Raw genomic sequence first — 898340 nt, 5'->3', positions numbered from 1 at the left:
GAAGGCGGGCTCCAGCCCCCGGGCCTCGGCCACTTCCAGCAGGCTGCCGTCGCCGGGCTTCCAGCGCGCTTCCTTGGCCGAGTCGGCAAAGATGATGCGGACAGGCTGTGTGGCGGGTGCAGGCAGTTCGACGGCGGGGGCTGCACCGGCCATGGATCGCTTCAGGGCCGAGGGACCGAAGGCTTCTGCGTGGATGCGCTCGTCGGGCACATTGCGTTCGCGCAGGCCGTCATAGGTGGCCTGCATGAAGGCGTCCGGGCCGCAGAGGTAGAAGTCGTAATCGTCCCAGGGCAGGGTGGCTTTCAACAGGGCCATGTCGATGTGGCCCTCATGGTCGTAGTCTCGGCCGGCCTTTGCCGTGCCGGGCTGGCTGAGCGTGCGCACCCAGTGCACCTCGGCATTGCCGGCCTTCACCAGTTCGGCAATCTCCGTGTCAAAGGCCCGTTCGCTGCGCGTGCGAGCCGCCTGGAACAGCCAGGTGGGCCGCAGGCTGCGGGTGCGCTGGCCTTCGTGGACGATGTGGCGCAGCATGGCCAGCAAGGGCGTGATGCCTATGCCCGCGGCCAGCAGCACGGCGGGGCGGCGCAGGGCCGCATCGGCGGTGAAGCTGCCAGCGGGCGGGCGGGCCTCGACCAGATCGCCTGGCTTCAGGCCATGCAGATGGCTGGATGCGCGGCCTTGCGTCTTGACGCTGATGCGCAAGCGCCCGTCCGAAGGCGCCAGCGACAGCGTATAGGTGCGCTGCAGGTGGCTGCCGTCCGCCAGCGTGAGGCGCAGCGGCAGGTGCTGGCCGGCCAGGGGGGCCACCGTGGCCATGCCATCGGCCGGCTCCAGGTAGAGCGAGCGGATGGTGGAGCTCTCATCCACGACCTGCGCCACCCGGAACGGCCGCCACTGCCGCCCCAGCCGGGCGGCGGCCAAGCGCTGGCTGACATCGGCCCAGCTTCCAGTCATCTGCAGGTGGGGCGACCAGCCGTCGGCCGCCATGCTCCAGCGCAGCGGCAGGGCGTCGGGCCGGCGCAGGATGCGGCGGGGCTTGAAGGTCCACAGGCGCTCGGCGCCCTCGAAGGCGGCGATTTCCGGGGAGTCGAGGATGACGCTGGCCTCGCCCGTCATCTGCAGCATTTCCCCGGTTTCGGAGTCGATGAACAGCAGGCCCGCCTTGGGATTGACCAGGAAGTTGCCCAGGGTCATGAAGAACAGGTTGCCCGAGAAGTCGGGGATGGTCAGCGTTCCATCGGCGTCGATCCGCACAAAGCCCGGCTTGCCGCCACGGTGGGAGACATCGACCTGGCGCAGGCCATCCTCCCCATCAACGTAGGACGCCACGTAGAACGTATCCGCCTGCGCAATCAGTGCCTGCGCGCGCGGGTCCAGTGATGCCAGTTCGAACGCCGGCAACTGCGTGGGCTCGTCCGCAGGCCGGACGAACCGGACGCTGCGGTTCTGGATATAACGCGGGCAGTTGCCGAAGCTCTGGACCACGCCGATGTCGAAGGCGTCCGCCCCATCAACGCCTGTCTTGCGCCGCACGGTGCCGTTGAGCCGGTTGCGCCGGCGCGTCATGGGGTCCATGCCCAGCAGGCCCACGGCATGGCCATCGGCCAGGCCCGGCTCGGCCGGGTCGGCCGCATCACGGCCCGCCGCCACATGCAGGGTCGATGGATCGGGAGAGTGCAGGAAGCCCGGCTCGCCGGCCCGTACCGTGGCCCAGGCATCGCCTTGCGCATCCACGCTGCCCAGCACCACGAAATGCAGCAGAGGATAGAACTCGCGGTGCTGGTCCAGCAGGAAGGGGCGCAGGAACTTGCGGCCCGGCATGTCCATGCGGCCCAAGACGCCAACGCTTTGCTGGATCGCCAGTTCGCCCGCATGCCAGGGCGAGGCAGGGTTTTGCAGGGGTTGCGGTTGCATGGTGCGCTCCTTTGCCGGGGTTTCAGGGGAGGTGTGGCTCAGGCACTCAGGCCCGCAGGCCGGCCGGTGTCTGGGCGAATGCCACGAAGCCCGGCAGCGCCTCGATGCGGCCCAGCCAGGCGCGCACTTCGCGGTAGGGTTGCAGGTCCACATTGCCCTCGGGCGCGCTGGCGATGTAGCTGTACAGGGCCACGTCGGCAATCGTGGGCGTGCTTCCGGTGAGGAAGGGGCGGGTGGTCAATTGCGCCTCGATCTTGCCGAGGATGGCGTGGGCGCGGGCTATCACTTCCTCGGCCTGGAAGGGGGCCTTGAACACCGTGACCAGCCGGGCCGCCGCCGGGCCGAAGGCAATGGGGCCGGCGGCGATGCTCAGCCATTTCTGGATCTCGGCCTCGGCCTGTGCGCCCAGGGGCATCCAGTCCTGGCGGTCCAGCTTGCGCGCCAGGTAGACCAGGATGGCGTTGGAGTCGGCAATCACCGTGCCGTTGTCGTCCAGCACCGGCACCTGGCCCAGCGGGTTCAGCGCCAGGAATTCGGGCTTCTTCTGCGCGCCGTTGGCCAGGTCCACGTGGACCAGCTCATGCTCCACGCCCAGCAGGCCGAGGAAGAGGCGGGCGCGATGGGCGTGGCCGGACAGGGGAAAGTGGTAGAGCTTCATTGCGGTTCCTTGGGGTTGGTGAAGGCGCCGGTTGTCGGCGCCACGGGACGTATCCTCCTTCTCCGCCCGCATCTTTAGAATCCCTGGCGGCGGCAAGTCACTCTTGCGGGAACGCGAACAAAGCGCCGGCGCAAACCTGGGCAGGCCTGCGCGGGCCGCTCGCAGCCGGGCAGATACACGACACAGACAAGGCAGGCACAGATGGATCGCTTCCAGTCCATGACGGCATTTCTCGCAGTGGTGGACACGGGCGGCTTCGCCTCGGCCGCACGTCGGCTCAAGGTCTCGCCCTCGGTGGTGACGCGGGCCGTCTCCGACCTGGAGGAGCGCCTGGGCGTGCGCCTGCTCACGCGCACCACGCGCTTCGTGCGCGTGACCGAGGCCGGCACGGCCTACGCCGACAGCTGCCGCCGCATCCTGGCCGAGCTGGAAGAGGCCGACGAGCACGCTGCCAGCGCCCATGCCGCACCGCGCGGCCGGCTCACGCTCACGGCGCCGGTCAACTTCGGGCGCATGCACGTGCTGCCCGTGGTGCACGACTACCTGGGCCGGTTTCCCGAGGTGGACGTCAACTGCTGGTTTGTGGACCGCGTGGTCAGCCTGGTGGATGAGGGCGTGGACGTGGCCGTGCGCATCGGCGATCTGCCCGATTCCTCGCTGCAGGCGATCCGCGTGGGCAGCGTGCGGCAGGTGCTGTGTGCCTCGCCCGCATACCTGGCCAGCCACGGCGTGCCCCAGCGGCCCGAGGAGCTAGCGCAGCACACCACCATCACCGCATCCGGCCTCACCTCCACACCCGAATGGCGGTTTCTTGAAGGCGACAAGGCCCTGGCCGTGCGCCTTCAGCCGCGCCTCATGTCCATGACCAACGAGGCTGCGGCAGACTGCGCCCTGGCCGGGCAAGGCATCACGCGCCTGCCGCTCTACCAGATCGCCAAGCCCGTGCAGGACGGCGCACTGCGCCTGGTGCTGGAGCCCTTCGAGCGGCCGCCGCTGCCGATTCATGTGGTGCACAGGGAAGGGCGGCACGCCGCGCATCGCGTGCGGGCGTTCATCGATATGGCGGTGGATGCGCTGCGGGTGGCGGCGTTGAGGTGGTAGCGGCCATTGCCGGGAAGCCATCTTCCGCGCATTGCAAACCATGTGCACCAGCGCCGAATCGCTGGATTGCGGCTTTGTCGATCAGGCCGAGGTCAGGCGCAGGGAGGCTGCGCAGGTGGCTCGGGAAATGACTTTGGGGTTGGGCGCGTAGGCAAGCATGGCGTTTCTATTGGGAGAATCGGGTTGTTTCTCCCTGCAATAGATAGGCAAATGCCATTTCGCCGGACGGCGGATTCTTCAACTTGAAGCGAGTGACATTCAGAACACCGTGCCAGCCCGGTGGATGTGAATAGCCTTCAATCGCCGTCAATTTGAAAGTCTGCCATTTTCCATGGTTGTGAAATTCGCCTTTCCCGTTGCGAACATGCCAATTGACCTCTCGAACGCGCAGGCACTCGGTGCCATTGGCTGTGTTGTCATTGCATTGCACATGTTGCGCTTCGACTTCCAGAAGAATCGGCTGGCCCTCACTTCCGTACTTCGTTTTTGGTGTGGGTTCGCCTTTCAGTCCCCAGCGGCTACCATCGGCAAAGCGTAGTTGCAAATGGGGCGGTGCGTCGGCGATTGCCCTTGTCAATGTGTAGTGAAATTTCCTTGACAGCAAGTCACTTGCCCATTTTTGCAGTTCCATCAATGGCTCGGGACACCCGGCCATCGTGTAGATGCCGGGCTTGATCTGGAGGCTTCCATCGGCATCCATCTCATATTTCCAGTTCATGAAATTGCATATCCGTGTGCCGAAATCTCCATCTTTGGAGAACCAGAGCTTTATTGAGGGGCTGTCTGGTGTTTTCCAATTCTTTTTCTCTTTGCCTACGGCATCGAAAGCCTGCTGCAGGTTCCACTCGTAGGCAGATAAATATTCCGCGTCCTTGTCTTGATGCGGTAGCGCACTTTGGCTGGCAATGTGTTCCATGCCGTGGCTTGCAGTGGACAAAAGTATGGCTGCCAGGAATTGAAGAAAAGCTTTCAATTGAAGCCCTCAAGGTGGTGACCAGAGAACCCGCTATCGCAGGGAAGATGCCTCGACCCAGATCGTATGCCCTGGGTGGTGTTCCTCAATGGTGGACACGGCATCGTCGATCAAAACGCGGTCCTCCAGCGAGTAGGCAAAGCGGCTGAGGTTGGACCATTGTCGGGCGGCGTAGTCGGCTTCGGAAATCGCGTCGCTGCCGCACCAGATGGCGTCGCTTTCGGTGGCGGCGAGAAGTGCCTGTGCCAAGCCGGTAGATGTGATCGCCAGGAAGATCATGGGCATGTGGTCCGGATGTTGATGGGTGGACAGTTTGCCTTCGATGGCCAGTCCGCCGAGCCTGCCTGGATCAAACAAAACTAGAATGATAGTCATTCTCGTTGTCGATTTCTCACATCCCCCCCGGCCATGCCCACCCCTTCCGCCTCCTGGACCGCTGCGCGCTGGCACCAGCTTTTCTGTGCCTGCCAGCAGCAACTGGTGTCCTATCTGGCCGGCAAGACCGGCAGCCGTGACGAGGCGCAGGAACTGGCCCAGGAAACCTGGCTGCGCCTGGCCGATGCGCCGCCGCAGCTGCCCGATGGCAGCTCGCCCACGCTCGAAGCCGCGCGGGCCTACCTGTTTGCAACGGCCAAGCATCTGGCGATAGACAGGCTGCGCCAGCGCGGTGCGCAGCAGCGCTGCATGGACGACTGGGCGCAATTGCAGCCCGAGGCCGAAGGCGATGTGGCCGACCGCGCCATGTACCGGCAGGCACTGGCCGTGGTGGAGCGCACGATTGCAGACCTGCCCGAGCGCATGCAGGCCGCCTTGCTGGCCCACCGCCTGCATGGCGAGCGGCAGGCCGACATCGCCGAGCGTCTGCAGGTCTCCCTGAACACCGTGGAGCGCGACCTGATGCAGGCCGATGCCTGCCTGGAAGCCGCCTTGCTGCGCTGGCGCGGCGGGGTGGAGGCGGGCTTGCAGGCCTCTTCCAGAAAGCGGCGGCGGCGTGCCCTGGGTGCGCTGCTGGGCGTGGCCGGCATGGCCTGCGCGGCCTGGCCCGCCTGGCAGATGTGGAGCCGCCGCGTGCTGTGGCAAGGTGAACTGGCCAGCGCCACGGGCGTGCAGCGCAGCCTGGAGCTGCCCGATGGCAGCGTGCTGCGCGTGGACGCCGCCAGCCGCGTGGCACTGACCTACCGTGCCGACCTGCGACAGGCACAGCTGCTGGAAGGCGCCGCCTTCTTTGCCGTGGCGCGCGATGCGGCACGCCCCTTTGTGGTGGAGGCCGGCCCCCTGCGCGTGACCGTGCTGGGCACGCGCTTTGGTGTGGAACTGGAGCCCGATGCGGTGCGCGTGCAGGTGGAGTCGGGCCAGGTGCGGGTGGAGCATGTGGCCACCGGACGCGGCCAGTTGCTGCAGGACAGCCAGTCGCTGCGCATTCCCCTGGACGGCGGGGCAGGAGATGCCGACGGCGCTGCCTGGCAGCCGCAGCTCCAGCAACGGCCCGCGGCCTGGCGCGAGGGCGAGCTGGTCTTCGAGCAGGAACCGCTGGGCCGCGTCGTGCACCGGCTGGGCCGCTACACGCGGCGCCGCCTGGTGGTGGAGGAGGGCGCGGCGCAACTGGCCATCAGCGGCCATGTGCGCATTGCCCAGGCCGAGCGCTGGTTGCGCGGGCTGCCGCAGTTCGCCCCGGTGCAGGTCAGCGTGCTGGACGACGGCGGCCTGCGGATTGCGCGGCGCGGCGGGCGCGCGGAGCCGTGAAGTTTTTTTCAGGGTTTTTGGGAGTGACTCGTATTTGCATATGAAAGGCCGGGCGCCCTGCCTGTGCCGGCGATTCGCAATGAGCCTGTCCTCCAGAAAGTCCTTATGTCCGCTCCCAAGTCCTCCCGATTCCGATTCCGCCTCCGTCTCCGCCGCACAGCGGTTTTTCATGCATGTGCAGGCCTGGTGCTGGGCCTGCAACTGCAGTTGGCCGCCGCGCAATCGGTGTCCTTCGACGTGCCGGCCCAGCCGCTGGCCCAGGCGCTGAGCCAGTTTGCGCGCCAGGCGGGGCTGCAGCTCACCTACTCCTCCGAACTGGTGCAGGGCCGGCAGGCCCCGGCGCTCAACGGCAGCCACGATGTGCGCCAGGGCCTGGCGGCATTGCTGCAGGGCAGCGGCCTGCAGGGGCGCATCGAGGGCGGTACGCTGACCCTGCTTCCCACTGCCGCCAACGCGCCTGAGAACGCGCACCGCCTGTCCGAGATCACCGTCACGGCCGGCGACCAGTATGTGAGCCTGCTGCCCGCGCCCTACGCTGGCGGGCAGGTGGCCAAGGGCGTGCGCCTGGGCGTGCTGGGCAATACCGGCAACATGCAGGCGCCGTTCAGCACCACCAGCTACACGTCCGAGGCCGTGCGCAACCAGCAGGCCGGCACCATTGCCGAGGCGGTGAACCGCGACCCTTCCGTGCGCTACACCGTGCTGCCGGGCGGCAACGTGGACAACCTCTATATCCGGGGCTTTCCGATCTGGGAGGGCAACTCGGGCGAAATCGCCTTTGACGGCATCTACGGCATTGCTCCCAACTACCGCGTGCGCACCGAGTACGTGGACCGCATCGAGGTGGTCAAGGGGCCGGGCGCGCTGCTGTTCGGCATGTCGCCCAACGGCTCGGTGGGCGGCGTGATCAACATCGCTCCCAAGCGCGCCAATGAAGATGTGGCGCGGCTGACCACGGGCTGGACTTCGGACAGCCTCTGGCGCGCCCACGCCGACGTGGGCCGGCGCTTTGGCGACGAGGCCCAGTACGGCATCCGTGTGAACGCCAGCAAGTACGGCGGCGATACGTCCATGGACCATCAAAGCACCGACGGCCATGTGCTGGCCGTGGCGCTGGACTACGAGGTGGAGCGCTTCCGCGCAACGCTGGACCTGCTCTCGCAGGACGAGCGCATCGACGGCGTGGGCCGGCCCATCATGCCCACGGGGCTCACCTCCATGCCTGCTGCGCCGGATGGCCGGCGCAACGTGACCCAGCCCTGGGAATGGTCCAAGAACCGCGAGCGCGCCGTGCTGCTGCGCACCGAACTGGACCTCACGCAGCAGCTCACGCTGTTCGCCAACATCGGCCAGTCGCGCGCCGATGTGGACCGCATCTACGACTCGGCCCCGCGCCTGACCAGTGCTGCAGGCACCACCAGCATCACGCCCACCTACGCGGTGTTCGACGTGGACCGCAGCACCATCGACGCGGGCCTGCGCTCGCGCTTTGCGCTGGCCGGTGTCAAGCATTCGGTCACGCTGCAGCTGGCCAGCTACCGCGAGGATTTTCACCGCGCGCTGCAGGCGGGCTCCACCGTGGCGTCCAACATCTATGCGCCCATTGCCCACGCGCCGCAGAGCATTGCGCGGCCTTCGGCCATTCCGCGCATTCATGACAACCGCAACACCAGCCTGGCCCTGGTGGACACGCTCTCGCTGCTGCAGGACAGGCTGCAACTGTCGCTGGGCCTGCGCCACCAGGCCATCAAATCCACCAACTACAACGTGCTCACGGGCGGCGCCGCCAATGTCTACGACGAGAGCGTGACCACGCCCGCCGTGGGCGTGGTCTGGCGCCAGGCGCCCAACTGGAGCCTCTACGCCAACTACATCGAAGGCCTGAGCAAGGGCGACATCGCGCCGCCCGCGGCCAGCAACTACGGCGAGGTGCTGCGCCCCTACAAGAGCCGCCAGTACGAAGTGGGCAGCAAGTACGACTTCGGCAGCTTCATGGCCACGGCCGCCCTGTTCAGCATTGAAAAACCCAGCGGCGGCCTGGACCAGGGCGTCTACAAGACCAACGGCGAGCAGCGCAACCTGGGCATGGAGCTGTATGCCTACGGCGAGGCCGCGCGCGGCCTGCGCCTGCTCGGTGGCGTGACCTGGCTCAAGCCCGAGATCACGCGCTCGGCCACGCCTGCGCTGGTGGGCAACCGGCCCATCGGCACCTCGCGCCTGCTGGCCAACCTGGGCGTGGAATGGGATGTGCCCGCCCTTGAGGGCCTGACCCTGGTCGGCGACCTGGCCTACACCGGCGCCCAGTTCGTGGACCAGGCCAACCGCCTGCGCATCCCGGGCTGGACACGCACCGACCTGGGCCTGCGCTACGCCACCCGCATCGCGGGCCGCAAGACCACGCTGCGCGCCACGGTGCAGAACGTGGCCGACCGCAAGGCCTGGGCCGGCGTCACGTCCTGGGGCGCCGTCTCGCCGATGATTCCGCGCACCTTCGTGGTGTCGGCTTCGGTGGATTTCTGAGACACCGGGCGGCCTAGGCGCCTTCCGTAGCCGAACGAATGGCGGCGCTCTGCGCCGCAGGGGCTCCCTGGCCGTCACGCGCTGCGGCTTTGCGCGTCGGCAGCCATCGGCAGGCAGCCAACGCCGCCAGAACCGCCAGCGCCGCGCAGCCGAAGATGGCCTGCAGCCCGTGGCCCAGCGCGGCGGTCACGGCATCGGCGTGTGCTGCCAGGGGGCTGGCCGCAGCCAGCTCCTGTTTCATCAAATGGCTGAGCAGGGCTGCCAGCAAGGCCACGCCGGCGGCGCCGCCCAGGCTGCGCAGCATAACGGGTGCCGCCGTGGCAATGCCCAGGTGCCGGGCCGGCGACACACGCTGCGCCACCACGGTGATGATGGGAAACATCAGCCCCAGTCCCAGGCCCAATGGCAGCAGTCCTGCGGACAGGGCCAGCGGCGCCTGTGGCAGCCAGTGCAAGGCCGCGGTGATCAGCCCGAACGACAGCAGCATCAGCATGCAGGCCACCCGGGCGAGCGACACGGCTGGCGTCTGGGCGCGCAGGCGCCGGCCGCTGCCAATGGCCCCTGCGGTGATGCCGGCCATCAGTGGCGCAAGGTGCCAGGCGGAGCCCGTGGGCGACATGTGCAGGCCAATCTGCAGATACTGCGGAAGGAAGACAACGGTCGCATACAGCGCAACGCCCGTGGAAAGGGCCAGGAAACTGACCGCCGCGTAGGCCGGGTGGGCAAACAGCGACAGCGGCAGCAGCGGATGGGTGGCGCGGCGCTGGCGCACGAAGAATGCCAGGGCGAACTTGGCGCCCAGGGCCAGCAGCACCCACAGCGACAGCTGCTCTGGCAGATTCAGGTGGCTGTGCTGGGTGGCCAGCAGCAGGCTGACCAGGGCTGCGGCCAGCAACACGGCACCCAGCCAGTCAATGCGCTGGCGGGGCAGGGGCTCGGCGGCAGCCTGCGGCGCAGCCGCCCTGGCGGGCAGCGCCCATGCCAGCACTCCCCAGGCCAGCCCTGCGAGCGGCACGTTCAGCCAGAACGCCCAGTGCCAGGACAGATGCTCCACCAGCGCCCCGCCCAGCAGCGGGCCGACCATGGTCGATACGCCATAGGCGGCGCCCAGCAGGCCCTGGTAGCGGGCCCGTTGCTCAGGCGCAAACAGATCGGCAAGGGTCAGCATCGTCAGCGTCATGAGTCCGCCGCCGCCCGCGCCCTGCAGGGCACGCGCCAACACCAGCTGCTGCAAGTCATGGCTTGCGCCACAGGCCAGGGAGCCGGCCAGGAACAGGCCGATGGCCAGTAGCAGCATGGGCTTTCTGCCCAGCACATCGGCCAGCCGCCCGTACAGCGCAATCACCACGGTGGCCGCCAGCAGATAGGCCGAGAACACCCAGGCCAGCGGCCAATGGCCCGGCAGTTCGCGGGCCATCACGGGCAGGGCGGTCGAAAGAATGGTCTGGTCCAGGGCCGCGAGGACGAGCGTCAGCACGAGCATGGCGAAGCAAAGCCGGGGCAGGTTCCGCCGACCGGGCGGGGAAGTCAGCGAGTTTGTGGGCATGGGCGTCATGGGCGTGCAGCGGCGAGGGCTTGGGTTGAGGCAACGGCCGCCAGTGTCGGGAGCGGTGTGGGTTTTGTACAGTGCAATGTATTGAACGTATGATTTCGCATGGCGAACACATACGACCTCAACCTGCTGATTGCACTGGATGCCTTGCTCAGCACCGGCAGCGTGACGCAGGCGGCCGGGCGCATGCACCTGAGCACTCCCGCCATGAGCCATACGCTGGCACGCATCAGGGAGGCGTTTGGCGATCCCATCCTGGTGCGTGCGGGCCGCAGCCTGGTGCCCACGCCGCGCGCCCTGGCCCTGGCGGAGCCGGTGCGCGCGCTGCTGGCCCAGGCGCGGGCGCTGCAGGACCCTGTCGATGCGGAAGGACTGGCGGGCCTGCGCCGCCGCTTCGTGGTGCGGGCGCCCGAAGGCATTGCCGTCGTCTTCGGTGCCAGCCTGTCGCGTGCGCTGGAGGCCGAAATGCCGCTGGCCAGCCTGCAGTTCCTGCCCGAAACCCATGCCGACCCGGGGGCCCTGCGCGAAGGCCGCATCGACCTGGATGTGGGCAGCTTTCGCAGCATGGACCCGGAAACCGAGAGCCTGGTGATATCGGAGCAGACCTTGGTGGGCGTCGTGCGCGCCGGCCATCCCCTGTTGAAGTCCACCAGAAAGTCGCAACGGCCGAGCGCCGCGCAGTTCGCCGCCGCGCGCCACGTCGGCATCACCCAGCGCCCGGGTGAAAGCTCGCCCGTGGACGCTGCCCTGGAGGCGCTGGGCCTGCAGCGGCAGCTGGCGCTGCTGGTGCCCAGTTCGTTCTCGGCCCTGATTGCGGCTTCCCGCACCGACCTGGTGGCCTGCGTGCCGACACGCACGGCGCATGGCATGGCCGCATCGCTGGGGCTGGTGGTGTTTGCCTTGCCCATCGAAGTACAGGTGCAGCCCATGCGCATGGCCTGGCATCCGCGCCATCAGGCGGATCCCGCGCATCAATGGTTGCGCGACTGCATTCAACGGCAGCTCGATGATCCGCAATGGATCAGGCCTTCCGTGGCGTCGCTGACGGATGGGGCCGGCAGGGGGGTTACCTGATCCGCACCGTGGCGGGAGTAGCCCGGTTCTCCCACCATCGGTCTATGCTCGCGGCATGAACGCAAGCAAGACCCTGCTGATCGTCTACCACTCCATGACTGGCGGCACCCGCCAGATGGCCGAGGCCGCGCGCGACGGCGCAGCGGCCGAAGGCCAGGGCGTGCAGGTGCGCCTGCTGCACGCCTCCGAGGCCGGCCCCGACGATGTGCTGTCCGCCGACGGCTACCTCTTCGCCACCCCGGAAAACCTGGCCGCCATCAGCGGGCAGCTCAAGGACTTCTTCGACCGCAGCTACTACGCGGCGCTGGATCACCTCAATGGCCGGCCCTATGCCAGCCTCATCTGCGCGGGCAGCGACGGCCAGAACGCCGCCCGCCAGATCGCCCGCATCGCCACCGGCTGGCGCCTAAAGCCCGTGGCCGAGCCCCTGATCATCTGCACCCACGCCCAGACCACCGAGGCCATCCTGGCACCCAAGCGGATTGCCGCAGCTGAGCTGGAGCAGTGCCGGGCGTTGGGGGAGGCGATGGGGGCCGGGCTGGCGCTGGGGGTCTTTTGAGGGTTGCCAGCATCTTGGGTGCCCTACGTTTCTTGGTGGCCCGGTCGCCCGGTGTGGTTCAGCCGAACAGGCGCGACCAGAATCCGCCTTTTCCACCCACCTGCTGCCGGGCTCCCTGCATGTGGGCGCGTATGCCGAGCAATTGGGCATCGTCCGGATCGTGGCGCAGGGCGATCTCGACCAGTTCAGGCTGAAGGTGCGAGGCCTTGAGCTGGCCCAGGGCCCTGAGGGCGGTGACCTTGTGCGCATGAACGAAGCTCATGCTGCGAACTTCCCATTGCGCTTGCTGTTGCTGCGGCGAAAGCTGCGCATAGCGGCGCTCGGCTTCGGCCACGATGTCGAGGACGTCCTGGTGGTGGCTGGTCTCGTTGAGATAGGCGCATGCGGTCTGCGCGCAGTCCAGATATAGGCCGGTATCAAGCGCGTAGTCCTCCATCAGCAGCAGTGACAGGTCGGTGGCTTGCTTGCGGTTCCCCAGTTGCCGATAGGCATGGCGCAGGTTTTCCAGCAGGGCCTGGAAACAGGTCTGCTGCAGCCCGGCTTCGAGGACGGCGGCCGCCTGCTCGTACTGTTCCTGCGCGTTGTACAGCACGCCCAGGTTGTTGCAGCACATGGCATAGGTGTGGATGTCCTGCGCGGTGGGCGCGGCCTCCTGGCCGTTTGCCGGCGTGCCGGCGCTGGCGAAGCGCTCCAGACAGCGTTCGTAGAGTGTGGTCTGCAGGCGCTCGATTTCCTGCAGGGCCGCTGCATCCGTGTCGGGGCGCTTCCACTTGCCCACGGTCACGCCGGCCGTGTAGTAGTCGGGTGCCGCCGGGCTATCAGCCAACTCGGGATAGGAAAAGATGCTGCGCCAGGGCACGGCATGCTCCATCTCGAAAATGCGGGCTTGCAAGTCCACCTGGGGCTGCAAGGCATGAGACTTGCGGTAGGCGGCCAGCGCGGGCTCGGGTTCGTCCAGCCAATAGTGGGCACTGCCCAAATAGCGGTGTCCATAGGCATTGGCTGGTGACAATGCCAGTGCGCGCTGCGCCCATTCGCCGACTTGGCGCAATGCCGCACTGCGGTCCTCGGTGAATTGGTCACTGGACTCGAGATACACCAGGCACAGCATCAGCCATGACCATTCGCTACCCTGGCCTGATTCGGCAGTGGCCTGAATGCTGGTCAAGAGGCTGGCAATCGCTTCGTTGTCCAGATGGCTGAAAACCATGGTGCCGGACCATAGCGCATGCATGTGCGCGTGGTCGCCCTGGCTGAAGGAATGCATTCCTTGGGAAATCAGTCGGTCCATGGTCTGTTGGGAATATTGTGGGAGGCGCCATCGTATCCGCTGTGTTTGACAGGAGGATGGGGCACCACTCAATCGGAGTGATAAGACGCCTTTGTAGACAATGTCTGAACAACAGGTCAAAGCCCCGTCAACTGCGGCAATGCTTTCTCGCAGGCCTTGCGGCACAGGTAGCGCAGGTCGTGATCGCCATCTTCACTGCGCAGGTAGCCGGCACCGGCGGCGTTGATGTTCCATTCATAGACCTTGCCCGAGCGCAGCAGCCGTCCGCTGAAACTGCAGGGCAGGATGATGGATTCCTCATGGAAGCTGCCAGCCGAGACTTGCTTTGCCGTCGCGAAATAGCGGGCCACGTCGGCGGCGTCCAGGCTGACTTTCTCGCATCCCATGGTCTCGCCCGTGCCTACGGAACGGGTGACCGGGCCGATGACGGAAATGGGTGCCGCCTTGGTCGCGTGTTTGGGCGTGGATGTGGAAGTAGATGAGGCCTGCAGCGGCGCATGCAGGCACAGCATCACGGCAGCCCAGGCCGCAATGCGCAGGCCGCGAGAGGGATTGTTGAAAAGCTGGCTGGATGGCATGGCTCAGGCTCCCGTGAAGATGTAGCGCAGCAATTGGGCGCCTTCGGTCGCCTCCTTGCGGGCAATGGCGCCGTGGGAGTAGACATCGGACAGAAGCTTGAGCTTGTAATGGTCCACCAATTGCTGGGTCAGCCATTTGGTCTGGAACAGCTGCGATTGGGTGGGCGCCTCGTAGTCCTTGGTCGACGGCAGGAAACGGCCCACCACCTCGATGCCCACGGAGTCGCTGTTGGCCGGATAACGCAACGGATAGGCCTTTGTGTTCTCGTGCGATGACACATTCTTGGCCCGCTTGCTGAAGCTCAGGCCCTTTTGGTGCAGCAGGGCATTGATGTTCTTGAGTTCCGTGGGATCGCAGGTGCTCTCGTTGACGCAGCGCGGCTGAAGAATTCCCACATGCCAGCAGATGCGCTCAAGGCTGGCCGTCTGGTAGATCTTCCCGTCCTTCTCGATCAGAAAGTGCGCCCCCGTCTTCTGGCCGCTCTTGTAGGCATTGAGCACGCTGGCGGCCGTGGACGAGTCAGTGCGGTGTAGCACGATGGATGTGACGGACAGCAAGGCGCCGTGCTCTATGGACGGATAGGTCTTGACTTCGACGCTTTTGTCTACCATCAATCCTTTTTCGATAGTGGCCAATTATTTCTCCCTCTGTATTCCGGCTGAATGAATGCGAATGGCGGAAAGCCGGGAGAGCATACGGGCGGAAAGGGGAAAAATAATTCGAAATGTACTGTGCGCCTCTTTATTGGAAATATCTTGAAACAATTGGGCGGAGTTCATGAAGGATGGATGAATTCCGGAAATCCCCGGAATTCACAGGGGCTCAATGGCGGCGCAATGCAATGCCTGTGCGATGGCCCACGACTGCGACGAGGATGCAGCCCATTCCCGCCCACTGCGCCGCCGACGGCACGGCGCCAAACCAGACCAGATCCACCAGCAAGGCCATGGCGGGGTAGACGAAGGACAGTGCCGCAATGGCGGGCGCCGGCAGCCGCTGGAATGCGGCATACATCACCGTGTACATGAAGGCCGTATGGACCAGCCCCAGGGTCAGCACCATGGAGGCGGCCCGCGCTGACAGCAATTGCGGGCTGGCTGCGGCGATATGGGTGAGCAGGGGCAGGGCCCACAGGCTCAGCACCAGTCCGCCCGCCAGCATCTGCAGCATGGCGATCTGGGCCGAGGGCATGTGGCCCAGGCGGCGCGTGGCGACCGTGGTGCCTGCGTAGAGTGCGGCGGCCAGCAGGGCCAGGGCCACGCCTATCCAGGCGCCTGTACCAGCATGCGATGCATCCATGCCGTCCAGCCCGACCAGGCCGCTGCTCAGCGCCACCCCCAGCAGGGCCAGCAGCAGCCAGGGCAGCTTGCGGCGTTCGACGGGCTCGCCCTGCAGCGCCGAAAGAGCCAGCAGCATGAAGGGCTGCACGTGGTAGACCACGGTGGCCACGGCGATGGAGCTGTAGTGGTAGGCGCTGAACAGGGCGACCCAGTTCAACACCAGGGCGATGCCGCCCCCGGCCAGCCACAGCCATTCACGGCCTTGAGGGGCGACCCATTCGCGCCGCCAGGCCAGCCACAGGCCCAGGCCCAGTGCGCCCAGCACGCACCGGGCGAATACGACCAGCAGCGGCGGCAGCGCGCTTTCCACGACGAGCAGGCCGATGGTGCCCGACAGCGCCATGGCCAGCAGCATGCGCCAGGTGCCGCCCTGGCTGGTTCGGGGCCGTGTGGGTGAGTTTGCAGAGGTGAGGCTGGGGCTGTGGGACATGGTGTCGATTCCTGGGCGCGCTTCGGTATGGAGCGCATGGCCGTATCTTGCGGACCCTGCAATCAATCAACAATCCATCAGTCATTCAAATTAATATTGCCTGCCATGCAACAAATACCGGAGTAGTGCCTTGCCCGAACCCGCCATGCCTTTGGATGAAATGCTGGTCTTCGCCCGCGTGGTGGAGCACCAGAGCTTTGCGGGCGCGGCCCGGCAGCTGGGGCTGACGACCTCGGCCGTGAGCCGCAGCGTGGGGCGGCTGGAGGCGCATTTCGGGCTGCGGCTGCTGCAGCGCACCACGCGCTCGCTGTCGCTGACCGAGGCGGGAGCCGAGATCCACCAGGCCTGCCTGCGGCTGGTGGAGGATGCCCAGGCCGTGCAGGCGCTGGCCGGCCAGCTGCGCCAGCAGCCGCGCGGGCTGCTGAAGATCAGCGCGCCGGCCGTGCTGGGCGATCTGTGGCTGTCACCGCTGCTGCCGGGCTTTTGCGCGCGCTGGCCCGAGGTGCAGGTGCAGGTGGACATGACGGACCGCATGGTGGACCTGGTGGCCGAGGGGCTGGACCTGGGCCTGCGCATCAGCGTGCCGGGCCAGATCGCGCCGGGGCTGGTGGCGCGGCCGCTCAAGACCATCCGCTATTTGCTGGTGGCCACGCCCGGCTATCTGGCGCGGCATGCGCAGATCACGGAGCCCGGGCAACTGCTGGCGCATCCCTTCATCAGCCTGGGCTACGGGCAGTTCCAGAACGAGGTGGAATTGCGACCGCTCCACCCTGCGGCCGCGCCCGCCACGCGGCTGCTGGTGAATACGCCCATCACCATTGCCAGCAGCCTGGGCATCATCCACGCGCTGCAGCAGGGGCCGGGCATTGGCGTGGTGGCCGACTTTGCCGCGCAGGCGGCGCTGCAGGCCGGGCAACTGGCACCCGTGCTGCCGGGCTGGGCGCTGTGCGGCAAGTACGCGCCGCGCGTGGTGCATGCGGTCTATGCGCCCACGCGCCATGTGCCGCTGAAGCTGCGGGCGCTGATCGACTACCTGGTCGAGATGGAAGGCGAGGGTGCCTCGGCCTAACCCATGCGCCTGCGCAGCGCCGCGCTGGCCCAGTCCACGGCCACGGACAGCGCCAGCATGGCGATGATGACGGTGCTGGCCTGGGCGTAGTGGAACAGCGACAGTTCGAAGTACAGCAGCTGCCCCAGCCCGCCCGCGCCCACGAAGCCCAAAATGGCGGCCATGCGGATGTTCATCTCCCAGCGGTACAGCGTATAGGCCAGCAACTGCGGCGCGGCGCCGGGCAGGGTGGCGTAGAGGAAGGCCATGGCGCGGCCGCTGCCGGACAGGCGCAGCGCTTGGGTGGGGGCGGCGGGCTGGTTCTGCAGGGCCTCGGCATACAGGCGCCCCAGCACGCCGGCCGTGTGCAGCGCCAGCGCCAGCGCGCCTGCGAACGGGCCCAGGCCTACGGCCAGGGCAGTGATGGTGGCCCAGACCAGCTCGGGCACGGAGCGCAGCACGTTGAGCACCAGGCTCCAGGGAGCGCGCCAGCGCGGCAGTGCCAGCAGCAGGCCCAGCACGGCCGCCAGCAGGGTGCCGACCACGGAGATGGCCAGCGTCTCCCACACGCCCACGGCCACCTTGTGCAGCCATTCGGCGCTGGTGTCGGGCGGGAAGAAGCTGATGACGAATTCCAGCATGGACCGGCCCGCCGCGCCGGTGAACAGCGAGGGCAGGTCCATCTCCAGCATGGCAAAGCTGGCGGCCACGCCCAGCGCCAGGGCGGCGCAGGTGAGGGCGCTGCGCCAGCCCCAGGCGCTGGCACGCGCGGCGGGTGGCGTGTCCAGCGCGCGGCGCAGTCCGCGCGAGAGCAGGTCGGCGCCCCAGACCAGCAGCATGAAGGTCAGCAAGATGGTGGAGGCCTCGCCGCCGTTGAGCATCTTCATGGCCTGGTCCATGAGTTGGCCCAGGCCGCCCGCGCCCACAAAGCCCATGACCACCGAGGCGCGTATGGCGCACTCCCAGCGGTAGACGGTGTACGAGGTCAGTTCGCGCGCGGCCTGGGGCAGCAGGCCATAGAGCATGGCCAGCGGCCGGCGCACGCCGGCCTGCGCCAGGGCGCGTGCGGGTGCGGGGTCGGCCGATTCCAGGATTTCCGCATAGACCTTGGCCAGCATGCCGCCATAGGTCAGTCCCAGGGCCAGCACGCCGGCGGCCGGCCCCAGCCCGAAGACGCGCACGAAGACCAGGGCCCAGACCAGCTCGGGCACGCCGCGCAGGATGGTGAGCAGGCCGCGCGTGACGGGGTTGAGCGCCCGCCGCTCGCGCGCGGCGCCCGTGACCAGGTAGGCCAGCGGCACGGCCAGCACAAAGGCCAGGGCCATGCCGGCCGTGGCAATGGCCAGGGTCTCCAGCGTGGCGCGGCCCAGGTAGCCGAGGAAGTCGCGCCCGGTCTCGGGCGGCAGGAAGGTGGCCAGAAAGCGGCCTATGACCTGCAGGTTGCCGGGATCGAACAGCTCGCCCAGGCTGAAGCCCGCGCCCTGGAACAGCGGCCACAGCACGACGGCGGCCAGCACCAGGGCGCCGAGGCGGCGGGGCGCGGCGGGATCACGCAGCGCGTGCAGATCGGAACTCAACGGCATGCGGATGCGGACAGCGGTGCGGCAAAGGCGGCGGGCGCGGGTGTCCACGCAGGGCGGGAGGGATCATCGCCAGGATGCTCGGACCCATACAGCGCACGCAGGTGTTCCTGCGTGACTTCAGCCGCCGGCAGGTCGAAGGCGATGGCGCCATCGCGGATGCCCACGATGCGCGCAAAGCAGGCCAGCGCCAGGTCCACGGCATGCAGGCTGGCCACCAGGGTGGCGCCGCGCGCGGCCGCTTCGTGCACCAGCAGTTGCACGGTGGACAGGGCCAGGGCCGGGTCCAGCGCGGCCACGGGCTCGTCGGCCAGGATGAGCTCGGCCTGCTGGTAGAGCACGCGGGCAATGCCCACGCGCTGCAGCTGACCGCCAGAGAGCTGGTCGCAGCGCGCGAACAGCTTGTCTGCCAGCTGCACGCGGGCCAGGGCCTCGCGCGCGCCGGCGGTGTCCTGTGGGTACAGCAGCGAGGCCAGCGCCTTCCAGGCCGGCCACCGGCCCAGGCGCCCGGCCAGCACGGCCGTGACCACGCGCTGGCGCGGCGGTATGGGCGGCGCCTGGTGCACCGTGCCGATGCGCGCGCGCAGCAGCCGGGGAGCGCCCGCGCTGGACGCAGGCACCTCGTTGCCCAGCACGCTGCGCCGGCCCTGGCTGGGCGCCAGCGCCGTGCCGATGACGGACAGCAGCGTGGTCTTGCCCGCGCCCGAGGGGCCGATCAGCGCAATGGCCTCGCCCTGGCGTGCGGCCAGCGTCACGCCGCGCAGCGCAATGCCGCCGCCGGCGTGGGTCAGGCCCACGCCTTGCAGTTCAAAGCTCATGGATTGCGCCTGCTGCGGCTTACTTGAGCAGGCCGGCCGACTTGGCGGCAGCCTCGATGCCTTCGTAGTTCGAGGCCTGGGTGGGCACGAAGCGCGCGGCGCGCTGCAGCTCCAGGATGGCCTTGTGCTCGGGCTTGGCCGGGTCCAGCGCCAGGAAGGCGTCGGTCAGCTTCTTGACCAGGGCCGGGTCCAGGTCGCCGCGCACGGTCCAGTTGTAGTCGAAGTAGGGCGGCGTGGTGGCGAACACGCGCACCTTGCTGGTATCGACCTTCTTGCTCTCCACCAGCTTGTCCCAGACCGATGCATTGAGCACGCCGGCCTCGGCCTTGCCTGCGGCCACGAAGGCCACGGTGGCGTCATGCGCGCCGGAGAAGGCCACGGTCTTGAAGTCCTTCTCGGGGTTGATGCCGTCCTGCTGCAGGAAAAAGCGCGGCATCAGGCTGCCCGAGGTGGACGAGGGCGCGCCAAAGGCAAAGCTCTTGCCCTTGAGGTCGGCCAGGGTCTTGATGGCGGGGTTGGCCGTGATGAACTTGGAGGTGAACTTGGCGTCTTCCTCGCGCTGCACGATGGGGATGGCCGTGCCGTTGGTGCGGATCTTGGCCTGCACGAAGGTGAAGCCGCCCAGCCAGGCCAGATCCAGCTTGCGCGTGGCCAGCGACTCGACCACGGCGGCGTAGTCGGTCACGGGCGTGAACACCACCTTCATGCCGGTCTGGGCCGAGAGGTACTTGCCCAGCGGCTCGAACTTGCGCTGCAGCTCGGTGGGAGCTTCATCCGGGATGGCCGAGACGCGCAGCACGGCGGGTTCGGCGGCCAGCGCAGGCAGGCTGGACAAGGTGGAGGCGGCCAGCACGCAGGCAGCCGCCTGGCGCAGCGCCGAGCGGCGCGCAGGAATGTGGTTCATGGATGGGCTCCGTTCAATCAGCCACCGCCGTCCGGATACACGGCGATTTAATGGGCGCCCGGGATGACCGGGCGCCGAAGGTACAAGGGCGGTACACCGACCGCTGAGGCTGCATTGTAGGGAGCGGGCTTTTCCGTTGGGGACGTCAGGCATGAGCGCCGGACCTGCGGGCACAGCGCTGCCGCCGATCTTTTCCCCGCGTGCGCTGCGTTTGTGCACCGCCCGGGGGCCTTGCCTGGCCGGGGACTTGAGCATGCGTTGCACCGAAACATTCATAATTGGTCTGACCAATAAACATCGTGGTGCATTATCTGCACTCTTTTAGGTGTTTACCCTGTTCATCTGCCCACTTGAAAGCTCTGAGAATCGCACCACTTCGCGCAATGGTCTGAATTTTGGTTTAATTGGTTGGACCAATTTGCCAATGGCCCACAAGGTGCCAGCGCGGGGAACACTCCCGGTCACCGTTGCGGCCAGCCAGCAGACATCCTGTGCGGATCGCACCGCATGCCAACGCTGCAACGAGAGGGAGTGGCCGACAAGGGGCGCTTACCGCGCCCTCCCCATCATCTAGAGACACGGTCATGCAAACCATCTGGCAGCAGAACTACGATCCCGCCGGGAACATCTGGATCTCGGCGCTGATCGCGCTGATTCCCATCATCTTTTTCTTCCTGGCGCTGACCAGGTTCCGTCTCAAGGGCTACCAGGCCGGCACCGTCACCGTGGCGCTGGCGCTGGGCGTGGCGCTGCTGTTCTACAAGATGCCCGTGAGCGCGGCGCTGGCCTCGGCCGTGTACGGCTTCTTCTACGGCCTGTGGCCCATTGCCTGGATCATCGTGGCGGCCGTGTTCCTCTACAAGATTTCGGTCAAGACGGGGCAATTCGACGTGATCCGCTCGTCCATCCTGTCGGTCACGCCCGACCAGCGGCTGCAGCTCATCCTGGTGGGCTTTTGCTTCGGCGCCTTCCTGGAAGGTGCTGCCGGCTTCGGCGCGCCCGTGGCCATCACGGCCGCGCTGCTGGTGGGCCTGGGCTTCAAGCCGCTGTACGCGGCCGGGCTGTGCCTGATCGCCAACACGGCGCCCGTGGCCTTTGGCGCCATGGGCATTCCCATCATCGTGGCAGGGCAGGTCTCGGGCGTGGATGCATTCGCCATCGGCCAGATGGCCGGACGCCAACTGCCCTTCATGACGGTGCTGGTGCTGTTCTGGCTGATGGCCATCATGGACGGCTGGCGCGGCGTCAAGGAAACCTGGCCTGCCGTGCTGGTGGGCGGCGGCTCCTTCGCCGTGGTGCAGTTCCTCACGGCCAACTACATCGGCCCGGAGCTGCCGGACATTACCTCGGCCATCGTCTCGCTGGTGGCGCTGACGCTGTTCCTCAAGGTCTGGCAACCCAAGCGCATCTTCCGTTTCGACACGGAAGGCGAGGGCGGCAAGGCTGCGGCAGTTGCAGCACCGGCCATCACCTCCGGTGCGCCGCTGACAGCAGGCGTCGTCATCAAGGCCTGGTCGCCCTTCATCATCCTCACGGCCATGGTGACGATCTGGAGCATCAAGCCCTTCAAGGCGCTGTTCGCCGCAGGCGGCCCGCTGGCCTCCACCGTCATCAACATCCCCGTGCCCTTCCTGCACAACCTGGTGGAGAAGACGCCGCCCGTCGTGGCCGCCGCTGCGCCCTACGGCGCGGTCTACACCTTCAACTGGCTGCTGGCCACCGGCACGGCCATCCTGATCGCGGCGCTGATCACCATCACCTTCACGCGCCTGTCGCCCGCCAAGGCCGTGGCCACGCTGGGCGAGACCTTCAGGGAACTGGCCGTGCCGATCTACTCCATCGGCATGGTGCTGGCCTTCGCCTTCGTGGCCAACTACTCGGGCCTGTCGGCCACGCTGGCCCTGGCGCTGGCGCACACGGGCCAGGCGTTCACGTTCTTCTCGCCCTTCCTGGGCTGGATCGGCGTGTTTCTCACGGGCTCGGACACCTCGGCCAACGCGCTGTTCGCCGCGCTGCAGGCCACCACGGCGCAGCAGCTGGGCCTGCCCCAGGTGCTCACGGTGGCGGCCAACACCACGGGCGGCGTGACGGGCAAGATGATCTCGCCCCAGTCCATCGCCATTGCCTGCGCGGCCGTGGGCCTGGCAGGCCGGGAGTCGGACCTGTTCCGCTTCACGGTCAAGCACAGCCTGATGTTCGCCGTGATCATCGGGGTGATCACCACGCTGCAAGCCTATGTGTTTACGTGGATGATTCCTGGGTATTGACATGAAACACCCCCTGAGTCGCTGCGCGCCTTCCCCCTCTCTACCCGCTTCGCGGGGGAGGGGGACGACACCCTCGCGGCGGGGCGGCCCTTGCTCGGTGTCCCTGGCTTGGGCAGTGCGGGTTTCATGCGATGAGGCTGGCGCATAGCGCCGTGAATCACTGAAAACCAATTCTGAGAATCCCCATGCGCGTTGCCGATCAAGTTGTCGAGAAATTGCTTGCCCTGGTGCAGGCCAGCGGAGTGCAGCCCGGACAGCGGCTGCCCGCGGAACGGCAACTGGCGGCCGAGCTGGGTGTCTCGCGCACCTCGGTGCGCGAGGCCATACAGAAACTCACCAGCCAGGGCGTGCTGGTGGCGCGGCGCGGCGATGGCACCTACCTGCAGGAGCCGGCGCCGGCTGCCGAGCCTGCGGACTGGCTCAAGGACGCCATGCGGCCGCTGGCCGGCCTGATGGAGTCCGACTCCCACTACCGCTATGACGTGCTGGAAACCCGCCATGCGCTGGAGACCAGCACGGCCTGGCTGGCCGCCCAGCGCGCCACGGAGCGCGACAAGGACCATATCCAGCGCTGCTTCGAGGTGATGATCCAGCACCAGCAAAGCGGCCACGCCGAGCTGGCGGCGCGTGCCGATGCGCAGTTCCACCTGGCCATTGCCGAGGCCTCGCACAACCTGGTGCTGGTGCAGGTCATGCACAGTCTGTTCACCGTGGTGCTGTCCACGGTGGAGCGCAACCGCCATGACATGTTCCGCCTGAGCGCGCCCCAGACCCTGCAGGAGCTGACCGTGCAGCACCAGAGCCTGATGCAGGCCATCCTGGACGGCGACCCGCAGCGCGCCCGCGAATGCATCGGCGAGCACCTGGAGCATGTGCGCACCACCATCCAGCGCCTGGACGAGGACCGCGCGCGGCGCGAGCGCTCCATGCGGCTGCCTCTGGACGCCGCGCCCGCGCTGCTGCCCACTTCAGACCTGATACGAAAGACATGAGACACCCATCATGATCATCTCCTCCACCTCCGACTACCGCGCAGCGGCGCAAAAGCGCCTGCCGCCTTTCCTGTTCCACTACATCGACGGCGGCGCCTATGCCGAGCAGACGCTGCGCCGCAATGTGGAAGACCTGGCCGCCGTGGCGCTGCGCCAGCGCGTGCTCAAGGACATGAGCCGGCTGGACACCAGCATCGAGCTGTTCGGCGAGAAGCTGTCCATCCCCGTGGCGCTGTCGCCCGTGGGCCTGACGGGCATGTACCGCCGCCGTGGCGAGGTGCAGGCCGCACGCGCGGCCGACGCCCATGGCATTCCTTTCACCATGTCCACGGTATCGGTCTGCCCCATCGAAGAGGTGGCGCCCAAGATCAAGCGCCCCATGTGGTTCCAGCTCTACGTGCTCAAGGACCGGGGCTTCATGCAGAACGCGCTGGAGCGCGCCCAGGCGGCCGGCTGCTCCACCCTGGTCTTCACCGTGGACATGCCCGTGCCCGGCGCGCGCTACCGCGATGCGCATTCGGGCATGAGCGGCCCGAATGCCGCCATGCGCCGCTACTGGCAGTCGGTCACGCACCCGGCCTGGTCCATGGACGTGGGCCTGCTGGGCCGCCCGCATGACCTGGGCAACATCTCGGCCTACCGGGGCAGCCCCACGGGCCTGGCCGACTACATCGGCTGGCTGGGCGCCAACTTCGATCCCTCCATCTCCTGGAAGGATCTCGAATGGATACGCGCCTTCTGGAAGGGGCCCATGGTCATCAAGGGCATCCTGGACCCTGAGGACGCCAAGGACGCCGTGCGCTTTGGCGCCGACGGCATCATCGTCTCCAACCATGGCGGCCGCCAGCTCGACGGCGTGCTGTCCTCGGCCCGCGCGCTGCCGGCCATTGCCGATGCGGTCAAGGGCCAGATCAAGATCCTGGCCGACTCGGGCATCCGCAACGGCCTGGACGTGGTGCGCGCCATCGCCCTGGGCGCCGACTGCGCCATGATCGGCCGCGCCTTCATCTACGCCCTGGCCACCTCCGGCGAGGCGGGCGTCAAGCACCTGCTGGAACTATTGGAAAAGGAAATGCGCGTGGCCATGACGCTGACCAGCGTGAGCAAGGTATCCGACATCACCGGCGACCTGCTGGTGCGCCAGCCATGAGCGCGCTGCAGACTCCGGTCGTCTCCCGCGAGGCCCTGCTGCTGCAGTTGCGCGAAGCCGTGGGCGCCGCGCATGTGCTCACCGACGACCAGGCCACGCGCCGCTTCCGCAAGGGCCACCGCACGGGCGAGGGCCCGGTGCTGGCCGTGGTGCGGCCCGCGACGCTGCTGGAGCAGTGGAAGGTGGTGCAGGCCGCCGTGGCGGCCGGGCGCATCGTCATCATGCAGGCCGCCAACACGGGCCTGACAGGCGGCTCCACGCCCGACGGCGCGGACTACGACCGCGAGATCGTGCTCATCAACACCTTGCGCATCACCGGCGTGCAGGTCATTGGCGGCGGCGCCCAGGTGGTCTGCCTGCCCGGCGCCACGCTGGACCGGCTTGAGCAGGCGCTGGCGCCGCTGGGGCGCGAGCCGCATTCGGTGATCGGCTCATCGTGCATCGGCGCCTCGGTGCTGGGAGGCATCTGCAACAACTCGGGCGGCGCCCTGGTGCGGCGCGGCCCGGCTTACACCGAGCTGGCGCTGTACGCGCGCGTCTGCGACGACGGCTCGCTGGAACTCGTCAACCACCTGGGCATCGCCCTGGGCCGCACGCCCGAGGAAATCCTCACGCGGCTGCAAAACGGCGACTACACCGAATCCGACATCGCCCACGATGCGCAGCGTGCCGCCTCCGACCCGCGCTATGCCGAGGCCGTGCGCGCCGTGGACGAGGACACGCCCGCGCGCTTCAACGCCGACCCCTCGCGCCTGTTCGAAGCCTCGGGCTCGGCCGGCAAGCTGTGCCTGTTCGCCGTGCGGCTGGACACCTTTCCCAAGGAGCCCAGCACCGTCTTCTATATAGGCAGCAATGCGCCCGACGACCTCACGGCCGTGCGCCGCGAGCTGCTGACCGCGCTGCCGCGCCTGCCGATCGCGGGCGAGTACATCCACCGCACGGCCTACGACATCGGCGAGAAATACGGCAAGGACACCTTCCTGCTGATCGACCGCTTCGGCACGGCCAGGGTGCCGGCCGCCTTCGCCCTCAAGAGCCGCGTGGACGGCTTCTTCGAGCGCTTCGGGCTGCGCGGCGTCACCGACCGCGTGATCCAGGCGCTGACCAACCTGCTGCCCAGCCACCTGCCCGTGCGCATGCGCCAGTGGCGTGACCGCTACGAGCACCATTTGCTGGTGCGCGTGTCCAACGACACGGCCGAGGCCACGCGTGAATTCCTCACGCGGCACTTCAGCGGCAGCACCACGGGCGGCTGGTTCGAGTGCGATGCCGACGAGGGGCGCAAGGCCTTCCTGCACCGCTTCGCCATCGCAGGCGCGGCCATCCGCTACCGCGAGGTGCACCGCGCCCAGGTCGAGGACATCGTCGCCCTCGATGTCGCCCTGCGCCGCAACGACCGCGAATGGGTGGAGCAACTGCCCGCCGAGGTCGAGCGCGAGATGGTCCACAAGCTCTACTACGGCCACTTCTTCTGCCATGTCTTCCACCAGGACTACATCGTCAAGAAGGGCGTGGACCCGCTGGCCATGGAGCACCGCATGTGGGAACTGCTGGACGCGCGCCGCGCCGAGTACCCGGCCGAGCACAACGTGGGCCACCTCTACGTGGCCAAGCCTGCCCTGGCGGGCTTCTACCGTGAACTGGACCCCACCAATACCTTCAACCCCGGCATAGGCCACACCTCGCGCAAGCTGGGTTGGGAGGAATGCTGCGACCGGCCAGGGGGATGGCCCAAGGGGTATTCGGAGTAGGGGGAAGCTGCTTGGGCAGGTACGCCAGGGCCAACTGGCGCAGCACGATCCGCAGCTCTGCCGGGTCGCCATTGGCCAGGATGGCGTTGATGGTCTCGACGGCCATGACCGGATCGCTGCGGTACAGCTCAGCCATGGCGTCGTCATGGGACCTGCTTCGCATCATCCGATCTCCTCAAAGCCTGCCTCTGTTCAATCCAGCTGGATGTTTCCTGCCGTGGGCAGGATGCTGTCCAGCACCCAGGCCTGCACGGCGGCGGTGTCGGCAAGGTCACCGTCGAAGACGAACTGCGGCAGGTAAGGCTTGCCCTCCTTGTCCTGGCGCCCGTGGTTCTTCCAGACCTTGAGGGGGACGCGGAACGTCACTGTGGGCGAAAGTGCCTTGTCGGCCACGTCGGTGTACTGCGTGTCCGTTCCGGTCATGCTGCCCACGTGCACGATGCCCGGAATCTGCAGCGCCGCACTCACGAAATCCAGGCAGGCGCTCTGGCATTGGGCATCCGTGACCAGCACCAGCTTGCCCTTGAAGGGGTTTGCGCGTGCGGCGGCGGTGTCTTGCTGCAACTCCTTGTGCGTTTCATCGACTTGCGGCTGCTCGACAAAATCTTCCCCGCGCGATGCGGCATCGCCCATCAGCGAGGCCATCTGCTGTGTGAACTGGTAGACCAGGCTGCCGGCGCCTTCCGTGCGCAGGAGCTGTGTCCTGCGCTCTTCGAACGCCTCCAGGGCCATGGCGGAGACACGCCAGTAAGCCCTGGCTTGGGAGTGCTGCGTGGCGCCTGCCGTGATGGCATCTGTCAGCAGGGCCATCAGGATGCGGTAGCCGAGCAGGGAGTTGCCCCCGCCATTGCCGCGCACATCGAGCACCACGGCCTGCGCATCTCCTGCCTGCCGGATGCCCTCCAGCATTTTCTCGAAGGCGGCCATGGCCTTCTCGGACGATGGCATGAAGTTGGACGCTTGGACCCACTGCACTCCCGGTCGCACTTCCTTGATCCCCTGGCGCGGTGCCCGGGGCCGCGCCAGGGCACGGGCGTCCTTGTCGTCCAGCGGCCGCCATGCCAGGTTGAAACTCTGGATTTCGCCAGCGGCGGAGCGGGTCGTGCATTGACGCACCCTGAGCGGCTCCCACAGCGGGGCGCTGGGCGATTCGCGGGTCAGGTGCCATGCCAGATCGGACTTCGTTCCCTCCAGGTGCACGAGCCGGTTCACGAAGGGCGCCACTTTGTCAGTGAGCAGATCGTCGATGGGGATGCCGTCGCACGACAGTACCTGCTCCCCCACCTGCGGCGTATCGACCGGCCATTGCGCAGCGCGGCCCGAGACGCGGTAGCGGCCTGCCTGGCGCTGCACGGCCCAGCCCGCCCAGGTCGTGCGCACAGGCATGGCGGCATGGTGGTTGCGCCATATGGCCAGATGGCCGTCCCGGTATCCGGTGGTGTAGAAGCGCAGCGCGGCAAAGGCCTGCTGCTCCGTGGCTGCGCGCCCAGCCAGCGCCATGGCCTGGTCGTATCCCTCGCTGAACCACTGGTGGAAAGCACTTGCGCCAGGGTCGAGGACGGCGGGATGTGCCTCCCGGATCATCTGGTGCACTCGCTGGATGTGGGTCACGGCGGTGTGGCTCCAGCGCGCTGCCTCCTGGCGGGCCTGTTCGGGCGTGGGCCTGTCGGCCTTGCCCCCGTCCTGCGCCTGGCAGGTCCAGGCGATGAAGAGCCATGACAGCCCTGCGATCCATCGACGATCCATGGTCTCCCTCTCTTTCTGTGCCGCACTGCAGGCGGCATGGCGTGGAAAGCGGGGAAGTGTGCAGGGGTGCGCAGTGAAAAGATATCGGAATGATCTGAATCCGTGCTTTCCGACAAGCCCCCGCTGCCGGCCTGCACAAAAGCTGCAGGCCGGCAGCAGCCCTCACAGATTGATGAACACCGACTTGGTCTCCAGATAGGCATCCAGCGCCGTGCGGCCCATGTCGCGGCCCATGCCGGACTGCTTGTAGCCGCCGAAGGGCATGCCCGGGTCCAGGGTGCTGTGGCAGTTGACCCAGACCGTGCCGGACTGGATCTTGGGGATCAGCCGGTGGACCTTGGACAGGTTGTTGGACCAGATGCTGGCGCCCAGGCCGTAGGGCGTGTCGTTGGCCCATGCGGCGACTTCGTCGAGGTCGTCATAGGGCATGGCCACGAGCACGGGGCCGAAGATTTCCTCGCGGGCCACGCGGTGGTCGTGCTGCACGCCGGTCATCACCGTGGGCTGCACGAAGTAGCCGCGCTGGCCTGCGCGGGCGCCGCCCGTCACCACTTCGGCACCCTGGCTGCGGCCTATGTCGATGTAGCTGCAGACGCGCTCCATCTGCTCCTGCGAGACCAGCGGGCCCATCTGCGCGCTGGGGTCCAGGCCATGGCCCAGGGTGAGCTGGGCGGCCTGGTCGGCCACGTCGGCCACCACGCGGTCGAACATGCTCTTGTGCACGTACAGGCGCGAGCCCGCGCAGCAGACCTGGCCATGGTTGAAGAAGATGGCATTGGCCGCACCCGCCGCCGCCGTGGCGGGATCGCAGTCGTCCAGCACGATGACGGGGGACTTGCCGCCCAGCTCCAGCGTGATGCGCGTCATGTTGTCCATGCAGGCATGGCCGATGAGCTTGCCCACCTCGGTCGAGCCCGTGAAGCTGACCTTGTTGACCAGCGGGTGCGAGACCAGGGGCGCACCCGTGCCGGGGCCGTCGCCCGTGACCACGTTGAACACGCCGGGCGGAAAGCCCGCTTCCTGGATCAGCTCGGCCAGCATCAGCGCGGTCAGCGGCGTCTGCTCGGCGGGCTTGAGCACCAGGGTGCAGCCGGCAGCCAGCGCGGGCGCCAGCTTCCAGGTGGCCATGAGCAGGGGGAAGTTCCAGGGCACGACGGCGGCGACCACGCCCACGGGCTCGCGCCGGGTGTAGGTGAACATCTGGGCCTCGGGCGCGAAAGGCACGGAGTGCTCGTGCGTCATGCCTTCGATCTTGGTGGCCCAGCCGGCCATGTAGCGGATGGAGTCGATGGCCATGGCGATGTCCACGGCGCGCGCAATGGCGGCGGACTTGCCGTTGTCCAGCGATTCGACCTCGGCCAGGGCCTGGGCATGGGTCTCCATGAGGTCGGCCAGGCGCAGCATCAGGCGCTCGCGCTCCACGGGGCGCAAGCGGCCCCAGGGGCCCAGGTGCAGCGCGCGGTGCGCGGCGCGCACGGCCAGGTCCACGTCGGCCGGGCCTGCGCTGGCGACTTCGGCGATCACGGCCTCGGTGGCCGGGTTGACGGTGGACAGGCGCTGGCCGGTCTGCGCCGCCACCCATTGGCCGTCGATGAAGAGGTCATGCGTGCCCCGGTTGAGGAAGGCGCTGGCGCGTTCGGTGATCTGGTGCTGGATGTCGCTGAGGTTCATGGTGTGCTCCTTGGTGGTGGACAGGGGACAGGGGGTGTGGATTCAGAAAACCTGCAGCAGGCGCAGGTTGATGCGGGCGTTCTCCTTGAAGCCCTGGCGCACATGCAGATCGCGGCCCACGGTGGCCAGCAACTGCGTCTTGGGCGCGACAAAGACCGCGCCGCCGAATGAGACCTTGGTGGTGGATTGGCGGTCGCCTTGCGACACGCCGTTGACCTGTGTCTCGCCGCCCGTCAGGTGCGACAGGCCCAGGCGCAGGTCCGAGGTGTCCGACAGGTGGTAGCGCAGCAGGCCCTGGAACTGGAACTGCGCCTTTTGCTTGAGCGTGGCGCTGTGGGCGCCGAAGTCGTCGTTCTTGCCGAAGACGGTGACATCGGCCGCCAGGTCCATGGTCACGCTCTTGCCCAGCGGCTTGATCCAGCCGGCCTGCAGGGCGGCCTTCCAGCGGTTCTCGCCCAGGCTCAGCGGGTCGTTGCGGTTGTACTGGCCCGTGGGCAGCCAGACAAAGGGGGTGATGCCGAAGTGCTCCTTGTCGCCGGGCTTCGTCAGCCAAAGGGTGGCGGCCAGCATCAGGTCGCCCACGCCGGTATTGCTGCCCATGGCCGCGATATCGCGCGAGGCCGACAGGCGCCCGAAGGGCAGCAGGAACTGCGGGTCGATCACATAGTCGCCCAGCTTCATGAAGTGCACGCCGCGCGCTATGCCGATGTCCGAGGTCAGCCTCGGCCGTATCGGCGCCTGGTCGCCATTGGCATAGAGGCTGTCGCGCGTGGCGTGCTGGTAATAGACCATGCCCAGCGTGGTGCCGGGCGGCAGGGCGGTGTAGTCGCCTGCATCGATATCGACGGCGTGGGCATTGAAGGTGGCGCATGCGGCCATGGCTGCCAGGGCCAGGGATGCGTGGGTGAGGGGCTTGGATGGCATGGCGAAGAGTCCAGTCCGGTGTTTTCAGGCAAAGCCCTGCCCAGGCCTGCTGCAGGACAGCAGGGCCGGGGAGGGGGATGGGAGGTTGGGGGAGGGGGAGGGGGAGGGGGAGGAGGGCGGCTCGCGCTGGCTACTTGGGCCGCACCGCGTCGGCCGTGCCCTGGATGAAGGCCTTGATCTTTTCCACGTCTTCCATGCTCAGCTTGCCCGTGAAGTCGGGCATGCCGCGCGACATGGCCGGACCCTTGAAGATGAACTTGTCCAGGTGCTCGATATAGGCCGGGTCCAGGTAGCCCAGGTTGGGCAGGTTGCCGCCCCGGTCCACGCCGGGCACGCCGTGGCAGAAGGCGCAGTTGCTGACGTACAGGGCCGTGCCTTCGGCCACCAGGCTCTTGTCGTAGGGCACGCCCTGCAGCAGCTTGCCCTGCTGGTAGGCGACGAAGGCAGGCGCCTCGGCCTTGCCGTCCAGCGCGAAGGTGTAGACCGTGCCCGGGCCCTTGCGCTCGGTGTGGCGCGCGGCCAGGCCGTAGACGCCGCCCCAGCCCACGGCGATGGAGACGTACTGCCGGCCATCGACCTCATAGGTGATGGGTGCGGCCACCACGCCCGTGCCCGTGGGCTTTTCCCAGAGCTTCTTGCCGTTGCGCGCGTCATAGGCCACGAAGCGGCCGTCGGCCGTGCCCTGGAACACCAGGTTGCCTGCCGTGGCCAGCGTGCCGCCGTTCCAGGGCGAGGCATGCTCCACGCGCCAGCGCTCCTTTTGCGCCACCGGGTCCCAGGCGATCAGGCGGCCGAAGGGCGTGCTCTTGGGCGGCTCCATGTTGATCAGCGTGGCCGTGTTCCAGCCGATATTGCTGTGCGGCTCGGGCAGGGAGCCGCCGTTGAACTTCCAGTTCTTGTTGTCCTGCAGGGTCAGCGGCACATGCTGGGCCGGCAGGTAGGCCAGGCCCGTATCGGGGCTGTAGGACATGGAATGCCAGTTGTGCGCGCCGAAGGGGCTGGGGATCACGTCGCGGGCGCGGTCGCCGCTGCGCGCAATCGGCGTCTCGATGGGGCGGCCCTTGGCGTCGTAGCCGCTGGCCCAGTTCACATCGACGAAGTTCTTGGCCGAGATGAACTGGCCGTTGGTGCGGTCGATCACGAAGAAGAAGCCGTTCTTGGGCGCATGCAGGATGACCTTGCGCGGCTTGCCGCCCACCTTGATGTCGGCCAGCACCATGGGCTGGGTGGAGGTGAAGTCCCAGCTGTCGCCCGGCGTTTCCTGGTAATGCCAGACATACTCGCCCGTATCGGGGTTCAGCGCCACGATGCTGGCCAGGTACAGGTTGTCGCCACCGGCCGGGCTGCGCTTGGCTTGCGCCCAGGGCGAGCCGTTGCCCGTGCCGATGTACATGAGGTTGAGCTCGGGGTCATAGGCCATGGTGTCCCAGGCCGTGCCGCCGCCACCGGCCTCCCACCACTTGCCGGCCGGGTCCCAGGTCTTGGCGGCGCGGGCCATGGCCTCGTTCTCGAAGGGCTTGGACGGGTCGCCGGGCACGGTGAACCAGCGCCATTGCTGCGCGCCGGTCTCGGCGTCATAGGCCGTGACATAGCCGCGCACGCCGTACTCGGCGCCGCCGTTGCCGATCAGCACCTTGCCCTTGATGACGCGCGGCGCGCCCGTGATGGTGTACGAGAAGGCGCGGTCGATGATGGTGTCCTGCTCCCAGACCTTCTGGCCCGTGGCCGCGTCCAGCGCCACCAGGCGGCCATCGAAGGCGCCCACATACACCTTGCCCTTGTAGACCGCCACGCCCCGGTTGACCACGTCGCAGCAGCCCTTGAAGCCGTTGGCGCGGTCCACGCCGGGGTCGTAGCTCCACAGGCGCTTGCCGGTGCGCACGTCCACCGCATGCACCACGCTCCAGCTGGCGGTGACGTACATGATTCCATCGACCACCACGGGCGTTGACTCCACGCCGCGCGTGGATTCCAGGTCATACGACCAGACCAGGCCCAGCCGCTTCACATTGGCCGTGTCCAGCTGCTTGAGTTTGGAAAAGCGCGTCTCGCTGTAGTCCATGCCGTAGCTAGGCCAGTCCTTGGAGCTGCGTGCGTTGTCGCGGATGCTCTGCGAGTCGATGCGCGAGGTGACGGCTCGTATGTGCTCGGGCGAGCCTTTGCTTGGCAGGCCTGCCTGCGCCAGCGCGGCGCCCGGCAGGGCCAGCACCACGCCGGCGGCCAGCAGCGTGGAGGAAAGCACGTGGGTCTTCATGTTGTCTCGTCTCCTGTGTGGTTTGTTTTTGCGTGCATGGCGCTGGGGGCAAGGGCACCATGGGGGAGACGATAAAAAAAGCGCCCCGGCGCTACAACATTCGGATTTACCCGGGGGCGGATCTGTACCGCCGTGGAACAGCTCAGAACGACCGGCTGACCGTCACCCCGGCCGACAGCCCGCGTCCCGCACCCGGCTCAAAGAACCGCTGATTGCCCTCGTTGACGATGACCGACCCTGCAAAGCGCCGGTCGAACAGGTTGTCCAGCCGCACAAAGGTCTGGGCGCTCCATTGCTGCCATTGCCGTGACCAGCGCAGGCTGGAGCCCCAGACGGTGTAGCCGGCCGCGCGGTCGGTGTTGCGGTCGTTCACGGCCACGGGGCCGCTGTGCAGCATGTCCACGGTCCAGGTCCATTGCGGCGACAGCTGCCAGGCCAGCTCGCTCCACAGGCGGCGCGGCGCGGTGCCGGCCAGGCGCGCGCCGGCATCCACCGGGGCGGTGGGCGTGGTGCAGGGCGTGGCCTCGCAGGTCAGGAAGCTGTCGCGGTAGCGGGCCTGCAGCAGGGTCAGGGCGGTGCTGGCCGTGAGCGGTCCCCATTGGGCGTTGCCCGAGAATTCCAGCCCCCGGCGCAGCGTGCGGCCTGCGTTCTGGTAGGTTGCGCGCCCGCCCGTGTTGGACAGCACGGTGAGTTCGCGCTGGGTATGGGTCTCGAACAGCGTGAGGTTCCAGCCCGCGTTGCCGTGGCGCCCGCGCAGGCCGACCTCGACGGTGTTGTGGGCGCTGGCGGCCAGGCCGGTGTTCAGGCCGCTGTTCATGCCATTTTGGCCCCCGGGCCGGTAGGCCACTTCGTTGAGCGTGGGTGTTTCCATGCCCCGGCCCACCGATGCGTGCGCCACCAGGTCCGGCAGCAGGTTCACGCGCAGGCCCAGCGAGGGCAGCCAGCCGCGCCAGGCCATGCTGCCGCTGTCGTCGCCATTGCCGGCGACTATGTAGTGGTCCTCGGAGCGGTAGCGCACGCGCGCCTGGCGCAGGCCGGCGCTCAGGCCCAGGCTCTGCGTGCTCCACTCGGCCTGCAGATAGGGGTCGGCGGAGCGCGCCTGGTTGCGTTCGTCGCGGCGCAGCCGGCCCTGCACGCCGAGCTGGCTGCCGATGAAGTTCTCGTAGCCGCGCCGGGTTTCGCCCTGCCAGTCGTAGGCCAGGCCTGCCGACCAGTCCAGCCGGCCGCCGGCCACATCCTCGTGGGTGCTGCGCCAGCGCAGGTTCATGCCTGCGTAGTCGCGGTCCAGGTCGATCACGCCGCCCGAATGCGAGGGCGGTGCCTGCGTGGCCACGGGAATGGACTGGTACTGCAGCACGGAGCGCGTACCCGCATAGGCCATGAGCTCCAGGCGCTGGCCCGCGCCGAACTGGTGCTGCCAGGCGGCGCCCAGCTGGCGCTGGCGCACGCTTTTGCGCGTATTGAAGCGCAGCGCGCTGGCCGTGGTCTGGCCGGGGTCGGCCTCGAACTCGGCGCGTGTCAGGCCCAGCGGGTCCTGGGCGCTGGCGCGCTGCTCCTGGTACTGCAGCAGCCACTGGTCGTCGCCCTGCTTGCGTGACAGCTTCATGTGGGCCGTGCTGCGGTCGGCGGCCGACTGGGGGCGCATGCCGTCGGTGGCGAAGCGCTCGATGTGGATGGCATAGCGCCAGGGGGCGGAGCCGCCATCCGCCTGGTCCGGCTTTCCGCCACCGATCGTGCCGCGCAGCTGGGTGGACAGGCGCCACAGCCCGTCCGGCCCCACGGCCATGCCGCTGCGCCACAGGCCGGGTTCCTCGCCATCTTCGGTGTACAGCAGCAGTGCGCCGCCTGCGCTGTTGCCGTAGAGCACGGCGGCCGGGCCGCGCACCACGTCCAGGCGCGCGGCGTTGCCCAGCGTGAAATTGGCGGCCTGGCCCTGGCCGTCGGGCGCGCCTGCCGGAATGCCGTCCACGTACAGGCGCAGCCCGCGCACGCCAAAGGTGGAGCGCGCACCGAAGCCGCGCACCGAGATCTGCAGGTCCTGTGCGAAGTTCTGGCGGTTCAGCACCACCAGGCCCGGCACGCGCGCCAGGCTCTCGGACAGGTTGATCTGCATCTGCCCGTCTCGCAGCACGGCGCCTTCCACGCTGTCGATGGCGGCCGTGGCACGCCACAGGTCGGGGCCGGCGCCGGGCTGGCTGGCCGTGATGACCACGGGGGCGAGCAGGGCCTCGCTGGAGTCCTGCGCAGCGTCCGCCGCGCGGGCGGGCAGGGCGTGCAGCGTACAGGCCAGTGCGGCGCCCAGGGTGGACAGGGCGGGCCGGGTGTGTCTTGTGCTGTGTGGGAAGCGTGTCATTGCGGGCGGGCCTGTGGCGATGCCCGAGGTTACCGAGCCCGGCAATCCGTTCCAACACGGGTGATTTCCCTAGTGCTGTCCTGTGCCGTGGCGGAACAACAATCGCGGCAGTTTTGATGTCCGTCATGCAACAGCCGCCTCCCGCCCCACTGCCCTCCAACCCCTTCTATGCCACGCGCCAGGACCGGGTGGCGCTGGCGCGCGAGCGCTATTTCGAGCGTGGCGAGCGCCCCTCGGGCCTGGTGTCCGAGCCCGTGCTGCAGTCCTGGACGCGCTGCCTGGGCGCCAGCCGCAGCCCCGACGAGAAGATCAGCTTCGACCCGGTCAGCAAGATCCGCACGGCCACCTTGCTGACCCACAACCGCGCGCTGATCGAGGCGGCGCGCGACCCCATCGCCGAACTCGAGACCGTGATCGCGGGCAGCCAGGCGCGCGCCATGCTCACCTGCAGCGAGGGCGTGGTGCTGATCGCCTCGCGCCCCACGCCGGGCGACGGCCCGCTGCTGCTGACGGCTGCGCGCGTGGGCGTGAACATCGCCGAGGATGCCGTGGGCACGGGCGCACCCGGCGTGGCCGTGCGCACGGGCGAGGTCTGCCATGTGCGTGGCGGCGAGCATTTCTTTCGCTGCCTGGCCTCGCTTCACTGCGCGGCCGCGCCCGTGCGCGACGCCAGCGGGCGCACCGTGGCCATGCTGGACCTGAGCAGCGAGGCCGGGCCGTTTCGCTTCGACGCAGGCGCCATGGCCCACATGTACGCCACCTGCATCGAGAACCGGCTGCTGGTGGGCGCGGCCCGCATGCACCTGCTGCTGCGCTTCCAGTCCAGCCGCAGCATGTTCGGCACGCCGCTGGAAGGGCTGGCTGCCGTGGATGGCGACGGCATGGTGCGCTGGTTCAACGGCGTGGGCGCCCAGTTGTTCGACTGCCCGCGCCGGCCCGCCGAGGGGCTGGCGGCAGAGGAAGTCTTCGGCCTGGGCCTGAATCAGTTGCTGGAGCTGGCCCACCACGGCCAGGCGCGCCCGCAGATGCTGCCTACGGGGCTGACGCTGTGGATGGAGGCGAGGCTGGATGAGGCATCTTCCCAGGTCGAGGAGGTGCTGCCGGCCATCGAGGCCCTGCCACCGCCCGCCGAGGCGCCGTCCGAGGCACCGTCTTCCCTGGGCGAGGCCAGCCGCGAGCTGATCGAGCAGGCCCTGGCCCGCTGCCAGGGCAATATCTCGCAGGCCGCCCGCATGCTGGGCGTCTCGCGCGGGCTGCTGTACCGGCGCCTGCGGGAGTGGGGCAGGGCCTAGGCCGTCTGGCCTAGGCCGGCACGGCGGCCAGCGCGCCGCGCATCCATTCGATGAAGACCCCTGCCTGGGCCGGCAGCGCACGCCCTGCAGCTGGCACGGCGCGCAGGCCGCCCTCGAAGGGCACGAAGCCATGGGGCGCCACCAGCAGCCCCTCCTTGAGCTCGCGTGCGATCAGCCGCTGCTCCACGAGGGCAACGCCCAGGCCCGACAGTGCCGCCTCTATGCACAGGTGGGTGTGCGGGAACGCCAGTGTCTCGCCCAGGGCCACGGGCTGGCCCGTGAGGGCTTCCCACTGGTTCCAGGCGCTGGCCGTGTACTCATGTGCAATGCGCGCGCGATTGGCGGGCCGGCGCCGGGCATAGGCCGGCGTGCAGACGGCGCCGAAGTGCACGGGCGCCAGTTCGATGGCGCGGCGGCGGTCGGCCTCGGCGTAGGTGGACAGGTCCCAGGCAATGATCAGGTCGGCGCCCTCGTGGCGCATCTCGCGCGCCGAGGTCATGGACAGGCGGATGCGGATATGCGGGTGACTGCGGTAGAACACCGCCAGCTGCGGCACCAGCCAGCGCATGGCAAAGGTGGCGCTGCAGGCCACATGCAGCCCCGGTGCTTGGGCGTCGCGCGCCAGCTGGGCATAGGCGGCCTCCAGCTGGTCGAAGGCCGTGCGCACCGAGGCATTAAAGGCGGCGCCGGCCTCGGTCAGGCGCAGGCCCGTGCCTTCTTTCTCGAACAGCGCCGCGCCCGCATGCTCCTGCAGCAGGCGCAGGTGGCGGCTGATGGCGCCGTGGCTGCGGCACAGTTCCTCGGCCGCGCGTGTCACTGAGCCGGTGCGGGCAATGGCCTCGAAGGCGCGCAGGGCGGCCAGCGGTGGCAGTTGTCTCATGGCAATCAATTCGTCAGAAAAGCTGACGCATGGGCAGAAAAACTGCATTGTCCCGCATCGCCGTGATTTCTAGCATGGAGGACTGTTCATTGGAGTTTTGCAGGCTTGCCAGCTCCTTTGCACAGTTCAATTTCTTGACGAAAAGGAGTTTCCATGCAGATCACCGATATCGCGGCCCATGAGGCGCTGGACAGCCGGGGCCACCCCACCGTGGAGGTCGAGGTCGAGCTGGCGGACGGCTCGCGCGGCCTGGCCCTGGTGCCCTCGGGCGCCTCCACGGGGCGGCATGAGGCGCTGGAGCGGCGCGACGGCGATGCCTCGCGCCATCTGGGCAAGGGCGTGCTGGGGGCGGTGCAGGCCGTCAACACCGAGCTGCGCGATCTGCTGCGCGGCATGCGGGCCGACGCCCAGGGCCGCATCGACACGGCCATGATGGCGCTGGACGGCACGCCCGGCAAAAGCCGGCTGGGCGCCAACGCGCTGCTGGGCGTGTCGCTGGCCGTGGCCCGCGCGGCGGCGGCCAGCCAGCGCATGCCGCTGTGGCGGCACATGGGCGGTGCCCAGGCGCGCCTGCTGCCCGTGCCCATGATCAATGTCATCAACGGCGGCGCCCATGCCGACAATCCGCTGGACTTCCAGGAGTTCATGCTGCTGCCGGTGGGGGCGGACAGCTTCAGAGAGGCGCTGCGCATGGGCGCTGAGGTCTTTCACACGCTGCGCCATGCGCTCAAGGCCGCAGGCCACAGCGTCAACGTGGGCGACGAGGGCGGCTTTGCGCCCGCCCTGCGCAGCGCGCCCGAGGCGCTGGACCACCTGATGGCCGCCATCGAGCGCGCTGGCCTGCGCCCCGGCAGGGACATCGCCCTGGCCCTGGACCCTGCGGCCAGCGAATTCCATGGCGAGGACGGCTACCGCTACGCGGGCGAGGGCCTGGTGCGCAGCCGCCAGCAGCAGGTGGACTACCTGGCGCAACTGGTGGAGCACTACCCCATCGTCTCCATCGAGGACGGCATGGCCGAGGACGATATCGAGGGCTGGCAGGCCCTGGGTCGGCGCCTGGGCGGACGCTGCCAGCTGGTGGGCGACGATGTGTTCTGCACGAACCCCGGCCTGTTCGAGGGCGGCATTGCCCGGGGCGTGGGCAACGCCATCCTGGTCAAGATCAACCAGATCGGCACGCTGACCGAAACCTGGGACGTGCTGCGCCTGGCGCATGGCGCCGGCTACGGCGTGGTGATGTCGCACCGCTCGGGCGAGACCGAGGACACCAGCATTGCCGACCTGGCCGTGGCGGCCCAGTGCGCCATGATCAAGACCGGCTCGCTGTCGCGCGCCGACCGCACGGCCAAGTACAACCGGCTGCTGCGCATCGAGCGCGAACTGGGCCCGGCCGCCGTCTATGCGGGGCGCCGTGCGCTCAAGGGCCGGGCGGGTCAGGAAGCCGTGTCGGCCGTGTCTGGTGCCTTGTAAACCAGCACCTTGAGGCTGCGCTCGGCGTCGATGTCGGCGAAGGTGGCCGGGTTGGCCAGGCGCTCGACGAACTCCAGCTCGGGCGCCACTTCCTGCATCTGCGATGTCAGGAACTGCGTACCCATCTCGGGCGCGTTCAGGCACAGCAGCACATGGCCGCCGGGGCGCAGCAGGTCGGGCAGGCGGCGCATCAGGCGGGCATAGTCCTTGGTGGCGACGAAGCTGCCCTTCTGGTAGCTGGGCGGGTCCACCACGATCAGGTGGTAGGGCCCGCCGCGCGTGATCTTGCCCCAGCTGCTGAAGATGTCGTGGGCCAGGAAGCTGGCGCCCGACAGATCGTTGAGCCGGTGGTTCTGCTGGCCCGTGGCCAGCGCGCCCTGGGCCATGTCCATGTTCATCACATGGCGCGCCCCGGCCTGCAGGGCCACCACCGAAAAGGCGCAGGTATAGGCGAACAGGTTGAGCACCTTGATGCCGTGGCGGTGCTCGGGATGGTTGGCGACATGCGCGTGCACCCAGCGCCGGCCTTCGGCCATGTCCAGGAACAGGCCGTGGTTCTGGCCGCGCAGCACCTGCACGCGGTAGCGCGTGCCGGCCTCGGTGACGATGTGGGGGTCAGGCACCTCACCGGCCATGAGCCGCGTTTCGGCGGGCGCGGCGGGCTGGCGCAGCTGGTAGACCCAGTTCAGGGGCTGGTCCGGTGCCAGTTCGCGCCAGCGCAGTGACAGCGCTGTGCCGATGGAGGCCAGGGCGTCATCGTCCAGCGGCTGGAAGCTGGTGAGCACCAGCACGGGCGGGAAGGCGTCGAGCACCAGGTGCTCGCAGCCCGGGTACAGGCCGCCACGGCCGTGGAAGATGCGTTGGGCGTCGGAGGGCAGGGCCATCCGGGCGATGGCGTCGAGCAGGGCTTGCATGGGAGAGGCTGGATCTGGCAGGGGCGCCGGGTGTGCCGGGTGGAACCGTATGGGACCGTATGGTTCCAGGCAGGGGTCGACGAAAAGGTCTGCCAGTGTATGCAGTTTGGGGCCCAGCCCAGGCAAACCCGGGCAAACCTGGTTTCAGGCCCCATTCAGCGGTGCTGTGGGCTGGCTCAATGCCGCCAGCCGCGCCGCACCTCGAAGAAACTGCATTCGCCGTCGCCCAGGCCCTGCATGCCGGCCTCGGTGGCGGCGCGCGCAGCCTTCATCCAGCGGGCGAAGGCGAGCTTGGCGTCGTCGCTGATTTCTTCAGGGGGCGTGTCTTCCAGGCCCTCTACCAGGTACAGGGTTTCACTGACCTGCTCGGCGCTGCCGAGCTGGCGTTCGAGCACGCGGGCATAGCGTGCCTCGGCCTTGTTGCGTTCCTGCTCGGGCAGGTTGGGGTAGTCACACAAGGTGACGGTGAAGGCGGCTTCTTGCATGTCCATGGTTCACGAGATGAGGATGATGACTGGCGAAATATACAGTATTAACTGGCTGCGCATCCAGTATTTTTCCGGTGTTTTTTACAGTGTTATCCCGGTGGGGTCGCTGCCGGGCAGCGGCTGCAGTCATGCGGCCACAATCGCCTGCAAGGAGAAAACCATCGCCATGACGAATGAATCGACCACGGGCAGCCCGGCCTGGGACCCCGAAGCCACGGGCCATGCGCTGTTTGCCACGCGCGTGGGACCCTGCGGCGTGGCCTGGGGCGCCTGCGGCCTGGTGGCCTTTCAGTTGCCCGAGGTGGACGGCCCGGCCGCCACGCGCACGCGCATGCTGCGCGGCGTGCAATTGCGCAGACCGGGCAGCTACGCCGCAGCGGCGCGGGCCGAGGACCTGCCGGCCAGCGTGGCACAGGCCATTGCCGGCGTGCAGGTGCTCATGGCGGGCCATGGCGAATGGACCTTGGAGCCTTCCGCGCCCAGCGCACAGCAGTTGCGTGACGGCCCGGTGCTGCCCGATCTGCGATCACGGCGCATGCTGCCCGCAGGCGAGGCACTGCCGGATCTGGCCGGGCTGGGGCTGGACTGGCACGGCGTGTCGGACTTTCACCGCCGCGTCTATGACCTGACGCGCGCCATTGCGCCCGGCCATACGCGCACCTATGGCGAGATTGCGCGCGAGTTGGGCGAGGTGGGCCTTTCGCGCGCCGTGGGGCAGGCGCTGGGCCTCAACCCTTTTGCGCCCGTGATTCCCTGCCACCGCGTGCTGGCTGCCGGCGCCCAGCCGGGCGGTTTTTCGGGCGGCGGCGGCGCGCTGACCAAGCTGCGCATGCTGGAGATCGAGGGTGCGGCCTGGGGCGGCACGCGCTCGCTGTTCGGGGATTGACGGGCCGGACACGCATGTGACATGCGGCACGGCGGGGCGGCTTGCACAATCGCCGCTGCAGGCTGTTCCGCTTGGGGATGGCCGCCCTCCATTCCAACCATGACCGGAACACAAGACCCGGCGCAGGAGACAGACGAATGACTCGCAATGTGCAGCAACTTTTCGACCTCACCGGCAAGACCGCTCTGGTGACCGGCGGCTCGCGCGGCCTGGGCCTGCAGATGGCCCATGCGCTGGGCGAGGCGGGCGCCAGGATCATGCTGAGTTCGCGCAAGGCCGCCGACCTGGAGGAAGCCGCTGCCGAGCTGCAGGCCGCAGGCATCGACGCCCGCTGGATCGCCGCCGACTGCGCCAACGAGGCCGACATCGAGCGCCTGGCCGCCGAGACCCTGGAGCGCCTGGGCCAGGTGGACATCCTCATCAACAACGCAGGCGCCAGCTGGGGCGCGCCGGCCGAGGAGCACCCGGTGGCTGCCTGGGACAAGGTGATGAATCTCAACGTGCGCGGCTACTTCCTGCTGAGCCAGCAGATCGCGCGGCGCAGCATGATCCCGCGCAAGACCGGGCGCATCATCAACCTGGCCTCCATCGCAGGGCTGGGCGGCAACCCGCTGGGCATGAAGACCATTGCCTACAACACCTCCAAGGGCGCGGTCATCAACTTCACGCGCGCGCTGGCCGGCGAGTGGGGCGTGCACGGCATCAACGTCAACGCCATCTGCCCGGGCTTCTTCAAGACCAAGATGGCCAGCGTGCTGATCGAGACCCTGGGCGAGGATGAAATGAAATCCCACGCCCCGCTGCGCCGCCTGGGCGACGACGAGGACCTCAAGGGCCTGACCCTGCTGTACGCCAGCGACGCGGGCAAGCACATCACGGGCCAGTGGGTGGCCGTGGACGGCGGCGTCAGCGCCCTGGTGGGCGGTTGAGCCGCAGCGGCGCTGCTGCCGAGGTGACAGTTTTTCCCGCAGATCGTGCCGCCGCGCGCCATGGTGCCTTCGGGCGCCCTTATGCTCGCCTGCATTGCGATCTGAACTGGAGAATTTCGTGCTGGATTTTGGCCACCCCATCCCCTTTGTCGACCACCTGGGTTTCACCCTGCACCGCATGGAGGACGGGGAGTCCGAACTGCGCTTCGAGGCGCGTCCCGAGCACCTGAACACCTTTGACGTGACCCACGGCGGCGCCACCATGACCCTGCTGGACGTGACCATGGCCGTTGCCGCGCGCAGCCTGCAGCGCGACATGGGCTGCGTGACCATCGAGATGAAGACCAGCTTCATGCAGCCGGCGCGCGGCCCCCTGGTGGCCAAGGGCGTGGTGCTGCACCGCACGCGTTCCATGGCCTATACCGAGGCGCGCGTGTTCGATGCCTCGGGCCGGCTGTGCAGCCATGCGACCGGAACGTTCAAGTACATGCCGCGCGTGGCCAAGCCGGCCGCCGCCGAGACAACCCTCGCCACGGACTGATCCGCACGGCGAATCTGCCAGATACCCAATGCCACACGCCAGCCCCGGCAGCACCGGGAACTGGTTCCATTGTTTGTGATGCCACCGGAGGTTTTCCCATGCCCGTGAACCAGCAGATCCTGCTCGACAACCGCCCCGAGGGCGAAGCCGTGGAAAGCAATTTCCGCCTTGCCAAGACCGAGACCCCCGCGCTGGCCGAAGGCCAGGTGCTGGTGCGCCACCACTACCTGAGCCTGGACCCCTACATGCGCGGCCGCATGAATGACAGCAAGAGCTACGCCCAGCCGCAGCCGCTGGGCGAGGTGATGATCGGCGGCACCGTGGGCGAGGTGGTGGAAAGCCGCCATCCCAAGTTTGCGGTGGGCGACAAGGTCGTGGGCATGGGCGGCTGGCAGGAGTACAGCGTGGTCGATGGCGATGCGCCCGGCATGCTGCGCAAGGTGGACACCACCCATGTGCCGCTGTCGCACTACCTGGGCGCCGTGGGCATGCCCGGCGTGACGGCCTGGTACGGCCTGGTCAAGATCATCGCCCCCAAGGCCGGCGAGACCGTGGTGGTCAGCGCCGCCACGGGCGCCGTGGGCAGCGCCTTCGCGGCCCTGGCCAAGGCACGCGGCTGCCGCGTGGTGGGCATTGCGGGCGGACCGGAGAAGTGCCGCTACGCCACCGAGGAGCTGGGCTTCGACGCCTGCATCGACTACCGCGAGCACCCCGACACCAAGACCATGGCCAAGGCGCTCAAGGACGCCTGCCCGCAGGGCATCGACGGCTACTTCGAGAACGTGGGCGGCTACATCCTCGACGCCGTGCTGCTGCGCACCAACGCCTTTGCTCGCATCGCGCTGTGCGGAATGATCGCCGGCTACGACGGCACGCCGCTGCCCATGACCAATCCCGCTCTCATCCTGATCAACCGCATCCGCATCGAAGGCTTCATCGTCAGCGAGCACATGGAAGTCTGGCCCGAGGCGCTGCAGGAACTGGGCCGCCTGGTGGGCACCGGCAAGCTGCGCCCGCGCGAGAGCATTGCCGAAGGCATTGCCTCCGCACCTTCCGCTTTCCTGGGTCTGCTCAAGGGCAAGAACTTCGGAAAGCAACTCGTCAAATTGATCTGAACCACCACAAAAACCAGGAGACAAGGGAATGATCAAGAACTTCAAGGGCAAGACGGCGGTGCTGACGGGCGCAGGCTCGGGCTTCGGCCTGGAGTGCGCGCGCATCGGCGCGAAGCTGGGCATGAACCTGGTGCTGGTCGATGTGCAGCAGGAGGCGCTGGACAGGGCCGCCGCCGAGTTCGAAGGGCAGGGCGTGCGCGTGCTGGCGCGCCGCGTGGATGTGTCCGACGCAGCCCAGATGCAGGCCCTGGCCGATGAGGTGCGCCAGCAGTTCGGCGCGCCGCACTTCGTGTTCAACAACGCAGGCGTGGGCGCGGGCGGGCTGGTCTGGGAGAACACGCTGGAAGATTGGCAGTGGGTGCTGGGCGTCAACCTCTGGGGCGTGATCCACGGCGTGCGGCTGTTCACGCCCATGATGCTGGAGGCGGCCAAGGCCGATCCGTCCTTCGAGGGCCACATCGTCAACACGGCCAGCATGGCCGGCCTGCTGGCGCCGCCCAATATGGGCATCTACAACGTCAGCAAGCATGCCGTGGTGAGCCTGACCGAGACGCTCTACCAGGACCTGGCCCTGGTCTCCGACCAGATCAGCGCCAGCGTGCTGTGCCCCTTCTTCGTGCCCACGGGCATCAGCCACAGCGAGCGCAACCGGCCCAGCCATCTGGCCGCCCAGCCGCTGACGGCCAGCCAGAAGATCGGCCAGGCCATGAGCGAGAAGGCCGTGGGCTCGGGCAAGGTCACGGCCCCCGATGTGGCGCAGAAGGTTTTCGACGCCATTGCGGCCAACCAGTTCTACATCTACAGCCATCCGCAGGCGCTGGGCTCGGTCCAGACCCGCATGGAGGATGTGGTGCAAGGGCGCAATCCCACCGATCCGTTCGCGCACAAGCCCGAACTTGGCGCCAGCTTGAAGGCCTCGCTGCGCGCGGCCTGAGCGTCAGTCCTCCTCGTCCGGGTCCGGCCTGTGGGGGGCCGGCCTGGCGGGAGCCTCGGCCTTTTCATCGGGCGGCGCGGAGGGCAGGGGCCGCACCAGCCGCACCATGAGCTGGTTGCCGCGCCCCATGTCGGGCCGCGTCTCCAGGCTGTCGAGGTCAATCGCCCAGGCCTGCTGGGCCGACAGCTGCGTACCGGCGCTGCCCGAGATGTTGCTGTAGTTGTAGGGATTGACGGGCCGCGCGTTCACCGCTGCCGTGCCCGTCCAATGCCAGCCACGCGGTGCGCCCGGGAACAGCTCGGGCGACAGGCCTTGCGGCCGTATATCGCGCGAGATCAGCCGGCGCATCTCGTTGACGCGCGGCAGGCGCCAGCGCACGCCGTCCTGCTTGGCCCGTTCGGCGGCCAGGGCCTGCGCCTGCTTGTGCGTGAACAGCTCAGGCAGGCCCGTGCAGGTCTTGCCATTCCACTGCATGCCTTCCACGCAGCGCGGCCACAGCAGGCGGGCGCGCCGGTCAATCACGTCGCGGCCGTCTTCGGATACTTCCAGCACAGGAGCGGCGCCGGGCCTGGGGCCGCGCTGTGCCTCCTGCTGTGTCTCTCGCTGCGCTGCCTGGGCAGAACCCAGCGTGCAGACACCCAGCAGCAGGGCGGCGAGCAGGGGCCCTGGCAATGCATTCAGGGCCGGTGGAAGGGAAGGCAGGGATGGGCGCATGGTGTGTTGCAGTGGCGATGGCGATGGCGATGGCAGTTGCAGCGATGAAAAGGTGGGTTGGCCTCTTGGGTGGCAATCTCGTTTCAGAGCGTAACAGGATTGCGGGCTTCTGAATTTGTGCCACGGCAAGCCGCCACCGTCAGGTGCGCGGGGCTGCATGCCCAGGAAATGTGAGCAGCCTCCTGCAGCCCCGCGCGCTTGCCGCCACAATGGCGCGTCTATGTCTGCGTCTATGCCTTCCTCTTCTCCCGCTTCCCCTGATTCCCACACACTGCGCCTGGTGCTGATCCTGGGCCTGCTCTCGGCCATCGGCCCGTTTGCCATCGACATGTACCTGCCCGCGCTGCCCCAGATCGGCAGCAGCCTGGGCGCCCAGGTAGGCGCGGTGCAGGCCAGCCTGACGGCCTTCTTCCTCTCGCTGGGCGTGGGCCAGCTGCTGTACGGGCCGGTCTCGGACATGGTGGGGCGCAAGCCGCCGCTGTACTTCGGCCTGACCGTGTTCGCGCTGGCCAGCGTGGGCTGCGCCATGGCCACCAGCATCGAGACGCTGGTGGTGCTGCGCTTCATCCAGGGCCTGGGCGCGGCCGCCGGCATGGCCGTGCCGCGCGCCGTGGTGCGCGACCTGCACACCGGCCACGCGGCGGCCCGCATGATGTCGCTGCTGATGCTGGTGTTCAGCGTCTCTCCCATCCTGGCGCCGCTGGCCGGCAGCGGCGTGATCGCCGTCAGCAGCTGGCGCGGCGTGTTCTGGGCCGTGGCCGTGGCGGCCGTGATCGGCCTGGTGGCCGTGTTCATGGGCCTGAAGGAAACGCGCGGGGCCGCCGCGCGGCTGGACAGCAGCGTGGCCGGCGCACTGCGCGCCTACGGCGTGCTGCTGCGCGACTGGCATTACCTGGGCCTGGTCTTCATCGGCGGCTGCGCCATGGCGGGCTTTTTCGTCTACCTGGCTGGCTCCCCCTTTGTGCTGATCAATTACTACGGACTGAGCTCCACCCAGTACAGCCTGGCCTTCGGGCTGAACGCCATCGCCTTCATCGGCGCGGCGCAGTTCACGGGCTGGCTGGGCCAGCGCTTCGGCCTGGTGCGCGTGGTCAAGGTGGCGGCCACCGGCTCGGGCCTGGTGATGCTGTCGCTGCTGTCGTACTACCTGCTGGGCGGTGAGCGGCTGGCCGTGCTGATCGGCCTGTACTTCGTGGCCAGCGCGCTGATGGGGCTGGTGATTCCGACGACCTCGGTGCTGGCGCTGGAGGAGCACGGCGCCATTGCCGGCACGGCCTCGGCGCTGCTGGGTACGCTGCAGATGCTGTCGGGCGCCGCGGCCATGCAGATCGTGGGCCTGTTCTCCACGGGCAAGCCCCTGCCCATGGTGGTGGGCATGGCCACGGGCGCACTGATCGGTGTGGCCCTGGCCTGGATCACGCTGGGCGGTGCGCGTGCCCATCGCGTGGGCGCAAAGGACCATTCATGAGCCTGGCACCCGCGGCAGAGGCTGCGCCTGTCCACGATGGACTTCCGTCAGGCCCCCGCGGCCAGGCGATGCTGGTCATCATCCTGGGGCTGACGCTGTCGGTGCTGGACAGCACCCTGGTCAATCTGGCACTGCCTGCCATGGCGCGCGAGCTGCAGGCCAGCTCGGCCCATACGCTGTGGGTGGTCAATTCCTACCAGCTTGCCAGCCTGGTGCTGCTGCTGCCGCTGGCGGCCCTGGGCGAACGCCTGGGCTACCGCCGTGTGTACCTGGTGGGCATGCTGGTGTTTTCCGTGGCCTCGCTGGCGGCCATGCTGGCCACGTCGCTGCCCACGCTGGTGGCGGCGCGGGCGCTGCAGGGCCTGGGTGCTGCGGGCGTGATGAGCGTCAACGCCGCCCTGGTGCGGCTGATCTATCCGCGTGCCCTGCTGGGCCGGGGCATGGCCGTGAATTCGCTGGTGGTGGCCACGGCATCCATGGCCGGGCCCTCGGTGGCGGCGGCGATTCTGTCGGTGGCCAGCTGGCCCTGGCTGTTTGCGGCCAATCTGCCGCTGGGCCTGTTCACGCTGTGGCTGGGGCGCCGCGCGCTGCCGGCCAATGCCGTGGCCGGCCATGCAGGGGCGCGGCTGTCGCCGCTGGATGTGCTGCTCAACATCCTCATGTTCAGCCTGATCTTCCTGGGCGGCGAGCAGCTGGGCGTGCGCGCCGGCGGTGCCGATTCTTCCCTGCCTTCGGGCTGGTGGCTGCTGGGCGCGGGCCTGCTGGTGGGCGCCTGGTATGTGCGCCGCCAGTGGCGCCTGCCCGCGCCGCTGCTGCCGGTGGACCTGCTGCGCATTCCGGTGTTTGCGCTGTCCATGTGCGGATCGGTCAGCGCCTTTTGCGCGCAGATGCTGGCCTACCTGGCGCTGCCGTTCCTGCTGCTGGAGTCGCACGGCATGTCGCCCATCGAGGCCGGGCTGCTGATCACGGCCTGGCCGCTGGCCACGGTGCTGACGGCGCCCATCGCGGGCCGGCTCATCGGCCGCTATGCAGACGGGCTGCTGGGCGGCATCGGCATGGCCATGTTCGCCTGCGGGCTGTGGGCGCTGGCGGCCATGCCCGATGCGCCTTCGACCTTGGACATGGTCTGGCGCATGCTGCTGGCGGGCAGCGGCTTTGCGCTGTACCAGTCGCCCAACAACCACACCATCGTGACCACGGCGCCCCTGGCGCGCAGCGGCGCGGCCGGCGGCATGCTGAGTTCGGCGCGGCTCACGGGACAGACCCTGGGCGCCGTGGTGCTGGCCACCATCTTCACCTTCGCGGGCGGGCATGGCGGCCATGCCGAAATCGTGGCCCTGGCCGTGGCGGGCTGCTTTGCGGCCATGGCGGGCGTGTTCAGCCTGCTGCGCGTGCGCACGGCACCCGTGCCTAAGCACTGAACAGGCCCGTAAATGGCATTGAACTTGCATGTGTCGGCGCGCTCCGACACATGCATCATCCTGGATGGACTTGCCAGGAGATTTCGGTGGCATGCCATCCGCTTTACAAACAAGAAATATGGGCACTGCACAATCGTGCGATGCCCCCAACGACTTCGCTGCTCCCATGATTTCTGACGTGCCCTTTTCGCCGAGCCCGCGCCTTGCGGCGCCTTCCGATTCCCAGCCCGGCGCAGGGCACGTACAAGCTTCCGCCTCGCCGGCCGGCGGCCGGCGCATCGGCACCGCCGTGCTGTGCGCACTGGCGCTGGCCGCAAGCCTTGCGGCCTGCTCCAAGAAGGATGCCGCACCTGCCGCCACGGCCAAGGCCGCGACCGAGGTGGGCGTGGTCACGCTGCAAAAGCAGAGCCAGCAGCTGGACGCCACGCTGCCGGGCCGCACGCGCGCCTCGCTGACCGCCGAAGTGCGGCCCCAGGTATCGGGCATCGTGCAAAAGCGTTTGTTCACCGAGGGCGCCCTGGTGCGCCAGGGTCAGCAGCTCTACCAGATCGACGCGGCCTCGCTGCGCGCCACCGAGGCCAGCGCCCAGGCGGCCCTGGCCAAGTCGGAGGCCAGCGCCCGCACGCTGGAGGCCACGGCGCGGCGCAATGCCGAGCTGGTCAAGATCGATGCCATCAGCCAGCAGGCGTTTGAAGAAAGCCAGGCCGCCGCCGCCCAGTCGCGCTCTGACGTGGCCGTGGCCAAGGCCAATCTGGAGACCGCGCGCATCAACCTCAAGTACAGCCGCATCGAGGCGCCCATCAGCGGGCGCATCAGCCTGTCCACCGTGACGCCGGGCGCGCTGGTGACGGCCAATCAGACCGAGGCGCTGACCTCCATCGTGCAGCTGGACCCCATGTATGTGGACTTCACCCAGTCCACCAGCGAGCTGCTACAGCTCAAGCGCGACTGGGATGCCGGGCGCTTCCAGAAGGTGGAGGGCGACAAGGTGGCCGTGCGCATCCGCCTGGACGATGGCACGGACTACAGCCACCAGGGCAAGCTGCAGTTTGCCGGCGTGATCGTCAATGCCACCACGGGCAGCGTGACGCTGCGCGCCGTGGTGCCCAACCCGCAGGGCGTTCTCATGCCGGGCATGTATGTGCAGGCGCTGCTGCCCACGGGCCTGGCGCCCGAGGCGCTGCTGGTGCCCCAGCAGTCGGTGACGCGCGATCTGACCGGCAAGGCCAGCGTGCTGGTGGCCAAGGCTGACGACGTGATCGAGCGCCGGCCCGTGAACATCGACCGTGCCGTGGGCAACATGTGGCTGCTGCAGGACGGCCTGTCGGCCGGCGAACGCGTGGTGGTCGATGGCTTCCAGCGCATCAAGCCCGGCGACAAGGTGCGCGCCGTGGAGGTGGACCTGCGCGCCAAGGCCCAGGCCCGCAAGGGCAAGCCGGCCGACGGGCCGGCAGCACCTGGCGCTGCGGACAAGGCGCCTGCTCCAGCTCCAGCTCCTGCACCGGCAGCGGCAGCGGCTCCTGCTCCGGCCGCCGGCTAAGCCGCAGGAACCCGTCACATGGCTCAGTTCTTCATCAACCGGCCCATCTTCGCGTGGGTCATCGCCATCGTCATCATGCTGGGCGGCGCGCTGTCCATCTTCACGCTGCCGCTGGAGCAATACCCCGACATCGCGCCGCCGCGCGTGACCATCGGCGCGCAGTACACGGGCGCCTCGGCCGAGACGGTCGAGAACTCGGTGACCCAGATCATCGAGCAGCAGCTCAAGGGCATCGACAACATGCTCTACATGAGCTCCACGTCCGACGCCTCGGGCCGCGCGCGCACCACGCTGACCTTTGCGCCGGGCACCAACATCGACGTGGCCCAGGTGCAGGTGCAAAACAAGCTGCAGTCCGCCGTGAACCGCCTGCCTGATGCGGTCAAGAGCCGGGGTGTGTTCGTGAACAAGGGCGGCCAGGACTTCCTGGTCACCTACAGCTTCTTCTCCAAGGACCCGGCCATGACCGCGGTCGATATCGGCGACTATCTGACCAGCAACCTGGTCGATGTGATCGGCCGCCTCGACGGCGTGGGCGATGTCAACGTCTTCGGCACCAACTATGCGATGCGCATCTGGATGGACCCGGCCAAGATGGAGAAGTACGCGCTGATGCCGTCGGACCTGGTCAATGCGCTGAACTCGCAGAACGCCCAGGTCTCGGCCGGCCAGCTGGGCGCGCTGCCCGCCGTCTCCGACCAGCAGCTCAACGCCACCATCACGGCGCGCACCAAGCTCAAGACGGTGGAGCAGTTCGAAGATATCGTGCTCAAGTCCTCGCTGGACGGCTCGGTGGTGCTCATGAAGGACGTGGCCCGCGTGGAGCTGGGCGCCGACAACCTGACCATCAAGGCCAAGCTCAACGGACTGCCCGGCGCCGGCATGGGCATCGTGCTGGCCGATGGCGCCAATGCCATGCAGGTGGCCGACACCATCGCCGCCAAGCTGGCCGAGCTCAAGCCGTTCTTCCCCAACGAGATCGACTACTTCGTCAGCTCGGACTCCACGCCCTTCGTGCGCGCCTCCATCAAGGAAGTGGTCAGCGCGCTGGGCGAGGCCATGATCCTCGTGGTCATCGTGATGTTCATCTTCCTGCAGAACTTCCGCGCCACGATGATCCCCGCCATCGCCGTGCCCGTGGTGCTGCTGGGCACCTTCGGCGTGCTGTCGCTGGCCGGGTACTCGATCAATACGCTGACCATGTTCGCCATGGTGCTGGCCATCGGCCTGCTGGTGGACGATGCCATCGTCGTGGTGGAGAACGTCGAGCGCGTGATGCACGAGACGGGCATGTCGCCCAAGCAGGCCACGCGCCAGTCCATGCGCGAGATCACGCCGGCCCTGGTGGGCATCGGCGTGACGCTGTCGGCCGTGTTCGTGCCCATGGCCTTCTTCGGCGGCTCCACGGGCGTGATCTACCGGCAGTTCTCCATCACCATCGTCGCGGCCATGGCGCTGTCGGTGTTCGTGGCGCTGACGCTGACGCCGGCGCTGTGCGCCACGCTGCTCAAGCCGCCCGCAGGGGGCGGGGCAGGGCATGACCGCCCTATCCGCAGCGGCATCCTGGGGGTGAATGACCGGTTCTTCCGCTGGTTCAACCACCATTTCGACGCCACGGCCGCGCGCTACCAGGGCACGGTGGCCTACTCGCTGCGCCGCGCCAAGCGCATGATGCTGATCTTCCTGGCCGTCTGCGGCGTGGTCTGGCTGCTGATGGCGCGCCTGCCCACTTCCTTCCTGCCGGACGAGGACCAGGGCTTCGTCTTCGTCAACATCAACCTGCCTTCGGGCGCGGCCGATACGCGGCTGCAGGGTGTGCTCGACGAGGTGCGCGACTACTTTGCCAAGCAGCCCGACGTGGTGAGCTTCTACCAGGTCTCGGGCCTGAACGGCGACCAGGCCTCGGCACGCGCCTTCGTGCGGCTGAAGACCTGGGAGGAGCGTCCGCTGCCCGGCCAGTCGGCCTCCGAGATCGCGCACCGCGCGACCAAAGACCTGTCCGCCATCCGCGATGCGCGCGTGCTGGTCGTGCTGCCGCCGGCCGTGCGCGGCCTGGGCTCCAGCTCGGGCTTCAACTTCATGATCAAGGACATGAACGGCCTGGGCCACCAGGCGCTGCTGGAGGCCAAGGAGAAATTCCTGACCGAGGCCCGCAAGCGCCCCGAGCTCACCAATCTGCGCATGACCAACCTGGAAGACGCCAGCGAGCTGCGCCTGGACATCGACGACCGCAAGGCCGCCGCACTGGGCCTGTCGTACACCGACATCAACAGCGTGCTGTCCAGCGCCATGGGCGGCACCTATGTCAACGACTTCCTGAACAACGAGCGCGTCAAGCGCGTCTACATCCAGGGCGATGCGCCGCACCGCATGCTGCCCCAGGACATCGCCAAATGGACGGTGCGCAACGCCAAGGGCGAGATGGTGCCGTTCAGTTCGTTCTCCAGCAGCTACTGGGCCTACGGTTCGCCCCAGCTCATGCGCTACAACGGCAACCCGGCCTATGAAATGGAAGGCCGCGCCGCGCCGGGCGTCAGCTCGGGCACCGCCATGCAGATCGTGGAGGACATCCTGCGCACGCTGCCGGCCGGCATAGGCTACGAGTGGACCGGCGCCTCGCTGCAGGAGCGCCAGTCGGGCGCGCAGGCGCCGCTGCTGTACGCCATCTCCATCCTCTTCGTGTTCCTGTGCCTGGCGGCGCTGTACGAGAGCTGGACCGTGCCGCTGTCGGTGATGCTGGCCGTGCCGCTGGGCGTGGTGGGCGCGCTGGCCGCCACCTACACGCGCGGGCTGACCAACGACGTGTACTTCCAGGTGGGCCTGCTGACCACGGTGGGCCTGGCGTCCAAGAACGCCATCCTGATCGTGGAATTTGCGGTGCAGCTGCAGGAGCAGGGCAAGAGCATCTTCGACGCCGTGGTCTCGGCCGTGCGCCTGCGCCTGCGCCCCATCTTGATGACCTCGCTGGCCTTCGGCTTCGGCGTCATTCCGCTGGCCATCGGCACGGGTGCCGGCGCGGGCGGGCGCAATGCCATCGGCACGGCCGTGCTTGGCGGCATGCTGGCCTCCACGGTGCTGGGCATCTTCCTGGTGCCCGTGTTCTTCCTGCTGATCCGCAGCTGGTTCAAGAGCCATTCGCGCACCGAGGACGACGCGCCTCAGCCGACTGCCGGATCACCTGATTCACCGCATACCGCAAAGGAGAGCGCAGCATGAGGCGCCCAACGAATGTCTCCGCACTGGCCGCAGCGGCGGCGCTGGCGGCGCTGCTGACCGGCTGCAACCTCGCGCCGCAGCACCGCACGCCCGACATGCCCGTGCCCGATACCGTGGGCAGCACGGCCGCAACGCCGGCCCAGGCCGACGAGGCCAGCCTGCAGGCCGCCGCCGCGCTGGGCTGGGTGCAGTCCCAGCAGCTGCGCGAGGTCATTGCGCTGGCCCTGTCCAACAACCGCGACCTGCGCGTGGCCGTGGAAAGCATCGAGCGCGCGCGTGCCCAGTACGGCATCACGCGCGCCGACCTGCTGCCCAGCGTCACCGCCCAGGCCCAGGCCAGCCGTGCGCGCACGGCCGCCGGCATGACCAGCGCCACCCAGGCGGCCTCGGTCAGCACCCAGTACACGGCCCAGCTGGGCTTTGCCAGCTATGAGATCGACCTCTGGGGCCGCGTGCGCAACCTTAGTGAGGCGGCGCTGCAGCAGTTCCTGCAAAGCGAGCAGAACCGGCGCAATGTGCAGATCGGCCTGGTGGCCGATGTGGCCAACGGCTGGCTCACGCTGGCGGCCGACCAGGCCCGCCTGCAGCTGGCGCGCGACACCCTGGCCAGCCGCGAGAAGGCCTATGAGCTGACGCGGCGCATGCACGAGATTGGCTCCACATCGGGCCTGGTGCTGGCACAGAACCAGACCACGGTGGACACGGCGCGCGGCGACGTGGCCAGCTTCACCTCCCAGGTGGAGCGTGACCGCAACGCCCTGCAATTGCTGGTGGGCGGCCCGCTGCCCGAGGCCCTGCTGCCCGGCGCCGCCACGCTGCGCGCCGATGCCCGGCCCGCGGCCGCGCTGCAGCCCGTGCCTGCACCGCTGCCCTCCAGCGTGCTGCTGGTGCGCCCCGACATCCAGGCCGCCGAGAACAACCTGCGCGCCATGGAAGCCAACATCGGCGCCGCACGCGCTGCCATGTTCCCCACCATCAGCCTCACGGCCAGCGTGGGCTCGGGCAGCCGCGAACTCGATGGCCTCTTTGGCGGCAGCAGCAGCACCTGGAGCTTCATCCCCCTGGTGCGCCTGCCCATCTTCGACGGTGGCCGCAACCGTGCGGGCGTGCAGGTGGCCGAGGCCAACCAGCGCATCGCCATCGCCCAGTACGAGAAGGCCGTGCAGACGGCCTTCCGCGAAACCGCCGACGTGCTGGCCGACCGCGCGCAGTGGGACGAGCGCCTGGCCGCCCAGACCAGCATGGTCGCCGCCACGCAAAAGGCCTTCGACCTGTCGGAGGCCCGCTTCAAGGCCGGCGTGGACAACTACCTGACCGTGCTGGATGCGCAGCGCAGCCTCTACACGGCCCAGCAGACCCTGATCGGCTTGCGCCTGTCCGAGCAGCTCAACCGCGTCACGCTGTGGAAGGTGCTGGGCGGCGAGCAGGTGCAGGCGTCGTCCGCCTCGGCACCGGCGAATTCCTGAGCGCGGGCGGTGTATTGCGCGGTCCCGCAGAACATGCCGCCCCGACACGATGAGCCCCTTTGCCAACACCCCCGAGCCGCCTTACTACGCCGTCATCTTCTCGTCGCGCAGGACGCCGGACGACGATGATGGCTACGGCCTCATGGCCCAGCGCATGGTGGACTTGGCCGCGCAGCAGCAAGGCTTCCTGGGCGCGGAAAGCACGCGCGGCGAGGACGGTTTCGGCATCACCGTGTCGTACTGGTCCACGGCCGAATCCATTGCGCGCTGGAAGCAGGATGCCGAGCACCTGGTCGCCCAGCAACTGGGCAAGGACGCCTGGTACGAGCACTATGAGTTGCGCGTGGCCCGCGTGGAGCGCGCCTACGGCAAGCGCTGAATCCGGGCCGCCTCCGCTTGCACCACGGCCTCGGCCAGCAGCGCGATGGAGCGCGGCGCGCAGCCTTCGGCATCGTTGCTCACCGTCACGAAGGCGGGCAGCCCGCGGCTGGTGATGCCATCGATGGTCTTGGCTAGGATGGAGCGCGTGTGCACATCGGGCGTGCGGATCTCGTCGAAGGGATCGTGCTTGGTTTGCGCATCGGGGTAGCCGTAGGCCCCGAACTCGCGGTTCAGGTTCCAGCGGCAGACCAGCGGGCTGGGCCACAGCCGCCGCAGAAAAACCAATTGCTCTTCGATGGGCGGCATCTTGCCGTGCAGCCCCAGGCAGAAGGTGGCGCCCGCAGCGCGCAGCGTGTCCGCCAGCTCGGGCGTCAAAAGCTCCGGGTCGCGCACCTCCACCGCCACGATGATCTGTGCGCCCAGCGGATGGGCGGCCAGCGCCGCTCGCACCGCGTCCAGCATGGCCTGCAGCCGCGCCAGCAGTTCGGTGGGGCGGCTCAGCAGGCCCCAGGTCATCGGGCTGAGCTGGAACACCAGCACGCCGAGCCGCTCGCCAAGCCCTTCGAGCGTGGGCTCGACGAAGCTGGTCACGGCCAGATCGGGTTGAAGGAACACGGGGTTCAGCGACATGCCCTTGCCATCCTCGTCGCGGACCTGCGCATCGGTGACCACCGAAGGGCACTTGACCACGAAGCGGAAATCGGCCGGCACCTGGCCCGCGAAGGCCAGGTACTGGCTGGCCGTCAACGGCCTCCAGAAGCTGCGGTCCACGCAGACCGTTCGCATCAGCGGATGCCGGCCATAGGCCTCCAGTCCCTTCTTGGCGAGCACGCTTTTGTCATAGGCGCCATCCCAGATCAAACCTTCCCAGCCCGGGTAGGACCAGGTGGAGACCCCCATGCGCAAGCCCTGCGGAAGCTGGTCCGCCAGCGCCTGCCATTGCAGGGCCTGGGGCGCCAGCTGCACGGCGCCGACGGCCTTGCGGGATGCCGGCTTGCGGCCGCCAGGCGCCGCGCTGGCGGCAGGCGGGACCGGGGCTGAAGAGGGTGGGGACGGCGGCGGTGAGGGCGGCGCGTCAAACAGATCGTCTTGCATGGGCTGGAGCATGGATTGTCCATGATGCCGCTGCGCCAGCGCAGCCCGCGTAGGCACTCAGGCCACGCAGGCCCCGGGCGGGATCGATTGACGGAGCCTAAGGCGCTCTTGAGGAATCACAGTTTTCAGTGATTGCCACCCACCCGCTTCCTTTGAACAATCCGCACTGACACCTCACGGGCAGCTGTACCGCCGTGTCGGGGTGCCCCAAGACACGCGAAACACGCAAAACACGCAAAGGAGAGGGTGATGCTGACCATAGAAGAGGTAGTGGCGGGCCCGCAGCGGTCCGTGCTCATCACATCGGAGGGCGTATTCGCCTGGGGCAATCTGGAGGTGTTGCGCACCCTGCCCGAAGGCGTGGATGCTGCCGAGGTCTGTGCGCCCGATGCCACGCGTATCGGCCACCGCAGCTTTTCCCAGCCCGTGCCCCAGCGCCTGAGCCCCCGTGGCACGCGTTGGGAGGGGCTGGTGGATGCGGGCCATTCGCTGCTGGCCTGGGCGGATGGCCAGGCCTATGCCGTTGCGCCCCAGGTCCGCGATGCCGCGGGCGCCGTGCCCAGGCCTTTGGCCTTGGGCCGGCAGGATGCCGGGGTGCGGCGCATCTGGGCGGGTGAGCAGCAGGCCTATGTGCAGGACCGCGAAGGCGCACTCTGGGGATGGTCGGACGCCATGCCCGGTGCGCAGCGCGTGCAGGGCCTGCCCTCCGTGCGCAGCGTGTCCGTGGGCATGGGCCATGCGCTGGCGCTGGATGCCAGGGGGCAGGTCTGGTCCTGGGGCGCCAATGCTGCGGGCCAACTGGGGCAGGGCGATCTGGTGCAGCGCAGCCGTGCGCAGCGCGTGGTGCTGCCGCAGGGCGCTGCGGCCGTGGTGGCGGTGGCGGCGGGGGCCACGCACAGCCTGGCGCTGGATGAGAAGGGGCGGCTGTGGGGCTGGGGCTCCAACCACCAGGGCCAGCTGGACCAGGAGCTGCAGGCGGCCTACAGTCCCGGCCCCGTGCGCATTGCCGTGCCTGGGCGCCTCAGCAGTCTGGCGGCGGGCCTGCATTTTTCGGCGGCGACCACGCAGGGCGGGCAGGTGCTGGCCTGGGGCTGGAATGGCCTGGGCCAGCTGGGCCAGGGCGATGCGGCACCCCGCGCGGGCTTTCACGCCGTGCCCGGCCTGGCGGCGGTGCAGCAGATCAGCGTGGGCGGCACGCATGTGCTGGCGCTGGAGCACGGCGGGCGCTGCTGGGCCTGGGGCGACAACCGCCATGGCGCCTGCCAGGGCGAGGACGGGGCACAGGCCCAGTCCCGCCCCCATGCGCTGGCCTTGCACGCCCTCAATGACCTGACCGAAACCTCTACCCGGGCGGGCGCCTGTCCATGGTGGTGCAGGCATCGATGGCGCCGGGCGAGTATTTCCTGCGCGCGGCCGCGTGCCCGTCCTTTCACCGGCCAAGCGGCAACGAGCCCTTCGAGGAGGTGCTGGCCCGGGTGGTGGTCCAGGGCGAGCCCGTGCAGGCCCGCGTGCCCGACCCTGCACTGCTGCGCCGGCCCGGCGACTACACGCCCATCACCGATGCCGAACTGGCCAGCCATGGTGGCGTGCAGCGCGTCCTGCGCCTGGCCGTGCTGGCCGACGACGAGGACAAGGGCGTGCGCGACCCGGCCCTGGCGCCCATGCCGGCCGGCGAGAGCTGGGTGCTGAAGGTGGGCGGCAACCGATCGGTGTTTGCGGTGGGCACCGAGGCCATGCCGCTGGGCATGTCGCCCATCCATTCCAGCCTCACGCCTGTGCAGACCGTGCCCTTCAATGCGGTGGAGGAGTGGACGGTCTACAACTACAACGGCTACCCGCATCCCTTTCACATCCACGTCAACGATTGCTATGTGGTCAGGGTCAACGGCGCGCCGGTGACGCCGTTCTGGGCCGACACCCTGCCCGTGCCACCGGGCACGGGCAGCAGCGGGGCGGCGGGGGTCACCAAGGGCAGCATCACCTTTCGCATGCGGTTCGCGGATTTCCACGGCAAGTTCGTCTGGCATTGCCATGCGCTGGACCATGAGGACCTGGGAATGATGCAGATCGTGGATGTGCGGCCCTGAAAGCCGGGCTTGTCCGATCGGCCATTCCCGCGCCCTTCCGGCTTCATGCTGCAAGCCCTTGAATTCATTGGCCTGCAAGAAATGCTTGCATTTGCGGGCGGGCCGTGAGCGGCCCGGCCCGAATCGCGTGTGGCACACTTGGCCGCTTTCCGGATTCCACGCCACGGGGCGCCTCTCGAATGCAAAAAATCATTGGCCAAATCGCCGCAGAACTGAATGTCAAGCCGCAGCAAGTGGGTGCTGCGGTCGAATTGCTTGATGGCGGAGCCACGGTTCCGTTCGTCGCCCGCTACCGCAAGGAAGTGACCGGCGGCCTGGACGACGCGCAATTGCGCCAGCTCGACGAACGCCTGGGCTATCTGCGCGAGCTGGAAGACCGCCGGGGCACGGTGCTCAAGGCCATCGACGAGCAGGGCAAGCTGACCGATGCGCTGCGCCTGGCCATTGCCAATGCGCCGACCAAGCAGGAGCTGGAGGACATCTACCTGCCCTTCAAGCAAAAGCGCCGCACCAAGGGCCAGATTGCCAAGGAATTCGGCATCGAGCCGCTGGCCGACAAGCTGTTTGCCGACCCCACGCTGGACCCGCACAAGGAGGCCGAGGCCTTCTGCAAGCCCGCCACCACCCTGGACGACGGCAAGCCGGGCCCCGATTTCTCCACCACCTTCGCCGTGCTCGATGGCGTGCGCGACATCCTGTCCGAGCGCTGGGCCGAAGACCCGGCGCTGGTGCAGAAGCTGCGCGAATGGCTGTGGGAAGACGGCCTGCTGCGTTCCAAGAAGATCGAGGCCAAGAACGAGAACGACCCCGAGGTCGCCAAGTTCCGCGACTATTTCGAGTACGACGAACCGATTGGCCGCGTGCCCTCGCACCGCGCCCTGGCCGTGTTCCGCGGCCGCGCGCTGGAGATCCTCGAAGCCAAGCTGGTTCTTCCCGTGGAGCCCGAGCCCGGCCAGCCCAGCCTGGCCGAAGGCAAGATCGCCCTGCACCTGGGCTGGAGCCACGCCAAGCGCGCCAGCGACGACCTGATCCGCAAGTGCGTGGCCTGGACCTGGCGCGTCAAGCTGAGCCTGTCCACCGAGCGCGACCTGTTCTCGCGCCTGCGCGAAGACGCCGAGAAGGTGGCCATCAAGGTCTTTGGCGACAACCTGCGGGACCTGTTGCTGGCCGCGCCTGCGGGCCAGCGCGCCGTCATCGGCCTGGACCCGGGCATCCGCACGGGTGTCAAGGTGGCCGTGGTGGACAGCACGGGCAAGCTGGTGGACACCACCACCATCTACCCGCATGAGCCGCGCCGCGACTGGGACGGCTCCCTGGCCGTGCTGGCCCGCCTGGTCGAAAAGCACCAGATCAACCTGATTGCCATCGGCAACGGCACGGCCAGCCGCGAGACCGACAAGCTGGCGGCCGACCTGATCAAGATCGCCAGCAAGGCCGACCGCCAGATCGAGAAGGTCGTGGTCAGCGAGGCCGGCGCTTCCGTGTATTCCGCCAGCGAGTTCGCCTCGCAGGAAATGCCCGATGTGGACGTGAGCCTGCGCGGCGCCGCCAGCATTGCGCGCCGGCTGCAGGACCCGCTGGCCGAGCTGGTCAAGATCGACCCCAAGAGCATCGGCGTGGGCCAGTACCAGCACGACGTGAACCAAAGCGAGCTGGCGCGCCAGCTCGATGCCGTGGTCGAGGACTGCGTGAACTCCGTGGGCGTGGACCTGAACACGGCCTCGGCGCCGCTGCTGTCGCGCGTCTCGGGCCTGTCGGGCAGCGTGGCCAAGTCGGTGGTGCGCTGGCGCGATGCCAACGGCTCCTTCAAGAGCCGCAAGCAGCTGATGGACGTGGCCGGCCTGGGCGCCAAGACCTTCGAGCAGTCCGCAGGCTTTCTGCGCATCCGCGGCGGCGACAACCCGCTGGACATGACGGGCGTCCACCCGGAAACCTATCCCGTGGTCGAACGCATCATTGCCACCACGGGCAAGAGCGTGGACCAGCTCATGGGCCGCTCCGAGGTGCTCAAGGGCCTGAAGGCCGAGCAGTTCGTGAGCGAGCAGTTCGGTGCCATCACCATCAAGGACATCCTGGGCGAGCTGGAAAAGCCCGGCCGCGATCCGCGCCCGGACTTCGTCGTCGCCCGCTTCAATGACGGCGTGGAAGACATCAAGGACCTCAAGGAAGGCATGACGCTGGAGGGCACGGTCAGCAACGTGGCCCAGTTCGGCGCCTTCGTGGACCTGGGCGTGCACCAGGACGGCCTCGTCCACGTCAGCCAGATGAGCCACAAGTTCATCGAGGACGCGCGCGAGGTCGTCAAGACCGGCCAGATCGTCAAGGTCAAGGTGCTGGAGGTCGATGTGGCGCGCAAGCGCATCAGCCTGACCATGAAGCTGGATGCGGCGCCGGCGCGCCGCGACGGCCCCCGTGACAACCGCTTCGAGAGCGCAGGCCGGGGCAGCCAGGGCCATCAGGGTGGCCAGCGCCGCGCGCCCGAGCCGGCGCAGCAGTCGGCCATGGCCTCGGCCTTCGCCAAGCTGCAGACCCGCAAGTAAGGCCGGGCAGGGCAAGGCAGGAAACGCGATGGCTGCGCACGCACTGGATCTGCAGACGCTGTTGACCCAGACGCTGGCCCTGCCGGCGCAGCCGCGCATTGTGGCCCTGCTGCTGCGCGAGCTGGTGCCCGAGCAGCCCAGCCTGCGCCGGCTGAGCCAGCTGTTCGCGGCCGACCCCGCTCTGGCTGCGGGGCTGCTGGCGCAGGCCAACGGCCCGGTCTTCGGCATGGCGGGCCGTGTCACCGGCATTCCGGAGGCGCTGGCCCTGCTGGCGCCCGCGCAGTTGCGACAGATCGTGCGGGGCATGCCGCTGGGCGTGGGCACGCATGCCGTGCCGGGCGTGGCCATGCCGGCCTTCTGGCGCTACAGCGTGGATGCCGCACGCGTGGCCCGCGCGCTGGCCGGCACGGTGCAGGCCAGCCCCACGGCGGCCTATGCGGCAGGCCTGCTGCACGGGCTGGGCGAGCTGGCCATGCACATGATCGATCCCGGCCGCGCGGCCACCATCTCCGAGCTGGTCGGCCCGCTGGACCCGCGCCGTGCCGAACTGGAGATGCGGCTGTGCGGCTACGCATACAGCCATGTCAGCGCAGGCCTGGCCCGGCGCTGGAATCTTCCGCCGCTGCTGGCCGACGCGCTGCAGCACCTGCACGCGCCGCTGGCCCAGCCCGGCTTCGATCCCCTGGCCTGTGTGCTGCACATCGCCGCCTGGCGCGCCCGATCGCGCGAGGCGCAATGGGGCGAGCGCGCGCTGGCCGTGAGCTTTCCCGGCGAAGTGGGGGTGGCCCTGGGCCTGGACATCGACATGGTGCTGCGCCAGGACCCGGTGGACTGGATGGCCGACACTGGCCTGGATGTGCTGCTTTAGGGCAGGACCCAGGGCCTGCTTCAGTTCCGGTGCCAGGGCGCCGGCACCATGTCGAAAAGCGGCGTGGGGTCGCGCCGGTAGGGCGCGGGGCTGATGGGCGCCATGGGCTGCATGGTCATGGGGTCGATGCGTGCCAGCTGCTGCATCCAGCCAATGTCCACACCGCCGCCCTGTGCGGGGCGCGAATAGATCAACTCCAGCATGCGCCGCGATGCCACATGGCCGTGGGACGCCGCCTGCTGGTACAGGCGCAGGGCCTCGGTGTAGTTGGCCGGCACGCCTTCGCCACGGTGATAGCGCTGGGCCTGCTCCCACTGCTGCTGGGCCGTGACGGGCTGGCGCACCTGGATGTCCTGCTCGCTGGGCGAGCCCCGCAACTCCGGCGTGCGCTGCAGCCGTTGCGGCCCCTGCGCCGCAGGCGGGGCAGACGTGCCCTGGGCCGACACCAGCTGGCCCGCGGGCCGCATGCGGTCGCCCAGCATCTGCGCATTGGTCGCCGCGCTGGATGAGCGTGGCGCCGCCGCACGGAACTGGCGCAGGGCGGCCTCGGGCTCGTCCTGCGCGAGCAGGGCCAGGCCCCATTCGAGCTGGGCGCCGGGGCTGCCCGAACGCGCCGCGCGCTGCAGCAGTTCCTGGTCGGGCGTGCCTGCCACGGTCAAGGCCTCGCCCACGGGCTCGGCCGTGGACAGCGGCGCCAGGCGCCGGGCCAGCAGCCATTCCAGGTATTGCGCACGGGCCGGGTCGGTCTTGGCCAGCTGGGCGATCCAGGGCCTTGCGGCCGGTGGATCGGGGGGCTGGCCGCAGCCGTCCATGGCGCACCAGGCCAGTCCCGCGCTGGCCAGCGGATGGCCGGCGCGCTGGGCACGCTCGAACCAGGTCCTGGCCTGTGGCCCGTCCTGGGCCATGGCAATGCCATGCAGTGCCAGCAGGCCCATGACCCATTGCGCCTCGCGCTGCGTGGCCGGGCTCACGCCCTTGCCTTCGGCGCGGCTGCGCAGTTGGGACAGGGCCCGTTGCTGGGCGGTATCCGAGGTCGAATTGATGTTGCTGGTGCCCGGCTGGGAGCCGTACACGCTGGCCGTCGCCACCCGGATGGGCATGACCGGCGTGAAGCGGGCTGCCGCCTGCACATGCGGCAGCACGGCGGGCGCCAGACCGGGCAGCACCACCAGCAGCCCGGGCAGCACAAGCCTGGCGGTCAGGCGCAGCCCGCGGTGCCGCCGCGGCGAGGTTTCATGAGCGCTGGAGGGCATGGCAGGTGCCTCTGGTTGGCTTGTGTTCCGCACCGTGCATCAGCGCTTGGCCTGGGCCGGCACCACCTGCCAGAAGCGGGCCGAGCCGGTGTACCCGTCTGCGCCCAGCGAGCTGGCCATGTACTGGTTGACATCCTCCAGGGAGCGCATGCCCGGGATGGCGATGAAGGCCTTGCCCTGCAGCAGCGTGGGCAGCTTGTCGGTCATGTTCTGCTCGGTGGCGAAGCAGGCCACGCCTTCCTTGCCGGGAGGGCCGGCGTTGATCACATAGCCGGGGTTGGGGCTCATCCAGTCGGGCAGGCGCACGGACTGGGCGGCGGTGATCCAGCCCGAGCGGTTCACGTCGTTGGGCACCAGCCGGGTGACCTCGCCATCGGCGCCCGCCATGAAGCACGACAGGTAGGAGGCACGCGACACGGTGGTGGACAGGAAGAGCTGCTCACCCGTCTCGAAGGAGGTGCGGGTGGGCGTGATGTTCTCCACCCACAGGTCCAGCTTGCGGTCGGGCGCGGGGGCGCCGTAGCGGTAGTCGCCCGTGCCCACGGCCACGTTCTCGGAGGCGGTGGTGACCGGCGCTGCGCTCTTGGTGTTCCAGCCAATGCGCGTGATGTGCCCATCGGCGCCCACGGCCACGAAGTCGCGCAGTGCGCGCTCGTAGGTGTTGAAGTCCACCACGCCGTTGACCACCATGCCGCTGTCGGCCTGGAAGCGCCCTATGGCCTCGCGCCACTGCGGGTTGCCTGCGGTGAAGGCCGGGGCGTCCGGCGGCAGATAGCCCTTGCTGATCAGCGACTGGCGCACCAGTTCCTGGTGGATGCCGGCTTCGCCTTCCTCGTACCAGTCGCGCAGCTGGCGCTGGAAGTCGGGATGGGTCTGGTCCAGCGTCAGGCACTGCCAGTAGGGCAGGCGCGACCATTTGCCCAGCAGCTCGATCATGCCCAGCTCGACCAAGGTGCGCACGGCCGGGCCCGAGCCCTGGGCGTAGTCGCGGCCCACGCTGAACTGCACGCCGTAGGTGCCGATGCGGCCGGACAGGTCCAGCCCCTGGCTGCCGTTGCCGATGACGACCTCGTTGGCCGAATCCAGGCCCGGGATGATGGTGCGCGTGCGGAAGTCGCCCAGGTGCAGCTCCATGCCCAGCACGGCGCCGCTGCGGTTGGCGCTGTAGCCGGTTTCCAGGCGCGAGGCGCTGGTGCCTATGTCCACGTTGTTGCGCAGCACGTTCTGGTCCATGAAGGACACGGCGCCCGACACATACAGGGCAGGGCGCTGCAGCTGGATCTGGTTGTTGTTGAGCAAGATGGTGGTGAGGTTCTGCACCGTATCCTGGCGGGCGATGTCCACCTCATAGTCCACGTAGCGGAAGGCACTGCTGACGCGCGACATCTGGGACAGGGCGGTGACCACCATCTCCTTGGCGGCCACGGCCACGCGGCCCGAGTAGTCGGGCAGCTGCTTGCTGGTGATCAGCACCGTGGGCATGTGGCTGTTGCGGAACATCCTGTCCATGCACATCAGCGAGTCGGAAAAGCTCGATATCGAGCGCACCGGCCGCACCACGGGGCGGTCGGCCGCATAGACCTTGTCCAGGTACTTGGCGTCCTTGCGCGCATCCAGCGGCGCGCAGCCCGACAGCAGCACGATGGAGGCCGAGACGGCGCAGGCAATGACCCGCATGCAACCCTGTCTGCCGGACCATCGCTGGCGGAAAGTCCCACGGTCGTCCGCATGGCCGCCGAGTGCCGGCTGCAGCGCGGCATCGGGGCGGGGAAGTCCTGGCGATGGAAGGCGGTTGCGCATGATGGACCTCTGCTGGAAAACGGCGAGCCAGGGCACAGGCGCGCACGGGCGTCGGCGCCGGAAATGGGGGGATCGATAAATGGTGGGCGGCCCGAAGGCTGGCCGCCCTGTGTCGCGCTAGCGGCAGACGTTGACCAGGTCGCCCTTGAGGACCACGATCTGGTCCTTGGTCTGGGGCCCATAGCGGTTGAATGCGCTGGCGTTGGTGTTGCTGGCCAGGTCCTGGGTGCAGGTGCGCTGCATGCCCGTGCTGCTCGTCGTGGTCGTGGTCACCACGTTCGCCTCGGTGGAGATACCGGGCGCATTGGTCATGGACATGGCTTCGTAGCGCGCGATCTTGGCCTTGACATTGATGGGGATGTCGGTGACGGTGTCCAGCCCCGACGATGTCGGCTGCTTGGCCGTGGGCAGCCTGAGGTAGTCGACGGGCTTGTTCAGCACCACCGGGTCTTCGCCGGGGGCCGCTGCATGAAGGGGGTTCGCTCCGAGGGCGAGCCAGGCCAATAGGGCAGCCGAACAGAGATGGGCGGCGGTGTGCATGGTGGGCTCTCCTGGTGCGGTGAGCTGGGTCTTCGCCGGGAAGGTGCCGCCGGGTGGCCTGGGGCCGCCCGGCAGTTTCCTTCGTCCGGCAGCCAGGCTCAGTGGTTGTTGTAGCAGGTCACGCAGCCGTTGTTGCTGGAGATGTTCTGCACTGCCATGGAACCGTTGCCGGCGTAGTTGATGATGCCGGAGTTCTTGGCAGCCACCACCTGGATCGAAGTGCTCTTCACGTCCACTTCGCCATAGTTGGAGGCCAGGTTGTTGACGGCCACTGCGCTATAGCCATCGGCCTTGTTCAGGATGCCGCTGCCGGTGGCTGCGACGACTTGCAGCGAGCTGCCACTGCGATCGATGGTCACGTTGCCTGCATTGCTGGCCAGGTTCTGGGAGGCCTTGCCACCACCCGTTGCCACGTTCAGCACGCCGCTCCTGTTCAGCAGGGTGACCTGAACGCTGGGGCCATTGATTTCGATCTGGGAGCTGCTGCTGCCGCCGCCGCCACCGCCGCCACCGCCACCACCCATGGGGCCTGCCATGGCAGCTGTTGCGATCAAGCTCAGGGAAAGAATTGCAAGCGATTTCATGATGGCTCCTTGATGAAGAATCGGACTATCAGGAAGAGGTGTGTAAGCACCCGTTTTGCAGACACTTTGCGGAGGTTTCCGGCTTTGTCTCCCTGGACCCCTGCTCGTTGTCTGGACTCCAATGTGCTCGGGGAGATCCGTCCATTCCATCTCTTGTCCGGGGTAGCCATGAGCGCTGATCCACTTGCCGGGTACTTACCCACCCAAGCCGTTTGCAGGCAGGCTGCATCGCGTTAAAGCGGCAGCCGTGCGCAATGAATGGATCTGGGTAGTTTCAAGGTGTAACGACAGAAAATTTACGGTTGCAGCTTTGCTTGGGGTCGCCGTCTCGGCGGGTGCGGGGGCTTTTGGGCAACCTGGTGTATCGAAGTGCACGCACCAGAGGCCGGCGGCGGCAGCAAAGGCAGGATCGGCCCTTGTCACAGGGCGGGATTGAAGGCGTGGTGCGCGGTGTCTGGATCCGCAAGATCTGCCGGACCGGCGCTCAGGAAACTCCGTAGTCGATTCCTCACACAAAAGTGTTAATTTGTAATCTACGCAATCTTTCACAAACTTCGTCAAAGATTGTGGATATCGGTTGCGATTTCTCTTAATGTGGAAAGGCAAGTCTGTGATCGGTTGCGTCATATACATGGCGTGACATTTGAGGAGAGCAGCATGAATCCATCCGACGTTCCCGCCGATGCCCGTCCCCTGATCGCCGAGTCCCCTCGCGCCCAGGGCATGCTGGGCACAGGTCTGAGCTCTGCCATGTGGCCCGACTACCTGGCGGGCCAGCCCGACAAGCCCGTGCGGGTGCTCCTGGTGGACGACGATGCCCATATCCGCATGGTCATTGCGCAGGAAATCATGAACGACCCGCGCACCCTGGTCGTGGCCCAGGCCGGCAGCGTGCGTGATGGGCGCAAGGCCATCCGCCAGCATGAATTCGACGTGATGCTGGTGGATCTGAACCTGGGTGACGGCGAGGGCTTCGAGCTGCTGGACATGATGAAGACCGTGCGGCCCACGGCCGAGGCCGTCATCATCTCCGTGATGGAAAACGACGAACAGGTGCTGCGCGCCTTCGAGCTGGGCGCCACGGGCTACCTCGTCAAGAACTCCTGGTTCGGCAACTATCCGCAGGCCGTGCTGCAGGTGGCCAATGGCGGCGCATCCGTCACCCCCAGCCTGGCGCGCAGGTTGCTGCAGCGCTTCGACAAGACCCAGGGGGCCGAGCCCAAGCGCCGCACGCCCGACGAGGCAGACCGCCTGTCCACCCGCGAGCGCGAGGTGCTGCGCATGGTGGCCAGCGGCTACACCAGCGCCGAGATCGGCTCGCGCCTGATGATCAGCGCCATGACGGTCAACACGCACATCAAGAACATCTACCGCAAGCTGCAGGTGCGCACACGCGCCCAGGCGGTGCGCTTTGCATCGCTGCGCGGCCTGTTCTGATCCTGGGGCGGCGTCCTGCCCGCAGCGGCCTGCCGCCGCCCGGGCCATGGCGGCCGCGCCTGGCACGGCTTGGCCATGAAAGATCCCCTTCGCACGCTGGCCATCTGCCTGGCCCTGGGCCTGCTGCAGATGCTGGGCCTGTGCGCCTGGCTCTGGCAGGCGGGCGCCCAGGCCCCGCCGTGGCTGAGCCTGGTCAGCCTGGCCCTGCTGGTATCCACGGCGCTGCTGTGCGCCATGGGCACCTGGCGACTGCACAGGCTGCTGCTGTGGCGGCGCCGGCGCAGTCCCCGGCCCTCGCGCGAAGTGCAGGCCGAGCGCCGGCGCATTGCCGCCGACCTGCACGACGGCGTGGGCGGGCTGCTGGTGCATGCCATGGCCTTGCTGGACCCGCGCGAGACCCGCCAGCGCCAGGCGCAGGAACTGCTGGAGCAGGCCTTGCTGGACCTGCGGCTCATGGTGGATGCCATGGACGCCATGGAAGACGCCTTGCCCGTGCGGCTGGCGCGCCTGCGCCACCGGCTGCAGCCCGTGCTGGACCGGCGCGGCATGCGCATCTGCTGGAGCGTGGCCGATCCGCATGCCGCCGCCGGGCTGCGCGGGGTGCCAGACCTGCCCGACCTACCAGACCTGCCAGACTTGCCGCGTGGCCAGCCGTCCCAGCAGTTGCTGGCCATCGCCCAGGAGGCCGTGAGCAATGCGCTGCAGCATGCGCGCGCCACCACGCTGTGGCTGGTGCTGGAGCCGGTGGATCGTGCAGATGCTGCAAGCCCTGGCCGCGATGCCCGGCGTGCATTGCACTGGGAACTGCGCGTGGAAGATGACGGCTGCGGCCTGCCGTCCGACCCTGGCCCTGACCCTGGCCCTGCGCAGGGTGCCACCCCGCCTGGCCTGCAGGGCATGGGCCTGGCAGGCATGCATCGCCGCGCCCATGCCATCGGGGCTGTGCTGGACATCCTGCCGCGGGCCGGTGGGGGGACCGTGGTGCGTGTGCGCTGGTGATCGGGCCGATGCGCCGGCGGCAACGGCGTTCCGGCAATTGCGGTGCCCGCTGACAGGGCAGCCCTGCGGCGCGCTGTGCAATCCCCCGATATGCGGATGTGAGGCAGTATCCATACCTGCATCCAAGCCCTGACATCCCGTTTCCATGAACCCACATTCCGACCCTGCGCCGTCGCCTTCACGGCAGGCCCTTCCTGCAGCCGCCGAAGGCGCCAATGCTGCCAATGCAGCCGCGAATTCCGCCACCCATGCTGATTTCGCGCGCAGCGTGCGTTCGGCCCTGCCGGGCCTGGCACAGCTGGCCGACATGGTGCCTGCGCTGCGCCTGCTCACCGGGCTGCTGGTGGCCAGCATCGTCATCGCCGGCCTGTATTTCGGCCAGGGCCTGCTGATTCCGCTGGCGCTGGCGCTGCTGTTCGGTTTTTTGCTGGATCCGGCCGTTTCCCGGCTCAAGCGCTGGGGCATGCCGCGCATGGCGGCCACGCTGCTGGTGGTGGTCATGGCCCTGGCGACGCTGGCGGGAATGGGTACCTATCTGGGCAGCCAGGTGCAGCAGCTCAGCGCCGATCTGCCCACCTACCAGAACACCATCCGCGACAAGCTGCGCAGCCTGCGCAGGAACGCCAACATGCCCAGCGCCTGGGACGGCGCGCTGCGCACCTATGACACCGTGGAGCGCGAGATATCGCGTGGCGCCACCACGCCCCGCGTGCAGAAGGTGGAGATCCAGTCGCCCGAGCAAAAGCCCACGGCGCGCATGCTGCAGTGGCTGGGCCGCGTGGCCGAGCCCGTGACCATGGCCGGCATCGTGCTGCTGTTCGTGATCCTCATCCTGCTGGACCGCGATGACCTGCGCGACCGGTTGCTGCGCCTGATGGGCGGCAACCTGCACGTGGCCACCGACGCGCTGGACGAGGCCTCGCAGCGCATAGGCAAGTACCTGCGCATGCAGTTCGTCGTCAACATCACCTACGGACTGCCCATGGCGGCGGGGCTGTGGTTCATTGGCGTGCCGGGCGCCATTCTCTGGGGCGTGCTGGCGGCCATCATGCGTTTCGTGCCCTATGTGGGGGCCATGATCTCGGCCGCCTTCCCGCTGGCGCTGGCCTTTGCCGTGGACCCGGGCTGGCAGATGCTGCTGATGACGCTGGGCCTGATCATGGCGCTGGAGCTGATCAGCAACAACCTGATCGAGCCCTGGCTGTATGGCAGCAGCACGGGCCTGTCCACGCTGTCCATCATCGTGTCGGCCACCTTCTGGACGGCGCTGTGGGGGCCGATAGGGCTGATCCTGTCCACCCCGTTGACGGTCTGCCTGCTGGTGCTGGGGCGCTACATCCCGGCGCTGCAATTCATGGAAGTGCTGCTGGGCAGCTCGCCCGTGCTGGGGCCGGCCCAGCGCCTGTACCAGCGCCTGCTGGCCGACGACGTGGAAGACGCGGTGACGCTGGCGCATGAACTGGTGGACGCAAGGCTGCCGGCGCGCGCCTCGGCGGACGAACGCTCGGCAGCGGTGGCCGGTTTCTATGACGAGGTGGCCATCCCCGCACTGCGCCTGGCCACGCAGCAGCACCTGGAATCGGCCACGGCCGAACACCGGCTGCGCCTGTCCAGCGGCATGGATGCCCTGATCGAGGAACTGCGCGAAAGCCATCCGGCGCCCGCCGCGGCCCTGGCCACGCGCGCCCTGCGCATCCATTGCGTGGGCGCGCGCTGGGAGGTCGATGCCCTGGCCGCCGCCATGGTGGCGCACAGCGAGGCGCTGCGCGGCCACGTGGTCAGCTGCTCGGACTGGGCCCTGGCCGCCGACCCGCAATGGCGCCAGCTGGGACCGGGGCAGGGCGGCCTGCCGCAAGGCCACGCAGGAGCGCAGGCCCTGGCCGAGGCGCAATTGCTGGTGCTGTCCGTCTTCAGCACCCAGCCCCAGACCGTGGTGCGCCAACTGATGCGCCGCGTGCGCCGCCATTGGCCGCACCTGCGCGTGGTGCTGGCGCTGTGGAATGCGCCGGCCGTGGTGTCCGACCCCGAGTTCGCGCGCCGCTGCGGCGCCGCCGCCTGCGTGTCCGGCCTGCGCGAGCTGCAGTTGTGGGTGGACGCCTTGCGCCTGCCTGACGCGGCAGGCCAGGGCCTGGCCGCGCCCATTCCCGATGACGATGAGCAGCGCGTGCGCCAGCTGCACGACAGCGGCGTGCTCGGGCCCGGCCTGCCGTCGCTGTACCACGAGGCAGCCCAGCAGGCCGCCAATGCCTTCGATGTGAAATGGGCCCAGGTCTCATGGGTCGATTCCGACCGCGTGCACACGCCCGGCAGCCTGCTGGTGGCGGACCAGGGCGACCCGGCTTCCGCCGGCATGCCGCGTGCGCAGTCCATCTGCTCCTACGTGGTCCATGGCGGTGACGCCCTGGTGGTGCATGACGCCGCGCGCGACCCCCGATTTGCCGGCAACCCCGCGTTGCAGGCGATGCGGCTGCGCTTTTACGCGGGCGTGCCGCTCAAGAACCGCCACGGCACGGTGCTGGGCAGCTTTTGCATCATGGACGACGCGCCGCGCGAGGTCTCGGCGGCCGATCTGGAACTGCTGGGCGTCATGGCCGAGCAGTTGATGCAGAACGTGGAGGTGCGCCGGATGATGGAAGCTGGCGCTGCACCGGCTCCGGTGCAGACTCCTGCACAAACTTCGGCGCAATTGACATCCCAAACGACACCCCAGCCACCATCGTCGTCACCATCGACAACACCCCAACCGAGTGCTGGCGGCTGAGTCCCGCTTACAGCGAGGTGGCCAGCATCTGCTCGTAGTCGTCGGCGCTGGCCAGGCGCGGGTTCGTGCCGTGGCAATGGTCCTTGAGCGCGCCGCCGATCACGGCCGCGAACTGCGCGCGCTCCACACCCATGGCCGCCAGGCCCGTGGGCAGGCCCAGGCGGGCGTTCATGTCGCGTATGGCTTCGGGAATGTCGCTGCCCGAGTCCAGGCCCATGGCGTGGGCCATGCGCTGCAGGCGCTGTTCGGCGCGCACGCTCTCGGCCTCGGCATTGAAGCGCACCACGGCGGGCAGGAACATGGCGTTCAGCGTGCCATGGTGCAGGCGCGGGTTCACGCCTCCCAGGCTGTGGCTGAGGCTGTGCACGCAGCCCAGACCCTTCTGGAAGGCCATGGCGCCCTGCATGCTGGCGCTCATCAGCTGGCGGCGCGCCTCGGCGTCCTGGCCGTTGCGCGTGGCGCGTTCGATGTGGGCCCAGCCGCGCGTGAGGCCATCGAGCGCAATGCCGTCGGCAGGCGGGTTGAAGGCCGCTGCCATGAAGGTCTCCATGCAATGGGCGATGGCGTCCATGCCCGTTGCGGCCGTCAGCATGGCGGGCAGGCCGTAGGTCAGTTCCGGGTCGCAGATGGCGGCACGGGGCACCAGGTGCCAGCTGTGAAAGCCCAGCTTGCGGTGGTCGTCCACGATGATGATGGCGCCGCGAGCCACCTCGCTGCCCGTGCCGCTGGTGGTGGGCACGGCGATCAGCGGGGCCACGCGCTCGCTGATGCGCGGCGAGCCTCCCTCGATGGTGGCGTAGTGCGACAGCGGCCCTTCGTGTGTGGCCGCAATCGCCACGCCCTTGGCGCAGTCGATGGCGCTGCCGCCGCCCACGGCGATCAGGCCGTCGCAGCGCTGCTCCTGGTAGATCGCAGCGGCCGCGCGCACGGCGGCCTCGGTGGGGTTGGAGGGCGTCTGGTCGAACACCGCATGCGGCATGCCGCCCAGCGCATCCAGCGCCTTTTGCAGCACGCCAGCGGCCTTGACGCCCTGGTCGGTGACGATCAGCGGCCGCGTGATGCCCACGCGCTCGCACTCCTGGCGCAACAGGCGCACGGCGCCGAAGTCAAACTGGATCTGGGTGACGTAGTTGATGAAGGCCATGGTCGGTGACTCGTTGCGGGCCGTTGCGGCCCATGGTGGGGATCAGGGGGAGTGCGCCGAATCTAGACCGCGCGTGCTGCACTGCAAACAAAGCAAACCCTGAGAGGGCGCTGCGGCGGTCACGGGGGCGACAGCGCGGGCATGCGCTGCCATCGCATGGCTGCCAGGGCCTTGTGCTCGCGGCACAATGCCTGCTGCGCTGCGCCTGCCGTGCCTGGTCGGCCGCACCTCGCCGGTCGCACCTGGCCGGCCCCACCGAATTGCCTTGCCCGATAGTCGCTACCGAACCTGTCCCTGAACGTGCTCCTGAACGTGCCCCAGACTGAATCCTCCTCCCACGCCACGCCGCTGCCGGCGTCCCTGACCCACCAGATGCGCGATGTGCTGCGCCGCATGGAGCGCGCCGCGCGCACGCCCCTGCACCAGCTGGGCGCCGAGGGCGCACGTGCCGCCTACGAGGCGGGGGCCGGCGTGCTCGAAATTCCCAAGCCGGTTCTGCCGCGTGTGGAGGATCTGCAGATTCCCGCGCGCGATGGCGCCTTGCTGCCCGCTCGGCTCTATGCGCCCGTGGAGCGCAGCCAGGCGCCGGCCACGGGCCTGCCCGTGCTGCTGTACCTGCATGGCGGCGGCTTCACCGTGGGCAGCGTGGCCACGCACGACGTGCTGTGCCGCCAGCTGGCCCATCTGTCGGGCGCCATGGTGGTCTCGCTGGACTATCGGCGCGCGCCAGAGCACAAATTCCCCACGGCCCACAACGACGCCTGGGACGCGCTGCAGTGGCTGGCCGCGCAGGCGGCCTCGCTGGGCGCCGACCCTGCGCGCCTGGCCGTGGGCGGCGACAGCGCGGGCGGCACGCTGGCCGCAGCCTGCGCCATCCATGCGCGCGACACCGGCCTCAAGCTGGCCCTGCAACTGCTGATCTACCCGGGCACGACGGCGAACCAGGACACCGACTCGCACCGCCGCTTCGCGCACGGGCTGGTGATCGACGAGCCGGCCATCACCTGGTTCTTCGCCCAGTACCTCAACAGCCCCGCCGACCGAGAGGACTGGCGCTTTGCCCCGCTGCTGGCCCCCGATGTGGACGGCGTGGCCCCGGCCTGGATAGGCCTGGCCGAATGCGACCCGCTGGTGGATGAGGGCGTGGAATACGCCGACAAGCTGCGCATGTCGGGCGTGCCCGTGGACCTGGAGATCTACCGGGGCGTGACCCATGAATTCGTCAAGATGGGCCGTGCCATTGCCGAAGCGCGCCGTGCACATGCCGACATGGCGCGCGCCTTGAGCGACGCCTTCGCGGCCTGAAGGCCAAGACGCACCAAAAACACACCAAGACACCCCAAGACAACAGGAGAGAAACACCCCCATGCAACGCCAAGATTTCCGCACGCTGCAACGCATCGAAGTGCGCTGGTCCGAAGTGGACGCCCAGAAGATCGTCTTCAACGCCCACTACCTGATGTACGCCGACGTGGCCGTCACCGACTACTGGCGCCAGCTGGGCCTGCCCTATGAATCGTCCTTCGCGGCCCTGGGCGGCGAGCTGTTCGTCAAGAAGGCCACCACCACCTACCACGCATCGGCCACGCTGGGCGACGTGCTGCATGTGGGCATACGTTGTGCCAGGCAGGGCAATACCTCGCTGTTGTTCGAGGCCGGCATCTTCCGGGGCATGGAACTGCTCAATACCGTGGAACTGGTCTATGTGTTCGCCGATGCCACCACGCGCCAGCCGCTGCCCGTGCCGCAGCAGCTGCGCGACGTGCTCACGGCCTATGAGGCCGGCCAGAGCGTGGTGCGCGTGGCATCGGGCAGCTGGAACGACCTGGGCCGCGACGCTGAGCGCCTGCGCCTGGCCGTGTTCGTGCACGAGCAGGGCGTGCCGCGCGAGATCGAGATCGACGAGTTCGACCCCGTGGCCCGCCACGCCGTGGTCTACAACGGCCTGGGCCAGCCGATCGCCACCGGCCGCCTGGTCAGCGACAGCCCCGGCGCGGGCAGGATCGGCCGCATGGCCGTGGACCGCAGCGTGCGCGGCGGCCGCTGGGGCCGCATCGTGCTGGACAGCCTGGTCGAAGCCTCGCGCCAGCGCGGCGACCGCGAAGTCGTGCTGCATGCGCAGCGCCATGCCGAGTCGTTCTACCTGCGCGCGGGCTTCACGCCGGAAGGCGAGCCCTATGAAGAGGCCGGCATCCCCCACATCACCATGAGGAAAGCGCTCACCGCCTGAGCTGCAGGCAGCTCAGGCGGTGCAAGGCTCAAATCTCAAATGTCCTCGCGCAACGCGTAGGGCAGGGGCTTGAGCTGCAGCGCCAAGGCCTGTGCGGCATCGGCGCGCTGGCCTTCGCCCAGTGCGGCGTGGGCCAGCAGGGGCTGGTCGGCCGAGCTGGTCTGCATGGAGACGATGGCGTCCCAGCCGCCGCCGGGCGCTGGGGCGGCCTGGACCACGGTGCCGGTGGCCTGCTCCAGGTCCTCGGGCGTGAAGACCTCCATGCCGGTGGCCAGCGGCTGCTGTGCATGGGCAAGGTAGGCGCGGCGCTTGAGCGTGCCCCGGAACTGGCTGCGGGCCACCACCTCCTGGCCTGGGTAGCAGCCCTTCTTGAAATTCACGCCTTCCACCGATTCGTAGTTGAGCATCTGCGGCACAAAGGCATCCACCACAGGCGCAGACAGCGTGGCAATGCCGCTGGCGACTTCGCTCCAGAGCCAGTCGGCCTCGCTGAGTGCAGGGCCTTCGGGCAGGGGCGCGCCCACGGGCGCCACGCGCAGGGCGCGCGGCTGGCCGGCGGCCGGGTACAAGGCGATCAGGCTGGCGTCGCCGTCATCGGTCTTGGTCCAGGGCACGGCTGCCGGGCCCAGGGCCTGCGCGGCGGCATCGCCAGCCAGCCCGTGCAGCGTGAATTCGGCCGTGGCGTCGCTGAGCTTGCACTTGGCGCGCAGCACGAACATGGACAGGCGCTTGAGCGTGGGCGCCAGCAGGCTGCGGTCGCACAGCAGCAGGATCTCGTCCTTGCTGCGCTTGAAGCCGATGAAGCTGGCCAGCATGCGGCCCTTGGCCGTGCAGAACGCCGAAAGACGCGCATGCTGCAGATCCAGCAGCGCGAAGTCGTTGGTCAGCTGTCCATGCAGGAACTGGGCGGCGTCTTCGCCGAGGGCGCGTATCACGCCGAGATGGGAAACGGAAGCAATGCCGTTCAGTAAAGGCTGGGTCATGGCTGAATTATGATCAGCCGCTCTATTGCTTGCTTGGACCGAGGTTGTGCGCTTTATCTTTCGCGCTTTGATGATGTTGCTGGTGCTGGCCGCCGTGCTGGCCGGTGCCGGCTGGTGGTGGCTGAACCAGCCGCTGCCGCTGGCCCAGCCCACGCTGGAGCTGGAAGTCGAGCCCGGCACCACGCCGCGTGGCGTGGCCCGCGAAGTGGTCAAGGCCGGCGTGCAGACCGATGCGCGGCTGCTGTACGCCTGGTTCCGCGTCTCGGGGCAGGACCGGCAGATCAAGGCCGGCAACTATGAGCTGACCACGGGCCTGACCCCCTATGTGCTGCTGCAAAAACTCGCACGTGGCGAGGAATCGCTCAAGGCGTTGACCCTGGTCGAGGGCTGGAACTGGCGCCAGGTGCGCGCTGCCCTGGCCCGCGAGGAATTCCTGCGCCAGGAAAGCGCAGGCATGGACGACGCTGCCCTCATGCAGGCCCTGGGCCGCGCGGGCGTGGCGCCCGAGGGCCGCTTCTTCCCCGATACCTATACCTATGCCAAGGGCAGCTCCGACCTGGCCGTGCTGCGCCGCGCCCTGCACGCCATGGACCGGCGCCTGGCCGATGTCTGGGCGCTGCGCTCGGCCGACACGCCGCTCAAGACGCCCGACGAAGCGCTGATCCTGGCCAGCATCGTCGAGAAGGAAACCGGCCGCGCGGCCGACCGCGCACAGATTGCCGGTGTCTTCAGCAACCGCCTGCGCATCGGCATGCTGCTGCAGACCGATCCCACCGTGATCTACGGCCTGGGCGAGAAATTCGACGGCAACCTGCGCCGCCGCGACCTGCAGACCGATACTCCCTGGAACACCTACACCCGCGCGGGCCTGCCGCCCACGCCCATCGCCATGCCCGGCAAGGCCGCCCTCATGGCCGCCGTGCAGCCCGGACAGACCAAGGCGCTGTATTTTGTGGCGCGTGGTGACGGCACCAGCCATTTCAGTGCCTCGCTGGACGAGCACAACCGCGCCGTGAACCGCTACCAGCGCGGCCAGCAAAGCCCTGAGCAAAAGCCCTGAGATATTCCCCCAGGGCTGCTGCGCTTTGCGCAGCGCTTGCGTATCCTCTCTTTCCATATGACCACTGCAACTCCCGCCGGCCTGTTCATCAGCTTCGAAGGCATCGATGGCGCCGGCAAGTCCTCGCACATCGCGTCGCTGGCCCAGGCTTTCCGTGACCAGGGCCGCACGGTGACGCTCACCCGCGAGCCCGGCGGCACGCCGCTGGCCGAAAAGCTGCGCGCGCTGATGCTGCACGACGCCATGGACCCGCTGACCGAGGCCCTGATCGCCTTTGCCGCGCGACGCGACCATCTGGTGCAGGTGATCGAGCCCGCGCTGGCACGCGGCGAAGTCGTGCTCTGCGACCGCTTCACCGATGCCACCTTTGCCTACCAGGGCGCGGGCCGGGGCTTCGACCTGCAGCCGCTGGCCACGCTGGAGCGCATGGTGCAGACGGGCACCGCCCCCCAGCCCGATCTGCTGCGCGAGCCCCACCTGACGCTCTGGTTCGACCTGCCCGCCGAGGTGGCCGCCGAGCGCCTTGCCTCGGCCCGTGTCCCGGACCGCTTCGAGTCCGAGCCCGGCAGCTTTTTCGCACGCGTGGCCCAGGGCTATGAGGCGCGCGCTGCCGCCGCGCCCCAGCGCTTTGCGCGCATCGACTCCAACGCCAGCCGGCATGCGGTCTGGCAGCAGATCACCCAGGTCATGGTGCGCCGGGGCTGGCTGGCCATCATGGTCGGTGGACAGGCAGGTGCGGCATGAGCGAGGCCCTGCCACAACCGGCCGAGACCGACACCGCCTGGATCGCCGGGCAACGCACGCGCCTGCTGGCCCAGCGCGGCCACGCCTGGCTGCTGCAGGGGCCTTCCGGCCTGGGCCAGTACGCGCTGTCGCTGTCGCTGGTGCGCGCCTGGCTGTGCGAGTCGCCGTCGCCCCAGGGGGCCTGCGGCCACTGCGGCAGCTGCCACGCCATCGACGTGCGCGCCCATGCCGATCTGTGCGTGCTCATGCCCGAGGTGCAGATGATGGCGCTGGGCTGGCCACTGCCCGAGAAGGCCCAGGCCGATATCGACGACAAGAAACGCAAGCCCAGCAAGGAAATCCGTGTCGAGGCCATGCGTGATGCCGTGGAGTTCTGCCAGCGCACCAGCGCGCGCGGGCGCGGCAAGGCCGTGCTGGTCTATCCGGCCGAGCAGATGAACGCCATCACGGCCAATGCGCTGCTCAAGACGCTGGAGGAGCCGCCGGGCGATGCCCGCTTCGTGCTGGCCAGCGAGGCGGCCCACCAGCTGCTGCCCACCATCCGCAGCCGTTGCCTGACCCACACCATGGCCTGGCCCGATCAGCAAGAGGCCCTGGACTGGCTGCAGGGGCAGGGCGTGGCCCCGGAAGCTGCCGCCGTGGCGCTGCGCGCCGCAGGCGGGCGGCCCGGCGACGCGCTGGCATTGGCGCACAGCGGTGGCGGCAAGGACATGGCCGCATGGTCCCAGTTGCCGCGTGCGCTGGCCAAGGGCGATGTAGCGGCCCTGGCCGCCTATGCTCCGCCCCATGCCGTGGAGGCCTTGCAGAAGATCTGCCACGACCTGATGGCCCTGGCCGCAGGCGCCGCGCCGCGCTACTTCACGCCGGCCGACCTGCCTTCGCGGCCGCTGGACATGGGCCTGCTGGCCGAATGGTCACGCGCCCTGGCCCAGGCTGCGCGCACGGCGGACCACCCCTTCAACGCCGGACTCATGACCGAGGCCCTGGCCGCCGAGGCCCGGCGCGTGCTCATGTCCGGCCAGCCTGCCCGCCAGCGCCGGGGATGAGGCGCGGGGAGGGGGCGTGGCGGCAGTGCAGCAGCGCAGCTGGGTGCTTTTCGCCACATGAAAGCCCGTCCTGTTAACCTACTGCCCTGGGCCCGGTGCCGATCGCGCCGGCCGCTCACCGAACCAATGTCTGCAAACCATCCATGAGCACCGCACCCACCACACCCCGTCCCAGCGTGATGCAACTGGCGATCAAGGAAAAGGCCGCGCTGTACGCCGCCTACATTCCCATGTTCGCCGAAGGGGGCGTTTTCGTGCCCACGCAGCGTGAGTACCGTCTTGGCGATGATGTCTACGTGCTGCTGACCCTGCCCGACGAACCCCAGCGCTACCCCGTGGCCGGCCGCGTGGCGTGGATCACGCCCGCGCGCGCCTCGGGCAACCGCACGCAGGGCATAGGCATACAGTTCCCCAAGGACGAGAAGTCCGCCGAGCTCAAGGCCAAGATCGAGAACATCCTGGGCTCGGCCCTGGCCTCGGACAAGGCCACGCAGACGGTCTGAGTCCTGCGCCTGCCTCTGCCCGCATGCCGACACGGAGGAAATGCTCTCCGGTCGGCATGCCTGTTTCTGAACCACGAGATTCCATGTTTACCGATTCCCACTGCCATCTGAATTTCCCCGAGCTGCAAAGCCGCCTGCCCGAGATCCGCGAGGCCATGGCGGCCGCGCGCGTCACGCGTGCGCTGTGCATCTGCACCACGATGGAGGAATTCGGCGATGTGCACCAGCTGGCACTGGACCACGACAATTTCTGGGCCACGGTGGGCGTGCACCCCGATACGGAACACATGACCGAGCCCAGCGTGGCCGACCTGGTCGAGCGCGCCGCCCTGGCGCGCGTGGTGGCCATCGGCGAAACGGGCCTGGACTACTACGGCATGGAAGACCGCAAGGGCGGGCGCACCATTGCCGACCTGGAATGGCAGCGCGAGCGCTTTCGCGTGCACATCCGCGCGGCACGCCAGACACAAAAGCCCCTGGTCATCCACACGCGCAGCGCCTCTGATGACACGCTGGCCATCCTGCGCGAAGAAGGCGAGGACGGCTCGGCAGGCCAGGCTGGCGGCGTGTTCCACTGCTTCACCGAGACCATGGAGGTCGCGCGTGCGGCGCTGGACCTGGGCTACTACATCTCCATGTCGGGCATCGTTACCTTCAAGAACGCCCAGCACCTGCGCGACGTGGCCGCCTTCGTGCCGGCCGACCGCCTGCTGATCGAGACCGACAGCCCCTACCTGGCGCCCGTTCCCTATCGCGGCAAGACCAATAATCCGTCCTACGTGCCTTACGTGGCACAGCAGATTGCGCAGGTGCGCGGCATGGCCGTGGAGGACGTGGCGGCCCTGACCAGTGCCAACTTCGACCAGCTGTTCAAGGGGGTTGTCGCATGCGACTGAATGCTGCGGCCAGTGGCCGCGTGGGCGTGGACCGGCGCCACTGGCTGGCCCAGGCCGGCCAGGCCGTGGTGGCCCTGGCCGCAGCCAGCGGCGGGCTGGCGCATGCCAGCCAGTACGACGATTACGTGCGCGCCATCATCAGCGACAACGAGCGCGCCATGGTCAACCTGATCTTTCGCGGCTTCGACCCCAACACCCGCGACACGCGTGGCCGCCCGGGCCTGGTGGCCGCCTTGCACCAAGGCTCGCTGGGTGTCTTCGACGTGCTGCTCAAATCCCCGGGCATCAAGGTCAACGAAGCCTCCCAGCAGGGCGAAACGCCGCTGATGATGGCCTGCATCAAGGGCCACCTTGACCTGGCAAAGGAACTCATACGCCGGGGCGCCGATGTCAACCGCCCCGGCTGGACACCGCTGCACTACGCCACCTCGGCCGACCTGCCCAAGACGCTGGACATCGTCAAGCTGCTGCTGGACAACAGCGCCTACATCGACGCCGACTCGCCCAACGGCACCACGCCGCTGATGCTGGCCGCCCAATACAGCAGCGAAGCCGTGGTGGACCTGCTGATCAAGGAGGGCGCCGACGTCATCCTTCGCAACCAGCGCGGCTTCACCGCCGCCGACTTTGCCCGGCAGGTGGACCGCCAGTACATGGTGGACAAGCTCACCAAGGCCATCAAGGCCGAACGCAAGACCCAGCCTTCGCGCGGAAGCTGGTAGCAGCAAGCCAGGCGAGTGGCACTGCCGGTGCCGCCGCTGTCCAGCTCAGGTTGTGTGATTCCTGCTCAATCGGGCGTACAGGCCGTCCCGCGCCAGCAGCTCGGCATGTGTTCCCTGCTCGGCAATGCGGCCGCGCTCCATCACCACCACGCGGTCGGCATGCTCGATGGTCGAGAGCCTGTGTGCGATGACCAGGGTCGTGCGGCCCTGCATCAGCCGCGTCAGCGCCTCCTGCACCAGGCGCTCGGATTCGTTGTCCAGGGCCGAGGTGGCCTCGTCCAGGATCAGGATGGGCGCATCCTTGTACAGCGCCCGTGCAATCGCCAGCCGCTGGCGCTGGCCCCCCGACAGCTGGCTGGCGTTGTGGCCCACCACCGTCTGCAGACCGTTGGACAGGCCGCGCACGTGGGTGCCCAGATTGGCGGCATCCAGCGCGGCCCACAGCTGGGCCTCGTCTCCCACCCCGCCCAGCGCCACGTTGGCGGCAATGGTGTCGTTGAACATCACCACATCCTGGCTGACCATGGCGAACTGCTGGCGCAACGCGGCCAGATCCCATTCGGGCAGGGGCGTGCCGTCCAGCAGCAACTGGCCGCCCGTGGGCTGCAAAAAGCGTGGCAGCAGGTTCACCAGCGTGGTCTTGCCCGCGCCAGAGGGGCCGACCAGGGCCACCACCTCGCCCGGGCGCACGCGCAGGTCCACATGGCTCAGGGCGGGTGCCTTGTCCTCGCCAAACTGCACGGACACGTCGCGCAACTCGATCTCGCCACGCGCCTTGCCGGGCACCTGCGTGCCGCCGGTCTCGTCGCCCGAGCCCTCCAGCAGATGCAGGCCCCGCTCCAGCGCAGCCACGCCACGCGTGATGGGGTTGGCCACATCGGCCAGGCGTCGGATAGGGGCAATCAGCATCAGCATGGCCGTGATGAAGGCCGCAAAGCTGCCCACCGTCACATCCTGCACATTGGCCGCAGCAGCGCCCGTGCCCCGGCTTTGCCACAGCGCAATGCAGATCACGGCCGACAGTGCGGCGGCGGCCAGCAACTGGGTCAGCGGCGTCATGGCCGCCGAGGCGATGGTGGCCTTGATGGCCAGCTTGCGCAGCTGCCCGCTCAGGCCGCCAAAGCGCTTTTGCTGGCCCTGTTGCGCGCCATGCAGGCGCACCATGCGGTGGGCCAGAACGTTCTCTTCCACCACATAGGCCAGGGAATCGGTGGCCTCCTGGCTGATCTTGGTGATGCGGTACAGGCGGCGCGACAGCGTCTTCATGATCCAGGCCACGCCCGGCACCACGGCCGCCACCACCAGCGTCAGCTGCCAGTTCAGATACAGCAGGTAGCCCAGCAACGCCACCAGCGTGAAACCGTCGCGCGAGATGCCCAGCATGGCCTGCACCAGCAGCGTGGAGCCGGTCTGCACCTCATAGACCACGGTATTGGACAGCGATGAGGCCGACTGGCGCGAGAACAGCGCCATATCGGCCGCCAGCAGCCGCTCGAACAGGCGCTTGCGCAGCGCCAGCATGCCCTCGTTGGCAATGCGCGCCAGCGCATACTGGCCCACGAACTGCGACAGGCCCCGCACCAGGAACACGCCGATGATGGCCAGCGGCACCGACCACAGCGGCAGCGTGCCGTCGGTGAAGCCGCTGTCCAGCAGCGGCTGCAGCAGGGCAGGGATCAATGGCTCGGTGACCGCGCCCACCAGCGTGGCAGCCACGGCCAGCGTCCAGGCCAGGCGCTGGCCACCAAAGTAGGGTGACAGGCGCTTGAGGCGCTGCGACAGGGTCAGGGTGCTGGCGAGATCAAGGGCCGCCGGTGCGGCGGACGGCGCAGGGGCCGGCGGCGGTGAGGATGGTGCTTGCATGAAGCGCGGATTTTACGGCGGGCTTGCCTGTGGCTGCCTCATGGGGAACTGATGCGGCTGGCGGGGATCGAGAAAGCCTGGGCCGACAGACCCTACAGTGCACGTTCTTACATCGTGACGCATCCAGTGTGTGTAACATTCGCACCTGTGCAAGTACCGGGGTCTTCCCGTAGATATTGATGAATGCCAATGACTATTGACCGACTCCTTTCTCCCTCCTCCCTGGCGGCCGTGCCGCGCACTTCGCGCCGAACCCTGCTGGCCGCTCTCGCCTCAACCCCCGCAATTCCCGCGCTGGCCCAGTTCCGCGTCGAAGTGACGGGCGTGGGCCTGACCCAGTTGCCCATCGCCATTGCAGCATTCAAGGGAGAAGGGCAGGCGCCCCAGAAGATCTCGGCCATCATCCAGGCTGACCTGGAGCGCAGCGGTCAATTCCGCGCCGTGGACACGGCCGGCGTCCAGCTGGACGAAACCTCGCGCCCCGACGTTGCCATGTGGCGCCAAAAGAGCGCTGACTCGCTGGCCGTGGGCAGCATCACGCGCCTGGCCGATGGCCGCTACGACGTGCGCTTTCGCCTCTGGGACGTGGTCAAGGGCCAGGATCTGGGCGGCCAGGGCTTTGCCGTCACCACCGGCGACCTGCGCCTGGTGGCCCACCGTATCTCCGACTACATCTACGAAAAACTCACGGGCGAGAAGGGCGTGTTCTCCACTCGCATCGCCTACGTGACCAAGGCGGGCAGCAACTACCGCCTGTGGGTGGCCGATGCCGATGGCGAGAACGCCCAGTCGGCCCTGTCCAGCCCGGAGCCCATCATCTCGCCCGCCTGGTCGCCCACCGGCACCCAGCTGGCCTACGTGTCCTTCGAGTCGCGCAAGCCCGTGGTCTATGTACACGATGTGGCCAGTGGCCGCCGCCGCCTGGTTGCCAACTTCCGGGGCTCCAACAGCGCACCGGCCTGGTCGCCTGACGGCAACTCCCTGGCCGTCACGCTCAGCCGCGATGGCGGCTCGCAGCTGTACCTGATCAGCGCCCAGGGCGGCGAGCCGCGCCGACTGATGCAAAGCAGCGGCATCGACACCGAGCCGAACTTCTCCAGCGATGGCCGCTCCATCTACTTCGTCAGCGACCGTGGCGGTGCTCCGCAGATCTACAAGGTGCCGGCCTCCGGCGGCAGTGCGGAACGCGTCACCTTCACCGGCAACTACAACATCTCGCCCAGCGTCAGCCCCGATGGAAAGTGGCTTGCCTACGTCTCGCGCGTGGGCGGCGGCTTCAAGCTCCACGTCATGGACCTGGGCACCGGCACAGTGAATGCCATCACCGACACCACGGCCGACGAAAGCCCCAGCTTCGCCCCGAACAGCCGCCTGATCGTCTACGCCACCCTGCAGCAGGGCCGCGAATCCCTGATGACCACCACGCTCGACGGCAAGATCAAGGCGCGGCTGGCAGGGCAGGGCGGTGACATCCGCGAGCCCGACTGGGGTCCGTTCCAGCGCCAGTGATATCCGGCTTCCTCGATTTCTTTTCAGTCAACCAGTCAACTCAGCACGAAGTCCACCCGGACATACGGAGATTTTTCATGATCACCATCAAACGACTTTCCCTGGCACTTGCAGTCACCGCACTCATGGCAGGTTGCAGCTCGGGCGTCAAGCTTGACGAAACCCCGGTCACCGACGCGGGCGCCACCAGCACGGGCCAGGGCAGCGGTGCCGGCACCGGCAGCACCTCGCAAAGCGGCATCTCGGGCGTGGACCTGACCGGCTCGGCCGCCGACAAGGCAGGTCCCCAGGGCGTCAGCCGCGTCGTCTACTTCGACTTCGACAGCTACGTCGTCAAGGCCGATGCCCAGCCCCAGATCGAAGCCCACGCACGCTTCCTGAAGGCATCTTCCGCTCGCAAGGTCCAGATCGAAGGACACACCGACGAGCGCGGCGGCCGCGAATACAACCTGGCCCTGGGCCAAAAGCGCGCCGAAGCTGTGCGCCGCTCGCTGGGCCTGCTGGGCGTCAGCGACGCGCAAATGGAAGCCGTGAGCTATGGCAAGGAAAAGCCTGCCTCCGAAGGCCATTCCGAAGACGCCTACGCGCAAAACCGCCGCGCTGAACTGTCCTACCGTTGATGAACATGCAGCGCTCCCCGATCCTGCATCGCACCGCGCTGCGCACGCTGCTGGCTGCTGGCCTGATGGCCGGCTACGCCGCCAGCGGCCATGCCGCACTGTTCGGCGATGACGAGGCGCGCCGCGCCATCCTGGAAATGCGCCAGCGCGTCGACAGCATGCAGCAGTCGCAGCAGCGCATGACCGAGGAAAGCTCGCAAACGCGCCGTGGCCTGCTCGAACTGCAGTCGCAGATCGAGCAGCTCAAGTCCGAGCAAGCCAAGCTGCGCGGCCAGAACGAGCAGCTGCTGCGCGATGTGGCCGAGCTGCAGCGCGGCCAGCGCGACATTGCCAAGGGCGTGGACGAGCGCCTGCGCCAGTTCGAGCCCGTCACGGTGACGGTGGACGGCCAGGAATTCGCGGCCGACCCGGCAGAGAAACGCGACTTCGAAGCCGCCCTGGCACAGTTCCGCGCAGGCAGCTTTGCCGAAGCCGGCACGGCGTTCTCGTCCTTCCTGAACCAGTGGCCCAAGAGCGGCTATGTGCCCTCGGCACGCTTTTGGCTGGGCAACGCGCAGTACGCCAATCGCAACTACAAGGACGCGATCACCAACTTCCGCGCGCTGCTGGCAGCAGCCCCCATGCACGGCCGGGCGCCGGAGGCGGCACTGTCCATCGCCAACTGCCAGATCGAGATGAAGGACACCAAGGGCGCGCGCAAGACGCTGGAAGACCTGATCAAGGCCTATCCCAACGCCGAAGCCACGGCTGCGGCCAAGAACCGTCTCGCCAGCCTCAAGTGATGAACGACACGGGCTCTTCATCCCTCCCGGAAGAAGACAAGACAGCGCCTGAAGCAGGCGCTGTTTTTTCTGATGCCGACCTGCAGCGCCGCTTCGGCGGCCTGGAGCGCCTGTATGGCGTGCCGGGCGCCGCTCGCATTCGCGCCGCGCATGTTGTCGTGGTGGGCATCGGCGGCGTGGGCTCCTGGACCGCAGAGGCGCTGGCGCGCAGCGGCGTGGGTGAACTCACCCTGATCGACATGGACCATGTTGCCGAGTCCAACATCAACCGCCAGATCCATGCACTCACCACCACCGTGGGCCAGGCCAAGATCGAAGCCATGCGCGAGCGCATCGCCCAGATCAACCCCGCCTGCCGCGTGCACTGCATCGACGACTTCGTTGATCCGGACAACTGGCTGCGCCTGCTGCCCCCGAGCGCCGACGCCGTCATCGACGCCTGCGACCAGGTCAAGGCAAAGACCGCCATGGCCGCTCATGCGCGCGCCACGCGGCAATGCTTCATCTCGGTGGGTGCAGCGGGCGGCAAGCGCCTGGCTCACAAGGTCGATATCGACGACCTCAGCGCCACCACGCACGACCCGCTGCTGGCACAACTGCGCTACCGCCTGCGCCGCGAGCACGGCGCACCCAAGGAAGGCAAGCGCATCGGCATCGCCTGCGTCTTCAGCCGCGAGGCTGTCGCCCCGCCCGATGCCTCTTGCGCCATCGAAGGCGACGGCACGCTCAACTGCCACGGCTACGGCTCGGTAGTGGCCGTCACCGCCACCTTCGGCCAGTGCGCCGCAGGCTGGGTCATCGATCAACTGAGCCGCATCAAGAATTGAAGCGTAAATTTTGGTGCTAGAATTTATGTCTTCGCTAAGCAGCATCTGATGCATGCAAAGCGTGGTTCGGGTCTTTAGCTCAGTCGGTAGAGCAGCGGACTTTTAATCCGTTGGTCGCGAGTTCGAATCTCGCAGGACCCACCAACAAACACGCGGAAGCCGCGCTATCGTAAAGGTAGCGCGGCTTTTGTTTTATTCCCAATTTGGGAATAGAGGTCAGCCCAGGGACTGCCGTTTCGAGACCTTCGAGCGGTCGTAGACCCGGGCCGTGGTGGCCGAGCTGGCGTGAAGCTCGGGCAGGGCACCATACCGTGCCTTGTGCTGGGTCGTGTAGTACGCCCGCAGGTCGTGGAAGGTGAAGCGCCGGCTGATCACCTTGGTCTCCAGGGCCTCGACCATCGCCCGCTGCCAGCCCGTGGTGAAGCCCGATTCGGTGAGCGGGCTACCGTGCTGGTTGATGAAGACGTGCAGCGATGTCTCAGGGCGCGGCAGCTGCAGTAGCCTCTTGGCCAAGTCCAGCATGGCCGGGCCCATGGCGATGTTCTCCGCCCGCTTGGTGCCGCCGTGCTGCTTGGCGCGCATCAGCCGGATCTCGCCGGCCTGCAGGTCGATCTGCGGCACCTGCAGGGCCAGGAACTCCACGCGGCGTGAGCCAGCCAGGGCGGCAAACTCGGCCATCAGGGCCAGGGTCTTGCGCGCAGGGCTGCCGGCCTCCAGCCAGTCCAGGAAGGCACGCAGCTCGGCCGGCTCCGGCGCCTCTGTTCTGGCCCGCTCGCTGTTCTTCTTGACCTGCTTGCACGGGTTGGCGTCGATCAGCCCGCGCTCGATGGCCACGTTCATCAGGTTGGAGAGCAGGGCGATTTCTCGATTGCCCCGCACGGGTGCGTCTGCACGCTCCACGCGCAGGAACCTGGCGATGTCGGTGGGGCGCACTGCGGCGGCCGGCACCTCGCCCATGACCTCGATGAGCTTCAGACTGTAGGACTCGTAGTCCTTCTTCGTGCGTTCCGCCAGGGCCGTCCAGCGGGCGGTCTTTTGGTACAGGTCCCAGAGCTCGCGGATCGTGCCCTGGGAGTTGGGCGCGTGGTTCATCTCCAGCACGGCCTGCATGGCCGCCGTGCGGTCGGTGCCCAGGTTGATGGGCTTGCCGCCCACCGGGTGATATCGGTAGGTGACAAGCCCGTTCTTGCGCGGCCTGGCTTCCATCCGGGGCAACAGACCGAAGCCTGATGCCCGCTCTCTTCTGCGACCCATCACTTACTCCATTTGAATCCGCGTTCGGACGCGGACGGTTTTTTGTTGTTGAGCTTTTCGTCCACCATGGTGCGGCCCACCAGGGGCAGCCCGTCTGGACGGATGCCGGCCACCGGGAGGCCCAGCACCTGCTCGATGTAGCGGCGCTGGGCGAAGCGCTGTTTCAGGGGTTTGCACAGGCCGTCGATCTCCTCCTCGTTCAGGTAGAGGCTGGTGGTGATGGCTTCTGCTGTCACGGCTTGGGCCCTCCTATCGTGCGCTGGGGGCGTTCGGCCCGGGTGCCTGGGCGCCGGCCCATCTCTTCGCGCAGCTTGTTCGCCTTGCGCAGGGCGCGGCGGGCACGCGCCAGTTGGGCCTCGTCTTCAGCGAGATGCTCGGGGTATACGCCCTCCAGCTTGCGTGTGGCCTCGAGGATGTCCGCCATGGCCTTGACGGCATGCCAGAGCGCTGTGGTGTCCGCCCGCGTGAGGCGGTTTTCTGCTCGGCGGCCGGTCATGGTTGGATCTCCTGGATCTGCTTGCGCGCCACCTTGAGCACGCCGGCCGCCTGGGTGATTTGCACTGCTACCTGGGGGTGGCGTTTGGAGGCGGCATCCATCTCACCCAGCCGGCGGGACAGCAACGACAGGATGTCGGTGTGCATGGCCTGCCTGCCGGCGTTGAACTCATGACTGGCGAGCCCGCGCACCAGGTCCTGAACTGCCTCCTGGCCCTCGCCGGGCTGTGGTTCGGTAGTGCTGGCCGTCTGGCCCACGGCCTGCTGGATTCGGGCCGCCAGCTCCGCCGAAGGCGCCGCGCCCTGAGCCATGCAGGACTGCACCAGTGCCAGCAGATCCCGGGCCTGGGCGCCCGCGATGTGCGCAGCCTGCAGCTCGGCCTGCAGCACTGCCACCTTGGAGCGAGCCTCGGACAGCTTCTCGAACGGGATTTCATGGCGGCCGTCGGCAGCCAGCACCACGGGCACCGCATCGCCCACTACCTGCTTGGCATGCTCGCGCAGAGCGCTGTATGCCTGGGCAATGGGCTGCAGCGCTCCGTCCGTGGCACGGCCGGCCGGCTTGGCCAGGGCACGCGCCATCATGTGCAGCAGGTGGTGCGTCAGCGCTTCGTGTTGCTCCAGCCACGCGGCGCCATTGAGTGCGCGCGGCGCCATGGCCAGGAGGGCCTGGGCGCTGCTCTTGGGTTTGCGTGCTTCAGCCACAGCGCAGCCCTCCCTCGAAAACGCTCTGCAGGTCGCTCAGGGGCGGGGTGCCCACGGTGGCCGGGTCTTCGCCATGGAGCTGGCCTGCGAAGTAGACGAGCCCGGAGAGCTGGGCAATGCGAGCCGCCATTCCATGGAAGACGGGCTGGGCGTCAGATTCCAGCTGGTCAGCCAGCAGGATCAGGGTCTGGGCCAGGCGCTCGATCTGGTAGTTGGCACCGCGTGCGAGCTTGAGTCGTTCTTCCTGGTCCTGCTGCTGAGCGGCTGGTGCTGCTGCGTCCTCCATCAGCTCGGCCACGGGCATGTCCGCGATCCAGGCCAGGTCAGCCATGGCCTGGTCCAGCAGCTTCTTGGCTTCGGCTGGCTCTGCCGGACCAGGTGCCCGGCGCGCGGCCTTGATCAGCGCGGCGATGTCCAGGGCGAAGTCCCCGGCGCGCTCTTCCTCGTTGATGTTGCGCTGTGCATGCTCTTCGATGTCCGCTCGGGCCATCAGCAGCAGGCGAGCCGCGTCGCAGCTGCCGGCCCAGTGTGCCCAGCCGGTGGCCGAGATTTCCAACATGGAGCCCATGCTGATGAAGGCGGCGGCGAAGCTGGCGGGTGTGCGCGCGGGATCGGCCGGCGCGGCTGCTGGGCGGGGTGCAGCAGCTGGCGGCTGCGTGCGGGCCTTGGGCCTTTGGGCGACGGTGCTCATGCTGTATCTCCATCTTCACGGGCGAAGTTAGGGCCGTAGAACCAACGCTCGTGTCCGCCGACAATTTCGCCCCCGGTCGCGTTGTCAGCCATCGCGCCAATCATCACGACGAGGGCTTGGGCTGCGTCAATGACAGCAGGCAGCAGGATTTCCCCGTCGCCTGTTTGGGCAGCCATGAGCAAGTGGTTCAAGGAGGAGCTCGTACTGGCGACCTGCCCAAGAACAATAAGGAGCTGACCTCTGGTCAGTTGCGAGCGCTCGTTCGCTGACGGTTTGACGGTAGGCGCGGACAGATCCAGGATGTCCTCTACTGTGGTGCCTCCGAGGACGGCCAGGACTTCCGCTGCCAGCTTGATGAATTCCGCACGCTTTGGTGACTGGGTGTCTCCTGGCACGCGGCTGGATGCGCTGACGCATGCGGCGATGTCGAAGGCGAGGTCTTCGCAGTCGGGCGTCCCCACGGCAACGGCGGCCCTCTCCGCGAGTTCTCCGCCGATCCGCAGGAGGCGGTCGGAGTCGCCGCTATGGGCGTGGGGTTCATCGGTGCGCGCGGCCTGTTTCAGCAGCGCGGCAAGTTGGCCCAAGGACTCATGGACCTGCGTGCGGGCGTGGGGCGATGGCGCGGCCGACCCTCCCGCACGGCCTTGCACTGCCACCTCCATTGCGCCCTGGTATGTGCCCAGTGCGCGCAGCCGCTGTAGGTCGCCTGCTTGGTAAGCCGTTTCCAGCGCCTTGGTGAGGCTCAGGGCGTTGCTGATGGTCAAGCCAGCAAACACAGCCTCACCGACAGCGGTGCTCAAGCGCTCAGGCGTTTCCGACGCCGCGCCGTCCAGCAGCGTGTATGCCCGCTGCAGCGCATCGACCAGCCCACGGGTTTTTGAGCCGTTGTCGCGAATCTCCATCAGCAGGCAGTCCGCCTCGTCCAGCAATTCCGGTGGGAGAAGTGCCGTGATATTGCTGGTTTCAGCAGCGCGCGCCACAAGCGTAGAGACTACGCCGACGGCTTGGCGGCACAGAGCCTCGGCCTCATTGATGGGCGGCAGGGGCGCGGCATCCGCCGGCTTGGCCTTCTTGCGGGCAGGGCCCGGCCTTGCGCTCGCAGTGGTGCGCGCGATAATCGCGTTCATGATTCAGTCCTAGTAAGGGTTCGGGATCAAGAAGCTCGTGCGGTTGCCGCCGCAGGTGCTTCGCCGAAGGACTGACGGTTGCCGCCGTTCAGTCCTTCACTTTTTTCGACGTGTGCTGCTGTGTTGCGGCTGAGATTTAGGACCGCCGCCGCCATGTCAGCCACAGCCTCCGCCATCAGATGCATGCTGCCCATTGCCTGATGAAGTGCACTTTCGGTAGGCGCCGCGCGAGGTGCATCGATCACGGGGGCGATCTCTGCGACATGCCGCGATGCAATTGCCAGGGCCTCCGTGAACTCGCTTCGCGGGATTTCGCGGTAGGAGACTCGGAAATGGGCCTTGAGCTTGCTCCACCCGCGTAGAAGGAAGGCACCCCGTTGCTTCTCCGGCAGCGATTCAGCACCCTTGGTGAGCAAACCGCGCAGCTCGTCTTGCTCCACCTGTGTCAGCGTGTCGGCTTTACCCATGGAATATGGGATCCGCGCCTTGGCAGGCAGACCCTTGGCGACCCGTTCGCACGCAATGAAGTACTCCCGAACCTCATGGCCACGTTCCGAGCCACTCATCATGGCGATGTGCTTGGCGGCATCGACACTGAAGTGGTAGACCGACTTCCACTTGGTGCCGCTCGCTAGCTGCTCCCCCTCCTGGGTGAGAAGGTAGTCCCGGTTTTCAACCAGGCGTGCACGCTTGATCTGGGCCTTTGCCCAGGTGGTGTAGTCCTTGGCTACCCCGAGCTCCGTATGCAACTGGCGTCCGTCGCACGTTTTGATGAGCTCGCCATCGATTTGGTGCTCATTAATGGGAATGTTCACTGCCATGCTGCAATCTCCTTCACGGTCGTAAAAATCCATAGGCTAAGGGATAAGGCTTTTTAAAATCTGGTCAAAAGCGCTTGAATTAATCGTTGTTCGCAGAAATCCGCGCTGTATGCCTTTGCCGCCAGTGGTAGCGACAGAGGGCTCTTGAACATGTCGTCCATGGCGACGCTTCCCAACGAGTGTTGCTTCGCGTGCTGCTGAAGGCTGTAGAAAACACGAACAGGGCCACAGATTACCGAGCTGACGGCTTTCAATCGAGGGCCTATTGGGAGCCCCGAATTCCGCGCTGTTGCATGCGTGCCGCTGCATAGGACTGTGATCTGAACTCATGGTTTGACAGTACTGTTGACCTGCCTCCATCTGCAATCCGTGGGTTACGGATTGGCTTGGAGACCTGGGCTGTAGGTCTCCAGTATTCATGGGGTTCAACGGACTACCTCCCGATCGAACTGCTCCAAACGCAGCTTGAAAGTCACGGACTGCTCTGTGGCTGCGACCATGTTGAGCCGCAGCCAGGCGCGGACGGCAGCCAGCTCAAGGAGCGAGAGCTGGGCATGGTCGATCCACACGAGCTCGCCGCTGCGGATGACCGGAAAGGTCTGGCCCTCGGCCTCGAAGGCGATGCCGTGGGACGCAAGGTCGCGGACGCGGGGCACCAGCGGCAGGAAGTGCTGGTCCAGCTCGTTCACGGCAAAGCTCAAAGACTCGAGAGAAGACTTGCCGCGCAGGTACTCCGTGCTGATAAAGCAGTCGTCCCACGCGGCAGCAACGCTGAGCGCGCGCGCGGTAATGCGCTCCAATAGCTCGCGCGGCACGGTGGCCAGGTCCAGCGCCATGACGGGGCCGTCGCCGGTAACAGCCGTGATCAGGCCAGGGCTGTCTGGGCAGACGGCCAGTTCGTTCGTGATGGTCGGCATGTTGGCTCCCGCGTTCATTCAGCGTCCGCCTGTTCGAGGCTGCTGCTGTCCAGCGCGGCGCCGAGCGCGGCGGCTTGGGGCGGCAGAGCGGCGGGGGCGTGGGCGGCCTGCAGCACGCCGTTCATGGCGCGGCGGACGCGGGCAGCGTGGTCGCGGCCCAGACCATGCGCCAGAGCCAGCAAGCCGGCTTCCAGGGATTCGAGGGTGGGGGCTCCGGCCGGGCCCGGGCCCAGCAGGTCTGCCGGGGCATGGCATTCCAGCGCTGTGGGTACGGTGGAATGCACGCGGCCGCTTTCACCCTCTGCTTCGCACCAGGTGGCCAGGACGCGGGCTTGATCGGCCCATTCCGAGGCCACCGTTGCCTCAGCCCTGAGCAGGGCGGCTGCGCTGGGCCAGCGGCGGCCTTCAATTGCATCGATCGCCAGTAGGCACTGGCGGCGGTGCGCTTCGGGTGCTGCCCCTAGCAGGGCGGCGCGGTTGGGGTTGCTCATCTTCGCTCCATGCGCCCAAAAAAGAGGCGCTGGAACAAAGTCTAGTGATTCTTAACTTTTTGGTCAAGCATAGCTCAACTAAAAAATCAGTCTTGCTTAACTTTTGGTGGAAGCGGGTTCCATGTTTTGCGCCACTGGCGCCGGGATACGGTAGCGACCACTATGTCTAGTTGGTCGATGTCTTCTTCTCTGATGGTGAGGCGTTCACCGGTCTGAATGACCTCGAAAGCCTTGGACTCGTCCTTGTCGGCCAGGAACTCGACGAACCAGTCGCCACTAGGCGTGCGCAGCAGGCAGTACTCGCTGAACGCTGGATTTGCGTGAGGATCGAGGACCAGTAGGTCGCCATCCTTGAGAGTCGGGCGCAGCTCGTCGCCCTGGACGCGCAAGCAGTAGCCCTCATGCACTCCGGAGCCCAGGACGTAGCCGCCCTCAGAAGGTTCCTCAATGGTGTAGACGCCGTTTACAAACCGGATGTCGCCGGTGACAGGGATGCCGACGATGTTGCCTTCCCCGGACAGCGAGTAGTCCATCTCAAGTGCTCCGGCATCGTCGCCCAGGTTCTCAGGCGTTGGAAATCCGGTGTGCCTCGCAATCTCTACCACCTGGGAGTAGCTCGGCGAGTGTTTGCCGGACTCCCAGAGCGCAACGTTTGCCTTGGACCGGCCGACGGCCTCTCCCAGCTTTTCCTGGGTCCAATTTCTGTGCTTGCGGGCAGCACGCACCCATTCTCTAAGTTCCATGGCGTGATCGTACAGATTTGCTTATCATCTGGGTTTTGAATTGCTTGACTATGAGATTTAGAAAAACTAGACTTTCGGGCAAGCAAACAGGAGTTACCCATGGAACACCCTATCGATCGTGCTGCGCGGATCGTCGGCACGCAGGCGGTTATCGCTAGAGCACTCAACGTAACCAGGGCGGCGGTGAGCCAGTGGAAGGGGCCTGGTGGGCAGATCCCCGCAGAGCACTGCCCCCTCATCGAAGAACTGACGAGAGGCGTGGTGCGCTGCGAGGACATGCGACCAGACATCCGCTGGGATGTTTTGCGCGGCAAGCGCGGCAGGGTCACGCCCAAGCTGGCTAAGCAGCCGATGCACCCATCTGCGGATGTCACCCATGCCTGAGTTCGCGGAAATGAGCATTGCTCAAAACGGCGAGCGCCGGCCGCGCTGCTGCTGGTCTGCGTCCACAACGACCCGACTGCCACGGGCCTTGATCACCAGCTCGCCGGTAGCCCAGGCCAGTTCCAAACGCGAAACGGTCATGACCTGCTCGCGTCGGCCTGTCGCCGGGCTGATGTTCTCGCTGAACGCAGTGTGCGAGGAGCGGTGGAAGGGCGTGACGGCTGCGGATTGGTTGTTCATGTCTGCGATTCAGTTGAGCTGCTTTTCAGCGGTGACCGAATCGTCTTTTTTTTGCCCCAAAAAAGCACCCCTCACGTCCCCTCAGATTTAGGAGGTGCGAGGGGTGAAAAGAAAACTGCAGATAAATCAATAGGTTAACGCCATGAAGTCCATTTATGAAGACGAGTACGACGCACTGGCCCAAATGATCGCCAATAGCGAAAAGTCGGCAAAGGAACTGGCCGTTTATCTGTTCCCGCACATGAAGCTGGAATCCGCCCACGCCCGCCTGCGCGCTTGCTTGAATGCTGAGAAAGACGAGCGCTTGACCTTCGGCCAGATCATTGCAGCCATGCGTTTCTGCGGTCGGTACGACCCGCTTATGTACGCCTGCGACGAGACGCTGCATGCCCGGCCTGACCGCAAGGCGCCCGAGGACCAGGCGGCGCGCATCGCCGAGTCCATCGACAGCGCCACCGCCACGCTGAACCAGGCCCTGAAGGCGCTGGCCGCCCTGCAGGCGCACAGCGGCGGGCAGGGTGTGAGGGCTGCTGGATGACGGATGGCCCAGGAAAAGGGAGCTCGAAAACCATGAGCACAGATCTACCCCCACCCATGACGCCGCCTGACTGCAACCTGCGGGGCTTGCCATGGATGCCCCTGGAGACCGGGCGCCTGCTCGACTCCGACCTGTTTTTGCTGAGCACGGGGGACGAGTTCAAGGCCGCCGTGGCCTTGTGGTGCAAGAGCTGGAACCAGATCCCAGGCGGCAGCTTGCCCAGTGATGAGCGCCTGCTCGAGGCACTGTCCGGATCTCGCAGTTGGAAGAAGGTGCGCGACATGGCCATGCGCGGCTGGGTGAAGTGCTCAGACGGCCGCCTCTATCACCCCGTGATCGCTGATTTGGCGGTCCAGGCCTGGGATGGCCGGCAGGTTCATATGGAAGGCGTGGATGCAAAGAAGTCCCGCCAGCAGCGCTGGCGAGAGCAGCTCAAGGAACTGTCCGCCCGGCTGCGAGACGTTGGCGTGACGCCTCCCGCCAATCCGACAAAGGCGGAACTGGAACATCTCATCGCTCTACATGTAGACGGTCATGTAGACGCTCAACCGTCTACCAAAGCGTCTCGCTCACCGTCTACCAGAGACGCGACTGAGATGGCTAATAAGGGAGAGGGACAGGGAGAGAGACAGGGAGAGTTAATACCTCCCGTACCTGACGGTACGGCCCCTCCACCCGGCGTCTCCAGCCATGGCGCGTCTCCTGGCGGCGGAGCCGGCAAGCGCAGCAGTGCCGAGGCAGCACGGCCCGACGACGTGCCCGAAAAGGTCTGGCAGGACTATCTGGCCTTGCGGAAGAAGCATCGCGCACCCCTGACCGACACCGCCCTGGACGGCATTGCCCGAGAGGCCGCGACGGCCCGCATCACCCTGACCCGGGCGCTCGAGGTCTGCTGTGAAGCGGGATGGCGAGGCTTCAACGCTGGCTGGTACGCCAAGCGAATCGGCGATGACCGTGGGCCGTCTGGTGGCCACGGCCAGCCCCGAAGCAATGCCGGCCGCCACAGCGGCTTCACCCATGAACACAGCGATTACTACGACCAAGGTGTCCCCGATGACGGATCAATTCCAGCATGAGCGCGATGAGCGCATTGCCGCAGCGATGCGTGAGCAAAAAGAGGCAGAGCGAAAGGACCGGCTGAGCAGCCGGATGGCCCGCAGTGGCCTGGTGGGCCGGATGCTGGAGTGCTCGTTTGCCAACTATCGCCCGTTCCATCCCGGCCAGGCTGATGTGCTGGCCGCGTGCCGCAAGTTCGCCGAGGAGAACGACTTCCGCTCAGGTGGTGGCCTGTGGATGATCGGCCCGGTGGGCACGGGCAAGACCCACCTCGGCTGCGCCATGGTGAACCACGTCATCCAAGAGCGCGACCTGGGCGCCCGGATCCTCAGCAGCCGGCAGATCGTGCGCATGCTGCGCGCTACGTGGGGCAGCAGCGGGTTCCAGGCCAGTTCCTGGGACCGGCCGGAGACTGAGAGCGAGCTGATCGCCAGCCTCGGGAGCGATGCTCTGCTGGTCATCGATGAGGTCGGGGCCAGCATGGGCACGGACGCAGAGCGCCTGCAGCTGTTCGAGGTGATCGACAGCCGCTACGCCATGCAGCGGCCCACGGTGCTGCTGTCCAACCTGGCGATCAACGACATCAAGGCCTCGGTCGGCGAGCGCTCATTCGACCGGCTGCGTGAAGGGGCGAAGTCGCTGAAGTGCAACTGGCCCAGCCACCGCGGGGGCGCTGCCGAATGCTGATGGACGAGTTTCCACCCGACGAGCAGGACCGCGCAGAATTGCGCAGTCGTCCCACCGAGCGCCGCATGCCTGCCAGCGTGGCGTCGGAAGCCGCGCTTCTGGGCGGCCTGATGCTGGACCCGGAGGCGTGGGCAGCGCTGCCTGAGCTGGACGCCATGGCGTTCTACGCGCCCATGCACCGCGAGGTGTTCCGTGCCGTCCGGGCCCTGGCCACGGCCGGCGCGCCCACCGACCCGGTGTCGGTCTTCGAGGAGCTGCGGCGCCAGGAGGCCGAGACCACGCTGCCGCAGCTGACCGACCTCGCTCAGTTCCTGCCGGGCCAGGCCAGCATGCGGCGCTATGCCGACGAGATCCTGGACCAGCACCGCCTGCGGCAGCTGATCCAGGCCGGCACGGCCATGGTGGACGCGGCCATGGAGCCCGGCGCCCTGGCTGCGGCCGAGATCGACAAGGCCCAGATGCTGCTGGCCCAGCTGGCCACCAGCCGGGGCCGGCGCGACCCCAGGCGCATCAGCGATTCTGTGACCGAGTACCTGGTGCTGCTGCAGGAGCTGAGCGAAGGGCGCAACCCGGCCATGGCCACGGGCATTCGTGGCCTGGACAAGCTGCTGAACGGCGGCCTGCGCCGGGGCGAGCTCCTGGTGCTGGGCGCCCGGCCCAAGCACGGCAAGACCGCGCTGGCCCTGGCCATCGCCCGCCACCTGGCCCAGCGCCAGAGCGTGCTGTTCCTGAGCCAGGAAATGCCTGTGAACCAGCTGATGCACCGGCACACCGCAGCGGCTGCAGCCTTCGACCTGAGCCGCATCCTGGCCGCCAATCCCGAGGACGCGGACATGTGGCCAGCAGTGACGGCTGCTGCCCACCTGCTGGAGCGGCTGCACCTGCACCACGACGACCAGACCAGCCTCACCCTGGGCGACATCCGGCGCAAGGCCCTCAAGGTCAAGCGCGAGAGCGGCCTGGACGTGATCTTCGTGGACTTCCTGCAGCGCATGGCGGATTCCGGCGAGGACAGCCGCAACCTCCAGCTGGATCGGGACGTGAACGGCATCAAGAACCTGGCCATGGAGCTGGACATGGTGGCAGTGGTCCTGAGCCAGATGAACCGCAAGGCCGACGAGCACTACGGCCGGCCCACGATGAGCCACCTGCGCGAGTCGGGCGCCATCGAGGCCGCCGCTGACCAGATCGCGCTGCTGTTCACGGACTGGGCGCACCCGCAGAGCAAGCGCCTGCCCGAGCTGCAGGGCTACAGCGAGCTGGAGATCGTGGCGCATCGCAACGGCCCCCAGGGCCTGGTGCCGCTGCGCTTCATTGGCCGCCACCAGCACATCACCGATTGGGACGGGCCGCTGCCGCGCCGCATGGCCGCCGGCCCGTCCACCCCTGTTTCCAAGCACTGGCAAGACCGCCAAGAGGAGGCGAATCCATGACCGCCGAAGAGACCAGCACCACGCCCCCCGAGCCCACGCCGGAAGAGACTCGCACGACGCGGCAGATCATCTGCGACACGATTCAGGAACTGGTCCAGCAAAACCAGGTGGTCACCCGAGAAACTCTGATGACGCTGACGGGCAAGGCCTACCACGTCATCGACGACCACGTCAGCCGGATGATCCACGTCGAGGGGACGCTGAGACGAGTACGTGCGGGGGTGTTTGTGCCCCAAGAGCCATTGCCGGAGCCGCGTGCTGTGTCGGTCACAGACCTGCCCGATGGCACCTCCATTATCGAAATTGGTGATCTGGTGGTGCGTCTCTACCCGCGGGAGCGCCGTTCCCTTGCAACTAGGCTGGCGGGCGATGCGATTCAGCTGAGCAATATTCAGGCGGCAGAAAATGACAACATGCTTTTGAATGAAGTCATTCGGGACTTGAAAAAGCTGAAGCGCGATCTTGGAGCGTAATTATGGTGAAAAGAATTGAATGGACTGAGGAAATGATAAAGATTCTCGGCACTGTCACTGACAATAATTTTGCGCAGAGGTTCGGACTGGGAAGACGTACGGTCGCTGCAGAGCGAAAGAAGCGGGGAATAGCATCATTTTGCAAACATAACCGAGTTAAGAATTGGACTCGAGGAACTGTTTGGACCCCTCAGATGCTCGAGAGATTAGGTAAATCATCTGATCGAGAAATAGCTGAAGAATTAGGCCTATCAAATAGGACTGTAGGAAAAAAGCGGCAGGCTTTGGGCATTGCTCCCGCACTTGTCTGGGGCGAAGAGCAGGTTGCATTGCTGGGGGTTTTGCCAGACAAGGCCGTGGCCGAGGTTCTGGGAACAACGATGGGCAGAGCTGCTGCGGCCAGGCGGTACCGGGGGATACGTCCGGCGATGGAGCAGAAAACGCAGAAGGTGCCGAAGGAGGAGGCCAAACAGGTCCGTACAGCAAAGAACGACTTGAACAGCGGACTCCTGGCTCAGCTTGGCCAAGTTGCTGATTCTGTAATTGCAAGGGAGGCTGGAGTACATCTCTCAACAATCGCCAAGCTCAGAAAGAAGTACGGCATCAAGGCAACCAAGCAGCGCAGGCCCTGGCTTCCTGAAGAAGTGGCCTTGCTTGGGAAATTGTCAGATGCGGAAGTGGCACGCAGAACAGGGCGCAACAAAGCCGGGGTGACGCTGGAGCGGACAAACAGGCGGATCCGAGGCATTGATCCCAAGCTGGCGCCTTCGCTGAATCGGCTGGCGAAAGAGGGGAGGATCTGATGTCCCCCGGAAATAGTGTTCTGATGTGTTTTTTTGAAGTATCGTTGCATAGCAGATAGTCAAAGATATGCTTGTATAAAGCCGGATTGACGACTCTAGAAATAGTCCTTTATAAATTGCCACAAGAACGAGCCAAGAGCCACCCACAGCGATGCGCGGGCAATGCTATCTGCCTTTTTGGCCTTCTTGTTGGCGTCTATGGAGGACTGCTTTGCCTCTGCAACTTGTTCTTCTGAGATTTCCACACTGCGACGCAAAAGCGCCAATTGCTCCTGTTCCCGCCGTACTCTTTCGCGTTGGGGCTTGTGGATGGTTTCTTCTACGTATTTGGCGTGATCCATCTGCTGCTGAATGAAATCGGCTTCGCGCTTGACTTGAAATTCTTTTGAATCTAAAGCTGGCGCGTCAGTGATGGACGAAAGCATTTGATCGGCTGCTTTCTGGATCGCCTCTGGGCTGCCTAGATGTTGATCATTGAAGATATCGGCTGCATTTTTGGATAGGGCTGCACTAGTGACTACATCAGCCCACTCGGAGGGCGCGATGCCTGCGCCATGGCCCGCAGCCCAGTTCGAGCTTCGGAGAACTTCATCTGCAGTCAACGCAGCATGGTCCTCTGGGCGAAGACCAAACATGGCCGCAGTATCCTGTGGAGTGGTTCCCGCCGCCACTCTTCCAAGATTTTCTATGCCATGCTGGGCTTCGTATAACGCTGCCGCTTTCTTTTCGAAGGTCTCCGCAGGATCGAACCCAGGCAGCGGAGTTTGGAATGCAGTTGCCGCCGCGCTTTTTAGGTTCAAGGGGTCTGACAGAGATTCAAGAGCCTTACGTCTGCTTTCGTCCACGTCGAATTGCCGGGCAATGAACTCTGAAACTGCCTTTTTCTGGTCGAAAGTGGAAAAAGCACCTTTGAGTGCTTCTTCATAAGCAGTCAGATGGTTTTCGGATGGAAAGGCCGCAGCGAAGAGGTCTGGAAGATGACTGACAGCATCTTCGCGCCGCAAATATGTTGCACCTTCGGACTGATCAGTCGATGGGGGTACGGCACGCTTTGGTAATGCAGCTAGAAGCTGGACCAAGCGTGTTATCGCTTCCGATTTGTTGGGGTCGTGTTGCGGCTTTTCCGAGTCCATCATCCCTACCTCTGTCGGTGACTGTGGTTCTTCATTGTGTCATCCCCCCTCTGGGGTTTCCATTCCGTCGCCACACCAGGAACCATCCTGGCTGTGGAAACCCCAGCTATCCCCCCATCTTCAAGCGCTCCCAATGCGGAGGGCGCGACACCGGCCAGCACCGATTGGACGGAGATCGAGCGCGTCTACCGCACCACGAACCAGTCCCTGCGGGAGATCGCTGAAGCCCACGGGCTGACGCATTCCGCCATTGGGAAGCGTGCCCGGGCCAACGGATGGACCCGGCCTGACAAGCCTGGCGCCACGCCCAAGGAGATCGCCAAGCTGGATCCGCGCCAGCAGCGCTTCGTCCGCGAGTACCTCATTGACCCCAACGGCACGCAGGCGGCCATCCGGGCGGGCTACAGCGCTCACACGGCCACGGTACAGGCCTCGGACCTCCTGAGGAGACCTCACGTCCAGGATGCGATACAGGCAGGCCAGAAGAAGCTGCAGGACAAGCTGGACCTCAAGGCCGAGCATGTGGTGCGTCAGCTGGCCCTGATCGCCACCGCTGACCCCCGGGAACTGATCGAGGTTCGTGTGGGCTGCTGCAGGTGCTGCCATGGCCAGGGCCACAGGTTCCAGCGCACTGAGCTGGAGATGGCCGAGGACCGCAAGCGCTGGGCCGCTGCGGGCAAGCCGGCTGAAGAATTCGACGAACAGGGCGGGGCAGGGTACAGCCCCCACCTGCTGCCCCATCCAGAGTGCCCAGGCTGCGGTGGTTGCGGCGAGCCGCGCACCGTGCTCAAGGACACGCGCCACCTGAGCCAGCGCGCGGCAGCCCTGTATGCCGGCGCCAAGCAGACCAAGTACGGCGTGGAGATCCAGATGCACTCGCAGCTGGAGGCTTGGGAGAAGCTGGCCAAGAACCTGGGCCTGTACGCCCGGGACAACTACCAACGCTCCGATCCGCTCTCGCTGCGCGACATGTCGGATGCAGAGCGCGCGATGCGCATGCAGCGTGTGCTGGCCGCCAATCCCGAGCTGATGTCCACGCTGGGCCTGGTGCTGGGTGGAGGGCTGCCTGAATGACGGCGCCTGCCATCCCCACCTCGGCCGAGATCCTGCGCCGCCTGAAGCTGCTGCCCGAGGCCCAGCGCGCGCAACTGGACGTGTTCCTGCGCGAGGCTGACCCGGGCATCTGGGTGCCCCAGCCAGGCCCGCAGACGATGGCCTACAACTGCCCGGCCGACATCCTGTTCTACGGTGGCGCGGCCGGCGGCGGCAAGACCGAGCTGCTGCTGGGCCTGGCCCTGACCGCGCAGGAGCACGCCATCATCTTCCGGCGCCAGGGTGTGCAGCTCAAGGGCCTGGTGACGCGCATGGCCAAGATCCTGGGCACGCGAGACGGCTACAACAGCCAGGACAAGCTCTGGCGTCTGCCTGGCGACCGCCTGCTCGAGCTGGGCAGCGTGAACGAGCCCGAGGACTGGGAGAAGTACGCCGGCCGGCCGCACGACGCCAAGCTCTACGACGAGATCTGCCACTTCACGGAGACTCAGTTCCGGACGCTCAACGCCTGGATGCGCACGGACAACCCGAAGGTGCGCCAGCGCATCGTCTGCGCCGGCAACCCGCCGACGGGGCCGGAGGGCGAGTGGGTGAAGCGCTTTTGGGCGCCGTGGCTGGATCCTCGCCACCCGAACCCAGCGAAGCCCGGCGAGCTGCGCTGGTACATCTCCAACGAGAAGGGCGAGGACCAGGAGGTGGCCGGCCCTGAGCCCGTGATGGTGTCCGGCGAGCTGATGCAGCCCAAGAGCCGTACCTTCATCCCCTCGCGCGTGGATGACAACCTGTTCCTGATGGCCACCGGCTACAAGGCCCAGCTGCAGGCCTTGCCAGAGCCGCTGCGCTCCCAGATGCTGCGCGGTGACTTCAGCGCGGGCGCGGCCGACCCGGTGTGGCAGCTGATCCCAACGGAGTGGATCAAGGCGGCCATGGCGCGCTGGAAGGAGCCCGAGAAGAAGGGGCCGATGACGGCCATGGGGTTCGACCCGTCACGCGGCGGCCTGGATAAGTCCTCGGCAGCGCGGCGCCACGACCGCTGGTTCGACCGCCTGGTGACAGCGCCGGGCGTGGTGACGCATGACGGGCCCACGGCGGCGGGCTTCGTGACGCCCCTGGTGCGCGACGGCGCGCCCATCGCGGTGGACAGCATCGGCTGCGGTTCCAGCGCCTACGACTTCCTGGTGGGACTGGGACTGCATATCCATCCAGTAGTCGCATCCAACGCCAGCGAGCACATGGACAAGGCCGGCCAGCTGCACTTCCGCAACAAGCGCGCCGAGATGTACTGGCGCCTGCGCGAGGCCCTGGACCCGCACGGGCCGGAGCCCATCGCGTTGCCTCCAGACCCCGAGCTCGAAGGCGACCTGGCCGCACCCCGGTTCAAGGTCGTGACCATGGGCAAGGGCACGGCCATCCAGATCAACAGCAAGGACGAGATCCGCGAGGTGCTGGGTCGCTCCCCCGACAAGGGCGACAGCGTGGCCATGACCTTCGTGGACGACCTGCCGGCGCCCATCCCCCTGATCCCTGGCCATGGCCCGCGCCTGAGCCTGCAAGACCGTGTGCGCGCCATGGCGCGTGGTGGCCGCCGTGGCTGGGACCAATCAGCAGCATGACCATGAACAACACCATCTCCATCACCAGCAGCCTGGACGACGCTGCCCGGGCCAACTGGAACCGCTACCAGTACGGCAAGGACCGCGGGCACCTCGACTACCTGCCGCAGGCCCAGCGCTGCGAGGACATGTATATGGGCCAGGGCAAGCAGTGGACGCCCGGGGCGCGCGCGCAGCTCGAGGAGGAGCGCCGGCCCTGCTACGAGCTCAACGAGATCAAGCCCTCCATCAATGCGGCCATCGGCTACCAGATCCAGAACCGCGTGGACATCGCCTTCAAGCCGCGTGGCGGCGACGCAGACCTGGACCGCGCCACGATCCTGTCGAAGGTCGCCATGCAGGTGGCCGACATGGCGGGCCTGCACTGGCACGAAACCCAGGTCTTCAGCGACGGCGTGATCCAGCAGCGCGGGTACTTCGACCTGCGGATGTGCTTCGACGACAACATCCTGGGCGAGATCGCCCTCAGCACGCTGGATCCCATGGACGTGATCCCGGACCCGGACGCCAAGAGCTACGACCCCGACAAGTGGAGCGACGTCATCATCACGCGCTGGCTCACCCTGGACGAAATCGAGCAGCTGTATGGCAAGCAGGCGCGGAAGAAGGCCGAGGAGAGCCACGACGGGGGCGTGGACTTCGGCGAGCTGGACGACGAGGAGTCGCGCAGCAAGTTCGCCAGCCGCAACCGCCTGGGCGCCTACGACGCTGGCTCGGTGGCTGAGGACGGTCTGGTGCGCTACCGCATCATTGACCGCCAGCGCTGGGTCTTTGAGCAGACGGCCTGCATGGTCTGGCCCAACACAGGGGACGTGCAGATCGAGGAGCACATGGCGCCGGACTCCATCGAGGACGCGCTGGCCCAGGGCGCTGTGCGTGCCAAGCGCATGCGCCGCCGGGTGAAGTGGACCGTCACCACGCTGACCGCGACGCTGCACGACACCTTCAGCCCCTACGAGCATTTCACGGTGGTGCCGTACTTCGCCTATTTCCGGCGCGGCCGTACCGGCGGCATGGTGGATGACGCCATCGGCCCGCAGGAGATCGTCAACAAGGCGATGTCCCAGATCATCCATATCCTGAGCAGCTCGGCCAATGGTGGTTGGATCACGGAGCAGGGCAGCATCACCAACATGAGCCCCAACGAGCTGGAGATGCGCGGCGGCGCCACGGGGCTGCACATCGAGGTGAAGAAGGGAGCCAGGAGGCCCGAGAAGATCCAGCCCAACCAGGTGCCCTCTGGGATGGACCGCATCCTGGACCGGGCCAGTGGCGTGCTCAAGGACGTGACGGTGCCCGAGGCCATGCGCGGCATCGGTGGCGCCAACGAGCCCGGCATCGCCATTCAGTCAAAGCAGTTCGCGGCGCAGCAGCAGCTGGCCGTGCCGCTGGATAACCTGGCCTACACCCGCCACCTGCTGGCCAAGCGAATCCTGAAGCTGATCCAGCGCTACTACGACAGCTACCGGGTGTTCCGTATCACCGAGACCGATCCTCTGACCGGCAAGCCCACGGACCAGACCCTGGAGATCAACCGCTTCGATCCCGGCACGGGCCGCTACTTGAACGACGTGACCATCGGCACCTATGACGTGGTGATCACGGAGCAGCCGGCCCAGGTCACCTTCGAGAACTCGCAGTTCAAACAGGCCCTGGAGATGAAGCAGGCCGGCGTGGCCATCCCGGATCCGACGCTGATCAAGCACTCGAACCTGGCCGACAAGCAGGAGATCCTGGCCAGCATGCAGAGCCAGCCGCCGGTCGATCCGCGCGCGGAGGCCCAAGCCAGGCTGATCGACGCTCAGGCCCGCAAGACCGATGCGCAGGCGGTGGACGTGGCCATCAAGTCTCAGTACAGCGGCACGCAGGCTGCTCTGGAGATTGCGCGCAACCCGGGCGCGGCGCCCATCGCCGACTCCATGCTGCGCTCTGCCGGCTATGTGGACCGCGACGCCGGACCCATCGTGCCGCAGCCCAGCCAGGCGCTGCCGGGCCTGGATGTCCCGCAGCGCAACACCGATCCGCTGACGCCGGCCGGTCCTGCCAGCCCGGCGGCGGGCCAGGAGGGCGGCATCGAGCGGCCCGGCCCCGACCTGGGCTGATACCGCCACGACCTGCCGGCGTGTGGCCGGACGTGAACCACCAAACCACCACTGAAGAGGAAGAACCATGAACCCGCTGCTGAAGAAGATCCTGTTCCGCTACATGGCCCCTGCTGGCGAAGAGGGCACCGATACCACCGGCACCGATACTGCCGTGGCGGATCCCGACGACGACTACCTGGCCCTGCCCGAAGAAGAGCGCCGCAAGCTGCGCGGCGACCTGGACGGCGACGACCTGAGCCAGGAATCCCTGCAGGCTCTGGTGGCCAGCGAAGGCGGAGAGGGGGGTGGCGGTGGCCAGCCGCCCGCCGGTGCTGACGCTGCGCACGGTGCCGAAGACGAGGGCCTTGGCGGGCAGGGAACGCGCGGCGGTGGCATCCCTCGGGCCCGCTTCAACGAGGTGAACGACGAGCGCAAGGCCGCGCTGGAGCGTGCTGCAGCGCTGGAGGCTGAGCTGGCTCAGCTGCGCGGCGGCCAGCCGGTCCAGACGGCGGCTCCTGCCGCTGCACCAGCACCGGCCGCTGAGCGCCGGCAGCTCGATGTCGCTCAGGCCGAGGAGCAGTATGCGCAGCTGATGCTGGACGGCGACACCAAGGAGGCCGCCAAGCTGCGCATGCAGATCAACGCGGCCATCGAGGATGCTGCCTTCGAACGCTACCGCCAAGCCAACGCCGCCAGCGCGGCGCAGGCACGGGCCACCGAGACCGTGGAGAGCCTGATCCAGGCCTATCCGTGGCTCGAGGAGCCCGAGGGCGCGGAGGCCATGGACCTCATCGAGGCCTCCGTGGCGTTCAAGACCAGCCGCGGCATGCCCCTGCACCAGGCCATGACAGAAGCAGTCCAGACCATCGCGCCGCGTTTCGCGCCGGCAGGTCACCCCCCTGGGGGTATCCAGGGGGAGGGTGGTTCTGTTGATATACGCCCTGAGCGAGCCGCACGACGCGGGGCCCAGCACTCGATGCTCCAGCCACCCAGCGTGCAGGCCGGCCTTGGAAACCGCTCCACGGCGGCGGCGATTGATCCCACCAAGATCACCGACGACGAATACATGCAGCTTCCCGAGGCTGAGCGCAAACGCCTTCGCGGCGACTGAGCGCGGCTCAACCAGCCGGCAAGGCCTCACCCACCTTGCCGGCTCAGTCTCAACGGGTTGTCGCCCTGGGCGGGCGTAAAGCTGCCTGGCGCCCTTGGCCCCCCAAAGCCATGTCTCTCGCAACTGGGCGGCGTCATGTCCCGAAAAGTGAACCAACTTCCAGGAGCATGAAATGGAAACCAATTTTGCTGCATTGACCCCGGTCCAGAAGCTGGCCTGGGCCCGTGAGACCTGGGGCGCCGCGCGCGACCTGATGTTTCTCAAGAAGTTCGCGGGCAAGGGCGAGAACAACATCATCCAGGTGGTCAAGGAGCTGACCAAGAACGAGAAGGGCGCCGAGGCCTGCGTGATCCAGCTGGTGGCTGACCTGGTCGGCGACGGCGTTCGCGGCGACAACGAGCGCGAAGGCAACGAAGAATCCATGCAGTCGCACAGCCAGATCATCACGTATGACCTGCTGAGCCATGGCGTGAAGAACACCGGCAAGCTGTCCGACCAGCGCAGCACCATCAACTTCCGCCAGCAGGGCCGCGACAAGCTGTCCTACTGGCTGGCCAACCGCTGCGACCAGCTGGCATTCCTGACCATGTCGGGCATCAGCTACGAGTTCAACAACGACGGCTCCCGGCGCGATGCCGGCTCGGTCTTCCCCAGCCTGGACTTCGCGGCCGACGTGCGCCCGCCCAGCGCCAAGCGCTCGCTGATGTGGGACGGCTCGGGCCTCGATCTGTCGAACACTGGCGCCATTGCATCGTCGTTCGTGCCCAACTACAAGATGATCGTTCAGGCGACCACCTACGCGAAGGAGAACCGCATCAAGCCGCTGATGGCTGGTGGCAAGCCTCACTACGTGGTGTTCGTGCAGCCCGGTACGCTGGGCCTGCTGAAGCAGGATCAGGCCTATCGTGAGGCAGTGACGGCCGTGGCGGCAAAGGATGGCCAGAACTCTCCCTTCTTCACAGGCGCGACCGTCACCCTCGACGGTGCCGTGATCCACGAGTTCAACCTGGTCTACAACACCAAGGGTGCGGCCGCCGGCCAGAAGTGGGGCGCGGGCGGCAACGTCAACGGCACCCGTACGCTGGTCTGCGGTGCCCAGGCCCTGGGCATGGCGGATCTGGGCCCTGGCGACTGGGACGAGAAGACGTTCCAATACAACAGCCAGGTGGGCCTGAACATCGACAAGCTGGTCGGCTTCCTCAAGCCCCAGTTCTACTCGATCTACAACAAGTCGGTCGAGGACTTCGGCCTCTTCACCATCGACCACTACCTGCCGTAAGCAGGCCTCTCGCCGGGGCCTGCCGGTCCCGGTGCTCTCTCCCTTTGCTGTTGAAGGAGCGCACCATGCCCATCAAAAAGAACCCCTCGCGCCAGGAGCTGATCGTCGCCTATCTGGACATCGGCTTTGCTGATCCCGTCGCCTATGGCGCTGCCGAACCGGCATTCGACCTGCCTGGCAACGCCATCCTGGTCGGCGGCGATGTCACCGTGCTGACGGCCTGGAACTCGGCGGCGAGCGCCACGCTGAAGCTGGGCGACACGGCCGACGACGACCGCTACACCGCTGCGCCCATCGACCTGAAGACCGCAGGCCGCACGGCGCTGACCATCACCGGCTTCCGCCATCCCACGGCCCAGAGCCTCAAGGTGCTGCTGGCCCAGGCCGGCGCGGCTGCCATGGCCGGCCAGGCCCGCATCTCCATCCAGTACTACGTGCCGGGCCGCTCGGCCTTCACGCAGGCCTGATTCTTTCTCGGTGGCCAGAGCTTGAAAGGGCCCTTTACCCGGTGGCCACGTGCCGCCGGGCCTTTTCTCCGAAAGGACAAGACCATGAACTCCATGAAATTCCGTGCCCCCGGCACTGATCCTCTCCCCGTCTCGCTGACATCCGGCCACACGATGGTGGTGCCGGCCACGCCCGAGGGCATCGATGTGCCCCAGCGATTCCAGCGTGAAGCCATGGCGCGTGGTGCCGTGCTGGTCGAAGGCGGTACCGCCGAGGTGAAAACCCAGATCCTGGCGCGCCAGTTGGCCATCCGCGAGGCGCTGCAGGTCATGATTGCGGGCGGCAGCAAGGATGACTTCACCGGCGACGGGAAGCCCAACCTCGTGCGCCTGAAGGCCGTTACAGGTTTCCCGGTTTCCCGCGAGGAAGCCGACCAGGTCTTCGCCGAACTCGGCGGCGACGCCCAGGCGTAAGCAGCCATGCGGGTCGAAGACATCATCCGGCGCTTCCGTGAAGCAGTCCGCGACACGGCCGACCCGCCGTTCTGGTCCACGGAAGACATCGTCGAGTACCTGAACGAGGCCGTGCAGGAGGCGTGCGAACGGGCCAAGCTGATCGAGGACCGCGCCACGCCGGCCGTGTGCGCCATTGCCCTGGAGCCCGGCAAATCCTCCTACGACCTGCACCGCAGCGTGCTGCAGGTCAAGCGCCTGGCCTTTCGCGGCCGCGTGCTGGAGGAAACCAGTATCGAGGGGCTGGACTGCACCTATGGCGCCTGGGAGACCCGCTCCGGCATGCCCCGCTACTGGGTCTTCGATGGGGCCAACAGCCGCGGCACGCCACGCATCAGGCTGGTGCCCACGCCTGTTGAGGCTGGAGAAATCGCGCTGACCGTCTACCGTGGCGCGCTCAAGCCCATCGATCCCTGCAACGCCCAGGCCCAGCCCGAGATCCATGAGCGCTTCCACACACGCCTGATGGATTGGGTGCTGCACCGGGCATATCTCAAGCAAGACGCGGACGCCTTCGACCCGGCGAAGGCTGCCACGTCTCTCGCGCTGTTCGAGCAGGCCTTCGGCGAGCGGCCCGATGCGAATGTGCAGCGCAAGCACAGAGACCGCCGGCCGCCATTGGTTCGGAGTAGTTGGTGACCTAACCTTTGGATGCTGACAAGGCAAGCTCTTTGCTCGCCTTCCTTTCCCGGACTCTCGCATTGCCGAGTGAATTCAACAGCCAAAGTCCAATTCCGATGTTGGTGAGGAAAATAAAAAGACCGAGAATTTCATTTCTTGTTGGAATCCCATCGGCTCTCCAGAAGAGATAAATTCCTAGCGATCCATTGAAGAGAGAGATAAGTGAAAAGGCCAATATTACTCCGTCAATCGCTCTTTTTCCCCACCGTCTCAGATTGTTCCAAGCGTCTTCTTTGAATTGCGCCAGCGTAGCGACTAATGAAGCCAAGGCAATGACTGCAGCAATAACAGAAAGAGTTGTGTTCAGGTCCATCTACTATCCTCCTCCCTCAATCGTACCAACCCTCGTGTAGGGTTTGGCGATTGACTCGCTGAAGAAGAGACTGCCTGGAGTAACTCGAAAGGCAATCTCTATGCGCTCCACGCATGCATCTTCGACCCAAGGGCTGCGGGCTCTTGTGGAAAGTCGTCATATGGGCCGCGATGGATATGTGCGCGGCCCGGGATCCTCCACGTCGGACTCGATTCAGGCCCGACTCTCTGACGGCGAGTTCGTACTGCCCGCCGACACGGTGAAGAAGGTGGGCGTGAAAAGCCTGCGCGATCTGGTGGCCAGCACGCACACTCCCACGGGCAAAAGTCAAGCTGACCACTACGCAGACGGCGGATTGGTGGACGATCCCAGCGCTGTGACGCGCGCCGGCAACAGCTACAGCGGCACCGACATTCGCGGAAACATCACCATCAACGGTCGCGCGCCTGGTGGAACCTACAGCGAGAACCCGGGCATGCGGCCTCCGCCGGCCGCCGCTCCTGCTCCTGCGGCGCCGGGTGCTCAGCCAGCAGCATCTACTGGCGCTACACCTGCAGCTCCCGCCGCTGCCACACCAGCACCGGCACCGGCCGCGCCAATGGATTGGGCAGCACGCAACGCGCAGCGCAACCTCGAAGTCACCGCCAGCTCCATCGTTCCGAGCAGAGACCGTGATGCCGCGCAGGCAAGGCTGAATGCGATGAACCAGCCTGCAGCAGTGCCAGCGCCTGGCGCACCGCAGCAGCCCGGCGTGCCGGGCCTACCCCAGTACCAACAGCCCACCGCCACTGGCACACAGCCTCGCCCTCTGTATGGCACGCAGCCGCGATCAGGATTCGCCGACGGCGGTTTGGTCAAGGCCGACGACCAGGGGGGCCGGCTGCGCAGCCTTGCAGAGCGTGTGGCACAAATCCCCACGGATGGGTACCAAGCGGCGCCCGTCGCACGCGGCTCGCAGGACAGCGTCTGGGATTCAGAGTTGGGGCGCAATGTTTTGAATACGGCGAATGCGCTTCCAGCTGCAGGGTCCATGCTTAAGGCAGGGCGCATGGTGGGCGCTGCCGCCCAGTCGTTGAGTGCGGCGCGTGAGGTGGGGGCCGCGAACGCGGCTATCGCCGCCGGTCGGGCGTTCACCGCACCCGCCCTTGGTGCAGCCTCGCTCTCCAGCGCTGGCAGCACAGAGCGGCCTGCTGTGCCCTCGGCAAACGCTGCCCCCGCCGCAACAAACCGTGCGGCTGACCTGGGCCACTACAACGAAGGCGAGCTGATGGGGCCGCCCAGCGAAGCCATGCCCTCGCGGGCTACGGCCGCCGCTCCGACGCCCGCGCCCGCCCAACCGGCCGGCAACGGCGCTGGCAATGAAGCCTACGGTCGGCTTCTGGCCCTGGCCACTGGATCTGCCGCGCCCGCGCCTGGTGTGTCAGTCCCTACGATGCGCCACAGCGGCAACGACTGGCAGGCCCGCAACGACCTGCGCAACGCCTCCGTCTCGGCCAGCTCGATCATGAATACGCGGCGCTGGGGCGGTCGAGGTGCCGAGAACAATCCCGCCATGCAGGAGTACCGGGCCATGCTGGCCACGGACCAAGCGCTGCGCCAGGCAGAGCCAGCACTCCAGATCGCAGGCATGCGCGAGCGCGGGTCGCTGCAGCGCGAGGGCGTTCAGCAGCAGGGGGCCAGCCAGCGTGCAGCCCTCGGCGCATTGGGCGCGGCAGATTCCAATGAGATCGCTCGTGGTCGCTTGAGCCTGGAGCAGATCGCGTCGGGCTACCAGAGCCGTTCTGCTGCCCGCCTCGAGGCGGCTCAGCAGGCAGTGGAAAACGCCCAGACGCCAGCCGAGCAGCGCAGCGCCCGCCAACGCCTGCTGACGATGCTGGGCAAGGACGGCGAGGACCGCTGGAAGTCTGTTGCTCTGCAAGGCGGTACTGACGCTCAGGGCAACAAGACCGAGAGCATTCTGGGCGCGGTCAACGAGCGCACCGGGGAAATGCGGCGCATGCCAACCCAGGCGCAGCCTGCGGCCACGCCGCCCGACGGCAGCATGGTGCGCGGCAAGGATGGCCGGCTCTACGAAGTGAAGAATGGCCAGCCCGTGCTGGTGGGAGGTTGAGCCATGGCGGACGTGAACTGGAACGATTACACGCCCGTGGGCAGTGGCTCTGCATCTGCAGCGGAGCCTGTGGATTGGGCGCAATTCGAAGTGGTCAAGCCGGCCAGCACCGGGCGCAAGTTGGCGGACATCGCCACGGCCTTTGCCGGTGGCGCCGTGGGCGCCACGAAAGCCATCGCTGACGCCGGCGGCGCTGGCAACGCTGTATCCCAGCAGCTGGGCAGCGCGCAGGACACGGTGCAGAGCTGGCTGAGTTCCCAGCGGCAGGCCGAGAAAGCCGCGCGGGCACAGACCATCCGCGAGGCCGAGCAGTCCGGCTCCGTGCTGCGCGAGGTCGGCGCGCAGCTGGGCGGTATCGCTGAGGCACCCGTCAGCACCGTGGCAGAAGCTGCCGGCTCTGTGGTGCCCATCGTGGCATCCATGTTCACGCCCGTGGGCCGCAGCGCGGCAGCCCGCACGGCGCTGGGTGCGGGCTTGGGTGCTGCCCAGGGCGCGGGCTCCGTGAAGGGCAGCATCCACGAAGCCGTGGAGCAGCAGCAGCGCGAGCAGGGCGCCACGCCGGAAGCCGCGCGCCAGGCTGCCGACCGCGCACAGGCCTACACGGGGCCGAATGCGGACAACGTGGCCTTGGGCGCTGGACTGGGCTTGGTGACGGGCACGACCGGCGTGGAGCGGCTGGTGAGCGGTGCGCTGGCCGGCCGGGCTACGAATCAGGCGCTGCTGCGGCGGGCGGCCACGGGTGCCGTGACCGAAGGTCTGCCAGAGGCGGTGCAGGGTGGCCAGGAGCGCTTCGCGTCCAACGTGGCCCAGCAGCGTGAGGGCGGCGAGGTGCCGACTTGGCAGGGTGTGGCTGGTCAGGCGGTGGCCGAAGGTGTGGCCGGAGGTCTTCTGGGTGCCGGTACTGGCGCCGCAGTGCGCGGTGGTCATGGTGTGCCCGGACAGACCCAGGGTGAGCCGGGCCAGCAGCCGATTGCAGAGCCAGCCCCAGACGCCGCGCCGGAGCCGGCGGCAGCACCAGCTATCGACCCCAACGCCGGCCCACTGTCCAAGGCCGCTTTCATGGCCGGCGACCTGGGCCTGGCGCCCACGCCCGTGGCAACAGCACCTGTCAGCGCGCAGCAAACCATGGCCGAAGCCATGCCGCGCATGACCGAGGAGCAGCAGCGGGCCGCCCGTATCGTGGAGGCCGACCTGGGCCGCGACATCCCTGCAGGCGTGCGAGCAGCGCGCGAGGCAGAAGCACGCGACCTGGCCGCCGCCGCGCCGGCCGCAGAGGTGGACCTGGGTCCGACCGACATGGATCAGGGGCGCGTCCTGCGGACATTCGAGCCGCGCGGGCCGTTGCCCGACGTGGCCGAGTACGCGCTGCTGATCGAGCAGGTGATCTCGCCGGAACGGCAGCCGCAGTACCGGCGCCTGCTGGCCGATGCCTTGGACGAGAACCTGGCCCCCGGCGCGCGTGCGGCCGCCGCGCAGGCGCTGCATGCGACGCTCTCTCCAGACGAACTCATGGCGTCGCGCGCTGCCCGGCCGGATGAGCGGCTGACGCTGACCCCAGCCGAGCGCCAGGCTTTCGGCAATGAGATCGACTTCGAGGCGGCAGCTGCACCCGCGATAGCCGATCCGGCGGCCGAGCAGATCAACCAGCTGGCCCTGGCGCAGCAGCTGCAGCCCGGCGCGCCGCTGCGCCTGGACCAGGCCCACGGCCTGCGCCGCCAGGCTGCCGCCGCCGGCATTCCCGTGTCCGTGGTGCCGCACCCCAGCGGCCGGGGCTACGACGTGCAGCCCACGGTGCGCCTGCCCGAGGAACAGCGCGCCGCCGTGCCCCAGACTGGCCCTGCGGTGCTGGGGTTCGAGGCCGGTCCCTCAGGCCGCATGGTGGCCGGCGCCGAGGGCGTGCGCCCCGAGAGCCGGGCCGAGGCCGTCTCGCTGATCAACCAGCAGAGGCAGCAGCGCCAGGAGGTGGAGGCGGAGCGCGCGCGCCGCGCCGACCTGGGCCTGAGCAACCTGACGCGCATCACGCCGCTGGACGAGCAGCAGGATGGGGCAGCGCCTGGCACGCAGCCGGCGCCCACGACTGACCCCGAAGTCATCGATGCGCCCGCGCGCGAGATAGGTGTTGATCCGGCCAGCACCATCACAATGCCCGATGGCCGCCCGTTCGCCACTCGCGAGCAGGCGCAGGCCGAGCTGCAGCGCCAGGGGCTGACCGGCACGCACGAAGCCGCGCCCGCCCAGGGCGACCCGTCCCTGGGGTTCGTGGGCCAGCAGCGTAGTGCCGCCCGGCCAGCGAACTGGCGCACCAACGCCATGCAGGCCGGCCGCGTGGCCCGTGGCCTCGGCCTGGAGCCGCGTGGCAAGCGCCTGGCGCAGATCGTGGCCGACATCGATGCTGCGGACAGCGCGCGAGCTGCGCGGCCTGCAGCAGAAACGGGTGGGCCGGCAGTTTCGACGCAAGCCACTCCGTCTGTGCGCGAGCCCGCGCGCCAGCAGGAAACTGCTGACGTTGGTGCTACTGAAGCAGTAGCGCAGGCCCGTCGCGGTTTAATGCCGGAAAATCCGGCATCAACCAGCATCACCGGGACCGCCCGGACGGCGGTGGCCGCGGGCCAGGGCGCGCCGACTCAAATACGGGAAAATCCCACATTTGCACCAAGCCGGGAAAACCCCAGTTCAACGGCCGCCCGCGCTGCCCAGCAGCAGGGCCGCATCGAGGACTTCGGTGAAACCCTGATCGGCGCGCGCAAGATGCTCTATGCCGAGGCCTACGCCGACGGCATGGCCAAGGCCAAGGCGCTGGACGTGAAGGCGCACCCGCTTTCCAAGACCTGGCCCGAGCCCGACTACCAGAAGCTGCTGGACGGCGGCACCCAGCCCCCGACCGTGGCCCTGGTGCGCGCTATGCGCGATGCCGTGCCCACCAAGCCCCAGTCCTCCTGGAAGCTGCGCGGCTGGTCCGAGCGCGTGGCCACGCTGCGCGATTTCGCCGACGAGCTGCTGGCCGGCCGGCTCGACCCGCAGGCGGTGCGCACGCAGCTGAACAACACAAGCCTGCCCACGGGCATCGCCAACCAGGCGGCGCTGTACGAGGCCCTGGGCCACGAGCGTTCGCTGAAGGGTATCGAGTTGCACGCAGGCAGCTACTCCATGTATGACGGTGTGCGCAACGACCCGCCGCGCAGTATCTGGACGGTCTCGCGCCAGGCCAAGGCCTCGGCCTTCGGGACCTGGCCGCGCGAGCTGGCCAAGGGCGACACGCGCGAAGCGGCCATCGAGGCCTTCAAGCGCCGCGCAGCGCAGTTGGCGGCCGAGCAGGATGCGCCGGCGCGTGGCGCCACGTTCGAGATCTACGCCAAGCGCGCCGGGGGCGCTCGCGCCTTCTTCATCGGCAAGAAGATCGGGCGCAACGTCGCTGAGCTGAAGACGGGCTTCCAGGACATCAAGGCCGCACGTCAGTACCTGGCCGACAACCAGGCCGAGCTGGAGCGCCTGCTGACCGAGTACAAGGCCGTGCCGCCCGTGCGGTCGGCCAGCAATGCGCCACGCATCGGGGAGGACTACCGTAAGGGCGCCGACGTGTCGCCCCAGCAGTTCCAGGATGCCTTCGGCTTCCGTGGCGTGCAGTTCGGCAACTACGTGGAGGGGCCGCGCCGGCAGCAGGACCTGAACCAGGCCTATGACGCGCTGATGGACATGGCCGGCGTGCTGAACCTGCCGCCCCGGGCACTGTCGCTGGGCGGCCGGCTGGGCCTGGCCTTCGGCGCGCGCGGCTCGGGCGGCGTGGACGCTGCAGCAGCGCACTACGAGCCGGGCCAGGTGGTGATCAATCTCACCAAGCGCCAGGCAGCCGGCGCCCTGGGTCACGAATGGTGGCATGCCCTCGACAACTACTTCTCCCGCCAGCGCGGCGACGGTGCCGGCTTCATGACGGAGGGCGAGCGGGGAGGTGATGGTGTGCGCGAGGAGATGCGCGCCGCATTCCGCGACCTGCGCAACACCATCAACGCCACGGGCATGCAGGAGCGCTCGCGCAAGCTGGACGACCGGCGCAGCAAGGACTACTGGACCACCGGCCGCGAGATGTCGGCCCGGGCCTTCGAGAGCTACCTGATCGGCAAACTGCAGGACCAGAGCGCTGGCAATGACTTCCTGGCCAACGTGGTGCCGGCCAGTGCGTTCGCGCTGGAGGGCGCCTATCCCTATCCGACGGCTGGAGAGCTGCCCAAGGTCCGCGAGGCCTTCGACCGCTTCTTCCAGACGGTGGACACGCGCCGCGGCGAGGACGGCTCGGTGATGCTGTTCAGCGCGACCAGCGATGTGCCGCCGGGCTCAGGCCTGACGCTTGAGCAGGCCCAGAAGGCGGTGGACGATGCCCTTTCGGGCCTGCGGACCCCGCCACCAGTTCGTGTCGTGCTTCGGAGCGATGAGCTTGGGGTCGATGCGCCCGACGGTGTAATGGGGGCGGCGATACCCGGGGAGGGCCGCATCGTCATCGTTGCTTCCGCCCACCGCAGTGCTGACGCTGTTGTCGAGACCCTGTTTCATGAGATGTTCCACCTGGGTGTGCGCAATGTCTTGCCAGGCTCCGATTATGTGCAGGCCATGCTGGATCTGGCAAAGCGCGATGCCAGGGTGCGGCAGTATGCCATCGACTGGAAAGAGCAGGCCCCCGACGCGCCGCTGCAGCTGCAGGTGCTGCGCGACATGGGCTTGCATGGCTCCGACCTGACCGCCCGCTACGAGGCCCTGGCCATCGAGGAGGGCCTGGCCGTGGCGGCCCAAGAGCTGCGCGCCCAGCAGCAGGCCGGCACCAGGATGGGCCTGCGCATCCGCGCCCTGGCCAACTGGCTGGCTGGCGTGGCCGAGCGCATGGGCATGCAGCGCCTGGCCGGCCGCATCCGCAACATGACCTACAACGAGGCCGAGCGCTTCGTGCTGCGCGCCATCGACAGCGCGGGCGAGGGCCGCACCTCTGCGCCGGCTGGTGGGCCAGCAGGCCTGGCGCGCTACCGCACCCTGGGCGACAACCCGGCGAGCCAGCGCGTGGGCGCCACGCTGCAGGCCATGACGGCGACCAACGTCAAGAAGCTGGCCGGCCACAAGGCGACGGACCTGCGGCCCCTGGGCCTGGGCTTCCTGGGCCGCCGGCAGCTGGTGGACGTGTACGGCGACATGCTGCCCGAGTTGCGCACGTACAGCGACCTCATGGCCAGGATGGATGCCGACAAGAACGAGGCCGGCGCCGGCGCGGACCAACTGGCCCAGAACTGGGCCAAGCTGTCCGACGAGCGGGCCTTGGCCGAGCTGATGCACGACTCGACCCTGGCGCAGATGGACCCGGCCGCCGACTACGTGGCCGACGACAACCGCGTGCAGTATGGCGCGCTGCGTCGCCGCTTCGAGGCTCTGACGCCCGAGGCGCGCGAGGTCTACACCAAGGCCCGGGACACCTACCGCCAGCACATGCGTGACGTCCGCTCGGCCATCAAGGAGCGCATCGAGCGCGCCGGCATGAGCAGCGACCGCAAGGCCGCCATGCTCAAGCGCATGGACGACGAGTTCTTCGGGCACATCAAGGGCGTGTACTTCCCCCTGGCGCGCTTCGGCCAGTACGTGGTGGTGGTCAAGGACGCCGAGGGCAAGACTGCCAGCGTCAGCCGGGCCGAGACCATGGCCGAGGCGGATGCCATGCGCGGCCAGATGGTCGCAGCCTTCCCCAAGGACAAGGGCTTCAGCGTGGGCAAGGTGCTCAAGGCCAAGGACTTCGTGGCCGAGCGCGACATCGTGGGCCGTGGCTTCATGGAGCAGTTGTATGGCGTGCTGGACAAGCAGGGCATGGACGCCAAGCAGCGCGCCGAACTGGAGGATGCGCTGGGCCAGCTCTACCTGTCCTCGCTGCCGGACCTGTCCTGGGCCAAGCACGGCATCCACCGCAAGGGCACGGCCGGCTTCAGCCAGGACGCGCGCCGCGCGTTCGCCCAGAACGTCTTCCACGGGGCCAGCTACTTGGCCAAGCTCCGGTATGGCGACCAGCTGCAGGACCAGCTCGGCGAGATGCAGCGGCGCGTAGATCAGGGCGCGGGCGATGCCGGCTTCGACTCGGTGAAGGGCCAGCAGGTGGTCGACGAGATGGTCAAGCGTCACGACGCGGCCATGAATCCGAAGACCAATGCGCTGTCCACGGCACTGACCAGCGTGGGCTTCATGTTCCACCTGGGCCTGTCGCCAGCCTCGGCCATGGTCAACCTGACCCAGACCGCCCTGGTGGCCTACCCGGTCATGGGCGCCCGCTGGGGCTTCCGCAAGTCGGGCGCCGCGCTGCTGAAGGCCAGCCAGGAAGCGGTGCGCGGCAAGAACGACATCACCGGATCGCTGAGCCCGGACGAGAAGGCCGCCTTCGACGAGGCCGTGCGCTCGGGCGTCATCGACGTGACCATGGCCCACGACCTGGCCGGCATCGCCCAGGGCGAGGACCGCAACGTGTCTCACAAGCTGCGGCCGGTCATGAACGCGGCCAGCTGGATGTTCCACCACGCCGAGAAGTTCAACCGTCAGGTGACGTTCATGGCTGCGTACCGCCTGGCGCGCGAGACGGGCACCAGCCAGCAGCAGGCCTATCAGGATGCCGTGCAGGCCACATACGACGGCCACTTCGACTACAGCGCGAACAACCGCCCGCGCATCATGCAGGGCAACGTGGCCCGGGTGCTGCTGCTGTTCAAGCAGTACGGCCAGAACATGGTCTACACCCTGGTGCGCAACGCTCAGCAGGCCCTGGCCGCTGCCAAGCCCGAAGACCGCGCCGCCGCGCGCAAGGCACTGGCCGGCCTGCTGACCACGCATGCCATGGCAGCCGGCGTGCTGGGCCTGCCCATGGTGACCACGCTCCTGGCAGCGGCCTCGATGCTGGGTGGCGATGACGATGAGCCCTGGGACGCACAGGTGGCCATGCAGAACATGCTGGCAGACGCCTTCGGGCAGAAGCCGGCGGAGGTGCTCTCCCATGGCCTGTCCCGCCTGACGCCCTGGGACATCTCGGGCCGCGTGGGGCTGGACAGGCTGATCCTGCCGGACGTGCAGGAGGGGCTGGAGGGCCAGCGCCTGGGCGATGCTGCAATGGCCGCAGCTTTGGGCCCGGTCGCCGCCATCGTCACGAATGCGCTCAAGGGCGTGCAGGAGATGAGCGAAGGCCGGTACCAGCGCGGGCTGGAATCTATGGTGCCCAGCGTGCTGCGCGGGCCCCTCAAGGCCTGGCGCTACGAGACCGAGGGCGTCAAGGACAAGACCGGCATCGTGGTCCAGGACGAGGTGGACGCTGCGGCGCTGTGGGGCCAGGCGGCCGGGTTCTCACCGTCCAGCGTGCGCAACGCCTACGAAGGCAAGTCCGCCATCGTGGGCCAGGACCGCGCACTGCAGGCGCGGCGCAGCGCCCTGGTGGAGCAGTTCGCCATGGCGGCCATGGCCAAGGACGAGGAGGGCAAGAGCGAGGCTCGGGAAGCCATCCAGCGCTTCAACGAGAAGAACCCCGGCCGCCGCATCCAGCCAATGCAGCTGGCCCAAAGCGTGCGCATGCGCGAGAAGCGAATCCGGGAGGCCGAGGATGGGGTCTACCTGCCGAAGAAGCGGCGCGATGCCATGGACGCTGGGCGGTTCGCGGAGGATGAGTAAGGACGTAGTGGCGGCACCTCGTTTCCCTCTAACCATTGAGCCAGTTTTCAACGACTGGCCGTCATTAATCGTTCACTTGCGCGCGTCACCACGGATTGGGTATGCCGTGTTGATGCGAAATGTGAGTTGATAAAGCCTTGTCCGTTTCGCCGCAAATCTCAGTGATTAATTTCCTTGTGTTTTTTAGAATGTCGCAGTTTAATGTGGCGTTCCCATTACTATCTGTATTCCATGTGTAACTGGGAATGTTGAAGCCGTGAGCAAAGCTGTGTCGTATTTTTAGTATCTCATCTAACCTTTCTCTGACCAGAAGCGAAGCGGTCAATGTAACGCCGTTGAACTTCATATTTGTCCAATTCGGCCAAGGATCAAAATCCATATATTTCATAAATAAATCACGGCTATTGTTACTGTTGGGTGTGTTGAACTTGTTTAAAGCAATAGTCAGTTGATTTTGTAGAATATTGTGGACTGATGAAAATCTAGGGTCTGTTGGCGATGCGGTCACAGAAAAATATTCCGTGGAAACAGCCTTGATATAAGCATCCCACGCTGCAACTTGATATGCTAGACCCGCATGCAGAATAGTGAGCTTAGTTTGTTGTTCTGTTTTTTTTCTGTGCTTTCCAGCTTGAGTTGTCAGCAAATCGGCGCGTTCGATAATGCTGCCGAACTTGCTATATGCAGAGGATGACATGGGTTTAAAGAAAATTCATTAATGTGGCCAATGCATCTTTGTACGTTTTGAGTGGATCAGGATTTATCTGAATTCTCTCTCCGTTGATTTTCTTTGGCCCAGCTTTCAGTGCGTGTATGGGTGTTCCGGTCAGGGAGGCAACAATAGATACGGCGTGAAAATCGGGGAAGTCCACAAAGCGCTCAGCGACGGGCATCCGTGGATAAGCAAATATAGTTCTGTGTTTTTTGGCGAGCTTTTGAATTGTTTCTACAATTGCCTTATTTGCCGCCTGATGGGCGCGACTCGGCTCGCCATCAAAAAGTGTTACGCGATTTGATATGAAAGTGTGCAGCTTTGGAAGGCTTATTCCTTCTTCTTTCGCGCGCTTGTAGAAGCTGAGTCGAGCAAAACTAGCTATGTAGTCGTCACCTTGACCATATAGAAGCGCTATTATGTTTTCGATGCCGCGTCGAGAGCTCTCGTCGGCTGTGAATGGGATTACTATATTGTCTGCTGCAGCAATGGCGAGTTGCGTGTATATGGCGAAGCTGGGGTTGCAGTCAATGAAAAAAACACACTCTCTTTCTCTTGATTCAATAATCTCATCTTGCAAATCTTTAACCCAAGATGTAACTTTCTTCCAGGAGTCAAGAGGAACGGAAAGTGCAGCTGTTTGCCTGATTGCTTCGCCGAGAACTTCAACGAGATTATCTCCGCAAACTAAATATAGGTTGGGCGAGATTTTTTCGTTGTAGTCTTTTACATTGATGGCATATCTTGCCATATCTGGTGTTTTTGAGAATGGAGAGTTTAGTCTACTCTCCAGATAGCCTCCAATGCTAAGCCTAGTAGAATCCGGCGCAAGAAATGTTCTTAGATTTTTTCCACCTGATAATTGACCGCCCAAAAGAGTCTCAGAAGTGTTAGCTTGTGGGCATAGATCCAGAACGATGACGTCAATTTCTGGATTTAGACGTGCATATTCGCACGCAGCTATAAAGCATAGGAAGCTCTTGCCCACTCCGCCTTTATTATTCCAGAATGCATATGAAGACATTTTTTTCCTTGATAGGGTGTCTTGAACAATTTCAAGACAAAGATGGCATTAGTCAGAAAAGGTAACCCAGTGTAAGCCCGTTCAGTCCTGCTTGATGTCACGATGGCACTTAGATGTACGGTGCGGGGGCTGAACTCTTGAGCATGGAGCAGGAGAAAGCACTATGGGAATCTGCGAGCATGGTAGCGCTCGCATGGCGCCGCGTAGTCTCGTAGCCTCCAGCTAGCGACCCGCTCTCATCGGTACTTGGCCAAGCGCTACGGCATCAACGCCAGGACCGCGGCCTAGTGGCGTGCCCGTGTCTCTGTGCTCGATGATTCCTGGGTTCTCGTGTCAGAGCAGCCAGCATCTCTCTCAAGAACAAGAACACCCAGCTGCTGTGCTGCGGAAGCAAGGGCGTCTGTCGTTGGACGATCTCATCGAGGAGCCTGGAGACGGTACCCAAGCTCAGCCGCGGCGCCTTACATGGATGTCTACAGCGTCATGGGATCCTCCGTCAGCCAATACCTCAGATGCCACGACGGCGCGGAGACCTTGGCAGAGTTGACCCTGCTTTCGAGGAGGGTGATGGCTTGCATGTACGACCTACAGTCCGAGGCTATGAGTCTGGGAATAACCTGTTTGCAGGCGCTTCAATACTTGCCTGTGTTTTCGCGAGTTTTCCCGGAATCCGATGTAACTTATTGATTTATATAGGTTGAGAGTCTGACTTTTAATCCGTTGGTCGCGAGTTCGAATCTCGCAGGACCCACCAAAGAACACAAGGCCCCGTAGCAATACGGGGCCTTTTTTCTTTGCTATCGAAGAAGTAGCAAAACGGAACAGAGATTTGCGGCCCGTGTTCCGCAATTCTGGGCGTGTTCCGCAATTCTGGGCGTGTTCCGCAATTCACCGCACGGGCTTCACCTTCTTGCCCACCTTGTGGCGGATGTACTGCGCTGTCATGCCCTCCGTTGTATGCCCCAGCAGCGCCTGGGCATGGCGTATCCCGCCGTCGTCATCCACAGTGGTGGCGGCCGTGGCGCGCAGGTCCCGAAACTGGAATTGCGCCTTGGGAATGCCGGCGGCATCCCGAGCGGCGTCGAAGCGGTCGCGGGGCATGTTCTTTGTCAGCGGCTGACCCGCCTCGTTCACAAGCAGCTGCGCGGTGTCCGCTTTGACCTGGACTTCGTACGCCTGGATCTCGGCCAGCAGCTCCTGAAGTGCGCCTGTTACCTCGATGCGCAGCTTGGCGGCTGTCTTGCCCTGGCGGACGTGGAGCATGCCGCCGGCAATGTGGTCGGTGCTCATGCGCAGCACGTCAGCCGGGCGCTGGCCAGTGAGGAGCGCCAAGTGGACAGCGAACCGCAGGATACTGCGGCCTTCTCCAGCAGCCGAGCCATCAGGTCGTCGCTGACTACGACATCCCGCCCATCCTCCCGGAAGCCTCGCATGCCTGCGCAGGGGTTGGAGGCCTTCGTGAGGCCCTGTTCCCGAGCAAAGTTTCACATGTGCGAGAACAGGGACTTCTCCCGATTGGCGCGCACCTGGCCGATGGAATCCGGAATCGTCTGAGCCGGTAGTCCAACTTGCCTAAGGGCGCAATGCGGGGGGAGTGACTTGGCTCATGCTGGTCCAGAACACAGAAAGCCAGCTCTGTGGCTGGCTTTTTGAAGAAGGAGAGATCAGGACAGCGCACTTCACGCGCTGTGCTCACGCACGGAAAAAAGCCACTGTTGAGTGGCTTTAATTTGGTTAACGAAGGTTTGCCTAGCTAAGCATCTCGATTTATTTGCTTTTCTTCTTCATAGATCCTTCGTTCCTCTCTGGATAAAGGGTCATTCTTTCTTTTGCTATCAAGTGCTTCTATCTGAACTCCTGGAGAAAAGATACTCTTGACAGAATCCCAAAAGACTTCCCATGGGGTGCGAGGTTGTGAAAGCATATTAAACTCCAATTATCTTCCGTTGAGGTAGGGAGGAGGTGTGTCCCGCAGTTCAGCAGAATCCAAATTTATAGTAAATTCTGTGTCCCAATCGCTGATTTTTTTCTTGCGTGGTGGGTCAGGCGCGCGGAAATAGTCATCGTTAGATACAGCATGACTATCAACATCTGGAAGAGAATATTTATTTGGTCGGCTAAATGAACCTTTTGTGTCTTTGACCTTCATGTGGACCTCCGGTCCTGTGTGTTGACCGAAAATGACCAACTTTTTTCACACTACTCTGATTTCCAGCGGAAAACCGTTTGGGTAACAACAATTACCTATATGTAGAAGCGGATCAGGGCAGCGAAGCCCGTCGCGAGAGGGTGCGTCTCGCGGCCTGCATCCATGCCCTCAGGAAATGTCAGGAACTGCTCGCGGTCTTTGCAAACGATCCATCTCGGGGGCTGTTATGAAGAAAAAAAGACCCCTGGCAGTCTCGCATCCCGGGGCTTGGGGAGCCGCCTAGACTTGGCGCGCACCCCCTTGCGTGGTGTATGGGCCGGTCGTTGCTTAACTGTTGGCCGTTCTTATAAGACGCAGCTTCCGGACCTTGCGGTATCTCCAGGCCGCAGGCAGGCTTGGCTGCGCGAGAAGGTACCAAGACAGCGTGCTGCACGCGCTGCGCTCATGCTTCTCGATATGTGTACGCGGATGTAATACAGCTTCCAAAGGAACAAAGATAGGCGCCCAATGAAACTGCTCATTGGCAATTTCGTTTCCTCCAGAGGCGTTCCTTAATTTGAAATTCGGGAGAAAATGTTATGGATCAAAGAATAAGTGAGCCCGAGCTAGGGGCATTGCACGTTTGGCATGCAAGCATGGTGCTGCTGGCACGCCGTGGCGAGATGCTTGGAATTTCTGTATATGAAGCGCCTGCGATCGCAAGTCTAGCCGCACGCTGTGAGTCCCCATATCACATGCTAGTGATAGAGGTAGACGATCCTTGGGATGTGTCCACCCAAAATCGCATTCGCGCGAGCCTTAGCAGGTTTATGGCATAGGCTCGTCTGCGTTTAAAACACTCAGACTCTCGCCGTTTTGTCGTATAAATGACATGTTGCCAAAAAATTCCCTTTTCTGGTGCATGCAATAACCACAATGCTTGTGATGGATGTGAAATGGCTAATGGGCCTAGATGTTGAATTGCATTTGTCTTACAGCGCTCACCAGTACAGAAGCTCATGCTGTGTTAATGACCACACCTAGTAAAAAATCCCCTGGCCAAGTGCCCACATCCTCTTCTCGTAACAGGTTTTCCACGCGTAGGACACTCTACATCGGCATCGCTGTGGTAGTTGTTGCTCTTCTGGTTACGCTTGTTCCCTGGTAGATGATCACGGCTGCTTCTGCGAGCTGTACGTAACAGCCTTGCGGGGACGTGCGATCCCAAAAAGGCCTCTATGAAGAGGTTTAGGGGAGAGATTATAAAAACAGAGTGGTTCAGATGGATGAAAAAGAGCCCGCATTCAGCGGGCTTTTCTACAATTATCATTATATCGGTCTGTGATATTTATCCTCGCGTCCCTCTATATGTGCATTGTGCCTATTGATGTGTTCATGCTGAGAAGATGCTTGGCTGTACGGCGGGGCGTTGAGATTGTTTTGAAGCTCTTCTTCGTATATTAATATATCTTCTTTAGACAAGGGGTAATCTTGCTCAGTGGTTTCTATGGGATCTAGGTGAGCTTTGGGCGAAAATACGGTTTTTACAGAATCCCAGAATTTTTCAAAAGGGGTACGAGGGAGTAAGAACATATTGGCCTCCAGTGGCAAGCCATTTAGAGCGGGCGGGCATATCTGTCGTTCGCGCAATACGGCAGATTTAAGAGCGACCAGAGATGCTGTATTCCACCAGCTGCGCATTATTTTGTGCGGTAGATCAGGAGTGTGGGAGTAATCATCTCTTGATACGGAATGGCTATCAACATCAGGTAGCGAAAAACTTTCGATATGGATGGTTGAATCAGATTTTTTTCTTAATTTCATGTGAACCTCCGGTTTGGATCGTTGGTCAAAGATGACTGACTTTTCACACTACTCTGATTTGCGCGGTAAAACCGTTTGCGTAACAATAATTACCTATATGTAGTAGCGTTTCATGGCGTCGAAGGACATTAGAAGAGGGCGCAAGGCACTCCCTGTGCTTCTGGCTATCAGGAAATCATCAGGAACCTCTCCCGGTGTTTACCTGTTCGCGTTTGTCTGGGACATCTGCGGTCTGCAGCGTTTGTCGGAACCTTCGAAGGTCCGAGATCTTCTTGTCCAGAGCCTTCGCTGCGCCATGAGCCCTGGCCAGCGGCACATCTGTCAACACTCCATCAGCATCCTCTCCGCGCTGAAACCCGGGCTTTGAACTCGTTCTCGCTGATGTGGATCCGCTTGAGGTTCTCGTGGTAGGCGTTGCTCTGGCCGTTGGCGCCGCGCGTGTTCCCGTAGAGGCGACCTGCCAGAACACGACAACGCTCGCCGTCGAGATGGTTCCGTCGTTGGTGCCCAGCACTGCAGCGCGCAGCCAACCTACGTGAGCGGTTCATGGCGCTCAGGATGCGTTCGATAGTGGAATGACTTCATAGGCATGTTTTCGTCAACGCGAGGAGCGCCAAGCAGTATGCAGCAGCGTGTTGTCGTGCGGGATGTAGTGATTATTTTCATGGCTTCTCTAGTGTGGAATAAATTTCCATTAAGCTTTATCAGCCTTCGGATAATGCCATGGATTTTTTATGCGATCGATCGCCGCAACTACGCCCGCCTCAAACTCTCTCCAGTTTTTTACGCCAGAGTGACGCATTTCATTCATCTTCTCATCTGCGGATTTAATCTCGGTATGCATTCTATTAATGTGCATCTGAATATTTACTTTGGCATCGGAGCTTGCCAAGTCATATTTCTTCTCAAGTTCTGATACCGCTGCCTTCCCTTTGGATATCTCCTTTCCGGCATTTGCTAAGAACTGCTCGCGAACCATTGCCTCGTTGGTATAGGTGAATGCTGGCATGTCCTTTACACTTTGTTTTGTAGCCCCCTTGATAATCAGTTTTCCTGATATTTCATTAATTTCACGGATTGGAATGGCCACATCATGTTGTCCTATTCCGACAAACCCTCCGGCACTCACGATGGCATAAGTCACGTTCTTGTCAGGTGAAATAATAAGATCATCTACTCTGCCAACTTTTCCTCCAGTGTCGTTAAATATAAACTTCCCTATCAATGATTTCTTTGCGCTCCATCCCACGGCGGCGCTGGTGGTTTGGGAGGTCTTAACATCCATTGTGGTAGTTGATCCTGCAATTTGTGCCCTTGCTGTTGCAGCAGAAGCTAGGACAGCGGCTAATGCCAGAACGGCAAGAAAATGGTGTGAATGTTGATTTTTCATGATGAGGTTCTCCAAAACGTACCACATCGGGTGTTGGATGTTTGGTGTACGTTTTATCGCTTTTATACTTATCAAGTAGCTCTGTCTGTACGCGAACGTACAGTGGCTATTTTTTGACCCTGACACCATTGATGCAGAAATTTCTCTGGAAATATTTCAAGTGTGTGCTGGCGCACAGACATGATTTTAGGTTAGACATATTATTCTGATTGTTGAAGCATCTAGGAATTACCATGAAAACTGACACACAATTACAGCAAGATGTAATGGCGGAGTTGAAGTGGGAGCCTTCTGTGCACGCATCCCAGATTGGTGTAGAGGTCAAGGATGGAGTTGTCACTTTGGCTGGAGAGGTCAGTAGCTATTTGGAAAAATGGGGAGATGAAAGGGCCGTGCAACGTGTGGTAGGTGTTAGAGCCTTGGCGATCGACATGACTGTCAAGTTGTCGCAAATGGGAAAGAGGACTGATACCGATATCGCGGCATCCGCGCGAAACGTGCTTAGCTGGACGAATTCGGTTCCTATCGACACCGTTCAGGTCCTTGTAGAAGATGGTTGGATTACCTTGTCTGGGGAAGTGGTTTGGAACTATCAGCGTAGCGATGCTGTCAACAGAGTGCGCCTCTTGCCGGGAGTGCGCGGTGTGAGCAACCAAATTTCCATCAAACCCAGGGCTTCAGCCATCGTCGTAAAGTCAGAAATCGAGGATGCCATCAAGCGTCGTGCGACTTCTGATACGAAAACGATTGTTGTTGATGTCACGGGTGGCGATGTGACGTTAACAGGGACTGTCCGTAGTTGGACGGAGCGTGATCTCGTAGTTCATTCTGCCTGGGGAAGCCCGGGTGTCCGCCAGGTATTTGACAAGATGACCATCATCTGACAATTTTGGCGAAGGCCGGGGTCATGAATCGTGGTCGCCAATTCATAGCCATTGTCGTCGTGCCTACCTGAAGCGGATGTCTGATGAATCAGAAAGGATCTGAGCCATGACCGAAACCTGTCCAAAGTATGCAGAAATAGGGTGAAAGAGGCATGATTTCGAAAACACCAGAAGCGTGGATGATTTAAAATGTGTTTTCTTTTTTGTCTATTTCAGCGGAACGGATTTTTAATCTGTTGGTCGCGAGTTATAATCTCCAAGGACCCAACAACAAAAACGCGGAAGCCGCGCTATCGTAAAATTAGCGCGGCTTTCGTTTCATCCCCAATTGAGGAATAGAGGTCTGGGCTGCTACCGGTTTCATCTTCCACCTTAGCAAGGTGTCATCAAAATCGGCAGTAGCTCACAACGTCAACCACATGCTCAGCACTTTTTTGGAGTAGAAAACTTGAAAAATTCCATCCAAGCTCCCTGTCCTCTGTGCAGCCTGACCAGCACAGCCTACTTGGAAAACTATGCCAAGTGGACGCATTTTGTGTGTCCCTGTTGTCGTGAGTTCAAAGTGAACAAGCTGGTCATTAATATGTTGCGTACTGAATCTATTGATGTTCGTGAGCGGCTGTCACAGGAGGCTCGGGCGTTGACGGGGAGCAACTATCTTCATATCGCTGCAGCTGAGGGCAAGTCATTGCAACCCATGGGGCTGACTCCTTGGCGCGCAGAGGTGCGGCAGCGGCCGGTTTAATGTTCAGCCGTCCGGTCCATGCCCAGGGTTTGCCCAGAGCGCGATACGGGTAAACACTGGAGCCATGCTTCATCTACCCACTTGGCCCTGCAGGTCAGACCTCCTAGAAGATCCTTCACGTCGTTTCTAGCTTTCTCCGCGTATCCTTCGCCGATATAGCCCAGCTTTATTAATGTCTCCAGCATAGATAAGGCCCCTGCATTCCATGCTTCCGAAACGGTTAGGGTTGTGCGTATCTCATCTGGTAGAGCTTTTGCCCAGTCATCGAATTTCATATACGTGCCTTGTCTCCGGTGTTCATGAGGTAACTTTCAATGCGGCTTGCCTGCTCGCTGAAGAAAAAAGGGCCTGTTGGCCCTTTGGATTTTTATCCAGCAGATTTATTGCTGAGCCTGTTCTTGCTCAGACCGCTTTTTTTGCTGCTCGGGCGCGTGCGATCCCTCTTTCAGAGGTCGGCTTTGCTCCTGCTGCGAGGGTTGCGGCTTGTTGCCTTGTTGCTGGTTGTTGCCAGGGGTATTTTGGAAAATGGCCATGAAGAGCTCCTTGGTTATCAAAAGCCAAGATCGGCTCCTGAGGTCTAACGATGCTCCTTTTCCTAATTTTCTGCTGTAGTCAAATAGGCCAATGATTATTTAATGTGTAAGCAGCGTGCCGAAAGGCTTTTATTTTTTAGGGTAAAACTGGACCTGAATAGGTTTCTGGTTTCACATAATATGTAGAAATGACGTTCGATCAGATCGCAATTGCCCTGCTGGGGTCCCTGGCAGCTTGGCTCTCCCAAGCCCGGGGAAAGAGCTGGCGCAAATGGGCGCCGGTTTTCGGAATGCTGGGGCAGCCGTTCTGGTTTTATGCCAGCTGGCAGGCCGAGCAGTGGGGCATCTTCGCCGTGTCGATCATCTATGCTGGCGCGTGGGCCCGGGGGCTGTGGGTCTACTGGATCTCGCCGCGGCGTGAGCATGGCACGGAGCCCATTCAACTGGTCCCCCGCCGCAAGCCATGATCTATGCCCTGCTGGGTTAGACCAAAGTGGAGATTTCTGACACCGGCGATGCGCTGATAGTGGAAGGTTCAGGCAGGCGGTGTGCTATGACCAAAACCTGCCCAAAGTAGGCTGAAATAGGGTGAAAAAGGCATGATTTCGAAAACACCAGATGAGTGGCTATCGTTGCAAGTGATTGATGCGAAAGGTATTTTCTCTTATGCCTATTTCGATAGATTGGACTTTTAATCCGTTGGTCGCGAGTTCGAATCTCTCAGGACCCACCAAAGAACACAAGGCCCCGTACCAATACGGGGCCTTTTTTCTTTGCTATCGAAGAAGTAGCAAGAGTGGCGTTCAGGCCGCTTTTTTCTTGGCCGTTGTGCAGGCTTTTTTTGCCAACCAACGCAACGGCACTTTTCAGCGTCTTCGTCGCCAGATGGCCGTGCCGCTTCGTGCTCACGGCAGACTTGTGCCCCAGTACGCCGCCCATGTTGTACAGATCCACGCCGGCGTTGATCATCTCGCTGGCTGTGCTGTGCCGCAGGTCATGCAGCCGGGCATGGCTGTAGCCGGCCGCTTGCGCGCCAGCCTTGAACGCTTTGCGCGCACGTCCACGCCGCGCTGATGAGCAGCCACAATTGCCTGTGCAATGTCAGGAGCCTGGAAGGCGTAGGCCAGCACCTGAATGCTTGTCTTGGCGCTGGCGATTGTGTCCAGCACCAACTTGTGGGCGGAACCTTCGGGTGAGAAACCTACCTGCACGCTCGACTGGGCAAAGGAGGCAATCGGCAGAGCGAGCAGAGCCGCCAGTGCAATGCGAGGAAGGTTTTTCATACGCAGATAGTGCTGCGCCCGCGCTGTCTGCGGGCGCGGCGCCACTTCAATTCACGACTGAAATTTTGAGCGTGTACGCGGACGACTTGCCCTGCCGGGCGGCCGCACGATTGAGGAAGACTCGCACACGGTAGTCACCGCTGGCGGGCAATACGCCGGTCCACTTGGACCCGTCTGCCATTTCGCCGCGGAACAGCGCTTCATCGCTGCCAGGTGGGAGCACGTTGAAGTAGGTCGAGGTGGATTTTGTCTCCATCTGCACGGTCATCGTCTGCCCGGCGCCCGCGCGGACCACGTAGTCGCGCGTCTCCACCTTGTTGCCTTGGAGCTTGCCCTGGACGGTGGCGCTCGACGTGCCTTTCTTGAAGTTCACCGCAGTAAAGGGAACATCCGCCTGAGCCATCGCTGGCACTTGCACGACCGTGAGGCAGGCGACAAATGCAGCTGTGCAAATTCTGGAAAGCATGCAGGTCCTTTCTAGGAGGCGCATATCGCCCCGTTCACGTACAGGCTACCAGACGATCGGGCGCATTGTGCGACAGCCTCCGACGAGCCGCCTCGCAGAGATGACGGTGCCGCCCCAAGCCTGCCACGTTCGGCAGGATGAGCAAGGAACAGAAGCAGGACCCCCAGTGGGAGCGCATTGAGCTGGACTACAGGGCTGGCCTCCCACAACGCGCCCGTAGGACTCTCGCCACCGGAATCTTGCCCAGGGACCGACAGCCTGCAGCCCGCTGGCGGGGCACCATGCAAGCTCTGAAGAAACAGGAGCAATGAATGGCGATTTCAGAAAAGATCCAGGACCTGCGCAAGTGGGATGACTCTCGCAAGGGATTCACGGGAGAGCACTGGCTGGTGCTCGGGGCTGGCCTATTGGCTCTGCGCCACGCCCGGCGGACGGAAAGTGGCATGGGCCGTGTTGTGAGTGGTGCGCTGGGCACAGCACTGATAGCGCGGGCGGTAACGGGCCGCGATGGCGTGCTGGGAACGGCAGAGCGCTTGGCTGCAAAGCCCACGCTGGCCGAGCGCCTGCAGATCGCCGCGCGCCGCCTGTAGACACGCAGACGAAGAAAAGGCCCGCAGTTGCGGGCCTTGTTTTTTGGGTCAGGGCTGCATCAACGCTGGCGGCGCATGCGGCGCATGCGGCGCAGGCCGAACATCGCCAGCAGGGCAGACATCAGAATGACGCCCCACTCGCTGAGCGTAGGAATGGCTGCGGCGCCGCCGACTGGAGCTGCTGCCAGCACGGGCACGAGTGGGTCTGCGATCACGCCCACGGCAGGGTTGGTATCACCCGGGCCGTTGTCGGTGATGGTGTAGGTCACCGTGGTGCGCGCACCGTTCACGATGACGTTCAGCGCGGTCACAGGGTCGAACCATCCGCCGGCTCCATCGGGCTTGCGGAACTGCACGCCTTCGGGGAGAGCGCTGGGATAGGTGAGGGTCATCGTCACAGATCCGGTGCAGTTTTCGGCGCTGAAAGCGAATTGACCGCTGGGCGCTTGGAGGTTCGGAGGGGTGGAGGTCACAGGTCCGAAGCCGCCGCCAGATTGCAGCGTGCAGGTGGTGCCGCCGCCGGACATCGTGGCAGACGGTATGCCGGTCATGCCAGGCACACTGCCGGGCGCGCTCACCAGTTGCAGCTTGCGCGGCGTGGCTTGTGTGCTTGCAGAGGCTGCACCGGTTGTCCCGTTGGATGCCACGACCGTGAAGTTGTAGGTGAAGCCATTGCTCAGGCCAGCCACGACGATGGGGGATGTCGTTCCCTGCTGAGTGATCACACCAGGCGCACCGGGCACGGCCACGGGGGTCGCGGTCACGGTATAGCCTGTGATGGGGGTGCCGCCGTCAGATGCAGGTGCAGTAAAGGTCACCGTCGCCTGGCCGTCACCTGCAGTGGCGTTGCCGATCGTGGGTGCACCGGGTGCCGCTGCATTCACCATGAAGGTTTGAGACACCTGTGATGCAGGCAGATAGCTTGCGTTACCACTTTGGTTCGCATCGACGGTGCAAGAGCCTGTGTTCACAAAAGTCAGCATGCCGCCCGATGTGACCGTGCACACGGCAGTTGTAGTTGCACTGAAGGCCACGGGCAGGCTGGAACTGGCCGTCGCGGTCAGTGTTGGCGTTGTGCCGAAAGCTTGGTCACCGGGGTTTGTGAACGTGATGTTCTGGGTTTGCTGTCCATTCACCAGTACGCCGGTCGTGGCGGCTACGTTTGCCAAATTCAGTACAACGCTGGCGCCTCCGCTCGTCATCGAGCTCCCATTGAGATTGATGGCGGTTCCTAACGTCACTCCATTTGCATCAAAGTCACCTGGCTGCACGGTATATATGAAGGTCAGGGTGGAGGTGTTGCTGCCGCCGACGAAGTTCGCTTGCCGGGAGGCTGCACCAATCGTCAGGGGGATAGACGGCGGGCCGCCGACGGTGACCGTGACGGGAGCGTTGTAGTTCACGTTGAACTGCAGGTCCTGCCCAGAGGTGTAGGTTCCATCGGGAGGGACGCTGACTGACTGCACCGAGGGGGTGGAAGCTGTAAGCGTGAAGTGCAACGTCGTTTCGCAGGAGTTGGCATCTGTGACTGTCACCCAGTATGGGCCGGGAGAGAGACCGGTAGCTGTAGCCGCTGTGCCTCCAGATGGCGCCCAGGAATACGTGTAGCCAGGGGTGCCTCCGGTGGCCACGACGGTAGCGCTACCGTCATTGCCGCCCTCCACGGGATCAACCTGAGACCTTGTGCCGGAGAGAACCGCTGCAGGTTCTTCCACCGTTGTGGACGCCGTTCCCTGCAGGGTGTTCGAGTCTGTCACTGTGACTGTATATGTGCCAGCCGTCAGCCCTGTTGCGAAGGGCATAGTTCCGCCAGCAGGCGCCCACGAGTAGAAGTAGGGAGGTGTGCCGTTCTGGATGTTGTAAGCGGTAGCGGTGCCGTTGCTTCCCCCATTGCACGAGACATTGGTATGTGACGCAGACACGGTCGGCATCTGAGCACTGGCAGAGCCTGGGTAGACGACAAGTGCAAAGACGCTGCTCAGTGCCAAGCTGCGGAAAATTCCGGAAGACATGTTGATTCCCTTGTTTATAGCAATCGACTCGCTCCCTGTAAGCAGTAGGTGCCGAACGGACGTTTGACTGCCGAGTGCATCGGGAATTGTAGAAATTTGTGTCTTTTGTGTCTATAACCGAAATTTGGTAGTTGCTTGGAGTACGTGGCATGGTCCTGAGGCAGCCGTCCCAAGCCTGCCAGCTTCGGGAGGAGGAGCAAGGAACACAAGCAGGTGTCCCAGTGGGAGCGCATCGAACCGGACTACAGGGCCGGCATCAAGAGCCTGAGGCAGATCGCAGCGGAGCAAGGCATCAGCGAGGGGGGGCGATCCGCAAGCGCGCCAAGCGTGACGACTGGAGCCGTGACCTGCTGGAGCGCATTCAGGACAAGGCAGAGCAGTTGGTACGCAAGGACGCGTACGCAGCGAGGTACGCGCGGAACGCATTGCGTCCAAAACTGAGGTGGTGGACGCGAATGCCCGGATGCGCAGGCTGTGGCCAAGATCGCGCTGGCCCACAGGCGAGATATCCAGCAAGGCGGGCGACCGCAAGCGCGCAGTGCCATCTGCCGGCCAATGACTTTTCCTGACTTTTCATTCCGTGTGTACTCGTTACCATCTGTTCAAAACGGACTGGAGGAAGTTAGTGAGCCAAGCATTACCCAATCAAGCCGAGCGCAGACGGTCCTTGAAGACCATCATGCGCCTGGTGACGTTGGGTATAGCTATGGCTTGGCTGACCTTGGTAGCCTGCTTGGGATGGTGGATATCACAACGGTTCGTAGCGGCTCAGTTGAATAACTTGGCGGCGAGCGCCGAATACGAGGGTAAAACTACTGCCCGGATCATGGATCGTCTGTTCGCCGAAATGGTGAGCGTGGCTAATATGGTGGCACGGCAGGGCTTGGTAATTCAACTGGCCACTCGATATCGTAATGATCCACCAGGATTGGACAATCTCACACGTCAACAGCGTGCTGCACATTTCACACAAGACCCGTTGGTGCGAAAAGTGGGCGATTTCATGAACGAACTGTCCAGCGATCTGCGCTATGCCCGGATTTACATGAACAATATGTCGGACGACACGGTGACGGCAAGTAACTGGGCCGATGACGACAGTATCGTTGGCATGATTTATTCAGGTCGATCGTATCTCATCGATGCATTGCGTGATGGAAATGGACATTCATTCGGTATTGCGCGACTCAACAAGACGCCCTCCTATTTTGTAGCCAGTCGGATTGAGGATGAAAATGAGGTTCCTTTGGGTTCGGTGACAGTGAAGTTTGATGCGCCGGAGATTGCGCTCTACCTTACAGGTATCCATACTGTACTAATTGTGGATCGCCAGGGGAGAGTTACCACAACCTCGGATGCGTCATTCATGCTCCGTAATGCAATAGCGCTTCTACCATCCGGCTCCGTGCTGGGTGCTAACACAACTTCTTCCTCGAACAACGAGGAAGCTCCAGGAATACCTCTGGATGTTCGTCCTGTAGCTGAAACATCGGATCAGTGGATCATTGACGGTAGACCCTACCTTCTGAGGCGTCAGCCATTGGAAAAAACGCAGTACCAGTTGATCACGCTCGCAGGCCTGGATCACCTGCCTGCCATGCACTGGCAACACTATTGGATAGCAGGTCTGGTAGCGGTGATTGGCCTTCTTTTTATCCTTCTTTCCAGCCGCGTAATCGGACTGATGGTGATGCGGCGGTATGACGAATGGTATGCGGCAAACCATGACGCACTGACCAATCTGCCGAATCGACGCTATGTAATGGCGCAACTGGACCGGCTTTACGCTTTGACCAGGCGAACGCAGCAATGGGTTTTGGTGGCATTCATCGATCTGGATGGCTTTAAAAAAATCAACGACAACTATGGGCATGAAGTTGGAGACCAATTTCTGATCGAGGTTGGCCGGAGACTTTCAGTAGGCTTGCGCGATAGCGACGTGCTGGCGAGACTGGGGGGTGACGAATTCCTGGTTGTTGGAGTTGTTGCTCCGCTAAACTCAGGAGAGCAGGAGAAATTAGTTAGTGCCATGCGAGGTCGATTGGCTCCGCTACTGACTGGGGTTTATGAGTTTGAAGAGTGTAGCTTCAAATATCCAGGAGCAAGTTTTGGGATTGTGAGTGTCGATCCATCTGTCAGCTCTCCGCAGACAGTGCTCAAGGAAGCTGACAAGCGTATGTATGCCGATAAACAGGCTCGGCGAGGATCTCGAAAGGAATCGATAAAAATCGATCCGGATATTGAAGCATGCAAATTGGTTGAGAGTTAGTCTGGAATACGGATTTCCCAATTTTACGTAGCAAGTGCCTGAGATTGGCCAGCCATGCCAGAGGATTTACTTCTGACCCCAGGGGCCGGTTTGCTGCAAATTTCCGAATGGAGCCACGGTCCTGTGTCCACCAAATACACATCTGTCCACCGTGAGCAAGCAGCGTTGGACGTCAAGATCGCCAAGTGCCATGGCGCCATGAGGCTCAATGCGATCGATGCAGCTCGGCAACTGGTGAAGCGGCACGATCCCAGGGGATGATCTGTCATTGGTCGCTCGGCTTGCCCACGCTGCAGCAAGGTCAGCACGCCCGGCGCTACGGCCTGCAGATCGAGCGGCTGCGAGGGGCAACATCACCAGCGGGCCGGCCACGGCTGACAGCGCTGTGTGTCTCACATGCCAGCCGTTGGGAAGAATTAACAATCTCTTCGTCGCGCTCCGTTGCCAGTGTTCTTGATGCAAGTCAAAATACTTTGCGTAGGATCTTACAAACAGACAAGGGTGGCACGATGAAGAATGCGATCTTGGGCCTTTCAACCGCGTTCGCCTTGGCGATCCCCAGCTCCTCCATGGCCGCCTTCGTATCGGGCCCGGTCACCTATGCCTTCAGCTCGATCTATTCAGGGACATCACAAGCCCTGACTTACGATGCCGATGGCTCGCCGTACAGCGCTTTGGAAGTGCTGCTGTTTTGCATTGATCACGCGACAAAGCCGCCCTTTGTCAATGCCGCCGACCCCGTGCCTGTCGCTCAATTCGACACGCAAGCTGGCGCCAGCGCCATCAAGGGCGCGTCGGGTGCCGCAGGCGAGGCCGCCATCTACTGGCTGCTCGACCAGTACTACATAAGCCATTACAAGAATGGCACCGTAGAGCAGCGACGCGCCCTGCAATACGCTTTGTGGGAGATTGGTAACGACTACAACGGTACAGCCACCAGCATCGATATAGCACAAGGTGCATCGCGTCCAAGCCTGGAAAACGTCATCGACTACGGAGGCACCGACCAGTCCGCGTTCGTCAACGCCTACACTACCTTGTACGCGGCAATGCGCACCAGCCTGCCCACGCTGCGAAGTACCTATCGATCCAACGTCTACACCATGGATCTGTTCCGTAACCGGGATACAAGATATCAACACATGGCAGCGTTGATAGAACAGGCGCCGCCCAACACGGTGCCGCTTGCTGGACCATCCATCACGGGCACACCCCTGGTCGGGTCTTCCGTGACCGGTAACTACACCTACGCCGACAACAACGCGGACGTTGAAAATCCCGGCGGGACGACCTATCGATTCGTCACCAGCTCCAATCCAAGTATCACCAATTCCGGTCAAGGTACCGTAGTCGCCAGCGGCTCGACAGGCGGCGCTAGTCAGGCAGCCTCCTACACTGTGCAGCCCTCGGATCTGAACCAGTACCTGTTTTTCTGTGTGATACCCGCCGCGCAGACTGGCGCCACACCAGGGCTGGAGGCATGTTCTGTGTCTGCCGGACCCGTTGCCAACGTCTTGTCGACAGCCACGCCTGTCCCTACCTTGGGTCAGGTGGCACTGATGGCGTTGATGTCTATGCTGGGACTGTTTGGCATTAATCACCTCCGCCGACGCGAGAACGGACGCTAAACGCGAATAGAACGAGGGGGGCTGGTGGCGGCTTGGCTCTCCCAAGCCAGGGGAGAGGGCTCCCGCAAGTGGGTTCCTGTGTTTGGCATACAGGTTGCACATCGACAAGTGTGAGCCGGGCTCCTCCACAACCTGAGTTCTTGATGGTCGCGCCAAGGTTCCAGGGACTTGCATATCTCCGTGTGGGCGGCCCTCACGCCTCTTAGGTACAGACCACTACAACCAGATCAGCTGGAGCCTACGGCTGAGGCAGCCTGTGCATACCAACATCGTCTTCTCGACGCGACGTTTCACCCGGAGAAGACATATGACTAAACCACGATACGACGAAGCACAGTTGGGCGACCTGCTGCTGCAAATGATGGAGACAGAGCTGGGAGGTGAGCAGGTGTACAGGACCGCATTGACGTGCGCAGTCAATGAGGAGCTGAAGGAGGAGTGGCAGGGATATCTCGATGAGACTTTGAGCCATCAGAATGTAGTCCGCACCACATGCGAGCTGCTGGGCGTCGACGCTGATGAAGAAGTACCGTCCCGGGCCGTTGTTCGACACATCGGTAACTCCTTGGTGAAGGCCATGGAGCTTGCCCTCAAGGCCGGTAACGCGACCGCAGCGCAGCTGGTGGCGTGCGAGTGCGTGGTCCATGCCGAGACCAAGGACCATGCCAATTGGGAGCTGTTGGGCAAGGTGGCCGAGGTCGCCACTGGAGAAACCCGCAAAGTGCTCAAGGATGCGCATTCTCGTGTGGAGAAGGACGAGGACCATCATCTGTACCACACCAAGGGCTGGTGCCGTGAGCTGTGGATTCAGAGCCTAGGTATGCCTGCTGTCCTGCCTCCCCCGGAAGAGGTCAGGCAGGTTGAGACGGCCATTGGTGCATCGCGCGCTGAGCAACAGCGTAAATCCATGCTCTGATCGTTGCAATGCCGCGTCCCAGATGGTTAAAACCTACTCAGGTGCCCCATAGCGCCGAGGTGCTGCTGCTGGTCGATGTTATCAACCCGCTGCAGTTTCCCAATGCTGCGCCTTTGCTGCAGGAGGCGGGGCTGGCGGCACGGCGCATTGCCAGGCTCAAGGCGAGCATGCGAGATAGGGGAGTTCCTGCGATCTATGCCAATGACAACTACGGGACTTGGCACAGCGAGTTCAGCGACATTCTCGCGGCCTGCCAGGCCCTGCCTGCGCAGCGCGGCGAGATCGCTCGGCTGCTCGCACCGGCCGCTGATGACCTGGTGATTCTCAAGCCCCAGCATTCCGCCTTCCATTCCACGCCGCTGCTGCATTTGCTGGGGCGGATGGAGGCACGCCGGCTGACCATCGTGGGCTTTGCCACTGACATGTGCGTCATGCTGACGGCCACCGATGCGCGCATGTCCGGCTATGAGGTATGGGTGCCCGGCGACTGCACGGCAGCTGAAACGCCAGCTCGCCGCCAGAATTGCCTGCATCAGTTGAGGCAGGCGTTCAAGTGCTCTGTGCGCGCTTCGCAGCGCAGCCCGTGGACACAACAAGACTGAGGGGGCGCTTTCATGTGGAATCTGGATATCCATCCAGTCGAGCTGGCCCTGCGGGCGCTGGCTGTCTATGCCTTGCTGCTGCTGATGATGCGGATGACCGGGCGGCGCACGGTTGGCCAGTTCACCCCATTCGATCTTCTGGTGGTTATGCTGGTGAGCGAGGCCGCCGGCCCCTCAATGACGGGTTCGGATCAGTCCCTGCCCGGAGGCCTGCTGGTGTGCGTTGTCCTCATCGGGTTGAACACGGCGGTGGGGTTTGTCACTGCACGCTGGCGCGGAGCGGAAAAGCTGTTGGAAGGGGAGGCCGTGCTGCTGGGGCGCAATGGGAAGATTTTCGAGGGCGCGCGAACGAAGCACCGTATTTCCCAAAATGATGTCGAAAAAGCCCTGCGCGAAGCTGATTGTGAGATCGAGGAGATGCGGTGCATGTTCCTTGAGGCCGACGGCTCTCTGAGCGTTCAGAAAAAGGCACAGTGAGCTCAACTGTTGATCGTCGGGGCAGTGCTCCAGTTTTTAATTCGTGGGTCGCGAGTTCGAATCTTGCAGCACCCACCAAATGACACAAGGCCCCGTGGCAATACGGGGCGTTTTTTTGCTATCGAAGAAGTAGCAACGGCGGTGCTCAGCCCGACATTTCTCTTGTCGGCTGTGCGGGTTTTTGCCCACCCACGCAACCGCGCCTTTAAGCGTCTTGGCCGCTAGATGGCTGTGCCGCGTTGAGCCTGCTGCGCACGCAGGGCTTCTTCTGCCGTGTCTACGCGCTGAATGCCTTCCAGCAGTACGAAGTAAGCCTCTTCGAAGGTCTTGGCAACGATGCCCCGTGTGAAGTCGCTGTACTCCAACTCGATCTTCGAGAGCATTGCTCCGGCAAGAGTGGCCGTGGGTCCGATCAGTTCCTGTTTCATGTCCGCCCCTCTCGGGAATGGTTGTGTCGGAGCTTCCATTCTGCGCCCGGGGGTGGCCAGCACCCCTTTACAGTGTGTCCTCCAGCAGCAGTTCGGGCATGCGTGACACCCACGAAAAGCTGAGACGAGCCGAAGCGGCTGGCGTGAAGGCGATCCAGGGCCCGGATTTTGGGCAAGCGAGCGTGTGCTGGTGCGCCTCACCACACCCAAGACCGCGTGGACCGCCACCGCCGCCGCCTCAGAGACCCAGAAATTGAAACGGCACCGATTCCTGAAACTGCCGCGTGGCATCGCCCGAGAAGGTGTGGTTCTGGTCTGGACCCAGATCCAGCTTGAGCACCTTGCCGGTTTTCTGACTGAAGTCGAGCGCCTTGAGGTCTATCCAGAAGGTGTTCGGCGTCAAGGCCGACTCGAAGAAATAGAGCTTGCGCTGGTGGTCGAACACGGTCCGCCAGCGGGTGGAGGAGATATTGGGCTCTTCGGGAGTGTTCAGGCCATATGGCACCGAGGCGTTGCGGATCACGCTGAAGACGCTGGCAAGCGCCTTGTTGGGGTCCGGGCTTTTGGGGATGGCGTTGACGTAGAACGATGCGCGGGCAAAGCGGTCGGCGGCCCGGTTGGTGCCGGGCAGCATGGTGGTGCCGCCCACTTGCTTCCAATAGGCGTTCAGGGCCAGTTGCTGATCAAAGGTCGGCGAGTTGGTCATGACCTGGTATTCACGGCCGTGGTGTATCACCTGCCGGCCGTTGATGTATTCGACGATCGCGCTGTCGCCGCTGGCGTCGGACATCGAGAGGTGCAGCGTTGTCAGGCGGTTCTCTCCGGGCACGTTGTCCGAGACGATGGTGAAGGGCTCTTTCTCCAAAGCCGCGACGGCTTCCTTCACGGTGGCGAAGTTGTCCAGCACATACTGCGCCCAAGCCGCAATGGTCAGGCCGGGTTTGCTGCCTGCGCCGAAAGCGGGGTATTGGGATTCCACGAGCCATAGCAGGTTGGCATTCAGGCCGGCCTCATTGACTCCATCGGTGGTGGAAACGTCATAGCCCGAGGTGACAACGCTGCCGTACCTGGAAGTCCAGCGCAGGGAATTGGGGCCGGCCTTGCCGCTGCGCTCCATGCCGCGCGGCAGTACCCAGAGATTGCTGACGATGTCGCTTTTCCAGTCCATGGAGCGTGCCGTCACGACCTGGCCATTCGCACCCAAATAGACAAGGCGAGTACAGGCCCAGGCGCTGGAAAGGGCTGCAAGCCCGGCAAATCCCACCAGCAATGCGCCCACAAAGGGACGAATCTGCAATGTGCTTTTCTTCACGGGCAATTCCTTTGTAAGCAAATGGACTGGCGCAGTGTAGGCGGCAGGCATTTGCATCCAGAGTCGGATAAAGCCGCATTGGAGACGGCCAAGGAGATGGTCGATGGTTTTATGGGCGTGGTGCAGGCAACGGCACGCGCGCTGGCAGCACGGTCAGATGGCGTGGCTGAGCATGGGGCTGGCCAGCATCGCCACGGCAAAGGAAATGGCGCAGATGGCAGACCACAGAAAGACGAGGAAGAGGTGTCGCATCAGAAAGTTCTCGGCAGTTCGGTGGCGAATGCGGCCCGCAAGGCGCGCAAGCCCCGCGCGTACAGGCGCCACAGGGGCGAGCGCGACTCCATGCGCAGCAGCAAAGGCTGGCTGCCGCGAAGGGGAAAGGCTTCCAGCAGGCTGCGGTGGTAGCGGGCATCCGGGTCCGGGTTGAAGCTTTCTGTCGGAACGACTCGACTCATCTTGTATCTCCGTCACATGATTTGGAGAGGTTTCTCGGTACGTGCTCTCCTATGGGCTCTATTTCAATTGGTTGCGCGGTGTTTCTGTGCGGGCCAAGGTTGAGGTCGCATGTAGGCCGCGCCTGTACGCCGTGTATGTGTTTTGCGGACGCGCTGTGCGCTGAGTCCTCAGGCTTTGCGAAGGTGCCGGGACTGGCCTGCAAACCTCTTGGCGGCGGCTTGCCGTGCCTAGAATTCCTGGTCCCCATTTCATTTATTTGCCAGGAGTTCCATGTCGTCCCTTGTTCCTCCGCTCCAGATCCGGCCTGTCACACAGGCGGACCACCACCAATGGCTTCCTCTCTGGCAGGGCTACAACGCGTTCTATGGGCGCGCTGGCGAGACGGCGCTGCCCGAAGGCATCACACAGGCCACCTGGGAGCGCTTCCTCAATCCGCTGGAGCCGGTGTTTGCGCTCGTGGCGGAGAGCGAGGGTGAGCTGGTCGGCCTGGCGCACTACCTGTTTCATCGCAGCACCACGCGGCTGGAGCCGGTGTGCTATCTGCAGGATCTGTTTGCCGATGCGCGGCGGCGCAAGCAGGGCATTGGCAAGTCGCTCATCCGTGCGGTCTATGCGCAGGCTGCGCAGGCGGGAGCGCGCCGCGTGTACTGGCAGACGCAGTCCTCCAACGAGGCGGGCCGCGCGCTGTATGACCAGGTGGCCGAGCACCGGGGCTTCATCGTCTACGGGCACGAAGTGCAGGGCTGAGGCTGACGCTTTGTTGTCGGGTAGGCGGCCTGGATACGAAACCTGTTGAAACAGCGGGCGTGTGCTGCCGCTGCAAGGCCTGCGGGCAGCCCGGCAACCCTAGAATCACGCGTTGTCCTATCGCTGCTAGCGCTGCACCCCATGTCCAATCTCATCGTCCACGGCGGCACGCCTTTGCGCGGCCGCGTCGTTCCCTCCGCCAACAAGAATGCCGTGCTGCCGATTCTGTGCGCCACGCTGCTGACCGATCAGCCGCTGCGGCTGCATGGCGTGCCGGACATCACGGATGTGCGCAAGATCCTCGACATCTTCCGCACGCTGGGCAGCGAGGTGCAGCTGGACGAGGCCACGCGCACGCTGCAGCTGCACCACCGCGACACGCGCTTCGACGCGTCCTCGCACCGCCTGCCCGAGGAAATGCGCTCTTCCATCATGCTAGTGCCGCCGCTGCTGGCGCGCTTTGGCGTGGCGCGGCTGGAGGACAACGTCAAGGGCTGCACGCTGGGTGTGCGCGAGATCGATCCGCACGTGGATATCTTTCGCTCCTTTGGCGGAGAGGTGGAGCGCGCCAGCGGCTCCCTGCTGATCCACAGTGCCGCGCCGCTCAAGGCCGTGCGCCACTGGCTGGACTACGCCTCGGTCACGGCTACGGAGAACTTCGTGCTGTGCGCCGTGGCTGCGCAGGGCGAGTCCATGCTGACCAATGCGGCCTGTGAGCCGCATGTGCAGGAGTTCTGCCGCTTCATGGTGATGATGGGTGCTGATATTGACGGCATTGGCACCTCTCGGTTGACGGTGCGCGGCGGTGCGCCGCTGGGCGGCGGCGATTTCACCTTCGAGGAAGACTTCCACGAGATCACCACCTTTCTCGCGCTGGGTGCGATCACGGGCGGCGATGTGGAGGTGCGCAACAGCACGCCGGACAACTTTCCGCTGATCGACCGCACCTTCGCCAAGTTTGGCGTGCAGGTGGAGCACAAGAACGGCTGGTCGCGCGCGCTGCGCTCGGGGCCGCTGAAGGTGCAGACGCCTTTCACCAGCAATGTGCTTACCAAGGTGGAAGCCGCTCCCTGGCCGTACTTTCCGGTGGATCTGCTGCCCATCTTCATTGCGCTGGGTGTGCATGCGCAGGGCAATGCGCTGTTCTGGAACAAGATCTATGACGGCGCGCTGGGCTGGACGGGCGAGCTGTCCAAGTTCGGTGCCCATGTGTTTTCTTCGGACCCGCACCGCGTGGTCACCTTTGGCGGCAATCCGCTGACGCCGGCCGTGGTGGAGAGCCCCTACATCATCCGCGTGGCGATTGCGCTGTTCATGGTCGCCAGCAGCATCGAGGGTCGATCGGAGATCCGCAACGCCACGCCGATTCGCCGTGCGCATCCGCACTTCGTCGAGAACCTGCGCAGCCTGGGCGCGCGGGTGGAGTGGACCAACGAGGAGTGAGATCAGGCGGCGATGCGCAGGCCGCTATGCCTGCGGCGCCGCATCCGAGAATCTCTTGGCCGCCCTGAGCAGGTAGCTCACGGCATAGAGGATGGGGTCGTCCATCTCGTCGTCGTTCACGCGGTCAATGATTTCCAGCAGGCCTTGAAGGTCGGCCGACATCTGCGGCAGCACGCTGCTGGCCAGCGCCTCGACCGGCTGCTCTGCAGCGGCACGGTCTGCCTTGAGGTGGTAGCTGCGCAGCAGGTCGTGGACACCGACCACCATGGCGCGGTTGGATCTTTCCACATGCATTTCCAGCACGCTCAGCGCCGCGCTGATGTGGCATAGCGCATCGGTCGCCAGGCTCTCCGGATCGGGCGCTCTGGCGAGGGCCTGCGCAAGGCGCGCGCAGGCGTGCATGTCTGTGTCCGGCATGGTTCTGTTCTTGCGCAATAGGTCTGGGGTTCAGTGCTCGTACGCACGAGCATCGGCACGGGCATAGGCATGGGTGCTGGCTTGCCCACGCCTCGGTCGGGCCGATTCAAATGTTATGCCAACTTGGAATCATGTCAACTAGGCATGAATCTGAATTTGCATCTGGCAGGTACCATCGCCCAATGCAACGAAAACCCTTTCCCAGCGAAACCCAGGAGCGCTTCATCGTCCGTTTCCCGGATGGAATGCGCGATCGCATCTCGGAAGTGGCAAAGGCAGGCCACCGTTCCATGAATGCCGAAATCGTTGCCCGCATACGGCGCAGCTTCGAATTGGATGAAGCCGGCGACACGGCCCAGGCTGGCCCGGACCTGGATGTGGCGGAGTTGAAAAAGGAAATCGCGCGCCTGTGCCGCTTGCTGCAAGAACACAAGGACGCCGCTGCAGGCCTGTTCGAGGCGCACAAGGAGGCCGTGGTGACCGAAGCCCTCAAGCGCCTGCGCTCCGAAGCGGGTGAGGCCGCGTCTTTGTCCAAGGCCACGGGGGATGGCATGCAGGCCCGTCGCCCCAGCAAGAAGACCTGAGGCTGTAGGCCTCAGACCACGCGTATCGTTGCAGCGCGCTGTCGCGCGCCCCGGTTTGCCACGCGTATCGTTGCGTTGGGTGTTAAACAACTATCCCTTTTTGAAGGCTCTTGCAGCAAAGGACGCAACTATGAACACGGATCAGATCAAGGGCACGCTCAAGGATGCCGCAGGCAAGGTGCAGCAAAAGGCTGGCGAGTTGATCGACAGCCCCGAGCAACAGGCCAAGGGCATTGCCAAGCAGGTCGAAGGCACGGCCCAGAAGAAGCTGGGTGATGTGAAGGAAGTCTTGAAGGACGCGAAAAAATAAGGCATTCACCCTGCCTTTGCGAACAAGCCCGCCACACCCTGGCGGGCTTTTTCTTTTCCACGGATTTCGATGAATGGGCGTGCGAAGAAGGTGCTGCGCGCTTCCTGTTTCAGACGGCCTGCGGCACCCTGCGGCCAGGGTCCGTGGCCACATGCACGCGGTCGCGGCCCGCCTGCTTGGCGGCATACAGCAGGCCGTCGGCGCGCGTCAGCGCATCGGTCAAGGCGGTGTTGGCGGCCACGGGTGCGATGCCGAAGCTGATGGTCACCCGCTGGCCGGCCGCCAGCACATAGCCGTCCGCGCTGAGCTGGGCGCGTATGCGCTGGGCCACGCGCTCGGCCTCCTGGGGCGTGGTGCGCATCAGCAGCAGCACGAATTCCTCGCCGCCAAAGCGTGACACCAGATCGTCGTTGCGCACGTGTTGCTGCAGGGTCTGGGCCACGGTCTGCAATACACGGTCTCCGCAGTCATGTCCCCAGCTGTCATTGATGCGCTTGAAGTGGTCTATGTCGCCTATCAGCACGGAGATCGGGGCCATGTGCGGATCGGCCAGGCGCAGTTCGGCAGCCTCCTGGAAGGCGCGGCGGTTGAGCAGGTTGGTCAGCGAGTCGTGGTTGCGCTCCTCGCGCAGCGCGGTGAAGACATCGCGCACCGTGCATGCCAGCAGCATGAGGGTGAACAGCAGCGCAAACGACAGCGTGCTGACCAGGGTCACCAGCCAGTAGGTGGAGCGTGCAATCTCATTGAGATCGGTGCTGCCCAGGGCCAGCACCAGTAGCGGCCGTGCAGCGGTATAGCCGGCAAACACGACGTAGGACCAGTAGAGCATTCTCTCCAGCCAGTCCTGCGGCGGCCGGCGCCGCAGCATGGCGGGCGCTGGCAGCATCTGCAGCAGGCCCAGGCCGGTGTTGAGCCAGTGCACGCGCACCCACAGATCGACCTGGACCCGGCTGTAGTAGTACAGCGCGGCCAGGACGACGGCGCCTATGAGCAGCCCCAGCAAGGGATGGGCCGAGACGCCATAGCGCCCCGCCATGCAGCGCGCGAAGCACCAGGTGCCGAACAGATACATGGCGCCCGTGAACACGGCCCAGTGGTGCAGTTCTTCCCGGGGTGCAAGGCTTTGCCAGGCCAGCGCCAGAGAAACCAGGGCGTATCCGCCCGCAATCCACAGCAGGTAGCGCTGGCGCCGCTGCACCAGCCAGCACACGGCCAGCGTGCAACTGAGCAGCAGAATGCTCAGCGGCGCAATCAATACATAGAGGCGATCGGTATCGAGTGACACATCCACAGCGTGTTATGCACTTGCAGGTGCGGGTGGCGACAGCCTCGCGATTGCGGCATTGAATGGTGCTGCATTCCGAAGCGCCGGTCCATTTTGCATCCGTTGCCACGGCGCTTGCGGCCGCATGGGCGCATGTTCCGCGTTGTGCACGGCTGGCGATATCGGGGCTACCCGTGCAGCGGCCTCAAGTCCCGGGCATTTGTGACGAAAAAGCAGGTCATCTTTTCCGGATTGCTGGCCTATGCCGATATGGCAAGGCGTTGCGCCGGAAAACGGTCGCCGCTGATGTGCGCGGCCTGTTGTTTCACCTTTCCTGTATTCGGTTTTTCCGACGAGAGTGCTACGAATGAAATTTGATCAATGGAGCGTGTCCGCCAAGCTTTGGGGCACGCTGGGCGGCTTGCTGGCGATGATGCTTGCGGTATCGCTTTGGGCGCAGTTTGCGGCGGCTCGCGCCATGGACCACGGCATGCAGACGCTGTCCGAGTACGAGAGTCGCATCAGCCTGGCCATTCAATGGAAGGGCGCAACGGAGACCACGGGCGAGCGGGTTCTGGCCAGCAATGCCTCCACCGATGAGGAACTGACCCGCCTGCTCGACGGCCGGGTCAAGGAAGGCTCGGCACTGATCACCAAGCTGCAGGCCGAGATCGTCAAGGGCGCCAGCGATGCCGACAAGGCGGCGCTAGAGCGCATTGCCGCCATCCGCACCGAGGTGCTGGCACTGAACAAGCGGGCGCGCGAGATCAAGTTGACCGGCGATGCAGCGGCATTCCGCGAGTTCGTCCAGCAGCAGTACCTGGGCGCCATTGGCCGCTACGTGGACTCGCTGGAAGTCTTCGTGCAGCTGCAGCGCAGCCAGCGCGATGCAGCCCGCGAGCAGGCCCAGGCCGCCCGGCAGCAGGCCAGCGTGCTGGCCTGGATCGTCCAGGGCGTGGTCCTTCTGGCGGGCCTGGCCCTGGCCTTGGCGCTGACGCGGGCCATCACCCGCCCCCTGGAACGCGCCGTGCAACTGACGGACGCCATCGCCCAGGGCGACCTCACGGTGTCGGCGGATGACAGTCGCAAGGACGAGTTCGGCCACCTGCTGCGCTCGGTCTCGGGCATGGCGGCGCGGCTGCGCGGGCTGGTGACGGAGGTGCGTGACAGCGTGCATTCCATCTCCACCGCATCCACCGAGATTGCCGCGGGCAATCACAACCTGTCTTCGCGCACCGAGCAGACGGCGTCCAATCTGGAGGAAACGGCCGCCAGCATGGAGCAACTGACCGCCACCGTGGGCCAGGCGGCCGACACCGCGCGCCAGGCCAATCATCTGGCTGGCAGCGCCGCCCAGGCCGCCGAGCGCGGCGGCGCCGTGGTGGGCCATGTGGTGGCCAGCATGGATCGCATCGGCGACAGCGCACGCCGCATCTCCGACATCATCGGTGTCATCGACTCCATTGCCTTCCAGACCAACATCCTGGCGCTGAACGCTGCCGTGGAAGCGGCCCGCGCAGGCGAGCAGGGCCGCGGCTTTGCCGTGGTGGCCGGTGAAGTGCGGGCCCTGGCCCATCGCAGCGCCGAGGCCGCCAAGGAGATCAAGGTGCTGATCAGCACCTCGGTCGATGCCGCGCAGGAAGGCTCGGCCCAGGTGGCCCAGGCCGGACAGGTGATGGACGATATCGTGGGCAGCGTGCGCAAGGTCTCGGACATGATCGGCGAGATCACGGCATCTTCCACCGAGCAGCGCGACGGCATTGGCCAGGTCAACCAGGCAGTCAGCCAGCTGGACCAGATGACGCAGCAAAATGCGGCTCTCGTGGAGGAGTCCGCAGCGGCAGCCGCCGCCCTCAGCGACCAGGCGCAGCGCCTGTCGGGCATGGTGGCCGTGTTCAAGGTGGGCCATGCCGTGCCAGCCTTGCGTTGACCAGCACCAAGGTGCAATAACACACGCAGAAAAAAGGACCGCCCGAGGGCGGTCCTTGAAGAGAAAAGCCGGTGCCCTTGCGGGCCTGCCAGGGTAAGTCAGTGAGAGGGGAGGGAGGAGATAGTCTCCCTGGCCCGGCTGGAAAATGGTTTGTGGTGGCTGCGGATCGATCCAGTGGCCGCCTGGACTTCGCCGCTGCGTGGTTGCATCCACATGGCTTGCGCTTGCTGCAAAGGCGTGGCCAACATGATTTTGGAGAGCAGGGCTGTAGGACAGTTCCCTGTGTGATACCTGCTGTTTCCCTTGTTGTGATTGCTTGGGTACCGAAACATGCCGCCACCCATCGGTTCACGCATCTGCACTACATTGAAGAATTTGTAACTTCTGAGCAATAGGGTTAACCCGTTGCTTCTGGCAGCAAAAAGCCCGCACTTGGCGGGCTCTGTCGCAGCTTGGTGGCTGCCAGGGGGCGGGCTGCGCCGGACCTCATATCGCGAAGGGAGTGCGGTCCTTGCCTTCGATCCAGCGGGGCTGCTTGCCACGGCCGGTCCAGGTCGCGCCCGTGGCCGGGTCGCGGTACTTGGGGACGCCGACCACGCGGAAACCGCCACCAGCCTTGGCTTTGGACGAAGGGAAGACGTCGGCCTCGGTCAATCCGTATTGGTCGATGATGGTGCGCACCTGGGCAATGGCTCCGGACTTCTCGGTCTTGAGCACTTCGGCGATCTGGGCTTCGAGATGGGCTTTCTGCTGCAGCAGTGTCTTGTAGTCGGTAGTCATGTATATCAATGAATGTTGATCTGCCAATATAAAGGAATCTTAGGAGACTTTTGGCAAAGTGAGCCTACACTGCCGCGCAACACCCGGACGACGACAGGCGTATTGCCTGGAACCTGTCTGAGAACGGATTCCCATCTTGCCCGAGTCTAGGCGAGTCGGACGCTGATTTTTGTAGCGTATGGAAACCGGGCCATCGCGTCTGCCACAGCGGCGCAGGTGCTGGGGAACAGGGCTGTGTAGCAGGCGCCGGCCACTTTGATGATGCATCGCTTCATGTTTCTCTTCCCTTGAATGACAGATCTGCCTTCTTATCGGCATTTTTGTATCAAGGTGAAACACTTTCTTGCCCGGCTCCCTGCCGGCCCCCGATGGGAAGCCACTCTCGATCAATGGCAGTCCATGCAAGGGAAGAAAAGGCCGCGTGGTGCACCCCAAAAATATGAGGGAGGGAAAAACACAGGGTGCGCGGCGCAAACGGCAGGGTCCTGGAGTCAAGGCGCTGGCGTTTGCGACAGAAAAATCCCGCAGCCAGGGCGGCAAGTGTCTGTGTTACAAATTGACACTATAGCACGCATCCTTCAAGCTTGTGACTGGTTCTTGCAAAAGGCTGACGACTGCGGCTTGGGCGGCGCTGCCAGCAATGCAGTGCCTGCACGAAGGGGCTAGCCAGCGGGCTTCTTCGCACGCAAGAAGCAGGCAATTACAAGGGCAAGTACGCACTCTTCGAGCTCTGGCGGCCGATGCGTCTCGGATAGGCTCGGTGGGCATTCACAGCCCTCGTTTTGCCTTCACTACGCATCATGTTTCAAACACTTCGTGCCCGCCTGATCCTCATCTGCGTAGCAATCACCGTGGCCGCACTGTTCGCGCTGTCCATGGCCACCTTCTGGACGGCGCGCAGCAGCACGCTGTCCGATATCGACGAAAACATCGGCCAGCTCACGCGGGCCCATGCATCCACGCTGACCGACTGGGTTCAGGACAAGCAGCGCATCACCGGCTCATTGAAGAAGGCGGTGGACCAGCCGGACCCCATCCCCTTCCTGCTGGCCGGCCAGCAGGCTGGCGGCTTCGATGACGCCTATTTCGTCCATGCCGACAAGCGCGCCGTGTTCACCCATCCCATGCCGGAGAACTACGACGGCACCCAGCGCGACTGGTTCAAGCAGGCCGTGCGCGAAGGCCGGCCGGGCGTGACGCCGGCCTATGTCGATGCCAGCACCGGCGAGCTGACCATCAGCTTTGTCGATCCGGTCGGCAGCTCGGGCGCCATCACGGCCGTTGTAGGCACTGATGTGCGGTTGGCCGCCATGTCCAGGAAAGTGGCCGCCATCCGTCCCCAGGAAAAAAGCTTTGCCTTTCTGATGGATGGCGAAGGCCGCCTGCTGGCCTACGCCAAGCCCGAGCTGGCGCTCAAGCCCGCTTCCGCGATTGCCCCTGAACTCGATGCCGCGCTGATCAAGCGCCTGGCCGAGCAGGGCGGCCGCGCCGATCTGGTGCTCGATGGCGAGCCGCAGATGCTCTACGCCGCCAAGGTCGAGGGCACGCCCTGGACGCTGGCCGTGGTGATCGACCGCGCACAGGCCACGGATTCGGTGCGGGCGCTGCTGCAGGTGGCCGCCCTCATCACCGTGCTGTCCGTGCTGGGCGCGGCGGTGCTGCTGACCGTGGCGCTGCGCCGCATGCTCAACCGCCTGGCCGTGGCACGCGATGCGCTGCAGGACATCGCCTCGGGCGAAGGCGATCTGACCCGCCGCCTCACCTCTGCCGGCCGCGATGAGCTGGCGCAGATCGGCCAGTCCTTCAACCAGTTCGTGGACAAGATCGCCACGGTGCTGCTGCGCATTCGCGAGTCGTCGGAATCGGTGCGCATGGCGTCGGCAGAGATTGCGGGTGGCAACCAGGACCTGTCGTCACGCACCGAGCAGCAGGCCAGCTCGCTGGAGCAGACGGCAGCCGCCATGGAGCAGATCACGGCAACCGTGCAGCAGAACGCGGCCAATGCGCGCCAGGCCAGCGAGCTGGCCACCAGCGCCTCGCAGATCGCCACCCAGGGCGGAGAGGCCGTCGGCCAGGTGGTGCAGACCATGGGCGGCATCGAGGCCTCCGCACGCAAGATCGAAAGCATCATCGGCGTGATCGACTCCATTGCCTTCCAGACCAACATCCTCGCGCTGAACGCGGCGGTGGAAGCGGCGCGCGCCGGCGAGCAGGGTCGGGGCTTTGCCGTGGTCGCCAGCGAGGTGCGCACGCTGGCGCAACGCAGCGCCACGGCGGCCAGGGAGATCAAGGCGCTGATCGATGATTCCGTGGGCCAGATCGACACGGGCAGCCGCCTGGTGCGCAATGCGGGCACCACCATCGACCAGGCCGTGGACGGCGTGCGCAAGCTCAGCACGCTGGTGGCCGAGATCAGCAACGCCAGCCAGGAGCAAAGCCGTGGCATTGCCGAGGTGGGCAGCGCCATCGGCCAGATGGACCAGGTCACGCAGCAGAACGCTGCCCTGGTGGAAGAGGTCACGGCCGCAGCGCAGTCGCTGCAGCAGCAGGCGGTGCAGCTGGCGCAGGCCGTGGCGGGCTTCAAGCTCGACGAAGGAAACGGCGCCCGCCGCCTGCGCTGAGCGCGGGCAAAACGCCGAGGCGGCGCCTGGTGTCAGGCCGCCTTGGCGCCCCCGGAATGCTCGCAGGCAAAGGCCGGTGTACCGGCCTCGTCCGGCCGCTCGCCGGCCACGAAGTAGCGGTCTCGGCCGCTGGCCTTGGCCTGGTACAGCGCGGTATCGGCCATGCGCAGCAAGGCACTCAAACCCAGCGGTGGGTAGGCCATGTTCGTGCAGCCTATGCCAATGCTCAGCGTGGGGCAGATGGCTGCGCCATCGTTCATGTCGATGCGAATTTCGCGCGTGGCCTCGCACAGCCGCTGGGCCACGGCTCTGGCCGTGACGCAGTCGGCACCGGGCAGCAGCACCGCAAACTCCTCGCCGCCCAGGCGGCCTATGAGTTCATGTGGGCGCAGCGCCTGCGACAGGCGGGCCGAGACTTCCTGCAGCACCCGGTCGCCGGCGGCATGGCCATGGCGGTCGTTGATGTGCTTGAAGTGGTCCAGGTCGAGCATCAGCATGGCGCCTGACTGGCGCTCGCGCTGCAGGCGCTCCAGCGTGCGCTGTGCGCGCTCCAGAAAGCTGGTGCGTGCCAGCAGTCCGGTCAGCGCATCGTGGTTCACTGCATGGCGCAGCTTGCTGAGCATGTCCTTGAAAGCCATGAGCGTGCAGGCTACGGCCAGCGGGCCGATCGACAGCATGGCCAGACCCAGGCGGAAGGAGAACGTCGTCTCCAGCTCGGTGCCGGGCGAGCTGAACAACACATGGGAAAACGTGGCCAGCTTGATGGCGCAGCTGACCAGGTTGAGCAGGGCGACCACGAACAGCCGATAGCGCATGGCGCACAACAGCATGGCCGGCATGGTGAGCGACAGCGCGCCTGGTCCGCCCAGGTAGATGGCAATGGATTCGGAAATCGCCAGGGCAAGCAGCGGCAGCAAGGCCTGCGCCGTTTGCTTGAATGGCTGGCTGCGCCAGGACAGCGGCTCCAGCTTTGCCGGAAGGCTCAGCAGCACAGGCAGCAACAGGGTCATGTGCATCAACTCGCTGCTGAACCACATGGCCATCATGGGCTGCCAGGGCCAATGCATGAGATGGTGCATGCCTGCCGAGCCCAGCACGGCTCCGACCACGCTCACCAGCAGGCTGCACATCACCAGATGCAGCACTGAGGAAGGGGAGCGCATCTGCTGCACCCGCTGCGGCAGGCGCCGCATCATCAACCAGCCGCAGGCCACGGCGGCCAGGTCGGCAAAGGTCAGCCACAGGGTCTGGTCCAGCGGACTGCCGGAAAGCCATTCGGCCAGCGCCATGGCAACGGCGGCAGCCGTCCAGCCGTGTCTATGGCTGTAGGCCGGGCTGCGAAGCATCCAGCCCAGGAGCAGGGCGTTGGACAGCCACAGGGACGACAGATGCTCCGGAGAGCGCAGGCCCAGCGCCACGGCCGAGCACAGGAACAGCACCCCGCCCAGCACAAAGCTGTCCCGCCAGGGCGTTGCAGCTTGTGGAAGGCTCCACGGATCTCCGGATGCGGCGCGATGTGACATATGTCTCCCCTGTGGAGACCGAATGGAGGCACCGGACTCTGCGCGCGTTCGTCGGGCATGGCGGCCATGCCCTTGTCATGGTGGTGAACGAGCGGCCCGGCGGGCAGCGGGAACAGGAAATCCTCCTCGGGGCAGATCAGACAAGAGGTGCGGGGTAACTTGAGTACACAAAATTTACGCCTGCGGGATCAATCTAGCGGAAATGCATGTATTTGCAAGTACTGATCCATCTTGCATACCGCACGTGATGAAAGCGTTTCGCAGGCGCCGGTACGCCCGATCAGCGCTGCCGCAAGTGGCAGCCGTGCGCCTGGAGCAGCTTTTTTGAAGGAAAGATGGGGTGCATGCTAATGATTCATGCGATTCCGTAGTCAGGTCCCTGCGTGGTCCCTGCTTCCTGTTGCACCAACAATTTGTAATTAGTTACTTTTGTTTCTGATGAATATCCCAAGAGCTGGTGGTGCCAGTTGAGGCGGCTGCTGGTCGGCGAGGGTTGGAGAGGCGTTCCAGCCGCCGCGGTACCAGGAAAAGTACGACTCCTGTGGATAGAACGACGATGCGCAACGCATAAAATCGCCGGATTGGGGGAGATCTCTGCCGAAATGTGGAACCACATCCGGGCAGCCTCCATGGGTGCTTGCCGTTGAAATCCAGGGAACCGCATGGAATACCGTCTTGATGAAACCGACCGCCAGCTGCTGCGTCTGCTGCAGACCAATGCACGGGCTTCCACCGCTCATCTGGCTCGGCAGATGAATCTGGCGCGCACCACGGTGGTGGCGCGCATTGCCAGGCTGGAGCAAGAGGGCGTGATCGCCGGCTACGGCGTGCGCCTGGGCGCACGCGTGGAGCAGTCTGCCGTGCGGGCGTATTGCGGCATCCGCGTGCAGCCCAAGACGGCCACGTTGGTCATGCAGGCGCTCAACCGCTTCACCGAGGTCGAGGAGGTCTCTGCCGTCAGCGGCCAGTACGACTACATGGTGTTCGTGCGCTGCGAGAGCAATGAAAAGCTCGATGCGCTGCTGGACCGCATCGGCCTGATCGACGGCATTCAGCAGACCTACACCTCGGTGGTGCTCAGCCGCAAGATCGACCGGCGCACCACGGCGGCCCTGAGCCAGCCGGGCGAATCCGCTGCCTGACGGGCGCGCTGCAGCCCTTGCAACCACTGTCGGGTCTCTGACATCTGCTAGTGAAACTGCCGGGTAGGCAGTCCCTTGCGGCCCTCCTATGCTGTTGTGGGCCCCCGTACAAACAGGGGCCTTTCTTTGTGTACGCATAACACCAGGAGACAAAGCATGTACCCAGCGGTTCGCAGTGGATGGAAGCCCCTGTCATTGATTTGCCTGGCCGCCTTGGCGGCCTGCGGCGGTTCGGGCGACGGCTCCAGCAGCAAGTACAGCGCGGAGATCCGCCGCACGGAAATGGGCATTCCGCACATCAAGGCCAAGGACTGGACGGGCCTGGGCTATGGCGCCGGCTATGCCCAGGCGCAGGACAACCTGTGCACCATGGCCGACTCCTTCCTGACGTACCGTGGGGAGCGCTCGCGCTACCTTGGCGGCGATGCCCAGGCCGTCTACGACAGCACCATCGACCGGCCGCGCAATCTCGACTCGGACTTCTTCTTCCGCCATGTCGTCTCCGATGACGCCGTGGCCGCCATGATCCAGGCCCAGCCGGACAAGCTCAAGCAACTGGTCGATGGCTTCGTGGCCGGCTACAACCGCGTGGTGCGCGAGACCCCGGCCGGGGCCAAGACCAATGCGGCCTGCGCGGGCCAGCCTTGGGTGCAGGCCATCACCGCGCAGGACATCTGGCGGCGCATGTACACGGCCAATCTGGCCGGCGGCTACAGCAACTTCGTGGCCCAGATCGCCAATGCCGTGCCGCCTGCAGCGGCTGCGGCTGCAACGGCCTCGGCCAAGCCGGCGAAGGCCCGGCCGGCCGTGACGCAGCTGGCCGCGCTCAAGCCGGGGCAGGTGGTGGCGCCATCATTGCAGGTGGGCGGCACCACGGGCATCGGCAGCAACATGTACGGCTTTGGCCAGCAGGCCACGGGCGGCGGCAGCAGCGTGCTGTTCGGCAATCCGCACTGGTACTGGAAGGGGCCGGACCGCTTCTATCAATCGCAGCTCACGATTCCGGGCGAGATCGATGTCAGTGGCGCAAGCTTTCTGGGCATCCCGATGGTGCTGATCGGCTTCAACAACGACGTGGCCTGGAGCCACACCGTGTCCACGGCGCGGCGCTTCGGCCTGTTCATGTACCAGTTGGCGCCCAATGACCCGACCCGCTATGTGCGCGACGGCAAGACCGAGGCCATGCAGGCCAGTAAGATCACCGTGAGCGTGCGCAATGCCTCCGGCGGGCAGGACCAGGTCACGCGCACGCTGTACAAGACCGTGCACGGCCCGGTGGTCAACCTGGGCGCCATGGACCCGGCGCTGGGCTGGACCACGCAGAGCGTGTTCGCCATCCGCGACATCAACGCCTACAACTACCGCACCTTCCGCAACTGGCTGCGCTGGAACCAGGCCAAGTCGCTGGACGAGTTCATCCGCATCCAGAAGGAGGAGTCGGCCATTCCCTGGGTCAACACCGTCGCCGCAGGGCGCGGCAACGCCCAGGTCTGGTATGCCGACATAGGCGCCGTGCCCAACGTGCCGCCCGCGCAATTGCAGGCCTGCGCCACGCCCGCCTCGGCCGCCATCAACGCGGCGCTGCCCCAGGTGCCGGTGCTGGCCGGTGGCAGCAGCCAGTGCGACTGGAGTTCGGATGTGGATTCGGTGCAGGCGGGTGCCATCGGCCCCGCGCGTATGCCCAATTTGCTGCGCAGCGACTACGTGGGCAACATGAACGACAGCTACTGGCTGTCCAATGCCTCGGCGCCGCTGACCGGCTATCCGGCCATCTTCGGCTCCACTTCGTCGGCCCAGAGCCTGCGCACGCGCCTGGGCCACACCATGGCGCTGCAGCGGCTGGCGGGCACGGACGGCTACCCGGGCAAGCTTGCCACCAGCGACATCGTGCGCCAGATGGTGCTGGACAGCCGTGTCTACAGCGCGCGCTTCAAGGACGAGGCATTGGCCCAGGTCTGTCCAGGCCCCGTGTCCACGGCTGGTGAAACGGTGGACGTATCGGCTGCCTGCACGGCGCTGCAGGCCTGGGACGGCACGGGCACGGCGGCATCCAGGGGCTCCCATGTCTGGGATGAGTTCTGGAAGCGCGTGGCCAGCCAGATCAAATCGGCCGACCTGTATGCCGTGCCTTTCGATGCGGCCGACCCCGTCAACACGCCGCGTGGCATCAAGCCCACGGCCAAGGCGGCGCTGCAAAAGGCGTTCGCCGAAGCAGTGAAGGCCGTGCAGGGCAGCGGCTTTGCCATGGATGCGGCGCGCGGCACCGTGCTGTTCTCGCAGCGCGGCGGCGAGAAGATCGCGCTGTATGGCGGCTGCGGCGAGGTGGGCTACTTCACCATCACCTGCTCGGAAAACAAGATAGAGCAGGGCGGCTACAGCATGGACGGGCAGCCGCACGGCAACAGCTACATGCAGGTGGTGAGCTTCCCGTCGGCCGGTGTGGAGGCCCATACCTTCCTGACCTTCTCGCTGTCGGACGACCCGGCCTCGGCCCACTACGTGGACTACACCAAGGCCTACGGCGCCCGCCAATGGCTCAAGCTGCCGTTCACCGACAGCGCCATCCAGGCCAGCCCGGCCTACAAGACGCAGACCGTGAGCGAGTGAAGCAACCTGTGACCCTGTGACGGGCCGCCGGTTCGCTGGCGGCTCGCCGGGAGTGCAAAAAGCAACGGGGGCCTCGGCCCCCGTCGCTTTTGGAATGCGCTGGCCGTCAGTCCACGATGACGCGCGGCTCGCCCGCCTCCATGCGGCCGACGATGGCGGCACTGCCAAAGCCCTGCTCGGCAAACAGTGCAAGCACCTGATCGGCAACATCCGGCGTGCAGGACACGAGCAGGCCGCCCGAGGTCTGCGGATCGGTCAGCAGCGCGCGCTGCGCATCGGTGATGCCGGCGCCCAGCGCAACCTGCGCGCCATACGAGGCCCAGTTGCGGCCCGAGGCGCCCGTGATGACGCCCTGCTCGGCAAAGCCCTGCACCGTGGGCAGCACCGGCAGGCTGCGGCTGTCGATGCGTGCCGTCAGGCCCGCGCCGCGTGCCAGCTCCAGGCCATGGCCCAGCAGGCCGAAGCCCGTCACATCGGTCAGCGCGTGCACGCCGTCCATCTTGCCCAGCGCCGTGCCGGGGCGGTTGAGCAGGGTGGTTGCTTCCACCATGGCGCGGTAGCCGGCCTCGTCCAGCAGGTTCTTCTTGAGTGCGGCCGACAGAATGCCCACGCCCAGCGGCTTGCCCAGGATCAGCACGTCGCCGGCCCGGGCGTCGGCATTGCGCTTCATCTGGCGGGGGTTGACGATGCCGATGCCGACCAGGCCGTAGATGGGCTCGACCGAGTCGATGGAGTGGCCCCCGGCCAGCGGAATGCCGGCATCGCGGCAGACCGATTCGCCACCTTCCAGGATCTTGGCAATGGTGTCGTGCGGCAGCACATTGATGGGCATGCCCACGATGGCCAGGGCCATCAGGGGCTGGCCGCCCATGGCGTAGATGTCGGACAGCGCATTCGTCGCGGCGATGCGGCCGAAGTCATACGGGTCGTCCACGATGGGCATGAAGAAGTCCGTGGTCGCCACGATGGCCTGCTCGTCGTTGATGCGGTAGACGGCGGCGTCGTCGGCGGTCTCCGTGCCCACCAGCAGGTCCGGGAAGAACTGCTTGGGCAGCGCGCTCTTGCCGATCAGCTCCGCCAGCAGGCCCGGCGCGATCTTGCAGCCGCAGCCGCCGCCATGGGACAGCGAGGTAAGTCGGGGGGCTTGGGAGGTGTCTGTGGTCATGGAGCAATCCGGCGATCGGCGGCGATCGCAGTAGTGGGAAAGAGTGCCTGCCGCCAGCGCGGCGGCGCGCCATATTATGGGCGGGCACGGCGGGCGGCCATGGTACAAGCGGGCATGTCCAAGTCTTTCACTCATGACCGCGCATCCGTGGAATGCGATCCCGAGACGGTGGTGGGCGTGGAGCAGCGCGGCTTCAACGCCTGGCCAGCCCAGCGCACCGTGCTCTGCGGGGATTGGCTGCTGCGCGCCGCGCAGGGCCATACCAAGCGCGCCAACTCGGCCAATGCCCAGCAGCCCGGCGCCCGCCTTGGCGCCTTGCTGCCGCAGATCGAGGCCTTCTACGAGCGCCAGGGCCTGCCTGCCATCTTTCGCCTCTCGCCCCTGGCAAGTCCCGAGGCGGATGCGCAGCTGGCGCAGGCCGGCTACCTGCTGGCCGACCCTTCCCTGGTGATGCGTGCCGCATTGACGGACATGGCGCCGCCAGCGAACGACCAGGGCTGGACCCTTGCCATTCAAGCCCAGCCTGGCACGGCCTGGCTGCAGGGCTTTGCCGAGGCCGGCGCCGTGCCGGAGCAGCACAGGCAGGCGCACCACCATATGCTGCAGTCCATTGCCTGGCCCGCCGCATTTGCTTCGCTGCAAGTGGGCGGTGGAGCGGGCGGCGAGGTGGTCGGGTTTGGCTTGGCCGTCGTGGAGCGCGGCTGCGTGGGCCTGTACGACATCGTCATCACGCCTGCGCTGCGCGGCCAGGGACTGGGCCGGGCGCTGGTGCATGGCCTGATGCACTGGGGGCAGACACAGGGAGCGCAATGGGCCGAACTGCAGGTGCGTGCGCCCAACATGGTGGCGCGCGGGCTGTATGAAAGCCTGGGCTTTCAGGCACTCTACGGCTATCACTACCGGCTGCCTGCCTCTGCGCTTTGATGTGTTGCCGCATTGGCCCATCACGGGCGCCCCGGCGTGACAGTCCCGGCGGCCCGATGGGGTCGATATGTGAAAAAATGCTTCAGTGCGCCAGCGTGGCGCAATGCATGGATATTCCGTTCAAGGAGCCTTGGTTGGCAGTTCGCACACATCGCATACATCACACACACCGCAGGTGGGGCATGGATTGCAGGATCAAAGGCCTGTCTGCCCGGGCCTGGCTGGTCGTGGGCTTGCTGGCCTTGCAGGCCGGGCTGGTGGGGCAGGCACATGCGGAGCCGGCGGCCGATGAGCATGAGCTGGGGGTGACCCGCACCGTCGTAGGCATCCTGGGCTACACGCGCTGGCCCACGGAAAGCCCCGTGCTGCGGCTGTGCGTGGTGGGCTCCACCGAATATGCCGACGACCTGCTCAATGGCGCCCCGCAGACCGTGGGCAGCCAGCGGCTGGAAGTGCGGCGCGTGGTGCCCGTCGATGCGCGCGCCCTGGTCGAATGCGAGGGCATCTATGCCGGCCAGCTCGATGAGGCGGCCTGGCGCAAGCTCATGGAGCAGCTGGCCGGGCGGCCGCTGCTGACCATCAGCGAGCGGGGCGAGCTGTGCCGCATCGGCGCCATGTTCTGCCTGCGCCGCCGTGGCGAAGGCGCGGGCTTCGAGGTCAGCCTCGACTCCGTGGCCCGCAGCGGCCTGCGTGTCAATCCCAAGGTGCTGCAACTGGCGCGCCACAGGACCTTGCCATGAAGTTGTCCCTGTCCGGCAATGCCTCCCTGCGCAACGTGATCCGCCGCGCGCACCTGCGCATGGCGGCGGTGGCCATCGCGCTGGCAGGGGCGCTGCTGCTCATCGTCGGCGTGGCCACCCTGCGCCTGTACCTGTCCAACAACCTGCATCTGGTGGCCCGTTCGCTGGCCTATACGGTCGAGGCATCGCTGGTCTTCGGTGACCGCGATGAGGCCGCCCGCGTGCTGGACCAGCTGCTGCGCGGAGAAGGCGTGGCCCATGCCGAGGTCTTCGATGCCGAGGGCCGCCCGTTCGTGCGGTGGTCGGGCCATGGTGGCTCGGCGCTGTCCAGCATCGGGGAGCTGCTGGCCGTGGGCATTGGCCTGCCGCGCGCCGAGGCCGATGTGCGCCAGGACGGCAGGCTGGTCGGCAGTGTGCAGCTGGCCAGCGATGGCGTGGGCCTGGTCCGCTTCCTGGGCGCAGGTTTCATCGTGCTGGTGCTGTGCGTGGGTGTCAGCGGCTATGTGGGCCTGCGCCAGTCGCGCCGCATGCTGCGCGACATTGCCGAGCCGCTGCAGCAGCTGGCTCGCGTGGCCCGGGCCGTGCGCCATGACCGATCCATGGACCAGCGCGTGCCGCTGGCGCGCATTGCCGAGCTGCGCGAGTTGGGCGACAACTTCAACGCCCTGCTGGCCGAGCTGCAGACGCGCCATGAGCGGCTGCAGCAGCAAAATTCGGCCCTGGAGCGGCAGGCTTCGCGCGACAGCCTCACGGGGCTGGCCAACCGCCTGCATTTCGAGCAGCGACTGCAGCAGGCGCTGGACAGTGCGGCGGAGAGCGGGCAGAAGCTGGCCGTGCTGTTTCTGGACAACGACCGCTTCAAGCAGGTCAACGACGCCTACGGCCATGCCGTGGGCGATGTGCTGCTCAAGGCGGTGGGTGCCCGGCTGCGCTCGCAGGTGCGCGAGACCGACCTGGTCGCCCGCCTGGGTGGCGACGAATTCGCCATCCTGCTCTATCCCATCGGCGGCGGCGGCGACGCGCAGATGGTGCAGGACAAGATAGAGGCCGCCATGCGCGAGCCCCTGGTCGTTGGCGACGGCGTGGTGCTGCAGCCTTCGGTCAGCGCGGGCGTCGCCCTTTTTCCCAAGCATGGCCAGAGCATGGAGACGCTGATGCGCCATGCAGACCAGGCCATGTACCAGGCCAAGGCCATGCGCCAGGCCGAACGAATCACAGGAGGATGACATGTTGAAACGACGGAGCTGGATCCGGATGTGCGGCGCAGGTGCGGCCGCAGTGCTGGCCCTTGCGCTGGCAGGTTGCCAGACGGTGCCGCAGGCGCCGGCCAAGGCGCCGGGGCTGACCGAAGAACAGCAGCAGTTGCTGCGCAGCCAGGGTTTTGCGCAGGCAGACCAGGGCTGGGAGCTGCAGATGTCGGGCAAGCTGCTGTTCGGCTTTGATTCGGCCGAAGTCGGCGCACAGGCGCGTACCAAGGTGCTGGAGCTGGGCCGTGCCCTCAAGGGCGTGGGCATCGAGCGGCTGCGCGTGGAAGGCCATACGGACGATCGCGGCAGCGATGCCTACAACATGCGCCTGTCGCTGCGCCGCGCAGAGGCCGTGGCCGATGTGCTGGCCGAAGCTGGCCTGGCGCGCCAGGATATCGAGGTCAAGGGCCTGGGCCGCGCCATGCCCGTGGTGCCCAGCGATGCAGCGGAGAACCGCCGCGTGGCCATCGTCGTGCCCTTGCAATAGCCGGAAGCTGGCTGGAATCAGAGTCGGGGGGATTGGCGGAAAGCAGCAGGAGTCGAACCTACCCAGGAGCGGCTGACGCCCCTGACCGGGTTTGAAGCCCGGGCGCACCACCGGGTGCGTATGCTTTCCTTCTGGATTGAAGCTCCCCCTGAGCGGCTTACGCCGCTTCCCCCTCTCTACCCGCTTCGCGGGGGAGGGGGACGACACCCTTGCTGCGGGGCGGCCCTTGCTCGGTGTCTCTCGCCCTGGGCCGCGCCGGTTGCTGGCGCCGTGGCGAAGCAAAGCTGGTCATTGTAGCGGCCCCTTGCCTCAGATTCTTGCTGTGGCGCCAGTGGTCCACTGCACATCGGGGCGCAGCAGGTGGGCGTCGCGCAGGCGGCGGGTGTAGCCGATGCGGTCGAAGAATTCGAGGATCTGGATGGCGCGTTTGCGGCCCAGGCCGGTGGCGTCGCGGAAGGCGTGGGCCTGGATTTCGGCGTTGGGGGTGGAGGAGGCCAGCTCGCGGACCAGGGCCGCGAGTTCGTCCATGCGGGCTGCCGTGTAGAACAGGTCCTTGGTGACTTGGAACAATTGGCCCTGGCGTGCGAGCTTGCGCAGCAGCTGGCGCACGGTTTCCTCGCCGGTGGCGCTGTCGCGGGCCAGGTCGCGCACCCAGGGCGGGTCGTAGCGGCCGGCCTCGATGGCGGGCAGCAGTTTCTGGGCGATCTGCGTTTCACTGTCCGACAGCTGCACGCTGTGGCCGGGCAAGTGCAGCCAGGCGCCGCTGGCGGCCAGGCTGCCGTCCTGCAGCAGGGCTTGCAGCAGGCCCTTCCACAGAGCGTCATGCCCTGCATGCACCAGGCCCGACAGTGCCATGCGGCGCAGGCGTGCGGCGTTCACGCCGGGCTCGTCGGGGCTTTTGTCGTGGAAGTGCGCCATGCTGTCCAGCACCTGGTTGCGCAGCTGCTGCAAGCGTGCCTCGCCCAGCAGCAGCGTATCGCCCTCGGCCAGGGGGAGGCGGTGCAGGCGGGCATCCGTGGCCACCGATGCGCGGCCCGTCAGGCGCATGAGCTGCGAAGTGGCAATGCCGTGCGCCGCGCCTTGCACCAGCGCGCTGGCGTCCCCGGTGGCAATCAGCAATTCCAGCGCCTGCAGATAGGCCGTGCGCTCGGGGCTGCGGCGCTTGCGTGCGGGTGCAAAGGGGTCGATGACGCTGCCGCCGGCAATGGTGCGGCTGGCCTGGGCATTGCGCACGATGAGCCGGTCGCCGGGTTGGGCATGTACGGGCATGTCCAGCACCAGTTGGACGATGGCCTGTTCGCCCGGGCCCAGTGGCTGGTCCTGCAGCAGGGCCACGTGGGCCGTACAGCGCGCCGTACCGATGTGCACATGCACAGGCGTCCATTGGGCCAGTGATGGCGCATCGGCCAGCAGTTGCAGGCGCACGTCGATCCGGTCGCTGGCCTGCAGCAGCCGTGCGTCGGCGATCCAGTCGCCGCGCGTGATGGCTTCCTTGGCAATGCCCGACAGGTTGAGCGCGCAGCGCTGGCCGGCCAGGCCCTGTTCGCTGGCCTGGTTCTGGGCATGCAGGCTGCGCACGCGCACCTCGGTGCCCGAGGCCGAGTGCACCAGCGTGTCGCCCACCTTCACCTGCCCGCCGAACACGGTGCCCGTGACCACGGTGCCCTGGCCCGGCAGCGTGAAGCTGCGGTCCACGGCCAGGCGGAACAGCCCGTCGCTGGCCCGCGCGGGAATGGACTGGGCGCGCGCCATGAGGTGCTCGCGCAACTGCGCCACGCCTGCGTCGTCAGGCAGGGCTGCCGCGGTAGGGAAGACCGGCGCGCCGGCCAGTGGCGTGGGGGCCAGCAGGGCCCCGATCTCGGCCCGCACCTGCTGCAGCCGCTCGGGCGTGGCACGGTCGGCCTTGGTCAGTGCCACGGTGGCCTCGCGCACGCCCAGCAGGCGCAGGATGTCCAGGTGCTCGCGCGTCTGCGGCATGACGCCGTCGTCGGCGGCCACCACCAGCAGGGCGTGGTCTATGCCCACGGCGCCTGCGGCCATGGTGTGCACGAATTTCTCGTGGCCGGGCACGTCGATGATGCCCAGCACCTCGCCATTGGGTAGCGGCGTGTAGGCATAGCCCAGCTCGATGGAGATGCCGCGCGCCTTCTCTTCCTTGAGGCGGTCGGTGTCCACGCCCGTGAGCGCGCGCACCAGGGTGGTCTTGCCGTGGTCGATGTGGCCGGCGGTGCCGATGATCATGCGTTCGTCCTCAGGCGATGTGCAGCAGCGGCAGCTGTTCGGTGAAGGCCGGCTCGTCGGCCGCTTCCAGGCAGCGCAGGTCCAGCCACAGAGCGTCGTCATGCAGCCGGCCGATGACGGGGCGGGGCAGGCTGCGCAGGCCGGCCTCCAGCCGGGTGAGCTGGCGGCCGGCCTGGCGACCGTCGGCCGGATGCAGGCGCAGGCCCCAGCTGGGCAGGTTTTCCACGGGCAGGGCGCCGCTGCCGATCTGGCTGTTCATCTCGGCGGTTTCCACCACATAGCGGCTGCCCAGCGCCTGCTGCACCAGCGGCTGCAGAGCCTGCGCGCGGGCCTGCATGTCGGCCTGGGGGCGCGTGAACAGGCGCAGCGTGGTCAGGCGCTCGGCCAGCTTTTCGGGATGCAGGTACAGGCGCAGCGTGGGCTCCAGCGCGGCCAGGGTGAGCTTGCTCACGCGCAGTGCGCGCTTGAGCGGATGTTTCTTGATGCGGGCGATCAGGTCCTTGCGGCCCACGATCAGGCCGGCCTGCGGGCCGCCCAGCAGCTTGTCGCCGCTGAAGGTGACGATGTCGGCGCCCGACTCGATGGTCTCGCGCACCGTGACCTCGTAGGGCAGGCCCCATTCGCGCAGATCGACCAGGGTGCCGCTGCCCAGGTCCACCACCATCTGCAGGCCGTGCGCATGGGCAATGGATGCCACCTCCGCGTCGCTCACGGCCTTGGTGAAGCCGGTGATGGCGTAGTTGCTGCAATGCACCTTCATGAGAAGGCCGGTGTGTTCGCCGACAGCGCCTTCGTAGTCGCGCGCATGGGTTCGGTTGGTGGTGCCCACCTCGACCAGGGTGGCGCCTGCGCGCGTCATCACGTCGGGAATGCGGAAGGCCCCGCCGATCTCCACCAGCTCGCCGCGCGAGACGATGACTTCGCGCCCGGCCGCCAGCGTGGCCAGGGTCAGCAGCACGGCGGCGGCGTTGTTGTTGACGACGGTGCAGGCCTCGGCGCCCGTGAGTTCGCAGACCAGGGATTCGATCAGGTCGTCGCGGTCGCCACGGCCGCCGTCTTCCAGGTCGTACTCCAGGTTGGCCGGCGCCGTCATGGCGGCCACCACGGCGTCCACCGCCTCCTGCGGCAGCAGGGCGCGGCCCAGGTTGGTGTGCAGCACCGTGCCCGTGAGGTTGAAGACCGTGCGCAGCCGGGGCGCAAAGCGCCTCGCCAGGCGCAGGCCGGCTGCCTGGACCACCTCGGTGATGCCGGGCGCGCCTGCATCGGGCTCGTCGGACCGCAGCCGCTCCTGCGCATCGGCCCGCATCTGCGCCAGGGATTCGCGCACGGCCTGGGTGCAGGCATCGAGGCCGTGGCGCTCGCGCAGCGCGAGCATGTCGGTGCTCAGCAGCACCTTGTCCACGGCAGGCAGGCGCAGCGCGGACGGGGCAGGGGAGGCGGCAGGGGAGGCGGCAGGGGAGGCGGCAGAGGTGGCGGCGGTATCGGTCATGGCGTGCGAAAGGGTCAGGCAGCAGGCGTGGCGGGGTCGATCAGCGCGTCGCCGGCCTCATCCTGTTCCTCGGCAAAGGCCACGTAGAGCAGGGGATTGGCGCTGGCGCGCTGAAAGCGCGTCTCCTCGCCCATCAGCAGGTCCAGCATCAGCGAGGCCAGGTCGTCGGCCAGGGGCTCGGCCATCGGGTCCTTTTCCTGGTTGACCACCTTGCGGTAGCTGCCGCATTCCTCGCAGGTCTCGGCCAGCACGGTATCGCCTGCGCCATCGATGCCCTGGTACTCGACACCCTTGGTCGACTCGCAGTGCGAGCACTTGACGCGCACCATGTGCCACTCCGTGCAGCAGGTGCCGCAGTGCAGGTAGCGGTGGCCCGCCGCCTTGCCGCCGATGCGCAGCACGCTGGCCACGGGCTCGCTGGCGCAGACGGGGCAGATCGAGGCGGGATCGGTATAGGGCACGTCGCGTGCGCTCAGGCCGCTGGCGCGCGTGGCAAACACCACCTGCAGCGCAGCCATCACAAAAGGCGCCATGCCTACGTGGCGGGCCGCCACTTCCTTTTGCAGCAGCCGCTGCGCGATCTCGTCACGCCCGGCCGTGTCCAGCGCGCGCAACTCCTGCAGCAGCGGCTGCAGCGGCGCAGGCAGGCCATCGGCGCCCGACAGGGCATCGAGCATGCGGTCCAGCACGCCGTGCCAGGCGGCATCGATATGGTCGGCGGCAGGCAGCAGCGGCATCGAATGCTCCTGCGCCCGCGCGATCAGCGCCGCATCGGGCTCGGCCAGCGTCAACTGCCCGGCCGCCTTGGCCTGTGCGTCCACGATCTGCGCCACGAACCGCAGGTAATCGGCAATCGGATTGCCCTCGGCCAGCTGCCGCAGCCGCGCCGCCCGCTCGACGAACAGCCCCGGCAACTGCGGCAGCAGCACGCGCGGAAAACTGGTGTGGTCCAGCGACTCGATATCGCCAGGTTGAAGAATGCGTTGCATTGGAATGTTCCAAAAAGACAATCGCCCAGCGTCCAGGGACGCCGGGCGGCTGGTGGCTTCAGGCGAAAGGCTAACACGGGGTTCCGCATTGTCCTTGGCCTATGAAACCGGCGTGCCCCAGATCAGGGGCACCGAGGAAGGGCCGCCCCGCACCGAGGGTGCCGTCCCCCCCGCGAAGCGAGAGGGGGAAGCGGCGCAGCCGCTCAGGGGGCTCAGTCGTTATCCCCGGTCATCTTGCGATACCACCCCCGGTGATGCTGCTTGGCCCAGGCCCGCGTCACCGTGCCGTACAGCATGGCGCGGATGGTGCCCCGGGTCCAGATGGCCGCGTACACGTGCATGATGATCAGGCCGATCATCCACACGCCCGCAATGGCATGCACCACCGAGGCGGCACGCACCACGTTGACGGGCAGCGTCCACCAGGCGCGCCACATGAGCGCGCCGGTCACGGTGATCGCCAGCATTCCGATGACCAGGCCCCAGAACAGCAGCTTCTGGCCGCCGTTGTACTTGCCCTGCTCGGGCATGTCGTGGTCGTCGCCGTCGATCATCTTGTTGACGTTCTTCAGCCACTCGATGTCGCGAGGCTCGACCACGTTCAGGCGCCAGAAGCGCAGCGCCATGATGATGAAGAACAGCGCCATCACCACCCCGATGTAGGGGTGCAGGATGCGCGTCCACGGCCCGCCGCCGAACAGCTGCGTGAGCGGGAAGAAGGCCGGGTGGAAGAATGCCAGGCCCGACAGCGCCAGCAGGATGAAGCAGATGCCGACCACCCAGTGGTTGGCACGCTCCGATGCGTTGTAGCGCACCAGGTCACGTGGATTGCGTTTCATCGGCGGGCCTCCTTTTCAGTGGCTTCCTGGTCCTTGCGGTCCATTTCGTCTTCCAGTTCTTTGGACACGTCGTTCGGGCCCTTGGTGATGTAGTGGAACAGGCTGCCGACGGCAGCTGCGCCCAGCGCGGCCATGGCCAGCGGCTTGGCAACGCCCTTCCACAGGGACACCATGGGGCTGATCTTCGGGTCGTCGGGCAGGCCCTTGTACAGCGAAGGCTTGTCCGCGTGATGCAGCACGTACATCACATGGGTGCCGCCCACGCCTTGCGGGTCATAGAGGCCGGCCTCGGCATAGCCGCGCCGCTTGAGGTCGCCGATGCGGTGCTCGGCCTGGTCCTTCATCGCCTCCTTGGTGCCAAACATGATGGCGCCGGTGGGGCAGGTCTTGACACAGGCAGGCTCGCGGCCAACGGCCACGCGGTCCGAGCACAGCGTGCACTTGTAGGCCTTGTGGTCCTTCTTGGAAATGCGCGGAATGTTGAACGGGCAGCCCGTGACGCAGTAGCCGCAGCCCACGCACTGGTCCTGCTGGAAGTCCACGATGCCGTTGCTGTACTGCACGATGGCGCCCGGCGAGGGGCAGGCCTTCAGGCAGCCCGGGTCCTCGCAGTGCATGCAGCCGTCCTTGCGGATCAGCCACTCCAGGTTGCCGGTCGCTTCGTTCTCGTACTCGGTAAAGCGCATGACGGTCCACGACTGATCGGTCAGATCGGTCGGGTTGTCATAGACGCCGGCCGCGCAGGTTCCGATTTCGTCGCGCAGGTCGTTCCACTCCATGCAGGCGGTCTGGCAGGCCTTGCACCCGATGCACTTGGAGACATCGATGAGCTTGGCCACCTCGCCGCTGTGCGTTTCGCGCGCACTGGGAGCAGGCGTCGTCGTGGCCGAGCGACGCTTGATATCGAGAGACATGGTTGATGACATCAGCTGCTCCTTAAACCTTTTCCACCTTCACGAGGAAGGTCTTGGATTCCGGGGTAAGGCTGTTGCCATCGCCCACCGATGCCGTCAGGTTGTTGGCCATGTAGCCCTTGCGGCCCGTCGACGAGAAGCCCCAGTGAATGGGCACGCCCACGTGGTGGATGGTCTTGCCATCGATCTTCATGGGCTTGATGCGCTTGGTCACCACAGCGGCTGCCTTGACGAAGCCGCGCTTGGAGCTGACCTTCACATGCTGGCCGGTCTCGATGCCCAGTTCCTTGGCCAGCGCCTCGCCGATTTCCACGAACTGCTCGGGCTGAACGATGTTGTTCAGCTGAACATGCTTGGTCCAGTAGTGGAAGTGCTCGGTCAGGCGGTACGTCGTGCCCACGTGCGGGAACTCGCTGGGCGAGCCCGCCGAATCCTTGACGGAGTCGAAGATCCGCGTGGCCGGGTTGATGACCGCCAGCTTGTTGTCGGGATACATGGGGTTGTATCCCAGCGGGTTGTCAAAGGCCTCGTAGTGGGTGGGGAACGGTCCCTCGTTCATGCCCTTGCGGGCGAAGAAACGCGCCACGCCCTCGGGGTTCATGATGAACGGATCGGTGGTCTCCGGCGGCATGGTCGGGCCCATGTCGGGCACGTCGGCACCGCCCCAGGCCTTGCCGTTCCAGCGGATCAGCGTGCGCTTGGGATCGAACGGCTGGCCGTTGCGGTCGCAGGAGGCGCGGTTGTAGAGCACGCGGCGGTTGGCCGGCCAGGCCCAGGCCCAGTTCAGCGTGTTGCCTATGCCCGTGGGGTCGCTGTTGTCGCGCCGGGCCATCTGGTTGCCGGACGAGGTCCAGCAGCCTGCCCAGATCCAGCAGCCGCCCATCGTCGTGCCGTCGTCGCGCATCTCGCCGAAGCCGGCCAGCTGCTCGCCGGCCTTGCGGATGAGCTTGGTCGGGTCCTTGGGGTCGAACAGGTCCACCAGGGCGCGGCCGTTGTACTCCTTGGCGATCTCTTCCGAGGTCGGATGATCGGCATGGGCGTAGGGCCACCACAGCTTGGTGATCGGCTCGGGGAACTTGCCGCCGTCCTTCTCATAGGCCTGCTTCAGGCGCAGGTGCAGGGCCGACATGATGGCAATGTCGGTCTTGGCCTCGCCCGGAGGCTCGGCCGCCTTCCAGTGCCACTGCAGCACGCGCGAGGAGCTGACGACGGCGCCGTCTTCCTCGGCAAAGCAGGTCGTGGGCAGGCGGAACACCTCGGTCTGGATCGATGCCGGATCCACGTCGTTGAACTCGCCGTGGTTCTGCCAGAACTCCGACGTTTCGGTGACCAGCGGGTCCATGATCACCAGGAACTTCAGCTTCTTGAGGCCTTCGCGCACATTGTTGCTGTTTGCAAGGGCCGCCAGCGGGTTGAAGCCCTGGGCGATGTAGCCGTTGATCTTGCCCTGCGCCATCAGGTCGAACACCTGCAGCATGTCGTACTGCCTGTCCAGCTTGGGCAGGTAGTTGAAGGCCCAGTTGTTCTCGGCCGTGGCCGCCGGTCCCCACCAGGCCTTCATCAGGCTCACGTGGAACTTGGGCGTGTTCGACCAGTAGTTCATCTGGCCCGGGCGCATGGCCTTGGGCGTGCGCGCGTCGATGTACTTCTGGTAGTCCTGCTCGCCTTCGTTGGGCAGCGTCAGGTAGCCGGGCAGCGAGGCCGACAGGATGCCCAGGTCCGTCAGGCCCTGGATGTTGGAGTGCCCGCGCAGCGCATTCATGCCGCCGCCGGCCACGCCGATGTTGCCCAGCAGAAGCTGCACCATGGCGCCCGTGCGCAGGATCTGCGCACCCGTGGTGTGCTGTGTCCAGCCCAGTGCGTACAGGATGGTTGCGGCGCGGCCCGGCACTGCCGTCGAGGCCAGCTTCTCGCACACATGCAGGAATTTTTCCTTGGGCGTGCCGCAGGCGCTCTCCACCTTCTCGGGCGTATAGCTGGCGTAGTGGCGCTTGAGCCATTGGTACACGCAGCGCGGATGCTGCAGGCTGGCGTCCACCTTCACGTAGCCGTCGGCGTCGAGCTCATAGTCCCAGCTGGACTTGTCGTACTTGCGGGTCTGCGGGTCGTAGCCCGAGAAGATGCCTTCGTCGAACGCAAACTCCTCCTTCACGATGTACGAGAAGTCGGTGTAGTTCCTCACGTACTCGTGATGGATCTTGTCGTTCGTGAGCAGATAGTTGATCACGCCACCCAGGAACACGATGTCCGAGCCCGACCGGATGGGGGCGTAGAAATCGGCCACGGAGGCGGAGCGGTTGAAGCGCGGATCGACCACCATGAAGTGCGCACCGTTGTGCTCCTTCGCTTCGGTCACCCACTTGAAACCGCAGGGATGTGCTTCAGCGGCATTGCCGCCCATGATCAGGATAACGTCCGCGTTCTTGATGTCGACCCAATGGTTCGTCATCGCTCCACGGCCAAACGTCGGGGCAAGACCTGCCACCGTCGGGCCGTGTCAGACACGTGCTTGGTTATCGAGTGCGAGCAGGCCCCAGGAACGGGCAACCTTGTGTGTGACGTAACCGGCTTCGTTGCTGGAGGCCGAGGCGGCCAGCATGCCGGTGGTCAGCCAGCGGTTCACCGTCTGGCCCTTGTCGTTTTGCTCGACGAAGTTCGCGTCGCGATCGTCCTTGAGCAGCTTGGTGATGCGCGTCAGCGCCTCGTCCCAGGACATGCGCTTCCACTCGTTGGAGCCGGGGGCGCGGTACTCGGGGTACTTCAGGCGGTGCGGGCTGTGGACGAAGTCCAGCAGCGATGCGCCCTTGGGGCACAGCGTTCCGCGATTGACGGGGTGGTCGGGATCTCCCTCGACGTGGATCACCGACAGCTTGGCGTTCTTGACGCCATCGCTCAGCGAATACATCAGGATGCCGCAGCCTACCGAACAGTAGGTGCAGGTCTGGCGGGTGACCGTGGTGGCGGCCAGCTTGAACTGGCGCACTTCAGCCAGGGCGGCCGTGGGCGAGAAGCCCATCAACGCCAGGCTGGATCCGGCCAGAGTCGAACCAGTCACTTTCATGAACTGGCGTCTGGAGAATTGGACCATGTGGGGTACCTTCTAATAGAAATTGACGCTTGTAAGCAAATTCTACGAGTGCACCCCGGAATCAATCCGGGAAATAACCCTTAATCCTGAGTCGCCCTGTGCGGCATTCGCGCGCAAGCTCCACGCCAGGCCTTGCTGCGCGGGGCTTGCCGGGGCGCCGCCCGGCGGGATCATCAGTTGAAATGATTATCTGGATTCAGGGCTTCGGACATTTTGTTTTATATCAATCCGCCATTCATTGAATGGATGAATGAGGACGATGAATCCAGGCTATTGCGCGAATGCGATCCATTTGCACCCATTGAATGCCTGAAAATGGATTTCCGGCCCCGTCCAGAGGGAGGGGCCGGAGCAGGCTCAGCGTGCCGGCGGGCGCGGATCCTGCGGTGCTTGCTTGAGGTCCATATCATCCGATGTCTGATATTCAGCATGCGCCAAACCTGCCTGGGCAAGTTGGCGGCGCTTTTCCTCATCTTGCACTTGCATGCGCGAGAACATGTCCCAGATTGCCATGAACAGGGCCGCGATCACGGGGCCTATCACAAAACCCGTCAGTCCGAAGAGAGCCATGCCGCCCAGCGTCGAGATCAGCACGATGTAGTCGGGCATCTTCGTGTCCTTGCCCACCAGCAAGGGGCGCAGTACGTTGTCCACCAGGCCGATCACCAGCACGCCGTAGGCGATCAGGATCAGGCCCTTGCCCATGGCGCCGGTGGCCAGGAAGTAGATGGCCACAGGGGCCCAGATCAGGCCGGCGCCCACGGCCGGCAGCAGCGACAGGAAGGCCATCACCACGCCCCACAGCACGGGCCCCTGGATGCCCAGGATCCAGAAGATCAGCCCGCCCAGCGCGCCCTGGGCGGCCGCCACGGCCAGGTTCCCCTTGACGGTGGCACGGATCACGGTGGTGAACTTGCTCGACAGCTCGGCCTTGTGGTCGGCCTGCAGCGGAATCGCCATGCGGATGCGCTGGGTCAGGTCACGGCCGTCGCGCAGCAGGAAGAACAGCAGGTACAGCATCACGCAAAAGCCCACCAGGAAGCCGAACGTGTTCTGGCCTATGCCCAGCGCCTTGGTGGCGGCCAGCTTGGATGCCTGCATGGCGATGCTGGACAGCTTGTCCTGCAGCTCGGCCAGCGAGCCCAGGTGCAACCTCTCCAGCCAGGGTGTGACCCAGGAGGGCAGGGCGTCCATGATCTGTTGCAGATAGGTGCCTGCATCCAGGTTGCCGCTGTTGACGCGCTCATAGATCAACGAGGCCTCGCGCACCAGGGAGGCGCCGATCAGCGCCAGCGGCAGGATGGCAACGACCAGGCACAGCAGCAGGGTGGACAGGGCGGCGAGATTGGTGCGCCGGGGCATGCGCGCCAGCAGGCGCCGGTGCAGCGGCGAGAACAGGATGGCCAGGGCGACGCCCCAGAAGATGGCCCCCATGAATTCCCAGAGCACGGCACCGAAGCCTATGGTCGCCGCGATCAGCAGCAGCATGAAAGTGCGTTTGTGTAAGGGCAGCAGGTTCATCTGTCGGTCCGTTCGGAAGATGCGCCAATGTACGCGACTGCGGGAACTCCCGGAGGGTCCAGGTAATCGCTTGGTAACTGCCCTGCTGCGATGTTTGAACGGTGGCACAATGGCGGTCGCAACCAGGCCCTTCCCCAGCCACAGTCGCATCCGCCAATCGGTACAGCCGTGTCGCGGAAGGTTCTACAAACCAGCTAATGCCTCCTTCAGGGAGGCGGAGGTCAGCGCAATATGAGCGATCAGACGTCGGTCTACCAAGCCTATCAAGGCAATACTTACCTCTTCGGCGGCAATGCCCCCTACGTCGAAGAAATGTACGAGAACTACCTGGCCAACCCCGGTAGCGTGCCGGATTCCTGGCGCGAGTACTTTGATGCACTGCAACATGTGCCCGCAGTCGACGGCACGGACTCCAAGGACGTCCCGCACCAGCCCGTCATCAACGCTTTCGCCGAGCGCGCCAAGCAAGGCGGCACCAAGGTGGTCGTGGCCTCCGGCGCCGACTCCGAGCTGGGCCGCAAGCGCACCGCCGTCCAGCAGCTGATCGCCGCCTACCGCAATGTCGGCGCACGCTGGGCCGATCTCGATCCCCTCAAGCGCACCGAGCGCCCCGAAATTCCCGAGCTGGAGCCGTCGTTCTACGGCTTCACCGATGCCGACCAGGAAACGGTGTTCAACACGAGCAACACCTTCTTCGGCAAGGAAAGCATGTCTCTGCGCGAGCTGATGAACGCGCTGCGCGAGACCTACTGCGGCACCCTGGGCACCGAGTACATGTATGCCACCGACCAGACGCAAAAGCGCTGGTGGCAGCAAAAGCTGGAAACCAGCCGTACCAAGCCCAGCTTTGACGCCAACCAGAAAAAGCGCATCCTCGACCGCCTGACGGCTGCCGAAGGCCTGGAACGCTACCTGCACACCAAGTATGTCGGCCAAAAGCGCTTCTCGCTGGAAGGCGGCGAAAGCTTCATCGTCGCCATGGACGAGCTGATCAACGCTGCCGGCCAGAAGGGCGTGCAGGAAGTCGTGATCGGCATGGCCCACCGCGGCCGCCTGAACGTGCTGGTCAACACCCTGGGCAAGATGCCGAAGGACCTGTTCGCCGAGTTCGATCACACCGCTCCCGAAGATCTGCCCTCGGGTGACGTGAAGTACCACCAGGGCTTCAGCTCCGATGTGTCCACCGCTGGCGGCCCTGTCCACCTGTCGCTGGCCTTCAATCCCTCGCACCTGGAAATCGTCAACCCCGTGGTCGAAGGCTCGGTGCGCTCGCGCATGGACCGCCGCGACGACCCGCACGGCAAGCAAGTGCTGCCCGTGCTGGTGCACGGCGATGCCGCCTTTGCCGGCCAGGGCGTGAACCAGGAAACCCTGGCGCTGGCCCAGACCCGTGGCTACACCACGGGCGGTACGGTGCACATCATCATCAACAACCAGATCGGCTTCACCACCTCCGATCCGCGCGACACCCGCTCCACGCTGTACTGCACCGACATCGTCAAGATGATCGAGTCGCCCGTGCTGCACGTGAACGGCGATGATCCGGAAGCCGTGGCACTGGCCGTGCAGCTGGCGCTGGAATTCCGCATGGAATTCTCCAAGGACGTGGTCGTGGACATCGTCTGCTTCCGCAAGCTGGGCCACAACGAGCAGGACACGCCTGCCCTGACCCAGCCGCTGATGTACAAGAAGATCGGCGCCCACCCCGGCACCCGCAAGCTGTACGCCGACAAGCTGGCCACGCAAGGCCTGGGCGAATCGCTGGGCGACGACATGGCCAAGGCCTACCGCGCCGCCATGGACGAAGGCCGCCACACCGTGGATCCGGTGCTGACGAACTTCAAGAGCAAGTACGCCGTGGACTGGAGCCCGTTCCTGGGCAAGACCTGGACCGACGCTGGCGACACCGCCATCCCGCTGACCGAATGGAAGCGCCTGGCCGAACGCATCACCACCATCCCCGAGACCGTGACGCCGCACGCGCTGGTCAAGAAGGTCTATGACGACCGCGCAGCCATGGGCCGCGGCGATGTCAACGTGGACTGGGGCATGGGCGAGCACATGGCCTTCGCATCGCTGGTCGCATCGGGCTACCCCGTGCGCCTGTCGGGCGAGGACTGCGGCCGCGGCACCTTCACCCACCGCCATTCGGTCATCCATGACCAAAAGCGTGAAAAGTGGAGCGAAGGCACCTACATCCCGCTGCAGAACGTTGCCGACAGCCAGGCTCCGTTCACCGTCATCGACTCCATCCTGTCCGAAGAGGCCGTGCTGGGCTTCGAGTACGGCTACGCGTCGAACGACCCCAACACCCTGGTGATCTGGGAAGCCCAGTTCGGCGACTTCGCCAACGGCGCCCAGGTGGTGATCGACCAGTTCATCGCCTCCGGTGAAGTCAAGTGGGGCCGCATCAACGGCCTGACGCTGATGCTGCCGCACGGCTATGAAGGCCAGGGCCCCGAGCACAGCTCGGCACGCCTGGAGCGCTTCATGCAGCTGGCCGCCGACGCCAACATGCAGATCGTGCAGCCCACCACGGCCAGCCAGATCTTCCACGTGCTGCGTCGCCAGATGGTGCGCCCGCTGCGCAAGCCGCTGGTCATCATGACGCCCAAGTCGCTGCTGCGTAACAAGGATGCGACCTCGCCGCTGTCCGAGTTCACCAGCGGTGGTTTCCAGACCGTGATCCCCGAGCAGGACGAAGCCGTCGTGAAGAACGCGGCCAAGGTCAAGCGCGTGATCGCATGCTCGGGCAAGGTCTACTACGACCTGGTCAAGAAGCGCGCCGAGAAGGAAAGCAAGGACGTCGCCATCATCCGCGTCGAACAGCTGTACCCCTTCCCGCACAAGGCCTTCGCCGCTGAACTCAAGAAGTTCGGCAACGCCACCGAGATCGTCTGGTGCCAGGACGAGCCGCAGAACCAGGGCGCCTGGTTCTTCGTGCAGCACTACATCCACGAGAACATGCTCGATGGCCAGAAGCTGGGCTACTCCGGCCGCGCTGCCTCGGCATCGCCCGCCGTGGGTTACGCACACCTGCACCAGGAGCAGCAAAAGGCTCTGGTGGAAGGCGCGTTCTCCAAGCTCAAGGGTTTTGTCCTGAACAAGTAAGGCAGCCCCCACCCGCTACGTATCAGTACAGAACACTTTTGGAAAGAATCACAAATGGCTATCGTTGAAGTCAAAGTTCCCCAGCTGTCCGAGTCCATCGCTGAGGCCACCATGCTGACCTGGAAGAAGAAGGCCGGCGAAGCGGTTGCAATCGATGAGATCCTCATCGAAATCGAAACCGACAAGGTCGTGCTCGAAGTGCCCGCACCCGCCGCTGGCGTGCTGGCCGAGATCGTGCAAGGTGACGGCGCCACCGTGGTGGCCGAGCAGCTGATCGCCAAGATCGACACCGAAGGCGTGGCCGGCGTGGCCGCTGCCGCTCCTGCCGCAGCCGCCGCTCCCGCTGCCGCAGCGCCTGCTGCTGCTCCCGCCGCTGCTGCTGCCACTGGCGGCAGCAAGGGCGATGTCGCCATGCCCGCCGCTGCCAAGCTGCTGGCCGAGAACAACCTGTCGGCCGCCAACGTGGCTGGCTCCGGCAAGGATGGCCGCGTGACCAAGGGCGACGCCCTGGCCGCCGTCAAGGGCGGCGTGCAGTCCACGGCTGCCGTCATCCCCACCGGCGTGCCCACCAAGGCGCTGCCCCAGGTGTCGGCTCCCGCTGCCAAGGAAGACCTCAGCGGCCGTCCCGAGCAGCGCGTGCCCATGAGCCGCCTGCGTGCCCGCGTGGCCGAGCGCCTGCTGCAGTCGCAGTCCACCAACGCCATCCTGACCACGTTCAACGAAGTGAACATGGCCCCGGTGATGGATCTGCGCAAGAAGTTCCAGGACGCCTTCACCAAGGAACACGGCACCAAGCTGGGCTTCATGTCCTTCTTCGTCAAGGCGGCAGTGCACGCCCTGAAGAAGTACCCCGTGCTCAATGCTTCCGTGGACGGCAACGACATCGTCTACCACGGCTACTTCGACATCGGTATCGCCGTGGGTTCGCCCCGTGGCCTGGTGGTGCCCATCCTGCGCAATGCAGACCAGATGAGCTTCGCCGACATCGAAAAGAAGATTGCCGAATTCGGCAAGAAGGCGGCAGACGGCAAGCTGGGCATTGAAGACATGACCGGCGGCACCTTCTCCATCTCCAACGGCGGCACCTTCGGCTCGATGATGTCCACCCCCATCATCAACCCGCCCCAGTCGGCCATCCTGGGCGTGCACGCCACCAAGGACCGCGCCATGGTCGAGAACGGCCAGGTCGTGGTGCGCCCGATGAACTATCTGGCCATGTCCTATGACCACCGCATCATCGACGGCCGCGAAGCCGTGCTGGGCCTGGTGGCCATGAAGGACGCGCTGGAAGATCCTTCGCGCCTGCTGTTCGACCTGTAATTCCACAGGGTTCGACACGACGAAAACCCACCCTTGGCCGCGCGCCCTGCGGTGGGTTTTTTCATGCATCACAGACAAGAGATTCCTGAAATGAGCAAGCAATTCGACGTCATCGTCATCGGCGCGGGCCCTGGTGGCTACATCGCTGCCATCCGTGCCGCACAACTGGGCTTCAACGTGGCCTGTATCGACGAGTGGAAGAACGCCGCTGGCGGCGCCGCTCCGGGCGGCACCTGCACCAACGTGGGCTGCATTCCCTCCAAGGCCCTGCTGCAGTCGTCCGAGCACTTCGAGCACGCCAATCTGCACTTTGCCGACCATGGCATCTCCACCGGCAAGGTCGAGATGGACGTGGCCAAGATGATCGCCCGCAAGGATGCGGTCGTGAAGCAGAACAACGACGGCATCCTGTACCTGTTCAAGAAGAACAAGGTCACCTTCTTCCACGGCCGTGGCTCGTTCGTCAAGGCGGTCGAGGGCGGCTACGAGATCAAGGTTGCCGGCAAGGAAGAGGAAGTGCTGACGGGCAAGCAGATCGTGGTCGCCACGGGCTCCAGCGCCCGCGCGCTGCCCGGCGTGCCCTTCGATGAAGAGAACATCCTGTCCAACGACGGCGCCCTGCGCCTGGGCAAGGCCCCCAAGAAGCTGGCCCTGATCGGCGCTGGCGTGATCGGCCTGGAAATGGGCTCGGTCTGGCGCCGCCTGGGCACGGAAGTGGTCGTGCTCGAAGGCATGGACAAGTTCCTGTCCGCCGTGGACGAGCAGATCGCCAAGGAAGCCAAGAAGGCGTTCGACAAGCAGGGCCTGAAGATCGAGCTGGGCGTGAAGATCGGCGAAATCAAGAGCGGCAAGAAGGGCGTGTCCATCGCCTACACCAACGCCAAGGGTGAAGCCCAGGCGCTGGAGGCCGACAAGCTGATCATCTCCATCGGCCGCACCGCCAACACGGCCGGCCTCAATGCCGAGGCCGTGGGCCTGGCTCTGGACGAGCGCGGCTGCGTCGTGGTCGATGACGACTGCAAGACCAGCCTGCCCGGCGTCTGGGCCGTGGGCGACGTGGTGCGCGGCCCGATGCTGGCGCACAAGGCCGAGGAAGAGGCCGTGGCCGTGGCCGAGCGCATTGCCGGCCAGCATGGCCATGTGAACTTCGGCACCATTCCCTGGGTGATCTACACCAGCCCCGAAATCGCCTGGGTGGGCCGCACCGAGCAGCAACTGAAGGAGCAGGGCGTCAAGTACAAGGCTGGCACCTTCCCCTTCCTGGCCAACGGCCGCGCGCGCGCCCTGGGTGATACCACGGGCATGGTCAAGTTCCTGGCCGATGCCGAGACCGACGAAATCCTGGGCGTGCACATGGTCGGCCCCATGGTCTCGGAGCTGATCTCCGAAGCCGTGGTCGCCATGGAGTTCAAGGCATCGAGCGAAGACATCGCCCGCATCTGCCATGCCCACCCCTCGCTGTCCGAGGCCACCAAGGAAGCGGCACTGGCCGTTGACAAGCGCACTCTGAATTTCTGAGTGCCAGGCTAGCCATCTAGCCCAAGCCAAAGACCTGAAAGCGCTTGCTCTGCAAGCGTTTTCAGCTTCTGAATACATAGCGAATGGTTGATGCTGCATGAGCGTTTCAGTGCGAGAGGCCTACGAGGCCGAACTGGTAGCCAAGGGCTTTCACAGTGATCCTGCGCAGTTGCGCGCCGTCGAGGCGCTGCAGCGCTGTGCCGACGACTGGGCGGTCTACCGCCAGCGCCGCTCCAACGCCTTCAAGAAGCTCATCAACCATCCCGAGATTCCCCGCGGCGTCTACATGTACGGCGGGGTGGGGCGCGGCAAGAGCTTTCTCATGGACTGCTTCTTCAACGCCGTGCCGCTCAGGCGCAAGGTGCGCCTGCATTTCCACGAATTCATGCGCGAGGTCCACCGCGAGCTCGCCGTGCTGCAGGGCACGCAGAACCCGCTGGACGTGCTGGGTGCCCGCATCTCCAAGAAGTACAAGCTGATCTGCTTCGACGAATTCCACGTGGCCGACATCACGGACGCGATGATCCTGCACCGGCTGCTGGTCTCGCTGTTCGCCAACGGCGTGGGCTTTGTCACCACCTCCAACTTCAAGCCCGACGAGCTGTATCCGGGCGGCCTGCACCGCGACCGCATCCTGCCGGCCATCGACCTGCTCAACGAGCGCATGGAAGTCGTCAACGTGGACAACGGCACGGACTACCGCCGCCGCACGCTGGAAAACGCCCGGCTCTATCACACGCCCCTGGGTGCCGAGGCCGATGCGGCCATGACCGAAACCTTCGACAAGCTGGCCGAAGTCAAGGACGAAGACCCCGTGCTGCACATCGAGGCGCGCGAGATCCGTGCGCGCCGCCGCGCCGGTGGCGTGGTCTGGTTCGACTTCCGCGAGCTGTGCGGCGGCCCGCGCTCGCAGAACGACTACCTGGAGATCGCGAGCCAGTTCCACACCGTGCTGCTGTCCGACGTGCCCTATATGCCGGTCAACATGGCATCGCCCGCGCGGCGATTCACCTGGCTGGTGGACGTGCTGTACGACCGCAGGGTCAAGCTGGTCATCTCGGCCGCCGTGCCGCCCGAGCAGCTTTACACTGAGGGCCCGCTGGCCCATGAGTTCCCCCGTACCGTATCGCGCCTGAACGAGATGCAGTCCAAGGAATTCCTGGCGCTGGAGCGCCGTGTGGTGGACACCAGCCTGACCTGAGGCCGGTCCCGGCCGCTGGCGTCGTTTGCCGGACCTGTACATGTTGAAACTGCCTACCTCTGCTTTTGCCCTTGTGAAGAAACTGCCCACTGCCCTGGGCGCTGCGCTGGCCTGCCTTGTGCTGGCCGGCCCGGCCATGGCTGCGGATGCTGGCGCCGATGCCGATGCGCGGCAGGAACGCGCCCAGGCTGCAAAGCAGGTCCAGGCCGAGCGCAAGGCTGCACGCGCTGAGATCGCGGCCCAGCGTGCCGTCATCGACAGGCGGCGCACGGCCCTGGAGTCCGAGTGCTACCAGCGCTTTGCCGTGGAAGACTGCCTCAGGCAGGCGCGCGAGGAGGCCCGCGAGCAGGACAAGCCGCTGCGCGAACGCGAGCTGCAGATCAACGACGAGGAGCGCAAGGAGCGCGCCGCCCAGCGCCTTGAGGATATCGAGGCCAAGAAGGCGCAGAAGGCCGCCTCGTCCATGCAAGCCAAGGAGCGGCCACCGGCCGCCCAGCGCGACACCCAGGCCCTCAGGGCCCAGCGTGCCCAGGACGCACAGCAGCGCGCAGCCCAGCAGGCCAGCCACCAGCGTGATCGCCAGGCGCAGATCGAGCAGCGCCAGTCTGCGCAGGAGCAGGAGCGGCGAACTGCCGCCCGCGCCCAGTTCGAGGCCAAGCAAAAAGAGGCTGCCGAGCGCAAGGCCCGCGCCGCCGATGCCGCCCGTGAACGCGGCCCGCAGGCAGCGCCACTGCCTGCGCCTCCCGCGCCTGCGGCGCCCTGAGTTCGGTGGTCACGCCGTCACCGGCTGCTCCAGTGCCTCGAGCTTGAGCACCACCAGCGACAGGTTGTCACCCCCGCCCTGGGCGCGCACGCGTGCCTTGTCGATCAGGAATTCCGTGGCCTCGCGCGGCGTGAGCGCGTTGAGCACGGTGCCCAGTTCCTCCGCCGTGTAGTAGTGCCAGACGCCGTCGCTGCAGGCCATGAGCGTGGTGCCCGGGTGCACGTGCTCGATCACGTGGTGGCTCATGGGCGGCTCGGCCTCGGTGCCCAGGCAGCCCAGCAGGATGTTGGACTTGGGGTGCACATGGGCCTCGAATTCAGTGAGTTCTCCCCTGTCCACCAGGGACTGGACGTAGGAGTGGTCCTTGGTGCGGTGGACCATGGTCGCGCCCTGGTAGTGGTAGATGCGCGAATCGCCCGAATGCACCCAGTGGCAGCGGCCCTGGGGCAGCAGCACGAAGGCGGCAATGGTGCTGTGCGGCTCCTGCTCGGCCGAGATGGCCGTCAGCCGGATCACCATGTGCGACTCGTGGACGATGCTCTCCAGCAGCGCCGTGCAGTCCTCCTTGCCCGGCTCGAAGCGCTCGAACAGCTGGCGCGCCGTGAGCATGACCTGGTCGGAGGCCTTGCGTCCGCCACTGCGCCCGCCCATGCCGTCGGCCAGCACGCCCAGCAGGCAGCCGTGTACATAGGGGTGGGCCATGAGCATCACCTGGTCTTGCTGGTATTGCCTGTCACCGCGATGGATGCCTGTGGCGGCTTGGAGTCGGTACGCTGGCTGCATGGTCTCTGGTTTGGTGGGCTCTTGGGGCGGTGGATGGGCACACCAATGTCATGGCGCATATTATCGGAGCACCGTCCCCGGCGCTGGCCCGTCGCACCCCGGCGGCGCTCTCTTTTTCAACAAACGGACCCGCCCTTTGCATTCCCTGACCGCCGCCGTGCAGGCGGCCTTCGCCCCGCAAGGCCTGTTGTCGCGCGCCGAGGCGCTGTTCCTGCCGCGTGAGGGGCAGACCCGCATGGCCCTGGCCGTGGCCCAGGCCATCGAGCAGCGCCAGACCCTGGTGGTCGAGGCCGGCACGGGCGTGGGCAAGACCTATGCCTACCTGGTGCCGGCCCTGCTCAGCGGCCAGCGCGTGCTGGTGTCCACGGCCACGCGCGCGCTGCAGGATCAGCTGTATGCCCGCGATCTGCCGCGCCTCGTTGCCGCGTTGGGCATGCCGCTGCGCATGGCGCGCCTCAAGGGCCGCAGCGCCTACCTGTGCATGGAGCGGCTGGAGCGTGTGCGCCAGGGCCGCACGGCGCCGCAGGACCCGCAGGTCCTGCGCAGCGTGGCCCTGGTCGAGCGATGGGCACGCACCACGCGTACGGGCGACCTGGGCGAGTTGCCCGCGCTGGACGAGCGATCGCCCGCGCTGCCCCTGGTCACTTCCACACGCGACAACTGCCTGGGTTCCGACTGCCCGCATTGGCAGGACTGCCATGTCAACGTGGCCCGCCGCGCTGCGCTGGAGGCCGACGTGGTGGTCATCAACCACCACCTGATGTTTGCCGACCTGGATGTGCGCGAGTCGGGCGTGGCCCAGTTGCTGCCCAGCGTGGGCGTGGTCGTGGTGGACGAGGCCCACCAGCTCAACGACACCGGCGTGCAGTTCGCGGGCCAGAGCCTGTCGGGCCAGCAACTGACGGGCTATGCCCGCGATGTGCTGCGCGCCGGCCAGGAACTGGCGCGCGGCATGGCCGACTGGATGCAGCTTTCGGCACGTGTGGAGCAGGCCTTGCGCGAGCTGCGACTGGCGGCAGGCAAGCCCCCGGCGGGCGGGCGCCTGCCCTGGCAGGGCGTGACGCCGCAGGGGTTGGACGCGCAGCGCTGGCGCACCGCCCTGGTCACACTGGGGCGCAGCCTGCGGGCACTGCTGGAACCGCTGGTGCAACTGCAGGTCAGCGACCCCGAACTGCGCAGGCTGTTCGAGCGCGGCAACGAGCTGCTGCGGCGCCTGGCCACCTTTGCCGCAGCCGCCGTGCAGGACACGGTGCGCTGGCTGGAGCTGGGCAGCCAGCAGATGCGCATGCTGGAGTCTCCGCTGACCATTGCGCACATCATGCGCACGCGGCTGCTGGGGTTGACGCAGGGGCAGGAGGGATCGGAGGACCAGGAGCGAGAGGATGCACAGCCCGAGCCCGAGCCACAAGAACAGGAAGAAGGCGCGCCCGCGCCCGTTCACGAAGCTGCAGGCCTGCCTCGGCAGCCATCGGGCACCGCGTGGATCTTCACCTCGGCCACGCTGGGTGACGACGAGCGCCTGAGCTGGTTCACCGAGCCCTGCGGCCTGCGCGAGGCCCAGGTGCTGCGCGTGGACAGTCCCTTTGACTATGCGCGGCAGGCAGCGCTTTACGTGCCCCGGCCCTTTGCCCAGGCCGGCAGTGCCACGCACAGCACCGAGGTGGCGCGCCTGGCGCTGGATGCCGCCCAGCGCCTGGGCGGGCGCACGCTGGTGCTGACGACCACGCTGCGGGCGCTGCACGCCATAGGCGATGCGCTGCAGCAGTCGCTGGGGCTGTTTGGTGAACTCGATGTGTTGGTCCAGGGGCAGGCGCCCAAGCTGGCCTTGATCGAGCGCTTTATCGCGGCCGGAGAAGGCCGGGAAGGCACGGGGGCAAGCCCGGGTCGGGGTTGCATTCTCGTGGCCTCGGCCACTTTCTGGGAGGGGGTGGACCTGCCGGGCGATGCGCTGCAGCTGGTGGTCATCGACAAGCTGCCGTTTCCGCCGCCCGACGATCCGCTGGTCGAGGCGCGTTCGCGCAGTCTGGAGTCCGTGGGGCGTCAGGCCTTTGCCGACTACATGCTGCCCGAGGCCGCCATGGCGCTCAAGCAGGGCGCTGGCCGCCTGATCCGGCGTGAGACGGATCGCGGCGTGCTCGTGGTCTGTGATTCCCGGTTGGCCACCATGGGTTACGGGCGGCGGCTGCGTGCCGCGCTGCCGCCAATGCGGGCCCTGGTGGACGAGGCGGCCTTTGTTCAGGCCCTGCAGGCGCTGGCGCAGCCTGCGCCGCAGATCACCACAGCTTCCACCACGACTTCTGCTTTGCCGTGAGGTCCTGGTCGGACTCCTGGCCGTAGGAGGCGGTCAGCACGCGTTGCGCGTCGTCGCGCAACTGCGTCATGCCCAGGGCGTCGTATGAATTCACCAGGATCTGCATGGCCTCGCGCACGGCGGGCACGCCCTGGTAGTCCTTGACGGCCGTCTGCGCGCGCGCGATGGCGGCCACGTAGGCGCCGCGTCCGTAGTAGTAGCGGGCCACATGCACTTCGTACTGCGCCAGAGAGTTGACGATGTACTGCATGCGCAGCCGCGAATCCTCGGCGTAGCGCGACTCGGGAAAGCGCGTCACCAGCTCGCGGAAGGACTCGAACGAGTCCTTGGCGGCCTTCTGGTCACGCTCGGACAGATCCTGGCGCGACAGCCAGGAGAACATGCCCAGGTTGTCATTGAAGTTGACCAGGCCCTTCAGGTAGAGGGCGTAGTCGGTGGCGGGGCTGGCCGGATGCAGCTTCAGGAAGCGGTCCAGCGTGGCGGTGGCCTGGATCTTGTCGCCGCTCTTGTACTGGGCATAAGCCTTGTCGAGCTGGGCCTGCTGGGCCAGGGGCGTGCCGGCGGCACGGCCTTCGAGCTTCTCGAACAGCGGAACGGCCTTGTCGAACGCGCCGGAGGCGGCTTCGTCGCGGGCCTCGGTATAGATGCGGTCCGGGGTCCACTTGGCAGTAGGGTCTTGCTGCGTACTGGAGCAGGCTGTCAGAACGCCTGCGACCAGCATGGCGGGAACGATGGACAGGGGAATACGCTGCATGGTGGACGTTTCTCGGGCAATCGAAGGGCAGTGAGAGGGTTGGCGGGCAGGGACGCGGGCCGCGCTGAGGGGCCGCACAAAGCCTGATTTTCCCGCAACCGGGCCGAAGCATTGTAACGGCCTGCGATGCCCGCCCCGCAGGCGGGGGCGGCGGCAAAGGCATGGCCGTGAACGGGTCCCGGCCTTGCGGAGCTTTCTACAATGGCGCCCATATGTTTGTCCATTTGCGCCTGCACACCGAATTCTCCGTCGTGGACGGAACCAACCGCATCAATGCCATCGTCAAGGCCGCCGCCGAGGATGGGCAGGTCGCACTGGCCGTCACAGACTTCAACAACCTGTTTGGCGGCGTCAAGTTCTACCGCGAAGGGCGGGCCAAGGGCGTCAAGCCCGTGCTGGGCGCGGAAATCCAGATCGAAGGCGAGAACGGCGCCGCCGTCTCGCGCATCATCGTGCTGGTGCAAAGCCCGCTGGGCTACCACAACCTGTCCGAACTGCTGGCCCGTGGCTGGACCCGCAACGTGGTCAAGGGCCAGGCCGTGCACACCTGGGCCTGGCTGCAGGAGCTGGGCGAGGGGCTGATCGTGCTGGCCGGTGCCCAGGCCGGCCCCGTGGGCCAGGCGCTGATGCGCGGCGACGAGGCCGGCGCAGCCGCCGTGGCCCAGCGCCTGGCAGGCATGTTCCCGCACCGCTTCTTCATCGAACTGCAGCGCGCGGGCCGCCAGGACGATGAGGCGCACGTGCTGGCTGCCGTGCAACTGGCCGAGCGGCTGAACCTGCCCGTGGTGGCCACGCACCCCATCCAGTTCTTCGGCCCCGACGACTACGAGTCCCACGAAGCGCGCGTGTGCATCGCCGAGGGTGAGATCCTGGCCAACCCCAAGCGCGTGCGCCGCTTCACGCGCGACCAGCATTTCAAGACCGCAGCGCAGATGCAGGCGCTGTTCGCCGACATTCCCAGCGCGATTGCCAACACCGTGGAAATCGCGCGCCGCTGCAGCCTGACCCTGGTGCTGGGCAAGCCGCAGCTGCCCAATTTCCCCGTGCCTGACGGCATGACCATGGACGAGTTCTTCCGCAGCGAATCCTTCAACGGCCTGGAAGACCGCCTGACCCATCTGTATCCCGATCCCGCCAAGCGCGAGGCGCAGCGCCCGCGCTACGTGGAACGGCTGGAATTCGAGATCGGCACCATCCTCAAGATGGGCTTTCCGGGCTACTTCCTCATCGTGGGCGACTTCATCAAGTGGGCCAAGCTCAACGGCTGCCCCGTGGGCCCGGGCCGCGGATCGGGAGCGGGCTCGCTGGTGGCCTACGTGCTCAAGATCACGGACCTGGACCCGCTGGAGTACAACCTGCTGTTCGAGCGCTTCCTGAACCCCGAGCGCGTGTCCATGCCCGACTTCGACGTGGACTTCTGCCAGGCCAACCGCGACCGCGTCATCGACTATGTGAAGCAGCTCTACGGCCGCGACGCCGTCAGCCAGATCGCCACCTTCGGCACCATGGCCGCGCGCGCGGCCATCCGCGACGTGGGCCGCGTGCTGGACATGAGCTACACCTTCTGCGACGGCATCTCCAAGCTCATTCCCAACAAGCCGGGCCTGCACGTCACGCTCAAATACCCGCCCAATCCGAAGAAGGAGGGCGACAAGTACACCTACGCCATCGAGGCCGAGCCCATGCTGGCCGAGCGCATCGAAAAAGAAGAAGACGTCAAGACCCTGATCGAAATGGCCCAGAAGCTCGAAGGCATGACTCGCAACATCGGCATGCACGCGGGCGGCGTGGTGATCGCTCCGGGCAAGCTCGCCGACTTCTGCCCGCTGTACCAGCAGCCGGGCAGCGACTCGGCCGTGGCCATGTACGACAAGGACGATGTGGAGGCCGTGGGCCTGGTGAAGTTCGACTTTCTGGGCCTGGCCACGCTGACCATCCTGGAGATCGCGCGCGAGTTCATCATCAAGCGCCACAAGGGCCAGGAGAACTTCGCCTTCGAGAACATCCCGCTGGACGATGCGCGCACCTACCACCTGTTCTCCGAGGGTAAGACCGAAGCCGTGTTCCAGTTTGAATCGCGCGGCATGCAGGGCATGCTGCGCGACGCCAAGCCCAGCCGCCTGGAAGACCTGATCGCACTGAACGCGCTGTACCGTCCGGGCCCCATGGACCTGATCCCCAGCTTCGTCGCGCGCAAGCACGGCAAGGAAGTGGTGGAGTACCCGCACCCGCTGGTCGAGCAGGTGCTGGCCGAGACCTACGGCATCATGGTCTACCAGGAGCAGGTGATGCAGACCGCCCAGGTGCTGGGCGGCTACTCGCTGGGCGGCGCCGACCTCTTGCGCCGGGCCATGGGCAAGAAGAAGGTCGAGGAAATGGTCATGCACCGCGGGATCTTCCGCGAGGGCGCGGCCAAGCAGGGCATCAGCGAGGAAAAGGCCGACGAGGTCTTCGACCTGATGGAGAAGTTCGCGGGGTACGGCTTCAACAAGTCGCACGCCGCCGCCTACTCGCTGCTGGCCTACCACACGGCCTGGCTCAAGGTGCACTACACCGCCGAGTTCTACTGCGGGAACATGACCGTGGAAATGGACAACACCGACAAGCTCAAGGTGTTGTACGAAGACGCGCTCAAGATGGGCATCAGCTTCGAGCCGCCGGATGTCAACCGCGGCATGTACCGTTTCGAGCCCGTCACCGACAAGGTCATCCGCTACGGCCTGGGCGCCATCAAGGGCACGGGCCAGCAGGCGATCGAGGCCATCGTTGCGGCGCGTGAAGGCCGCGGCGTGGGGCCGCGCGGCGCCGACAAGGGACCTTTCAAGAGCCTGGCCGACTTCTGCGTGCGCGTGGACCGCACGCGCCTGAACAAGCGCACGCTGGAAGCCCTGATCAAGGGCGGCGCCTTCGACGCCATCGAGCTCAACCGGGCGTCGCTGGTGGCCTCCATCGACCATGCCTTCGAGTTCGGCAACAAGACGCTGGCCAACGCCAACCAGGGCGGCCTGTTCGACATGATGGGCGATGACGCCGTGGGCTCCAGCACCCAGGAACCGCCGCTGGTCGAGGCACTGCCCTGGGGCGTGAAGGAGCGGCTGACCCAGGAAAAGACGGCGGTGGGCTTCTACCTCTCGGGCCACCTGTTCGACGAGGTCGAGAAAGAGGTGCGCCGCTTCGTGCGCACGCCCCTGGCCGAGCTGCGCGACAGCCGCGAGCCCCAGACGCTGGCCGGCATCATCAGCGACTTCCGCGCCATCAACGGCCAGCGCGGGCGGCTGGGCCTGTTCAAGATCGATGACGGCTCGGGCGTGATCGAGGCCTCGGTGGACGAGAACACGCTCAACACCTACCGCGAACTGCTCAAGGACGATGAATTCGTCGTCATCACCGGGCGCCTGCAGCTGGACCATTTCAGCGGCGGCCTGCGCATGAAGGCCCAGCAGCTGTGGAATCTGGCAGACGCGCGCTGCCGCTTTGCGCGCTACCTGCAGGTCAGCGTGGGCGAGAAGATGCCTGACGTGCTTGGCCTGCTGCGCCAGTTCCCCGCCGTGGTGGAGCAGGGCGAGCACGGCGAGCTGCAGCGCGGCATGAAAGTGCGCCTGGGCCTGGTCTGCGAGGACGAGCGCGGCTCGGCCAGCTGCGAGCTGGCGCTGGGCGATGCCAGCCGCTTCTATCCCAGCGATGCGGCCCTGGCGGCCTGGTACGCCCAGGCCGGCAGTGCCCAGGTCAAGGTGGTCTACGAATAACCCGCAAGGTGGCACAGCGCCCGATGGCGGCGAGCAGGCACTGCTTTGGTGCGTGCTTGCCGGCCCGGGCGGGCGCCGCGCTTGAATTCTTCAGGCATGCCTCGCATATCCCTTCCGGAAAACAGTGGCTCCGATGGCTAGAATGATTTTCATGGCAACCCAACCCCCTTCGATCCCTCCTGCCATCCCTACAGTGCGGCCCGTGTCCGACGATGACGGTGCCGTGGTGCTGGAGCGGCGACGCCAGCGCGTCCAGCCGCCGCAGATGTACCAGGTCGTGATGCTCAACGATGACTTCACGCCCATGGAATTCGTCATCATCGTCCTGCAGGAACTCTTCGGTAAGGACCGCGAAACGGCCACCCAGATCATGCTCAAGATCCATCTGGATGGCCGCGGCGTCTGCGGCGTGTACTCGCGCGACGTGGCGGCCACCAAGGTCGAACAGGTGCTGCAGGCGGCCCAGAAGGCAGGCCATCCGTTGCAGGCGATGTTCGAGCCTGTTGAATAAACCCGGGCCGCCCTGATTTATGGTTGCAGTCAATAATCCCCAGCAAGCGAAAAGGAGTCATCAATGATCGCCCAGGAACTGGAAGTCAGCTTGCACATGGCCTTTGTCGAAGCGCGCCAGCAGCGCCACGAGTTCATCACCGTGGAACACCTGCTGCTGGCCCTGCTGGACAACCCCAGTGCAGCGGAAGTGCTGCGCGCCTGCTCAGCCAACATCGATGACCTGCGCTCGGCCCTGTCCAACTTCATCAAGGACAACACGCCCCAGGTGGCAGGCTCCGATGAGGTGGACACACAGCCCACGCTGGGTTTCCAGCGTGTGATTCAGCGCGCCATCATGCATGTGCAATCCACCGGCAACGGCAAGAAGGAAGTCACGGGCGCCAACGTGCTCGTGGCCATCTTCGGCGAGAAGGATTCGCACGCCGTCTACTACCTGCACCAGCAGGGCGTGACGCGCCTGGACGTGGTCAATTTCATTGCCCACGGCATCAAGAAGGGCGAACCGCCCGAGCCCGCCAAGGCCGAAAACCCTGCCGAGTCCGAAGAGGGCGCGGGTGGCGAGCGCAACGAAAAGGCTTCGCCCCTGGAGCAGTTCACGCTGAACCTCAACCAAGCGGCCAAGGACGGCAAGATCGATCCGCTGATCGGGCGCGACTACGAGGTCGAGCGCACCATCCAGATCCTGTGCCGCCGCCGCAAGAACAACCCGCTGCTGGTCGGCGAGGCCGGCGTGGGCAAGACGGCGATCGCAGAAGGCCTGGCCTGGCGCATCACCGAGGGCAAGGTGCCCGAGGTGCTGACCGAAGCCGTGGTCTATTCGCTGGACATGGGCGCGCTGCTGGCGGGCACCAAGTACCGTGGTGATTTCGAGCAGCGCCTCAAGGGCGTGCTCAAGTCGCTCAAGGACCGGCCCAACGCCATCCTGTTCATCGACGAAATCCACACGCTGATCGGCGCGGGCGCCGCTTCGGGCGGCACGCTGGACGCGTCCAATCTGCTCAAGCCGGCGCTGTCCAGCGGCCAGCTCAAGTGCATCGGCGCGACCACCTTCACCGAGTACCGCGGTATCTTCGAAAAGGATGCGGCGCTGTCGCGGCGTTTCCAGAAGGTCGACGTGGTCGAGCCGACCGTGGCCGAGACCGTGGACATCCTCAAGGGCCTGAAGTCGCGCTTCGAGGAGCACCACAGCGTGCAATACGCCGCTGCCGCCCTGCAGGCTGCGGCCGAGCTGTCGGCCAAGTACATCAATGACCGCCACCTGCCCGACAAGGCCATCGACGTGATCGATGAGGCCGGTGCCGCGCAGCGCATCATCCCGGTGGAGCAGCGCAAGCAGACCATCGACAAGGCCGAGATCGAGGCCATCGTGGCCAAGATCGCGCGCATTCCGCCTGCCAACGTGTCCAACGACGACCGCAGCAAGCTGCAGACGCTGGAGCGCGACCTCAAGAGCGTGGTCTTCGGCCAGGACAAGGCGCTGGAGGCGCTGGCCTCCTCGGTCAAGATGGCGCGCTCGGGCCTGGGCAAGCCGGACAAGCCGATCGGCTCCTTCCTGTTCTCGGGCCCCACGGGCGTGGGCAAGACGGAAGCGGCCAAGCAGCTGGCCTACATCCTGGGCGTGGACCTGATCCGCTTCGACATGTCGGAGTACATGGAGCGCCATGCCGTCAGCCGCCTGATCGGCGCGCCTCCGGGCTATGTGGGCTTTGACCAGGGCGGTCTGCTGACCGAGGCCGTGACCAAGAAGCCGCATTCGGTGCTGCTGCTCGACGAAATCGAGAAGGCGCATCCGGACATCTTCAACGTGCTGCTGCAGGTCATGGACCACGGCACGCTGACGGACAACAACGGGCGCAAGGCCGACTTCCGCAACGTGATCCTCATCATGACCACGAACGCGGGCGCCGAGACCATCAACAAGGCCTCGATCGGCTTCACCAACCCGCGCCAGGCCGGCGACGAAATGGGCGACATCAAGCGCCTGTTCACGCCGGAGTTCCGCAACCGTCTGGACGCCATCGTCAGCTTCAAGCCGCTGGACGAGCAGGTCATCCTGCGCGTGGTCGACAAGTTCCTGCTGCAACTGGAGCAGCAACTGGCCGAAAAGCGCGTGGAGGTCACCTTCACCGATGCGCTGCGCAAGCACCTGGCCAAGAAGGGCTTCGATCCGCTCATGGGCGCCCGCCCCATGCAGCGCCTGATCCAGGACACCATCCGGCGTTCGCTGGCCGACGAGCTGCTGTTCGGGCAACTGGTCGATGGTGGCCGCCTGGAAGTGGACTGGGTGGCCGACGCCGACGATGCCGACAAGGGCGAAGTCAAGCTCGACATCACGCCCCAGCCCAAGCAGGACCCGGCTTCCGAGCCGGCCGAGCCCAAAGAGGCCACTGCCGATTGATGTGCATCTTCTGATGCCCGCCGCACAAGCCGACAGCCCACCGGGCTGCCGGCTTTTTCTTTGATCCGCCCGAAGGAGTCTTTGTGGAGTGGCTTCGTCAGTACCTGACCCATGAGAATGCGCTGCTGCTGCTGTCGGTGACCTGGTCGGTCTATGTGGTGATCGTCGCGGTGTGGATCCTTCTGCAGCGCAGCGCGCCCGTGGCCACGCTGAGCTGGCTTCTGTCCATGGCGGCGATTCCCGTGGGCGGGCTGGCCATTTACTATTTCTTCGGCCCGCAGCGGCTCAAGCGCCAGCGCATCAAGCGGCTGCGTGCGCGAAAGACATCGCGTGTGCGAACAGGCGTGCAGCGCCTGCGCGAGCGCATGCCGGGCAGCTCGGAGCGCCTGCACCAGGTCGCGCGGCTGGTGGCGGCCACCAGCGACTTTCCGGTCAGCACGGCCGCCGACCTGCGGCTGCTGGTGGGCGGCGCTGCCACCTTCGACGCCATCATCGAGGCGGTGAATGCGGCGCGTCATCACATCCACCTGGAGTACTACATCTTCGAGCCCGACCAGACCGGCACGGCCCTGCGCGACCTGCTGATACAGCGGGCCCGCGCAGGCATACAGGTGCGCCTGCTGGTGGATGCCCTGGGTTCCAAGAAGCTGGGACGGCGATTTCTGCAGCCGCTGGAGGATGCGGGCGCCGAGGTCGCGCTGTTCCATGGCACCAAGATCGGCCGGCGGCTGCGTCCGGTCATCAACTTCCGTACCCACCGCAAGATCCTGGTGTGCGACGGCAAGGTGGGCTTCACGGGCGGCGTCAACGTGACCGACGAAGAGAACGCGCGTGTCATGCCCGATGCCTACCACGACGTGCACCTGCGCCTGGAGGGTGCCATCGTCAACTGGCTGCAGACCGTGTTCCTCGAAGACTGGGCCTATGCGCTGGAAAAGGACCCCAAGAACGAGCCCGCCGACATCGACCTGCTGCTGCCGGATGCGCCCGAGGGCCCGCTGCCCGTGCAGATCATCACCTCGGGCCCCGACAACGGCCTGCAGGCCATCTACCGCGCCCATCTGGCGGCCATCAACGCGGCCGAGGAACGTGTCTGGCTGACCACGCCGTATTTCGTGCCCACCGAGGCCGCGCTGGCAGCGCTCACCAATGCCTCGCTGCGCGGTGTCGATGTGCAACTGCTGGTGCCGCGCCGTTCTGACTCGGCCCTGGTCACGGCGGCCGCGCGCTCCTACTACGACGAGCTGATCCGCTGCGGCGTGCGCGTCTACGAGTACAAGGCACGCATGCTGCACTCCAAGACCCTGGTGGTGGACGACAACATCGCCATCATCGGCACGGCCAACTTCGACTACCGCAGCTTCTTCCTGAACTACGAGGTCTGCGCCATCGCCTACGGGCCTGCGCTCAACGGCGATCTGGCCAAGCAGTTCGAGGCCGATCTGGAGCAGGCCCAGCGCGTGCACTTCAAGCGCGACCTGGGCTTTGCGCTGCGCCTGTTCGACTCGGGCGCGCGGCTGTGTTCGCCCCTGTTGTGAGGGCCGGTGGCCCGTTTTTCGCAGGCATACTCGCTCGATGGCCCATACCTTCTTCTGGCACGACTACGAGACCTTCGGCGCCCAGCCGCGCTATGACCGGCCCGCGCAATTCGCGGGCATCCGCACCGATGCGGAACTCAATGAAATCGGCGAGCCCGTCATGTGGTACTGCCAGCCGGCAGGCGACTACCTGCCCGATCCGCAGTCCTGCCTGATCACCGGCATCACCCCCCAGCAATGCCTGGAGCAGGGCATGCCCGAGGCCCAGTTCGCCGCCCGCATCGAGGCAGAACTGGCCCAGGCAGGCACCGTGGGCGTGGGCTACAACACCATCCGTTTTGACGACGAGATCACGCGCTTCATGTTCTGGCGCAACCTCATCGACCCCTATGCGCGCGAATGGCAAAACGGCTGCGGGCGCTGGGACCTGCTCGACGTGGTGCGCATGGTCTATGCGCTGCGCCCCGAAGGCATTGTCTGGCCGAAAAAGGAGGATGGATCTCCAAGCTTCAAGCTCGAGGACCTGGCCCGCGCCAACGGCCTGCTGCACGAGAAGGCGCACGACGCGCTGTCCGACGTGCGCGCCACCATCGGGCTGGCGCGGCTGATCCGCAAGGTCCAGCCCAGATTGTTCGACTTCGCCTTCTCGCTGCACAAGAAGGACCGCGTGCTGCAGGAAATGGGCCTGCCGGCCGAGCCGGCGCATGCCAGGCCCTTCCTGCACGTCAGCGGCATGATCCGGCCCGAGCGCGGCTGCATCGCCGTCATGTGGCCGCTGGCCACGCACCCCACCAACAAGAACGAGATCATCTGCTGGGATCTGGCGCAGGACCCGTCCGAGCTGGCCTCCATCGACGTGGACACGCTGCGCCTGCGCCTGTTCTCGCGCGCGGCCGACCTGCCCGAGGGCGTGCAGCGCCTGCCCATCAAGAGCATCCACGTCAACAAGTCGCCCATGGTGGTCGGCAGCCTCAAGACGCTGAGCCCGGCCATGGCCGCGCAATGGGGCATCGATGTGGAGCAGTGCATGGGCCATGCGGCCATTGCACGTGACCTGCCCGACATGAGCGCGCTGTGGCGTGCCGTTCACCAGCGCCCTGCGCAGGAAGGGCTGGATGCCGACCAGGACCTGTACGGCGGCTTTGTGGGCAATGAAGACCGGCGACGCCTGAACCACCTGCGCAGCCTGTCCGCGCAGGAGCTGGCGCTGGACCGCACGGGCTTCGACGATGCCCGCCTGACCGAACTGCTGTTCCGCTACCGCGCCCGCAACTTCCCCGCCAGCCTGAACCCTGCCGAGCGCCAGCGCTGGCTGCAGCACTGCGCGGCCTGCCTGATCGAAGGCAAGGGCGGCGCACGCACGGCCGAGCAGATGTTTGCCATGGTCGATCAGCTATCGGAAACTGCCGACGAGCGCGGCGAGGAAATCCTGGGGGCGCTGTATGACTATGCGGAAGCCATCATGCCGGAACTTTAGTCCCCTCTGAGCCGCTGCGCGGCTTCTCCCGAGAGGTGCGACACCCTCGCGGCGGGGCGAGGCGGGGCGGGTGACGTAGGCCCTTGCTCGGTGTTCCTCGCCTTTGGCCGCGTCGGCTTCAGGCGCAGCGCCCATTTGTGCCTTCAGCCAAAGAACTTGTAGCAGACCACGATGGCCGCCACCACGCCGGCCAGTTCGGCGATGAGGGCGCAGGGCACGGCGTGGCGGGCGCGCTGTATGCCCACGGCGCCGAAGTAGACGGCCAGGACGTAGAAGGTGGTTTCGGTGCTGCCCTGGATGGTGGCGGCCACCAGGGCGGCGAAGCTGTCCACGCCCTGGGTCTGCATGGTCTCGATCAGCATGGCGCGCGCCGCGCTGCCCGAGAAGGGTTTGACCAGGGCCGTGGGCAGGGCGTCCACGAAGCGGCCGTCCATGCCCAGGGCATCGACCACCCAGCGTATGCCCGACAACGCATACTCCAGCGCGCCCGATGCGCGGAACACGCCCACGGCGCAGAGCATGGCCACCAGGTAGGGCAGCAGGCCCTTGGCCACGTCAAAGCCTTCCTTGGCGCCTTCGATGAAGCTGTCGTAGACCGCGACCTTGCGCCAGGCGCCCAGGGTGACGAACAGCACGATCAGGCCAAACAGCGTCAGGTTGCCCAGCAGCGATGACAGCTGCGCCAGCGCGGCCGCCGACAGCGTGGCCAGAAAGGCCATGAAGCCCGCCAGCGCCAGGCCCAGCGGCAGCAGGTAGCCCAGCACCACGGGGCTCCACAGCGGCAGCCGCTGCACGGCGGCCACGGCCAGCAGGCCGACCAGGGTCGAGGCCGAGGTGGCCAGCAAGATCGGCAGAAAGACCAGGGTGGGATCGGGCGCACCCTGCTGCATGCGGTACATGAAGATGGTCACGGGCAGCAGGGTCAGCGACGACGCATTGAGCACCAGGAACAGGATCTGCGCATTGGTGGCGGTGTCGGGCCGGGGATTGAGCTCCTGCAGCGAGCGCATGGCCTTCAGGCCCATGGGCGTGGCCGCGTTGTCCAGTCCCAGCCCGTTGGCCGCGAAGTTCAGCGTGATCAGGCCCAGGGCCGGATGGCCGCGCGGCACCTCGGGCATGAGCCTGGCGAACAACGGGCCCAGCACGCGCGCCAGCCACTCCACCACGCCGGCCTTCTCTGCGATGCGCAGAAAGCCCAGCCACAGCGTCAGCGTGCCGAACAGCAGCACCATGACCTCGACCGACAGCCTGGCCATGGCAAACAGCGCCTGCACCATGGCCGAGAAAATCCCGGCCTGGCCGCCGACCAGCCATTGCGCCAGCGCAGCCACGGCCGCCACCAGAAAAAAGCCCAGCCACAAGGCATTCAGCATGGATTCCCATCCCTCACGAGGCAATTGCAAGCCGCCATTGTGGGGCCAGCCGCAGGGCTTACGGGCCAGGGCGGCAGGGCATTGACAGGGCTCCGTTATCCTCGCGGCCCCGCGGTCCGAGGACCGCATCATTGCTGCAAAGGATTCCATGCCCCAGGTGATAGGACAGGTGAGCGTCGCCGTGCGCGACTATGACGAGGCGCTGCGCTTTTATGTGGGCGCGCTGGGCTTCGTGCTGATAGAGGACACCGCCCTGTCCGAGGGCAAGCGCTGGGTCACCGTGGCCCCCGGTGGCGGCGGTGTGCGCCTGCTGCTGGCCCGCGCCACGAATGAGGAGCAGGCCGCGCGCGTGGGCAACCAGACGGGCGGGCGCGTGTTCCTGTTCCTGCAGACCGACGACTGCCTGCGCGACTTCGAGGCCTACCGCTCGCGCGGCGTGCGCTTTGTGCAGGACCCCCAGCGCAAGCCCCACGGCACCGTGGCCGTGTTCGAAGACCTCTACGGCAATCTGTGGGATCTCATCGAGCCGCATCCTGCGCGCTGAGGGCCGAAGGCGCACCGCTTCAGCGGCTGGCCACGATGAACAGCCTGGGGAAGGGCAGCAGCACCGTGCCATCGTCCAGCGCGGGGTAGGCCTGGGAGATGGCCTGCAGATACGCTGCGTAGAAGCCGGCCTTTTGCTCCTCGTCCAGCGGCGCGACGAAGGGACGCAGCGCCGAACCCTTGAACCACTCAACCACCGCAGCATGGCCGCCCGCCAGCGGGTGGAAGTAGGTGGTGCGCCAGACATCGACGTTGCTGCAGTGCGGGCGAAGCAGGGCGTAGTAGAAGTCCGCTCTGTGACGTGCGGGGTGGCGCACATCGCCAATCGTGGCAGCCCAGGGGCCGCTGGCGGCCACTTCGCGCGCCAGCCGGTGGGCCGGTTCTTCCAGGTTGTCCGGCGTCTGCACGGCCAGGCTGCCACCGGGTGCCAGGTGGCTGACGAGGCGCGGGTAAAGCTGCTGGTGGTCGGGCAGCCACTGCAGCGAGGCATTGGCCAGGATCACGTCCTGCGGCTGGTCGGGCTGCCAGGTGGCGATGTCGGCCAGTGAGAAGGCCGTGCCCGGCAGCCGCTTGCGTGCGGCATCCAGCATGTCCTCGGAATTGTCCAGTCCCGTCACGGTGGCCCCGGGGAAGCGCTGGGCCAGGACCTCGGTGGAGTTGCCGGGGCCGCAGCCCAGGTCCACGGCCAGCCGCACGGCGTGGTCAGGCAGATCGGGAATGGCGGCCACCAGGTCGCGCACGGGGCGCGTGCGTTCCTGCTCGAACGTTGTGTACTGCTTTGCGGACCAGGTCATCGTGTTGCCTTTCAGGTAGGTGTGTTTGTGGGGCGCGAGCGTAAATCCGTCCATCCATGATTGCAAATGCCACAATTGAAGTCTTCCCATACCTTGAAAGTATTGACGTGCCCGAGCTTCGCCAACTGCGCGCCTTTGTCGCCATCGCCGAGGAAGGCCACATCACCCGCGCGGCCGAGCGCCTGGGCATGCAGCAGCCGCCGCTGACGCGATTGCTGCAGGGCCTGGAGCACGAATTGGGCGTGGAGCTGGTGCAGCGCCTGCCGCGCGGCGTGCGGCCGACGGCGGCGGGGCTGGCGCTGCTGGAAGAGTCCAAGGCGCTGCTGGAGCGCTGTGACGTGCTGGCCGAGGTCGTGCGCCGCGCCGCCCGGGGTGAGACGGGCCGGCTGGCCGTGGGCTTCACCAGTTCGGCCGCGCTGCATCCCTTCGTGCCCGGCGTGCTGCGCATGTTCCGCCAGCAGGTGCCCGGCGTGGCCGTGGCACTGGAGGAGGCGGGCACGGGTGAACTCATGGATGCATTGCTGCACGAGCGGCTGGACGCGGCCTTTGTGCGCTCGCCCCTGCATGGCAGCCAGGGGCTGCAGGCCGTGCCGATTCTGGAGGAGCCCATGCTGCTGGCCCTGCCTGCAGGGCATGCGCTGGCACGCCCATTGCGCCGGCCCGTGCCTTTGCCGCAGCTCGCCTCGGAGGATTTCGTGCTGTACCGGCGCAGGGTAGGGCAGGGCCTGTACGACGCCATTCTCAAGGCCTGCCTGGAGGCGGGCTTCAGCCCGCGCGTGGTGCAGGAGGCGCCGCGCATGACGGCCACGCTGAGCCTGGTCTCGGCAGGGCTGGGGCTGTCCATCGTGCCGGCCTCCATGCAGCGCCTGCGCAGCGACGGCATTGTCTACCGTGCGCTGTCCCAGTGCCCCGGGCTGGCCGCTCCCCTGCATCTGGCCACGCGCGTGGGCGATGCGTCGGCCGTGCTGCGCAGGCTCCAGGACCTGGTTGCCACGGCGGCCGTGGCGGAGTCCTGACGGCGCGGGCTACGGTGTCCTGTTTGCTGCGCGTGCGGCAGCGCGCGGGCCGCCGCGCTGCTTGACCACGGTGCGTGCGCAGTCCACCAGCCTGTGGATCAGCGGCAGCCGTGCCGACGAGCGCAGCCACATCACGCCAAAGCGCCGCGACTGCGATTCCTCGGGCAGGGCCAGGCGCACCACGCCCTGGCCATCGGGCAGGTTCAGGGCCGTGTCGGGCACCAGCGAAACGCCCAGGCCGCGCTCCACCATCATGGCAATGGCCACCAGCGAGCTCAGTTCAAAGCGCTCCTGCGGCGCAATCTGCGCGGCGCGCAGGTAGCGCTCCACCATCTGGCCGCCGCCCAGGCTGCGGTCATAGCGGATCAGCGGCTGGGTGCGCAGCAGGGTGTGCGGGTCCAGGTGCGCCAGCTGGTGCGGCACCAGCAGCACCAGCGGCTCCTCGCGCAGCAGTGTCCAGTCGAAAGTCTTGGCCAGGGCGAAGGAGGGGTGCAGGCAGACGGCGGCATCCAGCTCGCCCTGCTGCACCGCCTGGTACAGCTCGCGCGTGGTGGCCGAGCGCAGGAAGACCTTGGTCTGCGGGCACTTCTTCACAAAGCCCGCCAGGATGTCGGGCAGCAGGCTGTGCAGGGCCGTGTTGATGGTGCCTATCACCAGCTCGCCGTCGGCGCCCTCATGGTTGACATGGGTCTTGGCGTTGGCCAGCTCGCGCAGCAGCAGCGGGGCCGATTGCGACAGCCGGTGGCCGGCTGGGGTGGGCAGCACGGTGCGGCCTGCGCGGGCCAGCAGGGGGGCGTCGAACTCGCGCTCCAGGATGCGGATCTGTTGGGCCACGGCGGCGGCCGTGATGTTCAGGCGCCGCGCGGCCTCGGCCATGGAGCCGGTCTCCACCACGAGCAGGAAGCTGTGCAGGTAGCTGGTTTCCATAAACAAAGAATTTGTGTGGTTTGAACAAATATTACCTGTGTTTCTCTTGGCTTTCTGCCGCCCACAATGCGGTGCATGAGAAGCAAACTGTTTGTTCCCGCATCGCGTCCCGAGCTGTTCGCCAAGGCCCTGGCCGGCGAAGCCGACGCACTGTCCTTCGACCTGGAGGACGCGGTGGCCGAGGCCCGCAAGGACGAGGCGCGCGGCCTGCTGCGCAGCTTCCTGCTAAGCCCTGAAAGCCGGGGCCATGGCAAGACGCTGATCGTGCGCGTCAACGCCATGGATACGCCGCATTTCGGCGCCGACATCGCCGAGATGGTGCGCGACGGCGTGCACCTCATCAACCTGCCCAAGCCCGAGACCGTGCAGCAGGTGCGCGAGGCCGCACAGCGCATTGCCGAGGCGGCAGATGCCAACGGCGTGGCCCAGGCGCCTGGCCTGCTGCTCAACATAGAAACACCCCGCGCCCTGCGCTGCGCTGCTGAATTGGCCAGCGCCCATGCCAGCGTGGCCGGCCTGCAGATGGGGCTGGGCGATCTGTTCGAGCCCTTTGGCGTGAACCGGCGCGAGCCCGCCGCCATTGCCCAGGCGCTGTTTGCCGTGCGCATGGCCGCCGCCGAGGCCGGCGTCTACGCCTACGACGGCGCCTTTGCCGACATCCGCGACAGCGAGGGCTTCAGCGCCGAGGCCCGCCTGTCGCGCGGCCTGGGCTTTCTGGGCAAGACCTGCATACACCCCAGCCAGATCGCCCTGGCCAATGCGGTCTACCAGCCCACCGAGCAGGAGATTTCCCACTCGCTGAAGGTGGTCCAGGCGGCCCGCGAGGCTGACGCCAATGCGCTGGGCGCCTATGTGGTGGACGGAAAGATGGTGGACAAGCCCTTTGTGCTGCGTGCCCAGGCCATCGTGGCTGCGGCGCATGCACAGGGGCTGCTGGCGGCCTGAACGGGCGGCCGGCAATCCGGTGCCCCGGCATCCCGCATGCCGGGCATCCCCATGACAAGAAACAGTACAGGAGACAAAGACATGAGCATTTCCCATTGCCGCGCGCGGCGCAGGCTGGTGGCGCTGGCCGCCGCCACAACGGTGGCCACGCTGGCCGGGCTGGCTTCGCCGGGATTGATGGCGCAGGGCGCCTTCCCGTCCAAGGCCATCACCATGGTGGTTCCCTATCCGCCCGGTGGCTCCAACGACGTGTTCGCACGCCAGGTCGCCAAGGAAATGGGCGATCTGCTCAAGCAGGCCGTGATCGTGGACAACCGGCCCGGCGCCAGCGGCAACACCGGCACGGCCTCGGTAGCCAAGGCGACGGCAGACGGCTACACGCTGGTGGCGGTCTCGTCCAGCATGACCACGAATGCTGCGGTGCAGGCCAAGATGCCCTTCGACCCCGTCAAGGACCTGGCGCCCGTGGCCATGTTTGCCAAGGGCCCGCTGGTGGTGGCCGTGAACAACGAATTCCCCGCCAGGACGCCGCAGGATCTGGTGCGCGCCATCAAGGCCAGCCCGGGCCAGTTCAACTACGCCACCTCGGGCACCGGCAGCATCAACCACTTCGCGACCGAGATGATGCGCTCCATGGTGCCGGGCATGGACATCATGCATGTGCCCTACAAGGGACAGGGTCCGGCCGTGACCGACGTGATCGGCAACCAGGTGCAGATGCTGGTCTCCAGCGGCCCGTCCATCCTGCCCATGGTGCGCAACGGCAAGCTGCGCGCCATCGGCATCACCAGCCTCAAGCCCAGCCCCATTGCGCCGGACCTGACGCCCATGGCAACGGCCATCCCGGGCTACGAGTTCGATCTGTGGTGGGGGCTGCTGGCGCCTGCGGGCACGCCCACCGACATCGTGGACCGCCTCAACCAGGCTGTGAACCAGGTGCTGGCCAAGCCGACCATCCAGGCCAGCTTCCTGCGCGAAGGCGCCATTGCCAACCCCGTGACGCCGCAGCAGTTCGCACAGGTGATCCGCAGCGACGTGGCGCGCTGGAAGCAGCTCGCCAAGGACCGCAATATCCAGGCCGATTGAACGCGGCCACTGGCGGGAGGTGCCCCATGCCTTCCCGCTTCCCTATCAGGAGAAACGAATGAGTTTTGTGCCCGGTGAACGCCAGGGACCGAAAGGCCCGCTCAGCGGTGTGCGCGTGCTGGATCTGAGCGCCTATATCGCGGGGCCGTATGGCTGCTCGCTGCTGGCGGACCAGGGCGCCGAGGTGATCAAGGTCGAGCCGCCCGTGGGCGACAACCTGCGCAAGTACCCCTCCACGCTGGAAGCGGAAAGCCGCGCCTTCCTGGGCGTGAACCGCAGCAAGTGGGGCATGGTGCTGGACCTGAAGGATGAGGCCGACCACGCCGTGCTGCTGCGCCTGGTGCGCGAGGCCGATGTGCTGGTCCACAACTTCCGCCCCGGCGTGCCCGAGCGGCTGGGCATCGGTTTTGCGCAACTGGCCGCCATCAACCCACGCCTCATCTATTGCAGCGTCACCGGCTATGGCAGCCGCGGGCCGCTCAAGGCCAAGGCGGGCTACGACCAGGTGCTGCAGACCATGACCGGCATGTGCGCCATGCAGGGCAAGTCAGGCGGGCCGCCCGAGATTCTCTATGGCTCCGTGGTGGACTACTACGCCTCGGCCCTGGTGGCGGGCGGTGTGTCGTCGGCGCTGTACGAGCGCGAGAAAAGCGGGCTGGGCCAGCATGTGGGCGTGTCCCTGCTGCGCGCGGCGCTGACCATGCAGTCCGCACGCATGGTCTGGGCCGAGGGCGAGCCGCGCGAGGTAGGGCGCGACATGCGCTCCGGCGGCATCACGGGCATCCACCCGACGCGCGAAGGATATCTCTACATTTCGGCCAACACCGCGCATTTCTGGGCGGCGCTGTGCCGCAAGCTGGATCTGCCCGAGGTGGCCAGCGACGAGCGCTACGACTCCGTGCGCAAGCGCGCCCAGCACCGCGACGTGCTGGTGCCCCTGCTGCGCCAGGCGCTGGCGGGGCGCAGCGCACTGGAATGGGAGGCCTTGTTTGGCGAGGAAGTGCCCTGCGCGGCGGCCCGCACGGTGGAAGACATGTTCGACGACCCGCAGGTGCAGGCCGAGGGCATGGTCACCCGCTTCGAGCACCCGACCCTGGGCAGCTACCGGGGCTTTGCCGGCGCCGTCGAATTCGACCGCACGCCCGGCCCGCCGGCCTTTGCTGCGCCCACGCTGGGCCAGCACACCCAGGCCCTAAAGGCCGCCGCACAAGAGGGCTGCTGATGCAGGCACTGCTCGCTGGCGCCTGCGACGCCCATCTGCACGTCTTCGATCCGCGCTTTGGTACGCGTTTTGGGGCCGAGGCGCCGCAGGCCATGCGCGCCCATGCCACGGCTGCCAACTATGCGCAGCTACGCAGCGCCATGGGGCTGGAGCGCGCCGTCATCGTCCAGCCGCGTGCGCATGGTACGGACAACCGGGCCACGCTGCACGCCATCCAGTCGCTGGGCGCAGCAAGCACGCGCGGCATTGCCGTGGTGCACCCCGAGATCACCGACGCACAGTTGCAGGCGCTGCATGACGGCGGCATTCGCGGCATCCGCTTTTCGCTGCACACCGAGCACGATGCAGCCGTGCGGCTGGACATGCTGGAGCCGTTGGCCGAGCGCATAGCCGCGCTGGGCTGGCATGTGCAGCTGCACTGGCTGGCCAGCCAGATCGAGGCCCATGCGGCGCTGCTGCAGCGGCTGCCATGCACCCTGGTGTTCGACCACATGGCCCGGCTCGCTGACAGTGCTGACGGCGCTGGCGTGCACGAGCCCGCCTTCGGCGTGGTCCGTGGGCTGGTGCAGCAGGGCAGGGCCTGGGTCAAGCTCTCGGGCCCGTATCTGAACAGCCGGGCGGGCCTGGCCGCAGGCTATGCCGACTGCGACGCGCTGGCGCAGGCCTGGGTGTCCGAGGCCCCGCAGCGCCTGGTCTGGGGCAGCGACTGGCCCCATGTCACCGAAGTTGCCCATCCGCCGCAGACCCCCATGCTGCTGGCGCTGCTGTCGCGCTGGATTCCCGATGCGGCGCTGCGCGAGCGCGTGCTGGTGGACAACGCCGCCGAGCTGTACGGATTCGATTGAGGGCGCGGGGCACGCAAGCCTCGCAGCCCAGGTTTTCACCATTGAGCAACAGGAGACAGAAACGTGAAGAAGATCAAGACACTGCGGCCCGCCATGACGGTGCTGGCCTTGGGGCTGGGCCTGGGACTGGGACTTTTCCAGGGCACGCTGCATGCGGCCGACTATCCGGCCGCACAGGCCATCACGGTCGTCGTGCCGTTCTCGGCCGGCGGCGGCGCGGACAATGCGGCGCGCATCATCGCCAAGGCGCTGGGCGAGGTCTCGGGCCAGACCGTGGTGGTGGACAACAAGGCCGGCGCCAGCGGCGCCATTGGTGCCGCCCTCGTGGCGCGCGCCAAGGCCGATGGCTATACGGTGCTGTATGACGCATCGTCCTTCGCCATCAACCCCGCATTGCGCAAGCTGCCCTATGACCCGGCCAAGGATTTCATTGCCGTGTCCCAGGCCATCAGCGTGCCCAACATCCTCGTGGCCGCGCCGTCCTCTCCCTACAACAGCCTGGCCGACTTCATGAATGCCGCGCGGCAAAAGCCCGGCAGGCTCACCTATGCCTCCTACGGTCCGGGCAGCCTGGCCCAGATGGCGACGGAACTGCTCAAGGCAGACGCCAAGTTCGATGCCGTCCACGTTCCCTACAAGGGCGGGGCGCCCGCCATCGTCGATGTCATGGGCGGCCAGGTCGATGTGTACTTTGCCAACGCGGCCTCCAGCATCAATTACGTCAAGGGCGGCAAGCTCAAGGCGCTGGCCGTGTCCTCGGCCAAGCGCATGCCGGACCTGCCCGACGTGCCCACGGTGGCGGAAAGCGGCATCAAGGGCTTCGAGGTCACGGAGTGGAACGGCTTCTTCCTGCCTGCGGGCACGGCGCCCGACACCGTGCTGAAGCTGCAGGACCTGGTACAAAAGGCACTGGCCTTGCCGGCGACGCGCGCCAGCCTGGAAAAGCTGGGCCTGACGCCGGTGGGCAGTTCCTCCGCCGCCTTCACGGGCTTCGTGGCGGCCGAGCGCAAGCGCTGGGATGCCGTGGTCAAGGCCAACGGCATCACCGTGCAGTGAGCCGCCGCGCGTGACGGGACTCAGGGCGTGGCGGTGACGCGCAGCAACTGCCCGTCCTGGGCATCCGTCAGCAGGTAAAGCCAGCCGTCCGGTCCCTGGCGGACATCACGCACGCGCTGGCCCAGGCGCGTCAGCACCTGCTCGCTGCCCGTTACCTTGCCGGCCCACAGGGGGCAGGCCAGCCAGTGCCGGCGCGAGGCGCCCGTCACCGTGCACGATGCGCATGCGGCCCGGCCGACTGCGCTGCAGTGCAGTCGGGCGGCTTTGATCTGGCAAACATCATGCACGACGCGGCCAGAGCCAGCGGCGCCCTGTCAACCACTGCGCAAAAAGCCCGCGCAGCCACTTGCGCGGGTGTATAAACAGCGCTCTTTCGGCGCCGGGCCGGGTCCCCGCGTGGGGCGGTCGGCGGCGCCTCCTACCCACCAGAGAATCCGCAAGGGAAAAGCAGCCATGGGCGCGCAATGGAAAGCAAAGGGCAAGGCGCTGGTCGCCGATGCCAAGGGAAAGCTGTTTGGCAAGCTGGCCAAGGAAATCATCGTCGCGGCGCGCGCCGGCGCCGATCCGGCAGGCAACTCGCGCCTGCGCATGGCCGTGGAAGCCGCCCGCAAGGCCTCCATGCCCAAGGACACGCTCGAGCGTGCGATCAAGAAGGGCTCGGGCGTGGGTGCCGATGCCGTCAACTACGAACGCGTGGTCTATGAAGGCTACGGCCCCAACCGCGTGCCCGTGATGATCGAGTGCCTGACCGACAACGTGAACCGCACGGCGCCCAACATGCGCGTGTGCTTCCGCAAGGGCCAGATGACGGCCGTGGCCTGGGACTTCGACCATGTGGGCATGATCGAGGGCGAGCCCGAAGGCGGTGCCGATGCCGAGCTGGCCGCCATCGAGGCCGGCGCACAGGACTTCGAGCCCGGCGAGGAAGAGGGCACAACGCTGTTCATCACCGACCCGATGGACCTGGATACCGTGAGCAAGGCGCTGCCGGCCCAGGGCTTCAAGGTGCTGTCGGCCAAGCTGGGCTACAAGGCCAAGACGCCGGTCAGCATGGCCAGCCTGTCGGCCGAGCAGCAGGAGGAAGTGCAGGACTTCCTGGCCGGCATCGAGAACGATGATGACGTGCAGCACGTCTACGCGGGCCTGGTGGATTGATCCCGCTGCCCCCGTTCCCCAGCAAAAAAGCCGCACGATGTGCGGCTTTTTTGCGGGTGCGTGCACCAGGCCTACTTGGTGCCGAAGATGCGGTCGCCCGCGTCGCCCAGGCCCGGCAGGATGTAGCCGTGGGCGTCCAACTGGCGGTCCACGGCGGCCGTGTAGATGTCCACGTCGGGGTGGGCCTTTTGCATGGTGGCCACGCCTTCGGGCGCGGCCAGCAGGCACATGAACTTGATGGACTTCGGGTTCAGCTGCTTCAGGCGCGCCACGGCGGCGGCTGCCGAGTTGCCCGTGGCCAGCATGGGATCGACGACCAGCACGTCGCGCTCTTCCATCTCGGAAGGCATCTTGAAGTAGTACTCGACGGGCTGCAGCGTCTCGGGGTCGCGGTACAGGCCGATGTGGCCGATGCGCGCACCGGGCACGACGTTGAGCATGCCGTCGAGGAAACCGTTGCCGGCGCGCAGGATGGACACCAGCACCAGCTTCTTGCCGTCGATGACCTTGCCGGTCATGGTCTCCAGCGGGGTCTCGATCTCGATGTCCTGCAGCGGCATGTCGCGCGTGATCTCATAGGCCATCAGCGTGGACAGCTCGCCCAGCATGCGGCGAAAGCTGTTGGTGCTGGCTTCCTTGCGGCGCATCAGCGTGAGCTTGTGTTGGACCAGCGGGTGGTCGATCAGGTGCAGAGTACTCATGGTTTTCTTCTGGAAAAAAGGGGCGCCGGCATTTGCGGCCGGCGCCAGGGGGCGGTTCAGTCGTGCAGAAAGCGTGCGTAGCGCGCCAGGTCCACATTGCCGCCGCTGATCAGAATGCCCACGCGCGCGCCCGACAGCGCAACCCCGCCATGCAGGGCGCCCGCCAGCGAGAGCGCTCCCGTGGGTTCGACCACGATTTTCTTGCGTTCCGCGTAAAAGCGCATGGCCTGCACCAGATGCTCGTCCGCCACGGCCAGGATATCTTCCACGTGCTCGCGGATGATGGCGAATGTGATATCGCCGATGGACTGGGTCTGGGCGCCGTCGGCAATGGTGTGGGGCGTGGGGATCTGCACGATCTGGCCTGCGCGTAGCGACTGGCGGGCATCGTCGCCGGCCTGGGGCTCGACGCCGTAGACCTTGCAGCGCGGGGCGAGCTGTCCGGCTGCCAGCAGGCTGCCGGACAGCAGGCCGCCGCCGCCCAGGCAGACAAAGAGGTAGTCCAGGTCGGGCACCTCTTCGAACAGTTCCTTGGCAGCCGTGCCCTGGCCGGCGATCACGTCGCGGTGGTTGAACGGCGGGATCAGCGTCATGCCGCGCTCGTCGGCCAGGCGGCGGGAGATGGCCTCGCGGTCCTCGGTGAAGCGGTCATAGGTCACCACCTGGGCGCCGTAGGAGCGCGTGGCCGCCATCTTGGAGGCGGGAGCATCCTCGGGCATGACGATGAGCGCGGGCATGTCCAGCATCTGCGCGGCCAGTGCCACGGCCTGGGCATGGTTGCCCGAAGAAAAGGCCAGTGCGCCGCGCTTGCGCTGCTCGGGCGTGAACTGCGACAGCGCGTTGTAGGCGCCGCGTATCTTGAAGGCGCCCGTGCGCTGCAGGTTCTCGCACTTGAAGAACAGCTGGGCGCCCAGCAGCTCGTCGGCGGTGCGGCTGCGCAGTATGGGTGTGCGGTGGGCCACGCCTTCCAGCCGGCGAGCGGCGGCGGCGACATCGTCATAGGTGGGCAGCGAGGGAGGGCTGTTCGTCGTCATGGCGTGCGGTTCCGCAAAGTGGATGGAGGCGCTTTCGATCATAGCCGCATGCGCGGGCTTTCAGAGCCCTGAAATGCGCCAGCCGTTGCATGGCAACGGCTGGGTGCTATGGTGTTTGATGCGGCGCAGGGCCGGTGCGCCAGTGCTTCAGCGCTTCTTGTTGCCCAGGATGCCGCCGAGCACGCCGCGCAGGATCTCCTTGCCCAGCGAATTGCCCATGGTGCGCATGGTGGACTTGGCCATGGTCTGCACCAGGCCGTCGTGCTTGCCGCCGCGTGGGCCGGTGGTGCCGAACAGCAGGTCCTTGAGCCCGTCCATCATGGCGCCACCTTCGCTCGCCGCAGGCGTCGCACCTGCCGGGCCCGTCCCGGCTGGCGCTGCGCCGTCGCCGGTCGCTGCCGTGCGGCCGCGCAGCACCTCGTAGGCCGATTCGCGGTCCACGGCCTTTTCATAGACGCCGGCCACCAGCGACTGTGCCAGCAGGGTCTTGCGCTGCTCCTCGTTGATGGGGCCGATCTGGCTGCCGGGCGGGATCACGTAGGCACGCTCGGTGATGCCGGGGCGGCCCTTGTCGTCGAGGAAGCTCACCAGGGCCTCACCCACGGCCAGTTCGGTGATGGCGGCCTCGATATCCAGGCCGGGCTTGGGCCGCATGGTGGTGGCCGTGGCCTTGACGGCCTTCTGGTCGCGTGGCGTGAAGGCGCGCAGCGCATGCTGCACGCGGTTGCCCAGCTGGGCCAGCACGGTGTCGGGCACGTCCATCGGGTTTTGCGTGACGAAATACACGCCCACGCCCTTGGAGCGCACCAGGCGCACCACCAGCTCGATGCGTTCGAGCAGCACCTTGGGCGCGTCGTTGAACAGCAGGTGGGCTTCGTCGAAGAAGAAGACCAGCTTGGGCTTGTCAGGGTCGCCGATCTCGGGCAGGCGCTCGAACAGCTCGGACAGCATCCACAGCAGGAAGGTGGAGTACAGGCGCGGCGAATTCATCAGCTTCTCGGCGGCCAGGATGTTGACCACGCCCTTGCCGCCGGCATCGGTCTGCATAAGGTCGTTGATGTCGAGCATGGGCTCGCCAAAGAACTTGTCACCGCCCTGCGACTCGATGGCCACCAGCCCGCGCTGTATGGCGCCCACGCTGGCCGCGCTGATGTTGCCGTACTCGGTGGTGAACTGCTTGGCGTTGTCGCCCACATGCTGGAGCATGGCGCGCAGGTCCTTGAGGTCCAGCAGCAGCAGGCCGTTGTCGTCGGCAATCTTGAAGACCAGGTTGAGCACGCCCATCTGCGTGTCGTTCAGGGCCAGCATGCGGCCGATCAGCAGCGGACCCATGTCCGAGACCGTGGCGCGCACCGGGTGGCCCAGCTCGCCGAACACGTCCCACAGCGTGGTGGGGCAGGCCAGGGGCTGGGGAATCTCGATGCCGCGCTCCTGCAGGGAGGCCGCCATCTTGGCGCCCGTGCTGCCAGCCTGGCTGATGCCGGACAGGTCTCCCTTGATGTCGGCCATGAACACCGGCACGCCGATCTCGGAGAATCCCTCGGCCATTTTCTGCAGCGTCACGGTCTTGCCGGTGCCGGTGGCGCCCGTGATCAGGCCATGTCGATTGGCCAGTGCGGGCAGCAGCAGGCATTCTGTGGCAGAGTGGCGGGCGATCAGAAGTGGAGCGGCCATTTCGGGTTTCCTCGGGGGAGCATGCGGTCAAAAGTAAAATCCCAGCCGCAAGGTTAAATCAATATCAAAGGACAGCCTGTGGCAGGACACAGTAAATGGGCCAATATCCAGCACCGCAAAGGCCGCCAGGACGAAAAGCGTGGCAAGGTCTGGACTCGCATCATCCGTGAAATCATGGTGGCGGCACGCACGGGAGGGGGCGATCTCAGCGCCAACCCGCGCCTGCGCCTGGCGGTGGAAAAGGCCAAGGCGGCCAACATGCCGGCCGACAACATCAAGCGCAACATCGACAAGGCCACGGGCAACCTCGAAGGCGTGACCTACGAGGAAATCCGCTACGAAGGCTATGGCATTGGCGGCGCGGCCATCATCGTGGACACCATGACCGACAATCGCGTGCGCACTGTGGCGGATGTGCGTCACGCCTTCAGCAAGTACGGTGGCAACATGGGCACGGAGGGTTCCGTGTCCTTCCAGTTCAAGCATGTCGGACAACTGATCTTCGCTCCCGGAAGCGACGAGGACCAGATCATGGAAGTGGCTCTGGAGGCCGGCGCCGAGGACGTGATCACCGATGACGAGGGAGCCATCGAGGTGCTGACCGCACCCGCAGAGTTCGAAACCGTGCGCGACGCGCTGCAGGCCAAGGGCCTGACGCCGGAGGTGGCTGAAGTCACCATGCGCCCGGAAAACACCATCGCCCTGCAAGGCGATGACGCAGCCCGCATGCAAAAGCTGCTGGACATGATCGAAGACCTGGATGACGTACAGGACGTCTACCACAACGCTGAACTATGAAAATTCTTGTGATTGGTGGCGGAGGCCGCGAGCACGCCCTGGCGTGGAAACTGGCTGAATCGCCGAAATCGACCAAGGTCTATGTGGCCCCCGGCAACGGTGGCACGGGCCTGGCCGGCGGCAAGGTGGAAAACCTCAACATCACCGACCCGCAGGCGCTGCGCGAGTGGGCGCAGGCCGAGAAGGTCGCGCTGACCGTGGTCGGCCCCGAGGCTCCGCTGGCTGCCGGCGTGGTCGATGAGTTCCGCGCCCATGGCCTGCGCATCTTCGGCCCCTCCAAGGCGGCCGCCCAGCTGGAAAGCTCCAAGGCCTTCTCCAAGGACTTCATGGCGCGCCACGGCATCCCCACGGCGCTCTATGAAACCTTCACCGACCCGGTGGCGGCCCATGCCTACGTGGACCGCCTGGGTGCGCCCATCGTGGTCAAGGCCGACGGCCTGGCCGCAGGCAAGGGCGTGGTCGTTGCGACAACGCTGCAGGAAGCCCACGACGCCGTGGACTTCATGCTCGTGGACAACAAGTACGGCGTGGCCCACAACGACGGCGGCGCCCGCGTGGTGATCGAGGAATTCCTCGCCGGCGAGGAAGCCAGCTTCATCGTGCTGTGCGACGGCAAGAACGTCCTGGCCCTGGCAACCAGCCAGGACCACAAGCGCCTGAAGGACGGCGACCAGGGCCCGAACACGGGCGGCATGGGCGCCTACTCGCCCGCGCCCGTGGTCACGGCCGACGTGCATGCCCGCGCCATGCGCGAGATCATCCTGCCGACCATCCGCGGCATGGAAAAGGACGGCATTCCCTACACCGGCTTCCTCTATGCGGGCCTGATGATCGACGCGTCTGGCCATCCCAAGACGCTGGAGTTCAACTGCCGCATGGGCGACCCCGAGACCCAGCCCATCATGATGCGCCTCAAGAGCGATCTGGTGGACGTCATGCTGGCGGCCACCGATGCCAAGCTCGACCAGGTCGAGCTGCAATGGGACCGCCGCACGGCGCTGGGCGTGGTCATGGCTGCGGCCGGCTACCCCGAGGACCCGCGCAAGGGCGATGCCATCAGCGGGCTGCCGCAGGACGCCGCCGATGCCATGGTCTTCCATGCCGGCACCCAGCTCAAGGACGGCGTGCCCGTCACCAGCGGTGGCCGCGTGCTGTGCGTCACCGTGCTGGCCGACAGCGTCAAGCAGGCCCAGCAAAAAGTCTATGACGTGGCGCGCGGCATCCATTTCGATGGTGCCCAGTACCGCCGCGACATCGGCTTCCGTGCTGTGAAGAACTGAGTCCATGGCAGAGCAATCGACCGGGCAGGCGCTGCCCGTGGCGCAGGTGCGCGAGTACCTGACGGGCCTGCAGGCCCGCATCACGCAGGCGCTGGAGCAGGTGGAAGGCGAGGGCGGTGCACGCTTTCTGTCCGACGCCTGGAGCAAGGGCCCCGGCGAGCGCCTGCAGGGCGATGGCATCACCCGCATCATGGAGGGCGGCCGCGTGTTCGAGCGCGCGGGCTGCGGCTTCTCGCATGTGCGCGGGCCGCAGCTGCCGCCCTCGGCCACGCAGCACCGGCCTGAACTGGCGGGTGCGCCGTTCGAGGCCATGGGCGTGTCCCTGGTCTTCCATCCGCGCAATCCTTTTGTGCCTACGGTACACATGAATGTGCGAATGATTGCGGCCGGCTCAGGTGCGGCCGGCTCAGGTGCGGCAGGGCATCCGGGCAACGAGCCCACCTGCTGGTTCGGCGGCGGCATGGACCTGACACCGGTCTACGGCTTCGAGGAAGATGCACGGCACTTTCACCGCGTCTGCCGCGATGCGCTGGCGCCTTTTGGCGACACGCTCTACCCGCGTTTCAAGACCTGGTGCGACGAGTACTTCTGCCTGAAGCACCGCAACGAGCAGCGCGGCGTCGGCGGCATCTTCTTCGACGACTTCTCTGAGCTGGGCCAGGCGCGCAGTTTCGACATGCTGCGTTCGGTGGGAGATTCCTTTCTGGAGTCCTACCTGCCCATCGTCGAGCGCCGCCAGGCCATGGAGTACGGGCAGCAGCAGGTCGATTTCCAGCGCTACCGCCGCGGCCGCTACGTGGAGTTCAACCTGGTCTGGGACCGGGGCACGCACTTCGGCCTGCAGTCCGGCGGGCGCACGGAATCCATCTTGCTGTCCATGCCCCCGCATGCGAGCTGGAGCTACCAGCGCGAGGACGCGCCCGGCACGCCCGAGCGCGCGCTGCTGGAGCAATTCCTGGTGCGCCGCGACTGGCTTTGAGTTCCATTGCCGCCATCTCCGGCCGCGTGGCGAAATCCGCGCGTGCAAGGGAATAGGCGGCAAAACTATAATTTCAATAGCTTGAGGCGCAGCGTTGGCTGCGTTCTCCACTTTCTTCGGCGCGAAATCTTCCGGCGATCTGTGGGCGAACTCCATGCATTTTGGAGCGCCGCTACAGCCAAGCCCTCTACGGGCCGCACGGCGCTCGCGCTATATTGATCCCATTTCTATTCCACTGATCACCGCCTGATGACCACTTCCACCAAATCGGATTCCGCAGCCAAGCGCGACGTGACCAAGCTGCAACGCGCCATTGTTGACGGCCTCGAAAACGTCAAGGCCCAAGACATCCAGGTCTTCAATACCGAAAAGCTCTCGCCGCTGTTCGAGCGCGTGATCGTGGCTGCGGGCACCTCCAACCGCCAGACCAAGGCGCTGGCCTCCAGCGTGCGCGACGCCGTCAAGCAGGCCGGTTTTCCCGTGCCACGCCAGGAAGGCGAAGAAAACGGTGAGTGGATCATCGTGGACTGCGGCCAGGCCGTGGTCCATGTGATGCAGCCAGCCATCCGCCAGTACTACCGCCTGGAAGAGATCTGGGGCGAGACGCCTGTGCGCCTGAAGCTGGGTGCTCCCAAGCCCACGCGCTCGGCCGCCACCGACAAGGCCGAGGAAAAGGCCAAGAAGGCCGCTTCCAAGAAGGCTGCTGCAACGGCCGCCAAGCCTGCTGCCAAGAAGGCCGCTTCTGCCGCCGCACCCGCAGCAGGCAAGAAGCCCGCTGCCAAGAAGGCAGCTCCTGCCAAGGCCGCTGCACCCCGTTCCGCAGCTGCCAAGCCGGCCGCATCCCGTACGGCTGCTGCAAAGTCGGCCGCTCCCAAGTCCGCCGCCGTGAAGTCGGCCGCCGCCAAGACGCCGGCCCGCAAGGCGGCAGCGCCCAAGGCCATCAAGACCGTGGTGGTCAACCGCGCTCCCGCCAAGCCCAAGGCAGGTGCCGCTGCCAAGCCGGCCGCCAAGCGCGCTCCCCGCGCCAAGGCCTGAACGGTTCGGGACTGACGCTGCATGAAGCTGTTGATCGTGGCCGTGGGCCAGCATGTGCCCGACTGGGCGCAGACGGCCTACGACGACTATGCCAAGCGCTTTCCCCCGGAGCTCAAGGTGGAGCTCAAGGCCGTCAAGACCGAGCCGCGCGGCTCCAAGACGGTCGAGACCCTGTACGCGGCCGAGCGCAAGCGCATCGAGGCCGCCATTCCGCGTGGCACGCGCATTGTCGTGCTCGATGAGCGCGGCACCAATCTGACGACCAAGGCCCTGGCCCAGCGCCTGCAGGGCTGGCAGCTGGAGGGCGACGATGTGGCCCTGATCATCGGCGGCCCGGACGGACTGGACCCCGCCTTCAGGCAGGCTGCGCACGAGCGCATCCGCCTGTCGGACCTGACCCTGCCGCATGCCATGGTGCGGGTGCTGCTCATCGAGCAGCTGTACCGTGCCTGGTCGGTCAACGCCGGCCATCCCTATCACCGGGAATAGGGCCTGTCCCGGCTCCCAGCCTCTGCGAGCGGCCCTGTCACGCGGATCCGAGGATCTCGTGATACTATGATTTTGATAGCCTTCAGCGCTTTGCAACAAAGGGCTGAAGGCATTTCTCATTCTTATCATGCCGCCATTCATCTACCTTGCCTCCCAGAGCCCCCGCCGCCGCCAGCTGCTGGAGCAGCTGGGTGTGGCCCATGAGCTTTTGCTGCCCAACGCCGAGGGCGACATTGCCGAAGATGCCGAGGCCATAGAGGCCGAACTGGCCGATGAGGCAGCGCGTGACTATGTGCAGCGCGTCACCGCGCTCAAGCTCGATGCCGCCATGGCCCGCCATGCGCGCCGCGCTCTGGCTGTGGCGCCCGTGCTGTGCTCGGACACCACGGTGGCGCTGGATGGCCGCATTCTTGGCAAGCCTGCCGATGCCGCCGATGCCCGCCGCATGCTGACCGCGCTTGCGGGCCGCGAGCACGAGGTGCTGACCGCCGTCGCCATACAGCACGGCACGCGGCGCCTGGCTGCGCTGTCGGTGTCCCAGGTCTGCTTCTCGGCCATGAGCGCGCAGCAGATCGACGCGTATGTGGCCTCGGGCGAGCCCATGGGCAAGGCCGGCGCCTATGGCATACAAGGCCGCGCGGCGGCCCATGTGCAGTGGCTGCACGGCAGCTACTCGGGCATCATGGGCCTGCCGCTGTTCGAGACGGCGGCGCTGCTGCGCGAGCTGGGCTGGGCACTGTAGGCCGGCTCCCCGACCTGGGCCCGCAGGGGCGTGCAGGCATGCGCAGACCGCCGATGGCAGCGGATGGCGCGGCAAGATAGTGGCAAGCGGCCACCGGCGCAATGATTGCCGGGCCCCCATGGCCGAGAAATACAAACGACAAAGCACACCACAGGCACAGCATGCAGCAAGACATTCTGATCAATTGGTCGCCACAGGAAACGCGCGTGGCCATCATCGAGAACGGCGCCGTCCAGGAGCTGCACATGGAGCGCCCGCTGGAGCGCGGCCTGGTCGGCAACGTCTATCTGGGCAAGGTCTCGCGCGTGCTGCCGGGCATGCAGTCGGCCTTCATCGACATCGGCCTGGAGCGGGCAGCCTTCCTGCACGTGGCCGATGTCTGGCAGCGGCAGGAAGGGGGCGAGGCCCCCATGTTCGCGCGCAAGGACATGCCTGTCGTGCCCATCGAAAAGCAGGTTTTCGAAGGCCAGACCATCATGGTGCAGGTCATCAAGGACCCGATCGGCACCAAGGGTGCGCGCCTGTCCACGCAGATCAGCATCGCGGGGCGATTGCTGGTGCTGCTGCCCCAGGATGACCATATCGGCATCTCGCAGAAAATCCCGCAGGGCGAGCGCGACGCGCTGCGCGCCCGCCTGCAGGGCCTGGTGGGCACCAAGGAAACCGGCGGGGGCGGCGGCTTCATCCTGCGCACCAATGGCGAGGACTCCAGCGACGCCGAGCTGGCCGACGACATCCGCTACCTGCGCAAGACCTGGAGCCGCATCAAGGACGCCTCGGTGCGCCTGCCGCCCATGTCGCTGCTGCACCAGGACCTGAACCTGCTGCAGCGCGTGCTGCGCGATCTGGTGGGCGAGGGCACGCAGAGCATCCGCATCGACTCCAAGGAGCAGTTCGCCCTGCTCATGACCTTCGGGCAGGAATACATGCCGGCGGCCGTGCCCAAGCTGCAGCACTACCGCGGTGAGCGGCCCATCTTCGACCTGTTCGCCATAGACGAGGAAATCGCCCGCGCGCTGGGCCGCCGTGTGGACCTCAAGTCCGGCGGCTACCTGATCGTGGACCAGACCGAGGCGCTGACCACGGTGGACGTCAACACCGGCGGCTACGTGGGGGCGCGCAACTTCGACGACACCATCTTCAAGACCAACCTGGAAGCGGCCCAGCAGATCGCGCGCCAGCTGCGCCTGCGCAACCTGGGCGGCATCATCATCGTGGACTTCATCGACATGGTGCGGGACGACCACCAGGCCGAGGTGCTGTCCGAATTCAAGCGCCAGCTCGGGCGCGACCGCGTCAAGACCATGGCGGGCGGTTTCTCGCAGTTGGGCCTGGTGGAGATGACGCGCAAGCGCACGCGCGAATCGCTGGCCCACATGCTGTGCGAATCCTGCCCGGTCTGCCAGGGCAAGGGCCATGTGAAGACCGTGCGCAGCGTCTGCTACGAGGTGCTGCGCGAAATCCTGCGCGAGGCGCGCCAGTTCAACCCGCGCGAGTTCCGCATCGTGGCCTCGCCCAAGGTGGTGGAGATGTTCCTGGACGAGGAAAGCCAGCACCTGGCAGGCCTGTCCGACTTCATCAAGAAGCCCATCTCGCTGCAGGCCGAGACAGCCATGGCACAGGAGCAATACGACATCGTGCTGCTGTGAATCGATATTTATCCTGCTAATTCATTATCAATAGCAGTCCGTCTATTGGCGAATGAATGGGTTCAATTGAACTCATTCTTGCGTTGCTATGGATTGTTGATTCCCGATAATTAACTTTGTCTCGGCATTTTTGATACTGTTTGTTGCAATCAGTGCCTCAGCAACTGAAAGGGCGACGAATGGGAATCGACTCCACCATTGTGCGTGCAGCCATACACCCGGGAATTGGTGTGGCGCGTATTGGCAATAGTCCGGATGAGTACTATGTCGGCCCCGAGCTGATGCATGTGCCGCCCATGGCGCCGGGCAGCCTGCGTGATGCGCAGGGCGCGCTCAAGCGCCAGGCTGCGCGCTTTCGCATCTACGGCTACAACGCCGCGGGCGAGGTGGTGCGTGAACTCACGTCCGACCAGGACCAGATCGAATGGGAAGTCGAACTGGCCAATACCAAGGCCGCCTGGTATCAATTCCAATTGGCGCTGGACGTGCCTGAAGCCGCAGCAGCCGATCCCACGATTTTGCGCAATGCCACGGTGAAGGACCGGAAAAGCCTGGCCATTCGACCCGGAGCCCGCCGCATTGCCAACGGCTCTGCCCCGGTGGCATTCGACAGCGGCAGTTTCTGCGGCAAGCCGGTTTATCTGGGCGAATTGCGCATTGAAAAGACGGGCCAGCTTCTTGTGCTGGGAGGCCGTGGCGTCTCTGCCTCCGTGGATGGCTCCAAGGCCACCACGTTTGCGAACAACGAGGGCTGGCATGACGATGTGGCCGACGGCCCCGTGCGTGCCAAGGTCGTCGTGGCCGGCGTTTCCGTGCCGGTGGATGCGGCATGGGTCACGGTTGCGCCGCCCAACTACGGCCCGCAGATGAAGTCGGTGCGCACCATGAAGGACCTGATGGAGGATGTGTACATCCACTCGGGCATGGCCGCCTTCCCGCTGCACGTCTCCTTCAGCCGGCACATCCTGCCCATACTCCAGCGCCAGAGCAGCCTGCAGTGGGCGAACAAGGGCTTTGCATCCCAATTCGGCTGGGGCGGGGCGGCCAGTGCAGATGACGAAGCGTGGATCGCCAGGCTCAACAGCCCGGGCACGACCTGGGCCGAGCTGCGCCAGCAGGTTGCGAATGCCTTCCGCCGTTTTGACCGTGATGGCGCATCTCCCCAGCCCTGGCCCTGGCTGTATGGCGACGCCATGGCCGTGCCGCCCGCCGACACACCGCGCCAGCATGCGGCGCTGACGGCCACGCAGCTGAGGATGCTGGACCTGTGGGTCGGTGGCCATTTCCTGTCCGACTGGAAGCCCGGCCAGCAGTACCCTGCCCAGCTCGCCGACGTGCCGCTGCAGGAGCAGCCGGCCATGCTCGACCATGCCGCCATGGACGACTGCCTGGCCGACGCCTTCCATCCGGGCTGCGAGATCACCTGGCCCATGCGGCACGCCAGCATGTACCGGGCGCCGTTCCGCATCCGCGAGGCGGCAGTGAACCCGCCCGAGCTGCAACTCTACGGCTCCCGGCTCACGCCTGCGGTGGCTCTGTCCGAGAGCGGGCCGCTGTATGCGCAGGTGGCCGGCGACCTCACACGCTGGATGGCGGTCCCATGGCAGACCGACACCGCCAGCTGCCGCAGCGGCTATTACGCCGGCTATGGCCCACGCTACGACCCCTACCTGCCCACGTTCTGGCCGGCCCGCGTGCCCAACCAGGTGCTGACGCAGGAGGCCTATGAAAGGGTCATCGACACCGAACTGCCGCGCGAGCAGCGCGTTGCCGCCTTCAACCGCCGCGAGTCGTGGTTCCGCACACTGGGTGAGGAAGGCTATGAGAGCGAGATCAACCGCATGATCAGCCACTTCGGTGACATGGGCGTCATCGAGAGTCGGCCAGGCCTGCGGGGCGACAAGGACTTCCCGCCGGTGATGCAGGTGGAAAACCGCATCGCCCCGGCGCCGTCGCACGTGCTCAAGACTGCGGTGCAACCGGACGGGCAGGAGGCGCCTCCCCGCATCGAGCCCTTCGATGCAGACAACGAGCAGCAGTTGCGCGCCATGACGCAGCGCGGCCCGGTGCTGCCGCGCTGAGTGCCGGCCATGCCGTCGCACGCCATGGCCGCCGCGCCGCTGCCGGATGAACTGGATGTGCTCGTCGTGGGCGCAGGGCCGGCGGGCGCGGCCGTTGCCGCGCAACTGGCAGGGCACTGCCGCGTGGCGCTGGTAGGACGCGCCGTGCTGGCTGGGCGGGCCATTGGCGAAACCCTGCCCGCTGCGGCCCGGGTGATTCTGTCCGACCTGGGCGCGTGGGATGCGTTCGCGGCACAGGGCCACCGTCCTGCCTGGTCGCGGCGGTCATTGTGGGGAAGCTCCGAGGTCATCTTTCAGGACGCGCTGTTCGACCCGCATGGCGCGGGTTGGCACCTGGACCGAAAGCGCTTCGACGCCATGCTGCTGGAGGCTGCGCGCAGCCGTGGCGTGCCCTGCCTGGTGCCCGCCACGCTGCGCAGCATGCAGCGCCAGCCACCGGGCGCACCCATGCGCTGGCGCTGCCTGATCGATAGGGCGCAGGGCGACCCGGCGCACGGCCCGTTGGAGCTGTCCTGCCGCATCGTGGTCGATGCCACGGGCCGCGCGGCCCGCGTGGCCCGGCAGGCGGGCGCCCAGGTCCACCGTGGTGGCCGCCTGGTCTGCTTTCACGCCTGGGTGGAGCCGCCATCGCATGAGCATGCAGGCACCACCATGATCGAGTCGGACGCCGAAGGCTGGTGGTACAGCGCCGACCTGCCCGATGGCAGTTGCGTGATTGCCTGGCAGACCGACATCGATCTGCCTGAAGCCCGGCGCCTGCGCAGCACGGCCGATCTGTTGGAAATGGCGCATCACACGGCCCTGGTGGGCGCGCGCAGCAGGGGCAGCCGGCTGCTGGAGCCGCTGCGCGTGGCCGCCGCCCACGAACAATGGCTTGATGCAGCCAGCGGGCCGGACTGGCTGGCCGTGGGCGATGCAGGCCTGTCCTTCGATCCCCTGGCATCGCAGGGCCTGCTCAACAGCCTGGTCACGGGCAGCGAGGCCGCCCAGGCCGTGCGCCGCAGCCTGGCGGGCGATGCCGATGCGCTGCCGTCCTGGAGTGCGTGGATCGGCACGATACGCGCCGCGTACCGCACCCACCACCAGCACTACTACGCGCTGGAGCAGCGCTGGGCGGCCGAGCCGTTCTGGACCCGCCGCCAGCGGGCGCCGGAGGCGGGGACCGGAGCCGACGTTATTGCCGTTCCAGCTTCGCCGTCTGCACGATCGCATTCCAGCGCTGGTACTCGGCCCGCGTGAATTCGCGGAAGGCCTTGGAGTCCAGCAGGCGCACTTCGCCGCCCAGTGCCGTCACCTTGGACTTGAAGTCGGCATGGCCCGCCACCTTGAGCGTGGCCTCTTCCAGGCGCTTGACGATGGCGGCCGGCGTGCCCTTGGGTGCCAGCACGCCGTTCCAGGTGCCGGTCACGAAGGTGGGGTAGCCGCTTTCCTTCATGGTCGGCACATCGGGCAGGGCGGGCAGGCGCTGCTCGGAGGTCACGGCCAGGGCCTTGAGCTTGCCCGACTGCACGAAGGGCAGGGCGGGCGTCACGTTCTCGAAGATGAAATCGATCTGGCCGCCCAGCAGGTCGGTCAGGGCCGGCGCGCTGCCCTTGTAGGGCACATGCACCATGTCCAGCTGGGTGGCGCTCTTGAACAGCTCGCCCGACAGGTGGACCGTGGAGCCGCTGCCCGGCGAGCCATAGCTCATGCCGGTCTTTTGCGCGGCGGCGCGTGCCACCAGGTCCTTCACCGTCCTGGCGGGCGTGCGCGTCTCGTTGACGACCAGCACATTGGGAATGGTGGTCACCAGGGCCACGTACTCGAAATCGCCCAGGCTCTTCTCGCTCAGGTTCTTGTACAGGCTCTGGTTGATGGCCTGGGTGCCGGCCGTGCCGAACAGCAGCGTGTAGCCATCATTGGCCGCCGAAGCCACGCGGCTGGCACCGATGGAGCCGTTGGCGCCGGAGATGTTTTCCACGATCACGGGCTGGCCCAGCGATTCGGACAGGCCCTGCGCCACCATGCGCGCCAGCACATCGGTATTGCCGCCAGGGGCGAAGGGCACGACCAGCTTGACGGGCCGGGTGGGATAGGCATCCGCCCAGGCCTGGGGCAGGGGCAGCAGCGTGGCGCCGAGCAGCGCGGCAGCGCGCAGGAATTGCTTGCGTGAAAGGGTGCGGGGCATGGGGGATGTCTCCTTGTCGGTGTTTTTGGTGGCGCAGCGGCTGGGGCCGGCGGCGGATTTTTCAGGCGGGCCAATGCTGGGTGGTGGCTGTCTTGACGTCAATCAATGTTTTGGCAGGACGTCATGCGGCGGGCGAATGACCTGTTCGGCCTTGCTATGCAAATGAGAATGGATTGCATTAACATGCGCCCCTCATGATCCCTGCCACCACGGCGCAAGCTGCCCGGACCCGCCCATGAAAAAGGACCGCACCCTTCCTGCTTCTTCCCCCGGCGGCGCCGTTCAAATGCCCACGCCCATGCTCAGCCTGTCGGCAGGCCGGCTGCGCTTTGACCGCACGCAGTGGTTCAGCGAGAGCGAGCAGGCCGGGGTCAAGCTCGTGCTGGTGCTGTCCGGCAGCATCAGCTACCAGCTGGAACGCTCGGCGCCCGTGCGGCTGTGCGGTCCCTCCGTACACCTGCGCCTGCGCGATGCACCCCATGACGTGCTGCATGGGATGGAGCAGGGCTCGGATCTGGAGTACGTGTCGGCCAGCCTGCCCATGTCGGGCCTGGCGTCCAGCCTGGGCCTGACGCCGCAGGGGCTGGCCGATGCGATGGAGGCAGGCGCTCCTGGAGATTCGGGTGCATCCGGCGCCTGCGGCTCGCTCATCCGCGATGCCCAGGCCAGTGCCGCCCAGCGCGCGGTGGCGCAGCAGATCCTGCACTGTCCGCTGCAGGGCGCGGCGCGCCAGCTCTATCTGGCGGGCAAGGGGCTGGAGCTGCTGGCCCTGTGCATGCCCCGGCCCGGGGAAGAAGACCTGTCCGGGCGCGGACGCCAGCAACTGGAGCGTGCGGCGCAGCTGCTGCGCGAGCGCCTGGATGATCCACCGAGCCTGCGCGCTCTGGCGCGTGAGGTGGGGCTTAACGTGAACAAGCTCACCCAGGGCTTTCGCCAGTGCTTTGGCTGCACGGTGGCCGAATGGCTGCTGGCCCAGCGCATGGCGCGCGCCTACGAGCTGCTGGCCTCTGCGCGGATGGATGTGGCCCAGGCGGCCGCGCTCAGCGGCTACAGCCCCTCGCATTTCAGCAAGGTCTTCCAGCGCCACCATGGCGTGCTGCCCAGCGCCTTGCGGCGCGGATAGTCTCCATCCCAGGTCAGGCTCCGCAGCCGCTTTGCAGCGCTGCAGTCGTGCCGTGATTTTGCCGTGATCGTGCCGGGATCGCGGCAGGCCGTGACGCAATCGCGCATGGACGCTGCCCACGTCTTTCAGAATTTGGATGAGATTGGTTCTCATTTGAAATTCGGGAGGAGTGATGGATTCATCGTCAATGAAGGCGGCGCGGCCCCTGGTGTTGCGCCCCTTGCCGCTGGCCCTGTGCCTGGCCTTTGCCACGGGCGGATCGGCCCGGCTGCATGCCGAGACGCAGGCGGTTGATGCAGGCAGCGCGCCTGAAACAGCCGCACTGCCAGGGATCACGGTCCGCGCCAGCGCAGTCACCGGCACGGGCGTGGACAAGCTGGGCCAGAGCCTGCAGGAAATCGCCCAGTCGGTCACGGTGATCGGGCAGGAGCGCATGCGCGAACAAAACCTCTACAGCCTGGACGACGTGATGCAGAACGCCCCCGGTGTCACCGTGCAGCCCTTCCAGCTGCTGACCACGGGCTACTACCAGCGCGGCTTCAAGATCGATTCGTTCCAGCAGGACGGCGTGCCCATTCTCATGGGCAACACGGCCAGCCCGCGCATGGACATGGCCATGTACGAGCGCGTGGAGATCGTGCGCGGCGCCGCAGGCCTGCTGCATGGCACGGGCAACCCTGCCGCCACGGTCAACCTCGTGCCCAAGCGGCCCACGCGGGAGTTTGCCGGCAGCGCGGGGCTGACCCTGGGCAGCTGGGGCCGGCGTCGCGCCGAGGCCGATGTCGGCGGCCCGCTCAATGCCTCGGGCAGCCTGCGTGCCCGCGTGGTGGCCACGCAGGAGGAGCGTGACTTCTTCTACGACGTGGCTGGCGAGCGCACCGGCAATCTCTACGCCATTGCCGAGCTGGACCTGGCGCCCGGCACCACGGTGCACGCCGGGGTGCACCATCAGCGCATACGCTCCACCACCAACATGGCGGGCGTGCCTTTCTATGCAGACGGCCGCGATGTGGGCCTGCCGCGCAGCACCTATCTGGACGCGGCCTGGGACCGCTTCGACTGGAACACCACGCGCAGCTTTGCCGGCGTCGAGCATGTCTGGAGCAACGGGTGGCAGGCCAGGCTCAACCTCAATCACCTCTCCGGCGATTCCGAGCTGCTCTATGCCGGGGCCAACGGCGCTGTCAATCCCGCCACGGGCCTGGGCGGGCGCCTCACGGGTGCGGCCTACCGCTTCGACGACAGCCAGACCAGTGTGGATGCCTTTGCAAGCGGCCCGGTGCAGCTGTGGGGCCGCACGCACGAGCTGCTGGCCGGCTTCAACCACCAGCGCACGCGCAGCACGCAATGGGCCGCCTCCATCCTCAATCTGCCGCAAAGCCCGGTCGATGTCTTGAACTGGAATCCGCACGGCGTGCCGCTGCCCCTGGTCGGCAGCTACGCCACGCGCGGCCCCACCGAGACGCGGCAAAGCGGCCTGTACGGCATGGCGCGGCTGCAGCTGGCCGACCCCTTGAAGCTGGTGCTGGGCGGGCGCTTCACGCGCTGGGAGCAAGAGACGGGCGGCGCAGGCGGAGCCGCCAGCCGCGTGCGCACGCGCATGGGCACGCAGTTCACCCCCTATGCAGGCCTGGTGTACGCGCTCGGCCCACAGTGGAACGCCTATGCCAGCCATGCGCGCATCCTCCAGCCGCAGAGCAGCTACACCTATGCCGGTGAACTGCTGGACCCGGTACAGGGCAACAACCTGGAGGCCGGCATCAAGGGCGCACTGCTGGACGGCCGCCTGAACCTGGGCCTGGCGCTGTTCGAGATCCGGCAGAAGAACCGTGCCCAGGCCGATCCGGCCCATCCCTGCGTGGGCAATGCCTGCTGGTACATCGCCACCGGCGAGGTGCGCAGCCGAGGGCTGGAGGCCGAGATCGAAGGCCAGCCCCACCGCGACTTGCGCCTGAGCGCCTCCTACACCTGGAACCGCACGCAGTACCTGCAGGACGCGCAGAACCAGGGCCTGCCCTTCGCCAGCTTCACGCCGCGCCACATCCTGCGCCTGTGGGCCAGCTACCAGGTGCCGGTGGCAGAGCGCCGCTTCAGCATCGGCCTGGGCCTGCGCGCGCAAAGCGACTTCTACAACCAGGCGCAGGGCGTGACGCTGCGGCAGGGCGGCTACGCGCTGGCCAGCCTGCGCCTGGGCTGGCGCATCAACCGCCAGCTCACGGCGGCCCTGCAGGTGGACAACCTGACGGACCGCCGCTACTACCAGAGCCTGTCCGGCACGGGCTGGAACAACCGCTATGGCGAGCCGCGCAGCGCCACGCTCAGCCTGCGCGCCGAGTTCTGAGAACCCGCTTCACCATCGATGGAACACACCATGGACAAGAACGCCCATTCCCTCATCGCCCGGCCGCTGGCGCAGGCCAGCCACCTCATCGGCCTGTGCGCCCCTTCGCAGGTGCGCGTGCTGGGCCCGCACGAAAAGCTGGACCCGGCCAGCGACTGGATCATTGGCATCAAGCCTTTCAGCGACGGTGCCTCGCTGCATGACGGGCACTGGGAGCGCCATCCCGTCGGCGACGAAGTGCTGTGCCTGCTGGACGGCGAAGTGCGTGTGCTGCTGCGCCCGCAGCGGCGCGGGGAGGAGGCTCCGGTTCTGGAACTCTCGGCAGGCCAGATGCTGGTGGTGCCGCGCGGCTGCTGGCACCGGCTGGAAGCGGTGCAGCCGGGCCGCCTGATGTTCATCACGCCCGCGCGTGGCAGCGAGCACGAGAAGGTACAGCCATGAGCCCGCCCCTGCACGATGCGGACAGCGCCCCTGCGATGTCGCAGCCGGACCTGCACACCTGGCTGATGGTGGCCGGCCTGTACCTGACCCAGGGCATGCCCCTGGGCCTGGCCATGGACGCCGTGCCCACACTGCTGCGCAGCGAGGGCGCCCAGCTCGGGGCGTTGGCCTTCCTGCCCCTGGTGGGCTTGCCCTGGGTGCTGAAATTCCTGTGGGCCACACGCGTGGACAACCGGTGGTCGGCCCGCCTGGGGCGCCGTCGCAGCTGGATCCTGCCCATGCAGGCCCTGGTGCTGTTGTGCCTGGCGGCATCGGCTGCGCTGGGCATCACGCTGCAGACGGCGCCGGCCATCGTGGCGCTGGCGGCCCTGGGTTCCCTGGCCAGTGCCACGCAGGACATTGCCACGGACGGGCTGGTGGCCAAGCATTTCAGGGGCCGTGGTCTGGCTGGCGCCAATGCGCTGCAGGTGGGCGGCACCATGGTGGGCTTCTTTGTGGGCGGGGCCGGCAGCATGGTGCTGGCGGGCTTGCTGGGACAGCGTCTGGCGCTGGCGGCCCTGTGCCTGCCCGTGGCCTTCAGCCTGCTGCTGGTGGCGCTGTGGCGTGAGCCGGCTGCGCTGCAGGGCCTGCGCAGCCGGCCGGGCGTTCGCCGGTCGCCAGCCCGTCTCAAGGCCTTTGTGCAGCGCTCCGGCGCCTGGCCGCTGGTGGCGGCAGCCGTGCTGTCGTCCATCACGGCCGTCAGCGGCTTTGGCCTGGCCAAGCTGTTTCTCGTGGATGCAGGCTGGCCGGTCGAGGCCGTGGGGCGCGTGGGCATGGCGGGCGGTGCGGTGACCGTGCTGCTGGGCTGTGGCGGGGGCGCTTGGCTGGTGGCACGGCTGGGCGCCAGGCCGGCGCTGGCCTGCGGGCTGGCGGCCTGCGCCGCCTCGGCGCTGGGCTGGATGGCCCTGGCCGCAGGTCTGCTGCCGCTGGACATGGGCACTGCCTTTGCGGCCCAGGCGCTGGGGGCGTTTGGAACGGGTGCATCTTCGGTGGCCGTGATGACGCTGGCCATGCGCTTTGCCGGTGCCGGCCCGCAGGCCGGCACCGACATGACAGCCGTGCAAAGCGCCCGCGACACGGGGGAGATTCTGGCCTCCACCCTGGTGACATCGCTGGCGGCGGCCGTGGGCTACGGCGGTGGCTTTGCTGCTGGATTGCTGGCTGCGGCGGTGACGCTGGCCGTCTGCTGGCGCATGCTGGGGCGCCAGGGTGGAGCGCAAAGCATCGTTGCCGATGCCAGCGCCGATCCGGTGGCGAAGTCCTCCTAGAAATCCGCCTTCAGGCTCACCGTCAGATTGCGTGGCTCGCCCCACCAGCCCTGGTTGTAGAAGCCGATCTGGCTGTAATACTGGCGGTCCAGCAGGTTGTTGAGCTGCACGCTGGCCGACCAGGTGGGGTCGATGCGGTAGTGGGCCGAGAGGTTGACCACCAGGTAGCTGCCCTGGCCGACCTGCACGCTCTGGCGCAGCGGGTTGGTCACGTTCTGCCAGATGCGGCTTTGCCAGCGCAGGTTGCCGCCCAGGCTCAGGCCTTGCAGCGCACCCTCGAAGCTGCGCATGGCCGTTAGCTTGACCAGGCTGCGCGGGTGCGTGGTGTTGAACGCGGCGCCGCTGGCGCTGCGTGCCGTGTAGTGCGTGTAGCTGGCGCCCATGCGCCAGCCCCGGGCCGGCTCGCCGCTGAGTTCCAGATCGATGCCGCGCACCTGCGCGCCCTTGACGCCGCGATAGGCCTTCTGGTCCGTGGTGCCGTCGATGAATTCGCCTGTGTCCTGCGCCAGGTTGTCCTGGCGGGTCTGGAACAGCGCGGCGGAACCCTGCAGCCGGTCCTGCAGCCAGGAGCCCTTGAGGCCCAGCTCGAAGGCCTGGCCGGTGACGGGGTCCAGGATGCTGCCTTGCTTGTCGCGGTAGTTCTGGGGCGTGAAGATTTCCGTGTAGCTCAGGTAGGCCGTGTGCCGGGCATCGATGTCCCACAGCAGGCCGGCGTAGGGCGTGATTTCGTTGCTGTAGCGGTAGTCGCGCAGGCTGCCGAAGTAGTTCTGGCGCGTGGACCAGCGGCTCAGGCGGGCGCCGGCCACGGCCGTCCAGCCATCGGCCAGCGAGAAACGCCCCACGGCATAGCCGCCGCTTTGGCGCATGCGGCTGTCGTCGCCGCCGTTGGAGATGTCGGACCAGCCCGGCTCGGCCAGGCTGCCGTTGCGCCAGTCGAGGAAGTTGTCCGTGGCAGGCGGCGTGCCCAGCGGTGCGTAGCGGCGGATGTCGATGTCGTCGCGCACATGGTTCCAGCCCACGGCAATCTCGTGCTGGCGCCCGAACAGCGCGACCGGGCCGCTGGCCGTGAGGTGCAGGCTGTCGCGCGAGCGGTTGCCCCGGTATTTGATGAAGGAGTTGGCCATGCCCAGGCCGGTGCTGGCGTCCGGCGCGCCGCCCCGGTAGACGTAGCGCATGTCGTAGTTGCCTTCGTTGCGGCTGTAGGCGGCGCGCAGCAGCCAGCGGTTGTCCAGGCGGTGCGTCAGGTCCAGCGTGGCCGTGGTGTTCTCCGTGCCGAAATGCGACCAGCGCGTGTTGTTGGATACCGAGCGGTCGAAGTCCGTGCGTCTGCCGTCCGCATAGAACAGCGGAAAGCCTGCGCCCATGCCGGGGCTGGTGTTCTTCTGGTATTCGAGGCTGGTCACGAGCCGCGTGGCGGGCGTCAGGGCCGCGCTGACCACGGCGTACAGACCCTGCCTGCGCTGGCCGAAGTGACTGACGTAGCTGTCGCTGTCCGATTGCACGGCCACGACACGGCCATGCACGCGGCCTTCGCGGTCCAGCGGCAGGGACAGATCGGCCTCGGCGCGGCGAAGGTTCCAGCGGCCCAGCGTCAGCGAGGCATGGCCGCCCGCCGTCTCGCGCGGCTGCTTGCGCACGAAGTTCACCGTGGCCGACGGATCGCCCGAGCCATTGAGCAGGCCCGTGGCGCCGCGCACGATTTCCACGCGGTCGTAGAAGGCGGTGTCCATGTCGGTGGCGCCGAAGTTCCACAGGCTGTTGATGGGCGAGGCCAGCCCGTCGAACTGGAAGTTGCTGATGCCAAAGCCCCGCGAGGAAAACTGGTAGCGGTTGCTGTCGCTGCGGCTCACCGACAGGCCGGGCGCGGAGGCCTCCAGCGTCTGCGAGACCGTGAGCTGGCCTGCATCGTCCATGAGCTGGCGCGTGATCACGCTGACCGACTGCGGTGTCTCGCGCGCCGACAGTTGCAGGCCCGTGGCCGTGCCTGTGGAGCCGCTGGTGTAGCGCGCCGTGCCTTCGGTGGTGCCCGCATCGGCGGCGGCGCGCACGGTGACGGTGCCCAGTTCGGTGTCGCTGTTCCTGGCAGGGGGCTTGTCCTCGTCGGCGGCCCAGACTGCTGGCGCAGGGGCTGCACACAGGGCGCAGATCAGCAGGGACAGCGGGGTCCGCGCGCCTTGGGGGTGTCGCGGGGTGGGGTGTTGAATGCGAATGCTCATCATTTCCATGGTCCTGGGCGTGAGCCCGGATTGTGGGAAATGTGCGCCGCCGCCGCCTGTTCCCGGCGACGCCAGTCCTATGGTTTGCGACGCAGGCTGCCTTGGCTGGGCGCGTGGCCGAAGCGCTGGCGAAAGGCCGTGGCGAAATTGCTGGCGTGCTGAAAGCCCACGCAGTCGGCCGCTTCCTGCACGCTCCAGCCCTGTGCCAGCCGCTCGCGCGCCAATTGCATGCGGCGCTCGCGCAGCCAGCCGAACACGGTCTGGCCGTAGGCGGCCTGGAATTTCTCGCGCAGCGTGGTCGGGCTCATGCAGGCCAGGCGCGCCAGGTCGTCCAGGCTGTGCGCCTGGCCCGGCGCTGCATCCATGCACTCGCGCACGCGCTCCAGGCCGCGCCTGTCCCGGGGATGGATGCGCGGCGAGGGCGCAGGCCGTGGCTGCGCATGTGCCTGCAGCGCGCAGGCCAGCACCTGCAGCGCAATGCCTTCGCGGTGCAGCCGGGCCAGGCTGCCGCTCCAGACACCATCGAGCAGCTGGCGCAGCGACACCGCCAGATGCTCGGGCAGCGACCAGGCATGCAGCGGCGGGCCGGACTGCCGCAGGGCATGGTGCAGCAGCTCAGCCAATTCGGCATCGGCGCAGGCCTCGGGTGCCTCGATGGACAGGTTGAAGCCGCGCACCCTCTGGCCTGCCGCATGGGTGGCCTTGAGCACCTCGGTGTCGCCGCAGGAGAATGCCGCTGCGGCATGGCGCGTCACGCTCAGGGCCTTGCGGGCGCCGGGCAACTGCAGCTCGGCCTGGCCGTCCAGCAGGACCACGGCGGTAAAGCGCCGCGGATGCTCGGACGTGGATTCATAGCCATGGTTGATGCGGATGTCGGAGCTGACCAGCTGCAGGCCCGAAGGCAGTTGGTGCTCCTGCACCTGGCCTTCGAAGATGCAATCGTTTTCGGAGACGGTGGAGAGAAAGCGCACGCTGAAACCGTGGCGCTGGCGCATGGCGTCGAGCTGCGCCGTGGTGTAGCGCTGGGAAGTGGCGGGCATGGGCGGAGGCGGAAAGGCGGTGGCGGGAAGCGCTCGCTGCAGTGAACGCTTCTCATTATCGCTGCAGGCTTGCTCCGGCCCTGCGCCGTCCAGCCCGCAGATGCGCAGGCTCAGGGCAGGGCGCAGACAAAGCTGGCCGCATCCTCCACATTGCCCGTGCCGGCGGCTGCGCCCTCGAACCTGTACCTGGCAATCTTCGGATACGGGCACAGCGGGCGCGTGCGCTGCGGAAAGTCCGCGCTGGACGGCAGGGCCCTGGCGGCGATGGTGTCCGGGGCGATGCCTTTCTCCACCCAGTCGACCATGGCCTGTATGGAGTCGAAGCTGTCCGTGGCCGGGCCGCCCGAGCAATGGTTCATGCCCGGTACGAGGAAGGTGCGCGCAAAGTCTTGCGTGGCCTGCATGCCGCCGTTGTTGGCGGCCAGGCGCTCGTAGTAGTCCAGCGTGTCCAGCGCCGAGAAGATGGGGTCGGACATGCCGTGGATGAAGAGCATCTTGCCGCCGTGCTGCCGGAAGGTCGTGAGCCGGTCGTCCCGGTAGGTGTCATAGATGGCCGAGTAGGCCTGCATGCGCGCCGGGTCGGTGTCGAAGTTGAAGGCCAGCGGGTTGAAGCCCAGGTCTGGCGGGGTGAGGAATTCGTTGACCAGCGCATCCACGATCAGCGTGATGTAGCGCGAATCCGGCGTGGCGGTGGTGGAGCTGCCCAGTGTCCAGGTGCGCCAGCCCGGCGCTGCCAGGCCCGGATCCCACGGCTGGCCCGCATACAGGGCCTGGCCTGCCGAGTTGCGCGGCCCGGCAAACACGTTTCTGAGCGCGTTCACCTGTCCGCTGCTCAGGCAGCTGCCGGTCTTGGCGCCGCCGCACTGCAGCACGCCGGGGTCGAAATGGCAGGCCTTGACGTGGTTCACCATGCCATCGGCCACGCCGTCGGCCGCATCGCAGGAGGCGGTCACGGACTTGGCCACCAGGTTCAGGTCCTCGTTGCTGAAGGCCCGGGAGAGGATGCGCCGGCCGCTGCTGTCGGTCGGCGCGATGGCATCGAACTCGATGGTGTTCCACATCGCGGCCACCGTGGCGCCGCTCGATACCCGCATGGCAGGAGCCCCGGCCGTGATGGCGTCGAAGTAGTCGGGAAAGCGCTGCGAGAACACCATGCCCTGGCGTCCTCCGCCCGAGCAGCCTGAAAAATAGGAGTGCTCAGGCTTGCGCCCGTAGCGCGTGGAGATCAGCGATTTGGCCGCCACGGCGGTTTTGTCGTAGGCGTTGTAGGCGTGGTCCAGCCGGGCCTGAGGGTCGGCACCGAAGCTGGCCGTCGTGCCGGTGTGGCCCGCGTCGGTGGAGACCACCGCAAAGCCCTGGCCCAGCGGCGAAGGCGTTGCGCCAGAGATGCTGGAGCTCAGCGAGGTGTCGCGCAGGATGCCGTCGTTGCCACCGCCGCCGATGAAGAGAAACCGGCCGTTCCATTGGTCCGGCAGGCTGAGCTGGAACCCGATGGCGTAGTTCTTGCCGTCCACGCCCACGCGCGGGTTGATGGCGCCGGTGACTACGCAGTGCCCGGGCAGCAGCGCGCCGGTGCTGGCGCCGCCCGGCCTGCGGGTGTCGGGCGGCACATAGCTGGTGGACAGCCGGGTGGCCGCTAGGCCTGCCCTGTCAGGCAGGTCGGCGCAGGCGGCCGCCGGCGTTGCGGCATCGGCCAAAGTGGGGCTGCTGCCACCGCCGCAGCCCGCCATGAGAAGGGATGCGGCAAAGGCGGCCGTGGATGGAAAAACGCGCCGCAAGGCGCGTGGGGCGTGGTCGATTCGCATGGCTTGTGTCTCCTGTCGCCCGAGCGTAAGACCAGGGACGGAGGGGCCATGTCATCTCAGAGGATGACGGGACAACCCGGCGTGGGCGCTGCCCCGCGCCCGGTTTCAGAGTTTGCGCAGCCGCTCCAACGCCGCGCGCAGCGTGCTGTCTTGCTTGGCAAAGCAAAAGCGCACCACGCGCTGGTCGAAGCCGTCGCCATAGAAGGCTGACAGCGGGATGGCCGCCACGCCATGCTCCCGGACCAGCCACTGGCAGAACGCGGCTTCGTCCAGGTCCGACACGGCCGAGATGTCGGCGCAGACGAAGTAGGTCCCTGCCGTGGGCAGCAGGCGCAGGCGCGAGCCTTCCAGGCCCTGGCAGAACAGGTCGCGCTTGGCCTGGTAGAAGGCGGGCAGCTGCAGGTAGGGCGCAGGGTCGGCCATGTAGCTGGCCAGGCCCGCCTGCATGGGCGTGTTGACGGTGAAGACGTTGAACTGGTGGACCTTGCGGAACTCGGCCGTGAGCGCGGCCGGCGCGGCGACGGTGCCCACCTTCCAGCCCGTGACGTGGTAGGTCTTGCCGAAGCTGGAGACGATGAAGGCGCGCGCCGCCAGGCCGGCAAAGCGCGCAGCGCTCTGGTGCTGGCGGCCGTCGTAGACCATGTGCTCGTAGACCTCGTCGCTGATCAGCAGCACGTCGGTGGGCGCCAGCAGCTCCTGCAACTGCAGCATCTCGGCATCGCTCCAGATGGTGGCGCTGGGGTTGTGCGGGCTGTTGATGATCAAAAGCCGTGTGCGCGGCGTGATGGCGGCGGCAATTTTGGCGAAGTCGGGCTTGAAGCTGCCCGGCGTCAGCGGCACGCGCACGGGCACGCCGCCGGCCAGCTCGATATTGGGCACGTAGCTGTCGTAGCAGGGGTCGAGCACGATGACCTCATCGCCCGCATGCACGGTGGCCAGGATGGCGGTGAGGATGGCCTGCGTGGCGCCGGCCGTGACCGTGATCTCGGTGCCCGCGTCGTAGCGGCGGCCGTACAGCGCCTCTATCTTGTCGGCCATGGCCTGGCGCAGCTGCGGCAGGCCGGGCATGGGCGGGTATTGGTTGTGGCCGGCCTGCATGGCGGCCGTGACGGCATCGACCAGCCTGGGGTCGCAGCCGAAGTCGGGGAAGCCCTGGCCCAGGTTCACCGCCTGGTGCTCGGCGGCCAGCGCCGACATGGTGGTGAAGATGGTCGTGCCCACATGGGGCAGGCGGCTGGGGAAGGCGGGCGTGGCAGAGGTCATGGCGGAGGCAGCGGAAAACGGGAACGGACCCGCGCTGCGGGCCCGGTGGGGCGGAAGATCAGAGTTCGTAGTCGTGCACGTGGCCGCTCATGGCGCGCATGATCAGGTCGCGCGTCAGGCGGTCGCTGAGCAGTTCGGCGAAGCGGTAGACGAAGTTGCGCAAATAGGCGCCACGCTTGATGGCCACGCGCGCCACGCTCTGGCCGAACAGATGGCCCATGGGGCGCACCACGAGGTCGTTGACCGGATCGTCGCGCATGGCCATCTCGGCCACGATGCCGATGCCCAGGCCCAGGCGCACGTAGGTCTTGATCACGTCGGAGTCAATGGCCTCCAGCACGATGCGCGGACGCAGCCGGCGCGTGGCGAAGGCCTGGTCGATCTTGCCGCGCCCGGTGAAAGAGGGGTGGTAGGTGATCAGCGACTCATGGGCGATGTCGTCCAGCGTGATGCGCTCTTTCTGCGCCAGCGGATGGCCCGTGGGCATGACCAGCACGTGCTGCCATTCGTAGCAGGGCAGGGTGACGAGATCGGGGTAGTCGGCCAGGGACTCGGTGGCCATGCCGATGTCGGCGATTTCGTCGATGACCATGCGCGCCACCTCGGCCGGCGTGGCCTGGTGCAGGCTGATGGTGACCTTGGGATACAGGTCGCGCAGCCGTGCCACGGCGGGCGGCAGCACGTAGCGGGCCTGGGTGTGGGTGGTGGCAATCGACAGCGTGCCGCTGTCCTGGGCGCTGTACTGCTCGCCGATGCGCTTGAGGTTGCCGATCTCGCGCATGATGAGTTCAATGCTCTTGAGCACCTCCAGGCCGGGCTCGGTGATGCGCTTGAGGCGCTTGCCGTGGCGCGCGAAGATGTCGATGCCCAGCTCCTCCTCCAGCTCGATGATGGCCTTGGAGACGCCGGGCTGCGAGGTGTGCAGGGCCTTGGCCGCCTCGGTGAGGTTGAGGTTGCGGCGCGCCGCTTCTTGGACGAATCGGAATTGGTGCAGGTTCATGGCGGTGACAGCTGGGTGCAGCGCGCCATTATGCTGCATTTATATAAAGAAGCGATTCGTTATTTCAGCTTCCTGAACTGCCGGAAGGCTCCATGGCCGCCAACGCCAGCTCTGCCAGCAGGGCCGTGACACGTGGATGCTCGCCCACGGCCGGCTCCAGTTCCACGGCCACCTGTGGATGGGTGTCGCGGATCTCCTGCACCAGCTTCGGGATGTCCTCACGCGCATGCTTGCCCGTGCCAAGGAACAGGGGCAGCACGGTGATGCGCGTGGCGCCCGCCTCGACCAGCCCGCGCGCGGCGGTGGGCAGGTCGGGCGCACAGGCTTCCAGGTAGGCGCATGCAGCCAGGCCGTGGGGCCGCGTTTGCCGGACGGCGCCGAGCACGGCCTCGATGGGCTGGCGCCACAGCGCGTCGCGGGAGCCGTGGGCCAGCAGGATCAGGCCGGCAGTGCCGGCCCATGTTGTGTCGTTTTGCATGGCAACGGATCTAGCGGCGCAGCACCAGCCAGGTGAAGGCGGTCAATGAAAGAAGGCTGTAGAGCAGGCCCGGCGCCGCAGCGGTCAGCCAGGGCGACCAGGTCTGCAGCGTGCCGATGTAGCCGAACACGTTGTTCAGCAGGAAGAAGCTGATGCCGGCCATGACGCCACCGAACACATAGGCTGCGATGCCGCCCGAACGGAAGTGCAGATAGGCAAAGGGCAGGGCCAGCACCACCATCACCAGACAGCTCATGGGGTAGAAGACCTTGCGCCAGAACTCGATCTCGTACTTCTGCGCGGCCTGGCCGTTGGCCTCCAGGTGGCGCACGTACTGGAACAGCGAAATGGTGGACATGCGGTCGGGCTTGAGCAGCGCGGCCGAGACCATTTCGGCGCTGATGCCGGTCTTCCAGACCAGGCTGTCCTCCTTCTCGCGCAGCAGCACCATGCCTCCGTCGGCCTTGGCCTTCAGGCGGCTGGCCTCAACGCCCTGGAGCGTCCAGGATTCGCCATCCTCGCTGACCTGCGCCGCCTGCGCATGGATCTGGGCCGAAATGCGGCCCTGGCCGTCAAAGTCGAAGATGCGCACATTGGAGAAATCACCGGGCCCGCGGATGGCGCGCACGTTGATGGCGATGGAGTGATCGCCCTGGCGTTCCTTGAGCCAGGCACCCGTGGCGCCGCGCGACAGCTGGGCCAGGTGGATGGCGCGGATGTTCTGGCCCGCGTTCTCGGCCGCCGGCGCCAGGTAGTCGCCCGTGCCGAAGGTGGCCAGCACAAAACCCAGGCCCAGCACCATCAGCGTGCGCAGCGCCAGCCAGGGGCCCATGCCGCTGGTGCGCATGATGGTGAATTCCGAGCTCTGGGCAAAGCGCGCCATCACGTAGATGGTGCCGATCAGCACGGTGATGGGCATCAGCTCGTACAGGTGGCTGGGGATGCGCAGCACCACGAAGAGCAGGGCGTGCGTGATCTGGTAGCCGTTGTCGCCGCCGCGCCCGACCCAGCGCAGCTCATCAACCAGATCGAAGAAGAAGAACAGCGCCAGGAAGGCCAGCGTCACATAGCTGACGGCCGCGATGATGTCGCGGTACAGCAGGTTTCTCAGAACTCTCATCAGGGCACCGCCTTTGCGTCGTCCAGGGCAGCCGGCTTGCAGGGCCTGCGCCACAGGTCACGCGGCGACCAGCGCTTGTGCCGTACCAGCAGCACCAGCAGTGCCAGCAGCAATGTTCCACCGTGCAGCAGGGCCGTCATGGCGGGCATGCTCAGCTTGCCCGAGGCCACCCAGTTCTCGCCCAGCGTCATCAGGTTGTAGTACACGATGAAGGCGAACAGCGCGAGCATGAGGCTGCCGCTGCCACCAGCGCGCGGGTTCACGCTGGCCACGGCCAGGCCCAGGATCACGAAGTTCAGCGCCGCCAGCGGCAGGCCTATGCGCCAGCCCAGCTCGGCGCGGTAGATGGGTTCGGTGCGCGGCAGCAGCTCATGCGTGTACGTGCTGCGCGCGGCCATTTCCTCGGCGGCGGCCAGATTGTTGCCGCCGCCGAGCTGCGTACCGTATTCCTTGAACTCGCTGATCTTCACCGAGCCGTCGCTGGTCTGCGTTTCCATGCGCTGGCCGTCGGTCAGCACGGCCATGCGCTCGCCCTTGATCACTTCCAGCCGCGCCCCGCGCGCCGAGGTCACGGACTCGCGCCCGCGCTCATTGGCCACGATGAACACATTGTTGGCAGCGGTGGCGCTGGGCACGTCCTTGTCGATGAAGAACACGCGCGAGCCGCCGGCAGACTCCTGGAACTCACCGGGAGCGATGCGGTCGATGTCGCTGCGTTGCTCGAACTGGGTCTTGATCTGCTCGATCTGCTGATTGGCCCAGGGCAGGATGCCCAGGCCCAGCACGGCGATCACGGCCAGCACCGGCCAGGCAAAGCGCAGCAGCGGGCGCAGCAGGCTGGCCAGCCCCTGGCCTGCGGCGAACCAGATCACCATCTCGCTGTCACGGTACATGCGCGACAGCGAGCCGACCACGGCTACGAAAAGCCCCAGGCCCAAAATCGTGGGCAACTGGCCAAGCACCGTATAGCCCATGACCAGCAGAACGTCGGAAGGGCTGACATTGCCCTTGTAAGCCTGGCCCAGCGTGCGGATCAGCATCATGGTCATGACGACAGTGATCAGCACCACGACCGTGGCACCGAAGCTGCGGGCCAGCTCTTTGCGTATGGATGAATCGAATAACATTGGCTGAAAGGAAAACGCCGATTATGAACTTTGAACTGAAGCCGTTGACGACTGCCGCAGCAGTACGTGAAAAGTGTGACCTGTTGTTGGTGCTGGTGACCGAAGCCACGGTCACGGGCAACGACGCGCTGTCCACCCTGGTCGCACACGCGGTCAAGGCCGGAGATTTCGAAACGGCAGCCGGCAAGCAGCTGGCACTGTACGGCCTGCCAGCCGTTGCCGCACGCCGCGTCGTGCTGCTGGGCGCGGGCAACGGCTCGGCACGGGAAGTGCGCCAGGCCGTGGCCGGCGCAGGTGCCGCGCTCAAGGCGACCGGTGTTGGCAAGGCCTTGCTGTGCTTTGGCTTCGATGCGGCAGGTCCTGCCGTTGCTGCCGCCGTTCTGGCGGCGGCCGATGCCTGCTACAGCTATACCCACACCAAGCCGCAGGCCAAGCCCGTGGCGCTCAAGAAGCTGGTGATTGCCGCAGCCGTCAAGGCGGGCGACAAGAATGGCGTTGCCGACGCTTTCAAGACCGCCGTGGCCCAGGCCGAAGGCATGACCCTGGCACGCGAATGGGCCAATCGCCCTGCCAACCACGCCACGCCCACCTTACTGGCTGACGCGGCCCGCGCCCTGGCCAAGCTGCCCGGCATCAGCTGCAAGATCCACGGCCCCGCCGAAGTCGCCAAGCTCGGCATGGGCGCTTTCATGGCCGTGGCCCAGGGATCGGAGCAGCCGCTGCGCTTCATCGAACTGCACTACAACGGCGGCGCCAAGGGCGCCGCGCCCGTGGTGCTGGTCGGCAAGGGCATCACCTTCGACACTGGCGGCATCTCTCTCAAGCCTGCCGCTGAAATGGACGAGATGAAGTTCGACATGGGCGGTGCCGCCAGCGTGCTGGGCGTGTTCCATGCGCTGGCCCGGCTGCAGCCGGCCGTCAATGTCGTCGGCCTCATTCCAGCGTCCGAGAACATGCCTGGCGGCGCTGCCGTCAAGCCGGGCGACGTGGTCACCAGCATGAGCGGCCAAACCATAGAAATCCTCAACACCGATGCCGAAGGCCGTCTCGTGCTCTGCGATGCGCTGACCTACGCCGCCCGCTTCAAGCCCCGCGCCATGGTGGACATTGCCACGCTGACCGGCGCCTGCGTCATCGCCCTGGGCGGGCTGCGCAGCGGCATGTTCTCGCCCAGCGACGAACTGGCCCGCGCGCTGGAGCAGGCCGGCGATGCAGCACTTGACCCCTGCTGGCGCATGCCGCTGGACGAGGAGTACGGCGAAGGCCTCAAGAGCAATTTCGCCGACATGGGCAATGTGGCTGGCCGCGCGGGCGGCGCAGTCACGGCAGCCAAGTTCCTGCAGCGCTTTGTGGGCGACATTCCCTGGGCGCACCTGGACATCGCCGGCACGGCCTGGAAGAGCGGTGCCGCCAAGGGCGGTACAGGCCGCCCCGTGGGCCTGCTGCTGCACTATCTGCTGGCCGGCATCGATGCTGGCAAGGCGCAGGCCAAGGCTGCTGCACCCCATAAAGCTGCTGCACCCAAGAAGCCTGTGCCACCCAAGGCAGGATCTGCCAGCCGCCGCAAGGCTGCAGTTGCAGCTCAGCCGGAGCAGGCATGAGCGCATCGTCCCCGTCAGCCCGGGCCTGTTTGAAGGGAGCATCGCTTGACTGAAGTGGCGTTCCATTTCAACGCACCCGACAAGCTGGCCTATGTCTGCCGTCTGGCGCGCAAGGCGCTCAGGCACCGCACGCAACTGGTGGTGCTGGGGTCGCCGCCGCTGCTCAAGGCCTTGTCGCCCAGGCTGTGGAGTGTCTCGCCCACCGACTTCCTGGCCCATGCGGGCGAAGGCGATGGGGCAGACATCATGGCCTTCTCGCCCATCGTTCTGCTGGAGCGGCTGGACGGCGCGCCGCACCACGACATGCTGGTCAACCTGGGCGGCGAAGTGCCCGAAGGGTTCGAGCGCTTTGCGCGTGTCGTCGAAGTGGTTTCCGCCACCGACGAGGAAGACCGCCACCTGGCCCGGCAGCGCTGGAAGCACTATGCGGCCCAGGGTATTTCCATCAAGCGCCATGACCTGGTCCTCAAGGAGTAAGCCATGAGCGCTCCTCCCTCCAAAACCCCACCGCGCTTTGTTCCCACGCTCACCGATGTCGTTGCGGTGGATGCGGTGCAGGCACCGGTTCAGGTGGTCGAACCCCCGGCACCCCTGGTACACCCCGTGTCCGAACTGCCGCTGACTGACGAAGCGACGCCCTGGGCCAGCGAAGGCATGCTGGCGCCTCGGCGTGGCGTGGTCGCCCTGCCTGCGTCCCTGCCGCCGCTGCCGCAGGACCTGGAACCGCAGCGGCCCATGGTCACCGAGCAGGCTGCACCCGAGGAAATCCAGACACCTGCAATGCAGCCCGTGCTCTCGGACTATCAGCCGCCCAGCGCCCCGTCCGTGGAAATGCAATTGGCCCAGGAAAGCCGTCTAGCCGAAATGGCTGATGTGACTGATGCGGCAGATGTTGCAGGTGCGGCAGATGTGGCTGCAGCGGGCGACGCGGCACCGGCCGGGGAAGTGGTCCCTGCCGACCTGGTGGTCCCGGTGGTGCAGGCTGTCGTGGCAGAGGCGGCTGCCGCGCCGACGCCGGCTTCCCCCGCCATGCCGGCAGCCCCCACCATGGAGTCCATCTGGGATAGTCATGCGCAGCAGGTCACCGAGGAATATCTGGTCCATCGCCTCATGCAGCGTGTGGACCTGGTGCTGGACCAGCGCCTGCGCGACGCCATTGCCACCGTGGTTCAGCAGCAGACTCGGTCCATCGTCGTGCGTCTGCGCGAGGAGGTGGAATCCGTCGTGCGCCAGGCCGTCTATGAGGCGGTGGCCGATGAACTGGCCTTTCGTGCCACGGCCGCACGTGGCGACTCCGGCCAGGGCGGCCGTTGAGTGCTGGGCAAGGGCGGGCGGCGCAAGCCCCCGCCTGATCCGGTCGTCAGCCTGCGCGGGCCGGGCCTGAGAACACCTCGGGATTGAGGATGTTGCTGGGCTGCCCCGCAACGAAGTTCACCACATTGTCGAAGGCAGCGCGAAAGTACAGCTCATAGCTGTCCTGCTCCACGTAGCCGATGTGCGGCGTGCAGATGCAGTTCTCCAGCCGCAGCAGCGCATGGCCCTGGAGGATGGGCTCGCTCTCGAACACGTCCACGGCCGCCAGGCCCGGCCGGCCCCGGTTGAGCGCACCCAGCAGGGCATCGGCCTCCACCAGCTCCGCGCGCGAGGTGTTCACGAACAGGGCGGTCGGCTTCATGCGTGCCAGATCCTGCGCCGTGACGATACCGCGTGTGGCCTCATGCAGGCGCAGATGCATGGACAGCACGTCGGATTCGGTGAAGAAAGCCTCGCGCGAGTCCGCCGCCGCAAAGCCATCGGCCTGCGCCTTCTGGCGCGAGCTTTCGCTGCCCCAGACCAGAACCTGCATGCCGAAGGCATGGCCGTAGTGCGCGACCAGCCGTCCAATGCGGCCGTAGCCCCAGATGCCCAGCGTGCGCCCGTGCAACACGCTGCCTAGTCCGAAATTCGCAGGCATGGACGCAGCCTTGAAGCCCGATTGCTGCCATGCGCCGTGCTTGAGGTTGGCGATGTACTGCGGCAGCCGCCGCGTGGCCGCCATGATCAGCGACCAGGTCAGCTCTGCCGGCGCAATGGGCGAGCCCACGCCCTCGGCAATCGCAACGCCCTGGTCGGTACAGGCCTGCACATCGATATGGGCGCCGGCCTTGCCGGTCTGCGCGATCAGCTTCAGGCGCGGAAGCTTTTCCAGCAGCTGCCGGCTGATCTGCGTGCGCTCGCGGGTCAGCACGATGATGTCCGCATCGCGCAACCGCACCGACAGCTGGCCAACGCCCTTGACGGTATTGGTGAAGACCTTGGCGTTGAAGGGCTCCAGCAGACGAGCACAGTCCAGCTTGCGCACGGCGTCCTGGTAGTCGTCAAGAATGATGATGTTCATTGCCTGTGAATCTGTCATAAGCCTTTGATTTATCTCCGGTTTGCCGCGCAAGATGTTGTCGGCAAACACTTTAATCTGTCGTTGCGCTCTGTCTTCGGCATCGTCGGCACTTGCCTGAGCTGGGCTGCTTGAAGGTTCTATGACGCTCGCGCAGCCAAGGCCCTGAAGCCCGGCGAACACATTGTCGTTCAAGCTTGCGCCTACCTGAGGCTGGAGGCTTCGGTCAGTACCAAATCTTGGACCTGTCGTTACAGAAACCTCGCAGATGCCAAGGCTCAAACCGGCGAAGTGCGGCCGTTGGCCCACCATGCCAGCCGCACAGGCGGCTTCCGAATGGCAAGCTGCATCTTGCTCCGCTCGCCCCGTTGCTTATCCTACGAACGCAGGTAGGCAGGTAGGCAGGCAGGCAGGCAGGCAGGCAGGCCAAGGTCGGCTCCGCGCAACCGTATCAGTGGCTTACACACTGGAACGTCTTGGCGACGACGATGTCGAGAAGGCTTGGTGGATGGCCGCCTGTTGGCGAAGTCGGTGAAGACCGGGTTGGCGGCGGTCTGAAGAGGCTGCGTGGCATTGGGAGAATGCCTGAACATGTTCCCACGCCGGTGAGTGGCGCGAGAGGAGTCATGATTGCGCTCGATATCTGGCAGTTCCGTGCCTAGTTCTCATTGAGAAACTGGTTGCTGAATGGAGTGAGGTACTCGCGGTGTCCCAATCACCTTCGGCGGCTCCTGCATCAGGGGCGTATTTGAGCCGCATGCAGCATTGACACCCGTGATCGCGGCATTGGTCCGCATCCGTTTTTCGTCTTGGGAAATGGTGCGAATGCTGGAGACGAATTCCAGCTCCTTGCGCGCCTGCTTGCACTGAAGGGACGCGCCGAGCTGATCGGGCGCAGGAGCAGTTGTCTGGCGGGCTTGCTGCTCGATGACACGCTGCTGGCTATCGATCTGGCGCTGCTGCATTTCGTTCATCTGGCGCTGATACTTTTGTTCATTCGCCTGTGCTGCATCAGCCCGTTCACGGGAGATCTCATCGTCCGATTTTTTGCGCTGTATCAGGGCGCCAGTGTCAGTGCTGCTGCAAGGACTGTCTGAGAAAGTCGACTTTCCAGAAGCATCCTTGCATTGAAAGACCTGGGCTGCGGCAGGCAATGCGAAAAGTGCTGTAAAGATTGCTGTGGTCAAGAGTCGCATATGCATATCGATGAATTGATGGGCCTGATCGGAATCGAATTACAGACGAAGCATAGTCCTTTGACCCGCATGCCCGGCAACTTTCGTCTTGGTTTGAATGGCCCGCTTCACTCTGCGTCCCGCAGGGCAGCGCGGCGGGCTGCTTCAGCGGTCTCCTGAGCCTCCTTCTCGGCTTGCCTGAAACGTTCTTGTGCTGTGGTCGATGTGCCGTCATGGCCGCCTGCGGCGCGCTCACCGATGTGAATGTTGGAAAGCCTTGCTGTGCCGTACAGCAAGGCTGCTGCAATGATCAGGAGCACGATGAATTTCATTGTTGCATTGTGCCGCTGGTCATTTGTAGGGTACGGCCTGCGTCTGCAGAGCAATCTCACCTCTGCCGCTTGCTAGGTCCAGAGTAAACTCGCCCCGGCAGCCAGCACTCGCTGCACGATGGGAATGGAGCTTCCCGAAACCGCCCTGCGAAGGGCTGATGGCTCCTGCCTTGGTGGGATGGGTCCTGCCGGTGGCGGGGCCATGTCTTGATCCTGCCCGGCACGCCCGTCCCGGTTATTCGATGAAAGGACGGTCATGGGGTTCTACGGTTTCATTCTGGTGTTCGTTGGAGGCGGCCTGGGGTCTGCGCTCCGGCATGGCACGAACTTGCTCGCACTGCGGCTGGTGGGCAGTGCGTATCCCCTGGGTACGTTGGCGATCAATGTGCTGGGTGCCTTCGTGATGGGGGTGGTGGTGGAGTGGTTTGCGCTCAAGACATCGCTGCCGCAGAGTGCGCGGTTGTTCATCACCACGGGCATTCTGGGTGGCTTCACCACGTTTTCGACGTACGCGCTGGAGGTCGGCATGCTGTATGAGCGTGGCGACTGGCTGGCCTCCGTGCTGTATGCGCTGGGCTCGCTGGTGCTGGGCGTGGCCGCGCTGTTTGCGGGGTTGGGGCTGGTGCGCATGGTGGCCCATTGAGACACCGCGATTGCGCTATGCTGTGCGCCATGGCCCGCCTGAACGCAACGCAGATTATTCGCACCATCCATTGGATGGTGGGTTAGCCAGCGGCCTTCAGCGCCATGCAACCCGCCCAGAGGAGGCGGGTTTTTTCATTCCGTCTCCGGGGTTTTCTCAAGCCTTTCAGGAGATGGATATGCAGGTTTCCGAACAGTCCCAGCCCCGTTGCGCAGAATATGCCGATGCCCCTGCCGCCAACGCGCGGCTTGCCACGCTGCACATGGTCTGCGGCAAGATCGGCTCGGGCAAGTCAACGCTGGCGCGGCAATTGGCGGCCGAGCCCGGAACGGTGTTGGTCAGCGAGGATTCCTGGCTGGCCGGCCTGTACCCCGGCGAGATGCAGTCGGTAGCCGATTACGTGCGTTGCAGCACGCGGCTCAAGGGGTTGATGGGGGCGCATGTACAGGCGCTGCTGGACGCCGGCGTGTCGGTGGTGCTGGATTTTCCGGCCAATACCCTGGAGGGGCGGGGCTGGGCGCGCAGCGTGTTCGAGAAAGTGGGCGCCTCGCACCGCCTGCATTTTCTGGATGTGCCTGACGAGGTCTGCAAGCAGCGCTTGCGTGTGCGCAATGCGGCGGGCGAGCATCCGTTTCAGGCCAGCGATGAGCAATTCGACCTGATCACGAGCTACTTTGTCGCGCCCTCCGACGAGGAGGGCTTCGACGTGGTGCATCACCCGTATGCGCCGCTCTGAAGTGCTGGTCTGGACGAGAGACTTCGCCACGGCCTCATCCCATCATCTCAGCTTGATCGTGCTTGCACCTCCACCCAATAGCGGGTGCGGGTGCGCAGTTGCAGAGGAAAGCGGCTGACGAGCGCGGCCAGGGCGCGATCCGTGTCATCCACGGGAAAGGCGCCCGAGACAAGCATCCCGGCGACCTCGGCCGAGCAGCCCAGGTAGCCGGGCCGATAGCGGGCAAGGGCGTCAATCAGCTGACCCAACGGCATGTCCAGCGCGACCAGGCCGCCTTCATGCCAGCTGGCTGCAAAGGGGTCTGCGGACGTCGGCGGCTGGGTGGCGCTGGACGAGAAGGCGGCCTGCTGTCCGGCCTGCAATTGCGCGGAGGGCGCATCGCTGTCCAGAGGCTGCAGGCGCACGGCCTTTTCCTGCACGGTGACATGGCACAGGCCATCGTCCGCAAGATGGACCGTGAAGCGCGTGCCCAGGGCCAGTACGTGGCCTTGCGGGGTCTGCACGCTGAAGGGGCGGCCCAGCGCGTCGGGCTCGGTGGCGATGAGGATGCGGCCACGGTGCAGGCGCAGCAGGCGCTGGCGGTCGTCAAAAACGGTGTCCAAGGCGGTGGCCGTATCCAGGGCCACCAGGGAGCCGTCGGGCAGCGTCAGGTTTCGGCGCTCGCCTGTGGCTGTGCGCTGCCCGGCCTGCCAGCTTTCCAGTGGTGCGCCTTTCCAGGCCATCCAGGCCGTGGCGCCGCTGCCCAGGCCCAGAGCCACGCCGCGCACCACGGAGCGGCGGGTGGGCGAGGCGCGACGGCCCAGCGCCTGGCGCGCCAGGGGTGCGGGCAGATGCGACAGTTGCGCGGTGACGGATTGCACGCGCAGCCAGGCGCGCTGGTGGGCGGGATCGGCCTCATGCCATTTCTGCCAGTCCTGTTGCAGGCCCGCTGTGGCAGAGGCGCCGCGCAGTTTCACGTGCCAGGCGGCGGCCTCATGCAAGGCGCGGCGGTCGTTGCCTTCCAGATGTCTCTCGCCCATGTGGCTATGCCAGGACCAGGCAGCAATGCTCCATCGCCCGGGTCAGGTAGTTGCTGACGGTGCGCAGCGATACACCCAGGCGCTCGGCGATCTCTGGGTAGCTCAGTTCCTCGAACTGGGCCAGCACAAAGGCTTCGCGAACCTTGGGAGGAAGGCCCTGGAGCATGCGGTCCACATCCAGCAGGGTCTGCTGGATGATGGCCTGCTCTTCGGGCGAAGGCGCCAGCGATTGTGGCAACTGGGCCAGATAGTCCAGATAGGACTGCTCCAGCGTGCGGCGGCGAAACAGGTCGGCGACCAGGCCCCGGGCGATGGTGGCCAGGTAGCGCCTGGGTTCGCGGATGTCCTGCTGCGGCAGGGGCGAGCGCAGCAGGCGCACAAAGGTGTCCTGGGCCAGGTCGGCGGCATCGTCACGGTTTCCCAGGCGTTTGCGCAGCAGGCTTTCCAGCCAGGGATGGTGATTCTGGTAGAGGCTGTGCACGGAGAAGGCTGGGGCGGAGGAGGCGGGCGCAGTGGCAATCGCTACTGCAAAAGATAATAAGAATGCTTATCAATTATCTTTCAGGCAGGCGCCCCTTCCGCAAAGAGGGCGTCCACTTGTTGCATGTGCGCTACAGGGCAGTGGTGGGCGCCAGCCTGCACCAGCTTTGCGCAGGTCGATTTCTCGCGCGACGCGCGGTCCGCGCCGCCCAGGTTTGTGTCGTGCAAGGTGTGTCGCACACCTTGCATCGGGCCTCAGTTGGCTGCCGGTCCGCCGTGTGCCTCCATGCGCTCCAGCGCAGCGCAGACATCGGCCATTCGCCCGGAGATGAACAGGCATTCCGGCTGCTCCTGCGGCGACCGCTGGATGATGCGCAGGCCTGAAGGCTGCTCAGGCGCGGATTGCAGGGCGGGCTGCGTCGGCAGCAAGGGCAGGATCAGCTGGGCATCTCCATGGTCTGCAGCGCATGCGGCCTTGCCGCGGCGCTGCTGGCCGCGCCGGCGTGCCTTGCTGAAAGAGATCACGTTGGCGGGCTCGGGTGCTGCGGCAGGTAATGGCTGGCACGCAGGGGCTTGTGCAAGAGGCATGGCCGACTCCATGGCGGTCGCAGTCAGGCGGATGCCATGTGCCAGGCGCAGGAAGGAAAAAGAAGACAGTGTTGGCAGAGCGAATCCCATGTGACGACTCCTGTTGGCGTGTTTCAAAGAGGCATGGACACAGGCAGGATTGCGGTTTGCGGGCAAAGCTCCGCCCAGGGCGAAGCTCCAAGGCTTCGCGCCTACCACCTGGGCGGTGCGTGAAATGGGGTGAGGCGGCCTGAGAAGGGCCGCCAGTCCGGCTTACATGGACATGCTGTTGCGGATCAGCCCCACGGCCAGGCCTTCAATGGCAAAGGCCTCTTCGGGGGCGACGCGAATCACCGGGTAATCGGGGTTTTCCGGCAGAAGTTCCACGCCCTGCGTGGTGCGGCGCAGGCGCTTGACGGTGACTTCATCACCCAGGCGTGCCACGACGATCTGGCCGTTGCGGGCTTCGTGTGCTGACTGCACGGCCAGCAGGTCGCCGTCCATGATGCCCGCGTCGCGCATGGACATGCCGCGCACGCGCAGCAGATAGTCGGGGCGCGTCTGGAACAGGCTGGGCTCGACGGAATAGGTTTGGTCGATGTGTTCCTGCGCGAGAATGGGCGAGCCCGCCGCAACGCGGCCCACCAGGGGCAGCATCAGCGGTGCCAGGGCCGACAGCGGCAGTCCGAAGCTGGTGCCGCGCGCGGCATTGATGTTGCGCACGGTGTCGGTACGCAGGCGAATGCCGCGCGAGGTGCCGCTGACCAGTTCGATCACACCTTTGCGGGCCAGGGCCTGCAGGTGTTCCTCGGCAGCGTTGGCGGACTTGAAGCCCAGCGTGTTGGCGATTTCCGCGCGGGTGGGAGGCGCGCCCGTGCGGGAGATGGCGGCCTGGATCAGGTCCAGGATCTGTTGCTGGCGGGCGGTGAGCTTGGGATGGTCGAGCATGGCGTGCGTCCGGTCCTTGAGGGCAGATGGCAGGCTGGGAGGCCATCTGATGATTTATACAGTATCTGTATTTTTAACCAGTTTTCCAAGAGGTGCAAGTGGGGCAGTCAAAGTTGGTGATTCTGGGCACGGGCGGGACCATCGCCGGCCGGGCGGATTCGCAGTCGCAGGGCGTGGGGTACAAGGCCGGGCAGATCACGGTGCAGTCGCTGCTGGAGGCCGTGCCGGACCTGGAGCAGCAGGCGCTGGGACCCGTGCAGACGCAGCAGATCGCGCAGGTGGACAGCAAGGATATGGACTGGCCCGTGTGGCGCGCGTTGCTGCGCGCCTGCACGCAGGCACTGGAGGATGCGGACACACGCGCCGTGGTGATCACGCATGGAACGGACACGCTGGAAGAGACGGCCTGGCTGCTGAACAGCCTGCTGCCGGCCACCAAACCCATTGTGTTGACCTGCGCCATGCGCCCGGCCACGGCCCTGTTGGCAGACGGACCGCAGAATCTGCGCGATGCCGTGACCGTGGCTGCCAGCGGCGGGCGCAGTGGCGTATGGGTGGTGGCAGGCGGCGAGGTGCATGCGGCAGCCCAGGTGCAGAAGGTCCATCCCTACCGGCTGCAGGCAATGCGCTCCGTGGAAGGCGGGCCGCAGGCGTTGGTGGAGGAAGGGCGTGTGCGCTGGCTGGTGCCCGATGCGCCGTCCTCCCCCGCAGCGCCGTCCGCGCGGGCCATGGTGCCTGCGGCCATGTCATCTGATCTGCTGGCGCTGGATGAGCTGCCCTGGGTCGAGGTGGTGTTCAGCGGCGCCTTGGCGCGTGCCAGCGGCGTGGATGCGCTGGTGGCGGCAGGCGTGCGTGGCATCGTCGTGGCTGGCACGGGCAATGCGACGGTTCACGAAGGCATGGAAGCGGCCTTGCAGCGTGCCCGTGACAAGGGCGTCTGGATCTGGCGGGGCACGCGCTGTGCCGAAGGCCTGCCCGTGGCCTCCGGCCTTGGGACCAACCCGGCAGAGGCCGATCTGGCGCAGCTGCCTGTGGCAAAGGCCCGGATTGCGATGATGCTGGCGCTGGCAGCGCAGCCGCGCGATTGAGCCGGGCGGCGACGCCGGTATTTCTTCGGTTGCCGGCGGTCAACAAAAAAGCACCCGGCGGGTGCTTTTTTCGTTGCGGCACATGGCCTGCATCACTCAGCCAGTGCAGCCAGTGCGCGTTGGGTGATGTCCTCGACCGAGCCCAGGCCGCTGATGGCGCGGTACTTGGGTGCCGCTGCGGCTTCCTTTTCGGCCCATGCGCGGTAGTAGTCCACCAGGGGGCGGGTCTGGCTGCTGTAGACGTCCAGGCGCTTCTTGACGGTTTCTTCCTTGTCGTCTTCGCGCTGCACCAGCGGCTCGCCGGTCACGTCGTCCTGGCCTTCGACCTTGGGCGGATTGAACTTGACGTGGTAGGTGCGGCCCGAGGCGGGGTGGGAACGGCGGCCGCTCATGCGCTCGATGATGGCGTCGAAGGGCACGTCGATCTCCAGCACGTAGTCCAGCTTCACGCCAGCGGCCTTCATGGCGTCTGCCTGGGGAATGGTGCGGGGAAATCCATCAAACAGGAAGCCGTTGGCGCAATCGGCCTGGGCGATGCGTTCCTTGACCAGATTGATGATCAGGTCGTCGCTGACCAGTTGGCCGGCGTCCATCACGGCCTTGGCCTGTTGGCCCAGGGGCGTTCCGGCCTTGACGGCGGCACGCAGCATGTCACCGGTGGAAATCTGGGGGATGCCGTACTTCTGGCAGATGAAAGCGGCTTGCGTGCCTTTGCCGGCGCCGGGTGCGCCCAACAAAATCAGTTTCATGGAAGTCCTTGAGGAGAGTAGAAATTCTTGTCTGCCGGATCGGCCCACCGGGGCGGACAGTCCATGCGTCATATTTTTGTCGCGGGCAAGGATAGCACGCACAGGGCTAACACTGGCTTACACGCAGAGGGCAAAACTGTCGCCTGTGCAATCTCCAAAAACTGCGTTTTGCTGTCCGACAAAACCGCATGTGCAGTTGTGTTGTGAATGGCGATGCCGGGCATCGCCATTGGCGCATCTGTATTGGCGTATGCGGGATCCGATTCAGGCGGACAACCGGGCGCGCACCCGTTCCAGGTCTTCGGGGGTGTCCACGCCAGGGCCTGGTGCATGGGGCGTCAGGTGGACGGCGATGCGGTGGCCGTGCCACAGTGCGCGCAACTGTTCCAGCGCCTCCAGCACCTCGGTGGGGGCGGGAGATAGCTGCGGGAAGCTGCGCAGGAAACCGGCACGGTAGCTGTAGATGCCGATGTGGCGCAGGGGCGCGAAGCCGGGGTGGCCCGGAGCTGCCGATGCAGATGCCGTCTCCCACCATGCCTGGCCTGCATGTTCACGCGCAAAGGGGATGGGGGCGCGGCTGAAATAGTGGGCCATGCCCTGGGCATCGCAGACGACCTTGACCACGTTCGGGTTGGTGAAGTCGGCCAGGCTGTCGATGGCATGTGCCGCCGTGCCCATGCTGGCCGAGGGCTGCTGCGGCAGCAGGGCGGCCACGGCATCGATGAGGTCGGGAGCGATCAACGGTTCGTCGCCCTGGACGTTGACGACGATGTCGTCGCCATCCAGGCCCAGCAGTTCGCAGGCCTCGGCCAGGCGGTCGCTGCCGCTGGCGTGGTCGCTGCGGGTGAGCACGGCTGCAACGCCGTGCGCGGCGCAGGCGGCGACGATGCTTTCGTCATCGGCCGCGACCACGCAGCGCGTGGCGCCGCTGAGGCCGGCGCGCTGTGCCACGCGCACGACCATGGGAAGGCCTGCAATGTCTGCGAGGGGCTTGCCTGGCAGGCGGCTGGAGGCAAGGCGGGCAGGAATCAGAACCGTGAAGGGCGCGGTGGGCATGGTGCGTTGCGGAGAAGGTCGAAAGTGCGGGCGCGGGCGTTGTCGGAAATCGGGCCTTGCGGCGCGATCAGTCCTCGAGCTCGTCGTCGTCCAGCGTGCGGGCTTCGGCCTCCAGCAGCACCGGGATGCCGTCGCGCACGGGGTAGGCCAGGCGCGCGCTGCGCGAGACCAGTTCCTGGTGCTCGCGGTCAAAGCGCAGCGGGCCTTTGGTGACGGGGCAGACCAGCAGTTCGAGAAGTTTGGCGTCCATGGCGGATCCTGTGTTTTGGAGGGGGAGGGCGGGCCGTGGCGGCCAGCCAAGACGGTGATGATAGTCAGGCGCGTGGCCTGCGCAGCGCCTGCAGCCGCTGATCCAGCAGCGCCCAGAAATCTGGCGGCAGCTGCAATTGCAGCGCAATGGACCAGGCCTGGGGATGGGTGCGCCACAGCTTGACGGCATCCTTTTCGGTGCAGACCAGCGGGTCTTCATTGCGTCCCAGGCGCTGGAAGCTCTCAAAATTATAGTGATCCGGCAGCGCCTGGGCGTGCTCCAGCGCCAGGCCCTGTTCAGTGGCCAGCATGGAGAAAAAGGCCTCGGGCCGGGCCACGGCGGCCACGGCCTCCACGGGCCGTCCGCGCAGGGCCGCCAGGGGAATGCGCTCACCGTGCGCATTGACGCCTTCAGCGGCCAGTTGGCGATGCATGGCAAAGGCGGGCGCATCCATTGGCGGGCAGGCGCCCGCGTGCAGCACGGCGGTGACGGGGCGCGGCCAGGGTTCGCGCAGCGGGCCTGCCGGCAGCAGCCAGCCATTGCCGATGCCGTCTTCGTTGAAGACGCACAGCTCAATGTCGCGGGCCAGGGCCAGGTGCTGCAGGCCGTCGTCGCTGATGACCACATCCACCTGGGTATGGCGGGCGCGCAGGGCCTGGACGGCCTCGATGCGCTTGCGGGCCACGAAGACCGGCACGCCGCTGGCGCGAGCCAGCAGCGCGGGCTCGTCGCCCACATCGGCGGGGGCGCTTTCGGGCGTGGCTTCTCGGCAATCATCCGTGCTGCGGCCATAGCCGCGCGAGACGATGCCAGGGCTCCAGCCGCTGTCCCGCAGATGGCGGGCCAGGGCGAGCGTGACGGGGGTCTTGCCGGCGCCGCCCGCAATCACATTGCCGACGACGATGACCGGAATGCCGGCCTGGCCTGCACGCCTGAAACCCAGTGCATAGGGCAGCCGATGCAGGCCCAGCAGGGCACGGTACAGCAGGGACAGGGGGAAGAGGGCGCAGGCCAGCGGGCCACGACGGCGCCAGGCCGCGCGAAGCCCCCGGGCTGCGGGGGCGGGGCCATTCCCGGGCATGGAGGCCTTGCCCTCAGCGCCCGGCGCTGGCCGAGGTCTGCGTGGCAAAGGTGATCTGGGACAGTCCGGCGCGGCGCGAGGCCTCCATCACCGACACCACGGACTGGTGCGGCGCGGTGGCGTCGGCGCTGATGATGACCACGCTGTCCTTGCCGGCAACGGCCGCTGCGGCCAGTGCCTGGGTCAGGCCGGTGACGCTGCGGTCTTCCACGGCGGTCTTGTTGATGGCGTAGCGGCCGTCGGCGGCGATGGCGACGATGATTTCGCGGGGCCGGTCGCGCTGCTGCTCGACATCGGCCACAGGAAGGGTCAGCTGCAGCTCGGTGAACTTGCTGTAGGTGGTGGACAGCATCAGAAAGATCAGCACCACCAGCAGCACATCGATGAACGGGATCAGGTTGATCTCGGGCTCGTCACGGCGGCGGGGACGGAAGTTCATGGCAGGTCTCTCGCGTGCGGGTTCTGCGGGTTCACTTGCCGCCGACGCGCACCAGGTGGCGCACGAACTGCTCGGAGGCCAGCTCCATGCCCAGCAGGTAGCCATCGACGCGGGCGCGGAAGTAGCGCCAGAAGATCAGCGCCGGAATGGCGACGATCAGGCCGAAGGCCGTGTTGTACAGGGCGATGGAGATGCCGGCCGCCAGCTGCGCCGGGTTGCCGCCGCCGGTGGCCGATGCGCCGCCTTGCGAGCCGAAGATCTCGATCATGCCGATCACCGTGCCCAGCAGGCCCAGCAAAGGCGCGGCAGAGGCGATGGTGGCCAGCGCGCTCAGGTGCTTTTCCAGCGTGTGGGCAGCAGCGCGGCCGGCGCCTTCCATGGAGGCGCGAAGCTCTTCTTCGCTGCTGTCCGGATGGGCCTGCAGGGCGCGCAGTCCACTGGCCAGGACTTCGCCCAGCGTGGAGTTCTGGGACAGCTGCTGCACGACTTCCTGGCTGGGCAGGCCGCGCGAGGACACGGAAATCGCCTCGCCCAGCAGGGCGGGCGGCGCCACGCGGGCCGTTTTCAGCGCCACGAAACGTTCAAAGACCAGGGCCAGAGCCAGGATGGAGCAGGCAATCAGTGGCCAGATCGGCCAGCCTGCGGCTTGTATGATCGACAGCAAGTTGTTTTCCCCCCGCGTTTAACTGCAGCCGACGATTATGGCCCAGCCATATGGCCGGTCCAGGCGTCTCGTGTCCGCGATCGCCTGAAAACTGTGACCCGGCGCAGCATCCAGGCAACGGGCGGCTCCCCATATCCGGGATTTTGGATGGTCGCTATAGCACAGATTTCTGTGGATAACTTTGTTATCAAGCGGGTTGCGCAAACGCCGCTGCGGCGGCGAATGGACACTGTGACAAATGTGAATTCTTTGTTGCAGCAAAAAAATCTTTATGAATCAATTGCTTGCGAGGTGTTTTTGAGAGTGCTTCTGCAAATTGCCGCCAAAGTGCCTGCTCGGGCCTGCATCCGCCTGCCTGTGGAGAATGTTGCACTGCATGCAGACCGGGAGGCCGCATGAGTGGTGCATTCGGCGCAATGAACCCAGCAGCGGCGCCGCTGGTCTGGGAAGTCGGCGCGCTGTGCCGCGCCGTGAGCGACGCCTTGCAGGCACGCTTCAATCCGGTGGCGGTGCGCGGCGAGATCAGCGGCTTTTCCCGCGCGGCCAGCGGCCATTGCTACTTCAGCATCAAGGACGCGGGCGGGCAGATCCGCTGCGCCATGTTCCGGCGTGCGGCCCAGCTCATGGATTTTTCGCCGCGCGACGGCGAACTGGTCGAGTTGCGGGGCCGGCTGGGCGTCTACGAGCAGCGTGGCGACCTGCAACTGGTCGTCGAGAGCATGCAGCGCGCGGGCCAGGGCGCCCTGTTCGAGCAGTTCCTGCGGCTGAAGGCGCAGCTGGAGGCCGAAGGCCTTTTCGACGCTGCCCGAAAGCGCAGCCTGCCGCCGCTGCCGCGCGGCATTGGCGTGGTGACTTCGCCGGGGGCTGCCGCGCTGCACGACGTGATCACGGCGCTGCGCCGCCGCGTGCCCCATATCCCCGTGGTGCTGGTGCCTGCCCTGGTGCAGGGCGCGCAGGCGCCGGCCTCCCTGATCGATGCGCTGCAAAGGCTTTATGGCCTGGCGCGGGAAGGCGCGGGCTCGGTTGATGGCTCGGTGGCCGGCGCGCCGCCCATCGACACCATCTTGCTGGTGCGCGGGGGCGGCTCCATTGAAGACCTCTGGGCCTTCAATGACGAGCGCCTGGCCCGCACCATCGTGCAAAGCCCGGTGCCGCTGATCAGCGGCGTGGGGCACGAGACCGATTTCACCATTGCCGACTTCTGCGCCGACCTGCGCGCGCCCACGCCCACGGCAGCGGCCGAACTGGTGAGCCAGCCGCGCGAGGTCTGGATGGGTGCGCTGCAGCTCATGCAGGGCCGCCTGGAGGATTCCGTGCAGCGGCTGCTGGACCGCCAGCAGCAGCGCCTGGACCTGGCAGCGCAGCGCCTGGGCCGGCCCAGCGAGCAACTGGCCCGCAGCCGGCTGCAGCTCAGCCGCCAGGCCCAGCGACTGCGCCATGCCATGCAGTTGCGGTTGCAGCGCATGGACCATGCGGGGCAGGGCCTGCAGGCGCAGTTGCCTGCCGGCATGCGTCGCGGCCTGGACCGGCGCGCGGATCACCTGGCGCGCATGGAGCTTCGCCTGCAACTGCTGGACCCGCGCCTGGTGCTGCAGCGCGGCTATGCCCTGCTGACCGATGCCGAGGGCCATCCCGTGACCGAGGCGCGCAGCGCGCCACCGGGCACGGCCTTGCAGGCACAGCTGGCCGACGGCAGCCTGGACCTGGTGGTGACGCAGCCGCGCCTGCTCTGAACTGCGGCCCGCTGTGTGCAGCGTTCGGCGTGCAGGGAGTGGCGGGCGGCAGGCAGTATCCGTGTAGGCCGATTGGCCGGATCAAGGTCAATTCACATCCACCCCCGCAGCAGCGGGCCAAGATGGGCCATTTGGCGCGCGCTTTCGCCGCAGGGTCACGAAGTTGTTCCTACAATGCCCGTTCGGGTGCGTGAGGGCCAGGGCTCGCAGCAATGCGCGCAGTGCAGGCCCCGCGCGACGGTCACGGCAGGCGCTGCAGGCGCTCTGCGCAACAGGTGCTGGCCCGTCCTAAAAGATTTCAACCACGAAGGAAACACCATGGAACATACCTTGCCCCCTCTGCCCTATGCGATTGACGCGCTGGCACCCCACTACAGCCAGGAAACGCTGGAGTACCACCATGGCAAGCACCACAACGCCTATGTGGTGAACCTGAACAACCTGCAAAAGGGCACCGAATTCGAAAACATGACCCTGGAAGAGATCGTCAAGAAGTCTTCCGGCGGCATCTACAACAACGCAGCCCAGATCTGGAACCACACCTTCTTCTGGAACTGCATGGCCCCCAACGGTGGCGGCGAGCCTACCGGCGCACTGGCTGACGCCATCAACAAGAAGTGGGGCAGCTACGCCGCCTTCAAGGAAGCCTTCGTGAAGTCGGCCGTGGGCAACTTCGGCTCTGGCTGGACCTGGCTGGTCAAGAAGGCCGACGGTTCGGTGGACATCGTCAACACCGGCGCTGCCGGCACGCCCCTGACCACGGAAGACAAGGCCCTGCTGACCGTGGACGTCTGGGAACACGCCTACTACATCGACTATCGCAACCTGCGTCCCAAGTTCGTCGAGACCTTCCTCGGCCAACTGGTGAACTGGAAGTTTGCCGAGCAGAACTTCGCCTGATCGAAGCGCAGGTACGACGTGTGCACGCCATGTGCACACCATGTGCACGCAACGCAAAAAGCCCCGAACGGGGCTTTTTGCTTTTCGAGAGGAAGGCGACGGCTCAGCGGCGCTGAGCGCGCAGCCGCCAGCCCGTCCACAGTGCCGTGCAGACCAGCAGCAGCGTGGCGCTGGCGATCACGGCGCTGAAACCCTGGCCGAAGGCCGTGCGTGCCAGCTCGGTCAACTGGTGCGCGGCCTGGGGCATCAGCTGATCGGCAGCCAGCAGGGCTTCGTCCAGGCTGTCGCGCACGGAATCGGGCAGGGCCAGGCCCTCCGGCAGGCGCAGTGAGCCTGCATAGACGGCCGACAGCAGGCTGCCCATCAGCGTCACGCCCAGTGCGCCACCCAGCTCGTATGACACCTCCTCGACCGAGGCCGCCATGCCGGCACGGTCCGCGGGAGCGCTTTGCATGATGGTGCTCGACGCCGTGGTCATGGCCGCGCCTATGCCCAGGCCCAGCACGGCCAGCGCTGCCGCCTGCGGCCACCAGCCCATGTCGTGGACCAGCAGATAGCCGCCCATGCCCAGGCCCGACAGCAGCAGCGCTGCCGGCAGCATGCGCGCGCCGCCCAGGCGTGGCAGCCAGTGGCCTGCCACGGGGCCGGCCACAAAGGCGGCCAGCGGCAGCGGCAGCACGGCCAGGCCGGCCAGCAGTGGCGACAGTCCCTGCACCAGTTGCAGGCGCTGGCTGAACACGAGTTCCATGCCGATCAGCGCGGCCGCTGCCACCAGGGCCGAGGCCACGGCCGTGGTAAACGCCGGGTTGCGGAACAGCGCAAAGTCCAGCAGCGGGTCGCTGCTGAGGCGCTGGCGCCGCACGAACAGCGCGAGAAAGCCCAGGCCCAGCACCAGGGTCGCGGCGGCCAGGGCCCAGTCGGGCGATTGTTTGCCGGCTTCCTTGATGGCGTAGGTGCTGCCCACCAGGCCTGCCATGACCTGCAATGAGCCGATGAAGTCCCAGGGCCGCTGCGAGGTGGCCGTGCCTGCGGGAATCAGCCAGCCGGCCAGGGGCAGGGCGAGCAGCACGATGGGCACATTGATCAGAAACACCGAGCCCCACCAGAAGTATTCGAGCAGCAGCCCGCCCACCACCGGCCCGAAGGCCGCACCGCCCGAGGCCACCGAGGCCCAGATGCCGATGGCCAGCGCGCGCTCGCGCTCATCGGCAAAGCTCAGGCGGATCAGGGACAGCGTGGCCGGCATCATCATCGCCGCGCCCACTCCCAGCAGCGCACGTGCTGCAATCAGCAAGGCAGGCGAGGGCGCAAAGGCCGCGCACAGCGATGCCACGCCGAACACGCACAGCCCGGCCATGAACAGCCGCTTGTGGCCGAGCCTGTCGCCCAGCGTGCCCATGCCCAGCAGCAGGCCGGAGACCACCAGGGCGTAGATGTTGACGATCCACAGCTTGGCCGAGGCCGTGGCCGCCAGGTCATGTGTCAGGCGCGGAAGCGCCGTGTAGAGCACCGTCATGTCGATGACGATGAGCAGCAGCGCCACCGAGACGATGGCCAGCACCAGCCAGCGGCGCGGATCGGCCGCCTGGGATTTTGGAAGATGCCCCGAAACGGGGTTCTGGGTTTGCGTTGTGAACGCCATAAAGCACCTGTTTGCCCCGGGCCTTGTGGGCCAGGGCTTCCTTCTTGATGAAAACCACAGTTTCCATCAATGAAATGATTCATCAAAGTTTGATTCCATCCATAAAATTGATGGATGGAATGGACACTCGACAGGCTGAAGCATTTTGTGGCGGTGGCCGAAGCCGGCACCATGACCGAGGCCGCCCGTCGCCTGGGGCGTGCGCAGTCGGCCGTGAGCACGGCCATCGGCCTGCTGGAAGCAGACCTGGGGCTGGAGCTCTTCGACCGCGTGGGGCGCCGCGTGCAGTTGACGGCGGCAGGGGAGGTGATGCTGCTGGAGGCCCGGTCCCTGCTGCACCAGGCCCAGGCCATGGACCACCGCGCCCGCGCCCTGGCCACAGGCGGGCAGGCACGCCTGGCCGTTGCGCTGGACGAGGCGCTGCCCTATGTGCCGCTGGCCCAGCTGTTCAAGGAGCTGGCGGCGCGCTTTCCGGCCATGGAGCTGACCGTCCTGAACGGCACGGCCTCCGAAGTGGCCGAGCATGTGGCGGCGCAGCGTGCCCAGATTGCCTTCCAGTTCGACCGAGCGCCTGCGCCGGCCACCTGTGCCCAGCGCCATATCGGCAGCGTGCCGCAGACCATTTGCGTGGCCAAGGGCCATGTGCTCGATGGCACGGCGGCCCTCACGCGCAGGCAGCTGGCCGCGCACCGCCAGCTGCTGATGCACATCGAGGGCGTGGAGGACACCGTGCTCAGTCCCGCCGTCTGGCGCTCCAACAGCTTCTATGTGATTGCCGACATGGTGGCCGACGGCCTGGGCTGGGCCATCCTGCCGGTCAACATTGCCGAGTTCGGCGATCTGCGCCCGCATCTGCGGCAACGCGCCTGCGAGGGGCTTGCGCCGCCGCCGCTGACCGTGCGCATGCTGTGGCTGGAAGGGCTGGCGCCCGGGGCCGAAGCGCTGTGGATGCGCCAGCGCCTGGCCGAGCTGCTGGCCTTGATGGCCACGGCCTGAGCGGTCTGGGCTGGCGCGGGCGTTGCGGCCGTGTTCAGGTGCAGGCGGCGGCTGCGTCTTCGGCAGGCGGGCTCTCTTTCGCTCGTGCCTGGCGTGCGGCCAGCACGCCCAGGGCCCACATGGCGACACCGGCCAGCAGCGCCACCACGAAGGAAATGCGCGCACCCCACAGGTCGGTGGCCCAGCCTGCGGCGGCCGCGCCCAGGGCCACGCCCATGGCAATGCCGGTCAGCAGCCAGGTCATGCCTTCGGTCAGGCGCTGGTGCGGCACCTGCTGCTCCACCAGGCCCATGGCCACGGTGATGGTCGGCCCGAAGGTAATGCCGGCCAGCAACACGGCCAGGGTCAGCGTGAACACATTGGTGGCCAGCAGCAGGGGCACGGCCGTGATGCACACCGAGGCGCCCACCCAGGCAATCTGGCGGTGCAGCGGTGCATTCAGGCGCAGCGTGCCGAACACCAGTCCCATCACGCAGGAGCCCAGCGCATAGAACGAGAGCACGATGCTGGCCGCCGCCGGCTGGCCCTGCTGCGTGGCAAAGGCCACGCTGGCCACGTCGATGGTGCCCACGATGATGCCCTGGGCCAGCATGAACAGCGCCAGCGTGCGCACCACGGGATGGCGGGCCAGCGACTGCTGGCGCGTGCGCTGCTGTGATGTGTCCACGGGTGGCTCTGTGCGGCGCTGGGCCACGAACAGCGCCACGCCCACCAGCAGCAGCAAGGAGGCGGCCAGCGGCCCGGCCTCGGGGAACAGCACCATGCTCAAACCCACCGACAGCGGCGGGCCGACGATGAAGCAGACATCGTCCAGCACGGCCTCCAGCGCATAGGCCGTCTGCAGCTGGGGCGTGCCGCGCAGCAGCACGGTCCAGCGCGCACGCACCATGGCCGGCATGCTGGGCAGGGCACCCACCAGCGCTGCCAGCACCAGCAGCAGCCAATCCGGCCCCTGCCAATGCGCGCAGGCCAGCAGCGCAAACATGGCGGCAGCACTCACGGCCGCTGCCCAGGGCAGGACCTTGCGCTGGCCATGGCGGTCCACCAGGGCCGAGATGCGGGGCGCCAGCACCGCAATGGACAGCGCAAAGCAGGCCGCCACCGCGCCGGCCAGCGTGTAGGCGCCGCGCTGCTGGGACAGCATGGTGATCAGGCCGATACCCGTCATCGACAGGGGCAGGCGGGCCAGGAGACCGGCCAGCACAAAGGCGGCCGTGCCGGGCCGGGTGAACAGCTGGCGGTAGGCGTGGAACATGGAAACCTCGGAAAACGGACAGGCCGCTGCAATCACATACGCGGCGTATGTCAGCGATTCTACGGGTTGCCCGTGACGCGCCGTATCATTGGCATACGTTTTGTATGTGAATGGAGTGCGCCATGCGCAAAAGCCGGGCCAGCATGATCGAGGAGACACGCGCCAAGCTCATCGAGGCTGCGCGCGAGGCCTTTGGCAGCCAGGGCTATTCCCAGGCCTCCATGGACGAATTGACGGCCAAGGCCGGCCTGACGCGCGGCGCGCTGTACCACCATTTCGGTGGCAAGCCGGGCCTGCTGGCCGCCGTGGTGGCGCAGATGGATGCCGAGATGGACGCACGCCTGGAGCAGGTGCTGGCCGACCATGCCGACCCCTGGGAGGGCTTCCTGGCCTACTGCCGCGCCTACCTGGCCATGGCGCAGGAGGGCGAGATACGCCGCATCGTGCTGCAGGATGCGCGCGCCGTGCTCACGGGCACGGACCAGGGCGAGCAGCACCGCGCCTGCATCGCCTTCGTGGCCGGCTATCTGGAGCAGCTCATGGAGCGCGGCGTGATCGTGCGTGCCAATCCTCTGGCCATGTCGCGCCTGCTCAATGGCTGCCTGGTGGAATCCGCGTTCTGGATTGCCGAGGAAGGGGCGCCCCCCGAACGCCTGCAGCAGGCGCTGCAGGCGCTGGAGTTGACGCTCAAGGGGTGGAAGGCGCCTGCGAGCGGCTGAGCGGCGCTGTGCCAGCCCGCCCTCGCTCGAACTTCACTCGTGCTTCACTCGTACTTCTTTTCCAGCGCGTCCCAGAACGGCTTGTTGACCAGGCGCTGGCGCTCGGCAAAGGGGGCGACCACAGCGGGGTTCTCGTCCACCCTGCGCTCGTTGCGCAGCTGGCCCAGCGCCTTTTGCATGCCGGCCACGGCGCCTTGCAGCGCGGCATTGGCATACAGCACCAGGCCATAGCCCAGGTCTGCCAGCTCGCCCGCGTCGGTGATGGGCGTCTTGCCTCCGATCACCATGTTCATCAGCTGCGGCGTGGACAGGCGCTGGGGCAGGGCGCGGATTTCTTCGGCCTGGGTCACGGCTTCCACGAAGAGGATGTCGGCTCCCGCCTCGGCAAAGCGCTGGGCGCGCTCGACGGCGGCCTCGAAGCCTTGGGTGGCGCAGGCATCGGTGCGCGCCATGATCAGCGTGCCCTGGTCGCGGCGCGCGTCCACGGCGGCCTTGATCTTGCCCAGCATCTCGTCGGTGGAAATCACTTCCTTGCCATTGAAATGGCCGCAGCGCTTGGGGCTGATCTGGTCTTCGATCTGGATGCAGTCGGCGCCTGCGCGCTCCAGCGTGCGCACGGCGTGGTAGGTGTTGAGCGCGTTGCCGAAGCCGGTGTCGGCATCGACGATCAGCGGCAGATCCACGGCGTCGCGGATGCGGGCCGTGTGGTCGGCGATGTCGGTCAGGCCCATGAAGGCCTGGTCGGGCAGGCCGAACCACATATTGGTCACGCCGGCTCCGGTCACATAGATGGCCTCGAAGCCGAGATCGGCCACGACGCGCGCGGACAGCGCGTTGAATGCGCCGGGCACGAGCACGCCGCGGCGCGCTTCGGCCAGGGCCTTGAGTTGTTGCTTGGTGTTCATGGATGGTTCTGTCGAATGGGAAAAAGCGATGCGCGGGCTGGTGCTCAGTCCAGCGTGATGTTGGCGTTCTTGATCACCGGGCCCCACTTGGTGCGCTCGGCCTCGATGAACTTGCCGTAGGCCTGGGGCGTGCCGCCCATGACCATGCCGCCCGTGTTCTCGATCATGGCGCGCACCTCGGCGTCCTTGAGTGCCTCGTTCACGGCCTTGTTCAGGCGCTCGATCACGGCCGGCGGCGTGCTGGCCGGCGCGATCATGCCCAGCCAGTTGTACGACTCGAAGCCCTTGATGCCCGCCTCATCCAGCGTGGGCACGCTGGGCAGCACCTTCAGCCGCTGCTTGCTGGACACGGCCAGCGCCTTGACCTTGTCGCCCTGTATGGCGGGCAGGGCCGCATATCCCATCTCGAACATGAAGGCCAGGTGGCCGCCCATCAGGTCGGTGGCTGCCAGCGCGCCGCCCTTGTAGGGCACATGGACCATGTCCGTGCGCGTCTGGAAGGCCAGCAGCTCGCCCGACAGGTGGTGGGCACCGCCCACGCCCGACGATCCATAGGTCAGCGTGCCCGGCTTGGTCTTGGCTGCAGCCACCAGCTCGGCCACGGTCTTGAACGGCTGGTTGGGCGCCGTGGTCAGGATCAGCGGCGCCTCTTCGATCAGGATGATGGGCTGCAGGTCGCGTGCGGCGTTGTAGGGCAGCTTTTTCATCAGCATGGGATTGGTCACCAGCGGACCTGGCGAGCCGAAGCCGAAAGTGTGGCTGTCCGTGGCCTTGGCGATGGCATCCGTGCCCGTCACGCCGCCTGCGCCGCCGCGGTTGTCGATCACGATGGGCTGGCCCAGGCTCTGGCCTATCTTGTCGGCGATCTTGCGGGCCCGCGTATCGGCAAAGCCGCCGGCCGCATAGGGCACGATGAGCTTGATGGGGCGCGAGGGCCAGGCATCTGCGCCCTGGGCCACGGCGGTGGCGGGGGCGGCGAGCAGGGCCGCAGCGGCGGCGGTGGCGCTCAGGGCCAGTCCCAAGCTCAGGCGGAGGGTGTTGCGGCGGGTATTCATGGTGTCTTGTCTCGGTTGGGATCCGTGGTTGTGGCGGGAGCGGCTCACTTTTCCTGCATCTTCGCGGCCTTGACGATATCGCCCAGGCGCTTGCGCTCGGCATCGGTGAATTTCACGAACTCGGCGCGCGTGCCGCCGATGGGCTCGATGCCCAGGCCCTTGAGCTTCTCCACGGTGACCGGCTCCTTCATGGCCTGGTCCACGGCGGCGGCCAGCTTGTCCAGGATGGCGGCCGGCGTTCCCTTGGGCGCATGGATGCCGGCCCAGTGCGCGATCTGCAGCTCGGCAAAGCCCTGCTCCACGGCCGTGGAAAGTTGCGGATAGGCGGAGATGCGCTGCGTCCAGGTGGTGGCCAGGGCCTTGAACTTGCCCTCATTGAGGATGTGGGGCAGGGCGATGATGCTGGCCTCCGACGTGCCCTCCACCTGGCCGCCCAGCACGGCCGTCGTGCTTTCCGATCCGCTCTTGTAGGGCACGGGCTGCAGCTGTGCGCCGTACTTCACGTTCAGCATCTCGGCCACGAAATGCGGCGTGCTGCCCGTGCCGGCCGTGGCGAAATTGAAGCCCTGGCCCTTCTTCGATGCCTCGACGAAATCGCGCAGGTTCTGGTAGGGCGCGTTCTTGGGAACCACGATCACCGAAGGCGCCAGTCCGATCATGGCCACGGGCACCAGCGCATCGTCCTTGAACGGCATGGTCTTCTTGATCATGCTGTTGGAGATCACGCCGGCCGCGCTCACCAGCAGGGTGTAGCCATCTGGCTGGGCCTTGGCCACGATGTCGGCGCCCACGGTGCCGCCTGCGCCTGCGCGGTTGTCGATGACCACGGGCTGGCCCAGGATTTTGGACGCACCTTCGGCGGCCGAGCGGGCCATCAGGTCGTTGGCGCCGCCTGCGGAGAACGGCACCACCAGGCGGATGGGGCGGGTGGGCCAGGCATCGGCGGCAGGCGCGGCAAACGACACGCCGGCCAGCGGCAGCACGGTGGCAAGCAGGGCGGCCAGGGCGGTGCGGCGGGGCAGGCGGGATGGCTGGTGCATGGGGAGTCTCCTGGAAATACTTGAAATGATTGAAACGCCGGCCTTGTTTGCAAGCTGCATGCCATGGCAATAAAGGGTAAACCCTTGTTATTGCAAGCCATTGATCTGAATGAATTTTTCAGTTCGCAAGAGGATGAGGCGGAACCTGCTGCTGGATTCATTCAGCGCGATGTTGCATGAATGAAATAATCGGTTGCATGAATGAATCAGTCGTGCCCCCTGTCCCTGGAACCCCGTCCGGCCCCCGCGCGGCATGGCCCCGTGTCGTCACCATAGGCCGCCATCGCATCGGGCGCGTGCTGGAGCGCATGTCCCTGGCGGTGGGTGACCAGGTGCGTGTGGAGCATGTCAGCGCGGCCTTTGACGACGCCGTGCAGGCCGTGCGCGCGCTGCAGGCGGTCGAGCCCATAGACGCGCTGGTGGCCGCCGGCGCCAGTGGTGCCTGGGTGCGCGAGCATGTCGACATTCCCGTGGTCATGATCGAGGTGCGCGGCTTCGATCTGCTGCAGGCGCTGGCCAGCGCGCGGGAATTGGCGCAGGCGGGCGGCACGCCGCGCATCGGGCTGGTGTCGTTCGACCATCCCTCGCCGCACCTGGCCCAGTTCGACGCGCTGTTCGGCGCCGGCATTGCCCAGTTCAGCTACCACGGGCCCGAGGATGCCCAGGCCTGCGTGCGTGCGCTGCAGGCCGCAGGCGTGGGTGCCGTGGTCGCGCCAGGGCTGGTTGCCGACCTGGCCGAGCAGGCCGGCATTCCCAGCGTGCTGCTGTACTCCGACGGCGCCGTGCTGCAGGCCCTGCGCGACGCGGTGCTGCTGGCCCGCCACCGCCATGCCGAGCGTGCCCGCCACCAGCGGCTGGAAACCGTGCTTGGCCAGTTGCAGGACGGCGTGGTCGCCGTGGATACGCAAGGCTGCATCCAGGCACTGAACCCCACCATGGCGGCCCTGCTGGGCGCGCCCGCCAGGGCGCTGCATGGCCGGCTGCTGGACGAGGTGGCGCCCGCGCTGGCGCTGGCACAGGCGCTGCAGTCGCAGTCCCTGGAGCCCGAAGGCAGTGAAGACGTGGTCCAGCTGGCCATGCGCACCCTGGTGGTACGGCGCGCGCCCATCGTGGAAAACGGCCAGCTCACGGGCGCCTTGCTGGTCTGCCGCGACCCCGCCACCATCCAGCGCGCCGACCGCCACCTGCGCGCCAACCGCAGCCTGCGCGGCGCGGGCGTGCGCTGGCGCATCGAAGACTACGCGGGCGACAGCGAACCCGCCCAGCGCGTGCGCCGCCTGGCGCGCCAGTTCGCTGCCAGCGATGCCACCGTGCTCATCCAGGGCGACAGCGGCACGGGCAAGGAGCTGCTGGCCCAGGGCATGCACCGCGCGAGCCGGCGCGCCGCCCAGCCCTTTCTGGCCGTCAACTGCGCGGCCCTGGGGGAAAGCCTGCTGGAGAGCGAACTCTTCGGCTACGACGAAGGCGCTTTCACCGGCGCGCGGCGCGGCGGCAAGACCGGGCTGATCGAGGCAGCCCATACGGGCACCTTGTTCTTGGACGAGATCGGGGACATGCCGCTGGCCCTGCAGTCCCGCCTGCTGCGCGTGCTGCAGGAGCGCGAAGTGCTGCGCGTGGGCTCCACCACGTCCGTGCCCGTGGACCTGCGCGTCATCGCCGCCACGCATGCCGATCTGGCGACCCTGGTCGAGCGCGGTGAATTCAGGCGCGACCTGTTCTACCGCCTGGCCGTGCTGCGCCTGGCCATGCCCGGACTGCACGAACGCGGACAGGGCGATGTCCAGGCCCTGGCCAGCACCATGCTTGCGCGACGTTTGCGCACGCAGTCGCTGCAGGCCGAGGCCTCTTCACTGGAGCCCTTGCTGGAAGCCCTGCTGGATTTGGCCGCCGCGCACCGCTGGCCCGGCAATGCGCGAGAGCTGGACAACTGGGTGGAGCGCCTGCTGGCCTGCCGCCACGACCTGCGTGACAGCGCGGGCCGCGTGGACACGGGCCGGTTGCGGGAGCTGTTTCCTGAATGCGACGGGGCTGGGCAGGGTACCGTTCAGGCCCTGCCCGCACAGCAGCGGCAACTGCAATTGCGCGAGGCCCGGCGCGATGCCGAGCGCCAGCGCATGCGCGAGGTGCTGGAGCAGGTGCAGGGCGACCAGCGCCGCGCCTGCGAGATCCTGGGCATCAGCCGGGCCACGCTGTGGCGGCGGTTGCGCAGTCAGGGGGGCGGAGAGTGAAGTGCAGGCCCTGAGCCGTTGCATTGCCTGCGTTCGCGCATCGTGCGCACTGTGTGCGGGGCGGTGGGCTTATACCGGTTTGAGCTACGAAAGCGGCGGCGCAACGGATCTGGCCAGCCGCTCGGCCAGGAAATCCATCAGCACGCGCAGCTTGAGCGGCAGGTGGCGCGTGGGCGGGTGAAGAATCCACAGCTGGCCGCTGTAGTTGGGCAGGAAGCTCCAGTCCGGCAGCACCTGCACGATGCGCCCGTCCGCCAGGGCCTCGCGTGCCGTGAAGCGGGGCAGGCTGGCGATGCCGATGTGCTGCAGCACGGCGTCCAGCCGCACACCGGTGTGGTTGGCGGCATAGCGCCCGCGCACGGCCACGGTGACGGTCTTGCCATGGCCGCGCAGCTTCCAGTGCGCGTCGCCGGGCTCCTCCCCCAGGTAGATGCAGCTGTGGGCCTTGAGCTCCAGCGGATGAACGGGCGTGCCGTGCCGGGCCAGGTACTGGGGCGAGGCGCACAGCAGATGGTCGATGTCCATCAGGTGGCGGCCCATGAGGCCCGGCGGCGGGTGGTTGGTGATGCGTATGGCCAGGTCCACCGGGTCGTCGATCAGGTCCATGTAGCGGTCTTCCAGCCGCATCTGCACGTCGACCTCCGGGTACAGGGCCAGGAAGTCGGGCATGTGGGGATGGACCACGGTACGGCCCACGGCCTTGGGCACGCTGATGCGCACCAGGCCGCGCGGCTGCGCGTCCTGCAGCAGGGACGCGGCCATGACGGCCTGGGCGGCGCCCACCATGTCAAGGCAGCGCGCATGCACCTCGCGGCCGGCTTCGCTCAGGCGCAGCTTGCGCGTGGTGCGTTCCAGCAGGCGCAGGCCCAGCGCCCTTTCCAGCCGTGCCACGCCCCGGCTGGTGGCCGATGGCGTGCTGCCCAGCTGACGCGCGGCCTCGGAGAAGCTGCCCGTGTCCACCACCTTGACGAAGATGGCCATTTCTCCGAACAGGGGCAGGGCTTGATTTGTGCTCATGGCGCAAAGAATATTTGAAAAGCGAAGGGATTATCGCGGCTGAACGCCAGTTCTACACTGCCACCCCATGCCTTTGCACACCTTCACTCCCCTTATCCCGTCCCATGCCCTGAGCCATGCCGGTGGTCCTGAAATCTGGCTCAAGCTGGATGCGCTGCAACCCTGCGGATCGTTCAAGCTGCGCGGCATAGGCCATGCCTGCGAGATCCTGGCGCGCCAGGGCAAGAAGCACTTTGTGGCCTCATCGGGCGGCAATGCGGGCATTGCCGTGGCCTATGCCGGGCGGCAGCTGTCCATACCCGTCACCGTGGTCGTACCGCAAACCACGACCGAGCATGCGCGGGCACTGATCCGTGCCCAGGGCGCCGAGCTGATCGTGCATGGCGCCGTCTGGGACGAGGCCAATGCCCTGGCCCAGTCCCTGTTGGGCGCCGAAGATGCCTTTGTCCATCCGTTTGACGACCCGCTGCTGTGGGCGGGGCATTCCACCCTGGTCGATGAGCTGGCTGCTGCCGACTTCAAGCCCGACGCCGTGGTGCTGGCCGTGGGCGGCGGCGGCCTGCTGGCCGGCGTGGTGCAGGGCCTGGAGCGCCACGGCTGGACCGATGTGCCCGTGATTGCCGCGGAGACGGCCGGCGCGGACTCCCTGGCGCAGTCGCTGGCCCAGGGCCGCCGCGTGCTGCTGGACCGCATCACCAGCGTTGCCACCTCGCTGGGCGCGCGCCAGGTCTGCCAGCGGGCCTTCGATCTGGCGCAGGTGCACCCCGTGCGCAGCGCCGTGGTGACGGATGCGCAGGCGCTGGACGCCTGCCTGCGCTTCATTGATGACCATCGCCTGCATGTGGAGCCCGCCTGCGGTGCCGCGTTGGCCCTGGCCTACGCAGGCGCACCTGCGCTGCAGGGCTTCAAGCGCTTGCTGGTGGTGGCCTGCGGCGGCACGACGAACACGCTGGAGCAACTGCAGACGTGGCACGCAGCGGCGCTGAGAGCCCAGGCGTGAGTGCGGCCCAGGCCTGAAGCCGGACCCTGCGCATTCACGCGGCGTTCAACACCTCGCCAGGCACCCTGATCCAGCCTTCCATCAGGATGCGCGCGCTGCGGCTCATCAAGGCCTTGGTCACCTGCCACTGGCCATTCAACAACCGGGCCTCGGCGCCCACGCGCAGCGTGCCGGAGGGATGGCCGAAGCGAACGGCGCCGCGTTCGCCGCCGCCCGCCGCCAGATTCACCAGCGTGCCCGGCACCGCTGCCGCCGTGCCGATGGCCACCGCCGCCGTGCCCATCATGGCGTGGTGCAGCTTGCCCATGGACAGGGCGCGCACCAGCAGGTCCACATCGCCTGCCTCGATGCGTTTGCCGCTGGAGGCCGTGTAGGGCGCTGGCGGTGCCACAAAGGCGATTTTTGGCGTGTGCTGGCGCCTGGCGGCTTCGGACAGTTCCTGGATCAGGCCCATCTGCAGGGCGCCGTGGGCGCGTATGGCCTCGAAGCGCGCCAGAGCCTCGGCATCGCCGTTGATGGCGTCCTGCAGCTCACAGCCCGTGTAGCCCAGGTCCTTTGCGTTCAGGAAGATGGTCGGAATGCCCGCATTGATCAGCGTGGCTGCAAAGCTGCCCACGCCAGGCACATCCAGGCGATCCACGAGGTGGCCCGTGGGGAACATGGCTCCTCCGTCCTCTCCCTCATCGGCAGGGTCCAGGAACTCCAACGCCACCTCGGCCGCAGGAAAGGTCACGCCATCGAGCTCGAAGTCGCCCGTCTCCTGCACCTGGCCGTTCGTGATGGGCACATGGGCCACGATGGTCTTGCCGATATTGGCCTGCCAGATGCGGAGGGTGGCCGTGCCGTTGCGTGGAATGCGCGCAGGGGCTATCAATCCCATGTGGATGGCGCAGGGCCCCACGGCGGCCGAGAGATTGCCGCAGTTGCCGCTCCAGTCCACGAAGGGCCGGTCGATGGAGACCTGGCCGAACAGGTAGTCCACGTCATGGCCTTCGCGCGTGCTGGCCGAGAGGATCACGGCCTTGCTGGTGCTCGACGATGCATTGCCCATGCCGTCGATCTGCTTGCCGTAAGGGTCGGGGCTGCCCAGGGCGCGCAGCAGGATGGCGTCGCGCACGACGCCCGGCTGTTGCGCAGCCTCCGGAAGGTCTTGCAGGCGAAAGAACACGCCCTTGCTGGTGCCGCCGCGCAGGTAGGTGGCGGGAATGCGGATCTGGGGTGTGGTGTTCATCAAGCGTCCTGTGTCTGTGCAAGAAAGTCCTGGGCAAAGCGCTGCAGCACGCCGCCCGCTTCGTAGACCGATACCTCCTCGGCCGTGTCCAGCCGGCAGGTCACCGGCACGCGCAGCGTCTGGCCACTTCTTCGTTCAATCACCAGCGTCAGTTGTGCCTGTGGCGTGCGCTCGCCCTCCACGCCATAGACCTCCGTGCCGTCCAGCGCCAGGGTCTTGCGGTCGGTGCCCGGCACGAACTGCAGCGGCAGCACGCCCATGCCGATGAGGTTGGTGCGGTGGATGCGCTCGAAGCCTTCGGCCACCACCGCCTCCACGCCCGTCAGGCGCACGCCCTTGGCTGCCCAGTCGCGTGAGCTGCCCTGGCCGTAGTCGGCGCCCGCGATGATGATCAGCGGCTGGCGGCGGTTCAGGTAGGTTTCCATGGCCTCCCACATGCGCACCACGCGCCCTTCGGGTTCAATGCGCGCCAGCGATCCCTTGTGCTGCACGCCGTCGATGACGGCCATTTCATTGACCAGCTGCGGGTTGGCGAAGGTGGCCCGCATGGCGGTGAGGTGGTCTCCGCGGTGGGTGGCGTAGGAGTTGAAGTCTTCCTCGGGCAGGCCCATGCGCGCCAGGTATTCGCCCGCGGCGCTGTCGGCCAGGATGGCGTTGGAGGGCGACAGGTGGTCGGTGGTGATGTTGTCGGGCAGCAGGGCCAGCGGCCGCATGCCGGTGAGGGTGCGCGGGAAGGCCGCCAGCGCGCCCACGCCTTCGGTGTCCCAGTACGGCGGGCGGCGGATGTAGGTGGACTGCGCTCGCCAGTCGTACTGGGGCGAGGCCTTGTCTCCGTCGTCCTTGCGGATGGCGAACATGGGTTCGTAGACGGCGCGGAATTGCGCAGGTTTGACCGCTTGGTCAACGATGGCGTCGATCTCCTCGTCGGAGGGCCACAGGTCCTTGAGGCGGATCTCGCGGCCGCCCACCACGCCCAGCACATCCTGCTCGATGTCAAAGCGCACCGTGCCCGCCAGCGCATAGGCCACGACCAGCGGCGGGGAGGCCAGGAAGGCTTGTTTGGCCTGGGGATGGATGCGCCCGTCGAAGTTGCGGTTGCCCGAGAGCACGGCCGTGGCGTAGAGATCGCGCTCGATGATTTCCTGCTGGATCCTGGGGTCCAGCGCGCCGCTCATGCCGTTGCAGGTGGTGCAGGCAAAGGCGACGATGCCAAAGCCCAGCTGCTCCAGCTCGGTGAGCAGCCCGGCCTCCTTCAGATACAGCTCCACGGCCTTGGAGCCCGGCGCCAGCGAGGTCTTGACCCAGGGCTTGCGCACCAATCCAAGATGGTTGGCGTTGCGCGCCAGCAAGGCGGCGGCGATGACGTTGCGCGGGTTGCTGGTGTTGGTGCAGCTGGTGATGGCGGCGATGATGACGGCCCCATCGGGCATCAGGCCTTGCGCCTCCTGGACGCGGGCGGCCTGCAGTTTTGCGGCATCGGCAATGCCGCGCTCGGCCAGGGCAGAGGTGGGCAGGCGCCGGTGCGGATTCGAGGGACCGGCCATGTTGCGCACCACGGTGGACAGGTCGAACTGCAGCACGCGCTCGTACTGGGCGTCGGCCAGGCTGTCGCTCCAGAAACCTGCGGTGCGCGCATAGGCCTCGACCAGGCGCACCTGGGCCTCATCGCGGCCGGTCAGGCGCAGGTAGGCCAGGGTCTGGTCGTCAATGGAGAACATGGCCGCCGTGGCGCCGTATTCAGGGCACATGTTGGAGATGGTGGCACGGTCGCCAATGCTCAGGCTGTCGGCCCCCTCGCCAAAGAATTCCACATAGGCGCCCACCACCTTTTGCTGACGCAGGAATTCGGTCAGGGCCAGCACGATGTCGGTGGCGGTGATGCCGCCCTGGCGCCGGCCCGTGAGGCGCACGCCCACGATCTCGGGCAGGCGCATCCAGCAGGCGCGGCCCAGCATGACGTTCTCGGCCTCCAGCCCGCCCACGCCCACGGCGATCACGCCCAGCGCATCGACATGGGGCGTGTGCGAGTCGGTGCCGACACAGGTGTCCGGGAAGGCCAGGCCACCCTGCACGGTGACCACGGGGGACATCTTCTCCAGATTGATCTGGTGCATGATCCCGTTCCCCGCAGGGATCACATCCACGTTGGCGAAGGCCTTCTTCGTCCACTCGATGAAGTGGAAGCGGTCCTCGTTGCGGCGGTCCTCGATGGCGCGGTTCTTCACGAAGGCATCGGGATCGAAGCCGCCGCACTCCACGGCCAGCGAGTGGTCCACGATGAGCTGCACGGGCACGACGGGGTTGACCTGGGCCGGGTCGCCGCCTTCGGCCGCGATGGCGTCGCGCAGGCCGGCCAGGTCCACCAGGGCCGTCTGGCCCAGGATGTCGTGGCAGACCACGCGCACGGGGTACCAGGGAAAGTCGATGTCGCGCCGGCGTTCGATGAGCTGCAGCAGGTAGCTGCCCAGCTGCGCGGGATCGGCGCGGCGCACGAGGTTCTCGGCGTGGACGCGGGCGGTGTAGGGCAGGCGTGCCCAGGCACCGGGCGAGAGGGCATCGACGGCGGCGCGGGCGTCGATGTAGTGCAGCGTGGTGCCGGGTAGGGGTTTCTTGTAGCGGGACGTCATGGGGGCGAATGGATTCTCGGGCCTGCGTGAGCCGATTGCTGTGCGCCGATTACTGTGCGCGGATTTCGTTGTCTTTCACCACCTTGGCGTAGCGGGGAATCTCGGACTGGATCAGGGCGCCGAACTGGGCCGGTGTGCCGCCTGCCGGGGACACGCCCGTGGGCTCCAGCTGGGCCAGCAGTGCCGGCGCCTTGAGGCCGGTGTCCAACGCCGCATTGATGCGCGACAGCACGGCGGGCGGCAGGCCCTTGGGCGCGAGCAGGCCGTGCCAGGCCACCACGTCATAGTCCGGCAGGCCGCTTTCGGCCACCGACGGAATCTCGGGATAGGCGGGCAGGCGCTGGGCCGTGGTCACGGCCAGGGCGTGCAGCTTGCCGCTCTTGACGTGCTGCATCAGCGCCTCAGTGCCTGCCACCAGCATGTCCACGTTGCCCGAAAGCAGATCGGTCACGGCCGGGCCCGTGCCGCGATAGGGCACATGCGTGGCCTTGACCTTGGCCATGCCGAACAGGTACTCGGTGACGATGTGAAGATGGCTGCCGTTGCCGGCCGAGGCAAAGGTCAGCTTGCCCGGGTTCTCACGCGCATAGGTCAGCAGTTCCTGCAGGTTTCTGGCGGGCACGCGGGGGCTCACGCAGACCACGTAGGCGCCTTTGGACAGCTGGATCACGGGCGTCATGTCGGCCACGGGGTCGAAGCGCAGCTTGTACAGCGAAGGGTTGACCGTATAGCTGCCCGCCACCAGCAGCAGCGTGTAGCCATCGGCCGCCGAGCGCAGCGCGTACTCGGTGCCCAGCGTGCCACCGGCGCCCGGCCGGTTCTCCACCACCACGGGCTGGCCCAGCCTGTCGTTGAGCACGTTGGAGGCCACGCGCGCAATGAAGTCCGAACCGCCGCCGGGCGCGAAGGGGCAGACGATCTTCAGCGACTTGCTGGGAAAGGCCTCCTGGGCCAGGCCCTGGTGCGGCAGCGCAAGGCCGGCCAGCGGGGCGGGCAGGGCGGCGCAAAAGCGGCGGCGGTTGATGCTCATGGGTTGGTGTCTCCTGCAGAGTTATGGTTGGCAGTGCACCAGGCTTGTTGCAAGCGGCATGCCATCCGACTCGAGGGGAAACCCGTGCAAGCCCCGCAGCCTGCTGCCAGAGGCTGAAGGGCTGCAGCGCCACCTGCTGCCGCGCCATCCGTTTCATTGATGTTTCAAAACTGCCGCTTCTGATTTCATGGATGAGGGCTTGTGCAATGCCTCGCCCTCCATCCCTGGTGCCCGGCAAGGCCCGGCAGGCCCGGCAGGCTCGGCACAGGGGGCCGGGTGCAAGCACCTTGCTGCCTGCAGTCTAGGGTTTGCCCGTGGAGGTCTTCAGCAAGAACGCATTCCGACGATAGAGCAAAGGCGTTTGTAGGATTTGTCTTACATATGATTTGCCTGCCGGGTGCCGAAATCCATTTATCCTCGCTCTCTGCTCCACATGGCCTGCCCGGCCTTTTCGGGTGGCTGGCCATGGGGCTGGCAACGAGTGGTTCCGTGCTCCTGGACCGATTCCCCCGTGACTGCCTATTCAGCCTTAGCCGCTCCATGTCAGCTTTTGCCCAGCGCACGCTTGTAGCCATCCGGACCGCCTGGCCAGCCGCCACCGTCATGGCGGTGGGCATGTGCCTGAGCGCCGCGCTCGCCCTGCAGCAGCAGCGGGCGCTGGAGCGCATCGACCTGCAGCGCCATACGCAACAGGCCCAGTCTGCCCGCCAGGCGCTGGAGATGCGCCTGGATGCCTATGCCGTCATGGTCCAGCATGTGGCCAACCAGCTGGCCGCCTCTCCCGAGATGGGGCAGCAGGCCTTCGCGCGCATTGCGCAGGCGCTGCGCATACAGATACAGCCCGGCATGCAGGCGCTGACCTTTACGCGGGCCGCAACGGAGCGCGATCCGGCCAGCCAGGATCCGTCGGCCTCGTTCAGGCCCGATCCCCACTATTTCTTCATCGACTATCTCTGGCCGGTGGAAGGCAATGAATCCATCGCCGGCCTGGACATGCACGACCGCCCCAGTCTCATGGCCAGCATGCTGCGCAGCCGGGACAGCGCGGCCGCCGTGGTCTCGGCGCCGTTTGCCATGAAGCAGCCCGGCGAGCATGCCACCGCCGTGCTGGTGCGCGCGCCCGTCTTTGCGCTGGCGGACCACCAGTCCCCGGATGGCACGGCCGCGCATCCGCTGTTCCTGGGAACGGCCGACGTCAGCATTCGTGTGCACGATCTGGTGCAGGACCTGCATGAGCGCGGCTTCCTGGGCCGGCTTGCGCTGGCCATGCATGACGCAGGCCCGGTCTCGCCCCTGCCGCCGGCCGGCGTATCGCCGCTGCCGCTGTATCTGGGTGCTGCCTGGCCCGAGCGCGGGCAGGAAGCGGTAGGCCTGGGCGACACCGGCCAGGTGGTGCTGGAGCAGACGCTGCAGGCCCAGGACCGGCTGTGGCGGCTGAACTTCATTCCCGTGAGCACGGCCCTGTCCTGGACCGAGCGTGCCCAGCCCCTGGTGCTGTTTGCGCTGGGCATGCTGGTGTCAGTCCTGCTGGCCTCGCTGGCGGCAGCCTGGTGGCGGCGCCATCCGTCCAGCTGGGCGCAGCTGCGTGCCTCTTCCCGCAGCATGCGCGAGAGCGATGCCCGCTTTCAGGCACTGTTCGAGCAGGCCGCCGTGGGCGTGGTGCAGATCGACGCGGCCAACGGCAATGTCCTGCATGTGAACCGCAGGTATTGCGACATCACCGGCCACGAGGCACAGCAGCTGTGCCAGCGCCCCCTGCTGGCCCTGGTGGCCGCCGAAACGGTGGAGGGCGACAGGCTGCTGCTGCAGGAACTGGCTGCGGGCCAGCGCCGTGCCCTGCAGATCGAGCGGCAGCTGCGGCGCAGCGACGGCAGCCTGGTCTGGGTGGAACTGCACATCTCCGCGCTGGGCCACGGCCCATCGTTGCGGCTGATGGCCCTGGTGCAGGACATCAGCGCGCGCCGCCACTTGCAGCAAATGCAGCGCGACGGATCGCGCCACCTGCGCATGGTCATCCAGCGCCTGCCCCTGGGCCTGGCCATGCTGCAGGAGGATGGCCGCTTCGCCTACTGGAACGAGGAATTCATGCGCCTGGCAGGCCATGGCGCCACGGCCGGCATGGATGGCGACGGCTGGTGGCGCAACATGTGCCCGGATGAAGCACGCCGCCAGCGCATGCAGCGCCGCTTCGAAGCCGCGCAGGCGCGGGCGCGCGTTGCCCAAAGCCCCCATGGCAGCGAGTCCGACAGCTGCGGCACCCTCAACTCCGAGGAGTACCAGCTCATAGGCAGCGACGGCTGCGCGCGCTCCGTATCCATCGGCGGCATGCTGCTGGACGAAGGCTGCCTGCTGATCCTGCAGGACCAGAGCCAGCGCAAGACCGCCGAAGAGGAAATTCGCCGCCTGGCCTTCTACGATGCGCTCACCGGCCTGCCCAACCGCCGCCTGCTGGTGGACCGGCTGCAGCAGGCGCTGGCTTCCAGCCGCCGTCGCGGGCGCGGGCGCTGTGGCGCCGTCATGCTGCTGGACGTGGACAACTTCAAGGCCTTCAACGACAGCCTGGGGCTGGAACTGGGCGACGTGCTGCTGCGCATGATTGCCGAGCGACTGGCCCAGTCCCTGGGCCGCGAGGCCACGCTGGCCCGCCACAGCGGCGATGACTTCGTCGTGCTGCTGGAGGACCTGGGCAAGGACTCCATGCACGCCGCCTCCAAGCTCGAAGGCGAGGTCCAGCGCATGCGTTCGCTGCTGCTGCAACCGTTGCAACTGAGTGGCCAGTCCTGCCACATCACGCTGAGCATAGGCGCCAGCCTGTTCGGCGAACAGGAACTCAGTGCCGACGAGGTCCTGCGCCGTGCCGAGATGGCCATGTACCAGGCCAAGGGCATGGGGCGCAACACGCTGCAGTTCTTCGATCCGCAACTGCAGGCCGTGCTCAGATCGCGCACGGCCATGGAGCAGGAAATGCGCGAGGGCCTGGTGCGCTCGCAATTCGTCCTGTACTACCAGCCGCAGGTGGCGAACGGGCGCATCGTCGGCGCCGAGGGCCTGCTGCGCTGGAATCACCCGCGCGAAGGGCTGGTGCCTCCGTCGCTCTTCGTCTCGCTGGCCGAGGAAACGGGCCTGATCCAGCAACTGGGCGAATGGGTGCTGGGCGAGGCCTGCCGGCAACTGGCGCAATGGGCGGCGGAGCCGGACATGGCCTGCCTGATGCTGGCCGTCAACGTCAGCCCGCGCCAGTTCCACCAGGCGCGCTTCGTGGAGCAGGTGCTGCAGGCGCTCAAGGAGCACGGCGCCAATCCGCGCCTGCTCAAGCTGGAGCTGACCGAAAGCCTGCTGCTGGCCGACGTGGACGACACGGCGGCCAAGATGGCCACGCTCAAGGCACACGGCGTGGGATTCTCGCTGGACGACTTCGGCACCGGCTACTCCTCGCTGGCCTATCTCAAGCGCCTGCCGCTGGACCAGCTCAAGATCGACCGCAGCTTCGTGCGCGACGTGCTCAGCGACCCCAACGACGCGGCCATTGCGCGCACCATCGTCGCCCTGGGCACCAGCCTGGGCCTACAGGTCATCGCCGAGGGTGTGGAGACCGAGGCGCAGCGCCAGTTCCTCGAAGACCAGCACTGCCACGCCTGGCAGGGCTACCTGCTCAGCCCGCCCGTGCCCGTGCGCAGCTTCGAGGCACTGGTGCGCCAGGCCATCGTGTCGCGCCCTCCGGCCCTGAGCCCGGCGAACCTGCCGCAGGAGGCGCAGGAGGCGCAGGACCGGCCCCAGGTGGTGGAGTGCACGGATGGCAGCGGGGTGCCGGACGCCCCCTCAAACCATTCTTGACATTCGACACGGCCCCGCGCGGGCCGCTTTCCATTCTTGAGCAGGGGTGGCGCGCGGTATCATTCCGAGCTTCCCTGTTGTTCCCCCACGTCCTCATTCGTCCGTTCGCCGCGGACCGCCATCTGCCTGCATCGTGCGCCTGAATTCCATCAAGCTGTCCGGCTTCAAGTCCTTCGCCGAGCCCACCAACTTCATGCTGCCGGGGCAACTGGTGGGCGTGGTGGGCCCCAACGGCTGCGGCAAGTCCAACATCATGGATGCGGTGCGCTGGGTGCTGGGCGAGAGCAAGGCCAGCGAGCTGCGCGGCGAGTCCATGCAGGACGTGATCTTCAACGGCACCACGCACCGCAAGCCGGCCAGCCGCTCCAGCGTGGAGCTGGTGTTCGACAACAGTGACCACCGCGCGGGCGGCCAGTGGGGCCAGTTCGGCGAGATCGCCGTCAAGCGCGTGCTCACGCGCGAGGGCAACAGCAGCTACTTCATCAACAACCAGGCCGTGCGCCGCCGCGATGTGCAGGACGTGTTCCTGGGCACGGGCCTGGGCCCGCGCGCGTACGCCATCATCGGCCAGGGCACGATCAGCCGCATCATCGAGTCGCGCCCCGAGGAACTGCGCCTGTTCCTCGAAGAGGCCGCAGGCGTGTCCAAGTACAAGGAGCGCCGGCGCGAGACCGAGAACCGGCTCTCGGCCACCACCGAGAACCTCACGCGCGTGGAAGACATCCTGCGCGAGCTCAACAACAACCTCGACCGGCTGGAAAAGCAGGCCGAGGTGGCGGCCCAGTACAACGCGCTGCAGTCCCAGGTCACGCTCAAGCAGCAGCAGCTGTGGTTCCTCAAGCGCGCCGAGGCCGAGGCCGAGCAGGACCGCGTGCGCGTGGAGGGTCTGCAGGCCGTCAACGAGCTCGAAGAGCGCATGGCCGACATCCGCAACAACGAAAGCGGACTCGAAACCCTGCGCCAGGCGCACTACGACGCCAGCGACCAGGTCAACCAGGCCCAGGCCAAGCTCTACGAATCCACTGCCGAAGTCGGCAAGCTGGAGGCCGAGATCCGCTACGTGCTCGAAGGCCGCCAGCGCGTGCAGCAGCGGCTGCAGCAGCTGTCCGAGCAGGTGCTGCTGTGGAACAGCCGCCGCGAGGAAGCCGAAGCCGAGATCGAGAACCTCGAAGGCGCCGGCATGGACGCCGAGGAACAGGCCGAGATGCTGGCCGCCCAGGTCGAGGAGCAAAGCATGCGCCTGCCCGACCTGGAGGACGCCCTGCGCAATGCCCAGAAGGCCGACACCGACCAGCGCGCCAGCGTGGTCCAGGTGCAGCAGCAGATCCAGGTGCTGGCCGCCGAGCAGCGCAGCCTGGACGAGCAGCGCCGCCAGTTCGAGACCCGCTTCGAGCGCCTGCGCGCCGACCGCAACGCGCTGGAGACGCCCGACGAGGCCCGCCTGAACAATCTGCAGTCCCAGCTGGAAGAGGCGCGCGAACTGGCTGAAATGGCCGATGCCGTGCTCAACGAGCTGCAGGACTCCGTGCCCCAGCTCGACGAGGACCGCCGCACGCGCCAGCAGGCCGTCAACGCCGAGGCCGCGCGCCACGCGGACCTGTCGGCGCGGCTGGAAGCGCTCAAGGCCCTGCAGGAAAAGGTCAAGACAGACGGCAAGCTCCAGCCCTGGCTGGCCAAGCACGGCCTGGACGGTATGCAGGGCCTGTGGAGCCGCATTGCCATCGAGCCCGGCTGGGAAAACGCGCTGGAGGCCGCGCTGCGCGAGCGCCTGGGCGCACTCGAAGTGGGCCGGCTCGACATGGTGCGTGGCTTTCTGGGCTCAGGCGGGCACGATGCGCCGCCCGCGCGCCTGGCCTTCTTCAGCCCCCCGCAAGGCGCACCCGCGCCGGCCGCCGGCCGCTGGCAGCACCTGTCGGACCTGCTGCGTGTGAACGATGCCGGCCTGCGTGCCGTGCTCGGCGACTGGCTGCAGGACTGCTACACGGCGCCCACGCTGGAAGAGGCGCTGTCGCGCCGCAGCGAACTGCGGCCCGGTGAAACCGTCTACGTGCCCACGGGCCATGCCGTCAGCAGCCACAGCGTGAGCTTTTATGCGCAGGACTCGGAGCAATCCGGCCTGCTGGCACGCGCCCAAGAAATCGAGCACCTCGAAAAGGAAGTGCGCGCCCAGGCGCTGATCTCCGACGAATCGCGCACGGCCCTGGTGCGTGCCGAAAGCGCCTATGCCGAGGCCTCGCAGCGCCTGGTCAGCGCCCGGCGCGAGGCCAGCGAATCGCAAAGCCGTGCCCACGAGCTGCAGGTCGAAACCCTGCGTCTGTCGCAGCTGGCCGAGCAGGCCCGCGCGCGCAATGCCCAGATCAGCGCCGACCTGGCCGAGGTCGAGGCCCAGCTGTCCGACATCGAGGAGCGCCGCGTGGCGGCCGAGGCCCGCTTCGAGGAACTGGACATGCAACTGGCCGACAGCCAGGAGCGCCATGCCCAGCTCGGCGACAAGGTGCTGGAGTCCGAGCGGCGCCTGAACGAATCGCGCGAGCAACTGCGTACGCTGGAACGCCAGGCCCAGGAGGCCACGTTCTCGCGCCGCAGCCTGGAGGCGCGCCGGGGCGAACTCAGCCGCACCATAGAGACGGCCAGCCAGCAGGCCCGCTCCCTGGCCGACGAGCAGCAGCGCGCGCAGGACGAGCTCACGCGCCTGACCGATGCCGCGGCCCAGGGCGGCCTGCAGGATGCGCTGGATTTGAAGATGCAGCGCGAGCAGGCCGTGGCCGCGCGCCGCAGCGAATATGACGACCTGACCAACAAGCTGCGCGCCAGCGACGAACGCCGCCAGCAACTGGAAAAGGCGCTGGACCCGCTGCGCCAGCGCATCACCGAATTCCAGCTCAAGGAGCAGGCCGCGCGCCTGGGCCTGGAGCAGTACTCCACCTTGCTGGAAGAGGCGGGCGCCGACCTGGCCGCCGTCTCCCAGTCCATTGCCGAGGCCAATGTGCGCATGCACGGCCTGCAGGGCGAGATCGACCGCCTGCACCGCGAGATCGCGGCCCTGGGCGCGGTCAACCTGGCGGCGCTGGACGAGCTGAAGCTGGCGCGCGAGCGCAAGACCTTCCTCGACGCGCAGACCGAGGACCTGACCCAGGCCATGAACACGCTGGAAGATGCCATCCGCAAGATCGACGCCGAGACGCGCGAGCTGCTGTCGGGCACCTTCGAGACCGTGAACGGGCACTTCGGGCGCATGTTCCCCGAGCTGTTCGGCGGCGGGCAGGCCAAGCTGGTCATCACGGGCGATGAAATCCTGGACTCGGGCGTGCAGGTGATCGCGCAGCCGCCCGGCAAGAAGAACCAGACGATTCACCTGCTGTCCGGTGGCGAGAAGGCGCTGACGGCGATTGCCCTGGTCTTCGCCATCTTCCAGCTCAACCCGGCGCCGTTCTGTCTGCTGGACGAGGTGGACGCGCCGCTGGACGATGCCAACACCGAGCGCTATGCCAAGCTGGTGGCCAGCATGAGCAAGAGCACGCAGTTCCTGTTCATCAGTCACAACAAGATCGCCATGGAAATGGCCCAGCAGCTCATCGGCGTGACCATGCAGGAGCAGGGCGTGTCCCGCATCGTGGCCGTGGACATGGAGTCCGCGCTGTCCATGGCTGAGCTATCCTGAGCATGTCCGCAACCTTTCAAACCCCTTTGCTGGAACGACGTTTCATTCCTTCATTCCATGAGTAACCTGCAAATCAGTCTGGCCGTCCTGGGCTTTGTGGTGCTGGCCCTGATCATTGCCTACAACAGCTGGTCCGCGCGCCGCAATGCACCCAAGCGCGCCGACCCCGTCGATGAAGCGCAGCGCGATCCCTCGCGCCATGAGCCCGGCATGGACACCGTGGGCCACGGCCCGGACCTGACGCACAGCCTGCGCGAGCCCGTGCTGGGCGACTTCGGCACCGCCGCGCCGGGCCAGAGCCTGGCCTCTGCGGACCGCTTTGCCGAAACCGACGCCGAGCTGGCCCATCTGGTCCAGCTCGAAGAGCAGCAGCGCCAGGCCGCGGCCCAGGCTGCGCTGGCGGCCAAGGCCGCCCAGGCAGTGCAGTCCGCGCAGGCCGCCCATGTCCTGCAGGCGGGCGAAGACGCCAGCGCTTCGGCACCCGCATCTGAATCTGTGTCCGCGCCTGCGGCGTCCCCATCGGCACCGCAGTCCATCGAGCCTTCCCTCAACGACGCGGCCCTGACCAGCGCGGCCGCCAGCCGCCCGGGCCTGGATGCGCTGATCGACGCCATTGCTCCCGTGCAGGTCGGCCAGGCCGTGCCTGGCGAACTGGCGCTGCAGGCCCAGCCCGCCACGCGGCGCGCGGGCAACAAGCCCTTTGCGATCGAGGGCATGAACCAGTCCACCCACCAGTGGGAGCCGCTGCAGCCCGGCCAGCGCTACCTGGGTTTTCAGGCCGGCGTGCAGCTGGCCAACCGCACGGGTGCGCTCAACGAGATCGAGTTCTCCGAGTTCGTTGCCAAGGTGCAGCGCTTTGCCGACGCGCTGGGCGCCACGCCCGACGTGCCCGACATGCTGCAGGAAGTGGCGCGAGCGCGCGAGCTCGACCAGTTCGCCAGCGAGCACGACGCCCAGCTCACCTTCATGCTGCGCGCACGCCAGGCCTCCTGGAGCGCGGGCTACGTGCAGCAGAACGCATCGCGCCAGGGCTTTCTGCCGGGCTCCATGCCCGGGCGCATGGCCCTGCCTTCGCCCACGCCCGGCATGCCGCCGGTGCTGGTGCTCAACTACGACCCGCAGGCGGCGATGGCCGACGACCTGGACACCTCGGTGGTGCGCGAGTTCCTGCTGAGCCTGGACGTGCCCCAGGTGCCGCGCGGCGAGCAGGCCTTCGTGCAGTTGCGCCAGGTGGCCGAGCGCCTGTGCCAGACCATGGACGGCGTGCTCTGCGACCAGAACGGCTACCTGCTGCCGGCCATGGCGCTGGACCCCATCCAGCACGACCTGGAACATCTCTATGACAAGCTCGACAGCCGCGAGCTGTCGGCGGGCTCCATGCTGGCGCGGCGACTGTTCAGCTGACGCGGCGCGGTGCCCCTGGTGCACAACAGGCTCCTGGCCTCAACCCCATGAATGACAATCTGGATCTTTTCTCCGGCGCAGCCCCTGCGGCGCCGGAGTCCGGGGCCGCCCCCGACAAGGTGCTGGCCAAGGTGCAGGCGCTGCGCGCCCAGCTCAACCAATGGGCGCATGAGTACTACGTGCTGGACACGCCCACCGTGCCCGACGGCGAGTACGACCGCGTCTTCCAGCAACTGCAGGCGCTGGAAGGTGCCTACCCCGAACTGGTCACCCCGGATTCGCCCACGCAGCGCGTGATCGGCGCCGTGCTCGACGGCCTGATGCCCGTGCGCCATGCCGTGCCCATGCTCAGCATCCGCACCGAGACCGACAACGAGGCCACGGGTGCCGAGGCCTTCGACGCACGCATCCGCAAGGAGCTGGAACTGGCCGAAGGCGCGCCGCCCGTGGAGTACGTGGCCGAGCCCAAGTTCGACGGCCTGGCCATGAACCTGCGCTACGAGAACGGCCGCCTGGTGCAGGCCACCACGCGCGGCGACGGCGAGGTGGGCGAGGACGTCACCCACAACATCCGCACCATCCGCAAGATTCCGCTGTCCCTGCCCGAAGGCAAGGGCGTGCCGCCCGTGGTCGAGGTGCGCGGCGAGGTCTACATGGGCCGCGCCGACTTCGTCAAGCTCAACGAGCGCCAGCAGGCCGCCGGCGGCAAGAGCTTTGCCAATCCGCGCAATGCGGCCGCAGGCTCGGTGCGCCAGCTGGACTCGGGCATTGCGGCGCAGCGCCCGCTGTCCTTCTTCGCCTATGGCCTCGGCGAGATCACGCCGGCCGCGCAGGGCGGCCCCGACTTCGTCACCCACTACGCCATGCTGCAGACGCTGCGCAACTGGGGCTTTCCGGTGGCGCCCCAGGTCTGCATCGCCAAGGGCGCGGCCGAGCTGGTGGCCTTCCACCAGCGCATGGGCGCCGAGCGCGCCACGCTGCCCTACGAGATCGACGGCGTGGTCTACAAGGTCAACAGCCTGGCCCAGCAGCGCCAGCTGGGCTTTGTCTCGCGCGAGCCGCGCTGGGCCGTGGCCCACAAGTACCCGGCCGAGGAAATGCCCACGCGCATGGAAGGCATCGACATACAGGTCGGCCGCACGGGCAAGCTCACGCCCGTGGCGCGCCTGGCCCCCGTGGCGGTGGGCGGCGTCATCGTCACCAATGCCACGCTGCACAACCTGTTCGAGATCCGCAAGAAGCGCGTGCGCACGGGCGACACCGTGGTCGTGCGCCGCGCCGGTGACGTGATCCCCGAGGTCGTGGGCCGCGTGCCCGGCGACCGGCCGGCCTATGTGTCCAACTTCCGCATGCCCGCTGCATGCCCCATCTGCGGCAGCGCCGTGGCGCGGCCCAAGGGCGAGGCCAACCACCGCTGCACGGGCGGCCTGTTCTGCCCGGCGCAGCGCAAGGAGGCCATCCTGCACTTTGCCGCGCGGCGCGCCATGGACATCGAGGGCCTGGGCGACAAGCTGGTGGACCAGTTGGTGGACGGTCACGTGGTGCGCACGCTGCCCGACCTCTACCGCCTGGGCCTGGTGGCCCTGGCATCGCTGGACCGCATGGCCGAGAAGTCGGCCCAGAACGTGCTGGACGCGCTGGAAAAATCCAAGAAGACCACGCTGGCGCGGTTCCTCTTCGGCTTGGGCATCCGCCAGGTGGGCGAGTCCACGGCCAAGGACCTGGCCCGCCACTTTGGCCAGCTGGACGCCATCATGGACGCCAGCGTCGAGCAACTGCTGCAGGTGCGCGACGTGGGGCCCATCGTGGCCGAAAGCATCCACACCTTCTTCGCCCAGCCCCACAACCGCGAGGTGGTCGAGCAACTGCGTGCCTGCGGCGTGCACTGGGAAGAGGGCGCGGCGCGCGAGCAGACCGCCCAGCCGCTGGCCGGCATGACCGTGGTGCTCACCGGCACGCTGCCCACGCTGGGCCGCGACCAGGCCAAGGAGATGCTGGAGGCCGCTGGCGCCAAGGTCTCCGGCTCGGTCAGCAAGAAGACCAGCTATGTGGTGGCCGGCGCCGAGGCCGGCAGCAAGCTGGCCAAGGCCGAGGAACTGGGCGTGACCGTGCTGGACGAGGCCGGCATGCTGGCGCTGCTGGCGGGCGGGGACCGCTGATGGCGCTGAGTCCGCGCAAACCCGTGGTCGGCCTGGCGTTGGGCAGCGGGTCGGCGCGTGGCTGGGCGCATTTCGGCGTGCTGCGCGCGCTGGAGGATGCGGGCCTGAGGCCCGACATCATCTGCGGCTCGTCCATCGGCGCCCTGGTCGGTGCCTCCTATGCGGCTGGCGAGATGCAGCGCTTCGAGGAATGGGTGCTGGGACTGGGCATGCGCAAGGTGTTCGGTTTCATGGACTTCAACATCACGGGCGGCATGCTCAAGGGCGAGAAGCTGATCGCGTTCTGGCGCGAGCACTTCGTGGACTCGGCCATCGAGGACCTGAAGATTCCCTTCGGCGCCGTGGCCACCGACCTGCATTCGGGCGCCGAGGTCTGGCTGCGCAAGGGCTCCATCGCCGATGCCGTGCGTGCCTCCATCGCGCTGCCCGGCCTGTTCACGCCCGTGCAGCGCGAGGGGCGGCTGCTGGTCGACGGCGGCATCGTCAACCCCGTGCCCGCCTCGCTGGCGCGCGCCATGGGCGCGGACATCGTGATCGCGGTCGATCTCAATGCCGACATCATGCGGCGCCACATGCGGCCGCTGGTTCCCTCCGCCGCCATGGCTGCCGCGCCGCCACTGGAGGAAGCCCCGCCCGCTGTGGAGCAGGGCGTGGCGCCCGAGGACCTGGCCGGCCAGGCCAGCGCCGTGGCCGGCACGGCCTGGGTGCGCAGGCTGCAGCGCGGCGTGATGGGGTGGATGCCCGGACACCACCGCGACGAGGCAGGCCGCGAGACCGAGCCCCCGCCCCGGCCGCCCTCGCTGCTGGACGTGGTGATGACCAGCGTCAACATCATGCAGATGCGCATCACGCGCAGCCGCATGGCGGGCGACCCGCCCGAGCTGGTGATCGCGCCGCGCCTGTCCCACCTGGGCCTGCTGGACTTCCACCGCGCCCGCGAGGCCATCGACGAAGGCTACGAGGCAGCGCAGGCCGCGTTGCCGGGCCTGCGCCACTGGGGCCTTTGAGGCGTTACAGGCGCGGCACACCCGACAGGCCCGGCGCGCCCGACATGCCCATAGGCCCGACACGCCCGGGCTACGCCGCCTCTCTTTCCACGCTGACCGCATTGCGGTCGGCATTGGCCGCGGCAACGCGCGAAGGCTGCAGCCTTCGCATCAGCGCGGCGGGGTCCAGGCACTGGATCAGCGGCAGGCCCGAATCGGCATGCACCAGCTTGCGCACCAGGGCCGTCGCGGTGTCGGCCGCGTTCAGCATGGGCGAATCCACCAGCGCGCTGGCTGGCAGCCGGTGCACGCCCTGCAGCGCGCTGACCAGCAGGCCCACGCGCAGGCCGCCATGCTGGACCACGATGACCTGTGACTGCTCGGTGACCACGCCGGGCTGGCCCTGCAGCAGCGCGGCCAGGTCGAACACCCAGACATAGCCGCTGACGCTGCCCTGGCTGCGCCGTGCCAGCGCGCCCACGCAAAACGGCAGCCGTCCTGCCGCCACGGGCGAGATGGCGCTGGCGGGCAGGGCCTCGCAGACATCGCCCGCGCGCAGGGCCAGCAGGCTGGCGCCCACGTAGAAGCTGGCCAGTTCCACAGGCGCGTCGCCGCTGCCATGCGCGGCGCGCCCGTGCCCGTGCGTAGCGGGCCGGGCGCCATCCAGGCGGGTGGCCGACGCCAGGCGCAGCGCGCGGTTGCGCGCATCGGCATGCACGGGGCCCAGCCGCTGCAGGCTCAGGCTGACGAGGCCTGCCAGTGTGTCGTCCGTTGCGCTTTCTTTTGCATCGCGTGCCGCGCCCTGGTCCAGCCGGAACTCGCGGTAGCCGCGCCCGGCGGCCATGCCGACGATGCAGTAGTGGCCTTCGATCTCCTCGATGCTGCTGCGCACCTCGCCATCGGCCAGCGATGCCAAGCCGGCCACGCCTGCGATGCAGCTACCCAGCGGGCGCCCTCCATGGCTGGCAGCGACGATGCGCCCGTCACGCGCCACGTAGAACGCTTCCATCGGCAGGCGCGGCAGGCCGCTGTCTTCGGGATCGGAGGCTGCGGCCTGCTCTGCCGTTGCCGCCTGCTCTGGCGCTGCGGCCTGCAGCATGGCCTGCAGCTCCCGCCGCGTGTGGAACAGCAGGGCGATGCCGCCGATGACGGGGCCCTGATCGCCGCCGTGTGCATGTCCGTGCGCCTGTTCACTCCCAGGCGATGGCGCGCGCAGCGCGGCATGGTAGACATGGACGGGCAGGCCTCCATCGTCCATCTCCTGCACGTGGTAGGCCTGGGCATCGCGCAGCAGCACAGTGGCCTGCAGGGCCGATGCCTGCACGCGCGTGCCGGGAGCCAGGGGCAGGCCGGCCTCGTCCTCATGGCTGCAGGCCAGCACCAGGCCCTGGGCGTCGTACAGCGCAATGCGCGCATAGACGGTGTACAGCGCATTGAGCTGCTCCAGCAGCCGCTGCGCGCTGTCGTGGGCCTGTACCGACAGGGCCAGGCAGCCGCTGTTGTCCTCCAGCACCTTTTGCAGGCCGGGCGTCAGGGCCCACCAGCGGCAGTCGTTGGCACGTTCATAGAGATTGCGCTCCAGCAGGTCCATCAGCAGCCGGTTCAGCGTGCTGTGCTCCTGCAGCCGGGTGGACAGCGCGGTCTCGTGCAGGCCGTGAATGGCGCGTGTGAACACGGCATGGGTCAGGTCGCCGGTCTCGCCCATCTGCTCCAGCACGGCCTGCAGCGGGTCCGGGTGGGCCGTGCCCTGCACCGGGGACCCCGGCGCCTGGCTGGCAGCCAGCACTTGGCCATTCCAGACCACGCGGCGTATGTCGTCGGCCGCGCGGGCCATGGCGTGCAGCGGCGGGCAAAAGCCGCGCGCCTGGGCCATCAGCCCCTCGGCAATGGCCGGCTCCAGCGCCTGCAGGACCTGCGGTCTTTGCTGCGTGGCGAAGGCCAGGTCCAGCGGTGCCATCACCTGGGTCTGCCAGCCCTGCGGCCCCGCATAGCCCTGGTAGGGCAGGGCGCGCGCCGTGCGCACCAGGTAGGTGCGGCCTGCATGGATCAGCGGCTGCACGGCATCACCATGGTGCATGGGCACGCGGCTGCCGGGGGCTATCCAGTGGGCATCGCTGCTGGCGATGACCAGTCCGCCGTCGTCCAGCAGCAGCCCCACCTGGGCGCGCGGCCCGCCAGAGGCAAAGATGGCCTGCATCTCGGCGGCGAAGTCGAAGCTCAGGCACAGCACGCCGAGCACCGCCATGGTGCGTGGGTGCAGCAGGCGCTGCGCGTAGATCAGGCGGTCTGCGCCGGGCAGCACGCAACTGGCGCCGAAATGGCTGACATGGCCGGCCTGCTGCAGGGACTGCTGGAACCAGGCCTCGGCACAGGGCGGTGGCGGCTTGCGGCCTGCCTGCGCCTGGGCACGTGCGCAGACCTGGCCCTGCGTGTCCAGCAGCAGGATGTCGTCATACACCGTGTACTTGGCTCGGTAGCTCTGCAGGTGCGCCTGCAAGTGCGCCTGCAGCGGTGCCTGCCATGCGCGCAGACCGCCGGCCGCCATGTCGGGCAGGCCACAGTCATCGCCATCGCCATCGCCATCGTCAAGCCGGGCCATGGCCTCGCACAGCACGGTATCGGCGGCGAGAAAGCCGACATCGGCCGTGCGCTCGTACAGGCTTCGCACCAGCAGATCGATGGCATGGGCGGACTGCATGCCCAACTGGGCCATGGCCTCCTGCGCGGACTGCGCCAGCTGCGACTGCAGCAGGCCTTGCTCCAGCTGCTCCAGTCCCTGGCGCGTGTCGGTGAGCATGGACACCAGGGCCTGCCCCTGCTGCGAGGCCTGCATGCGGGCCGAGGCTTCGATGAGCCGCCACATGAGCCGTATTTCGCGCAGGTCGGCGGCGTTGCGGTTGAGTTCCCGCAGGTGGGGAAGAATCAGGTCGGTTGGCAGGGATGTGGCCATGGAGCGCTCCGCAGTCAGGTTCAGGCTGGGTGAAACCCGCTTTCCCCGATCAGGGAAAAGCCTGATGCAACGAGCAAGAAGGAGGCCAGCTTGTGACTAAATGTGTCTGCAAGGTGACACAAGGATGACAGCCCCCCATCCACAGCCCCATCAGCGCCACGCCGGGGCATGGCCTGGCGTCACCGGCGTGCGTCCGGCACTGCCGTGCAGCGCGGTGGTGCCGGACGGCGGTGCATGTGCCTACAGGCTCAGGTCGATGGAGTGCACGCGGTGCGCGTCAAGCAGGCCCGCCGCACGGTCCTCGAAGTAGCGCTCCAGCGTCACGCGCACGGTGCGAAAGGCCAGTTCCTCCCAGGGAATCTCGGCCTCGGCAAAGAGGCAGGCCTCCATGGTCTCGGGGCCTGGATAGAACTGCTCGCTGCGCAGGCGGGCGCGGTAGAACAGGTGGACCTGGCTGACCTTGGGCACGTCAACGATGGAAAACAGCGGCCCCATCTCGATGTCGGCACCGGCTTCCTCATCGGTCTCGCGCTGGGCGCCGCGCGCCGTGGTCTCGGCCAGTTCCATGAAGCCGGCAGGCAGGGTCCACAGGCCCCGGCGCGGCTCGATGTTGCGCTTGCACAGCAGCACGCGGCCGTCGTCGGTGACGGGGATGGTGCCGACCACGTTCAGTGGATTCTCGTAGTGGATGGTGTGGCAGTGCGGGCACACGGCGCGTTCGCGCGTGTCGCCATCGTCGGGAATGCGGTAGACCACGGCCGTGCCGCAGGCTCGGCAGAACTTGATGGGGCTGCGAAAAATCATGCCGACACCATGGAAGTGAAAGCGCCGCCAGACGGAAGGCGGGAAGGCTTTCCGTGCGGCGGACTGTGGGTTCAGAAAAACGAAGGCCGGCAGGCCGGGGAGCGCGCTCCCCGCTGCCTTGCCGGCCTGTCGCCAGGCAGACGGATCTCAGGCGATCTTGACGCTCAAGGGGCTCAGGCCATCGATGCGGCCTTCCAGCAGGTCACCGCGCACCACGGCGGCCACGCCTTCGGGCGTGCCCGTCATGATCAGGTCGCCGGGCTGCAGTTCCCAGGCGGCCGACAGGTGCTCGATGGTCTCGGCAATGTTCCAGATCAGCTTGCCGATGTCGCTGCGCTGGCGGTCGGCACCATTGACCTGCAGCGAGATCGTGGCCTTGGCGATGTCGCCGGCCTCGGCTGCCGGGGTGATGGGGCCGATGGGCGCGGCATGCTCGAAGGCCTTGCCGATGCACCAGGGGCGGCCCTGCTTCTTCATGTCGTTCTGCAGGTCGCGGCGCGTCATGTCCAGGCCCACGGCGTAGCCCCAGATGTAGTCCAGCGCGTCGGCGGCCAGGATGTTCTTGCCCGCCTTGCCGATGGCCACGACGAGCTCGATCTCGTGGTGCAGGTTGGAGGTCAGCGTGGGGTAGGGCATGGTGCCCGTGGTGCCGGCCTCGACGGGTACGATGGCGTCGGCAGGCTTGAGGAAGAAGAAGGGCGGCTCGCGGCCGGTGAAGCCCATCTCCTTGGCGTGCTCTTCGTAGTTGCGGCCCACGCAGTAGATGCGGTGCACGGGAAAACGCTCGGGGCGGCCCAGGACGGGTACGCTGGCCACGGCGGGCGGGTTGAAAACGTAGCTCATGTCGGTGTTCCTCTGGCGCCTTGTCTCGTGGGCGCCGTCGCAAGTGTGCCATGCCTGTGGCCCCGCAACGGGGCAACGCGATGGCCGGATGAGCCGGAACAGACCCCGGGCCGCACGGTATGCTTTGCGGTCTATGAAGCTCCACACCTACTTCCGCTCGTCGGCCTCCTACCGCGTGCGCATTGCGCTGCAGATCAAGGGCCTGGACTATGAATCCGTACCCGTGCACCTGCTGCGCGGCGACCACAGGGCGCCGGCCTATGCCCAGCATGTCGGCGATGCGCTGGTGCCGGCGCTGGAAACCGAGGACGGCCACTGGCTGACCCAGTCCATGGCCATCATCGAATATCTCGATGAGACCCATGCCGAAATACCGCTGCTGCCGCGCGACGCCCTGGGCCGTGCCCATGTGCGCGCGCTGGCCCAGATGGTGGCCTGCGAGATCCATCCGCTCAACAACCTGCGCGTGCTCAAGTACCTGGTGCGCAACCTGGGTGTCTCCGACGAGGCCAAGAGCGGCTGGTACGTGCATTGGGTGCGCTCCGGCCTGGAAGCCTTCGAACGCCAGCTGGACCTGCTGGCCGCCGAGCGCGAGGCCGCAGGCCTGGCGCCTTCGCTGTTTTGCTGGGGCGACACGCCCACGCTGGCCGACTGCTGCCTGGTGCCGCAGATCTTCAACGGCCGCCGCTTCAACGTGAGCCTGGACGGCCTGCCACGCCTGGCGGCCATCGTCGATCGCTGCGAGGCGCTGCCGGCCTTCCAGAAGGCCCATCCCTCGGCCTGCCCCGACGCGGAATGAGCGCTGCCCCGCCTGACTCCATCCCCGGCAACCTCCCCGGCACCATCCCCGCATCCTGGCTGGTGCCCGAGTGGCCCGCGCCGCCCGGCGTGCACGCGCTGTGCACCTCGCGCGAAGGCGGCGTCAGCACGGCGCCCTGGGGCAGCCTGAACCTGGGCGACCATGTGGGCGATGACCCGCAGGCCGTCCGCACCAACCGCCAGCGGCTGCAGGAGATCGTGCGTGCCCATACGCCTGGCGCCTGCGCGGTGTTCCTGCAGCAGGTGCATGGCGTGGATGTGGTGGCCCTGGATGCAGGCAGCGCGCAGGGCCAGGCCTTCGATGCCTGCGTGACCAGCGCCTCGGGCGTGGTCTGCACCATCATGGTGGCCGACTGCCTGCCCGTGCTGCTGGCCCATCGCAGCGGTGCCGTGGTGGGCGCGGCCCATGCGGGCTGGCGCGGGCTGGCGGGCGGGGTGCTGGAGACGCTGTTCGAGCGCTTTGCAGGCCAGATCCAGGCACCGCCCGGGCAAGCGGCGCAGCAGACCCTGGCCTGGCTCGGACCCTGCATCGGTCCGCGCTCCTTCGAAGTGGGCGCCGAGGTGCGCGCGGCCTTCATCGCGCATGACGCGGCGGCCGGGGCGCATTTCACCGCCGTGCCGCAAGAGGGCGGGGGCGCACCCAAGTACCTGGCCAACCTGGCCGGGCTTGCGCGCCAGCGCCTGGCGGCGCTGGGCATCACCGCCATCTACGGCAATGACGGCGGCGACGCATGGTGCACGGTGCTCAACGGCTCACGGTTCTTTTCGCACCGGCGCGACGCTGCCCGCCTGGGCAGCAGCGGGCGGTTCGCCGCCTGCATCTGGAAGGACTGAGCGCGCCTGCGTGCCGGGGCCGCTCTGCGAGGCCTGCTGCTGCGCCAGCCAGGCCTCGCGCTCGGCCAATTCGCGTGCATGGCGTTTTCGCTTGCGCGCGGGCGTGCCCATGATGTAGATCACGATGGACAGAGGCAGCAGTCCATAGAGTGCGAACGTGATCACGGCGCCGAGTATGCTGCCCGTGGGGCTGGCGGCCTCGGCCACTGCCATCATCAGAGTGACATAGAGCCAGGCGATAACAACGAGATACATGGTCGAACCAAAAAATCGAGCGAGGCACGGGTTTTCGTGGAGGTCTGTGCCGGGCAAGGCGGGGCTCGCCTGGGTCACAATCAAAACGGATGCCCCGCAAGCCCCAGGCTATTGCATGGCATCCACGAACAAGGATGCAGCATGAATTTTGACCCACTCGCTGGCCTGTCAGGCCAATCCGTCCAGCAATTCTGGAACGAGCAATGGAGCCGCACGCTGCAGACACTGCAGCAGCTGGGGCAACCAGGCCTTCCGGGAACCCAAGGCATGCCAGGCATGCCGGACATGGCCCAGGCCTGGAAAGCGGCCGTCCCCGAACCCGGCGCCCTGCCCGAGAACGCGCTGTCGCTGGACCCCGAAAAGCTGCTGGAGCTGCAGCGCCAGTACCTGGATGGTGCCAAGGCCATGGCCGAACAGGGCGGCGCCCAGGCGCTGCTGGCCAAGGACAAGCGCTTCAACACCGAATCGTGGGCCGGCAATCCGCTGACGGCGGCCACGGCTGCGACCTATCTGCTCAACAGCCGCATGCTCATGGGCCTGGCCGATGCCGTGCAGGCAGATGACAAGACGCGCAACCGCGTGCGCTTCGCCATCGAGCAATGGCTGGCGGCCATGGCGCCCAGCAACTTCCTGGCACTCAATGCCGAGGCCCAGAAGAAAGCCATCGAAACCCAGGGCGAGAGCCTGGCCCAGGGCGTGGCCAACCTGCTGGCCGACATGCGCCAGGGCCATGTGTCCATGACCGACGAGAGCCTGTTCACCGTGGGCAAGAACGTCGCCACCACCGAAGGCGCCGTGGTGTTCGAGAACGAGCTGTTCCAGCTCATCGAATACAAGCCGCTGACGGACAAGGTGCACGAGCGGCCCTTCCTCATGGTGCCGCCCTGCATCAACAAGTTCTACATCCTGGACCTGCAGCCCGACAACTCGCTGATCCGCTACGCCGTCAGCCAGGGCCATCGCACCTTCGTGATGAGCTGGCGCAACCCCGACGAAAGCCTGGCGCGCAAGACCTGGGACAACTACATCGAGGACGGCGTGCTCACCGGCATCCGCGTGGCGCGCGAGATCGCGGGAGCCGAGCAGATCAATGTGCTGGGCTTTTGCGTGGGCGGCACCATGCTGTCCACCGCGCTGGCCGTGCTGCAGGCACGCCACGACCGCGAGCATGGCGCAGTTGCCGCTCCGGCGGCCAAGGCGCCTGCGGCCAAGCGCGCGGCTGGCAGCCGCAGCGCGGCCCGCACATCCACAGCCCGCGCCACGGCGCCAGCTGGCGTGCCGTTTCCCGTGGCCAGCGTCACGCTGCTGACCACCTTCATCGACTTCAGCGACACCGGCATCCTTGATGTCTTCATCGACGAATCCGTGGTGCGCTTTCGCGAGATGCAGATGGGCGAGGGCGGTCTCATGAAGGGCCAGGACCTGGCGTCCACCTTCAGCTTTCTGCGGCCCAACGACCTGGTCTGGAACTACGTGGTGGGCAACTACCTCAAGGGCGAGACGCCCCCGCCGTTCGACCTGCTGTACTGGAACAGCGACTCCACCAACCTGCCCGGCCCCTACTACGCCTGGTATCTGCGCAACCTCTACCTGGAAAACAAGCTGGCCCAGCCCGGCGCGCTGACCGTCTGCGGCGAGCGCATCGACATGCACCAGCTGCGCCTGCCGGCCTATATCTACGGCTCGCGCGAGGACCACATCGTGCCCGTGGGCGGCTCCTATGCGTCCACCCAGGTGCTGGGCGGCGACAAGCGTTTTGTGATGGGCGCATCGGGCCACATCGCGGGCGTGATCAATCCGCCGGCCAAGAAAAAGCGCAGCTACTGGCTGCGCGAGGACGGCCAACTGCCGCCCACGCTCAAGGAATGGCAGGCCGGCGCCGACGAGTACCCGGGCAGCTGGTGGGCCGACTGGAGCCCCTGGCTGGCCGAGCACGGCGGCAAGCTGGTCGCAGCGCCAAAGCAGTACGGCAAAGGCAGGGAATACACGGCCATCGAGCCGGCCCCGGGCCGCTACGTACTGGTCAAGGCCTGAGGCACAATCGTTTCGATGCTGCAGTGCAATAACGCTGCGGCTTGAATGCAGGGTGCCGCTGCCGCGACTGCGGCAATGTGCGCCCGGGCATCCCTTCAAGAGTCCAAAGAAAGGTCCGTCATCATGGAAGACATCGTCATCGTTTCCGCTGTCCGTACTGCCGTTGGCAAGTTTGGCGGCACCCTTGCCAAGATCCCCGCCACCGAACTGGGCTCCATCGTGATCCGCGAGGCACTGAACCGCGCCAAGGTCGGCACCGACCAGGTCGGTGAAGTCATCATGGGCCAGGTGCTGGCCGCTGGTGCAGGCCAGAACCCCGCACGCCAGGCCATGATGAAGGCCGGCGTTGCCAAGGAAACCCCGGCCCTCACCATCAACGCCGTCTGCGGCTCGGGCCTGAAGGCCGTGATGCTGGCAGCCCAGGCCGTGGCCACGGGCGACAGCGAGATCGTCGTGGCCGGCGGCCAGGAGAACATGAGCCTGTCGCCCCACGTGCTGCCGGGCTCGCGCGACGGCCAGCGCATGGGTGACTGGAAGATGGCCGACACCATGATCGTGGACGGCCTGTGGGACGTCTACAACCAGTACCACATGGGCATCACGGCCGAGAACGTGGCCAAGGAAAAGAGCGTCAGCCGCGAGCAGCAGGATGCCCTGGCCCTGGCCAGCCAGCAAAAGGCCACGGCCGCACAGGACGCAGGCAAGTTCGTGGACGAAATCGTTCCCGTCAGCATTCCCCAGCGCAAGGGCGATCCGGTGGTGTTCGCGGCCGATGAGTACATCAACCGCAAGACCAATGCCGACGCCCTGGCAGGCCTGCGCCCGGCCTTCGACAAGGCCGGCTCGGTGACGGCCGGCAACGCCTCGGGCCTGAACGATGGCGCGGCCGCCGTGGTGGTGATGAGCGCCTCCAAGGCCAAGGCCCTGGGCCTGAAGCCGCTGGCGCGCATCGTCTCCTACGCCACCAGCGGCCTGGACCCCGCCACCATGGGTCTGGGCCCGGTGTTCGCCTCGCGCAAGGCGCTGGAGCGTGCGGGCTGGACCGCGCAGGACGTGGACCTGTTCGAACTGAACGAAGCCTTCGCGGCCCAGGCCTGTGCGGTGAACCAGGAGCTGGGCATTGACCCCGCCAAGGTCAACGTCAACGGCGGCGCCATTGCCATCGGCCACCCCATCGGCGCATCGGGCGCCCGCATCCTGGTGACCCTGCTGCACGAGATGCAGCGCAGCGGCGCCAAGAAGGGCCTGGCCGGCCTGTGCATCGGCGGCGGCATGGGCGTGGCCATGGCGGTGGAGCGCGTCTGAAGGGCTCCGGGAAAACGTTAGCAAGCTTTCAGGGTAGATCCTAGGCCTGCCTAGGGCCTGCCCGAAGAGAGGCGCAGCGCACGCGCTGCATACTAGCCATACGGGGGTGCCGGACCCAGAGGTTCAGGCACCCTTGGTGATAACCGGAGTCAATGCCCCGGTTGTCGTGGATAGATTGATCTGAAGCAACCATTGATTGACAGGAGAGAAGAATGGCTCAAAAAGTAGCGTATGTCACAGGGGGAATGGGAGGCATCGGAACGGCTATCTGCCAGCGTCTGCACAAGGAAGGCTTCAAGGTCATCGCAGGTTGCGGTCCGTCGCGCGACTTCCAGAAGTGGCTGGACGAGCAAAAGGCGCTGGGATACAACTTCCATGCATCGGTCGGCAATGTGGGCGACTGGGCTTCCACCGTCGAGGCCTTCAGCAAGACCAAGGCCGAGCACGGCAGCATCGATGTGCTGGTCAACAATGCCGGCATCACGCGTGACCGCATGTTCATCAAGATGACGCCGGAAGACTGGCAGGCCGTCATCGAGACCAACCTCAACTCCATGTTCAACGTGACCAAGCAGGTCGTGGGCGACATGGTGGAAAAGGGCTGGGGCCGCATCATCAACATCAGCTCGGTCAATGGCGCCAAGGGCCAGGCCGGGCAGACCAATTACTCGGCCGCCAAGGCGGGCATGCACGGCTTCACCATGGCGCTGGCGCAGGAGATGGCCACCAAGGGCGTGACCGTGAACACCGTGAGCCCCGGCTACATCGGCACCGACATGGTCAAGGCCATCCGTCCCGACGTGCTGGAGAAGATCGTGGGCACCATCCCCGTCAAGCGCCTGGGCGAGCCCAGCGAGATCGCATCGATCATCGCCTGGCTGGCTTCGGAGGAAGGCGGCTATTCCACCGGCGCCGATTTTTCGGTCAACGGTGGCCTGCACATGCATTGAACCTGCAAGGGTTCGCGCTGCAAAGGAGCCTCCGGGCTCCTTTTTTGTTGGGCAGCCCCGCTGCAAATGTCCCAGAAATGACAAAACCCGCTGAAGCGGGTTCTGTGGAAGAGCGGGTCTGCACGGAAGGCCGTCAGACCGGTGGTGTCAGAGACTGGGGCACCGCGTGCGCCAGCCAGCGCCTCAGCGCTTGCGATCGCGTTCGTCTTCGGGCCAGATGGACATGATGGCAGTCGTTTGCATGGAAACTTTCTCCTGTATTGCTCTCTTAACGCGGGCCAGATTCAGCTGGTTGACAGGTTTTTAAAAAATTTTCGAAGGAAGTCGAAACTTTTTTGTGACCCGGTTTTCAGGCGTTGCGGGGGCCGCGCTTGCGGTCACGGTCATCCCATGGCCAGACAGCTTGGGCCAGCGCAGCGGCTGCAAAGCGGGTCTGCAGGGCGGTGTGGGAAAAGATGTCGGTCATGTGCAATCACTCCTTTGTTGCGTGTTCAACGCGGGCAAGTGGCTGCAGGTTGACTCAGGGATTGCCCCAGGACGCAAGCAATTGCAAGCCTGGAGGTGGGGATCTGTCAGTTTGAAGACAGATTTCTGGCGCAATGAGAAAAAATCCGTTTCCTGACAGAGGCTTACTGACGTGGCGGGCCAATGCCGATGCTGTTACGCCTCGTTGCCCGCAATGCGTGGGCACAGGTCAACCAGGGGCGAAAACGTCTATCAGGCAAAAATCAGGGTCACGGCAGGCGCGTCGTCCACGATGTAGCCGCGGTACATGCCGGCGCTGTTGAAGGGGCAGTGCACGCGTCCGTCGCTGTCCACGGCCACCACGCCGCCCTGGCCACCGATGTGTGTCAGCGTGCCCCGCACTGCGGCATCGGCTGCGAGTTCCAGGCTTTGCCCCAGGTAGCGCATGCGCGCATGGATGTCGTGCGCGATGGCTGCGCGCAGGAAATGCTCGCCGGTTCCCGTGGCCGCCACGGCGCAGGTGGTGCTGTCGGCGTAGAAACCTGCGCCCACCACGGGCGTGTCGCCCACGCGCCCGGGGCGCTTGTTGGTCAGCCCGCCGGTGGATGCCGCGGCGGCCAGGTTGCCATGCACATCGCGCGCCACGGCGCCGACCGTGCCCATCTTGCCGTTCTCGTTCAGCGGAGCCGGGTGCGCCGCCAGTCCGCTGGCGTCGTGGTCCAGCAGCGCGGTCTGGCCGGATTGCGCCTGCACCCGGCGCAGCTGTGCCAGGCGCTCGGCAGAGTCGAAGTAGCCGGCATCCATCCGCGCCAGCCCGCGTTCATCGGCAAACCGCTGCGCCCCCTCGCCGACCAGGAGCACGCACTGGCCGTCGTCAAGAACATGCCGTGCCAGCGCAATCGGATTGCGCACCTGGCTGACGGAAGCCACTGCGCCGGCCCGCAGGTTGCTGCCGTCCATCAGGCCGGCGTCCATCTCGTGGCGCGCGTCGCGCGTGTAGACGGAGCCGCGCCCGGCATTGAACAGCGGGCAGTCTTCCAGGGACTGGCACGCGGCCTGAACGGCGTCCAGCGCGCTGGCGCCGCGCCGCAGCAGGGCGGCGCCCGCCTCCAGCGCCTGGGCCAGGGCAGCGTGGTAGGGGGCCTCGTCGGCCTGGCCCTGGATGACGGTGCCTGCGCCGCCGTGCACGGCAATGGAAAATTTTCGGGGGTTCTGGGACATGTTCATTGGAGTGCGTAGCGCGATTCCAGGAAGCGGCCATAGCGGGCGATGCCCAGGCCGATGAGCAGGTAGACGGCGCAGACCACCATGTACATCTCCACGAAGTACGCAATCCAGTGGGGGTCGCTCATGGCCATCTTCAGGGAGCCGGTGATGTCGTAGATATTCACGATCGCCACCAGGGAGGTGTCCTTCACCGCGCCGATGAAGTTGCTCACCGTGGGCGCGATGGTCACGCGCAGTGCCTGCGGCAGGACCACGTGGCGCAGCACCTGCACCCTGGTGAAGCCCATGGCCTGGGCCGCCATGACCTGGCCCTGGGGCACGGCCTGCAGCCCGCCGCGAAACACCTCGGCAAGATAGGCGGCGCTGAAGGCCGCCAGGCAGACGGCGATGCGGACCATGGGGTCCACCCGCCACTGCGCGGGCACCAGCATGGGCAGCACGAAGGCCCCGAAGAACAGCAGCGTGATCAAGGGGACGCCGCGCACGGCCTCGATGAAGCCCGTGCACAGGATGCGGATCAAGGGCAAGCTGGAGCGCCGGCCCAGCGCCAGCAGAATGCCCAGCGGAACGCCGGCCAGGCAGGCGATCACGGCAAGGAACAGGGTCAGCGGCAGGCCGCCCCACAGATCGCTGGGCACGGGTACCAGGCCGGCCACACCGCCCGCCATCAGCACGCCAAAGCCGGTCAACCCGGCCAGCAGCATTGCCATGCCGGCGCGGCCGAAGAAGCGCGGCAGTGCCGCCACCCCCACGCTGCCCAGCAGCAGCAGGCTGGCGGCGACGGGGCGCCACTGTTCGGCCATGGGGTAGCGCCCCAGGAACACCAGACGGTACTTGTCGCGCACCACGCCCCAGCAGGCGCCGGCCGCAGCGCGGCATGTGTCGGGGTTGACTGCGGTTTCGGCGTCGAGCAGGCCCCAGGCCAGCAGCTTCCAGCCCGCCCACAGCGCGGCCAGCAGCAGCGTGGCGGTGATGAGCCCGGAGAGCGCATCCGGAAACAGGCTGGCGCGCAGGCGCTGCGCCAGCGGAACCCGGGGCGGGGCCACCGGCAGGGCCGGTGCGCGGAGTACGGCACTCATGGGCAGGTCTTTCCCGGCTAGCGTGTGATGAAGGCACTGCGCTGGTTGAAGGCATTCAATGCCAGCGAGGTCAGCAGGTTGATGGCCAGGTAGACCACCGCGATGATGGTCACGCACTCGATGGCCTGGCCGGTCTGGCTCATGGCGGTGTTGGCGACCATCACCACGTCGGGGTAGCCGATGGCCACGGCCAGCGAGGAGTTCTTGATGGTGCTGAGCGCCAGGTTGGTATAGGGCGGAATGATCACCCGCAGGGCCTGCGGCAGCACGATTAGGCGCAACTGCTGGCCGCGGCGCATGCCCAGGGCCGAGGCGGCATTCCATTGCCCGCGCGGCACGGCCTGCAGACCGGCGCGCACGATTTCCGCGCAATGGGCGGCGGCATACAGGCCCAGGGCTCCCACCAGGGCCAGGAATTCAGGCGTCAGCGCCAGTCCTCCGTCGATGCCGAACATGCCCGGTTGCGGCGAGCTCCAGTGCCAGCCCGCCGCGCTGTCGTACACCGGGCCGGGCAGGGCCAGCCCCGCCTTGCTCAGAAAGCCCAGGGGGCCGATGGCCAGAGGGTGGTCCACGTCGGGCAGCAGCGAAGTCAGCGCGAAATACCACAGCAGCACCTGCACCAGCAGCGGGATATTTCGCGCCACATCGACATAGAGGCGCACGGCGCCGCGCAGCAGCGGATGCCTTGCCACGGCGGCCACGCCCAGCAGCAGGCCCAGCACGGTGGCCAGCACGAGCGCGGGCACGGCGGCGCGCACCGTGTTGGCCACGCCGGCCGCGACCGCACGCAGGTAGCTGTCGCCGGGCTCGTAGGGCAGAAGCCCTTCGGAGATGGAAAAGCCGGCCGTCTGCTCCAGAAAGCCGAAGCCCCCGGCAATGCCGCGCGCGGCCATGTTGCGGCTGGCGTTGTGCGCCAGCCAGCCCAGCAGCAATATCAGCAACCAGCCGATGGCGAGCTGCAAGGCCAGTCGGCCCCAGCGTGGCCGGGTGGGGGCCGGTGGCTGCCGTGCCCCGGTGTCGATGGCATTCACGGCTTTCGCAGCATCCACAGCGTTCGCGGCGTTCATGGCAGGGTGCCCTCGGCGCGTCAGTTCATCGGCGGCGACATCATCAGGCCGCCCTTGGTGAACAGCGCGTTCTTGCCGCGCGGGACGTTAAGGCCCGACCTGGCGCCCAGGTTGCGCTCATAGCTCTCGCCATAGTTGCCCACGGCCTTGACGATGCGCAGCGCCCATTCCTTGTCCAGCCCCAGCTGCTTGCCCAGGTCGTCGCTCTGGCCCAGGAAACGCTTGACCTGGATGCTGTCGGAGCGTGTCTTGAGCTCGTCGGCATTGGCCTGGGTGATGCCCAGTTCCTCGGCCTCGATCATGGCGTTGAGTGTCCAGCGCACGACGGCGAACCATTCGTCGTCACCGCGGCGCACGGCCGGGCCGGCCGGCTCCTTGGAGATGACTTCGGGCAGGATCACGTAGTCGTCGGGGTTGGCCAGTTCCTTGCCGCGCAGCACGGCCAGGGCGCCGAGGTCGCCTGTATAGGCCTGGCAGCGTCCGCTGCTGAAGGCCTGCAGGGCCGCTTCGGGGTTGTCGAACACCACCGCCTTGTAGTTGAGCTTGTGGGCGCGAAAGTACTCCGACAGGGTCTTTTCCGTGGTGGATCCGCTGATCACGCAGATGGTGGCGCCAGAGAGCTGCTTGACGCTGTTCAGGCCGGGCTTCTTCCTGGCCATGAAGCCCTGGCCGTCGTGGAAATTGATGCCCGCCCACATCAGGCCCAGGCCGTTGTCGCGCGTGAAGGTCCAGGTGGTGTTGCGTGCCAGCAGATCGATCTCGCCGGACTGCAGCGCCGTGATGCGTGTCTGGCCACTGGTGGGAATGAACTTGACCTTGCTGGCGTCACCCAGGGTGGCTGCAGCCACGGCACGGCACAGATCCACGTCCAGCCCGGACCAGTTGCCGCTGCCGTCGGCGAGCGCAAAGCCTGCGCGTCCCGTGTGCACGCCGCAGGCCACGGCGCCGCGCTGCTTGATGCCGTCCAGCGTCTTGCCAGCGTGGGCGGGCGCGGCAGCGAGTGTGAAGAGGGCGGCCATCGATGCAAGCGCAAGGCGCAGACGGGCAGGGGCGTTCATGGTGAATCCTTTCCAGCGGGATGGGGGGCCTGGGGTTGCGGCTTGCTTGCCGCCGGCGAAGCGGTATCGGCGTCCGGAGTCAGGTAGGGAAGCACCGACTCGGACAGTTCGACCAGGCTGCGCACGGCCTGGGGTGTGGCGCGGATGACCTGGGTGGCCAGTGCCTCGACCATGGCCATGGCCGCCATTGGCGATGAAGGCAGCAGGGGATGCGAGGCGGGCGCCAGCAGCGTGTAGTCGGCCTCGCGGGCCAGCGGACTCGTGGACTCGTCGGTGATGGCGATGGTCAGGGCGCCCCGCTGGCGTGCGTGCGCCGTCAGCGCGACGGCTTCGCGCGAGTAGCGCGGCAGGGAAATGGCGATCAGCACGTCCTGCTCCGTCAGCCCTGTCATGCGGCGTACCGCCTGTTCCGATCCGCCTGCGGAGGTCACTTCCACCACCTGCTGCAGATAGGGTTGCAGCACGTCGGCGCCAAAGGCCGCCACATGGTGGGAGCTTCCGAACCCCATGAAGAGCACACGGCGGGCGCGGCAGATGCGCTGGGCCAGTTGGTCGAGCAGTCCGGGGTCGCAGGCCTGCGCAGCCGCCTGCAGGTTGCGCTGCGTGTGCCCGAAAGCCTGCTCGCCCATGGTGCCCACAGCGCCCGCGGTGCCTGCCGTAGCGGCTTCGGGCCCATGCGCCGCGCGCAGCTTGTTCACGGGCTCCAGGGCCTGCTGCAGCTGGCGGCCAAGGTGCAGGCGCAAATCGGCAAAGCCTTCGTAGCCGGCGTGCTTGGCGAAGCGGTTGACGGCAGCCAGGGAGCCACCGCAGGCATTGGCCACTTCCTCGGCGCTCAGCGTGACGGCCAGCACCGGATGCGCGGCCATCCAGCGGCCGACCCGGGCGACGGCGGGCGAGCCATCGACGCTGGCGCGCAGCAGTTCCTGTACGGCGGGATGGGGGTGGAGTTCCATGAATGAATGAAAGTGAATGGTATCTTTCATTCATTATTTTTTAAGAATGAAATCTTTCATTCAGGGGAAACCCTGAACCGAACGATCCATGCGTTCCGCTGGCTGCGGGGAAGTGCGGGGCGTTGGGGGGAGGGCAGGGCCTCAGGGGTGCACTTCGGCGCAGCCGAAGTGGAACGCCGTCTTCAAGCTGGACGACGCTTGTGGCAGGCGGTCATGGGTGCGAGCAAGGGCCTCGCACCCATGGGACCGCCTGATTTCGAGAACGACTGGAATCAGTCGGACATTGCGGCCGACAGCTGCTCGATCTGCTCGCTCAGTTCCAGCCAGCGCTCTTCCAGGCTGTCGATCTCGTCGTTGCAGGCCTTGAGGCTGCGGCCCGTCTCGGCCATGTCGGCGGGCGAGATGGGCTGGCTCAGCAGGCCTTCGAGCCGCGTGCGCTCGGCCTGCAGCTGGGGCAGGCGCTTGTCCAACTGTTCCAGTTCCTTCTTGAACGGCCGGGTCTTCTCGGCCACCTGCTGGCGGGCCAGGGCGGCCAGGCGCCGTTGCTCGCGCTGGTCTCCGGCACTGGCGGCCGGTGGCGTGGACGGGGCAGCGGGGGCCAGCGCAGCAGCCACGGGGGCCTGCACTGCAGGTGCTGCTGCAACTGCTGCGGGCTCCACCTGCGCTGCCGCCTTGCTGGTGGCCGCAGCCGCCTGTTCGGCCTTGCGGGCCTCTTCGCGCAGGCGGCGGGATTCTTCCAGCAGGTAGCGCTGGTAGTCGTCCAGGTCGCCGTCGAAGGGGCCGACCACGCCACGGCCGACCAGCCAGAAGTCCTCGCAGACCGAGCGCAGCAGCGCGCGGTCGTGGCTGACCAGCATGACGGTGCCGTCGAAGTCGTTGATGGCCATGGCCAGGGCCTCGCGCGTGGCCAGGTCCAGGTGGTTGGTGGGCTCGTCCAGCAGCAGCAGGTTGGGGCGCTGCCAGACGATCATGGCCAGCACCAGGCGGGCCTTTTCGCCGCCGCTCATGCTGCCCACGGCCTGCTTGACCATGTCGCCGCTGAAATTGAACGTGCCCAGGTAGCTGCGCAGGTCCTGTTCGCGGGCCTGTGGGCCCGTGGCGCCGGTGTCCCGTGCCAGGCGGATCATGTGCTCCATGGGGTTTTCGCCGGGGCGCAGCACGTCCAGTTCCTGCTGGGCGAAGTAGCCGATGTTCAGGCCCTTGCCTTCGGTCACGGTGCCGGCCAGTGCCTTCATCTCGCGCGCAATGGTCTTCACCAGGGTGGACTTGCCCTGGCCGTTGGCGCCCAGGATGCCGATGCGCTGGCCTGCCAGCACCGAGCGGTTGACGCCGCGCAGGATGGTGGTCGCCTGGCCTTCGTCGTCCAGGTAGCCGAATGCGGCGTCCGTGATCGCCAGCATGGGGTTGGGCAGGTTGGCCGGCGGCTTGAACTCGAAGGTGAAATCGGCGCTGGCCAGCATGGGTGCGACCTTTTCCATGCGCTCGATCTGCTTGACGCGGCTTTGCGCCTGCTTGGCCTTGGAGGCCTTGGCCTTGAAGCGGTCGATGAACTTCTGCAGGTGGGCGATCTTGTCCTGCTGGCGCTCGAACGAGGCCTGCTGCAGCAGGATCTGCTGGGCGCGCAGTTCCTCGAACTTGCTGTAGTTGCCGCCATAGCGCGTGACCTGCGCGTTTTCGATGTGCAGCGTGGTGTTGGTGATGGCGTCCAGGAATTCGCGGTCATGGCTGATCACGACCAGAGTGCCGGGGTAGCGCTTGAGCCAGGCTTCCAGCCAGACCAGGGCGTCCAGGTCCAAGTGGTTGGTGGGTTCGTCCAGCAGCAGCAGGTCGGAGGGGCACATCAGCGCGCGCGCCAGCTGCAGGCGCATGCGCCAGCCGCCGGAGAAGCTGTTGACGGGGTGCTCCAGCTCGGAGACCTTGAAGCCCAGGCCCAGGATCAGGGCCTGGGCGCGCGGCACGGCATCGTGGGCGCCGGCATCGGCCAGGTCCACGTGGGCGTGGGCAATGGCCATGCCGTCCTCGCTGGCCTCGGCGGCCGCGAGCTGGGCGTTGAGCTCGCTCAGGCGGGTGTCGCCGTCCAGCACGAACTGGGTGGCCGTCTCCGAGGTCTCGGGCATGTTCTGCGCGACCTGGCCCAGGCGCCATTGCGAAGGGATGGAGAACTCTCCACCGTCCTCGGCCAGGCTGCCGTTGAGCAGGGCGAACAGGCTGGACTTGCCGGCGCCATTGCGTCCGACAAGGCCGACTTTTTCACCGGGGTTGATGGAGACGGAGGTGCTGTCCAGCAGCACGCGGGTGCCGCGGCGCAGGGTAATGTTGCGAAGGCTGATCATGAATGGGCAGGATTATCCCAGCGATTGCGCCAGGGCAGGATTGCCGCCCGCCATGCCCGTGCCCGGCCACGGTGCAAAGCCCTGGTACCTGGCCCTAGATCGGTTGTATGCCCACGCGCTGCATCATGGACTGGGTGAACTGGATCTCGCGCTCGAAGCCCTTGGCATAGGCGTCGGCGCTTGTGATGGCGACCTTGCCGCCTTCCTGCTCCAGCAAGGCGATGACCCTGGGCTGCCTGAGCACCTCCTCCAGCGCCGTGCGCAGCCGCTGGACGATGGGCTCGGGCGTGGCGGCCGGCACGGACACGCCGCCCCAGGAGGTGAGGTTGACATCGGGCACACCCAGCTCGGCCAGGGTCTGCACCTGGGGCAGCTTGGCGTTGCGCTGCGGCCCGGCAATGGCCAGCGGCACCAGCTTGCCGGCCAGCACCTGGGGATAGGCCACGGAAAACAGCGGGGCGCCGAAGGCCACCTGCTGGCCCAGCACGGCATTGACCAGCTCGGACGCGCCCTTGTAGGGCACATGGTTGACCTGCAGGCCCATGCTGGAGGCCAGCATCTCCACGCCCAGGTGCGACGGCGTGCCCACGCCGCCCGAGGCATAGTCCAGCGCGCCGGGCCTGGCCTTGGCGCGCGCGGCCAGGTCGTCCAGCGTGCGCATGCCCGAGTCGGCATGCACGACGACCAGGATGTCCGAGCGCGACATGCCCAGCACATGGCGGAAGTCCTTGAACACGTCGTAGCCGGGGCTTTTGTACATGCGCATGGCGGCGGCCATGGGCGAGCCCGAATACAGCAGGGTGTAGCCGTCCGCCGGCGCCTTGGCCACCTGGCGTGCGCCGATGTTGCCGCCCGCGCCGGCGCGGTTGTCTATCACCACGGGCTGGCCCAGCTGGGCCGACAGTGCCTCGGCCACGATGCGCGCGGCCGTGTCGGGGCTGGTGCCGGCCAGGTAGGGCACCACCCATTTGATGGGGCGCGTGGGCCAGGCGCTGTCGTGTGTGGTGGCTGTGGCGGCTGTGGTGGCCCAGGGCAGGCCTGCCGCAAGCGATGCGGCGCCCGCAGCGCGCAGGAATCGGCGTCGGTCCGGCCTTTGGGATGGATTGTCTTGCATGGCGTTGTCTCCTTGTCTTTTCGCTTTCATCCCGGCCAGCCTCAGGCGCCGGCCCGCTCCAGCAGTTCCTTGGCGATGGTGTTGCGCTGTATCTCGCTGGTGCCCGTGAGCACGCGGTACATGCGCAGCATGCGGAACAGGAATTCCACGCGCCGGCCCTGGACGATGCCTTCGCCGCCATGGATCTGCACGGCGCGGTCGGCAATGCGGAACGCCGTCTCCGAGCAGAACAGCTTGCTCATCGAGGCCTGGGCGCGCGCATCGATGCCTGCGTCGATGGCGCGGGCCGTCTGCACCATCAGTGCGCGCGCGGCCATCCATTCGGTGGCCATGTCGGCCAGCATGTGCTGTATGGACTGGAACTGGGCAATGCTGCGGCCGAATTGCTGGCGCCCCAGCGCATAGTCGCGCGCATCGCGCAGCGCAACCTGGGCCAGGCCCAGCATGGCCGGGCAGTGCAGCAGGCGGTTGACGGTGATGCGGCCCAGCGCCAGGGCCAGGCCCCGGCCCGGCTCGCCGATCAACTGGGCAGCGGGCACGCGGCAGCCGTCGAGCACGATGTCCCCCGTGCTCGATTGCCCCGCCATGGTCTTGTAGCCGCTGACCACCTGCACGCCCGGGGCATGCAGGTCCACGAAGAAGGCGCTGATCTCGCGCTGCGGGCTGCCCTCGGGCGCGGTCGAGGCCATGAGCACGGCCAAGTCGGCGAACGGCGAGCCCGAGATGAAGCGCTTGCGGCCGTACAGCACGTAGTGGTCGCCCTCCAGCACGGCGCGCGTCTCCAGCGCGCCCGCGTCTGAGCCGGCCGCTGCCTCGGTCAGCGCAAAGCAGATGGATTTCTCGGCGCGCGCCACGGGCAGGATGAACTGCTCCATCTGCAAGGGCGTGGCCTTGCGGATCAGCGCGCCTATGCGCGGCGGGCCGCTGAGTTCGCCCAGCACATGGGGCGCGAAGGGCGAGCCCGTGGCGTAGATGGCCTCCTTGACCAGCACCTGGTCCAGCACGGACAGGCCGGCGCCGCCCATGGCCTCGGGCAGGGTCATGCCGTAGAAGCCGCGCGCATGCGACAGCTTCCAGACTTGGCGCAGCAGCTCGGTGGAGGCGCTGTTTTCATGGTCCACGCCATGCGCGCGGGCGAGGTCGGCCAGTTCGCCGTGGATGAAGGCGTTGAGCGCGTCGATCAGGCCGGCTGCGCGCTCGGAGCCTTCAAACGGCATTTCCAGAAGGGCAGCGTTGGCGGCGGGGAGAGTGTCTTTGGCGTTCATCTCAGTTCACCTTGCGGGCGTGGTTGGCCCAGTAGGGCGCCTGCACGGCGCGGCGCATGACCTTGCCGTTGGGGTTCTTGGGCAGCTGCTGCACGAATTCGATGTGGCGCGGGCGCTTGAAGCCGCCCAGGCGTTCGGCGCAGAAGCGGTCCAGTGCGGCGCTGTCGCCGGCCAGGCCGGGCTTGAGCACGATGTGGGCGGCCACGGCCTCGCCCCATTTGTCGTCGGGGATGGCGAACACGCAGGCATCGGCCACCGAGGCATGTTCGTAGAGCACCGACTCCACCTCGGACGGATAGACGTTGAAGCCGCCGCTGATAACCATGTCTTTCTTGCGGTCCACGATGTAGACAAAGCCCTGCTCGTCCATGCGGGCCAGATCGCCCGTGTGGTAGCGGCCGTTCTTGAGCACCTCGGCTGTCAGCTCGGGCGCGCGCCAATAGCCTGCAAAGACATCGGCGCCGCTGACCACGATCTCGCCGATCTCGCCCTCGGGCACCGGGCGGCCCTCGTCGTCCAGCACCTCGATCAGGGATTCCAGGAAGGGCCGTCCGCAGGAAGCCAGCCGCTCGGGGCGCGATGCGCGCGCCTGCAGGTGGTCCTGCACCGTCAGGCCGCAGACACCGGAGGTGGTCTCGCCCGCGCCGTAGCCCTGGGACAGGATGGGGCCGAACACGTCCATGGCCTGCAGGATGCGCGCGGGCGCCATGGGCGCTGCGCCGTAGCCCAGGCGCAGCAGGTCGGGCAGGGGGCGGTAGCGGCCGCCGATCTCGGCCAGCAGCATGTTGATCATGGTGGGCACCATGAAGGTGTGGGTCACGCGCCGCGCCTGCATCTCGGCCATGAAGGCGCCCGGCTCGAAGCCTGAGAACAGGTGGATGGTGGCGCCCGTGCACAGCGCCGGCACCATCTGCATTCCCGAGGCGTGCGTGACCGGCCCCACCAGGCCCAGCACGTGGCCGGCCTGCATGCCCTCGCCGCGCATCAGGAATTTGCGCAACTGGGCCAGGCGGTTGCCGAAGGTCTGCATGGCGGCCTTGAGCACGCCCGATGAGCCTGAGGTGTAGTGCAGCACGGCCACTTCGTGCTCCTGCACGGCCACGGGCTGGAAGCGGTCGCTGGCGCGGGCGAGCAGGGACTCGTAGCTTTCGCCGGCGGGGCCGTCCAGCAGCAGCAGGCGCACGTCGGCGGACTGCAGGTGCGGCTTGAAGGCCTCGGCGCGCGCTGCGGTGGTCACGATGACGGCGGCATCGCTGTTGGCCGCGATATCGCCCACTTCGCGCGGCGAAAGGCGTGCGTTGAAGGGCGCCTTGATGAGCCCTGCCTTGTAGCAGGCGATCTCGATCTCCACGATTTCCACGCAGTTGGGCAGGTAGATGCCCACGCGGTCGCCACGGGACAGGCCCTGGGCAAGCAGGGCGTTCGCCAGGCGGTTGGAGCGCTGCTCCAGCTCGGCATAGCTGATGCTGCGCGCGGCGCTGGTCACGGCCGGCTGTGCGCCATGGGCCCTGCAACTGCGCGCGACCAGTTCGCCGACATTGGGGATGGGAAGGGAGTGGGAATTGGGGTGGCCTGCGGTGGGCCGGGATGTCTCGTGCATGGCATTCCTTGGCTGAAGCCGCGCGTTTTGCGCGGCGTGCCATGCACTGTTCCAGAAGAGGCCTGGAGCGGGGAAATACCGTTTAGTGATTCAGGCGCATCAGAAAAATTGATGTCCAGATCAACCCTTGCGGTATTTGCTGATGACCCCGTGCCCAGACCCCTGCGGTCATGCCGTCATGCCTGCTGCCAGCGCGCCTGCCAGATGCCCGCCGTGATCAATTGCCGGGCCTGTGCCATCAGCGCCTGCTGAACCACCTGCAGCGCCGGGTCGCTGCTGCGGTTGGCCTGCACGGCCAGGAAGTAGCGGCGCAGCAGTTCGGGCGCCGTGACCTGGGCCACGATCCAGCCGTGCTGGATGGCAGTGGGCGCAGCCTTGGCTTCCTCGCGCAGCCAGGCGGGCGCATCGCTCAGCGAGCAGGCGGGCGTGAAGGTGAAGCCCGCGCCGCAGTGGTAGAGCGAGCGGATGACGCGGGCGGAATCGTGTTCGTGGACGATGTTCAGCCGCAGGTCCCGTGCGTCGGCGGCGGCCTCCACGGTCTGGCGGATGGAAAAGCGCCGCGACTGCAGCACCAGCGGCAGCTGGCAGGCGTGGGCAAAGTCCATGTGGGGCAGGCCGCCGTCCGGCGCGGGGCGCAGCAGCGGGGCCACGCTGCCATCGACATCCTGGCCGCAGATGTAGATGGATTCCTCGGCCATGGGCTGCACCTGCATGTCGTGCAGGCTGGCCGTGTCCACAAGAATGGCCAGGTCTGCGCGCCGGTCCAGCATGGCCTTTTGCACCATGAGGCTGAGGTCGTCGAGCACAAAGATGCGGATGCGCGGGTGGCTGTTGCGCAGGCTGGCGATCACGGGGCCGGCCAGCAGGCTGGTCAGCAAAAAGGGCAGGGCGATGGTGACCGAGCCTTCGGGGCCCTGCGGCAGGCGCTGTATGCGCTCGCGCATGGCATCGGCGTCGGACAGCAGCCGGCGTGCGTCCTCGTACAGCTGGGCGCCGGCCGGCGTGGGAGTCACGCCGGCGTGGCTGCGCTCCAGCAACTGGGCGCCCAACTCGCCTTCCAGCTTCTTGATCTGCGCCGTGAGCGCGGGCTGGGCCACGTACAGCGAGTGTGCGGCGCGCGAGAGGCTGCCCGCCTCCAGCACCGCGATGAAGTAGCGCAGCGCCCGCAGGTCCATCTCAGCCCAGGGGGCGGTAGGTGGGGCGTAGGGCCTCGATGTCGCCTTCGGTCCAGGCGCGCAGTGCCTCCTGGGTGATCAGCAGCACCTGCTCGTCGCCCGAGCTGGTGTCCAGCCAGAACACGGGCAGGTCGGGGAAGGCGGCTTCGAAGAAGTCCTTTTCATTGCCGATTTCCAGCACGACCACGCCTTCCTTGGCCAGACGTGACGGCAGGTCCAGCAGCAGGCGGCGGATGAAGTCCATGCCGTCGGCGCCGCCGGCCAGGGCCAGTTCGGGCTCGGCCTGGTATTCGGCGGGCAGGCGCGACATGCTGTCGGCGTTCACATAGGGCGGGTTGCACAGCACCAGGTCCCAGGGGCCGGGCAGGGCGGCCAGGCCATCGCTTTCCAGCAGCTGCACGCGCTCGGCGAGTTCATGGCGGTCCACGTTGATGCGTGCCACGGCCAGCGCATCGGCCGAGATGTCGGCGCCCGTGACCTCGACCTCGGGCCAGGCCATGGCCGCCAGGCAGGCCAGGCTGCCGTTGCCGGTGCACAGGTCCAGCACGCGGCGCGTGCGGTCGGACAACCAGCCGTCGATGCTGCCGTCGGCCAGCAGCTCGGCAATGAAGCTGCGCGGCACGATGGCGCGCTCGTCCACGTAGAAGGGCACGCCCTGCAGCCAGGCCTCGCGCGTGAGGTAGGCGGCGGGCTTGCGCGTTCGGATGCGCTCGGCGAACAGCGCAGCCACTTCGGCCTGCTGCTCGGCGCTCACCTGCTGGCTGGCCAGGGACTCGGGCGCGCCCGGCGCCAGTTCGCTGTCCAGCGGCAGGCCCAGCTTCCACAGCGTGAGCCAGGCCGATTCGTCTTCGGCCGTGGCCGTGCCGTGGCCAAAGGCCACGCCGGCCGCCGTGAGCGCTGCGGCCCCGGATGCCACGAGGTCGGCGATGGTGCTGCCCGAGATGGCGGGAATATTGGCAGGGGTGGGGGCGGATGTCATCGTCGGCTCCTTGGTCGCGTTCAGACGGCCTGCTGGCGCTGCAGCTCGTGGAGCGTGCGGCGGTAAATGTTCTTGATGGGCTCGATGTCGGCCACCACGATGTGCTCGTCGATCTTGTGGATGCTGGCGTTGGGCGGGCCCACTTCCACGACCTGGCTGCAGATCTGGGCGATGAAGCGGCCGTCGCTGGTGCCGCCCGTGGTGGACAGCTCGGTCTCCAGGCCGGTCTCGGCGCGGATGGCCGCCTGCACGGCGTTCACCAGCGTGCCCGGCGTGGTCAGGAAGGGCTGGCCGCCAATGGTCCAGGCCAGCTCGTACTCCAGCCCGTGGCGGTCCAGCACGGCGTGCACGCGCTGCTGCAGCGATTCGGCCGTGGACTCGGTGCAGAAGCGGAAGTTGAAGTCGATGGTCACATGGCCGGGAATGACGTTGGATGCGCCCGTGCCGCCATGCATGTTGCTGATCTGCCAGCTGGTGGGCGGGAAGAAGGCATTGCCCTCGTCCCAGCGCGTGGCGGCCAGTTCGGCCAGGGCCGGCAGGGCCTGGTGGATGGGGTTGCGCGCCAGCTGCGGGTAGGCGATGTGGCCCTGGATGCCCTTGACCGTGAGGCGACCGCTCATGGTGCCCCGGCGGCCGTTCTTGATCATGTCGCCCGTGCGTTCCACCGAGGTGGGCTCGCCGACGATGCACCAGTCCAGGCGCTCGCCGCGCTCGCGCAGCAGCTCGACCACGACCTTGGTGCCGTCCACCGAAGGGCCTTCCTCGTCGCTGGTCAGCAGCAGGGCAATGTCGAAGGAGGGAGCCGGTGTCTCGGCCAGGAATTCCTCCAGCGCCACGACGAAGGCGGCGATGGAGGTCTTCATGTCGCTGGCGCCGCGGCCGTACAGCTTGCCGTCGCGGTGCGTGGGCACGAAGGGCGGGCTGCTCCACTGCTCCAGCGGGCCGGTGGGCACCACGTCGGTATGACCGGCAAAGACCAGCACGGGCCGGTCGGCGCCTGTCCCGGAGCGCCGGGCCCAGAGGTTGCGCACGCGAAAGCTGTCGGGGCCGCTGTCGATGCGCTCGCAGGCAAAGCCCATGGGCTGCAGGGCATCGGCCAGGAGTTCGAGGCAGCCGGCGTCTTCGGGAGTGACGGAGGGCAGGCTGATCAGCTGCTCGGTCAGTTGCAGGGTGCGGGACATGGTGGGTGGAATCAAAAAACAAAAAAGTCGGAGGGCCGGCTGCCGCCAGCGTGCTCCGACATTGTGAACGCTGCGGGGCCAGCCGATCAGTTCGGCTTGACTTCCAGCATGATTTCCGTGAACGAGGGCATGTCGTCCTCGCCGGGCGTGGCCAGTTCGGCGAACTGGCTGGACTGCGCTGCATGGCTGGCCTTGACCACGTCGTTTTCCAGGCGCCACATCAGGTTGGTGGGCGAATCGGCGAAGGCCAGGGCTTCGGCGCGGTCGATGCGGCCGGAGCGGACCAGCTGCGCCAGCGCCTCTTCAAAGGTCTGCGAGCCTTCGGCCATGGATTTTTCCATGGCCTCCTTGACGCCCGAGAAGTTGCCGCGCTCGATCAGGTCGGCGATCAGCTTGGTGTTGAGCATGACCTCGACGGCCGGCATGCGGCCGCCGTCCACGGTGCGCACCAGGCGCTGGGAGATCACGCCCTTGAGCGCTGCCGACAGCTCGCCCAGCATGGTGGGGCGGATTTCCTCGGGGAAGAAGGACAGGATGCGGTTGAGCGCGTGGTAGCTGTTGTTGGCGTGCAGCGTGGCCAGGCACAGGTGGCCCGACTGCGCAAAGCCCATGGCCGAGGACATGGTCTCGCGGTCGCGGATTTCGCCGATCAGGATCACGTCAGGGGCCTGGCGCAGCGCATTCTTGAGCGCGATCTGCAGCGATGCCGTGTCCGAGCCCACTTCGCGCTGGTTGACGATGGAGCGCTTGTTGCGGAACTGGTATTCGATGGGGTCCTCGATGGTGAGGATGTGGCCCGTGAGCTTTTCGTTGCGCGCATCGATCATCGAGGCCAGCGTCGTGCTCTTGCCCGAGCCCGTGGAGCCCACGACCAGCAGCAGGCCGCGCTTTTGCATGATCAGCTCGCCCAGCACGGGCGGCAGGTTCAGCGTGTCCATGGCCGGAATGTGCTGGGCGATGAAGCGGATCACCACGGCGCAGCTGCCGCGCTGGTGCATGGCGCTGACGCGAAAACGCCCCACGCCGCGCAGCGGCACGCCCATGTTGAGCTCGCCCGTTTCGTCCAGCTCCTGCAGGCGCTCGGCCGGTACGATCTCGGCCAGCAGGCTGCGCGGCGCGTCGGGCGGCAGCAGTTGGTTGTTGATGGGCACGCATTCGCCGTTGATCTTGATCAGCGCCGGCGCGTTGACCGCCAGGTAGACGTCGGACGCCTGCTTCTCGCCCATCAGGCGCAAAATCCTCTCCATCGTGCCCATGTTTTCCCCCAAATTTCGTGTACTGCCGCTGTTCTTGGATCGTCTGCACGCTCTTGTGACGTGAAACGGGCGTCCGCTGCCTGGTGGCCGGGGACGCCCTCGAGAGTATGCCTTGCTCCATCCCCTGAACAGGGGATGTTTTGGCGCCGCAACCACGCCTTTGGCGCGGTGCGGATGCGGATCAATCGCGCAGCAGGTCGTTCAGGCTCGTGGTGGAGCGTGTCTTGGCATCGACCTTCTTGACGATGATGGCGGCGTACATGCTGTAGCGGCCGTTGTCCTTGGGCAGGTTGCCCGACACCACCACCGAGCCGGCAGGCACGCGGCCATAGCTGGTCTCGCCGGTCGCACGGTCATAGATGGGGGTGGACTGGCCGATGTACACACCCATGGAGATCACCGAGTTCTCTTCCACGATCACGCCTTCGACGATTTCGGAACGCGCGCCGATGAAGCAGTTGTCCTCGATGATGGTCGGGTTGGCCTGCAGCGGCTCCAGCACGCCGCCCAGGCCCACGCCGCCGGACAGGTGCACGTTCTTGCCGACCTGGGCGCAGGAGCCCACGGTGGCCCAGGTGTCGACCATGGTGCCTTCGTCCACATAGGCGCCGATGTTCACGTAGGAAGGCATCAGGATCGCGCCCTTGGCAACGAAGCTGCCGCGGCGGGCCACGGCCGGAGGCACCACGCGCACGCCGGTGGCGGCGATCTCGGCCTCGGTCATGCCGGCGAACTTGGTGGGGACCTTGTCGAAGAAGTTCAGGTCGCCGGACTGCATCAGCACGTTGTCCTTGAGGCGGAAGGACAGCAGCACGGCCTTCTTGATCCACTGGTGCACGGTCCACTGGCCCACGCCTTCGCGCGTGGCCACGCGCAGCTGGCCGTTGTTCAGGGCTTCGATCACGTGGTCCACGGCCTCGGTCACTTCCTTGGGGGCGGCAGCGGGGGAGAGGCTGGCACGGTTGTCCCAGGCGGTGTCGATGATGGATTGCAGCTGTTGCGTCATATGGCTTTGGTGATCAAAGGGTTTGTGAGGAAAGGGGAGCGCAGGGCTGTCTCAGCGCTGGCGCGATTCTATGAACTGTGCAATGCGCTGGGCGGCTTCCAGGCATTCTGCGGTCTCGGCCACCAGGGCCATGCGCACGCGCCCGGCGCCGGGGTTGCGGCCATTGGCCTCGCGCGCCAGGTAGCTGCCGGGCAGCACGGTCACGCCGGTGGCGGCATACAGCTCGCGTGCAAAGTCGGCGTCGTCCAGGCCCAGCGATTCGGGAATGCCGGCCCAGAGGTAGAAGCTTGCGTCGGGCAGGCGCACATCCATCACGCGCGCCAGCACGGGCGTGACCTGGTTGAACTTCTCGCGGTACAGGCGGCGGTTTTCCTCGACATGGGCCTCGTCGGCCCAGGCCGCCATGCTGGCCGTCTGCACCACGGGGCTCATGGCACCGCCGTGGTAGGTGCGGTACAGCAAAAAGGCCTTGATCAGGGCCGCATCGCCCGCCACGAAACCGCTGCGCAGGCCGGGCACATTGCTGCGCTTGGACAGGCTGGTGAACATCAGCAGGTTTTTGTAGTCCGTGCGGCCCAGGCGCTGTGCGGCTTCCAGGCCGCCCAGGGGGGCGGTGCCGTCGAAATAGATCTCGCTGTAGCACTCGTCGCTGGCAATCACGAAGCCGTAGCGGTCGGACAGGGCAAACAGCTTTTCCCATTCGGCCAGCGGCATCACCGCGCCCGTGGGGTTGCCGGGCGAGCACACGAAGATCAGCTGGGTCTTTTCCCACACGTCGGCGGGCACGCTGTCCCAGTCCACCGCGAAGTTGCGTGCGGCGTCGCTGGGCGCGTAGTACGGCTGGGCGCCGGCCAGCAGGGTGGCACCTTCGTAGATTTGATAGAACGGGTTGGGGCAGATCACGCGCGCGCCGTCCTGGCTGGCATCCACCACTACCTGGGTGAAGGCAAACAGTGCCTCGCGCGAGCCGTTGACGGGCAGCACCTGGGTGGCGGCGTCCAGGGCAATGCCATAGCGCTGGCGAGCCCATTGGGCGCAGGCCTCGCGCAGCGCGGGCTCGCCGGCTGTGGCCGGGTACTTGGCCAGGCCGCCGAGGTCGGCGCTCAGTGCCTGTTCAATGAACGCTGGCGTGGCATGGCGGGGCTCTCCGATGCCAAGGCTGATGGGGCGCACGCCCGCCGGTGGCTGGACCCCGGCGAACAGTTTGCGAAGACGCTCAAACGGGTAGGGCTGGAGTCGGGAGAGCAGGGGATTCATGGGCTCGCATTATGGATTGATGCGCTTTCGGCATGCCGTTGTCACAGGGGACTGCGGGTCTGCACGCTGGTTTTTTTGCATTCTGTTACCTATTCTGGCATGGTCTCGACTGGGGCCATGCCATCTCGTGTGGCGGGGCCTCGTGAACGGTGAATTCCAGATACCAATGACTAGAGAGGCAATCAGCTATGCAGGCAGGCGCTGGCATGGAAAAAGTGGGAAACAGGCATCGTAAGCATACATCCGGCCCCGGGGCCGGCTTCCTTGTATGCGCCGTGTGGGCATTGGCGGGGCCGCCGCTGGCGCTGGTGGCCGGTTCGGCGGGCTTGGGGCCCTGGGTTTGGGGTGCCTTGCTGCTGTGGGCCGGGCTGCTGCTGGGCGGCATGCACAGGCTTTGGTCGCGGGTGATCGGCGAGCGCGAATTGCTGCAGCAGGCCATGCAGGGCATCGCCCAGGGCGACCTGAGCCAGCGCGTGACCGCGGAGGCGGCAGCCTCGCAGGAGGGCGCCGGTGCTGTCCAGACGCCCAAGGCGCTGCTGGGAGGCATGGTCACCTCGCTGTCGGGCATGGTGGCCGATGTGCGCAGCAACGCGGCCCTGGTGGCGCAGGCAGGGCAGCAATTGGTGAACGAGCACCAGGCGCTGTCCGATCGCACCGAGCTGCAGGCCACCAACCTGGCCCAGACCGTGGTCAGCGTGGAGCAGTTGAGCAGCGCCGTGCAGCACAACGCCGATGTGGTGGGCGTGGTCCACCACCAGGCCAGCGCCGTGCGCGGCGCCGCCGATGAAGGCGTGGTGGCCATGGGCCGCGCCGTGGAGTCGGTGGAGACCATTGAGAACAGCGCCGGGCGCATGCGGGAGATCATCGGCGTGATCGACGGCATTGCTTTCCAGACCAACATCCTCGCGCTCAATGCCGCCGTGGAGGCCGCACGGGCTGGCGAGCAGGGCCGGGGCTTTGCCGTGGTGGCCAGCGAGGTGCGCTCTCTGGCCGGCCGCTCGGCGGAGGCGGCGCGCGAGATTCGCCACCTGATTGGTGATGCCCTGACCCAGGTGGAGCACAGCACCGAGTTGATCCGCACGGCCGGGCGCGGCATGGAGCGCGTGACCGAAGGCATCCGCCAGGTGGCCGAGCACATGGGCGAGCTCTCGCAATCGACCGGCAGCCAGAGCACGGGCCTGGCCGAGATCAGCCGCGCCGTGCACCAGATCGACGAGATCACCCAGCACAACGCGCAGATGGTGGGCCACGCGCTGGACCAGGCACGCGCGCTGCAGCAGCGCGCGCAGATGCTGTCAGGGGCGGTGTCGCGCTTTCGGCTGCAGCAGGGCACGGCGGAGGAAGCCGTGGCCCTGGTCGAGTCGGCCCTGGGCCTGGCGCGGCGCGGCGTGGCCACCGAGGCACTGCTGGCCGCCGTGAACGACCCCGGCCAGCCCTTCCATGACCGCGATATGTACGTGTTCGCCCTGGCCGCCGACGGCAGCTACCGCGCCTTCGGCGGCAACCCTGCGCGTGTGGGCGTGCGCGTGCAGGAGCTGCCAGGCGTGCGGGGTGAGCAGCTGCTGGCCGACATCATTGCCCAGGCCGAGCGCGGCCCAGGCTGGGTGGAGTACGACTTCAGAAACCCTGCCACGCAACAGGTACAGACCAAGATGTCCTTCGTCTGCAAGCATGGCGGGCTGTACTGGGGTTGCGGGGTCTACAAGAGCCTGGCGCTGGCTGCGTAGGCCTGCCACGGCCTGCGTGGGTGCCTATGGCGGTCTATGACCATCTATGGCCATCCATAGGCCTGTACTGGCGGGCGTAGGCGGGTCTCGCTGCCCGCCCGCATTCACTCAATGCCCGTTGGGCGTTGAGGCGCCACCCGCACGCTGGGCGCGTGCGCGGGCCAGGATGGCTGCGATGGTGGCCTGCTTGCTTTCGGTCGCCAGCGGGGGCGCCGGGCAGGGCGTGGAAGGGCTGGCGTCGTCGGCCATTTCCTGCTCCCCCAATGCAAGAGGCATCTGCGCCCGGGCGGCACCCAGGCGTTCGCGCTCCTGTTCACGCTCTCGGCGCAGCACATAGCGCTGTCGCGCATGCTCGGCCTGCTGGGGGCTCCAGGCAGACCAGCCTGTGGCGGGGCCACTGGCATTGTGCAGTTCGATGCAATCGACCGGACACACGGGAATGCACAGTTCGCAGCCCGTGCAGTGGGCTGCGATCACCGTATGCATGAACTTGTTGGCGCCCAGGATGGCATCCGTGGGGCAGGCCTTGATGCACAAGGTGCAACCAATGCACCAGGCCTCGTCGATCACGGCCACGGTGCGCGGGGCTTCCGTGCCGTGCTCGGCGCTCAGTGGGACAGCGGGCCGGCCCGTCAGTGCAGCCAGCCTCTCCACTCCCGCAGCGCCCCCGGGGGGGCACTGGTTGATGCCGGCCTCGCCCGAGGCCACGGCCTGGGCATAGCTGGCGCAGTCGGGGTAGCCGCAACGCGTGCACTGCGTCTGCGGCAGCGCCGCGTCTATGCGTGCTGCCAGATCGTCGCGGGCAAGGATTGCGAAGGCGGACATGGCGTGCCGGGCTTGCTCGGTGCTCAGCCTGCCTGCACCTTGGCACCGCGCTTGCGCGGCTGCTCGGTGGCCGAGGGCGCGTCATCGCTCAGGCTGCTGGTGTGACCTGCCGCGCTGGCGGCCGTGGCGCTTTCGGGCTGGTGGGCACTGATGAACTCGCGCACCTGCGGGTAGACGATCTCTCTCCAGCGCCTGCCGCTGAAAATCCCGTAGTGTCCGGCGCCCGGCACTTCAAGGTGCTTGCGCTGATCGGCCGCGATGCCCGTGCACAGATCGTGCGCTGCGCGCGTCTGGCCCGAGCCGGAGATGTCGTCGAGCTCGCCTTCGACAGTCAGCAGGGCGCTGCCCTTGATGTCCTGCGGGCGCACCAGCTCGGCCTGCCCTTCGGGCGAACGCACTTCCCAGGTGCCATGGACCAGCTTGTAGTCCTGGAACACCGTGGCGATGGTCTCGAGGTAGTAGTCGGCATCCATGTCGAGCACGGCGTTGTACTCGTCATAGAACTTGCGGTGATGCTCGGCGCTGGCGTCGTCACCCTTGATCAGGTCCTTGAAGTAGTCGTAGTGGCTATTGGCGTGGCGGTCCGGATTCATGGCCACGAAGCCCGAGTACTGCAGGAAGCCCGGGTACACGCGGCGGCCTACGCCCGGATAGCCTTCGGGCACGCGGTAGATCACGTTGTTCTCGAACCACTCGAAGCTGCGGTTCTGCGCCAGGTTGTTCACCGAGGTCGGCGAGCGGCGTGCGTCGATGGGGCCGCCCATCATGGTCATGGACAGCGGAGGCGTCTCGCCACGGCTGGCCATCAGCGACACGGCAGCCAGCACCGGCACCGTGGGCTGACAGACGCTGACCACGTGGCACTGGCCGTATTTGCCCTGCAGGTAGCGGATGAACTCCTGCACATAGTTCACGTAGTCGTCGAGGTGGAACTCGCCATCGGCCAGGGGCACCAGGCGGGCGTTCTTCCAGTCGGTGATGTAGACCTTGTGGCCGCCCAGCATGCTTTGCACCGTATCGCGCAACAGCGTGGCGTAGTGGCCCGACAGCGGCGCCACGATCAGCACCACTGGCTGGCTCAGCATGGTCTGCAGCGTATCGGTGTCGTCGGAGAAGCGCTTGAAGCGGCGCAGCTCGCAAAACGGCTTGTCCACTTCGACGCGCTCGCGGATGGTCACGTCAACGCCGCCAACATCCACACTGTGCAGGTTGAATTCGGGCTTCTCGTAATCCTTGCCAAGGCGGTAGAACAGATCGAACCCGGCGGCCATGCGCTGGGACATCGGACCTTGGCTCAGCAACGAGTGGGGGTTGCTGTAGAGCTTGGCTGCAGCTTGCGCGAAATCGGCAAAGGGCTCGACCATGGCGCGCTGGATTTCGTAGAGCTGATAGAGCATGGATACAAGGGGTTGTTTGGATATGTTGCAGTGCAATATATCAGCAGCAAGCTAAGAAAATTGGTAGTAAAACCCCTTTGATGCTGTCGCGTAAGTGATAGTTTTTACCGATAGGCCTGGGCGAGCGGCCGCCTCAGCCCTGGCCATCCTGCAATGCAGTCCCCCGCGCTAGGCGGCAAGCGCCGCCTCGGCCGGTTTGGTGCGCGCAAGCCGCATCACCTCTGAAGGCGGCAATTGCTTGAGCTGGTGATTGCTCCACACCTGGCGCCAGCGGCGCGCCCCCGCCAGCCCGTTGCGCAACCCCAACATATGCCGCGCGATGGAGTACCAGTGCGTGCCATGCGTGCGCGCCTCGCGCTCCATATACGCCACCATCTGCTCCTCGATGGACTCGCGTGTGTGCTCCACGCTCGCATCGCCGTAGTACAGCGCATCCCACGAGGCCAGCCACCAGGGGTTGTGATAGGCCTCGCGGCCCACCATCACGCCATCGACCTGCTGCAGAAGCTCCTGCACCGTGGCATCGGCCTTGATGCCGCCGTTGATGGCAATGGTCAGTTCCGGAAAATCCTGCTTGAGCCGGGCCACGATCTCGTAGCGCAGCGGCGGGATCTCGCGGTTTTCCTTGGGTGACAGGCCCTTGAGCCAGGCATTGCGGGCATGCACGATGAACACGCGGCAGCCCGCATCCGCCACCGTGCCAACGAAATCGCGCACGAACTCGTAGCTCTCATCCTTGTCGATGCCAATGCGGTGCTTCACCGTGACGGGCACATCCACCACGTCCACCATCGCCTTCACGCAATCGGCCACCAACGGCGCCTCGTTCATCAGGCAGGCGCCAAATGCGCCGCGCTGCACGCGCTCGCTGGGGCAGCCGCAATTGAGGTTGATCTCGTCATACCCCCACTGCGCCCCCAGCCGCGCGGCCTGCGCCAGATCGGAAGGCTCGCTGCCACCGAGCTGCAGCGCCACCGGATGCTCCTCGGCCTCGAAACGCAGATGCCGCGGCACATCACCGTGCAGCAGAGCGCCCGTCGTCACCATCTCTGTGTAGAGCAAGGTGTGGCGGCTCAGAAGCCGGTGCAGGTAGCGGCAGTGTTTGTCGGTCCAGTCCATCATGGGTGCAACGGACATGCGCCACATGCTGGCAGATGCTTGATTTTCTACGTTTGTCATTGATCTGATTGGGTTTTTTGCTCTGGCGGCTGCTCTTGGTTTTACGCCGTGGAACCCCGCTTTTCCTATTGTTCCAGCTCTGGGTGCTACAGATTGGGCTTGTGGCATGCAATAGGAGCCATCACTGCACGCAAGTCGAAAGGTTCTGACCAGCGAATGGTTGCACCGGCGGGGGTACGAGCCGCAGCAGGGGCGTGCTTCAGGCCGGGCTCTGCACAAAAAGGTCTCAGTGGGGGAGCTGCCGCGGGATTATGTCAGCGCGGCCGAAAACGTGACTGAGTGGGGTCGTAGCAAAAGGTGGACTTCGCGCCGGCCGGCCTCCGGCCTGGCCCGGCTTCAAGCGGCCAGGCCCATGAGTGGCGCGACGAAGGCCAATGGAAGAGCACCGTGGCGGCTGCTCGGGTAGCCAGCAGGAAGGTGTTGATGCAGACCGGGACTGTCAAGGCGGCCAGCAGTCTGCCTATCCCGGCCACCAAGGCGGGTAGCGAGGCGGCTGCAGGTGCGGATACAGGTGCGGTTGCAGGGCAGCACCTGATCGGCCGCAAGACCGGCGCGGATCTTCGAATACGTGAGCCTGAGTTGCAGGCCTTGCATGCCTGGCACGCAAGCATAGTGGTGCTTGCAAAAGCCGGAAGCATTCCAGCATCAAACTCCAGCATGCACATTACTCACATATCGCGTCCAGCTTGCTTCTGGATAGTTTGAGTTTTGGAAAAAAGAAGTGCGTTAGATAAATTTGATCTTCAGTCATTGCGGATTGTTGAAAAAATTCTATTTTTCCGGATGCATTTTGTGGCAAGTTCTACATGTGCTTTGAGCATTGCATTATGTATTTAACCAGTTGAGGCAAATTGAATGAATGACATGAGGAAACAAGACTCATTCTCGCCCCAATCGCGCTTGCAAGCATTGCTGGCGGACCCTGGGATGGAGGATTTTTCAGGGTTAAGCCTATTGCTTGATCCAGCCGGGTATGAGCTGAGTTGGGTGGCGAGCGAATCTGATGTGCAGAATGTGCTCGAAAGGAGGCGTGTTGATTTGCTTATATGCAACACGCGGCTGCTTGACGTGGACGGCGGAAGGTGATTGGAAGAATTGATTGTCCAATCGTGCAATATTTCCGTGATTATTTTGGATGAAGGCGGGAGAGGGAACGCTGGGGGAGGTATTGGGCGCTTATTGGGATTGTGCCGTCATATTATCAGTCCATGGGATAGCGTCAATTTTTGGCGACTATTGAACAGTTGAATGAGCAAAGGATTTCACGCCAGGAAAATATTCGCCTCGAACAGAGAAATCGGACGCTGGTGAAAGAGTTGAGTGAACTCAGTTCGAAGCTGGAGAATGCTGCGCACGAGCATGACGACGAGCTTCTGGAAGCACATAGAAAGCTCAAGAGGAGTTTCTTGGCGACAATCCGGATGTTCTCGAATCTTCTGGAGTGGCGAGGAGGGGCGCTTGCCGGCCATTCTCGACGCGTGGCCGACCTGACTCGATGAACGGCAAATATCATGCAGCTTGACGAAAGTGAGCAGCAAAATGCCTTTGTCGCTGCGTTGATTCATGATATTGCACACATAACGCTGCCCGACGGGTTGTTGAATAAATCAGTGACCAGCTTAAGCCATGAAGAGCTGGAGAAATATCGAACCCACTCCAGCTTTGGAGAACAACTGCTCCTGTCAATAGATGACGCACATGGGGTTGCCACTTTGGTCAGAGGCCATCATGAGCGTTTCGATGGCGCAGGTTACCCGGATGGGCTGAAAGGGGAAAATATTCCAGTAGGTGCGCGAATAATCGCAGTCGCAGATTGTTATGATGACCTGACAATAGGACATTTGAACGGTAAATCTCTCACTCCGGCAGAGGCAAGAACCATAATATCCCATGGCAGGGGTACGCAATTCGACCCTGAGGTAGTCGATGCATTCTTGCAGATTCTGCTGCAGGCAACGCCCGCTGTTGATCCTGCACCATTTTATATTCGCTGTTCAGATCTCAAGCCTGGAATGGTCTTGGCCCAGGATTTTATGTCTGGAGAGGGTTTGGTTTTACTCACTGCAGGTCGGGTTTTGACTGAGGAGTTGATTCACAGAATACAACTACGTGTTCATCTTGGACGCAAGTTGCCGGTTCGTGCCATGACGGTGGCCGCATGATGCGGGTTTTTCTCATAAAACGTCTTTATTGAATCCTATGAATTCCTGGGCTAAAGGGGAATATTGAAGATTGGTCTGGATGCTCCGATGTGGAAACTGTCCTTGTTACTAAATGTTAACGCAAATAAGTCCATTTATCAGGGTTTCCTTGCCTTGAAGAACTTCAGCAGAATTTCACCATTCAACGTGACTGCTTGATTTTTCAATATATCTGCTATATGTGATGGAGGCGCTTCTGTTGAATAGAGCTTGTTGTCGCTCACTCGATATAAGATCCTGGTGGCGCCCATGATGAATTCGTCTCCTTCGATATGGCCTACATACCTGCCATTTTTTGTGTAGGCTTTCCACCATCCGCCTTCAATCATAATATGTCTCTTTCAGTTGGGGATTTTATCATTGGGGCTCATTGTGTTTTTGAGCGCAACCAGATTCTATGTTGATGATTATTCTTTTGTGCAGGCGAGACAAAAATTGACAGAGTTTGGAAACCATTCATTTATTTGATAATGAGTTTTCAAAATCAGCCCATGGCGTGAGTTGTGGTGCCATCGATATCCAGGAAGAGGGCGACGACGATACGGACACCTCTTGTACCACCAAGGGCAAAGCCGGACACCAGCATGCCTGCCGGGCCCGCGGCCACCGCCGCTGCGACGGTACGCCTCCTGAGCCAAGAAGTGCAAAACGTGTTTGTAAAAACAGAAGTGATAGTTTGCATGCTAAATGCAACCGACTTCTTGATAAGTTTCTTTAATGAAGCGCGTTTTGTTTCAGTTGACAATGTTTGATACTTTTTTGAGTCGGATCCACGTCAGGTGGGTCTCGGCCTTACCGGAGCCTCCCTGATGAATTTTTCAATTTCCCGCTGGCTGAGCGCAGCAGGTGTTGCACTTTTACTGTGCTCCAACGCCGCAGCTCAATGGTCCTACCCTCCCGGTAGTTCCTTGGTCGTTCCCCCTGGCGGTTCTGTTGACCTGTCCTGCTCCTCGTTGGACATGCAAGGGACCCTGGATCTCGGGGGGGCGCTGACTGTGGATTCTTCAGCAACCTTTGGAAGCACGGCAGCCATCACCAGCAGCGGCGGAACGCTGTCCGTGGGCGGTGACCTGCACATCAATGGGTCGCTGAATGCGGGGAACAACACGATAGAGCTGCGCGATGGGTGCGACCCAGGCAACACGAGCCAGCTGAGCGGAACACTCGTGGTGCAGAACCTGACCATCAAGAGCACGAGTGGGCGCACTTTCGTTCTTCCCGTCGGGGCCAACATTACCGTGCTCGGCACTCTGACCATTGAGGGCGTGCCTGGCCAGCCGGTGGTACTGCAGGCGGCCAGCGGCACGGCTGTCATCAACCTTGGCCCTGGAGCGACGGTAGTGCGTGGCAATGCCACTGTGCCAGCGAATGTGCAGATCGGCGCGCCGGTTTCCACAGCCGCCATTCCGACCTTGAGCGAGTACGGGCTGATGATTCTTTCCCTGCTGATGTCCATCGCTGTTTGGGTGCAGCGCAAGCGGTCGTCGGCTCCACGGCGCGATGCACGCGCAATCTGCAAGACATCTTTTTGAACCTTTGCGATTTCCTGAATCATGCGAAAAAAACCAACTGCTGCGTCTCCCTGGCTGATCCTCACTCTCTCCTCCGTTGCAGCGCTGCATGCGGCTGGCGCCTTGGCGGCTGACATCACTCTCACGCCTCCTGCCGGCGGCGGGTTTGTAATCAAGAACCAGGCTGGGCAGGAACGCCTGCGCGTCCAGGACACCGGCCAGGTTCTGATCCCTGCGCTGCCGTCAACATCGGCTTCCGGCACCCATGTGACTTGCCATGACGGCGCTGGGCAGCTCATGCCCTGCGCGGCAGGCGTGGGCGCAGGAGCGACGGGGGCCACTGGTCCTGCGGGAGCTGCAGGAGCTGTCGGTCCTACCGGGCCTACCGGCGCAGGTACGCCTGGAGCGACCGGCGTGGCAGGTCCCATGGGTCCTACGGGGGTTACAGGGGCAGTCGGCCCTGCCGGCCCCACTGGCGCTGGCATACCAGGAGCCACCGGTGCGGCAGGCCCCACAGGTGCGACGGGTGCAACCGGAGCGACCGGCCCCACCGGATCCACCGGGGCGCAGGGCCTTCAAGGAATCCAAGGCGTGCAGGGCGCTCCGGGTTCGACTGGAGGCGTTGGGCCGGTTGGCCCCACGGGGTCCCAAGGGGCACAGGGCGCTCAAGGCAATCAAGGGATTCAGGGAATTCCCGGCCCCACTGGCGCCACCGGCGCGACGGGTCCTGCTGGCAGCGGCGGGGTGCAGTTGGTGGACGGTGCCAACAACGTTCTTGGAAAGGTCTTGAGCGCAACTCGCAGCAGCATCACGATCGTGACCAGTACAGGACATTTGCTTGTGATGTCGTGGGACGGCACAGTCCCCAACGGCCAAATCTACTACCAAGGCAGTGGCGGCAATCTCTGCTCAGGTACAGCCTTCCTCAATTCGGGGAACTCCACACCCGCATCTATCTATGCGAAGACGCTGGTGTGGTCCGGTTCGTTGGCATCGTTCATGGTTCCGGCTTCTGCACCGCAGTCCAATGGAACCGTGCTGTCTGCGGCCATGAGCGGCATCACTGGCATCGACAATCCGGCCTGCGGAACCTCCAGCAGCACCCAGCATGCCTGGCAGTTGCAGACCATCACCCCCGCACTTGTGGGGCTGCCGGCGACGATCACGTCCCCGCTGGTCTTCCAGTAGTACGCAGCTGTATGAGCAGCTTGCTGAAAGCTGCTCGTGGCTCTACTCCCGTCCCGTTGATGGGCTTGAATGAGCCCGCGGTTCTATGTGAAGGATATAGCGGCAAAACCAAGCCGGCGTTGGCCGGCGCTCCGCAACGCCGATTACACAACATTCACGACCATGAAAACCATGAAATTTACGCTGCGCTCTGTTTCCTTCGCCGTATCCATTGTTTTGAGTGGTGCTTCGATGGCGGCTCCTGGCGGCGCCGACATCACCATCACACCGCCGGCCAATGGTGGATTCGTCATCAAGAACAATGCAGGCAATGCAGAGCGGTTCCGGGTAATGGAAACAGGCGATGTATATCTGCCCAACCTGTCCAATACAACGGAGGCTGGCAGCGTGGCTTGCTATGACGACGCGACGGGGCGACTGGGCAAGTGCGCAGCAGGCGCGATTGTGGGGAACCCGGGTCCGACGGGAGCAACCGGAGCGACCGGTGCAACAGGACCGGCAGGCGCGACCGGCGCCACCGGCCAGGCAGGCCCGGCGGGACCCACAGGTCCGACTGGCGTTCAAGGCCCAGCGGGCCAGACAGGCGCTCAAGGCCCCATTGGTGCCACGGGCCTTCAAGGTCCGACGGGGGCGCAGGGTGATATTGGCTTGTCTGGTCCCACAGGCCCCACCGGACCAGCAGGGGCTGGAGGAACTACTGCCACCTCAATGGCTGCTCACAATACAAGCGGTGCCGTAATAGCTGTGGTTCTCGGTGGTACCGATATTCCATTGCCTCAGTCGCAGAATCTCTCTGGATTCATGGTTAATGGTTTAAATACGATGTTTACTGTCCCTTCGAGTGGCAGGTATAGGGTTAAATATTCTATTAAAACTAACGCCAATATGCTTGTTTCAGCAAGGGTTTTGTTGAATGGTACGCCAGTTGCGGCGCTTACAGAGAATACAACGACCAGCGTTTCAAGGTTCGATGGTGAATCAATTTTGGCTTTGGCTGCCGGCGATACACTGAGGGTTCAATTCTTTGATATGCTTGGGGTGGTGACTTTGCAGTCAGGTAGCGGTGCTGCTCTAATCGCGGAAAAATTAAGCGATTAGCATATTTGGATTTTCATAAAGCGAGATGTATATCTCGCTTTATTTTTTGTTGTGTGGATTTGTGGCCTAAGGAATAGTATTTTTGATAAAAAAATGCCAGAGAGAGGAAATGGCCTACGGGTATCTGAGGAAAGATGATGTGGTGAAATAGATGTGTCCCGGGTTCGGGTCCATACATTTCTACCGAGGGCTTGCAGAAGAGCTTTCCAACGCTGAGTGCAAGACTACCAACCAGACCATCCACTTTGACCAAAATCTGTCCAAAGTAGGTAGAAGTCGAGGGCAAATGCATGATTTAGAAAATACTAGAGGCGTGGCTATCGCTGCAGTTTGTTGATTGTAAAATCTTTCTCTCTTATGCATATTTCGGTGGATCGAACTTTTAATTTGTTGGATGCGAACCCATGGGTAGGGGATATTCGAAAGTGATTCGATGTGTCCTTCTGCTCAAAGGCTTCTGAGCTAGGCAGAGGTCTACCCCGATAGGTGAGCACATGAAGACAGCCCGAAGCACAGTTAGGAGCTGTAACTAAGCGATGGGTGCAGCAGCCGTGGCCTGTCCGGGGCTGGCCGGATTGGGTCATGGTGCAAAGCCGCTCAACAGGTGTGCGGCGCGGTTATCAGGTAAGCAAGGATGGCAGCGCACACACAAGCCAAGGCCACCATCAGTCCCAACCACATGCCTTTGCGAGCGAGCATTGCCTCGTCCTTTGCGCGGGCGGCCTCATTACGGTAGAAGGCGGCTTCTTTTTGCGCTTCCAGCGTGCGATTTCTTTCTGCCCGCAACGCTGCTTCCGAGGCTATCGCGCTGCGCCTAGCGTACTCGGTTCTTTTGTCTTCGCGCTCTTCCTGTTCCCTTCGCCGCTCCTCCAGCATGTGGCCGAACGGCGTCGATCCTGTTATTTGTTGACGGGGTTGGGTGTCTCCCCCTCTGGATAGTAATTTGAGCGGTATGGGTTGAATTGGAGTGCTTTTTTTGGCGTGGCTGTCAGGTGTTTTCTGAATTTTTATCTGATGATCTGGTGTATTTTTGGAGATCGGCTTTTCTGCTTTTTTGATATTAATCGCAGGGTTTGATTTGGTCGCGATGGGGCTGCTTATTTTTCCGTTGAACTCGATAAGAGGAATTTCCGGCGAAGCATGAATTTCCCTGTTTTTATTGTTTGTGGAGCTGGCGGGGTTTGAGTTTTTCGATGTGATGCCGGAATGATTAGCTATTTGAGTAGGTGTTTTTCCACCAAGTAGATAAGACTGGTTGAATGAACCATATTTGGAACGGCCTGAAGTCTGTTGTGGAGATATGTTTGCTTCTTTGGGTGGCGATGGCGATGAGTCTTGGGAGCCTGATTTTGTCGATTGGAGTTCAGGTTTCGGAAGGCTCTGTGGCAATTGAGCAGGCTCATCCCTGAGAAGTTCTTCAGGCGACAAGACGGAGATGCTTGCATTCAAGGCCGCTCTCATCCGGTCCAGAGCTTTATAGTCACGTCCTGCGACGGATCCACTCAAGCCTGCGGTGTGTGGCGTGATATCGACAGGAGCTGCAGGGCTCTGCTCAAGATGATTTTCGGGTGCGTTGCTTTCCGATTCTCTGTCTTCTTGCAACTTCTTTAGATCTGTCATTGCTCTCTCACGTTCTGAGATGTGGTCGGGCGATTGTGTCATCCCGCCCGCTTGTACCCATGCTTTTGCCTGGTGATGAAGCACTTGCCGGGCAGATATTCCGCTGCATGAATCTGTCAATCTTGGGGGCATCGAGCCAGTCTGATTGCAGAGCGGTAGAGGCCATCATGGGTTGCTTTCCTCCAGGCTTGAACCGGCTGCGAGACGGATTGGTTGGAATTTCATGTGATTTGAGTGGCTGATAGTTGTTTTGATGTGATACTCATTAATCAATTGTTAATTTTTCTTACGTGAGAATCATTTTCTCACTCATCATCTGCCCGGCTTCGGCAAGCCGAGCTCCTGTGCTCGGTGTGCGTGGAGTCACAAATTGCATCAGGCGTGCAATGCCTGTACTGGTGACATCGCCCGCCAGCATTCCCACGCTCAACACCTGTGGACTGATGCTGATGAGTCTGCTGCTCGGTGGCATGGCCCTGCGTCGCCAGCGCAATTCGCCCCCCGCTCCTGAAAAACCTATGAACCACAATCATCGCCCCGTTCCCGCCCTGCTGCTGGCCCTGCTTTCGTGCGCCGGACTGCATGCGCCTGCCGCCCTCGCGGCCGATGTCTCCATCACGCTGCCTGCCAATGGCGATTTCGTGATCAAGAACTCCGTGGGTGCCGAGCGCCTGAGGGTCCAGCGTACTGGCGAGGTACTGGTGCCAGCCCTGCCCGCCGATACAGCCACAGGCTCTCAGTTGCTGTGTGTTGACGGTGTTACGGGGCAGCTGGTGCACTGTGCGGCGGGTGTGGGCGCTGGAGCTACCGGCGCCACGGGTGCCACCGGGCCCACAGGTGCGACTGGCACCACGGGGGCGACGGGGGCTACCGGTGTGACGGGGACCAATGGCACGGGTGCAACAGGTGCAACGGGTCCTACCGGACCGACGGGCGCAACAGGTGCTACGGGTTTGACAGGGGTTCAAGGCGCAATTGGCGTCCAGGGAGCCACGGGCGTGACAGGGCCCACAGGTGCAACAGGTGCAACAGGTGCTACGGGCACGACCGGGGCCACGGGAGCCACCGGCATTGGCGCGACGGGCTCTACCGGCGCCACCGGGCCGACGGGGGCAACAGGGGCGACGGGAACGGCAGGCACGGCCGGTACGGCGGGCTCCACGGGTTTGCAGGGAGCGCAGGGTCCGACAGGCAACACCGGGCCAACCGGGGCGACGGGACCGACCGGCGCCGATGGACCACAAGGCTTGCAAGGTCCGTCTGGGGCAGGTTCGGTGACCTTGACCAAGGTGATCAACACTGGATCCTGGGCGTTTGCCGACTTCACTGACGCCGCTGTCGAAGTAACTGCCTCCTGTTCGGCCGGTAAGACGGTTGTCAGCGGAGGATGCCGCGTCACGGCGGGACGAGGCGGAAGCTACTTCGAGGGGGGGTATTCGTCTGCTCCGGATAAGTGGACTTGCCAATACACGGTCTATAAGGACTTGGCAGCCGAAGCATCGGCGATGTGCCAATAGCGCCTCATTCGTCACATTGCTCCTGCCCGGCACCCTGGAGGGCATCCGCGAGAGGGGCATCTGCAGGCGTGCGATGCCCCGGCCCCTTCATCCTCCCACGCCCTTGCCCAGCGACAGTATTTCGCTCGCATGGACGATGGCCTGGGCAATCTCCTCCACCGAGCTGCGCCGGCTCATGGCCTGGGCGCGGATCATGTCGTAGGCCTGGTCTTCGTTGATCTGGTGGGTCTGCATGAGGATGGCCTTGGCTTCGGCCACGCGGCGCTGGCCCAGCAGCTTGGCCTGGAGCTTGGCGATGCGCTGCTGCTGCTGGCGTGATTCCTTGTGGTTTCTGCGCGCCAGCACCAATGTGGACAGCAGGCCGAAGGAGCGGATGGGCGAGGGCAGGATGGCTTGCACCTGCAGCTCCAGCACGGCGGAGACGATGGTGGGGTTCTCGTAGTTGACCACGGCGATGGCGGTGGGCGGGCTCTCTCCCTCGCCCTGGGTCCAGGCGTAGTTCAACTGCAGGTGATCGGGGCGTACGGCCAGGAAGACCACGTCCGTGCCCTCGGGCAGGCTGGGCTGGGGCGGCCAGATGGCCTGGACCTGGCAGCCTATGCGCTGCAGCTGCTGGGCCAGTAGGCGGCCGTCCGCGTCGTCGGGGTGGACGACGGCAATGCGCAGCTGGCGCAGTTCCTTCAGTTGGGGCGAGGTGGCACGCAGCAGCGGTTTTCTTTCCAGCAGCGGCCGGCCTGTGGCAGCGCTGCCGGTGTCCTTGTTCGGGGCGGCATCCACGCTCAGTTCTCCAGGGCACCGAGGCTGGCGGTCCAGTCGCCCAGGGAGTGGGTGACCAGGTAGGGGTCGGGCGAGACGGCCCGGGTGGCCTGGCGCACGATGGTGAAGCCGCCCTGTGCATTGGCGCGGCCCACGCGCGGGTGCAGCCAGGTGTGGTGGTTGTCGGGGTCCAGCCGGATGCGGCCCTGGGGCGCGTCGAATTCGCTGCCCAGCAGATGGGGCAGCAGCTCACCTATGCGGTCACTGCCGGCCTGGCGGAAGGCGTTGGCGAACAGGTGCATCTGAAAGTAGGCGGCCTCCCAGCACAGGTTGGGCCGGCAGTCGTCGCCCAGGCGCTGGCGCAGCCGGGCCAGGCAGCGCGCGTTGGCGGGCGAATCGATGGACTGGAAGTAGGGCGCGGCCGTGAAGTGGCCGGCCGCCACATCGGCGCCCATCTGGGCGATCTCGGCCTCGGAGGTGGTGAGGCTGGCAATCGGCATGGTCTGCGGATTGAAGCCTGCATCGGCATAGGCGCGGTAGAGGCTGGCCGTGGAGTCGCCGACCACGGTGGAGAAGATGAAGTCCGGCTGCCTGGCGCGGATGTCCTGCATGATGGCCGCGTAGTCGCGCTCGGTGGCGTCCAGGGGCAGGTAGTGTTCACCGAGCTTGTCGCTGCCCGGGTGCTGCATGACCAGCTCGCCCATGATGCGGTTGGACTCGTAGGGGTAGATGTAGTCCGAGCCGATGAGGTAGACCCGCGCGCCGAAGCTGCTGGTCATGTAGTCGGCCAGTTGCACGCTGTTCTGGTTGGGCGCGGCGCCCGTGTAGATGACATTGCCCGAGAACTCGAAGCCTTCGTAGAGCGTGGGATAGAACAGCAGCTTGTTCCATTTCTCGACGATGGGGATGACGGCCTTGCGGCTGCTTGACATGTAGCAGCCGAAGATGACGTTGATGCCGTCGCGCACGATGAGTTGCTCGGCCAGGGCCGCATAGCGGGCCGGCGTGGAGGCCGGGTCGTAGCGCACTGCCACCAGTTCACGCCCCAGCAGGCCGCCCGCCTCGTTGATTTCGTCGATGGCCAGCTGCGCGCCCTGCAGCTGGGACTGGCCGATGGTCGATGTGGTGCCGGTGGCCGAGTAAAGAATGCCGACTCTGACGGGGTCGTTCATGGGTTCCTTCTGTGCCAGGTGCTGGCGTGCGTTCTTTGCAGGCTTCAGGTTAATCGAGATTTCCGTGGCGCTTGCCGTGGTCAGCGGCCGGCTGCGAGCCTTGCGCCCATCTGGGACAGCCGCCTTGGCAGATGCCGTGCGTCGTCGGCAATGCCGTAGTTGCGCCCGCCAAAGATATGGCGCACATAGCCGTCTGCCTGGCTGTCCACGGCCAGGCAACTGATGCGTATGCCTGCGGCGCGGGCCTGCTGCACGGCGTGGCGCGCGTCTTCGATCAGATAGCGCTCGTCATGCACGTCGATGTCGGCGGGTGCTCCGTCGGTGATCACCAGTAGATGGCGCTGGCCAGCAGGCTCGGCCGCCAGCAGGCTGCTGGCGTGGCGCAGGGCGGCGCCCAGGCGGGTGGAATGGCGGCCCTGCAGTGCCTGCAACCGGGTGACCGCTGCTGCGGCAAAGGGTTGGCCGAAGTCCAGCAGGCGCAGGTAGCGGACTTCGGCGCGCGTGTTGGACGAGAAGGCGTGGATGGCCAGGCGGTCCACGCCGGTCCTGTGGCCTGCGCGCGATTCGGCCAGCATGTGGGCCGCCTGTTTCTCCAGCTCCAGCAGGCTGGCGCCGTGGGGGCCGGGCGTGTTGACCGATTCGGAAGCGTCCATCAGCACCAGCAGGCTGGTGGGGCGCGGGCCTTTGCCGGCCCGCATGAAAAGGCGAGGTTCCGGTCGCAGGTTCAGGCGGCGGTCCACCTGGACCTCGATGGCGGCATTGAAGTCCAGGTCATCGCCTTCCCACTGGCGGCGCAGGCGCTGGCGCCGGTCCATCTGGCGTGCGGGCGGCAGCGGCAGGGGCGGCATTGTCTGTCTGCCGGCGTGGGAGCCTTTGCCGGCCAGAGCCTCGGCCTGCCATGCGGGCAGGGTGTCGATGACGGTGCACCAGTCCGTCTTCAGGCGCTCCGACCTGCGGTCCCATTCGGGATAGCTGTGGCGCGACAGTTCCAGGCCTGGGTCCAGCGACTGGCCTTCCTGTGCATCGGACTGCTGTCCTGCGCCGGCCGATGGAGGAGGGGCCGCGCGCGCAGCGGACTGCTGCAGCGCGAGTGTGTCTTCCTCGCCCTGAGGCGACTCCGGATGCTGCCAGAGATAGCTGTTGTCATCACGGTAGATGCTGGGCACGGCATGGTGCTGGGGGTCCATGCGCACGCGCATCTGGCCCAGGTCGTTGGCCAGGATGGAGGCAATGGCCCGGAATGCGGCGTAGTCCTCCAGCCCATGGCGCGTGGCGGTGTTCTCGAACAGGTCACGGGCCTTGTGGATCCAGTGGTTGCCGTCCATACGGTCTGGCCACAGCAGCATGCGGTCCAGCCGCGCCATGAAGGCGGCAAAGCCCAGGTCGGATGGGTGGGGCTCGGGTGCGATGCAGGCCTCGAACCAGCGGCGCACGCCGGGGTGCTGCAGGCACAGTAGCCGCTCCACGCGCGCATCTTCCAGCGCGCCCACCACGGCCTGGCCCATGGGCTTGAGGGCACGGCTGTCCTGGCGGGCGGGCGAAAAGCGCAGATGGGCTGCGGCATGGGCCATCGTTGCTGCGTACAGGTGTGCCTGCATGGGCAAGTTGGCGGGAATCAGCAGCCGGGCAGGCTGGCTGATCAGCACGGCGCGCGGCGGCAGGGCGTGGGCCTGGCCCGGCGCCGGGGCACTGGCCGGCGTCCTGGCCAGCGCCTGCACGGCGACAGGCCGGCGCGCCAGGCCGCTGGCCAGCAGGCCCAGCGTGTGCAGCAGGCGATACTCTTCGGGCAAGGCAACGGAGACGATGGCCATGGCGCGCGGCCCTCAGGCGCCGAACTCTGCTTCGACCAGCTGGCGCAGCGCGGCGGCGGTGTCGGGGTCGTCGGTCAGGGCGCTGGTGATGGTCATGTCGCAGCTGTCATGCACCGGCATGCCGTCGCGCATCAGCAGGCCCGCGTAGATCAGCATGCGGGTGGAGGCGCCTTCGTCCAGGCCCCGGTGGCGCAGTTCTCGCGTGCTGCGCGCCAGGCTGACCAGGCTGCGAGCGGTGGCCGGGGCAATGCCGGTCTCGTGGGCCACGATGTCCGCCTCGATCTCGGGCGCCGGGTAGTCGAAGTCCAGCGCCGCGAAGCGCTGGCGCGTCGATGGCTTCATGTCCTTGGCGCTGCTCTGGTAGCCGGGGTTGTAGGAAACCACCAGTTGGAAGTCGGGGTGCGCGTGGACCACCTCGCCCTTCTTGTCCAGCGGCAGGGCGCGGCGCGCGTCGGTCAGCGGGTGGATGACGACGGTGGTGTCCTGGCGGGCCTCCACCACTTCGTCCAGGTAGCAGATGCCGCCGTGGCGCACGGCCAGGGTCAGCGGGCCGTCGTGCCAGGCCGTGCCGTCGGCATCCAGCAGGTAGCGGCCCACCAGGTCGGAGGCCGTCATGTCCTCGTTGCAGGCCAGCGTGACCAGGGGGCGCTTGAGCGCCCACGCCATGTACTCCACAAAGCGCGTCTTGCCGCAGCCCGTTGGGCCCTTGAGGATGAGCGGCATGCGGTGCTGGTAGGCCTGGCGGTACAGCTGCACTTCGCGGCCCGAGGGGCGGTAGAAGGGTTCTTCCTCGATGCGGTAGGCCGCCAGCGGGTCGGCGGCCTGGTTGGCAGGAGGGTGCAGCGGGCCTGTGGTTGTTGTCGTGCTCATCTTCACTCTTCACCTTTGCGTGTTCATGGGCGGGCCTGCCCCCAGGCCTGCAGGCTCGGAGGCAGGGCGCTGTCAGCGGTGCTTGGGCGCCTCGTGCGGAATGCCTTCGATGGGGCATTCGGGCGTGCCTACGGTGGTGCGTGTGAAGGACTCCACCATCTCGCGCGTGCCCTCGGGATCGTTGACCCACTGGCTGTAGAAGTTGTAGGGGCAGGCGGCCACGCCCTTGTCCCCGTCGCCCGAGTTGATGGTGCCGGTGTAGCCGCGGTGCACCAGCTTGAACAGATGGTTCTGCGACTGGCCGTTCTTGCGCGCATCGCGGATCAGGTGCTTGGACAGTTCGGCGTACTGGATGCCCATTTCCTCCTCGCCGGTCTCTCCCAGGGTGCGGCCGTCGAAGCCGATGATGGCCGAGTGCCCGAAGTACGAGTACACGCCGTCGAAGCCCGCCGCATTGGCCACGGCCACGTAGCAGTTGTTCATGAAGGCCATGGCCTTGGAGACCATGATCTGCTGCTCCTTGGCCGGGTACATGTAGCCCTGGCAGCGCACGACGAGCTCGGCGCCGCGCATGGCGCAGTCGCGCCAGATCTCGGGGTAGTTGCCGTCGTCGCAGATGATGAGGCTGATCTTCAGGCCCTTGGGGCCTTCGCTCACATAGGTGCAGTCGCCCGGGTACCAGCCCTCGATGGGCACCCAGGGCATGATCTTGCGGTACTTCTGCACGATCTCGCCCTGGTTGTTCATGAGGATCAGGGTGTTGTAGGGCGCCTTGTTGGGGTGCTCCTCATGGCGCTCGCCCGTCAGCGAGAACACGCCCCAGACGTTGGCCCTGCGGCAGGCGTCGGCGAAGATCTCGGTCTCTTCCCCCGGGATGGCGCTGGCCGTGTCGTACATCTCCTTGGCGTCGTACATGATGCCGTGCGTGGAGTACTCGGGGAAGATTACCAGGTCCATGCCCGGCAGGCCGCGCTTCATGCCCACCAGCATGTCGGCGATCTTGCGGCAGTTGTCCAGCACCTCGGCCTTGGTGTGCAGGCGCGGCATCTTGTAGTTGACCACCGCCACGCCGACGCAATCGTTGCTGCTGGAAATATCTCCGTGTCTCATGCTGCTGCTCCTGAAGGGGTTGAGGGGGCGGCTTGCCGCATCGCCCCTTCGATTCCCGGCCAACAAAAAAAGGCCCGAACCGCTCCGGGTCAGGGAGCGGTTCGGGCCTTGTTGCCCGACATCGGCGCTGGCAGCTTTGGCAGCGGATGTCGTCTTGTCGGTGATGCGGGAATGAATCGGGGCGATGCCTTATCGCCGTGCATGCATTGTTGCCATGCACCCGCCCCGCGCATATACGTCATATGCCGGTTGTGGCGGGCGCGATGCCGTGGTATTTTCCGCGCGCGCTCTGCGCCCTGGTCCCTCAGAAGGACCCGAACATGGTGCCGAGCGTGATCACCAGCACCAGGGCCAGCAGTGGCGCGCCAATGGTCATGATGGCGATGTTGCCGTACGACTGGCGGTGCGTGAGGCCGCAGATGGACAGCAGCGTGATGATGGCGCCGCTGTGCGGCAGGGTGTCGAAGCAGCCGGCCGCCATCACGGCCACGCGGTGCAGCAGCTCGGGGCTGATGCCCAGTTGCGCGGCCATGGCCAGGTAGTCCTTGCCCAGCGTGGACAGCGCAATCGACAGGCCACCTGACGACGACCCCGTGATGCCAGCCAGCACGTTCATGGCTACGGCCTCGGAGATCAGCGGGTTGTGAGGTGCGACATTGAGCACGGCCTCGCGGATGATGGCAAAGCCCGCCAGCCCCGCGATGACCGCGCCGTAGCCCACTTCCGAGGCTGTGTTGAAGATGGGCAGCATGGAGCCCAGCACGCCCTTGTTCACCGACTCCTTGAGATTGCGCCAGCGGCCCAGGCCCAGCAACACCAGTGCGGCGCAGGCCACGGCCAGGGCCATGATCAGCGCCCACAGGCCCGTCTGCTTGGCCGGGTCCACGGCAGGAAAGCGCTCCTTCAGAAAGCCGAAATCCATCTGCGGGAACACGCCGTAGGTGAGCAGCGCGTTGACCGCGATCACCAGCACCAGCGGCAGCAGGGCCAGCAGCAGCGGCAGGTCCCGGCGGCTGTGCAGGGCGGGATCGCTTTCTTCATGCAGACCCTGCTCGACGGCATCGTCATGGTCGCCGTAGCCTTCGCCGGCCACGCGGGCCTTTGCCGCGCGCGACTGCAGCCACCACAGGCCCAGGGCCAGCATGGTCATGCCGCCGATGATGCCCAAGCCCGGCGCCGCGAACACATTGGTGCCGTAGTAGGGAATGGGAATGGCGTTCTGGATGGACGGCGTGCCCGGTAGCGCCGTCATGGTGAAGGTGAACGAGCCCAGCGCGATGGTGGGCGGTATCAGCCGCTTGGGCACATGGGCCGCGCGGAACAGCGACTTGGCAATCGGATAGATGGCAAAGGCCACCACGAACAGCGACACGCCGCCATAGGTGAGCACGGCGCAGGCCAGCACCACCGTGAGGATGGCGTGCTTCTCGCCCAGCACGCGCATGATCCAGTGCGATATCGCGGTGGCCGCGCCCGAGTCCGCCATCAACTGGCCGAACAGCGCGCCCAGCAGGAACACGGGGAAGAACTGCAGCATGTAGTTGCCCAGGGCGCCCATGAAGGTGCTGGTGTACAGCGGCAGCATGTGGCCCAGGTCGCCGGACAGCAGCACGGCCACGGCGGCCATCAGGGGGGCCAGCAGCAGCACGGAGATGCCTCGGTAGGCCAGGAACATCAGTCCCGCCAATGAAATCACGATTGCCAGGGTACTCAAATCGTCTCCAGTCCAGTGGTTCTAGTCAAAAAGACAGAATAAATGCGGATGGGTGACAATTTGGCGTAATTGGCGTGCTTTGTAGATGATTTGGCGCAATATATCGCCACGTTTACCCGTGTTCACGGGCATCGCCGCACGGTTGCAGCAGCAGCCGCAGGTGCCCATATGGGCCGTGCAGTGCGCTTGATCAGCGCCAGATCACGGGGTTTCCGCCGGGGGAGTTTGCGCGGCGCTTCGAGCACGATGAATCGTTCTGGATGTATCGGCTCTGGGTTTGACCCGGGGGGTCTGCTCCGCTTGCGTGTCCGTCACGCTACAGCATTTTTTGCATGGTAGAAAACGCGGGGGCTGCAAGCCGTTTCCCTGTGAAAACAGGTCCCGAATGCCGCTGTAAAACCCTAAGTCTTCTACAAGACTTAAAAAATATGGCGGGTTCCGCTTAGAATTTTGTATTGTGGGATCGCATTGCAGAAAACGCCGGGGCAGCATGCTGGCGCGACGGGGCATTGCGTGACGGTCCTACTGCCTCAGGCTGCACCGGCCCCGTTTCCCCTAGCGGATGCCCGGTTCGACGGCCTGCGGCGCGACCCCTACCTTTTCACTACCTGAGACAAGAGATGAGCACGCAGCAACCCACCATCATCTACACCCTGACCGATGAGGCTCCGCGCCTTGCCACCAGTGCCTTCCTGCCTGTGGTGCGCGCCTTTGCCGCACCCGTCGGCGTGAATGTCGAGACCGCCGACATCTCCGTGGCCCACCGCATCCTGGGTGAGTTCTCCGAATTCCTGGCCGAAGACCAGCGCGTGGCCCACACCTTGTCCGAGCTCGGCAAGAAGACGCTGGAGCCCGATGTCAACATCATCAAGCTGCCCAACATCAGCGCCTCCGTGGCCCAGCTGACGGCTGCCATCAAGGAGCTGCAAGGCAAGGGCTACGCACTGCCCGACTATCCCGAGAATCCGACCAACGATCAGGAAAAGGACATCAAGGCACGCTACGGCAAGTGCCTGGGCTCGGCCGTGAACCCCGTGCTGCGCGAGGGCAACTCCGACCGCCGCGCTCCTGCCGCCGTCAAGAACTACGCCAAGAAGCACCCCCACTCCATGGGCGAGTGGAAGCAGTGGTCGCAAACCCATGTCTCGCACATGGAGCACGGCGACTTCTACCACGGCGAAAAGTCGATCACGCTGGACGCTGCACGCGACGTCAAGATGGAGCTGACCACCAAGAGCGGCAAGACGGTGGTGCTCAAGTCCAAGGTGGCACTGAAGGCTGGCGAGATCATCGACTCCATGTTCATGAGCAAGAAGGCGCTGTGCGACTTCTATGAAAAGGAACTGGACGACTGCCGCGACGCCGGCATCCTGTTCTCGCTGCACGTCAAGGCCACGATGATGAAGGTCTCGCACCCCATCGTGTTCGGCCACTGCGTGAGGATCTACTACAAGGAAGCCTTCGAGAAGCACGGCAAGCTGTTCGACGAGCTGGGCGTGAACGTCAACAACGGCATGTCCACGCTGTACGAGAAGATCGAGACGCTGCCCGCCTCGCTGCGCGAAGAGATCATCCGTGACCTGCACGCCTGCCAGGAACACCGTCCCGCGCTGGCCATGGTGGACTCTGCCAAGGGCATCACCAACTTCCACTCGCCCAACGACGTGATCGTTGACGCGTCCATGCCCGCCATGATCCGCCAGGGCGGCAAGATGTGGGGCGCCGACGGCAAGCCCTATGACTGCAAGGCCGTGATGCCTGAGTCCACCTTTGCCCGCATCTACCAGGAGATGATCAACTTCTGCAAGTGGCACGGCAACTTCGACCCCAAGACCATGGGCACCGTGCCCAACGTGGGCCTGATGGCGCAAAAGGCCGAAGAGTACGGCTCGCACGACAAGACCTTCGAGATCGAGGAAGACGGCGTTGCCAACATCGTCGATCTGGCCACCGGCGAAGTGCTGATGAGCCAGAACGTGGAGCAGGGCGACATCTGGCGCATGTGCCAGGTCAAGGACGCTCCCATCCGCGACTGGGTCAAGCTGGCCGTCACGCGTGCCCGCAACTCCGGCATGCCTGCCGTGTTCTGGCTGGACCCCTATCGTCCGCACGAGGCCGAGCTGATCAAGAAGGTCAACACCTACCTGAAGGACTACGACACCACGGGTCTGGAAATCCACATCCTGTCTCAGGTCCGCGCCATGCGCTACACGCTGGAGCGCGTGGCCCGCGGCCTGGACACCATCTCGGTGACCGGCAACATCCTGCGCGACTACCTGACCGACCTGTTCCCCATCATGGAACTGGGCACCTCGGCCAAGATGCTGTCCATCGTGCCCCTGATGGCCGGCGGCGGCATGTACGAAACGGGCGCCGGCGGCTCGGCTCCCAAGCACGTGCAGCAGCTGGTGGAGGAAAACCACCTGCGCTGGGATTCGCTGGGCGAGTTCCTGGCACTGGCCGTGTCGCTGGAAGACCTGGGCATCAAGAACGACAACGCCCGCGCCAAGCTGCTGGCCAAGACGCTGGATGAAGCCACGGGCAAGCTGCTGGACGAAGACAAGTCGCCTTCGCGCCGCACCGGCGAGCTGGACAACCGTGGCAGCCAGTTCTACATCGCCCTGTACTGGGCACAGGCCCTGGCGGCGCAGACGGAAGATGCCGAACTGGCCTCCAAGTTCGCTTCGCTGGCCAAGCAACTGGCCGACAACGAGTCCAAGATCATCGAAGAGCTGCGCGCCGTGCAAGGCAAGGCCGTGGACATCGGTGGCTACTACATGCCCGACGTGGCCAAGATGGATGCCGTGATGCGCCCCAGCGCCACGTTCAACGCAGCCATCGACGCGCTGCTGTAAGCCACTGTGCCGGGGCCTGGCCCCGGCAGGCTTCAGCCATGACCGGCCGACCCGCAAGGGCGGCCGGTTTTTTCATGCCTGCAACGGCAGGAAAGAAAACCGCAGGCGAAAAAAAACCGGCCCAGAGAGCCGGTTTTTGGAAGCTGCGCCGTGATCAGTAGCGACCGCCGCCGTGGCCGCCATTGCCATAGCCGACGTCCGAACGCTTGCCGGCGTAACCCTGCGGGCTGTAGCCACCGGAGCTGCGGCCTTCTTCACGGGGACGGGCCAGGTTCACGACGATCGAGCGTCCGTCCACGGACATGCCGTGCAGGCCGGTGATGGCGGCCTGGGCGACTTCGGCAGAAGCCATTTCCACAAAGCCGAAGCCCTTGGAGCGGCCGGTTTCGCGGTCCATCATGACCTTGGCGGAGGCCACGTTGCCGAACTCGGCAAAGTTGCTTTCCAGGCTGGAGTCGGTCACGGAGTAGGGCAGATTGCCCACGTAGATTTTGGTGGTCATAGGAAAACCTCTTCGATTGGATGTGCGCAAAAGGGCGCACCGTTGGCATGCATGCGGCGGACTGTGCAATCCGCGGCGGTGAATGGGTGGGAGGGCGACAGGCAGCCGGGCAGGCAGGCCGTCAGCACGCAGGCGGGTGCTGCATGCAGGTCTGGAGCCAGCCCTGGGTGACGGCAAACAGCCGTGCTGCTTCGCGGGAGGCGAACGCCTTGTCGAAACGGAATACGCGGCAGTAGCTGCCGTTGCCTTGGGAGCGATGGACCGCGAAGGAGGCGCGGAAGCGGCCGCAGTCGGTCGGGTGTGTCGAGGGCGAGACGACGTACTTGCCCATGGGAATGCCGGTGTTTGAAATGTGGTTCAGTCAGGTTCGCAGCCTTGAACAGGCCTGCGTGAGCATCTGGGAACTCGGTTGGCTGCAGCTCTACAGACCAACTGTGCGACAAAGGTCGCAAGAGACATCCTGCGGGGAGCGGCGGACAGCCGTTGTGCAGGGAAGGAAAGTGGGCGGCTTAAGCGCTTGGCCTCAACAACGGAGCTGACTATAACCTGTTGTGTATTTAAGCGCAACTTAATATTCTTTTTAATTGTAAAAAAGTGCGTGGACGCCGATTTTGTTATGTTATAACGTAACTGTTTTGATGCAGGGCAAGGTCGCTGCCCGCCCTTTTTGACCAGGAAACCACCATGTCCCACTCCCTGACCACCAAGCAACAACGCGTGCTCGACACGCTGCGCCAGGCTGGCGCGCCGCTGACGGCCTACGCGCTGCTCGACCAGTTGCGGGACCACGGTTTGACGGCCCCCACCCAGGTCTACCGCGCGCTGGACAAGCTGGCCGAGCAGGGCGTGGTCCATCGCCTGGAGTCGCTGAATGCCTATGTCTGCTGCTCGCATCCGGACGAGGGCAGCCATGATTTCTCGGCCTTTGCGATCTGCGACAGCTGCGGCCAGGTCGATGAGTTCGTGGACGACGCACTCAACCGCTGCCTGGGCAGCTGGGCGCATGGCCATGCGTTTGCGCTGGCCCATTCAAACATCGAGCTGCATGGCAAGTGCTCCGCCTGCACCGCGCTCCCCGCCTGAGACCCCTTCCTGCGCATGCGGCTGCAGTGCCCGCCGCGTGCTCCCTGTCCCTGTTCGAGAGATTCCATGATGCATACCGTAGCGCCGGTTCAGCCGCCGCATGCCCGATTGCCTGTGACCGTGCTGTCGGGTTTTCTGGGCGCGGGCAAGACCACCTTGCTCAACCACATCCTGCACAACCGCGAAGGGCGGCGCGTGGCCGTCATCGTCAATGACATGTCCGAGGTCAACATCGACGCGGCCCTGGTGCGCGATGGCGGGGCCGACCTGTCGCGTACCGACGAGAAGCTGGTGGAGATGAGCAATGGCTGCATCTGCTGCACGCTGCGCGAGGACCTGCTGCTGGAGGTGGCGCGGCTGGCGGGCGAGGGCCGCTTCGACCAGCTGGTCATCGAGTCCACGGGCATCTCCGAGCCGCTGCCGGTGGCCGAGACCTTCACCTTCGCGGGCGAGGACGGACGCAGCCTGGGCGATGTGGCGCGGCTGGACACCATGGTGACCGTGGTCGATGCCTTCAACTTCCTGCACGACTATGGCTCGCGCGACAGCCTGCGCTCGCGCGGTGAATCGCTGGGCGAGGAGGACCGCCGCACCGTGGTCGATCTGCTGATCGAGCAGGTGGAGTTCTGCGATGTGATCGTGCTCAACAAGATCGACCTGGTCACCGAGGAGGACTGCACGCGGCTGATGGCCATCCTGCGCGGGCTCAACCCGCGTGCCAGGCTGGAGATCGCGTCCTTCGGCCAGCTGCCGCTGGATCGCGTGCTCGATACCGGGCTGTTCGATTTCGAGGAGGCCTCCAGGGCGCCGGGCTGGCTGCAGCAGTTGCGTGGCACGCACCAGCCCGAGACGGAGGCCTATGGCGTTGCCAGCTTTGTCTACCGTGCCCGCCGCCCCTTTCATCCCTGGCGCTTCTTCGGCCTGGTGCAAAGCGAATGGCCGGGAGTGGTGCGCTCCAAGGGATTTTTCTGGCTGGCCAGCCATCCGGCGCTGGCCGGCTCCTGGTCGCAGGCCGGCGCCGTGGCGCGCCATGGCCCGGCCGGCCACTGGTGGGCCGCCGTGGAGGCCGAGCGCTGGCCGCGCGACCCCGAAAGCGTGGAGCGCATCCTGGACAAATGGGTCGATGGCGTGGGCGACGCGCGCCAGGAACTGGTGCTGATCGGCATGGGCATGGGCATGGACGAGGACGCGCTGCGCGCCCGCCTGGACGAGTGCCTGCTGACCGATGCAGAAATGGCCCTGGGCCCGCAGGCCTGGGCGCAATGGGACAACCCGTTTCCCGACTGGAATTGAACGAATACCGCGCCGGCCTGGGTCGGCGCGGCCCTGGAGCCCCGAATGCCTGCACCTCTTCCCGATGTTTCCCTGACCGATCCCGCGCCCAGCCTCAGCCCGCTGCAATGGGTGGGCATGCAGGGCATAGACCTGCCCGTGACCGTGGCCGAGGCCGGCTACTGGCGCGAGCTGCATGCGCGTGCCGATGTGCAGGTCGATCTTCCTGCGGCCCATGTCAAGGGCATACACATGTCCCGGCTGTACCGGCAACTGGACAGCCTGGCCGAGGAATCCGCACTGTCTGCCCTGGCGCTGCGCCATGCACTGCAGGCCATGATCGACAGCCACCTCGACTGCCAAAGCCGCAGCGCCCGGATGCGCCTGTCGCTGGACCTGCTGGCCCAGCGGCCCGCCCTGGTCACCCACGATCTGTCGGGCTGGAAGTCCTATCCCGTGCGCCTGGACGCCACGCTGGCGCAGGGCGTGTTCCAGCTGCGGCTGCAGGTGGGCGTGGGCTATTCCTCGACCTGCCCCTGCTCGGCGGCACTGTCGCGCCAGTTGCTGGAGCAGGGCTTTTTGCAGGCCTTTGCGGGCGAGCCACTGGTGGAGCCGGACCAGGTGGCTTCCTGGCTGCGCCGGCACGGCACGCTGGCCACGGCACACAGCCAGCGCAGCGAGGCCCAGGTCAGCGTGGACCTGGCCTGTGATGCGCCGGACCTGGGCATCCTGCCCCTGATCGCCCGCGTGGAGCAGGCGCTGGGCACGCCCGTGCAGACCGCCGTCAAGCGCGCCGACGAACAGGCCTTTGCCGCGCTCAACGGCCGCAACCTGATGTTTGTCGAGGATGCGGCGCGCCGCATACAGGCCGCGCTGGAAGGCATCTACGCCCGGCCGCGCGTGCATGTGCGCCACATGGAGAGCCTGCATCCGCACGATGCCGTGGCCTGGGCATGACCGGCGAGCCGGCACCCGTTTCTCTACAACCCAAGGAGTTTTCCATGCAAGTTCTCTCGTCCCTCAAGGAAGCCAAGCTGCGCCATCGAGACTGCCAGGTGGTGCGCCGCCGCGGCCGCATCTACGTCATCTGCAAGAGCAACCCGCGCTTCAAGGCCCGCCAGGGCGGCGCAAAGAACAGGCGCAAGGGATGATCCGCAAGAACCCGCGCGGTGACCTGCCGCGCATCCATGCCAGCGCCTTTGTGGACCCCACGGCCATCCTGTGCGGACTGGTGGTCGTGGAAGAGAACGTCTTCATCGGCCCCTATGCGGTGATCCGTGCCGACGAGATGGATGCTGACGGCCACATCGACCCCATCGTGATCGGTGCGCACTCCAACATCCAGGACGGGGTGGTGATCCACTCCAAGTCCGGCGCGCGCGTCAGCGTGGGGCAGCACACCTCGATCGCCCATCGCGCCATCGTCCACGGGCCCTGCACCGTGGGCAATGGCGTGTTCATCGGCTTCAACAGCGTGCTGTTCAACTGCGTGGTCGATGACGGCTGCGTGGTGCGCTACAACGCCGTGGTCGATGGATGCCACCTGCCGCCGGGCTTTTATGTGCCGTCCACTGCGCGCATAGGCCCGGAGACCGACCTGTCCACGCTGGCCCAGGTGCCCGCCGACGCCAGCGATTTCTCCGAGGACGTGGTCCGCACCAACAACGAATTGGTGCGCGGCTACAAGGCCATCCACAATGAGTTCTAGAACAAAGCACCCCCTGAGCGGCTACGCCGCTTCCCCCTCTCTCGCTGCGCGGGAGGGGGACGACACCCTCGGTGCGGGGCGGCCCTTCCTCGGTGTCCCTGAGCTGGGGTGCGCCAGTCTCGTGGACCGTGGACGGTTGGTAGTGCGCAGTGGCGTGAATCACTGAGACAAGAAAGGGCTGCATGTCCGATTCCGCTGACCTCAAGAACCTGGGGCTGAAGGCCACGCTGGCGCGACTGTGGGTACTGGACATCTTTCGCCACGGGGACCAGCGGCATCTGGCGGCGGAGGAGGTTTACCGCCAGCTGCATGACCAGGGCCGGGGCACCAGCCTGGCCACGGTCTACCGCGTGCTGGCGCAGCTGGAGCAGGCCGGCATGCTGCGCCAGCAGCGCTTTGCGGCGGGCAAGGCGGTCTATGAACTCGACGACGGCGAGCACCATGACCACCTGATCTGCACGCGCTGCGGCCTGGTGCAGGAGTTCCACGATGCGGTGATCGAGCAGCGCCAGAAGCTGCTGGCGCGCTCGCATGGCTTTGCCATCGTGGAGCACTCCCACATCCTTTACGGGCGCTGCATCAAGCCCGACTGCGAACGGCTGGCGGGCCGGCAGGAGGCTAGCTCTCCTTGAGGCTGCGCTGCGCACGCTCGCAGATGCGGCGTGTGGCGGGCACGGGCGATTCCTCGAGCCATTGCGCGCACAGGGCGCGCACCCAGTCGGGCCGGCTCTTGGCCGCGTCGTTGAGCCAGTTGGCCACCGAGTCCTGCACATAGGGCGAGGCATCGGCGCGCAGCCGCTGCAAAAGGGGCAGGGCGATCTCCGGCTGCTGCTTGAGCGCCGCGATATGGCTGCACCAGACGCCGCGCGGCCGCAGGGCCTCGCTGGCGAAGCGGCGCAGGCGGTCGGAGGGCCGCCTTGTCCACCGGGACAACTCGGCCACGGCCTGCGGCAGGTCGCTGGCCAGATGCGGGCGCACGCCCATCCACGACCATTCGCGCACGCCGAAATGCGAGTCATCGGCCAGCGGCCGCACCAGCTCCAGGCGTTGGCTCAGGGTCAGGCCCGGCTGCGCACCGGCCATGAAGCAGGCCCAGCCGCGCACCGTGTCAGAGCGGTGCGTGAGGCAGCGCTGCCAGCCGGCCTGGCCCAGCGCCTGCCACAGCAGGCCGCCAATGCACTCCATGCGTTTGAGAATGCCAAGCTGGCCCAGCGCCTGCGCCGTGTCCTCCAGTTGCGGCCACGCGTCGGGAAAGACGGCCTGCAGCAGCCGGGCCTGGTCCACGGCCAGGCTTTCGGTCAGCGTGGCGGTCTCGATCTCGCCCAGGGACAGGGCCTGCAGCAGTTCGGGAGTGATATCGACTGTGCGGTTGGCGCCCTTGCGCCGGGGCGTGGGTGCCGTCATGCGCTGGCCTCCACGCCTGCGGCGGCCTTGGCCAGCAGCTTTCCCAACTGGCCGCGTTCGGCGGGCGACAGGTTGGAAAACAGGCCGGCGATCCATTGGCTGTGCCGGGCAAACAGCTTGCGCGCCAGCTGGCGGCCCTTGGCGGTGAGCTGCACGCGCAGCGCTCGGCGGTCGGCCGGGTCGGGCAGGCGCTCGGCCAGGGCCTCGCGTTCCAGGCCGTCCAGCAGGCCGGTCACGGTGGCGCGGGTGATGCCGGCCTGCTCGGCCAGGTGGTTGGGTGCCAGGCCTTCGCTGGCGGATTCCAGCAGGAACAGCAGCACGAAGCGCCCTTCGGACAGGCCATGGGGCGCCAGCAGCGCGGCGCAGTCACGGTCGATGCGCGCAGCCAGGGACAGGGTCTGGAAGCACAGCCGCATGCTGTCCACGTCGTCCAGCTTGCGGCGCTCGGCCTCGGCCAGCAGGGCCTGGTATTTCTGTTCGAGTTGCATGCGGCAAGCATACAGTATGGTGGCTAACCATGTGGCTGCGCCTCCAGGCAAGCAGTGGCCTGTGCGCGAAGGCTGCGCCTGCGGCGCAGCCTTCGCACGCCTATGAGCACGCCCGTGGCGCTCATCAGCAGGCCGCCCAGGCTGAAGGCCAGCAGCAGCCCATCCCACAGCGGCCGGCGCTGCAGCAGCGGCAGCCAGTCCCAGCTGTGCAGCATGGCGAACAGCCAGCGCTTGAGGCGCTGGGTGCCATCCAGCCGGCCCAGCACCTGGCCCGTGTGCGGGTCGATGTGCACCCAGCTGGCCGCGGCATCGCCAAAGACCACGCGCAGCACGGGCAGGGGCTTGTCATGGCCGCCCATCATGGTGTGCTCGGCGCGCTCGTACCAGTACAGGTCGTGCGCGGTCAGCCATTCGCTGCGCAGCATGGGGGCGTCGATCAGCACGGCCGCGCGGTCCAGCAGGGCCTCGCGCGAATGGGCCACGGGCGCGGCGCTGGCGCTGTCCAGCACCAGGGGCGTACCGGCTGCGGGCTGGGCCAGCACCTCGGTGCGGCCTGCGGTGCGCAGCCAGCGCAGTTCGCGCACGGGGCCGCCCGCTGCGGCGATCAGCGACTGCGGCGTGGCGTCGTCCCCGGTCAGGCGCAGCGGGCCCTGCTGCCACCGGGCCATGTGCAGTGGCGGCGTGCCCGTGTCGAACAGGCGCCAGGGGTTCATGGACATCAGGCCGCTGAAGATCCAGGCCAGCGTGGTCAGCGCAAACAGCAGGCCCGCCACATGGTGCCAGCGCATGGCGCGGCCCGGGTAGGGCGTGCGCCGGCCGCTGCGGTAGGGCTGCCTGAACCGCCAGCGCATCACCCCGACCACGGTGCCGGTGATGGCCACGGCAATGCCGACCAGCGACAGCACGTTGACGATGTCGGCCCAGGCGCCATCAAAGGCATTGCCCCGGAACATGTACAGCCAGTGCAGCCAGGCGCCCAGGTAGTTCCAGCCGCGCTCGGTGCGCGTGGCATCGCGCACCACCTCGGCCGTGCGGCCGGAGATGTAGAGCAGCGTGCCCTGGGCATCGTCCAGTTGCACGCGGTGCAGGGGGCGGTGGATGTCCAGCGCGCGCGAGTGGCTGAAGGCATCCTCATCCACCGTGCCCAGGTAGTGCAGGCCCGTGCCGTCCCCCGCGAAGGCGCGGGCACTGGCCAGGGCCTGCGCCTGACTGGTGGAGGGCAGCACCTGGCCGCTGGCTGCATCAATGGCCACGGGCTGGCGCCGCCCCTCGGGCGTTGCCAGGTAGCTGGCACGGCCGGCGCTGCCGGCATGCAGGCGCAGATCCTTGAGCGGGCCGTCGATGCCGGCCGCATGCAGCGCCTCGGCGGGCGCGAGCAGGGCGGCGTTGCCATCGAGCGGAGGCAGGTGGCGCAGCCGTTCAGCCTCGGTGAGCTTGGGGTAGCCCACGTACATCATCACCATGCCCGAGACAAACCACAGCGCAAAGAACAGGCACAGGGCAATGCCCAGCCAGCGGTGCAGCAGGAACAGCCAGCGTTTGAGGTGAAGGCGCATGGCGCGGCCCTTTCTCAGAACGCCACGCGCAGCGTGATATCGGCCGTGCGCGGCGCCCCCAGGTAGGCCATGGTGCTGGTCAGGCTGGCGGCGTAGACGCGGTCCGTGGCATTGCGCAGCCGTGCAACCACGGTCATGCGCGGGTCGATGCGGTAGCTCAGGCCCAGGTCCAGCAGCGTGTAGGCAGGCCAGGACAGGGTGTTGGCCGCATCGGCATAGATGCCTCCCACGCGGCGCAGCCCGGCGTTGACCTCCAGCGCCGGCGTGATGCGGTAGCTGGTCCAGAGGTTGAGCACGCTGGCGGGCGTATTCGTGGGCCGCTTGCCCGCCAGGGACACGCCGCCTTGCTGGTAGTTGTCATAGCGCGCGTCCACATGGCTCCAGTTGCCCTGGACCGACCAGCGCGGCGTGGGCGCCAGGCCCATGGACAGCTCCACCCCGCGCGAGGACTGCTGGCCCACCAGCACCGTGCGCGTGCTGTCCTGCGGGTCCTGGGTGGAGATGTTGCGGCGCGTGATGTGATAGACCGCCAGCGCCGCCGTTCCCTTGCCCTGCCAGAATGACAGCTTGCTGCCCGCCTCCACCTGGCGGCCCGTGGTCAGCCCGGTGTTGTTGATGGCGTCGGCAAACGAGGCGCCCATCAGCATGCCCGATGGCGGATCGGCCGCCGTGGAGAACTGCGCGTAGAGATTGGCCTCGGGCGTGGCATCCCAGACCAGGCCCACGCGCCCGGTCGTCGGGCTATAGCTGCGGCTGTAGCTGGCGGGCAGCGCGGGCGTTACATCGCGCCGGTTGGTCAGGTCCACATCGATGCGTTCATGGCGCAGGGCGGTCAGCAGCTGCAGGGCCGGGGTGAGGGCCGTGCGGTTTTCCAGGTACAGGGCGGTGGTGGTGACCTTGTTGTCGCGGTCGGGCCTGAAGCCGGGCGCCATGCCGGGAATGTCGTAGAAGTTCTCCGTCGTGAAATCGTAGGGATTGACCGTGCTCACCGTGCCCGACAGGCTGTTCGGAAAGCGTGTCTGCCGGTTCACGCTCACATCCAGCCCAAAGGCCCATTCGCTGCGCCGGCCGGCCAGCTCGCTCAGGTAGCTGCCTTCGATGCGGTCGCCCACCATGCGCTGGTCATGGCGCTGCAGCAGCGCCGCCGAGCGCACCACCGCGCTGTTGTCGGGCGTGAAGCGGTAGGTCTCCACGTTGCGGTAGTCGCGCAGCGCGTCATAGGCGTAGAAGGTGTTGCTCAGCTTGAGCCGGTCGCTGGCCCGCCATTCGGTGATGGAGCGCAGCCACTGCACGCGCTGGGCGTACAGGCCGTCGGCGCTGTTGTAGTTCTTGCCGAGGGTGGCCTCGTCAATGCGCGCCTGGCCGCGCAGCGGGTTGAGCAGCGGCGTGCCCCAGTACGGGCGGTCCACCCGCTCATGCTGGGCTTCGTAGGCCAGGGTGTGCGTCAGGCCGCCACCCAGGTCGGACAGCAGCGAGGCCGCCAGCTGCGTGGAGCGCGATTGCGTGCCGCCCACCCAGCTGTCGGCATCGCGGTGGTTGAGGTCCAGGCGCAGGTAATGGGTCGTGCCCTGGCTGTCGGTGGCATCGCCCAGGCGGCGGTTCAGCCCGACGGAGGCTTCCTTGAGCCCATAGCTGCCCAGGCGCAGCTGGCCTTCGGTGAAGCTGTCGCGCTGGGCCAGCTTGGTGATGTAGTTCAGCGTGCCGCCCACGCCGCCTGCGCCGTAGAGAAAGCCGGAAGCGCCGCCAATGGCCTCCACCCGGTCGTAGATCCAGCTGTCCACGGGCCGGGCCGCAATGGAGTACTGCAGATTGATGCCGTTGAACAGCTGGCTGACCGACCCCGTGCCGAAGCCCCGGTAGCTGATGCCGATGTTGCCGGGCGGGCTGTAGGCCGTGACGCCCGGAATGGAGCGCAGGATCTCCTGCGTGTCCTGGGCGCCGCGCGCCTCGATGGCGGCGCGGTCCACGATGTGCACCGAGGCCGGTGTCTCGCGCGCCGTCAGGCCCAGGCGGCTGGCCGTGCCCACGGTCTTGTTCAGCGGCAGCAGACCGTTGGCGTCGGCCGTGGCCTGGTCAGAGACTTCGACGGCGGGCAGTGCCGCCTCGGCCAGGGCCTGCGCGTGCGCGGCAGGTGCCCATGCGGCGCCCAGCGCGCAGCACAGCGCCGTGGCCAGGGGATGGAGACGAAAGGCGTGCGTGGACGCGCGCACCGGCGCCGCCATCGCGGGGAAAGGGGAAGAATTCACGAACTGACTCCGGGTCTTGCACCGCGCATGCGGCGCAGTCCTGGGCCACAGGCGCGGCACAGGCGGGCCGGGCGCTCATCAGCAGGCCCGGCGGCGATTCAAGAGAACACGGCAGTCAGCGAGGGAGGGCCGCGCGCCGGCAGCGGCGCACGTGTGACGGAGGCAATGTGCGCCGCCACCAGTGGCAGCAGCGCGTGGGCCAGCGGTTGCTGGTGGGGCACGGCCATCTGCGGCAGGGCCGGCGGCGGTGCGCCAGCGGGCAGGCACATGGGGCAGTCAAGCTGGTGGTGGCCCATGCCAGGCGCCGCGCTGTCGCCCAGCGCCACCAGCTTGACGTCGCCGCTGGCCGTGCAGACCAGCTCGAATCCCTGGGGATGGACCAGGGGTGAGGCCACGGCAACGCCCAGCGTCACGGCAAACCAGGCCAATATCAGCCGGGTGAGCCAGAACGAGGAGCGAAGCGCTTGCATGGGCCGTGATTATGGCTTGGGGGCTGGCGTCGGTGTGAACAGACTGCCGCCCAGCTTGACGCCAGCCTTCAGGCCGCGCTTGGCGAACCAGCCCTGGTTCATCTCCAGCACATAGCGCACGGGCTTGGCCGAGCAGTGCGAGTCCTCGGTCATGGGCTTCATGTCGGCCAGGTTCACGATGGTGCCGTCATCGGCCACGAAGGCGGCGGTCAGCGGCAGCAGGGTGTTGCGCATCCAGAAGCACTGCACGGCGGGCACCTCGAAGACGAAGATCATGCCCTCCTGCGCGGGCATGTCCTGGCGGAACATCAGGCCGATGGCGCGCTCGCGGTCCGAGGCGGCCACCTGGGCATCGATGCGGTGGATTCCGGCCGTCAACTCCACGCGGCGCAGATTCATCTGGGGGTTGCCCTGGGGCTGTGCGCCTGCCGATACGGCGGCGCCAGCCAGGCAGGCGGCCATGAGCAACCGCTGCAGCGCGCGGCGGGAAAGGGATGTGTGGAGGGGTGTCGAAGGCTTCGTCATCTTGCACATTCTGTCGCAGGGGGCGCGTGGCCGGACGCAAAAATCGGCCTGGCCGGGCCATCATGGCCGGCCGGGCGGCAAAAAGCCCGCAGTGCATTGCTGACTTGCGGGCTTTTTCGAGGGGATGCCGGCTGGCATCCCGCAGCATGGATCAGGCCACGGCCTTGTGTGCCTTCTTCGTGGAGCGCTTGGCGTGCTTCTTGCCGGAGTGCTTGCCGCTCTTGGCGACCTTGGCCTTCTTGGCTGTGTGAGCGGGAGCAGCTGCGGAAGCGGCCGTGGGAGCCGACATCGGCGCTTCGGGTGCTGCGGCGGCCTGTGCGAAGGCGCCTGCGGCAAACGAACCGGCGATCAGGACAGCGAGGAGTTTTTTCATATATGCCATTTCCTAGAAAAGCGGTAGAAGCCAAGTTGAATCAGACAACGGTGCGAAATTCTTGATGCACCGCACATGCTCAACGCGTTTACTGTATCGCCGTTGACAGGAGGGCGGCCCGATTGTCGTTAGAATTTTCTGCACCAAATTCGTGCCCGATCCGGGCATTCACTCTTGCCTCGTGCACCAGCCAACGGAGACCCGTCCCCATGAACCGCTTCCAGCACATCCAGGTGCCGGCCGAGGGCCAGAAGATCACTGTCAACGCCGACATGTCGTTGAACGTGCCAGACCAGCCCATCATTCCTTTCATTGAAGGCGACGGCACCGGCGTGGACATCACGCCCGTGATGATCAAGGTGGTGGATGCCGCCGTGGCCAGGGCCTATGGCGGCAAGCGCAAGATCCAGTGGATGGAGGTCTTCGCAGGCGAGAAATCCACGCGCATCTACGGCCCCGATGTCTGGCTGCCCGAGGAAACCATGCAGGCCCTGCGCGAGTACGTGGTCTCCATCAAGGGCCCGCTGACCACGCCCGTGGGCGGCGGCATCCGCTCGCTGAACGTGGCGCTGCGCCAGGAGCTGGACCTCTACGTCTGCCTGCGCCCCGTGCAGTACTTCAAGGGCGTGCCTTCGCCGCTGAAGGAGCCGGAGAAGACCAACATGGTCATCTTCCGCGAGAACTCCGAGGACATCTACGCGGGCATCGAGTACGAGGCGCGCAGCGACAACGCCAAGAAGCTCATCGACTTCCTGGTCAAGGAAATGGGCGTCAAGAAGATCCGCTTCCCCGAGACCTCGGGCATCGGCGTCAAGCCCGTGTCCATCGAGGGCACGGAGCGCCTGGTGCGCAAGGCCATCCAGTACGCGATCGACAATGACAAGCCCAGCGTGACCCTGGTCCACAAGGGCAACATCATGAAGTTCACCGAAGGGGGCTTCCGCGACTGGGGCTACGCGCTGGCCGCGCGCGAGTTCGGCGCCCAGCCCATCGACGGCGGACCCTGGCTCAAGTTCAAGAACCCGCGCACGGGCCGCGACATCGTCATCAAGGACTCCATTGCCGACGCCTTCCTGCAGCAGATCCTGCTGCGCCCGGCCGAGTACTCGGTGGTGGCCACGCTCAACCTCAACGGCGACTACATCTCGGACGCGCTGGCCGCCCAGGTCGGCGGCATCGGCATTGCGCCCGGCGCCAACATGTCCGACTCCGTGGCCTGCTTCGAGGCCACGCACGGCACGGCCCCCAAGTACGCGGGCAAGGACTATGTGAACCCGGGCTCCGAAATCCTCTCGGCCGAGATGATGCTGCGCCACATGGGCTGGCGCGAGGCGGCCGACCTGGTCATCAGCGCGCTGGAAAAGGCCATCCAGAGCAAGCAGGTGACCTACGACTTCGCCCGCCTGATGGACGGCGCCACCCAGGTGTCGTGCTCCGGCTTTGGCGAGGTGATGATCTCCAAGATGGATTGACGGGCGCCCGCGCTCCATGAAAAAACCGCGCCAGGCGCGGTTTTTTCTTTGCTGGTCGTTGAGGGATCAGCTCTTGGGCAGCGCACAGCCATCGGGCCCGCAATCCTCGCCTTGGGGCGCCGCGTGTTCGCCGGCGGTGATGGCCGCAACCTGCTGCACCCACTCGCCCAGCTGCGTTGCCCAGCCCTGTGCATCGCCCAGCCAGGGACCGATGTCGATGCGCTGTATGGCGCGCTGGCCCGGCTGCTCTGCCTCGGGGTGGTCGAACTCCAGCGCGAAGGTCGGGAAACCCTGGCCTTGTGCCAGGTCCAGCCATTCGCGCGACTGGGCGATATGGGCCTGGGTTGCGGCGCCCGAAAGGCGCTGGAAGGCGTCGGTGAAGGCCGCCACGTCCAGGCCCAGGTCCCGGGCCAGTTCCAGCAGCACGGCCGGATCGCTGATGCGGCGGCCTTCCACGTAGTGGGCCTGCTGCTGGCGCGCCAGCATGTCCAGGCCCCGGCCCGCCAGTTCCTCGGCGGCCAGCAGGGCCGTGGTGGGCGGCTCGGAGTCCAGCACGGCGCCCAGGTCGTTGAGCAGGCCGTCGAAGTAGGCCGTGCCGAAGGGCTGGCCCGTCATCTCGGCAATGCGCTGGTCGTGCGGCATCACGTGGCCGCGCCAGTCGGCCGTGATGGTGCGGGTGTGGGCGCCGGTGAGCATGCCGCCGCCATGCCATTGAAGCGTGACGCCGGGCACGCTGCGTGCGGCCTTGACCAGAGGCGCGGCGGCATAGCACCAGCCGCACAGCGGGTCGAAGATGTAGTGGAGGACAAAGGGCGGCTGCGCGGTCGTGGTCATGGCAGGAGCGGGCTGTGATGAAGGCGCCCACTGTAGCGGCTATTGGCTTGCCCGTGACGGGGCAGGGCCGCAGGCAGAATGGGCGACTGCCGCCGTGCAGCCACCGTGCTGCCATCGCCGATTCCGTCTGCATTGCCATGCGCCTCAAATCCACGCCGCCTCCGTCCGATCCGTCCGATCCGTCCGCTGCCTCCACCCCGGCCGCCGAGCCCAGCGTCCAGTCCGTCGCCCGGCGCGGCATGCTGGGTTTTCTGCTGTTCTGGCTGCTGGTCATGGGCGTGCTGTACTGGGCCATGCAGATGTACCTGAAGCCGGCCGGCGTCAAGGTCCAGGCCGATGGCACGGTGGCCATTGCGCGTGACCGCGACGGGCATTTCCGCGTGGAAGGGGCCGTCAACGGGCAGCCCGTCATGTTCCTGGTGGACACGGGTGCCAGCATGGTCGGCGTGACCGAGCCGCTGGCCGAGCGCGCAGGCCTGGACGGCGGCGAGCCCGTGCGCTTTCGCACCGCCAATGGCGAGCGCGACGGCCGCATGGTGGTGGCCGAGCAGGTGCGCGTGGCCTCCCTGGTGGTCAGCGGCCTGCGCGTGGGCACGGGCTATACCGGCAGCACGGACAGGGATGCGCTGCTGGGCCAGAACTTCCTGCGCCAGTTCGATGTGGAAATACGCGGCGACCGCATGCTGATCCATCCGCGCGGCAGCGGGTCTTCGCCCAGGCAGTAAGTACGTAAGCAACTAATTAAGTTAAGGGAGAGGGACATGACAAACAACGGCTTTCGCACCGACAGGCGCAGATGGCTGCAGACGGGCGCAGCCCTGGCGGCGCTGGGCTGTACGGCCTGTGCCAGCGTGGGGCAGGGCGGTACCTTTTCCACCGGCACCGGCACCGGCACCGGCCTGGCCGAGGACCTGGGCGAACGCCTGGACCAGGGCGTGCAGAGCGGAGAACTGGCGAACCTGCACGCGGTCGTCGTGATGCGCCACGGCCGGCTGGCGCTGGAGCGCTATTTCGAGGGCGAGGACGAACGCTGGGGCGAGCCGCTGGGCAAGGTGGCCTTCAACGCCGACTCCTTGCACGATGTGCGCTCGGTCAGCAAGAGCATCGTCGGCCTGCTGTACGGCATGGCCCTGGCCGAGGGCAAGGTGCCCGCGCTGGACACGCCCCTGGTCCAGGCCTTTCCCGCCTACGGCGATCTGGCGGCCGATGAGGGCCGGCGCGCCATCCTGGTCTCCCATGCCCTGGGCATGACCATGGGCCTGCAATGGGACGAGGACCTTCCGTATTCCGACCCGCGCAACAGCGAAATCGCCATGGAGCGCAGCAGCGACCGCTACCGCTACGTGCTGGAGCAGCCCATCGTCGCCCCGCCCGGCGAACGCTGGTGCTACAGCGGCGGGGCCACGGCCCTGCTGGGCCATCTGATCGCGCAGGGCAGTGGCATGCCGCTGCTGGACTATGCGCGGCACAAGCTGTTTGCTCCGCTGGGCATCGACAAGGCCGAGTGGACGCCTGGCACCAACGGCGAGGCGGCCGCCGCCTCGGGCCTGCGCCTGCGGGCGCGGGACCTGGCCCGCATTGGTCAGCTGGTGCTGCAGCAGGGCGAATGGCAAGGCCGGGCGCTGGTGCCCCGGCATTGGATTGTGCAATCCATTCAGCCGCGCGTGGACGCCTGGCCCGGCCTGCGCTACGGGCACCACTGGTACGTGGGGCAGACCCGCGCCGGCCTGGCGTACTACATGGCCATCGGCCTGGGCGGCCAGCGGCTGGTGGTGGTGCCCCAGCATTCGCTGGTGTATGCCGTCTTCATGGGCAACTACGACAGCCCCCAGCAGGTGCAGCGCGTGGCCGCCGTGCAGGGTCTGATCGCCGCTGCCTTGCGTTGACTGCCTGGCGTTGACAGCCTTGCCCTGACAGCCGAGCGCGGGCACGTCGGGCGTGCGAGAATCCCCGCTTCCAAGGTCGGCCGCGTGCCCGGCTCGCGCAAGCAGGGCGCGAAGCGGGGCGGGCCGGTGCGTGTCGAGGCTCGATCCACTTTCCTGGTTCCGGTGCCGGCCCATGAGCCCCTGAGGCCATGGCGCCGGTTGTTTCTGCCTCCCGCATGATCGCCAGATCACCGTTTGCCCGTGTCCCACCGCCAGCCCATCCGCATCGCCGACCGCCACCAGTTCGACACCCTGATCGACGCCCGTTCGCCTGCCGAATTCGCGCAGGACCACATTCCCGGCGCCATCAACTGCCCCGTGCTCGACAACGAGGAGCGCGCCCGGATCGGCACCATCTACAAGCAGGTCAGCCCCTTCGAGGCCAAGCGCCTGGGCGCGGCCATGGTCTCGGCCAATCTGGCGCGCCATCTGCAGGAAACCTTCGCCGACAAGCCCGCCAACTGGAAACCGCTGGTCTACTGCTGGCGCGGCGGCCTGCGCAGCGGCTCCATGGTCACCTGGCTGCGCCTGGTCGGCTGGGATGCCCAGCAACTGGCCAACGGCTACAAGTCCTATCGCGGCCATGTGATCGAGCTGATCGACCGCCTGGTGCCCCAGCTGCGCCTGCAGGTGCTGTGCGGCGCCACCGGCAGCGCCAAGACCCGGGTGCTGCATGCCCTGGCCGAGGCCGGCGAGCAGGTGCTGGACCTGGAGGGCTATGCCAGCCACAAGGGCTCCTTGCTGGGCAACCTGCCCGGGGTGGAGCAGCCCAGCCAGAAATACTTCGAGACGCTGCTGGCCCAGCAGCTGGAGAGTTTCGATCCGTCGCGCACCGTGTACGTGGAAGGCGAGAGCGCCAAGATCGGCCGCGTGTCCCTGCCGCTGGTGCTGGTCGAGCACATGCGCCAGTCGCCCGTGATTGCGCTCGATGCCACGCCCGAGGCGCGCCTGGCCTACCTGCTGCGCGACTACGCCTACCTGGGCGACGATCCGCAGACGCTGGCCGACAAGCTGGGCTGGCTCAAGGAGCTGCAGGGCAAGGAGACCATCTCGCGCTGGCAGGCCTGGGCGCATGAGCGCAGCCTCTCGCCGCTTTTCTCCGAGCTCATGGCCCAGCACTACGACCCGCACTACGAGCGCTCGCAGGAGCGGCATTTCACGCAGTGGCGCACGCGCTGCAGAGTGCAGGCCGACGACCTCAGCGAGGCCGGCATCGCCGCGCTGGCGCAGCAGATACTGGCGCTGGATGGGGCATCGGCCGCATGAAGCAGCCGCGTGGATCAGGCGTTTGAATCAGGCGTGTGAATCTGCCAGCACCGGGTACAGCGACAGCAGCAGCAGGGCCGCCATGCCCCAGTTGAAGCGGCGCAGTGCCTGCGGCGAGCGCAGCGCGCGCCCCACGGCGCTGCCGAACAGCGTCCAGACGCTGACGCTGGGATAGTTCACGATGCCCAGCACCAGGGCGGCCAGCACCAGGTTGATGAAGAAATCCTCGCGCGGCGTGTAGGTGGCAATCACGCCGATGGCCATGATCCAGGCCTTGGGATTGACCCACTGGAAGGCCGCCGCCTGCCAGAACCCGAAGGGCCGGGCACCCGCGTTGCCGCCGTCGATGCCGCCGCTGCCCGCGATCTTCCAGGCCAGCCAGACCAGGTAGGCCGCGCCCAGGTACTTGAGCGCGGTGTAGATCACCGGCAGCCGCTCGAACACCGCGCCCAGGCCCGCGCCCACCAGCAGCACCATGACCACCACGCCCAGGGTGATGCCCAGCATATGGGGCACCGTGCGGCGGTAGCCGAAGCTGGCACCCGAGGCCGTCAACATCACATTGTTGGGGCCGGGCGTGACGGAGCTGACGAAGGAGAACATGGCCAGCGGCAGCAGGAACGAGGTGTGAGCGGTATCGAAGGGCATGGTGGCAACAGGCATGACAGGGAATCCGGCGCCCTGCCTGCGCATGCCGCAGGCCGCGGCGCCGTCAGGCCATGCTAATGGCAGCGTTCGGTACAGTAGCAGTACACTTTGCCAGAGCAATTTGCCAACTGGCCTGCCATCATGACCCTGACACTTGATCCGGCCGCCACGCCGAATACACCGCAGGCACCGCGCGCATCCTCAGATACGGCTTTCCAGGCCGCTGCGCCCTGGCGCCCGCTGCGGTCTTCCGACCTCTCGCTGGTGGACCAGCTGGTGGACCACTACGGCGGGCTGATCCGCCACCACGGCCTGCGAGCGGGATCGCGCCTGCCTTCAGTGCGTGCGCTGGCGCAAGAGGCGGCCGTGAGCCGCGACACCGTGGTGCAGGCCTATGACCGGCTGGCCGCCCAGGGCCTGGTGCATTCGCGGCGCGGCTCGGGCGTCTTCGTCAGCGCCCGGCGCGCGGCCCAGGCGGCGCCCCGCGCCAGCGATGCCCTGCCTACGCTGGAGCAGGGCGCGGCCTTCGATACCGCCTTTTTGCTGCGCAGCATGTTCCGCGAGGGCATGGAGCATTCGGGTGGCGCGGGCATGCTGCCGCCGGAATGGCTGGACCAGGAGATGCTGGCTTCGGCCCTGCGCGCCGTGGGCCGCAGCACGGGGCCGAGCCTGCTGACCTACGGCGTGCCCCAGGGCTACCTGCCGCTGCGCCAGCAGATCGCCTCGGTGCTGCAGGCCCAGGACGTGCCCGCCCACCCCGAGGCCCACCTGATGACCGTGGCCGGCGTCACCCAGGGCCTGGACCTGATCGTGCGCAGCCTGGTGCGGCCCGGCGATACGGTGCTGGTGGAAGACCCGGGCTGGTTTCTCATCTTCGGCCGGCTCAACGCCCTGGGCGTGAACGTGGTCGGCGTGCCCCGCCTGCCCGGCGGCCCCGACGTGGAGGCGCTGGAGCGGCTGGCCCGCCAGCACCAGCCCCGGCTTTTCATCCTGAACACGGCCGTGCACAACCCCACGGGCCAGACCCTGTCGGCGGGCGTGGCCCACGAGGTGCTGCGCATTGCCGAGCGCCACGACTTCTACCTGGCCGAGGACGACACCTACTCCGACTTCCTGCCCGGCGTGCCCGTGCGCCTGGCCGCCATGGACCGGCTGCAGCGCGTGCTCCTGGTGGGCGGCTACTCCAAGACCCTGGCCGGCAGCCTGCGCGTGGGCTATGTGGCGGCGCACACCGACCTGATACGGCGGCTGACCGACCTCAAGCTGCTTGGCGGGCTGACCACGGCGCTGCCGGGCGAGCAGGTGGTGCACCGCGTGCTGGCCGATGGCCAGTACCGCAAGCATGTGGACCGCCTGCGCGAGCGCGTGGACCGCGCGCGCAACCGCTGCCTGCGCATGCTCGAGGCCCTGGACTGCCGCGCCCCGCACGAACCGCAGGCCGGCATGTTCGCCTGGGTGGATTGCGGTGTGGACTCGGAGGTGCTGGCCCGCCATGCCGCGCCGCAGGGCCTGCTGCTGGCGCCGGGCCTGCTGTTTTCGCCAAGGCAGGCCGCGGGCAGCATGCTGCGCATTCCTGTGCCCATGGTGGAGCAGCCCCAGACCTGGAAGATCCTTGGCCACCTGCTGGCGCAGCACCGGGGCGGTGGATGACCGGATGGTGCAGCAGCACTGCCTGACGGGAGGTTGACGCTGCCGGCGCCAGGGCATGTAAGACAGGGCATCGGGCCTCGGCGCGCCGGTAGTGCGCTGCTATCGTTCCGGGATGACTATTGAGCTTGTCTTGCCAGGGGAGGCCGGCCGCAGAGCCGGGGTGAATGACAGCCGGCCCCGACCGGGAGGCGGCGCGGCGCGCCGCCTGGCGCCGGTGCTGGCGCTGCTGCTGACAGCGGGCTGTGCCGACACGCCCGCGCCGCGCGGCAAGGTGGAGGGCGCCTCGTTCGAGCCCAGCGAAATCGTGCAGTCCGACAGCAACCGCATGGCCACGCTGGCCATGAAGGAGAACCTGGACAGCCTGATGCGCATCATGGACAAGCTCTACCTGCGCAACCCCTCCGAGTGGAAGAAAACCGCCGAAAGCCGCGAGGCCGCATCCGCCTACGTGCGCATCGCCATCAACGAGCGCCAGCCCTGGGCCGACCTGCACGGTGCCCAGGACGTGGCCGCGCTCTCGATGGCGCTGCAGCCCGACTTCAAGGGCGACCGCGTGGCCGCCTTCGTCCATGCGCTGGCCGACACCATCATCACCGCCCACGGCGGGCGCACCAGCTTCACCCTGGTCCATGGGCTGGACCCGCAGCTGATCTACAACGCCGCACGCAACGTGGAAGTGGCCAACTGGATACTCAACTCACGGCGCAATGCCGCAGGCGGGCCGCTGCTGCTGTCCAACCACCTGGGCGACGACGCGCGCAACCTGAGTTTCGAGCGCGAGATGGGCAAGATCATCGGCCGGCTGGACCTGATCGCCAACTACACCACCGAGCGCTACAGGCGCTCCTTCATCGGCTACGGGCAGGGACTGGTGGCGGGGCCCTTCATGCAGTTCCTGCCCGTGCGTTGAGGCGCGGCCTCAGAGCCTGTAGCTGAGCGTCACGGCCACCGAGCGCGGTGCCCCGTAGCGCGCCAGGCCCCCCGACCATGAATAGCCAAGATCCTGGTAGTAGCGGCGGTCCAGCAGGTTGTCCACGCTCAGCTGCACATGGGCATTGGCATTGACCTGGTAGCCCACGCCCAGGCCCAGCAGGGCGTAGCTGCGCTGCGTGGTCTCGAAGCCGGTTTCGCGGCGGAACATCTTGCTTTGCGCATGCAGTGATCCGTACAGGCTCCAGCGCCCGTACTCGCCGGGCAGGCGATAGCTGGTGTAGAGCTTGAGCAGGTGCTGGGGCTCGTCGGTGCTCACGCGCTGGCCGATGTTGGTGGCAATCCGGTCCTTGGTGTAGCGCGCCCGCACATAGGTGTAGCCGGCCGAAACCTGCCAGCCGGGCTGCAGCAGTCCGGACAGCTGCAACTCCAGGCCATCGCTTTGGATCTCGCCGGCCGCGCGAAAGCAACTGATGGCGCCGCTGGTGGGGCAATTGGCATCGTCACGCACGGCACGGTTGCGCTGCGTGATGCGGAACACCGAGGCGCTGGCATGGAGTCGCCCGTCAAAGTACTCGCCCTTGGCGCCCAGCTCGTAGTTGGTGCCTGTCATCGGGTCCAGGGTGTTGCCCCGCACGTCCATCGAGCTTTGGGGCTGGTAGCTCTGTGTCAGGCTGGCATAGACCGAATGCCTGTCATCCACGTCATAGACCAGGCCCGCATAGGGAACGAACCTGGCGCTCTCGTCCAGGCTGCGCTTCCAGTTGGGCGTGCCGGTGTACCAGCCCGTCGTGTCCTGCTCATACCAGCCCAGACGCCCGCCCAGAATCAGGTGCAGCGGATCGGCCAGGCTGAAGTTGCCGCTGGCGTAGATGGCTTTTTCGCGCGTCTTGCGGCCCCACAGGTCGCCATTGGCAGGCACTGAGCCGGTCCAGGGCGCGGAGTAGGGATTCCAGTTCGCAATGTCGACGATGCGCGAGGCCGACGACCCCCAGGTCTCGGCCGCATGCGAGCTGTCATTGCGGTAGCTGGCACCCACGGCGATCTCGTGCGTGCGCCCGAACCACTGCACTGGGCCCCGGGCGCGCAGGTCGGCCACGGTCTGGCGTGTGCCGTAGCGCCAGCCCGTCTCGGACTGCTCCAGCTGTGTGGTCGATCCCGCGACGCGGCTGTTGGTGGTGTTTCGGATGTCGGAATCGGCCTCGACATGGTTGATGCCCAGCTTGACCGTCCAGCCGTTGCGCAGGCGCTGCTCCAGATCAACGAACACGCCATCGTTGTCGCGGTTCTGGAAAGACTCCGCGTTGTTGAGGAAAGTGGAGCGCGGCAGGTCCATATGGCCGCCATCGGGCAGGGTGGGCAGGCCCGTGAACACGCCCTTGGTGCGCGTGCGCTGGCGGTAGGCGCCCAGGCCCAGCGTGGTGTCGAGCGTGAGGTCCGCTTCCACGATGCCGTACAGGCTGGCATTGCGGGTGTTGGTGACATCGACAAAGCTGTCGCTGTCGCGCCAGCCGCCCACCACGCGAGCGCGCACGCTGCCGCTGGCATTGAGCGCACGGCTTGCGTCCAGCGAGGCCTGGCGGTTGTTCCAGCTGCCCAGGCCCAGCGTGGCATTGAGCAGCGGCTGGGCCGTGGGACGCTTGCGCACCAGGTTGACCGAGCCCGAAGGCGCGCCCACGCCATCCATCAGGCCCGTGGCGCCGCGCACCACCTCCACGCGGTCATACATCAGCAGGTCGGCCGAGACATTGCGCGAATTGAAGCCCGTCACGTCCAGCGGCAGGCCGTCCACATTCACATGCTCCAGCGCAAAGCCGCGCGCGTAGAAGGTGGACTCCGAATCGGTCACGGCCGGGTTCTTGGTGTACAGCCCGGGCGTGACCTTGGCAATGTCCTGCAGGGTGCTCAGGTGGAAGTCATCCATTTGCTGGCGCGTCACCACGCTCACGGACTGCGGCGTCTGGCGCTGCGACAGGTTCAGCCCCGTGGCGCTGGCCATGCTGGGCGTGGTGTATGAGCCCGTACCTTCCGTGGCGCTGCTGCGCTCCGCATCGGCCGTCACATTGACGGTCTGCAGCGTGCTGGCGGAAGACGGTGGGGTGGGGCCTGCCGCAGCAGGCAAGGGCGCGGCAGCCTTCAGTGAAAAGCCTCCGCCAGGCTGCTGCACGGCTGCCACGCCGCTGCCCGCCAGCAGTTGCTGCAACCCGGCCGACACGCGGTGGCTGCCGGTCAGCCCGCCCGTGCGCAGGCCCGCCACCAGTGCCGGGTCATAGGACAGGCTGACGCCCGCTGCGCGCGAGAAGCGATCCAGTGCCGCATCGAGCGGACCTGCTGCAATGCTGAAATCGCGCGTGAGCGCTCCGGCCTGGCCTGTGGCCGTCTGCGCCCATGCTGCGCCTGAAGGCACGAGGGTCGACATCGCCATGCCGATGACGGCGGCTTGCACAAGGGTGACAAGCGGCCGGGGACGCCACTGCGGTTGGCTACCGGGCCTGGACGGGTGATGACGGGACATGCTGGGTTCTCCTGGATGCAATACGGGAAAGGATTGAAGGACTCATTCCCAGGCCGTACGAAAATCCGGATCCCCTCACTTTTTCTGAAAAAAAGTGGAAATCACTGGCCGGATGCCGGCCCCACATGAACCCACCAGCGCGTGCGCCGGCTGATGCTCACGGGCTGCGTCTGCGCGATGAGCTGCAGCACCTGCTCGGTCTGGCGCACATGGAAGGTGCCCGACAGGCGCAGGCCTGCCACGCGCTCGTCGCAACTGATGTGCCCATGGCGGTAGCGCCCCAGTTCCGCCAGAAGGTCACCCAGGCGGATGGCCCGGCCTGCCATCACGCCATCTGCCCAGTCGTCCGCACCAAAGTCCGGGGGAGGTGCCGGGGTACTGGCATCGGCCGACAGCCACCACGGCGAGCCGGGCATCGCGGTTTGCCGTGCGGCGCTGTCTGCGGCCTTTGCAGGCGTCAGCCGTACGGCGCCTTCCTGCACGCTGACAAGGGCCCGATGCTTGTGCAGCCTGACCACAAAGCGCGTGCCCAGCGCCTGCAGATCGCCAAACGGCGTGCGCACCCTGAAGGGCCGGTGGCCGGGTGCAGTCTCGTCGGCGCCCGTGGTCACCAGGATTTCCCCACGGCTGAGCACTACCAGGCGCTGCTGCAGGTCCAGCTCCGTGCGGATGGCCGTGTCCGTGTTGAGCACGATGGTGCTGCCATCGTCCAGCCTGACGGTGCGCTGCTCGCCCACCGAGGTGCTGGCGCTGGCCAGCAGGCGCTGCCAAGGTGTGTGGCTGTAGGCCATCCAGCCCGTTGCCGTGGCGATTCCGGACAAGGACAGCAGCTTGAGGGCGCGGCGGCGCGAGACGCTGCGGGACTGGCGCAGGCGCTGCGCTGCATCCAGCGTGTCCAGTGCCAGGCGTTGCGGCATGCGGCCAAAGTCGGTCCTCAGTGATTGCACCCGATCCCAGGCCAGGGCGTGGGCGGGCTGCGCATGCAGCCATTGCTCGAAGGCCTGCCGTGTGGCGGGGCTGGGCGTGTTGAAGTCCAGCCGTACGGACCACTGGATGGCTTCGTCGATCAGGCCGGGCGAAAGATCGCTGCTCATGCCCCGAAGCGCAGTGCGTAGCAGTGGCGCAGGGCCGTGGCGATGTAGCGCTCGGCCGTGGCCAGGGACACGCCCAGTCGTTCGGCGATCTGCGGGCAGGTGAGTCCTTCCAGCTGCGCCCACAGAAAGGCGCTGCGCACGCGGGGCTTCAAGGCATCCAGCATGCGGTCTATGGCGACCAGGGTTTCCAGGAAGATCAGCCGGCTTTCCGGCGAGGGGGCCTGCGCCTCGGGCATGAGGGCCAGGGTTTCCAGCCAGGCGCGCTCCAGCTCGCGGCGGCGCCAGTGGTCCACCAGCAGGCCATGGGCAATGGTGCTCAGGTAGGCGCGGGGCTGGCGCAGGCCGGTTGCGTCAGGGCCGGGTTGGCGGGTGAGCAGGCGCATGAACACGTCCTGCGCCATGTCGGCCGCGTCGAAGGAGTCGCCCAACCGGCGCCGCAACCAGCCCTGCAGCCAATTTTGGTGGCTGTGGTACAGGCTTTCCACGCTGGTTGCCGCCTTGGCGGACTGGGAAATCTGCGCGTCCATGGAGCGTCCATTCAACGAATGCAATCACGGGGCTCGTCATGCATTGCGAAGGGCCGGCGGCGGCTGCGTCCATGGCGTGAGCTAACGAGAAAGGCGTGATTATAGATTTGGTAATGAGAATGAATCGCAAATGAGGCGCAGGCACAGGCATTCGCACGCGGGCAGGCCGCGCGCGAATGGCTGCATGTTCCGCATCAGCCGTTCAGCTGCACAGAACGATGGTGACCAGAGCGGAGGTGTCTTCGATGGCGCGTACCGCATGCGCCATGTTGGCCGGCAGGTGCATCAGTTGGCCGGCCTGCAGGGACTGGCGGCTTTCGCCGAGCATCACCTCCAGCTCGCCTTCCAGGCAGTGCAGGCTGACGCTGCCCGGCACCTTGTGCGGCGGCAGCGACTGGCTGGCGCGCAGCACCACGCGGATGACCTCCATGTCCTGGGACTTGAACAGGGCGCAGGTCCGGGCGCCCGCCAGCCGCGCACCAAACGGCAGGACATCGATGGCTTGAGCGGTCAGTGCAAAGGGGGTGGCCATGGCGGACCTCCGGGCGTTGGCGGGCAATACTGCCATTGTCCTCCGAAGCACCGCAATCCATCAACCGCAGCTGTGTGACAGCAGGGGCTTGTGCAGGGTCTCAGCCCGGCACGCTGGCCTCCACCAGCAGGGTCAGCAACTGCAGCGACTCCTGCCAGCCCAGGTGACAGGCCTCGGCGGGAATGACGGCGGGCACGCCTTCCTGGGTCACATCCATTTCAGTGCCGCAGAACACCTCGCGCAGCGTGATGGTGGTGATCATCTCGCCGGGCAGCTGCGGGTCGTCGAAGCGGTCGGTATGGCGAACCAGCCGGCCAGGCTCCAGGTCCAGGAACTCCCCGCCGAAGCCGCTGCGCCCGCCCGTGGACAGATTGACGAAGGCCATGCGGTAGCGCCCGCCGACCCGGGCGTCGAACTCGGGCACCTCGCAGATGTAGCCGTGGGGCGGCAGCCATTTGGCCAGGGCAGCGGCCGTGGTGAAGGCCTGGTACACGCGCTGCGGCGGCGCCTTGAGGACGCGGTGCAGCCGGATGGTGTGGACGGTGTGTGACATGCGGAACTCCTTGGCGTGGTGTCGTGCAGGGCTGCCAGCCTCGCACTGATGCGGTCCTTGCGCAAGAGGCGGGACATGGAGCCTGACGCAGGATTCAATGATTCATAAATCGAATCCTTGCTTGGTTTTAAAGAATTGGACTTGAATCATTGACGCCCGCACCATGGCGGCGAGCGCTGGACACACAGCGCCGCCTTCCATAGGAAAACAGGATAGGAAACAGGAGACAAGCAAATGAAGCATTCCCCGTTGCGCAGGGCCCTGGCCCTTGGCGCTATCAGCACCATTGCGGCCGTGGCCGCGCCCTCCGTGTCGGCGCAGGGTGGTTACCCCTCCAATCCCATCACCCTGGTCGTGCCGTTCGCGGCCGGCAGCGGCACGGACGCCGTGGCGCGCCTGGTGGCCACCCGGCTGGGCGAGCGGCTCAAGCAGCCCGTGATCGTGGACAACAAGGCCGGCGCCAATGCCCAGATTGCCGCCAACCATGTGGCCAAGGCCAAGCCGGACGGCTACACGCTGTTCATGACCACCAACACCTCGCACTCGGCCAACCCCTGGCTGGTCAAGGGCCTGAAGTACGACCCCGTCAAGGATTTCACGCCCGTGGCGCGCGTGGGCGAGCTGCCGTTTGCGCTGCTGGTCCACCCCTCCGTTCCGGCCAAGACCGTGCAGGAACTCATCGACTACGCCAAGGCGAATCCCGACCGCCTGTCCTACGGCACGCCCAACAGCACCTCGCTGGTCGCCTCGGAAACCTTCAAGTACGTCACGCACACCCAGATCACCTCGGTGCCGTACAAGTCCAGCCCGCAGGCGCTGACCGACCTCATGGGCAACCAGATCCAGGTCTACGTGGCCGACCTGGGCTCGGCCTGGGGCACGATCAAGATCGACCGCGTGCGCACCCTGGCCGTCACGGCGGCCAAGGGCTCCACCCTGCTGCCCAATGTGCCGGCCATCGGCAAGACGCTGCCGGGCTTCGATATCACCTCCTGGAACGGCATCTTCGGCCCGGCCGGCATGCCGGCCGAGATCACCGAGCGGCTGAACACCGAGCTGCAGGCCATCCTCAAGGACAAGGCCGTGCAGGAGCAGCTGGCCCAGGTCGGCTTCGAGGTCTGGCCCACGGCCACGCCTGCCGAGTTCGCCACCTATGTGAAGGACCAGATGGCCCGCTGGGGGCAACTGGTCAAGCAGGCCGGCATCGAGGCGCAGTGAGGGAGACCGGCATGCAAGAAGCGCAGCAGGGACAGCAGGAGCAGCAGGGACAGCAAGGCCCTCTTGCCGGGGTGAAGGTGCTGGACATGACCTCGGTGGTCATGGGGCCCTTTGCCACCCAGATCCTTGCGGGCCTGGGGGCCGAGGTGATCAAGGTCGAATCGCCCGAGGGCGACAACATGCGCCACGTCGGCCCCATGCGCAACCCCGCCATGGGCCACATCTTCCTGCAGGCCAACCACGGCAAGCGCTCCGTGGTGCTGGACCTCAAGCAGGGCGCCGCGCGCGAGGCCCTGCTGCGCCTGGCCGAAGGCTGCGACGTGCTGGTCAGCAACGTGCGGCCCCAGGCCATGGCGCGCCTGGGCCTGGCCTACGAGGACGTGGCAGCGCGCAACCCGCGCATCATCCACGTGAGCTGCTGCGGCTTCGACCAGCGCGGCCCCTACGCGGCCCGGCCCGCCTATGACGACCTCATCCAGGGCGCCACCGGCGTGCCCTGGCTGGCGCAGCAATACGGCGGCGGCGAGCCGGCCTATGCCCCCATGACCCTGGGCGACCGCGTCACCGGCCTGCACGCGGTCTATGCCGTCACGGCCGCCCTCTATGCGCGCGAGAAGACCGGCAAGGGCCAGGCCGTGGTCGTGCCCATGTTCGAGGCCATGACCCAGTTCATCCTGGGCGACCATATGGCGGGCCTGTCGTTCGAGCCGCAACTGGGCGGCCCCGGCTATGCGCGCCTGCTCACGGCCCACCGCAGGCCCTATCGAACCAGCGACGGCCACCTGTGCGTTCTCATCTACAACGACAAGCACTGGCACAGCTTCTTCAACGCCATAGGCCAGCCCGAGCGCATGGCCGAGCCCATCTTCGCCACCCACAGCCAGCGCGCCCTGCACATCGATGCCGTCTATGCCGAAGTCTCGCGGCTGATGGCCGGGCGCACCACCGCCGAATGGCGCACGCTGCTGGACGCGGCCGATGTGCCCAACATGCCCATGGCTTCGCCCGAGGACCTGATCGCCGACCCCCAGCACCAGGCCACCGGCTTCGTGCACGGGATAGACCACCCCAGCGAGGGCCGGCTGCGCACCACTGCCAGCCCCACGCGCTGGAGCGCCACGCCGCCCGCGGAACGCGCCGCCCCCGCGCCACGCCTGGGCGAACACACCCTGCAGGTGCTGCGCGACGCGGGCCTGACCGAGGCCGAACTGGCCGCCCTGCAGGCCAGCCGCGCCTGCAGCCAGGCTGCCGCGCTGCAAGACGCCCCACCACAAACACAAGCACAAACACAAACAGAAGGAAACCGCCCATGCCCCGCTATCTGATCCGTGAACAGGACGTGCCCGGCTACAGCCCCGCCAACCACCACGGCACCGTCAACCGGCGCCTGGTCAGCGCCGCCAACGTGGGCGCGCGCCACATGGAGCTGGTGCTGGGCACGCTGGAGCAGGGCGGTGGTGCGCTGCCCCATGCCCACCCCGGCATGGAGCAGGCCTGCTACCTGCTGGCCGGCACGGCCGAGGTGGAAATCGACACCCCGGACGGCAAGGAACGCTTTGCCATGCAGCCCGGCGACACCTGCTTCTTCCCCGAGGACTGCATGCACATCTTCCGCGTGACCAGCGCCGAGCCCGTGCGCCTGCTGGTCTTCTACAGCCCGCCCTACGGCGAGAACCCCGAGCGCGTGCGCCGGCCGGCAGCCTGAGCCCCGTCACCCCACAGACACGACAAGCGAACAGCAACAAGCAACGGAGAACACACCATGGACTTTCTGTGGAACGAAGAACAGGAACAGATACGCGACGCCGCCGAGCGCGCCTGCGCCCCCTTTGACGCCGACTACTGGCTGCGCAAGGACCACGAAGGCGGCTTCCCGCACGACTTCCACAAGGCCCTGGCCGACGCGGGCTGGCTGGGCATTGCCATGCCTGAAGAATTCGGCGGCGCGGGCCTGGGCATCAGCGAGGCGGCGCTGATGATGCACACCATCTCGGCCACGGGCGCAGGCCTGTCGGGCGCGTCGGCCGTGCACATGAACATCTTCGGCCTGCACCCGGCCGTGGTCTTCGGCAGTGATGAGCAAAAGCGCCGCTGGCTGCCCCCGCTGATCGCGGGCACGGACAAGGCCTGCTTCGGCGTCACCGAGCCCAATGCGGGCCTCAACACCCTCAAGCTGCAGACACGCGCCGTGCGTGATGGCGACGTCTACGTGGTCCATGGCCAGAAAGTCTTCATCTCCACCGCCCAGGTTGCCAACAAGATCCTGCTGCTGGTGCGCACCAAGCCCGTGGAAGAGTGCAAGGGCACGGAAGGGCTGAGCCTGTTCTACACCGACCTGGACCGCGAACGCATCGAGGTGCGCGAGATCGACAAGCTGGGCCGCAAATGCGTGGACACCAACCAGCTGTTCATCGACGGCCTGCGCATCCCCGCCGAGGACCGCATCGGCGAAGAGGGCAAGGGCTTCTCGTACATCCTGCACGGCCTCAACCCCGAGCGCATCCTCATCGCCGCCGAGGCCGTGGGCCTGGGCCGCGCCGCTCTGGTGCGCGCCACCCAGTACGCCAAGGAGCGCGTGGTCTTCGACCGCCCCATCGGCCAGAACCAGGGCATACAGCACCCGCTGGCCCAGGCCTGGATGGGGCTTGAGGCGGCCCACCTCATGGTGCAAAAGGCCGCCTTCCTCTACGACAGGGGGCTGCCCTGCGGCGCCGAGGCCAACGCCGCCAAGTACCTGGCGGCAGAAGCCTGCGCCAAGGCCTGCGAAACCGCCATCTTCACGCACGGCGGCATGGGCTACGCCAAGGAATACCACGTGGAGCGCTACATGCGCGAATCCTGGATCCCGCGCCTGGCGCCCGTCAGCCCCCAATTGATCATGTGCTTCATCGCCGAAAAGGTATTGGGCTTGCCTAAATCGTATTGACCCCCTGAGTCGCTTCGCGCCTTCCCCCTTCTCGCTGCGCGGAGGGGGACGACACCCTCGGTGCGGGGCGGCCCTTCCTCGGTGTCTCAAAGTTGAGGTGCGCGGGTTTTGTGGCTGCGAACCATCTGAAGTCCCATGATTTATCAATCTGTATTTCAGAGGTAGCCATGGTGCAAGATGCCATCTCGCTTGCTCCCCATCCGCCGCCTCTCATGAAGACCCATCTGCTGCGCTATTTCGTCGCCCTGGCCGAGGAACGTCACTTCGGCCGCGCGGCCCAGCGGCTGTGCATCACCCAGCCGCCGCTGAGCATGGCGCTCAAGACCCTGGAGCAGGACCTGGGCGCCAGCCTCATGGACCGCGACGCCAAGAACGTGCGCCTCACCCCTGCGGGCGAGGCCTTCCTGGTCGAGGCACGCAAGGTGCTCGCCCAGCTGCAGCATGCGGCCGACGTGGTGCGCGGCGTGGCCGAAGGCATGCAGGGCCGGCTGGACGTGGGCATCACCGGCTCCATGGTCTACCGCCAGGTGCCCGACTTCTGCCGCGCCTTCCGCGCAGAACGCCCCCTGGTCGAAGTCTGCCTGCATGAAATGTCCACGCGCGAGCAACTGCAGGCCATTGCCAGCGGCCAGATCGACTGCGGCTTTCTCAACATAGGCACCCCGCCAGACGGCCTGCAGACCCTGTCGATTGGCGAGGAACCCTTTGTCTGCTGCCTGCCCGCCACGCATGCGCTGGCGCAGCAGCCCGCCATCGACCTGCGCGAACTGGCCCGCGACACCTTCGTCATGTTCGCCCGCGAAGTGGCTCCGGCCAACTACGACAACGTCATCGCCTGCCTGCAGCAGGCCGGCATCCACCCCTACACCCGCCACGCCGCGCGCCAGTGGCTCACCGTCATGGCCCTGGTCTCGGCAGAGCAAGGCGTGGCCCTGGTGCCCAGCTGCATGCAGCGCGTGGGCATGAACGGCGTGGTGTTCGTGCCGCTGCGCGGTCCGCAGCAGGCCATGACGCCCGCTGTCATGGCCTGGCGGGCGGACCAGCCTGCGGCGGTGCTGCAGGCTTTCATTGAGAGGGTGAGGGCGATGGCCTCCACCGCCGTCAAGGGTGGTAGGGGTTGAGGGCTGTCACCTCTACAGACCCTTCGCAGTAGTGCATGGCGAAAACCACCAGCTCCTTACCATTCGATTGGTTGATGGCCTCCACGTGCCAAAAAGGCACTTTTTCTCCCGGAGAAAACGTCACCTTGGTGATGTCGAATGCGTACTGAGGAAACTTCTCTTTCAGTTTTTTCAGTACATTCGTCCGAACCAGATTAAGGTCATGGTTTTCGCAAGCGGTTGCGTTTTTTGCGTCCCCGCATGCGGTGATCAGCAAGACTGCGCCAGCCAACAAACTGCGCAAAAAACTATATCTTGACATGGTTTTTTCATATCAGCGGCCTGTGAAGTAATCGGCCAAGGCCGTTGAGAGCCGGATGCTGGCTGGAGTTATGCGCGGATGTGCGGCATTGTGCGGGCACCATCATCAAAGACGGGTTGCCATGGTAATTTCTTCTGTTTTAGGCTGAAGAAGGCACCATGGCTTCCTGGTGTCATACACTTGGTTTATTATTGCTTCAATAGATTTCCATTATCCCATTCTCACTGGCCGAGTATTTGCTTTCCGAAACTGCTCGAGCAGAAACGGCCTTTCCCCCTGTGCCGGCCAAATGGGGGTACATGTAGCACAGAACTGCGACTTGCAAATTTGCTACTGGAATGCTACCAGCCATGGTGAAACCATTATTATAGCAATTTGGAATTCTTCGAACTCCAACGGCGAGTGAAAGATCGCCACCTCTCGCGACAGAAAATTCAACTCCTGCACTTGCAGATACTCTTGTATATGAACCAGCACGTGGGTAAGGGTCGTAGCTTAGAGATAGAACAGGTCTGTAGTCCCATTGGCCACCGGGCATGTAATAGTAGTTGGAATGTTGCTTAAATGACATTTCCTTTTGAGGGGAAGCTGGTTCACAATGAAGGGGTATATTCCTTTCATCGCTACCAATTACCATTTTTCCAGGAGATTCTGGATTTTTGTCTCCGTACATTTCACACAACCTCTTGTTGAATTCAATTGCTTCATCATTTTGATTGGTGGTTTCGTAGAGATACGATCCATTTGATAGCTTGACTAGATTTATGGTCACAGTACCATTCATTCCAGCCATGCTGCCAGAAATACTTCTGGCGACCATTGGCATGCCGTTCTTTTCAATTTCCTCATTCCCTATCAAAAAATCTTGAGCCATTGAAGATATTGAACCGAGAACAAGTATGGATCCGGTGAGAATTTTACTTAGCATAGTTCCCTCTGTGCTGAAATGTTAATAGCCTTTGCTGCTACATGGCAGTGAGTGGCGCTATTAGTCTAAGTTCTTTCGAATTTTCAGATCAAGTGCAGACTGCTGTCGTTTTCTGTTTGTTCTTAAAAATAAGATACTTCCTAGGAATTGACGTGAATTGACGATCAAAGGTCTAAACACACGCATTCGGATGGCCTGATGAGCAAGGCTTGCGCTGATTCGCAAGCTTGATGAATCCGTAAGTTCCTGGTGCCGTGCATCCGAGTGCTCTTGCCGCTTTGGCAGTGCCCCTTTGTCGTCGGCGATCGAGTCTGCCCACATAGCCACTACGAGGGCCGAGGGAGATGCGATATAGCCGGGTTTGAGCTGCGAGACAGGCGCCCGGAATCTGCGGGTCACCACGGCGCCAGCCGCACAACTCAGTCCGACGGCACAGCGTCTGTACTGCCCAGAATCTCCGCCACCTTGAGCGCCAGCGCATCCAATGTGAACGGCTTGGTCAGAAGCTGCGTCCCGGGGTGCAGGTTTTCCTGGCTGAGCGGAGATGCCTCGGTGAACCCGGTGATGAAGAGCACCGGCAGGTCGGAGCGGGCCAGGCGAGCCTCGTCGGCAAGCTGCTTGCCGTTCATTCCGCCGCGAAGCCTCATGTCCGTGATCAGCATGTCCACCCGGGTTCCGGCACGCAGTACCTGCAGCGCGGCGGCGGCATCGGCCACGGCAAGCACCGTGTAGCCCAGGTCGACAAGCGCCTCGTCGATGAGATGGCGGATCGGGGCTTCGTCATCCACGACCAGCAAGGTCCTTTGGGCAGGCACCACCACCTGCCTTGCCGCATCGACCGCGCGTTCTGCAACGGGCGCGGCGTCGCACCTGGGCAGATACAGGCAGACCGTGGTGCCCTGGCCCGGCTGGGAGAAGATCCTGACCGCTCCTCCCGATTGCCGCGCGAAGCCGTAGATCATCGACAGCCCCAACCCTGTTCCATGGCCCACCGGCTTGGTGGTGTAGAACGGCTCGAAGGCGCGCGCAATGGTCTGCTCCGACATTCCTGTACCCGTGTCGGTGACGCACAGCGACACATAGCCGCCCGGCGGAAGATCCCACTCCCGGGCTGCCGCCTCTTCAAGCTCGATATTGGCTGTCCTGATGGTCAGCCGGCCGCCTTCTGGCATGGCATCGCGGGCGTTGATGCACAGGTTCAGGATGGCGTTCTCCAGCTGCGTTCCATCGATTTGCGCATGCCACAGATGGGCTGCCGGCACGATGTCGATGTCCACGCTGGCGCCCACCGTCCTGCGCAGCAGGTCCTCCCAATCGGCCAGGAGCGCGGCCATATCGGTGGGCTTGGAGTCCAGGATCTGCCGGCGGGAGAACGCAAGCAGCCGCTGCGTGAGCGTGGCGGCGCGCCGCACCGCCCCCTGCGCTCCATGGATGAAGCGCGTGAGGTTGTCCACCTGGCCGCGCGCCAGCATCCGCTGCAGCAGCTCCAGATTGCCCATGACGGCCGCCAGAAGGTTGTTGAAGTCGTGCGCAAGGCCGCCCGTCAGCTGGCCCACGGCCTCCATCTTCTGCGACTGGCGCAGTTGCTCCTGCACCTTGGCCAGCGCTTCGGCCTTGGCCATTTCGGAGGTGATGTCGCGGCCCACGGCGTTGATGCGGCCTGCCGCCGAACGCGTGGACCAGGAGATCCAGCGATAGCTCCCGTCCCGATGGCGATACCGGTTGTCAAATCGGGCATGCGCCATGCCTGTGGCCAGCTCCTGCGTGTCCTGGATGGTGCGCGCCAGATCCTCTGGATGGATAAGATGAAAAAGCGTCGTGCCCAGCAGCTCGTCTTCACGCCAGCCCAATACCTCGGTCCAGGCCGGGTTGACCGCAGTGATGATGCCCTCGAACGTGCAGCGCATCATGATGTCGGATGACAGCTGCCACAGCGCGTTGCGGTCGGCCGTGCGCTCTGCCACCTGTTCCTCCAGCGTGGCATTCAAGCGCTCCAGCGCGGCCTGGGCCTGCTTGCGCTCGGTGATGTCGGAGGCCGCTCCCAGCCAGCCGGTGATGGCACCTGCGGCATCGAACAGCGGCACGGCGCGCGAGAACGCCCAGCCCACGCTGCCATCGACCCGGTTCACCCGGTGCTCGATCACATAGTCCGTCTTCGTGCGGATGGCCCGCGCAATCTCCGCGCGCACCAGGTCGCGGTCCTCCGGGGGGATGTAGTCTTCCAGCCAGTTCGTGTTGGACGCTTGCGTGTCGGGGATGAACCCGCCGCCTGCCAGCTGGTGCAGCTCGCTCCAGTCCGCACTGATGGAGTAGCGCACTTCCGACGAGGACCGCACCAGCGCATCCAGCCGTTCCTCGCTCTGGCGCAACAGGTCCAGCGCCCGCCGTTCCGCATCGATGTCCAGAATGGCGATGGCCGTGGCCACGACTTCCTTGTCTGCATTGCGCAGCGGCACCCCGAACACGCGCGTCCATACCTCGAGCCCCTGGGGCGTGTCATAGACACAGTCAACACCCGGCACCACCAGCTCCCCGCGGAACGCGCGGGCGGCCACAAACTGGTCGCGGGGGACGGGCTTGCCATCCTTGTCCCAACTGCGCCAGCGCCCCCGGTCTTCCTCGGCCGACAGCAGCGAAGGGATGGGGGTCTCCGGCAGGAAATGGCGGTAGGCCGGGTTGGACATCAGCACCTTGCCGCCCTTGCTCACCAGGCACAGGCCTATCGGCAGATGCTCGATGAAATCCGAAAACAGCGTCTTCTGGTCCGCCACCTGTGCATCGAACGGGTCCTTATCGCTGGTGCCCGCGCCCTGCACGGCGCTGGCATGGCCCGCCGTTGCAATCGCCAGCTGCGCCCGCAGCCGGGCGTTTTCAGCCCGAAGCAGGGCAATCTCGTCAGACGCTTGGATCATGGGGGGATGGGGCGGGGCGTTGGGTGGAGGAGAGGGGGCAGCTCGCCGCTGGCGGGGACGGCGATGCTGCCTGGGGATCATAGCTGTGACTGCTGGTACGACCGATGTTGAGGCTGCAGTCCTCGGTGCGGCAATTCTTGTGAGCTTTCGGCCTTCCAAGGACTATTGGGTTGAACTGGCCGTGCAATGGGCTGAATTTGGGTCCCCAATGACCGATGAATCGGTCGACGAACGCTCTAAATGTGCCGTTGAAAATATGGAAGTCGAGAACCTTATTGAGAAAATGGCAAAAGGATGCATATTTCCGCCAATTTCTCGAATATGAATCAAACAAATCGGCAATGAATGATCTGCCCCGTCGTGCAGGCCATGGCTGAAGGGGGCGGCGATGGGGCTTCCCTGCAGGAAACGTGCCGCAGGCACCGCCGCCGCTGTGACTTTCATGTCACACAGCACAGCTGTCACGAAGAATACTTATGTGTTGCTTAGAGTTCCCGCAGCGGTGGCAGGAGGCTACCGTCATTCTCATTAATAAGTTCAGTTCGTATCTCGCCAATGAAAAATCAAAAAACGTGCTCGCGCATTCTGGGACTCGCGATGGGCACATTCTTCGCCTCTTCTTCCAGCTTGGCCTTGGCACAATCTTCCGTCACCATTTTTGGTGTGGTGGACGTCGGCGTCACCATTGCCAAGTCCGGCAGCAACAGGCTCAATGCACTGAACTCCAGCCAAGGCAAGACCAGCTTGCTTGGCTTGCGCGGCACGGAGGACCTAGGCGGCGGCAACCGAGCTCAGCTCTGGCTTGAAGGCGGCCTCAACCCCGATGTCGGCACTGGCGGCAGCAGCGGCTCCCTTGGCTTCGAGCGCCGCTCCACGATCGGGCTGAGCAACAATTCCTGGGGTGAAATCCGGCTGGGTCGCGACTACACCCCCAGCTACAACATCTTCACCGCTTTCGCGGGCCCCGACACCACCACCGGTGTGCAGGCCAATCTGTTCCAGACGATCCGCCAGACTGCCTATAACGCCGCCAGCCAAAGCGGCGTGGTCGACCGCACGCGCATCAGCAACGCCGTGGGCTACTTCCTGCCGAGCGACTTGGGCGGTGTCTATGGCCAGTTCTCGGTTTCCTTTGGCGACGAGAACGCCTCCGGCTCTGGCGCAAGCAAGGCCCGCAGGTACATAGGCGGCAACCTGGGCTATCGCTCGGGCCCGCTGAACGTGGGTATCGGCTACGGAAGGATCGACGGCACCGCGGCCGTGGCTTCGCCCAGCGCCATCGCCGCAACCAGCGATCTCGAAGACCTGGTGCTGGGCGCCTCGTACAACTTCGGCAGTTTCCTGCTCAATGGTGGATACAACAGCCTGAAGTGGGAGCCCGTCAACGGCGCAACCTCCGGGAAGGTGGACGGTTTCTACCTGGGCGCAACCATTCCCATGGGGCCAGGCAGCTTGCGCGTCAAGTACGCCAGCGCCAAGTTCAGCGGCAACGCCTCTGCCCTCACGCGCAGCGGCGGCAAGGCCGACAAGTATTCGATCGGATATGTCTACGACTTCTCCAAGCGCACCTCTCTGTACGCAGGGCTGGCGCGTGTCAACAACAAGAACGGCGCCAGCGTCGGCCTGATCGGCGGCCCTGCGGGTGTGGCCAACGCCGGCTCGACCGGTGTGGATCTGGGCATCAGCCACTCGTTCTGAGCGGCACAGCGCCTTTTCCAGAAACGAAGCCTTCAAGCTTGGGCAGGCCCTTGCCACGCAGGGCCTGCCGATCTGCCTATCTGCCTATCAGGCTTGCCTCTTCTTCTCAAGACCTACTCGCCATGCGCCCCCCCACTTCTTCCTCCTGCCTGATGGCAGTGATCTCCGCCGCGGCTGCCTTGCTGAGCGCCTGCGCCGACACCCGCCCGCTCCAGGCCGCCGGCTCCGAGACGGTGACGCAGACCACCGGCGTCGGCAGCATCCGCGCCACCGTCACGCGCCAGGACGTCCAGTTCGACGACAGGTTCTATTTCCCCTACGAAGGCCAACACCCCGCCACCAAGGCCGATTTCCCCAAGGGCTTTCTGCCAGCCTACGGTTCGGGCCTGGCCTTGAAGGGCAGACGTGCCGACGGCACGCTGGAGTTCTACGCCATCACCGATCGCGGCCCGAACGCGACCACCGGCCCGGTCACGCAGATCACCGACGGCTCCAATCCCGCGGGCTTTGCCAGTTCCACGGTGTTTCCCTCGCCCAACTTCACTCCGTCCATCGGCGTGATCGCCCTCGGAAAGGACGGATCCAGGCTCGTCTCCACCCTGCCGCTCAGATTCAGCGCCACACAGAACGCCAACGGCCGCGTGCAGCCACGGGGCATCACAGGCAACACGGGCGAGCAAGTCCTGGACGACTCCTTCACCTATCCCGGCAAGGCCAAGGGCTACAGCGAATTCGGCCTGGACACAGAATCCGTGGTGGTGGATGCCGCACGCAATGTGCTGTGGGTGTCAGACGAATACGGACCCTTCATCGTGAAGATCGACCCGGCGACCGGCATCATCCAGAAGAAATACGGGCCCGGCACTGGCGCGGCCGATCTGCCGGCCATTCTCGCCAAGCGCCGCGCCAACCGTGGCATGGAGGGGCTGAGCATTGATGTGGTCAGCGGCAAGCTGCACGGTTTCCTGCAAAGCCCCCTGGACGACGGCAAGGCCGACTACACCACCGCTGCCGTTGCCGACGCCACAGGCAAGTCGGAGAACGTGCGCGACTACGCTCGCTTTGTGCGCTGGGTGGAGTTTGACCCGACCACCGAGAAAACCCGCCTGTTTGCCTTGCCCGTGGACAGCCGCTGGTACAACCAAGGCAAGACCGGCAATGCCAAGCTGGGTGATGTGGTCTCACTGGGCAAGGGGAAATTCATCGCCATCGAGCAAGGCACGGGCAAGGACAAAAAAGTCTTCAACGACCTGGTTCTGATCGAGTTTCCGGCCAACGCCACCGACATCACCGCGCTGGGCTCCGACCTGGAAAAGAGCAGCCTGACTGGCAAGCCGGTCAATGGCTCAGACTATTCCAAGGTCGTGACGCTCAAGAAGACCCGGCTCTTCAACCTGAACGCCACCGGCTGGGTGGCCGAGAAGGCCGAAGGCCTGGCACTGGTCGATGACTACACGCTGGCGCTGACCAACGACACCGACTTCGGTGTTTCGCTGGCCGTGCTGGACGCCAGCGGCAAGGAAATCGAAGGCTCGGACGTCACCAAATGCATGGTGGACGCCGAAGGCAAGATCGTGCACGACGGTCAATGCGCCAAGGGCGCGGCGAGCCTGCGCTTTACCACCAATGACGTCAACGATCGCACGCAGCGACTGTGGACCTTTGGGTTCAGCAAGAAGCTGAGCGAATACGGCGCTCCCTGAACGACTGCGACTGCATGGCATAGGCAAGACAACGGGGCCACGGCGATCCAGGGCGGTTCGTCCAGCTCGGTAGTCGCCGCGCCGAACCAGCTCGCCACGTGCAGCCCTGGCGCCCACAAACTGGCCCCTGGGGATAGGCTTGCCTTCCTGGTCCCAACTGCGCCAGCACCCCCGGTCTTCCTCGGGCGCCACAAGCGGTGGTGGAAGGCTTTCCGGCAGGAAATGGCGCTAGGCCGGATTGGACATCAGCACCTGCCCACCCCGGCTCACCAGGCACAGACCTATAGGCAGATGCTCGATGAAAACCGAGAACAGCGTCTTCTGGTCTTCCACCTGTGCATCAAACGGGTCCTGATCGCTGGCGCCCGCGCCCTGTACGGCGCTGGCATGGCCCGCCGTGGCAATCGCCAGCTGCGCCCGCAGCCGGGCGTTTTCCTCGCGAAGCAGGGCAATCTCTTCAGACTCCTGGATCATGGGGGGATGGAGCGCGGTTTCGGGTGGGGTAGGGGGTCAGATCGCCGCTGGGTGAGGCGGCGATTTTGCTTTAGGGATCATAGCTGTGAGTGGCTGGCCAGGCCGGCTCGTGCGAGGAGGTTCCAAGAGGTGCTCATTCCGTTTCCTCTGGCCTGTACACGGAGCAACACTGCCAGCGGTATCTGTCACCGGACGATTGCGTGGCGAGGTCTTTGAAGGCTGCACCCAAGCTCTGCCGCACCAGGGATGCCAAGGTCAGGCGATCTTCTTGCTGCAAGTGTGTGTATGGTGAAGTCATTCGTGCAAGTTACCTGAGGTTCAGGTGTTGCACTTCATATTTGACACCACCGTAAATCAACTGTGCAAAGACAATGATGAAAATCTTCTTTATGTTGGTGGGGCTCATGATTTCTGGCATCACGTCTGCTGGTGAGAAGAATTCACCACTAATCCAAGATTTAAAAGAAGTAAAGAGATCTGCAGATGAATTCTTGATAGAGGAAAACAGGCAGAAGAGAACGCAATTCACTGCTGTTCGAATAAATCCAAAAATAATAGTTGAACAGTGCGCTGTTCCACTTGAATCGGACTGGGCATCCTCAGACAGTGAAGTTTTAGGAAAAAGAGTTCAAGTTGTCTGCAAGTCGACATTGCACGACAAAAAAGGTTGGCGTGTTCTAGTGCCAATTTCTGCATTAATAACACTCAATGACTAGAATTCATTTCTATAAATTAAGAATACCGTTTGCAGTCGTATTGGCAGCGGCAGAACTACTCGATTGGATCGTTGATGAGTGAAATCAAAGGCCTATATTGCTCGTTGGCAGCTTTTTCTAGGGAAGCTAGAGTCATTGTTTCGGGGGATCATCACTGGTCGCGGATAGAAAAATATTTAAAGAGGTTCACTCCTAAGTCGAACATTTCCAAGATTATCTCGAAGAAACTGTGGAGAACTACTGCTAGCCCGAAAAACAATGCTTACGTTGTTGAAGATTACCGCAGAGACCGAACGCCAACCGTAAGTCTCAAATAACTCGTTGCTGGGTACGGGTCCATCATCGAAACAGTGATTTATTTTATTTATGTAGAATAATATATCTGTTCTTTCCTTCATGTCTGGTAAATAACGGCTGTTAATAGCATTTAAATGCTTCACGACCTGATCGAGTCAACACCGAATTTGTTAGTATGATTCCTCCCACGGGAGCAGATCATTGGGCAGCCGCCGCCGAGGTGCGCCTGTTCGAACCTGCTAGCGTAGAATATTGAATACTTAGCGCAAATCATGCTCACGCTGTGGGACGTACAAGTCCATCAAGATGAGGCGGGGTGCAGAAAAACTCTATTCTTCATCGCTGACATTGGTTGGGTAAGGCTTACGGGGCATTGCCGCACTCTACTTGGACTACCTATCATAGCGAACAAAGTTGATAACACGCTCTAGAGGTCGGTCGCGAGCTTGCAGAGTAATTTTGGGTGCAATGGCCCGATGAGTCTCAAAAACGTTATTGGACCGTGTTAAGACAGTGGGCTAAGTGAAGAAAAAATTGTTGCGACGCCCGAGGCTAGGATTCACGGTCATGAATCACAAAGCTAAGAAAATCTATAGCTGCTTTTGGAAAAAATTGGGTTTACCGCTCTGCTGAGAACCTTGGTATGCTGCTTATTACGATTGTCAACTGGCAGAGCCTTTATATGATTCGGTTCTATTTTGTTGCGAGATGATTTGCCTCACTTCGCAAGATCTTTTTCGTCTTTGAACGATTCAGGGCCATCTAGGTATGCAGCAATTACATCTCCGTGGCAAGCTTCTGGCTTGCAGTGGCAAGCTAGACGTAAACCCCTTAATCCGAGAATTCCCTTTTTAAAAGCTAAGTCTGTATCCAACTTTTCTTTAAAGTATTTCCTGTATTGTTCAATAACGTCTTCTCTGTCGGGTCCATCCTCTTCTCTGGATATAACAAATGGATTTCCCCACAAAGTGCCACGGCCTATATATATATCATAGTCTTCAGTTGAATTTTTATTTACTATTTTTGTGACTTTGCAGGCAAAGAGCTTTGTTGGAATCTTATTGTATCGCGCCTCAAAAAGCAGGTCTGTAAAATCCTCACCATCCCACATTAGGATAAGATGCGCCGCAGTATTCAGCTTTTGACGCGTATCTAAGCTATCTTTTATCGTAACCTCAGTGGCGTCGGGCCAGCGAGACAGTAACTCTTCACGAAGACTGATGTTTCCACTCAAGAATGAGTATTCGTGCCCAGAAACTCTATTTCCCAAAGAATCTAGGCATTTTGAAATAGCAAAATTTCTAATACTTGGCGAAGCGGCAAATAAAATATTCATAGGCTATAAATGAATAATTTTGTACTCGGCATGACCTTTTTCTGTTAGATATTTTGCCAACAGACTTCTGTGGCAAAAATGCGGCTTTGCTTCACTACATAGCAAGCACCCGTGGTCTCCAAGCAAAGACTTTGATGATAACTCAACTCTTCTTTTTTGTATAGTGGAAAGATACTCATTGGCATAAACTTCCCAAGTTATAGCTTTACTCTTAAAGGCTTTAAGCGAATTTTCTTCGGGGGCTGAATCCTCCCAATGGATATATGAAATATTGGCGATAGCTTTGCAGAAATATCTAAGATCATCTCTCTTGCTGAATCCAGCAAGTTGACCTGTATTATTTAATCTAGTATCTATTAGGCGGTTTACTCCATTTTTTTTCAAAATTGAGAAGAAGTCCTCGGCTGGCTTCTGCGTAAATCCGATGGTAAAGATATTCTTAGACATATGAAGACAGTTCGGGCTTGTACGAAGGAAATGAATAGATGCCATTAATCTGAAGCCAGTGCTTGGGAGTTTCCCCTTGTGGTGCCCACGCTCGACCAATCCCTAAGCGAAGATATACCTGCTGTTGCGCAGCAAAAAAAAGCTTAAGCTTATTTGCGCCATAGTCTCCATTTAATATATCTTTAGTGTGATCTTCTAGGCGCCTATCTTTTATTGGGAGATATTGAAGCTGAATCCCTTCGGCATCTGAAATATGTCCCTTGAGCACTTGCTGCCCATCACGATGGTCAATCGTAAATCGCAACTGTGCATGAACTTGATTCAATTTTAAAGTTGCAATAGAGCATTTTGGTGGACAATCCTCCGGAAACCATTTTTTATTTGTCGCTTGGCCGAATGCGGATTTAATGGTTGATTTGGATGAAGACTCAAGAACATTGAAAAAATCGTTTGCAGATGCCACCCCTACAACGCTAAAATTCGAGAAAAAGAAGTCTTCTATATGTGGAGTATTCGGAGGATTGTTGGTGGGTCGAAAATCACCCCTTACGATTGAGCCGGGCTGCACATTGCTTGCTTTCGCCTCAGTATAGGTTAAGTATCTATTTCCATTCACCATTTTCTGCGGACGCACACATATACCGGTCATTGGATCGATGCCAGCAATGCAAACGTGTCCGCCTTTCATGTTTGTTACGTCAGTTACTATGATGTCCATGCTCTCCTCCTTATGGTATTGCTTTGCGATTGTTAATAACGATTGATTAGTATTGGGTATTTTTTATCTCTGGCTATTGGGGGAATTACTGGGTACTAAGTGCACAGATTCATGTAATGTCTTCTGGGCGTTGATTATTGATAATGGTATTTCATTACCAATTTCTGATTAGGATGTTAGCGAGAGCATTTTAAATGCCTGCTCTTGGATGGCTGACGTCTTGCCGACTTTCGATCCGCACGCAGCAGCGCCTGGGTGCGCCGTCGGAGTCGCTAAGGCCACTTGGATCTACCGCAATGCGTTGAAGGCAATCGGCGATCTCCGCATCAACGGACAAACATTGTTCTAGCCATCCTAAGGCTAGTTAGGGCCAGAATGGTGCGCCCCATTGAGTTTCATGCGTACGACGTGCCGCGCTGAAACATCCTTGGGATCTATATGCGATATGGGGATTTGAGGTGAACGCCGATAGTCTGGCTGTACATGCTCAGAGTCTCAGTTGGGCATATGGTGAGATGGCGCCCGAGGTAGTTGTTTCCTGCAGTAGGCTTCTAGCCGATCGTGTCCGAGCCGTAAAGTTTTGCTCTTGGTCGGCAGAAGTCTCTTGTTGAATTCTGCTGTCGCACCTCAACTCGCTACGCACATCGTTAGACCGATCCCCTGGTGCAATCCCACAACCTTGCAAGTCTTGCAGAAAGACGGCTTGGTAGTGTGTCAGCCTTCTACGAAGGGTCTCTCTTCAGCTTTACAAATTTCCAACTACAGGTGGCAGACAACGGCTTGGCAAAGCTCCAAGCTTTGCTGCCTGGCTCCCCTCCACGTCCTGTGAACCAGGGGGACCTAAACCTGCTCGACAAGATCCCCAATGCCCCAGCCAACCCCCGCCACCACACCCCCACCCAAACTCGAAGACCTCGCCATAGACGCCGTCCTGCACATGGGCGCCGCGCTGGATGTGCTGGACCTGCACGCTCGCCACAAGGTCACGGCCATCAATTGCGTGTGCCGCGATCTGCTGCGCATCTACTACGTGAAGGCCGATCAGGCGCAGTCGCTGGAGCCTGAGGACAAGGAGTTGGTGGGCCTGCTGCACGACACGGCGGTGAACCTGGGCTATGCCATTGAGGTGGTGGAGCATCTCAATGGCGATGAGGCCGACGACCCCATTCTTTATGCCGTGAGCTATCTGCTCAGGGCTGCGAAGCGGTTTGCGGATGAGGGGGTGTCGGTGGCGTTGACCTGAGGAGTGCTGCAGGCGCGGATGGCCTGCGGACATGGCGGGAGCGAGGCAAAAAATGGGCGAAAAAAAGCGCGCCCCATGCTGAAGCGCGCTGTCGGGTTGGGGTCGAGACTCAGTCCTTCTTGGCCCGGATGACTTCGCCGCCCACGGCGTCGATCTTGACTTCCATGAGCGTGCCGTTGGCCTGCAGCACTTCGACCTGGTAGCTGGTCTGGCCCCAGTGGGAGTCCAGTTCCGCGCTGACGGGCGTGCCCGGGGTGTGGCGGGTGGCGGCCTGGATGGCTTGCTCAATGGTGGATTTGGCCTTTTCCAGGCGCTGGCGGTCCTTGCGCTTGGCGGCGCCGTCATTCTTGTGCTGGGCGGCCTGGCCGGTGATGGCGTTGACCCAGACTTCCACGCTGTCGCCGGCCGGGGTGATGACCTCGATTTCGTAGCGCGGGCCCATGCCGTCGCCGTCGTCCAGCTGGGCTTCGATGGCCTTGCCGGGCACGGCCTGGGTGGCGCGGGTGATGGCCTGCTCCAGCGGAATCTTGGCCTGGCTGGTGATGGTCTGCCATTCGGCCACCGATTTGGCTGCGGCGGGCAGGGAGGCGGTGGCGCAGGTCAGGGCCAGGGCGATGGAGAGGGCGGCGGTGCGTGCGAACGGGGCAGGCTTCATGGGTATGGCTCCTTCCGGGAATGGGGTTGGACAAGACAACGGTCGGGGCCATTGTCTCCACCGTCCCGGAGAGCGGTTGTCGGAGAGGGCGCCCTTTGCCCCCTCCGGCGTGCTGCGGTTTGATCCAGCGCAAGCTCTGCGTTCAGAGGCCCAGCACCTTGGCCACGTAGTCGGCGTCCTTGTCGCCCCGGCCCGAGAGGTTGATGAGGATGTGCTGGTCCTTGGGCAGGCCGGGCGCCACGCGCATGGCCCAGGCCACGGCGTGGGCGCTTTCCAGCGCGGGGATGATGCCTTCCACGCGCGACAGCTGCATGAAGGCGTCCAGGCATTCCTTGTCGGTGACGGATTCGTACTGCACGCGGCCCAGGTCCTTGAGGTAGCTGTGCTGCGGGCCCACGCCCGGATAGTCCAGGCCCGAGGCAATGCTGTGCACGGCAGCGGGCGTGCCGTCTGCGTTTTCCAGCACGTAGCACTTCATGCCGTGGATTTCGCCGGGCTTGCCCATGCTGAGGGTGGCTGCGTGGCGGCCGGGCTTGTCCGTGCCTTCGCCCGAGGGCTCCACGCCGACGAGCTTGACCGAGGCATCGCCCAGGAAGGCCGTGAAGATGCCCATGGCGTTGGAGCCGCCGCCCACGCAGGCGGCCACGTGGTCGGGCAGCTTGCCGTGTTTGGCCTGGAATTGCTCGCGCGCCTCGCGGCCGATGATGCTCTGGAAGTCGCGCACCATCATCGGGAACGGGTGGGGGCCGACCACGGAGCCGATGGCGTAGATGTAGTCCGTGGGGTTGGTGAGGTATTCCTCGAAGGCGCTGTCCACGGCCTCCTTGAGGGTGGCCGCGCCGCGCGTGACGGGCACGAGCTTGCAGCCCAGGATGCGCATCTTGGTGACGTTGGGGTGCTCCTTCTCGATGTCCACCTGGCCCATGTGGATCTCGCAGGGAATGCCCACCAGCGCGCAGGCCGTGGCCAGGGCCACGCCGTGCTGGCCGGCGCCGGTTTCTGCGATGACCTTTTTCTTGCCCATGAACTTGGCCAGCAGGGCCTCGCCCAGGCAGTGGTTGATCTTGTGGGCGCCGGTGTGGTTGAGGTCTTCGCGCTTGAGGTGGATCTGTGCGCCGCCGAGCTGCTCCGACAGGCGCCGCGCGTGGAAGATGGGGCTGGGGCGGCCCACGTAGTCGGCGAAGAGTTGGGCCAGTTCCTGCTGGAAGTCTTGGCGTTTGGTGATTTCGGCGTAGGCGGTGTTGATGTCGTCCATGGCCTGCTTGAGGTGGGGTGGGACCAACTGGCCGCCGTAGGGGCCGAAGTAGCCTTCTGCTGTGGGCATGGGGGCGAAGGTGGGGGGTGTTGTGGTCATGGTTGCTGGCGGGTGTTCTGTGGAATGGCGGATGGTGGCGGTGGCAGCTTACGTAGGGCTTCTGTGCCGCTGAAGAGAGAAAACCCCGGTTGGATTGACCGGGGTTTCTTGCTTTTTGACCCTGGCGGGTGGTTGTTTTTCGAGGCCGGGTTTCGGCCCGGCGGCCGACCTCCTTTTCTTTGATTCGTCAAAGAAAAGGAGGCAAAAGAAAGACGACCCGAATGCCCGCGACCCTCCGCTCCGCTGCGGGCGACCTGCGTCGGGCCGCCTGCGGGGTTCGCCGCAGAACTCACTGCGCGCTGCGCGCTCCGTTCAGACAACTGCGGCGAGTCAGTTGACGAGGCAGTCCTGTCCTGCGGCAGGACTGCAACCCCGCAGGCGGCCCGACGCAGGCGCGGGCATACGGGATTGAGGGGTGCGGGTGCAGGGCATTGCCCGCTGGCCTGAGCCTGGCGGTCAGCCGTTCTTTTGCAGGGAGCGGATGACGCTGGAGAAGTCCAGGGCGCCGTTGCCGGCGATGGAGTGCATGGCGTACATGGCGCGGGCCATGCCGCCCAGGGGTGTGGAGGCCTTGACTGCCATGGCGTTTTCCTGGGCCAGGCCCAGGTCCTTGAGCATGAGGTCGGTGCCGAAGCCGCCTGCGTAGTTCTTGGAGGCGGGGGCGTTTTCGTGGACGCAGGGGAAGGGGTTGTATTTTTCCAGGGCCCAGTTGCCGCCCGAGCTGCGTCGCATGATTTCGCTGAGGACCTTGGGGTCCAGGCCGTTGGCCACGCCCAGGGCGATGGCTTCGCTGGTGCCGATCATGAGGATGCCCAGCAGCATGTTGTTGCAGATCTTGGCGGTCTGGCCCGCGCCCACGGCGCCGGCGTGGAAGATGTTGGCGCCCATTTTTTCGAGCAGAGGGCGGGCGTGTTCGAGGTCGGCGTCGCTGCCGCCCACCATGAAGGTGAGGGTGCCAGCAATGGCGCCGCCCGTGCCGCCGGAGACGGGGGCGTCGATGAAGGCGATGCCTGCGGCCTGGGCGGCCTTGGCGACCTTTTGGCTGGTGGCGGCGGCGATGGTGGAGCTGTCGATGATGAGCGCGCCCTTGGCAATGCGCTGCAGCAGGCCGGCTGCGCCGTCACGGCCGAGGAAGAGGCCTTCCACGTGCTGGCTGGCGGGCAGCATGGAGACCACGGCTTCGGCGCCCTGCACGGCGTCCTCGGCGCTGGCGGCAATGCTCACGCCCTCTGCAGCGACCTTGGCGCAGGCGTCTTTGGAGAGGTCGAAGGCCTTGACCGTGTGGCCGGCCTTGTGCAGGTTGATGGCCATGGGGCCGCCCATGTTGCCGAGTCCGATGAATGCGATCTGCATGTGCTTGTCTCCTGTGTTGTGAAGCTTGTGATGTGTCTCAGTGGCCGGTGTCGCTAGTGTCCTTGTCGCCGTTCGCAATGTCGGCGCCGCGTTCCTTGAGCAGTGAGCGCAGGATGCCGCGGTGGCAGCGCGCCTCCTGCTCGCAGTAGCAGCCGATGGCAAAGGCGCTGTGCTGCGAGAGGGCGGCCAGCAGGTCCAGGGTGCGGCTGGCGGCGGGGTCGGCCATTTCCTTGCGGAACTTGCGCACGAACTGCTGCCAGAGCTTGTCGGCCTCGGCCTGGTGGCCGTGGTCCTGCAGGCGGTGCGATTCGAGCGCGGTGTGCATGGTGTCGGGCTGGGGCGAGAGTTCGGGGTACCAGACGTCGTAGTAGTCGCGGCTGGCGAATTCGGCCTTGGGCACGCCGCGCGGCGGGCGGCGCACGGTGCCTATGCGCAGGCCTTCATCGGCGTGGCGGGGGCTGCCTAGCTGGACGATGCGGATGGGCATGGGGCTCTCCTGCAAAGGCGGCTTATTCGTCGCCGAAGATGGGGTGCTTGCGTGTGCGGCGCCCGGCCGGGGCGGGCGGCGCTGGCGGTGTCTTTGCGTCGGCGGGCGCGGGTTCGCTGGCCTGGGCCTTGCGCTTTTTCGGGGGCGTGGCCTTGGCTTGGGGGTTGAAGGCCAGGGCCTGGGCAATCCAGTGCTGCCACTGCTGGCGCGTGGCGTAGGCGGCGGGGCCGATGAAGAAGTAGCCGTCCATCTGGCCCTTGGATGAGAGCGGGCGCAGGCCCGGCGTCTCGGCCACGGCGGCGTGCTGCGAGGGCGGCAGGCGCACCAGCAGTTCGTCGTCTTCCACGCCCAGGCACAGCTTGCCGTTGACCATGAAGACATGGCAGCCGAACATGCGCTTTTCCTGCACGTCGTCGCAGCCGGCCAGGGCTTCGCGCACGGCGTCTATGAGGTGCAGCGTGGTGTCGGAGAGCGGGCGGGCGGGCATGGCGTGGGCTGGATGTGGATGAGTCAGCGGATCATGTCCGGTGCATCGCCTTCCAGCATGCGCCGCGCGATGATGACGCGCATGATTTCGTTCGTGCCTTCGAGGATCTGGTGCACGCGGGCATCGCGCATGAGGCGTTCCAGCGGGTATTCGCGGATGTAGCCGTAGCCGCCGTGCAGTTGCAGGGCTTCGTTGCAGACCATGAAGCCGGCATCGGTGGCAAAGCGCTTGGCCATGGCGCAGTAGGTGGAGGCGTCGCGCGCGCCGGCATCGAGCTTGGAGGCGGCCAGGCGCACCATCTGGCGCGCGGCCACGAGTTCGGTGGCCATGTCGGCCAGCTTGAACTGCAGCGCCTGGAAGCTGGCAATGGGCTTGCCGAACTGCTTGCGCTCGTGCATGTATTGCTGGGCCTGGGTGAGCGCGCCCTGGGCGGCGCCCACGGAGCAGGTGGCGATGTTGATGCGCCCGCCGTCCAGGCCCTTCATGGCGATCTTGAAGCCTTCGCCCTCACGGCCCAGCAGGTTGTGCGCGGGAATGCGCACGTTGTCGAAGCTGATGACGCGCGTGGGCTGGCTGTTCCAGCCCATCTTCTCTTCCTTCTTGCCGTAGCTGATGCCGGGCAGGTCGGCGGGCACGGAAAAGGCGGAGATGCCGCTGGCGCCCGAGCCTGCGTCGCCCGTTCTGGCCATCAGCACCAGCATGTCGGTGCTGCCCGCGCCGCTGATGAAGGCCTTTGCGCCGTTGATGATGTATTCATGCCCCGCCAGTTCGGCCCGGGTCTTGAGCGAGCCGGCGTCCGAGCCTGCGCCGGGCTCGGTCAGGCAGTAGCTGGCCAGCTTGCGGCCGCTGGTCAGGGCCTCGCCCCATTCGGCGCGCACGGCGTCGGTGGCCCAGGTGCCCAGCATCCATGTGGCCATGTTGTGAATGGTGATGAAGGCGGTGGTGGAGGGATCGACGGCGGCCAGTTCCTCGAAGACCATGGTGGCGTCCAGGCGCGGCAGTTGCAGGCCGCCGGCGTTCTCCGGCGCGTACAGGCCGCAGAAACCCAGTTCGCCCGCCTTGGCGATGGCCTCGCGCGGGAAGATGGATTCACGGTCCCAGTGCGCGGCATGGGGCGCGAGTTCGGCCTGGGCAAAGGCGCGGGCCGATTCGGCAAAGGCGCGCTGGTCGTCGTTGAGTTCGAAGTCCATGGCTGGCTTGTCTCCTGCGTTGGGCTCTGGGGCCCTTGTTGTTCTGGGGGTGGCTTTCGGGGCCTGTGGGCGCCTGTCGATGCCTGTCAGTGCTGCAGCCAGCGCTCCAGCGCCTGCATGCGCTCCTGTGTCGCGGCCGTGAGGCAGTCGTGGTACAGGCGCGGGCCTTCGGGCTGGGTTTCGCTGTCGCGCGTGGCGGCCTTGCAGCGTGCCGTGCGGCCCTTGATCCAGCCGTTCTGGTCGTGGCGCAGGCCCGTGCGCTTGCCCTGGGGCAGTTGCTGCATGACGTCCAGGTAGCGGATGTTGAGCGCGGTGTCGGCCTCCTGGAAGGCCTGGACCGCGCAGGCATTGCGGCTGGCGGCGGCGGTGGAGGTCGGGTCGCAGGCTGCACCGGCCTGCGCGTGAAGGGTCAGGGGCAGGGCGGCCAGGGCGGTGAGCAAGGCAGCACCCAGGCTCCGGGAGAGGGAGGCGGTCATTGGAAAACGCATGCCGCCATCATCCCAGAGCCGGGGCCTGCCCCGGATCAATCCAGGCCCGCCCACCCGTGCATCAGCGCAGGCTGATGGTGGTGTTCACGCCCTGGCTGGTGGTGCTGTCGTCGAACCAGCGCGCCGTGACGGTCTTGGTCTGCGTATAGAACAGCACGACCTGCTTGCCGTAGGGGCCCAGGTCGCCCAGCTTGGAGGCGCGGCTGCCCGTGAAGGAGAACAGCGGAAACGGCACGGGAATCGGCACGTTGATGCCGACCTGGCCCACGTCGATGTCTTCCTGGAACTTGCGCGCCGCCGCGCCCGACTGCGTGAAGATGGCCGTGCCGTTGCCGTTGGGGTTGGCGTTGATGAACTCGATGGCCTCGTCCAGGCTGTCGGCAGCCGCCAGGCAGAGCACGGGGCCGAAGATTTCCTGGTCATACACGCTCATGCCCGGCTTGACGCCGCTGAACACGGTGGGGCCGACGAAGTTGCCCTTGTCGTAGCCTGCCACCTGGGGCTTGCGGCCGTCCAGTTCCAGCTTGGCGCCGTCGGCCAGGCCGCGTTCGATCAGGCTTTCCACACGCGACAGCGCCGCGCAGGACACCAGCGGGCCCACGTCGGTGCCGGGCTCGGTGCCGCCGCTGACCTTGAGGGTCTTGGACTTTTCCACCAGCTCGGGAATCCACTTCTGTGCATCGCCCACCAGCACGGCCACCGACAGCGCCATGCAGCGCTGGCCTGCCGCGCCGAAGGCTGCGCCCAGCAGGGAGTTGAGCGTTTGCTCCTTGTTGGCGTCGGGCATGACGATGGCGTGGTTCTTGGCGCCCATCATGCATTGCACGCGCTTGCCGGCCAGGCTGGCGCGGTTGTAGACATGGGTGCCGACCTTGGTGGAACCCACGAAGCTGATGGCCTTGATGTCGGGGTGGTCGCAGATGGCGTTGACCACGTCCTCGCCGCCGTGCACCACGTTCAGCACGCCGGGCGGAATGCCGGCTTCCAGCGCCAGCTCGCACAGGCGCATGGTGACCATGGGGTCCTGCTCGGAGGGCTTGAGCACGAAGGTGTTGCCCGTGGCAATGGCCATGGGGAACATCCACAGCGGAATCATGGCCGGGAAGTTGAAGGGGGTGATGCCCGCGCACACGCCCAGCGGCTGCAGCACGGAATAGGTGTCCACGCCGTTGGCCACGTTGTTGGCCAGCTCGCCCAACTGCAGCGAGCCGATGTTGGCCGCATGCTCCACCACTTCCAGGCCGCGGAAGACGTCGCCTTCCGCGTCAGGCAGGGTCTTGCCCTGTTCGGCGGTCAGCAGGGCGGCCAGCTCCTTCATGTTCTCGCGGATCAGCTGCTGCAGCTTCAGGAAGATGCGGGCGCGCTGGCCAATGGGGGTCTTGCGCCAGGTCTTGAAGGCTTCCTTGGCGTTGGCGACGGCGGCGTTGACCTCGTCGGGCGTGGCAAAGGGCACACGGGCCAGCACTTCCTGCGTGGCCGGGTTGACCACATCGCGCCATTGGGTGCTTTGGGATTCGACCAGCTTGCCGTTGATCAGCAGCTTGACCGTGGGCGCCAAAACCTTGGCGGACGTGGATGCATTCATGGCTTGTCTCCTGTTGCGGTGGTGTCAGCCCGGCATGCGTGCGCCGGGCGTTCATCGCATGGTAGCTGTGCGGTTTTTCGCAAGCAATGGAGATGTGTGCAGTCTTCATGTGCTTTTTTGCACAGGCTGGCGCAAAAAAGAGCATGGCCTGCGGCAGGCGCAGGCCATGCTGGTTCCGGCGGTCAGCGGCTCAGTCCGTGCCGGTGGCCGGCAGGCGGGCGTCGTCGGAAGGAGCGGGGGTCTGAACGGCGCGGGCGCCGGGCTTGCGCAGCGGCTCCAGCTTCACGCGGGCATTGGCGCCCAGGCCGGACTCCAGCTTGGCCAGCAGGCGCAGCAGCTCCTGCAGCTCGCCGTCTTCCAGCGGGGACACCAGGCGGTGGTAGGCCTGGTCCACCAGCGGCACGCTGGCGGCCAGAAGGGCGCGGCCCTTTTCGGTCAGCGTCAGTTCGTGCTGGCGGCGGTCGCGCGTGCTCAGGGCGCGGTGCACGTATTCGCGCTCTTCCAGCCCGCGCACCAGGCGCAGCGTGGTCACCTTGTCAAAGCCCATGGCGCGCGCCAGGGAGCTTTGGTCGGAGCCGGGGGAGGCGTCGATCAGGACCAGGGCGCCGTACTGTGGCGGTGTCAGTCCCAGGGGGCGGCATTGCTCTTCAAAAATGCCGACCGAAATCTGGTGGGCGCGCCGCAGCAAAAAGCCAGGGCGCTGATATAGCGGCAGTGGTGCAGGCGTCATCGTGTCCATATGCGTCTAGTATTCTTGCAGAAGTGTCCAGTATTCATTCGATTTCCACCAATTGTGCCCATTTTGGTGCATGATTACCATGCGTTTGCATGCTAACTACAAAAGAGGTCTACATGCGAAATTTTGTTGGCAGACGGCAATTTTTGAAGACAAGCGGATTGGGAGTATTGGGTTTACCCGTAGCAGGTGCCATCGCCAGTACCGAGAGTGTGCCTCTGAAATTGATTGTGCCTTTCACTCCCGGAACAGGAATCGACACGATAGCGCGAACCATCGGACCTTTGCTGGCCAAGCGCCAGGGCCGGCCCGTGGTGGTGGAGAACAAGCCGGGCGCCTCTGGAAATATCGGCACCGAGGCCGTTGTGCGCTCGCCCGCCAATGGCCAGACGCTTTTGGTGACAGTGAATACCCTGGTGATGAATGCATCGCTGTATCCCAAATTGCCATTCAATCCGCTGACAGACCTCGAACCTGTGACGCTGACCAGTTGGGGGCAGTTGATTTTGGTGACGCCCACGGCCTCCGCCTATCAGACGGCGGCCAATCTGGTGAAGGCGGCCAAGGCCTCGCCGGGCCGTATCAATTACGCATCGCCGGGAGTGGGCACTCCGCACCATATGGCGATGGAGCTTTTCAAGAGCACGGCCGGGGTGTCGATCACGCACATCCCGTATCGCGGAACAGGGCCGGCGCTGACGGACCTGCTGGGCGGCCAGGTGGAGTGCATGTTCCTGCCCATTCATGTGGCATTGACCCATGTGAAGGCCGGCAAGCTGCGCGCGCTGGGCATTGGCAGCCAGCGGCGCCACCCGCTGCTGCCCGATGTGCCCACGCTCAAGGAGGCCAAGGCGGGCGATGTGAACGTGGATATGTGGTACGGCGTGTTTGCGCCGGCCGGCATGCCGGCGGACCAGGTCGATGCCCTCAATCGCGAGATCCGCGCGATTTTGGCGTCGGAGGAAGTCCGGCATGCCTTCGCGCCCCAGGGGATGGATCCGGCCGGCAGCACGCCGGCCGAGTTCAAGGCCCTGGTGCAAAAGGACGCCCGGCGCTGGGCCGATCTGGTCAAGGCGCGGGGGATTACCGCCGAGTAGGCGGGGCGGGCGCCAACAGCGCCCCTGGAGAAAGCATGGAGAGTCAGCGGATGAAAGTAGCGATCGTGGGGGGCGGCATCGGAGGCCTGTGCCTGGCATTGGCCCTGCATCAAAGAGGCATTGCCTGCGAAGTCTTCGAGGCCGTGCCCGAGGTCCGCGAGATCGGCGCGGGCATTACCCTGCTGCCGCATGCCATGCGCGAACTCAGCGACCTGGGCCTGCAGCCGCAGCTGGAGGCCCTGGCGATCGAGAACCTGGAGAGCGTGTTCTTCAACCGCTACGGCCAGTTCGTCTACCGCGAGCCGCGCGGCCGCCATGCCGGCTATGAGCTGCCGGAGCTGGGCATCCACCGTGGCCGCCTGCACCGCGTTCTCTTCGAGGCCGCCGTGCAGCGCCTGGGTCCGGGTGCCGTGCACACGGGCCACCGCTGCGTGCGCGTGGACCAGTCGGCCCATGGCGCCACCGTGCATTTCGCGCCGGATGCCCAGGGCCATGTGCCGCCGTCCGCCACGGCCGACATCGTCGTGGCCTGCGATGGCGTCAACTCCGCCGTGCGGCGCCAGTTCTATCCGCAGGAGGAGCTGGCCTTTGGCGGCATCAACACCTGGCGCGGCGTCTCGCGCTTCAAGCCCATCCTCACGGGCAAGAGCTATTTGCGCATCGGCTCGGTCGATACCGGCAAGATGGTGATCTATCCCATCGAGGACAACGTCGACGGCCAGGGCATGCAGCGCATCAACTGGGTGGCCGAGATCCGCGACCCGCAGATGCGCATGAACGACTGGAATCGCGCAGGCCGCATGGAGGATGTGCTGGAGATTTTTGGCGGCTGGACCTTCGACTGGCTGGATGTGCCGGCCCTGATCCGCTCTGCCGAGACCATCTTCGAGTACCCCATGGTGGACAAGGACCCCGTGGACCAGTGGAGCTTCGGCCGCGTGACCCTGCTGGGCGATGCCGCCCACCCCATGTATCCGCGCGGCTCCAACGGCTCGGCCCAGGCCATGCGCGATGCGCGGGTGCTGGCCGACCTGCTGGCTGCCGACCCGCAGGGCGACCCGCTGGCGCTGCTGGCCGCCTATGAGGCCAGCCGCCTGCCCGCCACCAGCCAGGTGGTGCTGACCAACCGCTCCACGCCGCCCGACTTCATCATCATGAAGGCGGACGAACTCAGTGGCGGCCAGCCCTTCGGCCATATCGACGAGCTGATCAGCCAGGACGAGCTGCGTGCCATTGCCCGCCATTACGAGCAGGTGGCGGGGTTTGCGAATCCGCAGTCGCAGGGGTGAAGTGGTTGGGCAATGAGCTGGCTTGGCAGGTATTCAGTATTGCATCCCGACTCTTTTTGGGTCCCTGCCGGGCGGTTGTTTGTCGAGGCCGGGTTTCGGCCCGGCGGCCGACCTCCTTTCTTGTCGCGCGACAAGAAAGGAGGCAAAGAAACGCGCCCAAATGCCCGCGTCCTCTTCGCTTCGCTACGGGGCAACCTGCGTCGTGGCGGTCGCGGGGTTCGCCGTGAAACTCACTTCGCGCTGCGCGCTACGTTCAGACAATCACGGCGAGTCAGTTGACGAAGCAGTCCTGTCCTTCGGCAGGACTGCAACCCCGCACCCGCCACGACGCAGGCGCGGGCATATGGGGAGGAGGGGCCGGGGTGCGGGGGCGACAGGGCGCTACGCCCCGTTGCTTTGTCTATTCGGTGCTCTCAATCCAGGCTGATGTTCGCCTTCTGGATCAGCAGCTTGTACTGGTCCGCCTTGGTCTTGGCGAATTTCTCCATCTCCGGCACCTCCCAGGTGATGGGCTGGAAGGCGAAGGTGGCGAATTTCTCGCGCACCTGCGGGTCCTGCAGCACGGCGACCACGTCGGCATGGATCCTGTCGCGCAGGGCGGCGTCCACGCCCTTGGGCGCCAGCAGGGAGACGAAGGAGTTCACGATCAGGTCGGCGGGGCCGCCCGATTCGGCCACGGTGGGCACGTCGGGCATCTGGGCGATGCGCTGGGGCGCAGCCACGGCCAGGTAGCGGATCTTGCCGGATTTGTAGATGCCCTGGCTGGAGGGGAGGCTGGCAAAGCTCCAGGCCGGATCGCCATTGGCCACCGAGGTGTAGAGCTGGCTGACCTCGCGGTAGGGCACATGGGTCATCTTGCTGCCGGTCAGGAAGTCCAGCCATTCACCGCCCAGGTGGCCGGGGCTGCCGACGCCCCAGGAGCCGTAGCTGACCTTGCCGGGCTCCGACTTGGCCGCCTTGATCAGGTCGCCCATGCTCTTCCAGTGCGAGTTCGTGGGCACGGCCACGAAGAAGGGAGTGAGGAACAGCGGTGCCACCGGGTCGAAGTGCTGCAGCGGATGGAAGTTGCGCTGCTTGTAGAGGTAGGGCAGGGCGGAGACATGTTCGCTGTCGAGCTGCAGCAGGGTGTAGCCGTCGGGCTTGGCGCGGCGTGCGGCTTCGATGGCGACAAAGCCGCCGCCGCCTGGGCGGTTGTCCACGGTCACGCCCTGCTTCCAGCGGGCGGCAAGCTTTTCGCCCACGATGCGCAGCACGGCGTCAGGGCCGCTGCCCACGGCAAAGGCCGTGATCACGGTGACGGGGCGCGTGGGAAAGCTGGCGGCGCTGCTGGAGCCTGCCTGTGCCCAGGCGCAATGCAGCGGGGCGATGGAGGCCAGCAGCAGGGCGGCGCCTGCAAGGGCCTTGCGGCGGGAGGGGGCGGCGCCGAGGCGGCTGGATGGGGATGCTTTCACAGTCTGTCTCCTGTTGGATCTGCTTTTTTCACTGCTTGCAATGCCCCGGTCCTTCTGGCGAGGACTCGGGGCGGGGTAGGGCTGCCGGCAAAAGGTGCGGCGAGGTTCAGCCGGCGTCAGGCTGGGCCAGGGGCGCAGCCTGTGCAAAGGCGGGCAGGGCCGCGCAGGCCCTGTCCACAGCGCTGATCAGCGGCCAGCGGTCCAGGTCCACGCCAAAGCGGCGTGCGCTTTCGATCTGGGGCACCAGGTAGACATCGGCCAGCGTGGGTGCGTGGCCGAAGCAGAAGTCGCCGCGCTGCGTGTCGCGTGCCAGCAGGGCCTCGATGGCGTCGAAGCCGTCGGCAATCCAGGTGGCGCACCAGGCGTTGATGGCGGCTTCGTCCGCACCGAACTGGCGGCGCAGGGTCTGCAGGATGCGGCGGTTGTTGATGGGATGCACGTCGCAGCCCACGATGGCGGCCAGCGCGCGCACCTGGGCGCGGTCCTCGGGGTCGGCGGGCAACAGCGGCGGCTCGGGGTGGCGCTCCTCCAGCCATTCGATGATGGCCGGCGACTGGATCAGCGTGCGGCCATCGTCCAGCGTCAGCGCCGGCACCAAGCCCTGCGGGTTGACCTGCTTGAACGGCGCCTGGGCCTGTTCGTCCACGCGCAGGTCCACGGGAAAGTAGTCAGGGCGCAGGCCCTTGAGGTTGAGCGCGATGCGCAGGCGGTGCGAGGTGCCGCTGCGGAAAAAGCTGTAGAGCTTCATGGTGGTGGTGTCCCCGGTCTTATTCAGGCTGGCCCACGGTGAGCGCGATCTCGCCCACGCCCTGCACATGGCCGGTGATGCGGTCGCCAGGCAGCACGGCGCCCACGCCTTCGGGCGTGCCCGTGTAGATGAGGTCGCCGGGCTGCAGGTGATAGAACAGCGAGAGGTCGGCAATGATTTCGCGGATGTTCCAGATCAGCTTGTCCACGTCGGACTGCTGCTTTGTCTCGCCATTGACGGCCAGTGCAATGGCGCCGGATTCGATCACCTGGCCCGGCATGGGCACGATCTCGCTGGCCACCGAGGACTGCTCCACGTCCTTGCCCAGGTCCCAGGGCCGGCCCTTGTCGCGCGCCACCAGCTGCAGGTCGCGGCGCGTCATGTCCAGGCCGCAGGCGTAGCCGTAGATGTGTTCATGCGCCTGGTCCGCCGCAATGCGAAAACCCGCCTTGCCGATGGCCACCACCAGTTCCATCTCGAAGTGGTAGTTGTTCGTCTCGGGCGGGTAGGCCACCGTGGCACCCGATTCGGTCAGGGTGGAGGGCGCCTTGGTGAAGTAGAAGGGGCGCTCCACGCTCTTGTCCACCGGGCGGCCCATCTCGACGGCATGGGCGTGGTAGTTGCGGCCCACGAAGAACAGGCGGCTCACGGGCAGGCGCTGCGTGCTGCCGCGCACGGGCAGGGATTGGACGGGGGGCGGGGTCCAGAGGTATTGGGGGGCGGTCATGGTATTGGCGATGGGGGAGTAAAGAGAAATCGGAGGATTCAAGGCCGGACTTCGTAGAGGCCCAGCTTTCGGTGCAAAGGCGCCTCGTCGGCCAGGAAGAGGAAGGCGGGCTCGCTGGCGCTGGCATTGGCCAGCGTGGCGGGCGCCCAGCCGGGCACGCAGCAGGTGTCGGCCGGGGCCAGGTCGAAGTGGCGGTCCACGGCGGCCACGCTGGCGCCGCCCTCGATGACATGAAACACGCAGGCCGGCGAGCGCGCGGGCAGCTGCAGCGTCTGGCCCGGGCGCAGCATCAGCGCGTAGAAGCCCAGGATGTTTTCGCAGTCGGCCCCGGTTTCGGGGTTGGTGTAGGCCAGCTGCACGCAGTCCAGGTCCGGCCGGTCGGCGGCCAGCTCCAGCAGCGCGGCACGCGCATCCTTCCACGGGTAGCGCAGCATGGGGTAGGCCTTGGCGCTGCGTGCGAACACCTGCGTGGGTGCCAGGCCGCCACGCGCATACGCCCGGTCGCCACGGCCGGGCAGGGCGGGCTGGCGCGGGCCGTCCACGTGGTAGGTGACTTCCAGGTAGTAGGCCAGGGGCAGGTCCAGCACATCGAGCCAGACCACGGCCTCGTCGCCGTCGTGGCCATGCTCGTGCCACAGGCCCGTGGGCGTGAGGATGAGGTCGCCGCGCTCCATGGGGCATTTCTCGCCATCGACCAAGCTCCATGCGCCCTGGCCTTCCACCACCATGCGCACGGCATTGGGCGTGTGGCGGTGCGAGGGCGCCCACTCGCCGGGCAGCAGCAGCTGCATGCCCAGGTAGATGGAGGAGCTGGCCTGCATCTTCTCCAGCCCATGGCCGGGGTTGGCCAGCACCAGCACGCGGCGCTCGGCCTTTTCGATGGGCGTCAGCTCGCCGGCCTGCATCAGCAGCGGGCGGATGGCCTGGTAGGGCCAGGCAATGGGCTGGGTGCGCGGGCGCGGCGTGTGCGGCGGCATCACGTTGCGCAGGCTGGGCCACAGCGGCACCAGGTTGTTGCGCGTGAGTTCGTCGCGGTAGTCCTGGGGCAGGTCTTCCAGGCGGCCAAGTTCTTGCATGGCGGTCTCCTTGTGTTCAGTCTTCGGCGAGGCAGGTTTCGGCCTTCCAGCCGTACAGCCATTCCATGGCGTCGTAGAAACGCTGGGGCGTGCGGCCCTTCCAGAGGTCGTTGCGCACCAGGCGCTCCACGCCGCTGGCGTGGAAGATGCGGCCCATCTCGCGCGCGGACAGCACCACGCGCGCCGTGCGGGCGATGCGCGAGCGCTCGTACAGCCGCAGTGCCTGCGGCCAGTCGTTGCCGCAGCGCTTGAGCGCCTGGCCCAGCGTCACCGCGTCTTCCAGCGCCATGCAGGCGCCCTGTGCGATGTACTGCAGGGTAGGGTGGGCCGCATCGCCCAGCAGCGTGGCGCGGCCGAAGCTCCACTGGCCAATGGGCTCGCGGTCGGCCGTGGCCCAGCGCTTCCAGCTTTTGGGCAGGTCTATGAGCTGGCGGGCGCGCGGGCAGCAGTCGCTGTAGTAGCTTTGCACCTCTTCGCGGCTGCCTTCGCGCACGCCCCATTCCTCCTGCTCGCGGCTGTGGAAGGTGACGACCACGTTGTACTGCTCGCCGCCGCGCAGCGGGTAGTGCACCAGGTGGTAGTTGGGGCCGACCCAGATGCTGGCCGCGTTCCAGCGCAGGTCCTCGGGGAAGTCGTTCTTCTCCACCACGGCGCGGTACACCACGTGGCCGGAGACACGCGCCGCATCGCCCACGTACTGCTGGCGCACCACGGACTTCACGCCATCGGCGCCGATCAGCGCCTGGCCCACATGGACCTGGCCGTGCTGGTCGCGCACGGTGACGGTGTCGCCCTCCTGCTGCACGGCTTCGATGCGGGTGCCCGTCAGCGTCTCGATATGGCCGTGGGCGCGTGCGCCTTCAAGCAGCGAGGTGTGGATGTCGGCGCGGTGGATCACCGCATACGGGTTGCCAAAGCGGGCGCGAAACGCCTCGCCCGTGGGAATGCGGCCGACCAGTCGCTCATCGAGCGCGTCGTGCATCACCATCTCGTCGGTATAGACCGCGCGGCCACGGGCCAGCTCGCCAATGCCCAGCGCGTCGAAGGCCGCGAATGCGTTGGGCCCCAGCTGTATGCCGGCGCCGATCTCGCCCAGCTGCGGCGCCTGCTCCAGCACCTTGACGGCGAATCCCTGGCGCGCCAGGGCCAGTGCGGCCGCCACGCCGCCAATGCCGCCGCCTGCCACAAGAACGGGCAGCGCCCGGGAAGAAATGCTGGTGCTCATGGATGTCCTGTGCTTCGTGGTGCGTGTCGCCCGCCTGCGGGGCAGCTGCATCGCGGATAATTAACAGTATGCTGACGATGAGTGTAGTGTTGATTTGCATCAGGCCAGCCTGGGGTTTCCCTGGATGCAGGCAAAACGGAGGTGGACAGCGTGTCCGGGTGAATCACCTGTCCGCCAGCCAACGCCAACGGAGGGCGCGGTTCATGCGAACATCTGCGCTTGCCCGCAGGGACCCGGAAAAGAGCGCAATGGCCATGGACTACCAACCCGCAGAACTAGAAAACTACCCCGGCTACCACATCCGCCGCCTGCAGCAGATCGCGGTAGCCGTCTTCATGGAGGAGACCCAGGAATTCGGCGTGACCCCCGTGCAGTACGCGGCGCTGTCGGCCGTGCTGCGCCAGCCCGGCGTGGACCAGCGCACGCTGGCGCGGATGATCGGCTTCGATACCTCGACCATTGGCAGCGTCATCGACCGGCTGGAGGCGCGCGGCCTCATGGTGCGCAACACCAGCCCAGCCGACCGGCGCGTGCGCCTGCTGTCGGTCACCGCAGAAGGCGCTGCGCTGCTGGCCGCTGCCGAGCCCTCGGTGCTGCGGGCCCAGCAGCGCATGCTGGAGCCGCTGCCGCAGGAGCAGCGGGGCCTGTTCATGGACATGATGGCCGTCCTGGTGCGGCAAAACGACGAGCTGGCGCGTGCGCCCAGCACGCTGGCCGCGCGCCGCGCCGCTGCCGACTGAGGCGGCCTCGACCCATGGACTGGGACCATCTGAGATTCTTTGGCGAGCTGGCGCGCAGCGGCAGCATGGCCGCCGCCGCGCGGCAACTGGGCGTGGAGCACACCACGGTGTCGCGCCGCATCCAGGCCCTGGAAAAACAGCTGGGGGCCGTGCTCTTCGAACGCGAAGCGGGCCAATGGCGGCCCACGGAGGCCGGCCGACAGCTGCTGGGCGTGGCAGACGCCATGCAGCGCGCCGCAGCCGGGCTGGAGCGCATGCCGCTGGCGGCGGAATCCACCAGCCAGGGACCGTCCGGCCTGGTGCGCGTGGGCGCCACCGAGGGCTTCGGCACCCAGCTGCTGGCCCCGCAGCTGGCCGCGCTGACGCAGCGCCATCCGCTGCTGAGCATCGACCTGCTGGCCCTGCCGCGCCTGCTGCACCTGTCGCGGCGCGAGGCTGACATCGTCATCTCGCTGGAGCGCCCCACGCGCGGCTCGGCCGTGGTCACCAAGCTCACCGACTACCGGCTCTTCCTCTACGGCCAGCGCGAATACCTTGCGCGCCGCCCCCTGGTGGCGCGTACCGAGGACCTGCGCCACCACAGCTTCATCCACTATGTGGACGACCTGCTGTTCACGCGCGAGCTGCAGCTGCTGTCCACCCTGTTCCAGCCCGAGCGATTTGCCTTTCGCAGCACCAGCATCACCGCCCAGTACGAGGCCGTGCGCGCCGGCGCCGGCCTGGCCGTGCTGCCCGCCTTCATTGCCGACCGCGACCCCGTGCTCAGCCGCGTGCTGCCCGCCGAGGCCTGCTTCACCCGCACCTTCTGGATGAGCATGCCCTCGGATGCCCGGCAGGTTCAGCGCATCGAGGCGGTCTGGGGGTTTTTGCGGGAGGCTGTGCAGGGGATGCGGGAGTTGCTCAGTCCCCGGAGTTGATGCAAGAGGGCTTAACTGCAGGCGGGGTAAGCATCAGCTAATAACGGGAGTCGTTATTGTTGATCCATGATCCTCGATTTCAGATGTGCAGACACCCAGGCATTGATGCTTGGCAAGCGCGTTGCGCGGTTCGCCAACCTGGAGGCCGCTGCCATGCGCAAGCTGGTGCAGCTGAACGCAGCGACCTCCCTGGAGTTCCTGCGCATTCCGCCAGGCAACAGACTGGAGGCTCTGCAAGGAAGCCGCAGGGGCCAGTACAGCATTCGGATCAATGAGCAATGGCGCCTTTGCTTCGTCTGGGCAGATGGCCATGCCAGCCAGGTCGAGATCGTGGATTACCACTGAAAGGACTACAACATGACCCGCGAAGTCAAATGGCCGCACCCAGGAGAAATCCTGATGCAGGAGTGGCTCGAACCCATGGGCCTGAGCCAGTACGCGTTGGCAAAGGCCATCGATGTGCCGCCCCGGCGCATCAACGAGATCGTGAAGGGCATGCGCGGCATCACGGCGGATACGGCGCTGCGCCTTGCGGTCTTCTTTGGCACGGACGCGCAAAGCTGGCTCAACCTGCAGTCCGACTACGACCTTGCCGAAGCCCGCGATGCCATGGCGGACGTGCTGGCGCGAATCCAGCGGTTTGAGCCCTCGCATCCCTGAGCGACCCCAGGGCGCACTTTGCCGTCCGCAGCATGATGCGTCTCCGGCGGTGGTTTGCCCCTGCCGCTATACTGCCCGCCCCGAATCTCGTCATCCGACAGCAGGATCTTCCGGCATGCGCCTCCAAGCCCTTTTGCGTCCACTGGTGTACCTGAGCCTGGCGGGGCTGGCCGCTTGCGGCAGCAACCCGCCCAGCCCCTCGGCGGCCACGCCCGAGTCCACGCCCACCGCGCCGGGCACACCCGTGGCGCCCATCAGGATCGGTCTGGCCCTGGGCGGCGGGGCCGTGAAGGGCTTTGCCCATATCGGCGTCATCAAGATGCTGGAAGCCAATGGCCTTGCGCCTGCGGTGGTGTCCGGCACCAGCGCGGGCAGCGTGGTGGGGGCGCTGTATGCGAGCGGCATGAACGCCTTCGAGCTGCAGGAAAAGGCCGTGGCGCTGGATGAAACCAAAATCCGCGACCTGCAGCTGTCCTCGGGCGGCCTGCTGGTGGGGCAGAAGCTGGAAGACTATGTGAACGAACAGGTGGGCCGCAAGCCGCTGGAGCAGCTGGCCAAGCCCTTCGTGGCCGTGTCCACGCGGCTGGAAGACGGCGAGCGCACCGTGTTCGCGCGCGGCAATACGGGGCAGGCGGTGCGTGCCTCCAGCAGCATTCCGGGTGTGTTCCAGCCCGTGGCCATCGGCAAGTTCCACTTCGTCGATGGCGGCATCACCAGCCCCGTGCCCGTGGACGCCGCGCGCCAGCTGGGCGCCGACCTGGTGATCGCCGTGGACATCTCCAACAAGGCCCGTGGCAAGGCGCCCGAGAACATGCTGGGCGCACTGGGCCAGTCCATAGCCATCATGGGCCAGAAGCTGGGCCAGGCCGAGCTGGCCCGCGCCGACATCACCATCCGCCCCAAGGTGCTGGACATCGGCCCGGCCGACTTCACCCAGCGCGCCAGCGCCATTCTTGAAGGCGAAAAGGCTGCCGTGGCCGCCATGCCCCAGATCCGCGAGCGCATCGCCCAGCTGCAGGCCGAGCGCGCCAAGGCCGCGAAGCTGGCCCAGCAAAAGGCGGCCGAAGCCCAGCACCAGGCCTGCCTGGAGCAGCGCTCGCGCATGCAGAAGCTGGCGGAGATGGCGGGGATGGACGGCGCCTGCGCCAGTCCTTGACGGGGTTCAAGGCAGTGCGGAGCATGCCGGTGTCATGACGAATGAAAAGAATGGGCTTCGACTGGTGAAGCCATGCAGATCGCGGGCATGTGTAACGACATAATGCAGGCTTCCGTTCCGTGTCCTTTCTTCACTGATACAAGCCGCCGCCATGGAAATAGTGCCGCAAGCGAGCCAGTCAAACAGCGAACCTGATGATCACGACAAGGGTGAAATACCCAATGAGGCGAAATTCTTTCAGAACACCAAACGCACTGAACGCGCCTTGCTTCAAAAAATCGAGGGTTTGAACGTTTCCGCTGATGCGAAGGCCATCCTGGCCAATCTGCTGCGCTTGTCATCGCAGGTCGGACGCCGACTGGTGCGCATCGGGCGGAAGATTCTTGATCTCATCTTTCTTACGTTAGACCAGTTCCCCACCTTGGCATTCGCCACAGCGGTTGCCTTGGTGGTCGGTGCATTGTTGAGCGCAGTACCGCTGATAGGAACATTACTTGGAGCGTTGTTGAGCCCGCTGGCGATTGCATTGGGCATTGCCTACGGAGCCAAGAAAGAGATGGATTCTCCAGATCTGCAAGACAGGATTCGCCTGTTTGTTGCGCAATTCAAAGCGGCGCTGGCATGAAGCAAATCCACGAAATTTCCAGCGAAAATTTCACTCTGGACGGTGTGGAGCAGGTTGTTGCCGAGCCGCTGCGGTTCAAGGCAAAGTTGGCGATTGGAGAGAACGCCTATCGCTCTTTGCGAATGGTCAACCGGGGCCGTGAGCTGTGGGATGTTCTGGGGGCTGCTGGAACTGGCGCGGCAGTCGCCAAGTCGAGTCTGGTGGCTTCAACATTCTTTGCGCCATCTGGGCTATTGGGCGCAATCGGTATTGGAACCGCTGCCACACCGCTTGGGTGGGTCGCTTTTGCTGCATTGGCCTCGGGAGGAGCTTGCTATGGGCTCTATCGCATGTTTGCCAACAGCCGTGGATCTCGGGTCATTGAGATCCCCAAATTCCTGAATACGCCTCTCGATGTGCTTGCCTTGTCATTGTTCGACCTGATTGCACCGCTTGCCCTACGAATTGCTGCTGTAGGCGGAAAAATCGACCAGGAACAGCGCAGCGTGCTGGTGGAGCATTTGGTGGAAGAGTGGGGGTTTGACCCGAATTTCGTCGGTCAGGCCGTCCCGCTGCTGGAAAGCCAACTTGGACAGGGTCAGCCGCAGGACGTTGCCCAAGAGCTTGCCACCTTCCTCCACGCCAACCCGGACTGCAATCATGTGGCGATCGCTGCCGATCTGGGTGACTTTCTAAGGTCTCTGCTGGAGACTGGCAAACCACTTTCAGAGTCTGAACACACGTTGCTGAATGCCTGCATTGCCACGCTTTCGCAAGTTCCGGAGGGGGTGATGTCCAAGGCTTGGACTCAGGCCCGCCTCCGGGCTGCACAAGTTGCCGACGGCGTCGGCGGTACGCTGAGGGAAGCCAGCAAGAATTTGCCCAGCATGGAAGAGTTGCGTGATGCTGCCGACTCGACAGTTAACCAGGTCCGGCAATCTGCCCTGCGAGTGGGTACGTTGGCCAGCCAGGTTTTGCCAGAGCCCGCGCAGTTGAAGGAGGCGGCAAGACGATCACTTGCGCTGGGCAAAGCCGGCGTGGACAGGATCAAAAACCGCCTTTCCCGGTAGTTGCTGTCCTTGCTGCGGTTCTACCTCTTGCCTGGACGTAGCTTGGAGTCCCTGCGCTGTTGTCTGTGCCGAGAGCGATTCATGTCCGTAGTTCATTCATACACCGGATACCGACGGCACAGCTCCGTCACCTGATCGCGCACCTGCGCCGCCACCTTGGCAAAGCGGGCGCCTTCCTGCGCGTCCAGCGCATCGAGCACATCGCACAGCCAGCCGGCCAGCTGTTCGCACTGCGCCTCGCCGAAGCCGCGCGTGGTGACGGCGGGCGTGCCTATGCGCAGGCCCGAGGTCACGAAGGGCGAGCGCGTGTCGTTGGGCACGGTGTTCTTGTTGGTGGTGATGTGCGCTTCGCTGAGCGCGGCGTCGGCATCCTTGCCGGTGTAGCTGCGGTCGGACAGGTCGATCAGCATCAGGTGGTTGTCCGTGCCGCCCGAGACGATGCGGTAGCCGCGCTGCTGGATCACGGCGGCCATGGCGCGGGCGTTGGCCAGCACCTGGCGCTGGTAGGCCTTGAACCCGGGCTGCAGCGCCTCCTTGAAGGCGACGGCCTTGGCGGCGATCACATGCATCAGCGGCCCGCCCTGCACGCCGGGGAACACGGCCGAGCTCAGGCGGCGGTTGAAGGTTTCGTCCTGTCCCTTGGACAGGATCAGGCCGCCGCGCGGGCCGCGCAGCGTCTTGTGCGTGGTGCTGGTGACCACATGCGCGTGGGGCAGGGGGCTGGGGTATTCGCCCGCGGCCACCAGGCCTGCGACATGGGCCATGTCCACCCAGAACACGGCGCCCACCTTGTCGGCAATGGCGCGCATGCGGGCCCAGTCCTTGTGGCGCGAGTAGGCAGAGAAGCCGCCGATGAGCATGCGGGGCCGGTGCTCCAGGGCGATGCGCTCCATCTCGTCGTAGTCGATCAGGCCCGTGGCGGGGTCCAGGCCGTAGGGGACGATGCGGTAGTGGCGGCCCGAGAAGTTGGACGGGTTGCCATGCGTCAGGTGGCCGCCCTGGGCCAGGTTCATGCCCATGACGGTGTCGCCGGGCTGGGCCAGCGCCAGGAACACGGCGGCATTGGCCTGGGCGCCGGCATGGGGCTGCACGTTGGCGTAGTCGCAGTCGAACAGCGCCATGGCGCGTTCCACGGCCAGGCGCTCGGCCACGTCCACGTTCTCGCAGCCGCTGTAGTAGCGCTTGCCGGGGTAGCCTTCGGCGTACTTGTTGGTGAAGACCGAGTTCTGCACCGCCATCACCAGCGGGCTGGCGTAGTTTTCGGAAGCGATGAGTTCCACATGGTCTTCCTGGCGGCGTTTCTCGCTCTGGATGGCCTTGGCCAGCTGCAGGTCGAAGTCGGCCAGGGTCAGGGATGCGTCGTACATGGGTGAATGGTTCCTGTGTCGGGGCAAGGGCTGTAGGGAGCGATGGTCATGCAGCCGCCAGCTGGCCTGCGGCGGGTGCGCCTGCCTGCGCGGCGCTGGCCGACTCCAGCAGGCAGGCCAGGCGGGCGACGATGTCGTCGATCTGGCGCTCGTCGCAGATCAGCGGCGGCAGCAGGCGGATGGTGGATTCGCGCGTCACCGTGATCAGCAGGCGCTGCTGGGCCAGCGCGCGGCCCACCAGGTCCTGGCAGTTGCGGTTCAGCTCGATGCCCACCATCAGGCCCTGGCCGCGCACGGCCAGCACGTCGGGGTGGCCGTGCAGCGCCTGCTGCAGGCCGTTGAGCAGGCGCCGGCCCAGTTGCCTGGCGCGGCCGGGGATGTCCTCGCTCTCCATGATGCCCAGCACCGTGCAGCCCACGCGGCAGGCCAGGGGGTTGCCGCCAAAGGTGGAGCCATGCTGGCCGGGCGAGATCAGGTCGGCCGCAGGCCCGCGCGCCAGGCAGGCGCCGATCGGAATGCCGTTGCCCAGGGCCTTGGCCAGGGTCATCACATCGGGGGCGATGCCCGCGTGCTGGTGGCCGAACCAGGCGCCGGTGCGTCCCAGGCCGGTCTGGATCTCGTCCAGCATCAGCAGCCAGCCGTGCCGGTCGCACAGGCTGCGCAGCTGGCGCAGGTAGTCGGGGCTTGCCAGGCGGATGCCGCCTTCACCCTGCACGGGCTCGATCAGCACGGCCACGATGTCGCCATGCTGGGCGGCGGCGTGGTGCACGGCCGCGATGTCGTCATAGGGCACGCGTACGAAGCCCGGCATCAGCGGCTCGAAGCCGCGCTGCTTGGCCGGGTTGCCGGTTGCCGACAGCGTGGCCAGCGTGCGGCCGTGAAAGCCGTTGTCCATCACCAGGATCTGAGGCCGCGCCACCTGCCTGCGGTGGCCGTGCAGGCGCGCCAGCTTGAGCGCGGCCTCGTTGGCCTCGGCGCCGGAGTTGCAGAAAAAGGCCGTCTCCATGCCGGCCAGGGCGCACAGGCGCTGGCCCAGGCGTTCCTGCCAGTCGATGCGGAACACGTTGGAGGTGTGCAGCAGCAGGCCGGCCTGCTCGGCAATCACGGCGGCGATTTCCGGGTGCGCGTGGCCCAGGGCGGTCACGGCCACGCCGGCAATGGCGTCCAGGTATTCGGTGCCGTGCTCGTCCCACAGCAGGGCTCCACGGCCACGAACGAAGGACACGGGCTGGCGGGCATAGGCCTTCATCAGGCGGGAATCAAGGGGTTGCATGGCTTTTTGCATGTCAAGGTCCTCAAGCGGGGTCAGGGTTGAATCGAAAAGGGTGGCGAGGGGGCGCGCTCAGGGCAGTGCCAGGGCGGCGGGATCAGGGCCGCCTGCGGGCCAGTAGAAGCTGTCCGGCTGGGCGCGGGCGCCGAAGATGGCCTGGCCCACGCGCACCACGGTGGCGCCTTCCTCGATGGCGATCTCGAAGTCGCCGGACATGCCCATGGACAGCTCATCCAGCGAGATGCCCGCCGGCGCGCTCTGGCGCAGCTGGTCGCGCAGGCTGCGCAGCAGCACGAAGCACTGGCGCACGCGCTCGGCCTCGCTGGAGAACAGGGCCAGCGTCATCAGGCCGCGCACGCGCAGCGCACTGAAGGCGGGCAGGGCCTGGACAAATCCCTGCACCTCGTCGGGCGGCAGGCCGTACTTGCTGGTCTCGCCCGAGGTGTTGACCTGCACGAACACATCCAGCGCCCGGCCTTCGGCCTGCAGGCGGCGGTCCAGCGCCTCGGCCACGCGCAGGTTGTCCAGCGCCTGGAACTCGCTGGCAAAGCGCGCCACCAGCCTGGCCTTGTTGGTCTGCAGGTGGCCGATGACGGACCACTGCAGATCGGCCAGGTCCTGCATGGCCTCCCACTTGCCGAAGGCTTCCTGCACCTTGTTCTCGCCCAGCATGCGGCAGCCCGCCGCGTGGGCCAGGCGCAGGCTGGACTCGGGCTTGGTCTTGCTCACGGGCAGCAGGCGCACGCTGGCCGGGTCGCGCCCCGCGCGGCGGCAGGCAGCGGCCATGCGCGCCTGCACGGTGGCCAGGTTGTGCCGGAAATCGTCCACCGTCTCGGCCTGGGGGTAGCGGCCGTGCTGGTCGTGGCGGGTCAGGGTGTCGGCGGCTTGGGCGGTGCCGCCGGTGGTGTCTTGTGTCGCAAGCATGGTTTCAGCTCCTTTTGATGGCGGCATCGGCGGCGGGCACGTTGCCGGTGCCCGCCTCGCTGCGGGCGGCCCGGCGCGGCCACTGGCCGTTGAGCACGGCATGGGCGACCAGGCCGATGACCAGGCCCCAGAAGGCGCCGCCTATGCCCAGCATGGAAATGTTGGCGGCGGCGGCCAGGAAGGTGATCAGCGAGGCCTCGCGGGTTTTGGCATCGGCCAGCGCATTGGCCAGGCTGCCGCCGATGGTGCCCAGCAGCGCCAGACCCGCCAGCGTGGTGATGAAGGTGGCCGGGAACGCCATGAACACGGCCGCCAGCGTGACGCCGAACACGCCCACCAGGATGTAGAACACGCCCGCAGCGATGCCCGCGATCCAGCGCCTGGACGGCTCTTCATGCGCCTCCTTGCCCGTGCAGATGGCGGCCGTGATGGCGGCGATGTTGAAGGCGTGCGAGCCGAACGGCGCCATCAGCAGCGAGCCCAGGCCCGTCAGCGTGACGATGGGGTTGGCGCTGGTCCTGAAGCCGTCGTTGCGCAGCACCAGCATGCCGGGCATGTACTGGCCGGTCAGCGTGATCAGGAACAGCGGCAGGGCCACACTCAGCAGGGCGTTGAACGTGAATTCCGGCCGCGTGAACACGGGCGCGGCAAAGCGCAGCTGCAGCCCGGACAGGTCCACACGGTCCTGCGCCAGCAGGAACGCCAGGCCCAGCGCCAGGATGCCGACCACCGCATAGCGCGCCGTCAGCCGCTTGAGCAGAACGTAGGCCACGATCAGCAGGCCGGCCAGCAACGGGTCCACGCTCATGCCGCCAAAGGCCTTGATGCCGAACTGCAGCAGGATGCCCGCCAGCAGGCCCGAGGCCACGCCGGGCGGAATCAGCCGGATCACGCGCTCGAACCAGCCCGACAGTCCCAGCACCACGAAGGCCGCGGCCGACACCACATAGGCGCCCACGGCCTCGGCATACGGCGTGGTGGCCAAGGCCGTCACCAGGAAGGCGGCGGCTGGCGTGGACCAGGCCGTGATGATGGGCTCGCGCGAGAGCCAGCTCAGCACCAGCCCGGTGACGCCCACGCCAATCGAAATCGACCACACCCACGAAGCCGTGAGCTCCGGGCTCAGGCCGGCCACCTTGGCGGCCTGGAACACCAGGATGAAGGTGCCGCCGTAGTTGACGATGACCGAGATCAGCCCGGCCACAACGGGGTGGATGAGGTCGCTGAAGCGAAGGGGTGAGTGTGTGTCTGATGAAGGCATGGTCTTCTCGTTTTCCTTGGGGGTTGGATTCCTGGCTGTCTGGGGAAATGGGTATTTGAGCGCCGAAGTGGACTGAATGATCCATACACTTCTCTCTCTTGTTTCAGACCACTTTGCATTGGGCGCGCAGCGTTTGCGTCATTACAATGGCCTGCCAAAGAGGTGCAATGAGATGAAAGGCGGCAGACCGCATGAGCAAGACCTTCGAGCTTGAGACCCTGAAGATCCGCATGGGAGATGCCGACCTGCGCCAGCTGGACCTGCACCAGCGGGTGCAGCGCGCCATGCGTGCGCTGATCCTGGATGGGGCGCTGCTGCCGGGCCTGAAGCTGCCGGCCACGCGCTCGCTGGCCGACTCGCTGGGCATTGCCCGCGACACGGTGGAGAACGCCTACACCCAGCTGCACCGCGACGGCTTCATCGTGCGGCGCCAGGGATCGGGCAGCTATGTCTCCGAGACCATCGGTACCGAGCTGCGGGGCCGGGCGGCGCGGCGCGGCCGGTCGTCCGAGCATGAGCGCAGCGCCCAGGTGGCCGCAGCGGGCAGGGCAGGCGCCGGCCTGAGCCGGCGCGGCCAGGCCATTGTTGACGGCGGAGGCATCGCCGACCAGCAGACCATTCGGGCCTTTGCCACCGGCCTGCCCGAGACGCGCACCTTTCCCACCGATGTCTGGGAGCGGCTGCAGCGCCAGGCGCTCAAGGACTACCGTGCCAGCGTCCTGCTGCACGGCGACCCGCAGGGCGCCGAGCCGCTGCGCAAGGCCATTGCCACCTACCTCAACCTGGAGCGCGGCGCCAAGGTGGACGCCGGGCAGATCGTGGTGCTCAGCAGCACGCGGCAGGCGCTGTTCCTGTGCGCGCAGCTGCTGGTGGACGCGGGCCGGCCCATCCTGCTGGAGAACCCGGGCTACTTCGGCGCCCGCAAGGCCTTTGAATCGGCCGAGGCCAAGGTCCTGCCCATCGACGTGGACGCGCAAGGCATACGCACGGACCTGCTGCATGCCGACCGCAGCGGCGCCACCTGCGTCTACGTCACGCCGTCGCACCAGTACCCCACGGGCGTCACCATGCAGCTGGAGCGGCGGCTGGACCTGATCCGCTGGGCGTTCGAGAGCGGGCGCTGGATCATCGAGGACGACTACGACAGCGAATTCCACTACGACGGCATGCCCACCGCCTGCGTGCAAGGCCTGGACAAGCACGCGCGCACCATCTACATCGGCACCTTCGGCAAGACCCTGTACCCGGGCCTGCGCATGGGCTACATGGCCTTGCCGCAGGAGCTGGTGCGCGCCTTTGTCCAGGCGCGCAGCATCATGGACGGGCACACGCCCCAGATCCAGCAGCTGACGCTGGCGCGCTTCATGGAAGACGGCCACTACAACTCCCACGTGCGGGCCATGCGCAAGCTGTACGCGGGGCGGCGCGAGGTCATCCTCGAATCCATAGGCAGGCACCTGGCCGGCATCGTCACCGCGCCACGGCCCCAGGGCGGCATGCAGGTGCCCTGTCTGCTGGAGCCCGGCTGGTCCGAGGAAGACACCATCCGCCGCGCCGCCGCGGCGGGCGTGCTGCTGCAGGGGCTCAGCCGCCTGTACGCGGGCGAGCAGCGGCAGCCGGGCTGGCTGCTGGGCTATGCCTCGCTCACGGCCTACGAGATCGAGGCCGCCGTGCTGCGCCTGGCCAACGCGCTGCGAAAACCCTGACAGGTTGGGAGACGCCGGACGCTGCATGCCTCAGTAGGGCAGGGGAAAGCGCCCGGTCAGGTCGGACACGCCTTCGTGGATGGACTTGAGCGTGCGCGCGTTCATGGTGCCGCTGCGTATGCCGCCCAGCGTGGCAAGAATCATGTCGCCGATCTCGCGGAACTCGTCGGCGCCCATGCCGCGCGTGGTGCAGGCCGCGCTGCCCACGCGGATGCCCGAGGTCACCAGTGGCCGCGCGCCATCGCCGGGCACGGCGTTCTTGTTGACCGTGATGCCGATCTGCTCCAGCGCCGTTTCGGCGGCCTTGCCCGTCAGCTCCCAGGGGCGCAGGTCGATCACGCCCAGATGGCAGTCCGTGCCTGCGGACACCACGGACAGCCCGCCCTGCGACAGCCGGTCGCACAGCACGCGGGCGTTGTCCACCACGGCCCGCGCATAGGTGCGAAAGGCGGGCTTGAGCGCCTCGCCCAGCGCCACCGCCTTGGCCGCCACCACATGCATCAGCGGGCCGGACTGCAGGCCCGGAAACACGGCGGCGTCTATGCGCCTGGCGATCTCGGCGTCGGCCGAGAGGATCATGCCGCCGCGCGGCCCGCGCAGCGTCTTGTGCGTGGTGGTCGTGGTCACATGGGCGTGCTCCACGGGGGAGGGGAACACGCCCGCGGCCACCAGCCCCGCCACGTGCGCGATGTCGGCCATGAAGATGGCGCCCACCCGGTCGGCAATGCGGCGGAACTCGGCCCAGTCCATCTGCCGTGAATAGGCCGAGCCACCGGCAATGATGAGCCTGGGCCGCTCCTTCAGCGCAATGCGCCGCACCTGGTCCATGTCGATGAGTTGGGAGCGGGCGTCCACCTCGTAGCTGATGGACTGGAACCACTTGCCCGACACGCTCACGCTGGAGCCGTGCGTCAGGTGCCCGCCCGAGCGCAGGTCCAGCCCCATGATCTTGTCGCCGGGCTCCAGGAACGCCAGGTACACGCCCTGGTTGGCCTGGCTGCCCGAATGCGGCTGCACGTTGGCGTGCGCGCAGCCGAACAGCGCCTTGGCACGCGCAATGGCCAGGTTCTCGACGGCATCGGCATTGGCGCAGCCGCCGTAGTAGCGCACGCCCGGATAGCCCTCGGCGTATTTGTTGGTCAGCACCGAGCCCTGCGCCTCCATCACCGCGCGGCTCACGAAGTTTTCAGAGGCAATCAATTCAATCGAGCGCGACTGGCGAATCCGCTCGGCCGCGATGGCATCCCAGGCCTCGCTGTCTGCCTGTTGAAGATCCAGTGAATTGATTTTGGGGAGCGATAAATCGTCCATGTCGCATTGGCTGTCTTGGAAGCGCTGAAGCACGGGAATCGGCAGCGCCCGGGTTATGAAAGGATTTTGAAACCAGGACGCATCGGTAATGGGCAGTCTACAAAGTGCAGCTGTCTTGATTCCGACCATGTTTCAGCGGGTGAGCAGACCAATTAAGGTGGCATGCCAATGTAAACCGTTGAAAAAAGCGGTCTGGTTCATTGGCGAAAATAGGTCTGTTTGAATCCACGCTCTCTCCATAGAATTCGCCGCCAGACGTTGAAAGTCATGAGATCCAATACCGCCACGAATCATCCGCAATCTGCAGTTGGGCAGATTGATTCAAGGTGGAATATGACAGAGTGAAGAAATCCATGACAACGTATCTGCCATCTGCAGCGACATTTGAAGCGCCATTGGTGATTGCGGCGGATGGAGAAAGCGGGGGAGGGAATAGGCGATTTGACTCAGATCAATCAAGTTCAATCACACGGAGTTGAAAAATGAATCTCGATATCTCTCGGACAGATGACGCCGTGCGCGATGCGCTCAAAAAGCTGTCCCTGCTCTGGAAGTCAAGAGCGGCCGTGAATCAGGACCTGCCTGATTACTGCGGCTTGGCGTTCGACCCCGCCCGGCAGGACTTCACCGCCTCGCTGCTGCCGTTTCGCGATCACCAGGCATGGGTGGAGGCACCTCAGCACCTGCGCGACCAATGCCTGTCCTACGCCTGGGGCATCTACAACCTCAAGACCATCTACATCGAGTGCAACGTGGTCACGCCGGCCTGCGAGGACATCATCAAGACCCCGCCGCCCAGCGCCAACCGGGCGCTGCTGCAGGACGTCATGTCCCAGGCCCTGCTGGACGAGGCCCTGCACACCCGCATGTCCATCATGGCCTGCAACTACATCTACGAGATGCGCGGCCTGGCGCCGCTGGACTACGCGGACTTCAACCTCGTCGGCTGGCGCAACGGCGTGCTGGCGCAGTGCGGCGCGGAATGGGAGCGCCGCCTGGCCCGCTTCGCCATTGCCTGCGCCAGCGAGACACTGATCACCGACTACCTCAAGACCATGGCCGAGGACCGCAGCATCCAGCCCATCTGCCACGAGGTCACGCGCACCCACGCCGTGGACGAATGGAGCCACTCCAGCGTCTTCAGCTCGGTGGCCACCGACATCGTCCAGGGCCTGAGCAACCGCGAGCGCAGCTACCTGCGCTCCATCATCCTCAAGACCGTGCAGATGTTCGCCAACAACGAGCTGGGCGCCTGGTCCACCGTCTTCACCATGGTCGGCATGCCGCATGCGCGCGACATCCTGCACGACGTGGGCGACAGCAACGAGATCGGCGTCTACACCGACTCGGTGCAAAGCCTGATCGACCGCATCGGCCTGGCCGGCCGCAACCTGGGCGGCAGCGTGGCGCTGGTGTCCTCGGTCCTCGAGGAGATGCAGGCATGAGCGCCGCCCTCCAGGCAGGCAGCACGCTGGCGCGCTGCGCCGCGGCACGGGCAGAGGCGGGCGGCGTCATGGTCTACACCCTGCGCGTGCAGGGCGCCTCGGCGCAGTTCCTCGGCGGCCTGCGGCCCGGCCGGCATGTGGCCGTCGAGCATGCCGACGCCAGTGGCGCCGTGCAGCAGCGGCTGTACTCCATCACCCGCTACGAGCCCTGCAGCGAGCACGACGGCGCCGGCCAGTTCGACATTGCCGTCAAAAGCTCGGGCCGGGGCAGCGTCTCCGACCACATGCATGCGGTGCTGCGCGCAGGCTCCACGCTGCCGCTCGGCCACGTGGCCGGTGACATCACGGCCGACCTGGTGCTGGGCCTGGACTCCCTGGTCATGCTGGCCGGCGGCATCGGCCTGACCCTGCCGCTGGCGCTGCTGCGCGAACTGGACCGGCTGCGGCAGCAGGGCCAGCGCGTGCCGCGCACCACGCTGCTGCTGTGCTTTGCGCGCATGGCCGACATTCCGTTCCTGCAGGAGCTGCAGCAGCTGTGCGAAACGGCCCCCTGGTTCGACCTGCGTATCCACATCACGCGTGAAGACATTGCCGCCCACGGCCCCTTCGTGCCAGGCCGCCCCTCGCAGCAGTCCCTGCTGGCGCTGGGCCAGCCCCAGGCGGTGGTCATCTGCGGCGGCCACGCCTTTGCGCAGACCTTTCGCGAGCATGCGCGGGCCTGCTTTCCCGGTGCCATACAGCACATCGAGGCCTTCACGCCGCCTGCCGCATCCACGGCCCAGCCAGGCGAGACCGCGCAGGCATGCCAGCTGCAGATCGCGCACAGCGGGCAGATTGTCGAAGCCGCGTCCGGCAAAAGCCTGCTCGAAATCCTGGAGGGCGTGGGCATTGCCATCCGCAGCCAGTGCCGGGCCGGCATCTGCGGCAGCTGCCGCATCCGCATCACGGGAGGCAGTTCACGGCTGGAGGCGGACTTTTGCCTCAGCGACAGGGAAAAGGAAGCCGGCTATGCCTTGGCCTGCTGCACCTTCCCCTCGGCAGGCCATATCCACGTCGATCTCAAGCCCGGCGCCTGACGGGCTCCGCACGTTCCAAGCCACCCTCCTGTATCCACCTGAGTTCCTCCCATGAAAAAAGCCATCGCGCTGCGCCACATCCACTTCGAAGACCTGGGTACCCTGCATGCCGAGTTCGCCAGCCGCGGCTACGAAGTGCAGTACGTCGATCCCAGCATCGGCGAGCTTGACACCCTGGACCTGGGCCGTGCCGATCTGCTGGTCGTGCTGGGCGGCCCCATAGGTGCCTATGACGAGGCGCTTTATCCCTTCGTCGCCCAGGAGCTGGCGGCCGTGCGCCGCTGGCTGGACAGCGGCAAGCCGCTGCTGGGCATCTGCCTGGGCGCGCAGCTCATTGCGCGCGCGCTGGGCGCCAGGGTCTACCCGCTGGGCGTCAAGGAAATCGGCTTTTCTCCGCTCACGCTTACCGATGCGGGCCTGGCCTCGCCCCTCGCCAAACTGGACGGCGTGCCCGTGCTCCATTGGCATGGCGACCAGTTCGACATTCCCGAAGGCGCCGTGCACCTGGCCGGCACCGCCATCGGTGCCAACCAGGCCTTCGCCGTGGGCCCGCAGGTGCTGGGCCTGCAATTCCATCTGGAGGCCGATGCGGCCCGGCTGGAGCGCTGGCTGGTCGGCCATGCCTGTGAGCTCGGCATGGCCAAGGTGGACCCGCGCACGCTGCGCGCCGATGCCCAGAAATACGGCGGCCTGCTGACCCTGGCCGCGCGCGATGTGCTGGCCACCTGGCTGGCCAACCTGGAGCGCAGCCGCTGAACCTGCGGCGCCGCCCATTCACCCATTTCCCCCCCACGCCGGAGCCGCGCTGCGCGGCGCCGGAATCTCTGTTCCCGAAAAAAGGAGAGTTGAAGATGGTTGTCGTACTGTTCGAACTGCAGGCCTTGCCCGGCCAGAACCAGACCTATGTGGACCTGGTCAACAAGCTCACCCCCATGCTCAAGCCCATGGAAGGATTCATCTCCGTGGAGTGCTTCCAGAGCACGCTCAACCCCGAGAAAGTCATGTCCGTCACCACCTGGCGCGACGAGGAAGCCGTCGTCCAGTGGCGCAACGTGGAAGCCCACCTCAGCGCCCAGCGCGCCGGCCGCGACAAGATCTTCAAGGACTACCGCGTGCGCGTCACCCAGGTGCTGCGCGACTACGGCCTGAACGACCGCGCGCAGGCGCCTGCGGACAGCATCATGGGCAAGGCAGGCAGCTGCCCGGTCAGCCACGCCTGAGGGCTGGCGGTGCCGCAAACGCCCGGCTGGTCCCCCTGCCGGAGCGCGATGCACGCCCTCGAAGGATGCCGGCAGTGACTACGCTGCCGGCGCCAGGCCGGAAAAAAAGCCCGCTGAATGCTCAGAGGGCTTTTTTTCGGAAGGCACAGATTCCTTCGCATCGGAACTCCACCGCACCGCACGGCATCCTGCGTGCCGCCGTGTGCAGCGCCTTCAGTTGCGAGCTGCCGCTGCCGCCATTTCCGCGAGGAACGGGCCTTGGGCCGCTTCGGGTTTGCTTTCGATGAGGAAGTCGTCGCGATCCTGGTCCTTGATCCAGTTCGGAGGCTTGCCTCGACCTGTCCACGTCGCTCCCGTGGCCGGATCGCGATACTTCGCCGGCGCACTGGTTTTTTCAGGGATGTAGGGGAACACTTGCTGTTGGGTGAACCCGAAATCGGTCACCAGCTTCTGGACCTTGGACAGGGCAGCGTCGGCCGCCGAGGTGCGGGCCTTGGCAATTTCCATGTCCAGCGCGGCCTTGGCCGCAAGGAGTTCTTTGAGGGACTGTGTCATTGGTGTCGTGAAATTTTGAAGCCAGATTATGGGGCTGATCGGGCAGCCGCGTGGTGTCCGGATCATGCAGGCCGATGAAAGGAAGGCCGCCCGCCTGAACCTGCTGCCGAGGCGGGTGACCACAGGCCCGGGCAGGAAAGCCGGTCTTGCCCTCATCTGTGGTCGCGCGTACTACCCCGCACGGCCGCAGCGATCACGCCAGATGGAATATCCCGCGTTACACCGGCCTGGCAAGGCAGCCCTAAGCTTCCAAGCTGCGAACGAATTCGCTCCCCACCTCGACTCCTAGAAGAGAGTCCACGGCCGCCACCCGCTTCAGCGCTTCGTCGGCGCTGAAGCCATTTCCCTCCAGCACGGCCAATGCATCGTTGTGCAGGGCATAGGCCAAGTGCGCTGCGATCCGTACGCTTGGATCTGCGTCCACGTTGCTTCCCAGATATCCGCTCAGGAGAAGACGGATCTCGCACACGGCTTTCGCCAGGATTTTCTCCTCAGTCAGCTGTTTCATCACGCCCCTTTGCCTTATCGCCCCCACAACTGCCTCCATCGCCTCAATCTGCGCATTGATAAAGGCAAGCAGCTCATTGGAATCGACAACCTCCATGGGATTGCTGGGGTAAGCGCCAATCAGCAAGCTTGAGATGAGTCCCCATTGTTCTCGCACGCGGTTCAGTTGGTTGAACTCATCTTCCGACATCTGAAAGTACAACATGGCGACTCCTTAGCGAAATGGCTTGGAGCCGGGCGCGGAGAAAGGGTAAGAAGCGATGTACAGATCAGAGAGCTGTGGCGCAGTGGAAATTGAGATGGGGAAGGGCCTTGAAACGCCCGCAAAGAAAATAGCCATAAGGCCTCCAAGCATTTTTCCAACACTGCTTTCGGGAGCGGCTTACCGGCTAGCAAGAAGTGTGTTCAGCACTTTGCGCGAGATGATACTCCAGGCCTATGGCAGACTGCCCTGGTTCAGTTCTTCCTTGAACCGATCGCCGGCCGGCTTGGCGCTCAAGGCTTATCTCCGTCACTCACCGAGGATTTCTCATGATCATCACCACCACCCCCCAGATCGAAGGCCGCCGCATCACCCGCTACTGCGGCGTGGTCGCGGGCGAGGCGATTTTGGGCGCCAATGTGTTCAAGGACCTGTTCGCCGGGCTGCGCGACATCGTGGGCGGGCGGTCAGCCACCTATGAGCGCGAGCTGCAGCGGGCGCGCGAGATTGCGCTCAAGGAGCTGGAGGAACGCGCCCAGGAACTGGGCGCGAATGCCGTGGTGGGGGTGGACCTGGATTACGAAGTGCTGGGCCAGGGCAATGGCATGTTGATGGTGTCTGCCAGCGGCACGGCCGTGGTGCTGGAGTAGGCAGGGTCATCGGCCAAGCGGGCCAAGCAGGCCAGCGAAGTCAACGAGGCGCCGTGCCCCGCATCTCCAGGCAGCGGGCCAGCGCCCGCGCCGCCTCGCCCAGGCGCGGGCCGGGGCGGGAGACCACGTCTGTCTCGACCAGGTCCAGCGCGCAGATGCGGCCCGAGCGCACGGCGGGCATGTGGCTCCAGCCGGGGCGGGTGGCAAAGCTGGCCGATGGCGTCTGCGGCGTGTGGATGATGAGTTCTGGCTGCTGGCGCAGCACGTATTCGGGCGTGATTCGCGGAAAGGGTCCCAGGTTAGGCGGCAGCACGTTGCGCGCGCCCAGGCGCTGCAGCAGCTGGCCTATGAAGGAGTCCGGCCCCGCCGCATAAGGCGTGGCGTCCACCTCGAAATACACCTTCTGCCCGGCGGGCGCTTGCGCAGCCAGCGCCTTGGCCTGCTGGTCCACCTCGGCCTGCATGCGTGCCAGTAAGGCGTTGGCGCGCTGCACCTGCAGCAGCTGGTCGAGCTTGTGCAGCACCTGCTCCAGCTGCGCCATGTCGTTGGCGTCCAGCGCCAGCACCGGAATGCCGAAGCGCTCCAGCTGCGCGATGACGGGTGCGGAATACGCCATCAGCACCACGTCGGGCCTGAGCCGCACGGTGGCCTCGACCAGCGGGGCAAAAGTGTGGCCCAGCTTGGGCAGGGCGGCCACGCGCGCCGGGTGGTTGGAGAATTCGTCCACGCCCACGATGCGCTCGCAGGCGTCCAGCGCGCACAGCGATTCGGTCAGCGAGGGCAGCAGCGAGACGATGCGCTGCGGCACGCGCTCCAGGCGCACCTGACGGCCGCGCATGTCGGTGACGGTGTAGGCGGTGGTTGCCCCGCCCGTTCCCGCATCCGCCGCCTTTTGCGCAAAGGCGTTGCCCGTGCCGCCTACGCAGGCCAGGGCGGCGGTCAGCAGCAGGATGCGGGGCAGGCGCAGAAGCAGGTGCAGAAGCAGATGCATGGGGTCAGGGCAGAGGTGTCCAGCGCACGCTGACGAACACGGTGCGGCCTGCGTTGGCATAGCCGCGCGTGGGGGCGTAGTCGCGGTCGGCGATGTTGTTGACGCGGGCCAACAGCGTCCATTGCCTGGTCAGCTGGCGCTGGGCGTAGAGGTTGACCACGCCGTATCCACCCAGCTTGAAGGTGTTCGCCTCGTCGGCGTAGCGGCCGCTGTACAGCTGCGCTTCGCCGCCCAGCGTCCAGCCGGCCGCCTGGGTGTCGGCGTTGAGCTTGAGCATGCGCTTGGAGCGGTAGGGCAGCAGCTTGCCGGTCTCCAGGTTCTCGGGGTTCATGAAGTCCAGCGAGGCGCCCAGGTTGGCGCTGCCCAGGCGCGTGCTGCCCGACAGCGTCAGGCCGGTGATCTCCACACTCTGCCAGTTGCGGTAGCAGTTGCAGGGAAGGGCGCTGTTCCAGTCGTAGGTGATGAGGTTCTTGAACTTGTTGCGGTAGACCACGGCCGAGAGGCGGTTGGCACCGGCCGCATAGTGCAGGCCCGTTTCCACGTTGGTGCTGCTTTCGGGCTTGAGGTCGGCCGCCGCCTGGCCCGTGAAGCGTTCGTACAGCGTGGGCGTGCGGAAGGCCGTGCCGGCCGATGCCACCCAGCGCCAGCGCTCGTCGATCTGCAGGCCGTAGCCCAGGCCGCCCGTGGTCTTGTTCTGCTGGTCGCGCACCTGGTCGTGGCGCAGGTTGGCGTCGAACTGGTGGCGGCCCTCGGTCAGGCGCCAGCCGGCCGACAGGGAGTTCTGCACGCGCCGGCTGTCGGTGTTCTGCGTCCAGGCGTATTGGGTGTTCAGCCTGTCCTCGCGGCGCTCCAGGTCGATGTTGAAACGGTGCTGGCCCAGCGTGAACAGGTTCTGCAGCAGGTAGTTGGTGGAGCGGCCCTTGGCGCTTTCGGGCGACTGGGTGTGGCGGTCGCTTTGGCTGTCGGTATGGGAGATCTGGACCACGCTCTTGTACATGGCGTTCCAGCCGGCCTGCCAGCGCAGGCTGCCGGTGGTGTTCTTGACCACGTCGTAGTCGTCGAAAGGCGGCGGGCTCTGGTCGTAGTGGGTGCGCAGGCGGCTGTGCAGCAGGCTGGCATCGATCTGGTGGATGCCCGTTTTGTAGCCCGCGTTCAGGCCCAGCGAGGTGTTGCTGTAGCCATCCTTGTCCGGATTGGGCGAGAAGGTGTTGCCGGGGTAGACGTCGAAGCCGTCACTGCGCTCGTCCGCCAGGTTCAGCCCGTAGGTGAAGCCGTTGGCTCCGCCCTGAAATCCCGTGGCCAGCTTGCTGGTGCCCTGGTTGCCTATGCCGGCCTCGGCATAGGCGCGGGTCTGGCCGTCCGCCCGCTTGGTGAAGATCTGGATCACGCCGCCCATGGCGTCTGAGCCATAGATGGCGGCGGCCGGGCCGCGCAGCACTTCGATGCGCTCGATCTGCGCCAGCGGCAGGGTGGACCAGACCGCTCCGCCCTGCAGCTCCTGCGAGCTGTAGCGCACGCCGTCGATGAACACGGCAGTGTGCTGGTTGCTGGTGCCGCGCAGGTAGACCGAGGTGACCTGGCCCGGCCCGCCATTGCGGTTGATCTGCACGCCCGGCACCTGCACCAGCAGGTCGGCCACGCCCGTGGCGCCGCTGCGGGCAATGGTCTCGGCGTCGATCACGGTCATGTCGGCCGTGACGGTGCGCAGGGGCTGCTCGCTGCGCGAGGCGGTGACGACCACGGTATCGAGCTGGGAGGTCTGTGCGCGCTGCGCCTGTTGTGCCTGTGCTTGGGCCTGGCAGGCCAGCAGCGAGGCCGCAGCCAGGGCGGACAACGTGCGCAGTACGGGGAACGCCGAGGGCGAGCGAAGAGCGGCGCCAGGGGCGCGCGCGAGGGCGAGGGTGTGCATGGATGCGAGCCAGTTGCGCGCCAGCGACCCCGCCGGCACGGAAACCACAAAGACCGGCTGCGCTGCATGCGCGGCCGGCCGCCTGTTGGCCGGTATCCAGACTGGTGACGCACTCGCCAAGGCCTTCCCGGGCTGTACGCCCAGTGGCACGGGTTTGGCGGGGGCCGGTGCCATGCACGCGGCGTTTCACTCACTGTTGCGGGGGCAGTACATGCGGGCGGCTTTATCTGGCCGCCCCATGTTTCCCGTTTAACCGCAGCCCTGCAGGCTGCTGGCACCAACGGCGGCGATTGTACGGCGGGGCGTTCAGTGCCGATGTAAAGCTTGCTTGACATACCCGCGGGTGGCATCGCACAATGTCAAGCATCCTTTACACATTGCGAGAGACTTCCATGAATCAAACAACGGTCACCAACCGCCGCTACCAGAAGGAACTGGGATTTGCGCTGCTGCTCTACATGGCGCTGCTTGTGGGGGCGCTTTTGCTCAGCGCCGACATGCAGGCCGGAGCCCTGCGCACGGCGCTGCTGCTCAGCCCCATGCTGGCGTTTGCGCTGGCCGTGCGGGCCATCGTGCGCCTGGTGCGCGATACCGACGAGTTCCTGCGCAAGTCCATGCTGGAGCAGCTGGCGATTGCGGCGGCGGGCACGGCCGGCATCACCTTCACCTACGGATTCCTGGAAATGGCAGGTTTTCCCAAGCTCAGCATGTTCATGGTGTGGCCCTTGATGGGTGCGCTCTGGGTGGCGGCTTCGGTGGCCCACTGGCTGCGCAGCCGATGAGCTATTCCGCCAAAGTGCCCCTCCCATGAAAAACACCATCCGTGAACTGCGCGCCGAGCGCGGCTGGAGCCAAGCCGCGCTGGCGGACCTGCTGGGCGTGTCGCGCCAGACCGTGAATGCGATCGAGACGGGCCGCTACGACCCCAGCTTGCCGCTGGCATTCGCCATTGCCCGGGTGTTCGAGACCCGGATCGAGACGATCTTCCAGGAGGGTTGAGCGCAGCGCTCAGGCCACGATCATGACCAGCAGCACCAGGCCCAGCAGGGCCAGGTAGGCCTTGGCGTGCAGGGCATCGGGAATGCGGCCGATCAGCGGTGCCGCCAGCCTGATGCCCGTCCACGATCCGGCCGTCAGCAGCGCAAAGGCCTGCAGGTCCACATAGCCCACATGCCAGGGGCCCAGCCCCGCGCCCTGGGATGCCAGCATGTAGGCAGCGGTGCCCGCCACGGCCATGGGCAGGGACAGCGGGCTGGCCATGGCCGCGGCGGCCGCCATGCTGGCGCCGCGTCGGCGCATCAACGGCACGGTCATCACGCTTCCGCCCACGCCCAGGAAGGCCGCGATCGCACCAATGGCCAGGCCCGCCGTGGCCGCCGCCCGCCGGCCCATGGGTTGCATGCCGGCGGCGGTGCCGTGCACGAAGCCCGGGCGCAGCAGCGCGTCGGCGATGGTCAGGGCCAGGTAGGCGATGAAGGCCCAGTGCACCCATTCCCCGCTGATCCAGGTGGCGGCCGCCGCGCCCGCCACGGCACCGGCCGCGATGAAGCCAGCCAGTGGCCGCACCTGATCCCAGGGCAGGGCGCCCGCGCGGTGCTGACGCAGCGTGGCCATGGAGGCGCCAAAAATCATCACGCAGGTGGAGGTGGCTACGGCAATGTGCATGGCAGCCTGGCCAACGGCGGAGTCCGCGCCGTGGATGGAGGTCAGCAGCGCATAAAGCAGCGGAACGGCCACGAAGCCGCCGCCAAAGCCGAAGAGCACGGTGGTCACGCCGGCAAGCACACCGAAAACCAGCAGCAGGAGAGGGAACACAGACAGTCCTTTGGAAAAAACGAGCAAGGACTGAACCTTAGGATGCCGCGGTTTGGCCTGCTTTCGCGGATAGGTCAATAATCCTTGAATTCCTGCCAAAGCCTGTTGGCTGTTTTCCGGACATTCCCATGCTCAACATTCCGCTGCATTCCGTGGATGCCGTGGCGCGCGATGTGCTGGCCATCGGCACCGACTACACGCCTGGCACGCTGCTGCCCACGCACAGCCACCGGCGTGCCCAGTTTCTCTACGGGATGAGCGGGCTGATGGAAGTGGAAACCGACGACGGCGCCTGGACCATCCCGCCCTACAGCGGCGTGTGGATTCCGGCCAGCAAGCCGCACAGCGTGCGCATGCAGGGCGTGAGCACGCGCAGCCTGTACATCGAACCGGCTGCTGCGCCCCGCCCGGGTGTGCACTGCGAGGCTCTGGTCGTTACCCCGCTGCTGCACCAGCTGCTGCTGTCCTGCGCCGACCTGCCGGCGCTGTACGACGAAGCGGGCCGCGACGGCGCCCTGGTCACGCTGGTGCTGCATGAGCTGGCCTCGGCCCGCAGCGTGCCGCTGTTCGCGCCCATTCCCCGCGACGAAAAGCTGGCCGCCCTGTGCAAGCAGTTCCTGGCCCAGCCCAGCATCCGCGCCACGCCGCAGGACTGGGCGCAGGCGCTGAACAAGAGCCTGCGCACCTTCAGCCGGTTTTTCCAGCAGCACACAGGCATGGCCTTTGGCGCCTGGCGCCAGCAGGCCTGCCTGCTGGCGGCGGTGTCGCGGCTGTCTGCGGGCGCATCGGTCACGCAGGTGGCGCTGGACCTGGGCTATGACAGCCCCAGCGCGTTTTCCACCATGTTCCGCAAGGCATTGGGGCGGGTGCCTTCGGAGTTGGGCAGCAAAGGCATGGCATTGCCATAAAAACGCGACGGGGCATTGGGCAGGCGCGGGATTGCCGAGATTTGGCGGCAGAATGCGGGCCTATTTGTCTGACCGCTCCAAATGCTTGAATTTATTCGATCCGTCTTTTCGGGGTTCTCCGGTTCTGCCCGCGATCCGCAGTCTTTTGCTCATCGAGAGCATGCGCCGCCACCAGGAGAAGTCCTCGCGGAAGGGAAGGACGCTTTTGTCTTTTCAGCACATTGGACGATTGAAAACGAATTTCCCATTCTGGATTGGGAGGCTGCCCAGGAATGGCTTGACGCCATTGCCGACGAGACCCAGCGAAGCGCTGCCTGCACCCGGCTGCGCAAAGGCTGGCTGGAGCATATGCGCCAGGCCCTGGGCCCGCACTACGCGCTGCATGAAACCGAGCACGCGATGCTGGTCAGCAGCCAGGAAGACCATGTGGCCAAGGCAACCCTGGGATTTGTGCGCAGAACGCAGCAGCGTATCGAAAGCGTGCTCGACGGGATCGCCCTGTTTCCGCAAGGCTTCAGCGAGGCGCTCATCGTTTTTGATGACAAGCCCGAGTACTACGGCTATCTGTCGCACTGCTACGACGGGGAAGAGATAAGAAATACCGACAGCGTCCTCGTCACGGCAGGCGAAGGTCATCTGGTGATGCTGAAAGCAGACCTGGGTACGTTGGAGCCCTTGATTGCGCGCCATCTCACGCATGCTTGCCTGCTGCGTCTGCCTCTTCCTGTATGGCTCAATGCCGGGATTGCATCCCATATGGAGCAACGCCTCTATGGCCACATGAAATCGCAGACCTCACCCATGCAGATGCATGCGCGGCATCAGGCGTTCTGGGATGCCCAGGAGATACAAGGCTTTTGGAACGCTGCATCCTTCAGTCAGTCCGATAATTCCAATGAGTTGTCTTACGATCTGGCACGCATTCTGGTTTCGCAGATGAGCAGGGATTGGCCGGCATTTCGGGCTTTTGTGCTGGAGGCGGATTGGAATGATGGCGGCGCTGCTGCCGCAATCACCCATTTGCAGCGCAATCTGGGCGAAATCGTGGCCGCCATTCTGGAGCGCACTTCGTCCTGCGGTCTGGAGCCTGATCCGTCGCAGTGGGAGTCCGCGCTGGAGGACGAGGACTCCGTGGCTGCGGTGGCTGCGTCCTGACTCGCTCCATCCATCCGTGAATCAGTGTGTTGCCTGGGCAGGTTTGCACGCAGTCGATGCCGTCTCCCGTGTCATGGCCCAGAACACCAGTGCCGCCAGGCTGAACGCCGCCCCCGCAACGCAGACCCCGTGCCAGCCAAACCGCGCGTAGGCATTGGTGGAAATCAGCGCCCCAAGCCCGCTGCCCACGGCATAGAACAGCATGTACAGGCCCACCAGCCGGCTGTGCGCCTGCGGGTTGCTGCGAAAGATCAGGCTCTGGTTGGTCACATGCAGGGCCTGGCCGCCCAGGTCGAGCAGCACGATGCCGGCAACCAGCGCCCACAGCGACTGCTCCAGCAGCGCAATCGGCACCCAGGCCAGCAGCAGGATCACCAGCGCTCCCAGGCTGGTGCGCTGCGCGAAACCCTGGTCGGCCCAGTGGCCGGCACGGGCTGCTGCCAGTGCGCCCACCACGCCGGCCAGGCCAAAGGCGCCGATGGCCGTGAGCGACAGGCTGTAGGGCGGTGTGCTCAGCGGCAGGACCAGGGCGCTCCAGAAGATGTTGAAGGTGGCAAACATCAGCAGGGCCAGCATGCCGCGTGTGCGCAGCATGCGGTCCTGGCGCAGCAGCTGGAGCATGGAGGCGAGCAGCTGCGTGTAGCTGGGTGCATGCAAGGGCACCGCCAGCCGGGGCAGTTGCCGCCACAGGGGCCAGGCCAGGGCCAGCATCAGCAGGGCCGAGCAGGCATAGACGCCACGCCAGCCAGCCAGGTCACCCACGGCTCCGGCAAACACGCGCGCCAAAAGCAGGCCGATGAAAACCCCGCCCTGGGCCGCGCCCACCACGCGCCCGCGCTCATGCGCCTGGCTGGCGCTGGCCGCATAGGCGATCAGCCCCTGCGTCATGGCCGTGCCCAGCAGGCCCACGGCCAGCATGCCCGCCAGCAGCAGAACGGCCGAACGCGCGGTGCTGACGGCCGCCAGGGCCAGCACCAAGCCCAGCAACTGCAAAAGCATGAGCCGCCGCCGCTCCAGCCGGTCGCCCAGCGGCACCAGCAGCAGCAGTGCCAGCGCGCAACCGGCCTGCGTGGCGGTGACCACGCCGCCCACGGCCGCATGGCTGATGCCGAAGTCGGCCGCCAGCGCCTCCAGCAGCGGCTGGGCGTAGTAGACATTGGCCACGCTCAGGCCGCTGGCAGCGGCGAACAGCAGCACCAGGCTGCGCGGCATGCGGACCGTGTCCGGAGCAGGGAAGGCGTTCATGGGTTGAATCCGGTTGCAAAACAAAACTGGTTGGATGCTAGTTGAACCAGTTTTGAAATGCAACCACAATGACGTCATGAAAGAAGACACCCGTCCTGACACACCGCAGCCCTGTCCGGTGGCCCGCTCCCTGGATGTGATCGGCGACCGCTGGTCGCTGCTCATCGTGCGCGATGCCTTTGACGGCATCAGCCGCTTTGGCGATTTCCAGCGCAGCCTGGGCGCGGCCCGCAATATCCTGGCCGACCGGCTGCGGCGTCTGGTGGAGGCCGGCATCCTCGAAACCCGCCCGGCCGCAGAAGGTTCGGCCTACCAGGAATACGTGCTCACGGCCCAGGGCCTTGAGCTGTTCCCGGTGATCGTGGCGTTGCGGCAGTGGGGCGAAGGCCATCTGTTCGCGCCGGGCGAGGCGCATTCGCTGCTGCTGGATCGCCAGACCGGCCTGCCTGTCGCGCCCATGCTGCCGCGCGGTGGTGATGGCCGGGCCTTGCTCCCGGGCCAGACCGTGGTTCAGAAAATCGATTGATGGATATCCATGCTCTCTGCCTTCATATCACTCATCTACGTACAGATTTCTCCCGAGCGTCTGACGCTGAAGGATCCGAAGACCGGGCAGACCCTGTCGGAGGTTCCCGAGCTGGCCCTGAGTCCGCCGCCCCGGCGCCGGATTCTCGCGGCCGGCCCGCAGGCCAGGCTCGCGGCTGCATCGGAGCCTGCCGAAGTCGTCAATCCCTTCGCCCACCCGCGTTCGCTGATATCGGACTTCATCCTGGCCGAGCAGCTTCTCAAGTACCAGCTCAGGCGCATGCATCGGCGTGCCTGGCTGGCGGCCTCCCCGCACATCGTCATCCATCCGCTGGGCGACCCCGAGGGCGGATTCACCCAGGTGGAACTGAGGGCCTTGCGCGAGCTGGGCAGCGCGGCCGGCGCCTCGAAGGTGAATGTCTGGACAGGCCGGCCCTTGACAGACGAGGAATTGCTGACGCGCAAGCCCCCTGCGCAGGGCGGTGTCTGGGAGTGAGGCTTTGCTCTTCGCCATGAAAAAAGCGCCCGTCACAACGGGCGCTTTGTCTGGGTCAGCGCAAGGGCCGATAACGCGCTATCAGAACCGCGCCATCAGAACCGCGCCGTCATCCCCACGAAGTAGGTACGGCCGCCGTTGTCATAGTTGGCGCCGATGGTGCGGGTTTCCTTGTCGGCCAGGTTGATGATGCCGGCGCGCAGGGTCAGGGTGTCGGTCACGTTGTAGTTCATGGACACGTCAAAGGTCGTATAGGCCTTGGCGAAGGTGGTGGCCGTGCCCGTGGTCACGACTTCCTTGCCCACGTGGCGGGCGCTGAACATGGCGGACCAGCCCTGGCGGATCTGCCACTGCAGCGACGAGTAGATGGACAGCTCGGGCACGGCCAGCAGCGAGGCGCCCGTGCTCAGGTTCTTGGACTCGAACATCTTGGTGATGTTGGTGTTCCAGGTCAGGCCCTTGGCCAGGGGAACGTTCACGAAGCCTTCCAGGCCGCGCGTGCGGGCACGCTGGGCGTTGGCCATGCGGGTCCACCAGAAGCCGTTGTAGAAGCCCAGCGGCTGGTAGTCGATCTTGTTCTTGAAGTTGGTGTGGAAGTACGTGGCGCCCAGGGCCCAGCCATTGCGGTCCCAGCTGGTGCCCAGCTCGAAGTTGGTGCTGGTCTCGGGCTGCAGGTCGGGGTTGCCGGCCATGTAGCAGCCGCGCGTGCCGTCGGCGTTGACGCTGGTGTTGGTCCAGCCCATGCCGGCCAGGCTGCGGCAGCCGTTGCCCCCGGATTGCGTGGCGGCGCTGGCCGAGTTTTCCTTCAGGTTGGGCGCACGGAAGCCGCGCGAGACGCCGCCGCGCACCGTCCACTCCGAGGCCGGGTGGTAGACCAGGTAGGCGCGCGGACTCCCGTTGTTGCCGTATTTCTGGTGGTGGTCCATGCGCAGGCCCAGCGTCAGCGCCAGGTTCTCGCGCAGGAAGATCTGGTCCTCGCCGAACAGCGCCCAGGTGGTGGCACTCAGGCCCGAGCCCGAGACCGGGCGCCCCGCGTAGTCGATGGGAGCCAGGCCGATGGTGTCGCGGTTGTCCAGCGACTCGCGGCGCCACTGCATGCCCAGCGTCATGGCCTGGTCCAGGCCCCACAGCTTCAACGGCTTGTCGATGCGGCCGTCCAGCGTGGTTTCCTTGGAGTTGTTGCCGATGGTGTCGCCCTTGTCCTCGTACTTGTTGTGCACGAGGTTGAGCTTGGAGGTCAGGTCGCCCCAGCGGCCGTCATGGCTGAGGCCGAACTTGGTCTGCTCCAGCTTGCTCAGGCCCCAGGGATAGACCACCTGGTCGCCCGACGCCGTGCGCGCGTCGGAGCCCGTGGCGCGCTGGATGCCTTGCGCGGCCTCGATGCCGATCACCTGGTCGGGCGTGAGCTGCCAGTTGAGCAGGGCGTTGAGGTTTTGCTTGCGCGAGCCGGCCGTCGATTGGTAGGTGCCCGGGAAGCCGCCCGTGCTCTCATCGGCTGCGCGGTCCGTGTAGTTGCCGCCCAGGCGCAGGCCGAACTTGTCGGACAGCGGGCCGCTGAGGTTGAAGCCCAGCTGGCGCGTGTCGCCGCGGTCGCCGTCGGAGGGCTTGCTGTAGTTCAGCGTCGTCGAGCCGCTCCAGCGCTTGCCGATCTTGCGCGTGATGATGTTGATCACGCCGCCCATGGCGTCCGAGCCGTACAGCGAGGACATGGGGCCGCGCACCACCTCGATGCGCTCGATCATCTCGGGCGAGATCCAGTCCAGATCCTGCGAGCCCAGGTCGTCACGGTAGTTGATGCCGGCCGAGTTGCCCTGGCGCTTGCCGTCCACCAGGATCAGCGTGTACTTCTCGGGCAGGCCGCGCAGCTTGATCTTGGACTGGGCGCCCGTGCCGGACAGGCCGCCGGTCACGCCGGGAATGGTGGACAGCAGTTCGCCGATGCTGGTGACGGGCTTGCGCTCGATGTCCTCGCGGGTGATCACGCTGATGCTGGCCGGCGCTTCCTTGATGTCCACGGCCGTGCCCGAGGCGGTCACCACCACCGTGGACAGGGACGTGTCGGCCTTGTTGTCGGCTGACTGGGCATGGGCCATGGCTGTGCATGCCAGGGCGGCGCAAAGAGGAAGCGGGCGGAGCACCGAGATTCTGACCATCTTTGTAAAGTTCCGGTTTGGTTAAAAATCAAGGTGCGAATGATAACGATTTGTATCCACATCTTTTTGTTGGCGTAAAGACAGTTGTTTTTTTGTTCACTCGTTATCTAACTGCTGGACAGGCCAAAGATGCTGTGCACAAGTTTGGTGCGCGGCAAGAGGGGCCGCGGAGGCGCAGAAGGGGAGCGCAGAAGGGGACGAAGAGGGAGCGCGGGCGCCAAAGGCACCCTGCAATGGCCGCCCCCATGCGCAGGGGGGCGGCCGGAAGAGGGTCAGCGCGGTTCGGCTGCCGTGCCTGCAAGGGCGGTGGAGCGCTCCGCCGACTGGCGCGATGCCTGGCGGCGCACGAACTGGTAGGCGATGGCCAGCAGGGCAAACCAGGCCGGCGTCACCACCAGCGCCTGGCGCGTGTCGGCCTGCAGGGTGAGCAGGCCCAGGATGGCGGCAAAGAACACCAGGCAGGCCCAGCACATGGCCACGCCGCCGGGCATCTTGTAGCGCGAAGCCTCATGCAAGGCCGCGCGCTGGCGCCGGTAGGCGATATAGGACAGCAGGATCAGCGACCACACGAACATGAACAGGATGGCCGATACCGTGGTCACCAGCGTGAAGGCTTCCACCAGATCGGGCACCACCCACATCAGAAACGCGCCGGCCAGTAGGCAGGTGCAGGAAAACAGCAGCCCGCGCGAGGGCACGCTGCTGCGCGACAGCCGGTGGAAGGCCCGGGGCGCATCGCCCTTGAGCGCCAGGCCGTAGAGCATGCGGCTGGTGGAGAACACGCCGCTGTTGGCCGACGAGGCGGCCGAGGTGAGCACCACGAAATTGATCACGCCTGCGGCGGCCGGCAGGCCTGCGAGCACGAACAGCTCCACGAAAGGGCTCTTGCCGGGCACCACGTCGCGCCAGGGGGTGACGGCCATGATGGCGATCAGGGCCAGCACGTAGAAAACGATGATGCGCACGGGAATCGAATTGATGGCGCGCGGCAGCGTGCGCTCGGGGTCCTTGGCCTCGGCCGCCGTGGTGCCCACCAGCTCGATGCCCACGAAGGCGAACACCGCGATCTGGAAGCCCGCGAAGAAGCCCATCATCCCGTTGGGGAACATGCCGCCGTCATTCCAGAGGTTGGACAGGCTGGCCGTGCGGCCCGCAGGCGAGACGAAGGCGGCACCCACCATGTACAGCCCCGTGCCCACCAGGGCCACGATGGCCACAATCTTGATCATGGCGAACCAGAACTCGATCTCCCCGAACAGCTTCACCGTCAGCAGGTTCAGGCCCAGCAGCAGGCCCACGCAGGCGATGGCCGGTGCCCACTGCGGCAGGTCCGGGAACCAGAACTGGGAGTAGGCCGATATGGCAATCACATCGGCAATGCCCGTGACGATCCAGCAGAACCAGTACGTCCAGCCCGTGAAGAAGCCGGCCCAGGGGCCGAGCAGGTCGGACGAGAAGTCGATGAAGGAGCGGTACTGCAGGTTGGACAGCAGCAGCTCGCCCATGGCCCGCATCACGAAGAACAGCATCACGCCGATGATGGTGTAGACAAAGATGATGGACGGGCCGGCCAGGCTGATGGTCTTGCCCGAGCCCATGAACAGGCCCGTGCCTATGGCCCCGCCGATGGCGATGAGCTGGATATGGCGGTTGGTGAGATTGCGCTGCAGGTCGTCTTGACCGTGCAGGCCCTGGCCGGTTGGCGGGGCCTTGTGTGTCATCAGAGAACTCCGGGGAAGACTGGCAAAGCGATGGCAGAAAGGGGGAAATCCGCCTGCCGCGGCCGTGTTTTCAGTCTCTGCATGGAGTCCATGCCTGGAAATGCGGCAGCGCAGCAAAACGGAACGAAGGCCGCGAGGATACCCGAACCTCGCCCCCGCATCAGCCCTGCCGCGCCGTGCCGCTCCAGTCAATGAAGCGGGTTTGATATGGGTGGATCAGCCGCGCGCCAGGCGCCGGGCGTTGGCCACTGCAGTGCGGTGCACGGGCGCCATGCCCTTGCCCACCACGCCCCACATGGCGTTGCTCCATTGCGAGGCCTGCGATGCCAGTGCGCCCCCATTCCAGGTGGAGGCGCTCCAGGGCATCCACCACATGCGCATCCAGGCCTGCATCAGGGCCTGGCTGGCAACCATGGACTGCAGGCCCATGGCGGCCCAGGATTGGTGGAAGGCTGTCTGTTTCTCGGACACCATGCGCGTGAATTCGCGCCGGTCCCGTGCGGAGGGATTGGCCCCGGCCAGCGCCATGCGGGTGAGCCTGTGCGCCACCACCTGCGGCGCGGCAATGGCCAGATCGGTGGCCTGACGGGCCACCGAAGCAGCCTTGGAAGATTTGCGGTTTGCCATGTGCGCTCCTGAAGCTCTGGATCCACCTGCCAGATCCACTTGCCGGTTCCACTTTAGCCAGATGCATGCCGGCCCGCGTAGGCCGATGACGCAATGCAGCAAAAACGCGTTTATCGCGGCTGGGGCCGGGGTGCCGGCGCGGCTCCGTCCTGCGTGACCTCAGATACCAGGGCGCGCCACCAGCGCTCGCCTGCATGGGGGGCGGCCAGGTCCACGCGCTCGCCCATCATGGGCGTGGCCACGGCAATGCCGTGCTCGGCGCCCAGGGCCAGCACGCGCTCGAAGGGGTCCCACCAGGCATGCATGGCCAGGCTGAAGGTGCCGTTGTGAATGGGCAGCAGCCAGCGTCCGCCCAGGTCGCGGTGGGCCTGCACGGTCTGGGCCGGGTGCATGTGGACATAGGGCCAGTGCGGGTCGTAGGCGCCGGTCTCCATCAGCGTGAGGTCGAAGGGGCCGAAGCGCCGGCCGATTTCCGCAAAGCCGTCGAAATAGCCGCCGTCGCCGCTGAAGAAGACACGCAGCGTGTCGGCGCTTGCCAGGTCCTCGATGACCCAGGACGCCCACAGCGTGCGGTTGCCGTCGCGCAGGCCCCGGCCCGAGAAATGCTGGGCCGGCGTGGCCGTGAAGCGCAGGCCGTCCACCTGCACGTCCTGCCACCAGTCGAACTGGCGCACCTTCTCGGGGGCCACGCCCCAGGCCATGAGCCGGTCGCCCACGCCCAGCGTGCACAGGAAGAAGTCGACCCGGGGCGCCAGGGCGCGGATGGTGGCACGGTCCAGATGGTCGTAGTGGTCGTGCGAGAGCACCACGCCGCGCAGCGCGGGCAGTTCATGCAGGGCGATGGGCGGCGCATGAAAGCGCTTGGGGCCGATGAAGGAAAAGGGCGAGGCGCGCTCGGCAAACACCGGGTCGGTGATCCACCAGCCGCCGCGCAGTTTCATCAGCAGCGTGGAGTGGCCCAGGCGGTACAGGCTGCGCTCGGGCGCGGCGGCCAGGTCGGCCGGGGTGAGCCGCTGCACGGGCAGGGGCGCGGCAGGCTCGGTGTCCTTGGGCTTGTTGAAGAAGAAGTCCCACATCACCTTGGCGTCGGGCTGGGGCGCGTTGGCGGGGCGGGGATGGACGTTGCGAAAGCGCCCGCCCGCCGACTGGGGTGATTGGGCGTAGTCGGCAATCGGGGCGCGGAAGATGCGGGGTGTTTTCACGGTGCTCCGTCGGTGTTCAGGCCGCCGCCATCATGGAACCGGTGGCGCAGCCCTGTCGAGATGGTGGTCTTGGCGGCCCGATTCAAGGCGCCTTGCGTGTCGTCATGTAAACAAAAAAGGAGCTGCCCCTGCAGGCAGCTCCTTGTCGTGATGGCCGCAAGCTGGGCCTCAATGGGCGCCGGCCGCCTCGGCACCACCGGCATGGCCCGCAGGGCGCCTGGTCATCCAGATCAGCACGATCAGCACCAGGAACAGCACGGACGATGCCAGGAAGATGTCGTCCGCCGCCCGCGTGTAGGCCTGCTGGTCGATGAGCCGGTTGATCTGGGCCAGCGCCTGCGCTTGGCTGAGACCCGCAGCCTGCAGCCCCTGCAGGGTGACGCCGAACACGCCTTGGCCCTGGATCAGCCCTTCGGTCAGATGGGCATGGTGCAGCGCGGCGCGGTTTTCCCACAGCGTGGTGGCGATGGAGGTGCCCATGGCCCCCGCCGTGATGCGCACGAAGTTGCTCAGGCCGGCGGCGGCCGGGATACGGTCCGGCGAGATGCCCGACAGCGTGATCGTCGTCAGCGGGATGAAGAAGAAAGCCATGGCCCCGCCCTGGATCAGCGTGGGCACCAGGATGTGCATGAAGTCCGTCTCCACCGTGAAGCGCGAGCGCATCCACAGCACCAGGGCGAACACGACGAAGGCGCCCGTGGCCATCTTGCGCGGGTCCCACTGCGTGACCTTGCGGCCCACCAGCGGCGTCAGGATGATGGCGAAGATGCCCACCGGCGCCAGCGCCATGCCGGCCGTGGTGGAGGTATAGCCCATCCACTGCTGCAGCCACAGCGGCAGCAGCACCACGTTGCCGAAGAACAGGCCGTAGGCAATCGACAGCGCCACCGAGCCCGCCGCGAAATTGCGGCGCATGAACAGGCGCAGGTCCACCACCGGGTGCGCATCCGTCAGCTCCCAGACCAGGAAGACCACGAAGCTCACGATGGCCAGCACGCACAGCGTGACGATCTCGCCCGAGGCGAACCAGTCCAGCTCCTTGCCCTTGTCCAGCATCAGCTGCAGCGCGCCCACCCACAGCACCAGCAGGGCCAGGCCCACGGAATCGATGGGCAGCTTGCGCGTGGGGGTCTCGCGGCTGCGGTAGATGCTCCAGGTCATCAGGGCCGACAGCAGGCCCACGGGCACGTTGATGTAGAAGATCCAGGGCCAGGAGATGTTGTCCGTGATCCAGCCCCCCAGCAGTGGCCCGACCACGGGCGCCACCAGGGTGGTCATCCCCCACAGCGCCAGCGCCACCCCGGCCTTGGCCGGCGGGTAGCTGGACAGCAGCAGTGTCTGCGACAGCGGGATCATGGGCCCGGCGACCAGGCCCTGGAGCACGCGGAACAGCACCAGCATCTCCAGCGACGAGGCAAAGCCGCACAGCCAGGAGGTCAGCACGAACAGCAGCACGCTCATGCTGAACAGGCGCACGGCGCCGAAGCGCTGCGTGAGCCAGCCCGTGAGCGGCACCGAGATGGCGTTGGCCACGCCAAAGCTGGTGATCACCCAGGTGCCCTGGCTGGGGCTGACGCCCACGTCGCCCGAGATCGCCGGAATGGCGACGTTGGCAATGGACGAGTCCAGCACGTTCATGAAGGTGGCCAGCGACAGGGCCAGCGTGCCCAGGGCCAGCTGGGCGCCCTTGAGCGGTGCGGGCCGTGCGGGCATGGCAGGCGGTGCCGAGGGTGGCGCGGCAGGCGGCACGGTCGGCCCACCCGGCTGCGCCGGCTCCGGCACGGCGGTGGTAGATGAAGTCATAGGCAGTCCGCGTAGGTTCTGGGAAGGCGGGGAAGCGATGCCTGCTTACTTGGACTGCGTGGTCTGCGCGTCAACCGGCGCGGAGGCCACTGCGGCTGGCGCCTTGCCCTGTGCCCTGTCTTGCGCATCGGCCATGGCGACGGGCGGCAGCTCGGGCAATTGCTTGAGCGGTGCCACGTTCTGGCCCGCCACGATGTGGGCGATGCGTTCCTCCGCCTGGGGCAATGCCATGTCGTAGATGGAGGTCTGGGCCACGGGGGCATTGCGCGTGGCGGTTGCCAGCACTTCGCCCTGCTGGTCGCGCACGTCCACCTTGACTTCCATGGACAGGCCCACGCGCAGCGGGTGCTGGGCCAGGTCTTCCGGCGACAGGGCAATGCGCACAGGCACGCGCTGCACCACCTTGATCCAGTTGCCGGTAGCGTTTTGCGCGGGCAGCAGAGAGAAGGCCGCGCCGGTTCCTGCGCCCATGCCCACCACGGTGCCGTGGTAGCTGATCTTGTCGCCGTAGACATCGGCCGTCAGTTCGGTCTTCTGGCCTATGCGCAGCTGGGCCAGCTGGCTTTCCTTGAAGTTGGCATCCACCCAGAGGTTGTGCAGGCCCACCACCGTCATCAGCGGCGCGCCCGAGGCCACGCGCTGGCCCAGTTGCACGCCGCGCTTGGCCACATAGCCTTCCACGGGCGAGACCAGGCGCGTGCGCTGCAGCGCCAGATAGGCCTCGCGCACCTTGGCGGAAGCGGCGATCACGCTGGGGTGCTCTTCGGCGCTGCTGCCCTTGGTCTGGGCTTCGGCAGCGGTCAGCTGTGCCTTGGCGGCGCGCACGGCGGCTTCTGCTGCAGAGGCGGCGTTGCCTGCCGTGCGGGCCAGGGACTGGGCGTGGTCGAACTCTTCCTTGCCCACGGCGCCGGTGGCCAAAAGCGGGCGGCGGCGGTCCACGTCCTCGCGGGCGCGGGCGGCATCGGCCTGCAGCCGGGCCAGGTCTGCCTCGCGCTGGGCCACCTGGGCCACCAGGGGCGCGTTGTTGGCATACAGCGTGCGCACCTGGCGCACGGTCTGGGCCAGTTGCGACTCGGCTTGGGACAGGGCAACCAGGGCATCGGCCGAGTCCAGCTGCACCAGCAGCTGGCCGGGCTTGACGTAGTCGGTGTCGTCGGCGCCGATGCTGATCACCGTGCCGCCGATCTGCGGCGTGATCTGCACCACGTTGCCCGCCACATAGGCGTTGTCCGTGGTCTGGTAGTTGCGGGCCACCATCCAGTGCCAGCCGCCCCAGGCGACGGCGGCCACCGCGACGGCGGCGGCGATGAGGGTCAGGCCCTTGCGGCGGCCCTGCGGATTGGCCACGGGCGAGGCTGCGGCCGGTGCGGCGGCAGGGCTGGGTGCTTGCTTGTTGGTGTCGGTCATGGTGTACGGCGCTTTGTTATCTGTGAATGTGGTTTTGCGGCCGGGGCAGGGAGCTGGCGGTCTGTCACGCTGGCTGGCGGTCTGCCCGGTGGAGGGTCAAGAGTGCGGTGGATTCCTGTGCGGGTTGCTATCTCAGTGCTGGCTGACCTGCACGGCAGCCGTGCCATCGGTCCAGCCGCCGCCCAGCGCCTTCATCAGCGACACGCGCGTGTCCAGCGCGCGGGCGCGCAGGTCCACGTCCAGGCGGCGCTGGGTGATCACCTGGGTTTCGGTGTTCAGCACCGTCACCTGGCTGGCAAGGCCCGCCTTGTAGCGCTGCACGGCAAAGTCGTAGGCGCGTTCGGCCTTCTCCAGCGACTCGGCCTGCAGCTGCTGTTGGCGCGCCAGCGATTGCACGGAAGTGATGGCGTCGCCCGCTTCCTTGACCGCATCGAGCACCACGCCGTTGTACTGGGCAATGGCGGTGTCCAGGTCGGCCTGCGTGCCGCGCAACTGGGCGCGCAGGCGCTTGCCGTCGAACAGGGGCAGGCGCAGCGCGGGCGTGATGCCCATCTGGCGCGAGCTGCCCTTGAACAGGTTGTCCAGGCCGATGGCATTGAGGCCGATGAAGGCCGTGAGATTGATATCGGGATAGAAATCCGCCCGCGCGCTCTCTATGCCCTGCGTTGCGGACTCCACGCGCCAGCGCGCGGCCACCACATCGGGGCGGCGGCCCAGCAGGTCGGCACCCAACTGGCCGGGCATGGCCTGGATCTGCAGCGCGGCCAGACGGGGCGACAGCTGCAGCTGCGCCTCGGGCGCCTGCCCGCAGAGCACGGCGATGGTGCGGCGCGCCAGCGTGATCTGCTCGTCCAGCATTTCGATCTGGGTACCGGCATCGGGCAGGCCGGCCTGGGCCTGGGTCAGCTCCACCTGGCTGTCCAGCCCGGCGCGCGTGCGCTGCTGGCTCAGGTCCAGCAGCGACTGGCGCTGGGTCAGCGTGCGGCCAGCCACATCCTTTTGGGCAATCAGGCGAGCCAGCGCCACATAGCTGCGCGCCACCTGGGCGGCGAGCTGGTTGGCGGCGGCGGCACTGTCGGCCTGGGCGGCACGGGCCTGGCCCAGGGCGGCCTGCAGGTCGGCGGCATGGCGGCCAAAGAAATCCGGTGTCCAGCTCAGGCCGGCCTGCAGGTTGCCGGTGTTGTAGGTATGGCCGGCAATGGGTGCGGGCACCAGGCCGTTGGCGCTGTAGTGCTGGCGCGTGGCGTCGACGCCGAGCGTGCCGCGCACATCGGTGGCCGTGCTGGTGGCCGTGGCCAGGGCGGCAGCCTTGTCGAAGCGGGCGCGGCTCATGGCCAGGCTGGGGCTGCCCTGCAGCGCCTGGGCGATCAGCGCATCCAGCTGGGCATCGCCCAGGGACTTCCACCAATCGGCGGCGGGCAGGCTGGTATTGGCGCCTGTCTCGGACTGGGCCGTCAGACCCAGTTCGGCGGCGCCCAGCCGGGCCAGCGGCTCATGGGCCGGGCCCTGAGAAGCACAACCGGCCAGGGCCAGCGCGGCGCACAGGGTGGCCGCTGCGGCGGCTACGCGGCGGGGCGCAGCGGACACGGAAACAAAGGATTTGGGCATGGTGGTCTGCCTGTTGGGGGTCAAAAATCAGGAAATCGGAAACAGGGGCGGAAAAAGGGGGCTGGCGCTGTCAGTCGACAGGCGTGGCAGGCGCAGGGGCCGGCGGAGCAGCTTCCGGCGCGCGCATCGCATCGCCGTTGGCCAGCAGGCGGCGCAGCATGTCCAGCAGCTGGCGCGACTCGTCATGGCTGAAGCCGGCCATATGGGCATTCATCACGCTGGACAGCACCTGCGGCACCTTGGCCGCCATGGCGCGGCCTTCATCGGTCAGCACCAGCTTGACCACGCGCCGGTCCACCGTGGAGCGCTCGCGCCGCAGCATGCCCTTGGATTCGAGCCGGTCCAGCGCCCGCGTGATGGAGGCCGGATCCAGCCCCAGGTCACGCGCCATGCCGGCATTCGTGGCATCGCTGCACAGCAGCAGCTTGTACAGCGGCAGCCACTGCACATAGGTCAGCTCATGCTCGGCCAACTGCGCATCGGCCTGCTGGAGGATGGAACTGAGCACCTTGCGCATGAGGAACCCCACGCTCTCGAAGGGCGTGTAGCTGCCTGGGCTGTAGAAGTCCGAGGGCTGCAGGCCGTTGGGCAGGGGAGGCTGGGTCATGGTGTCTGCGGGTGAAATAATTGACTGCGCAATGATTGTTGCGGCAATTATTGCAGAAACACCGGTTGACCGTGTGACGCGAGGGTGCCGGGGACGGGATCAGGGTTATCCAGACCCGCCGGTGGCTTTCAGCTCCTCAGATCCGCCACCGGCCGCCTTCAAGCTCACTTGTCCTGGGCCACCGCATGTCCCTTCTCCAGCCTTGCTACCGCCTCCCGGTAGGCGGGGCTGGCGCGCAGCTGCTGGTAGCGCTCCAGGCCGCGCTGGTATTCGGTGGAGCGGACATCGATCTCGCGGTCCGAGAGATAGGTGAGTCCGGCGCGGTGCCACATTTCCAGGTCGGCCAGCACCTGGGCGCGGCTGAGGTCGGTGGGGGCAGCGGTGGAGGAGGGCGCGGCGTCCTGGGCGAGGGCGGTGCCGGCCAGGCCCAGGCTGAGGGCGGCCAGGGCGATGAAGCGGGTGAAGTCGGAAGTGCGCATGGGGAACCTTTCAGGTGAAGCGAAGTGATGAGGGCTTCATGGTCCCGCCGCCGCCCTGGCCGGCACAGCCGTTTGCGACGCACTGCAGCATGGCGGGAGCCAATGGCTGTTGGGTTTCGTGAAATGTCAGGAGGGCAGGCGCGGCCGTCCGAGGAGCGCCGCCAGCCATGGAAATGGGTTGAGCGGCGCTTGTGCGGCACTTGTGCAGCAGATAATTTCAAGTTAATCGAATAAATCGGCATAAACAGCTGTGAAATGGCTGGTGGAAGCATGAATCGGCAGCAAATTCCAGCGGCGCAGGCCGACAATCGCCGCTCTCCATGTCTTCATCCATTCCACTTTCCCCCGCTGCCGTTTCGGCAGATTCCGTCTCCCGCAGTTCCGAGGCCTTTCGCGGCTTCAGGGATGCGATTCCCGTGATGCTGGGCTTCGTGCCCTTTGCCCTGGTGCTGGGCGCCCAGGCCGTGCAAAAGGGGCTGGCACCGCTGGAGGTTCCTCTCATGACCGGGATGAACTTCGGCGGCGGCTCGGAGTTCACGGCCATACGGCTGTGGACTTCGCCGCCGCATGTGCTGCTGATCGTCGCCATGTCCTTCCTGGTCAATTGCCGGCACATCCTTATGGGTGCGGCGCTGGCGCCCTATCTGCGCCATCTGCCCAGGCGCCGTGCGCTGCCGGCCCTGTTCTTCATGTGCGACGAAAGCTGGGCGCTGGCCCTGGCAGACGCGCAGCGCAGTGCCGCCCGGCGCGTGAGCCTGCCTTACTACATGGGCGTGTCGGCAGGCCTGTACATGGCCTGGGTGTCGTGCACGGCGGCCGGTGCCTTTCTGGGGCCGCGCATTGGCGACCTGGAGCAGTACGGCTTCGACATGGCGTTCACCGCCGTGTTTCTGGTGCTGCTGCGCGGCATGTGGAAGGGCGTCAGGCCTTGCCGGCCCTGGCTGGTGAGCCTGCTGACGGCGGCCCTGGTCTACAAGCTGGTGCCTGGCGCCTGGTATGTGGCGGCCGGCGCCGTCTCTGGCCTGGTCTGCGCGGCCTTGCTGGCGCCCAGGAGCTGAGCGATGGAAGCCACAACCTTGCTGACGCTGGTGCTCATGGCGTGCAGCACGTATTTCACGCGGGTGATCGGCTACCTGCTGCTGCGCGGGCGCACGCTGAGCCCGCGCATGCAGTACGTGATGGAAAGCCTGCCGGGCTGCGTGCTGATCTCGGTGATTGCCCCGGCGTTTGTGTCCGAGCGGCCGGCCGATCTGCTGGCCCTGGTGGTGACGATGGTGGCCGCGAGCCGGCTGCCCATTCTGCCGACGGTGCTGATCGGCATTGCATCGGCGGGAGCGCTGCGGCATGTGCTGGGGTGATTGCGGGCGGGGCAGCGGTGTTTTTGGCCTTCAGTTCGTGCGCCGGTGGTCGATGTACGGGGCATGCAAGTCTCATCCTCCACATCGGCTTCCGCCTCGGGAGCCGCTTCATCCTCCGGCGGCAATGACATCGTTGCGTTGCAGCGCAAGCTCAAGGAGCTGCAGCAGGCGCTCAAGGAAGTGTCTTCCGAGAACATCGACGCCAAGGCCAAGCAGACGAAGGCCAAGCTGCTGCAGTCGCAGATCATGATGGTGCAAAGCCAGATCGAGGCGCTCATGCGCGCCAGGCAGCAGGCCCAGATCGACAAGCAGCGCGAGCAGCAGCAGGCGGCCGAAGCCAAGTCGCCGTCCCAGCCGAAGAGCAACAAGGCGCCCGGACTGGGTGGCGTGGTCGACGTCTACGTCTGAATGGAAATGGCTCGTTCTTTCATGGGCCATTTTTTTGATGATCTTGATGTAACTTACATGAATGAATTGGCCGTGCCTTGGATAGGTTGGCCTGGCAACGGGGTTGAGGGCAGGGGCGGGGCATCCGCACTGTGGCGGGTGTCTTTACACATCTCGCGGAACTTATTGAGTTTTGTCTCTCAAGAAATCGGCCACCGCTACCGATAAGGCAACTAATGTGACTGCCTGGATGCGATAGCGATGGCCTATACCGACGGCAGCACTGGGCCAGAGGTTCTGCGATGAAAAAACTCAGCGATGTGCGTATCGGTACCCGGCTTACAGCCGTCTTTCTTGTCCTGCTGGTCTGCCTGATGGCCGTAGGGGGCGTCGGCGCAAGGGCGCTGGGCCATGTGTTTTCGGGCACGGAGACCCTGTACCAGGACCGTGTGGTTCCACTCAAGCAGCTCAAGCAGATTGCGGATGCCTATGCCGTCAACGTCATAGACACGGTCAATAAAGCCAATGCGGGCCTGATCACGGCGCAGGAGGCATCGGCCAGCATCTCGGGCACGCTGCCCGCGATCGAGGCCGCCTGGCGCAGCTACTCGTCCACCCAGCTCACAGCGCAGGAGGCCGTGCTGGCCAAGCAGGCCCAGGCACTTTTCGCGCCGGCCAATCAGAGCATCGACAAACTGCTGCAGCGCCTCAAGCAGCTGGACGGCAAGAAGGCCGGCAGCCTGGATGAGTTCGACGGCGCGCTGTATGCCAGCATCGATCCCATCAGCGCCAAGATCGGCGAGCTGGTCGAGCTGCAGCTCAAGACGTCGGAGGATGTCTATGGGGACTCCAGGGAGGTTTTCGCACGGTCGCAGATGCTGATCTACGGTTTTGTGGCGGCTGCCGTCATCCTGGCCGTGGCCCTGGGCTACATGGTCACGCGCTCCATCACGGTGCCCTTGAAGTCGGCCGTGGAAGTGGCCCGGCACATCGAGCAGGGCGACTTGGCTTCGGAAATCCAGGCCACTGGGCGTGACGAGGTCGGCGACTTGCTGCGCTCCATGAGTGCCATGCGCGAGTCGCTGGCAAACATCGTTGGCGATGTGCGGCGCGGCGTGGAGTCGGTGACCACGGCCTCCAGCCAGATCGCTGCCGGCAACCAGGATTTGAGCAGCCGCACCGAGCACCAGGCCTCCAGCCTGCAGGAAACGGCGGCATCGATGGAGCAACTGGCCGGCAACGTGGGCCAGAGCTCCGAGAACGCGCGGCAGGCCAGCGCCCTGGCCGTGCGTGCCAAGGAGGTGGCCGGCGTGGGCGGCGGCGCGGTCGCCAGGGTCATCGGCACCATGGACGAAATCTCGGCCAGCAGTGGAAAGATTGCCGAGATCACGGGCGTGATCGACTCCATTGCCTTCCAGACCAATATCCTGGCGCTCAATGCAGCGGTGGAGGCCGCGCGGGCAGGCGAGCAGGGCAGGGGCTTTGCCGTGGTGGCCGGGGAAGTGCGCTCCCTGGCCCAGCGCAGCGCCGCAGCGGCGCGGGAGATCAAGGCACTGATCACGGCATCCACCGACAAGGTACGGACAGGCGGCAACCAGGTTCGGGAAGCAGGCAAGGCCATGGATGCCATTGAAGCCCAGGTGAGCGAGGTGGCGTCGCTGATCGAGGCCATCTCTGCCTCCAGCGTGGAGCAAAGCGGTGGCCTTGGGCAGATCACCCAGGCCGTCTCCCAGATGGACCAGGTCACGCAACAGAATGCCGCCTTGGTGGAAGAGTCGGCAGCCGCTGCAGCCAGCCTGGAACGGCAGGCGCGGGTGCTGGCACAGGCGGTGGCCACGTTCCAGATCAGCTCGGCGAAGGAGATCGGCATGGCGAGCCCCAGCCTGACATTGGCAGCTGCTTGATGCAGACCCGGGAAGAGCGTGCGCAGTGCGCTCTTCCTTTCTTTTGATCAATTCAATGTAACTTACATAAATTCAATCGATATCAAAAATAGAAAAAGCCGCAGTTTTGAGCGGCGGCTGCTTGTCAGGAACAGGGGGTCAACCCGCGCTGTTGCGGCCTTGCCAGCGCTCGGCAGGCTTGCTGTACATGGCGGCGATCTGCGACTCGAACCGCGTCATGAGGTTGTTGCGCTTGAGCTTGAGAGTAGGCGTCATCAGCCCGTTTTCTATGGTCCAGGGCTCCAGCTCCAGATGCACGGCGCGTGGCACGGCATAGCGGGCAAAGCTGGCCACCTGCTTTTCGATGCGTGCCAGTGCCTCGCGTTCGGCGGCGGAGTGGTTCAGGCTCTTGGGGTCTTCGGGATCCAGGCCCAGGCGCTGGGCCATGGCCTGCCATTCGCCGCGTTCGATCACGGCCACGGCGGCGATGAAAGGGCGGTCTTCGCCCACGACAAAGACCTGGGTGAAGAACGGGTCGCCGGTAATGGCCAGCTCCAGGTCGGCCGGTGGAATCTTTTCGCCGGTGGAGGTGACGATGATTTCCTTGATGCGTCCCTGTATGCGCACGCGCCCGTCCTCGATCACCGCCTGGTCGCCCGTGCGCAGCCAGCCGTCGTCTGTGAAGGTCTTGGCGGTGTCTTCGGGGCGCTCCCAATAGCCGCGCATCACGCAGGGGCCACGCACCTGCAGCTCCCGGTTCTCGCCAATCCGCACCTCCACGCCGGGCAAGGCGTGGCCCACGGTGGCGGGGTGGTTGTCCTCCAGCGTGTTGGCACAGACCACGGGTGAGGTTTCCGTCATTCCATAGCCCTGGATCAGCGGCAGGCCCAGGCCGAGAAAACAGCGCGCAATCGTCGGTGACAGCGGCGCGCCGCCACTGACGGCCACGCGCACGCGGCCACCGAACTGGGCCAGCAGCGGCTTGGCCACCAGGTGGTTGAGCACCGGCCAGGGCAGCCATTGCATCCAGCCCGGCACGTCGGGCTGGGGCGCTTGCGCATCGGCAATGCCTTGTGTTTCACAAAAGCGCTGCCAGCCCCTGGCCTGGGCCAGCTCGAACAGCTGGGCCTTGAGCGGTGCACGGGCCAGCGTCTCCATGACCTTGGCGTGCACGCGCTCGTAGATGCGCGGCACGGACACCAGCACCGTGGGGCGCTGGGTCTTGAGATCCTCGGCCAGCTGGGCCACAGAACGCGCATAGGCCACGCAGGCGCCCACGGCCAGCGCCAGGTAGTAGCCAGCCGTGCGCTCGAAGGTGTGCGACAGCGGCAGGAAGGAGAGGAAAACATCGTCGCTGCGCGGCTGCAGCCGCTGCATCACCGCCTGCACGTTGGAGACCACGTTGCGGTGCGTGAGCATCACGCCCTTGGGCTTGCCCGTGGTGCCCGAGGTATAGACGACGGCGGCCAGGTCCTCGGCAGAGGGAGGCGGGGGCAGGGGGACTGCGCCGCCTTCAGCGAGCCATTGGGCCAGCGGCTGCACCGGGATCTGGCGCAGGGCCTCCAGGACGGCGGCATCGCCTTCGGCTTCAGGCTCTGCGGCCCGGGAAGCCGGCTTGGCCGACGCCACGACCACCTTGCGCAGCGCAGGCAGGGCCTGGCCCGTGGCGCAGATCTTGTCCCAAGTGGATTGCTGTGCCACGAACAGCATGGACACCTGGGCGTTGGCCAGGATGTAGGCAATGCTGCCCGCGTTGTCTATGGCGTGCAGCGGCACGGGCACATGGCCGCAGCGCAGGCTGGCCAGGTCGATGGACATGGCGTCCAGACCGTTGGGCAGCAGGATGGCGATGCGCGATCCTGCCGGCAGCTCCTGCGCGGCCAGCGCCTGCGCCCAGAGGGCCACGCGCTCGCCGGCCTGTGCCCAGTTCAGCGTCTTCCAGCTGCGCGCATCCTCGTCATAGGCCCGGTAGGCCTCGCCTGCGGGCGTCTGCTGAACGCGCAGGGCCAGCATTTCCACCAGGGTGGAGGCCGTGGCCATGCTGGCATCGGCTGGCAGGCTCATGGCCAGGGAAGGGGCGCGGGCTGGGTCTTGGATGCTCATGCGAGGAGGGTGCAGGCCGAAGTGGATGTAGCCGCCGATGATAGCCGGGGCTTTCCGCAGGCCCTGGCGTCAGCTTCGGACATGAGCGGGTGCGGCGCACGCGTTTATGCTGCACTGCAGCGTTTTCGTGTGTCCACTCTGAAACCAACCAGGAGCCGCATGTCTGCCTACGTCGCCACCGTTGCACACCGGGCCCGATTCCAGACGGGGCGGCCGCCTGCGCGTCATGGCCGCGCCAGATGGTGCCGGCTGCGCAAGAGCGCCGAACGGCAGGCTTCAGGACGCCGCAGCCAGGCCGTTCTGAAAATGCTGACGCATGGCCTGGGCCGCTGCAGCGCCATCGCGGCGCAGCAGGGCCTGCATGACGGTCTCGTGCTCGGCCAGCGAATCCTCGATGCGGCCCTGCTTGAACAGCGACTTGTGGCGGTTGAGCTTCATCACCTTGCGCAGATCGGCCACCAGCTGGTTGCGCCAGCGGTTGTCGGCAATCTGCAGCAGCTGCATGTGAAAGCTTTCGTTGAGTTCGAAGAAGCGGTCTGCATCGCGCGTCTGCGCCTTGAGTTCCTCGTGGGTCTGCTGCAGGGCGGCAAGCTCTTCGTCGCTGCCCGATTCGGCCACCACCTGAACGGCATCGGATTCCAGCAGGCTCAGCAGGTGGTAGACATCGGCAATGTCCTTGGACGACACCTCGGTCACATAGGCGCCACGGCGCACCTTCATGGTGACCAGGCCCTCGGCGGCCAGCACCTTCAGGGCCTCGCGCAGCGGGGTGCGGCTGATGCCGTATTCCTCGGCAATCTTCAGTTCGTCGATCCAGTCACCGGGCGCCAGCTCGTGCTCGAAGATGCGCAGGCGCAGCTTCTCTGCAACCTGTTCGTAGAGAGCGCGGGGAGTGAGGGTGTTTGTCGACATGTGGCCCGGATTGTATCGGCAAAGATATTTTGAATGAATAATTATGAATGATGTAAACTGCGGCAGCTCTGGGGCATGCCCTCAAGGGCACCTGTCATTCACGAGCCTGAGAACATGAGACAAGACCATCCGACAGCGCAGAACGGCCAGGAATTCGCAACTGCCGACCTGCAGAAATGGGCCCAGGCGGCCGCCAAGGCCGCTCCCGGGGGCGACATCCAGGCACTGCACTGGACCACGCCCGACGGCATCGACGTCAAGCCGCTGTACACGGCGGCAGACACGGCCAACCTGCCCCATACGGATAGCCTGCCAGGCTTCGAGCCCTACATCCGCGGTCCGCAGGCCACCATGTACGCGGGCCGGCCCTGGACCATTCGCCAGTACGCCGGCTTTTCCACGGCCGAGGAGTCCAACGCCTTCTACCGCAAGGCGCTGGCCGCCGGCGGGCAGGGCGTGTCGGTGGCCTTCGACCTGGCCACGCACCGGGGCTACGACAGCGACCATCCGCGTGTGACGGGCGACGTGGGCAAGGCCGGCGTGGCCATCGATTCGGTCGAGGACATGAAGGTGCTGTTCGACCAGATCCCGCTGGACAAGATCAGCGTGTCCATGACCATGAACGGCGCGGTGCTGCCCGTGCTGGCCGGCTACGTGGTGGCGGCCGAGGAGCAGGGCGTGGCCCAGGACCAGCTGTCGGGGACCATACAGAACGACATCCTCAAGGAGTTCATGGTCCGCAACACCTATATCTACCCGCCCCAGCCGTCGATGCGCATCATCGGCGACATCATCGAGTACACGAGCAGGAACATGCCCAAGTTCAACTCGATCTCGATCTCGGGCTACCACATGCAGGAGGCGGGCGCCAACCAGGCGCTGGAACTGGCCTTCACGCTGGCCGACGGCAAGGAGTACGTCAAGACCGCCACGGCCAAGGGCATGGATGTGGACGATTTCGCGGGCCGGCTGTCCTTCTTCTGGGCCATCGGCATGAATTTCTACCTGGAGATCGCCAAGATGCGCGCGGCCCGCCTGCTGTGGTGCCGCATCATGAAGGGCTTCGGCGCCAAGAAGGCCAAGAGCCTGATGCTGCGCACGCACTGCCAGACCTCCGGCTGGTCGCTCACCGAGCAGGACCCCTACAACAACGTGGTGCGCACCACCATCGAGGCCATGGCCGCCGTCTTCGGCGGCACGCAGAGCCTGCACACCAACAGCTTTGACGAAGCCATCGCGCTGCCCACCGAGTTCTCGGCCCGCATTGCGCGCAACACGCAGTTGATCATCCAGGAAGAGACCCACATCACCAATGTGATCGATCCCTGGGCCGGCAGCTACATGATGGAGAAGCTGACCCAGGACATGGCCGACGCCGCCTGGAAGATCATCGAGGAGGTCGAGGCCATGGGCGGCATGACGGCCGCCGTGGATTCGGGCTGGGCCAAGCTCAAGATCGAGGCCGCCGCCGCCGAGAAGCAGGCGCGCATCGACTCGGGCAAGGATGTCATCGTTGGCGTCAACAAGTACAAGCTGGCCAAGGAAGATCCCATCGACATCCTCGAGGTGGACAACGTCAAGGTGCGCGACAGCCAGATCGCACGCCTGAACCAGATCAAGGCCAGCCGCGATGCAGCCAAGGTCGAGGCCGCCCTGCAGGCGCTGACCCAGGCCGCCGAAAGCGGCGAGGGCAACCTGCTGGACCTGGCCATCCAGGCCGTGCGCCTGCGTGCCACGGTGGGCGAGGTCTCGGATGCACTGGAGAAGGTTTTCGGGCGCCACCGCGCCGATACGCAGAAGGTGACCGGCGTGTATGCAGCAGCCTACGACTCGGCCGAGGGCTGGGAAAAGCTTAAGGGCGAGATCGACGCATCGTCCGAGCAACTGGGCCGACGCCCGCGTGTGATGATCGCCAAGCTCGGCCAAGACGGCCATGACCGCGGCGCCAAGGTGGTGGCCACGGCCTTTGCCGACCTGGGCTTCGACGTGGACATGGGCCCGCTGTTCCAGACGCCCGAGGAATGCGCGCGCCAGGCCATCGAGAACGACGTGCACGCCGTGGGCGTGTCCACGCTGGCGGCCGGCCACAAGACCCTGGTGCCGGCCATCATCGAGGAGCTGCGCCGCCAGGGCGCGGACGACATCATCGTCTTCGTGGGCGGCGTGATTCCCGCGCAGGACTACGACTTCCTCTACAACGCCGGCGTCAAGGGCGTCTATGGTCCGGGCACACCCATACCGGCCAGCGCCAAGGATGTGCTCGAACAGATCCGCCAGGCCAACAGCCTCTGAGCCCGCCGCAGTGACTCCCGAGCAAATGCAAGACGGCATCCTGAACGGCAACCCCGCCGTTCAGCGCCGGGCCATGGCCAAGGCCATCACCCTGCTGGAATCCACGCGCGCCGACCACCGTGCGGCGGCCGATGTGCTGCTCACGGCCCTGCTGCCGCATACGGGCGGGTCTTTCCGCCTGGGCATCAGCGGCGTGCCGGGCGTGGGCAAGAGCACCTTCATCGAGACGCTGGGCCTGTTCCTGATTGCGCGCGGCCTTCGCGTGGCGGTGCTGGCCATCGACCCATCGTCCACCGTGTCGGGCGGCTCCATCCTCGGCGACAAGACGCGCATGGAGCATCTGTCCGTCAACCTGGATGCCTACATCCGCCCCAGCCCCAGCAGCGGCACCCTGGGCGGCGTGGCCGAGAAAACCCGCGAGGCCATGCTGGTCTGCGAGGCGGCTGGCTACGATGTGGTCATCGTCGAGACCGTGGGCGTGGGCCAGAGCGAGATCGCCGTTCAGGGCATGTGCGACATGTTCTGCCTGCTGCAACTGCCCAATGCGGGCGATGACCTGCAGGCCATCAAGAAGGGCGTGATGGAGCTGGCCGACCTGGTCGTCATCAACAAGGCCGACATCGATCCCCATGCCGCCACGCGCGCCCAGGCCCAGATCACCTCCAGCCTGCGCCTGCTGGGCATGCACGGCAACCCCGAGCACGCCCACCACGACGAGCGGCTGTGGCAGCCCAGAGTCATCACCATCAGCGCGCTCAAGCAAGAGGGCGTTGACGGCTTCTGGAGCGCGGTGGAGGAATTCCGCCGCCTGCAGCAGGCCAACGGCCGCCTGGCGCTGCGCCGCGAACGCCAGGCCCTGTCCTGGATGTGGGAGCGCATCGACTCCGGCCTCAAGCAGGCCTTCCGGCAGCATCCGCAGGTGCGGGCGCTGCTGCCCCAACTGCAGGCCGACGTGGCAGCAGGGCGGATCGCGGCCAGCACCGCCGCTAGAAATCTGCTGCAAGCGCAGGCCGGGCCCGCAATGGCGCCGCCTTCAGCGCCAGCGACGGCACCCGCCGCAGCGCCGCAGTGACCGCAGACAAGACAACACCAGCAACCCGTACCGTTAGACGTTAGAGGAATCGCAGCATGCAAGACATCCTGGATCAACTGGAGACAAAGCGCGAACAGGCCCGCCTGGGTGGCGGCCAAAAGCGCATAGACGCACAGCACAAGAAGGGCAAGCTCACGGCGCGAGAGCGCATCGAGCTGCTGCTGGACGACGGCACCTTCGAGGAATGGGACATGTTCGTCGAGCACCGCTGCACCGACTTCGGCATGGAAAACAGCAAGATCCCCGGCGACGGCGTGGTCACCGGCTACGGCATGATCAACGGCCGCCTGGTCTTCGTCTTCAGCCAGGACTTCACCGTCTTCGGCGGCGCGCTGTCCGAGACCCATGCCGAGAAAATCTGCAAGATCATGGACCAGGCCATGAAGGTCGGCGCCCCCGTGATCGGCCTCAACGACTCGGGCGGCGCCCGCATCCAGGAAGGCGTGGCCTCGCTGGGCGGCTATGCCGACGTGTTCCAGAAGAACGTGCTGGCCAGCGGCGTGGTGCCGCAGATCTCCATGATCATGGGGCCCTGCGCGGGCGGCGCCGTGTATTCGCCGGCCATGACGGACTTCATCTTCATGGTCAAGGACAGCAGCTACATGTTCGTCACCGGCCCCGAAGTCGTGAAGACCGTGACGCACGAGGAGGTCACGGCCGAGGAGCTGGGCGGCGCCATCACCCACACCACGCGCAGCGGCGTGGCCGACATGGCCTTCGACAACGACGTGGAGGCGCTGATGATGCTGCGCCGCCTCTACAACTACCTGCCGCTGAACAACCGCGAGAAGGCGCCCGTGCGCTACACCTCGGACCCCGTGGACCGCGCCGACAAGTCGCTGGACACCCTGGTGCCCGACAACGCAAACAAGCCCTACGACATGAAGGAGCTGATCCTCAAGACCGTGGACGATGGCGACTTCTTCGAGCTGCAGCCCGACTACGCCAGGAACATCATCACCGGCTTTGCGCGCATGGACGGCCAGACCGTGGGCATCGTCGCCAACCAGCCCCTGGTGCTGGCCGGCTGCCTGGACATCAAGAGCTCCATCAAGGCCGCGCGCTTCGTGCGTTTCTGCGATGCCTTCAACATCCCCGTGGTCACCTTCGTGGACGTGCCCGGCTTCATGCCCGGCACCAGCCAGGAGTACGGCGGCATCATCAAGCACGGCGCCAAGCTGCTGTACGCCTATGCCGAGGCCACGGTGCCCAAGATCACCGTCATCACGCGCAAGGCCTACGGCGGCGCCTATGACGTGATGGCCTCCAAGCACCTGCGCGGCGACGTCAACCTGGCCTGGCCCCATGCCGAGATCGCCGTGATGGGCGCCAAGGGCGCCGTGGAGATCATCTTCCGCGAGGACAAGAACGACCCCGCCAAGCTGGCAGCGCGCGAGGCCGAGTACAAGGCCCGTTTCGCCAACCCCTTCGTGGCAGGAGCGCGCGGCTTCATCGACGATGTGATCCAGCCGCATGAGACGCGCAAGCGCATCTGCCGCTCGCTGCAGATGCTCAAGAACAAGCAGTTGGAAAATCCGTGGCGCAAGCATGGAAACATCCCTCTGTGACCAGGCCCTGATATCAAAGATCGAATCCAGAAAAAACAGGCTGCGAAGATGTTCAAGAAGATCCTGATTGCCAACCGCGGCGAGATTGCCTGCCGCGTCATCGCCACCGCCCGCAAGATGGGCATACAGACCGTGGCGGTGTACTCCGATGCGGACCGCGAGGCACGCCACGTCAAGCTGGCCGACGAGGCCGTGCACATCGGCGCCGCGCCCAGCCGCGAGTCCTACCTGCAGGCCGACCGCATCATTGCCGCGTGCAAGCAGACCGGCGCCCAGGCCGTGCACCCGGGCTACGGCTTCCTGTCCGAGAACGAGGCCTTCGCCCGGCGCGTGGAGGAAGAGGGCATCACCTTCATCGGCCCCAAGCACGCGGCCATTGCGGCCATGGGCGACAAGATCGCCTCCAAGAAGCTGGCCGACAAGGCCGGCGTGAGCACCATTCCCGGCTACAACGACCCCATTGCCGGCCCCGAGGCCGCCGTGGAGATCGCCAAGGGCATTGGCTACCCCGTGATGATCAAGGCCAGCGCCGGCGGCGGCGGCAAGGGCCTGCGCGTGGCCTATAACGACAAGGAAGCCTTCGAGGGCTTTGCCAGCTGCCAGAACGAGGCACGCAACAGCTTTGGCGACGACCGCATCTTCATCGAGAAATTCGTGCAGGAGCCGCGCCACATCGAGATCCAGGTGCTGGGCGACGGCCACGGCAACGTGATCTACCTGAACGAGCGCGAATGCTCCATCCAGCGCCGGCACCAGAAGGTGATCGAAGAGGCGCCGTCCCCCTTCATCAGCGACGCCACGCGCCGCGCCATGGGAGAGCAGGCCGTGGCCCTGGCCAAGGCCGTGGGCTACCAGAGCGCGGGCACGGTGGAGTTCGTGGTCGGCAAGGACCAGGATTTCTACTTCCTGGAAATGAACACCCGCCTGCAGGTGGAGCACCCGGTGACCGAGTGCATCACCGGCCTGGACCTGGTCGAGCAGATGATCCGCGTGGCCGCTGGCGAGAAGCTGGCCATCGCGCAGGAAGACGTCAAGCGCAATGGCTGGGCCATCGAGTGCCGCATCAACGCCGAGGACCCGTTCCGCAACTTCCTGCCCTCCACGGGCCGCCTGGTGCGCTTTGCGCCGCCCGAGCAGACCATGTGGCAGGCCGACACCGGCCACCTGCACGGCGTGCGCGTGGATACGGGCGTCTATGAGGGCGGCGAGATCCCCATGTTCTACGACTCGATGATCGCCAAGCTCATCGTGCACGGCAGCGACCGCAACGACGCCATCGCCAAGATGCGCGAGGCGCTCAATGCCTTCGTGATCCGGGGCATCAGCTCCAACATCCCGTTCCAGGCCGCGCTGCTGGCCCATCCCAAGTTCAAGAGCGGCGACTTCAACACCGGCTTCATCGCCGAGCATTACTCCCACGGCTTCCACGCAGAGGACGTGCCCCACGGCGATCCGGACTTCCTGGTCGCCCTGGCCGGCCACATGAACCGCCGCTACCGCGCGCGCGCCGCCACCATCAGCGGCCAGATGCGGGGGCACGAGCTCAAGGTCTCGGCCGACTACTGCGTGGTCGTGCTGGGCGCCGAAGGCCAGCACCAGTACCGCGCCGTGCAGGTCTCGGACTTCGACGCCGAAAGCCGCGCCAGCACCGTCACGGTGGATGGCAAGCCCTATACCTTCCGCAGCGAAACCCCCATGCGTGCCATGTGCGTGCAGGGCAGCTGCAACGGCAAGCCCTTCACGGCCCAGGTCGAGCGCGGCACGGCCCGAAACCCGCTGGCCCTGCGCGTCATCCACAACGGCACGCAGATCGACGCCCTGGTGCTCTCGCCGCGCGGCGGCGAACTGCACCGCCTCATGCCCTACAAGGCGCCGCCGGACCTGTCCAGGTTCCTGCTGTCGCCCATGCCGGGTCTGCTGGTGGACGTGGCCGTGCAGCCGGGCCAGAAGGTGCAGGCCGGTGAGAAGCTGGCGGTGATCGAGGCGATGAAGATGGAGAACATCCTGTTCGCCTCGCAGGACGGCGTGGTCGGCAAGATCAGTGCAGCCAAGGGCGATTCGCTCGCGGTGGACGATGTGATCCTGGAATTCGAGTGATTCCTGCGCCGCGGGGCGGGGCGGTGGCATGCATGAAGCATGTCGCCGGCCGCCCGGCGTTGCTGTTCCGACTCAGGTGCAATAAATTTTTGCTAAATCCGAGGCGCTCGCTTTAGAATTTGTAAAAAGATGTGTCACTCTCCAGGACCGGCATGAACCTCAATTCCAAGGCAGCTCAAAGAGAGATCGACGAGCGCACCAACCTCACCAGCAACAACAAGTTCGAGCTGCTGCTGTTCCGGCTGGGCAGCGACTCCGGCCTGGGCCAGTCCGAGCTGTTCGGGATCAATGTGTTCAAGGTCCGCGAAATCGTGGCCATGCCGCACATCACGCCCATCGCGGGGGGCACGGCCCATTCGCTAGGGGTGGCAAACCTGCGCGGGCAGGTGATCCCGGTGCTGAATCTTCCCGCCATCATGGGCTGCAAGCCCCAGACCGGCCTGAACATCATGCTGGTCACCGAGTATGCGCGCACCACCCAGGCATTCGCGGTGGAGTCCGTCGAGGACATCGTGCGCCTGGACTGGAAGCAGGTGCTGTCGGCCGAGGCCAGCAGCACCGGCGGCAAGCTGGTCACCAGCATCGCCCGCCTGGATGGCGACACCGACAACTCGCGCCTGGCCCAGGTGCTGGATGTGGAGGCCATCCTGCAATTGGTGTCCCCCACCGACGCCCAGGAAATCACGCCGGAAAAAGTGGGCGCCAGGCTCAAGCTCAAGCCCGGCGCCATCGTGCTGGCCGCCGACGATTCCTTCGTGGCGCGCTCGCTGATCGAGAAGGAGCTCAAGGTCCTGCAGGCACCGTATGAAATGCTCAAGTCCGGCAAGGAGGCCTGGGACCGCCTCAACGCCATCGCCGACAGTGCCCACGCAGAGGGCCTGACGGTGGCCGACAAGGTCGCCCTGGTGCTGACCGACCTGGAGATGCCCGAGATGGACGGCTTCACGCTCACCCGCCACATCAAGCAGGACGCGCGCTTCCATTCCATTCCCGTGCTCATCCATTCCTCGCTGTCCGGATCTGCCAACGAAGACCATGTGCGCAGCGTTGGCGCGGACGGCTACGTGGCCAAGTTCGCGGCAGAGGATCTGGCCGAGACCCTGCGCCGCCTGCTGCCGGGCTGATGGCCATGGAGGAGGGCGCACAAAGCCCTCTTCGCTTCAACTGCTCTGCCGCACCACCAGTTCGTAGCCCAGATCCACGCTGGGCGGCTCCACAGCCTCGCCACGCATCAGCTGCAGCAGCATGCGCGCACCTTCGGTGCCGATATGGCCGCGTGGCGTGCGGATGGTGGTCAGCGGCGGCACCATCTGGTCGCTGCCGGGCAAGTCGTTGAAGCCTGCGATGGCGATCTGCTCGGGCACGCGTATCCCCCGGCGCAGAGCCTCCAGCAGCGCACCCTGGGCGATGTCGTCGTTGCAGAAGAACAGGGCATCGACGGCAGGGTCCAGGCGCAGGGCCGCGTCCAGCAGCTCGGCGCCCAGCGCCATCGACGTGGGGCGGGGCCAGAGCAGTTCCAGGGCGGGGTCATGCAGGCCCGCCGCCTGCAGGGCATGGCGGTAGCCCGCAGCGCGCTGCATCACGCGGGCATCGAGCTGGCCTGCGCAAAAGGCAATGCGCCTGTGTCCTCGCTCCATCAAGTGCCGCGTGATGGCGGCCCCGGCCTCGGCCTGCGAAAAGCCCACGCTGGGCGCACCAGGCTCGCCGCCCAGTTCCATCAGGTGCACGCAGGGGACCTTGCTGGCCTGCACCAGTTCACGCGCAGCGGGGCTGCGGTCAAAACCCGTGAGCAGCAGGCCGGCCGGGCGCATGGGCAGGTAGGTGCGCAGCAGCTGTTCTTCTTCGGCCCGGTCGTAGTGGGTCACGCCGATCAGCGCGTGGTAGCCCGCAGAGAACAGCACCTTGTGAACCGCCTCGATCAGGTCCACGAACAAGGTGTTGGACAGCATGGGCACCAGCACCAGCACCTGGGCGCTTTTCTGCGAGGCCAGGGCGCGAGCGGCGGGGTCGGGCACGTAGCCCATCTGCGCGGCGGCCGTGCGGATTTTCTCGACCAGGGCCGGGTCCACGCGGCGCTCGCCGCGCAGGGCGCGCGAGACCGTCATGGGGCTGACGCCAGCGGCCTGTGCCACATCGCTGAGCGTGATGCGCCCGCTGGCCCGCGAGGAGCGGGCGCGGCCCGTGGCGGGCAGGGCCGGGCCGGAAACATCGGCGGAGGGCGATTCTGGGGAGGCAGGCGGAATCTGACGGGCCAAGGGATTGTCCTAGGTCGGGGGCGGGAGGGTTGAAGATTATGATAGCGCTATCCCAATCATTCGACGGCCCTCACTCCTGCGTGTAAACCCGGACGACGGCCTCTGAAGCACACCGAAATCCAAGGCAGACCCTGGTCTGCCAATTTTTGCAAGAACATGGATAGCGCTATCCCAACAACCACCGCGGCCACCCCCGCAGACACCCGCCCACGGGCGCTGGTCGTCATGGGCGTTTCCGGCTGCGGCAAGTCCAGCGTGGGGCAGGCCCTGGCCGATGCCTTGGGCTGGGCCCTGCACGAGGGCGATGCCCACCATGCCGAGGAAAGCATCCGCAAGATGCAGGCCGGCATCCCCCTGACCGACGACGACCGCAGCGGCTGGCTGGACCGGCTGGCCCAGCTGCTGGCCCAGGCCATGCCGGGGCAGGGCGTGGTGCTGACCTGCTCGGCCCTCAAGCGCAAGTACCGCGACCGGCTGCGTGCCGCCGGCCCGGCCGGTGCCGTGGGCTTCGTGTTCCTGGACCTGAACTACGACACGGCGCTGCAGCGCGTGCAGGAGCGCGCCGGCCACTTCTTCTCGCCCGAGCTGGTGGCCAACCAGTTCGCCACGCTGGAACGCCCTGATGGCGAATGCGCCGTGCTGTCCGTGGACGCCACGCTGCCGCTGACCGACATCGTGCACCGCGCCCAAAGCTGGCAGGTGCTGCCCGCGGCGCAGGCCGACACCTTCTCCCAAAACCCATAACGCCAGGAGACAAGCCCCATGCAATCCGATTCCCCCGCAGTCCGGCCCAAGCCGCGCCTGCAGCACTTTGCCGAGGTGCTGATGGTGCTGGCCCTGGCCGGCATGGTCATTGCCGTGTTCGTCAACGTGGTGCTGCGCTATGTGTTCCACACCAGCATCGTTTCCTATGAGGAAATCTCGCGCCTGCTCTTCGTCTGGCTGGTGGCCATTGGCGCCATCGTGGCCGCTTTCGAGGGCAGCCACCTGGGCTTCGACCTTGTGACATCCCGCGTGGGGCCTGGCGTGCGCAAGGCGCTGTTCTGGGTGTCGCAGGCACTGGTCCTGGTCTGCATGGGCCTGCTGCTGTGGGGCTCCTGGGCCCAGGTGGAGGCCGGGCTGAACAGCTACAGCACGGTGCTGGGCTACCCGCTGGCCCTGGGCGCTGCGGCCACCCTGGTGCTGGCCGTGGGCCTGCTGGTGGTGACGCTGCGCGACCTGCGCCGCGGCGCGCCGGCAGAAAACCATGCCGAAACGACGGTCGAGTAAGGAGTACGCACCATGGTTGTGACCCTGATCTTTCTGGCCGTGCTGATTGGCGGCATGGTGATCGGCATGCCCATCGCCCAGGCGCTGGTGTTGACCGGCGTGGCGCTGATGTGGCACCTGGACTTCTTCGACTCGCAGCTGCTTGCGCAGAACCTGCAGGCCGGCTTCGACAACTTCCCGCTGCTGGCCGTGCCCTTCTTCATCCTGGCCGGCGAGCTGATGAATGCAGGCGGCCTGTCGCGCCGCATCATCGACCTGGCACGTGCCTATGTGGGCCATATCCGTGGCGGCCTGGGCTATGTGGCCATTGGCGCGGCGGTGCTGCTGGCGTCCATGAGCGGTTCGGCCATTGCCGATACCGCCGCCCTGGCCACCATCCTGCTGCCCATGATGCGCGACCAGAAGTATCCCGACAGCTACAGCGCGGGCCTGCTCGCCTCGGGTGGCATCATCGCGCCCATCATTCCGCCGTCCATGCCCTTCGTGATCTACGGCGTGACGACCAACACCTCGATCAGCAAGCTGTTCCTGTCGGGCGTGGTGCCGGGCCTGATCATGGGCGTGTTCCTGATCTTTGCCTGGTGGTCCATCGCCCGCAAATACGACCTGTCGCGCGGCGAGCGCATGGCCTGGGGCCCGCGTCTGAAGGCACTGGCCAAGAGCTTCTGGGCCATGATGATGCCGGTCATCATCCTGGGCGGCCTCAAGGGCGGCGTGTTCACGCCCACCGAGGCGGCCGTGGTCGCAGCCGTCTATGCGCTGTTCGTGTCCATGGTGATCTACCGCGAGATGACCTGGACCCGGCTCTACGCCGTGTTCCTGGCCGCCGCCAAGACCACGGCCGTGGTCATGTTCCTGTGCGGCGCCGCCACGGTAACGGCCTACATGATCACCCTGGCCGACCTGCCCAACATGCTGGCTGACAGCTTCTCGGGCCTGCTGGGCAGTCCCGTGCTGTTCATGGCCACGATGATGCTGTTCCTGCTCGTGGTGGGCACGGCCATGGACCTGACGCCGACCATCCTGATCTTCGGCCCCGTGTGCGCGCCGCTGGCCGTCAAGGCCGGCATCGATCCCATCTACTTCGGCTTCATGTTCATCTACGTGGGCTGCATCGGCCTGATCACGCCGCCCGTGGGAACGGTGCAGAACGTGGTGGCCGGCGTGGGCCGGCTGCGCATGGAGACCGTGATCAAGGGCACGAACCCGTTCCTGATGGTCTATGTGCTGCTTGCCGTGCTTTTCGTGATTTTTCCGCAAATCATCCTGGCCCCTCTGCGCTGGATGCATTGATCCCTCACTACAACCCAAGGAGATGAACATGCGTATTCCCTTTGCACTCGCCGGCCTGATGGCCGCCGTCACCACGCTGGCCGCCACGGGCCAGGCCATGGCCCAGGACTTCAAGCCGCGCATCGTGCGCTTCGGCTATGGCCTGGTCGATGAGTCCAACCAGGGCCGCGCGGCGCGCTTCTTTGCCAAGGAGGTCGAGAAGGCCACGGGCGGCAAGATGAAGGTGCGTGCCATCGGCAATGCCTCGCTGGGCTCGGACACCCAGATGCAGCAGGCGCTGATCGGCGGCGCACAGGAAATGATGGTCGGCTCCACCGCCACCCTGGTGGGCCTGTCGCCCGAGATGGCCGTCTGGGACACGCCCTTCCTGTTCAGCAATGTCAAGGAAGCCGACGCCGTGCTGGACGGCCCCGTGGGCGAGAAGGTCAAGGCCACGCTGGAGCCCAAGGGCATGGTGGGCCTGGTCTATTGGGAAAACGGCTTCCGCAACCTCACCAACAACAAGCGCCCCATCGCCAAGATGGAAGACCTGGCCGACGTGAAGCTGCGCGTGATGCAGAACAACGTCTTCCTGGACAGTTTCAAGGCCCTGGGCGCCAATGCCGTGCCGCTGCCGTTCTCCGAGCTGTTCACGGCGCTGGAGACCCGTGCCGTCGATGGCCAGGAAAACCCCTTCAACACCGTGCTGTCCAGCAAGTTCTATGAAGTGCAGAAGTACCTCACGGTGTCCAACCACGTCTACAGCCCCTGGATCGTCACCGTCAGCAAGAAGTGGTGGGACACGCTGAGCCCGGCCGAGAAGAAGGTGCTGCAGGACGCCGCCGTCAAGAGCCGTGAGTTCGAACGCAAGGACACGCGCGAGGAAGCCGCCAAGGCCCTGGCCGACATCAAGGCCAAGGGCATGCAGGTCAACGAGCTGCCCGCCGCAGAAGCTGGCCGCATGCGCGACAAGCTCGCCGCGGTGAATGCCGGCATTGCCAAGACCGTGGGCCAGGGCACATGGGACGAGGTGCAGGCCGCCGTCAAGCAGGCGCGCGCAGTGAAGTAAGCTTCGGAACAGGGCCGGACGCACCTGGGAGGGATGCCCCGGCCGACATTTCCCATAAAGACAACGCGACAGAGAGAAAACGCGCGCCAGCGCATCCGCAGGAACCCCGCATGAGCACCATCCACCCCATCGTCGAGCAGGTCACGCGCCGCATCCGCGAGCGCAGTGCCCAATCACGCGCCGCCTACCTGGAGCAGGTGGACGCCATGGCCGCGCGCCCGCCCGGCGCCCAGTCCATGGGCTGCGCCAATGTGGCCCATGCCTTTGCGGGCATTCCAGGCGGCGACCGCATACGCATCGTGGAAGAGAAGGCGCCCAACGTCGCCATCGTCACCGCATACAACGACGTGCTCTCGGCCCATGCGCCGCTGGCACGCTATCCCGACATCCTCAAGGACGAGGCGCGCAAGCTCGGCGCCACGGCGCAGGTCGCCGGCGGCGTGCCGGCCATGTGCGACGGCGTGACCCAGGGCGCGCCCGGCATGGAACTGAGCCTGTTCAGCCGGGATGCCATTGCCATGGGCACGGCCATCGCGCTGTCGCATGACGTGTTCGACGCCGCGCTGATGCTGGGCATTTGCGACAAGATCGTGCCGGGCCTGCTGATCGGGGCCCTGCATTTCGGCCATCTGCCCACGGTGTTCGTGCCGGCCGGCCCCATGACCTCGGGCCTGTCCAATGGCGAAAAGGCCAAGGTGCGCGAGCAGGCCGCGCAGGGCCTGGTGGGCCGCAAGGAACTGCTGGCTGCCGAAACGGCTGCCTACCACGGCGAAGGTACCTGCACCTTCTACGGCACGGCCAACAGCAACCAGATGCTGCTGGAGGCCATGGGATTGCATGTGCCGGGCACGGCCTTCATCAACCCGGCCGAAGGCGAACGCGAACTGCTCACGCGCGAGGCCATGCGCAGCGTGCTGGCCATCACCAAGAACCGCCGCTTCGCACCCATTGGCCATGTGGTGGACGAGCGCTGCATCGTCAACGCCATGGTCGCCTTGCTGGCCACGGGCGGATCGACCAACCACCTGATCCATTGGGTGGCCGTGGCGCGTGCGGCAGGCATCGTCATCGACTGGAATGATTTTTCGGAACTCTCGGGCGTGGTGCCGCTGCTGGCCCGCGTCTATCCCAACGGCAGCGCCGACGTGAACCAGTTCCAGGCCGCAGGCGGGCCGGGCTACGTGATCGGCCAGCTGCTGAAGGCCGGCCTCATGCATGGCGATGTGCTCACCGTGCGGCCCGAGGGCCTGCAGGAATTTGCGCGCATTCCCGCCGTGGAAGACGGCCATCTCGTCTGGCACGAGGCCGAAGTCTCCGGCGACCTGTCCGTGCTGCGCCCGGCCGATGCGCCTTTCAGCGCCACGGGCGGGCTCAAGCTGCTGTCCGGCAACCTGGGGCGCAGCGTGATCAAGGTCAGCGCCGTGCCCGAGGACCGCCATGTGGTCGAGGCGCCCGCGCGCGTCTTCGACTCGCAGGAAGCGCTGCAGCAGGCCTTCAAGGCCGGCGAGCTGGACCGCGATGTCATCTGCGTGGTGCGCTGGCAGGGTCCGCGCGCCAACGGCATGCCCGAGCTGCACAAGCTCACCCCACCGCTGGCCGTGCTGCAGGGCAAGGGCTACAAGGTGGCCCTGGTCACGGACGGCCGCATGAGCGGTGCCTCGGGCAAGGTGCCCGCCGCCATCCATGTCTCGCCCGAGGCCTGCGTGGGCGGGCCGCTGGCGCGCCTGCAAGACGGCGACCTGGTACGCCTGGACGCCGTGGCCGGCACCCTGGCCGTGCTGGTCGATGACACCGAATGGCAGCAGCGGCCCCTGGCCACCATGCCGCAGACACTGCGCCAGGCCAACGGCCGGGGTTTTGGCCGCGAACTGTTTGCCGGATTCCGGCGCCACGCGCTCAGCGCAGAAGAGGGAGCTTGCACATGGATCAACGACTGACGGCACTGGCCATCATGCAGGACGCGCCGGTCATCCCGGTCATCGTCCTGAACAACGTCGCACATGCCGTGCCCATGGCCCAGGCCCTGGTCGCGGGCGGCATCCGCGTACTGGAAGTCACGCTGCGCACGCCCGAGGGCCTGGCCAGCATCGAAGCCATTGCACGTGCCGTGCCCGAAGCCATCGTGGGCGCCGGCACCGTGCGCAGCGCCGCCGATGCCCGCGCCGCCGCCAGCGCCGGTGCGCGCTTCGCCGTGAGCCCCGGCTACACCAGCGCACTGAGCCAGGCCTGCCAGGCCCTGCAGCTGCCGCTGCTGCCCGGCGTGGCCACCAGCGGCGAAATCATGGCCGCCCAGGATGACGGCTTCAACGAACTCAAGTTCTTCCCCGCCGTGCAGGCGGGCGGCACGGCCATGCTCAAGGCCTGGCAGGGTCCGTTCGGCGATGTGCGCTTCTGCCCCACGGGCGGCGTGTCGCCGGCCAATGCCCATGAGTTCCTGGCCCTGAAGAATGTGGTCTGCGTGGGCGGCTCCTGGCTGGTGCCCACGGATGCGCTGGAGCAGGGCGACTGGAGCCGCATCACGGCGCTGGCCCGCGAGGCCAAGGCTCTGCGTACAGCCTGACGCCAGGGCTGATTGGTCGCAGCGGGGCGCTGCGGCACAATCGTCGCCCTCCAGCCAGACGAGAAGGCCGCCGCCATGATGAAGATCGACTCCACCACCGTGCAGCTTGTGCTTGCGATTGCCGAGGAGGGCAGCATTTCGCGCGCGGCCGACAGGCTGCAACTGGCGGTGGCGGCGGCCTCGCGGCGGCTCAGTGACCTGGAGCAGCAACTGGGCGCCAGGCTGTTCAAGCGGCAGCCCCATGGAGTGCGCGCCACCGAGCCTGGCCTCAAGCTGCTGGCCCATATCCGCCAGATAGGCAACCTGGTGGAGCGGCTGGAGGCCGACGCCCAGGCGCTAGGCCGCGGGCGCGACGGCCGCATCATCATCGGCGCCCCCAAATCCGCCATCCTGCAGTTCCTGGCTGCCGACATCGCCGTCACCCAGCGGCGCTATCCCCACATCACGCTGCAGGTGATGGAGGAGAACAGCCGCATCGTCCAGCAACTGCTGCGCGACAAGGTCATCGACATCGGCATCTTCGAGAAGACCAGCGGCTTCGTGGATCTGCCACGCTCCGACTACCGCAAGGACAGCCTGGTGCTGGTCTACAGCCGCAGGCATTTCAGCTTTGCCGTCGAGCCTGTGATGCTGGACCAGTTGCTGGACTGCCCCATCGTCAGCCTGGGCCGGGGCTCGGCCATTCTGGCCGCTTTGCGACGCGCCCACCGCAGCCGGGGCAGGGTGTTTCGCAACGATTTCGCCGTCAGCGGCTTCGACACCATGCTGGCCCTGGTGCGCGAAGGATTGGGCGTGGGGCTGATGCCACTCGGTGTGCTGCGCAGCTTCCACCCTGAGCCCGACCTGGGTTGGGCCACCCTGGAAGGCGACTGGCACGAGCGCAGCTACGTGCTGTCCTTCATCGAAGGCCAGGCCCAGGAACAGGCGCTGCGCAACGTCGTCGCCGCCCTGCTGCAGGGCGAACGCGCGATCTGACCCTTCTGGTTTCGCAGATTGCGAAACCAGGCATGCGGCACACAGGCTTGCCGCGATATCGGCGCCCGGCGACAGTGACTGCACAACAACGATGTGCAGGAGACAGACATGAAACGCCGCGACTTCATCGCGGCCGGCGCCACCGCGCTGGCCGCACCCTGGGCAGGGGCCGCGCCCCCGGCCTCCGAACTGCCCAAGGGGCCCGTCAAGATCCTGGTGGGCTGGGCACCGGGCGGCGGCACCGACGTGTTCGCGCGCATCGTGGGCCAGAAGCTGTCCGAGATCTGGGGCCGGCCCGTGATCGTGGAGAACAAGCCTGGCGCCACGGGCTCGCTGGCGGCCGAGTACTTTGCCAAGACCCGCTTCACAGAAGGCATCAACCTGCTGATGGCCCATGTAAACACGCACGCCATCTCGCCGCAGATCTTCAGATCCATCACCTATGACCCGCTCAAGGACTACGCGCCCATCGCCCTGATCGGCGCAACGCCCCACATCCTGGTGACCAGCAGCAGGAACGGCCATGCCTCGGTGCAGGAAGTGGTGGAGCTGTGCCGCAAAAGCCCCGGCAAGGTCAGCTTCGGCTCTTCGGGCACAGGTTCGGTGCAGCACCTTGCGGCCGAGATGTTCAACATGGCGGCAGGTGTCAAGAGCATCCACGTTCCCTACAAAGGGTCCGGCCCCATGCAGACCGACCTGATCGGCGGTCAGATCGACTTCAGCTTCGACACCATGACGGCCGCCACTGCCCAGGTCCGCGCAGGAAAAATGCTGGGCATCGCCCAGACCCGCGTGAACCGTGCCAAGGGATTCCCGGCCATGCCCACCATGGACGAGCAGGGCTTCAAGGGCTTTGACGCATCGAGCTGGTACGGCGTCGTCGGCCCGCGCGACATGTCCAGGGAGTTGGCCCAGCGCATCAATGCCGACATCAACCGCGTGCTGGCCATGCCCGACGTGGTCAGCCGCTTCGACGGATACGGCGTGGAGGACGGTGGTGGCTCCGTGGACAAGTTCGCGGCCTTCATGGCTGCCGAATACAGGAAGTGGGGCGACGTCGTTCGCGCCGCAAAAGTGACCGAAGAAAGCTGAGGACCCGGCATGAGCAATCCCCAATCCAACCCGCTGCAACTGCCCCTGCAAGGCATCCGCGTGCTCGACGTCAGCCAGGTCATGGCCGGCCCATTTGCCTGCATGCTGCTGGCCGACCTCGGCGCCGATGTCATCAAGGTCGAGCCTCCGGGCACCGGCGACCAGACGCGCGGCGCCATGGGCTTCAAGATGAAGGGCCCGGACAGCATGGGCTTTCTGAACATGAACCGCAACAAGCGGTCGCTGACGCTGGACCTCAAGAGCGAGGAGGGGCGTGAGGCCTTCTACCAACTGGCCACGACAGCCGATGTCATCGTCGAGAACTACCGGCCCGGCGTGGTCCAGCGCCTGAAGATCGACTATGAAAGCATTCGCCGCATCAATCCGCGCATCGTCTATGTCAGCATCTCGGGCTTCGGCCAGAGCGGCCCCTGGGCCCAGCGGCCGGGGTTCGACCTCATGGCCCAGGCCATGTCGGGCGTGATGAGCGTCACCGGCTACAAGGGAGAGAAACCCGTCAAGGCCGGCGTGCCCGTGGCCGACATCGGTTGCGCACTGTTCGCCACGTACGGACTGCTGGCCGCCTACATCGGCGCACAGAAGACAGGGCAGGGCCAGCACATAGACGCCTCGCTGTTCGACTCGGCCATGGCTTTCTCGATCTGGGACATGTCCGAATACTGGGGCACCGGCGTGCCGCCCGCGCCGCTGGGTACCAGCAACAAGATGAGCGCCCCCTATCAGGCCGTGAAGGCGCGCGATGGCTACTTCGTCATGGGCGCCACCAACCAGAAGCTCTGGGCCAGGCTGTGCGCGCTGATCGAACGCCCGGATCTGCTCGAGCATGCCGACTACGCCACCGTGGCGCTGCGCCTGAAGCACCGCGAGGCGCTGATAGGCGAGCTGGAAGCGGAATTCGCCCACCACGACAGCGCCGACTGGGTGGACCGCATGCTGGAGGCAGGCATTCCCGCAGGCCCGCTGCTCACCTATCCGCAGGCCTTCGAGGGCGAACACGGCCAGCACCGCGGCATGTGCATGGAGATCGACCATCCCATCGAAGGCAAGGTCAAGAACATCGGCTTTCCCGTCAAGATGCTCGGCACGCCCCAGCAGGTGCGCCGCCATCCGCCGCTGCTGGGCGAGCACAACGCAGAAATCATGGCCGAACTCCAGGCACTGAAGGCCGCCGCATGAGCACGGCCCTGCATGAATCCGTGGCACTGACCGTTCACGCCGGGGGCGCGGCCGAGATCCTCATCGACCGCCCCGAACGCCACAACGCCATGAGCATGCCCATGTACGAGGCATTGCTCACGGCCTTGGAGCGCTGCCAGGCCGACCCGGCCATCCGCTGCGTGATGCTGCGCGGCGCGGGCGGCAAATCCTTCATCTCGGGCACGGACATCGCCTACTTCAAGGACTTCAATGACGGCCAGCAAGGCATTGCGTACGAAGCATTCGTGGAGCGCGTGATCGACGCCGTGGAGCGCATCGCCGTGCCCACCATCGCCGTCATCGATGGCTGGGCCGTGGGTGGCGGCCTCGCCCTGGCCACGGCATGCGACTTTCGCATCTGCAGCACGGGCTCGCGCTTCGGTGCGCCGATTGCCAAGACGCTGTCCAACACGCTGTCATCACGCAACATCGCGCGCCTGGTGGCCAGCCTGGGCGTGCCGCGCGTCAAGCGCATGCTGCTGCTGGCCGACTACCTGTCAGCCGGGCAGGCCGAGGCCTGCGGGTTCGTGCATGCGGTGGTGCCGGCAGATCAATTGCAAGCCCAGGCACAGGTGCTGGCCGAGCAGCTCATGGCCTTGTCGGCAACCACCCAGTCAGCGGTCAAGGAAAGCCTGAGGCGCATCGTCGTGGAGCAGCGGCTGGATGATGAGGATCTGGTTTCTGCGGTTTATGGGAGTGGGGAGTTTCGCGCTGGGGTGGCGGGATTCAACAGGCAATGATTTGAGCCAGCCTTGCCAGAATCTGGCGCAATCCTACAAATTGCTTGGCTAAACTCCACAGCCTGGAAAGAGGCGGTGGCTGCATTCTTGGCCTGAAAGAAAAGGCCGGTTGCTGCGCGTAGCCGCCCCTCAGATCAACGCAGCCCGAGAAATCCCATGCAAATCAAGAAATGCATTTCCGTCCTGCTGGCCAGCAGCTTCATCCTGCCGGTTCTGCCTGCGCGTGCAGGCGAAGAGACGGTGCAGCTCATGTCCAATGGCCGCTACCAGACCTACAGCCTGCCCGACGATGCGCAGCAGGTACAACTGGTCGAGACCTTGGCTGGCAACTGCAGCTACAACCAGAACTGGGGCTATGACCTGGGCCGCCGGGAGATGTGGGTCAAGGGCGGCTGCGGTGGGCGTTTCCGCATCCTGACCGGCCTGCCCCAGGGCGCGCAGGGCCAGGAAGGCGGGAGCGACAACACGGGCGCATGGATCGCCGGTGCCGCCGTGGCAGCCATTGCCGGCGCCGCCATTTTGGCGAACAAGCGCGACAAGGACCGCGAACGTGACCGCGACGACCAGTGGAACGATGACCGCTATCCGGGCCAGCAGCCCGGCTATCCCTCGTGGGGCGGACGGGAGGTGCGGGGCCAGAACGGGCTGTGCCTGGATATATCCGGGGGGCTTCGCCCAGGCAATGGGCTCATCGTCTACCACTGCAGCGGCGGTGAGAACCAGCGTTTCACGTTGACGCGTGATGGCGAGATGCGCGTGGGCGACCTGTGCCTGGACGTGGCCGATGGCAACACCCGCAATGGTGCGCGGGTGATTGCCTGGCAATGCCGCAACCAGCCCAACCAGAAATGGGACTGGAGCCGTGGCCAGATCCGCAGCCGCTTTGCCAACAAGTGCCTGGACATCGAAGGCGGCAATGCCCGGCCGGGCCAGCCCGTGATCGTGTGGTCCTGCGCCGGCGGCCCGAACCAGCGCTGGAACTGAGGACGCTTGTTGCGCAAGCTCTCTCCCGCGCCCGGGCCAGTGCCCGGACGCAACGCCGTCTCGGGCTTCCGGCGGCTGGGGCCCTTGCAGTGGCTGGGCCTGATCACTGGTTCCGTGCTGCTGGGCGATGCCGTGGTGCTGATGGCACGCGGCATGTTCAATCTGGGCGTGACGCTGCCAGCGGTGCTGGGCCTGCTGTTCATGGCCTGCAGCTTCTGGCGCTCGGCCATTGCGCGCAGGCTGCGCGCCAGTGCCTGGCTGCGGCGCGCCTGGTGGCTGGGCTGGGCGGCGTTGGCGCTGTGGCTGGTCAGCCTGCTGGTGTTCTGGGCGCACCTGCTGTCCGCCTCGTCCGGGTTGCCACCGGACCAGCCGGTGCAGGCCATCGTGGTGCTGGGCAGTGCCACGCGTGACGGTCAGCCGTCGCTCACGCTGGCCCAGCGGCTGGATCGCGCTGCCGAGCTGGCCGCCCGCCAGCCCAAGGCGCTGGTGCTCACCAGCGGCGGGGTGGACTTTGGGGAAAGCGAGAGCGAAGGCGCCATCATGGCGCGCTATCTGCAGCAGCGCCACGGCCTGCCGCCCGAGCGCCTGCTGATGGAGGAACGCAGCACCAGCACGGCGCTGAACCTGGTCTGGAGCCTGCCCCTGCTGCAGGCGCGCGGGGTGGAGCCGCAGGCGGCAATCGCCATCGTCACCAGCGACTTCCACACCCTGCGCGCCGGCTGGATAGCCGAGCGCAGCGGCTACGGCCAAGCCTTCACCGTGGGTGCGCCCACGCCCGTAACGATCCGCGCCAACGCCTGGCTGCGCGAGTACTTTGCGGTGATCAGCGGCTGGGTGTTGGGGGAGTTCTGAGCCGCCTGTGCGATGGACTGCAGCCTTGCGGATTGGCTCCACAATGTGATTCTTCATAAATCAACAGGAGTGAGACAGTGGCAAGCGAACAGCGTCCTTTCCGGGTTCTGGGCATACAGCAGGTGGCCATCGGCGGCACCGACAAGCAGCGCATGAAGCGCCTGTGGGTGGACATGCTGGGCCTGACCCAGACCGGCACATTCCAGAGCGAGCGCGAGAACGTGGACGAAGACATCCTGGCCATGGGCCAGGGCGCGCACAAGGTCGAGGTGGACATCATGCAGCCGCTGGACATCGACAGGAAGCCCGCCGTCCATACCACGCCGCTGAACCATATCGGCCTGTGGATCGACGACCTGCCGCTGGCCGTGCAGTGGCTGACGGAGCAGGGCGTGCGCTTTGCGCCCGGCGGCATCCGCAAGGGCGCTGCCGGCTACGACATCTGCTTTCTGCACCCCAAGAGCAATGACGAGTTTCCGATCGCTGGCGAGGGCGTGCTGATCGAGCTGGTGCAGGCGCCGGCCGAGGTGATTGCCGCCCTGGGCTGAGACGCCTTCAGGCGAAAGGCTGGACGCGCCGCTCGGCATGCTCCAGCAGCCATAGCCTTTTTCGGGCGCGCGTCATGGCCACGTACAGGCGGTTGCGCTCCAGAAAGGCCAGCGCGTGCGGGGCCGAGGCCGGAAAGCGGCCAGGCTCCATGAAGGGCAGGGCGACATGCTCGTATTCCTTGCCCTTGGCTTCCTCGATGGTGCTCAGATGAAAGTCGAAGCCGCGCTCGGCCCGCACGGTTCGTTCAAAGCGCGTGGCCATGGCGGCCACCTGGGCCAGCATGTCGGGCACGGCCATGCCCGCCACCGAATCCATGAAGGCCTTCACGCGCTGACGCAAGGCCGCCGCCTGGGCCTGCGACAGGGCCACGCCCGCAAAAAGGCCCCAGACATCGGCCTGCTCCAGCAGGCTGCGTGCGTCTGACTGAAGCGCCAGGGGCAGCTGCAAAAAGCTGCCAAAGGCCTGGAAGTTGCGTTGCCCGCCCTGCAGGCTGGACTGGTTTCCCAGGAATCGCCAGATGATCTGCGGGTTGTGCAGCATCTCGCCCGCCATGCGCTGGGCCAGCGTATGGCGGCTTGATGGATCGGCCATGTCGGCACCATCCACGCTGCCCTTGCCGTAGAAAAGCGCGCCTTCCACAAAGGCCGCCAGCGTCTCGCTGCCCAGCACGCTGACCTCGGCCTTCCATGACAGCGCCTGCATGCCATGTGCATAGCAAAGGCCCAGCAGCAGGGCAATCTCGCGCTGCAGGTAAAAGCGCTTGAAGCCGTAGAAGCTGGCGGACTTGCCGGCGCGGTGGATGGCCCATTCCAGCGCGCAGGCATCTTGCTCATGGCGCAGGATCACGGTCAGCGAGGGATTGCGCGCGCCGGGCGACGGAAGCTCACCCGGCGCCGCCGTTGGCGTGCCGCGCGCCAGACCGGCCTGGATCTGCAGCAGCTGGTCAATGCACTGGCTGTCATCGGTGTGCTGCAGTTGCTGCACGGTGCTGAAGCGCGTGGGCGCCGCAGTCAGGCCAACGTTGAACAGCGCATTGACCGCCTTGGCGATCTGCGGGCCAAAGCGCCGCGACTGGGTCAGCGCCAGCGTGGCCGTGGCCTGGGGCAGGAAGTCATCGAGCTGGTGGAGCTTGTCGCGGAACACGGACCAGGCCTGTGCCTCGATGTGCTGGTTGAAGTCGCCTGCACCCAGAAAGGCGCAGCCGCTGGTTCCGACCAGGGCGCGCAGCAGTTGCAGCGAGGCCGGGTCCAGGTCATGCATCTCGTCGAACACCACCAGGTCGTAGCGCGGCAGGTCCAGCGCCTGGCCCTGCAGGGCGTCGCTGGCCAGTGCATGGCTGCAGTCGCCTTCGGCGTAGTACAGCGGGTCGCCGCAGTGGTCGATGCGGCGGCGCTCGTACTCGAAGAACAGGCCGGCCATGCGGTAGTCGAGCAAATACTCCTCGCAGAAACTGGCCAGTCCCATGCCTTCCTCGGCCAGGCGCTGGGGCAGCAACGACTTCTTGGCGCTGAGGTTGAAGTCCCAGAAGGCGTCCAGATCCAGGTCGCCGGGCTGCTCGAACAAAGGGTCGGGCTGCCAGGCCAGCCGCTCGCACAGCGCGGCATGTGCCTCGCGCACGCGGGCCTGCAGTGCCACGCGGTCGGCCAGAAAGCGGGCCGCAGGGTCGCGGCGGCGGATCTGCTGGGCCGCCCAGCGTTCCACCGTGGTGATCTGTACCTGGGGCGGCACTTCGCGCACCAGTTGCTTGAGCCGGTGGTGAAAGGCCGCCACGCCGGAGCGCGAATAGGCCAGCACCAGGATGCGCTGGGCCTGGCCGCTGCGGCAGGCCTGAACCACCTTGCAGGCCAGCGTGGTCGTCTTGCCTACGCCCGCCAGCGCCGCCACGATGGCCGAACGTCCCTCATGCGCCAGGATGGCCTGCTGCTCGCGCGACAGCAGCAGCGGTTGGCCATGATCGGTGGGAAATTCCAGGGAGCGCAGGGACATCGGAGCGAATCGGGGGAAAGTGGTGGAAAGCGGGTGGAAGCACGGGCCGTGGCAATGAAAACCGCCGTGGCGACGACGGCGGGCACCCATTGTGGTCGTTTTGGAGAGGCATCTGGCAGGTATTGGGAATCAAGGCCTGCGCCCGCTTGCACATCTTTTTCGGCCTGCATCGGACAATTGAGCGATGTTGGCCGCCAATGGCTGCGCGCTTGCAGCATGAAGCATGCATGCAGAAAAACTTCTGCCAAAACGCAGCGAACATCGCTCAAAAATAAGCGAAGTTCGCTCTTTTTGCGGGCCATGAAAATGGGGCAACTATTTTTGGCAGGGAGCCGGCTTTTTCATTCCCAAGGCTTTTTTTGCTCATCAGAATGAAAAAAGCAGACCCACAGAGGAGTTTTTGATGACCGCCTGCAGCACCACCCCGACGACTTCCGCCACCTCCGCACAACCTGCGGCCGGCAGCCCATTGCAATGGCATGCACGCCCCTCCAAAAGCGACACGCTGCCGTTTGAAGGCGCCTGGAGCGTGCAGGCCATCCAGGAACTGCTGGACAAGCCCTTCATGGACCTGATGTTCCAGGCCCAGAGCGTGCACCGTGAGCACTGGCCTGCGGGCGACATCGAGCTGGCCACGCTGCTGTCGGTCAAGACGGGCGGATGCCCGGAGAACTGCGGCTACTGCCCGCAGGCTGCAGAGTTCGATACCGGCGTCAAGGCGGAAAAGCTCATGAGCGTGGACGAAGTCACGCGGGCCGCCCAGGCCGCCAAGGACGCGGGCGCCACGCGCTTTTGCATGGGCGCAGCCTGGCGCGCGCCCAAGGACCGCGACATCGAGAAGATGAACGAGCTGATCGGCGCCGTGAAGGGCCTGGGAATGCAAACCTGCGCCACGCTGGGCATGCTCCAGCCGCACCAGGCGCAGTCGCTGCGCGAAGCGGGCCTGGACTACTACAACCACAACCTGGACACCGCGCCCGAGTACTACCAGGACGTGGTCAGCACGCGCCAGTACCAGGATCGCCTGGACACGCTCAAGGCCGTGCGCGGCGCGGGCATCAGCGTGTGCTGCGGCGGCATCATCGGCATGGGCGAGGCGCCTGTGCACCGCGCGGGCCTGATCGCCCAGCTGGCCAATCTCAATCCCCATCCCGAATCCGTGCCCATCAACAGCCTGGTGCGCGTGCCCGGCACGCCGCTGGCGGACAGCGAGCCGGTCGATCCGCTGGACTTCGTGCGCGTGATCGCGGTGGCGCGCATCACCATGCCCACGGCGCGCGTGCGCCTGTCGGCGGGCCGGCAGCAGCTGGGCGACGCCGTGCAGGCCCTGTGCTTCATGGCCGGCGCCAATTCCATCTTCTACGGGGACAAGCTGCTGGTCACCGGCAACCCCGATGTGGAAGCCGACACCACGCTGTTGCGCAAGCTGGGCCTGAGCGGCACGCGGACCTCGGTACAGGAGTGAGCTTTTTGAGCTTTTGAGCTCTCTTGAGCCGGCAGCTCAGGACTGCGGCCGGCCGCTGCCTTGCGCGGCGGCGGCCGCATCGTCGTCGCCGGCATCGAGCAGCCTGGCCGCACGGTTGCTCAACGCGGAATCCGCACGGAAATAGCCCAGCACCGTATTGACGCTGCTGTGCCCCGTCAGCGCCATGGTGTCGGGCAGGGGCACGTTCTGGCGCCCGGCCTCGGTCACAAAGCCCGAGCGCAGGGAATGCGCCGAGAAATCCCCCTCCACGCCCGCCAGCGCGCAGCGCTGCTTCACGATGTCGCGCACGGCCGCTGGCGACAGGGGCTCGCCCACATGGCCGCCCTTGCGGATGCGCCGGAAGATCGGCCCTTCCTGTATGGCGGCGGCACGCAGCCAATCGGCCAGCGCCTGGGCCGCGCGCCCGGTCACGGGCTTGTGGTTCTCGGGCGCATCCCGCCCGGACTGGTTGGTCTTGGAGTGCGCCAGCGTGTAGATGAATTCCTGCGGCCCCACGGCGCGCAGGTGGCGCATGTCGGCCCCGGCCACCTCCGAGCGGCGGCGCCCGCCGCTGGACCATGCGAACAGCAGCAGGGCGCGGTCACGGCGGCCGCGCAGGCTGTCATCGCAGGTCTGCAGCAATTGCTCCAGCAGGTCGCGCGTCAGCGCATCCTTTTTGGCCGGCTGCTCGCCGCGCCGCGCATAGGCCTTGCGCGTGCGCGACATCAGTTCGCGCACCGCGCCGTCCTGGCAGGGGTTGGCCAAACCGTGCACCTGATGGGCCTTGGATAGCACCGCCATGCGGTGCACCAGCGTGTTGTGCGACAGGGGGCCTTCGCGGGCCTTGTATCCGGCCTCGACCAGGGCGCGGTCCATGTGCGCCGGCATTTCACTGGCCAGGCCCGCGCCGGTCTGCCGCTGGGCGTGGTCGATGATGAACTGCAGCACACAGGCCACATCCAGCGGCAGCTGCATCTGCCGCTCAAAGCGCAGCGCATGCCAGGCGGCCCAGTAGCGCATCGCACTCTGGTAGCTGTTTCTGGTGTTGGTGGATTCGCCCTCGCGCAGCAACTCTCGCACGGCCTGCTGGGAGGCAGGCTCCAGCCCCGCAGAGGGCCGGGTGCTGCCTTGCTGTGTGTCTTCCAGAGGCGGGGCTTGGGGAATCAGCGGAAAGGGACCGTTGCGCATCCGTGGATTGTCGCCCGGCGCAGCATGGCCGCCCGCCGCGGAGCCTGCGGCCATGCAAAGTTCAGTTTCCAAGCTTTCCAGAGGCTGCAGCGGCTTTTTGCCTGGGCGAAGCCGTGTAATGTGCATATCCATACTGTATGAAAATTTCACATGTAATATTTAATACATGGCACATATGATGTATTACGTAGTATTAAAATAACTCACGATAACAATCACTTATCGTTGGTAATCTGGAAAATAGTTCACGATATGCAGAAAACATCCACCCGCGGCGTGCAGGAAGCCGATGTCTGGGCCGCGGCAGACGCCTTGATCGCCCAGGGCCTGCGGCCGACCATCGAGCGCGTGCGCCAGCAAATCGGCCGAGGTTCGCCAAATACCGTCAGCCCGATGCTGGAGACCTGGTTTGCCACCCTGGGCCAGCGCCTGGGCGTGGCGGCAGGGCAGGGCGAGCTGCTGCCCTCGTCCGTGCCCGATCCCGTTCAGCGCCTTGCCCAGCAGCTTTGGGACGCTGCCCAGGAAGCCGCCATGGAGGCTGCCCGCGCCGCGCTGCAATCGCGCGAGGAAGCGGCGCAGGCCACGCAGGCCGAGCTGCAGGAGCAGCAAGAGCAAATGGCGCGGCGCGAGGCGTCCATGCAGGCGCAGAAAGAGGCCATGGACCAGGCCCTGCAAGTGGCCCAGGCGCAGTCGCAGGACTTGTCGCGCCGGCTGGACGAAATGCAGCAGCAGCTGCAGGACCGCGACGAGCGTCTGGAGGAAATGCGCGATGCGCTGGCTGAAGCCGCCCGCCAGCGCGAGGCGCTGCAGCAAAAGCATGGCGAGGAAATGCAGTCCGCCGCGCTGGAGCGCCAGCGCATGGCCGAGCAATACGCGGGCAATGAGCGCCACATGCTCAACGAAGTGGACCGCGCACGCCAGGAACTGGCGGCTGCGCGCAAGACAGCCACCGAGCAGGAGCGCAAGGCAGCGACCCGCCTTGCAGAGCTGCAAGGCCGCTATGAAAAGAGTGAGGAGGAACAGCTGAGCCTGCACTCCCAGTTGCAGACTGCCCAGAATGCGGCCGCCCTGGCGCAGGAGCGTGCGGCGGATCTGCGCAGCCTGCTGGAGGCGCAGCAGCGATTGGCCGCTGGCGGTGCCTTGCCGGATGCCGGCGCGGGACTTTCGCTGGGCCGGCGCGGCAGCCTGTCCGCGGCGCGCCGCTCCATGACGCGCCTCAAGGACAGGAGAGGCTAGGGCGTATCGCCCAGGCCAAGGTCAGGCCTTGGCGCGCGATTTGCCTTGGGGCGGCCGATGTCTGCGCATGGCCTGCGTGATGCTGTCTACCGTTCCACGCACATGCGCGCGCACTTCGCGCTCCATGCGATCCGGGTCACCGGCCTGCAGGCTGGCCACCAGTTGCTGGTGGTGCTCCTGCAACTTCGGCGAGGGCTCGTTGTTTTCCAGCCAGATCCGCATCAGCGGCTCGACCACCGAATGCAGGGCCGAGATCTGCTCGCACAGGCGCGGGGCCGCGCTGATGCGGCAAAAGCGCTCGTGAAAGCGCCGGTGCACCGTGATCCATTCCGACTGGTCACTCTCGCAACGCTTCATTTTCGAGAGCAGGTCCTGCAGGTCGTCCACATCCGCCTGGGTGCAGCGCCTGGCGGCCATGGCTGCGGCCAGGCCTTCGAGCACGGCACGCATCTCGAAAACCTCGATGACCTCGCTCTCGGAAAGCTCCCGAACGATCGCGCCCCGGTTCGGCGGCATGACCAACAGGCCTTCCGCAGTCAGCCGGCGCAAGGCCTCGCGGACCGGCATGCGGCTCATGCCGATGGAGTTGGCGATGTCATCGGCCACCAGCCTGTCGCCCGGCTTCAACAGCCCCATGCGGATGCCATGAGAGAGGTGTTGGTAGGCCTCTTCGTGGGCACTGGTCTGTGCCGCATCGGGCGAGGGGGTTGCAAGTGGCGGCATGGTGATGGTTCTGGGATGGGCGGAGCCCGGTCGTCATTCTAGGTTTCGCTGTCAGGGTCCAGGGCGCACCCTGATGGTGCATTGTGTACGGCCAATCCAGGCATGGTGATTGCTTGGGTATCTTTGGAAAAATTGGATACAAAGATATCAGGATACGGTAATCTCGAGGCTGCCATCGCGCCCTGCGTCGATGGCGCGGTCCGCTGCAAGCAGCGTTGGCAGCCTCGGCCCCCATTCATTGCCCGAAATCCAAGTCCCAGCAACACAAGGAAGAAGAACCGTTATGCGTAATTTCCAGAATCCTGGCCGTTCCGTCGTCATGTCCACGCACGGCATGGCGGCAACCTCGCACCCGGCCGCCACCCAGGCCGCTGTTCGCATCCTGGAGGCCGGCGGCACCGCCATGGATGCCGCCGTCGCGGCCTGTGCGGTCCAGTGCGTGGTGGAGCCTGGCTCCACCGGCATTGGCGGAGACTGCTTTGCGCTGTACAGCGAAAAGGGCTCCGACCGGATCACGGCCTACAACGGCGCCGGCTGGGCGCCCCAGGCCACCTCCCTGAAGGACGTTCTTGCCTCGGGCGAGGAAAAGCAATTGCGCCGCCAGTCGCCCTACGTGGTCACGGTGCCTGGCGCCGTGGACGCCTGGGTCGCCTTGACGGAGCGGTTCGGCCGGCTGCCCATGGGCCGCCTTCTGGAAGATGCCATCCGCTTCGCCGAGCAGGGCTATGCCGTGGCGCCGCGCGCCGGCACCGACTGGGCCATGCACACGCAACTGCTGGCCGCCACCACTGCGCGCGACATCATGCTGGTCGATGGTCAGGCCCCGGCCATCGGATCGGTTCACCGCCAGCCGCAGTTGGGCGCTACCTTGCGAAAAATCGCCGAGCAGGGCCGCGCCGGCTTCTACGAGGGGGAGGTCGCGCAGGACATCGTCTCCTATCTGCGCAGCCTCGGTGGCGTGCACACGCTTGAGGACTTCGCCACCTATCGTGGCGAGTTCGTACAGCCGGTCAAGAGCAGGTTCCGAGACCATGTGGTGCACGAGTGCCCCCCTCCGGGCCAAGGCATCATTGCCCTGCTGCTGCTGAACATTCTGCAGGGCCTGGAGCCGGGCACGGACCCGCTCTCGCCCGAGCGGCTGAAGGCCGAGATCGATGCCACGCGCATGGCCTACCGGGTGCGGGATGCGCTGCTGGCCGATCCACGCTTTGCCGATGTGGACATCGACTATCTGCTGTCGCAGGAGCTGGCCGCCCAGCTGCGCAACGGCGAGTTCCCGGAGCATTTCAAGACCCCGGCGACCAATGCGGCAGCGGAGCACAAGGACACGGTCTACATCTCGGTGGTGGACAAGGATCGCAACTGCGCCAGCTTCATCAACTCGATCTTCCACCCCTTCGGCTCCGGCCTGATGGCGCCCAAATCAGGCGTGCTGCTGCACAACCGGGGCCAGAGCTTTGAACTGGCTGAGGGCCACCCCAATTGCATCGGGCCAGGCAAGCGGCCCCTGCACACCATCATCCCCGGCATGACCACGAAGGATGGCCGCGTGGAGCTGGTGTTCGGCGTGATGGGCGGCCACTACCAGGCCATGGGCCATGCGCACTTTCTGTCCAAGGTGATCGACTACGGCTGCGACATCCAGGCCGCCAGCGATCTGCCCCGGCTGTTCCCCATTCCCGGCACCGACAAGGTGGAGGTCGAAAGCACCTTGCCGCAGCATGTCGCGCAGGCGCTGGAGCAGCAGGGCTACCGGTTGGTGGCGCCCGGCTATCCTGCCATCGGCGGCGCCCAGGCCATTCGGGTGGATTGGGACAACGGTGTGCTGCACGGCGCATCCGACCACCGCAAGGACGGCTGCGCCATGGGCGCCAACCGCTCCTGACGGACGGCAGCCTGCGCGCTGGCTCCAGGCTGTCTTGACAGCGAAGGGGCCGGCGCGGCTTTCAGTGCGGATTTCAGTCGGCCTGGTTCGCCTGGAGGATGCCTGGAAGCGTGCGCAGGATGTGGGCGCGCATCAGGGCTTCCACCTTTGCGCCATCCCTGGCCTTCAATGCGCCTATGAGTTCTTCGTGCCTGTCATGCACGTAGTCCGTCGATGGCTTGCCCTCCAGCCACACCCGCATCAGGGGCTCGGAGACCGAGTGCAGGGACGCGATCTGCCGCATCAGCTGGGGAGCGTCTGCAATGGTGCACAGGCGCTCGTGGAACTGGCGATGCGCCGTGATCCATTCCGATGCATTCAGACCGCTGCGGTGCATGCGCTGCAGCAATTGCTCCAGATCGTGGATGTCATTGGTGGTCACGTTCTCGGCCGCCAGGGTGGCCGCCAGGCCCTCCAGCACCGAACGCATGGCGAACACCTCGCGCACCTCTTTTTCGGTCAGCACCCGGACCACCGAGCCACGGTTGGGGCGGTTGACGATCAGCCCCTCCGTGGCAAGGCGGTTCAGCGCCTCGCGCACGGGCATGCGGCTGGTGCCAATTTCGGCCGCGATGTCATCCGGTGCCAGCCGCATGCCCGGGCGCAGTTCGCCCGTGCGTATGCCGCGCTTGATGTGTTGGTAGGCCTCTTCCTGTGCCGTGGCATGGACAGTGTCAAACGAGGCGCGTCGGTCGGTCAGCATGGTTTATCCGGTGTCTTTCGCCCAGGGCAGGGGCCCGCCGATTCTACGGGGACCTGCCTGCGCCTCCCGGGACCCCGTTTGTGCCGGTTTCCACGCAGCCATGCCTGTGCAGATGATGGCAAGAGGCGGTTTTCCCTAGAGCTGGTTCGATTATTGCTTGCTAATCTTCTGCATGATTGGATACAAATATCTAAATATCTATGCATTTTCCCCATGGCAGCCGGAACCTGTTCCTTCGCCATGCCTGCTCTCCAACCTGAAGAAGACCATGCCTCTCCAAACGCTCCGCACTCCCCTGGCCACGGCCATGCTGTCTGCCCTGGCCCTTGTCGCATCCGCTCAAGCCTCTGCCCAGGGGGCCGGCGCCTGGCCCAGCAAGCCCATACGCATCGTCGTCCCCTTTCAGGCCGGGTCCGCCACGGATCTTTTGAGCCGGCAAGTGGGGGCCGGGCTGAGCACTTCGTTGGGCCAGCCCGTGCTGGTGGAAAACAAGCCGGGTGCGGCCGCCATGATCGGCAGCGACACCGCGGCCCGGGCCCCGGGCGACGGCTACACCCTGCTGATGAGCGGGCCGGCCTCCATGGTCACCAACCGTTTTCTGTACAAGAAGCTGAGCTACAACCCGGACGCCTTCGAGAAGGTGGCCATCGTGGCGGTCACGCCCAATGTGCTGCTGGCGAACCCGTCCCTGCCGTTCAGTACGCTGGCTGAGATGGTGGCCTATGCCAAGGCAAACCCCGGCAAGCTGACCTATGCCTCCTTCGGGGCCGGCACGACCTCGCACATGGCTGGCGAGTTCCTGCGCCAGGCCGCCGGCATCGACATAGTGCATGTGCCCTACAAGGGTGCGGCCGAGGCCATTCCGGCCTTGATATCGGGCCAGGTCTCCCTGTACTTCGACACCATCATGACCGCCTTGCCCCAGGTGAAGGCCGGCAAGCTGCGGGCCCTGGGCGTATCGACTGCGAGCCGCGCCGCCATGGCCCCGGACATCCCGACGATTGCCGAACAAGGCTATCCGGGCTTTGACATCGCCCCGTGGTACGGCATCGTGGCCAGCCACGGCACGCCGCCGGCCGTGGTCTCCCGGCTCAACACCGAGATCAACAAGCTGCTGAACACCCCTGAGTTCCGCGAGCGCCTGGTGGCCACCGGCGCCGAAGCCCGTGGCGGCAGCGTTGCCGACTTCGAGGCCTTCGTCAAAACCGAGGTCCCCCGCACGGAGAAGCTGGTACGGCAGGCCGCAATCGCGCTGCAGTAACCGGACCGGCGCCGCCGGGGCAGGGCGGTGGGTTGCCTGCCGTGCGGCGCCGATTTCATCTATGCAGGGCGATGCTCCTGGACCGGGATGATTCGCTGTCCAGCCGAAAGCCTGCCACCACGTCCGCCAGTTGCGCGGCCTGCTGCTGCAGCGACTGCGCCGCGGCCGTGGCCTCTTCGACCAGGGCCGCGTTCTGCTGGGTGGACTGGTCCATCTGGCTGACGGCCGTGCCGATTTCGGCAATGCCCGTGCTCTGTTCCTGGCTGGCATTGCTGATCTCGGTGACGATGGCGGTCACGCGTTGCACGCTTTCCACCACCTTGCCCATGGTGGCGCCTGCGTCCTGCACCAGGCGGCTGCCGGCATCGACCTGGCCCACGGAGTCGTCGATCAGCGCCTTGATTTCCTTGGCGGCCGTGGCGCTGCGCTGGGCCAGCGTGCGCACTTCGGAGGCCACCACGGCAAAGCCGCGGCCCTGTTCGCCGGCGCGGGCCGCTTCCACGGCGGCGTTCAGCGCCAGGATGTTGGTCTGGAAGGCAATGGAGTCGATCACACCAATGATGTCGGCAATGCGGTGCGAGGACTGCTCGATGCCGCCCATGGTGCGCACCACCTGGTCCACCACGGTGCCGCCATGCGTGGCGATGTCCGAGGCGCTGCTGGCCAGTTCGCGCGCCTGGCGCGCATTCTCGGCGTTGTGCTGCACGGTGGCTGTGAGCTGCTCCATGGCGGCAGCCGTTTCCTCCAGCGAGCTGGCCTGCTGCTCGGTGCGCGCCGACAGGTCCTGGTTGCCGCTGGCGATTTCGGTGGAGGCATGGCGAACGGTCTCGGACGATTCCCGGATGCGCACCAGCACCGAGGCGATCTTGTCGGTGAAGTGGTTGAACGCGCGTGCGATCTGCGTCAGTTCGTCATTGCCTTGCACCGACAGGCGGCGCGTGAGATCGCCGTCACCCGAGGCGATGTCTTCCAGCGCATCGCGCACCACGGCCAGCCGGCGCGTGACGCGGGCAATGACGGCGCCCAGCAGCGCAATCGCCAGGATCAACGAAATGGCAACGATGGCGCCCGACACCTTGAGCAGCGAACCCAGCGCGGACAGCGCCTCGTCGCGCTGCACAGCCACCACCAGTTGCCAGTTCGTGCCGGGCACGCCCTGGCCGTAAAGCAGGAAGTCCTTGCCGCCGACGGCCGTGCGCATGCCGGAGTCCGCCTTGGGCAGGGCCTGGATGGCGTCGGCACGCAACTGGGGCGAGAGCGCGGAGACGGGCTTGAGCGTGAGTGCCGGATCGGGATGGGTGACGATGGCGCCTGCCTCATCCACCAAGAAGGCAAAGCTGCCCGGCGTGGGCCGGATGGCGCCCACGGTGCGCACCACCGTGGTCAGCAGCACGTCGGTGCCGACCACGGCGACAGGATTGCCGGCCGGGCCCACGGGCTCGGCAAAGGTCACGCCCACTTCGGGTGGAGAGACAAACAGATAGGGCGCCGTCACGATGGGGCGGCCTTCCTTCAACGCCTGCCTGAACCAGGGGCGGGCCGTCACGTCGTAGTCGGCAGCCATCTCGTTGAGGAAGAACATGCGCTTGTCGGTGTAGCCGAAGTAGGCATCCGAGAAGCCGCCGCCATCGCGCAGCGCCTGGACCACGGCACGCGGGTCCGGCGTATCGACCGCCTGCGCCAGGGTATGGGTCAGCAGGCGCTTGGTCGCCACCCATTCGCCCAGCACCTGGGCCTGGGCGTTCACGAGCTGGCGGCTCTGGTCGTCGAGGGTGGACAGCACATGGCGCTGCACCGTGAGGAAGTTGGCAATGGCCAGGGCCAGCATGGCCACGGTGACGATGGCCACGCTGAGCGCGATGAGTCGCGCACGCAGGGACTGGAACATAGAAGAATTACTTATTGCAAGAAGATGCTATATACGTTAGCAAATTTTCTTGACAATACGCATTCTTGCAGGCGGTGCCCCCTGGCCGCCGAAGCCTATGCGGGAAATTCGCGCCCCTTCAGCGCTTCAGCACTGTCAGCGTTCCCCCGCCAGCAGCCTGCCCAGCGCCTCGTAGGCCGGCAGCGAGGTCGGGTCATTGGCCGCATTGCCAGCCACCGGGTGGGAGGCAAAGCGCGCAATCACCATCTGTGCCTTGGGATCGATGTAGACGGTCTGGCCATGCACGCCGCGCGCCGCGAAGGCTCCATGGGCGTTGTGCGTGACCCACCACATGTTGCGGTAGGTCCAGCCCGGCAGCAGCTTGTAGCCGGCCTTGGCAAAGGCCGCCGCATCGCCGCCCCGGCGGATATCGTCCACGGCAGCTGCGGGAACGATCTGCTGGCCGTTGAACTGGCCCCGGTTGCGCAGCATCTCGCCAAAGCGCGCCAGGTCCCGCAGGCCCAGATTCAGGCCGCCGCCTGCAAAGGGCGTGCCTGTGGAGTCCACCGACATGTAGGCATCCTGCTCGGCGCCCAGGCGGCTCCAGATGCGCTCGGACAGCAGTTCGGCCACCGATTGGCCGCTCACGCGCGCCAGCACCCAGCCCAGCGCATCGGTATTGGCCGTGCGGTAGCCGAAGGCCTTGCCGTGCAAGCCTTCGGGCTTCACGGTCTGCAGGAATTCGTAGTAGCTGCGCGGGCCGGTGTAGTCCTTGGCCTTGGGCAGCGGGTTGCCCGCTGCCGCGTGCGCCCAGACCTCGGCCTGGGGGTCCGCATAGTCTTCGCTGAAGCGAATGCCCGTGGTCATGTCCATGAGTTGGCGCACCGTGGCATTGCCGAAGGCCGAGGCCCCCAGCTCGGGCACGTACTCCGACACGCGGCGCGAGGGGTCGAGCTGCCCCTCGGCAGCCAGCATGGCCGCCAGTGTTCCGACGAAGGACTTGGTCACCGACATGGCGCCGTGCTGGCCTTCGGGTTTGAGCACGCCGAAGTAGCGCTCATAGATCACGCGGCCCTTGTGCAGCACCACAATGCCGTCGGTGTAGTTGGCCTTGAGCGAATCGCGCCAGGTCATGGGCTGGCTGGCACCCAATGGCGTGAAGCGCAACTCGTCAATGTCTTCGCGCAGCGCCTGGGCCAGCGGCGCCGCAGGCGCCAGGCCGCGTGACACATTCACCGTGGGCATGAGCTGGCGAAAGTGCGAGACGCTCCAGCGCATGGCGGGAAACTGGAAATAGGAGCCGTCGTCGAAGCGCAGCATGCGGTCCGGCGGCGGCGGCGAGCCCACCATCCAGCCCAGCTTTGCGGGGTCGCTGGCATCGGCATCGGGATAGGAGGGGGTCTTGGCTGCGGTGACCCCTGCCGTGGCTGTGGCGAACACAAGGCTGCCAGCCAGGGCACCGGCGAAATGTTTGAGCTGCATGGCGGCAACCATACTACGGTTGCCGCGGCGCCAAGATCCGCTGCCAAAGGATGGAAGCCGGCTTCCATCCCAGGCCGTGCGCCCAGTTGGCGCAAGCGCGACAAATGGCCTTCTCGTTGGACTAAGCTTCAAATAGTTTTGAAAATCAAAGCCTGGCGAATGCCCATGAAAAGCCTGCAAGACCTGGATATCTTCGTGCGCACCGCAGACAGCGGCAGCCTTTCGGCCACGGCGCGTGCCCTGGACCTGACCCCGGCTGCCGCCAGCGCAGCGCTCAAGCGGCTGGAGGCAGAGCTGGGCGTGACCCTGTTCGTGCGCTCCACGCGCAGCCTGCGGCTCACGCAGGAGGGCGAGCTGTTTCTGGAGCACTGCCGCCCCGCGCTGGCCGGCCTGCGCCAGGTGCGCGACCAGTTGGCTGGCGGCCAGGCCGCTTTGCGCGGCACGCTGCAACTGGCCGCCCCCTCCGACCTGGGCCGCAACGTGCTCATGCCCTGGCTGGACGAGTTCCAGAGCCAGCATGCAGGCGTGGATCTGCGCCTGCACCTGTCCGACCGCGCTGCCAATGTCTACAGCGAGCCCGTGGACGCGGCTTTTCGCTATGGCAGGCCGCAGGATTCCAGCCTGGTGGCCTTGCCGCTGTCGGACACGCACCGCCGCATGCTCTGCGCCGCGCCTTCGTATCTGCAGGAACGCGGCGCACCCGCCACCCCCCACGACCTGGCCGGCCATGACTGCCTGTGCTTCATGCTGGGCGAGGAAGTGCACGACCGCTGGAGCTTCTGGCCGGCAGGGCAGGGGGCTGCCGTACCTGAGCCCGTCCATGTCCGGGTGCGCGGCCGCAATGTGGCCAATGACGGAGATGCCGTGCGGCGCTGGGCCGTGGCCGGGCGGGGGATTGCCTACAAGTCATATTTCGACGTGGCCGAGGACCTGGCCCGGGGCCGCCTTCTTGCGCTGTGCACCGACTGGACGACCGAGTGCGTGCCCCTGTTCCTGGTCGCCCCCAGCCGCAGGCAGTTCACGCCGCTGGTGCGTGCGTTGCGGGATTTTGTGGCGGTGAGGCTGGCCGAGCTGGAGGCGGCACAGCCCTGAGACATCACGAAGCCCGCGTCCCCAGCTCTACAGGCCCGTGCACATGGTGCTCCGCGCAGACCTGCCGCGAGAGCACATGGGTTTCGATCACTTCGGCGGCATTCTCGGCCGTGAGCCGCCCGTACCAGACGCCGTCCGGATAGACGATGGCCAGCGGGCCATGGTTGCAGGGGTACTGGCAGCTGGTCTGCAGCAGGCGCAGCCTGGCGCGCAGTTCGCTGCTGGCCTGCACGGCCTCGCCCAGGCTTTGCCAGACGGCCACGGCGCCCAGGGCCGTGCAGCGCGGTCCCGTGCAGACCAGGGCGTGGTGCTGGTGGTCCGGCACCTGGGACCAGGCCTGGGGATCGTGCTGCCATTGGTCGCCAGCGGTCTCGGCAATGTCGGGGGCCTGAAGGGCCTGGGCCATCTGAGACAGCAGCAGCGCGGGCATGGCGGGGGCGCCCAGCAGATGGTCGGCAAACCGCACCTGCACGGTCTGGTCCGGCAGTTGCGAGCGCCAGCGCATGGCCAGCTTGTGCAGCCAGCGCAGCAGGGCAGGCTCGTCGGGCGCGAACAGGGGCAGCACGACGATGGAGCGGGCCGGCAGGCATTGCTGCAGCGCCTCGGGCAGCGAGGGTGCGGCCTTGTCCACGAAGGATGTGACGACCTTGCAGGCCGGCTCCAGCGTCTGGCGCAAGGCATCGGCCAGTTCGATGAGGCTTTGGCGCGATGCTGCGCCCGTGCCGCCGCGGCCCAGCACGATCACGGCGTCGGGCCCGGGCGGGATGGATGTTTCAGAGGAGTTCATCGGGAATGAAGCTGATGCGCAGCCGGCCGGTGGCGGCATGGATGTCCACCTCGGCAGCCACGCCGTAGACCTGGCCGATGGTGGCCGGGGTAAGCACCTGGGCCGGTGTGCCATGGGCAACGATGCGGCCTTGTTCCATGAGATAGAGACGGTCGCAGTAGTGGGCGGCGATGTTGAGGTCGTGCAGGGCGACGATGCTGCTGATCTGCAGGCGCTGGACCAGTGACATCAACTCCAGTTGATGGCGTATGTCCAGGTGGTTGGTCGGCTCGTCCAGCAGCATCAGCCGTGGCTGCTGGGCCAGCGCGCGGGCCACGAGCACGCGCTGCTTCTCGCCGCCGGACAGGCTGGAGAAACGCCGCTCCTCCAGCGCCAAGGCATTCACCTGGGCCAGCGCCTGCCGCATGCAGGCGAGGTCCTCGGCGCTGTCGCCTGCCCAGGGGGACTGGTGGGGGATGCGGCCCATCATCACCGCCTCGCGCACGGTGAAGTCAAAGCTCTGCGGCGCCTCCTGCGCCAGGACCGAGACCTGGGCCGCGAACTCGCGCGCCGTCATGTCCCGGATGTCGCGCTGGTCCAGCAGCACGCAGCCCGCGTCGGGGCGCAGCACGCGGTAGAGCATGCGCAGCAGGGTGGATTTGCCGCTGCCGTTGGGGCCGATGAGCCCCACGCATTCGCCGCTGTGCAGGGCGAGGCTGGCCTGGTCCACGATGCGCCGGGCGTCGGCACGCCGGGCATCGGCACTCCAGCACAGGTCCTGGGCTTGCAGCTTCATGGGCCGCGCCCTCCCTGCACCGGCTGGCGCACCAGCATCCAGACGAAGAAGGGTCCGCCGATCAGCGAGGTGATCACGCCCACGGGCAGTTCCATGGGCGCAAAGGCCGTGCGCGCGACAAGATCCACCAGCACCAGCAGCAGGGCGCCGGCCAGGGCGGCCACGGGCAGCACGCGCCGGTGGTCCGTGCCCACCAGCATGCGCGCGGCGTGCGGCACGATCAGCCCCACAAAGCCGATGGCGCCGCTGACCGCCACCATGGTGCCCGTCAGCAGCGACACTGCCAGGAACAGTGCGCGCCGCAGCCGTGCCGTGTCCACGCCCAGCGTGGCGGCGGCCTCGTCACCGGCCAGCAGGGCGTTGAGCGGGCGCGTCTGCAGCCCCAGCCAGAGCATTCCTGCAGCCAGCACGGCGGCGGGAATGCCCAGTTCCTCCCACTGCGTGCCGGCCAGGCTGCCCAGCGTCCAGGTCAGCAGGGCATTGGCCAGGTCGCGCTGGCCCGATGACAGGGTGATCAGGCTGGTCACGCCCGCCAGCACATAGCCGATGGCCACACCACCCAGGATCAGCCGCGTGGCATGAATGCGGCCCTGGGAGCGCGCCAGCAGGTAGACGGCGACGGTGGCCGCCAGCGCCCCCACAAAGGCCCCGGCCGTGAGGGCGTACATGCCGGCCGAGGCCAGCGCACCGAAGGCCAGCACGGCCACGGCGCCCACCGACGCACCCGAGGACACGCCCAGCAGATAGGGATCGGCCAGCGGATTGCGCACCATGGCCTGCATGATGGTGCCCACCACGGCAAGCCCCGCGCCCACCAGGGCCGCCAGCAGCACGCGCGGCATGCGGATCAGCCAGACGATCTGCTGGTGCTGCGGCGTGATGCCCTCCAGCGGCGGCGGCTGCATGCCCAGCACCTGCAGCAGCCGGCTCCAGGCAATGCGCCAGACCGTGCCGGCAGGCATGTCCACTGGTCCCCAGGTGATGGCCAGCGTCATCACCAGCAACAGGGCCGCGAACAGCAGCAGGCACCAGAGGCGGGCGGCGCCCGGGCGCCTGGGCCAGCGGGAGTCAGTTGGCCGCATGGCTGGGCGCCGGCATGCGGTCGGGGTGCAGGGCCTGCGCCAGGGCACGGGTCCGCGCAATATTGCGCGGGCCGGGCGTGGCCTCGGCATAGGTCATGACGAAAAACCGCTTTTCGCGGATGGCATCGACGCCGGCCAGCTCGGGCTTGGCCAGCAGGAAGTCGATCTTGCCCTGCGCATGGGGCTGGCCGTAGTCGATGATGACGATCCACTGCGGGTTGCGCTGCACCACGTCCTCCCAGTTGCCTGCAGGCCAGTTGCTGGGAATGTCGTCGAATATGTTGCGCCCGCCCGCTTCCTCGATCATGGCCTGCGGCATGCCGTAGCGGCCCACGGTCACGGGGATGTCCTGGCCGCTGTCGTAGACGAAGACCGAAGGCCGCTGCCGCACGCCCTGCATGCGCTCGCGCAGGTCCTTCAGGTCGCGCTCCAGCCCCTGCGCCAGTTGCTCGGCATGGGCGTCGATGCGGAAGATGCGGCCCAGGTTGCGCAGGTCGGTCAGGCCGTCTTCCAGCGCCACTTGGCTGCGCGGCCCCACGCGGATGCACGATTCGGACAGCACGTATGAGGCAATGCCGTGGCGCTGCAGCACCTCGGGCGTGACCTGGCCCTGGCGAAAACCGTAGCTCCAGCCTCCGAAGACGAAATCTGCCGAGGCGCCCAGGATGGCCTCCAGGTTCATCTCGCGCTCGGCCAGCCGCGGCACGCGGGCCAGCTGGGCCTGGAAGGCCGGGTCGATCTGCTTGGCCTGCGTGATACCGCTGTAGCCCACCAGCCGATCGCCCAGGCCCAGAAAGAGGAACATCTCGGTGATGTTCACGTCATGGGTCACAGCGCGCAGCGGTGCGCTGGCGTAGGTCACGGGGCTGCCGCAGACATTGACGGTCACGGCCGCCTGCGGTGCGGCAGCCGGTGCCGGTAGTTCACTGGTGGTGCCGGAATCGCTGCGCGAGCAGCCGGCCAGCAGCAGGGTGGCCGCCAGGGCGCCAGCGCACAGGCCGTGGAACCTTTTGGAGCGCGCCATGGCCATCAGAACCGGATATGGGCCGCGATCTCGAAGCGGCGGCCTTGCCCGACCAGGAACTGGCTGCCGTAGCTCGATCCCACATAGACCCTGTCGGCCAGGTTGCGGCCGATCAGGCTCAGGGTGGTGCGCGGGTCCACCTGCCAGCTCAGCGCGGCGTCGGCCACGGTGTAGGCGGGCAGGTTCACGGTATTGGCGTTGTTGCCAAAGCGGTCACCCACGTAGCGCAGGCCCAGCGAGGCTTGCCAGGCGCCCACGCGGTAGTGGCCCCAGAGGTTGGCCGTGGTCTTGGCCACGTTCTGCGGACGGTTGCCTGCGCGGTTGCCGCCAGCCTCGATGAGCTTGTCGAACTGGGCGTCCACATAGGACAGATTGCCCTCCACGCGCAGGGCGGGCGTGGCCTGGAAGGTGGCGGTGACTTCGGCCCCGCGCGAGGACTGGCTGCCGCCCTGGATGGAGATGGCCGGGCGGTCGGGGTCGCGCGTGATGATGTTGTCCTTCTTGATGTCGAACACGGCCAGCGTCCACTCGCCGCGCCCGCCAGCCACCTGCTGCTTGATGCCGATCTCGGCCTGGCGGCCCTTGCTCAGCTTGTAAGCCGTGTTGGCCAGGTTCAGCGACACCAGGCTGTTGACGGGATCGTGTCCCGAGCTGATCTGCCCATAGACATGGGTGTTGCGGGCCAGCTCATAGGTCAGGCCCAGGCGCCAGGAGGTGGCGGCCAGCGTCTTGTTGAAATCCGTGCCGCCCACCAGCGAGTGGCTGGCAAAGTCGTAGACATCGCGGCGCAGGCCGGCCATGGCCAGCCAGCGGTTGCTGATGCGCCAGGCATCTTCCAGGTACAGGGCATGCTGGGTCACGCCGGTTTCTGTCTTGGCTGCCGTGGCATCGGGGCTGGCCCAGCTGCCATGCACGGGGTCCCAGGCCGAGACCGTGGACGAGCCGCCATAGGGCGAGTTGTTGGACAGCCGCAGGTTGATGCGCGCGGCCTCCCAGCCCATGGCGATCTTGTGCGAGCCCCGGTCCACGTTCAGGCCCAGGCGGTTGCCGGTCTGCTCCAGGTCGTGCAGGATTTCCAGGTAGTCGGAGCGGCCCACGGTCCAGGTGGCGGGGTTGAGCGCGTAGGCCTCGATGTTGCGCCAGTGGCGGTCGGACTTCACGTGGTACAGCTCGTTGCGCACCGTCAGCCAGTCATTGGCCTTCCATTGCACCTTGGCGCGCAGGCGCTCGTCGGCATAGCGCAGCACGCTGTCTTCGGCGTTGTAGTTGCGGTCGCGCAGCGACTCCACCACCTTGCCGTCCAGGCCCGGCGTGCCCCAGTAGCGGCTGGGCTTTTGCACGCTGCGGTCGGCAATCAGGTCGATCTGCAGGTCGCTCGTGGGCTCCAAGCGCAGCGTGCTCATGAACTTGCCGTTGCGCGACTGGTCCAGATCGCGCTCGCCCGCGCTGCGCGCGGTGTAGCTGTCGATGCGGTAGCTGGCATAGGCGCCCAGGGCGCCGGTCACGCCCAGGCCCAGGCGCAGCGTGTCGTCCGTGCCCGCACCCACCAGCACCTCGGCCGAGCTGGTGCGGCTGGGCTGCTTGCGGATGGCGTTGACCGTGGCGCCCATGGTGCCGCTGCCATACATCAGCGAGGCCGGTCCACGCAGCACGTCGATGCGCTCGTAGCCCCAGCTGTCACCCGGATAGGCCGTGGTGCCGGCGGCCACGCCCAGCACCATGCCGTCTTCGGCCACGCCCACGGAGTTCACGCCCGCAAAGCCGCGGCTGCTGAAGGACAGGCCGCCATTGCCCGGCGTGCTGCTGGAGGTCAGGCCCACGGTGCGCGTGACGGCGTCCACCAGGGCGTAGTCGCCGCGCTCCTGCATCTGCTCGGCAGAAACACCATCCACGCTGGCCGGCACTTCCTGGTTGGAGACGCCGGTATGGCTGGCAGAGCGCGCAGGCTGGGCCAGTTGCTGGCCGATGCGTTCGGCCTGGCCGGTGACCTGGACCTCGGGCAGGGCGGTTGATGGGGGCGTTGGCGTGGGCGTTTGGGTTTGAGCCTGCGCCGGCAGGCAGATGAAGGCGCAGGCCAGGGCCAGCGGGCTCAGCCGCACGGAAAGGGACTGGGCAGCGCGAGCGCTGGAAACCCTGGAAAAGGAAGAATGCATTTCGAACATCGGTCTTCGACCGTCTGATGCGAAAGCAAGGCACTGCCACCTCTCCAGCCAGTGTGGGAGGAAGGGGCGCAGGACGTTGCCATCCGCACCCCGCAGACAGTCAAGAAAACGCCTGCACAGCAGGCGCGAAACGCAGCAGGCCGGTCTCCGGGCTCACAAGCGGCGCAAGGACATGCCTTGCGCCCAGCGCCCCGTCTTCCCAATCCACCCGCGAAAAGCTGCATGTTGCAGACCACGCCATGAACCAGTGACAGCCTGTCATCGCCCCTCCGCAGGGTTGCGGAGACTGGCGGGACAGGCATGGAGCGCCTTGACTTGTTTACCGTTGCGGGGGCAGCCAAGGCCTGTGCCGGCAGCGCAAAAAGCATTTGCCGGCAGTCACCTTGTTCCCGTTTCATCCCCATGGCTGGCACGTGGACACCTGTTGCACGGATGCCTTTGCAGGCGCGGCATTATAGCCAGCGGTCCGTTTGCAGAGCCTTGGGCGCCTGGGGCACGTCGTGCAAAAGCAGCTCCAGACCCAGCCACTCGCCACGGTGAACGCGGCTGATGGCATGCCGCAGGTGCACACGGTAAAAGCCCGCCGCACCGCACACCGGGCGCGGCCCCGTGGCGATGATGGCCGCATCCCCCAGGCCCAGCGGCAGCACCATGGGGCGCGATTGCATGCGCGGGCGCTGCTCGGTCATCACGAATTCGCCGCCCTCGAAATCCTGGCCCGGCCGGGACAGCAGCAGCACCAGCTGCAGCGGAAACACCGCCGCACCTTCGCTGTATGAACGCAGCGGGGCATGGCCCGCTTGCGGCACGCGCAGCAGATGTGGCTGTGGCTGCGGCTGCGTTTGGCCTGCTTGCCGGCCCTGACGCATGAAATCCTCGAAGCAGCCCGGCAACCCAGGCTGCATGCCCATGTGTTCGCGCCAGCGGTTGGCCAGGGCCAGCAGATGCCCGTACAGCACCGGGCGCCATGCCTGCACGCAGGGCGGCAGGCCAGACGCGGCGGCCGCCTCGCGGGCCAAGGCGCGGCTTTCATCCGCAGTCAGCAGCTGCGGCAGCAGGGCATGGCCTTCGGCATCGAGCTCAGCGGCAATCCGCGCCCAATCCAGGCGGGCGAAGCGATCCTGGCTGTTGAGCCTGTCCATTTCAGACCGTCCAACCATTCAGCCCGCCTTGCGAAAAGTGAGATTGATGCGCCGCCCGCCCAGCAGCGGGTGAGGCTGGTCCTTGAGCGGCAGCACGCCGTGGTGGCGCAGCCGATCCACGCCGCCCCAGACCACCACGTCGCCATGCTGCAGCGGCACCCTGGCCGTGCTGTCAGCGCGCGCCAGTCCTCCAAACAGAAACGTGGCCGGCATGCCCAGGGACACCGAGACAATGGGCGCGCCCAGGTCGCGTTCGTCGCGGTCCTGGTGCAGGGAAAGCCGGGTGCCGGGCAGGTACTGGTTGATGAGGCAGGCATCGGGCACAAAGCCATCGAACCCCGCCGCAGCGGCCGCCTCGCCCGCCAGCCGGACAAACACGGCAGGCATGGCCGGCCAGGGCTGGCCGCTGAGTGGGTCGATGGCGCTGTAGCGGTAGCCGCGCCTGTCGCTGGTCCAGCCCAGCGCGCCGCAGTTGGTCATGGCCACCGACATGGTGAAGCCGCCCGGCGTAACCAGATGGCGCAGCGGCGCCCGCGCCGCAATGCCTTCGACCGCCTCCAGCAACTGCGCGGCATGGGGCAGGGCATGGCCGCGCAGCACCACGGATTGGGGGCCTATGGATTCGGCCCCGGTGGGATGTTCATCGGCGAAAAGATCCAGCGTGCTCATACCGGCCATCCATCAAAGTGCGTCATGAAAGATCAGCCCCACGGTATGGCGATGGCCGCTGTGGATGCGACTGACCCCATGGCGCATGGCCACGCGGCGGTAGCCGGTGCGCCGCCCGGGCACGGGCCGGTGGCGCACGGCCAGGACCAGCGCATCGCCCTGGTCCAGTGCCATCACATCGGCCCGCTGCCGGTCGCCATCGGCCTGGATGATGACGAACTCGCCACCCGTGAAGTCCCGCCCGGGCCGCGACAGCAGCAGCACCACCTGCAGCGGAAACACATGCTCTCCATAGACGTCCTGGTGCAGACAGTTGTAGTCGCCCGCACCGTATTGAAGGATGAGCGGCGTGGGCCGCAACTGGCCCTGCGCGTGGCAGCGCGCCAGGAAGTCCTGCAGCCGGTCCGGATAGCGCACTTCCAGCCCCATGCGCTGGTTCCAGACATTGGCCACCGGCGCCAGGCGCAGATACAGCTGCTCGCGCAGGCGCTGCAGCAGCGGTGGCAAGGGGTAGTCGAAATATTGATACTCGCCGCGCCCGAAACCGTGGCGTGCCATGACGATGCGGGAGCGAAAGCCGTCCCCCCTTGCGTAAAGAGCGGACAGGTCGCGGCACTGCTGCGCATCCAGCAGGCCGGGCAGGCGCGCGCAGCCTTGCTCATCGAGCTGGTGCTCCATCTGCGTCCAGTGGCAGGGCGGGGCGGATTCGCAAGCTTCGTCGTCGAAAAGACCGAGGTTGTGCATGGCGGGCGCGGTTGGCGGTATGGGCGCGGTTGGCAATACGGGCGCTGTGGGCAATTGCCGCAGTCTAGGGCGCCGCCGCAGCGCCTGCATCCCGCTTCTTGCAGTGGACAGAATGTCAACCGGTGGGAGCGCCTGCCAGCCGCGTGCTGGACAGGCCTGGGAGGGCGGGCTGGCGGCTGCAATTGAACAATCGCGGCATTCCTGCAAACGCCTCAGGCCCACCATGTCCAGCAACGTCCATCACCTCTATCTTTTCTTCGATACGCCCCTGCAGCTGCGCCGCGTGCAACTGATCTGCCAGTACCTGGCCCGGCAGTCCTGGGAGCAGGCCGAGCGCTGGATCCATGAGCTGGACCCCGCCCTGGACCGGTCCGCGCTGTGGGATGACGACTGGGCCAATGCCAGCGCCCTGGGCCATCCCCAGCACTTGGAGCTGGGCTTTGACACCCGCACCACAGCCGGCATGCCCTGGCGATTGCTGGAGACGCTGTTCCAGCACGGCCTGCAGGCTGCGGTGCTGCATGTCTTCTACGACCAGGTGGGCGAGAGCGAGCGCTACCACTTCGATGCCGGCCAATGGGTCAGCCACCACGCCTGGCTGTCCCGTTACCCGGAGCGCCAGGTGCTGGTCGATACGGATGGCGAGGTCTATCCGCAGCCCGGCCAGGAAGAGGGCGCCGACGGCACCGCCCTCACCAATCCGGCCCAGCCCATGACCATCACCCGGCTGCGCGAGCGGGACCAGGAGCGTGACCGCCAGGCCCAGGAATCCGTGCAGGCCCTGCTGGACACCATGGCCAGCCTGCGCAAGAGCGGCGTGTCGCCCGTGCAGGGCATCGTGGGGCTGTTCATGCTGCGGGCCGGCTTTCGCGGGCTGTGCGAGGCCGTGGCCTTCACCGTGATTGCGGCCCTGGCCTTCAGAGGCAAGGGACTGTGGCTCTGGTTGGCTTTGGGATTGGTGCTGGCGGTGGTGCTGCCGCTGTACCGCATGGCCGGCGCGCGACGGGAGTTTGCGGGGCAGGGTGGTGGGGATGCCGCATCCTGAGACAATCCGCGCTTGGCAAAATGAAACAAATTGCACAAGACCAGCTGAATCCCAGGAGAGGGTGAACAGGATGAGGATACGGACCATGGCTCCGGCAGGGTGGATCTGCGCCAGCAGGCGCTGTTTTCCTGAGCGGAGCCGTCGCTGATGCAGCCCACCGCCATTGAACAGGGGGCTGCCGTGGCACCAGGCGTTCACGAGGATTTCGGCCATTTGCTGGGCCTGTACATGCGCCGCATCCGCGCCAGCGCCTCGGGCGTGGCCACCGAGATCGGGCTGAGCCGGGAAGCCGTCAACAACTGGAGGAATGGGGTTTCCCTGCCCAATCCGCGCTCGCGCGACCGGCTGGCCGCCTGTGCCCAGTACCTGCGCCTGACGGAGGCGGAGACCAATCGCCTGTTCTCCGCCGCTGGCTTTGCCACGGAGTTTCCGCTGCAGGCCGCCGCCGCTGGCGCCCAGCCTTTTGCAGGCTTCATGGACCGGCTTTTCGCCCAGCTGGCCCAGGCCCGGCCCTATGCCATCACCATGCTGCTGTCGCCCGCGCACTGGGGGCAGCCCCCGTTTCGCCAGGAACTGCTGCTGCGTGCCCGCGCCCAGTATGGCGCCGAGGCGGTGTTGCACATCCAGCCGCCCTACAGCGTGAGCACGGCTGCGGCCGACTACTTTGCGGCCCTGGGCCGGCAATGCGGGCTGGGCGAAGTGGGCTCGGACTACGAATTCGAGGCCCTGCTGGAAAAGCGCCTGCTGGCCGGCGGCCGGCTGTTCTGCCTGGTCAGCCGCTTCGAGCAGGGCACGGCGCAGCTGCGCGAGACACTGGCCGGCATTCTGCGCAGCCTCAGCGAAATGCACAGCGGCCGCCTGCACTTGCTGCTGTGCGGCAGCGAGGCCCTGGCCGACCTCAAGTACCGCAGCGGTGACCTGTCGCTGCTCAACATCGGCCAGGTGGCCCACTGGCCCGATCCCACGCTGGAAGACCTGGCCCTGATGGCGCGCCAGCGCTGGCCCGGCACGGCCTGGCCGGCCGAGGTCATCGAGGCATTGCAGGCGCTGACGGGCGGGCATCCCGCGCTTTTCGAGGAAGCGCTGCAATGGCTGGTGGAGCAGGGCGTGGGCGTCGCTTCCGTGCACTCGCCCCTGCTGCGCGCCCATCTGGTGGCCAGCGCGCGCCTGTGGCAGACCTTGCTGCCCCTGGCGCAGGAACCTGCCACGCGCGAGCAACTGCGCGGGCTGGTGGATGCGGCATCGCTGGGCCGTGCACGCCCCTATCTGCAGGATGCCGTGCTGCGGCGCCTGTTCTGGGGCAATCTGCTGCAGGTGCGCGGAGCAGGCGAGGGCGCCCATCTGCACTGGCGCTGCGACATTGCCCGCGAAGCCGCCGTGGCGGTGCTGCAGGCATGAGCGGCCTGGGCCGGCTTGTGCAACTGCCCAGATCCTGGTGGCGCGCCGCGCTGCTCGCCTTGGTCACGCTGTTCGTCGGCACGGCCATCCTGCTGCCCCGCTACAACCCCGTCACCCGCAGCAGCCTGCAGGGCGCGGAAAGCTCGGGCCGGGTCTGGAACGAAATCATCCTGTGGCGCCTGGCCCTGATGGACTATGTGCGCCAGCATGAAAGCTGGCCGCAGGACCTGGCCAGCGTGGCGCCGGACATTGCCGAACCGCGCGTGCGCATGAGCTCGCCCAGGCCATTCGTGCTGCAGGCGGACGTGGCGCGCGACAGCCAGATGGGCGTGCTCGCCGGAACCCAGGTCCTGCTGCAACTGGACAGGCAACGCTGGGACTGGAGCTGCCAGGGCGGCCTGCCTCCGACTCCGCCGCGCTACCTGCCGCTGAACTGCAGCCCCTCGCCGGGCCAGCCCGAGCATGAGCCCTTTGGATGGCTGCGCAGCGTCATCTGGACCAGCGCACTGGTCTTTGGCTGCCTGGCCCTGCTGTGGCTGGTGCGCCATCCGCTGATAGGCCCGGCACAGCTCAAGCCCGAGCGCCTGCGCCGCAAGCCCTACCAGCATCTGCCCCAGCTGGACCGGCTGCTGCGGCTCACCGGCCGCCGTTCCGCCGTCCTGCGCGCTGCAGGCATACGCCCGCCGGATTGGCAGCGCGCCCTGCGCCTTGCCGGCGCAAGCCCAGGCGCCCGGGTGCGGGCCCTGGCCGAACGCCTGTCCGCCGCCTGCAAACCGGCGCAAGGCGAGTGGCCCGTGCCCGGCGACATGTTCGAGTGGACGCTGCCACCCGAGCTGCCCATCGCCCTGGGTCGCTGCCTGGTCTATGCGCCCCCGGCGGAGCTGGAAGAGGGCGAGCTCGTGCGCCAGCTGCGCCTGCTGCAAACCGGCGGCGATGTGGTGCTCATCGTGAGCCCGCACCATCCACAGTCGCCCATGCCGCTGCTGCAGCGCCATGCCCAGGACCGCGCCAACCTGCACGTGCTGCTGGACAGCCCGGGGCAGACCGAATGGCTGCTGGGCGGCGCTCCAGACCAGGTGCTGCTGCGGCTGCTGGCCACGCAGTTGCAGGTCACGCGCATATCGCCCTACCAGACGCGCGGCGGCGTGACGCGCGAGGACGTTTTCTTTGGCCGCGAGCGCCTGCTGGCCCGCGTGCTCAACCGCGAGCCGGCCAACTACCTGGTCGTGGGAGGACGCCAGCTCGGCAAAAGCAGCCTGCTCAAAGCCGTGCAGCGGCGGCTGCAGGAGCATCCGGCCATCGCCTGCCACTACATCTCGCTGCGTGACCACCGCCTCACGCCGCGCCTGGCCACGCAGTTCGGCCTTCCCGTGGAAACACCGCTGGAGGCGATCATCGAACACCTGCAAAAGCAGTCGCAGGGCAGGCGGCTGTACCTGCTGATCGACGAGGCCGACCTGTTCTTCCGCGACGAAGCCCGCAATGGCTACCCCCAGCTCAGCGCCTTGCGCGCGCTGAGCGAGGAGGGCCGTTGCTGGTTCATGCTGGCGGGATTCTGGGATCTGTACGCGGCAGCGCTGCTCGACTACCAGTCGCCGCTGCGCAACTTCGGCGAAATCCTGGCCATTGGGGGATTGGAGCCAGCGGCATGTCATGCCCTGGCCACCGAGCCGCTGCGCAGGCTGCGCCTGGGCTTTGCCAACGACGCTCTGGCCGAGCGGCTGATAGAGGCCAGCGGCAGGCGCGCCAACCTGGTCGCCATCCTCTGCCAGGAATGCCTGGAAGCCCTGGGACCCGACGAACGCGTCATCGAAGAACGCCACCTGCGCCAGGCCATGGCATCCCAGCCCGTGCAGGACGCGCTGGTGGGATGGGGCCGCTTGAGCACCGACGAACAGGCCTGTCGCCTGGACCGCATCGCCGTCTATCACACGGCCCAGCAAGGACAGACCAGCCTGACCGCACTCGACGCCCTGGTCCCATCCCACGGCGCCACCGGCCAGGCCCAGGCCCTGCGCCGGTCCCTGGCGCGCCTGCAACTGGCCTACGTGCTGCGCCGGGATGAAACGCACGGCGTGCACGATGCAAGCTACGTCTTCACCATCCCGCTGCTGCAGCGCCAGTTCGAGCCACAGGAAACCGCGCTTTTGCTGAAGCAGGAGCTTGAAGGCCTGGAAACCGTCTTGAACAGCTGAAAACGAAGCAGGCAAGGCACTGGAGGAGTGCCTTGCCTTGGTTTTCAGGCCGTCATTTGCGTTTGTGATTTAACATAATATACATCGTATCGAACAAAACAGAGGGCAAGAATTCTTACGCACCGGTGCACTCCAACTGGCCAGCCCGGGGGTTCGGACCTTGCTTGCCAGGGCCGGGACCGGTGGCAGGCAGTCCATACACGGCCTTCACGTCGGCGTTGTCCTGTGACTTGAAGCCGTCCTTGGACAGAGACCATGCATCGAAATAGTTCACGGGGTTGTAGGCAACCGCGTTCGCAGACTTCAGATAGTCCGTCAGACGCGGCACTTCGCTTTCGAGATAGGGAAAATGCAGTCCGTATTCGAGGCTGAAGCCTACGGAATTTCCATCCACCTTCGTTGCCCGGGTTCCGAGATGATGCGGCTGGAAATACTTCACCTTGAAGGCCGGAATGATGACGCGGGCCTGTGCCACGACATTCGACTCGGGGCCGCCTTGCCACAGGTCGATATTGGATATTCCGGCATCTTTCACGGCGGCAGACAGATTGTCGAATGGCGATCCGTAGACCACCTGATTGGGAAGGCCCTTGTTGACGATGCGTGGATAGAACAATTCCTGTCCACCCGCACCGCTGTCCGATGCATAGATGGAAAGAACCTTGTCCGGCGTCTTCGTGGTGATCAGAAATCCAAAAGCTTCCACTCCCGCCGTTCCAGCGCCGACTTCGCCGCAGTCGATGCTGTGCAGCCAGCGCACCACGCGAGCCGTCGTATTTTCGTTGAGCGAAATCACTTCGCCGCCCTTCAATGTCCGTGCACTGTGCCGCCGGATTTCCATAGGCAACGACCTTTTGGCATTCCGTGGGTTGGGATGTGCCCTCCCCTGCGCTTCCGCATGCGGTTACAGCCACAGCCCCGACCCCCTGGTCGGCAGGTCGCAGCAGGAGTACCTGAAGCAGAAAATCCAGAAGTACCGGGAAGATGCCGAAAAAATGGGAGTGAGAATCTGGCGAAACCGTCCGTGATGTTGCTCCTGGAGCCGGTTGGGCCGGCTGCGCAGGTGGGGCCAGATAATGCACCATCCCTGACGTCCATCTCGTCCATTTGCCGGTACTTCCAATGACCACACCCACGATCCCGCGCCAGGCCGAGCCCCAGCAAATTGATGCAGCGCTGTCGATCGCCGCATCCTTCCTGGTCCTTACCGTTGCAAGAGACGCAGCGTCCCTCTCCACCGTGCGATCCGTGCTCGGCGATCTGGACGGCCTGATCAAGAACGTCCTTGTACGGGACGTGACCGGTACCTTTACCTGCAACGTGGGCATCGGTGCCGATGTGTGGGGTCCGCTCGTCGGTACCCCGCTTCCGGCCGAACTCCATCCATTCCGCGAAATCCGGGGCGCCACCCATGTGGCAGTCTCTACTTCGGGGGACCTGCTGTTCCACATCCGCGCCAGGTCCATGGATCTCATCGTGGCGTTCGAGCAGATGCTCCTGGAGGCCCTGGAAGGGACAGTCGCGGCCATGGATGAGGTCGCCGGATTCCGGTACTTCGATGGACGCGACCTGCTGGATTTTGTCGATGGCACCGCGAATCCGGTCGGCCTGGCGCTGCCGGCCTCAACGATAGTGGGCGAGGAAGATCCTGAACATGCGGGCGGAAGCTATGTCGTCGTACAGAAGTACCTCCACGACCTCCCGGCATGGAAAAGCCTGAGCACCGAAGCCCAGGAGCAGATCATTGGACGAAAGAAGTTCACCAACACCGAGCTTCCCGATGCCTCGGAGGCGGAGCAGAAGTCACACAAGACGCTGTGCACCATCACGCAGGACGGCGTCGAACACGACATCCTGCGAGACAACATGGCTTTCGCGAGGCCTGCACTCAAGGAGTACGGAACCTATTTCATCGGTTATTCCAGGCACCTTTGGGTGATCGAGCAGATGCTCGAACGGATGTTCATCGGAAGCCCGCCCCCGCTCCATGACCGCATCCTTGACTTCTCGGCGGCGGTGACAGGCATTGCCTTCTTCGTTCCTTCAAAGGACATGCTCGCCCATCTTTGAGATCGGCTCGGGCATCGACGCCTGCCGCACGCAGGATCGCAACCTCAGGCCCTCCATCAATGATGGTTGGGAAGCAGGCGTCAAGTTCTCTCCCCTGCCCTGGCTCAACGGCCGCGTGGCCTACTGGGAGCCACGCGCCTCGGGAGAGGTGGCCCGGGTGCTGCAGGTCAAAAATGTCACCAACCGCAGTCTGATGGAGTCTGGCGCCGGCATTTCTCGAAAATATTTTTGCATGGGGTGCATCCAAACGATGCGATGGCGGGTAGTACCAGCAGCAGCCCAAAAAAAGGCGCTGCTTCAGTCCCCTTCACAAAACTGTTTGGAGAATTGCAATGTTGACCTCTCGTTCCGCATCCCGCACCGCCGCCGTTTCCTTCGCTGTCGCCACAGCGGCCCTGCTCGCTGCCTGTGGCTCGATGCACAAGCCGGCCAGCACTTTCTCCCAGGCATCGCTGCCCGCCCCCATCCAGGTTCCTGCAGGGAACAAGGTCGCGTGGGAAACCGTAGGCAGCGGTGATATCACCTACGAGTGCCGCGACAAGGCCAACGCGCCTGGCCAGACGGAATGGGTCTTTGTGGGACCCGATGCTGTGCTGAAGGACCGCATGGGCAAACAAGTGGGCCGCTACTACGGACCCCCTGCCACCTGGGAGGCCAACGACGGCTCCAAACTCACCGCCACCCAGCTGGCTGTGGCGCCGTCCGGCGCAGGCAATCTGCCTTACCAGCTGGTGAAGGCAAACCCGGCCATGGGCAGCGGCGCGCTGGAGGGTGTGAGCTACATCCAGCGCGTGGCACTCCAGGGCGGAGTGGCGCCGGCTGACAAGCCCTGCATGGCTGCCAACAAGGGCCAGAAGACCACCGTGAAGTACCAGGCCGACTACATCTTCTGGAAGCCTATGTAAGAGCCGGCAGCGGCGCGGATACACTGGACGAAGGATTTCCTGCAACGCCCCCTTCGCTCCATTTCGTGCCGCCCGCTGTCTCCCAGAACAACGAAGCTTTCGACCATGACGCAGCATTGCATGCATGTGCACGCGGCGAACGCGATGCTTTGCAGCGGATTTATGAGGCCGAGGCGCGCTTTCTCCTCGGCGTGGCACTGCGCATCGTCCGCGAGCGCGCCGCTGCGGAAGACGTGCTGCACGATGCGTTTGTCTCCATCTGGAACCGCTCATCCACCTTCGACGGCAATCGCGGAAGTGGTCGAGGGTGGATCTACAGCGTGGTGCGGCACGCCGCCCTCAACCGTGTACGGGATGGCGCACGCGAAACCGTGCTGGATGAAACTGCCCATGAAGCGCATGACGCCCAGGCCGCACTTTTGGCCTGGAAGGAAGGCGGCAGTGAATGGGAGCGGCAGGCGACGCTGGGTCGTCTTGGCGATTGCCTCGACCGGCTGGACCCCGAGCGCCGCGCCTGCCTGTTGCACGCCTACGTGGACGGCTGCAGCCACAGCGAAATTGCGGCGCGTGTGCAGGCGCCGCTTGGTACGGTCAAGGCCTGGGTTCAACGCGGACTGCGCGCCCTGAGAGAGTGCATGCAATGAGCGGCGACACCCACCCCAATCCCTCAGAGTCGACGGATGACGGCTCCCCGGACGATCTCCAGATGCAGGCCGGCGAGTACGTATTGGGCACCCTCAATGCAGCCCAGCGCCGCTCCATCGAATCCCGTCTGCCCTACGAGCCTGCGTTGCGCACTGCCGTGCAGGCGTGGGAGCAACGGCTCCTGCCGCTGGTTCAGCTGGCTCCCTCCATCGAGCCCTCCGCAACGCTGTGGCAGCGCATTGCGGCCAGCGTCAAGCCGGCCCGGCCAGCGGTCCGCGCACAGCGTGGTGCCTGGTGGCACTGGGATAGCCTCGCCCTTTGGCGCGGCTTGGCGGGTGGCGGCTTTGCAGCTGCAGCACTGCTCGCGGCTGTGCTGGTTGTGCGAGAGGCATCACCGCCGGCTGCCCCGCGCTATTTCGTCGTGCTGGCCGCGCCGCAGAATCAGGCCCCCGGGTGGGTGGTCCAGGCCCAGTCTGAAGGCCGTCTGCGCCTTGTGCCACTGGGCAAGGATGCCATTCCGGCGGAAAAATCCCTGCAGTTCTGGACCAAGGCCGACGGCTGGAAGGCGCCGGTGTCCCTGGGTCTGGTCAAACCGGGCGAAGCCATCGAAGTGCCGGTAGACCAGTTGCCGCCTCTACAGCCGAATCAGCTTTTCGAGCTCACCCTGGAGCCAGAAGGCGGCTCCCCGAGCGGACGCCCGACAGGGCCCATTCAGTTCATCGGCCGCGCTGTACAGATCTAGAGCGTGGTGTGCACTTTCAAGTGCCCGCGTCGGCTCTTCGCGCTGGTGATCACACGCTCCAGGCGTCGCATTGGATGCGGCCGGCCTGGCCTTCGGTTTCAGAACGAGTGGCGCAGGCCCAGCATCAGGCCAGTCTGCGATGCGCCCGCCAGCGGGCTGCCGCCGGCTGCGGCCGAGCTGACCGAGATGGCCAGGCGCTGTCCGTTGTCAATGCGCGCGGCCTGGGCATAGACCGCCGTGCGCTTGGAGAACTTGTAGGTGGCGCGCAGGGCCAGCAGGGTGGAGCGGTCGCCGCCCTGGGCATAGCGCAGTTGCTGCAGCTGGCCATCGACCACGACGGCGGCGCTGGGGGACCAGGACAGGCCGCCCCAGGCCAGGGTGCTGCGCGGCGTGGCGCCGTTGCTGGCCGAGGCCGCCTGGGCCGCGTCGTTGTCACGGCGCATGAGACCGGCGCCCAGCTTGATGGTGGGTGACAGCGCGGCATAGCCGTTGAGCATGATGCGGCGGTCCTTCAGGTCCGAGCGCGTCAGCCCTGCAAATGCGCCGGCGCCGCCGCGCATCTCGTCCACGGCCAGCGCAAAGCCCCAGGGCGCTGTGTCGTACTTCAGCATGGCGGACCACTGGCGGCAGGCCTGCCTGTCCGTGGCCGATTCGCCGGCGCAGTTGGTGCCGGCCGGGCTGGGGCCGGCGTTGACGGCATCGCGTCCCAGGCTGTAGGCCGCACCCAGGCTCCAGGCGCCGAAGCGCCCCCGGTAGGCCAGGGAGTTGTCGGTGCGCGTGTTGGGGATGTAGCTGTCCAGGCTGCTCAGACCGAAGGCGTTGGGACCCAGCAGGTCGGCGTCGAACAGCGCCCAGTACAGCATGGTGTAGTTGCGCCCCAGCGAGACGCTGCCCCAACTGCCGGACAGTCCCACCCAGGCCTGGCGCCCGAAACCCCGCCCGCCCTGGTTGAAGGTGCCGGCATCCGGGCCAAAGCCTGACTCCAGCGCAAAGATGGCGCTCAGGCCGCCGCCCAGATCCTCGCTCCCGCGCAGCCCCCAGCGCGACGGTGCCGTTCCCGTGAGGCCAGGCATGCGCGTCAGCGATCCGCCGCCTTGCACATTCGTCAGGTACTCGATGCCGGTGTCCAGATGGCCGTACAGCGTCACGGATGCGCCGGCCTGGGCCCGGGCGCCGTCGGCAGCCGCCAGCGCCGCGAGCGAAGCCAGACAGGCCAGGCAAGCCCGCAGGGGTCGCCTGGCCTGGGGTGGAGGACTGCTTTTTTGAATGCGCTTCATGGTGATGTCTCCTGTCGTTGTCGTCGTGGAATCGGCACGCCGCAACGCTGCGCCTTGGATAGGGCTGCAGTGGCGGGTGCGGGGAAATGGAACTGGGAAATGGAGCGGGGAAGTGGCTAGGCGCCCTGCGCTTCAGGCGCCCGGGAGGTCCCGGTACATGACGAAGCGCGCCACGCGGCGCGTGATCAGCCAATGGCCTTCAGGACTGCGGCCGAAGGTGTCATCGAACTCGCCAACGAGCTGGCGCGGTTGGGCCGGGCGGCCGTGCGGCGTGATGGCATCGGCCTCGTCGCAGGACCACAGCAGCACCTGGCTGCGCGCGCTTGCGCGGTCCGGGCCTTGCAGTTCCACCAGCGTGTTGGTGACCAGATGCCGGGTCATTCGGCCCGCGGGACGCCGGGAGTACGCGGCGGCGATGGCCGTGCGCCCGCCCAGCACCTCGCCGCCGGGCCGTTGCAGCTGGCCGTCTTCGGCAAACAGCTGCGCCAGGGCCTGGGCATCACCGGCATCCGCAAAGGCAGCAGCGCGCAGCACCAGGTCCAGGCAGGCCTGGCGGGCCAGCAGCCGGTCGATTTCATGGTTCATGTTTCTTGTCTCCCCGGAATTCGCAGCCTGCGATGGGCTGTCTTGATCCAGGCCCCAAGCATTCCACGCTGGCATCGATCCGGCCAATGCCGGAGCCCCGGCCATCAATGCGTTTTTCTTATGGGACAATCAAAACACGGTTTTCCAACGTGCCGTTCAGCGCCTTTCCATGAACCTTTACCTTGCCCCCTGGACCGGCCCGGCCACCAGCAATCCTTCGCGTTTTCCCGATTTGGCAGGCCATTTGCGGGCCATGCGCGCCATGCTGGGCGTGGTGCGCCACGGCAGCACCACGCGGGCCGCCCAGGCTATGCATCTTTCTCAGCCGGCCGTGGCGCGCTCGGTGCTGCAACTGGAAGAGGCCTGTGGCCTGCCGCTGTTCATGCGGGGAGCGCGCGGCATGATGCCGACCCCGCTGGGCAGCCAGCTGGCCGCCCGCATCGAAGCCATGCTCCAGCATCTGGGCAGCGGCGCGGCCGACGCCCTGGCCGCCGCCACGCTGGCGGCCAGGCGCCCTCCCCTGCCCGAGCGTTTTGCCGAGACCGTGCCTGCGGGCCAGCTGCGCGCCCTCATGGCCATTGCCGACTGCGGCAGCGAATCCCTGGCCGCGCAGTGGCTGGGCCTGACGCAGCCCGCCGTGCATGCGGCGCTGCAGGGGCTGGAAGCCAGTCTGGGCATGCAGCTGTTCTACAAGCTGGCCTTCGGCACGCGGCTGACGCCGTCCGGCGAAGCGCTGCTGCGCCGTGTCAAGCTGGCCCTGGCCGAGGTGCGCGGCATGGACAGCGATATTTCCGCCTGGCGCGGCGAGATCCGGGGGCGCGTGGTGGTCGGCGTGCTGCCGCTGTCGGTGGGAATCTTCCTGCCGCGCGCGGTCGACAGCCTGGCCGCCAGCCACCCGGACATCGAGGTCAGCATCGTGGACGGCACCTATGAGAGCCTGGTGCAGCACCTGCTGAGCGCCGACATTGACGCCATCGCTGGCGCCCTGCGCGCCGACATGCCCTCCGATGAGGTACGCCAGCTGCACCTGTTCGACGATGACCTGGTCGTGGTGGCACCGGCCGGCCATGCCTGCCTGGACCGCGGCCAGCTGGTTCTGGAGGACTTGCTGCAATGGCCCTGGGTCTCGCCCCTGCCCGGCACGCCGGCCGACCGCGCCATGGTCCAGCTGTTCCGCAGCCAGGGCCTGGAGCCGCCGCGCGCCAGCCTGCGCGCCAGCAGCCCGACCATGACGCTGGCCTTTGTGCTGCAGACGGGCCGGCTGGCCCTGGCCTCGCGCGGACAGGCCCTGCAGGATGACCACGGCGGGCAGTTGTCCATCGTGCCCGTGGACCTGCCTTCCACACGCAGGCGCATCGGGCTGGCCACGCGTGCGCTGAGCACGGCATCGCAGGACCTGGAGCTGTTCATGCAGGCCTGCCGGCGGGCCGTGGGCGATCCGCCGGCCTAGCCCGAGCGCAGCGCTCGCTCAGCGCCCCATCCAGTCGAGCAGTGCCCACGACACCTGCTGCGGCTGCTCCATGGTGCTCATGTGGCCGCTGTCCTCGATCACCACCAGCTCGGCGCCCGGGCACAGGGCCTGCATGCGCTCATGGCGTGACAGCGGGCTCCAGGCATCCTGGCGACCGCAGGCCAGCAGAGTCGGGCAGCGCAGTTGCCGGAGCACATCGCCCGCATCGGGGCGGTTCAGCAAGGCATTGATCTGCGCAGCAAACACCTCGGGCGTGAAGCGCGCCACCATGTCGAGCACCTCGCCAAACAGTGGCGTATCAAGCTGGTCGGGATGCACCATGCCGCGCGCCCATTGCAGGCCCATCTCGCGCATGCCGCTGTGCCGGGCAATCTGCAAGAGCGCCATGCGCTTGGCGCGTTCGCTCTCGCCGGCCTCGCCCGGGGCGATGGGGTCCATGCCGGTGTCCAGCAAGGCCAGCCGCTCCACACGCTGGGGAGCCATGCCGGCAATGGCCAGGGCCACGCGCCCGCCCATGGAATGGCCCGCCAGCGAAAACCGCTCGGCCGCCACGCAGTCCAGCACAAGGCGCGCCATGTCTTCGATGGTGGCCGCCGTGCCATAGGACGGAACAATGCACTCGGCAACACCGGCAAAGGACAGGGCCGCCTGCTGCTCGTGCCAGACTGTCTCGTCGCACAGCAGGCCCGGCAGAAGTACCACGCAAGGCCGGCTCATGCTGCGTTCTCCAGGATGAGGTGTCCGACAGCGGTGTTCGATGCCGGCACATGGTAGAAGCGGTGGTTGACCTTGGGCAGCGGCGCAGGGCCATCCACATCGGCCATGGCACCGCGCGCGATCAGCCACATCACCAGCTCGATGCCTTCGGAGCCAGCCTCGCGCACGTAGTCGATATGCGGCATCTTGGCCAGGCCGGCAGGGTTCTCGATCAGCAGGTCCAGGAAGCGGTTGTCCCACTCCTTGTTGATCAGGCCCGCACGCGCGCCCTGCAGCTGGTGGCTCATGCCGCCCGTGCCCCAGATCTGCACGTTCAGGTCTTCATCGAAGCTTTCCACGGCGCGGCGGATGGCACGGCCCAGGTTGAAGCAGCGCTGGCCCGACGGCACGGGGTACTGCACCACGTTCACGGCAAACGGAATCACCGGGCAGGGCCAGGCGCCCGTGCGCGCGTCCTGCTGGCCGCACATCAGCGACAGCGGCACGGTCAGGCCGTGGTCCAGGTCCATCTTGTTGACGATGGTCAGGTCGAAGTCCTGCTGTATCACCGACTGCGCGATGTGGCTGGCCAGCTCCGGATGGCCGATGACCTTGGGCACGGGGCGCGGGCCCCAGCCTTCGTCGGCAGGCTGGTATTCAGCGGCCGTGCCGATGGCAAACGTCGGGATGAAGTCCAGGCTGAACGCGGTCGCGTGGTCGTTGTAGACCAGGAAGATCACGTCGGGCCTGTTGTCCTTGAGCCATTGGCGCGAGTGCTCGAAGCCCTTGAACAGCGGCTGCCAATAGGGGTCGCCCGCCTTGCCCAGGTCCATGGCCGCGCCGATGGCGGGCACATGCGAGGTGTAGACGGATGCGGTGATGCGTGCCATCAGATGCCTTTTTCCTGTCGTTCCTGCTCATGCAGGTAGCGGTTTCCTTCGATGCTGCGTCCGCCGCCCAGCATCATCTGGCGGTAGTCCTCCTCGTTCATGCCACTCATGGTCGAGACCATGTTCTGCACGCTGACGCCGTCGGTGGCGCCGATCTTCACGAGGAAGTAGATGTTTCCGCCCAGCGCAATGCAGCGGTTCAGGTCGCGGTCCAGCACGGCCTGTCTTTGCTCGGCCGTCATGGCCCATTCGCCCAGGTAGGCACGCTCGTCGGCCTTGAAGCGCTCGCGGTTCTCGGCCTTCATCAGCGACATGCAGAACTGGTTGAGCCAGTAGCCCTGGCGGGATTGCTCGGCGTCGAAGACCGTGGTTCCCGGTACGTCGAGATAGGGTTTGTCCAATGCCATGGAAGTGTTTCTCCTGCGCTTGAGCGCTTGGGCGCTCGGGCGCGTGCTCACGGATAGGGGTTCAAGGATCAAGCACCAGGCGCTCGCAGCACGCCACCCCCCGGCGCCAGGGTGCGGCCGGCGCCCGTGGCCCACACGGCCAGCGCAGCGGCAATCAGCGGCAAGGCAAAGACGTAGTACAGCGAGGCAGGCTGCCAACCGCCGTCCAGCAGCAGGCCAGCCATGGTGGGCGCCACGATGGCGCCTATGCGCCCAATGCCTATGGCCCAGCCCATGCCGGTGGCGCGCACCTGGGCCGGATAGGTGGCCGGCACCAACCCGTACAGCCCGGCCATGGAGGCGAACAGGAACACGCCCACGCCCACCGCTGCGGCGAACGCCCAACCCAGGCTGGCCGAGGCCAGGCCGAACAGCGCGGTGAACAAGGCATTCAGCAGCAGGCTGCCCATGGCCAGATGCCGCAGCTTGGCCTTCACCGCCAGCAGGCCGAACAGGCTGCCGCCGGCAATGCCGCCCAGGTTGAGCAACACGCCGCCCGTCACGCCCTGCTGTGCCGACAGGCCGGCCTGCACCAGCAGCTTGGGCGTCCAGCTCAGGGAAAAGTAGACGCTGAACATCAGCAGGAAGAAGCCGGCCCAGAGCATGAGCGTGGGGCGCGCCAGGCCGTTCCTGAACAAGGCGGCCACGGTATTGCCCTGCTGGACGTCACCGCCGGCTTGCGCGGGCAACTGCAGCATGGCGGGGTGCCCCATGAGTGCCATCAGGCGGTTGAGCTTTTCCAGCGCACGCGCCGGGCGACGGCCCATCAGGAAATCCACCGACTCCGGCAGGCGCCACAGCACGATGGGCACCATCAGCGCCGTGGCCAGGCCGCCGAACACAAAGACCGAGCGCCAACCATGGTGTGTCAGCAGCCAGGCGGCCATGAGTCCGCCCAGCGTGGCGCCAATCGGATAGCCCGTGGCCTGCAGCGCAATCGCCGTGCTGCGCCATTTGTTCGATGAATACTCAGAGGTGATCACCCCCACGCTGGCCAGCATGCCGCCAATGCCCACGCCCGTCATGGCGCGCAGGGCTGCCAGCTCGACATGGCTGCGCGCTGCCGCAGACAGCAGCATGCCCACGGACACCAGCACCAGGCACAGCACGATGATGGGTTGCCGGCCACGGCGGTCGGCCACGGGCGCCAGGAACAGCGAGCCCAGGGCCATGCCGATCAGACCGGCGCTGAACAGCACGCCCAGCTGCGCCCCGTTGAGCTTCCATTCGGCAGCGACGGCCGAGGCGGTGAAGGCCATCACCAGCACATCGAAGCCGTCCAGCATGATGAGCAGGGTACAGATGGCCACGGCCAGCCACTGGAACGGCGCCATGGCGCCCTCGTCCATCGTCTTGCGGATATCTTTCATACAAGTCCTTGTCGGAGCAGGTTGTCTCTTTGCCCTGGCAGGCGCTTTGCGCCCAGGCCAGGTTCTTTTGTGGGAAAACTGGGGGCGGTCTGCATTCGGAGCGCACAGCGCCGACATTCCCCAGTGCAAAAAGTATCTCCACGCCAGCCTTTCCAGGCCAATGCCGACGGACGCGCAAGCTATGCGTTCTATTGATGGCCACATGCAAAAAGGCCGGCCACCCAGAGGTGACCGGCCTTCGTTCATCAAGAATCCTGGGCCTGAGCGGGCTGCCTCAGGTGCAGTCCCCTCTCATGCCAGCTTCCCCAGTCCTGCCAGCAGCTTGTCCAGCGTGATCGGGTAGTCGCGCACCCGCACGCCGGTGGCGTTGTGGATGGCGTTGGCAATGGCTGCGCTCACGCCGCAGATACCCAGCTCGCCCACACCCTTTGCTTTCATGGGCGAGGCCATGGGATCGACCTCGTCCAGAAAGATCACTTCCTGGTGCGGGATGTCGGCATGCACGGGCACCTCGTAGCCTGCCAGGTCATGGTTGACGAAATAGCCCAGTCGCGTGTCCACGGCCAGCTCTTCCATCAGGGCCGCTCCCACGCCCATGGTCATGGCGCCGATGACCTGGCTGCGGGCCGTCTTGGGATTGAGGATGCGGCCGGCCGCGCAAACGGCCAGCATGCGGCGCACGCGGACCTCGGCGGTGAAGGCGTCCACGGCGACCTCCACGAAGTGCGCGCCAAAGGTGGACTGCTGCATCTTCTTGTCCAGCACGCCGAATTCGATGGCATCCTCGGCCGTCAGGTCGGCGTCGCTGGCAGCGCTGGCCAGGGCCCGGCGCTTGCCGCCCGCCTGCACATGCCCATCCGAGAATTCGGCCGTCGCCGGGTCCATGCCCAGCTTGCGCGCCACGGCCTCGCGCAGCTTCACGCACGCGGCATAGACGCCGGACGTGGCGCTGGCCGCACCCCATTGCCCGCCCGAGCCAGCCGAGACCGGAAAGCTGGAATCGCCCAGCCGCACGCGCACCTGCTGCAGCGGCAGGCCCAGCATCTCGGCCGCCGTCTGGGCAATGATGGTGTAGCTGCCCGTGCCGATGTCGGTCATGTCGGTTTCCACGGTGAGCATTCCCTGCCTGTCCAGGCGCACGCGGGCGGCGGACTTCATGACAGGCGCGCCACGGTAGGCGCCGGCCATGCCCAGGCCGATGAGCCAGCGCCCTTCGCGTCGTTGGGCCGGCTCGGGATTGCGCTGGCTCCATCCGAAGCGCTCGGCGCCCGTGCGCAGGCACTGCACGAATTCACGGCGGGAAAACGGTTTGTGCTCCTGGGCAGGGGTGCCCTCCTTCGCCTTGGGTTGCGGCTTCTTGCCGCTGTCCGGCACCACCTGGGTGTCGTTGCGGATGCGCAGCTCCACGGGATCGATGCCGAGCTTTTCCGCCAGCTCGTCCATGGCAACCTCCAGGGCCATGTGGCCCGTGGCCTCGCCCGGGGCACGCATGGCATTGGCCTCGGGCAGGTCCAGCACGGCCAGGCGCGTGGCGGTCATGCGATGGGTGCCGGCATACATGCGGCGGGTCTGGTCCACGGCACCGTCCGCCGATCCTCCGGACTGGTCGCCCGACCAGCTTTCGTGGCCGATGGCGGTGATTTTTCCGTCCTGCCCTGCCGCGATGCGCACACGCTGGATGGTGGCGGGGCGGTGCGTGGTGTTGTTGGCCATCAGTGGGCGCTGCAGTGCGACCTTGACGGGCCGGCCTGCCGCGCGGGCCCCAAGCGCGGCCAGCAGTGCATCGGCCCGCAGGAACAGCTTGCCGCCAAAACCGCCGCCAATGAATGGCGAGACCAGGCGCACTTTGTCCTTGGGAATGCCCAGCGTCTTTGCCAGCTCGCCCTGACCCCAGGCAATCATCTGGTTCGAGGTCCATACCGTGAGCTGGTCGCCCTTCCATGCGGCCAGCGTGGCATGGGGCTCCATCATGGCGTGCGACTGGTCGGGCGTGGTGTATGTGGCGTCCACCTTCACGGGGGCAGAGGCGAAGGCACCGTCGAAGTCACCAATGGCCGTATCCGGCGCATCGCCATTGATGCTGTCGGGTGGCACGGCGGAGTCCTTGGCCTTGGCCAGGTCATAGGCGCCAGCCACGGGCTCGTAGTCCACACGGACCAGTTGCGCGGCAGCGCGCGCCTGCTCGAAGGTCTCCGCCACCACCAGGGCCACGGCCTGGTGGTAGTGGGCCACCTGGGGGCCTGCCAGCAGCGGCGCGGTATTCATCTTGCCCTGGCCCAGCTTGCCAGCGGTCTGTGCGGTGACGATGGCGAGGACGCCGGGCGCGCGGCTTGCCTGCGCCAGCCCGATGCTGCGGATGCGGCCCTTGGCGATGGCCGAGCCCACCACATAGCCATAGGCCGGGTGCTGGACCACGTCATGCCGTTCATAGGCATACGGCGCCGTGCCGGTGGTCTTGAGCAGGCCGTCGATGCGGTTCATCGGCTGGCCGATAGTCTTGAGCTGGTCAATCGGGTTGAGGGTTGCAGGGGTGTCGAATTTCATGGCGTCAGCTCCTTGCCTGATGCAGCACGGCGGCGAGCGTGCGCTCGGCCAGCGGGAGTTTGAAGGCGTTGTCCTGCGTGGGCCGGGCGCCCGCCAGCAGGCGGTCGGCAACGGCCTTGGCGCCCTGCGGCATCAACGCTTCGGCAGCCTCCAGCCGCCAGGGCTTGTGCGCCACGCCGCCCAGGGCCACGCGCCCGCTGCCGTCGCGCTGCACGATGGCGGCCACCGACACCAGCGCAAACGCATAGGAGGCACGGTCACGCACCTTGTGATAGATGTGCGTGCCGCCCGGCGGGGGCGGCAGGGTGACGGAGGTGATCAGTTCGCCGGCCTGCAAGGCCGTCTCTACATGCGGCGTGCTGCCGGGCAGCCGGTGGAAGTCGGCAATGGGGATGACGCGGGCCTTGCCGTCGGCCTGGATGGTTTCCACCGTGGCGTCCAGCGCGCGCAGCGCCACGGCCATGTCGCTGGGGTGGGTGGCAATGCAGGCCTCGCTGCCGCCGATCACCGCATGCTGGCGGCTCACGCCGGCAATGGCCGAACAGCCGCTGCCCGGCACGCGCTTGTTGCACGGCATATTGGTGTCGTAGAAATACGGGCAGCGGGTGCGCTGCAGCAGATTGCCGCCCGTGGTGGCCATGTTGCGCAACTGGCCCGAGGCGCCGGCCACCAGGGCTCGGGTCAGCACGCCGTAGTCGCGCCGCACGCGCGCATGGGCGGCCAGGTCGCTGTTGCGCACCAGCGCGCCTATGCGCAAGCCGCCCTGCGCGGTGGGCTCCACGGTGTCCATGCCGGTGCCGTTCACATCGACCAGATGCACGGGGGTTTCTATCTGCAGCTTCATCAGGTCCAGCAGATTCGTGCCCCCGGCGATGAAGCGGGCGCCCGGCCGGGCCGCCACGGCGGCGGCAGCCTGCGCGGGGGATTGGGCGCGTTCGTAGGTGAAGGCAATCATGTCCTGCCCTCCCCCGCCACTTCGGTGATGGCATCGACGATGTTGGAATACGCCCCGCAGCGGCACAGATTGCCGCTCATGCGTTCACGCAGTTCATGGGCCGACACCAGGGGCTGGGCCACGATGTCTTCGCTGGCATGGCTGGGCATGCCGCGTTTGATTTCATCGAGCACGCCCACGGCAGAACAGATCTGCCCCGGCGTGCAGTAGCCGCACTGAAAACCGTCGTGCCGCACGAAGGCGGCCTGCATGGCGTGCGGGGATTGCGGCGTGCCCAGGCCTTCGATGGTGGTCACGGCGGCTCCCTGGTTCATCACGGCCAGGCTCAGGCAGGACACCACGCGCCGGCCATTGACCAGCACCGTGCAGGCCCCGCACTGGCCATGGTCGCAGCCTTTCTTGGTGCCGGTCAGGTGCAGATGCTCGCGCAGGGCGTCGAGCAGCGTGGTGCGGGTGTCCAGGTCCAGGCGGTGTTCCTGGCCGTTCACCTGCAGGGTGACGGGCAGTTGGACCCCTTCGGGGATGGAGGGAGGCTGCACTTGCGCGCCGGCCGATCGAGGCACGGCCGTTGCCGCAGCCGTGGAGGCACCTGCAATCAGCAGGTCCCTCCGCGAAACGGAAAGCTGGGTGTTGTGTTCCATGGGGCGTCCATCGTGTTGGCTCTTCGTGGGGCGTGCACACTGCTGCGAACACGCCACTCCAAGCATCGGTTCGGGACGCGCCCCGGGTTGTAGGTGATGGTCCAACATCCGGGACATCGGGTTGTCCGATGACGGATCAGCGCATGCAGACGTGCGAGGGCCCCCGGCCCATGCAAAGGCAGCGCCAGCAAGGCGCCCCAGCCTTTGCCGATGTACCCTGCCCCGGCTTTGCTCCGGCTTTGCTCCGGCTTTGCTCCGGCTTTGCTCCGGCTTTGCCCCGGCGATGGGCCTAGGCCGCAGGCGGCACGTCGCCGCGCTGCATGCGCTCGAAGGCCTTGTCGATTTCCTCGGAGCGTATGGCGCCAGCAGCCGGCGCGGGACGGCCCGCGCGCTGGGCGTCGATCTGCTCCTGCATGCGCGTGGCCACCTGCATCAGCACGCGGTGCAGGCCCAGCTGCTGGCGGCGGGCCTGGTCCAGGTGCGTGACCACGGGCTCCAGGGACTGGGCCAGCGACCGGGTCAGCAGTTGGCCCAGCATGTGGACCAGGGCCTGACGGTCCTGGGCGGCCTGTACCTCCGACGGGGTGCTGGCCTGGGTGCCGACGGGCTCGCTGGCCGCCCTTTGCGCCATCAACTCGCGTATGCCGTGCAGCGAGTCGCCTGCGGCGCTTTGCGTCTGCAGCAACTGGGCCAGCAGTGCCTGCAGCGCTTGCAGGAGCTGGGACTGTTCGGCATCCCGGGTGGCGGCGGCCTGAGCGGCCGCTGCCGATGCGTGGGCCTGGCCGGCGGCGTCTTCCTGCACCGCCTGCTGCCGGGACTGGGCCACCTCACGCGTGGCAGCGACCAGGTCGACCAGTTGCGCCGTCACGCGCGTGGCGGCGTCGGCATTGGCGCCGCCTGCGGCCTGGCGGCGCAGGAACTGCTGGCGTATCTGCTGCCAGCGGGCGCTGTCCTCGTCGCTCATCTGCCCGCGCAGCTCGGCGAGCTTGAGCAGGTTCTCCTCGGCGCCCGTGGTCAGCATCTGCGCTTCGCCCTGGTAGTGGTCGGCCAGCATCTGCTGCATTTCCTGGTCGTTCATCACGGGCGTGATCTTCTCGGCCAGCTTGTTCATGTTGCGGTAGCTGCCCTGCAGCCGGAAGGCCGGCTCGGTGCGGTAGCCGTCGTCCTGCGCGGCGCTCTGGATGTACTGCTGGTTGACCTTGAACACCAGCTCGCGCACCTGCACCATGCGGGCCAGCACGGCCTCGATCTCGCGCAGCTCGGCCGATGAGTAGTCGTGCGACAGCGCATTGCCCGAGACCTCCCGGCCCTGCGCCTTGTCCAGCAGCAGGTACAGGTCCTGCAGGCTGCGCGTGGCCATCGGCGCCAGCACGGCGTTCGAGGTCATGCTGTTTTCGATGTAGCTGAGCTTGAACACCTCCTGCATTCCGCCCAGCACATCGCCCAGGTTGTAGATGTCGGCACGGTTGGCCAGCATGTCGGGAATCTTGAAGACCTCGCCCGACTCGGTGTACGGATTGCCCGACATCACCACGCAAAAGCGCTTGCCGCGCATGTCGTGGGTGCGGGTCTGGCCCTTCCACACGCCCTCGATGCGGCGCGTGCCGTCCGACAGCGAGATGAATTTCTGCAGGAACTCGGGGTGCGTGTGCTGTATGTCGTCGATGTACAGCATCACGTTGTTGGCCATCTCCAGCGCCAGGTTGAGCTTTTCCAGTTCCTTGGCCGCCGTGGCGTCCGGCGCCTGGGCCGGGTCCAGCGAGCGCACGGAGTGGCCCAGCGCCGGGCCGTTGATCTTCATGAAGATCAGGCCCAGCCGGTTGGCCACGTACTCCATCAGCGTGGTCTTGCCGTAGCCGGGCGGCGAGATCATCATCAGCAGGCCCATCTGGTCGGTGCGCTTGTTCTCGCCGGCCACGCCGATCTGCTTGGCCAGGTTGTCGCCGATCACGGGCAGGTAGATCTCGTTGATGAGCCGGTTGCGCACAAAGGACGACAGCGGCCGGGCCTTGAATTCCTCCACCCGCACGCGCGAGCGCCAGTCCTGCAGCAGCTGCTGGCGCAGCGCCTGGTAGCGGCCGAATTCGGGAACAAAGGTTCGGAAATGGCGCGCGGCGCGCTGGCCCAGGTCGTCGATCTGCAGCCACATGCGGCCGTCCGCAATGCGCGGATGCTGGCCCAGCAGGCCCGGCACTTCGTGGCGCAGGTCCACGCTGCTGACCTTGCAGGGCAACTGGCCGGCACAGCACAGCCATGCCGCAGCCTCGCCGCAATAGGCCAGCCAGGCCTGCCCTTGCCCGTCGTCCAGCGTGCGGCAGGCGGTCTGCAGCCAGTGCAGCGCGCTGCGCCAGCGCTGGTCCAGCGGCGCCACGGCCTTGTCGCGCCGGTCCTCGCCCTGCCAGTAGACCTGCATTTCTTCCCAGCGCTGCAGCGGCTGGGCCTGCTGCTGCACGGCGGCCTGCAGCGCGGCAATGGCCGACTGGCTGTAGCTGGAGAAGGAAAAGCGCACGGCCTTTTGCGCCAGCTCGGCCTGCAGGTAGTCGGCGGCGCCGTGGATCAGGCTGTCGATATCGCTGTCTGCGGGCGCCGCCTGTCCTGGCAGCAGGTCGCGCAGCAGGCCCCGCTCTTCGGCATAGGCGCGCAGGCGCTCGGAGATGTCGGTGCGCAGGCTCAGCTGCTCGGCCTCGCTGCCGAACATCTGCTGCATGGCCTGGGCCTGCTGGGCGCGCAGCGGCCACTGCGCCATGGCGGCAGCCAGCTGCGGCTGCTGCACCTGGGCCTGTGCGCTCCAGAACAGCAGGGCCAGCGCACGGGCGTCGGGCGCAAAGCGCAGCACGCCGGCGGCATCGCGCAGGGGCAGCAGCACCTGCAGGATGCGGGCCGCATCATGGTCGTGGATGCCGCGCTCATAGCCTTCGCGGTAGCGCGGCGCGGAGAACTCGCGGATGGCCTGGGTCAGCGCCGCCTCGTCGGGCAGCAACTGGGCCAGCCGGGCCTCGCTCCAGCCGTCACGGCGCTGGCGCGCGGCCAGCACCACTTCCAGCGCCAGGTATTCGCCCCGGTAGAACTGCGGCGATTCGGCCGGCGTGGAAGCATCCCAGTAGGCCTGCAGGGCGGCCAGCTCCGGGTTGTCCATGGGCTCGAAATACTCGGTGCCGACCAGGTGCAGGAACAGTTCGCCGTTGCGCGGCAGCAGGGTCAGGTCCAGCTCCTGGTTGCCCACGCTGAAGCGGTGGCGGCCCAGGCGGATGATGGCGCCGTCGCCTTCGTACAGCTCGGTGCGGTCCTGCAGCGCTCGAAACGCCTGGTCGCGCAGGTTCTTGACGCGGCCGTCGATGTCGTCGGCCTTGACCGGGTCATGCAGTTGCTCGCGCAGGCGCTGGGCCAGCTCCTTGAGCTTGCCGATCAGCGGATCGCCTGCAAAAAAAGCATGCAGCGCGTCGGCGCTGGCGAGCTTTTCGGTGCGCTTGGGCAGGCTTTGCACGATGCGCAGGGCCGCGTCCAGCACGCCTTGCGCCTTGCGCTGGCGCTCGTCCTGCAGCGACTGGCGGCGCGCCTCGAAGCTCTCCAGCACCTCCTCGCGCTTGGCCATGATGTCGCCAAGGAACTGCTCGTGCTCGCCAAAGCGGCTTTCGATTTCCTCCAGCTGCACCAGCAGGCGCGCCAGCTGCTCGTCGCATTTCTCGGGCGTCTGCGCCAGGCCCAGGGCGCTGACGATGCTTTGCGAGAACAGCGCCAGCTGGGCGGCGAACTGGGCCACGTTCTCGGCGCCGCCCAGGCCCGACCTGCGCTGCTCGGCGCGTGCACGCACCTGGTTCAGGCGCGCGTAGACGGCCGAGATGCGATCCACCACCTGGGTGCGCTGCGTGGCGTCGTCGATGGACAGGCTGCCCATGAGCTCGGACAGCATGTCCAGCGCAGCCGCCATGTCGGCCATGCGCGCCAGCGGCTCGTTGATCTGCGCCACCGTGGCTGCCGCCTGCGCGGCCTGGTCCAGTGCCTGCAGCTGGTCGGCATAGGGCTGCATGGCCTCGTCGGTGGCAATGAAGGCGGCCGTGCGCTGGGAGACTTCGGCCTGGGCCTCGTTGACGCCCTGCACCATGGTGTCGATGGCGGCCTGGTCCACATAGCGCAGGTCGCGCGTGGCCATGAGCTGGCCGCGCAACTGGCCCAGCTGGGTGAGCGCGTCCACGTACTCGCCAATGCTTTTCCAGTCGGCCAGCCGCAGTGTTTTGAGCAACTGGCCGTGGCGGCTGGAAACCTCGCCCATGGCCTTGGCCGAGGCGTTGCGGATGCTCTCGACCTTTTCGTACTCGTCGATGACCGCATCACCCGTGGCGACGATGCCCAGCAGGGTCTCGTGCACACCCTTGAGCTGCGGCGCGCCCAGCCAGTGGTAGCGCTCGAACAGGCGGCGCGCGGCGTCGATCAGGCGCTCGTAGCGCGGCAGCGAGACCTCGGTGGCCGCGATTTCCTTGCGCACGCTGTACAGGTCGGAGATGCCGCTGACCAGCTCGGCATTGCCGATGCGGCCCAGGAAGCTGTCGCGCTGCGGCTGGCGTGCCGCATAGTCGTCCGAGGCGAAGGGCGTGCGCCAGACCTGCATGGGGTGCACGCGCGAGGCCTCGTTGCTCTCGGCCGCGAAGATGACGACGCGCCCGTCGTCCATGCGCGCATAGCCGTGGCCGATGATGGGCGGCTGCAGGGCGCGCTCGATCAGGTTGTACTTGAACAGCGCCATGCGCCCGCTCTCGGGCTCGTAGAACACGTAGAGCACATCCTCGCCGTTGGGCGAGCGGATGCTGCGCCGGTAGCGCATGCCCTGCATGTTCTGCTCGAACGAGCGGTTCTCGCCGCTTTGCAGGTAGTAGCCGCCGGGGAAGATGATGCCGTGGTCCTGCGGCAGCTGGATGCAGGCCGCGCCGATGGCGTCCATGCGCAGAACCTGGCGCGACAGGGTGTTGAAGATCAGGTAGCGCCACTGCTCTTCGCGGTAGGGCAGGATCTTCAGCAGGATCAGGCTGCCGACGGCGGCGTACTCGAACACGGCGTCGTCCAGCGACTGGTTCTTCTCCTGCACGGGCTCGCTGTAGATGCCCAGTCCGTCGTTGGTGTTGTTCTCGACCTTGATGGTCAGCGTGCCGCCCAGGGTCTCGACGAAGACCTTGTCCAGCACGTTGATGTGCGGGTGGCGCCCCTGCACCAGTTGCTCGCGCCCGGCGCGCTGCCATTCGAAGTCATGGGGCGCAGGCAGTTCGATGTCGCGCTCGCCGCGGTTGTCTATGTAGCGGATGGGCTGGCCGTCCACGGGCACGGACCAGCGGAACACGCGCACATCGGACAGGCGCTCGCCGATCTGAAAGCTCGCCAGCAGCTTGCCGTCGCGCACGGCCAGCTGCATCAGCCGGGTGTTCTTGTAGTAGGCGTACAGCTCCTGGAAGTCCTGCACGAAGCTCTGTATGCCCAGAAAGCTGTCCTTGAGATCGACCGGCGTGACCTCGTAGCCCTGCTCTCCCTCGTGCAGGCGGTACAGCACGAACACGTCTTCCACGCGCGTGGACTGCTTCAGGCCCATGAAGACGTTGTAGCCAAACAGCAGGTAGCCGCCGACCTGGGCGATGTCGCGGCCCAGGCAGTTGTTTTCGGTGCGCACGCGCATGCGCCCGATGACTTCCATCTGGCTGCGGCCGAATTCCTCCAGCCGCTCCTCGTTGAGCTGGCGTGCCAGCGTCTCCAGCGCCTGCCCCTGGCCGTCAAGGCGCTTGGCCAGCACTTCGTAGGAGCCGCCGCTGGCGACTGCCTGGTCCACGGCAGAGGCCGCGGTGTCGGGGGACAGGGACTGTGAGGACGATGGGGACGGTTGGGACATGGGCGTCACGGGCTTTCGCGTGTCAGGGACCATTCACGCCCTCCCCGGCCAGCTGACTGGCAGGCAGGCGGGCGGAGGAAGGCGGATGCGGGAGGCTGGGCAGCCGGTGGAGGGAGCGGCCGGGCGGCCGCCCCGTTCAGTCGACCCTCTGCGTGGGCGGCAGGCCCTTGCCGTCGCCCAGCGCGTTCAGCAGCGATGCGCCGCCCTTGCCGCTGAGGAACTTGCTGATCAGGTCCTGCACGATGGGGCTCTTGCCCGCCACGCCTTCCACGGCCTTGCCCACGGACAGCGCCTTGGCGAAGTTGTCGAAGAAGGCGCCCTCGCCGCCCACGATGTCGATGTTGGCCTTGCTGAGCGCGGCCGACAGCACCTCGGACTGGTCCTTGGCCACGCTCTTGTTGGCTTCGATGGCGGCCAGCGCCTGCTCGAAGTTCTTCTCCAGCTGCATGCGGAACTCCTCATGCGAGCGCGCCTGGTCGGACAGCGAGGCCAGCGCGGTGAACTTCTCGGTCAGGCCCTTGGCTTCGGCGAAGAGCTTGTCGCGCAGCACATCGGCCTCGGACATGCCCACGTCGCGCGTGACCGTGGCCTTGGTGGCGCCCACCTGGGCTTCGCCGCGCGCCTGGGCCAGCAGGCGTTCTTCCAGCACCTTGGCATCGGCCAGGCCCTGCTTTTCGTTGGCGTCGGCCGTGGCCTCGATGACGCGCGCCTCGGCCAGGCCCTTTTCCTGATGGCCCTTGGCTTCGGCCATCAGCTTCTCGGCAATCACGCGGGCCTGGGCCAGGCCTTCCTTTTCCAGGGCGGCGGCGGTGACTTCGCGCACCTTGGCATCGGCCAGGCCGGGCGCGGCGCGCTCGACCTCGATGGCCTCGGCCAGCTTCTTCTTGGCTTCAGCGGTCTTGCTGGCCGCTTCCAGCTCGGCCTGGGCCATGGTCGTGACTTCCACGGCCTTGTGGCGCGAGGAAGCCTCTTCGGCCTCGGCCTTCTTGACCTGGCGCACCATGTCTTCCTCGGCCTGGGCCTGGGCGGTCAGCACGGTGACCTGCTTCATGCGCTCGGCCTCGGAGACCACGCGCACTTCCTTGATGCGTTCCTCTTCCTGGGCCACGGACTTCTCCACCACCACGCGCTCGCGCACCACGTTGGCGATGTTGGCCTTCTCGACCTCGATGGCCTTTTCCTTCTCGATGCGCTGCAGCTCCACCTCGCGCTGGCGGGCCACGATCTCCAGCTCCTTGGCGCGCGTGACCTTCTCGACCTCGATCACCACGGCACGCTCACGGTTTTGCTGGGCCACGGCCACTTCGCGCTGGCGGTTTTCCTCGCGGATGTCCAGTTGCTCCTGGGTCTGGATGCGCGCCTGCTCGGCCTTCAGGCGCTCTTCTTCCTGCACCTTCTGGGTTTCGGCCTGCTCGCGGGCCTGGATGGTGGCGATCTCGCGCTTTTGGCGCGCCTCGGCATCGGCCTGCTGGCGCTCCAGCGCCAGCATGGCTTCCTTGGTCTCCACGTTCTTCTTGGTGATGGCCAGGTCGGAGTTGCGCTCGAGCTCGTTGGTGACGATGTTCTGGTTGGCCGTCAGCTCGGTAATCTTGCGGATGCCCTCGGCGTCCAGGATGTTGTTGGGGTCCAGCGAGGACTTGGGCGTCTGCTCCAGGTAGTCGATGGCCACGTCTTCCAGCACATAGCCGTTGAGGTCGTTGCCGATGACATGGATGATCTGGTCACGGAAATCCTGGCGGTTCTCGAACAGCTTGACGAACTCGATCTGCTTGCCCACGGTCTTGAGCGCCTCGGAGAACTTGGCGTTGAACAGCTCGTTGACGGCCGTCTTGTCCGAGGCCCGGTCCACGCCGATGGCCTTGGCCACCTTGAGCACGTCTTCCGCCGTTTCATTGACGCGCAGGTAAAAGGCCACGGTGATGTCGGCGCGCATGTTGTCGCGGCAGATCAGGCCTTCCTTGCCGCGCCGGTCGATCTCCAGCGTCAGCAGCGAGATCTGCATGAACTCCTTCTTGTGGATCACCGGCAGCACCAGGCCGCCCGTGAACTTGACCTTGGGCTGCGACGTGGTGTCGTTGATGATCAGCGCCGTGCCCTGCGGAACCTTGATGTAGAAGGCCTTGACCAGGGCGAACAGCCCGAGGATGACGACGAAGACGGAACCGATCACCACCCCGGCGACGATGTACCACTCCATGTTGCTCATGTTCATGCGAATCTCCCCTGTGAATTGCTATCTGTGAAAACGCTGAAAAAACGGAAAGGCCGCGCCCGCCGAACGGACACTCGGGCCTTGTGGGAATCCCGGAACTAGCGCGGCAGCTCGGTGCCGTCGAACTCGGCCTTGCTGACCACGCGCCAGGCGTTGTGCTCGGGCAGGTGCTCGATGAGCACGATCTCGGTGCCCCGGCCCAATGCGCGCTCGGGCGAGCGCATCTGCACGTTCAGGCCCGCGCCGCCGTCCTCGACACTGCCGTAGCCCTGCGTGCCGTCCACCACGGCGCTGCGCACCAGGCCGGTTCGGCCCAGCAGCACCTTGGGCTCCTCTGCTGGCGCCACCTTGTTGACGATGCCCCGCAGCGGGCGCAGCAGCAGCACGGTGGCGGCAAAGCCCAGCACCATGGCTGCCGCAGCCACCAGGGAGCCGGTCAGCAGGTTCACCAGGGTCCAGCCCTGGGGCATGGGCACGAAATGGCACAGCACATACGAGGCCAGCCAGGACATCAGGAAGAGCGCGGTGAGGATGACCGTGAGCGGAATGCCGCCCAGCCCCACCTTGAGCAGCAGCCCGGCCAGCGCGCTGACCGAATGCTCCACGCCGTGCGCATGGTCGCTGCCGTCGAACAGCACCCAGTGGTCCAGCGAGTCCACCTCCAGCAGGCCCAGCATGGCGATCAGCCAGTACAGCAGCATGAACAGCAGCAAGGCGCCAAAGATGAAAGTCGGAAAGCCAAACGCGTATTGCAGGAACGCAGACATGTTTTTCCCCTCCCCTCAAATCCGGCAGCCAAGGCGGCAGGCCTGGCAGTGCCTGCCTGGACAACGGCCGCGCATCAAGCGTTTTTTCCGCCAGTTGCGGCGCGCTGCGCCTTCAGGCGTTCCAGCACCGACTGCGCATTGCCCGCCTGGGGCGTGATGCCGGCAGCGCGCAGCTTGGCATCCAGCGCATCTTCGCTGCTGTCGCGCGCCAGCTCGGCCGCACTTTCCATGCGCGCACCGCGCTCGGCCTGCTTTTGCTTGATGCGCTCCAGAGAATCCAGCGCGCTTTGCACGCGCGTCTGCGAGCCTGCGTAGCGGCCGGCCACCGTGGCCTGGGCGCGCTGCACGCTTTCCGTGGCCTTGACCGTGTCGGCCTGCTGCTTGAGGCGCTTGATATGCGTTTGCGCCGTCTGTATGGCCACGCGCAGCTGCTCCACGCTTTGCGTGTAGGCGTCCAGCTGGGATTGCTCCTCGTCGCGCTGTGTCTCCAGCACGGAGACCTTGCCGGCCACTTCCAGCGCCAGCGCCTCGTCGCTGGTGTCCAGCGCCTTGACGGCATAGCCCTCGTACTCGGCAATGCGTTCCTGGGTCTGCTTGAGCTTGCCGGCCGCCAGCTTTTGCTTGGCCATGATGTCGGCCAGCGCTTCCTTGGACTTGTTCAGGTCGCTGTCGGCATCGCGGATTTCCTGGTCCAGGATGCGCAGGGCCTGGCTGTCGGTCACCGCCTCGCCGGCCTCGTGGGCGGCGCCGCGCAACGCTGTCACCAGCTTGTTCCAGATGGTCATGATGATCTCCTAGGGGCTCAGTGTCTTCAACGGGCGGGGCGTCAGGCCTGCACGGGGGCGGATGCGGATGCGGATGCGGGTGCGGGTACCGGCGTCAGGTAGTGGGCCAGTGCCTCGGTGGCCTGGATGACGCTGTCGGCCAGGGTCAGGATCTCGGCAATGATGTCGCCCTCGCTGCTGCTGGCGTGCAGGGCGGCGAACATCACATAGCCCTCGCCGCCGTGGGCCTGGGGTTCCAGCGCCATCGTGGTGAAGGGAAACAGTTTTTGCAGGCGCAGCATCTGCTCGTTGAGACCGGCGCGGTCGTGCACCTGGTCGGCGGGCCACAGAAAGGCCTCCACCACCAATTGGTCGCCCGAGAGCGCCACATGCACGGGCAGATCGCCGAATTCGGGCAGGCTGACCAGCAAACTTGCGTCTGCGCCTTCCAGCACCTCGATATGGAGCCGGCCGCCCTGCACCAGTGCCGATTGCTGCAGATCGCCCGCCAAGGCGTGAATATCCCGATATGCCTGTCTGCTGTTGTCCATGCCGCCCTCCTGGTGGATGAGAACCATTGATTCCGGTTGCAATCCCGGCACGCGCATTTGCTTTTCCAATTGCTGCAATGCCGCGCCGTACTCTGGAAGAATCCAGACCTCCTTTTTCACCAGCCCCTGTTCGCGCAGCCGTTGCCGGTGCAGGCGCTGGTAATGGGCTGATGTCTTTTGTTCCATGCGGATACCATAGCGGCCATTACATGTGATGTCTACATGTAATGGCGATCAATTTGTAAACGGATATGTAAACCGAGTGGCGCAATGGCCGGCTTTGCGCAGGCCACGGCCCGCCTTTGCGTTCTGGCAAATCGCCATCAAGAATTCATTTTTTCTACCGAAAACCATTTATCAACAATTTTTCCTATCAACCACGGGAGCGCCCAGGCGCGGACTGCGGCGGCGGCGGCGCAGGGCTGCGAAGGCACTGCACAATGGCCGCTGTCGCAGGCAGATCCGGCCCTTGGCTGCCCGGCGCACGCTACGGAAACCTCTGCATGCCCGCCTTCAGGCTCTCACTTCGCACGGCAGTCACAGCCCCCTTCATAGCGGTGTTCGTGGTCACGGCCGGGCTATTGGCGGCATGGCAGCAGCGCCAGGTGGACCAACTCATCAACCGCGAAAGCCTGCGGCTGCTCGACTCCCTGTCCACCACCACGCGCCACCAATTGGCCGATTACCTGGAGACCCCGCTGCGCGTGCAGCAGGCCCTGGCCGAGACCGTGGCCCGGCAGGCGCTCTACACCCCCGGCGACCTGCGTCCCATCTATGGCTATCTGACACGCTCATTCACCGAGCTGTATGCCCAGCACCACCAGATCAGCCTGTTGAGCTTTGGCGGCGCACAAGGTGAATACACGGGGGTGCGGCTGGAGCCTGATGGCCGCTACCGCCTGATTCTTCAGGACCGCAGCACCCAGGGCGCCCTGCAGATCTTCGAGGGGCTGGAGCCCGGCCCACCCATGTCCAGCCTTGCCGGCTACGACCCCCGCGTGCGCCCCTGGTACCAGCCTGCCATCCACAAAGACGGCCCGCACTGGTCGCCCATCTACACGGTGACTGGCGACCGCGGCGATACCACGATTTCCGCATCCACTTCAGTGCGGGTGTCCGGCCAGCTGGCCGGCGTGGTGGCTGCCGATGTGCGGCTGAGCAGCATGAACCGCTTTCTGCGCGACGAGCCCTTGCGTGGCAATGGCCATATCGCCGTGGTCGACGCACAGGGCTACATGGTGGCGCACTCGTCCGAGCTGTCGGTGCTGAAGCGGCGTGAAGGCCCCTATGACCCGCCCGTGCGCCTGCGGCTGTCCGAAAGCCCCGATCTTGCGCTGCGCAGCCTGGCCGCCCTGTTGCCTCCCCATCTGAGCGCGGATTCATCGGCGCCAGCGGGCCCCGAGAACACCATCAACCTGAGCTTCAAGGAGCAGGGGCAGATCTACCACGGCCAGGTCACCGCCTTCCACGATGCACGCGGCATCGACTGGCGGATCCTGGTGCTGCAGCCCGAATCCGATCTGGTCAGCAGCATGCGGGCGGACAGCCGCCATGCGCTGGTCCTCGCTTTCGGCCTGGCCTTGCTGGGACTGGGGCTGGGCGTGTGGTGCCTGCGCCGGGCGCTGCGCCCCCTGGCGGTGACGGCCGATGCGGCCAACCGCCTGGCCAAGGGCGACTGGAGCGCGGTAGGGGCGCTGCCGGATACGTCCCTGGTCGAGACATCGTCCCTGGTTTCGGCCTTCCACAACATGGCGCAGCGGCTGCAGGAATCGTTCGAGCACATGCGCACCCTGCTGCAGTACGACAGCCTGACGCAGCTGCTCACGCGCGCCGGCCTGATCGAGCAGGCCGATGCGGCGGCAGCCGCCAACACGCCCTGCCCTGCAGCGCTGTGCCTGCTGGAGCTGCAGAATTTCCGCAGCGTCCGCGACGATGTGGGCCACGGCACGGGCGAGCAGTTGCTGCGGGCCGTGGCCGAGCGGCTGCGCAACCACCATCTGCAGTTTCCTGCCCTGCTGGCGCGCACGGCCAGCAACGAGTTCGCCATGCTGTGGCTGCATGACTGCACGCCGCAGCAGATGCAGGACAAATGCCGCCATCTGCTGGAAATCTTCGACCAGCCATTTTCCGTGGGCAAGGACGACATCGTGCTGCGCGCCTGCGCGGGCGCCGTCAGCGGCGAGCTGCTGCCGGGCGCGCTGCCCGAGTGGCTGCGCAACGCCAGCATTGCGCTGGGTGAGGCGCAGCGCGGCTCGCACCCCTTCCTGCTGTTCGAGCCCAGCCTGGCGCAGAAAATGCTGGGCCGCACGCAGCTGGCCATGGAGCTGCGCCAGGCGGTGGAGCGCAACGAGCTGCGCGTGTTCTACCAGCCCGTGGTGGACCTGGCCACGGGCAGCATGGTCGGCGCCGAGGCCCTGGTGCGCTGGAACAGCCCGACGCGCGGCATGGTGCCGCCCGGCGTCTTCATTCCGGTGGCCGAGGAGTCGGACCTGATCCTGAGCGTGGGCGAATGGGTGCTGCGCACGGCGGCGCACGACATCGCCTCCCACCTGCCCCGGCTGCCTGCTGACTTCGAGCTGCACGTCAACATGTCGGCACGCGAGCTCATCCAGTCCGACTTCGCCTCCACGCTGGAGCAGGCACTGGCCACCAGCGGCCTGCCCGCCCGGTTGCTGACCCTGGAGCTGACGGAGTCCATGCTGCTGGACGACAGCGACGCCACGCTGCAGCGCATTGCCGCCATCCGCGCGCTGGGCGTGAAGATTGCCATTGACGACTTCGGCACCGGCTACTCCTCCCTGGCCTATCTCAGCCGCCTGCGCTTTGACTGCATCAAGATCGACCAGAGCTTCGTCGGCCAGTTGCCGGAGTCCGAATCCGACAAGTCCATCGTGACCGCCGTGCTGCGCATCGCCCAGGGCTTTGGCGTCAAGGTCGTGGCCGAAGGCGTGGAGGAGCAGGCCCAGGCCAGGCTGCTGCATGCCCTGGGCTGCGAGCATGCACAGGGCTATCTGTTCGAGCGGCCGGTGCCGCTGGCGCAGATGCTGGAGTACCGCTCTCCCTGGCCCGAGTGAGCCACCAGTGGGCCACCAGGGAGTCGCTGGTGAGCCGCTGCTGCCTTGTGGGGCCCTGCCTGTCGGCTTTGGCTGACGTGTGCCGCTTGCATGATCCGGTGCACATGCAGGTGCAATCCACGAAACAATCGGCGCCTGTTCCAGCCTCCCGCCTTCCATGACGCCCACCTATTCCGAGAGCCAGCCGCCCCCGCCCCGTCTGGACCCCGCCGGCCCCATCCACCTGATCGTGCCGCTGCGCCCAGGCGCCGACCTGGAACAGCTGCGCGCCCGCCTCACCAGCGTGCCCGCGCTGCAGCAGCGCAGCGTTCAGTGGCATGTGCCTGGCGCACGCGCCGACATCGTGCACCTGGCCGCCCGCGCCGTGGACAGGGCCAGCCAGGATGGCGGCCTGGTCGTGGCCGCCGGCGGTGACGGCACCATCAATGCGGTGGCCGCCGCAGCCTGGGCGCGGGGCGTGCCCATGGGCGTGGTTCCGCTGGGCACCTTCAACTACTTCGCCCGCGAGCAGGCGCTGTCGCTGGAGCCTGCCCAGGCCGTGCAGGACATTCTTCAGGCATTGCAGGCCGGCCAGATGCGGCCCGTGAACGTGGGCCTGGTCAACGAACGGCTGTTCCTGGTGAACGCCAGCCTGGGCCTGTACCCGCGCCTGCTGGACGAACGCGAACGCGCGTCCACACGTTTTGGCCGCACGCGGCTGGTGGCCATTGCGGCCTCGATCTGGAGCATTCTTCGCGGTGGCAGCGCACGCCGCTGGCGCATCGCCCTGCGCGCCGACCGCCAGGCGCCGCTGCAGCAGCAGGAGCACCTGGCCAGCACACTGTTCGTGGGCAACAACCCGATGCAACTGGAGCGCGTGGGCATTGCCGAAGCCCGCGCCGTGGCCGACGGCCAGCACCTGGCCGCCGTGCTGCTGCTGCCGCAGGCCAGCGAGGCCCCGGCGCGCGTGGTCTGGAATGCCGTCTTGGGAAGGCTGGCGCAGGACGATGCCGTGGCCAGCCTGGCCTGCACCGAGCTGGTGGCAGAGCCCGCAGGCCGGCGCCCGCGGCGCCTGAAGGTGGCCTTTGATGGCGAGCGCGAATGGATGGCGCCGCCCATTCGTTTTCGCCTGGGCGAGAAGCCGCTGTGGCTGGTCGTGCCGGGTGAGGCCGCTCCCTCCTCCTGATCATCAAGGGACAAGGAACGCCCATGGCTTTGCTCATGCATATGTCGGACCTGCATTTCGGCGCCCACGATCCGGCCGTGTGCGCCGCCGCGGCAAGACTGGCCGCACGTCTGCCCGTGGCGCTGCTGGTGGTCTCCGGCGACCTGACCCAGCGTGCCACGGCCGCGCAGTTTGCCCAGGCGCGCGAGTTTCTCGATGCGCTTCCCGTACCGCGCCGCCTGGTTGTGCCGGGCAACCACGATCTGCCGTTGCTTGCCTGGTGGGAGCGGCTGGGCGGCCATGCCCATGATCGCTACGCCCGCTGGATCAGCGACGAACTGCAGCCCTGGTGCGCAGAGCAGGGCTTTTGCGTGATTGGCGTGGACACCACGCGCTGGTGGCGCCACCAGCGCGGCAGCCTGTCGGCCAGCCAGATTCGGCAGGTGGCCCAAAGGCTGGCGCAGGCCAGCCCCGGCGACTGGCGCATTGTGGTCGGCCACCACCCGCTGGCAGCCGCCCATGCGCAGGACCGCAGCCACCGCCCGCACCGCGCAGCGACGGCCCTGGCGGCCTGGCGCGACGCCGGAGCGCAGTTGGTGCTGTCAGGCCATGGACATGACCCCGGCCTGGTCCAGCCGCTGCCGGGGCTGTGGGCGGCGCAGGCGGGCACTGCGGTATCGCTGCGGCTGCGCGCGCATGCGCCCAACAGCCTTTTCACGCTGGAGCAGCAAGAGGACTCGGCTGGACAGGACCTGGCCCGGCGCCGCGAGCTCACGCGCTGGGACTATTCACGGCAGGCGGATGAATTCCTGCCCGTGCAAAAGCATGTTCTGGACCCGCCGCAGGCCTCCACCCGCTGAACGCGCGCAAACCTTGTTCTGGCGTTCTTCGTTGTATTGCACAATCCACAACCTCGGCTCCACGCAGGCGGCGGCAGAAAAGTTTGCATGCTGTCCTACGCGATGGCCGCCCGAGGGTGTGGATGATCAGCCCTCGTCAATGCTGCCTTTTTGATAGCAGCATGATGCACTGCAACAAAGAGATATGCGAATCCTGTACGTTGAAGACAATGCCGACCTGCGCGAAACCATTGGCCTGCTGATGGAGAGCGAATCGCGCTTCGTGACCAGTTGCGCCACCGCCGAGCAGGCCCTGGAACTGGATGCGGCCCAGCCTTTCGACGTGGTGGTTTCCGATGTCAGCCTGCCCGGCCTGTCAGGCACCGACCTGGCGCGGCAGCTGCTGGAGGCCGATGCCCAGCGCTGGATCATCCTGTGCTCCGGCTACGACCTGGGCCCCTACCCCACGGCCTGGGGCCCCCATGTGCGGACCCTGCTCAAGCCCTTCGAGATCGAGGACCTGGAGACGCTGCTGGACTCCATCCAGGAAGCGCTCGGCAACCCCGCCCACTGAAGCGTTCGCGCTTTCGCGCGCCCCGGCGCCCCCCCGGCGCCCCCCGACTCCCGCCGTCACAGCACGGCCTTGGAGCCTCCCACCGCCGCCTCGCGCGGCAATTCCACCCTGAAGCTGGTCACTCCGTCGGCGGAGCGCACATCGATGCGCCCGCCGTGCGAACGCACGATCTGGTGCGCAATGAACAGCCCCAGACCCAGTCCCTGGTGCTGGCCGGGTCGGCGTTCACCACCGCGAAACGGGTTGAACAGCGTGGGCAGCAGTTCCGCGGGAATGGTGCCGCCGTTGCGCACCGTGATGGACACGCGATCGCCCTGGCGGCCATCGGCCGTCACCTGCACCGGCTGCGCGGGATCTCCGTGGTGCATGGCATTGCCCAGCAGGTTGGTCAGCACCTGGCACAGGCGTTCGCCATCCCAGATGCCTTCCAGATTGCCCAGCATCTCGCTTTCCAGGCGCCGTTCCGGGAAGCCCGTCTCCACCTCCTGCAGCGTGCGCTGCAGCAACGTCTGCAGGCTGGCCGGCTGAGGCGACAGCGGCAGGCCTTCTGCCTGGCGGATGCGGGTCACGTCCAGCAGATCCTCGATCATGCGCGACATGCGCTGGCTGCTGCTGAGCATGCGCTCGGCCATGTTGGCCACCTTGCCGGGATCGGGCTGGCGCGTGAGCACAGTGGCCGCCGCCTTGATGGACTGCAGCGGCGTGCGCAGGTCGTGGCTGAGCACGGCCATGAACATCTCGTTGATGCGCAGCGCCTCGGTGCGCTCCTGCAGCTGCTGAGCCAGCGCCTGCTTGCGCTGGTGCAGCTCGAAGAACACGTTGGCCTTGGTGGTCAGCATGTGCGGGTCGATGGGCTTGTACAGAAAGTCCACGGCGCCGCTTTCATAGCCGCGGAATTGCCAGTTGTGCTCGCGCGAGCCGGCCGTCATGAAGATGAGCGGGATGTGGCGCGTGCGCTCGCTGCCGCGTATCAGCTCGGCCAGCTCGAAGCCGTTCATCTCGGGCATCTGCACGTCCAGCAGGGCCAGCGCCACATCGCCATGGTCGAGCAAAAGCTCCAGCGCCTCGGGGCCGGAATGCGCCTTGAGGAACTCGATGCCGTCGCGCTGCAGCAGCGCTTCGATGGCGATCAGATTCTCGGCAATGTCATCGACGATCAGGCATTTGACGCGATCTGTTTGGGACATGGATTCTCTCTCGGTATTTTGTCTGGTGGGAGCGCGCTGAATGGACATTCAAAGCCTCCCCTGGCCGTGCAGCGATGCGATGAGCGCGGCAATGCCCTGCGGCGCCAGCACCTGGGCCTGTGGCACGCGGGCCAGGGCCGCCCGCGGCATGGTCTGCATTGCGGCACTGTCTGGCGACTGCACCACGGCCAGGCCGCCGGCCGCGTGCACGCTGGCCATGCCCTGGGCGCCATCCTCGTTGGCGCCGGACAGCAGCACGGCCAGCAGGCGCTCGCCATAGCAGTCGGCAGCCGACTCGAACAGCACATCGATCGAGGGCCGCGAAAAATGCCAGGGCGCATCCAGCGACAGCGCCAGCCTGGGCCCGCTGTCCACCAGCAGGTGGTAGTCGGCCGGCGCAAAGTACAGGCAGCCCGGCTCCAGCCATTGCTGGTCCTGCACCTCGCGCACCGGCAGGGCGCAGCGCGGCCCAAAAAGCTGGCCCAGCAGGCTGCGCCGGTCGCGCGGCAGGTGCAGTACCACCAGCACCGAAGCGCGCAGGCTGGCGGGCAGCGTGGGCAGCACCACGGACAGCGCATCAAGCGCGCCGGCCGAGCCGCCGATCACGATGGCCTCGTAGGCTGTGGCGGCGTCCGAGGCGGGTGTGTTCGTGGTCGCGGGCATCACAGCCCGGCCCTCTTGCGGTAGATGCGGTCTTCGAGCACGAAGTCCTCGAAGGCCTCCGAATGTCCTGAAAACCGCAGCGACTCCTTGGAGCCCAGGCCCAGGAACCCGCGATGGCACAGCGCATCGCGGAACAGGCCCAGCGCCCGGTCCTGCAGCTCGCGCTCGAAATATATCAGCACGTTACGGCAGGACACCAGATGCATCTCGGCGAACACGCTGTCGGTGGCCAGGCTGTGGTCGGAGAACACCATGTGCTCGCGCAGCCCCTTGTCGAAGACCACACGGCCATAGCGCGCCGTGTAGTAGTGCGACAGCGAGCTGTGCCCGCCCGAGCGCGCATGGTTGTCGGTGAATGCTGCCACGCGCGCCATGTCGAACACGCCCTGCTCTGCCGCCTTCAGCGCATGGGGATTGATGTCGGTGGCGTAGATCAGGGTGCGGTCCAGCAGGCCCTCTTCATGCAGCAGGATGGCCAGCGAATACACCTCTTCGCCCGCGCTGCAGCCGGCCACCCAGACCTTGAGCGAGGGATAGGTGCGCAGCAGCGGCACGACCTCGGTGCGCAGCGAGCGGAAGTAGGTCGGGTCGCGGAACATGTCGCTGACCTGGACCGTGAGGTACTCGAGCAGGGCCGGGAACACGCTTGTATCGTGCAGCACACGGTCCTGCAGCTGCGACAGCGTCTTGCAGTCGAACTGCACCAGGGCCGACTGCAAGCGCCGCTTGAGCGAGGCCTGGGCGTAGCCCCGGAAGTCGTAGTGGTAGCGGTGGTAGATGGCGTCGATCAGCAGGCGCTGCTCGATGTCGGCGGTGCGGGCTTTTTTCAGCTGAGGCATCGCGTCCTCCTATTCAGCTGCGGCATCGCGTCCTCCTTGCTACTTGGGCATCCACACCCGCACCAGCGACAGCAGCTTCTCCACGTCCAGCGGCTTGGCGATGTAGTCGTTGGCACCGGCGGCCAGGCATTTCTCCTGATCGTCCTTCATGGCCTTGGCAGTCAGGGCGATGATGGGCAGGCGGCGCCATTGCGGGCGGTTGCGGATCTCGCGCATGGCGGTGTAGCCGTCCATCTCGGGCATCATGATGTCCATCAGGACCAGGTCGATGCCGGCCTGCGCCGTGCCCCGCGCTTCCAGGGTTTCCAGCGCCTCGCGCCCGTTGCGCGCGATCTCCACGCGGATGCCCGTGGGCTCCAGGATGCTGGACAGCGCGAACACATTGCGCACATCGTCCTCCACCACCAGCACCGTGCGCCCTTCCAGCGCCGACTCGCGGCTGCGCGCCACCTGCAGCATCTGGCGGTGCTCGGCCGACAGCTCGGACTCCACCTGGTGCAGGAACAGCGTGACCTCGTCGAGCAGGCGCTCGGGCGAGCGCGCGTCCTTGATGATGATGGACTTGGAAAAGCGCCGCAGCTGCTGCTCTTCATCGCGCGAGAGCGCGCGGCCCGTGTAGACGATGACAGGCGGGAAGGAAACATCGTCCTGGTCCGTCATGCGCTGCAGCAGCTCGTAGCCGCTGATGTCGGGCAGGTTCAGGTCCATCACCATGCAGTCGAAGGTGGCGCCGCGCAGATGCTCCAGCGCCGCCGCCGCCGTGCCCGCGCAGACGATGTCCACATCGCTGCGGCTGAGCAGGTGGCGCACGCTCTCGCGCTGGCGCTCGTCGTCCTCCACCACCAGCACGCGGCGCAGGTCCTGGGTGAACTTGGCCTCCAGCCGCTTCAGGGCATGGACCAGTTCCTCGCGCTTGACGGGCTTGAGCGCGTAGCCCACGGCGCCGCGTCCCATGGCCTCCTGCGAATAGTCGGCCACCGAGACCACGTGCACGGGAATGTGGCGCGTGACGGGGTTGCGCTTGAGCTGGTCCAGCACGCCCAGGCCCGAGAAATCGGGCAGGTTGATGTCCAGCACGATGGCGTTGGGCTGGTTGCTGGCCGCCATGGCCAGGCCGTCGGACGCGGTGTTGGCCACATCGCATTCGAAATCCATCTCGCGCGCGAGCTCGGAAAGAATGTCGGCAAAGCGCAGATCGTCCTCGATGACGAGGATGCGGCGCCCGCTCTGCCCGCTCTTTCGCAGGGCATTCGCGGCGGACGAAGTAGGCAACATCGGCGCAGACATGGCTGGCGACATGGCCGGCGCGAACGCGGGCGCAGCCGGCGCGACATGGGCCGAGGCGACGGCGGGCACGGACGCGGGCGATGACACCGGCACCTGCGTCTGTGTCTGTGTCTGCGTCTGCGTCTGCGTCTGCGCATTCGCCAGCGATTCCCGCGCCGGGCGGGGCAGCGGCGCGGCAGCCAAGGCCTGGCCAGGCTCCACCAGCTCCAGGATCACAGGCACGGTCAGCGTGAACACGCTGCCCTGCCCCGGCGTGCTGGAGACGGTCAGCGTGCCGCCCAGCAGCCCGGCAAGGTCACGTGAGATCGACAGGCCCAGGCCCGTTCCGCCAAACTTGCGATGCGTGCTGCCGTCCGCCTGGCGGAAGGCATCGAAGATGAATTGCTGCTGCTGCTCGGCAATGCCGATGCCGGTATCGCGCACGGCAAACGCCAGCATGCCCCCGGGCACGCGGGACACCTGCAGGCCGACCGAGCCCTTGGCCGTGAACTTGAGCGCGTTGGACAGCAGGTTCTTGAGCACCTGGGCCAGCCGCATGGGGTCGGTCTGCATGGAGGCCGGCACGCCGGGGTCCACCGTCCATGTCAGCTCCAGGCCTTTTTCGCGGGCGATGGGGCGTAGCGGCTCCATCAGCGCCTGCAAGGCGGTGGCGATGGTCATGGGCTCCACCAGGACGCTGACCTGGCCGGCCTCGATCTTGGACAGGTCCAGGATGTCGTTGATCAGCGCCAGCAGGTCGCTGCCCGCCGCATGAATGGTCTGTGCGTACTTGACCTGATCGGCCTGCAGGTTGCCGGGCTTGTTGTCGGCCAGCAGCTTGGCGAGGATCAGCGTGGAATTCAGCGGCGTGCGCAGCTCGTGGCTCATGTTGGCCAGGAACTCGCTCTTGTACTGGCTGGCCAGTTCCAGTTCGTGCGCCTTGTCGGTCAGCGCACCCTGGGCGCGCAGCAGTTGCTCGCGCTGGTACTCCAGCTGCTGGGTCTGCTCCTCCAGATGGGCATTGGTCTGCTCCAGCTCGCTTTGCTGGTGCTCCATCTGCGTCTGCGACTCCTGCAGGATGCGGCTTTGCTGCTCCAGCTCCTCGTTGCTCACGCGCAGCTCTTCCTGCTGGGCCTGCAGCTCTTCCGACTGGCGGCGCGTTTCTTCCAGCAAGGTCTCAAGGCGCGAACGGTCCAGGCCCGAGCGGATGGCCACGGCCAGCATTTCGGACGCCCGCTCCAGCAGGCTGCGCTCTGCCTCGCTCACCCCGCGCAGAAAGCCCAGTTCGATGACGGCGAACACTTCGCCGTTCTCCATGGCGGGCGCCACCATCAGCTGCAACGGGCTGGACTGGCCGGTGCCCGAGGAAATCGGCAGGTGCTGCGCAGGCACGTCCCTGACATGCAGCAGCTTGCGCGAGGTGACCGCCTGGCCCGCCAGGCCCTCGCCGGGCAGCAGCTTGTGCTGCAGGCGCTCGCGCGGCAAGGCATAGCCGCCGAACAGGCGCAGACCGCCGTCGGCGCAGTCCACCACATAGCCGGCGCCCACCTCGGCGCGCAGGTAGGTGGCCAGGTATTCCAGTGCCTTCTGGCCCAGGTCTTCCAGCCGGCGGTCGCCCTGCAACTGCTGGCCCAGGCCGGACAGACCGGACGTCACCCACGACTGGCGCGCCTTGACGCGGTACTCGCGCACCGTCAGCGCGGCCGATGCCAGGATCAGGCCCAGCAAGATGAGGGAGCCGCCCCAGGAGTAGTACGTCGAGGTGGTGGATGCCTCCACCCACAGCTGGCGGCGCTGCTCCAGCTCACGGGTCTGGCGGGTGTAGAGATCATCGATCAGCTCGCGCAGCCGGTCCATGGCGTTCTTGCCCACGTCCAGGCGCACCAGGGCCATGGCGGCGTCCAGGTCGCCGGCCTTGCGCAAGTCTATGGTTTCCTGCAGCTCGCGCAGCTTCTGGGTCGAGATGTCCTCGATCTGGTCCAGCAGCCGGTGCTGCACGGAGTCGCTGGACGTGCGCGCCTTGAGCGCCTCCAGCTGCTTTTGCAGCACATCGCGCGCCTGCTGGTAGGGCTGCAAATAGGCCTGGTCACCCGTCAGCAGAAAGCCCCGCTGCCCGGTTTCGGCATCCTTGAGCGAGGCATTGAGCTGGCTGAGCTGGCGCATGGCCAGCGTCGTGCGGTCCATGGCATTCACGGCCTGGCCCCGCGCCTCGGACGCCCGGAAATTGACGAAGGCGATGACCAGGGTGGCCAGGGCCGCTGCACCAAAGCCTGCAACAAGCGTCCATGGAATGGCAAAGCGCTGGGTGGTCTGGTGGCTGGAAGATCGTGGCATGCAGTGGAATTTCTGGCGGAAATGGACGAAGGAATCCGCCAGGGACTGTAACGGTTTTGCGCGGCCCTCGGCAGCACTCGACCACACTCGGCCACAGTCCGCGCTGGTTTCAGCGGTGCGCGACGCGCGGCGCCACCACGGCAGCCGTTAACATGGCCCGATACCTTCCTTCCGACATCCCGCTGCGGTCGTCGGCCCACACTCCAGGAACCATTGCATGAAAACCTTTGCCCTCACCGTCGCATCGCTGGCCGCCGCCGCTTCGCTGGTGTCCACCAGCGCCAATGCCGCAGCGTTGATCTTCCTCAACGACACCATCGCCGCACGCATTCCCGCCAGGGACCTGCCCGACGCAAAGGCCACCGTGGCCAAGGTGCTCAACGAGGCCGCCGACGGCTCCGTGACCGAATGGACCAGCCGCCCGAACCGTACCAACCAGCGCGTGACGATGGCCTTGCAGCCGCAGCAGACCGTGCAGACCGGCTCGGCCGGAAGCTGCCGCCTGCTGTCGGCCGACGTGCGCCTGAAAAAGACCTCGGAAAACTGGCGTTTCTGGTTCTGCAAGCAGTCCGATGGATCGTGGAAGGCCAGCGGCAGCCAGCCCTGAGCAAGGATTGCGGTGGCCTGTCACCGGGAATCCGGCATGGACCTACGCCACCAGTCCTGGACACATGGGAGCATGTCGGCCGGAAGATCGACATCGGAGAACAACCATGCCCCATGAATTTGTGCAGGCCACGACACTCGCCAGACGGCTGGCCCTGGGCGTCGCCGCAACCTCTTTGCTGACGCTGGCCGCCTGCTCGGGCGAGACCTCGTCAACGCGCGCGGGATTTCCCATGGCCGAAGTGCCGCGCTTCAACCAGCCCCCGCCGGACAAGCCCCTGCTGGGCCAGCCCGTGATCATGGCCGAGCAGGTCATGCCCCATGCCAAGGGGGATCCGCACGAGCCCTTGCCGCCAGCCGCGCCCCTGCCCGCCAAGGCATCGGAGCCCGCAAGCGGCTCAGGAGCCACGAACAAGGAAGATGCCGGCGGCGTGAACCCTGCCGCCGGCCAGGCCGCCGCCATCACCGATGGCCAGGGCGAGGGCTCCAAGTACCAACTGGGCGCCCCCAAGTAGCTGAACTCGGCCAAACCCGGCAGAACTCAACCGTAGCCGGACGGACTCAGAACGAAGTCCAGTCCCCGTCGTCATTGCCCTTGGCCGCCACGGTCTGCTTGGCGGCAGGCAGCTTTGCGGCGGGCGCTGGGGCGGCAGATGCGCTGCGTGGGGCAGCAGCGGGTGCAGTGCCAGCAGCGGGGGCGGATGCGGCCAGCGGTCGGGCCACAGGGCGCATGGGCGCTGCCGCAGAAGGCGCGCGCGCGGCAGGTACTGAAGACGAAGCTGCTCCCGTCCCTGCACGGGCCGGCGCCACGCCGTCGATACGGAACACACTCACAGCGGCCGCCAGCTGATTCACCTGGGATTTGAGCGAGCCGGTCGCAGCTGCTGCTTCCTCGACCAGCGCGGCATTCTGCTGGGTCACCGTGTCCATTTGCGAAATCGCCTGGTGCACCTGGTTGATGCCGCTGCTTTGCTCCTGGCTGGCGGCCGTGATCTCGGCCACCAGGTCGCTGACCTGCTGCACGCTTTGCACGATGCCGTCCATGGTGCGGCCGGCCTCGGCCACCTGGCGCGTGCCCGCGTCCACCTTGGACACGGAGTCTGCAATCAGGTCCTTGATGTCCTTGGCCGCCGAGGCGCTGCGCTGGGCCAGCGCACGCACCTCGCCCGCCACCACGGCAAAGCCACGGCCCTGCTCACCGGCACGTGCCGCTTCCACGGCAGCGTTCAGCGCAAGAATGTTGGTCTGGAAGGCAATGGAGTCGATGACGCCGATGATGTCGGCGATCTTGCGGCTGGACTCGCTGATGCCGCCCATGGTGTCCACCACGCCCGCCACCACCTTGCCGCCCTGCACCGCAGTCTGCGATGCCGAAGCGGCCAGCTGATTGGCCTGGCGTGCGTTCTCGGCGTTCTGCTTGACCGTGCTGGTCAGCTCCTCCATGGCGGCAGCCGTCTGCTCCAGCGAGCTGGCCTGTTGCTCGGTGCGCGAGGAAAGGTCCTGGTTGCCCGCATCGATCTCGCCCGAAGCCGTGGCGATGCTGTCCGCCCCCGAGCGCACCTGCCCCACGACCTGGGCCAGGTTGTCGTTCATCTGGCGCAGCGCCTGCAGCAACTGGCCGGTTTCGTCGCGCGAATCAACGGTGATGCGGCTGGTCAGGTCGTTGTTGGCCACGGTGCGCGCCACGCGCAGGGCTTCGGCCAGCGGCACGGTGATGCCGCGCGTGATCCACCATGCGGCCAGCGCGCCCAGCACCACCGCCAGGGACACCACGGCGATGATGGTGGCGCGGCTGGCAGAAAAGCGCACCTGCACTTCACCGGCGGAGCTGTCTATGGCGGCGCGCTGCATGTCCAGCAGGCGCTGCACGATCTCTATATAGCGCTGCGTGGCGGGCTGGTACTCCTGGGTGAACAGGCGCTCGGCATCTTCTGCACGGCCTTCGGCCTTGGCCTTGGTCACCACGTCGCGGCCCGCCAGGTAGCCGGCGCGCGCCTTCTTGATCTCGACCCAGATGTCCTTTTCTTCCTGCGTCTGCAGCAGCGGCTCGATGCGGTCCTGCAGCTTGCCCGACTGGCGCGAGGACTCGGCCGCGTCTTCGGCAAAGAAGGTGGCCAGCGAAGGATCGCTGCTCTTGGCAATGGCCGTGGTCCGGCGCGAGCCCGAGTGGATGTTGCGGAACCAGTCGCTGATCATCCGCTCCTTGGCCAGGGCCACCTCGGTGATTTCCGTGGTCGAGCGGGCCATGTGCCCCATGCTGACGATGCTGGTGACACTGATCAACAGCATGATCAGCAAAAGAATGGTGAAGCCGCCTCCGAGACGGAGGCCGATGCGCAGGTTTTTCATGTTTTCCGGGAGCAGGATGCAGGGCGGGGATGCTGCTGAAATCAGTTCTTGAGGTAGGCGTCCAGCACCATGCGGTTCCAGTTGGCCGAACCGACCAGGGAGTCGCCCAGCTTCTCGGCCGTGGCAACCACCGCACTTTGCTGCTGCTGCAGCGTCTTGACCCGGTCACCCAGACTGGCCATGGACGAGCTGAGGCGGCTGCCCGTGGACAGCGCAGAGTTGGCGCTGCTCTCCACCGCCTTGCCAATGCCGGCCAGGGCCGAGGTCACGCCGGCGGCATCGGCGGCCATGGACTTTTCCAGGGCCTTGGCATCCACCGCCAGCGTGCCGTCCTGGCGCTGGACGATGCCGAGCTTGCCCAGGCTGGGCGCAGTCGCGCTGCCCGTGACACTCATGATGGCCGAGCGCAACTCGCGCAGGGCGCGGGTGGCCCCCACATCGGTGGAAGAACCGGCCGCCGCGCTCACGCTGCCCTTGGCAACGCTGGAGTTATAGCGCGCCACCAGCTTTTCCAGCGCGCCTTGCACCGACTGGGTGGTGCTGGTGGCCGAGAGCGCGGCCACATCCTTGCCCGCCGAGGCCAGGTCCACCAGGGATGACTTGAACTGCCCCAACGCCGACAGCGAGGTCGATCCCGCCTGGGCCTGGGCCGCAATACGCTCGTGCGCCTTGGTCAGCGACGGCGCCAGCTTGCGGACCTTCTCCGCTTCGGTGGTCTCCGTCTTGGTGCTGTCCGTCTTGGTGGCGCTGGTCTCCGCAGCGCTCTTCTTGCCGGCCGAATCCGAAGCCGCCTGCGTCGTGCTGTTGAGCTTCGATTGGGCGCGGGCCAGCAGGCTTTGCACATTCAGGTTGTCGGTTCTGATGCTCATGTTCTCTTCCCTGTGAGTTGGCAGATGGCGCGGGCGCGAGGCCCGTCCACGGTTTGGCAGGAAGACTACCGGGACGCCGCCGCAGCGATGCGGGGAAAAGCAGGCCCCTTGCCCACGACTTGCAGGCTTTGCTGCGCCGGAACGGATGTCCGCCGCCTTCCCGCAGCGGCCCGGCCATGAAAAAGGGCCTCCGAAGAGGCCCTCCACCAACACATTGCGGCCCTCAGGCCATCTGCGTCAGGGCGCCATAGCGCTCGCGCGCCGTTTGCAGCATGTAGAACGTGATGCGCTTGACCTCGGCCCGGCTGTCGGCGATGTGCTCCCTCAGGCAGGACTGGGCCCGCGCCGCATCGCCAGCCTCGATGGCCGCGAGGATGGCGGCATGGTCGTCATAGGTTGCCGAGACGCGCGGCAGCTTGATGACATCCAGGCGCCGGATGATGCGGATGCGCTCGGTGATGTCCAGGTGGATGCGCGCCATCTCCTGGTTGCCGGTTGCAGCCACCAGGCCGGTATGGAAGGCCTCGTCCAGCGAGGCCACCACGGCGGGGTCGGTCTCGCGCTGCTCCTCGGGCACGCACCAGACTTCGCGCAACGGCTGCAATGACTTCAGCGATTCGCCCACCAGGCTGGCCACGGCGCTGGTCTCCATCAGGGTTCGCACCTCATAGAGATCCTCGAAGTACTTGAAGTCGAAGGCCTTGATCTGCCACCCGCTCTTGAAATGCACATCGACATAGCCATCGCGCTGCAACCAGAACAGCGCCTGGCGCACAGGCGTGCGGCTGACCTGCATGCGCGTGGCGATTTCGCCCTCGCTGAAGCGGTCGCCGGGCAGCAGGCGGAAGTCGAAGATGTCGTTCTTCAGGCAAGCGTAGATCTGCGCGGCCAGCGAGTGCGCGCTGCTTGCAGGCCCCTGGCGCGTCTCGCACACGGGCGGGGAGGCAACCGCGATGCTCATGCGACTGCCATGCCGGTTGGAGAACACCACCCCTGCCGTTGGCGACAGCAAAGTCCAGCCAGGACCCGGCGCAAGGCGGTGGAAAAGTGCGAAGCCATGCCTTCGGCACCGTGCAGATTTGCAGCCGGTGACAGGGTATACGCCGATTGCTGCTGCAATCTCTCTGACGGATTTGCACGCCGGCAATGGGCAATGGTCCATTCACGCATTTAGTACTCTTTCTTGTACACAAGTTGGCAGTGGAATTTATTAAAGAAACGAATTGCGTTTTAATAATTGGACCGGCAAAAATATTCTCGACAACGTCCGATGTTCGTGTATGCTCCGCCACTCGCCGCAGTACGGGCCAAACGCACCACAACGGTTCGCAGGCCCGGCACCAGGCATTCAATGTGCCTGATCAATAGACACAGGAACCCACGCGCGGTAATCCTGCGCATATCCACGGCAATCCATTTTTATCAGAAATTTTCTGCACATTGATAGTGCAGCGAGCAAGTCGATTCCCCATGCCCGCGGCCATGGGTTTTTGTGTTTGTCAAAGATTGACAAGCCTGACGACATTCAGCTTTTGACAGGAATGGAAAGCTGGCCCACGTCAAAAAAATGACACAAAAACCAGCCAGGCACGCGGTTACCCACGCGGCCTCAAGGCACGTCTCTCCGATATTCCTTCAACAGCCCGATTTCGGCTTTCCATACTGAAAAGCCTCCATCGATAGATGGAGGCCATATTCCCGCACTTCCACGGCAACACCCGCGCCAGACGCGTCCGACGCGGGTTGCCGCAGCAGCACAGCTGCGGGAGGAAGCTCAGGCTTCGCGGTTTTCCTTGATGTTGAAGCCCATCTGGCTCTCGGCGCCCTTGCCGCCCTGGTTGGTCTGTTCCCAGTACTGGGTCTTGACCTTGGCAGCCTGGAACGAGTAGTTCACGGTCACGGTGTCAGAGGAGTTGGCGCCGCTGACGGTCACGTTCGTCACCATGACGTCGGTCAGGGTGATCTTGGTGAACTCGATCTGCGAGCCGCCGGCCTTGCACAGCGAGATGTCGACCTGGCCCAGGTGCTTGCCCGTGGCGCAGTGCTTGAGCACGGCGGGGTAGCACTTGTCCACCTTGGCGATGACGTTCAGGTCATGGAAGCTCACCTTGCCGGCGCCGGCACCGCCCCCGCTGGACATGGTGTTGGGCTGGGTAGCACCCCAGGTGAAGGAGTCGATGTCGGTCCAGCCCTTGTGGTTGGAATCCTGGGACTCGCCACTGGCGCCCTCGACCTTCATGAACATATCAACGGACATTGCACACCTCTCGAACTAATGGATTAAACGTTCGCATGCAACCCAATAGCCTGATTGCATCGGATGGTTCACACGCGAACAAAGGGGAAACCACTCTCGGGTAGAGCGCACGAAACCGATTCACTTAACACGTGATTCAGATCAGTGCGGCGCATACCCTGGATGGTCAAGGAATGTATTGACAATCGCCTGCAATCCTCACTGTCGTGAACCGCCCTCCTTTGTTGGAGCCGCGATGATAGTGGATAAGGCCGGCAAAATACAAACAATTGAGCAGACTGAATTGTTACGGCGGATACATCTGAAAAAAAATGTATCCACCTCATATCCATTCGATTCGTGTCATGGCTTTTTGCGGAACTCAAGCTACACTCACGCCGCATTCGGAGTCCGATTGAAATACGATCTTGTATTCATGACGAATCCATGACGCTCGTCTTTGGCCCCTGGCTTCAGACAATAGGCTGATTGAGGAAAACCAACGGTTTACAGAGACAGATTGCCGGTGTGATGCCGGCTTTCTCCTTGTCCAATGGCCTCGAACAGGTTCGGCACCCTGGCTGCGCGACAGACATCGCCCGCCAGGGTGTGAAACAACATCTTGGGTGGGATTGCATGGATAGCGAAGCAGCATGTTCGACCAACTGCCTTCCGGCAGGTGTCCAGATTGGCGAATACCGCGTGCTCGATGTCATCGGCGAAGGCGGTTTCGGCATCGTCTACAAGGCCCGTGACCTCTCGCTGGACCGCGAGGTCGCGATCAAGGAGTACATGCCTTCGGCCCTGGCCGGGCGGCAAAGCTCCCATCAGGTGCATGTGCGCTCGCAGCACCGTGGCGCGTTCGACGCCGGGCTGCGCAGCTTCATCAACGAGGCCCGCCTGCTGGCGCGCTTCTCGCACCCCACCCTGGTGCATGTCTACCGATTCTTCGAAGCCGGCGGCACGGCCTACATGGTGATGCGCCACTACGAGGGCCAGACGCTGGGCCGCGTGCTGCAGGCATCGTCGGGCCGCATCGACCAGGCCCAGCTCAGCACCCTGCTGGCCCCGCTGCTCGATGTGCTCGAGGTCCTGCATGCACAGGACTGCTTCCACCGCGATATCGCGCCGGACAACATCTTCGTGCAGCGCGATGGCAGCCCCGTGCTGCTGGATTTCGGCGCCGCGCGCCGCATCATCGGTGACATGACCCAGGCGCTGACCATGGTGCTCAAGCCCGGTTTTGCGCCCATCGAGCAGTACGTGGACGATGGCGCCATGCCCCAGGGCGCGTGGACGGACATCTACCAGGTCGGCGCCCTCATTCACCAGGCCGCCACGGGCCGCACTCCTGCCACCTCGGTGGCGCGCATGGTCACGGACCCCATGCAGCCGCTGACTTCCGAGCAGGTTCCCGGCTACTCCGACGCCTTCCTGCAGGGCATGCAAAAAGCCCTGGCCGTGCGCCCGCAGGACCGGCCCCAGTCGATTGCCGAACTGCGCAGCCTGCTGGGCCTGTCTGCCGAAAACCGGGCGGCGCCTGCGCCTGTGGAGCCCAGCCCCAGCCCCAGCCCCAGCCCCATCTACATCCCGATCACGACGCCTGCGGCCGTTCAGGCCGCCATGGCCAGCGAGTCGGCATCGGCGCAGGCACCCCGGTTCCTGCCGATCACGGAAACCTACGTTCCCGCACCCAACCCGCAGGTTGCGCCCGTGGCGGCGGTCATGCCGTTTGCACCTGTGGCACCTGTGGCACCTGTGGCACCTGTGCCGCCCGTGCCGCCTGTTGCAACGATTCCACCCATAGCCCCTGCGTCACCGGCCCCCACGCCTGCTGCCATGGCAACGCCTCAGATGGCTCCCCCATCTGCGCCCCAGGCCTCTGCAGCCGACCCGATGGGCCTGGGCAACGGGCCGTTCATCGACATCGACCAGGCACTGCCGGGCATGCCGGCGCCTCAGGCTACGGGTCAGGCCCCGGTTCCGGCTGCACCACCTGCACCCGTTCCCGAGCAGCCCGCCGCAGCGCCGGCCGTCCAAGGCAAGCCTCCGGCTGCCCGGCCTCCAGCTGCGGGGGCCCAGGCAGCGCCCAAGGCCAGGCGCAGCAGCATGGCCGTACCGTTGGCCATCGGCGCCCTGGTGCTGGCTGCCATCGCGGGCGGCGGCGTGCTGTGGTACGACCATTCCCAGGACCAGGCACGCGCCAAGACCCTGGCAGCACGCGACAGCCTGGCCTGGCAGCAGGCGCAAAGCCAGTCCAGCCTGGCCCGCCTGCAGGACTACCTGGACAGCTTCCCCGAAGGACAGCACCGCACCGAGGCCCAGGCGCTGCTCAAGCAATTGCTCAACGAGGCTTCGCTGGCCTCCACGGAGCAGGTGCAGCCGATGACCTCGCCCGAGCAGCAGGCCGCGTTGCCCGAGATTGCCCCTTCGCAGCCCGAGCAGAGCACGCCCGTCGTCCCCGTCACGGTGGCCACCGGGTCCGAGCCGTTGCCCACCGAGCCGCCCAAGACCGAAGCCCGCCCCGTCAAGCCCGCAGCGGCCACGGGCAAGGTGGTGTTCCGGGTCGTGCCCTGGGGCTATGTCTCCGTGAACCGCGCCCCGGCACGGACCAGCCCGCCGCTGACCCAGATGGAGCTTCCAGAGGGCGAGTACCGCATCGACATCAGCAACCCGGGTGCGGCCTCCACGGTGACCAAGACCATCACGGTCACCAAGGGCGAGTCGGTGACCGTGAACCATCTTTTCGAATGAGCGCGGCCCATGGCTCGACTGATGAACCACCGCTGGCGATGGATGCTGTGCACTGCAGTGCTCGGCCTGCCCTGCCTGGCGCATTCCCAGGCGGCATGCGAAGAGACCGCGCCCGCCCAAACCGGCTCGGCAGGACGCCCGCAGCTGGCGCAGGGCATTGCGCTGTTCGAGGCGCGCGACCTGGCCCAGGCCGAGCGTGCGCTGCAGGCTGCGCTGTTTGGCGGGCTGGCCGATCCCATGGAGCGGGCCTCCGCCCACAAGTACCTGGCCTACACCTATTGCACGCACAAGGAATGGGCGCGCTGCGAGGCGGCCTTCGATTCCGCGTTCTCCGCACACCCGGGCTTTGCACTGCAAGCCTACGAAACCACGGGTACGCCGTGGCGGGACGCCTACAGCCGCGCCCAGGACCGCTGGATCCAGCGCTGCCCTTCCGCGCAGCGGCTGCGCACGGCCCCTGCGGCACCCACGGCCGGTGGCTTTGCACTGAACAGCCGCGTGATCACCTCGATCACCGCCCTGACACCCGGCCTTGCTCCAGCGCGCTCCGCCGCGCTGGCCGCACGGTCTGAGACGCCACGGACAGATCACAACCTGCGCCTGAGGGTCAGCCCCTGGGCGAATGTGCTGATCAACGGCAAGCCGTCCGGCGTCACCCCTCCCGTCGTGCTGCTCAAGCTGGCGCCAGGCTCCCACACGGTGGAGCTGCGCAATCCCGGCTTCGAGAGCTATCGGCAGGTGATTCGCATCACCGACGGCCAGTCGGTGACCCTTTCCCATGACTTTGATGCCCGCTGACCATGTCCATGACCCTGAATATTCCTCACTCCATCCAGCGCCTGACCCTTGCCCTGGCCGTTGCCTTCGGCCTGGCCGCGTGTGAAACCGCGCCCAAGCCCGTGGAGCCCGAGCCGGCCCCGACCGTGGTCCAGCCTCCGGAGCCCGTCAAGCCCGTGGACCCCGTGGTGATCAAGGAGCAGGAGCTGGTCGAAGCCATCCAGCTCTATGTGGACGGCCGCTATGAGGACGCCATCACGGCGCTGACGCCCCTGTCCACCGCGCAGGAACTGCCCATGAGCAGCCAGGTCAAGGCGCTGAAGTACATCGCCTTCAGCCACTGCGTGGAAGGCCGCCGCAAGCCCTGCCGCCAGCACTTCGACATGGCCCTGGCCCTGGACCCCACCTTCCAGCTGACGGAGGCCGAAAAGGGCCACCCCATCTGGGGCCGGGAGTTCAACAACGCCCGTGCCGCGCTGCGCAACAAGCGCCCTGCGCCCGCGCGCAAAGCCTCCTGAGGCATCCCGACGCTTCCTGAAAACTGCCTAGCCTAAGACTCCATGGACAAAATCGAACTCAGGGTCGTGGACCACGATGGCGTTCCGGTCGATCGCCACTGGCATGCCGTATTCGGCATGGCCGGCGGCACGATCGGACGCAGTGGCCAGAACAAGCTCATCATCTCGGACCCGGACGCTTCCGTCGCGCGCGTGCACGCCATGGTCAGGCTGGATTCCGAGGGAGCCTTTGTTGCGAACCTGAGCGAGCGTGATCCCATCTGGGTGGCAGAGCAGCCCGTGCGTTCGGGCCAGGAAGTGGGCCTGCCCCTGGGCGCGCGCATCCGTATCGGCGCCTACACCCTGGCCGCCGTGGCGCCGGGCACACCTTTCGAGGCACCGCCTTCGGCTGCAATGCAAAACGCGCAAGCCACACAAGCCGCGCAAGCAACGCAGGCAGCGGCCCCACCCGCCACAGCCGCCCCGCCTCCCGTCGCCGCCCAGCCCCCGCTGCCGGAAGCAACGCCGCCGGCAGAGGCAGCGCCGCTGGCAGACGTATTGCCTGCCGCCGCCCCCGGCATCGCCGATCCCTGGGAAGGCCTGACGGCACTGAGCCTGGATGCCATCCAGACCCCTGCCGTGCCTTCGATCGAGAGCGCCATCCCGCCCGAGCAGGCTGCACTGGCCATGCCGCAGCCCGCCAAGCCGCAGCATCGCCCCCTGCTGATCCCCAATGATTTCGACCCCTTTGCTCCGCCGCCCCAGCAGGCTCGGCAGCAGGAGGAAGGCTGGGCCGGCCTGCCATCGCAAGGCACGGGCGAGTTGATACAGCAGCGCCATGACGGCATGGTCCACACCCTGCCGCTCAAGGGCCTGAGCACCGAGGCCTTGCATGATGCCTCCCATACCGGCCTGCCTTCGTGCTTCGAGCAATCCCAAAAGCTCGACCCGCTTGCGCTGTTCGACCAGGGCGGCCTGCCCCCCGATGCGCAGCCGCTGCAGCAGGCCTCGGGCCGGGGCTCCGAACTGGGCCAGGCCTTCAATCTGCCGCGCATGCAGTCGCATGCACAGCCCGCAGAGCCGGTGCCACCGCAGGAGGCGGCAGCACCGGCCCAGCACTCACTCCCGCCTGTGATCGATACCGTGATTCCTGCAGTGCAGGAGCAGCTTCCTGTACAGGTAGAGGCACGGGCACAGACGCAGGTACACGCGCAGGTACCGACGCAGGCACAGGACATTCCGGTTGCTGCGCCTGCACCGGCGCCCGTGCCCCAGATCCCCGCCGAGCCGGCCGCGCTGGACGGTCTGCTGCCCACCAATGGACTGGATCTGGACCTCTTCAAGTCCGGTCTTGCCCACGTTGCGCCCGTCGCCAGGGCTGCCGCTGCCTCGGCCCCCCTTGACGCAGGTGTCAACCTCAATATCCCCGCGGCCTCCAGCATCCTCGGCCAGGGCGACGCCGCCATCCCCATCGGCGCCCTGCCCTCCACCGCCGCGCCTGTCGATATTCCCGTGCAGCCCCAGCCGGCCGCCAACGCCGATCTGCAGGCACTGGCCGCCGCCTTCATGGAGGGCGCAGGCCTGAACCCGGCCAAGACCCATTTCGAGGTCACACCGGAATTCATGCGCACTTTCGGCGAAGCCCTGCGCATTGCGGTGCAGGGAACCATCGACCTGCTGGCCGCGCGCTCCGAGATCAAGCGCGAGTTCCGCGCCGGCGTGACCATCATTGCCACGGGGGCCAACAACCCGCTCAAGTTCCTGCCCAATTCCGAGGGCGTGCTCATGCAGATGGTCCACCAGACCTTCCCGGGCTTCATGAAGCCGCTGCCTGCCATGCAGGATGCCTTCCAGGACCTGCATGTGCACCAGCTGGCCCTGATGGCCGGCATCCGCGCCGCCTATGCCGAAGCCCTGACCCGGTTCGATCCGACCGAGCTGGAGCGCCGCACAGAAACCAACCCCGGCCTGCTGGACAAGCTGCTGACCAATGGCCGCAAGGCCGCGCTGTGGGACGACTACAAGCACAACTTCGACGTACTGCGCCGCCATGCCGAGGACGACCTGATGGCCTTCTCGGGCCGCACCTTCGTCGAGGCCTACGAAAACGCCGAGCAGTCCGTGAAAGGCCAGCCGTGATCGCCTACCTCGACGGAGCCGGCCACCGCTACAGCATCCAGGTGGCCAGCGCCTCCCACAGCGGCAGGCGCTCCAGCAACGAAGACGCCATGGGCCTGATGGACCTGGGCGCCGGCGGCCTGTGCTGCACGCTGGCCGATGGCGCTGGCGGACACGGGCACGGCGAGCTCGCCGCCCAGCTCACCGTGCAGGCCGTGCTGGAAGGCTTCCGGGAGAACCCGCTGTTCGCCCCAGCCAGCCTGGCCTCCCTGATTTCCCAGGCGGAGCACCGCGTCAGCGGCCAGCAGTCCACCTCGGTCTCGCGCATGCACATGAGCGCCACCGTGGTGGTGCTGTGCATCGATCCCGAGCAGGGTCGTGCCCTGTGGGCGCACTGGGGCGACTCGCGCCTGTACTGGTTCCGCGCGGGCCGCATGCACCTGCGCACCGAAGACCACAGCCTGGTGCAGCAGCTGCTGCACGCCGGCCTGTACGAGGAGAACGACCCGCGCCGCCTGCCCAACCGCAACGTGCTGGCCGGCGCCATTGGCGCCGAGGGCCAGGTGCCGCCCAGCATCCGCGCCGACGCCGTGGCCCTGGAGCCCGGCGATGTCTTCCTGCTGTGCTCGGACGGCCTGTGGGAAGGCATGCACGAGTCGGAAATGGAGCAGTTGCTGGCCGCCAGCCAACGCCCCGACGAATGGATACAGCGCATGGTCGGCCGCGTCGTATCCAGCGGCAATCCGCACCAGGACAACCTCAGTGCGCTGACGGTGTGGATCTGCCCGCGTGAAACCAATGACTGACATCGAGACAGGAGAAGCCATGTGGAGATCAGAGGAACCGCAGGGATCGCAGGGGCGCCGGCAGGCGCTGCAAACGCTGGGCGCCTTGGGCCTGGGCACGGCCGTGGTGACCGGCCTGGCCGGCTGCGGCTCCCTCAACCCCCTGAGCCGCGCGCCCGAAGTGGCGCCCACAGCCGTGCCCACCGCCATATTCGAAGTGGTGGCGGACATGGACATCAACCCGGACCGTGAAGGCATTCCCAAGCCCGTTCTGCTGCGCATCTACGAGCTGCGCGCCTCCGCCGCCTTCGACCGCGCCGGCTTCTTCGACCTGCAGGACAAGGACGACGGCCAGCTGGGCAGCGACTTCGTGCGGCGCGAGGAATTCCTGGTCGCGCCCGGCCAGCGCCAGGTGATTGAGCGCAAGGGCAACCCCGATGTGCGCGCCTTCGGCCTGTTCGCCGCCTACCGCGATCTGGAGCGCAGCACCTGGCGCGCCTCGGCCGTCGCGCCCAACTCCGTGGAGCTGCGCCGGCGCTGGTGGGGCATGGGCTCCACCGAAAAGCTGCAGCCCGTGCGCTACCAGGTGCACCTGACCCGCGAAGAGGTCACCGTCCGCATTCAACCCGCATCCCAATAAACGCACATCTATCCACCATGGTCTGGCAACGCAAAGTCATCTGGGCCGAGGGCATGTTCCTTCGGCCCCAGCACTTCCAGCAGCAGGAGCGCTTCCTGTTCCGGCAACTGCAGTCACGCAGCCTGCCGGGGCAGCCCTTTTTCTGGGGCTTCTCGGAACTGGAGCTGGACACCGATCTGCTGCGCATGGGCAAGCTGGGAATCCGTTCGGCCCACGGCGTGCTGCCCGACGGCACGCCGTTCCAGCTGCCGGGCGACGACGAGGCGCCCACCCCGCTGGACATCGGCAAGGACTTCAAGGACGTGGTGGTCCACCTGGCGCTGCCGCTGCGCCGCTTCTCGGGCAGCGAAGTGACCTTTGGCGAAGGCTCCCAGAGCCCTGCGCGCTATCTCAGCGACGTGACCGAAGTGGCGGACAGCAACGACGTGGGTGCCCAGCCCGCCGAGGTGCAGCTGGGCCGGCTGCGCCTGAGCCTGCGCCCCGCCCACGAGCTGACCGAAGGCTGGGTCAGCCTGCCCGTGGCCCATGTGGTGGAGCGCCAGGCCAGCGGCGGCGTGCTGCTGGAGCCCGGCTTCATCCCCACCGTGGTCAACAACGGGCCCAGCTCGGTGCTCAACACCTTCTGCAAGGAAATCCACGGCCTGCTGCGCCAGCGCGGCGAAGTGCTGGCCCAGCGCATGATCCAGCCCGAACGCGGCGGCATCGGCGAGGTCGGCGACTTCCTGCTGCTGCAGCTCATCAACCACTGGACGGGCGCGGCCCAGCACTGGGTGCGCACCGCCAGCATCCACCCCGAGCGCCTGTTCGAGGAACTGCTGCGCCTGGCCGCCGAGCTGACCACCTTCGACCACGAGCGCCGCCGCCCCGAGGTGCTGCCCGCCTACGACCATGACGACCTGCGGCGCAGCTTCCCGCCGCTGATGCTGGAGCTGCGGCGCAGCCTGTCCTCGGTGCTGGAGCAAAACGCCATCCAGATCCCGCTGCACGACCGCCAGTACGGCGTGCGCGTGGCGCTGATCCCGTCCACCGAACTGCTCACCACCTGCGACTTCGTGCTGGCCGCCCATGCCCAGACCACGCCGGAATTCCTGCGCACCCACTTCCCCACCCAGACCAAGCTGGGCCCCGTGGAGCGCATACGCGACCTGGTGAACCTGCACCTGCCCGGCGTCACGCTGCGGCCCCTGCCCATTGCCCCGCGCGAGATTCCCTACCACGCGGGCTACAACTATTTCGAGGTGGACACCACGCACGATCTGTGGAACCAGCTGCAAAGCTCCGGCGGCCTTGCCATGCACGTCTCCGGCGAATTCCCCGACCTGCAACTGGAGTTCTGGGCCATCCGCCGCTGACGGCGCGACGCATCTTCCGACATGAACAGTTCCAACATCAGCCACCAAATGCCCTGGGGCGGCGACGCCGACACGGGCCGTGCCGAAGGCGCGGCCAGCGCCGCGCCCGCGCCTGCCGGCCAGGAGCCGCTGCGCTCCAACCTGCCCGACGTGGTCAGCGGCGGCAACCCGCTGGTGGCCGCCGCCAACCGGCTGCTGAACCTCATCCCCCAGATCCGCGCCATGGTCACCAATGAGGACCCGCGCGCGCTGCAACAACTGCTGCTCGAGCACATCCGCGAGTTCGAGCAGCGCGCAGGCGCCAGCGGCGTGCCCATGGAAACCATCATCGGTGCACGCTACTGCATCTGCACAGTGCTGGACGAAACCGCCGCCCAGACGCCCTGGGGCAGTGCCGGCGTCTGGCCCAAGCACAGCCTGCTGGTCGCCCTGCACAACGAAACCTGGGGCGGCGAGAAGTTCTTTCAGCTGCTGGCCCGCCTGGTGCAGACGCCGCACCAGCACATCGACCTGATCGAGCTGCTGTACTACTGCGTGATGCTGGGCTTTGAAGGCCGCTACCGCGTGATCGACAACGGCCGCGCCCAGCTGGAGACGCTGAAGGCGCGCCTGCTGCAGCTCATCGAATCCACGCGCGGCGACCGCAGCAGCCTGCTGTCCGTGCACTGGCGTGGCGTGCAGCGCCTGGCCTCGCCGCCCTGGGCCATGGTGCCGCTGTGGGTGGCGGCTGCCATCACCTTGCTGCTGGCGTTCTTCATCTACCTGTGGTTCAGCTACCGGCTGTCCAACAGTTCGGACGACCTGTTCGCCGCCATCAACGAGATCCGCTTCCCGCGCACCTCGGCGGCCGCCACCGTCGCCACGCTCAAGCCGCGGCTGCGCCAGTTCCTGGAGCCCGAGATCCGCGAAGGCCTGGTCAGCGTGCGCGACGAGGCCGACCGCAGCACCGTCATCCTGCGCGGCGACGGCCTGTTTGACCCGGCCGCCACCGTCGTCAAGCCCCGCTACGTGCAGGTCATCCACCGCGTGGCAGCGGCCCTGGACGAAGTGCCGGGCAAGGTCGTCGTCAATGGCTACACCGACAACCTGCCCATACGCACGGCGCGCTTCCCGTCCAACTGGAACCTGTCGCAGGAACGTGCCCAGGCCGTGTCCCAGATGCTGGGCGGCTCGCTGCGCGACCGCCAGCGCCTGCATGCCGAGGGCCGTGCCGACAGCGACCCCGTCGCCCCCAACAACACGGCAGAAGGCCGGGCGCTGAACCGGCGGGTGGAAATCGTCCTGCTGGTCGCGCCCCAGCAACGTGACCAGCAACTGCAGGCCCTGCCTGCCGCACCCGAGACCAGGAACTGATCCCATGATCCGTCGCATCGCCTCATGGCTGTTCAACCGCTACATGCTGGAGCTTCTGGGCCTGGTGGCCCTGAGCCTGCTCATCTGGTTCGTCGGCCCGCTCGTCTTCATCCAGCCCTACCAGCCGCTGGGCAGCCCCACCGTGCGCTGGTGGATCATCGCCGGCCTGTTCATCCTCTGGTTCCTGCGCCTGCTTCTGCGCTGGTGGCGCGCACAGCGCATGAACGAGCACCTCATGACCGGCCTGGCCCGCCTGACCTCGCCGCGCGAGGCGGACGGCACGCCCGCAGCAGGCTCCGAGGAAGTGGCCGAGCTGGAGTCGCGCTTCAAGGAAGCCCTGGACACGCTGAGCAAGACCCGCTTCGGCCAGACCGAAGGCGGCCTGTTCGGCCGCTGGAACAAGCGCTACATCTACCAGCTGCCCTGGTACCTGATCATCGGCTCGCCGGGCTCGGGCAAGACCACGGCCCTGATCAACTCGGGGCTGGACTTCCCGCTGGCGGCCCAGTTCGGCAAGCGCGCCATCCCCGGCATAGGCGGCACGCGCAACTGCGACTGGTGGTTCACCGACCAGGCCGTGCTGCTGGACACGGCCGGCCGCTACACCACCCAGGAAAGCGATGCGGAGCAGGACAAGGCAGCCTGGAAGGGCTTCATGCAGCTGCTCAAGCGCTTTCGCGGACGCCAGCCGGTCAACGGCGTGATTGTCACGCTCAGCGTGCAGGAACTGCTCAGTGCCAGCGACGCCGAGCGCGCCCAGCTGGCCCAGCTGATCGGCCTGCGCCTGAGCGAGCTGTGCGAGGAGCTGACCATCCGCTTCCCCGTCTACGTGCTGGTCACCAAGAGCGACCTGCTGGCGGGCTTCAACGAGTTCTTCGGGGCCATGAGCCGCGAGGAGCGCGCCCAGGTCTGGGGCTTCACCTATCCCTATGACGAAAAGACCCAGCGCTCGCCCGCCAGCGACCCGCAGGCCGCCAGCGCCCTGTACATGGAGGAGTTCGACGCCCTGGTCGCCCAGATCAACCGCCTGCTGCCACAGCGGCTGATGACCGAGCCCGACCTTGCGCGCCGCAGCCTGCTCTACGCACTGCCCCAGCAGTTTGCCGGCCTCAAGGACGTGGTGCGCGACACGCTGGATGCGGCGTTCTCCGCCTCGCGCTTCAAGGAAAAACCGTTGCTGCGCGGCGTCTACTTCACCAGCGGCACGCAGGAGGGCATGCCCTTCGACCGCGTGATGTCGGCCCTGTCGCGCCGCTTTGCGCTGCGTGGCCGCCTGCCGGCCGATGCCGTGCCGCAGCAGGGCCGCAGCTACTTCCTGGAGTCGCTGTTCAAGGACGTGATGTTCAACGAGTCCGGCCTGACCGGGCGCAACGCCAAGAAAGAGCGCCAGCTGCGCCTGATGCAGGCCGCCGGCCTGTGCGCGCTGCTGCTGGCCCTGGGCGGCGCGGCCCTGGCCTGGACGCTGAGCTACGAGAACAACCAGCGCTACCTGAACGAAGTGGCCGACAACGCCGGCACGCTGCGCCAGGCCGTGGAGGAATCCAAGGCCACCGACCCCGACAACGTGGTCGCCCTGGTGCCCATGCTCAACCACGCAGCGCGCGTGGCGCAGAGCAGCCGCTTCGAGGAATCGGCCCCGCTGGGCTGGCGCTGGGGCCTGCTGCAGGTGCCCAAGGTGCAGACGGCCGCCCACGCCACCTACCTGCGCCTGCTGGAAGACGCCTGGCTGCCGCGCCTGAGCAGCCATGTCGCGCGCTCGCTGCGCCAGGTCAGCACCGGCAGCCCCGAGGCCAGCTACGAAACGCTCAAGGCCTATCTCATGCTCTATGAGCCCGACCACTTCGACGCCACCTTCGTCAAGGCCTGGCTGCGCAGCGATTGGGAAAACACCCTGCCCCAGCATCTGGTGCAGGCCGGCCTGGTGGACCAGCTGTCCGAGCACCTGGACCGCCTCATCGACGGCCGCGTGGTGGTCTCCGCCCAGCCCATCGACGCCAACCTGGTCGCCGAAGTGCGCCAGCGCCTGGCCCAGATGTCGCCCGCCCAGCGCGCCTACAGCCGCCTCAAGCAGCTGCTGAACACCGGCGACAAGCTGCCGCCCGACTTCAGCGTGGTGCGTGCCAGCGGGCCAGAGGCGCCCCAGGTCTTTGCGCGTGCCAGCGGCAAGCCGCTCACCCAGGGCATCAGCGGCCTGTTCACCTATGACGGCTACCACGGCCTCTTCCTGCACGAGCTGCCCAAGGTCACCACCTTGCTGGCCAAGGAGGAAACCTGGGTGCTGGGCCAGGCCGAAGGCCGGCGCAGCGTGGCCCAGGAAGTGCTCACGGGCCAGTTGGCCAACGAGGTCAAGCGCCTGTACCTGATGGAGTACGCGCGCCTGTGGGAAACCTTCCTGGCCGACATCCGCCCCATACGCACGGCCTCGCTGGAGCAGGCCGGCGAGCAGGCCCGCCTGTACTCGTCCGCCAACTCCAGCCTGGAGCAGTTCATCCGCGCCGTGGCCCGCGAGACCACGCTGGCCCGCCGCCCGGACCAGCAGGAAGGCGGCAGCTCGGGCAGCACCAGCAGCTGGCTGGGCGAGAAACTGCAGCGCATCCGCGAGGAACAGCACCAGCTCAGCCGCCTGACCGGCAAGCCGCTGAACGTGGGCGGCATGCTGGCCACCGGCACGCTGGAGGCCGACATCGTGGACTTCCGCTTCCGCGAATACCGGCGCCTTGCCACCAGCAACGGCTCGGGCCCGGCGCCCATCACCGCCAGCCTGCAGGTGCTCAACGAGGCGGCGGCCGTCATCGCCTCGGCGCGCCAGCAGGTGATCCAGGGCGGCGGCGTGCCTCCCTCGCTGAGCGGCACGCTGGAGAAGGTGCGCTCGGAAGCCAAGCGCGTGCCGCCTCCGCTCAACAGCATGTACGAGGCCCTGGCCACGTCCACCTCGTCCTTCGTGGGAAGCAGCGTGCGCAGCACGCTGGGCGGCAACCTCAACGCCACCATCGGCGACTTCTGCCGCCGGGCCATCCTGGGCCGCTACCCCTTCACGCGCAGCGCCACGCGCGACGTGACCACGGACGACTTCGCCCGCCTGTTCGCCACCGGCGGCACCATGGACGAGTTCTTCCGCACCCAGCTGCAGACCATGGTGGACATCTCCACCGTGCCCTGGACCTTCAAGCAAGGTGTGGACGGCACGCCGGTGGGAGGCTCTGCCTCGCTGGCCGCCTTCCAGCGCGCGGCCTCCATCCGCGACGTGTTCTTCCGCGCAGGCGGCAACACGCCCGGCATCCGGCTGGAGATCAAGCCGCTGGACATGGACGCCTCCATCTCCCAGATGGTGCTGGACGTGGACGGCGAAATCGTGCGCTACCAGCACGGCCCGCAAATCCCCAAGGCCGTCTCCTGGCCCGGCACGCGCGGCACCGGCCAGGCCCGGCTGCAGATCACGGCCGCCGGCGCCCAGAACACCGGCATCGTGACCGAAGGCCCCTGGGCGCTGCACCGCCTGTTCGACCGTGCCCAGATCCTGCCGGGCAACTCGCCCGAGCGTTTCACGGCCATCTTCACCATCGACGGACGCAAGCTGCGCATGGAAGTCACCACCAGCAGCGTCCTCAACCCATTCCGGCTCAAGGCCATGGAGGAATTCGAATGTCCGGACCGGCTGTGAACGCCATGACCCTCCAGCGACCCTGCGCCGCCTGGTGGGGCAAGCTGCCAAGCCAGGGCGATTTCGTCGGCCGGCGCATGCCCCACGCACTGACCATGCGCTGGGACGAGTGGCTGCGCAACGGCATGGACCAGCTGCGCAGCGATGCGGCCGACAACTGGTCCACGCGCTTCGTGCACTCGCCGCTGTGGTTCTTCCTGTGCCCCGCCTCCATCCTGGGCCAGCCCATGGTGGGCGTGATCGGGCCCAGCTCCGACCGCATCGGCCGGCTCTTTCCACTGGCCATCATGGCCACGGTGGACGGCAGCTCCGGCATGCCGGCGTCGGACCAGGACATCGAACGCTTTCTGAGCGGCGCACGCGATGCGCTCATCGACGCCCGGCGCCTGCCCCTGTCAGCCCAGCAGCTCGATGAGCGGCTGGCCACCCTGCAATGGCCGTTCCAGCAGGACGGCCGCGCGCCGGACAGCACCTCCATCCACAGCCTGCTGGCGGACCTTGACATGGGCGCCTCGCAAGGCAACGCCGCGCGCCTGCCGCGCATGGACTGGCGCGCCTGCATGCGCCCGGGCTCCACCACCTCCGTCTGGTGGATCTCGGCCACGCCGCGCCACGCCCCTGACGAAGTGGTCCAGCACGAAGTGCTGCACCGCCGCCTGTTCACCCGGCTGTTCAAGGGCGCCTGAGTTCGTCCAGATCGCACCGTCCACTCCACACCATACCCAAGCAACACCGACCCGCCCATGGCCAATATCCAGGACCTGCTGACCGAGACCGCCGCCGAGCCGCCCTGCGGCCCGGACCTTACCTATGACAACGATTTCCAGGCCATGGAAAGCGCTGCGCAGGGCAAGGTAGAACAGCAGTTCGGCGACACCGTCATCCCCGCCGAGCCACCGGACTGGCGCGACGTGGAGCGCCAGGCCTCGGCCCTGATGCAGCGCACCAAGGACCTGCGCGTGGCCGTGCTGCTGTGCCGTGCCTGGACCATCCTGCACGGCCTGCCCGGCACGCTGCAGGGCCTGCAGCTGTGCGGCGCCCTGCTGGAGCGCCACTGGGAGCATGTCCACCCCCTGCCCGAGGATGGCGACGACTACTTCATGCGCATGAATGCCCTGGGCACCCTGTCGGACGTGACAGGCTTTGTGCGTGACCTGCGCAACGCCGACTTCCTGCGCGGCGCACTGGGCCAGATCAGCGTGCGCGACGCCGAACTGATGGCCAAGGGCAACGTGCCCGAGGACCTGCCGCACCTGACCGCCGACGAATTGCGCATGGCCTCGGCCCGCGCGCATGCCGAGGGCCACGAAACCCTGCTGGCCGTCACCCCTGCGCTGCAGGAGCTCGACCAGATCCGCGCCTGCTGCGAACAGCACCTGCCCAGCCACCAGCAGCCCGAGCTCGACGGCCTGCGCCAGCTGCTGCTGGCCCTCAAGCAATGGCAGCCCCAGTCCACAGGCGATGCCGACACGGCCGCCGAAGCCGATCCGGCCGCACAAACCGGTACAGAGGGCGGCACGGTGGCCCACCCCGCGCCAGGCTCGGCACCCGCCCCGGCGCGCAACCGCGAACAGGCGATTGCCCAGTTGCTGGAAATCGCCGCCTTCGTGGAGCGCACCGAGCCCTCCAACCCCGCCCCCCTGCTCATCCGCCGCGCCGCCCGCTTCATGCGCATGGGCTTCATGGACATCCTGCGCGAGCTGTCGCCCGACAGCCTGGCCCAGGTGGAAGTGATCACGGGCGCCCACCTGCAGGAGCAGCAGACATGAAGGCCACACACGGACCTGCTGGACCCGGACTTCGCTTTCAAGGAGCTGGCTGCCCCATGACACCCACCCCGTCCACCTGTTTCCACACGGCCTCTTGCACCCTCAGCCCTTCGGTCCGCCGCAAGGCGGGACTCCAGGCTTTTTACTTCTGCGACCTATTTTTTTCTTGAAAGGAACACCCGCATGTCGCTCACCAAAACCGGCAAGAGTGGTCAGAAATTCATCGCGCGCAACCGTGCGCCGCGCGTGCAGATCGAGTACGACGTCGAGATCTACGGCTCGGAAAAGAAGGTGCAGATCCCCTTCGTGATGGGCGTGCTGGCCGATCTGTCGGGCAAGCCCGTCGATCCGCTGCCCGAAATCGCCGACCGCAAGTTCCTGGAAATCGACATCGACAACTTCGATGCGCGCATGAAGTCCATCAAGCCCCGCGTCGCCTTCCAGGTGGACAACACGCTGACGGGCGAGGGCAAGCTCAACATCGACCTGAGCTTCGAGAGCATGGAGGACTTCTCCCCCGCCGCCATCGCGCGGCGCGTGGGCGCGCTCAACTCGCTGCTGGAGGCCCGCACCCAGCTGCACAACCTGCTGTCCTACATGGACGGCAAGCAGGGCGCCGAAGAGCTGATCGGCAAGGTGCTCAAGGACCCTGCGCTGCTCAAGTCGCTGGCCGCCGCGCCCAACATCACTGCCCCGCAGGCCTCGGGCCCTGCATCCGAGGCTTGAGGCAGCACATCAGGAAGGCAAGCACGTCATGAATACCGCAACCCAACTCGAACAATCGACCCAGGCGCTGGCCGGCAGCGAATTCGGCAGCCTGCTGCAAAAGGAATTCAAGCCCAAGACCGACCAGGCCCGCGAAGCCGTGGAAGCGGCCGTGCAGACGCTGGCCCAGCAGGCCCTGGGCTCGGCGATCACGCTGTCCAACGATGCCTACCAGACGGTGCAGGCCATCATTGCCGAGATCGACCGCAAGCTGTCCGAGCAGATCAACCGCATCATCCACCACGACGACTACCAGAAGCTCGAAGGCGCCTGGCGCGGCCTGCACCACCTGGTGACCAACACCGAGGTGGACGAGATGCTCAAGATCCGCGTCATGAACATCTCCAAGAAGGAGCTGCACCGTAACATGCGCCGCTTCAAGGGCGTGGGCTGGGACCAGAGCCCCGTCTTCAAGAAGGTGTACGAAGAGGAGTACGGCCAGTTCGGCGGCGAGCCCTTCGGCTGCCTGGTGGGCGACTACCACTTCGACCACAGCCCGCCCGACGTGGAGCTGCTCGGTGAAATGGCCAAGGTGGCCGCCGCGGCCCACTGCCCCTTCATCTCGGGCGCGGCGCCCGCCATCATGCAGATGGAATCCTGGCAGGAGCTGGCCAACCCGCGCGACCTGACCAAGATCTTCACCAACACCGAGTACGCCGCCTGGCGCAGCCTGCGCGAGTCCGACGACGCCAAGTACATCGGCCTGGCCATGCCCCGCTTCCTGGCACGCCTGCCCTACGGCGCGCGCACCAACCCGGTCGATGAATTCGACTTCGAGGAAGAAACCGACAGCGGCGACCACGGCAAGTACTGCTGGGCCAACTCGGCCTACGCCATGGCGGTCAACATCAACCGCTCGTTCAAGTACTACGGCTGGTGCACCTCCATCCGCGGCGTGGAATCGGGCGGCGCGGTGGACAACCTGCCGGCCCACACCTTCCCCACCGACGATGGCGGCGTTGACATGAAGTGCCCCACGGAAATCGCCATCAGCGACCGCCGCGAGGCCGAGCTCGCCAAGAACGGCTTCATGCCCCTGGTGCACCGCAAGAACTCGGACGTGGCCGCCTTCATCGGCGCCCAGTCGCTGGCCAAGCCCGCCGAGTACTACGACTCCGACGCCACGGCCAATGCCAACCTGTCGGCGCGCCTGCCCTACATGTTCGCCTGCTGCCGCTTCGCGCACTACCTCAAGTGCATCGTGCGCGACAAGATCGGCTCCTTCCGCGAGCGCACCGACATGGAGCGCTGGCTCAACGACTGGATCATGAACTACGTGGACGGCGACCCGGCCAACTCCTCGCAGGAGACCAAGGCCCGCAAGCCCCTGGCCGCCGCCGAGGTGCAGGTGCAGGAAGTCGAGGGCAACCCCGGCTACTACACCTCCAAGTTCTTCCTGCGCCCCCACTACCAGCTGGAAGGCCTGACCGTGTCGCTGCGCCTGGTGTCCAAGCTGCCTTCCGTGAAGCAGGGCGCGAAGTAAGACTGCCCGCCCACCTGGCTCCTGGTGCCGACACGCTCGCACCAGGGCCAGGCCCCATAACAAGAAACAGGCCTGGAGAAGCTTTCCCCTCCAGGACCCAACTCAGAGAGGCTTTTCATGCCCTGGAATGTAGACAACGCCGTCGCCACCCTGCAGACCAATGCCCGTGCCAGTTCGGCCGGCTACTGCGCGCGCTATGTGCGCGATGCGATCGGCGCTGGCGGCATCGCACTACAGCGCACGCGCGATGCCAAGGACTACGGCACCAGCCTGGTGGCCGCCGGCTTCACACGCTACGACGCCATGCCCGAAGGTGGCTACAAGAAGGGCGATGTGGCCGTGATGCAGGGCTTCACCTCATCGCCCGCCGGCCACATGCAGATGTTCGACGGAAGCGTCTGGATCTCGGACTTCAAGCAGAACGGCTTCTGGGCAGGGCCCGGCTACCGCACCCACAAGCCCGCTTTCAAGATCTACCGCCATCCCTGATGAGCCCATTGAGCCACGCCATGAACGCCTGTTCCAAAGCTTTTTTCACCCTGCTGCTGGCCGGTACGGCCTGCGCCACGGTGCAGGCCGCCCCCGTCACGACAACAGCAACGGCAGCGGACATCACCACCCTGTTCACCGACGCCCTGCATTGCCGCATCGAGTTTCCCGACGGCCGCGACGAAGCGCTGGCCCAGCGCCTGCGCGCCCAGGGCGTGACCGTGGTGGACCGCGCGCCCGGCGAAAGCCTGGACCTGCTTTATCTGTTTGCCACGCCGTTGGAGATCGATGGAACGCAGGTGTCCTCCATCACCGTGCGCGGCGGCAGCGGCAGCATTGTCGCGGCGCGCGCCACGGGCAGCCTGCAGGCGCTGGTCCAGCGCACCAAGGCCCGGCCACAGGCGCGCAGCAGCTGGGATCTTGAAGGCTTTGGCGAGCTGCCCGCCCAGTACACGCGCGCCATGCCGCTCAGAGAGGGCGTGGACGAGACGCCACCGCGCATCGTCATCGGCCATGTGGCCGGCGAGGCGCCCGACGCCGTGCGCTGGGGCTGCCGCTCCTACGACGACTGACCGGGGCGCAGCCGCACCCCGCCCCTCTCTTTTTCCTGCATTTTCACCATGCCCCTGCCCAGCTTCACCTCACAGCTTTCCCTGGACGAGCAACTCAAGGCCCTGAAGGACCAGATCCGCCAGGCACCGGCCTCGGCGCCCCTGCGCGTCTACTACTTCCAGCTGCTGTGCGTGCTGGGCGAATGGCAAAAGGCGCTGGAGCAGCTGCAGCTGTGTGCCCAGCTCGACCCGTCGTGCGAGCCCATGGCGCGCGCCTACCGCGAGGCCATCCGCTGCGAAGTGCTGCGCGCCGAGGTCTTCGCCGGCAAGAAAAAGCCCTTCCTGATGGGCGAGCCCGCGCAATGGCTGGCCTGCCTGATCGACGCCCTGGCCCATGAAGGAGCGGCCGCCCAGGACCTGCGTGCCCGCGCCCTGGACGAGGCGCCCGCCACGGCCGGCCACATGGGCGAGCACCGCTTCGAATGGCTGGCCGACAGCGATACCCGCCTGGGCCCCGTTTGCGAGCTGCTGGCGCACGGCAGCTACTACTGGCTGCCCTTCGACGCCATTGCACAGATCGGCTTCGAGCCCGTGCAGGACCTGCGCGACCTGATCTGGCTGCCCTGCGAGGTCACGCTGCGCGAGGGCGGCGCGCTGCAGGGCTTCATGCCTGCGCGCTATCCGCTGGTGCCCGGCGATGACGATGCCGTCCGCATGTCGCGCCGCACGCAGTGGAGCCCGCTGGACACAGGCTCCTCCGATCCTGACGAATCCTCGGGCCACGTGGCCGGCCATGGCCAGCGCACCTGGGTCACCGACTCCGAGGACTTTCCCATGCTGCAGGTACGCCAGCTCACGCTGAGCACCGCCGGCTGATCCCCCGCCCCTTTTTAACCACTCGCAAGACCAGACACCTGCCCACAATGTCCGCATCGATTGCCTTCACCCTCTTCCAAGTCAACTACGCCAAGTCCATCGCCGATGAGATGGAACGGCGCCAGCTGGATGTCCTGGTGCTCACGCCCCTGGAGTACCTGGGCATCCTCGCGGACAAGGCACGCATCGACCCGCGGCTCGCCTCCCGGCTGCACGCCATCCTGGCGCAGACGCCGCTGGGCGAGTACTGGACCAAGGTGATGAGCCCCAACGTGGGCGAGCCCTGGGTCGCGCCTGCGGCCCTGGGCTCCATGGATGCCTACATGATCGCCAGAACCCTGCAGGCCCTGGGCATGGCCGGCGTGGGCTCCTACGTCAAGACCACGTCCAGCGGCACCTACATCATCATCAGGGGCCATGCGGGCTTGCGCGGCCACCTGCTGCGCGGCACGCGCTACCTGGCCTCCAACCCGCGCATGGTGCAGATGGGCCTGGGCATGCGCGGGCTGCAGAACGTGGCCAGGGGCGGCTTCATCCTGGGCGTGGTGGTCTCCAGCCTCATCGAGTCGCTGGACTTCATGTTCAACGACGAAAAGACCATGCACGACCTGGTCGGCGGCATTGGCGTGGAGGCCGTCAAGGCCGGCCTGGCCACCATGGTGGGCCTTGGCATAGGCGCTGCCGTGGCTGGCGCCACCGCCGTGGCCGTGCTCCCGCTGGCCGCCATGGCCGTGGCCGTGCTGGTCACAGGCATGGCGCTGAATGCAGCCGACCAGAAATGGCAGATCAAGCAAAAGGTGATTTCCGCCCTGAAATCCCTGACCGATGACACGCCCCAGGGCCTGTATCGCGTCAACACCCAGTCGCCCGAATGGAAGAAGCTGAACCAGGACAACGGTCAGCAGCCCGACGGCGACATCGCCTGCGCGCCCGGCCCCGGCAGTACCGGCCTCTTGTGCAGCATCAACCGCCAGAAGTGACAGGGACCGAATACTCCATGCAAGACCGCGTCCGCCAGAACCGCAGGAACGCCATCTGGGCCATCCCCCTTGGCATGGCCCTGCTCGCGGCCAATGCGTACCTGGTGCTGGTGGAGATTGCGCCCGACATCCGGGACCTGCTCGATCGCGCGCCCGCCGTCAGGATCACGCCGCTGTCGCCACTGGCCATCACAGCGCTCGCCTTCCCGCTGGTGATGGTTGCAGCGGTCATCGCCAATGCCATCCCCTGCAGCAAGACCGTGCTCAAGAAGGTGGAGTACGCACTGATGGGCGTCCTCGCCATCAATGTGCTTTCCATTGCCGTGTCCTTTCTGGTGGTTGCGCCACTGCAGCACTACGCCATGCCCCGGATGGGATACGAGCGCTGCAACATCCTTCAAGGCCATCCCAGCATGTACTTCACCGACTGGGTCAGCAACCCCGCATGGTGCGTGCGCGGCAAAAGCCGGGAATGGGTCAATGAGCAGGCGCTGCTGGCCGGCGCGGCAACCGCTTCCGAAGGGGGCCGCGATGCGCATTGAAATGCCGCAGCTCCAGCAGCCAGGCCTGATCGCGGCATTCGTCCTTGCGATGGCATGTCTGAGCCCCTGGGCTGCCGTTGCCGCCACGCCCGGCACCCTGCGCTGCGGCTGGTTCGACAATCCCACGCCCGCCAATGCCTCGCTGACCGATCGCGATACCGACTGGACCGTTGGCGTGCAGGGCGGCCACCAGGCCCAGGGCGACTGGCCCCGCTTTGCAGACCGTGACTGGGTGCGTACCGGCCATGGCAGCCACGGCTATGGCTGCGCCTGCATGAAGGTGTCCACCGATGACAAGGAGCAGATCGTTCAGATCTTCTCTGCCCGTTCGCGCCCTCTTTCCGCCTGCCGCCAAGACCCGGCGTTGAAGGCGAAGGAGCCCGTGAACCCCCTGGCGGCTGCCCGGCCGGCCGGTTCCTGAAGAAACAAGCCATGCGCCCCAGTCCCCTCAACCCCATGCCCACGCTGCGCACGCGCCAGAACCAGGCGACCGCAGCCAAGGACCGGCTGCAGCCCGCCCTGCTGGACCGGCTGACCGACCATGAGCCCCATCTGCGCACCGAGCGGCCCGATGCGGTCTTCGTGAACGAATCCCGCCTGCGCGAGGCCCTGCTGCGCGATCTGGGCTGGCTGCTCAATGCGCGCGATGCCTGGGACCACGTGGAGATGGAGGGGCTGGAGCATGTGCAGCGTTCGGTCATCAACTACGGCATGCCGCCGCTGGCCGGCCAGCTGCTGTCCGAGCTGGACTGGAGCCATGTGGAGCGCAGCATCCGCGAAAGCATCCTGGCCTTCGAGCCGCGCATCCTGCCCAAGACGCTGGCGGTGACGCTGCTGGCCTCCACCGAGCAGCTCAACCACCACAACACGCTGCAGTTCGAGATCCGCTGCCAGTTCTGGTCCATGCCCTATCCGCTGGAGCTGCTGCTCAAGACCAGCCTGGACCTGGAGACCGGCCAGGTCTCGCTGCAAAACCTCAGGGCCTGAGCCCGGACGCCGCCACCCACACCATGAATCCCCGCCTCGTCGAGTACTACAACCGCGAACTGGCCTATCTGCGCGAGCTGGGCGCCGAGTTCGCCGCCGCCTTCCCCAAGGTGGCGGGCCGCCTTTCCCTGCACGACACCGATGTGGCCGACCCCTACGTGGAGCGCCTGCTGGAAGGCTTCAGCTTTCTGAGCGCGCGCATCCAGCTGAAGATGGATGCGGAGTTTCCGCGCCTGTCCCAGCGCATGATGGAGATGGTCTGCCCCCACTACCTGGCGCCCACGCCATCCATGGTGGTGGTCCAGCTCAAGCCCAGCGCCAAGGAAGGCAACCTCGTGGACGGCTTCACCCTGCCCTCTGGCAGCGTGCTGCGCACCCACAAGTCACAGGAAGAGCAGACCATCTGCGAATTCCGCACCGGCGGGCCGCTGACGCTGTGGCCGCTGGAGATACGCCAGGCGCGCCTGGGCGGCCCGGCGCTGGACCTGCCCCATGCCCTGGTGCCCCAGCTGGGCGAGGCCGGCGGCCACCTGCGCCTGCAGCTGGCCACGCTGGACGCCTCGCAGTGCATGCAGCTGGCGATGGACCAGCTGTGGGTCTACATCCATGCGGGCGATGTCGTCGCCTCCCACCTGCAGGAACTCATCCACACGCAGACGCTGGCCATCGTTGTCCACCACCCGCAGGACCCGCGCCAGGTCTGGGACGTGCTGCAGCCCGATGCACTGCGCGCCGAAGGCCATGACAGCGAGCAGGCGCTGATTCCCTATTCGCACCGCGCCTTCCAGGGCCACCGTCTGCTGCACGAGTACTTTGCGTTTCCCGCGCGGCAGCGGTTTTTCTCGATCAACGGCCTGTCGCGCAGCATGCGCCGCATTGCCCATGACGGCGTGGGCATCACCGTGCTGCTGCGCCGCGCCGCGCCCACGCTGGAGCCGCAGATCGACGCGGCCAAGCTGCTGATGCACTGCATTCCGGCCATCAACCTGTTCGAGTACACGGCGGACCGCCTGCATGTGGCCTCCAACGTGCACGAGTACCACGTCATTCCCGACCGCACGCGGCCGCTGGACTTCGAGGTCTACGGCGTGCAGGCCGTCACCGGCCACCACGAAGGCAAGACCCAGGACCGCGAATTCGCGCCGCTGTACGCATCCACGCACGGCCTGCACTCCACCGAGCAGGCCTACTTCACCACGCGGCGCGAGCCCCGGCTGTTTTCCGAGCGCAGCCTGCGCAGCGGCCCGCGCACGCAGTACCTGGGCTCGGAAGTCTTCATCTCCCTGGTGGACCAGCGCGAGGCCCCGTTCTCCGACGACCTCAAGCAGCTGTCCATGCACACCCTGTGCACCAACCGCGACCTGCCACTGCTCATGCGCGTCAACCAGCCGGGCGGCGACTTTGCGCTGCAGGAATCGGCGCCCGTGGAATGGGCCCGCGCCATCGCCGGCCCCAGCGCGCCCATCCCCGCCGTGGCCGACGGAGGCCTGACCTGGCGATTGATCTCCCACCTGAGCCTGAACTACCTGGCCATGACCGATCTGTCCGACGAGGAAGGCGCGGCCACGCTGCAGGAGCTGCTGCGCCTTTACCTGGACCTGGGCAACCACCAGCTGGCCGGGCAGATCGCCGCCATCCAGGGCATGCGCATCGAACCCATCACGCGCCGCCTGCCCCAGCACCGCCAACTGGTCTACGGCCGCGGCGTGGGCGTACACCTGAGCGTGGACGAGCCAGCCATGGCCGGCGTCAGCCCCTGGCCCCTGTCCAATGTGCTGGAGCGATTCTTCGCCCGCCATGTGGGCGTCAACAGCTTCACCGAGCTGCAGTTGCACTCGCGCCAGCGCGGCCCCGTCGCGCGCTGGACTCCGCGCCCCGGACAAAGGCCTGGCATATGAGCAATGCTGCCCACGCCCCCCTGCCCGAACCGGAACACCTCCAGTCTGCGGCTCCGGCTCCAGTACCAGCGCCCGCGCGTGCGCCCGTGCAGGCCACCGGGCCCGAAGACGCCCGGGCGCGCCTGTTTTGGCAGCGCCTGAGCGCCAAGCCCTACCAGTTCGACCTGATGCACAGCCTGCGCTACCTGCAGGCACGCCATCCCGCGCTGCCGCGCCTGGGCCAGGCCACGCGCCCCAAGGACGAGCCGCTGCGCCTGGGCCAGGACCCGTCGCTGGCCTTCGCCCCCGCCACCATTGCCGAAATCCTGCCCTCGCGCGCCGGCGAGCCCGAGCGCATGACGGTCTGGAACTTCGGCCTCTACGGCCCCAACGGCCCGCTGCCCACGCACATTACCGAATACGTGCGCGAGCGCCTGCGCCAGCATGACGACGCCACGCTGGCACGCTTTTCCGACATCTTTCACCACCGCATGCTGCTGCTGCTGTTCCGCGCCTGGTCGGACGCACAGCCCACCGCATCGCTGGACCGCCCGGGCGAAGACCCCTTTGGCCGCTACATAGACAGTTTCATAGGCGCCGGCCTGCCCAGCCAGCGCGCGCGCGACGACGTGCCCGACCACGCCAAGCGCTTCATGGCCGGCCATCTGACCCGCTGGACGCGCAACCCCGAAGGACTGTGCCAGGCCCTGTCGCACTACCTCCAGATTCCCGTGAAGCTGGAAGAAAACTGCCTGCACCACCTGGAGCTGGAGCCCGAGCAGCAGACCCGGCTGCAGGGCCGCCCCTGCAACTCGCGCCTGGGCGTGGACGCCGTCGTGGGCTCGCGCGTGCCCGATGCGCAAAGCAAGTTCCGCCTGGTGCTCGGCCCGCTGGGCCTGGAGCAATACCGGCAGCTGCTGCCCCAGGCCGCACTGTTCCAGACCCTGGTGGACTGGGTGCGCAACTACCTGGGCATCGAATTCGCCTGGGACTACGTGCTGGTGCTGCGCCGCCAGGAAGTGCCTGCCGCCCGGCTGGGCAGCAGCACCCAGCTGGGCTGGACCACCTGGCTCACCCACGCCGAGCCCGCCCAGGACGCGCGCGACTTCCGCCTGGACCCCGAAGCCTGGCTGCGCCAGCGCCGCCAGCCCGTGCGGGGCCGGCGCCCCGGCCCCGGCCCCAGTCCTCGAGCCACTGAATCACCGAACCACTGAATCACCACTTCCCTGCTCGCACACATGCCCACCGTACAGATCAAGTTCCTGCACAACGCACCGGTCCCTTCCACGCTGACGCTGGTCGAAGGCAACCGCCTGCGCGTCAAGATCGAGGCCGTCGCCAAGACCTACAAGCTGGGCGCCAGGATCGATGCGCCCAGCATTCTTGCGGCCCAGCCCCCCGTACACAACGCCCGCGCCGACAGCTGGCAATTCGACTTCGTGGCGCAGCAGCCCGGGCTCACCAAGCTCAGCATCGTGGCGGTGCAGGGAACCGGGCTCAGCGTCATGCCCGCAGCCATCACCGTGCAGGTGGAGAAGAGCATTTCGCTGCCTGCGGAGAAGACGACGGAGGGGATGCTGGTACGCCTGCTGCTGGCCGAGAACTTCTCGCCAGACGGCGCCCCCCGAAACGTCGCATGGAAAGCTTCCGACGTCCTGACGTCCATGCGCTGGATGCGCCGCGTCATCGAGAACCGGCTCAAGAGCGGCAAGCCCGAGGAGTTCATGGCCCGCGGTGCAACCACCATCGCCGACATCATCAAGGCCAACGACCGAGGCATGGTGCAGTTCCATGGCTTTCCGACCTATCCCACGCTGAACCAAAACATGCAGGAAAACCTCACGGACTACCTGCAGATCGCCAACAACGGCCTGCATGGCAAGCGGACGGCGTACCAGCAGTTTGTACAAGCGGCCATCACTGTTGCCTCCGAACCGCTCGCTGCGGATCCCACAAGCACCGGCCTGTATGCCTGGCGATCGGAAGGCAGTGGTTCGCCCGGTCCGGATTTCAAGGTGCACGCCACGCTCATGGGCAACACCTTCTACACGCATGCCCGACTGCGCAAGCAGGACTGAAGACCCTGTCCCACCAACTCCCGACACCATGCCCATGCCACAACCCAAGAGTTCCTGGCTACCCGCCTGCCGCATACGATGGACTGCATGTCTAGTGGCCACGCTGGCTCTGTCTGTCTCCGCGCCTGCCCATACATCTGAAACGGCAGACAACCCCACCGCTACGCCAACACCAGCAGCACCCCGAGATCCCGTTCCCGCCGACTTTTCGCGCCCCAGCAAGGCAAGCATCCCCTCGCCCACCGTGCTGCGCGCCTACCTTCAGCTCAAGGAAAGGCGTGCAGGCACATCCATGGCGGGGAGGCCCCAGCACTTTTGCTTTGTCCAGCAGCGCTCCACGCCACCTGAAGATCCAGGACCCTTCGTCTGGATGATCTGGCAAGACGGCGGCGAGATTCTCAATCTGGGTCGGCTGCCGGCCCAGGTCCACGCGACGGCGCAAGAGGCCGAAGAAGACGGCCAGGGCTTGGCACGAAGCAAGTCCATCCACCTCGCCACAGACGTCCGTGAAACGGCAGAGGAAATCTACGGCAGCAGCTTCCTCGTCGAACGCGCCTGGGTGAACAGACTGCTGGCGCAGTGCAAGGCCAAGGGCCGCACCATCAAAGTGGCTCCTGCCCGATAGCCACATGCCGCATATCGGACGCAACCGCTTTCCCGGGCCATGCCGTGTCAGGCAAGGCCGTCGCCTGCTCGCAAGGTGTCTGCTGGCCACCCTGGCGGGATCGGCCCTGCCTTTGCTGGCAGCGCCTGAAAGCGGGCGGGCCTCCGATTTCTCGCGTCCGGCGCAATCCCTGGTCCCTTCTCCAGCCGCCCTGCGTATCCATTTGAAGAGCCGCCAGGCATCGACTGGCCACGGAAAGCCTGCAGCCCTCCAGCGCTTTTGCTTCGTGCAACAGCACAACCGCAGCGCAGTCCCTGCGCGATCGTCGGTCTGGATGCTCTGGCTCGAAGGTGGCCAGATCGCCAATCTGGGGCAGCGCCGCTTCACCGCCAAACCATCGCCGGATGAAGCGCAATGGGATGGCGATGCCTTGTCTGAAGCCAAGACCATCCACCTCGCCACCGACGTCCGTGAAACGGCGCAGGAAATCACTGGCAGCAGCTTCCTCGTCGAACGCGCCTGGGTGGACCGGCTGCTGGCGCAGTGCCAGGCCAAGGGCCGCAAGGTCGAAGTCCGCCCCCGCCGCTAGCCGGCAATTCCGACCGCCCATTTATCCCTTCTTTTTAAGCACCCAAGACCCATGACAGAAATCAGCCGCCAATCCCTCTTCGGAAAGCTCAACCCGCTGCTGTTCAAGTCGCTGGAAGGCGCCACCGTGTTCTGCAAGCTGCGCGGCAATCCCTATGTGGAGCTGGTGCACTGGCTGCACCAGCTGCTGCAGGAAAACGATTGCGACCTGATCCGCATCCTGCGCCACTTCGACATCGCCTCCGACCGCCTGGCCGCCGATGTGCTGCGCCGCCTGGACCAGCTGCCGCGCGGCGCCACCTCGATCAGCGACTTCTCCGAGCACATAGAGACCGCCATCGAGCGCGGCTGGGTCTATGCCACGCTCATGTTCAACGACAGCCAGATCCGCAGCGCCTATCTGCTGTCGGGCATGGTGCGCACGCGCTCGCTGGCCAATGAGCTGCGCTCCATCTCGCGCGAATTCGACAAGATCTCCGAGCCCGCGCTCAGCGACGCCTTCGCCCGCCTGCTGCCCGACTCGCCCGAGGCACGCATGCGCGCGGCCGATGGCAGCGGGCTGGAAGGCACGCCGGGCGAAGCCAGCCAGGCCACGGGCGCGGCGCCCGGCCAGGGCGGTGCGCTGCAGCAGTACACGGTGGACCTGACCGCCCGCGCCAAGGCGGGCGAACTGGACCCGGTCACGGGCCGCGATGACGAAGTGCGCCAGATGGTGGACATCCTGCTGCGCCGCCGCCAGAACAACCCCATCCTGGTGGGCGAGGCCGGCGTGGGCAAGACCGCCGTGGTCGAAGGCCTGGCCCTGCGCATCGCCCAGGGCGATGTGCCGCCGCCGCTGCAGGGCGTGGAGCTGCGCGTGCTGGACGTGGGCCTGCTGCAGGCCGGCGCCAGCATGAAGGGCGAGTTCGAGAACCGCCTGCGCGGCCTGCTGGACGCCGTGCAGTCCAGCACCACGCCCATCGTGCTCTTCATTGACGAAGTCCACACCCTGGTGGGCGCGGGCGGCCAGGCCGGTACGGGCGATGCCGCCAACCTGCTCAAGCCCGCCCTGGCGCGCGGCACGCTGCGCACCATCGGCGCCACCACCTGGGCCGAGTACAAGAAATACATCGAAAAAGACCCGGCCCTGACACGCCGCTTCCAGCTCGTTCAGGTGCACGAGCCCGACGAGCCCCGCGCCGTGGACATGCTGCGCGGCGTGGCCGCCAAGCTGGAAAACCACCACCAGGTGCGCATTGCGGCCGACGCGGTGGCCGCGGCCGTCAGCCTGTCGCACCGCTACATTCCCTCGCGCCAGCTGCCCGACAAGGCCGTCAGCCTGCTGGACACGGCCTGCTCGCGCGTGGCCATGGCCCTGCATGCCACGCCCGCCCAGCTGGAAGCCGTGCAGCGCCGCATCGAGGCCCTGGGCGTGGAGCAGGAAGTGCTGCTGCGCGAGGCCGCCCTCGGCCTGCCCACGGCCGAGCGCCTGCAGGCGCTGGAAACCGACCTGGCCAGCCTGCGCGACCGCCAGGCCACGCTGGCCGAGCGCTTTGGCCAGGAAAGCGCGCTGGCCCGCCGCATCCTGGAAACCGAGGCCGCCCTCATGGGCCTGAAGCCGCCCGTCTTCTCCACCGGCGCCGCCGCAGACCCGTCCACTGCGGCACCGGAAACGGCCGCCGAAGCCGCCGCAACCGAACCTGCCGAGCCCCCCAGCGTGGCCTCGCTGGAAGCGCTGCGCCGCCAGCTCGCCGAGCTGCAGGGCGATGCCCCGCTGCTGCAGCCCGTGGTCGATGCCGGCGTGGTCGCCGCCGTCGTGGCCGAATGGACCGGCATTCCCGTGGGCCGCATGGTGCGTGACGAGGTGCAGTCCGTGCTCTCGCTGGCAGACACGCTGGAGAAGCGCGTCATCGGCCAGCGCCATGGCCTGGAGGCCATCACGCGCCGCATCCAGACCTCGCGCGCGCGGCTGGACGACCCGGGCAAGCCCATCGGCGTGTTCCTGCTCGCCGGTCCCTCGGGCGTGGGCAAGACCGAGACGGCGCTGTCCCTGGCCGAAGCCCTGTATGGCGGCGAGCAAAACCTCATCACCATCAACATGAGCGAGTTCCAGGAGGCGCACACCGTCTCCACCCTCAAGGGCGCGCCACCGGGCTACGTGGGCTACGGCGAAGGCGGCGTGCTCACCGAGGCCGTGCGCCGCCGCCCCTACAGCGTGGTCCTGCTCGACGAAATCGAAAAGGCCCACTCCGACGTGCATGAAATGTTCTTCCAGGTCTTCGACAAGGGCTGGATGGAGGACGGCGAGGGCCGCTACATCGACTTCAAGAACACCGTCATCATCCTGACCTCCAACGTGGGCTCGGACCTGATTGCCAACATGTGCCGCGACCCGGACCTGGCGCCCACGCCGGAAGGCCTGGCCCAGGCCGTGCGCCAGCCGCTGCTGCAGACCTTCCCGGCCGCGCTGCTGGGCCGCCTGACGGTGGTGCCCTACTACCCCATCTCCGACGCCATGCTGGAGCAGATCATCCGGTTGCAGATGCTGCGCATACAGCGGCGCATCGAGGAACGCCACGGCGCGCAGTTCAGCTTCGACGAAGCCGCCGTGGACCTGGTGCGCCGCCGCTGCAGCGAGGTCGAGTCCGGTGCGCGCATGGTGGATGGCATCCTCACCCAGAACCTGCTGCCGCGCATGGCCACCCACTTCCTGCAGGCCACCGTGGAAGGCCAGGAACTGCAAAGCCTGCACGCCGGCGCCAGCGGCGACGACTTCACGCTGGACGTGCGCACCCGCGCTGCGGAGCCCGCATGAGCGGGCGCCGTCTTCCACGCGCCACCACGGCAGTGATTGCCGCCGCGCTGCTGGCCGCCCCGGCCGCACAGGCGCTGGACCTGGGCGCCATCGGACAGGCTGCCGACACCGTGCAGCGGGCCTCGGGCGCCGCCACGGCCGGCCAGCAGGCGCTGGAGGCCGGCCGCAGCGCAGCCAGCACGGCCACCAACGCGGCCACCGGTGCCGCCAGCGAGGCCCGTGCCTGGTGGGACCGCAACCAAGCCCAGCCCGAGGCGGCACAGTCGCCGCCCTCCGGCGCCGCCCCCGTGCAGGACGACCAGGGCGGCCCACGCCGCGTCATGGCCGTGCTGGGCGACGCCTGGACGGACAGCGCCCGGCGCGGCCAGGCCGTGGTCGCGCTCATGGACCAGGGCCCCTACCTCGTGCAGCGCCAGGCCGCCCATGTGGCGCCGGCCAAGTCGCAATGGCTGGCCCTGCCGCGCGGCGACAGCACCGGCGTGGCCATCGAACTGCCCAGCGACCCCGAAGGCACGACCTATGACCTGTCCACCGGCCGCGCGCGCCCCGGTGGCCGGGGCGTGCGCATCTTCGCCCTGTCCGTCCACGCCGACGTGCCCCAGCGCGCGGGGCGGCGCAGCTTGGACGCCATAGAGCAGCACGCCATGCTGCGCGCCAGCTCGGTGCGCACCGAATGGCCGCGCCAAAGCGGCGACATCCTGGAGCCCACGGGCGGCAAGCTGCTGGTCTGGGCCAGCGATGCCACGCAGCGCTTCCCTTCCGGCTTTGGCGCCGACGGGCGCCTGTTCACCGCCGACGACCCCATGGTCACCCTGCCGCGCGGCTACACCGTGGTCACGCTGGAGCCTCAGGGCCTGCGCTTCGACCGCGCCCGGGAAATCGCCCTGGCCTTCCATGCCGTCCAGCCCGCGCAGGACATCGACCTGTCCCGCCTGGGCGCAGGCGATGCGGCCCAGGCCCTCATCGGCCTCATTGCCGAGCGCCACCCGCTGGCCGCTGCCAGCGGCTTTGATGCCGGCAAGCTGCGTGCCGACTACGGCCAGCGCCTGCAGACCGCCGCCGAGCGCGGCGACAGCGCCGCACAGGCCCAGGCCCTGGCAGAAATGGGCCAGCGCCTGGGCGATGGCCAATACCGCGTTCTGCTGCCCGGCGGGCAGGCCTGGCCTGCCCGCACAGACCGGGGCCTGTCCCCGCAGCTGCTGGCACGCGGCAGCGTCAACCTGCCCATGCCGCGCACCTGGCTGCGCGAGGACGGCCGCATCGCCATCACCAGCGTGGCGCCAGGCTCAGCCGCCGCCAAGGCGGGCCTGCAGCCCGGCAGCGACATCCTCGCCATCGAAGGGGAAAGCCCGGCACGCTACCTGGACCGCATTGCCCCCGCCTCGCTGCGCGCCGGTGCCGACGCCCGCCGCGCCGACCTGCTGGCGCTGGACCTGGGCACGCCCGCCACGCTGAGCCTGCGCACCGCAGCCGGCACACCCAACAGCACATCCAGCAGCGCATCCAGCAACCAGGAACAGACCCTGCGCCTGGACGCCGCCCCCGCCGCCACTACGGCCCTGCCTGCGGCCGAGCCCGCCCTCGCCTCCTTCCTGCTGCGCAGCGCCCAGGGCGGCAACCTGGCCTACATCGCCCTCGACAGCTTTGCCGACGGCGCCACCGGCCAGCTCAACCGCTGGGAGGGCGCCCTGGCCGCAGCCACCCAGGCCAGGGTCACGGGCCTGGTCATCGACCTGCGCGCCAACCGGGGCGACGACGCCTACCAGCTGGTGCCCCACATGCTGGCCTCGCTCTACACGCGCGACAAGCCGCTGCGCATGCAGGACGCCGCCCAGCGCCTGTTCGATCCCGCCGCCCGCGTCTGGCGCAGCCGCGGCGGCCTGGGCCTGCCGGCCCAGCTGCCGCTGGCCGCCTCGGGCACGCCCTTCACGGCCCCCGTCGCCGTGCTCACCAGCCCCGGCTGCGCCGGCCCCTGCGAACTGTTCGCTGCCTGGCTGCAGCACAGCCAGCGTGCCGACATCGTCGCCACCAGCGCCACGGCCGGCGCCACCGGCCCCGCCACGCGCGTGCACCTGCCAGCCGGCTTCATCGTGCAAGTCCCCCTGCTCGCAGAAACCGGCCCCGCTGGCGGCAACAACCCCGCTGCACAGGCCCAAGGCGTGACCCCGCGCCTGCGCGTGCCCGTGGACGCGGCCTTCACCGCCTCCGTCCAGGCCGGTGGCGACCCGCTGCTGGACGCCGCCGTACTCCATCTAGATCGCAGCCGCACCGCGCAGGCATCGCGCTAGACCCACAAGCCCTTGCCGCCATGCCACCGCACCTGAACCCCGCCCGTTTCGTGACTTGTGCAGTCATGGCTGCCAGCGCGCTGGCAGCGGGCTGCTCGTCCAGCACCGACCAGATGCGGGTTGCCCTCGCTACGCCAGTTGCGGCCAAGGCACTCGATCCCGCCGATCCCACCGACCGCAGCCAGTACCGCTATCTGTATGCCGTGTACTGCAATGGCCGGGTGGATCGACTCGATCTGAAGAACCAGGCTAAGACAGGCAGTTTTCAACTGTCAGAACGCAGCGGCAAGCCTGCGGCCATTGCCGCGCTACCACGGCCAGGAGTTCGACCTGGCGGCTGCCTTGCCCGCCCTGTCGTCACGCAGGATGCGCAGGGCAGCAGTGACGGATTGGTGAACATCATTGCCAGCAGCCGGCTGGACCCCGATGCGGACGGCCGCAAGCCCTACCAGCTGCTGACCTTCGCCCTGCCGGGCTGGACGCTGCAGCAAGCGCGCAATCTGGGCAGCTTCGATGCATTGCCCCGCCTGGCCCGCGCCGCTGACGGAACCCTGGCCGTGCTGCCCCAGGACAAGGACACGGCCGCCGCCATGGCCGCGCAGGCCCAGGCCTGGACGGCAGCGGATGCGCTGGCCTGGACCAGCGCCCAGGCATGGTCGGCAGGCAATGTGCTGTTGATCTATGCCTTGCCCGGGCAGCGCGGCATGCCGGGCGGCCTGGCGGCCTGGCGGTTTTCACCGACCGGCGCGGCAACTACCAGTTCATTGCGCTGGGCCAGCCCTTCGACAGCGACCCTGTCATGGATGACGCCCAGGATGACGCCGACGGCGCCCGTCCTGGGCTGGTGTACGCAGCCCGCTAGCAGCAGAGGACCTTCAAGCCACCCCATGCAAGCCCTTCATCGACCGGCGCACGCAGGCCCCGCCATCCAGGCCTGAAGCCCCGACCCCTCTTCCACCCCAAGCACCGCGAGATCCGACACCATGACACGCAGAGTCACCATCAACACCCCCCTGGCAGACCAGCTGCAGCTGCGCCGGCTGCAGGGTCGCGAGGAAATCAGCCATCTGTTCGCCCTGGAGATCGACCTGCTCAGCGAAAGCGACAGCATCGATCCCAAGGCCCTGCTGGGCAAGGGCGCCACCGTGGTGGTGGAGACCCAGGACGGCGGCAAACGCTACATCGATGGCCTGGTCACGGCCTTTGGCATGCGCGGCCAGGACGAGCACCGCAACTTCCTGTACCGCGCGCGCCTGTCGCCCTGGCTGTGGCTGGCCACGCGCCGCAGCGACTTCCGCATCTTCCAGAACAAGACCGTGCCGGACATCATCAACGAAGTCCTGGGCATCTACGGCCACCCCATGCAGCAGCGCCTGACGCGCTCCTACCGCACCTGGGAGTACTGCGTGCAGTACAACGAGACGGACTTCCAGTTCGTCTCGCGCCTCATGGAGCACGAGGGCATCTGCTACTACCACCAGCACAGCGCGGGCCAGCATGTGCTGACATTGGGCGACGACATCGTCGCCTCGCACGACCCGCTGCAGGGCGGCGCCGTCATCCCCTTCCACCCGCCCGGCAAGGCCGCCGTGGCGCGCGAGGAATGCATACACGCCTGGGAGCTGCACCAGCGCGTCAAGCCCGGCCGGCACTACAACGACGACTACGACTTCAAGAAGCCCCGCGCCGAGCTGTCCAACATGCGGCGCAACCCGCCCGGCCATGCGCACGACGCCTACGAGATCTACGAATGGCCGGGCGGCTACACCGAAACCGGCGACGGCGAGGACTACATCCGCGTGCGCCTGCAGCAAAGCCTCACGCGCCAGAGCACGGTGCAGGGCAGCTCCAACCACCGCGCCATGGCGCCGGGCTACACCTTCACGCTGGACAACTACCCGCGCGGCGACCAGAACCAGGCCTACCTGGTCACGGCCGTGAACTACGCCTTCGAAGAAAACCCGCGCGTCAGCGACGGCGGCAGCGGCGAGGGCTCGACACAGAAATTCGTGCTCCAGGCCCAGCCCACCAGCCTGCCCTTCAAGCCCGAACGCATCACCGCCAAACCGCGCACCACGGGCCCGCAGACCGCCGTCGTCGTGGGCCCCGCAGGCGAAGAGATCTGGTGCGACCAGTACGGCCGCGTCAAGGTGCAGTTCCACTGGGACCGCATCGGCGGCATGAACGAGAACTCCAGCTGCTGGATGCGCGTGGCCACCAGCTGGGCCGGGCCGGGCTTTGGCGCGGTGCACATCCCGCGCATCGGCATGGAAGTCATCGTGGACTTCCTCAACGGCGACCCGGACTACCCCATCGTCATGGGCTGCGTCTACAACGCCTCCAACATGCCGCCCTGGGCGCTGCCGGCCAACGCCACGCAATCGGGCATCAAGACCAGATCCAGCAAGGGCGGCGCACCGGGCGCGGGCATGAAGAACGGCCAGGGCGACGCCAACGCCATCCGCTTCGAGGACAAGGCGGGCGCCGAACAGCTGTGGCTGCATGCGCAAAAGGACCAGCTCACCGAGGTCGAGAACGACGAGGACAAATGGGTGGGCAACGACCGGCGCAAGACCGTGGACCGTGACGAGACCAACGTCATCCACCGCGACCGCACCGAGACCGTGGACCGCGACGAGACCATCACCGTGCACAACAACCGCACGGAGCGCGTGGACCACAACGAGAAGATCAGCATCGGCGACAACCGCAACGAAGACGTCGGCATCGACGAGAACATCTCCATCGGCAAGAACCGCAGCAAGACCATAGGCCGCAACGAGAAGGACAAGATCGGCAACAACTGGTCGATCAAGGTGGGCAGCTTCAAGACAGAGACCATCGGACTGGCCTACATGCAGAACGTGGGCCTGGCCAAGATGGTGAACATCGGCGCCGCCTACAACGTCAATGTGGGCGCGGCCATGGTGGTGAATGTGGGGCTGAGCCAGAGCACGACGGTGCTCATGAACCGCAGTGTTTCAGTGGGTCAGAACCAGTCCACCAGCGTGGGCAAGAACCGCACCGACGACACGGCCGACAACCATACGGCGACGGTCGGCAAGAACTCCGCCACCACCGTTGGCGAGGTGCAGACGATCACGGTGGGCAAGGAAATGGCCATCACCGTGGGCGACGCCATCGAGATCAAGTGCGGCAAGGCCGTGTTGCGCATGACCAGCGACGGCACCGTGCAGGTCAACGGACAGACGATCTCCATCAGCGGCAGCTCCAAGGTGACCGTGTCGTCTCCGGACAGCCATATCAACCCCGCTTGAAGGAAATCCCATGGCAATCCCACAAGCACGCATTCCTGTCGAACCGTCCGATGACGGCAGCCTGCAGCACGCCGTGTCGAACGTACAGCTCCTGGCTGGACGAGTCATCGAAGCTCAGGAACAAGACCTGTATCTGGTGGCCCTTGCGCAAGACCCCGTGGTTTCGCTTCAGGCTCCCGCTGGCGTTCTGCTTCCGGAACTGGTTCCCGGAGACGAGGTCCTGCTCGCAGTCCTGCCCACCGGGCAGGCCACCATTACAGCCGTTCTCTCGCCTTCTCCTGCAGCGCCGTGGGGGCAGCGTGCCATCCGCCTGCAGTCGCAGGACTGCATCACGCTCAGTTGCGGGCAAGCCACGCTGAAGCTGACAGCCCAGGGCCTTGTCCGTCTGGTCGCACTGACGATTGAGCAGGACGCGCGGGACCTGCTGGATCTGGATGCGGCCGAAGTCCGCATCAACTGAAGGCTGGATCAGAGATGGACCTGAACGCTTTCCAGACCACGCAGGACATGCCCTGCAAGCGTGTGCCGCCATATGAGCACCAGATGCCCATGCTCGGGTTCAATGATCAGCGTATCGAATTCGGGACTTGCAGCGCCGCGCTCACCACGCATCACCCAACCGAGCTGCGGACGGATAGCAGGAATGATGGTCTCCCCCTCGCCCTCGGCGCTCAGGTGGACCCAGGCAACCCTCGTTCCCGCCCGTACCTGGTCCCGCCTGAATTGCATGCGCGGATGGGCGCAGTTCCATGCAGCCGGATCAAAAGAGGCCGGCATGCGCGAGAGAAGGCCCGGCGACTGTTCAAGCTCCCGAGCCGCATAGCTGCCCCACAAGGCACGACGCGGCAACCAGCTGCGTCCTATGCAGCCAAAGCCGGCTGGCGAAATCCGGTCGGCTGGCGATCGGAGCGGGTCATCGGCCCATTCGAGCTGATGCATCGGCGCTCCGTCCTGGGGAAGGCCTGCACTGAAGCCCGCCCCCACCGGATTGGGGCCGTGAAATATTTCGGGGTTTTCGGCATCCGCACCGCCAAAGGCGAGGTTGTAGGTCAGGGGAACCTTGAGCGCAGGCTCCAGCTCCTGCACCACAGGCACCAGCCCCATCTTGCGGCGCCAAACGCGCTTGCCAAAGACGCGGATGACGCGGTTTTCGCCGCCAATGGCCAGACCCGCGTCGAAACGTGCCACAGCCTTGCCGCCAGGTGCATGGGCATGGCCATTGAACAGAACATCCACGCGGGATTTCAGCGGGGCGATATCGGCCTCGTGGCGCACCACGTGCCCGCTCCCATCAAAGGACTCATCACCGCGAAACACAGGCACCGCCTTGCCCTGTGCCACTGCGCGGCCCGCGAAATCCAGCGTGGCCTTGATCACCACGGTGGAGCACAGGCCGCCGTCGGCGCTGTGTCCCGGCAGTATTTCCGCAGCAAACGGCGTCAGATTGTCCAGCATCGCTTGGGTTCCTCCTGGGCGGCATTGTCCCTGATGCAATGCCGCTGCGACGTAGCGACCAGCCTCTTTTCATCATGACCGTTATTGAACTCCCCATTCCCCGGGCCATCGACATCCCCGTCATGGACGGGCAGGCGCCCCGCTTGGCACGCACGCTGGTAACGCAGTACTGGCGCCGCTCCCAGTTGCTGCAGCGCCCCGCGTCGCGCCCCGACGCATTTGCCGTGTTCGACGACAGCATCGTGCAGGCGCTGAGTGGCCTGAAGCAACACCTGATGCACGCACCCGAGCTGGACCAAGCCTGCCAGCAGGCCATCGAAACAGCTGGCGCTGAAATCCTGGATGAGCCCTCCCGCATCTTCGCGCTGGCCTGCCTGCAAGCCCTGCACCTGCAACGCAAGCACGTCCACGATGGGCTGGAGCGAACGCTGGGAGCCCATCTCCAGGCCCAGCCGAACGCGGTCTTCAACGCCATGCGGTTTTGCTTTGACAACACCGTCGCCGAATACTTCACCTGGCTGCTCTCCCAGGAAAAGCACAGGCAAAGCGCGCCATTGGCACAGTTGCTCCAGCGCCTCGCAATTTCCCGGCCAGCTGTCAGTGACGAATTCGCACAAGCCATCTCTGCATGGACGTCCAGTCTGCCGGGCGGCGTGGCGGCCCTGTGTGATTGGCGATGCACCGGGCGTGGCGATGAAGCCAAGGCCATCGCAGCCACGCAACAAGACAGCGATGCGCAGGCCGCCTTGCTGGCGCTGGCGCTCATGGGCAGCCGGCAGGAAACGCCTGTGGCACGCACTCTTTTGGCCCGGATGCCGCATTCCACCGTGGCCTTGGCCCTGCTGGCCGCCAGGGATGGACATGCGCTGGCAAGCGCCTTGCGGGAAGGCCGGCATCCCCAAATGCCCTGGGGCCTGCAGGTATATGCGGCCTCGCTTGTGGGAGACATTCCTCTGCTTCGCCAGCTTGCTGCCCATACGGCCTGGGAGGATGAAGAGGCCTGCCGCATCTTGGCTGACGCCACGGCCCTGCTTACAGGAGAGCCTGCCGATATCGCCTTCGACATGGGTAATGAGGCATCCGGCCGTGCCGCCTGCGTGGATGCTGCCCTGGCCGCGCTTCCTGTTTCAGGCCCTGCACTGCGTCTGGGCCGCCCTCGCACACAGGTGGTTCTGCAAGAGTCCTCGGCCATGGTGGGAGCGCCCTTGCGACGACTGCTCTATCTGGAACACCTCTCACGCGTGGGCGCAGCGCTGTGGATCGAGGCCGACGATCTGGCCGTCGTTCAGGCCCTGGCCTGCAGCACGGCCTCCGTGATCGAACGTGCGGCATTCAACATCGGCAGGCCACAACCATGAACCCTCTCGTCATCGCGGCCACTGGCGCATGCACCCCCATCGGCACCCGGGCCTGGCAGACCGGCTGCGGCTTCACTGCACGCCAGTCGAGCTTTACCCGGCAGGTCATCACCGGCCAGGCCGAGCACCGTGCCACCGTATCCCGGGTGCAAGCCATTGATGCAGCCTGCAAAGGAACGGAACGCCTGATCCGGCTCGCAGCCCCTGCCCTGCACGAAGCCTTGCGCGGCCAGCCGGCGCCTGCCGCAGGCTGGCCGCTGCAGCGGCCCATCCCCCTCTTCGTGGCACTGCCCGACTCCTTGCCTGAACTGCCGGGCTGGATAGACACCGGCCGATTCGCACTGGAGCTTCCCCGCGCACTGGACCTCGCCGCAGAGTTCCTGCCCATCAAGGTCTACCCGGGCGGCGCAGTGGCAGGCGCCGATGCGCTGTCGCAGGCCTATCGTTTCATGCACGACAACCCCTCGGTGCCCGAAGTGATCATCGGCGGAGTGGACAGCTTCGTGGACACGGAGATCGCGGACGTGCTCTACCAGCGTCGCTGGGCCAAGGTCAACGGCGTCTGCGAAGGCTTCATTGCCTCGGAAGGCGCAGCCTTTGTACGGTTGTCCCGCAAGCCGGCCACTGCAGATTTCGTCACGGTCTATCCACCATTCTTTGCAGACGAGCCACGCTCACGCCTGGACAGCGACACCCTGCCCGATGGCCGCGCACTGATCGAGGCCAGCCACGGTGCGCTGAAGGCAGCGCACATGCCGGTCAACGCCCTGCACTCCTATTGGTCCGACATGGATGGCTCGGCATGGCGGGGCGCAGAGCTGGCCAGCCTCTCCGCGGCGCTGGCGTCACAGGGCGGCCTGCCGCAAGCCCAGGACCCGGCAGCACTGCTTGGTCAAATGGGCGCGGCCTGGGCGCCTCTCATGCTCAGCCTGTTCCATGAGATGCGCCAGTGGCTGACGCACCCCGTCATGCCGTCGCCCCTGGCAGGCCACGCAGGCCTGCTCACGGTCACCGGGCTGAACACCCGCGTGGCCGCCTGGAGCGCCACCTGGAATCGCCATGCCCGCACGGCAGGAAGATCTTCCGCAGCCGGGCGGCGCCAATCCTCCATTTCCCAAGAGTCCTGAGTCCATCCATGGCCACCTACGTCAACGACCGCCGCGCGATCCACGAAGGCCGCAATCCGGCCATGATTCCTGGCCCGATCAACCCCGTCTTTCCCAAGCCCCAGGGACCACCGGTTCCCATCCTCAATATGGCCCATGGCCCAGGCCTGAAAAACGGCACGGCCACGCTCAAGATTGATGGGCACCCCGTGGCCGTGGCCGGCAGCCGCTTCGAGTCCATACCCGCCACGCCCGACAAGCTCGGTGGTATCGCGGGCGTGCGTTCCGGCGTTGTCGGCGGCGCGGCCGAGCCCACCAGCTACAGCAGCGATACCAAGTTCGAGAGCCGGGGCAGCGTGCGGTCCTTCGACACGACCAAAAGCAACGCCATGGTCATCAATCCTGGCTGGGCCATGCGCCTTGCCATGAAGGCGCTGCCCGGTCCCTATGACCAATTGGCGCAGAAGGTGATCGAAAAGCTGCCGGGCGCCTTCTCCAGCCAGCTGTCGGCCCTTGGAGAAAGCCTGACCGATCCCAGCGCGCTGATCGGACCCGCCCTCAAGCTCGTGGGCAAGCTCATTCCCGGCGTCAACCTCGTCGTCGGAGGGGCCGCCATGGCCCAGGCGGCCGAGCAAGTCGCCGAACTCGCCCAGGAAATCCAGGAGCTGCTGACACCGCCTCTGACCGACGAAAAAATCGACCAGGTCGCCGAAGTGATCGCCGATGGCGTGGCCGCCATCACCATTGGCTTTGTCCTGGGCAAGATCGCCCAGCGCGCCAAATCGCGCCGCAACCCCGTGGCACAGCGCACGGACAACAGCGTCAATCCCAACACGCAGGGCAACATCATCGATAACGCCTCCAAGGGAAGCATTGACACGCCACCGACCTGCGAGCTGGGCACATGCCATCCCGTGATCTTTGCAACAGGCACCAAGATCCTGCGCGACACGGATTTCGAATTGCCCGGCCCCATGGCCCTGACCTGGCAGCGGTACTACCGCTCCAGCGACCGCCGTCCTGGCTGGCTTGGATGGGGATGGAGCACGCCCCTGTCCACCGAACTGGTGCTGGTCCACGATGCGGTGCACTACTACGACGCCCGCGGGCGCCGCATACAGCTGCCCGTGATTGCCGCCGGTACCAGCCACTTCGACCCGCGCGAAAAAATCACCGTCACCCACCACCAGCAAGGCGGCTGGAGCGTTGAAAGCGCCGATGGCACCCGGCACCTGTTCGCCCCCCCGGCCACCGGCCAATGGCGTCTGCCACTGGTGCACCTGGTGGACCGCAATGGCAACACCATCAGCCTTCACTACCCGGCCTACACTGCCACAGGCATCGATGGCCGCGCGCCCCGCCCGCTGGGACTGACCGACAGCGCTGGCCGCAAGCTGCGCTTCACCTGGAGTGAAGACCTGAGCCCCTCCGGCCCGCTCCTGCAGGAGATCCACCTGGAATCCCGTGTGATCAACGGTGTGGAACAGGTCGGCGGCCTGCTGGCACGCTATGCCTATGGGACGGATGGCAACGTCCCGGATGACGCCCACGCCAACCTCCAGTCCGCCACGGATGCCATGGGCGGCGTGGCGCACTATCGCTATCGCCAGCACCTGATGGTGGCCTACAGCAGCCGCACCGGTTTCACCTACCACCAGGAATGGAGCCGGCTTGACGCGGGCGGCCGCGTCGTGCGGACCTGGACCGACGAGCCCGCCACGCTGGACACCCGCTTCGACTACGACCTGGGCCGCCGCACCACCCATGTCACCGACGCCCTGGGCAGGCGCAGCAGCTACGAATACAACGCCCGGCATGAGGTCATCGCCATCGTCGAACCCGGGCCGGATGGCCAGCCCGTCCGATCCGAGACGCGCATGGACGCCGCCGGCAACCCGCAACAGGCGCGGGACGCCATGGGCCGCATCACCCGCTGGCAATTCGACGGCCAGGGCAACCTGCTGGCCGTCACGGATGCATCAGGTGCCACCACCCGCCTCAAATACAACCAGCTCAACCTGCCCGAAGAAGTCACCGACGCGCTGGGCCATGTCTGGCGGCAGGCCTACGACGCCCAGGGCAACCTGGTCGAGCGCCTGGACCCGCTCGGCCACGCCACGCGCTGGAAATACGACACGCGCGGCCTGCCCGTCGCCATAGAAGACGCGCTGGGCAAAACCCGCCATCTGCAGTGGGACGAAGCCGGACAGCTCGTGGCCTACACCGACTGCTCGGGCCAGGTCACGCGCTATGCGTGGGACATACTGGGCAACCTCGTGGCCTCCACCGATGCCCTGGGCCAGACCACGCGCTACCTTCACGACGCGCTTGGACGCCTGCGCCGGATGTGGGGCGCTGATGGTTCCGAACATCACTATGCCTACGACCCCCAGAGCAACCTGCTTTCCTACACCGACCCGCAAGGCGCCATCACCCGCTACACCTACAACGGCCTGGACCAGCCCGTGGAGCGCCGCGATGCGCTGGGCGGCACGCTGCGCTACCGCTATGACGCCGTGGGCAGGCTCATCGCCCTGCAGAACGAAAACGGCGCCGTCACCAGCTTCACCTACGACGCCGCAGACAACCTGATCGAGGAAACCGGTTTTGACGGCCGCATACAGCGCTACCGCTACAACGCCGCCAGCGAACTGACCGAACTGCACGAGCGCGATGCCCACCTGCCCCCGGATACGCCCTACGATCCACGGCCCGACGCAGCCCTGCCCAAGCGCACGCTGTTTCGCAGGGATGTGCTGGGCCGCCTTGTCGCCAAGATCCACGTGGGCAGCGACGCGGCAGGTAATGGAGACGGAGGAACCACCACCTATGGCTACGACCTGCTGGGCCGCATGCTGCATGCCAGCAACCCCGATGCACATGTGCGCTTCGCCTACGACGCTCTATCGCGGCTGGTGGAAGAGACCCAGGTACACATGGCGCCCAGTGCAGACGAGCAGGCGCTGGCGACCTACAGCTATCGGCACGCCTACGACGCGCTGAGCAACCGCACGGATTGCTGGCTGCCCGGGGGCCGCCACGTCCAATGGCTCTACTACGGCTCGGGCCACCTGCACCAGATCCTCGCCGACGGCCAGGTGGTCAGCGACATCGAACGCGACGCCCTGCACCAGGAAATCGAACGCACCCAAGGCACGCTGACCAGCCGCTATGGCTGGGACCCCATGGGCCGCCTCACCTCCCACAAGGTCAGCCAGCAAGGAGCACTCCAGGGTCAGCCCGGCAGGCCTTCACCCCAGGCCCTCTGGGACCGGGATACTCCCCTGCCCTCCGGCCAGCGCATCGCCCGCGTGTACCAGTACGACCCCACAGGCAACCTCGTCGCCACGCGCGACGGCCTGCGCGGCGACAGCCAGTACCGTTACGACGCCCTGGGCCGCATCCTTGCCGCCCAGAAAAATGCTGCAGGTGGATTGCCCACCTCGGGCCGGAACCTGGAAACCTTCGCATTCGACCCCGCAGGCAACCTGCTCAACCCCAACCGTGGTGGAGACCTCAGCAGCGGCGGCACCAGCAACGAACGCGAACAGGTGCCCACCAACCGGCTCGCCGTCTACCAGGACCTGCGCTTCCAGTACGACCTGCACGGCAACATCGTGGAGCGCCGCATCGGCTGGCACACCGTACAGCGCTTTCGCTACAGCGCCGAGCACCAGATGCTCGAATCCACGGTCACGCGCTACCACGACAGGCCCGAACCGAAGATCGCCGGATCGAACACGCAGCCAGAGCCTGCCGCCACCGTCCAGACCACGCGTTACCGCTACGACGCGCTGGGCCGGCGCATCGACAAGCACGATGCCTTCGGGCGCACCACCTTCCTCTACGACGGCGACCTGCTCGCCGGAGAAATCCGTGGCTCACGCCTGAGCGAATACCTCTACGAGCCCGACAGCTTCGTGCCCCTGGCCAAGCTGGAATCGGAATGGCGGGGTGAAGAAAACCGCAACGCACAGGCAGAAGCGGACCAAGCCAGCTTCGCCACCTACTACTACCACTGCGACCAGATCGGCGCCCCCCAGGAGCTCACCGACGAAACCGGCCGCATCGTCTGGGCCGCCAGCTACAAGGTCTGGGGCCAGACCCAGCAGTTGCAGTACCTGCGCACCGGCACGGACGATGCGGCGGTGTTCACCCACGACCAGCGCCCGCTGGCCCTGGCCGCCCAGGGTGAGGTACAAAGCCTTGCGCTGGTGGAGCAACCGCTACGGTTCCAGGGACAGTACTTTGACGGCGAGACGGGGCTGCACTACAACCGGTTCAGGTACTACGATCCTGTGGTGGGAAGGTTTGTGCATCAGGATCCGATTGGGTTGGAGGGAGGTGAACTTCTATATTTATATTCTCCCAATCCAATATTCTATTCAGACCCGCTAGGTTTAATACGAGTCACAGGCAAGACCAAAGGCGGGCAGAACAGAGTATCTACCACCTGGAGAAGCACTAACGGACCATCTGTGAATAGAAGGCATCACCTGATACCACAGGAAATGCTAAAAAACAAATGTTTTGTAAACAGGCTAAAAGCCATTGGCGTCAAGAACCCTAAAGATTTTGTAGATCGGCAGATAGCAGATATTACAAATTTACTTCATTTTGATATTCACTCCGGCGGATGGAACAACGACTTCAAATCATGGCTTTGCCAAAATCCTAATTTCTCTCAATCTGATCTTCAGTCGCAGATAAAGAAAATGATGAAAGACTATAAAATACCTAAAGGCAGCAGAAGCTCTGGAGGACGATATGGTGGATAAAAAGCATCTAGACTATTTTAAAGAACTCCTTGAAGGAAGAGCTGACATTTCATTTCAAGGCTACCTTGCTGCCCACGAAGATTCATTGAGAAGCCAGTTCTCAGCAGCTAGGTTTGCTCGAATCAAATTTAAAAATGTTGACGAAATTGAAAAAATTCTCAACGAAGAGAAAATACCATACTCCATAAATAACGAAGCGGTAAAATACGAAAAATACCTCTCAACCTTTCACCCTGATTCTCTAAATGGAAAAGGTAGATTAAAAGAGGGTTTCAAGGAAACTTTGTTTAATGGGTTGTTCACAAAATTCAAGGACTCCGGCAATGCAGCTGCTGCAGATCTATACAAATATATTGGATTCAAAGAAGGCAAGAAATCAAAAATAAGCATAGAAAAAATGGAGGATATTGAGTATTTCGCAGAAATAGAAACAAGATTTGGAAACAAAGATTTTGGTCTATTTATACTAAGAGCACTATCTTCCATAGAAAGGCAATTTTCAGCTGCGGATGACATTGTCCTTAGAGCAAAAGAAGCCGTTAAAAATTTGGACGTGTAAATCAGAGAATGATCATATTAATTCAATAGAATTTAAGGAAATTCTCTAGAGCGTGCTATGCAATTTTGAGCATCCGCGTTGACTTTGTGCGCTGGTGATTGCAAGGCGCAGTTCGCCGCCAAGGCTGAAGCCTTTGCAAGCGCTGCAACACCGCGAGCCCCTCTGCGCAGAGCCAACCCTTCGGGAAAGCCAGGAAAAGGGTTCGCCCGTCGTTGCAGCTCGCTTGCGGTATTGGTGTGCTACGCCTCGTTCCAGGCCCGTTCCCCGGCTTTCGCGGGTACTCAAAAGTGCATAACACGCTCTGAATTGATGGCGAGACGGGGCTGCACTACAACCGGTTCAGGTATTACGATCCTGTGGTGGGAAGGTTCGTGCATCAGGATCCGATTGGGTTGTTTGGTGGTGAAAATTTCTATGCATACGGTGTCAATCCAACTGAGTGGATTGACCCAAATGGTTTAAGCACTCATAGAAATAGAATGAATAAGGCCGCAGGGTTAGCACCCAAACACCAAACTCATCACAAAATTCCACAAGCATTGTTTAAAAAACGCCCCATATTAAAGTGTATAGATCAAGATGCTCTTGAAAATCTTATTAATCTACCTAAATATGCCGGAAAATTTGACGGTAAAAAAGGAAGATATTATGGCAAATCAACTCACAGAGGAAGTCACAACGAATATAGTGATGCGCTGCTAGATGCCATTGATAGAGAAATATCTTCTGCCGACGGCTGTCCAAAGAAACCATCTAAAAGACTTGGTGATATGCAAAAACTTCTGCACAAAGAATTGAAGAATGGCAATCCAATAAGAAAATCTGAAGGATCAAATTTCAAGTTGTGGGATGATCTCTTAAAGAAAGGCGGTTTCTAATGATTTCAGAAAATGATTTTCCCATTAATGTTCAAGAGATTTTTCACCTCATGAAAGATGGGCCACTACTGCAAACAACAGACAGAATTTCAGAAGAGCGAATATTAGATATTCATAAAGCGATGTACATGCAACAAGATGAGGACATAAAAAAACCTTATCGCTTCATCATTGACATTACCGAAGATGCATCCGGAGAAATAGAGTCCCCACCTTTTGATGAGAAAAGAAAAAAATTAACAGAATTAATTGGAAACACCAATTATTTTGAGCATCTCAGGGAATATTTCTCAAAGCATGCCATTAGCAGAATTTTGGATCCCCAAGAAATCACTGACATATCAGAAGCCATTTATGAAGATCTGATATTATGTGCGAAAGCGAGATTGATGATGCCTAGCTCTCATCCATATTTCGAAAAAATGCTAGATGTTTATCTAAGGCAAGGATTCCCGTGCGCATGGATTGGCGGTAAAAATTGGAAGAAGGGAGATTTTGTGGTTTACTCACGATAAATATTAGTGCAATAAAATATATCAAAATGATTCGGCTGATACGCGGGGCTGCTGCCTGATTAAATAAGGCAACGCAGCCTTTCACACGGCTACGACGAACTGAGCAACCGCACGGACTGCTGGCTGCCCGGGGGCCGCCGCGTCCAATGGCTCTACTACGGCTCGGGTCACCTGCACCAGATCCTCCCCGACGGCCAAGTGGCCAGGCGACGCCCTGTCCCAGGAAATCCAACGCACCCAAGGCACGCTGACCAGCCGCTATGGCTGGAACCCAATAGGCAGCCTTACCACCCATAAGGTCAGCCAGCAAGGCGCACTCCAGGGTCAGCCCGGCAGGCCTTCACCCCAGGCCCTCTTGGAGTCGGAATGGCGGAGTGAAGAACACTGTAACGTGCAGGTATAGACGGAAACAGCTCAGGCCAGCTTTGCCACCTACTATTACCAATGCGACCAGATCGGCGCCCCCAGGAGCTCACCGACGAAACCGGCCGCATCGTCTGGGCCGCCAGCTACAAGGTCTGGGGCCAGGCCTATCAGTTGCAGTACCTGCGCATAGGCACTGACGATGCGGCAGTGTCTACTCACGACCAGTGCCTCCTGGCTTTGGTTTATAAGGAACATCATGGAAAACGCGGATTTCATAAAAGTCATCAAAGACGCAGCCTTGAAAGCATTTTCCAATTTAAGAAGTTCTCATCCAGAAGAGGATTTTTGTGCATTTGGCCTATACTCTGACGAAGGCGCTATGACTGTTTGCCCATCAGCAAACACTACCTCGTTCTTAGAGAAGAAAATTAAAGAAGACCCAGAAGACACTCAATATTACAAATGGAGTACAGCCGAATGGAAATACGAATTCTCAGGACACGAATGGTTTACTGATGTTTCTGCCGAAATATCAAAATTTCATAGCACAAAACACAACAATAAAGATTTTATAAAATTTCAGAAAAATCTTTTCGAATCATGTGTAGCTGCACTTGAGCAATTAAAATCCGAAAATTTTTTCGGCAACTGTATATTGGTTTTTTCTGTAACAGACTACACCAATAATAAAAAGGAAATTTCATGGATCTCGCGCCTTAACAGCCCGCAAGAAGCATCTAGTTTCAAAAAATGGATTGATGAGCAAGACGAATAAATAAAATTTCCAACTGATTGATCTCGTAGAATAGATTTCTATAGAGCAAAAGGGCTTGAATATTTAGAGAATTCAGAAAACACTAATGGAGTACATTCCATAAATACTCTATCTATTTTGGATGGGTATGGTGCCAGTCCACACGTTACCTCTACGACGCGCTGGGCCGGCGCATCGACAAGCATGATGCCTTCGGGCGCACCACCTTCCTCTACGGCGACCTGCTGGCCGGAGAGATTTGTGGCTTCCGCCTGATCGAATACCTCTATGAGCCCGACAGCTACGTGCTCCTGGCTAAGAGTAAATCAGAATGGAGGAACGAGGAAAACCAGTTAAAGAAGCCTCAGAAAAATCTCTGCACCGCAGCTAACTCTGCTCTTGATTATTTGATCGACCAGGTTGTAATTTTAGAATACCGGATTTTTTATATTATCAACAAATGTGAAATATCAAAATTCAATATTTTGAATAACTTCAGAAAATAAAAACCTATGACAACCATACCGGATTATCCAGCGGACGTGCAAGAGATTCTCATTTTCATGAGAGATGGAAAATTTCTCGGCGGCATATACAAAAATAATGATAAATATACAGAAATCATCAAAAATATACATAAAGCCCTGGAAATATATGCCGATCAAGATATAAAAATTCCATATTACTTTCTGCCAGATATATTCAATTCCGCTCAGGGCGAAATTAAAATACCCACACCGCCAAACCAGTTAGAAAATTTCGCAATGCATCGTGATTTGGAAAATTATTACGAAAAAATAAAAACAAATAACAAACATCTGATTATTGATTTGAATCTGGATGATGATGAATACGATTTTCTGACAAACATCTTCTACGAAGATCTTGTAGCTTGTGCAAAAGCCAGACTTTTCTCAGAAGAAAAATAAATTTCTTTGAGAAATTATTCAAAATATATGCGTCATCAGGATTTCCCTGTGGTTGGAAAGGAGACAATAATCCGAACAACGGTGATTTTGTAATTTTCTCTAAGACTGATCTCTAGCTATTTGAACAATCAATAAGCATGGCCAGCACGATCGACACCATCATGACCTTGATGTCAGGCAGATATCATCGTGACCCTCCCTTGGAAGCAGAAACAATCACGGACACATCAAGAAGGATGAATCTGCCTGGCGACTACACCCAATGGATGTATTGGTCCAATGGAGGAGAAGGTGATTTCGGTGCTCTATATTTAGTTTTCTGGCCGCTGAACGAAATTGTTCAACTCAACAGAGAATTTTGCATTCAGAAGTATCTTGGCGCCAAGGCTTTGTGCTTTGCCACGGACGGCGGAAGAGTTGGCTATGTTTTCAGATCTCTCCCCAACGACTGTTCTGTTTGGTCCGTTCCCTTAGGAGATCTGGACTGGAACGCGGCAAGGAAATTAGGCGAAAATCTTGGTTCGACGTTGCTTGAATCCCTAAATTCCACATAGTCCGAGATGGACTAAAAAATCAAGCAAGTCAAAGCAATAGATTTCTTCAGTAGCCGTCAATCCGAATCAACGTGACCTAATAATATTCATGTCTCTCAATCTTCAACTTGTTGAGGAAACCATACAATTGCTGGCTGCCGGATTCCTTCATCACGATTGAAAACTCTTGAGACCGCTTCAGCATCAGCCCGTTGCAGATGGATGAGGAGCGTGAAGCATTGAAAAATTATCTCGGAAAAGACGATTTCACTGCCTTATCCTCTCCTCCCACGGGAAGCAAGATCACTCAGGAGAATGATGATATTTATGCCAAAGATGATCGTGTCTCCATCAGGATCTATCCATTGAATTCCGGAGACTGGGGCTATGAGATGGACGTTTACATCAGAGACAAAAAGTCTGATCTGACCATGCGTGGCGAGCTGCCTGAAGATTTCTACAAGAATCCGCACGGCCTCAAATTTCATCTGTTTGAAGTCATGTGATTTTTGCCTCGACCATGCAAACCATTCCCGAACTCGCCAACCCACAGACCTGGCAATCCGCCACGCACGCCCGCCGCGAAGACATCCGTCACGCCATTCTTGAGCGGCTGCCTGGCAACTTCGAGCCCGTCAAGCCCTTCGTTTACGCAGAAACTGCCGAAGGCGTGGCATGGGAAATTCCCTGTTTTCATGACGCGCAGCATGAGACCGCGCTGACCCTGGTCCTGGGCGGCGATTTCACCTACGGGGCAACGGCGCAGCGGATGGATAAGCTGCGCGGTTCGATTCCTGCGGAGGACTGGTCCTTGATTGCGCCGGTGGTCCATGCAGCGCAGGAGGCCGGTCCCGTGCATGTGCCCGCATTTCTGATGGGCCGCTTTCCCACGTTCGAGTGGGTGATTGAAGAGCATGTGGAGTTGTGCGATGGGCTGGAGCGGCCTGATTTCTCCAGCGAGGACGGGCCGTTTCCCGCCTATGTCACGCAAGAGGAAGCGCAGCGCTTTTTGGCCGCCACGGGCTATCGCCTGCCTTGGGACCATGAGTGGGAGTACGTTGCGAAGGCGGGCACGGAGCGGCTGTATGTGTGTGGGGACGCGGTTCCCCAGCGCGATCTGTCCGGTGATGTGTGCCTGACCCAGTTTGGCGATGGGCAGCTCAACCGCGCGGCCTCCAATTCCTGGGGAATGGCGGCGTTGGCGGTGGCCACATTCACCCAGCTGCAGGCCAGTCCGCACGAGTGGCGCATCCGTGGCGGTGCGGCGGCGTTCTATCCGTTTCAGCATCCCATGCAGCAGGCCATGCTGCTGACGGAGCTTCAGCTGCCGCTGGCCAACATGCCCGGGCAGATGGCGGGTCTGCGTCTGTGCCTCGATGTGCCAGCCATATAAGGGCATATAGGGCTATATGAGGTCAATCCGTGCACAGCCGTTGTTGTGGCGCTCCTGGCACAGCAATGTTCTGATGGCGTCATTTTTCGGCTTTAGGATGGCGGGCCATGTGCAATTCCCACCCCCTTTGGACGGCAGCAGCCCTGGGCATGGTAGCGGCCCTAGGTAGCGGCCCGGCTTACGCGGCTCGCCCCATGATCACGGACGATGCCCGCATCGTCGATGCCAAGTCCTGCCAGCTGGAAAGCTGGGTCAAGTCCAAAAAGGACAGCACGGAGTTCTGGGCGCAGCCGGCCTGCAATTTCACGGGCAATCTGGAGCTGACGCTGGGCGCGGCACGCACGCGAGAGGACGGCAGCAGCCGGACCACGGATGTGGTGATCCAGGGCAAGACCCTGTTCAAGGAACTGCAGCCCAATGGCTGGGGCTGGGGCCTGGCCGTGGGCAATGCCCGGCATCCGAATGACGAGGGCCAGGGCCGGGGGGATCTGTACGCCTATGTGCCCGTCACGTTCTCGCTGCGCGATGACCGGCTGTTCTTCCACACCAACGTGGGCTGGCTGCGCACGGCGCAGGCGCATCGCAACCTCATGACCTGGGGCCTGGCCACCGAGGCCCAATTGAGCCAGAGCACCTGGCTGATTGCCGAGACATTCGGCCAAAACCAGGGCAAGCCCTTCTACCAGATGGGCCTGCGCTACTGGCTGGTGCCTGGACATGTGCAGATCGATGCCACCTACGGTAACCGCGCGGGCAGCAGCACGCAGGAACGGTGGTTTTCCATCGGCTTGCGGCTGCTGTCTTCGCCGTTCCTGCCCTGAGTCCTTTCCAGCTTGCGCCCTGCCCGTTGCTCACAGCGCGCCAAACCGCCTGAGCACCATGAAGGCCGCCATGGCCAGCACGCCCAGCATCACAGAGAGCTGATTGGCGCAGGCCAGATTGCCGTCCAGTACGTTGTTGTAGATGGCCAGTGACAGGGTTTCCGTCCTGCCGATGATGTTGCCGCCCAGCATGAGCGACAGTCCGACCTCGCCCAACGCACGGCCCCCCGACAGGATCAGGCCGGCCGCAATGCCGCGCCGGGCCAGCGGCAGCTCGATGCGCCAGAACACCGACCAGGGGCGGTGCCCCAGCATGGCCGCCGCCTCCAGCAGGCGTGGCGAAGTGCCTGCAAAGGCGGCCTGCGTGGGTTTGACCATGAGCGGCAACCCGGCAATGAAGGCCGCAATGACCAGGCCCGTTTGCGAAAACACGATGTCGGGCCGCAGCACGGCCGGCAGCATCTGGGTGACAAGCCCTTGCCGGCCCAGTAGCACCAGCAGGCCATAGCCCAGCACGATGGGCGGAAACACCAGCGGCAGGCTGACCAGTGCATCGACCAGCTGGCGCCCCGCAAACCGGCGCCGCGCCAACAGCCAGCCCAGGCCCGCACCCACCAGCAATTGCAGCATCAGGCTCCAGCCAACGACATGCGCGGTCAGGGCCAGCGGCGCCTGGGCGCAAACGGAGGCGGTCATGGACTGTCAGCTGCCAGCAGGCAACGGGTGGCCCATCAAAGGCCGTGCCGCTCCAGCACCTGGCGGGCCTGCGGCGTGGCGATGAAGTCCAGCAGAGCCTGCAGTTGCGGTGATGAGGCGCGGCCCTTGAGCACGGCCAGGCTCAGTTCGATGGGCGGATGGCAGCTGGCCGCCACCGGCACGCTGGCGCCCACGCGGTCTTTCAGGGCCAGGGCCTCGGTCTTGTTGACAAAGCCTGCGTCCACCTCGCCGGTGGTCACATAGGCGCTGACCTGGGGCACCGTGGCCACTTCGACCAGGCGTTCGCCCAGCGCCTGCGCCAGGCCCAGGCGCTCCAGGCAGATGCGCGCCGCGTTGCCGTACACGGCCTTGCTGCGGTCGGCGACGGCAATGCGCTTGAATTCGGGCCTGGCCAGGTCCTGCACGCTTTCCAGGCGCTGGCCGCGCGCTGCCACCAGCACCAGTTGGCCCTGGCCCAGCGTGATGTAGCGCTCGGCCAGTTGCATGGGCTCGACAAAGGCGCGGTCGCCAATCAGCACGGCAATCTCGGGGTTCTGGCGGGCCTGGGTCTCGATCTGCTTCATGTTGCCAAAGCTGGCCTCGGCGCGAATGCCCGTGGCCTGGCCGAAGGCCTGCAGCAGTTCCAGCACGGGCTTGCGGTAGCCGGCGCCAGCGGCCAGCAGCAGGCCTTCATCGGCATGGGCCAGGCTGGCCGAGCCAGCCAACAACAGCGCCAGGAGCGGCGCCAGGCCGCGGGACAGTATGCGTTTGAACATGGATTTCCTCCTCTAGAACGCGGCGTTGAAGCCCACGCCCCTCTCTTTACGAAATATTCAATCGTATACGACGAATCCCGCACCCACCCATGTGTTCCTACTGCAGCGCCCATAAAAAAGCCTCCATGCATGAGGCATGGAGGCCGGCAGGCAGGCATGGCTGCCTGCGTCTCGGGCCAAGGTGTCTGGCCGCAGCGCTTACTTGTTGGGCTTGGCCGCAGGGCCGGCAGCGATGGGCGCCACGCCTTCGGGCTTGACGTAGGTGACCGAGGTCACATAGTGCACACCGTCGTATTTTTCTGCACCGTTCGGGCCGGTGCGCTCACCGCCGCTGCGCTCGTCGTGCGTGGCTTCGGCCACGTAGGTGCCCTTCCAGGGCATGTCGAACTGCACCAGGCCCTGCTCGTCGGCATGGGCTTCCTTGCTCCAGCCCGATTGCACGGTCAGAACCACCTTGGCCTTGGGCAGGGGCTGGCCCTTGTAGATGACCTTGAACTCGCCGGCCTTGCCCGAGGGCACGACATCCAGCGTCAGGCGCGGGGCCTGGGCGGCAAAGCCGGTGATCAGGCGTGCAGCCGGGTGGTACCAGTTGCGCAGTTCCTGCTCGCCCTTCTTGCTGGTGTACAGCGGATAGCCGGCATCCTCGGCCACGATGCTGTCGCCCTGGCCGGCTTTGAAGGGCAGCGCAAAGCCGGTGCCGGTCTTGCGGCCGTCGGCCGCCTTCTCGCCCTGGGCAGACACCAGGGTGGCCACGGGCTTGCCGAACTTGTCGAGCAGGCCCGGCGATGTCTCGCGCAGGTTGTCGCCAAACTCGCCAAAGCGGATCACGGCGGTTTCGCCGGCCGGTTGCTCCAGCCAGATCTGGTGGGCCTGGCTGGCGCCGCTGGCGGCCAGGAGTGCGGAGACAAGAATCCAGTGTTTCTTCATTGCAGCTTCCTCAAAGGACAAAAAAACAGCCATCGGCGCCACAACGGGCCGACGGCATGAACGTGCTTGGGGAGTGGGGTGCGGCCGGATGTCGCCGCATTGATTATTTAATGCGAATGGTTTGCATTCTATGCGCATTGCAAACCGCTCCGGCGCAGTTCACCAGGTGGCTGCAATGGGGTCCGGCCCAGCGTTCAGGCGGCATCCTCGATGCGCACCGGCTCGCCCGTGAAGGCCAGCGCCTCGGCAGCCTGCTCCCAGGGACGCCTGTCGTGCGCCCTGGCCGGGCGCAGCACAAAGCCCTCGCCTTCCGCGTGCGTGGTGCTGGCCGCGGGCGGCAGCGGCAGGCCCATGCGCTCATGCGCCTGGGCCACGAGGGTGCGGGCGTAGATTTCTGCGGCCATGCTGCGCAGGCGCGGCTTGTAGACCTTGCCCACGTTGGTGGTGGGCAGCGCATCGATGATGCGCACATAGCGCGGGCGCGCGGGCGCTTCGTCCACGCCGGCTGCGGCAAAGGCCAGCAGTTCGGTCTCATCGGCCTGGGCGCCGGGGTGGAGCGCGACAAAGGCCACAGGCACCTCGCCCGCATAGGCATCGGGTGCGCCCACGGCGGCGCAGGCCTTGACGGCGGGATGGCGCTCCAGCGCCTGCTCTATCACCTGCGGATCGATGTTGTGGCCGCTGCGGATGATCACGTCCTTGGAACGCCCGCGCAGCCGCAGCAGGCCATCGGCGCCCACCGAGCCCAGGTCGCCCGTGATCAGCCAGCCGTCATCGGTGAGGTAGCTGGACGGCCCGATGCCGCCCAGGTAGCCGGAAAACAGGTTGGGCGACTGGAACACCACCATGCCGGTTTCGCCGGGCGCCGCTTCCTGGTCCGATGGCCTGCCGTCCGGCCCCATGCGGCGCACGGTCAGGCGCGCAAACGGCAGGCGCAGGCCCACATGGCCCGCCGCCGCGTGCAGGCCGGGCGGCGTGATGGTGGAGATGCCCGTCATCTCGGTCATGCCCAGGCTCTCGTGCACATGGAAACCGCTGTGCGCCTTGAAGCGCGCCGCCACCTCGGGCGACAGCGGCGCGGCGCCCGTGCGGAAGTAGCGGATGGAGGACACATCGGCCCCCTGCAGCGGCACCTCCACCAGCGCGGCCAGCACCGTGGGCACGGCCGACATCAGCGTGGGCTTCCACTGTGCCGCCATCCGCCAGAAGCCGGCAATCACGGCCTTGTTGCGAAACAGCCCCGTGGTCGGAATGATGACGTGGGCCCCGGCCGAGAAGCAGGCCAGCGAGCCCGGCAGCACGCCCGCCACATGGAACAGCGGGTAGCCGTTGATGGTGCGGTCGGCCGTGTTCAGGCCCTGCATCTGCACGCTGGCCCAGGCGGTGTAGACCTGGGCGCCATGCGTCTGCACGGCGATCTTGGGCGCACCCGTGGTGCCCCCGGTATGGAAGTAGGCCGCCACGTCGCCGGCCTGGGGCTGGCGCCCGCTCACCAGCCGGTCGGAGGGCTGGGCGGCCAGGGCGGCATGCAGATCGCTGGCGGGCCAGCGCTGTCCATTCGCCTGGGGAACCCGACCTTCATGCGAGACCCAGAGCACATGCGCCAGGTCCGCATCCAGCGACGCCACCTTGTCCCGGATGCCGGCATCGTCCTCGTCCGCCCAGGCGATCAGAAAGCGCGCGCCCGTGGTCCGCATCAGGGCAGAGATCTTCTCGGCACTCAGCAGCGGATTGATGGGCTGCACGATGCCCGCCGCCTCGCCGCCCCACAGCGCAAAGTGGTACTCCATGCAGCCGGGCAGCAGGATGGCCACCGTGTCGCTGGCGCCCATGCCCAGCGCATGCAGGGCGTTGGCCGTCTGGTGGATCTTGCCCAGCAGTTCGGCATAGCTCAGGTGCCGGGCATCATCCGCGCTGCCGGCCTGGGGCAGAAAGCTCAGTGCCCTGCCCTGGCCGTGCTCACGCGCGGAGTTGCAAAAGAGGTCGTAGACCGTTTGCGCCGTGATCAGCCCGACCATGGGCTGGCTTTCGATGGCCTCCACATCGGCCAGGGAACGCACGGCCCGCAGGGGCCGGAACATGGATTGCACAGGAATAGGACTCATGGCCATGGATTCACTCCGCGCCCAGGCCGTTGGTGCGCACCACCTCGCCCCAGCGTGTGTAGTCGCTGCGGATCAGGCCCTCGGTGTCCTGGGGGTTGAGGTAGGCGGCCGTCACGCCGATCTTCTCGAAGCGGTCGCGCACCTCGTCGGTGGCCAGCAGCTGGCGCGAGGTGGCGCTGAGCTTGTCGATGATGGCGCGCGGCGTGTCCCTGGGTGCCACCAGGCCGCCCCAGGACGATGCCTCATAGCCGCCAAAGCCCTGCTCGGCCATGGTCTGCACGCCGTCCAGCGCCTTCACGCGCTGCGGCGTGCCCACCGCCAGTGCCCTCAGCCGCCCGCTGCGGATATGGGGCAGCGCAGACACCATGTCCGCATAGATCACCGGCACCACGCCGCCCAGCGTGTCGTTCATGGCGGGCGCACTGCCCTTGTAGGCCACGTGCTGCATGGTGTGCAGCTTGGCGGATTTCATCAGTTCCATGCTCAGGTGGCCCGAGCTGCCCGCGCCGGAGCTGGTGTAGTCCAGCGTGGAGGGCTGCGCCTTGGCGTACTGGAACAGCGATTTGAGGTCGGTCACCTTGGGCAGCGACTGCGCATTGACCGCAATCACATTGGGCAGGTCATAGATCTTGGTGACCGGGGCGAAATCCGTGGCCGGGTGGAACTTGACGTTCTTGAAGAAATGCGGCGCCATGATGGTGGGCGTGACCATCATCATCAGCGTATAGCCGTCAGGCGCTGCCGTGCGGAACTGGCCTGCCGCCACCGCGCCCGATGCGCCGGGCTTGTTCTCTATCACCACGGGCTGGCCCAGCTGGCGCGCCAGCGCCTCGGCGTAGACGCGCGCCGCGCCATCGGTGGGCCCACCCGGCGGGAAGGGAACGACCAGGCGAATCGGCCTGTCGGGCCAGGCGCCGGTATCGGTATTGGCCTGCGCCGCGCCGCACAGCGATGCGAACGCAGCCACGCCGATGGCGCCCAGCGCCATGCCCTTGGCCAACGCCTGTCTTTTTGTGATGCCTGCCATCTTGTCTCCTTGAATGTTTATGTGTTCTGGCTGGCCCATTCTGCCCAGCGCACCCTCTTTGACAATGGCGGCGGCGGTTGACATCATGTCAAACAATATTGACACCCCCTTGGACCGCAACGCATGGATCTCCTGGCATTCAACATCCTTGTCCAGATCATCGAACACGGAAACCTGAGCCAGGCGGCAAAGTTCTTGAACATGTCGCGGGCCAACGTGAGCTACCACCTGGCCCGGCTGGAGAAGTCCCTGGGCGCATCGCTGCTGCGCAGAACGCCCCAGGGCGTGGAGGCCACCGAGGTCGGCCAGCGCATCTACCGCCATGCGCGCAACATCCTCAACGAGACCGAGCTGGTGCGCGAACTGGCCCAAAGCAGCACGGACGACATCTCGGGCAAGATCGGGCTGAGCGTGCCCACCGGCTACGGCCACCTGGTCATGGCGCCGTGGCTGATCGAGTTCAAGCGCGCCCATCCGCAGGTGGTGCTGGACATCCGCCTGGAGAACTTCATAGACAACCTGCTCAAGGACAGCGTGGACATCGCGATCCGCGTCATGTCCGACCCGCCACCCATGCTGGTGGCGCGCGACATGGGGCCGGTGCGCTACAGCCTGTGCGCCTCCAGCGACTGGCTGCGCAGCCACCGCCTGCCGGAGACACCATCCGAGCTGTCGCGCACGCCGCTCATCACATCGGGCGGAGAAAGCGGCAAGGTGCGCCTGCAGATTGCGCGGAACGGTCAGCCGCTGGAGGAGCTGGACATCACGCCCACGCTGATGTCGCGCAGCTACCCTTTCCTGTGCGACTGCATCACCTCCGGCCTGGGCGTGGGGCTGGTGCCCGACTACATGGTGCGCCGCCAGGTGGAAGATGGCCGCGTCGTGCTGGCCATGCAGGACTACGAATTCAGCATCAACCAGGGCCGCATGTTCATGCTGTACATGCCCAACCGCTTCCAGTCCGGCGCCGCCCGGGCCTTGATCGACTTTCTGAGCGACAGGATGGGCCTTGCGCGCATCATCCGGCCGGGTGACTTGCCCGACACGGCGCAGACCTTGCGACCGCCGGAATGACGCGGGAACAAAGTTTGTAGACGACTGGTCGGTTTTTGCGTTAGACTTCGATCCCATGAAGAAACCCGCACAGGAAACACGCCAGCACATCCTTGATGTGGCCAAGGCGTTGATGACCCAGAAAGGCTATACGGCCGTCGGCCTGGCCGAGGTCGTCGCGGCTGCGGGCGTGCCCAAGGGCTCCTTCTACTACTACTTCAAGTCCAAGGAAGAGTTCGGCCAGGCCCTGCTGCAGGAGTACTTCGATGAGTACCTGGCCAAGATCGATGCGCTCATGGAGACGCCCGATCCGGCCATCTCCCGGCTGATGACCTACTTCCGCCATTGGACGCAGAACCAGTGCTCGGCCCATGCAGGAGGCCAGTGCCTCGTGGTCAAGCTGGGCCCCGAGGTCTGCGACCTGTCCGACGACATGCGCTCGGTGCTGCGCACCGGCACCGACGCCATCATCACCCGGCTGACCGACTGCGTGCGCGCCGGCCAAGCCGATGGCTCCATCACATCCGACCTGGACGCGCCTGCGCTGGCCGAATCGCTGTACCAGCTGTGGCTGGGCGCCTCCCTGCTGTCCAAGCTGGGCCGGCATGAGGAGCCATTTGCCGCAGCCCTTGTGTCCACGAAGCGGCTGCTGGGCTGAGCAGGCCTGGCCGCTGCTTTTTATTTGCCTTGCTTGTAGACGACTGGTCAACTTCAAACCCTTCACCCTTTACCCATCCCTCTTCCTTTTTGTTCAACCACCACCACTGCACACCATGACCGACCACAGCCTTCACACCGATCTGTTCTCCCCCACCCAACTGGGCGGCCTGTCGCTCGCCAACCGCTTCGTCATGGCCCCGCTGACCCGCAGCCGCGCCGGTGACGACGGCGTGCCCACCGAACTGCACGCCGCCTACTACGCCCAGCGCGCCAGCGCGGGCCTGTTGATCAGCGAAGCCGTCAACATCTCCGCACAGGGCCGGGGCTACAACCTCACGCCCGGCATCTGGACCGAGGAACAGGTCGCCGGCTGGAAGAAGGTCACCGACGCCGTGCACGCGGCCGGCGGCAAGATCGTGGCCCAGCTGTGGCACGTGGGCCGCTACTCGCACGTGGACCTGCAGCCCGGTGGCGTGGCCCCTGTCGCCCCCTCTGCCATCAAGGCCGAAGGCGTCACCTTCACGCCCAACGGCGTGGCCGAGGTATCCATGCCCCGCGCCCTGGAAACCAGCGAAATCCCCGGCATCGTCGAGCAATACCGCCATGCGGCCGAATGCGCCAAGCGTGCAGGTTTTGACGGCGTGGAAGTGCACTCGGCCAACGGCTACCTGCTCGACCAGTTCCTGCGCGACTCCACCAACCACCGCAGCGACGCCTATGGCGGCAGCATCGAAAACCGCGCCCGCCTGACGCTGGAAGTCACCGACACCGTGACCAAGGTCTGGGGCGCCGACCGCGTGGGCATCCGCCTGTCGCCCGTCACTCCCAACGCCGGCAACACGCCGCTGGACAGCGATGTGATGGCCCTCTACGGCTACCTCATCCCCCAGCTCAACCGCTTCGGCCTGGCCTACCTGCACGTCGTGGAAGGCGCCACCGGCGGCTCGCGCGAACTGCCGCCCGGCGTGGACCTGGACGCGCTGCGCAAGCTCTTTGACGGCGCCTACATGGGCAACAACGGCTATGACCTGGAACTGGCCATGGACCGCCGCGCCAAGGGCCTGATCGACACCGTGGCCATCGGCCGCCCCTTCATCGCCAACCCCGACCTGGTGGCCCGCCTGCGCCATGGCAAGGAACTGGCCGTGGCCCCGCACGAGGCCTACTACGGCGGCGGTGCCCAGGGCTACACGGACTGGCCAGTGGCCGCCTGAGCCGGCCATCCGCCCCACGATCTGCGGCACACTGGCTGACCTGCGTCCTCATCGAATGACCAAGCGAAAGACCAAGCCATGCAACTGCTGATCGTGGGCGCCACGGGGCTGGTGGGCAGCCAGGTGCTGCACCAGGCCCTGGCCGACAGCCGCATCACCCGCGTCGTGGCCCCGGTACGCCGGGCGCTGCCGGCGCATCCCAGGCTGCTCGCCCCCATCGTCGATTTCGAGCACCTGCCCGAAGACGCCGACTGGTGGCGGGCCGACGCCCTGGTCTGCACCCTGGGAACCACCATCAAGACAGCCGGCAGCCAGCCGGCGTTTCGGCGTGTGGACCATGACTATCCGCTGCTGGCCGCACAGCTGGCGCGGCGCCATGGCACAGCCACCTATGTGCTGAACTCGGCCATGGGCGCCGACGCCGGCTCGCGCATCTTCTACAACCGCGTCAAGGGTGAGCTCGAGCGTGACCTGCAGGCGCAAGGCTTTGCCTCCCTCACCTTCGTGCGCCCCGGCCTGATCAGCGGCCCGCGCACCGAGCACCGCGCGGGTGAGCGCTTCATGGTCGGCGTTCTTGGCGCCCTGGGCCCGCTGCTGCCCCGGCGCTGGCGGCTCAACCCCGCGCACCGCATTGCCCAGGCCTTGATAGAGGCTGCTGTCAACGCCAGGCCCGGCGTCCATATCGTGGGTTCCGAGGCGCTGGCCGAATGAACCCGGCGCCTGCACGCGCAAAAACAGAACCCTTCAGGAACCCCTGCATGAACCCGCATATCGCCCCGGTCGATCTCGCCAAGTCCTACCGGCTGATCAACCACGGCCCCACCGTCCTGGTCTCTGCCCGCCATGGCGGCGTGGACAACGTCATGGCCGCAGCCTGGTGCTGCGCGCTGGACTTTGCGCCCCCGAAGCTCACCGTGGTGCTGGACAAGGCCACGGCCACGCGCGCCCTGGTCGAGCAAAGCGGCATGTTCGTGATCCAGGTGCCTACGGCCGCCCAGTTGCAGCTCACGCACCAGGTTGGCACGCGCACCCTTTCCACCGATGCCGGCAAGCTCGCCAGCAGCGGCGCGCAGCTGTTCGGCATGGAAGGGTTCGACCTGCCCTTCGTGGACGGCTGCGCCGGCTGGCTGGCCTGCAGGCTGATCCCCGAGCCCCACAACCAGCAGGCCTACGACCTGTTCATCGGCGAGATCGTGGGCGCCTGGTCCGACACCCGCGTGTTCAGCGACGGCCACTGGCACTTCGAGGACGCCGACCCCGCGCTGCGCAGCCTGCACTACGTGGCGGGTGGGCAGTTTTATGCGATTGGGCAGGCGTTGAACGTGCAGGACGGATCGCCCTGAAACTCGCCAATGACGGCATGGCTGTATGCACAATCCAGCCATGCTCTCGGCCACCGCCTCTTCCCTTGCCTCTTCGCGCGCAGTCCCCACGCGCGAAACCTATTCCGAACTGCAGCAGGCCTACGAGCACTTCAACCAGCGCCTGTTCGACGATGCCCTGCCCCACTGCCTGATCACGCTGCAGCGCGAAAAGCGCACCTGCGGTTACTTCTCTGCGGCGCGCTTTGCGTCGCTGGATGGCAGCACCACGGACGAGATTGCGCTCAACCCCGCCTATTTCGCGGCCGTGCCCATCATCGAGACGCTGCAGACCCTGGTGCATGAGATGACGCACCTGTGGCAGCACCACTTCGGCAAGCCGGGCCGCGCGCGGTATCACAACGAGGAATGGGCGGACAAGCTGGAATCGCTGGGCCTCATGCCCTCGTCCACGGGCCGGCCCGGCGGCCGGCGCACGGGCGACATGATGGCCGACTACGCCATTGCGGGCGGCCCCTTCCTCGCGGCCTGCGAGCAGTTGCTGACCACGCGCTTCCAACTGAGCTGGTACGACCGCTTCCCGGCCATCGAGCATGTGGTCACGGGCCAGTGGAGCATGGCCACGCAGATCCAGGGCATGCAGGGCACCCAGCCGCCCATGTCCTCCGTGCCCGCCCTGGCCGAAGCCGTGCGGCCCGTGGGCACCTCGGTGGCGGTGCCGGGCTCCACCACCGGCGAGACCATGGTGCAGCCCGTGAACAAGTCCCTGCGCGTCAAGTACCGCTGCGGCGGCTGCGCCGCGCCCGTCAATGTCTGGGGCAAGCCGGGGCTGAACCTGATCTGCGGCGATTGCGGCAAAGGCTTCACAGCCCAGGATTGATCAGGGGGCAGGAGTCTTGCGCGGCAGCTCCAGCACCGCCTCCAGCCCGCCCCCCTCCCGGTTGCCCAGCACAATGCGCCCGCCATGCGCCTTGGCAACGGCATCGGCAATGGACAGGCCCAGGCCAAACCCGCCAGAGCCCGCGTTGCGCGAGGCCTCCATGCGGTAGAACGGCTCCAGCACCTGGGCCAGTTGCTCCTGGGCAATGCCCGGCCCCCGGTCCAGCACGTCGATGCGCAGCAGATCGTCGCTGTCGCTGATGCGCAGTTCGGCGTCGCGGCCATAGCGCAGCGCGTTCTCCAGCAGGTTCTGCAGGCAGCGGCGCAGGCTGTGGGGATAGCAATCGAGCGGGCGCAGGGCGCGGCCCGTGATGGGAATGTGCACTCCATGCGCCTCGCCCAGATCCTGGGCCACGCCCTGCACCAGGGCGTTGATGTCCAGCGCCTGGCGCTCGCCGCGCGCGTCGGCGCCGGTGAGCATGTCCAGCGTGGCGGTGACCATGGCTTCCATCTCCTGCAGATCGCGGCGGAATTTGTCGCGCAGGGCTTCGGGCTCCAGCATCTCCGAGCGCAGGCGCAGCCGCGTGATGGGCGTGCGCAGGTCGTGCGAGACGGCTGCAAAGAAACGCGTGCGCTCGGCCACGCCATCGGCAATGCGCTGCTGCATGGCATTGAAGGCCTGGGCCGCCTGGCGCACCTCGCGCGGGCCGTCCAGCGGCAGGGGCGGGCTTTTGAGGTCCTTGCCCAGCGCGTCGGCGGCGCTGGCCATGCGGGCCAGCGGGCGCATGGCCAGGCGCACGGCCAGCAGTGCCACCACAACCACCACGATGATGCGCAGCAGATAGATGCGCAGCACGTAGTCGGCCAGCGCCCAGTAGGGCCTGACGGGGTAGCCGGCTTCGCCCTCCACGGCCTGTACCTGCAGCCACTGGCCGTTGCCCAGGCCCAGCAGCATGCGCACATGGGCCTCTGGCTCATGGGCGGTGAGCAGGGTTTCCGCGCCGCCGTGCAGCTCCAGCGCCAGCAGGTGGAACGGCACGGCCGCGCCCACGCGCCGCGCCAGCACATCGGCCAGCAGATCGGCCAGCAGATCGCCGGCCATGGCGTCGGCCGCATCGGCGGGAGCGGACGCCAGGTCCTCCATCAGGCGACGTGCGCGGGCCGCATCGATCAGGGTCAGCTGGTAGCCCTGCGTGCTCAGCGTGCCCACGGCGGCGGCCCGCGCCTCGGGCGGCAGGGAGGACAGCAGCAGCAGCGAATCGGCGGCGCGCGCGCCCAGCAGGCGCAGCGGCACCTCCAGCAGCTGGCTGCGCCGGCTTTCCCACCAGATGGTGCCCGTCAGCGCCTGGGCCGCCAGCATGCCGGCCACCAGGATCAGGGCCACGCGCCCGGACAGCGTCTGCGGCCACAGGCGCCGCAGCAGCGCGCCGGCCTGCACCCAAGCCATCACGATGCCTGCGGCACCACGTCGCAGGTCAGCACGTAGCCGGCGTTGCGCACGGTGCGGATCAGGCTGGCCTGGCGCGCAGGGTCTTCCAGGTGCTGGCGCAGTCGGCTCACGCAGACGTCGATGGCGCGGTCCTGGGCCTGGCGCTCGCGGCCGAACACATGGTCGGCCAGGTAGTCGCGGCTCAGCGTGCGGTGCGGGTTGCTGGCCAGGGCGCAGAGCACGCGGTAGTCGGACTGGGCCAGCGGCACCAGCACGGCCTGGGGCGAGCGCAGCTCGCGCGCGCGCATGTCCAGCGTCCAGCCGGCAAAGCGCAGCACGGGCAGGTGCTCCGGCTCGCTGGCCGGCGCCGGTGCCTGGGCCACGCGGCGCAGCACCACCTTGATGCGCGCCAGCAGCTCGCGCGGATCGAAGGGCTTGGGCAGGTAGTCGTCGGCCCCCATCTCCAGGCCCAGGATGCGGTCCAGCAAGGCGCCGCGCGCCGTGAGCATGACCACGGGGATGTGGGTGCGTTCGCGCAGGCTGCGGCACAGGGCCAGGCCGTCCGTGCCGGGCAGCATCAGGTCCAGCACGATGAGGTCGGCCGCATGCCGGCCCAGCCAGTCCCACATGGCCTGGCCGTCACCCACGGCGGCCGGGCGCATGCCCGAGGCGCGCAGATAGTCGCACAGCAGCTCGCGGATGTCGGGGTCGTCGTCCACCACCAGGATGCGCGGACCCTGGGCGGCCGGGGATGCAGCGGCTGGTGCGCTCATGGATTGCATTGGCGCATGGCGTTTTGTAATGGAATGTTGTGGCGGCGGCCTGTGCAATGGAGCATTGCATTTGCCCGGCGGCCGCTGGCCTGTCTGCGCTGTCGCGTCACTAGAGTCCTGCTCGTCAATAAGAACGATTTTCATTCTAGTGATTCGTCGCCATGTCTTCTCAGCACTCCAGCAGTTTCCCTCCGGCCCTGTCCACCAGCCTTGCGCTGACGCTGGGCGCCTTCTCCACCCTGGCCGTCGCCCAGACTGCGGCCGCTCCGGCATCGCCCCTGGGCACGGTCGAGGTCCGCTCCACGCGTGAGTCGCCGGCCTACCAGCCTGCCGCCGTGCAGTCGCCCAAGCTCACCCAGCCGCTGCGCGACACGCCGCAAAGCATCAGCGTGGTGCCGGCCGAGCTGATCCGCGAGCAAAACGCCCAGAGCCTGCAGGAGGTGCTGCAGAACGTGCCCGGCATCACCTTCACCTCGGGCGAGGGCAATCTGGGCTGGGGTGACTTCTTCACCATCCGCGGCTTCTCGGCCGAGCAGGCCATCACCATCGACGGCGTGCGCGACGGCGGCATGGCCAGCCGCACCGACACCTTCAACCTGGAGCAGGCCGAGGTCTACAAGGGCACAGGCTCGGTGGAGTCGGGCGTGTCCGCCGTGGGCGGCAGCGTCAACCTGGTCAGCAAGGAAGCCAGGCGCGACACGTTCTACAACAGCTCGGTGGGCGTGGGCAGCGATGGCTACCGCCGCGCCACGGCCGACCTGAACCGCAGCGTGGGCGAGACCGGCGCCGTGCGCCTGAACCTCATGAAGCATCAGAACGACGTGGCCGGCCGCAACGGGGTGGACTACGACCGCTACGGCGTGGCAGCCTCGTTCGCCCACGGCCTGGGCACTTCCACGCGCACCGTGGTCAACGTCTTCCACCAGGTGGACGACAACACGCCCGATGGCGGCCTGCCCATTCAGCGCGGCACGGGTGGCCAGGTGATGCCGGGCGTGCCGCGCAATGCCTGGTACGGCGCCTCCAACCTCTACACCCAGCAGTCGCGCACGGATATGGTGACGGCTCGCGTGGAGCATGACCTCTCGCCCACGACCACGGTGCGCAACCAGTTCCGCTACGAGCGCTCGGACAACTGGAGCGTGCTGGCGCCCGCGCGCTTCAACAGCGGCAGCAGCAAGAACTCGCTGGGCTATGTGGGCCTGGGCGGGCTGGTGACGGCGCCGGGCGGCATCCTGTCCTATGGCGACTACGGCCTGGTGGACACGGCGGGCGCCAATGCCTCGCTGCGCCTGGCCTCGGTGCCAGTGTCCAAGCGCTACACCATCGCCAACAACCAGACCGATGTGCGCACCAGTTTCGAGACGGCAGGTTTCAAGCACGACCTCACGGCAGGGCTGGAGCTGTACCGCGAGACCTATGGCGACCGCGAGCGCAGCATGGACCTGCCCACCGGGACGCTGGGCTTCGACATGGCCAACCCGGCCACCATCTTCCCGGGCACGCCCACGGTGGTGGGCGCGGGCAGCGCGCGCGCCACGGTGCAGAACGCGGGCGTGTATGTGAACGACACCATCACCTTCTCGCCGCGCTGGCAGGCCCAGACGGCGCTGCGCTACGACCGCTGGCAGGCGAACAACGGCGGCGCCAGCCGCACGGACGGCGCGCTCAGCGGCCGCCTGGGCCTGGTCTACAAGCCGGCCAGCGAGGGCTCCATCTATGTCTCCTACAGCCGTGCGGCCCAGCCCTCGGCCATGGGCGTGACCACCAACAACGGCGTCTACGGCACGGCCGCGCAGCTGGCCTATGCGCCGTCCCTGTCGCGCACCTGGGAGGCAGGCAGCAAGTGGGACGTGCTGGGCGGGCGCCTGTCGCTGACCGGCGCCGTGTTCCGCACCGAGCTGAGTGAATCGTGGGAGTACAGCCCCGACAGCATCTCGCCCGTGCGCGCCCTGCCCTCCAAGCGGGTGCAGGGTTTCGAGCTGGGCGCCCAGGGCGAGATCACGTCGCGCTGGTCGGTGTACGCCGGCCTGTCCCACTTGAAGAGCCGCCTCACCAAGGGCGCGAACGAAGGTGCCGAGGCCAGGAACGTGCCCGACTGGAGCGGCAGCGTCTGGACCTCCTTCCTGGTCACGCCCGCCGTCACCCTGAGCTGGGGCGCGCAGTACGTGGGCGAGCGCCGCTATACGGACAACGTCATGGTGGGCGGCCAGAACAATACGTCCAGCACGGTCAACGGCCCCAACGGCGTGCACCCCATCTATGTGGCCGACCACGAAAAAGCGCCCAGCTACTTCGTGCAGAACCTGGCGCTGAGCTGGCGCATCAACCGCCAGCTCACGGCCCGCTTCAACATCAACAACCTCACCAACCGCTTCTACTGGAGCCGCATTGGCGCCTCGCTGGACGGCTTCCAGCTGTATGGCGTGCCGGGCGCGGGCCGCACCTACACGGCGGGCCTGGACCTGTCCTTCTGAGCCCGGGCCACACCATGACATCCACCAAACGTCTCCCTACACGCCGCGCCGTGCTGGCCCTGGCCGCAGCCTGCGCCGCCGCCCTGCTGTCCGCCTCCGCGCTTGCGGCCTCGCCTGCCGGCACCGCTGCCAATGCACCGGCCACCACCGTGGTCGACATCGTCGGCCGCACGGTCGAAATTCCCGCCAAGGTGGAGCGCATCCTGCTGGGCGAGGGCCGCTTCCTCTACGCCCTGGCCCTGATCGAGGGTGACCAGCCGCTGGCCCGCATCGCCGGGTGGCAGGGCGAGCTGCCCTTCGCCGACCCCAACGGCTATGCCGACTACCGGCGCCGCTTCCCGGCCATAGACCGCATCCCGGTCATCGGCCGCACCTCGGAAGACAGCGTCAGCGCCGAGCAATCGGTCTCCACCCGGCCCGACATCGCCATCTTCGGCCTGGGCGGACATGGGCCGGGGCGCCAGAGCGGCCTGGTCAACGATCTCAAGAAGGCCGGCGTGCCCGTGGTCTTCATCGACTTTCGCGCCCAGCCCGTGCGCAACACCCTGGCCAGCATGCGCATCCTGGGCAAGGCCGTGCACCGCGAGGAACAGGCCGAGGCCTATGCGCGCTTCTACGAGCAGCACCTGCAGCAGGTGCGCCAGCGCGTGGAGGGCATTCCCAGCAGCCAGCGCCCGCGCGTCTTCGCCGAACTGCTGGCCGGCGTCTGGGACGGCTGCTGCCACACCGTCGGCAAGGGCAACATGGGCGAATTCATCGAGGCGGCCGGCGGCATCAACGTCGCGGCCGGCAAGGTGCCCGGCGCCATAGGCGACATGCACCAGGAAGCCCTGATCGCCGCCGACCCCGAGGTCTACATCGCCACCGGCAGCCGCCCGCAGAGCAACCGCCTCATGCTCAAGGCCGGCAGCGGCGTGGCGCCGGCCGACCTCTCGGCCAGCCTGCAGGCGCTGACCGCGCGCCCCGGTTTCGAGGTGCTGGGCGCCGTTCGCCAGGGCCGCGCCCACGGCCTGTGGCACAACTTCTACGACGCACCCACCAACATCCTGGCCATCGAGGCCATGGCCAAGTGGTTCTACCCAGAGCGCTTTGGCGACATTGATCCCCAGGCCACACTGGACGAGATCAACCGCCACTTCCTGCCCGCCCTGCCCATGCACGGCGCCTTCTGGGGCGATGCACCTGCCAAGGCAGCGGCCTCAGCGGCCAGCGGAGCCGCGCGATGAACATGGCCGCCGACCTGCCCGTGGAGCTCGCCAGCACGGCCGCCAGCGCCACGCCGCTGGCCAGGGGCTACCGGCGCCTGACCGCCCTGCGCGTGCTGGTGCTGGCCCTGCTGGCTGCGGCCATCGTGGGCGCGCTGCTGCTGGACTTCACCACCGGCCCCTCCGGGCTGGCGCTGGACCAGTTGATCGCCACCCTGGGCCATGCCGACCAGGCCCCGCCTGCGCTGCGCGTCATCGTCTGGGACATTCGCCTGCCCTACGCCTTGATGGCCGTGGCCGTGGGCCTGTCCCTGGGCCTGGCCGGCGCCGAGATGCAGACCGTGCTGGCCAACCCGCTGGCCAGCCCGTTCACGCTGGGCCTGTCCTCGGCCGCCGCCTTTGGCGCGGCCCTGGCCATCGTGCTGGACTGGAGCCTGCCCGGCGTGCCCACGGCCTGGGCCGTGCCTGCCAACGCCTTCCTGTTCGCCATGGCCTCGGCCCTGCTGCTGGATCTGGTGGCGCGCTGGGGCGGCATGAGCGCATCGGGCGTGGTGCTGTTCGGCATTGCCCTGGTGTTCAGCTTCAACGCCCTGGTCTCGCTGCTGCAGTTCGTGGCCACGGCCGAGGCACTGCAGGGCCTGGTCTTCTGGACCATGGGAAGCCTCTCGCGCGCCACCTGGCCCAAGGTGGCCGGTCTGGCCGCCGCGCTGGCACTGGTGCTGCCGTTCTCGCTGCTCAACGCCTGGCGCCTCACCGCCTTGCGCCTGGGCGAGGACCGTGCCGCCAGCTTTGGCGTGGACGTGCGCCGCCTGCGCCTGGGCGCCCTGCTGCGCATCAGCCTGCTGGCCGCGCTGTCCGTGGCCTTTGTGGGCAGCATCGGCTTCATCGGCCTGGTGGCACCGCACATCGCGCGCCGCATGGTGGGGGATGACCACCGGCTCTACCTGCCCGCCGCCGCCCTGGTCGGCGCGCTGGTGCTGTCGCTGGCCTCGGTGGCCTCCAAGACGCTGATCCCGGGCGTGATCATCCCGGTGGGCATCGTCACCTCGCTGGTGGGCATTCCCTTCTTCCTGGCCATCGTGCTGCGCACGCGGGGGCGGACATGAGCACCAACCTGAACACCTCCCTGAATACCCCGCACTTCGCACCCACCTATCTGCCACCTCTCACGCAAGATGGTCTGCAGATCGAGGGTCTCAGCGTCGCCTACGGGCGCCGGCGCGTCATCGAATCGCTGGGCATCGCCCCGCTGCGCGCCGGCACGCTCACCGTGGTGCTGGGCCCCAACGGCAGCGGAAAGTCCACCCTGCTGCGTGCCCTGGCCGGCCTGGTGCGCGCCCAGGGCAGCATCACGCTGGAAGGCCAGGAACTGCAGCACGCCAGCCTGGCCGAGCGCGCGCGCCGCATCGTCTACCTGCCCCAGGCCCTTCCGGCCGCCGTGCACCTGCGCGTCATCGAATCACTGCTGGCCGCGCGCAAGGCTTCGCCACACACCACGCGCCCGCTGCAGGCCGGCTCCCCGGATGCGGTCACCCAGGCCGCCGCCCTGCTTGAGCACCTGGGCATCGCCCACCTGGCCATGCGCCACCTGGATGAGCTGTCTGGCGGCCAGTCCCAGCTTGCAGGCCTGGCCCAGGCCCTGATCCGCGAGCCGCGCGTGCTGCTGCTGGACGAACCCCTGTCCGCCCTGGACCTCAACCACCAGTTCCACGTCATGCAGCTGGTGCGCGAGCAAACGCGCCGCCACGGCATGACCACCCTGGTCGTGTTGCACGACCTGGGCGCAGCCCTGCGCCACGCCGACCGCGTCATCGTGCTCAAGCAAGGCCAACTGCTGGCCGACGGCCCGCCCGCCCAGGCCATCACCCCCGCCCTGCTGGCCCACGTCTACGGCGTGCAGGCCCGGGTGGAGCCCTGCTCCCAGGGTCTGCCCCAGGTCATCGTGGACGGGCTGACGCCTGCGGCCTGAGCCCGGTCCCCGATTCCAGATCCATCCGCTTTTTTGGAGATTCCGAATGCATACCCGCATCACCGCCGCCGCTGCCTTGCTGGCCGCCTTCTGCCTGAACGCCCAGGCCCAGCATGCCCACCCCACGCCCGCGTCCAGCGTGGCCCATCCCGCCTGCGAAACCACCATTGAAGGCCAGCCCGGCAAACGCTTCAGCCTGGCGGAAATCCGCGTCAGCGCGCGCTGCGAGAACTTCACTGTCCACCTGGTCCACACCGGCAGGAAGCCCTGGCAGGAAGCCGGCCACAACTGGGTGCTGGCCCGCAGCGCCGACATCGACGCCGTGATCGCCGACGGCCTGCGCGCCGGCCCCGACCGGGCCTGGGTGGACCACGCCGACGCACGCGTCATCGCCGCCACCCAAATGCTGTCGGGCGGCGAGCATGCCTCGGTCACCTTCCCCGTGGCGCGCCTGCAAAAGGGCGAGAGCTATACCTACTTCTGCTCGTATCCCTCGCATGCGCTGCCCATGCGGGGAAGGCTGGTACTGGAGGATTGAGGCAGCGTCACCACGCGGCAAAGGCCCAAAGGGCCTGCGCGTTCAATGCAGCAGCGTGGCCACCAGGGTCACCTCGGGCACGCCTGCCAGCGCCTTGGACAGCGGGCACTGGGACTTGGCCTCCTGGGCGATTTTCTGGAACTGCGCATCGTCGATGCCGGGCACCTTGGCCTGCAGCGTGAGCGCGATGCGGTCGATCTTGAAGCCCTCGCCATCCTTGGCAAGCCGGACCTTGGCCGTGGTGTCCAGCATCTCGGTGGCGATGCCCGCCTTCTCGCAGGCAAAGGCAAAGGCCATCGTGAAACACGCCGCATGCGCGGCGCCCACGATCTCCTCGGGATTCGTTCCCTTGCGGTCATCCCCGAAGCGGCTGCCGAACCCGTAGGGATGGTCCTTGAGCGCGCCGGTCTCCGTGCTGATGCGGCCCTGGCCGGTCTTGCCTGCACCTTCCCAATGGACGGAAGCGGTTTTCTCGGACATGTGTTTCTCCTGTGCGTTGGTTGGACAAGCCGCCATCACAGCACAGGCGCCACGGGGCAAGGCGTGGTCCCGGGGCGCGCCAGCCCCTGCGCACACGTCCTACAGCAAAAAAGACGGATACCGCAGCATTCAGCATATTCCGGCCCACATACCGGGGAGAGCGTGCGAGCCAATGCAACTGCCGCTGCAAAAAATGCCACTTGCCTGCTTCCTTTGCATGTTCAACAATGCAGCCTCAAATTGGGGGCGAGGAACTCAAAGAATGAAATATTCGTATATTGCGATATCTCTGTCTCTGCTTTATATCTATCTATTCAACCGACTGACATCCGTCCTTTCAGAAGAAGAAAAGAAAAAACTCCTGACCCAAGGGGTGAGCAAATACATCTTGATGGCTTGCGCCGCACCCATGTTAGCCATACCGTTTTTCAACGATCAGACTGTCAAATTCGCATTGCTTGCCTTTGTGCTGATCTCTTCAGCATTGCTTGAACCCATCAATCATAGAAAACTGCTGGCATCAGGACTGCCTGCAAGCTTCCTGAGAAAAAAGCGTCTCCTGGGGTTCATCGCCATGCCTGCCACCATCTTCTTTCTGCTGGAATATTGGCCTTGAAGATGCAGCTGCCCGGCAAGCAATCGGCCCCACCTGCCCCTATTGCCGGAACTCGCCCTTGGGCTTGACCATCTGCCGCAGATTCCTCAGTTTTCTGGGCGCACGCTCGGTCCACAGGATCTCCGCGCCGTCCGCCAGCTCCTCGTAGATAGGCAGCACCTCGGTGATGCCCAGCAGCTCCCACTGGACAGGCTCTCCATCCGGCCCACCCTTGTAGGGCACGGCATTCTCCAGGGCAAGCGCCATCCCTTTCTCATAGGCCTCGTCCAAGGTGCCGGCACGGACCAGCACCGTGTTCTCCCAAGACAGGAAGCGGGCCTGTTCGTCGTCCCTCTTCTCATCGTTCAGTTCCACGAAGCGAAGCAGGTAGGAAACCACGTACCAGCCTACCGGGGAAATATTCTTTTCGTGCTTCATGAGACATTTTCCCCATGGCTCGGCATCGGGAGCGCCGGCTCAGCGTCCGGATCTTGCCTGGACGCCGCGGCAGCGCGCAGGCCAATGCAATTGCCGTCCAGATCCTCCAACTCCGCCACAAACCCGAACGCGCCCACCGCCGTTTCCGGATAGCGAACTGCTCCCCCCGCTGCCACGGCCCTTCTCAACGTGTCCTGGATATCGGGCACATCGAAATAGACGCGGGCGCCCGACTTTCCCGGCACATAGCTGTCGCCTTGGGCCAGTGCGCCGCTGGAGCCGGGCGCGCCTTCCGCATACGGGAAAAAGGCCATCTCGTTGCCATCCACGCTGTCACGCTCCAGCGCATGCCCGAAGACGGCGCGGTAGAACGCCATGGCCTTTTCCAGCTCATGGACGGGAATTTCGAAGTAGGAGGAGATATTCATGCCGGCCATCATGCACGCGGCTAGCCGCAGGAAGAACGCCTTGCGGGCAGGCCTACTTCAAGGTCGCCAGTTGGGCGATTCTTTGCATGGCTTTGTGAATCTCGGGCGCGAGGTCCGAGATATCTTCACTGTCTGCACCAAGGACGATGGCGACGCACCCTTTCTCGGCGGACGCCATCCAATGCAGATAGAACAGACTTTCCTTCAGATCGGCAGAGTCCATCACATCAGACATCAACCCCTGGAAATCCAGGATGACCTGCATGCGGTCCTCCCCGTCCTTTGCCAGATTGCAAAGCTGCAGGAACCAGGGAGCCTCACGCAGTTGCTCGAAGAATGCGCGCACTTCCGGTTGGTATGCCCCCTGCTGTCCATTGACCAGAAGTTCTCGCCCTGGCGCAAACGTATCGCGGTAGCCAAGCAGCGTCTGCAGTTCATCGGCACGGATATCGAAATCCAGCGCGGCCAGCTTCTTGCGGGGTCCTTTCAGCCAGCGCAGCTTCGCCTCATGCGCATGGGTCGCAAGAATCTGCGGCAGCTTTGCCACCTCTCGCTCATACATCTGGATATCCTGGACCAGCAGATGGCGCTCACCCAGCATGGCAGTCCGTGCCTCTTCGCATGCCCGGATGATCCAGTAGGCCTGCTCCTTTTCCCTGGCATTGAAGCTCGTGGAACTCCCGGCAATGAACCAGAGCTTCTCCGCCATGCTCCGTGCCACCACGGCCCAATAGCGGTGATCGGTCAGTTTCTGCTGAGAAGGAGACTCGTCATGGATGTACTCATTCCATGGACCACTGGGCACAGCTCCGATGGCGGCGGCGACCGATGATTTTTCCCGGATGCCCAACCACCCGTAGCCGTGGGCCTTGCCGCCCTCGAAAACACAGAGCGCATAGTCCTTGCTGCTTTCTTCAGATTCAAAACGGACAAAGCTCCCATCGCGCACAAAAGGAGCCAGCGCCTCCAACTGTTGAGAGACCCGCTCGGTGATCTTGTCCACATCGATCTCGTCAATCACCAGCAGGGTCTTCTGGCTCTTGCCATACCAGCCGATCGCGGCCAACGCGGCATCCAACGGCATGTCTTCCGTGATCCAGCCTTTTTCCTGCAGAAGCGCGGTGAGTACCTTGCCGTGCTTCTTGGCGATCTTGATGTTGATTTCAGTCTGGCGAAAAGCGATGCCCATTCAACTGTTTCCTCTGGATATTTACGGTGGCCCTTGATACAGCCTCAGGCATGCACGACACGCTTGCCGGCGCATGCATTCAAGACAGGAATGCGGCTTGCCGCGCAGCGAATATAGCCGCCAGCGCTCCCGCGGAACTGGACGCTTTGTCCAGTCACCGATGGGTGGGTGCATCGTCACCTGTCCCGCTTCTACGTCAATCCAGCGATCACTGCCATATCAGTGGGACGTATTCATCACCCCACAAACACCTGCCGCGTATCCGTTCGCCCCACGATCACCGCCGCCAACACCGCCGCCCCGGCCGCAACCCCAAAATTCGCCAGATAGGCCGCCTGGGCCGAAGTCTCCAGCAAGGCCGCGAACAGCGATCCGCCAATGGCCAGGGTGGCCGCCACGGCAATGGCCTCGCACAGCTGCAGGGCCGAGCTGTTGGCGCCCTGCTCGCCAGGCGCGGACATGGATAGCGTGAGCACCGACAGGCTTGCCGAGAGCAGGCCCATGCCCAGCCCCGACACGATCCAGCCCACCACCGCCACCCACACGGGCACGGCCGGCCAGGCCACCGATGCCGTCAGCAGCACGCCCGCCAGCACCGCGCTGGTGCCCACGCGCAGGAAGCGGTGACGGCTCCAGCCGTTGCGGCTGTGTCCCTGGTACCAGGAGGCGGAACACCAACCCAGCGCACCCGCGCTCAGCACCAGCCCCGCCATGGGCGCTGACAGCCCGTGCTCCCGCGCCAGCACCAGCGGCAGAAACGCCTCGGCCCCGAAGAACGCTGCAAACACCAGCCCGCGCAAGGCGATCACGCTGGGCAGCCCGCGCCCGGCGCGCAGCGTGCCGGCCGGCAAGAGCTTCCAGGTGCAGACCAGCGACAAGGCCGCGGCCACCGCCACCGCCCCCAAGGCGGCCGCCGATTGCCTCTGCCCGCCCACATACAGAAGGCAGATGCCCGTGGCCGCGCCCAGGGCCCACAGCCCGCGCCGCACACCGCCCTGCATGCCCTGGCCATGGCCGCCCAGGCCTTGGAGCGCCGGGCGCAGCATCGCCCCGGCCGGCAAGGCCAGCAGGGGCACGCCCAGGAACACCCAGCGCCAGCCCAGGTGCTCCACCACCAGGCCGCTCAACGCCGGCCCCACCAGCGCGGGCACCACCCAGGCCGTGGCAAACGCCGCAAAAATGCGCCGCCGCAGTGCCTCGGGATACCGCCGGCCCACCAGCACGTACAGCGCCACCGACATGCCACCGGCCCCCAGCCCCTGAACCAGCCGCCCCGCCAGAAACACCGGCATGGAAGGCGCAAAGCCCGCCAGCAGCAGCCCCGCCACAAAACACGCCATGCCAGACCACAGCGGCGCCGCCGGCCCGCGCGCGTCGCACCAGCCGCCGGCCACCGTCATGCCCACCACGCTGGTGGCCAGGGTCACGCCAAAGGCAACCGCATACAGCGGCACCCCATCGAGCGCGCGGGCCACCGCTGGCATGGCGGTGGCCACGGCCAGGGCCTCAAAGGCAATCAAGGTCACCAGCGAGACGATGCCGATCGTCGTCAGGCGGTAGGGGGAGGACAGGATGGACCAGCTCTCGGTGGTCGTCGGCCGGACCTGATCGTCCAGCGTGAGGGAATCTTGATGGGGCATGGATGCTTCTTGGTTGCAGGGGTCTGCGCCGGCCATGGCGCAGTGCCATGGCGACGAGAAGCCTGGAGCATGCAACCTCAAGTGCGGTTGAGATCAAGGGGGTCCTGCCCCCAAGTACCTCTTACCGCTCGATCACACGCCAATACTGGCCAGAGGAGCGGCTGGTGGCCGGCAGCATGACGGCAATCCCATTGTCATTGGCCGTGTCCAGCACGACGGCATCCGACAGGAAGCGGTTGTAGAGATGGAACTGGCCCGGCAGGTCACTGGGGGCACAGCGCCATTGCTGGCCGCTGAAGCGTGGGGAGTCTCCCGCTGACGCCGTCATCTTCAGTTCAAGATGCGATTTCCCGGCCACACTGGTGACATCGAGCGCCATGGTGCCCGGTCCGAACGCCGCATTCTGGACAAGCCAGTAGCCCTTGCCGGTGCGCATGAACCTCCATCTGTCGGCGCCCACAATCATGGCCGGGACGGAGATCTGAAATGGCGCGACGTTGAACAGCCCCGGAGGCGACACAAGCCCCGTGCCCTGCAGCAGCGCTACCGCATTGCGCCTTTCGCTCCAATACAGGTTTTGCAGCCCGACCCATTGGCGGTCCTTGAGCATGGGGCATTGGTCGTACAGGTAGTCGCCCGTCTCGTAGCGCCGAAAATCCGCATCGCTGAGCCGCTGGGCCGAGAGTGCATGCGCCTCGGCGGAGATCCGCGCCAGTTCCCGCATGGCGGCCGTCATGGCGATCAAGGGCGCGGATGAACCACGCACCGGCCTCACCGGCAAGATGCGGCGAGCATTTGCAAGGTCGGAGGCCACGGCCCGCCAGCGCAATGCCAGGGTGCTGTATTCCGTTGCCATCGCCTGCGGCGCGGGCCCAAGGCGGACCACCGCGTTTGCCGGTGGCGGCTGCCTGGCATGGTGCGCGGCGGCCACGCGAAGCAGCGAGGCATGACTTTCCAGCTGCGCCACGACGGGTGCAGCCGCCGCAATGGCCGCATCCATCTCCGTCTCGACGGCTGCGACACCCGCATTCCACCGGGCCTCATCCAGCGGCGCGTCGGGGGCCAGCGAAACGGCATCCAGCTGGTCGCACAGCTGCTGCAAACGCCCCACGGCCTGCCCCAGCTTTTGCACCGTGTCGGCCAGCCCGTCGATACGGGCACGCAGCGTGCCCCAAGCGGCCGATGCCGCCTTCAGCGAAGGGAACGACTGCATGTTCTCCAGGCTCCTTACCAGCGTCATGCGGCCGCTGGCATCGTCCAGATCAAGCCCGGTCAGGAACGAGAACTCGGCGATATCGGTCCATACCTGCCTTGCGACTGGCTCACGCGCGGGCTCGGCTTCGACGCGGCAGCTTGATGCCAGGGCGCCACCGCAGCACAGCGCCGTGGCAGCGGCGGGCAGCCACAGAAGCCGGGTCATTTGGCTGCAGTGCCGGCCATCAACAGGCGCAGGGCCCGAGGCGCTGCCGGCATCTGTCGGGGCTCCAGCACTTCGATCAGCCACGTCGTGAACGGCGTCGGGCAGACGTCTCCCAGATGCTGCGAGAACTCGATCTGGTCGCCGGCGTACGTGAAGTTGATCTTCAGGGGCGAGCAGAAAAGCCTCTCGTCCCCGTTGCCCGTGCTGTCGTGAAAGTCGCTGCCGGTCACCATGTCGATATTGATGCGCTGGGCCGAGGCATCGGCAAACTCCAGCCAGGCCTGCACCGACGAAAGGCGGATGCGGCGGTAGCTGGCCAGTGCCGGATGGCTGGTGGCAATGGACAGGCTGATGGGCTGCCCATGCGCCAGCTGCTGCAGCAGCGCGGCGTCACTGACCCGCAATTCCCGCCGCAGATCCCCTTGGGTCCTCGCATTGGCCGCCTGCGCGCTGGCGTGGTCTGCCAGCAGGGTGGCGTGTGCATCTGCCATGGCGGCGGCCGTGCCCGGCATCGACAGACGGTGGCCGGGCTGCTTGCCTGTCTCGTAGGCCTGTGCGGCGCGGACCCCGAAGCAGTCCACGAAGAAGCCGCGGCGCGCACTTTCTGCCCTGAGGGTGATTTCGCCCTGCAACCGCGCGCTGCGCTCCAGCTCTGTCAGCGCCTGCTGCTCCAGCGCCTGCAGGCGCTTGCGCTTGCCGATCACCGCAACGTACTCCAGCTTGAGCGTGGCAAGCTCACGGGCAATGGCATTCTTGGATGCGCTTTGCTCTGCCAGCAGGCGGCCATAGACGGCCACTTTCTGCACCTGTGTCTTGAGGGTGTTGGCGGCGTTGCGCACGGCCGCCTCGGTGCCTTCCGTGGCAAGCACCAGATCCAGCCGGTTGACTGCATCGTTCTCCAGCACCGTCCAGGCGGCCTTGGCTTCATTGGCATCCGGCATGAGCGCAAGTGCACGCATGGTGTCGCCCAGTTCCCGGGAAATCCCCTCGACATCCAGCCCGCCCAGCGGCCCACGGATCACCGGCAGCACCGCATTCAATGCGCCCTTGGCGGGATCCACCAGATTCTTGAGCGTGCTGGAGTTGTGCCTGGCCCATTGCAGCGGAATGGCAAACGACTGGCCCAGGGCCTTCAGCGCCTTGAGCGGGCCGTCTATGCTGCCGCCAAGCGTCTTGGCCTGCCCGTACAAATCCTTCAGGCCGAGCACGCCTTTCTGACCGGTCTCGGTCAACGCCTTCGGGTCGGGCGGCACGCCCACGCACAGGGCGGCCACACTACCCGCGACCGCAATGACGCCAAAGGCGATTTCCAGGCTCATCTTCACGGTGCGCACGATCTGGGCAACGTCGCTCGCCAGCTTCAGCCGCATGGCGGCAAGTTCCGCTTCAAGCTCCTCCTGGCGTACCGTGCGTGCGGCGCGGTCAAGGGCTTCGATCTGCTGAATCAACCGCTGCTCCAGCTCGGTGCAACGTGCCTCCAGCGTCTTGAGGTCCAAGGTATCCCGGTCGGCAAACGCCTGCGCAACGCTGCCCACGGCACCTGCCAGCTCGCCGCTGGCGCGCAGGCTGCGCAGGTGGGCCTCCATGGCCGCCATCACCTCCTGCCGGGCCTTGGCCAGCGACAGGTAGCTGCCGGCGCTCAGATCAGGAATCGGCCTGGCCAGCCCGTCAACGTCCATGACCGGCAGCAGACGCTGCAGCGAACCCGCCGCCTGGATCAACTCGCCAAACCCGGACTCGACCCCTGACCAGCGCGTGATCCAGGCCAGCGCCTCATGGCACAACGCCAGCTCGGCCGCGCTGTGGCCAGGCCTGCCCGCCATGCCGGCGCTCAGGGCAAACAGCGCGGCCAGCACCCTGTGCATCGGCTCGCCATGCTCCAGCAGGCCGGGCGGCACGGGGGTGTGCTTCACCACAGCCCGGTTGTCCTGCCACAGGAAATTGCTGAACCGCGGCCGCGCCACCATGTCCCAGGCCTCCTCCAGCGCATAAGGGGTGTCGCGCGTGGGGCCGCCGTACAGCGTGAACCGACCCTCCACGGCTTCCACGAAAATGCGCACCCTGCTGAGCTCGTTGTCCGCGTCATGCAGCATGCGCAGAACCGTCGTGCCTTCGGAAACAATGCGGCGGGCAACCACCGTCAGCCGCCGCACCGAACCGTCAAGCCGCCTGTCGAACCCCTCGGGCACCACCACGGTATCGGCATGGATGTCCAGCGCCTGCAGGCCAGCCGCGTCGGCCTCGTCCAGCAACACCTTCAGGTCCACCACCAGATCGGCCACGATGCCGAAGGGATTGAAACTGCCGTCCGGCGCCCGGCCACCGCTGCAGACCAGCGGCCCTGGCGGCACCAGGCCCTCGGCTCTGTAGCGATCGATCAGGGTTCGCAATTCAATGGGAGTCATCGCGGCAGTGAGCGCGGGAGTCATTGCTGAAGTCATGGCGGGTGGTTCCAGGTAAGGCACTGCACCTGTGCAGCGATTGGACAAAGGCCGGAGCAGACCGCTCAGGCTGCCTTCTTGCTGGCAAGTTCCACCAGTTGATCCACGCTCTGCGCCTTCTTCGGCGTGCCGCCAAAACGGCGGAAATGGTCTGCCTGTCCGGCGACACGCGCCCAGCCCATCTTGGCCGTGCCCAGCACCACCGTCAGGCTGAACCAGTTTTCCCCTTGCAGGGACTTGCGGCCGGTGGTGCTCAAGACCTTGTGTATGTTGCCCAGATCGGCAGAAATCGCGCGCCATGCCTCGCCCAGCGTCTTGAGCTTGGGACCCAGGTCTTCAATGCTCTTGCTGATGCTGTCAAAGCGATCATTGCTTCGGTTGTAGTAGCCGATGAATCGCTCGTTCGTAGCCATCGTGGCCTGGATGGTTCTCACCTCATCCACCTTCTCGGCAATCTTCCTTCGCGTGACCGCAAGGTCCGCACCCACGCCGATATCCACCCCCGCCAGAATCAGCGGCCCGAAAAGCGGAATCGCCAGATAGGCCGGAGACGTGGACAGCACGATGACTTCATCCTTTTCCTTGCGGCGCAGGGCCTTCAAGTCGTTCTCCAGCTTCTCCACGGCGGCCTTCAGCTTCTGGTTGGCAGCACCCTCGGCGCCCAGAGTGGTCGTGAACTTCTGCTTTTGTCCATTGAATGCGGTCTTGCAGGCATTCAGGCGCATCAGTATTCCGTTGCTGTTGTCAAGAATGGAGTTCTGCAGCGCGAAGGCACGCACCGAACGCGCATTGGCGTCTTCAATCAACTGCTCCAGCGCGCTGCTGAAATTGCGCTTGATCTGCTCCGAACGCCCGCTGGGCGTATCGCTTTCCCAAACCTTGACCAGTGCCTTCCATTTCGCTTCCACCACCGGCTCCGCCGATGGGGTGGGCGCCCCCTCCAGATCGAAACGGTCCACCAGCTCGATCAGCCGTTCATAGGTGGTTGCCGCCACATCGTTGTACTGAACGATATCGTCGGCAAGGGTCAGCATCTTGTCCTGCACATCGGCCTTGAACTTCTGGCCGACACCCTTGAGCGTGACGAACAGCTCCACCGCTTCGGAAAACTCCGGCCTGAAATCATCCTGCTTCTGCATGCCCAGCATGGCGCGCATCAGCTCCGTGGTGGTCGGGTTGTCGGTGACTGCAGACTCAAAGAACGTCGTCAGCCCGATCCAGTCCTCTGAACTGAGAACGGAGATTCCCTTGTAGATATCGGCAGACGGGGTAAAGGCATTCGTTGAATTTGCAGAGTCGGACATGGCGAAGGCTCCTGATGGTGAAAGGCCGGATTCGGCCTCGAATCGGTGTGCAAACAAGCGGCGGCGTTGAAGAAATGACCGCACCGCAGTCGTCGCCCGCCCTCCTTTTGCGCTCCAGTCGACCGGATGCTAGGTAGCCACCATGGCCCTGTATGTCCCCCAAACAAGTGACACAAATTCATACAGCACTGGGAATAAGGACAGCGCCGGATTGCCATCTCACACCCCCGAGGAGCCTGTCCCCTGCGCGACTCACGGCAATGAGCACGGTCACGCCATTGCCTCAAACGGCAAACCTCCGCAATTGCATAGGCCAGGCTTGCATTGCCCGCTACTCAATCAATAGCAAATAGCAAGAATTGACTGACATTTCATAAAAAATCGCCATTGTCAATTTCTATGTATTTCACCGCACCCATTGACTCAGGAATGCATTCAGCCCTCAAATATCGCAAAATGTTTTGCAATTTGAAGCAATGGAGGGGCAGGAGTGGCAAGAAAAAGCAAGTCCAGCACGGCGGAAGACCATGGATCTGATCGCCATGCTCCCCTGGTGGGCCGGCATTGCATTGGCAATTGCCTGCTACATGGTGTTGCACTCCATTGCCATCCGCCCCCTGCCTGCAGCACAAAGCCCGCAGCAAATCGGCCAATTGGCCACCACGACCATATGGCAGGGCCTTGCTACCGGTGGTCAGTACATCCTGCCCATTATCGGCCTGGCAGGCGCGGCCATTTCCGCCGTGCGCAAGCGCCGCCGCAGCCAGTTGTTCGAAACCACTTCGGCCAGCTCCAGCGCGGATGCGCTGCAGAACATGTCATGGCGGGAATTCGAAACACTGATGTGTGAGGGATTTCGGCGGCGCGGCTACAGCGTCAAGGAAACCGGTGGCGGCGGGCCCGATGGTGGCGTGGACCTGGTCCTCTCGAAGGATGGCGAAAAGACACTGGTGCAATGCAAGCAGTGGAAGGCCTTCAAGGTGGGCGTTTCCACAGTGCGCGAGCTTTATGGCGTCATGGCGGCCGATGGTGCCGCTGCGGGCTTTGTGGTGACTTCTGGCCTGGTCACTCAGGAAGCTGTGGCGTTTGCTGCAGGGAGGAATATCCACCTCATGTACGGCGCCGCGCTCATGAAATTGCTCAAGGAGGCAAAGGCCCAGACAGGAGCGGCTTCAACCATCAAGGCCCGGACTTCTGCCCCTTTGGCGAGCTCCGTGCATGTATCCGGGCCCATCAAGACGGAACCCGCTTTTGACACAGTGCGACCGGCCGCTTCCCCAATACCCGGCTGTCCTCAATGCGGGAAAGCAATGGTTCAGCGGGTTGCCAAGCGAGGGCCTGCGGCTGGGAAGGCGTTTTGGGGGTGTTCGGCGTTTGGTGCGGGGTGTCGGGGGACTCGGGAGATGGTTGGGAATGGAGTTTATTTTGGAGATGGCCTGCTTTCGACCCTGAGCTGCCGTCCAGCTAGAAGCTCCAAAGGCGTCATTCAGCCATGATGGCCAGAAAATCTCCAATTTCCATCTGCCCCATGTCGCGTGGATGCCGCAAACCGTGCCATTTCACGAACATGCGCACCCATTGCATATAGGCCTGCTCGGTGAGCAGGCCATACTGTTTGTAACGAATTTGCTCACGGACCTGGTCTCAGCAACCGTGTTGCGCGCAATACAGGAGAGGAGGCTTGTCTCATGGTTGAATTTAGTACTGTGCTTCCATACATAATGTGCACCGTCAAGCTAGGCTATAAGCCCATTCCCGCGTTTTTTCGTGCCAATTTAGACCGCAAACGCCAGAGATGGCCGGCGGCTTGGTGCGGTCTAGATTACGTTAGCGCCTTACCACACAAAGGAGGAACACAATGCGCACACTGACCGGGTTCTTGTTCTTTATCGCGGCAATTTCTATGCAGACAGGTTGTAGTACCTTTACTCCACCTGCCCAGATGGAGCAGATCAAAGAAAATGGTACGTACTGGCTCAATTACAGTTCAGACAGACGAGGAGCCATAGTACGAACAGCGAATGAGGCTACAGATTCTGGCTCAATCAAGGTATGTGCGGAGCCAGCGCCCGATACAAGCAACAACTTTGAGCTTCAGGGTACTTTGAAAAAGGATGCCGTTGGTGAAGCATCAGCACAGGCAGGACAAAGCGTCATTATTCTCCCAGGGCGCAGTTCCAACGTCCTTAGCCTCCGGGAATCTCTCTATCGCTTGTGCGAATTATCCATCAATCGACCTGACATCCCTGCATCAGATTTAATGACCGCTTTCAACAAAGTTATTATTGCAATAACTCAATATGCGGAAGCGGATGCAGCGAAATCAGCCGCAACTACGGAAGCTGTCATCAAGTCAATAACGTCGCATTCTCCCAACAGTAATGCATTTGTGACTGCAAAAGACACAGAGCGTAGTGGATTCGAGAACATCGCAAATGGAAATTTCTCGGCCGCATTGACTGATTTTTCAAACGTAGAAGACCTGTACCCAGGCTACCACAATGCCTTTGAGATTCGAAATGCTCTGAAAGCTGCTCTTGCCGACGGCAAGGTCGATGAGACGGAAAAGCAGGCTCTCTTGCGCAACATTGTTAGCAAGTGGTCTTGGGGAGCTCCAAGCGATTTGCTTATCAAAATCAAGTCGCAGATCAAGTGACCACCGGCTCTAACATGGCGCTCAAGCCGATCATCCTTCGGCGGTCGGCTTAGCTTTTTCGTTAGGCCTAATTACTATGACACTTGAAGAATTTAAAGCCACAAAATGACAGATCCTGCATTCTCTTCGCCGGTTTCAAGCCATTTTTGTTTCTAGCGCTTTACCAGCAAGCACCACCAACTATCGTTGTGGTAGCACTGGTTTGCTTCCGGCCTTCGGGTATAATTCAGCAGTCAAGCGGACTTGCCTAAAGCAAGCCGCTTACTTTGGCCGTTGAACCTCACAGAAGCCGATGGACGCGCTGGTGTCGTTACTAATTCCAGCGGACAGCCTTCGGCTGCCGCTGAATTCAAACGTTGAGCGTCTGTTTTCATCTGGGGCCATTGGCCGCTCCTGGCCGAGAGCAGTCCTCAATAGCCCAGCTCTCCACATGCTCCCAACCCTGCTAGCAACCGCAAAAGCACCCAGAAAGGCCACGCATTACATGCGTGGCCGTCCAGGGCAGCACCCAGTCAATCCAGCACCCGCACCACCCCGCGCTCCCTCACTCCCCCCATCACCCCCTCAAGCGCCTCCTCCTGCGCCTGAATAAACGCAAGCAATTGCCCAGGAGTCACCGGCTCCAAAGCATGCCCCGGATAAGAACCAATAATCAAACTGGAAATCAGCCCCAACTGATCCTGCACGCGCCGCAGGCTGTTGTACTCGGGCTCGGAAAGTTGAAAGTACAGCATGGCAACTCCTCAATGAGCGCACTTGGCAGCTGAAACAAAGGAATGCCCATGCGCTAGAAGCACGGGGCCATGCAAAGGACTGGGAGAGGGTTCGGGCATTGATACGCCCGCAAGGAAAGCAGCCATGAGGCCTCCTGTGAGTACGTCCAACTGCTTTCGGGAGTGTGGCGGGACCGCCTGTGAAGGTGTGTTCAGCACCTGGGCGAGATGATACAGCGCCCTGGCGCAGCGCCCGCATCCTGACTGTTGACCGCCCGCCGCCGCTCAGCCCGGCAAGGCGCCGCGCTCAAAGACCCCAGCGCCCTCGGAACACAAGGAAGGCCCCCGCGCAAACGCATAGCCAGACGCCCACCACCAGGGCGACTCCGGCACGGCTTCAGGGTTTGCGGCCCTGGGCCTGCATCCAGGCCTCGGCCTGCTGGCGGCTGTCGGCCAGCACGGCAGGGGGAAGCAGCCGCACGGTGAGCCAGATCAGCGCGGGCAGCAGCAGCACGTCATCCACATAGCCCAGCACGGGGATGAAGTCGGGGATCAGGTCGATGGGGCTCAGGGCGTAGGCGACCACGAAGGCGCCCAGGGTCTTAGGGCCTGTTCACACTAATCTGGGGATCGCGTTGCCCGGCTGCGGGGTCGTATGCAAGGCGCACGTGCGCAGCAAGGCCCGTGCCTTGCAAGCGCGTGCAACGCCGCAGACGGCCCCGCAGCCGGGCAACCCGAAGGGAAGCTGCCTGCCAGCCCGCCACTCGGCGTTGCGCTCCTTGTGCGTGTGGGCACACGCACGGCGTCGCGCGCCTTGATTGGCGGGCTGGCAGGCAGCTTCGCGACCCCACATTAGTGTGAGCAGGCCCTACCGTACCAGGGCGTCTGGGGGCTCTTGCAGGCAAACCACAGGGTGACGCCATCGCGCTTGATGCGTCGTGCCCAGGCCTTCAATTTTTCACCGGCTGTCATGGATGTACGAGGTTGTGAACGGGCTGGATGATGGCGGCCGGCTGTTGCCCTTGGGGCTGCGCCGCCAGGCCCGCGCAGCACTCGATGATATGAAACGCCAGCCCGCTGCGCGCGGTGTCCTTGTACCGGGTCTTCATGACCGCATCACCACGGTGCCGTGCCTGTGGCCGCAAAGGCCCCCAGCACGGCGGTGTCGGATGGCCTGCGTCCACTGGGGCAAATGGCTGTATTGACTGGCAAAGCCTTGTCACCGCCCTGTTCCTCATTCCAAGTTCATATCGACTGCACTCAAGGCGTGCATCTCATATATGCATCTAGGAATAATCTGAAAATAATCAGCCACAAGCCTTTCTGCTTGACTTCCAGATACCCAAGAAATCAAATAGCCGGACTCCCACAACGGAATTCCCAGGCCATTGATTGACATCGGCCTTGGGAATGATTGCGAACGCGCAATTCCCACTCCCATACCTTGATCGGACCTGATTTCTCACAGGACCGAGGGTAGGCCTGCGTTTGTGATTTTTCTGGCATTTGGCAAACCACCATTTCCTTATTAATTCCATTAACCATTCGCTTGCAGGCCATGGCAACATCCACCGATATCACCCGTCCGTATATCAGCTATGAAAAGGCCTTCAACAGGCAGATCACCCGCGCCATGGACAGCCAGCAGGTGGACGTGGTGGTACTCACGCCGCAAGAGTTCGTAGGCGTCCTGCAAGACAGATCGCGCAATGACCCGCGCCTGGCAGCCAGCCTGCGCGCCATCCTGTCCCAAAGCGCCCTGGGCCGGTATTGGACGCAGACGGCCAGCCCCAATGCCGGCAAACCCTGGACCATCCCCGCCTCCATGTTGGCCAATGACGCGTACCTGTTCACCAGAACGCTGATTGCATTGCGCCTTGCCGGTGCGCGCACCTATGTCAAGGCGACGCCCAAAGGCACCTATATCATCATCACGGGCCGAGCCGGGTTTCGCGGCAATCTGCTGCAGGGCACGCGCTTTCTCACCACCAATCCCCGCATGGTCCAGATGGGTCTGGGCATGCGCGGCCTTCAAGGCGTGGCCAGAGGGGGCTTCATCTTGAGTTTGGTCGTGGGCATCGGCGTGGAGACATTGGACTTCATCTTCAACGACGAGAAGACCATGCATGACCTGGTGGGTGGTATTGGAGTGGAGGCGGTCAAGGCAGGGTTAGCGACGATGGTGGGCCTTGGAGCAGGATTAGTGGTGGGCGTAGGTGCAGCAACTCTTGCCATCTTGCCGTTAGTCACAATGGCTGTCGCAGTGTTCTTGTCTGGGATAGCTTTGAATAAAATTGACGAGATTTGGGATATAAAGAAGAATGTGATTTTCGCATTAAAAATGCAAACAGACAGTACTCCCCATGGAATATATCGCATCAATCCCAATGCTGTGACTGAGAGAAAATTAAATAGTCAAAGTGAAAGAATAAAATACAATTATGCATCATCGGAACCAAATAATATCTTGCTACTTCCTATCAACAGGAAAAATTGACGGATATCAAAATGAAAACAAACAACTTAACCGAGATTAGAAAATCATTAATATATGGAATTCCATCAATTCTATTTGTTTTATTTTTCTCAATTTGGAATACAGAAAATTCATTTCTAAAAACAATCGCCGATCTAAAAAATTCAGCCCCCTCGGTAAGAATCACACCTGGTGATTTGGTCGGGGTATATTTCCCGATAATGGGATTTACGATAATTGTATCAGTGATACAAAAAGCAATACCCTGCAAAGCAAGCACTCAAATAATCTCAGAGCGCATTCTTGCGATCTCTGTAATCACAGGCGGAGGAATTATGCTCTTCTGCCTTCTTGTTGTTACACCTTTTCAGTATTACGCCATGCCAAGATTAGGATATACACGCTGCAATATATTAGAAGGCCATCCAAATATTTATTTTTCAGACTGGGTGAAAAACCCTGACTGGTGCGTACGCGGCAAAAGCAGGGAGTGGGTTAATGAGCAAGCCCGTCTAGGCGGTAGCCCCGAGCTAAATCCATAAAAAAAGTGCAGATCACAAGGCCTACATCTTTCTGACCTATCCGCGTAGTGTGGTTGCATGTGTGTCAGAACAACTCCTCGCTGGCTCCCCAGAAATCACTAGGCTTCCGCGCAAACACTAGGCCCAGTCTTTAGCAGCGGTGGCGGCAGCGAATAACGGTCGCATGAAGCAGGTACTGGACCCGAAACGCCCAGCCATGGCCTTAATGGCACCCTATACCGGGATAGATTTAAATAGAATCGATAAACACCGGAAATAAAAACATTATTTCCTAATAACCGACCATGCCTGATCAGTCGCAAAATTTATGAGTCTTTAAATGGACAAAAGAAATTTAACCGAAATCAGAAAATCACCAATATGGAGTATTCCACTTTTTCTTCTGCTTCTAGCAATGTCAATTTGGAGTATTTTCTATTCTCTATATGAAACCGTAGATGATTTAAATAAACTCGCCCCATCTGTAAGAATCACACCATTTGATCCAATTGCGTTGTGTGTGCCAATAATTTCAATCACAGGAATTATCATTGCAATACAAAAATCAGTCCCCTGTACAGAAGACGCTATAAAAATCCCAACGCGTATTTTTTTATCCGCCATAGCCGTTGGAGTTTTTATTATGTTTTTCTGTATTTTTGCAATTACGCCTTTGCAATACTATGCCATGCCAAAATTAGGCTATACACGCTGCAATATTCTGGAAGACCACCCCACCATTTATTTCACAGACTGGGTAAAGAATCCCGCCTGGTGCGTGCGTGGCAAAAGCCGGGAATGGGTCAAAGAGCAAGCCCATCTTGCCCAATGACCCGATGATTTTTTCCGGGTAGGTAAAGAGGGGGCGAATGGCCTACCGGCCCAGGAACAGGCGGGTGGCGCGCAGGCCCAGGGGCGTCCAGTGCAGGCCCGGTGACATGGCCTGTACCAGCAACTCATGCTGGGCCGCTGGATCTAGCGTGGGGTAGCGCTGCTCGAAGAGCATCAGGTCGGTGTCCAGTTCCTGCGCGCTGCGGCCCGGGTCCGGTCGCGCGCCACGGGATGTGCGCAGGCGCTCGGCCACGCGAAAGCTCATGCGCCGCGCCGGTTTGCCGGGCTCGGCCACGGATTCGAAGGAGGCGCCATCCGCACTGGCCGGCCCACGCAGCCAGTCATGAATGACTTGCAGCTCATAGGGAGAGAAAACACCAAACATCTCTGCCCGCTCGCCCTGCAGCAGCTGCCAGAAGCGGCTTTCCTCCGCAGGCCGGTTGCGTTGTATCCAGCGTGCCTGCTCCAGCGCGGCCAGGAAGGCAGGCATGTCCTGCGGACGGGACAGCCAGTCATTGACGCTGCGGCCGGCCACCTTGCAGAAGTCCGAGTGCGCGCCATGCCCGGAAGGCGATTTGCGCGCCAGGATGCGCACCACCTCAGCTTCGATGTCGAACGACCGGATCACGTCCAGCGTGCTGGTGCCCGTGTCTGCCAGCCGGGCGCCCGCGCGTACGCGGCGCCAGTATTCGCCGCCATCGTCAATGCGCGGCGCGTTCTCCCAGGCGGCAATGCAGGCGCGCCGGGCATGGCCCGTGTCGGCGTTGTCCACGGTGACATGCAGCGTGAAGTAGTAGGGATCTATCCCCAGTTCATTGAGTTCGTAGGCGGTGATGAGCAGGTGCAGCGGCAATTGCTCATAGCCCAGGTTGAATCCCACGATCTCGGGCAGGAACTGCTGCGCATTCCAGCCCAACGCCAGCTGTACCAGTCCCTGCCGGTACAGGTCGTCGGGCAGGTCCTCCACGGGATCAAGGCCATACCTGGCCAGCAGCTCCCGGTAGAGCTTGACGTGGTTCTTGTCGGCCATGCCGTCGCCCAGTTCTTCCACATAGGTGGTGACCAGGTCCGACATGCGTGAGTTGCCCGCGTGCGCGCACAGGCCGTAGAGCCAGGAACCGTCCACCAGCTTGGTAGGGGCCACATTGCGCAGGAAGTACAGGGCATGTGCGCGGTTGCCGAAGTAGCGGCGTGCCGCACCCGCCTTGCGCTCTGCCAAGTAGGCCTGGTACTGGGCGTGCACTTTTTCGACATTGGCACGCATCCAGTCGGTCAGGTGCTCCGGGTTGTCCGGCAGGCCATCGGCATCGGCAGAGGTCTCGGCGATCACGCCGTGCAGGAAGTCCGCAGCAGCCTGGCGCTCCTGTTCGGTGGGCAGATGGTTGGCCAGGCGCTCGTAGAGCGGCACATGCAGGAAAGAAGGCTCAAGCGTGCCTGCGCCAGCGGCCAGTTCGGTACGTGGGGGGTCCAGCAGTTCTGTGTTCATGGTGGGGCTTTGGTCCGTAACGCCTTCAGGATGCGGTGTGGCCCTCGGTACAGCCATCGGGCCAACGCCTTCCTGTGCGTCGTAATACGCCTACCCTTGGCGCAGGCGCCCGGGCCAGCCCGCCGTCGCCCTGGCGCCCGCGCTCATGGCAGGGGAACAGGATCCGGCCCGGCCTTGCCGGCGAGCATTGGCTGGTACTGGGCGCCGGCCTGCTGGCCCTGCTTCGTGCTCTTGGCCAATCCCTCGGATGTCTCCACAAGGTTGCGAAGGTAGGAGCCTGCCTGCTCAACCGACCAGTGCCTGAGCGTGTAGAGCCAGATTTCCTCCAGATCGGCTTCGGCCAGCGGCGACAGTCGGTAGGGCTTATCCATGCTTTGCGTGCATGCGGCTCAAAAACGCTTCGCTGTCAAACGGGCGCGGCTCGCCGGACTGACGGCCAGCGTTCAGAGCCTCTTGCAATGCCTTCACCCTGATTTCGTGCTCTTCCAGCAGCCGCAACCCGGTTCTGACCACATCACTGGCGGAGCCATAGCGCCCGCCTTGGACTTGGGCATCAATGAATTCCGTGAAGTGCGGCCCCAGGGCCACGGATGTGTTTCGGCTCATGGCGTTCTCCAGATGACGTACCGATATATCCAAATATTGGTACATCGTCACTGCAACAGTCGTTCAGCGCGCATCTTGGTGCCCACGTGTACTCCCCCTCCCCACCACCTCAAACCCCATATCCTGCGCTGCCGCCGCCACGCCACCGGCCATGCGCGCAATCAGTGCCTCTGCGCCCAGGCGGCCGATGGCGGCGCCGTCCACGCGCACGGTGGACAGGGCGGGCCAGGCGTCCAGCGCCAGGGCCTGGTCGCCAAAGCCCAGCACGCCGAATTCCTCTGGCATGCGCAGGCCCAGCGCGTGGGCGTGGGAGAGCACGCCTTGCGCCAGCGCATCGGAGCTGCAGAAGACGGCATCGGCCTCCGGTACCTGGGAGCGCAGGGCGTTCAAGGCATCACGGCCACGGCCGGATTGGGGGATGGCTTCCGAGAAGACGATTTGCGCAGGAACCGGGGCACCGGCTTCCGCGGCGGCGCGGGTGAAGCCCAGGGCACGGCGGGCGGCGCGGCTGTCGTCGGCGCGCAGGATGGCCGGGCGCCGGTAGCCGCAGGCGGCGAGGTGACGGAAGGCTGCGCGGCCCGCGTCTTCCTGAGAGAAGCCGACCACCATGTCCAGCGGATGGGGCTGGTAGTCCCAGAGTTCGACCACGGGCACGTCGGCATTGACCAGCAGGCGCCGCGTGCGAGCCGTGTGCTCGGTGCCGGTGAGCACGATGCCGTCCGGGCGGCGGCTGAGCATGGCGGCCAGCCAGGTTTCCTCATGCTCCGGGTCATAGCTGGAGATGCCCAGCGTGGTTTCATAGCGCTGCGCGGCCAGGGTGTGGATGAGCGCATCGAGCATGTCGGAAAACAGCGAGTGCCCCACCGAGGGCACGATGGCCGCCACCAGCCGCGTCTGGCGCGAGGTCAGCCCGCCCGCCAGGGAGTTGGGCACGTAGCCCGATTGCTCCACGGCCTGCGCCACGCGCAGCCGCGTGGCCTCGGCCACCAGTTCAGGCCGGTGCAGCGCGCGCGAGGCGGTGATGGGCGACACGCCGGCAATGCGGGCCAGGTCCTTGAGCGTGGGCGCATTGGCGTTGCGCAGGGTGCGGAGGGTCATGCGAGGCCTTTGCCTGGAATGGCGATGGAGATGCGGCTTGAGGATGATTGCGTGGTCATGTTAACGATGATGTCCATCAGCACGGTCTGATTGTTTCCCCTCGTACGTCCGAATGGAGAGCGCTGCCTTTGCTTGAAATGATTGCGCAATCATTCAAGAGGAGACCACCATGCGCCCTTCGCTCTCCAACCGCCGCAGCGCCATGGCGCGCCTGCTGGCTGCGGCCCTGGCTCCGGCCTCGATGCTGCCCCCGGCACACGCCCAGGCCCAGGCCGCCTGGCCGGTCAGGCCGATCACGCTGGTGATTCCCTTCCCTCCCGGTGGCCAGACCGATGTGGTGGGCCGGCTGGTGGGAGAGCGCCTGTCGCAGCGCCTGGGCCAGCCCGTGGTGGTGGAGAACCGGCCCGGCGTGAATGGCTCGCTGGCCTCCGAGGCCGTAGCGCGGGCGCGGGCCGATGGCTACACGCTGGTGATTGGCGGGCCGGGCACGCATGCCATCAACCAGCTGGTCAATCCCAACGTGAGGTACGACGCGCGGCGGGATTTCACGCACATTGCCATGCTGGGGCGCGTGCCCATGCTGCTGCTGGCCTCGCCCAGGCTGAAGGTCGCTTCGGTGGCCGATGTGGTGGCCCTGGCCCAGGCCAGCCCCGGCACGGTGAATGTGGCGCTGACGGGCATTGGCTCGTCCAGCCATGTGACGACGGAGCTGCTGCGCCAGGCGGCCGGCGTGAGCTTCAACAACGTTCCCTACAAGGGCGATGTGCCCGCCATGACCGATGTGATGGGCGGCCAGGCAGACCTGCTGTTCGTGCCCGCCACCTCGGCCGTGGGCTTTGCGCAGGCGGGCAAGCTGCGTGCGCTGGCCGTGGCAGGCGAGCGGCGCCTGGCGGCCCTGCCCGATGTGCCCACCATGGCCGAGGCCGGCCAGCCGCAGGTCGTCAACTATTCATGGACCAGCCTGGCGGGCCCGCCGGGCATGCCGGCCGATGTGGTGGAGCGGCTCAACCAGGCCTGCCAGTCCCTCCTGGCCGAGCCCGAGGTGGTGGCCCGCCTGACCGCCATGAGCAACGAGCCCACGCCGGGCACGCCCGCCCAGGCCGCCAGCTTCATCGCCGCCGAGGTGGCGCGCTGGAGCGAGGTGGTGCGCAAGGGAAACATCCAGGTCCAATGAACAGCTTCAGGAAAGCCCCCATGAGCATGCTGCCCGCCAATACGTTCAAGCGCGCGCTGCGCGAAGGCCGCCCGCAGATCGGCCTGTGGTCCACCATTCCCTCCCCCTTTGTCTGCGAGATGATCGGCGGCGCGGGCTACGACTGGGTGCTGCTCGATACCGAGCACACGCCCACCGACGTGCCGCTGATGCTGGGCCAGCTGCAGGCCGTGGCCGCCGCCCTGCCCGCACCGGGCGCCCTGCCCGTGCATGCCGTGGTGCGGCCCGCCTGCAACGACGCGGTGCTGATCAAGCGCTACCTGGACCTGGGCGCCCAGTCCCTGCTGCTGCCCTTTGTGCAGAACGCGCAGCAAGCGCGGGATGCCATGCGCTATGCCCCCCAGGGCATGCGCGGCATGGGCGGTTCCACTCGCGCGGCCAACTTCGGGCGCACGGCCGACTATGTGGCACGTGCGGCCGACGAGCTGTGCCTGCTGGTGCAGGTGGAGACGGCCGAGGCGCTGGAGCAGATAGAGGCGATTGCGGCCGTCGATGGCGTGGACGGCATCTTCATCGGCCCCGCCGACCTGTCGGCCAGCCTGGGCTATCCGGGCCAGGCGCGCCACCCTGTGGTGAACCGGGCCATCGACCAGGCCATCGCCCGCATCCGCGCCTGCGGCAAGGCGCCGGGGATCCTGATGGTGGACGAGGCACGGGCGCGCGAATGCCTGGAGCTGGGCGCGCAGTTCGTGGCCGTGGCGCTGGACACGCTCTTGCTGCGCGACGGGCTGGATGCGGCGGCGGCGCGATTCAGAAAAAGGCCGCTGGCCGCGAACCCGCCAGGGCCCGCAACCACTGCCGGCAGCTACTGAGGAGCCCCACAACCATGACACGTTCCCCCGAATCCCTGCGCAGCGCACGCTGGTTTGCTCCCGATGATTTCCGCTCCTTCGGCCACCGCTCGCGCGTGCTGCAGATGGGCTATGGCTACGAGGACTGGATGGGCAAGCCCGTGATCGCCATCGTCAACACCTGGAGCGATGCCAACCAGTGCCATGCCCACTTCAGGCAGCGCGTGAAAGACGTCAAGCGCGGCGTGCTGCAGGCGGGCGGCTTTCCGCTGGAGCTGCCGGCCATCTCGCTGTCGGAAAGCATGGTCAAGCCCACGACCATGGTCTATCGCAACTTCCTGGCCATGGAGACGGAGGAGCTGCTGCGCAGCCACCCGGTGGACGGCGCCGTGCTCATGGGCGGCTGCGACAAGACCACGCCGGGGCTGACCATGGGGGCGATCTCCATGGGCCTTCCCTTCATCTACCTGCCGGCCGGCCCCATGCTGCGCGGCAACTGGAAGGGGCAGGTACTGGGCTCGGGCTCGGACGCCTTCAAGTTCTGGGACGAACGCCGCGCCGGCCGCCTGGATGAGCAGGCCTGGCGCGAGATGGAAGCCGGCATTGCCCGCAGCCACGGCACCTGCATGACCATGGGCACGGCGGCCACCATGATGGGCATTGCCGAGGCCGTGGGCCTGGCGCTGCCGGGCGCTTCGTCCATTCCGGCCGCCGACGCCAACCACATCCGCATGAGCGCCGAGTGCGGCCGCCGCATCGTGCAGATGGTGTGGGAAGACCTCACGCCCGCCCGCATGCTCACGCGTGCGCATTTCGAGAACGGCATTGCCTGCGCCATGGCCATGGGCTGCTCCACCAACGCCATCATTCACCTGATCGGCATGTCGCGGCGCGCGGGCCATCCGGTCAGCCTCGATGACTTCGACGCCTTCAGCCGCCGCGTGCCCGTGATCGCCAACATCCGGCCCAGCGGCGACCGCTATCTGATGGAGGACTTCTTCTATGCAGGCGGCCTGCGCGCCCTGCTGGAACGCATCCGCCCGCATCTGGACACCGGGGCCATGACGGTCAATGGCAAGACCCTGGGCGAGAACATTGCGGGCAGCCAGGTCCACCAGGACGACGTGATCCGCCCCCTGTCCAGCCCCATCTACGCAGAAGGGGCGCTGGCCGTGCTGCGCGGCAACCTGGCGCCGGACGGCGTGGTCATCAAGCCCAGCGCCTGCGCCCCGCACCTGCTGCGCCACACGGGCCGCGCGCTGGTATTCGACGACTACCCCAGCCTCAAGCAGGCCGTGGACGACCCCCATCTCGATGTGAACGGCGAAGACATCCTGGTGCTGCGCAACGCCGGCCCCAAGGGCGCGGGCATGCCCGAATGGGGCATGCTGCCCATTCCCACCAGGCTACTCAAGCAAGGCGTGAAAGACATGCTGCGCCTGTCCGACGCCCGCATGAGCGGCACCAGCTACGGCGGCTGCCTGCTGCACTGCTCGCCCGAATCCGCCGTGGGCGGGCCGCTGGCCCTGGTGCGCACGGGCGACCGCATCACGGTGGACGTGCCCGCCCGCCGCATCCACCTGGAAGTCAGCGACTCAGAACTCGCCACCCGCCGCGCCGCATGGACGCCCCCGCCCGCGCGCTATGAGCGCGGCTACGGCTGGCTGTTCGGCCGCCATATCCTGCAGGCCAATGAGGGATGCGATTTTGATTTTCTGGAGACGGGCTTTGGGAGGGCTGTGCCGGAGCCGGATATTTTTTGAGAGCGTGAATGGCACAGGGTCTTCCCAGGCGCAGGGCGGCCCGTGCAGCCCTGCCTGTCCAGGTTCTACGACATCAGCCGCCTCCAGGCTGACGGCCAAGTCCTACATCGCCACTCCTTTTTGTCATGAATAGTGGCTCTGTTTTCGACAAGATACTGATTCAAGCAAGCCAATGGAAACGCCATATCCAATTGAATATTGATGAATACGAAAACCGCCGCATTCATCAGATATCGATAGGCATTTTCTAATAGCGACACACCGTTTCCCCCAGGTCCACGCGCACGCAAGCCCCCTGCCCTTCGCGGGCAGCCGTTCCCGTTTCCCCGCTGCCTTGCACCGCCGTGGACCTCAACCCAGAAGCAGAGGTGGCTGTGGACTTTCTCAGAAGCATCTTTCATCAGGCTCCGGAAATCGCGCTGTTCGCGGCCTTGGCGCTCGGTTACTGGGTGGGCAAGTTCAGGTTCGGGTCGTTCCAGCTGGGGGGCGTGGCGGGGTCGCTGCTGGCGGCGGTGCTGATCAGCCAGGTGGGGGTGACCATCGATTCGGGCATCAAGGCGGTGCTGTTCGCGCTGTTCATCTATGCCGTGGGTTTCGAGAGCGGGCCGCAGTTTTTCCGCTCGCTGGGGCGGCAGTCGGTCAAGGAGATCCTGATGGCCCTGGTGGTGGCCGTGTCGGGGCTGGTCACGGTGGTGGTGATCGCCCGGGTGTTCCATCTGGACAAGGGGCTGGCGGCGGGGCTGGCAGCGGGCGGGCTGACGCAGTCGGCCATCATCGGCACGGCGGGATCGGCCATTGAAAAGCTGGGCCTGGCGCCCGACGAGGTGCAGCGCATGCAGGCCAATGTGGCCATCGGCTATGCGGTGACCTATATCTTCGGCTCCTTCGGCGCCATCATCATGTGCGTGAACGTGCTGCAGTGGCTGACGGGCCGCAAGATCCGCGAGGACGCGATCCAGGCCGAGCAGGAGCTGCTCAAGGGCGTGCGCGTGTACGGAACCGGCGAGTCACCGGCCGTGCCGGATCTGGTGGGGCGCATTTTCCGCGTGGGCCAGGCGGGCCGCACCGTGGCGGAGCTGGAGGCCAGCGCCACCGCCAACGGCGGCACGGTGACGGTGGAGCGCATACAGCGCAGGAACGCGATGGTGGGCGTGGACGGCAGCTTGGCGCTGGAGGCCGGCGACATCATCTTGCTGGTGGGCCGGCGCGCGGCCGTGGTGGCGCTGGGCGCCTCGGTGGGCGAGGAGCTGCAGGGCGCCGAGGGCATGGACGTGGTGATGGTGCGGCGCGACGTGGCCATCTCCAACAACCAGTACCTGAACCGCAGCGTGAAGGACATCCTGGACAGCCTGTCGCAGGAGTTCAAGCACGGTGTGTACGCAGTGGCGCTGATGCGCGCGGGCACGCCGGTGCCGATTGCGCCGAACACCATGGTCATGCCGGGCGATGTGGTGACGCTGTTCGGCACGCCGCAGGATGTGCAGAAGGCTGCGCAGTCGGTGGGCCCCATCATCGTGCCCAGCGACAAGACGGACTTTGTCTTCCACGGCCTGGGCATCACGGTAGGCCTGCTGATCGGGCTGCTGGTGCTGCGCCTGGGCTCCATTCCCATCACGCTGGGCAGCGGCGGCGGCGCCCTGCTGGCGGGCCTGCTGTTCGGCTGGTGGCGCAGCCGCAAGCACACCTTCGGCAACATGCCCACGGCCGCTTCCACGCTGCTGCGCGACCTGGGCCTGGCCGGCTTCGTGGCCATGGTGGGCCTGCAGTCGGGCCAGCAGGCCGTGACCACGGTGATGCAGCAGGGCCTGACGCTGTTCCTGCTGGGCGTGGTGGTGACCATCGTGCCGCTGCTGATCGCCATGCTGTTCGGCAAGTACGTGCTGCGCTATGACAACGTGGCCGTGTTCGCGGGCTCGCTGTCGGGGGCGCGCAGCGCCAACCCGGCGTTTGGCGAGATTCTGGACAAGGCCGGCAACTCGATTCCCACGGCACCGTTTGCGATCACCTATGCGCTGGCCAATGTGTTCCTCACATTGCTGGGGCCGCTGGTCATCGCCTTTGCCTGAACACCCCTGATCTATTCCCAAGGACCACCAAGGACCATCACAAGGAGCTGCGCAATGAGCAAGGATTATCGGAGTCTGGCGAATTTGAGCCCGTTCGAACTCAAGGACGAACTGATCAAGGTGGCCTCGGGCAAGGCCAACCGCCTCATGCTCAATGCGGGGCGCGGCAATCCCAACTTCCTGGCGACCACGCCGCGCCGGGCGTTCTTCCGGCTGGGGCTGTTCGCGGCGGCGGAGTCGGAGCTGTCGTACTCCTACATGACGGTGGGCGTGGGCGGGCTGGCCAAGCTCGACGGCATCGAGGGGCGCTTCGAGCGCTTCATCGCCGAGCACCGCGACCAGGAGGGCGTGAAGTTCCTGGGCAAGTCGCTGAGCTATGTGCGCGACCAGCTGGGGCTGGACCCCGCCGCCTTCCTGCATGAGATGGTGGACGGCATCCTGGGCTGCAACTACCCCGTGCCGCCGCGCATGCTCACCGTGAGCGAGCAGGTCGTGCGCCAGTACATCGTCCGCGAAATGGCGGGCGGCGCCGTGCCGCCCGAGTCGGTGGACCTGTTCGCGGTCGAGGGCGGCACGGCAGCCATGGCCTATATCTTCGAGAGCCTGCGCATCAGCGGCCTGCTCAAGGCCGGCGACAAGGTGGCCATCGGCATGCCGGTGTTCACGCCGTATATCGAGATTCCCGAACTGGCCCAGTACGACCTCAAGGAAGTGCCCATACACGCGGACCCCGACAACGGCTGGCAGTACTCCGACGCCGAGCTGGACAAGCTCAAGGACCCGGACGTCAAGATCTTCTTCTGCGTGAACCCCAGCAACCCGCCGTCCGTGAAGATGGACCAGCGCAGCCTGGACCGCGTGCGCGCCATCGTGGCCGAGCAGCGGCCCGACCTGCTGATCCTCACCGACGATGTCTACGGCACCTTTGCCGATGAATTCCAGTCCCTTTTCTCGGTCTGCCCCCAGAACACGCTGCTGGTGTATTCGTTCTCCAAGTATTTCGGGGCCACGGGCTGGCGCCTGGGCGTGATCGCGGCGCACAAGGACAACGTGTTCGACCATGCGCTGGCGCAGTTGCCCGAGTCCGCCAAGAAGGCGCTGGACCACCGCTACCGCTCGCTGCTGCCCGATGTGCGCTCGCTCAAGTTCATCGACCGCCTGGTGGCCGACAGCCGCGTGGTGGCGCTGAACCACACGGCCGGCCTGTCCACGCCGCAGCAGGTGCAGATGGTGCTGTTCTCGCTGTTTGCGCTCATGGATGAAGCGGACGCCTACAAGCAGGCGCTCAAGCAGCTGATCCGCCGCCGCGAGGCCACGCTGTACCGCGAGCTGGGCATGCCCCCGCTGGAAAATCCCAACTCGGTCAACTACTACACGCTGATCGACCTGCAGAACGTGACCTGCCGGCTCTATGGCGAGGCCTTCTCGCAATGGGCCGTGCAGCAGTCGTCCACGGGCGACATGCTGTTCCGCGTGGCCGATGAGACCGGCATCGTGCTGCTGCCGGGCCGTGGCTTCGGGTCCGACCGCCCCTCGGGCCGCGCCTCGCTGGCCAACCTCAACGAGTACGAGTACGCAGCCATAGGCCGCGCCCTGCGCCGGCTGGCCGACGAGCTGTACGAGCAGTACAAGGCGCTGGGCAAGGAGTAGGCCCTGCGCCAAGGCCTGCACGGCTCATCGCAGCTGTCGGGCCTTGACCACCAGCAGCGCCCCGGCCATCAGGCCCACACCGGCCAGTTGCACGGCGTCCAGCACACGCCCGTAGACCACCCAGTCCAGCACGATGGCCGTCAACGGATAGACGTACTGCAGCACGGCGATGCGGCCCAGCGTGAGGCGCGCCATGCCCGCAAAAAGAATGGCATAGGCCAAGCCGGTGTGCAGCACGCCCAGCCCTGCCAGCCAGGCCCAGGACGACGGCGCCTGCGGCCAGCCATGAACCAGCGGCACCCACAGCAGCAGCACGGTGCCGACCGCGCATTGCCACCAGGCCAGCGCAAACGGCGTGACCACTTTCTCGGTCTTGGCCAGGATGGTCACGGCCGCATAGCACAGCGAGCCGGCCAGGCACATGAGCAGCCCGGACACATGGTCCGGTCCCCAGGCCGTCGCATCGCCACCCAGCAGCCCCGTGGTCAACACCAGTCCCAGCAACGCCGCCAGCACGGCCGCCACCTGCCGTGGCGCCATGGCCTCGCGCAGCACCAGGGTGCCGAACAGCATGATCCACACCGGCTGGATGTGGAACACGATGGTGGCCACGCCAATGGAGGTCAGCGGTATGGCGGCAAAGAACAGCGCCCAGTTCAGCACCATGAGGACGCCGGTGGCCAACACCACCGGCCAACTCCTGCCGCGCACGCGCAACTCCCGCACGCGGCCCGTGGCCAGGCCCCAGGCCAGCAGCGCCAGCGCGCCGAAGGCGCAGCGAAACAGCACGGTGACCAACGGGTGCTGGCGGGCTTCTTCCACAAATACGCCCACGGTGCCCAGCAGCACGCCGCCCGCGATCATCAGCCACTGGCCGCGTGTCTCCTGCGCTGTGGAAGCGGCTTGTGCGGGCACGGCGGGGGCTACGGATGCGGCCTGTAAGAAATGGGTTCTGTCTTGCATGGCCGCGATCGTCTCGTGGCAGCAAATTCTCGTAAAGCAAATAGTTTGCAGGTTTAGTATTCGATATTCGAATCCATGGAGCGTGCCGTGAACCACCCCGACCTGCAGATCGACTGGCTGCGTGCCCTGGTGGCCGTGGTGGATGCGGGCTCGCTCTCGGCTGCCGCGCCGCTGCTGCACCGATCACAGGCCGCCGTGAGCATGCAGATCAAGAAGCTGGAGACAGCGTTGGGCCAGCCCGTGCTGCTGCGCGGCCCGCGCCATTTGCAGCTCACGCCCGAAGGCGCGGAGCTGCTGGGCTATGCGCGGCGCATGCTGGAGCTGCAAGCCCAGGCGCAGGCGGCCCTGTTCGGCCCCGACCTGTCCGGGCGCGTGCGGCTGGGCGTGCCGGACGACTACGCATCCACCTATCTGACGCCCGTGCTGCGCAGCTTTGCAGGCCGCTACCAGGGCGTGGAGATCGAACTGACCTGCGAGCAGTCCACCGCGCTGATCCCGCAGGTGGTGCGCGGCACGCTGGACCTGGCCCTGGTCTCGCGCGACAGGCCGCAGCGCGGGCGCCTGCTGTTCCACGAGCCTCTGGTCTGGGTGGGCGCGCCGCAGCACGAGGTGTGGAGGAAGAATCCCCTGCCGATTGCCGTCTACGAGGCCGCCAGCCTGGCGCGCACGGCGGCGCTGTCCAGCCTGGCGGCCCAGCGGCGCGCGCACCGCGTGGTCTATCACAGCTCCAGCCTTGCCGGCCAGCTGGCCGCCGTGGAAAGCGGCCTGGCCGTGGCCGTATTCACGCGCTGCAGCGTGCCGCCGCACCTGCAGGTGCTGCAGAACCTGCCGGCCGGCTTCGAGCTGCCGCCGCTGGTGTCCATGGAAGTTTCGGCCCTGCGCAGCAAGGCCTCGCAGGGCTCGGCGGCCGTGGATGCCATGTATGGGCAGTTGATTGCGACGCTGGGCCAGGCACCTCAGGAACTGACCAAGGCCTGACGCCTGGCGAGGTTCGGCAAGCATTCTGCGCACGCATTTCGCTGTATTCTTGAAAACATAATGAAATCATCCACCGGCCATTTACCGCAACCTGATTGGGCGCACCTGCAGGCCCGCGCTGGAGAACCGACTTGACGCAAAAATACATCCCCCATCTGCTGGCCCTGGACCGCGAGCGTGACTGGGCGCGCGCAGCGCAGGCCTGCGGCATCTCCGACAACGCGCTGGCCCAGGCCATACGCTCGGCCGAGGCGGAGTTCGGCCACGCGCTGGTGCGTGCGGGCCGGCCTTTCCAGGGGTTCACGCCGGAGGGCGAACAGGTGCTGGCCTGGGCCCGGCAGTTCGCCCAGGCGGTGAATGCACTCAAGCACTGCTTTGCCGACACGCGCAAGCGGGCGGGCCTGGCGCCCCTGCTGGCGCGGCGCTCCGTCTCGCCCAGGCGGCTGGCCATGCCGGGCCCGGACAGCGGCGACATGGACCTGATGATCGAGGCGGCGCTATGTTCACCAGACCATGGTGCATTGCATCCCTGGCGCATTCTGGAGTTTCCAGTCCATCAACGTGCAGCATTGGCTGCTCTGTTCGAACAGGAAAAACTGCGCCGCGACCCGCTGGCCCCGGCCGATGACATCCGCCGCGCCCGCGAGCACGCCACGCGTGCACCGGCACTGCTGGCCTTCATCATCTCTCCCAAGCTGCGCTCGCGCGTTCCCGTGCGCGAGCAATGGCTGGCCGCAGGGGCTGCGCTGGGCAACTTCCTCAATGCTGCGCACCAGTTGGGCTTTGGCGCCATCATGCTCAGCGGCGAGCGCTGCTTTGATCCAGCCATCCACACCGCACTGGGCCTGGAGGACGGCGAGCACCTGGCCGGCTTCATCAGCCTGGGCACCATCACCAGCCAGCCATCCCCGCGCGCAACGGTGGCGCCCTCTTCCATGCGCACGGCATGGCAGGCGGAGCAGGCAGCAGCGGTCACGGCACAGGCCCTTCTCCAGCCAGACGGCAACCACCACAGCCACGGCAGCGATCTTTGAAGCCGCAGCCAGCGCGTGCAGGGTGGCGCGCAGGTGGCGCACTGACTGCGCGGGGCGGTTAGAGTTGCGGGGCTGCTGCGCCCTCTTGCATCCTCTTGCGCCCTCTTTTCCATCACGGAACAAGCTTTCATGATCATCCGGCCCCGCCCCCACTGGCTGCGCATGCTCTTCGTGCTGCGCGGCTCGGTGCTGCCCGACATCCTGCCCCAGCTGATGGCCGCCACCCTGTTCGCCGTGCTGGTCACGGCCCTGCACGGCCAGCTGTTCGCGTGGAAGGTGCCGCTGAACTTCGTGCCGTTTTCGCTGATCGGGCTGACGCTGGCCATCTTCCTGGGCTTTCGCAACAGCACCAGCTATGCGCGCTATTGGGAGGCGCGCACGCTGTGGGGCACCCTGCTCAACGAGACACGCTCCCTGGTGCGCCAGGCCCGGACCTTGACGGACGCGCCGCAGCACGCCCCGGCCCTGGCCATGGTGCTGGCGGCCTTCGTGCACGCGCTGCGCCACCAGTTGCGCGGCACCGATGCCGCGGCCGACATGCGTCGCCTGCTGCCTGCCGCCGACTGCGAACGCCTGGCCACGGCGCGCTTCAAGCCTGCCGTGCTGCTGCTCATGGCCGGCGAATGGCTGCAGGCGCGCCGCCAAGACGGCAGCCTGCAGCCCGTGCTGGTGCCCGCCATGGAGGCGCCCCTGTGCAAGCTGGGCGAGGCGCTGGGCGGCTGCGAACGCATTGCGGGCACGCCGATTCCCTTCACCTACGCAGTGATCATCCACCGCACCATCTACCTGTACTGCCTGCTGCTGCCCTTCGGCCTGGTGGATTCCATCGGCTTCATGACGCCGGTGATCGTGGCCTTCATCGCCTACACCTTCTTCGCGCTGGAGGCGCTGGGCGCCGAGCTGGAGGAGCCCTTCGGCACGGCGCCCAACGACCTGGCGCTGGACGCCATGTCGCAGATGATCGAGGCCACGCTGCGCGAGCTGACCGGCGAGGTGCTGCCGCCTGCGCCGCAGCACAAGGATGTGCTGTTCCTGACCTGACCCTGCCTGCCGGCCCGGACAGCGCCAGCGGCACAATCTGCCACCCGCATCACAGAAAAAGGACAAGCGCCATGACGGAGACAAGCAAGGTCAAGGGACCGGCCTCGTATTTCCCTTCCATCGAGAAGACCTACGGCCAGCCGATTGCGCACTGGATGGACCTGCTGCAACAGCAGGACACCCGCAAGCACATGGAACTGGTGGGCTGGCTCAAGGCCCAGCACCAGATGGGGCACGGCCATGCGAATGCGCTGGTGGCCGTGTTCCTGGCACAGGCCTGACCTGCAGCCAGCAACCCTCAGCCGATGGCCGTGCCGAAAGCCTGGCGCACGGCGGCACCCGCCTCGTCAAACAGGCGGCGTGATGCCGGCGCCAGCCCCAGCATGTGCATGCAGGCGTGCACCATGCCGGGCAGGCGCACTAACTTCACCGCAACACCTGCCTGGGCCAGCCGCTGCGCATAGGCTTCGGCCTCGTCGCGCAGCGGGTCGTATTCGCAGCTGATCACCGTGGCTTGGGGCAGGCCTGCCAGGTGTTCCGCGCGCAGCGGAGAGACGAGTTCGTGCCGCCCCGGAGCCGCATCGCCCAGATACGCGCCATAGCAGTACTCCATGGCCGCACGCGTGAGGTAGTGGCCCTCGCCGAACTGCTGGAACGACGGCGAGTCCATGGCCGCGTCCAGCGCCGGGTACAGCAGCAGTTGGTGGGCGATGGCCGGTGCGCCCGCCGCTCCCCAGCCTTCTTGCTGCCGTGCCAGCAGGCAGGCGGCGGCCGCGAGGTTGCCGCCCGCGCTGTCTCCGGCCACGCCGATGCGCCTGCGGTCCAAGCCCAGCGCATCGGCCTGTTCAAAGGTCCAGGCAATGGCATCGCAGAAGTCATGCAGCGGCACGGGAAAGCGGTGCTCGGGCGCCAGCCGGTAGTCCACCGAGACCACGACGGCGCCCGTTGCCGCGGCCAATGCGCGGCAGGGGTTGTCGTAGACCTCCAGCGAACCGAGGCACCAGCCGCCGCCGTGGGCGAAGACCAGGGCGGGCTGGGGCGTGGGTGTGTCCGAGGCCAGCGGCCGGTAGATGCGCACGCGCAGCGGCGCACCGTCGCGCGCGGGCAGCGTGAAGTCTTCGGTGCGGGCCACGGCCTCGGCCGGGCCGTGCAGGGCGCGCAGCCCGGCGTCGGTGGCCTCGCGCAGCGCCGCCAGCGTGGGCTGCGTGGGCGGGGCCACGGCCTGGGTTGCCTGCGCCAGCTCGGCGAGATAGCGCGCAATGTCAGCGTCCAGGCCCATGGTCACAGCGTCCTTTGCAGGAAGGGCAGCAGTTCGGCGATGAAGGGCTCGGCAGCCTCCTCCATGATGAAGTGGCCGCAGCCCGGCACGATCACGCCCGACAGGTCATCGGCATGGCCGCGCAGCGTGGCCAGCGGCGCATCGGCCGTGGCGTGCTCGGCGCCAATGGCCAGCACGGGCATGGCCAGCGGGCGCAGCGCACGCTCGCGGTTCTGGCGGATGGTTTCGGGAATGGCGCGGTAGTAGGCAAAGCCGCCGCGCAGGCCACCGGGCGCCGCATAGGCATCGACATAGACGTCGACGGCCACGCGGTCGCGCCGCAGCGACCAGCGGTTGAACATGAATTCCAGGTAGGCACGCTCGCGCCCCGCGATCAGGGTCTCGGGCAGGTCGGCCAGCTGGTTGAACATGAAGTGCCACAGGAAGATGTTCTGTTCTGGCGGCGCAAAGATACTGGGCTCGGGCGCCAGGCCGGGGATCACGGCCTCGGTCAGCGCCAGGGACTGCACGGCCTGCGGCTGGTCGCTGGCCAGTGCATAGGCCACCCACATGCCCACGTCGTGGCCGGCGACCTGGTAACGCTCATGGCCCAGCGCCAGCATGGTGCGGTGCAGGGTCAGCGCAATGGAGCCCGTGTCGTAGCCGGTGTCGGGCCGGTCCGAAAAGCCCGTGCCCGGCGGATCGACGGCAATGGCCTGGAAGCCCTGCGCCGCCAGTGCCTGCATGACGTGGCGCCAGGCATACCAGGTCTGGGGCCAGCCCGGGATCAGCAGCACGGGCGCGCCCTGCCCGGCCGTGATGCAGTGGATGCGGCGGCCGTCGATGCGCACGTAGTCGTGCGAGAACTCGCAGGCTTGGTCTTCCTGCTTGCGCAGGGCGTTCGATGTGAAAGCGTTCATTGTTGGATTCTTTTTGAGGTTCTTTGGCTGCGGGCGAGCTCAGGCGATGCCGAGCATGGCGTTGATCTGGCGCTGGTCCACGGGGGCGCCGGCGAAGTCGTCAAAGATCTTGTCGGTGACGCGGATGATGTGGCGGTTGATGAAGTCCACGCCCTCGCGCGCACCGTCTTCCTGGTCCTTGAGGCAGCACTCCCATTCCAGCGAGGCCCAGCCCTGGTAGTCGTACTGGGCGAACTTGGAGAAGATGGCCTTGAAGTCCACCTGCCCGTCACCCAGCGAACGGAAGCGCCCTGCCCGCTCCAGCCACGAGGAATAGCCGCCGTAGATGCCCTGGCGCCCGCTGGGCAGGAACTCCGCATCCTTCACATGGAACATGCGGATGTGCTCGCGGTAGATGTCGATGTAGTCGAGGTAGTTGAGCTGCTGCAGCACGAAATGGCTGGGATCGAACAGGATCTTGCAGCGCGCGTGCTGGCCCACCAGCTCATGGAAGCGCTCGAAGCTGGTGCCGTCGTGCAGGTCTTCGCTGGGGTGGATTTCGTAGCACAGGTTCACGCCTTGCTCGTCGCACGCGTCGAGGATGGGGCGCCAGCGGCGCGCCAGCTCCTCGAAGGCGGTTTCGATCAGGCCGGCCGGGCGCTGCGGAAACGGGAACAGATAGGGCCAGGCGAACGAGCCCGAGAACGTGCCCATGTCGCTCAGCCCCATGCGGCGCGATGCACTGGCCGACAGCTTGAGCTGCTCCAGCGCCCAGGCCGTGCGTGCGGCCGGATTGCCGCGCAGCGCCTCGGGCGCAAAGCTGTCGCACATGGCGTCGTAGGCCGGGTGCACGGCCACGAGCTGGCCAAAGATGTGCGTGGTCAGCTCGCTGGCCACCAGGCCGTGCGAGGCCAGCATGCCGCTGACATCGTCGCAATAGGTCTGGCTGCTGGCGGCCGTGGCCACGTCGAACAGGCGCTGGTCCCAGGCGGGAATCTGCAGGCCCTTGAAGCCCACGCCGGCTGCCCAGCGTGCGATGTCTTCCAGGGAATTGAACGGTGCCTTGTTGTCGGCGAACTGCGCCAGATGAAGGCTTGGGCCCTTGATGGTCTGCATGTGGTTTCCTTGCGTTGAGCTATTGTTTGTTGATCGACAAATAATAGTATCACGCCAATGCGGCTGCTTTTGCGAAGCCGATGCAAGACAGCATCACGGCGCCGCTAAGATGCCGCCCTGACTGTTGAGAAGGATGAGGAAGATGGCCGGAAGACCCAGGGAATTTGACCGAGACCAGGCGCTGGAGCGCGCCATGCTGGCGTTCTGGCGGCGAGGCTACGAGGGCACGTCCATGGCCGACCTGGTGCAGGCGCTGGGCATTGCGTCAGCGCGCATCTATGCGGCCTTCGGCAGCAAGCAGGACCTGTTCCGCGAGGCCGTGCAGCGCTACGAGGCCGGTGATGGCGGCTTTGCCGACCGCGCCATGGCCCAGGAGCCGCGTGTGCGCGACGCCCTGGCCCGCGTGCTGCGCGATGCCGTGGCCACCTATACGGACGATGCCCATCCGCTGGGCTGCATGGTGGTCACCGCCGCCACCAATTGCGCCGAGGAAAACGAGGCAGTCGCCGCCTGGCTGGCCGAACACCGCCGCCAGCGCACGCAGTCCCTGATCGACCGCCTTCAACGGGCGCTGGATGAAGGCGAGCTGCGCGCAGGCACCGATGTGCAGGCGCTGGGCGATTTCTATGCCACGCAACTGCATGGCATCTCCGTGCAGGCCCGCGATGGCGTGCCGCGCCAGCGGCTGCTGGCTGCAGTGCAAACCGCCTTGCTGCTGCTGGACACGGCGCTGGAGCCGGCGCTGACGCCCGCAGCCAAGGCGGGCTGAGCCGTCAGGCGCCGAGCTTTTGCAGTTTTTGCAGCTCGGCGCGCAACTGGATCACGCTGGGCGTGACGATGGGGATGAAGGCCGACTCACGCCAGCGGCGGGCAAAGCCATCGTCCGCATCCAGGCTGTAGGCGCGGCCGCCGGCCGTCTGCAGCTCCAGCTGCATGGCCTGCTGCACGCAGTCGTGCAGGGCCAGGCGCAGCGCGAAAAGCCGCTCGGGCGCCTCCACGAAATCGCCGGCCTCTACCCCGGCCTTGAGTGCCGCCACCGCCTGCTCCAGATGGCTGCGGGTATCGTCCAGCGGCTGCTGCAGCACATGCCCGCCCTGCCCCATGCGCGAGGCGGCCTGCGCACACGCCGCGCGCGCCAGGCCGATGGACAGGCCGCATTGCATGCCCAGGAAGGCCGGGCGCACACGCGGCAGGAATCCGCCGGCGCGCTCGGCCAGCAGATCGTCTTCGGTGATGGCCACGTCCTTGAGTTGCAAGGCAGCGGTGTTGGTGCCGCGCAGGGCAATCAGCTCCAGATCCGGTGAGCGCTCCAGCCCGGGGCGATCGGACGGCAGGGCCACGATCATGGGCGGCGCGCCGTCGTCACGCGCCACGGCAATGGCGGCCAGAAAGCGCGGCCCGCGCAGGTTGGTGCACCAGGGCACGCTGCCGTTGAGCAGCCAGCCGCCGCCTTCCCGGGCCGTGGCGCGGATGTTGAGTGCCTCCAGCCCGCTGAGGAATTTCATGATGTTGGACAGCCCCGAGGCACCGGCCGCCTCGCCCGCCAGCAGCGCAGGCAGCCAGCGCTCGCACAGGGCTGCATTGCCGGTGTTCGCCAGCATCTCGATCAGCACGCGCTGGCCCCAGAAGGCAAAGGCGGCGGACATGGAGTGCGTGGCCACCTGGGCAATCGCCTCGATGGCATCGCCGGCGCTTCCGCCCTGCCCGCCCAAGGCATCAGCCAAGCCGTGGCCCAGCAGCCCGGCTTCGGCCAGATAGGGCACGACGGCGGCCGTGGCCTCGCCGTTGCCGGCATCCAGCGCCTGGGCACGTGCATCCAGCCATTGGCGGTTGGCGCCGGTCAGCAGGGGGAAATCGGGTATGTGGCTTGTCATCTTGCGGGTCACCATAAAAAAAGGGACCGCTGTGGGCACAGCGGTCCCTTGCCATCCTAGCGCAGCGCACAGGCTGCGCAGATGACGCAGCGCAGGCTCAGTGCGCCGCCACCTTGCCGGGGCGTGTTTCCTCGCGCAGGGCCTTGACCTTGTCGCTCAGGCCGGCCCAGGGCTGCAGGCCGTACTGGCTGCGCATGGTGTTGAGCAGCGTGGCGATCTGATCGTCGCTGAGGTTGTGGCGGAAGGCGGGCATGGTGCCCAGCTGCGGGCGCGCCGGTTGCGTGATGCCGTTGAGCACCACATGGATGGCGTTGGTCGGCGAGTCGCTATACAGATTGGTGTTCAGCGACAGCTGGGGACGCACGCCGAAGCTGCTGCCGGCCAGCACGCCGCTGGGGTCGGCGCGGTGGCAGGCCATGCAGGCGCCCTGGTACAGGCGATAGCCCTGGGCGTCGACCGGCAGCTTGGCAACCTCGGTCTTTTCCTTCACCAGGGCCTGGGCGTCCCCTGCGCCAGCGGCGTCTGCCACGGGCTTGCGGTACGACATCAGGTAGGTGGCCATGGCGTTGATGTCCTCGGCCGACTGGTGGGACAGGCCTTCGATCACGGGCGCCATGGGGCCAGCGGCCACGCCGTGGCGCTCCGAGAAACCGGTCTGCATGTAGCGGACCAGGTCTTCTCGCGTCCAGGGCAGCGGAGCCACGGCCTTGTCGTTGAGCGCGGGCGCATCCCAGCCGTCGATGAAGGCGCCGGCCAGGTGGTCGGCACCCTTTTTCTCGGCGCCGAACTGGTTGCGCGGCGAGTGGCAGGCCGCGCAGTGGCCCAGGCCTTCGACCAGGTAGGCGCCGCGAATCCACTCGCCCGACTGGTTGGCGGGCGCGGGCTGCTCGCCCGGCTCCAGGTACAGCGCATTCCACAGGGCCAGCCCTCGGCGCACGTTGAACGGGAAGTTCAGCGCGGTCTTGGGTGCCTCGTTGGAGACAGCCGGCTCGGTCATCAGGAAGGCGTACAGCGCCTTCATGTCCTCATCGGTCACGCGGGTGAACGCCGTGTACGGGAAGGCGGGGTACAGGTAGTTGCCCTCGCGGTCCACGCCATGGCGCATGGCGCGCTCGAAGGCCTCATACGACCAGCGGCCGATGCCGGTTTCGGCATCGGGCGTGATGTTGGTCGAGTAGATGGTGCCGAAGGGGCTGGGCATGGCCAGGCCGCCTGCGTTGCGCTGGCCGCCCGGGGCCGTGTGGCAGACCGCGCAGTCGCCCATGTGCGCCAGGCGGCGCCCCTGGTCGATCTGCTGCTGGCTGAATTCCTGCACCGGGATCTGCTGCAGGGGCGCGATTTCGCTGCGGCCCGTGGCCAGCCAGAAGGCGGCGCCGGCCACGGCGGCCAGGCCGACCACGCCGAGGGTGATTTTCTTGAGTGTGTGCATGTTCCGGTCCTCCGCTCTCAGTTCTGTGCCTTGTCGGCCGGGGCTGCATCGGCAGCCTGTGCCTTGAGTGCGGCCAGCACGCGTGCCGGGGTGAACGGCACTTCGCGCAGGCGCACGCCGGTGGCGTCGAACACGGCGTTGGAGACAGCGGCGGCGCTGGGCACGGAGGCAGATTCGCCCGCGCCCATGGGGTCTTCGCCAGGGCGCTCGACCAGTTGCACGTCGATCTCGGGCAGCTCGTCAAAGCGCAGGATGGGGTAGCCACCCCAGTCCAGCGAGGTCACGCCCTTGCTGTCGAAGGTCACGTACTCCTTGAGCACGCGGCTGGTGGACTGGATGATGTTGCCGTGCACCTGGTGGCGCACGCCGGCAGGGTTGACCATCTCGCCGCAGTCATGGGCGACAAAGACCTTGTCCACCTTGATCACGCCGGTCTCGCGGTCCACGGTCACGTCGCAGATCCAGGTGGCCCAGGCCGCGCCGTAGCCAGGGAACTTGCTGTGGTAGTAGCGGGCATAGGCAAAGCCGCGGCCCTTGACCAGACGCTGGTCGGCCGGCGCGGGGTTGCGGTGGGCCGGGCCATCCTGCCAGCCGGCCTGCTTGTGCGCAGCGTGCGTCAGCGCCACGGCGCGCGGGTCCTTCAGGTAGCGCAGGCGGTAGGCCAGCGGGTCTTCACCGGCCAGGTAGGCGCATTCGTCGATCCAGCATTCATGGGCAAAGACGTTGGGCAGGGCCGAGACGCCGCGCATCCACGACGCGCGCACGATGGGCGCCGCATCCTGCGAGACCACGCGCATCCTGGGGTACTCGTACTGCGGGATGGCCGTACGGTCGCCCATCTGCAGCACCTTGGGCTTGTTGGGCACCTTGCCCGTCAGGATCAGGGCCAGGGCCGCCGCATCGTTGGACGGGTAGCAGGTCTTGAGCTCGTAGCCCAGCACGGCATGGTTCTCGTCCAGGCCGCCGCGCACGCGGATCAATTGGCCCGTACCCTTGGGCTCCCAGGCGGCTTCCTGCTCGCGCATCAGCTGCACGCGCACCGGGCGGCCCACGGCCTGCGACAGCAGCACGGCGTCGGATGCCACGTCGTCCGCGCAATTGCGGCCATAGCAGCCTGAGGCTTCCAGGCGCGTCACATTGATCTGGTCGGCCGCCATGCCGGTCAGCGTGGCGATGTCCTTGCGCACGTCGTGCGGGTTCTGCGATCCGGTCCAGACCTGGATCTGGCTGGCGGACACCTCGGCCACGGCGCAGGACGGGCCGATGGAGGCATGCAGGTGGTAGGGCCAGACGTAGTCGGCCTCGATCACCTTCTTGGCGCCCGAGAAGGCCTCGTCAATGCCCGCGTCCTCGCGCAGCATGCGGTCGGTCTTCTCGTGCTTGACCAGGGTGTCGTGCATGGCGTTCAGCGACAGGTCGGGCACGCCGGCCCAGTCCTTCCACTTCACCTCCAGCTGGCGCATGGCGGCAATGGCCTGCTCTTCGCGCTCGGCCACGATGCCCACGAAATCGCCCTGCACCACCACCTTGACGATGCCCGGCAGATGAGCGACCGACTGCTCGTTCACAGAGATCAGGCTGCTGCCCAGCGGAGCCGACGCATCGGCACCGCCATAGGGCGGGCGCACCACGCGGCCGTGCAGCATGCCGGGCACGCGCACATCGTGCACATAGGCCAGCGCGCCCAGCACCTTGGCCGGAATGTCCACGCGCTGCACGGACTTGCCGATGTAGTTGAAACCGCCGGTGCGCAGCGGCACTTCCTTGTCCAGCGCAATGTTCAGGTCCTGGCCCTGGGCCAGTTCGCCGTAGCCGATGCGTCGCCCGCCCTTGGCCACCACCGCGCCCTTGGACGTGGTCAGTGCGGACACGGGCTGCTGCAGCTTCTCGGCAGCCAGACCCAGCAGCAGCTGGCGCACCTGCGCGGCGGCCTTGCGCATGGGAATGGCATCCACCTGGATGGTGTTGCTGGCAATGGTCGGGCCCTGGTTGGGCGTGCGGCCCGTGTGGCCCAGCACCATGGTGATGCGTTCGAACTCCACATCGAGTTCGTCGGCCACCAGCTGCGCCAGCGAGGTACGGATGCCCGTGCCCAGGTCCACGTGGCCGTGGTAGGCCGTGACGCTGCCGTCCGCGCCAATGGCGATGAAGCTGCTCACCCGGTCAATGGGGGGAATGGGGAAGGCGCCGGCCACGGCGGGCGCCGTACCCGTGCTTTCAGCCACCAGGCCAGCGGCCGCCACCGAGCTGACCATGACCATGCCGCCCAGCTTGAGCAGGTTGCGGCGCGTCAGTTGAAGGGGGTTGGATGCACTCATGCTGCACCTCCCTGGGCGATCAGCACGCGGGCGCGAGCAGCCGCACGCATGATTTCCACATGCGTGCCGCAGCGGCACAGGTGGCCGGACAGGGCCTGGGTGACTTCCTCGTCGGTGGCCGTGGGCTTGTGGTCGAACAAGGCCACCAGGGCCATGACCATGCCGTTGGTGCAGTAGCCGCACTGGGCGGCCTGCTCGTCAATGAAAGCCTGCTGCACAGGATGCAGTCGGTAGACAGCCTTGCCCTGTGCATCGGCTGCGGGCTTGCCGGCAGGCATGCCCGGCACGGCGGCCGGACGGGCTGCTTCCCAGTCACGCGCCACGCGGGCGTGCTCGGCCTGGGTCGCGTCCTGGGACAGGCCTTCCAGCGTCGTGACCTTCATGCCCTGGACCACGCTCACGGGAACGGAGCAGGAGCGGGCCACCTTGCCGTCGATCAGCACGGCGCATGCGCCGCATTCGCCCAGGCCGCAGCCGAACTTGGGACCGTTGAGCTGCATGTCGTTGCGCAGCACATAAAGCAGCGGCGTCTCAGGGCTCACGCCCTGGATCTCGACCTCTTGTTGGTTGAGAGTGAATTTCATCGTGTGCAAACCTTGTGGTTGACAACAGGTGCAAACCATAGGTGCGCACTGAAAAATCAGGCGACGGGCTCGCCGCGGCCAAGCCCGAAAAAGAAAGCCCACCGCCAACGGGGTGGGCTGTTTTCACGTGGTTTTTAGAGGCAACTCTGATAGATGACTGCCTGTTGTATGCAAACGATTCTATGCCTCGGACTTGCCCATCACTGCCAGCTGGCGTCCATCCAAGGACCTGCACAGACCCGCAAACTCCGTGGCTTTTTGCTCACATAACTCACCATACAGATCGGAAATATCCACAAAAACACAGCGCTACCAGCCGATCCGGAAACCTGCACCAAGCCCCGAAAGATGTGCACCACCACAGTGCACAAAGGGCAGAAATCCTTGCATCACAGCCCCGGGCCAGTCTTGCAGCCATGCACGGCTGGGCATAAAGACAGCAGGCCACCCTGGCAGCCGGCGCATCGGCACGGCCATCACACCAACCAAGCAAAACACTCGGCTTTTATCTGCATCAAATTCCAGTGAGAACGCTTGAAATTCCCAAGCACGCCATGCACAGCACCCGTAAAACACGCGCCCGCCTGCAGCATCGATGAACACAAGGCGCGGACCAGCGGCCCAGCCGTCAACGGGTGCCCGGCGTGATCTGGATGGTGCCCAGGCCCGAGCCCACGGCCTCACGCCGACGAGGTGCCAGCCAGTGCACCCAAAGCCCCTTGAGCCAGCCCAGCGCAAAGGCGCCTGCCAAGGCCAACATGCCCCATTGCCCGGCCAACAGGGCCACATATATCCAGTAAGGCATGCATCCCAGGCCGAGAAGGCAGGCCCACCGCCGCAGGGCAACGGAACGGGACTGCGACAGCCAGACGGCAAGGACTGCGGGGAGTGCGAAGGCGATCTGATCGATGCTCATGGCCGCATCATACTGTATGAATAAACAGTTTTGTAGGCAAGAACGCGTGTCTTTTGCGAAGGATGTCACGGGAACACCAACACCCTCATCTTTCGCTTGCAGTCCGCTCGCCATCCTCCCCCAAACCCCACGCAAAAAGCCGCTGGCAAGCAGCGTACAGACTGGACTTCAAGAATTTCCAATGTGCGGTGCAGTTTGATCACGGCATCGCCTTTCACATCCCCTTCAATAAGCCCAAACTCCTTCGCAGCCGGTCACTCACTCCTGTGAACCACCGCGCTTCAAACCTGAAAGCGAGGGCATACAGGATTTTGAAGGGCTCCGGAACATACAGCGCCCCATAACTGCCAGCTCTTTACATGGCCTTTACCTGGCGTTGACCGGTCATTTTGAACACGGTCAGGACGGCCAATGGCAGTCATAGGAGAAAATGATCGAAAGCATGCAAACTTGTTCTTAAAAAACCGTTAATATTCGCGCTTCAATCCATGAAAGGCAAACTACCGTGAACACCACATACAAAGAACTTCTGGCACAGCGCGAGGCACTCGAGGCCCAGATCCAGACAGCACGCAAGCAAGAAGTCAGTGATGTGATCGCCAAGATTCGCGGTCTGGTTCAGGATTACGGCCTGACTGCCGACGACATCTTCACGGCACGCCGCGCCCCCTCCACCGTGGCCCCCAAGTTCCGCAATCCCGAAACCGGTGACACCTGGACCGGCCGTGGCAAGCCCCCTGCCTGGATCAAGGACAAGGATCGCGCCCAGTTCGCCATCTGAAGCCTGGATAAACGCCTCCATGAAAACAGCCTGCAGTTCTCTGCAGGCTTTTTTCATTCTGGCGGCACTTGCTGCCACACCTGAATTCCCGGGCTTGGGCTTCCAAGGCCAGGTGCCGCGCAGGTGAAACAAGAATGCTCTATGGACATGTCCTTAAACGTGCACCATGGACGGATGCCGTGGTCCAATCTTCCAGCCGGATCTGAAGCCTCCAGCGAGTGACTGGCTGCAGATGCCGGCGCCAGATGCTCGGCCACCCATGAAAAAACAGACATCCACCTTGGACAGTTCACCCACACCATACCGTTCTGAAAAGTTCTCGACTGCCGCCGAATCGATAACCACCACAGAAGAGCCCCCCTCCTCCGCTTTGTCATTTTCAGGCGAGCAGGTTTTGTTCATCTCGTCATCCGATGAACTGCACGCCCATCTGCTCCCGCACCTCAAAAGTTGGGGCCTGGCGACCACCGCCTGCCACCATCCCACGGCCATTCGCCAGGATCGCCTCCAGAAGTTCCAGGTTGTTGTGCTTTGCGGATCGAAAACGTCCTGGAATCCCAAGGATGAAAACCGCCTGGTGGCAGGAGCTGCAAGCATCATCGAATGCGAGGCTGATCACCCCCTGCAACCCAAGGTGATCAACGCCCGCATCATCGAAGTCTCCTGGCGTTCGCTGCAGGGCCTCTTTGATGCACTGCAACTGGCCGTTCAGCCCCGGCCTGCCAACAGCGGCCGCATTTCGTCGACCGATGACGTCGCCCATTTTCAACAGATCCCGGCCCCCATCAGAACGGCCTTTCTGGAGTCTGCACGTTCGTCGCTGGCGATCATCAAATCCAGCAAGAATCGCAAGGATGTGCAAAGAGAGCTGCACAATCTTTCCGGTTCACTGCGATTTTTTGACCTGACTGAGCTGTCAATACACTGCGCCGGCCTGGAAAATGGCATCAACCATGATGGGCTGATGCACCATGCGCATTCGCTGCTGGCGCTGGAACTGCAGCTTGACCAGCTCCTGGAAGAAATACGGACCTTGAACGGCAGATAAAGAACCGGTCATCATTGAGATCTCGATGAGGTCACCCATCCGCACTCAAGGGCATACTTCATCAGATCAATGTCCCGTTCAATTCCAAGCTTGTGCATGGCCTTGACTTTCTGGGTACTGATGGTTTTCTTGCTTCTGTTCAGCTTGGCCGCGATCTCGTCGATACGCAAACCGGCCGCATAAAGCCTTACCACCTCCGATTCCTTGGGACTGAGCACCCCCGGTGATTTTCCTTCGCCTCCCATGACACCCGCATTCATTTTTTCCAGTCGCTCGGAAATGGCCGGAGAGAAGTATGTCCCTCCTGTATAGGCGGCATGAATGGCTGGAACCAGATGCAGCACCGGGTCCGCCTTGCTCACGATGCTGATGTTCGACACCTTGCCCAGCGCCTGGAGAATGGCCGAATTGTCCAGCATGGTCAGAACCACCAAACCCAGGTTAGGAAATCTTCTGGATATATAGCCAAACAGATTCAAGCCATCTCCGTATTGACCCGTGGGCATGGAGTAATCCGACACAAGCACGTCAAAGCCACCCTCATCCAACTTTTTCACCAGATCGGTTGAATTTGAAACACTGGCTTTCAACAGGATTTCCAGCTCGGAAGACAGCTCATGCCGAATGCCTGAGATGATTCCAGGATGATCATCGGCCAGCAGTACGGATATATTCAAATCTTTTCTATGATTCATATTGGAAAACATGATTTGGCGCCATCAACGGAATAAACACAATCGTTCAGTGCAGCATCATTGCACCACGGCTCATCAGATATCTCTCAGGTTCTCCAGCAGGTCAGTCAGGGCATCATCCACTGCACGGAGGCGCCGCATATTGACAAGAGATGATAATCGGTCCATATCTTCCACTCTATCCTTCAGCCCAGCCACCGCAAATGATCCTTTCATGGCATGAATTTCACGATGCACAGCCATCAGATCCCCTTGCAGCAAATGCTTTTTCAACGCAGCCAATGAGCTTTCGGTTGCTGAAATCAATACATCACGATAGGGCAATCTGCTGCCCGGAACTTCCGCAGCTTCAGCGACACCCTTGCCAGACTTTCCTATATTTTTCCCAATGAATTCCTTGAGGTTTTTCAAGGAGGCCGGCTTGACAAGAATATCTGCGATGCCAAATTTTGCACATTTGAATTTTTCCTGCTTGCCTGCATGTGCCGTTATTGCTCCCACAGGAATTCCCGGATAATTCTGCTTGATGCGCTGAGCAAGTACATAACCGCTCATTCCAGGCATTTGCAGGTCCGTAAGGACCAGGTCATAGATATTCTGCGACATCATTCGCAATGCGGATTCCCCGCCTTCTGCAGATTCCGCCTCGAAGCCGAGGATTTTCAGCTGATCCAGAAGCAGCAGCCTATTGACCGGGTGATCATCGACGATGAGAATCCTTGCGCCATAACCTGCGCTTTCATCGTTTGCAAGCATGACATCGCCATGGTCCCAACCCAAGCAAGCAGGAACAGGCTGGGCGTGGCATGCGGGCAAGGTCAATTCGAAAATGCTGCCCTTTCCCGGCACGCTGAAGAACCGGATTTCCCCGCCCATGAGATGTGCCATACGCTGACACAGCGTCAGGCCCAGCCCCGTACCACCAAATTCCGCCGCTATATCCGAGCCTGCCTGCTTGAATGCGTCAAAGATGAAGGGGTGCTGCGAGGGATGAATGCCTATCCCGGTATCTGACACTTTGATCTTGAGCTCACCGGCCCTGTCTGATGCAAATACGTCAATCTTGCCAGCCTTGGTGAATTTCAAGGAGTTGCTGAGAAGATTGTTGAGGATTTGCTTTATTCTCTCGCCATCTACTATATATCCCTCCCTCAGCGAATGGTCAATGATCAAGGAAAATCCTATACCTAATTCCGCAGCCAGCGGTTTGTAAATGGCAGCCACCTGCCGAATCACAGACTTGAGATCAAAGCTGGCAAATTCCACACTCATCTGACCAGACTCGATCTTCGAGAAGTCGAGAACATCATTCAGCAGCGTCAAAAGAGAATGGGATGAAGATGATATGGTGGTGAGCCTGGTTTGCTGCTCTTCTGACATGGAGCTTCTTCCCAGTATTTCCAGATTGCCCAATATTGCATTCAGTGGCGTGCGTATCTCGTGGCTCATGGCAGCAAGAAAAGAAGATTTTTCCTGGTTTGCCTCTTCTGCCGCCTTTTTGGCATCTTCCAGATTTCTTTGCACCTGCTTGTGTGCAGTGATATCGGCAAATCCACACAGCAGAACATGCCTCCCCTGATATTTTGCCTTCACCATGATCACTGAAAGCTCTGCAACTGTTCCGTTGTAAGAGACCACGACTTCGCTGACTACCGGCAAATATTCAGTCTTTTTTCCACTCAGATATTTCTCACCGTAGAATCTGAGAAAATATTCAATCAACCGCTCACCAGCAGACTTATCATCCAACACCATGCTTTCTTTGTACTTGTACATCATGCTGTTTTCCAACAGCATCTTCTTTTCCTTGAAATCAAGAAGACCAAGTCCATAAGGCGCCATGGCAATGATGGTGCGGCTTAGATGTTCCGTGTCAAAAACATTTTTGGCTTTCCCATATATTGGAATAAAAACCCTATCATAAAAATATATCAAAAAACACCAGAAAAAAATGATGAATATCAATGAAAATAGCAAATATACAAGGGACTTCCCATTTAAATACACGGCATCTTTCCAGGAAAAAACCTGGAGAAGTATCATGTTCGTATTTGATATTCTCGAATAGTAATAAAAATATCCATTTTTATAGACGGCACCATACTTGCTCAAAATATATCTACTTATCAGTCCTCCGTGAAATTTCGACGCCTCGATATCAAAAAAATCCCCTATTGCATCGCCGATCCCCTCCCCACCCAACGCAACGTTGCCTTGAGAATCAATAATAAATAAGGAGTTCCTGCCTTCACCTTGCTGCATAAGGCTCTCAATATATTGAGTCGGCATGTCGCTCACCACCGTGAGAAATGGCTTTCCATCTTGGAAAGCCGAGACAACAATCTGAAATGACATCTCTCCAGTCAGAATGCTTTTACTCGGAGGCAGCCATATGGGATGACGCAGCTGGACGGACGGAGTGATGGTGCCGCTATCCTCAGGCAAAGTCGAAATCTGTTCCCTGAGTTTCAAGAGCATGTCTTTTCGCTCATGCTCGTTTGGCACCTGCGGCACAAGGACGCCTATGAACGATCTGTCCGGACTGAAGACATAGGCAGATATTGCTCTTCCATTTTGAAGAAAGCTGGAATTTGCCAAATATGCCAGCTCTCCCAACATATCTCTGTAGTGCTTGTGTACATTCTTGTTGATCTTATTCTCAAGCAATACCACAGGACTCACCCCTGCCATCACAGCATCTGCCCCGGCAAAGACACCGGGATGAGATGTGTGCGTCTGTCCCCAAAGCAACTCTGATGCAATGATTCCTCGCATCATAATGACTTGCTTTGTTTCTATTTCCACCAGAACCCGGGTTCTCTTGCTCTGGAATACGGCTCTTCTTTCCTCCATGAAGTCATTGAGCTCGAACAAAGCCGCAAGCATTGCCAAAACAATGATAAGAAGAGAGAAAACCAGGCCACCGCCAAAAAGCAGTGTCTTGTTGTATTTGGTCAGAAGGTGGAGCTCTTCCTTTTCTCCAGCCTCTTTTTTGTATATTTCCATCTGGGCATCAAGATACAACCATCGATCAGGCTGTGGATCTCCTCATGTAATAAAAGAAATCTCTGCAAGCTGCGGATGGCATGGAGCTTGGTCGGATCGTCTGCGGCAATGACGATGCATTTCTGCATCTATTTTCTTACGTCAATCCAGCCCATCTCAATTCCATAGCGAATGAGATCAATGTCCTTGCGTATACCCAGCTTGTTCATGACAGCCACCTTGTGCGTGCTGACCGTCTTGATACTGCGATAGAGCTTTTTGGCTATCTCGGACACCGTCATGCCAGAGATGAAAAGAAGCAGAACCTCTTCTTCCCGTTTTGAGAGTTCTATCGATGTCCGCACCGCACCCAGCCATTCTCCTCCCAGCAGCTTGCTTGCACTGGGAGATATGAATTGACCATCCGTGTATGCAGCGTAGATGGCGGGCAGCAGACTTCCCAAAGAATCCGTTTTATGGACAATTCTGTAGATTCCTTGGTTGGTAAGAGATTTGATGATTCCAATATTCTCGATCATTGTCAGCATGACGATCTTGACACTTGGAAATCTTTTCCGAATGACATTCAGCATCACCAGACCATCACCGTAGGTTCCACCGGGCATGGAGTAATCAGTTACCAGAACATCACATTCGTTTTTCTTCAGAAAGCTTATGATTTCCGTGGAGTTTTTCGCTCGACCTACAATCTCTATTTCATGCTTATCCTCCAAAACACTTTCTATGCCTGCCAGAACTGCCGGATGGTCATCGGCAATTAATATCCGCAAGACGAAATTTTTCATGACTCAAAAAATTAAAATAATTCGCACGAAGAACATTCCTATTCTAGGCAGCCGGCTACTAGGATTTAATTGGATTTGTCTGATTTTTCAATCCAAAAATCTAAGATTTGTCTGATTTGCAAGATTTATTGCCGAAAAATCGGGTACCAGTCCTAGGGCACACTCCTAGAATTCAACAGACAGTTGAATCAATGGTTGAATGGATTCGGGCCAGATGCCGTCAGGACCTGAAGTGCCCGATCTGCGGGAAGGCGCCAGACTTGTGCGCGATGAGATCACTGCGGCGCTTGGCGGGCGGCTGAAGAGATGGCGGAATCCCGGCACAATCGAGGGATGCGAATCCTCCACACCATGCTGCGCGTTGGCAACTTCCAGCGCTCCATCGATTTCTACACACAGGTTCTTGGCATGCAGCTGCTGCGGACCTCCGAGAACCCGGAGTACAAATACTCCCTGGCCTTCCTGGGCTTCGAGGGCGGCAACCCGGCCCAAGCCGAGATCGAGCTGACCTACAACTGGGGCACCGAGTCCTATGACATGGGCTCCGCCTACGGCCATATCGCCATTGGCGTGCCGGACGCGTATGCCGCCTGCGAGAAGATCAAGGCGTCCGGCGGCAACGTGACGCGCGAGGCAGGCCCCGTCAAGGGCGGCACCACGGTGATTGCCTTTGTGACGGATCCGGACGGCTACAAGATCGAACTCATACAAGAGAATTCGCGAGCCCACGCCGGGACCCAGCCTGACGGTGACGCGAAGTTCGACCCGCTGCGCAATTCCTGATCGACGCAGCCATCAAAAGAAAAGGCCCGGAGCGTCAATCGCTCCGGGCCTTTTCTTTTTGGCCGTTTACAGCGGCAAGGCTGAGGCTCAGTCCACCAGGATCACTTCCACGCGGCGGGCTTCGGCGTTGCTGCCGTCAGCCTGCAGCTGCTCGGGCTTCTTGAGTTCGACCTTTTCCTCAGCCACGCCCAGCGCGGACAGGGCTGCCTGGACTGCCAGGGCGCGCTTCTTGGCCAGTTCGGCGTTGAGTTCGGCGCTGCCCGTGGCGTCGTGGTAGCCCGAGATCACGGCGCGCTTGCCGCCCTTTACACCGGCGACCACGTCGGCCAGCGCTTCATTGGCGCCCGCGGCCAGCTCGGCCTTGGCCGATGCGAAGTAGAACTTGACCACGCCGTTTTCGACAACGACGCGGGCCACATCTTCCTCCAAGACCACGGGCACCATTGCTGCCACAGGGGAAGCGCCGCCTGCCATCTTCGCCGGGCCATGCGCAATGCCGCGCTGGTAGACGACGACGCCAACGACCGTGGAGACGACGAGCGCAATCAGCGCGAACAGGAAACCCAGGGCAAAACGTTGTTGGCTGTCGTCGTCGGAATGACTGAAGGACATGAAGCACTCTCCGTGAATGAGCTGTTGGATGAAAACCAGAAAGACTGCGAAAAACCGGTGGATTGTAGAGGGCCACCGTCGAGGGCCCCGCGCCACGCCCAAACCCCGCACTGACGGCCGGCAAAAACTGTGGTGCGGCGGAGACAGAAGACCAGCCCTGCAAGGGCAAAGCACGCGCTTGTGCACCGTTTGGACGTCCAGGCGTTAAAACGTCATTGTTCTTTCATGCTGCCGCGCCCATGTCCGCCCTGCCAGAATTTTCATTCGCCCGCCGAGAGTCACAGCCCATGCTGGACGAGGCGCTGCACCGATGGGGCGGGAGCGATGACCTCTGGATCTTTGGCTACGGCTCGCTGATCTGGCGGCCGGATTTCGATTTCTGCGAACGCCGCACGGCGCGTGTCTTTGGCTGGCACCGGGCGCTGAAGATGTGGAGCACCATCAACCGCGGCACGCCCCAGAACCCTGGCTTGGTCTTTGGCATGCTGTCCGGTGGCAGCTGCCAGGGCATGGTGTTCCGCATTCCCCGGCACCACGGCCATGACGTCATGAGAAAGCTGTGGCAGCGCGAGATGGCCAATGCCGTCTATGACCCCCGCTGGCTGCCCTGCCGCACCGGCCAGGGCACGGTGCAGGCGCTGGCGTTCACGCTGTCCCGGCAAAGCCCCAATCACACGGGCGAACTGGCGCCCGAGGACTATCGCCGCATTTTCAGCGAGGCCAAGGGCATCTACGGCAGCACGCATGACTATGCGCGCGCAACCTTCGATGAGCTCAAGCGCCTGGGCATCCGTGACCGCGCGCTCCAGCGCCTGCTCAGCTACGCGGGCCAGCCCGACGCAGGCGCGCGGCAAGGCTCCGTTTGACGCCATCGCCGCGCACGGCCACAGAACGCTGTGCTCTCCGACATGGCCGCCGTATCGCACGCTGCATGATGGCGGCTGCGCGCCGTGCGCCCCCGTGACTTTTTCAGTTCCCATTCCAACCAGGAGATTGCCGCCATGCCTTTGAACGCTTCCCAATCCAGCCACGCCGCCACTTCGCAGCCCTCCACCCCGTCCACCGCCGTGAAGCTGTTGATGGCTGCGGGCATGGTGCTGGCCCTGGGCGCCTGTGGCAGCCAGGCCAAGCCTCCTGCCGCAGCCTCCGCATCGACCCCGGCAGCCGTCACGACAGCGCCCGCCTCCCGCAATGTGGCCATGGCCCAGTTGCAGCCCACGCAAGGCAGCAAGGTCAGCGGCAGCCTGCAGTTCACGGCACAGGCCGATGGCAGCGTGCGCGTGCAAGGCTCCGTCCAGGGGTTGGCGCCGAACAGCGAGCACGGCTTTCACGTCCATGAAAAAGGCGATTGCTCCAGCCCTGACGGCCTGAGCGCGGGCGGCCACTTCAACCCGACCGGCCAGGCCCATGGCCGCTTCGATTCTTCGACCCATCACACGGGTGACCTGCCCAGCCTGCGATCCGATGCGCAAGGCATGGCAAGCATCGACTTCGTGTCGCGCGGCCTGGCATTGGACCAGGGCCCCAACAGCGTGGTGGGTCGTGGCCTGATCGTGCACAAGGACCCGGACGACTACACCACGCAACCCACCGGCAACTCGGGCGCGCGCCTGGCCTGTGCGGTGATCACGCGCGGATGATGTGCTCGGCCGGGTCTGCGTTCAGCGCAGGCAGTCGCGCAGCCACGCCGCGCACTGCTCGGCGCGCGCGCCCGGCCATTGGACGCTGACCGTGGTATCGCCACGGCGCAGCTCGACATGAATGGTGTCGGCAGCGCCCGCGCTGCCCTCACCGCTCAAGCTGCCGATTAGCCGCCCCCACCAGCCACGGCCCCGCAGGTCTTGGGCCGTGGAGCAGAGCTCCGAAGCTGGCGCTGGTGCTGGCGAATTCCGGGCTTGCACCACCGTTTCCCTGGCTGGCTCGGAGGCCGGCGCGGGCACGACAGGTGCAGGCGCCTGCATGGTCGCCTCGCCCGCAGCGGGCTCCCCTCCCCCGCCTTCGAGCCGCGCGGCCAGATTGTTACCGAACTCCTCCCATATTCGGTCGGCCTTGGTCTTCATCACGCTCAGGCCGAAGGCGCCCAGACGGCCCAGCAGGTCCACGTCGATCTTGATGCGCAGTTCGGTGCCTCCATCCGGCGTGGCGCTCAGGAAGATTTCACTGCGCTGCTTGAGCGAGCTGGCCACCGAGGTGTCTTCTCCCGTTCCTTCCACGCGCAGATACTCGGGAGCGCGTTGCTCGACGATGCGTGTGCGCAGCTTGAATCTGGCGCTGATGAAGGAGATCTTCTGGTGCATCACCGCCACGTATTCGGTGGGGCTGACCACTTCGATGGACTGCATGCCCGGCACGGCACCTCCCATGACCTGGGGATCGAGCAACAAGGCCCATACCCGCTCTCGCGAGGCCGAAACAGTCAGGGTTTTCTCAATTTCCATGCATTTTCTCCGCGGCCACAAGGACCGATTCCACGATCTGGGTGTAGCCCGTGCAACGGCACAGGTTGCCGTTGAGGCCATGGCGAACTTCGTCCGCGCCGGGAAGGGGGTTACGCCCCAGCAGATCGCAGGCGGCCATGATGAAGCCCGGTGTGCAGTAGCCGCACTGCAGGCCGCCGCATTGCATGAAGCTTTGCTGCAGCGGGTGCAGCCGTTGTGACGGGTCTGCGCCCGCACCCCCAGCAATACGGTCGGCCAGGCCTTCGATGGTGGTGAGCGCGCGGCCCTGGACCTGCACGGCCAGCAGCAGGCAGGACTTCACCACTTCGCCATCCAGCATCACCGAGCAGGCGCCGCACACGCCCGTCTCGCAGCCGCGCTTGGTGCCCGTCAGGTGCAGGTCATCACGCAGAAAATCCGACAGCAGCCGGCGCGCAGGCACGTCCACGCTGCAGGGCTCGCCGTTGACGGTGCATTCGATGCGATGTCGGCTCATGCCAGCTCTCCTTGTTCCAGTGCCAGGTCCAGTCCAAACAGTTCGGCCACGGTGCGCCGCACGTTGACGCGCACCATTTCTCGGCGGAAATCCGCCGAGCCGCGCAGGTCCGAAACCGGTGTGATGTCGGCCGCGACGATGTCACCCGCCTCGGCCGCCAAGGCCCAGGTGAGGGCACGGCCTTCAAGAAAGCCCTCGGCGCGCCGCTGGCGCACGGGTATGGGCGTAGAGGCGCCCACGACGAGACGCGCGTCGCGGCAGATGCCCCCGGCGGTGTGCGCCACCAGGGCCACGCTGGCCAGCGGCCGGTGTTCGGCCGCTGTGCGCAGAAAGCGCGTGTACACACCGCTGCGCCGGTCGTCTCCTTGCCCCATGGGCGGCACGCGGATCTCGCTGACGATCTCGTCGCCTTCCAGCGCCGTGGCGTAGTAGTCGACCAGGAAGTCCTCGATGTCCAACAGGCGCTCGCCTCTTGCGCTGGCCAGCACGATCTGGGCGCCCAATGCCATCAGGCAGCCGGGCGGGTCGGTGGAGGGGTCGGCATAGCAGAGATTGCCGCCCACCGTGCCCTGATTGCGCACCTGCGGGTTGGCCATGCGCTGCGCCATGCCGGCCAGGACAGGATAGTGATGCGACACCAGCGGCGAGGCCGCCAGTTCGGCATGGCGCACCATGGCGCCGATACGCAGGCCACGCACCGGGTCGAAGTCCAGGCCGCGCAACGCATCGATGCCAGCCAGCGAGACCAGGTGCGTGGGCGCGAGCATGCGCTGGCGCATGCCCAGCATCAAGGCCGTGCCGCCGGCGATCACGCGGCAGTCCTCGCCCAGTTCGGCCAGCAACCGGCTGGCCTCCGCCACCGAGGTGGGCTCCAGGAAGTCGAAGTCATGCATGACGGCCCTCCTCGGCGCGTGCGCGCAGCGCCGCCAGGATTTTTTCGGGCGTGATCGGCAGATCGCATATGCGCACGCCGATGGCGTCGTACACGGCGTTGGCGATGGCAGGCGCTCCCGGCAGGATGGCGGCTTCGCTGGCCCCTTTGGCGCCATAGGGGCCGTTGGGGTCGTTGGACTCGACAAAGCCGCCGCGCAGCAAGGGCACGGCGTCGGCCGTTGGCATGGTGTAGTCGGCGAAGTTGCCGTTGGCCAGGCGCCCGCCTTCCAGGTGCAGTTGCTCGTAAAGGGCCCAGCCCATGGCCTGGACGGTGGCCCCGTTGGTCTGCCCATGGATGGCGACGGGGTTCAGCGCCTTGCCGCAGTCGTCGGCCACATAGCTGTCAAGCACCCGGACCTGGCCGGTTTCCGTATCGACCTCGACCTCCACTGCCTGGGCCGCGAAGGAATAGGCCGGCGCGATGTTGCCGTGCAGCTGGGCGTCGTGCATCTGCGTCTGGGCATCCCAGGTGTGGCTGACCTGTATGCCCTCGCCGCCATGGCGCCAGATGTGCTGGCGTGCGAGCTCGGCCATGCCTGCCGCACGGTCGGTGCCGCGCACGCGCACCTGACCATCGGCCAGCTCCAGGTCGTCGACCTGCGCCTCCAGCACGACGGCGGCCAGGGCCAGCAGCTTGCTGCGGGCCGCCTGCGCGGCACCTATGGCGGCATTGCCTGCAGCCATGGTCACGCGCGAGGCCAGCGAGCCTATGGCGAAGGGCGTGCTGTCCGTGTCGGGTGCGGCCACGCGGACCTGCGACAACGGCAGCGTGAGTTCATGGGCGACGATCTGGCTGAGCATGGTGGCCGCGCCCTGGCCCATGTCGCACTCGCCACTGAGCACAAGCACCTGGCCATCCTCATGGATGCGCACCACCACGGTGGAGCCGTCCCAGTTGCCCATGGTGCGGTTGCCGCTGACATGCATGGCCGCGGCCATGCCCACACCCCTGCGGCGGGCGCCAAGGGCCTGGCGGGGGCGGGCGCGCTTGCCGCGCCAGTCGATGGCATCGGTGGCCTGGTCTATGCACTCCTTGAGGCCGGCGCTGCCGATCTTCCAGCCATGCACTGTCACGTCGCCGACTTCCACTGCATTGAGCTTGTGGACTTCGGCCGGATCCAGCCCCAGCTGTTCGGCCATGATGTGGATGTGGCTGTTGAGCGCGAACAGCATCTGCGTACCGCCAAAGCCGCGGAACGCGCCGTGCGGCGGGTTGTTGGTATAGACCAGGGTGGCGTGCGATCGGACGTTGCCCTGCCTGTGCATGTTGTCGCTGCGCATGGCACTGACGTGCATGACCTCGGCCGACAGACCCGCATAGGCACCGCACTCGGCAACGATGTGCACCTGCTTGGCGAGGATGCGGCCATCACGCGCCATGCCCAGCTTGAGCGTGATGCGCTCGGGGACGCTGGAGCAGCAGGCCAGGAAGTCCTCCAGCCGGTTGTTGACCAGGCGCACGGGCCGCCCGGTGCGCAGGGCCAGCAGACCCGCCACGAGCTGGTTGTCGTCCTCGACGATCTTGCCGCCAAAGCCGCCGCCCGTGGTGGCCTGCACCACGCGAATGGCGGACACCGGCAGCTCCAGCGCCGCCGCCAGCCGGGCACGCGCCAGGAAAACCGACTGCGTGGAGGTCTGTACCAACAGGCGGCCATCGGCGTCGATGGAGGCCAGGGTTGCCATGGGTTCCAGGTAGCCCGGGTACTGCGCATGCGTGGTGTACGTGGCTTCGTGAACCAGATCAGCTGCGGCGAATCCGGCATCGGCATCGCCGCGCTCGAAGCGGATCTCGTGGGCGATGTTGCCCCGGCCCGGATGAACGCCGGGCGCTTCTTCATCCAGGGCTTCCTCGGGCGACAGGATGGCGGGCAGTTCTTCGTACTCGACCTCGATCAGGTCCAGCGCATCGCGGGCGATCTCTTCTGTGGCGGCAGCCACGGCTGCCACCTCTTCCCCCGCAAAGCGCACCAGGCCGTCGGCCAGGATGCGCCGCTCCTTGTGGCTCACGCCCCAGGGCGTGCGCGGTGCATCTGCCCCGGTCAGCACGGCTTTCACACCGGGCAGCGCACGCGCTGCAGCAATGTCGATGCGCACGATGCGCGCATGCGGATAGGGGCTGCGCAACAGCTTGGCATGCAGCATGCCCGGCAGCTTGAGGTCGCCCGCGTACTGGGCACGACCTAGTACCTTGGACAGCGCCGTGACCTGCGCCGTCTCGCGGCCCAGCGTGGAATTCGAGGTATTCATGTCATTCAGCGGTGATGCCGAGTTCGCGGATCACCTTGCCCAGGCGCTCGTAGTCGGCAGCGTTGACATCGGCCAGCACCTGCGGCGACCCGCCCACGGGCACGGCACCGAAGGTGGCCATCTTTGCCGCCACCTCCGGCATCCTGAGGATCTCGTTGAGATGGGTGTTCAAGGTCTGCACCACGGCGGCCGGCGTGCCCTTGGGCGCGAAGAAGCCATTCCAGGCACCCGCGGCGATGTCCCTGTAGCCCAGTTCCGCCAGCGAAGACACATCGGGCAGCAGGGGCGAACGCTTCGGGTCGGTCACGGCCAGCGCGCGCAGCTTGCCCGCCTGGATGTACTGGGCCACCGGCCCCAGCGTGACGTAGGCCAGTCCTACATGGCCCGCTGCCACATCGTTGACGGCCGGTGCCACGCCGCGATAGGGCACATGCTGAATGCTCACTCCGGCAGCGCGGTTCAGCCACTCGGCACCTATGTGCATGGGCGAGCCTGCGCCGGGACTGGCGTAGCTGAGCGTCTTGCCGGCCTTGGCCGCAGCCACCATGTCGGCCACGCTTTTGAATCCCGTGGAGGGATGGGCCACGAGCAGCACGGCCTGGCTGGCGGTCTGCACCACGGGGGTGAAACCTTTCAAGGGGTCATAGGTCGCGGCAGGAGGGAGCCTCATCACCATGGGGGCGATGGTGAAGGGGTTGGGCGTGAACAGCAGCGTGTAGCCATCGGGCACGGCCCGCGCAACCAGGTTGTTGCCCACGGTGCCGCCCGCCCCGGGCCGGTTGTCCACCACCACGGGCTGGCGCAGACGCAACGTGAGCTTTTCGGCGAACAGGCGCGCCATGGCGTCCGTGTCACCACCTGCGGGATAGGCGACCACCACGGTGATCGGCCTGGCGGGGTAGTCCTGTGCAAATGCCGGACCACAGACAGCGGTGGCAAAAGCCAATGCTGCAATGGTCAGGCCTTGCCGACGATGGGGTGTCATCACTGGCTCCTTTGAAAGCGCGGACATGCATCGGTCAGATACGGGCATGGCAGCTGGGGCTGGCTATGGGATGAATTTATACGATTCACTTATGAAACATTGATCCTCAAAAGAATCAATGACGATTTTCTCCAGTAAGTTGATGAATCAACTTACCGAAAACACCGATTGACCTCTATTGATTTCTCCAAAGAAATTCCACAAGACAAACGTCAGGCAGCCTGTGAAACAATGGATGGGAACATGTCCATCCCACCTTCTCCTCTCCCTGTGCCCAGCACGCCCGCAGGCAATCCCTGGACCCACCTTGACGAGGCAGGCAGCAGCCTGACCGTCGATGCCTTTCTGACCACGCTGATGAGCCAGGTGGGCAATGCGCTGCGGCGCACCATCACCGTGCCCTATGCCGATACGGCGGGCTTGACGGTTTCGGAGTGGCGGCTGTTGGCCCTTGTCGCGCATGCAGGCGAGTTGCCGTTCAGCGCGCTGGTGGTGCAATCCACTTCGGACAAGGCCCTGGTGAGCCGGGCGCTGCGGCTGCTCGAGGAACGCGGCCTGGTGGCCCTGCTGGCGCAAGGCTCCACTCCACGCAAGAAGATCCTGTGCTCCATCACGCCTGCGGGCCGGCAGTTGCATGACGAGGTGATGCCCGTGGCCCGGCAACACCAGGCCGCTGCTCTGCTGGCGCTGACGCAGGAGGAACGGGAGGTGATGTATCGGGCCTTGCTCAAACTGCGCGGTTATTGCCAAGGCAGCCAAGCCGACCCAGCGACCGAAGGCGGCCCCGCTACGGCAGACGGCGAAGCCTGAATTCAGCCCACTTCAGGCCGGTTCTGCAGCAACACCTCAGCGCGCGCCAGATCGTCCAGCGTATCGATGTCGATGAGCACACCAGCATCGTCCACATCGACCTGAACCACATGTCCGGCTTCGCGCAGCGCCTTCAGCACAGGCGCCCCGCCCTTCTCTCCGCTCAACGCCATGAGCGCCGCGCCGCATGCGGCGCAGAAACCCACGGGATGTCCACGCTCGCCTTGATGGACAGGCTGGGCGGCTCGGGCCCCCGCATGCAATGCATCGGCCACTTTCAGCAAGGTCTGTGGACTCACCAGCGGCAGGTCGGCCGGCAAGACCAGCCAGCCTGGCGCATCGGCTGTGGCACGCACGGCCGCTGACAGCGAATCGCCCATTCCGGGGTGGCCCGCATCTTCCAGATGCCAGGGCAGGCCGCTGGCGCGGACGGCGGCCAGTGTGTGTTCCAGCACGGTGCTGCCGCCCAGCGGCGCGGCGAGCTTGTGCATGGTGCCGCCCGACGCGCGGAAACGCTCGCCACGGCCCGAGGCGAGGATGATCACGCAGGGGCGGCCTTTGAAGTCTCTGAGCATGCGCAACTCTAGCGCAGCAAATGGCAGGTCGGGCGCAGGCACAATGCAGGCCATGAGCAGCATTTCCACCTCGATCGCCGATCTGCGCAAAAGCTACGAGCGCGCGGAACTGAGCGAATCGGCCTCCCTGGCCGATCCGCTGCAGCAGTTTGACCAATGGCTGCAGGAAGCCCTGAGTGCCCAGGTGCCCGAGCCCAATGCCATGACGCTGGCGACCGTGGGCGGCGACCTGCGGCCCAGCACGCGCATCGTGCTCATCAAGGGCTATGACGAGCGCGGCCTGGTCTGGTACACGAACTACGACAGCCGCAAGGGCCAGCAACTGGCGGGCAATCCGTTTGCAGCGCTGCAGTTCCACTGGGTGGAGCTTGAGCGCGTGGTGCGCATCGAGGGCCGCGTGGAAAAGGTCAGCGATGCCGAAAGCGATGCCTACTTCAACAGCCGCCCGCTGGACTCGCGCATCGGTGCCTGGGCCAGTCCGCAAAGCCAGGTCATCAGCGGCCGCAGCGTGCTGGTGGCCAATGCGGCCAAGTACGGCGCGCAATTCCTGCTGAACCCGCCGCGCCCGCCGCACTGGGGCGGATTCAGGCTGGTGCCCGAGCGCTGGGAATTCTGGCAAGGCCGCAAGAGCCGGCTGCACGACCGCCTGTGCTACCAGCTGGAAGCTGGAACCTGGCTGCGCCAGCGCCTGGCGCCCTGATCCCCCGGATTGCCGGCGCTGCTCCTGCTGAAAACCGTCAGCCCAGCAGACGCTGGGCCAGCCACAGCATCAGCGGCACGGTAAGCAAGGCCAGCGCCGTGGACACCGCAATGCTGGCGGATACTTCCTCCTGCATCACGCCATAGCGCTGCGTGAACAGGAACACGTTAGCCCCCACGGGCAGTGCAGCCGCCGTGAACATCACGGCCACCGGCAGGCCGCCCAGACCGAAGGCCCAGGCCAGCGCAAGCAGCAGCAGCGGATGCACCAGGTTCTTGACCAGCGCGATGCCCACGGCCTCGCGCAGGTTCTGCCCCACCTTGGTATAGGCCAGGGTCACCCCCACCAGCAGCAGCGCCATGGGTCCCAGTGCCTGGCCCAAGACCTGCAGGGAGCGATCCACCACGCCAGGAAGAGCCAGACCGGTCTGTGCGAACAGCAGGCCGGCGAGTATGGGCAGCGGCACAGGATGAACGATGCCGTTGCGCACCGCCTGCAGCACCGTGCGCCACATGGGGCGCGGGGCGCTCTGGCCCGACCGCTGGTGCTCGCGGGCCTCGGCCAGCTCGAACACGATGGTGGCCGCCGTGAGCAGAATCAGCGCGTGCAGCGAAACGAGGGTGAACAGCGTCACCAATCCGTCCTCCCCGTAGACCAGCCCCACCAGCGGCACGCCGATCATGACGGTGTTGCTGAACATATTGGCCAGCCCCCGCGCGGCCGAACGCGTGGAAAAACCGCCCAGGACCATGGACACCCCGAAGATCAGCGCAGTCGCCAGGAAATACAGCGCCACGGGCTGAAAGTCCAGCTCCTGTACCCGCACCGCGCCCATGGTGCGGAACAGCAGCGCCGGCGTGAGCACCAGGAAAACGAGGTTGGACAAATCCTTGATGGCGGCGGCCCGCACCCAGCCCAGGCGGGCGGCGAGAAAGCCTGCGCCAATGCAAAGAATGACGGGGATGAGGGAGGCAAAGACGGGAGAGTTCACTGAAGCGGGATCGGGAAGCTGCGCCTGCGCAGGTTGGCGGCGCGCGCAGATTATGCGCCGCAGGCCAGGCCCTGCCTCATTCAGGCTTCTTCCAGGGCCTCGAAGGCCTGGGCCAGATGGTCGATGAGCAGCCGCACGGCGGGCAATTGCCCGCGCCGGGATGCGTACGCGCGGGTGATGGCGGATCTCGGCAAGGGCACCGTCCGGGCCGTTGAGCACCCATCGGTGCTCATTCTGCGGCTGCCCCAGGTCTATGCTGGGCAGGCGCTCCAGGTCGGCGGGACCCGTGGGACGGCCATGTGCCTGCAGCAACGCGGGGCTGGCAACCAGGCACTGCGCCCTTTCGGCCAGCACGCGCAGCATGGTCATTGTTCTTTATTCAGAACGATGAAGGCAAATTTTGCTATCTACCGCATTCATCGTTCAAATCCTAAGATTCTCCCATGTGCAAAAAGTGGCTGGCGCTAACGCTGCGGCAGCCACGATTCCCAAGGAGAAGCAAATGCTCAAGAAGATGCTCGGCGTCTACAGCGCTCCCCGTGCCCATTGGGTGGGCGACGGCTTTCCCGTGCGCTCGCTGTTCAGCTATGGCAACCATGGTGCGGCTCTGAGCCCCTTTCTGCTGCTGGACCACGCAGGCCCCGCCAGCTTCGAGCCGGCTGCCCAGCCTCGCGGCGTGGGCGTGCATCCGCACCGCGGCTTCGAGACCGTGACCATCGTCTATGAGGGCGAAGTCGAGCATCGGGACTCGACCGGTGCTGGCGGCCTGATCGGCCCTGGCGACGTGCAGTGGATGACGGCCGGCTCGGGCATCCTGCATGAGGAATTCCATTCCCATGCGTTCACCGAACGCGGCGGGCGGCTGGAGATGGTGCAGCTGTGGGTGAACCTGCCCGCCAGGGACAAGTCGGTTGCGCCTGGCTACCAGACCCTGGTGGATGGACAGATCCCGTCCGTGGAACTGCCAGGCGGCTCAGGCCGGGTGCGGGTGATTGCCGGAGCCTTTGGCAACAGCCAGGGGCCGGCGCGCACCTTCACGCCCATCAATGTCTGGGACCTGCGCCTGAAAGCCGGCAGCACCACCGAACTGCGCGCCAAGCCCGGACATACGCTGGCCCTGGTCGTGCTGCATGGCACGGTGCTGGTCAACGACGACGAGGTTGTTCGCGAAGGCCAGTTGGTGCACTTCGATCGCGAGGCTGATCTGGTGCGCCTGGAGGCCAACAACGACGCCACCGTGCTGTGGCTGGAGGGCGAGCCCATCGAGGAGCCCGTGGTGGGCCACGGCCCGTTCGTGATGAACAGCGAGGCCGAGATCCGCGAGGCCATTGCCGACTTCAACGCTGGCCGATTCGGGCGCATGGCGGCTTGACCGCTGCGGCCCCTGTCCTGAGGACAGGGGCCGCCTTCTGCCCTCCCCTTGCTTCCCCTGGACCAGCGCTTGCGATCACCAGCGCGCAGAGCCGGCGCGGATGCTTGAAAGTGCACAACACACTCTAGAGACGTGCCAAGGACTCGAATCCAAGCCGAACGGCTCTTTTTCTGGCGACTTGTCGCCACTGGTGTCCATCAGTCGATAACAAGGTTGCCGCTTGACTTCATGTAAGTTACATTGAACAGCTCCATTGGTTGACTCGTTTTGTTCTCAACGCCCATGACTTCATCACCATCTCAGGCACCCGCTGCCGGCAAGCCGCCGTCCACTGTCCCCGACGGACTGGCCCTGTTCCGGCATTGGCTGGAAACCGAGGGCGCCAAGGGCTGGGATGCCCTGGACACGGCACCCGACAGCGGCTACGAAAAGGTATGGCGTGCCTGGCTGCGCAGCCTGGGCGATGCCGGCATGTCAGCCAAAGAAGGTCCCCCCTCCCCTGCCACGCCGAAAGGGAAAGTCAAGGCGAAGGCCCGCGCATGGCAACAAGCCACCGCTGTTGATGTCCAGAATTTCCTGCGCCCGCGCGAAGGCCAGTTGTCGGGCCACCAGCCCGGCCGCCGCATCAGCGAGGTCACGCGCAGGCGCTACTGGCGATTGCTGGAGCGCATTTACGACCATGCGCTGGACCACGGCTGGGTCAGCGCCAATCCCGCCGCAGGGCTGGCGCCGCAGGAACGCCCACCTGCCGAAGACGGCCAGGGCCATTGCCTTCCCGCACCGCTGTGGAATGCCCTGCCCCGCCACATACCGATGGCCGACGGCTTTCAGTCGGCGCGCGACCGCGCCATCTTGCTGCTGCTGTACGAACTGGCGCTGGCGCCCGAGGAGGTGCGCGGCCTGTGCTGGCGCGATGTGCAATGCGCCGGACCAGGCGATGGCCTCCCCTGTCAATTGCATATCGATGGCGCACGCGCCGCGCAGCAGCGCACGCTGGATCTGTCGGAAACGGTGGTGAAAGCGCTGCAGGACTGGAAAGGCTTCAGCGCCGGCCAGCGCGGGCCGGAGGCCGTTCAACCCGATGCCACGGTCTTTTATTCGCGTGAGGGGCAGCCGCTGTCAGTGCGCGTGCTGTTCCATGTGGCATCGCAACTGATACAGCGCGCCCATGCCGCGCAGCCTGCCTCGGCGCAGCAGGCGCCGCTGCACCGCGTCGGCCCGCAGGTGCTGCGCAACACGGCCATCGTGCAGTGGCTGCGCGCGGGCCGTGCCGAGACCGAAGTCGTGCAGTGGATAGGCGTTGACAGCGCGCGCGCCCTGCGCCATCTGCAGCATTACCTGTAGCAGACGGCGCGGGGAGCGCAGCGGGCAACACGCCTTAGAACGACACCTTGACGCCCACGGTGATATTGCGCCCCATCAGCGGCGCAGCGTTCTTGATGAACGAGGTGTGGGCGAAGGCCAGGCGGTTGGTCAGGTTGTTGCCCTTGATGAAGAACTGCCAGGGCATGCCACCCGAGGTGCGCAGTGTGTAGCTGGCAGAGACGTTGAGCATGCCGTAGCCGTCCGTCTCGGTCTCATAGGCGGTGACGCGGTTCTGGCGCAGCACCTGCACCCATTCGGCCTGGGCATCCCAGCCCTTGTAGAAGGTGTCCACGCGCAGGCCCACGCGCGCCGCGGGGATGCGCGGCAAGGCGGAGCCGTCTTCCAGCCGCGCACGCACGGCATCACCGAACAGGGTCACGCCCCACTGGCGCGACAGCTTCTGGCGCACCTGGCCCTCCACGCCGGTGAAGCGTGCATCGGCCTGGGTGTACTGCAGCAGTTGCAGGCCATCGTGTTCATCCAGCGTGGCGCCGTAGATATAGCCCTTAACGCGATGGTGGAAGGCATTGACGCTGAACGTGGTGTCGCCTGCCGTCTTGCGCAGGCCGATGTCCAGCGCCTGCGAGCGTTCGCGCTTGAGGTCGGCATTGCCGCGCTCATAGGTGGAAGTCGCCATGTGCAGGCCGTTGGCGTACAGCTCCTCGGCCGTGGGCAGGCGGTTGCCCTGCGTCAGCGAAGCCGAGAGGCTGTAGCCCGGGGTGAACTTCCACACCGAGCCCAGCGAGAACGATGTGCCGCTGTGGCTGCGCGAGATGCCGCTTTGCTGGGCGTCCACGGTCTGGCGCTCGTGGCGCAGCGCAGCCTGCCAGCGCCAGTCCTGCCAGCGGTATTCCTCCAGCAGGTAGATGCTGTTGCGGCGGGTTTCGGTGGGCTGCACATAGGCCTCCTCACCCTCGGCGCTGAACTTGCGCTGCACGGTCTGCAGGCCGATGACGCCGCGCCAGCCGGCGATGGGCTCCAGCTCTGCCTCCACGCGCAGGTCATGGGCGCGGTTCTTGAACGTGGTCGAGACCTGGCCGCCTTCGATCTCGTCATGGCGATAGTCGGTCCAGCCACCGCGCACGCGCAGCGCCGCGATGCCAGCCGTCGGATTGCGCCATTCGCCGCGCAGATCCCAGCGCTCGCTGTTGAGATCGACCACCGGCACGCTGCCATGGTCGTGATCGTGTTCGTCGCCGCCATGGTCATGTCCGTCCTCGTCGCCGTGGTCATGGCCGCCGCAGTGCAGATGGTCGCCATGGGTGTGGCAGCCCTCGAAGCTGTGGTTGTGGCCTGGCAGGCCATAGCGCGCGGTCTGGCGCGTGTAGGCCAGGCCCAGGTAGCCTTGCGTGCCGATCCAGGACAGGCCCAGGCTGCCCGTGTCCGTGCGGTTGAAGCTGCCGCCCACGCGCCCCTGGGACTGGCCGTTGGGCGCCCAGCCGCTGCCCACGCGGTAGTCGCCGGCATCGCGCGCCATGCCCTCGGCGTGGATGGCCAGCTGGCCGGCGCCGCCCGTCAGCGAGAAAGCGCCCGCCGTCTCGCCCGCGCCGGTGCTGCCGCGCAGCTGGGCCGAGCCCGTGATGCCGTTCTTGGGAATGGACGTGGGAATCTTGTCGTCCAGGATGTTGACCACGCCGCCCATGGCTCCACCGCCGCCGTAGATCAGCGCCGAGGGGCCGCGCAGCACCTCGATCTGCGTGGCCAGCATGGGCTCGCTGGCCACGGCATGGTCAGGGCTGATGGTGGAGGCATCGTGCAGCTCGGAGCCATCGCTGAGGATTTGCACGCGCGGGCCGTCCATGCCGCGGATGATGGGCCGGCTTGCGCCTGCGCCGAAATGGCTGGCGTGGATGCCGGGCTCGCCGTCCAGCGTCTCGCCCAACGTGGCGGCCTGGCGCAGCGTGAGCACGTCGCCTTCCAGCACCGTGGCCGGCGTGGACATGTCGGCCGAGGTCAGGCCCAGGCCGCTGGCCTTGACCGTCACCTCATTGAGCACGGGGGCATCACTGCGCGGCGCGCCCGCCTCGGCAGCAGCTGCGGCTGCGGGCCCTGCTGCGGGTACGGGGTCGGCAGGCTCTGCCGCCATGGCCAGGCCGCCCGTCGCCGGGCCCAGCACGCCTGCCAGCAGCAGTTGCTGCAGCAGCGGGCGCAGTTTCGTCCTCTCCCCCTGCGCCTTGGCGTCCTGGTGGTATTGCTTTGTTGTCACTCTCATCACTGGTCTTCCCGGCAGCGGCCGGCCACGGCCCTGCGGGGCGTGGAAATCCGGGCGCTGCAAAAAATGGCGTCGGAAGCGGACGGCCACGGCGCGCCCTGCAGGCGCATGCGGCCATCCGATCGGATATGCATTCAAGGAACTGCCGGACCTGGGCGCGGCGCCTTGTTGCGATCAATGCAGCAAGGCGCGGCCAAACGGCTGTGCAGGACAGGCGCATGCAGCGCCAGTCCCGGAGATTCAAGCCGCCAGGTAGACAGTGATGGGATGCGGGGGACCCCGCGCATCGAAAAAGGCCGCCAGCATGCGGCCATCGCGCACGACGACCGGCTGGACGGGTTCGGCCTGCTCGCCCCAGAAAGGCGGCAGCACCACGGCGGATGGCGGCCCCGCCATGCCTTCGTGCAACTGGTCCAGCAGTTGGCAATCCGCCGGGCCGTGGCCCGAGAACAGCGCATGGACCCAATCGACAGGTGCATTGCAGGAAGTGGCAACCACCTCCACCGGGCCATGGAGCGTGGCTGCGGCCAGGCCGCCCGCGTGTACCACGCGGTGCATCTGGCCCAGCAACGGCGCCAGGGCAATGGACCAGACCAGCAGCCAGGCCACCAGCCAGGCCCGACCCGGCACGGCGCCGCGCAACGCAAGCCTTGAGGCCTGCGCTGGCAAGTGACGTTCCGGGGGTTGCAAGGACATGGAGGGATCAGGGGCTGGATGGGCAGCGCAGAGTGTATGCGCCAATTTGCGGGGCAGGTTTCACCATCCCGTCACAAAGACTGGCGATTGCTCACGGCGCCACACGGCGGGCAGGACCGCACTCAATGCGCATGACGCATGCCGCAGAACTTGCCCAGCGCCAGGCCCTTGCAATCGGCCTGCAGTTGCTTTTGGCATTGTTCGTGGTCACGGCCGGCTGCCAGGCACTGCGCGGCGGCTTCGTGGGCCTTGGCCATGGCGCGATGGCGTTCCATGTCGGCCCGGGCATGGGCATCGAGCGGCGCCGAGGCGCCCTGTGCCTTGGCGTCCGGCTGGGCTTTCGCGTGGTCGTGGTCATGTGCCTGGGCTGCTGTGGCCAGGAAGACAGCGGCCAGGATCAAGGAAACGGAGCGCAATGGTGCAAGGGTCATGCGAAATCCTGAAGAGCTATGCAAGAGAAGAAAGGGGCTAGGGCGATCGCCTCAGGCGGACGGGGCATTTCGGGATGGCCCTGCACTGCTGCAGTCCTGGCACAGCCCTGTCACCGCCACATCGATGGCCCGGCCCTGCAGGCCGCTGGCGGCCAGCGCCTGGCGCAGTTGCAGCAAAGCGGCCTGCAGCGGCTCGCCGCCCCCACCGCCCTCGCCGCCCAGCCGAAAAGCGCTGTGGCAATCCGCGCATTCGAAATGCGCAGCGGCATCGGCCTGCCTGGCCGCGCCCGGCACGGACCGGCCGTAGCGGGCCACGCGGGCAGCATCCACGCTGCGGCGCAACACACCGGCTGCCGCCAGGCGGTCCAGCAGCCGGTAGACGGTGACGCGGTTGACCTGCACGCCCTGGGCGTGCAGGGCCGCTTCCACATCGGCTTCGCTCAGGAGTGCGTCGGCCCGCGACTCCCACATCGCCAGCACGGCCCGCGTGGCACGCGTCGAACGCATGCCGGCAGGTATGGGCAGGGAAGTGGGGATCGGCAAGGACATGGGTGATCAAAGGTCAGGCCACTGAACACAGCAGGGGCAGCCAGGCGGCATTATCGCAACCGGGTTGCATTATGCCTGCAAATCACAACCGCTTACATCACGCGCCGCCACCCACTCACGGCTTGACCCAGCGCGCAAAGGCGCCCCGGAACTTCTGCACCTTGGGCCCCACGACAAAGGCGCAGTAGCCCTGGTTGGGATGGTTGAGGAAGTAGTCCTGGTGATAGTCCTCTGCCGGCCAGTAGCTGGCCAGGGGCTGCACCTCGGTGACGATGGGCGCGTCGTAGGCACCGGCATGGGTGAGTTCGGAGATCAGCGTGCGCGCCACTTCGGCCTGTTGCTCATTCGTGGTGTAGATGCCGCTGCGGTACTGCGTGCCCACGTCGTTGCCCTGGCGGTTGAGCGTGGTCGGGTCGTGCGTGCCGAAGAACACGGTGAGCAGGTCGCGCAGCGGGATCACGGCAGGATCGAACTGCACGCGGATGACCTCGGAATGTCCGGTCTCGCCGGTGCAGATGTCTTCGTAGCTGGGATCGTCCAGATCGCCATTGGCGTAGCCGCTTTGCACGTCGCTCACGCCGCGCACGCGGTCGAAAACGGCTTCGGTGCACCAGAAACAGCCGCCGCCCAGATAAATGGTTTCAATCGCCATATGCGCCTTTTCTGTGAAGAAATCGAAAAAATGACCACACGCAATGCATGCGGGCCGTCGCTCCTACAGGTTAGCCCATGCACAAGCCAGGTGACGACGAACGGTTCTGCGGTTACGATAACTAACCCATCAGTCATTAATTTTCCGTGACCGACTCCCCCGCCTCTTCACCCGCACCCGCCGAGCCTTCCGGAAAGCGCAGCCGCCGCAAGCAGGAGCGTCCCGGCGAGTTGCTGGAAGCGGCACTCGACCTCTTCGTGGAAAAGGGCTACGCCGCCACCCGCGTCGAAGAAGTCGCCGCTCGCGCCGGGGTCTCCAAGGGCACGCTGTTCCTCTATTTCGCGAGCAAGCAGGAGCTTTTCAAGGCCGTGGTGCGCCACAGCATCGCGGGCCGCTTCGGCGAGTGGAGCGAAGAGCTCGACAACTACTGCGCACCTTCAACCGATCTGCTGCGCTACTGCTTCAAGTCCTGGTGGGAACGCATCGGCAGCACCAAGGCGTCGGGCATCACCAAGCTCATGCTCAGCGAGGCGGGCAATTTTCCCGAGCTGTCTCAGTTCTACCACCAGGAAGTGGTTCTTCCAGGCCATGAGCTGATCCGGCGCATCCTGCAGCGCGGCGTCGAGCGCGGCGAGTTCCGGCCCATGGATCTGGACCTGTCCGTGCACTGCGTGGTCGCCCCGATGATGTTTCTGATGATCTGGAAGCATTCGCTGGGCGGCTGCCTGCCCCATGGTGACTTCGATCCCGAGCAGTTTCTGGAATCCCAGATCGACTACCTGCTGCATGGCATGTGCCAGCCCCTTGCAGCCACCACACCACCCTCCTCCCCGCCCACACCATGAAGCGTCGCACCGGCTGGCTGATCGGCCTGGCCTTATTGATCGCCATCGGCGCCAGCGTATGGCGCGCCGCATCCACCCGGCACAGCAAGCAAAGCGCCATCGCCGCAGCCACCCAGCCGCGCGAGATGCCGGTGCGCGTGGGTCCGCAGGAAGTGGTGCAGCTGCAGCCGCGCCAGCTGCAATTGACCGTGCCCGTCAGCGGCGTGGTGCAGGCCGTGCGCAGCGCCGTGGTCAAGGCCTATGTGGCCGGCGAGCTGCGCGGCCTGCAGGTGCGCGAGGGTGACAGCGTGCGCAAGGGCCAGGAACTGGCCCGCGTGGACGCCACCGAGGTCGAGGCCCGCTGGCGCCAGGCCCGCCAGCAGGCCGACGCGGCCCAGGCGCAGCTGCAGCTATCCCAGCGCCAGCACGACAACAACCAGGCCCTGGTCACGCAAGGCTTCATTTCGACCACGGCGCTGGCCACCTCCCAATCCAACCTCGACGCCGCACGCGCCAACCTGGCCGCCGCCCAGGCCGCCGCCGATGTGGCCCGCAAGAGCGTGACCGACAGCGTGCTGCGCAGTCCCATGGACGGGCAGGTCGCGCAGCGCCTGGTGCAGGACGGCGAGCGCGTGGGCGTGGAAACGCGGGTGCTGGAGATCGTCGATCCGTCCGACCTCGAAGTCGTGGCCCAGCTGGCGCCCGCCGATTCGGTGCGCGTGCAGGTCGGCCAGCAGGCCCAGTTGCAGGTCCAGGGCGCGGGCGACGATGTGGCCGCCGTGCCCGCGCGCGTGGTGCGCATCAACCCCAGCGCCCAGGCAGGTTCGCGCAGCGTGGCCGTCTATCTGCGTGTGCAGGCTGCACCGGTCAACGCAGGCGCCGCCGGCAGATCCATCCCCATCGTGCGCCCGGGCCTGTACCTGCAGGGCAGCATCGTCACGGGGCAGACCGAACAGCTGGCCGTGCCCCTGACCGCCGTGCGCACCGACCAGCCCCAGCCCTATGTGCAGTTGCTGCAGCCTGCGGGCGAGTCCGAAGCGGACAAGGCGCTGCTGCGAGTGCAGCACCGCCCGGTCACGCTGGGCAGCCAGAGCGCGCAGGATGGCGCCACCTGGATTGCCGTGTCCAGCGGCCTGCAGGCCGGTGACAGGGTGCTGGCCGGCAGCGTGGGCGGCCTGCGCGCGGGCACGGCCGTGCAGTTGCAACCGTTGCAACAGGTGCAGCAACCCCAGGCTGCGCCAGCCCCCGGAGCCCGCTGACCATGTGGTTCACGCGCGTCAGCCTGGCCAACCCTGTGTTCGCCACCATGCTCATGCTGGCCCTCATGGTGCTGGGTGTGTTTTCCTACCAGCGCCTCAAAGTGGACCAGTTCCCGAATGTGGACTTCCCCGTGGTCGTGGTCACGGTGGACTATCCGGGCGCCTCGCCCGAGATCGTGGAGTCCGAGGTCACCAAGAAGATCGAGGAAGGCGTCAACTCCATTGCCGGCATCAACGCGCTGACCTCGCGCAGCTATGAAAGCACCAGCGTCGTCATCATCGAATTCCAATTGCATGTCGATGGCCGCCGCGCTGCCGAGGACGTGCGCGAGAAGGTGGCCTCGGTGCGCCCCACCCTGCGCGACGAGGTCAAGGAGCCGCGCGTGCTGCGCTTCGATCCGGCCAGCTCGCCCATCTGGTCCGTGGCCGTGCTGCCCCAGGCCGATGCCGGCGCCAAGGCGCCCGATGCCGTCGCGCTGACCAGCTGGGCCGACCAGGTCCTCAAGAAACGGCTGGAGAACGTGCGCGGCGTGGGCGCCGTCAACCTGGTGGGCGCCACCCCGCGCGAAATCAACATCTACCTGCAGCCCGAGGCGCTGGAAGCCTATGCCATCACGCCCGACCAGATCGTGAACGCCGTGCGCAGCGAGAACCAGGACCTGCCGCTGGGCGCCATCCGCTCGCGCGAGCAGGAGCGCGTGGTGCAGATCGACGCACGCATGAAGCGCCCGCAGGACTTCGAGCGCATCATCGTCGCCCAGCGCGGCGGCGCTCCCGTGCGGCTGGGCCAACTGGCGCGCGTGCAGGACGGCGCGGGCGAACTGGAAACCGTGGCCCTGTACAACAGCAGCCGCACCCTGCTGCTGTCCGTGCAAAAGGCCCAGGACGAGAACACCATCGAAGTCGTGGACGGCCTGAACGCCACGCTGCGCGAGATCGCCGCCGAAGTGCCGGCCGGCGTGCGGCTGGAGCCGATTGCCGACAGCGCCCGCCCCATCCGCGTGGCCGTCAACAACGTGCGCCAGACGCTGATCGAGGGCGCGGCACTGACGGTGCTCATCGTCTTCCTGTTCCTGAACTCCTGGCGCTCCACGGTGATCACGGGGCTGACGCTGCCCATTGCGCTGATCGGCACCTTTTTGTTCATGTACTGGTTCGGCTTCTCGATCAACATGATCACGCTGATGGCGCTGTCGCTGTGCGTGGGCCTGCTGATCGACGACGCCATCGTGGTGCGCGAGAACATCGTGCGCCACGTGCAGATGGGCAAGGACGCGCATGCGGCCGCGCTGGACGGCACGCAGGAGATCGGCCTGGCCGTGCTGGCCACCACGCTGTCCATCGTGGCGGTGTTCCTGCCCATCGGCTTCATGGGCGGCATCATCGGCAAGTTCTTCCACGAATTCGGCATCACCATCGTGGCAGCCGTGATGATCTCCATGTTCGTGAGCTTCACGCTGGACCCCATGCTCTCCAGCGTCTGGCATGACCCGACCATCCACGCCCATGGCGACAAGCGCGGCAACAGCCTCTACGACCGCACGCTGGGTCGGGTCACGGCCTGGTTCGAGCGCGCTACCGACTCGCTGTCCCACTTCTACCAGGACGTGCTGGGCTGGGCGCTGCGCCACAAGATCACCACGCTGGCGGCGGCGCTGGCCATCTTCGTGGCCAGCATCTTCCTGGTGCCGCTGCTGGGCACGGAATTCGTGCCCAAGGCCGATTTCTCGGAAACCACGGTGAGCTTCAACACGCCCGTGGGCTCGTCCATCGAGGCCACGGAGGCCAAGGCCCGCCAGGTCGATGCCATCATCCGCGCCCTGCCCGAGGTCCGCTACACGCTGGCCACCATCAACACCGGCACGGCCCAGGGCAAGATATACGCCAGCATCTACATCCGCTTGCTGGACCGCCACCTGCGCCAGCGCAGCGGCGATGAACTCTCGGGCGTGCTGCGCGAGCAGCTGCAAAGCGTGCCCGGCATCACCGTCACCCATGTGGGCCAGCGCGAGCCCGTGGGCGGGCAAAAACAGGTCGAATTCTCGCTGCAGGGCCCGGACCTGGGCGAGCTGGAGCGCCTGAACCGCGTGGTGATGGAACGCCTGCGCGGCATTCCCGGACTGGTGGACCTGGACAGCAGCCTCAAGCCCGACAAGCCCGTGATCGACATTACCGTGCGGCGCGATGCGGCCGCCGACCTGGGCCTGTCGGTAGGCTCCATGGCAACCGCTCTGCGCACCTGGGTGGCGGGCCAGACCGTGGGCAACTGGCGCGCCAGCGATGACCAGACCTATGACGTCAAGGTGCGCCTGGCGCCCGAGTCGCGCAGCACGCCCCAGGACCTGGAGCGCCTGCCCTTCGCCCTGCCCTCCACCTCGGGCGACGGCGGCATGCGCATCGTGCGGCTGAACCAGGTGGCCACCGTCACGCCCGCCACCGGCCCCAGCCAGATCAACCGCCGCGACATGACGCGCGAGGTCGCCTTCAGCGGCAACGTCTACCTGCGCTCCAGCGGCGAGGTCTCGGCCGACATCCGCAATGCCCTGGCCGACATCGCCCTGCCGCCCGGCTACCGCACGCAGTTCAGCGGCGCCACCAAGAGCATGAACGAATCGTTCGGCTATGCGGTGTCTGCCCTGGCGCTGGCCATCATCTTCATCTACATGATCCTGGCCAGCCAGTTCAAGAGCTTCCTGCAGCCGCTGGCGTTGATGACTTCGCTGCCGCTGACGCTGATCGGCGTGGTGCTGGCGCTGATGATGTTCGGCTCCGCCCTGTCCATGTTCTCCATCATCGGCGTGGTCATGCTCATGGGACTGGTCACCAAGAACGCCATCTTGCTGGTGGACTTCGCCATCCGCGCGCGCGGGCCGCACAGCGACCCGGACACCGGCCAGATCCGCGACGGCCTGCCGCGCGAGCAGGCCCTGCTGCTGGCGGCGCGCGTGCGGCTGCGCCCCATTCTGATGACCACGCTGGCCATGATCTTCGGCATGGTGCCGCTGGCCTTCGCACTCAGCGAAGGCTCCGAGCAGCGCGCGCCCATGGGCCAGTCGGTGATCGGCGGCGTGGTCACCTCGTCGCTGCTGACCCTGGTGGTCGTGCCCGTGGTCTATTGCTACCTTGACGACTTCTCCCAGTGGCTGCGGCGCCTGTGGAACGGCAACCGGCACGACGCGGCACCCGGCCAAGGCGCCGCCAGCGCCCCCACCCCGCCGCGAGACTCGTAGAATCAAAGGTTTGTCCTGACAAGTCTTTCTCCGGAGATACCCCATGAGCCTGCCCCTGAACAGCCTGCCCGAACACCACAGCGCCCAAGCGCACGCGCGCTACAACATGATCGAGCAACAGATCCGCCCCTGGAACGTGCTTGATGAAGAAGTGCTGGCGCTGCTGGGCAAGGTGCACCGCGAGAATTTCGTGCCGCCCGAGCATGCCGGCCTGGCCTTCATGGACCTGGAAATCCCCCTGGTCGCCCCGGCCGAGGAAGCCGCCGCCAAGGGCTGGTGCATGCTGGCCCCGCGCATCGAGTCCCGCATGCTGCAGGACCTGAAGATCAAGCCCACCGACCGCGTGCTGGAAATCGGCGCCGGCTCGGGCTACATGGCCGCCCTGCTGGCCGCCCAGGCCAAGGAAGTCGTGACACTGGAGATCGTGCCCGAGCTGGCCGAGATGGCCCGCGAGAACCTGCTGGGCGCCGGCATCACCAATGCCGAGGTCAAGCTGGCCGATGGCGCCACGGCAGCGGCCGCTCTGGGCCAGTTCGACGCCATCGTGCTCAGCGGCTCGGTCGCCCAGGTGCCGCAGGCCCTGCTGGCCCAGCTCAACGACGGCGGCCGCCTGGCAGCCATCGTCGGCCAACTGCCCATGATGCGTTTCACGCTGGTGCAAAAGAACGGCCACCAGTTCGAAACCAGCCAGCCCTGGGACGTGGTGACCGCACGCCTGGCCAACTTCGAAGAGCCTTCGCGCTTCACGTTCTGAAATCCGCCACGGCGGCCCGGGTCCAGAGGATTTCGGCCGCTGCGGCAACTCCACTTCATTCCGCAAGGATCTTTCCGATGCTTCCCCAAGTGCCTCCCGCGCAACTCAACGATTGGCTGAACCAGCACTCCAGCGGCTCCGATGCCCTGCCCCTGGTGCTGGACGTGCGCGAGCCCTGGGAAGTGGCCCAGGCCAGCGTACGCCCCGAGGGCTTCGAGCTGCGCTGCATCCCCATGGGCGAGATTCCCTCGCGCCTGCAGGAACTCGATCCGGATCACCCCACAGCCTGCCTGTGCCATCACGGCGCACGCAGCATGCATGTCGCTGCCTTCCTGATGAACAACGGCTTCGAGACCGTGGCCAATATCAGCGGAGGCATCGATGCCTGGTCGCGCGAGCGCGACCCAGGCGTGCCGCGCTACTGAGCGGCAACACGCAAAAGAAACCCGGGACACGGCGGCACACCCGCCGTCCCCGGTGCTTCGTGACGACTGTGTTTTGATTCGAGGACCTCTATGCCCCTGCTTCGGCCCCTTGCCCCTGTCGCTTCCGCCCTGACCCGCCCATACGCCTGGCCCCTGCGCCACATGGCCTTGCTGCTGTGCGCGGCGGGCATGGGCTCGGCCCTGGCACAGGCTCCTGCCCCAGCCGTCCTTGCGCCCGCCCCTGCGGCCCCGCAGTCTGCCCTGCCCTCTCTGACAGCCTCTGCGGCCACGGGCCAGAACCTGTCCGAACTGGTGGCCAAGGCCCGCGGCTACGACGCCCAGTGGCAGGCCCAGCAGGCCGACGCCCAGGCGGCCGCCAGCCGCGCCGAGCAGGCACGCTCGGGCCTGTTGCCCAGCGTGGGTCTGCAGGCCGGTGCCAACACCTCGCATGTGGAAGTCAGCGTGCTGCCGGGGAGCTTTCGCTCGCCCCAGCAGAACCTGCAGCTCAGCGCCCAGCAGCCGCTGTACCGTCCGGCCAACAAGATCGCCTACGACCAGGGCCAGCGCGGCGTGGACGTGGCGCGCGCCCAGTTGGACAGCGGCGAGCAGAACCTGCTGGTTCGCGTGGCCCAGGCCTACTTCGATGTCCTCGGCGCCCAGGACAGCCTGGCCGTGGTCAAGGCACAGAAGGCGGCCATTGCACAGCAGCTGGAATTTGCCAAGCGCAACTTCGAGGTCGGCACGGCCACCATCACCGATTCGCGCGAAGCCCAGGCCCGGTTCGATCTGGCCGGCGCGCAGGAAATCGCCGCCGAGAACGATCTGCGCGTCAAGCGCCTGGTGCTGGACCAGATCGTTGGCGCCGTGGGCACCGTGCCCCGCCCGCTGGCCCAGCCGCTGCAACTGCCGGCCCTGATGCCCTCCGACGCCCAGTCCTGGGTGGACACCGCCCTGCAAGGCCAGCCCCAGCTGCGCCAGGCCCGCCTGGCGCTGGACATCGCCCAGCTGGAAACGAAGAAAGCCGAGGCCGGCCACAAGCCCACCGTGGACCTGCAGGCCGGCTACGTGGTCAACCGCTATCCCAATGGCTCGGTCACGCCGCAGATCGGCACCAGCTACCGCACCAATGCCGCCAGCGTGGGCGTGGTCATGAACCTGCCGCTTTTTGCCGGCTTTGCCGTGCAAAACCGCATCAAGGAGACCCTGGCGCTGGAAGACAAGGCGCGCGCACAGCTGGACGACGCCCAGCGTAACGTGGAGCAGAGCACGCGCACGGCCTTCTTCGGCGTGCAGTCGGGCCAGGCCCAGGTCAAGGCGCTGGAGGCCGCGCTGGCGTCCAGCCAAAGCGCGCTGGACGCCAACAAGCTCGGCTACGAGGTCGGCGTGCGCATCAACATCGACGTGCTCAACGCGCAAAGCCAGCTCTACCAGACCCAGCGCGACCTGGCCCTGGCGCGCTACCAGGTGCTGCTGGGCCAGCTCAAGCTGCGCCAGGCGGCCGGCACGCTCAGCGACGACGACCTGCGCGCCATCGATGCGCTGTCGCTCCGCGCGCCAGCCCCTTGAATCCCTGAAGTGCCCGCACGGCCGGCAGTGCCCCGGGCTGATGCCCGGCCGCCGTGGGCCGCGCGCCTGGCGCCGCAGCCCTGTGCTCTGGGAAAGCCGAGGCACGCAAACCCGCCACGACCAGCATCCAGGCAGCCAGCGCGCACAGCACCGCCAGACGGCTCAGCAAGGAACAGCGGGAGAGTCTTGGCATGCGCGCCTTGCCTTCGTGGGAGTTGTCGAGCGGGCCACTGTGGCAAACCAGCCTGAAGACCTGCCCCGGCTTTCCTGAAGGGATGCTGAAGCGCCTGAGCCCCGCCTTGACCGATACTCGCGGCAGCCCTCCCGCAGGCGCCGGTCCGCGGCATGGGAGCGGCACAGGAAACACACGATGAGACTGCTGTTGGTGGAGGACGATCTGGATCTGGGCAATGGCGTGCGCATCGCATTGGGCGATCACGCCATGGACGTGGTCTGGGTGCGCCGCCTGTCCGATGCGCTGCGCACGCTGGAGCAGCAAAGCTTCGAGATGGTGTTGCTGGACCTGGGCCTGCCCGATGGCGACGGCATCAGCCTGCTCACGCGCCTGCGCCGCGAATGGCGCCGCCTGCCCGTGCTGATCCTGAGCGCACGCGACAGCCTGCATGACCGGCTGCACGGCCTGGACAGCGGCGCCGATGACTATCTGGTCAAGCCCTTTGCCCTGGCCGAATTGGTGTCACGCGTGCGCGCCCTGGCACGCCGCAGCTATGGGCAGGGCGACGGAACGCTGCATCTGCGCGGCCTGTCGCTGCACGAGCCCACGCGCCGTGTCAGCGTTGCAGGCCAGAACGTCGAGCTGTCCCGCTGCGAATTCGACCTGCTGGCCCTGCTGCTGCGGCGCATGGACCGCGTGGTCACACGCAGCGGCATCGAGGAGGAAGTCATCCCGGGCGGCAGCGCCAACGGCAGCAATGCGCTGGAGGTCCATGTCTCCAACCTGCGCCGCAAGATCGGGCCGGGCTTCATACGCACGGTGCGCGGCATTGGCTATGTCATCGACTCGCAGCCGATGGCACCCCTGTCCTGACCATGACATCGCATACCCTGCAGGGGCAACAGGCCAGCCCGAGATGGCGCCGCTGGCTGCGGCCCACACTGGGCCGGCGGATGCTGCTGGCCCAGATGGGCGTGCTCACCGCGATCTGGACCGCGTTGCTGGTGGCAGCCATCTACATGGCCCACTTCCACAATGAATTGCTGGTCAGCAAGCCTGTCTACGAACTTGTCATGGCTGTGGCCGAGGACCTGGCCGACCTTCCGGACCGCCAGCAGCACAGCCTGGCCGCGCTGGACACGGCCCTGCGCCATGAGTACGGCGACGGAGACGACGACATCCGCTTCACGCCCACGCTGCTGGTCTGGCAGCGCGGCCAGCTCCTGTACCGCTCGCCCACGCCGGCACCCACCCTGCGCAACCGCGTGCTGGACACGGTCGAGGACATAGATTTCGAAGGGCAGACCTGGCGCATGAGCACGCTGCGCTCGGCCTCGGGCCAGACCGAAGTCACGCTGATGCTGCCGTCCTTCAAGGAACTGCTGATCACCCTCAACACCCGCAGCTACTACCTGCTGCCGCTGCTGATCAGCCTGCCCTTCCTGGCCTTTCCTGCCTGGTGGTCGGTACGCGCGGCGCTGCGCCCGCTGCGCCGCGTGGGCGACGAGCTGGCCACACGCGGCCCCGACGACCTCAGCGCGCTCACCTATGCGCCGCCACACGCCGAGCTGCGGCCGCTGGTGCAGGACATCAACGCCCTGCTGGCCCGCGTGCGCTCCAGCAGCGAGCGCGAGCGCAACCTCATCGCCGATGCAGCCCACGAACTGCGCACGCCGCTGGCAGCCATGCACGTCAACGTCGAGGCCCTGCTGCGCCTTGGCAGCGAACCGCGCCAGCAGGAACTCATGGACAGCCTGCTGCGCAGCAACCAGCGCGCCAGCCGCATGGTGGCCCAGCTGCTGCAACTCATGCGCAGCGAGACCGAAGCGCCCGGCATGGCCATGCAGCCGCTGCGCCTGGACCTGCTGCTGGAGGACCGGCTCGCCGCACTCGACGCCCTGGCCTGCCGCCGCCCGGTGGAACTGGCCCTGGAAGCCAGCGAGCCACTGAGCGTGATGGGCGAACGCGAAGGCCTGGTCTCGCTGATCGACAACCTCGTGGACAACGCCGTCAAATACAGCCCCGCGCACGCCACCATCAGCGTGCGCCTGCAGCGCCAGGGCGACCAGGCCGTGCTCCAGGTGCGCGACCGTGGCCCGGGCATCGCCGAGGCCTGGCGCCAGCGCGTCTTCGACCGCTTCTTCCGCGTACCCGACCAAAGCCAGAGCGGCAGCGGCCTGGGCCTGGCCATCGCCAGGACCGTGACCGAGCGGCACGGCGGCAGCATCGAGCTGCTCAGTGCGGAGGATGGAGGGCTGCTGGCGAGCGTGAGCCTGCCGGTGCTGCAGGAGGCCGGCTGATTCGGCCTGCGGATACCGCCGGCCTAAAACTTAGTGCTCAGTGCAACGGTTGGGACTGCAACAGCCCGGCCACTGCCTGCGCCGTGGCCTGTGCGGCCCCGCGGTGCTGGTCCAGGAAGCCGCGCGCCTGGGCCACGGCATGGGCGTGGGACTGGCGGTCCCCGGCCAGGTCCACGGCCAGGCGCAGCCCGTGCTCCAGGTCGGGCGCCCGCAGCGCGGCGCCGGCTTCGCAGGCCAGGTCCGAGGCTTCGCTGAAGTTGAAGGTATGCGGCCCCAGCACCACGGGGCAGTCGCAGGCCAGGGCCTCGATGAGGTTCTGGCCGCCCAGCGGCGCAAAGCTGCCGCCCATGAGCGTGGCGTCGGCCAGGCCGTAGTACAGGGCCATCTCGCCCAGCGAATCACCCAGCCAGATGTCGATGTCATCCGCCGCAGCCCCGCAGGGCGGGCCACCCACCCACTGGCTGCGGCGCGAGACATGCAGGCCGCCGCCAGCCAGCAGCGTCGCCACTTCGTCAAAGCGCTGCGGATGGCGCGGCACGACCAGCCATTGCACGGCCCGGCCTGCCGGCCCCAGCGTGCGCAGGGCGGACAGCAGCATGGCCTCCTCGCCCTCGCGGCTGCTGGCCAGCAGCACCACAGGGCGGGACAGGCCGGACTTCCATTGCCGGGCGCGCTCCAGCAGCGCAGCGTCCGGACGCGCATCGAATTTCAGGTTGCCGAGCACGCCGCGCACGGGCGCACCCAGCAGGCGCAGGCGCCGGGCATCGTCCTCAGTCTGCGCCCAGGCGGCGGCCAGGGCGGCATAGGTGGGCCGCGCCAGCGGCGCCACGCGCAGCGCCTGGCCCAGTGATTTGTCGCTGAGCCGTGCGTTGGCCAACGCCAGCGGCACGCCTTCTTCGCGGCAGATGGCGACCAGGTTGGGCCAGACCTCCGTTTCCATGAGCACGCCGACCGCTGGCCTGAATTGCTGCACGAAGCGGCGCACGGCCGCTGGCGTATCCCAGGGCTGCCAGACCTGCAGGTCGCCGGGCTGCAGCAGCCGGCGGCCTTCGGTGCGGCCTGTGGCCGTGCCATGGGTCAGCAGCAGGCGCATGCCGGGCAGGCGCTCGCGCAGCGCGGTCAGCAAGATGGCGGCAGCGCGCGTCTCACCCAGCGATACGGCATGAATCCAGATCCACCGGCCATGTCCGTCCTGCCCCAGCGTGGCCGGCTGGTAGCGCCCAAAGCGTTCGGGAATGTGCTCGGCATAGACGGGCTCGGCCTCGGCGCGGCGCAGCAGCTTGCGGCGCAGCAGCGGCTGCGCCGCCCAGGTCACGGCGCTGTACAGCGCGCGCGCCCAGGACGTGGGAGAGCGTGAAGTCATCGCCTTGCGCGCAAATCAGTGCGCGGCGCCGCCAACCTGCGCGCCGGGCTTGACGCGCTCCAGCAGCGCCAGCATCTGCGCCTCGATGCGCGACAGCGCCTCCTGGGTCTGGCCCTCGAAGCGCAGCACCAGCACGGGCGTGGTGTTGCTGGCGCGGATCAGGCCGAAGCCGTCGGCCCAGTCCACGCGCAGGCCGTCAATGGTGCTGACCTGGGCCGGTGCGGCAAAGGTCTCGGCGGCCAGGGCCTGCAGTTCGGCGGCCAGGCGATGGGGCTCGCCCTCGGCGCAGGCCACATTCAGTTCAGGGGTGGAAAAGCTGGTGGGCAACGCGTTGAGCAAGGCGCTGGGGTCGGCCTCGCGGCTGACGATCTCCAGCAGACGGCAGCCCGCGTAGGTGCCGTCATCGAAGCCATACCAGCGCTCCTTGAAGAAGATGTGGCCGCTCATCTCGCCGCCCAGCGGCGCGTCCAGTTCCTTCATGCGGGCCTTGACCAGGGAGTGCCCGGTCTTGAACATCACGGGCTCGCCCCCGGCCTCGCGGATGGCGGGCGCCAGGCGCTGCGTGCATTTCACGTCATAGACGATGCTGCCGCCCGGCACGCGCGAGAGCACGTCCTTGGCAAACAGCATCATCTGGCGGTCGGGGAAGATGTTCTGGCCGTCCTTGGTGACGATGCCCAGGCGGTCGCCGTCGCCGTCGAAGGCCAGGCCCAGCTCGGCATCCGTGGTACGCAGCGCCTCGATCACGTCACGCAGGTTCTCGGGCTTGCTGGGGTCGGGATGGTGGTTGGGGAATTCACCGTCCACTTCGGAGAACAGCTCAATCACCTCGCAGCCCAGGGCGCGGAAGATGCCGGGCGCCGAGGCACCGGCCACGCCGTTGCCGCAGTCCACCACGATCTTGATGGGGCGCGCCAGCTTCACATCACCCACGATGCGCGCCTGGTAGTCGGCCTTCACATCGGCGCGGCGCACGCTGCCGGTGCCCGTGATCGTCCAGTCGTCGCTCTCGACACGGCGGCGCAGCGCCTGGATTTCCTCGCCGTAGATGGCGCGGCCGGCCAGCACCATCTTGAAGCCGTTGTAGTCCTTGGGGTTGTGGCTGCCCGTGACCTGGATGCCCGAGCGCGCCAGTGTGCTGGCCGCGTAGTACAGCATGGGCGTGGTGGCCAGGCCGATGTCGATCACCTCGATGCCGACCTCGGTCAGGCCGGCGATTAGCGCCGCGGACAGCGAGGGTCCCGACAGGCGGCCATCGCGTCCCACGGCCACCACGGTCTCGCCGGCCGCCAGGGCCGCCATGCCGAAGGCGCGGCCCACGCCAAGTGCGACCTCCTCGTTGAGCGTGGACGGCACGATGCCGCGGATGTCATAGGCTTTGAAGATGGAAGATGCGACCTGCACGTCGAAAACGCTTTCTCGTCGGTTGAAAACAGGGCGCCGCAGCCTGGAACCTGGCCCGGCTGCGGCCCAAGCCGCAATTGTAGGCGCGCCAGGCTTGTAGGCGCGGCAGGCAGGGGCGCCGGCGCACATCACCCCGGCTGAAAGCGGTTGCGGCGCGCGCCCTGCCTCACAGCTGCTGCTGCACCTGGGCCAGCGCAGCCGGATCTTCCATGGTGCTGAGGTCGCCCGGGTTGCGCCCCTCGGCCACGGCCTGCATGGCGCGGCGCAGCAGCTTGCCGCTGCGCGTCTTGGGCAGCGCACTGACGAAGACCACGCGCGAGGGCCGGGCCACGGCGCCCAGGCGTGCATCGACCAGCTTCATCACATCGGCCTGCAGCGCCGCGCGCTCGGCGTCGCCCTCCAGCGCCGTCCGGGGCACGGCAAAGGCCAGCGCCACCTGGCCCTTGAGCGTATCGGCCACGCCGACCACGGCGACTTCGGCCACCTGGGGGTGGGCGGAGATGCATTCCTCGATCTCGCGCGTGCCCAGGCGGTGGCCGGCCACGTTGATCACGTCGTCCGTGCGGCCCAGGATGAAGAAGTAGCCGTCCTCGTCGCGAATGCCCCAGTCGAAGGTGCTGTAGACCATGCGGCCAGGAATGCTCTTCCAGTAAGTGTTGACGAAGCGTTGGTCGTCTCGCCAGACGGTCTGCATGCAGCCCGGCGGCAGCGGTCCCTCGATGGCCAGCACGCCCTTTTGCCCGGCGCCGAGCAGTTCCTCGCCCGTGGCCTCGTCGATCAGTTTCACGTCATAGCCATAGACGGCCTTGCCGGGACTGCCGAAGCGCGTGGTCTGCTGCTCCACGCCGTTGCACAGCGTGAGGATGGGCCAGCCGGTCTCGGTCTGCCAGTAGTTGTCGATGATGGGCTTGCCCAGGGCCTGGCTGATCCACTGCGCCGTGGGCTCGTCCAGCGGCTCGCCGGCCAGCCACAGCGCCTTGAGGCTGGAGATATCGTGGCGGTGCAGGTACTCGGCATCGTGCTTCTTGAGCACGCGTATGGCCGTGGGCGCCGAGAACATGTGGGTGACCCGGTACTTCTCCACGATGCTCCACCAGATGCCCGCGTCGGGGCGTATGGGCAGGCCCTCGTAGAGCACGGTGGCCATGCCTGCGATCAGCGGCGCATAGATGATGTAGCTGTGGCCCACGACCCAGCCGATGTCGCTGGTGCAGAAAAAAGTCTGCCCTGCCTCGGCCCCGAAGATCAGCGGCATGCTGGCGGCCAGCGCCACCGTGTAGCCGCCCGTATCGCGCTGCACGCCCTTGGGGCGCCCCGTGGTGCCGCTGGTGTAGAGCGTGTAGCTGGGGTCGGTGGATTCCACCCAGGTGCAGGCGACCTGGGCGTCGGCGTGCAGCGCACGCAGGCTGGCCCAGTCGTGGTCACGCCCGGCGCGCATGGGCGCAGGCGCCAGGCCCCGGTCCACGATGAGCACGGCCGCTGGCTTGTGGCTGGCCTGTTGCAGGGCCTCGTCCAGCAAGGGCTTGTAGGCCACGACGCGCCCGCCGCGCGAGCCCGCGTCGGCACTGATGATGACCTTGGGCTCGGCATCGTCGATGCGCGAGGCCAGCGCCGCCGACGCAAAGCCGCCGAACACCACCGAATGGATGGCACCCAGCCGCGCGCAGGCCAGCATGGCAAAGGCCGCCTCGGCAATCATGGGCATGTAGATCTGAACGCGGTCGCCCTTTTGCACACCCAGCGACTGCAGCACGGCGGCCATGCGCTGCACCTCGGCATGCAGTTCGCGGTAGGTGTAGACCTTTTCCGTGCCGGTCTCGGTGGAGATGGCGATCAGCGCGTTCTGGTCGGCGCGCTCGGCCAGGTGCCGGTCCACGGCGTTGTGGCAGAGATTGGTCTGCCCCCCGACAAACCACCGTGCAAACGGCGGATTGTCGTAGTCGCAGATGCGCCGGGGCGGCACATGCCAGTCGATGCGGCGGGCCTGCTCGGCCCAGAAGGCATCGCGCTCCTCGATGGAGCGGCGGTGGAAATCGTCGAAACGCGGGGCCATTGTCTGTCTCCTGTCGTTGTCATGGATTGGCGGCTTCTGAATTCATAATTATTCATAATGCGCTTGCCCAAAGCTGACAACTCCGCGCTGCGCGGGCAGACAGGCCCCCTTCAAACTCAGAAGCTGTAGCGCAGGCCGACCGAGATCTCGCTGGAGCTCAGCTTGGCGCGCATCTGCTCATCCTGCAGGCCACGGACATTGGTGAAGTTGTTGGCGCCACTGTGGGTCTTGCCCATGCCCACATAGCGGTAGCCCAGATCGATGCTGACCTTTTGAATCGGCGAGTAGCTGACGCCAAAGCCCAGCGCATAGGCCAGATTGTTCTGGGAATCGCTGAAGTACTGGCGATTCGGATTGCCTTGCCAGCCGCTGGACTGCAGGTGGGCCAGGCCCAGGCCCGCCGTGCCGTACACGGAGAACTGCGCGTTCAGGGGGAAATCCTTGTACGCATTGATCATCAGGCGCTGAGAACGGATGCTGTGGTGATTGAAGCTCGAGGGAAAGCGCGTGGAGCCGCTGGTGAATTCGTTGCTCCTGGGCAGGGTGTACTCAGCTTCCAGACGCCAGTCCGACGGGAGCTGATAACCCAGGGCCAGAGAGCCGCCTGTGGCGCGGCGGCTGTCGTCACCAGGCACGAACTGCCCCAGGCCGGGGCGGGCGCTGGAGTCCATGTCGTGGGCCTTGTAGTTGGCGGAGTTGATGCGGACGGCGCCATAGAAATGGTCGGCAGCCAAAGCGCTGCCCGAGGCGGTCAGGATCAGGGCGGTGAAGGTCAGAACGTGCTTCATACAGTCTCTCTTGGGGGAATGCCGCCACTGTAGAAAAACGCCCTGCCCGCGCCTATTCGGCCGGCTACGCACGCAGCTCCGTAGAACTACGCGGTGCAGCGGCAGCCCGCCTCCCGAGAATAGACAGGCCACCATGAAAAAAGGCGCTCCAAAGAGCGCCCCAAGACGGCGGAACCAGGAATCCGGGCCTTACTTGACCAGAGCGAGCAGCTCCTTGAAGGCCGGATGCTCGCAGCTGCGCAGCCATTCGAAGGCCACCATCTCCGTGGTCACCAGCTCGGCACCCGCGCCGGCCAGGCGGTCGAAGGCGGCATCGCGGTTGCGCTCGGTGCGCGAGCTGCAGGCGTCGGTGACGACCCAGACATCGAACTCATCTTCCAGCAGTTCCAGCGCCGTCTGCAGCAGGCAGACATGGGCTTCACAGCCGGCAATCACCACCATGCTGCGCTCGGGCGCCTGCTGCTGGGGCTTTTGCAGGTGCTTGGGCAGGCTGCGTGCATTGCCGCCCTGGGGCCGTGCAGGAGGACGCAGCCACTCGCCCAGGCCCTCGGCCACGGCGCTGAAATGCATCTTGGACAGGGTCCGGTCGCACAGCGCGCGCAGTTCGGCGTCGTTGGCGCCCAGGCGCGAGGGGTTCTGCTCGGTACCGAAGACCGGCACGTCCACCAGCTGCGCCAGGCGCGCCAGCTTCACGGCATTGGCCAGAACTGCCGGTCCCTCGAAGATGGCCGGCATCAGGCGCTCCTGGTAATCGACGAGTACGAGCTGGGAGTCGGTGGCTTCAAGCAGCATGGCGGATCTTTCTTGGGAATATGGGGCGGCGCGGGCCGCCCTTCTTATAGAGGACAAAAGGGAAAGCTTTCCATTGTCGCAGCTTGCGTGCGCTCCCTGCCGCGCAGCCCGGATTCCTGAGGTAACTCAAAAACCCAGGCTTTCGGGGGTCTTATCGAATTTGTCCTACGTTTTTGCGTGGTAATCTCGCGCCCCATGTCCCGATGGCTTATTGCACTCCTGTTTGTCAGCGTCACGGCACACGCGGCTCCGCCCGAAATGCGTGACGACGATATGAACCAGCTGCTGGTCAACCGCAGCCTCATCTCGCAGCTGCGCGAAGCCCGCCACCACATGGCGGAACGCACTTCCGACTTCGTCAAGGAAGCACGACAAAGCGTCGCCGAAAAGACTTCCGATCTGGTCGTGACCGCCATGGGCTTCATCGGCGTTCCCTACCGCCGCGGCGGCAACAGTGCCGAGACCGGCTTCGACTGCAGCGGTTTCGTCCGCGCCATCTACTCCGAAACCCTGGGCAAGGTCCTGCCGCGCCGCGCTGACCAGCAGGCACAGGCCACGGAGAAAATCGACAAGAACGAACTCAAGCCCGGTGATCTGGTGTTCTTCAACACCATGCGCCGCACCTTCAGCCATGTCGGCATCTATGTCGGCGACGGCAACTTCATCCATGCACCGCGTACCGGTGCGCAGGTTCGCGTGGAAAGCATGCAAAGCGCGTACTGGGCCCGCCGCTTCGATGGTGCCCGCCGCGTGCAGGACGCCGACGGCCTGGGCCTTGACGCCAGCAAGGCCGCTCTGGCCCTGCAGATGCAGGCAAGCCAGCTGCAGTGATCGCAGCGTCTTTTGCGCCAATCCACAAACGCCTGCACATGCAGGCGTTTTTGTTTTTCAGGGCCCTGCTCTGGCTTCGTCCCAGGTTGAGATGCTGTCCGACAGGGCCACCCGGTGCCGGGCCCTAGAGTCGCGGCATGGAAGCTTCAGTTCGGAGAAAAGCATGATGTCCTTGATTGGTACCCTCATCGTTGGCCTGGTCGTTGGCTTGCTGGCGCGGGCACTCAAACCCGGCGATGACAGCCTTGGCTGGATCATGACCATCCTGCTCGGCGTGGCAGGATCGTTTCTTGCCAGCTACGTTGGTGTCGCGATGGGTTGGTACGAGGCCGGGCAACCCGCCGGCTGGATCGCCTCCATCGTGGGCGCCATCGTCATCCTCTTCATCTACAGCCTGGTTCGCAGCAAGAGCGCACGCTGACCCCCCTGCGCGCCAGCCGCATCCACCGGCTGGCGCATTTTCTTGATCGACATCTGCCCCGTCTTCACTGGCACGCATGATCTTTCGCACATCGGACAAAACCCCTCCCCCTCCACCACCGCGCCACGATGTGGCGCAAGCGGCCGAAAGCGCGCGCAAGTTGCTGCACCGGCGTGCGCTGGTCGGCGCAGCAGCCAGCAGCCTGCCCATTCCGGGCCTGGACTGGCTGGTGGATGCGGCACTGCTGGCGCGGCTGCTGCCGCGCATCAACCGCGAATTCGGCCTCACACCCGAACAGTTGGACAAGCTGGAACCCGGCAAGCGCGAGCAGGTGCAAAAGGCCGTGGCCATGGTGGGCTCGGTGCTGATCGGCAAGCTGATCACGCGCGACATGGTGGTGCGCCTGGCGCGCGCGGCCGGCATGCGCATGACGGCCACGCAGGCCGCCAAGTACGTGCCGCTGGCAGGCCAAGCTGCAGCGGCAGCGCTGGGCTATGCCACGCTGCGCTATCTGGGCGAGCGCCATATCCAGGACTGTATTCGTGTGGTCGAGCATGCAGAACTCGACATTCCCTCACGGCTGGATCGCACGGCGCGCAAGGTCGAGCAGACAGGTCAGCAATTGGAAAAGGCCGACAAGGCTAACAAGGCCGACAGGACCGACAAGGACGGGCGCGAGGCCGAGCCCGCCCCCGAGCCTTCCGGCAAGCGCCCGCGCTTCTGGCGCCAGCCCGATCGCGGCCCCTGGGGCCGCTCCCAGTAGACGGCTATCAGCCCAGGTCCGACGCCTGGTGGCGCTCGGGCACCTGGGTGGCTTCATCTCCCCAGGTACGGTTCACGCGGCGGCCGCGCAGCACGGCCGGCCTTTGGGCAATCTCCCTGGCCCAGCGCATGACATGCGTGTATTCATGGGCTGACAGGAACTCGGCCGCGCCATACACCTCGTTGAGCACCAGGGCCCCATACCAGGGCCAGATGGCGATATCGGCAATGCTGTAGTTCGCCCCTGCAATGAACGGGTGCAGGGCCAGCTGGCGATCGAGCACATCGAGCTGGCGCTTGGTCTCCATGGTGAAGCGGTTGATGGGGTACTCGAACTTCTCGGGCGCATAGGCATAGAAATGCCCGAAACCGCCGCCAAGGTAAGGTGCCGACCCCATCTGCCAGAACAGCCAGTTCAGCGTCTCGGTGCGCGCAGCGGGCTCGGCAGGCAGCAGCGCACCAAACTTCTCGGCCAGGTACAGCAGGATGGAGCCTGACTCGAACACGCGCACCGGCGGCTCGACGCTGCGGTCCACCAGCGCCGGGATCTTGGAATTGGGATTGACCTCGACAAAGCCGCTGGAGAACTGGTCGCCTTCGCCGATGCGGATCAGCCACGCGTCGTACTCCGCGCCGGCATGGCCAAGCGCCAGCAGCTCCTCCAGCATGATGGTGACCTTCACGCCGTTGGGCGTGGCCAGCGAATACAGCTGCAGCGGCTGCTGCCCCACCGGCAATGCCTTGTCATGGGTGGGACCGGCGACCGGGCGGTTGATGTTGGCAAAGGTGCCGCCTGAAGGCGCTGGCTGCCATACGGCGGGCGGGACATAGGTGGAGCTGTCGGTCATGCAGGGTTCCTGTGGTTCGCGGGCTGGGGAGAGGTGCCCGGCTGAAGGCGATTGTCCCGTCACCGGCGCGCTCTTGCCGGCGTGCGCGGAACGCCGCCACGGCGCCCGGGGATTTGCCACAATCGCGGCATGACTGCCGCCCCCACCTCCGCCCGCCAGTTCTGGCTCATGAAGAACGAGCCAGACGAATTCTCCATAGACCACGCGCTGGCCGCACCGCAGGCCACCATCGCCTGGGACGGTGTGCGCAACTACCAGGCGCGCAACTTCATGCGCGATGCCATGCAGGTGGACGATGGGGTGCTGTATTGGCACTCCAGTTGCGCCGAGCCCGGCATCTACGGCATCGCCCGCATTGCAGGCAACCTGCGCGTCGATGCCTCGCAGTTCGACCCGCGCAGTCCCTACTACGACCCCAAGTCCTCGCCCGACAAGCCACGCTGGCTCACGCTGGACGTGCAGGCGCTGCGCAAGACACGCACGCTGCAGATCGCCGAGCTGCGCGAGCATCCCGAGCTCGCCGGCATGCGTGTACTGCAAAAGGGCAACCGCCTGTCGATCACGCCGGTCACGCCCGATGAATGGGCCTTCATCGAAGGCCTGCTCCAGCCCGCCTGAGCTGCCGACCCGCCCGCTGCGGGCTGCTTTCTTACAAGCAAGAAGCTTCTCTCCTGCACGCCGGACCTGCACCGGCCGCTATGCTTTTGGGCATTTGCGAACCTGGATTTCGCATGCTGGAGGGAGAATCTTCGTGCGTTGGCGAAAAGCAAAAGCAAAAACACCCCCTGGAACACCCAAGAGCGGCATGGCCGCTGCGCCCGGCCGCCTGCGGCTGGCGCTTCGCGACGCCATCGCCGCCTCCCTGGGTGCGATGCTGGCCTGGGAGCTGTCCCACTACCTGCTCGGCCACCCCAAACCCGTCTTTGCCGCCGTCACCGCCCTGGTCTGCCTGGCGCCCGGCCTGCCCAGCCATCTCAAGCAGACCTGGGGCCTGGTGCTGGGCTGCGCCATCGGCATCATCGTCGGCGAACTGGCTTGGCTGCTGCCCGACACCATTCCGCTGCTGCGGCTGAGTCTGGCCTCGCTGGTCGCCCTGTCTCTGGCCGCCATGCTCGGACAGCCGCCGGTCGTCCCGATACAGGCGGGCGTCTCCGTCGTGCTGGTGCTGAGCATGGGGCCGAGCGCCGCGGGCGAGACGCGGCTGGTTGACGTACTGGTGGGCGCCGGTGTCGGCCTGATGTTCAGTCAGGTGATCTTCACGGCCAATCCGCTGCGCGCCGTGTCGCGCTCGGCAAGCGCCTTGCTGGGCCAGCTGGCCGAGGGGCTGGAAGCCACCCTGCGTGCCACCGCCACCCACGACACGCCCGATGCCACCGTCGCGCTGGGCCAGCTCACACGCAGCAGCGATGCGCTGAGCGCACTGCGCGCAGCCATGGTGGAGGCGCAAAGCGCCAGCCGCTGGTCCCTGCGCGGCCGCCTGGGTGGCGCGGGGCTGCAGACCATCACCGGGCGCTATGACCGCCACGCCGTGCGCCTGTATGCCAGCGCGCTGCTGCTGGGCGAAAGCCTGGTGCGCGGCATGTCGCATGACAGTGGCCTCATGCCGCGCGCCATCGTCCTGCACTGTGAATGGCTGGTCGATGCCTGCCGCCAGCTGTCCGCCAACGGCAACGTGGTGGCCCTGCAGCCCGATGACGCCCTGGCCGAACTGGCCGCCTCCGCTCCCCAGGCACCCGCCCAGCCGGTGCCCCAGGCCTGGCTGCCCGCGCTGGACCATGCGCAGCAGATGGAAGAGGCCCTGAAGGCGTTGATAGGCTCGCGCGACGCGTGATCAGACTGCAGCGCGCCCACGCGGCGCTGCACCCGCACCACTGATGCGCCCGATCGCGCCGGCCAGCCACCAGCCGATGGCGCACATGGCCGCCGTCACCACCCAGGTCCACTGCCATCCGCCCGCCTGCACGGCCACGGCCGCCACCAGAGGCGGGCCTGCAAACTGCCCCACGCTGGACCATTGCTGCATGAAACCCACCGTGGTCGATACTGTGGACTCATCGGGGGCCAGCCGCACCGCCATGGAAAACAGCGTGCCCGGGATCAGCCCGCCCGCCGCCGAAAACAACACCACCGCCACAAAGCGCAGCCACAACGGCGCCAGCGGTTGCCCCTGCCATTGCAGATAGGCCAGCAGCGCACACGCCGCCATGCAGCCAAACCCCAGGCGCAAGGCGCGCGTGGCGCTCCAGCCGCCTTGGAGCAGACGGCCCGAGGCCACATTGCCCACCATGTTGGCCAGCGCCACCACGGCCGTCAGCGTGCCCGACAATGCGGAGCCCAGGCCAGCCTCGGCATAGACCGTGGGGAGAAAGCCGATGACGGCCATCCACTGCCCTGAATACACGGCAAAGGCCACAGCCACGCACCAGGGTCCGGGGCTGCGCAGGGTCAACGCCAGGCGCGGACGCCAGCCACTGCCCGCCACCGACGCGCCAAGGGGCACCGGCCTGTCTGCCGGCACGCCACACCAGACGGCGACCCATGCGAGTGCCGAAATCAGCCCCAACAGCAACCACCATGCGGGCCAGGATGCCCAGGCCATCACCCACGGCCCCAGCAGCAAGCCGATGGCACTGCCCAGCGGCATATAGGTGCCCCACCAGCCCATGCGCGCGCTCAGATCGCTTGGCGCCACGCAGCGCCGGATCAGACCCGGCCCCGGCATGGCCACCAGCAAAAAGCCCAGCCCCTCCACGGCACGCAAGGCCAGCAGCGCTGCAAACCCCGTAGCGGTGGCGCCCAGAGCGCTGGCACCCGCCATCAGCAGCAGGCCTGCCAGCATGCTGCGCCGCAGCCCCCAGCGGTCTGCACCCAGACCCACCACCAGGCCCAGCACCATGCCGGCCACCTGCACGGTGGAAAGCAGAAAGCCGGCCTGCAGCAGGGACAGGCCCAATTGCTGCTGCAGCACCGGCACAGCCGGCGGCAGCTTGCCTACATGCAGAGCCGCGCTGACGCCGGCCGCCACGACGATCCATGAGGGATGCACCCCCTGCTTCGTTGTTTTCACTGGATGCTGTCTCCCGGGGGCGCATGCCATGCGCCCTGTAGCTGATGTGTGAAGTATCGAAAGCATAGGCCAAGCGGCGCCTGCAAACAGCACTCTTCTTACCCGCCGCCCCGTCTGTATGGAGGCACACTGAAAGCCTGGATCAACTCCCGAGGCCTTGCGCATGCGCTCATCACTAGATTTCAGCTCCTGGTCTTCGCTGCTGTCCACGGTGTTGGGCCTGCTGCTGGTCACCTGCCTGATGATGGGCATTCGCCTGCTGTTCATGCAGACCGTGCAAAAGCGGCGCGAGCGTGAAAACCGCCAGATCAATGAACGCCTGAAGTCGCTTATCGCCGCCTACAAGACGCTGGGCGGCTCCTTCACGGGCACGCTGCATGTGAATCCCCTGCACCTGCGCGATCTGCGCAGGCCCGCCGCCGACGATGCCGATGCACCACCGGCTTTTGGCAGCGAGCGCCAACGGCGCATTCGCGATGCGGTCGAAGCCGCGCTGTCCGATGTCATCTTGCTCGGGACGCAAGACCAGGTGCGCATGGCCGCCCAGGCGGCCCAGGACATGGTGGCAGGCCAGCCTGTCGAGACTGCGGCACTCGTCACTTCGCTGCGCGCCTTCATCCGCGAAGCGCTGGATCTGGAGCCGATCCCCGACAGCCTGCGCGTTCCCAACCAGGGCCCCACGCGTCCGGGCGGCACGGCGGGCGGGGCGCGCAAAGGTGGCGCGGAATCCGGCGCTTCAAGCAAGGGCGGTGGTGGCGGTGGTGGCGGCGGTGCCGGCGCAGGAATGGGCGCCGCAGGCATGGGCGGCCTGGGCATGGGAGCAGGCCTTGGCGCCGGCGTTCACCATGGAGACGATGGCACGCCCCCACCATGAACACCTGCCGTGCCGGGTCGAACCGCAAACCACTGGGACGCCGGCCCGCTTGCCGGGCGAACCTGACACTCGCCAGAAACAGCCAAGCCTGCGAGGTACCAGATGGCACCCCGCAGGCCTTGCATGCCGGGCAGCAGCCGCCTGCCTGCCCGTCCTCCCCCACCAATTCCTGTCAGACCATCACCACATCACAGCCGCAGCTTGGCCGTTGCCAGCAGCAAACCGAACCCCACCAACATGCCGCCAAAGGCCCTGTCTATCCAATGCCGCACGGCCAGCAACCGTGCACGCACCCGCTGGGCGGAAAAGCACAGCGCCACGATGCAGAACCACGCCACATGGGCCAGCGAGATGAATCCGCCATATGCCAGCTGCGTGGCCAGCGGCGTGTCCTGTCCCACGATCTGCAGGAACAGGCTGACCACGAACACCGTGGTCTTGGGATTGAGCGCATTCGTCAGAAAGCCCGTGCGCAGTGCCGCCATGTCGGAGAGCGCGGCCACGGGCTGGTTGGGCAAATCGCCCTCCGGGCGGCTGCGCAGCATGGTCACACCCAGATAGATCAGATAGGCTGCACCCAGCAGCTTGACCACGTCGAACAACCAGGTGGACTGCTGCATGAGCAGTCCGACCCCGAGCAAGGTATAGCCGACATGGACCAGCACCCCCAGGCCAATGCCCAGCGCCGTGAGCAGGCCCGCGCGGCGCGAGCGCAGCAGGCTGTTGCGTGTGACCATGGCGAAATCCGCCCCTGGGCTGATGACGGCCAGCAAGGTAATGGTGACTACAGCTATCCATTCGGTCATCGGTTATCCATTCGATTCAATGCAACGCGCCGGATAGTATTGGCCTTCCATGAAAATACATAACGATGTTTTCTGACACAGTTGGTGAACTCAATTCACATACCCCAAGCAAGCGGCTGCCGTCGCTGCAGGCCTTGCGCTGTTTCGAAGCGGCCGCCCGGCGGGAGAACTTCAGCAAGGCGGCAGAAGAGTTGCACCTGACCCATGGCGCCATCAGCCGGGCCGTGCGCTTGCTGGAGGACGATCTGGGCGTGACCCTGTTTGACCGCCGCAGCCGCCGCGTCTTCCTGACCGAGGCAGGCCGCCACCTGGCCCAGGCCGTGCACGAAGGCCTGGAGCGCATGCGCCAGGCCACGCAGGAGTTGCGCTCGCGCGCGCAGCAGGCGCGCCGCTGGGTGCTGTCCTGCGAGCCCACCTTGCTCATGCGCTGGCTGATCCCGCGCTGGCCCCAGTTCCAGGAACAGCACCCCGAGTTGCAGCTGCACCTGATGGCGGGCGGCGGGCCTTTCTCTTTCGCGGACGGCATCGATCTGGCCATACGGCGCGATGACTTCTCTCCGCCAGCGGGCTGTCATGCCGAGACCCTGTTTGCCGAGCGCATAGGCCCGGTCTGCCGGCCCGAGCGGCTGGCGCAGTGGTGCACGCGCTCCGACGAGGGGCATGCCACCGGGCTGCGCCCGGAGGCACCCTTGCTGCAAAGCCGCACCCGCCCCGGGGCCTGGTCCACCTGGGCAGAGCACAGCGGCCAGCCGCCGCCGTCGGGATCCCAGCTGCAGTTCGACCATTTCTATTTCAGCCTGCAGGCCGCCGTGGCAGGCATGGGACTGGCCATCGGACCCTGGCAACTGGTGCGCGACGACGTCGCCAACGGCGTGCTGGCAGCGCCCATGGGCTTTGTCGAGGACGGTTCGCGCTACTGCCTGCTGTCCCCCGCTCCGCCCACGCCAGATGGCGTGCACGACCAATTGCTGCAGTGGCTGCGCGCCCAGGCCTGAACAGCTCTGTCCCCTTTGCCGTGCCTGTGTCTGGGCCGGTGTCTGGGCTGATGCCTGTGTCCTTGTCTGCATCTTTCAAAGCAGAAAGGCAGCCGAAGCTGCCTTTCTGTTCTTGCCTGGCCTGAACGCCAGGCCTTGCGCTTACTTGCGCTGCGGCGGCAGGTCCGTGCAGGAGCCGTGTGCCACCTCGGCCGCCATGCCCAGGCTTTCGCCCAGCGTGGGGTGGGGGTGGATGGTCTTGCCGATGTCCACGGCGTCGGCACCCATTTCGATGGCCAGCGCAATCTCGCCGATCATGTCGCCCGCATGCGTGCCGACGATGCCGCCACCCAGGATGCGGCCATGGCCGTGCGCCTCGGGGCTGTCATCGAACAGCAGCTTGGTGACGCCTTCGTCGCGGCCATTGGCAATGGCGCGGCCCGAAGCCGTCCAGGGGAACACACCCTTCTTGACCTTGATGCCCTGGGCCTTGGCCTGGTCCTCGGTCAGACCCACCCACGCCACTTCCGGGTCGGTGTAGGCCACGCTGGGGATCACGCGGGCGTTGAAGGCGCTGGCAGCCAGCTCCTTGTTGCCCTGCAGTTCACCGGCGATGACTTCGGCGGCCACATGGGCCTCGTGCACGGCCTTGTGCGCCAGCATGGGCTGGCCCACCACGTCGCCAATGGCGAAGATGTGGGGCACATTGGTGCGCATCTGGATATCGACTTCGATGAAGCCGCGGTCCGTGACGGCCACGCCGGCCTTCTCGGCAGCGATCTTCTTGCCGTTGGGCGTGCGGCCCACGGCCTGCAGCACCAGGTCGTAGACCTGGGGCTCGGGCACGGTGATGCCGTCCTTGGCAGGCGCAAAGCTGACCTTGATGCCTTCGGGCGTGGCTTCGGCACCCACGGTCTTGGTGTTGACCATGATGTTGTCGAAGCGCGGCGCGTTCATCTTCTGCCAGACCTTGACCAGGTCACGGTCGGCGCCCTGCATGAGGCCGTCCATCATCTCCACCACGTCCAGGCGTGCGCCCAGCGTGGAGTAGACGGTGCCCATTTCCAGGCCGATGATGCCGCCGCCCAGGATCAGCATGCGCTTGGGCACGCTGGCCAGGTCCAGCGCACCGGTGGAGTCCACCACGCGCGGGTCCTTGGGCATGAAGGGCAGATGCACGGCCTGGCTGCCGGCGGCAATGATGGCGCGCTTGAACTGCACGATCTTCTTGCTGCCGGTCTTTTCCTGGCCGTCGCCCGTGGTCTCTTCCACCTCAAGGTGGTTGGCACCGACGAAGTTGCCGTAGCCGCGCACCACGGTGACCTTGCGCATCTTGGCCATCTGGCCCAGGCCGCCGGTCAGCTTGCCGATGACCTTGTCCTTGTGTCCGCGCAGCTGGTCGATGTTGACCTCGGGCGCGCCGAACTTGACGCCGGCCACCTCCAGGTGCTTGACCTCGTCCACCACGGCGGCCACGTGCAGCAGCGCCTTGGACGGGATGCAGCCCACGTTCAGGCAGACGCCGCCCAGGCTCTTGTAGCGCTCGACGATGACCACATTCAGGCCCAGATCGGCCGCACGGAAGGCTGCCGAGTAGCCGCCAGGACCGCCGCCGAGCACGACCACGTCGCAGTCGTAATCGGCCGCGCCACCGGCGTAGCTGGCTGCGGTCGGAGCGGGAGCCGATGCTGCGGGCGCTGCAGCGGCAGGCGCTGGAGCCGCCGCTGCAGGGGCCGATGCTGCCGCCTGGGGTGCGGCGGCCGCCTCGCCAGCGGCCTCCAGCGTCAGGATCAGGCCGCCTTCGGCGATCTTGTCGCCGATCTTGACCTTGAGTTCCTTGACCACGCCGGCATGGCTGGAGGGGATCTCCATGGAGGCCTTGTCGGACTCCACGGTGATCAGGGACTGGTCCTTGGCGACGGTGTCACCGGGCTGGACCAGCAGTTCGATCACGCCCACTTCGGCGAAGTCGCCGATGTCGGGCACCTTGATGTCGATGATTGCCATGTGTCGGGCCTCCGTTTACAGCAGGATGCGGCGGTAGTCCGCCAGCACTTGGCCCAGGAAAGCATTGAAGCGCGCGGCCGAGGCACCGTCGATGACACGGTGGTCATAGGACAGCGACAGCGGCAGCGTCAGGCGCGGCACGAATTGCTTGCCATCCCACACCGGCTTCATCTGGCCCTTGGACAGGCCGAGGATGGCCACTTCAGGGGCGTTGATGATGGGGGTGAAGTTCGTGCCACCGATGCCGCCCAGCGACGAGATCGAGAAGCAGCCACCCTGCATGTCGGCAGCGCCCAGCTTGCCGTCGCGGGCCTTCTTGGCCAGCTCGCCCATTTCCTGGCTGATCTGCAGGATGCCCTTCTTGTCGGCATCGCGCAGCACGGGGACCACCAGGCCGTTGGGCGTGTCGGCCGCAAAGCCGACGTGGAAGTACTGCTTGTAGACCAGGGTGTCGCCGTCCAGCGAGGCATTGAACTCGGGGAACTTCTTGAGGGCCGCGACCACCGCCTTGATCACGAAGGCCAGCATGGTCACCTTGACGCCGCTCTTCTCGTTCTCCTTGTTGGTGGAGACACGGAAGGCTTCCAGGTCGGTGATGTCGGCCTCGTCATTGTTGGTGACGTGCGGGATCATGACCCAGTTGCGCGACAGGTTGGCGCCGCTGATCTTCTTGATGCGCGACAGGTCCTTGCGCTCGACCGGGCCGAACTTGGCGAAGTCCACCTTGGGCCAGGGCAGCAGGTCCAGACCTGCGCCGCCGCCGGAGCCACCCTTGGGAGCGGTCGCGGCCTGGGCCTTGGTCTGCACGGCACCCGCCATGACGGACTTGGTGAAAGCCTGGATGTCGTCGGCCGTGATGCGGCCCTTGTTGCCCGAGCCCTTGACCTCGTCCAGCGGCACACCCAGCTCGCGGGCGAACTTGCGTACCGAGGGCGATGCGTGGGGCAGCTTGCCCGTGGGCGCCACGGTCGGGTTGTGCGCAGGCGCAGCGGCGGGAGCCGATGCTGCAGCGGCAGCCACCGGAGCTGCAGCGGCCGGGGCAGCAGTTGCCGGTGCAGGGGCTGCAGCAGCAGGTGCCGGGGCCGCAGCCTGGGCTGCAGGCGCGGCAGCGCCCTGCACGCTCATCTGGCCGACCACGTCGCCCACGTTGACCGTGTCACCGATCTTGAGCGTCAGCGCCGTGATGGTGCCGGCCGCTGGCGACGGGATTTCCATCGAGGCCTTGTCGGATTCGACGGTGAACAGCGATTGCTCGGCCGTCACGCTGTCACCAACCTTGACCAGCATCTCGATCACGGCCACGTCCTTGAAGTCGCCAATGTCGGGAATCTTGATGTCGATCTGCGTGGCGGCGCCCGAGGCCGCAGGCGCGGCAGCGGGAGCAGCGGCCGGTGCAGGTGCAGCCACCGGGGCCGGGGCTGCAGCGGCGGGGGCCGGTGCGGCGGCTGCAGGTGCCGGGGCAGCGGCTTCCGCCGACTCGACCACGGCAATGATGCTGCCCTGCTTGACCTTGTCGCCCATGTTGACGCGCAGCTCCTTGAGCACGCCAGCGTGGCTGGAGGGGATCTCCATGGAGGCCTTGTCGGACTCCACGGTGATCAGCGATTGCTCGGCCTTGATCTGATCGCCGGCCTTGACCAGCACTTCGATCACAGCAACTTCGTCGAAATCACCGATATCGGGGACTTGAATTTCTACCAATGCCATATGTGTCTCCCGTTCTTACTCAAGCGTGCAGCGGGTTGATCTTGTCGGCCTTGATGCCGTACTTGGCGATCGCTTCGGCCACGGTGGTGGCGTTGATCTTGCCTTCTTCGGCCAGCGCGCGCAGTGCGGCAACCACGATGTAGTGGCGATCCACTTCGAAGTGCTCGCGCAGCTTGCGGCGGAAGTCCGAACGACCGAAGCCGTCGGTGCCCAGCACCTTGTAGGTGCGGCCCTTGGGCATGTAGGGGCGGATCTGCTCGGCGTAGGCCTTCATGTAGTCGGTGGATGCGATCACCGGGCCATTGTGCGACTGCAGCTGCTGCGTGACGAAGGGCACCTTCTGGGTGTCCAGCGGATGCAGCAGGTTCCAGCGGTCGGCCTCCTGGCCGTCGCGTGTGAGCTCGTTGAAGCTCGGGCAGCTCCACACGTCGGCGGCAATGCCCCAGTCGGCCAGCAGCAGTTCCTGGGCGAAGAAGGATTCGCGCAGGATGGTGCCCGAACCCAGCAGTTGCACGCGCAGGCCGCTTTCCGGCACCTTCTGGCCGGGCTTGCACAGGTACATGCCCTTGATGATCTGCTGCTCGGTGCCGGGCGTGAGGCCGGGCATGGCGTAGTTCTCGTTGAGCAGCGTGATGTAGTAGAAGACGTTTTCCTGGTTCTGCACCATGCGGCGCAGGCCGTCCTGCATGATCACGGCGACTTCGTGGGCGAAGGTCGGGTCGTAGCTCACGCAGTTGGGAATGGTGTTGGCCAGGATGTGGCTGTGGCCGTCTTCGTGCTGCAGGCCTTCGCCGTTCAGCGTGGTGCGGCCCGAAGTGCCGCCCAGCAGGAAGCCGCGCGCCTGCATGTCGCCGGCCGCCCAGGCCAGGTCACCGATGCGCTGGAAGCCGAACATCGAGTAGTACACGTAGAACGGGATCATGATCCGGTTGCTCGTGCTGTAGCTCGTGGCTGCCGCGATCCAGCTGCTCATGCCGCCGGCTTCGTTGATGCCTTCCTGCAGGATCTGGCCGGCCTTGTCCTCGCGGTAGTACATCACCTGGTCCTTGTCGACCGGGGTGTACTGCTGTCCAGCGGGGTTGTAGATGCCGATCTGGCGGAACAGGCCTTCCATGCCGAAGGTACGGGCCTCGTCCACCAGGATGGGCACGACGCGCGGACCGATTTCCTTGTCGCGCAGCAGCTGCGTGAGGAAGCGCACATAGGCCTGGGTGGTCGAGATCTCACGGCCTTCGGGCGTGGCTTCAAGAATGGCCTTGAAGGTATCCAGCGCAGGCGCCGTGAATTGCTCGCTGGCCTTCACGCGGCGGTGCGGCAGGTAGCCGCCCAGGGCCTTGCGGCGCTCGTGCAGGTAGCGCATTTCCGGGGTGTCGTCGGCCGGCTTGTAGAAAGGCAGGTCGGCGATCTGGCTGTCGGGAATGGGAATGTTGAAACGGTCGCGGAAGGCCTTGATGTCCTCGTCGCCCAGCTTCTTGGTCTGGTGAACGGTGTTCTTGCCTTCACCGATCTTGCCCATGCCGAAGCCCTTGACGGTCTTGACCAGCAGCACGGTGGGCTGGCCCTTGTGCGAATTGGCGGCGTGGAAGGCCGCATAGACCTTCTGCGAATCGTGGCCGCCGCGGCGCAGGTTCCAGATCTCGTCGTCGCTCATGTGCTCGACCATCTTCAGCGCGCGCGGATCGCGGCCGAAGAAGTTCTTGCGCACGTAGGCGCCGTCATTGGCCTTGAACGACTGGTAGTCGCCGTCGTTGCACTCGGCCATGATCTTCTTGAGCACGCCGTCCTTGTCCTTGGCCAGCAGCTCGTCCCAGCCCTTGCCCCACAGCAGCTTGATGACGTTCCAGCCGGAGCCGCGGAACTCGCCTTCGAGTTCCTGGATGATCTTGCCGTTGCCGCGCACCGGGCCGTCCAGGCGCTGCAGGTTGCAGTTGATCACGAAGATCAGGTTGTCCAGCTTTTCGCGGGCGGCCAGCGAGATCGCGCCCAGCGACTCGACCTCGTCCATTTCGCCGTCGCCGCAGAACACCCAGACCTTGCGGCTTTCGGTGTCGGCGATGCCACGGGCATGCAGGTACTTGAGGAAGCGTGCCTGGTAGATGGCCATCAGCGGGCCCAGGCCCATGGACACCGTGGGGAACTGCCAGAACTCGGGCATCAGCTTGGGGTGCGGGTAGCTGGACAGGCCCTTGCCGTCCACTTCCTGGCGGAAGTTCAGCAGCTGCTCTTCGGAGATGCGGCCTTCCAGGTAGGCGCGGGCATAGATGCCGGGCGAGACGTGGCCCTGGATGTACAGGCAGTCGCCTCCGTGGTTCTCGTTTTCGGCGTGCCAGAAATGGTTGAAGCCGGCCGCGAACATGTTGGCCAGCGAAGCGAAGGAGCCGATGTGGCCGCCCAGGTCACCGCCTTCGGGCGGGTGCAGGCGGTTGGCCTTGACCACCATGGCCATGGCGTTCCAGCGCATGTAGGCGCGCAGACGGCCTTCGATTTCCAGGTTGCCGGGACAGCGGGCTTCCTGCGAGGTCTCGATGGTGTTCACATAGCCGGTGTTGGCCGAGAAAGGCATGTCCACGCTGTTCTGGCGTGCGTGTTCGAGCAGGTCCTCGATCAGCTTGTGCGCGTATTCGGCGCCTTCACGGTCGATGACGGCCGACAGGGCGTCCATCCATTCGCGCGATTCTTGTTGGTCCAGGCCGGCGGGAACGCCTGCATTGCCTTGCGGGTCAGTCTGAGCTGTCATGGGAATGTCTCCTTGCAGAAGGTAGCGTCTTGGGGTCGAACCAGTGAGCGGCGCAGCGCGCCAACGCAGGCGGGTAGTTCACCACGCCTTGCGCGGCACAGACCCTGTCTGGCGAACTTGAAAATACCGATTCACTGCCTCAATGCTCGGCGAGTGTCGCATACTTTTTTCGAATTTCAAATGGTGCTTTTTGATTTCATAATTTGAAATTATGCTGCAAACGCACATACAGTGAAGACCCCAAAGAACGTCGCCCAAGCGCCTCCGTGGCGACTCCAATACTCCTTAAAAACAGTCAGACTCTCCCCTACACTGGGCGCATGCAATCCTCCCCTTCCGAGCACGGCACGCACAGCCCTGCCCCCATGGCAGGCGTGGCCGCGCCAGTGCGCTGGTGGCGCAGCTGGTGGCGCAGTCTTTCTCCCACGCGCCAGGACCGCTTCGCGGCGCTCGCCCCCCTCGCGGCCGTACTGATGTTCATGGCGGCCATCGTGGCCTCCTTCTGGTACCTGCGCATGGAGGAGATCGACCGCGAGAAGGAAGCGCTGCATCGCGACGTGGAATATGCCCAGCAACGCGTGCGCCTGCGCCTGCTGGAGCGCCAGGAGCAACTGATGCGCATGGCGCGCGACATCGGCAACCACGACCTGGGCGAGTCCGACTTCGCCAGCCGCGCCGAAGCACTCATCAGCCAGTACCCGGAACTGCAGTCCATCACCTGGATCGATGCACAGCGGCGCATCCTGGCCAGCCAGTCCGCCCCCACCGTCAGCAGCGAGCAGCTGCGCATCCCGCGTGAAGTGCTGCGCGCCGGAGACGCGCTGGAGGCCTACCAGCTCGCGCGCGAGATGCAGCAACCCATCTACGTGCAGGGACTGGCCCACAAGGGGGAAGCCGCGCCGCTGCTGCAACTGCATGTGCCGCTGGCACAGGACGGCCGCTACATCGGCGAGCTGCTGGGCGAGTACTCCATCGACAGCCTGCTGCGCTATGGAACGCCCACCGAAATCATGGCCCGCTACGCCATGACCATGCTCGACAGCCGGGGCCAGGTGCTGGCAGGCACGCCGCTGACACCGCGCAAGCAGACCGCCACCGAACTGCTGCGCTGGCGCACCGTTGCCAACGAGGACGAGGCCCCCGTCGCTCCCGTCGGCAACAGTCTGGTGCTGCGTGCCCAGGCCTATCGCACCTCGCTGGGCGTGGTCGGCAGCGGCCTGTTCTGGCTGGTGGGCACGCTCAGTGCGATGACGGCATGGCTGCTGCTGGCCACCTGGCGCCACACGCGCCGCCGCCAGCGCGCCCAGGAGGCCCTGGTGGCAGAGACCAACTTCCGCCGCGCCATGGAAAACTCCGTGCTCACCGGCATGCGCGCGCTGGACCTGCAAGGCCGCATCACCTATGTGAATGCCGCCTTCTGCCAGATGACGGGCTGGAGCGAATCAGAGCTGGTCGGCCAGATGCCGCCCTACTCCTACTGGCCCGACAACGACTACGACAACCTGCACTCCAAGCTGCGCGAAGAGCTTTCGGGCAAGACCATCGTCGGGGGCTTTCAGGTGCGCGTGCAGCGCAAGAACGGCACGCAGTTCGATGCGCGCCTGTATGTCTCGCCGCTGATCGACGCCCACGGCCAGCACACGGGCTGGATGTCGTCCATGACCGACATCACCGAGCCCAACCGCATCCGCGAGCAACTGTCGGCCTCCTATGAGCGCTTCACCATCGTGCTGGAGGCGCTGGACGCCTCTGTGTCCGTCGCCCCGCTGGGCAGCGCCGAGCTGCTGTTCGCCAACAAGCTGTACCGGCAATGGTTCGGCTCACAGACCGATGGCCACCTGCAGCTCGTCGCCCAGGCCGGCGTGCTGCCCGTGCGCTCGCAGCCGCAAGGCATGGACGACGAGGACGGCCTCATGGGCCTGCCCACCGACTCGCTGACCAGCGCACGCAGCGAAAACGCCGAGATCTACCTGCCCGAACTGGGCAAGTGGCTGGAAGTGCGATCGCGCTACCTGAGCTGGGTGGACGGCCGCCTGGCCCAGATGGTGATCGCCACCGACATCACGCCGCGCCGCCTGGCCGAGGAGCAGGCCGATCGCCAGGCCGAGCACGCCCAGTCCGTCAGCCGCCTGATCACCATGGGCGAGATGGCCTCCAGCGTCGCCCATGAGCTCAACCAGCCGCTGACCGCCATCAGCAACTACTGCAGCGGCATGCTCACCCGGCTTGAAAAGGGCACGCTGACCGAAGAGCAGATGAAGTTCGCGCTGGAGAAAACCGCCCACCAGGCGCAGCGCGCAGGACAGATCATTTTGCGCATACGCTCCTTCGTCAAGCGCAGCGAGCCCAACCGCACACTGGCCCAGGTCACCGACATGGTCAGCGAGGCCGTGGAGCTGGCCGGGATCGAGCTGCGCCGCCGCAATGTGCAGCTGACCTACCACGTGGCCGAGCGCATGCCGGCCATCATGGCCGACACCATCCTCATCGAGCAGGTGCTGGTCAACCTCATGAAGAACGGCGCCGAATCCATCGAGCAATCGGGCCGCCCCAGCCACCAGCGCAATGTGGAGCTGCGCGTGGTACCGCGCACCATCGAGGACCAGCGCGTCATCGAATTCAACGTGCAGGACACCGGCAAGGGCCTGCCGCCGGAGGTGCTGGAACGCCTCTTCGAGGCCTTCTTCACCACCAAGAGCGAAGGCATGGGCATGGGGCTGAATCTGTGCCGCAGCATTGTCGAGTCCCACCAGGGCCGGATGCGTGCCGAGAACCTCTACAATGGTTCCGAGGTTGTCGGCTGCCGGTTTTCATTCTGGCTGCCGCTGGCCCCGCCGGGCGACGCGACAACGCCGGCAGCGACCATTGAACCCACAACAAGGACGATTGCATGAGCTTGATCCCGAAAAAAGGCACTGTGTACGTAGTTGATGACGACGAAGCGGTTCGTGATTCGTTGCAATGGTTGTTGGAGGGCAAGGACTATCGTGTGCGCTGCTTCGACTCGGCCGAGACCTTCCTCTCGCGCTACGACCCACGCGAGATCGCCTGCCTCATCGTCGACATCCGCATGGGCGGCATGACGGGCCTGGAACTGCAGGACCGCCTGATCGAACGCAAGTCCCCCCTTCCCATCGTCTTCATCACCGGCCACGGCGACGTGCCCATGGCGGTGAACACCATGAAGAAGGGCGCACTGGACTTCATCCAGAAGCCGTTCAACGAAGAGGAACTGCTGAACCTGGTCGAGCGCATGCTGGACCATGCCCGCGAAGCCTTTGCCGGCCACCAGCAGGCCGCCAGCCGCGACGCGCTGCTGGCCAAGCTGACCAGCCGTGAAGCCCAGGTGCTGGAGCGCATCGTCGCCGGCCGGCTGAACAAGCAGATCGCCGACGATCTTGGCATCAGCATCAAGACGGTGGAGGCGCACCGCGCCAACATCATGGAAAAGCTCAACGCCAACACCGTGGCCGATCTGCTCAAGATCGCCCTGGGCCAGGGCCAGACCGCTGCAGCGGCCAAGGCAGCCGTCGCCGGATAAGCCAAGACACCACCGCTTTTTTTCAAAGAGCTGCTAGCGCTTGATCAACAAGCCCTAGCAGCATTTTTATTGGTATTCACTGCAATGACAGCCCAACTTATCGACGGCAACGCCCTCTCCCGCCAACTGCGTGCCGAAGTCGCCCAGCGCGCCACCGTCCTGAAGGCCCGCGGCACCACGCCCGGCCTGGCCGTGGTCCTGGTCGGCGACAACCCTGCCTCCCAGGTCTATGTGCGCAACAAGGTCAAGGCCTGCGAGGACGCGGGCTTTCATTCGGTGCTGGAGAAGTACGATGCCTCGATGACCGAGGCCGAACTGCTGGCCCGCGTCGAGGCGCTGAACAACGACCCCAGCATCCACGGCATCCTGGTCCAGCTGCCGCTGCCCGCACACATCGACGACCACAAGGTCATCGAGACCATCTCGCCGCTCAAGGACGTGGATGGCTTTCACGTGGCCAGTGCAGGCGCGCTGATGGTGGGCGAGGTCGGCTTCAAGGCCTGCACCCCCTACGGCTGCATGAAGATGCTCGAATCCATCGGCATGAAGGACCTGCGCGGCAAGCACGCCGTGGTCATCGGCCGCTCCAACATCGTCGGCAAGCCCATGGCCATGATGCTGCTGGCCGCCAATGCCACCGTCACCATCTGCCACAGCGGCACGGCCGATCTCGCCGCCATGACGCGCCAGGCCGACATCGTGGTCGCCGCCGTGGGCAAGCGCAATGTGCTGACGGCTGACATGTGCAAGCCTGGCGCCGTGGTCATCGACGTGGGCATGAATCGCAACGACGAAGGCAAGCTCTGCGGCGACGTGGACTTTGACGGCGTCAAGGAAGTGGCAGGCTTCATCACGCCCGTACCCGGCGGTGTCGGCCCCATGACGATTACCATGCTGCTGGTCAACACCATGGAGGCGGCCGAGCGCGCCGCCGGCTGACCAGGAGCTGACAAGCATCGGGCGGCTCCCTGGAGAGCCGCTTGATTTCAATGCACCCGACGGCATCTGACACGCATGAGCAATCCCCTCCTCGAATCCTCCGACCTGCCCCTGTTTGATCGCATACGCCCTGCCGATGTCGGCCCGGCCATCGATATCCTGCTGACCGGGGCCGCAGAGGCCCTGGAGACCGTCACGGCACCCGACTTTCCGGCGCGCTGGGATTCGATCTCGGCCGTGCTCGATGTCGCCACCGAGAAGCTGGGAACGGCCTGGGGCGCCGTCAGCCACCTCAACAGCGTGGCCGATACACCCGAGCTGCGCGCCGCCTACAACGAGTCCCTGCCCAAGGTCACCGAATTCTGGACGCGCCTGGGTGCAGACGAGCGCCTGTATGCCAAGTACAAGGCCATTGACCCCGCCACGCTCAATGTCGAGCAGCGTGCGGCCTGGGACCATGCCATGCGCAACTTCGTGCTCTCCGGCGCAGAGCTGCGGGGCGAGGAAAAGCTGCGCTTTGCCAAGATCCAGGAACGCTCGGCCGAACTGACGCAGAAGTTCAGCGAGAACGCGCTCGACGCCACCGATGCATTCGCCTACTACGCCACGGCCGAAGAGCTTGACGGCGTGCCGCAGGATGTGCGCCAGGCAGCCCGCTCCGCCGCCGAGGCCGAAGGCAAGCAAGGCTTCAAGCTCACGCTGAAGATGCCCTGCTATCTGCCCGTGATGCAGTTCGCGGCCAGCAGTGCGCTGCGCGAGAAGCTCTACCGCGCCTATGTGACACGCGCCTCCGACCAGGCCGAGGGCGATGCCATCCGCTTCGACAACACGGCCAACATCTCGGAGATCCTGGCCCTGCGCAAGGAAGAGGCGCAGTTGCTGGGTTACCGCAATTTCGGCGAGATTTCGCTGGTTCCCAAGATGGCGCATTCGCCACAGCAGGTGATCGACTTTCTGCGCGATCTCGCGCACCGGGCCCGCCCCTATGCCGAGAAGGATGTCGCCGACCTGCGCGCCTTCGCACGCGATGAACTGGGCCTGGCCGATCCCCAGCCCTGGGACTGGGCCTATGTCTCCGAAAAGCTCAAGGAGGCGCGCTATGCCTTCAGCGAGCAGGAGGTCAAGCAGTACTTCCCTGCGCCCAAGGTGCTGGCCGGCCTGTTCAAGATCGTCGAGACGCTGTTCGACGTGGCCATCCGCCGCGACGCGGCGCCAGTCTGGAATCCCGCCGTCGAGTTCTACCGCATCGAGCGCAGCACGCCGCAAGGCCCCGAGCTGGTCGGCCAGTTCTACCTGGACCAGCCGGCGCGATCGGGCAAGCGTGGCGGCGCCTGGATGGACGATGTTCGTACCCGCTGGCTGCGCCCTGACAACCACAGGCTGCAGACGCCGGTCGCTCACCTGGTCTGCAACTTTGCCACCGGCGTCGATGGAAAGCCGGCCCTGCTCACGCACGATGACGTTATCACGCTGTTCCATGAAACCGGCCACGGCCTGCACCACATGCTGACCCAGGTCAACGAGCGCGACGTCTCGGGCATCGCGGGCGTGGAATGGGATGCCGTGGAGCTGCCAAGCCAGTTCATGGAGAACTTCTGCTGGGAATGGGAAGTGCTCAAGCACATGACCGCCCATGTGGACAGCGGCGAGCCGCTGCCGCGCGCCCTGTACGACAAGATGATCGCGGCCAAGAACTTCCAGTCGGGCATGCAGACGCTGCGCCAGATCGAGTTCTCGCTGTTCGACATGCTGCTGCATACCGAGCACGATCCGAAGGCGGACATCATGCCGCTGCTGGCCCGCGTGCGCGCCGAGGTGGCCGTGCTGCCGTCGACCCCTTACAGCCGCTCGGCCCACACCTTCAGCCACATCTTTGCAGGCGGCTATGCAGCCGGCTACTACAGCTACAAGTGGGCTGAAGTCCTCTCGGCAGATGCCTATGCGGCCTTCGAGGAAACCATGCTGGCCGATGGAACCCCCAACCCCGAGACAGGCCGCCGCTACCGTGAGGCGATTCTGGAGGCCGGAGGGGCACGCCCGGCCATGGAGTCGTTCAAGGCCTTCCGTGGCCGCGAACCCCAGCTGGATGCGCTGTTGCGCCACCAGGGCATGGCCCAGGCCTGAGAGCCCGGTCCCAGGTCTGCAGCGCCCCGACGGGGCGCTCTTTCCTGGCCCGGCCACCCCATCGGATGCGCGCAGCCACATCCTGTGGCTCCAGAACATGGCCCAGGATGAATGGCACGCTATGCTTGCAGGCACTCCTGTGCGGGCATCCATCCGACGAGCGGTGGCCCCCCGGCACGAAACCCTTCTTCCGAAACCGAGATCGTCCATGCAGTCTTCTCCCAGCCTTGGCCGCGGCGCCCTGCGCCACCTGATGCCATGCCTCGCCCTCGCCTGCCTTGCCGCCGCACTGCCGGCCGGTGCGCAGCAGGTGTACCGCATCGTCGGCCCCGATGGAAAAGTCACTTTCTCGGACCGCCCGGCCCAAAGCGCCCAACAGCAGGCAGCGCCTGCCGCCCCTGCCGCCCCGTCAGTCGCGGGCACCGCTGACAGCAATGCCAACCTGCCCTATGCGCTGCGCCAGATCGCCGGCCGCTTTCCGGTGACGCTGTACACCTCGTCCGACTGCGCGCCCTGCGACAGCGCGCGCCAGTTGCTCCAATCCAGAGGCATTCCCTATGCTGAACGCCTGGTGCAGACCGAGGCGGACGCCTCTGCCCTGCAAAAGCTCAGCGGCCAGAACAGCCTGCCGTTTGCCACCGTTGGCAAGCAGTTCCTGAGCGGCTTCTCGTCCAGCGAATGGACCCAATACCTGGATGCCGCAGGCTATCCTGCGACCTCGCAACTGCCGGCCCAGTACAAGCGGCCATCGGCACAGCCATTGACCACGCCTACGCCCTCTGCATCGGCGGCAGCATCGGCACCCGCAGCAGCACCCGCCGCTGCCGAGGACCCGGGCAGCCGGCGCACCCCCATGCCCGCCCCAACGCCTGGTGCACGCACCAACGACAACCCCGCAGGCCTGAGCTTCTAGGCAAGCGCCTGCCGCAATCAGGAGCCCGACAGTGGATTCCATGCTGTCCGATGTAGTCTGGACCATGGCAAGGCTTGCCACGCTTGTCGGCCTGCCCGCGCTCATCGCGTGGACCCTGGTTGCAAGGCCTTCATGGCGCGAGCCTTTCAGGCTGGCCAGCCTGGCGCTGGTGCCTTGCCTGATCACGCTGTGGTTCATGCATGACGGAGGCCTGGGCAATGGCCTCAACCGCCTGGCCTACTACATGACGACGGCTGGCTTCTTTGCCATCTACGCCGGGCTGGCGGCCATCACCTGGCTCATTCAGCACATCAAAAAACAGCGCGCGCAAGCCTCGTTGCGCGCGCTGTGCCTGGGTGCATTGGCCCTGCTCGCGTGGATCACAGGCGCCGTGGCGTTCGAGAGCCTCGGCTAGCCGAGGCCGGAGGGCCTTCGCTCAATAGTTGAGCGTCTGCACGCCCTCGGGCGTGCCCAGCAGGCAGACCGATGCCTTCTGGTGCGCAAACACTCCCACGGTCACCACGCCGGGCCATTGGTTGACGTCGGACTCGAAGGCCAGCGGCTCGGCAATCTTCAGGCCGCGCACATCAAGAATGTGCTGGCCGTTGTCCGTCACCAGGGGCGCGCCGTCCTTCATGCGGATCTCGGCGCGACCACCCATGGCCTTGAAGCGGTTCGCAATCTGGGCAGCCGCCATGGGAATCACCTCCACAGGCAGCGGAAAGTCTCCAAGTACCTCGACGCGCTTGGAGGCATCGGCAATGCAGACAAAGCGCTCGGCCAGCGCAGCGACGATCTTCTCGCGCGTCAGCGCGGCGCCGCCGCCCTTGACCATGTAGCCGCGGCCGTCGATCTCGTCAGCGCCGTCGATGTAGACCGACAGGCTGGCGACTTCGTTGGCATCCAGCACCTTGATGCCCAGCGCCTTCAGGCGCTCGGTGCTGGCCACGGAACTGGACACGGCGCCCGGGATCTGGTCCTTGATGGTGGCCAGTGCATCGATGAACTTGTTGACCGTGGAGCCGGTGCCAACGCCGACGATTTCGCCGGGCACCACATAGGCCAGAGCGGCTTGCCCGACCAGGGCTTTGAGTTCATCTTGGGAAAAAGAGGCAGCAGATGTCGTCATGAGGGAAAATCCAGGTAATCCTTTGATTATCCCCATGTCTCTGATCCCCTACGCCCTGACCCGTCCCTTTCTCTTCGGCATGGACCCCGAATCCGCCCACGATCTCACGATGAACCTGATGGCAAAGGGGCAGAACACGCTCCTGCAGCAGGCATGGGCACAGCCCATGGTGAGTGACCCTGTCGAGCTTGCCGGCCTCAAGTTCCCCAACCGCGTGGGCATGGCAGCGGGTCTGGACAAGAATGCACGTTGCATCGACGCGCTGGCCGCCATGGGCTTCGGCTTCGTCGAGGTGGGCACCGTGACGCCCCGCCCGCAACCGGGCAACCCCAAGCCGCGCATGTTCCGCATTCCCGAACGCAATGCGCTGATCAACCGCCTGGGCTTCAACAACGAAGGCCTGGATGCCTTCCTGAGCAACGTCAAGCGCTCGCAGGCCCGCGCCCAGGGCAAACCCATGCTGCTGGGGCTGAACATCGGCAAGAACGCGACCACTCCCATCGAAGATGCCACCAGCGACTATCTCAAGGCGCTGGACGGCGTGTACCCGCATGCCGACTACGTGACGGTGAACATCAGCTCGCCCAACACCAAGAACCTGCGCGCCCTGCAAAGCGACGAAGCGCTGGACGCCCTGCTGGGTGCGATTGCCGAGCGCCGTGAGCAGTTGGCCACGCAGCATGGCAAGCGGGTGCCGGTGTTCGTGAAGATTGCACCCGACCTGGATGAAGAGCAGGTCGGCGTCATCGCCGCCACGCTGCAGCGCCATGGCATGGATGGTGTGATCGCCACCAACACCACGATCAGCCGGGAAGCCGTCAAGGGCCTGCCCCACGCGCAGGAAACGGGCGGCCTGTCCGGTGCGCCGGTGCTGGAGGCCAGCAACCAGGTCATCCGCCAGCTGCGCTCCGCCCTGGGCAGCCGCTACCCCATCATCGGCGTGGGCGGCATTCTCAGCGGCGAAGATGCCGTCAGCAAAATCCGCGCAGGTGCCGACGTGGTCCAGATCTACAGCGGCCTGATCTACCGAGGCCCTGCCCTGGTGCCCGAGACCGCTCGCGCCATAGCCCAACTGCGTTGAGGCCCGTGCCAGACAGGTGGCTGCCTGGCCGTTCCGAGTCAAGGCAGCTGAGTCAAGACACCACACAGCCAGTGCTGGCGCACTGAACGCAGAACGCGAAAACGCCCGGCATGCCGGGCGTTTTCTTTGGGAGAGAAGCAGGCTTCTCGGCCCTCAACCCCTGCGCTGCTGCCAGCGCAGGATCAGGGGCATGACGGTGGTGCCGAATCGCAGCAGCTTGCGCGGGCCCACCATCAGTGCGGCACCGGCCGCCACGGCCACGGCCACAGGATGCAGGCGCGCAAAGGTGATGGCACGCTCCACCAGCGGTGCATCGGGCTGCACATGGGTGGCAGAGCGGCTCAATGCCCGGGCCTGGGCCACGGCCGCAGAGCGCGCCTTGAGGCGCTCGCGCTGCTGGGCAATGCGTTGCATCACCTGCTGCTGCTCAACGGTGGATGTGAACCAGAGCTCCGCATTGAGCCCCGTGGGCGCGGGAGGCGTGACAGCGTTGCGGGACGGGGAAGCGTTGGAAGCATCGACCATGGCTACAGCCTCTTCTTCAGCGCCTGCCAGTCCTGGCTCAGCTCGTTGCGGGTAAGGATGAAGGGGCGGGCCAGGCGGCGCACGGCAGCAAGCAATTGCCACAGGGCAATGGCCCAGACCGCCAGCCAGCCACCGCCCACCAGCCAGCCCACCAGCACGCGGTGCTCGGTGTCCCAGAACTGCACGAGCAAGGCCACCGACAGCGTGAGCATGACCACGACGCTGAGTCCAGCAAGCGCAATCAGCAGCACGACCACCGTCTGCATGCTGCGCTTGTGCTCGGCCCATTCAAGCCGCGCGAGGTCCGTGCGGTCTTCTGCGGCAATGGCCAGCTCGATCACGGAAGCGCGCCAGCGCGCCACCCAGGCATCCAAACCCAGAAGGGAAATCCAATTCACAGGCATCCTTTTCTGGTCAGGCATGCCGCTGATCAGCGACGACCCAGCAGGAAGCCCAGCAAGGCGCCCATGGCAAGGGCAGCGCCTGCGACGCGCCACGGCTCATCGTGGGCGTAGCGATCGGCAGCGTAGGCGGCATCCTTGGCCTGGCGGGCCGCTTCCTGCGCCGCACGCACTGCGGACTCACGCACATTGGACATGCCATCATCGATACGCTGGCGCAGCATATGGATTTCCGGCACGGCATCCAGCTCCTTGGCAGACAGCAGACCACGCAGGTCGCCGACCAGTTTTTCAAGATCGGCTTGTGCGGTGGAGACGGTGTCAGTGATCGATTTCGTCATGATGAGCCTTTCTATTGAGGTGAAAACAAATACAGCGGGGAGCAGGCAATCATGTCGCCCGATACCTGTCACGCAACATGGGCAAGGCCCTTGTTACATGCAAGCATCTTATCCAATTGTTCCGGGGCTTCCGGGAAGCGAGAGGGCCTGAGCCTTGTCAGACAAGGCCTGCCGTGGCCGTGTGTCGTGAACCGGCAGATCCTCAGGCCAGCAATTGCGCCACGTGCGCGCCAATGGCCAGGCAGCTGGTCAATCCCGGTGACTCGATGCCCAGCAGTTGCACCACGCCCGCAACGCCGTGGGTCTGAGGCCCCTGAATCACGAAGTCTGCGGCGGCCTCGCCGGGGCCGCTGATCTTGGGGCGGATGCCGGCGTAGCCGGGCACCAGCGCGCCATCGGCCAGACCCGGCCAATACCGGCGGATCTCCGCGTAGAAGGCGTCGGCGCGCACGGGGTCGACCTGCAGATCACCTGGGCTCTCGACCCACTGCACATCGGGGCCGAACTTGGCCTGGCCACCCATGTCCAGCGTGAGATGCACGCCCAGGCCCGCCGCCTCGGGCACGGGATAGATCAGGCGCGAGAACGGTGCCCGCCCGGACAGCGTGAAATAGTTGCCTTTGGCATAGAAGGCCTGCGGAACAAACTGCTGCGGAAACCCCTGCAAACGGGCCGCCAGCAATGGCGCATGAAGACCTGCCGCATTGACCAGGGTGCGCGCCGTCAGTTCCGTCCCATCGGCCGTGCGCAGCCACACGCCGCCTGGACGGATGGCTGCCTCCTGCACCTCGGCATGGCAGACCACCATGCCGCCTGCGTTTTCGAGATCGCCCTGCAGGGCCAGCATCAGTGCGTGGCTGTCGATGATGCCGGTGCTGGGGGAGTGCAGTGCCGCCGCACAGTGCAGCGCGGGCTCCATGGCACGTGCCTCGGCGCCTTCAAGCCAGCGCAGGTCGTGGACGCCATTGGCTTCGGCCTTGCGTGCAATGGCCTGGAGCTGGCCGCGCTGCGCCTCATCCGTTGCCACGATGAGCTTGCCGCAGCGCTGATGGGCAATGCCGCGTTCACCGCAGTAGGCGTAGAGACGCTGCCGGCCTTCGACGCACAAACGGGCTTTCAAGGAACCTTCGGGATAGTAGATGCCGGCGTGGATGACCTCGCTGTTGCGCGAGCTGGTGCCCGTGCCAATGGCTTCAGCCGCCTCCAGCACCATGACCTCCCTGCCCTGCAACGCCAGCGCCCTGGCCACCGCCAGCCCCACCACGCCCGCACCCACCACCACGCAATCGACCTGTTCGCTCATCTTGTCTGCCCTTTCGCCGTCCAGCAGCCGATTATCAGACGGCGTCAGACACGAATGCGCCACAGATCATCTGGACACATTGGAATTTCCAGGGCCTGAAAACCATGCACCGAGCGGAAATGAAAAAGCCCTCCTGAACAGATTTCAGGAGGGCTTGATTGGTGGGTGATACATGGATCGAACATGTGACCCCTGCCGTGTGAAGGCAGTGCTCTACCGCTGAGCTAATCACCCGCGAAGCTGGCTGCTAGGCCAACTTCTTTGGAAAAAATGGTGGGTGATACATGGATCGAACATGTGACCCCTGCCGTGTGAAGGCAGTGCTCTACCGCTGAGCTAATCACCCGCAAAGCTGGCTGCTAGGCCAACTTCTTTGGAAAAAACTGGTGGGTGATACATGGATCGAACATGTGACCCCTGCCGTGTGAAGGCAGTGCTCTACCGCTGAGCTAATCACCCGCGAAGCTGGCTGCTAGGCCAACCTCTTTGGAAAAAATGGTGGGTGATACATGGATCGAACATGTGACCCCTGCCGTGTGAAGGCAGTGCTCTACCGCTGAGCTAATCACCCATATGTCGTTACTGCGACAAGACTTAGATTATGTCATAACTTCTAGGACTGATTTTCGAAGCCGCGCCAAATTGTCTTGCCGCCGCTCGATTTGTCCATCTGCACCATCACATCCTCGTGTGCGGCCAGCTCCTGATCATTGGCGTGCACCACGCGCAGCTTGAAGCTGGCCAGATCCACCTGCGCCACGACCAGCCCACCCTCGGACTGGACAGGTTCTTCCGCCATCAACAGGGCCTCCTGGCCCCGCGTGAGGTTGATGTAGACATCGGCCAGCAGCTCCGCATCCAGCAAGGCGCCGTGCAGCGTGCGCCCGGAGTTGTCCACTTCCAGGCGATCGCACAGCGAATCGAGCGAGTTGCGCTTGCCAGGGAACATCTCCTTGGCCATGACCAGGGTGTCGATGACCCCGCTCACGCACTGGCGGATCGGCGGGCGGTTGGCGAGCTCCAGCTCCTTGTTCAGGAACCCCAGGTCAAAGGGCGCATTGTGGATGATGAGCTCGGCGCCCTGCAGGTACTCCCAGATCTCCTCGACCTTGTGCTCGAAGCGCGGCTTGTCCTTGAGGAATTCGGTGGTGATGCCGTGCACGCGCAGCGCGTCCGGATGGCTGTCGCGCCCCGCATTGAAATACAGATGCAGGTTGTTGCCGGTCAGCTTGCGATTGACCATCTCCACGCAGCCCAGCTCAATGAGCCGGTCGCCGTTGTCGGCTGACAGGCCAGTGGTTTCAGTGTCGAGAATGATTTGACGCGACATGCGCTGGCCCTCAGTGATTTTCCTTGGCGTGATTGAGCGAGTACTTGGGAATCTCGATGGTCACGTCCTCGCGTGCAAGGATGGCCTGGCAGGACAGGCGGGACTGCGGCTGCAGGCCCCAGGCGCGGTCCAGCAGGTCTTCTTCCTCTTCCTCGGCCTCGTTCAGCGAGTTGTAGCCCGCCTTGACCACCACATGGCAGGTGGTGCATGCGCAGCTCATGTCGCAGGCATGTTCGATCTTGATGTTGTTGTCCAGCAGGGCCTCGCAGATCGAGGTTCCGGCGGGCGCCTCGATTTCGGCACCCTGGGGACAGTATTCGGCGTGGGGAAGTATTTTGATAACGGGCATGACGGATCTGCTGTCGGATCAGAAATCAGGAAAGGGATTGCACGCTCTTGCCGGCCAGGGCCTGCTGGATGCTGCGGTTCATGCGCTCGGCGGCGAAGGACTCCGTGCCCTTGGCCAGCGCTTGTGTCGCGGCCTCGATGACGGCGGCATCCTCGGAGCCCACGCTGGCGCGCAGGGCGTCGATCAGCGCATCGATGGCTGCGCGTTGGTCCGCGGCGAGCACATCGCCATCGGCCTGCAGAGCGCTCTCGGTGGCCATCAGCATGCGATCGGCGTCGACACGCGCCTCCACCAGTGCGCGGGCCTGCATGTCTTGCTGGGCCGTGGCAAAGCCGTCCTGCAGCATGCGGGCAACCTCGTCGTCCGACAGGCCGTAAGAAGGCTTGACATGGATATGGGCCTCGACGCCGCTGGTCTGCTCCTTGGCGCCTACCGACAGCAGGCCGTCGGCATCCACGGTGAAGGTCACACGGATGCGGGCTGCGCCGGCCGCCATGGGCGGGATGCCGCGCAGCTCGAAACGCGCCAGGCTGCGGCAGTCCGCCACCAGGTCGCGCTCGCCCTGCACCACATGGACGGCCAGAGCCGTCTGACCATCCTTGTAGGTGGTGAAGTCCTGGGCACGGGCTGTGGGAATGGTCTCGTTGCGGCTGATGATTCGCTCGACAAGGCCGCCCATGGTCTCCACGCCCAGGGACAGAGGAATCACGTCGAGCAGCAGCATGTCGCCGCTGGAGCTGTTGCCAGCGAGCTGATTGGCCTGGATGGCGGCCCCCAGCGCGACGACTTCGTCGGGGTTGAGATTGATGAGAGGATCGCGGCCAAAGAACTCGGCCACGGCCTCGCGCACCTGGGGCATGCGGGTGGAACCGCCGACCAGCACCACGCCCTGCACTTCGTCGCGCGCCAGCCCTGCGTCCTTGAGCGCGCGGCGCACGGCCGCCAGGGAACGTGCCGTCAGATGGGCCGTGCTCGCATTGAAATCGCTGCGCTTTACATCGAAATGCACAGCACCGGTAGACAGCTCGGCCGTGAGCGTTGCGACCTGTGCCTCCGTCAATGCCTGCTTGCAAAGGCGTGCCGCCATGCGCCAACGGGCCTTGTCCTCGGCCGTCTGGGGAACCACGCCTGTCTGCTGGGCCACCCACTCGGCCAAAGCCGCATCGTAGTCGTCACCCCCCAGGGCCGAATCGCCGCCAGTGGAGACGACTTCGAACACACCCTGGGACAGACGCAGGATAGAAATGTCGAAGGTGCCGCCACCCAGGTCGTAGACGGCGTAGACGCCTTCGGAGCCGTTGTCCAGGCCGTAGGCAATGGCTGCAGCCGTGGGCTCGTTGATCAGGCGCAGCAGGTTGATGCCGGCGAGCTTTGCCGCATCCTTGGTGGCCTGGCGTTGTGCATCGTCAAAGTAGGCGGGCACGGTGATGACGGCGCCATGGATGTCGTCATTGAAGGTGTCTTCGGCACGGAAACGCAGCGTGGCCAGGATTTCGGCACTGACCTCCACGGCTGTCTTGGTGCCATCGACGGTCTCGATCCCGATCACGCCACGGCCGGCCTCCTGCTCCGCAAAGCGGTAAGGCAGCTTTTCCGGCGCATCGATGTCAGCCAGCGTGCGGCCCATGAAGCGCTTTGCCGAGGCAATGGTGTTGCCCGCATCGGTAGACAGTGCAGCCTGGGCGGCGTGGCCGATCTCGCGGCGGCCCTGGGGCAGATAGCGCACGACAGAAGGCAGCAGCACTCGGCCCTGGTCATCCGGCAGGCATTCGGCCACGCCATTGCGGACAGCGGCGACCAGCGAATGCGTGGTGCCCAGGTCGATGCCCACGGCAATGCGCCGCTGGTGGGGATCGGGGGACTGACCGGGTTCGGAAATCTGCAAAAGCGCCATGAAAATACTCGGGGAAATTGCAGGTCCGGGCCGGCCGGCCTGCCTTGTGAATGAGGGTCTCTCGTGGGAGGTGCGGATCGCGGGTTATTGTCCCAGTTGATCGCGGCGACGCTCTATGTCCTGCGCAAATCGCGCAACAAACATGAGGGCTCTGACCTGCTGCACAGCCGCCTGCGCATCGTGCAGCTCATCCAGCTGACGACCACATTCAGCCAGCATGTTCTTTCTCGCCTGCAGCACCTCGTCGTCCAGCGCATCCAGGGCGGCCTCGTCCTGCGCCTCTTCCAACGCCTCGCGCCACTCCATTTGCTGCATCAGAAAGGCAGTGGGCATGGACGTGTTGTCCTCGGCACGCACGGGTGCACCCTGCAATTCGCAGAGATACGCTGCGCGCCTGAGTGGTTCTTTCAACCGCTGGTAGGCCTCGTTGATGCGCACCGACCATTGCATGGCCACGCGCTGCGCGGCGGCTCCCTGCGAAGCAAAGCGGTCAGGGTGGGCCTCGCGCTGCAACTCCTTCCAGCGCGCGTCAATGGTGCTGCGCTCCTGCGCAAATTGGCGCGGCAGCGCAAACAGCTCGAAATCGTCCGATTGCAGGTTCATGTCGATAAAAAGCCGCCAGCACCGAAGCGAAGGCGGCCTCTTGAGGGAGTAGAAGAAATCAGGGTCTGCCGGTCATGCCGCCAGGCCACAAAGGCCCAGCCACCCGGCAGATGCCGGTCAGATGCGAAAGCTCTCGCCGCAACCGCAGCGATCACGCTCGTTGGGGTTGTGGAACTTGAAGCCTTCGTTCAAGCCCTCACGCACGAAATCCAACTCCGTGCCGTCGATATAGGCAAGGCTCTTGGGATCGACCAGCACCTTGATGCCGTGGTCCTCGAAGATCACGTCCTCGGGCAATTGCTCGTCCACATACTCCAGCTTGTAAGCCAGGCCAGAGCAGCCCGTGGTCTTGACCCCGAGGCGCACGCCGATGCCCTTGCCGCGTCGCGACAGGTAGCGGCTCACGTGGCGTGCCGCAGAATCGGTCAGCGAGATCGCCATATCAGGCGGCCACCACCGCAGTGCGCTTGGCACGGTAGTCATCGACTGCTGCCTTGATGGCGTCTTCGGCCAGGATAGAGCAGTGCACCTTGACGGGAGGCAGAGCCAGCTCTTCGGCGATCTGGCTGTTCTTCAGCGCAGCCGCCTCATCCAGCGTCTTGCCCTTGACCCACTCGGTCACCAGCGAAGACGAGGCAATCGCGGAACCGCAGCCATAGGTCTTGAAACGCGCATCCTCGATGACGCCGGTTTCGGGGTTGACCTTGATCTGCAGCTTCATCACGTCGCCGCAGGCAGGAGCGCCGACCATGCCGGTGCCCACCGATTCGTCGTTCTTGTCGAACGAGCCCACGTTGCGGGGATTTTCGTAGTGGTCTACCACTTTGTCGGAATAAGCCATGATGTCTACCTCTTCAATACTTGATTCGCGTGCCGGCCAATGCTCAGTGAGCCGCCCATTGGATGGTGCTGAGATCGATGCCGTCCTTGAACATCTCCCACAGCGGGCTGAGTTCGCGCAGCTTGACCACATTGGTGCGGATGGTGCTGATCGCGTAGTCGATTTCCTCTTCGGTCGTGAAGCGGCCGATCGTCATGCGCAGGCTGCTGTGCGCCAGTTCGTCGCTGCGGCCAAGTGCACGCAGCACATAGCTGGGCTCCAGGCTGGCCGACGTGCAGGCCGATCCCGAGGACACCGCCAGACCCTTGATGCCCATGATGAGCGACTCGCCTTCGACGAAGTTGAAGCTCATGTTCAGGTTCTGCGGCACACGGTGCTCCATGCTGCCGTTGATGAAGACCTGCTCAAGATCCTTCAAGCCGTTGAGCAGACGCTGCTGCAGCGCGTAGGCCTTGGCGTTGCTTTCAGCCATTTCTTCCTTGGCAATGCGGAAGGCCTCGCCCATGCCAACGATCTGGTGCGTGGGCAGCGTGCCCGAGCGCATGCCGCGCTCATGGCCACCACCGTGGATCTGCGCTTCCAGGCGCACACGTGGCTTGCGGCGCACATACAGGGCACCCACGCCCTTGGGGCCATAGGTCTTGTGCGCGGTCATGCTCATCAGGTCCACCGGCAGCTTGGACATGTCGATCTCCACGCGGCCCGTTGCCTGCGCGGCATCCACATGGAACAGGATGCCCTTCTCACGGCACAGCGCGCCGATGGTGGGAATGTCTTGGATGACGCCGATTTCGTTGTTCACGAAGAGCACGCTGACCAGAATGGTGTCGGGGCGCAGCGCGGCCTTGAATGCCTCGATGTCGAGCAGGCCATCAGGCTGCACGTCCATGTAGGTCACCTCAAAGCCCTGGCGCTCGAGTTCACGCATGGTGTCGAGCACGGCCTTGTGCTCGGTCTTGAGCGTGATCAGGTGCTTGCCCTTGCCCTGGTAGAAATGCGCCGCGCCCTTGATGGCCAGGTTGATGGACTCGGTGGCACCGCTGGTCCAGACAATCTCACGGGGATCCGCGCCGATCAGGTCTGCGACCTGGCCGCGGGCCTTCTCGATGGCCTCCTCGGCTTCCCAACCCCAGGCATGACTGCGCGATGCGGCGTTGCCAAAATGCTCACGCAGCCAAGGAATCATGGCGTCCACCACGCGAGGGTCCACGGGGGTGGTCGCGCCATAGTCGAGATAGATGGGGAAATGCGGGGTCATGTCCATGACTGGCTCTTATCAAGGTTCAGGCTGGCAAAAAACGGGAAGGCGATGAACTCCGGTGAATCCATCCAGGCGGACAACACCGCGCCACACAGCCATGCGCGGCGGTGCCCTGCCCTCAGGGTGTCAAAAGTCGATCAGGACTTGGCGAAGGCGTTGCCCAGCGCAAATACCGAGTTCGGGGCATTCACACGGATGGGCTTGACCACGGGAGCCGTGGAAATCGCGCGACGCACCACGGGCTTGTCCTCGATCTGGATGCCCTTGGCCAGTTGTTCGTCCACAAGCTTTTGCAGCGTCACGGAATCGAGGAACTCGACCATGCGCTGGTTCAGTGCGGCCCACAGCTCATGCGTCATGCAGCGGCCGGCTTCGCCCAGGCAATTTTCCTTGCCGCCACACTGGGTGGCGTCAATGGGTTCGTCCACGGAGACGATGATGTCGGCCACGGTGATGTCGCCAGCCTTGCGGGCGAGCGTGTAGCCGCCGCCGGGTCCACGGGTGGACTCGACGAGTTCATGGCGGCGCAGCTTGCCGAACAGCTGTTCCAGATACGACAGGGAAATCTGTTGCCGCTGGCTGATGGCTGCCAGCGTGACAGGGCCATTGTTCTGGCGCAGGGCCAGATCGATCATGGCAGTGACCGCAAAACGGCCTTTGGTGGTGAGACGCATTACGAGCTCCTTCAGTCAGGCTTGTACGTTACAGAAACACCCGCTCCAGCGATTTGACTGGAGTTGGGCACAGTCTCCGCCCTTACTCCGTCCTGTTCAAAAGGTTCAGAGCCCTTCTTTTCATCGAAGTTTTTGTTGTTGTTGAGTGTTGACCCTTAGTGTACCACATTCCCCATCAATTTTGTCGGGTAACAGGAGCTAACGGGCTTCAGACCAGGCGCCGCCTCAGGAAACCTGCACGGATGAGCCTCCGAACAGTTGCTCCTTGAGCAGCGCCAGCTGATCGCGCACCCGCGCAGCCTGTTCGAACTCCAGGCTGCGCGCATGTTCGAGCATCTGCTTCTCCAGACGCTTGATTTCCTTGGCCACATCTTTTTCGGACATGTCCTCGACACGCGCTCTTTCGAGCTGATTGGCCTGCAGGCGTTCCGCTTCCTTGCCACTTTTTTCGCTGTAGACACCATCAATCAGGTCTTTCACCCGCTTGACAATCTGCTTGGGTTCGATTCCGTTTTCCTCGTTGAAGCTTATTTGCTTGGCACGGCGGCGCTCGGTCTCGCCGATGGCCTTCTTCATGGACTCCGTGACACGGTCCGCATAGAGGATGGCCTTGCCATGCAGGTTGCGCGCGGCGCGGCCGATGGTCTGGATGAGACTGCGTTCGGCGCGAAGAAAGCCTTCCTTGTCGGCATCGAGGATGGCGACCAGCGAGACTTCGGGGATGTCCAGCCCCTCGCGCAGCAGGTTGATGCCCACGAGCACGTCAAAGACACCCAGGCGCAGGTCACGAATGATCTCCACACGCTCCACCGTTTCCACGTCGGAGTGCAGATAGCGCACCTTGACGCCGTTTTCACTCAGGTAGTCGGTGAGTTGCTCGGCCATGCGCTTGGTCAGCGTGGTGATGAGAACACGCTCCGTGCGTTCGACGCGCAGGCGGATTTCCTGCAGCACGTCGTCCACCTGATTGGTGGCCGGGCGTACTTCGATTTCAGGATCGATGAGGCCTGTGGGGCGAACGACCTGGTCCACGACCTGGCCCGAGTGGGTCTTCTCGTAGTCTGCCGGCGTGGCGGAGACAAAGATGACCTGGCGCATGCGCTGCTCGAATTCCTCGAATTTGAGCGGCCGGTTGTCCAGCGCCGAAGGCAACCGAAAGCCGTATTCCACCAGCGTGGTCTTGCGCGAGCGGTCGCCGCTGTACATGGCGTTGAGCTGGCCGATCATCTGGTGACTCTCGTCCAGGAACATGAGGGCGTCGCCGGGCAGGTAGTCGGTCAGGGTGCTGGGCGGCTCGCCGGGTGCGGCGCCTGAGAGGTGGCGGGTGTAGTTCTCGATGCCCTTGCAGTGGCCGACCTCGGTGAGCATCTCCAGATCGAAGCGTGTGCGCTGCTCCAGGCGCTGGGCCTCGACCAGCTTGCCGTCTCCCACCAGTTGCTTGAGCCGCTCGGCCAGCTCCAGCTTGATGGTTTCCACGGCGGCCAGCACCTTGTCGCGCGGCGTGACGTAGTGGCTGCTGGGGTAGACGGTGAAGCGCGGAATGCTCTGGCGCACGCGGCCCGTCAGCGGATCGAACAGCTGCAGGCTTTCAACCTCGTCGTCGAACAGTTCGATGCGAATGGCCAGCTCGGAATGCTCGGCGGGGAAGACGTCGATGGTGTCGCCGCGCACGCGGAACTTGCCCCGGCTGAAGTCCTGGTCGTTGCGCTGGTACTGCATGCGGATCAGTTGCGCGATGACGTCGCGCTGGTTGATGCGGTCGCCGGTGCGCAGCGTCATGATCATGCGGTGGTAGCTTTCAGGCTCGCCGATGCCGTAGATGGCCGAGACCGTGGCGACGATGACCACGTCGCGCCGCTCCATCAGGCTTTTGGTGCACGACAGCCGCATCTGCTCGATGTGCTCGTTGATGGCGCTGTCCTTTTCGATGAACAGGTCGCGCTGTGGCACATAGGCCTCGGGCTGGTAGTAGTCGTAATAGCTGACGAAGTATTCGACGGAGTTCTTGGGAAAGAACTCGCGGAATTCGCTGTACAGCTGCGCTGCCAGCGTCTTGTTGGGCGCAAAGACAATGGCCGGGCGGCCCAGGCGGGCAATCACGTTGGCCATGGTGAAGGTCTTGCCCGAGCCCGTCACACCCAGCAGGGTCTGGAAGGATTCGCCGTCCTGGATGCCTTCGACCAGCTTTTCAATGGCGGCGGGCTGATCGCCGGCCGGCGGATAGGGCTGGAACAGCTCGAAGGGGGAGTCCGCGAAATGCACGAACTGGCCGGAGGCCTCAGGTGCTGGAGAGGAATCAGAGACTTCGTGCATGACGTGGGTTCGCAAAAGTGAGTATCGGCCGGCGAGATCGCTAGAATTCATGGGTTAACCCGAAAGCCTACCGTAGCTTGGGGCTAGCCGCGTTTTTTCCACCTCCCAAGACATCCCAAGGACGCTTCATGTCTCTGTTTACCGCCGTCGAAATGGCCCCCCGCGACCCCATCCTGGGTCTGAACGAGCAGTTCGCTGCCGACACCAACCCCAGCAAGGTGAATCTGGGCGTGGGCGTGTACTTCGACGACAACGGCAAGTTGCCCCTGCTCGAATGCGTGCAGGCCGCCGAGAAGGCGATGATGGACAAGCCCACGGCCCGCGGCTACCTGCCCATCGACGGCATCGCTGCCTATGATGCCGCAGTCAAGGGCCTGGTGTTCGGCGCCGAGTCCGACGTCGTCAAGTCCGGCCGCGTGTCCACGGTGCAGGCCATCGGCGGCACCGGCGGCCTGAAGATCGGCGCCGACTTCCTCAAGAAGATCAGCCCCGCCGCCAAGGTGCTGATCTCCGACCCGAGCTGGGAAAACCACAAGGCCATCTTCACCAATGCAGGCTTCGAAGTGGGCACCTATGCCTACTACGACGCAGTCAACCGCAAGGTGAACTTCGAAGGCATGCTGGCCGACCTGAACGCGGCCGCCGCCGGCACCATCGTGGTGCTGCACGCCTGCTGCCACAACCCGACCGGCTATGACATCACGGCCGAGCAGTGGGACCAGGTGATCGCCGCCGTCAAGGCCAAGGGTCTGGTGGCCTTCCTCGACATGGCCTACCAGGGCTTTGGCCACGGCATTGCCGAAGACGGCGCCGTGATCGGCAAGTTCGTGGCCGCCGGCCTGAACATCTTCGTCTCGACCTCGTTCTCCAAGAGCTTCAGCCTGTACGGCGAGCGCGTGGGCGCGCTGTCGGTGGTGGCCAACGACAAGGAAGAAGCGGCCCGCGTGCTGAGCCAGCTCAAGATCGTCATCCGCACCAACTACTCCAACCCGCCCACCCATGGTGGCGCCGTGGTGGCCGCCGTGCTGAACAACCCCGAGCTGCGCGCGCTGTGGGAAAAGGAACTGGGCGAGATGCGCGTGCGCATCAAGGCCATGCGCCAGAAGCTGGTTGATGGCCTGAAGGCTGCCGGTGTCCAGCAGGACATGGGCTTCATCACCACCCAGATCGGCATGTTCAGCTACTCCGGCCTGAGCAAGGACCAGATGGTGCGCCTGCGCACCGAGTTCGGCGTCTACGGCACGGATACGGGCCGCATGTGCGTGGCTGCGCTCAACAGCAAGAACATCGACTACGTCTGCCAGTCGATCGCCAAGGTGGTCTGACCCCCACCCCGGCTGCCCGGCCGTGCGCCGGGTTTGCAGACATGCCGCCAACGGTGCATTGCCCTGGCGGCATTTTCTTTTTCCGGGCGGCTTTTGCATCCTCACCGTCCGGTATGCGCCAGGCCCTGGGAGGCATGGGTGCGATCATGCGTGCAGTTGAAACACCGAATGCACAACGAGACGCTCCATTCCCATGCCCGATCACGCGCCTGCTGAACCCATTGCGCTACACGCGCCCCTCTCCTCTTCCCCCACCAACGGGCTGCCGTTGTCGGGCGTGCGCATCCTGAGCCTGGCCCTGAATCTGCCCGGCCCCGCCGCCCTGATGCGCTGTGCCGCCATGGGCGCGCAGTGCAGCAAGCTGGAGCCTCCGTCTGTGCAGCCAGCTACGACCGGTGCGGCCGGTGCAGACCCGATGGCGCACTACAGCCCGCAAGCCTATGCCGACATGCACCAGGGCATTGCGGTCTGGCAGGCACAGCTCAAGAGCGAGGAAGGACAGGCGGCGCTTCACGATGCACTGGATGCGGCCGACATCCTGCTCACCTCGTTCCGCCCCGCCGCACTGGCCAAGCTGGGGCTGGACTGGGCGTCGCTGCAGCAGCGCCATCCGCAGCTGTCGCTGGTGCGCATCGTCGGCAGCGCGGGAGCCCTGGCTGATGTGCCGGGCCATGACCTGACCTACCAGGCCGAGGCGGGGCTGGTACAGGGCGGCGCCATGCCACCCAGCCTGTTTGCCGACATGGCCGGTGCGCTGATGGCCAGCGAAGCCGTGCTCAAGGCCTGGCTGCTGCGCCAGCGCAGCGGCCACGGCAGTCTCCAGGAAACAGGCCTGGCCCAGGCCGCGCAGTGGCTGGCTTTGCCCTGGCATTGGGGCCTGACCCGGCCCGATGGCGATGTGGGCGGCGCGCACGCAGGCTATCGCGTCTACGCCTGCGCCGATGGATCGGTGGCCGTGGCGGCCCTGGAGCCGCATTTCGCGGCCCGCCTGTGCGCCGTGGCGTCGGTGAATGGCGATGGCAGCATCGCCAGCATGCGCAGCCCCGCCATGCATGTAGCCCTGCAAGCCTTCCTGGCCCCCTTGTCCTGCGCCGAGCTGGCAGACCTGGCCGAGCAGCACGATCTGCCCCTGCACCCTCTTCCCGGCCCACCTCAGGCACGGCCTCGCTTGTAGGCGGACACCCAAAAGCACCACCTGCCCGCAACCTACAAGCCGCGCAGGTCATGGCTGGCCGCAGCATGCGGGCATGCTGCGGCCAATGACCCTCTTTACCGTAATAGCCCGCTCCTCTTAAATCGGAGTTGCGCATACAACCGGACAACCCGAACACATCTGGAAACACCCATAATCGGCTTATCTGGAGGCAGCCCCATGGTTCGAGAACATCCATCAACCGCCCGGATATCCGGGACGCGTCAGCCACCCAGCCATACGGCGCCAGTTCTGCAGCGCATTGGCGCCAGCGCCAGCGCCAGCGCCTGAGCCGCCCACACGGCCAACCCTCCCCTGCTCCGCCCATGCAAAGCCAGCCCCCAGCCCATGTGCCGGTACTGCAGCTGGTGCAGCGCATCTGGCCCCTGGTGCTGGTGGTCGTGGTGCTGGTGGTCATGGCCAGCGGCAGCCTCTACCTTGTGTCTGCGGTGCGCGCCTTCGTGGCCGGGGAAAGCCTGTGGTCCAAGGCACAGAAGGACGCCATCTACGCCCTGAGCCGCTATGTGGACAGCGGCTCGGCGCGCGACATGGCGCGCTTCGAGCAGGCCATGGCCATTCCCGCGGGCGACTGGCAGGCGCGCATGGCACTGGACGATGTGCCAGCCAGGGTCAAGGATGCGCGTGCCGGCATTCTTCTAGGAGGCAACCACCCTGACGATGCCGAGGCGCTGATCTGGCTCATGCAGACCTTCCGCCATGTCGAGCTTCTGGAAGAGCCTTATCGCTACTGGAAACAAGGCGATCAGTATCTGCAGCAGCTCGACAGGCTGGCCCAGGAGATAGAGCAGCGCCACGCCGTGGGCAGCGTCAGCGCCGAGGACGCCATCACCTGGAAGCGCGAGATCGAGCAGATCAACGCCGGCGTCACACCGGCCACCCAGCAGTTCAGCGCCTCGCTGGGCCGCAGTTCACGGCAGATGGTGATGTGGCTGCAGGGCATCCATCTGGTGCTGGGTGTGGCGCTGATCCTGGTGGCGCTCTGGCATACGCGGCGCATGCTGCAGCAGCGCCAGCAGGTGCAAAACGACCTGCTGACGGAAAAGGAAAGGGCCCAGACCACGCTGGCCTCGCTGGGCGACGCCGTGATCACCACGGACGCCCAGGGCGTGGTGGACTATGCCAACCCCGCCGCGCTGGGCCTGCTGGGCAGCAGCGAGCAGCAGATCAAGGGCCAGCACCTGGCCAAGGGCCTGCATTTCAACAGCATTGACGCCACCCAGACCGCGGAAAGCCTGCTGGCCCATTTGCTGTCAGGCCAGCAATTGCGCGAGGAGCACACGCGCTGGCTGCGGCGCCATGACCGCAGCATCGTGCCGGTCAAGCTCATGGGGTCGGCCATCAGCGGCGGTGGGGAGCGCCCGGCCGGTGCGGTGATCGTGCTCAGGGATGTCTCGCGCGAGCAGCAGTATCTGGACCAGCTGTCTTGGCATGCCAGCCACGACGGGCTGACCGGGCTGGAGAACCGCGTCGAGTTCGAGCGCCGGCTGCAGCGCCTGCTCAACCAGGGCCAGCACAGGCTGCGGCCCTCGGCCGTGCTGTACATGGACCTGGACCAGTTCAAGCTCATCAACGAGACCTGCGGCCACCCGGCGGGCGATGAGATGCTGTGCGAGGTCAGCCGCCTGCTGCTGCACAACCTGCGCGAGACCGACACCCTCGCGCGGCTGGGCGGAGATGAATTCGGCGTTCTTCTGGAGAACTGCCCGCCCGAGCCCGCCCTGCGCATTGCCGAGAAGCTGCGCCAGGCGACCGAGGCCCTGCACGTGCACTGGGGCAAGCAGGTGCTGCGCACGGGGCTGAGCATCGGCCTGGTGCACATCGGCGGCGAGGTCCAGTCGGCACAGGACCTGCTGCGCATGGCCGACATGGCCTGCTACCGCGCCAAGGAGCGCGGCCGCAACCGCATCTACGTCTACCGCAGCGACGATGGCGAGTACACCCGCCACGTCAGCGAGATGGAATGGGTGACACGCATACGCATGGCGCTGGAGCAGGAGCGCTTTTGCCTGTACGCCCAAAGCATTGCACCACTGCAGCCCGACGGCCAGCGGGGCCTGCATTTCGAGGTGCTGCTGCGGCTGCGCGACGAGCAGGGCCAGATCATCTCGCCGGCCACCTTCATTCCCGCGGCCGAGCGCTACGGCATCATGCCCACGGTGGACCGCTGGGTGATCGCCAGAACGCTGGCCACGCTGGCCCAGCATCCGGCCGCACTGCGCCACATCGACACCTGCGCCATCAACCTGTCAGGCCCCAGCCTGGATGACGACGGGCTGCTGGACTTCGTGCAGAAACAGCTGAGCACGCATGGCATTGCGCCGCAGCTGCTGTGCTTCGAGATCACGGAGACCAGCGCCATCGCCAGCCTGTCCAGTGCCACCAGGCTGATACAGGCCCTGCGCACCCTGGGCTGCCGCTTTGCGCTGGACGACTTTGGCGTGGGCATGTCCTCGCTGACCTATCTGAAGCAGCTGCCCGTGGACTATCTGAAGATCGACGGCGGCTTTGTGCGCGACATGCTCCAGGACCCCAGCAACCACGCCATGGTGGAGATGATCAACCGCATAGGCCACATCCTGGGCAAGCGCACCGTGGCCGAGTATGTGGAAACCCGCGAGATCGCCCAGGCCCTTCAGGCCGTGGGCGTGGACTATGCGCAGGGCTTTGCCCTGGCACGGCCCGTGCCGCTGGACACGCATTACTTTGAAAGCGGAGCCCAGGCCGCCCGCCGCGAATGGCAGGGCACGCTGGCGCCGGCCGCCAGCTAGAGGCAAAGGCGCGTCAGCGCGGCTTGCGACCGCCCGGCGCCGCCTTGCGGCCCGAACCGGCAGCGCCCGCAGAACGGGAAGGACCACCCACACCGGGGCGCGGCGGCAGGCCCGTGTGCTGGGTCAGCATGCGGCCAGGCTGGGGCTGGCTGGAACGGAAACGCACATCGCCCGCAGGCTCGCGCGACTCTGCCAGCACCTTGCCCGGCCCGGCATTCTTGCCGCCGGCCTTGTTGAGGGCGTAGGCCTTGCCTTGCTGGGATACCACGGCACGTGCGGCCACGCCCGTGCCCTGCGTGCTGTTCTTGCGGCGCGCGCTCTGGTAGCCGCCATCGACCAGGGGCTGGAAGGTGGGGATCAGGTGCTGCTTGCCGTTGCCGATGAGGTCGGCACGGCCCATGGCCTTCAAGGCCTCGCGCAGCAGCGGCCAGTTGTTCGGGTCGTGGTAGCGCAGAAACGCCTTGTGCAGGCGCCGGCGCTTTTCACCGCGCACGATGTCCACCGACTCCTCGTTCACGTCGCGCATCTGGCGGCGCACCTTGGTCAGCGTGTTGCGGCCCGAGTGGTACATGGCCGTGGCCGTGGCCATGGGGCTGGGATAGAAGGTCTGCACCTGGTCGGCGCGAAAGCCGTTCTTCTTCAGCCAGATGGCGAGGTTCATCATGTCCTCGTCGCTGGTGCCCGGGTGGGCCGCGATGAAGTACGGAATCAGGTACTGCTTCTTGCCCGCTTCCTCGCTGAACTGCTCGAACATCTGCTTGAAGCGGTCATAGCTGCCGATGCCGGGCTTCATCATCTTGGTCAGCGGCCCGGACTCGGTGTGCTCGGGCGCGATCTTCAGGTAGCCGCCCACATGGTGCTGCACCAGCTCCTTGACGTACTCGGGCGACTTCACGGCCAGGTCGTAGCGCAGGCCCGAGCCGATCAGGATCTTCTTGATGCCCGGCAGATTGCGCGCGCGGCGGTAGATCTTGACCAGCGGGGCGTGGTCGGTGTGCAGGTTCTGGCAGATGCCGGGAAACACGCAGCTGGGCTTGCGGCAGGCGGCCTCGATCTCGGGGCTCTTGCAGCCCAGGCGGTACATGTTGGCCGTGGGGCCGCCCAGGTCGGAGATGGTGCCGGTGAAGCCCTTGACCTTGTCGCGGATGTCCTCGACCTCCTGGATGATGGACTCCTCGGAACGGCTCTGGATGATGCGGCCCTCATGCTCGGTGATGGAGCAGAAGGTGCAGCCGCCGAAGCAGCCGCGCATGATGTTGACCGAGGTGCGGATCATCTCCCAGGCCGGGATCTTGGTCTCGCCCTCATGGCTGCCGCTGGCGTCGGCATAGCTGGGATGGGGGCTGCGTGCATAGTGCAGGCCGAAGACCCAGTCCATCTCGGCCGTGGTCAGCGGAATGGGGGGCGGGTTCAGCCACACATCGCGCGCGGTCACGCCCTCGCCGTGGGCCTGGACCAGGGCGCGGGCATTGCCGGGGTTGGTTTCCAGGTGCAGCACGCGGTTGGCGTGGGCGTAGAGGATGGGGTCGGCCTTGACCTGCTCGTAGCTGGGCAGGCGCAGCACGGTCTTGTCGCGCGGAGGCTGCTTGCCCTTGCCGCGCAGCGACGGGTTGGGCACGAACTGGATGGTCTGAACGGCGGCGACCGAGGCACCGTCCGGCTTCGCGGCGGCATCACCCTCTTCCTTGGAGCAGGTCTGGCCCTGGGCCTCGGCCTGCTCGCTGGTGGTCATGTAGGGGTTGATGTGGGGCTCGACCACGCCGGGCTCGTCCACCACGGACGAGTCCAGCTCGAACCAGCCCGCTTCCGACTCGCGGCGGAAGAAGGCCGTGCCGCGCACATCGGTAATGCTTTCCACGGGCTCGCGAGCGGCCAGGCGGTGGGCCACCTCGACCAGGGCGCGTTCGGCGTTGCCGTACAGCAGGATGTCGCACTTGCTGTCCACCACGATGGAGCGGCGCACCTTGTCGCTCCAATAGTCGTAGTGGGCGATGCGGCGCAGGCTGCCTTCGATGCCGCCGAGCACGATGGGCACGTCCTTGTATGCCTCACGGCACCGCTGGCTGTAGACAATGGCCGCGCGGTCGGGGCGCTTGCCGCCCACGTCGCCCGGCGTGTAGGCATCGTCGGAGCGGATCTTGCGATCGGCCGTGTAGCGGTTGATCATCGAATCCATGTTGCCCGCCGTCACGCCCCAGAACAGGTTGGGACGGCCCAGGGCCTTGAAGGCCTCGGCGCTCTGCCAGTCGGGCTGGGCGATGATGCCCACGCGAAAGCCCTGCGCCTCCAGCACCCGGCCGATCACCGACATGCCGAAGCTGGGGTGATCCACATAGGCATCGCCCGTCACCAGGATCACGTCGCAGCTGTCCCAGCCAAGCTGGTCCATCTCGGCCCGGCTCATCGGCAGGAACGGGGCCGTGCCGAAGCGCTTGGCCCAGTACGGTCGGTAGCTGGTCAGCGGCTTGGCAGCGCGATGGAAAAAGGAAACGTCAACGGGGGCGTTCATGATGGGCGGTTCGGCTTCTGGGAGCCTGTGCGGAAGGAACCGGCCAGTGTACGTTTCGGCACTCAACCCTGCTGGCTAAGGGTCTTGCTCCAGCCCCCTGATACGGCCTTCCTGCTGCTGCCAGCCCGACCTCTTCGCGGCCTCCTGCGCCAGATAGGCCTTGGGCGTGTGCCCGGACCAGCGGCGGAACGCCCGCGCAAATACCTTGGGAGAGTCGTAGCCCGCGTTCTCTGCGATGCGGGCCGATGACAGCCCGCCGGCCTCCATCTGCTGTGCGGCCAGCGCCATGCGGTGCGCCGTCAGGTAGCCGATGGGGGTGGCGCCCACCAGCTGCTTGAAACGCATGCTGAAGCGGGTGCGCGACATGCCGGCCTCGGCCGCCAGCGTCTCCACGCTCCAGCTGCGCTGCGGCTCCCGGTGCATGCAGACGATGGCGCGGGCAATGCAGGCATCGCCCAGGCCCCGCAGCCAGCCTTCACCCACGGCGGCCTCGCGCGCCAGGTGCTCGCGCAGGATGTTGACCAGCAAAAGCTCGCCCATGCGCGCGGCCGACAGGCGCCAGCCCGGGCGCCGCGCCAGCGTCTCCAGCGTGAGCGACTGCATGGTGGCGGCCAGGCAATCGGCCAGCGGCAGATCGCTTGCGCGGATATGGATCAGCGGCGGCAGGATGCGGAACACCGAATGCCGGCAATAGGCTGAAAACCACAGCAGGGCCGAAAACATGTCGGTCGCCTCGCCCCCGCCGCCATGGCTGAAGACCAGCGGATTCTCGTCCTGCGGGCCTTCGGCATGGCGGGAGATCAGCCGCGAGAACAGCTCGCAGGCCATGCCCAGGTCCGAGGCCACCACATGTGCCGCCCCCATGGGCAGCATGACCAGATCGCCCGGCTCGACCCGCAGCGGCTGCATGCCCTCCACCTGTATCCAGTAGGGCGCGCCGCGCGCCATGCGGATCATGGCGCCCGTGACGCCCGTGGACTTCAGGCTCCACGGCGCGGTCAGCGCAAAACGCGCCGTCACGGCGCGCTCTGACCGGCAAATATCGAGAACTTCGCTCAGCACATCCATGGGGTCGTGGCATCCTTGATTCCGGGCCGATGTTAGCCAGCGCCGGCCACGCAACCACCCGGCAGGGCTAGCTGTTTACCCTAGGCTGAAGATCCTGCTGCGCCGCCAGCACCAGCTCGGAGAACTGCTGGGCGCTGCCCAGCCGCTCGGCAGCCAGCAGTGCCAGCTTGACCAGAAACAGCTCGGACTGCTGCGGGCCTGCCGCGTCAATGGCCGTGGCCAGTTGGTCGTAGACGGCCTCCAGACCGGCGATATCCAGGGTGCCGGGCGATACAAGCGTGTCGGGCGATGTGTGTGCTTGGCTCATGCCTGGGCTCCTTGCGTGCAGGTGGCGTTGTCGAGTGCGGATTGCAGGCGCCGCGCATCCAGCGCCAGCCAGCGTGCGCAGACATGCTGGTCGGGCCGCAGCAGGTAGGCAGCGCCAGAAGGTGGATCGGCAGGCACGCCATGGCGTTCGCGGCAGCGGCCCTGACTATCGGAAAGGGTCAGGTCAGCGCCCTGAACTGGCTGCGGCTGCACCTGGCTGGAGATGGCCACGATGCGCAGGCCCACGCCGCGGCCGCGCACCACGCGGGCAACCTCGCTCAACGCGGGCGGCACGGCCGAGCCATCGGTGAAATACAGCAGGTCGAATCCGCCGCCCAGGTGGTCCAGCAGATAGTCGTCCGGCGCCAGGCACACGTTCTGCGGCGGCGCGCCATGGGCAGGACCGCCCTTGAACAAATGGTTGTCGTCGTCCCTGCTGTTGAGGGGCGAGCGGGCGTACTCATGGGGGCGAGATGTACGCCAGTGGTACAGCGGGCGCACGAAGGCCTGGGTGAGCGACAGCGACAGCACCGCATCGCGCAGCAGCCGGAAGCCGCGCGAAGGCGGCGCCATGAAGCGCGTGCTCTTGCCGGCCTCTTCGACAATCTCGCGCGCCGCGCCCACGCGCTCGCTGCTGTAGCTGTCCAGCAACCGGGCCGGCGCCACGCCGCGCGCCACCAGGGCCAGGCGCCAGGCCAGGGCCTGGGCGTCCTGGAAACCGGTGTTGGCGCCGCGCACCCCGAAGATGGGCAGCAGGTGGGCCGCATCGCCCGTGAAGACCACGCGGCCGTGCACGTAGTCCGGCAAGGTCAGCGCGCGTGCCGAGTAGACAGAGCTCCAGTCCATCTCCCAGGGCGTGCCGCCAAAGCCGATCATCTCCAGTTGCGCGTCGATGCGCGCCTTGAGCGATTCGGGCTGCAGTGCCTGCTGCGGATCTTCGCCTGCTGGCAACTGGTAGTCCACGCGCCAGATGCCGTGCGGCTCGCGGTGCATGAGGATGGTGTTGCCGGGATTCCACACCGGATCGAAGAAGGCCAGGCGCTCGGTGGGCAGCGGCAGGTCGATGCGGATGTCGGCAATCACGAAGCGGCCTTCGTATGACGCCCCTTCCATGACCAGGCCCATGGCCGTGCGTATGCCCGAGCGTGCGCCATCGGCTGCGACCAGCCAGTCGGCTTCCAGCGCATACGGCCCCTCGGGCGTGTCCACCTGCAGCCGCGCTTTTGCAGCGGCGCCTTCGCCAAACTGCTCCACCCGCTCCACGCGGTTGCCCCAACGCAACTCGATCAGCGGATGGGCCAGCACGGCATCGACCAGGTACTCCTCCAGGTACTGCTGCTGCAGGTTGATCATGGGGAAGAAGCGGTCGTCCTCGCTGTGCGGTGCTTCCATGCGAAACACGCGCTGGCCCCGGTAGAAGGAGTTGCCAAAGCGCCATGGCAGCCCGCTGTCGCTGACCCGCCCGGCCACGCCCACCTGCTGGAGGATCTCCATGGAGCGGCGCGTGAAGACGATGGCGCGGCTGCCTTCGGATACCTGCAGCTCGGACTCCAGCAGCACGCATCGCTGCCCGTGGCGCGCCAGCTCCAGTGCCGTGGTCAGGCCTACCGGCCCCGTTCCGACAATGACGACGGGGTGCCGCTGCACCCCCGGATGCTCCGATGGCAGCCAGGGCCGATGCACCTGATAGCGGTAGTAGATGGACTGCCTGGGCTGGGCATGGGGCTGGTGCATGGGGGTCTCCGTCGTGCGTCTTGTTCAGGGCGCAGTGTAGGCAGCACCGGCCATGGCGATGTCCCCAGATGGGGACAGACTGCGGCGCCCGCCTCCGGGGCTCAGGACAGCGCCTCGGGCGCCATCAACAAGGCAAACAGCTCACGCTGCCCCTGCACGCCCAGTTTGGCGCAGACCCGCTTGAGATAGGTTCGCGCGCTGGACACGGTGATGCCCAGGCGCTGCGCCAGCCGCTCGGCATCAAGCCCCTCGATCACGCAGCGCACCACGTCCAGATCGCGCTGCGTGAGATGGGCAAAGCGCCCGGCCAGGCGCGCCAGCACCAGCCCCGCCAGATCGTCCTGCAGCGCCTGGCCCGCATAGTGCAGGCGCATGGCCTGCATGACCAGGGGCGCAAAGGCTTCGATGCGTGCGATGGACTGCGCATCAAGGCAGCCGTGCTCCTCGCCCCGGTACAGGTTCACCGCCAGCCACCGTGCGCCAGGCTGCAGGGTCAGCAGCGAGAGCCGCTCCACCAGGCGCGGCAACCCATAGCAGACATGTCGGTACTCGGGATGGCTGACATCGCAGGGGCGCTGGCGGTGCAGCCAGACGCGCGCGGGAGCCTGGGGGTCGCGCTGCTGCCGCGCCAGTTCGGCCTGCATCACGCGCTGTGCGCCGTCGAGCGGATAGAAGCGCTCGCTGTAGTCCTGCGAAATCATGGGCAGCGCCCCCGTGCGTGCCCGGTCGCCAAAACCCACGATGCGCGGACGTGATCGGCCCTGGAACGAGAAGATGGTGCACTGCGCCAGCGGCACGTGCCGGCCCAGCAAATGCAGCAACTGCCCGGCCACCTCGTCGCTGCTGGCGCTGGAGCGGCCCACCTGCTCCAGCAGCGCCGTCACATCGCCCAGGGGCACGGGCAGGCTGGCGTCGCTGGCGGAGGCAGGCGCCAGCAGCCAATGGCTGCGGCCTGTGTCAGTGCTCATGGTTCCTGCAGGAATGCAAAAAGGCCGACGCTTCGCGCAGCCGGCCTGGGTGGGTACGTGGAAATTGGAAATGATAAATCCAGCGCAGCGAGGCAAGAGCCTGCTGCGCCTGGTTCGCGGTCTGTTCGCTTGAGGGTCACCGCCTGTCGGCGGGCCGCTGCACGGTCCAGCAGGACCTGACAGTACTGATGCCGCTGCAGGCCCTTGGCCAGGCGGCACCTGCCATCACCATTCGCCGACGTTGCGGATGCGCTGGTCCAGATCCAGAGGAATGCCGCCGCCGGCGGCTTCATGGTCCTGACCAGCCTGCTCCAGCGCCATAGGCGGGGGACTGAAATGATCGCGGCCAAAGGTGTGTTCGGTGAGAACGGGATCGCGGGAAGGTGGGGTGTTCATGGTTGCGCCTCCTTGACAGAAAGCTTACTGCGAATCTTTCACGATTTCTGTAGGACAAACCTGGATGCAACCCTCTGAAGCTGAAATGACACAAGGTACGCATGCTCACAAATGTGTAGCGCTTCGTAATAAAGGCGTAATGAATCCATGCGCCAAACACCGGACCAGGGACGATCGGGTAAGCTTGCCGCCCTCCATGCCACAGACACTCCGCGCGCCCGCGCACAGCGAACTCATCATCAAGAAAAGCCGCTTCATCGGTTGCGTGCAGCCCATGGCCGACCGCGCCAGCGCCCAGGCGGTGGTTGATGCGCTATGGCGCGAGCACCCCGGCGCCGCTCATGTCTGCTGGGCGCTGCTGGCAGGCGGCCAGTCGGCAGCCGTCGATGACGGCGAGCCCAGCGGCACGGCAGGCCGCCCCATGCTGGACGTGCTGCGCCACCAGGACCTGGAAGGCGTGCTGGCCACCGTGGTGCGCTACTTCGGCGGTGTCAAGCTGGGCGCAGGTGGCCTGGTGCGCGCCTACACCGATGCCGTGGCCCAGGCCCTGCTGACCGCCGAGAAAGTGACACTGCAGCGCATGCAATCGCTGCGCTGCGCCGTGCCCTATGCGCTGGAAGGCCTGGTGCGCCGCGAGATCGATGCAGCAGGCGCCGAGCTGCTCCAGGTCGAGCACGGCTCCCTGGTGCAGTTCGATCTGCGCCTGCCGCAGTCGCAGGCTGAAGGCTTTGTGAGCCGCCTCAACGAGAGCGGTCAAGGACGCGTGGGCTGGATGGAAGTCCACCACGGCGAGTGAAATGCGCCGGGCCGAACCCGTTCAACCGGCCACCAGAAACCGCTGCGCCAGCAGCACCCAATAGGCGGCGCCCACGGCGATGTTGTCGTCGTTGAAGTCATAGCCCGGGTTGTGCACCATGCAGGCGCCTTGCTCGCTTCCCTCGCCATTGCCAATCAGCAGATAGCTGCCTGGCACGCGCTGCAGCATGAAGGCAAAGTCTTCGCTGCCCGGCAAGGGCGGCGCCTGCAGCGTGACATGTTCCGGGCCCAGCAGCTCCAGCGCGATCTGGCGCGCGAAGTCCGTCTCTTTGGGCGTGTTGACCAGCACGGCATAGCCGGGTCGCCACTCGAGTTGGGCCTGCACGCCGAAACTCTCGGCCTGCGCACTCACCAGGTCGCGAATGCGCTGCTCCAGCAGCCTGCGCACATCGGCATCCAGCGCACGCACGCTCAACTCCAGCGCAGCGCTGTGGGCAATCACGTTGTTGGCCTTGCCTGCGTGGATGGCGCCCACGGTCACCACCGCCATCTGCAGCGGATCGATGTTGCGCGAGACGATGGTCTGCAAGGCCATGACGATGCTGGCGGCCGCCACGATGGGATCGGCCGTGCGGTGCGGCATGGCACCATGCCCTCCCACGCCGGTGAGAGTGAGCGTGGCGTAGTCGGAGGACGCCATGGCTGCGCCCTCGCGCAGCGCCAACCGCCCCTGGGGCATGCCCGGCATGTTGTGCATGGCAAAGATGGCGTCGCAGGGGTGGCGCTCGAACAGCCCGTCTTCCATCATGCGCAAGGCCCCGCCGCCGCCCTCCTCCGCAGGCTGAAAGATCAGCGTGAGCGTTCCGTCGAAGCCGCCGTGCTCGGCCAGATGCCGGGCCGCCGCCAGCAGCATGGCGGTATGGCCGTCATGGCCGCAGGCATGCATGACACCGGCATGCGTGCTGGCATGGGCGAATTCATTGGCCTCGGCGATGGGCAGCGCGTCCATGTCGGCGCGCAGGCCCAGGCGCCGGCTGCCGCTGCCGCGCACCAGCCGCCCCACCACGCCCGTGCCGCCCAGGCCGCGCTCCACCTCGTATCCCCATTGCTCCAGTTGCCGCGCGACCAGGGCGCTGGTGCGGTGCTCCTCGAAGCCGAGCTCGGGGTGCCTGTGGATGTCGCGGCGCACATCGACGAAGGCTGCGGCCGAGCCGCGCAAAGTGTCCAGAAGGGTGTTCATGTGCGGCATCTCACTGGGGTTGCAGGCGAATGGAGCGGGCAATGCTGCGATAGCGGGCGGTCTCGGCCTCATAGAACTGCGCGGCCTCAGCCAGCGACATGGGCGCCGCGGCCAGCTGCGTCTGCAGGGCCAGTTGCTCGCGCACGCCCGGGTCCTTGAGCATGGCGCCTATCGCCTGGTGCAGCCTTTGCACCACCTCCTGCGGCGTGTCCTTGCGCACCAGAAAGCTGGTCCAGGTCTTGTAGGCGAAGTTTTTCAGCTCCCGGCCCTCACGCACCGTGGGCACATTCTTGAGCAGTTCCGATCGCTGCTCCCCCAGCTGGCCCAGGATCTTGAGCCGGCCCTGCTCGGCCAGCGCGCCCATGGCTGCGCTGTAGACGAGCACAGCGAAATCGACTTGCCCGCTGCCGATGTCCTGCAGCAGCGGCGCGTTGCCCTTGTAGGGCGCATGCATGAGTTGTATGCCAGCGTCCTGCTGCACCTTCTCCAGAATCAGGTGGTAGAGCGAGCCAATCCCGACGCTGCCGTACGACAGCGGCCGGCTGGCGCTTTTGCGGGCCAGCGCGATCAGCTCATCCACATTGCCGGCCTCCAGGTCCTTGCGGGCGACAAACACCATCACAGCCTCGGCCACGGGATGGACCAGTCGGAAATCCTCTGCCTTGAGACGCACGGCCGCATTGGCCAGCGGCGACAGGATCACCTCGTTGGGCGAGCCCTGGAAGACGTAGTGGCCGTCGGGCGGCGCTACCAGCACCTTTTGCGCGGCCATGGCGCCGCTCACGCCGCCCAGGTTCTCCACGATGATCTGCTGGCCCAGTGCCTTGGACAGCGGCACGCTGAAGATGCGGGCAATGGCATCCGAAGGGCCGCCGGCCGGATAGGGAACCATCAGGCTTACGGGCCTGGAGGACGGGCTCTGCGCACAGGCCAGGCCCGCGCTCAGCAGCAGGCCGGCGCCCGTCAGCCAAACGCGCTGGAACAAAAATCTCATCATGTCTCCTTGGTGGATGGCTCCGGCTCGGTCGGCCGGATACGCGGCATCCTAGGAGCCGGGCCATCGAACGTCCAATGCATTGTTGGCTGCATTAGCATGAGTTTCATGCAGACTTCAGGGCGCGAAAAATCATGACGCTGGTGCAGCTCAGGCATCTCATATCGGTGGCGCAGACCGGCTCCTTCAGCCGCTCGGCCGAGGCCATGCATCTGACACAGCCGGCCCTCAGCCGCAGCGTGCGCGCGCTGGAGCAGGAGCTGGGCATACCCTTGTTCGACCGCATCGGCCGCCACAGCGAACTCACAGCCTTCGGCCGCGAAATGCTGGGACGGGCGCGCGCCCTGGTGGCCGAAGCCGACGCGCTGCGTGACAGGGGGCGCCAATTGCGCGAGGGTGCGGCCGGCACCGTGCGTGTGGGCCTGGGATCGGGCCCCGGCGCAATATTGATGACGCCGTTCCTGCGGCACATGACCGTGCACCATCCCGGCGTGCGAACCGAGGTGGCGCGCGGCAGCACCGATCTGCTGGTGCACTCGCTACGCGAGCGCCTGCTCGATGCCCTGGTCGTGGACCTGCGCGCGCTGCGGCCCGCACCCGACCTTGCGTTGGACGTCGTGCACGAAATGCGCGCCGCCTTCATGTGCCGCACCGACCATCCACTCGCCCGCCTGCAGCGGGATCTGCGCTTCGAGGATGTGCAGCGCTACCCCGTCGCCTCCACCCCGCTGAGCGACCAGGTGGCCTGGCTGCTGGTGGAAACCTATGGCGCCACGGCCCACCCGGCGCGGTTCGTCATACTGCAGTGCGAGGAACTGCCCAGCCTTGTGGACGTTGCGCGTAACAGCGACACCGTGCTGCTGGCCGTGCGCGCCGTCGCCCCGGACCTGGCCGAATTGCCCATGGACCCGCCCATGCGCAGCACCGCCCGCTTCGGGTTGGTCACGCTGCGTCAGCGCAGCGAGGCGCCGACGCTGGCAATCCTGCGAGGCCTGATGGGGAAGTTGATGGCCGACGATGCCCCTGCGCCGGAACGGGCGCCCAGCCATGGCGGAAGGCTGGGCCGAATAGCATTTCCAGACTGATTTGATGCTGATGATCACCCATCGAATACCCTCAATGCAAAATCGCAAGCCGGGACAACGAGTCACGTGAAATTAAATAGTTAGCACAGCCTGTTCTCAAGGTCCGATTAAGGAAATTTCCCAAAGGAATGCCTCAGGCAAAGAGCAACTGCCAGCCCATCAGTTGTCAATAGCAAAACAGTTTTACAAATATGATCTAAGACAGATTCAACTGAACCATCATCCGCATGCAGGCTGCTATTTTCCAAATTTATTAGACCATCTTCCGAAAAATAAATATTATTCGCATGCAGCGCGGAGGAGGACATTAAAACAATAAATACCGCCATAGTGGACAATGATTTTTCATATCGAACTCTCATTTCAACCCCTTTATCTCATCGTTTTCGAATTGATACTGACGAGCAGTAGTCCACAGATTCTGCACACAGCACGCGTTGTATGTGGACGCCCGGATGATGGCGCGAAAGCTTTCATCGCTCATTTCGCTGTGGCAAGCCACCATTGCGGTATCGCCTATATTCACCACAGGCGCATTCATACCGCAAACATGCTCATATCCCTTTCGCAATCATCTGAAGTGGCATTAGTATGGTTTCACCTATATTCGCAGTCATCATTTCCATCAATTTCGACGACTCGCTCGTTTGCGCCATCATCATCAGGGGCGGCATACTATATGAGCCGCCAAAAGCCTGTGCCGCATTGGATGAGGAAAAATTCTCGAATGAAATGCTGTTCGCTTGCACAGCAGGGACCCAGAGCCCGCACACAACGATTGCCAGTGTGGTTGCAAGTCTTGGATATCGCATCTTCATGGTATTTCCTTTATGCACGGTGTGAGATGAGGCTCCGCCTTCATGGCGTGCACAGGTTCTGCACGAAGGCATGCGACGCCAATTGCGCGACTTCGCTCCTTCCTGTCATGTAGCAGCCATCCTGGCTCAGTGCCGAGGCCGCACTGTTCTCGCCGCCTGCGAGGGTTCCCTGGTCCACGGTGCCGCCCGAGGGAGTCCAGGTGATGGCGTGCGAACTTCCGTCGGCCAGTTCGCTGTGGCCCGCCACCGTTCCGTTGTCACCGATATCCACCACACGTGCATTCATGCCGCCAGGCAGCGGAGGAATATCGCGGATGACACCGGTCTGGCTGTTCCAGTAATAGGGCATGCTGCGCCCGTCTGCCAACTGGTAGTGCCCAATCACCTCGCCGAGGATGTTGAGATCGACGCCGCTGTTTCGCGCGGGCGGGGACGATATGGACAGCACCTGCGGACTGGAGGACGAGTTGAGCCAGACGACGGTGCGTCCACCTTGGGCACCAAAATCGCAGTAGCCCATGATGCGGGTATTGACGACGGTCTTTGCGCGGCAGAAGACGGCATTGAGAGGCAGGTTCAGGGCCGTGGCCATATAGCCGCCCAGGACTGCGGCAGACCAATAGACTGGACGCGGATGCCCGCTGTTGTCGGGACAGTTGCCCACGATGCCCGGCATGTTGCCGCCCACCACGAAATTGTCCACATCGGACGGAATGCAGTTGGTGCTGTTCAGGCCAAGCAGGCCCGCCGGCAGCGCGCGTGCCGTGGTTTCATTGTTGCGCCACATGACAGGGCGGGCAGTGTTGCTGCCGCTCAGGCTGACGCCTGCCACATAGCCGCCCTGGTTGTACGCCGTGGGCATGCTGCGCACATCGAGCGTCAGCGGCTGCAGTGTCTGCACCGTGGCTGGCGTGGCCGCATTCCAGAACACGCCCACGGACACCGAATTGCCGTCCAGGCAGCTGCCCACTACCTGGCCGCTGTTGGTGATGGCCGCCGCGTTGCAGTTGCGCCCCGGCGACAGGCGCACAAGGTCTGCCGCACTGCCCGGCGCCAGCGACACGAAGCCTGCGGACGAGCCGTCACTCTCTGCACAGGCGCCCACGACATGGCCGCTGTTGTTGATGTCCAGGCCCACGCATTGCGGACCTGCCGACGTGCCCACGTCCTGCATGGGCAGGGCCTGCGCGGTCGGCAGTGCCAGCAACGCAAGGCACGCAACGGAAAAATTCAAATGCTTTGGCTGAAGGCGCATGAAGGGTTCTCCTGAAAAAGCAAAGAAGTCGTTCATGGAAATCGGGCGCCGAACAGGAAATCCGCATGGGGCTTGGCATATGCGCGCCGGTGCAGACGCTATTTCCGTGATCCGCCTCCCGGCCCCACGATAGACATCGCGGTATGGAGCCGTCCATTCGAGCAGCAATCAAAACAACAAAAACAATCAACAAAATCAAAAGCTTGCACAAGAGTCCCCCATCAATAATTGTCTCATCGGCATCCGGGATTCAGGCCATGCCACAGCGCAGCGCCATATGAATGGGAGCTTTCCATGGCAATCAAACACTGCCTGACGTCCGACAGCGCATGGCCGAATGGCGCAATTCGCCGCCGCTGGAGTCCCACAGAACTGCTTGCACTCGAACGCTGGGCCGGCGTCCTGCCCGTGCAGGTGATCTGCCGCCGGCTGAACCGCAGCGAGCGCTCCGTTCGCTGCCAGATGCACAGGCGCGGCCTGAGCACCCGGGTCCGCGAGGGCGTCGGGCTGCGGCAGGTCTGCGAGGACCTGCAGCTGTCCGCCCAGTCGGTGAAGGCCTTCATCCTCGATGGCCGCCTGCGCCTGCACAGCGCACAGGTGCACGGCGGGGTGATGGCGCAGCTTGATTGGTCCCTGCGCCGCTGGCTACAGACGGCACAAAGCCGCTTGTGCCGTGTCAGCCATTTGAGGGTTACCGAGACATCCCTCAGGCGCTTTGCGCGGGAAGCGGATGTCTGCGCATCAGGCAGCCGCACGGACGCGGCATGGCAACACTGGGCATCCGGCTAGCCCCTGCGCGGCACGGGCCGAGCCTGAATGTCCAGCAGCGGTTTCGGCCCTTCGCCTACGACTGCCGCGAGCGCCAGCATGCAGACTGGCACGCATGTCCCATGGCAGGCGAGGCAGTCATCTCGACCAACTGTCGGCACTTCCGTCAGCACTTCCGTCGGCACACCTTTCGGCACATCCACCGGCAGCGGAGCCCTCCACGGGACCTGGTGCCACAGTCAAAGGAATCAGACAGCATGAAAAACCCACCCACCACCGCCCTCGACGTGATCATCGTCGGTGCCGGCTCGGCCGGACTGTCGGCGCTGCGCGAGGTGCGCAAGCACACGGAGCATTTCGCCATCGTCAACGACGGGCCCTGGGGAACGACCTGTGCGCGGGTTGGATGTATGCCGTCCAAGTTGCTGATCGAGGCGGCCAACGCCTTCCATGCACGCCATCACTTCGATACCTTCGGCATACGCGGCGCGAGCGGGCTGCAGCTGGACCTGCCCGCCGTTTTGCGCCGCGTGCGCAAGCTGCGCGACGAGTTCGTGGCAAGCACGATCAAGGCCACGGAGGGCCTGGGCTGGCGGGCCATCGACGGGCGTGCCAGGCTGCTGGCAGCCAATCGGATCGAGGTCAACGGCAAGGTGCTGGCTGCGCGCAAGCTCATCCTCGCTCCGGGCTCCAGCCCCGTGGTGCCGGAGGAATGGAAGCGCTTTGGCAAGCGCATCCTGACCACGGACACCTTGTTCGAACGCAAGACGCTGGGCCCGCGCGTGGCCGTCGTCGGCCTGGGTCCGCTGGGCGTGGAGATTGCACAGGCGCTGGCACGGCTGGGACTGGAGGTCACCGCACTGGGACGCGGCCCGAAGCTTGCCGGCCTGTCCGACCCGAATATCACCGACGCATTGCGGCATCTGCTTGAGAAAGAGATGACGGTGATCACCGACCATGAAGTGCAGTTGAGCAAGGGCCCGGACAGCAGCATCGTCGTGCGTGCAGGCGACACCCGCATCGTCGTGGACCACGTGGTGGCCGCCATGGGCCGACGCCCGCAGCTCGAAGGCCTGGGCCTTGAGACACTGGGGCTTGAGCTGGACGAGCACGGGCAGCCGCCCGTGAGCCGGCAGACACTGCAAGTCGGCGAGCTGCCGCTGTTCCTCGCGGGCGATGCCAATGGCGACCGCCCCTTGTTGCATGAGGCCGTGGACGAAGGCCATATTGCCGGCACCAACGCCATGGCAGAGAACGTGGCCTGCTTCGAGCGGCGCACGCCGCTGTCCATTGTCTTCAGCTCGCCCCAGGCAGCCGTCGTGGGCCAGCCCATGAAGGCGCTGCTGGGCCAGGACTTCGTGGTGGGCCGCGTGGATTTCGCGCACCAGGGGCGTGCACGCGCTGCGCAGCGCAACGCGGGCCTGCTTCACGTCTATGCGGACCCGGCCAGCGGCCTGCTGCTGGGCGCGGAAATGTGCGCACCGGGTGGCGAGCATCTGGCCCATCTGCTGGCCCTGGCCGTGCAGCAGCAACTGACCGTGCACGAGTTGCTGCGTGCGCCCTTCTACCACCCCGTGCTTGAAGAGGGCCTGCGCACCGCCTTGCGCGACGCGGTACGCCAGTTGCGCGAGCCGCCGCCGTCCGATCTGGGCAACTGCGATTCTTTGCCCATGGACGATTGATCGCGCGCGGCCCAGGGCCGCACGCGGATCAAGCCTGGGGCGCGCTCTGCGGTGCGCTTCCTTCCGACAGCGTCCAGCCGCCATTGCCATCGACCGCCAGCGCGTGGGTATGGAAACCCGCCAGCGTGCTGCGGTGGCCCACGCTCACCAGCATGGTCGAGCGCATCTGCTCGCGCAGCAGGTTGTACAGCGCATGCTCCAGGCCCTCGTCCATGGCCGAGGTGGATTCATCGAGAAAGACGATGGCGGGCCGGTTGAACAGCACGCGGGCAAAGGCCAGGCGCTGCTGCTCGCCAATCGACAGGATGCGGGACCAATCCTGGTTGACATCCAGCTTGTCGGCCAGGTGGGCCAGGCTGACCTGGCGCAGCGCCTGCTGCAGCCGCTCGTCGTCCTGCGGCGATGCATCGGCGGGATAGGCAATGGCCGTGCGCAGGTCACCCAGGGGCAGATACGGACGCTGAGACAGGAACAGCGCCTGGTGGCCGCCCGGGCGGCCCACCGTGCCTTCGGCGTGCGGCCACAGGCCGGCAATGGACCGCAGCAAGGTGGTCTTGCCGCTGCCCGAAGGCCCCTTGATCAGCAACGCCTGGCCGGGAATGAGCTTCAGTTGCAGGCCGCTGAGCAGGTGGTGGCCATCAGGGCGGCTGACCTGCAGGTCCTCGATGTGCAGGGCGCCGGGTTGCTCTCTGTGGACGACCTGGGGCAGTTCGCGGGTCTGGGCATTGGCATCCAGAAAGCCGCACAGGCGGTCCAGCGCAGCGCGGTACTGGGCGAAGGTGTCGTAGGAGGTTCGGAAGAAGGACAGCGCATCCTGCACCTGCCCAAAGGCCTGCGAGGTCTGCATCACATCACCGAGCTTGATGGCACCGCTGAAAAAGCGCGGCGCCTGCAGCAGAAAGGGAAAGACCACGGCCACCTGGTTGACGGTGAGGTTGAAGCCGTCGAACTTCAGGCTGCGGTAGACCAGGGCCCAGACATTGGCGATCAATGCCGAGAAGCGCGTCAAAAGCGTGTTGCGCTCGATGGCCGCGCCCTGGTAGAAGGCGATGTTCTCCGCATATTCACGCACGCGCACCAGGGCGTAGCGGAAGTTGGCGGTCAGCCTCTCGTTCAGGAAGTTCAGCCGGATCAGCGGCTGGCCCAGGCGAAAGGCGATCAGCGTGGCGATGATCACGTAGACGTAGACCGCAAAGACCATGGCCCGCGGAACCTCCACGCCCGCCACAGCAATCGGGGCCGACAGCCCCCAGAGAATGCCCGTGAACGCCACCAGCGAGACCACGGCGCTGACGGCGCCCAGCGCCAGGGTCAGCGAGTTCGAGACAAAAGTGTTCACATCCAGTTCGATACGCTGGTCGGGGTTGTCCACCGGCTCGTCCAGAAAGTGGCTGCGATAGTAGGCATCGCCGCGCATCCAGTCGGTGGTCACGCGCTCGTTGAGCCAGACCCGCCAGCGGATGCGGAACGCCTGGTTCACGTAGTAGTTGAACAGCTCGCGCATCACATGGATGGTGGCCAGCACCGCGAAGATGCCCAGGAATCGCCAGAAGCCCTTCTGGTCCAGTTCCTGCAGCGCGCTGTAGAAGCCGTTGTACCAAAAGGAGAACAGCACGTTCATGCGCACCGAGACCAGGGCCAGCACCAGCAGCAGCATGAACACCAGCAGCGGCCACCAGCTGTTTCTGGGGTGCAGGAACGGGCCGGCCAGCTGCCAGAACTGCCGACCCCAGCGGGTGAATCGAACCAGCAGCAGCGCCACGGCCGCGAAAGCCACGACGGTGATCACTGAGGCCGCCGCCAGCCAGACCAGGCTTTCCTGCAGCGCCTTGCTCCAATCCATGTCCATGCCGGAGATCCTCGGGTTGTGTGGGTGGAGAGAATCTACTCCTGTTCAGGCAGGCCGGCGGGCAGGCCTGGGTGCATGCCGGCAGCAAGCCATCTGCGCTTGCAATGCCCCCATCGCCGTTGCCGATGGGGCCGCTGCCGACGAGGCCGCTGCGCAGGATTAATATTCCGTGCATGCCACCCCGAGGCAGGCACGGAGACAGGATCGGCCCGCACGGCTCCACCCCATGACAACAGCGATGCCGTCCCCGGGCCCTGCCCGGGCGGCCCAGATACAAGCCAGAACATGCCCGCATCGCCGCCCCAGGCTTCCCCGCCACACGACACCGCCGATGCGCCTGCCCAGCGCCCCGCCCCCGCCAACCTGCGCGACCTGTTCTGGTCCTTCACCTGGCTGGCCCTGCAGGGCTTTGGCGGCGTGCTGGCCGTGGTGCAGCGCGAGCTGGTCGAAAAAAAGCGCTGGCTGACCAACGACGAGTTCGTGGAGGACTGGGCCGTGGCCCAGATCATGCCCGGGCCCAATGTGGTCAACCTGTCCATCACCATTGGCGAGCGCTACTTCGGCTGGCGTGGCGCCGTGGTCGCCGTGTGCGGGATGCTGTGCTTTCCCATGCTGCTGGTGCTGACGCTGACCGTGATCTATTCGCAGCTGGCCGACCACCCCGCCATGGCCGGGGCGCTGCGCGGCATGGGCGCCGTCGCGGCCGGCCTGGTGGCGGGCATGGGGCTGAAGCTGACCAGCACGCTGAGCCGACACCCGCTGGGGCGCTGGTGCAGCGCGGCCCTGGCGCTGGCCTCGTTCATTGCCATGGCCGTGCTGCGCGTGCCGCTGGCCTGGGTGCTGCTGGTGGTCGGCGGTGCCGGCTGCGTGCTGACCTGGAGAAAGCTCGCCCCATGAACGCCGCCCAACAGATCGCCCTGAACCTGCAGCCCACCGACTGGCTGCAGTTGCTGCTGTATTTCCTGACGCTGTCGCTGATGGCCGTGGGCGGCGCCATTGCCACGGCGCCCGACATGCACCGCTTTCTGGTCGATGGCCACGGCTGGCTCAGCGAGGCGCAGTTCAGCAGCTCCATCGCCATCGCCCAGGCGGCGCCCGGGCCCAATGTGCTGTTCATCGCCCTGCTGGGCTGGAACCTGGGCCTGAACGCGGGCGGGGGCACCGGGCCGCTGGCATGGACCTTTGGTGCGCTGGGCGTGACCATCTGCATGGTCGGCATCCTGCTGCCAAGCTCCGTGCTGGCCTGGCAGGCCTCGCGCTGGGGCCAGCGCAACAAGAACCGGCGCGGCGTACGTGCCTTCAAGCAGGGCATGGGGCCGCTGGTCATCGGGCTGCTGCTGGCCACGGGCTGGCTGCTGGGCAGCGCCAGCGGCCGCCCGGCCCAGGACTGGCGCCTGTGGCTGCTGACCCTGGTCTGCGCCCTGCTGGTGTGGCGCACGCGCATCCACCTGCTGTGGCTGCTGGGCGCGGGCGCGCTGCTGGGTGCGCTGGGCTGGATCTGAGAGGTCCTGAGGACTACCCTGGTTTTTTCGTCAAAAGGAGCCGTACATGGCGCAAGCCCCTTCCCTTCGTTCCCTGGGCCGCAGCGGCCTGCAGGTCTCGCCGCTGTGCTTTGGCGGCAATGTCTTCGGCTGGACCGTGGACGAGGCCACGTCGTTCTCGCTGCTCGACGCCTGGCTGGATGCCGGCATGAACTTCATCGACACGGCCGACGTGTACTCGCGCTGGGCGCCGGGCCATGCGGGCGGCGAGTCGGAGACCGTGATCGGCAAATGGCTCAGGCGCAGCGGACGGCGCGCCGACATCGTGCTGGCCACCAAGGTCGGCAAGGACATGGGCGAGGGCCGGGTGGGCCTGCGCCCCGAGTACATCCGCCAGGCCGTGGATGCCTCGCTGCAGCGCCTGCAGACGGACTACATCGACCTGTACCAGTCGCATGACGACGACGCCAGCGTGCCGCTGGCCGATACCCTGGGCGCCTTTGCCGACCTGATTGCCGCAGGCAAGGTGCGGGCCATCGGCGCCTCCAACCACAGCGCACCGCGCCTGGCCGAGGCCCTGCGCACCAGCGCCGAGCTGGGCCTGCCGCGCTACGAGAGCCTGCAGCCGCTGTACAACCTGTACGACCGCGCCGTGCTGGAGCGCGATCTGGCGCCGCTGTGCGCGGCCGAGCAGGTGGGCATCATCAACTTCTATGCGCTGGCAGCAGGTTTTCTGACGGGCAAGTACCGCAGCAGCGAAGACGCAACCAAGAGTGCGCGCGGCGGCAAGACCGTGGCCACCTACCTGAACCCGCGCGGCCTGCGCATTGTGCACGCCCTGGACGCCGTGGCTGCGCGCCTGAACAGCCAGCCCGCGTGCGTGGCCCTGGCCTGGCAGATGCAGCGCCCGTTTGTGACCTCGCCCATCGCAAGCGCGACCTCGCTGGCCCAGTTGCAGCAACTGGTGCAGGCCACGCGCCTGCAGCTGTCGGCTCAGGACGTGGCCGAGCTCAACCAGGCCAGTCAGGAAGAAGGCGCAAGGGACTGACCTGCGCAGGCCAGGGCAGCCTGCCCGCCCTGGCCCGGGGCCTCTCAGCCCGCCAGCAGCGCGGGCAGGATCTGGGCCGATGGGCCGCGCAGGCACTGGTGCGCTGCGTCATCCAGCTCGGAAGGCGCCGGGTTGATGACGGCCACGTGCGCGCCTGCCCGGCGCGCGATTCGGGCCAGCCCCGCGGCCGGATACACGGCGCCCGAGGTGCCGACCACCAGCAGCACCTCGCAGCGCTGCACGGCAGCCTCGGCGGCCTGCCATACGCCCATGGGCAGGGACTCGCCGAACCAGACCACGCCCGGGCGCACCAGGTTGCCGCAAACAGGGCACTGCGGAGGCTCGCCAGGGTTCAGCCCGGCCAGGTCGCAGCAGGCGCGGGGCCGCTCGAGCCAGCGGTCGCGCATCAACTCGCCATGCAGGCACAGGACGTCGGGGCTGCCCGCGCGCTGGTGCAGGCCATCCACGTTCTGCGTGACCAGGGTCATGCGGCCCGGGTGCTGCAAGGCCCACTGCGCCAGCGCATGGTGGCCTGCATTGGGCTGCACTGCCGCCACGGCCTCGCGCCGGTGCGCATACCACTGCCACACGCGCTGCGGATGGGCGCGAAAGCCCGCCTCGCTGGCCATGTCCTGCGGGTTGAACTGCGCCCAATAGCTGTTCTTGTCATCGCGGAACGTGGGCACGCCGGACTCGGCACTGACGCCTGCGCCCGTGAGCACGGCGATGTGCGCTGCATGCGCGATGCGCTCGCGCAGCTCGTGCAGCTCACCCTGGCCGGGCAGTTCGGCGGCAGCCGCAGGCAGCGAAGTGGGGGAAGGTTCGTCGGGCATCGGAGGGCGAAGGAAAAAAAGCAGGCCATTGTGCGGCAGCGCCGCCCCAGGGCGCATCAAATGCCTTTTTCCACCATCTCCAGCAGGCGCAGCGCCAGCGCACGCCGCTGCTCGGATGTGGCACGGCGCAGCGGGCCGTCGATCACCAGCAAGGCCATGCCGTGCACGGCCGACCAGGCCAGGAACTCGGCCTGGGGACGGCGCTCGGGCGGCAGCACGCCGGCCTCGGCCATGCTGTCCAACGCGTAGCCCAGCAGCTCGAACGGGTTCAGGCCCATGGCCGCCGCACGCGTGGTGTCGGGCGGCAGGTCCACGTCGTACTCGATGGAGGCAAAGGCCGTGCGGAACCAGCCGGTCTCCGTCTGGGCAAAGCCCAGGTAGCCCCGGCCCACGGCAGCCAGCAAGGCGCGTGAGCGCTGCAGCGCATCGGGCAGGGCACGGGCCTGGACCATTTCGGCCTCGATGGCCGCGGCCAGTGCGCCCAGGGCCGCAGCGCGCACGGCGTCAAACAAGGCCTGGCGATTGGCAAAGTGGCGATAGGCGGCATTCGGCGCCACGCCCGCCCGCCGCGTGGCCTCGCGCAGCACGATGGCCTGGGGACCACCTTCACGCGCCAGTGCCAGGCCAGCCTCGACCAGGGCCTGGCGCAGGTCGCCATGGTGGTATGACTCACGCCTGACACGTCGCTGCGTCACTGTTTTGATTCCTTTTTTTTCTGCATGACCACGTCACACATAAGGGACGACAGCCCTGCCCCGCCGATTTACAGCTTGACACCGAAGCTGACAGCGCCTGATGTGGACAGCGTCCATTTTAGTCCCTAGCATATGTGAACGGCGTACACACGCCGGGCAGAAATCGATAAAAAGCCGGCATCGAACGGCAAAAACGGTTTTCACCGTCACCAAGGAGACAAGCATGGCTTTGCACACCGGCCGCATCCAGCCCTGCCTCTGGTTTGACAACCAGGGCGAGCAGGCGGCGCGCTTCTATACGGAAGTCTTTCCCGATTCCCGCATCACGGCCATTGCCCGCTATGGCGAGGCCGGCCACGACATCCACGGCAGGCCGGCGGGCAGCGTGATGACAGTGCAATTCGAGCTGGACGGCCAGCCCTTTCTGGCGCTCAACGGCGGCCCGATGTTCCGCTTCAACGAGGCCGTCTCGCTGATGGTCAGTTGCGATACGCAGGACGAGATAGACCACTACTGGGGCGCCCTGTCCGAGGGCGGCGACCCGGCGGCGCGTCAATGCGGCTGGCTCAAGGACCGCCATGGCCTGTCTTGGCAAATCGTCCCGGCCCAGATGGCGGGCTGGATGGGGGGCCCCGACATGGCCGCCGCCCAGCGCGTGATGCAGGCCCTGCTGGGCATGCAAAAGCTGGACATCGCCGCTCTTGAGCGCGCGCATGACGGCCGCTGAGGCCTCCGGCGCCCATCCTCCCACTCCTCTCCCCCTCCCCTCGCCACCATCCACTTCAGGAGCATTCCATGCAATTCATTCCCTATCTGAACTTCAACGGCAACTGCGCCGAGGCTTTTGCCTTCTACGCCAAGCTGTTCGGCGGCACCATCGTGCACCAGAGCACCTTTGGCGAGACACCGGGCATGGAGCAGATGCCCGATTCCGCCAAGGGGCTCATCATGCATGCCCACCTGCAGATCAAGGACCAGGCGCTGATGGCCTCGGACGCCACCGACAACTGCGGTGGCGGCGGCTACCAGCAGGCCCAGGGCATGTGGATCTCGATCGGCGTGGACGACGCCACCGAAGGCGGCCGCATCTTCAACGCGCTGGCCGAAGGCGGCAAGGTGACCATGCCCTTCCAGGCCACGTTCTGGTCACCGGGCTTTGGCATGGTGACGGACCGCTTCAACACACCCTGGATGGTCAACGTCAAGGGCGAGGCCTGAACAAGGCCGGCCGACACATTGCCTCTGTCACCCAAGAAGGAGTCTTCATGAACGCCAATCCCGTCGTCTGGTTCGAGATCCATGTGCAGGACATGGCGCGTGCGCGCCGGTTCTATGAAACCGTCTTCCAGGGCAAGCTGGAGCATCTTCCGGCGCCCGATGGCTCCGACAGCCAGGAGATGCTGTCCTTTCCGATGGACATGACAGGCCCCGGCGCGGGCGGAATGCTGGTGCGGATGGACGGCGCACCTTCCGGCGGCGGCGGCACCCTGGTCTATTTCGGCTGCGAGGACTGTGCCATCGAACAGGGCCGCGTCGAGGCCGCAGGCGGGCGCATCGAGCAGGCCAAATTCTCCATAGGCCCCCACGGGCACTGCGCCGTCGTGGTGGACACCGAGGGCAACCGAATCGGCCTGCATTCCATGCAATGAGGAGCGCCATGACAGCACAAGACATTCCCGAACACGCCAACGACCTGGTGCTCACGCGCCTGCTGGACATTTCCGCCGACAGGCTCTACCGCTGCTGGACCGAACCCGCGCTGATCCAGCAATGGTTTGCGCCCAGCCCCTGGAGCGTGTCCCGCGTGGACAACGATGTGCGGGCCGGCGGCCACAGCCTCATCGTCATGCGCAGCCCTGAAGGCCAGGAGATGCCCGGCAGCGGCGTCTACCTGGAAGTCATTCCCAACCGCCGCCTGGTCTTCACCGACGCATTCACCCAAGGCTGGGTGCCTGCCGACAAGCCCTTCATGACGGGCATCGTCAGCTTCGATCCCGAGGGCGCCCAGACCCGCTATACCGCCCGGGTGCGCCATTGGAATGCCGCCGACCGCGCCCAGCACGAGGCCATGGGTTTTCACACCGGCTGGGGCCAGTGCACTGACCAGCTGGCCGAGCTCGCAGCCCGGCTCTGACGCCGGTTTTCACCAGGAGAGCACCATGCACTACATCGACGGATTCGTACTGCCCGTTCCCCGGGCCAACCTGCAGGCCTACCGCGAGGTAGCGCAGGCCGCAGGCAAGGTATGGATGGAATATGGCGCGCTGCAGTACTGGGAATGCGCGGGCGACGACGTGCCCATGGGCAAGCTGACCTCGTTTCCCCAGGCCGTGCAGCTCAAGGAAGGCGAGATCGTGTTCTTCTCATGGATCATCTATGCGTCGCGCGCGGAGCGCGATCGCATCAATGCCGCCGTCATGAAGGACCCGCGCATTGCCTCCATGGACCCGGCAACCATGCCCTTCGACGCCAAGCGCATGTTCTGGGGTGGCTTCGAGAGCGTGGTGGAACTGGGCACGGGCGAAGGTGCAAGTGCGGGCGCCAGCGGCGCGCCGGCCTAGATCTGGTCAGCTGGGGCGGCAGACACGGCAGGCGTGGTGCCCTGACCGCGCTGGCGCAGCGCTTCGTACAGGCACACGCCGCTGGCCACGGACACGTTGAGGCTGGAGACGGCGCCCATCATGGGGATGCCGATCAGCTCGTCGCAGGTCTTGCGCGTGAGCTGGCGCATGCCGTCGCCTTCGGCGCCCAGCACCAGGGCCGTGGGGCCCGTGAGGTCCACCTCGTACAGGGTCTTGGGCGCATCATCGCTGGTGCCGATGATCCAGATGTCGCGCTCCTTGAGCTCATTGAGCGTGCGCGCCAGGTTGGTGACCATGAAATAGGGCACGGTCTCGGCCGCGCCGCTGGCCACCTTGGCCACGGTGGCGTTCACGCCCACCGCATGGTCCTTGGGCGCAATCACCGCATGGGCGCCGGCGCCATCGGCCACGCGCAGGCAGGCCCCCAGGTTGTGCGGATCGGTCACGCCGTCCAGCACCAGCAGCAGCGGCTTGCTAATGCCGTCTGCCTCCAGCTGCTCCAGCAATTCGTCCAGCGAATGCACCTGGGCCACCGCCTCCACGCGAGCGGCCACGCCCTGGTGGCCATGGCTGCCAGCCAGCTTGGCAAGGCGTTCGCCGTCGGCCTCGATCAGTCGGACGCCGGCCGACTTGGCGCGGTCGAGGAACTGGCGCATGCGCGCATCGCGGCGCGTGGCCTCGTAGTAGACCTCGATGATGGATTGGGGCGCGGTCTTCATGCGCACGCCGACGGCGTGGAAGCCGAAGAGAACTTTGGGGGACGACATGGGGCGCAATTATCCCGCCAATTGAGCGGTGCCCCGGGCCCCGTCTTGCGAAGCCCGTCTGCGCGCAACGGCTCCTGTGGTTTTTACGTAGCCGCTACACTGCGCGGCTTGGCCGCCTTCCAGCAGGCCTGCACATTGCGGCATGCACCGTAGCCACGGGCATGCCGCTTTGCATTTTTCCATCGCTTGAGTTTTTTCCTTTTCTTTGCCAACCATCATGCTCAAAGCCCTCTTCGCCCGGCTTGCCCGCACCAGCCTGGTCGGCCAGATCGCCATCAGCCTGGTCGCTGGCGGCCTGCTGGCCTGGCTCTGGCCCGAGGCCGCCCAGTCCGTGTCCCTGCTGGGCACGCTGTTCATCTCCGCCCTCAAGGCCGTGGCGCCCGTGCTGGTACTGCTGCTGGTGGTCTCGGCCACCAGCAACCACCGGCCTGGCCAGGCCACGCAGATCCGCCCCATCCTGTGGCTGTATGTGCTGGGCACCTTTGCGGCGGCCGTGGTCGCCGTGGCGGCCAGCATGGCCTTCCCTTCCACCATCCAGTTCAAGGATGCCGCCCCGGCCCAGGGCGCGCCCGGGCGCATTGGCGAAGTGCTGATGGCCCTGGTGCAAAGCGCCTTCGACAACCCCGTGCGTGCGCTGATGAATGCCAACTACATCGGCATCCTCGCCTGGGCACTGGCCATGGGCATGGCCCTGCGCCATGCCTCGGAGTCCACGCGCGCCGTGATGCAGGACCTGGGCCAGGCCATCACCCGCGTGATCCAGGGCGTGATCCGGCTGGCGCCGCTGGGCATCTTCGGCCTGGTGGCCGGCACCTTTGCACAGTCGGGCCTGGAAAAGCTACTGGACTACGCGCACCTGCTGGCCGTGCTGCTGGGCTGCATGCTCTTCGTGGCCCTGGTGGTCAATCCGTTCATCGTCTGGACGCAGACGCGCCGCAATCCCTACCCGCTGGTGCTGACCTGCCTGCGCGAGAGCGCGGTGACGGCCTTTTTCACGCGCAGCTCGGCCGCCAACATCCCGGTGAACCTGGCGCTGGCCAAGCGCCTGGGCCTGGATGAGGACACCTACAGCGTCTCCATCCCGCTGGGCGCGACCATCAACATGGCCGGCGCCGCCGTCACCATCAGCGTGCTCTCGCTGGCTGCGGCCCACACGCTGGGCATCGAGGTCGATCTGCTGACCGCCATCTTGCTGTGCGTGGTGTCCGCGGTCTGCGCCTGCGGCGCTTCGGGCGTGGCCGGCGGCTCGCTGCTGCTGATTCCGCTGGCCTGCAGCCTGTTCGGCATCTCCAACGATCTGGCCATGCAGGTGGTTGGCGTGGGCTTTGTGATCGGCGTGATCCAGGACTCGGCCGAAACCGCGCTGAACTCCTCGACCGACGTGATCTTCACGGCAGCTGCCTGCGAGGCAGCCGGGCGCCGTGAGGCCGTGGCGGCCTGAGCGCCACCCCTTGCTGGCGTCCGATCAGGCCGCCAGCGCCTGCCCCTCTTCGATGCTGGCAACGCGGCCGGCCTCGATGGTCACGCGGCGCTCGCAGCGCGCGGCGATGGCTCGGTCATGGGTGACCATGACCAGCGTCGTGCCGCGCTCGCGGTTGAGCGCGAACATCAGTTCCATGATGGTTTCGCCGGTCGCAAAGTCCAGGCTGCCCGTGGGCTCGTCGGCCAGCAGAACGGCGGGCTCGACCACGAAGGCGCGGGCCAGCGCCACGCGCTGCTGCTCGCCGCCCGACAGCAGCTTGGGATAGTGACCCAGGCGCTGGCCCAGGCCCACGCGCTCCAGCATCTCGGTGGCGCGGCGGCGGGCCTCGCGGCTGCCGGCCAGCTCCAGCGGCAGCATCACGTTCTCCAGCGCCGTCAGATTGCCCAGCAGCTGGAAGCTCTGGAAGACAAAGCCCAGCTTTTGCGCGCGCACGGCGGCGCGTGCATCCTCATCCAGCGCGAACATGTCCTGGCCCTGCAGCCGCACCGTGCCGCGCGTGGGCGTATCCAGGCCGGCAAGAATGGACAGCAGCGTGCTTTTGCCCGAGCCCGAGGCACCGACGATGGCCACGGTTTCCCTTGCAGCAAAACGCAGATCGATATCCCGCAGAATATCCAGTGTTCCGGTCGAATCGCTGACCGACTTGAAGACATGCTCGACTTCGATCAGGGGCTGGGCAGTGCTTTGTGACATGGAGGATGGGAAGACGATGCAAGACAAGCTGCGCGCAATGCGCCGACGCCGCCACTTTATATCGGCCGGCTTGGCCTTCGGCCTGCTGGGTACTTGGACGGCCACGTCCACATGGGCAGCCGAGACGGGCCCGCTGCTGGTGCTGGGCGACTCGCTGAGTGCCGAATACGGACTGGCCCGTGGCACGGGCTGGGTGGCACTGCTGCAAAAGCGCCTGCAGGAGAGTCCAAAGAATGTGCCGCTGGTCAACGCCAGCGTGAGTGGGGAGACAACCTCGGGCGGCCGCTCTCGCCTGCCTGCCTTGCTCAAGCAGCACAAGCCATCGGTGGTGGTGATCGAATTGGGTGGCAACGATGCGCTGCGGGGTCTGCCGCTGCAAAGCACGCAGGGCAATCTGGACGCCATGGTGCGCGCGGCCCGGGATGCCGGAGCCAAGGTGCTGCTGGTGGGCATGCAGGTGCCGCCCAACTATGGCAGCGGTTATACGCGCCAGTTCGAGCAGTTGTTTGCCAAGGTGGCGCAGGAGCAGAAGGTGCCGCTGGTGCCCTTCCTGCTGGCCGGCATCGGTGATGCGGCCGATTCGGCCCAGTGGTTCCAGGCCGACCGCATCCACCCCACGGCCAAGGCCCAGCCGCGCATGCTGGACAACGTCTGGCCCCAGCTCAGCAAGCTGCTGCCCTGAGCTCAGGGCAGGCAGGGTGTCAGCTGCCGCGGCCTTCCTCGCCGGGACGGGCTGCTGCAGGAGATGCCTGCGCATTACCTTCTGAGCCGCCGCCCTCATGGTCGTCGGGTCTTTTTTCGGCCTTGGCCTTCTCCTTCTCTAGCTTCTTCTGCTTCTTGGCCAGTTCGCGCTGGCGTTTTTCATAGGCGTAATTGGGTGTCGCCACAGGTGGACTCCTCTGTTGTTGCAAGCCCCACTGTAGCCGCAAGACGGGGCATGCCAGGAAAACCTCAGGATATGGTGGACGCAGGCACGGCGGAATCGCCCACGCTGCAACGGTATGCATGCCAACTGGCACAGCCCAGCAAAGGCCCCACCAGCAGCAGGCCCGCGCCATGCCACCACAGGGAAACCGCCACCAGTACGGTGATGATCGCGGCCCACTGCAGCATGACGGCCAGGTTCAGGCCGACCACGCGCATGCTGGTGATGCAGGCCGTGAGTGCATCGCTGCCCCGGTCCAGCATGGCCGGCAGCGCCACCACCATGCTGGCGAACACCAGGGCCGCGAAGGCGCCGCCGACCAGCAGGTAAATGGCCAGGAATTCCCAGTTCTCGGGCCGCGCCACGGCCTGCAGCATGCCGGCCGTGGTCGGCATGCCGGTATCGAAGAACACGGCAAAGACCACCATGGAGGCGCGCGCCCAGAGCATCTCCAGCACCAGCAGCACCATGACCAGCATGCCCATGCTGCCCATCTGCGTGTCCCAGCAGGTCAGCGAGCTGCTCAGTTGGGGCGGCAAGCCCCGCTCCAGCCTGCGGCTGGTGTCATACAGGCCCATGGCCAGGAAGGGGCCGATAAGCAGACAGCCGCTGGCCATGGCCATGCTGTATTCCGGGCTGGCGCGGAACACCCAGCCGATCAGCAGGGCCATGGCCCAGAAGCACAGGCCGTAGAACAGCGCCACGCCGGGCGCACGCCGCAGATCGCGCCAGCCCAGGGCCAGCCAGCGCCAGGGATCGGCCATGCGCAGCAGTTGCACCTGCAGCATGCCGGCCGGGTTGTCGGAAGCTTTCTCGGGAGCGGGGGATGCCTGCATACCTGGACCTCCTGGATCAGCGAGTCCAAAGTTATCGCAGCCATGGCACTGCTGCCATGGCGGAAACTACCGAGGCCCGCCCAGCCCCCCAGGTCCGTACCCGAGTCTGCACTCAGGCCTGAACCAGCTTGCCCGGCTGGCCGGGCAGCACCTTCCAGGCCGCATCGCGCACAGCCTGGTATTGGCGGCTGAACACGGTGTCCACGTAGATCCACTCGGCCTGGCAGGCCTGCGGCGTGGCCGTGACCATCATGTAGCCACGGCGCGAGGTATCGCAGTACTTGAGCGTGGAGATGAATTGCAGCAGCGCACCACGCAGCTGGGCCGGGTCCTGGCCCGACAGGTATTCCTCGAAACCCGGCGAGCTGACGGACGAGGTGGCGAACTCCACGCCCACGGCCTGCCCGCTGCGGTCACGCAGTTCGCTGGCCCAGGCATTGTGGGTGTCGCCCGCCAGCACGACCAGGTTCTTGCCCAGGCTGCGCGCCGTGGCCAGCACGGTCTCGCGTGCCACGGCATAGCCGTCCCAGGCATCGAGGTTGTAGGGAATGCTGGGCTGGGCCAGGATGGCCTTTTCCGCCGCCGTCAGGCTGGCCGGGTTCGCCTGCGCCTTGGCCAGCAGTGCCGCGTAGGCCGGCAGCGAGACACCGCTGCCGGGGCTGAGGATGTCCATCAGCAAGGGCGCCGGCAGCTCCATGCGCCCCATCAGGACCTGCTGGCCCAGCACCTGCCAGGTGGCCTGCGAGGCTGCCAGCTGCTGGCCCAGCCACTGGGTCTGGGTGGCGCCCATGAGCTGGCGCGCAGGATTGGCCATGTCGGAGGTGAAGCGTGCCGCGTCCAGGCCCTGGGCGGTGAAGTAGTCGGCGTAGTCCAGTTGTTTGTCGCGGCCGATGACGCGCGTGTCCAGCATGTGCAGCGCCAGCAGGTCGCCGAAGGCGAAGCTGCGGTAGATGATCTCGGGCTGCGCGTTGCGCGTGGGCATCCACTCGTGATAAGCCTTGAGCGCGGCCACCTTGCGCAGTTCGAAATCGCCCTCGGTGGCCGGCTGGTGGTTTTCGGCGCCGTGCATCCAGGTGTCGTTGGAGACTTCGTGGTCATCCCAGACGGCGATCATGGGCGCTGCCGCATGCAGGGCCTGCAGGTCAGCATCGCTCTTGTACTGGGCATGGCGCTGGCGGTAGTCGGCCAGGCTGACGATTTCGTTGGACGGCAGGCTCTGGCGCTGCATGGCTTCGGCCTTGCCATTGGCATAGCCTCCGCGTGCGTATTCATAGATGTAGTCGCCCAGGTGCACGGTGGCATCCAGGTCGCCCTGGCGCGCGGCATGCGCGTAGACATTGAAGTAGCCCGCCGGGTAGTTGGCGCAGGAGAACACGGCCAGCTTGACCTGCTGCACCGCGCCCACGGGCAGGGTGCGCGTACGGCCCGTGGCGCTGGTCATGCCCTGGCAGCGAAAGCGGTAGTGGTAGCGCGTGGCCGGCTTGAGGCCCGTGGCGTCGGCCTTGAAGGTGAAGTCCTGGGTGGCGCGCGCCATGGCCTTGCCCGACACCACGATGGTCTTGAAGTCGGCGTCCGAGGCCAGCTCCCACTCCACCTCGATATCGCTGGAATGGCCCTGGGGTGGCGTCACGCGGGTCCAGAGGATGACGCGGTCGCTCAACGGGTCGCCGCTGGCCACGCCGTGGCGGAACTCGACGGGAATGCGGCTGTCGCCATCCGACCCGCCGCAGCCGGCCAGTGGCAGCGCCAGGGCCGAGGCGCCCATGCCGCGCACGAAATGGCGGCGGCTGGCCACGAGGCTGGATTCGCGGGAGCCGGCTTTCGCCTGCTGCAGGATGTTGGTGATGCTCTCTTTGTGCTTCATGCTGGACCAGGGCCTAGAGGCCCCCGTGGGATGGTATGAAGCCAACGAGCATCGGTGCTGCCGGTGACAGGCGCATGTCACCGGCGCCTGGCGCTCAACTATGCGAACGCGGCGGCCAGGGCCTGCTCCAGGTCGGCACGCAGGTCCTGCACGGCCTCCAGGCCGATGGCAAAGCGCACCACGGTGCCGCTGCGCAGCTGGGGCGTGGGGCAGCTGCGCATGGACGGTAGCTCATAGGGCACGACCAGGCTGATGGGTCCGCCCCAGCTGTAGCCGATCTTGAACAGGCGCAGGCTGTCGCAGAAGCGGTCCACGGCCTGCTGGCCGTGGCGCGGGTCGATGACCACGCTGAACAGGCCGGCCGCCACGCCCTCGCCGCCGCCGGCGGCTCCGCACAGGGCCTTCCAGTTCTCGTGGCCCGGAGCGCCCTCGAGCGCGGGATGCAGCACCTGGACCACGGCCGGCTGCTGCTGCAGCCAGCGCGCCAGCTCGCGCGCGGCGCGGTCCTGGGCGTGGTAGCGCAGCGCAATGCTGGGCAGGGAGCGCAGCACGGCCTCGGTGTCGTTGCCGCCCACGCCCAGGCCCAGGCGCATATGGGCCAGCTTGATGCGCATGTGCAGCGCCTGGTCGCGCGTGATGATGCTGCCCATGAGCACGTCGCCACCGCCGCTGGGGTACTTGGTCAGCGCATGGACGGTGGCGTCCACGCCCAGGCTGTGCGAGCCGTCACCCAGCAGGTCGAAGGGATTGAAGGCCAGGCCCGCGCCCCAGGTGTTGTCCAGCACGGTGGTGATGCCGCGCGCGCGGCACAGGCGCACCATGGCGATGAGGTCAGGGAACTCCATGGTCACCGAGCCCGGCGCCTCCAGCCAGACCAAACGCGTCTTGGGCGTGATTTTGGCTTCGAGGTCGGCAACATCCATGGCGTCGTAGCACTGGTGGCGCACGCCGAAATGGGCCAGCTCGCCCTCGCTCAGGGTCTTGTTGGGACCGTAGGCGTTGTCGGGCAGCAGCATCTCGTCGCCGGTGCGCAGCAGGGCCAGGGAGGTGGTGGCGATGGCCGCCAGGCCGCTGGGCACCAGCAGGCATTGCAGGCCGCCTTCCAGCGCGCTCAGGCGCTCTTCCAGCAAGAACGTGGTGGGCGTGCCGTGCAGGCCGTAGGTGTAGCTGCTCTTGTCCAGCCACTGGCGGCGGCGCATGGCCGCCACGTTCTCGAAGATCACCGTCGAGGCCTTGTGCACCGGCGGCTGCGGCGCGACAAAGCCTTCGGGCGGTTGGTAGGGATGGTGGATGAGATGGGTGCTGATCTGCAGGTCGGGTGTGCTCATGCAGCGCATCTTATGCGCTGGGCCACGGCGTTCAGGCATAAAAAAACCAGGCGGACAAAGCGCCTGGTTTTCATTGGGAGAGCAAAGCCGGTGGCTGCGATCAGCTGGCCTTGATCTCCAGCATGTTGCTGACGTTGTTCACGCCCTTGACGGCCTTGGCAATGTCGCCGGCGCGCATCTTGAGCGCATCGCTGGGCACCGAGCCGGTCAGCGTGACGGCGCCGGCCTTGGTGTCCACGTCGATCTTGAGGGCGGAGATATCGGGTTCCTTGATCAGGTCGGCCTTGATCTGGGCGGTGATGCCTGCATCGTCGAGCGCGGCGCCTGCCTGGCTCATGGCGTTGGTGGTGGCCGTTTCGGCCTTCATCGCGCCTTCCTCGATCTTGGTGCCGGCGCTGCTCATGGCGTTGTCGATCTTCTGGCCTGCGCTTTGCGCGGCCTGCTGGGACTGCTGGACGGCGGAGTCGAGCTTCTGGCCGGCAGTGTCTTCGGTCTTGCCGCATGCGGCGAGGCCGAAGGCCAGGGCGGACACGGCGAGGATGTGGCAGCAGCGTTGGGTGATGAAAGTCATGCGGTTACTCCTTGAATAGTTGTGAGGCGGTCAACACAGGCCTCGACTTTATTTATGGCCCAAGGACAAACCCATACGACGCCGACGCAAGCGCCTGTAGGACAAGCCCGAACATCCCGGCACCATCCAGTTAGCATGACAATAGCGGCCATGCATTCCCTGGCGCGCTGGTTTCCCTTCCTGGCATGGCCCAAACCCTCGGCAGCCGTGCTGCGCGGGGAGTTCTGGGCAGGTCTCACCGTTGGTCTGATGCTTCTGCCCCAGGGCGTGGCCTATGCAGCGCTTGCCGGCATGCCGCTGATCACCGGCATTTACGCCTCCATCGTCCCTGCCCTGGTAGCCGTGATGTTCAGCGGCTCGCCGCGCCTGGGCGTGGGACCCACGGCCTTGAGTGCTCTGTTGATCGGCGCCTCCCTCACGGGCCTGGCCGAACCCGGCTCCGCGCACTGGGTGGCCCTGGCCGCCTGGATGGCGATTTTGTCGGGCCTGGTGCAGTGGTCGCTGGGCCTGATGCGCGCCGGCTGGCTGCTCAATCTGGTGACCTCGCCCGTGCTCACGGGTTTCACACAGGCCGCAGCGCTGCTGATCCTGGCCTCGCAGTTGCCCACCCTGCTGGGACTGCGTTCGACCTGGAGCGCGGTCTGGAACACGCCTTCGCTGCAGCTTTTCGACTGGCAGTCCATCCTCTACGGCATTGCCAGCATTGCGCTGCTGGTGCTGGCCAAGCGCTGGCGCGCGGCCTTTCCCTCCGCCATCTTCATCATTGCGCTGACCGGCGTGATCAGCTGGGCCACGGACTTTGCCGATGACGGTGGCGCCGTGGTCGGCCACCTGCCGGCAGGCCTGCCCAGCTTCCAGTTGCCGGGATTGCTGAGCTGGGACGAGTTCGGCGCCCTGGTGATGCCGGTGCTGGTGATCTCGCTGGTGAGCTTTCTGGAGACGGCCTCCAGCGCCCAGGTGGAGCACCAGCAGGCCGGCACGCGCTGGAACGAGAACCAGGACCTGGTCGCCCAGGGGCTGTCCAAGATCAGTGCGGGCCTGTTCGGCAGCTTTGCCACCAGCGCCTCGTTCTCGCGCTCGGCCGTGAATCTGCTGGCCGGCGCCAAGACGGGCTGGTCCAACGTGTTCTCCATCCTGCTGGTGGTCATCGTGGTGCTGTGGTTCATCCCGGCGCTGTACCACGTGCCCAAGGCGGCGCTGGCGGCCATCGTGATCACGGCCGTGGTCAACCTGGTCAAGCCGCGCGTGCTGCTGCAGCTGTTCAAGGTGTCTCGTGTGGAGGGCAGCATTGCGCTGGCCACGCTGCTGCTGACCATCGTCACGGCGCCGCGCATGTACTGGGGCGTGTTCGCGGGCATTGTGCTGAGCCTGGGCTACTTCCTCTACCAGCGCCTGCATCCGCGCATCATCGAGGTGGGCCAGCATCCCGACGGCAGCCTGCGCGACCGCAACCTCTGGCAACTGCCGCCGCTGGCGCCGGGCCTGCTGGCCCTGCGCATGGATGCCGAGCTGGACTTCGGCTCGGCCTCGGCCCTGGAGCGTCGTATCGGTGACGAATGGGCGCTGCGCCCGGAGACACACCATCTGTGCCTGCTGGCCCAGCCCATCAACCGCATCGACGTGACGGGCGTGGAGACCTTCGTGCGCCTGCAACTGCTGGCGGCCAAGCGCAGCGGCGTGCTGCATGTGGTGGGCCTGAAGCTGCCGGCCGAGCAGGTGCTGCTGCGGGCGGGCGCCCTGCACCGCGGACCACACCTGCGGCTGTACCGCACCGATGCGGAATTCCTCGCCTCCCTTGCCCTGCCGCCGTTCGTGCCTGCACCAGGATCAACATCTGTTACCACCGATGGTGCAAAAGTCGATGCCGGCGCGGCGACAATCGAGCCTACACACTGATACACTTCACTGGCTTTTCATTCAGCCCTCCGTGACTGCCCCCGCATCCCACCAATCCGTATACCTGCGCGACCTGCGCCTGGCCACAGCCCACGCGCTGGTTACCCACGCTGGTGGGGCGGTCCATCTGCCCACGGATTCGCCGACGCGATATCTGCAGGCGCTGATCGATGAACTGTGCTCGCTGTCGCTGCGCGACCCGCTCACGGGGCTGGCCAACCGCCGCCATTTCCGCACCATTGCCGAGCGCGAGATCGACCGCGTGGCGCGGTCTGGCGAAGCGGCCCTGATGCTGATGCTGGACATCGACCATTTCAAGCAGATCAACGACCAGCACGGCCATATCGTGGGCGACCGGGTTCTGCAGTCGGTGGCCCGTACCCTGACCAATTGCGTGCGCCCCATGGACACGCTGGCCCGCTACGGAGGAGAGGAATTCGCCATCGTGCTGCCCGCCTGCCCTGCGACCTTCGGTCTCTCCGTGGCCGAACGCATACGCAGCGCCATCGAGCGCATGCCGGTCGTCATCTCACCCACGCTGACACTGCAGATCACCATCAGCATCGGCGGCGCCTATGCGCTGCAGTGGATACGCAGCACCACAACCTTGTGGACCGAGCGTGCCGACAAACAGTTGTACCTGGCCAAATCCGCCGGCCGCAACCGCGTGCACATTGAAGAACAACCTGACAGTACGGTAAGCGCGGAGGAAAAAAGCCTGCTTTTCGGACCTTTGTATGCCCCGTCCCCGTTTGACAATGGGCTGAATCCAGATATTGCAACCGATGTGGACCCCGAAGATGGACTCCGCTGATAGCCAGGTGGTAAGCGACAACGCCATTCCCCACCCCTCCCTGCCCGCTGCCGTTCCGATGAGCGATGCCGTGCGCGCCAAGCCGCGCGGACACATCATCGCCGTGACCAGCGGCAAGGGCGGCGTGGGCAAGACCTTCGTTTCGGCCAATCTGGCCGCAGCGCTGACACGCCATGGCCTCAAGGTCCTGGTGCTTGACGCCGACCTGGGTCTGGCCAACCTGGATGTGGTGCTCAACCTCTACCCCAAGGTCACGCTGCACGATGTATTCACCGGCCGTTCCTCGCTGGAGGAAGCCATCCTGCCCGCGCCCGGCGGCTACTCGGTGCTGCTGGCCGGCTCCGGGATGATCGAGTACTCGAGGCTCACGCCCGAGATCCGCCAGCAGTTCACGCACACCATCGAGACACTGGCCCCGCGCTACGACATCGTGCTGCTGGACACCGGCGCAGGCATCTCGGACGTGGTGCTGTTCTCCGTGTCCATGGCCACCGAGGTGCTGGTCATCGCCACGCCCGAGCCCACCTCGCTGACCGATGCCTATGCGGCCATCAAGGTGCTGGCCATCCAGCAAAAACGCCAGCAGATCCGCCTGGCCATCAACCAGGCGGCACGCCCCGGAGATGGCCGCGCCATCACGGGCCAGCTGCAGCAGGTGCTCAACCGCTTTGTCAACACGGCCTCCGGCGAGCCATTGCGGCTCACGCACCTGGGCGATATTCCGTCCGACCCGGCCGTGCGCGAGGCAGTGATGCGCCGCCAGTTGCTGCTGCAGTCCATGCCCGGCGCACCGGCTTCGCTGGCAGTGGCCCAGCTGGCCAATAAAATCAAGGCCCTGCTGGTGTCGGGCGGCTGATCGGGCCGCCTCTCGCCGGCGCCCCGATCCAACCCGCGGCCTGTGCCGCACCCGCCTGCCTGCCCGTGTCCGACATCCTCAATATTTCCTGCTACAAGTTCACGCCGCTGCCCGATGCAGCGGCGCTGCGCGACACCCTGGCCGAACGCGCCCAGGCCCTGGCGCTCAAGGGCACCATCCTCCTGGCCGAGGAAGGCATCAACTTCTTCCTGGCCGGCCCCGCCCAGGCGGTGCACAGCTTCGTTGACCAGCTGCGCACCGATGAGCGCTTTGCCGACCTGGCCCCCAAGGAAAGCTGGTCCGACACCGTGCCGTTTCGCAAGATGCTGGTCAAGGTCAAGCGCGAGATCATTCGCATGGACCACCCTACCATCCGCCCGGCAGAGGGCCGCGCGCCATCGGTCAGCCCCGCCACGCTGCGCCGCTGGCTGGAACAGGGCCACGATGACGAGGGCCGCGAGGTGGTGACGCTGGACACGCGCAACGACTTCGAAGTCGATGCCGGCGCCTTCAAGGACACCATCGACTGGCGCATCACCAAGTTCACCGAGTTCCCGCCCGCGCTGCGCGCCCACAAGGCCGATCTGGCCGACAAGACCGTGGTCAGCTACTGCACGGGCGGCATACGCTGCGAGAAGGCCGCCATCCTGATGCGGGACGAGGGCCTGGAGCATGTCTACCAGCTGGAAGGCGGCATCCTCAAGTACTTCGAGGAAACCGACGGCGCCTTCTATGACGGCGGCTGCTTCGTCTTTGATGAGCGCCGGGCCGTGGACGCGGACCTGTCGGCCGCACCCCAGCTGGAGCATCCGCAGGCCCAGGAGACTCCGTCTCCATAGACCGGTCCCCCAGCCCTGACTTGAAGCCCCGGGGCATGCACGCCACGCTTGCGGCGTGCGACACCAATGCAGCTGCACCGACCGCCGCATCGGCCGCTGTTCAACCCAGGGCACGCACCGAGTTGCTGAGCGAGCGGGCGCAGGCCAGCAGCCCTGGGCCCAGGCGGGCTTGCGCTTCCTCCACCGTCCATCGGCTGGTCGGCGCGACGATGTGCACGGCAGCCACGGGGCGGCCATGGCTGCCGATGACGGGCGCGCCCAGCGTCATGTCGCCCAGAAAGAGTTCCTCCTGGTTGACGGCATAGCCGCGCCGACGCGCCTGGGCCAGTTCATCGAGGATGGCGGCCTCGTCCGTGATGGTGAAACGTGTGTGCGCGGTCCGCTCGCTCTGGCGCAGCAGGGCCAGGGCTTCTTCATCGGGCAGTGCGCTCAGCCAGGCTCGCCCCGAGGCAGTGCAGTACATGGGGATGCGACTGCCAATGGGCATGTGCACCGGCACAAACTGGGCGCTGATGAAGCGTGCCACGTAGACCATCTCCAGCCCGTCGGGCTCGGTCAGACAGGTGGTCTCGGTCGTGATCTTGGTCAGCTCCGAAAGATACGGATTGGCCAGGTCGATCACCGGGTTGGCCGCCAGGTAGTTGTAGCCCACGCGCATGACGCGCGGCGCGAGCTGGTAGCGCCGGGTTTGCGGATGCTTGCGGACATAGCCCAGTTGCTCCAGCGTGAACACCATGCGTTGCGCCGAGCTTTTGTTGATGCCCGCAGCGGCAGCCACATCGGCCAGCGTCATGCTCCGGTGCTGCGCGCTGAAGGCGCAGAGCACGGCCAGGCCCTTCTCCAGCGACTGGTTGAACAGTGGGTTGGTGTCGTCATCCATCGGTGACGAAGCGGTTTGAGGCGTTGCTTGCATGGCGGCAAGTATAGGCATTCACTTCCAAAAAATCGCATATCGATTTCTTTGAATTGCTTAGTGGTTTTCTCTTATTTTCTAAAGATTCATCCACATTGATCATTGGCGCGGTTCCGAGAATTCTCCACTGCAGGCGAGGGGCTGCCCCAAGGTGACCTGTCCCTGCTGTTTCCTTCCGTCGTTCACGCCAAGGAGTCAGGCAATGCCAGGTTTTGTCCACCGCGTCCTCCACCTCGCCCTGGGCATGTGTGCCGCCGGCGCCGTCGCGCTGGCTGCAGCGCAAGGCGGCAGCGCCCCGGCCAGCTACAACGTGGGCGCCACGCCCACCGGCATTCCGTTCACCTTTCTGGACGTCAAGAGCAACAGCATCCAGGGCATGATGGTCGACACCATGCAGGCCGTGGCCAAGGCGGGAGGCTTCCAGGCCCATGTGCAGCAGACCAGCTTTGCGGCGCTGATCCCCTCGCTCACATCCAGCAAGATCGACATCATCTCGGCCGCCATGCTCAAGACCGCTGCACGCCAGCAGGTGGTGGATTTCAGCGATGCGGTCTACTCCTACGGCGAGGGCCTGATCGTCAAGGCCGACGATGCCAAGGCCTATGTATCACTGGACGATCTCAAGGGCGAGGTCGTCGGTGCCCAGGTGGGCACGGTGTTCTACGACCTGCTGCAGAAAAAGGGCATCTTCAGGGAAGTGCGCAGCTACGACTCGGTAGCCGACATGACGCGCGATCTGGCGCTTGGCCGCATCAAGGCAGGGCTGGGTGACCAGCCCATCATTGCCTACCAGATACGCCAGCACAGCTTCCAGGGCGTGAAGCTGGCCGAAAGCTACAAGCCCTCCAATGTGGGGGATGTGTGCCTGGTGGTGCGCAAGGGAGACACCGAAACCCTGGCCCGCCTGAACAAGGCCATCGCCACCATCAAGGCAGACGGCACCCTGGCCCAGATCGTCAAGAAGTGGGGCATCTGAGGACATCGGACGCCCGCCGGGTCGCCTCGCGCCTCGCCTCCCCCCTTTGCCGCGCAATGCACGGCAATGACACCTTCGAGAAAAGTACGCCATGCAAGCATTTGTGCAGCACGCGCGAGAGTTCCTGCCCATCCTGCTGCAAGGAGCGGTGGTCACGGTGCAGGTCACCGCGCTGTCGTTCCTGTTGTCCAGCGCGATCGGACTGGTGCTGGCGCTGGGCAAGCTCTCACCCGTGCGCGCCGTCTCGTGGGCCGCATCGACCGTGGTCAATGTGATACGGGGCCTGCCCATCATCGTGCAGCTGTTCTACATCTACTTCGTGCTGCCCGAGGTCGGCATCCAGCTCACCGCCTTCCAGGCCGGGGTGATCGGCCTGGGCATTGCCTATTCGGCCTATCAGGCAGAGAACTTCCGCGCCGGCATCGAGGCGGTGGACCCAGGCCAGCGGGAAGCCGCATTGGCCATGGGCATGCGACCCGCCCTGCTCATGCGCCGCGTGGTGCTGCCGCAGGCATTCCGCATTGCGCTGCCGCCCTACGGCAACACCCTGGTGATGATGCTCAAGGACTCGTCCCTGGTCTCCACCATCACCGTGGCCGAGATGACGCGCCAGGGCCAGTTGATCGCAGCGTCCACCTTCCAGAACATGACGGTCTACACCCTGGTCGCCCTGCTCTACCTGGCCATGAGCCTGCCGCTGGTATGGGGGCTCAGGCGTCTGGAGAAGCGCTTTGGAGCGGGGAGGAAGTCGCCATGATCGAGATCGACCACCTGGAAAAGGCCTACGGCGAGCATCGCGTGCTGCGGGGCGTCAACCTGCGCGTGGCACGTGGAGAAGTGGTGTGCCTGATCGGCCCTTCGGGATCAGGCAAGTCCACTGTGCTGCGCTGCATCAACGGCCTGGAGTCGTACCAGGGCGGCGAGGTGCGCGCATTCGGGGAGTGCGTGGACACCTGCGCGCCCTCCATCCACGCGCTGCGCAGCCGCATGGGCATGGTGTTCCAGCGCTTCAACCTCTTCCCGCACCGCACCGTGGTGCAGAACGTGATGGAAGGCCCCATCCATGTGAAGGGCCAGGCTCCCGGCCAGGCCCATGCCGAGGCATTGGAGCTGCTGCGCAAGGTAGGCCTGGCAGACAAGGCACAGGCCTGGCCCGCACAGCTGTCGGGCGGACAGCAGCAGCGGGTGGCCATTGCCCGCGCCCTGGCCATGAAGCCCGAGGCCATGCTGTTCGACGAACCCACTTCGGCCCTGGACCCCGAACTGGTGGGCGACGTGCTGGGCGTGATGCGCCAGCTGGCCGAAGAAGGCATGACGATGATCGTGGTCACGCACGAGATGGCCTTTGCTCGCGAGGTGGCCGACCGCGTGTGCTTTCTGCATGGCGGCACCATCTTGGAGGAAGGCCCTTCGGCCCAGGTGCTGGGCGCACCGCGCCATGCACGCACGCAGGACTTCCTGCGGCGCGTGCTGCGCCAGCACTGTGCGCCATCAGAAGGTGCGGCATGACGATGTCAGCCACCGCCTCCATCGCATCGTCTTCGTCGGTACGCCCCGTGCTGTCGCACCCGTCAGCGCCATCGCTGTGGGCGGCCACTGCGCCCGCCGCACCGCCCACGCCACCGCTGGCGGCACCGCTGACCACCACCGACGTGCTGGTGATCGGCGCGGGATATACCGGCCTGTCGGCAGCACTGCATTTGGCCGAAAGTGGCGCCAGCGTGTGCGTGCTTGACGCCCATGCTCCCGGCTGGGGTGCGTCGGGCCGCAACGGCGGCCAGGTGAACCCCACCCTCAAGTACGACCCCGACGAACTGCAGCGCATCCACGGCGCCGCTCGTGGCGAGCGGCTGATCGACGCCGTCTCCCGCTCGGCCGACCTTGTGTACGGGTTGATCGAACGGCACGGCATCGACTGCGCGCCCGTGCGTGCCGGCTGGCTGCAGGTCGGATACACCCAGCAGGCGGTGGACGGCATGCACGCACGCGCCCGGCAGTGGGAACGGCGCGGCGTGCGCGTGGAACTGCTGGACCGCGCTGCCACGGCAGCACGCACAGGCACGCCCGCCTTTGCCGGCGGCTGGCTGGATGGACGCGCCGGCGCCATACAGCCCCTGGCCTACGTGCGCGGACTGGTGCGCGCCGCACAGGCCCTGGGCGTGCAGGTTCACAGCGAATCGCCCGTGCTGGCACTGGAGCGCCAGGGCACGGACCACTGGGTCGCCACCACGGCCCAGGGTCACCGCATACAGGCCAGGCAGGTGCTGCTGGGCACCAACGGCTATACCGATGGCCTGTGGCCTGGTCTGGCGCGCACGGTGCTGGCAGCCAACAGCTTCATCGTGGCCACGCAGCCCCTGGGCAAGGCGGGCGCGCACATCCTGCCCGGGGGCGAGACAGGCTCGACCTCGCAGCGCCTGCTGCTGTACTTTCGCAAGGACGCACAAGGCCGTCTGCTCATGGGCGGGCGCGGACATTTTGCGGACCCGCAGGGCGCAGGCGACTATGCCCATCTGGAACGCGCCGTGGCGCTGATGTTTCCCGGCCTGGGGCCCCTCCAATACGAGTACCGCTGGGCCGGGCGCATCGCCGTCACACGCGACTTCATGCCCCATCTGCACCAGCCTGCCCCCGGCATCACCATGGCCTTGGGCTACAACGGCCGCGGCATTGCCATGGCCACCCTGCTGGGGCGGGAGGCGGCAGCGCTGATGGCCGGCGGAAATGCGCTGGCCTGCTCTTTTCCGGTAACGCCGGTTCAGCCGATACCGCTGCATGGGTTGCAACGGTTGTACATAGCGGCGGGAGTGGCCTGGTACAGCCTGCTGGACCGGCTGGGGGCGTGAGGTTCAGTGGAGCCGGCCGATCAAGCCGCGCCGGCCTGGCGCATCAGCCGCAGCGCCTGCTGCGCCACGCGCTCGCCGAACACGCGCGCCGTCTCCAGGTCGCCCGGCAGCATCTCGGCGGCCGAGGCATCCGAGGCCGATTGCGCCATGGCGCCGCTGAAGGCGCCTATCCAGTTGAGGTCGTTGCGCTGCGCGGCGCGCGCGTTGGACGGCAGCATGCCGCTGCCCACCCACAGTCCGCCGTGCTGCATGGCCAGCTGGAACAGGTAGTCCAGCGTGGTCTGCTTGTTGCCGTTGACGCTGGCACTGTTGGTGAAGCCGGCGAACAGCTTGTCCTTCCAGGCCTGCACGAACCACGGCTTGGACGAGGCATCGGCAAAGCGCTTGAACTGCCAGCTGGGCCCGCCCATGTAGGTGGGCGAGCCGAAGATGATGGCATCTGCCGCCGCCAGCAGCTCCCAGCCACCCGCAGGCAGCTGGCCGTCGCTGTCGATCGACAGCATGCGCGCGCCTGCGCCGTCGGCCACGGCCTGGGCCATGCGCTGGGTGTGTCCGTAACCCGAGTGGTAGACCACCACGATATCTGCCATACAAGAAATCCAATCCTCGGACGCCCTGCGCAGCCACAGGCCAGCCAGCGCCGCATTCATCAATCCATCCACGCCAAAGGGCCCCGCAGCGCTGCTGCGGGGCCCACTCAAGACAGTAGCCTAACAAAAATCAGGGCATGGCCAACGCTGCCCGACCCACTCAATGGCGGCGCGCATCCACGCTCCAGCCGCCGGCACCGTGGGCGGCAAAGCCCAGTAGGCCGCCAGTCACGGCGATGTTCTTCCAGAACAGCAGCTGCTGCATCATGGCCGCGTCGGCCGGCACGCTCCAGTAGGCGTGAAAGAAGAAGCTGGCCACCAGCGTGAAGAAGGCCAGCACCAGGGCCGCCCAGCGCGTGCACCAGCCCAGCAGCAAGGCCAGGCCGCCGACGATCTCCACCACCAGGGCAATGGCCACGCCGATCTGCGGCATGGGCATGCCTACCGATGCGGCATAGCCCACGGTCCCGGCGAAGCCTCCGATTTTCTGAAAGCCCGCAGGCACGAACATCAGCGCGATCAGGATGCGGCCGGCCAGCGCCAGCGGGTTGCTCAGACGGTTCAACATGATGGGTACTCCTCGTGAATCTTCAGAGCGTGCTGTGCACGCTCTCAGGCTTGCAGATCGAAGACCAGGACCTCGGACTGTTCCCCGTCGTGCAGGCGCAGTCGCGGTTCATTCTCCACAAGGGCCGCATCGCCCGTTGTCAGCCGTTGCCCATTGACGCTCAGCGCGCCGCGCACCAGGTGCACATAGGTCTTGCGGCCGGCGGGCAGCTCCAGCTCGGCCTGCTCATCGCCGTCGAACAGGCCTGCATAGAGGCGGGCATCGGCATGGACGGTGACCGAGCCCTCGGCGCCATCGGGCGAGGCCACCAGGCGCAGCCGGCCGCGCTTTTCATCGTCGGCAAAGGCTTTTTGCGCATAGCCGGGCGCAATGCCCGTTTCGCTGGGCAGCAGCCAGATCTGCAGGAAATGCGTGGTCTGGCCCGGCGCATGGTTGTGCTCGCTGTGGACCACGCCCGAGCCGGCGCTCATGCGCTGCACCTCGCCGGGCGAGATGGTCTGCTCATTGCCCATGCTGTCCTTGTGCGAGAGCCGGCCTTCGAGCACGTAGCTGATGATCTCCATGTCCTTGTGGCCATGGGAGCCGAAGCCCGTGCCCGGGGCGATGTGGTCTTCGTTGATCACGCGCAGGTTGCCAAAGCCCATGTGGCGCGGATCGTGGTAGCCCGCAAACGAGAAGCTGTGGTGCGAGCGCAGCCAGCCATGGTCGGCATGGCCGCGTTCCCGGGATTTGCGCAGGGCGATCATGTTTTTGTCCCTTTCCAACGTGTCAGATCTTCGAAACTCTTGCGTCGATGGCTCCACTGTAGAAGCGGCTGCCGCAGGCAAGGCGCAGCAGGATTGATGGCATCATTCAAAGCTTTTGAAGCCATAACGCCCCATGCCCAGCCCCCGCGACGTGCTCACCCCCGACAGCCTGGCCATGCTCCAGGCCATTGCCGAGGCCGGCAGCTTTGCCGCCGCTGCACGCCAGCTGGGCCTGGTGCCCAGTGCCCTGACCTACCGTGTGCGCCAGATCGAAGATGCGCTGGACGTGCTGCTGTTCGACCGCCGCTCGCGCCACGCCCAGCCCACCGAGGCCGGCCGGGAGCTGCTGCGCGAGGGGGTGCGCCTGCTGCATGAGATCGACACCGTGGCGCATCGCGTGCGCCGCGTGGCCACGGGCTGGGAGCCGCACCTGACCATCGTGGTCGATGGTGCCGTGGCGCGCACGCCGATGCTGGAGCTGGTCGAGGCCTTCTACGCCATGCAGCCACCCACGCGGCTGAAGCTGCGCGACGGCATCCTCACCGGCACGCTGGAGACGCTGACCTCGGGCCGGGCCGACCTGGCCATCGGGGTGGCGGTCAACTCCAGCAACGTGGCGGGCCTGCAGGCCTGCGAGCTGGGCGAGCTGGACTTCGTCTTTGCCGTGGCGCCCCACCATCCGCTGGCCACGGCGCCCGAGCCCATCACCGACGCCACCTTGCTGCAGCACCGCATCATCGCCGTGGCCGATTCAGGCCTGCGCGACAGCGCCAGCATGGGCCTGCTCAGCGGCCAGGACATCTTCACCGTGGACTCCATGCAGGCCAAGATCGAGGCCCAGGTGCGCGGCATAGGCTGCGGCTTCCTGCCCCATTTCATGGCCGATGTGTATGTGCAGGCCGGCCTGCTGGTGACGCGCCAGGTTGCCCGCCCCTCGCGCAATGTGCGCATGTACTACGCATGGTCCTGCCCGCCGCAGCAGGTCCCGCCGCGCGCGCTGCAGTGGTGGCTGCAGCAGTTGGAGAGCCCCGCCACACGCCGCGCTCTCATGGAAAATCATCACCGACATTGAGCTGGCGCACGCCGCCGGGCGGTCTTCGCGGGTGTAGAGTGGTTACAGGTCCCGGCCTGCCACGCCGCTGCGGTGGAGCAGGCCGGAAAGGACATGCTTCCCGGAATCTGCCACTGCCCGCAAAGGTCTGCTCCATGAACGCTTCCCGCGCTGCCTCCAAGTCCACGGTCAAGAAAAAGGCCACCAAGCCCCCCGAAGCCTCCAAGGCGCGCCCCAAGGCCGGCGCACGCCGCATTGCCGTGATTGGCGCCGGCATGGCGGGCCTGGCCTGCGCACGCACGCTGATGCAGGCCGGCCACGATGTCCATGTCTACGAGCGGCTGCCCCAGGTGGGCGGGCGCATGCGCTCTGTCAACGCCGCGCATGGCGCCTTCGACATCGGCGCGCAGTATTTCACCGTGCGCGACAAGCGCTTCGAGCTGGCCCTGCAGACCGTGCCCGGCCTGTGCCGCCCCTGGAGCGTGAGCACGCTGCGCGTGCTGGATGCGCAGGGCCGCCAGTCCAGCGCCGCCCCCGCACCCACCGAAGCCCATTGGGTGGCCACGCCCGACATGCAGGCCCTGCCGCTGGCCTGGGCCGCGCCGCTGTGGGATGCCGACCGCCTGCACCTGGGCCAGCGCGTGACCAAGCTCGAACGCCAGCCCGGATCGCACGGCTGGAGCCTGCATGTGGAGACGACCGAGCCGACCACGCAGATCCGCGCAGGCTTCGATGAAGTGATACTCGCCCTGCCCGCCCCACAGGCGCGCCAGCTGCTGCAGACCACGCCCCTGGCCCTGTCGCTGGTGCAGGGAATGGCGGCCGTGGAAATGGCGCCCTGCTGGGCGCTGACGCTGTCCTACCCCATGGCCACCGAGGCCGGCCTGTCCACCCTGGGGCCGCAGTGGAATGCAGCGCGCACCACGCATGAGCGCGCGGTCTGGGTGGCACGAGAATCCTCCAAGCCGGGCCGCTCCCAAAGCGAACGCTGGACCGTGCTGGCCAGCCCCCAATGGTCGCAGGAGCACCGCGCCGACGACGCCCCGCGCGTGCTGGCCAAGATGCAGAAGGCCTTTGGCGAGATCACGCGCATCCGCATCCCTCCCCGCCATGCCAGCGTCTACCTCTGGCCCCATGCGCAGACCCTGTCGCCGCTGGGCCGCAGCCATTTGCGCAACAAGGATGCGGGCCTGGGCCTGTGCGGCGACTGGTGCATTGGCCGCCGCGTGGAGGATGCCTTTGTCTCGGGACTGGAAATGGCCCTGGCGTTGGTTGCGGACTGAACCAGGCCACCAGGTCCTGGCAGGGGGCGGCGCAAGGCCTTAACATCCGGCCCCGATGATTCCCGCCGCCCCTGAATCCGCCGAGACCGGCTCCGCACCCGCCCCATCCCCGTATGTCGGCCGCTTTGCGCCCTCACCCACGGGCCTGCTGCATGCAGGCTCCCTGGTGGCGGCGCTGGCCAGCTGGCTGGATGCACGCGCCCATGGCGGCCGCTGGCTGGTGCGCATCGAGGACATAGACCCTCCGCGCTGCCAGCCCGGTGCCGACACCGCCATCCTGAACCAGCTTGCCACCTGCGGCCTGCTGCCGGATGAAGAGCCCGTCTGGCAGTCCGGCCGCCACACCTTCTACGAAAGCGCACTGGAGCGGCTCAAGGCCTGCGGCCTGGCCTATCCCTGCGGCTGCACGCGCAAGGACATCGAGGCAGCCTGGGAAAACCTGGGCTGGGCCCATGAGCGCCATGTGGAGCGGCCCTACCCCGGCACCTGCCGCGACGGCCTGCACGGCAAGAGCGCCCGGGCCTGGCGCTTTGCGCTGGACCGCTTCACCCGCCACGACCCCGTGCTGCACTGGCAGGACCGCCGCTTGGGCGCCCAGCAGCAGGATGTGATCCACGGCGTGGGCGACTTTGTCCTGCGCCGGGCCGACGGCCTGTGGGCCTACCAGTTGGCCGTGGTCGTCGATGACGGCCTGCAGGGCATCACCCATGTGGTGCGCGGCGCCGACCTCGCCGACAATACGCCCCGCCAGATACTGCTGCAGCGCGCCCTGGGCATAGATCACCCGCAGTATCTGCACACGCCGCTGGTGCTCATGCCCGACGGCGAAAAGCTTTCCAAGCAGCACGGTGCCCCCGCACTGGACCTGAGCGCCCCCGTGACCGCGCTGCGCACCGCAGCCGCCCACCTGGGACTGGCCCAGCCATCACCCCAGGCCGCATTGGGCGAAGCGCTGCAGTTCTGGGTCAGGGGCTGGCGCCATACATACAATTGAGCCCGTGAACCCAATTTCTTCCCCCCAAGCCGAGCAGTCCATGGACGGCGATACCCCGAACACCATGTCCGCTGCCCCCGGTGCGCCGCACGATTCCTCTTCGCCCTCCACACCTGCGGCCGCCCGTACCGGCCAGCCGCCCGAGGGCGTGGCCCATCCCAAGACCATCAAGAGCTATGTGCGCCGCGCCGGCCGCACCACGACAGGCCAGGCCAAGGCCTTCGAGGAGCTGGGTCCGCGCTTCGTGCTGAACTACCAGGCCGCGCCGCTGGATGCCTTGGCCACCTATGGCCGCCAGGCCCCCCTGATCCTGGAGATCGGCTTCGGCATGGGCGAGGCCACGGCGCACATCGCGCGCGTGCGCCCCGATGACAACTTCCTGTGCTGCGAGGTGCACGAGCCCGGCGTGGGCGCCCTGCTCAAGCGCATTGGCGAGCAGGACATCTCCAACATCCGCATCCTGCAGCACGACGCCGTCGAAGTCATCGACAACATGCTGCCCGAGGCCAGCCTGGACGGCATCCACATCTTCTTCCCCGATCCCTGGCACAAGAAAAAGCACAACAAGCGCCGACTGATCCAGGAGCCTCTGGTGGCCAAGCTGGCACGCCGGCTGCGTCCCGGTGGCTACATCCACTGCGCCACCGACTGGGAGCCCTATGCGGTGCAGATGCTGGAGGTGCTGGGCGCGGAACCCCTGCTGGCCAACACGGCCGAAGGCTATGCCGCCAAGCCCGACTACCGGCCGCTGACCAAGTTCGAGAACCGTGGCATCCGCCTGGGCCACGGTGTGTGGGATCTGGTGTTTGAGCGCCGCTGAGCCGGTCGCGCCCTCTTCCAATACAAGGCCTCGCATGCAGCCATTGCTACAGAATCTGGTCGAGATGACGGCCCACAGGGATCATCTGCGATTGGAAATCTCGGTGCTGTCCACCCTGTTCAAGCTCAATGGCGTGGTGCAGGTGCGGGCGCTGGAGCTGTTCGCCATGCCCGACGGCAGGCACTGCGTGCGTGCGCGCACCTGGAGCCAGGGCGATCAGGTCATGTCCACCGATGCCGAGGCCTTGTATGACCCGCAAAGCGTGGAGCTGGCCTCTATGCCCGCGCTGCAGCAGGCGCTGCAGCAGCGTGCCCTCATCGCCTCGGCCGTGCAGCCCGATGGCCAGCACGTGCTGTGGCTGCCGCTGTGGCGCCAGGAGACGGCCTACCACTGCCTGGAGATCACGCAGTCCACGGCCTTCTCGCCCAGCCGGCTGGATGTGATCCAGGGCATCTTCGGCGTCTATCACAACTACCAGAGCCTGCTGGACTACAGCGAACGCGATGCGCTGACCGGCCTGCTCAACCGCAAGACCTTCGACGAGCAGTTCCTGCGCCTGTCGCTGCAGGAGCCGCCGATGGCCATGCCGGGCGTGGCCACGGAAGACGTTCCCGGCCAGTGGCTGGCCGCCATCGACATCGACCATTTCAAGCGCATCAACGACCGCTTTGGCCACCTGTATGGCGACGAGGTGCTGATCCTGGTGGCCAACATCCTGCGCAGCTGCTTCGACGCCAAGGACCGTGTGTTCCGCTTCGGCGGCGAGGAATTCGTGGTGCTGCTGCGCTCGGTCAGCCTGGTCAATGCCCGCAAGGCGCTGGAGCGCCTGCGCCACGACGTGGAGAGCTACGAATTCCCCCAGGTCGGCCGCATCACCGTGAGCACGGGCTTTGCCGCCATGGGCACCGGCGCACCCGTGGAGGTGCTGGGCCATGCCGACCAGGCCCTCTACCACGCCAAGGAGCATGGCCGCAACCAGACCTGGTACTACGGTGATCTGATCACCCAGGGGCTGCTGGCACCCCAGGTGAACAGCAACGACATCGAACTGTTCTGAGCCGACCCTGGCGCCGTGCCGTTCAGGCGAGGCCGGCCACGCGCACGCAGTCGCGCCCGGCGTGCTTGGCCTCGTAGAGCATGGCATCGGCGCGCTGCAGCAGTTCCTGCGCGCTCTCGGCGCCCTGCAGTTGCGCCACGCCAAAGCTGGCCGTCGCCGCCAGCTCCAGGCCATGGACCTGTATGGGCGTGGAGCGTATGGCCTCGCGCAGCTGCCCGGCCAGCGCCCAGGCCTGGGCCGCAGCCACACCCGGCATCACGATCAGGAACTCCTCACCGCCATAGCGCGCCATCCATTGCGCCGAAGGCTCCCGCTCCAGTGCGTGCCGGCAACGCCGTGCCACCTCGCGCAGCACGGCATCGCCTGCGGCATGGCCGTGCCTGTCATTGACCTGCTTGAAGCGGTCCACGTCCACGAACATCACGCTCAGGGCCGCATCCAGGCGCTGGCCCTGGGCGACCTCGGAGGCCAGGCGCTCGTCCATGGCGCGGCGGTTGAGGCATCCGGTGAGCGCATCGGTCAGCGACATGCGCTTGACCTCTTCCACCAGCTCCTCCAGCTGGGCCGTGCGCTGGGCCACCAGCAGGTCCAGATGCTCGATGTGGCCGCGCAGGTCATGCTGCAACTGGCCAAAGCCCTGCACCACCATGTCGATCTCGTCGCGCTGCCCGCGGCGCGCCCGCTCCAGCACCAAGGGCCTCGACAACTCATTGGGCTTGAGGCTGGCCGCAAAGCCCGCAATCTGCTGCAGCGGCTGGCGCAGCTCCCTGCGCATCACCCAGGCCACCATCAGACAGACCAGGGCCGTGAACATCGCATAGCCCAGCAGCACGCGCAGCGTAGAGTCGCGCAGCACCTCCAGGTAGTGGCCCCGGTTCTCCCAGACCTGCAGTTCGCCCAGCGGCAGGCTGGACTGGCTGTGACGCGGTGCCGGAATGAGCATGGACACGGCAGGCGCGCGGCCATCCCTGGGCTCGCCCGCCTCGTACATCTCGCCCGTGGAGGTGACGCGCAGCTGCACATGGCCCACCAGGGGCAGCTTGCCCAGCCACTGCACCTGCTCGCGCACCAGGGCCGGCTCGATGTCCCACAGCGCGGCGGACAGCGAGATCATGCTGTTGGCCACCAGCGTCTCCATGGAGCGGCGAAACTCCTGCTGCCCCTTGCGGTACTCCCACCAGGCGTGGGCGCCGCCAAACACCAGCATGCAGGCCACGGCCAGCAGCATGATGCGCAGGATCAGCAGGGAGGCGATCGAACGGAAGCGGGGCATGGAAGGCGCTCAGCGCAGCAGGTGCTTGAGCTCGAATCCGTAGCGCCGCAGCCGGGGATTGAGGTGCTTGCTGTAGCTGCGAAAGTCCAGAGGGGCCAGCGGCGCACTGATCCTGTGCTCGTAGCGGTCGATCTGGGACTTGTCCAGCAGCGTGAACATGGGCCGCACCTGCTCCAGCCCTTCGGAGGCGAAATCGGCGCCGTGCGCATGGTCGTAGAGCATGACCAGGGCCCAGGCGCCGGTCAGGAAATGGCCGCCCGCCAGTGCCGACAGCTCGCCCGTGCGCAGCGCCGTCATGGCGGCAGCCGATGAATTGATGGCGCTGAAGAAGGCGTCACGCCCCGGCGAGCCGCCCCGCGCCCGCCAGGCCTGCATGGCGCCAAAGGCCATCTCGTCGTTGCCCGCCCAGACCAGGCGAACCTCGGGATAGCGCTGGAACAGCACGGCCGCCTGCTGCTCGGCGCGTTCGCGGCGCCATTCGCCAAAGACTTCCTGCTGCAGCACCACGTCGCTGGCCTCGGCCGCCGCGCGGCGCATGCCGGCATTGCGTTCCACCGAGGAGGGCGTGGAGCGGTCCCCGGCAATGGCCACCATGTGCAGCCGGCCATCGGCCGCACGCGCCTGGCCCGACGCCCGTGCAGCGGCGAACAGTGACTTGGCGGTCAGGTAGCCGGCCTCTTCGGCGCCCGGCTCCAGGCTGCCCAGCCAGTGGCGATAGCGCTCCCGCGCCACGCCTGTCTGGCCGCGCAATGTCTCGGGCACGCCGCTGAAGGCCATGAAGCTGTCGATGCCTGCGGCCTCCAGCGTGCGCAGGATTTCAGGCGCCACGCTGTAGTCGTTGGTAAACATCACGTAGCGGGGCCGCTGCGCCTTGGGCAAGGCGGCAATCTGGCGCGCAATCTCGATGGGGCGCAGGTGGTCGCGCTGGGCATAGCGGACCTGCAGCTGCATGCCCAGGCTGTTGGCCGCGTCCTGCATGGCCTCGCTGACCGTGGTCCAGTAGCGCTCGTCGGACCGGCCGGGGTTGATGAAGACCACGCTTTGCGCGGCGGCAGCGGCCGATTGCGCCAGCACGCCCATCACCCAGGCCATGTAGGTCATACGCAGCGCCCACGGCAAGACGCCCCGGTGGAGTCCACCGGGGCGTCCCGAAGAAGGGGCAGCAGGAATCATCTGCCGCGCAGCTGGGTCAGACGCGCTCTGCCACCCAGGCCTGCACACCGGCCAGCGCCGCGGGCAGGCCCGAAGCGTCCGTGCCGCCGGCCATGGCCATGTCGGGCTTGCCGCCGCCCTTGCCGCCGACCTGGCTGGCCACGAAGTTCACCAGATCGCCAGCCTTGATGCGCGAGGTCTCGGCCTTGGTCACGCCTGCGGCCAGTTGCACCTTGTCGCCATCGACGGCGGCCAGCACGATGGCTGCGGCGCCCAGCTTGTCCTTGAGCTTGTCCATGGTGTCGCGCAGGGTCTTGGCGTCGGCGCCTTCGAGCCTGGCGGCCAGCACCTTGATGCCCTTGACGTCCACGGCCTGGCCGGCCAGCTCGTCGCCCTGGCTGGAAGCGAGCTTGCCCTTGAGCGCAGCCACTTCCTTCTCCAGCGCGCGGATCTGCTCCAGCGCACCGCCGATGCGGGTGTTCAGCTCGGCCGTCGGCGCCTTCAGCGCGGCGGCGGCCTGGTCCACCGTGGATTCCAGCGATTGCAGGTAGGCCAGCGCGTTCTCGCCGGTCACCGCCTCGATGCGGCGCACGCCAGCGGCCACGCCGCCTTCGCCCACCACCTTGAACAGGCCGATGTCGCCCGTGCGCTGCACGTGGGTGCCGCCGCACAGCTCGCGGCTGCTGCCGATGTCCAGCACGCGCACGGAGTCGCCGTACTTCTCGCCGAACAGCATCATGGCGCCCGTGGCCTTGGCCGATTCGATGTCCATCACGCGCGCATCGGTGGGCGTGTTGGCCAGGATCTCGGCGTTCACGCGGCGTTCGATCTCGCGGATCTCTTCAGCGGTCACGGGCTGGTTATGGGCAAAGTCGAAGCGCGTGCGCTCGGCGTTGACCAGCGAGCCCTTTTGCTGCACGTGGTCGCCCAGCACTTCGCGCAGGGCCTTGTGCATGATGTGCGTGACCGAGTGGTTGCGCATGGTGGCCGCACGCAGCTGCGTGTCCACCTCGGCCTGCACGGCATCGCCCACCTTGAGGCTGCCGGACTCCAGCACGCCGTGGTGGCCGAACACATCGGCCTTGATCTTGAGCGTGTCCTCGACCGCGAAGCGTGCGCCCGCGGTGCTGATCACACCCTGGTCGCCCACCTGGCCGCCGGACTCGGCGTAGAAAGGCGTGGTGTCGAGCACGACCACGCCGCTCTGGCCGGCCTTCAGTTCCTGCACGGCGCTGCCTTCGGCATACAGCGCCACCACCTTGGCGGCCTCGGCCAGCTTCTGGTAGCCCGTGAAGGCATTGGCATCGCCCGTGTATTCCAGGGCGCGGTCCATCTTGAACTTGCCTGCTGCGCGGGCCTTGTTCTTCTGCTCTTCCATGGCGGTCTGGAAGCCCGCCTCGTCCACGCCCACGCCGCGCTCACGGCAGACGTCGTTGGTCAGGTCCAGCGGGAAGCCATAGGTGTCGTGCAGCTTGAAGGCCACGTCACCGGGCAGAACCAAGCTAGACCAGTCTCGCGGGTAGAAATCAGTCATTTGATGGTCCGAGCGCTCTGCCAATAGAACGTCAAAATCATCACCCCCCTTGGCACCAAGCCTTGCAAATCGATACCCATTGACCCAATTCACGCCACCGCCACACCAAGTCGAAACTAGCGAACATTCAGGATCAATTTCTTTCGCAATTCTCTTTGCCAGAAGTCCATCCAAAGTAGCGTCCAGAATATCCATGCCATTGGCCAGGGTCTCGAAGAAACGCTCTTCCTCGACCCGCAGCACTTCGGTGATGCGCGCTTCCTGCTCGCGGATCTTGGGATAGGCATCGCCCATCACGGCCACCAGGTCCTTGACCAGCTTGTGGAAGAACGGGGTCTTCTGGCCCAGCTTGTAGCCGTGGCGGATGGCGCGGCGCACGATGCGGCGCTGCACGTAGCCGCGGCCTTCGTTGGAGGGGATCACGCCGTCGGCCACCAGGAAGGCGGTGGCGCGGATGTGGTCGGCGATCACCTTGAGCGAGGGGGTCTCGATGTCGGCGATGTGCGTCTCGCGCGCAGCGGCCTTGATCAGCGCCTGGAACAGGTCGATCTCGTAGTTGCTGTGCACATGCTGCAGGATGGCGGCCAAGCGCTCCAGGCCCATGCCGGTGTCCACGCAAGGCGCGGGCAGCTTCTTGGCATCGAACTCGACATACTGCCAAGTATCCCCCTCAGCCACCACTTTGTAGTTGGCACTACGCGCATGGGCATCGGCTACTAGTGCATCGACTTGCGCACGGTTGAGGTGATGCTCTACGCGCGTTTCAAACATGTCGAACTGCATGAACACGTTGTTCCAGATTTCGATGAAGCGGTCGCCGTCTTCGTCAGGGCTGCCCGGAGGGCCGCCGGCCACGTGCGCGCCGTGGTCGTAGAAGATTTCTGAGCAGGGGCCGCAGGGGCCGGTGTCGGCCATCATCCAGAAGTTGTCGCTCTTGTAGCGGCCGCCCTTGTTGTCGCCGATGCGGATCACGCGCTCGGGCGGCAGGCCGATTTCCTTGGTCCAGATGTCATAGGCCTCGTCGTCCTCGGCGTAGACCGTGGCCAGCAGGCGTTCCTTGGGCAGCTTGTAGACCTCGGTCAGCAGCTCCCAGGCCCACTTGAGCGACTCGCGCTTGAAGTAGTCGCCGAAGGACCAGTTGCCCAGCATCTCGAAGAAGGTGTGGTGGCGGGCCGTGTAGCCCACGTTTTCCAGATCGTTGTGCTTGCCGCCTGCGCGCAGGCAGGTCTGCACCGAGGTGGCGCGCTTGTAGGGGCGCTTGTCGGTGCCCAGGAACACGTCCTTGAACTGGACCATGCCCGAGTTGGTGAACATCAGCGTCGGATCGTTGCCGGGCACCAGGGGGCTCGACTCCACGATGGTGTGGCCCTTGGATGCAAAAAAGTCCAGAAAGCTCTTGCGAATGTCGGCAACGGTGAAAGTGGGTGTGCTCATGGTGTCTAGGAGTTCGGAGCGCGCACGCGGGGCGCTGTCCCTGGCGGGAGGGTGTCCCGTCGGGACCAACGCGCATTATAGGTTTGCCCCATGGTTGCGGCAGCGAGCCCTGCCTGGCCTCCATCACGCACGTGGCCAAAGAAGGCCTCTCCTCCCATCTGCCCGCCCTTGAGCACGATCTCCAGCCCGTCACTGGCCGGATCGCTGACATGCGCGCGCAACAGCGGCGCGCGACTGGCCGGTCCGCGGCGCCTGCAGCTGTGGGTGGCGCCCCATCCGGGGCGCAGGGCCGACATTCTTGCGCTGGAGAAATGGCTGGTGCAGGAGATGAGGGAGATGGCTAGCACAGGCGATCTCGCCGTTCCCTGATCCCGCTCAGACTGCGCGCGATGGGCGCCCTGGATAATCGCCAGCCGGAACCACAGCAAGCACACCATGGCGCAACCACAGACACCCGAGCCTCACTCCAGCGAACCGGCCACCGCTGCCAGCGCCAACGGATCCGATCCGGCCAAACCGCCAACACCGCCGAAATCGCCCAAGCCGCCAAAAAGCCGCATCGTGCCCTGGCTCATCGGCCTGCCCGTGGCCTTCTTCGCTGTGCTCATGCTGGCTGGCCAGTTGCTGTCCACGCCCGAAGGCGAGGCGCGCTGGGTGGAGCGCGAAACCATCAAGATCTGCCGCAAGGAAACCGCGCGGCCAGAGGCCGAGCGCAAGACGCAGCAGTTTGAATCGGTGCAGGACTGCGACAGGCTCGAATTCGACTTCAAGCAGCGCTACGGTGAAAACCCCTGAGGCGAAGTCACAACGAAAAAGGCCGGCAGAGCCGGCCTTTGGCTTGCGAGGGCCCGTTCAGTCGCGCGTCTCGATGGCGCGGTTGATGCCCAGCGCCGCCAGCGTGCACAGCGCACCCGACAGCAGATAGATCCCCAGCGCCACCAGTCCGAAGCGCGAGGACACGCCCAGGGCCACCAGCGGAGCGAATGCCGCGCCCACCAGCCAGGCCATGTCCGAGGACAACGCGGCACCCGTGTAGCGATAGCGTGAGGGGAAGTTGGACGTCACCGTGCCTGCCGCCTGGCCATAGGACAGGCCCAGCAGGATGAAGCCGACGATGATGAACACGTTGTTCCCCATCGTTCCGCTGCCCAGCAGCCAGGGCGCCAGGAAGCTGAAGATGCCGATCAGGCAGGCCATGGTGCCCAGCGTGTTGCGCCGGCCCACACGGTCGGCCAGCCAGCCCGAGACCATGATGGCGGCAGCCGCACAGAAGGCGCCCACGATCTGCACTCCGAGCACATGGGTCACCGACTGGTCCGAATACAGCGAGATCCAGGACAGCGGGAAGATCGTCACCAGGTGGAACAGCGCAAAGCTGGCCAGGGCGGCAAACGCGCCGATCACCACGTTGCGTCCCTCGTCGCGCATCAGCGGCAGCACGCCCATGGGCTCCAGCTCACGCTGCTGCAGCAGTTCGGTGTAGGACTGGCCCACGACCAGGCGCAGCCGGGCAAACAGGGCCACGACGTTGATGGCAAAGGCCACGCAGAAGGGATAGCGCCAGCCCCAGCTGAGGAACTCGTCGGCTCCCACATGGGCGTAGATGAAGGCAAACAGCCCTGCCGCGAGCACGAAGCCCAGCGGCGCACCCAACTGGCCCATCATCGAATACCAGCCCCGCCGGTTCTTGGGCGCCGACATGGCCAGCAGCGACGGCAGGCCGTCCCACGAGCCGCCCAGCGCAATGCCCTGGCCTATGCGCAGCAGCGCCAGCACGATGATGGCATTCACCCCCGCCTGCTGGTAGCTGGGCAGGAAGGCCATGCCCACGGTGCACACGCCCAGCAGAAACAGCGCCAGCGTCAGCTTGGTCGCCCGCCCCCAGCGCCGCTGCACGGCCATGGACAGCGCCGTGCCCAGCGGCCGGGCCACGAAGGCAAGCGAGAAGATGGCGAACGACATCAGCGTGCCGTCGAGCTTGGAAAGGTAGGGAAACAGCAGTGCCGGGAAGACCAGCACGCAGGCGATGCCGAACACGAAGAAGTCGAAGTACTCCGAGGATCGCCCGATGATCACGCCGACGGCGATTTCGTTGGGCGTGACATCTTCGTGGGTGTCGGCGCGGGACAGAGATTCTTTGCTCTCATAGCTTCCGCCGGGGAAGCTTGCAGTTGTGTCGAGGCCGCTCATAGATGGATGCTCCTTGTCTCGTCTCACTGACAGCTCTGTTCTACGCCCTCGCTTGATCTGGCGCAAGGCGGTTTCCACCTCGACCGGCCTCGGTGTTTGTCCTGCTGCGCGCGAGGCGAAAATGCGGCCTCCGGACCGCCAGGCACCTGCCGTGCACCCGCCCAGGTAGCAGAAAGTTCCCGGGTTCTCCTTGACGTTGGACAAAATGTCCAATGGACAAATTTATACTTCGTAATACATTTGCCCGGATCTTGTAATCCGCGTTTCTATGTAAACGCGCTCTTGTTGCGCCCCTAGCATGCTAAAAATCAAGGAACTCCGTGGGCCTGCGTGGCTCACCGCGGCCGCTTTGACAGCCAGTCTCACTGGCTGCAGCAAAGCCGTCGTGCTCAACCCCGCCGGCGACATCGCCGCGCAGCAAGGCAACCTGGTGGTCACGGCCACCTTGCTGATGCTGATCATCATCATCCCGGTGATCATCCTCACGCTGCTTTTCGCCTGGAAATACCGCCAGTCGAACACCGAGGCCCACTACGACCCCGAATGGCACCACTCCACCACGCTGGAGCTGGTGATCTGGTCCGTGCCGCTGATGATCATCATCGCGCTGGGCGCCATCACCTGGATCAGCACCCACAAGCTGGACCCCTACCGTCCGCTGGACCGCGTCTCGGCCACCAAGCCGCTGAGCACCGATGTCAAGCCGCTGGAGGTGCAGGTCGTGGCCATGGACTGGAAGTGGCTGTTCTTCATCCCTGAAAAAGGCATCGCCACCGTCAACGAGCTGGCCGCTCCCGTGGATCGTCCCATCCACTTCAAGCTGACCGCCACCTCGACGATGAACTCCTTCTACGTGCCTGACCTGGCCGGCATGATCTATGCCATGCCCGGCATGCAGACCGAGCTGAACGCCGTGATCAACAAGCCCGGCGTGTTCCACGGCCTGGCATCGCACTACAGCGGCGCCGGCTTCTCGGGCATGACGTTCAAGTTCCATGGCCTGAGCAACGAAGAGTTCGACCAGTGGGTTGCCAAGGCCAAGTCCGAAGGCAAGGCCCTGACGCGCGATACCTACCTGAACCTGGTCAAGCCCAGCGAGCGCAACCCGGTCGAGCGCTTCGCCACGGTGGACGAAGGCCTGTACGACAAGGTGCTCAACCGCTGTGTCGAAGAAGGCAAGATGTGCATGCATCACATGATGGCCATCGACGCTGCCGGCGGCGAAGCCTATCTCAAGGCCGTGGGCATGAACCTGCCCCAGGATGTGTGCACGGTGCAAAACGCCGACCGCGTCGTGGCCTTCCTGGACCAGCGCGACGGCTCCGCAGCCGCTGCGCAGCAATAAGCAGTTAGCGGACGCGGACGACGGCCAGACCGCCGCCCGCTCCCATCACGACCTAAGAGACTCGATATGTCTGAACATACCTCCCCGGCACAGGCCCACTGGCTGCTGGGACGCATCACTTGGGACTCCATCCCGATGGCGCATGAGCCCATCGTGCTGGCGACCTTCATCGCCGTGGTGCTCGGCGGCCTTGCCGTGCTGGGCCTGCTCACCAAGTTCCGCCTGTGGGGCCCGCTGTGGCGCGACTGGCTGTGCAGCATCGACCACAAGAAGATCGGCATCATGTACATGATCCTCGGTCTGGTCATGCTGCTGCGCGGCTTTGCCGACGCGCTGATGATGCGCCTGCAGCAGGCCATGGCCTTCGGCGACAACCTGGGCTACCTGCCTCCGCACCACTACGACCAGATCTTCACGGCCCACGGCGTGATCATGATCTTCTTCGTGGCCATGCCCTTCGTGACCGGCCTGATGAACTATCTGGTGCCGCTGCAGATCGGCGCCCGCGACGTGTCCTTCCCGTTCCTGAACAACTTCAGCTTCTGGATGACCACGGGCGGCGCCGTGCTGGTGATGATCTCGCTGTTCCTGGGCGAGTTCTCCACCTCCGGCTGGCTGGCACTGTCCAACCTGGGGGCGCAGAACCCCGGGGTCGGGCTTGACTACTACATCTGGGGATTGCAGGTGGCCGGCGTCGGCACCACGCTGTCAGGCATCAACCTGATCGTGACCATCATCAAGATGCGCGCACCCGGCATGAACCTGATGAAGATGCCCGTCTTCACCTGGACCGCCCTGTGCACCAACGCGCTGATCGTGGCCTCGTTCCCCATCCTGACCGCAGCCCTGGTGCTGATGTCGCTGGACCGCTACGTGGGCACGAACTTCTTCACGAACGAGCTGGGCGGCAACCCCATGCTGTACGTGAACCTGATCTGGATCTGGGGCCACCCCGAGGTCTACATCCTGATCCTGCCCTGCTTCGGCATCTTCTCGGAGATCGTCTCCACCTTCAGCCGCAAGCGCCTGTTCGGCTACACCTCCATGGTGTACGCGACGGTGTGTATCACCATCCTGTCCTACCTGGTCTGGCTGCACCACTTCTTCACCATGGGCTCCGGCGCCAGCGTGAACACCTTCTTCGGCATCACGACGATGATCATCTCGATCCCGACGGGCGCCAAGATCTTCAACTGGCTGTTCACCATGTACCGCGGCCGCATCCGCTTCACGGTGCCGATGCTGTGGACCGTGGGCTTCATGTGCACGTTCGCCATCGGCGGCATGACCGGCGTGCTGCTGGCCGTTCCCCCGGCCGACTTCGTGCTGCACAACAGCCTGTTCCTGATCGCCCACTTCCACAACGTGATCATCGGCGGCGTGGTGTTCGGCGTGTTCGCCGGCATCAACTTCTGGTTCCCCAAGGCCTTCGGCTACAAGCTCGACGAGTTCTGGGGCAAGTGCTCGTTCTGGTTCTGGCTGGTCGGCTTCTGGGTCGCCTTCACACCGCTGTACGTGCTGGGCCTGATGGGCGTGACACGCCGTGCCAACCACTTCGAGGACCCCTCGCTGCAGATCTGGTTCGTGATCGCCGCCCTGGGCGCCGGTCTGGTGGCACTGGGCATCGGCAGCTTCCTGATCCAGCTGGTGGTCAGCTACTTCAAGCGCGACCAGCTGCGTGACGTGACCGGCGACCCATGGGAAGGCCGCACGCTGGAGTGGGCCACCTCCTCGCCCCCTCCCCAGTACAACTTCGCCTTCACGCCCGTGGTGCATGAGATCGATGCCTGGTGGGACATGAAGAAGCACGGCTACCAGCGTCCGCTGACCGGCTTCAAGCCCGTCCACATGCCGTCCAACACCGGCGCTGGCGTCGTGATCGCAGCGCTGTCCACGGTCTTCGGCTTCGCGATGATCTGGCACATGTGGCCCCTGGCCATTGCGTCGTTCGCCGCCACCGTGCTGGCGTCGATCATCCACACGTTCAACTACAAGCGCGACTACTACATCCCCGCCGCAGAAGTCGCGGCCACGGAAGAACTGCGCACACAACAGCTGGCACGTCATGTCTGATACCCGTTACACCGCAGGCGGCGCTGCCGCCCTGGCCCCGCGCGAGTACCACCTCGCCGACGAGCCCCATCCCGAAAACGGCACCGCTCTGGGCTTCTGGCTCTACCTGATGAGCGACTGCCTGATCTTTGCAGCGCTGTTCGCCACCTATGGCGTGCTGGGCCGCAACTACGCTGCAGGCCCTACGGGCGCCCAGCTGTTCGACCTGCCTCTGGTGGCGATGAACACGGCCTTCCTGCTGCTGTCGTCCATCACCTTCGGCTTCGCCATGCTGCAAAAGCAGCAGGGCAAGCTGGGCGGCACCCAGCTGTGGCTGGCCATCACCGGCCTGTTCGGCCTGTGCTTCCTGGGCCTGGAACTCTATGAGTTCTCCCACCTGCTGCACGAGGGCGCGGGCCCGCAGCGCAGCGCCTTCCTATCCTCGTTCTTCACGCTGGTGGGCACCCACGGCCTGCACGTGAGCTTTGGCCTGATCTGGCTGGTCACGCTGATGATCCAGATCAACAAGCACGGCCTGACGCACGAGAACAACCGCCGCCTGATGTGCCTGTCGATGTTCTGGCACTTCTTGGACGTGGTCTGGATCGGCGTCTTCACTTTTGTTTACCTGATGGGGGTGCTGTAAATGGCTGCACACGACATCCACGCCGGCCATGGCCACGGTCACCACGACCATCACGGCCATGACGATCACCACCACGACGCAGGCCCGCACAGCACGTTCTCGGGCTATATGTGGGGCTTCGTGCTCTCGATCATCCTGACGGCCATCCCGTTCTGGCTGGTGATGAGCAATGTCATCTCGGACCGTGCAACGGCCGTGATGGTGCTCGGCGGCTTCGCCGTGGTGCAGATCCTGGTCCACATGGTCTTCTTCCTGCACATGAACGGCAAGATCGAAGGCGGCTGGACCCTGCTGTCCACCATCTTCACCGTGGTCTTCGTGGCCATCGGCATTGCGGGCACCCTGTGGGTCATGTTCCACATGAACACCAACATGATGCCCCAGCACACCATGCCGGCCGACCCTGCCGCGCAGACGGCTCCGGCCTCGGTCACGCCTTGACCGCATCCGGAAACTCCGGGCCCTCCAGCCACGCCGGCGCATCGCGCCGGCGTGGCCCACTCGCTCAGGCGATGCTCATCTCGGTGGGCATCGCCTTGTTTTTGGGCTTCATCTTCCTGGGCAGCTGGCAGGTCCAGCGCCGTGCCTGGAAGCTGGACTTGATAGAGCGTGTGGACCAGCGCGTGCACGCCGCGCCCGCTGCCCTGCCCCCGCCCGCCGAATGGCCGCAGATCACGGCCGCCGACCACGAGTACCGCGCCGTGCAGGCCAGCGGCCACTGGCTGGCCGGCAAGACCGTGCTGACCCAGGCCGTGACCGAATTGGGCGCCGGCTTCTGGGTGCTGACGCCGCTGCAGATGGACGACGGCAACCAGGTGCTGGTGAACCGAGGCTTCATTCCCACAGCGCAGCGCGCGCGCTGGCAGGATCAGCCCGCACAGGCGCCCCAGGACCCGGTGACGGTGGCTGGCCTGCTGCGTATCGGCGAGCCGCGCGGCGGCTTCCTGCGCGAGAACGATCCCGCGCAGCAGCGCTGGTTCTCGCGCGATGTGGCGGCCATTGCTCAGGCCCAGGGCCTGGACCATGCAGCCCCCTACTTCATCGACGCAGGCCTGCCGGGCCAGCCCGTGGCGGACGGCACCTGGCCGCGCCCGGGCATGACCGTGATCCGCTTCCCCAACAGCCATCTGGTCTATGCGCTGACCTGGTACGGGCTGGCGCTGATGGTGGTCGGCGCGGCCTGGCTGGTCAGGCGCAATGACCGGCAGGCAAGCAGCAAGCCGTAAGGCCGTAAGGCCGTAAAGCCGTCGCTCCAGGCAACAGGGCCACCGATGACATCGGTGGCCTTTTTTACGCCAGTCCTCTACAAGACCCTGCCGCGCCACGGCTGCCTGCGGTAGCGCACAATCGCCCGCGTGAATTCGCCTTCAGAGTCCCTGTTCCGCGTCGAGCGCACCACCGAACGCCAGAACATGCAGCTGCTGATACAGCTGCGCTGGTTTGCCGTGGTCGGGCAGGTGATCACCATCTCCCTGGTGCACTACGGCTTCGGCATCACCCTGCCGCTGCCGGCCATGGCCCTGGTGCTGATGGCCAGCGTCTTCACCAATCTTGGCTACATCTACTGGTACCGCAGCCACCGCCGCCAGATCTCGGCGCGCAACCTGTTCCTGGCCCTGCTGGCCGACGTGCTCGCCCTGGCCATACAGCTGTATTTGAGCGGCGGCGCCAGCAATCCCTTCATCTATCTGTTCCTGCTGCAGGGCATTCTGGGCGCCGTGCTGCTCAGGCCCGTGCACGCCTGGATCATCGTTGCCAGCACCTCGCTGTGCACCCTGGTGCTGGCCATCGTGCACTGGCCCCTGCCCATTGGCGCCGCGGGACCGGACGGGCTGCCCGGCCTGTACGTGAGCGGCATTCTGATCAGCTTCGGGCTGACCACGGTGCTGCTGGTCGTCTTCCTGCGCCGCATCGTCTCCAACCTGCGCCGGCGTGACGCACGGCTGGCCAACATGCGCCAGCGTGCCAGCGAAGAGGAGCACATCGTGCGCATGGGCCTGCTGGCCACGGGCGCGGCGCACGAGCTGGGCACGCCGCTGTCCACCATGTCCGTCATCCTGGGCGACTGGCAGCGCATGCCCACCATCACGCAAGACCCCGACCTGCTGGCCGACCTGCAGGAAATGCAGCAGCAGCTGCTGCGCTGCAAGTCCATCGTCTCCAGTGTGCTCATGTCGGCCGGCGAGACCCGCGCCGATGCGCCACAGGCCACCACGCTGCGCGCCTTCATGGACGGCGTGGTCGCGCACTGGCAGTCACGCCACGCCGTGGAGCATTTCGACTATGTCCAGGCCGACGAGGACTTCCCCATTCTTTCCGATACCGCGTTGCAGCAAATGGTTTGCAATGTGCTCGACAATGCGGCCGAAGCCTCCCCCCGCCATGTGGCGCTGCACCTGGCCGTGCGCACCGGCATGCTGTGCATCACCGTGCGCGACAAGGGACCGGGCTTTGCCCCCGCCGTGCTGGAACAGCTGGGCCAGCGCCATATCTCCACCAAGACGGAGCGCCCGGGCCGAGGGCTGGGCCTGTTCCTGGTGCTCAACGTGGCGCGCTCGCTGGGCGGACGCGTTCAGGTGAGGAACACCCCGCCGCGGGGCAGTGAGGTGGAGATCCGCCTGCCCCTGTCATCGATTGCCATTGAACCCGGCGCCTGAAGCGGCGCCCACAGGAACCCGAATCGCCCATGGACAGCTCCCGCCTCCTGCTGCTGGTTGAAGACGATGCGACCTTTGCGCGCACGCTGACGCGCTCGTTCGAGCGGCGCGGCTACCGCGTGCTCCAGGCCGCCAGCGCCGAGGAAGTGCGCGAACTGCTGCAGACGCACTCGCCGCAATACGCCGTCATGGACCTCAAGCTGGCGGGCAACGCGTCGGGCCTGAGCTGCGTGCAGATGCTGCACCAGCACAGCCCCGAGGCGCTGATCGTCGTGCTCACAGGCTATGCCAGCATTGCCACGGCCGTGGAGGCGGTCAAGCTAGGCGCATGCCACTATCTGGCCAAGCCCTCCAACACCGACGATATCGAGGCCGCCTTCGGCCGCCTCGAGGGCCGCACCGACGTGGAACTGTCGCGCAACCCCACCTCCATCAAGACGCTGGAGTGGGAACACATCCACGAAACCCTGGCCGAGAGCGATTTCAACATCTCCGAAGCCGCCCGCCGCCTGGGCATGCACCGGCGCACGCTGGCGCGCAAGCTGGAGAAGCGGCAGATCAAGTAAGGCGGCAGGCACCAAAAGGCAAACCGGGCCTCAAGGGCCCGGTTTGTCATTGCGCGGCCATGGCCCTCAGGCCATCAGCCCAGCCAGAGGTAGTGATCGATCAGCAGCGCCAGGAACAGCACGCTCAGGTGGATCAGCGAGAAGCGGAAGGTCTTGCGCGACAGCTGGTCCGAGTAATTGCGCCACAGTGCAAAGGCATGGGCACAGAAGCCCACGCTCAGCACCACGGCCACCACCAGGTACAGCCAGGAGCTCATGCCGTACATGAAGGGCAGCATGCAGGCCGCAAACAGGATCACCGTGTACAGCAGGATCTGCAGCCGCGTGTACTCGCTGCCATGCGTCACGGGCAGCATGGGCAGGCCGGACTGGCGGTAGTCTTCCACGCGGTACAGCGCCAGCGCCCAGAAATGGGGCGGCGTCCACAGGAAGATGATGAGGAACAGGATCAGCGCCTCGGGACCGACCTGGCCCGTCATCGCGGCCCAGCCCAGCACGGGCGGCATGGCACCGGAGGCGCCGCCGATCACGATGTTCTGCGGCGTGGCGGGCTTGAGGATCACCGTGTAGATCACGGCATAGCCCACGAAGGTGGCCAGCGTCAGCCACATGGTCAGTGGGTTGGTGCACAGCAGCAGCACCAGCGCGCCCAGCGTGCACAGGATGGCCGAGAAGGCCAGCGCCTGCTGGCTGCTCAGCTCGCCGCGCGCCGTGGGCCGCCAGGAGGTGCGCTTCATGCGCGCATCGATATGGCGCTCCACCAGGCAGTTGAAGGCGGCAGCCGCGCCCGCCACCAGCCAGATGCCCAGGCAGGCCAGCGCCATGTGCAGCCACTGGTCGGCGTTGGGCCAGCCGGGCACGGCCAGCACCATGCCGATCAGTGCGCAGAACACGATCAGCTGCACCACACGCGGCTTGGTCAGGGCATAGAACTGTGTCCAGCGCGAGGGCTCGACACTCAGGGAAGCTTGTTTACTCATGCAATCTCTCCACGGGCAACCGGCAGACCGTCCCGCAGTGCGCCCGGGCGGCTGGCCGCCAGGCACCAAACAATCACGGTCACCAGCGCAGCTGCGCCGCCCGTATGCAGCACCGCGGCCACCAGCGGCCAATCGAGCACCACGTTCGACAGGCCTGTCAGCACCTGCAGCACCAAAAACGCACCCAGCACGCGGCGCTGCGACGCCAGTGCGGGCACTTCACCCAAACGCCACCACAGCCCGGCCAGCGCAGCCACCACCACATAGGCCGCCAGGCGGTGCAGATAGTGGATGGCCGTGAGGCCCGCAAAGCTGATGTTGCTGCCGTCCTGCAGCAGGCCCAGCGGCCGCCAGATCTGCAGCGCCTGCGAAAAATCCATGGCCGGCCACCAACTGCCCTGGCAGGTCGGGAAACTGCTGCAGGCCAGCACCGCATAGTTGGTGCTGACCCAGCCGCCCAGTGCCACCTGCAGCACCAGCAGCGCAAGGCCCAGCCACAGCCCCGCGCGCAGCGCGGGCGAAATCACGGTCGCCCTTTGCTGGCGCGCAGCACGGCTCAACCCCACGGCGGGCACGCACAGCAAGGCCAGCAGCCCCGTGCCGCCCAGCAGGTGCAGGGTCACGATGGCCGGGAAAAGCTTCATGGTCACAGTCCAGGCGCCAAAGGCGCCCTGCAGGCAGACCCAGAACAGCGCCAGCGTGGGCCACCACGGACTCAGGGCACCGCCTGTGCCGTCGGCCCCTGTATGCTCGGCCCCTGCGCCACCCGCCCTGCCCAGGCGCCGCGCGCGCCGCCAGGCCATGATGGTCATCGCGATGATGAGCACGCCCACGGTGGTGGCCAGATAGCGGTGGACCATCTCTATCCATGCCTTGCCATGCGTCACCGGCCCGGTGGGCATGGCGGCCTGCGCCTCGGCAATCTGCGCGCGGGCGCCCATGGGGCTGGCGCTGCCATAGCAGCCCGGCCAATCGGGGCAGCCCAGGCCGGAATCGGTCAGGCGGGTGAAGGCGCCGAACAGCACCAGATCGAAGGTCAGGAACAGCGTGAGCACCGACAGCGCCTGCAGCCGCTTGAGCGAGCCGCCGCTGCGGTTGCGCAGCCACACCCAGGCCAGGGGGCCCAGCGCCAGCAACAGGCCCAGCAGCATCAGCTCCAGAACGGGGGCCAGATCGTACAGAGCCTGTTCGCTCACGCCCGCCCTCCGCAGCGCGGCGTGCACCACACGGCATGGCCTCCGGGCAAGCCGAAAGGCAATGCCGCAGGCGCATCCGGTTGGCGACAGCAGATCTTCATAAATGAGAGCAATTTGACGAGAAGGCTCAGCCCCATGCGCGAGATTGGATCGCAGGCCGGGCCTACAGAGAATCAGGACATGCACCCAGATACCGGCTGCGGGACCGCGCCCCATGCACAAGGCCCGCCAAGCGGGCCCGGTCGCTGCAACTTTCAGAGCAGCATGTCTTTGATATGAAACAATTCTACTTGGCTGCGAACCGCTCAATCGCCCACGCATGCAGTGCCCCTAGATCGCAGCCAGCTTCTTTTGGCCGGTGCGATGCGGCTTGGGCCTGGCGCACACGAATTTCCACAGGACCCTGCCCAAGGCGTCGGCGGCCCAGCTTTACACGACTGCTCAGATTCGCTCAGATTCAGACACCTCGCGTTCCTTAGATTGGTGGTTTCACTTGGGGACCGGCAACTGCCGGGTGAGGCCATGATTGCAGGAGGCTCGTGGACTGTGCTTGATGGGCACGGACACGAAATCGGGCGTGTCGAAGGCGATGAATTCGTCCGTTGCGGGACCAGGCCCATCTATCGCATCGATGGACCGGCGCTGTACTCCATGGACGGTTCGGCCAGACTGATGGGCTTTATCGAAGGGACCGAGGTCAGAACGCGGCAAGGCCGGATCTTCCTCAAATTTCTCGCACATTGAGCGGCACTGCTCAGATTTGCTCATCTTCGGCCAGTCGAAGCCAGGGAGACTCCACGTCCAAGAAAACCTCCAGGCAATGGACCTCTTTTTCGTGCGCGTGCTCTCCAACAACGATTTCAATGCCTTCTGGGACGGCATCGCCCAGGACAAGCCCCTGAAGACGCCCGACAAGGGACGCACCGCGTCCTTCACTGTCATCCGCCGCAGCGACAGCGGCCTGGAAGTCAGAACGCACAAGGGCAACACGGTGCGCATAAGGCGGGAAGCCTTCGGCGCCGTGCTGCGCCATCTGGCCCAGGAGCATCACGGCGCCGAGCGGCCCTGCATCGTGGCCTCCAGCCAGCACCGGCCCGGCTTTCTGGGCTTTGCGGCCAAGCAGGCCAACGACAACGCGGCCGTGGTGATCACCTACATCCTGCCCATACTGCAGGACGCAGGACTTGTGGAAATCGACGGCAACCGGCCCAACAGGACCTGGCTGCTTTGAACAACTGCACAGCCTTCGGCCTTCTGCGCCGGTCGATGACAATCTATGTCAATTCATTCATAGCCAATCACTAAGGCGCACAGATAATTGCCGGCATTCGTGTGAATTGTGAGAAGGGTCCGGGCCACGCTCGGCGCCCTTCGATGCTGGAGGATTGGCAGATGAGCGCCCCGGAAATGGAGGCCATACAGGAGCGGCTGAAGAAGCTGCGGGCCGACGAGGCGCTGGTTGCCGAGCAGCTGGACCGGCTGCAGGCCCAAAAGGCTGCGCTGCAGCACAGGCTGGCCATGATCCAGGGCGCCGTGCAGGTGCTTGAAGAGATGCGTCAGGAGCTGGGGCCATGAACCGTGGCAAGCCCGTCTCACCACCCGCATCACCCCCTGCCTCACCCTGCGCATCGCCCACCTCCACCTTGCCCACAGCCGAAGACTGGCTGGCAAGAATTGCGGCGCTGGATGCCACGCAGCCCCCTCCCACCCCGCCCCGTTTGCGCAACCCCCGCAAGGCAAAGCGCCGCAGGGCGGTCACCGTCGTGGCAATGGCCGTGCTGCTGGGGCTGCTGGCCATCGCCCTGGCCGTGGCGGTGCAGTTGATGTGGGTCAAGTAGCTGTCACACGGCAGCAGCGGAAAGAGCCTTCAAGCGTGAAGCCAACCGAGCCGGGGCTGCTGTATACCCTCACATCCTGGCGAAGTCCCCATATTGTTTGCATGCTCACTTACGCCTAGCATGTGTCCACACTCAACGCAGTGGAGGTGCCATGGCCGATCCCGAAGAACCACTGGAAGTACGCTCAGAACGCTGGCAGTCGCTGAAGGGGCTGGACATCGCCTCCGTGGATCTGGGCCCCATCTGCGTGGTGCTCATGCTGACGCTGATCTGCATGGCCGTGATGATGCTGCTGGCCAAATCCGGCGCCGAGCAAGCACGGCAGGCCCAGCCCTCGTCCCAGGCCAAGGGCCCGGCTCCCCGACCGAAGCCGGCGCAGCCCGTGACCGAACCCGCCCAGCAACAGACCTGGACGCCGGCCTTGCGCACCTGAGGGCGACCTGAGGCCGACCTGAGGGCGTCAAGGCCAGGCAGCAGTACCTTCAGAGTTTCACCGAACGTGTCGCAATGAAGGTCGGCACGAACTTCTCGATCACAAAACGGGCATGTGGCTGCCAGTCTTCATGAAAGCCCGTCAGCACCAACCCCGCATCCAGCTGGCCGCCGATCTGATCGGCCAGCGTATGGCCGAACACCAGCGCCTCATTGCGCTCCCGCTTGGCATCAAGCGCTGCGGGCGGCAAATCCACCACATCGGAATACGGAAGGCGCCGCGCAGGCCGCATGAGCCCTTGCTCGCGCAACGCGGGGTCGCGGTCCTCCACGAAGACCACCGGATTCCAGAAGCTGGACAGAAGGCGCCCACCCTTCGCGAGCACCCGCGCGCATTCACGCCATACGGGCCGCACATCAGGCACGTAGAGGTTGGAGATGGGGTGAAAGACCACGTCGAAGCCGGCATCTGCAAAAACGCCCAGATCGCGCATGTCGCCCTGCACGCAGGTCAGCGCAAGGCCTTCGCGCTGCGCTACATGGCGGTCCTGTGCAAGCTGCCCGGCAGAGGCATCGAACACGGTGACCTGCGCGCCCGCCGCCGCAAGAATGGGCCCCTGCTGGCCGCCGCCGCCGGCAAGGCAGAGGATGCGCAGGCCGCGCACATCATCCAGCCAGCCCGCTGGCAAGGGGCCTGGCGTGAGCCGCGCCTGCCAGCTTCCGGCACGGGCCCGGGCTATTTCAGCGCTGTCGACCGGGCGCGACCAGTCGCAGTCTTTCGCTGCCTGCAGGTTCCAGGCAGCGGTGTTGTGGGCGAGGATGTCGATGGGTTCTGTCATGGGCACTCTTTCAAAAAGAGGCCGCACGGCGACGCGAGGTTGCGTTCAGAAAACGCGGAGCAGTCAACGGGCATGAAGGTGGTGACGCGGGCGTCCGCCGTGGGCCGGGAATGGGCTTCAGGGGATCGGTCGGACTAAGGTCCGAAGGCGTCACAGGTTCATGTCAGGCTCGCAGCGGTCGCAGGGATGGAAGGGACAAATTCTAAGACTGCGCAAGTTGCACTGTCAAACCACTGCGGCGCGTTCCCCACACGGTCATGCGGAAGTCACAACCGTGAGACGGCTTGGCTGTAAGTTGAACACGCACCCTCGATGGCGCTGGCTTCTGCTGCGCCATGGCGCGCCCGCTGACGACCGGCCTTTCCCAACCCGGCGCCCAATGGATACCGAGGAGCAACACTTTGAAGGAGAGCTATGCGTAGTCCCAAGAAAGGCCGAGAGCCGATCCGGCTCATGGACCTGGCCCCCGCCGTCTTCTGCATCCAGTGCGAACAGGAAAAACCCGCCACAGGAGCCCGCCAATTCCACGCGTGGCATGTGTGCAGCGACTGCTCGCAGAAGTTGGCCCAACTCCCCCCGGCGCAAGCACCCACGGCGCACCACGCGCACTGAGGCAAGCGATTCCCCAAAACGAAAGCCCGCCAGATGGCGGGCTTTCTCATGCCCTTGCGGACATGAGCGGGCGCGGGAGCGGGACGTCGATGCGCGCCTACCAGGGCACAAACATGATCACCAGTGCCACAGCCACGATAGCGGCAACGATGTACATGGTTCTCTTGGTGGCGAACCGGTTGCGGGACGACGAGGTGGGCACTTGGCCCGGGGTGTTGGGAGTAGGTTTGTTCATGGCCTCAAGCATGGTCGCCGCCCGGGACCGGCCTTGTCGGACAAGCACAGCTAAGGCAATCAGCGCAGAGCATGACAAGGGCGTCGGCCTTGGCGCAAGGTGACGCTTGTGAACTGCCGTGGGCCCACTGAGCGCAAGTGGCCAGAAAAGACAAAGCCCGCGGGTGCGGGCTGTTGGTCAGATTTCGAAGGCAGTGCGGTCCACTGCATCCTTGATCCACGCAGGAGGCTTGCCCCGGCCGGTCCACGTTGCGCCAGTGGACGGATCACGGTACTTGGGCACGCCTGCACCGGCGGGCGACTTGCGCTTGCCCGTGCTGAACACATCTTCCTGGGTCAATTGGAATTGCTGGACGAGCTCGCGAACCTTGGCGATGGCCCCGCCTTTTTCGGCTTTCAGGACTTCGGCGATGCGTGCTTCGATCTCTGCCTTTTGCTGCAGGAGCGTCTTGTAATCAGGTGTCATGGACTTTTCTTTGGTTGTATGCTAGCGAGTCAGCATTCTATGCACAAAATGCCGCGCTGACATACCTTTGCATCGCAAACCGAAGGTTGCGGACGCAACAACACTCCCAACCTCCAGAGGTATAGAGTGGCGCAATGAACAAAGCACTGGAACTCTCAGGAATCGCGCTGATGGCCCTGGTGGCACTGACACTCAGCGCATGCGCCCAACAGAAGCTGGCACCCTCCGTGGGCATGGCCAATCCCGCATCGGTCTATTGCGGTGAAATCGGCGGACAAGTTCGGATGGAGAAGACGCCCCAGGGCCAGGAAGGCATCTGCGTGCTGCCGAACGGCACGGAAATGGAAGAGTGGACGCTGTACCGCAAGGACCATCCGGCCAAGTAGTGGGATAGCGCTCTGCACGAAACAGACGCAAGCCGTTAACGCCCCGCCGTCACTGCGCGGATGCACAGCGCAAATGCACAGCTATACGCTCGGAGCGGGTGCGAACCCGGCCGCAGTCAAGCCACGTTCCACCTGCATCACGCAGCAGACCTGCAACTTCTTTACACGACGTAAAGCTTTCCTTCAGAAAAGGTCTGCATACTGACCAGCAACGGATTCCGCCGAGCCTGGGAGCTTTCTCCTCCCTCCCTCTCAAATCCCTTCCCCAGGCACGCCACCACGGCATCGGCATTTTTCTTCCAGGGCCCGCAACTTCGCCGCTTGCGGGCCCTTTTCGTTGCCCCTTCAACGGCCGCAGCTCCAAGCGGACACCGTGTCGAAAGAACTCATACATACGGGGCATGCTCGACCTACATGAGCACCCTGACTTGGCTCGCACAGGGAAGCCTCACAAGCAGTTGAAATAGCGTCAGTCCCGAGACCCGCAATGCCCTGCTGATGGAGATAAGCATGAGTCAAGTCGTACCGAGTGAGTCTTTCAATCCGGACCCTGATGCCCGCTACCACCGGAGTCTCCTGGATGCCTTTCCGGTAAGGGGCAGCTACCAGCTCATTCAGTTGCGCAGCACCAGATCTCGCAGCCCCTTCCGACGTTTTGCGAAGGCTTGCATTCGGGCGGTTCGCGCACTTGTTCAATGACTTGAAGGAGATTGTGATGCGACATATTTTCCTCACATTTTTCTGGTCCGTGGTGACCCTCATCTCGCTGTACATCTCCACGCTGGCAGGGCCGATGTTCCCGGTCACGAGCTGAAATGCGGTTAACAGCCGGGCCTATGGTTGACTCATGGTTCTCCTCCTGGAATTCATAGGCGCGCCCTAAAAAGGGCACCGGACTTTTTCTTCCCCGTGCCTGCACGTCGCAGGCATTCACAAGCTCGCAGCACCGCTGGCGGGCTTCTTTTTTGCGGGGTCCGCTTGCGGCTTTGGCCCGCTTTGTAGAGATGCAAGGCGGGCATACATCGGGTGCGCACAGCGAAGTGCCAGCGGCGCCAAGGTTCAGGCGACCAAGCGGAGGTTTATGCCGGTGCGGCATGAAGGACAGGATGTTGAAGATGCGGAGCGCTCCGCATTGGGTCAAATGCCGGCATCGCGTAAGATGCTGATCCACCAGTAGAAGCGGGCGTCGTTCAATGGCAGAACGTAAGCCTCCTCTGAAAACAGCGAGAATCTCCAGAAACCTACGCCAAAACCTACGCCGAACTGGACACCAAAAAGCCCGCATCGCGGGCTTTCGTTATGGGTGTTCTGTTGTGCGTCAGGTTTCCGAGCGCAGTGCCTGCAACTGCTCGGCCGGCAGCAGAGCCTCTTCCTCCGCCTTCTCCGCGCCGCTCCGCAACGCTCCCAGCGGCGGCAGCTTGATCAGTGCGTCGGCTTGTTCCGGCGTGCCATGCAGCCACGCATCCCAGTCGCCCGGCTCCAGCATCACAACCCCGCGCTTTTCTTTTCCCGGCCGATGCATCAACGACAGCACCGGGTGGCCGTCTGCGGGCTGGGTGATCATCGTGTAGTTCGGCACCAGCTCGCCGGTTTCCGGGTCCGTCCACTCGCTGTAGAGCCCGGCCAGGGCCGCAGACTCCCCATCGGCCCGGCGGAACGACCACCACACATTCCGGCTGCCCAGGCCCCAGTACGGCTCAACCCAGCTCTCGACAGGGATCAGGCAGCGCTGGCCCGCGCACCAGGCCGGTGCGAACGTCCAGGACTTTCCGATCGTCTCGCGCCGGGCGTTGTTGGTGGACATGTGCTTGCCGTCTGCAGTCATTGGCCGCCGCGTCTTCGAGCTGCGCGGGATCATGCCCCACTGCCCGACCTCAATCTCGCCACTGGGCTTGATGTACGGCCCCAGGGCCAGTGGTGTGACGTGCGGCTTCCACCATGGCAGTGGCGCCTGTCGGCCGACCCGCCACATGCGCTCAACTTCGATCTCACGCGGGGTGTTATATCGATTGCACATAAGTGGATGCTAACTTTTCTCGCTTTGCCAGATAACTGTATATTTATACAGTCATGAAAGTCAAAGTCACCATCCTCCGCAAAGCAGGCGCACGCAGCTACCACCGTGGCCCGCTGCAGTACGTCAAGGGCGAGCTGGACCTGCTGCACGCACCCGTGCCCGGCGAGAAGCGGACCGTTCCCGTGCTGCGCATCCTCGGAGACGACGGCAAGAACCAACTGTTCGAGCCGCGGCTGATCTACGCGTGCGCGGGCAGGATGAAGTTCAGCGGGTTGGAGCACTGTGACCGCGCATGGCATGCGCAGGAGTGGTCCTGCGAGTTCGACTACTGATCCATCAGGAGGCTCCATGCTGCTCACATACGAGGAATTCCCCACATTACTCACGCTGCCGCGCTGGTTCGGCACGCCCGAAGTCAAAGTCATGCCGGGTAAGCCGGAGGACTATTTCATCGAGCAGCTGCATCCCGACTGGTTCCAAGTGATCGATAGCGACGGCGATGTTGTCTACAGCGGCATAGGCCCTGTGTCCGTGCGCCAGTCCAACGCTCCGTTTTGAAAGCCCATCATGCAAAACCCAATTGAGCGCGGCGTAATCGCAAAAGTGCGCGGCGAAGAGATGTCGACAGCTCAGCGCCTGCTGCCTGTCGCTGGACGGGAGCAACCCCAGCAGATCACCTGCGAGATCAACACCCTGCTTGCCGGGCGCGTGCGCATCACATTCGAGCTGCAGATGTATGGCCACGGGCGCCACCGCTTCTGGCATTGGGTCGGCAAGGGAGCGGTGCAACTGGAGCAGCCCGCTGGCTGAGCCAAATGGACTCGCTCATCTGGGGCGGCGCGCCCACGGCGCCGGGCTGGTATGCGGTCGTGGTGGACTACGGCCGGCGCCCCTTCCCAGCGGCGCGACGCTGGTCTGGGTCGTTCTGGGACGATGAGCGCGGCATTCTTGCCTTCGACGGGCCGCACGCCGATGCAGAGGCGGCACTGGACTGGGCCATGGAGCGCTGCCCAGAGGATTGACAGGTTCGACTACTGCTTTTTCTGCACGCTAATGGATCCGTCGGCCTCCAGGAACATGCAGCGGATTTCTGATTCCTCGCAGTCTGCCTCGCGCAGCGCCTTCTCGATATCGTTGCGCGATACCCGGTGGCTTTTGCGCGCACCCTCGAAGATCTTTCCATCCCGCCCCAGAAGCACCGCCTCGCCCTCCAGCAGCTTTTCTGCACCGCGCCAGCGTGCCGTCACGAAACCCACGGCCGTATTCAACGCAATGAGGATCACGCACACCAGCAGCCCCCCAGGCAGGGACTGATCAGACCCTGTCATTGAGGGCCCCGCCGCCTCGCTCACCAACATCACCACCAGCAAATCGAATGGCGTGAACTGGCCCACGGTCCGCCGCCCTGTTATACGCATCATCAACAGCAGCAGGGCATAGACCGCCAGCGCGCGTACGGACAACTCAAACGGATGGATGTCCAGGTTCCACATACCAACGCCCCTTCAATTCCGCCCCGCCCAGGGGCTACGCGCCGAAGCGCGCACTGAACACTTGAAGGCCTGCCTCAACTGCCGCAATGCCTGCTGCCGCCGCGCAGGCGTCTCGGCCGCCGTGCAATCGCTGGGCACCCAGACCTCGTAGCCCGACATGCGTGCATCCGTAGCCGTGAGCATGACGCACATATCCGCAGCAAACCCCACGATGACCAGCCTGCGCGCATGCATTCTGCCCAGCAGATGCAGGAGCGGCGTGGAATGAAAGGCCGAATGCTGGGGCTTGAGAATCACCAGATCCTCCGCATCGGGCGCAAGCAGCCGAGCGATCTCGCCACGCTCGCCAGCCAAACCCTGGCAGGCGGCCAGAATGTCGCTGAACTCGCTGTGCCAAGTGCCGTAGTTGTCGTTGGCGTAGATCGTAGCTACGCCCTTTTCACGAAGCCTGGCCTTGAGCCGCACAATGCGCCGGGCAGCCCGTACCGCTTCCTGCAGCAAAGGCCCGGCATTGGGAAACTGAAGCGGGTTGATGACATCCACCAGCAACAGCACCTCCGCGCGGTGAGGCACTTGCGTAGGTTCTAACCACCTCGTCCTGGGCATCACAGCATGGATTCGCGTTGCTGCTCCGCTCGTGATGCGCCGATGGCAGTTTCAACCTGCTTGACCTCTTCAGGGGGAGGCAGGACTGCTGGCATACCCAAGCTCTGGATCCACAACTCGCGGCACCAACCCTTGGTGTGATACAGGTGATGATCTTCATCCTTTTCCACTCGAGCGTGAGCCTCCTTGAGGGCCTTGCCCGTTTCGCCTGTAGCCACCTCGGCGACCTTGCCCAGGAGCTCCCAGTTGGCGTGGTCCTTGGTCTCAGCGTGGACCACGCACTCGCACGCCACGAGTTGCGCAGCGGCTGCACTACCACCTGTGAGAGCCAATTCCATCGCCTTCACCAGCGATGATCCTATGTGCTTCACGACATCACGGGAAGGCGAAGCTTCGTCCGGATTGACCCCCAACAGTTCACATGTAGTGCGCACCACGTTCTGGTGGCTGAGCGTCTCTTCGAGATACTCTTCCCATTCCTTTTTTAGGTCATCGTTCAGGGCGCAGGTCAGAGCAGTTCTATACACCTGCTCACCTCCGAGTTCCGTTTCCATCATCTGCAGCAACAGATCTTTGAGCTGAGAATCGTCATATCGTGGTTTAGCCATTTGCCTACTCCGGTTTACAGTTGCGGTCCGGCGATGGTCGGCCAACCTTGGCGCTTTGCGCGTAAGCAGCAACTGAAGGGTATGTAGTGCTTCTCGAAAGTTACGTGTACGTCCAAGACCGTCAAAAAATGACGGGCGGACGGCACAATGGCTGCATGAGGTTCATCGTGCTACTGATCATCGCTGCAGCGCTGTTCTACGGAGCGTCTCGGATTTCCCACATACAGATCGGTGAGCGCGCCACAGGCGGCTACGACGGCGCATCAATGACGCCACAGCAACGGGTAATCCAGGCCGAAAAGGAAGCTCGAGAAGCGGCAGAAGCAGCGCGCGCCGCGGCGATGAGGCAAGCCGAGTAACGGCAGGTGCGCGGCACAATGCCGCCCATGGCAATCGATCCCACAAACCCAAAACACACAGTCCACCGGCGCGTCGTCGCCGACTGATCCAGCGCCTACAGCCTGATCCGCTGCGTGCACGCCACCAGGGCCGCCCGCAGCCGCGTGAACAGATCAGCAACGTCGGCCAGAGCGACGCATGCATCGCGCTCTGCAGCCATTCCTAGGCGCGTTTGGCACAACGCGCATAGGGCCACAGTAATGCACGGACTTCACTGCAATGCCGCCGAGTCTTTTGAATATGTTATTAATAACTGCCCTGAAGACAGATTGACACCCGAAATCTGCGTACAATGCAACTTCACTTTACATATTGAAACAACCATGATCATCAAGCACGCAATTGCTATTGCAGCCCTCGCTCTTGCAACTGGTGGGGCAAACGCCTGGACACTTGTCTACGCGAATGATGCGGCCGGCAACGTCACTGCTGGATCTTTGCAGTCTCTTAGAACAGCCGTCCTCAATGGTTCATCCGTGAGGGTTGTTTCAGATGTACCAGGCAAACATGCTTGGTCTGTTCCATGCTTCCAGATGGCCGTGAAATACGATGCTCAAGGTGTCGTCTGCTTTGGAGGAAGCCCACTAGCCTCTGACAACTCGATGGGAGCGCAGTTCTCTAATGTCTACAGCCCTCCGCAGATTGTGCATATCATGCTCAATACCCAGGGGCAGTATTCCCAGGCTCTTGTGCGGATTAGTGATGGTGTTTTGGCTAGCAAAACCCTCGTTTACCATCCGATGCAATGGTTTGTTCAATAAACAAACAAGCGGTCCTGAGAGCGCTCCTGCGTATTGCTCTGCCACGTACACGCCACTAGGTGGGCCGGCAGCCAGTTCTAATGAACTGCCTCGATCATCGCGCTACCGGCGTCATACGCTCGCTCGCAGGCGCTGCCTCGGGCTCTGGCATCGTCAGCAATGCGCGCCAGCGCTCCCGCTCGCTCGTCAGCGCGGCGCTGCAGCTCGGCGAGCAGATCGAGGGCGCCGGTGTCTGGCGTGCAGTGTCCGGCAGCGGCGCGAGCCTGGGCGGCGGCACGGTGGGCGGTGAGGTAGTTGGCGAGGTCGCCGCGCAGCCGGCCAGCAGCAGCGCGGGCAGCATCGGCATCCGCCGCAGCGCGCGCCAGGGCCAGGTCCGTGTCGCGTGAAAGAAAGTCGAGGCGTTCACGGTAGGCTCCTTCCCGTTGTCGATAGCGTTCGGATGCGTGCAGCGCGGCGGTGGCAGCGGCCTGGCGGTCGGTCGCCAGATCCGTGCGTGCCTGCGCTGCATCGCGCTCGGCGCCCAGGCGTGCCAGCGACTGCCAGACCAGCAGTGCCGCCAGCAGCAGGGCCAGCAACTGCCAGGCATGGGTGTGCAGGCGGGCCATCAAGGCTGGGCCTCCATGCAAGCCGCGTGGCGCGCCTGCTGGCGTGTCCACACGCCGCGGCACACCTTGTTGCCGGGTGCCGAGCAGTCAAAGCGCCAGCGCGTGGGCCGGCCTGCGCCATCCCATCGATAGGCGCTGAAGCCCTGCAAAGGCTGAGTGCTGGTCATGAATCGCCAGGACAGGTAGGACTGGCAGGCGCCGGCGTAGTCGCCAGCCCGTGTCTTGACCAGCATCGAGGAGCCGCGCCAGGCACCGCAGCCGTACTGGCCCGCGAAGTCCACGGCCTGGGCAAACTCGACTTGGTACACCCGCGTTTCGCCCAGCGAATCACGCACGCAGGCGCCGTACTGCTGCTCCAGCAGGTTGATGGCCAACTCGCGCGCCCGTTCGCGTGTGATGGGAGGGTCGGCCAGGGTCACGCGTGTGCCGTCCTCGTAGCGTGTGGCGCCATGGCCGATGGTTGGCACGTCGCCGCGCACCGGGATGATGGGCGCGGAGCTGAAACCCTCGGCAGCGATCCAAGACGCCAAGATGGCGGCGCCGATGCTCAGGCCAGCGGCAGAAACGCGGCCGGCGTTCATTCGTCCACCTCGAGCACACCCAAATCTGTGTCGTAGTGCTGCGCCGGAGCGCCTGTGGCTCGCATCAGGTCCATGCGCAATTGCCGCTCGGCATCCCTGCGCAGAAACTCTCGCTCCCTTCTGGCGTCATCAGCGCGCCGGAGCTTGTCGGCCTCACGCTTATAGAACCAGGTGATCAACAGGCCGATGATCGCCACCAGAGCCCCAACGTAGGCCGCGAGGTCTGCTGCAGACATCTTGCCGGCCACGGCGACAGATCCACCAAGGATCGTCGCCTTGTTTCCTGCCGCGCCAATGGCTTCGAGGGTTTCAGTTTTCATGCCCCGATCATTCCGGGGCCGGGCCTTTTCGGCGAACCCTACACGGGGGCCGCAGACCAGCCGGCCGCGACATCGATCTGGGACAGCGCCAGTGCGTCGTCGGCAGCGGCGTCGATCTGATCTTCGATACGCTGCCGCGTGCCCGTGAGCAGCCCGTGCACTTGGCGGTATGCGTCATCCTTCTCTCGGATGCGCTGGGCCAGCACCAGACGATCCAGCCCGCGCGCCAGCGCTGCAGCGTCGATCCAGGGCGTGACCGCCGCCGGGTCAGCCTCCAGCGCCCTCGCCTCCTCAGTCTGCACGGGCCAGCTCTCTCGCTCGCTCAGAGGGTATCCGGCTGCAATGACTTGCATGCGGCGTCGGTACTCAGCAGCCAGGGCTTGGCGCAGGCCTGCCGCAATCTCGACTGCCGGCTGCAGCTCGGCAGGTAGCGGCACGCCGCCGGCCGCCAGCCACGCGCGATACTCGACGGCATCGGGATTGGACGGCAGGCCTGGGGCATCGATCAATGGGATGGTTGCTCGCACGCCATCGCGCCAGCGAAATACGTGCCCCGCTTCGCTCGACAACTGGTAGCTGATCATGCGTATTCACCCCCGCTGGCCCTAGTCCCCGCCGCATTGCCAGGTAGGAAGCTGTCCCCCGCCCCATTCACGTTGATCATCGAATTGCCCGCAGTGGTGAACCGTGAACCGGTTGCGGAGCCTGTGAACGTAGGGAGCACTACACGCGCGTAGCTCAGCGAGCCAGCGTAGATAAATGCGGCCGCAAAGGATCGAGAGCCAGTAAGAGTGAACGCCACAAGTGTGGTGTCGAGGAAGCCGTTATCGAGGTTTGCAAAGGATGGGGCGTTGCCAATGATTTGCGCCGTGCCCGTGATGACGACTTGCCCCCTGAGCAGTGCAGCTACATGCGCGAAGGCGCACACCCCATAGATGTTGTCGGTGCCGGTGATGTACGCACCATTTGTGCCGACTAGCGCCGAGACAGATGACGACTGAAGCTGACATTTCGAGACCGTCACGTCCGTGCCTGTACCGGACGACGTGATGCAGCTTGCAGATGTCGATATGACCACATTGCTTGGGCTTGATGCGTTCCCAACAATCGACACCCTGCCATTTAGCGTTCTGGTGAATACAGCTGAGTCTGTGTAGGTGCCATCGGCAAGCTGGGCGGTCACAGTAAAACCACCAAAATCCATTTGAACGACCACTTCCGCAACTTTCTGCAGTGTGCGGAACGCCCCACCAGCCGTATTACTCAGTCCTGTATTGCTGTCGCTACCGTCGGTGCGGACGTAGTATGTGCGCGCAGCCGTTAGCTTTTCTCGGAATTGCCCCTGGAAAAACGACAGCAGTGATGCCTTCAGGCTCGACCAAGTCAGCTTTTTTAGAGAGAACGAGGCAGCGCTGTCTATGAGGGCCAGTTCGTCTGAGTCAGCTGGCGTTGGTTTCGCTGTTGCAGCATGAACGAGCGCCGCGACATCTCCTGCGCCACCTGTTGGACCGGTTGGACCCGTTGGGCCTGTTGTCCCTGTAGGACCAATGGCTCCATCATCCCCCTTGGGGCCAGTTGGTCCGATAGGCCCTTGATCGCCTTTGGCGCCTTGAGGACCCTGAGGCCCTGTTGCTCCATCAGCGCCAGACGGCCCTGTAGCGCCGGTTGCTCCAGTTGCACCCGCAGTCCCTTGCGCGCCACGCTGAACCCAGACTGCAGGGCCAACGCTTTCTAGCATCCACTCTGTCTTGTCGTTTGCCTGATAGGCGTACTTGCGCACATCGCCAGCCGAGACCGAAAGCGCCAGCCTGGCTGCCTCATCGGCCACAACCCAGTTGTGCGGCGCATGGATTTCTCCAGCGGGAATTACGGAGTGTTCAATCGTCATCCCTGCACCACATATTCACCGTTGACCGTTACCGGCACGCCATTCACAGTCACCGCATCAGCAGGGACAGGCCCAGAGCCGCCGAGCTTGATCTTGACCTTCATGATCTTGTTTCCTCGGAGAATGAGCATAGTGTCGCCATCCTCGACTGTGTCCGCTTCTGGGATTCGGCTCGGGAAGCCGGATCCACCACCAGCGCCAGAAGAACTTCCTGGCGGCCCTTTGAGATCTACCCAGTGCCCCCAGCCCCATGGCTGCTCAAAACGCAGCTTCGTGCCATCCCATTGATGCTCTGGCATCGGGCCGACTTCTCCGCGCTTTCCTTCTGGTCCAGTTGGTCCGCGTGGCCCTGTAGCACCCTTGGCTCCTTCCCTGCCTGCCGGACCTTGCAATCCTCGCGGGCCAGTTGTTCCAGTTAGCCCGATCTCTCCGGCCGCGCCTCGCTCGCCAGCGCGACCTGTAGCTCCAGTTTCTCCTGGGGCACCCTGAAGCCCTCTCGGGCCCGGTGGTCCAGGCGGCCCTATCGGCCCTTGCTCTCCTGGCGCTCCATCGCGGCCATCGCGCCCATCACGCGGCGAGGCCATCTTGCAGGGCCTTCACGAGCTGCGCGGTCATTTCGCGCGCTTGGTCTTCTGGAGAAGTCTGGACCTCTTGTGCGGGCTGATCGCTGACTTGCGGCGCGGGTGCTGGAGCGCTAGTACCGGACTCAATTTTGTTCTTATGAATCTCGCTGATCGGATAGTCCTGCTGTTGCATGTAGACCGTATCGCCGCCTTCGATGGGAGTCAGATTGACCTTCCTTCGTCCGTCATTGATCTTGAAGACCTTTGCCCGGATACCGGCCTCGATGGTTTCCATCTGGGTCTTGCTGTCCATCCGCATCAGGCCATCCAAGTCGAGATCCACGCCGCGCGTCACTCCATCGAGGCCCAGGCCATCATCCAGGCAGGCCTCCATCTCTTCAATGGGGGTCTGCAGGCAACTGGAGTAGTAGGCGCGGTCCAATGCTTCAATGTTGTTGTAGCTCGGCGTGTCGCCCACGCCGACTTTGTATGCAGGTACGTGGAAGACGGAGCAGATCCGCTCATCTGACCATTGCATGGTCTCGATCAGCTGCGAGTCCGTCGCCTTTTGACTCATAGGTTCGAATTTCATCCCGTCGCCCAGAACTGCAACCTTTCCGGAATTCACGCCCGAGTAGCCTGCATCCCAGGAGTCCTTGATGTCCTTGGCGTTCTCTGGAGTGATGTTCCCCGGGGCTATCAGAATGCCGCTGGGCGTGGAACTGTTGCCGAAGAAAGAGGCGACGTTGCGCTGGATCTTGATCCCGATGCCAGCCGCGATGGCCGCCGCATACAGTGGCGAGATGCCCACCAAAGGGTGGTACAAGCAGTTCATCCGGTCATGGATGATCTCGCTCGCTGGGACAGTTATGCTGGTTTCCGGCACGCCCGCCAGGTTGTCCTGGCTGAGCTGGTAGAACACCGATCCGTCATCAGACACCAGGGGCGTCACGCGGCAAGGGTCCAGCACGTAGAGCCGCACTACCATGCCGCGATTGTCACGCTCCTTCAAGGCGTAGGTGTTCCCGAATCGGAGCTTCGACATCATCCACCACTGCTTGAACTGGATGTGGTTCTGGTAGCGGTTGGGATTGCGCAGAGGGAGCCAGAACGGAGATGAGGTTTCCACCTCGGACCAAATTCCGTTGTCGTCCTTCTTCACCAGGCGTGCGCGCAGCTTCCCGATGTCGTTGGCGATCAAGGTGATGCAGGCATAGACGATGGGAGAGCACAGGACATCCTTCGCCTTCAGTTCGTCGTCGCGCTGCCAAGCGCCTGGGTATGGCTCGCTCACCCACGGGAACCAGCCGCGACCACTGCCCGGCACCGACGACAGCACGCTTTTGCTGCGCGCCGATGCGCCTAGAGCGCGGAGCAGTGAAACTTCAGCCATTCAGGCCCCTCTTGATGTATGCCGATGCGCCGAGCAGTCCAATGCCTCCCGCCATCAATGCCCAACCCAGGCCGAATTGCACATGCACGCCAGCCACGATGGCACCGATTCCAGCCAGGCCTATGGCGATGTGCCATAGCACGGCATTGGCGGCCATCTCGCGCGCCACGCCATACATGCCCGCAAGCATCAGTCGGATTTTCGAAATCATTGCGCCTCAGCCTCGCGAAGAGCTGCGCGCACCTTTTCAGCCCCAGCCGCGTGATGCACGGTGATGCCTCGCTCCTTGGCGATGGCGTGCAGCTCTTCTTTTCCCAGCGCGTCTAGCCCATCGTCCGCGACAGAGATGCCGACAGGCTCATGGGTGGGTTCAGCTTGACGCTGCGGTGCAACTGGAACGTCCGCACGGAGGTCACGGGTCATGTACGTCCCGCGCCCCATCCTGCTCAGCACCTTGGCATAGCGCTCGTGCATGACTTCCTCGCGCCCGCTCTTCTGGTGCGTGAAGGTAACTTTTGCCATGGAATCTCCTGTGGGTCTTGAGAAAGGAGCCCATTTCAGAGCCCCTTCCGCCAGACGGCTGTCTTAAGCGCCAGCACCCCAGTTCACGCCGGTCAGGTAGGCCACGGCGGTCGGACGGCGGCGCGCCCAGTTGATGGCCCGTTCGGCACGGAAGCCGACCAGGTTGCGCTGCCACAGGCTCACCATCACCGTCGATGCGGTGGTGGGGTTATCCGGCGCGTTGTCCATTTGCAGGGAGGCCTCGGTGGACATCGACAGATCAATTCCGCCTTCGTCGCCCAGGTAGATGTCGCTGGCGTTGACCAGCGCCACGATGGCGCCGCTGGAGTCGGTGGGCACGTACTCGGAGACGATCACCGGCAGGCCAAACAGCGTGCCACCCGTCATGGAGATTCCCGGGAACTCAGATTGACCCAGAGGGTTCTGCATCAGGCTCAGCGCCAGCGCAGTGGTGGCGGGCATCACCCAGACGCCAGACGTGGGCGCGTTGTTCGCTGCGATGAACGCCGAGAACAGGGCCTTGATGTCGGCACGCACTGCATCAGCGTCCGTGCCGCTGGACACGATGCCCGTCACATCGTTCAGGATCGATGCGGGAGACACGCCAGAGACGGCAGCCTTGGCCGGATCGATGAAGTCGATGTCCAAACGCTCGCGAAGAGCCGCCGCCAGTTGGTCGCGGATGATCACGTCAGCCGATGGCGAACTGTCGCGGATCACTTCCATGGTCGCCACTGCGATGTTGGCGACCTTCAGTGGCTCCAGCGTCGTGCGGTTGAAGTCGAACTTCGTCAGTGGCTTGGCTTGGCCTTCGCCAACCCAGTAGCCAGCGCCACCAGTCGTCTGGCCGATCAGTGGGACACGAAACGGCACACGACGCAGACCAGGCACGCCACCTTGGCCAAAGCGGCCGAGGATCGTCATGGGGCGCAGGAACTCCACGAAGTCGGCGAAAACGTTGGTCTCTTCGCCGACCAGCGCTCCGGCCCAGGTCGTGTCCGTTGTGGTGGCCGCAGGCACAGCGGCCTTGGTCACCAGCATCTGCGTGGCCTTGACGATGCCCTCGTTCTCGCCGAACAGGCTCTTGGCGATCTGGATGGCGTCGCGGTGTTCCAGGTGGCCCAGTGCCAGGCACTTGGCGGCGCGCGCGAAGGCGATGCCCTTTTCCAGCTTTTGCGTGTTCTTCACGCTGACGGGGCCGCCGCGCGATGCCGCCGCGGTTTCGTCGCTGGTGCCCACCACTGGGCGTGCAGTGGCCACAGCCGTCTTTTGCATGCTTTCCAGGCGCTTCAGGTGGGCGGTGACGCTTGCCACTTCGGCTTCGTGGCCGTCGAATTCTTCGGACTGGGCGGCATCCAGAGTGGTGCCGGCATCAGCCGCAACCTTCATCAGGTCTTCCATGGACTTCTGCAGAGCAGAGATTTTTGCCTTTGCGGCTTCGATTTGTTCAGCGATGTTCATGCTGTCCTTCCCTTTCTTTCGGGCATAAAAAAACCCGCCAGAGGCGGGCTGCTTTGGTGTTCCCGAAACGCCGGGAGGTGGTGCGGATTTCTCCGCTGGCTCGACGCCACTGCGCGCTTTGCTGCCAGACGAGGCGCGCGCTGCGGTGTCGATTGATTGAGCGCTGAAAAGCAATGCTGTCTTCTGGGCTTCGTCGCCCATGGACTTCCAGCCCTGGATGACCGCATCCGGCTGGGCTGGCACGGGGACTAGGCTAAGCTCCATGACCTCTGTCGAGAGGAACTTGTAGCCACCGCCCTTGAGGTTCTCCACGGCGCCATCCAGCACTCGGAACCCGATGCTTACTGCGGTGATAAGCCCGTGCTTTACCATGCCCCAGGCCTCGTCCACGCGATCCTTCAGAGTCCCGGGCTCTGTGACGATTGGAAGCCGCGCCTCAAAGGGGATGCCCTTCGACGTGGGTTTGCCGAAACTGGCACGGCCTACCGTCTTGGTTGAGTCGTGATACAGAAATAGTGGGATGTCCGCAGCCACCTGCACACCGAACGGGTCAACGACATCGAGCGTTCGGTCTGGACGGGGACTCGTCGCGATTCCTCTGATGATGCGCTGCTCGTTGTCAACTGCTTTGACTTCCAGCAGGCTATAGGCCTTGTTCATAGGCTCTCCCAAATGCAAAAACCCGCACAAGGCGGGTTCAGTGGTTTTGTTGCGCGTTCAGACGAAAAAGACGCCGTACTTTGTGGGCGTCTCGGGCGGCACCATCACCCGGCCTACGGCCATGATCTGGGCTACCGCACCGTCGATCTTGTTGTCGTTGCCCTGTTTGATCGGGCGCACAACGTCGTCATTCCCTGGCAGCGTCTTGCCAATCACGTTGGCCATGCACCAGGTCATGATGGGGTTGCCGTCGTGGTGGAATCGGCCGGATGCGATAGCTGCTTCCAGCTCCTTCATCGGATCCGACATGTTCGTGTAGTTCTGCGTGATGGTGATGGGGCTCAGCCCTTCATCATCAAGCTGATGCGCAAGGTTCGTCGCGCCATGCGGGTCAATCGGACTGGCCTGCACAGGATTCAGCCTGTTCGCTTCCTTGGCCTCTTCCAGGATCTCTCGGTAGTCAATCTCAGCGCCATCCGTCTGCGTCAGCAAGCCGGCATTCACCCATTTCTGAAACCGCTCCGCCATGCGGCGGTTGTCGGAGTTCATCACCGTATCTTCTGGCACCCAGAACTTTGGCGCCACACTGTAGTAGTGCCGCTTGCCGGCGATGTCGCGCCAGAAAAGCCTCGCCATGCTGTTCATGTCCAGCTTTCGTGCCAAGTCGAAGCCAAGCACACAGGGCTGCCCCTCAAACTTCTCCAGCGTCAGCGTCTCATCCTTCAGGGACTCCCACTGCGCGACGTTGAAGAACCCAGACTTCGCTGTCACCCATACGCCCAGATGCTTGGTCTTGAACGTGTTCGTGAAGCGGGCCTGCTGGATCGCGCGCCGCTGCTGGCTCTCCAGGTATTCCTGATAGACCGACACACCGATATTCGGGTTGGCCTTGGCCAAGACCGCGGGGTCCTTCCAGTCGTCCCCTTCGTCAATCGTCCAGATCCAACCGAAAAGCTCGTCGTTCGGGACCGTGCCCTCAAGCATTTCCACGACCTCGCGGCGCTTGTCATAGCACGGGCCTTCGATATTCGCGCCGGCCGTCGTGATGATGAACATCAGCGGCTGCTTGCGCGCGCCCATGCCGGTCAGCATCGTCGTGTACAGCACATCACTGTCGTGCTCGTGGTACTCGTCCACGATGGAGCACGACGGGCTGGCACCGTCACCAGGATTCCCAATGATCGGCTCGAACCGGCTGCCATCGGCAGGCTTGTTCAGGTTCGAGGCGTTGATCTCTATACCGGCAGCTTCCACCAGCATCGGCGAACGCTTGACCATCAGCCGCGCCGGCCGAAAAACCTCCCAGGCCTGCTTCTCAGTCGTGGCGCCGGAATACACCTCGGCGCCAAATTCGTTGTCCAGCGTGAACATCGCCAAACCAACGCCTGCGGCAATCACGCTCTTTCCGTTCTTACGGTTGACTTCCCAGTAGCTCTCGCGGAACCTGCGCAGGCCATCGCTCTTCCGCTTCCAACCAAAGGTGCAAGCCAGGCCAAACTTCTGCCATGGCTCCAGCGTCACCAGTTGCCGCTTGAACGCCCACTCGCCCTTTGTGTGTGGCAGCAACTCAATCAAGGCAATCTTGCGCTGGGCCTCCTTCTCATCAAAGAAGTACCGCGCATCCGCATCCTTGGATCGCTCCAGGTCATCAATGTGACGCTGGCAGGCCCGCTTCACGTACCGGCAAGCCGGGAATTTCCCGCCAACAACGTCCTGAGCAAATTTCAGGACTTCCGCTCCCAACCCGCTCTTAGCCATTGCCATTCAGCAGTTCGAAGAACGGGTTGCCATTGCCTTCCGGCTTCTTGCCAACAAGGCGCTGCCGGCTCGAAGGATCAAGGCCGAGCAGGCCGCCGTAACTCGCCATCATTGCCGAGGCCTCTTTGACAGCAGTCACTGCGGGATTCTTCACAATGCTTCCCTGCGCGGTGGCCACCGTCACACCATTCTTTCGGACCTCTTCCTGACCCATGCGGAACTGGTCATATGCATTGCAGTACACCTCAAGGTTCTGCACGTCAGTGGCCTGCATCACCTTCTGACCACACAGCAATGGCGCGACCGTTTCCCAAAGCTGCCGGCCGTACTCGCCCATCCATATCGGGCAGTCGATATTCGTGACCAGGCCGAAATCCGGCTCAGCCGTATTCAGCGCACGCTTCCCAGGATTTCCCGCCAGTTGCTTCTGAGCGACCGGCTTTGGCTTGCGACCTGATTTACCTGCGACCCCTGCCATAGGCTTCTCCGGCGCAATTGCCAAACTTCAAATTTCGCGGTGACAAAAAAGAGACTGGGGGCGCGGTGTCCTGGCTGGTCGCCCCTTGGTTCATGGGGCGCCCCCCGTGCCACCGGTAAAACGTCTCTATTTTACAACGTTCCACTTATTAAACGTATGATTTATGCAACATTTCCACAATGCGGAATTTGCACAGAGAATCATCAGCCTGAGCCGACCTAGCCTGCCTTGCGCCGCCTCAGATCCTTGTCCGTCTTCTCTGCGTGGCAGCCTGACTTGGTGCCGTCGGGAGCCTTGTGCATGCAGAGCAACTGCAGGTTGCCGTCGTCGTCCTTCCCACCCTGTGATATCGGGACGATGTGATCGATCTCGAATCGATCCGGCCAGTCAGTCAACTTCCCGCATATCGCGCAGTGCGGGTCCTGGGCAAACAGCCTGAGGCGTCGAGCCTGAGCCTTCCTGCCTCTCAGCCGATCCTCATGAGTCTTGCTGGGCCTTGCCCAAGCCTTGGCTTCTTCCTGATGCTTGTCGCAGTAGCTGTTCGCGTTGCGGTGCAGCTCTCTGCATCCCTTGTGGCAGCAGGGCCTAAGGGGTCTCTGGGGCATCCCTTGCCTCTTGCTTGCTCTGCTCCAGCAGGTCTCTGCCCTTTGGTTCCAGCCATGCCCACCATGGGCCCACTCCACACTCCAAGTAGCCGCGGCTGATAGCCCGCTCAATGGCTCGGTAGCACACCTTCTCTGGCTGGCCTGTCATCTTCATTAGGTAGCTGCCAGTGCTTGTATGGGCTAGCCCTGCATTTGCAGCTGCCTGGCAGCACTGCAGGCCAGAGATGTCTTTCGTGGCCATAGCCTAGGATTTCTTGCTGGACTGCAGACTGACGTTGATGGTTGGCTCCGTGCCTGCCACCGCAGCCCGGATAAAAGACCTCACCTCATCACTCAGGTCGGTCACTTCGACCACATTGACCTCGCCTTCATGCAGCGCGTCCACCTCAGGCGGGATCACGGCACATTCGATGGCTGCCTTCCATATACCGCCGACCTCAGCCACCAGCGTCAGCTTCGTGACATGGCTGACCTCTTGGTCTCCGCAGAAGATGCGGGTTCCCATGGCTGCATGGGCGCCGGTGCTGTCGCGCTGACCTGGGACGATGCGCAAGACTTTCGGCGTGTCGCTCATAGCGGCTTCCCATTCAACCCGACAGTGGGCGGCAGGTCGTCGCCCATCTCTCCATCCTGGGCCATGGCCTGGACAAGAGCTTCATTGCTCCGGGCGAAATGGTTGATCGCGGCGGTCTGTTCTGCCAAGGCGTTGATGAGAGCCATCATGTCGGGGCTTGGCCCCTGAGGCCCCAAGGGAACAATCTTTGGCAGACCCATCCCATGCGTCTCATGCAAATAGGCTTGCAGCACCCTTCTGTCATCTGCCATTTGCTCGGCACTACGCACCACTTGTTGATCTGCCAGGCTTGGTTTGCGCGGCGGCATCTCGGGTCGCTGGCTGATCGGAGGTGCTGGCGGGTTCTCTCCGTAGCGCCTGGTTTGCTCGCTCATATGCAATCCCTCGTGAACAACCTTGCGATCGATTCCGGCAATGGGTCATTTTCTGGAGTCTCGCCCCTGTATGTTCCCCATGGCGCCAGTTGAGCGAAACCGGCCGTCGGTCGGAGCTGCTTCTTCAGCTCCAGCCTTCTCTCGGCCATCAGTTTCTGATCCTGGTCTTTCAACAAATCTCCTAATGGCATTTGCCGACCTTTCCGCTGCAATCCTTGTCATCTTGGCCAGCCAGGCGCGGCGCTTTGCGCAGCCTGGGCAGGTCATGTTTGGCTCCGCAGGTGGTAGCGCAACATACCGTCCAACGAAGTTAGCACCGTGAATGCCCGGCTGAGGCAATGGTCCCGCACATGCTTCGGCACCGTCTTATCACCTGCATGCAATCGAATGTGCCGAGCGTATGCAAGCTGTCTATTGCTATGCTCTTTGGCCCAGGCAGGGAGGCCGCGTTTCTGGCATCGCCTGAGTAATGCTTCAACGCGGCGCAGATATTCAGAGAAGCTCATGCGGCTTCGGCTGCCACTTCATCCAGCCACTGCCACAGCGCATCAGCACCAGCCGCGGCGACTTCCTCGATGGGCAGCACGTCGGCGGTCTCTGCTGCGAGGCAGCCACCTGAGCGGTGAAGCAGCCCCCACTTCTGCAGGGCCTGGGCCAGTTGGGCTTTGGTGATGGTGCGGGTCTTCATGAGAACATCATGCTGTGGAGCGACCATGCGGAATCGAACCGCAGCTGCGCGGCTTGGAAGGCCGGCGACACACCTTGTGCTTGATCGCTGAATGGGTGCAGGGCCGACGCCAGAAGGAGCGGGCATGGATGGATTGGCGCGGGCCCTGCGGAAATGAGAAAGCCCCGACTGCGCGAGCAATCGAGGCTTTGGTGTTTTGGTGGATTTCCAGGGACTTGAACCCCGTTGTCTTTTGGACGGCGGATTTACAGTCCGCTGCAGTCGCCAGTGCTGCTCGAAATCCAAAAATCAGGGCGAGTTTCTCCATCGACATCTACCGCAGTCGCTACAGGCTTTGCGCCAGGCTGTTGCTACGGGCATTCGGCAGAGAGGTGCCGCGCGACAACCTTAGCAGGCAGTGCAATCGGCGAGTGCAGTTTAAATCAATGGCGAGTTGCACGCAAGCGTTTGGAGATGGAGAGGCGTGCGCGGCACACACAGTCGTCGATGAAATTGGCTGTGCGCCGGCCAATATCGCCGTGCGGAATGCGTGCATGGCCTGTGCCGCCGCAGGGCTTGCAGGTCTTGTTGCTCAGCCGCGCAGTGCCTGGGACGATCTCGAACTTGCGGCCATCACAAGAGCGACAGGCCTGCTGCAGCCACCAGATGACGACTGCGTTTGCCGTGGCGTGGGCGTCTTCCTCTCCCCACTTCTTGAGCTGATCCTCGACTTGCTGGACCACGGCTGGCAGCGTCTTGAGCTTGGAGCGCATCAGCAGCTGTTGTGTGGTGTTGTGCTCATTGCACTGTTCCTCGGCAAACTTCTTGGCCTTCGCCTCCTTCTCGCCGCCCTTTTCTGCGGGCGCGCGGTAGAAGTCTTGCCACTTCATCAGCCTGGGGTGCTCCGCGCCGTCGTACTCCGTGTGCAGACGCAGCAGTGCGCTACCGATGCGGGATTCACACCAGCCGGCCGCGGCCAGAACATCGGAGTCGGATCGCGGCGCACCCTCGCGCGTGTCGCACTTCAGATCCGAGGAAGAGACAGCCGTTGCATAGGCTTCGGCAATGGTACGGTGCTGGTTCTCGATCATGCGTGGCTCTCTTTCTTCAGTTGTTGCGTTTTTCGATGCGGCGCAGGCGCCTGCCCATCACTCGCTTGAATTTCTTGAGGTACTCGACGTCGTGCTTGACGAGCTGGTTCTGGGTGTAGAGCCAGTCCACCTTCTCATCGCCGATGCGGGCGCGGATGCGCGGCAGGTACTCAGCCAGGTTGCCGCTCAGGTGCTTGTTGCAGATGGAGCAGCCCTTGTGGATATTCCAAAGGTGGAAGCGCACAGCAGATGCGGCGCCCACGGAACGCAGGTGCGATGCGTGCCACTGGCCATCCCATCCGGGGCCGCGGTCACATGAGCAGCAGCCCAAGTGCTTGTCGCGCAGACGGACGATCTTGTTGATGATGTCCTGGCACTCGGACAGCCACTTTGCGCGCGGCTTGGCGGCATCCTTGCGCCGGCGAATCTCGGCCTTCTCGACCCGGGCGGCCATGCGCTCCTGCTTGAGGCGCTTGCGCTCGGCCTTGGCGCCCTCGGCTTCGGCATAGGCGTCGATGCACTCTGGATGGATGCGCTGGCCGGCTTCGAGCTTTCCTTTGCAGTGGGGGCAGCGTGTGCGGCGGAATCCCATCAGTGCATCCCCTTCGCGCGGCGCTCGGCCACCATCTGGCGCGCGATCGCATGCGCAGCGGGGCTGATCGGCTCCAGTCGGCGATCAGCTCGGCCATTGCTGTAGCCGTGCCAGTAGCTGCGGCTCTTCTGTGTGTGGTCAACCTCAATGAACCCGAGGCCAGCGCGATAGCCAGCTAGGCATTCATCGTCATTCAGTTCATCTAGGCTCGTAATGGGTTCTAGGTAGTCGCTCATTCCTGGCCCTCCTTCAGGCAAAGGAACCAGAACCCCGGCGCGGACACCAGGGTGCACACGGCCAATGCCCATTGCTTGCTCACGCAGGCGGCGAGGATGATGAATGCAGTGCAGATGCAGTACGCGGTTTTCATGCTCAGGCCTCCCATGCCAGCTTGGTTTCGCGCCAGTTGCGTTGGCGGACCTCACCAGAGAACGGCGACTCACCGAAGATCTGGCACAGGCGCGAAAAGTCGGCCCATGTCATGCCCTCGTGGCCACTGGTCTTGACGAAGTGCGGAGCCTGGCTGTCCAGCATGTCCGGGTCGTCATCCAGAATGGCGTAGTTGGTCACTTCGACGTGGTTGTCCAGCCAGTTCTGGATTTCTTCGCCGCGCCGGTGGGTTAAAGCCCACCCGCGGGGCGTGCAGTCAATGATCGGCAGGTCAAAGGCCTTGGCCACATCCTTGTAGTCGTGCGTCAGCCGCCAGGGGCTGGAGAGCACCACTTGGATGCCAGACGAGTCGCACAGGCGCTGCAGCAGCTTGATGGCCACCCAGTCAAACGCCTCGGTATGCGTCAGTTCATGGGTATAGCCACCATGGGCCACGCTTGTGCGGGTGCTGTTGAGCACGCCGTCAATGTCGAGAAACAGAACCCGCATCACTTCCCCTCCCACAGGTCATAGAACGTCACGCCGAGCTCGGAGGCGGCGTATGCCTCCACCCGGGTGCAGAACTCGGAGAACTCGGCGGTGGTCAGGTTGGCGCTGCTCTTGCCGATGACTTCGCCGTTGGGTAGCTCCACCACTCCGACGAACAGACGCTTGAACATCTCGTGCCACGTCTCGGCGTCGTACTGCTTGCCGTTGACGACCGCCTGCGCGGCCACCTGTGCTAGCACGCCCTGCCCCCAGTACCGCTTGTTCTGGGCCTTGGTGCGCCTTCGGCGCGTGACGGTCAGCACCCAGCGCCCGGAGCCCTGCAGCACTTGTTGCAGAAAAGGAAACAACTGCGCCTTGATGGCGACCCAGGCCTGCTGACGGCTGAACAGCTCGATTTCGAGGCGGTCAGTCATTGCGATCCTCCTCGCATCAGGGAGCCCGCGACAACACCAGCTAAGGTTGCAATCAACATGTTGGAGCGGTGACGGTCTTTCTTTATGGCCGATCTTTCCGACTCAGACAGCGATTCCATCCATGCGCGCTCCTTGGCTTCTTCCGCGGAGCGCTCCTCCTTACGCTTTCGACGCTCTTCCTGGTCTGCCAGGATGGCGGATGCCACGCGCTCTGCTTTCGTGCCTCGTTGTTTTGCCTGACCCATTACTGAGCCCCCTTCCCCGCCCGCACCATGTCTGCGAGCTCGTCAGCGGGCTTGATGCCGTACTGCAGCTCCAGTGCCAACTGGGCGTAGTGGATGACCTTCTTCAGGTCCTCGGCGCCGTTCTTGGCCTTGTGCCGTGTGGCGTACTTCACGATGTTGCCCTGGAAGAAATCAAGGCCGTTGGCGTGGATGTACTGGATGGGCTGGATGGCGCAGCCCTTGTAGTGGTCGCCGCCTGTTTGGGTGTTGAGGGCGCTCATGCTTGCTCCTTTGGCGCCCTGGTGCGCTGTTCAGGCCACGCTGCTTCGCGGCATGCATTGATCGCCTCGGCTGTGGCCGGCTCTGCAGCCTGGAGGCAATACTGGAACAGGGCGCGCTGCTGATCGACATTGCAGCCAGTCAGCAGGATGGCCAGCAGAAGAATTTGTGCTTTCATGCGGCCTCCTTCGGCGCCTGAGCCGCAGCACAGCGCAGGATTGCGAGCCTCATGCGGTCTGCGCGCTGGGATTCGTCGGGTACGTCTTCCATGAACAACTGGACGGGGCTCGACACTCGGTTATCGACCTTGGCGCATACCCACGGACGATTGCAGCTTGGCGGGTTGTGCTCCACGCTGATGCGCAGGGCGGCTGCAAGTTGGAGGCTTTGCCCACTGTCGACGCGCGGGTTCCAGTAACCGCATTCCACCAGCGGTAAGAACGTCGGATCTTGGTCGTGCCCGCAGGCGCGGCCGGCAGCGACCAGCATTTCGAAGGGGGTGCTCATGCTGCGCCTCCGTTCTTGGCTGCTGCCATGGCGGCATCGATGGCGGCATCAGCGGTAACGCCAGAAAATGCCCATGCGAATTCTTCATCGTCTCCAGCCGCGATGTACGGAAACTGGCTCTTCACGCCGTCTGGCCCGTTGTGGAAGTCGCGCAGCCAGCGATACCGCTCCGCATCGGCGCGCAGGGCCTTGTTCGCTGCGTCCAGCGCCTCAATTCGGGCGCGCAGCACATCGGCGCGGTGCATGCCGAGTTCTAGCGCCTGGGCCGTTTCCTGCACCCAATCAGTCTTGTCGTGCCACTCGTTGAAAGCGAACTCCAGTGACTTGACGCGTGCGTCCAGGCGGCGCAGCTCGGCAGCTGCCTTTTGAGTTCCGCGATGACCGTAGATCTCCAGCGTTTCCGCCAGCCTCAGCGCTTCGCTCTGTGTCTCTGTCTTGCTCATTGCCCCACTCCTTTGTTGATCAGTGAAAAGTGCCAAACCCCGAACTTGTCTGCGTCCTTTGCCTCTGGCCTTACGCGACCTGTGCGGACTGCTCTCTCTGCTTCGTTCTGGTCCACTGCTGTGGTCTTGCCCTGCTTGACTGTGTAGAAGCCAAAGCCCTCGCGGTAGCGAAGCACTGAACCGTTGCGCAGTTGGCCGATGAGCGTCATTGCGCGGCCCTCCCTCGATGGCTATCCCATGTGAAGGGGATGACCTTGCCGCCGTCCTCGCGGATGCGATCCATGACGCGCTCGCCCAGGAATCCAGCGATCTCCTGCTTGGTCAGGTTAGACAGGAACAGCGTGGGGCGGCGCCGCTCGTATCGCTCGTTGAGCACGTCGAACAGGGTGTTCTTCTCGAAGTCGCTGCCGAACTGCACGCCGACCTCATCGAGGATCAGCAGGTCGGGAGACACCAGCGCGGCGATGGCCTGGGACTCGCTGACTTCGGAGCCCTTCACCCATGTGTCCTTGATGCTGCGCATGGCGCGCAGGACAGTGATGAACAGGACGGATGCCCTGTGCAGGCGAATTGCGTGCTGCCCAATGGCGCAGGCCAGGTGCGATTTGCCAGTGCCAGGCCGGCCCAGGAAGATCGCGCTACGGCCCGTCTTCATGATTGCAGCGAAGTCCTCTGCATACCTCGTGGCGAAAGTCAGCGCCGCGCGCTGCTCAGGCGTTTGGGCGTCGTAGTTCTGCAGCGTCTTCGAGGTGAAGCGCTCGGGGATTCCGGCCCGGTCGATGGTCATCCACATCGACGCCTCGTAGGCTTGGCGCATCGCTTCGCGCTTCTCCTGCTCTTCGGCTTCCTCGCGCTCACGGCGGCACTCAGGGCAGCCGGCGAAGCGGTCTCGGAACAGGTGGCGCGCTTGGTAATCGCCGTGCTTCTCGCATGTGCGGGGCTCGAATCGTGGCTCGGCATTGCTGAGGGCAATGGCGATATCCGCCGATTTGTCTGCCAGGGATTGAATGGACTTCATCACACGCCCTCCACGCCGTAGCCGTAGTCCCTTTCGGAGAAGTTATCCGGCTTGGGCATGCGCTGCCCAGTCGCCCGGACACTCGATCCTTCGCGGTTGGCGTACCAGCTCGCCTTGAACCCCTGCCAACCAGCGGAGCAGCAGCAGGCAATTGCGTCGTTCAGCGATATGCCCGCAGTCGCTGCCTCGGTAGCAATGCCCTTCAGCGCGGTGTCCGTCAACGGAGCGCTCTTAGCCTTGCGCAGCGCGATGAAGTCGGTCCACACCTTCGGGTCCACGTCATCAGGTCGGCTCGCCTCGGTGGTAGCGCTGCGCTTGCGCGGCGCCTTGTCTTCAACTGGAGACGGAGACGGAGACGGAGACGGAGACGGAGACGGAGACGGAGACGGAGACGGGGCACAACCAGAACCTGCCAGTGGTGTGCCAGTGGCACTATTTGGCATATCGTTGGCACAGTCTTGGCTTTCCTGTTGCTTGCCAGTGGCACCGCCATCAGCAGCGAAGCCGATGCGCTTGGCGTATTCGGGCATCAGGCGGGCAGCCTCCTGGCGTCCGTGTTGCTTGCACACAGCAGCCCAGCGGCTCTTTTCGGAGCGCGCATCGGCGCCAGCGGCCCATGGGTTGTGCTCTTGCCAGTCATGGACCTTGCGCGCGCCTTCCTGGCCGTCGATGAAGCCGACTTCAACCAGCGCGCTGATGAACGAACCTTCCTCGCCATCGAAGTCGATGGACAGCTCCAGGTCTTCATCTGACAGGCCAGACAGATCGCCATCGCTGCGGTTGGATGCCACCCATAGGAACAGGCGAACCAGATCCCACGCACCGGCCTTTCCCAGCCGGCGAATGAGCTTCTTGGTTTTGGGATGGCTGGGCAGCAGAACTGACAGCCTCGCATCAAGTGACATTCGATTCCTCTTGTGCGCTGGCCCCGCGGGGCCATAAAATGCGCATGTGTTTTCGTGAACCGTCTGAATCCCGGTTGCCGCCGAGACCAGACTCCTAGAACGCCTGCTAGCTCTCCAGCTGCAGGCGTTTTTGCTTTTGTCCTTTCATATCGATGCCTTTCGCATGGCACTGCGCCGGTCGTTCTCGGCCTGGCTGATGTGCCGGCCAACGACACGGAAGTAATTGCAGGGAGTCAGCGCGCCCGGCTTGTACGGCTTGGCGCCGGCCATCACGGACTTGCTGGGGATGTGGAATGCGGTGGGCTTCATGAAGATCACTCCGCGCGGCCTTCGTTGTCCTTGGCGTGGCGCGCGTTAACAGCGGCACGCAGGGCAGTCAGCTTCTCGATGGCCTGCTGGATCTCGCGGTCCACGCGACGACGGTCGTTGTCCGACATGTGCTGGTCAGACAGGGACATGGCGACCTCAGAGACCACGTCTGCCATTTCCTTGGAGCTGTCAGCAGCCAGCATGTGCAGGCACGCAGATGCCACCGTGGCCGGCGATACGCACGCGGCATCCACGGCACTCTTGAAGCCCGAGCAATCAATGCCCTGCTCGCTTAGCATCTCCACGATCTGCTGGGTGTCGCTCAGGCCCAGCTTGTGAGTGCTGGAGGTGTTGGCCAGCTCCTTGCGCAGCACTTCGTCCGACTTGCATAGCCTCAGCGCCACGGCGGGGCGGCCTCCGGGGTACTGGTTGACTGCTGTGCGCAATGCATCGATCCACATCATTTGTCTGTTCTCCGGTCTAGTTGGACGTTGCCGTTTCAGCGGCTGGGGGCGAAACTGACGTCATGCAGAGAGCAAAGAGTCAGTTGATAGGGAGGTCTGGTGCCCGCACCCTCCTGGGGCAGAATGGAAGTTCCTACACAACCATCCCCAGGAGGGGCAGACAAAATGGAATTCCTTGGCACACCATTTCTGATACAGAACACCACCGAGGGCTGGCAAGTCACCTGGGACCATGCAGTCCAGTCGACGTCCAATGGAGAAACCAAGGAAAGTGTTTCTTTCACGGTGGTCATCCCACGAAGCGCGAACCTGACGGTCGCGGAGGTGCAGACGTTCGCAGTGAAGCGTGCAATGGAGCTTCTTCAAGTGATTGCGAAGAAGGGGAAAGACGTCCAGTAGCCCCGCAAGAGCAGTACCACCTCTGGAAGTCTTCAGCCAGCCATGTCGCGTGGATCTCCACCATGGCTTGACATCGAGGGCAGCTACGCGGCTCATGCATGGCTGCTCTCCTTGGTAGATGCAGGAGGCTGAGGCTTGCGCCGCACCTTTGCGCGGTGCAGCTTGGCGAGGCTCAAGGCCACATCTGCCGCAGCTGGTATGTCTCCTGCCTCCCAGCGTGAGATGAGCGACTGCGACACACCCAGCTCGGCAGCGATTTGAGCCTGCGACTGCTGTTCTCGCAGGTCTTTGATGTGGCTTTGGATTTGACTCATGCACTCATTATGCATAACTGCATGACTTATGCAAGTCAGATTTGCATGATGTGTGTGGAAAATTGCGACTTATGACACCCGGCGACCTTCTCCAGGCCTTGATCAAGAAAAGCGGCCTTCCTTCGGCCAACGCTTTGGCCAAAGCGATCTCAGACTCCACAGGCGGGGCGGTTGGCCCTGGGGGCATCCAGTCGGCCATAAGTCGATTGCAGAAAGGCAACATCCCCAAGACTGAAACGCTGAAACCGATCGCCAACTACTTCGGCTTGGATGCGGCTGCCTTCCAGACAGATGAATCCGCTTTGAAGTGCGCAACTGAGCTAGGATTGGCGAAGCAACAAGAGGACGAGACCGAGTACGCGGGTCGTCCTAGGCGTCAACGGGGCATGGTCCCCATCGTTGGGACGGCGAAGATGGGACCAGAAGGCTTCTATGAGGAATTCAGCTCGATCCCGGGGGCTGGAGATGGAGTAGTTGATTACTACAGCGACAACGCCAATGCCTACGGCCTCCGCATGAAGGGGATGAGTATGTTCCCCGCCATACGCGACGGCTGGTATGTCATTGTTGAGCCGAACGATAGCGTGTCAGAGGGAGAATACATTCTCATCAAGATGCGTAACGGATCAAAAATGGTGAAGGAGCTTCTCTTCCGAAGGTCTGACTCTATTGAGGTCATGAGCGTGAACGGCGGGGAGCGCATGACGCTTGACCTTAGGGATATAGAAGACTATCAGCCTATTGGGGCAGTTGTTCCGCCAAGCCGCTGGCGAATGCCATAAAGGAATCTTGATGAAGAAGGCCTTATCTTTTGTCACTCTGATGACTCTTGCGTTTTTCGCCCAAGCGCAATGGATGTACGAGAAGCAAGAAGACAAGATGACCAGCAAGACGGCCTCGATCGCGAGGGTGAAAAGCGTTGGCTCTCTCAGTCTAGACTTTCCTTACCGCGGGACTAACCATGGCTGGATAGAGGTTCGACAGCATCCGACCTATGGACTAGATGTGATCTTCTCGATCGATAAGGGGCAGATCCTCTGCTCGACTTATCAAGGATGCCCCATCCATGTTCGCTTCGATGACGGTGCAGTCATGAAGTTTGAGGGCGTAGGGGCAGCTGATCACGATTCCAAGATCGTGTTCTTGAACAACCCCAAACGGTTCATCTCGGCAGCATCGAAGGCTAAGAAAATTCTGTTGCAAGCCAATCTTTACAAGGCGGGCGCTCCTGTTGTCGAGTTCAAGACAGAGAGTCCCCTGGCCTGGAATACGAAAAAGTAGACGGAGTGGATATGCAAAAGCCAGTCTTTTTGCTTGCGGCAACCCTCTTGGCAGGCGCTTGTTCTGCTGCTCAGTTGAAGGCTGACTCTTTGCTGTGCGAAGGTGAGGAAACTCTACTAGAGCCTGTGAAGCGTGGGTGGAAAGATCTAACTGGAACGGGTGCCTTGAAGACGGCCTCAGCAAGCATAGAGTTTTCCAAATCGATGGCCAGGTCTCATAAGATTCTTGGCGACCTCTCTGTTACGGAAGAGGGCATCCGCCGAGACGTAAGGCGCATGCACGGGTCAAACTTGGCGCAACAGTCTGGGGCGATCACTGAGAGGCAGAGAAATGAGCAGGATCTTGCCGTCTACCAAAAGATCCAGATGACCTGCGCAACATCTGGGGACGTGCCGAAGGCTGTCTCGGTCGTTGAGAGCAAGCCAATCTCTGGGCTTGCCAAGGTTCGCGTCACGATATCCGGCTCTATGGCCGATGTGTGGACATACAGCAGCAACGTTTCGCCTTAGACGCCCACTCCGCCGAGACCAACCGCCCTAGGGCGGTTTTTTTATGCCCATGTGCATGACTGCAACAAGCGGAGAACTTTTTTTGCACCGACTTATGCAAATCTGATTGACATCATCATGCATAACTGCATAATTAACCCATCGCAGCAACAAACGCGAAACGACCTCGGCAAGCGATACGGAGCCGGGAAGCCCGACAGGAAGCAGAGGGCAGGTTGAGCCTCAAGGGGCGCAGCAGTTGCGGCGGCGGGTGTCACGGGATCGGCCTGGCGCTGACTGGTCTTTAACAACAGAGGGCTACAGAGAGATGCGGAATGCGCAGGCTGATGCGCAGCAAGACGAACACAGGCCACGGAAACGTGCGATTCCTGTGCGTAGGTGGTACAGGCGGGCAACAAGTGACACCGCGCAAGCATGGGATCAGTGCCACACCATATGCCGGGGATCAGCACCGGCCCGCATCTCTCTGTAGCTCTCAAAGAAGGATGAACAGGCCGCAAGGCCCTGCCCCGTGGATCTGTCGGCAGAAGCAAAAGACAGGTGGCGCGAGAACCAACACTCGCGAGCCGGGCCCAGCTGGGGCTAGATCAAAAACGCGTGCTGGAGCCGGGAGACCGGGAGAAGTCAGCCGTCCACCCTGAACGACATCAGGGGAAAGACCAAAGCGCATTCGCCGAGTGCGCTTCGTTTTTTCAGAAAGGGAAATCATGAAAGAAACACTGGCCGCCCAGATCGCGCAGCTGACCATGAAGCGCGAGCAGAACAAGCTGGAGCTCTTCGAGAAAGAGGCGCTTCGGCTGCGCAACAAGGAGCTGTTCTTTGTGCATGGGGAATCGATCCCTGTGGAGCAGCGAATAGCGCTGGACAGCGAGATTGCGCACCTCGAAGCCGACCGGCAACGCACGAAGGTGGAGCTGCTCAAGCTGAAGAGGCAGGCCATGGAAGTGCGCGAGACGAAGCTGATCAGCTGCTTGATGGAGTCGCTGACAGCCCACGGTCTGCAGAGCGAGATCGACAAGGCGCGCGCTGCAGCTGATGACGCGCTGGCCCACGCTGGGCTGTTCGAGGCCTACAGAGCAAATCTATGACCGCCCGCCCCTGGCGCACAGGGGCAGAACCAAAGGCGCCATGACACGTTGCGGCGCCTTTGGTTTTTCAACACAGGAGCGTCGAAGCATGGAATTCGTAATCGAGAAAGACATTCCTCTGCGCGGCAAGGAGACCTTCAGGAAGCCTGGCGTGCAGAAGAAGATTGCAGAAATGGCGAGCGGAGACTCGGTGCGTTTGGAGCGCAACCAAGTCGGCTATGTGCGCAACTGCATCTACAAGATCGGCCTGAAAGAGGCCTACACCATTCGCAAACAAGACGACGGCAGCTACCGCATGTGGCGCCTGTGACCCCCTCCCCCGGCTCGTAGCCGGGGCACACCAAGGAGATGAGAGATGAAGCCAGAGGACGTCATGCGCCATGCAGCGATCAGGCGCGCCCAGGTCGAGAAAGCCATGTCGGGCATGGAGCGCCGGATGAAGACGGACCCATCCCCGTATTGGCGCTCGATCATCGAGTCGAATCACAAGGGAGCGCAGGCCACCCTGCTGGCCATAAAAGAGCACGGGGAGCGGTTCATGCGCGGCGAGCTTGGGGCTGAGCAAGACCTCATTGACCTGCTCGCCTGATCCCCCGCCCTGGCAAGCCCAGGGCCCATCACATCTGCAACTGGGTCCCTCGGGATAGTGCTGCAGCTCTGCCGGTTGCAGTTGTGATGGTTTTCCAGCCGCGCGCTTCCCACCGCCCAGCAAGTCGGATGCTGGGATTGAAGCGCGAACACGGCTCTCTTTTCAGCCGGGTCCTGGGGGACTATCTCCTCCCTCCCCTTCCAACTCCCCAGGCGTGCCCATCCGGGCGCCGGCTCTTTCCATCGGCCCGCAGCTTCACCGCTCCGGGCCTTTTTCATTGGCCTGCGGGCCGCAAGGAGGCTTCATGCAAGACAAGCACACCCCGGGACCGTGGAATTTCGAAGAAGAGGAAGGCTTCTGTTCGCAGATTGATGGAGCGGATGGGAGCGTTATTTGCTGCTTCGATGAAGACCCGAAGCCCGCAGATATTTGCCTGATGGCTGCGTCGCCAGAGCTTCTGGAGGCAGCAATAGCGGTTCTCGAAGATGTGATGAACATCGACAACGACCACAGCCTGTCTCCTGCGGTAGGGCGAAAGCTGCGTGTCGCAATCGCCAACGCGACCAGGGGTGAACCATGAACGCCCGCCCCCCATGCCTCGCAAGCCAGGATGCTGATGCTCTGGCCGCGTGCCAGGGCGAGTACGACGCAGAGGACTCGTTCCTGGACGCATACGTGCAGATCCACTACGGGCCTGATTACGCGCCTGAGTTCGTGATCGAAGCGATGAAAGAGATCCCCTTCGCGCTGGCAAAAGTCATCGCCGAACTGAAGGACTACACGGCCCAGGGAGAGGCCATTGAGAAGTGGCTGAGCAAGTACGCATACCAGTGCGCGCGCCGAAATATCGCGGAGGCCCGCAATGCTGCCTGACGCCGCAACCGTAGCCCGCCACCCCGCGCTGGCCGAGTTCCGGCTGATTGAGCTTGAGGCCCGCTGCGCAACTCTCGAAGCCGCGCTGCAGCGCCAGTTCTCTGAGCCGATGCCGCCCGAGCTGGTCCGCGCCGCCCTCGCAACCCAACCCCAGGCGCTGGAGTTCAGCGCCGATGCCATTTGAGGACGATTCCATGAGCAAAGACATGAGCGATGCGGAAGCAAACCAGCGCTATTACCAGGGCAACAGCGTTTCCTTTCTCAAGCAGAGGGTGAATGCCTACGGCGCCGCCATTGATCGCGCTTTTGCAGCGCTTCTCGAAGCTGGCTACCAGCCGGATGGCAAGTCCGAGCTGGCCGAGTTGATTCGCGCCGCGCTGGCCGCAAAACCTGTAGCGCCCATTGGCTGGCGCACTGTCATCGACAACCACTGCGACAGGCTGCTTGACACGGAGCCTTCGAGCTACGACAGCCAGGGATACAGAGACTTCGCCCGCTCTGTACTGGATAGCGTTGCTGATGAACTGGCCGCCCTGGAGGCTGATCCAGCCACGAAGCGCCAGGAGGCGGAAGCAATCAAATCCGAGTTTCTGGAGCGAACAGGCCAGTACCTGACCAACGACGCCAGCCGGGAGGCTTGCATTGCAGAGGCCGTGGCAGCCGAGCGCGAGGCCGCCGCACCATATGTCGGGGATGCCATACGTTACCGCCTGCTGAGACGCGGACAGCACTGGAGCGTCATCGACTGGAAGGGCGATGTCCTGCGCGGCGATGAACTGGACCTCGCTATTGACTCCAAGAACGAAGACAAAGCAGCCGCCAAGGAGTGCTCATGAAAGAACGACCAATTCTGTTTTCGGGGCCCATGGTCCGAGCGATTCTTGCATCAACCAAGTCTCAGACGCGCCGGATCTGCAAGCCAGCGATGGCCCACAACTTGAGCCACGTTGTCGAAGTGCCAGACCCGCAGGAGCGCGGCCAGATTTACAACGGGACCACCTTCGGCGATGAAGAGGGCAGCATCCAGTTCACGTCGCCCTATGGAGGCGTGCGCGACAGGCTCTGGGTGCGCGAGTCGCATTGGTGGTTCAAGGACGAATGCGACCACGAGACGGGCTACTACCCGCCAGCCCTGACCGCCGATGACGTGGAATACAGGGCCGACGGTGAAAGCAAACGGCACGGCTGGCGCCCCAGCATCCACATGCCGCGATGGGCCAGCCGCATCACGCTGGAGATCACTGGCGTGCGCGTGGAGCGCCTGCAGGACATAAACCAAGCCGACGCGCAGGCAGAGGGCGCGCCGCCCGGCCATCCCAGCATCGACCAGATTTCCCGCGAGTTCGGCTACCCCGATTTCCCGCGATCCTGGTATGCGCAGCTGTGGGAAGAGATCAACGGCCCCGGCTCCTGGGCCCAGAACCCCTGGGTCTGGGTAGTCGAGTTCAAGCGTGTTCAGCAGGCCTCCTCCGGGAGGCCTTCTCAATTGGAGGACGCCCCATGCAGCGCGTGACCCCGGCCGAGCCCTTCAACCCCGATCCCGACGCCCGCTACCTGCGCGAGTGCTCGCGGCCCGGGCCTGTCCACGAGCCGGAAGCCGATGGCGTGCCCGGCGGCTGGCTGCTGATGGTGCTGAGCGCCCTGCTCCTGCTGGCCCTCACCGGCTGCGCTGATGCCGGCGCACAGGAGCCACAGCCCACGCCAACGGCCCAAGACGTCAAGCGCGCGGCTGCAGGCAAGTGGCTGTGCCCTGGGATGCACGCCGAATGGATCAGCAATACAGAGGTCCAGTGCCTCAAGGAGAAATCGTGAACGAAAAATTCAAGATCACCGAGAAGGTGATGAGCCTTATCACCAGCCTGATGGACGCCGGCTTCTCTGGTGAAGCCCGTCTGACGAACACGTACTGCACCGGCGCGCGCGAGATCCTGGGCACCTCGTACTCGATGGAACTCACTGGGTTCAGCAAAGAAACCCTTTGCGTGGCAGAGGACGAGGCCGGGAACATTGTCCTTGTCGGTAGATATGCCGAGGCGGACCGTCAGCCGGAGTTCTCCGTCAAGGACATTGTCCAAGTCGCATACGACATGTACAGGGCCTACAAGGGCCGCGGATACAGCATGCCCAGCGAGTTCCAGGCTTTGTTCGTGGAACACGGCCTCATATCCAAGAGAGTTCGGACCGTCGAAGAGTGGGAGGAATCATGAAGAAAGAGCACCCGCACGCGCAAGTGCTGCGCTGGATCGCAGATGGGGAGAACGTGGAGGTTGATGCCGAGCGCTGGACTACGCTGGGGCTCCGCCCAGATCAGTTCCTCATCAGCCTCATCCGAGGCGGACTGTCGAGCAGTTGGCAGTTTCGTATCAAGCCCAAGACCATCACGGTAGGAGACCGCGAGATCGAGGCTCCAGTGATGAGCGGCCCGGGGTACTACATCACGGATCACGGCACCGTCTACCGCTGGTTCGATGAGCCGGGCCTCAATCCTCAAATTGACCTGCAAAAGCTCGGCCGGGTCTTCGCCACCGAAGAAGCCGCGCGCGCAGCACAGGAAGCAATCACAGCACTGTTGACCAAGGAGCCGTCATGAGCGAAGCGATCAACTCCAGGCCCGGGCCTTGGCTTTCGGAAGGAAATTGGACCTACACGCTGCAACACGCAGGCTGGAGGCGCGGAGAGGAGCAGTTTGAAAACCGTCTTTTCGCCCAGGTTCAGCCCGGGCGGAACAGCAGTCTTGCTGAAGCCAACCCCATAGCCAGCCTATTCGCCGAGGCTGGCAACGTGTTCCACGAAACCGGCCTGACGCCGCACCAGCTGGTGGAGCAGCGGGATGCGCTGGCGGAGGCGCTTGAGGGATGCGCGCAAGACCTGCGCGACGTCACGCGACATTTCAACCCGCACCCGGAATCAGTGATAGGGAAGAACCTCGCAAAAGCCAGCGCAGCCCTGGACCTGGTGAAAGGAGCAACCCCATGAGCGCAGACATGCCCACATACGCAGAGCTGCAGGCAGAGATCGCCCAGCTAAAAGTCGTCTGCGAGGCAGCACGCGGCATGAGCAAGCTCTACGGGCAGCTTTGGGATCTGGAGGATGGCTACGGCATGTTGACCCCTGAGGCTGTCCAGAAGTACGACAAGGCCCACGAAGTCCTCGACTCTGCATTGACCAGCTTGGAGGCTCCATGAAACACCTCTTCTACGCATTCCTGTGGTCCGGCATCAGGGCGCTGACGCTGGCCGTGGCCGCTTTCAACTCAGGCGCCTTCTAGCGCAACCGAGGCACCCATGAGCGACGAACAACGCGAGCAAGCGATCCAGCAATGGATCACCGAATACGGCGTTTCGCGACAGACAGCGGAATGGTACGTGGACACATACGGCGACGAGGAAGCCGCCTTCTAGGAGAAATCATGCAAGCAATTTCGGCAGCGCTGGTCAAGGCCCAGAAGGAGTTCGGCCCTGCGCTCAAGACCAGCCAAAACCCCCATTTCCGCAGCAAGTACGCGGACCTGAGTGCGTGCGTTGAAGCCGTGATCGACGGCCTCAACAACAACGGGATCATGCTGATGCAGCCGTGCCATGAAGACCCGAGCGGAGTGACCGTGGAGACGCTGTTCATCCACGAATCTGGCGAGCAAATTAGCGCTGGGAAGCTGCATGTCCCGGCGTCCAAGCAGGACCCCCAAGGCTACGGCTCGGCACTGACCTACGCGCGCCGGTACGGGCTTATGGCGGCATGCGGTATAGCGCCGGAAGACGACGATGGCAACGCGGCTTCCAAGAAGCCAGCGCCGCGTCACAAGCCAACTGATGGCGCCTTGGTGTCTGCAGAGCGCATGGCTGTATGTGACAGCGTTGTCCGGGCCATTAATGAGCGCATGGACGCCAACGACGTGCATGGCGCCTACGGCGAGTTGGTGGGCATCACCGATCCAGAGGAGAAGACATACCTCTGGCCCAAGCTGGACTCTAAGACACGCAGCAGCCTCAAGGCCCACGCTCAATCCATCAAAAACTGAGAGATCACCATGGCACGCAAATTCGAAGTCACTGCCGTCACAGGAAAATACACAGACGGCAACGGGCAGGAAAAGAACCGTTACCTCACCATCGGTGCGGTCATTGAAGGCCGCAACGGCCTGATGCTCAAGCTCGAAGCCGTGCCGGTCGGCTGGGATGGCTGGGCATACCTCAACGAGCCGAAGCAGCGCGATAGCCAGCAAAGTCCGCCTGCGCGACAAAGCCGCAACGAGTACCAAGACGGCAGGGATGACATCCCTTACTAGAGGCAATCATGGAACTCAACAGAGCCCAGCGCCGCGCGGCAAAGAAACAGCGGCGCCCTGTACGGGGTGCTGGGCACATCCAGTTGCCCATCAACATCCGTTTCGGCAAGGCAGACGAGACGCAGCTACAACTTGTGCCGCTCGGGCTAGCTACAACGCTGATCGAAGGAACAGCCGATGAAACGACGTGGCACACGCTGACGCTGCGGATCAACTGGGGCAGGTTTCTGGCGAGCGACCATTTCCCGGAAGCCGAGCCCGCCATGGTGGCCGCCCAGGACGCCATGCGCTCCATCAGCGCGCGCCACGACCGCGCCGACACCTGGGGCGCGTCAAAGCCAGAGTACGACGCGATCTACGAAGCGCTGCGCATCTGCAATGAGATGCAGCAGCAGTGCACGCGGCGGGAACTGCGTGACGCACTGGAGCGGGTCTACGCAGCGAACGAGTACCACCACAAGGTGACAGCGATCAAGAACCGGCTCGACGCCAGCGCCTGATACTCCCCTCCCCCGAAGCCCTCCCGGTATGCCGCGAGGGCTTTCCTGTTTCTGCCCCATGACCCCGACCCCACCCCAGGCCGCGTGCCCGCTGCTGCTGCAGCGCGCAGGCCACGTCATCAACACCACCAAAGCGCTCTGGCGCATCACCACCTGAGAGGCACCACATGCACGACAACATCTCGACAGCGCTGATCACAGCGTTTGAACAGCACTACGACACACGATGGGACGATGCTCAGCTGCGCAATGAGCGCCTGGCGTGGCGTGCGGCGTGGAATGCGGCTCAGGCAGCTCCTGTGACGCCCCAGGGCGAATGGCGCATCGACACATCAGCCGGCCGCGAGATCCTTGTCTACAAGAACTGCAGCGTGATCGAAGACGCGGACGCACGCTACGTGCTCTCTCTGATTGCAGCGGCGTCTCAGCCTGCCGCTGTGGCGCCCTTCGGCTACGTCAACACGTACACCGGCCAATTCCTATACGACGTTGAACCGTGCTGCAAGGACAACGAAGGCCATTGGCGCACTGTTTACCTGCAGCCGGCCACTGTATCGCCCCGGAGCGAATACCCGCCGCTGCCTGAGCACGATGCATCGTCCATTGGAATCGGCTTGCTGTGGGGCCGCGACAAGATGCACGCCTACTTCGACCTGGGCCGCCAGCCCGTGGCAGCGCCCGCCCTGGAAGCGCCTGCAGCCCCGGCCCTGGACGCCAAGGCCATTGCCGTCGACGTGTGCCAGCGCGTGGCCGACATGGATGACCGGAGTAGCCCTGCTGACTGGCCAGAGGCCATGCTTGTGACAGGCCCTGAGCTGGTCGAGATTGTCGAGGGCGAGATAGCGCAGGCCATGGCCAACGCTGTGGCAGCACCCATCATGCCGACTGCGCTGCACGTAGCGGCCCGGTACTGGCAATGGCTGGAAATCATGGGGCGGCTGACTTCGTTCTCCACGTTTGTGAACGAGTTTGGCTACGAAAAAGAGGACTGCAAGCAGGTCTATGAGCAGGTGGTGCTGCCGTGCTTCGCTCTGCTGGCAGCAGCGCCCCAGGCCCAGGCCAGCGCGCCGGATTGGTGGCGCAAGCGCGCCGACGAGATCGAGGCGCAGGTGGCCACCACCGGCAGCAGCGACGCCATGCGCTGCTACACCGACATGCGCACGCTTCTGCAATCGGCAGCAGCGCCCCAGGCACCTGCTGCGCCCAGGGAGTTCCAGCAGCGCGTGCAGCCCTGGCTGATGGAATGCTTCGGCCCGGCTATCAGCAACGACAAGCAGGAGCGCAACCATCGTTTCCTAGAGGAGGCGCTGGAGACCGTCCAAGCCGGCGGCTGCACAGCCAGCGAGGCGCACCAGCTCGTGGACTATGTGTTTGGCCGCCCGGTGGGCGAGTTGGGCCAGGAGGTTGGCGGCGCAATGACGACCCTGGCAGCCCTGTGCCTGGCCAACGGTATCGACATGCACGCAGAGGCCGAGAAGGAGCTGGCGCGCGTCTGGACGATGGTGGAGAAGATCCGCGCGAAGCAGGCCGCCAAGCCGAAGCACTCCCCTTTGCCGGCAGCACCTGCTGCGCCTGCAGTGGATGCCAGCAGCGACACGGCCCTGTTGGATGCCATGCAGCGGCACCGCATCGCGCTCGTGCCCGAGTTCGAGGGTCCTTGGGACGCTGAGATCTTCAACGATGAAGCGGAGGCGCACCCCATCGCCAGCGGCAACACCCCGCGCGAAGCCCTGCGCGCCGCTCTCGCAGCCCAGGCCAAGGAAGGCGGTGCGTGATGCGAGTACGAACTGTTGAGCACGATCCAGGCGATGGCTGGATCGCCCGCGACCCCGCCACAGGCCTTGAAATTTGGCCCAACTTCCGCTGGGCAAGCCGATCTGTAGCGCGGGCTGTAGTTGCTGAAGCACGGGCAATCGCAGCCCAGGCAGCAGCCAAGGGGGAGTGATGGAGCAGACAAAGCTCGGCTCGTTCATCGAGGCATGCATCAACACGGCAATCGGGTTTCTGGTCACGCTGGCACTCACGCCAGTCGTGTACCCGCTGTTCGGGCACGCCTTCACCCTGTCCCAGAACCTGGGCATTTCCGCAATCTTCACTGTCGTGAGCATCGCCCGCGGCTACGTGATCCGCCGTTGGGCCAACGCCCGCATTCGACGCGCGGCCTATCGCCTCGCTCGAGCACAGCGCCCCACTGGGCACAAGGAGAGCTGACACATGACCAATGCACTGAATGGCGCGGGCGCGTCCCTGCGCGACACGAAGATCCTGATCCCCGAAATCCCAGGAGAGTGGACGCAGCGCACGCGCAGCGGCAGCACTCAGGTCTGGAACGATCCGTGGCACAAGACTGGCTTGCCGGAAGTGCGGATGGAGCCGCCCACCAAGGGACTGTTCGCAGACCGCATCGACGGCGCCTGGTACTGGGTGTGCGCCTGCGAAAAATGCCTGGGAACCGACAAGTCCTACAACTACTCCCCATGCGAGGCGCACGACCGCTGCGTGACATGCAATTGCACCCGAGCCGACCTGACAGAGGCTCCGTGGGGCGTGCAAGGCGGCTGGCGGTGCAAGCCCTGCCAGGATCGCCTGGACGCTGCCCGGAAAGCTGAAGCGCTCGCAGCCGCCGAGGCGAAGGGTCACAGCGAGGACGATTGCGTCTACACCAGCGACATCATCTGCCCGTACTGCGCCACCAAGCAAAACAGCGATGACCGCCACGAATCGGCGCATGGCCTCGAATGTGACACATGCGGCGGAAAGTTCGACTTGGAGGTGGAGTGGTCGCCGAGCTACACGACGACCAAGGCGCGCGCCCAGGCGCAGCAGAAAGGACCTGCATCGTGAACATCACCGCCATCAACGTCTTCATCGAAGTGGACGGCAAGCAGACCATGGCCTTTATTGGCAAGGAGCAGGCGGAGCTGTTCGTCCGCATGCTGCCCAGCTTCCAAGGTGGCCATCCCAACGCTCCGAAGCTCTACACCCTGCCGGCGAGCGTTGCCGCGCCACTGGAGAAGACGCGCGCCGCACTGTACGACTGCCTGATGAAGCCCAAGGCAGCCGAGAAAGGACAGACCCCGTGACCACAGCACCAACACCCTCCCGGGCCGATGCGCTCATCCGAGAGCACCGCGAAAACATGACCATAAGCTCCTGGGCCTCGGATGCAGTCGATGAGCTGGGGCGCCTGCAGGCAGCCGAACGCACGCTGCAGCGCCTGGGCTACCAGGACCGTGGCGGACAGGAGTGGGCGCCACCCATAGGCCAAGCACCAGACTTTGATCTGATCGACAGCCTGCGCTCCCGCATCGCAGAGCTGGAAGCGAGTAAGAACGCGCGTATCCACAAACTCGAAATGCAGGCCCTGGACCTCGCGTCCGAGAACAGCATCCTCAAGCGCCAAGAGCAGGCAGAGCTGGAGGTGCGCAAGCCGCTGCCGCTGCCGCTGCCGCTGAGCGATGACGACCGCCTGCGGCTGCGCTCAGATGTCGCCCGCGCGATCTGGGATGTCATGCGCGAGCATGAGGACCGGTGCGGCCACGCGCTCGAAGACGTGGAGCCAAAGCACCAGGTCTGGGACTGCGCTGATGCAGCTATCCGAGCCATGAAGGACAAGCCATGACCCAATTCCTAGCCGTCATCGGCGCCTGCTTCATCGTCGCCATGGTCATCGGCGCAGTTGTGCCGGGCATGAACTTCCATGTCGTCTTTGCGGGCGATGAGGCCGCTCAGAAGTGGCATCAACGACTTGCCTCCGAGCTTCAAGCACGCATCCAGGAGAAGCAGCGATGAGCCGTAGAGCCCGCGAGCGCGGCGACAAGCGCGACAGGTGGCAAGAGCCACAGGACCAGCAACCAGAGCCCGCACCAGCGGGTTCTTTCATTTGAGGGGATGAGGATGGACAGAGAACTGCTGGACGAGGACGGCGAAAACCAGGCCGTCCGCATGTTTCTGATGGCCTACGGGGAGCCAGGCCTCACTGTGGCGAGGATGAGGCGCCACATGGAGTTAGCGGGATGGCCCCAGGCGCCGGAATGGGCGCTCAAGCCCGAGGCTCAGGGACATCTGACAAAGGCCGGCGCTCAGGACTGGCTGCGCCATCTATTCAGCCTGGAGGCATCCAGTCCCGGCGAACGACTGGCATTCGAGGCTAGCTACCGAATGCGCCATGACTCGCGCCTGTACTGCGAATCCGAATGGAGAGGGTGGCAAGCCCGTGCTGCCCTGGCCTCGGCCCAACAACCCCAGCCCCGCTAGTCGGGGGTTTTCTTCGGATACCCACATGTTCAAAAATCTGATCATCTACCGCATTTCGGCCTCCTGGGTCGCTGACTTCGCCGCACTGGAAGCAGCCCTTGCAAAGTCCCCGTTCGCTGAATGCGGCCCTACCCAGGAGCGCAGTGCCGGCTGGGTGCCGCCCCGTGGCGAAGAACACGGCGCCCTCGCGGAGAACATCGGCGGTCAGTGGATCTGCCGCTTCATGACCGAGGCCAAGATGCTGCCAGCCAGCGTGCTCAACCGCCGCGTCAACGAAAAGGCTGCCCACATCGAGGCCACCGAAGGCCGCAAGCCCGGCAAGAAGGAAAAGAAGGAACTCAAGGACGAGGCCAAGCTGGACCTGCTGCCCATGGCCTTCACCAAGCAGGGCTCCATGTGGGTGTGGCTGGACCCGCAGGCCCGCACCCTGGTGCTGGACACCGGCAGCCAGGCGCGCGCCGACGAGGTGGTCAGCTCGCTGGTGGAGGGGTTGCCAGGGTTCGCGCTCGCGCTACTGGACACCCAGACAAGCCCTCAGGCGGCAATGGCGCACTGGTTGAACTCGCAGGAGGCGCCGGCTGGTTTCAGCGTGGACCGCGAATGCGAGCTGAAGTCCTGCGACGAGTCCAAATCGGTTGTCCGGTACGGGCGGCACCCGCTGGACATCGAGGAGGTCAAGCAGCACATCCAGCACGGGAAGCTCCCAACCCGAGTGGCTATGACCTGGGATGACAGGGTGAGCTTCGTACTGACCGCAGGCCTGCAGCTGCGCAAGGTAGCAATGCTGGATGCCGTGATGGAAGGCCAGTCGCAGGACGACAGAGGCTTCGATGCCGATGTGGCGATTGCCACGGGCGAGCTATCCAAGCTCATCCCAGACCTGATTGAAGCGCTGGGCGGCGAAGGGCGCACAGGCCTGGGCCAGCAGCTGCCGGCATCGCTCGGAAGCTGAACCAATCGTAGAACACAGCCCCTCGCTGAGGGGCTTTCTTTTTGGAGAACCAGATGAAGGAAGAACTTCAGCGACAGCTCGCCCAGATCATCGCGGCGATCCATGGGCAGGCGTCATCGACAGGGGATTTCTGGGTCGAGCGCTTGCCAAGCGTGGCGCAGCAGTACATCGCCTACGGCCGCGCTCAGGCCGTCATCGACATCATCATGCCCACTGCGGGTCTGCTGGTCGCGGCTTGGCTCATCAAACACTTGCTGGTGCACTCGGGCATCGCGCTCGACTTCAAGGCGCATCGCGCCTTCCTATCGCTGCTGACGGGAGTCGTCGCCACCGGCATTGGCATCTACTCCGTGATCGCGTTTGTGACTGCAACGCGCCTAGCGGCCCTGGTCTGGTTCGCGCCAAAGGTATGGCTCCTGCGCGAGCTGGCCAACCTGATCAAGTAGATATGAACGCGACCCGCGCCAACAGCCAGCGGGCCGAGACTTTTCAGTGAGGAAGCCATGAAAAACACCGCAACGACAGAATCTCCAGCGAGCGTGGAGCCCGAATGGGTGCGCGCGGAGAAGTACTTCGAGATGACCGGCACGCCGGTGGAGACAATCCGCCACTACCGGAAAAAAGGGATCTGGCTGGTCGGCAAGCACCTGGCCACGGTCCAGAACCGCCTGCACGTCAACATCAAGGAAGCCGACGCATGGATAAAAGAGCAAGCCTTACGCCGCCACCGGGCGTAACCATCCGGGAGATGAAATCTGGACCGCGTATCCAGATTTTCTTTGTCTTCAAGGGGCAGCAGTGCCGGGAGCTGTTGCCCGAGGCGCCGATTACCAAAAGCAGCCTCCAATATGCAGCCAACTTGCGCGGCGAGATAAAACGGAAAATCGCCGATGGAGATTTCTCCTATGCCGAATATTTCCCGGATAGTCCCCGAGCGAAATCTCAGGCAGAGGAAAAAGAAAAGGCCATGCTGCAGGAGCGCCTCGAAAGGCAGTTGGCGATCTACGCCAGGCAGGTCGAGGAGGAGAAGATGTCTCCTGCGACCCTGAGCGGCTACAAAAAGGCAATTACAGGCGAGCGCATGCGCCACTGGCATGGCTGGCGGCTCGAAGATGTCACCCCCTCGGCGTTGCGCGACTGGATCTCCGGCATGGACTGCACCAGCAAAGCCATCCGGAACATGCTCACCCCGCTGCGAAGCGTGTTCGAGGATGCGCTGAACGACGGCCTGATCGAGTTCAACCCGTTTGATCGCATCGCCCTGGCAAAGCTGATTCGCCAAACCAGCAAAGCCAGCGATTATGTGATCCAGCCGTTCACCCAGGCCGAGCGAGAGCAGATCCTGCTGGCGTGCCGCGAGGATGAGCGCCCCATGATCCAGTTCTGGTTCAACACCGGCCTGCGGCCCGGCGAGCTCCAAGCGCTGCGCTGGGAGCACATCGACATGGAACGGCGCGTTGCCCAGATCGTGCTCAACCAGGTTGTCGGCGTCATCAAGGCGCCAAAGACCGAAGCAGGCAAGCGGGATGTAGAGCTGAACGCGGAGGCCATCGAGGCGCTGAGACTACAGCGGCCTATCAGCCAGATGCGCGGGAACCGCATATGGCTCAACCCGCGAACCCTGAAGGCCTGGACGACGGACGCCCAGATCCGCAAGACGCTCTGGTTGCCGCTCATGGAGCGGTCCGGGATCGAGTACCGCAACCCGTATCAAATCCGCCACACATTTGCGTCCACACTGCTCACGCGGGGAGAGAACCCCTGGTATGTGGCCAGCCAACTGGGCCATGAGGATGTGGAGATGGTGTACCGGACGTACGGCAAGTTCATCCGGGAGGACTACCAAAAGCCGAAGCCGGCCCTGCGCGCTGTCAGCTGAGATCGGTGCATTTCGCGTGCACTTCCAGTGCATTCGCGCGCACCAACCTGCACCATTTAGACAAAAGAAAACCGGCCTACACCCTGCATTTGCTTGGTGTAGGCCGGTGGTGGATGGTGGAGCTGGCGGGAATTGAACCCGCGTCCGCAAGCCTTCGCCGGGCAGATCTACATGTTTAGCGTTCTGTTTTGAGTCTCGCCTCCCAAGTCGCGCAGGCGCACGCTACCCGGGATGCCAGCTTCCTTGGATCTTGCCACGTACTAAGAAGCCCAGCACGCAGCCAGCTGATGTAAATTCCCTTGCAGCCGGGAGGTATTGCTACCCCCTTGCCCAGCCCATCAGCGTGCTGTTGCAAGGCTCACCGGATTTAAGCGGCGAGTGCGAAACGTTCGTCGTTTGCAGTTAGTTTTTTTGAATGGAGATTTACGAGCGTCACTCAAGCTCGACATGCACCACGCCGGTCCCGAACCCACGTCGAAACCAGGACAGCCCCAAGACTCCTATCTTAGCCTCTTTCCAGCAGTTTCAAGAGCTCCAGCGGAGAATAGATTTGCGCATCCGCCTGCCACTGCAGCGTATCGCCCGCTGCGCCAAGGTAGCCGTAGCAGGCCGCCACGGTCTTCATGCCTGCGGCCTTGCCTGCAACGATGTCGCGCTCATCATCACCCACATAGACAAAACTCTGCGGGGGCAGGCCGATACGCGCGGCAGCTTCCAGCAACGGTGCTGGATGGGGCTTTGCGTGGGGCGTGGTATCACCGCTGACGATGGCACCCGCGCTCGCGAAAAGCGGCATCTGCTGCGTCAGCGGATCGGTGAAACGCATGGATTTGTTGGTGACCACACCCCAGGGCATGGATGCCGCCTGGAGCTGTGCAATGAGCTCCGGGACACCATCGAACGCGTAGGTGCGCTCGGTCATGCACTGCTCGTAGTTGCGGAAAAACTCCTCGCGCATCTCCGGAAACTCCGGCGAGTCAGGCGTGAGCCCGAAGCCCACCCCCAGCATCCCCCGTGCCCCGGCGCCCGCCATGGGCCGATACCGCTCATAGGGAAGCGACTGCAGGCCACGGTCAATGCGCATCCTGTCTGCGGCCGCACCCAGGTCGGGCGCACTGTCGATCAAGGTGCCGTCCAGGTCGAACAGAACAGCTCGGACTTCTTGCCACATGCGGCTCACCCTTCTGCCCGGCGCGTTGCCAGCATGTAGTTCACCGATGTGTCCGCGCTGAGCCAGTAGCGCCCGGTGATGGGGTTGTGCTGCAGACCCTTGCTGGCCTGCAGGTCAAGGCCAGCCTGACGGGCAAACATGGCGAGTTCGCTGGGCTGGATCAGCTTGGCGTACTCATGCGTCCCCTTGGGAATCATCTTGAGCAGGTACTCCGCCGCCACAATGGCCAGACCAAAGGCTTTGGCACTGCGGTTGATGGTGGAGAAGAACACCCAGCCCCCAGGCTTGACCAGCTCGGCGCAGGCCGCGACCACGGAAGCGGGATCGGGCACATGCTCGAGCATCTCCATGCAGGTCACCACGTCAAAGGAGCCCGGCTGCTCCTCGGCCAGACGTTCCACACTGACTTCGTGGTAGTGGATGTTCGGAGTGCCCGTTTCCAGCGCATGCAACTGGGCCACACGCAATGCCTTGGTGGCCAGGTCGATGCCCACCACCTCTCTCGCCCCCTTGCGGGCCATGGAATCGGCGAGGATGCCGCCGCCGCAGCCGACATCAAGGACCCTGCGGCCCTTCAAGGGAGCTTGCGCATCAATCCAGTCCAGGCGCAACGGATTGATCTGATGCAAAGGTTTGAACTCACTTTCCGGGTCCCACCAGCGATGGGCCAGGCTGGAGAATTTCTCCAGCTCCGCCGGGTCGGCATTGACGTTGATTGCGTTGCTCATGGCTCGATTGTCGGTGATTGCGACGACCGTTCGGCCATAAAAAAAGCCCCGTTGCCGGGGCTTTTGCGGGAAGCAATCGAAAGATTACTGAGCGGCGCGGGTGCCGACCACTTCGATTTCCACGCGACGGTTCTTTGCGCGGCCTTCCTTGGTCTTGTTGTCGGCGATGGGCTGCTTTTCGCCCTTGCCTTCAGTGTAGACGCGGTTCTTTTCGATGCCCTTGGACACCAGGTAAGCCTTCACAGCTTCAGCGCGGCGAACCGACAGCTTCTGGTTGTAGGCGTCAGAGCCAACGGAGTCGGTGTGACCGACGGCGATGACCACTTCCAGGTTGATGCCCTTGACCTTGGAGGCCAGGTCATCCAGCTTGGCCTTGCCTTCGGGCTTCAGAACCGACTTGTCGAAGTCGAAGAAAGCGTCAGCAGAGAAGGTCACCTTGGAAGCCACGGCCGGAGCGGGAGCCGGTGCCGGAGCGGGAGCTGCCGGAGCGGGCGTTGCGGCAGGAGCCACAGCGGCTGCCACAGGCTTCAGGGCACCGTCGCAGTCAGCTGCTGCAGTGGCGGGCGTCCAGTTGGCATCGCGCCAGCACAGTTCGTTCGTGCCGTTCTTCCACACCAGTTCGCTGGTGCCGTTTTGCCAGTTGTCGATGGTCTTGCCACCGTCAGCAGCCTTCACTTGTGCGCCAGCAGCCGTTGCGAGGGCGGCAGAGGCAAACAACATCGCCACTTTGTTCAGTTTCTTCATGGTTCTCCTCTTGGGGAAAAAGCCGCAGCAGGGCTGCGAATCTGTGGACGTTATCAGTGACCATCACCAAAAACGTTGAATTGATTGTGCCATACGTCACAAGCAGACGGACCGCCAAGCGGGCGCCAACAAGTAGGACAGCGGCGGAATTCCAGGGTTATGTTGCTCGGCTGCTACACGTCATTCGACCTAAAATGGGCCTTTTCCCGCCGTCAGAGTATCGCCACACATGACCCAGTTTGCTAAAGAAACCCTGCCCATCAGCCTCGAAGAGGAGATGCGTCGCAGCTATCTCGATTACGCAATGAGCGTGATCGTGGGCCGGGCGCTGCCCGATGCGCGAGATGGTCTCAAGCCTGTGCATCGGCGCGTGCTGTTCGCCATGCACGAGCTCAACAACGACTGGAACCGGCCGTACAAGAAGTCGGCGCGTATCGTCGGCGACGTGATCGGCAAGTACCACCCGCACGGAGACAGCGCGGTGTACGACACCATCGTGCGCATGGCACAGGATTTCTCGCTGCGCCACATGCTGGTCGACGGGCAGGGCAACTTCGGTTCGGTGGACGGGGACAGCGCGGCGGCGATGCGTTACACCGAAATCCGCCTGTCCAAGATCTCCCACGAGATGCTGGGCGACATCGACAAGGAGACGGTGGACTACGGCCCGAACTACGACGGCAGCGAGCGCGAGCCGCTGGTGCTGCCCGCGCGGCTGCCCAACCTGCTGGTCAATGGTTCCTCGGGCATTGCCGTGGGCATGGCCACCAACATTCCTCCGCACAACCTCAACGAGGTGGTGGATGCCTGCCTGCACCTGCTGCAGACGCCTCAGGCCACCATCGACGAGCTGATGGAGATCATTCCCGCGCCTGACTTCCCCACGGCCGGCATCATCTATGGCATCAACGGTGTCAAGGAAGGCTACCGCACGGGTCGCGGACGCGTGGTGATGCGCGCCAAGTGCCACTTCGAGGACATCGATCGCGGCCAGCGCCAGGCCATCATCGTTGACGAGCTGCCCTACCAGGTCAACAAGAAGACGCTGCAGGAGCGCATGGCCGAGCTGGTGCACGAGAAGAAGATCGAAGGCATCAGCCACATCCAGGACGAGTCCGACAAGTCGGGCATGCGCCTGGTGATCGAGCTCAAGCGCGGCGAAGTGCCCGAGGTCGTGCTCAACAACCTGTACAAGCTGACCCAGCTGCAAGACACCTTCGGCATGAACATGGTGGCGCTGGTCGATGGCCAGCCCAAGCTGTGCAACCTGAAGGATCTGGTCGAGGTCTTCCTGCAGCACCGCCGCGAAGTGGTCACGCGCCGCACGGTGTATGAGCTGCGCAAGGCGCGCGAGCGCGGCCATGTGCTGGAAGGCCTGGCGGTCGCGCTGGCCAATATCGACGACTTCATCGCCATCATCCGCAACGCGCCGACGCCGCCTGTGGCCAAGGCCGAGCTGATGACGCGCAACTGGGACAGCAAGCTGGTGCGCGAGATGCTCACGCGCACCCGCACCGATGGCGGCGTGGTCAACGCCGACGACTACCGCCCCGACGGGCTGGAGCGCGAATTCGGCATGCAGGCCGATGGCCTGTACCGCCTGTCCGAAACCCAGGCCCAGGAAATCCTGCAGATGCGCCTGCAGCGCCTGACCGGCCTGGAGCAGGACAAGATCGTCGCCGAGTACAAGGACGTGATGTCCGTCATCGAGGACCTGCTGGACATCCTGTCCAAGCCCGAGCGCGTGTCGGCCATCATTGGCGACGAGCTCAAGCAGATCAAGGCCGAGTTCGGCCAGAGCAAGGTCGGCGCCCGCCGCAGCACGGTCGAGTACAGCGCGCAGGACCTGTCCACCGAGGACCTGATCACGCCCACCGACATGGTGGTCACGCTCAGCCACACGGGCTACATCAAGAGCCAGCCGCTGTCCGAGTACCGCTCGCAAAAGCGCGGCGGACGCGGCAAGCAGGCCACGGCCACCAAGGAAGACGACTGGATCGACCAGCTGTTCATCGCCAACACGCACGACTACCTGCTGTGCTTCTCCAACCGCGGCCGCCTGTACTGGCTCAAGGTCTGGGAAGTGCCCGCAGGTTCGCGCGGCTCGCGCGGACGCCCCATCGTCAACATGTTCCCGCTGCAGGATGGCGAGAAGATCAACGTGGTGCTGCCGCTGACGGGCGAGTACCGCAGCTTCCCGGCCGACCACTATGTGTTCATGTCCACCAGCATGGGCACCGTGAAGAAGACGGCGCTGGACGAGTTCTCCAACCCGCGCAAGGCCGGCATCATCGCCGTGGGCCTGGACGAGGGCGACTTCCTGATCGGCGCAGCCCTCACCGACGGCAAGCATGACGTGATGCTGTTCAGCGACGGCGGCAAGGCCGTGCGCTTCGACGAAAACGACGTGCGCCCCATGGGCCGCAACGCGCGCGGCGTCAAGGGCATGAACCTGGAAGAAGGCCAGAGCGTGATCGCCATGCTGGTGGCCGAGGACGAGTCGCAAAGCGTGCTCACGGCCACCGAAAACGGCTACGGCAAGCGCACCTCCATCGTGGAGTACACGCGCCATGGCCGCGGCACCAAGGGCATGATTGCCATCCAGCAATCCGAGCGCAACGGCAAGGTCGTCGCCGCCACCCTGGTGCATGCCGACGACGAAATCATGCTGATCACCGACACTGGCGTGCTGGTGCGCACCCGGGTCTCGGAAATCCGCGAACTGGGCCGCGCCACCCAGGGCGTGACGCTGATCTCCCTGGACGAAGGCGCCAAGCTCGGCGGCCTGCAGCGCATCGTTGAAAACGATGCCAACGAAGTCGAGGACGAGGCCACGGGCGAGGAGGCCGCAGGCGGCGACGAAGCCGCTGCCGAAGGCACGGGCGAGCCCGCCTGATGACCCAGCCCCCGCTGGGACTGCCTCCCGCACCGGGAGCGCAGTCCCAGCGGCGGCCCAGATTTTTGACAGTTGCAGGCACCGCCCGAACTGGCGCCTGCGCGTGACTTGACAGTGAACTCCATGAACCGCCCTTACAACTTCTCCGCCGGCCCCGCCGCCATTCCCGCCGAAGTGCTGCAGCAGGCAGCCGCCGAAATGCTCGACTGGCACGGGTCCGGCATGAGCGTGATGGAGATGAGCCACCGCGGCAAGGAGTTCATCTCCATCTATGAACAGGCCGAGGCCGACCTGCGCGAGCTGCTGGCCGTCCCGCCCGAGTTCAAGATCCTGTTCATGCAGGGCGGCGGCCTGGCCGAGAACGCCATCGTTCCCCTGAACCTGTCGCGCGCAGGCACGGTGGACTTCGTGCTCAGCGGCAGCTGGAGCCAGAAGTCGGCCAAGGAAGCACGCAAGTACGTGGCGGACGCGCACATCGCGGCCAGCGGCGAGGACGGCAAGTTCACCGCCCTGCCCGCCCCCGAGAGCTGGCAACTGAGCCGCGGCGCCAGCTACGTGCACATCTGCAGCAATGAAACCATCCATGGCGTGGAGTTCCAGGAGCTGCCCGACCTGAAGGCGCTGGGCTGCGATGCTCCGCTGGTGGTTGACTTCTCCTCGCACGTGGCCTCGCGCCCCGTCGATTGGAGCCGCGTGGGCCTGGCGTTCGGCGGCGCGCAGAAGAACCTGGGCCCTGCCGGCCTGACCCTGGTCATCGTGCGCGAGGATCTGCTGGGCCACGCCCTGCCGGCCTGCCCTTCGGCCTTCGACTACAAGACCGTGGCCGACAACCAGTCGATGTACAACACGCCGCCGACCTGGGGCATCTACATCGCGGGCCTCACGTTCCAATGGATCAAGCGCCAGACCGAAGGCGGCCTGACCGGAGTGGCCGCCCTGGAGGCGCGCAACATCGCCAAGGCCGACCTGTTCTACCAGTACGTGGACCAGTCCTCGTTCTACGTGAACAAGGTCGCTGCCAATTGCCGCTCGCGCATGAACATCCCCTTCTTCCTGCGCGACGAATCGCGCAATGACGCCTTCCTGGCCGGAGCCCGGGAACGCGGCCTGCTGCAGCTCAAGGGCCACAAGTCCGTCGGCGGCATGCGTGCCAGCATCTACAACGCCATGCCCATCGCTGGCGTGCAGGCGCTGGTGGAGTACATGCGCGAATTCGAACAGCGCAACGCCTGACCGACCCACACTCCCGCCCATGAGCACCACACCCCAAGCCTCTCCCGATCTGGCGCATCTGCGCGTGCAGATCGACGATATCGACCAGCAACTGCTGGACCTGCTGAACCGACGTGCCCGCGTGGCAGAGCAGGTCGGCGAGGTCAAGAAGCGTGAAGGCACGCCCTTCTTCCGCCCGGACCGCGTGGCCCAGGTCATCCAGAAGATCGAGTCCGCCAACCCCGGTCCGCTCAAGAACGGCCATGTCTCGGCCATCTGGCGCGAGATCATGTCGGCCTGCCTGGCGCTGGAGTCGCCCCAGCGCGTGGCCGTGCTGGGCCCGGCGGGCACGTTCTGCGAGGAAGCCGCCATCCAGTACTTCGGCGGCGCGGCCGATCTGATGTACTGCAACAGCTTCGACGAGGTGTTCCACGCCACGGCCGCAGGCAGCGCGCAGTACGGCGTGGTGGGCGTGGAGAACTCCAACGAAGGCGTGGTCACGCGCTCGCTGGACATGTTCCTGCACACGCCCTGCCACGTGGTGGGCGAGGTCAGCCTGCTGGTGCGCCACAACCTGCTTCGCAGCAGCAACACGACCGAGGGCATCGAGGTCGTGGCAGCCCATCCCCAGGCCCTGGCACAGTGCCAGGGCTGGCTGGCCAAGCACCTGCCGCATGCCGAGCGCCGCCCGGTGTCCAGCAATGCCGAAGGCGCTCGCCTGGCAGCGCTGCACCCCAACATCGCCGGCCTGGCCAGCGAACGCGCGGCCCAGCAATTCGGCCTGCATGTGGTGGCGCATGCCATCCAGGACGATGCCTACAACCGCACGCGCTTCGCCGTCATCTGCCTGCCGCACACGCTGGCCACGCCCTCGCCCAGCGGCCAGGATTGCACCAGCATCATCATCTCCGTGCCCAACCGCCCCGGCGCCGTGCATGACCTGCTGGTGCCGCTGAAGAGGCACGGCGTGTCGATGACGCGCTTCGAGTCGCGCCCCGCGCGCACCGGCCAGTGGGAGTACTACTTCTACATCGACCTCGAAGGCCACCCGGCACAACCCAATGTGGCCAGCGCGCTGGAAGAGTTGCGCGGCCTGTGCGCCTTCTACAAGGTGCTGGGCACCTACCCGGTATCCAAGTGATGCAGCCCTTTGAACAACTGGGCCTGATCGGCTGCGGCCTCATGGGCGGCTCGTTCGCCCTGGCGCTCAAGCAGGCAGGGCTGGTCAAGCGCGTCGTGGGCTACAGCAAGTCGCCTTCGACGACCGAACGCGCTCGCCAGATGGGCGTCATCGATGTGGAGGCCCCCTCCGCCCTGCTGGCCGCCGCCGGTGCCGACCTGGTGCTGCTGGCCGTGCCCGTGGCGGCGACCGAGGCCACGCTCAAGTCCATCAAGCACCTGGTCACGCCCGAGATGATGATCATGGACGTGGGCTCCACCAAGGTCGATGTGGTGCATGCCGCCCGCTCGGCCCTGCGCGACCAGCTCGGCTCTTTCGTCCCGGCCCACCCCATTGCAGGCAAGGAAGTCTCGGGCGTCGAGCACTCCGACCCCCAGCTGTACAAGGGCGCACAGGTCATCCTGACGCCCACCGAACGCACGCTGACCGACCACCTGCAAAAGGCCCGTTCCCTGTGGGAGCTGCTGGGCTGCCGCGTGCGCGCCATGTCGCCCGAAGCCCACGACAGCGCCTTTGCCACGGTCAGCCACCTGCCGCATCTGCTGGCCTTCGCCATGATGCAAAGCGTGATCACCCAGCCCGACTCCGACGACGTGCTGTCCCTGGCCGGCCCCGGCTTCCGCGACTTCACGCGCATTGCCGCAGGCGATCCCAAGATGTGGCGTGATGTGCTGCTGGCCAACAGCGAGCAGGTTCTGGCACAGTCGCGCCAGTTCCAGCAGGCGCTGCAGCAACTCGAATCCCTGATCCAGGCCGGTGACGGACAAGGTCTTGAAGACCACCTGACCCTGGCCAGCGCCGCGCGCGCCCATTGGCGCATGGGCGCTCCGCGCCGCTGACGCGCAACGCAGGGCAAGCGCCAGACGCAAGCCCGGCGCACCCAAAGCGCTCCTGTGCATTGCGGCCGGCGCGGCCGCAATGCCTCCCGACAGCCTGTTTGCATCCGAATTGCCATGTTCAGTACCGCCTTCCTCGATATCCCCCCTCTTTCCCGCGCGCAGGGCACGGTGAGCCTGCCGGGCTCCAAGAGCATCTCGAACCGCGTGCTGCTGCTCGCGGCACTGAGCCAGGGCACGACCGTGGTCCACGACCTGCTCGACTCGGACGACACGCGCGTCATGCTCCGGGCCCTGCAGCAACTGGGCTGCACGGTGGAGCCCGCCACCATCACCCTCGGCCAGCCCGTGCACATCACCGGCCTGGGCGGCGTCCTGCCCTCCGGCGCCAGTGCCGAACTGTTCATGGGCAACGCCGGCACGGCCATGCGGCCGCTGACGGCAGCCCTGTCCGTGCTGGGCGGCGACTTCAAGCTCAGCGGCGTGCCGCGCATGCATGAGCGCCCCATCGGCGATCTGGTCGATGCGCTGCGCCAGCTCGGCTGCCGCATCGACTATCTGGGCAACGAGGGCTTTCCTCCGCTGCACATCCGCCAGCCCGATTTCTCGCAGCTGCCGCACAGCCCCATCCAGGTGCGTGGCGATGTCTCCAGCCAGTTCCTGACCTCGCTGCTGATGGCGCTGCCGCTGCTGGCCAACACGCGCGACATCACCATCGAAGTCGTGGGCGAGCTGATCTCCAAGCCCTACATCCACATCACGCTGGAATTGCTGGCCCGCTTCGGCATTGCCGTGCACAACGAGAACTGGCAGCGCTTCACCATCCCGGCCGGCAGCCGCTACAGCTCGCCGGGCGAGATCCATGTCGAGGCAGACGCCTCGTCGGCCAGCTACTTCATCGCACTGGGCGCCATCGCCTCGGACAGCGCCGAAGGCATCCGCATCCTCGGCGTGGGACTGGACTCCATCCAGGGCGATATCCGCTTTGTCGAGGCCGCGCGCGCCATGGGCGCCGAGGTGGAAGGCGGCCCCAACTGGCTGCGCATCCGCCGTGGCGCATGGCCGCTCAAGGCCATCGACCTGGACTGCAACCACATCCCCGATGCCGCCATGACGCTGGCCGTCATGGCCCTGTATGCCGATGGCACGACCACGCTGCGCAACATCGCAAGCTGGCGTGTCAAGGAAACCGACCGCATCGCGGCCATTACCAAGGAGCTGCGCAAGCTGGGCGCCGACGTCGAGGAAGGCGCGGACTACATCCGCATCACGCCGCCCGCGTCCACCGCCGCATGGCGTGCGGCCAGCATCCACACCTATGACGACCACCGCGTGGCCATGTGCTTCTCGCTGGCGGCCTTCAATCCGGCCGCCCTGCCCGTGCGCATCGAAGACCCCAAGTGCGTCGCCAAGACCTTCCCCGACTACTTCGAGGCTCTGTTCTCCGTCTGCGAGACGGGCCGCGCGCGCATTCCCGTGATCTGCATCGATGGCCCCACGGCCTCGGGCAAGGGCACGATTGCCGCCGAGGTCGCCCAGGCTCTTGGCTACCACCTGTTGGACTCGGGCGCGCTGTACCGGCTCACGGGGCTGGCCGCATCGCGCGCCGGCCTGGTGCTGGACGAACCGCACGCCCAGCAGATCGCCGTGCTGGCGCGCGAGTTGCCCGTGCGCTTTGATGCCGAGCAGCGCATCTGGCTGGGTGACGAGGATGTCACCCTCATCCTGCGCAGCGAGGAGTCGGGCATGAACGCCTCGCGCGTCTCGGCCCTGCCTGCCGTGCGCGACGCACTGGTGGACCTGCAGCTGTCCTTCCAGCAGCTTCCGGGGCTGGTTGCCGACGGCCGCGACATGGGTACGGTGATCTTTCCCCATGCTCCCCTCAAGGTCTATTTGTCGGCCTCCGCCGCCTGTCGCGCCGAGCGCCGGCATAAGCAGTTGATTTCCAAAGGAATTGCCGCTAACATAAGCGCCCTTCGGGCTGACCTTGAAGCACGCGATGCGCGGGACATGAACCGCAGCGTCGCACCGCTCAAGCCCGCCCAGGATTCCATGCTGCTTGACAGCTCCGAGCTCTCCATCGAAGAGGTGGCAGAACAGGTGCTTTCGTGGTGGCAGGAACGCCAGCCGTTCGGCCGCGACTGATTGCCAGTTGCGCCGCATGGTCGGCAAACCCGCCCTCCGGGCCCAGACATGGCGGCACCGCCCCATGTACGGCCCGAGGTCCATAGACTCCAACACCGTGGTTGAACCCACAACACCTCCGCAAACAGTCCTAGAAACGCCTGGCAATAGTGCCGGCGGAAACCTGTTTGCGGGCAAGGAAATACATGTCTGAATCTTTTGCCTCCCTGTTTGAAGAATCGCTGCAACGCACGGAAATGCGTCCTGGCGAGGTCATCACCGCTGAAGTCGTGCGCGTCGAGCACAACTTCGTCGTCGTGAACGCTGGCCTGAAGTCGGAAGCCTACGTGCCAATCGACGAATTCAAGAACGACCAGGGAGAAATCGAAGTCCAGGTGGGCGACTTTGTGTCGGTCGCCATCGGCTCGATCGAAAACGGCTACGGCGACACCATCCTGTCGCGCGACACCGCCAAGCGCCTGGCCTCGTGGTTGGCTCTGGAAAAGGCCCTGGAATCGGGCGAATTCGTGACCGGCACGACCTCCGGCAAGGTCAAGGGCGGCCTGACGGTGCTGGTCAACGGCATCCGCGCCTTCCTGCCCGGTTCGCTGATCGACACCCGTCCGATCAAGGACCTGACTCCGTACGAAAACAAGACGATGGAGTTCAAGGTCATCAAGCTGGACCGCAAGCGCAACAACGTGGTGCTGAGCCGCCGCGCCGTGGTCGAAGCCTCGATGGGCGAAGAGCGCGCCAAGCTGATGGAAACGCTGAAGGAAGGCGCCATCGTTCAAGGCGTGGTCAAGAACATCACCGAATACGGTGCGTTCGTGGACCTGGGCGGCATCGACGGCCTGCTGCACATCACCGACATGGCATGGCGCCGCGTGCGTCATCCCTCGGAAGTCGTGCAGGCTGGCCAGGAAATCACCGCCAAGATCCTCAAGTTCGACACCGAGAAGAACCGTGTCTCGCTGGGTCTGAAGCAAATGGGCGACGATCCGTGGATGGGCGTTTCGCGCCGCTACCCCTCGAGCACCCGCCTGTTCGGCAAGGTCACGAACATTGCCGACTACGGCGCGTTCGTCGAGCTGGAACCCGGCATCGAAGGCCTGGTGCACGTCTCCGAAATGGACTGGACCAACAAGAACATTGCTCCGACCAAGCTCGTTACCCTGGGTGACGAAGTCGAAGTCATGGTGCTGGAGATCGACGAAGACAAGCGTCGCATCTCGCTGGGCATGAAGCAGTGCAAGGCCAACCCCTGGCAAGAGTTCGCGCAGAACACCAAGCGCGGCGACCGCGTCAAGGGCCCGATCAAGTCGATCACCGACTTCGGCGTGTTCGTGGGTCTGGCTGCCGGTATCGACGGCCTGGTGCACCTGTCCGACCTGTCCTGGAACGAGCCCGGCGAAGCCGCCGTGCGCAACTACAAGAAGGGCCAGGAAGTCGAAGCCATCGTGCTGGCCGTGGACGTCGAGCGCGAGCGCATCTCCCTGGGCATCAAGCAGCTGGACAGCGATCCCTTCACGACCTTCGTGACCGTGAACGACAAGGGCCAGATCGTGTCGGGCAAGGTCAAGACGGTGGACGCACGTGGTGCTGAAATCGACCTGGGCGAAGACATCATCGGTTACCTGCGTGCTTCGGAAATCGCCGTGGACCGCGTGGAAGATGCCCGCTCGGTGCTGAAGGAAGGCGACGAGATCACCGCCGTGGTGGTCAATGTGGATCGCAAGACCCGCAACATCCAGCTGTCGATCAAGGCCAAGGACCAGGTCGACCAGCAAGAAGCCATGGCTTCCCTGTCCGCTCAGTCGGCCAAGGAAAACGCCGGCACGACCAGCCTGGGCGCCCTGCTGCGCGCCAAGCTGGACAACTCCGACAAGTAATCAGCAGCCAGTCTGCTGACCGCTGAAGGTCGGATGCGACGGGCGCCTCCGGGCGCCCGTCGCCATTTCAACCCCTGATTCCTATCCTTGATGACCCGATCCGATCTCGTCGAAGAACTCGCCGCCCGCTTTGGCCAACTGAGCCAGCGCGATGCCGAGCAGGCCGTCAAGACGATTCTTGACGCCGTCAGCGATGCCCTGGTGCGAGGCCATCGCATCGAAATCCGCGGCTTTGGCAGTTTCTCGGTCAACCATCGCCCGCCCCGCATGGGCCGCAATCCCCGCAGTGGCGAGGCCGTCCACATTCCGTCCAAGCGCGTGCCGCACTTCAAACCCGGCAAGGCCCTGCGCGAAGCCGTGGACCTGCGCCCCGGTGCGGCCATCGATACAGACAACACAGGCTCCGGCACAGGCACCGGCCCTGCCGCCTGAAAGCGGGCTGACCGGCTGCGCGCGCCGCAGCCGCCCTCTCCGCCAGGCTCTAGAATCGTTCCCGTCACACAAGGGAACACATGAAGTACTTCCTGTGGCTGCTCAAGGCGGCCATTTTTTTTACGCTGTTCGCTTTCGCCCTGAACAACCAGCAGGACGCGACGGTGCACTTCTTCTTCGGCACCTCCTGGACTGCGCCGCTGGTACTGGTGGTGCTGGCCGCCTTCGCCCTGGGCCTGATCGTGGGCGTTCTGGGCATGGTGCCGCGCTGGCTCAAGCACCGCAACGCCGCGCGCTCGACCCAGGCCACGGCGCCTGCCGCGGCCGAGGCACCGGCAACGGCCTCGGCGCCCAAGCCCGCCCCATCCCCCATCCTGCCGGGCGACGTGCATGGAATTTGATCTGAGCTGGATATTGCTGGGCCTACCCGTCGCCTTCGTGCTGGGCTGGCTGGCCTCGCGCTGGGACCTGAGGCAGATTCGCGCCGAAAACCGCCAGGCGCCCAAGGCCTATTTCAAGGGTCTGAACTTCCTGCTCAACGAGCAGCAGGACAAGGCCATCGACGCCTTCATCGAAGCCGTGCAGAACGACCCCGACACTTCGGAGCTGCACTTCGCGCTGGGCAACCTCTTTCGCCGCCGTGGCGAATACAACCGCGCCGTGCGCGTGCACGAACACCTGCTGTCGCGCGGCGACCTCAGCCGCGTGGACCGCGACCGCGCCCAGCACGCGCTGGCCCAGGACTTTCTGAAGGCAGGCCTGCTCGATCGTGCCGAGGACGCGCTGCGCCGCCTGGAAGGCACGGCCTTCGAGGCCGAAGCCCGCCTGGCCCTGCTGGCCATCTACGAACGCTCGCGCGACTGGACACAGGCCGCCGCCATTGCGCGCCGCATGCAGGAAGCCAACCAGGGCGACTTCAGCGGCCGCCTGGCCCACTACCTCTGCGAAGACGCCCAGGCCCTGTTGACCCAGGGCCAGCAGGCCGAGGCACTGCAGCGGCTGCAGCAGGCCATCACCACCGCCCCACAGGCCGCACGCCCGCGCCTGGAGCACGCGCAGCTGCAGCACCGCATGGGGCAATCGGCCCAGGCCTTGCACACGTTGGAAAGCCTGGCCGAGCAGTCCCCGGCCTCGCTGCCGCTGGCGGCTCAGCTGCTGGTGGACATTGCCGCCGCCACGGGCCAGCGCCAGCACATCCACCAACTGCTCAGCCAGCAGTACGAGCAGGCACCCTCGCTGGATCTGCTGCAGGCGCTGGTCGCGCTGGACGCTCAAATTGAAGAACAGAGCAACGATGGTGAAACCAAGGCACCGGGACGCGCACGCCTGGTACAGCATCTGGACAGGGAGCCCTCCCTGGTGGCTGCCGCGCAGTGGCTGGCAGGCGAGAAGCTGGCCGAGGAGCAATACCACCCGGCCGTGCAACGCGCGCTGGACCACGCGGCCAAGCCGCTGACCCGCTACCGCTGCGCAGCCTGCGGCTTCGAGGCGCGCCAGCATTTCTGGCATTGCCCCGGCTGCCAGAGCTGGGACAGCTATCCGGCCCGGCGCGTCGAGGAGCTGTGATGCGGGGCAGGCGCGAGAGGCAGCTCCACCCCCTGCATCGCGTCACCCCCATTGGCAAACACGGCATGGACGGTGTATTTTCAGAGTATTCCTAGAAACCGCCTTGGCAGGCGCATGGCCATTGGCTTTGCACACGTTCGGCCATGCCTGCACGGGCCTGCTGGCCCCCTTCACCGCCTAGCCGCACGCCAAGGCCCTGCATAAGATGCCTCTGGGTCGCAATGTTACGGCCCTCAACATTTTGGGATCAGGAGGTTTGTATGTTCAGAAAACTGATGGCTGGCTTCATTGCACTGCTGTGGTCCGTGATGGCCCTGGCTGCCGTGGAGGTCAACAAGGCGAATGAAGCCGAACTGACATCCATCAAGGGCATTGGCCCGGCCATGTCGGCACGCATTCTCGAGGAGCGCAAATCCTCCGCCTTCAAGGACTGGCCCGATTTCATTGCACGCGTCAAAGGCGTGGGCGAACCGACCGCCGCCAAGTTCTCGGGTGACGGCCTGACGGTCAATGGCGCCAGCTACAAGGGCCAGGGAGCCAAGCCCGATGCAAAGGACACGGCGGCCAAGGACACCAAGGACACGGCAGCCAAAGGCGCCAAGCCGACCAAGGACCAGGCCGCCAAACCGGCCACGCCGGCCAAGGCCGGCGCGGCCTCCTGAGTACGCCAACTGTCTCTATCCAACCCGCTTCGGCGGGTTTTTCATGCGTACTACCCTCGGGGTATGCGCGGCCATAGCCTGAAACATGCTCAGGTTTTCATAGCGAAGCAAAAAACCTTGCCCGTAAAATGAACCGCCCATGCCCCTGATCACCCTCATCCTCCTACCCTTCATCGGCAGCCTGATTGCCGCAATGCTGCCCGCCAATGCGCGCAATACGGAGTCAACGCTGGCCGGCGTCATTGCCCTCGGCTGCGCCATCCAGACGGCATTGCTGTTCCCCCAGATCGCCGATGGAGAGGTGCTGCGCCAGGAGATCGAGTGGCTGCCGGCACTGGGGCTGAATCTGGTGATCCGCATGGACGGCTTTGCCTGGATGTTCTGCATGCTGGTGCTGGGCATCGGTTCGCTGGTGGTGCTTTATGCGCGCTACTACATGTCGCCGGCCGATCCCGTGCCGCGCTTTTTCTCGTTTTTTCTGGCCTTCATGGGCGCGATGGCGGGCGTGGTGCTGTCGGGCAACATCATCCAGATTGCCTTCTTCTGGGAGCTGACCAGCCTCTTCTCCTTTCTTCTGATCGGATACTGGCACCACCGCAAGGATGCACGCCGGGGCGCGCGCATGGCGCTGACGGTGACGGGAACGGGCGGCCTGGCCATGCTGGCCGGCATGCTGGTGCTGGGCCACATCGTGGGCAGCTATGACCTGGACAACGTGCTCATCGCCGGCCAGCAGGTGCGCGACCACCAGCTGTACCTGGTCGCCCTGGTGCTGATCCTGCTGGGCGCACTGACCAAGAGCGCGCAGTTCCCCTTCCACTTCTGGCTGCCGCACGCCATGGCCGCGCCCACGCCGGTGTCGGCCTACCTGCACTCCGCCACCATGGTCAAGGCCGGCGTCTTCCTGCTGGCGCGCATGTGGCCCGTGCTGGGAGACACCGATGCCTGGTTCTGGCTGGTGGGCGGAGCCGGCGCTGCAACGCTGCTCATCGGTGGCTATCTGGCCATGTTCCAGCACGATCTCAAGGGATTGCTGGCCTATTCGACGATTTCCCACCTGGGCCTGATCACGCTGCTGCTGGGCCTCAACAGCAAGCTGGCCGCCGTGGCTGCGGTGTTCCACATCATGAACCACGCGACCTTCAAGGCCTCGCTGTTCATGGCCGCAGGCATCGTTGACCATGAGAGCGGCACGCGCGACATCCGCCGCCTCTCGGGCCTGCGGCACATGATGCCCATCACGGCCACGCTGGCCTGCGTGGCCAGCGCGGCCATGGCGGGCGTGCCGCTGCTCAACGGCTTCCTGTCCAAGGAGATGTTCTTCGCCGAGACCGTCTACCTGGACGCTGCCCCCTGGGTGCGCACGGCCCTGCCGGTGGCCGCCACGGTGGCGGGCATGTTCAGCGTGGCCTATTCGCTGCGCTTCACCATTGACGTCTTCTTCGGACCCAAGGCCACCGACCTGCCGCACGAGCCGCACGAGCCGCCGCACTGGATGCGCGTGCCCGTCGAATTGCTGGTGCTGGCCTGCCTGGTGGTCGGCATGCTGCCCGCGTGGGCGGTGGGCAGCTTCCTTGCAGCGGCCGCCACGCCCGTGGTCGGCGGCGATCTGCCCGAGTACAGCCTGGCCATCTGGCACGGCTGGAACATGCCCTTGATCATGAGCCTGGTCGCCCTGATTGGCGGCATCCTGCTGTACATGCTGCTGCGCTGGCAGCGCCAGGCCGGCCACATCGATAACGCACCGCTGGTGGGCACGCTCAGCGGCCAGCGCATCTTCGAGAACCTGCTGGCCCGCCTGTCCCTGCTGGGCCGCTGGTCGCGCCGGCGCCTATCCACCATGCGCCTGCAGTGGCAGATGCTGTGGCTGGTCTGCACCGCCGTGCTGGCGGGCGTTCTGCCGCTGTGGCTGCAGGGCATCAAGCTGGGCGATCGGGGCATGCTGCCGCTGTCGCCCGCCTTCGTGCTGCTGTGGGCCGTGGGCATTCTCTGCGCCCTGGGCACGGCCTGGAAGGCCAAGTACCACCGGCTGACCGCGCTGATCATGCTGGGCGGCGCCGGCCTGTGCACCTGCCTGACCTTCCTGTGGTTCTCGGCGCCCGATCTGGCGCTGACCCAGCTGGTGGTCGAGGTCGCCACCACGGTGCTGATGCTGCTGGGCCTGCGCTGGATGCCCAAGCGCGACAAGAGTCTGCACATTCCCGTGCTGTCCGCCGAGCTGCGTGCGCGCTCGCGCCGCATGCGCGACCTGCTGCTGTCGCTGGTGGCCGGGGGCGGCATGGCCTGGCTGGCCTTCGCCATGATGAGCCGCCCCTTCTATGACGGCGCCTCCACCTTCTTCCTCGAACATGCGCTCAGCGACGGCGGCGGCACCAATGTGGTCAACGTCATGCTGGTGGACTTCCGTGGCTTCGACACCTTCGGCGAAATCGTGGTGCTGGGCATCGTGGCCCTGGTGGTCTATGCCCTGCTGCGGCGCTTCCGCCCAGCCCGCGAGACGCTGGACCTGCCCGAACAGCAGCGCTACGTGCCAGGCGACCTGCAGACCGATCTGTTCAATCCGCGCAATGCCGGCGATACGGCCGTGGGCTACCTGATGGTGCCCGCCGTGCTGGTCCGCCTGCTGCTGCCTTTCGCGGCCCTGGTCTCGGTCTACATCTTCATGCGCGGCCACAACGAACCCGGAGGCGGCTTCGTCGCCGGCCTGGTGTTCTCGGTCGCCTTGCTGATGCAGTACATCATCTCCGGCACGCAGTGGGTCGAGGCCCACTTGCCGATCTTCCCGCGCCGATGGATCGGTGTCGGCCTGCTGTTCGCACTGGGTACCGGCATGGGCTCCATCGTGGCCGGCTATCCCTTCCTCACCAGCCACACCTTCCATATGACCCTGCCAGTCGTCGGCGACGTGCATCTCGCCAGCGCCCTGTTCTTCGACATCGGTGTGTTCTCGCTGGTGGTGGGCGCGACCATGCTCATTCTGACGGCCATCGCCCACCAATCGGTGCGCAGCCACCGCTACCACGCCCGCCTGCTGGAGGAGCAGCAACAACAGGCCGAGGAGGCCGAAGCCGCCGTGCAGCAGGCCACCGCCGCAGCCCTGGCGCGAGGAGGTTTCTGATGGAAGTCGTGCTTGCCATTGCCATCGGCGTACTGACCGGCTCGGGCGTGTGGCTGCTGCTGCGCCCACGGACCTACCAGGTCATCATGGGACTGGCCCTGCTGTCTTACGCAGTCAACCTGTTCATCTTCAGCATGGGCCGCCAGGGCCTGGCCATTGACAAGGAGCCCGTGCTGCGGGCCGGCGTACCGCAGGATCTCGCGCACTATGCCGATCCCATGCCCCAGGCGCTGGTGCTCACGGCCATCGTGATCGGCTTTGCCATGACGGCGCTGTTCCTGGTGGTGCTGCTGGCCTCGCGCGGCACCACCGCCACCGACCATGTGGACGGAGCCCATTCCCGCACCGAGCAGGAGATGCCATGAACGAGCTGACCGCCCGTCTCATGCCGCACCTGATGCTGGCGCCCATCGTGCTGCCCATGCTCTCGGCAGCGCTGATGCTGCTGCTGCGCGAGGAGCGCCAGCGCGTGAAGTTCGCCCTCGGCCTGGTGTCCACCGTGCTGGGCCTGGGCGTGGCCGTGCTGCTGATGCTGTGGACCGACCAGGCCGGCGCACCCGTCAACCTGGGCGTCTACATGCCGGGCAACTGGCCCATGCCCTTCGGCATCTCACTGGCGCTGGACCGCCTGACCGGCATGATGCTGGTGCTGACCTACACGGTGGCCCTGGCCTCGCTGATCTTCTCCAGCGCCCGCTGGCACCGCGCGGGGATGCACTTTCACTCGCTGTTCCAGTTCCAGCTGATGGGCCTGAGCGGCGCCTTCCTCACGGCGGACCTGTTCAACCTGTTCGTGTTCTTCGAGATCATGCTCGCGGCCTCCTACGGCCTGCTGCTGCATGGCTCGGGCCGGGCACGCATCCAGGCGGGCCTGCACTACATCGCCATCAACCTGGCCGCCTCGTCGCTGTTCCTCATCGGCGTGTCCATGCTCTACGGTCTGACCGGCACGCTGAACATGGCCGACCTGGCACGCGCCATTCCCCAGATCAGCAGTGCCGACCGCGGGCTGCTGCATTCGGCAGCGGCCATCCTGGGCATCGCCTTCCTGACCAAGGCGGCCATGTGGCCGCTGAACTTCTGGCTGGTGCCGGCCTACAGCGCGGCCACCGCGCCCGTCGGTGCCGTATTTGCGCTCATGACCAAGGTGGGCGTCTACGTGGTGCTGCGGCTGTGGACGCTGCTGTTCAGCTCCGAGGCCGGCTCCTCCGCCCTGTTCGGCAGCACCTGGCTGATCGTCGGCGGCATGCTGACCATGGCCTTCGGCGGCCTGGGCATGCTGGGCTCGCAGCGCCTGACGCATATCGCGGGCTTTGCGGCCATCCTGTCGTCAGGCACCCTGCTGGCTGCCACGGGCTTTGGCCAGAACGCGCTGACGGCTGGGCTGCTGTACTACCTGCCCAGCTCCACCCTGGCCGTGAGCGCGCTCTTCCTGATTGCCGACGTGGTGGACCGCTGGCGTGTGGATGACGACGCGGGCGAGCCCTATGAAGACGACGAGGCGCCCTTCCTCAACGCCGAGCTGCTTCCCACCGAGGGATTCAACCTTGACGAATCCGAAGAGGTGCTGATCGGCCGCGCCATTCCCGCCGCAGCTGCCTTCATCGGCCTGAGCTTCATGCTGGCCACCCTGGTGGTTACCGGCCTGCCCCCGCTGTCGGGCTTCGTGGGCAAGTTCGCCATGCTGTCTGCCCTGCTCAACCCGCTGGGCCTGGGCAACTCCAGCGGCTTCCAGGCCGGCTGGGCCGGCTGGGTACTGGTGGCGCTGATGATCATCACCGGGCTGCTGGCCCTGCTGTCGCTGGTGCGCGCCGGCATACGCCACTTCTGGGCGACCGAGGAGCAGAACTCCCCCTCGCTGCGCGTGGTCGAAGGCCTGCCCATCGCCTTGCTGCTGGCCTGCTGCGTGGCACTGACGATGCGCGGCGGCGAACTGATGGGCTACACACAGCGCGCAGCCGATGCGCTGCTGGCGCCCGATGTCTATGTACGCTCCGTCATGGGCACGCAGCCCGAGCCCAGCCCGGCAGAAAAGAAGGCCCGCCTGGAAGCCGGCCCCGAAGGCGCGGCACGCGCCGCGGCCCAGGCCAGTGGCGCGCCCATACCCGCAGGCATAGGCGATGCAGGCACGACGGCGGGCAAGGAGGATTACCGATGATGAAAACCCTGCTGCCCGCGCCGCTGCTGTCGGTGGCGCTGTTCCTGCTGTGGCTGCTGCTCAACCGTTCGTTCAGCAGTGGACAGATCCTGCTCGGTGCATTGCTGGGCCTGCTGCTGCCGCTGCTGCTGCGCGGACTGCGCCCCTTGCCCGTGCGGGTGCGCCATCCGCTGACCATCCTGCGCCTGGCGCTGCGCGTGGTCTGGGACACCTCGTTGTCCAACTTCAACGTCGTGCGGTTCATGCTGTTTCCGGGCATGCGCAAGCACCCGGCCAACTTCGTGCGCATCCCGCTGGAACTGCGCGACCCCAACGGCCTGGCCGTGCTCGCCATGATCGTGTGCATCACGCCCGGCACGGCCTGGGCCGAGATCTCGCGCGACCGCTCGCAGCTCATGCTGCATGTGCTGGAGGTCGATGATCCCGAGGAGATCGTCCAGCACGTCAAGCGTTGCTACGAGCGCCCCCTGATGGAGATTTTCGAATGATGCCCTGGTTCCACTGGACTTTGATGTTCGCGCTGGGCCTGCTGGTCGCGGCCATGGGCTGCGCCGTGCTGCGCCTGCTCAAGGGCCCGCACGCCCAGGACCGCGTGCTGGCGCTGGACTGCATGTACCTCAACGGCATGCTGGCCATGCTGCTCATGGGCATCATCTACGACAGCACAAGCTACTTCGAGGCGGCCTTGCTGGTCGCTCTGTTCGGCTGCGTGGGCTCCACCGCCATGGCCAAGTTCCTGCTGCGCGGCGAGGTGATCGAATGACGCCGGAGACCACACTGCCGCTGTGGTGCCAGATCCTGGTTGCCGCGCTGGCGCTGGGCGGCGCCATCATCGCCTTCCTGGGCTCCATGGGACTGTGGCGGCTGGGCAGCTATTTCGAGCGCGTGCATGCGCCCTCCATCATCGCCACCATGGGCTGCTGGCTGATCATGCATGCCACCTGGATCTACTTTTCCGTCAGCGGCCAGAGCCTGGCCGTGCATGCGCTGCTGATTGCGGTCTTCATTTCCGTGACCGTGCCCATCACCACCATCTTCCTGATGCGCGCAGCCCTGTTCCGCGCGCGCCGTGCGGGCCAGGACGTGCCGCCGCCGCTGAGCACCGTCGTGCGCAACGAACCGGCCGAGCACCCGGACGTCTGAAATCGCTTGCGGCGCCTGCAAATACCCGCCCATTGCCGGTGGCGGGCCCCAGGCCAATGCCCTGCCCAACTGCTCAGCATACGAATCTGCCACCGGCCCCGTCAATGCGCAAAGCAACGGATACGCGAGCCCCGCGGCTATGAGTTTGTGAGCGTATAGTGCAGTCATCATCTGCGCTGGCAACGCATTTGATGGAACGGCCACAGGCGTGGCCGCCCTGGGTTTTTCTGTGTACGAGGGTTCATGCAAATCTCTTCCCCCCTGACCGATACCGATCTGGCCAACGGCTGGTCGGCCCTTCACAACCAGGCGCACAACGGCATGGCATTGCAGCAGAACTCCAATCGCCTGGCCTTCGCGGACCCGGAATTCATGTTCCGCCGCGAGACCCGCGGCATCCGCATGCAGCTGGAGCTGCTCAAGCCCGACCTGGCGCAGATCGAACGCGGCATAGAAAACACCGTCGTGGTCTATGGCAGCGCGCGCTTCGTGGACCTGGAGCAGGCCGAGCAGCAACTGGCCGACGCGCAGGCCAGCGGCGATGCACAGCGCATTGCAGTGGCCGAGCGCGCCGTGCGCAACGCCCACCGCTACGAGCAGGCCCGCGCCTTCACGCGCATCGTGGCCGCCGACAGCCTGAACCAGCCGCCCGAGGAGCGCCTCTATATCTGCACCGGCGGCGGCCCCGGCATCATGGAGGCGGCCAACCGTGGCGCCCATGATGTGGGCGCACCCAGCATCGGCCTGAACATCGAGCTGCCGCACGAGCAAAACGGCAACCGCTTCATCTCGCCGGACCTGAGCTTCAAGTTCCACTACTTCGCCTTGCGCAAGATGCATTTCATGATGCGCGCCAAGGCCCTGGTGGCCTTCCCCGGCGGCTTCGGCACGCTGGACGAGCTGTTCGAGGTGCTGACCCTGATGCAGACCGGCAAGACGCATTCCGTGCCCGTGATCCTGTTCGGCACCGAGTTCTGGAAGCGCCTGCTCAACATCGACCTGATGATCGAGGAAGGCACGATCTCGCCCAAGGATCTGCAGCTGTTCCGCTATACCGATGATCCGGTGGAGGCCTGGGCGCTGATCAAGCAGTTCCACGCTGGCGGCTGGTAAGCCGCAGCGGCCAGCAGGCCGCCACCGCATCGCAAGGCGATCTGCGCACCAAGGCGCAGGTCGCCTTTTTCATTCCGGCTTGCGCGGCGGCAGCCCCATGAACCAGGCCGTGCGGATGCCCGAGGCCACGGCTGCGCCCACCACCCAGAACAGCGCAGACACGCCGATCAACGCCCCCGCCGAGCCGAACAGCACGGGCATGGCCACGCTGGAGGCATTGATGGCCATGAGCCGCAGGCCCAGCGCCTCGCCATGGCGGTGCTCGGGCGTGATCTGGTGCAGCATGCTCATGACCATGGGCTGCACCGAGCCCAGCGAAAAGCCCAGCAGCACCGAGCACACGCCCATGGTCAGTGCCGAGTCCATGAAGGGGTACAGCGCAAAGACGAAGGCGGTGATGGCCATGGCGCCGGAGATCACGGCGCCTTCGCGCAGGCGCTCGGCCACCAGCGGCATGGCCAGGCGGATGGCGGCGGCCGCCACGGCAAAAATGCCCAGCAGCGTGCCGATGACCGAGGCGCTCAACCCCTTCTCATGGCCCAGCAGCGGCAGCACGAAGGTGTGCACATCCCAGCACGCCGACTGCAGCCAGTTGACCAGCAGCAGGTTGCGGAAGTTGCGGTCGCGCAGCAGGTCCCAGGCATGCTGCTTCGGACCGCCGATGGGCGCACGCACGGGCGGCAGCTCCTGCGTGTGGCGCACCCAGCTCCAGGCCAGCACGGGCACCAGGGCCAGCAGGCCGAAGGCGACGCGGTAGCCCATGGTGCTGCCCTCGCCGCCAAAATTCGCGTGATCGATCAGCAGTCCGGTGCTGAAAGGCCCGATGAAGTTGGAGATGGCCGGACCTATGGCCAGCCAGCTGAACACCTTCTTGAGCGCCAACGCATCGTGGGTGACCCGCCCGGCATGGCGCTGCACGGCAATCACCACCGCGCCGCTGGCACCGCCCGTCAGCAGCGCCACCAGGCACAGCACGGGATAGACCGGAAACGCCAGCGCCAGCGCACAGCCGCCGCTGGCCGCCAGCATGGACAGGAAAAACGGCTTGCGAAAACCATGCTTGTCCGCAAAGCGCCCGGCCGGCAGCGCCAGGAACACCTGGGTCAGCGCAAACAGCGCCAGCAAGATCCCCACGGCCGCCGCGCTGTAGCCCTGCTGCAGCGCCAGCAAAGGCGCGGCCAGCCGCATGCCGGCCATGGTGGCGTGCACGCTGACCTGGGCCATGATGACTTTGAACAGCGCCAGATTCATCTCAGTCCTGCTCCGACCCTGGCTCCATGCCTGCCGCCGTGTCCTTGTCGTCCGGCAGACCGGGCAGCCCTGCGCTCGAGGCCGGCGCGGGCAACTCCTGCACATCGCGCAATTGCCGCTGGATGGCGCGCGTGCGCACACCCACCTGCTCGAAGCGCTTGGCGGCGGCATCGATGGATTTGCGCGTGGCATCCACCACTTCGCCGAACTTGGCGAACTCGGTCTTGACCTGGCCCAGCACGGCCCAGACCTCGGAGGAGCGCTTTTCGATGGCCAGCGTCTTGAAGCCCATCTGCAGGCTGCTGAGCATGGCCGCCAGGTTGGCCGGGCCGGTGACCATCACGCGGCAGCCGTTCTGCACGGCCTCGACCAGGCCGGGGCGGCGCATGACCTCGGCAAACAGGCCTTCCGTGGGCAGGTAGAGCACGGCAAAGTCCGTGGTGTGGGGCGGGCTCACATACTTGCCATGGATCTTGCGGGCCTCGAACTTGATCGATGCCTCGAAGGCATTGCCGGCCGAGGCAATTGCCGCCTTGTCCGCCGCATCCTGGGCATCCAGCAGGCGCTGGTATTGCTCCACCGGGTATTTGGCATCGATGGGCAGCCAGACCGGCGTCTCGTCGCTGCGCCCGGGCAGGCGGATGGCGAACTCCACCATGTCGTCGCTGCCGGGCACGGTCTTGACGTTGCGCGCGTACTGCTCGGACGTGAGCACGTTCTCGATGATGGCGCCCAGCTGCAGCTCGCCCCAGGTGCCACGCGTTTTCACATTGGTCATCACGCGCTTGAGGTCGCCCACGCTGCCGGCCAGCGTCTGCATCTCGCCCAGGCCCTTGTGCACCTGCTCCAGCCGGTCGCTGACCAGCTTGAACGATTCGCCCAGGCGCTGCTCCAGCGTGGCATGCAGCTTCTCGTCCACCGTGCGCCGCATCTCCTCCAGCCGCGCCGCGTTGTCCGACTGGATGGTGGCCAGGCGCTCGTTGAGCGTGCCGCGCAGCTGTTCGGCATGGACCTGGCTGGACTGCGCCAGCCCGCCCAGCTGCTGCTGGATGTCGTTCTTGAGGGAGTCCAGCGTGCTGCGCGTGGTCTGCGCCAGCGCCTCGAAGCGCTCCTGCACATGGGCGTTGAAGCGCTGCGTGCTTTCACCCTGCGCCTCGCGGGCCTGGGCGCTGTCGGCGGCCAGCCGCACGGTGAGCCGGCCCAGTTCCATGCGAAAGGCTGCCAGCGCCTCGCCCTGCTCGCGCCGCGCCGCCTGGGCATCGAGCTGGGCCTGGGCCAGATGGGCCTGCAGCTGCTGCGATACGCGGTCCAGCCCGCCGTCGCTCTTGGCCACGGCCATCTGCGTGGCCTGGGCGCCGCGCTCGAGCTGCTGCAGCCGCACATCCAGCATCTGCAGCGCCTGCAGCAACTGCTGCGGCGCCACCCCGTCATCGCGCTGCGCCGAGCGCCTGCACAGCAGCCAGATCACGGCCGCCTGCCCCAACAGCAGCACGGCCCATGCCGCCCACCACACTCCGGATATCTGGGTCAAGATCTTGCTTCAGCTCCATGCAGCGGGAAGCGGCCAGGGCCTGCCTTCCCGCGATTGTCGGAATACGGCACTCAGGCCTTGGCGCGCGCGCCGGCGGCCGCCGCCTCGGGCTGGTTGACGGGCGTGCGCGGGCCCTTGCCGCTCAGAAAGTCGATCAGGTTGTCGGCTGCCAGCTCGGCCATGGCGCTGCGCGTGCCCATGGTGGCGCTGGCGATGTGCGGGGTCAGCACGACATTGGGCACGGTCAGCAGGTCGGGATGGACCGAGGGCTCGCCCTCGAACACGTCCAGGCCGGCGGCGGCAATGGTCCTGTCGCGCAGCGCCCTGGCCAGCGCCGCGTCATCGACGATGCCGCCACGGGCGATGTTGATCAGCGTGGCCGTGGGCTTCATCCTTGCGATCTCGGCCGCGCCTATGGTGTGGTGGTTTTCCTTGGTGTAGGGCAGCACCAGCACCACATGGTCGGCCATGGCCAGCAGTTCGTCCTTGCCCACGTAGCCGGCCTTGCATTCGGCTTCCAGCTCGGGCGACAGTCGCGAGCGGTTGTGATAGACCACCTTCATGCCGAAGCCATGCGCACCGCGCCGGGCAATGCCCTGGCCGATGCGGCCCATGCCGATGATGCCCAGCGTGCTGCCGTGCACTTCCGAGCCGGCGAACAGGTCGTAGCGCCAGGAGTTCCACTTTCCGGCGCGCAGGTAGTGCTCGCTCTCGGTCACGCGGCGGGCCGTGGCCATGAGCAGGGCAAAGCCGAAGTCTGCCGTGGTCTCGGTCAGCACGTCGGGCGCGTTCGTGCCCTGCACGCCCGCTGCCGTCATCGCGGGCACGTCGAAGTTGTTGTAGCCCACGGCCATGTTGGCCACGACCTTCAGCCGCGGGCAGGCCGCCAGCAGTGCCGCATCGATGGTCTGCGAGCCTGTTGTCAGCACGCCGTCCTTGTCCTGCAGATGCGCGGCCAGCTCCTGCGGACTCCAGACCACGTCGTCCTGGTTGGACTCGACCTCGAAGTGCTGCTCCAGCTTGCGCACCACCTCGGGCGGGATGGCGCGGGCGATCAGGATGCGGGGTTTGCTTGCCATGTCTGTCTCTTTCCTTGTCTTGGCGGGAGGCGGTTCTTCAGCGGAACCAGATGAAGCTCATCAATACGAACAGCGGCACCAGAATGCCCAGCGACCAGGCCATGTAGCCGAAGAAGCTGGGCATCTTCACGCCGCGCTCCTCGGCAATGGCCTTGACCATCAGGTTGGGCGCGTTGCCGATATAGGTGTTGGCACCCATGAACACCGCGCCCGCGGAGATGGCCGCCAGCGTGGAGGCCATCGTGGTCATCAGCTGCGCGGCGTCGCCCCCTGCGGTGTTGAAGAACACCAGGTAGGTCGGCGCGTTGTCGAGGAAGGAGGACAGCAGGCCCGTGGCCCAGAAGTACATCAGCGGATCGGGCGTGCCGTCGGCGCGCGTGACGGCGCCCACGATGGCGCCGAACGGCCCGCCCGTGCCCGCCTTGAGCATGGCGATCACGGGGATGATGGTCAGGAAGATGCCCGCGAACAGCTTGGCCACTTCCTGCATCGGCCCCCAGCCGAATTCGTTGGCCTGGTGCACGCTGCGCGGCGTGAGCCGCAGGGACAGCAGCGCCACCACGATCAGGCCCGCATCGCGCACCAGCCCCGGCAGGCCCACATGCGTGCCGGCCAGCACCAGCCCCGCATCGGTGCGCCACAGGCCGCTCATCAGCACCAGGGCCACCACGGCCAGCAGCAGCGCGAAGTTCACGCTGCCATCGAAGCCCAGGCGGCTGGCGCGGCCCGAGGCGTCGATGCTGGGCGTGGGATCGGGCAGGTCCGCCTCGCCGGCCTTGCGCAGCAGCCAGGTGTCGATCGCGTAGAACAGCGCCAGCAGCACGCCGACCAGGAACAGGGTCTCGGTGAAGATGTGGCGCACCGTCCAGAAGAAGTCCACGCCCTTGAGAAAGCCCAGGAACAGCGGCGGGTCGCCCAGCGGCGTCAGCGAGCCCCCGGCATTGGAGACGATGAAGATGAAGAACACCACCACATGCACCTGGTGCCTGCGGTTGTCGTTGGCGCGCAGCAGCGGCCGGATCAGCAGCATCGAGGCGCCCGTGGTTCCCATGAAGCTGGCCAGCACGGCGCCGATCGCCAGGATGGCCGTGTTCAGCCCCGGCGAGCCCTTGAGATTGCCGCGCACATAGATGCCGCCCGACACCGTGTACAGCGCCGTCAGCAGGATCACGAAGGGCAGGTACTCGGCCAGCAGCGCATGCACCAGGTTGGCCAGGGCCGCACCCGCACCGAACACCGCTGCAAAGGGCAGCAGGAAGGCCAGCGCCCAGGCCGCCGTCAACTTGCCGAAATGCCGGTGCCAGAAATGCGGCGCCGCCAGCGGCACCAGGGCAATCGACAGCAGCATGCCCGCAAAGGGCACGCCCCAGAGCACCGACAGCTGGCCGCCATCGATCTCGGCCGCCAGGGCCCAGGAGGGCACGCAGGCGACGAGCAGCACCAACAATCCACGCAAGGCCTTCATGGTCCCGTCTCCTCTTTGTTCTGTATTCACTGTCCCCTCCTGGCAGCGGGCCGCGCAGCGATCAAGTCTGTGCCGCGGGCGCCGCGATCTCGAACACCTGGCGCAGATAGGCCAGGTATTTCTCGTCGTCGCACATGCTCTTGCCCGGCGTGTCCGAGAGCTTGGCCACGGGCTGGCCGTTGCAGCGCGTCATCTTGATGACGATCTGCAGCGGCACATGGTCGGGCGCGTCGCCCAGGTCATTGGTCAGGTTGGTGCCGATGCCAAAGGCGAGCTGGCAGCGCCCGTGGAAGCGCTGGAACAGCTCGATGGTGCGCGGCACCGTCAGGCCGTCGCTGAAGATCAGCGTCTTGGTCAGCGGGTCGATGCGGTTGGCGCGGTAGTGGGCCAGCAGCCGCTCGCCCCACTCGAACGGGTCCCCGCTGTCATGGCGCGCGCCATCGAAGAGCTTGCAGAAGTACAGGTCGAAATCGCGCAGGAAGGCCGACATGCCGTAGACGTCCGACAGCGCAATGCCCAGGTCGCCCCGGTACTCGCGCGCCCAGGACTCGAAGCCGAAGATCTGGCTGTCGCGCAGGCGCGGGCCCAGGGACTGGCAGGCCTGCAGGTATTCATGGGCCAGCGTGCCCAGGGGCCGCACGCCCAGCTTCATGGCATACAGCACGTTGCTGGTGCCCGCGAACTGCCCCTCGGACTCCGCGGATGCGCCGGGCCGGCCAAGGCGTGCGCACAGCACGCGCAGCACCTCTTCATGCCAAGCCCGCGAAAAGCGGCGGCGCGTGCCGTAGTCGGCAATCTTGAGCTGCTCCAGGCCCGGCTGTTGCAGCAGCGCGATCTTGGCATCCAGCCGGCGCCGGCCCTCGGGAAAATCGGGCACCGGCTGGGTATTGCGGAAGTACACCTCGTTGACGATGGCCAGCACGGGAATCTCGAACAAGATGGTGTGCAGCCAGGGCCCGCGGATGGTGATGTCGATCTCGCCATTGGGCAGCGCCTGCACCGTGACGCACTTCTCGTTGAGGTGGAACAGGCTCAGGAAATCGACGAAATCGCTCTTGATGAAGCGCAGCGAGCTCAGGTAGGCCAGCTCTGCATCCTGGAACCGCAGGCTGCACAGAGAACGGATCTCGGCCCGGATCTCGTTCACATAGGGCGCAAGCTGCACGCCGGGATTGCGGCACTTGAAACGGTACTCGACCTGTGCCCCGGGAAACTGGTGCAGCACCACCTGCATCATCGTGAATTTGTACAGGTCGGTATCGAGCAGGCTGGTGATGATCATGGACAGAGCCGGGCGGTAAGCGCCCAAGCGGTCAGATGGCAGACAGCTTTCGAGTGTAGGCCATCCACACGCCGCCGCGCTGCGAGCGGGCGCCTTGCATGCGCCCCGAACGCCATCAACCGCGCAGCAGCGGCTCCAGCACCCGGCGCAGCGCCTGCGGAATCTGGGCAGGCCGGCGCGTCTGCCGGTCCACATAGACATGGACGAAATGCCCGGCTGCGGCCGACAGCGGCTCACCCTGCGCAAACAGCCCCACCTCGTAGCGCACGCTGGAGCCGCCGATGCGGGCCACGCGGATGCCGGCCTCCACCTCCTGCGGAAAAGCCAGCGGGGCGAAGTAATTGCATTGGGTCTCTATGACCAGTCCTATCGTCTCGCCCGCATGAATGTCCAGCGCGCCCTGCTCTATCAGATGGGCATTCACCGCCGTATCGAACCAGCTGTAATAGACGACGTTGTTGACGTGCCCGTAGACATCGTTGTCCGACCAGCGCGTGCTGATGCGTCGGAATGCCGCATAGGCCGAACGGGGCTGCGGCGCGGGGCGGCTCGGGGGCGATTCATTCATGGCGGCCATTGTGCCGCCGGCCGAATACGCCCTGTCCCCGGCCACTGTCGCCATCACGACGCGCACTGCGGTCAATCACTCGCCAAGCGAGTAAGCATGCCAACTGAAAAATGTCGTCAAACCGACATAAAACCAATTCAAAATCAAAGACTTACAAAAAACCCACAGCTTTCCGAATTTTTTTGCTGCACCGCAGCATCAGGTACTTGATTCCTTTTTTGCAATCCCTACAATAAGACCCATGCTGCACTGCAACATGACACTCAGTCAGGTCAGCGCAGGCAATTCCCCGTAACCCGAGACCCCTGTGGTCCGTTTTTCTGGAGACTGACATGAGCTTGACCCCTGACCAAATCCTGAGCGCACAAAAGGCCAACCTGGAAACCCTGTTCGGCCTGACGAGCAAGGCCTTCGAAGGCGTTGAAAAGCTGGTGGAACTGAATGTGACCGCCTCGCGCGCCGCACTGACCGAAGCTGCCCAGCACACCCAGGCTGTCCTGAGCGTCAAGGACGCACAGGAACTGCTGTCGCTGCAGGCCAACCTGTTCCAGCCCCTGGCTGAAAAGACCGCTGCCTACAGCCGTCACCTGTACGACATCGCCAGCGGCACCGGCGCCGAACTGGCCAAGACCTTCGAAAGCCAGGCTTCCGACCTGCAAAAGAACTTCAGCGCCCTGGTGGACACCACGGCCAAGAACGCACCCGCCGGTTCCGAAACCGCCGTTGCCGTGATGAAGAGCGCCGTGTCGGCTGCCAACAATGCCTTCGAGTCGGTGCAAAAGGCCGTCAAGCAGGCTTCGGACCTGGCGGAAGCCAACTTCACGGCCGTGACCAACACCGCCAACGAAGCCGTCCAGTCGGCCCAGACCCGCAAGCGTTGATCACGCTGTCTTACAACGGGGCTGCGTGCAAGAATCAGTGATTACCCGCATAATTGCACGCATCCCGGGTCGAAAGACCTGACCAGTTGTCTCCTTGGATCCTCTTGAAACCCCCGTTTCTGGATCCTTTCAAACCCAGTCTTTGGACTGGGTTTTTTTTCGTGCGCTTTTCGCGCGCCTTGGCTCGCGGCCCACCAGGGACCACCGCGCACAAGCCCTTAGACGGGCCCCACCCTTTATTAAGAACAATTCGCGTTTGACCTATCATCGCGCTTTGCCAACAAAGAGAGGCCTGTCTTCATGTCGAAATCCCTGAAAGCCCTGTTTGCCGCTTGCGCCCTGGTGGCTGCCGGCACAGCCATTGCCGACTCCCAGGTCGTCAACCTCTACTCCGCGCGCCACTACTCCACGGACGAGGAGCTGTACAACGGCTTCACCAAGGCCACCGGCATCAAGATCAACCGCGTGGACGGCGACGACGCCGGCATCATTGCGCGCCTGAAGGCCGAGGGCCAGGCCTCGCCGGCCGACGTGATCCTGCTGGTCGATGCCGCACGCCTGTACCGCGGCGAGGTCGATGGCCTGTTCCAGCCCATCCACTCCAAGCTGCTGGAAGACGCCATCCCCTCCAACCTGCGCGCCCAGCCCACGGCCGATGGCATCAGCTGGTTCGGCCTGTCCACACGCGCCCGCGTCATCGTCTACAACAAGGCCAAGGTCCAGCCCGCCGACGTGCAGAACTACGAATCGCTGGCCGACCCCAAGTTCAAGGGCCAGCTGTGCATCCGCTCGGGCTCGCATCCCTACAACCTGAGCCTGTTCGGCACCGTGGTCGAGCACATGGGCGACCAGAAGGCCGAAGGCTGGATCCAGGGCATGAAGGCCAACCTGGCCCGCCCGCCCAAGGGTGGCGACACCGACCAGATCAAGGCCGTGGCCTCGGGCGAATGCACCATCGGCGTGACCAACAGCTACTACCTGGCGCGCATGATGCGCTCGGGCAAGCCTGAGGACCAGGCCGTGGTCGGCAAGATCGGCGTGGTCTTTCCGAACCAGTCCAGCTGGGGCACGCACCTGAACATCGCAGGCGGCGCCGTGGCACGCCATGCCAAGAACAAGGACAACGCCGTCAAGTTCCTGGAGTACCTGGCCAGCCCCGCCGCCCAGAACTACTTTGCCAACGGCAACAACGAGTGGCCCGCAGCCAAGGGCGTGGAACTGGACAACCCCGCACTCAAGGAAATGACCGGCGGCAAGCCCTTCAAGAGCGAGACCATCCCGATCACGGCCGTGGGCAAGAACATGACCAAGGTCCAGCAAATGCTGGACCGCGCCGGGTTCCAGTAACCCCCATCGCGCCCATCACCAGCCCGGCACTGCCGGGCTTTTTCTTGGGCGCGGCATGGCTGCGGCCGGGGCTGCATGCATAATTTGAGAGTTACGTTTACGTCAACGTCAGATAACCAAGGAGACATTCCATGCAGATCAAGGACCGGGTATTCATCGTCACGGGCGGCGCCTCCGGGCTGGGCGAAGGCACGGCGCGCATGCTGGCTGCCGAGGGCGGCAAGGTGGTGATTGCCGACATGCAGGCGGACAAGGGCGAGGCGGTGGCGCGCGAGATCGGTGGCGTCTTCGTCAAATGCGACGTGAGCCAGGAGGCCGATGGCCAGGCTGTGGTGGACAAGGCCGTGAGCCTGGGCAAGCTGGCAGGCCTGGTCAACTGCGCAGGCATTGCGCCCGCCGAGAAGACCGTGGGCAAGAACGGCGCGCACAACCTGGCGCTGTTTTCCAAGACCATCACGGTCAACCTGATCGGCAGCTTCAACATGATCCGCCTGGCCGCCACCGCCATGTCGGCCAACGAGCCCGAGAGCACGGGCGAGCGCGGCGTGCTGATCTCCACGGCCAGCGTGGCGGCCTACGACGGCCAGATCGGCCAGGCGGCCTATGCGGCGTCCAAGGGCGGCGTGGTCGGCATGACGCTGCCCATTGCGCGTGATCTGGCGCGCAACGGCATCCGCAACATGACGATTGCTCCCGGCATCTTCGGCACGCCCATGCTGTTCGGCATGCCGCAGGAAGTGCAGGACGCGCTGGCCGCCGGCGTGCCCTTCCCCAGCCGCCTGGGCACGCCCCAGGACTATGCCAAGCTGGTGCGCCACATTCTGGACAACGACATGCTCAATGGCGAGGTGATCCGGCTGGATGGGGCCATTCGTCTGGCGCCGAGGTGAAGCACCCCCTGAGCGGCTGCGCCGCTTCCCCCTCTCTTTCTCGCTTCGCGAGGGAGGGGGACGACACCCTCGCGGCGGGGCGGCGCGGCCGGCATAGGCCCTTGCTCGGTGTCCCTCGCTTTGGGCCGTGCCGGTTTTTGAGATACGCGCGTTGTCACACCGTGGTGTCTGCAGGCGCTCTGGCCATCATCTCCAGCCCCTTGCGCAATGCGGGGAACAGGCTGTGCTGGAAATTGTTCCAGCGCAGTTCGAGGATGGTGTCTTCGGGATCGATGTCGGTGCCCAGCACGTCGGCGATGACTTCGCCGGAGTCGATGCCGTTGTCCACGTAGTGAAAGGATGCGCCGGTCTTGAACAGGGGCGGGACCGGGCGCTGTTCCATGGTCTTCCAGTCCACGATCTTGTAGCCCTGCGCGCCATGCAGCGCGTCCAGCGTGGCGCAGGCGCCCCGGCGTTCATAGGGTGACTCCAGCCGCGTGATGCCAGGGTGGATGTTGGCGATCCTGCGGTGGAACAGGGCCCCGGGCCGCACGAGCCGGTCCAGGATGACGAGCAGGCCGTCCAGCACCACCCGCTCGGCACCCAGCTGCACCAGCCTGTCCTGCAGTTGTGCCTCGAACATCTGCTTGCCCGCGGCGCGCTGCGGATCGTTCAGCGGCAGGCGCCGGTAGGAGGACGGCACGGCCATGAGCAGGTCATTGACCCTGCGCCCCTGGATGCGCAGGTCCGGCGGATAGAACCAGCGACCGCCCGGCTGGTAGCTGAAGCCGTAGCCGCCGATTTTTTCGCGGTCGCGCGGCGAGGCCTCGTCGTCGTCGTGGATCACGGCCTCCAGGCTGTAGATATCGCCCAGCGGGCTGGTGTCCAGCAACTCGCCCAGGTATTCGAGCGGCGACTTCATGTAGCGCGTTGCGCCCTTGTAGGCGATGTGCTGGCCGGCCTGGTCGGCGGCGGCGTTTCTCAGGGACCAGATGTAGACGAGTTTTGTCTTTGCCATGTTCGTGGATTCAGCAGGAATTCAGATGTCGGCCAGCGCGCCTTGACTGGCGGGACTGGCCGATGCAGCCGCCACCGGCTGCGCCCCGTCTTGCGGCAGGACCATGCAGCCGGCCTCCATGCGCACGATGCGGTCGGCCAGGTGGAAGTAGCGATCGTCATGGGAGATGACCACCAGCAGGTGGCCCCTGGCGCGCAGCTCGGGCAGCAGCTCGGTGTAGAACAGGTGGCGGAAGCTCGGGTCCTGGTCGGCCGCCCATTCGTCGAAGACCAGCACGGGCCGGCCCTCCAGATAGGCGTGGACCAGGGCCAGGCGCTTGCGCTGGCCGGTGGACAGGTCGATGGTGCTGAAGCTGCCGTTGCGCACGCTGACCTTGTGTGCGATCTCCAGCCGCTGCAGGTAGGGCAGCGCGGCCTCGGGCAGCGCGGCGGCCTGGCCCTCTTCGCCGCCGGCCACCAGGTCCTCGAACAGGTAGAAGTCTGAGAACACCGTGGTGAACAGCTGGCGGTAGTCGTCGCGCGTCTGCGCCGTGACGGGCTGGCCGTCGTGCAGGATCTCGCCCTGCAGGGGCGCATACAGGCCCAGCAGCAGCTTGATCAGCGTGGTCTTGCCCGAGCCGTTGTCGCCCACCACAAAGACCAGTTCGCCCTTGCCCAGCTTCAGGTCGATGGGGCCGATCTCGAAGGCCTTGCCGCCTTCGGGCGCATCGAAGGCATAGCGCACGCCCCGCAGCTCCAGGCCGCGGTCCAGGCGGACCTCGCCGGGCGGGCTGTCCAGATGCAGGTGCGGCTCGGGGCTGGCAAAGCGCGCCGACAGGTCGGCAATGCGCTGCAGCGCCACCTTGGCACGGCCCAGGTTGGGCAGCGCGCCCGCGATCTGGTCCATGGGGCCCTTGAGGAACAGCAGCACCAGCACGAAGCCGCTGAGCACCACGGGCTCGGTGGTGCGCAGCGCGGCCCAGCCCAGGATGAGGGCGATCAACAGAAAGAACAGCGCCGAACCGAAGGCCGAGGCCAGCACATAGGTGTTGATGGCGCGGCTGTTGATGCGGCGGATGGCATCCACGGTGGAGCCAATCTGCCCGTCGAAGATGCGGCCCCGGCGCGCGCGGTGCATGCGCAGCTCCTTGGCGCCTTCGCTGATGGCGCGGTAGGCCTTGTGCAGCACTTCCTCGTGATCGCGCGCCTTCCAGAACCCCGCCACGCCGCGTGACTGCGCCAGCGCCTGCAGGCTCACGCCCAGCACCAGCGCCACCACCAGCATGGCAAACAGCGGCGGCGACAGCAGGGCCAGGTAGGCCAGGCAGCCCAGCGCAATGGCCAGGGCGATCACGTTGGAGGCCAGCACGAAGGCCACGTCGCTGATCATGTCCACGTCCTGCGTGAGCACGGGCATGAGGCGGTGCGTGCGGTAGCGCTCCAGCGCATCGATGGGTGCGGCCAGGATCTTGCTGGCCAGTTCCTTGCGCAGCTGCGCCACCAGGCGCTGCCCCACAAAATTGCCCGACATGTCGGACGTGGCCCGGCACACCAGCACGGTGGCACACAGGGCGATGAAGGTCAGCAGCAGGCCGCCGGCCAATCCGCCGGGGCGGTTGAGCACCTGGTTGATGGTCGCCAGCAGCGCCACCGTGGCCCCACCCGCGCAAATGCCCGTGACCACGGACAGCGCCATCCACGGCAGGAAGGGCCTGAGCAGGCGCAATACCTCGGAGGGCGGTCGGCTGGCGTTTTCCATAAGGGATTCCTCTGGCGCCCGTGGGCGCATGACCTTGCAATGCCGGCGCGGCCCGGCGTTTCCTGGAGCGCGGCGCACGGCGAGCGCTTCCTACTCCCTGCAAGACGTGCGTGCGCCAAAAATGTTCACCGCCCAGGCGATGAACAAATTCCGCCGCCCTGCGTCATCACGAAGAAGGGGCAGCGCGGGCGCCCTGCCCTGCACCGGCCCGCTTTGCCTTGTCTGCTGCACACCCGAAGGACGCCATGGCTCTCCACCCCGACCTGCAAGCATTTCTTGAACTCGCCAACGCCCAGGCATCCAGCCGCCCGCGCATGAGCCAGATGACGGCAGCGCAGGCGCGCGCCGCCTACGACAACGCCACGCTGGCGCTGGACCTGCCGGGCGACGATCTGCCTACCGAGGACCTGGATCTGCCCACGCGTGACGGCGCGCGCATCCGTGCCCGGCTCTACAGCGCAGCCCCTGGACACACAGCCGCGCCCTGCCTGCTGTTCTTTCACGGCGGCGGCTATGTGCTGGGCGGGCTCGAGTCGCATGACAGCCTGTGCCGCAGCCTGGCGCTGGGCACGCCCTGCAATGTGCTGGCCATCGACTACCGGCTGGCGCCAGAGCACCGCTTTCCCACCGCCTTCCTCGACGCAGAGGACGCCCTGGCCTGGCTGCTGGAGCACGGCAGCCGCCATGGCCTGGACGCGCAGCGCCTGGCCATTGGCGGCGACAGCGTCGGGGGCACGCTGGCCACGGCCCTGTGCATCGCCGCGCGCGACGCGGGCATGCCCCAGCCCTTGCTGCAGCTGCTGCTCTACCCCTGCACGGCAGCGCAGCAGGACAGTGACTCGCATGCGCGTCTGGCCACCGGCCATCTGCTGGAAGGTGACACCCTGGCCTGGATGTTCGGCCAATACCTGCGCAGCGATGCGGACCGGCAGGACTGGCGCTTTGCCCCCCTGCAGGCATCCGACCTGGGCCGGCTGGCCCCCACGCTGATGGTGCTGGCCGAGTACGACCCCCTGATCGACGAAGGAAAGCGCTATGCCGAGCGGCTGCAGGCCGCCGGCGTGGCCGTGGACCTGCAGATCTACGCCGGCATGGTCCATGACTTTGCGCGGCTGGGCGCCCTCACCGAAGAGACCGAGGTGCTGCGCGACCGGCTCTGCAAGGCACTGGCCCATGCCTTCCAGGCGGCCCGCAGCCCGGCCCTGGCATGAACGACCCTGGCATGAACATTTGCCGCGCCTGCGCGTCATCCCGGTCATGAGGCTGCCTTGTGTCCCTTGTGCCCTTGCCCGAGCCCCGACCCGTGTCCCGCACGCGGGGCACTCCATCTGAAAGAGTCCACGTGCGTCCAGTCGAAGTCACCGCTACACCGTCACCAGACGCCTCCGGCGCCAGCTACCTTGCCCATGCAGGCGCCGAGACGATCAGCGTCTTCGGCGATGGACAGCGGCTGCGCCTGGAGCGTTCGGGGTCCGTGGATGCCGGCAGGCCCGGCAAGCACAGTCTCTGGAACCTGTCGCCCACGGCCGCGCCAGGCCTGATGCAGCTGCAATGGCTGGGCCCCTGTTCGGGCATGCCCGAAGCGGATGAACTGCTGGCCGCACTGCAGGCAGGCTTTGGCCTGCATCCCGATGCGCAAGCCATCGAACTGTCCCTGCCCCGGCTGCCGCCCGGCCTGCGCGACAGCATTGCCACAGTGCAGCCGGGCCAGGCCCCGTGCGTGGCAAGAAGCGTGCTGTGGCAGCAGCCCCTGTGGCTGCCCCGCCCGCGCCCACCCTATGCGCTGCACTACACGATCAGCGAAGGCCGGCGCCACCCCGTGCGCCTGGCCAAGCCGCGCGGCGAGGTCTACCGCCGCTTCATCCCCTGGCTGGGCCGCACGCTGAGCTTTCGCACCGTGGAGCCCGAGGCCGACCTGCCCCTCATCCACCGCTGGATGAACGACCCGGTCGTCGCGCATTTCTGGGAGGAAAGCGGCGACCTCGCCCACCACCGCGCCTACCTGCAGCGCATGGCCGGCGACCCGCATGCGCTCGGCCTCATCGGCTGCTTCGACGGCGAGCCCTTCGGCTACTTCGAGGCCTACTGGGCCAAGGAAGACCGCATCGCCCCCTTCTATGACGCGGGCGACCATGACCGGGGCTGGCATGCGCTGGTAGGTGAGGCACGGTTTCGCGGCCAGCCCTACCTGACGGCCTGGCTGCCCTCGCTGTCGCACTACCTCTTTCTGGACGACTGCCGCACGCAGCGCATTGTCGTGGAGCCGCGCGCCGACAACCGCAAGATGCGCAAAAGCCTGCCGCGCTGCGGCTATGCGCTGGTCAAGGAATTCGACTTCCCGCACAAGCGCGCCGTGCTGGGAGTCCTGCTCAGGGAACGCTTTTTCGCAGACGCCTTGTGGATACCGCAGCCCGACGCAGCCGCGCCGGACGCACTGGACGCATCGACCCAATGAAAGGACCTTCCATGCAAACCCACCCGCTGATCGGCATCGGCTTCGGCCCCTCCAACATTGCCCTGGCCATCGCCCTCAAGGAGCGCGAAACCACCGCGCGGGCCATGCACCCCGTCTTCATCGAAAAGCAGCCGCGCTTCGCCTGGCACCGGGACATGCTGCTGGAGCAGGCCCACATGCAGGTGTCCTTCCTCAAGGATCTGGCCACGCTGCGCAATCCCACCAGCCGCTTCACCTTCATCAATTACCTGCACGAGAAGGGCCGGCTGCAGGACTTCATCAACCTCAAGACCTTCTTTCCCAGCCGCCACGAGTTCAACGACTACCTGGCCTGGGCCGCCTCCAAGTTCGAGGACCGCTGCGTCTACGGCCAGGAAGTCATCGAGGTGCTGCCTGAAAAACGCGACGGCAAGGTGGAGCTGCTGCGCGTGCGCTCGCGCGATGCGGCCGGCAACGTGCATGAGCGCCTGGGCCAGAACCTGGTCATGAGCATCGGCGGCACGCCCAGCATTCCCGAGCAGTTCAAGCCCCTGCGCGGCGATGCGCGCGTCTTCCACTCCAGCGCCTACCTGCGCAGCATTGCCGAGCATGCCAGGCCGCTGCGCATCGCCGTGGTCGGCGCGGGCCAGAGCGCCGCCGAAATCTTCATGGACCTGCACGGCCGCTACGCCACGGCCGAGATCGACCTGGTCATGCGCGCCCGCTCCATCCGCCCGTCCGACGACAGCCCCTTCGTCAACGAAATCTTCAACGCCGACTTCGTGGACCATGTCTACAGCCGCCCGCACGACGAGCGCGGCGCCCTGCTGCGCGAGTTCTGGCACACCAACTACGCCTGTCCCGACCTGGAACTGATCGAGAGCATCTTCAAGGTGTTCTATGAACAGAAGGTCGTCGGCGATACGCGCCACCGCTTCCTGCGCCGCCACGAGGTGCAGGAAGTGCGCGCCGCCAGCGACGGCATCCACCTGGGCCTGCGCGACCTCAACAGCGGCATCGACCATGCATCGCGCTACGACGTGGTGGTGCTGGCCACCGGCTATGCGCGCGAGCACCACAAGACCCTGCTGGACCCGCTGGCCCCCTACCTGGGCGACTTCTCCGTGAGCCGCGACTACCAGGTGCACACCACGCCGGACTTTCGCCCCGCCATCTTCCTGCAGGGCGCCTGCGAGGGCTCCCACGGCCTCAGCGACACCCTGCTGTCCGTCACTTCGGTGCGCACCGGCGAAATCGGTGAAGCCCTGCTGGCAGCGCAAGCCCAAAGACCCGATGTTGCGCGCACAGAACAGCTGGCGCTGCAGGATTGAAAGATCGCACAGGGCATGATGGCGCAGGGATCTCCCATGCCATAATTTGAATGCAAACCATTTGCATTTGAATTTGAATCACCTGCGCCGCTGAATCCCATACCCGCTGCTGCACCGCCCCGGCCCTGGCCGGGGTTGCAGCATCCGGTAGGCCCTTCTCTGTACGGACCCAGGGGTTCCAACCCATCGCCCTTGCGGAAAGGCAGGTATCCGGATGCGTGACCTGATCCAGGAACTCGTGGCTCACTATGGCGATCTGCGCCGCCAGCTCACGCGCGATCTCCGAGATCCGCACTATGCGGCCGACATCGCGCAATCGAGCTTCGAGCGGGTCTATGTGCACGCCCTGGGCCTGCGCAGCGGCAAGAAGGCCGAAACCCTGCCCGACGCCGGCATCGAATCCCCACGCGCCCTGCTGTTTCGCGTGGCACGCAATCTGTGCATCGACGATGCGCGCAAGCGCAAGACCGCCCAGGAATGGACGCGCCAGCAAATGGTGGTGCAGCACAGTGCGCCCTCCAGCGAAACCCTGGCCGCCCAGCGCCAGATCCTGAACCGCGTCGTCCAGGCGCTGGAAGGCCTGCCGCCTCGCCGGCGCGAAGTCTTCATCCTCTTTCGCGCCCATGGCTACACGCGCGCGGAAATCGCCGATCAGCTCAACATCACCGAAATGGCCGTCGCCAAGCACATGGTGCGCGCCACGCTGGACTGCTCGCGCGTGCTGGCCCAGCTGCGCTCCGAACTGATCGAGGACCATGCGCTGGGCAGCGCCATGGATTTCGACAACAGTACACTGACCGACGACGCATCCTGACTCCCCCTTTCCATGGCAAGTGCACCTAGCGAGCGCATGGTCGAGCATGCGCTGACGCTGATCGTTCAAAGCGAAATCGCTCCCGACCCGGTGGCCGACCAGGCCCGCCTGACCCTGGGCGAATGGCGCGGGAAATCAGCCCGGCACGATGCCGCCGCACGCGAGGCGCACCTGCGCTGGAACCTGCTGGGCGGCATGTCCGGCGGCCTGCGCGAGCAGTTCCAGGAAACCGCCCTGCTGGCCGACCGGGCCTCGCGCTCCACCCAGGCCGTCCGGCGCCGCAAGCTGCTGCTGTCCTTCGCCGGGCTGCTGGGCACAGGCGCGCTGGCGGGCCGGGGCGCCTACTGGTACTGGCAGCAGCCCATACACACCTCGGCCTACGCCACGCGCAACTCGCAGATCCTCAAGATCACTCTGGCAGACGGCAAGCTGCCGCTGCAGGCCAGCCTGGTGGAACTGGCGCCCCAGAGCGCCATTGCCGTGACGCTCTACCGCCAGCGCCGCAGCGTGTCCATGGCCCGGGGCGAAGTGCGATTCGAAGTGGCCCCCGATCCCGACCGGCCCTTCGAGGTCATCACGCGCGAGGCACGCATCGAGGTCGTGGGCACGGTCTTCACCGTGCGCGACCGCGGCGGCCCCGTCACCGTGGGCGTGGAGCATGGCCATGTCAGGGTCCGCGTGCTGGGCAGGGATGCGCAGGATGCGACGGGCCCGGCGGCGGCAACGCTGGACCTGCTGCCCGGCCAGATCGTGGACATCCGCAACGGGCAGGCCGAGGCCGTGCGCCAGGCCGATGCCGCCACGCTGTCCGCCTGGCGCGAGGGCTGGCTGGTCTTCGAGAACACCCCGCTGGCCGAGGCCCTGGCCACCGTCAACGCCTACCGCACCCAACCCATAGAAGCCGCCGATGCGCGCGTGGCCGCGCTGCGCCTGACGGGGCGCTTTCGCGCCAATGACTCGGCCGGCCTGCTGGCCGTGCTGCCGTCCATCCTGCCGCTGAGGGTGCGCCCGCAGCCGGATGGCGGGGTGCAGTTGCAGGCGCTCTGAACGGCGCCTTCGGTTCCCAGACAAAGAAAAGGCCACGGCCGGATCGCTCCAGCCGTGGCCCATGGCCCATGCCCGCTTACCAGCGATAGGTGGCCGTGCCGATCACCTTGCGGGGCTCGCCGTAGAAGCAGACGGTACTGCAGCTGCCGACATAGGTCTTGTCGGCCAGGTTGGTGGCGTTGAGGGCAAACCTCCATGGCCCCGTCGTATAGCTGACCATGGCGTCCAGCAGCGTGAAGGAGGGCACCACGTTGTAATTCTGGCTTCTGGTGCTGCCAACGTAACGCATGCCCACACCTACCTTGAGACCGGGCAGGCCGAATTCGCCAAAGCTGTAGTCACCCCACAGCGACAGTTGGTTGCGGGGAACGCCATAAGTGCGACGGTCCTGCTGTTCCGGCTGCAGGGCGCTGGCGCGCGTGGTCCTGGCATCGGTATAGGCATAGGCGGCGATCACATTGGCATGGCGGCTGATGGAGGTTCTGGCTTCCAGCTCGAAGCCGCGCGAGCGGATCTCGCCAGCCTGAATGCTGCTGCTCAGCGTGGGGTCCTGGGGATCTGCCACCAGGACGTTCTGGCGGGTCAGCTGATACACGGCCGCCGAAATCAAGGTGTTGGAGCCCTTGGGCTGGAAACGGATGCCCGCTTCCACCTGTTCACCCGTGGTTGGCTTGAACCGGGACCCGAGACGGTCTCGGCCGGACGTAGGCTCGAAGGATTCGCTGTAGCTCAGGAAAGGCGCGAGGCCGTTGTCCGCCAGGTATACCAGGCCAGCGCGACCGGTGAAGGCGCTGCTTTTTTCGTTGTCCGCACTTTTCTCGCCAGTGAAGAAATTGCTTTCGTCGTACCGCACGGAGTCATGCCGCCCGCCCAGAAGCACGACCCACTTGTCGGAGATCTTCATCTGGTCCTGGAAATAGACGCCCAACTGCCTCGCCTTGCTCCTCCAGGAGAAAGGATTGGGAATATCCACGTTGCCGATGGGCTGGCCATACACGGGATTGAAGATGTCGATGCTCCCCAGGCTGCCCTCATAGCGTTCGCTGGAGTGGCGCGGTGCATAGTAGTCCACGCCCGCCAGCAGGGTGTGCTTGACCGGACCGGTGACCCCTTGATACTCCAGCGAGGTATCGCTGGTCAGGCCCGAAGAATCGTCCCAGCGCGACAAGGTGCCGCGGTAGCGGGATGTGCGCTGGTCGCTGGCAAGGCCGGAGACAAACACCGATCGGTACCGTATATCCGCATGGATGTACCTCAGGCCGTGGCGCAGCTTGAGCTTGTCATTGAAGGCATGCTCGAACACATAGCCGACGGAATAGCGCTCGCCTTCGAAGGTGTCGAAGCCGGGCTCGCCGACGAAGCGGTTGCGCGGGATGCGTCCATTGATGTTCGGCAAGATGGTGCCGGATTCTGGCAGGCCCAGCACATAGCCGGTCTTGTCCTTCTGGTACTCCGTCAGCAGCGTCAGCGAGGTGTTCGCGTTGGGCTGCCACTTCAGCGCAGGAGCGATATAGAACCGGTCATCGGGCACATGGTCGATGAAGGTATTGCTGTCGCGCTTGAGGAAGGTGAGCCGGTAGGACCACTCTCCATCCTTGTCCAGCGCGCCGCCGAAGTCACCGGACACCTGCTTGCGGTTGAAACTGCCCAGTTCCATATTGAGTTCATGCAGCGGCGCGGTCGTGGGGCGCTTGCTCACCGTGTTGAGCACGCCACCCGGCGACGCCGCGCCATACAGCACGGATGCCGCACCCTTGAGCAGCTCGATGCGATCCAGTCCATACGGTTCCTGCTGGCCGTTGTAGCGGTTGACCGTGTACTTCAGTCCGTCGCGGTACTGATTGCCGTTGCCGTCGATCTGAAAGCCCCGCACGATCAGCGTATCCGTGGTCCTGTCCAGTCCCTCGGAGCGGCTGACGCCTGCCACATAGCCCAGCGCGTCCTGGATGTTCTGCGACTTGAGAACGTCGATTTCCTCGGCGCCGACAACGCTGATGGATTGGGGAATTTCCACAATCGGCGTATCGGTCTTGGCACCCGTCGCGCTTCGCCTGGCCGTATAGCCCTGGATGGGACCGTATGAATCCTCGCGGTCGGTGACCGTGACCACGGGCAGAGTCGTTGCAGAAGCGCCCGGCTCCGGCGTGCGGCGGATGGCAAAACCGCCATTGGCCGTCCTGGTGGCCTGCAGCGGGGAGCCGGTCAGCATTTCGCGCAGCGCCTGCTCGGAGGTCAGTTGCCCCGTCACGGCACGGGAGCTGAGCCCCGACACCACATCCCCGGCAGCGAACACCTGCGACCCCGTCTGCCGGGACAGTTCATTGAGCGCCGATGCCAACGCCTGCGCCGGAACATTGATGTCGAAGACCTGGCTGGTCTGCCCTGCCCCCTGTGCAGCGGCGAGAGGGCTCCAGATGGAGGCGGAACCAAAGACTGTGGCCAGGGCAAGGCTCAACAGATGTTGACGGGGCAAAGAACGCATGGCTAGAAAATTCCCAAAGGCATTGAATGAAACTCGGAACTCATCTGGTGCAGCCGCTGGCGATGCCGAAGGAAAAGTCCCGCAAGCTGTGCACTTCCTGCCAAAGAGACGTTCAGCGCAAAGAAATGGAGACAATGTGTAAACACCTAGATGTGCCGGCCAGGCACAACGTGCCTGGCCGTTCATGACCCCGCCGGGCGACGGCCTCAAACCGGCACAGGCTCCAGCGACAGGCATTGCAGCAACTGCGCCACCAGATCCTCATGCCTCATGAGCGAAAAATGGTCGGCCGCAATATCGGCAGCACTCGCGGGCTCCCGCCCCAGCTGACGTTCCAGCCGTGAACGGTCTGCAGCATCCCGGTCCTGGCTCCACCACAGGTCAACCTCCGCCTCCAAGGCAGGAAGCCTGTCCATCTGCAGAGACAGGCGCTTCAGGTGCCGTGCCGTCATGAAAGCCTGTGCCAGCCCGGTTCCATCCATGGATGCATGACCCGCAGGATGGTCAGTCTCTGACCGACCCAGAAGGCGGTCGATGGGACCCGCCAGCATGTCGATGCTGGGCTCCTGCGCAGCACCGAGTTCGGCCAGATCTTCGATGCGGACCTGCGGCATCAGATAGGCTGCAAAGCGTACAAAGTCGGGCCACCATGCGTCTGCCACCTGCCCCGATGCAGGCGGAACAAAGGGATCGACCAGGCCCACGAAACCCGTGCCCGGCTCCCGTGATTGCAGCCGCTGCGCCATCAGCACCGCCAGCGTGCCTCCCAGTGACCAGCCCAGCAGGTGGCAGGGACCCGTCGGTTGTACGGCACGCACCATGCGGCAGTAGTCATCGGCCATCTGCTCCAGACAAGCATCCAGATGCGCGGGATCGGCCAGGCTGCGGCACGGTATGGCGTAGACGGTGCGGACACCATTCAAAGCCCGCGCCAGGGGCTGGTAGTCGAACACGGTGCCAAAGCCAGCATGCACGCAAAACAGTGGCGGCGCGGCATCGCACACGGCATTCAAGGCCACCAGGCCGCAAGGCAGTTGCGCCGCTGCAGCGCCCAACCCCAGCAGCCCGGCGATGGTGGGCCGCTGCAAAAGATCACGCAGCTTGAAGTCCAGCCGGCTGTTGCCGAGCTTGCGGACCTTGGCATGCATCCTGAGGCTCAGAAGCGAGTCCCCGCCCAGCTCGAAGAAATTGTCCGTTTCGCCCACGGGCTGCACTCCCAGCACTTCCTCCCAGATCTGCGCCAGTGCACGCGCCTCGGCGGTCGATGGCGGAGCATGGTGGCGCTGCGCATCCGCTTGCGGCGCGGGCAGGGCATGCCGGTCCAGCTTTCCGCTGACCAGGCGCGGCAGGGCGGGCAGCAGCAGCACATGCGCGGGCACCATGTAGTCCGGCAATCGTTCGCCCAGTTGCTGGCGCACGCGCCGCGCCAGGACCTGGCCGGCGCTGGCGGCATTCGCCACGACGTAGGCCGTCAGCTGCTTGCCCCCCGGCGCGTCATGGACCAGGACGGCGGCATCCATCACGCCCGCCACGCTGCGTACTGCCTTCTCGACCTCGCCCAGCTCGATGCGGAAGCCGCGGATCTTGACCTGGTGATCGGCCCGGCCGATGTACTCGATGTTGCCGCCGCTCAACCAGCGCACCAGATCGCCCGTGCGGTACAGCCTGCCTCCACGGTCGTCGAAAGGATCAGCGACGAAGCGCTCGGCCGTCAGCGCGCGCCGATCCAGATAGCCACGCGCCAGGCCATAGCCACCGATGTACAGCTCGCCGATCATGCCCTCGGGCAGCAGCTGCATATCGTCGTCCAGCACATAGGCGCAGCGCTCACCCACAGGTCGGCCTATGGGCGCGTAGGCACAATCGAAGCTGCCTTCTGACGACGTGCGCCAGATCAGCGGCGTCACCACCGTTTCCGTCGGGCCATAGCCGTTGATGAGCCAGCGCGGCTTCAACCGTGCACGGACCTTGTCATAGGCAGCCTTGGGCATCGCTTCCCCCCCGAACACGTACAGCTCCACCGCAGGCACATCGTCGCGCTGCGCCGCCCATTCGGCGATCTCGCCGAGGTAGGCAGGGGGAAATGCCGCCGTCGTCACGCCGTGGCGGTGCAAGGCCTGATAGGTCTGCTCGGCAGTCCACAACTCGTTGTCGCGCACGGCCAGGCTGGCGCCCACGCACAGCGGCGTGAGCCAGCGTTCATGCGCTCCGTCGAACGAGAACGACATGAAATGCAGTTCGCAGGAGTCCGCCGTCATGCCATAGATATCCGCCGTGGCAAGGCAGTGCATGGCCAAGGGTCCATGGGACACCGTCACACCCTTGGGCATGCCGGTGGAGCCGGAGGTGTAGATCACATAGGCCAGGTTGTCCGGGCTCAGCGAGACAAGAGGGCGCGCCTCGCTCGTGCCTTGAAGATCGATTTCGTCCAGCAGCAGCGTCGCGACCTGGGTGCCCGCCAGGTGTGGCCAGGCGCAGCGCTGGCTCAGCAGCAGCACGGCGCCGCTGTCCTTCAGCATGAAGGCCAGCCGGTCGGCGGGATAGGCGATATCCAGCGGCAGATAGGCGCCTCCGGCCTTGAGCACGGCCAGCAGGGTGACGATGGTGTCCAGCGAACGCTCCAGCGCCACAGCCACCACCTTGTCGGGCCCTACACCCTGCGCGATCAGATGGTGCGCGAGTCGGTTGGCCTGGGCATCGAGCTGCCCATAGCGCATCTGCGCCTCGCCCATCTTCAGCGCGACGGCCTGCGGCCGGGATTGCGCCTGGTGCTCGATCAGGGCATGGACCGTCGATCGCGGAGCAGGCTGCGCCCCCCCCTGGCCCAGCGACAGCACGGCCGTCGTGACCGACGGATCCAGCCAGCCCAGCGATCCCACCGGCTGTGCCGCACCCACCAGCATCTGGTCCAGAAGATGCTCGACCATGCGCTGCATGGCGAGCGCCTGGCCTTCGCCGAAGCTGCTGCGTGCATAGCAGTACTCGATCTCCAGCGTCTCGCCCACGGTGACCTGCAGGTCCATCGCGTAGCCCGTCAGACCACTGCCTGCCACGCTGCCGAATTCCAGGCCGAAGCGGTCCAGCTGCCTCAGCGTCCGGTCCACGGGATGGTTCTCGAACACGATGATGCTGTCGAACAGCGGCCTGCCGGAGCAGCCGGCCCAGCGCTGGATATCTGCCAGCGCCGCATACTCGAATTCCCTGGCGCGCAGGTTGCGTGCCTGCATGCCGCGCAGGAACTCGCCCGACGACAGCCCGGGCCGCACGTTCACGGCAATCGGAATGGTGTTGATGAACAGGCCCAGCATCTCCTGCGCGCCCTCCACCTGTGCAGGCCGCCCCGCCACCGTGGCGCCGAAGATCACCCGGGAACTGCCGGTGTGACGCTGCAGCACCAGCGCCCAGGCAGCCTGGACCAGTGTGTTCATGGTAACCCGCTCGCGCTGAGCATGGCGCTGGAGTTCCTGCGTCCGAGTGGCACCCAGGCGCGTGTAGACCTTGCCGTAGCCAGGAGAGGGCTCGCCCGAGGCAGCCCCTGCAAGCAGGCAGGCGCCATCCAGAGCGCGAAGCTCTTCTGTCCAGAATGCCTGCGCCGCCCGGGCATCCTGCCGATGCAGCCAGCGCACATAGTCGCCGTAGGCAGGGGGCCGTGCTGGCAGTTCCTCGCCTGCATAGCACTGCAGCCACTCCCCCAGCAGGCGGGAGTCGCTCCACCCGTCGGAGACGATGTGCTGCTGGGTCCAGATCAGCTGATAGCGCGTCTCGGTGAGCCGGATCAGGCACACCCGCACCAGCGGCGGCGCAAGCCAGTCGGGCACCTGCAGCAGCTCCTGCCTTGCAAATGGCTCCAGCCGCAGGCCCGCATCGGGGTCCGCACGCCAGTCGCTGATGGCAAATTGCGCCGTGGCCTCACGCATCACCAATTGCAGGGGCCGCTGCATGCCCTCCTGCCAAAGAAATGCCGTGCGCAGATGGGCATGGCGCTGCACCATGGACGACCAGGCCTGCGCCAGGCGCGCGGCATCGACATGGGACAGCTGCACGCTCAGCTGGTTGACATACAGCCCCGAGCCTGGCGCCTCCATGGCGTGAAAGAGCATGCCCTCCTGTGTGGGGGTGAGCGGGTAGACATCCTCGATGGCTGACGGATCCAGGGCCAGCGCAGCCAGTGCATCGGCATCCAGAAAATCGGCCAGTTGCCCGGGCTTTGCGGACACCGGCGGCTCGCAGGCCATGCCCTGCAGCGGCAGCATGACCGTCGCCAGCTGGGCAATGGTCTGCTGCTCGAACAATTGCCGGGGCGTGAGCTTCCAGCCCGCACGGTGTGCACGGCTGACGATCTGCAGACTCAGGATGGAGTCGCCACCGCGCGCAAAGAAATTGTCGTGCCGACCGACCTGCTCCACCTCCAGCACCTGAGCCCAGATGCCCGCCAGCAGTTGTTCGGCCTCGCCCTGCGCCGTCTCATAGCCGCCGTCATGGTCCTGGCCGGGCTCCGGCAGCTGCTTTCTGTCCACCTTGCCGTTGGAATTCAGCGGAAGGGAAGGCAGCACCACGATGGCCGTCGGCACCATGTAGTCCGGCAGTAGCGTCAGCAGGCGCTGCCTGAGCAGCGGCCAGTCGATGTGCCTGCCCGCACGGGCCGAGACATGGCCCACCAGTCGCCCCCCGCCCGGGCCACCCGCGACCACCACGACCGCTTCGCGCACTTCGGGCTGGGCCAGCAGTTGTGCCTCGACCTCGCCCAGCTCGATGCGCAGTCCCCGGATCTTGACCTGGTGGTCCATGCGGCCCAAGTATTCGAGCTGGCCCCGTGCGCTCCAGCGCACCAGATCGCCTGTGCGGTAGAGCCGGCCAGCGCCATCGGCGTCGAAGGGGTCGGCGACAAAGCGATCGGCCGTCAGGCCCGGCCGGTTCAGATAGCCGCGTCCAAGCCCCGTGCCACCCAGGAAAAGCTCGCCAGCCACGCCCTGCGGCAAAGGCTGCATGCAGGCATCGAGCACATAGGTCCTGATGCCACTGATGGGCTGGCCTATGGGCACCTGGCTGCCGCCGTCATCGCGGCAGCTCCAGTGCGTGACGTCGATGGCTGCCTCGGTGGGGCCGTACAGGTTGTACAGGCGCGCCTGGGGCAGATGCCGCAAGACGGCGTTCTGCGCTTCGGCAGGCAGTGCCTCGCCGCTGCAGAAAATGCGCCTGAGGCCGGTGCAGGCCTGCATGCCCTCATGGGCCAGAAAGGCCTGCAGCATGGACGGCACAAAGTGCAGGCTGGTGACCCGCTGTCCCCGGATCAACTCCACCAGCCGGGCGGGATCGCGGTGATCGCCAGGCGCGGCAATCACCAGCCTTGCGCCTGCCATCAACGGCCAGAAGAACTCCCAGACCGATACATCGAAGCCAAAGGGCGTCTTTTGCAGGACCGCGTCCGAGGCGTCCAGCGCATAGGCGCTCTGCATCCAGGCCAGGCGATTGTGCAGCGCTGCATGCCGGTTGGCAGCCCCCTTGGGCCGCCCCGTGGAGCCCGAGGTGAAGATCACATAGGCCAGGTTCTCGCCGTGCACAGGCACCTGCGGGTCGTGGCCAGGCTGGCTGTCAAGATCCAGCCCGTCCAGCGCCAGAACCTGCAGGCCATCGCCCGCCGCAATGCCATGGCGCAGCGCACCGTGCGTGAGCAGCCATTCAATGCCACTGTCCTCCACCATGGATGACAGTCGCCGGGCAGGCTGCTCCGGGTCCAGCGGAACATAGGCACCGCCCGCCTTCATGACGGCCAGCAGCGCCACGACCATGTCGAAGCTGCGCTCCAGCGCAATGCCCACGCGTCTCTCAGGTCCCACCCCGGCCGCGATCAACCAGTGCGCCAACTGGTTGGCGCGTTGGTTCAATTTCCCGTAACTCAGCGACAGACCGCCAAAGACCAGCGCCACGGCGCCGGGCGTGGCGCGGACCTGGCGTTCGATCGCACGGTGCACAGGCGCTTGCCATGGGTCGGCTGCGGCCTGGACACCCCATCGCTGCTGCAATGCCCACTCCTGCGCCGACAGCAACTGCAGCTCGCCCGCGCTTTGCGCCGGACTGCGCTCCAGCGCTTCGACCAGAACGCCGGTGGCCGCTTCCAGGGCATCGCACAGGCATTGCGCTCCCACGGCCGCGCTGGTCTGAGCCACCAAGGCAAAGCCGTCTCCCAGATCGTCGATGGACATGGCTACCGGGTAATTGGTGCGTTCGCGCCCGCCCAGCAGGGTCACGCCCTCCCAGCCCCCCTCGGCGCCCTGCCCCGGCCCCTGGTGTTGCGGCTGCACGCCATAGCGGTAGTTCAGCAGGGCCGAGAACAAGGGCGTGCCGCCCGGCACCGCACTGCAGCGCTGGGCCAGCGACAGACTGGCATGCTCATGGTGCATCAGCTGTGTCAGCAGGGAGTGTGTCTGGCGCAGACAGTCCTGCACGGTCTGCGCTCCCAGCTTCACCCGCAGCGGCAGCGTGTTGATGAACATGCCCAATGCGTTGTGCGCACCCTCGCCGCCCTGCATGCGCCCGAACAGCACGGTCCCAAACACCACGTCGTCACGGCCCGTGCTCCTGCCCATCACAAGCGCCCAGGCCAGGTGCAGCAGGCTGGCTGCACTGACGCCGTTGCGCTGTGCCGTCTTGCGCACGCGCTGAGCCAGGCTGGCCTGCAGCGGCAGGCGCGCTTCCTGCACAGCGGCACCATTGCCCTGGACATCAAGCAGCCCGAACGGCGCCGTCGGCTCATCGACATCGCCGAGCATGGCACCAAAGAAAGCCTCGTGCTCGGCGACGCTCACGCCCAGCCTGGCCCGGGCCACGAAGCGCCTGAACGGCAGGGGCTGCGGCAGTGCACCATGGCGCCCCTGCTGGATCAGCGCGATCTCCTCGACCACGCGTTCCAGCGTCGTGTGGTCCAGCACCAGATGGTGAGTGAGCAATTGCAACAGCCAGCGCTGCTGCGCGGCATCGTGCGAGGCCACGGCACGGATCATCGGGGCACGGCGCACATCGATGCGATGCACCCTGGGATCAATCCGGGCATACAGCCGCCCGGCAACATCTGCTTCAGCGGCCTCGTCCTGCAACCATTCGATCCGTACATCGGCACGGCGGCAGACCACCTGCACGGGCTCGCTCAGGCCTTCCCACAGCACGGCCGTGCGCAGGATGTCATGGCGCGCAATCACCTGATTGAGGCTGTCCACAAAGTCCTGCATCCGCTGGCAGCTGTCGAAGGCCAGCAGATTCGGCGTGGCGTAGGCATCGCCCTGCTGGTGCAGCGTGTGGTGGAACAGAATGCCTTCCTGCAGCGGCGCCAGCGGATAGATGTCCTGGATGTTGGCCGATCCGCCCGGAACGGCGGCCTCCACCAGCGCAATCTCCTGCGCGTCCAGCCGCACCAGGGTCAGCATGGCGGGCGTGATCGCCGTGCAGTCATCGGGGATACCGTTGGGCGGCACCTCGACCTCGGCGCTGTCATCGGCCCGCGTGACCTGCGCGGCGAAATCCGCCAGCTGCGGATGCTGGAACAGGCTTCGCACGGAGGCCGTCAGGCCATGCGCCCGCATGCGCTCCAGCATGCCCAGTGCGAGCAGGGAGTGCCCACCCAGCTCGAAGAAGTGGTCATGGCGCCCCACCAGCTCGCGGCCGAGCAGCTCAGCCCAGATGGCCGCCAACTGCGTCTCGGTCGCCGTGAGCGGCTGCGCGTACTCGCGCTCCAGCCACTGCGGCGCCGGCAGCGCCTTGCGGTCCACCTTGCCGTTCGCATTCAGTGGAAGGCCTTGCAGCACGACGATGGATGAAGGCACCATGTAGTCCGGCAGCACACCAGCCAGCGCCTGCCTGAGCCTGGCGGCCAGGCGTTCATCTTCACCGGGGGCCGCCACATAGCCCACCAGGCATTCGCCGCCGGGACCGTGCGCGGCGACCACCACGGCTTCGCGCACTTCGGGCCGGGCCAGCAGATGTGCCTCGATCTCGCCCAGTTCGATGCGCAGCCCCCGGATTTTGACCTGATGGTCCATGCGGCCCAGATACTCGAGCTGGCCTTGCGCATTCCATCGCACCAGGTCACCGGTGCGGTAGAGACGCCCCTTGCCGCTGCTGTCGAAGGGATCGGCCACAAACCGCTCCGCCGTCAGGCCGGGACGGCTCAGATAGCCGCGTGCCAGGGCCATGCCGCCCAGATACAGCTCGCCTGCCACGCCCTGGGGCACAGGCGCAATGTCGGCGTCCAGCACCCAGGTGCCGGTGGCGCTGATGGGGCGACCAATCGGCACCTGGTGGCTGCCGTCGTCCTGGCAGGTCCACTCCGTGACGTGGATGGCCGCCTCGGTGGGCCCGTAGAGATTCTGCAGGCTGACGCCGGCCAGCCGCTGCAATGCCTCGCGCTGGGTAGCGGCCGGCATGGCCTCGCCACCGCAGATGACGTAGCGAAGGCGCGTCTGCGCCTCTATACCCTCATGCGCCAGAAAGGCCTGCAGCATGGAGGGCACGAAATTCAGCGTGGTGATCTGATGGCGCCGGATCAGCTCCACGATGCGCGCTGGCTCGCGCTGGTCACCGGGCTGGGCGAGCACCAGCTTCACGCCCGTGGTCAGGGGCCAGAACATCTCCCAGACCGACACGTCGAAACCGAAGGGCGCCTTGTGCAGCACCGCGTCCTGGGCCGTGAGCCTATAGCGTTCCTGCATCCATGCCATGCAATTGCTCAGTGCGTCATGGCGGTTGGCAGCCCCCTTGGGCCGGCCCGTCGATCCCGAGGTGTAGATCACATAGACCAGGTTCTGGCCATCGACTTCGACCTGTGGATCATGGTCCGGCCAGACGCCAGGCTCGGATGCGTCGAGATCGACCACCTGCAGGCCGTGCTGGTCGGGAAGCAGCGACTGACCGGGCCCCTGGCACAGCACCAGGCGCACGCCGCTGTCCTGCAGCATGTAGGCCAGGCGCTCGCGCGGGTAGTCAAGGTCCAGCGGCACGTAGGCGCCACCCGCCTTGAGGATGGCCAGCAGCCCGACCATCATCTCCACGGAGCGCTGGGCTGCAACGGCCACGCGCGTCTCCAGCCCCACTCCCAGCGACATCAGGCGGTGCGCAAGACGGTTGGCACGGCGGTTGAGTTCGCAGTAGCTCAGCGCTGCATCGCCAAATGCCAAGGCCACGGCATCCGGAGTGCGCCGGGCCCATGCTTCGAACGAGCGATGCACGGGCTGCCCCTGCCCCGCAGGCATGCGATTGAGCCCCCAGGCGGCCAACTGGTGCTGCTCTTGCGGCTGTAACAGAGGCACATCGCCCAGCGCCTGTTGGGGATGCTCCGCCAGCGCCTGCAGCAGCGCCTGGCAATGGCCAGCCATGCGGGCAATGGTTTCGCTCTCGAACAACGGCGCTGCATAGCTGAAGGCCAGCCGCACCTCGCCATCGGCGCTTTCGCTGCTGTTGAGCACCAACTCGAACTGTGCGGCACGCTCGTCCTGCGGGCAGGGCTCCAGCAGCAGCCCTGCCATCTGCCGCGGCAATGCAGCGGCCGTGCGCTGGTGGTTGTGCATGACCTGGAACAGGGCCTGGACCCCCAGGTTGCGCTCGGGCTGCAGGGCCTCCACCAGTTGATCGAACGGCAAATCCTGATGTGCCTGCGCACCCAGCGCCGCCTCCCGGGCCTGTCGCAGCACCTGCACCATGGGCATGCGCATGTCGATGCGGTTGCGCAGCACCTGCGTGTTGACGAACAGGCCGACCAGTCCCTGCGTCTCTGCCCGCTGCCGGTTGGCCAGAGGCACGCCCACCCGGATATCGCCCTGGCCGCTGTAGCGTGCCAGCAGGGCCTGCCATCCGGCCAGGAGCGCCATGAACAGCGTGGCCCCCTCGGCGCGCGCCCGCGCCTTCAAGGCCTGTACCAGCGGCCTGGGAAGCAGCAATACGTGCTCGGCGGCGGGGTAACGGCCATCGGCGCGGCGCGGGTGGTCGGCCTGCAGTTGCAGCACAGGCTGGTCCTGGCCCAATTGCTGCGTCCAGTACGCAAGCTGCCTATCGCGCTCGCCCGCCTCCATCCAGTTTCTCTGCCACAGCGCATAGTCGGCGTACTGCACCGGCAGGGAGGGCAGCCCGGCCGCCAGCGACTGCACATGTGCAGCGTATTGCGCGGCAAACTCCTCCACCAGGATCTGCATGGACCGCCCATCGGAGACGATGTGGTGCATGACGACCACCAGCAGGTGCCGGCCCTGCGCCTCGCGTATCAGCGCCACCCGCAGCAGCGGGCCTGTTTCAAGATCAAAGGTGCGATTGCACAGGGCCTGCATCTGCACTGCCGGCTGCGAGGCTTCGACAACAGGGATGTCAATCTCCACGTGCTCCAGCACGCACTGCAGCGGCAGCCCCTCAGGCCCGGCCTTGAACACGGTGCGCAGCGTGGCATGGCGCGCCACCAGGGCCGCAAAGCCGGTGCGCAGGGCGTCAAGGTCCAGCGCCCCGTGCAGCCGCCATGCTCCGCTGATGTGGTAGGCCGCGCTTTGCGGCTCCAGCTTCCAGAGAAACCACATCCGGGCCTGGGCATAGGAGGCCGGTGTGACGGCCCCATCCTGCGCCGGGACAATCGGCAAGCCTGAGAAATCAATGCCCTGGGCCGCCAGTGCATCAAGGAACTGGCGCCGCTTTCCCGGGACAAGCACGTTGAAGCGATGGGCGATGTCGAATTCCGTGTTTTTCATTCCAGGTCCAGCTCTGCGAGTAGGGATGCCATCTTTTCCAGATCGGCGGTTTTCTTGATGTGGGCGGGCGCGGCATGGGCCTGCACGAGCCGGGCCAGCGCCGCCAGCGATGGGCTTTCAAAACAGGCCTTGAGCGGCAGTTGCACCGACAGCCGCCGGCCTATCTGCAATTGCATTTCGAGCAGGGTCATGGAATGTCCGCCCAGCTCGAAGAAGTTGTCCTTCCGGCCCGTGCGCTCCACGCCCAGCACCTCGGCCCAGATCTTCGCCAGCGTTTCTTCGAGTTCACCTTGCGGTGCCTCGTATTCCTGCGCACTCGCCATCTCAGGCTCGGGCAGGGCCTTGCGGTCCACCTTGCCGTTGGCCGTCAGCGGCAGGGCATCGAGCACGACGATGGCCGAAGGCACCATGTAATCGGGCAGCACCTCGCCCAGTCGTCCCTTGAGCAGACCCTCTGCGATTTCTGCATTCAGCGACACATAGGCGATCAGTCTGGCGCCGCCCGCCCCCTCCCTGGCCAGCACCACGGCCTCGCGCACTTCAGGCTGGGCCAGCAGTTGCGACTGCACCTCGCCCAGTTCGATGCGGAAGCCCCGGATCTTGACCTGCTGGTCGGCACGGCCCAGGTATTCGAGTTCGCCCTGGGCAC

The 898340-nt window shown here is 65.7% G+C and carries 822 protein-coding genes, 8 tRNA genes, 1 other RNA gene, 5 pseudogenes and 3 riboswitches (1 of these 839 running past the window's edge); of the genes and pseudogenes, 436 read left to right on the top strand and 400 right to left on the bottom strand.

Annotated features, from left to right (window positions below):
* Both ACUTR7_RS04180 and ACUTR7_RS04175 read right to left on the bottom strand, forming a co-directional pair.
* Window positions 1-1914, bottom strand: partial view of an FAD-binding oxidoreductase gene (locus ACUTR7_RS04180; protein WP_445608208.1) — the 5' portion only. Its footprint begins 162 nt before the window's first position; the window shows 1914 of its 2076 coding nt (coding positions 1-1914); its start codon is at window positions 1912-1914; the stop codon falls past the left edge of the window.
* A 46-nt stretch (window positions 1915-1960) separates the two neighbouring features.
* A complete protein-coding gene (locus ACUTR7_RS04175) occupies window positions 1961-2572 on the bottom strand; it encodes a glutathione S-transferase family protein (protein ID WP_088165008.1) in 612 nt (203 codons plus the stop codon).
* A gap of 201 nt (window positions 2573-2773) precedes the next feature.
* Between ACUTR7_RS04175 and ACUTR7_RS04170 the strand changes: the two genes are divergently transcribed.
* Window positions 2774-3673 (top strand): LysR family transcriptional regulator, encoded by a 900-nt coding sequence (locus tag ACUTR7_RS04170; RefSeq protein ID WP_099751217.1) that lies wholly within the window; start codon window positions 2774-2776, stop codon window positions 3671-3673.
* Window positions 3674-3839: 166 nt separating this feature from the next.
* Here the strand turns inward: ACUTR7_RS04170 and ACUTR7_RS04165 are convergent, their stop codons facing one another.
* Together ACUTR7_RS04165 and ACUTR7_RS04160 are read right to left on the bottom strand one after the other, a co-directional pair.
* Window positions 3840-4589: a DUF4377 domain-containing protein gene (locus ACUTR7_RS04165; protein WP_445608207.1), complete on the bottom strand. Its 750-nt coding sequence runs from the start codon at window positions 4587-4589 to the stop codon at window positions 3840-3842.
* Window positions 4590-4679: 90 nt separating this feature from the next.
* Window positions 4680-5021 (bottom strand): hypothetical protein, encoded by a 342-nt coding sequence (locus ACUTR7_RS04160; protein ID WP_232240325.1) that lies wholly within the window; start codon window positions 5019-5021, stop codon window positions 4680-4682.
* A 33-nt stretch (window positions 5022-5054) separates the two neighbouring features.
* Here ACUTR7_RS04160 and ACUTR7_RS04155 point away from each other — a divergent pair, with 33 nt between their 5' ends.
* A complete protein-coding gene (locus ACUTR7_RS04155; RefSeq protein ID WP_445608206.1) occupies window positions 5055-6389 on the top strand; it encodes a sigma-70 family RNA polymerase sigma factor in 1335 nt (444 codons plus the stop codon).
* A gap of 186 nt (window positions 6390-6575) precedes the next feature.
* A complete protein-coding gene (locus ACUTR7_RS04150; protein ID WP_445608205.1) occupies window positions 6576-8909 on the top strand; it encodes a TonB-dependent siderophore receptor in 2334 nt (777 codons plus the stop codon).
* A gap of 13 nt (window positions 8910-8922) precedes the next feature.
* Here the strand turns inward: ACUTR7_RS04150 and ACUTR7_RS04145 are convergent, their stop codons facing one another.
* Entirely contained in the window at window positions 8923-10392 is a 1470-nt protein-coding gene (locus tag ACUTR7_RS04145) for an MFS transporter (RefSeq protein ID WP_445608204.1), read from the bottom strand.
* A 171-nt stretch (window positions 10393-10563) separates the two neighbouring features.
* Between ACUTR7_RS04145 and ACUTR7_RS04140 the strand changes: the two genes are divergently transcribed.
* Together ACUTR7_RS04140 and ACUTR7_RS04135 are read left to right on the top strand one after the other, a co-directional pair.
* Complete coding sequence (locus ACUTR7_RS04140; protein ID WP_445608203.1) at window positions 10564-11535, top strand: LysR family transcriptional regulator; 972 nt, start codon at window positions 10564-10566, stop codon at window positions 11533-11535.
* 55 nt (window positions 11536-11590) lie between these two features.
* Window positions 11591-12094 carry a flavodoxin family protein gene (locus ACUTR7_RS04135; protein WP_013802753.1) on the top strand — a complete coding sequence of 168 codons (504 nt, stop codon included), beginning with the start codon at window positions 11591-11593 and terminating at the stop codon, window positions 12092-12094.
* A gap of 58 nt (window positions 12095-12152) precedes the next feature.
* Here ACUTR7_RS04135 and ACUTR7_RS04130 read toward each other — a convergent pair whose 3' ends face one another.
* From ACUTR7_RS04130 to ACUTR7_RS04115, 4 genes are all read right to left on the bottom strand, one after another.
* Window positions 12153-13361, bottom strand: coding sequence for a hypothetical protein (locus ACUTR7_RS04130; RefSeq protein WP_445608202.1), 1209 nt, complete (start codon window positions 13359-13361; stop codon window positions 12153-12155).
* Between the two features lie 140 nt (window positions 13362-13501).
* Window positions 13502-13963: a hypothetical protein gene (locus tag ACUTR7_RS04125; RefSeq protein WP_445608201.1), complete on the bottom strand. Its 462-nt coding sequence runs from the start codon at window positions 13961-13963 to the stop codon at window positions 13502-13504.
* 3 nt (window positions 13964-13966) lie between these two features.
* Window positions 13967-14575 carry a peptidoglycan recognition protein family protein gene (locus ACUTR7_RS04120; RefSeq protein WP_016446773.1) on the bottom strand — a complete coding sequence of 203 codons (609 nt, stop codon included), beginning with the start codon at window positions 14573-14575 and terminating at the stop codon, window positions 13967-13969.
* A gap of 211 nt (window positions 14576-14786) precedes the next feature.
* Window positions 14787-15734, bottom strand: a complete 948-nt coding sequence (locus ACUTR7_RS04115) for a DMT family transporter (RefSeq protein WP_445608200.1) — start codon at window positions 15732-15734, stop codon at window positions 14787-14789.
* A 145-nt stretch (window positions 15735-15879) separates the two neighbouring features.
* On the opposite strand from ACUTR7_RS04115, the gene ACUTR7_RS04110 reads away from it, so the two are divergent.
* A complete protein-coding gene (locus ACUTR7_RS04110) occupies window positions 15880-16803 on the top strand; it encodes a LysR family transcriptional regulator (protein ID WP_445608199.1) in 924 nt (307 codons plus the stop codon).
* Here ACUTR7_RS04110 and ACUTR7_RS04105 read toward each other — a convergent pair.
* The 3 genes from ACUTR7_RS04105 to ACUTR7_RS04095 are packed head-to-tail and all read right to left on the bottom strand — an operon-like array spanning window position 16800 to window position 20084.
* Window positions 16800-18365, bottom strand: a complete 1566-nt coding sequence (locus ACUTR7_RS04105; protein ID WP_445608198.1) for a PhnE/PtxC family ABC transporter permease — start codon at window positions 18363-18365, stop codon at window positions 16800-16802. The genes ACUTR7_RS04110 and ACUTR7_RS04105 overlap by 4 nt on opposite strands.
* Window positions 18356-19180 (bottom strand): phosphonate ABC transporter ATP-binding protein, encoded by an 825-nt coding sequence (locus tag ACUTR7_RS04100; RefSeq protein ID WP_097202551.1) that lies wholly within the window; start codon window positions 19178-19180, stop codon window positions 18356-18358. Before ACUTR7_RS04100 ends, ACUTR7_RS04105 begins: the two co-directional genes overlap by 10 nt.
* 19 nt (window positions 19181-19199) lie before the next feature.
* On the bottom strand, window positions 19200-20084 hold the full coding sequence (locus tag ACUTR7_RS04095; protein ID WP_043820849.1) for a putative selenate ABC transporter substrate-binding protein: 885 nt from the start codon (window positions 20082-20084) through the stop codon (window positions 19200-19202).
* 584 nt (window positions 20085-20668) lie between these two features.
* Here ACUTR7_RS04095 and lldP point away from each other — a divergent pair.
* From lldP to dld, 4 genes are all read left to right on the top strand, one after another.
* Window positions 20669-22351 carry an L-lactate permease gene (gene lldP / locus ACUTR7_RS04090; RefSeq protein WP_445608197.1) on the top strand — a complete coding sequence of 561 codons (1683 nt, stop codon included), beginning with the start codon at window positions 20669-20671 and terminating at the stop codon, window positions 22349-22351.
* A 185-nt stretch (window positions 22352-22536) separates the two neighbouring features.
* Window positions 22537-23343, top strand: coding sequence for a transcriptional regulator LldR (gene lldR / locus ACUTR7_RS04085; protein WP_012205183.1), 807 nt, complete (start codon window positions 22537-22539; stop codon window positions 23341-23343).
* Between the two features lie 10 nt (window positions 23344-23353).
* Window positions 23354-24493, top strand: a complete 1140-nt coding sequence (gene lldD, locus ACUTR7_RS04080; protein ID WP_012205184.1) for an FMN-dependent L-lactate dehydrogenase LldD — start codon at window positions 23354-23356, stop codon at window positions 24491-24493.
* Window positions 24490-26244: a D-lactate dehydrogenase gene (dld, locus tag ACUTR7_RS04075; RefSeq protein WP_445608196.1), complete on the top strand. Its 1755-nt coding sequence runs from the start codon at window positions 24490-24492 to the stop codon at window positions 26242-26244. Before lldD ends, dld begins: the two co-directional genes overlap by 4 nt.
* Before the next feature lie 192 nt (window positions 26245-26436).
* On the opposite strand, the gene ACUTR7_RS04070 is transcribed toward dld, so the two are convergent.
* The 5 genes from ACUTR7_RS04070 to ACUTR7_RS04050 form a co-directional block, all read right to left on the bottom strand.
* The gene (locus ACUTR7_RS04070; protein WP_445608195.1) at window positions 26437-27990 is read right to left on the bottom strand and encodes a S41 family peptidase; all 1554 of its coding nucleotides are present in this window, start codon (window positions 27988-27990) and stop codon (window positions 26437-26439) included.
* A gap of 162 nt (window positions 27991-28152) precedes the next feature.
* Window positions 28153-29661 carry an aldehyde dehydrogenase family protein gene (locus ACUTR7_RS04065; protein ID WP_445608194.1) on the bottom strand — a complete coding sequence of 503 codons (1509 nt, stop codon included), beginning with the start codon at window positions 29659-29661 and terminating at the stop codon, window positions 28153-28155.
* Window positions 29662-29703: 42 nt separating this feature from the next.
* On the bottom strand, window positions 29704-30585 hold the full coding sequence (locus tag ACUTR7_RS04060) for a transporter (RefSeq protein WP_445608193.1): 882 nt from the start codon (window positions 30583-30585) through the stop codon (window positions 29704-29706).
* A gap of 130 nt (window positions 30586-30715) precedes the next feature.
* Window positions 30716-32839: a PQQ-dependent dehydrogenase, methanol/ethanol family gene (locus ACUTR7_RS04055; protein ID WP_445608192.1), complete on the bottom strand. Its 2124-nt coding sequence runs from the start codon at window positions 32837-32839 to the stop codon at window positions 30716-30718.
* A gap of 142 nt (window positions 32840-32981) precedes the next feature.
* Window positions 32982-35192, bottom strand: coding sequence for a TonB-dependent receptor domain-containing protein (locus tag ACUTR7_RS04050; protein WP_445608191.1), 2211 nt, complete (start codon window positions 35190-35192; stop codon window positions 32982-32984).
* Between the two features lie 125 nt (window positions 35193-35317).
* Between ACUTR7_RS04050 and ACUTR7_RS04045 the strand changes: the two genes are divergently transcribed.
* Complete coding sequence (locus tag ACUTR7_RS04045) at window positions 35318-36484, top strand: helix-turn-helix domain-containing protein (protein WP_237736744.1); 1167 nt, start codon at window positions 35318-35320, stop codon at window positions 36482-36484.
* 10 nt (window positions 36485-36494) lie between these two features.
* On the opposite strand, the gene ACUTR7_RS04040 is transcribed toward ACUTR7_RS04045, so the two are convergent.
* On the bottom strand, window positions 36495-37412 hold the full coding sequence (locus ACUTR7_RS04040) for a LysR substrate-binding domain-containing protein (RefSeq protein WP_445608190.1): 918 nt from the start codon (window positions 37410-37412) through the stop codon (window positions 36495-36497).
* Window positions 37413-37517: 105 nt separating this feature from the next.
* Here ACUTR7_RS04040 and eno point away from each other — a divergent pair, with 105 nt between their 5' ends.
* Complete coding sequence (gene eno, locus ACUTR7_RS04035) at window positions 37518-38834, top strand: phosphopyruvate hydratase (protein WP_445608189.1); 1317 nt, start codon at window positions 37518-37520, stop codon at window positions 38832-38834.
* On the opposite strand, the gene ACUTR7_RS04030 is transcribed toward eno, so the two are convergent.
* On the bottom strand, window positions 38798-39748 hold the full coding sequence (locus ACUTR7_RS04030; protein WP_065345670.1) for a class I SAM-dependent methyltransferase: 951 nt from the start codon (window positions 39746-39748) through the stop codon (window positions 38798-38800). The two genes, eno and ACUTR7_RS04030, sit on opposite strands and share 37 nt — an antisense overlap.
* Window positions 39749-39924: 176 nt before the next feature.
* Complete coding sequence (locus ACUTR7_RS04025) at window positions 39925-40239, bottom strand: hypothetical protein (protein WP_013802728.1); 315 nt, start codon at window positions 40237-40239, stop codon at window positions 39925-39927.
* Between the two features lie 163 nt (window positions 40240-40402).
* On the opposite strand from ACUTR7_RS04025, the gene ACUTR7_RS04020 reads away from it, so the two are divergent.
* The 5 genes from ACUTR7_RS04020 to ACUTR7_RS04000 all read left to right on the top strand — a co-directional run bounded on the left by ACUTR7_RS04020 (window position 40403) and on the right by ACUTR7_RS04000 (window position 44641).
* Entirely contained in the window at window positions 40403-41122 is a 720-nt protein-coding gene (locus ACUTR7_RS04020; protein WP_065345671.1) for a methylated-DNA--[protein]-cysteine S-methyltransferase, read from the top strand.
* 137 nt (window positions 41123-41259) lie between these two features.
* Window positions 41260-42051, top strand: a complete 792-nt coding sequence (locus ACUTR7_RS04015) for an SDR family oxidoreductase (RefSeq protein ID WP_012205198.1) — start codon at window positions 41260-41262, stop codon at window positions 42049-42051.
* Window positions 42052-42169: 118 nt separating this feature from the next.
* Complete coding sequence (locus ACUTR7_RS04010; RefSeq protein ID WP_016446794.1) at window positions 42170-42592, top strand: PaaI family thioesterase; 423 nt, start codon at window positions 42170-42172, stop codon at window positions 42590-42592.
* A 98-nt stretch (window positions 42593-42690) separates the two neighbouring features.
* A complete protein-coding gene (locus tag ACUTR7_RS04005) occupies window positions 42691-43707 on the top strand; it encodes an NADP-dependent oxidoreductase (RefSeq protein WP_013802725.1) in 1017 nt (338 codons plus the stop codon).
* A 28-nt stretch (window positions 43708-43735) separates the two neighbouring features.
* Window positions 43736-44641: an SDR family oxidoreductase gene (locus ACUTR7_RS04000; protein WP_013802724.1), complete on the top strand. Its 906-nt coding sequence runs from the start codon at window positions 43736-43738 to the stop codon at window positions 44639-44641.
* A 3-nt stretch (window positions 44642-44644) separates the two neighbouring features.
* On the opposite strand, the gene ACUTR7_RS03995 is transcribed toward ACUTR7_RS04000, so the two are convergent.
* Window positions 44645-45355 carry an Lcl C-terminal domain-containing protein gene (locus ACUTR7_RS03995; RefSeq protein WP_043820868.1) on the bottom strand — a complete coding sequence of 237 codons (711 nt, stop codon included), beginning with the start codon at window positions 45353-45355 and terminating at the stop codon, window positions 44645-44647.
* 232 nt (window positions 45356-45587) lie between these two features.
* Here ACUTR7_RS03995 and ACUTR7_RS03990 point away from each other — a divergent pair, with 232 nt between their 5' ends.
* From ACUTR7_RS03990 to ACUTR7_RS03965, 6 genes are all read left to right on the top strand, one after another.
* On the top strand, window positions 45588-46823 hold the full coding sequence (locus ACUTR7_RS03990; protein ID WP_013802722.1) for a multidrug effflux MFS transporter: 1236 nt from the start codon (window positions 45588-45590) through the stop codon (window positions 46821-46823).
* A complete protein-coding gene (locus tag ACUTR7_RS03985) occupies window positions 46820-48244 on the top strand; it encodes an MFS transporter (protein ID WP_013802721.1) in 1425 nt (474 codons plus the stop codon). The genes ACUTR7_RS03990 and ACUTR7_RS03985 overlap by 4 nt, the downstream gene beginning before the upstream one ends.
* A 166-nt stretch (window positions 48245-48410) precedes the next feature.
* On the top strand, window positions 48411-49784 hold the full coding sequence (locus ACUTR7_RS03980) for an efflux RND transporter periplasmic adaptor subunit (RefSeq protein WP_445608188.1): 1374 nt from the start codon (window positions 48411-48413) through the stop codon (window positions 49782-49784).
* Window positions 49785-49802: 18 nt separating this feature from the next.
* The gene (locus ACUTR7_RS03975) at window positions 49803-53000 is read left to right on the top strand and encodes an efflux RND transporter permease subunit (RefSeq protein ID WP_445608187.1); all 3198 of its coding nucleotides are present in this window, start codon (window positions 49803-49805) and stop codon (window positions 52998-53000) included.
* A complete protein-coding gene (locus ACUTR7_RS03970) occupies window positions 52997-54466 on the top strand; it encodes an efflux transporter outer membrane subunit (RefSeq protein WP_207442706.1) in 1470 nt (489 codons plus the stop codon). The genes ACUTR7_RS03975 and ACUTR7_RS03970 overlap by 4 nt, the downstream gene beginning before the upstream one ends.
* A 49-nt stretch (window positions 54467-54515) precedes the next feature.
* A complete protein-coding gene (locus ACUTR7_RS03965; protein WP_016446802.1) occupies window positions 54516-54845 on the top strand; it encodes an antibiotic biosynthesis monooxygenase family protein in 330 nt (109 codons plus the stop codon).
* Here the strand turns inward: ACUTR7_RS03965 and ACUTR7_RS03960 are convergent.
* Window positions 54830-55942 carry a DUF72 domain-containing protein gene (locus tag ACUTR7_RS03960; RefSeq protein WP_445608186.1) on the bottom strand — a complete coding sequence of 371 codons (1113 nt, stop codon included), beginning with the start codon at window positions 55940-55942 and terminating at the stop codon, window positions 54830-54832. The genes ACUTR7_RS03965 and ACUTR7_RS03960 overlap by 16 nt on opposite strands.
* A gap of 249 nt (window positions 55943-56191) precedes the next feature.
* Here ACUTR7_RS03960 and ACUTR7_RS03955 point away from each other — a divergent pair, with 249 nt between their 5' ends.
* From ACUTR7_RS03955 to ACUTR7_RS03940, 4 genes are all read left to right on the top strand, one after another.
* Window positions 56192-57631, top strand: a complete 1440-nt coding sequence (locus ACUTR7_RS03955; RefSeq protein ID WP_445608185.1) for an RCC1 domain-containing protein — start codon at window positions 56192-56194, stop codon at window positions 57629-57631.
* Window positions 57529-58029: a multicopper oxidase domain-containing protein gene (locus ACUTR7_RS03950; protein ID WP_445608184.1), complete on the top strand. Its 501-nt coding sequence runs from the start codon at window positions 57529-57531 to the stop codon at window positions 58027-58029. Before ACUTR7_RS03955 ends, ACUTR7_RS03950 begins: the two co-directional genes overlap by 103 nt.
* Before the next feature lie 179 nt (window positions 58030-58208).
* Complete coding sequence (locus ACUTR7_RS03945) at window positions 58209-60569, top strand: Tex family protein (protein WP_123691304.1); 2361 nt, start codon at window positions 58209-58211, stop codon at window positions 60567-60569.
* Between the two features lie 28 nt (window positions 60570-60597).
* Complete coding sequence (locus ACUTR7_RS03940; RefSeq protein WP_043820881.1) at window positions 60598-61437, top strand: HDOD domain-containing protein; 840 nt, start codon at window positions 60598-60600, stop codon at window positions 61435-61437.
* Between the two features lie 20 nt (window positions 61438-61457).
* Here the strand turns inward: ACUTR7_RS03940 and ACUTR7_RS03935 are convergent, their stop codons facing one another.
* The 4 genes from ACUTR7_RS03935 to ACUTR7_RS03920 form a co-directional block, all read right to left on the bottom strand.
* On the bottom strand, window positions 61458-62690 hold the full coding sequence (locus ACUTR7_RS03935; protein ID WP_445608183.1) for an SEL1-like repeat protein: 1233 nt from the start codon (window positions 62688-62690) through the stop codon (window positions 61458-61460).
* Between the two features lie 39 nt (window positions 62691-62729).
* Window positions 62730-64367: a DUF4384 domain-containing protein gene (locus ACUTR7_RS03930; protein ID WP_141836013.1), complete on the bottom strand. Its 1638-nt coding sequence runs from the start codon at window positions 64365-64367 to the stop codon at window positions 62730-62732.
* A gap of 240 nt (window positions 64368-64607) precedes the next feature.
* A complete protein-coding gene (locus ACUTR7_RS03925; protein ID WP_224985943.1) occupies window positions 64608-64931 on the bottom strand; it encodes a hypothetical protein in 324 nt (107 codons plus the stop codon).
* Window positions 64932-65128: 197 nt separating this feature from the next.
* Entirely contained in the window at window positions 65129-65614 is a 486-nt protein-coding gene (locus tag ACUTR7_RS03920; RefSeq protein WP_239971066.1) for a hypothetical protein, read from the bottom strand.
* 657 nt (window positions 65615-66271) lie between these two features.
* On the opposite strand from ACUTR7_RS03920, the gene ACUTR7_RS03915 reads away from it, so the two are divergent.
* The 3 genes from ACUTR7_RS03915 (at window position 66272) to ACUTR7_RS03905 (ending at window position 70811) form a co-directional block, all read left to right on the top strand.
* Window positions 66272-67051, top strand: a complete 780-nt coding sequence (locus ACUTR7_RS03915; RefSeq protein WP_012205218.1) for a LuxR C-terminal-related transcriptional regulator — start codon at window positions 66272-66274, stop codon at window positions 67049-67051.
* Between the two features lie 75 nt (window positions 67052-67126).
* Window positions 67127-68050 carry a sensor histidine kinase gene (locus ACUTR7_RS03910; RefSeq protein ID WP_445608182.1) on the top strand — a complete coding sequence of 308 codons (924 nt, stop codon included), beginning with the start codon at window positions 67127-67129 and terminating at the stop codon, window positions 68048-68050.
* Window positions 68051-68195: 145 nt separating this feature from the next.
* Window positions 68196-70811, top strand: a complete 2616-nt coding sequence (locus ACUTR7_RS03905) for an AI-2E family transporter (protein ID WP_445608181.1) — start codon at window positions 68196-68198, stop codon at window positions 70809-70811.
* A gap of 7 nt (window positions 70812-70818) precedes the next feature.
* Here the strand turns inward: ACUTR7_RS03905 and ACUTR7_RS03900 are convergent, their stop codons facing one another.
* Window positions 70819-71955: an iron-containing alcohol dehydrogenase gene (locus tag ACUTR7_RS03900; protein ID WP_012205221.1), complete on the bottom strand. Its 1137-nt coding sequence runs from the start codon at window positions 71953-71955 to the stop codon at window positions 70819-70821.
* A 300-nt stretch (window positions 71956-72255) separates the two neighbouring features.
* Here ACUTR7_RS03900 and ACUTR7_RS03895 point away from each other — a divergent pair, with 300 nt between their 5' ends.
* Together ACUTR7_RS03895 and ACUTR7_RS03890 are read left to right on the top strand one after the other, a co-directional pair.
* Complete coding sequence (locus ACUTR7_RS03895; RefSeq protein WP_043820892.1) at window positions 72256-73260, top strand: alpha/beta hydrolase; 1005 nt, start codon at window positions 72256-72258, stop codon at window positions 73258-73260.
* Between the two features lie 61 nt (window positions 73261-73321).
* On the top strand, window positions 73322-74185 hold the full coding sequence (locus ACUTR7_RS03890) for a YbgC/FadM family acyl-CoA thioesterase (protein WP_043820894.1): 864 nt from the start codon (window positions 73322-73324) through the stop codon (window positions 74183-74185).
* A 35-nt stretch (window positions 74186-74220) separates the two neighbouring features.
* Here ACUTR7_RS03890 and ygfZ read toward each other — a convergent pair whose 3' ends face one another.
* Window positions 74221-75168 carry a CAF17-like 4Fe-4S cluster assembly/insertion protein YgfZ gene (ygfZ, locus tag ACUTR7_RS03885; RefSeq protein WP_096916099.1) on the bottom strand — a complete coding sequence of 316 codons (948 nt, stop codon included), beginning with the start codon at window positions 75166-75168 and terminating at the stop codon, window positions 74221-74223.
* A 46-nt stretch (window positions 75169-75214) separates the two neighbouring features.
* Between ygfZ and mltG the strand changes: the two genes are divergently transcribed.
* From mltG to ACUTR7_RS03855, 6 genes are all read left to right on the top strand, one after another.
* Entirely contained in the window at window positions 75215-76228 is a 1014-nt protein-coding gene (mltG, locus tag ACUTR7_RS03880) for an endolytic transglycosylase MltG (RefSeq protein ID WP_307838075.1), read from the top strand.
* A 57-nt stretch (window positions 76229-76285) separates the two neighbouring features.
* Complete coding sequence (tmk, locus tag ACUTR7_RS03875) at window positions 76286-76972, top strand: dTMP kinase (protein WP_445608180.1); 687 nt, start codon at window positions 76286-76288, stop codon at window positions 76970-76972.
* A complete protein-coding gene (locus ACUTR7_RS03870; protein WP_123691283.1) occupies window positions 76969-78018 on the top strand; it encodes a DNA polymerase III subunit delta' in 1050 nt (349 codons plus the stop codon). The genes tmk and ACUTR7_RS03870 overlap by 4 nt, the downstream gene beginning before the upstream one ends.
* A 143-nt stretch (window positions 78019-78161) precedes the next feature.
* Window positions 78162-78521 carry a PilZ domain-containing protein gene (locus ACUTR7_RS03865; protein ID WP_012205228.1) on the top strand — a complete coding sequence of 120 codons (360 nt, stop codon included), beginning with the start codon at window positions 78162-78164 and terminating at the stop codon, window positions 78519-78521.
* 83 nt (window positions 78522-78604) lie between these two features.
* Window positions 78605-79417, top strand: a complete 813-nt coding sequence (locus tag ACUTR7_RS03860; RefSeq protein ID WP_034392844.1) for a TatD family hydrolase — start codon at window positions 78605-78607, stop codon at window positions 79415-79417.
* Entirely contained in the window at window positions 79408-80139 is a 732-nt protein-coding gene (locus tag ACUTR7_RS03855) for an ankyrin repeat domain-containing protein (protein ID WP_013802699.1), read from the top strand. The genes ACUTR7_RS03860 and ACUTR7_RS03855 overlap by 10 nt, the downstream gene beginning before the upstream one ends.
* Window positions 80140-80184: 45 nt before the next feature.
* On the opposite strand, the gene msbA is transcribed toward ACUTR7_RS03855, so the two are convergent.
* Window positions 80185-82002 carry a lipid A export permease/ATP-binding protein MsbA gene (msbA, locus tag ACUTR7_RS03850; protein ID WP_445608179.1) on the bottom strand — a complete coding sequence of 606 codons (1818 nt, stop codon included), beginning with the start codon at window positions 82000-82002 and terminating at the stop codon, window positions 80185-80187.
* A 189-nt stretch (window positions 82003-82191) separates the two neighbouring features.
* Here msbA and tolB point away from each other — a divergent pair, with 189 nt between their 5' ends.
* From tolB to ACUTR7_RS03825, 5 genes are all read left to right on the top strand, one after another.
* A complete protein-coding gene (gene tolB / locus ACUTR7_RS03845) occupies window positions 82192-83511 on the top strand; it encodes a Tol-Pal system beta propeller repeat protein TolB (RefSeq protein WP_013802697.1) in 1320 nt (439 codons plus the stop codon).
* A 77-nt stretch (window positions 83512-83588) separates the two neighbouring features.
* Complete coding sequence (gene pal / locus ACUTR7_RS03840) at window positions 83589-84131, top strand: peptidoglycan-associated lipoprotein Pal (RefSeq protein WP_013802696.1); 543 nt, start codon at window positions 83589-83591, stop codon at window positions 84129-84131.
* Window positions 84131-84913, top strand: coding sequence for a tol-pal system protein YbgF (gene ybgF / locus ACUTR7_RS03835; RefSeq protein WP_012205234.1), 783 nt, complete (start codon window positions 84131-84133; stop codon window positions 84911-84913). Before pal ends, ybgF begins: the two co-directional genes overlap by 1 nt.
* Complete coding sequence (locus ACUTR7_RS03830) at window positions 84913-85740, top strand: tRNA threonylcarbamoyladenosine dehydratase (protein ID WP_445608178.1); 828 nt, start codon at window positions 84913-84915, stop codon at window positions 85738-85740. The genes ybgF and ACUTR7_RS03830 overlap by 1 nt, the downstream gene beginning before the upstream one ends.
* Window positions 85741-85808: 68 nt before the next feature.
* Window positions 85809-85884, top strand: a tRNA-Lys gene (locus ACUTR7_RS03825).
* A 72-nt stretch (window positions 85885-85956) separates the two neighbouring features.
* On the opposite strand, the gene ACUTR7_RS03820 is transcribed toward ACUTR7_RS03825, so the two are convergent.
* From ACUTR7_RS03820 to ACUTR7_RS03775, 10 genes are all read right to left on the bottom strand, one after another.
* Window positions 85957-86994 carry a tyrosine-type recombinase/integrase gene (locus tag ACUTR7_RS03820; RefSeq protein ID WP_445608177.1) on the bottom strand — a complete coding sequence of 346 codons (1038 nt, stop codon included), beginning with the start codon at window positions 86992-86994 and terminating at the stop codon, window positions 85957-85959.
* Window positions 86994-87230 carry a hypothetical protein gene (locus tag ACUTR7_RS03815; RefSeq protein WP_445608176.1) on the bottom strand — a complete coding sequence of 79 codons (237 nt, stop codon included), beginning with the start codon at window positions 87228-87230 and terminating at the stop codon, window positions 86994-86996. The genes ACUTR7_RS03820 and ACUTR7_RS03815 overlap by 1 nt, the downstream gene beginning before the upstream one ends.
* Window positions 87227-87490: a hypothetical protein gene (locus tag ACUTR7_RS03810; protein ID WP_445608175.1), complete on the bottom strand. Its 264-nt coding sequence runs from the start codon at window positions 87488-87490 to the stop codon at window positions 87227-87229. Before ACUTR7_RS03810 ends, ACUTR7_RS03815 begins: the two co-directional genes overlap by 4 nt.
* The gene (locus ACUTR7_RS03805; RefSeq protein ID WP_445608174.1) at window positions 87487-88194 is read right to left on the bottom strand and encodes a hypothetical protein; all 708 of its coding nucleotides are present in this window, start codon (window positions 88192-88194) and stop codon (window positions 87487-87489) included. Before ACUTR7_RS03805 ends, ACUTR7_RS03810 begins: the two co-directional genes overlap by 4 nt.
* Window positions 88187-88885 (bottom strand): hypothetical protein, encoded by a 699-nt coding sequence (locus tag ACUTR7_RS03800; protein ID WP_445608173.1) that lies wholly within the window; start codon window positions 88883-88885, stop codon window positions 88187-88189. Before ACUTR7_RS03800 ends, ACUTR7_RS03805 begins: the two co-directional genes overlap by 8 nt.
* Window positions 88882-90012 (bottom strand): hypothetical protein, encoded by a 1131-nt coding sequence (locus ACUTR7_RS03795; protein WP_445608172.1) that lies wholly within the window; start codon window positions 90010-90012, stop codon window positions 88882-88884. The genes ACUTR7_RS03800 and ACUTR7_RS03795 overlap by 4 nt, the downstream gene beginning before the upstream one ends.
* Before the next feature lie 26 nt (window positions 90013-90038).
* Window positions 90039-90833: an antA/AntB antirepressor family protein gene (locus ACUTR7_RS03790; RefSeq protein ID WP_445608171.1), complete on the bottom strand. Its 795-nt coding sequence runs from the start codon at window positions 90831-90833 to the stop codon at window positions 90039-90041.
* A gap of 425 nt (window positions 90834-91258) precedes the next feature.
* Window positions 91259-91750, bottom strand: a complete 492-nt coding sequence (locus tag ACUTR7_RS03785; RefSeq protein ID WP_445608170.1) for a hypothetical protein — start codon at window positions 91748-91750, stop codon at window positions 91259-91261.
* Window positions 91751-91764: 14 nt separating this feature from the next.
* On the bottom strand, window positions 91765-92241 hold the full coding sequence (locus ACUTR7_RS03780) for a hypothetical protein (protein ID WP_445608169.1): 477 nt from the start codon (window positions 92239-92241) through the stop codon (window positions 91765-91767).
* An 86-nt stretch (window positions 92242-92327) separates the two neighbouring features.
* Window positions 92328-92984 carry a helix-turn-helix domain-containing protein gene (locus ACUTR7_RS03775; RefSeq protein WP_445608168.1) on the bottom strand — a complete coding sequence of 219 codons (657 nt, stop codon included), beginning with the start codon at window positions 92982-92984 and terminating at the stop codon, window positions 92328-92330.
* Between the two features lie 99 nt (window positions 92985-93083).
* Between ACUTR7_RS03775 and ACUTR7_RS03770 the strand changes: the two genes are divergently transcribed.
* Window positions 93084-93368: a helix-turn-helix domain-containing protein gene (locus ACUTR7_RS03770; RefSeq protein ID WP_445608167.1), complete on the top strand. Its 285-nt coding sequence runs from the start codon at window positions 93084-93086 to the stop codon at window positions 93366-93368.
* Window positions 93369-93389: 21 nt separating this feature from the next.
* Here ACUTR7_RS03770 and ACUTR7_RS03765 read toward each other — a convergent pair whose 3' ends face one another.
* Entirely contained in the window at window positions 93390-93608 is a 219-nt protein-coding gene (locus tag ACUTR7_RS03765; protein WP_445608166.1) for a hypothetical protein, read from the bottom strand.
* Between the two features lie 142 nt (window positions 93609-93750).
* On the opposite strand from ACUTR7_RS03765, the gene ACUTR7_RS03760 reads away from it, so the two are divergent.
* Genes ACUTR7_RS03760 through ACUTR7_RS03735 form a run of 6 tightly spaced genes read left to right on the top strand, consistent with a single transcriptional unit; the run spans window position 93751 to window position 98598 of the window.
* Entirely contained in the window at window positions 93751-94146 is a 396-nt protein-coding gene (locus ACUTR7_RS03760) for a hypothetical protein (protein ID WP_445608165.1), read from the top strand.
* A gap of 32 nt (window positions 94147-94178) precedes the next feature.
* Window positions 94179-95222, top strand: a complete 1044-nt coding sequence (locus ACUTR7_RS03755; RefSeq protein ID WP_445608164.1) for a DUF1376 domain-containing protein — start codon at window positions 94179-94181, stop codon at window positions 95220-95222.
* Window positions 95200-95889, top strand: coding sequence for an ATP-binding protein (locus ACUTR7_RS03750; protein ID WP_445608163.1), 690 nt, complete (start codon window positions 95200-95202; stop codon window positions 95887-95889). The genes ACUTR7_RS03755 and ACUTR7_RS03750 overlap by 23 nt, the downstream gene beginning before the upstream one ends.
* On the top strand, window positions 95889-97322 hold the full coding sequence (locus ACUTR7_RS03745; protein WP_445608162.1) for a replicative DNA helicase: 1434 nt from the start codon (window positions 95889-95891) through the stop codon (window positions 97320-97322). Before ACUTR7_RS03750 ends, ACUTR7_RS03745 begins: the two co-directional genes overlap by 1 nt.
* Window positions 97319-97795 carry a hypothetical protein gene (locus ACUTR7_RS03740; protein WP_445608161.1) on the top strand — a complete coding sequence of 159 codons (477 nt, stop codon included), beginning with the start codon at window positions 97319-97321 and terminating at the stop codon, window positions 97793-97795. Before ACUTR7_RS03745 ends, ACUTR7_RS03740 begins: the two co-directional genes overlap by 4 nt.
* Window positions 97796-97797: 2 nt before the next feature.
* On the top strand, window positions 97798-98598 hold the full coding sequence (locus ACUTR7_RS03735) for a hypothetical protein (protein WP_445608160.1): 801 nt from the start codon (window positions 97798-97800) through the stop codon (window positions 98596-98598).
* A 95-nt stretch (window positions 98599-98693) separates the two neighbouring features.
* Here the strand turns inward: ACUTR7_RS03735 and ACUTR7_RS03730 are convergent, their stop codons facing one another.
* Window positions 98694-99734: a hypothetical protein gene (locus tag ACUTR7_RS03730; RefSeq protein ID WP_445608159.1), complete on the bottom strand. Its 1041-nt coding sequence runs from the start codon at window positions 99732-99734 to the stop codon at window positions 98694-98696.
* Window positions 99735-99824: 90 nt separating this feature from the next.
* Here ACUTR7_RS03730 and ACUTR7_RS03725 point away from each other — a divergent pair, with 90 nt between their 5' ends.
* The 8 genes from ACUTR7_RS03725 to ACUTR7_RS03690 all read left to right on the top strand — a co-directional run bounded on the left by ACUTR7_RS03725 (window position 99825) and on the right by ACUTR7_RS03690 (window position 108469).
* Window positions 99825-100805 (top strand): terminase small subunit, encoded by a 981-nt coding sequence (locus ACUTR7_RS03725; protein ID WP_445608158.1) that lies wholly within the window; start codon window positions 99825-99827, stop codon window positions 100803-100805.
* Window positions 100802-102397: a terminase gene (locus ACUTR7_RS03720; protein ID WP_445608157.1), complete on the top strand. Its 1596-nt coding sequence runs from the start codon at window positions 100802-100804 to the stop codon at window positions 102395-102397. The genes ACUTR7_RS03725 and ACUTR7_RS03720 overlap by 4 nt, the downstream gene beginning before the upstream one ends.
* A gap of 2 nt (window positions 102398-102399) precedes the next feature.
* Window positions 102400-104499 carry a portal protein gene (locus ACUTR7_RS03715; RefSeq protein WP_445608156.1) on the top strand — a complete coding sequence of 700 codons (2100 nt, stop codon included), beginning with the start codon at window positions 102400-102402 and terminating at the stop codon, window positions 104497-104499.
* 67 nt (window positions 104500-104566) lie between these two features.
* Window positions 104567-105592, top strand: a complete 1026-nt coding sequence (locus ACUTR7_RS03710; protein WP_445608155.1) for a hypothetical protein — start codon at window positions 104567-104569, stop codon at window positions 105590-105592.
* 172 nt (window positions 105593-105764) lie between these two features.
* Entirely contained in the window at window positions 105765-106871 is a 1107-nt protein-coding gene (locus ACUTR7_RS03705; protein ID WP_244387305.1) for a N4-gp56 family major capsid protein, read from the top strand.
* Between the two features lie 65 nt (window positions 106872-106936).
* Complete coding sequence (locus ACUTR7_RS03700; RefSeq protein ID WP_445608154.1) at window positions 106937-107338, top strand: hypothetical protein; 402 nt, start codon at window positions 106937-106939, stop codon at window positions 107336-107338.
* 84 nt (window positions 107339-107422) lie between these two features.
* Window positions 107423-107791, top strand: coding sequence for a hypothetical protein (locus ACUTR7_RS03695; RefSeq protein ID WP_445608153.1), 369 nt, complete (start codon window positions 107423-107425; stop codon window positions 107789-107791).
* Window positions 107792-107797: 6 nt separating this feature from the next.
* Window positions 107798-108469: a phage adaptor protein gene (locus ACUTR7_RS03690; RefSeq protein WP_445608152.1), complete on the top strand. Its 672-nt coding sequence runs from the start codon at window positions 107798-107800 to the stop codon at window positions 108467-108469.
* 1 nt (window position 108470) lies between these two features.
* On the opposite strand, the gene ACUTR7_RS03685 is transcribed toward ACUTR7_RS03690, so the two are convergent.
* The gene (locus ACUTR7_RS03685; RefSeq protein WP_445608151.1) at window positions 108471-108824 is read right to left on the bottom strand and encodes a hypothetical protein; all 354 of its coding nucleotides are present in this window, start codon (window positions 108822-108824) and stop codon (window positions 108471-108473) included.
* Window positions 108825-108924: 100 nt separating this feature from the next.
* On the opposite strand from ACUTR7_RS03685, the gene ACUTR7_RS03680 reads away from it, so the two are divergent.
* Window positions 108925-110934, top strand: coding sequence for a hypothetical protein (locus tag ACUTR7_RS03680; RefSeq protein ID WP_445608150.1), 2010 nt, complete (start codon window positions 108925-108927; stop codon window positions 110932-110934).
* Window positions 110935-110937: 3 nt separating this feature from the next.
* Window positions 110938-118602 (top strand): PLxRFG domain-containing protein, encoded by a 7665-nt coding sequence (locus tag ACUTR7_RS03675; RefSeq protein WP_445608149.1) that lies wholly within the window; start codon window positions 110938-110940, stop codon window positions 118600-118602.
* An 85-nt stretch (window positions 118603-118687) separates the two neighbouring features.
* On the opposite strand, the gene ACUTR7_RS03670 is transcribed toward ACUTR7_RS03675, so the two are convergent.
* The 6 genes from ACUTR7_RS03670 to ACUTR7_RS03645 form a co-directional block, all read right to left on the bottom strand.
* On the bottom strand, window positions 118688-119299 hold the full coding sequence (locus ACUTR7_RS03670; protein ID WP_445608148.1) for a HEPN domain-containing protein: 612 nt from the start codon (window positions 119297-119299) through the stop codon (window positions 118688-118690).
* Window positions 119300-119303: 4 nt separating this feature from the next.
* Window positions 119304-120338 carry a ParA family protein gene (locus tag ACUTR7_RS03665; protein ID WP_445608147.1) on the bottom strand — a complete coding sequence of 345 codons (1035 nt, stop codon included), beginning with the start codon at window positions 120336-120338 and terminating at the stop codon, window positions 119304-119306.
* Window positions 120339-121226: 888 nt separating this feature from the next.
* Window positions 121227-121826 (bottom strand): tyrosine-type recombinase/integrase, encoded by a 600-nt coding sequence (locus ACUTR7_RS03660; protein ID WP_445608146.1) that lies wholly within the window; start codon window positions 121824-121826, stop codon window positions 121227-121229.
* A 448-nt stretch (window positions 121827-122274) separates the two neighbouring features.
* Window positions 122275-122487: a hypothetical protein gene (locus ACUTR7_RS03655; RefSeq protein WP_445608145.1), complete on the bottom strand. Its 213-nt coding sequence runs from the start codon at window positions 122485-122487 to the stop codon at window positions 122275-122277.
* A 1308-nt stretch (window positions 122488-123795) separates the two neighbouring features.
* The gene (locus ACUTR7_RS03650; protein WP_445608144.1) at window positions 123796-124290 is read right to left on the bottom strand and encodes a hypothetical protein; all 495 of its coding nucleotides are present in this window, start codon (window positions 124288-124290) and stop codon (window positions 123796-123798) included.
* 694 nt (window positions 124291-124984) lie between these two features.
* Complete coding sequence (locus tag ACUTR7_RS03645) at window positions 124985-125680, bottom strand: PRC-barrel domain-containing protein (protein WP_445608143.1); 696 nt, start codon at window positions 125678-125680, stop codon at window positions 124985-124987.
* Window positions 125681-125913: 233 nt separating this feature from the next.
* On the opposite strand from ACUTR7_RS03645, the gene ACUTR7_RS03640 reads away from it, so the two are divergent.
* Window positions 125914-126564: a BON domain-containing protein gene (locus ACUTR7_RS03640; protein ID WP_445608142.1), complete on the top strand. Its 651-nt coding sequence runs from the start codon at window positions 125914-125916 to the stop codon at window positions 126562-126564.
* Window positions 126565-127012: 448 nt separating this feature from the next.
* Window positions 127013-127309, top strand: coding sequence for a hypothetical protein (locus ACUTR7_RS03635; protein ID WP_445608141.1), 297 nt, complete (start codon window positions 127013-127015; stop codon window positions 127307-127309).
* Window positions 127310-127689: 380 nt separating this feature from the next.
* Here ACUTR7_RS03635 and ACUTR7_RS03630 read toward each other — a convergent pair whose 3' ends face one another.
* The gene (locus tag ACUTR7_RS03630; RefSeq protein WP_445608140.1) at window positions 127690-127842 is read right to left on the bottom strand and encodes a hypothetical protein; all 153 of its coding nucleotides are present in this window, start codon (window positions 127840-127842) and stop codon (window positions 127690-127692) included.
* A gap of 188 nt (window positions 127843-128030) precedes the next feature.
* Between ACUTR7_RS03630 and ACUTR7_RS03625 the strand changes: the two genes are divergently transcribed.
* Window positions 128031-128309, top strand: a complete 279-nt coding sequence (locus ACUTR7_RS03625; protein WP_071955545.1) for a hypothetical protein — start codon at window positions 128031-128033, stop codon at window positions 128307-128309.
* A 253-nt stretch (window positions 128310-128562) separates the two neighbouring features.
* On the opposite strand, the gene ACUTR7_RS03620 is transcribed toward ACUTR7_RS03625, so the two are convergent.
* From ACUTR7_RS03620 to ACUTR7_RS03610, 3 genes are read right to left on the bottom strand one after another with little or no spacing between them, the layout of a single operon-like run.
* Entirely contained in the window at window positions 128563-128844 is a 282-nt protein-coding gene (locus tag ACUTR7_RS03620; protein ID WP_445608241.1) for a tyrosine-type recombinase/integrase, read from the bottom strand.
* Window positions 128808-129125 carry a phospholipase D-like domain-containing protein gene (locus ACUTR7_RS03615; protein ID WP_445608139.1) on the bottom strand — a complete coding sequence of 106 codons (318 nt, stop codon included), beginning with the start codon at window positions 129123-129125 and terminating at the stop codon, window positions 128808-128810. The genes ACUTR7_RS03620 and ACUTR7_RS03615 overlap by 37 nt, the downstream gene beginning before the upstream one ends.
* Window positions 129126-129171: 46 nt before the next feature.
* The gene (locus ACUTR7_RS03610; RefSeq protein WP_445608138.1) at window positions 129172-129591 is read right to left on the bottom strand and encodes a hypothetical protein; all 420 of its coding nucleotides are present in this window, start codon (window positions 129589-129591) and stop codon (window positions 129172-129174) included.
* 311 nt (window positions 129592-129902) lie between these two features.
* On the opposite strand from ACUTR7_RS03610, the gene ACUTR7_RS03605 reads away from it, so the two are divergent.
* Window positions 129903-130181 carry a hypothetical protein gene (locus ACUTR7_RS03605; RefSeq protein ID WP_034392940.1) on the top strand — a complete coding sequence of 93 codons (279 nt, stop codon included), beginning with the start codon at window positions 129903-129905 and terminating at the stop codon, window positions 130179-130181.
* Window positions 130182-130240: 59 nt separating this feature from the next.
* On the opposite strand, the gene ACUTR7_RS03600 is transcribed toward ACUTR7_RS03605, so the two are convergent.
* Both ACUTR7_RS03600 and ACUTR7_RS03595 read right to left on the bottom strand, forming a co-directional pair.
* On the bottom strand, window positions 130241-131716 hold the full coding sequence (locus ACUTR7_RS03600) for an IPTL-CTERM sorting domain-containing protein (protein WP_445608240.1): 1476 nt from the start codon (window positions 131714-131716) through the stop codon (window positions 130241-130243).
* A gap of 57 nt (window positions 131717-131773) precedes the next feature.
* A pseudogene (locus ACUTR7_RS03595) lies at window positions 131774-132112 on the bottom strand (hypothetical protein); the annotation flags it as partial.
* A gap of 760 nt (window positions 132113-132872) precedes the next feature.
* On the opposite strand from ACUTR7_RS03595, the gene ACUTR7_RS03590 reads away from it, so the two are divergent.
* The 5 genes from ACUTR7_RS03590 (at window position 132873) to ACUTR7_RS03570 (ending at window position 138085) form a co-directional block, all read left to right on the top strand.
* Entirely contained in the window at window positions 132873-134462 is a 1590-nt protein-coding gene (locus ACUTR7_RS03590; protein ID WP_445608239.1) for a sensor domain-containing diguanylate cyclase, read from the top strand.
* Window positions 134463-134719: 257 nt separating this feature from the next.
* Complete coding sequence (locus ACUTR7_RS03585; protein ID WP_445608137.1) at window positions 134720-136090, top strand: IPTL-CTERM sorting domain-containing protein; 1371 nt, start codon at window positions 134720-134722, stop codon at window positions 136088-136090.
* Window positions 136091-136397: 307 nt separating this feature from the next.
* The gene (locus tag ACUTR7_RS03580) at window positions 136398-137006 is read left to right on the top strand and encodes a hypothetical protein (protein WP_216293335.1); all 609 of its coding nucleotides are present in this window, start codon (window positions 136398-136400) and stop codon (window positions 137004-137006) included.
* Window positions 137007-137014: 8 nt separating this feature from the next.
* Window positions 137015-137608: a cysteine hydrolase family protein gene (locus ACUTR7_RS03575; RefSeq protein WP_216293334.1), complete on the top strand. Its 594-nt coding sequence runs from the start codon at window positions 137015-137017 to the stop codon at window positions 137606-137608.
* Between the two features lie 12 nt (window positions 137609-137620).
* Entirely contained in the window at window positions 137621-138085 is a 465-nt protein-coding gene (locus ACUTR7_RS03570; protein ID WP_216293333.1) for a DUF421 domain-containing protein, read from the top strand.
* A gap of 221 nt (window positions 138086-138306) precedes the next feature.
* Here ACUTR7_RS03570 and ACUTR7_RS03565 read toward each other — a convergent pair whose 3' ends face one another.
* From ACUTR7_RS03565 to ACUTR7_RS03555, 3 genes are all read right to left on the bottom strand, one after another.
* Window positions 138307-138513: a hypothetical protein gene (locus tag ACUTR7_RS03565; RefSeq protein ID WP_216293332.1), complete on the bottom strand. Its 207-nt coding sequence runs from the start codon at window positions 138511-138513 to the stop codon at window positions 138307-138309.
* 238 nt (window positions 138514-138751) lie between these two features.
* Window positions 138752-139825, bottom strand: a complete 1074-nt coding sequence (locus tag ACUTR7_RS03560; RefSeq protein ID WP_445608136.1) for a linear amide C-N hydrolase — start codon at window positions 139823-139825, stop codon at window positions 138752-138754.
* 251 nt (window positions 139826-140076) lie between these two features.
* On the bottom strand, window positions 140077-140280 hold the full coding sequence (locus ACUTR7_RS03555; RefSeq protein ID WP_088164929.1) for a hypothetical protein: 204 nt from the start codon (window positions 140278-140280) through the stop codon (window positions 140077-140079).
* Window positions 140281-140551: 271 nt separating this feature from the next.
* On the opposite strand from ACUTR7_RS03555, the gene ACUTR7_RS03550 reads away from it, so the two are divergent.
* Together ACUTR7_RS03550 and ACUTR7_RS03545 are read left to right on the top strand one after the other, a co-directional pair.
* Entirely contained in the window at window positions 140552-141028 is a 477-nt protein-coding gene (locus ACUTR7_RS03550) for a GNAT family N-acetyltransferase (protein ID WP_012205305.1), read from the top strand.
* A 141-nt stretch (window positions 141029-141169) separates the two neighbouring features.
* Window positions 141170-142471 carry a UDP-N-acetylglucosamine 1-carboxyvinyltransferase gene (locus ACUTR7_RS03545; protein ID WP_013802678.1) on the top strand — a complete coding sequence of 434 codons (1302 nt, stop codon included), beginning with the start codon at window positions 141170-141172 and terminating at the stop codon, window positions 142469-142471.
* A 24-nt stretch (window positions 142472-142495) separates the two neighbouring features.
* Here the strand turns inward: ACUTR7_RS03545 and ACUTR7_RS03540 are convergent, their stop codons facing one another.
* Complete coding sequence (locus ACUTR7_RS03540; protein WP_012205307.1) at window positions 142496-142888, bottom strand: hypothetical protein; 393 nt, start codon at window positions 142886-142888, stop codon at window positions 142496-142498.
* A 182-nt stretch (window positions 142889-143070) separates the two neighbouring features.
* Here ACUTR7_RS03540 and ACUTR7_RS03535 point away from each other — a divergent pair, with 182 nt between their 5' ends.
* Window positions 143071-143472, top strand: a complete 402-nt coding sequence (locus ACUTR7_RS03535; RefSeq protein WP_192367766.1) for an Arc family DNA-binding protein — start codon at window positions 143071-143073, stop codon at window positions 143470-143472.
* A 130-nt stretch (window positions 143473-143602) separates the two neighbouring features.
* Window positions 143603-143782: a CsbD family protein gene (locus tag ACUTR7_RS03530; RefSeq protein ID WP_012205309.1), complete on the top strand. Its 180-nt coding sequence runs from the start codon at window positions 143603-143605 to the stop codon at window positions 143780-143782.
* 109 nt (window positions 143783-143891) lie between these two features.
* Here the strand turns inward: ACUTR7_RS03530 and ACUTR7_RS03525 are convergent, their stop codons facing one another.
* Window positions 143892-145067: a diguanylate cyclase gene (locus ACUTR7_RS03525; RefSeq protein ID WP_445608135.1), complete on the bottom strand. Its 1176-nt coding sequence runs from the start codon at window positions 145065-145067 to the stop codon at window positions 143892-143894.
* Window positions 145068-145199: 132 nt separating this feature from the next.
* On the opposite strand from ACUTR7_RS03525, the gene ACUTR7_RS03520 reads away from it, so the two are divergent.
* On the top strand, window positions 145200-145424 hold the full coding sequence (locus ACUTR7_RS03520; RefSeq protein WP_445608134.1) for a hypothetical protein: 225 nt from the start codon (window positions 145200-145202) through the stop codon (window positions 145422-145424).
* Window positions 145414-146976, top strand: coding sequence for a methyl-accepting chemotaxis protein (locus ACUTR7_RS03515; protein ID WP_063326305.1), 1563 nt, complete (start codon window positions 145414-145416; stop codon window positions 146974-146976). The genes ACUTR7_RS03520 and ACUTR7_RS03515 overlap by 11 nt, the downstream gene beginning before the upstream one ends.
* 486 nt (window positions 146977-147462) lie before the next feature.
* On the opposite strand, the gene ACUTR7_RS03510 is transcribed toward ACUTR7_RS03515, so the two are convergent.
* Complete coding sequence (locus tag ACUTR7_RS03510; protein WP_012205312.1) at window positions 147463-147756, bottom strand: H-NS histone family protein; 294 nt, start codon at window positions 147754-147756, stop codon at window positions 147463-147465.
* 800 nt (window positions 147757-148556) lie between these two features.
* Here ACUTR7_RS03510 and ACUTR7_RS03505 point away from each other — a divergent pair.
* Entirely contained in the window at window positions 148557-150377 is a 1821-nt protein-coding gene (locus ACUTR7_RS03505; protein WP_445608133.1) for a methyl-accepting chemotaxis protein, read from the top strand.
* A gap of 32 nt (window positions 150378-150409) precedes the next feature.
* Here the strand turns inward: ACUTR7_RS03505 and ACUTR7_RS03500 are convergent, their stop codons facing one another.
* Window positions 150410-151900 carry a diguanylate cyclase gene (locus ACUTR7_RS03500; RefSeq protein ID WP_445608132.1) on the bottom strand — a complete coding sequence of 497 codons (1491 nt, stop codon included), beginning with the start codon at window positions 151898-151900 and terminating at the stop codon, window positions 150410-150412.
* Between the two features lie 662 nt (window positions 151901-152562).
* On the opposite strand from ACUTR7_RS03500, the gene ACUTR7_RS03495 reads away from it, so the two are divergent.
* Window positions 152563-153042 carry an Lrp/AsnC family transcriptional regulator gene (locus ACUTR7_RS03495; RefSeq protein WP_012205315.1) on the top strand — a complete coding sequence of 160 codons (480 nt, stop codon included), beginning with the start codon at window positions 152563-152565 and terminating at the stop codon, window positions 153040-153042.
* Between the two features lie 156 nt (window positions 153043-153198).
* Window positions 153199-155649, top strand: a complete 2451-nt coding sequence (locus ACUTR7_RS03490; protein WP_445608131.1) for a penicillin acylase family protein — start codon at window positions 153199-153201, stop codon at window positions 155647-155649.
* A 106-nt stretch (window positions 155650-155755) separates the two neighbouring features.
* Here the strand turns inward: ACUTR7_RS03490 and selD are convergent, their stop codons facing one another.
* The gene (gene selD, locus ACUTR7_RS03485; protein ID WP_043820931.1) at window positions 155756-156814 is read right to left on the bottom strand and encodes a selenide, water dikinase SelD; all 1059 of its coding nucleotides are present in this window, start codon (window positions 156812-156814) and stop codon (window positions 155756-155758) included.
* Between the two features lie 99 nt (window positions 156815-156913).
* On the opposite strand from selD, the gene ACUTR7_RS03480 reads away from it, so the two are divergent.
* The 4 genes from ACUTR7_RS03480 (at window position 156914) to ACUTR7_RS03465 (ending at window position 160212) form a co-directional block, all read left to right on the top strand.
* Window positions 156914-157738, top strand: a complete 825-nt coding sequence (locus ACUTR7_RS03480) for a GNAT family N-acetyltransferase (protein ID WP_445608130.1) — start codon at window positions 156914-156916, stop codon at window positions 157736-157738.
* Window positions 157739-157920: 182 nt separating this feature from the next.
* Complete coding sequence (locus ACUTR7_RS03475; protein WP_013802668.1) at window positions 157921-158478, top strand: YfiR family protein; 558 nt, start codon at window positions 157921-157923, stop codon at window positions 158476-158478.
* A complete protein-coding gene (locus ACUTR7_RS03470; protein WP_013802667.1) occupies window positions 158475-159704 on the top strand; it encodes a sensor domain-containing diguanylate cyclase in 1230 nt (409 codons plus the stop codon). The genes ACUTR7_RS03475 and ACUTR7_RS03470 overlap by 4 nt, the downstream gene beginning before the upstream one ends.
* A gap of 1 nt (window position 159705) precedes the next feature.
* Entirely contained in the window at window positions 159706-160212 is a 507-nt protein-coding gene (locus ACUTR7_RS03465) for an OmpA family protein (protein ID WP_065345702.1), read from the top strand.
* Between the two features lie 33 nt (window positions 160213-160245).
* Here the strand turns inward: ACUTR7_RS03465 and ACUTR7_RS03460 are convergent.
* From ACUTR7_RS03460 to ACUTR7_RS03425, 8 genes are all read right to left on the bottom strand, one after another.
* Window positions 160246-160341: transfer RNA gene (locus ACUTR7_RS03460), tRNA-Sec, on the bottom strand.
* A gap of 180 nt (window positions 160342-160521) precedes the next feature.
* Window positions 160522-162453 (bottom strand): selenocysteine-specific translation elongation factor, encoded by a 1932-nt coding sequence (gene selB / locus ACUTR7_RS03455; protein WP_445608129.1) that lies wholly within the window; start codon window positions 162451-162453, stop codon window positions 160522-160524.
* Between the two features lie 10 nt (window positions 162454-162463).
* Window positions 162464-163942 (bottom strand): L-seryl-tRNA(Sec) selenium transferase, encoded by a 1479-nt coding sequence (selA, locus tag ACUTR7_RS03450; protein WP_445608128.1) that lies wholly within the window; start codon window positions 163940-163942, stop codon window positions 162464-162466.
* Between the two features lie 14 nt (window positions 163943-163956).
* Window positions 163957-164931, bottom strand: coding sequence for a formate dehydrogenase accessory protein FdhE (fdhE, locus tag ACUTR7_RS03445; RefSeq protein WP_096916118.1), 975 nt, complete (start codon window positions 164929-164931; stop codon window positions 163957-163959).
* 212 nt (window positions 164932-165143) lie between these two features.
* Complete coding sequence (locus tag ACUTR7_RS03440) at window positions 165144-165770, bottom strand: formate dehydrogenase subunit gamma (RefSeq protein ID WP_012205324.1); 627 nt, start codon at window positions 165768-165770, stop codon at window positions 165144-165146.
* Entirely contained in the window at window positions 165767-166696 is a 930-nt protein-coding gene (gene fdxH, locus ACUTR7_RS03435; protein WP_063326298.1) for a formate dehydrogenase subunit beta, read from the bottom strand. The genes ACUTR7_RS03440 and fdxH overlap by 4 nt, the downstream gene beginning before the upstream one ends.
* Window positions 166697-166706: 10 nt before the next feature.
* On the bottom strand, window positions 166707-169772 hold the full coding sequence (fdnG, locus tag ACUTR7_RS03430; RefSeq protein ID WP_445608127.1) for a formate dehydrogenase-N subunit alpha: 3066 nt from the start codon (window positions 169770-169772) through the stop codon (window positions 166707-166709).
* A gap of 357 nt (window positions 169773-170129) precedes the next feature.
* On the bottom strand, window positions 170130-171293 hold the full coding sequence (locus ACUTR7_RS03425) for an AI-2E family transporter (RefSeq protein WP_034393000.1): 1164 nt from the start codon (window positions 171291-171293) through the stop codon (window positions 170130-170132).
* A 231-nt stretch (window positions 171294-171524) separates the two neighbouring features.
* Here ACUTR7_RS03425 and ACUTR7_RS03420 point away from each other — a divergent pair, with 231 nt between their 5' ends.
* The 5 genes from ACUTR7_RS03420 to ACUTR7_RS03400 all read left to right on the top strand — a co-directional run bounded on the left by ACUTR7_RS03420 (window position 171525) and on the right by ACUTR7_RS03400 (window position 179206).
* Window positions 171525-174404, top strand: a complete 2880-nt coding sequence (locus tag ACUTR7_RS03420) for a 2-oxoglutarate dehydrogenase E1 component (protein WP_034393004.1) — start codon at window positions 171525-171527, stop codon at window positions 174402-174404.
* Between the two features lie 54 nt (window positions 174405-174458).
* The gene (odhB, locus tag ACUTR7_RS03415; protein WP_013802659.1) at window positions 174459-175724 is read left to right on the top strand and encodes a 2-oxoglutarate dehydrogenase complex dihydrolipoyllysine-residue succinyltransferase; all 1266 of its coding nucleotides are present in this window, start codon (window positions 174459-174461) and stop codon (window positions 175722-175724) included.
* 90 nt (window positions 175725-175814) lie between these two features.
* The gene (gene lpdA, locus ACUTR7_RS03410; protein ID WP_013802658.1) at window positions 175815-177242 is read left to right on the top strand and encodes a dihydrolipoyl dehydrogenase; all 1428 of its coding nucleotides are present in this window, start codon (window positions 175815-175817) and stop codon (window positions 177240-177242) included.
* Window positions 177243-177339: 97 nt separating this feature from the next.
* On the top strand, window positions 177340-178443 hold the full coding sequence (zapE, locus tag ACUTR7_RS03405) for a cell division protein ZapE (RefSeq protein WP_012205332.1): 1104 nt from the start codon (window positions 177340-177342) through the stop codon (window positions 178441-178443).
* Window positions 178444-178516: 73 nt separating this feature from the next.
* On the top strand, window positions 178517-179206 hold the full coding sequence (locus tag ACUTR7_RS03400) for a hypothetical protein (RefSeq protein ID WP_445608126.1): 690 nt from the start codon (window positions 178517-178519) through the stop codon (window positions 179204-179206).
* A gap of 9 nt (window positions 179207-179215) precedes the next feature.
* On the opposite strand, the gene ACUTR7_RS03395 is transcribed toward ACUTR7_RS03400, so the two are convergent.
* A complete protein-coding gene (locus ACUTR7_RS03395) occupies window positions 179216-179989 on the bottom strand; it encodes a PP2C family protein-serine/threonine phosphatase (RefSeq protein ID WP_034393013.1) in 774 nt (257 codons plus the stop codon).
* Between the two features lie 136 nt (window positions 179990-180125).
* Here ACUTR7_RS03395 and ACUTR7_RS03390 point away from each other — a divergent pair, with 136 nt between their 5' ends.
* Window positions 180126-182300 (top strand): ATP-dependent DNA helicase, encoded by a 2175-nt coding sequence (locus ACUTR7_RS03390; RefSeq protein WP_445608125.1) that lies wholly within the window; start codon window positions 180126-180128, stop codon window positions 182298-182300.
* Here the strand turns inward: ACUTR7_RS03390 and ACUTR7_RS03385 are convergent.
* Window positions 182263-183054: an outer membrane protein assembly factor BamD gene (locus ACUTR7_RS03385; RefSeq protein WP_012205336.1), complete on the bottom strand. Its 792-nt coding sequence runs from the start codon at window positions 183052-183054 to the stop codon at window positions 182263-182265. The genes ACUTR7_RS03390 and ACUTR7_RS03385 overlap by 38 nt on opposite strands.
* A gap of 212 nt (window positions 183055-183266) precedes the next feature.
* Here ACUTR7_RS03385 and dnaE point away from each other — a divergent pair, with 212 nt between their 5' ends.
* The 5 genes from dnaE to sbcB all read left to right on the top strand — a co-directional run bounded on the left by dnaE (window position 183267) and on the right by sbcB (window position 192726).
* Window positions 183267-186800, top strand: coding sequence for a DNA polymerase III subunit alpha (dnaE, locus tag ACUTR7_RS03380; protein WP_043820947.1), 3534 nt, complete (start codon window positions 183267-183269; stop codon window positions 186798-186800).
* A 133-nt stretch (window positions 186801-186933) separates the two neighbouring features.
* Window positions 186934-187311 carry an ATP-dependent Clp protease adapter ClpS gene (clpS, locus tag ACUTR7_RS03375; RefSeq protein ID WP_012205338.1) on the top strand — a complete coding sequence of 126 codons (378 nt, stop codon included), beginning with the start codon at window positions 186934-186936 and terminating at the stop codon, window positions 187309-187311.
* Window positions 187312-187374: 63 nt separating this feature from the next.
* Window positions 187375-189711, top strand: coding sequence for an ATP-dependent Clp protease ATP-binding subunit ClpA (gene clpA / locus ACUTR7_RS03370; protein WP_012205339.1), 2337 nt, complete (start codon window positions 187375-187377; stop codon window positions 189709-189711).
* An 83-nt stretch (window positions 189712-189794) separates the two neighbouring features.
* Entirely contained in the window at window positions 189795-191249 is a 1455-nt protein-coding gene (gene cls, locus ACUTR7_RS03365) for a cardiolipin synthase (protein ID WP_012205340.1), read from the top strand.
* Window positions 191250-191286: 37 nt separating this feature from the next.
* Complete coding sequence (gene sbcB, locus ACUTR7_RS03360; protein ID WP_123691143.1) at window positions 191287-192726, top strand: exodeoxyribonuclease I; 1440 nt, start codon at window positions 191287-191289, stop codon at window positions 192724-192726.
* 143 nt (window positions 192727-192869) lie between these two features.
* On the opposite strand, the gene ACUTR7_RS03355 is transcribed toward sbcB, so the two are convergent.
* Entirely contained in the window at window positions 192870-194099 is a 1230-nt protein-coding gene (locus ACUTR7_RS03355; protein WP_445608124.1) for a nucleoside recognition domain-containing protein, read from the bottom strand.
* Between the two features lie 148 nt (window positions 194100-194247).
* Between ACUTR7_RS03355 and ACUTR7_RS03350 the strand changes: the two genes are divergently transcribed.
* Entirely contained in the window at window positions 194248-194643 is a 396-nt protein-coding gene (locus ACUTR7_RS03350) for a VOC family protein (RefSeq protein WP_013802649.1), read from the top strand.
* 19 nt (window positions 194644-194662) lie between these two features.
* Here the strand turns inward: ACUTR7_RS03350 and tam are convergent, their stop codons facing one another.
* A complete protein-coding gene (gene tam, locus ACUTR7_RS03345) occupies window positions 194663-195436 on the bottom strand; it encodes a trans-aconitate 2-methyltransferase (RefSeq protein WP_445608123.1) in 774 nt (257 codons plus the stop codon).
* Between the two features lie 107 nt (window positions 195437-195543).
* Here tam and ACUTR7_RS03340 point away from each other — a divergent pair, with 107 nt between their 5' ends.
* A complete protein-coding gene (locus tag ACUTR7_RS03340) occupies window positions 195544-196452 on the top strand; it encodes a LysR family transcriptional regulator (protein WP_445608122.1) in 909 nt (302 codons plus the stop codon).
* A 9-nt stretch (window positions 196453-196461) separates the two neighbouring features.
* Here the strand turns inward: ACUTR7_RS03340 and ACUTR7_RS03335 are convergent, their stop codons facing one another.
* On the bottom strand, window positions 196462-197379 hold the full coding sequence (locus tag ACUTR7_RS03335; protein ID WP_012205346.1) for a LysR family transcriptional regulator: 918 nt from the start codon (window positions 197377-197379) through the stop codon (window positions 196462-196464).
* Between the two features lie 75 nt (window positions 197380-197454).
* Here ACUTR7_RS03335 and ACUTR7_RS03330 point away from each other — a divergent pair, with 75 nt between their 5' ends.
* The 5 genes from ACUTR7_RS03330 (at window position 197455) to ACUTR7_RS03310 (ending at window position 202533) form a co-directional block, all read left to right on the top strand.
* A complete protein-coding gene (locus ACUTR7_RS03330; RefSeq protein ID WP_279211570.1) occupies window positions 197455-198324 on the top strand; it encodes an HpcH/HpaI aldolase/citrate lyase family protein in 870 nt (289 codons plus the stop codon).
* Between the two features lie 81 nt (window positions 198325-198405).
* On the top strand, window positions 198406-199410 hold the full coding sequence (locus ACUTR7_RS03325; protein WP_445608121.1) for a tripartite tricarboxylate transporter substrate binding protein: 1005 nt from the start codon (window positions 198406-198408) through the stop codon (window positions 199408-199410).
* Window positions 199411-199468: 58 nt separating this feature from the next.
* Entirely contained in the window at window positions 199469-200632 is a 1164-nt protein-coding gene (locus tag ACUTR7_RS03320; RefSeq protein ID WP_445608120.1) for a CoA transferase, read from the top strand.
* Complete coding sequence (locus ACUTR7_RS03315) at window positions 200632-201477, top strand: amidohydrolase family protein (RefSeq protein ID WP_445608119.1); 846 nt, start codon at window positions 200632-200634, stop codon at window positions 201475-201477. The genes ACUTR7_RS03320 and ACUTR7_RS03315 overlap by 1 nt, the downstream gene beginning before the upstream one ends.
* Window positions 201478-201540: 63 nt before the next feature.
* A complete protein-coding gene (locus ACUTR7_RS03310; RefSeq protein ID WP_445608118.1) occupies window positions 201541-202533 on the top strand; it encodes a tripartite tricarboxylate transporter substrate binding protein in 993 nt (330 codons plus the stop codon).
* A 20-nt stretch (window positions 202534-202553) separates the two neighbouring features.
* Here the strand turns inward: ACUTR7_RS03310 and ACUTR7_RS03305 are convergent.
* Window positions 202554-202703: pseudogene (locus ACUTR7_RS03305) on the bottom strand (PQQ-dependent sugar dehydrogenase); the annotation flags it as partial.
* A gap of 283 nt (window positions 202704-202986) precedes the next feature.
* On the opposite strand from ACUTR7_RS03305, the gene ACUTR7_RS03300 reads away from it, so the two are divergent.
* Window positions 202987-203688, top strand: coding sequence for a YebC/PmpR family DNA-binding transcriptional regulator (locus ACUTR7_RS03300; RefSeq protein WP_445608117.1), 702 nt, complete (start codon window positions 202987-202989; stop codon window positions 203686-203688).
* Window positions 203689-203759: 71 nt separating this feature from the next.
* Here the strand turns inward: ACUTR7_RS03300 and upp are convergent, their stop codons facing one another.
* From upp to ACUTR7_RS03285, 3 genes are all read right to left on the bottom strand, one after another.
* Window positions 203760-204389: a uracil phosphoribosyltransferase gene (gene upp / locus ACUTR7_RS03295; protein WP_012205354.1), complete on the bottom strand. Its 630-nt coding sequence runs from the start codon at window positions 204387-204389 to the stop codon at window positions 203760-203762.
* 56 nt (window positions 204390-204445) lie between these two features.
* Window positions 204446-205423, bottom strand: coding sequence for a threo-3-hydroxy-L-aspartate ammonia-lyase (locus ACUTR7_RS03290; protein ID WP_034398468.1), 978 nt, complete (start codon window positions 205421-205423; stop codon window positions 204446-204448).
* Between the two features lie 147 nt (window positions 205424-205570).
* The gene (locus tag ACUTR7_RS03285) at window positions 205571-207097 is read right to left on the bottom strand and encodes a helicase HerA-like domain-containing protein (RefSeq protein WP_310636638.1); all 1527 of its coding nucleotides are present in this window, start codon (window positions 207095-207097) and stop codon (window positions 205571-205573) included.
* A gap of 78 nt (window positions 207098-207175) precedes the next feature.
* On the opposite strand from ACUTR7_RS03285, the gene ACUTR7_RS03280 reads away from it, so the two are divergent.
* From ACUTR7_RS03280 to ACUTR7_RS03240, 9 genes are all read left to right on the top strand, one after another.
* Window positions 207176-207895 (top strand): YebC/PmpR family DNA-binding transcriptional regulator, encoded by a 720-nt coding sequence (locus ACUTR7_RS03280; RefSeq protein WP_012205357.1) that lies wholly within the window; start codon window positions 207176-207178, stop codon window positions 207893-207895.
* Complete coding sequence (gene purD, locus ACUTR7_RS03275) at window positions 207892-209175, top strand: phosphoribosylamine--glycine ligase (protein WP_012205358.1); 1284 nt, start codon at window positions 207892-207894, stop codon at window positions 209173-209175. Before ACUTR7_RS03280 ends, purD begins: the two co-directional genes overlap by 4 nt.
* 4 nt (window positions 209176-209179) lie before the next feature.
* Entirely contained in the window at window positions 209180-210154 is a 975-nt protein-coding gene (hemF, locus tag ACUTR7_RS03270; protein WP_445608116.1) for an oxygen-dependent coproporphyrinogen oxidase, read from the top strand.
* A 249-nt stretch (window positions 210155-210403) separates the two neighbouring features.
* Window positions 210404-211189, top strand: coding sequence for a ribosome silencing factor (rsfS, locus tag ACUTR7_RS03265; protein WP_445608115.1), 786 nt, complete (start codon window positions 210404-210406; stop codon window positions 211187-211189).
* Window positions 211190-211210: 21 nt separating this feature from the next.
* A complete protein-coding gene (gene rlmH / locus ACUTR7_RS03260) occupies window positions 211211-211678 on the top strand; it encodes a 23S rRNA (pseudouridine(1915)-N(3))-methyltransferase RlmH (RefSeq protein WP_012205361.1) in 468 nt (155 codons plus the stop codon).
* A gap of 127 nt (window positions 211679-211805) precedes the next feature.
* Window positions 211806-212420, top strand: a complete 615-nt coding sequence (locus ACUTR7_RS03255; RefSeq protein WP_065345720.1) for a Maf family protein — start codon at window positions 211806-211808, stop codon at window positions 212418-212420.
* A 161-nt stretch (window positions 212421-212581) separates the two neighbouring features.
* Window positions 212582-214069, top strand: coding sequence for a ribonuclease G (gene rng / locus ACUTR7_RS03250; RefSeq protein WP_013802635.1), 1488 nt, complete (start codon window positions 212582-212584; stop codon window positions 214067-214069).
* 179 nt (window positions 214070-214248) lie between these two features.
* The gene (locus tag ACUTR7_RS03245) at window positions 214249-216150 is read left to right on the top strand and encodes a LodA/GoxA family CTQ-dependent oxidase (RefSeq protein ID WP_445608114.1); all 1902 of its coding nucleotides are present in this window, start codon (window positions 214249-214251) and stop codon (window positions 216148-216150) included.
* Between the two features lie 9 nt (window positions 216151-216159).
* On the top strand, window positions 216160-217389 hold the full coding sequence (locus tag ACUTR7_RS03240; protein WP_445608113.1) for an FAD-dependent monooxygenase: 1230 nt from the start codon (window positions 216160-216162) through the stop codon (window positions 217387-217389).
* On the opposite strand, the gene ACUTR7_RS03235 is transcribed toward ACUTR7_RS03240, so the two are convergent.
* The gene (locus ACUTR7_RS03235; RefSeq protein WP_065345722.1) at window positions 217325-218317 is read right to left on the bottom strand and encodes a Bug family tripartite tricarboxylate transporter substrate binding protein; all 993 of its coding nucleotides are present in this window, start codon (window positions 218315-218317) and stop codon (window positions 217325-217327) included. The two genes, ACUTR7_RS03240 and ACUTR7_RS03235, sit on opposite strands and share 65 nt — an antisense overlap.
* Before the next feature lie 235 nt (window positions 218318-218552).
* Between ACUTR7_RS03235 and ACUTR7_RS03230 the strand changes: the two genes are divergently transcribed.
* The 4 genes from ACUTR7_RS03230 to ACUTR7_RS03215 all read left to right on the top strand — a co-directional run bounded on the left by ACUTR7_RS03230 (window position 218553) and on the right by ACUTR7_RS03215 (window position 223529).
* On the top strand, window positions 218553-219440 hold the full coding sequence (locus ACUTR7_RS03230) for a helix-turn-helix domain-containing protein (RefSeq protein WP_445608112.1): 888 nt from the start codon (window positions 218553-218555) through the stop codon (window positions 219438-219440).
* A gap of 172 nt (window positions 219441-219612) precedes the next feature.
* The gene (locus ACUTR7_RS03225; protein ID WP_445608111.1) at window positions 219613-221781 is read left to right on the top strand and encodes a TonB-dependent siderophore receptor; all 2169 of its coding nucleotides are present in this window, start codon (window positions 219613-219615) and stop codon (window positions 221779-221781) included.
* Window positions 221782-221811: 30 nt separating this feature from the next.
* Window positions 221812-222222, top strand: coding sequence for a cupin domain-containing protein (locus tag ACUTR7_RS03220; protein WP_013802629.1), 411 nt, complete (start codon window positions 221812-221814; stop codon window positions 222220-222222).
* Between the two features lie 35 nt (window positions 222223-222257).
* Complete coding sequence (locus ACUTR7_RS03215) at window positions 222258-223529, top strand: RhtX/FptX family siderophore transporter (RefSeq protein ID WP_445608238.1); 1272 nt, start codon at window positions 222258-222260, stop codon at window positions 223527-223529.
* Here the strand turns inward: ACUTR7_RS03215 and fauA are convergent.
* From fauA to lptF, 8 genes are all read right to left on the bottom strand, one after another.
* A complete protein-coding gene (gene fauA, locus ACUTR7_RS03210; RefSeq protein ID WP_445608110.1) occupies window positions 223526-225745 on the bottom strand; it encodes a TonB-dependent alcaligin siderophore receptor FauA in 2220 nt (739 codons plus the stop codon). The genes ACUTR7_RS03215 and fauA overlap by 4 nt on opposite strands.
* A gap of 77 nt (window positions 225746-225822) precedes the next feature.
* Window positions 225823-226785: a helix-turn-helix transcriptional regulator gene (locus ACUTR7_RS03205; RefSeq protein ID WP_445608109.1), complete on the bottom strand. Its 963-nt coding sequence runs from the start codon at window positions 226783-226785 to the stop codon at window positions 225823-225825.
* 110 nt (window positions 226786-226895) lie between these two features.
* Entirely contained in the window at window positions 226896-228590 is a 1695-nt protein-coding gene (locus ACUTR7_RS03200) for a tannase/feruloyl esterase family alpha/beta hydrolase (RefSeq protein WP_445608108.1), read from the bottom strand.
* A 105-nt stretch (window positions 228591-228695) separates the two neighbouring features.
* A complete protein-coding gene (locus ACUTR7_RS03195; protein WP_445608107.1) occupies window positions 228696-229853 on the bottom strand; it encodes a pyridoxal phosphate-dependent aminotransferase in 1158 nt (385 codons plus the stop codon).
* Window positions 229854-229911: 58 nt separating this feature from the next.
* Window positions 229912-230853 (bottom strand): CysB family HTH-type transcriptional regulator, encoded by a 942-nt coding sequence (locus ACUTR7_RS03190; RefSeq protein WP_034398475.1) that lies wholly within the window; start codon window positions 230851-230853, stop codon window positions 229912-229914.
* Window positions 230854-230917: 64 nt separating this feature from the next.
* Window positions 230918-231331, bottom strand: a complete 414-nt coding sequence (locus ACUTR7_RS03185; protein WP_216293300.1) for a sirohydrochlorin chelatase — start codon at window positions 231329-231331, stop codon at window positions 230918-230920.
* Between the two features lie 10 nt (window positions 231332-231341).
* The gene (gene lptG / locus ACUTR7_RS03180; RefSeq protein WP_034393081.1) at window positions 231342-232451 is read right to left on the bottom strand and encodes an LPS export ABC transporter permease LptG; all 1110 of its coding nucleotides are present in this window, start codon (window positions 232449-232451) and stop codon (window positions 231342-231344) included.
* Complete coding sequence (lptF, locus tag ACUTR7_RS03175) at window positions 232451-233578, bottom strand: LPS export ABC transporter permease LptF (protein ID WP_099733791.1); 1128 nt, start codon at window positions 233576-233578, stop codon at window positions 232451-232453. Before lptF ends, lptG begins: the two co-directional genes overlap by 1 nt.
* 23 nt (window positions 233579-233601) lie before the next feature.
* On the opposite strand from lptF, the gene ACUTR7_RS03170 reads away from it, so the two are divergent.
* From ACUTR7_RS03170 to ACUTR7_RS03160, 3 genes are read left to right on the top strand one after another with little or no spacing between them, the layout of a single operon-like run.
* The gene (locus tag ACUTR7_RS03170; protein ID WP_445608106.1) at window positions 233602-235179 is read left to right on the top strand and encodes a leucyl aminopeptidase; all 1578 of its coding nucleotides are present in this window, start codon (window positions 233602-233604) and stop codon (window positions 235177-235179) included.
* Between the two features lie 45 nt (window positions 235180-235224).
* The gene (locus tag ACUTR7_RS03165) at window positions 235225-235656 is read left to right on the top strand and encodes a DNA polymerase III subunit chi (RefSeq protein WP_012205376.1); all 432 of its coding nucleotides are present in this window, start codon (window positions 235225-235227) and stop codon (window positions 235654-235656) included.
* A gap of 3 nt (window positions 235657-235659) precedes the next feature.
* Window positions 235660-236493 carry a hypothetical protein gene (locus ACUTR7_RS03160; RefSeq protein ID WP_445608105.1) on the top strand — a complete coding sequence of 278 codons (834 nt, stop codon included), beginning with the start codon at window positions 235660-235662 and terminating at the stop codon, window positions 236491-236493.
* A gap of 46 nt (window positions 236494-236539) precedes the next feature.
* Here the strand turns inward: ACUTR7_RS03160 and ACUTR7_RS03155 are convergent, their stop codons facing one another.
* The 3 genes from ACUTR7_RS03155 to ACUTR7_RS03145 form a co-directional block, all read right to left on the bottom strand.
* Complete coding sequence (locus tag ACUTR7_RS03155) at window positions 236540-237556, bottom strand: D-2-hydroxyacid dehydrogenase family protein (RefSeq protein ID WP_063326267.1); 1017 nt, start codon at window positions 237554-237556, stop codon at window positions 236540-236542.
* 662 nt (window positions 237557-238218) lie between these two features.
* Window positions 238219-238749 (bottom strand): DUF4124 domain-containing protein, encoded by a 531-nt coding sequence (locus tag ACUTR7_RS03150; RefSeq protein WP_445608104.1) that lies wholly within the window; start codon window positions 238747-238749, stop codon window positions 238219-238221.
* Window positions 238750-238856: 107 nt separating this feature from the next.
* The gene (locus ACUTR7_RS03145; RefSeq protein ID WP_445608103.1) at window positions 238857-239060 is read right to left on the bottom strand and encodes a hypothetical protein; all 204 of its coding nucleotides are present in this window, start codon (window positions 239058-239060) and stop codon (window positions 238857-238859) included.
* Between the two features lie 111 nt (window positions 239061-239171).
* Window positions 239172-239235: riboswitch (Fluoride riboswitch) on the top strand.
* An 81-nt stretch (window positions 239236-239316) separates the two neighbouring features.
* Here ACUTR7_RS03145 and crcB point away from each other — a divergent pair.
* Together crcB and ACUTR7_RS03135 are read left to right on the top strand one after the other, a co-directional pair.
* Entirely contained in the window at window positions 239317-239703 is a 387-nt protein-coding gene (gene crcB / locus ACUTR7_RS03140; RefSeq protein ID WP_034393102.1) for a fluoride efflux transporter CrcB, read from the top strand.
* A gap of 178 nt (window positions 239704-239881) precedes the next feature.
* Window positions 239882-240439 (top strand): AAA family ATPase, encoded by a 558-nt coding sequence (locus ACUTR7_RS03135; protein ID WP_445608237.1) that lies wholly within the window; start codon window positions 239882-239884, stop codon window positions 240437-240439.
* Between the two features lie 47 nt (window positions 240440-240486).
* On the opposite strand, the gene ACUTR7_RS03130 is transcribed toward ACUTR7_RS03135, so the two are convergent.
* The 4 genes from ACUTR7_RS03130 to lexA form a co-directional block, all read right to left on the bottom strand.
* The gene (locus ACUTR7_RS03130) at window positions 240487-241458 is read right to left on the bottom strand and encodes a FecR domain-containing protein (protein ID WP_445608102.1); all 972 of its coding nucleotides are present in this window, start codon (window positions 241456-241458) and stop codon (window positions 240487-240489) included.
* Between the two features lie 4 nt (window positions 241459-241462).
* Window positions 241463-241939, bottom strand: a complete 477-nt coding sequence (locus ACUTR7_RS03125) for a sigma-70 family RNA polymerase sigma factor (protein ID WP_445608101.1) — start codon at window positions 241937-241939, stop codon at window positions 241463-241465.
* 254 nt (window positions 241940-242193) lie between these two features.
* On the bottom strand, window positions 242194-242526 hold the full coding sequence (locus ACUTR7_RS03120) for a hypothetical protein (protein WP_445608100.1): 333 nt from the start codon (window positions 242524-242526) through the stop codon (window positions 242194-242196).
* A 252-nt stretch (window positions 242527-242778) separates the two neighbouring features.
* On the bottom strand, window positions 242779-243453 hold the full coding sequence (gene lexA, locus ACUTR7_RS03115; protein ID WP_012205399.1) for a transcriptional repressor LexA: 675 nt from the start codon (window positions 243451-243453) through the stop codon (window positions 242779-242781).
* Window positions 243454-243551: 98 nt separating this feature from the next.
* On the opposite strand from lexA, the gene ACUTR7_RS03110 reads away from it, so the two are divergent.
* Window positions 243552-244541, top strand: a complete 990-nt coding sequence (locus ACUTR7_RS03110; RefSeq protein WP_445608099.1) for an asparaginase — start codon at window positions 243552-243554, stop codon at window positions 244539-244541.
* Between the two features lie 92 nt (window positions 244542-244633).
* Here the strand turns inward: ACUTR7_RS03110 and adk are convergent, their stop codons facing one another.
* The 6 genes from adk to ACUTR7_RS03080 form a co-directional block, all read right to left on the bottom strand.
* Window positions 244634-245290: an adenylate kinase gene (gene adk, locus ACUTR7_RS03105; RefSeq protein WP_012205401.1), complete on the bottom strand. Its 657-nt coding sequence runs from the start codon at window positions 245288-245290 to the stop codon at window positions 244634-244636.
* A 264-nt stretch (window positions 245291-245554) separates the two neighbouring features.
* Entirely contained in the window at window positions 245555-246346 is a 792-nt protein-coding gene (gene kdsB / locus ACUTR7_RS03100; RefSeq protein ID WP_445608098.1) for a 3-deoxy-manno-octulosonate cytidylyltransferase, read from the bottom strand.
* A gap of 67 nt (window positions 246347-246413) precedes the next feature.
* Window positions 246414-246596 carry a Trm112 family protein gene (locus ACUTR7_RS03095; protein WP_012205403.1) on the bottom strand — a complete coding sequence of 61 codons (183 nt, stop codon included), beginning with the start codon at window positions 246594-246596 and terminating at the stop codon, window positions 246414-246416.
* Window positions 246597-246660: 64 nt separating this feature from the next.
* On the bottom strand, window positions 246661-247677 hold the full coding sequence (gene lpxK / locus ACUTR7_RS03090) for a tetraacyldisaccharide 4'-kinase (protein ID WP_445608097.1): 1017 nt from the start codon (window positions 247675-247677) through the stop codon (window positions 246661-246663).
* Between the two features lie 13 nt (window positions 247678-247690).
* Window positions 247691-248116, bottom strand: a complete 426-nt coding sequence (locus ACUTR7_RS03085; protein ID WP_012205405.1) for an ExbD/TolR family protein — start codon at window positions 248114-248116, stop codon at window positions 247691-247693.
* 31 nt (window positions 248117-248147) lie between these two features.
* Complete coding sequence (locus ACUTR7_RS03080; RefSeq protein WP_012205406.1) at window positions 248148-248780, bottom strand: MotA/TolQ/ExbB proton channel family protein; 633 nt, start codon at window positions 248778-248780, stop codon at window positions 248148-248150.
* 147 nt (window positions 248781-248927) lie between these two features.
* Here ACUTR7_RS03080 and ACUTR7_RS03075 point away from each other — a divergent pair, with 147 nt between their 5' ends.
* From ACUTR7_RS03075 to ACUTR7_RS03065, 3 genes are all read left to right on the top strand, one after another.
* Entirely contained in the window at window positions 248928-249179 is a 252-nt protein-coding gene (locus ACUTR7_RS03075; RefSeq protein WP_445608096.1) for a hypothetical protein, read from the top strand.
* A complete protein-coding gene (gene xseA, locus ACUTR7_RS03070; RefSeq protein WP_333906708.1) occupies window positions 249176-250513 on the top strand; it encodes an exodeoxyribonuclease VII large subunit in 1338 nt (445 codons plus the stop codon). Before ACUTR7_RS03075 ends, xseA begins: the two co-directional genes overlap by 4 nt.
* Before the next feature lie 318 nt (window positions 250514-250831).
* Window positions 250832-251413 (top strand): Fe-Mn family superoxide dismutase, encoded by a 582-nt coding sequence (locus ACUTR7_RS03065; protein ID WP_012205408.1) that lies wholly within the window; start codon window positions 250832-250834, stop codon window positions 251411-251413.
* Window positions 251414-251516: 103 nt separating this feature from the next.
* Here the strand turns inward: ACUTR7_RS03065 and ACUTR7_RS03060 are convergent, their stop codons facing one another.
* Window positions 251517-253055, bottom strand: a complete 1539-nt coding sequence (locus tag ACUTR7_RS03060; protein ID WP_445608095.1) for an MFS transporter — start codon at window positions 253053-253055, stop codon at window positions 251517-251519.
* A 114-nt stretch (window positions 253056-253169) separates the two neighbouring features.
* Between ACUTR7_RS03060 and ACUTR7_RS03055 the strand changes: the two genes are divergently transcribed.
* Window positions 253170-254051 carry a LysR family transcriptional regulator gene (locus ACUTR7_RS03055; protein ID WP_445608094.1) on the top strand — a complete coding sequence of 294 codons (882 nt, stop codon included), beginning with the start codon at window positions 253170-253172 and terminating at the stop codon, window positions 254049-254051.
* Between the two features lie 34 nt (window positions 254052-254085).
* Here ACUTR7_RS03055 and ACUTR7_RS03050 read toward each other — a convergent pair whose 3' ends face one another.
* Window positions 254086-255306, bottom strand: coding sequence for an MFS transporter (locus ACUTR7_RS03050; protein WP_445608093.1), 1221 nt, complete (start codon window positions 255304-255306; stop codon window positions 254086-254088).
* Window positions 255307-255428: 122 nt separating this feature from the next.
* Between ACUTR7_RS03050 and ACUTR7_RS03045 the strand changes: the two genes are divergently transcribed.
* Window positions 255429-256025: a TetR/AcrR family transcriptional regulator gene (locus ACUTR7_RS03045; RefSeq protein WP_445608092.1), complete on the top strand. Its 597-nt coding sequence runs from the start codon at window positions 255429-255431 to the stop codon at window positions 256023-256025.
* A 44-nt stretch (window positions 256026-256069) separates the two neighbouring features.
* Here ACUTR7_RS03045 and ACUTR7_RS03040 read toward each other — a convergent pair whose 3' ends face one another.
* The 3 genes from ACUTR7_RS03040 to ACUTR7_RS03030 are packed head-to-tail and all read right to left on the bottom strand — an operon-like array spanning window position 256070 to window position 259025.
* Complete coding sequence (locus ACUTR7_RS03040) at window positions 256070-256930, bottom strand: isocitrate lyase/PEP mutase family protein (protein WP_154834398.1); 861 nt, start codon at window positions 256928-256930, stop codon at window positions 256070-256072.
* 44 nt (window positions 256931-256974) lie between these two features.
* Window positions 256975-257985 (bottom strand): Bug family tripartite tricarboxylate transporter substrate binding protein, encoded by a 1011-nt coding sequence (locus ACUTR7_RS03035; protein ID WP_445608091.1) that lies wholly within the window; start codon window positions 257983-257985, stop codon window positions 256975-256977.
* 44 nt (window positions 257986-258029) lie between these two features.
* Window positions 258030-259025: a Bug family tripartite tricarboxylate transporter substrate binding protein gene (locus tag ACUTR7_RS03030; RefSeq protein WP_445608090.1), complete on the bottom strand. Its 996-nt coding sequence runs from the start codon at window positions 259023-259025 to the stop codon at window positions 258030-258032.
* Window positions 259026-259201: 176 nt separating this feature from the next.
* Between ACUTR7_RS03030 and prpR the strand changes: the two genes are divergently transcribed.
* Window positions 259202-261253, top strand: coding sequence for a propionate catabolism operon regulatory protein PrpR (prpR, locus tag ACUTR7_RS03025; RefSeq protein WP_445608089.1), 2052 nt, complete (start codon window positions 259202-259204; stop codon window positions 261251-261253).
* An 84-nt stretch (window positions 261254-261337) separates the two neighbouring features.
* Here prpR and ACUTR7_RS03020 read toward each other — a convergent pair whose 3' ends face one another.
* Window positions 261338-262270 carry a LysR family transcriptional regulator gene (locus ACUTR7_RS03020; RefSeq protein WP_445608088.1) on the bottom strand — a complete coding sequence of 311 codons (933 nt, stop codon included), beginning with the start codon at window positions 262268-262270 and terminating at the stop codon, window positions 261338-261340.
* Window positions 262271-262337: 67 nt separating this feature from the next.
* Here ACUTR7_RS03020 and ACUTR7_RS03015 point away from each other — a divergent pair, with 67 nt between their 5' ends.
* Window positions 262338-263270, top strand: a complete 933-nt coding sequence (locus ACUTR7_RS03015) for a pyridoxal-phosphate dependent enzyme (protein ID WP_445608087.1) — start codon at window positions 262338-262340, stop codon at window positions 263268-263270.
* A gap of 34 nt (window positions 263271-263304) precedes the next feature.
* Here ACUTR7_RS03015 and prpF read toward each other — a convergent pair whose 3' ends face one another.
* The 3 genes from prpF to ACUTR7_RS03000 are packed head-to-tail and all read right to left on the bottom strand — an operon-like array spanning window position 263305 to window position 268158.
* Window positions 263305-264501 carry a 2-methylaconitate cis-trans isomerase PrpF gene (gene prpF, locus ACUTR7_RS03010; RefSeq protein ID WP_445608086.1) on the bottom strand — a complete coding sequence of 399 codons (1197 nt, stop codon included), beginning with the start codon at window positions 264499-264501 and terminating at the stop codon, window positions 263305-263307.
* On the bottom strand, window positions 264501-267128 hold the full coding sequence (acnD, locus tag ACUTR7_RS03005) for a Fe/S-dependent 2-methylisocitrate dehydratase AcnD (RefSeq protein ID WP_445608085.1): 2628 nt from the start codon (window positions 267126-267128) through the stop codon (window positions 264501-264503). The genes prpF and acnD overlap by 1 nt, the downstream gene beginning before the upstream one ends.
* 49 nt (window positions 267129-267177) lie before the next feature.
* A complete protein-coding gene (locus ACUTR7_RS03000; RefSeq protein ID WP_013802568.1) occupies window positions 267178-268158 on the bottom strand; it encodes a tripartite tricarboxylate transporter substrate binding protein in 981 nt (326 codons plus the stop codon).
* Window positions 268159-268698: 540 nt separating this feature from the next.
* Between ACUTR7_RS03000 and ACUTR7_RS02995 the strand changes: the two genes are divergently transcribed.
* The 5 genes from ACUTR7_RS02995 to ACUTR7_RS02975 all read left to right on the top strand — a co-directional run bounded on the left by ACUTR7_RS02995 (window position 268699) and on the right by ACUTR7_RS02975 (window position 280223).
* Entirely contained in the window at window positions 268699-271992 is a 3294-nt protein-coding gene (locus tag ACUTR7_RS02995; RefSeq protein WP_445608084.1) for a bifunctional diguanylate cyclase/phosphodiesterase, read from the top strand.
* Window positions 271993-272125: 133 nt separating this feature from the next.
* Entirely contained in the window at window positions 272126-275653 is a 3528-nt protein-coding gene (smc, locus tag ACUTR7_RS02990) for a chromosome segregation protein SMC (protein WP_013802566.1), read from the top strand.
* 57 nt (window positions 275654-275710) lie between these two features.
* Window positions 275711-277057: a cell division protein ZipA C-terminal FtsZ-binding domain-containing protein gene (locus ACUTR7_RS02985; protein WP_141832424.1), complete on the top strand. Its 1347-nt coding sequence runs from the start codon at window positions 275711-275713 to the stop codon at window positions 277055-277057.
* A gap of 47 nt (window positions 277058-277104) precedes the next feature.
* Window positions 277105-279216, top strand: a complete 2112-nt coding sequence (ligA, locus tag ACUTR7_RS02980) for an NAD-dependent DNA ligase LigA (RefSeq protein ID WP_445608083.1) — start codon at window positions 277105-277107, stop codon at window positions 279214-279216.
* Window positions 279216-280223: a patatin-like phospholipase family protein gene (locus ACUTR7_RS02975; protein ID WP_012205427.1), complete on the top strand. Its 1008-nt coding sequence runs from the start codon at window positions 279216-279218 to the stop codon at window positions 280221-280223. Before ligA (ACUTR7_RS02980) ends, ACUTR7_RS02975 begins: the two co-directional genes overlap by 1 nt.
* Window positions 280224-280293: 70 nt before the next feature.
* On the opposite strand, the gene ACUTR7_RS02970 is transcribed toward ACUTR7_RS02975, so the two are convergent.
* The 3 genes from ACUTR7_RS02970 to ACUTR7_RS02960 all read right to left on the bottom strand — a co-directional run bounded on the left by ACUTR7_RS02970 (window position 280294) and on the right by ACUTR7_RS02960 (window position 284799).
* On the bottom strand, window positions 280294-283152 hold the full coding sequence (locus tag ACUTR7_RS02970; RefSeq protein ID WP_445608082.1) for a chemotaxis protein CheW: 2859 nt from the start codon (window positions 283150-283152) through the stop codon (window positions 280294-280296).
* Window positions 283153-283392: 240 nt separating this feature from the next.
* Entirely contained in the window at window positions 283393-283956 is a 564-nt protein-coding gene (locus ACUTR7_RS02965) for an NUDIX hydrolase (RefSeq protein WP_202758442.1), read from the bottom strand.
* A gap of 147 nt (window positions 283957-284103) precedes the next feature.
* Window positions 284104-284799, bottom strand: coding sequence for a fumarylacetoacetate hydrolase family protein (locus tag ACUTR7_RS02960; protein WP_034393172.1), 696 nt, complete (start codon window positions 284797-284799; stop codon window positions 284104-284106).
* Between the two features lie 133 nt (window positions 284800-284932).
* Between ACUTR7_RS02960 and maiA (ACUTR7_RS02955) the strand changes: the two genes are divergently transcribed.
* Both maiA (ACUTR7_RS02955) and pgeF read left to right on the top strand, forming a co-directional pair.
* Window positions 284933-285598, top strand: a complete 666-nt coding sequence (gene maiA / locus ACUTR7_RS02955; RefSeq protein WP_013802559.1) for a maleylacetoacetate isomerase — start codon at window positions 284933-284935, stop codon at window positions 285596-285598.
* Window positions 285595-286452: a peptidoglycan editing factor PgeF gene (pgeF, locus tag ACUTR7_RS02950; protein ID WP_445608081.1), complete on the top strand. Its 858-nt coding sequence runs from the start codon at window positions 285595-285597 to the stop codon at window positions 286450-286452. The genes maiA (ACUTR7_RS02955) and pgeF overlap by 4 nt, the downstream gene beginning before the upstream one ends.
* Here pgeF and ACUTR7_RS02945 read toward each other — a convergent pair.
* The gene (locus ACUTR7_RS02945) at window positions 286372-286707 is read right to left on the bottom strand and encodes a hypothetical protein (RefSeq protein ID WP_013802557.1); all 336 of its coding nucleotides are present in this window, start codon (window positions 286705-286707) and stop codon (window positions 286372-286374) included. The two genes, pgeF and ACUTR7_RS02945, sit on opposite strands and share 81 nt — an antisense overlap.
* A gap of 141 nt (window positions 286708-286848) precedes the next feature.
* Here ACUTR7_RS02945 and ACUTR7_RS02940 point away from each other — a divergent pair, with 141 nt between their 5' ends.
* From ACUTR7_RS02940 to phbB, 3 genes are all read left to right on the top strand, one after another.
* Window positions 286849-288741, top strand: a complete 1893-nt coding sequence (locus ACUTR7_RS02940) for a PHA/PHB synthase family protein (protein WP_034393177.1) — start codon at window positions 286849-286851, stop codon at window positions 288739-288741.
* 123 nt (window positions 288742-288864) lie between these two features.
* Window positions 288865-290046 (top strand): acetyl-CoA C-acetyltransferase, encoded by a 1182-nt coding sequence (locus ACUTR7_RS02935; RefSeq protein ID WP_012205435.1) that lies wholly within the window; start codon window positions 288865-288867, stop codon window positions 290044-290046.
* 212 nt (window positions 290047-290258) lie between these two features.
* The gene (gene phbB, locus ACUTR7_RS02930) at window positions 290259-290996 is read left to right on the top strand and encodes an acetoacetyl-CoA reductase (RefSeq protein ID WP_012205436.1); all 738 of its coding nucleotides are present in this window, start codon (window positions 290259-290261) and stop codon (window positions 290994-290996) included.
* 717 nt (window positions 290997-291713) lie between these two features.
* Here the strand turns inward: phbB and ACUTR7_RS02925 are convergent.
* The 15 genes from ACUTR7_RS02925 to dapC all read right to left on the bottom strand — a co-directional run bounded on the left by ACUTR7_RS02925 (window position 291714) and on the right by dapC (window position 310011).
* The gene (locus ACUTR7_RS02925) at window positions 291714-292688 is read right to left on the bottom strand and encodes an isoaspartyl peptidase/L-asparaginase family protein (protein ID WP_445608080.1); all 975 of its coding nucleotides are present in this window, start codon (window positions 292686-292688) and stop codon (window positions 291714-291716) included.
* The gene (locus ACUTR7_RS02920) at window positions 292685-293767 is read right to left on the bottom strand and encodes an amino acid ABC transporter permease (RefSeq protein WP_445608079.1); all 1083 of its coding nucleotides are present in this window, start codon (window positions 293765-293767) and stop codon (window positions 292685-292687) included. Before ACUTR7_RS02920 ends, ACUTR7_RS02925 begins: the two co-directional genes overlap by 4 nt.
* Before the next feature lie 17 nt (window positions 293768-293784).
* The gene (locus tag ACUTR7_RS02915; protein WP_445608078.1) at window positions 293785-294834 is read right to left on the bottom strand and encodes an amino acid ABC transporter permease; all 1050 of its coding nucleotides are present in this window, start codon (window positions 294832-294834) and stop codon (window positions 293785-293787) included.
* A gap of 20 nt (window positions 294835-294854) precedes the next feature.
* Window positions 294855-295892: an amino acid ABC transporter substrate-binding protein gene (locus tag ACUTR7_RS02910; protein WP_034393187.1), complete on the bottom strand. Its 1038-nt coding sequence runs from the start codon at window positions 295890-295892 to the stop codon at window positions 294855-294857.
* Entirely contained in the window at window positions 295889-296845 is a 957-nt protein-coding gene (locus ACUTR7_RS02905) for a MurR/RpiR family transcriptional regulator (RefSeq protein WP_445608077.1), read from the bottom strand. Before ACUTR7_RS02905 ends, ACUTR7_RS02910 begins: the two co-directional genes overlap by 4 nt.
* A 272-nt stretch (window positions 296846-297117) precedes the next feature.
* Window positions 297118-299178: an ABC-F family ATP-binding cassette domain-containing protein gene (locus ACUTR7_RS02900; protein ID WP_445608076.1), complete on the bottom strand. Its 2061-nt coding sequence runs from the start codon at window positions 299176-299178 to the stop codon at window positions 297118-297120.
* A 94-nt stretch (window positions 299179-299272) separates the two neighbouring features.
* On the bottom strand, window positions 299273-300292 hold the full coding sequence (locus ACUTR7_RS02895; protein WP_445608075.1) for a tripartite tricarboxylate transporter substrate binding protein: 1020 nt from the start codon (window positions 300290-300292) through the stop codon (window positions 299273-299275).
* 41 nt (window positions 300293-300333) lie between these two features.
* A complete protein-coding gene (locus ACUTR7_RS02890; RefSeq protein WP_445608074.1) occupies window positions 300334-301557 on the bottom strand; it encodes an acyl-CoA dehydrogenase family protein in 1224 nt (407 codons plus the stop codon).
* 1 nt (window position 301558) lies between these two features.
* A complete protein-coding gene (locus ACUTR7_RS02885; protein WP_445608073.1) occupies window positions 301559-303157 on the bottom strand; it encodes a class I adenylate-forming enzyme family protein in 1599 nt (532 codons plus the stop codon).
* Between the two features lie 176 nt (window positions 303158-303333).
* The gene (locus tag ACUTR7_RS02880; RefSeq protein WP_197956344.1) at window positions 303334-304332 is read right to left on the bottom strand and encodes a LysR family transcriptional regulator; all 999 of its coding nucleotides are present in this window, start codon (window positions 304330-304332) and stop codon (window positions 303334-303336) included.
* 1 nt (window position 304333) lies between these two features.
* Window positions 304334-305311, bottom strand: a complete 978-nt coding sequence (prmB, locus tag ACUTR7_RS02875) for a 50S ribosomal protein L3 N(5)-glutamine methyltransferase (RefSeq protein ID WP_445608072.1) — start codon at window positions 305309-305311, stop codon at window positions 304334-304336.
* A 20-nt stretch (window positions 305312-305331) separates the two neighbouring features.
* The gene (gene dapE / locus ACUTR7_RS02870) at window positions 305332-306492 is read right to left on the bottom strand and encodes a succinyl-diaminopimelate desuccinylase (RefSeq protein ID WP_445608071.1); all 1161 of its coding nucleotides are present in this window, start codon (window positions 306490-306492) and stop codon (window positions 305332-305334) included.
* An 86-nt stretch (window positions 306493-306578) separates the two neighbouring features.
* Window positions 306579-307748 (bottom strand): PilT/PilU family type 4a pilus ATPase, encoded by a 1170-nt coding sequence (locus ACUTR7_RS02865; protein ID WP_034393206.1) that lies wholly within the window; start codon window positions 307746-307748, stop codon window positions 306579-306581.
* Between the two features lie 181 nt (window positions 307749-307929).
* Window positions 307930-308754: a 2,3,4,5-tetrahydropyridine-2,6-dicarboxylate N-succinyltransferase gene (gene dapD, locus ACUTR7_RS02860; protein WP_012205450.1), complete on the bottom strand. Its 825-nt coding sequence runs from the start codon at window positions 308752-308754 to the stop codon at window positions 307930-307932.
* 51 nt (window positions 308755-308805) lie between these two features.
* Window positions 308806-310011 (bottom strand): succinyldiaminopimelate transaminase, encoded by a 1206-nt coding sequence (dapC, locus tag ACUTR7_RS02855; protein ID WP_013802542.1) that lies wholly within the window; start codon window positions 310009-310011, stop codon window positions 308806-308808.
* Window positions 310012-310199: 188 nt separating this feature from the next.
* On the opposite strand from dapC, the gene ACUTR7_RS02850 reads away from it, so the two are divergent.
* Window positions 310200-311738, top strand: coding sequence for a methyl-accepting chemotaxis protein (locus ACUTR7_RS02850; RefSeq protein ID WP_445608070.1), 1539 nt, complete (start codon window positions 310200-310202; stop codon window positions 311736-311738).
* 108 nt (window positions 311739-311846) lie between these two features.
* Here the strand turns inward: ACUTR7_RS02850 and rsxB are convergent, their stop codons facing one another.
* The 3 genes from rsxB to dusA all read right to left on the bottom strand — a co-directional run bounded on the left by rsxB (window position 311847) and on the right by dusA (window position 315139).
* Window positions 311847-312563 carry an electron transport complex subunit RsxB gene (rsxB, locus tag ACUTR7_RS02845; RefSeq protein ID WP_065347008.1) on the bottom strand — a complete coding sequence of 239 codons (717 nt, stop codon included), beginning with the start codon at window positions 312561-312563 and terminating at the stop codon, window positions 311847-311849.
* Window positions 312564-312586: 23 nt separating this feature from the next.
* The gene (locus ACUTR7_RS02840) at window positions 312587-313960 is read right to left on the bottom strand and encodes a polyhydroxyalkanoate depolymerase (protein WP_034393218.1); all 1374 of its coding nucleotides are present in this window, start codon (window positions 313958-313960) and stop codon (window positions 312587-312589) included.
* Between the two features lie 168 nt (window positions 313961-314128).
* Complete coding sequence (gene dusA / locus ACUTR7_RS02835) at window positions 314129-315139, bottom strand: tRNA dihydrouridine(20/20a) synthase DusA (protein ID WP_445608069.1); 1011 nt, start codon at window positions 315137-315139, stop codon at window positions 314129-314131.
* 423 nt (window positions 315140-315562) lie between these two features.
* On the opposite strand from dusA, the gene ACUTR7_RS02830 reads away from it, so the two are divergent.
* The gene (locus ACUTR7_RS02830) at window positions 315563-315844 is read left to right on the top strand and encodes a hypothetical protein (RefSeq protein ID WP_445608068.1); all 282 of its coding nucleotides are present in this window, start codon (window positions 315563-315565) and stop codon (window positions 315842-315844) included.
* 557 nt (window positions 315845-316401) lie between these two features.
* Here ACUTR7_RS02830 and ACUTR7_RS02825 read toward each other — a convergent pair.
* A complete protein-coding gene (locus ACUTR7_RS02825; protein WP_445608067.1) occupies window positions 316402-316608 on the bottom strand; it encodes a hypothetical protein in 207 nt (68 codons plus the stop codon).
* Between the two features lie 42 nt (window positions 316609-316650).
* On the opposite strand from ACUTR7_RS02825, the gene ACUTR7_RS02820 reads away from it, so the two are divergent.
* The gene (locus tag ACUTR7_RS02820; RefSeq protein WP_445608066.1) at window positions 316651-317301 is read left to right on the top strand and encodes an HD-GYP domain-containing protein; all 651 of its coding nucleotides are present in this window, start codon (window positions 316651-316653) and stop codon (window positions 317299-317301) included.
* A 137-nt stretch (window positions 317302-317438) separates the two neighbouring features.
* Here ACUTR7_RS02820 and ACUTR7_RS02815 read toward each other — a convergent pair whose 3' ends face one another.
* Both ACUTR7_RS02815 and ACUTR7_RS02810 read right to left on the bottom strand, forming a co-directional pair.
* Window positions 317439-317669, bottom strand: coding sequence for a hypothetical protein (locus ACUTR7_RS02815; protein ID WP_445608065.1), 231 nt, complete (start codon window positions 317667-317669; stop codon window positions 317439-317441).
* A 155-nt stretch (window positions 317670-317824) separates the two neighbouring features.
* Window positions 317825-318022, bottom strand: a complete 198-nt coding sequence (locus ACUTR7_RS02810) for a hypothetical protein (protein ID WP_445608064.1) — start codon at window positions 318020-318022, stop codon at window positions 317825-317827.
* Window positions 318023-318149: 127 nt separating this feature from the next.
* Here ACUTR7_RS02810 and ACUTR7_RS02805 point away from each other — a divergent pair, with 127 nt between their 5' ends.
* From ACUTR7_RS02805 to ACUTR7_RS02795, 3 genes are all read left to right on the top strand, one after another.
* A complete protein-coding gene (locus ACUTR7_RS02805; RefSeq protein WP_445608063.1) occupies window positions 318150-318872 on the top strand; it encodes an IPTL-CTERM sorting domain-containing protein in 723 nt (240 codons plus the stop codon).
* Between the two features lie 765 nt (window positions 318873-319637).
* Window positions 319638-320039 carry a hypothetical protein gene (locus ACUTR7_RS02800; protein WP_216293195.1) on the top strand — a complete coding sequence of 134 codons (402 nt, stop codon included), beginning with the start codon at window positions 319638-319640 and terminating at the stop codon, window positions 320037-320039.
* Between the two features lie 162 nt (window positions 320040-320201).
* Window positions 320202-321137: a BclA C-terminal domain-containing protein gene (locus ACUTR7_RS02795; RefSeq protein ID WP_445608062.1), complete on the top strand. Its 936-nt coding sequence runs from the start codon at window positions 320202-320204 to the stop codon at window positions 321135-321137.
* Window positions 321138-321734: 597 nt separating this feature from the next.
* Here ACUTR7_RS02795 and ACUTR7_RS02790 read toward each other — a convergent pair.
* Entirely contained in the window at window positions 321735-322799 is a 1065-nt protein-coding gene (locus tag ACUTR7_RS02790; protein ID WP_445608061.1) for a hypothetical protein, read from the bottom strand.
* 344 nt (window positions 322800-323143) lie between these two features.
* Between ACUTR7_RS02790 and ACUTR7_RS02785 the strand changes: the two genes are divergently transcribed.
* Window positions 323144-324274: a collagen-like triple helix repeat-containing protein gene (locus ACUTR7_RS02785; RefSeq protein WP_445608060.1), complete on the top strand. Its 1131-nt coding sequence runs from the start codon at window positions 323144-323146 to the stop codon at window positions 324272-324274.
* 87 nt (window positions 324275-324361) lie between these two features.
* Here the strand turns inward: ACUTR7_RS02785 and ACUTR7_RS02780 are convergent, their stop codons facing one another.
* The 6 genes from ACUTR7_RS02780 to ACUTR7_RS02755 all read right to left on the bottom strand — a co-directional run bounded on the left by ACUTR7_RS02780 (window position 324362) and on the right by ACUTR7_RS02755 (window position 331707).
* On the bottom strand, window positions 324362-325051 hold the full coding sequence (locus ACUTR7_RS02780) for an ANTAR domain-containing response regulator (protein ID WP_097202439.1): 690 nt from the start codon (window positions 325049-325051) through the stop codon (window positions 324362-324364).
* Window positions 325052-325053: 2 nt separating this feature from the next.
* Window positions 325054-326202 (bottom strand): transporter substrate-binding domain-containing protein, encoded by a 1149-nt coding sequence (locus tag ACUTR7_RS02775; RefSeq protein WP_013802527.1) that lies wholly within the window; start codon window positions 326200-326202, stop codon window positions 325054-325056.
* Between the two features lie 80 nt (window positions 326203-326282).
* On the bottom strand, window positions 326283-328013 hold the full coding sequence (locus ACUTR7_RS02770) for a nitric oxide reductase activation protein NorD (protein ID WP_445608059.1): 1731 nt from the start codon (window positions 328011-328013) through the stop codon (window positions 326283-326285).
* A gap of 12 nt (window positions 328014-328025) precedes the next feature.
* Complete coding sequence (locus ACUTR7_RS02765; protein WP_099733698.1) at window positions 328026-328883, bottom strand: CbbQ/NirQ/NorQ/GpvN family protein; 858 nt, start codon at window positions 328881-328883, stop codon at window positions 328026-328028.
* A 72-nt stretch (window positions 328884-328955) separates the two neighbouring features.
* Complete coding sequence (locus ACUTR7_RS02760) at window positions 328956-329993, bottom strand: aliphatic amidase (protein WP_012205469.1); 1038 nt, start codon at window positions 329991-329993, stop codon at window positions 328956-328958.
* Window positions 329994-330297: 304 nt separating this feature from the next.
* Window positions 330298-331707: a GntP family permease gene (locus tag ACUTR7_RS02755; RefSeq protein ID WP_034393326.1), complete on the bottom strand. Its 1410-nt coding sequence runs from the start codon at window positions 331705-331707 to the stop codon at window positions 330298-330300.
* Between the two features lie 620 nt (window positions 331708-332327).
* Here ACUTR7_RS02755 and ACUTR7_RS02750 point away from each other — a divergent pair.
* Entirely contained in the window at window positions 332328-334562 is a 2235-nt protein-coding gene (locus ACUTR7_RS02750) for an NADP-dependent isocitrate dehydrogenase (RefSeq protein WP_013802520.1), read from the top strand.
* 154 nt (window positions 334563-334716) lie between these two features.
* Here the strand turns inward: ACUTR7_RS02750 and ACUTR7_RS02745 are convergent, their stop codons facing one another.
* Both ACUTR7_RS02745 and ACUTR7_RS02740 read right to left on the bottom strand, forming a co-directional pair.
* Window positions 334717-335064: an RNA recognition motif domain-containing protein gene (locus tag ACUTR7_RS02745; RefSeq protein WP_012205474.1), complete on the bottom strand. Its 348-nt coding sequence runs from the start codon at window positions 335062-335064 to the stop codon at window positions 334717-334719.
* A gap of 121 nt (window positions 335065-335185) precedes the next feature.
* The gene (locus ACUTR7_RS02740) at window positions 335186-335395 is read right to left on the bottom strand and encodes a hypothetical protein (RefSeq protein ID WP_012205475.1); all 210 of its coding nucleotides are present in this window, start codon (window positions 335393-335395) and stop codon (window positions 335186-335188) included.
* A gap of 353 nt (window positions 335396-335748) precedes the next feature.
* Between ACUTR7_RS02740 and ACUTR7_RS02735 the strand changes: the two genes are divergently transcribed.
* The 6 genes from ACUTR7_RS02735 to fur all read left to right on the top strand — a co-directional run bounded on the left by ACUTR7_RS02735 (window position 335749) and on the right by fur (window position 339759).
* On the top strand, window positions 335749-336147 hold the full coding sequence (locus ACUTR7_RS02735) for a Fur family transcriptional regulator (protein ID WP_013802518.1): 399 nt from the start codon (window positions 335749-335751) through the stop codon (window positions 336145-336147).
* A gap of 66 nt (window positions 336148-336213) precedes the next feature.
* The gene (zigA, locus tag ACUTR7_RS02730; RefSeq protein ID WP_445608058.1) at window positions 336214-337440 is read left to right on the top strand and encodes a zinc metallochaperone GTPase ZigA; all 1227 of its coding nucleotides are present in this window, start codon (window positions 336214-336216) and stop codon (window positions 337438-337440) included.
* Window positions 337441-337485: 45 nt separating this feature from the next.
* Entirely contained in the window at window positions 337486-338376 is an 891-nt protein-coding gene (gene folE2, locus ACUTR7_RS02725) for a GTP cyclohydrolase FolE2 (protein ID WP_445608057.1), read from the top strand.
* A gap of 44 nt (window positions 338377-338420) precedes the next feature.
* Complete coding sequence (ykgO, locus tag ACUTR7_RS02720) at window positions 338421-338570, top strand: type B 50S ribosomal protein L36 (protein ID WP_013802515.1); 150 nt, start codon at window positions 338421-338423, stop codon at window positions 338568-338570.
* A complete protein-coding gene (locus tag ACUTR7_RS02715; RefSeq protein ID WP_013802514.1) occupies window positions 338567-339127 on the top strand; it encodes a gamma carbonic anhydrase family protein in 561 nt (186 codons plus the stop codon). The genes ykgO and ACUTR7_RS02715 overlap by 4 nt, the downstream gene beginning before the upstream one ends.
* 182 nt (window positions 339128-339309) lie before the next feature.
* A complete protein-coding gene (gene fur, locus ACUTR7_RS02710) occupies window positions 339310-339759 on the top strand; it encodes a ferric iron uptake transcriptional regulator (RefSeq protein ID WP_013802513.1) in 450 nt (149 codons plus the stop codon).
* On the opposite strand, the gene ACUTR7_RS02705 is transcribed toward fur, so the two are convergent.
* From ACUTR7_RS02705 to ACUTR7_RS02675, 7 genes are all read right to left on the bottom strand, one after another.
* Complete coding sequence (locus ACUTR7_RS02705) at window positions 339746-340531, bottom strand: DNA alkylation repair protein (protein ID WP_445608056.1); 786 nt, start codon at window positions 340529-340531, stop codon at window positions 339746-339748. The genes fur and ACUTR7_RS02705 overlap by 14 nt on opposite strands.
* Window positions 340528-341019: a MarR family winged helix-turn-helix transcriptional regulator gene (locus tag ACUTR7_RS02700; protein WP_012205483.1), complete on the bottom strand. Its 492-nt coding sequence runs from the start codon at window positions 341017-341019 to the stop codon at window positions 340528-340530. Before ACUTR7_RS02700 ends, ACUTR7_RS02705 begins: the two co-directional genes overlap by 4 nt.
* A 23-nt stretch (window positions 341020-341042) precedes the next feature.
* Window positions 341043-342575, bottom strand: coding sequence for a PepSY domain-containing protein (locus ACUTR7_RS02695; RefSeq protein ID WP_445608055.1), 1533 nt, complete (start codon window positions 342573-342575; stop codon window positions 341043-341045).
* Window positions 342576-342589: 14 nt separating this feature from the next.
* Window positions 342590-344797: a TonB-dependent receptor gene (locus tag ACUTR7_RS02690; protein ID WP_445608236.1), complete on the bottom strand. Its 2208-nt coding sequence runs from the start codon at window positions 344795-344797 to the stop codon at window positions 342590-342592.
* 122 nt (window positions 344798-344919) lie between these two features.
* Window positions 344920-345291: a DUF2946 family protein gene (locus ACUTR7_RS02685; protein WP_141832361.1), complete on the bottom strand. Its 372-nt coding sequence runs from the start codon at window positions 345289-345291 to the stop codon at window positions 344920-344922.
* 9 nt (window positions 345292-345300) lie between these two features.
* On the bottom strand, window positions 345301-345753 hold the full coding sequence (locus ACUTR7_RS02680) for a DUF192 domain-containing protein (protein ID WP_224986032.1): 453 nt from the start codon (window positions 345751-345753) through the stop codon (window positions 345301-345303).
* A gap of 214 nt (window positions 345754-345967) precedes the next feature.
* Window positions 345968-346189: a hypothetical protein gene (locus tag ACUTR7_RS02675; protein WP_012205488.1), complete on the bottom strand. Its 222-nt coding sequence runs from the start codon at window positions 346187-346189 to the stop codon at window positions 345968-345970.
* A gap of 209 nt (window positions 346190-346398) precedes the next feature.
* Between ACUTR7_RS02675 and icd the strand changes: the two genes are divergently transcribed.
* The gene (gene icd, locus ACUTR7_RS02670; RefSeq protein WP_012205489.1) at window positions 346399-347661 is read left to right on the top strand and encodes an NADP-dependent isocitrate dehydrogenase; all 1263 of its coding nucleotides are present in this window, start codon (window positions 346399-346401) and stop codon (window positions 347659-347661) included.
* A gap of 66 nt (window positions 347662-347727) precedes the next feature.
* On the opposite strand, the gene ACUTR7_RS02665 is transcribed toward icd, so the two are convergent.
* A complete protein-coding gene (locus tag ACUTR7_RS02665) occupies window positions 347728-348495 on the bottom strand; it encodes a DsbA family protein (RefSeq protein ID WP_445608054.1) in 768 nt (255 codons plus the stop codon).
* 137 nt (window positions 348496-348632) lie between these two features.
* Here ACUTR7_RS02665 and ACUTR7_RS02660 point away from each other — a divergent pair, with 137 nt between their 5' ends.
* From ACUTR7_RS02660 to mnmH, 3 genes are all read left to right on the top strand, one after another.
* On the top strand, window positions 348633-349220 hold the full coding sequence (locus ACUTR7_RS02660; protein WP_445608053.1) for a retropepsin-like aspartic protease family protein: 588 nt from the start codon (window positions 348633-348635) through the stop codon (window positions 349218-349220).
* Between the two features lie 36 nt (window positions 349221-349256).
* Complete coding sequence (locus ACUTR7_RS02655) at window positions 349257-350381, top strand: serine hydrolase domain-containing protein (protein WP_445608052.1); 1125 nt, start codon at window positions 349257-349259, stop codon at window positions 350379-350381.
* Window positions 350382-350621: 240 nt separating this feature from the next.
* Entirely contained in the window at window positions 350622-351686 is a 1065-nt protein-coding gene (gene mnmH / locus ACUTR7_RS02650; RefSeq protein ID WP_445608235.1) for a tRNA 2-selenouridine(34) synthase MnmH, read from the top strand.
* Window positions 351687-351713: 27 nt separating this feature from the next.
* On the opposite strand, the gene ACUTR7_RS02645 is transcribed toward mnmH, so the two are convergent.
* Window positions 351714-352349 (bottom strand): LysE family translocator, encoded by a 636-nt coding sequence (locus ACUTR7_RS02645; protein WP_071955783.1) that lies wholly within the window; start codon window positions 352347-352349, stop codon window positions 351714-351716.
* Between the two features lie 126 nt (window positions 352350-352475).
* Here ACUTR7_RS02645 and ACUTR7_RS02640 point away from each other — a divergent pair, with 126 nt between their 5' ends.
* Together ACUTR7_RS02640 and ACUTR7_RS02635 are read left to right on the top strand one after the other, a co-directional pair.
* On the top strand, window positions 352476-353984 hold the full coding sequence (locus tag ACUTR7_RS02640; RefSeq protein ID WP_063326209.1) for an aminotransferase-like domain-containing protein: 1509 nt from the start codon (window positions 352476-352478) through the stop codon (window positions 353982-353984).
* Window positions 353985-354096: 112 nt separating this feature from the next.
* Window positions 354097-354894 carry a hypothetical protein gene (locus tag ACUTR7_RS02635; RefSeq protein ID WP_445608051.1) on the top strand — a complete coding sequence of 266 codons (798 nt, stop codon included), beginning with the start codon at window positions 354097-354099 and terminating at the stop codon, window positions 354892-354894.
* Between the two features lie 9 nt (window positions 354895-354903).
* On the opposite strand, the gene ACUTR7_RS02630 is transcribed toward ACUTR7_RS02635, so the two are convergent.
* From ACUTR7_RS02630 to ACUTR7_RS02610, 5 genes are all read right to left on the bottom strand, one after another.
* Entirely contained in the window at window positions 354904-357339 is a 2436-nt protein-coding gene (locus ACUTR7_RS02630; protein ID WP_445608050.1) for a TonB-dependent siderophore receptor, read from the bottom strand.
* Window positions 357340-357530: 191 nt separating this feature from the next.
* Window positions 357531-358523 carry a FecR domain-containing protein gene (locus ACUTR7_RS02625; RefSeq protein ID WP_445608049.1) on the bottom strand — a complete coding sequence of 331 codons (993 nt, stop codon included), beginning with the start codon at window positions 358521-358523 and terminating at the stop codon, window positions 357531-357533.
* Complete coding sequence (locus ACUTR7_RS02620) at window positions 358520-359050, bottom strand: sigma-70 family RNA polymerase sigma factor (protein ID WP_051940748.1); 531 nt, start codon at window positions 359048-359050, stop codon at window positions 358520-358522. Before ACUTR7_RS02620 ends, ACUTR7_RS02625 begins: the two co-directional genes overlap by 4 nt.
* Before the next feature lie 202 nt (window positions 359051-359252).
* Window positions 359253-359582, bottom strand: a complete 330-nt coding sequence (locus tag ACUTR7_RS02615) for a cupin domain-containing protein (RefSeq protein WP_013802496.1) — start codon at window positions 359580-359582, stop codon at window positions 359253-359255.
* Between the two features lie 100 nt (window positions 359583-359682).
* Window positions 359683-360135 carry an SRPBCC family protein gene (locus ACUTR7_RS02610; protein ID WP_012205499.1) on the bottom strand — a complete coding sequence of 151 codons (453 nt, stop codon included), beginning with the start codon at window positions 360133-360135 and terminating at the stop codon, window positions 359683-359685.
* A 234-nt stretch (window positions 360136-360369) separates the two neighbouring features.
* On the opposite strand from ACUTR7_RS02610, the gene ACUTR7_RS02605 reads away from it, so the two are divergent.
* The 5 genes from ACUTR7_RS02605 (at window position 360370) to ACUTR7_RS02585 (ending at window position 365400) form a co-directional block, all read left to right on the top strand.
* The gene (locus ACUTR7_RS02605) at window positions 360370-361353 is read left to right on the top strand and encodes a Bug family tripartite tricarboxylate transporter substrate binding protein (RefSeq protein WP_445608048.1); all 984 of its coding nucleotides are present in this window, start codon (window positions 360370-360372) and stop codon (window positions 361351-361353) included.
* An 86-nt stretch (window positions 361354-361439) separates the two neighbouring features.
* Window positions 361440-362678, top strand: a complete 1239-nt coding sequence (locus tag ACUTR7_RS02600) for a CaiB/BaiF CoA transferase family protein (RefSeq protein WP_445608234.1) — start codon at window positions 361440-361442, stop codon at window positions 362676-362678.
* Entirely contained in the window at window positions 362663-363058 is a 396-nt protein-coding gene (locus ACUTR7_RS02595) for a cupin domain-containing protein (RefSeq protein ID WP_012205502.1), read from the top strand. Before ACUTR7_RS02600 ends, ACUTR7_RS02595 begins: the two co-directional genes overlap by 16 nt.
* A 57-nt stretch (window positions 363059-363115) precedes the next feature.
* Window positions 363116-364279 carry an acyl-CoA dehydrogenase family protein gene (locus ACUTR7_RS02590; protein WP_445608047.1) on the top strand — a complete coding sequence of 388 codons (1164 nt, stop codon included), beginning with the start codon at window positions 363116-363118 and terminating at the stop codon, window positions 364277-364279.
* Window positions 364280-364446: 167 nt separating this feature from the next.
* Window positions 364447-365400, top strand: coding sequence for a LysR substrate-binding domain-containing protein (locus ACUTR7_RS02585; protein WP_445608046.1), 954 nt, complete (start codon window positions 364447-364449; stop codon window positions 365398-365400).
* Here the strand turns inward: ACUTR7_RS02585 and ACUTR7_RS02580 are convergent.
* The 3 genes from ACUTR7_RS02580 to ACUTR7_RS02570 all read right to left on the bottom strand — a co-directional run bounded on the left by ACUTR7_RS02580 (window position 365381) and on the right by ACUTR7_RS02570 (window position 369541).
* Window positions 365381-365701 carry a hypothetical protein gene (locus ACUTR7_RS02580; protein ID WP_445608045.1) on the bottom strand — a complete coding sequence of 107 codons (321 nt, stop codon included), beginning with the start codon at window positions 365699-365701 and terminating at the stop codon, window positions 365381-365383. The genes ACUTR7_RS02585 and ACUTR7_RS02580 overlap by 20 nt on opposite strands.
* 196 nt (window positions 365702-365897) lie before the next feature.
* Window positions 365898-366629, bottom strand: a complete 732-nt coding sequence (locus ACUTR7_RS02575) for a hypothetical protein (RefSeq protein ID WP_445608044.1) — start codon at window positions 366627-366629, stop codon at window positions 365898-365900.
* Window positions 366630-367048: 419 nt separating this feature from the next.
* Window positions 367049-369541, bottom strand: coding sequence for a PAS domain S-box protein (locus ACUTR7_RS02570; RefSeq protein WP_445608043.1), 2493 nt, complete (start codon window positions 369539-369541; stop codon window positions 367049-367051).
* Between the two features lie 597 nt (window positions 369542-370138).
* Here ACUTR7_RS02570 and ACUTR7_RS02565 point away from each other — a divergent pair.
* A complete protein-coding gene (locus ACUTR7_RS02565) occupies window positions 370139-371239 on the top strand; it encodes a porin (RefSeq protein ID WP_013802488.1) in 1101 nt (366 codons plus the stop codon).
* Between the two features lie 122 nt (window positions 371240-371361).
* Window positions 371362-372942: an esterase-like activity of phytase family protein gene (locus ACUTR7_RS02560; protein WP_445608042.1), complete on the top strand. Its 1581-nt coding sequence runs from the start codon at window positions 371362-371364 to the stop codon at window positions 372940-372942.
* A 228-nt stretch (window positions 372943-373170) separates the two neighbouring features.
* Here ACUTR7_RS02560 and ACUTR7_RS02555 read toward each other — a convergent pair whose 3' ends face one another.
* Window positions 373171-373416 (bottom strand): hypothetical protein, encoded by a 246-nt coding sequence (locus ACUTR7_RS02555; protein WP_445608041.1) that lies wholly within the window; start codon window positions 373414-373416, stop codon window positions 373171-373173.
* A gap of 374 nt (window positions 373417-373790) precedes the next feature.
* Between ACUTR7_RS02555 and ACUTR7_RS02550 the strand changes: the two genes are divergently transcribed.
* Window positions 373791-374132, top strand: a complete 342-nt coding sequence (locus tag ACUTR7_RS02550) for a hypothetical protein (protein ID WP_445608040.1) — start codon at window positions 373791-373793, stop codon at window positions 374130-374132.
* A 1015-nt stretch (window positions 374133-375147) separates the two neighbouring features.
* On the opposite strand, the gene ACUTR7_RS02545 is transcribed toward ACUTR7_RS02550, so the two are convergent.
* Genes ACUTR7_RS02545 through ACUTR7_RS02535 form a run of 3 tightly spaced genes read right to left on the bottom strand, consistent with a single transcriptional unit; the run spans window position 375148 to window position 376930 of the window.
* On the bottom strand, window positions 375148-375765 hold the full coding sequence (locus tag ACUTR7_RS02545; protein WP_445608039.1) for a DUF4326 domain-containing protein: 618 nt from the start codon (window positions 375763-375765) through the stop codon (window positions 375148-375150).
* 3 nt (window positions 375766-375768) lie between these two features.
* Window positions 375769-376212 carry a DUF488 domain-containing protein gene (locus tag ACUTR7_RS02540; RefSeq protein ID WP_445608038.1) on the bottom strand — a complete coding sequence of 148 codons (444 nt, stop codon included), beginning with the start codon at window positions 376210-376212 and terminating at the stop codon, window positions 375769-375771.
* Window positions 376205-376930, bottom strand: coding sequence for a hypothetical protein (locus tag ACUTR7_RS02535; RefSeq protein ID WP_445608037.1), 726 nt, complete (start codon window positions 376928-376930; stop codon window positions 376205-376207). The genes ACUTR7_RS02540 and ACUTR7_RS02535 overlap by 8 nt, the downstream gene beginning before the upstream one ends.
* An 865-nt stretch (window positions 376931-377795) precedes the next feature.
* Between ACUTR7_RS02535 and ACUTR7_RS02530 the strand changes: the two genes are divergently transcribed.
* On the top strand, window positions 377796-378173 hold the full coding sequence (locus ACUTR7_RS02530; protein WP_445608036.1) for a hypothetical protein: 378 nt from the start codon (window positions 377796-377798) through the stop codon (window positions 378171-378173).
* 109 nt (window positions 378174-378282) lie between these two features.
* On the opposite strand, the gene ACUTR7_RS02525 is transcribed toward ACUTR7_RS02530, so the two are convergent.
* From ACUTR7_RS02525 to ACUTR7_RS02485, 9 genes are all read right to left on the bottom strand, one after another.
* A complete protein-coding gene (locus ACUTR7_RS02525) occupies window positions 378283-378828 on the bottom strand; it encodes a PepSY domain-containing protein (RefSeq protein ID WP_445608035.1) in 546 nt (181 codons plus the stop codon).
* 142 nt (window positions 378829-378970) lie between these two features.
* The gene (gene trpB / locus ACUTR7_RS02520) at window positions 378971-380182 is read right to left on the bottom strand and encodes a tryptophan synthase subunit beta (protein WP_197956305.1); all 1212 of its coding nucleotides are present in this window, start codon (window positions 380180-380182) and stop codon (window positions 378971-378973) included.
* A gap of 456 nt (window positions 380183-380638) precedes the next feature.
* A complete protein-coding gene (gene mmsB, locus ACUTR7_RS02515; RefSeq protein WP_445608034.1) occupies window positions 380639-381535 on the bottom strand; it encodes a 3-hydroxyisobutyrate dehydrogenase in 897 nt (298 codons plus the stop codon).
* Between the two features lie 37 nt (window positions 381536-381572).
* Window positions 381573-382022 carry a DUF488 domain-containing protein gene (locus ACUTR7_RS02510; RefSeq protein WP_445608033.1) on the bottom strand — a complete coding sequence of 150 codons (450 nt, stop codon included), beginning with the start codon at window positions 382020-382022 and terminating at the stop codon, window positions 381573-381575.
* Window positions 382023-382044: 22 nt separating this feature from the next.
* Window positions 382045-382509, bottom strand: a complete 465-nt coding sequence (locus ACUTR7_RS02505) for a TfoX/Sxy family protein (protein ID WP_445608032.1) — start codon at window positions 382507-382509, stop codon at window positions 382045-382047.
* A 23-nt stretch (window positions 382510-382532) separates the two neighbouring features.
* Entirely contained in the window at window positions 382533-383699 is a 1167-nt protein-coding gene (locus tag ACUTR7_RS02500) for an acyl-CoA dehydrogenase family protein (RefSeq protein ID WP_445608031.1), read from the bottom strand.
* 86 nt (window positions 383700-383785) lie between these two features.
* Entirely contained in the window at window positions 383786-384187 is a 402-nt protein-coding gene (locus tag ACUTR7_RS02495; RefSeq protein ID WP_445608030.1) for a lysozyme inhibitor LprI family protein, read from the bottom strand.
* 61 nt (window positions 384188-384248) lie between these two features.
* The gene (locus tag ACUTR7_RS02490; RefSeq protein ID WP_445608029.1) at window positions 384249-385772 is read right to left on the bottom strand and encodes a CoA-acylating methylmalonate-semialdehyde dehydrogenase; all 1524 of its coding nucleotides are present in this window, start codon (window positions 385770-385772) and stop codon (window positions 384249-384251) included.
* A 190-nt stretch (window positions 385773-385962) separates the two neighbouring features.
* Window positions 385963-386511 (bottom strand): MarR family winged helix-turn-helix transcriptional regulator, encoded by a 549-nt coding sequence (locus tag ACUTR7_RS02485; protein WP_445608028.1) that lies wholly within the window; start codon window positions 386509-386511, stop codon window positions 385963-385965.
* Between the two features lie 113 nt (window positions 386512-386624).
* On the opposite strand from ACUTR7_RS02485, the gene ACUTR7_RS02480 reads away from it, so the two are divergent.
* Window positions 386625-387605: a tripartite tricarboxylate transporter substrate binding protein gene (locus ACUTR7_RS02480; RefSeq protein WP_445608027.1), complete on the top strand. Its 981-nt coding sequence runs from the start codon at window positions 386625-386627 to the stop codon at window positions 387603-387605.
* Between the two features lie 50 nt (window positions 387606-387655).
* A complete protein-coding gene (locus ACUTR7_RS02475) occupies window positions 387656-388894 on the top strand; it encodes a flavin-dependent oxidoreductase (RefSeq protein WP_043791955.1) in 1239 nt (412 codons plus the stop codon).
* Between the two features lie 413 nt (window positions 388895-389307).
* Here the strand turns inward: ACUTR7_RS02475 and ACUTR7_RS02470 are convergent, their stop codons facing one another.
* From ACUTR7_RS02470 to ACUTR7_RS02450, 5 genes are all read right to left on the bottom strand, one after another.
* Entirely contained in the window at window positions 389308-390345 is a 1038-nt protein-coding gene (locus ACUTR7_RS02470; protein ID WP_445608026.1) for a Bug family tripartite tricarboxylate transporter substrate binding protein, read from the bottom strand.
* Window positions 390346-390451: 106 nt separating this feature from the next.
* Window positions 390452-391093, bottom strand: a complete 642-nt coding sequence (gene maiA, locus ACUTR7_RS02465; protein ID WP_239971311.1) for a maleylacetoacetate isomerase — start codon at window positions 391091-391093, stop codon at window positions 390452-390454.
* 19 nt (window positions 391094-391112) lie between these two features.
* Window positions 391113-391820 (bottom strand): fumarylacetoacetate hydrolase family protein, encoded by a 708-nt coding sequence (locus ACUTR7_RS02460; RefSeq protein ID WP_445608025.1) that lies wholly within the window; start codon window positions 391818-391820, stop codon window positions 391113-391115.
* A 38-nt stretch (window positions 391821-391858) separates the two neighbouring features.
* Window positions 391859-392896 (bottom strand): cupin domain-containing protein, encoded by a 1038-nt coding sequence (locus ACUTR7_RS02455; RefSeq protein WP_278534576.1) that lies wholly within the window; start codon window positions 392894-392896, stop codon window positions 391859-391861.
* A gap of 16 nt (window positions 392897-392912) precedes the next feature.
* A complete protein-coding gene (locus ACUTR7_RS02450) occupies window positions 392913-394121 on the bottom strand; it encodes a 3-hydroxybenzoate 6-monooxygenase (protein WP_445608024.1) in 1209 nt (402 codons plus the stop codon).
* Window positions 394122-394324: 203 nt separating this feature from the next.
* Between ACUTR7_RS02450 and ACUTR7_RS02445 the strand changes: the two genes are divergently transcribed.
* The 7 genes from ACUTR7_RS02445 to ACUTR7_RS02415 all read left to right on the top strand — a co-directional run bounded on the left by ACUTR7_RS02445 (window position 394325) and on the right by ACUTR7_RS02415 (window position 399268).
* The gene (locus ACUTR7_RS02445) at window positions 394325-394861 is read left to right on the top strand and encodes a MarR family winged helix-turn-helix transcriptional regulator (RefSeq protein WP_012205532.1); all 537 of its coding nucleotides are present in this window, start codon (window positions 394325-394327) and stop codon (window positions 394859-394861) included.
* Window positions 394862-394875: 14 nt separating this feature from the next.
* Window positions 394876-395778, top strand: coding sequence for a LysR family transcriptional regulator (locus tag ACUTR7_RS02440; protein WP_013802476.1), 903 nt, complete (start codon window positions 394876-394878; stop codon window positions 395776-395778).
* Between the two features lie 66 nt (window positions 395779-395844).
* Window positions 395845-396123 (top strand): type II toxin-antitoxin system RelE/ParE family toxin, encoded by a 279-nt coding sequence (locus tag ACUTR7_RS02435; protein WP_013802475.1) that lies wholly within the window; start codon window positions 395845-395847, stop codon window positions 396121-396123.
* Window positions 396124-396135: 12 nt separating this feature from the next.
* Window positions 396136-396438, top strand: coding sequence for a HigA family addiction module antitoxin (locus ACUTR7_RS02430; protein ID WP_013802474.1), 303 nt, complete (start codon window positions 396136-396138; stop codon window positions 396436-396438).
* Window positions 396439-396553: 115 nt separating this feature from the next.
* Complete coding sequence (locus tag ACUTR7_RS02425; RefSeq protein WP_445608023.1) at window positions 396554-397594, top strand: patatin-like phospholipase family protein; 1041 nt, start codon at window positions 396554-396556, stop codon at window positions 397592-397594.
* Window positions 397595-397745: 151 nt separating this feature from the next.
* Window positions 397746-398219, top strand: a complete 474-nt coding sequence (locus ACUTR7_RS02420; RefSeq protein WP_445608022.1) for a hypothetical protein — start codon at window positions 397746-397748, stop codon at window positions 398217-398219.
* Window positions 398216-399268 carry a hypothetical protein gene (locus tag ACUTR7_RS02415; protein WP_199961675.1) on the top strand — a complete coding sequence of 351 codons (1053 nt, stop codon included), beginning with the start codon at window positions 398216-398218 and terminating at the stop codon, window positions 399266-399268. Before ACUTR7_RS02420 ends, ACUTR7_RS02415 begins: the two co-directional genes overlap by 4 nt.
* Window positions 399269-399360: 92 nt before the next feature.
* On the opposite strand, the gene glyA is transcribed toward ACUTR7_RS02415, so the two are convergent.
* Genes glyA through ACUTR7_RS02395 form a run of 4 tightly spaced genes read right to left on the bottom strand, consistent with a single transcriptional unit; the run spans window position 399361 to window position 404090 of the window.
* Window positions 399361-400635, bottom strand: coding sequence for a serine hydroxymethyltransferase (gene glyA, locus ACUTR7_RS02410; protein WP_445608021.1), 1275 nt, complete (start codon window positions 400633-400635; stop codon window positions 399361-399363).
* A gap of 46 nt (window positions 400636-400681) precedes the next feature.
* Entirely contained in the window at window positions 400682-401920 is a 1239-nt protein-coding gene (locus ACUTR7_RS02405; protein ID WP_445608020.1) for an aspartate aminotransferase family protein, read from the bottom strand.
* A gap of 57 nt (window positions 401921-401977) precedes the next feature.
* A complete protein-coding gene (locus ACUTR7_RS02400) occupies window positions 401978-402829 on the bottom strand; it encodes a YggS family pyridoxal phosphate-dependent enzyme (protein WP_445608019.1) in 852 nt (283 codons plus the stop codon).
* Between the two features lie 4 nt (window positions 402830-402833).
* Entirely contained in the window at window positions 402834-404090 is a 1257-nt protein-coding gene (locus ACUTR7_RS02395) for a benzoate/H(+) symporter BenE family transporter (RefSeq protein WP_192367584.1), read from the bottom strand.
* Window positions 404091-404281: 191 nt separating this feature from the next.
* On the opposite strand from ACUTR7_RS02395, the gene pdxR reads away from it, so the two are divergent.
* Complete coding sequence (pdxR, locus tag ACUTR7_RS02390) at window positions 404282-405796, top strand: MocR-like pyridoxine biosynthesis transcription factor PdxR (protein ID WP_180317104.1); 1515 nt, start codon at window positions 404282-404284, stop codon at window positions 405794-405796.
* A gap of 30 nt (window positions 405797-405826) precedes the next feature.
* On the opposite strand, the gene ACUTR7_RS02385 is transcribed toward pdxR, so the two are convergent.
* Window positions 405827-407107, bottom strand: a complete 1281-nt coding sequence (locus tag ACUTR7_RS02385) for a serine hydroxymethyltransferase (protein ID WP_012205540.1) — start codon at window positions 407105-407107, stop codon at window positions 405827-405829.
* A 482-nt stretch (window positions 407108-407589) separates the two neighbouring features.
* Between ACUTR7_RS02385 and ACUTR7_RS02380 the strand changes: the two genes are divergently transcribed.
* From ACUTR7_RS02380 to ACUTR7_RS02365, 4 genes are all read left to right on the top strand, one after another.
* Window positions 407590-408552: an AurF N-oxygenase family protein gene (locus ACUTR7_RS02380; protein WP_012205541.1), complete on the top strand. Its 963-nt coding sequence runs from the start codon at window positions 407590-407592 to the stop codon at window positions 408550-408552.
* A complete protein-coding gene (locus tag ACUTR7_RS02375; RefSeq protein WP_180317103.1) occupies window positions 408549-409628 on the top strand; it encodes a 2Fe-2S iron-sulfur cluster-binding protein in 1080 nt (359 codons plus the stop codon). Before ACUTR7_RS02380 ends, ACUTR7_RS02375 begins: the two co-directional genes overlap by 4 nt.
* Before the next feature lie 51 nt (window positions 409629-409679).
* Window positions 409680-410384, top strand: coding sequence for a glutamine amidotransferase (locus ACUTR7_RS02370; protein ID WP_071955846.1), 705 nt, complete (start codon window positions 409680-409682; stop codon window positions 410382-410384).
* A gap of 95 nt (window positions 410385-410479) precedes the next feature.
* Entirely contained in the window at window positions 410480-410848 is a 369-nt protein-coding gene (locus ACUTR7_RS02365; protein ID WP_012205544.1) for an antibiotic biosynthesis monooxygenase family protein, read from the top strand.
* A 213-nt stretch (window positions 410849-411061) separates the two neighbouring features.
* On the opposite strand, the gene ACUTR7_RS02360 is transcribed toward ACUTR7_RS02365, so the two are convergent.
* Together ACUTR7_RS02360 and ACUTR7_RS02355 are read right to left on the bottom strand one after the other, a co-directional pair.
* Complete coding sequence (locus ACUTR7_RS02360) at window positions 411062-411403, bottom strand: H-NS histone family protein (protein ID WP_034393459.1); 342 nt, start codon at window positions 411401-411403, stop codon at window positions 411062-411064.
* A gap of 241 nt (window positions 411404-411644) precedes the next feature.
* Window positions 411645-412115 (bottom strand): hypothetical protein, encoded by a 471-nt coding sequence (locus ACUTR7_RS02355; RefSeq protein ID WP_445608018.1) that lies wholly within the window; start codon window positions 412113-412115, stop codon window positions 411645-411647.
* Window positions 412116-412441: 326 nt separating this feature from the next.
* Here ACUTR7_RS02355 and ACUTR7_RS02350 point away from each other — a divergent pair, with 326 nt between their 5' ends.
* Entirely contained in the window at window positions 412442-412762 is a 321-nt protein-coding gene (locus tag ACUTR7_RS02350; protein ID WP_012205554.1) for a heavy metal-binding domain-containing protein, read from the top strand.
* A gap of 40 nt (window positions 412763-412802) precedes the next feature.
* Here the strand turns inward: ACUTR7_RS02350 and ACUTR7_RS02345 are convergent, their stop codons facing one another.
* Window positions 412803-413753 (bottom strand): ABC transporter substrate-binding protein, encoded by a 951-nt coding sequence (locus ACUTR7_RS02345; protein WP_445608017.1) that lies wholly within the window; start codon window positions 413751-413753, stop codon window positions 412803-412805.
* Window positions 413754-413757: 4 nt separating this feature from the next.
* Window positions 413758-415662: a TonB-dependent receptor domain-containing protein gene (locus tag ACUTR7_RS02340; RefSeq protein WP_445608016.1), complete on the bottom strand. Its 1905-nt coding sequence runs from the start codon at window positions 415660-415662 to the stop codon at window positions 413758-413760.
* 70 nt (window positions 415663-415732) lie between these two features.
* Window positions 415733-415958: riboswitch (cobalamin riboswitch) on the bottom strand.
* A 96-nt stretch (window positions 415959-416054) separates the two neighbouring features.
* Between ACUTR7_RS02340 and ACUTR7_RS02335 the strand changes: the two genes are divergently transcribed.
* Window positions 416055-416444: a hypothetical protein gene (locus tag ACUTR7_RS02335; protein ID WP_012205557.1), complete on the top strand. Its 390-nt coding sequence runs from the start codon at window positions 416055-416057 to the stop codon at window positions 416442-416444.
* A 25-nt stretch (window positions 416445-416469) separates the two neighbouring features.
* Entirely contained in the window at window positions 416470-416661 is a 192-nt protein-coding gene (locus ACUTR7_RS02330; protein WP_123693248.1) for a helix-turn-helix transcriptional regulator, read from the top strand.
* A 9-nt stretch (window positions 416662-416670) separates the two neighbouring features.
* On the opposite strand, the gene ACUTR7_RS02325 is transcribed toward ACUTR7_RS02330, so the two are convergent.
* Entirely contained in the window at window positions 416671-417477 is an 807-nt protein-coding gene (locus ACUTR7_RS02325) for a sulfite exporter TauE/SafE family protein (RefSeq protein ID WP_445608015.1), read from the bottom strand.
* A gap of 128 nt (window positions 417478-417605) precedes the next feature.
* Here ACUTR7_RS02325 and ACUTR7_RS02320 point away from each other — a divergent pair, with 128 nt between their 5' ends.
* Both ACUTR7_RS02320 and ACUTR7_RS02315 read left to right on the top strand, forming a co-directional pair.
* Window positions 417606-418385: an AraC family transcriptional regulator gene (locus ACUTR7_RS02320; RefSeq protein WP_445608014.1), complete on the top strand. Its 780-nt coding sequence runs from the start codon at window positions 417606-417608 to the stop codon at window positions 418383-418385.
* Window positions 418386-418466: 81 nt separating this feature from the next.
* Window positions 418467-419540, top strand: a complete 1074-nt coding sequence (locus ACUTR7_RS02315) for a hypothetical protein (RefSeq protein ID WP_445608013.1) — start codon at window positions 418467-418469, stop codon at window positions 419538-419540.
* 21 nt (window positions 419541-419561) lie between these two features.
* Here ACUTR7_RS02315 and ACUTR7_RS02310 read toward each other — a convergent pair whose 3' ends face one another.
* On the bottom strand, window positions 419562-420785 hold the full coding sequence (locus ACUTR7_RS02310) for an MFS transporter (protein WP_445608012.1): 1224 nt from the start codon (window positions 420783-420785) through the stop codon (window positions 419562-419564).
* Between the two features lie 76 nt (window positions 420786-420861).
* Here ACUTR7_RS02310 and ACUTR7_RS02305 point away from each other — a divergent pair, with 76 nt between their 5' ends.
* Window positions 420862-421311 carry a winged helix-turn-helix transcriptional regulator gene (locus ACUTR7_RS02305; protein ID WP_445608011.1) on the top strand — a complete coding sequence of 150 codons (450 nt, stop codon included), beginning with the start codon at window positions 420862-420864 and terminating at the stop codon, window positions 421309-421311.
* Between the two features lie 9 nt (window positions 421312-421320).
* Window positions 421321-421806 (top strand): rod shape-determining protein, encoded by a 486-nt coding sequence (locus ACUTR7_RS02300; RefSeq protein WP_445608010.1) that lies wholly within the window; start codon window positions 421321-421323, stop codon window positions 421804-421806.
* A 95-nt stretch (window positions 421807-421901) separates the two neighbouring features.
* Here ACUTR7_RS02300 and ACUTR7_RS02295 read toward each other — a convergent pair whose 3' ends face one another.
* The 9 genes from ACUTR7_RS02295 to ACUTR7_RS02255 all read right to left on the bottom strand — a co-directional run bounded on the left by ACUTR7_RS02295 (window position 421902) and on the right by ACUTR7_RS02255 (window position 433413).
* Complete coding sequence (locus ACUTR7_RS02295; protein ID WP_445608009.1) at window positions 421902-423899, bottom strand: TonB-dependent receptor domain-containing protein; 1998 nt, start codon at window positions 423897-423899, stop codon at window positions 421902-421904.
* A 332-nt stretch (window positions 423900-424231) separates the two neighbouring features.
* Window positions 424232-425680: a D-serine/D-alanine/glycine transporter gene (gene cycA, locus ACUTR7_RS02290; protein ID WP_180319568.1), complete on the bottom strand. Its 1449-nt coding sequence runs from the start codon at window positions 425678-425680 to the stop codon at window positions 424232-424234.
* A gap of 216 nt (window positions 425681-425896) precedes the next feature.
* A complete protein-coding gene (locus ACUTR7_RS02285) occupies window positions 425897-426307 on the bottom strand; it encodes a polyhydroxyalkanoate granule-associated phasin (RefSeq protein WP_016453442.1) in 411 nt (136 codons plus the stop codon).
* A gap of 110 nt (window positions 426308-426417) precedes the next feature.
* The gene (locus ACUTR7_RS02280) at window positions 426418-427509 is read right to left on the bottom strand and encodes an MBL fold metallo-hydrolase (RefSeq protein ID WP_445608008.1); all 1092 of its coding nucleotides are present in this window, start codon (window positions 427507-427509) and stop codon (window positions 426418-426420) included.
* Between the two features lie 168 nt (window positions 427510-427677).
* Window positions 427678-429312, bottom strand: coding sequence for a DHA2 family efflux MFS transporter permease subunit (locus tag ACUTR7_RS02275; protein ID WP_445608007.1), 1635 nt, complete (start codon window positions 429310-429312; stop codon window positions 427678-427680).
* Window positions 429313-429357: 45 nt separating this feature from the next.
* Window positions 429358-430719 (bottom strand): HlyD family secretion protein, encoded by a 1362-nt coding sequence (locus ACUTR7_RS02270; RefSeq protein WP_445608006.1) that lies wholly within the window; start codon window positions 430717-430719, stop codon window positions 429358-429360.
* Window positions 430720-430851: 132 nt separating this feature from the next.
* Complete coding sequence (locus tag ACUTR7_RS02265) at window positions 430852-432327, bottom strand: efflux transporter outer membrane subunit (protein ID WP_445608005.1); 1476 nt, start codon at window positions 432325-432327, stop codon at window positions 430852-430854.
* Window positions 432328-432397: 70 nt separating this feature from the next.
* Window positions 432398-432934, bottom strand: a complete 537-nt coding sequence (locus ACUTR7_RS02260) for a MarR family winged helix-turn-helix transcriptional regulator (protein ID WP_043821956.1) — start codon at window positions 432932-432934, stop codon at window positions 432398-432400.
* Between the two features lie 164 nt (window positions 432935-433098).
* Entirely contained in the window at window positions 433099-433413 is a 315-nt protein-coding gene (locus ACUTR7_RS02255; protein ID WP_043821957.1) for a DUF4148 domain-containing protein, read from the bottom strand.
* A 320-nt stretch (window positions 433414-433733) separates the two neighbouring features.
* Here ACUTR7_RS02255 and ACUTR7_RS02250 point away from each other — a divergent pair, with 320 nt between their 5' ends.
* From ACUTR7_RS02250 to ACUTR7_RS02235, 4 genes are all read left to right on the top strand, one after another.
* Window positions 433734-434471 (top strand): AzlC family ABC transporter permease, encoded by a 738-nt coding sequence (locus ACUTR7_RS02250; protein WP_013802443.1) that lies wholly within the window; start codon window positions 433734-433736, stop codon window positions 434469-434471.
* A 3-nt stretch (window positions 434472-434474) separates the two neighbouring features.
* On the top strand, window positions 434475-434771 hold the full coding sequence (locus tag ACUTR7_RS02245) for an AzlD family protein (RefSeq protein WP_088164764.1): 297 nt from the start codon (window positions 434475-434477) through the stop codon (window positions 434769-434771).
* A 63-nt stretch (window positions 434772-434834) separates the two neighbouring features.
* The gene (locus ACUTR7_RS02240; RefSeq protein ID WP_012205575.1) at window positions 434835-435179 is read left to right on the top strand and encodes a FlxA-like family protein; all 345 of its coding nucleotides are present in this window, start codon (window positions 434835-434837) and stop codon (window positions 435177-435179) included.
* Window positions 435180-435460: 281 nt separating this feature from the next.
* Entirely contained in the window at window positions 435461-437062 is a 1602-nt protein-coding gene (locus ACUTR7_RS02235) for a methyl-accepting chemotaxis protein (RefSeq protein WP_099750877.1), read from the top strand.
* A gap of 138 nt (window positions 437063-437200) precedes the next feature.
* Here the strand turns inward: ACUTR7_RS02235 and ACUTR7_RS02230 are convergent, their stop codons facing one another.
* Both ACUTR7_RS02230 and ACUTR7_RS02225 read right to left on the bottom strand, forming a co-directional pair.
* A complete protein-coding gene (locus ACUTR7_RS02230; protein ID WP_445608004.1) occupies window positions 437201-439144 on the bottom strand; it encodes an AMP-dependent synthetase/ligase in 1944 nt (647 codons plus the stop codon).
* Between the two features lie 276 nt (window positions 439145-439420).
* Window positions 439421-440056 carry a GntR family transcriptional regulator gene (locus ACUTR7_RS02225; RefSeq protein WP_012205578.1) on the bottom strand — a complete coding sequence of 212 codons (636 nt, stop codon included), beginning with the start codon at window positions 440054-440056 and terminating at the stop codon, window positions 439421-439423.
* 114 nt (window positions 440057-440170) lie between these two features.
* Here ACUTR7_RS02225 and scpA point away from each other — a divergent pair, with 114 nt between their 5' ends.
* The 5 genes from scpA to ACUTR7_RS02200 all read left to right on the top strand — a co-directional run bounded on the left by scpA (window position 440171) and on the right by ACUTR7_RS02200 (window position 448230).
* Window positions 440171-442348 carry a methylmalonyl-CoA mutase gene (gene scpA / locus ACUTR7_RS02220; protein WP_013802440.1) on the top strand — a complete coding sequence of 726 codons (2178 nt, stop codon included), beginning with the start codon at window positions 440171-440173 and terminating at the stop codon, window positions 442346-442348.
* A 25-nt stretch (window positions 442349-442373) separates the two neighbouring features.
* Window positions 442374-443420: a methylmalonyl Co-A mutase-associated GTPase MeaB gene (gene meaB / locus ACUTR7_RS02215; RefSeq protein ID WP_445608003.1), complete on the top strand. Its 1047-nt coding sequence runs from the start codon at window positions 442374-442376 to the stop codon at window positions 443418-443420.
* 56 nt (window positions 443421-443476) lie between these two features.
* Window positions 443477-445009 (top strand): acyl-CoA carboxylase subunit beta, encoded by a 1533-nt coding sequence (locus ACUTR7_RS02210; protein WP_012205581.1) that lies wholly within the window; start codon window positions 443477-443479, stop codon window positions 445007-445009.
* Window positions 445010-445057: 48 nt separating this feature from the next.
* Window positions 445058-447106 carry an acetyl-CoA carboxylase biotin carboxylase subunit gene (gene accC, locus ACUTR7_RS02205; RefSeq protein WP_099750875.1) on the top strand — a complete coding sequence of 683 codons (2049 nt, stop codon included), beginning with the start codon at window positions 445058-445060 and terminating at the stop codon, window positions 447104-447106.
* Between the two features lie 152 nt (window positions 447107-447258).
* Window positions 447259-448230, top strand: coding sequence for a chemotaxis protein (locus tag ACUTR7_RS02200; RefSeq protein WP_445608002.1), 972 nt, complete (start codon window positions 447259-447261; stop codon window positions 448228-448230).
* A 36-nt stretch (window positions 448231-448266) separates the two neighbouring features.
* Here the strand turns inward: ACUTR7_RS02200 and ACUTR7_RS02195 are convergent, their stop codons facing one another.
* Window positions 448267-449361 (bottom strand): LacI family DNA-binding transcriptional regulator, encoded by a 1095-nt coding sequence (locus ACUTR7_RS02195; RefSeq protein WP_012205586.1) that lies wholly within the window; start codon window positions 449359-449361, stop codon window positions 448267-448269.
* A 156-nt stretch (window positions 449362-449517) separates the two neighbouring features.
* On the opposite strand from ACUTR7_RS02195, the gene ACUTR7_RS02190 reads away from it, so the two are divergent.
* From ACUTR7_RS02190 to ACUTR7_RS02130, 13 genes are all read left to right on the top strand, one after another.
* Entirely contained in the window at window positions 449518-450105 is a 588-nt protein-coding gene (locus ACUTR7_RS02190; protein ID WP_445608001.1) for a gluconokinase, read from the top strand.
* Between the two features lie 18 nt (window positions 450106-450123).
* Complete coding sequence (locus tag ACUTR7_RS02185) at window positions 450124-450630, top strand: TRAP transporter small permease (RefSeq protein WP_071955890.1); 507 nt, start codon at window positions 450124-450126, stop codon at window positions 450628-450630.
* 12 nt (window positions 450631-450642) lie between these two features.
* Window positions 450643-451923, top strand: coding sequence for a TRAP transporter large permease (locus ACUTR7_RS02180; RefSeq protein WP_013802434.1), 1281 nt, complete (start codon window positions 450643-450645; stop codon window positions 451921-451923).
* A 28-nt stretch (window positions 451924-451951) separates the two neighbouring features.
* A complete protein-coding gene (locus ACUTR7_RS02175; protein ID WP_088165481.1) occupies window positions 451952-452971 on the top strand; it encodes a TRAP transporter substrate-binding protein in 1020 nt (339 codons plus the stop codon).
* 110 nt (window positions 452972-453081) lie between these two features.
* A complete protein-coding gene (edd, locus tag ACUTR7_RS02170) occupies window positions 453082-454908 on the top strand; it encodes a phosphogluconate dehydratase (protein ID WP_445608000.1) in 1827 nt (608 codons plus the stop codon).
* Window positions 454893-455531 carry a bifunctional 4-hydroxy-2-oxoglutarate aldolase/2-dehydro-3-deoxy-phosphogluconate aldolase gene (eda, locus tag ACUTR7_RS02165; protein WP_445607999.1) on the top strand — a complete coding sequence of 213 codons (639 nt, stop codon included), beginning with the start codon at window positions 454893-454895 and terminating at the stop codon, window positions 455529-455531. Before edd ends, eda begins: the two co-directional genes overlap by 16 nt.
* Window positions 455532-455606: 75 nt before the next feature.
* Window positions 455607-456506: a LysR family transcriptional regulator gene (locus tag ACUTR7_RS02160; protein WP_445607998.1), complete on the top strand. Its 900-nt coding sequence runs from the start codon at window positions 455607-455609 to the stop codon at window positions 456504-456506.
* Window positions 456507-456614: 108 nt separating this feature from the next.
* Window positions 456615-457598, top strand: a complete 984-nt coding sequence (locus ACUTR7_RS02155; RefSeq protein WP_445607997.1) for a Bug family tripartite tricarboxylate transporter substrate binding protein — start codon at window positions 456615-456617, stop codon at window positions 457596-457598.
* A 9-nt stretch (window positions 457599-457607) separates the two neighbouring features.
* Window positions 457608-458795, top strand: coding sequence for a CaiB/BaiF CoA transferase family protein (locus ACUTR7_RS02150; RefSeq protein WP_071955902.1), 1188 nt, complete (start codon window positions 457608-457610; stop codon window positions 458793-458795).
* Window positions 458792-459556, top strand: coding sequence for an enoyl-CoA hydratase (locus ACUTR7_RS02145; protein ID WP_445607996.1), 765 nt, complete (start codon window positions 458792-458794; stop codon window positions 459554-459556). The genes ACUTR7_RS02150 and ACUTR7_RS02145 overlap by 4 nt, the downstream gene beginning before the upstream one ends.
* A 156-nt stretch (window positions 459557-459712) precedes the next feature.
* On the top strand, window positions 459713-460540 hold the full coding sequence (locus tag ACUTR7_RS02140) for a lectin (protein ID WP_445607995.1): 828 nt from the start codon (window positions 459713-459715) through the stop codon (window positions 460538-460540).
* A 9-nt stretch (window positions 460541-460549) separates the two neighbouring features.
* A complete protein-coding gene (locus ACUTR7_RS02135; protein ID WP_445607994.1) occupies window positions 460550-461392 on the top strand; it encodes a YdcF family protein in 843 nt (280 codons plus the stop codon).
* A 77-nt stretch (window positions 461393-461469) separates the two neighbouring features.
* Complete coding sequence (locus tag ACUTR7_RS02130) at window positions 461470-461940, top strand: VOC family protein (protein ID WP_026062485.1); 471 nt, start codon at window positions 461470-461472, stop codon at window positions 461938-461940.
* 7 nt (window positions 461941-461947) lie between these two features.
* On the opposite strand, the gene ACUTR7_RS02125 is transcribed toward ACUTR7_RS02130, so the two are convergent.
* Window positions 461948-463927: a UvrD-helicase domain-containing protein gene (locus ACUTR7_RS02125; RefSeq protein WP_445607993.1), complete on the bottom strand. Its 1980-nt coding sequence runs from the start codon at window positions 463925-463927 to the stop codon at window positions 461948-461950.
* Window positions 463928-464330: 403 nt separating this feature from the next.
* Here ACUTR7_RS02125 and bioB point away from each other — a divergent pair, with 403 nt between their 5' ends.
* Entirely contained in the window at window positions 464331-465392 is a 1062-nt protein-coding gene (gene bioB / locus ACUTR7_RS02120; protein ID WP_012205605.1) for a biotin synthase BioB, read from the top strand.
* A 36-nt stretch (window positions 465393-465428) separates the two neighbouring features.
* On the opposite strand, the gene ACUTR7_RS02115 is transcribed toward bioB, so the two are convergent.
* On the bottom strand, window positions 465429-466634 hold the full coding sequence (locus ACUTR7_RS02115) for a site-specific integrase (protein WP_445607992.1): 1206 nt from the start codon (window positions 466632-466634) through the stop codon (window positions 465429-465431).
* 198 nt (window positions 466635-466832) lie between these two features.
* Here ACUTR7_RS02115 and ACUTR7_RS02110 point away from each other — a divergent pair, with 198 nt between their 5' ends.
* Entirely contained in the window at window positions 466833-467816 is a 984-nt protein-coding gene (locus tag ACUTR7_RS02110) for a DNA-binding protein (RefSeq protein WP_013802420.1), read from the top strand.
* A 21-nt stretch (window positions 467817-467837) separates the two neighbouring features.
* Here ACUTR7_RS02110 and ACUTR7_RS02105 read toward each other — a convergent pair whose 3' ends face one another.
* Window positions 467838-468539, bottom strand: coding sequence for a GntR family transcriptional regulator (locus ACUTR7_RS02105; RefSeq protein WP_096916250.1), 702 nt, complete (start codon window positions 468537-468539; stop codon window positions 467838-467840).
* Window positions 468540-468822: 283 nt separating this feature from the next.
* Between ACUTR7_RS02105 and ACUTR7_RS02100 the strand changes: the two genes are divergently transcribed.
* Window positions 468823-470424 carry a gamma-glutamyltransferase family protein gene (locus tag ACUTR7_RS02100; protein WP_445607991.1) on the top strand — a complete coding sequence of 534 codons (1602 nt, stop codon included), beginning with the start codon at window positions 468823-468825 and terminating at the stop codon, window positions 470422-470424.
* 73 nt (window positions 470425-470497) lie between these two features.
* Here ACUTR7_RS02100 and ACUTR7_RS02095 read toward each other — a convergent pair whose 3' ends face one another.
* Complete coding sequence (locus ACUTR7_RS02095) at window positions 470498-471166, bottom strand: GntR family transcriptional regulator (protein WP_012205610.1); 669 nt, start codon at window positions 471164-471166, stop codon at window positions 470498-470500.
* 268 nt (window positions 471167-471434) lie between these two features.
* On the opposite strand from ACUTR7_RS02095, the gene ACUTR7_RS02090 reads away from it, so the two are divergent.
* Window positions 471435-472427, top strand: a complete 993-nt coding sequence (locus tag ACUTR7_RS02090) for a Bug family tripartite tricarboxylate transporter substrate binding protein (protein WP_063326145.1) — start codon at window positions 471435-471437, stop codon at window positions 472425-472427.
* A gap of 55 nt (window positions 472428-472482) precedes the next feature.
* Here the strand turns inward: ACUTR7_RS02090 and ACUTR7_RS02085 are convergent, their stop codons facing one another.
* Complete coding sequence (locus tag ACUTR7_RS02085; RefSeq protein ID WP_445607990.1) at window positions 472483-474315, bottom strand: methyl-accepting chemotaxis protein; 1833 nt, start codon at window positions 474313-474315, stop codon at window positions 472483-472485.
* A gap of 135 nt (window positions 474316-474450) precedes the next feature.
* The gene (locus ACUTR7_RS02080; protein ID WP_445607989.1) at window positions 474451-475776 is read right to left on the bottom strand and encodes a serine hydrolase domain-containing protein; all 1326 of its coding nucleotides are present in this window, start codon (window positions 475774-475776) and stop codon (window positions 474451-474453) included.
* Window positions 475777-475941: 165 nt separating this feature from the next.
* On the opposite strand from ACUTR7_RS02080, the gene ACUTR7_RS02075 reads away from it, so the two are divergent.
* Complete coding sequence (locus ACUTR7_RS02075; RefSeq protein WP_445607988.1) at window positions 475942-476868, top strand: LysR substrate-binding domain-containing protein; 927 nt, start codon at window positions 475942-475944, stop codon at window positions 476866-476868.
* Window positions 476869-476872: 4 nt separating this feature from the next.
* Here ACUTR7_RS02075 and ACUTR7_RS02070 read toward each other — a convergent pair whose 3' ends face one another.
* From ACUTR7_RS02070 to ACUTR7_RS02035, 8 genes are all read right to left on the bottom strand, one after another.
* Window positions 476873-477655, bottom strand: a complete 783-nt coding sequence (locus ACUTR7_RS02070) for a CbiX/SirB N-terminal domain-containing protein (protein WP_445607987.1) — start codon at window positions 477653-477655, stop codon at window positions 476873-476875.
* Complete coding sequence (locus ACUTR7_RS02065) at window positions 477642-478430, bottom strand: ABC transporter ATP-binding protein (RefSeq protein WP_445607986.1); 789 nt, start codon at window positions 478428-478430, stop codon at window positions 477642-477644. Before ACUTR7_RS02065 ends, ACUTR7_RS02070 begins: the two co-directional genes overlap by 14 nt.
* A complete protein-coding gene (locus ACUTR7_RS02060) occupies window positions 478427-479512 on the bottom strand; it encodes a FecCD family ABC transporter permease (RefSeq protein WP_012205617.1) in 1086 nt (361 codons plus the stop codon). Before ACUTR7_RS02060 ends, ACUTR7_RS02065 begins: the two co-directional genes overlap by 4 nt.
* Complete coding sequence (locus tag ACUTR7_RS02055; protein ID WP_445607985.1) at window positions 479499-480542, bottom strand: ABC transporter substrate-binding protein; 1044 nt, start codon at window positions 480540-480542, stop codon at window positions 479499-479501. Before ACUTR7_RS02055 ends, ACUTR7_RS02060 begins: the two co-directional genes overlap by 14 nt.
* Window positions 480542-482698, bottom strand: a complete 2157-nt coding sequence (locus ACUTR7_RS02050; protein ID WP_445607984.1) for a TonB-dependent receptor — start codon at window positions 482696-482698, stop codon at window positions 480542-480544. The genes ACUTR7_RS02055 and ACUTR7_RS02050 overlap by 1 nt, the downstream gene beginning before the upstream one ends.
* A 121-nt stretch (window positions 482699-482819) precedes the next feature.
* A riboswitch (cobalamin riboswitch) is annotated at window positions 482820-483138 on the bottom strand.
* A gap of 12 nt (window positions 483139-483150) precedes the next feature.
* Window positions 483151-483840: a 2OG-Fe(II) oxygenase gene (locus ACUTR7_RS02045; protein WP_315531476.1), complete on the bottom strand. Its 690-nt coding sequence runs from the start codon at window positions 483838-483840 to the stop codon at window positions 483151-483153.
* A gap of 18 nt (window positions 483841-483858) precedes the next feature.
* Window positions 483859-484509, bottom strand: a complete 651-nt coding sequence (gene alkB, locus ACUTR7_RS02040; RefSeq protein WP_207443198.1) for a DNA oxidative demethylase AlkB — start codon at window positions 484507-484509, stop codon at window positions 483859-483861.
* 12 nt (window positions 484510-484521) lie between these two features.
* Window positions 484522-485253 (bottom strand): 2OG-Fe(II) oxygenase, encoded by a 732-nt coding sequence (locus ACUTR7_RS02035; RefSeq protein WP_445607983.1) that lies wholly within the window; start codon window positions 485251-485253, stop codon window positions 484522-484524.
* Window positions 485254-485476: 223 nt separating this feature from the next.
* Here ACUTR7_RS02035 and ACUTR7_RS02030 point away from each other — a divergent pair, with 223 nt between their 5' ends.
* The 3 genes from ACUTR7_RS02030 to ACUTR7_RS02020 all read left to right on the top strand — a co-directional run bounded on the left by ACUTR7_RS02030 (window position 485477) and on the right by ACUTR7_RS02020 (window position 489891).
* The gene (locus ACUTR7_RS02030) at window positions 485477-486298 is read left to right on the top strand and encodes a hypothetical protein (RefSeq protein WP_071955937.1); all 822 of its coding nucleotides are present in this window, start codon (window positions 485477-485479) and stop codon (window positions 486296-486298) included.
* A 147-nt stretch (window positions 486299-486445) separates the two neighbouring features.
* Complete coding sequence (locus tag ACUTR7_RS02025) at window positions 486446-487696, top strand: hypothetical protein (RefSeq protein WP_043822406.1); 1251 nt, start codon at window positions 486446-486448, stop codon at window positions 487694-487696.
* The gene (locus tag ACUTR7_RS02020) at window positions 487693-489891 is read left to right on the top strand and encodes an AAA family ATPase (protein WP_445607982.1); all 2199 of its coding nucleotides are present in this window, start codon (window positions 487693-487695) and stop codon (window positions 489889-489891) included. Before ACUTR7_RS02025 ends, ACUTR7_RS02020 begins: the two co-directional genes overlap by 4 nt.
* A 115-nt stretch (window positions 489892-490006) precedes the next feature.
* Here ACUTR7_RS02020 and ACUTR7_RS02015 read toward each other — a convergent pair whose 3' ends face one another.
* A complete protein-coding gene (locus tag ACUTR7_RS02015; protein WP_445607981.1) occupies window positions 490007-490732 on the bottom strand; it encodes a hypothetical protein in 726 nt (241 codons plus the stop codon).
* 281 nt (window positions 490733-491013) lie between these two features.
* Here ACUTR7_RS02015 and ACUTR7_RS02010 point away from each other — a divergent pair, with 281 nt between their 5' ends.
* The 4 genes from ACUTR7_RS02010 to ACUTR7_RS01995 all read left to right on the top strand — a co-directional run bounded on the left by ACUTR7_RS02010 (window position 491014) and on the right by ACUTR7_RS01995 (window position 494253).
* Window positions 491014-491961 carry a Dyp-type peroxidase gene (locus ACUTR7_RS02010; protein WP_445607980.1) on the top strand — a complete coding sequence of 316 codons (948 nt, stop codon included), beginning with the start codon at window positions 491014-491016 and terminating at the stop codon, window positions 491959-491961.
* A 332-nt stretch (window positions 491962-492293) separates the two neighbouring features.
* A complete protein-coding gene (locus ACUTR7_RS02005) occupies window positions 492294-492866 on the top strand; it encodes a DUF3455 domain-containing protein (protein ID WP_034393786.1) in 573 nt (190 codons plus the stop codon).
* Between the two features lie 65 nt (window positions 492867-492931).
* Window positions 492932-493510: a sigma-70 family RNA polymerase sigma factor gene (locus ACUTR7_RS02000; protein ID WP_445607979.1), complete on the top strand. Its 579-nt coding sequence runs from the start codon at window positions 492932-492934 to the stop codon at window positions 493508-493510.
* Window positions 493507-494253: an anti-sigma factor gene (locus ACUTR7_RS01995; protein WP_230355423.1), complete on the top strand. Its 747-nt coding sequence runs from the start codon at window positions 493507-493509 to the stop codon at window positions 494251-494253. Before ACUTR7_RS02000 ends, ACUTR7_RS01995 begins: the two co-directional genes overlap by 4 nt.
* A gap of 98 nt (window positions 494254-494351) precedes the next feature.
* Here ACUTR7_RS01995 and ACUTR7_RS01990 read toward each other — a convergent pair whose 3' ends face one another.
* Both ACUTR7_RS01990 and ACUTR7_RS01985 read right to left on the bottom strand, forming a co-directional pair.
* Window positions 494352-495530, bottom strand: coding sequence for a porin (locus ACUTR7_RS01990; protein WP_445607978.1), 1179 nt, complete (start codon window positions 495528-495530; stop codon window positions 494352-494354).
* A 132-nt stretch (window positions 495531-495662) separates the two neighbouring features.
* Entirely contained in the window at window positions 495663-496115 is a 453-nt protein-coding gene (locus ACUTR7_RS01985; protein ID WP_353176436.1) for a nuclear transport factor 2 family protein, read from the bottom strand.
* 169 nt (window positions 496116-496284) lie between these two features.
* Between ACUTR7_RS01985 and ACUTR7_RS01980 the strand changes: the two genes are divergently transcribed.
* Window positions 496285-497565: a LysR family transcriptional regulator gene (locus ACUTR7_RS01980; protein WP_445607977.1), complete on the top strand. Its 1281-nt coding sequence runs from the start codon at window positions 496285-496287 to the stop codon at window positions 497563-497565.
* Between the two features lie 18 nt (window positions 497566-497583).
* Here ACUTR7_RS01980 and ACUTR7_RS01975 read toward each other — a convergent pair whose 3' ends face one another.
* The 12 genes from ACUTR7_RS01975 to ACUTR7_RS01920 all read right to left on the bottom strand — a co-directional run bounded on the left by ACUTR7_RS01975 (window position 497584) and on the right by ACUTR7_RS01920 (window position 515291).
* Window positions 497584-498303: an alpha/beta fold hydrolase gene (locus ACUTR7_RS01975; RefSeq protein ID WP_445607976.1), complete on the bottom strand. Its 720-nt coding sequence runs from the start codon at window positions 498301-498303 to the stop codon at window positions 497584-497586.
* The gene (locus ACUTR7_RS01970) at window positions 498300-499172 is read right to left on the bottom strand and encodes a class III extradiol dioxygenase subunit beta (protein ID WP_445607975.1); all 873 of its coding nucleotides are present in this window, start codon (window positions 499170-499172) and stop codon (window positions 498300-498302) included. The genes ACUTR7_RS01975 and ACUTR7_RS01970 overlap by 4 nt, the downstream gene beginning before the upstream one ends.
* Window positions 499172-499579 carry a protocatechuate 4,5-dioxygenase subunit alpha gene (gene ligA / locus ACUTR7_RS01965; RefSeq protein ID WP_445607974.1) on the bottom strand — a complete coding sequence of 136 codons (408 nt, stop codon included), beginning with the start codon at window positions 499577-499579 and terminating at the stop codon, window positions 499172-499174. Before ligA (ACUTR7_RS01965) ends, ACUTR7_RS01970 begins: the two co-directional genes overlap by 1 nt.
* Before the next feature lie 68 nt (window positions 499580-499647).
* The gene (locus ACUTR7_RS01960; protein ID WP_445607973.1) at window positions 499648-500988 is read right to left on the bottom strand and encodes an MFS transporter; all 1341 of its coding nucleotides are present in this window, start codon (window positions 500986-500988) and stop codon (window positions 499648-499650) included.
* Window positions 500989-501279: 291 nt separating this feature from the next.
* The gene (gene paoC / locus ACUTR7_RS01955) at window positions 501280-503532 is read right to left on the bottom strand and encodes an aldehyde oxidoreductase molybdenum-binding subunit PaoC (RefSeq protein WP_445607972.1); all 2253 of its coding nucleotides are present in this window, start codon (window positions 503530-503532) and stop codon (window positions 501280-501282) included.
* A 4-nt stretch (window positions 503533-503536) separates the two neighbouring features.
* A complete protein-coding gene (locus ACUTR7_RS01950; protein WP_445607971.1) occupies window positions 503537-504487 on the bottom strand; it encodes an FAD binding domain-containing protein in 951 nt (316 codons plus the stop codon).
* Window positions 504484-505128 carry an aldehyde dehydrogenase iron-sulfur subunit PaoA gene (paoA, locus tag ACUTR7_RS01945; protein ID WP_016453395.1) on the bottom strand — a complete coding sequence of 215 codons (645 nt, stop codon included), beginning with the start codon at window positions 505126-505128 and terminating at the stop codon, window positions 504484-504486. The genes ACUTR7_RS01950 and paoA overlap by 4 nt, the downstream gene beginning before the upstream one ends.
* A gap of 289 nt (window positions 505129-505417) precedes the next feature.
* On the bottom strand, window positions 505418-510997 hold the full coding sequence (locus ACUTR7_RS01940; RefSeq protein WP_445607970.1) for a DNA repair ATPase: 5580 nt from the start codon (window positions 510995-510997) through the stop codon (window positions 505418-505420).
* Window positions 510998-511133: 136 nt separating this feature from the next.
* Window positions 511134-513209: a hypothetical protein gene (locus tag ACUTR7_RS01935; protein WP_012205645.1), complete on the bottom strand. Its 2076-nt coding sequence runs from the start codon at window positions 513207-513209 to the stop codon at window positions 511134-511136.
* 98 nt (window positions 513210-513307) lie between these two features.
* Entirely contained in the window at window positions 513308-513976 is a 669-nt protein-coding gene (locus ACUTR7_RS01930) for a hypothetical protein (RefSeq protein WP_013802385.1), read from the bottom strand.
* Window positions 513977-514050: 74 nt separating this feature from the next.
* On the bottom strand, window positions 514051-514761 hold the full coding sequence (locus tag ACUTR7_RS01925; RefSeq protein WP_012205647.1) for a PspA/IM30 family protein: 711 nt from the start codon (window positions 514759-514761) through the stop codon (window positions 514051-514053).
* Window positions 514762-514802: 41 nt separating this feature from the next.
* Window positions 514803-515291, bottom strand: coding sequence for a YjfI family protein (locus ACUTR7_RS01920; RefSeq protein WP_445607969.1), 489 nt, complete (start codon window positions 515289-515291; stop codon window positions 514803-514805).
* 440 nt (window positions 515292-515731) lie between these two features.
* Here ACUTR7_RS01920 and ACUTR7_RS01915 point away from each other — a divergent pair, with 440 nt between their 5' ends.
* From ACUTR7_RS01915 to ACUTR7_RS01900, 4 genes are all read left to right on the top strand, one after another.
* Window positions 515732-518365: a bifunctional diguanylate cyclase/phosphodiesterase gene (locus tag ACUTR7_RS01915; RefSeq protein ID WP_445607968.1), complete on the top strand. Its 2634-nt coding sequence runs from the start codon at window positions 515732-515734 to the stop codon at window positions 518363-518365.
* A gap of 157 nt (window positions 518366-518522) precedes the next feature.
* Window positions 518523-519530, top strand: coding sequence for a diacylglycerol/lipid kinase family protein (locus tag ACUTR7_RS01910; protein ID WP_445607967.1), 1008 nt, complete (start codon window positions 518523-518525; stop codon window positions 519528-519530).
* A gap of 23 nt (window positions 519531-519553) precedes the next feature.
* The gene (locus ACUTR7_RS01905) at window positions 519554-520369 is read left to right on the top strand and encodes a metallophosphoesterase family protein (protein ID WP_445607966.1); all 816 of its coding nucleotides are present in this window, start codon (window positions 519554-519556) and stop codon (window positions 520367-520369) included.
* A gap of 184 nt (window positions 520370-520553) precedes the next feature.
* A complete protein-coding gene (locus tag ACUTR7_RS01900; protein WP_012205652.1) occupies window positions 520554-520922 on the top strand; it encodes a response regulator in 369 nt (122 codons plus the stop codon).
* 56 nt (window positions 520923-520978) lie between these two features.
* Here ACUTR7_RS01900 and ACUTR7_RS01895 read toward each other — a convergent pair whose 3' ends face one another.
* The 4 genes from ACUTR7_RS01895 to ACUTR7_RS01880 are packed head-to-tail and all read right to left on the bottom strand — an operon-like array spanning window position 520979 to window position 527211.
* A complete protein-coding gene (locus ACUTR7_RS01895) occupies window positions 520979-522109 on the bottom strand; it encodes a hybrid sensor histidine kinase/response regulator (protein WP_313238594.1) in 1131 nt (376 codons plus the stop codon).
* A gap of 48 nt (window positions 522110-522157) precedes the next feature.
* Window positions 522158-522772, bottom strand: coding sequence for a chemotaxis protein CheB (locus ACUTR7_RS01890; protein ID WP_034393833.1), 615 nt, complete (start codon window positions 522770-522772; stop codon window positions 522158-522160).
* Window positions 522772-523611 carry a CheR family methyltransferase gene (locus tag ACUTR7_RS01885; protein WP_012205655.1) on the bottom strand — a complete coding sequence of 280 codons (840 nt, stop codon included), beginning with the start codon at window positions 523609-523611 and terminating at the stop codon, window positions 522772-522774. The genes ACUTR7_RS01890 and ACUTR7_RS01885 overlap by 1 nt, the downstream gene beginning before the upstream one ends.
* A gap of 39 nt (window positions 523612-523650) precedes the next feature.
* Window positions 523651-527211, bottom strand: a complete 3561-nt coding sequence (locus ACUTR7_RS01880; protein WP_445607965.1) for a response regulator — start codon at window positions 527209-527211, stop codon at window positions 523651-523653.
* A 217-nt stretch (window positions 527212-527428) separates the two neighbouring features.
* Here ACUTR7_RS01880 and ACUTR7_RS01875 point away from each other — a divergent pair, with 217 nt between their 5' ends.
* Window positions 527429-527818: a hypothetical protein gene (locus tag ACUTR7_RS01875; RefSeq protein WP_034393838.1), complete on the top strand. Its 390-nt coding sequence runs from the start codon at window positions 527429-527431 to the stop codon at window positions 527816-527818.
* Between the two features lie 106 nt (window positions 527819-527924).
* Window positions 527925-528332 (top strand): hypothetical protein, encoded by a 408-nt coding sequence (locus ACUTR7_RS01870; protein ID WP_097202334.1) that lies wholly within the window; start codon window positions 527925-527927, stop codon window positions 528330-528332.
* 46 nt (window positions 528333-528378) lie between these two features.
* On the opposite strand, the gene ACUTR7_RS01865 is transcribed toward ACUTR7_RS01870, so the two are convergent.
* From ACUTR7_RS01865 to ACUTR7_RS01850, 4 genes are all read right to left on the bottom strand, one after another.
* Window positions 528379-530166, bottom strand: a complete 1788-nt coding sequence (locus ACUTR7_RS01865; RefSeq protein ID WP_445607964.1) for a methyl-accepting chemotaxis protein — start codon at window positions 530164-530166, stop codon at window positions 528379-528381.
* A gap of 41 nt (window positions 530167-530207) precedes the next feature.
* Window positions 530208-531035: a flagellar filament capping protein FliD gene (gene fliD, locus ACUTR7_RS01860; protein ID WP_099733585.1), complete on the bottom strand. Its 828-nt coding sequence runs from the start codon at window positions 531033-531035 to the stop codon at window positions 530208-530210.
* A 223-nt stretch (window positions 531036-531258) separates the two neighbouring features.
* A complete protein-coding gene (locus tag ACUTR7_RS01855) occupies window positions 531259-531996 on the bottom strand; it encodes a GntR family transcriptional regulator (RefSeq protein WP_013802371.1) in 738 nt (245 codons plus the stop codon).
* An 813-nt stretch (window positions 531997-532809) separates the two neighbouring features.
* Window positions 532810-533292, bottom strand: a complete 483-nt coding sequence (locus ACUTR7_RS01850) for an Hcp family type VI secretion system effector (RefSeq protein ID WP_013802370.1) — start codon at window positions 533290-533292, stop codon at window positions 532810-532812.
* A gap of 615 nt (window positions 533293-533907) precedes the next feature.
* Here ACUTR7_RS01850 and ACUTR7_RS01845 point away from each other — a divergent pair.
* The 30 genes from ACUTR7_RS01845 (at window position 533908) to ACUTR7_RS01700 (ending at window position 569617) form a co-directional block, all read left to right on the top strand.
* Entirely contained in the window at window positions 533908-536025 is a 2118-nt protein-coding gene (locus ACUTR7_RS01845) for a protein kinase domain-containing protein (protein ID WP_445607963.1), read from the top strand.
* A gap of 9 nt (window positions 536026-536034) precedes the next feature.
* Window positions 536035-536823, top strand: coding sequence for a PEGA domain-containing protein (locus ACUTR7_RS01840; RefSeq protein WP_013802368.1), 789 nt, complete (start codon window positions 536035-536037; stop codon window positions 536821-536823).
* Between the two features lie 8 nt (window positions 536824-536831).
* Window positions 536832-537320, top strand: coding sequence for a TssQ family T6SS-associated lipoprotein (locus ACUTR7_RS01835; protein ID WP_224986306.1), 489 nt, complete (start codon window positions 536832-536834; stop codon window positions 537318-537320).
* A 42-nt stretch (window positions 537321-537362) separates the two neighbouring features.
* Window positions 537363-539438, top strand: coding sequence for a type VI secretion system-associated FHA domain protein TagH (gene tagH / locus ACUTR7_RS01830; RefSeq protein ID WP_445607962.1), 2076 nt, complete (start codon window positions 537363-537365; stop codon window positions 539436-539438).
* Complete coding sequence (locus ACUTR7_RS01825; RefSeq protein ID WP_310635584.1) at window positions 539435-540223, top strand: PP2C family protein-serine/threonine phosphatase; 789 nt, start codon at window positions 539435-539437, stop codon at window positions 540221-540223. Before tagH ends, ACUTR7_RS01825 begins: the two co-directional genes overlap by 4 nt.
* Before the next feature lie 19 nt (window positions 540224-540242).
* Complete coding sequence (gene tssJ / locus ACUTR7_RS01820; protein WP_013802365.1) at window positions 540243-540842, top strand: type VI secretion system lipoprotein TssJ; 600 nt, start codon at window positions 540243-540245, stop codon at window positions 540840-540842.
* 17 nt (window positions 540843-540859) lie between these two features.
* Window positions 540860-542194, top strand: coding sequence for a type VI secretion system baseplate subunit TssK (tssK, locus tag ACUTR7_RS01815; RefSeq protein ID WP_012205669.1), 1335 nt, complete (start codon window positions 540860-540862; stop codon window positions 542192-542194).
* A 21-nt stretch (window positions 542195-542215) separates the two neighbouring features.
* Window positions 542216-543547 (top strand): DotU family type VI secretion system protein, encoded by a 1332-nt coding sequence (locus ACUTR7_RS01810; RefSeq protein ID WP_012205670.1) that lies wholly within the window; start codon window positions 542216-542218, stop codon window positions 543545-543547.
* A 4-nt stretch (window positions 543548-543551) separates the two neighbouring features.
* Window positions 543552-547208: a type VI secretion system membrane subunit TssM gene (tssM, locus tag ACUTR7_RS01805; protein WP_043823006.1), complete on the top strand. Its 3657-nt coding sequence runs from the start codon at window positions 543552-543554 to the stop codon at window positions 547206-547208.
* Window positions 547190-547894: a type VI secretion system-associated protein TagF gene (tagF, locus tag ACUTR7_RS01800; protein WP_239971407.1), complete on the top strand. Its 705-nt coding sequence runs from the start codon at window positions 547190-547192 to the stop codon at window positions 547892-547894. Before tssM ends, tagF begins: the two co-directional genes overlap by 19 nt.
* 57 nt (window positions 547895-547951) lie before the next feature.
* Entirely contained in the window at window positions 547952-548977 is a 1026-nt protein-coding gene (tssA, locus tag ACUTR7_RS01795; RefSeq protein ID WP_192366844.1) for a type VI secretion system protein TssA, read from the top strand.
* 183 nt (window positions 548978-549160) lie between these two features.
* A complete protein-coding gene (tssB, locus tag ACUTR7_RS01790) occupies window positions 549161-549703 on the top strand; it encodes a type VI secretion system contractile sheath small subunit (protein ID WP_012205675.1) in 543 nt (180 codons plus the stop codon).
* A gap of 28 nt (window positions 549704-549731) precedes the next feature.
* On the top strand, window positions 549732-551225 hold the full coding sequence (gene tssC, locus ACUTR7_RS01785) for a type VI secretion system contractile sheath large subunit (RefSeq protein ID WP_012205676.1): 1494 nt from the start codon (window positions 549732-549734) through the stop codon (window positions 551223-551225).
* 117 nt (window positions 551226-551342) lie between these two features.
* The gene (locus ACUTR7_RS01780; RefSeq protein ID WP_013802359.1) at window positions 551343-551714 is read left to right on the top strand and encodes a hypothetical protein; all 372 of its coding nucleotides are present in this window, start codon (window positions 551343-551345) and stop codon (window positions 551712-551714) included.
* A 20-nt stretch (window positions 551715-551734) separates the two neighbouring features.
* Entirely contained in the window at window positions 551735-552286 is a 552-nt protein-coding gene (locus tag ACUTR7_RS01775; protein ID WP_445607961.1) for a hypothetical protein, read from the top strand.
* A gap of 48 nt (window positions 552287-552334) precedes the next feature.
* On the top strand, window positions 552335-553141 hold the full coding sequence (locus ACUTR7_RS01770) for a type VI secretion system accessory protein TagJ (protein WP_445607960.1): 807 nt from the start codon (window positions 552335-552337) through the stop codon (window positions 553139-553141).
* Window positions 553142-553188: 47 nt separating this feature from the next.
* On the top strand, window positions 553189-554121 hold the full coding sequence (locus tag ACUTR7_RS01765) for a hypothetical protein (protein ID WP_043823013.1): 933 nt from the start codon (window positions 553189-553191) through the stop codon (window positions 554119-554121).
* 17 nt (window positions 554122-554138) lie between these two features.
* On the top strand, window positions 554139-554663 hold the full coding sequence (locus tag ACUTR7_RS01760; protein WP_445607959.1) for a hypothetical protein: 525 nt from the start codon (window positions 554139-554141) through the stop codon (window positions 554661-554663).
* A 1-nt stretch (window position 554664) separates the two neighbouring features.
* Window positions 554665-555084, top strand: a complete 420-nt coding sequence (locus ACUTR7_RS01755) for a DUF4087 domain-containing protein (RefSeq protein ID WP_445607958.1) — start codon at window positions 554665-554667, stop codon at window positions 555082-555084.
* Between the two features lie 11 nt (window positions 555085-555095).
* Window positions 555096-555650 carry a type VI secretion system baseplate subunit TssE gene (gene tssE, locus ACUTR7_RS01750; protein ID WP_012205683.1) on the top strand — a complete coding sequence of 185 codons (555 nt, stop codon included), beginning with the start codon at window positions 555096-555098 and terminating at the stop codon, window positions 555648-555650.
* Between the two features lie 23 nt (window positions 555651-555673).
* Window positions 555674-557548 carry a type VI secretion system baseplate subunit TssF gene (tssF, locus tag ACUTR7_RS01745; protein ID WP_012205684.1) on the top strand — a complete coding sequence of 625 codons (1875 nt, stop codon included), beginning with the start codon at window positions 555674-555676 and terminating at the stop codon, window positions 557546-557548.
* Window positions 557545-558741: a type VI secretion system baseplate subunit TssG gene (gene tssG, locus ACUTR7_RS01740; protein WP_445607957.1), complete on the top strand. Its 1197-nt coding sequence runs from the start codon at window positions 557545-557547 to the stop codon at window positions 558739-558741. Before tssF ends, tssG begins: the two co-directional genes overlap by 4 nt.
* Window positions 558742-558765: 24 nt before the next feature.
* A complete protein-coding gene (locus ACUTR7_RS01735) occupies window positions 558766-559605 on the top strand; it encodes a hypothetical protein (RefSeq protein ID WP_445607956.1) in 840 nt (279 codons plus the stop codon).
* A 370-nt stretch (window positions 559606-559975) separates the two neighbouring features.
* The gene (locus ACUTR7_RS01730; protein WP_228676892.1) at window positions 559976-560230 is read left to right on the top strand and encodes a hypothetical protein; all 255 of its coding nucleotides are present in this window, start codon (window positions 559976-559978) and stop codon (window positions 560228-560230) included.
* Between the two features lie 313 nt (window positions 560231-560543).
* Window positions 560544-560798, top strand: coding sequence for a hypothetical protein (locus tag ACUTR7_RS01725; protein ID WP_445607955.1), 255 nt, complete (start codon window positions 560544-560546; stop codon window positions 560796-560798).
* 51 nt (window positions 560799-560849) lie between these two features.
* A complete protein-coding gene (tssH, locus tag ACUTR7_RS01720) occupies window positions 560850-563591 on the top strand; it encodes a type VI secretion system ATPase TssH (RefSeq protein ID WP_445607954.1) in 2742 nt (913 codons plus the stop codon).
* Window positions 563588-565879, top strand: coding sequence for a S41 family peptidase (locus tag ACUTR7_RS01715; protein WP_445607953.1), 2292 nt, complete (start codon window positions 563588-563590; stop codon window positions 565877-565879). Before tssH ends, ACUTR7_RS01715 begins: the two co-directional genes overlap by 4 nt.
* Window positions 565880-565944: 65 nt before the next feature.
* Complete coding sequence (locus ACUTR7_RS01710) at window positions 565945-566817, top strand: hypothetical protein (RefSeq protein ID WP_445607952.1); 873 nt, start codon at window positions 565945-565947, stop codon at window positions 566815-566817.
* Between the two features lie 45 nt (window positions 566818-566862).
* On the top strand, window positions 566863-569157 hold the full coding sequence (locus tag ACUTR7_RS01705; protein ID WP_445607951.1) for a type VI secretion system Vgr family protein: 2295 nt from the start codon (window positions 566863-566865) through the stop codon (window positions 569155-569157).
* Window positions 569158-569167: 10 nt separating this feature from the next.
* On the top strand, window positions 569168-569617 hold the full coding sequence (locus tag ACUTR7_RS01700; RefSeq protein ID WP_183021397.1) for a hypothetical protein: 450 nt from the start codon (window positions 569168-569170) through the stop codon (window positions 569615-569617).
* An 8-nt stretch (window positions 569618-569625) separates the two neighbouring features.
* Here ACUTR7_RS01700 and ACUTR7_RS01695 read toward each other — a convergent pair whose 3' ends face one another.
* Window positions 569626-570612: a DUF2169 family type VI secretion system accessory protein gene (locus ACUTR7_RS01695; protein WP_445607950.1), complete on the bottom strand. Its 987-nt coding sequence runs from the start codon at window positions 570610-570612 to the stop codon at window positions 569626-569628.
* A 74-nt stretch (window positions 570613-570686) separates the two neighbouring features.
* Here ACUTR7_RS01695 and ACUTR7_RS01690 point away from each other — a divergent pair, with 74 nt between their 5' ends.
* The 14 genes and pseudogenes from ACUTR7_RS01690 to ACUTR7_RS01625 all read left to right on the top strand — a co-directional run bounded on the left by ACUTR7_RS01690 (window position 570687) and on the right by ACUTR7_RS01625 (window position 584602).
* Window positions 570687-571970, top strand: a complete 1284-nt coding sequence (locus ACUTR7_RS01690) for a hypothetical protein (RefSeq protein ID WP_445607949.1) — start codon at window positions 570687-570689, stop codon at window positions 571968-571970.
* On the top strand, window positions 571967-573097 hold the full coding sequence (locus ACUTR7_RS01685; RefSeq protein WP_099752680.1) for a 3-oxoacyl-ACP synthase: 1131 nt from the start codon (window positions 571967-571969) through the stop codon (window positions 573095-573097). The genes ACUTR7_RS01690 and ACUTR7_RS01685 overlap by 4 nt, the downstream gene beginning before the upstream one ends.
* Before the next feature lie 8 nt (window positions 573098-573105).
* On the top strand, window positions 573106-577854 hold the full coding sequence (locus ACUTR7_RS01680) for a DUF6531 domain-containing protein (protein ID WP_445607948.1): 4749 nt from the start codon (window positions 573106-573108) through the stop codon (window positions 577852-577854).
* On the top strand, window positions 577844-578413 hold the full coding sequence (locus tag ACUTR7_RS01675) for a hypothetical protein (RefSeq protein WP_088164688.1): 570 nt from the start codon (window positions 577844-577846) through the stop codon (window positions 578411-578413). The genes ACUTR7_RS01680 and ACUTR7_RS01675 overlap by 11 nt, the downstream gene beginning before the upstream one ends.
* A gap of 308 nt (window positions 578414-578721) precedes the next feature.
* Window positions 578722-578874, top strand: a pseudogene (locus ACUTR7_RS01670) (RHS repeat-associated core domain-containing protein); the annotation flags it as partial.
* 18 nt (window positions 578875-578892) lie between these two features.
* Window positions 578893-579291 (top strand): AHH domain-containing protein, encoded by a 399-nt coding sequence (locus tag ACUTR7_RS01665; RefSeq protein WP_445608233.1) that lies wholly within the window; start codon window positions 578893-578895, stop codon window positions 579289-579291.
* A complete protein-coding gene (locus ACUTR7_RS01660; RefSeq protein WP_445607947.1) occupies window positions 579291-579806 on the top strand; it encodes a hypothetical protein in 516 nt (171 codons plus the stop codon). The genes ACUTR7_RS01665 and ACUTR7_RS01660 overlap by 1 nt, the downstream gene beginning before the upstream one ends.
* A 444-nt stretch (window positions 579807-580250) precedes the next feature.
* Entirely contained in the window at window positions 580251-580541 is a 291-nt protein-coding gene (locus tag ACUTR7_RS01655) for an RHS domain-containing protein (protein ID WP_428144777.1), read from the top strand.
* Complete coding sequence (locus ACUTR7_RS01650; RefSeq protein ID WP_445607946.1) at window positions 580429-580947, top strand: DUF4303 domain-containing protein; 519 nt, start codon at window positions 580429-580431, stop codon at window positions 580945-580947. The genes ACUTR7_RS01655 and ACUTR7_RS01650 overlap by 113 nt, the downstream gene beginning before the upstream one ends.
* A gap of 491 nt (window positions 580948-581438) precedes the next feature.
* Entirely contained in the window at window positions 581439-581855 is a 417-nt protein-coding gene (locus tag ACUTR7_RS01645; protein WP_445607945.1) for a hypothetical protein, read from the top strand.
* A gap of 137 nt (window positions 581856-581992) precedes the next feature.
* Window positions 581993-582409, top strand: a complete 417-nt coding sequence (locus tag ACUTR7_RS01640; protein WP_445607944.1) for an SMI1/KNR4 family protein — start codon at window positions 581993-581995, stop codon at window positions 582407-582409.
* 197 nt (window positions 582410-582606) lie between these two features.
* Complete coding sequence (locus ACUTR7_RS01635; RefSeq protein WP_445607943.1) at window positions 582607-582894, top strand: hypothetical protein; 288 nt, start codon at window positions 582607-582609, stop codon at window positions 582892-582894.
* Between the two features lie 14 nt (window positions 582895-582908).
* Complete coding sequence (locus tag ACUTR7_RS01630) at window positions 582909-583781, top strand: hypothetical protein (RefSeq protein WP_445607942.1); 873 nt, start codon at window positions 582909-582911, stop codon at window positions 583779-583781.
* Window positions 583782-583888: 107 nt separating this feature from the next.
* On the top strand, window positions 583889-584602 hold the full coding sequence (locus ACUTR7_RS01625) for a hypothetical protein (RefSeq protein ID WP_445607941.1): 714 nt from the start codon (window positions 583889-583891) through the stop codon (window positions 584600-584602).
* Between the two features lie 30 nt (window positions 584603-584632).
* Here the strand turns inward: ACUTR7_RS01625 and ACUTR7_RS01620 are convergent, their stop codons facing one another.
* The 5 genes from ACUTR7_RS01620 to ACUTR7_RS01600 all read right to left on the bottom strand — a co-directional run bounded on the left by ACUTR7_RS01620 (window position 584633) and on the right by ACUTR7_RS01600 (window position 590133).
* Complete coding sequence (locus tag ACUTR7_RS01620) at window positions 584633-585298, bottom strand: molybdate ABC transporter permease subunit (RefSeq protein ID WP_445607940.1); 666 nt, start codon at window positions 585296-585298, stop codon at window positions 584633-584635.
* A 35-nt stretch (window positions 585299-585333) separates the two neighbouring features.
* Window positions 585334-586074: a molybdate ABC transporter substrate-binding protein gene (gene modA, locus ACUTR7_RS01615; protein ID WP_063326031.1), complete on the bottom strand. Its 741-nt coding sequence runs from the start codon at window positions 586072-586074 to the stop codon at window positions 585334-585336.
* A 198-nt stretch (window positions 586075-586272) separates the two neighbouring features.
* Window positions 586273-587001, bottom strand: coding sequence for a DUF4198 domain-containing protein (locus ACUTR7_RS01610; protein WP_013802332.1), 729 nt, complete (start codon window positions 586999-587001; stop codon window positions 586273-586275).
* Between the two features lie 194 nt (window positions 587002-587195).
* Window positions 587196-589112, bottom strand: coding sequence for an AMP-binding protein (locus ACUTR7_RS01605; RefSeq protein ID WP_445607939.1), 1917 nt, complete (start codon window positions 589110-589112; stop codon window positions 587196-587198).
* A gap of 4 nt (window positions 589113-589116) precedes the next feature.
* Window positions 589117-590133, bottom strand: coding sequence for a Bug family tripartite tricarboxylate transporter substrate binding protein (locus ACUTR7_RS01600; RefSeq protein WP_445607938.1), 1017 nt, complete (start codon window positions 590131-590133; stop codon window positions 589117-589119).
* 123 nt (window positions 590134-590256) lie between these two features.
* Between ACUTR7_RS01600 and ACUTR7_RS01595 the strand changes: the two genes are divergently transcribed.
* The 6 genes from ACUTR7_RS01595 (at window position 590257) to ACUTR7_RS01570 (ending at window position 595262) form a co-directional block, all read left to right on the top strand.
* On the top strand, window positions 590257-591207 hold the full coding sequence (locus ACUTR7_RS01595; RefSeq protein WP_445607937.1) for a LysR family transcriptional regulator: 951 nt from the start codon (window positions 590257-590259) through the stop codon (window positions 591205-591207).
* Between the two features lie 55 nt (window positions 591208-591262).
* On the top strand, window positions 591263-591844 hold the full coding sequence (locus ACUTR7_RS01590; RefSeq protein ID WP_012205713.1) for a TetR/AcrR family transcriptional regulator: 582 nt from the start codon (window positions 591263-591265) through the stop codon (window positions 591842-591844).
* A gap of 115 nt (window positions 591845-591959) precedes the next feature.
* A complete protein-coding gene (locus ACUTR7_RS01585; protein WP_445607936.1) occupies window positions 591960-593060 on the top strand; it encodes an alkene reductase in 1101 nt (366 codons plus the stop codon).
* A gap of 78 nt (window positions 593061-593138) precedes the next feature.
* Window positions 593139-593771 (top strand): NAD-dependent dehydratase, encoded by a 633-nt coding sequence (locus ACUTR7_RS01580; RefSeq protein ID WP_333906611.1) that lies wholly within the window; start codon window positions 593139-593141, stop codon window positions 593769-593771.
* Window positions 593772-593818: 47 nt separating this feature from the next.
* Complete coding sequence (locus ACUTR7_RS01575) at window positions 593819-594403, top strand: flavin reductase family protein (protein WP_141831888.1); 585 nt, start codon at window positions 593819-593821, stop codon at window positions 594401-594403.
* 25 nt (window positions 594404-594428) lie between these two features.
* On the top strand, window positions 594429-595262 hold the full coding sequence (locus ACUTR7_RS01570) for a SprT-like domain-containing protein (RefSeq protein WP_445607935.1): 834 nt from the start codon (window positions 594429-594431) through the stop codon (window positions 595260-595262).
* Here ACUTR7_RS01570 and ACUTR7_RS01565 read toward each other — a convergent pair whose 3' ends face one another.
* Together ACUTR7_RS01565 and ACUTR7_RS01560 are read right to left on the bottom strand one after the other, a co-directional pair.
* A complete protein-coding gene (locus ACUTR7_RS01565) occupies window positions 595263-596708 on the bottom strand; it encodes an ATP-binding protein (protein WP_445607934.1) in 1446 nt (481 codons plus the stop codon).
* Window positions 596708-597472 (bottom strand): response regulator, encoded by a 765-nt coding sequence (locus ACUTR7_RS01560; RefSeq protein ID WP_013802320.1) that lies wholly within the window; start codon window positions 597470-597472, stop codon window positions 596708-596710. The genes ACUTR7_RS01565 and ACUTR7_RS01560 overlap by 1 nt, the downstream gene beginning before the upstream one ends.
* A 152-nt stretch (window positions 597473-597624) precedes the next feature.
* On the opposite strand from ACUTR7_RS01560, the gene ACUTR7_RS01555 reads away from it, so the two are divergent.
* Genes ACUTR7_RS01555 through azu form a run of 5 tightly spaced genes read left to right on the top strand, consistent with a single transcriptional unit; the run spans window position 597625 to window position 603652 of the window.
* On the top strand, window positions 597625-599940 hold the full coding sequence (locus ACUTR7_RS01555; protein ID WP_445607933.1) for a TonB-dependent receptor: 2316 nt from the start codon (window positions 597625-597627) through the stop codon (window positions 599938-599940).
* A 14-nt stretch (window positions 599941-599954) separates the two neighbouring features.
* A complete protein-coding gene (locus ACUTR7_RS01550; RefSeq protein ID WP_445607932.1) occupies window positions 599955-601166 on the top strand; it encodes an ABC transporter substrate-binding protein in 1212 nt (403 codons plus the stop codon).
* Window positions 601163-602251 carry a FecCD family ABC transporter permease gene (locus tag ACUTR7_RS01545; protein ID WP_445607931.1) on the top strand — a complete coding sequence of 363 codons (1089 nt, stop codon included), beginning with the start codon at window positions 601163-601165 and terminating at the stop codon, window positions 602249-602251. Before ACUTR7_RS01550 ends, ACUTR7_RS01545 begins: the two co-directional genes overlap by 4 nt.
* Window positions 602248-603114, top strand: coding sequence for an ABC transporter ATP-binding protein (locus tag ACUTR7_RS01540; protein WP_445607930.1), 867 nt, complete (start codon window positions 602248-602250; stop codon window positions 603112-603114). The genes ACUTR7_RS01545 and ACUTR7_RS01540 overlap by 4 nt, the downstream gene beginning before the upstream one ends.
* Before the next feature lie 46 nt (window positions 603115-603160).
* Entirely contained in the window at window positions 603161-603652 is a 492-nt protein-coding gene (gene azu, locus ACUTR7_RS01535; protein WP_428144839.1) for an azurin, read from the top strand.
* A gap of 42 nt (window positions 603653-603694) precedes the next feature.
* Here the strand turns inward: azu and ACUTR7_RS01530 are convergent, their stop codons facing one another.
* On the bottom strand, window positions 603695-604132 hold the full coding sequence (locus ACUTR7_RS01530; protein ID WP_016447025.1) for an OsmC family protein: 438 nt from the start codon (window positions 604130-604132) through the stop codon (window positions 603695-603697).
* A 172-nt stretch (window positions 604133-604304) separates the two neighbouring features.
* Here ACUTR7_RS01530 and ACUTR7_RS01525 point away from each other — a divergent pair, with 172 nt between their 5' ends.
* Complete coding sequence (locus ACUTR7_RS01525) at window positions 604305-604748, top strand: hypothetical protein (RefSeq protein WP_445607929.1); 444 nt, start codon at window positions 604305-604307, stop codon at window positions 604746-604748.
* A gap of 39 nt (window positions 604749-604787) precedes the next feature.
* On the opposite strand, the gene ACUTR7_RS01520 is transcribed toward ACUTR7_RS01525, so the two are convergent.
* From ACUTR7_RS01520 to ACUTR7_RS01490, 7 genes are all read right to left on the bottom strand, one after another.
* Window positions 604788-605165: a DUF4288 domain-containing protein gene (locus ACUTR7_RS01520; RefSeq protein ID WP_047327293.1), complete on the bottom strand. Its 378-nt coding sequence runs from the start codon at window positions 605163-605165 to the stop codon at window positions 604788-604790.
* Entirely contained in the window at window positions 605162-605593 is a 432-nt protein-coding gene (locus ACUTR7_RS01515) for a VOC family protein (RefSeq protein ID WP_278536858.1), read from the bottom strand. The genes ACUTR7_RS01520 and ACUTR7_RS01515 overlap by 4 nt, the downstream gene beginning before the upstream one ends.
* Before the next feature lie 52 nt (window positions 605594-605645).
* Window positions 605646-606782, bottom strand: a complete 1137-nt coding sequence (locus tag ACUTR7_RS01510) for a hypothetical protein (protein ID WP_445607928.1) — start codon at window positions 606780-606782, stop codon at window positions 605646-605648.
* 236 nt (window positions 606783-607018) lie between these two features.
* Window positions 607019-608422: an MFS transporter gene (locus ACUTR7_RS01505; protein WP_445607927.1), complete on the bottom strand. Its 1404-nt coding sequence runs from the start codon at window positions 608420-608422 to the stop codon at window positions 607019-607021.
* Between the two features lie 121 nt (window positions 608423-608543).
* Window positions 608544-609842, bottom strand: coding sequence for a hypothetical protein (locus tag ACUTR7_RS01500; RefSeq protein WP_445607926.1), 1299 nt, complete (start codon window positions 609840-609842; stop codon window positions 608544-608546).
* Window positions 609839-612283, bottom strand: a complete 2445-nt coding sequence (locus ACUTR7_RS01495; RefSeq protein ID WP_445607925.1) for a hypothetical protein — start codon at window positions 612281-612283, stop codon at window positions 609839-609841. Before ACUTR7_RS01495 ends, ACUTR7_RS01500 begins: the two co-directional genes overlap by 4 nt.
* Window positions 612284-612348: 65 nt before the next feature.
* The gene (locus ACUTR7_RS01490; protein ID WP_445607924.1) at window positions 612349-613587 is read right to left on the bottom strand and encodes an alpha-xenorhabdolysin family binary toxin subunit A; all 1239 of its coding nucleotides are present in this window, start codon (window positions 613585-613587) and stop codon (window positions 612349-612351) included.
* A gap of 490 nt (window positions 613588-614077) precedes the next feature.
* Here ACUTR7_RS01490 and ACUTR7_RS01485 point away from each other — a divergent pair.
* Window positions 614078-614999: pseudogene (locus ACUTR7_RS01485) on the top strand (restriction endonuclease); the annotation flags it as partial.
* Between the two features lie 70 nt (window positions 615000-615069).
* Here the strand turns inward: ACUTR7_RS01485 and ACUTR7_RS01480 are convergent.
* Window positions 615070-615171, bottom strand: coding sequence for a phage integrase N-terminal SAM-like domain-containing protein (locus ACUTR7_RS01480; RefSeq protein WP_445607923.1), 102 nt, complete (start codon window positions 615169-615171; stop codon window positions 615070-615072).
* Window positions 615172-615445: 274 nt separating this feature from the next.
* Here ACUTR7_RS01480 and ACUTR7_RS01475 point away from each other — a divergent pair, with 274 nt between their 5' ends.
* Window positions 615446-616243, top strand: coding sequence for a hypothetical protein (locus ACUTR7_RS01475; protein WP_445607922.1), 798 nt, complete (start codon window positions 615446-615448; stop codon window positions 616241-616243).
* Between the two features lie 202 nt (window positions 616244-616445).
* Window positions 616446-616520 (top strand): DUF1010 domain-containing protein, encoded by a 75-nt coding sequence (locus tag ACUTR7_RS01470; protein ID WP_445608232.1) that lies wholly within the window; start codon window positions 616446-616448, stop codon window positions 616518-616520.
* 235 nt (window positions 616521-616755) lie between these two features.
* Here ACUTR7_RS01470 and ACUTR7_RS01465 read toward each other — a convergent pair whose 3' ends face one another.
* Together ACUTR7_RS01465 and ACUTR7_RS01460 are read right to left on the bottom strand one after the other, a co-directional pair.
* Complete coding sequence (locus tag ACUTR7_RS01465; protein ID WP_445607921.1) at window positions 616756-616977, bottom strand: hypothetical protein; 222 nt, start codon at window positions 616975-616977, stop codon at window positions 616756-616758.
* 286 nt (window positions 616978-617263) lie between these two features.
* Window positions 617264-617560: pseudogene (locus tag ACUTR7_RS01460) on the bottom strand (YkvA family protein); the annotation flags it as partial.
* A gap of 954 nt (window positions 617561-618514) precedes the next feature.
* Between ACUTR7_RS01460 and ACUTR7_RS01455 the strand changes: the two are divergent.
* The 3 genes from ACUTR7_RS01455 (at window position 618515) to ACUTR7_RS01445 (ending at window position 620785) form a co-directional block, all read left to right on the top strand.
* Complete coding sequence (locus tag ACUTR7_RS01455) at window positions 618515-619453, top strand: hypothetical protein (RefSeq protein ID WP_445607920.1); 939 nt, start codon at window positions 618515-618517, stop codon at window positions 619451-619453.
* A gap of 11 nt (window positions 619454-619464) precedes the next feature.
* Window positions 619465-619974, top strand: coding sequence for a hypothetical protein (locus tag ACUTR7_RS01450; RefSeq protein ID WP_445607919.1), 510 nt, complete (start codon window positions 619465-619467; stop codon window positions 619972-619974).
* Window positions 619975-620293: 319 nt separating this feature from the next.
* On the top strand, window positions 620294-620785 hold the full coding sequence (locus ACUTR7_RS01445; protein ID WP_445607918.1) for a hypothetical protein: 492 nt from the start codon (window positions 620294-620296) through the stop codon (window positions 620783-620785).
* A gap of 42 nt (window positions 620786-620827) precedes the next feature.
* Here ACUTR7_RS01445 and ACUTR7_RS01440 read toward each other — a convergent pair whose 3' ends face one another.
* The 4 genes from ACUTR7_RS01440 to ACUTR7_RS01425 form a co-directional block, all read right to left on the bottom strand.
* Complete coding sequence (locus tag ACUTR7_RS01440; RefSeq protein ID WP_445607917.1) at window positions 620828-622270, bottom strand: iron-containing redox enzyme family protein; 1443 nt, start codon at window positions 622268-622270, stop codon at window positions 620828-620830.
* A gap of 143 nt (window positions 622271-622413) precedes the next feature.
* Window positions 622414-622641 (bottom strand): type II toxin-antitoxin system RelE/ParE family toxin, encoded by a 228-nt coding sequence (locus ACUTR7_RS01435; RefSeq protein ID WP_016447038.1) that lies wholly within the window; start codon window positions 622639-622641, stop codon window positions 622414-622416.
* Window positions 622634-622876 (bottom strand): type II toxin-antitoxin system ParD family antitoxin, encoded by a 243-nt coding sequence (locus ACUTR7_RS01430; protein WP_445607916.1) that lies wholly within the window; start codon window positions 622874-622876, stop codon window positions 622634-622636. The genes ACUTR7_RS01435 and ACUTR7_RS01430 overlap by 8 nt, the downstream gene beginning before the upstream one ends.
* Window positions 622877-622939: 63 nt before the next feature.
* A complete protein-coding gene (locus ACUTR7_RS01425; RefSeq protein ID WP_445607915.1) occupies window positions 622940-623974 on the bottom strand; it encodes a LacI family DNA-binding transcriptional regulator in 1035 nt (344 codons plus the stop codon).
* Between the two features lie 169 nt (window positions 623975-624143).
* Between ACUTR7_RS01425 and ACUTR7_RS01420 the strand changes: the two genes are divergently transcribed.
* The 5 genes from ACUTR7_RS01420 (at window position 624144) to ACUTR7_RS01400 (ending at window position 631457) form a co-directional block, all read left to right on the top strand.
* Entirely contained in the window at window positions 624144-625148 is a 1005-nt protein-coding gene (locus ACUTR7_RS01420; RefSeq protein ID WP_445607914.1) for a Bug family tripartite tricarboxylate transporter substrate binding protein, read from the top strand.
* A gap of 20 nt (window positions 625149-625168) precedes the next feature.
* On the top strand, window positions 625169-625999 hold the full coding sequence (locus ACUTR7_RS01415) for an HpcH/HpaI aldolase family protein (RefSeq protein WP_445607913.1): 831 nt from the start codon (window positions 625169-625171) through the stop codon (window positions 625997-625999).
* A 14-nt stretch (window positions 626000-626013) separates the two neighbouring features.
* Entirely contained in the window at window positions 626014-627741 is a 1728-nt protein-coding gene (gene araD / locus ACUTR7_RS01410; RefSeq protein ID WP_445607912.1) for an L-arabinonate dehydratase, read from the top strand.
* 374 nt (window positions 627742-628115) lie between these two features.
* A complete protein-coding gene (gene aspT / locus ACUTR7_RS01405) occupies window positions 628116-629807 on the top strand; it encodes an aspartate-alanine antiporter (protein WP_445607911.1) in 1692 nt (563 codons plus the stop codon).
* Between the two features lie 54 nt (window positions 629808-629861).
* Entirely contained in the window at window positions 629862-631457 is a 1596-nt protein-coding gene (locus ACUTR7_RS01400; RefSeq protein ID WP_012205739.1) for a bifunctional aspartate transaminase/aspartate 4-decarboxylase, read from the top strand.
* A gap of 24 nt (window positions 631458-631481) precedes the next feature.
* Here the strand turns inward: ACUTR7_RS01400 and ACUTR7_RS01395 are convergent, their stop codons facing one another.
* The gene (locus tag ACUTR7_RS01395) at window positions 631482-632420 is read right to left on the bottom strand and encodes a DMT family transporter (protein WP_445607910.1); all 939 of its coding nucleotides are present in this window, start codon (window positions 632418-632420) and stop codon (window positions 631482-631484) included.
* Between the two features lie 75 nt (window positions 632421-632495).
* Between ACUTR7_RS01395 and ACUTR7_RS01390 the strand changes: the two genes are divergently transcribed.
* The 4 genes from ACUTR7_RS01390 to ACUTR7_RS01375 all read left to right on the top strand — a co-directional run bounded on the left by ACUTR7_RS01390 (window position 632496) and on the right by ACUTR7_RS01375 (window position 635754).
* Window positions 632496-633398 (top strand): LysR family transcriptional regulator, encoded by a 903-nt coding sequence (locus tag ACUTR7_RS01390; RefSeq protein WP_445607909.1) that lies wholly within the window; start codon window positions 632496-632498, stop codon window positions 633396-633398.
* A gap of 131 nt (window positions 633399-633529) precedes the next feature.
* A complete protein-coding gene (locus ACUTR7_RS01385) occupies window positions 633530-634432 on the top strand; it encodes a nitroreductase family protein (protein ID WP_445607908.1) in 903 nt (300 codons plus the stop codon).
* Window positions 634433-634561: 129 nt separating this feature from the next.
* The gene (locus ACUTR7_RS01380; protein ID WP_017405160.1) at window positions 634562-635473 is read left to right on the top strand and encodes a bestrophin family protein; all 912 of its coding nucleotides are present in this window, start codon (window positions 634562-634564) and stop codon (window positions 635471-635473) included.
* A gap of 71 nt (window positions 635474-635544) precedes the next feature.
* Window positions 635545-635754, top strand: a complete 210-nt coding sequence (locus tag ACUTR7_RS01375) for a DUF4287 domain-containing protein (protein ID WP_013802290.1) — start codon at window positions 635545-635547, stop codon at window positions 635752-635754.
* A 17-nt stretch (window positions 635755-635771) separates the two neighbouring features.
* Here ACUTR7_RS01375 and ACUTR7_RS01370 read toward each other — a convergent pair whose 3' ends face one another.
* Genes ACUTR7_RS01370 through ACUTR7_RS01360 form a run of 3 tightly spaced genes read right to left on the bottom strand, consistent with a single transcriptional unit; the run spans window position 635772 to window position 638746 of the window.
* Window positions 635772-636752 (bottom strand): alpha/beta hydrolase, encoded by a 981-nt coding sequence (locus ACUTR7_RS01370; RefSeq protein ID WP_445607907.1) that lies wholly within the window; start codon window positions 636750-636752, stop codon window positions 635772-635774.
* 2 nt (window positions 636753-636754) lie between these two features.
* The gene (locus ACUTR7_RS01365; protein ID WP_012205750.1) at window positions 636755-637651 is read right to left on the bottom strand and encodes an alpha/beta fold hydrolase; all 897 of its coding nucleotides are present in this window, start codon (window positions 637649-637651) and stop codon (window positions 636755-636757) included.
* 39 nt (window positions 637652-637690) lie between these two features.
* On the bottom strand, window positions 637691-638746 hold the full coding sequence (locus ACUTR7_RS01360) for a sugar phosphate isomerase/epimerase family protein (protein WP_445607906.1): 1056 nt from the start codon (window positions 638744-638746) through the stop codon (window positions 637691-637693).
* 142 nt (window positions 638747-638888) lie between these two features.
* On the opposite strand from ACUTR7_RS01360, the gene ACUTR7_RS01355 reads away from it, so the two are divergent.
* The gene (locus ACUTR7_RS01355; RefSeq protein ID WP_445607905.1) at window positions 638889-639515 is read left to right on the top strand and encodes a TetR/AcrR family transcriptional regulator; all 627 of its coding nucleotides are present in this window, start codon (window positions 638889-638891) and stop codon (window positions 639513-639515) included.
* 4 nt (window positions 639516-639519) lie between these two features.
* On the opposite strand, the gene ACUTR7_RS01350 is transcribed toward ACUTR7_RS01355, so the two are convergent.
* From ACUTR7_RS01350 to ACUTR7_RS01330, 5 genes are all read right to left on the bottom strand, one after another.
* Window positions 639520-640635 carry an acyl-CoA dehydrogenase family protein gene (locus ACUTR7_RS01350; RefSeq protein ID WP_445607904.1) on the bottom strand — a complete coding sequence of 372 codons (1116 nt, stop codon included), beginning with the start codon at window positions 640633-640635 and terminating at the stop codon, window positions 639520-639522.
* Window positions 640636-640717: 82 nt separating this feature from the next.
* The gene (locus ACUTR7_RS01345; RefSeq protein ID WP_013802284.1) at window positions 640718-642049 is read right to left on the bottom strand and encodes a c-type cytochrome; all 1332 of its coding nucleotides are present in this window, start codon (window positions 642047-642049) and stop codon (window positions 640718-640720) included.
* Window positions 642050-642066: 17 nt separating this feature from the next.
* Entirely contained in the window at window positions 642067-644367 is a 2301-nt protein-coding gene (locus ACUTR7_RS01340) for a xanthine dehydrogenase family protein molybdopterin-binding subunit (protein WP_141831838.1), read from the bottom strand.
* Window positions 644364-644951, bottom strand: coding sequence for a (2Fe-2S)-binding protein (locus tag ACUTR7_RS01335; RefSeq protein ID WP_445607903.1), 588 nt, complete (start codon window positions 644949-644951; stop codon window positions 644364-644366). The genes ACUTR7_RS01340 and ACUTR7_RS01335 overlap by 4 nt, the downstream gene beginning before the upstream one ends.
* 628 nt (window positions 644952-645579) lie before the next feature.
* Window positions 645580-645867, bottom strand: a complete 288-nt coding sequence (locus ACUTR7_RS01330) for a hypothetical protein (RefSeq protein ID WP_043782035.1) — start codon at window positions 645865-645867, stop codon at window positions 645580-645582.
* Window positions 645868-646372: 505 nt separating this feature from the next.
* On the opposite strand from ACUTR7_RS01330, the gene ACUTR7_RS01325 reads away from it, so the two are divergent.
* Together ACUTR7_RS01325 and ACUTR7_RS01320 are read left to right on the top strand one after the other, a co-directional pair.
* Window positions 646373-646648 (top strand): H-NS histone family protein, encoded by a 276-nt coding sequence (locus ACUTR7_RS01325; protein ID WP_013802280.1) that lies wholly within the window; start codon window positions 646373-646375, stop codon window positions 646646-646648.
* A 259-nt stretch (window positions 646649-646907) separates the two neighbouring features.
* Window positions 646908-647696, top strand: a complete 789-nt coding sequence (locus ACUTR7_RS01320; RefSeq protein WP_445607902.1) for an Hpt domain-containing protein — start codon at window positions 646908-646910, stop codon at window positions 647694-647696.
* Window positions 647697-647707: 11 nt separating this feature from the next.
* Here the strand turns inward: ACUTR7_RS01320 and ACUTR7_RS01315 are convergent, their stop codons facing one another.
* The 3 genes from ACUTR7_RS01315 to ACUTR7_RS01305 all read right to left on the bottom strand — a co-directional run bounded on the left by ACUTR7_RS01315 (window position 647708) and on the right by ACUTR7_RS01305 (window position 652182).
* A complete protein-coding gene (locus ACUTR7_RS01315; protein WP_081816131.1) occupies window positions 647708-648403 on the bottom strand; it encodes a response regulator in 696 nt (231 codons plus the stop codon).
* Between the two features lie 63 nt (window positions 648404-648466).
* The gene (locus ACUTR7_RS01310) at window positions 648467-651397 is read right to left on the bottom strand and encodes an ATP-binding protein (protein ID WP_445607901.1); all 2931 of its coding nucleotides are present in this window, start codon (window positions 651395-651397) and stop codon (window positions 648467-648469) included.
* 128 nt (window positions 651398-651525) lie between these two features.
* On the bottom strand, window positions 651526-652182 hold the full coding sequence (locus ACUTR7_RS01305; protein ID WP_013802276.1) for a response regulator transcription factor: 657 nt from the start codon (window positions 652180-652182) through the stop codon (window positions 651526-651528).
* A gap of 333 nt (window positions 652183-652515) precedes the next feature.
* Here ACUTR7_RS01305 and gloA point away from each other — a divergent pair, with 333 nt between their 5' ends.
* Complete coding sequence (gene gloA, locus ACUTR7_RS01300; protein WP_043782039.1) at window positions 652516-652965, top strand: lactoylglutathione lyase; 450 nt, start codon at window positions 652516-652518, stop codon at window positions 652963-652965.
* Window positions 652966-653052: 87 nt separating this feature from the next.
* Here gloA and ACUTR7_RS01295 read toward each other — a convergent pair whose 3' ends face one another.
* Entirely contained in the window at window positions 653053-653577 is a 525-nt protein-coding gene (locus ACUTR7_RS01295; RefSeq protein WP_063325997.1) for an OmpA family protein, read from the bottom strand.
* Between the two features lie 239 nt (window positions 653578-653816).
* Between ACUTR7_RS01295 and ACUTR7_RS01290 the strand changes: the two genes are divergently transcribed.
* Both ACUTR7_RS01290 and ACUTR7_RS01285 read left to right on the top strand, forming a co-directional pair.
* Window positions 653817-654443: a gamma-glutamylcyclotransferase gene (locus ACUTR7_RS01290; RefSeq protein ID WP_013802273.1), complete on the top strand. Its 627-nt coding sequence runs from the start codon at window positions 653817-653819 to the stop codon at window positions 654441-654443.
* A 135-nt stretch (window positions 654444-654578) separates the two neighbouring features.
* The gene (locus ACUTR7_RS01285; RefSeq protein ID WP_088165471.1) at window positions 654579-655217 is read left to right on the top strand and encodes a superoxide dismutase family protein; all 639 of its coding nucleotides are present in this window, start codon (window positions 654579-654581) and stop codon (window positions 655215-655217) included.
* Window positions 655218-655238: 21 nt separating this feature from the next.
* Here the strand turns inward: ACUTR7_RS01285 and ACUTR7_RS01280 are convergent, their stop codons facing one another.
* The 5 genes from ACUTR7_RS01280 to ACUTR7_RS01260 are packed head-to-tail and all read right to left on the bottom strand — an operon-like array spanning window position 655239 to window position 660676.
* Window positions 655239-656015 (bottom strand): CoxG family protein, encoded by a 777-nt coding sequence (locus ACUTR7_RS01280; RefSeq protein ID WP_445607900.1) that lies wholly within the window; start codon window positions 656013-656015, stop codon window positions 655239-655241.
* The gene (locus ACUTR7_RS01275) at window positions 656005-656511 is read right to left on the bottom strand and encodes a (2Fe-2S)-binding protein (RefSeq protein WP_445607899.1); all 507 of its coding nucleotides are present in this window, start codon (window positions 656509-656511) and stop codon (window positions 656005-656007) included. Before ACUTR7_RS01275 ends, ACUTR7_RS01280 begins: the two co-directional genes overlap by 11 nt.
* On the bottom strand, window positions 656508-657404 hold the full coding sequence (locus ACUTR7_RS01270; RefSeq protein WP_445607898.1) for an FAD binding domain-containing protein: 897 nt from the start codon (window positions 657402-657404) through the stop codon (window positions 656508-656510). Before ACUTR7_RS01270 ends, ACUTR7_RS01275 begins: the two co-directional genes overlap by 4 nt.
* Entirely contained in the window at window positions 657397-659691 is a 2295-nt protein-coding gene (locus ACUTR7_RS01265; protein WP_445607897.1) for a xanthine dehydrogenase family protein molybdopterin-binding subunit, read from the bottom strand. The genes ACUTR7_RS01270 and ACUTR7_RS01265 overlap by 8 nt, the downstream gene beginning before the upstream one ends.
* Window position 659692: 1 nt before the next feature.
* On the bottom strand, window positions 659693-660676 hold the full coding sequence (locus ACUTR7_RS01260) for a Bug family tripartite tricarboxylate transporter substrate binding protein (RefSeq protein WP_013802267.1): 984 nt from the start codon (window positions 660674-660676) through the stop codon (window positions 659693-659695).
* A gap of 243 nt (window positions 660677-660919) precedes the next feature.
* Here ACUTR7_RS01260 and ACUTR7_RS01255 point away from each other — a divergent pair, with 243 nt between their 5' ends.
* Window positions 660920-661486 (top strand): MarR family winged helix-turn-helix transcriptional regulator, encoded by a 567-nt coding sequence (locus ACUTR7_RS01255; RefSeq protein WP_013802266.1) that lies wholly within the window; start codon window positions 660920-660922, stop codon window positions 661484-661486.
* 2 nt (window positions 661487-661488) lie between these two features.
* Here the strand turns inward: ACUTR7_RS01255 and ACUTR7_RS01250 are convergent, their stop codons facing one another.
* Entirely contained in the window at window positions 661489-662061 is a 573-nt protein-coding gene (locus tag ACUTR7_RS01250; protein WP_445607896.1) for a nucleotidyltransferase family protein, read from the bottom strand.
* 52 nt (window positions 662062-662113) lie between these two features.
* On the opposite strand from ACUTR7_RS01250, the gene pdxH reads away from it, so the two are divergent.
* Complete coding sequence (gene pdxH, locus ACUTR7_RS01245) at window positions 662114-662761, top strand: pyridoxamine 5'-phosphate oxidase (protein ID WP_012205769.1); 648 nt, start codon at window positions 662114-662116, stop codon at window positions 662759-662761.
* Window positions 662762-662798: 37 nt separating this feature from the next.
* Here the strand turns inward: pdxH and ACUTR7_RS01240 are convergent, their stop codons facing one another.
* On the bottom strand, window positions 662799-663752 hold the full coding sequence (locus ACUTR7_RS01240) for an AEC family transporter (protein WP_063325991.1): 954 nt from the start codon (window positions 663750-663752) through the stop codon (window positions 662799-662801).
* A 502-nt stretch (window positions 663753-664254) separates the two neighbouring features.
* Here ACUTR7_RS01240 and ACUTR7_RS01235 point away from each other — a divergent pair.
* Complete coding sequence (locus ACUTR7_RS01235; protein ID WP_071956044.1) at window positions 664255-665124, top strand: pirin family protein; 870 nt, start codon at window positions 664255-664257, stop codon at window positions 665122-665124.
* 282 nt (window positions 665125-665406) lie between these two features.
* On the top strand, window positions 665407-666468 hold the full coding sequence (locus ACUTR7_RS01230; protein WP_180319449.1) for a tyrosine-type recombinase/integrase: 1062 nt from the start codon (window positions 665407-665409) through the stop codon (window positions 666466-666468).
* A 34-nt stretch (window positions 666469-666502) separates the two neighbouring features.
* On the opposite strand, the gene ACUTR7_RS01225 is transcribed toward ACUTR7_RS01230, so the two are convergent.
* The 5 genes from ACUTR7_RS01225 to msrA form a co-directional block, all read right to left on the bottom strand.
* Window positions 666503-668701, bottom strand: a complete 2199-nt coding sequence (locus ACUTR7_RS01225) for a TonB-dependent receptor domain-containing protein (protein WP_428144935.1) — start codon at window positions 668699-668701, stop codon at window positions 666503-666505.
* 240 nt (window positions 668702-668941) lie between these two features.
* A complete protein-coding gene (locus ACUTR7_RS01220) occupies window positions 668942-669397 on the bottom strand; it encodes a hypothetical protein (RefSeq protein ID WP_445607895.1) in 456 nt (151 codons plus the stop codon).
* Window positions 669398-669519: 122 nt separating this feature from the next.
* A complete protein-coding gene (locus ACUTR7_RS01215; protein ID WP_445607894.1) occupies window positions 669520-669828 on the bottom strand; it encodes a hypothetical protein in 309 nt (102 codons plus the stop codon).
* Window positions 669829-669879: 51 nt separating this feature from the next.
* Window positions 669880-670377: a Fur family transcriptional regulator gene (locus ACUTR7_RS01210; protein WP_225613983.1), complete on the bottom strand. Its 498-nt coding sequence runs from the start codon at window positions 670375-670377 to the stop codon at window positions 669880-669882.
* Window positions 670378-670492: 115 nt separating this feature from the next.
* Window positions 670493-671029 (bottom strand): peptide-methionine (S)-S-oxide reductase MsrA, encoded by a 537-nt coding sequence (gene msrA, locus ACUTR7_RS01205; RefSeq protein WP_445607893.1) that lies wholly within the window; start codon window positions 671027-671029, stop codon window positions 670493-670495.
* 146 nt (window positions 671030-671175) lie between these two features.
* Between msrA and ACUTR7_RS01200 the strand changes: the two genes are divergently transcribed.
* The 8 genes from ACUTR7_RS01200 (at window position 671176) to ACUTR7_RS01165 (ending at window position 681562) form a co-directional block, all read left to right on the top strand.
* Window positions 671176-671874, top strand: coding sequence for a TetR/AcrR family transcriptional regulator (locus tag ACUTR7_RS01200; protein ID WP_013802244.1), 699 nt, complete (start codon window positions 671176-671178; stop codon window positions 671872-671874).
* Window positions 671871-673112 carry an efflux RND transporter periplasmic adaptor subunit gene (locus ACUTR7_RS01195; RefSeq protein ID WP_445607892.1) on the top strand — a complete coding sequence of 414 codons (1242 nt, stop codon included), beginning with the start codon at window positions 671871-671873 and terminating at the stop codon, window positions 673110-673112. The genes ACUTR7_RS01200 and ACUTR7_RS01195 overlap by 4 nt, the downstream gene beginning before the upstream one ends.
* A 2-nt stretch (window positions 673113-673114) precedes the next feature.
* The gene (locus ACUTR7_RS01190) at window positions 673115-676342 is read left to right on the top strand and encodes an efflux RND transporter permease subunit (protein WP_445607891.1); all 3228 of its coding nucleotides are present in this window, start codon (window positions 673115-673117) and stop codon (window positions 676340-676342) included.
* A gap of 43 nt (window positions 676343-676385) precedes the next feature.
* A complete protein-coding gene (locus ACUTR7_RS01185) occupies window positions 676386-677096 on the top strand; it encodes a protein-L-isoaspartate O-methyltransferase family protein (protein ID WP_012205781.1) in 711 nt (236 codons plus the stop codon).
* Window positions 677097-677173: 77 nt separating this feature from the next.
* On the top strand, window positions 677174-677521 hold the full coding sequence (locus tag ACUTR7_RS01180; protein WP_012205782.1) for a rhodanese-like domain-containing protein: 348 nt from the start codon (window positions 677174-677176) through the stop codon (window positions 677519-677521).
* 90 nt (window positions 677522-677611) lie between these two features.
* Window positions 677612-679087: a TolC family outer membrane protein gene (locus tag ACUTR7_RS01175; protein ID WP_099733510.1), complete on the top strand. Its 1476-nt coding sequence runs from the start codon at window positions 677612-677614 to the stop codon at window positions 679085-679087.
* A 370-nt stretch (window positions 679088-679457) separates the two neighbouring features.
* Complete coding sequence (locus ACUTR7_RS01170; RefSeq protein WP_013802240.1) at window positions 679458-680135, top strand: response regulator; 678 nt, start codon at window positions 679458-679460, stop codon at window positions 680133-680135.
* Between the two features lie 2 nt (window positions 680136-680137).
* A complete protein-coding gene (locus tag ACUTR7_RS01165; protein ID WP_198818951.1) occupies window positions 680138-681562 on the top strand; it encodes a sensor histidine kinase in 1425 nt (474 codons plus the stop codon).
* Between the two features lie 37 nt (window positions 681563-681599).
* Here ACUTR7_RS01165 and ACUTR7_RS01160 read toward each other — a convergent pair whose 3' ends face one another.
* From ACUTR7_RS01160 to ACUTR7_RS01140, 5 genes are all read right to left on the bottom strand, one after another.
* Window positions 681600-682925 (bottom strand): 3-deoxy-D-manno-octulosonic acid transferase, encoded by a 1326-nt coding sequence (locus ACUTR7_RS01160; protein ID WP_445607890.1) that lies wholly within the window; start codon window positions 682923-682925, stop codon window positions 681600-681602.
* 15 nt (window positions 682926-682940) lie between these two features.
* Window positions 682941-684329 (bottom strand): phosphomannomutase/phosphoglucomutase, encoded by a 1389-nt coding sequence (locus ACUTR7_RS01155; protein WP_445607889.1) that lies wholly within the window; start codon window positions 684327-684329, stop codon window positions 682941-682943.
* A gap of 166 nt (window positions 684330-684495) precedes the next feature.
* A complete protein-coding gene (locus ACUTR7_RS01150) occupies window positions 684496-686382 on the bottom strand; it encodes a propionate--CoA ligase (RefSeq protein WP_445607888.1) in 1887 nt (628 codons plus the stop codon).
* A 116-nt stretch (window positions 686383-686498) separates the two neighbouring features.
* Complete coding sequence (locus ACUTR7_RS01145) at window positions 686499-687170, bottom strand: outer membrane protein (RefSeq protein ID WP_071956055.1); 672 nt, start codon at window positions 687168-687170, stop codon at window positions 686499-686501.
* A gap of 189 nt (window positions 687171-687359) precedes the next feature.
* The gene (locus ACUTR7_RS01140; RefSeq protein WP_063325974.1) at window positions 687360-687962 is read right to left on the bottom strand and encodes an isochorismatase family protein; all 603 of its coding nucleotides are present in this window, start codon (window positions 687960-687962) and stop codon (window positions 687360-687362) included.
* A 195-nt stretch (window positions 687963-688157) separates the two neighbouring features.
* On the opposite strand from ACUTR7_RS01140, the gene ACUTR7_RS01135 reads away from it, so the two are divergent.
* The 3 genes from ACUTR7_RS01135 (at window position 688158) to ACUTR7_RS01125 (ending at window position 689977) form a co-directional block, all read left to right on the top strand.
* Window positions 688158-688793, top strand: a complete 636-nt coding sequence (locus ACUTR7_RS01135) for a C40 family peptidase (protein WP_012205793.1) — start codon at window positions 688158-688160, stop codon at window positions 688791-688793.
* Between the two features lie 163 nt (window positions 688794-688956).
* A complete protein-coding gene (locus tag ACUTR7_RS01130) occupies window positions 688957-689214 on the top strand; it encodes a GlsB/YeaQ/YmgE family stress response membrane protein (RefSeq protein WP_012205794.1) in 258 nt (85 codons plus the stop codon).
* 76 nt (window positions 689215-689290) lie between these two features.
* Window positions 689291-689977, top strand: a complete 687-nt coding sequence (locus ACUTR7_RS01125; RefSeq protein ID WP_445607887.1) for a hypothetical protein — start codon at window positions 689291-689293, stop codon at window positions 689975-689977.
* A 7-nt stretch (window positions 689978-689984) separates the two neighbouring features.
* Here the strand turns inward: ACUTR7_RS01125 and yghU are convergent, their stop codons facing one another.
* Window positions 689985-690824: a glutathione-dependent disulfide-bond oxidoreductase gene (gene yghU, locus ACUTR7_RS01120; protein WP_013802231.1), complete on the bottom strand. Its 840-nt coding sequence runs from the start codon at window positions 690822-690824 to the stop codon at window positions 689985-689987.
* Window positions 690825-690953: 129 nt separating this feature from the next.
* Here yghU and ACUTR7_RS01115 point away from each other — a divergent pair, with 129 nt between their 5' ends.
* Window positions 690954-691442, top strand: coding sequence for an EVE domain-containing protein (locus ACUTR7_RS01115; RefSeq protein WP_096916426.1), 489 nt, complete (start codon window positions 690954-690956; stop codon window positions 691440-691442).
* Between the two features lie 187 nt (window positions 691443-691629).
* Window positions 691630-692655: an FUSC family protein gene (locus tag ACUTR7_RS01110; protein ID WP_013802229.1), complete on the top strand. Its 1026-nt coding sequence runs from the start codon at window positions 691630-691632 to the stop codon at window positions 692653-692655.
* Here ACUTR7_RS01110 and ACUTR7_RS01105 read toward each other — a convergent pair whose 3' ends face one another.
* Entirely contained in the window at window positions 692656-693921 is a 1266-nt protein-coding gene (locus ACUTR7_RS01105; RefSeq protein ID WP_445607886.1) for an MFS transporter, read from the bottom strand.
* Window positions 693922-694054: 133 nt separating this feature from the next.
* On the opposite strand from ACUTR7_RS01105, the gene ACUTR7_RS01100 reads away from it, so the two are divergent.
* Entirely contained in the window at window positions 694055-694765 is a 711-nt protein-coding gene (locus ACUTR7_RS01100) for a hypothetical protein (protein ID WP_445607885.1), read from the top strand.
* A gap of 188 nt (window positions 694766-694953) precedes the next feature.
* On the opposite strand, the gene ACUTR7_RS01095 is transcribed toward ACUTR7_RS01100, so the two are convergent.
* The gene (locus tag ACUTR7_RS01095) at window positions 694954-695571 is read right to left on the bottom strand and encodes a LysE family translocator (protein WP_099751083.1); all 618 of its coding nucleotides are present in this window, start codon (window positions 695569-695571) and stop codon (window positions 694954-694956) included.
* Between the two features lie 65 nt (window positions 695572-695636).
* Here ACUTR7_RS01095 and ACUTR7_RS01090 point away from each other — a divergent pair, with 65 nt between their 5' ends.
* Window positions 695637-696566: a LysR family transcriptional regulator gene (locus ACUTR7_RS01090; RefSeq protein ID WP_034394186.1), complete on the top strand. Its 930-nt coding sequence runs from the start codon at window positions 695637-695639 to the stop codon at window positions 696564-696566.
* Between the two features lie 141 nt (window positions 696567-696707).
* On the opposite strand, the gene lpdA (ACUTR7_RS01085) is transcribed toward ACUTR7_RS01090, so the two are convergent.
* The 3 genes from lpdA (ACUTR7_RS01085) to aceE are packed head-to-tail and all read right to left on the bottom strand — an operon-like array spanning window position 696708 to window position 702996.
* Window positions 696708-698552 (bottom strand): dihydrolipoyl dehydrogenase, encoded by a 1845-nt coding sequence (lpdA, locus tag ACUTR7_RS01085; RefSeq protein WP_445607884.1) that lies wholly within the window; start codon window positions 698550-698552, stop codon window positions 696708-696710.
* Window positions 698553-698567: 15 nt separating this feature from the next.
* A complete protein-coding gene (aceF, locus tag ACUTR7_RS01080; RefSeq protein ID WP_445607883.1) occupies window positions 698568-700259 on the bottom strand; it encodes a dihydrolipoyllysine-residue acetyltransferase in 1692 nt (563 codons plus the stop codon).
* Window positions 700260-700278: 19 nt separating this feature from the next.
* A complete protein-coding gene (gene aceE / locus ACUTR7_RS01075; protein ID WP_088164547.1) occupies window positions 700279-702996 on the bottom strand; it encodes a pyruvate dehydrogenase (acetyl-transferring), homodimeric type in 2718 nt (905 codons plus the stop codon).
* Between the two features lie 320 nt (window positions 702997-703316).
* On the opposite strand from aceE, the gene ACUTR7_RS01070 reads away from it, so the two are divergent.
* From ACUTR7_RS01070 to ACUTR7_RS01045, 6 genes are all read left to right on the top strand, one after another.
* A complete protein-coding gene (locus tag ACUTR7_RS01070; RefSeq protein WP_012205806.1) occupies window positions 703317-705890 on the top strand; it encodes a PAS domain-containing sensor histidine kinase in 2574 nt (857 codons plus the stop codon).
* Window positions 705887-706537, top strand: a complete 651-nt coding sequence (locus ACUTR7_RS01065) for a response regulator transcription factor (RefSeq protein ID WP_012205807.1) — start codon at window positions 705887-705889, stop codon at window positions 706535-706537. Before ACUTR7_RS01070 ends, ACUTR7_RS01065 begins: the two co-directional genes overlap by 4 nt.
* A gap of 84 nt (window positions 706538-706621) precedes the next feature.
* Window positions 706622-707476 carry a bifunctional methylenetetrahydrofolate dehydrogenase/methenyltetrahydrofolate cyclohydrolase FolD gene (gene folD / locus ACUTR7_RS01060; protein ID WP_445607882.1) on the top strand — a complete coding sequence of 285 codons (855 nt, stop codon included), beginning with the start codon at window positions 706622-706624 and terminating at the stop codon, window positions 707474-707476.
* Window positions 707477-707551: 75 nt separating this feature from the next.
* Window positions 707552-709600, top strand: a complete 2049-nt coding sequence (locus ACUTR7_RS01055) for a M3 family metallopeptidase (RefSeq protein ID WP_043820510.1) — start codon at window positions 707552-707554, stop codon at window positions 709598-709600.
* Between the two features lie 208 nt (window positions 709601-709808).
* Window positions 709809-710513 carry a glutaredoxin family protein gene (locus ACUTR7_RS01050; RefSeq protein WP_445607881.1) on the top strand — a complete coding sequence of 235 codons (705 nt, stop codon included), beginning with the start codon at window positions 709809-709811 and terminating at the stop codon, window positions 710511-710513.
* A gap of 40 nt (window positions 710514-710553) precedes the next feature.
* Entirely contained in the window at window positions 710554-710928 is a 375-nt protein-coding gene (locus ACUTR7_RS01045) for a hypothetical protein (protein WP_252980627.1), read from the top strand.
* 21 nt (window positions 710929-710949) lie between these two features.
* On the opposite strand, the gene rpiA is transcribed toward ACUTR7_RS01045, so the two are convergent.
* The gene (rpiA, locus tag ACUTR7_RS01040) at window positions 710950-711642 is read right to left on the bottom strand and encodes a ribose-5-phosphate isomerase RpiA (protein ID WP_063325421.1); all 693 of its coding nucleotides are present in this window, start codon (window positions 711640-711642) and stop codon (window positions 710950-710952) included.
* A 34-nt stretch (window positions 711643-711676) separates the two neighbouring features.
* On the opposite strand from rpiA, the gene ACUTR7_RS01035 reads away from it, so the two are divergent.
* Window positions 711677-712723 (top strand): quinone-dependent dihydroorotate dehydrogenase, encoded by a 1047-nt coding sequence (locus tag ACUTR7_RS01035; protein ID WP_013802216.1) that lies wholly within the window; start codon window positions 711677-711679, stop codon window positions 712721-712723.
* A gap of 153 nt (window positions 712724-712876) precedes the next feature.
* Here the strand turns inward: ACUTR7_RS01035 and ACUTR7_RS01030 are convergent, their stop codons facing one another.
* From ACUTR7_RS01030 to uvrB, 17 genes are all read right to left on the bottom strand, one after another.
* On the bottom strand, window positions 712877-713248 hold the full coding sequence (locus tag ACUTR7_RS01030; RefSeq protein WP_192366756.1) for a hypothetical protein: 372 nt from the start codon (window positions 713246-713248) through the stop codon (window positions 712877-712879).
* A gap of 2 nt (window positions 713249-713250) precedes the next feature.
* Window positions 713251-713670, bottom strand: coding sequence for a phage holin family protein (locus ACUTR7_RS01025; protein ID WP_012205815.1), 420 nt, complete (start codon window positions 713668-713670; stop codon window positions 713251-713253).
* Window positions 713671-713678: 8 nt separating this feature from the next.
* Window positions 713679-713990, bottom strand: a complete 312-nt coding sequence (locus ACUTR7_RS01020; RefSeq protein WP_012205816.1) for a DUF883 domain-containing protein — start codon at window positions 713988-713990, stop codon at window positions 713679-713681.
* Between the two features lie 202 nt (window positions 713991-714192).
* A complete protein-coding gene (locus tag ACUTR7_RS01015; protein ID WP_353176235.1) occupies window positions 714193-715293 on the bottom strand; it encodes an NAD(P)/FAD-dependent oxidoreductase in 1101 nt (366 codons plus the stop codon).
* Window positions 715294-715452: 159 nt separating this feature from the next.
* Window positions 715453-715527 (bottom strand) — tRNA-Val (locus tag ACUTR7_RS01010).
* Window positions 715528-715564: 37 nt separating this feature from the next.
* A tRNA-Val gene (locus tag ACUTR7_RS01005) sits at window positions 715565-715639 on the bottom strand.
* Window positions 715640-715677: 38 nt separating this feature from the next.
* Window positions 715678-715752, bottom strand: a tRNA-Val gene (locus ACUTR7_RS01000).
* Between the two features lie 37 nt (window positions 715753-715789).
* Window positions 715790-715864: transfer RNA gene (locus ACUTR7_RS00995), tRNA-Val, on the bottom strand.
* Between the two features lie 42 nt (window positions 715865-715906).
* Window positions 715907-716623, bottom strand: coding sequence for a DNA polymerase III subunit epsilon (gene dnaQ, locus ACUTR7_RS00990; RefSeq protein WP_034394212.1), 717 nt, complete (start codon window positions 716621-716623; stop codon window positions 715907-715909).
* A gap of 10 nt (window positions 716624-716633) precedes the next feature.
* Window positions 716634-716972 (bottom strand): ISC system 2Fe-2S type ferredoxin, encoded by a 339-nt coding sequence (fdx, locus tag ACUTR7_RS00985; protein WP_013802212.1) that lies wholly within the window; start codon window positions 716970-716972, stop codon window positions 716634-716636.
* Window positions 716973-716997: 25 nt separating this feature from the next.
* Entirely contained in the window at window positions 716998-718866 is a 1869-nt protein-coding gene (gene hscA, locus ACUTR7_RS00980; protein WP_445607880.1) for a Fe-S protein assembly chaperone HscA, read from the bottom strand.
* An 84-nt stretch (window positions 718867-718950) separates the two neighbouring features.
* Window positions 718951-719469 (bottom strand): Fe-S protein assembly co-chaperone HscB, encoded by a 519-nt coding sequence (gene hscB, locus ACUTR7_RS00975; protein WP_065346386.1) that lies wholly within the window; start codon window positions 719467-719469, stop codon window positions 718951-718953.
* 117 nt (window positions 719470-719586) lie between these two features.
* Complete coding sequence (gene iscA / locus ACUTR7_RS00970) at window positions 719587-719910, bottom strand: iron-sulfur cluster assembly protein IscA (protein ID WP_012205822.1); 324 nt, start codon at window positions 719908-719910, stop codon at window positions 719587-719589.
* 1 nt (window position 719911) lies between these two features.
* Window positions 719912-720310: a Fe-S cluster assembly scaffold IscU gene (iscU, locus tag ACUTR7_RS00965; protein WP_012205823.1), complete on the bottom strand. Its 399-nt coding sequence runs from the start codon at window positions 720308-720310 to the stop codon at window positions 719912-719914.
* A 43-nt stretch (window positions 720311-720353) separates the two neighbouring features.
* Window positions 720354-721574, bottom strand: a complete 1221-nt coding sequence (locus ACUTR7_RS00960) for an IscS subfamily cysteine desulfurase (RefSeq protein ID WP_012205824.1) — start codon at window positions 721572-721574, stop codon at window positions 720354-720356.
* 134 nt (window positions 721575-721708) lie between these two features.
* Window positions 721709-722245, bottom strand: a complete 537-nt coding sequence (gene iscR / locus ACUTR7_RS00955; protein ID WP_012205825.1) for a Fe-S cluster assembly transcriptional regulator IscR — start codon at window positions 722243-722245, stop codon at window positions 721709-721711.
* A 225-nt stretch (window positions 722246-722470) separates the two neighbouring features.
* A complete protein-coding gene (gene uvrB / locus ACUTR7_RS00950; protein ID WP_043782068.1) occupies window positions 722471-724558 on the bottom strand; it encodes an excinuclease ABC subunit UvrB in 2088 nt (695 codons plus the stop codon).
* A gap of 128 nt (window positions 724559-724686) precedes the next feature.
* On the opposite strand from uvrB, the gene ACUTR7_RS00945 reads away from it, so the two are divergent.
* The 3 genes from ACUTR7_RS00945 to ACUTR7_RS00935 all read left to right on the top strand — a co-directional run bounded on the left by ACUTR7_RS00945 (window position 724687) and on the right by ACUTR7_RS00935 (window position 729864).
* The gene (locus ACUTR7_RS00945) at window positions 724687-725883 is read left to right on the top strand and encodes an amino acid aminotransferase (RefSeq protein ID WP_012205827.1); all 1197 of its coding nucleotides are present in this window, start codon (window positions 724687-724689) and stop codon (window positions 725881-725883) included.
* 193 nt (window positions 725884-726076) lie between these two features.
* The gene (locus ACUTR7_RS00940; RefSeq protein WP_445607879.1) at window positions 726077-727057 is read left to right on the top strand and encodes a CoA transferase; all 981 of its coding nucleotides are present in this window, start codon (window positions 726077-726079) and stop codon (window positions 727055-727057) included.
* 344 nt (window positions 727058-727401) lie between these two features.
* Window positions 727402-729864 (top strand): EAL domain-containing protein, encoded by a 2463-nt coding sequence (locus tag ACUTR7_RS00935; protein WP_096916441.1) that lies wholly within the window; start codon window positions 727402-727404, stop codon window positions 729862-729864.
* Between the two features lie 13 nt (window positions 729865-729877).
* Here the strand turns inward: ACUTR7_RS00935 and ACUTR7_RS00930 are convergent, their stop codons facing one another.
* The 6 genes from ACUTR7_RS00930 to ACUTR7_RS00905 form a co-directional block, all read right to left on the bottom strand.
* Window positions 729878-732373: a YgiQ family radical SAM protein gene (locus ACUTR7_RS00930; protein ID WP_445607878.1), complete on the bottom strand. Its 2496-nt coding sequence runs from the start codon at window positions 732371-732373 to the stop codon at window positions 729878-729880.
* A 75-nt stretch (window positions 732374-732448) separates the two neighbouring features.
* On the bottom strand, window positions 732449-733441 hold the full coding sequence (locus ACUTR7_RS00925) for an AraC family transcriptional regulator (RefSeq protein ID WP_043822934.1): 993 nt from the start codon (window positions 733439-733441) through the stop codon (window positions 732449-732451).
* Window positions 733442-733508: 67 nt separating this feature from the next.
* Window positions 733509-733748, bottom strand: a complete 240-nt coding sequence (locus ACUTR7_RS00920; protein WP_445607877.1) for a DUF2783 domain-containing protein — start codon at window positions 733746-733748, stop codon at window positions 733509-733511.
* The gene (locus ACUTR7_RS00915) at window positions 733745-735481 is read right to left on the bottom strand and encodes an FAD-dependent monooxygenase (RefSeq protein ID WP_445607876.1); all 1737 of its coding nucleotides are present in this window, start codon (window positions 735479-735481) and stop codon (window positions 733745-733747) included. Before ACUTR7_RS00915 ends, ACUTR7_RS00920 begins: the two co-directional genes overlap by 4 nt.
* A 101-nt stretch (window positions 735482-735582) precedes the next feature.
* The gene (locus ACUTR7_RS00910) at window positions 735583-736449 is read right to left on the bottom strand and encodes a helix-turn-helix transcriptional regulator (RefSeq protein WP_013802202.1); all 867 of its coding nucleotides are present in this window, start codon (window positions 736447-736449) and stop codon (window positions 735583-735585) included.
* Between the two features lie 225 nt (window positions 736450-736674).
* Window positions 736675-736845, bottom strand: a complete 171-nt coding sequence (locus tag ACUTR7_RS00905) for a hypothetical protein (protein WP_012205835.1) — start codon at window positions 736843-736845, stop codon at window positions 736675-736677.
* A gap of 196 nt (window positions 736846-737041) precedes the next feature.
* On the opposite strand from ACUTR7_RS00905, the gene ACUTR7_RS00900 reads away from it, so the two are divergent.
* On the top strand, window positions 737042-737641 hold the full coding sequence (locus tag ACUTR7_RS00900) for an IMPACT family protein (protein WP_319073749.1): 600 nt from the start codon (window positions 737042-737044) through the stop codon (window positions 737639-737641).
* 21 nt (window positions 737642-737662) lie between these two features.
* On the opposite strand, the gene ACUTR7_RS00895 is transcribed toward ACUTR7_RS00900, so the two are convergent.
* A complete protein-coding gene (locus ACUTR7_RS00895) occupies window positions 737663-738841 on the bottom strand; it encodes a M20 aminoacylase family protein (protein ID WP_445607875.1) in 1179 nt (392 codons plus the stop codon).
* Between the two features lie 10 nt (window positions 738842-738851).
* Window positions 738852-739835 carry a tripartite tricarboxylate transporter substrate binding protein gene (locus ACUTR7_RS00890; protein ID WP_445607874.1) on the bottom strand — a complete coding sequence of 328 codons (984 nt, stop codon included), beginning with the start codon at window positions 739833-739835 and terminating at the stop codon, window positions 738852-738854.
* A gap of 134 nt (window positions 739836-739969) precedes the next feature.
* On the opposite strand from ACUTR7_RS00890, the gene ACUTR7_RS00885 reads away from it, so the two are divergent.
* Window positions 739970-740920 carry a LysR family transcriptional regulator gene (locus ACUTR7_RS00885; protein ID WP_445607873.1) on the top strand — a complete coding sequence of 317 codons (951 nt, stop codon included), beginning with the start codon at window positions 739970-739972 and terminating at the stop codon, window positions 740918-740920.
* 554 nt (window positions 740921-741474) lie between these two features.
* On the opposite strand, the gene ACUTR7_RS00880 is transcribed toward ACUTR7_RS00885, so the two are convergent.
* Both ACUTR7_RS00880 and ACUTR7_RS00875 read right to left on the bottom strand, forming a co-directional pair.
* Window positions 741475-741738 (bottom strand): hypothetical protein, encoded by a 264-nt coding sequence (locus tag ACUTR7_RS00880; protein WP_445607872.1) that lies wholly within the window; start codon window positions 741736-741738, stop codon window positions 741475-741477.
* A 40-nt stretch (window positions 741739-741778) separates the two neighbouring features.
* Window positions 741779-742993: an HAF repeat-containing protein gene (locus tag ACUTR7_RS00875; protein ID WP_445607871.1), complete on the bottom strand. Its 1215-nt coding sequence runs from the start codon at window positions 742991-742993 to the stop codon at window positions 741779-741781.
* 294 nt (window positions 742994-743287) lie between these two features.
* Here ACUTR7_RS00875 and ACUTR7_RS00870 point away from each other — a divergent pair, with 294 nt between their 5' ends.
* Both ACUTR7_RS00870 and ACUTR7_RS00865 read left to right on the top strand, forming a co-directional pair.
* Window positions 743288-743782, top strand: a complete 495-nt coding sequence (locus ACUTR7_RS00870) for a hypothetical protein (RefSeq protein ID WP_445607870.1) — start codon at window positions 743288-743290, stop codon at window positions 743780-743782.
* A 236-nt stretch (window positions 743783-744018) separates the two neighbouring features.
* Complete coding sequence (locus ACUTR7_RS00865; RefSeq protein WP_445607869.1) at window positions 744019-745443, top strand: dihydrolipoyl dehydrogenase; 1425 nt, start codon at window positions 744019-744021, stop codon at window positions 745441-745443.
* A gap of 28 nt (window positions 745444-745471) precedes the next feature.
* Here ACUTR7_RS00865 and ACUTR7_RS00860 read toward each other — a convergent pair whose 3' ends face one another.
* Window positions 745472-747292: an ABC transporter ATP-binding protein/permease gene (locus ACUTR7_RS00860; protein WP_445607868.1), complete on the bottom strand. Its 1821-nt coding sequence runs from the start codon at window positions 747290-747292 to the stop codon at window positions 745472-745474.
* A 285-nt stretch (window positions 747293-747577) separates the two neighbouring features.
* Between ACUTR7_RS00860 and ACUTR7_RS00855 the strand changes: the two genes are divergently transcribed.
* From ACUTR7_RS00855 to ACUTR7_RS00845, 3 genes are read left to right on the top strand one after another with little or no spacing between them, the layout of a single operon-like run.
* Window positions 747578-748189 (top strand): chromate transporter, encoded by a 612-nt coding sequence (locus ACUTR7_RS00855; RefSeq protein ID WP_013802193.1) that lies wholly within the window; start codon window positions 747578-747580, stop codon window positions 748187-748189.
* On the top strand, window positions 748186-748794 hold the full coding sequence (locus ACUTR7_RS00850; RefSeq protein WP_445607866.1) for a chromate transporter: 609 nt from the start codon (window positions 748186-748188) through the stop codon (window positions 748792-748794). Before ACUTR7_RS00855 ends, ACUTR7_RS00850 begins: the two co-directional genes overlap by 4 nt.
* Before the next feature lie 46 nt (window positions 748795-748840).
* Window positions 748841-749821, top strand: a complete 981-nt coding sequence (locus ACUTR7_RS00845; protein WP_445607865.1) for an aldo/keto reductase — start codon at window positions 748841-748843, stop codon at window positions 749819-749821.
* Window positions 749822-749865: 44 nt separating this feature from the next.
* Here ACUTR7_RS00845 and ACUTR7_RS00840 read toward each other — a convergent pair whose 3' ends face one another.
* On the bottom strand, window positions 749866-750711 hold the full coding sequence (locus ACUTR7_RS00840; protein ID WP_432706578.1) for an SIR2 family NAD-dependent protein deacylase: 846 nt from the start codon (window positions 750709-750711) through the stop codon (window positions 749866-749868).
* Window positions 750711-751349: a TetR/AcrR family transcriptional regulator gene (locus tag ACUTR7_RS00835; protein WP_445607864.1), complete on the bottom strand. Its 639-nt coding sequence runs from the start codon at window positions 751347-751349 to the stop codon at window positions 750711-750713. Before ACUTR7_RS00835 ends, ACUTR7_RS00840 begins: the two co-directional genes overlap by 1 nt.
* Before the next feature lie 223 nt (window positions 751350-751572).
* Here ACUTR7_RS00835 and ACUTR7_RS00830 point away from each other — a divergent pair, with 223 nt between their 5' ends.
* The 5 genes from ACUTR7_RS00830 (at window position 751573) to ACUTR7_RS00810 (ending at window position 753910) form a co-directional block, all read left to right on the top strand.
* Complete coding sequence (locus ACUTR7_RS00830; RefSeq protein WP_013802188.1) at window positions 751573-752076, top strand: VOC family protein; 504 nt, start codon at window positions 751573-751575, stop codon at window positions 752074-752076.
* Between the two features lie 68 nt (window positions 752077-752144).
* Window positions 752145-752567 (top strand): VOC family protein, encoded by a 423-nt coding sequence (locus tag ACUTR7_RS00825; protein ID WP_013802187.1) that lies wholly within the window; start codon window positions 752145-752147, stop codon window positions 752565-752567.
* Between the two features lie 47 nt (window positions 752568-752614).
* Window positions 752615-752998 carry a VOC family protein gene (locus tag ACUTR7_RS00820; protein WP_013802186.1) on the top strand — a complete coding sequence of 128 codons (384 nt, stop codon included), beginning with the start codon at window positions 752615-752617 and terminating at the stop codon, window positions 752996-752998.
* 8 nt (window positions 752999-753006) lie between these two features.
* Entirely contained in the window at window positions 753007-753483 is a 477-nt protein-coding gene (locus tag ACUTR7_RS00815) for an SRPBCC family protein (protein ID WP_445607863.1), read from the top strand.
* Between the two features lie 25 nt (window positions 753484-753508).
* A complete protein-coding gene (locus ACUTR7_RS00810; RefSeq protein ID WP_034394298.1) occupies window positions 753509-753910 on the top strand; it encodes a DUF1428 domain-containing protein in 402 nt (133 codons plus the stop codon).
* Here ACUTR7_RS00810 and rlmB read toward each other — a convergent pair.
* Window positions 753907-754698 (bottom strand): 23S rRNA (guanosine(2251)-2'-O)-methyltransferase RlmB, encoded by a 792-nt coding sequence (rlmB, locus tag ACUTR7_RS00805; RefSeq protein ID WP_012205857.1) that lies wholly within the window; start codon window positions 754696-754698, stop codon window positions 753907-753909. The genes ACUTR7_RS00810 and rlmB overlap by 4 nt on opposite strands.
* Window positions 754699-754915: 217 nt before the next feature.
* On the opposite strand from rlmB, the gene sstT reads away from it, so the two are divergent.
* The gene (gene sstT / locus ACUTR7_RS00800; protein WP_445607862.1) at window positions 754916-756139 is read left to right on the top strand and encodes a serine/threonine transporter SstT; all 1224 of its coding nucleotides are present in this window, start codon (window positions 754916-754918) and stop codon (window positions 756137-756139) included.
* Between the two features lie 24 nt (window positions 756140-756163).
* On the opposite strand, the gene ACUTR7_RS00795 is transcribed toward sstT, so the two are convergent.
* A complete protein-coding gene (locus tag ACUTR7_RS00795; RefSeq protein ID WP_013802182.1) occupies window positions 756164-756874 on the bottom strand; it encodes an ABC transporter ATP-binding protein in 711 nt (236 codons plus the stop codon).
* Window positions 756875-756890: 16 nt separating this feature from the next.
* On the opposite strand from ACUTR7_RS00795, the gene ACUTR7_RS00790 reads away from it, so the two are divergent.
* A complete protein-coding gene (locus ACUTR7_RS00790; RefSeq protein ID WP_034398647.1) occupies window positions 756891-757556 on the top strand; it encodes an arylesterase in 666 nt (221 codons plus the stop codon).
* A 19-nt stretch (window positions 757557-757575) separates the two neighbouring features.
* On the opposite strand, the gene ACUTR7_RS00785 is transcribed toward ACUTR7_RS00790, so the two are convergent.
* From ACUTR7_RS00785 to ACUTR7_RS00765, 5 genes are all read right to left on the bottom strand, one after another.
* Entirely contained in the window at window positions 757576-757761 is a 186-nt protein-coding gene (locus ACUTR7_RS00785; RefSeq protein ID WP_016451670.1) for a hypothetical protein, read from the bottom strand.
* 64 nt (window positions 757762-757825) lie between these two features.
* Window positions 757826-758635, bottom strand: a complete 810-nt coding sequence (locus ACUTR7_RS00780; RefSeq protein ID WP_099733474.1) for a DUF2189 domain-containing protein — start codon at window positions 758633-758635, stop codon at window positions 757826-757828.
* A 112-nt stretch (window positions 758636-758747) separates the two neighbouring features.
* Complete coding sequence (locus ACUTR7_RS00775; protein ID WP_445607861.1) at window positions 758748-760499, bottom strand: alkaline phosphatase D family protein; 1752 nt, start codon at window positions 760497-760499, stop codon at window positions 758748-758750.
* A gap of 98 nt (window positions 760500-760597) precedes the next feature.
* Complete coding sequence (locus ACUTR7_RS00770) at window positions 760598-761827, bottom strand: PLP-dependent transferase (RefSeq protein ID WP_013802177.1); 1230 nt, start codon at window positions 761825-761827, stop codon at window positions 760598-760600.
* Window positions 761828-761927: 100 nt separating this feature from the next.
* Window positions 761928-762398 carry a BON domain-containing protein gene (locus ACUTR7_RS00765; RefSeq protein WP_034394327.1) on the bottom strand — a complete coding sequence of 157 codons (471 nt, stop codon included), beginning with the start codon at window positions 762396-762398 and terminating at the stop codon, window positions 761928-761930.
* A 150-nt stretch (window positions 762399-762548) separates the two neighbouring features.
* Between ACUTR7_RS00765 and ACUTR7_RS00760 the strand changes: the two genes are divergently transcribed.
* The 4 genes from ACUTR7_RS00760 to ACUTR7_RS00745 all read left to right on the top strand — a co-directional run bounded on the left by ACUTR7_RS00760 (window position 762549) and on the right by ACUTR7_RS00745 (window position 766803).
* Complete coding sequence (locus ACUTR7_RS00760; RefSeq protein ID WP_198818990.1) at window positions 762549-764294, top strand: SulP family inorganic anion transporter; 1746 nt, start codon at window positions 762549-762551, stop codon at window positions 764292-764294.
* On the top strand, window positions 764245-765108 hold the full coding sequence (locus ACUTR7_RS00755) for a GGDEF domain-containing protein (RefSeq protein WP_080518214.1): 864 nt from the start codon (window positions 764245-764247) through the stop codon (window positions 765106-765108). The genes ACUTR7_RS00760 and ACUTR7_RS00755 overlap by 50 nt, the downstream gene beginning before the upstream one ends.
* Window positions 765095-765964 (top strand): MinD/ParA family protein, encoded by an 870-nt coding sequence (locus ACUTR7_RS00750; RefSeq protein ID WP_013802173.1) that lies wholly within the window; start codon window positions 765095-765097, stop codon window positions 765962-765964. Before ACUTR7_RS00755 ends, ACUTR7_RS00750 begins: the two co-directional genes overlap by 14 nt.
* 65 nt (window positions 765965-766029) lie before the next feature.
* Entirely contained in the window at window positions 766030-766803 is a 774-nt protein-coding gene (locus ACUTR7_RS00745) for a sulfurtransferase (protein ID WP_097202218.1), read from the top strand.
* A 100-nt stretch (window positions 766804-766903) separates the two neighbouring features.
* On the opposite strand, the gene ACUTR7_RS00740 is transcribed toward ACUTR7_RS00745, so the two are convergent.
* On the bottom strand, window positions 766904-767683 hold the full coding sequence (locus ACUTR7_RS00740; protein WP_099751133.1) for an IclR family transcriptional regulator: 780 nt from the start codon (window positions 767681-767683) through the stop codon (window positions 766904-766906).
* Between the two features lie 235 nt (window positions 767684-767918).
* On the opposite strand from ACUTR7_RS00740, the gene ACUTR7_RS00735 reads away from it, so the two are divergent.
* The 4 genes from ACUTR7_RS00735 to ACUTR7_RS00720 all read left to right on the top strand — a co-directional run bounded on the left by ACUTR7_RS00735 (window position 767919) and on the right by ACUTR7_RS00720 (window position 771538).
* Entirely contained in the window at window positions 767919-768692 is a 774-nt protein-coding gene (locus tag ACUTR7_RS00735) for an ABC transporter substrate-binding protein (protein WP_063325443.1), read from the top strand.
* A gap of 91 nt (window positions 768693-768783) precedes the next feature.
* Window positions 768784-769449, top strand: coding sequence for an ectoine/hydroxyectoine ABC transporter permease subunit EhuD (gene ehuD, locus ACUTR7_RS00730; protein WP_016451664.1), 666 nt, complete (start codon window positions 768784-768786; stop codon window positions 769447-769449).
* Complete coding sequence (locus ACUTR7_RS00725; protein ID WP_445607860.1) at window positions 769446-770201, top strand: amino acid ABC transporter ATP-binding protein; 756 nt, start codon at window positions 769446-769448, stop codon at window positions 770199-770201. The genes ehuD and ACUTR7_RS00725 overlap by 4 nt, the downstream gene beginning before the upstream one ends.
* Window positions 770202-770203: 2 nt before the next feature.
* Window positions 770204-771538, top strand: coding sequence for an NAD(P)/FAD-dependent oxidoreductase (locus ACUTR7_RS00720; protein WP_445608231.1), 1335 nt, complete (start codon window positions 770204-770206; stop codon window positions 771536-771538).
* 20 nt (window positions 771539-771558) lie between these two features.
* Here the strand turns inward: ACUTR7_RS00720 and ACUTR7_RS00715 are convergent, their stop codons facing one another.
* The 3 genes from ACUTR7_RS00715 to ACUTR7_RS00705 all read right to left on the bottom strand — a co-directional run bounded on the left by ACUTR7_RS00715 (window position 771559) and on the right by ACUTR7_RS00705 (window position 773442).
* Entirely contained in the window at window positions 771559-772128 is a 570-nt protein-coding gene (locus ACUTR7_RS00715) for a flavodoxin family protein (RefSeq protein ID WP_088164517.1), read from the bottom strand.
* Between the two features lie 160 nt (window positions 772129-772288).
* Window positions 772289-772696: a DoxX family protein gene (locus ACUTR7_RS00710; protein WP_013802170.1), complete on the bottom strand. Its 408-nt coding sequence runs from the start codon at window positions 772694-772696 to the stop codon at window positions 772289-772291.
* 44 nt (window positions 772697-772740) lie between these two features.
* Window positions 772741-773442, bottom strand: coding sequence for a pirin family protein (locus ACUTR7_RS00705; protein WP_071956089.1), 702 nt, complete (start codon window positions 773440-773442; stop codon window positions 772741-772743).
* Between the two features lie 133 nt (window positions 773443-773575).
* Here ACUTR7_RS00705 and ACUTR7_RS00700 point away from each other — a divergent pair, with 133 nt between their 5' ends.
* The 5 genes from ACUTR7_RS00700 to ACUTR7_RS00680 all read left to right on the top strand — a co-directional run bounded on the left by ACUTR7_RS00700 (window position 773576) and on the right by ACUTR7_RS00680 (window position 778647).
* Window positions 773576-774514: a LysR family transcriptional regulator gene (locus tag ACUTR7_RS00700; RefSeq protein ID WP_445607859.1), complete on the top strand. Its 939-nt coding sequence runs from the start codon at window positions 773576-773578 to the stop codon at window positions 774512-774514.
* A gap of 134 nt (window positions 774515-774648) precedes the next feature.
* Window positions 774649-775776, top strand: a complete 1128-nt coding sequence (locus ACUTR7_RS00695; protein WP_063325447.1) for an NAD(P)/FAD-dependent oxidoreductase — start codon at window positions 774649-774651, stop codon at window positions 775774-775776.
* Window positions 775777-775831: 55 nt separating this feature from the next.
* Window positions 775832-776770, top strand: coding sequence for a tRNA glutamyl-Q(34) synthetase GluQRS (gene gluQRS, locus ACUTR7_RS00690; protein WP_445607858.1), 939 nt, complete (start codon window positions 775832-775834; stop codon window positions 776768-776770).
* Window positions 776771-776834: 64 nt separating this feature from the next.
* A complete protein-coding gene (gene trmB / locus ACUTR7_RS00685; RefSeq protein ID WP_373861123.1) occupies window positions 776835-777590 on the top strand; it encodes a tRNA (guanosine(46)-N7)-methyltransferase TrmB in 756 nt (251 codons plus the stop codon).
* Window positions 777591-777624: 34 nt separating this feature from the next.
* Window positions 777625-778647 (top strand): GGDEF domain-containing protein, encoded by a 1023-nt coding sequence (locus tag ACUTR7_RS00680; RefSeq protein ID WP_088164513.1) that lies wholly within the window; start codon window positions 777625-777627, stop codon window positions 778645-778647.
* 22 nt (window positions 778648-778669) lie between these two features.
* Here the strand turns inward: ACUTR7_RS00680 and ACUTR7_RS00675 are convergent, their stop codons facing one another.
* The 3 genes from ACUTR7_RS00675 to alaS all read right to left on the bottom strand — a co-directional run bounded on the left by ACUTR7_RS00675 (window position 778670) and on the right by alaS (window position 784040).
* Window positions 778670-779920: a GGDEF domain-containing protein gene (locus ACUTR7_RS00675; RefSeq protein WP_445607857.1), complete on the bottom strand. Its 1251-nt coding sequence runs from the start codon at window positions 779918-779920 to the stop codon at window positions 778670-778672.
* 9 nt (window positions 779921-779929) lie between these two features.
* The gene (locus tag ACUTR7_RS00670; RefSeq protein ID WP_088164512.1) at window positions 779930-781021 is read right to left on the bottom strand and encodes an ABC transporter substrate-binding protein; all 1092 of its coding nucleotides are present in this window, start codon (window positions 781019-781021) and stop codon (window positions 779930-779932) included.
* A gap of 88 nt (window positions 781022-781109) precedes the next feature.
* The gene (alaS, locus tag ACUTR7_RS00665) at window positions 781110-784040 is read right to left on the bottom strand and encodes an alanine--tRNA ligase (protein WP_445607856.1); all 2931 of its coding nucleotides are present in this window, start codon (window positions 784038-784040) and stop codon (window positions 781110-781112) included.
* A 168-nt stretch (window positions 784041-784208) separates the two neighbouring features.
* Here alaS and ACUTR7_RS00660 point away from each other — a divergent pair, with 168 nt between their 5' ends.
* Together ACUTR7_RS00660 and ACUTR7_RS00655 are read left to right on the top strand one after the other, a co-directional pair.
* Window positions 784209-784409, top strand: coding sequence for a hypothetical protein (locus tag ACUTR7_RS00660; RefSeq protein ID WP_445607855.1), 201 nt, complete (start codon window positions 784209-784211; stop codon window positions 784407-784409).
* A 192-nt stretch (window positions 784410-784601) separates the two neighbouring features.
* The gene (locus tag ACUTR7_RS00655; protein WP_017403895.1) at window positions 784602-784835 is read left to right on the top strand and encodes a hypothetical protein; all 234 of its coding nucleotides are present in this window, start codon (window positions 784602-784604) and stop codon (window positions 784833-784835) included.
* A gap of 57 nt (window positions 784836-784892) precedes the next feature.
* On the opposite strand, the gene ACUTR7_RS00650 is transcribed toward ACUTR7_RS00655, so the two are convergent.
* On the bottom strand, window positions 784893-786230 hold the full coding sequence (locus ACUTR7_RS00650) for an MFS transporter (protein WP_013802160.1): 1338 nt from the start codon (window positions 786228-786230) through the stop codon (window positions 784893-784895).
* A gap of 298 nt (window positions 786231-786528) precedes the next feature.
* Between ACUTR7_RS00650 and cyoA the strand changes: the two genes are divergently transcribed.
* From cyoA to ACUTR7_RS00615, 7 genes are all read left to right on the top strand, one after another.
* The gene (gene cyoA / locus ACUTR7_RS00645) at window positions 786529-787575 is read left to right on the top strand and encodes a ubiquinol oxidase subunit II (RefSeq protein WP_012205882.1); all 1047 of its coding nucleotides are present in this window, start codon (window positions 786529-786531) and stop codon (window positions 787573-787575) included.
* 66 nt (window positions 787576-787641) lie between these two features.
* Window positions 787642-789648, top strand: a complete 2007-nt coding sequence (gene cyoB / locus ACUTR7_RS00640; protein ID WP_013802159.1) for a cytochrome o ubiquinol oxidase subunit I — start codon at window positions 787642-787644, stop codon at window positions 789646-789648.
* A complete protein-coding gene (gene cyoC / locus ACUTR7_RS00635) occupies window positions 789641-790273 on the top strand; it encodes a cytochrome o ubiquinol oxidase subunit III (RefSeq protein WP_445607854.1) in 633 nt (210 codons plus the stop codon). The genes cyoB and cyoC overlap by 8 nt, the downstream gene beginning before the upstream one ends.
* Window positions 790274-790714, top strand: coding sequence for a cytochrome o ubiquinol oxidase subunit IV (gene cyoD, locus ACUTR7_RS00630; protein ID WP_012205885.1), 441 nt, complete (start codon window positions 790274-790276; stop codon window positions 790712-790714).
* A gap of 71 nt (window positions 790715-790785) precedes the next feature.
* A complete protein-coding gene (locus ACUTR7_RS00625) occupies window positions 790786-791499 on the top strand; it encodes an SURF1 family protein (protein WP_445607853.1) in 714 nt (237 codons plus the stop codon).
* 129 nt (window positions 791500-791628) lie between these two features.
* Window positions 791629-792930 carry an ATP-binding protein gene (locus tag ACUTR7_RS00620; protein WP_445607852.1) on the top strand — a complete coding sequence of 434 codons (1302 nt, stop codon included), beginning with the start codon at window positions 791629-791631 and terminating at the stop codon, window positions 792928-792930.
* Between the two features lie 29 nt (window positions 792931-792959).
* Window positions 792960-793496 carry a response regulator transcription factor gene (locus ACUTR7_RS00615; protein ID WP_013802156.1) on the top strand — a complete coding sequence of 179 codons (537 nt, stop codon included), beginning with the start codon at window positions 792960-792962 and terminating at the stop codon, window positions 793494-793496.
* 74 nt (window positions 793497-793570) lie between these two features.
* Here ACUTR7_RS00615 and cyoE read toward each other — a convergent pair whose 3' ends face one another.
* Window positions 793571-794476: a heme o synthase gene (gene cyoE, locus ACUTR7_RS00610; RefSeq protein WP_445607851.1), complete on the bottom strand. Its 906-nt coding sequence runs from the start codon at window positions 794474-794476 to the stop codon at window positions 793571-793573.
* Complete coding sequence (locus tag ACUTR7_RS00605) at window positions 794473-795672, bottom strand: COX15/CtaA family protein (RefSeq protein ID WP_445607850.1); 1200 nt, start codon at window positions 795670-795672, stop codon at window positions 794473-794475. The genes cyoE and ACUTR7_RS00605 overlap by 4 nt, the downstream gene beginning before the upstream one ends.
* 820 nt (window positions 795673-796492) lie before the next feature.
* Here ACUTR7_RS00605 and ACUTR7_RS00600 point away from each other — a divergent pair.
* The 4 genes from ACUTR7_RS00600 (at window position 796493) to ACUTR7_RS00585 (ending at window position 797943) form a co-directional block, all read left to right on the top strand.
* A complete protein-coding gene (locus ACUTR7_RS00600; protein WP_013802153.1) occupies window positions 796493-796903 on the top strand; it encodes a hypothetical protein in 411 nt (136 codons plus the stop codon).
* 161 nt (window positions 796904-797064) lie between these two features.
* Entirely contained in the window at window positions 797065-797247 is a 183-nt protein-coding gene (locus ACUTR7_RS00595; protein ID WP_225613976.1) for a hypothetical protein, read from the top strand.
* A complete protein-coding gene (locus tag ACUTR7_RS00590) occupies window positions 797244-797510 on the top strand; it encodes a hypothetical protein (protein WP_013802151.1) in 267 nt (88 codons plus the stop codon). The genes ACUTR7_RS00595 and ACUTR7_RS00590 overlap by 4 nt, the downstream gene beginning before the upstream one ends.
* A 151-nt stretch (window positions 797511-797661) precedes the next feature.
* A complete protein-coding gene (locus ACUTR7_RS00585; protein WP_012205894.1) occupies window positions 797662-797943 on the top strand; it encodes a hypothetical protein in 282 nt (93 codons plus the stop codon).
* Between the two features lie 49 nt (window positions 797944-797992).
* Here ACUTR7_RS00585 and ACUTR7_RS00580 read toward each other — a convergent pair whose 3' ends face one another.
* Window positions 797993-798781, bottom strand: coding sequence for a class I SAM-dependent methyltransferase (locus tag ACUTR7_RS00580; protein ID WP_445607849.1), 789 nt, complete (start codon window positions 798779-798781; stop codon window positions 797993-797995).
* Window positions 798782-799805: 1024 nt separating this feature from the next.
* On the bottom strand, window positions 799806-800093 hold the full coding sequence (locus ACUTR7_RS00575; protein WP_445607848.1) for an H-NS histone family protein: 288 nt from the start codon (window positions 800091-800093) through the stop codon (window positions 799806-799808).
* A 134-nt stretch (window positions 800094-800227) separates the two neighbouring features.
* On the opposite strand from ACUTR7_RS00575, the gene ACUTR7_RS00570 reads away from it, so the two are divergent.
* On the top strand, window positions 800228-800479 hold the full coding sequence (locus ACUTR7_RS00570) for a putative hemolysin (RefSeq protein WP_445607847.1): 252 nt from the start codon (window positions 800228-800230) through the stop codon (window positions 800477-800479).
* A gap of 1318 nt (window positions 800480-801797) precedes the next feature.
* Here ACUTR7_RS00570 and ACUTR7_RS00565 read toward each other — a convergent pair.
* The gene (locus ACUTR7_RS00565; protein WP_445607846.1) at window positions 801798-802496 is read right to left on the bottom strand and encodes an SOS response-associated peptidase; all 699 of its coding nucleotides are present in this window, start codon (window positions 802494-802496) and stop codon (window positions 801798-801800) included.
* Between the two features lie 53 nt (window positions 802497-802549).
* Here ACUTR7_RS00565 and ACUTR7_RS00560 point away from each other — a divergent pair, with 53 nt between their 5' ends.
* From ACUTR7_RS00560 to ACUTR7_RS00545, 4 genes are read left to right on the top strand one after another with little or no spacing between them, the layout of a single operon-like run.
* Window positions 802550-802828 (top strand): hypothetical protein, encoded by a 279-nt coding sequence (locus ACUTR7_RS00560; protein WP_099751118.1) that lies wholly within the window; start codon window positions 802550-802552, stop codon window positions 802826-802828.
* 16 nt (window positions 802829-802844) lie between these two features.
* The gene (locus tag ACUTR7_RS00555) at window positions 802845-803054 is read left to right on the top strand and encodes a hypothetical protein (RefSeq protein ID WP_445607845.1); all 210 of its coding nucleotides are present in this window, start codon (window positions 802845-802847) and stop codon (window positions 803052-803054) included.
* A gap of 9 nt (window positions 803055-803063) precedes the next feature.
* Complete coding sequence (locus ACUTR7_RS00550) at window positions 803064-803306, top strand: hypothetical protein (protein ID WP_445607844.1); 243 nt, start codon at window positions 803064-803066, stop codon at window positions 803304-803306.
* A 5-nt stretch (window positions 803307-803311) separates the two neighbouring features.
* Window positions 803312-803518, top strand: coding sequence for a hypothetical protein (locus ACUTR7_RS00545; protein ID WP_445607843.1), 207 nt, complete (start codon window positions 803312-803314; stop codon window positions 803516-803518).
* 9 nt (window positions 803519-803527) lie between these two features.
* Here the strand turns inward: ACUTR7_RS00545 and ACUTR7_RS00540 are convergent, their stop codons facing one another.
* From ACUTR7_RS00540 to ACUTR7_RS00530, 3 genes are read right to left on the bottom strand one after another with little or no spacing between them, the layout of a single operon-like run.
* Window positions 803528-803989, bottom strand: coding sequence for a DUF421 domain-containing protein (locus ACUTR7_RS00540; RefSeq protein ID WP_445607842.1), 462 nt, complete (start codon window positions 803987-803989; stop codon window positions 803528-803530).
* A 12-nt stretch (window positions 803990-804001) separates the two neighbouring features.
* Window positions 804002-804595: a cysteine hydrolase family protein gene (locus ACUTR7_RS00535; RefSeq protein ID WP_445607841.1), complete on the bottom strand. Its 594-nt coding sequence runs from the start codon at window positions 804593-804595 to the stop codon at window positions 804002-804004.
* Entirely contained in the window at window positions 804595-805203 is a 609-nt protein-coding gene (locus ACUTR7_RS00530; RefSeq protein WP_096916485.1) for a hypothetical protein, read from the bottom strand. Before ACUTR7_RS00530 ends, ACUTR7_RS00535 begins: the two co-directional genes overlap by 1 nt.
* Before the next feature lie 104 nt (window positions 805204-805307).
* Here ACUTR7_RS00530 and ACUTR7_RS00525 point away from each other — a divergent pair, with 104 nt between their 5' ends.
* Both ACUTR7_RS00525 and ACUTR7_RS00520 read left to right on the top strand, forming a co-directional pair.
* Window positions 805308-805562 carry a hypothetical protein gene (locus ACUTR7_RS00525; RefSeq protein ID WP_392458012.1) on the top strand — a complete coding sequence of 85 codons (255 nt, stop codon included), beginning with the start codon at window positions 805308-805310 and terminating at the stop codon, window positions 805560-805562.
* Window positions 805563-805925: 363 nt separating this feature from the next.
* Window positions 805926-806363, top strand: coding sequence for a hypothetical protein (locus ACUTR7_RS00520; RefSeq protein ID WP_143290040.1), 438 nt, complete (start codon window positions 805926-805928; stop codon window positions 806361-806363).
* Window positions 806364-806440: 77 nt separating this feature from the next.
* Here ACUTR7_RS00520 and ACUTR7_RS00515 read toward each other — a convergent pair whose 3' ends face one another.
* From ACUTR7_RS00515 to ACUTR7_RS00360, 32 genes are all read right to left on the bottom strand, one after another.
* Window positions 806441-806968 (bottom strand): DUF2514 family protein, encoded by a 528-nt coding sequence (locus ACUTR7_RS00515; protein WP_043791396.1) that lies wholly within the window; start codon window positions 806966-806968, stop codon window positions 806441-806443.
* A complete protein-coding gene (locus ACUTR7_RS00510) occupies window positions 806968-807549 on the bottom strand; it encodes a glycoside hydrolase family protein (protein ID WP_445607840.1) in 582 nt (193 codons plus the stop codon). The genes ACUTR7_RS00515 and ACUTR7_RS00510 overlap by 1 nt, the downstream gene beginning before the upstream one ends.
* Window positions 807546-807869 (bottom strand): holin, encoded by a 324-nt coding sequence (locus tag ACUTR7_RS00505; RefSeq protein ID WP_034394424.1) that lies wholly within the window; start codon window positions 807867-807869, stop codon window positions 807546-807548. Before ACUTR7_RS00505 ends, ACUTR7_RS00510 begins: the two co-directional genes overlap by 4 nt.
* Window positions 807870-807907: 38 nt before the next feature.
* Window positions 807908-808453 carry a hypothetical protein gene (locus tag ACUTR7_RS00500; protein WP_445607839.1) on the bottom strand — a complete coding sequence of 182 codons (546 nt, stop codon included), beginning with the start codon at window positions 808451-808453 and terminating at the stop codon, window positions 807908-807910.
* Window positions 808450-809757 (bottom strand): collagen-like triple helix repeat-containing protein, encoded by a 1308-nt coding sequence (locus ACUTR7_RS00495; protein ID WP_445607838.1) that lies wholly within the window; start codon window positions 809755-809757, stop codon window positions 808450-808452. The genes ACUTR7_RS00500 and ACUTR7_RS00495 overlap by 4 nt, the downstream gene beginning before the upstream one ends.
* Window positions 809758-810324: 567 nt before the next feature.
* The gene (locus ACUTR7_RS00490; protein WP_445607837.1) at window positions 810325-811713 is read right to left on the bottom strand and encodes a phage portal protein; all 1389 of its coding nucleotides are present in this window, start codon (window positions 811711-811713) and stop codon (window positions 810325-810327) included.
* Window positions 811706-811924, bottom strand: a complete 219-nt coding sequence (locus tag ACUTR7_RS00485) for a hypothetical protein (RefSeq protein WP_445607836.1) — start codon at window positions 811922-811924, stop codon at window positions 811706-811708. The genes ACUTR7_RS00490 and ACUTR7_RS00485 overlap by 8 nt, the downstream gene beginning before the upstream one ends.
* Window positions 811921-812235, bottom strand: coding sequence for a hypothetical protein (locus tag ACUTR7_RS00480; RefSeq protein ID WP_445607835.1), 315 nt, complete (start codon window positions 812233-812235; stop codon window positions 811921-811923). The genes ACUTR7_RS00485 and ACUTR7_RS00480 overlap by 4 nt, the downstream gene beginning before the upstream one ends.
* 63 nt (window positions 812236-812298) lie before the next feature.
* The gene (locus tag ACUTR7_RS00475) at window positions 812299-814356 is read right to left on the bottom strand and encodes a phage major capsid protein (RefSeq protein ID WP_445607834.1); all 2058 of its coding nucleotides are present in this window, start codon (window positions 814354-814356) and stop codon (window positions 812299-812301) included.
* A gap of 57 nt (window positions 814357-814413) precedes the next feature.
* A complete protein-coding gene (locus tag ACUTR7_RS00470) occupies window positions 814414-816114 on the bottom strand; it encodes a terminase large subunit (RefSeq protein ID WP_445608230.1) in 1701 nt (566 codons plus the stop codon).
* Window positions 816107-816592, bottom strand: coding sequence for a phage terminase small subunit P27 family (locus tag ACUTR7_RS00465; protein ID WP_445607833.1), 486 nt, complete (start codon window positions 816590-816592; stop codon window positions 816107-816109). Before ACUTR7_RS00465 ends, ACUTR7_RS00470 begins: the two co-directional genes overlap by 8 nt.
* Window positions 816593-816810: 218 nt before the next feature.
* Complete coding sequence (locus tag ACUTR7_RS00460) at window positions 816811-817197, bottom strand: HNH endonuclease (RefSeq protein WP_445607832.1); 387 nt, start codon at window positions 817195-817197, stop codon at window positions 816811-816813.
* Window positions 817198-817441: 244 nt separating this feature from the next.
* Window positions 817442-817771, bottom strand: coding sequence for a hypothetical protein (locus ACUTR7_RS00455; protein WP_445607831.1), 330 nt, complete (start codon window positions 817769-817771; stop codon window positions 817442-817444).
* Window positions 817768-818145, bottom strand: a complete 378-nt coding sequence (locus tag ACUTR7_RS00450) for a hypothetical protein (RefSeq protein WP_445607830.1) — start codon at window positions 818143-818145, stop codon at window positions 817768-817770. Before ACUTR7_RS00450 ends, ACUTR7_RS00455 begins: the two co-directional genes overlap by 4 nt.
* Before the next feature lie 502 nt (window positions 818146-818647).
* Entirely contained in the window at window positions 818648-818833 is a 186-nt protein-coding gene (locus ACUTR7_RS00445) for a hypothetical protein (RefSeq protein ID WP_445607829.1), read from the bottom strand.
* Between the two features lie 15 nt (window positions 818834-818848).
* A tRNA-Gly gene (locus tag ACUTR7_RS00440) sits at window positions 818849-818921 on the bottom strand.
* A 109-nt stretch (window positions 818922-819030) separates the two neighbouring features.
* Window positions 819031-819116, bottom strand: a tRNA-Tyr gene (locus ACUTR7_RS00435).
* Window positions 819117-819255: 139 nt separating this feature from the next.
* Entirely contained in the window at window positions 819256-819903 is a 648-nt protein-coding gene (locus ACUTR7_RS00430; RefSeq protein WP_445607828.1) for a hypothetical protein, read from the bottom strand.
* A gap of 16 nt (window positions 819904-819919) precedes the next feature.
* Complete coding sequence (locus tag ACUTR7_RS00425; protein ID WP_445607827.1) at window positions 819920-820495, bottom strand: recombination protein NinG; 576 nt, start codon at window positions 820493-820495, stop codon at window positions 819920-819922.
* Complete coding sequence (locus ACUTR7_RS00420) at window positions 820495-820731, bottom strand: hypothetical protein (RefSeq protein ID WP_445607826.1); 237 nt, start codon at window positions 820729-820731, stop codon at window positions 820495-820497. The genes ACUTR7_RS00425 and ACUTR7_RS00420 overlap by 1 nt, the downstream gene beginning before the upstream one ends.
* Window positions 820732-820867: 136 nt before the next feature.
* Window positions 820868-821374 carry an HAD domain-containing protein gene (locus ACUTR7_RS00415; protein WP_445607825.1) on the bottom strand — a complete coding sequence of 169 codons (507 nt, stop codon included), beginning with the start codon at window positions 821372-821374 and terminating at the stop codon, window positions 820868-820870.
* Window positions 821374-821787, bottom strand: a complete 414-nt coding sequence (locus ACUTR7_RS00410) for a recombination protein NinB (protein WP_445607824.1) — start codon at window positions 821785-821787, stop codon at window positions 821374-821376. The genes ACUTR7_RS00415 and ACUTR7_RS00410 overlap by 1 nt, the downstream gene beginning before the upstream one ends.
* Window positions 821784-821993, bottom strand: coding sequence for a hypothetical protein (locus tag ACUTR7_RS00405; RefSeq protein ID WP_445607823.1), 210 nt, complete (start codon window positions 821991-821993; stop codon window positions 821784-821786). The genes ACUTR7_RS00410 and ACUTR7_RS00405 overlap by 4 nt, the downstream gene beginning before the upstream one ends.
* A gap of 38 nt (window positions 821994-822031) precedes the next feature.
* Window positions 822032-822292, bottom strand: coding sequence for a DUF3310 domain-containing protein (locus tag ACUTR7_RS00400; protein WP_445607822.1), 261 nt, complete (start codon window positions 822290-822292; stop codon window positions 822032-822034).
* Window positions 822289-822468 carry a hypothetical protein gene (locus ACUTR7_RS00395; protein WP_445607821.1) on the bottom strand — a complete coding sequence of 60 codons (180 nt, stop codon included), beginning with the start codon at window positions 822466-822468 and terminating at the stop codon, window positions 822289-822291. Before ACUTR7_RS00395 ends, ACUTR7_RS00400 begins: the two co-directional genes overlap by 4 nt.
* Window positions 822465-822797, bottom strand: a complete 333-nt coding sequence (locus ACUTR7_RS00390) for a hypothetical protein (protein WP_445607820.1) — start codon at window positions 822795-822797, stop codon at window positions 822465-822467. Before ACUTR7_RS00390 ends, ACUTR7_RS00395 begins: the two co-directional genes overlap by 4 nt.
* Window positions 822794-823240, bottom strand: a complete 447-nt coding sequence (locus ACUTR7_RS00385; RefSeq protein WP_445607819.1) for a hypothetical protein — start codon at window positions 823238-823240, stop codon at window positions 822794-822796. The genes ACUTR7_RS00390 and ACUTR7_RS00385 overlap by 4 nt, the downstream gene beginning before the upstream one ends.
* On the bottom strand, window positions 823237-823449 hold the full coding sequence (locus ACUTR7_RS00380; RefSeq protein ID WP_445607818.1) for a hypothetical protein: 213 nt from the start codon (window positions 823447-823449) through the stop codon (window positions 823237-823239). Before ACUTR7_RS00380 ends, ACUTR7_RS00385 begins: the two co-directional genes overlap by 4 nt.
* Window positions 823446-824258 (bottom strand): ATP-binding protein, encoded by an 813-nt coding sequence (locus tag ACUTR7_RS00375; RefSeq protein ID WP_445607817.1) that lies wholly within the window; start codon window positions 824256-824258, stop codon window positions 823446-823448. The genes ACUTR7_RS00380 and ACUTR7_RS00375 overlap by 4 nt, the downstream gene beginning before the upstream one ends.
* On the bottom strand, window positions 824258-825163 hold the full coding sequence (locus ACUTR7_RS00370) for a hypothetical protein (RefSeq protein ID WP_445607816.1): 906 nt from the start codon (window positions 825161-825163) through the stop codon (window positions 824258-824260). Before ACUTR7_RS00370 ends, ACUTR7_RS00375 begins: the two co-directional genes overlap by 1 nt.
* A 144-nt stretch (window positions 825164-825307) precedes the next feature.
* Window positions 825308-825472 carry a hypothetical protein gene (locus ACUTR7_RS00365; protein WP_445607815.1) on the bottom strand — a complete coding sequence of 55 codons (165 nt, stop codon included), beginning with the start codon at window positions 825470-825472 and terminating at the stop codon, window positions 825308-825310.
* A 5-nt stretch (window positions 825473-825477) separates the two neighbouring features.
* A complete protein-coding gene (locus ACUTR7_RS00360; protein ID WP_445607814.1) occupies window positions 825478-825936 on the bottom strand; it encodes a phage regulatory CII family protein in 459 nt (152 codons plus the stop codon).
* A gap of 165 nt (window positions 825937-826101) precedes the next feature.
* Between ACUTR7_RS00360 and ACUTR7_RS00355 the strand changes: the two genes are divergently transcribed.
* Window positions 826102-826335 (top strand): hypothetical protein, encoded by a 234-nt coding sequence (locus tag ACUTR7_RS00355; RefSeq protein WP_445607813.1) that lies wholly within the window; start codon window positions 826102-826104, stop codon window positions 826333-826335.
* Window positions 826336-826427: 92 nt separating this feature from the next.
* On the opposite strand, the gene ACUTR7_RS00350 is transcribed toward ACUTR7_RS00355, so the two are convergent.
* A complete protein-coding gene (locus ACUTR7_RS00350; RefSeq protein ID WP_445607812.1) occupies window positions 826428-826649 on the bottom strand; it encodes a helix-turn-helix domain-containing protein in 222 nt (73 codons plus the stop codon).
* A 71-nt stretch (window positions 826650-826720) separates the two neighbouring features.
* On the opposite strand from ACUTR7_RS00350, the gene ACUTR7_RS00345 reads away from it, so the two are divergent.
* The 29 genes from ACUTR7_RS00345 (at window position 826721) to ACUTR7_RS00205 (ending at window position 842862) form a co-directional block, all read left to right on the top strand.
* Window positions 826721-827431 carry a S24 family peptidase gene (locus tag ACUTR7_RS00345; protein WP_445607811.1) on the top strand — a complete coding sequence of 237 codons (711 nt, stop codon included), beginning with the start codon at window positions 826721-826723 and terminating at the stop codon, window positions 827429-827431.
* Between the two features lie 10 nt (window positions 827432-827441).
* Window positions 827442-827930, top strand: a complete 489-nt coding sequence (locus tag ACUTR7_RS00340) for a hypothetical protein (protein WP_445607810.1) — start codon at window positions 827442-827444, stop codon at window positions 827928-827930.
* A gap of 11 nt (window positions 827931-827941) precedes the next feature.
* Window positions 827942-828439: a hypothetical protein gene (locus tag ACUTR7_RS00335; protein ID WP_445607809.1), complete on the top strand. Its 498-nt coding sequence runs from the start codon at window positions 827942-827944 to the stop codon at window positions 828437-828439.
* A gap of 707 nt (window positions 828440-829146) precedes the next feature.
* Window positions 829147-829527, top strand: coding sequence for a hypothetical protein (locus ACUTR7_RS00330; RefSeq protein WP_445607808.1), 381 nt, complete (start codon window positions 829147-829149; stop codon window positions 829525-829527).
* A gap of 88 nt (window positions 829528-829615) precedes the next feature.
* Window positions 829616-829837: a hypothetical protein gene (locus tag ACUTR7_RS00325; protein ID WP_445607807.1), complete on the top strand. Its 222-nt coding sequence runs from the start codon at window positions 829616-829618 to the stop codon at window positions 829835-829837.
* Between the two features lie 45 nt (window positions 829838-829882).
* Window positions 829883-830116, top strand: a complete 234-nt coding sequence (locus tag ACUTR7_RS00320) for a hypothetical protein (RefSeq protein WP_445607806.1) — start codon at window positions 829883-829885, stop codon at window positions 830114-830116.
* Between the two features lie 304 nt (window positions 830117-830420).
* Complete coding sequence (locus ACUTR7_RS00315; RefSeq protein ID WP_445607805.1) at window positions 830421-830696, top strand: hypothetical protein; 276 nt, start codon at window positions 830421-830423, stop codon at window positions 830694-830696.
* The gene (locus tag ACUTR7_RS00310; RefSeq protein WP_445607804.1) at window positions 830693-830989 is read left to right on the top strand and encodes a hypothetical protein; all 297 of its coding nucleotides are present in this window, start codon (window positions 830693-830695) and stop codon (window positions 830987-830989) included. Before ACUTR7_RS00315 ends, ACUTR7_RS00310 begins: the two co-directional genes overlap by 4 nt.
* A complete protein-coding gene (locus ACUTR7_RS00305) occupies window positions 830979-831173 on the top strand; it encodes a hypothetical protein (RefSeq protein WP_445607803.1) in 195 nt (64 codons plus the stop codon). Before ACUTR7_RS00310 ends, ACUTR7_RS00305 begins: the two co-directional genes overlap by 11 nt.
* A 10-nt stretch (window positions 831174-831183) precedes the next feature.
* The gene (locus ACUTR7_RS00300; RefSeq protein WP_445607802.1) at window positions 831184-831825 is read left to right on the top strand and encodes a hypothetical protein; all 642 of its coding nucleotides are present in this window, start codon (window positions 831184-831186) and stop codon (window positions 831823-831825) included.
* On the top strand, window positions 831822-832502 hold the full coding sequence (locus ACUTR7_RS00295) for a hypothetical protein (RefSeq protein ID WP_445607801.1): 681 nt from the start codon (window positions 831822-831824) through the stop codon (window positions 832500-832502). The genes ACUTR7_RS00300 and ACUTR7_RS00295 overlap by 4 nt, the downstream gene beginning before the upstream one ends.
* On the top strand, window positions 832490-832801 hold the full coding sequence (locus ACUTR7_RS00290; protein WP_445607800.1) for a hypothetical protein: 312 nt from the start codon (window positions 832490-832492) through the stop codon (window positions 832799-832801). The genes ACUTR7_RS00295 and ACUTR7_RS00290 overlap by 13 nt, the downstream gene beginning before the upstream one ends.
* Window positions 832798-833196, top strand: a complete 399-nt coding sequence (locus tag ACUTR7_RS00285) for a hypothetical protein (protein ID WP_445607799.1) — start codon at window positions 832798-832800, stop codon at window positions 833194-833196. Before ACUTR7_RS00290 ends, ACUTR7_RS00285 begins: the two co-directional genes overlap by 4 nt.
* Entirely contained in the window at window positions 833193-833579 is a 387-nt protein-coding gene (locus ACUTR7_RS00280) for a hypothetical protein (protein WP_445607798.1), read from the top strand. The genes ACUTR7_RS00285 and ACUTR7_RS00280 overlap by 4 nt, the downstream gene beginning before the upstream one ends.
* Window positions 833576-833965, top strand: coding sequence for a hypothetical protein (locus ACUTR7_RS00275; RefSeq protein WP_445607797.1), 390 nt, complete (start codon window positions 833576-833578; stop codon window positions 833963-833965). Before ACUTR7_RS00280 ends, ACUTR7_RS00275 begins: the two co-directional genes overlap by 4 nt.
* A gap of 8 nt (window positions 833966-833973) precedes the next feature.
* Window positions 833974-834174: a hypothetical protein gene (locus ACUTR7_RS00270; protein WP_445607796.1), complete on the top strand. Its 201-nt coding sequence runs from the start codon at window positions 833974-833976 to the stop codon at window positions 834172-834174.
* Window positions 834175-834398: 224 nt separating this feature from the next.
* Window positions 834399-835007 (top strand): ERF family protein, encoded by a 609-nt coding sequence (locus ACUTR7_RS00265; protein WP_212646419.1) that lies wholly within the window; start codon window positions 834399-834401, stop codon window positions 835005-835007.
* A 9-nt stretch (window positions 835008-835016) separates the two neighbouring features.
* Window positions 835017-835274 (top strand): hypothetical protein, encoded by a 258-nt coding sequence (locus ACUTR7_RS00260; RefSeq protein ID WP_445607795.1) that lies wholly within the window; start codon window positions 835017-835019, stop codon window positions 835272-835274.
* An 8-nt stretch (window positions 835275-835282) separates the two neighbouring features.
* A complete protein-coding gene (locus ACUTR7_RS00255) occupies window positions 835283-835774 on the top strand; it encodes a hypothetical protein (protein WP_445607794.1) in 492 nt (163 codons plus the stop codon).
* A gap of 167 nt (window positions 835775-835941) precedes the next feature.
* Window positions 835942-837549, top strand: a complete 1608-nt coding sequence (locus tag ACUTR7_RS00250; RefSeq protein WP_445607793.1) for a hypothetical protein — start codon at window positions 835942-835944, stop codon at window positions 837547-837549.
* A 169-nt stretch (window positions 837550-837718) separates the two neighbouring features.
* Complete coding sequence (locus ACUTR7_RS00245) at window positions 837719-837985, top strand: DUF7220 family protein (RefSeq protein ID WP_445607792.1); 267 nt, start codon at window positions 837719-837721, stop codon at window positions 837983-837985.
* Between the two features lie 3 nt (window positions 837986-837988).
* Window positions 837989-838618: a hypothetical protein gene (locus tag ACUTR7_RS00240; RefSeq protein WP_445607791.1), complete on the top strand. Its 630-nt coding sequence runs from the start codon at window positions 837989-837991 to the stop codon at window positions 838616-838618.
* Window positions 838615-838857, top strand: coding sequence for a hypothetical protein (locus ACUTR7_RS00235; protein WP_445607790.1), 243 nt, complete (start codon window positions 838615-838617; stop codon window positions 838855-838857). The genes ACUTR7_RS00240 and ACUTR7_RS00235 overlap by 4 nt, the downstream gene beginning before the upstream one ends.
* Window positions 838854-839396 (top strand): hypothetical protein, encoded by a 543-nt coding sequence (locus tag ACUTR7_RS00230; RefSeq protein WP_445607789.1) that lies wholly within the window; start codon window positions 838854-838856, stop codon window positions 839394-839396. Before ACUTR7_RS00235 ends, ACUTR7_RS00230 begins: the two co-directional genes overlap by 4 nt.
* On the top strand, window positions 839393-839566 hold the full coding sequence (locus ACUTR7_RS00225) for a hypothetical protein (protein WP_445607788.1): 174 nt from the start codon (window positions 839393-839395) through the stop codon (window positions 839564-839566). Before ACUTR7_RS00230 ends, ACUTR7_RS00225 begins: the two co-directional genes overlap by 4 nt.
* A gap of 490 nt (window positions 839567-840056) precedes the next feature.
* Entirely contained in the window at window positions 840057-840983 is a 927-nt protein-coding gene (locus ACUTR7_RS00220) for a recombination-associated protein RdgC (protein ID WP_445607787.1), read from the top strand.
* A gap of 53 nt (window positions 840984-841036) precedes the next feature.
* Window positions 841037-841429 carry a hypothetical protein gene (locus ACUTR7_RS00215; RefSeq protein WP_445607786.1) on the top strand — a complete coding sequence of 131 codons (393 nt, stop codon included), beginning with the start codon at window positions 841037-841039 and terminating at the stop codon, window positions 841427-841429.
* Between the two features lie 57 nt (window positions 841430-841486).
* Window positions 841487-841720, top strand: coding sequence for an excisionase (locus tag ACUTR7_RS00210; protein WP_445607785.1), 234 nt, complete (start codon window positions 841487-841489; stop codon window positions 841718-841720).
* Window positions 841681-842862, top strand: coding sequence for an Arm DNA-binding domain-containing protein (locus ACUTR7_RS00205; RefSeq protein ID WP_445607784.1), 1182 nt, complete (start codon window positions 841681-841683; stop codon window positions 842860-842862). The genes ACUTR7_RS00210 and ACUTR7_RS00205 overlap by 40 nt, the downstream gene beginning before the upstream one ends.
* Before the next feature lie 114 nt (window positions 842863-842976).
* Here the strand turns inward: ACUTR7_RS00205 and ssrA are convergent.
* The 4 genes from ssrA to ompA all read right to left on the bottom strand — a co-directional run bounded on the left by ssrA (window position 842977) and on the right by ompA (window position 845505).
* Window positions 842977-843355: a transfer-messenger RNA gene (gene ssrA / locus ACUTR7_RS00200) on the bottom strand.
* A 12-nt stretch (window positions 843356-843367) separates the two neighbouring features.
* The gene (locus ACUTR7_RS00195; RefSeq protein ID WP_043820616.1) at window positions 843368-844033 is read right to left on the bottom strand and encodes an HAD family hydrolase; all 666 of its coding nucleotides are present in this window, start codon (window positions 844031-844033) and stop codon (window positions 843368-843370) included.
* 5 nt (window positions 844034-844038) lie between these two features.
* Entirely contained in the window at window positions 844039-844761 is a 723-nt protein-coding gene (gene ubiG, locus ACUTR7_RS00190) for a bifunctional 2-polyprenyl-6-hydroxyphenol methylase/3-demethylubiquinol 3-O-methyltransferase UbiG (RefSeq protein WP_012206516.1), read from the bottom strand.
* Between the two features lie 84 nt (window positions 844762-844845).
* The gene (gene ompA, locus ACUTR7_RS00185) at window positions 844846-845505 is read right to left on the bottom strand and encodes an outer membrane protein OmpA (protein ID WP_012206517.1); all 660 of its coding nucleotides are present in this window, start codon (window positions 845503-845505) and stop codon (window positions 844846-844848) included.
* Window positions 845506-845734: 229 nt separating this feature from the next.
* Here ompA and gyrA point away from each other — a divergent pair, with 229 nt between their 5' ends.
* The 17 genes from gyrA to ACUTR7_RS00100 all read left to right on the top strand — a co-directional run bounded on the left by gyrA (window position 845735) and on the right by ACUTR7_RS00100 (window position 865837).
* On the top strand, window positions 845735-848401 hold the full coding sequence (gyrA, locus tag ACUTR7_RS00180) for a DNA gyrase subunit A (protein ID WP_013801630.1): 2667 nt from the start codon (window positions 845735-845737) through the stop codon (window positions 848399-848401).
* Window positions 848402-848524: 123 nt separating this feature from the next.
* Entirely contained in the window at window positions 848525-849634 is a 1110-nt protein-coding gene (gene serC / locus ACUTR7_RS00175) for a 3-phosphoserine/phosphohydroxythreonine transaminase (protein ID WP_012206519.1), read from the top strand.
* A gap of 19 nt (window positions 849635-849653) precedes the next feature.
* Window positions 849654-850754 (top strand): prephenate dehydratase, encoded by a 1101-nt coding sequence (gene pheA, locus ACUTR7_RS00170; protein ID WP_013801628.1) that lies wholly within the window; start codon window positions 849654-849656, stop codon window positions 850752-850754.
* Window positions 850754-851632, top strand: a complete 879-nt coding sequence (locus tag ACUTR7_RS00165) for a prephenate dehydrogenase (RefSeq protein ID WP_088164206.1) — start codon at window positions 850754-850756, stop codon at window positions 851630-851632. Before pheA ends, ACUTR7_RS00165 begins: the two co-directional genes overlap by 1 nt.
* A gap of 114 nt (window positions 851633-851746) precedes the next feature.
* Window positions 851747-853774: a bifunctional 3-phosphoshikimate 1-carboxyvinyltransferase/cytidylate kinase gene (locus tag ACUTR7_RS00160; RefSeq protein ID WP_445607783.1), complete on the top strand. Its 2028-nt coding sequence runs from the start codon at window positions 851747-851749 to the stop codon at window positions 853772-853774.
* 167 nt (window positions 853775-853941) lie between these two features.
* Window positions 853942-855645, top strand: coding sequence for a 30S ribosomal protein S1 (gene rpsA / locus ACUTR7_RS00155; protein ID WP_288124655.1), 1704 nt, complete (start codon window positions 853942-853944; stop codon window positions 855643-855645).
* Between the two features lie 90 nt (window positions 855646-855735).
* Entirely contained in the window at window positions 855736-856077 is a 342-nt protein-coding gene (locus ACUTR7_RS00150) for an integration host factor subunit beta (protein WP_013801626.1), read from the top strand.
* 80 nt (window positions 856078-856157) lie between these two features.
* Window positions 856158-856478 (top strand): LapA family protein, encoded by a 321-nt coding sequence (locus ACUTR7_RS00145; RefSeq protein ID WP_096913560.1) that lies wholly within the window; start codon window positions 856158-856160, stop codon window positions 856476-856478.
* Window positions 856468-857643 carry a lipopolysaccharide assembly protein LapB gene (lapB, locus tag ACUTR7_RS00140; protein WP_034395011.1) on the top strand — a complete coding sequence of 392 codons (1176 nt, stop codon included), beginning with the start codon at window positions 856468-856470 and terminating at the stop codon, window positions 857641-857643. The genes ACUTR7_RS00145 and lapB overlap by 11 nt, the downstream gene beginning before the upstream one ends.
* A gap of 260 nt (window positions 857644-857903) precedes the next feature.
* A complete protein-coding gene (locus ACUTR7_RS00135; RefSeq protein ID WP_071956410.1) occupies window positions 857904-858305 on the top strand; it encodes a ComEA family DNA-binding protein in 402 nt (133 codons plus the stop codon).
* Window positions 858306-858444: 139 nt separating this feature from the next.
* Window positions 858445-861423 carry a monovalent cation/H+ antiporter subunit A gene (locus ACUTR7_RS00130; protein ID WP_099733200.1) on the top strand — a complete coding sequence of 993 codons (2979 nt, stop codon included), beginning with the start codon at window positions 858445-858447 and terminating at the stop codon, window positions 861421-861423.
* Window positions 861423-861788, top strand: coding sequence for a Na+/H+ antiporter subunit C (locus tag ACUTR7_RS00125; protein WP_012206529.1), 366 nt, complete (start codon window positions 861423-861425; stop codon window positions 861786-861788). Before ACUTR7_RS00130 ends, ACUTR7_RS00125 begins: the two co-directional genes overlap by 1 nt.
* A complete protein-coding gene (locus ACUTR7_RS00120) occupies window positions 861785-863581 on the top strand; it encodes a monovalent cation/H+ antiporter subunit D (RefSeq protein WP_445607782.1) in 1797 nt (598 codons plus the stop codon). The genes ACUTR7_RS00125 and ACUTR7_RS00120 overlap by 4 nt, the downstream gene beginning before the upstream one ends.
* The gene (locus tag ACUTR7_RS00115) at window positions 863578-864069 is read left to right on the top strand and encodes a Na+/H+ antiporter subunit E (RefSeq protein WP_013801620.1); all 492 of its coding nucleotides are present in this window, start codon (window positions 863578-863580) and stop codon (window positions 864067-864069) included. Before ACUTR7_RS00120 ends, ACUTR7_RS00115 begins: the two co-directional genes overlap by 4 nt.
* The gene (locus ACUTR7_RS00110; RefSeq protein WP_012206532.1) at window positions 864066-864344 is read left to right on the top strand and encodes a K+/H+ antiporter subunit F; all 279 of its coding nucleotides are present in this window, start codon (window positions 864066-864068) and stop codon (window positions 864342-864344) included. Before ACUTR7_RS00115 ends, ACUTR7_RS00110 begins: the two co-directional genes overlap by 4 nt.
* Window positions 864341-864724, top strand: a complete 384-nt coding sequence (locus ACUTR7_RS00105; protein ID WP_012206533.1) for a monovalent cation/H(+) antiporter subunit G — start codon at window positions 864341-864343, stop codon at window positions 864722-864724. Before ACUTR7_RS00110 ends, ACUTR7_RS00105 begins: the two co-directional genes overlap by 4 nt.
* A 243-nt stretch (window positions 864725-864967) precedes the next feature.
* Window positions 864968-865837 carry an LOG family protein gene (locus ACUTR7_RS00100; protein ID WP_013801619.1) on the top strand — a complete coding sequence of 290 codons (870 nt, stop codon included), beginning with the start codon at window positions 864968-864970 and terminating at the stop codon, window positions 865835-865837.
* Between the two features lie 69 nt (window positions 865838-865906).
* Here ACUTR7_RS00100 and ACUTR7_RS00095 read toward each other — a convergent pair whose 3' ends face one another.
* From ACUTR7_RS00095 to ACUTR7_RS00070, 6 genes are all read right to left on the bottom strand, one after another.
* Window positions 865907-867088 (bottom strand): MFS transporter, encoded by a 1182-nt coding sequence (locus tag ACUTR7_RS00095; RefSeq protein WP_013801618.1) that lies wholly within the window; start codon window positions 867086-867088, stop codon window positions 865907-865909.
* Between the two features lies 1 nt (window position 867089).
* Window positions 867090-868580 carry a DNA recombination protein RmuC gene (locus tag ACUTR7_RS00090; protein ID WP_310636351.1) on the bottom strand — a complete coding sequence of 497 codons (1491 nt, stop codon included), beginning with the start codon at window positions 868578-868580 and terminating at the stop codon, window positions 867090-867092.
* Between the two features lie 110 nt (window positions 868581-868690).
* Window positions 868691-869698, bottom strand: coding sequence for a 2-hydroxyacid dehydrogenase (locus tag ACUTR7_RS00085; RefSeq protein ID WP_034394999.1), 1008 nt, complete (start codon window positions 869696-869698; stop codon window positions 868691-868693).
* Window positions 869699-869735: 37 nt separating this feature from the next.
* Window positions 869736-871163: a sodium:proton antiporter gene (locus tag ACUTR7_RS00080; RefSeq protein WP_013801615.1), complete on the bottom strand. Its 1428-nt coding sequence runs from the start codon at window positions 871161-871163 to the stop codon at window positions 869736-869738.
* A gap of 61 nt (window positions 871164-871224) precedes the next feature.
* Window positions 871225-872445: a nicotinate phosphoribosyltransferase gene (gene pncB / locus ACUTR7_RS00075; RefSeq protein ID WP_012206539.1), complete on the bottom strand. Its 1221-nt coding sequence runs from the start codon at window positions 872443-872445 to the stop codon at window positions 871225-871227.
* Between the two features lie 115 nt (window positions 872446-872560).
* Entirely contained in the window at window positions 872561-873022 is a 462-nt protein-coding gene (locus ACUTR7_RS00070; protein WP_034394994.1) for an acyl-CoA thioesterase, read from the bottom strand.
* Window positions 873023-873345: 323 nt separating this feature from the next.
* On the opposite strand from ACUTR7_RS00070, the gene ACUTR7_RS00065 reads away from it, so the two are divergent.
* The 3 genes from ACUTR7_RS00065 (at window position 873346) to ACUTR7_RS00055 (ending at window position 876131) form a co-directional block, all read left to right on the top strand.
* Window positions 873346-873894 carry a phasin family protein gene (locus ACUTR7_RS00065; protein ID WP_013801612.1) on the top strand — a complete coding sequence of 183 codons (549 nt, stop codon included), beginning with the start codon at window positions 873346-873348 and terminating at the stop codon, window positions 873892-873894.
* Window positions 873895-874194: 300 nt separating this feature from the next.
* Window positions 874195-875241, top strand: a complete 1047-nt coding sequence (locus ACUTR7_RS00060; RefSeq protein ID WP_012206542.1) for a Fe(3+) ABC transporter substrate-binding protein — start codon at window positions 874195-874197, stop codon at window positions 875239-875241.
* Between the two features lie 131 nt (window positions 875242-875372).
* The gene (locus tag ACUTR7_RS00055) at window positions 875373-876131 is read left to right on the top strand and encodes a 3-hydroxyacyl-CoA dehydrogenase (RefSeq protein ID WP_034394989.1); all 759 of its coding nucleotides are present in this window, start codon (window positions 875373-875375) and stop codon (window positions 876129-876131) included.
* Between the two features lie 154 nt (window positions 876132-876285).
* On the opposite strand, the gene ACUTR7_RS00050 is transcribed toward ACUTR7_RS00055, so the two are convergent.
* Both ACUTR7_RS00050 and ACUTR7_RS00045 read right to left on the bottom strand, forming a co-directional pair.
* Window positions 876286-877128 carry a N(5)-hydroxyornithine transformylase PvdF gene (locus tag ACUTR7_RS00050; RefSeq protein WP_445607781.1) on the bottom strand — a complete coding sequence of 281 codons (843 nt, stop codon included), beginning with the start codon at window positions 877126-877128 and terminating at the stop codon, window positions 876286-876288.
* Between the two features lie 21 nt (window positions 877129-877149).
* Window positions 877150-878865 carry a cyclic peptide export ABC transporter gene (locus ACUTR7_RS00045; RefSeq protein WP_445607780.1) on the bottom strand — a complete coding sequence of 572 codons (1716 nt, stop codon included), beginning with the start codon at window positions 878863-878865 and terminating at the stop codon, window positions 877150-877152.
* A 245-nt stretch (window positions 878866-879110) separates the two neighbouring features.
* Between ACUTR7_RS00045 and ACUTR7_RS00040 the strand changes: the two genes are divergently transcribed.
* The 5 genes from ACUTR7_RS00040 to ACUTR7_RS00020 all read left to right on the top strand — a co-directional run bounded on the left by ACUTR7_RS00040 (window position 879111) and on the right by ACUTR7_RS00020 (window position 884491).
* A complete protein-coding gene (locus tag ACUTR7_RS00040) occupies window positions 879111-880076 on the top strand; it encodes an alpha/beta hydrolase (RefSeq protein ID WP_445607779.1) in 966 nt (321 codons plus the stop codon).
* A 131-nt stretch (window positions 880077-880207) separates the two neighbouring features.
* Window positions 880208-881320, top strand: coding sequence for a GNAT family N-acetyltransferase (locus ACUTR7_RS00035; protein ID WP_445607778.1), 1113 nt, complete (start codon window positions 880208-880210; stop codon window positions 881318-881320).
* A gap of 11 nt (window positions 881321-881331) precedes the next feature.
* Complete coding sequence (locus ACUTR7_RS00030) at window positions 881332-882630, top strand: lysine N(6)-hydroxylase/L-ornithine N(5)-oxygenase family protein (RefSeq protein ID WP_445607777.1); 1299 nt, start codon at window positions 881332-881334, stop codon at window positions 882628-882630.
* 214 nt (window positions 882631-882844) lie between these two features.
* The gene (locus ACUTR7_RS00025) at window positions 882845-883444 is read left to right on the top strand and encodes an RNA polymerase sigma factor (RefSeq protein WP_012206549.1); all 600 of its coding nucleotides are present in this window, start codon (window positions 882845-882847) and stop codon (window positions 883442-883444) included.
* 12 nt (window positions 883445-883456) lie between these two features.
* Window positions 883457-884491 carry a FecR family protein gene (locus tag ACUTR7_RS00020; protein WP_445607776.1) on the top strand — a complete coding sequence of 345 codons (1035 nt, stop codon included), beginning with the start codon at window positions 883457-883459 and terminating at the stop codon, window positions 884489-884491.
* Window positions 884492-884567: 76 nt separating this feature from the next.
* On the opposite strand, the gene ACUTR7_RS00015 is transcribed toward ACUTR7_RS00020, so the two are convergent.
* The 3 genes from ACUTR7_RS00015 to ACUTR7_RS00005 all read right to left on the bottom strand — a co-directional run.
* Window positions 884568-886973 (bottom strand): TonB-dependent siderophore receptor, encoded by a 2406-nt coding sequence (locus ACUTR7_RS00015; protein WP_445607775.1) that lies wholly within the window; start codon window positions 886971-886973, stop codon window positions 884568-884570.
* A gap of 206 nt (window positions 886974-887179) precedes the next feature.
* Entirely contained in the window at window positions 887180-897691 is a 10512-nt protein-coding gene (locus ACUTR7_RS00010) for an amino acid adenylation domain-containing protein (RefSeq protein WP_445607774.1), read from the bottom strand.
* Window positions 897688-898340: phosphopantetheine-binding protein (locus ACUTR7_RS00005; RefSeq protein ID WP_445607773.1), on the bottom strand; the 653-nt coding region annotated here is incomplete at its 5' end. The genes ACUTR7_RS00005 and ACUTR7_RS00010, both read right to left, overlap by 4 nt.

The sequence above is a fragment of the Delftia sp. NA_296.1 genome (assembly GCF_052692095.1).
This window is presented reverse-complemented; position numbering and strand designations above follow the sequence as displayed.

Bases quoted from the DNA above. Each gene is read 5' to 3' on its own strand.
- ACUTR7_RS04175 (WP_088165008.1), bottom strand. From the start codon at position 2,572: ATGAAGCTCTACCACTTTCCCCTGTCCGGCCACGCCCATCGCGCCCGC.
- ACUTR7_RS04170 (WP_099751217.1), top strand. From the start codon at position 2,774: ATGGATCGCTTCCAGTCCATGACGGCATTTCTCGCAGTGGTGGACACG.
- ACUTR7_RS04165 (WP_445608207.1), bottom strand. From the start codon at position 4,589: ATGGAACACATTGCCAGCCAAAGTGCGCTACCGCATCAAGACAAGGAC.
- ACUTR7_RS04160 (WP_232240325.1), bottom strand. From the start codon at position 5,021: ATGACTATCATTCTAGTTTTGTTTGATCCAGGCAGGCTCGGCGGACTG.
- ACUTR7_RS04155 (WP_445608206.1), top strand. From the start codon at position 5,055: ATGCCCACCCCTTCCGCCTCCTGGACCGCTGCGCGCTGGCACCAGCTT.
- ACUTR7_RS04145 (WP_445608204.1), bottom strand. From the start codon at position 10,392: ATGCTCGTGCTGACGCTCGTCCTCGCGGCCCTGGACCAGACCATTCTT.
- ACUTR7_RS04140 (WP_445608203.1), top strand. From the start codon at position 10,564: ATGGCGAACACATACGACCTCAACCTGCTGATTGCACTGGATGCCTTG.
- ACUTR7_RS04135 (WP_013802753.1), top strand. From the start codon at position 11,591: ATGAACGCAAGCAAGACCCTGCTGATCGTCTACCACTCCATGACTGGC.
- ACUTR7_RS04130 (WP_445608202.1), bottom strand. From the start codon at position 13,361: ATGCATTCCTTCAGCCAGGGCGACCACGCGCACATGCATGCGCTATGG.
- ACUTR7_RS04125 (WP_445608201.1), bottom strand. From the start codon at position 13,963: ATGCCATCCAGCCAGCTTTTCAACAATCCCTCTCGCGGCCTGCGCATT.
- ACUTR7_RS04120 (WP_016446773.1), bottom strand. From the start codon at position 14,575: ATGGTAGACAAAAGCGTCGAAGTCAAGACCTATCCGTCCATAGAGCAC.
- ACUTR7_RS04115 (WP_445608200.1), bottom strand. From the start codon at position 15,734: ATGTCCCACAGCCCCAGCCTCACCTCTGCAAACTCACCCACACGGCCC.
- ACUTR7_RS04110 (WP_445608199.1), top strand. From the start codon at position 15,880: ATGCCTTTGGATGAAATGCTGGTCTTCGCCCGCGTGGTGGAGCACCAG.
- ACUTR7_RS04105 (WP_445608198.1), bottom strand. From the start codon at position 18,365: ATGCCGTTGAGTTCCGATCTGCACGCGCTGCGTGATCCCGCCGCGCCC.
- ACUTR7_RS04100 (WP_097202551.1), bottom strand. From the start codon at position 19,180: ATGAGCTTTGAACTGCAAGGCGTGGGCCTGACCCACGCCGGCGGCGGC.
- ACUTR7_RS04095 (WP_043820849.1), bottom strand. From the start codon at position 20,084: ATGAACCACATTCCTGCGCGCCGCTCGGCGCTGCGCCAGGCGGCTGCC.
- lldP (WP_445608197.1), top strand. From the start codon at position 20,669: ATGCAAACCATCTGGCAGCAGAACTACGATCCCGCCGGGAACATCTGG.
- lldR (WP_012205183.1), top strand. From the start codon at position 22,537: ATGCGCGTTGCCGATCAAGTTGTCGAGAAATTGCTTGCCCTGGTGCAG.
- lldD (WP_012205184.1), top strand. From the start codon at position 23,354: ATGATCATCTCCTCCACCTCCGACTACCGCGCAGCGGCGCAAAAGCGC.
- dld (WP_445608196.1), top strand. From the start codon at position 24,490: ATGAGCGCGCTGCAGACTCCGGTCGTCTCCCGCGAGGCCCTGCTGCTG.
- ACUTR7_RS04070 (WP_445608195.1), bottom strand. From the start codon at position 27,990: ATGGATCGTCGATGGATCGCAGGGCTGTCATGGCTCTTCATCGCCTGG.
- ACUTR7_RS04065 (WP_445608194.1), bottom strand. From the start codon at position 29,661: ATGAACCTCAGCGACATCCAGCACCAGATCACCGAACGCGCCAGCGCC.
- ACUTR7_RS04060 (WP_445608193.1), bottom strand. From the start codon at position 30,585: ATGCCATCCAAGCCCCTCACCCACGCATCCCTGGCCCTGGCAGCCATG.
- ACUTR7_RS04055 (WP_445608192.1), bottom strand. From the start codon at position 32,839: ATGAAGACCCACGTGCTTTCCTCCACGCTGCTGGCCGCCGGCGTGGTG.
- ACUTR7_RS04050 (WP_445608191.1), bottom strand. From the start codon at position 35,192: ATGACACGCTTCCCACACAGCACAAGACACACCCGGCCCGCCCTGTCC.
- ACUTR7_RS04045 (WP_237736744.1), top strand. From the start codon at position 35,318: ATGCAACAGCCGCCTCCCGCCCCACTGCCCTCCAACCCCTTCTATGCC.
- ACUTR7_RS04040 (WP_445608190.1), bottom strand. From the start codon at position 37,412: ATGCAGTTTTTCTGCCCATGCGTCAGCTTTTCTGACGAATTGATTGCC.
- eno (WP_445608189.1), top strand. From the start codon at position 37,518: ATGCAGATCACCGATATCGCGGCCCATGAGGCGCTGGACAGCCGGGGC.
- ACUTR7_RS04030 (WP_065345670.1), bottom strand. From the start codon at position 39,748: ATGCAAGCCCTGCTCGACGCCATCGCCCGGATGGCCCTGCCCTCCGAC.
- ACUTR7_RS04025 (WP_013802728.1), bottom strand. From the start codon at position 40,239: ATGGACATGCAAGAAGCCGCCTTCACCGTCACCTTGTGTGACTACCCC.
- ACUTR7_RS04020 (WP_065345671.1), top strand. From the start codon at position 40,403: ATGACGAATGAATCGACCACGGGCAGCCCGGCCTGGGACCCCGAAGCC.
- ACUTR7_RS04015 (WP_012205198.1), top strand. From the start codon at position 41,260: ATGACTCGCAATGTGCAGCAACTTTTCGACCTCACCGGCAAGACCGCT.
- ACUTR7_RS04005 (WP_013802725.1), top strand. From the start codon at position 42,691: ATGCCCGTGAACCAGCAGATCCTGCTCGACAACCGCCCCGAGGGCGAA.
- ACUTR7_RS04000 (WP_013802724.1), top strand. From the start codon at position 43,736: ATGATCAAGAACTTCAAGGGCAAGACGGCGGTGCTGACGGGCGCAGGC.
- ACUTR7_RS03995 (WP_043820868.1), bottom strand. From the start codon at position 45,355: ATGCGCCCATCCCTGCCTTCCCTTCCACCGGCCCTGAATGCATTGCCA.
- ACUTR7_RS03990 (WP_013802722.1), top strand. From the start codon at position 45,588: ATGCCTTCCTCTTCTCCCGCTTCCCCTGATTCCCACACACTGCGCCTG.
- ACUTR7_RS03985 (WP_013802721.1), top strand. From the start codon at position 46,820: ATGAGCCTGGCACCCGCGGCAGAGGCTGCGCCTGTCCACGATGGACTT.
- ACUTR7_RS03980 (WP_445608188.1), top strand. From the start codon at position 48,411: ATGATTTCTGACGTGCCCTTTTCGCCGAGCCCGCGCCTTGCGGCGCCT.
- ACUTR7_RS03975 (WP_445608187.1), top strand. From the start codon at position 49,803: ATGGCTCAGTTCTTCATCAACCGGCCCATCTTCGCGTGGGTCATCGCC.
- ACUTR7_RS03970 (WP_207442706.1), top strand. From the start codon at position 52,997: ATGAGGCGCCCAACGAATGTCTCCGCACTGGCCGCAGCGGCGGCGCTG.
- ACUTR7_RS03965 (WP_016446802.1), top strand. From the start codon at position 54,516: ATGAGCCCCTTTGCCAACACCCCCGAGCCGCCTTACTACGCCGTCATC.
- ACUTR7_RS03960 (WP_445608186.1), bottom strand. From the start codon at position 55,942: ATGCAAGACGATCTGTTTGACGCGCCGCCCTCACCGCCGCCGTCCCCA.
- ACUTR7_RS03955 (WP_445608185.1), top strand. From the start codon at position 56,192: ATGCTGACCATAGAAGAGGTAGTGGCGGGCCCGCAGCGGTCCGTGCTC.
- ACUTR7_RS03945 (WP_123691304.1), top strand. From the start codon at position 58,209: ATGCAAAAAATCATTGGCCAAATCGCCGCAGAACTGAATGTCAAGCCG.
- ACUTR7_RS03940 (WP_043820881.1), top strand. From the start codon at position 60,598: ATGGCTGCGCACGCACTGGATCTGCAGACGCTGTTGACCCAGACGCTG.
- ACUTR7_RS03935 (WP_445608183.1), bottom strand. From the start codon at position 62,690: ATGCCCTCCAGCGCTCATGAAACCTCGCCGCGGCGGCACCGCGGGCTG.
- ACUTR7_RS03930 (WP_141836013.1), bottom strand. From the start codon at position 64,367: ATGCGGGTCATTGCCTGCGCCGTCTCGGCCTCCATCGTGCTGCTGTCG.
- ACUTR7_RS03920 (WP_239971066.1), bottom strand. From the start codon at position 65,614: ATGAAATCGCTTGCAATTCTTTCCCTGAGCTTGATCGCAACAGCTGCC.
- ACUTR7_RS03915 (WP_012205218.1), top strand. From the start codon at position 66,272: ATGAATCCATCCGACGTTCCCGCCGATGCCCGTCCCCTGATCGCCGAG.
- ACUTR7_RS03910 (WP_445608182.1), top strand. From the start codon at position 67,127: ATGAAAGATCCCCTTCGCACGCTGGCCATCTGCCTGGCCCTGGGCCTG.
- ACUTR7_RS03905 (WP_445608181.1), top strand. From the start codon at position 68,196: ATGAACCCACATTCCGACCCTGCGCCGTCGCCTTCACGGCAGGCCCTT.
- ACUTR7_RS03900 (WP_012205221.1), bottom strand. From the start codon at position 71,955: ATGGCCTTCATCAACTACGTCACCCAGATCCAGTTTGACTTCGGCGCC.
- ACUTR7_RS03890 (WP_043820894.1), top strand. From the start codon at position 73,322: ATGCAACGCCAAGATTTCCGCACGCTGCAACGCATCGAAGTGCGCTGG.
- ygfZ (WP_096916099.1), bottom strand. From the start codon at position 75,168: ATGACCCAGCCTTTACTGAACGGCATTGCTTCCGTTTCCCATCTCGGC.
- tmk (WP_445608180.1), top strand. From the start codon at position 76,286: ATGACCACTGCAACTCCCGCCGGCCTGTTCATCAGCTTCGAAGGCATC.
- ACUTR7_RS03870 (WP_123691283.1), top strand. From the start codon at position 76,969: ATGAGCGAGGCCCTGCCACAACCGGCCGAGACCGACACCGCCTGGATC.
- ACUTR7_RS03865 (WP_012205228.1), top strand. From the start codon at position 78,162: ATGAGCACCGCACCCACCACACCCCGTCCCAGCGTGATGCAACTGGCG.
- ACUTR7_RS03860 (WP_034392844.1), top strand. From the start codon at position 78,605: ATGTTTACCGATTCCCACTGCCATCTGAATTTCCCCGAGCTGCAAAGC.
- ACUTR7_RS03855 (WP_013802699.1), top strand. From the start codon at position 79,408: ATGCGACTGAATGCTGCGGCCAGTGGCCGCGTGGGCGTGGACCGGCGC.
- msbA (WP_445608179.1), bottom strand. From the start codon at position 82,002: ATGCAAGCACCATCCTCACCGCCGCCGGCCCCTGCGCCGTCCGCCGCA.
- tolB (WP_013802697.1), top strand. From the start codon at position 82,192: ATGACTATTGACCGACTCCTTTCTCCCTCCTCCCTGGCGGCCGTGCCG.
- pal (WP_013802696.1), top strand. From the start codon at position 83,589: ATGATCACCATCAAACGACTTTCCCTGGCACTTGCAGTCACCGCACTC.
- ybgF (WP_012205234.1), top strand. From the start codon at position 84,131: ATGAACATGCAGCGCTCCCCGATCCTGCATCGCACCGCGCTGCGCACG.
- ACUTR7_RS03830 (WP_445608178.1), top strand. From the start codon at position 84,913: ATGAACGACACGGGCTCTTCATCCCTCCCGGAAGAAGACAAGACAGCG.
- ACUTR7_RS03820 (WP_445608177.1), bottom strand. From the start codon at position 86,994: ATGGGTCGCAGAAGAGAGCGGGCATCAGGCTTCGGTCTGTTGCCCCGG.
- ACUTR7_RS03810 (WP_445608175.1), bottom strand. From the start codon at position 87,490: ATGACCGGCCGCCGAGCAGAAAACCGCCTCACGCGGGCGGACACCACA.
- ACUTR7_RS03800 (WP_445608173.1), bottom strand. From the start codon at position 88,885: ATGAGCACCGTCGCCCAAAGGCCCAAGGCCCGCACGCAGCCGCCAGCT.
- ACUTR7_RS03795 (WP_445608172.1), bottom strand. From the start codon at position 90,012: ATGAACGCGATTATCGCGCGCACCACTGCGAGCGCAAGGCCGGGCCCT.
- ACUTR7_RS03790 (WP_445608171.1), bottom strand. From the start codon at position 90,833: ATGGCAGTGAACATTCCCATTAATGAGCACCAAATCGATGGCGAGCTC.
- ACUTR7_RS03785 (WP_445608170.1), bottom strand. From the start codon at position 91,750: ATGCCGACCATCACGAACGAACTGGCCGTCTGCCCAGACAGCCCTGGC.
- ACUTR7_RS03780 (WP_445608169.1), bottom strand. From the start codon at position 92,241: ATGAGCAACCCCAACCGCGCCGCCCTGCTAGGGGCAGCACCCGAAGCG.
- ACUTR7_RS03775 (WP_445608168.1), bottom strand. From the start codon at position 92,984: ATGGAACTTAGAGAATGGGTGCGTGCTGCCCGCAAGCACAGAAATTGG.
- ACUTR7_RS03770 (WP_445608167.1), top strand. From the start codon at position 93,084: ATGGAACACCCTATCGATCGTGCTGCGCGGATCGTCGGCACGCAGGCG.
- ACUTR7_RS03765 (WP_445608166.1), bottom strand. From the start codon at position 93,608: ATGAACAACCAATCCGCAGCCGTCACGCCCTTCCACCGCTCCTCGCAC.
- ACUTR7_RS03760 (WP_445608165.1), top strand. From the start codon at position 93,751: ATGAAGTCCATTTATGAAGACGAGTACGACGCACTGGCCCAAATGATC.
- ACUTR7_RS03755 (WP_445608164.1), top strand. From the start codon at position 94,179: ATGAGCACAGATCTACCCCCACCCATGACGCCGCCTGACTGCAACCTG.
- ACUTR7_RS03750 (WP_445608163.1), top strand. From the start codon at position 95,200: ATGACGGATCAATTCCAGCATGAGCGCGATGAGCGCATTGCCGCAGCG.
- ACUTR7_RS03745 (WP_445608162.1), top strand. From the start codon at position 95,889: ATGGACGAGTTTCCACCCGACGAGCAGGACCGCGCAGAATTGCGCAGT.
- ACUTR7_RS03740 (WP_445608161.1), top strand. From the start codon at position 97,319: ATGACCGCCGAAGAGACCAGCACCACGCCCCCCGAGCCCACGCCGGAA.
- ACUTR7_RS03735 (WP_445608160.1), top strand. From the start codon at position 97,798: ATGGTGAAAAGAATTGAATGGACTGAGGAAATGATAAAGATTCTCGGC.
- ACUTR7_RS03730 (WP_445608159.1), bottom strand. From the start codon at position 99,734: ATGATGGACTCGGAAAAGCCGCAACACGACCCCAACAAATCGGAAGCG.
- ACUTR7_RS03720 (WP_445608157.1), top strand. From the start codon at position 100,802: ATGACGGCGCCTGCCATCCCCACCTCGGCCGAGATCCTGCGCCGCCTG.
- ACUTR7_RS03715 (WP_445608156.1), top strand. From the start codon at position 102,400: ATGAACAACACCATCTCCATCACCAGCAGCCTGGACGACGCTGCCCGG.
- ACUTR7_RS03710 (WP_445608155.1), top strand. From the start codon at position 104,567: ATGAACCCGCTGCTGAAGAAGATCCTGTTCCGCTACATGGCCCCTGCT.
- ACUTR7_RS03705 (WP_244387305.1), top strand. From the start codon at position 105,765: ATGGAAACCAATTTTGCTGCATTGACCCCGGTCCAGAAGCTGGCCTGG.
- ACUTR7_RS03700 (WP_445608154.1), top strand. From the start codon at position 106,937: ATGCCCATCAAAAAGAACCCCTCGCGCCAGGAGCTGATCGTCGCCTAT.
- ACUTR7_RS03695 (WP_445608153.1), top strand. From the start codon at position 107,423: ATGAACTCCATGAAATTCCGTGCCCCCGGCACTGATCCTCTCCCCGTC.
- ACUTR7_RS03690 (WP_445608152.1), top strand. From the start codon at position 107,798: ATGCGGGTCGAAGACATCATCCGGCGCTTCCGTGAAGCAGTCCGCGAC.
- ACUTR7_RS03685 (WP_445608151.1), bottom strand. From the start codon at position 108,824: ATGGACCTGAACACAACTCTTTCTGTTATTGCTGCAGTCATTGCCTTG.
- ACUTR7_RS03680 (WP_445608150.1), top strand. From the start codon at position 108,925: ATGCGCTCCACGCATGCATCTTCGACCCAAGGGCTGCGGGCTCTTGTG.
- ACUTR7_RS03675 (WP_445608149.1), top strand. From the start codon at position 110,938: ATGGCGGACGTGAACTGGAACGATTACACGCCCGTGGGCAGTGGCTCT.
- ACUTR7_RS03670 (WP_445608148.1), bottom strand. From the start codon at position 119,299: ATGTCATCCTCTGCATATAGCAAGTTCGGCAGCATTATCGAACGCGCC.
- ACUTR7_RS03665 (WP_445608147.1), bottom strand. From the start codon at position 120,338: ATGTCTTCATATGCATTCTGGAATAATAAAGGCGGAGTGGGCAAGAGC.
- ACUTR7_RS03655 (WP_445608145.1), bottom strand. From the start codon at position 122,487: ATGAAGGTCAAAGACACAAAAGGTTCATTTAGCCGACCAAATAAATAT.
- ACUTR7_RS03650 (WP_445608144.1), bottom strand. From the start codon at position 124,290: ATGAAATTAAGAAAAAAATCTGATTCAACCATCCATATCGAAAGTTTT.
- ACUTR7_RS03645 (WP_445608143.1), bottom strand. From the start codon at position 125,680: ATGAAAAATCAACATTCACACCATTTTCTTGCCGTTCTGGCATTAGCC.
- ACUTR7_RS03640 (WP_445608142.1), top strand. From the start codon at position 125,914: ATGAAAACTGACACACAATTACAGCAAGATGTAATGGCGGAGTTGAAG.
- ACUTR7_RS03630 (WP_445608140.1), bottom strand. From the start codon at position 127,842: ATGGCCATTTTCCAAAATACCCCTGGCAACAACCAGCAACAAGGCAAC.
- ACUTR7_RS03625 (WP_071955545.1), top strand. From the start codon at position 128,031: ATGACGTTCGATCAGATCGCAATTGCCCTGCTGGGGTCCCTGGCAGCT.
- ACUTR7_RS03615 (WP_445608139.1), bottom strand. From the start codon at position 129,125: ATGAAAAACCTTCCTCGCATTGCACTGGCGGCTCTGCTCGCTCTGCCG.
- ACUTR7_RS03610 (WP_445608138.1), bottom strand. From the start codon at position 129,591: ATGCTTTCCAGAATTTGCACAGCTGCATTTGTCGCCTGCCTCACGGTC.
- ACUTR7_RS03605 (WP_034392940.1), top strand. From the start codon at position 129,903: ATGGCGATTTCAGAAAAGATCCAGGACCTGCGCAAGTGGGATGACTCT.
- ACUTR7_RS03590 (WP_445608239.1), top strand. From the start codon at position 132,873: ATGCGCCTGGTGACGTTGGGTATAGCTATGGCTTGGCTGACCTTGGTA.
- ACUTR7_RS03585 (WP_445608137.1), top strand. From the start codon at position 134,720: ATGATCTGTCATTGGTCGCTCGGCTTGCCCACGCTGCAGCAAGGTCAG.
- ACUTR7_RS03580 (WP_216293335.1), top strand. From the start codon at position 136,398: ATGACTAAACCACGATACGACGAAGCACAGTTGGGCGACCTGCTGCTG.
- ACUTR7_RS03575 (WP_216293334.1), top strand. From the start codon at position 137,015: ATGCCGCGTCCCAGATGGTTAAAACCTACTCAGGTGCCCCATAGCGCC.
- ACUTR7_RS03570 (WP_216293333.1), top strand. From the start codon at position 137,621: ATGTGGAATCTGGATATCCATCCAGTCGAGCTGGCCCTGCGGGCGCTG.
- ACUTR7_RS03565 (WP_216293332.1), bottom strand. From the start codon at position 138,513: ATGAAACAGGAACTGATCGGACCCACGGCCACTCTTGCCGGAGCAATG.
- ACUTR7_RS03555 (WP_088164929.1), bottom strand. From the start codon at position 140,280: ATGAGTCGAGTCGTTCCGACAGAAAGCTTCAACCCGGACCCGGATGCC.
- ACUTR7_RS03550 (WP_012205305.1), top strand. From the start codon at position 140,552: ATGTCGTCCCTTGTTCCTCCGCTCCAGATCCGGCCTGTCACACAGGCG.
- ACUTR7_RS03545 (WP_013802678.1), top strand. From the start codon at position 141,170: ATGTCCAATCTCATCGTCCACGGCGGCACGCCTTTGCGCGGCCGCGTC.
- ACUTR7_RS03540 (WP_012205307.1), bottom strand. From the start codon at position 142,888: ATGCCGGACACAGACATGCACGCCTGCGCGCGCCTTGCGCAGGCCCTC.
- ACUTR7_RS03535 (WP_192367766.1), top strand. From the start codon at position 143,071: ATGCAACGAAAACCCTTTCCCAGCGAAACCCAGGAGCGCTTCATCGTC.
- ACUTR7_RS03530 (WP_012205309.1), top strand. From the start codon at position 143,603: ATGAACACGGATCAGATCAAGGGCACGCTCAAGGATGCCGCAGGCAAG.
- ACUTR7_RS03520 (WP_445608134.1), top strand. From the start codon at position 145,200: ATGTTCCGCGTTGTGCACGGCTGGCGATATCGGGGCTACCCGTGCAGC.
- ACUTR7_RS03515 (WP_063326305.1), top strand. From the start codon at position 145,414: ATGAAATTTGATCAATGGAGCGTGTCCGCCAAGCTTTGGGGCACGCTG.
- ACUTR7_RS03510 (WP_012205312.1), bottom strand. From the start codon at position 147,756: ATGACTACCGACTACAAGACACTGCTGCAGCAGAAAGCCCATCTCGAA.
- ACUTR7_RS03505 (WP_445608133.1), top strand. From the start codon at position 148,557: ATGTTTCAAACACTTCGTGCCCGCCTGATCCTCATCTGCGTAGCAATC.
- ACUTR7_RS03500 (WP_445608132.1), bottom strand. From the start codon at position 151,900: ATGTCACATCGCGCCGCATCCGGAGATCCGTGGAGCCTTCCACAAGCT.
- ACUTR7_RS03495 (WP_012205315.1), top strand. From the start codon at position 152,563: ATGGAATACCGTCTTGATGAAACCGACCGCCAGCTGCTGCGTCTGCTG.
- ACUTR7_RS03490 (WP_445608131.1), top strand. From the start codon at position 153,199: ATGTACCCAGCGGTTCGCAGTGGATGGAAGCCCCTGTCATTGATTTGC.
- selD (WP_043820931.1), bottom strand. From the start codon at position 156,814: ATGACCACAGACACCTCCCAAGCCCCCCGACTTACCTCGCTGTCCCAT.
- ACUTR7_RS03480 (WP_445608130.1), top strand. From the start codon at position 156,914: ATGGTACAAGCGGGCATGTCCAAGTCTTTCACTCATGACCGCGCATCC.
- ACUTR7_RS03475 (WP_013802668.1), top strand. From the start codon at position 157,921: ATGGATTGCAGGATCAAAGGCCTGTCTGCCCGGGCCTGGCTGGTCGTG.
- ACUTR7_RS03470 (WP_013802667.1), top strand. From the start codon at position 158,475: ATGAAGTTGTCCCTGTCCGGCAATGCCTCCCTGCGCAACGTGATCCGC.
- ACUTR7_RS03465 (WP_065345702.1), top strand. From the start codon at position 159,706: ATGTTGAAACGACGGAGCTGGATCCGGATGTGCGGCGCAGGTGCGGCC.
- selB (WP_445608129.1), bottom strand. From the start codon at position 162,453: ATGATCATCGGCACCGCCGGCCACATCGACCACGGCAAGACCACCCTG.
- selA (WP_445608128.1), bottom strand. From the start codon at position 163,942: ATGACCGATACCGCCGCCACCTCTGCCGCCTCCCCTGCCGCCTCCCCT.
- fdhE (WP_096916118.1), bottom strand. From the start codon at position 164,931: ATGCAACGCATTCTTCAACCTGGCGATATCGAGTCGCTGGACCACACC.
- ACUTR7_RS03440 (WP_012205324.1), bottom strand. From the start codon at position 165,770: ATGAAACGCAATCCACGTGACCTGGTGCGCTACAACGCATCGGAGCGT.
- fdxH (WP_063326298.1), bottom strand. From the start codon at position 166,696: ATGTCATCAACCATGTCTCTCGATATCAAGCGTCGCTCGGCCACGACG.
- ACUTR7_RS03425 (WP_034393000.1), bottom strand. From the start codon at position 171,293: ATGAACCTGCTGCCCTTACACAAACGCACTTTCATGCTGCTGCTGATC.
- ACUTR7_RS03420 (WP_034393004.1), top strand. From the start codon at position 171,525: ATGAGCGATCAGACGTCGGTCTACCAAGCCTATCAAGGCAATACTTAC.
- odhB (WP_013802659.1), top strand. From the start codon at position 174,459: ATGGCTATCGTTGAAGTCAAAGTTCCCCAGCTGTCCGAGTCCATCGCT.
- lpdA (WP_013802658.1), top strand. From the start codon at position 175,815: ATGAGCAAGCAATTCGACGTCATCGTCATCGGCGCGGGCCCTGGTGGC.
- zapE (WP_012205332.1), top strand. From the start codon at position 177,340: ATGAGCGTTTCAGTGCGAGAGGCCTACGAGGCCGAACTGGTAGCCAAG.
- ACUTR7_RS03395 (WP_034393013.1), bottom strand. From the start codon at position 179,989: ATGCAGCCAGCGTACCGACTCCAAGCCGCCACAGGCATCCATCGCGGT.
- ACUTR7_RS03385 (WP_012205336.1), bottom strand. From the start codon at position 183,054: ATGCAGCGTATTCCCCTGTCCATCGTTCCCGCCATGCTGGTCGCAGGC.
- dnaE (WP_043820947.1), top strand. From the start codon at position 183,267: ATGTTTGTCCATTTGCGCCTGCACACCGAATTCTCCGTCGTGGACGGA.
- clpS (WP_012205338.1), top strand. From the start codon at position 186,934: ATGGCTAGAATGATTTTCATGGCAACCCAACCCCCTTCGATCCCTCCT.
- clpA (WP_012205339.1), top strand. From the start codon at position 187,375: ATGATCGCCCAGGAACTGGAAGTCAGCTTGCACATGGCCTTTGTCGAA.
- sbcB (WP_123691143.1), top strand. From the start codon at position 191,287: ATGGCCCATACCTTCTTCTGGCACGACTACGAGACCTTCGGCGCCCAG.
- ACUTR7_RS03355 (WP_445608124.1), bottom strand. From the start codon at position 194,099: ATGCTGAATGCCTTGTGGCTGGGCTTTTTTCTGGTGGCGGCCGTGGCT.
- ACUTR7_RS03350 (WP_013802649.1), top strand. From the start codon at position 194,248: ATGCCCCAGGTGATAGGACAGGTGAGCGTCGCCGTGCGCGACTATGAC.
- tam (WP_445608123.1), bottom strand. From the start codon at position 195,436: ATGACCTGGTCCGCAAAGCAGTACACAACGTTCGAGCAGGAACGCACG.
- ACUTR7_RS03335 (WP_012205346.1), bottom strand. From the start codon at position 197,379: ATGGAAACCAGCTACCTGCACAGCTTCCTGCTCGTGGTGGAGACCGGC.
- ACUTR7_RS03330 (WP_279211570.1), top strand. From the start codon at position 197,455: ATGAGAAGCAAACTGTTTGTTCCCGCATCGCGTCCCGAGCTGTTCGCC.
- ACUTR7_RS03325 (WP_445608121.1), top strand. From the start codon at position 198,406: ATGAGCATTTCCCATTGCCGCGCGCGGCGCAGGCTGGTGGCGCTGGCC.
- ACUTR7_RS03320 (WP_445608120.1), top strand. From the start codon at position 199,469: ATGAGTTTTGTGCCCGGTGAACGCCAGGGACCGAAAGGCCCGCTCAGC.
- ACUTR7_RS03315 (WP_445608119.1), top strand. From the start codon at position 200,632: ATGCAGGCACTGCTCGCTGGCGCCTGCGACGCCCATCTGCACGTCTTC.
- ACUTR7_RS03300 (WP_445608117.1), top strand. From the start codon at position 202,987: ATGGGCGCGCAATGGAAAGCAAAGGGCAAGGCGCTGGTCGCCGATGCC.
- upp (WP_012205354.1), bottom strand. From the start codon at position 204,389: ATGAGTACTCTGCACCTGATCGACCACCCGCTGGTCCAACACAAGCTC.
- ACUTR7_RS03290 (WP_034398468.1), bottom strand. From the start codon at position 205,423: ATGACGACGAACAGCCCTCCCTCGCTGCCCACCTATGACGATGTCGCC.
- ACUTR7_RS03285 (WP_310636638.1), bottom strand. From the start codon at position 207,097: ATGGCCGCTCCACTTCTGATCGCCCGCCACTCTGCCACAGAATGCCTG.
- purD (WP_012205358.1), top strand. From the start codon at position 207,892: ATGAAAATTCTTGTGATTGGTGGCGGAGGCCGCGAGCACGCCCTGGCG.
- hemF (WP_445608116.1), top strand. From the start codon at position 209,180: ATGGCAGAGCAATCGACCGGGCAGGCGCTGCCCGTGGCGCAGGTGCGC.
- rsfS (WP_445608115.1), top strand. From the start codon at position 210,404: ATGACCACTTCCACCAAATCGGATTCCGCAGCCAAGCGCGACGTGACC.
- rlmH (WP_012205361.1), top strand. From the start codon at position 211,211: ATGAAGCTGTTGATCGTGGCCGTGGGCCAGCATGTGCCCGACTGGGCG.
- ACUTR7_RS03255 (WP_065345720.1), top strand. From the start codon at position 211,806: ATGCCGCCATTCATCTACCTTGCCTCCCAGAGCCCCCGCCGCCGCCAG.
- rng (WP_013802635.1), top strand. From the start codon at position 212,582: ATGCAGCAAGACATTCTGATCAATTGGTCGCCACAGGAAACGCGCGTG.
- ACUTR7_RS03245 (WP_445608114.1), top strand. From the start codon at position 214,249: ATGGGAATCGACTCCACCATTGTGCGTGCAGCCATACACCCGGGAATT.
- ACUTR7_RS03240 (WP_445608113.1), top strand. From the start codon at position 216,160: ATGCCGTCGCACGCCATGGCCGCCGCGCCGCTGCCGGATGAACTGGAT.
- ACUTR7_RS03235 (WP_065345722.1), bottom strand. From the start codon at position 218,317: ATGCCCCGCACCCTTTCACGCAAGCAATTCCTGCGCGCTGCCGCGCTG.
- ACUTR7_RS03230 (WP_445608112.1), top strand. From the start codon at position 218,553: ATGAAAAAGGACCGCACCCTTCCTGCTTCTTCCCCCGGCGGCGCCGTT.
- ACUTR7_RS03225 (WP_445608111.1), top strand. From the start codon at position 219,613: ATGGATTCATCGTCAATGAAGGCGGCGCGGCCCCTGGTGTTGCGCCCC.
- ACUTR7_RS03220 (WP_013802629.1), top strand. From the start codon at position 221,812: ATGGACAAGAACGCCCATTCCCTCATCGCCCGGCCGCTGGCGCAGGCC.
- ACUTR7_RS03215 (WP_445608238.1), top strand. From the start codon at position 222,258: ATGTCGCAGCCGGACCTGCACACCTGGCTGATGGTGGCCGGCCTGTAC.
- fauA (WP_445608110.1), bottom strand. From the start codon at position 225,745: ATGAGCATTCGCATTCAACACCCCACCCCGCGACACCCCCAAGGCGCG.
- ACUTR7_RS03205 (WP_445608109.1), bottom strand. From the start codon at position 226,785: ATGCCCGCCACTTCCCAGCGCTACACCACGGCGCAGCTCGACGCCATG.
- ACUTR7_RS03200 (WP_445608108.1), bottom strand. From the start codon at position 228,590: ATGCGAATCGACCACGCCCCACGCGCCTTGCGGCGCGTTTTTCCATCC.
- ACUTR7_RS03195 (WP_445608107.1), bottom strand. From the start codon at position 229,853: ATGACCTCTGCCACGCCCGCCTTCCCCAGCCGCCTGCCCCATGTGGGC.
- ACUTR7_RS03190 (WP_034398475.1), bottom strand. From the start codon at position 230,853: ATGAACCTGCACCAATTCCGATTCGTCCAAGAAGCGGCGCGCCGCAAC.
- ACUTR7_RS03185 (WP_216293300.1), bottom strand. From the start codon at position 231,331: ATGCAAAACGACACAACATGGGCCGGCACTGCCGGCCTGATCCTGCTG.
- lptG (WP_034393081.1), bottom strand. From the start codon at position 232,451: ATGAGAGTTCTGAGAAACCTGCTGTACCGCGACATCATCGCGGCCGTC.
- lptF (WP_099733791.1), bottom strand. From the start codon at position 233,578: ATGTTATTCGATTCATCCATACGCAAAGAGCTGGCCCGCAGCTTCGGT.
- ACUTR7_RS03170 (WP_445608106.1), top strand. From the start codon at position 233,602: ATGAACTTTGAACTGAAGCCGTTGACGACTGCCGCAGCAGTACGTGAA.
- ACUTR7_RS03160 (WP_445608105.1), top strand. From the start codon at position 235,660: ATGAGCGCTCCTCCCTCCAAAACCCCACCGCGCTTTGTTCCCACGCTC.
- ACUTR7_RS03155 (WP_063326267.1), bottom strand. From the start codon at position 237,556: ATGAACATCATCATTCTTGACGACTACCAGGACGCCGTGCGCAAGCTG.
- ACUTR7_RS03150 (WP_445608104.1), bottom strand. From the start codon at position 238,749: ATGCGACTCTTGACCACAGCAATCTTTACAGCACTTTTCGCATTGCCT.
- ACUTR7_RS03145 (WP_445608103.1), bottom strand. From the start codon at position 239,060: ATGAAATTCATCGTGCTCCTGATCATTGCAGCAGCCTTGCTGTACGGC.
- crcB (WP_034393102.1), top strand. From the start codon at position 239,317: ATGGGGTTCTACGGTTTCATTCTGGTGTTCGTTGGAGGCGGCCTGGGG.
- ACUTR7_RS03135 (WP_445608237.1), top strand. From the start codon at position 239,882: ATGCAGGTTTCCGAACAGTCCCAGCCCCGTTGCGCAGAATATGCCGAT.
- ACUTR7_RS03130 (WP_445608102.1), bottom strand. From the start codon at position 241,458: ATGGGCGAGAGACATCTGGAAGGCAACGACCGCCGCGCCTTGCATGAG.
- ACUTR7_RS03120 (WP_445608100.1), bottom strand. From the start codon at position 242,526: ATGCCTCTTGCACAAGCCCCTGCGTGCCAGCCATTACCTGCCGCAGCA.
- lexA (WP_012205399.1), bottom strand. From the start codon at position 243,453: ATGCTCGACCATCCCAAGCTCACCGCCCGCCAGCAACAGATCCTGGAC.
- adk (WP_012205401.1), bottom strand. From the start codon at position 245,290: ATGAAACTGATTTTGTTGGGCGCACCCGGCGCCGGCAAAGGCACGCAA.
- kdsB (WP_445608098.1), bottom strand. From the start codon at position 246,346: ATGCCCACCGCGCCCTTCACGGTTCTGATTCCTGCCCGCCTTGCCTCC.
- ACUTR7_RS03095 (WP_012205403.1), bottom strand. From the start codon at position 246,596: ATGGACGCCAAACTTCTCGAACTGCTGGTCTGCCCCGTCACCAAAGGC.
- lpxK (WP_445608097.1), bottom strand. From the start codon at position 247,677: ATGCCCGGGAATGGCCCCGCCCCCGCAGCCCGGGGGCTTCGCGCGGCC.
- ACUTR7_RS03085 (WP_012205405.1), bottom strand. From the start codon at position 248,116: ATGAACTTCCGTCCCCGCCGCCGTGACGAGCCCGAGATCAACCTGATC.
- ACUTR7_RS03075 (WP_445608096.1), top strand. From the start codon at position 248,928: ATGGTCGCTATAGCACAGATTTCTGTGGATAACTTTGTTATCAAGCGG.
- xseA (WP_333906708.1), top strand. From the start codon at position 249,176: ATGAGTGGTGCATTCGGCGCAATGAACCCAGCAGCGGCGCCGCTGGTC.
- ACUTR7_RS03065 (WP_012205408.1), top strand. From the start codon at position 250,832: ATGGAACATACCTTGCCCCCTCTGCCCTATGCGATTGACGCGCTGGCA.
- ACUTR7_RS03060 (WP_445608095.1), bottom strand. From the start codon at position 253,055: ATGGCGTTCACAACGCAAACCCAGAACCCCGTTTCGGGGCATCTTCCA.
- ACUTR7_RS03055 (WP_445608094.1), top strand. From the start codon at position 253,170: ATGGAATGGACACTCGACAGGCTGAAGCATTTTGTGGCGGTGGCCGAA.
- ACUTR7_RS03050 (WP_445608093.1), bottom strand. From the start codon at position 255,306: ATGTTCCACGCCTACCGCCAGCTGTTCACCCGGCCCGGCACGGCCGCC.
- ACUTR7_RS03045 (WP_445608092.1), top strand. From the start codon at position 255,429: ATGCGCAAAAGCCGGGCCAGCATGATCGAGGAGACACGCGCCAAGCTC.
- ACUTR7_RS03040 (WP_154834398.1), bottom strand. From the start codon at position 256,930: ATGAACACCAAGCAACAACTCAAGGCCCTGGCCGAAGCGCGCCGCGGC.
- ACUTR7_RS03035 (WP_445608091.1), bottom strand. From the start codon at position 257,985: ATGAATACCCGCCGCAACACCCTCCGCCTGAGCTTGGGACTGGCCCTG.
- ACUTR7_RS03030 (WP_445608090.1), bottom strand. From the start codon at position 259,025: ATGCACCAGCCATCCCGCCTGCCCCGCCGCACCGCCCTGGCCGCCCTG.
- prpR (WP_445608089.1), top strand. From the start codon at position 259,202: ATGAATGAAATAATCGGTTGCATGAATGAATCAGTCGTGCCCCCTGTC.
- ACUTR7_RS03020 (WP_445608088.1), bottom strand. From the start codon at position 262,270: ATGAGCACAAATCAAGCCCTGCCCCTGTTCGGAGAAATGGCCATCTTC.
- ACUTR7_RS03015 (WP_445608087.1), top strand. From the start codon at position 262,338: ATGCCTTTGCACACCTTCACTCCCCTTATCCCGTCCCATGCCCTGAGC.
- prpF (WP_445608086.1), bottom strand. From the start codon at position 264,501: ATGAACACCACACCCCAGATCCGCATTCCCGCCACCTACCTGCGCGGC.
- acnD (WP_445608085.1), bottom strand. From the start codon at position 267,128: ATGACGTCCCGCTACAAGAAACCCCTACCCGGCACCACGCTGCACTAC.
- ACUTR7_RS03000 (WP_013802568.1), bottom strand. From the start codon at position 268,158: ATGAGCATCAACCGCCGCCGCTTTTGCGCCGCCCTGCCCGCCCCGCTG.
- ACUTR7_RS02995 (WP_445608084.1), top strand. From the start codon at position 268,699: ATGTCAGCTTTTGCCCAGCGCACGCTTGTAGCCATCCGGACCGCCTGG.
- ACUTR7_RS02985 (WP_141832424.1), top strand. From the start codon at position 275,711: ATGAGTAACCTGCAAATCAGTCTGGCCGTCCTGGGCTTTGTGGTGCTG.
- ligA (WP_445608083.1), top strand. From the start codon at position 277,105: ATGAATGACAATCTGGATCTTTTCTCCGGCGCAGCCCCTGCGGCGCCG.
- ACUTR7_RS02975 (WP_012205427.1), top strand. From the start codon at position 279,216: ATGGCGCTGAGTCCGCGCAAACCCGTGGTCGGCCTGGCGTTGGGCAGC.
- ACUTR7_RS02970 (WP_445608082.1), bottom strand. From the start codon at position 283,152: ATGGCCACATCCCTGCCAACCGACCTGATTCTTCCCCACCTGCGGGAA.
- ACUTR7_RS02965 (WP_202758442.1), bottom strand. From the start codon at position 283,956: ATGATTTTTCGCAGCCCCATCAAGTTCTGCCGAGCCTGCGGCACGGCC.
- ACUTR7_RS02960 (WP_034393172.1), bottom strand. From the start codon at position 284,799: ATGAGCTACGTTTTCAACCCGCCCGCCGTGGCCAGCGTACCCGTCCTG.
- maiA (WP_013802559.1), top strand. From the start codon at position 284,933: ATGAAGCTCCACACCTACTTCCGCTCGTCGGCCTCCTACCGCGTGCGC.
- pgeF (WP_445608081.1), top strand. From the start codon at position 285,595: ATGAGCGCTGCCCCGCCTGACTCCATCCCCGGCAACCTCCCCGGCACC.
- ACUTR7_RS02945 (WP_013802557.1), bottom strand. From the start codon at position 286,707: ATGTATCTCGTTGTTATCGCCTGGCTCTATGTCACTCTGATGATGGCA.
- ACUTR7_RS02940 (WP_034393177.1), top strand. From the start codon at position 286,849: ATGAATTTTGACCCACTCGCTGGCCTGTCAGGCCAATCCGTCCAGCAA.
- ACUTR7_RS02935 (WP_012205435.1), top strand. From the start codon at position 288,865: ATGGAAGACATCGTCATCGTTTCCGCTGTCCGTACTGCCGTTGGCAAG.
- phbB (WP_012205436.1), top strand. From the start codon at position 290,259: ATGGCTCAAAAAGTAGCGTATGTCACAGGGGGAATGGGAGGCATCGGA.
- ACUTR7_RS02925 (WP_445608080.1), bottom strand. From the start codon at position 292,688: ATGAACATGTCCCAGAACCCCCGAAAATTTTCCATTGCCGTGCACGGC.
- ACUTR7_RS02920 (WP_445608079.1), bottom strand. From the start codon at position 293,767: ATGAGTGCCGTACTCCGCGCACCGGCCCTGCCGGTGGCCCCGCCCCGG.
- ACUTR7_RS02915 (WP_445608078.1), bottom strand. From the start codon at position 294,834: ATGAACGCCGCGAACGCTGTGGATGCTGCGAAAGCCGTGAATGCCATC.
- ACUTR7_RS02910 (WP_034393187.1), bottom strand. From the start codon at position 295,892: ATGAACGCCCCTGCCCGTCTGCGCCTTGCGCTTGCATCGATGGCCGCC.
- ACUTR7_RS02905 (WP_445608077.1), bottom strand. From the start codon at position 296,845: ATGGAACTCCACCCCCATCCCGCCGTACAGGAACTGCTGCGCGCCAGC.
- ACUTR7_RS02900 (WP_445608076.1), bottom strand. From the start codon at position 299,178: ATGATCAGCCTTCGCAACATTACCCTGCGCCGCGGCACCCGCGTGCTG.
- ACUTR7_RS02895 (WP_445608075.1), bottom strand. From the start codon at position 300,292: ATGCAAGACAATCCATCCCAAAGGCCGGACCGACGCCGATTCCTGCGC.
- ACUTR7_RS02890 (WP_445608074.1), bottom strand. From the start codon at position 301,557: ATGAACGCCAAAGACACTCTCCCCGCCGCCAACGCTGCCCTTCTGGAA.
- ACUTR7_RS02885 (WP_445608073.1), bottom strand. From the start codon at position 303,157: ATGCACGAGACATCCCGGCCCACCGCAGGCCACCCCAATTCCCACTCC.
- ACUTR7_RS02880 (WP_197956344.1), bottom strand. From the start codon at position 304,332: ATGGACCTGCGGGCGCTGCGCTACTTCATCGCGGTGCTGGAGGCGGGC.
- prmB (WP_445608072.1), bottom strand. From the start codon at position 305,311: ATGACATCCGCCCCCACCCCTGCCAATATTCCCGCCATCTCGGGCAGC.
- dapE (WP_445608071.1), bottom strand. From the start codon at position 306,492: ATGTCCCGCACCCTGCAACTGACCGAGCAGCTGATCAGCCTGCCCTCC.
- ACUTR7_RS02865 (WP_034393206.1), bottom strand. From the start codon at position 307,748: ATGGGCACGATGGAGAGGATTTTGCGCCTGATGGGCGAGAAGCAGGCG.
- dapD (WP_012205450.1), bottom strand. From the start codon at position 308,754: ATGACGCAACAGCTGCAATCCATCATCGACACCGCCTGGGACAACCGT.
- dapC (WP_013802542.1), bottom strand. From the start codon at position 310,011: ATGAATCCCCTGCTCTCCCGACTCCAGCCCTACCCGTTTGAGCGTCTT.
- ACUTR7_RS02850 (WP_445608070.1), top strand. From the start codon at position 310,200: ATGCAGGCAGGCGCTGGCATGGAAAAAGTGGGAAACAGGCATCGTAAG.
- rsxB (WP_065347008.1), bottom strand. From the start codon at position 312,563: ATGTCCGCCTTCGCAATCCTTGCCCGCGACGATCTGGCAGCACGCATA.
- ACUTR7_RS02840 (WP_034393218.1), bottom strand. From the start codon at position 313,960: ATGCTCTATCAGCTCTACGAAATCCAGCGCGCCATGGTCGAGCCCTTT.
- dusA (WP_445608069.1), bottom strand. From the start codon at position 315,139: ATGACAAACGTAGAAAATCAAGCATCTGCCAGCATGTGGCGCATGTCC.
- ACUTR7_RS02830 (WP_445608068.1), top strand. From the start codon at position 315,563: ATGCAGACCGGGACTGTCAAGGCGGCCAGCAGTCTGCCTATCCCGGCC.
- ACUTR7_RS02825 (WP_445608067.1), bottom strand. From the start codon at position 316,608: ATGGCCGGCAAGCGCCCCTCCTCGCCACTCCAGAAGATTCGAGAACAT.
- ACUTR7_RS02820 (WP_445608066.1), top strand. From the start codon at position 316,651: ATGCAGCTTGACGAAAGTGAGCAGCAAAATGCCTTTGTCGCTGCGTTG.
- ACUTR7_RS02815 (WP_445608065.1), bottom strand. From the start codon at position 317,669: ATGATTGAAGGCGGATGGTGGAAAGCCTACACAAAAAATGGCAGGTAT.
- ACUTR7_RS02810 (WP_445608064.1), bottom strand. From the start codon at position 318,022: ATGCAAACTATCACTTCTGTTTTTACAAACACGTTTTGCACTTCTTGG.
- ACUTR7_RS02805 (WP_445608063.1), top strand. From the start codon at position 318,150: ATGAATTTTTCAATTTCCCGCTGGCTGAGCGCAGCAGGTGTTGCACTT.
- ACUTR7_RS02795 (WP_445608062.1), top strand. From the start codon at position 320,202: ATGAAAACCATGAAATTTACGCTGCGCTCTGTTTCCTTCGCCGTATCC.
- ACUTR7_RS02790 (WP_445608061.1), bottom strand. From the start codon at position 322,799: ATGACACAATCGCCCGACCACATCTCAGAACGTGAGAGAGCAATGACA.
- ACUTR7_RS02785 (WP_445608060.1), top strand. From the start codon at position 323,144: ATGCCTGTACTGGTGACATCGCCCGCCAGCATTCCCACGCTCAACACC.
- ACUTR7_RS02775 (WP_013802527.1), bottom strand. From the start codon at position 326,202: ATGAACGACCCCGTCAGAGTCGGCATTCTTTACTCGGCCACCGGCACC.
- ACUTR7_RS02770 (WP_445608059.1), bottom strand. From the start codon at position 328,013: ATGGCCATCGTCTCCGTTGCCTTGCCCGAAGAGTATCGCCTGCTGCAC.
- ACUTR7_RS02765 (WP_099733698.1), bottom strand. From the start codon at position 328,883: ATGAGCACGACAACAACCACAGGCCCGCTGCACCCTCCTGCCAACCAG.
- ACUTR7_RS02760 (WP_012205469.1), bottom strand. From the start codon at position 329,993: ATGAGACACGGAGATATTTCCAGCAGCAACGATTGCGTCGGCGTGGCG.
- ACUTR7_RS02750 (WP_013802520.1), top strand. From the start codon at position 332,328: ATGAGCACGCAGCAACCCACCATCATCTACACCCTGACCGATGAGGCT.
- ACUTR7_RS02745 (WP_012205474.1), bottom strand. From the start codon at position 335,064: ATGACCACCAAAATCTACGTGGGCAATCTGCCCTACTCCGTGACCGAC.
- ACUTR7_RS02740 (WP_012205475.1), bottom strand. From the start codon at position 335,395: ATGGGCAAGTACGTCGTCTCGCCCTCGACACACCCGACCGACTGCGGC.
- ACUTR7_RS02735 (WP_013802518.1), top strand. From the start codon at position 335,749: ATGTCCCACTCCCTGACCACCAAGCAACAACGCGTGCTCGACACGCTG.
- zigA (WP_445608058.1), top strand. From the start codon at position 336,214: ATGATGCATACCGTAGCGCCGGTTCAGCCGCCGCATGCCCGATTGCCT.
- folE2 (WP_445608057.1), top strand. From the start codon at position 337,486: ATGCCTGCACCTCTTCCCGATGTTTCCCTGACCGATCCCGCGCCCAGC.
- ykgO (WP_013802515.1), top strand. From the start codon at position 338,421: ATGCAAGTTCTCTCGTCCCTCAAGGAAGCCAAGCTGCGCCATCGAGAC.
- ACUTR7_RS02715 (WP_013802514.1), top strand. From the start codon at position 338,567: ATGATCCGCAAGAACCCGCGCGGTGACCTGCCGCGCATCCATGCCAGC.
- fur (WP_013802513.1), top strand. From the start codon at position 339,310: ATGTCCGATTCCGCTGACCTCAAGAACCTGGGGCTGAAGGCCACGCTG.
- ACUTR7_RS02705 (WP_445608056.1), bottom strand. From the start codon at position 340,531: ATGACGGCACCCACGCCCCGGCGCAAGGGCGCCAACCGCACAGTCGAT.
- ACUTR7_RS02700 (WP_012205483.1), bottom strand. From the start codon at position 341,019: ATGCAACTCGAACAGAAATACCAGGCCCTGCTGGCCGAGGCCGAGCGC.
- ACUTR7_RS02695 (WP_445608055.1), bottom strand. From the start codon at position 342,575: ATGCGCCTTCACCTCAAACGCTGGCTGTTCCTGCTGCACCGCTGGCTG.
- ACUTR7_RS02690 (WP_445608236.1), bottom strand. From the start codon at position 344,797: ATGGCGGCGCCGGTGCGCGCGTCCACGCACGCCTTTCGTCTCCATCCC.
- ACUTR7_RS02685 (WP_141832361.1), bottom strand. From the start codon at position 345,291: ATGCAAGCGCTTCGCTCCTCGTTCTGGCTCACCCGGCTGATATTGGCC.
- ACUTR7_RS02680 (WP_224986032.1), bottom strand. From the start codon at position 345,753: ATGGCCGCCTGCCTGGCTGGCGCCGCCGTATCGGCAGGCGCACAGCCC.
- ACUTR7_RS02675 (WP_012205488.1), bottom strand. From the start codon at position 346,189: ATGAAAAAACTCCTCGCTGTCCTGATCGCCGGTTCGTTTGCCGCAGGC.
- icd (WP_012205489.1), top strand. From the start codon at position 346,399: ATGAACCGCTTCCAGCACATCCAGGTGCCGGCCGAGGGCCAGAAGATC.
- ACUTR7_RS02665 (WP_445608054.1), bottom strand. From the start codon at position 348,495: ATGACCACGACCGCGCAGCCGCCCTTTGTCCTCCACTACATCTTCGAC.
- ACUTR7_RS02660 (WP_445608053.1), top strand. From the start codon at position 348,633: ATGCGCCTCAAATCCACGCCGCCTCCGTCCGATCCGTCCGATCCGTCC.
- ACUTR7_RS02655 (WP_445608052.1), top strand. From the start codon at position 349,257: ATGACAAACAACGGCTTTCGCACCGACAGGCGCAGATGGCTGCAGACG.
- ACUTR7_RS02645 (WP_071955783.1), bottom strand. From the start codon at position 352,349: ATGCCTGTTGCCACCATGCCCTTCGATACCGCTCACACCTCGTTCCTG.
- ACUTR7_RS02640 (WP_063326209.1), top strand. From the start codon at position 352,476: ATGACCCTGACACTTGATCCGGCCGCCACGCCGAATACACCGCAGGCA.
- ACUTR7_RS02635 (WP_445608051.1), top strand. From the start codon at position 354,097: ATGACTATTGAGCTTGTCTTGCCAGGGGAGGCCGGCCGCAGAGCCGGG.
- ACUTR7_RS02630 (WP_445608050.1), bottom strand. From the start codon at position 357,339: ATGGCGATGTCGACCCTCGTGCCTTCAGGCGCAGCATGGGCGCAGACG.
- ACUTR7_RS02625 (WP_445608049.1), bottom strand. From the start codon at position 358,523: ATGAGCAGCGATCTTTCGCCCGGCCTGATCGACGAAGCCATCCAGTGG.
- ACUTR7_RS02620 (WP_051940748.1), bottom strand. From the start codon at position 359,050: ATGGACGCGCAGATTTCCCAGTCCGCCAAGGCGGCAACCAGCGTGGAA.
- ACUTR7_RS02615 (WP_013802496.1), bottom strand. From the start codon at position 359,582: ATGGCCACCCCCTTTGCACTGACCGCTCAAGCCATCGATGTCCTGCCG.
- ACUTR7_RS02610 (WP_012205499.1), bottom strand. From the start codon at position 360,135: ATGTCACACACCGTCCACACCATCCGGCTGCACCGCGTCCTCAAGGCG.
- ACUTR7_RS02605 (WP_445608048.1), top strand. From the start codon at position 360,370: ATGAAGCATTCCCCGTTGCGCAGGGCCCTGGCCCTTGGCGCTATCAGC.
- ACUTR7_RS02600 (WP_445608234.1), top strand. From the start codon at position 361,440: ATGACCTCGGTGGTCATGGGGCCCTTTGCCACCCAGATCCTTGCGGGC.
- ACUTR7_RS02595 (WP_012205502.1), top strand. From the start codon at position 362,663: ATGCCCCGCTATCTGATCCGTGAACAGGACGTGCCCGGCTACAGCCCC.
- ACUTR7_RS02590 (WP_445608047.1), top strand. From the start codon at position 363,116: ATGGACTTTCTGTGGAACGAAGAACAGGAACAGATACGCGACGCCGCC.
- ACUTR7_RS02585 (WP_445608046.1), top strand. From the start codon at position 364,447: ATGGTGCAAGATGCCATCTCGCTTGCTCCCCATCCGCCGCCTCTCATG.
- ACUTR7_RS02580 (WP_445608045.1), bottom strand. From the start codon at position 365,701: ATGTCAAGATATAGTTTTTTGCGCAGTTTGTTGGCTGGCGCAGTCTTG.
- ACUTR7_RS02575 (WP_445608044.1), bottom strand. From the start codon at position 366,629: ATGCTAAGTAAAATTCTCACCGGATCCATACTTGTTCTCGGTTCAATA.
- ACUTR7_RS02570 (WP_445608043.1), bottom strand. From the start codon at position 369,541: ATGATCCAAGCGTCTGACGAGATTGCCCTGCTTCGGGCTGAAAACGCC.
- ACUTR7_RS02565 (WP_013802488.1), top strand. From the start codon at position 370,139: ATGGGCACATTCTTCGCCTCTTCTTCCAGCTTGGCCTTGGCACAATCT.
- ACUTR7_RS02560 (WP_445608042.1), top strand. From the start codon at position 371,362: ATGCGCCCCCCCACTTCTTCCTCCTGCCTGATGGCAGTGATCTCCGCC.
- ACUTR7_RS02555 (WP_445608041.1), bottom strand. From the start codon at position 373,416: ATGATCCAGGAGTCTGAAGAGATTGCCCTGCTTCGCGAGGAAAACGCC.
- ACUTR7_RS02550 (WP_445608040.1), top strand. From the start codon at position 373,791: ATGAAAATCTTCTTTATGTTGGTGGGGCTCATGATTTCTGGCATCACG.
- ACUTR7_RS02545 (WP_445608039.1), bottom strand. From the start codon at position 375,765: ATGAATATTTTATTTGCCGCTTCGCCAAGTATTAGAAATTTTGCTATT.
- ACUTR7_RS02540 (WP_445608038.1), bottom strand. From the start codon at position 376,212: ATGTCTAAGAATATCTTTACCATCGGATTTACGCAGAAGCCAGCCGAG.
- ACUTR7_RS02535 (WP_445608037.1), bottom strand. From the start codon at position 376,930: ATGGACATCATAGTAACTGACGTAACAAACATGAAAGGCGGACACGTT.
- ACUTR7_RS02530 (WP_445608036.1), top strand. From the start codon at position 377,796: ATGCCCCAGCCAACCCCCGCCACCACACCCCCACCCAAACTCGAAGAC.
- ACUTR7_RS02525 (WP_445608035.1), bottom strand. From the start codon at position 378,828: ATGAAGCCTGCCCCGTTCGCACGCACCGCCGCCCTCTCCATCGCCCTG.
- trpB (WP_197956305.1), bottom strand. From the start codon at position 380,182: ATGACCACAACACCCCCCACCTTCGCCCCCATGCCCACAGCAGAAGGC.
- mmsB (WP_445608034.1), bottom strand. From the start codon at position 381,535: ATGCAGATCGCATTCATCGGACTCGGCAACATGGGCGGCCCCATGGCC.
- ACUTR7_RS02510 (WP_445608033.1), bottom strand. From the start codon at position 382,022: ATGCCCATCCGCATCGTCCAGCTAGGCAGCCCCCGCCACGCCGATGAA.
- ACUTR7_RS02505 (WP_445608032.1), bottom strand. From the start codon at position 382,509: ATGCCCGCCCGCCCGCTCTCCGACACCACGCTGCACCTCATAGACGCC.
- ACUTR7_RS02500 (WP_445608031.1), bottom strand. From the start codon at position 383,699: ATGGACTTCGAACTCAACGACGACCAGCGCGCCTTTGCCGAATCGGCC.
- ACUTR7_RS02495 (WP_445608030.1), bottom strand. From the start codon at position 384,187: ATGCGTTTTCCAATGACCGCCTCCCTCTCCCGGAGCCTGGGTGCTGCC.
- ACUTR7_RS02490 (WP_445608029.1), bottom strand. From the start codon at position 385,772: ATGAATGCATCCACGTCCGCCAAGGTTTTGGCGCCCACGGTCAAGCTG.
- ACUTR7_RS02485 (WP_445608028.1), bottom strand. From the start codon at position 386,511: ATGGACACGATGACGCCTGCACCACTGCCGCTATATCAGCGCCCTGGC.
- ACUTR7_RS02480 (WP_445608027.1), top strand. From the start codon at position 386,625: ATGCGAAATTTTGTTGGCAGACGGCAATTTTTGAAGACAAGCGGATTG.
- ACUTR7_RS02475 (WP_043791955.1), top strand. From the start codon at position 387,656: ATGAAAGTAGCGATCGTGGGGGGCGGCATCGGAGGCCTGTGCCTGGCA.
- maiA (WP_239971311.1), bottom strand. From the start codon at position 391,093: ATGAAGCTCTACAGCTTTTTCCGCAGCGGCACCTCGCACCGCCTGCGC.
- ACUTR7_RS02460 (WP_445608025.1), bottom strand. From the start codon at position 391,820: ATGACCGCCCCCCAATACCTCTGGACCCCGCCCCCCGTCCAATCCCTG.
- ACUTR7_RS02455 (WP_278534576.1), bottom strand. From the start codon at position 392,896: ATGCAAGAACTTGGCCGCCTGGAAGACCTGCCCCAGGACTACCGCGAC.
- ACUTR7_RS02450 (WP_445608024.1), bottom strand. From the start codon at position 394,121: ATGAGCACCAGCATTTCTTCCCGGGCGCTGCCCGTTCTTGTGGCAGGC.
- ACUTR7_RS02445 (WP_012205532.1), top strand. From the start codon at position 394,325: ATGCGAACATCTGCGCTTGCCCGCAGGGACCCGGAAAAGAGCGCAATG.
- ACUTR7_RS02440 (WP_013802476.1), top strand. From the start codon at position 394,876: ATGGACTGGGACCATCTGAGATTCTTTGGCGAGCTGGCGCGCAGCGGC.
- ACUTR7_RS02435 (WP_013802475.1), top strand. From the start codon at position 395,845: ATGATCCTCGATTTCAGATGTGCAGACACCCAGGCATTGATGCTTGGC.
- ACUTR7_RS02430 (WP_013802474.1), top strand. From the start codon at position 396,136: ATGACCCGCGAAGTCAAATGGCCGCACCCAGGAGAAATCCTGATGCAG.
- ACUTR7_RS02425 (WP_445608023.1), top strand. From the start codon at position 396,554: ATGCGCCTCCAAGCCCTTTTGCGTCCACTGGTGTACCTGAGCCTGGCG.
- ACUTR7_RS02420 (WP_445608022.1), top strand. From the start codon at position 397,746: ATGGAAATAGTGCCGCAAGCGAGCCAGTCAAACAGCGAACCTGATGAT.
- ACUTR7_RS02415 (WP_199961675.1), top strand. From the start codon at position 398,216: ATGAAGCAAATCCACGAAATTTCCAGCGAAAATTTCACTCTGGACGGT.
- glyA (WP_445608021.1), bottom strand. From the start codon at position 400,635: ATGTACGACGCATCCCTGACCCTGGCCGACTTCGACCTGCAGCTGGCC.
- ACUTR7_RS02405 (WP_445608020.1), bottom strand. From the start codon at position 401,920: ATGCAAAAAGCCATGCAACCCCTTGATTCCCGCCTGATGAAGGCCTAT.
- ACUTR7_RS02400 (WP_445608019.1), bottom strand. From the start codon at position 402,829: ATGCTTGCGACACAAGACACCACCGGCGGCACCGCCCAAGCCGCCGAC.
- ACUTR7_RS02395 (WP_192367584.1), bottom strand. From the start codon at position 404,090: ATGCCTTCATCAGACACACACTCACCCCTTCGCTTCAGCGACCTCATC.
- pdxR (WP_180317104.1), top strand. From the start codon at position 404,282: ATGAGCAAGACCTTCGAGCTTGAGACCCTGAAGATCCGCATGGGAGAT.
- ACUTR7_RS02385 (WP_012205540.1), bottom strand. From the start codon at position 407,107: ATGGACGATTTATCGCTCCCCAAAATCAATTCACTGGATCTTCAACAG.
- ACUTR7_RS02380 (WP_012205541.1), top strand. From the start codon at position 407,590: ATGAATCTCGATATCTCTCGGACAGATGACGCCGTGCGCGATGCGCTC.
- ACUTR7_RS02375 (WP_180317103.1), top strand. From the start codon at position 408,549: ATGAGCGCCGCCCTCCAGGCAGGCAGCACGCTGGCGCGCTGCGCCGCG.
- ACUTR7_RS02370 (WP_071955846.1), top strand. From the start codon at position 409,680: ATGAAAAAAGCCATCGCGCTGCGCCACATCCACTTCGAAGACCTGGGT.
- ACUTR7_RS02365 (WP_012205544.1), top strand. From the start codon at position 410,480: ATGGTTGTCGTACTGTTCGAACTGCAGGCCTTGCCCGGCCAGAACCAG.
- ACUTR7_RS02360 (WP_034393459.1), bottom strand. From the start codon at position 411,403: ATGACACAGTCCCTCAAAGAACTCCTTGCGGCCAAGGCCGCGCTGGAC.
- ACUTR7_RS02355 (WP_445608018.1), bottom strand. From the start codon at position 412,115: ATGTTGTACTTTCAGATGTCGGAAGATGAGTTCAACCAACTGAACCGC.
- ACUTR7_RS02350 (WP_012205554.1), top strand. From the start codon at position 412,442: ATGATCATCACCACCACCCCCCAGATCGAAGGCCGCCGCATCACCCGC.
- ACUTR7_RS02345 (WP_445608017.1), bottom strand. From the start codon at position 413,753: ATGCATCTGCTTCTGCACCTGCTTCTGCGCCTGCCCCGCATCCTGCTG.
- ACUTR7_RS02340 (WP_445608016.1), bottom strand. From the start codon at position 415,662: ATGCACACCCTCGCCCTCGCGCGCGCCCCTGGCGCCGCTCTTCGCTCG.
- ACUTR7_RS02335 (WP_012205557.1), top strand. From the start codon at position 416,055: ATGAATCAAACAACGGTCACCAACCGCCGCTACCAGAAGGAACTGGGA.
- ACUTR7_RS02330 (WP_123693248.1), top strand. From the start codon at position 416,470: ATGAAAAACACCATCCGTGAACTGCGCGCCGAGCGCGGCTGGAGCCAA.
- ACUTR7_RS02320 (WP_445608014.1), top strand. From the start codon at position 417,606: ATGCTCAACATTCCGCTGCATTCCGTGGATGCCGTGGCGCGCGATGTG.
- ACUTR7_RS02315 (WP_445608013.1), top strand. From the start codon at position 418,467: ATGCTTGAATTTATTCGATCCGTCTTTTCGGGGTTCTCCGGTTCTGCC.
- ACUTR7_RS02310 (WP_445608012.1), bottom strand. From the start codon at position 420,785: ATGAACGCCTTCCCTGCTCCGGACACGGTCCGCATGCCGCGCAGCCTG.
- ACUTR7_RS02305 (WP_445608011.1), top strand. From the start codon at position 420,862: ATGAAAGAAGACACCCGTCCTGACACACCGCAGCCCTGTCCGGTGGCC.
- ACUTR7_RS02300 (WP_445608010.1), top strand. From the start codon at position 421,321: ATGCTCTCTGCCTTCATATCACTCATCTACGTACAGATTTCTCCCGAG.
- ACUTR7_RS02295 (WP_445608009.1), bottom strand. From the start codon at position 423,899: ATGGCCCATGCCCAGTCAGCCGACAACAAGGCCGACACGTCCCTGTCC.
- cycA (WP_180319568.1), bottom strand. From the start codon at position 425,680: ATGACACACAAGGCCCCGCCAACCGGCCAGGGCCTGCACGGTCAAGAC.
- ACUTR7_RS02285 (WP_016453442.1), bottom strand. From the start codon at position 426,307: ATGGCAAACCGCAAATCTTCCAAGGCTGCTTCGGTGGCCCGTCAGGCC.
- ACUTR7_RS02275 (WP_445608007.1), bottom strand. From the start codon at position 429,312: ATGACTTCATCTACCACCGCCGTGCCGGAGCCGGCGCAGCCGGGTGGG.
- ACUTR7_RS02270 (WP_445608006.1), bottom strand. From the start codon at position 430,719: ATGACCGACACCAACAAGCAAGCACCCAGCCCTGCCGCCGCACCGGCC.
- ACUTR7_RS02265 (WP_445608005.1), bottom strand. From the start codon at position 432,327: ATGCCCAAATCCTTTGTTTCCGTGTCCGCTGCGCCCCGCCGCGTAGCC.
- ACUTR7_RS02260 (WP_043821956.1), bottom strand. From the start codon at position 432,934: ATGACCCAGCCTCCCCTGCCCAACGGCCTGCAGCCCTCGGACTTCTAC.
- ACUTR7_RS02255 (WP_043821957.1), bottom strand. From the start codon at position 433,413: ATGCGCACTTCCGACTTCACCCGCTTCATCGCCCTGGCCGCCCTCAGC.
- ACUTR7_RS02250 (WP_013802443.1), top strand. From the start codon at position 433,734: ATGTCTTCATCCATTCCACTTTCCCCCGCTGCCGTTTCGGCAGATTCC.
- ACUTR7_RS02245 (WP_088164764.1), top strand. From the start codon at position 434,475: ATGGAAGCCACAACCTTGCTGACGCTGGTGCTCATGGCGTGCAGCACG.
- ACUTR7_RS02240 (WP_012205575.1), top strand. From the start codon at position 434,835: ATGCAAGTCTCATCCTCCACATCGGCTTCCGCCTCGGGAGCCGCTTCA.
- ACUTR7_RS02235 (WP_099750877.1), top strand. From the start codon at position 435,461: ATGAAAAAACTCAGCGATGTGCGTATCGGTACCCGGCTTACAGCCGTC.
- ACUTR7_RS02230 (WP_445608004.1), bottom strand. From the start codon at position 439,144: ATGAGCATCCAAGACCCAGCCCGCGCCCCTTCCCTGGCCATGAGCCTG.
- ACUTR7_RS02225 (WP_012205578.1), bottom strand. From the start codon at position 440,056: ATGTCGACAAACACCCTCACTCCCCGCGCTCTCTACGAACAGGTTGCA.
- scpA (WP_013802440.1), top strand. From the start codon at position 440,171: ATGAGACAAGACCATCCGACAGCGCAGAACGGCCAGGAATTCGCAACT.
- meaB (WP_445608003.1), top strand. From the start codon at position 442,374: ATGCAAGACGGCATCCTGAACGGCAACCCCGCCGTTCAGCGCCGGGCC.
- ACUTR7_RS02210 (WP_012205581.1), top strand. From the start codon at position 443,477: ATGCAAGACATCCTGGATCAACTGGAGACAAAGCGCGAACAGGCCCGC.
- accC (WP_099750875.1), top strand. From the start codon at position 445,058: ATGTTCAAGAAGATCCTGATTGCCAACCGCGGCGAGATTGCCTGCCGC.
- ACUTR7_RS02200 (WP_445608002.1), top strand. From the start codon at position 447,259: ATGAACCTCAATTCCAAGGCAGCTCAAAGAGAGATCGACGAGCGCACC.
- ACUTR7_RS02190 (WP_445608001.1), top strand. From the start codon at position 449,518: ATGGATAGCGCTATCCCAACAACCACCGCGGCCACCCCCGCAGACACC.
- ACUTR7_RS02185 (WP_071955890.1), top strand. From the start codon at position 450,124: ATGCAATCCGATTCCCCCGCAGTCCGGCCCAAGCCGCGCCTGCAGCAC.
- ACUTR7_RS02180 (WP_013802434.1), top strand. From the start codon at position 450,643: ATGGTTGTGACCCTGATCTTTCTGGCCGTGCTGATTGGCGGCATGGTG.
- ACUTR7_RS02175 (WP_088165481.1), top strand. From the start codon at position 451,952: ATGCGTATTCCCTTTGCACTCGCCGGCCTGATGGCCGCCGTCACCACG.
- edd (WP_445608000.1), top strand. From the start codon at position 453,082: ATGAGCACCATCCACCCCATCGTCGAGCAGGTCACGCGCCGCATCCGC.
- eda (WP_445607999.1), top strand. From the start codon at position 454,893: ATGGATCAACGACTGACGGCACTGGCCATCATGCAGGACGCGCCGGTC.
- ACUTR7_RS02160 (WP_445607998.1), top strand. From the start codon at position 455,607: ATGATGAAGATCGACTCCACCACCGTGCAGCTTGTGCTTGCGATTGCC.
- ACUTR7_RS02155 (WP_445607997.1), top strand. From the start codon at position 456,615: ATGAAACGCCGCGACTTCATCGCGGCCGGCGCCACCGCGCTGGCCGCA.
- ACUTR7_RS02150 (WP_071955902.1), top strand. From the start codon at position 457,608: ATGAGCAATCCCCAATCCAACCCGCTGCAACTGCCCCTGCAAGGCATC.
- ACUTR7_RS02145 (WP_445607996.1), top strand. From the start codon at position 458,792: ATGAGCACGGCCCTGCATGAATCCGTGGCACTGACCGTTCACGCCGGG.
- ACUTR7_RS02140 (WP_445607995.1), top strand. From the start codon at position 459,713: ATGCAAATCAAGAAATGCATTTCCGTCCTGCTGGCCAGCAGCTTCATC.
- ACUTR7_RS02125 (WP_445607993.1), bottom strand. From the start codon at position 463,927: ATGTCCCTGCGCTCCCTGGAATTTCCCACCGATCATGGCCAACCGCTG.
- bioB (WP_012205605.1), top strand. From the start codon at position 464,331: ATGACCGCCTGCAGCACCACCCCGACGACTTCCGCCACCTCCGCACAA.
- ACUTR7_RS02115 (WP_445607992.1), bottom strand. From the start codon at position 466,634: ATGGCCGCAGGCTCCGCGGCGGGCGGCCATGCTGCGCCGGGCGACAAT.
- ACUTR7_RS02110 (WP_013802420.1), top strand. From the start codon at position 466,833: ATGCAGAAAACATCCACCCGCGGCGTGCAGGAAGCCGATGTCTGGGCC.
- ACUTR7_RS02105 (WP_096916250.1), bottom strand. From the start codon at position 468,539: ATGCCGCCACTTGCAACCCCCTCGCCCGATGCGGCACAGACCAGTGCC.
- ACUTR7_RS02100 (WP_445607991.1), top strand. From the start codon at position 468,823: ATGCGTAATTTCCAGAATCCTGGCCGTTCCGTCGTCATGTCCACGCAC.
- ACUTR7_RS02095 (WP_012205610.1), bottom strand. From the start codon at position 471,166: ATGCTGACCGACCGACGCGCCTCGTTTGACACTGTCCATGCCACGGCA.
- ACUTR7_RS02090 (WP_063326145.1), top strand. From the start codon at position 471,435: ATGCCTCTCCAAACGCTCCGCACTCCCCTGGCCACGGCCATGCTGTCT.
- ACUTR7_RS02085 (WP_445607990.1), bottom strand. From the start codon at position 474,315: ATGTTCCAGTCCCTGCGTGCGCGACTCATCGCGCTCAGCGTGGCCATC.
- ACUTR7_RS02080 (WP_445607989.1), bottom strand. From the start codon at position 475,776: ATGCAGCTCAAACATTTCGCCGGTGCCCTGGCTGGCAGCCTTGTGTTC.
- ACUTR7_RS02075 (WP_445607988.1), top strand. From the start codon at position 475,942: ATGAAAAGCCTGCAAGACCTGGATATCTTCGTGCGCACCGCAGACAGC.
- ACUTR7_RS02070 (WP_445607987.1), bottom strand. From the start codon at position 477,655: ATGAACTCCTCTGAAACATCCATCCCGCCCGGGCCCGACGCCGTGATC.
- ACUTR7_RS02065 (WP_445607986.1), bottom strand. From the start codon at position 478,430: ATGAAGCTGCAAGCCCAGGACCTGTGCTGGAGTGCCGATGCCCGGCGT.
- ACUTR7_RS02060 (WP_012205617.1), bottom strand. From the start codon at position 479,512: ATGCGGCCAACTGACTCCCGCTGGCCCAGGCGCCCGGGCGCCGCCCGC.
- ACUTR7_RS02055 (WP_445607985.1), bottom strand. From the start codon at position 480,542: ATGGCCATGGCGCGCTCCAAAAGGTTCCACGGCCTGTGCGCTGGCGCC.
- ACUTR7_RS02050 (WP_445607984.1), bottom strand. From the start codon at position 482,698: ATGTTCGAAATGCATTCTTCCTTTTCCAGGGTTTCCAGCGCTCGCGCT.
- ACUTR7_RS02045 (WP_315531476.1), bottom strand. From the start codon at position 483,840: ATGGACAGGCTCAACAGCCAGGATCGCTTCGCCCGCCTGGATTGGGCG.
- alkB (WP_207443198.1), bottom strand. From the start codon at position 484,509: ATGAGCACGCTGGATCTTTTCGCCGATGAACATCCCACCGGGGCCGAA.
- ACUTR7_RS02035 (WP_445607983.1), bottom strand. From the start codon at position 485,253: ATGCACAACCTCGGTCTTTTCGACGACGAAGCTTGCGAATCCGCCCCG.
- ACUTR7_RS02030 (WP_071955937.1), top strand. From the start codon at position 485,477: ATGTCCAGCAACGTCCATCACCTCTATCTTTTCTTCGATACGCCCCTG.
- ACUTR7_RS02025 (WP_043822406.1), top strand. From the start codon at position 486,446: ATGCAGCCCACCGCCATTGAACAGGGGGCTGCCGTGGCACCAGGCGTT.
- ACUTR7_RS02020 (WP_445607982.1), top strand. From the start codon at position 487,693: ATGAGCGGCCTGGGCCGGCTTGTGCAACTGCCCAGATCCTGGTGGCGC.
- ACUTR7_RS02015 (WP_445607981.1), bottom strand. From the start codon at position 490,732: ATGGAAATCCGGCGGCACAGTGCACGGACATTGAAGGGCGGCGAAGTG.
- ACUTR7_RS02010 (WP_445607980.1), top strand. From the start codon at position 491,014: ATGACCACACCCACGATCCCGCGCCAGGCCGAGCCCCAGCAAATTGAT.
- ACUTR7_RS02005 (WP_034393786.1), top strand. From the start codon at position 492,294: ATGTTGACCTCTCGTTCCGCATCCCGCACCGCCGCCGTTTCCTTCGCT.
- ACUTR7_RS01995 (WP_230355423.1), top strand. From the start codon at position 493,507: ATGAGCGGCGACACCCACCCCAATCCCTCAGAGTCGACGGATGACGGC.
- ACUTR7_RS01990 (WP_445607978.1), bottom strand. From the start codon at position 495,530: ATGAAGCGCATTCAAAAAAGCAGTCCTCCACCCCAGGCCAGGCGACCC.
- ACUTR7_RS01985 (WP_353176436.1), bottom strand. From the start codon at position 496,115: ATGAACCATGAAATCGACCGGCTGCTGGCCCGCCAGGCCTGCCTGGAC.
- ACUTR7_RS01980 (WP_445607977.1), top strand. From the start codon at position 496,285: ATGAACCTTTACCTTGCCCCCTGGACCGGCCCGGCCACCAGCAATCCT.
- ACUTR7_RS01975 (WP_445607976.1), bottom strand. From the start codon at position 498,303: ATGAGCCGGCCTTGCGTGGTACTTCTGCCGGGCCTGCTGTGCGACGAG.
- ACUTR7_RS01970 (WP_445607975.1), bottom strand. From the start codon at position 499,172: ATGGCACGCATCACCGCATCCGTCTACACCTCGCATGTGCCCGCCATC.
- ligA (WP_445607974.1), bottom strand. From the start codon at position 499,579: ATGGCATTGGACAAACCCTATCTCGACGTACCGGGAACCACGGTCTTC.
- ACUTR7_RS01960 (WP_445607973.1), bottom strand. From the start codon at position 500,988: ATGAAAGATATCCGCAAGACGATGGACGAGGGCGCCATGGCGCCGTTC.
- paoC (WP_445607972.1), bottom strand. From the start codon at position 503,532: ATGAAATTCGACACCCCTGCAACCCTCAACCCGATTGACCAGCTCAAG.
- ACUTR7_RS01950 (WP_445607971.1), bottom strand. From the start codon at position 504,487: ATGATTGCCTTCACCTACGAACGCGCCCAATCCCCCGCGCAGGCTGCC.
- paoA (WP_016453395.1), bottom strand. From the start codon at position 505,128: ATGGAACACAACACCCAGCTTTCCGTTTCGCGGAGGGACCTGCTGATT.
- ACUTR7_RS01940 (WP_445607970.1), bottom strand. From the start codon at position 510,997: ATGTCCCAACCGTCCCCATCGTCCTCACAGTCCCTGTCCCCCGACACC.
- ACUTR7_RS01935 (WP_012205645.1), bottom strand. From the start codon at position 513,209: ATGAACATGAGCAACATGGAGTGGTACATCGTCGCCGGGGTGGTGATC.
- ACUTR7_RS01930 (WP_013802385.1), bottom strand. From the start codon at position 513,976: ATGTCTGCGTTCCTGCAATACGCGTTTGGCTTTCCGACTTTCATCTTT.
- ACUTR7_RS01925 (WP_012205647.1), bottom strand. From the start codon at position 514,761: ATGACCATCTGGAACAAGCTGGTGACAGCGTTGCGCGGCGCCGCCCAC.
- ACUTR7_RS01920 (WP_445607969.1), bottom strand. From the start codon at position 515,291: ATGGACAACAGCAGACAGGCATATCGGGATATTCACGCCTTGGCGGGC.
- ACUTR7_RS01915 (WP_445607968.1), top strand. From the start codon at position 515,732: ATGGCCGCTGTCGCAGGCAGATCCGGCCCTTGGCTGCCCGGCGCACGC.
- ACUTR7_RS01910 (WP_445607967.1), top strand. From the start codon at position 518,523: ATGACGCCCACCTATTCCGAGAGCCAGCCGCCCCCGCCCCGTCTGGAC.
- ACUTR7_RS01905 (WP_445607966.1), top strand. From the start codon at position 519,554: ATGGCTTTGCTCATGCATATGTCGGACCTGCATTTCGGCGCCCACGAT.
- ACUTR7_RS01900 (WP_012205652.1), top strand. From the start codon at position 520,554: ATGCGAATCCTGTACGTTGAAGACAATGCCGACCTGCGCGAAACCATT.
- ACUTR7_RS01895 (WP_313238594.1), bottom strand. From the start codon at position 522,109: ATGTCCCAAACAGATCGCGTCAAATGCCTGATCGTCGATGACATTGCC.
- ACUTR7_RS01890 (WP_034393833.1), bottom strand. From the start codon at position 522,772: ATGCCCGCGACCACGAACACACCCGCCTCGGACGCCGCCACAGCCTAC.
- ACUTR7_RS01885 (WP_012205655.1), bottom strand. From the start codon at position 523,611: ATGCCTCAGCTGAAAAAAGCCCGCACCGCCGACATCGAGCAGCGCCTG.
- ACUTR7_RS01880 (WP_445607965.1), bottom strand. From the start codon at position 527,211: ATGCCACGATCTTCCAGCCACCAGACCACCCAGCGCTTTGCCATTCCA.
- ACUTR7_RS01875 (WP_034393838.1), top strand. From the start codon at position 527,429: ATGAAAACCTTTGCCCTCACCGTCGCATCGCTGGCCGCCGCCGCTTCG.
- ACUTR7_RS01870 (WP_097202334.1), top strand. From the start codon at position 527,925: ATGCCCCATGAATTTGTGCAGGCCACGACACTCGCCAGACGGCTGGCC.
- ACUTR7_RS01865 (WP_445607964.1), bottom strand. From the start codon at position 530,166: ATGAAAAACCTGCGCATCGGCCTCCGTCTCGGAGGCGGCTTCACCATT.
- fliD (WP_099733585.1), bottom strand. From the start codon at position 531,035: ATGAGCATCAGAACCGACAACCTGAATGTGCAAAGCCTGCTGGCCCGC.
- ACUTR7_RS01855 (WP_013802371.1), bottom strand. From the start codon at position 531,996: ATGAGCATCGCGGTTGCCTCCCCGCCCGTGTGCGAGACGCGCCAGGGG.
- ACUTR7_RS01850 (WP_013802370.1), bottom strand. From the start codon at position 533,292: ATGTCCGTTGATATGTTCATGAAGGTCGAGGGCGCCAGTGGCGAGTCC.
- ACUTR7_RS01845 (WP_445607963.1), top strand. From the start codon at position 533,908: ATGGATAGCGAAGCAGCATGTTCGACCAACTGCCTTCCGGCAGGTGTC.
- ACUTR7_RS01840 (WP_013802368.1), top strand. From the start codon at position 536,035: ATGGCTCGACTGATGAACCACCGCTGGCGATGGATGCTGTGCACTGCA.
- ACUTR7_RS01835 (WP_224986306.1), top strand. From the start codon at position 536,832: ATGACCCTGAATATTCCTCACTCCATCCAGCGCCTGACCCTTGCCCTG.
- tagH (WP_445607962.1), top strand. From the start codon at position 537,363: ATGGACAAAATCGAACTCAGGGTCGTGGACCACGATGGCGTTCCGGTC.
- tssJ (WP_013802365.1), top strand. From the start codon at position 540,243: ATGTGGAGATCAGAGGAACCGCAGGGATCGCAGGGGCGCCGGCAGGCG.
- tssK (WP_012205669.1), top strand. From the start codon at position 540,860: ATGGTCTGGCAACGCAAAGTCATCTGGGCCGAGGGCATGTTCCTTCGG.
- ACUTR7_RS01810 (WP_012205670.1), top strand. From the start codon at position 542,216: ATGAACAGTTCCAACATCAGCCACCAAATGCCCTGGGGCGGCGACGCC.
- tssM (WP_043823006.1), top strand. From the start codon at position 543,552: ATGATCCGTCGCATCGCCTCATGGCTGTTCAACCGCTACATGCTGGAG.
- tagF (WP_239971407.1), top strand. From the start codon at position 547,190: ATGTCCGGACCGGCTGTGAACGCCATGACCCTCCAGCGACCCTGCGCC.
- tssA (WP_192366844.1), top strand. From the start codon at position 547,952: ATGGCCAATATCCAGGACCTGCTGACCGAGACCGCCGCCGAGCCGCCC.
- tssB (WP_012205675.1), top strand. From the start codon at position 549,161: ATGTCGCTCACCAAAACCGGCAAGAGTGGTCAGAAATTCATCGCGCGC.
- tssC (WP_012205676.1), top strand. From the start codon at position 549,732: ATGAATACCGCAACCCAACTCGAACAATCGACCCAGGCGCTGGCCGGC.
- ACUTR7_RS01780 (WP_013802359.1), top strand. From the start codon at position 551,343: ATGCCCTGGAATGTAGACAACGCCGTCGCCACCCTGCAGACCAATGCC.
- ACUTR7_RS01775 (WP_445607961.1), top strand. From the start codon at position 551,735: ATGAACGCCTGTTCCAAAGCTTTTTTCACCCTGCTGCTGGCCGGTACG.
- ACUTR7_RS01770 (WP_445607960.1), top strand. From the start codon at position 552,335: ATGCCCCTGCCCAGCTTCACCTCACAGCTTTCCCTGGACGAGCAACTC.
- ACUTR7_RS01765 (WP_043823013.1), top strand. From the start codon at position 553,189: ATGTCCGCATCGATTGCCTTCACCCTCTTCCAAGTCAACTACGCCAAG.
- ACUTR7_RS01760 (WP_445607959.1), top strand. From the start codon at position 554,139: ATGCAAGACCGCGTCCGCCAGAACCGCAGGAACGCCATCTGGGCCATC.
- ACUTR7_RS01755 (WP_445607958.1), top strand. From the start codon at position 554,665: ATGCCGCAGCTCCAGCAGCCAGGCCTGATCGCGGCATTCGTCCTTGCG.
- tssE (WP_012205683.1), top strand. From the start codon at position 555,096: ATGCGCCCCAGTCCCCTCAACCCCATGCCCACGCTGCGCACGCGCCAG.
- tssF (WP_012205684.1), top strand. From the start codon at position 555,674: ATGAATCCCCGCCTCGTCGAGTACTACAACCGCGAACTGGCCTATCTG.
- tssG (WP_445607957.1), top strand. From the start codon at position 557,545: ATGAGCAATGCTGCCCACGCCCCCCTGCCCGAACCGGAACACCTCCAG.
- ACUTR7_RS01735 (WP_445607956.1), top strand. From the start codon at position 558,766: ATGCCCACCGTACAGATCAAGTTCCTGCACAACGCACCGGTCCCTTCC.
- ACUTR7_RS01730 (WP_228676892.1), top strand. From the start codon at position 559,976: ATGATCTGGCAAGACGGCGGCGAGATTCTCAATCTGGGTCGGCTGCCG.
- ACUTR7_RS01725 (WP_445607955.1), top strand. From the start codon at position 560,544: ATGCTCTGGCTCGAAGGTGGCCAGATCGCCAATCTGGGGCAGCGCCGC.
- tssH (WP_445607954.1), top strand. From the start codon at position 560,850: ATGACAGAAATCAGCCGCCAATCCCTCTTCGGAAAGCTCAACCCGCTG.
- ACUTR7_RS01715 (WP_445607953.1), top strand. From the start codon at position 563,588: ATGAGCGGGCGCCGTCTTCCACGCGCCACCACGGCAGTGATTGCCGCC.
- ACUTR7_RS01710 (WP_445607952.1), top strand. From the start codon at position 565,945: ATGGCTGCCAGCGCGCTGGCAGCGGGCTGCTCGTCCAGCACCGACCAG.
- ACUTR7_RS01705 (WP_445607951.1), top strand. From the start codon at position 566,863: ATGACACGCAGAGTCACCATCAACACCCCCCTGGCAGACCAGCTGCAG.
- ACUTR7_RS01700 (WP_183021397.1), top strand. From the start codon at position 569,168: ATGGCAATCCCACAAGCACGCATTCCTGTCGAACCGTCCGATGACGGC.
- ACUTR7_RS01695 (WP_445607950.1), bottom strand. From the start codon at position 570,612: ATGCTGGACAATCTGACGCCGTTTGCTGCGGAAATACTGCCGGGACAC.
- ACUTR7_RS01690 (WP_445607949.1), top strand. From the start codon at position 570,687: ATGACCGTTATTGAACTCCCCATTCCCCGGGCCATCGACATCCCCGTC.
- ACUTR7_RS01685 (WP_099752680.1), top strand. From the start codon at position 571,967: ATGAACCCTCTCGTCATCGCGGCCACTGGCGCATGCACCCCCATCGGC.
- ACUTR7_RS01680 (WP_445607948.1), top strand. From the start codon at position 573,106: ATGGCCACCTACGTCAACGACCGCCGCGCGATCCACGAAGGCCGCAAT.
- ACUTR7_RS01675 (WP_088164688.1), top strand. From the start codon at position 577,844: ATGGTGGATAAAAAGCATCTAGACTATTTTAAAGAACTCCTTGAAGGA.
- ACUTR7_RS01665 (WP_445608233.1), top strand. From the start codon at position 578,893: ATGAATAAGGCCGCAGGGTTAGCACCCAAACACCAAACTCATCACAAA.
- ACUTR7_RS01660 (WP_445607947.1), top strand. From the start codon at position 579,291: ATGATTTCAGAAAATGATTTTCCCATTAATGTTCAAGAGATTTTTCAC.
- ACUTR7_RS01655 (WP_428144777.1), top strand. From the start codon at position 580,251: ATGCGACCAGATCGGCGCCCCCAGGAGCTCACCGACGAAACCGGCCGC.
- ACUTR7_RS01650 (WP_445607946.1), top strand. From the start codon at position 580,429: ATGGAAAACGCGGATTTCATAAAAGTCATCAAAGACGCAGCCTTGAAA.
- ACUTR7_RS01645 (WP_445607945.1), top strand. From the start codon at position 581,439: ATGACAACCATACCGGATTATCCAGCGGACGTGCAAGAGATTCTCATT.
- ACUTR7_RS01640 (WP_445607944.1), top strand. From the start codon at position 581,993: ATGGCCAGCACGATCGACACCATCATGACCTTGATGTCAGGCAGATAT.
- ACUTR7_RS01635 (WP_445607943.1), top strand. From the start codon at position 582,607: ATGGATGAGGAGCGTGAAGCATTGAAAAATTATCTCGGAAAAGACGAT.
- ACUTR7_RS01630 (WP_445607942.1), top strand. From the start codon at position 582,909: ATGCAAACCATTCCCGAACTCGCCAACCCACAGACCTGGCAATCCGCC.
- ACUTR7_RS01625 (WP_445607941.1), top strand. From the start codon at position 583,889: ATGTGCAATTCCCACCCCCTTTGGACGGCAGCAGCCCTGGGCATGGTA.
- ACUTR7_RS01620 (WP_445607940.1), bottom strand. From the start codon at position 585,298: ATGACCGCCTCCGTTTGCGCCCAGGCGCCGCTGGCCCTGACCGCGCAT.
- modA (WP_063326031.1), bottom strand. From the start codon at position 586,074: ATGTTCAAACGCATACTGTCCCGCGGCCTGGCGCCGCTCCTGGCGCTG.
- ACUTR7_RS01610 (WP_013802332.1), bottom strand. From the start codon at position 587,001: ATGAAGAAACACTGGATTCTTGTCTCCGCACTCCTGGCCGCCAGCGGC.
- ACUTR7_RS01605 (WP_445607939.1), bottom strand. From the start codon at position 589,112: ATGGCCATGAGTCCTATTCCTGTGCAATCCATGTTCCGGCCCCTGCGG.
- ACUTR7_RS01600 (WP_445607938.1), bottom strand. From the start codon at position 590,133: ATGGCAGGCATCACAAAAAGACAGGCGTTGGCCAAGGGCATGGCGCTG.
- ACUTR7_RS01595 (WP_445607937.1), top strand. From the start codon at position 590,257: ATGGATCTCCTGGCATTCAACATCCTTGTCCAGATCATCGAACACGGA.
- ACUTR7_RS01590 (WP_012205713.1), top strand. From the start codon at position 591,263: ATGAAGAAACCCGCACAGGAAACACGCCAGCACATCCTTGATGTGGCC.
- ACUTR7_RS01585 (WP_445607936.1), top strand. From the start codon at position 591,960: ATGACCGACCACAGCCTTCACACCGATCTGTTCTCCCCCACCCAACTG.
- ACUTR7_RS01580 (WP_333906611.1), top strand. From the start codon at position 593,139: ATGCAACTGCTGATCGTGGGCGCCACGGGGCTGGTGGGCAGCCAGGTG.
- ACUTR7_RS01575 (WP_141831888.1), top strand. From the start codon at position 593,819: ATGAACCCGCATATCGCCCCGGTCGATCTCGCCAAGTCCTACCGGCTG.
- ACUTR7_RS01570 (WP_445607935.1), top strand. From the start codon at position 594,429: ATGCACAATCCAGCCATGCTCTCGGCCACCGCCTCTTCCCTTGCCTCT.
- ACUTR7_RS01565 (WP_445607934.1), bottom strand. From the start codon at position 596,708: ATGGCTTGGGTGCAGGCCGGCGCGCTGCTGCGGCGCCTGTGGCCGCAG.
- ACUTR7_RS01560 (WP_013802320.1), bottom strand. From the start codon at position 597,472: ATGCAATCCATGAGCGCACCAGCCGCTGCATCCCCGGCCGCCCAGGGT.
- ACUTR7_RS01555 (WP_445607933.1), top strand. From the start codon at position 597,625: ATGTCTTCTCAGCACTCCAGCAGTTTCCCTCCGGCCCTGTCCACCAGC.
- ACUTR7_RS01550 (WP_445607932.1), top strand. From the start codon at position 599,955: ATGACATCCACCAAACGTCTCCCTACACGCCGCGCCGTGCTGGCCCTG.
- ACUTR7_RS01545 (WP_445607931.1), top strand. From the start codon at position 601,163: ATGAACATGGCCGCCGACCTGCCCGTGGAGCTCGCCAGCACGGCCGCC.
- ACUTR7_RS01540 (WP_445607930.1), top strand. From the start codon at position 602,248: ATGAGCACCAACCTGAACACCTCCCTGAATACCCCGCACTTCGCACCC.
- azu (WP_428144839.1), top strand. From the start codon at position 603,161: ATGCATACCCGCATCACCGCCGCCGCTGCCTTGCTGGCCGCCTTCTGC.
- ACUTR7_RS01530 (WP_016447025.1), bottom strand. From the start codon at position 604,132: ATGTCCGAGAAAACCGCTTCCGTCCATTGGGAAGGTGCAGGCAAGACC.
- ACUTR7_RS01525 (WP_445607929.1), top strand. From the start codon at position 604,305: ATGCAACTGCCGCTGCAAAAAATGCCACTTGCCTGCTTCCTTTGCATG.
- ACUTR7_RS01520 (WP_047327293.1), bottom strand. From the start codon at position 605,165: ATGAAGCACGAAAAGAATATTTCCCCGGTAGGCTGGTACGTGGTTTCC.
- ACUTR7_RS01515 (WP_278536858.1), bottom strand. From the start codon at position 605,593: ATGAATATCTCCTCCTACTTCGAAATTCCCGTCCATGAGCTGGAAAAG.
- ACUTR7_RS01510 (WP_445607928.1), bottom strand. From the start codon at position 606,782: ATGGGCATCGCTTTTCGCCAGACTGAAATCAACATCAAGATCGCCAAG.
- ACUTR7_RS01505 (WP_445607927.1), bottom strand. From the start codon at position 608,422: ATGCCCCATCAAGATTCCCTCACGCTGGACGATCAGGTCCGGCCGACG.
- ACUTR7_RS01500 (WP_445607926.1), bottom strand. From the start codon at position 609,842: ATGACCCGGCTTCTGTGGCTGCCCGCCGCTGCCACGGCGCTGTGCTGC.
- ACUTR7_RS01495 (WP_445607925.1), bottom strand. From the start codon at position 612,283: ATGACTTCAGCAATGACTCCCGCGCTCACTGCCGCGATGACTCCCATT.
- ACUTR7_RS01490 (WP_445607924.1), bottom strand. From the start codon at position 613,587: ATGTCCGACTCTGCAAATTCAACGAATGCCTTTACCCCGTCTGCCGAT.
- ACUTR7_RS01480 (WP_445607923.1), bottom strand. From the start codon at position 615,171: ATGCAATGGGTGCGCATGTTCGTGAAATGGCACGGTTTGCGGCATCCA.
- ACUTR7_RS01475 (WP_445607922.1), top strand. From the start codon at position 615,446: ATGCGCACACTGACCGGGTTCTTGTTCTTTATCGCGGCAATTTCTATG.
- ACUTR7_RS01465 (WP_445607921.1), bottom strand. From the start codon at position 616,977: ATGCTGTACTTTCAACTTTCCGAGCCCGAGTACAACAGCCTGCGGCGC.
- ACUTR7_RS01455 (WP_445607920.1), top strand. From the start codon at position 618,515: ATGGCAACATCCACCGATATCACCCGTCCGTATATCAGCTATGAAAAG.
- ACUTR7_RS01450 (WP_445607919.1), top strand. From the start codon at position 619,465: ATGAAAACAAACAACTTAACCGAGATTAGAAAATCATTAATATATGGA.
- ACUTR7_RS01445 (WP_445607918.1), top strand. From the start codon at position 620,294: ATGGACAAAAGAAATTTAACCGAAATCAGAAAATCACCAATATGGAGT.
- ACUTR7_RS01440 (WP_445607917.1), bottom strand. From the start codon at position 622,270: ATGAACACAGAACTGCTGGACCCCCCACGTACCGAACTGGCCGCTGGC.
- ACUTR7_RS01435 (WP_016447038.1), bottom strand. From the start codon at position 622,641: ATGGATAAGCCCTACCGACTGTCGCCGCTGGCCGAAGCCGATCTGGAG.
- ACUTR7_RS01430 (WP_445607916.1), bottom strand. From the start codon at position 622,876: ATGAGCCGAAACACATCCGTGGCCCTGGGGCCGCACTTCACGGAATTC.
- ACUTR7_RS01425 (WP_445607915.1), bottom strand. From the start codon at position 623,974: ATGACCCTCCGCACCCTGCGCAACGCCAATGCGCCCACGCTCAAGGAC.
- ACUTR7_RS01420 (WP_445607914.1), top strand. From the start codon at position 624,144: ATGCGCCCTTCGCTCTCCAACCGCCGCAGCGCCATGGCGCGCCTGCTG.
- ACUTR7_RS01415 (WP_445607913.1), top strand. From the start codon at position 625,169: ATGAGCATGCTGCCCGCCAATACGTTCAAGCGCGCGCTGCGCGAAGGC.
- araD (WP_445607912.1), top strand. From the start codon at position 626,014: ATGACACGTTCCCCCGAATCCCTGCGCAGCGCACGCTGGTTTGCTCCC.
- ACUTR7_RS01400 (WP_012205739.1), top strand. From the start codon at position 629,862: ATGAGCAAGGATTATCGGAGTCTGGCGAATTTGAGCCCGTTCGAACTC.
- ACUTR7_RS01395 (WP_445607910.1), bottom strand. From the start codon at position 632,420: ATGCAAGACAGAACCCATTTCTTACAGGCCGCATCCGTAGCCCCCGCC.
- ACUTR7_RS01390 (WP_445607909.1), top strand. From the start codon at position 632,496: ATGGAGCGTGCCGTGAACCACCCCGACCTGCAGATCGACTGGCTGCGT.
- ACUTR7_RS01380 (WP_017405160.1), top strand. From the start codon at position 634,562: ATGATCATCCGGCCCCGCCCCCACTGGCTGCGCATGCTCTTCGTGCTG.
- ACUTR7_RS01375 (WP_013802290.1), top strand. From the start codon at position 635,545: ATGACGGAGACAAGCAAGGTCAAGGGACCGGCCTCGTATTTCCCTTCC.
- ACUTR7_RS01370 (WP_445607907.1), bottom strand. From the start codon at position 636,752: ATGGGCCTGGACGCTGACATTGCGCGCTATCTCGCCGAGCTGGCGCAG.
- ACUTR7_RS01365 (WP_012205750.1), bottom strand. From the start codon at position 637,651: ATGAACGCTTTCACATCGAACGCCCTGCGCAAGCAGGAAGACCAAGCC.
- ACUTR7_RS01360 (WP_445607906.1), bottom strand. From the start codon at position 638,746: ATGCAGACCATCAAGGGCCCAAGCCTTCATCTGGCGCAGTTCGCCGAC.
- ACUTR7_RS01355 (WP_445607905.1), top strand. From the start codon at position 638,889: ATGGCCGGAAGACCCAGGGAATTTGACCGAGACCAGGCGCTGGAGCGC.
- ACUTR7_RS01350 (WP_445607904.1), bottom strand. From the start codon at position 640,635: ATGGTGACCCGCAAGATGACAAGCCACATACCCGATTTCCCCCTGCTG.
- ACUTR7_RS01345 (WP_013802284.1), bottom strand. From the start codon at position 642,049: ATGCACACACTCAAGAAAATCACCCTCGGCGTGGTCGGCCTGGCCGCC.
- ACUTR7_RS01340 (WP_141831838.1), bottom strand. From the start codon at position 644,367: ATGAGTGCATCCAACCCCCTTCAACTGACGCGCCGCAACCTGCTCAAG.
- ACUTR7_RS01335 (WP_445607903.1), bottom strand. From the start codon at position 644,951: ATGAAATTCACTCTCAACCAACAAGAGGTCGAGATCCAGGGCGTGAGC.
- ACUTR7_RS01330 (WP_043782035.1), bottom strand. From the start codon at position 645,867: ATGAGCATCGATCAGATCGCCTTCGCACTCCCCGCAGTCCTTGCCGTC.
- ACUTR7_RS01320 (WP_445607902.1), top strand. From the start codon at position 646,908: ATGAAAAAACAGACATCCACCTTGGACAGTTCACCCACACCATACCGT.
- ACUTR7_RS01315 (WP_081816131.1), bottom strand. From the start codon at position 648,403: ATGTTTTCCAATATGAATCATAGAAAAGATTTGAATATATCCGTACTG.
- ACUTR7_RS01310 (WP_445607901.1), bottom strand. From the start codon at position 651,397: ATGGAAATATACAAAAAAGAGGCTGGAGAAAAGGAAGAGCTCCACCTT.
- ACUTR7_RS01305 (WP_013802276.1), bottom strand. From the start codon at position 652,182: ATGAAAAATTTCGTCTTGCGGATATTAATTGCCGATGACCATCCGGCA.
- gloA (WP_043782039.1), top strand. From the start codon at position 652,516: ATGCGAATCCTCCACACCATGCTGCGCGTTGGCAACTTCCAGCGCTCC.
- ACUTR7_RS01295 (WP_063325997.1), bottom strand. From the start codon at position 653,577: ATGTCCTTCAGTCATTCCGACGACGACAGCCAACAACGTTTTGCCCTG.
- ACUTR7_RS01290 (WP_013802273.1), top strand. From the start codon at position 653,817: ATGTCCGCCCTGCCAGAATTTTCATTCGCCCGCCGAGAGTCACAGCCC.
- ACUTR7_RS01285 (WP_088165471.1), top strand. From the start codon at position 654,579: ATGCCTTTGAACGCTTCCCAATCCAGCCACGCCGCCACTTCGCAGCCC.
- ACUTR7_RS01280 (WP_445607900.1), bottom strand. From the start codon at position 656,015: ATGGAAATTGAGAAAACCCTGACTGTTTCGGCCTCGCGAGAGCGGGTA.
- ACUTR7_RS01275 (WP_445607899.1), bottom strand. From the start codon at position 656,511: ATGAGCCGACATCGCATCGAATGCACCGTCAACGGCGAGCCCTGCAGC.
- ACUTR7_RS01270 (WP_445607898.1), bottom strand. From the start codon at position 657,404: ATGCATGACTTCGACTTCCTGGAGCCCACCTCGGTGGCGGAGGCCAGC.
- ACUTR7_RS01265 (WP_445607897.1), bottom strand. From the start codon at position 659,691: ATGAATACCTCGAATTCCACGCTGGGCCGCGAGACGGCGCAGGTCACG.
- ACUTR7_RS01260 (WP_013802267.1), bottom strand. From the start codon at position 660,676: ATGACACCCCATCGTCGGCAAGGCCTGACCATTGCAGCATTGGCTTTT.
- ACUTR7_RS01255 (WP_013802266.1), top strand. From the start codon at position 660,920: ATGTCCATCCCACCTTCTCCTCTCCCTGTGCCCAGCACGCCCGCAGGC.
- ACUTR7_RS01250 (WP_445607896.1), bottom strand. From the start codon at position 662,061: ATGCTCAGAGACTTCAAAGGCCGCCCCTGCGTGATCATCCTCGCCTCG.
- pdxH (WP_012205769.1), top strand. From the start codon at position 662,114: ATGAGCAGCATTTCCACCTCGATCGCCGATCTGCGCAAAAGCTACGAG.
- ACUTR7_RS01235 (WP_071956044.1), top strand. From the start codon at position 664,255: ATGCTCAAGAAGATGCTCGGCGTCTACAGCGCTCCCCGTGCCCATTGG.
- ACUTR7_RS01230 (WP_180319449.1), top strand. From the start codon at position 665,407: ATGACTTCATCACCATCTCAGGCACCCGCTGCCGGCAAGCCGCCGTCC.
- ACUTR7_RS01225 (WP_428144935.1), bottom strand. From the start codon at position 668,701: ATGAGAGTGACAACAAAGCAATACCACCAGGACGCCAAGGCGCAGGGG.
- ACUTR7_RS01220 (WP_445607895.1), bottom strand. From the start codon at position 669,397: ATGTCCTTGCAACCCCCGGAACGTCACTTGCCAGCGCAGGCCTCAAGG.
- ACUTR7_RS01215 (WP_445607894.1), bottom strand. From the start codon at position 669,828: ATGACCCTTGCACCATTGCGCTCCGTTTCCTTGATCCTGGCCGCTGTC.
- ACUTR7_RS01210 (WP_225613983.1), bottom strand. From the start codon at position 670,377: ATGTCCTTGCCGATCCCCACTTCCCTGCCCATACCTGCCGGCATGCGT.
- msrA (WP_445607893.1), bottom strand. From the start codon at position 671,029: ATGGCGATTGAAACCATTTATCTGGGCGGCGGCTGTTTCTGGTGCACC.
- ACUTR7_RS01195 (WP_445607892.1), top strand. From the start codon at position 671,871: ATGAAGCGTCGCACCGGCTGGCTGATCGGCCTGGCCTTATTGATCGCC.
- ACUTR7_RS01190 (WP_445607891.1), top strand. From the start codon at position 673,115: ATGTGGTTCACGCGCGTCAGCCTGGCCAACCCTGTGTTCGCCACCATG.
- ACUTR7_RS01185 (WP_012205781.1), top strand. From the start codon at position 676,386: ATGAGCCTGCCCCTGAACAGCCTGCCCGAACACCACAGCGCCCAAGCG.
- ACUTR7_RS01180 (WP_012205782.1), top strand. From the start codon at position 677,174: ATGCTTCCCCAAGTGCCTCCCGCGCAACTCAACGATTGGCTGAACCAG.
- ACUTR7_RS01175 (WP_099733510.1), top strand. From the start codon at position 677,612: ATGCCCCTGCTTCGGCCCCTTGCCCCTGTCGCTTCCGCCCTGACCCGC.
- ACUTR7_RS01170 (WP_013802240.1), top strand. From the start codon at position 679,458: ATGAGACTGCTGTTGGTGGAGGACGATCTGGATCTGGGCAATGGCGTG.
- ACUTR7_RS01165 (WP_198818951.1), top strand. From the start codon at position 680,138: ATGACATCGCATACCCTGCAGGGGCAACAGGCCAGCCCGAGATGGCGC.
- ACUTR7_RS01160 (WP_445607890.1), bottom strand. From the start codon at position 682,925: ATGACTTCACGCTCTCCCACGTCCTGGGCGCGCGCGCTGTACAGCGCC.
- ACUTR7_RS01150 (WP_445607888.1), bottom strand. From the start codon at position 686,382: ATGGCCCCGCGTTTCGACGATTTCCACCGCCGCTCCATCGAGGAGCGC.
- ACUTR7_RS01145 (WP_071956055.1), bottom strand. From the start codon at position 687,170: ATGAAGCACGTTCTGACCTTCACCGCCCTGATCCTGACCGCCTCGGGC.
- ACUTR7_RS01140 (WP_063325974.1), bottom strand. From the start codon at position 687,962: ATGCTGCTTGAAGCCACCGACTCCCAGCTCGTACTCGTCGATTACCAG.
- ACUTR7_RS01135 (WP_012205793.1), top strand. From the start codon at position 688,158: ATGTCCCGATGGCTTATTGCACTCCTGTTTGTCAGCGTCACGGCACAC.
- ACUTR7_RS01130 (WP_012205794.1), top strand. From the start codon at position 688,957: ATGATGTCCTTGATTGGTACCCTCATCGTTGGCCTGGTCGTTGGCTTG.
- ACUTR7_RS01125 (WP_445607887.1), top strand. From the start codon at position 689,291: ATGATCTTTCGCACATCGGACAAAACCCCTCCCCCTCCACCACCGCGC.
- yghU (WP_013802231.1), bottom strand. From the start codon at position 690,824: ATGACCGACAGCTCCACCTATGTCCCGCCCGCCGTATGGCAGCCAGCG.
- ACUTR7_RS01115 (WP_096916426.1), top strand. From the start codon at position 690,954: ATGACTGCCGCCCCCACCTCCGCCCGCCAGTTCTGGCTCATGAAGAAC.
- ACUTR7_RS01110 (WP_013802229.1), top strand. From the start codon at position 691,630: ATGGCCGCTGCGCCCGGCCGCCTGCGGCTGGCGCTTCGCGACGCCATC.
- ACUTR7_RS01105 (WP_445607886.1), bottom strand. From the start codon at position 693,921: ATGGCATGCGCCCCCGGGAGACAGCATCCAGTGAAAACAACGAAGCAG.
- ACUTR7_RS01100 (WP_445607885.1), top strand. From the start codon at position 694,055: ATGCGCTCATCACTAGATTTCAGCTCCTGGTCTTCGCTGCTGTCCACG.
- ACUTR7_RS01095 (WP_099751083.1), bottom strand. From the start codon at position 695,571: ATGACCGAATGGATAGCTGTAGTCACCATTACCTTGCTGGCCGTCATC.
- ACUTR7_RS01090 (WP_034394186.1), top strand. From the start codon at position 695,637: ATGTTTTCTGACACAGTTGGTGAACTCAATTCACATACCCCAAGCAAG.
- lpdA (WP_445607884.1), bottom strand. From the start codon at position 698,552: ATGGCAATCATCGACATCAAGGTGCCCGACATCGGCGACTTCGCCGAA.
- aceF (WP_445607883.1), bottom strand. From the start codon at position 700,259: ATGGCATTGGTAGAAATTCAAGTCCCCGATATCGGTGATTTCGACGAA.
- aceE (WP_088164547.1), bottom strand. From the start codon at position 702,996: ATGACAGCTCAGACTGACCCGCAAGGCAATGCAGGCGTTCCCGCCGGC.
- ACUTR7_RS01070 (WP_012205806.1), top strand. From the start codon at position 703,317: ATGCAATCCTCCCCTTCCGAGCACGGCACGCACAGCCCTGCCCCCATG.
- ACUTR7_RS01065 (WP_012205807.1), top strand. From the start codon at position 705,887: ATGAGCTTGATCCCGAAAAAAGGCACTGTGTACGTAGTTGATGACGAC.
- folD (WP_445607882.1), top strand. From the start codon at position 706,622: ATGACAGCCCAACTTATCGACGGCAACGCCCTCTCCCGCCAACTGCGT.
- ACUTR7_RS01055 (WP_043820510.1), top strand. From the start codon at position 707,552: ATGAGCAATCCCCTCCTCGAATCCTCCGACCTGCCCCTGTTTGATCGC.
- ACUTR7_RS01050 (WP_445607881.1), top strand. From the start codon at position 709,809: ATGCAGTCTTCTCCCAGCCTTGGCCGCGGCGCCCTGCGCCACCTGATG.
- ACUTR7_RS01045 (WP_252980627.1), top strand. From the start codon at position 710,554: ATGCTGTCCGATGTAGTCTGGACCATGGCAAGGCTTGCCACGCTTGTC.
- rpiA (WP_063325421.1), bottom strand. From the start codon at position 711,642: ATGACGACATCTGCTGCCTCTTTTTCCCAAGATGAACTCAAAGCCCTG.
- ACUTR7_RS01035 (WP_013802216.1), top strand. From the start codon at position 711,677: ATGTCTCTGATCCCCTACGCCCTGACCCGTCCCTTTCTCTTCGGCATG.
- ACUTR7_RS01030 (WP_192366756.1), bottom strand. From the start codon at position 713,248: ATGGTCGATGCTTCCAACGCTTCCCCGTCCCGCAACGCTGTCACGCCT.
- ACUTR7_RS01025 (WP_012205815.1), bottom strand. From the start codon at position 713,670: ATGCCTGACCAGAAAAGGATGCCTGTGAATTGGATTTCCCTTCTGGGT.
- ACUTR7_RS01020 (WP_012205816.1), bottom strand. From the start codon at position 713,990: ATGACGAAATCGATCACTGACACCGTCTCCACCGCACAAGCCGATCTT.
- ACUTR7_RS01015 (WP_353176235.1), bottom strand. From the start codon at position 715,293: ATGAGCGAACAGGTCGATTGCGTGGTGGTGGGTGCGGGCGTGGTGGGG.
- dnaQ (WP_034394212.1), bottom strand. From the start codon at position 716,623: ATGTCGCGTCAAATCATTCTCGACACTGAAACCACTGGCCTGTCAGCC.
- fdx (WP_013802212.1), bottom strand. From the start codon at position 716,972: ATGCCCGTTATCAAAATACTTCCCCACGCCGAATACTGTCCCCAGGGT.
- hscA (WP_445607880.1), bottom strand. From the start codon at position 718,866: ATGGCGCTTTTGCAGATTTCCGAACCCGGTCAGTCCCCCGATCCCCAC.
- hscB (WP_065346386.1), bottom strand. From the start codon at position 719,469: ATGAACCTGCAATCGGACGATTTCGAGCTGTTTGCGCTGCCGCGCCAA.
- iscA (WP_012205822.1), bottom strand. From the start codon at position 719,910: ATGGCGATCTCGCTGACCGATTCTGCGGCACGCCACGTGAGCCGCTAC.
- iscU (WP_012205823.1), bottom strand. From the start codon at position 720,310: ATGGCTTATTCCGACAAAGTGGTAGACCACTACGAAAATCCCCGCAAC.
- ACUTR7_RS00960 (WP_012205824.1), bottom strand. From the start codon at position 721,574: ATGGACATGACCCCGCATTTCCCCATCTATCTCGACTATGGCGCGACC.
- iscR (WP_012205825.1), bottom strand. From the start codon at position 722,245: ATGCGTCTCACCACCAAAGGCCGTTTTGCGGTCACTGCCATGATCGAT.
- uvrB (WP_043782068.1), bottom strand. From the start codon at position 724,558: ATGCACGAAGTCTCTGATTCCTCTCCAGCACCTGAGGCCTCCGGCCAG.
- ACUTR7_RS00945 (WP_012205827.1), top strand. From the start codon at position 724,687: ATGTCTCTGTTTACCGCCGTCGAAATGGCCCCCCGCGACCCCATCCTG.
- ACUTR7_RS00940 (WP_445607879.1), top strand. From the start codon at position 726,077: ATGCCCGATCACGCGCCTGCTGAACCCATTGCGCTACACGCGCCCCTC.
- ACUTR7_RS00935 (WP_096916441.1), top strand. From the start codon at position 727,402: ATGCAAAGCCAGCCCCCAGCCCATGTGCCGGTACTGCAGCTGGTGCAG.
- ACUTR7_RS00930 (WP_445607878.1), bottom strand. From the start codon at position 732,373: ATGAACGCCCCCGTTGACGTTTCCTTTTTCCATCGCGCTGCCAAGCCG.
- ACUTR7_RS00925 (WP_043822934.1), bottom strand. From the start codon at position 733,441: ATGGATGTGCTGAGCGAAGTTCTCGATATTTGCCGGTCAGAGCGCGCC.
- ACUTR7_RS00920 (WP_445607877.1), bottom strand. From the start codon at position 733,748: ATGAGCCAAGCACACACATCGCCCGACACGCTTGTATCGCCCGGCACC.
- ACUTR7_RS00915 (WP_445607876.1), bottom strand. From the start codon at position 735,481: ATGCACCAGCCCCATGCCCAGCCCAGGCAGTCCATCTACTACCGCTAT.
- ACUTR7_RS00910 (WP_013802202.1), bottom strand. From the start codon at position 736,449: ATGAGCACTGACACAGGCCGCAGCCATTGGCTGCTGGCGCCTGCCTCC.
- ACUTR7_RS00905 (WP_012205835.1), bottom strand. From the start codon at position 736,845: ATGAACACCCCACCTTCCCGCGATCCCGTTCTCACCGAACACACCTTT.
- ACUTR7_RS00900 (WP_319073749.1), top strand. From the start codon at position 737,042: ATGCCACAGACACTCCGCGCGCCCGCGCACAGCGAACTCATCATCAAG.
- ACUTR7_RS00895 (WP_445607875.1), bottom strand. From the start codon at position 738,841: ATGAACACCCTTCTGGACACTTTGCGCGGCTCGGCCGCAGCCTTCGTC.
- ACUTR7_RS00890 (WP_445607874.1), bottom strand. From the start codon at position 739,835: ATGAGATTTTTGTTCCAGCGCGTTTGGCTGACGGGCGCCGGCCTGCTG.
- ACUTR7_RS00885 (WP_445607873.1), top strand. From the start codon at position 739,970: ATGACGCTGGTGCAGCTCAGGCATCTCATATCGGTGGCGCAGACCGGC.
- ACUTR7_RS00880 (WP_445607872.1), bottom strand. From the start codon at position 741,738: ATGAAGATGCGATATCCAAGACTTGCAACCACACTGGCAATCGTTGTG.
- ACUTR7_RS00875 (WP_445607871.1), bottom strand. From the start codon at position 742,993: ATGCGCCTTCAGCCAAAGCATTTGAATTTTTCCGTTGCGTGCCTTGCG.
- ACUTR7_RS00870 (WP_445607870.1), top strand. From the start codon at position 743,288: ATGGCAATCAAACACTGCCTGACGTCCGACAGCGCATGGCCGAATGGC.
- ACUTR7_RS00865 (WP_445607869.1), top strand. From the start codon at position 744,019: ATGAAAAACCCACCCACCACCGCCCTCGACGTGATCATCGTCGGTGCC.
- ACUTR7_RS00860 (WP_445607868.1), bottom strand. From the start codon at position 747,292: ATGGACATGGATTGGAGCAAGGCGCTGCAGGAAAGCCTGGTCTGGCTG.
- ACUTR7_RS00855 (WP_013802193.1), top strand. From the start codon at position 747,578: ATGCCCGCATCGCCGCCCCAGGCTTCCCCGCCACACGACACCGCCGAT.
- ACUTR7_RS00850 (WP_445607866.1), top strand. From the start codon at position 748,186: ATGAACGCCGCCCAACAGATCGCCCTGAACCTGCAGCCCACCGACTGG.
- ACUTR7_RS00845 (WP_445607865.1), top strand. From the start codon at position 748,841: ATGGCGCAAGCCCCTTCCCTTCGTTCCCTGGGCCGCAGCGGCCTGCAG.
- ACUTR7_RS00840 (WP_432706578.1), bottom strand. From the start codon at position 750,711: ATGCGCCCTGGGGCGGCGCTGCCGCACAATGGCCTGCTTTTTTTCCTT.
- ACUTR7_RS00830 (WP_013802188.1), top strand. From the start codon at position 751,573: ATGGCTTTGCACACCGGCCGCATCCAGCCCTGCCTCTGGTTTGACAAC.
- ACUTR7_RS00825 (WP_013802187.1), top strand. From the start codon at position 752,145: ATGCAATTCATTCCCTATCTGAACTTCAACGGCAACTGCGCCGAGGCT.
- ACUTR7_RS00820 (WP_013802186.1), top strand. From the start codon at position 752,615: ATGAACGCCAATCCCGTCGTCTGGTTCGAGATCCATGTGCAGGACATG.
- ACUTR7_RS00815 (WP_445607863.1), top strand. From the start codon at position 753,007: ATGACAGCACAAGACATTCCCGAACACGCCAACGACCTGGTGCTCACG.
- ACUTR7_RS00810 (WP_034394298.1), top strand. From the start codon at position 753,509: ATGCACTACATCGACGGATTCGTACTGCCCGTTCCCCGGGCCAACCTG.
- rlmB (WP_012205857.1), bottom strand. From the start codon at position 754,698: ATGTCGTCCCCCAAAGTTCTCTTCGGCTTCCACGCCGTCGGCGTGCGC.
- sstT (WP_445607862.1), top strand. From the start codon at position 754,916: ATGCTCAAAGCCCTCTTCGCCCGGCTTGCCCGCACCAGCCTGGTCGGC.
- ACUTR7_RS00795 (WP_013802182.1), bottom strand. From the start codon at position 756,874: ATGTCACAAAGCACTGCCCAGCCCCTGATCGAAGTCGAGCATGTCTTC.
- ACUTR7_RS00790 (WP_034398647.1), top strand. From the start codon at position 756,891: ATGCAAGACAAGCTGCGCGCAATGCGCCGACGCCGCCACTTTATATCG.
- ACUTR7_RS00780 (WP_099733474.1), bottom strand. From the start codon at position 758,635: ATGCAGGCATCCCCCGCTCCCGAGAAAGCTTCCGACAACCCGGCCGGC.
- ACUTR7_RS00775 (WP_445607861.1), bottom strand. From the start codon at position 760,499: ATGAAGCACAAAGAGAGCATCACCAACATCCTGCAGCAGGCGAAAGCC.
- ACUTR7_RS00770 (WP_013802177.1), bottom strand. From the start codon at position 761,827: ATGAGCACACCCGACCTGCAGATCAGCACCCATCTCATCCACCATCCC.
- ACUTR7_RS00765 (WP_034394327.1), bottom strand. From the start codon at position 762,398: ATGACTTTCATCACCCAACGCTGCTGCCACATCCTCGCCGTGTCCGCC.
- ACUTR7_RS00760 (WP_198818990.1), top strand. From the start codon at position 762,549: ATGCATTCCCTGGCGCGCTGGTTTCCCTTCCTGGCATGGCCCAAACCC.
- ACUTR7_RS00755 (WP_080518214.1), top strand. From the start codon at position 764,245: ATGGTGCAAAAGTCGATGCCGGCGCGGCGACAATCGAGCCTACACACT.
- ACUTR7_RS00750 (WP_013802173.1), top strand. From the start codon at position 765,095: ATGGACTCCGCTGATAGCCAGGTGGTAAGCGACAACGCCATTCCCCAC.
- ACUTR7_RS00740 (WP_099751133.1), bottom strand. From the start codon at position 767,683: ATGGATGACGACACCAACCCACTGTTCAACCAGTCGCTGGAGAAGGGC.
- ACUTR7_RS00735 (WP_063325443.1), top strand. From the start codon at position 767,919: ATGCCAGGTTTTGTCCACCGCGTCCTCCACCTCGCCCTGGGCATGTGT.
- ehuD (WP_016451664.1), top strand. From the start codon at position 768,784: ATGCAAGCATTTGTGCAGCACGCGCGAGAGTTCCTGCCCATCCTGCTG.
- ACUTR7_RS00725 (WP_445607860.1), top strand. From the start codon at position 769,446: ATGATCGAGATCGACCACCTGGAAAAGGCCTACGGCGAGCATCGCGTG.
- ACUTR7_RS00720 (WP_445608231.1), top strand. From the start codon at position 770,204: ATGTCAGCCACCGCCTCCATCGCATCGTCTTCGTCGGTACGCCCCGTG.
- ACUTR7_RS00715 (WP_088164517.1), bottom strand. From the start codon at position 772,128: ATGGCAGATATCGTGGTGGTCTACCACTCGGGTTACGGACACACCCAG.
- ACUTR7_RS00710 (WP_013802170.1), bottom strand. From the start codon at position 772,696: ATGTTGAACCGTCTGAGCAACCCGCTGGCGCTGGCCGGCCGCATCCTG.
- ACUTR7_RS00705 (WP_071956089.1), bottom strand. From the start codon at position 773,442: ATGATCGCCCTGCGCAAATCCCGGGAACGCGGCCATGCCGACCATGGC.
- ACUTR7_RS00700 (WP_445607859.1), top strand. From the start codon at position 773,576: ATGCCCAGCCCCCGCGACGTGCTCACCCCCGACAGCCTGGCCATGCTC.
- ACUTR7_RS00695 (WP_063325447.1), top strand. From the start codon at position 774,649: ATGAACGCTTCCCGCGCTGCCTCCAAGTCCACGGTCAAGAAAAAGGCC.
- gluQRS (WP_445607858.1), top strand. From the start codon at position 775,832: ATGATTCCCGCCGCCCCTGAATCCGCCGAGACCGGCTCCGCACCCGCC.
- trmB (WP_373861123.1), top strand. From the start codon at position 776,835: ATGTCCGCTGCCCCCGGTGCGCCGCACGATTCCTCTTCGCCCTCCACA.
- ACUTR7_RS00680 (WP_088164513.1), top strand. From the start codon at position 777,625: ATGCAGCCATTGCTACAGAATCTGGTCGAGATGACGGCCCACAGGGAT.
- ACUTR7_RS00675 (WP_445607857.1), bottom strand. From the start codon at position 779,920: ATGCCCCGCTTCCGTTCGATCGCCTCCCTGCTGATCCTGCGCATCATG.
- ACUTR7_RS00670 (WP_088164512.1), bottom strand. From the start codon at position 781,021: ATGACCTACATGGCCTGGGTGATGGGCGTGCTGGCGCAATCGGCCGCT.
- alaS (WP_445607856.1), bottom strand. From the start codon at position 784,040: ATGAGCACACCCACTTTCACCGTTGCCGACATTCGCAAGAGCTTTCTG.
- ACUTR7_RS00650 (WP_013802160.1), bottom strand. From the start codon at position 786,230: ATGAGCGGCCTCGACACAACTGCAAGCTTCCCCGGCGGAAGCTATGAG.
- cyoA (WP_012205882.1), top strand. From the start codon at position 786,529: ATGCTAAAAATCAAGGAACTCCGTGGGCCTGCGTGGCTCACCGCGGCC.
- cyoB (WP_013802159.1), top strand. From the start codon at position 787,642: ATGTCTGAACATACCTCCCCGGCACAGGCCCACTGGCTGCTGGGACGC.
- cyoC (WP_445607854.1), top strand. From the start codon at position 789,641: ATGTCTGATACCCGTTACACCGCAGGCGGCGCTGCCGCCCTGGCCCCG.
- cyoD (WP_012205885.1), top strand. From the start codon at position 790,274: ATGGCTGCACACGACATCCACGCCGGCCATGGCCACGGTCACCACGAC.
- ACUTR7_RS00625 (WP_445607853.1), top strand. From the start codon at position 790,786: ATGCTCATCTCGGTGGGCATCGCCTTGTTTTTGGGCTTCATCTTCCTG.
- ACUTR7_RS00615 (WP_013802156.1), top strand. From the start codon at position 792,960: ATGGACAGCTCCCGCCTCCTGCTGCTGGTTGAAGACGATGCGACCTTT.
- cyoE (WP_445607851.1), bottom strand. From the start codon at position 794,476: ATGAGTAAACAAGCTTCCCTGAGTGTCGAGCCCTCGCGCTGGACACAG.
- ACUTR7_RS00600 (WP_013802153.1), top strand. From the start codon at position 796,493: ATGGACCTCTTTTTCGTGCGCGTGCTCTCCAACAACGATTTCAATGCC.
- ACUTR7_RS00595 (WP_225613976.1), top strand. From the start codon at position 797,065: ATGAGCGCCCCGGAAATGGAGGCCATACAGGAGCGGCTGAAGAAGCTG.
- ACUTR7_RS00590 (WP_013802151.1), top strand. From the start codon at position 797,244: ATGAACCGTGGCAAGCCCGTCTCACCACCCGCATCACCCCCTGCCTCA.
- ACUTR7_RS00585 (WP_012205894.1), top strand. From the start codon at position 797,662: ATGGCCGATCCCGAAGAACCACTGGAAGTACGCTCAGAACGCTGGCAG.
- ACUTR7_RS00580 (WP_445607849.1), bottom strand. From the start codon at position 798,781: ATGACAGAACCCATCGACATCCTCGCCCACAACACCGCTGCCTGGAAC.
- ACUTR7_RS00575 (WP_445607848.1), bottom strand. From the start codon at position 800,093: ATGACACCTGATTACAAGACGCTCCTGCAGCAAAAGGCAGAGATCGAA.
- ACUTR7_RS00570 (WP_445607847.1), top strand. From the start codon at position 800,228: ATGAACAAAGCACTGGAACTCTCAGGAATCGCGCTGATGGCCCTGGTG.
- ACUTR7_RS00565 (WP_445607846.1), bottom strand. From the start codon at position 802,496: ATGTGCAATCGATATAACACCCCGCGTGAGATCGAAGTTGAGCGCATG.
- ACUTR7_RS00560 (WP_099751118.1), top strand. From the start codon at position 802,550: ATGAAAGTCAAAGTCACCATCCTCCGCAAAGCAGGCGCACGCAGCTAC.
- ACUTR7_RS00555 (WP_445607845.1), top strand. From the start codon at position 802,845: ATGCTGCTCACATACGAGGAATTCCCCACATTACTCACGCTGCCGCGC.
- ACUTR7_RS00550 (WP_445607844.1), top strand. From the start codon at position 803,064: ATGCAAAACCCAATTGAGCGCGGCGTAATCGCAAAAGTGCGCGGCGAA.
- ACUTR7_RS00545 (WP_445607843.1), top strand. From the start codon at position 803,312: ATGGACTCGCTCATCTGGGGCGGCGCGCCCACGGCGCCGGGCTGGTAT.
- ACUTR7_RS00540 (WP_445607842.1), bottom strand. From the start codon at position 803,989: ATGTGGAACCTGGACATCCATCCGTTTGAGTTGTCCGTACGCGCGCTG.
- ACUTR7_RS00535 (WP_445607841.1), bottom strand. From the start codon at position 804,595: ATGCCCAGGACGAGGTGGTTAGAACCTACGCAAGTGCCTCACCGCGCG.
- ACUTR7_RS00530 (WP_096916485.1), bottom strand. From the start codon at position 805,203: ATGGCTAAACCACGATATGACGATTCTCAGCTCAAAGATCTGTTGCTG.
- ACUTR7_RS00520 (WP_143290040.1), top strand. From the start codon at position 805,926: ATGATCATCAAGCACGCAATTGCTATTGCAGCCCTCGCTCTTGCAACT.
- ACUTR7_RS00515 (WP_043791396.1), bottom strand. From the start codon at position 806,968: ATGGCCCGCCTGCACACCCATGCCTGGCAGTTGCTGGCCCTGCTGCTG.
- ACUTR7_RS00510 (WP_445607840.1), bottom strand. From the start codon at position 807,549: ATGAACGCCGGCCGCGTTTCTGCCGCTGGCCTGAGCATCGGCGCCGCC.
- ACUTR7_RS00505 (WP_034394424.1), bottom strand. From the start codon at position 807,869: ATGAAAACTGAAACCCTCGAAGCCATTGGCGCGGCAGGAAACAAGGCG.
- ACUTR7_RS00500 (WP_445607839.1), bottom strand. From the start codon at position 808,453: ATGATCAGCTACCAGTTGTCGAGCGAAGCGGGGCACGTATTTCGCTGG.
- ACUTR7_RS00495 (WP_445607838.1), bottom strand. From the start codon at position 809,757: ATGACGATTGAACACTCCGTAATTCCCGCTGGAGAAATCCATGCGCCG.
- ACUTR7_RS00490 (WP_445607837.1), bottom strand. From the start codon at position 811,713: ATGGCTGAAGTTTCACTGCTCCGCGCTCTAGGCGCATCGGCGCGCAGC.
- ACUTR7_RS00485 (WP_445607836.1), bottom strand. From the start codon at position 811,924: ATGATTTCGAAAATCCGACTGATGCTTGCGGGCATGTATGGCGTGGCG.
- ACUTR7_RS00480 (WP_445607835.1), bottom strand. From the start codon at position 812,235: ATGGCAAAAGTTACCTTCACGCACCAGAAGAGCGGGCGCGAGGAAGTC.
- ACUTR7_RS00475 (WP_445607834.1), bottom strand. From the start codon at position 814,356: ATGAACAAGGCCTATAGCCTGCTGGAAGTCAAAGCAGTTGACAACGAG.
- ACUTR7_RS00470 (WP_445608230.1), bottom strand. From the start codon at position 816,114: ATGGCTAAGAGCGGGTTGGGAGCGGAAGTCCTGAAATTTGCTCAGGAC.
- ACUTR7_RS00465 (WP_445607833.1), bottom strand. From the start codon at position 816,592: ATGGCAGGGGTCGCAGGTAAATCAGGTCGCAAGCCAAAGCCGGTCGCT.
- ACUTR7_RS00460 (WP_445607832.1), bottom strand. From the start codon at position 817,197: ATGCCCCAGAGACCCCTTAGGCCCTGCTGCCACAAGGGATGCAGAGAG.
- ACUTR7_RS00455 (WP_445607831.1), bottom strand. From the start codon at position 817,771: ATGAGCGACACGCCGAAAGTCTTGCGCATCGTCCCAGGTCAGCGCGAC.
- ACUTR7_RS00450 (WP_445607830.1), bottom strand. From the start codon at position 818,145: ATGAGCGAGCAAACCAGGCGCTACGGAGAGAACCCGCCAGCACCTCCG.
- ACUTR7_RS00445 (WP_445607829.1), bottom strand. From the start codon at position 818,833: ATGAAGACCCGCACCATCACCAAAGCCCAACTGGCCCAGGCCCTGCAG.
- ACUTR7_RS00430 (WP_445607828.1), bottom strand. From the start codon at position 819,903: ATGATCGAGAACCAGCACCGTACCATTGCCGAAGCCTATGCAACGGCT.
- ACUTR7_RS00425 (WP_445607827.1), bottom strand. From the start codon at position 820,495: ATGGGATTCCGCCGCACACGCTGCCCCCACTGCAAAGGAAAGCTCGAA.
- ACUTR7_RS00420 (WP_445607826.1), bottom strand. From the start codon at position 820,731: ATGAGCGACTACCTAGAACCCATTACGAGCCTAGATGAACTGAATGAC.
- ACUTR7_RS00415 (WP_445607825.1), bottom strand. From the start codon at position 821,374: ATGCGGGTTCTGTTTCTCGACATTGACGGCGTGCTCAACAGCACCCGC.
- ACUTR7_RS00410 (WP_445607824.1), bottom strand. From the start codon at position 821,787: ATGACTGACCGCCTCGAAATCGAGCTGTTCAGCCGTCAGCAGGCCTGG.
- ACUTR7_RS00400 (WP_445607822.1), bottom strand. From the start codon at position 822,292: ATGAGCGCCCTCAACACCCAAACAGGCGGCGACCACTACAAGGGCTGC.
- ACUTR7_RS00395 (WP_445607821.1), bottom strand. From the start codon at position 822,468: ATGAAAGCACAAATTCTTCTGCTGGCCATCCTGCTGACTGGCTGCAAT.
- ACUTR7_RS00390 (WP_445607820.1), bottom strand. From the start codon at position 822,797: ATGAGCACCCCCTTCGAAATGCTGGTCGCTGCCGGCCGCGCCTGCGGG.
- ACUTR7_RS00385 (WP_445607819.1), bottom strand. From the start codon at position 823,240: ATGAGCAAGACAGAGACACAGAGCGAAGCGCTGAGGCTGGCGGAAACG.
- ACUTR7_RS00380 (WP_445607818.1), bottom strand. From the start codon at position 823,449: ATGACGCTCATCGGCCAACTGCGCAACGGTTCAGTGCTTCGCTACCGC.
- ACUTR7_RS00375 (WP_445607817.1), bottom strand. From the start codon at position 824,258: ATGAAGTCCATTCAATCCCTGGCAGACAAATCGGCGGATATCGCCATT.
- ACUTR7_RS00370 (WP_445607816.1), bottom strand. From the start codon at position 825,163: ATGTCACTTGATGCGAGGCTGTCAGTTCTGCTGCCCAGCCATCCCAAA.
- ACUTR7_RS00365 (WP_445607815.1), bottom strand. From the start codon at position 825,472: ATGAAGCCCACCGCATTCCACATCCCCAGCAAGTCCGTGATGGCCGGC.
- ACUTR7_RS00360 (WP_445607814.1), bottom strand. From the start codon at position 825,936: ATGATGTGGATCGATGCATTGCGCACAGCAGTCAACCAGTACCCCGGA.
- ACUTR7_RS00355 (WP_445607813.1), top strand. From the start codon at position 826,102: ATGGAATTCCTTGGCACACCATTTCTGATACAGAACACCACCGAGGGC.
- ACUTR7_RS00350 (WP_445607812.1), bottom strand. From the start codon at position 826,649: ATGAGTCAAATCCAAAGCCACATCAAAGACCTGCGAGAACAGCAGTCG.
- ACUTR7_RS00345 (WP_445607811.1), top strand. From the start codon at position 826,721: ATGACACCCGGCGACCTTCTCCAGGCCTTGATCAAGAAAAGCGGCCTT.
- ACUTR7_RS00340 (WP_445607810.1), top strand. From the start codon at position 827,442: ATGAAGAAGGCCTTATCTTTTGTCACTCTGATGACTCTTGCGTTTTTC.
- ACUTR7_RS00335 (WP_445607809.1), top strand. From the start codon at position 827,942: ATGCAAAAGCCAGTCTTTTTGCTTGCGGCAACCCTCTTGGCAGGCGCT.
- ACUTR7_RS00330 (WP_445607808.1), top strand. From the start codon at position 829,147: ATGAAAGAAACACTGGCCGCCCAGATCGCGCAGCTGACCATGAAGCGC.
- ACUTR7_RS00325 (WP_445607807.1), top strand. From the start codon at position 829,616: ATGGAATTCGTAATCGAGAAAGACATTCCTCTGCGCGGCAAGGAGACC.
- ACUTR7_RS00320 (WP_445607806.1), top strand. From the start codon at position 829,883: ATGAAGCCAGAGGACGTCATGCGCCATGCAGCGATCAGGCGCGCCCAG.
- ACUTR7_RS00315 (WP_445607805.1), top strand. From the start codon at position 830,421: ATGCAAGACAAGCACACCCCGGGACCGTGGAATTTCGAAGAAGAGGAA.
- ACUTR7_RS00310 (WP_445607804.1), top strand. From the start codon at position 830,693: ATGAACGCCCGCCCCCCATGCCTCGCAAGCCAGGATGCTGATGCTCTG.
- ACUTR7_RS00305 (WP_445607803.1), top strand. From the start codon at position 830,979: ATGCTGCCTGACGCCGCAACCGTAGCCCGCCACCCCGCGCTGGCCGAG.
- ACUTR7_RS00300 (WP_445607802.1), top strand. From the start codon at position 831,184: ATGAGCAAAGACATGAGCGATGCGGAAGCAAACCAGCGCTATTACCAG.
- ACUTR7_RS00295 (WP_445607801.1), top strand. From the start codon at position 831,822: ATGAAAGAACGACCAATTCTGTTTTCGGGGCCCATGGTCCGAGCGATT.
- ACUTR7_RS00290 (WP_445607800.1), top strand. From the start codon at position 832,490: ATGCAGCGCGTGACCCCGGCCGAGCCCTTCAACCCCGATCCCGACGCC.
- ACUTR7_RS00280 (WP_445607798.1), top strand. From the start codon at position 833,193: ATGAAGAAAGAGCACCCGCACGCGCAAGTGCTGCGCTGGATCGCAGAT.
- ACUTR7_RS00275 (WP_445607797.1), top strand. From the start codon at position 833,576: ATGAGCGAAGCGATCAACTCCAGGCCCGGGCCTTGGCTTTCGGAAGGA.
- ACUTR7_RS00270 (WP_445607796.1), top strand. From the start codon at position 833,974: ATGCCCACATACGCAGAGCTGCAGGCAGAGATCGCCCAGCTAAAAGTC.
- ACUTR7_RS00265 (WP_212646419.1), top strand. From the start codon at position 834,399: ATGCAAGCAATTTCGGCAGCGCTGGTCAAGGCCCAGAAGGAGTTCGGC.
- ACUTR7_RS00260 (WP_445607795.1), top strand. From the start codon at position 835,017: ATGGCACGCAAATTCGAAGTCACTGCCGTCACAGGAAAATACACAGAC.
- ACUTR7_RS00255 (WP_445607794.1), top strand. From the start codon at position 835,283: ATGGAACTCAACAGAGCCCAGCGCCGCGCGGCAAAGAAACAGCGGCGC.
- ACUTR7_RS00250 (WP_445607793.1), top strand. From the start codon at position 835,942: ATGCACGACAACATCTCGACAGCGCTGATCACAGCGTTTGAACAGCAC.
- ACUTR7_RS00245 (WP_445607792.1), top strand. From the start codon at position 837,719: ATGGAGCAGACAAAGCTCGGCTCGTTCATCGAGGCATGCATCAACACG.
- ACUTR7_RS00240 (WP_445607791.1), top strand. From the start codon at position 837,989: ATGACCAATGCACTGAATGGCGCGGGCGCGTCCCTGCGCGACACGAAG.
- ACUTR7_RS00225 (WP_445607788.1), top strand. From the start codon at position 839,393: ATGACCCAATTCCTAGCCGTCATCGGCGCCTGCTTCATCGTCGCCATG.
- ACUTR7_RS00220 (WP_445607787.1), top strand. From the start codon at position 840,057: ATGTTCAAAAATCTGATCATCTACCGCATTTCGGCCTCCTGGGTCGCT.
- ACUTR7_RS00215 (WP_445607786.1), top strand. From the start codon at position 841,037: ATGAAGGAAGAACTTCAGCGACAGCTCGCCCAGATCATCGCGGCGATC.
- ACUTR7_RS00210 (WP_445607785.1), top strand. From the start codon at position 841,487: ATGAAAAACACCGCAACGACAGAATCTCCAGCGAGCGTGGAGCCCGAA.
- ACUTR7_RS00205 (WP_445607784.1), top strand. From the start codon at position 841,681: ATGGATAAAAGAGCAAGCCTTACGCCGCCACCGGGCGTAACCATCCGG.
- ACUTR7_RS00195 (WP_043820616.1), bottom strand. From the start codon at position 844,033: ATGTGGCAAGAAGTCCGAGCTGTTCTGTTCGACCTGGACGGCACCTTG.
- ubiG (WP_012206516.1), bottom strand. From the start codon at position 844,761: ATGAGCAACGCAATCAACGTCAATGCCGACCCGGCGGAGCTGGAGAAA.
- ompA (WP_012206517.1), bottom strand. From the start codon at position 845,505: ATGAAGAAACTGAACAAAGTGGCGATGTTGTTTGCCTCTGCCGCCCTC.
- gyrA (WP_013801630.1), top strand. From the start codon at position 845,735: ATGACCCAGTTTGCTAAAGAAACCCTGCCCATCAGCCTCGAAGAGGAG.
- serC (WP_012206519.1), top strand. From the start codon at position 848,525: ATGAACCGCCCTTACAACTTCTCCGCCGGCCCCGCCGCCATTCCCGCC.
- pheA (WP_013801628.1), top strand. From the start codon at position 849,654: ATGAGCACCACACCCCAAGCCTCTCCCGATCTGGCGCATCTGCGCGTG.
- ACUTR7_RS00165 (WP_088164206.1), top strand. From the start codon at position 850,754: ATGCAGCCCTTTGAACAACTGGGCCTGATCGGCTGCGGCCTCATGGGC.
- ACUTR7_RS00160 (WP_445607783.1), top strand. From the start codon at position 851,747: ATGTTCAGTACCGCCTTCCTCGATATCCCCCCTCTTTCCCGCGCGCAG.
- ACUTR7_RS00150 (WP_013801626.1), top strand. From the start codon at position 855,736: ATGACCCGATCCGATCTCGTCGAAGAACTCGCCGCCCGCTTTGGCCAA.
- ACUTR7_RS00145 (WP_096913560.1), top strand. From the start codon at position 856,158: ATGAAGTACTTCCTGTGGCTGCTCAAGGCGGCCATTTTTTTTACGCTG.
- lapB (WP_034395011.1), top strand. From the start codon at position 856,468: ATGGAATTTGATCTGAGCTGGATATTGCTGGGCCTACCCGTCGCCTTC.
- ACUTR7_RS00135 (WP_071956410.1), top strand. From the start codon at position 857,904: ATGTTCAGAAAACTGATGGCTGGCTTCATTGCACTGCTGTGGTCCGTG.
- ACUTR7_RS00130 (WP_099733200.1), top strand. From the start codon at position 858,445: ATGCCCCTGATCACCCTCATCCTCCTACCCTTCATCGGCAGCCTGATT.
- ACUTR7_RS00125 (WP_012206529.1), top strand. From the start codon at position 861,423: ATGGAAGTCGTGCTTGCCATTGCCATCGGCGTACTGACCGGCTCGGGC.
- ACUTR7_RS00120 (WP_445607782.1), top strand. From the start codon at position 861,785: ATGAACGAGCTGACCGCCCGTCTCATGCCGCACCTGATGCTGGCGCCC.
- ACUTR7_RS00115 (WP_013801620.1), top strand. From the start codon at position 863,578: ATGATGAAAACCCTGCTGCCCGCGCCGCTGCTGTCGGTGGCGCTGTTC.
- ACUTR7_RS00110 (WP_012206532.1), top strand. From the start codon at position 864,066: ATGATGCCCTGGTTCCACTGGACTTTGATGTTCGCGCTGGGCCTGCTG.
- ACUTR7_RS00105 (WP_012206533.1), top strand. From the start codon at position 864,341: ATGACGCCGGAGACCACACTGCCGCTGTGGTGCCAGATCCTGGTTGCC.
- ACUTR7_RS00100 (WP_013801619.1), top strand. From the start codon at position 864,968: ATGCAAATCTCTTCCCCCCTGACCGATACCGATCTGGCCAACGGCTGG.
- ACUTR7_RS00095 (WP_013801618.1), bottom strand. From the start codon at position 867,088: ATGAATCTGGCGCTGTTCAAAGTCATCATGGCCCAGGTCAGCGTGCAC.
- ACUTR7_RS00085 (WP_034394999.1), bottom strand. From the start codon at position 869,698: ATGGCAAGCAAACCCCGCATCCTGATCGCCCGCGCCATCCCGCCCGAG.
- ACUTR7_RS00080 (WP_013801615.1), bottom strand. From the start codon at position 871,163: ATGAAGGCCTTGCGTGGATTGTTGGTGCTGCTCGTCGCCTGCGTGCCC.
- pncB (WP_012206539.1), bottom strand. From the start codon at position 872,445: ATGATCATCACCAGCCTGCTCGATACCGACCTGTACAAATTCACGATG.
- ACUTR7_RS00070 (WP_034394994.1), bottom strand. From the start codon at position 873,022: ATGGCCGCCATGAATGAATCGCCCCCGAGCCGCCCCGCGCCGCAGCCC.
- ACUTR7_RS00065 (WP_013801612.1), top strand. From the start codon at position 873,346: ATGAGCTTGACCCCTGACCAAATCCTGAGCGCACAAAAGGCCAACCTG.
- ACUTR7_RS00060 (WP_012206542.1), top strand. From the start codon at position 874,195: ATGTCGAAATCCCTGAAAGCCCTGTTTGCCGCTTGCGCCCTGGTGGCT.
- ACUTR7_RS00055 (WP_034394989.1), top strand. From the start codon at position 875,373: ATGCAGATCAAGGACCGGGTATTCATCGTCACGGGCGGCGCCTCCGGG.
- ACUTR7_RS00050 (WP_445607781.1), bottom strand. From the start codon at position 877,128: ATGGCAAAGACAAAACTCGTCTACATCTGGTCCCTGAGAAACGCCGCC.
- ACUTR7_RS00045 (WP_445607780.1), bottom strand. From the start codon at position 878,865: ATGGAAAACGCCAGCCGACCGCCCTCCGAGGTATTGCGCCTGCTCAGG.
- ACUTR7_RS00040 (WP_445607779.1), top strand. From the start codon at position 879,111: ATGGCTCTCCACCCCGACCTGCAAGCATTTCTTGAACTCGCCAACGCC.
- ACUTR7_RS00030 (WP_445607777.1), top strand. From the start codon at position 881,332: ATGCAAACCCACCCGCTGATCGGCATCGGCTTCGGCCCCTCCAACATT.
- ACUTR7_RS00025 (WP_012206549.1), top strand. From the start codon at position 882,845: ATGCGTGACCTGATCCAGGAACTCGTGGCTCACTATGGCGATCTGCGC.
- ACUTR7_RS00020 (WP_445607776.1), top strand. From the start codon at position 883,457: ATGGCAAGTGCACCTAGCGAGCGCATGGTCGAGCATGCGCTGACGCTG.
- ACUTR7_RS00015 (WP_445607775.1), bottom strand. From the start codon at position 886,973: ATGCGTTCTTTGCCCCGTCAACATCTGTTGAGCCTTGCCCTGGCCACA.
- ACUTR7_RS00010 (WP_445607774.1), bottom strand. From the start codon at position 897,691: ATGAAAAACACGGAATTCGACATCGCCCATCGCTTCAACGTGCTTGTC.